This is a genomic window from Biomaibacter sp. TOL (genome assembly GCF_059717795.1).
The window spans coordinates 1,626,019-2,548,764 of record NZ_AP046092.1 but is presented as its reverse complement, the minus strand read 5'-3'; the positions used below and the strand labels follow the sequence as shown (position 1 = coordinate 2,548,764).

Below are 922,746 nucleotides of genomic sequence, written 5' to 3'. Positions count from 1 at the left end.
TCATCCATATTCTCCTCTCTGGCCTGTATTATATGAGTTTTCACATAGTCATACTTTATATCCGCCACCAGCAGGCCGAGAGAACACAATGTGCCTGGTGAAAGGGGGATGAACACCTGACTGATGCCCAGTTCGTTTGCCACTGCGCAGGCATGGAGCGGCCCAGCGCCTCCGAAGGCGACCAGAGTAAACTCCCTGGGGTCATATCCCCTTTCTACGGAAACGATTCTTATGGCTCTGACCATATTAGAGTTCACGACTGCAATGATGCCGGCTGCGGCTTCAATCAAGCTCAGGCCCGTCCTGGAACATATCTTATCCTTTATTACCTCTTCCGAGAGAGAAGGCATTAGTTTCATTTTGCCGTCGAGAATATATTCCGGATTTAATCTGCCCAAAATCACATTCGCATCTGTAACCGTGGGCTCTTTACCTCCCCGGCCGTAACATGCCGGCCCCGGCTCCGCTCCCGCACTTTCCGGGCCCACTTTCAACGCTCCTCCGGCGTCAAGCCAGGCGATACTGCCTCCGCCTGCCCCTACTGTTACAATATCTATCATCGGTATCCTTACAGGGTAGCCGTGAATAACTCTTTCTGAGGTCAGAAGCGGCCTTCCGTTTTCAATAAGGCTCACATCCGCACTGGTGCCCCCCATGTCGAACGTGATTATATTGCCTATTCCACACATGCCTGTAATATATATGGCGCCAACGACACCTGCACTCGGTCCCGATACCGCAGTTCGCACAGGATTTTTTATGGTCTCGGAAATTGAAATGATACTCCCGTTTGACTGCGTTATATATGGGTCTACCTTTATTCCTGCTTCAGCGCATTGGTTGCAACAGTGGTCCCGTGTGCAAGATAATCAACCCGGTCACAGGGTATGTCTTTTTGTTTCAACATCTCCAGTATGCCCGTAACAATTGCCCGGGATGGATCATTTGGATGATTGCGAATCTCATCAATCGTCGGCATTTTGAATTCCTGCATGCTCAAACTTGCTCCTTTCCCTGTGTTGCGTGTTTCGAATCTTTAACTTCTTCATATGCTTCCGGAATGCCATATGAAAGATTATTCACTACAGTAAAATTTTTTATACTGCAGTTTTAACTTGTATTATATTGTAATATTACATTATAATATATTATTCTACGTCATTTTGAAAATTCCTTCTTGATGTTAAAAAAATTTGATTATATAAATATGCATTGACAAGTTTTTGAATTTATGGTATTTTTAAATACATTAATCCAGCAATAACTGTATGCAGGTATCCATTGAATTGTTTTAACAATTTTATAATTAATAAAATAACCATATATTTTTAAAGAAAGGAAGATGCAAATGTTTCAGTGGTCGAAAACCAACGATGTCCTGGGGACAGTAAACAGGGGGAATCCGGCAGAATCCGGCCTGTGCACGCTTTGCAGGGCTGACTGCCAGGGAAAGTGCGAGACCTGGCTTTCCAGTCTTGTGGGAAGAAAAATGCTGTATCCCCGAGACTTCGGCACTGTAACCGCTGGAAGCGGCAACACCATCCATGTGGGAGTATCGTATAACTCGTTGAGGATTTTGGGTTACAATTACGGCGCAGAAGGAATGGTCGAAAATTTATCGAGCTCTCCCGATGACTGCATATTCCCCAATGTGAATATTGAAACCGAATTTGGCGCCTTTGAAAAAACAAAGGCAAGGCTTCCCATCATGACCGGAGCTTTGGGTTCCACTTTCATTGCGGCAAAGTACTGGGATTCACTGGCTATAGGCGCCGCTCTTTCAGGATTTCCGATAGTGATAGGCGAAAATGTGGCGGGCATCGACAAGGATGCCGTCATTGAGAACGGCAAAATTAAAAAGGCGCCGGAACTCGATAGGAGAATAGAAACATATCTGCGCTATTTCGACGGATACGGCGCCATTTTCGTTCAGATGAACGTGGAAGACGCCAGAAACGGCGTGGCGGAATACGTCATTGAAAAATACGGCGATAAAGTCGTGATAGAATTAAAATGGGGCCAGGGTGCAAAATGCATCGGCGGTGAAATCCAGGTAAAGGACATCGATTACGCTGTTTTCCTCAAAAAGCGCGGCTACGTCCTCGACCCGGACCCGGAAAAGCCCGAGATTGTGGAGGGGTATAAAAACGGGGCTATAAAATCCTTTGCAAGGCACAGCAGGCTTGGATATACCAATTTGTCTTCATATGAAGAAGTAAGAGAAGAGTTCATGAAGGCCGTAGAATACCTGAGGAGTATCGGCTACAAGAAAATCACGCTGAAGACCGGCTCCTACGGTATGGAAAACCTGGCCATGGCCATTAAATTTGCAACGGACGCCAACCTTGACCTGCTCACCATAGACGGTTCCGGAGGCGGAACCGGCATGAGCCCGTGGAACATGATGGAGACATGGGGCGTGCCGTCGATACTTTTGCATTCGAAAGCGCATGAGTACGCATCAATCCTTGCAGGAAAGGGCAAAAAAGTCGTAGACATCGCCTTTGCCGGCGGCTTTGCAAGAGAAGACCACATCTTCAAGGCCCTTGCCCTGGGTGCGCCGTTTACAAAGCTGGTTTGCATGGGGCGTGCCCTGATGATACCCGCCTTTGCAGGTTCAAATATCGAAGGGGTGCTGCATCCTGAAAGAAAAGCAAAGGTCAACGGAAACTGGGATTCCCTGCCGATCACCGTTTCCCAACTCGGTCTCAAGGCTGAGGAAATTTTCTCGGGCTATCATGAAGTGAAAAAGAAAGTCGGAGAAGAAGAAATGAAAAACATTCCTTATGGTGCCATTGCCGTATGGACGCTAGCGGACAAGCTCGGAGCTGGACTGCAGCAGCTGATGGCGGGCGCAAGAAAGTTTTCTCTTGCCGCGCTTTCACGGCAGGATATCGCTTCGGCAAACCGGGAGACCGAAAGGGAAACCGGCATACCCTTTATTACTGATATAAAAAATGATATTGCCTTAAATATATTGAATTCCTGAAATAATAGGCCTTCTATAAAGGGAGTCCACAAACTGTCGACAGAACAACTGTCGGCAGTTTTTTTATTCTTGTATTATTTCATTTTGAAAAGATAATTCAATATGAAATATTTTTTTCTTTACAAATTGTAAATAAATCCGCTCAATGCCTGATTTGCCTGATTTATCTCGGTTGGTACAAAAGTTGCTAAATAAACTTTATAAACAAATAAATTATTCAGGAGGAGAGGAAAAATGTTCGACAAAACGAGAGCCTTTATGAAAAAATTAGGTTTGCCGGAGGGAGATCTTTACGATTTGCCAACCTCTACCAAAAAATTCCCCGACGGCGCGGATTACCGTCTGGAAGTTCCAACCATTAACTCTGCAGAAGCCATGAAGGCGCTTCTGGAAGAGGCGGAAAAGCTAGGGATTACCATAAACCGGGTAGACGAGACCTACGGTGCATTTCGCCACACCCTGGCCGAATTGAAAGAATATGTCGCTATAGCCAAGCATTACAAAGTGGAGCTGAACTTGTCCGTAGGGCCCAGAGCCACCTACGACACTAGCGCAACAAGGTTGAGCCAGCAGGGTGTCAGAATCGGATACCGCTTGAGAGGCATGGAGCAGGTAGTCAGGGCCGTCGAAGACGTGAAGAGAATCGCAGAAGTCGGCTGCCGTGGCGTACTCGTTTACGACGAAGGCCTGCTGTGGGTTTTGAATGAGCTTCGCAAGGCCGGAGAGCTACCAAAGAATATGCACTTCAAATGCTCCGCCCATGTCGGCCACGGCAATCCCGCAAGCTTTAAGATGCTGCAGGATTTAGGAGCCAATTCCATAAACCCCGTAAGAGACCTTACATTGCCGATGATAGCAGCATTGAGAGCAACGGTCAATGTACCTATTGACGTGCATACGGACAACCCTCCGGGTTCCGGCGGATTCATCCGCGTGTATGAAGCCCCCGAAATGGTACGCGTGGGCGCCCCCATACACCTTAAGACCGGCAATTCCGTAATCTCAGCTCACGGAGAATTAACTACGGCTCAGAACGGCAGGGATATGGCAAAACAGGCGGCAATCGTAAAGGAAATGGTGGAGAGATATTATCCGCAGGCCGTTCAGAGCAAGGCCGGAACTGAAGACATGGCAATCCCGGAATAACAATATAGCATGCCCCTACTATATCTCATAGTGGGGGCGCTGACTTATATCACGATAATTGATTAAGATTTTTTAAAATCAAAAGTTTTGGTGGTAATTTGATCTGCCATATTATAAAATAATTCTAGCGTAGAAAGTCTCTTTGCTGCTAGAGCTTCCCGACACCTTTGCTCACCTTGCCGCTTGCAGGTGCAGCCCTTGCTTCGTGGAAGTTTGCCGGCAATTGGGCACATGCCTCTGCCAGCCGCAGGGCTCATGCCCTGCTTTTCGCGGCTCAACCTTCGGTGGGTGTTGTTCTCAGCCCTATGTTTTCCCCCGCATTACGGCAATCCTTTATGAAAGGAGAATTGTTGAGAAGTGAGAGAAATCAATGTAAGCGAAATCATTTCTACGGTCGAAAGGCTTTGCATTGAATCCAACATCAAATTACCCGGCGATGTCAGGCATGCTCTGGATGAAGCATTAAAAAAGGAATCGTCCCCCCTCGGTCAGGAAATTTTAAAAGATATCATCAAAAATGCAAAAATCGCTGAAGAAAAGAATATCCCCATATGCCAGGACACCGGATTTGCGGTGGTATTCCTGAAGCTCGGCCAGGATGTCAGAATAACCGGCGGCAATCTAGTGGATGCCATAAATGAAGGAGTAAGGCGCGGATATATAAACGGCTACCTTAGAAAGTCAATAGTCACTGACCCGTTTTTGACCAGAAAAAACACAAAAGACAACACTCCGGCCATAATCCACACCGAAATAGTACCGGGTGACAAAATCAACATAATCCTGGCGCCAAAAGGCGGCGGCAGCGAAAACATGAGCGCTCTCCGCATGCTGAGCCCGGCAGACGGAGTAGAGGGCATAAAAAGATTTGTACTGGAAACAGTGGACAGGGCCGGGTCGAACCCATGCCCTCCGATTGTGGTTGGAATAGGCGTGGGTGGAACCATTGAAGTCGCAACCCTCATAGCAAAGAAGGCGCTGCTTCGTCCCCTGGGCCAGCACCACTCTCAGCCTGAAGTAGCAGACCTTGAAAGGGAATTGTTGAAAGAAATAAACAAACTCGGCATTGGACCTCAGGGATTCGGAGGTACAGTAACCGCCCTTGCGGTGCATATTGAAACATTCCCGGCCCATATTGCCAGCCTTCCTGTTGCCATAAACATTCAATGCCACGTAGCAAGGCATATGGAAGCCGAAATATAAATCAGGTGGTGAGAAAAATGACGAAAATGATTTCAACGCCTTTGACCCTGGAAATGGTGCAGGATTTGAAATGCGGCGACAGGGTCTTGCTAAACGGCATTATATACACCGGCCGCGACGCCGCCCACAAGCGTCTGTTTGAAATGATACAGAAAGGTGAAAAACTACCTTTTGATCTGGATGGTCAGGTCATATATTATGTAGGCCCCTGCCCTGCAAAGCCTGGAGCCGTAATCGGGTCTGCAGGCCCCACCACCAGCGGCCGCATGGACCCGTACACCCCCACATTGCTGCAAAACGGTCTCAAAGGCATGATCGGCAAGGGCTTGCGTTCGCAGGCGGTCGTAGATGCAATAATAAAATACAGGTGCGTGTACTTCGGCGCCATAGGAGGGGCCGGGGCACTGCTCGCCGAGTCGATTAAAGAGGCCGAAGTCCTCGCCTTCCCCGATCTGGGGCCGGAAGCCATATACAGATTAAGGGTGGAGGACTTCCCCGTTACGGTTATAATCGATTCGGAAGGCAACAATCTTTATACAACCGGAAAAGAAAGATACCGGCAACGATGAATATTTTTTATGATTGGTATGTTTTTTAAATATATCGATGAAACTCGTATTCCAGAATAATTTTTATTCCCGATTTTGAACTGAAAAAGGAGGACTTTTAATGGCATTAAGAGATGATGCATTAAAACTTCACAAAGACAACAAAGGCAAACTCGAAGTAATGAGCAAGGTCCCGGTGAAAGACAAGGAAAGCCTGAGCCTGGCATATACTCCCGGCGTGGCGGAACCGTGCAAGGAGATACATGCGGATATAACAAAGGTATATGACTATACCGCAAAGGGCAACATGGTAGCTGTCGTATCAGACGGCACGGCCGTTCTCGGGCTCGGGAACATAGGAGCCAGCGCCGCTATTCCGGTTATGGAAGGCAAATCCATCTTATTCAAGTGTTTTGCAGGCATTGATGCGTTTCCAATATGCATAGATACTACAGATATTGAAAAAATCATCGAAACGGTAACCCTCATAGCGCCGGTATTCGGAGGAATAAACCTCGAGGATATAGCAGCGCCAGCCTGCTTTGAGGTAGAAAATAGGCTTAAAGAAAAACTGTCCATACCCGTTTTCCATGACGACCAGCATGGCACCGCAATAATTGCCCTGGCCGGGCTTTTAAACGCATTGAAGATTGTCAAAAAGAGCCTAGAAGACCTCACAGTGGTGATAAACGGCTCAGGCGCAGCAGGTACTGCGATAGCAAAAATTTTTCTTAAAGCAGGCGTCGGGGATATACTCATGTGCGACCGCAGCGGAATAATTTACAGGGGCAGAACCTCCGGTATGAACTGGGCCAAGGAAGAACTGGCACAAATAACAAACAGAGAAAACCGCCAGGGTACACTTGCAGACGCGTTGAAGGATTCCGACGTGTTTATCGGCGTATCCTCTGCAAAAATAGTGAGCAAAGAAATGGTAAAGAGCATGAAGAAAGACCCCATTATCTTTGCGATGGCCAACCCCGTTCCCGAAATAGACCCGGCAGAAGCCAAAGAAGCTGGAGCCCGCGTGGTAGGGACCGGTAGATCAGACTACCCGAATCAGATAAACAACGTGCTGGCGTTCCCGGGCGTGTTCAGGGGAGCTCTGGATGTCCGGGCCACCCAAATCAATGAAGAAATGAAACTAGCTGCGGCTCATGCATTGGCAGAATTGATTGATGAAAATGAGCTCAGCGAAGATTATATCATTCCAAAACCCTTCGATCCGAGGGTCGCTCCGGCAGTAGCCAAAGCCGTAGCCAAAGCGGCAATGGAAACCGGTGTCGCCAGATTAAAGGTCGACCTCCAGGAAATAGTCAGGAATACTGAGGAACTGGTGAAAAAAGCCAACTCGTATTTCAATTAATAATTAATAATAGAATAAAGAAGACTTGGTTCAGGTGGGGTTCCTGACCACACCTGAACCTTAGTCGCACCCTCGTTATGCTTTTAAAAGCATATCGGTAGTAAGTGTTTTGATCCCATCTGAACCTTAGTTGTACTTATTTCGAGTTTATCGCCGGCAAGCTCCCGCCCGTAGAGGCGCAAGTCTTAGCGGCGACAAGCGAGATCAAAAGGTCTTAACATGGGTAAAAAAGTAATTGTCATCTCTTTAGATGACTTGACATCAAGTTTTCCAAACGCCTAGAAACTACTGAAGGGAAGTGAATTATGATGGTCAGATACAAAGTTTTTATCAACGGTCAGTTTGTGGAGTCAGAATCCGGAAAATATTTTGACGTGGTAAACCCCGCCACGGACGAGGTAATAAGTCAGGCGCCACAATGTTCTGCAAAAGACGTCGAAAATGCTGTATCCGCTTGCAAGGCTGCACAGCAACAATGGAGGAAATTGCCTTCCGCAAAGCGAGCAGAATACTTACAGAAGATAGTGGCAAAAATATTAGACAATGCCGAAAAATTGGGAAAAGTGGTGACCCAAGAACAGGGCAAACCCCTTGTGCAGGCGATTAATGAAGTAAAAAAGGCAGCGGAACGTATGAAGTATAACGCTGAATGGGCTCGCAGAATTGAAGGCGAAATTGTTCCCAGTGATTCGGAAAAAGAAAACATATTCATCTATAAAGAACCTATGGGAGTAGTAGCATGTATTATACCTTGGAATTCCCCCTTCAGCATATTGATCAGAAAAGTGGCGCCAGCCCTTATAACAGGCAATGGTGTAATTATAAAGCCGAGCAGTGAGACACCGAATTGCGCTCTGGAATTTGCAAAAATTGTTGAAGAGGTTGGTCTTCCTAAAGGAATAGTAAATGTGATTACTGGAAAAGGTTCTGAAATCGGTACATCGCTCTGCACGAACCCCGGTGTCAATATGGTAACATTCACCGGGAGCGTGGAAACTGGGTCTCAGATTATGAGATTATGCGCTGAAAACATAACGAAAATTTCTTTGGAACTTGGCGGAAAGGCACCAGCTATAGTAATGGATGATGCAGATCTAGAACTGGCAGCAAGATGCATAGTAGGTTCCAAAATTAGCAATGCCGGCCAGGTGTGCAATTGTGTGGAGCGAGTGTATGTTCACGAGAGCGTGGCAAAAAAATTTACAAGCAAAGTTGTGGATTTGATGAAGAAGGTAACCATCGGTGATGGCCTGATAAACCCCCAGATTAATATGGGCCCTTTAATTAACCACCGAGCTGTCAAATTTGTAGATGAAATGGTGAAAAAAGCGATTGAACAGGGTGCTGTACTTTTAACCGGCGGCAAGGTGCCCGAAAAACTTCAAAAAGGCAGTTTTTACGAACCCACAGTGCTCACAAAATGTAGTCAAGATATGGATATAATGCGCCGTGAGATCTTCGGCCCTGTATTACCTATAATGACATTCAAAACTCTTGATGAAGCTCTAGAACTCGCCAACGATTGCGAATACGGCTTGACGGCCAGTTTATATACCGAAGACATCAAAAAAGCCTTCGAAATAGCAAATAATATCGAATCCGGCGAGCTATACATTAACCGGCAGCAGGGGGAGGCAATCAACGGCTATCATGCTGGCTGGAAGAAGTCGGGCATCGGCGGCGATGATGGAAGGCATGGCATGGAGGAATTTCTGCAGACAAGAGTAGTGTATTTAAAATATCGCTAAAAGGGTGGGAGAATCCCACCCTTTTGACAATAGTCGTTCCTATTTTGTTTTAAAAGCCTAATTTTCAAACGATGTCAGAGCCTATTTCATTAGACTTGGTAAAAAGGTTGCCAATTGGGGGAAGATGATAACTATAATGCAGGCCACTATCAGAGTTATCCAAAATGGAACGACCCCCCGGAACACTTTCATGGGCGGTACTTTCGTGACAGAAGCTGTGACAAGGCTTACAACCCCTACTGGCGGAGTCAGCAGGCCAATATTAAGCATCAGAACGGTCAAAACTCCAAACCAGATTCCATCGTACCCCAATGCTTTTATAATAGGATAAACCACAGGGGTCATGATCGCCAGGATAGCCATGCCATCCATTAAACAACCGAGCACAAAATAAATGAGGAAGATGACAGCCAAAACGAGATAGGGACTAACTTCCATTGTTTTGACAAAATCAGTCATAACCAGAGGTATGCGGCTCAGTGAAAGAAATCGTCCAAACATCAATCCACCAATCAGGATGATGAATGTCATAGCATTAATGCGCGCGGATTGATTCATTGCCTCTATAAAGCCTTTCCAGCTTAGTTTGCGCTGCAGCAGCGGTAAAACCAGGGCTAAAAAAGCGCCCACTGCTCCTGCTTCCGTAGGCGTAAAGGCTCCGATATATATTCCCCCGATACTGATCAGAAAAATTGCAGGTATAACCCATACTTCCCTTATCAATCGCCATGTAAGTTTAGTCTGATTCTCTTCTGAAGCCATTGGAGCCAGTGATGGCTTTCTCAATACCAAAAGGTATACTGTAATCATCAATAAAATGGTAGTAATGATTCCTGGTATAATACCAGCAATCAGACAACCCCCGATGGTCTCTTCCGTGAGTGCACCGTACAGCACCATTGTTGAGCTCGGCGGTATAAGAATGCCAAGCGTCCCGCCAACGGCTGCGCATCCTGCAGCAAGCCCTTCGTCATACTCATACTTGCGCATCTCATCCACCGACACGCTTGCAATGGTCGTAGCTGTAGCAATAGCCGAACCGGAAACAGCGGCGAAAAGGGCGCTTGAGGCAATAGTTGCCATCGCAAGCCCTCCTCGAATGCGGCCCAATAAAGCATCAAACAACTCATACAAAGCGCTGCCCAATCTGGCGTGTGACAGGAACATTCCCATCATGATGAAAAGCGGCATAACGCTGAGCGAATATATTTTCGAATACGCAAAGGCGTCCCCTCCAAGTTTAGCCAGGGCAGCAGCAGGCGAAACAAGCATGCTCGTCCCGATAAAAGAAACAGCAATCATGGCAATAGCTACCGGTACCCGAATTGCTATCATTAAAAGCATTATCAATATACCAATTATGCCGATCATTTCTGGTGTCATGACTTGTTTTCCTTCCTTTCGCTCTTATAAAACTTGATCATATTTGAAAGAATTGCCAGGGAATAACATACAGAACCAAAAGATGCTGCCAGGACCACCGGATAATAAGGTATGCCCAAAACACCGGTTTGATAATCTCCGGCTATCATGCGGCCGGCATATACGTACAACTGCCATGCCATCAAGAGGACAGTAGCAAAGGAAATCAAGCCCGCTGCCATATAGAGAACGAATTGCACAGTCTTTGGCATTAATTTATATGCAGTGTCTATTACGACATGTTCATCGAAGTGTTCTGTATACCCTAATGTCAAATAAACAATCAACACAAGGCTCAATTCAGTGACTTCTATAGTTCCGGGAAGTGGTTTATTAAAAATAAAGCGTCCCGTAATATCAATTATGGTTATAAAAGTTAACAAAAGCATCATAACGGTACTGATGCGGTTGATAATGCAATTGATATAATAGGAAACCTTTTCCACCTGTAAAACCTCCCTGTATGCCAACTATATTAATTTCGGCTGCAAATCAGCAAATAACAAAAAAAGAAAAATCAGCGCTGCAATCGCTATTGGCAACCACAGCGCTCAACACTGCAGTCTCTTATTACAATTAAAAAAACTAGCCGTTTTTTAATCTACCCTATTTAATAGTTATATTTATTGATTGATTTTAAGGTTTATATTCTTTAGCAAGCTTATGAACCAAATCCAGTATCTGCTGACCGGGAAGACCTTTTTCATTTACCCTTTTAAGCCATTCATCAACAATATCTCTGGTTTTGGCTTTCCATTCTTCCCTTTCTTCCGGGGTTATATCATTAATAACAACATTGGATTCTTTGGCCAAGTCTAAGCCTTTTTGATACCCAGCGCTGTAAATATCAGTAGCTTTTCTGTAAATCACCTCTCCAGTAAGACTGGCCAATAACTTCTGGTCTTCAGGAGAAAGGCTGTCCCACTTATCCTTGTTCATGAATATAACCTGAGCGGAATAGAAGGAATTCAAACCGCGGGTGGTATATTTAATAACCTCATTCAACTTATAAGATTGAATAACAGAGGGACCATTGGCCACTCCATCAATAACTCCTCGCTGCAAAGCGTCATATACTTCCGGCATGGCCATACCTACCGGTGTGCCGCCGAATTTTTTGATCATAGATTCCTGAGCCGGTCCGGAAAAACGAATCCGCATTCCTGCCAAATCCTCAGGTTTCTTGACAGGCTTTTTTGTCAATAATTCCCCAGGATCGGTTACCCAAAGACCCAACACTTTGACGTCGCCGTATTCCCTCTGAAAATCCGGGGATTGCTGGAACAACTCCCAAAGCACATAAGATGCCTGAAGAGTAGAATCGAACTGAAATGGCAGTTCTATCACGTCTGTCAGCGGGTACTTACCGGGTGTATATCCCTGCAGCGTCCAGCCCATATCAATAGCTCCATTGGCAACGTCTTCACGGACCGTGGTCGCGCTCGTTACGGCGCCGCCCGCATGAATAGTCAGTGTGATCCGGCCTCCGCTCTTCTCTTTAAGTTCTTCTGCCAAAGGGATCAAAATCTGCTGACTGATTGGATGCTGCGCTGCAAAAGGATGGCCCATTACGATTTCTACCTTTTGTGGCTCTGAGCCAGCCGTAGGTTCCGAGGTTTTCTTGGCGCTACAGCCAGAAATAATCATGGCTAATATTGTTATGACTAAAGCAGCAACTAAAGCAATATTAATTCTTTTTTTGGGCATTAGATTCCCTCCTCTTTTTATATTTGTTTAAAGATTATTTTATTTTAAACATTTATTATAAACATATCATGGTTAGACATGTGCAATATAATAGACTCACATTAAAAGTGATAAGACAAAATTAAGCACATAGTTGTTCATATCTTTCCAATATTCCTCCATTTTAGGGTCTTCAGGAGGATTTTCCATAATCTTTTTCACATCCACCCATGGCGTAAGATACTTTGATAAAGCTTCCTCCATTTTGTTCGACCTCCCTAATAATTGCCATATTTGTAAAGATAATCTATAACCGCATGGTAATTTTCCATATTAACGTCACTCAACCCTATAAGGTTTTTGTCCGCTGAAAACATATAACCGCCCCCCGGAGCCAGAACATCCACCAGTTCTTTAATTTTATCCAGGCATTGTTGTTTTGTCCCGTTTGCCAACAGTGATTGGGGGAAGAAGCCGGTAATGCACATGGTTTTACCCAATTTCTCTTTGGCCAGTTTAGGATCGCCGTATTCCATCTTGGCAATAATTTTCCTGGCGGGAAGTTCCTGCAAATAATCGTAATACCGCGCCCAATCGCCTTCAAAAAAGATATAGAAGCAGTGCCCGGCCTCAGCCAGGGTGGTAATCATTTTTTTAAAGGTTGGCCAGTAAAATCGGGCAAACTGCTGCTCGCGCAGAAATGCCGGCATATGAAGGGGTATGAATATTTGTGATGTTATACCGGGCTTACTCATCATCGCCTTTTTTATCATCAACTGCATGGCTACTTCACAGGCGGCTTCTACTTCCTCGGGATTCCTGCGGATATCGATGGATATCCCGGAAAATCCCCTGATAAAGTCAGCTACAAAATCCATGGGCGCTTCAATCGCTCCTCCTGTGACCATGGGCACACCAAACTTTTCAGCAATAGATGCCTGAATATCTCGGTATTTTGCCATCACTGTGTTATAAACATACATGGCTTTGATCAAGGCCACCATATTATAAGGCTTGGGCTGATCAAGCTCGGTATAGAGTCTGGGAATGACTTTTTCTGTTAAACAACCAAAGGGATTCTCAATAAACTCGCGATATTCATTCGGTTCTAGGCCGTGCACTTCAGGATGCTGCATGTAACCTTTATTGCTCTGGATAAAGGTCTTTGCTCCAAGCACCTTATAAAACTGGGGAGAGCGAAAAGTAAAACTTCTGCAATAATCAAACTCGAAATCTGCAAAGCATTTTTCTATTGCCGACCCTGCCTTATTGATGTCCCATGTGCCTTCAGTTAAAGAGTAACCGGCATATTGAATGCAAAAAGTGGCATCAAAAATAATTTCAATTGGAATTCTATCCGGTTCTTCCAATAGAAAAGCTTTTGTGAACCTTTCCAAACGCGCCTGATATTGATTTTTTTCATCTAATTTCATAACTCACCCACCTGTGCACTTATTTTTTAGTAATCAAAATACAAAGAATCTATTTAAGATATTAACACTTGTAAATAGTTGTATATATATTTATTTCAATAGCAAGAAATATGCCAATTGGCTTGATTTAAGTATTTTGCGGTTTTTCATATTTTTTTGATGCAATTTAAAATTCAATTTGAAATATTGAAATTTCATTTTGAAAACTTGCTGTTTGATTCAATTCTATATTATTTTACTATGTAATAGTAATCTGCTTCCATTTTAAATATAGTAAAATCCCAGCCACCGGTGCGCAAGAAGCTGTCATATACATAGCCGAATATCCGCCATAATTTGCCACAACTCCCAAAAGTATTGAACCAATACCTACTCCCAAGTCAAAGGCAGACATTACTGTGCCATTAACCGCCCCTCTTCTTTCTGGTTCAATTCCCTTAACAGATAAAGCCAAAAGCGTCGGCTGTAAAGAACCATAACCGAACCCAAAAATAATACCCCCTAGAATGAATAAACATATGTTAAAAGCAAATGACAACAACAAATTCGAAACAAACAGCGCCAGCATACTCATCATAATTATAAGCGCTGGACCATTTTTGTCATAATATTTTCCTACTTTAAGTCTAGAAACCATGATAGCAAGAGCATAGGTGAAAAAAAATAAACTAATGTTTTTAATCCCTCTTTCCTCTGCACACAATGCAATAAATGTTATGATTCCACTGTATGGTAAGGCAAGAAAAAACATCATAGTGCTGACTCTTAAAGCCCTTTTATCAAAGAGAGCAGGTTGAGCACTATTGAGTGAATCAATTGAATATTTTTGAAGTTTTAAAGCCTGGCTTACCAGTATAGCAGCTGCTGCCATAACCATAGAAATAGAGAAAACAGCTTTAAAACCATGTGTATCAAGCATTCTTAATCCCAAGGCTGGTGCGACAGCCATCGCAACTGTTGTAAACATCCCGAAATAACTCATGCCCTCTCCTCTGCGCTCAGCAGGGATTAAATCAGTCGCAATTGTATTTGACGATGTCGAACAGGCTGCCCAACCGACCCCGTGGAGCATACGCAAGAGCAATACAAATAAAAAGGAGTGCGCCCAGCAATAACCAAAAGCTGCTATAAATAGGGCTGTAAGGCCCATAAGGTAAATGGTTTTTCTGCCCCGCTGGTCACATTCCCTGCCAACAAAAGGTCGTGCAAAGAGGGCGGCAATTGTAAAACACCCATTAATAGTACCTATAAGTTTCCTATCTATGCCTAAAGATACAACATATAAGGGCAGAACAGGCATAAGTATATGAGAATTGCACCAAAAAAGCAGCGTCGCTATACAGATTATTATGAAGTTTTTAGTCCATAAAGGCATCTTTGATTCAGATCGTATACCCTGTTTTGCCTCCACAATCTGCCCCTCCTAACTCGATAATATTCCTAATTATTATGCAAGCAAGAAACATGCCTTTTAATTTGATATACCTATTTTACGGCTTTTCGTATTGTATTTATAAAATAATAACTTCAATTTGCAATATTTAGATTCCATTTTGAAAAACTCATTCAAGTCTCACTTTAGTCCGATAAATATATGGCTAAAGCAATCGAAAGTATTTTATTATCAATTGTATCCGTCCTTGAGGTCATTACAATCGGCGCCGTTGCTCCCATTATTGCTGCTGCAACCCGCATCTTCGCAAAGTACACCAGGGCTTTTGTTAAAACATTTCCGACCTGCAGGTTTGGAACCAGCAATATATCTGCATTGCCTGCCACTTCGCTATTGATATTTTTATGCCTGGCAGCCTCAATAGAAACAGCGTTATCCAGGGCAAAGGGGCCATCAACAATACAATTCTTTATTTGACCTCTGTCGGCCATTTTGCTCAATATAGCGGCATCCACAGTATCGGGAATATCTGGATTTACTATTTCCAGGCAAGACAATACTGCTACCTTGGGTTTATCTATTCCTAATTTTCTTGCACATTCCACGGCATTCTCTATTATTTGTTTTTTTTGTTCGAGAGTTGGCTGAATGCTTATGACGCAATCGGTAAGCAATTGCAGGCCTTCTCCTTCAATTTTATCATAAACCGAAATCTGACTTATCAGGCTTCCTTTATTAAGACCTGTTTCTTTATTTAATACTGCTTTTAAAAATGTGCTGGTATGCAGCAGACCTTTCATTATCACATTTGCATTTTTTTGCTTAACCAGATTAACTGCCATTTCCGCCGCCAAAGCATGATCATTTATATCAATTATTTCAGCATCAAGCTTAATTCCATTCTGATCGGCAATTTCCATTATCTTTTTCCTGTCGCCTACTAAAATGAAATCTGCAAGATTCATCGCTTTGCATTCTTTTACGATTTTCACCACATCATAATCTTCTGCGGCAGCTATCGCAATGGTTTTTTTATTTTCATTTACAACGTTGGCAATGATCGAATTTATGCTTTTTATCATGCATCATTCCTCCTAATTCGAGCAATTGTGAAATGAGTTCATGAAACCTTGCTTTCTGTATAACAGCATTCTTCATAAATCTTAGCTTGCTCTTGCCCATTTAAAAATCTAAAAACGCCTTCAGCCAGTGCTTCCATTTCGTTCTCGCCCGGGTTCAAGTAAATCGGCGCAATGAAAGATACACGTTCTTTCAGATAATTAACAAAACGCTCCGAATAGGCAAGGCTGCCTGTCAGAGCGATGGCTTCAACATCACCTTTCAAAACGGCGGCAGCGCTTCCGATTTCCTTGGAAACCTGATACGCCATTGCTTCATAGACTTCCCTTGCTTTCTCGTCTCCTTTATCAATTCGCTCTTCCACTTCCTGGCAGTTGTTTGTGCCGAGATAGGCGACCAGGCCGCCTTTTCCTGTCAACATCTGGAGAATCTCCTTCTCAGTATACTTGCCTGAAAAACACAATCTCACCAGATCTGCAGTTGGAAGACTTCCTGCTCTTTCAGGAGAAAAAGGCCCGTCGCCATCCAGAGAATTATTAACGTCAATAACTTTTCCCTTTTCATGAGCTCCTACTGAAATGCCTCCCCCGAGGTGGACCACTATCATATTTATTTCTTCATACTTTTTCCCCAGTTTTTCAGCTATTTTTTTTGCGGTAGCTTTGGAGTTTAATGCATGAAAACTGCTCATTCTTCGTATTATTGGCAATCCCGAATACCTTGCCAAATTGCAGAATTCATCCGTAACCGGCGGATCCACCGTAAGCACCGGAATACCCAGCTCTTTCCCTAAATCCAGGGCAATGGCACAACCTACGTTGGTGGGATGGGTGCCGTATCTTCGGCTTTTCATATCAATGATCATTTTTTCGTCTATAAAATATATTCCACCCGGTATTGGCTTTGTATTGCCTCCCCGGCTGGCAATAGCACAAAGTGAGGTTAGTTCTACATTCCTTTCTTTAAGTTTTTCAAGTATTATATTTTTCCTGTAATCATATTGATCCCATATATCTGAAAATTTTTTTATTTCATCTGCTGAGTGCTTCACCGACTCCTTAAATATCGCTTCGCCATCTTGAAATACCGCTATTTTGGTAGAAGTGGAACCAAGATTTAATACTAAAATTCTTTTTGAAGGCATTGCAATCACCCTTTCTCAATCACTTAATGCAATATCATGTTCTTATCTCGTTTTTCAGAACATAAACATAACTGATTGTGGAATGTAAGTTATTATGAGCAAAGCGACGACCATGGCTATAAAAAACGGTATGAGTTTAGCCGAAATTCTTTGTATGCTTGTATTGCCAACGCTGGAGGTCGTAAACAAGACAACACCAAACGGCGGTGTCATCAGACCTATGGCCAGATTTACGGTCATGATTATGCCAAAATGGACAGGGTTAATTCCTAATTTAGTTATAATGGGCCATAATAAAGGCACTGTAATGACCTGAATAGAGCCACTTTCCAAAAAACTTCCCGCAATTAACAAAATTACGTTGATAATCATCAGAAGCAGGATTGGGCTGTTCGATACGGCCAAAAAGCTTTCCATAATCTGCTGGGGAACTCTTTCAATGGTTAGCACCCATGCGAAAAGAGCCGCATTGGAAATAATGAATAAAATTCTAACTGAAGTTTTAGCGGACATAATAAATACGTTAAGAATATCGTTCCAGGACATTTCTTTGTAAATATATCTGCCGACTACAATGGCATATGCTACTGCCACCACTGCTGATTCTGTTGGCGTAAAAATTCCACCGAATACGCCGCCTATGAGGATTAACGGAGTGCCCAAAGCCCAAATCGCATCTTTGAAGGCGTTCCAGATATTTTTTAAATCAAAGGGAATTTCCTCTCCTTTATAATTCTTTTTCTTGGACATCCAGACGGAAACTATAATCAAAGCTATCCCGGTTATTATACCCGCAGGTATCCCCGCTTTATATAAATCGGATATGGACGTTCCAGAAAGAACACCAATTATTACAAAAGAGATACTGGGCGGGATAATGACGCCAATTGGCGCAGCAGAAGCCACCACTGCAGAGGCAAAATCAGTATCATACCCTCTCTTCACCATAGCCGGTATCATAATACTGCCCAGAGCAGCAGCAGTAGCGACACCACTGCCGGATATTGCTGCAAAAAACATGCAGCCCAAGATCGTAACAACGGCAAGACCGCCTGTGGCATTTCCTATAATAGAGTTGGCCAAACGCACCAGTCTTTTTGCAAGACCGCCTATATTCATGAGATCGCCAGCCAGAACAAAAAAGGGGATAGCTAGGATTGCTGCCATGTCAATACCGGCAAATAATCGCTGTATAATAATTAAAGGTTTGATGCCTGAAGCAAGTATATAGAGGACAGAAGACAAACCCACTGTTACAGCAATTGGAAAGCCGAGAAATAAAAATACAATTGCAGACAATAAAAATATAGTTATCATTTTTCTCCCCCCTTGATGTTCTCGTATATTTTGATTATCAAATGAATTACCATGAATATAGTGCTCAAGGGGATTACAGCATATATAACGCTCATGGGAAGGTTCATAGCAGGAGATTTTTGCGTTTGGGCGAGATTTAAAGTAAGAATTGCGAGGTAAGTTATAATCACATAAAAAATTATTGTAAAAATATATTGAATTAGATGTAGCCATTTTTTTGTATAGGGAAAAATATCTTCTATTAGAGTCATACATATCTGTGAACCTTCTTTAGTTAATACGGCAGCGCCGATATATGTCATACCGATCATTAAATAGCGGACCAATTCTTCCGCCCACGGCAATCCAGTATGAAAAAAATACCTTAATACTACCTGTCCGAAATATAGAACAAACATGGCTATAAAAAATACTGTTACTAAAAACCGGAAGAATTTATCGGATATTTCGCTAATACGGTATAATATACCCATTTAGACATCTCCTTTTCATCCGGATAATTAACTTTGCAAGAATAGGCTGGCAGAATTGATTTTCTGCCAACCTCAACATCTATAAAACCCACTTTTTACTCTAGCTCCTGTATCGCTTTAATATATTTATCGCCATTTTTAGCTATCCAATCATCCACAACCGGTTTCGTCACTTTTGCAAAAGCTTCTCGATCGACGTCATCGTTAATTTCCATGCCTTTTTCCTGCAATTGTTTTATGAAACCAGCCTCACTTTCTCTCTGTAATTTCGTTTGAGTTTCCTGTGCTGCCAAAGCTGCTTCTCTGAATATTTTCTGGTCTTCGGCTGGCATCTTATCCCAGGTAGCCTTGCTTATTGTTACAATTCCCCATGCCGACATGTGCTGGGTTAGAGAGAAATATTTTTGCACTTCATAAAATCTTTCATATACATTAACTGCAGGTGTATTTTCCTGTGCATCGATAGTCTTCTGCTGTAAAGCTGTATAAACCTCTCCCGCTGCCATGGCAATAACTGTTCCTCCAAAAAGTTTAAAGGTGTTTACAAAAACCGGGCTTTCAATAACCCTTATCTTGATGTCTTTCAAATCCTCAGGCACCCTAATGGGGTGTTTAGAATTAGTAATGCTTCTGAAGCCTCGCGGCAAAACTGCCAAATTTATTAAACCAGCTTTCTCTCCCTCCTTCAAAAGTTCTTGCAGCGCATCTGATTTAGCATATCTTTCTATATGGTCCCAGCTTTTAAACACGTACGGCAAGTCTAACACTCCCAAAGCCGGAACAAAGTTTACCATGGGCGAACTGGTTACAACGCCTGCATCAACGTTCCCATACTGCATGGCTTCGATGATTTCCCTGTCACCGCCCAACTGCCTGGCAGGGTATATCTGAATGACGTACCGCCCGTTTGTTCTTTTTTCTACTTCCTGTTTAAATCTTTCAGCCATTAAATTGTATTCGTTTTCCAATGAACCGATATGACCCAGCTTAAGAACTTTTGGTTCCTGTTTACTCTCGGTATTGGCTGCAGAATTACCGGACTGATTATTGGACTCGCCTGGTGATTTAGCTCCAGAACAGGCCGCAGTTAATAAAACCACTAATATCAACAGTACGGACAAATAAACATATTGTTTTTTTCTCATACTTTTCCCTCCCGAAAATTTTGATTGCCGTAAGTCTTTTCTTGAATTTTCACGAGACAGTAAAGAGTTTCCGTGACAGGGACGCTCAACCCAATTTTTTTTGCTTCTCTTGCAACAGCACCATTTAATGAATCAATTTCCGTGGGTCGTTTTGCCAAAATATCCTGAAGCATAGAGCTTTTATGATTAGGATGATTTGCTAATGCATTCTCTACTGCAGCTATTACTCTTTCCTGTTTTGCCCGTATTCCTTTTTTATTGGCAACCATTATCACCTCCTCCACAACTCTTTTTGCCAATTCAACGCCTTCAGGCACAGAGGCAATTCCTCCATTTGTCAAATGCGTAACAGCTCCTATTGAATTTAAAGATACATTAAAGGCTACCTTTTCCCATATGTCACAAAAAATATCAGGCGAAATTTCACAGGGTAAATTAGCTTCATTAAATGTCTCACATACCGTCTCAAGCATAGGGTTAGTTTTGCCGTCGGCTGACATAATTTTTGATTTGCCTTTTCCGATAGAACGAATATGACCCGGCGCTATCATATCGCTGGGATGATTTGTCATGCCGATTATTATTTTTGATAATTGCACGAATTTGTTTATTTTTTCCAGGTTTCCGAGGCCATTCTGAAGCGTTAATATATATGTGTTTTTACCGATTAAATGTCGGATTGATTTCATTGCTTCTTCAGTATGGTAAGTTTTTGTGAAAACCAATATAAGTTCAGCTTTTTCTTCAACTTCGTGGGCATATTTGGCAGGAATTCTTATCCTTTTTGACCCTGTATCCGTTTCTATTACCAGGCCATTGCTGTTGATGGTGTCGATTTGGATTTGTGATACTTCTATCAGTGTCACATCATGGCCATTTAATTTTAGCAAGCCGCCAAATAGGCATCCCATCGCTCCTGCTCCAACCACATATATATTCATTTTTTCACCTGCCAATTGTTATAGACTAATTTAGGCCAGTTTTTGGCCATAAGCTTTCTCCATAAACCCATTATAATGATCCCTTATTTGAATCTGCAGCTGCGCTATATCATGCTCTTTTAGATGATTAAACCTTCCCTGAGCCTTTAGATAAGTTTCAACCGGCTTGAGTTCTTTCAGCGGTTTATTTATCACCCATTTGCCGTTTTCATATTCGCACAGTATCCAGCAGCCTGTTTCAACTGCAGCCCTGGCAATCTCTATGGTCTTTGCCGGGTCATATCGCCACCCTGTGGGACACGGGGTATGAATGTGCAGCAGAGAAGGCCCATCCGTTTCTTTTGCTTTTTTCACTTTCTTTCGCAAATCCGTCAGATATGCTACAGACGCAGTAGCGGCATAAGGAATATCATGTGCAGCAGCAATGCCCACAAGGTCTTTTCTCTTTGTCGGTTTACCGGCAGGCGTCGTAGTGGTGCTCGCCCCAAGAGGAGTAGAGCTGCTGCCCTGAATGCCGGTGTTCATATATGCCTCATTGTCATAGCAAACATATATTACTTTTTCCATTCTTTCCATCATGCCGGAAAGGGACTGTAAGCCGATATCCACCGTTCCTCCGTCCCCTGCAAATCCCAATACTGTCGTATGGGTATTGCCCTGGGCAAGCAATCCCCTTTTAATTCCGGTGCAGCAAGCGGCAGTGGCTTCCAACGTCATCTGGGCTCCGGGAATTTTCACAGCCGTTTCTTTGCCATATCCGGAAAATAAGGCCGAACATCCGGGAGGAATGACGATTATCGTATCTTCTCCCAAAACATCCAGAACATTTCTAAAAACCAGCTCTAATGCGCACCCAGCACAGGCGCTGACTCCATGGGATACCAGTCCCCTCGATTCAGCATTTATCTTATACAACTTTCAGCACCTCCCGAATCTCCATGGCATTGTCTTTAACATCTATCCAGTTTGTATGGAGGATTCTCTTGCCTTTATATATATCCAGCAATTCATTGAATATTTTTTCTATGGTTGTTTCAGGAACATCTCTTCCTCCAAGCCCGCCTACATATCCTCTGATGTCGATATCCAGCCCCCTGAGAGCAGCACATACCTCGGTCCATACGGGCCCGCCCTGGGCGCCCAAACCCGCACTTCTGTCGAATACTCCAACAACTTTCTTCCCTTTTAGGGCTTTTCTTATTTGATTGAAAGGAAACGGCCTATACACAACGATTTTAAGGACCCCAACCCTTAGTCCTTTCTTCCTCATTTCATTTACCGTATATTTGGCTGTGCCCGACATGGAGCCCAGTGTAACCAACACCACATCTGCATCTTCTGTCATATATTCCTCAATAATACTGGCTTTTCTTCCAAAAATCCGATAGAATTCATCCTGGACTTCGGCGATGACATCAATGGCGTTATCCATGGCCACTTTTTGCTGATATTTTAATTCGGTAAAATCTTCAGGCGGCGTCAAATCACATATGAACATGGGATCTTCCGTGTTTAAATAGGTATTTTTGGGTATATATTCACCGATGAATTGGTCTACCAATTTCTGGTCATAAACTTCAACTTTCTGCATGGAATGCGACAGGAAGAACCCATCCAGGCAAACCATGGCCGGCAGCAGTACTTTTTCATGCTCCGCTATTTTATAGGCCATGATCATTAAATCCAAAACATCCTGCACATTTTGGCAGTAAAACTGCAACCAGCCGCTGTCGCGGACAGACATTGCATCGCTGTGGTCGCACCAGAGGCTCCAGGGTGCTACCAATGCCCGGTTTACCACAGGCATGACGATTGGGACCCTGCATCCCGCCGTCAATCCCACAACTTCGCTCATCAAAGCCAACCCTACCGAAGATGTGGCTGTAGCGGCTCTTACACCGGTCAACTGAGCAGCAGTGGCTGCAGACATGGCCGTATGCTCTGACTCAACTCTAATGTATTCGGCATCGAGTTCTCCCTTGGCCACCAATTCAGACAATTTTTCAGCAATCGAACTTTGAGGAGTGATAGGATAAGCTGAAATAACCTTAACTCTGGCTAGTTTCATGGCTTCAACTGCTGCACCGTTTCCGTCAAGCATTTTGTAGGTCATTTTTCCTCGCGCTCCTCTCGTCAACCATTTCAATACAGCCCTTGGGGCATTCATTAGCACAAATGCCGCAGCCCTTGCAGTAATAGTAATCTATGACAACACATTCTTTTTCATCTTTAAATATATCGATGATGTTGGCCGGGCAATATCTGGCACAGGTTCCGCATTTAATACAATCTTCAAATTTTACTACCGGACGTTCTATTCTCCAGCTCCCGGTATTGGCGCTGTCAAAGATGGTCGCCACTGGCCCTAACACTTTACAGCTTTTTAACGTTTTCATAAGCTTTTCTGGCTGCTGCTGCATTCATATCACCCGCCTTTTTGCCAAATGATTCTCTTATGGCCTTTTCAATCGAATCTATTTTAACAACTCCGGTAGCAGCCAGTGCGCCCAGCATGGATCCATTGGGTATGCCTTTGCCTATAGCCTCCAGAGCTATATGGGTAGCGTCTACATAGAAAATTTCGTTGGTGCTGAATACTTTTTTATAACGTTCCAACATAAAAGGTTCTTCTGAATTCAATACCAAAATTGTCCCATCATGTTTTCCGGCACTAACATCCACATGTTTGTCAATGATCGTCTCATCCATGACAACCACTATATCAGGAACATATACAAAAGAATTCATCAGGATGGGTTCGCTGTCCATGACCACATCTGTAAAAACCGGTGCCCCGCGTCTTTCATGACCATAAGCCGGAATGGTTATGGCATGCATGTCTTCATAAAGGGAAACGGCTGTAGAAAAGATTTTTGCAGCGGTAACCACCCCCTGGCCGCCTGTTCCAAAAAACTTTATTTTTTTCAATATCGCACCTCCAAATGAGTTTTGAATCTATCCTTTCATAAATAATTTTAATGCCCCCATGTATATTTTACAAATATATTTTATCGATTGAATTTATTTATAAATATAATAAATCCATATATTACTTTTTTATTTATTGTGCTATAATATTCTTGAACGATTATTAATTTAAAATAATAAATCTATGTCAGGGGAGTTGCTATTATGGAGATCCATCAGATGGAATACGTTCTTGCCGTAGCAACGCACCAAAGTTTTACTCGCGCCGCAGAAAAATTAAATATTTCACAGTCTTCACTTTCCCAGCAGATAAGCAAACTCGAAAAGGAGCTGGGCGTCAATTTATTTCTCAGGACAACCCGAGCCGTACAGCTTACCCCAGCAGGAGCTGAATTTTGTTTACACGCAAGAAAAGTACTTTCAGAAATCAATCTTGCTCGACAAAGCATCAATGAATATGCATCTTATGAGCGCGGCTGCATCGTGCTTGGGGTTATGCCGGTAATCGGATATTATAAGCTTCATCGCCTTATAGCATCTTTTAAGAAAAATTTTCCGGGGATTGATTTAAAGCTCCTCGAAGCAGAATGTGAGGACCTTTTGCAAATGCTTCATGATTCAAAAATAGATGCTGCAATAGTTAGCCAAACCAATTCCGATCCGCATTTTCATTTTTATCCCCTCATAACCGATAAGTTGGTAGTAGTAACAGACAATCTCCATCCCATCTCTCATGAAAAATCAGTCGATATATCCAGCCTTGCCAATGAAAATTTCATAGTCCCCCCGCCAAACTCAGGCAATTATCAGGATTTTTGCAGTGCCTGCCGCGCCGCAGGCTTCGAACCAAAAATACTTCTGCATTGCACACAGGTTGAAACAATCCTGGGGTTTGTGAGCGAGGGTCTGGGAATAACTGTGCTTGCATATCCCGTAGCAGTCAAAAGTGCCAGCAACGGTCTGTCCATACTATCTCTGAAGCCAACAGTGAGTAGAAAAATATTTTTGGCAATACAAAAAAATGAGAATACTAATCCCGCTCTCAGGGTTTTTATTAAGTTCAGTGGTCAATGGATTAATATAAACGACACTCACAACGGTTTGGGCCCCGACTCCAGAGATAGCGCATTAAATGATTTAGCTTTTTAGACATATAATAAACTCAAGAAAAAAGTGCTGGAAACATTCAATTTCCGGCACTTTTTTCTTACAATCCCACAATTTATATATTATTGTCCTAAAAAAGTTTGCAAAAAAAACAAACTTTTTTGTGCAGTACTTACAACCTACTGCATTGAAGGCTATTTTTGATTGAAGCTGGAAGCTTCGGTATGTTATAATATTGTTTACATATATAAAGAAGGAAATCCAATCATAGAAAGCCTTAATGATCTGATTGAAAACAAACCCATACGAAAGCACATTGTGGTCGAAGTGTTTCAATAGGTATATTCAATATCTTTGAAACTTCCCCAATCTTATATTTCACAAAAATATTCCCCTCTGCTTTTGCCATAGCATATCTAAGGTTATTTTAGATTAACTCAAAAAGTCTTTCCCTCACTGCATCAATAATATGCTTTTTCACAGCACCAAACTTACTTATAACAATACTTTGGGATAATGTATAAATCTTATCCACCCTTATGCAGGAATCCACCTTCAAGGTTCCTTCATCAAGGTCGCTTCTGGCCAGCATAACAATATAGTCTTTTGCCGCAAGGTTCGAAGTAATAGCCGCAACCATTATATCTTCTGTTCTATTGTTATAATCATCATTAGATAAAACAAGAACAGGGCGTTTCTTATTGGAAGTCAAATCACTGAAAGGAATAGGAATTAATAATATATCGCCCTGCCTATACATTGTTCCATACCTCATCATCAATATCGGTGTGCCAAAAATCTATGCTGCTCTCACTGGCGGATAATAAATCTTTGAATATCTGACTATCCTGCCTATTTTTTAAAAATAAAATAAAATCAATAACTTCTCCTATTTTATTTTCAGGAATTTCATCAATTAATTTTAATAAAATGCTCTTAGCTGCATTCATTAATCTGTCGAGTAGACGCTCGACTTCCACCTCACTTTTCAATGAATTGTCAATGTGAGAAGGCCGTCCACGCTCCTCACAGAACCCAGCGTGTCCTATTAAGGCATCGGCTGCGCAGCTCTTATCTCTGCCGCCCCCGTCGAAACCAAACGCTCCTTTATTCTGTTCACGCATCATTATTATTATACAACAATATATGCGATATATCAAGAAAATGAAAGCTTCTTTGTTGCTGGAAGCCTGAAGAAAATCTCAATAGGCCAACGCTTGCTGTAATATTCAAGGATGGTCTGGGTATCTAATTCAGTATCGGTGTACAAAAATGCATGCAAGGCACCAGGTTTTTTAAATGCGCTTTCATGCCAGCATAGTAGAACTACAGCATTTATCTATGTCATTTAAGGCTCCTTCGTATCGATATGCCAAATATGTAGAACCGTTCACTGTAACGGCACTGATGATAACTTGTTGCTTGAATCGGAGATTTTGCCTGTGACGAAGGCTTGGTCTTTTCAGCAATAGTATCATCAAAAATTGCAAATATAGGAGCAGATTGATTTTGGGAACAGTGGTAAATAACACGAATAACTTCTCTACTAATGGCTCTCCATGCATATTCCATATTCCAAACATCCTGGCTTAAGAATTTACCAAAAGTAGTTCTATGTGAATTTGCCAGTCTTAAACAGACAATGTCCTTAACGGTACCATTATAGCCCTTTTGTATAGCTGCGCAAACAAATTTATATGGTTTAAAACAGGAACAGTGAAGTAAAGTTTAAAATTTAATTTTGATTTTACTGTAAAAAACCTAACGAAGGTGGTATGTAACGGTCAAAGGCACCATAAAGTGAGGTTTAGCCGCTCTTAAGTCCGGAACAAGCGAAGCAGGGGCGGCATGCACGGATGCAGGACGCCGGCCAGCGGGCATCCATGCCCGCTGCTTCCCTCGGGTACCCACCGAAGGTGGGTGTTGTTCTAAACTCAAGAGCGGCGACGGCCTCGCTAAACGGTGCGCTTAGCCATCTCCGGCCGCCAACTTAGTTTTTACACCGAAATCATATTTAAAATAGAGAATTTCTGCAAGACAAGAGTGATATATTTAAAAAAAAAGAGGGGGAAAATCCCGCCTTCTTCAAGACTTACTAATTGACTCTATGCATTCCTTTAATGCAATTTTCCAGTCTCTTAGTTTTATACCGAAAGTATTATAAAATGCTATTCCATTAAATACAGTGAATTTTGGACGTTTAGCATATTTCATTTCTGAATTGTATGGTATTATGTTTTCGCTGCTGTATCCTTTTATTTCTGCAATTTCTTTCATCAAATCGTAACGCGATCCGATGCCCTCATTGGCAACATGATACACGCCATAATATTCAGTCTTTGCCATTTTAGCGAGGACATATGCAACATCTCTAGTATATGTTGGTGAACATACCTGATCTACTGCAGCATAAATCTTTTCTCCCCTTTCTATTTTATCCCAAATATTGAGAATCAGATTGTCCTCTTTTTTCCCTTTGTTGCCAAATAAAATAGGGACCCTTACAATAAAATATTTGTCTAAAATCGATATAACAGATTCCTCGGCTTTTAACTTGCTATACCCGTATACATTTACCGGTTTTAGACTGTCAAACTCATTATAGGGCTTATCCGTTTCGCCGTCAAAAACAGAATCGGTGCTGATATGAATCATTGGACATCCTATGGATTTTGCCGCAAGGGCGATATTCTTGGTGCCTAAAGCATTTATTAGCAATGCCTGTTCTTTATTCTTTTCACAATCATCCACTGCCCTCCATCCGGCACTGTGGATTATCAAATCAGGATCAATCTCCTTCAGAAAGTAGAAAATTTCATCTGTTTTAGTTATATCAATTTGCTTTCTTCCTTTTAAAGGTATAACGTCATTTTCTTCACTGAAAAAATCCGCTATTTCTTCTCCCAGAAGTCCCGAAGCACCAGTTACCACAACTTTCATTATTTATCACCTCATAAGTAATTATTATTATTCTTCTTCTATTAAAACAGCGCGGCAGGGAGCTCCTTCGGCACCTTTTACTTTTAGGGGAAAACACGCCAGTTTGTAAACGCCGGCATTCACTTCATTTAAAACGATGCCTTCGAGCAAAGCAATGCCTCTGGAAAGCAAAGTTATGTGAGCTTCTTTTGATTTTTTGTACACATCGACACTCACATAGTCAATCCCTACCAGCTTTACCGGGAATCGAGCGATGTAAGCTGCGGCGTCCCCGTCTATATAAACGTAATCTTCCCTGAACTCTTTTAGATCGTACATTTTGGAGTTTTTGGTTTTGAAAAGAATTCTTTCGGTCAGGTCGCCAAGTGTCTTCAGAAAATCCACTGTGATTCTGTCTCTATCTTCCGGAACCTCTATTACTTTAACTTCTCCGTAAAAAATGCTCAAATCCATCTCGCTTAAAATTTTTCCGTTCTCTATGAAATGGTATGGGGAATCTAAATGAGTGCCCACATGAGACGCCATGCTGATTTCAGAAACGCTTGTACTGTCTCCTCTGGAATAATGTCTTGCCCAATTGAATTCGTATTTTTTCAAAGAAGGGTAATAAGCCATCGGCTCTTCCAGTGTCTGGGATATGTCTATTATTTTCATAGCAAAACCATCTCCTAAATATCTTTAAAATAATCCGGTTATGCAACCGGATTATTTAGAAAACCATTTATTATATCATTTTTAATTTTTTAAGTTCTTCCTTTATCGCTTCTTTTTCTTTATCCGAAGCGGGAATGAACGGCGCTCTGGGGTATGCTTTAATTATGCCTCTAATCTCCAGCATGGCATAAATCGCCAGTTGGGTGGATTTGGCCAGATACATGATGTCTCTTAATTTATTAACTTCAAATTGTGTATTCCGGCATGCATCAAAATCATTCATCATTCCTTCTTTATACATTTTGCAGCATATCTCGGGAAAAGCATTTGCAAGGCCGGGTATAAAAGCCTCTGTGCCCAGCGCCCTTGCTGAAAGCCACATGGCCTCGGTTCCCAGCACCACATCGAAATGATCATCCTTTAATACCCTGTGATACGTAGCATGCAGCATAATATCGAAAGTAGCGTCTTTTATGCCGTAAACACCCAATGACTTCAATTTTTTTATAAGCCCAAGGCTCATGGGATATCCCTGGAATTTTGGATTATTATATACATATACGGGCATGCCGTCAGCCGCTTTGACCATATCCTCATAAAAGCAGCAGATGCTGTCTTCGCCGTGTGTGAAATAGTATGGGCCTACGGCGGCAACAGCTTTGGCTCCTATTGATTTTGCATGTTTTGTCAGTTCTACTGTGGATCTGTTATTTGTGGTGCCGACCTGGACTATAACCGGGACTTTGCCATTTGCTCTCTTAACGGTGATTTCAGCCACCTTTTTGCGTTCCTCCACATCCATCAAGGCTCCGCATCCATAAGACCCGGTTATAAACAATCCATGGACATGTTCCTTCAGGAAATCAACAAGGGTTTCCAGGCTTGCATAATCGACATTTCCCTCTTTATCAAAAGGGGTGATCATTGGCGGTACAACGCCCTTCATTTTAAACATTCTTATCATCCTTTCAAGATTTATATGGTTTTTAGCTGGTCTAACAGTTTTTCGTCTGCTTCAATTCCCTGCATCAAACTTTTTTCATAAAGCCTTTCTTCCAATTCTCCGGGGAACAAGATTTCTTTTGTTCCCTGCTGCTTCTTGCCATTTTTTATCATATTCATCAATGTATCCAATCTCTCGTTGAACGTATCGATTTCCATAAAAGGCCTTATCGGGATAATGCCCATGAAAAATCCCACATTCTGTATCCGGTCCACATCCTTATGGAGCGAAAAGGCCATTTTGGAATACCCGGAACCCGTTAATACCCCGCTCAGTATCTCGATAATGAGCGCAATAGAGTATCCTTTATGCCCTCCGAAGGGAAGCAAGACTCCATTTAAGGCATCTTTGGCACAGTCAGTGGGTTTGCCCTCGGAATCCAGCGCCCATCCAAACGGTATGGGCAAGCCCTTCCTCTCATATTCATAAATTTTGCCTTTCGCTACGCTGCTTGTGGCCATATCAAGAATGATATGGGATTTTTTATAGGGAATTGCTATAGAAAATGGATTTGTACCCAGTACCTGTTCCGCTCCTCCGAATGCCGCTATATTGGGATTAGTGTTGCTGCACATGAAGCCAATGCAATCTTCAGAACTTATACGCTTAGTGTAATAGGCAAGCATTCCACAATGATTTGTATTTTTTACTCCAACTACAGCTACTTTATTATTTTTGCCAGTTTCCTTTAATATTTTTACCCCCTGAATGGCCGCAATCTGCCCAAAACAGCCTTTTCCATCGATAACCCACTGGTTTTCAGATACCTGAACTGCTTCAGGTTTGATATTGACATTTATGCCGCCATTTTGTATCCTTTTAATGTATACAGGCAGATTTTGAATTCCGTGGGATGAGACGCCTCTCATATCCGCTTCAACCAGTGTATCTGCTATTAGCTTTGCGTCTTCCTCTGAAACTCCAGTTTTGCACAAAACTGATATGCATATACTTTTTATTTCTTGAGGGGAGAAAAATATCTTTTCATGCAATTACTGTCACCGCCTGAAATCAAGGTTTGTTTATTACGTAGCGTGGCTCTTTGCCCATAAAGAAATCGGCTACTGCCTGAGCTGCCATGCAGCTCATATTGTTTATAGAATCATGAGTATAGGCTCCTATATGAGGTGTAGCTATTAAATTTGTGAGGGATAGCAGGGGACTATTGACCGGAGGCTCCAACTCAAACGTGTCAACAGCCGCCCCTGCTATTTTATTGTTTTTAAGTGCTTCATACAGGGCTTCTTCATCTATAAGGCCGCCTCTTGCAGTGTTAACAATGTATGCCGTGGGTTTCATCAGGGATATATTCTTTTTGTTTATTATTCTTTCTGTTTCTGCCATCAGCGGAACATGCAGCGTTATAAAATCCGAATTTTCGAGAAGCGTGTCCAAATCAACATAGGTTATGCCGTATTTTTCTGCAAATTCATTATCCTTGTAAGTGTCAAAGGCAAGTATTTTCATTCCCAAATGGTAAAGCCTCTTTGCCACTTCTTTTCCTATTCTGCCCGTACCGATTATGCCTGCCGTTTTCCCCTGCAATTCCACGCCGATTATCCTTTTCCATTTTCCTTCCTTTGTTTCCGAATTGCATCTTTGAAGATTTCTTGCAAGGTCGAGCATTAAAGCCAGTGCAAGTTCTGCGACGGCCACCGTATTCGAGCCCTGAGCCACAGAAACCAATATGCCCTTTTCCGCAGCAGCTTTCACATCGATATTGTCCACACCCACTCCATGCTTTGCAATTATTTTTAATTTCGAAGCCTTATCAATGACCCTTTTTGTTACTTTATCCGCTCCAACTATGATACCATCCGCATCACTTATGATTTCCAACAACTCGTCTTCAGCCCAGATTTTTTCCTTCTTTCTGAGCACAGGTGTTATATTTGCCCTTTTGAGAATTTCAAAGGGTTCCGGGCCTTCATTCCCAAAAGAATGCGCAGTTATCAATACTTTATATTCTGTCATTTTTGCCACCTTACATATTAATAGTTTATTAATGAACAAATATGCTTCTAAATAAATACAATATAAAACTGCCTACGCTAACGTCCGTATAATCGCTAATTAGCCCAGAATTAGACAATGGACCTGTTAGAGGATACCCCAATGACCAGCCGAACGGAACCAGCAATCCAATCAAGAACGTTGCTATCATTGTTCCTTTTCTGCCTCCATATGCATCGGCAAAAACACCTGTTACTGCACCCATCCAAAAATTTGTCCATACACTGGGTATCACAACAACCGGAAGTTTAACTGATATCATTATAAGTGTTGCTACAATACCGCCCAGCAAATTGAATATAAATCCGATGAATACTGCCGTTGGTGCAAATTGAAAGACAGTGGGATAGTCAAGACCTGCGACAGCTCCAGGAACCAGGGCGTTTGCGATACCGTTGAAAGCCGGAACCAGTTCTCCAAGCAGCATTCTTACACCATATATTACCACTGCAAGGCCGCCTGCGAATTTAAATCCAGCAAAAATCGAGAATAGTATCCAGTTTTTCCCGCCAGAAACTGCTTCTACCACCTGTCTTCCAGAAGCCACACCAAGTATGGTCCATAATATAGCTGCAAGAACAGCCATACCTACTATACTGTCTCGCAACCATTCCAATTTTTGTGAAACTTTGATATCCTGGCATCTTTCATCCGGATTGCCCACAAGCTTTGCAACCCAAGAAACAGCAGCTACAGCCATAGAATCAGGAATATATAATGCCCACTCGGGAGATAACTTTTCGTTCTTTTTCATAAAGTGATGAGTAATAGCTGTTGCAAGCCAGTAGTGCAATCCGCATATTATGCTCGCTACAACCACTACTGCTGCAGGAGTCAGATTAAGTGCAGTTAAAATAGCCACGACCCATGCAGCCCAATTAGCAAGTAAATGTCCGGTAATGCCCACGGTCTTTAACGGAGTTATCCTTGCAAGGATTATATTAAGAATAAATCCAAGCAAAATTACAAGAGCCACCTGGCTTCCATATTTCGAAGACATCATCAAACCCATTGCCATAAGTCCCTGGGGAAGCACTCCCTTGACTCCCAAAAAATTATTAACCCATTGACTTAAGGGATTACATGCTTCCTGAAGCAATCCGCACCCTGCCACCAGTATCAGATAGCCGATTACCGTCTTTGTCGTGCCAGTGATTATTTCTTCAATCGGTCTTCTTAGAAGCAATAGGCCCACGAGAGCAATTAATCCGAACAGCACGCCGGGATCGCTCATCACCTGGCTGATTATAAAATTGACTATTGACATGATTACCATCTACCTCCTGTTTTTTATTTTATTTTTCCAAAAGTTCCTTGCATGCCGGAACAAGTTTTTCCTCCAATTCTTTTTTGCTGACCATATTGTCAAGGAGGATAATCTTTTTTGCTTTTATTCCCTTTATAGAACCATAGATATCGGGAGTAGTAATTACTATATCGGTTTCATTTGCTTTTGCCGTGGTCATGTCGGAATTTGTTATTTTCGCAGAGATCTTATGCCTGTCCAAGAGCTCCCTTGCATTGGCCTTCAGCATCAGGCTGGAACCTACACCTACTGCACATATTGTCAATATCGATATTTGGCGGTCATTCACTTTTTCACCCCCTTTCCATTCAATTTGAACCATCTTTATTTTTAAACAATTCCATTACCTGATGAACATTTTTGCACTGAAAAAGCTTTTCGATATTGGTTTGGCTATCAAGGAAATCCGAAAGTTCCGCAAGGGCTTTCAAATGCGTGTGATTATCCACTGCACCCAGGGCTATTACGGCTTTAACCGGATCATTTTTAGGATGGCCAAAGTTTACGGGTGTTTTTAGAAGAGCCAGACTCATGCACACTTTGTTTACGCCGTATTCAGGCCTTGCATGAGGCAATGCCACTCCTGGAGTTATAACAATATAAGCTTTCATTCCTTCTGCAGTCTTTATCATTGCTTCTACATAATCGGGCTTTACATAATTTTGTTCTACGAGGAGTTCTCCGGCTTTTCTTATCGCCTCCTTCCAATCACTTGCCTCAACATCTACAGCTATAGTTTTTTCTGTGATTAAATCCAAAAGCATGGGCAAACGGTCTCCTTTCCATTCCTGCTGGATATTGAAAATATTTTCGAGTTCTTTTATCAAGTTTAAACGATTTGTTATCTTGCAGTTTCTCTCAACAGCAGATACAATCCTTTCAATGATTAGATCATGTTTGCCGAGGTTGGACCCGGTCCTGCGCACAACAGCCCTGATTAATTCGATATCCTTTTCCTCAAGCAGCGGGCTTACATAAATTACGGGTTTATAAAAAATGTCTTCAATAGGAATTGTTGTTACGACAAAACTTGCATCGTTTAATACTTCCTCATTTAATTCAGCAAGAGAAACCTCGCGTATTATTTCGATCTCGGGAAATTCTTTTTTTATTCTTGAAGAAAGAAGTTTTGCCGTACCGATGCCACTGCTGCAAACCGCTACGATTTTGATGCGCGTATCGAAAATATTATAATTGTTTCGTTCAAGAGATGCCCCAATGTGCATTGCGATATACCCGATTTCATCATCATTCAGGCTGACTCCGAGTTCATTTTCAAATATCTCAGAAGCTCTTTTTGCAGCGCTGAAAATAATGCCATATTTTGTTTTTATGTCTTGCAGAAGCGGATTAAATATACTCATCCCGTATTTTAGCCTGTTTATAGCCGGTTTCAAATGGATGCAAAGGTTTTTCAACAATTCATCGTCTTTGCTCAAATCTACATTTAATAAAGAACTTGTAATATTTATAAATTTTTGTATAATATCTATTTCTTTATCTGTAGCATTTAACCCATTATAGGGTTCAGCCGAATAGTTCTTCCGTATCTTGGCTCCCATTATGTGAAGGGTTATATATCCTATCTCTGCGTCGGGAATTAATACCTTGAACTGTTCCCCAAGTTTTTCTGCAACAACCCTTGCTACGTTAAATTCATCAGTATTCTTCAAGGCTGTCAGCTGTTCTTCCGGCATTGTTATCTGCTTTTGCTGCTGCAGCCTCTTTATTGCCAGGGCAATATGGATAACCAATCCAATCAGGGCAGCATCAACAAATTTTAAATTCAGGCGCTGTTCTATCATCTCAACGCAGTTTTCGATAAAAATTATATCCACCTTGCTGAAAAGTTCTGTAAGATGTTTGTTTAACAAAAAATCGATTCGGCTGCTTTTTAACCCGGTTAGCCGGTTTTGTTTTAAAAATTTAACAAGATTGGTCTTGTCAATATTTTCGCTTATCAGTTCTATAATCCCTTTTCTCCAGCTAATTTCATCACATTCCAAAAAAATTCCATAGTTAGGCTTCCTTAAGAGGCGGATGTTTCTCTTTTGAAGCCATTTTTCAACATCGTCAAGGTCCTTTATAATGGTCGTCCTGCTTACCTTTATATTTTCTGCAAGTTCCATAACCGAAAGAGGCCGCTGACTTTCAAACAGCATTTGAAGTATAATCTTTTTTCGTTCTTCACTGTTAAAGACATGATAGTTGTCAGCAGCAGGGTCTAAAAATTCTTTAAGTTTTATTAAATTTTGACTGCGATTTTCTATCCATATGCCGATTTTATTCTTTCTTTTTAAATTTACCCCCTTCTCCTTTAGCCAATAATCTATTGTATCAAGGTCATACCTTACTGTCCTTTCGCTCACTCCTATTGCCTTGGCAATTTGTTTGGTAGTAATCTTTTCTTGCTCTAGCAGTAGGTTTATTATTTTATAACACCTATCCGTAAGATAGACCATGGCCATAACCTCACCAGTCTTTTTCTGCACGATAATATATCATGCAATATTTATCTATTTTTTTGTTATTCCTGAATCGCTTTTTTATTATAGTAACGTACAATCATTAATAATTCAATGGTTTCAATCTTGTTTTATTCTTCCCGAATATATGCGGCAATTTTTAACCATTTGAATGCAACCTGTAAATTTTTATGCAAATTATTTGACACAGCAATCCCAAAAATATGTGCTTTGAAGCCAGTGCCTGTTATTAAAATTACGGTTTTAAGTGCCTCGACAATAAAAAATAAGTCCTGCAGAAACGCAGAACTCATTTTATTCGATGTCAAAGTATGTATGTAAATCATCATTTTTTAGTATTTTGATTTGTACTGTGCTAAAGTCGATTTTAAATCAATGAAATTACGGATTTCCACCGGGAAATTCATGTATTACAGCCACCTTTGCAACTTTCGCGCTCGGCTAAAAGCCTTATTTCCTAATAATACTGTCAATCCAGTCAAATAGTTCATCGAGGTCGTAATCTCCACCGTGCCCTTGACCCCAAGGTAGCATGAAATCAACGTCGAAACCCTCGTTCTCCAGCTTTGTGGCTAAGATGACGGGGATGGCGAGGGAGGTATCTCTGTCAACAGCACCGTGGCGGATCCGCCAGTACTTAGCGGTGGTGGTCCCCTTTGTACCGATGTAGTTCATCGGATTCATCATCTTGATAATTTTTGCATCGGCAAGCGAGCCGTCTTTTGTGCTATTTTCCTGGCTGAATTTTGTAAAGTGCTGGTTGTCAACGGTAGCGGTGCCGAACAGGTTGTTTTCAAAACTGCTTAAGTCCAGAGCGTCAAAGGCGGGGGCCGGCTTCATTCTTGTGGCATAAACGGCATATTTTTCAAAGTCTATGTCCGTGACAGTTCCATCTTTTATCATCAACCAGTCAAGTCCCGAAAGATCCGTTCCGTTGTTCAGAGCTTTTTGCGCCGATGCGATCAAGAAAGACTTGACGTAGTCTTTAAAGCTGCCGTTCCCCTTTGAATCAAGTGTAAGCGCAGTCCCGTCAGGCTTTTTAAGCCCCAGGCCATTAAGATATTCGGGGAACATTGGTTTCAGCAGGTTCGAGACCCTTATCTGTTCCTCCGTCAATATGCCCTTCGTACCTCTGAAATCGTAATCGTTTATGCCGTTAAACTGCCACTCATAGGCCGTGTCTGAATTATCCAGATTTGTAATAGGGCAGTAGCATGAGGCGGCAAAGATATTGTCGCGCTCATCGGCCGCGCCGATCGCCTCCAGATATGGCACATAATCCGCGTTGTTGCCGGTTGCGCCGAGCAGCGCCGATAGCGCGCCACCAGCGCTTGTGCCATTTGAAATGATTTTCTCAGCATTTCCGGGCATAATATCGTCATTATAGCGAAGGTATCTGACAGCCGCCTTCAAGTCCACGATGCAGGCGGGTGCCTTGCCGGTATACAGGCCGTTTTCGTCCTGCAAAGTACGCCCGCGCGCGCCGGGCGCTGCCACTACATAGCCCTTTGAAAGGGCCATGAGTATTGAATTTGGATTACCGGCATTGTCTACGCCAGGGGCCCCAGGTTTTGCAGGCATGTAGCCACCCACCATGTTTGGGAAAAAGATAGGGGCCGTTTCTGCATTATAGTTGCCGATGGACTTGCCCTCAAAGTACTCCTCGGGGATGTAAATGTTCATAGCCTCATAATCGGCATCCACGGGATTAGACACATAAACGATATTTTCATAGGCACGGTAGGCAATGGTTTTGCCTTTAAACTCCGAAGTCTTTGCAGTATAATTTGCATCATTGAACACCAGGCTTACCTTTCCGCTGGTAATGACCGCAGCGTTTTTGCTGCTGTCATAGGCCACGGCAAATCCAAAAGCAGTCCCAAGGTCGCGCAGCTTGAAAAAGTGATTGCCTCCAATTATGTATTTGCTTGCATTTATATCAAGCCCGTTGACCTTGAATACCCAATTGCTTGAAATACAAGTGGCAGATTTATCATCTCCTGCGGATAGCTCCCCGCCGACAGACTGATATGCTTCACCTGTTTTGGCAACGATAGTATTTGTGCCTGCGTCGTAGTCAACAGAAAATTGGGATTTTGTCCCGCTCAGCAGCCGTGCAATGTCACGAAGCTTGAAGTAGTTGTACCCATTAATATTATAGGCTTCAACCCTAACTTCTCTGCCGTCTACAATGATTGTCTGCGGGCTGGCTATTGCCTTAGCTGCGCCTGAAGCCGCGGATATCGCAGTAAGCGGGCTGGCCATTATCCCGACCGTATCCGAAGCCGCATATGCCATAGTAAACGGCATAATCATAAATGACAAGACAATAATCACAGCAAGCAATTTCTTTACATTCATTTTTATCCCTCCGTTTCATCCTTTTTGTGCCGGGTCTGCCCGGCGTGAGGGCTAGTATAATACTTTAAATATTAGCATTTTTATATATAGCAAGAATATGTCTAGCAAAAATATGCCATTTAGCATAATTCAAGTATTTTGCGGATTTTCACATTTTGTTATTGTAATTAAAAATTCAATTTGCAATATTAATTTTCACTTTGAAATCTTGCAGTTTGCTGGGTCTGACCTGCATGGAAGTTAATATGAAAATGAAGATCAAATAATCTTCGATATGCTTTCAAGGTCAATAATTAAAGAATTCAATTCCTGAATTGCTCCAGATATGTCATTGGAAGTCAATGCTTGATTTTTTGAAAGATCAAAAGTTTTTTGGATTTCAGCACTTATCCTTAACATTTTCTGCTTTATTCCTTCTGTAATCGCCTCTATTTTTTTTACCGAATCCGCGCTACTTTTTGCCATTTTGCGAATTTCTTCTGCCAAAATGTTAAAACCTTGTCCATTTTTACCCGCTCGAGCGGCTTCAATTGCAGCATTAATTCCCAGAATATTTGATTTCGTGGCAACATTTTTAATGAAATAGAGAATCTCTTCTGTCTCATGTATTTGTTCTTCCATCTCTTTTTTCATTGCATCTACAATTTCCATACATCTCGATAATTCTTGAGCAGAAGAAGCTAATTCTTCTGCAGAAGCAACAACTTCTTCACTTGTAGCAGACAGAGTATTTATAGCCTGTTCTAATCTTTCCTGATTCTTTAAGCTCATTCCGAGAGCTATACACCCAATTGTTTTTCCTTTTTCATCTTTAATAGGAACAGATATTGATTTAAAAGGAACTCCATATACTTCTTTTGGCAATACATATTTCTGAACTTCTCCCGTTGTTATAACCCTTCTGATACCGCTGTTTTCAGGTATTTTTTTCCCTTTTTGCTGATCAAGATTGAATTCTCCTGTAGTGAAATTTGCTAAAAAGTATTCTGTATCAGTTATTGAAATATTGCAATCCAAAGGTATAAGTTGTATAAAAATTGGCATGACCTCTATTAAAGTTTCCAAAATTGACTTTTTCTCTATTTCACCCCGGCTTTGCATTTTTATCCTCCTTTTCACATTAAATAGGAAACCCCGGGGTTCTACTAGGAGGCTCCATGCACCATAAGTCTTAATCCTTCTTCGTTATTTTGCGCTCATGAAGGGGTAGTTTAGCTGGTTTAACAATGTGTTTTAAAGGAAGGCATGCCTATACGGGCTATATCCTAATGCATTTTATACTTGCTTAGGGCAGTTTGTGATACAGCCCGCATGGCGTTAGTATAGGGTAAAAACATCAATCTTTGTAAAAAATATCTATTCTATATCAAATCTATCAACCCAAGTGTTCCGGCAGAGGAGGCCCGTAAGCCCAGACTATTTTAAAGGGTTCATCGCCTGTATTTACTATCTCGTGTTTTACACCCACCGGCGAAAATATGGCTGTACCAGGGGTAAGTTCATATTCCTCGCCGTCTGCAATCAGTTTGCCCTTGCCTGAAATTACATACATGGCTTCTTCCTGGTTTTCATGGCTGTGAAGCGGAATCCTACTTCCCACTTCGGTTATATTTACTCCCATGGATATTCTTGTGGCACCTACAGTCTTGTTGCATATCAGTACCTTGGAAACTCTTGGCGGTATCCTTTTGGTCCCTTCAATTTCGCTTTCTTTTACAATCAGCTTTGCCATTTAATTTTACTCCTTTCATTTTTAATATTTATTCCAATATTATCCCCCGTCCATGTAGGGGAATAATTCCACGGTATCGTTATCTTTTATGACACAATTCTTCTGTTGCCATCTGCCATTAACGATTACCATGCCTACATCATTTTCGGACACTCCTATGGCATTTAAGATTTCCTGCAGATAAGTTTCTTTGCTCAAATCAAGTTCAATCTCTTTTTTTTTAAAATTTTTTATCAGGTGATGCGCCCTTATTTTAATCATCGCTCTCACCGTTAATTTTTTATAAAATAGCTTTATTCATTTCTTCAGATGTCAAATCAAAGACGGAATTTGTTGGGGGCAGCGGTTCCACATAGCAGAATTCAGGAAGCTTATCCTGAGCAGGGCTTATACCGGCTTTTATATTAAATTCTCTTTCTATTTTCAGAGTATTGATGCCTATATCCCATACATCATTCACATTTATATCTAGCCCCAGCAAAGAATTTATCATTGCGGCCATAGTCGACGGATCTTTGAATAATGGCCCACGTGCAAAAATGCAGAAACCAAGACTGTCAAGGGTCGTCATCTTCTTCTGCAAGTTGTTTGACAGTTCTCCCTGTTTTTCACGGCCCAAAGGATCAACTTCGTTTCTTGAGCCGAAGGCATTTCCCGCGGTATGGTCGGCACCCATGGGCGATGTTGCATAAAGGACACCGTTTCCTTTCAACGCCCTCGGGTCATACCCTGGAAAGCCCTGCCCTTTTGCCGCCGGAACTCTGCTGATTCCAAGCACTTTCCCGGTTATTTCCGCACCATTGCCCAGAACTTTTCCAAGCACCGTGTCTTGCCTGATTTCTTCAAGCAGCTTCATGCAGCCTTTCTCATCACCGAATTCAGCCAATCCCGCTTCAATAGCCACGCCGAGAGTTGCTCCCATTTCGATAGTATCGAGGCCTATGTCGTCGCACTGTCTATTCAATTTTGCAACCGAGTCCAGATTGTCAAATCCCAGATTGGACCCCAAAAGGGCTATTGTCTCGTATTGAAGGGTCGAAACAATCTTTTGGCCGTTTTCATCCGGATATATATTGCTGCACTGGATTACGCATCCCGCCATGCACGGAATTCCCGTCTTGCCGCAGCCTCCTCTTTTCGTAATGGTTTCATGCATCACATCGCCGCTCAAGTTTTCGGCATATTCAAAGGACCCGTAACGGAAATTCTTCGTCGGCAGCGCTCCCATTGCATTTACAGCCAGCACAATCCCTGCCGTCCCGTTTTTCTTATATGCAACACCTGTCTTGGGATCCGACAACAATTCTTTGTTTATTTTCCTCGCAACTTCCATAAATTCATTTTTTGAATGATACTCTATTTCCCTGTTGCGGTTATCATGCACTACAACCGCTTTTATGCCCTTGCTGCCCATTACGGCACCTACGCCGCCCCGGGCAGCGAATTTGAGTTCTCCCGTCGGGTCTGTGGCAGCAATGGACGCAGCCCTCATGCCCCTTTCGCCGGCAGGTCCTATGCACAATATGGCTATATCTTTGCCGTAGATTTCATATAATCTGGAAACCGTATCGTATGTTCCGAGAAATCTCAACTCATTATGCGCGGCAAGCTTTATATTTTCACCGTCTATTTCAAGCACATAGCAGTTGTCATCCCCGGGTAGATCTTCTATTATTATTGCCTTTACGCCGTTTTTAGCCAGCGCCGTGCCGATTACCCCGCCGCAGTTGGCTTCCTTTATGCCGTTGGTCAACGGGCTTTTGCATCCCACAGAAAGCCTTCCCGCGCTTGAAACGGCAGTACCTGCCAGAAGGCCGGGAGCCAGGACCAATTTGTTGAACTTACCCAAAGGATCGCATGTCGGTTCAACCTCATCAAAAATTATTCTGGAAGTCAGAGCCCTGCCGCCCAGAATTTTATATTCTTCGTTGCTGGATATGTTGATTTGCTTGTTGCTCATATTCAATCGCACAATTTTATTCAATCCTATCCCCTCCTGTTTTACTGATTGTTTTCCAATTTCCCCATTTTAGACAAAATAAGCGACTGTGTAACGAAAGTGGCTATAATTATTATCAATAAAATCAAACTCAGCGGGCGGGTGACAAAGGATGCGAGCAGGCTGCCAATACTTCCTGTAATAATCAGGGCTTTCCTGAAATTGGTTTCTATCATTGACCCAAGTATCAATGCCAGAACTATGGGACTTACCGGAAAACCGGCTTTTTCAAATAGATACCCGATGAAACCGAAGATAAGCATGAACAGCACATCGTATATGTTGTTCTGCAGAGCATACGAACCTATAACGCACAGAATGGTAATAAACGGTACGAGATACCACTTCGGAAGGTTCAGCATCCGCAGCATGACGTTGCTTCCCAGAATGCCCAGAAAATAGGCGATGAACTCGCTAATAAGCAAAAATACAATTATCATGTAAAAATAGTTTCTCTGGGTCATCATAAATGTCGGCCCCGGCAGAATGCCATGCAGATAAAAGGAACCCAAAATAACCGCTGTTATCGAATCCCCCGGAATTCCCAATGTCAGCATCGTTGTAATTGCGCCTCCTATAGCCGCATCATTTGCCACTTCCGGGGCGGCAACTCCTTCGTAGGCCCCTTCGCCAAAGGGCCTGCTGGGATTTTTTACAAGCTGCTTAGTAAATCCGTACGCCACAAGAGAGCCAATATCCCCTCCGGTCCCCGGCAGTAGGCCTATAATCGCACCGATAGGCGCGGACCATGTCATGCAGGTCAGAGTCTTTTTTATGATATCAAACTTCGGGAACAGATCTCTTATCCTGTAGCGTTCATTTTCAATTTTAAAAGTCTGTTTGCTGCTAAGAGAAACGAAAACTTCCTTCATTCCAAACAGACCTATCATGGCCACAATATAATTGATGCCGCCGCCAAGCAGATTAGATCCGAACGTGAATCTCATCATGCCTGTTATGGGATCCATCCCGATCATGGCTATAATCAGGCCCACGCATGTGGCCGCAATTCCCTTTAGAATATTGCCCTTGCTTAAAACCGCTATCAGGGACAATCCCCACAGAGTAATGAGAAAATATTCCTGGCTCCCGAATTTCAGCGCAACTTCACCGAGCAGCGTCCCAAATACCATGAGAAATACTATGCCGAACAATCCTCCCAGCAAACTCACAAACAATGCCACGCTCAGGGCATTTGCCGCTTCACCCTTTTTCTTCAAAGGATAGCCATCAAATATGGTTGAGACCGCAGCCGCAGTTCCGGGTATGTTCAAAGTTATTGCCGAAATGGAGCCCCCCATGACGCCTCCGCAAAAAGCGCCTATTATGAAAGCCAGTGCGTCAACCATGTTCCAGCCAAAAGTCAGCGAAACCACCAGAACTATTGTCATCGTGACCGTCAGGCCGGGCAGCGCTCCCATGATTAATCCGATTATTGCGCCTACTGTCATATAAATCAGCAATATGATGTTCATTACATATCCTCCTCGCATTCCCTAAGGCAGTATTACGTGGAATATGCCGCTGAAAACAAAATACACAGCTGGAACCGTAATCAGACATGGGATAAGGATTTTTACAACCTTGTCGGCAAACCGGTTTGCCTCATGCAGCAGATACATTATTACAAGCATATATGCAATTGTCCCAGTAAGAAAATGCAGGTTTTTCAAAACAAGGATGTAAGCAGCCGTTCCCGCAAAATACGCTGCTACCGCTATTAAATCCTTTATATTTTCCGGTTCATTTTTATTTGTGTCTTTTTCACGAGAGCTATTTTTAAATTCTCCGGTAATAACCATTATCAAACTGATTAATAGAACCAAATCAACGAGAAAGGGAAAGATTATGGGGGAATCTACCGTCAGAAGCGGAATTCCCTGGGAAAACATGAAATATCCTATATCCGCAAAAGCCAGAATGCACACGGCTGCAATCACTATAATCGATACTTTGTTCAAAAGTTTCGACTCTCCCACCTTTCGTCACTCCTTGCCTGCATTTTCATCAGCCTCAAATATTGCTTCCTGAGGGCATACATTCATGCAGGCGTAACATTCCACGCAAACGTCTGCAGAAATTTCGGCCTTGCCGTCATCCGTCATATGTGCGGCACCGGTGGGGCATACTGTGGTGCATACCTGATCGCCCGTGCATTTTTTCTTGTCTACTTTCAGCATTTATAATCCTCCTTGTAAGATATAGTTAGATATAAAATCCGAAGAATGCTACGATGCATCCGCCCTCTAAGCTTTAGAGGGCGGATGTTTTTTGGGTTTTAAATTATCCTTGGATTTTAATACTATTGTTGAGGCTTGGGTATCCCGAAATCTGCCGGAGAATGTTTGGCACCGCCGGCATCATACAAAATCCATGCAGATTTTGAAGTCCAGTCGTTAAGGAATTTTACCGCTTCATCACCGCTGTAATCTATAGGAACCAGATACAAACTCTTGCAGTAATCGAGCCATTTCTGATCCTTTATTGCCTCATCCATTGCACTCTTCAACACATCCACGACATCCTGCGGCGTTCCTTTTGCCGCAAAAAGACCGAAATACGGACCGTATGGCAGATATTTCGACAGTTCAGGATACAGCTTTCCTATCGGCTCTATCTTTTCCAGACCGGAAATGGGTTCATTGGTAAAGGAGGCCAGTATCTTCAGCTTGTTAGCCTTATACGCTTCAACCATGGACTGCACCATCTCAATCGTAGCGTCAACCTGCCCTCCCATGACCGCCGTTACAGCAGGACGACCTCCATCAAAGGGGACAAAAGTGAATTTGCACCCGAGTTCTTTTTCAAGGAGCAGTCCGGAAATATGGGGTACGGTTCCGGGACCGGCCGTCCCAATCCTCAATTTCCCCGGGTTTTCTTTTGCATATTTCACAAAGTCCTCAGCTTTTTCGAATTTCGAATCCGGAGGAACTGCCAGAACAGGGATGGCCTGGGCTACCAATTTGATAGGAATAAAGTCTCTGGTCGGATTCAAATCGATGACGCCCATAGTCTGCCATATTGACATTATTTCCGACCCGAAGAACAGCGTATAGCCATCCTTAGGCTGCGACAGCACGTTTGAAGCTGCAGTGGCGCTGGAAGCGCCCGGCATGTTTGTTATTCCTATTCCCACACCCAGTTTCTCCTGCAATATGGGCAAAATGCCCCTCCCGATCAGGTCTGTAGGACCTCCCGCTGCAAAGCCTATTACCGCATTTATAGACCTTTCGGGGTATTTCGTCTTTGTTTCTTCGGTTGCTTTATTTGCACTATTTTGCGGCTGCTGCTCCTGCTTCGGCTGACTGCACCCTGCCAAAACAATCGAGAGCATAAACACTGTCAGTAGAACCAGAACAAGAAGGTTGTTTTTTTTCATTACTTTGCTACCTCCTTATTTTTTTGGGGTAAAAACATAAAATATGATTTTTCTATCAATAATTTTTCTATCATGCCCCCCTTCTTTATGTCGTTATTCCCCTAACATCCACTGACAGTTAGATATACATCTTCATGGGGTCAATTTTGTTTCTCAGCAAGTAGATTTCCTCATCGGTGGGTTCTGCCGTTCTTGCCGCATTATCCGGAATATGAACTTTTACTCCGGTGTTTTCCAAGACATCTCGCGCGGAAACACCGGGATGCAGCGACTCTATCTTTAATACCTTTTCATCCTCATCAAATCCGAAAACACAAAGATTCGTGATTATTTTTATATATTCGCACATCGGAACGCCTTCTTGACCGCGGGAATTGGAGCCCCTCAAGTACCCCACGCTTGTGATGAAATCGACATTTTCTACCAATTTTCTCTTATCGTGCTTCATTATCACCAGAATCCGCTTAGCGAAGCATGCTATATCTGCAGCCCCCCCGCTGCCGTTAATATGTCTGCTGCCGGATTCGTTTCTCACCAGCGTGCTGTTTATGTTTCCGTACTTATCCACCTGCAGGCCGCCCAGAAAACCTACGTCAATCTGACCTTTCTGCAAAACATGGCCCAGTGTGCCGACAAAACTTGTAAAATGCTCGGCATTATACCAAAGCCTGGGATCCGCAACCCCTACTCCCATTTCGAAAGCATCTGGATTTATTACGCCAATCTCATATACTATATTGAGCCCCGGAGCATGGGTACTTTTTGCAAGCAAAGAAGCTATTTGAGGCAGGCCTAATCCCACCACTACATTGTCCCCGTCTTTCAATAAACGTGACGCCGTAACGGCCATTAATTCATTTGTCGTGTATTCAACGGTCATAAATTTCACCTCATGCTTAATATCCAAATACTGGATCAGCCGTAATTTTGCTCATCCTATCTAGACCGCCTATTTTATTCAAAAATTCATTGTGATTTTTTGTGCCGAAAACGTATTCATTGAGGTACTTATTAAATTCTTCAGTATTTTTGTTTATTTTCGCATACTTTGTTAAAAACTCGCTGTCATAGTCATACATCCTGTAAACAGAAGTAGGATAAGCGCCAAAAGGAACCTCTATTACGGCATGTGTATACATGCTCGGTATTGCCACTTTCTCAGGATTTTTCTTTATAAATTCCGTGGAGACCAGTTTTTCTACAGTGACATATAGCTTTTTTGCAGATTTTGCCATTTCGACATCCCACTGCGGACCCTCAATTATCACGTTTCCCTTTTCATCCGCATATTGAGCATGAATAACCGCTATATCCGGCTGGAGCATTTTTAAGTAAACGTATTTTTCTCCGTCAAATGGCGATATCTCTACCTTTACCTCATCATCATTTTTCCGAAGCAAATTTCTGAGCATATCAGTGCCCAAGAGTGTTTTGGTGGGAATAAACGGAATACCCATCGAACCAGCAAGAAATCTCAAGGAAATACTTAATCCGCTGTATTCTCTTATATCCAACCTTCCCTTGTCAATGGCATCGTTTATTTGCTCCAATCTGCCAAATCTGTCAAGGGAACCGGCGCTATATTCAAGTTTCTTTACCATTCCCGCGCCCACCAGCAGCTCCGTGTCCATCCCAGCAACGGTTTGGTAAACGTTCAACCCTTTCTTATGCTGCCTTATGATTTCATTCACAAAAGCAATGGGATTTCTGGCAATCGCAAATCCGCCCAGTGCCAAATGTCCGTTTTCCTCCGGTATTTCTCTTACCGCCTGGCTCAATTCCATTACCTTGCTTTTCAAAGAAGCTCACCTCTTTACAACATCGGAAGTAGCCATCTTTGCCAACGTCAGTTTACAATATTCGTTTTCTTTTTCAATCGGCAAAAGTTCCGGGGAAAGACCGCTGTTCATTTCCAGAGAATGCATGAATACATTTGCAATGGGACAGCCTAATGGCTGCATGCCTTCGCGATCAAAATAATTCCTTATATTTTTTAAACAGCAATTTTTCACTGAAATGCCCAGCGATATGTCGTCTTCCTTAAAGCATATTTCTTCACAGAAATTGTTTTCAACAAGATACTTTTTGACATTATCTTTATTGGCCATGTCCTTGCCCAGCTTTTCCTCAAAAAACTGGACTCCTGCCCGCGTGAGCCGATAACGCGCTCCCTTTCCGCGCTCATTCCAGAATTCCTTCTGTACTTCAAAAATCAGTTCATCTTTAAATTTATTGAGTTCATCCATGCACAAAACCTCCCATCCGTATTATTCTGTATAATAGCGGTTTCCAAACTTCTCTTTGAAAACCAGTTCCTGCAAAGGTATTCTGGGGCGAGCATTTGGTATCCTGGCAGGCTGACCCACCGATATTATACTCACAACCTTGTATTCTTCGGGAATTTCAAAATAGGATTTTATCTTCAGTTCATCCCTGATATCGATGCACGGAGCCACCAGCCAGCAGGCACCCAAATCCAGGCTGGTCACGGTCAACAGTATATTTTCAATTGCAGCAGAACAATCAAAAGGCAAGTCCCAGACATCTTTCTTTCCGATGACTATTAATATTAAATCAGACTCGCTGACAAAACCGGAGACATCTCCCGAGGTTAGCTTTTTAAAAGCCGCCAGTTTTTTCTCTTCATCCTGCAAAGTCTTAAATCTTTCCTGCATCTGCTTGCTCAAGAATTCTCCCGTAAACCTTCTTCCACTGGCATTTTTGGATATTTTTGCCAAGTAGTTTTTGCCTTCCTCATCTTTAACAACAATAAACCTCCACGGTTGGGCATTCTCGCCTGAAGGTGCCTGTCTGGCACTTTCCAGAATCAGCCGAAGGTCCTCTTCCGATACCTTGCCTTTAGTATAGTTCCTTATGCTTCTTCTATCTGCCACCACCTGAAAAAAAATATCCTTTTTTTCTCCCATAATCCTTCCTCCCATGAATTTTTTATATTAATTCGAAACCGATTTTAAACCGGATGGTGAATAGAATATATGCTCTTGCCGCCGTTAAAGGGGCCCTTTATTACCGATTCTATTACTTCTTTATCGCGCTCGGTTACAAGGTTAATATCTGGTAATTTCCCCGGTGGAAATTTTTCCCTGATATCATTGTGCAGCTTGATCAAATAATCGAACAATGCTTCCAGTCCTTCTTCCGCCTTGGAGGCATCTGCCAGGGATGGTTTACCTATTACTCCTTCGGGATACAGTATGACCTCCAGACCGCCGCATCCTATCTGCCCATGTCCGGGAATCGGATATTGGTAGATATCCCCACCTTTATCGATATGGCCTTCAGGCATGAAGCCTGTGGGAACTGTGTCTTCCATCTTTTCCTTGTCATTCATTTCGGGAAATAGAGCCAGAGCATATGACGCTTCGACTTCATCAGCATGTCTGAACGCGGTTTCAAAAGGCCCTCCATGGGCTTTGTCTTTGATATAATCATGAATTACGGTAGGCCAGTTTACGAATGCAATAACAGCCGGAACCTGGTATATCTTCCCGAACTGCTGTATGGCATTGGGTATAACGTATTCCTGCCCATGACCGTTGATCAAGATTTGTTTCCTGAATCCAGCATTCCAGTAACCGGCTATTATCGCCCTAAGGTAATTTGTAAAGGTTTCTTCAGGAATAATCACAGTGCCCGGCATACCCATCTGATTCCAGGGATGAGAGCCGAACCAAATGGGTTGGGACACCGTACATCCAACCTCACGCGCTACAGTCTCAGCCATCCTTGTCACCAGAAAAGTATCCTCTCCATAGCACTGGCCCTTGCCGTGATACTCAGTGCTTCCAACAGGTATGATGATAATATCATTCTGTTTCAACCTTTCTGCAACCTGATATCCCGTCATGTTTTGAAAATAGATGCCGTCGGCTTTGTCCATGGACCCTTTTGAAATTTTATACTTCATTATTTGCACCTCCATTTTTTATGAGCATGACATTTTTTAAAAATTTCAATCATCATATTTTTTAATAAAGCAAGAAGTATGCCATTTGACTTGATTCGTGTATTTTACTGCTTTTCACAATTCATCGCTCATATCAGGATTTCGATTTGAAATAACTAAAATTTCATTTTGAAAAGACTGGTTTGTTTAATTCAATTATCTGGTTTAATTATTTATAGTCTGGCAACACCATATCGATCCGCCAGGTTATTAAGGGCCTTAATGACATCTCGTTCTACTGGCAGCCCTTCCGTTTCTCTTTTTTTCGCTAGATTGTATTCAATCTCACCGGGCATGTATATGTCATTATTATCTATTGCCGGAAGAGATTTTATCTTTTTTATTACCGCATCTATGTTGGTTTTGAACCTTTCCACATCTATGAAACTCGATATATTGACAGCACAGAATATATGGCCAGTATTGGAAGGTCCATTTGTATCAGTAATGTTTTTCACCTCTCCCGTTAAGCAACTGTCGGTCAATATCCCGCACAGTATGTCTACAATCAGCGACAATCCCGAGCCTTTGACGCCGCCAATCGGAATAAGGCTGCCTTTCAACGCTTCCTGCGGATCGTTTGTAGGTTTGCCCTCGGCATCCAGCGCCCAGCCAAAAGGTATTTCTTCTCCGGTCAAAGCGGCATAGCGTATCTTACCTCGAGCTACTACAGACATTGACATGTCAAGAACAATGGGGATTTCTTCTCCCGCAGGAACTGCTATGGATATCGGATTTGTCCCGAGTAAAGGTTTTTTTGTCCCGTACGGCGCGATAGCGGGCGAAGCGTGAGTGAGGACAATTCCTATCATATCTTCAGCTAAGGCGAGCATTGAGTAATATGAAGCTATTCCGAAGTGATTGGAGTTTTTAACCCCAACCATTCCAACGCCATACATTCGGGCTTTATCCATGGCGGTTTTCATTGCCCTATATCCAGCCACCTGCCCGAATCCGTTTCTCGCATTCAGCAAAGCTATTGCGGCAAAGTTTTTTTCGAATTCCATATTTGCGCTGGGGTCCAGCACGCCTTTTTCTATTCTTTCTAAATATGCCGGCAATCTCACGATGCCGTGAGACTTTACTCCGCGCAAATCAGCGCAAATCAACGATTCTGTTATAATTTCCGCATTCTGACTACTGGTGCCCGCTTTCGTCAATATGTCGGCGCAAAAATCTTTAATGGTGTCGATATCGTACAGCAGTGAATCATTCATATACCATCATCCTCTCCCGTTTTTATTTCAATCATTTCAATCCATACATGCGCAATTTTCATGCCACTCAAAATAACTAAAAAAAATAGCTCTATTTCAGGGCCACACCGTAATATCCATATTTCTCAAGCTTTTCAAATTTAAATTTGCATTTCATATTGAAAAGAATATTTTTGATTATATTTTTTCATATCTTTTTAATTGTTTAAGCTTTCTCCATAGCGTCGTCACGCTAATCCCCAACCGTTGGGCCGCCAAAGTCCTGTTACCTCCCGTTTCCTGCAGAACCTTCCTAATCATTTCCTCCTCCATATCCCGCAGTATTCCTTCATTGGATTCAATCTCCATATTATCTGTCAATGATGTGGAGGCAATGTCCGGGCCATGCCTGTTCAATGCTTCGTCAATTATATTCACCCCTATTTCCCTTCCTGCACAAAGCACTATGGCCCTTTCAATAATATTTTCCAGATGCCTTACATTCCCCGGCCAGGAAAACAAGGTTAATTTTTCCAGCGCCTTCCTGTCAACGCCCATCGGCTTTATGCCCAATTCCCTGCTCTTCTCTTCAATAAAAAACTTCACAAGATCGGGTATGTCTTCCTTTCTTTCCCTCAAAGGCGGTATTTTTAATTCAAGCACATTTAGCCTGTAATACAGGTCTTCTCTGAAGCTGCCTTCTCTTACCATCCTGTAAAGGTCCCGATTGGTTGCAGCAATTACTCTCACATCTACCGGTATAACCCTGTCATCTCCGATTCTTATAACCTCTTTCTCCTGGAGGACTCTCAAAAATCTTGCTTGTAGTTTTGGGGACATCTCGCTTATTTCATCAAGAAAAATTGTCCCGCTGTGTGCCAGTTCAAAAAGCCCAGGTTTGCCGCCTTTTTTTGCGCCAGTAAAAGCTCCTTCAACGTAGCCGAACAATTCGCTTTCCAACAGGTTCTCCGGCAGGGCCGCACAGTTTATGGCTACAAATGGTTTGTCCGAACGGTGGCTTGCATTATGAATGCTCTGAGCAAACAGCTCTTTACCCGTACCCGTCTCGCCTAAAATCAAAACCGTGCTGTCAACCTTCGCAAATTCTCTGGCGCGCATTTTTACTTCTTTTATTGCTTTGCTTTTGCCTACGATGTTATCAAAATGAGCTTTTGCCACATGACCTTTAAGGAACAGTTTCTTTCTTATTTGCCTTTCTATCTTCTGTATTTTTTCTAATTCCTGGAATGTTGCCACAACTCCCCTTATTTCATTATTAACAATTATCGGTATCCTGTTGGTTATAATCGAAATTTCACCTATCTGCTGCAATTCCCCCAGTTCAGATTCTCCAGTGCGCAGCACTCTGAGCATGCATGTATTCTCTACAACTTCGTCTATCATTTTGCCGATGGCTTCATCGGATTTGCAGCCTGTCAATTTTTCCGCCACAGGGTTGAACACAGTTATTTTTCCCTCGGCATCGATGCCTATGATTCCTTCGTATGCAAAGTCAATTATGGATTTTAAAAATTCCGCCTTTTCTTTTTCTCTCGTTTGCACTTCAAGAATATGCTTGGCCTCGCGTATAGCTTCGGCAATAGCCTCCTTACCGGATTCGAGCAGCATGCCATGGCATCCAAACTTGTTTGCAGACTCAACCACTGCATTTCCACCTATGAGTACCCCTACTCCCATTGAAAACAATTGAAAAACTTTTTGTTCGACTTCTCTTTCGCTTTTTACCATGGCGGTATATATCTGTATGGGAAAAGCCTTTTCCATTTTTTCGTTCATCTTTTCAGCGCTTTTTACCAGGTTTTCAAAGCCGACCACTCCGATACAGTTGGAATACCGCATTGCCTTACTTATGGACTGAACTATATCGAAACCATTTATTTCCACATTAACCACGGGAATCTCCAAATTTCTCTTTATTAAACTGCCGGTACCTCCTCTGCTGATTACTATATTGGTTCCCTCTCTGACAGCCTGCTTTGCGAGTTCCACTCCTTCGCTCAGTGACCCCTGCATTACTTCTATATCTTCTCCAAGTTCCGATATCACCTGTTTTGCTTTAGCCGTCAATTTTTCATCCGGTGAAATAAATATTATCTTGCTTGCCATAGCAATGCTCCTTTCGCTAATATTTATAATTCCATTCTTCTGTAGACCGGTAGCGAAATTCATTTTTCTGCCGATGGTTGTCCTTACCTGCAGCATCGGAATTATTTTTGCTCTGTTTTATTATTTATTTCCTTCTGTATTTATACGAATTTTAATATAATCAGCATTGTCAGCAATAATTTAAAATTGACATTCATATAATTCGACAAAAAATATAAAAATACCTTTTGTAATAAAACAAAAGGTAAATAAGAATTATGCTATGGTCTGAAGGCTTAGCTACTGTATATTATCAAATTAAAACAATATAATCAGGGTTATATTATTAAAATAAATAATCTGACAACGTTTTTAATGCTAAAATTTGGAACATAGCAATTAGCTCCAGTTTTTTTTGCTTAAATACCTGTTATTCATCTCGGTCAATTAATATAGATTGCAAATCATGGTATGACACAAGCTCTGGAAAATATCTTGCGACAAAACCCCTGTCGTGGCTTAATAATCTATCAACCTGGGTTTCGGCATACGCGCTTATGATAAAATCGGTCAAAATATGCTGTCGCGGGGAAATATTTATATTACACGATGGACATTTAACAATGATTTTTTGACCACACTGATTTATCAAAATGTCTACAAACACATTGGTATCAACGGCTGTCTTCATTGTTTCGGCCTCGCAGTTCACCAATTATTTCTTGCGTGCTCTTTTTCGTTTTAAGAATGCCAATGAATTCTTCCAGCGCACTGTCATCGACTACTTTTTTAACAATTATGTTTCCACTATTGTCCAGTTACCATTCTATTAAATCTCCCGGACTGAGCCCCTTTTTTTCACAAATATCTCTGGGGATGGTGGTCTGATTTTTTGTTGTAAGTCTTGTCAATCTTTTTATTTCCGGCAGACTCATTACTATTTACCTCCTTCAAAAAATATCTTACCACTATAGTAATACATGTTCAATATCAAAACTTTCTCTAAATATGCATTGACGAGTATTCAATTTATGGCAGATTCTCCCTGGATAATAATTAAACAATGCCTCCCTTCAAAGGGAGGCATATATTTTGAGCTTGTTTTATTTTTAATTTTTTTACTCGGGTTTTATGGCAGCGGATCAGCCTGCTTTTTCCAAAGCTACGGCAGTATAATCCCTCATTATTTTTTCGATGCGTTCTTTTTCGGCGAGTATCCGCTTTTCTTCGGGGTCATACGCATACAGGGCGCCGTCCACCAGCCTTGTAACCAGTTTGCCGCAGGCAGCCGGGTTTCCTTTAAGGTGCGGTGCATCCAGGATGCCTATCTTGATGGCTTTTGCGATAGTCCCGGCATCGGCCAGAGGATCTTTTGCTGCAGGGTTCAATTCTTTTATTGCACCGAGGGTAAATAATGCTTCCTCTATCAGCTCTCTCTTCCGGTTTTGAACTTCCTTATCTTTGGTGATATCCACTGCACCCAGGAAAAGGTTTCTGATAACGCCCCGCACTATTCTGCAGCTTTCGATGATATCATCCGCAGTGGCCGCATGGTGAGCCTCGCAGTAACCCACCACATGGTAGATGTGCGGTTTTATTGCAAGCGCCAGATATGCCGATGATGCCAGCTGGCCTTTTGCCTGGGAAAGATCCCCCGGGAAGCTGGCGAGGCCGGCCCTGGCCTGTCGGTAAACTCTGAAATTTTCATCCTGCAGGGATTCGATCAATTCAATCTTGGCGAGCATTTTGGCAATATCCATTTTTGGAGAAATCGATGGCGGGACATTGAACATGTACTGGGCTATATAGTCTTTTACTCCCATCTTTTTGGCGTTGTAAGCCGCAAGATATGCCGTCACAACTCCTATAGTATCATGGGCATCCCTCAGGCTCCAGTGGTGGGATTCGTTTACCTCCACAGGAATGCCCCGCTCTCCGTGCCATTTCATTACCTGCTGGTTTTCCCGGATGGCCTGCTCCACCGGCCTGGGGCCGCGCCTGTCAAGTACGTTATACCAGCAAAGCGGCACCGCACACCAGGCATTTTTTATGGTATCCTGGAGAAGTTCCGCAAAGGGAATCAAATCATTGGTGCCGCTGTAGCATCGCAGCAGGGGAAAGTTGCCCCTTTGAGCCGCATCGTAAAGGGCCAGAAAATCTTCCCTTGACCTGACCGGAACTCCCCCGGCGCCGTCCAGGCGACGATCCATTTTATCCTGCTCGAAGAAATGTTCCTGGGCATTCTGGTCCGGCGCGATTGAAATCACATCCAGCACCTTTGATTCGGCTATCTTCTCTACGGAAGCCGCGGTTTCTTCCAGCGTAGGAAGACCCAGGTGGTGCCTCAATATGGGATACGGATATTTAGATTTTATGCGGGATACGAGGTCCCTTGCATAATACTCTGCTTCCGAAAGTTTTCTCCCCTTTAAAAAGCTTATTACATCGTCCACGTCCTCTGTTCCGCCGAACACCCTGTAAAACAGGCCGCTGTCTTCCGCCATCTCTGCGGTGGGCTCCGTGCCGCCGAAAATCCATTTCAAGTCCTGGAGGTTTTCTCTTCTTATCTTCTCCCCCAGTTCTCTCAAAATCTCTTTTAACGGCCCTGGCGTGAGCCTGTAGCTTACACCCACATATTCCGGCCTTTCGTTCTTTACCGCAGAAATAAGTTCATCTATGGATACGGCGGCACCCAAAAACCTCGTTTCATAGCCCTCTTTTTCCGCAAGTGCTAGAAAGTTCATTGTACCTGCCACATGGACGCAGTTTCCTATTGTAGCCGCTATAATCTTTTTCATTACGCCACCACCTCCTGTTCACGAACTGCCGTTTTCATGATCTCACCGGTCTGAGCCAGTTGATGTATTTCCATGACGCTCAGCCCCTTCAGGCCCAGCTTATCCACGGTCCTGCCTTCTTCCCAAAAATTTCGGCCGGTCATCATATTCGCAAGGCGGATTATAGTGTCAATAGCGGGAGTTTCTATACCCAGATGTTCAGCCAGAGATGCTATTGGCACCAGGCTGCAGGGCACATCCTCATAGATGTAGCGCGTGTCAAGCCCTTTTGGAGCGGTAAGCCCTTTGTAAGCTGGGTTATTCTGGATGGCCTCATATATGGTATCGCCTTTTGCGCCATAAGACTCTTCCAGCCACTCCCTGGCGGAAACGGCCCTCACGCCCAGGGCACGCGCCACCTTCATTCTCTCCGCATCCAGTCTCTCCAGCATCTGGCCGATGGAAGGCGTAATTCCTTCCAGATAATACTCGAAGCTCTGGCCCCGCTCGATATGCCCGCTGTTGAGCAGCGTCGGAGCCGGGTGGAATATGGCCCCGAAGTTGTTGAGGCTGGTCTCCATTACGTCTTTTGCCGGAATAAATTGCGGATAAGCTCCCGACAGAAGCCTGATTACCCTTCGGGTGAATTTTGCGGGAATTGCCGACAGAGCCACTTCATGTTTTACGCTGAATATGCGGGCGCTGTCCGGACCCGTCGCCCTGCAGGCGTATATGAAAGTCTGGGCTTCCGCCACCACGATATTTTTCTCGCATCCGGATTTTCTTATGGTTTCATAAACCTCCAGGGCTCCGCCGGTGCGGCCGGGATTGAGTACTATAATCTGGCCGTCTCTCAAATACGAAGCCATAGCTTTTGCCATATGGTAATGGCCTGTAGCCGGCACCGTCACCATTATTATATCGACATCTTGAACGGCTTCCCCAATACGGTCTGTGACCATATTCAGGACGCCTTTTCCCTCCACAGAACCATTAAGGGTGATCACTGGATTGTCAATCAGGGACTCCAGCTTTTCCCTGGTTCTGTTGTACAGATTTACCGAAAATCCCCTCAAAGCCAGATACCCTGCCATGGCCAGTCCGCCGTTGCCGGCTCCGATGACCGCATAACGAACATTCATTGTACTTCTCAATACAATCACCCTCCTTATTCTGGAAATTATTTTTTTGCAAAATTAAAAGCTATGGAGATCCATAGCTTTGAGGCAATGCCGGATAAACAGCACTCAACGCCATCAACCTCCCCTTGCCACGCTTACGAGGTTAGCTGACGGGTTCGGGCCGAAGAGTGTAACCCTACCCCTTTGATCAAGAATATAAATACTCCCGGTCGAAGGGGATTCACCCCATATGATTGGGTCCCCCGCTTCTTTCCCGCAGGAAAGAATTCAGCGCTCAAGATTGAAGAGCATGTATTTTATTGTGAAAATATTATACCAGAGTTTAGAATTATTGTCAATTGATATTTTAAATTGCGACAAAAATAGAACCGTCCCCTTGTCGCATCAATTGAGAATATTAATCACATTTTCCCTTCTGGGTGCAGCCTGCGGAGCATCAGATGCTTTATAACCCACCGCTACGGTGTATAAAGGCTTATACCCCTTTGGTATTCCGATTTTTTCAGCAAATTCCCGGCCTTCTTCTGTGCTGAAAAATACATCTGTCATTGCGATGAAACAGGTGCCGATTCCCAGAGACTGCGCCGCAATAAGTATGTTTTCCGCGGCGGCGGCACAGTCGGCATAAACGAATCTTGACGCCTGATCGCCTGAGATTATTATAACTGTCGGAGCAGAGTATAATGCATGAAACTTCGGATCCGCCACTCTTTCCTTCAACCCAGGAATATTCTGCCTGACGGCAGCTGTTTTGATACCTTCAGAAATGGCATCAATTATGTCTTTTCTCTGAATTACCGTGAAATGCCACGGCTGCTTTCCCATAGCGCTGGGAGCATACATGGCCGCCTGCAAAATGATGTCCCTTTCTTCATCTTTGATCTGCTCGGGCCTGTATGCCCGTATAGAGCGCCTTTCCAAAATGTTTCTTATGGTTTCATTCATAATCCATACCTCCCAACAGTCAAAACTTCCGATTCCCAACTTTCCTTCTTTCCATAAACTGAATCAGGGATGGAAGCATTGCCATCATCTACATTCTATGTTTGTTTTTAAGCAATGTCAATAAGCGGGGCGATTTCTGGAAAAACTAAGACAGGAGGTGAATGCAATGGATATGTTTTTGCCAAAAAGGGCTCTGTTTGAACGCGAGGCACTGGATTACACCGTGGGGCAGCAGGTTTATTATAAGATGCAGGAGCTCGGAGTAGAAACATCGTTTATCGGCTCCCACAACAGAGTTACGGGCATACCGGGCAAAACCCCTCAGGAGGCATTTTTCGAATCCAAAAGGACCCTTGTGGTGGGGGTGCGCAGGAGCCTGGACTTTCAGACATGCAGGCCATCGGCCCATTACCAGCTTCCGCTGGTGACCGGTTGCACGGCAGAATGCGAATACTGTTATCTTCACACAACTTTGGGAAAAAAGCCTTACGTGAGGGTTTATGTTAATATTGATGATATATTGAAGAGAGCCGGGGAATATATGTTTCAACGAAAACCAGAATTCACCGTTTTCGAAGGAGCCGCTACATCGGATCCCCTGCCGGTAGAGCCGTATACCGGAGCTTTAAAAAGTACCGTGGAGTTTTTCGGGACGGCCCAATACGGATTATTCCGTTTTGTCACCAAATTCACGAATGTGGATTCCCTGCTGGACGCTGCCCATCACGGCAGGACCACCATACGATTCAGCATAAACAACCAGTTTATAATAAAAAGCTTCGAACACAAAACTCCCCCTGTCCTCGAGCGCATGGCGGCTGCTGCAAAGGTGGCCGAAGCAGGCTACCCCCTGGGGTTTATAATAGGCCCTATATTTTATTATCCCGGCTGGAGACAGGATTATGAAGAAATGTTTGAGATGATGGCTGCAAAGCTTGGTGCCACATCTGCCGGTGCCATCAGTTTCGAGCTCATTACCCACCGTTTCACCAGGAGAGCAAAATCAAACATTCTGGAAATTTTCCCCCGCACGAAACTGCCCATGGATGAAAAAGACAGGGTTTTTAAATACGGCCAGTTCGGCTACGGCAAATATGTGTACCCTAGGGAAGTCATGGACGAGGTTAAGGAATTCTTCGAGAAAAAAATCGGGGAGATTTTCCCCGAAAGCCGAATTCTTTATTTTGTATGATTTTATGCGTTATCCTGCCGATAGATTTTTTCGGCCACTCTCACGCCTTCCATGGCGTCCTTTGCATAAAAATCCGCGCCGATTTTCTCTGCCAGAGCCGGCGTCAGCACCGCTCCGCCCACCACCACGCTGCAGCCCGGGTCGAGGTTTTTTATTTCCGCTATGGTGTGCTGCATGGCCGGAATGCTGGTGGTCATCAAGGCGCTAAGCCCCACCAGCCTTATATCCGGTGATTTTGCGAGCGCTTCTGTGATTTTTTCTGAAGCTACGTCCTTGCCCAAATCAATAACTTCAAAACCGTAATTTTCCATTATAACCTTCACTATATTCTTACCTATATCGTGGATGTCCCCTTTTACCGTCGCCAGAACGATTTTGCCCCTGGACATGTTCCGGCTTGCCGGGAAGCGCCGTTTCAACAGCTTGAAAACTTCCTGGGCTGCTTCAGCCGATTGAATCAGCTGGGGGAGAAAGTATTCGCCGGTTTCGTATTTTTCTCCCACTTCTTTCAAAGCAGGGATAATTATTTTATTCACTATTTCCAGAGGGTCCTTTCCGATTTCGATAAATGTTTCCAGCAGTCCGGCCACTGACGATTTTTTGCCCTCCAGGACGCAGCTGTACAGCTTCCTGTCTACATCTTGGTCGGATTTTGAAGGGATATGGTCGAGGGCCTGTGCTGTATCGTGCTTTTTTTCTTCGGCCTCTCCGCCGCCCTTGCCCTGATAATAGTTGATGTACCTTTGCGCCTTCCTGTCCCTGCCGGTGAGCACCCCCGCTGCCCTGAGTACCTCCCACACATCTGAATCCAGGGGATTCAATATGGGTAGGTCAAGCCCGTAGGCCAAAGCCATGGATAGAAAGACGCGGTTTAAAAGGGGCCTTTCGGGCAAACCGAAAGATACATTGGATATGCCCAGCGTAGTGAGACATCCCAGTTCTTCCTTCACCATTTGCAGTGTCTTCAAGGCTTCCACCACATATTCCTGCTGGGCGCCGGCAGTGAGGGAAAGGCAGTCTATCACCACATTCTGCCTTTTTATACCGTATTCTTCGGCGCGCCTCACGATCCTTTTTGCTATGTCCACCCTTTCTTCTGCCGTCCGGGGGATGCCTCCTTCGTCCATCGCCAGGGCGATCACGGCGGCCCCATATTTCTTTACGATGGGAAAGAGCCTGTCCATTTTTCTTTCGCTGCCGTTGACGGAATTTACCAGAGCTCGGCCCGCGTAAACCTTCAGTCCTTCTTCCAGCACATCCGCTCTCATGCTGTCCAGGCAGAGGGGCAAATCCACCACTTTCTGGAGCTCCAGAACCGCTCTCCTCATCATCGCCTTTTCATCGATGCCGGGAACTCCCAGGTTGACGTCCAGTATATGAGCGCCGGCTTTTTTCTGCATCAAAGCCTTTTCTACGACGGCGTTTAAAGAATTTCGCTTTAAATCCTCTATCAACACTTTATTTCCCGTCGGGTTTATCCTGTCGCCTACGGCCTTCACTTCCCCTCCCGGCGAAACAAAAACGGTCTTTTTTTCTGAGCTCAGTGCAAGGCAAAACGAAGCCGATGCCGAGGTTTCGTCCGGTTCCTCCGAAGCATAGAGCGCGGCGTCTTCCTTTATTCCTTTTGGCCTCATGCCGGACAGCGCCGGCCTGAGCTGCCTTATATGCTCCGGCGTGGTGCCGCAGCAGCCTCCGACGGCGTTCAGGCCAGCTTCGGCAAGTTTCCTGCAGTGAAAGGCAAAATCCTGCGGTGGCAGGCGGTATACCGTTTTTTCGCCTATCAGTTCGGGAATCCCCGCATTGGGCTGAACGATGAGAGGGATGTTGAACTTCGCCATTTCAGAAACGATTCCCCACATCTTATCGGGCCCCAGGGAACAGTTCAGCCCCACCATATCCGCCCCCAGATGCGAAAGAACCACAATGGCCGTAGCGGGGTCGGTGCCCATGAGGGTCCTGCCGGATTCCTCGTAGGTCATGGTAACCGCCACAGGCAGCGAAGTGAGCTCTCTTGCAGCTATCAGCGCGGCGCGGGCTTCCTGAAGCTGGCTCATGGTCTCTATGACGATCATATCAGGCCCTGCTTCAAGGCCACCTTCGATTTGCTCCCGAAATACCTCCAGGGCCTTCTCGAAAGACAGAGAACCGTGAGGTTCCAGAAGCTCGCCTGTGGGGCCCACCGAAAGGGCTACCAGAGCCCTGCCGCCGGAAGCCTTTTTTGCATTTTCAACAGCCCGGAAGTTTAGCTCCCGGACCAAGTGGGAAAGCCCGAAATTGCCTAGTTTTATTCTGTTGGCCCCGAAGGTGTTGGTTTCTATGACGTCGGCTCCAGCTTCAATATATGCTCTGTGTATGTCCTCTACCGCTTCAGGATGATTTATATTCCATGTTTCCGGACATTCTCCGGGAGCAAGGCCCCTTTTCATAAGTTCGGTACCCATCGCGCCATCAAAGATGATTATCTGTTTTTTTAATCTTTCAAGCAAATTCTGTTCCACCGCAAAACCTCCATCCTTTTGTTTTCTTTAAAATCATCAAAATCAAAGTTGGGGGTAATTTTCATCAGCATTCAAATTGTGTTACAATTATATCATAAATATGTCCTGGTGATATATAATTTTATATGATTGCTCGAAGCCTATGCATGTTATGCTTTTGTCTTTCATGCATCAAGCCAGGATAAACGGAATAAACGGGAGGTGTCATATGTCGAAAAAGAAATGGATTATTTTGTCTATTCTCCTGCCGGTATTTTTTGTTATATTACTGCAGCATTACGGTAAAACGCAAAAAAGCCCCGGCGAGGAAAGCAAAGAGCCGGCACAGGAGTTTAAATCCGAAGTGGAATTAAAGCTTAAAGCGAAGCCGGAATCGCAGTACATAAATCCCGAAGGAAAAACTATAAAGGATAGGATAAAAGTCCCGGAAGGATTTCAGAGAATTGAAGTATCGGAGGGCTCTTTCGGCCACTTTTTGCGGAATCTGCCGCTAAAACCTCATGGATCAAAGGTTCACTATTACAATGGCGGTGTTAAAGGCAGGGATGTCTATGTCGCAGTAATCGACATGGATATCGGCGACAGGGATCTCCAGCAGTGCGCCGATGCAGTAATAAGGTTGAGGGCGGAATATCTGTATTCTCAAAAGGAGTACGACAGAATACACTTCAACTTCACAAACGGTTTCAGGGCCGATTACTCCAGATGGATGCAGGGTTACCGCATATCCGTAAAAGACAATGATGCGGAATGGGTGAAGAAAAAGGGGTATTCAAACGATTATGTGGATTTCAGGCAATATCTCGATATGGTGTTTGCTTATGCCGGCACGCTTTCCCTTTCCAAAGAGTTGACTCCTGTCAGGCTGGAAAATATGAAAATAGGAGACGTTTTTATACAGGGAGACACCCCGGGCCACTGCGCCATAGTGGTGGACATGGCGGAAAATAAGACCACCGGGGAGAAGCTCTTTATGCTGGCACAGAGCTACATGCCCGCCCAGGATATCCACATCCTGAAAAATCCCGGGGATGAGGCACTCAATCCATGGTATCCGCTGGATTTTGGTCTGACACTCATCACCCCTGAATGGTCGTTCAGCAGGGATGATCTGATGAGCTTTTAGCATGCCCGCGACAGGGGGCGACATCGCGCGACAGGGGGACGGTTCTCATTTTGTCGCATTTTATTTATTTTAAGATTATTTTGTGGTATAATGTGGATATTAGAACAACAAAAGGTGATTAACATGCCAAGATATGCCAGAAAAAAGAGTAACAGCAAAGTGTATCATGTGATGTTAAGAGGAATAGACAGGATGCTAATTTTCCTTGACGACAATGACAGAAATAGGTTTTTGGAAACAATGGACAGAATGAAAAAAGAAGGTGAGTATGAAATCTATGCCTACTGCCTGATGGATAACCATATTCATTTATTATTAAAAGAAGGAGAAGACGAGGTCCAAAGATCATTAAAGAGAATCGGCGTAAGCTATGCGTATTACTTTAACAAAAAATATGACCGTGTGGGGCATGTCTTCCAGGACCGTTTCAGGAGCGAACCTATCCAAGATGATAGCTACCTGCTGGCTGCTGCAAGATACATTCATAACAATCCGGTAAAGGCTGGTATAGTAAATAAACCTATAGATTATTTATGGAGCAGCTACCGCGAATATGTAGAGTTTGGAAAAGATTCAGAAAGAGTTAATACCAGAGTCATACTGGGAATATTTTCACACAACGAAAAAAATGCGATCAAGAAATTTATTGAGTTTACAAATGAAACAACAAAAGAAGAATTCATAGATATCGATAATAAGGCTGAAAAGCCGGCAAAGCCGGCAAAAAATGCAGAACAAATAATAGAGGAATTGCTGAAAAGCCAGGGATATAGTCTGAATGAAATAAGAAATTTAAAAGATAGGAAGCAAAGAGACGAAGTTTTAAGGAATATCAAGGAAAAGTCGTCAATGTCAGTCAGAAAACTTGCGAGTGTGCTCGGGATCAGCAAAGATATCATATTTAGAGCCTAAAATGCGACAATTGGAGAACCGTCCCCGTGTCGCGCGTCTTATTCTCGCATTGCTTCTGCTTTTTAGAATGAATTTATCCATATCGTCAATGGATTTGCCCGCATGTTTTGCGTAAGCCTTCAGAAATCTTCGCACCATGCGGTCCTTTTCAGGGGTTAATGGCGGATAATCGGTCAACAAAAAAAAGCAGACTTCCGAAAGATCCTGCCTGAAGTCTCCAAAGCCCATTTCTTCAAAGTCAATGCCGAATATCTCCCCTCCGGAAAAAATGAAATTTCTCAGATTGGCGTCGCCTTTTAACATGCAACTCGAGGCGTTTTCGACGCTGTGCAGCCGTGCAAACCAGTATGCCATCTTCTCAATCCAGGAACCCGCATCAAGGTTTTCGGCAAGCCGGCTTACCGTCATCCCGGGCAGAAATTCCATCAGTAGCGCTTTTTCCTCCCACGCCAGCACTTGCGGCACCCGAAGGTCAAGCCGGTGCAGCCTTTCCAGGTTTTCACGCTCGGTCCGGCACAGTACTGTGGCTTTTTCGCCTTCATATACCTTAAGCACAGCCGGTGTTTTATTTTCCGATTGGATCTCAACTTTATACACGCTATGGCGCCGGCTGAAATATTTTTCAATGATTTTGATATTATCATTGACGTATAACAATGGAAATATCCCCTTTTTCATAACCTTTGAGCTGGGAAAGCATAGCCTTAATCACCGATTCTATCATATTCTGGACAAAGGGCACCATAATCATGGATTTGCCGTTTATCAACACTTCCACAGATCCCCGGGCAGCTTTGCAATCATCTCTATTCGCCCTGCCTTTCAATATGTCCACAGCCATCTCACGGCATGTTTTGCCGCACAAGCCGCAGCACTCATCGCCCAGATTGGGAAGCTTTTCAAAGACCTTTTCCTGAATCACATCAACCAGGCGCCTTATGTCGTCCACGGCGTTTATGACAGGAATACCGTTATATTCGTCAAGGCTCCGTGATATGACCCCGCTTATGGCAAATACCGTATCATCTATACTTTCCTGTATTTCATCAACGCTGTGGGCGCACAGGATTTTCGGTACTTCCGTATCGGTGACCCCCTCCATCACCACATAATCCTGGTGGTAAAATTGAAGTATTTCGTCGACGCTGAGCTTTTTGTGAAACATTACGTCCGTCTCAAAATAGCCCCTGGCCGTAACCGGTTCCGCGCCTGCCCTGCGGTGCCTGTCGGTATTTGTTCCTTCGCTATCGATGGCGAACTGTTCATAATGAATCTCTTTTACAGAGCCCACGCTGTACCCCCGCCGTTTCAGTTCTTTTATGATGTTTTCTATGGTTGTAGTCTTTCCAGACTTAGTAATGCCGTACACGGAAAAAACCTTCATATAATCTGCTCACCTCCGCTTGTTCTAAATTAAAGTGTACAATACCATATCATCACAGATAAGGCGGCTGCCAACGTCATGACAACAGTCATCCAATCTTTCGGTTTCATTATAAGCCTTCGGTAATATGTCCGAAAAGGGTATGCTCCGAAAGCCCGGGACTCCATGGCGATGGAAATCTGCCTTGCCCTCATGAGGGTCGCCGTCACCACTGGCATGAATATATAAGTATAAAGGGATATCCTGCGCTTCAAGGGAATCCGCTTCAAATCCACACCGGCGAGCTGTATTGCAATCACGGAATCAACTATTTCTTCCATCAATATGGGCAGGAATCTTATGGCAAGAAGCACCATGAAGGCCATTTCATATGGCATTTTCCAGGATATCAAGCCGTAAATAATCTCTGTGGAGCTAGAGGTGGAAAGAATCAAGGCAGAAGAAATTATTATAAACATCCGGAAAATCACCGAAAGCCCCGTCAAGATGCCTCCTGTGGTGATTATCCTGACTCCATATACGGTAAGAAGAGAGTTTCCCGCCGGTGAAAATATGCTCTGCACGAGCACAAGGCTTGCAAAAAGCGCAATAAACCGCCGCAGCCTCTTGAAAGTGCCGAGAAGGCTTACCCCAAACATTTTCAGGAGGACAACAGTAAAAATCCAGATGAGTAAAAGCACTTCCGGCCTTTTTATAACAACAGCCAGAGTGGAAAGGGCCATGACAATTATAATTTTAGTGCGCGGGTCTAAATCTTTCAAAGCTCCCTCACCGTTCCATCCCCGGCAAAAAAAATCAGCCTCTCTGTATGCCTTCTGAGAAAATCCATGTCGTGGCTGATAATTATATACCCCCTCCCGCTGTCTTTTACAGCTTCAAGACACCGGTCCAGTTTTTTCAGCCGAAGCACGTCAAGGCCTGTGGTGGGCTCATCCATGAAGAAAAAATCCGCTCCCCGTGCTAATACCTGCGCCAGCACCAGCCGCTGTTTTTGGCCCCGGCTGAGATAATGGGGAAACTGCCAACTCGCGTCCGAAAGCTCAAAAAAATCCAGCCAGTAATTGACCCTTTCATCCAGTTCACACCCCTCCAATGCCCCCTCTTTCCCCATGCTCAGCCCGAATGCCACCTGCTCCCATACTGTTGGGGCAAAGAGCTGCTTTGCGGGATTCTGGAAGACATAACCCACGCGTTCCCCTATGCGGGCAAGCCCCATCTTAGAAACAGGCTTTCCTTCCAGCAGGATTTCACCCCCGGTAGGTTTTAAAATTCCCATCATAAGTTTCGCCATGGTAGTCTTTCCGGAACCGTTGGGTCCAAAAAAGCCTATCCTTTCATTTTTGTCCAGCTTAAAAGAGACTTCATTAAAAATATTATTTGATTTGGGATACGAGAAGCTCATCAAACTTACCTGATAAAAGCTCATTTGCTCTTACTCCCTCGATTCGCTCTACTATTCTTCCTTCAACCATCAACAGTATGCTGTCTGCCAATGTGAGATTGTTGAAATTGTGCTCCACAATAATTACTGTTTTTCCCTCGCTTTTAAGTCTTTCCATGGCACCCAGCACCAGACGTGTGTTTTCATCATCCAGCTCGGCTGTGGGCTCATCCACAACTATAATCTCCGGGTCAAGGCTCAATACGGCTGCCAGAGCCACCAGATGCTTCTCGCCTCCGGAAAGCTCGGCAGGATTTTTATCCTTTAGTTTTTCTATCCCCAGGATTCTGAGAGTCCTCTCCACGATGTCCTCTATCTCCTGCTGCGGCAGGCACAGGTTTTCCGGGCCAAAAGCCACCTCATCCTCCACTGTGGGCAAAAAAAGCTGATTGTCCGGTTCCTGAAACACCAATCCCACCTTGAGAGCAAGTTTCGCCATGGAAACCCGGCGCGTGTCCATGCCATCCACCATCACCCTGCCCTCCATCACGCCCGGTATCCTATGCGGTATAGCCCCGTTCAAAGCAAGGGCCAGGGTGCTCTTGCCGCAACCGCTCAGACCCACAATAGCAGTTACAGCGCCTCTTCTCACGGCAAGGTCTATCCCCTTCAGTATCCAGGGCCCTTTTGGGTTATACTTGAATTTAAGGCCCTCTACCTTTATAATTTCGTTCATTGGAGCGATACCTCTGTCACAAATTTGCACCATCTCTGGCTGAACTGGTCCTTTGTGATTATAATCTGATAGGGGCCGCTGCCTCCTTCCGCCTTGGTCCCCAGAGGCTTCCCATCCTTTTCAAAGGCCAGGTACACGTTGCCCTGCTCCATGACTTCTTCAGGACTTAAAGCTACTGTATAGCCGTCGATGGATTTTACGACAACCTTCGAAGCTTTTTTAAGCTCGTCCTCGGAAAATACTCCGGCGATCACATCCTTCAGCAAAACGCCTTTGAATGCATGTTCTTCCGGTCCGCTTTTGGATGTGTCCTGTACGGCCTTAAACTCCACAGGATTCATTGCCTCTATATCCTGAAAGTCCAGCTTCTTCTCAATTTTGCCGTTGCTTACCAACAGCGTGCCTTTGACTGCTTCCGCCCCTGTTATTTTCATGTTCTGCCTATTCATAAAGGCCAGCACCGCTACGATTATCGCAAGGACAGCAACAGTGACGATAACGTATTTATTTTTCACTGCAACCACCTTCCTGAAACTTTGACATCTGTTTTGTCAACTGGAAAGCTATGATTCCCCCCATTCCTCCCGACAGCGATGCGGCACTGAGGCTTAAAAGAAGGGGCACGAGCGGCAGCCTGAAAAAAACCAGGGAGGATAGGAATGTTCCCGTAAGATTTGCCATTATTCCGGCCAGAAACAGCCCCGCCATTTCATAGCACCTCTTTCCTGACACAAGCAAAGCCAGGTCCACTGCAGCTCCCGGCAGAGAATAGGTAATGATGCTCATGGCCCCATGGGTGCCGTATACTCCCAGAGCCAGCACCAGGATTGCCTGCACCAGGCCTATGAGTACGCCTGCACCCTTTTTGCGCACTATGGCGGCGCCCAGCACGATCCACATCATGTAAAAGCCTCCGGCTATCACACCCCCGGGCACATACAGGGGGCCGGTAATTATATGGGCCAGAGGTACTATGACGGGCTTCGTTGCGATTCCCAATGCCGCCATCAGTGCTATAACCGCCATGTCATACATGTAAAAACGCCTTAAAAACGATTGAAAAAGGCCCATGGAGCACACCTACTCGACGCTGATTTTTACCAGGGCTCTCGCCCACATTTTGCTGGGCTGTCCATCCACCACCATGCGCACAGGGCCGTCGCCTTCAGGCAGGGCCTTGCCGTCCATTTTATATGCCACCAGAGTGTTTTCCGCCAGCGCCACATCTTTGGGCAGCTCCGTTTTATAACCGTCGGAGGATTCCAAAACAACCTTTTCAAATTCCCTTATACCGGCGGATTCCAGCACCTTTGAAAGCGGCACGCCCGTCCACTCATGTTCTTCGGTGGAGCCATCTTTTTTGGTCATGGTTATTTTTGCGCTTACAGGCCCCAGGTTTTCCATGTCGGCATAGGTAAACGTCTTATCGGCGCCCTTTCCGGTTACCTGAATATTCCATTTTGCTTCAGCAGGCGCCTGAGCCGATTTTTGTCCGCATCCTGCAACGGCAGACAGCATAAATATTAATACTATAGTAATCACAAGATATTTTTTATACATATTAAAAACCCCCTATATTTTATTATTCCGACCTCTCACTTCTGACCTCCGGCCTCTAATTTATCAATGATATCTCCATCAGATTTTTGATATTGTATTTTTTGGGCAGCTGTTTAAAATTAACCCTTATGCCGTCATCGTTCAGCAAAAGTTCACCCTGCTTTAAGTCCTTCCCTTTGATATCCGCTGAATAGCCGTCTGCGGCTTTTACCATATAATCCTTATCGTCCTTTATCTCCATGTTTACTTCTTTGAATACCGTTTCCAGCGGTACCGTTTCACTCTTAAAGTAGGCTGCGAGGTTTTGCCCTGGGCCCATAATAACTTCTTTATCCGTGCCGAACCAGACCAGGTTTTTGACATACATTCCGTAAGATATATCCGGAGCTATAAATTCAGGGGCATTTTCCCCGGTTATCTTTATGTACGCCTTTTTAGCGGTTTCCATTTCTTCTGTCTTTTTGAGGCCGTCTCTTGCCTTCATTAAAAACGGCTTCCCCTCATATTCGACGGCAAATTTATCAAAGACTTCTTTTAGTGCCAGGGCTTTGTCACCCTCATCATCAAAGGTGTATTCCACCGGTTCAAGGCCCACTGAGTCCAAAAAGAGCATCCTGTCGGCAGCAAGTTTCGCCGAGTCCTTTTTCAGTTCCAGGCTGCTCACAGCTTTAACCCAGTACATGGCAAATTCACCGGGGATTACGATTCTAACAGGCGTATCGCTTTCAGGCAGCGGCTTTCCGTTGAATTCATAGGCAAGGATTATATCCCGGCTTTTTATTATTTCTTCGGGAATCTGTACAGCATACCCGTCCCTGGCCTTCACCTGAACAGCCGAAAATTCTTCAAGATTTATGCCTTTATTTTTCAAGACACCTTTTAATGTGGGCCCTCTGGCTGTTATATCGGTGATGTTTCCCCCGGAATCCTGCAATTGTGTCTCTACGTCTTTAGCAGGAAGTCCTTTTATTTCCTCCACTGTAATCTCAAAATCTTCGCCCTGGACTCCTTTTATCACAAAATTTGCAGCCCTGTCCAGTTCTTTCGTGGCAGCCGTGCTGGCATCGGTTTTTGTATCGGCTTTGCTTTTTGCATCGTTTGCTTCTCCTGTTTTAGATGCCCATGATTTTCCGCAGGCAGTCAATGCAAAAACCAGCACAAAAACCAACAGGATTGTAAAAATCTTCCTTACAGCCAAAAATATCCCTCCAAATAAAATTTTTAACTCTTGGCATCTTTCGTGGGTGGCAGCTCGCCAAGCAGCTGTTTTTATCCGACTACTTTTTTGAGTTGTATATTATGGGAATAAAAATATCTTCAGGGCAAAAACTCCCGTGATTGCCGCCCTTGCCCTCTTCATGCAGGCCGTGGTCTGCCGTAACTATTATGTCGCCGTCCCAATTTCCCACAAGCTTTTCTGTCCATCCGTCGATTATCTGCAATTGTTTCATGGCTTTCAGAGAGTACGGACCATATTCATGGGCCAGGTCATCATAGGAGTGGAAGTGGACCAGCATTACATCCGGCCTGCCTTCCATTTGCTTCAGGCTTGAATCAAAAATCTCATCATCAATAAAGCCGTCTTTGTTTTCATCGATGTTTAATACCGTGGCACTATCATCCTTTAAGATTTTGATATTGCCTTCCACCACGATACACCTTTTGCCTGAGCGTGAAAGTGTTTCAAAAACCGTATCGCACTTCAGGTCGCTGTCACCCCTTTTTCTTATCCCGGTATAAGCTGGTGTTTTGCCGGTAACCATGGAAGAATAGGTCACATCGGTAATGGGCGGGAATACCGTGAGGGCCTTTTGCGGATTCCCAAGGGAAGAAAGAAACGGTATGCAATCTTTTGCTTTCGCCTTTTCGTATATCTCATATCCCATGCCGTCTATGTATACAACCATTACTTTTCGGCCCTGCTCCGCTTTTTCCAGTATTGCTTCGGCCACATCTGTTATCACGGAGGCCGGAGGATCCGCCACAATGCCAATGGGCTTTTTCATCTGTCCAGCGGCGCCATGCAAGATAAGGCCGTGGGGCGAATTTATTTGCAGCCTGACATCGGCATCGGCATAAAGTATGTCGCCTTCTTCCGAATAAGCTGCAATCTTCCTGGCGGGAGCATTTAATATGCTTAAAATGGAAACCAGGTTTCTTGATTGATATACAACCCCCTTATATTCATTGCCGTCCACTGACCTGGTGCTCTCCCCCACCTTAAAAAGCTCCCGCTGATAGGGAAGCATGAGCAGTTCTCCCGGACTTTTATAAGAAAGCTCGTCCCCCTGGATGACAAAAATCCCCCCGGAGACTCTATCTGCCAGAACCTTTTCATCGCCTTTGACAATGATTTCTTCGATGCCCTTTATCTGGGTATTTACAGGAAAATTCCGGGTCAAAAAACAGAGCCCCTCATCATTTATCGTAAAAAAACTTCCCTCCAGCTTGCCGTATTCCAACTCCGCCGTGATGCCGTCCCTGCCTATCAAGAATACTTTATCCGGCGATACCGGCCCGGCTTTGTCGATAAACTTTTTTGCATCTATGACCTTTATCCTGTTGCCTTTCTGCATTATTTCCCCTAATTCATCCGGATTCAGCCTGACATCAAAAAGGGAGTTTTTTACGTCGCCGGATATTTTTACATCGATATTTAATTCGGAATTTTGCTGGTTTAATGCAGCACTAAAAAAAACAACCCTTCCTGCCACTGCCATACAAACAACAATCAAAGCAGCGGCAACGGCCATTACAAAAATTACATTACCCACTTTCAATTTAATACACAGCCTTTTTAAGAAGATTCATAAAACCGCTATTATGATTTATATTGTATACATTCTATAAAAAATCCATTATTCCTTCTAAAGCATAATGAAAATTAAAAAAAAATTTTTACGGTCACAGCAGATGGAGATAACAGCATGTTGAAATTCCCCGTTCCTATTTATCCCATAAAAGTGTTTCTAAAAAATTTAATGTCCGAAAAATAGAACATTGAAATTGCGACAATCACAGAACCGTCCCCATGTCGCAATCAAATAGTCCTCTTTGCCGGCGGCCATGACACCATCCCCTGTGATTTCCCGCTGGGATCCATTCCGTACTGTGACATTCCGGGCATTCAGGGGCCTGAATATTTTCCTTCTGAACTTCCTCCCAGACATGGCCGCATTTTGCACACTTCACAAATTGTGAAAAATGATATTTCCCGCCTTCTATTCTAATGGCCTTTCCTTTCACCAGCGCATCGGCTACTTTACTGTGAGCCGAGTTTAATATCCTGAAGAAAGTCGGCCGGGAGATACCCATTTTTTCGGCACAATCTTCCTGCTCCAGTCCCTCGATGTCCTTTAAACGCAGCGCCTCCAGTTCTTCCACAGTAAGGACAACCTCATCCAACTGCCTTAAAGGGACTCCTGCAGGCTTAAAATATGTTACAACGGGCAAAAATTCCACTCTGCGCCATTTCGGTGGTCTTGGCATTTTTTCTCTCCTCTTGTTATGGTCATATGTTTATAACTTTAATTTTATTATATTACTATTATGAACTTATGTCAACAATATAAATCCGGCTTTACACCAGTTGTTTCTAGAATTAGTTTGTTTAATTTTTCAGTTCGGATACACCTGCTTGTCCCATGTTTTCATTTTCCATGCATGAACTGCCATCACCCTTATAAACCTGCTGTTGGCACGTCTGCAGCACTATGGATTGTTCGTATATCCAGGTCTTCAGACAAAGAAACACCAGGTAAAGCATGAAGATACAGAAAAGTGCAATTGTTATTTTTTATATTTTTGTTATCACTGCGGTATGCTCCTTACATATTCCCCGGAAACGGAAGGGAACATGGCAGACTGTGAGTTACATATATGGAAAAGTTGCTTGGGAACGGCCGGCTTTTACCGGCGAATCTCAGGCGCGCAACAAATACACTTACTTTGCTTCTGTGGCAAAAAAAGAAGGTTACGAGCAGATCGCCGGGATATTTCTGGAAACGGCTGAAAACGAAAAAGAGCACGCAAAGATGTGGCCCGTTTTCAAGTCTTGAGAACAGGGCTTCTAAAATTCCTCATGTTCAGCTCCTTATCAAAACCTCTTCAAAATGCTTTGCAACAACGGCGCTCGCTTCTTTTAAAAATGTCACGTCGCAGGGTTTTGTGCCGCAGAAATCTTCGTTCAAAACCCCGGGCGAGTACTTATATCCCTGAAGCACATATCTTTTTGCCCCGGAAAGCCACCGGCCTATTTCTTCAATATCATGGAGTTCAAGAATTTTCTCGTGCACGGTGGTCCTGAACTCGTAATCGATTTTCCCGCCGAAAGCTCCATGGAGCATAATGATATCGACGCTTTTTTGAACATTTAATATGTCTTTTTCATCAGGCGCAAACAGGCTGTACCTGTAAACCGGAGCCTTTACGTCCATCGCCACGTAGTCTACAAGCCCCTGTTCAAGAATATCCTTCAGAACTCCGGGCCTTGAACCGTTGGTGTCCAGTTTTACTTTAAAACCCAGAGCTTTTATCGCGGCCGCAAAATTTTTCAAATCCGGCCAGAGCGTCGGTTCTCCGCCGGTTATGCATATGCCGTCTATCAATTTTTTCCTGGCCGCCAGATAACCGATTATTTCCCCTTGCGTAAAGCGTCCGGGGGCGTTCTGCCTTTCAAAAGACGCGTTTAATTCCTCGCCTTCATATGCGGGATTATTTGGAAAACCGTTCCCGCTTCTTATGATCGAGCTGTTATGGCAATAGGGGCAGTGGAAATTGCATCCCAAGACAAAAACTGTGGCGGCCACGCATCCTGGATAGTCGGCTAATGACACGGGCATGAAGTCGCATATCATATAGCATATTCCTTCCTATCGGCGAATTCCTGCTTTTTGCCCTTATTCCAGCACTGCACCGGCCTGTAGTAACCAACTACTCTGCTGTAAACCTCGCACGGTTTTTCGCAGTGCGGGCAGGTAAAATGCTCCCCGTCTATATAGCCGTGGTCTTCGCACACGGAAAAGGTGGGGGTTACGGTGTAGTAGGGCAGGCGGAAATTTTCCGCTATTTTTCTCACCAGCGATTTGCATGCGGCGGCGTCGCTTATCCTCTCCCCGACAAAACCATGGAATACTGTTCCTCCCGTATATCTGCACTGAAGCTCTTCCTGATGTTCCAGAGCCGTGTAAATATCATCCGTGAAATCCACCGGCAGCTGGGTCGAATTCGTATAATAAGGTTCCCCGTTGCCGCATGTTATGATATCTTTGAATATCTCCTTATCTTTTTTGGCCAATCGGTAGGATGCTCCCTCGGCGGGTGTGGCCTCCAGATTGTATAAAATCCCGGTCTCCTGTTGATACTGTTCCATTTTTTTCCTCATGAAGTCAAGCACGGCCAAGGCGAATCTCTTACCTTCAGCTTCCGCTATGCCGCACTTTTTGAAGTTTAATAGCGCTTCATTCATGCCGACGAGGCCGATGGTATTGAAGTGATTCTGCCAGTAGGCGCCGAATCTTTTGTATATGTCCCTCAGATAAAATCTGGCGTAAGGGTACAAGCCTTCCCCGGTCATTTTCTCAAGAATCTTCCTCTTGATTTCAAGGCTTGTCCTGGCAATATCCATAAGTGCTCCGAGCCTTTCGAAAAACTCGTCTTCCGACTTTGATAAATAACCTATCCTGGGCATGTTTATGGTCACAACCCCGATGGAGCCGGTGAGGGGATTGGCACCAAAAAGGCCGCCCCCGCGCTTCCTGAGCTCCCGGTTGTCCAGCCGTAGCCGGCAGCACATTGACCTGACATCCTCGGGCTTCATGTCGCTGTTTACGAAATTTGAAAAATACGGAAGACCGTATTTTGCGGTCATCTCCATTATTCTGTCTACCACCGGGCTGTCCCAGTCGAAATCCCTGGTGATATTGTAGGTGGGAATTGGAAATGTAAATATGCGGCCGTTGGCATCCCCTTCCATCATGACCTCCGCAAAGGCCATATTGAGCATGTCCATCTCCTTCTGAAATTCCCCGTAAGTTTTATCCATGAACCTTCCGCCTATTATCACCGGTTCCTTTGCCATCATCTGGGGGACCATCAGGTCCATTGTTATATTCACGAAAGGCGTCTGAAATCCGACCCTCGTAGGCACGTTCAGATTGAATATGAATTCCTGAATTCCCTGTCTTACCTCTGCGTAACTCAGTCCATCGTAATAAATAAATGGCGCAAGATAGGTGTCAAAGTTGCTGAGGGCCTGAGCGCCGGCCGCCTCGCCCTGCAAAGTATAAAAGAAATTGACGATCTGGCCCAGGGCCGTCCTGAAATGCTTCGGCGGCCTGCTTGCCACCTTGCCCTCCACTCCGGTGAAGCCGGAAAGCAGCAGATCCCTGAGGTCCCATCCGCAGCAGTATACCGACAATAGCCCCAAATCATGAATATGAAAGTCACCTCTTACGTGGGCCTCTCTTACCTCTTCCGGATATATCTTGTTCAGCCAATATTTGGATATAACCGCGGTGGATATATGGTTGTTCAGTCCCTGAAGCGAAAAACCCATATTGCTGTTCTCGTTTATTCTCCAGTCGGATTTGCCTATGTACTGATCAATGGTGTCTTCGATATCGAGGAATACTTTTCTGAATTCCCTCATATCCTGATGCTGTTTCCGATACAAAATATAGGCCTTTGCCGTTCTGGCATGTCCTCTCTCTATCAATACCTTTTCGACTATATCCTGCACATTTTCCACGGTAGGGGTAGCGTCTTTATACTTCTGTTCCAGTATGCCTACAACTTCGTCGGCCAGCTTTGCGGCTATTTCCCTGTCATTGCCGCCCACAGCCCTGGCGGCTTTGAATATGGCGCTGGCTATTTTTTCTTTATCAAATTTCTGCAGATGACCGTCTCTCTTGATTATAAATGAAATCATGCAAATACCCCCATATATTGTGTATGCTTCTTACATATATACTATATATCTGATGGGCTTTTATTTCAACCGCTCATTTGGAGGTTTTCAGGAGATTGTCTTGATATTTTCTATTGTTGTTTATTATTTCGTTAATATTTACAGCCACCAAAAAAATAGTAAGATTGAGTTGGAAAGTATAACACGGTAAGAAGAGGTATCTTCCGTATGGAAAGACAAAAAAGTAAGCAGGAAAACCCCTGCTTTTTTATTTTGCGCAGTCCTGCACCTGTCCTTTTAATACCTCCACTGCATGGGGCAGGGCCGGAAGGATTATCTCCAGGTTTTCCCGGACGGCTCTGGGGCTTCCGGGAAGGTTTATTATAAGGGTTTTGCCGCGGATGCCGGCCCGGGCCCTGGAGAGCATGGCATGGGGAGTCTTTTCCATGCTCTTTTGCCTCATGGCTTCGGGTATGCCGGGGACTTCCCTCTCTATCACCGCCAGGGTGGCTTCCGGGGTGTTGTCTCGGGGCGAAAGGCCGGTGCCGCCGGTAGTGAATATGATATCAGCACCCTTTTCGCACATTTTAAGCATGGACTCTTTCAGCGCCTCAAGGTCGTCCGGCACTATACTGTAGTCCACCACCTGCCCGCCAACGGCATTCACCATTTCTTCTATGACTTTCCCGCTCACATCTTCCCGCTCGCCTCTGGCGCCTCTGTCGCTGGCGGTGAGGATGGCTATTCTTATCATCGAAATCACCTCAATCTAATTTTTTATCCATATTCCTCCATCACACCTATGGTGTCCCCGGCGGATACAACCCCGCCTTTCAGAACCCTTGCAAAAACCCCTTCCCGGGGCATAACGCAGTCTCCGGCCTGCTCGTATATGGCGCATTTTGCATGGCACTTTTTCCCTATCTGGGTAACTTCCAGCAGAGCCTCTCCGGCTTTTAGCTTTGTGCCCACAGGCAGGCTCAGCAGATCAATCCCTTCGGTGGTGATGTTTTCGGCAAAATCGCCCGGACCAACTTTCAAGCCTTTTTTTATCATTTTTTCTATGCTCTCCATGGAAAGAAGGCTCACCTGGCGGTGCCAATCACCGCCATGAGCGTCCCCTTCCACGCCGAAATTTTCCACAAGCCTTGCAGAACCAACATTTTTTTTGCGCTCACCTTTTTGCTCGCTCTTACATACAGCTATAATCTTCCCCATGAATTAACCTCCATTGCAACAGTATATTCGCACTTTACACATCTTGCTTCTCACTTCTAAACATTCCGCTTTTCCCACCGCTTTTTTCCACAAGGTGTATATCCTTTATCACCATGCCGCGGTCCACGGCCTTGCACATGTCGTATACGGCAAGGCATGCAGCCGACACCGCCGTGAGGGCTTCCATCTCCACCCCGGTCTTGCCGACGGTTGTCACCCGGGCTTCAACTCCTATGATGCTTTTTTCTTCATCAATATTAAATTTTATATCTATGCCGGTCAGGAAAATATTATGGCACATGGGTATGATTCGAGACGTTTCTTTTGCAGCCATGATTCCTGCCACCTGTGCCACTGCCAGCACATCGCCTTTTTTTGCTCTTCCCTCCACTATCATTTTAAGTGTCTCGGGTTTCATTTCTATAAACCCCCGGGCAACCGCCACCCTTTCGGTATCCGGTTTTTCCCCGACATTCACCATGCGGGCTCTGCCCTCTTCGTTAAAATGCGTAAATTCCACGGCCTATCCTCCTATCTGCCACATTCTTCGAAGGTATTCAACGCCTGATTCAGGCACCATGTGATGGCATACCGGTTTTTTCAAAAGGGCTTCCTTGAAAATACGCCGGAGTTCTTCGTCTCCCTTTTTATCCCTCAGGGCGGCCTTCACATCTATTTCCATATCCGACTCCAGGCAGGGTTTCAATTTTCCGTCGGCGGTGAGGCGCACCCGGTTGCAGGCATCGCAGAAGTGCCGGCTGATGGGGGTTATGAACCCCACGGCTCCAATCGCTCCGGCAACCCTGTAGTATACTGCGGGCCCCGCTCCGGCAGGAGCAGAAGTGGGTAAGAGTTCCTCCTTTATTAAATCTTTAATTTCTTCGGCGGACAAATAACAGCCCCTTCCCCATCCCGTTTCTCCAAGAGGCATGAGTTCAATAAACCTTATATAAATGGGATAATTTCTGGTAAGATTTATAAAGTCCTCGATCTCGTCGTCATTAAATCCCCGGACCGCGACGCAGTTTATCTTCACCGGTGTAAGGCCGGCGTCTAGGGCCGCCTCGATTCCGCGGAGCACATCCGCAAGCCTGCCTCGCCGGGTGATTCTGTGAAACCTTTCGGGCTTCAGGCTGTCGAGGCTTATATTGACTCTGTCAAGGCCGGCCTTTTTTAAATCCGCCGCCACGGAGGAGAGCATGGAACCGTTGGTGGTCATGGAAATATCCTTTATGCCGTCGACTGCTCGAAGCTGCCGCACAAATTCCACAACGCCCTTTCTTGCCAGAGGCTCCCCGCCTGTGACTCTAACTTTTGAGATGCCCAGAGGCGCCACGGCCTTTACAAACTCGGTTATTTCCTCGAATCTTAGGATATCGGGATGCGATTTCGGCTCGACGCCTTTTTCCGGCATACAATAGAGGCAGCGGAAATTGCATCTGTCCGTAATGGAAATCCTGAGGTAATTAATTTCTCTGCCGACGGCATCTTTCATCGATGACCCCCCTTATTATCTTTGAGTCAGGGGATGAGTCAGGGGACGGTTCCTTGACTCATCAAGATGAGTCAAGGAACCGTCCCCTGACTCATCCCCTGACTCACGATTTGTACATAATCTTGCCGGTATCCCGGGTATCGTAGCCTCCCAGGGCTTCGACCTTTTGCTTGAATTCCTCGGTGTTTATGACCCGCATTATCTTCTGGACCGAGTCCAGATTGAAATATTCTTCCGGAATGGCTAAATCATACTCTTCCGGCGACACGGGAATAAAGTCAAGCCCAAGGGCGCTGGCTGCCGCCAGAATCCCCAGGCCCGCATCGGCGCTGCCTCCGGCCACCGCCGCCGCCACCGCCATATGGGTGTATTCCTCTCTATCATATCCCCGGACCTCATCGGGGGATATTTCAAGCTCTTTTAACTTCAAATCAAGAAGCAGTCTTGTGCCCGCCCCCCTCTGGCGGTTGATGAAGAGCACATCGGGCCTCTTCAAATCCTGGATACCTTTTATGCCTTTTGGATTGCCCTTTTGCACCATGAGGCCCTGCTGGCGGCGGATGAGATTTACCAGGACTATGCTTTTCTGCGGCAGATATCTTTTTATATAAGAAACATTGTATTCTCCCGTATCGGGGTCCAGAAGGTGTATGCCAGCCATATGGCATTCTCCGCGCTTTAGGGCCATGATGCCTCCCATGCTCCCCACATGGGCGGAAGATATATTCAGCTCCTGATAATATTTTTTGACTTCCGTTGCTAAAAGATCAATAGTTATGTCATGACTCCCGATTATGACTACGGTATTTTCTATTTCATGCCGCTTCTTTAAAAGCTCCACTTCCACCCGCTCGCCGGCTTCAAAACCTTCCTCTAAAGCCGGTATCCTGACGATGCCGTCGGCCCGCACCAGCGACATGATCACTCCGGCGCCCCTTGAAAGAGGTGAGGCGCAGACCCGCTCCCCGATGCGCCCCAGCTTAACCCTCAAGAATTCTTCCGTGCCGATGGGCGATACCACCCGCCGGGTCATGACCGCATCCATCTTTTCAGCCTCCGGGGCCGGCACGCCCTGCATCATGTAAAGCAGGGGCTTTGCGAAAAGCTCCATGGTGAGCGCCGCTGATACGGGATAGCCGGGAATGCCCAGAACCGGTTTTTCTCCGATTATCCCCAGTGCCACCGGCTTGCCGGGCCTTATGGCCACGCCGTGGACAAGAAGTTTGCCCAATTCCGATATGCACCGGGAAGTAAAGTCCTCGGATCCGGCTGAAGATCCGGCGTTTATTATGATTACATCGGATTTTTCTAGTGATTCCTTAACTTTCTCTTTTATTTTTTCATAATCGTCCTCGACCTTGTCGGTTACACGCGCCTCTGCCCCCCACTCTTCAACTAAACCTGCCAGCATGGCGGAATTATATTCTATGATATCGCCGGGTTTCAGCTCCATTCCGGGAGCCACTAGTTCGGTGCCCGTAGGTATGATGGCCACCATAGGTTTTCTTCGCACGGACACCTCCACATGCCCTCCCGCCAGAAGGGCCCCCAGGTCCTGGGGCCGAAGCCGGTGGTTTTCCGGTACGATGAGCTCGGTGGCTACGATGTCTTCGCCAATGCCTCTTACATTGTCCCAGGGGGAACAGGCTTTGATTATCTCTACTTCCCCGTTTCCTAAAGGATGGACCTCTTCAATCATTATCACCGTGTCAAATCCTTCAGGCAACGGGTCCCCGGTGTCCACATATTTAAAGTGAATCCCTTCTTTCAATCTCACAGGATTGCTTTCATCGGCTCCAAATGTGTCCTTTGCCGCCACCGCGATACCGTCCATGGCGGCCGCATGATAGTGCGGCGATGAAATCTTTGCAAATACAGGCTCCGCCGTGATTCTGCCCAGGGCTCTGCGGACATCCAGGATCTCCGGGCTGCGGGGTTTTAAAGCCCCTGCGTCCCGAAGGGCTTTAAAAAAGAGTTTCTTCGCTTCATCAAGAGGCATATTGTCCAGATAAACATCTCTTTTTTTCATATAAAAGCTCCTTCTAATATAGTTCTACTTCCACCAGTTCTCCTTCCGCCACTCCCTGCTTCTGCGGCGGAATGTGCGCCAGGCCGCAAGATTCCACCATGCCGGAAATAAGCCCGGACTTTCCCAGAACCGGCACCGCCCAGAGTTCTTCTCCCCTGCGCTCAAGTTTCACCCTGACATAATCCTGCCTTCCGGCGGCAGATGCCATATTTCTTGACATTCTGGCAAAGATTTTCGTCCCTCCGAAATCCTCATCTCTCCCCAGCATCATGGATATCATCGGCCTTGCTATTATTTCGAATATTACCATGGCCGACACAGGATGGCCGGGAAGCCCTATGATGGGCTTGCCATCCACCACCGCCACCACCGTGGGCTTGCCTGGCTTTACCGGAAGGCCGTGGGCCAGAACGCCGGGCTTTCCCAGGCTTTCGATGACTTTTACGGTATGATCGCGGGTTCCCACGGAGCTTCCTCCCGACAGTATAACCGCATCGCTTTTTCCAAGGGCCGATTTTACGGCATCGTATATTTCCTGAAAATCATCCTTCACTATGCCCAGAGGCAGCGGCATGCCTCCCCATTTTTTCACCTGGCCGCAGATAGAATAGGTGTTTATATCCCTCACTTCTCCCGGTCTTATGGATTCTCCAGGAGGTTTCACCTCGTTTCCTGTAGAGATGACAGAAATCAACGGGGGTTTTACCACCTTAACTTCCCTGATGCCGAGGGCCGCCAGGGCACCCAGGTCCTGAGGCCTGAGAGTATGCCCCCTGCTAAGCACCATATCGCCCTTTTTCATGTCTTCGCCCCTTGCCACCACATTCTCCCCCGGAGCCACCGGCCTTTCGGCGCACAGCGTGACTTCATCCAGCAGTTGTGTATATTCCAACATAACGACGGCGTCAGAACCCTCCGGCAGCATCCCTCCGGTCGGTATTTTTGCGGCCTGCCCGGAGGAAAGTCTTATATTTGTCTGCTCCCCCATGCCGATTTCGCCAACAAGGGTCAAAAGCGCGGGCATTGCTTCGCTCGCACCGAAGGTGTCCCCTGCTTTTACCGCAAAGCCGTCTACTGTGGAACGATTAAAACCCGGTATGTCCTCCGGTGAAAAAATGTCCTCGGCAAGCACCCTGTTGTAGGCCGAAAAAAGGTCGACGCTTTCGATTTTATGCTCGAAGCCCTCAAGGTGTTTTTTCAAAAGGCCTTTCACCTGTTCTACTGTAATGGCGCTGAACAAAGGCAATAGACTCATTCCTTTCAAGGAAAAAATCGCTTATATTTGCTTATATTAATATTCTATAATTTTTTTTATTATCCTTCTTTTGACTGACGTGAAGGATTAAAACATATTATGTAGAATCATTTATTAAGGAAAATCAATTTTTCTAAAATCATCGACTCGTGCCACTGGAGGTTTTATCTTGCCGACTGAAAGTGAAAAATCGCTGGATGAGAAAAGGGTGCTTGCGGCCAATTTCAACGCCATAAGCTTTGACGCCATCTTTTTCAACACCGTTTCGGCCTTTCTGGACCCGGGAACGGTCATACCGTCTTTCGTGAGTATGCTGACAGATTCCCCCATACTCATCGGTCTTACCACCACTATAAGAAACTGCGGATGGTTTTTGCCCCAGCTTCTGGTAGCACACCGGGTGCAGGCACTGCCTTATAAAAAGCCTGTGGTGCTCTGGGCGGGAGGCAGCCTGAGGCTTTCGGCCGGCATAATGGCGTTCTCCACTCTGCTCGCTGCCAGAAACTCAAATATGGCCCTTCTTTTGTTTTATCTTTTTTTTGTGATATTGTCTTTCTCCGACGGAATAACGGGGGTGCCGTGGATAGACATTTTCGCCAAGTCCATTCCTCCCGAGCGCCGGGGGCGATATTACGCTCTGACGCAGTTTTTGGGCGGAAGCCTGGCTTTCGGGGCGGGTCTTATCATTAAAAAAATCCTCGACAGCGAACACCTTGTCTTCCCCAACAATTATTTTATCATATTTATGCTGGGTTTTATCCTCGCAGTCATGTCATTTATATCATTTATCAGGGTAAAGGAAAGGATGTCGGAAACACAGCCCGTTCAGGAGTGCTTGGGGGAATTCTTGAGCAGGATACCGCAATTATTCAAGCAGGATGTCACTCTTAGGAAACTCGTACTTATTAACACGCTGGTGAGATTTTTCTTTTTGCCACTGCCCTTTTATGTAATATTCGCAGTAGAAAAACTCGGGCTTTCCGGCGACATGGTGGGATATTTCGTATCATCGCAGATGCTGGGATACGTGCTGGCAGGAATCGTTTTCGGCAGAATCAACGACTACAGCGGCAGCAGAGCGGTTATATTGATTACCGCTTCGGCCACAATGCTCCAGCCAGTGCTTGCCCTGGTCAGTCAATTTTTACATATGAAAGGCTATCCCTTCATATTTCTTTACACCGCCATTTTTGCACTTATCGGCGCGACTTATAGCGGGGTGTGGGTGGGCATATTCAACTACCTTCTGAAAATCGCACCGGAAGAAAACAGGCCTTTATACATAGGGCTTTTGAACACGGTGACCGCTCCTACCACCTTTCTGCCAATAATAGGCGGCCTTGTGATAAACAAATTCAACTATACATTTTTATTCGCAGCCACTTTTGCCGCCGTTTTAACCGGTTGCCTGATGTCTTTTACGATAAAGGAACCGGAAACAGCGCAAAAAAATTGATAAATCCCTGACTTTGTTAGTGACATTTTATAAAAATTAGATTATAATATAAAATAAAATTTGATTTTGGTGCAAAACCAAATCTGCGGTAAAGTTTCAGGTGGGAGTGTACCTAGGGTTCCGGCGATGAGCGGCAGGTCCAAGCGGTACAGCAAATTTTTTGTACACCGTGGGTATAAAAGACCCCAGCGGCAGGTTCCACCCGTGTTTTGTCATGGGCAAACCGCCGCTTTTATTTGCCGGAGGTGATGGATGGTTATAGATTTTTCATTTTTTTTACAGAGGCAACGTATTAACATTTCAAATTATTAAAAGGGGGATCTTTATGTTTAAATTGTCAAAAACTTTGATTCTGCTCATCGTAGTGGCATTAACGCTTCTGATGCTCGCCGGATGCGGTCAGTCTCAATCCGGTAATTCGTCCAGCTCTTCAGGGTCATCGAGCTCTTCGAATTCTTCCGAACAGGCCAAGGCTGACGATGTCATTAAAATAGGAACTCTCGGACCGCTTACAGGGAATACCGCCACTTACGGCATAAGCACGAAAAACGGTGTGGAAGTGGCTGTAGACGAAATAAACAAAGCCGGTGGAATCAACGGAAAGCAGGTTAAGCTGTTCTCCGAAGACACCAGGGGAGATCAGACCGAAGCCGCCAATGCCGCAACGAAGCTTATAGAACAGGATAAGGTAATAGCCATCGTGGGCGGCGTATTGAGCTCCGAAACAATGACCGCTGGCCCCATCGGCAACGACGCCAAAGTTGTCATGATATCATCTTCCTCAACCGCTTCCGGAATCCCGGATATCGGAAAGTATATTTTCAGAAATTGCCTTTCCGATGATGTCCAGGCCACTCAGCTGGCAGAATATGCAGCCAAGGATTTAGGGCTTAAAAAATTCGCCATAATTTACACAAACAACGACTACGGCCTTTCCCTCAAAAACGCCTTTGAAAAGAAGGCCAAAGAAATGGCAGAAGTGGTGGATATAGAAACATACAACGACGGAGAAAGCGACTTTCGGGCACAGCTCACCAAGATAAAGGGATTTGGCCCCGACGCCCTCTATATAGCTGGCTACTATACCGAAGCCGCAAAAATCGCCCAGCAGGCCCAGGAACAGGGTTTGAAAGTGCAGATCCTCGGCGCCGACGGATTTTATTCGCCCAAACTGGTTGAACTCGGAGGCAAATCCGTGGAAGGAGCCATATTCACTGCGGGCTTCTTTGCCGACGATCCCAGCGACAGCGTGCAGAACTTTGTAAAGGCGTACAAGGAAAAATACAACAGCGACCCTGACATGTTTGCCGCTCAGGCCTATGACGCCGCCAAGATACTTCTTACCGCCATCAAGAACGCCAACGGCGAAGGCGGCGAGGCACTGCAGGCAGAAATGGCAAAAACCAAAGATTTCCCTGGCATTACCGGAAATACATCCTTTGCTGAAAACGGTGACGCCGTAAAGGACATCATTATCCTCAAGGTTGAAAACGGCAAATTTACAAAGCTGCGTTAAAACGGTGTTTTTCAAAATACGGGTCAATGGACGCGGAGCGTCCATTGACTTTCCCATTTAGAAAGGAATGGATAACCACATGTTCTTTCAGCAGTTTTTCGCACAGGTCATGAACGGCTTAACGCTGGGAAGCACATACGCTCTCATCGCTCTGGGCTACACCATGGTCTACGGCATACTGGAACTCATAAATTTCGCCCACAGCGAGATATATATGACCGGCGCCTTCGTGGGCCTCATTATGGTCACGGTATACAAACTTCCATTTGCGGCGGCGCTTCTTATGGGAATGGCCGGCTCCTGCATTCTCGGAGTGGTTATTGAAAAAGTGGCCTACAGGCCTTTAAGGAAAGCGACCCGCATAGCACCGCTCATCAGTGCCATAGGGGTGTCCATTTTTCTGCAGAATGCTGCTCTGCTAGCTTTTGGTCCTCAGGCAAGGGCTTTCCCGGCAAATTTTAACGCTACCGGCTTAAATTTTGGTTTTGTGCAGATTTCTTCCCTGCAGCTTTTAATACTGGTGATTTCCGTTTTGCTGATGATAGGGCTTCATTTTTTGATTCATAAAACAAAAATCGGGCAGGCCATGAGGGCTACCGCTCAGGATAAGGAAACGGCCCAGCTCATGGGCATCAGGATAGACAGAGTCATCTCTTTTACCTTTGCAATAGGGTCGGCTCTGGGCGGCGCCGCGGGCGTGCTAGTAGGGGTATACTTCAATTCGGCGGATCCCATGATGGGTTTTTTCCCGGGCCTTAAAGGCTTCGTGGCGGCTGTGCTGGGAGGTATAGGCAACATCCCCGGAGCCATGATTGGAGGGCTCATTCTTGGATTGGCCGAGGTTTTCGGAGCCGTATACATGTCCCAGTATAAGGATGCCATAGCATTTGCCGTGCTGATACTCATTTTGCTGTTTAAACCCACCGGTCTCATGGGCCGAAGGATTCAGGAGAAAGTGTAGGTGAAACGGATGAATTATTATTTGCAGGTATTAACAGTCATAGGAATAAACATTATCCTCGCCGTGAGCCTTAATCTTGTATCGGGTTTCACCGGGCAGCTTTCCCTCGGGCATGCCACCTTCATGGGTATCGGCGCATATACGGCCACCTTGTTGGCCTTAAAACTTCATGTTCCCTTTATCATGGCCTTAATTTTCGGAGCCGTTGTTGCCGCCTTTTTCGGCTTTATCATCGGCGTTCCCACGCTGAGGCTTAAAGGCGACTACCTGGCCATCGCCACGCTGGGTTTCGGAGAAATCATGAAGAATATCCTCTTAAACCTGAAAATAACCGGCGGTCCTATGGGACTCCGCGGCATTCCCAAAGTCACCAATATTTATATAGTGGCGGCAGCTGTTGTTCTGGTCATTTTTTCTCTGAACAGGATTATGATTTCCCGGGTGGGCAAATCCTTCATAGCCATCAGGGAAGATGAACTGGCGGCCGAAGCTATGGGGATTAATACAACAAATTACAAGATTCTGGCATTTACCATCGGCGCCTTTTATGCGGGCATAGCCGGAGGTCTTTATGCCTTTCTGTTTCGTTATATTAATCCCACTAATTTCGGTTTTATGAAATCCATAGAGATCCTTTGCATGGTGGTGCTCGGCGGCATGGGCAATACCGCCGGAGCCATTCTGGGCGCCGCTTTGCTTACGGTGCTGCCGGAGTTTTTAAGATCCGTTTCCCCGGTGATTTCCCAATACCGCATGGTATTCTACGGGCTTTTGCTGGTTGTCATGATGATAGTAAGGCCCCAGGGGCTGTTGAGCAACACTTCTTTTAATCCTCGCCGACTTTCTGTTGAAAAAACCGCAGGGAAAGGAGGGCAATGAGCATGACGCTTCTTGAAGGAAAAAATCTTACCATGGTTTTCGGCGGGCTTGCGGCTCTTGATTCCGTCGATATAAACATAGAGAAAGGAGAGGTATTGAGCCTTATCGGCCCCAACGGGGCAGGAAAGACAACCCTCTTCAACCTTATCACGGGCGTTTATTCGCCCACAAAAGGCTCCATAAGCTTTAAGCAAAAGGAAATTAAAAACCTGAAGCCCTATGACATCACCAGAATGGGCATTGCCCGCACTTTCCAGAACATCAGGCTCTTTGGGGAAATGAGCGTGCTGGACAATGTAATCATAGGGCAGCATTGCCGCACCCGCACCGGAGTGTTCGGGGCCATTCTCAGAACATCCGCCGTTAAAAGGGAAGAGAAAATGGTGCGCAACAGGGCAATGGAAATATTAAATTTCGTGGGTCTTGACAGGGAAGCGGAAGAAAAGGCGAAAAACCTCCCCTACGGCAAGCAGCGCCGCCTGGAACTGGCTCGGGCTCTGGCCACTGACCCGGATCTCATGCTGCTGGATGAACCCGCCGCCGGCATGAACCCTCAGGAGACCAACGAACTCATAGGACTTATCGATAAACTGAACGACATGGGAAAAACCGTGCTTCTCATCGAGCATGATATGAAACTGGTAATGGGCATATCCCAGAGGATAATGGTGCTGGACTACGGCAAAAAAATAGCCGATGGGCCCCCGGAAAAGATCCGCAACGATGAGAAAGTCATAAGGGCTTACCTGGGCGACAGGACCCGCAAGGAGGTCCGGGCATGTTAAAACTGGAAAACGTTGTGACGCACTATGGAAACATACAAGCATTGAAGGGTATTTCCCTGGAAATAAACCGCGGTGAAATAGTAACGGTGATCGGCGCCAACGGAGCCGGAAAGACCACCACTTTGAAGGCCATCTGCGGTCTTGTTGGTATAACCGCGGGGAGGATTTATTTTGAGGGGAAAGACATAACGGGCAAGCCAACTCCGGATATTGTAAGCGCAGGTATAGCCATGGTGCCGGAGGGCCGGCGCATTTTCCCGCGCATGTCGGTGCTGGAAAACCTTCAGCTGGGTGCATACCTCAATAATGATAAAAACGATGTACAAAAAGACCTAGACCGGGTTTTTGAACTTTTCCCCATATTAAAGCAGCGTCTGAAACAGGTGGCCGGCACCCTGTCGGGCGGAGAGCAGCAGATGCTGGCCATAGGAAGGGCGCTTATGGCAAAGCCCAGGCTTTTGCTCCTGGATGAACCTTCCATGGGCCTGGCACCCATGATCGTTTCGAGCATATTCGACATCATCACAGAGATAAATCAGAGCGGCACCACCATCCTCCTGGTAGAGCAAAACGCCCAGATGGCGCTATCCATCGCACATAAGGGCTATGTAATCGAAACCGGCAGGATAGTCATGGAAGATACGGCCGAAAATCTCCTGCACAACGAACAGGTAAAAAAGGCTTATCTGGGGGAGTAGTCTTCGAGGTTCGAAATCCGAGATTGGAGGTTCGAGATTTTTCAAGCGGCGGAGAAACATCTTCGCCCTTTTTTATTTTCTTAATTTCCATAGGTAAAATTTCATCCTTGCGCGTGCCGCTTTCACGGCCATGGATATTCTGGTAAAGGGAGTCATTTCGCTGCTGAAGATGGCCCGGCACCGCAGCTCTTTGCTGATTCTTGCGGCAAGTCCTGTGCTTCATGGGTGTTCACCGGCAATTCGGCGTCCTGCCTAAGATCCCAGTAAGCAGGCATCCGTGATTTCCGGCTCTCTGACGGCAGTAGTTCCGTAATCATCACCCCCAGGAAAATGAGCGAAAAGCCGGCAATAGCCCTTACGGTCAGTGTCTCTCCCCAGAGCAGGAAGGAAAATAGCCCTGCAAACACCGATTCCATTCCCATTATGACTGCAGCGTGGGTGGAAGTTGTATATTTCTGTGCCGTGTTCTGGATGGCAAAAGCTCCTGCAGTGCAAAAAATTACTGCATATAGCAGGGCGGCCCAGATATGAAAGTCCATTCCTGCCGGGACGGGTTCCATCACAAGGCCCACTACCATGGTCAGCACGCCGGTGATTCCCGTCTGAAGGACGGCGATGTTGATGGGGTTCGCCTTTTTCACGTACTGTTCGGTGTAAATTATCTGAAGTGCGAAAAACACTGCGCATGCCAGAGTAAGTGCATCGCCGGAATTTATGGTAAGGTCCCGGTTAATGGAAGTAATCCCGAGCCCTGCAAAGGTAATAACAGCCCCAATTACCTGGGACCATCCCGGAAACTGCCCGGTTAAGAACAGAGCCAGAAACGGCACCAGTACCACATACACGCTTGTGATGAATCCGGATTTGGCCGGCGTTGTATAAAGAAGCCCGACGGTCTGTGTCACAAATCCTCCAAAAAGGCACAGTCCAATGACTATTCCGCCTTTCAATTCATAACGCGTAACGTTTTTTATATGCCGGCGGAAAACCGCAGCAAGAATCAGCGAAGCCAGGATGAACCTAATGCCAAGATACATATAGGGCGTTATTTCATTCAATGCATCCTTCATTATAACGAAATTGAGGCCCCATCCCATCGTAACAAGCAAAAGGGCCCCATCCGCCATAAGGCTCTTTTTCAAAATTATCTCCTCCGGATATTATCATTCATGAAGATACTCTCTTTGCCAATTTATTTTACCGCGGGTATCTAACTCAAAACCTGTTTCTATAATATCACGCATTCACGTGTAATGCAATAATTAAAGGCTATGTTGCCTACTTCTTGACATTCTTTATGAGTTTCTCTTTAAATTCTCCTGCATATTGTTTCTTTGTCATTGATATCAGGCCCTATTGTTATATTTAAAGATTCAAAGAGGGTAAGGAAAGACAACGCACCAGAAAACCTATCAGTGCTACATAAATTTGCATACAACATATTAAAGCTGGATTTTTTCTAACTGGGCATATCCTTATTTTTTATACTACATGCCGCCCGGCATTTTTTAAAAATCCTTTTTTGGATTGTTGGTTTATGTATATTTTCATACGTTTGCCGTGATCCTGACAAATATTTTTATTGACATATTTTAGTTATAATAGTTATAGTAAATTATGGAAGGGATATTATGATATGAGTCGAAAGATTAATCAGAATCATGAATGGTATTCAGCCAGTGGTAATCATTATACAGGCTCATTAAAAATTGATCTCGAAAGCACAAAAAAAACAGCAAAAAAAGCGGCAAAAAACATGCTAAATAGTGCAATTAGTGATACTGTAACAGCGACTGGAACTTACAAAGCAACATATACTGTAACTAAAAATAAAGTTAAAGCGATTAAAACGGCGGCATCAGCCGTTATAGTCAGCCATGTATATACTGCAGCCGATAATATTGTAAAATTAGGCACTAGGATTTTTGGTAATTCAGATTAATCTGCAAAGGAGCAAAATGATATGTATATATATAATTATATAGGAAGGTTTATTTTTTTATTAATCAGCATATCTTTTATTCTTTTTGTATCCTGTAAAGGAAAAAACTATACTTTTAAGAAAGCTTTTAAAAATGCATTCTTTATATCATTGTGTGCTACTGTAGCTCAATTTATATGGGATTTTATTGCAAAATAATGATTTTGGTTCTACTATAAAAGCTATTTTGTTATCCTTTGTATGTTAACTCCTTTAAATATGGTTCATAAAAATCGGCCTGACCCCCTAACTGCGGAGATTATGCATTAAAAGGTTCAATTTTTGCAGCGTTGCTCATGAATGCTTCATAAAACCTGTTTGGTGCCATGAAATTTATACTCCCATGTATTCTATTCCATATACTCTGTTATGATGGAGTAAGCCTCCATTAAACTATTAAACTCATTTCTGCTGTAGCATTCATCTTCTAAAATCGAATGAAAAGATTCTATATGTCGATTGTTGAGCGGTCAAATACATCCATGAGGGATAGCTGAAAAAAGAATGAATCTATGCCTGTTATGTAGCCATATTTTATATTGAGTTTTCAAAGTTGGTTCGGTGCTTCGATTTTATCCGGCTTTGCCAAACGCCTGGGATGCCTTTTTTGTATTTTTCGCTGTGGTTGTAGTATATTTAGTTCCTTACAGAGCCCTGTATACCTTCTTGCGATTTATAAGCAGATTATAATCGTTTTTGAGGTATATTGAGAATCAATCACGAAAGCACCAAAAAAGCTGCAAGATTGGGAAATAGAATTTTTGGTAATTCTGATTAAGCATAGATGGAAGATAGCTTGAAAAATAAATTTTCATTACTATTTGTGTCGCTACCGGCAGCGACGGAATGGAGGTTAAAATGCAATACATAATATATTATATTATCAAGTTTATGTTTTTCTTCATTTTATTAGGGCTTTCGTTTTATTTTCTCTATTATAAAGATAAAAATATAAATAATCCTTTAAAGGCTGCTGTAAAAAGTTCATTTTATTGTTCTGTGATTGTCATTATTGGTCAACTTATCTGGTCCATAATTTCTTCAAAGATATAAACAATCATAAAAGAAGTGTATTTTTATGAATTACTATCTCACATATATTAATTCAACCGCTAAAAGTGTGAATGTAATATTCTTTAATAACATAGACAAATCATTAGAAAAAATACCTATGACATTTAATGATAATGATAAGTCGTGGCATATTACAATCGAAAAAAATGAGGCGTTGTTATACAAATTTGTAGTAAACGGGATATATGCTTTAAATGATCCAAGGGCAGAAAAATATATCCAAAAGGACAAAATAGGGATTTTATCATCTATTAATGAATCGCAATTAAAAGTTATGAAACCGCTGCCAAAAATCGTAAATAGTTATATTTGTACAGATATAGACGATGCATTTAATCCGATAGGAATCATTAACAAAATTACTTCTATCAATAATAGTGTGAATTGCTTTGTTGAGATCGATAATGTCAAAGATGATTTTGTAATAAGTTTTTTTTGGAAAAACCCGAAGGATATTCTTGTTGGTGCCGTGGATATATTGGTTCAAAAAGACAATAGAAGAAAAAGAAAGGCATATTCCGGAATAGATCTTAGAGATTTGAACGATAGTAATTTAATTCTAAATGGGGATTGGATGGTAGAAATTTTTATAAATGGAATCTATGTAACATCAGAGAGTTTCACCCTCAATAAATTTGAATATTATTCATATGTAAATAATGTATTGCAGAAGAAGATATTATAAGAGCATAATGGATAAAGAAATTCAGACAAAAAAACAACTTTCTTTAAGGGGATAAATTGTATAATAATCATATGAGAAAAACATACACAGGAGAATTCAAAACCAAAGTCGTACTGGAAATTCTTAAGGAAGAAAAAACCATTTCCCAAATCGCATCCGACTATGAAGTTCATCCAAACCAGCTAATAGCTTGAAAAATAACTTTTCATTACTATTTGTGCCGCCAGCGTTAGCGGCGGAATGGAGGTTATCATGGTCCTTCGGGGATGTCTTCTCGGGTTGTGCCGTATACATACTCTGCCCTCCCTGGGACCCTTGCGGCTTCACCGCTTCTTTCCCAGGGTAGGCCCCTTGCAGGGTTTTCTGCTGTCTTTGATAGTTTTACGAACTTGCCACCATCAACCTTTTTATAATAAAATGCCTATCTGCCTGAGATGACTAAACGGTGCGTAGTCATCTCAGGCATCCAATCTAGTTTTTACAACTAAATTACAGTTTGGATTTATCCAGCACTGTAACGCCCGTGTCAACCTTCTCAGGTCCGGTATACCCGCCGCTCAGGGCCTGAACAGCGGCCTTCATGCCCTCGTAACCCATGACGTCCGGGTTCTGAGCCATTGTGCAAACTAAATAACCTTCTTTTATAAGGTTAAGAATCGCATCGGACTTATCGAACCCAACACCTATAACTTTCTTGCCTGCTTCCTTGATTGCATTGCCGGTCCCCACTGTGGAACCTTCATTGGTGCCGAAGATGCCAACACATCCCTGAGTAATATAGTTCGCTGCGATATCTTTGGATTTTGCAGCATCGCCTTCGCCATACTGGGTTTCAAGAATCTGGAACTTGGAACCTTCAAATGCTGCACGGAAACCTTCTTCTCGTGCTACTACAGAAGCTGTAGCAGCATTGACGTTAACTATACCTATTTTGCCTTCCTTGATGCCGGCAGCTTCCAGTGCTTTAAGCATCTCCTTCCCTGCTGTGGTGCCAGCAGCTTTGTTGTCAGTAGCAAAGGTTGCAATACCCGGAAAATCGGCAGGAGAGTCCACATATACGATTTTTACACCGGCTTTCTGGGCTTCCTCAAGAGCAGATGTTACAGCTACAGGGCCGTTGGCGGCTAAAAGGATCGCATCTGCACCGCCGGCTACTGCATTGTTGATGCACTCTATCTGTTTTGCATCATCCTTGACGTCTGGAGCCAACCATTTGTAGTCGATGTTGCCAAGCTCATCCACAGCTTTTTTACAGCCTTTATCCATATTTACCCAGTGCTGATCCATCTGATCCATTGTGATTAAGTATACTTTGTAAGTTTTGGCAGCGGACTGCTCTGAAGGCTTGCTCTGAGCAGAATTTTCCGCCGGTGCGGGAGCCTGCTGCTCAGCAGATTTGCTTCCGCAACCTGCCAAGAGACTTGCAGCCACAATTAGACACAACAATAATGCAAAAACCCTCCGTTTCATTTTTAAATCCTCCCTTTAAGTTTTTTATTGTTAAAGCTTTACGCTTTAACTCCGGTATCCCTGATAAGCTTTTCCTTTTCCCTTTTCCTTCTAGGCCTGCCTTTTCTCACGACAACATCCAGCAAAACAGAGATAATGACGATGACACCAATCACTATGTTGCGGATAGCTACGGGTGCGCCTGCAAATTGCAGACCGTTTTGCAGTACTCCCCAGATAGAGGCGCCAATCACTGTTCCAAGCAGTATGCCCTGACCTCCCAGGGTACTGACGCCGCCTATGACAGAGGCGGCCACCGCGTACAGCTCGTATGTATTACCCGCATCCATAGTACCCATACCGCTGGTAGCGCATATGATTAGCCCCACTGTGCAGGAACAAATTGCGCTGACTATATAGGCATATGTTGTGGTGAAAATTATATTTACGCCAGATAGCCTTGATGCTTCAATATTGCTACCGATCGCATAAATATAACGGCCCCAGCGTGTTTTGCTTAATATAAAGTTGAATATAAGCCATAGCACAACCGTAATCCATATGGTATTGTAAACTCCTAAGAATTTGCCATAGTAGAAAAAGTCTCTGAATCCTTTTGCGGCGTTGCCGATTGAGTCTGTATTGTAGTTATTGTTTACGATCTGTGCTATTCCTCTTGCAATGGTCATAGTACCCAGTGTAGCAATAAACGGCGGCAGTTTGCAGTTTGCCACAAGCTGGCCGTTTATTACGCCAACAGCGATACAACATATAAACGTGATCAGGACCGCAACCCAGGGATTGGTTCCTTTTGTCATCAGCGTCGCGGAAATCATACAGCTCATGCCTACAACAGAGCCGATGGATAGATCAATGTTGCCTGTGATCAGTACGTATGATTGGCCGATGCCAATAAGAAGAATTGGAGCAATCTGGCGAAGCAGGTTGCTGATATTCCTGCTTGAAAAGAAGATGGGGTTTAATATACCAAATACAATACATAGGATAATAAGGCCTACTGTTACTGTAATGACTTGACCCATACCCCTGATTGCCAGTATTTTTTTGAAGTAGTTCGGATTTTCTCTTTTTTTCATTTGCTACTACTCTCCTAATAGTTTTATTCACAAATATTTCGTCAGGCAATGGCCGCATTATTGATTTTATTATCAAATTTGGTGGCATATTCGAGAATAAGGGTTTGTGTGGCATCCTTAATATCCAGCTCACCTGTGATTTTACCGTCACACATCACAAGTATTCTGTCGCTCATGCCCAGGATCTCCGGCATTTCCGAAGAAACAAAGAGAACGCCTATGCCCTGCTTCTTTAAATCATTCATCAGGTTGTAAATTTCAACCTTGGCTGCCACATCGATACCTCTTGTGGGCTCATCAAACATTACCACGCGGGAATTTCTCGCAAGCCATTTGCTGACCACCACTTTCTGCTGATTGCCGCCGGAAAGGCTTCCGGCATCAACCTCGGCATCGGGCAGCTTTATCATCAGATCGCTGATGGCCTTGTCCACCATGGTTCTCTCCTTTTTCCGGTCGACAATACTCCATGAATTGCTGAGAATATCCAGATTCGGCAGAGCAATATTGTCGCGAACGCTCAATCTGGTACACAGGCCATCTTTTTTCCTATCTTCGGGAACCAGTACTATGCCGGCCCTGATCGCATCCAGCGGTTCATTTATGTCCACGGGTTTACCGTCGAGGATAATTTCACCGGACTCTTTCGGGTCAACGCCGAAAATCGCCCGTGTGGTTTCCGTGCGGCCGGCACCCATCAGCCCCGCTATTCCGACAATTTCACCTTCGTACAATTCAAAACTGATGTCTCTTACCAGCCTTCCCGCATTTAAATTTTTAACTTCAAGAATCTTTTTACCGCGCTTTACATCTACCCTGGGGAACTTTTCCTTAATCTCGCGGCCCACCATGTGAGTGATTATTTCTTGCATACTGATATCGGCAAAATCCCGGGTTATGATATGTCTTCCATCGCGCATTATCGTGACTCGGTCTGCAATTTGCTGCAGCTCTTCCAGTCGGTGAGAAATGTATATTATGCCACAGCCTTCATCTCTCAGTTTCTTGATAATTTCAAACAGGTCGTCAATCTCCTTCGAGGTCAATGCGGAAGTAGGTTCATCCATTATCAGTATTCTGGCATTTATTGAAAGGGCTTTTGCAATTTCTACCATCTGCTGCTTGGAAACAGCAAGATCACCGACGATGGTTTCCGATGGAATATCTATGTTCAGTCTATCAAGAATTGCTTTTGCCTGTTTATTCATCTCCCTATCGGATAAAATCCCCAGGCGGATGATTTCACGTCCTAAAAAGATGTTCTCCGCAACGGAAAGATGGGGACACAGGTTTAATTCCTGGTGTATTATGGTTACACCCAGTTCCTGTGCCTTTCTGGGCGTCAATTCACCCACTTTTTCTCCAAAAATCGTTATGTCGCCGCTGTCCCTGGTGTAAACACCGCTCAGTATCTTTACCAGAGTTGATTTTCCGGCGCCGTTCTCTCCCACCAGCGCCATAACCTCTCCGGATTTTAAATTAAAGGATACATCGTCCAGCGCTTTCACTCCGGGAAAAGTTTTATTTAAGTGTTCAATTTCCACAATGTAATTCTGCATGAATTTCACCTGTCTTTACCTTCAAACCCTGGTCATATCCTGGTTTTTAATATAATATTCACTCTTTTTATTTAATATAACATCTGCATCTCAGAATGGTAAGGGGAGAAACTTTGGGACTAGTGGGACATTTTTTTGAAGTTTTGTACTGCTACTGCCAGTACAAAAGAAAACCGCTCCCCACCGAGGGCGGTTCAGATCGTAGACAAAGCCCGCATGATATTTTGCTACGGACACGCTTGCACGCCGTTTGCGGCAGCAAAGCTGCCGACGGCTGAGCGAAACTAGTCCCGCTCCATAATACATGCGGGCTAAGCGCTTTTGTCAACGGTCTTAACCGCTCCTATCAAGAGCGGTTTTTTTATCTGTAATGACTTTCACGAAAGAAATGAAATTCCTCGCTCCGGTATTCCTTGCGAAGCCACCCCTGCTCTATCACCATCAGGCGGTCGGCCACAACGAGAGAATCGGCAATATTGACCGCCAGAATGATGACGGTAATCTTTTTTTTTCGCAACTGATTGATTAATTCCACTATATGGTGCCTTAGGTACATATCCGCACCCGAAAAGGGCTGGACACAAAAGACCACAGCAGGGTGATAGAGATGAATTCTATAATAAACCAGATTATATAAAGAAAATGGCGATAAATCCGTAATATCGCCGGCGTAAATGTCCTCTCCAATCAGCGGTTCATATTCCTGTATGACACTTCTCTTGATGTTTTTGTTCAGCCACAGGTGGGGCTGCTTCTTATCCAGCAAAAAGCACAGATTATCAATATAGCTTATTTCTCGAAACAACATGCTTTGAATGGGATTTTCCTGGATAAAACAGACTTCTTTTTTCAAATTGGAATCCTTTCCGGTGTAAGGGTGACCATCCAGCAGGATGACCCCCGATAATGGTTTTATTTCGCCAATCATCAATTTCATCATATCTGACAAAGCAGTGTTGTTCATATCCAAAAAAACAACGCATTCGCCTTTTTCGACAGTAAAGCTCATATCTTTGATGTTTTCCGTAACCACATTTTCAAACTTTAATATTCCATCCCTGCTGGTCTTTCGGGCAGGTATGGATTCTATGCGACTAAAGTCCAGGGTATACGGGGCTATCATTTCATGGCGGAAATCCTTTTTGCTCAGGATCTTCAAGACTTTTCCGTTTTCCATTATAGAAATGCGGTCACATATTTCAAATGCTTCCTCGTGGTGATTGCATATGTATAAAAAAGAAAGACCTCTCTTCGAGTAATGCCGCATCAGAGCGTGGATTTTTTTTAATTCGGCCGCACTGATAAAGTTGCTCATGTCTCGAAAAATGATGAGTTTTACTCCGGCTACAACCGCTTTCAAAAGCTCCACCACGCATTTTTCAAAAAAGGATAGATTGCATACCGGCTCACCGGGATCGATGTCAATTTCTATTTCCTCCGTAAATCGCCGAAACTGTGCATTAAGCGTTCTGGGATTGATAATACATTTTTTAAATCCCCTTCGCAGGACAAATATATTGTCCGCCACGGTCAAATCTTCCACCAGCCAGCTCTGCTTTTCTATGACGGCCACCGGGTTCATGCTCATGGAACTGTGCTCGTAATTATTGACCAGTTTTTCCTGAAAATAGATGTGCCCGTAATGGATGGGGATATTCTGACAGAGAAGCCTAATTAAAGCTTCCTTCCCGTGGGCATTGATGCACACCAGGCCCATAATTTCACCCTGAAAAATGTGCATACTAAAATTATCCAGAAGAGTAACGCCGTCCACAATCTGAGTAACTCTTTCCAGCCTGAAAACTTCCTTTTTCACTTAAGATCCCTTTCCTTCTTTTGCAATCAGCGGCAGTGTAATCTCCACATCGGTACCCACATTCACCGTGCTGTAAATGTTAATTCCGTATTCTTCCCCGTACAAAAGCTTGATTCTGTTATTGACATTTATGAGCGCAATGCCGTTTTCCATTTCGCCATCCCGCTTTACATAATCGAAGGATTGGGTTTTGAGCTTCTCATTCAGCTTCCTCAGCCGGTCTTCCTCTATTCCCAAACCATCATCGGAAACTGTGATGATCAGTCGCTTTGAAGTGGTTTCTATCTTAATGCAAATATTTCCCTTACCCATCTTTCTCTCGATGCCATGAAAAATCGAATTTTCTACGATGGGCTGTAGCGTAAGCCTGGGCAAACGATATTTCAAAATCTCATCCTTGTCTTCACAGTCATATTCAATGCTTAAATTCAGCCGTTCCCCAAAGCGAAACTGCTGGATTATATAATAGTTTTCGATGTGAGCCAGCTCGTCCTCCAAGGTAACCAGGTGTTCCATGTTGGAAATCGTATACCTGAAAAAAGTGGCCAGCGCCTCCGTCATCTCCGCCACATTGTTCAGGCCCGCTGCTATGGCTTCGCCCCGTATTCCTTCCAGGCTGTTATACAAAAAATGAGGATTTATCTGATTCTGCAGTGCGAGATACTGGGCCTGCCTTTTCGTGGTGCTGATAAGCTCTTTTGTGTTGATTAATGCCTTCAGTTTTTTTACAGCATACTCCATTTCCGGACTGAAGGGATACCTCAGTTCGTAGATGCCTTCCATGGTATACCCTCCGGCAAAAAGTTGCAATACTTTGCTGGTTTCCCTGTATGGCAGATAAACCCATCGATAGCCGGAATATAAAACGGCAAAAAATGAGTAAAGGCCTACCAGCAGAATAAAAACATACTTTTTTTCATTGATGGATATAAATGTTAAAGAAAGCAACAGAAAGACATGAAAAATTAATAACGCTGAGAATAAATAAAAAGCTCGATGGGATAAATAGCGATTAGTTCTATGTTTCATAGACACGACCTGCCTATGAGTATATTTTTCTGAACTCATTCGGATTAAGACCGGTATACTTTTTAAAACTTTTCGTAAAATGCTTTAAATCGTTATATCCGACTCTTTCGCATATACTGGCGATGCTAAAATTTGTTTCCTTCAACAGCTCTTTTGCTTTGTTCATTCGAACTTCGGAGAGATATTCCAAAAAGTTTTTTCCGGTCTCCTTTTTGAACAAAGAACTAAAATAAGAGTCATTGAACCCGACTATACTGCTGACTTCTTTCAGGGTGATGGGCTTCATATAGTTCTGCTGAATATACTGTTTTGCCGTGCGAATCGGCTTTATATAAGCCTGCCTTCTCTCTTCGAAGGCGGCATCTAAAGACTCACTTATAAATTTTGAGAGGCAGTCAAACAATTTTGTTGCCGAACTGCAAAGATCAACATGCAAAGAAAATTTTTTGCAGAATTGTTCTGCATTTTCAATATTGAGCTGATGCTTCCTGAGCAGCATCAGATATATATTAAAGGCACTCAGCGCCATCTGAAGGACTTCATGCCCCGAAATATTCTCTTTCAGCAGACGATCCTTGAAAAAATCAATTGCTTCGATGACGCCGTCGGAATCCAGGATTTCCAGAGCGGCCTCTATGTTTTTTGTCAGGTCTGCCAGCATAATATCTCCTGAGGCAGGGGAAGCTTTTGTCGGGACATTTTCGATCAGTTTTTCCGTCCCTTCAATAAGGCGCTGTTGTACTGCCATTTCGGCAGCCTTCAGAGAAGATTTTAATTGATCAATATCACCTGCGGCATTACCCATTCCAATCGTAAATTCTATCCTGTCAAATACGTTCTTTTGTACTATAAGTTCATCCAAGCATGCTTTAAGCTGTTTTCTTACCGTTTTTCTGCTCGCATCTTCATAATTCAATACACAGTACACCCTGCTGCCCTGGAAGCAAATTTCCATATCAAAGCATTCTTTTTTTAAAAAGCTCCTGAGTATTTGTGCGACCTTATCCTCCAATATCCTGATGCTGCTTTCACTCATGTTCTCATATTCATAGTCAAGTTTTACGATTAAAATCTGAAAACAACCGGGGCGAAAATTAAAATGATAATCCTCATTGCATTTTTCAATCTCTAATTTTTCCTGATTCGCAGCGTTTTGCAGCAATTTTTCTATGAAAAATCCTGATCTCAATTTATCGATATCGCTTTGCAGGCGGATTTTCAGCTGTTCCTCAGCTGATAACTGTTCGGACCTCTGCATGTATTTTTTGCGTATTTTATTGAGGGTTTCTAAAAGCTCGTTCTTTTTAATCGGTTTCAAAATGTAATCGCTGACCCCATATTTTATGGCGCTTTGAGCATATTCAAAATGGCTGTATCCGCTGATTATAATAAAATCCATGTCCTCTTTTACCTGTTTTCCAAGATTGATCAATTCCAGCCCATCGTATCCTGGCATGCGGATATCCGTAATCACCAGATCCGGCCGGAGGGTTTTTATCAATTCCAGAGTTTCGATGCCGTTGTGGGCTACTCCAACAATTTCCATATCCACAGATTTCCAGTCAATAAGATGGTAAATCAATTGGCATACCTTTTCTTCATCATCTGCTATGATAACTCTAATCATAAAATTACTCCCTTTACCGCGTTATCTTATTTGCAGGAGTTTCCATTATACCGCAGCTTTTTATATACATATTCTATATTCTGCATATATTTTTATTTTCCTGCTTGAATAAATGTACATTAATCTACAATTCAAATAATTGTTTAAACCCTTCATATATGTATGGAGGCTTTTTTCGATAAATGGCAAAAAGATTCGGGTGTAAAAAGCTTTTCTGCCGGAGATTGCCTGCACCTCCGGCAACGGACCTGGTTTTTACACCCGAATCATCAATTTCAATTAATTTAACGTTTTTTCCTATTTATCCTGCAGAATGTTTAAATACTGCCTGATTACTTCCCGCACGATGGGCCCCGCATTGGCTCCGCCACCGCCGGCATTTTCCACCACCGCCGCCACGGCAATCTTTGGATCTTCTGCCGGGGCAAAACCCACAAACCACGCATGGGTCTTGCCGTGAGGGTTCTCTGCACTGCCGGTTTTGCCCGCCACCGTTATTCCATTTATATTCGCCGGCTTGCCGGTGCCGTTTTGTACTACATCCACCATGAGGGCTTTTACTTTATCGGCTACGGTTTTATCCAGCACCTGCTTCGGCACTTCGGCTTTGTGCAGCGATTTTTCAAATCCCAGAGGGGAAACGATTTTTTGAATAATGTAAGGCGTCACCAGCTTCCCATCGCCGGCTATCACCGAAGCCACCCGAGCCATCTGGAGCGGTGTGGCCAGTATCTTCCCCTGCCCGATGGAGTCTTCCGCCAGTTCCACCTCTCCCCCCAGGGCCGGGGGTTTCGGTATGGTGCTGGTTGCTATGGGGATATCGGTATCCAACTTTGCATTAAACCCAAAGGCCTCGGCCATTGAAAAAAGATTGTCCGACCCCACTTCCTGCCCTATCTGTATGAACACCGTATTGCTGGAATATCTGAAGGCGCTGCTCAGATCGTAGTCGCCGGGCCACAGGTTTTCGTAATCCCTTATTATTCTGCCTTTTATCTTTACATACCCCGGCGTGTAATACGTTTTCTTCTCTATTTCCGGATGGCTGGAAAGCGCCGCCGCCAGTGTAATTATTTTAAATGCGGAACCCGGCGGATAAAGGCCCTGTGTAGCCCGGTTTATCAGGGGTTTATCAGGATTATTCAGCAAGCTGTCCCATTGGCCCTGAAGATTCGTAGCGTCATACCCCGGCGAGCTTACCATTGCCAGGATGGCGCCTGTATTGGGGTCTATGGCTGCCAGGGCCCCCCGCCTTCCCCGGAACAACCCGTAGGCCGTCCTCTGCAATTGTGAATCGATGGTGAGATACACATCATTTCCCCTGTCCGATACACCCAGTATCTTCTGTCTGAGTAAAATCATCGGATCCTTTTCAGTCACTCCCAATAGTTCGCCGTTTAGAGCATCTTCCAGGCCCGCCCTGCCGAACCTTCTGTCGGAATATCCTATCAGAGGGCCGAAGGCTTCGCCTCCGGGATAAATCCTTTTTTTAACATTTCCTTCGATGACGGTATCCGCCATGGGCCTTCCTTTAGCGTCGTAGATGGTACCCCTTAAAACTTTATCTTCCTGTTCCCACAACCTTCTGTTGTATGAACTCTGTATCAGCCTGTCCCTCTCATAAGCCGTAAAATATGAAAGATATATGATAAGAGAAATAAAGAGCCCGCAAAATATCCCAAAAATAATCTTTATGTTTTTTCTGAGCCTATCCATCGGCTTCTTCTCCTCTCTCGCTTTGCCGGATACCGTTCAAAATGCCCAGGGAAATGAAGCTCATGACCATTGAACTTCCTCCATAGCTCATGAAAGGCAGGGTTACACCCGTCATGGGAATAAGCTTTATTACTCCTCCTATAATGGTAAATACCTGAAGGCCGAACATGGTGGTAATGCCCAGTGCTGCCAGAGCTAAGAAACTTTCTTTTGCGGAAAGGGATATTTTGATACCGCGGTACACTAAAAGGAAATACGCCACAGTAAGCGCCGCCGCTCCCAGGAAACCAAACTCCTCGGAAAATCCCGAAAAAATGAAGTCTGTCGTAACCGCCGGAATGTATTCCGGATGGCCCATGCCGAGGCCCGTTCCGAAAAAACCTCCCTGGGCAATGGCAAAAAGGGACTGAACGATTTGATATCCCCTTCCGGGCACATCCTGCCACGGATTGAGCCATGCCTCCACTCTGATTCTAACATGACCGAAAAGATAGTATCCGAAAACCGCAGCGATGCCTGCTGCCCCAAGACCCGCTGCGGTCATGTCGATGCGGGAAGTAGCCGCAAAAACAATAGCAAGAGCGGTCAGGTAAAAAAGCATGGCCCCGCCCAGGTCTCTCGCCAAGATGAGAAGGCCGACCGCCGCCAGAATCTCTCCCGACAGCCGCAGAGCGTTGTCTAGTTTCCCGTCTTTTAATTTTCCGGCAAGAAAGAGCACGAATGTTATCTTGGCCGGCTCCGATGGCTGGAATGAATAATTCGCCAGCTGTATCCAGCTTCTGGACCCACCTCTTTCCACCCCGAACAAAAGAGGCATCGCCAACAGTATCAGAGTCGCTGCTAAAAAAAAGCGAGGATTTATCTTGATTTTAACCCAGTATTTGATAATTGCCGAACTTAAAACAAATGCGAGCACTCCAATGGCAAACCAATTTATCTGCTTTAAAAACGCGGCCGGATTTATTCTGTAAAGCATAATAAGCCCCAATTGGGTTATAAAACAGGAAAGGATAAAAAGAGCCGGGTCCTGTCCGTAAAGCAGGTAGTTGGTCAGAAAATAGCCTGTAAACATGATGGTTGAAAAAGCAATGGCTCCATATAAAGGTGCGGGAGAAAAAGGCTCGGTTTTCAGGGAAAGGAGGAAAAAAGCTATAAAACCTATAAGGGCGGTGGCGCTCAAAGTCTTGTTATAAATTGCTTCCATTTTTAATTCCACGGCTTTCCCTCCTCAAAAACGTAAATTTCCTGTCTCCCAGCACCACTTCATCATTCTCCCGCAGTTTGAAAGGCTTTTTTATCTTTTTGCCGTTCACAAAAGTGCCGTTGGTACTGTTCAGGTCCTGAATCAGCATATTCCGGCCCCTCTTGGTTATAAGAGCGTGTTTGCTGGAGAGAAACGGGTCTTCTATCACAATGTCGGAATCCGATGCCCTTCCTACGGTATTTATGGGAAACAGAGGATATTCCCTTCCGTCTTCGTCCAGCAGGTAATACCCCGTTTCCCCCGGATGCTGTTTATCCATTGTTAAATCAACGACCATAACTTTTAAAAAATTATATAAAAAATAGTAAATAATTCCTATTAAAATAAACTTTCCCACCTGGGCCATAAGCTCATACACAAAAAATCACCTCTATTATATTATATCACAAATAATAAATGGTAATCTTTTGCCAGTCCCGGTCCTTAAACTTACAGTATAAAAAAAGCCGAAAATCCCTATTCTAAAATTATAGAAGGAGGGAAACTAAATGAAAAGATTTTTGTCTTCTCTTTTTATATTGCTCACAGTTTTTTCTCTCACAGTTTTTTCTCTGGTATCGGGCGGCTGCTCGGTCAGCCGCAAGCCTGCACCAAAGCCCGCTTCTCCCAGCAAAGTAACACCGACTCCTGCAACACCGGCTCCAAAACCCGCCACTCCTACTGCCCATACTCTCGCCTCTAAACTGGCCAGTGCGGCCGAAAAAGTTGAAGGGGTAAAATCGGCTACCGTGGTTGTTTCCGGATCCACGGCTTTTGTGGGCCTGGAGATAAAACCCGGCGTCGAAGCCAAAAAAACCGACGAAATAAAAACAAAAGTAGCCGACGCGGTAAAGAGGGCTGATGCCAGAATAAAAGCCGTTAATGTGACCACAGATCCAAATCTTATAACGAGATTGAAAAAGATTGCTGAAGGTATTAAGGCCGGAAAACCAATTTCGAGCTTCGCAAAAGAGCTCACGGAAATAACGCGGCGGATGGTTCCCAGGGGCAAAGTGAAGTAAGAAGAAAACAAATCCTGCGCTAATACGCAGGATTTATTTTTTGCCAATCATCTGTTTGGTATATGAATTGAAGTTAATATCCGATAATTCTGGCCAAACTGGCTATCACTTCCCGCAGCACCATCGGTGTCCTCACCATGGCCGTCCTGTGCACTCCCGCACCGGTCACATCCATCCCCAGCTTCTTCGCCTCCATTACAGCCCGAAAAAGGTGAAAGTCGTGGGTTACAATAACAGCCTTCTTCCAGCCATATCTCTTCATAATTTCAAAGGCTCCCTTCAAATTCTCACCGGTATTTCTGGAACGAATTTCTTCGTAAACGGCATCCCCGGAAATTCCCCTGCGGACAAGCTCGTCTCTTGCCGCCCTACCTTCAGGAATAGGATTGAAACTTCCCACGCCGCCTGTTGTTATAATGGCTGGGGCGAACCCTTGCCTGTAAAGGGTCTCTGCCAGTTCAATTCGCTCCAGCAATGCAGGGCTTGGGCCGTCTTTCCATACCGCTGCGCCCAGGACAATAATGGCATCGGCTTTTTCGGGTTCACAATTTCGACCGTACCACTCAATATATACATACATCCCCCCTGTTAATAGGATCAATAGAATAACCAGAATTAATGCAGTATAGATAAACCGTCTCATAATCCTGCTCCGTAGAGTTATTTTAATTTATCCGCCAGATTCCAAAGGGCATCAGGATGTATGAAGCCGTCAACATTTGCCTCTATGCATATGTGCAGGTACATTATATCATATTATTGCAAATTATTGCAAAACATTATAAAACCAATGCAATCCGAACTTCTTTTTTATTATAAATCAAATGTCTGAAAAGGTTTAAACCTGAACGTTTTGTGAAAATTAATAATGTACTTTTGCAAAAAAGCAACAGCTTCGGGTCAAAACCCTGCTTGCCCAAGCCTGTCACAGAGTTTGCTAAATAAATAATTCGCTAATCAATAATAAAAATGCTCGGTATACAAATACGGCAGACTACAAAATTTATGTCTCGGCCGAGTTTTCCTACCCGCCAGTATCCCCGAGTACTGTTGACTGCTTGTTGGAGGCCGGCACATATAGATAGTCTTCATACCCGCCATCATCCATGCGTACAAACAGCTGCAGACCGCAAAATACAATCTATGAGATACTATCGGTATTAAAATGGCAGGTGTGAAATGAAAATGTAAAAAATAAAATCGTCGACCTATAATAACGTAAAAACACCTTAATATCGACGACATATTTTTATTCTCGCTTAGAAATTTTAAAAACCCTCAAAGTCTTTATTTTTCAATAACAGCATGGTATAATATGCATTGAAAAATGTTTTTTTAATATTAATGTACTTATTTAATACTATAATTATTCCGCATAAATTGCCAAATATAATTGGTTTTTAGCCTCCCTATAAGGGATTGAAACCCTGGACGGTATTCCCTTTATCACGTTCCTTTTTAAGTTTTTAGCCTCCCTATAAGGGATTGAAACAGCAAAATCAAATATTCCATACACTCTTGTTCCCGCGTTTTTAGCCTCCCTATAAGGGATTGAAACTCGGCACTTGAAGTTTTGGTAGCACTGCCACCGCTCGCGTTTTTAGCCTCCCTATAAGGGATTGAAACGTTTGTACGCCAAAACTGGCCGATGGGCACTGCTCCCAAGTTTTTAGCCTCCCTATAAGGGATTGAAACTTTTTCACCTGTTTTTATAAGAAAAGAAAACCGGTTTTGGTTTTTAGCCTCCCTATAAGGGATTGAAACGATGTGAGGTAGAAATAAAGAATAAGAAGCTTAAGTAGTTTTTAGCCTCCCTATAAGGGATTGAAACATTTGGCGGAGCTTCTTTTTTGCGTCTTTCACTTTGGTTTTTAGCCTCCCTATAAGGGATTGAAACCGGCTACCCAGAATTTCCTTGACGTAAGTTTTTGTGTTTTTAGCCTCCCTATAAGGGATTGAAACGACCTTCTCGACACCGATGTGCCTTGCAACCGAATCAAGTTTTTAGCCTCCCTATAAGGGATTGAAACCAAGATCATCCTTCAAAGATGTCATAGAATTTACTACGTTTTTAGCCTCCCTATAAGGGATTGAAACGATAAAACTCATATAGAAGCACTTATACGTTTTTATTCGTTTTTAGCCTCCCTATAAGGGATTGAAACAGATAAAAAAATAAAGAGGATTTAAACCTCTTTAATAGTTTTTAGCCTCCCTATAAGGGATTGAAACTAGGTGCTTGAAGTGGGGGCTTGTGTAGCCCTAGTGTTTTTAGCCTCCCTATAAGGGATTGAAACTGCTACACTAACACTACCTGGAAAAGTTTTGTCAATGTTTTTAGCCTCCCTATAAGGGATTGAAACAAAATTTGAAGAGGTGAAATAGAATGGACAAAAAATCGTTTTTAGCCTCCCTATAAGGGATTGAAACAAAAATTCCTGCACTGTCATTTTCTTCGGGTCAATCGTTTTTAGCCTCCCTATAAGGGATTGAAACATGTTGCATGTATTGGCGAACTCGCATACACAACCAGTTTTTAGCCTCCCTATAAGGGATTGAAACTAAATAATAAAGTCTTTTATAAATGCCCTTTTTGTGCGGTTTTTAGCCTCCCTATAAGGGATTGAAACTATTTGTTGCAAGATCTATAAATATTTGTATGTCGTTTTTAGCCTCCCTATAAGGGATTGAAACACTAATTCTGTGCAGGCGGGCTTTTGCCTGGTCGTAGTTTTTAGCCTCCCTATAAGGGATTGAAACACTTCTTTAAGTGGTCCAGGGAGAAGCCTATTTCCTTGTTTTTAGCCTCCCTATAAGGGATTGAAACTGAAATTAAACCTGTTAAACCTGTTGAATTTAAAACGTTTTTAGCCTCCCTATAAGGGATTGAAACTAAGAGAATTTAATATTTTCCCTCCACCCATACTTTTGTTTTTAGCCTCCCTATAAGGGATTGAAACTTTGCTTCCATGAAATTACTCCTTCCTCCTTCGCATCCGTTTTTAGCCTCCCTATAAGGGATTGAAACGCCACTTTGGGCAATCTTTCCTGCCTCCGATGTCTTGTTTTTAGCCTCCCTATAAGGGATTGAAACATTGTGAGGACTGCTACGACCGCATGTTCACGACATGGTTTTTAGCCTCCCTATAAGGGATTGAAACAAATTTAATGGGACCGGAGAAAGACCTAATTTTAATAGTTTTTAGCCTCCCTATAAGGGATTGAAACGTATCTGTCATTGAACTATATGCCGCTGTCATTCTTCGGTTTTTAGCCTCCCTATAAGGGATTGAAACAGGGCGGCTGCGCCTGGCGAAACATGGAGGAATACGAACAGTTTTTAGCCTCCCTATAAGGGATTGAAACCCGAAACTTCTACCGGAAAAATAAAAACGGATAGAAAGTTTTTAGCCTCCCTATAAGGGATTGAAACGATGGCAAAGGGCAATGTTTGTTCCACAAAATTTCCGTTTTTAGCCTCCCTATAAGGGATTGAAACCGGATTTCAGTGCCCCTGCGATGGATTCTTTCTCCGTTTTTAGCCTCCCTATAAGGGATTGAAACAGGTAGATTTAAAACCTAAAACAGTAGAACAGCCGCAAGTTTTTAGCCTCCCTATAAGGGATTGAAACTTTTATATACCTCCAATTTTTTATTTTTGCACCGGTTTGTTTTTAGCCTCCCTATAAGGGATTGAAACTCTATCTATCATTATATCATCACTAAATCACTTGTCGTTTTTAGCCTCCCTATAAGGGATTGAAACTTGAGAAGAAATAGCAAGCAGGTTCGAATCCTGCCCGCGTTTTTAGCCTCCCTATAAGGGATTGAAACACAGCAACGTCTTTAAGTTTTATGTCTGGATTCGGGTTTTTAGCCTCCCTATAAGGGATTGAAACAACTGGCTACCGGCGGCATCGTGACAAAAGAAATGCTTGGTTTTTAGCCTCCCTATAAGGGATTGAAACCTGTTCGTATGCGTTGTTCAGTATCGATTATATCGAAGTTTTTAGCCTCCCTATAAGGGATTGAAACCTGGAGGGACATTCGACGGTATACGTCCTTCCAATTGTTTTTAGCCTCCCTATAAGGGATTGAAACGTCTCCTCACCGTCATCGGGACATTGGCGGGTAATCCGGTTTTTAGCTTCCTATAAGGGATTGAAACCTGTTCGTATGCGTTGTTCAGTATCGATTATATCGAAGTTTTTAGCCTCCCTATAAGGGATTGAAACTTCGTACCTAGCAGCCGCAAGAGCGGCTCTGTACGAGGGTTTTTAGCCTCCCTATAAGGGATTGAAACCGGCCTCCCTAATTTTTCTTCGATAGTATTCGCATCTCGTTTTTAGCCTCCCTATAAGGGATTGAAACACTGGATGCCGATGACGCCCGGGATGCCCGGGCCAGGGTTTTTAGCCTCCCTATAAGGGATTGAAACACCTGAATTTCGCCGCCGTATGCAAATGGGTCCAAGTTTTTAGCCTCCCTATAAGGGATTGAAACAGGAAAAAGAAGATTTTGACATTGTTACCTATATCTGGTTTTTAGCCTCCCTATAAGGGATTGAAACTAAGCAACATCTTCCTCCTGAGCTGCTGCTTGTCTGGTTTTTAGCCTCCCTATAAGGGATTGAAACTCAGGTCCCGGCAGTCGAGGAAGTCGGGAAAATCTTGTTTTTAGCCTCCCTATAAGGGATTGAAACTCTAAAACCCGCAACGGTTGCGGGTTTTTTTATTATGTTTTTAGCCTCCCTATAAGGGATTGAAACAATGAGACCCGACGCTTTCGTACGAATTCCGCTTGAAGTTTTTAGCCTCCCTATAAGGGATTGAAACTTTCCTTGATCTTGCGCTCGTTTTGTCTGACTGACAAGTTTTTAGCCTCCCTATAAGGGATTGAAACTGCCAAATAATGGCGCAGTAATAATCATGCCATCAAGTTTTTAGCCTCCCTATAAGGGATTGAAACCTTCTCGTAGTGCAATTGTCCGTCCGGGGACGGGTCCGTTTTTAGCCTCCCTATAAGGGATTGAAACGCTTTCATGGAAGCCGAGCATTTATATTCCGTCAGCGTTTTTAGCCTCCCTATAAGGGATTGAAACGGAGGTATTAATCATCCTGCCTTAAATGAAAAAATCAGTTTTTAGCCTCCCTATAAGGGATTGAAACCATATGCTGTCGTGTTGCCAATTTGCAAAACTATCTGTTTTTAGCCTCCCTATAAGGGATTGAAACACATATATTTGGCTATCTTCTTGGCCCAATTCTTGTGTTTTTAGCCTCCCTATAAGGGATTGAAACTTGTTCTGTCTTCTTTTTAGCCCACCATTGCTTCAAGTTTTTAGCCTCCCTATAAGGGATTGAAACCCAGGAGTTTCTGTTTTTGTGCCAAAAGTTCAGTATGTTTTTAGCCTCCCTATAAGGGATTGAAACTCTTTTCCAGGAAGGTCTGAGCGTTCCCGGTCTCGTTGGTTTTTAGCCTCCCTATAAGGGATTGAAACTGATAGGTGAAGCAGGCCCAGAAGCCGTGGTACCATGTTTTTAGCCTCCCTATAAGGGATTGAAACCGAAAATCACCAGGTTGTGTCGTATCAGAACCTGCCCGTTTTTAGCCTCCCTATAAGGGATTGAAACTGTAATTGATTTTGCTGTCTAAGCTGTCGATTGTAGGTTTTTAGCCTCCCTATAAGGGATTGAAACTTTCCGGAGGTTGTTTTTCATGGCTATTGAAAATGAAGTTTTTAGCCTCCCTATAAGGGATTGAAACAATAAAGGTACTTTCATAAAAAAGGAGGAAAAAAAGTTTTTAGCCTCCCTATAAGGGATTGAAACTTTACATTCCCCTGCGCAATAAACCGGCACTCAAATGTTTTTAGCCTCCCTATAAGGGATTGAAACTATGGAGCTTTTATCAACTTCTCCCCAAGCCCTGTTGTTTTTAGCCTCCCTATAAGGGATTGAAACCAGTTTTCCTTGTTGCAGTTTGGATTGTTTAAGGCAGTTTTTAGCCTCCCTATAAGGGATTGAAACGCATGTTGTGGTATCTATATCCAGCGCCTCCGCTATCGTTTTTAGCCTCCCTATAAGGGATTGAAACTACTTGGCACCTACCCAGTGAGTAACCGGCGGCAAAGTTTTTAGCCTCCCTATAAGGGATTGAAACCTCGGTGGCGTCCCGGTCAAGATTGATAGGCGCATCGGTTTTTAGCCTCCCTATAAGGGATTGAAACTTTGCGCTCCATGTCGTTGAATATGAGTAATAACCGGTTTTTAGCCTCCCTATAAGGGATTGAAACTTTTGCTTTTTCCTGTTGCTACTGCACTTCCCAATTCCTGTTTTTAGCCTCCCTATAAGGGATTGAAACTCGGTGTTGCAAGAGGATAGACTGGGGCCTGCATTTCGTTTTTAGCCTCCCTATAAGGGATTGAAACACCGGACAGGTAGATGGGCGGGAAGATTGGTGCAGGGTTTTTAGCCTCCCTATAAGGGATTGAAACCGGAGAGGGCAACACCGCCGAGGACATCAGGGACCTCAGTTTTTAGCCTCCCTATAAGGGATTGAAACTTTTTGGGGCACCCCCCCTATGGGGGCTGGCCTCCGTTTTTAGCCTCCCTATAAGGGATTGAAACACTTTTCTTTTGTTTGCTTCTTTAATTGAAACATCGTTTTTAGCCTCCCTATAAGGGATTGAAACAAAGCTTCAAAACACGTTTTTGATGTTTTTAACACAGTTTTTAGCCTCCCTATAAGGGATTGAAACTATTTTCGGTATACGATTCAAACAGGTGTCTGGAATGTTTTTAGCCTCCCTATAAGGGATTGAAACCAGCAGAGTTTTTGCAAAAGGAATACATTTATATATGTTTTTAGCCTCCCTATAAGGGATTGAAACAACTCTTTTTTCCTCTTCCTCCATATTGTATTTTTAGTTTTTAGCCTCCCTATAAGGGATTGAAACAAAGCACTTCTCTTGTCGTATCCAGGGCAATTGCAAGGTTTTTAGCCTCCCTATAAGGGATTGAAACCGGAATTTAAAAGGCCCTGGATAAACCCCGTAAAGGTTTTTAGCCTCCCTATAAGGGATTGAAACAGGCTATCGGTCGAATTATGTCGAACAATTTTTTTTGTTTTTAGCCTCCCTATAAGGGATTGAAACTTTATGTTTACCTCCTTTTATGTTGCCCGGCATTTGGTTTTTAGCCTCCCTATAAGGGATTGAAACATTTATTGTTTTTGTTTTTGGCGACGCACACGGGAGGTTTTTAGCCTCCCTATAAGGGATTGAAACCTATCTGCCATGCATTGGTTGACAATTGACACTATCCGTTTTTAGCCTCCCTATAAGGGATTGAAACGGAAGACCAACATAGTAGCGACACCGCCCTACCCATGTTTTTAGCCTCCCTATAAGGGATTGAAACAACCTCCACAACTTTTCAAGTGGCTAGAAGCAGTTCGGTTTTTAGCCTCCCTATAAGGGATTGAAACTAGCATACGTGAAGTTCTTTGACCCGTTTTCCCAGTGTTTTTAGCCTCCCTATAAGGGATTGAAACACCTCCGGGGGTTTCGCTATTGGGTAGAGTGCTCAGGAGTTTTTAGCCTCCCTATAAGGGATTGAAACACAACGCCGTCTTTCCGCCCCGGCTCGGCCCCCAGCAGGTTTTTAGCCTCCCTATAAGGGATTGAAACTTGATGGGTATGATGCGTTCAAATCTTGTTCCAGAGTTTTTAGCCTCCCTATAAGGGATTGAAACACTTCAAGGAAGACAATTTCTTTTAGCTTGCCTTCGGGTTTTTAGCCTCCCTATAAGGGATTGAAACAAATTTTTATAAGGATTGCCTTCGCCTACAGCTTTTTGTTTTTAGCCTCCCTATAAGGGATTGAAACCACTTCTCGAAATACGCATCTATCGCAGCTTGAAGCGTTTTTAGCCTCCCTATAAGGGATTGAAACAATTCCGATAGGCCGGTGATTTTGCCGGCAAGATATAGTTTTTAGCCTCCCTATAAGGGATTGAAACTCGTTTCATAATCCAATAAAACTTCCCTCGATGTATCGTTTTTAGCCTCCCTATAAGGGATTGAAACCAACAACTCCGGGTCTGGCCGTGGATATGGCATCTCTGTTTTTAGCCTCCCTATAAGGGATTGAAACAAGTAGGGCAAGGGAGGGAGCCGTGAAACCCGGCGGGTTTTTAGCCTCCCTATAAGGGATTGAAACTATCGGATGCCCAGCTCCTGGAGCAGCTTCTCGATGGCGTTTTTAGCCTCCCTATAAGGGATTGAAACCCTTCTCTATTGCCGCCTTTGCCCAGTGCTTTTCAGTTTTTAGCCTCCCTATAAGGGATTGAAACTTTCTGAAAGGCCTTTGACAGGATATTTGGTAAAAAGTTTTTAGCCTCCCTATAAGGGATTGAAACCCCTGCCGTAAAAGGCATACCTAAATACTTATTCTTGGTTTTTAGCCTCCCTATAAGGGATTGAAACAAGGATATTCCATGCACATTATCAATTCAATTTTTAAGTTTTTAGCCTCCCTATAAGGGATTGAAACGCACTTCCTTTGCTCCATCTTTTTCAAACTGGAATGTTTTTAGCCTCCCTATAAGGGATTGAAACAAGATTATGCAATAAAAAAGAGTGGAAAATTTAAAGAGTTTTTAGCCTCCCTATAAGGGATTGAAACCTGGACAATACACACCAGCTATGTCGGAATCATTGCGTTTTTAGCCTCCCTATAAGGGATTGAAACAAGAAGTAATTGCAGAACTTGAAAAGAAGCAGAACGAGTTTTTAGCCTCCCTATAAGGGATTGAAACATCTAATGCCGTTATATATGGCATCACGTGTCAAGGTTTTTAGCCTCCCTATAAGGGATTGAAACCCTTTATTCTTTCAGGTTGTCTGGGGTGTATTTCGTTTTTAGCCTCCCTATAAGGGATTGAAACTTATTTTGTCGGAAGGCCTCGGCCTGAACGTGGACAGGTTTTTAGCCTCCCTATAAGGGATTGAAACGCTTTCCAAAGAACTGATGGCCCCTGTTTGTATCAGTTTTTAGCCTCCCTATAAGGGATTGAAACACGTTAGGACCGCCCTTGCAGGAGGGTTTATCTCCGGTTTTTAGCCTCCCTATAAGGGATTGAAACCTGCCATATAATCCCGCTCTTTGCACATCTGCTCTAGTTTTTAGCCTCCCTATAAGGGATTGAAACCCAGAGTTTTTCCTGGTGGGCTCCGGCGTCCCCGATGTTTTTAGCCTCCCTATAAGGGATTGAAACCTTTCGATATATTTCATTCTAAGACCTCCTTTTCTTTGTTTTTAGCCTCCCTATAAGGGATTGAAACTTTTGTAGAGTAGCAACTTTCCTGCCGGAACTAAAGGTTTTTAGCCTCCCTATAAGGGATTGAAACTATCCCAGGGGAGCATATCCCCCATTAAACCTGGCCTGTTTTTAGCCTCCCTATAAGGGATTGAAACTGCATATTTACCCTCATGGCTTAATCATCTCCTTTCCGTTTTTAGCCTCCCTATAAGGGATTGAAACACAGAACTCTCATTGCTAAAGCGGCCATAACTTCCGGTTTTTAGCCTCCCTATAAGGGATTGAAACCGGGGCATAAGCCCCGCCGTAGCGGCAAAGCCGCCGTTTTTAGCCTCCCTATAAGGGATTGAAACTGCGCATCTTTCTTCTTTGCACTCAACATCATGTAATGTTTTTAGCCTCCCTATAAGGGATTGAAACCCCCCCTATATGGGAGATCCGACCCCTGGCGCTCTCGTTTTTAGCCTCCCTATAAGGGATTGAAACTTGCGTATACGGATAAACCATTTTTTGTATAAAACAGTTTTTAGCCTCCCTATAAGGGATTGAAACATCGCCCGTGCTACGATGTCCTTCTGTGCCTGGGTCAGTTTTTAGCCTCCCTATAAGGGATTGAAACTTGTATTCGGGACTTTTTCGGACACTCGCGGTCCCGAAGTTTTTAGCCTCCCTATAAGGGATTGAAACGGTCGCTCCCGATGCGGAATTATATGCTCTGCCTAGGTTTTTAGCCTCCCTATAAGGGATTGAAACAATGCTTGCATGAGTTCCTTGACGTAGAACACAACATGTTTTTAGCCTCCCTATAAGGGATTGAAACCCTTCCCAGCCGTCGGTAGTGATATAGGTCAGTGTACGTTTTTAGCCTCCCTATAAGGGATTGAAACATATATTTGGGCGAAGCGTCAAGTGCATTTCAGCGTATGTTTTTAGCCTCCCTATAAGGGATTGAAACACAAAGGTAAACATGAACTGACAATACATTGGTATGAGTTTTTAGCCTCCCTATAAGGGATTGAAACCAGTTTGTCGAGACACTCTCCGGAAATATATAAAACGTTTTTAGCCTCCCTATAAGGGATTGAAACCTGTTTCTTCACTTATGAACAGCTTTTTCCCGATCTGGTTTTTAGCCTCCCTATAAGGGATTGAAACACTGCAAAAAATATGTGTATTGGGAAACAGCGACGCAGTTTTTAGCCTCCCTATATAATGGATAAAGAAATTCAGACAAAAAAACGGATTGCTTTAAGGTGATAGATTGTATAATAGTCATATGAGAAAAACATACACAGGAGAATTCAAAACCAAAGTCGTACTGGAAATTCTTAAGGAAGAAAAAACCATTTCCCAAATCGCATCCGAGTATGAAGTTCATCCAAACCAGCTGATAAAATGGAAAAAGGAGGCATTAGAAGCTCTTCCTCAACTTCTTGAAGATGGCCGCAGAAAGGGGGATAAAGAAAAAGAGGCATTAAAAAACCATATTCAAGAACTTTACACACAAATCGGTGAGCTTTCCACTAAGCTCAACTGGCTCAAAAAAAAATCTGGCATCAAGCTCGACTAGAGCTGAAAGAATTGAACTTGTGGACTTTGAAAACCGGAAATTGCCACTTACGGTCCAGGCAGAACTTCTTTCATTAAACCGTTCAAGCCTTTACTACAAGCCTGTACCACCTTCACCTGAGGAAATCGCTATAAAGCACGAAATTGACCGTATATACACAGATGACCCATATATGGGCTCAAGACCAATTACAGCCATACTGAACCGTAATGGCTTTAAAATCAGCAGGCCAACGGTACAAAAATATATGCGGGAAATGGGGATATCCGCAATCAGACCCGGGCCGAACCTTTCCCGCCGCAACCATGAGCACAAGATATACCCTTACCTGCTCCGTGACATCACGGCAGAATACCCAAACCACATATGGGGCACCGATATAACATATATCCCCATGAAAAATGGCTGGCTGTATCTTGTAGCCTTCATGGACTGGTTTTCAAGGTACGTAGTGGCATGGGAACTGGATTATACCCTTGAAGTAGACTTCGTATTAGAAGCCCTCAACAAGGCATTAAAAATCAACAAACCAGAGATTGCAAACAGCGATCAGGGAAGCCAGTTCACAAGCCTTAAATACACAAATATATTGCTCGAAAACAATATAAAAATAAGCATGGATGGCCGTGGCCGGGCTATGGACAATATATTCACAGAGAGGCTCTGGCGTACCGTTAAATACCAGGAAGTATACATAAACGATTATGCAAGCCCAAGAGAAGCTCGCATAAGCCTCACAAGGTTCTTTGACAAATACAACAACTACAGGCCCCATCAATCATTAAAGTATTTAACGCCAGCAGAAGTATACTACGGGAACTATACATTGAAAGATTTTGAATAAATACCTTCAGCTGAATAACTACCAGCTGTTGATACTGCCGGCCCTGATGGATTTGTGTGCAAGTCGGAAAAACAAGACTTGCACACAAGCTCCACAGTGCCTTGGATAAGTCTCGCAAAAGACATGCTCGACTTATCCACAGTATCACACAGCTCCGACTACTAATTTTTGCCAAAAGCTTAAAAGAAAATTTCCAGTTAATATATTACATTTGTGTATTATATTACCAAACTTTAACAAAGGAGGATGAGAATTTTATCACCTTATATAAGGTCAAAAAAATGTCTTGACAACTTTAGCCACCATACTATAAGGGATTGAAACCAGTGACGAATCTTGCATTGCCCCAAATTTTATTTTTGTTTTTAGCCTCCCTATAAGGGATTGAAACTTGACTTACCTCCTTCCGTTTCGGCCGACTTTCACGGGTTTTTAGCCTCCCTATAAGGGATTGAAACCACTCCTTATACTTTTTTGTTTTTATTCTATCACACGGTTTTTAGCCTCCCTATAAGGGATTGAAACTTTTCTTTTTGTTATTATTTTTTTATATATAAAAAAGTTTTTAGCCTCCCTATAAGGGATTGAAACATATAGCCGTACCACAATTATTTCCCGAACTTAATTTTTGTTTTTAGCCTCCCTATAAGGGATTGAAACAAGGAGAAATATTATGAAAATAAATAAAGTATATAATGGTTTTTAGCCTCCCTATAAGGGATTGAAACATTAAAGCCTTTGGTGGAAGAAAAAGATGCATTGTAAGTTTTTAGCCTCCCTATAAGGGATTGAAACAAGGGTTGGCTGGGAATGTGTAGCGGATTAAGCCATTGTTTTTAGCCTCCCTATAAGGGATTGAAACTCTGATTCATGAGAAATTCCTTCACGTTCATAGATGGTTTTTAGCCTCCCTATAAGGGATTGAAACTGTTGTATTTAAATGGACTTCTAATAGTGCGAGCATGTTTTTAGCCTCCCTATAAGGGATTGAAACTTGATATTGCCCGGCGTAAGATGGACCTTGTGATGCGTTTTTAGCCTCCCTATAAGGGATTGAAACACTAAATTTTTAATTCTTTTTAACACTTTAATTCCCGTTTTTAGCCTCCCTATAAGGGATTGAAACTTGATTTACCAGATAATTATACAGAAGACGACATTTGTTTTTAGCCTCCCTATAAGGGATTGAAACTCTTTACTCCTGGGCTTTCGCCCTAGCTATGTCTACGGGTTTTTAGCCTCCCTATAAGGGATTGAAACTTGGCAAAGCGCTGATAGAAAACAACCGAAATAAGGTTTTTAGCCTCCCTATAAGGGATTGAAACATTGTGGAGATGCCACCAAGGCATGGAAAATCGGAAACGGTTTTTAGCCTCCCTATAAGGGATTGAAACTGCTTTTTTTCATACTCAAATAAATTCCTTATCTGTGTTTTTAGCCTCCCTATAAGGGATTGAAACATATAATGAGCATCAGACGTAACTACCCATTTGATAGTTTTTAGCCTCCCTATAAGGGATTGAAACCGGCCAAACATCCCGGCCCAATATAATCGCCTTTCATGTTTTTAGCCTCCCTATAAGGGATTGAAACTCCCGGTCTGGGAAGGTGCCACAGACAGATACAAAAGTTTTTAGCCTCCCTATAAGGGATTGAAACATTTCCTGTTCGATCTTCTGTATCTCTTCAGCGCTTTTGTTTTTAGCCTCCCTATAAGGGATTGAAACCTAAGACGCAGGCCGCTGTCAGGTCGGTGGTAGCTCCGTTTTTAGCCTCCCTATAAGGGATTGAAACATAATCCGCTATGGCGGTAGCAATGTCTTCAAAGCTTGTTTTTAGCCTCCCTATAAGGGATTGAAACAGATAACAGCAAGTTAACTTTCTTAAATTGAATAATGTTTTTAGCCTCCCTATAAGGGATTGAAACTTTGAGGAATTTGAATTGATTTAATTAAATCTTCACGTTTTTAGCCTCCCTATAAGGGATTGAAACTGTTATCTCGGGAACGAGCAGAATATTGAGCGGCATCGTTTTTAGCCTCCCTATAAGGGATTGAAACTTTTAGAGTTGCAAGGAAGCCATGATAGCGAGAATGTTTTTAGCCTCCCTATAAGGGATTGAAACCTGATGTGCCGCATCATACCAAATCCGAATTCGATAGTTTTTAGCCTCCCTATAAGGGATTGAAACCAATATTAACATAATCACTTTGTCCCTTTACAATAATGTTTTTAGCCTCCCTATAAGGGATTGAAACGAAACGACGGATAATAACCGACTTCTATAGTCGATAGTTTTTAGCCTCCCTATAAGGGATTGAAACTCAAATCGTTACCGGCAGCATTTATATTGACGGTTCCAAGTTTTTAGCCTCCCTATAAGGGATTGAAACTTCGATTGTGAGTATAGACATTCCTTTCGATTTTTTTTGTTTTTAGCCTCCTTATAAGGGATTGAAACATAGTGGTTACGAGCAACCTTGAGCTGGAGGAAATAGAGTTTTTAGCCTCCCTATAAGGGATTGAAACATGGAACAGCTGAAAGACCAAACTTTAATATATCGATGTTTTTAGCCTCCCTATAAGGGATTGAAACTAGAAAGGAGGCGAATTCCTATGCTCAAGCTCCCGAGTTTTTAGCCTCCCTATAAGGGATTGAAACATTATAAAAACTCCACGAAATGAAACTTTTACTATTGTTTTTAGCCTCCCTATAAGGGATTGAAACTAGAGACGGCCGACATCCCATATTTAGGCCCCACGGGTTTTTAGCCTCCCTATAAGGGATTGAAACATGTCTTCCTTGGTCGGCTCCGTCGGGAAGCCAATAGTTTTTAGCCTCCCTATAAGGGATTGAAACATAAGTTGCTTTTGCGAAATTTTTATATGAAATAAGTTTTTAGCCTCCCTATAAGGGATTGAAACTACCTACTGAAGCAGAATTTGAACAAATACATCAGGCGTTTTTAGCCTCCCTATAAGGGATTGAAACCTCTTAATGAGATGAGAGTGGTTTTTTATTTCCCGATGTTTTTAGCCTCCCTATAAGGGATTGAAACATACGCTGTTTTGTCGCTATGTCGGATTTTGGAAGCAGTTTTTAGCCTCCCTATAAGGGATTGAAACGCATATAGCAGTAAAAGGCATTTTATTCATTGATAACGTTTTTAGCCTCCCTATAAGGGATTGAAACCACCAAATCGATTCGTAAGTTAATTCTCTTAAAACCGTTTTTAGCCTCCCTATAAGGGATTGAAACTAAGCCACGAATCCGGCACCAAGACCGAGGCTTAAAGTTTTTAGCCTCCCTATAAGGGATTGAAACATCCAGGCAAAATAAAAAAAATGGAGGTATAATAAAAGTTTTTAGCCTCCCTATAAGGGATTGAAACACACAAGATATGAAAAATGCCTGCCGGTCATCATAAGTTTTTAGCCTCCCTATAAGGGATTGAAACAGGTCAAATTTTTGGAATGCCTGAAGTTTGATGAGCGTTTTTAGCCTCCCTATAAGGGATTGAAACTTTCTTTTTTCTATATTGTTTATTGTAGTTCTAGTAAGTTTTTAGCCTCCCTATAAGGGATTGAAACTAAAGTATACTCAGATGCCGGCGGCCCTGGTGGAAAGTTTTTAGCCTCCCTATAAGGGATTGAAACCTTCCTCCCTTGAGAAACTTGCTAGTCTAGCCATTTGTTTTTAGCCTCCCTATAAGGGATTGAAACTTCGCTCTTTCTCTGGGCACATGTATCTAACTCCATTGTTTTTAGCCTCCCTATAAGGGATTGAAACACCTACAAGGACAACAAATTCATAGACCCCGAATACGGTTTTTAGCCTCCCTATAAGGGATTGAAACTCCTATTAAATTCTCTTAATCCTTTCTTACTTAATATGTTTTTAGCCTCCCTATAAGGGATTGAAACTCGGATGGTTTGATAAAAATAAGTTTATAAACATTGGTTTTTAGCCTCCCTATAAGGGATTGAAACGCAGTATCTGTGATGGCAACGGCATTTGCTACAACTAGTTTTTAGCCTCCCTATAAGGGATTGAAACTCAATGATTCTAACGCATACCTCATTGCGTCCATGGCGGTTTTTAGCCTCCCTATAAGGGATTGAAACCAAGAACTTGTCGAGGATATGTTAATGAATTGGCAGGTTTTTAGCCTCCCTATAAGGGATTGAAACAAGAAAGAGGTGTGCATATTGATTCGGCTTGTTATTCGTTTTTAGCCTCCCTATAAGGGATTGAAACAGTATAAACGTATTCGTGGCACAGCTCCAGACGGCAGGGTTTTTAGCCTCCCTATAAGGGATTGAAACCAAACCCTGGAACTCGCCCGCATCACCGGCCAGGATGTTTTTAGCCTCCCTATAAGGGATTGAAACACCTCGTTGCGACCGACATGGGCGTACAGTCTGGGGTTTTTAGCCTCCCTATAAGGGATTGAAACGAGGTGTTACCCTGGAGATGTCAGGGATGAGCCCAGCGTTTTTAGCCTCCCTATAAGGGATTGAAACACGCGCTTGCAGGTCTTCCGCAGAAGACCCGACGGCAGGTTTTTAGCCTCCCTATAAGGGATTGAAACCGGAGGAAGACATAATAAAGGCTGTCGAAATCCTTGCGTTTTTAGCCTCCCTATAAGGGATTGAAACAAGAAAATAAATAATTTTTTCCCCCTACATAACTTGAGTTTTTAGCCTCCCTATAAGGGATTGAAACTCCCTTGCAAACTGGGAAGCGAAGAAAAACGGTGAGTTTTTAGCCTCCCTATAAGGGATTGAAACTCTGCTGTAGTAGTTACAAGACTGTTGACAGCTCTGGGTTTTTAGCCTCCCTATAAGGGATTGAAACGATTTTAGGCAATCTTGATATATACATTTTGGCTCAGTTTTTAGCCTCCCTATAAGGGATTGAAACAAGATGCCTCTTTCGATTCAGCAACAGCCATAGGCGTTTTTAGCCTCCCTATAAGGGATTGAAACAGTATAAACGTATTCGTGGCACAGCTCCAGACGGCAGGGTTTTTAGCCTCCCTATAAGGGATTGAAACCAAACCCTGGAACTCGCCCGCATCACCGGCCAGGATGTTTTTAGCCTCCCTATAAGGGATTGAAACACCTCGTTGCGACCGACATGGGCGTACAGTCTGGGGTTTTTAGCCTCCCTATAAGGGATTGAAACTTATAAAAATTTTTGAGGAAACGGGATTGAGAAAATCGTTTTTAGCCTCCCTATAAGGGATTGAAACAGCCTTTTTGTTTTGTTCCCACTTCTCGATGTTAAGTTTTTAGCCTCCCTATAAGGGATTGAAACACGATAAAATTGCAGCGCAATGGATAAAAGTCGGGGTTTTTAGCCTCCCTATAAGGGATTGAAACTATGCCACAGCCACATCAGCCACAGCCAGCCACAGCGTTTTTAGCCTCCCTATAAGGGATTGAAACCTGCTCTTGCGTGGCCTCCGTCCTCCAGGGCTGCCGGTTTTTAGCCTCCCTATAAGGGATTGAAACTATAATAGATTTAGGCGAACAAGGTTTTGATCAAGAGTTTTTAGCCTCCCTATAAGGGATTGAAACAAGTATCCAGGGGCTAAATGGAGACTTGCACAGTGGAGTTTTTAGCCTCCCTATAAGGGATTGAAACTATTTTTCAACAGTTGCTCTATAAAATGGTGTTGACTGTTTTTAGCCTCCCTATAAGGGATTGAAACGCTGGTCTTGTTGATGGAAATACGTTGATATATAATCATGGTTTTTAGCCTCCCTATAAGGGATTGAAACGCAACTCAGTGCCGTATGGCCCGCTCGCCCTTTCGGGGTTTTTAGCCTCCCTATAAGGGATTGAAACTATGCCACAGCCACATCAGCCACAGCCAGCCACAGCGTTTTTAGCCTCCCTATAAGGGATTGAAACCTGCTCTTGCGTGGCCTCCGTCCTCCAGGGCTGCCGGTTTTTAGCCTCCCTATAAGGGATTGAAACACCGAGCATGAAGTATATGCAATTTTAGAACATAAAGTTTTTAGCCTCCCTATAAGGGATTGAAACAAACTTAGATATACCGCTGTTACCTGGTCGTCAGGGTTTTTAGCCTCCCTATAAGGGATTGAAACTTACTAAATATTTCACTTTCACTCACCCTATTAAAGTTTTTAGCCTCCCTATAAGGGATTGAAACATTATGCAGGCTAGTCCGGCCTGATCAACCGGATGAAGTTTTTAGCCTCCCTATAAGGGATTGAAACAGGTCTTTGTTGCCCAGCTGCAAACGGCAGGGCTGGGTTTTTAGCCTCCCTATAAGGGATTGAAACTAGCTTTGCAAATATTCATCTCTCGCCCAAGGTGTAAGTTTTTAGCCTCCCTATAAGGGATTGAAACGGCGCAATACGGGATTATTGCCCGGGTCTGGGTAGACGTTTTTAGCCTCCCTATAAGGGATTGAAACTGGTGATTCAGGGCAGAAACTGGCTCAGCTTATTTACAGTTTTTTAGCCTCCCTATAAGGGATTGAAACCCGTCAGGCATTTCTGTACGGCGGTAGCGCAATACGTTTTTAGCCTCCCTATAAGGGATTGAAACACACCTCCTTTTCAAACCACTCATCATATTCTTTAGTGTTTTTAGCCTCCCTATAAGGGATTGAAACATATCTGTCATGTTTACTTGCAGCATCGACACTTGAGAGTTTTTAGCCTCCCTATAAGGGATTGAAACATTGATTCGGGTCTCTCTTTTGAGGAACCCGAAGTCGTTTTTAGCCTCCCTATAAGGGATTGAAACTCTTTCGACATTGACTCAGGTCGTTTGCTTTAAGGAGTTTTTAGCCTCCCTATAAGGGATTGAAACTAAGAAGAATCTGTTTGGATTCGGCGCAAAAGACAGGTTTTTAGCCTCCCTATAAGGGATTGAAACTAATATTAGCAAAGAAAGCATACAAAAGATATTTGATTGTTTTTAGCCTCCCTATAAGGGATTGAAACAGAAAGTGAGGTGGAAGCGGAGCGTCTGCACGACGTTTTATGATTATGCTGACAATAGGCAGGATGGCAAAGCTAAACAACGTTTCCGAGCAGGCCCTGCGCCTGTATGATCGGATCGGTCTTCTCAAACCCGAATATGTTGATGGGCAAACGGGCTACAGGTACTACAATATAAATCAATGCGCAAGGCTTGATATGATTCAATATATGAAGGAACTTGGAATGAGTCTCAAGCAAATAAAGGAACACCTTGATCGCCAAGATATCAACGTAATACAGGATGTTCTTAAACGTCAAAAGCAATTAATAGACAAAAAAATCGAAGTGTTAATATGAAACATAGTAACGAGCAAGCCGAACCCCAAAAAAGCGCAAAAAAGCAACACCTTAATAAGCCTCTAAATACGAACTTTTTAGAGGTTTCCGAAGAAAAATATGCACCTTTAAAATTAAACAGACTTTTTATCGATGACTTCGTAACCTAAGGATTTAAGGCGCATTATCATGCTTTTGGCTACATTATGAAGCCTTAATTTCAAGAGATAATCTCCGCCTAGTTCCTCATAAGGTTCTTTGTATTTGATTATGTGAAATACGGCAATCATGATATGTCTTGCAGTAGCTATGGCTGCTTTCTGTGGCCCTCGTCGGGCTTTAATGCTATGGAACTTTGAGGAAAGGTAAGTATCCTTTGTGCGAGATGCTGCATGGGCACATTGACATGTTATGGTCTTTATGTATTGGTTGCCTGGTCTTGTTCTTGTACTTTTTTTTTACCAGCACTGACATTGTTCCCCGGGCTTAAGCCTGACCATGATGTAAGACGTTCCGGAGTTTCAAAGACTGACATGTCTGTGCCCACTTCTGCGACTGTCGCCTGTGCGGAAGTTTTATCCACACCTGGAATGGTGGTGAGAAGTTGTATTTCTTGCTGATAAGGCTTGCATTTTTCTTCAAGCAGTTTATCCAGTTCCTCGATTTGTTCGCTAATGAACGCAAGATGTTCCAGAACCATTTGCAGCATCATTGCATGGTGTTTGTCCATTTTTCCATTCAAAGCTTCCATAAGCTCCGGAATCTTTCTGCGAAGTTTTCCTTTAGCAAGTTGAGCCAGTTCTTCAGGATCTGCTTCTTCGGGGTTTTCGATAAGAGCTTTCATAATGGCTGTTCCAGATGCACCGAAGATATCTGTTGCAACGCAGGAAAGCTTAATGTTACAGGTTTCAAGTATATTATGAGCCCTGTCCTTTTCCGAAGTGCGCATGGATACCAGTTTTGCCCTGTATCTGGTCATTTCTCTGAGTTCCCGGATATCTTTCGGCGGAATGAAGCTGCCATTAACAAGGCCTAAAGCTAGGAGTTTGGCAATCCATCTTGAGTCACTGGGATCTGTTTTTCTTCCGGGCACGTTCTTGATTTGCCTGGCATTTGAAAGAACGATATCGAATTCTCCTTCCAGTACATTGAAAACGGGTATCCAATATACTCCAGTGCTTTCCATAGCTACTTTTTCGCAGTTTTGTTCCTTTAACCAGTTTTTTAATTTTTCAAGGTCCGAAGTCATCGTTGAGAAAGTTTTGATGCTATCGGTATATTCACCGAATTCGTCTGCTTTTAAAACGCAGGCTACTACATTCCTTTTGTGGACATCAATCCCACAGCAGGATTTGTTTAGGACATTGAGTATTTTTGGCAATTATATACCCCCTGTATAGTATACTCGACACTTGGTATGGCAGCCCGAAAAAAGCAAAGATTAATATGCATGCTCGAAGCAATACTTTTTTGTGCTTAAAGGCTGCTGCAAACATGTTAATGCTCGGGCTAATCCAGGAAAATGGATTGGCACCGGTACTAAAACCGTGGTCTATCCCTTGTGTCTTTATATATTTTACAGGATTTAAAGCTATGTTTCATCCTTTTTTGTGCCGGGCTTGCCCGGCGTGGAGGTTAATGGTAAAATAAATCCATCAAAAATGGGAAGGAAAATCCCTCAGTAAAAACGTTAAATATTGCCCCTTTGGTAAGAATATTGATAAGGATATTTTTACCAAAGGAGGTTAGAAAGGTGCTGAGGGAAAATATGTATACTACAATAAAGACACTTTTTGACAAAGGCTACAATAAATCACAAATAGCAAGAATGCTGGAAATAGATAGAGGAACCGTTAGAGAAATCTTAAAAAGAATAGAAAACGAAGAAGAAAATTAAAAAGAAGAAAGTTCCCACTATCATAGACCCATTTAAAGAAATAATTGATACAAAGGTAAATCAAGAACTTTCTGCCCAGCGGATATATCAGGATCTTTGCAGTGAATATGGTTATACAGGCTCCTACGATACTATCAAAAAATACGTAAGAGAATTCAAGCAATCTAACGTTAAAGTGTATATGGTCAACAATACCCTTCCAGCAGAGGAAGCCCAGGTGGATTTTGGATACGTTGGCAAAATACCTGATCTTACAGAAAAACTTAAGAAAGCATGGGTATTTTGCATGATCCTTTGCTATTCAAGGTTCATGTATTGTGAAATAGTTTTTGATCAGGAAGTAAAAACCTTCATCAAATGCCATGAGCATGCTTTTAAATATTTCGGCGGCGTACCAAAAACAGTAAAGATAGATAACCTAAAAGCAGCCATACTTGAAGCAAACTTTTATGAGCCAGTATACCAGAAACAATATCAGGAGTTTAGCAAATACTACAATTTTTCATCAATACCATGCAGGGTAAAGACCCCTACCGATAAAGCCAAGATAGAATCCGGAGTAAAATACGTAAAAAACAACTTTTTCAAAGGCAGAAATTTTAACACCTTTGAAGAATGCCAGGATGCCTTAAATACATGGCTTAAGGATATTTGCAACATCAGAGTCCACGGAACAACAAAAAAGATCCCTAAAGAAGTATTTGAAAAAGAAGAAAGAAATGTTCTTGGTATCCTCCCGTTTAAGGAATATGATTTTTCCATGTGGGTCACAAGAAAAGTCAACAGCAACTGCCATATAAATTACGACTGCAACTTTTATTCAGTACCGTATCAATTTATCAATAAAGAAGTAACGGTTCAGGTATCTGAAAAAGTGATAAGGATATACGGCAACAATGAATTAATAGCAACACACTTAAAGCTAAAGGGCAGGGGCGAATTTTCTACCAACCCCTCCCATTACCCGGGGTATAAGGTGATAACAAAAACCGAACTTCAATACACCTACAGAAATAAAATGGCAAGTATTGGTCCTAATGCACTTGAGTTCTTTGACAGAATCATAGCTGAGCAGGAAAATTATTGGGGAAAACCTATATATGGCATACTTAAGCTAAAAGAAAAATACGGCAATGAAAAGATCGAAAAAGCTTGTATGAGGGCTATTGCCTTCAATTCTGTAAAATACCAGACAGTAAAGAACATATGCGAAAAAGGGCTCTTTAATATACCCCTGGAAAATACAGAAAGCTTAATCACCACCAATTCTTTAAATGAATGTGCTCGGCCTCTTTCAGAGTATCAGCAATTACTGTATCTGAAGGAGGTGAAATAGAACATGAACAGTACATTGATAAAAAACCTTAGAGATTTAAAATTATCCGGTGCTGCAAAGAGTATTGAAGTCAGAAATGAACAGGCGATAAAAGAAAAATTATCTTATATGGAATTTCTTGAGCTCCTGATTGACGATGAACTTGCTAATCGAAAAGACAACGGTTACAAAAAAAGATTTCAAAAAGCTCATTTTCCATTTACCAAAACCCTTGAGGAATATGAATTCAACTTTCAGCCCACATTAAACCGGCAGGAAATATATAACTTGGCCACATGCGAATATATATGCAAGAAGGAAAATATAGTGTTTATCGGCCCACCCGGGACCGGCAAAACTCATCTTAGCATAAGTCTTGGGATAAAGGCCCTGCATCAAGGGTATAAAGTAATATTTACAACTGTTTCGGATATGATGGCCACCCTATTTGCTTCAAAAGCGGATAATTCTTATAGCCAGAAGCTTAAATATTATTTATCTCCTGACCTTTTAATCCTTGATGAACTGGGATTTAGAAAACTAAATGAGCATATTGTAGACCAGTTTTATGAGATCATCTCTCAAAGATATGAAAAAGGATCTTTGATAATCACTTCAAATAAGACTTTTGACGAATGGGGTAATATATTTTGGGATTCTATACTTGCATCTGCTATACTTGATAGAATCGTTCATCATTGTCACCTGGTTTTGATCAAGGGAGAAAGTTATAGAATGAAGGAGCAGAAGGAACAGCTAAACAAACAATAAATTTATTGCCCTTAGGGTGATGGATTTTCTTTCCCTTTTTTGCGGGTTTTTCATTGACAATAACATCGAAGAATTAAATCAAAAACAAAAGGCAATCATCAGGTCCATCGAGAATTATAATCGTTATGCGACTTCTCCAAGGGAAGATTTAGTAGTCATCGAACAGCTTCCACAAAGAAAAATATACTGTTATACATGTGGAATAAATATTTATGAAAGTGAACTTGATACATATGAATATATATTGCGAGAACTCAAAACCCACATACTGTTGCATGATCTGCCCATGGTCTACTTTTGCAATGTGGGGTCAATAATTCGTAAAAAGATGTTTGAGGAAAGAAAGTTTATGTCCAATGAGATTTTCCTATTTGTAGATGATGATTTTAAAACTAATAGTGGTATAGAAGTAATTCCTTCTGGAATTTTCGCATGTATTTATTTTGATGGTTTCAGTTTTTACAAGGAAAAGAAATATGCTAACATGCTTTTTGAATACATAAAGCAGAACAACTACCGTATCGCTGGCGATTATATATGTGAAGTAGTAGCTGAGTTGCCTGTTTTCCCTCAAAATCAAAGAAATATGTTTATAAAGCTGCAAATCCCTATAAATTTTCGTTGAATTGCACAGCTGAATAGCCATAAAATTGTATAAATAAAAACCAAGTTTATGCATTAGCTATGAATAAGCTGTATCAACTTGTTTTTTAATGACGTTTTTAAAAGTAAAAATTTTTTATAGGATTTCAATAATCCCCTTGACTTTATACCTGGTATAAGGATTATAGTTGAAATAAGAATAATATATTGAAAGGGGATTGATCAGATGCTGGAAAAGGTAAGGGTTATCCAGTATGGCCGAAGTGCACGGTGTCGGACTCAGCCCCGAAGAATTCGAGGAAAAAATCGCAAAAAATGACTCTTTGCCATCTTATATGTGGAATACCAATCAGTGGCTGTGTTCACAGCTTGGCTGGAGTATAAAATCTATGGAACAAAAGCTTGTTCCTATATTCCATGATAAAGACATTTATTCACAAACCCTCGGAAGAACCATTAAAGCCGGCGAAGCTCTAGGAATGTCTGCGATAGTTACCACCATCACTAATCAAGGCCCCATAATTGAAACCCAGTGCATCGGCAAGGTGTATCCCGAAGGTGAGGTAGACACCAATCTATGGACGATTCACGGAGAACCCAATACCACACTCAGGATTGAACAGCCTGCTACTGTGGAGCTCACCTGCGCAACTATAGTCAACCGAATCCCGCAACTTATTATGGCACCCAGCGGCTTTTTTACGACTGAAAAAATGCCGCCGGCAAAATATCTTGCCTATCCCATGAACCTTTATGTGGATGACTGCTGCATATAGCCTCTTTCAATACTTTATGGCTGAATCTCGCTCAAGTCAAAAACCCGGAACCGACGTTCCGGGTGATTTTAATGCAAACATATCCAGACACTTAATTTGCTTTCATTCCTTTAGATTTTTAAAGTTATAAAATGCCAAATCTCTTAATCTGTTTGCTAGACCTTCAGTATGCCCGTCGAAGCCAGAAATACCAGGATGATGATTATAGGATCAATGTATTTTATCAAAAACATATACGCACTTTGGAAACCAAATTTGATCTTGCCATTGTTGGTGGCCTCTTTTACAGCTTCAGGCAAGCCTAGCACCTTGACGATAAATATGCACATCATAAGCGCTCCAAATGGCATAAGGATGTATGAAGCCAGGAAATCCGCCGCGCTTAAGAAATCAAGCCCGCCGATTTTGAACCATGAAAAAATGCCTTGAGCCAGGGATGAGGGAATCCCTACCAGAAATATGAGCAATCCTGCCCCCAATGTGGCCTTTAACCGATCCTTCTTGAAATTATCAACTAAAAATGATACATTGACCTCTAGCATGGATATGGATGAAGTTATGGCTGCAAACAGCATCAGCACAAAAAACAGAAAACCAAACAGTCCGCCCAAGGGCATTTTGGTAAACACGTGCGGCATTGTCAAAAATAGAATCGGAGGCCCGGCAGACGGGTCCAAACCAAAAGCAAAAATTGAAGGGATAATAATCATGCCTGCAAGAAACGCAGCTAAAAAGTCCATAGCGGGAATCATCTGGCTCATCTTGAGGATGTTTTCATCTTCCGAAAGATAGCTCGCATAAGTCATGGTGCAACCCGCACCGATATTCAGGCTGAAGAAGACCTGTCCCATAGCCATCAGAAACGTGATGCCGGTCAATTTTGAAAAATCAGGAACAAGATAGTATTTGATTCCTTCCACAGCTCCCGGCAATGTAACAGCTCTTATAACCAGAACCAGGAAAAGCACAAAGAGTGTGGGCATCATGATTTTACTCGCGCGTTCTATTCCGCCTGAAACACCCCTTGCTACGATAAAGACGGTAAAGCCCATAAAAAGAAGATGCCAAAACAACGGCGACACCGGATTGGTTATAAATCCACCGAAAAATCCTTCGATATCTACCTTTATTCCGCCTACCAGGTACTGAAACATGTACCTTGTAATCCATCCGCCCACAACACTATAATATGAAAGCACGATGAAGTTTACAAATACCGCCACAAATCCGACAAATCTCCAGAAACCGTTGTTGCCTGAAAGTTTGCTGTATGTCCCGATGGGGTTCAGCCTTCCCCTGCGGCCAATGACTATTTCCGTTATCAATACAGGTATGCCGAGAAGTATGAGAATCAAAATATAAGCGAATAAAAACGTTCCCCCGCCAAATTTGGCCGCAAGATACGGAAATTTCCATACATTGCCAAGCCCAATGGCTGCGCCTGCTGCAGCCATCACGAACCCAATGGCCGAAGCCCACTGACCTCTGGAACCAGATTGATTTTGACTCATATTTATCCTCCCATCTGTTTTTATATGGAAAAATTTCGCCGTTTTCCGATATGATTATACAATTTGCTGAATCGCAAGTTAAGCAAAAATTTTAGAAGTTGGAAGCATAAGCCTTGCTTCCAACCTCCGATTTATTTTCAAAACTCTAGGAAACCGGTTTTAACCGGGCTGTGAAGTGCCTTAATACTTTGGGCTCATAAGTAAACTCCAAGCCCTTTAGCGTATGTGCTTTTTCCTTTATGGCAATAAGAGAGTCAGCAACAATGTCCATGTGGTCATTTGTATAAACCCTCCGCGGAATGGTGAGCCTTAAAAGTTCCAGCGGCGACTCCATCTGCTCGCCCGTTTCAGGGTCCCTTCCCAGGAGGAACGAGCCGACTTCAACGGCACGCACCCCGGATTCCAGGTAAAGGGCATTTGCAAGGGCCTGAGCGGGGAACTGGTAAAAGGGGATGTGCGGCAGCATTTTCTTTGCATCCACAAAAACCGCATGGCCTCCGGTGGGATACTGAATAGGAACTCCACCATCTAAAAGCCTTTGACCGAGGTATGCCACCTGTGAAATCCTGTAGCGAAGGTAATCTTCATTTATTCCCTCTTTCAGGCCCCTCGCCAGAGCTTCCATATCTCTTCCTGCAAGCCCGCCGTAGGAAACAAACCCCTCATATGGAATAAGCATTGTCTTTACTTGTGTGAAGAGCTCTTCGTCCTCTTTTATACCTATAAGACCGCCTATGTTTACTATTGCATCCTTTTTGGCGCTCATAGTAAAGCCTTCGGCATATGAGAACATCTCGCGCACTATATCAATGATTTCCTTATTCTCATAGCCCTTTTCCCGCTGCTTGATAAAATAGGCATTTTCTGCAAAGCGAGCTGCATCGATAAAAACCCTTATGCCATATTTTTTGCCTATTTCGCTTACAGCTTTGATGTTCTCCATGGAAACCGGCTGTCCGCCGGCACTGTTGCATGTTACCGTAATCAGTATAAAGGCGATATCATCTGCATCATGTTCCTCGATAAATGCTTCCAGCTTCTCTAAATCAAAATTCCCCTTCCAATCATACGGGGCTGCAGTATCAAAAGCCTTCTCTGTAACGAAGTTGAGGGGCTTGCCTCCGTTTAATTGAATGTGCGCCATAGTGGTGTCGAAGTGCATATTGCCCAGAACATACTGGCCCTTCTTCTTTATAAGGCACGGGAACAGCACCTTTTCCGCGCCTCTGCCCTGATGAGTGGGAACGCAATACGGATATCCGAATATCTCTTTTACGGTATCCGCTAGATGATAGTAATTTTTGCTGCCGGCATACGATTCATCCCCCATCATCATGCCAGCCCATTGATAATCGCTCATGGCTCCTGTCCCGCTGTCTGTCAGCAGATCGATGTATACATCCTCAGCTTTCAGCGCAAAGGGATTGTACCCCGCCTCTTCCAAGGCTTTTTGCCTTTGTTCGCGGGAAATCATTTTTAATGGTTCCACCATCTTGATTCTGAACGGTTCTGCGATTCTTTTATACATCTGAATTCCTCCCTGGTGATGTCTTTGAGTAAAAATTAATGCAATCTGTATGCCAATACCATTGAGCATTATCAAATAAACCCAGGTGTAGACAAACTTAAGTAATTTCACTGTTTCCAGCTTAACAAAAGAAATGATATTACACCTGTGCTTAATTAAATATCGTATTAAATTTATACAACCATTTAATTGTTATGTCTCATTATGATACATATGAGTTTCGTTTGTTTAATATTTTGTATATTCACGTTATATTCTCGCTTTAAATATGGTTATATTAAAAGCTGTCGTATCATTTTGATACAACAGCTTTATTGCAGGATTTTAAAAAACTACGGATATTTCTTTATTTATGACATACCCATACCCATTTCTCTTAATTTTCGGTATAGGGTTGCCCGGGAAATGCCAAGTATTCGGGCGGCTTCAGTCTTATTGGTATATATTGTCAATGTCTTTTCAAGCAAAGATTTTTCAACCTGCTTAAGCTCCGGCCATTTGCCCGAGGTATCCACATAAAAGCCCCGCGGCTGTTTAGCGTTCAAAATATCCGGAAGATCTTCCAAATCTATGATGCCGTCCTCGTCCATAACCAGCGCTTTTTCGAGAATGTTCTCAAGTTCCCGAATATTGCCCGGAAAATCGTAATTCATGATGGCTTTCATGGCAAAAGGCGCAACCTTCGGCATTTCAACATGCATTTTTCCACACAATCTTTCAAGCAAAAACTTCACATATGTCGGTATATCCTCCTGCCTGGCCCTCAGAGGCGGGATATCTATTCGGATTACATTCAAGCGGTAGTACAGGTCTTCCCTGAAACTGTTCTGTTCCACCATCTTTTCCAGCGGCTTATTTGTGGCTGCAATGACCCTTATATCAAGCTGTATTTTTTTAGTCCCGCCGAGATGACGGATTTCCCGTTCCTGCAACACCCTCAGGAGTTTTACCTGCAGCGCAAGCGGCAAATCGCCTATTTCATCCAGAAAAATGGTGCCTCCCTGTGCCTGTTCAAGAAGGCCTTCCTTGCCTCTGGGACCTGCTCCGGTAAATGCTCCAGGTTCATACCCGAACAGTTCGCTCTCAAGCAGTGCTTCGGGTATGGCTCCGCAATTAACGGTAATAAAAGGTTTATCCTTGCGTCCACCGGCTCGCACAATAAACCTCGCCAAAACCTCTTTTCCGGTACCGCTCTCCCCTGTTATCAGCACATTGGAATTTACTCCCGCAGCTTTTTGCGCGATATACATGACCTTTTGCATCAACGGGCTTTTGCCGGCGATAAATTCCCCATCCCCTAAAAATCCGTAAAGTTGTGCGGAAAGATGATTTATCTGTTCTTCGGCCCGCTTTAATCTGCTGTTTAACTCTTCCAATTCCGTTATATCCATAAAAACCGAAATGCTTCCGATCAGTTGAGGACCATTGTATATAGGAACTATGTTGGAAATTACGTATTTGCCCTGAACCCATGTTTTAGTACCCAGTTTTTCCTTTCCGGTTTTAATAACCTCCAGCAAAGACGATTGAGGAACCACATCTTTCACATATTTGCCAAGAATATCGCGGTTAATAAGGCCCGTAATCCTCTGGTTTGCATCATTTACATACACTATTTTGCCGTTAGAATCAGCAATAACGATGCCCTCATGAACCTTATTCAGGATCACCTCGATTGCCGTTATCATTTCTTCCAGTTTTCTCATGCTTTCCACCTGCTTCGCATCTTTTATATGGCAGAGGTATTTTATCATTACCGCTATACATACATGCAGTCGCATTATATCGTATTATTGAAAAACGTTATAAAATCATTGCAATTCTAACTACTTTTTTATTATAAATCAAATGTCTGTAAAGTTCAAACCTGAACGTTTTGCATACCCCTGGGCTGCTTCCCACCCAGTGCACCACAACGCCGTTTTTCTATCAGCCATTATCCCTGCGTGCTCTCAGGAATAATCTGGCTCTTCTGCAACATATGTTGATTTCCTATCCACCATTATCCCGGCGTGTAAAAAGCCTCGGGCTGCAACATAAAATTTATAACTCAACTTTCGCAGATCAAACTATAACTACAAACCTTGATAAATCAATAAAAATAAGCAAACAAAAATGCAAGGAGCCCTCCTTTTTGTGATATAATGGAATTGGACAAAATACACAAGAAAGGAAGATCCTTGCAATGTCCATTATATCACATTATAACGAAAATGAAAACCGCTTTTCCTCAACTGTCGACAATTTTTTAAAAGAAAATCGCATAGGGTTCCTACTAAAACAGAGCAATTTCTACAAGGAAAAGGGAATTTCATGCTATGCTGTAATCCGCAGCAAGTTGGTAGGTTTGACATCGGACAACCGTGTCAATGTCCTAATAATAGACGATTCTATATACAGTAGGAATAGAAGCAAGGTTGTCAACTTTTAGCCAGAGTAAGAAACCATGTGGCACAAAAATACGTTAAGGGGTTCAGACTTCTCACCCTTGGATGGTCTGATGGAAATACCTTCATCCCGCTCGGCTTCAACCTCTTGAGTGCACAAACTTCTGAAAACAGGTTGCAACCGATGAACAGTGAAATCGATAAAAGGAGCATAGGCTACAAGCGCCGAATTTCTTCACTCGCGAAAGAAACCGATGCCATGATAGACCTGCTAAAACAGGCAGTGGAGAATAACATCCCTGCAAAATATGTGCTGTTTGATAGCTGGTTTACTTACCCAAGCATATTGTTGAGGATCCTCGGATTAAACCTCCACGTCATAGCCATGGTTAAGAACATGAAGAAAATTTATTACAGTTTTCAAGGCAAAAGAATGAGCCTTCAGTCTATATATTCTTGCGTAAGAAAAAAACGCGGTAAGGCAAAGACTTCTTATGATTCCATTGTTGCCCATACTACTATTGTTTTTGCAAGGTACATCATGCTGGCTGTTGAAAACCGCAATAACAAGGATTTGCGGACTATAGGAGGCTTGTTCTATTATTTCTGTGATGAGCTTCAGGATATAAAGTTCATGGAAGCTTTGCAGCTATTGATTGATGCTCTTAAGACTGCTTTGCGTGAAAAGCTCGTGCTTTCAAAGGAAGCAATCAGTGAGTTTTTAGATTATTTTATGTCTTGTCTGCCCACTTTCCTTAAGGAAAAGTTGGCACTTTGTTCCTGCGAAAGTTGAGTTAATGTACTTATTTAATGCTATAATTATTCCGCATAAATAGCCAAATATAATTGGTTTTTAGCCTCCCTATAAGGAATTGAAACTATTCGTTTTCAGGTTCTCAATGCCAACTCTTTGCAGTCTTCGAGACAGCATTCCACATTAATATGGATCAGCCTGTTAGCAAGGGAAGAATGCTTGTTGTAAGCGACGCTCCTATCGTTTATTCTGTTACCGGCACAAACAACCTTCCAGCCTTCAGGCAGAACTTAATTTCCTATCCGCCGGTCCAAAGTTAACTGATAAGCGGACGCCTGTACAGTTGGGGCAGCAGAAGTGAGCTCGTCAAGAAATAAGATGCCATATTTGCCGTCCCCTTCCACATCAGGCAAAAAACCTGCGTGGAGCCAATCTGCCCTAAGCTTTTCTCTATTCGGCACTGGAATGCCTCTCAAATCAGCGGGGTTTATGAGCAAAAGGCGGATATCCTTGATACCCCATCCTCTCTCTTTGCCAATTTGCCTGATAATTGAGGACTTGCCGATACCAAGAGGCGACCAAAGCATTACTGAAACAGACTCCGGCATATCGAGAAGTTTTTGAAGATGCTTTTTAGCTTCGTTAATATACATTTTTGATTCTGGTGTAAAAACCCCCGATTTTCCCATCCAAAATTAACCAAATACAACTTTAAAAATAAAAATTAGCGAAAACACAATAAAAACTACCAAATTATCATGATTTATGGTATAATATATAGGGACAAAGCCAAATACGAACAATGGTAACCTAAAATCATGATAAATGAGGTGTAAAAATGTTCAGGGAAAATACCAACCACCTACAAGACTCTTTGTTCGAGAGCACAAACTGGATGAATCCCAGAATTAAAGCTAAGTTGGATAAATCATGGGCTCCCATATTCTATAAATACGTATTCTGCAAAATAGATGAAAAACCCTTCGCAGTGCTATACAGCGATACCGGAAGACCAAACTTCCCCGTGAACATAGCCTTATCCCTGGAATACATAAAACACCTAAAAAACTACTCCGATGATGAACTTATTGACAACTTCTACTTCAATTACCTGGTAAACTATGCAGTGGGAATCCGGGTCCTGGGAGAAATAAATCTGGCAGAAAAAACCCTATATGATTTCAGAGCAAGAGTATATCGCTATCTGGTACAACACCCTGAACAGGAAGATTTAATCTTTGCCTCCTTTCTAAACCTTACAAAAAACTTTATCAAAGCAGCCGGCATATCTACTGAAGAACAGCGCATGGACTCCACCATGTTCATGAAAAACTAAAGAAAGCCGGAAGAATAGCATTAGCCTTTGACGTTTTGGAAAGGGCAGTAAAATCCGTACCTGAAGACCTTCTTACACCAAACCTCAAAGAAGTCTTAAAACCCGAATTCAAAACAGACATAATCTACAGAGCAAAACCATCGGAAAATGAAAGCAAATTGGACATGCTCCTGAACCTTTGCCTTGATGTTAAGAACATCATAGAAAAAGCTCCTGAAATAAAAGATCCCAATACCTTGAGGATACTCACAAGATTCATATCAGAGCAATCCGTATTTGATGAACAAAAAAACAAACTCAAAGCCAAAGACAATAAAGATATTCCTACCAACTCCTTGCAGTCAGCTTATGATGAAGATGCCACATACAGAAAAAAGGGAGATAAAGCCCAAAGCGGATATACACTAACCATTACAGAAACCTGTTCAAAGAACAATCCATTCCAGATGATCACAGACTACAAGACAGATCAAAACATCAAAAGCGATGCAGAAGTAGGTCAGGAAAGAATACCCGTTATCAAAGAAAACACCGACTGCAAACACCTCTATTTTGATGGTGGATACTACTGTCCTGAAGTAATCGAAAAAGGTAAAGAAAACGAAATTGAACTTCACTTCACCAACCTCAACGGCAAAAAACCTCAAAAGACATTATCCATAACACAGTTTGAAATAGATGAATCCACCAACATAATAACAAAATGTCCTGAAGGCATGGCCCCTATCCACACTGGCATCACCAAAGGCCAGACAGTAGCTCATTTTGCCTTGAATATATGCGATGCATGTAAACATAGACAAGACTGTTACTGTGTACTGGCCCCCTATTATTTGGACTTAAACGACCAACACGCCACGGCTCACAGTATCTCTTAAAAATGCTTCATAAAATGCTGAAGGTGTCATAAATTTGCGGATTCATGGGGCCTTTCGCAAAGATAAAATTTTATATAATCATCCAGGCCTTTAAAAAATGACTTATAACTGGCAAAATCATTTATATTAACATATTCTTCTTTCAAGGTTCTATGAAATCTTTCAATATTTGGGTTTTGCTAGGCGATCTTACTGGTATTCTCTCATGCAATATACCCTGTTTAGTGCAAAATTCCTGAAATTCTTTTGACTTAAACTGCGACCCATTATCGGTTCTGATTGTTAAACTATCTGTTATATGCCTTGATGCAATGGCTTTTGTTAGGGTTTTTATCACATCGCTCTTTGTTATCGAAAAACCAGCCTTATAGCCCACTATCTCTAACGTATATGTATCTATTATATCCAGGATAAAGATTATTCTAGGGAAAATGGTCACATACGTAATATCCATCTGCCAGTGGGTATTCGGGGCCTCGACAGATACTTTTTTGAAAACTATTTCAGTATTTGAAGAAGCGTAGTGTTTAATAACTGGCAAAAGCAGATCCATTTCTTTGCATAGCCTGTAACCCTTTTTCTTGTTGATAATAATTCCAAACTTTGACCTTAAGAGAAATGTAAGTTTTTTATACCCAAAGAATGGGAATTCCTCAGCTAAATCAAAAAGCAAGGTCTTTATCATTTCATCGGATATATATTCACCACTAAGTGTTTCTGAATAACCTGGCTTTGAGCATCCCCGCTTTGAATCCGGACTTTCTTGTCGGGGTTCATAGAAAAATGTGCTTTTGGGTATATTTGAAATTTTAAGTAGAAAATCTAGATTATAGCCCTCAGAATATAAATGCTTTATTAGATCGATTTTATCGGCTATAGACGGTTGGTTTTTTTTAGAAGCTCTTTTAGATAAGCAATTTCGAGGTCTTTATCAACGATGATAGAACGAAGCATGATGTTTTCTTTTCTGAGATTTACTTTTTCGTCATCATCGTTACTATCGTTAGGGTTTAAAAGCTTTTTTCTCCAGTAATCGATTGTAGTTTTTGATATGCCGTATTTCCTACAGACAGCTATTTTAGTGGTACATGAACTTTGAGCTTCGGATAAGATAGCGAGCTTTTCTTCCGTAGTAAAATTCTTCCTCGCTGCCATAGAAAAATTCCCCCTTCAAGAGTTATTTTATCATGTTGTGCGTTTTGGTCCAATTCTCTTGAGGGGCCAGCAAGATGCGATGCATGTAAACATAGACAAGACTGTTACTGCAAAAAGCAGAAGAAAGATTATGTAGTCCGTATAAATCTAAAAGCCATAGAAACAGCAAGACAGCGTCAAAAAATCGAAGAATGCCGCAAAGAAAACACCAGCATGAGAGCAGCCATAGAAGGGACCAACTCGGCATTAAAGCGTGGCCACCAGCTTGGCAAACTCAGAGTAAGAGGCTTTGTAAAATGTAACATGGTTGTAGGCTTTAAGGTATTAGCCCACAACTTCAAGAGGTTTGCAAATTACATGATAGAGCAGACTAAAAAACTCATGCCTCAAGATACAGGGATAAGTCTACCTATTTTAAGCCAATAAATGGTAAAAGGTCCCGGAAAGGGTAGTAAAATACCGGATATTAGAGGTGAATATAGCAAAAATTATTCTCGAAGCTAAAATATTTTCCAGTTTATACCTTATGAAGTTTTCAAGGTTCGGATAAAGGGGTATAAAAACAGGGTTTTTACACTGGAATCATTTTTGAATTCCTCCTCGTATAAAATAAAAATAAGATGATAGTTTAAGGCTCAAAGCCTTATTTTTACAAGCTTTATAAGCTCTTAGAAAAAATATTTTTTATGCTTTACAAAGTGGGGTTTTTCCGGCATAATCCTTTAATAGAATTAGGGGAAGTACGCTTCCTCCTTGTTGCACCCCATGGGTGACTTCTTTTTAAGATTGTACCCCCTCCCCTGACAGGTACTTCTAACGCGCAGTTTGTTTCTTTGAATTCTAATTTGGCGAGGATGTTGATCTTGTCAGGGATGCTGGGACCCCTATTTCAAATGCTTTATGGTGGTGATGTTTTTGTCAAAGAAGCTTTTTGTCGGTATTGATGTTAGTTTAAAGAGCAACCAGGTTTGCTTAATGGATCATGACGGTAGTGTTATGGGGAAATCCTTGAGTTTTGATAATAACCTGCCAGGTACTCTTGCTATGGTGGAGCATTTAAACTCTGTTTTAAGTAACGGTGATTTCGAGAAATTGACTATTGGTATGGAGGCTACGGCTCTCTATTGGTTCCCTTTGTTTAATTTCTTGAATAATTCTTCTCGAGTTTTTTTAGAGAAGGAAGCCGAGATTATACCTCTCAATCCAAAAGTTGTTAGTCATTTTCGCGATGCATATACCGATATGGATAAAACTGATATCAAGGACTCCTTTGTGATAGCTGATCGGCTTCGCTTTGGCAGAGTACATAGTAGCCGTATCCCAAGTGTTGATTTTTTAGCCTTACAAAGGCTTACCAGGTTTCGTTATCATTTGGTTCAATATGAATCAAGACTCAAGAATTACGCCAGATCCTTTTTGTTCCTTACTTTTAGTGAGTGGAATAGGGTTAAAGCTTTCTCTGATGTATTTGGCGCAACCGCTAAGAAGTTGTTAAAGAAGTTTTGTTCTGCTCAGGAGCTTTCGGAGTTATCTATTGAAGATCTTAAAGAGCTTTTGAACGAATTTAGCAAAGGGCATTTTAAAAATTTAGATGAGAAAGCTCGTTTGGTTAATCAAACTGTCAAGGATTCTTTCCCCATCCCTCAAGAACTGGCAGAACAGGTGCATTTGTTGATAAAGCAAACTTTGCAGCAGTTGGAGTTATTGGAAAAGCATATAGCTCGTTTGGATAAAAAGATTGAAAAATTAATGAACAAGTTTCATAATCCTTTGATATCTATCAAAGGTATAGGCCCTGTTCTGGCAGCTGGAATTTTTGCTGAAATCGGTGATGTTTCTCGTTTTCCCGGCCAGGCTCAACTGGCAAAGTATGCCGGCCTTACCTGGAGGAAAAATCAATCCGGCAATTTCAACGGGGATATTACTCCTTTGACTAAAACAGGCAATCCTTATCTTCGGTATTATTTGATCCAGGCTGCTCAATGCTTGGTAAATCATAATCCTGAATACAGGGAGTATTTTACCCGTAAGTTTAATGAGACTCCTCGCCATCCTCATAAACGAGCGCTGTCGCTCACAGCTCGCAAGTTGGTGCGCCTTGTTTATGCTTTGTTATTTAAAAATCAGTTGTATTTGTCTAAAGAGGAGCGCCAGCTCGCTAAAGATAGGGAGGTGAATAGCGCCTCGGTTCCTGATGTTCAAGCAGAGGTTTTAGAGGTGTCGGAAAAAACGGCAGCAAAAAAAGTGAAGACACAACGGTTGCCGCACGCCTCAAGAACTCTGCCTTGCGGGCAGGAACATGTGCGAGGTCGCAGAGCAGTCAACACGTAGGTCTTCACTTAATCTCAATTTAACATTCCTGATTAGAATAGTCAAGACCTACGGATTGCTATGATTTATTTACTTTTCTTTAGATAGTTACCATATGTTTCCAAATGCCTTTTTCTTAAAAGGCTTAGTTTCTTATACCCTTTTTTAGGATAAATCATTAATGTTTACCATGGTGTCCTATAAATCTTTTTTGATAAAGTACTTGACTTTTACCGCAGTCTTTACAAAAAATGAAAACCGGCAGGTACTTAACCTACCGGTCTTTTGGCAAGAACAAGTTACTTTTGACAATTTTGCCGCAACCATGTTTATTTGAAATAAATTGCGGCAAAACCTAACACCACAGTTACTATTAAAGCAAAGGTCCATCTTTGTAAGTAGTCAAACTTATCATTAAGTTTATCGAACCTAGCACCAGTTTCTTTTCTCATAGAATCAAATTTTTCATCAACCTTATCAAATTTTGCGTCCATTCGGCCCCTTAAATCATTTATTTGCTGTGATAGGAAAAAATAACCTGGCTCGTATATTTTCGGTTCCTGTGGAGGAATATTATCCCCACCTGCGGCTATCTCGTTTTTTGTTCTGTTTACTATTTCCTTTTCCGCCATGCTCATCACACCCTTCCTCCTATCATATTTTACCATAATTTTGCTCGGACAACAATTAATTTTTGATAGGAGTTTCTTGCAAGAAAAACTTATTTCTGTTCAGCGATGCTATAAGAAGCTTTTTACCGACTTTTTGACAAAGCTTTTTAAGTAATCATTATAGTTTGCAGTTGGTGTGCCAAATCTTGTACAAAAAAGGGCAACTGCAGCATCATAATCTAACGAATTGTTTGTTTAATAGTTCTTGAGGCTTATTTCACCAGATTGAGGATAGCTATCCGTAGACCAATGTTTAGTAACGACTTCAATATTATTGATCCTGCCGATTACCCGTTTGAGGCGGTTAATAGGATTATAAAGCGATTGAAGCGGCTTCTTCCTTAAATTTATATATCGGCAAAAGTTTTTCACCAATTGCTTTTTTGGCTTTCAACTATTTTTCTATTTCCTCCAATACAGAGTCGTCATAATATTCTCGACACAATTCTTGCAAAAATAAATTGGAACATCTTTTATTATTTTATTCTGAACAGGGATAAATTTAAAACCCGGAACTATCATTCCGGGTTTAATTATTGTATAACGAAAACCACCTGCTATGCAGGTGGTTCCAAAAAGCTTATAGCTATAAGTAGAAATAAAAAACCTCCTTTGTTAGAATAGATGCAGGTCTGTCAACCGCATCAAAACAAAGGAGGTTATCCAAAATGGATAATGAAAGTTTATCACATACCAAATGGAATTGTAAATATCACATAGTATTCGCACCGAAGTATCGAAGACAAGTAATATATGGAAAAATAAAGACTGATATAGGGAAAATACTAAGGAAACTATGTGAATACAAGGGTGTAGAAATAATAGAAGCAAATGCCTGCCCAGATCACATCCATATGTTAGTAAGTATTCCACCTAAAATAAGTGTAGCACAGTTTATGGGATATTTGAAGGGAAAAAGTTCACTGATGATATTTGATAGACATGCAAATTTGAAATATAAGTATGGGAATCGACAATTTTGGTGCAGAGGATACTATGTAGATACAGTGGGTCGCAATAAAAAGGCAATAGAAGAATATATCAAGAACCAGTTACAGGAAGATATAGCAAAGTTAGAGCCGAATCTGCTACATAGATGAGGGATGTTAAGTCAATTTTATCAAGATCTTTTGACAGGACATTGATAAATTCATTGTTCCATGTTTTATCATCTTTATTTCCATCTAGAGGCTGCCCTAATACCGATATACCATCTTGATTTACACACAGGCCTATTTTTAGCTGTTTTAGATCCGGGCAAGTTTATCTAATGCTCTTGCAAGGCAGTCATCGTTTAAATCTTGCAAAAGGACTCCTTTACCAAAGAGGTTGGCAAGATCTTGGTATAGGTAAAATCTGCTGACTAAATAAAGGGGTGTTCTTGTTGCAAGGATGTTTATGACCAGAGCTTTTATTCTTATCCCCGGGGATAATTTGCACTGGGAAGCATCCCAGGGTAAGAGTTTATCCAGGTTTTTGCCTATATTTAGTTGCTCCCATATGGCGGAGATAACTGGTGCTGGGCCTGCGTTGAATATTTTCATTTTGTTCATCATAACATCACCAGTTATCATAATACAACAATTCTGAAAAAAGTACAAGTCCAATTTTTACCAATTTGGCTTTTTTTGAAAAATTTTTTGAGATGTTCATTAAAAAATGTTAATTTGTTTTTTGAAGGGGTGCGGAATATGTGTTAAAAGAATACATTGACACGTTTACGGGTGAGCCGGTAAACAAAGGCAAAAAATAAAAATGCCCCTTTAGGGGCAGCCTGAAAAAATACGCGGTTGGCAGACCATTCAACGAGCCTTAAGGCTCAGCCAGTAAATGCCCTTATAGGGCTAGTGCAAACCACCCGCTAAGCGGGTGGTGATGATTCATTCAACATAACTCCTTGTTAGTTTATATTATTCTTTGCTTTGGGTAAGCCCAACCATATCGATACAAGCGCTGCAATTGCCAGCAGATAGGGATAATAAAGTGTAGGCATTATTTCAACAGGCGATAGTTTGGCTATGCTCCCGGCCAGCAGGAGCTGAGCACCATAGGGTATGATTCCTTGCCATACGCAGGAGAATATGTCGAGAAGGCTCGCACTGCGCCTTGGGTCTACTCCATTTTCTTCGGAGATTTTTTTTGCCATAGAGCCTGTGATGACTATGGCGACGGTATTATTTGCGGTGCAGATGTCCGCCACAGACACCAGCGCTCCGATTCCGAGCTCCGCGTCTCTTGTGCTCTTTACTCTGCGGCTTATGACATTCAGGAGATAGTCTATGCCGCCTTCTCTTGCTATCAAAGCTGCAAGACCTCCGATCAGCAGCGAAAGAATGAATATTTCCTGCATTGAACCGAAGCCTTCATAAATCTTTTGCGTAAAACCAATCAGGGTGAAGCTGCCGCCAAGCAAACCTATAAAGCCCGCCAAAAGCGTTCCGATTATAAGCACTACAAAAACGTTCATCCCTATCAGTGCCAGAACTAAAACAGCAAGATAAGGCACTATTTTCAAAACATTGTATTCCAGACCCGCAGGCACCTGGCCCCCTGTCCCGAATATTGCCATGATTATTACGGTCATGATTGCTGCGGGCAGGGCTATCTTAAAGTTCATGGCGAATTTATCCCGCATGGCGCAACCCTGTGTTCTTGTAGCCGCAATGGTCGTGTCCGATATCATGGAAAGGTTGTCGCCGAACATTGCACCGCCCACAACCGCTCCCACCGCCACTGCCAGAGGAAGCTGTGCCTTTGCAGCCATTTCCACGGCTATAGGGGCAACTGCGGCAATGGTACCCATGGACGTTCCCATGGCAGTAGCCACGAAAGACGCAATCACGAACAACCCCGGCAAAATGAGGCTTGCTGGTATTACCGAAAGCCCAAAGTTTACTGTGGAGTCGACTCCACCCATGGCCTTCGCGACTGTTGAGAATGCACCTGCAAGAAGGTAAATCATGCACATGATGATAATATTGCTTTCCCCCACGCCCTTCACAAATGTGTCCATTTTTTCGTCAATGCTGCCCCTGCCTATTATAAACGCTATGATAATTCCAGCAATGGCCGCGACAGGGGATGGAAGCTGGTAAAATGCAAAATCCACGCCTTTAATGTTGAAATAGATACCCGCTCCGAGAAAAAGCGCCAGAAAAACCCCGAGAGGTATGAGAGCCGACGGATTTTCTTTGTTCTTAATGGACATTTCTTTTTTTAAGCCTCCTTTTTTATGGTATAAGCCGGAACAAAATACGCAGCATTAAGGCGGCAAGACGGCCGGTTTATTTTGCTACCGCCGCCGCTTTTTGCTCAACCATTGCCAGCGCCTGATCCAGGTCTGCAATGATATCTTCCACATCCTCAATGCCTACCGAAAGTCTTACAAGCCCGTCGGTAATGCCAACCTTCAGCCTTTCTTCAGGAGGCACCGGCGAATGCGTCATGGATGCCGGGTGCTGAATGAGCGAGTCCACGCATCCCAGGCTCACTGCAAGGCTTATCATTCTCACGCTGTTCATCAATATCTTGCCCGCTTCTATACCACCTCTCAATTCAAAACTTACCATACCTCCGAATCCATCCATCTGTCTTTTTGCAAGTTCGTGCTGCGGATGCGACTTGAGACCGGGATAATATACTTTTTCAACCAAAGGATGATTTTCTAGATACTCGGCCACTTTTTGAGCATTAATGCAATGGCGTTCCATCCTCAGGCCCAGAGTTTTGATTCCGCGAAGAAGCAGCCATGCATCAAAAGGTCCGATAATCCCGCCAAAATCCTTCAAATATGGTATCCTCATGGTATCAAGAAGGTCTGCGGGACCGGCAATGATTCCCGCAACAACGTCGCCATGCCCTCCGATATACTTCGTGGCGCTGTGGACAACCACATCCGCCCCGTATTCTATGGGCCTTTGAAGGTAGGGAGTCATGAAGGTGTTGTCCACCACCAGCCTTGCTCCAGACTCATGTGCTATTTTGGCAGCGGCACGCAGATCAACGATTTTCAACGTGGGATTTGCCGGTGTTTCAACATAAACAACTTTAGTATTTTGCCTCATGGTCTTTCTTATATTTTCCGGATCGGATGTGTCAACCAGTGTAACCTCTATTCCGTAGCCCGGCAGAAGATCTTTTATCAGGCTGTGGGTGCATCCATAAAGGGTATCCCCAGCAACTATGTGATCTTTTTCCTTGAGAAGTGCCAAAAGCACCGTTGATATTGCCGCCATCCCCGAACCGGTAGCAATTGCCCTTTCCGAACCTTCAAGCGCTGCCATCTTCTCCTCAAGTTCGGCCTGCGTCGGATTTCCAAGCCTGGTATAGATGTAGCCCGCCTCTTCACCCGCAAATCGCCTGGCTCCCTGGTCCACGTCCCTGAACACAAAGGTTGATGTCTGATATATGGGTGTTACATGCGCCCCCGTAACCGGGCACGGCTTCTGCCCCGCATGTATCGCCCTGGAGTTGAACTTCATTTTTCTGCTGTCCATATATTTGTACCCTCCCAAAAAATGCGAATTTAAAATTTAATATTATATCTATATTGTCTGCAAATATCATGCCATCTCTAAAACGCTATTTTTGGGGAGGGTATGGTAATGAAATTGACCGGATAGCAGGTTATAAACGGTTAATAAATTTACCTGTGGTCAAAAAAATAGCCATTCTTAATCACACATTCTTAATATTGTATCGGCGCATCTTGTTTATCACCGTTGCATGGGTAATTCCCAGCGCTAGAGCAGCTTTTCTGATGCTCCCGTATTTTTGCAGGGCATCTTTTATTGCCCTTGCCTCTGTTTGGGCTATCAGTTCCTTCAGGCTTTTCTGTTCTCCCATGGCAGTGCCTTTTGCCTGGTCTGCCGCATCCACCGTCGTTTCGAATTCCTCCTGCTTCAATATCAGATGATGAGCCTCTATCTTGTCACCGCACAAATTCATGGCTCTTTCTATGACATTTGACAATTCCCGGATGTTCCCGGGCCATTCATAATTTTGGAGCTTAATGAGGGCCTCCTGACTTATATGTGATACTTTTTTATTCATCTTCTGGGAAAGTTTTTCGATAAAATATTTCGTCAGCAAGTGGATATCCTCTTTACGGTCTCTTAGCGGAGGAATAACCAGCGGAATGACGTTCAGCCTGTAGTAAAGGTCCTCCCTGAACTGGCCGGTCTTTATAAGCTCTTCCAGGTTCCTGTTGGTTGCCGCAATCACTCTGACATCCACCGGTATCTCTTCATTCCCGCCTATTGTCCTTATTTTCCCTTCCTGAAGCACTCTGAGAAGCTTCACCTGAAGATGGGTGGAAAGTTCGCCTATTTCATCCAGAAATATTGTTCCCTTGTCAGCATATTTGAAAAGCCCTTGTTTGCCCCCTTTTTTTGCACCGGTAAAAGCACCCTCTTCATATCCGAACAGTTCGCTTTCGAGGAGGCTGTCGGGCATAGCCGCACAGTTAATTGGCACGAAATGCTTATTCTTTCTCAAGCTGGCCATATGAATAGCGCGAGCAAACAATTCCTTGCCGGTGCCGCTTTCCCCGCGGATTAGCACGGTGGAGTATCTTTCCGGGTATTTACTCCCCGTAAGCTCTGAATCTCACGTGTCTGAAGCATCTTCGGGTTACAACTTCACCGTCCAAATTTTCCTCTGCGACTTTTCTTTCAGTCGTGGAATATACGGGAATGATGCCTCTTTTCTTGCAGTGGCACACAACCATATATGTGGCTCCGAAATCACCTTCCACCAGGGCATAATCCCCGGGTGCGGCATTTTCATCTATCCAGTTGAGCATGTCCCGCATGTATTCATCCAGCGATTCCATTTGCGCCGGTATATCCGACCATTTGTCCTGAAGGGCCGGAGGAAGTGAAATGAATTCCTCAACTTCCATGTCCTCTTTTGCCTCCGCTATTTGTTCGTCTGTCATATTATGCGAAAATATCAGGAGCATTTTCCGCCTCTTTTTATGCGGCATTGCAGCTTCTTTTGGCACCGATTCCGGCGGTGCTTCCGAAACTATTCTTTCCGCCGTGCTTATGAATGAATCGAGCTCGTCTTTAAATGCGGCCTCATTTCGCGGGTTTTTCTGCCATCCCGCATGGTTGATGTCATTCCTTGAATTTTGTATGCTGTACATCAAATTCCAAAAGCTCGAAGGCAATCGGTTTGAATTGATGACGCTCCTGACGGTTTCAGGGTTTTCCCGGGCAGGGCTTTTCCATTTTTCTTCTGCAATGTTTTGTATTTTTATGGCCGCGCATTGGGATGCCAGATCTCTGTCGTTCAAATCTACTTTATTCAGCCCGAAAACATCGCATATGTAGCCGATCAGGCCTTCTTCCATGATTGTCAGGCCCTGCTGGTAAAGCTTATTATCTCTGCACCACTTCACTATCTCGATCAGATCTTCATACTCGCTTCTGCCGAAACCCCTGAACCTCTCATACAGCTTCTGCATCACCGGCGCCAGCGGTTTCAAAAAATCGTGCGCCGACTTTTCCGCAACTTCCTCTATTATCTCTTTCAGGTCGCATGCTGCTTTTGAAAGCTTTTTCCCCCTGCATGTAAAAACTGCATGGCTGTAAGTTTGAAGCTTTGCCGCCAGTTCCTTCAACAAGGCCGCGGTCTTTAAATTTTCCTTATTCTCCCCGCTCTTTAAAATCTCTCGATTTGCAGCTTTCACTCCGCTTAGCGTGAGATTATTTATAAGGCTTGCATCACCTGTATTCAGGTACCTGTCAACCCCGATTGTCCAGTCGAATACCTCAATAAATGGAGTTAGTTCAAAAACGGGAGCATTCCTTTTTTCCAGAGGCATCTGTTTTACCTGGCCTACCGTGCCAAGCGCCTCAAATCCTCCGTAAAACACGGCAGTTACCCTGCAATTTTTTATCATCCGGGCATAATTGAGCACCAGAAAGGCCATCATCGGCAGGAACCTGTAGGAATGCGTTATGTCAAAAACTAATTCATCTCCGTTTTCTATCTCGCTTAAAATGATATTGAAAATCTCCCACAGTTCTTTATAATCGTTTCCATCCGGAATCATGACATTTTTTACATCTGCCCCGTTCATGTCCTTTTTAAGATTCTCCAGCGTATCTTTCAACCCGGGCATCCTGCACTCTTCGTTGGCATTCTTTATCCAGTTAACTTCAAAGGCCCTGGAAGTCGTAAATATGACGACCTTGTCTGGGATCTTATCTTCACCGATGAGCATTTTCAACAGGGCTTCCTGGATGTAGCAGCAATTTTCGGCTTTCTGGTCCTGATATAAATAATTGCATACCTCGTATTTATTCGTTCCCAAAAACGAAAGAAATTTTATCACGCCTTTTTCCCTTCTTTCTTTTTCCAGAAATAAAGCTCCGGGCTTATCATCCCGCAACCTTTTTCATTTAAAACTCCAAGGCCCGATAAATATGAAAGGTGGATTAAATCCGGCGAGCCAGAAATCTCAAATGGGCCCCTGTATCCCAAAAACCCCGACTTTTCCTCTTTTGATGGTTTCCCCTTAAAAAAGAAAACAAATCTGTCATCTTCAGGAAACCGTCCGTATATATTATTGTATTTATCAAGCAGGATTTCCCTTAAAACCCCGCTGAAAAGTTCAGGCCGGTTTTCATATTCCAAACAAGCCCCGTTTGATATTGCTACTATGGGGGAAATTACATATCCCAGAGCGGAGCTCTCTATTCTGAGGAATTCCACACTATCTATTTTTAGCAGGCCGTAATCAAGTTGCACAGGAGTCTTCAGGGCTTTCATGGCGATGTCAACAATGCGTTCCTGCTGCGGTGTACAAAAATCAAGGGCAGCTTTCTTTATTGCCCAGAAACCTCCGGAAACTGCTTTTTTCCTCATGGGAACCACATCGGAAAATACGTAATAAATGTTTCCTGCAAACTGACAGAAATATTCAGATATCTTATTTTTATAATTATCATCAAAGAAAAATACTTCGTTTTGCAGCTCAAATTTCAGCCTCAACCTGAACATAATCAATCTTCCGCTTCATCTGTAAATTTGATCTTTACCCATCCCGGCACCGAATGTGGCCTTCCTTTTTTAAGCATTATCCTCCTGGTTTTTGGGAAAAGGCTGACGTCAGCCACTCTCATGCCCATTTTACTCAATCTGCCCAATTCTTCCGAATTCATAAAACAGCCTACGGTTTTCGAAAGATACCCTGTGCCAAAACCCATTTGCAGCATAATTTCGTTACTCTTAAGGCTGCCCAGCATTTCATTCATCTGGAGGTAAAAGTTCTTAACTTCCGGAGGGCCATATTTTTCAAAAAATCTTATTTCGCCATTTATATACTCTCTGTTATCTTCTTTGATTTTATCTATCAAATTATTAAAAATATCCTTATTTTTTATATTAGCGGCTCCGGTTAGATAATCGTCTTTAATAACTTTGTCCAGCGAACACTCCCCTGTTATTAAAGAACCCGGGGATATCGCCTCCACATAGATTGGCAACGCGCTGCTGATATCTTCATGGTTGAAATTCCTGTTGTACCACTTGGCTTTTCCATTGCATATGTTCTCTATTTTCATCTCATAAATGCCGAGATTATCATACGATAAAATCGCACTGTCCCAGATTTTTAAAAATCTGAAGGGGGAATTGTGAGGCTTGCCGAATGCCGCCTCTTCCACATAATCATCAAAAACTTTCAGTTTCCTGTCGTCTCCCGCTCTCCTGCCCTGTCCCCCCGAAAAACGGTTTTGCGAATCAAAAAACACGTTTTTGTAATGCTGGCCATACCTTGCCCACAAGTTCCGCGTCACAGCAGACCTCAATGCCCCTTTTATGGAAGAACCGGGAATATACGGCCTGCCAGCGGTCTTGGCAAATGAAATTATCTCTCCCCTCAGTGAAGTTACCGTATCAGCCTTTACACTGTAATGGACATATTTCATAAGATCTAATTTTGTATATTTTAGGGCTTCATTCCATCTGAACCTCGGCGAATCCATGCTGCATATGACGTTTTCGTACAGCGCCTTGTTATGGCTATTGTCTCTTATAAGCTTCATTATATCTATATAATTCACTCTCTCGTCTTTATATAAATACTCAAATTCCTTGTATTTTCTTCCATCACCGATATTTAACGGCGAAAGCGTCTGTATCTCATACTTCATGAGGATCATCCACCTTTCTTCCCGAAAAGACAGGGATACTGTATGCCAGCCCGTACCTCAGCACTTTATGATTTCCAAATCCCGCCGGAGTAACATCCGCCACGCTTCCTGCAGGCTCTTCAGCAAATACACTGCCCTCGTTGAACACCCTCACTTTCTTTTTTCTCCCGCTCATTCCACAAGGCGAATAGACATACCCGGCCCTTTCGGTCAACCCGTAGCTTACGGCTTTTTCGGCTACTTTTTCCTCCCTTCCAGGATAAAGGAGTGATAAAAGCAAATATGCATCAGGTTTAAAAGGTTTCAATTCGGGCGCCTTATCTATGTCAGCCTCAAAAAGCCCCATGCCATACGTCCTCTCTCCGCCCAGGCCTTCGTCTCCTAAAAGTTTTATTGAAGCCATAATTTTTTCCTCAAGGCTTGCGTCCAGAATATCCAGAAAAAACCAGAGGCCGGCATCTTCTTTAAAATAGCAGTTGCTGGCATAATATATTTCACTGCAGGAACTGTATCGGTCTAAAGTGACCCTGGGCCTCTCCATATTTTTCAGAAAACTTTCGGCCCTGCCTTTTGAATATAATACTCCCTCCTGCGACACATGGAAATCCTGATTTAAAAGCTGGAAATCCGCGTCGGTAAATTTCATCAAAAAATCCAGCGGCAAAAATTTAATCTTTGCTGCCTTTTTATAATCCATTATTGAAGTAAAATTAAGGCTGTAAGGCCGGGGCACAAAATATTCTCCCCGCCAGTGCAAAAATGCCGAGGAAATTTTAAATGGAGGCTGAGATATAATAAATTCATTTATAACCTGATCAACTTCATCCTTTCCATAAAGAAGCCCCATACAGTTTATAATGCCGCTGAAAATCGTATCGGAATGGGCTATTTGTTCGGTAAAATTGTATGTCTTTTCCTTGTTTCCAAAATGGGCCGGCCCCTTGAACTTCATTTTTACAATATACTTATTCGGATTTGCGCGGTTCATTTCAATCCCGCCTCACTTTATAATCTGCCGGATTTCATTCAAATCTCTGCCGGAGGCAATGAGCTTTTCCCCGTTCTTGCATTCATAGTAAGACACATCTCTAAAAGTAATTCTTATATTCTCGAAGGCAATCTTGCCGTAACCTCTGCTTCCCTGGCCTCCCAGATAGTCGTCTTCCAGCAGCGCCATGGCCTCCAGAAGTTTTTTAAGGTACTTGTCCCCCTCATCATTCAGGACATTTAAAATCATCTCGGATGTAAATGCGGCTCCGGCCGGAACCCTTTCCGTCTGCCTTGGATTTGCAGCCGATGTTATGCGGTCCAGGTTGTTTTCAAACTTCACTTCAGTCCATTCCATATCGAGATTTTCTTGCATGGCATCGTCTATGCTGCTTGCATCAAGATATGCGTCTCTCACTATCAATCTGGTTGGAGTGACAGCTTTTGTTATATTTATTTCTTTGCCGCTTACTGTCCTGTGCTTCCCATGATTCCTGCCAAATATGTTGCAGACAGGGCATTCGGGTTTGTCGCACATATGAATTCTTATGTTCTCTTCTTCCTTTTCTTTCGGAACAGCAATTATCAAGCTATCCGGATTTATCAGTTTTTCGGCATATTCCATCAGGGCGCGCATTTTGCCCTTTAAGGAACTCCCCGGAATATACGGCCTTCCATTTGCATCCTTGACTACCGCATTATCGACGCCGCCTATTTCGTAAGTATTGCCGGAAGTGCCGATGTGAAGACCGGTTTTTGCCTTTATTTCAGAAGAAATTATATACTTTCCCTCAAGTCTCAAGCTTTCCATAAATTATTCCTCCCATTTTTATTCTCTTCCGCCATACGCCCTGTGGTAAGCAATGATGGCTTCTACAAAATCAATAAAGCGCTTGAAAATTTTGTCGCTTTTGCTGTCTTTATTTTTTATGGTTTCATCTATGGCAATCGACATGATATCTTTAAACTCTCTTAAATTATTCATCCTGCCTGCTGTGTAGGCTAATATAGCCTTTAACATTCGCAGGCGGTAAACTGCATCATTAAAATGCTCTGACTTAATCCGACGGGTTTCGCTGTAAATTTTTCTGAGCTGCGAAACGGTTACTTTTTTAAAAGCCAAATATTTTCCTATCTCTTCCACACAGTGGAAAAACACCGTTCCCTCAGAATCTTTTTCCGGACTCATTGCTTGAGGAATTTTGCTTTTTATTTCTTCGAGATTTGCAAAATCCTCTCTTCGCTTTTCATTTTGGTTATTTCTCCTCATATCTTGAGGCATATCATTCCCTCCACTTCACTTTCTTGTCTCGAATTCAGCCCACCGGGCTGCCTCATAACAGTATTTGTACAGGGTGTTGCCCTTTTCAAGAACAAGGTCCTTTATATCGTCAATTATCCGCTTTGCTTCCTTATGCCTTTCCTTAAGCCGGGACAAATGATATACGGTTCTCCATGCCCTGAATACATCGTTTTTTTCTCTGGAAAAATCATTTTCCACAACCGCACTGTAAAGGATATTCAAAATCGAACGCGGCACTTTGTTTTCCAGTGCCTCTACTATCCTGGTTTTGAATAGATTGAACTTTTCAAAATCCTCCCATCCCAGGACACAATCTTCAAATGACAAAGAATCTTTAAGTTTCCGCCTGCCATTCACGAATCTTTCATGGCTCTTGGCTTCTTCCAGTCTTTCTCCCGCTGTGGTAGCAACCCTGTAAAGGGGGAATTTTTTATCAGGCGCCATGCTGAAGGAAATGGATAGAGTCAGTGCGGGATTGAAGCCTGTAAATCTCAAAAATCTCTGCCTTATGGCATAGGCCAGGTACAAAAGCCTGTCCCATGCCCCTACGAAGAAGAAATCATCACCTCCGGCATATATCATTGCACAATCTTTAAAATCTGCTTCTTCGACCATTTTCTCAAGATATGGACCGAAAAATTGAGAAAGCTCCTGCGATAATGTCATAACTCTTGCGATTGATCGATTTTCTCCCAGACCGTCTTTAAAAATCCTCCCGAGGCTATCCACATCGCCTCTTATAACACCCCATACCTTTATACCTTTTGAGCTGTCGGCCATACTATCAAAAGTCACGATATTTCCTTCCCGGGTTATCCTCATGCCGGCGGCTATCCGGAGAGAGCCGCAGCAAAGGCCAAAATCTACATCATCGTTTTTTAAGGCATAGCAAAATCCCGGCTGGGGCTCGTCGGAAAAAGCCAAATTCAGGCCCAATCTCCGGAAAACCCCTCTTATGTCCTTGCCTTCATTTTTCGGGATATCATCCCATCTTTCCACGATATACTTCTTTCTTAATATGTCTTCGCCCGTTTCTGCAAAACTTTTGCAGTATCCGCATTCTTCATTGCCATCAACCGGCCTGCCGCAATGCGGGCATGGCGAATCAAAGTCCTCAAACGGGCCAAAAACTGCTTCCTTGTCTTTTTCAATCAGGCTGAAAAATTTTCTGTATTTTTTGCGTGAAATTATTTTTCCCGCCTCATCAAACCTGGGTGAAAAATTGCTGCTGCTTAAATCTCTGGCACTGACGCTCACACCGTCAATAAGAAGACATAACTTGCCGCTATGAAAATCAAAAAATACTTCGTCAAGTTCCCGCTGGTATTCATCAATACGGTTCAAAAAACTGCCAGGCATTAGAAGGTAAAAATGGCCTCCGCCGCTGTATATTATATTTGTGACGGGTATTCTTTCCTTCTTTAAAATATAGCACGCAACAGCCCTCAGCAGGTATGAAATGTAAAAAGACCTCCCACGCAAAGATTTGGTGGCACCGTCCATAGCCACATCATAAACAAAATCCTGGATGCCGGAAATATCACCTTTTACAAGACAGAAAAGCGGCTTTGAACCTTCCTGAACATTCCCGCCGGCAATCTGCGTGCAGACCTTTAATGCCTGATGCTCGGACAAATCGGATATTTCTCTATACATTGCAAAGGCTATGGCCGCCGTTGACTTCAAATGAGCCCATAGAGAGATGTCAGGTTTTGAATGATAAAAGGCCGAAGGTACGTTGAAGGTATATTCTTCAAGAATGTAATAAAGCTTCATTAATTCTACAGGATCAATGAAATTTTTGATTTTATTAATATCATCCTCAAATTTCGACCATAATTCGCCATATTTTACCGAGGGGTTTTCTTCTGGAATATCAGTTGAAAATGAAATGGTTGAAAATGGCTCGAGCCTTTTGTACCAATCCTTTGCAGCCCTTTCGCCATCCAGCGAAATGGTGCCAAGAACTGAGATGAGCTGTTTTGGAGGCTCTGAAGATTCCTCTCCCACATCGGCTTTTACCCTCTCTCCTGCAGACAGCCGGTCTGCAGCAGCAACTATATATTCCATCAGGCTCTCCGGCCTGTGGTGGTTGCGAACCATTCCTGCAACCTCGGCAGGCTCCCTTATAACTTTCTCGCAGAAATATGCCCCCCACTCCTGATGCCTTGGACCCCGCGCGCCTTCTTCTTCATAAAAAGTCTTATATTTCTTCTTTACATCATGCCATACATCTTTGTCATTGCAGCGTTGATAAAACTTTCCAATATCGTGCAAAATAGAAGACAAAAAAAGTACTACTTCCTGCCTCGTAACTGCTTTATGCAAAAAAGCCATCCATTCCCAGACCTCCTTACAGAAAATGTTTTGCAACTGAATCGGCTAAAAAACAAAAAATGAGGGTTTGTATTATTAAAACCCTCATAGGTAAACTAAATAGTACGTATTTTCTTCTACAAAATTTCTGAATTTCCTTCTTTTGCAATCATTTTTTTACAAATTTTGATTTCAGTGTAGAAAAGTATTCTTATATGGCGTGCGCTTTCATTAAATTGCCAGATTATAACCTTTCTCTAACATTGATAATTTTTTTGGAAAAGGGGGTTTTCATGGAATAATTTTTGAGGCTCGATGTCTTTATATATAGTAGAAGGGTAATTTATGGGAAAATTCACTAGCTGATCTATCAACTGTAACGCCTAATTCCGACTTGACACCATGGACATTTTCCACAAGCTATAAGGGTAGTAGTAAGATAACCAATTATACCCTTTCTGTAGTTGCAGCTATAATCGCCAATATTGCCGCTACTAAACTTGGAGTTCCTGATCCCCTTAAATCAGGAATAAGTGTCATAGCACAAAAAATTGTGGATGATACTATTCCAATTGTATATTATAGCAAAAGTGTTTATTATAAGTATATTCGTGGTACTGACCCTCCGCTTCCAAGAGCAGAAAAAGATTACACATACTTTTATAGTAATTCCAAGAGAACTGATTATCTTGGTTCCACAGTAGACGAATACTATGTCCATATCGCAATTGTGATATAAGATGAAATCAAAAGAACACGAATATGAAAAGGGTGACGTTATGAATAATGGGAAAAAAATATTTTTTGAATGGCTTCGCTCTAGTTTATATTTGCTTTTTTTTTATTTTGTGGGTTTATTAATATTTAAAAAACTGTCTTTAAAAGTATTATTAATTCCATTAATTACATCAACTGTTTTTTCCATATTATCTTTCCTCAACTCATTTTATAGTAATAAAAAGTAATCAATTTTTGCTATGTTTTGATTCCGTCCCTAAGAAGAGGCCACTTCATGGATGACAGGAAATATTTCTATGATGAGGACTGGTTAATGGAGAGAGCGATTAGTAATTATAACAGCAGATATTATGGAGACTGAAGCTAATAAGAAATGGAGGGCTGCTAAAAATGACTTGAGGAAGTTAGGACGAATGGCAGCCCTTCTGGGAATTTGTCTGCTTATTGACACTTGCCCTTTCTATAAAGCTCAATTATCTCAATAATCAATTCCTGTTCAAGGTCTTCCCTGTCATTTTCTGGTGCCAAACTGGAATATTTCAATATCAGCGGCATGTATTTTTTTATTATATTTTCTTCCATAACCCCTCTCTGCTGCAACATATCTTCTTGCATTTTCTCACTTCTTTCTTTTGTATCCGATTTGATTTAAGTAATCTCTCATTTCCTTCAGTGTAGCCGCTCACACTTTCTGACCGCATTTTGCTCAAAGTGAACGTCCGAAAATTTGACTCACTTTATTTGACCATAGAAACCTGAACCTTGAAAACATCCCTCCGAGTAGGCAAGGTTTGACCCTTGCCCACTCATAGAGGGAAAATACATCATACCGCAAACTCATTTTCAATTACAATCCTGACCATATGGTCATCTATCAAACGCTTTTGACTGGCTGAGGCCGAAAGCAGACAGGCAAGGCAGACATTGTTTATCTTTCTTGCAATGCCTCCGGAATATTCATAGATTACATCCAGAGCATCATCGGTAAAAATTGAGGAAGTAGCTCCGGCAATCTTCAGATGGTGGCAAACATATTCTTTGGATTCCTGCCTGTCCATGGGTGGCAGGTGATACCGGAGATTTACCCTTTGAGCTATAGCTTCATAGACTTGAAGTTGCAATACCCTTTTAAGTTCCGGCTGACCTACCAGTATGAGACTCAAAGGGTTATAGGAGTCCATCCGGAAATTGAGTAAAAAGCGCATTTCTTCCAGCATTTCTTTATCTAACAGGTGTGCTTCATCGATTATTATGACTGGTGTTTTTCTTTCATTTTCCGCAAGGTCCAGTATTACCTGATGAAGCTGTCTTTTAGCCTGGCCACGGTTAAACTTTGGTTCACATCCAAGCTGCCTTAAAGATTCCCAGTAAAAATGCCTAGGGGTAAGGGCTGAGTCGCTGATGTAGATAACTTTGTATTTATTTGGATTTAAAAGCTCAAGAAGTTTTCTTAAAGCGGTGGATTTCCCCGAGCCCACTTCGCCTGTTATGATGGCAAAGAGGCGTTTTTCTGCAGTGTATTTCAGCCTTGATACCAGTTCTTCATAGGCCGGGGTGACAAACAGTTTTCCTACAGGCACATCTTTTTGAAAAGGAGTCTTTTCAAATCCAAAGAAAGGTTCAAACATTATGTTCTCCTCCTTCCATACGGCGGAAGGGGATGGCACCTAATTTGTCTTTCATGCGGTTTTGAGCTTGTTTTTCCAGTATGCTCAAAAGTCTTGAACCGGATGACTTTTGAGGAGTTGGGGCATCTTTTTTGCTATAGGACACTTCATTGTATTCTCCTATGATAAGCGGCCTTGCTAAACCCCGTTTTTGACCTTTATGCCATACTTCTATTTCTTCAAGGTCAAAGGGGTCATAGCGTAAATCCACAGTCTTCCTTACCCATTCAAGGCCCACTTCATAGGTTTTGCCGCAAAGTTTTACACAGCCGATTTTATCAACTTTTCGGCTTTCTTCTCGGAGGAAAGCATCCCTTAGCTCGTCAATATTGGCAAAGCGCAATCGCTTGGTATCTTTTTGAAAACGTCCGGCGGGAGTTTCACCTTCCAAGGAGCTGTGGGAATGATGATTGTATCCTTCTTCCACCCAGGCAAAGAAGGCTTTGTTTAATTCTTCCAATGTCCCGGGGTTTTGGAGGCTTACTTCAGCTAAAAAGCCTTCTATGGTGCGGTTAACCCTTTCTATCTTGCCCTTGTAATGTAAAGCTTTACATAACAAGGGTAAAATTGAAACCGCCGCATTTATTCCACGGTCCTCTTGACATGGGGCCCCTACACCCTCTGGACTCCTTTGAATTAGGCGGAAAAACATTCTTTGGATTAACAGGCGGCTTTCCGCCTTCAAAATTATACCAGAGGGTGTTACCCCATATCAAGAGGCTTTCGCGGCATAAACGCTGCTGAATCCTTCTTTAGTTAATTGAAGTGATTTGTAGGATTAAAATCTATCCCCATATTTGTAAGACTAACTTCCACAGTCCAAAAGAATGGGGGTGGAAGTTACTTTTTCAATTAACGTTGAGCTAATTTATGCAAAAAAATATTACGATACTCCTTTACTGTTGAGCCTAAAAATGTTACAATCATAGTGCGTGTTATCTGTGGAGAAGGCCTTCAGTAAGGGTAGGTCGGAAACTAACGCCTTACTTGAAGGCTTTCTCTTTTTTCTCCCTCCCATGGCTTGCTTCTTTCTCTTTTATTTCTTCAATAGGTTTTAAATTCCTTCTTAAAACGGTCAGGAAATTTGAGCAGGAAGGAGACAAAAAGAGTGGGAGGAAACACTTCAGGGCTTTTTTCATTGTTTTGCTTACCTTTGACTGGCTGATTCTCAACATTTTGGCTATTTCTGCTTGACTGCAGCCTCTTGTCTTTGATAAGATGACAATATTTCTTTCAAGGGGCAAAAGAATTTCTAAAGCTTGTCTCAAAACCAATCGATCACAGGCCTGTTCATCAAAAACACTATCTTCTTCAGCCTTCAGGTCGATTTCCTCAACCTCATTATCTTCCATTACCACCGGACAATTTAATATTAATGCCTCTTTTTTATTTCGTTCATGGTTTTTCTTCAAAAACCTGTAAGTTTTATATTTGATCCATTTTTCAACATACGGTTCCATAAAAATCCCTCTTTTGCATTTACCTATATAAAAGACGAAGAAACACAAAAAAAGTTCCATTTTTTAAAAAAATTTTTAGAAAAGCGGATTTTTATGGAATAATTTTTGAGGCTCGATGTCTTTATATATAGTAGAAGGGTAATTTATGGGAAAGAGGGTGGTTCCATTGCATGATTATCTTTAAAAGTCAATATCACCGGTTGATTCTCAAAACAAAAAAAAATACGGAGGTTTTTGTATGTATTTTAAGTTTATTGGAAAATTCACTAGCTTATTGATAATTATGGCATTGCTTTTTTCTAGCGTACCTTATAAAGTGTCAGCATCTGATGACCATGTATCTAATGGTAAAACAAATTTTTGTTTTATTAGTACAGATTTAAATCACACTGAATATACTTATGATGAAAACGGTAAATCTTATAAAGTTATTGAAAGTGCAAATTCTGATTTAAGCGTTATTAAAACTCAGATTTATCAAAGGAAACAATCTAACAATTACGTTTTGTTTTCTGAGTTTACAACAAAAGTCCAGAGGAAAGGTAATGCTATAACAGTAACAACAATTAAAGATGGTATTTCTTATGTTGATACAATAAATTTAGAACCAGTAAACGCAGATGATAATACGAAGAAAATAAAAAGCAGTGATCTATCAACTGTAACGCCTAATTCCGACTTGACACCATGGACATTTTCCACAAGCTTTAAGGGTAGTAATAAGCTAACTAAATATACCCTTTCTGTTATTGTCGCTATACTTAACCGTATTGCCGCCACTAAACTTGGGGGTGTTTCTGATCTCGTTATAGAAGGAATAAATGCTATAGCACAAAGGATTATAGATGATACTATTCCAATTGTATATTACAGCAAAAGCGTTTATTATAAGTATATTCGTGGTACTGACCCTCCGCTTCCAAGAGCAGAAAAAGATTACACATACTTTTATAGTAATTCCAAAAGAACTGATTATCTTGGTTCCACAGTAGACGAATACTATGTCCCGGGTTGGGACTGATTGAATAATAAAGCAATTCGGGGGATGAAAAATAAAGAACCCCCTGACACAAAAGTCAGGGGGACTTTCATTAATTGTTTCAAAGATGCTCTATACAATTGGTAATTAGCTATCGGCTGAAAAGGTTCAACCTTTATGTCAACAATAATCGACAATTTTAAATAGCGTTCTTGACTCATATCGCAATTGTGATATAAGATGAAATCAAAAGAACGCGAATATGAAAAGGGTGACATTATGAATAATGGAAAAAAAATATTTTTTGAATGGCTTCGCTCTAGTTTATATTTGCTTTTTTTTTATTTTGTGGGTTTATTAATATTTAAAAAGATGCCTTTAGATTTATTTTTAATTACATTTATTACATCAACTGTTTTTTATTTATTATCTTTCCTCAACTCATTTTATAGTAAAAAAAAGTAATTAAATTTTGCTATTTGCTATGCTTTGATTCCCCTCCAACAAGAGTCCGCGTCATTGGCAGCGGAGAACTGTATGAAATCTTGATATGTTTAAATTAATTAGTTTCCATTGAAAAACAACCCCCTCTACCCCTCAAAAAACCTGCATCTTCCTCTCCAAAAAAATGGACATTTATATTATTGTCCTTTAAAAGTTTTAAAGAAAAACAAACTTTTATACAAAAAGTCCTTCAGAAGCCACTAACTACGCGGCTTGCATATTAGCCAAGAGAGGATACTCTTTAGCCTTGATTTTCAAAATAGAAGACATAACCCTTAACCCCTTTTTGCTGACTTTATATTTAAAAGAGTGGGGGATTTTACATATTAATTTATGGGCTCTTAGCTTAGCTAATATTCGGGTGGTTTTATTTCTTATTCTTTTATCATTAATATCGAAGTCAGGAAAAAGTTGAGTACGAATATCAAAATTAGTAAAACCGTTAATATTGTTAGCCCCATTCATTACAGCAAGAAACAGCTGACAAGTTTCGGGAGAAAGAACATTAAAGCCGCTGTAATCTCTATTTTTGTATGTTGTTTTGCCGCATAATTTCTCTACCTCCTGTATAACTTCTCCTGTAGGAACTGCCTGCGCTAGAGCATCAAAATAACGAAGATTAGAGGCTTTAGAAACCTGAGCATATCTATACAGATTAGCAATTGACTTACCCATGGGAGTCCAGCGCAAGACTTCACCTTGCTTGCTATTTACACGTTTTAATATCTTGAATTCATGAGGGTCATTTATAGTGGTTTCTACCCTAAGAACGCTATACTTATCATACATTTTAATAATGTTTGATTTCATTCTGTGTTTAATGCGTAATCCTTGGGGCCGTTTTTTAATATCGGAGACTATTTCTCCCTGAAATGCATTATGCATTTTACGGCCAAGGAAAGTCATTACATCATCGCACTTAAAGGAAATCAGAGCGTGTTCAACCAGAGCCGGATATATTTTTTCCAAATCTTCTCGGCTATTAAACATAATATCGGTTGCATACTCGCACTGATCTACACACCAATAATATCCTTGATGAAAAATCTCATAAATTCTGCTTAGGAAAGGGTTAATTTTTGCGGCAATAGCATCCAGCCTCTTGCAAAACTTTAACGATTCTATTTTATCAGCGAGCTCTTGAGCTTTTTCAACATCGGATATATATGTAAAGCTATTGTCATAGCGATTGTATTGAATACCGTGTTTATCTAATTGTTTTGAAAGATATTCTCTGCCATTTATATAAACTTGTATCATAAAAGGAAACCATGTTTGAAGTTTTACGTGCATAAAGCCGAATTCGCTGTCAAGATAGTAGAAATAAAGATAGATGCATTTACGGTCAACGTTTTTTAGTTCAAGTTTTCCTGTTTGAGTGTTTTTTATCACCTGCAAGGTAGAGCAAAACTCAACGGTAGATAATATGCATATTAATCCTTCATCAATCGGGTTTTCTTTGAGACATTTTAATGCAGTTTCTTCTTTTGAGATTCTGGGAGAATTAAGGTATATATAGGGGCGTTTAAGTTCATTGGCCATATTTATAGCATGCTCTTTTATTTTCCCAGTAACTTGTAAGGCATAATTACCAAAATCCGTATATAATAAGCTTTCCTGACTTAAGAAGTGTTTTTTACCTGAAGGGCTAAAAAACTGCCGAATGTGACCTTTTATTATTATTCTGTCAAAAGTGCTCAATATTCCATTGATTTTATCTTTATATTTCTCTATAATTATCATAGTAGCCGTTACCTCCTAAGCGATTGTGTCACTGGCTTGGCCAAACACTTAAGGTTATTTTAAACCATTCGCTTCTGGTGAGCAAGTCACCGATTTTATTATTGAGGGACGGCTACTGTCCTTATTTTTTTGATTGCAGCTTTGCTGCGGTACGGTATAATATAGCAAGAAGGAGAGGGATGAAGAATGTTGATAATAAAGAACGAAGACTTCAAACAATTAAGCGTATTCAACCAATTACTTCCAAAATCCTGACTGGAACTTAAAGGTGAACTGGCAGTTGTTGATAAAATACTGGATGACGAAAGCTTACTTGCGCCGTTTATAGAAAAGTTTAATTCCAAATGTGGAAGACACAGCACTCCTGTTGATACATACATTCGAATGATGTATCTCAAATTCAGATACAACCTTGGATACGAAACCTTATGCAAAGAAGTATCAGACAGCATCTCGTGGAAAGTATTTTGCCATATACCAGTTTGTGCCGAGGTGCCTGACTACACTACCCTGGCGAAACTTACCAAAAGATTTGGCGAAGATACTTTAGAGAAATTAAACACCCTTATCCTTCAAAAAGCCCTGGACAAAAAACTAATAAAAGCCAAGAAAATAAGGATAGATACAACAGTCATAAAATCAAACATTCACCACCCTACCGATGCCAGCCTCCTTTCAGACGGAGTAAAGGTTTTAACAAGGGTAGTAAAAAAGGTAAAAGATGCAGGCATTGCAGCAAAAGCAGAATTTCAAGACAGAACAAGAACAGTTAAAAAAAGGATACTGAACATAGTAAAGTTCACCAAAAACAGAACCAGCGAAGCAAAGGAAAATGTCCGAAAAACAGTAAAAGAACTGGTAGAAATAACTAAGCCCATAATTCGCAGGTTAGACACATCGTATTCTTCCAAGCAGATAGCAAATAAACGAATCTACTCCTGCTGCACCTCGGAAAGCACAGCATAACTTCCTACAGCAAGCCCAAGCTTATATATTAGCCGGATATGCCGCTCTTTTACATTGCCGACAGTATAAAAGCAGGTTCCGTCAAACATCTCCCCTTCCGAAAAGACTATGGACGCAAATTCTTTCATAAGCTGGTGGGTGGTTCCCTTTGGATCAATGTTTTGTTTGATAAGGTGCTCCAGGATGCAGTAAGCCATAAGAGCTATGAACGTGATCAGGGTTAACCCTTTAATCCGTTCTTCTCTATGTAAAAATATCGGCCTTACTTTAATCTTCGATTTAAGGTATCTCATGGGTTGTTCCACACTGTATTTTTTTCGGGTTCTCAGAAACAGTTCCCTTGTAGAATATTTTTCGTAGTCATAGACATTAGTAACGACAGGATAAAGACCATCTTGTTTTTCCATCTCAGCCAGCAGTTGTTTATCTATGCTGTAAACAAGCTGGAGCTGACCGTCTTTTTCTTCTACTGTAGGATTGCCAAAGATGGGGCGAAGATAGGATTTTGGCCCTTGAAAGCAGTTGTCAACCTGCTTTTGGGCATACTCCTTGTTTTTATAGCGCCGCATGTTTAACTTTGTTGCAGATATGTCTTCCAGTCGTTCTTTTATATCAGACATGTATTTTTCTCTTTTTTCTCGATCCAGCTTGGCACGGCTCTTGCTCCAGATTATTAAGCAACGAGCCCAGAATTCGGGGGCGTCTTTGAGTTCTTGTTGTTTCTTTTTGTCCTGGAGGTGAATGTAAACTCCCCGTTCTGTTACTTTAAATTTTGGTGTCCCCTCTTTATCCGGAAAAATACAACCGTCTAATTCTTCCGGAGTAACAGAACGGATAGCTTCTTCAAAAAGGCTTGATGCAGGGCTGGGTGCGATGAATCTGATGTTGTTTTTATTCAGCAGAAGGCAGTTTGGGATAGTGCCTACAGCGTTATCTCCGGTAAAAAGAATGTCTTCTTTATTAAGATGATTGCGTAGTTTTTTCATGTTCTCCACTACAATGGATGGATCGTTCAGATTGCCTTTAATAACGCTGCCCCGCAAGGGTACACCGGAGTCTTTTTCTACATTCAGGGCAAGTTTTATCTGTTTTAAGTCCGGTTTGTCTCCGTAACCGAATTGCACAATCTCGGCTTCATCGTAGTCTCCTTCGAAGTAGATGGAGGTTGTGTCCCATAGAATTTCTTCGGGGTGCAGATTGAATTCCTGAATGATTTTCATGACCAGCTTTGTCTGGATCTCTTCAAAATACTGTGAAAGATCTTCCAGGCATCTTGCGATTCTGTCGTCATTAAGATTGTTCGGCTCAACATCGAATAATTCTTTGATGCCGCATACCTCTGCCCAGGTTTGTATATCTTTCATCGGCAGGGGATGATGCAGGCGATTGGCTACAAGTATTTCTGCTACTTCTCCGGTGGTAAGTATCTGTCCGTTTTCTTTACGTTCGGGGATGATAGAATCGATAGTTGATTTAATGTTCATTCTCTCTAACAAAGGTTTTATCAGGTACAAGGAGCCCAGGATCTTTTCTTGTTTGAATTTGAATATTTTAGATGGCCGGGGATTAAAAGTCCGTAATGGCGGCCGGTCTTGCCGCCTATGGTGAGATTTGTTAGCCATGCTGTTCCCACCTCAATATCAGAAGTTATTGTATATATTCGACATTGAGTGGGCTTGTACCTTCTCAGAATATTCTGCCTTTTAGCTTTTCTTGATAAAATTTTGTATGTATGTTTTTATTTGCCATGATACGAATTCGGTGACCTGCGAATTATGGGCTAAGTAATTCAAAAAGCAAAGGTGCCCAGATTATAGTTAAGATAGACATGCTAAAATAAATACAGGGCTGCTAAAAATGACTTGAGTAAGTTAGGACGAATGGCAGCCCTTCTGGGAATTTGTCTGCTTATTGACACTTGCCCTTTCTATAAAGCTCAATTATCTCAATAATCAATTCCTGTTCAAGGTCTTCCCTGTCATTTTCTGGTGCCAAACTGGAATATTTCAATATCAGCGGCATGTATTTTTTTATTATATTTTCTTCCATAACCCCTCTCTGCTGCAACATATCTTCTTGCATTTTCTCACTTCTTTCTTTTGTATCCGATTTGATTTAAGTAATCTCTCATTTCCTTCATGGCTTTTTTCATTGTTTTGCTTACCTTTGACTGGCTGATTCTCAACATTTTGGCTATTTCTGCTTGACTGCAACCTCTTGTCTTTGATAAGATGACAATATTTCTTTCAAGAGGCGAAAGAATTTCTAAAGCTTGTCTCAAAACCACTTGCTGGCCCCTCAAGAGAATTGGACCAAAACGCACAACATGATAAAATAACTCTTGAAGGGGGAATTTTTCTATGGCAGCGAGGAAGAATTTTACTACGGAAGAAAAGCTCGCTATCTTATCCGAAGCTCAGAGTTCATGTACCACTAAAATAGCTGTCTGTAGGAAATACGGCATATCAAAAACTACAATCGATTACTGGAGAAAAAAGCTTTTAAACCCTAACGATAGTAACGATGATGACGAAAAAGTAAATCTCAGAAAAGAAAACATCATGCTTCGTTCTATCATCGTTGATAAAGACCTCGAAATTGCTTATCTAAAAGAGCTTCTAAAAAAAACCAACCGTCTATAGCCGATAAAATCGATCTAATAAAGCATTTATATTCTGAGGGCTATAATCTAGATTTTCTACTTAAAATTTCTAATATACCCAAAAGCACATTTTTCTATGAACCTCGACAAGAAAGTACGGATTCAAAGCGGGGATGCTCAAAGCCGGGTTATTCAGAAACACTTAGTGGTGAATATATATCCGATGAAATGATAAAGACCCTACTTTTTGATTTAGCTGAGGAATTCCCATTCTTTGGGTATAAAAAACTTACATTTCTCTTAAGGTCAAAGTTTGGAATTATTATCAACAAGAAAAAGGGTTACAGACTATGCAAAGAAATGGATCTGCTTTTGCCAGTTATTAAACACTACGCTTCTTCCAATACTGAAATAGTTTTCAAAAAAGTATCTGTCGAGGCCCCGAATACCCACTGGCAGATGGATATTACATATGTGACCATTTTCCCTAGAATAATCTTTATCCTGGATATAATAGATACATATACGTTAGAGATAGTGGGCTATAAGGCTGGTTTTTCGATAACAAAGAGCGATGTGATAAAAACCGTAACAAAAGCCATTGCATCAAGGCATATAACAGATAGTTTAACAATCAGAACCGATAATGGGCCGCAGTTTAAGTCAAAAGAATTTCAGGAATTTTGTACTAAACAGGGTATACTGCATGAGCGAATACCAGTAAGGTCGCCTGAAAGAAACCCAAATATTGAAAGATTTCATAGAACCTTGAAAGAAGAATATGTTAATTTAAATGATTTTGCCAGTTATAGTTCATTTTTTAAAGGCCTGGATGATTATATAAAATTTTATCTTTGCGAAAGGCCCCATGAATCTTTGAATTATATGACACCTTCAGCATTTTATGAAGCATTTTTAAGAAATACTGTGAATCGTGGCGTGTTGGTCGTTTAAGTCCAAATAATAGGGGGCCAGTACAAACCTATCACATGCCTGGTCTTCAAAAATGCTATCTTCTTCAGCCTTCAGGTCGATTTCCTCAACTTCATTATCTTCCGTTACCACCGGACAATTTAATATTAATGTCTCTTTTTTATTTTGTTCATGGTTTTTCTTCAAAAACCTGTAAGTTTTATATTTGATCCTTTTTTTAATATACGGTTCCATAAAAATCCCCCTATATTTTCCCTGTATATAAGACGAAGAAATGTAAAAAAAAGTTGCATCTTTTTTAAAAAATTTTTTTAGAAAAATGGTTTTTCATGGAATAATTTTTGAGGCTCGATGTCTTTATATATAGTAGAAGGGTAATTTATGGGAAAGAGGGTGGTTCCATTGGGCGTAATTGATTAATCACAAGAGCAATTTTCCAAAAAGCTATTACGGTTATTTTTGAATAAGCAGCTATTTGAGCAAGAATGATGGCAGAAAGTGTGAGTAGTTACATGCTGCCGGATATCAGTTGAAATATGCTTATATTGGGAGAAGGTTGTAGTAATGAACAATAGGAATAAACTTATTGGCTTTTGTATTTTTGCTATAGTAACAATAATGTTATTTTTAACTTGCTGTACTAAGGACAACAAGGATGAAGCCGCATTTTTAAATCACAAAATGTATATAAACGGGTTAAGACAAGATAAGACTTCAATTAATTTAATTTTCATCGATGATAGGAATAATCCCCAGTTGAAACATATCTTAAACAAAGCTCAAAAAATTTCTTTCTATAATGTAAATGGAATTGAGGTAAATGAACATGAAATAATTGATGGTGATAATTATAAAGATATGCGTTTATATTCTCTGATCTTAGGAATTAAGTATTCTACGCCAGGTACATTTAAAACGGATAAAATAGCTTTACATCTTGATGATGGTAGTATTATCTATTACCGGATCGGAGAATGTAATTTCAATGTTTATGAGGACCGGGAGGCAAATTTTGAAATAAATTCACATACTTCAGCAAGCACATCCTTGCACACATATTCCTTTGCACTGACCTCTATTTCCCCGCGAAGAATAATAATCCATGATATAGATGCGGGCAATTTCGAAGAGTATAAAAAAGATGTCATAGCACTGATTAATGATAAAGAAGTCAATAACTTCGACAATGTAACTCTTAATAGAGGCGACAAAATAGAAATAAAGATAGTGTTTAATGACTTAAATGAATATGATCTATACTGTTTCAATCCTGTGCTTAAATATGAAACAGATGGTGAATTACACGTCTACACGCCAATATACACTATGTATGGCTTGCCTTTTAGCGAAGATAAGATAAAAAGTGTATATCAAAAATACAAGGAGGGTGTTCTATGAAAAAGAATGTCATTTTTATAATCACCATGATCGCATTGCTATTGCTAAACATGCAATACGTCTTTGCGGATAGTAAAATTGGCGCCCCGGTAAGTAAAAGTGAGATTAAAGATTATAAAACAGAGAACTCGCATTATATTGAGAGTGATAAAGATGATGCTGAAGTCAAGCCATTAGCAGGTATTGAAGGGTTAAAGCCCATGAATTATATGTAATTATTATTCTGATATATGGATATTGGAATAGATAGGGATAAGAATGGATATTAGCGAATCTAAAAAAGAAAAAAGAGTAAGGACCACCATCATTTTGGTGGTCCTGTTTGATATCACCAAAAACACGGTTGCCGATAAAATGAACGTAAACAGTCTGATTATATTTTTGTTCATACTTCATCATCCTTTCAAATATTTTGGTTATAAACTCTGCTTATTGACACTTGCCCTTTCTATAAAGCTCAATTATCTCAATAATCAATTCCTGCTCAAGATCTTCCCTGTCATTTTCTGGTGCCAAACTGGAATATTTCAATATCAGCGGCATGTATTTTTTTATTATATTTTCTTCCATAACCCCTCTCTGCTGCAACATATCTTCTTGCATTTTCTCACTTCTTTCTTTTGTATCCGATTTGATTTAAGTAATCTCTCATTTCCTTCATGGCTTTTTTCATTGTTTTGCTTACCTTTGACTGGCTGATTCTCAACATTTTGGCTATTTCTGCTTGACTGCAACCTCTTACCTTTGATAAGATGACAATTTTTCTCTCAAGGGGCGAAAGAATTGATAAAGCTTGTCTCAAAACCAACCTATCACATGCCTGGTCTTCAAAAATGCTATCTTCTTCAGCCTTCAGGTCGATTTCCTCAACTTCATTATCTTCCGTTACCACCGGACAATTTAATATTAATGCCTCTTTTTTATTTCGTTCATGGTTTTTCTTCAAAAACCTGTAAGTTTTATATTTGATCCATTTTTCAACATACGGTTCCATAAAAATCCCTCTTTTGCATTTACCTATATAAAAGACGAAGAAACACAAAAAAAGTTCCATTTTTTTAAAAAAATTTTTAGAAAAGCGGATTTTTATGGAATAATTTTTGAGGCTCCATGTCTTTATCCCACATTTCGCACCCTTCCATGTAATGGATCAATAATTTTTACCAAGTGAAATATAAGTATCTATTCAATAAGATAATGCGGATATTCCCTAATGGAAGTATAAATATCCGGCGTTAAACCGATTAGGGAAAGTATCTTTTCCAAAGGCTCCTCATTAGGAATCTCGGGAAGAGCCCGGCATTCCTTGTCACCTTCAACATAGCCTATGGTCTGTATAGGCTTTAATAACTCAAGAATCCTATTGCCGGTTGGTTTTTCAGTCTTTACTTTGCCTGCTACGAAGATATATTCTCCCTGTTCTTCCAGAGCTTTTCTCATACGCCTTTGCAGTATCTGGTAGATGAAAAGAGCAAGAAAGAGTACATAACACAAAGCTTCTATTCGGCTTTCCTTCTTCAAATATATGGCATCAAGAAAGATGGGGCTCTTTAAAAATCTAAAGGATGTCTCTACAGTCGTTTGATTTTTATACTCTTTTAGAATATCATAAGGAGATTTATCCAGCCTGTTTGTAATAAGTACAAAACAGCTGGCCTGCTCTAAAGCTTTTTGCTTGGCATCGTTGTCGAGTTCTCCTAAAGTGCATTTTATCTGGTATACTGTCTTGGTTTGAGGTATATAATCCTTTGGGGGCCTGCCCTTACCTTCTCTTTTTACAGGTTTTGTTCTTTCAATTACTTGAAAGTCCAATGGGTAAAAATCATTATCATGATCTTTTTTGAAAAGCTCTATTTGCTTTTGAGCATCGGCTTTGCAGAAAAACTCTCTTGAGCTTAATTCTCGAGTTTCTTTTTTAAGTGTTTTGCATAGTTCATCCAGTTTTTTATCTATGCTTTTGGTCTTTCTTTTATCAAGTTTGGAGGAATGAACTACTACAAACTTGTATTTAATGTCATCAATTGTCCTGATAAATTCCTGAACTTTATACTCGGCGGCATTTTTTTGATTGGAGATTTTGCCTATAAAGGTCCAATCATTCTTTTTCCATGCAAGGTCAATGAGGTTTTTCTCCAGTTCAAAGGTGGCGGGAAATCTTGAAATAAAATACAGTTTTTTATGCATCTTTTTTAGGTTATCTTTTGTTATTAGAGCCGAATCTGCTACATAGATGAGGGATGTTAAGTCAATTTTATCAAGGTCTTTTGACAGGACATCGATAAATTCATTGTTCCATGTTTTATCATCTTTATTTCCATCTAGAGGCTGCCCTAATACCGGTATACCATCTTGATTTACACACAGGCCTATTTTTAGCTGTTTTAGATCCGGGCGGTGATCTTTGCTATGGCCACATACCAGCTTTATGAATGAATTTAGGTCATCGTCTTCTTGATTTTCATATTCACCGTAAACACTTACAGATGTGGTATCTGAGTGAAGATGTGTAATGGTTATATCCTCGCTGCTTAATGCTTGCAGAATAATGGATGATATTATTTTCTTGGGGTTTGATTCTGCAAGTTTATCTAATGCTCTTGCAAGGCAGTCATCGTTTAAATCTTGCAAAAGGACTCCTTTACCAAAGAGGTTGGCAAGATCCTGGTAAAGGTAAAATCTGCTGACTAAATAAAGGGGTGCTCTTGTTGCAAGGATGTTTATGACCAGAGCTTTTATTCTTATCCCCGGGGATAATTTGCACTGGGAAGCATCCCAGGGTAAGAGTTTATCCAGGTTTTTGCCTATATTTAGTTGCTCCCATATGGCGGAGATAACTGGTGCTGGGCCTGCGTTGAATATTTTCATTTTGTTCATCATAACATCACCAGTTATCATAATACAACAATTCTGAAAAAAGTACAAGTCCAATTTTTACCAATTTGGCTTTTTTTGAAAAATTTTTTGAGATGTTCATTAAAAAATGTTAATTTGTTTTTTGAAGGGGTGCGGAATATGTGCTTTATATATAGTAGAAGGGTAATTTATGGGAAAGAGGGTGGTTAAAATTAAAGTCTGGAAAATAACTCAAACGTATTATCGGGTTACAAAGACTATTTGAAGTTTTAGGAGGCGTAAAGGCTATGAAACTTGAAAGAATTGTAGATATTTACCTAATATTCTACAAGCAGAATAACAATTGATCGAAAAAATATAAATTTCTTCATTACAGGACTCGTCATATCTTTTGTTGCAGTAGCAATGATATTGTTAACGGGCTGTACTAAGGACAACAACGGTGAAGCCGCATTTTTAAATAAAAAAGTTCCACAAAAATTTTATAGAACCTTCCATAAGCTGGATTCTAATCGGTATATTGTAACTTTTCGCTTAATTTTATTATATCTTTTTCTGTTACAAAGCCGGAGACGGTGACCTGATGGCCGTTTTCTACGAACAGCAGGTCATAGGAACCGTCCTTAAATTTTATTAAATGAGCGCTGTTCCCCCGTACCTGCACTTCTTTTGCCTGAGCATCATCACTGTCATACATATAGCCGCTGGCACTTCTCTTGCTCGAATACACTTCAAGGATTGACAGCTCCTGTTTTTCCTGGTTTTGAAAGTTTAGCCTTAACCTGTGAACGGACTTATCCACTTGCTCATATATGCCATCTGAAAATCTATAACCTTCGGGAACCCATACGGGCATAAGAACCGCATCTGGCAAATCCTTTAATTGTTTTAAATCCGTAATGCGCACTTCACTGAGGGCAAACTCCTGAGTTTGCGTTTCGCTTATTTCCCCAGCTTCCACTCCTTCTCCAGATCCCATCAATATATTGTTCAAGGGGCCTTTTATAACAATTCGTATGGCATTCATGATGCGGATGCCGAAAGCGGAAACTTTCCCGGGAAAAAATATGGAAAAGGATAACACAATTAAAAGAAGCATTGCTGCAATGGCCCGCACATTATTAAATGCAAAAAATCTCGTTTTCTTACTCTTACGTTGAATAGCCGGTTTCAGGTCCGCCCAGAATTCTTCCAACGGCGGCATCTCCATGTCTTTCATCATTTCTTTTGTCAATTCCTTTATAAATTCATCCTCCTGATTCTCATTGAAAATGGCCATAGCTTTCACTCCCTTTTGCCATATTCAAATGAATCTTATTGTATTCTCTGTCCATAGCCACTTTTATGGCCTGCCGGAGCCGGGATATTCTGGATTTAATAGTACCTTGAGGCACATCAAGCATTCGGGCTATTTCTGAATCAGATTTTTCTTCAACAAACTTGAGATAATACATCAATTGATTCTGCGGTGATAATTTTCTCACTATCCCCTTTAGCACTTCTATCTGTTCCCTTAAGACCACGATATTTTCTACGGTTTCTACGGGAGTATTGAATTGTTCGATATTATCGGTAAAAACATACGGTTTCCTCTGTTTCAGAAAATCTCTGGCTTGATTCATGGCTATTTTTGCAAGCCAGACTCTTACCTTATCGGCGTCTCTCAGTTCATACAATTTTTCCTGTGCTATAAGAAATGCTTGTTGAGTGGCGTCCTTTGCAATCTCCGAATCCTGACAGGCAAAATAAGCCGCACCATATGTGCTCTTATAGAACAGGTCCGCCAGCAACTTCATTTTCGCCACTATATCCTCTTTGGCCCCATTCCTATTTTCAACCAAAGAAATCTCTCCCCATAAATCCATCTTTTAACATAATTCTCTATTTTGGGCTGATTTTCCTTCTCAAAGAAAAAATAAAGAAGAGCATTTCTGCTCTCTAAAATCTTTTTTAAAATTTATTTTATTGTTATGTCAGAACTGTAAGATTTACCTGTTTCTGTAATGTTGCCTTTTTTAACCGAATGAACAGCTCTTAATCGGTATTTATAACCTTTCGGGATATAAATGGAATTTATCTTGCCCCAAACTTTAGAAGTATTATATTCATCAATGGTCGGCCATGTTTTATAATCGGACCATTTCCCGCTTGTATATCTTTCCAGATAAAATTTTATACCGATGGAGTCAACCAATTTATATGCTGTTGTATAGCCTGAGATACTTATATTTTCTGAGCCTTTCTCCTCTATAGAGCACTGACCGCTTTTCAAATATTGATATGATTTTATTCCTATCTCGGATAAAGGCAGGCTGTTTTGAAAATCTGCCAATACCATACTATGATTTAATAACACCAAAAATATAGCTGCCGATAAAATGACCGTAATCAATCTGATTATATTTTTGTCCATACCACATTCTCCCTTTCAAACATTTTCTCAAATATTTTTGCTACGAACTGGTTATTGACACTTGCCCTTCCTATAAAGCTCAATTATCTCAATAATCAATTCCTGTTCAAGGTCTTCCCTGTCATTTTCTGGTGCCAAACTGGAATGTTTCAATATCAGCGGCATGTATTTTTTTATTATATTTTCTTCCATAACCCCTCTCTGCTGCAACATATCTTCTTGCATTTTCTCACTTCTTTCTTTTGTATCCGATTTGATTTAAGTAACCTCTCATTTCCTTCATGGCTTTTTTCATTGTTTTGCTTACCTTTGACTGGCTAATTCTCAACATTTTGGCTACTTCTGCTTGATTGCAGCTTCTTGTCTTTTTCAGCGTTCAGGTCGATCTCCTCGACCTGGTCATCTCCCATTGCCACCGGACAATTTAATATTAATGCCTCTTTTTTATTTCGTTCATAGTTTTTCTTCAAAAACCTGTAAGTTTTATATTTGATCCATTTTTCAATATACGGTTCCATAAAAATCCATGTCTTTCATCATTTCTTTTGTCAAATCCTTTAAAAATCATCCTCATGTTTCTCATTGAAAATGGCCATAGCTTTCACCTCCTTTTGCCATTTTCATATGAGTATTGCAAACATCTGAACTGTAAATGCAAAGATTATCATGAGGTTTTTTATTAATCACTTTTACCATGCCCCGCTGTTATATTAATCTTTCCTTTAAAAACTGGAATTTGTTTTTACTCATCAGCACCGTTTTGTCATAATTATGAAATGTTATTATATATGAATCGCCCAAATTCTGTATCATGTCGATTAAATTTACATTTACTATGCCATTTTTTTCGATGAAAACAATATCATCCAGATTAAGAAATACAATGCCTTCATCGGTCCGCAGAGGGACTTTCCCGGTAAGTTTGAGCTTGTTTCGTATTGTGTCGCAAAGAAAAACACATACCATAAGTTTTCAAGTGCGCTCCTCCGGCAAAATGGCGTATGAGCACATAAGATGCAAGACTTACCACTGTTTCGGTAAAAGTGTTCAGCACTAAAGATACTGCCAGTATGGTCGTGAATTTTAAAAAAGTGCCTAAAATAATCACGAGCCCGTATTCTATGACATCGGTTTCATATTTATCGGAGGCTGCGCCAAGGACAATCAATTTTGACAATGTTCTGGAGCATTTTTGAAGCATGCCCTTCTCACCTACCCTTTCAAAAATGATATATTGTGCTTCATAGTATAATCTATAATTCTTCAAACGAATTCAAATGATAAATAAGATAAAAAACGAGGAGAGTAATGCCCGCAACGGGAAGGAATAGGGCTATATCCAGCCAGGGATTTTCCTGCAGGATGAAAATCGGCATTTTGAGTTGGTTCAACACAAGCAACACAACTATATACTGTATGGTGCCATATATGACTGTCACTATAAAAATTGGTATGAAACAATGCTGAACCTTTACCCTGCACAATAAGCTGAACAGCATAGTCAATGTCGCAATAAGTATCACCATATGAAAACTCGATAAAAAATACTGGGATATACCTATGGGTATTTTTCTTATTATCAGAGTGATGATCCCCTGAATTGCAGAAATGATGAATATTCTGCTATAATTCGGGTTTTCCTGTTTCATCATTTTGATGGAAATTGCCAGAATCAAAAAGGCTTCAGGTACTGACACGAGAGCTGCCACGTACCAGGGTATGGGAAACATTTTTCACTCCTCCCGGATCATTATAAACTTTCTAAATGCTTTCTACATTTTTTTGTCGTTTCCTGCCGCTCTGGAACAACTGGCGCCTTTTCCGGTACAACTGGCGGTTTTTCGGGTATGAACGGCGGAAAGGGAGTGGTATAATTAAAATACCAGATATATTGCTATAAATTTAACGGGAGTGAAATAAGAATGGATTCAGGCTCAAGCGGCACAGGACATTTGTTCTGCTAATCATCTGGTCAATAATTGTTCTGATTGAATACTGACAGATAAGAAAGGCAATTAAAATAAATTGCCTTCTTGATGCAGGGGTAATTAATTATACAGGCAAGGAGGGGAGAATCAATGATGATATTAAAAGCGGTGAATCGTCAATTGCGTCAAAAGGTCATTTTTATAACAAAACTTGTGCTCATTCTTTCAGTTGTTTTGGCAAACCAGGGTCGCTCCTTGCAGGCAAGAAAAGATCAAGTAAAAACCGAAGTGGTTCCGGAACCCGGCCCATCTGTTAGGACAATTTCAGAAGAAGTTTTCAGGAATGATGATTATATAACCGAGACCCCGATTCTCTGGTCCAAGGATAGCTCAGAGTTATACTACATTGCCTATCAATCCGACAAGAGTGTTCCTCTGGAGATATGGAAGTTTGACGGGCAAAAGAAGGAAAAAGTTGCCCAATTGGATTACCAGGAGGATTACATTAATTACCACCTGGGAGCGTTTATTAAGCGCTCTTCATGGTCGCCTTCAAACGACATGCTTGGATTTATTTTAGAAATCGGATGGGGAACCTTCTATCAAATGGTGGTCTTGGATATTAAAACAGGTAAAGTTGACCTAATAGACAACATCTATGATTTTGACTGGTATCCCCGGGAAAATAGGCTCGTGCTGGTTAAGCAATCGGAGCCCCATTCCCTCAAGACCATGGCCATGGTTTATGACCCGGAAAAGAATCAATCAAGGGAATTGTCGGAAGCGCCAAAGAATATCACGGGTGTTGCCTTTGACAACAGCGGCAACCTATATGTGGCAGAAGAGGAATCCAGGAAGGCTTTTCGGATTGACTCCAAAGGAAACAAGCAATATGTCGGTCTGACGGAAGACCTTCTGCCATCATTGGATAGAACCCTTATAGCATTGATTTCCCAAAGCGATGAAGGCGAAACAATAGTCTTGCATGACATTGAAAAACAAGAAACCAGGGAAATCTTCCGGGGTGATGTTAAAAAGGTATACTGGGGCAATGGCAACACTCTGCAACTGGTTATGCTCGATAAGATCCTCTTTGTAGCAGGGGAAGATTTTAAAACAGTGGAAGCACGATCCCCTTCAGCGCCTTCTCCGGATAATAGAAAGTTTCTGGTAGAGACAGAAGATTATAGCGTAGACCTTGTTGCGATAGATTAAGCACCTGTTAAGAACCATGCTTTTCTGTTAAGTTCAAAGTTGTTAGGTATATGGACTGTACAGAATCATTATCGTTCACCACCTTTGAGCTTGTCTAATTTAACTACAAGCACTGTGGCGGTAACGGCACCGGTCAAAGTCCCAAGATAGGCGTAGATCCTGTGCGGCTAAAAATCCATAAAATTTTTAGTTGCTTTTTCTGTTGGTGAAAATGTTTTTCAGTTCTTCCTTGCCCCAGGTGCTTTTTTCTTTGTATCTTTTTGTGGCATTTATTATCCATTCTACAATCTCCAGGCAAGCATCTTCACCGCCGAAGCGGCGGGCATATTTTTTAATAATATTTTTTAATAATAGGTTCAAACCGCTCAACCACTTGGCTGAGAGCTTCTTTGTCTCCGCTTTGGGCTTTGAGTATGAGTTCTTTTAGTTTAGGTTTTTTAGCCACCATTATCGTCCCCGTTTCATTGAATTTTTTTGTCTATTAAAAGGACAAAAAAGAGACCCGCCTATCGGAAAGACGGCAGGCCTTAATATGTCGAAATAGCGGCAGCCAGACTGTCATAGCGCATCAAACGCCTTAGACCCTGTGGCTTTGCGCCCTTATCTTTCGATAAGTTTGCCTTTGTCTCTATTGTTTAGTTTTCACCTCGTTGAAGCTTTTTTTAGTGCGTCCGGGATATCTGGTTCGTACAGTATCCATATGCTGGCGGGACTCACGCCTGTAAATGCGACTAAGGTTATTACTGAGGCTAGAGATGCAAGAAGGCTTTTGCTGATTTTTTTGAACATGGTTTTCGCCTCCTTTCTGATTTTTCTTATGATTTCTTCTACATTTGTTTGAAATTTCCTGCCATTCTGGAACAACTGGAGCTTTTTCCGGTACAACTGGCGGTTTTTTGGGTATGAACGGCGAAAGGATGGTGGTATAATGAATAAAGGAATAAATAAAAATGTTAACTTTTTGGCGTTATGAGAATATTAAATATATTGTCCTTCGAGAAAGTTATTAAGATAGAGAGAGGATTTTATTAAATTGACACTAAAAATATTTGGAACCGATATTCTAATTACTAATGAAATTATTATTTATTTAATAGTATTTACAATAGCTTTTTATTTTGTTATTTATTTCAGATTTAAAAGTGAATTTAACTATAATCTGCAAATTATTAAATTGGTTTCGGCTTTAATTTCTGGTTTTATAGTATTGCTGGTATTTTTTATGTATAATATTACGTATAATAAATATGGAATTATTTCCCCTGCAACAGTTATAATTATTATATTATTTAATCTTATTCTTTGGTTGATTAAGAAGTTAAAAAATAAGAAATAAAAAGGGGAGATATGCTAAAAACATCTCCCTTACGTCTAAAGAATATAACATCCATATATTAATCAAATGTATCTATATAAAAATAGTTAGTTTCTTTACCCTTGTAAGTACCATCATCATCCCATATATGGAGGTAGTGATAGATGGTAGTGCCTTTTTGAGTCATTTCATGTTGTATGGACCAGCCTACTCTTGGAACAATTTCTAAATCAGTTTCATCATCTGATAATAAAAATCCACTAATCTGTAATGTGGCTGAAACTGCATTCACAATCCAACTTAATTTATTATGTACGCTGAGAATAGTAAGTGCCAAATTGAGAACAAGCCCTTTTGTCTTATACTGGGTTACTTCACTTTGAGTATCGGAATAAGGTTTTAGAGGGAGGGCATTCTTTATGTTGAAAAAATCATTGATATTTTTGAGTGTTTTTTTCCTTGTTACTCTTATCAACCCTGCTTTTGCTGCTCAGCCAATAAAAGTCACTGTAGATGGTTTTAAACTTGATTTTGATGTATCTCCGATTCTTGAGAACGGGAGGGTTTTGGTCCCCCTCCGGGCCATCTTTGAGGAATTGGTGCTCAAGTGAACTGGGATGATAGTTCAAAAAAGATAACCGCGACAAAAGATAATAAAACCGTATCTCTCGTGGTGGGAGAAAAAACAGCGTATGTAGACGAAAAGCCTGTGAAGTTGGATGTTCCTGCAAGAATAGTCAGGGGAAACACCCTTGTCCCTGTAAGATTTATATCCGAAGCGCTTGGCAGTGAAGTGATATGGAGGCAGGATTCAGGATTTGTGGCGATAAGGACAAAACCACAGATGGTATGGATGAAAAGGCCTGAACTTAATCAAGGGCCCGGTATAGATCGCATGCCTTTTTTGGCGATGACGTATATTTGCCCAAGCGGCAATCCAATTAAGAAGGAGCTGGGTGTAGAACCATACGATGCAGGTCAGGATATAATGATAAAAATATCTCTTACTTACAACATTAATACACCTAAGTATAAAGATTATTTTAAGACAGAAACCTTGAATGTCATAGAATATTCCCCTTATATAACCATCTCTTCAGAAGATGAAAAAATTTTAAAAATTGAGCTTCCTGCTTTTAAGGGCTCTATGAAACCCGGGGAAGAATATTATATAATATACTATTGGGATCAGAAAGATAAAGCCGGAAAACAGGTTCCAGCCGGATGGTATTCTTTCGATTTTGATTGGGATCCGCAACAAGCGTATAACCCTAATATCCTGAGATATTCCGACGAAAACGGAAACGAATATGCACAAGATGATATGATACGATTGTTTTTTACACATTACGGAATTAAGATCGAAAACTAGAAATATTATAAAAAGCCCCGGAAGATAAGCTTTATTTCCGGGGTTTTTGATTCATCTAGCATTGTGGGAGATACTTACACCAACCTCCATCCATGAAGGGCCGGGGAGTATCCGTTTGCCGCATGTATAAACTGATACTGGTATGTTCTGCTTGTATTTGCAGGAATACTGTCCTCAAGCCAGTTCCACCATTGGTTATTTTTATCATCGTGTCTTGGATCGCTCATTCTACAGTTCCATTAAAATTGATTACGGGAATGACAAGCGAGCTATCTCCACCAGGACCAATATAGGCCTTAATTGTTTTTGCGGTGCTGGTATCATTTAAAACCGCAACGTTAAATAAATATTGAACGCCCCAGTTGCCAAGATTATGATCGCTTGATGAACACGTCCGCCATTGTTTAGCGGATGGATCATAAATACTTATCATCTCATTTGCATTACCGGATGCACAGTCACATGTCAGATATTTGTATGGCATTTGGCTCACCTTTAGACTCAGGGAAGCCCTGATGAAATATGAATCTCCTTCTCCCCTATATTGTTTTTCTCCTGGAATCCAATCATAACAATCAGCATATCCATTTTCCGGAATCTCTTGTAAAAGTCAAAGGATTCACGCTCGTACCATCTGTAAGTCTTGTTACTTTGTTATTGCGGTCATAAAATATTGCCATTGTAAAACCTCCCAAAATTTAATTTTCCCAAGACATTGTTAAGCATATTAAACGAATCTGCATTTATAATAAAATCAAGGCCCCATGTTTATCACCTCCGTTTTGTTTGATTAATTTCCCTTACACTATATAAAGAGAAAACAGGGGCCTTTTTAATAACCCCCCTATCCAAAAAAATTTTTTTGTTATCCTTTATTCTTTTTCCTTAAGGTCTTTCCCCTTCGCACTTCCCAGGCTGTCACTTATTATCTGCCAGCTTCCCATAGCCGATGTCGTTATCAATAGTCCGTTTAGCAAATATAACGGTATATTTATGACTGTAAATTCACCTCTTGCAACACTGGTGAAAATAACAATTGCTTCGGCCACTATGAATACAAGCCATCTTGTGGGCAGCAGTTTGAAACATTTTATTTCTTTAATAAATTCCACTACAAGCACTGTAGCTGTAACGGCACCAGTCAATGTGCCAAGGGAAATGTAAGTAAACTGATCCTCCATACTTCTTCACCCCCAGGATGGAGGATACATATTTTTAGTTCATATATTCTTTCATATACTTTTCCATGTACTCTTTCATCTTTTTTAACGCTCTGCTCTTAATACTGTGGACAGCCGGTTGGGATATGCAGAGCTTCTCTGCTGTTTCCTTTTCGGTCATTTCTTGCAAAAATATCATTTTTATTACTTGCTGCTGCTTTAATGTCAAATGCGATAAAACTTGCTCAATATCTATGTTTTCCTCCATTTTTGATACCATGTTGCTGCCGTCAGCAATGGTGTCGATCATTTCTATAAAGTCACTTTCTTGATCGCAAATAGGTTTGTTCAGAATCAACATCTCATGCTGTTTTAAATATTGCTGTTTTCTTGCTATTTTCAATGCTTCGCGTTTGATTCCGGTTATATACCATGATGTTATCCTGGCTTCTTCCGGATCATATTTGCATATTTCTGAAAGATTCGAGACCATTTTGTCCCCACCTCCCTCTAAATATATTTTTGCCTGTACTATATAAAGAGAGGACAGGGACATATTTTTATAACCCCTTCTGGGAAAAATCTAAAAATTTTTATGTCTTTTTTGTATTATTAGAAGAGTTATTAGCAGAGAGAAATTTTTTAAGTTCTTCCCTGCCCCATGTGCTTTTTTCTTTATATCTTTTTGTGGCATTTATTATCCATTCTACAATCTCCAGACAAACATCTTCACCGCCGAAGCGGCGGGCATACTTTTTAACAATAGGTTCAAACCGCTCAACCACTTGGTTTAGAGCTTCTTTGTCTCCGTTTTGGGCTTTGAGTATGAGTTCTTTTAGTTTTGGCCTCTTTGCCATAATTATCAACCCCTTCTCATCATGGCTTCTCCTATTCTTAAAATGGTCAAAAAAGAGACCCGCCTATCGGAAAGACGGCGGGCCGTAATATGTCAAAATAGCGGCAGCCAGGCTGTCATAGTGAATGCAGTCACCTTAGACCCTGTAGCTTTGCGCCCTTATCTTTCGATAAGTTTGCCTTTGTCTCTATTGTTTAGTTTTCACCTCGTTGAAGCTTTTTTTAGTGCGTCCGGGATATCTGGTTCGTACAGTATCCATATGCTGGCGGGACTCACGCCTGTAAATGCGACTAAGGTTATTACTGAGGCTAGAGATGCAAGAAGGCTTTTGCTGATTTTTTTGAACATGGTTTTCGCCTCCTTTCTGAAATTGTCAGAGCAGCTTCTCTAAAAATTTTACGACGAGCGGATTCATCAGGCGGGGATGGGATAAAAGCTTATAAAGCCGCATTTTGCAAGCTATCGACAGGATATTATCGACCTGCTCCAGGTTTCTCCTTCTCCACGCCTCCGCCACCATGTCTTCAAATTGCAGCCTCCGGTAAAGCAGTTTCTTGAGTTCTGCCTCATATTTTGCAGGGCCATCCGCCAGCGCCCTGGCTGCCGTAATCCCGCTCAGCACCGCCATGTCTATTCCGCCGCCGTGCAGCGGCGATGTGAGACCTGCTGCATCCCCAACCAGCAGAACGTTGTCGTACACCAGCTTTTCCGGCATCCTGGTGGGGCAGATGCCGCCGAGCACCTTCACAATTTTGTGTTTTTCATCGTCAAGCCCTTCCTTTTTGATTACTTCATCCAGCATATTTCTTAAATTGCGCCGGGATAAAGGGTTAAAATCGCCAATTCCCACGTTGGCGGTTTGTCTCCCCTGCTCGTCCTTGCCCTTGGGAAATATCCAGTAGTAACCCCAGAAATCCGGCAAAAAACCGACCTTCAGGGCGTTACCGATGTGCGAAAAATCTCCCTCCACCAGGTATTGAACCGTCTTTCCGGAGTTTTGTACGTAAAAGTTTGAAAAGCCAAGTGCCCTCGAGGTCACCGAAGGCGCCCCGCTGGCATCGATTATAAAATCATATTCAGTCTTTAATTTTTTCAGGTCATTCAGCAAAACAGGAGAATTTTCCATTATCCTGACGCCTTTTTCGATGGCTCTTCTGGAAAGCTCTTTCTGCCAGGTGCTCCTGTCTATCATCCACAGGTTCAGGGAACTGGCATCAATTCTATATGTAGAACGGGCTTCAAATATAATCGCCTCAACCTTGAACCTGACACCTGCACACGGCTTGCCCAAAAGTTTCAGCACGTCGAAAAATCCTTCGGCGCACCGGATATCTTCACCGATTTTCCCTTTTTCCATGAGGGTGACATCAAGTCCACTTAAAGCGGCTTCGGCGGCTGCAAAAAGCCCGCCCGGTCCCCCGCCAATAACCAGAACCTTCAATCATATCAGCCTCCATTCTGCCGCTATCCATACCGTCAAAATAGCATGATGTTGGTTTTTAACCATGCATTGATAAAATAAATAAGTCCACAAGCCATCCAAAAGTTATGTTCACCAAAAACCGCCTCCCGAAAAAATTTATTTAATCCATCTGTCAATCCGCTGTTTTTGCGTCAGCACTCCTGCAAAAATATCGCCTTTATTTCTCAATCTTTTGGGCATGCTTTTTATATTGAACATGTCCGGCGCCACGCCTTCCTCCAGTTCCTCCCATGTCACCGGACAGGATACCGGCGCGCCTTTTCTTGGTCGGGGACTGTATGGAGCTATGATGGTCTTTCCTTTGATGTTTTGAAGATAGTCAAGATAGACCCTGCCCTCCCTTTTATCCACATTTCTGACGGTGGTAGCCTTTTCTGGAAACGTCTTCTCCAGCACCCGGCAAAAAAAGCCGGTAAAAATTCGCACATCCTCATAGGTGTAAACCGGTTCCAGCGGAACATAAACCTGCAGTCCCGTGGCTCCCGAGGTCTTGGCAAAGCCTTTCAGGCCGGCTAGGTCCAGAAGTTTTTTCAGGGCCAGGGCGAGCTGGCGGGCATCCTCAAAATCCGTATTTTCCATGGGGTCAAAGTCAAAAACCGCGAAATCCGGCATGTCCGGAGCGCTTTTTCTGGAAAGCCAGGGATGAATTTCAATGCTCGCCTGATTTGCAGCCCAGATCAGGCTGTCTTTGTCGTTTATCACAGCGTATCTAATAATTTTATCTTTATCGGAAACGGCCTCAAAGGTATTGAGCCATTCCGGCGCATATGCGGGCATGTTCTTCTGGTAAAAGGCTTTCCCGTATATGCCGTCGGGATATCGTGTAAATACGGTTGGCCGGTCTTTTAGATGGGGCAGCATGTAAGGGGAAACTTTCTCCATATAATCTATGAAATCTGCTTTTGTAAAACCGTCATCCGGCCACAGCACTTTGGAAAGATTCGTCAGCTTTAATTTGCGATTTTCCACATATACCTGGGGCAATATTATTCACCCACCTAATATTATATTTAGCTTTATTTTTACAGTTTCCTCTTTTTGGAGAAAAAAATTGGACATAATAGTACCGGTGATATTATGATTGTGCTTCATTCGCCTTTTTATCCCATGGAACCCGAAATTTTTCCCCGGCCCTTTGATGACCCTGACTTCGGTTTCCAGATAAAATGGGACGGCACCAGAATCCTGGCCCATGTCGGCGGGGAAGTTAAACTCTTCAACAGAAAAAGGAATCCGAGAACCCTGCAGTACCCCGAAATCACGGAATGCCTTGCCGGTGCTTTCAAAGGCCGGAGCGTGGTGCTGGATGGCGAAATAATCACGCTGTCCGGCGGAAAACCCTCCTTTCAGCGGCTCATGCGGCGGGACCGCGCATCCGATCCCGTTACCGTAAAATTTCTGATGGAGAAAATCCCCGTCACATATGTGGTATTCGATATCCTTTTATTGGACGGAAAAGATTTGACCGAGCTTACTTTCGAAGAAAGAGACGGGATTCTCAGGTCATTGATTCCACCCATAAATTCTATAGTAGCTGTCGACACCTTCGCCACGGGCACCACCCTTTTTAACGTGATAAAACAGCATGGGCTGGAAGGCATCGTCGCAAAAAAGCTTGACAGCCACTACGAAATAGGTAAAAAAAGCAATAAATGGCTTAAAATTAAAAACAGGCGGCTTATTGACACCATAATAGGCGGCTATCTTGCCGAAGGCCGTGAAATCCGCTCACTTCTGCTGGGAATTTTACAGGATGAAGATTTCATCTACATAGGAAGGGCCGGAAGTGGCCTTAAAACTTCGGAAAGGCGGGAGCTTTACGATTATCTTTCAAAGCTCCAAGTGGCAGACTGCCCTTTTAAAAACATGTCACCCCCGGCCGCCAGGGAAAAGCCCTGTTGGGTCGAGCCTCAACTGCAAGTTCAAGTGGAATATCTAGACTTCACTGATGAAGGTTACCTCAGGCATCCGGTCATTAAGGGTATGGTGTTTTAAATCGCTTTTTTCTTTCTGCGCCCCCCTTTGCCTCCGGCTTTTTTCGCCTCATGCTTCTCCTTTTCCGCCAGAGCAAGGCTCGCCTTCAGGGCTTCCATCAAATCCACCACTTTTTCTTCTCTGGCCGCCGGAATAACAATTTCTTCACCCTCCACTTTTGCCTTTATGATTTCAAGAAGGGCCTTTCGATATTCGTCGGTATATTTTTCGGGGCTGAACTTTGCCGAAAGCGAACTCACCAGCTGCACGGCCATTTTAACTTCGTTTTCGTGAAGTTTCACATCGGAAGACACGGGTATTTCCGCCGCATTCCTCACTTCTTCCGGATAGAACATGGTCTCCATAACCAGATGATTTTCCCCGTAGGGTCGAAGGCACGCCAAGCTCTGTTTAGCCCTTATCACCACCTTAGCCACCGCTATTTTCCCCGCTTCCTCCATTGCCCTCTTCAAAAGGACGTATGCCTTTTGTCCGGTTTCCTCCGGCCCTAGAAAATATGAATGGTCGAAATATACGGGGTCTATGTCCCTTAAATCCACAAAGTCCACAATGTCGATGGTGCGGGTGGCCTCGTCGGGAATGCTTTCCAAATCTTTATCATCGATAATTACGAATTTGCCCTTTTCATACTCATAACCCCGCACTATTTCATCATCTTCCACTTTCCTGCCGCAGGCGGGACACACCTTTTCATATTTGATGGGCGTTTTGCATTCTTTATGAATCTGCCTGAAGCTGATATTCATTTTTTCGGTGGCGGCATACATTTTTACCGGCACATTCACCAGACCGAAACTTATGGAACCTCGCCACAGGGCTCTCATCAAACCACCTCTTTTATTTTAATATTCCATTCAAAAAGATGTATTATCCCGTGCAAAATCACATAAAAATGGTAAATTTCCCAGCAAATCGATATAATAAACTTCATAATGCGTGAAACAATAATACTACCTGCCGATGATTAGCGAGGTGCCAGAATCCAAGCCGGTATCGATAGTTAATCGTCGGTAGGCTTTTTTATTGACAAAAAAAGTCTGTAAACTGTATTATTAATATAGAGCGCTAAAATTGCTATTTACTGGTTTTTGCAAATAATAAAGTAAGTTTCTACATCGGAATCATAATATGATGTTCATTACTTTTTTTTGCGGGGATGAATAAATGAAAAGCATAACTGATTTGAAGATCGGCATAATCGGCGGAGGCCAGCTCGGAAAGATGATGGCCCTCGAAGCAAAGAAGCTGGGATTTTTCGTGTCGGTACTGGATCCCACTCCCGGCTCTCCAGCATCCCAGGTGGCCTGCGAACAGATTGTGGCGGATTTTTATGACGCCCAAAAAATAAGAGAATTGGTGGTAAAAAACGATATTTCCACCTATGAAATCGAACACATCAATACCGACGTTTTAAAAGATTTGGTAAAAGAAGGCTATACCGTGCATCCTTCGCCGGAAGTGCTGGAGATAATTAAAGACAAGTCTTTGCAAAAGAAGATGTTAATCAGGAATAACATACCTACTGCCAGGTGGAAGATGGTTGAAAAAAGTCTGGCTTCTGAAATCGCCGATTTCGGCCTGCCGGCTGTCCAGAAATCCTGCCGTGGCGGATATGACGGCAGGGGCGTTGTGGTACTGCGCACAGAAGAGGATATAAAAGGCGCTTTAAAATGTGATTCTTTCCTGGAGGAACTGGTGGATATCGACAGGGAACTTGCGGTAATGGTCGCACGAAGCACCAGGGGTGAAATAAAATGTTATCCCGTAGTGGAGATGGCTTTTGATGAAAGGGCCAACATATGCGACACAGTTATAGCTCCTGCAAGAGTTGAACCTAAAATTTGCCAAACCGCGTCAGAAATTGCCGTAAGCTGCGTGGAGGCCCTTGGCGGCGTGGGCATTTTCGGCATAGAAATGTTCCTTACAAAAGCTGGTAAGGTTCTGGTAAACGAAATCGCCCCGAGGCCCCACAACTCCGGCCATTACACCATAGAGGCCTGCGCCACTTCCCAGTTCGAGCAGCATATCAGGGCAATTGCGGGCTTCCCTCTGGGCTCTGCCGAACTTTTTGTTCCGGCGGTGATGGTAAACATCCTGGGGGAAGAAGGCTGCGAAGGAAGGCCCCTCTATGAGGGCATCGAAGATGTGCTTGCTATCCCTGGCGCCAGCGTACATATTTACGGCAAGAAAACCACAAAACCATTCAGAAAAATGGGACACGTTACCATCGTTGACCGGGATATAAACAGGGCGCTGGAAAGGGCTGAAATCGTAAAACGCAAGTTAACGGTGAAATCCGGGTAAGAGGCCAAATGCCGAGAATATTTATGGATTTGAATTCAAGGGAGGATATATTAATGAGCTCAAATACTGTTCTCGTAGGTATCATCATGGGCAGCGATTCAGATCTTCCGGTTTTAAAGGAAGCAGCAATGTTACTAGAGGAATTCGGCATAAAATATGAAATCACCATCGTATCCGCCCACAGGACGCCTGAAAGGATGTTTGAATATGCAAAAAACGCAGAAAAGCGCGGCCTTGAAGTTATTATCGCCGGTGCCGGCGGAGCAGCCCACCTTCCCGGTATGGTTGCGTCAATTTCAAACCTTCCTGTCATAGGTGTACCTGTGAAGACATCGGCGTTGAACGGGCTGGATTCCCTGTTATCCATAGTGCAGATGCCTGGCGGCATTCCGGTTGCAACCGTAGCTATCAACAACGCAAAAAATGCCGGCATTCTGGCAGCCCAAATCCTCGGCATCAAGTATCCCGAAATAAGGAAAAGGGTGGCCGAGTACAAAAACACCATGAAGGAGCAGGTGGAAAGGAAGGCCCAAGAGCTTGAATCATTCGGCTGCGAAGCTTATCTGAACCAGAAAAAATGATTGAGCACAAACAAAAACCGCCGATGTCACATGCGCTTTTTTATTCTCGATTTCATGCTCCTGCTCAAAAGATATATTAAATATTGATTCAGACTGATTCCTTCTTCCTGGGCTTCCTTAATTAACTCCTTGTGCATGCTTTTGGGCACCCTGACAGTAATTCTTCCTTTGTAATTTTTCATATGTGAAAATGGTTCAGGTATTTCTTTTCCTTCTTCAATAGCAGTTTTAATCCAACATTTTCTGGCATCTTCCCCCATTATTATTGCTTCTTCTATAGTATCGCCATCACTCATGCAACCAGGAAGATCCGGATATGTTATGAAATATCCGCCACCATCAGAAGGACTGAGCTTTTCAATAATATATGGATATTCCATGGCCATATATTCTTCAAGTTTTCCCATATTCTCAACTCCCTAATAGCCTAACTTCTCCAATAATTTTACAGCATCCTTTATATATTTGCTTTTAACATAGGGCCGCTTAAAAGGAATCGTAATTATCAAATCATCCAGTACATATGTATAATGGCTTGAACCTTTTCTCGGCTGCCTTTTATCAAAACCTGCAGATAATAATAACTTATCAATTTCATCGAATCTTATTTTTTGTGGATTGCTCTTTAGTTTCTCTAGCAGTTTTTGTTTTCTGGTCAATTATATCACCTTTTTCATTATATAAGACATTATATATAATGTCAATTTAATTTTTGAAAGAGAGGTTTCTTGATGAAAATCGCATTTTTTGTTGATTTCGACGGCACCATCACTAAGGAGGACACATGCGAGGCAATGGTTAAGGCGTTTGCGAAGGGAGATTGGAAAAGCCTCGACAAAAGATGGCAGGAGGGCAAGCTTTCCACAGAGGAATGTGCGCGCCAGACATTTAAAATGTTCGATGCGGATGAAGAATCAGTGAGAAGGTTTTTGCGGGAGAACATGGAAATAGACGATTATTTCGTTCAATTCGCAAACCTTTGCAGGCAAAACGGCCACAGCCTTTATATTTTGAGCGACGGGTATGATTTCAACATAGAAGCAATTCTTAATAAATACAATTTGACAGGCATACCGTATTACGCAAACAACCTCGTCATAAATGGGCGCCTCTTTGATATCCGATGCCCCCACAGTTCCAAATCCTGCCCCCGCTGCGGCGTGTGTAAAACCGATTTAGTGCTGAATCTAAAACCCGAAGACAGCCTGGCGGTGTACATCGGAGACGGATATTCCGACATATGCCCTGCAAAATCTGCGGACGTGGTATTTGCAAAGAAAACCCTGATTAAGCTCTGTCAAGAAAATAAAATCCCTGCGAGGGAATTCAGGGATTTTTCAGACATTATAAGAGAGTATTTTTAATCATCCAACTCCAAACTTTTTTTCAGGAGATAAATTGCTTCCTGTGGGAATTCTTTTGCCAGCACTCCTGCCGAAGCCATGATATAATCATTATCTATGAGTATTTCGGCGTCAAATGTCGGCAGGAGTTTTTTGCCTCTTTTATCCTGCCGCAGCTTTTGGAGAATGACCCTTCCATGGGGCAGCTTTGTTAGCGCACCGCCTGTGCCAATTATCCACTTCACCCGGGTAAGATCCTTGCCCTGGGCTATGGAATATCTTCCGGTCGGACCATATAAATACTTTATTTCCCCTGCATGCCGGTTGGTGGCGATAATGCATGCCGCTTCCGCAAGGTATTCGGCCAGCCTGATTTCGTCCCGAGTTTTCGGAATTGGCGGCAGTTTTTTTATAGCCTCTGCCACATCAAAATCAAGCGCTTTTTCAGCCTCTTCAATGCTCACATTTTCCAGCACATGGTAACGGTTTACAAACACCCCCAGATCTCCCTCGACGGTCCTCTTTGCCTCCGGTTCAGGCGCCACCAGGATTTTCGCAATTTCATCCGAATCTTCGGTTACCGAGTGCACATCGGTGGTGGCTCCTCCCACATCAAGCACCATTAAATCCCCTATTTCCTCTTTTAAAAGTCTTGCGGCGTTCATTACCGCACCCGGCGTGGGAATGATGGGGCCGTCTACCATGGTGCGGATTTTCTCCATACCAGGTGCTATTACAATGTGCTCTTCAAATACATCGTGTATGACCTTTCTTGTCGGCTCTATATTGAGCTCGTCTATGCGGGGATAAACATTATCGACAAAAAATACCCTGTTTTTACCCTGAAAAATCTCCCTGATTTCATCTCTGGCAGCCACATTTCCGGCGTAGATTACGGGGGTTTCAATTCCCAGTTCGGCGATTTTTGCCGCATTGGATATGGCCGTGGCTTTTTCGCCGTAATCTACACCCCCTGCCAGCAGTATTATATTCGGTTTAATCTCCAGTATCTTTTTGAGGTCGAGTGGGCTAAGCGGGCCGGCGGTGACCATATGGAGCACCGCCCCTGCTCCAAGCGCCGCTTCTTTTGCGGCTTTAGCCGTCATGTCGTATACCAGGCCGTGAACTGTCATCCTGAGTCCACCCGCCGCACTGCTGGAAGCCATCATCCTATTCCACTTTACACCGGTTTTGAGGTTTTGCTCGAGGTTTTTTACAGCACATTCCAGCCCAATGGTCACATCCCCCTGCAGCACAGTGGTAGGAGCTATGCCCTGGCCGATAAATTTGGGGCGTGAAGTGCCCAGATCGGAAAAGGCATTGACAACCGTTGTGGTGCTACCGATTTCCGCCACTATAACGTCTATGTTTAACATATAAATACCTCCATTGCAGGTGGGAGACATTTTGCAATTTGTGGAATCCGTTAAAAAGGATTATTTTAAAACTTGTGCGGCATCCATAGACTATGGCAAAAGATGGATGCCACACCTGGTTTTATTTACTCTCTTTTTCCTTCGCTCTCAGTGCCTTCACCAGGAAGCTCGCCACGTCTATACCTTTCGTGCCCCTGCCAAAGCCTGCGTCAAGCCCGGATTCCTTTGCAATTTCATCGGTGACCTGGGTCCCGCCGCCCACCAGGATTACCCTATCCCTTATTCCTTTTTCAATGCACAGCTCATGGAGCTTCTTCATATTGATCCTGTGAATGTCTGCATGAGTTATAATTGTGCTAATTAAGATGGCGTCTGCGTCAATCTCTATAGCAGCGTTGACTACTTTCTCCACAGGCACCGACGTCCCCAGGTAATGGCACTCAATGCCAAATCCCTCCAGGCCTCCGTGCTTTATATCAATGATCTCCCTCATGCCGACGGAATGTTCATCTTCCCCCACCGTTGCAGCCACGATTTTTATGGGATGCTCTTTCACATAATTCCTGATCTCATCGGGTGTAAGGACCTCGGGCCTTTCCGGTATGATCAGATCTTTTGGATTTATTTCAAAGGGCACTTTTCCTTTGACCTCCAGGTATGTCCCTTCGGCGGGCTGCATGACCTCCTTGTGAATGACTTCCACATCGGAAAGGCCGAGTTTTTTTGCTATTTCCACGGCCGCAAATTCCGCAATTCTTTCCTCAGCCGGAAGGAATATATTCAGGCAAATGTAACCGTCCGCAAACCATTCCACCTCGGGCTTTATAAGCCCATTTTCCCTGATATGGCGGGTTTCTTCCAGCCTGCTCAACACATTGTCCCGCTCGTCCAGTTCGTCTATATAGACTATCTTGTCCGGATTACACAGCGTACACCCTTCTATGAGGTCGCAGGGCTTTTCCACCCATTTGGGTATATTGTTGTATCCAAAGTGATGGCATACGGGCGCCATGTAATCCTCATCTCTTTTTACCACAGTCCCGGCTCCGACACCTCCATCTATCTTTCTTGCGATACCATCCCCGTTTCTCTCGGGATACATGCCCGAATCCACAAAGAATCCCTGCTCTACGGCTTTGAAGTAACCCCCTACTTCCAAAATTTCCTCAAGGAAAAGTACAGCTCTTTCTTTAAGCTCCCGGACTTTTTCTCCAAAGGGGCCGTCCCTTTTTATTTCTACCATTTCCTTTAGGCCGTCCATACCCGCCAGAGCCTGCTTTGCGGTGTCCACCGCCTGCACGTTGAAATAATGCCACGGCACGTTCCTGCCTTCGTCGGGGGTGATGGTGCTCTGGATATCCGCACTGGTCAGGCGGGATATCAGTAAATTCAACACATGAGTAACTGTGGCCTCCCGGGTGCTGGACTCAATGTACTTTGTGTTCATCTGTGCTCTCATTTTAAATCCTTTAAACAGTTCTCTTAACGCCACGGCGTAAGGCAGGTCTATCCGGAGGCACGGGGCCGGCGGAGCTGTTGGTGGCACTGTTGAGAGGCAGATGTTCTCCTTTCTCATACCCACTTTTACCGAATACATGGCGTTAATGGCATGTTGCACCATGAGCTCCGGCATGACCTTCCACGCTTCCCGGGCGGTGGCGTTGGCGTTATGGGCACCGTCTATCTGGGCCATATCCGCCCAGGCCATAATTTTCTTGGCCACGGCGGCATCCACAAAGGACCTGATCATATTGACATTCCTGTACAGCACGTTGTACTGTGGGTCCTGGTGTGCACCGTTGACGCCTTCTTCCGCAAAAAGTACCGCCACCTCGGGTCCCGCCACACCGCTGACATATGAATGAAAGTTTATGGGCCTTCCAACTTCGTCTTCAATTAAATCCAGAGCTTTCCTGGTAGCCCGGAGCTGCTTTCGGGTGATGGGCACACCGCCTACACCCTCGGGCGTCCCTTCGATAAGCCCGTCGAAATGGCTCTGGCCGGCGGTCCTTATGACCATGATGTGATCCGCCCCGTGCCAGGCGGCCATGCGCATGCGCCGAATATCGTCTTCAAAGCGACCGGATGCAATTTCAGTCGTAATGACATAATCGGGCTGCGGATCTATGTTTCCGAAATGTTTTGCTGCCGGCAGCGGTACGCTGTTTTTAAGGGCTTTCGATGTTTCATGATACTCAAAAGAACCAAGCTTTTGATTTTCCACCTTTTCCCGCCAGTGCCATCCCCGGCGGCGGGGCCTGTAATGCTCCAGGTCTTTCAGTATTTCTTCAATATCAATCTTTTTATCTTTCTCAAGTTTCATTTCTTCACCTCCCCGGATGTGACTTTCCGGAAAAGATTGGGGTTTGAAACATCGACTTTCATTGCCGATTCCATTTCATCCCATCCCTCTCCCCGGGCAAGTTTCTCTCCTGCGTCTTTGATGGATATATTTTTAAACAGAGCGTATTTCAACACCACATGGCCGGCTCCCTTTCCCAAAAGGCCCTTCTCCACACACCTGTCTACTATAGCCCTTGCAGTCAGGCTGTCAAAACCCATGCGAAGGAGCACCGAGCGTTCAATGGAAGGCGAAGTATGGGTCCTGGCCAGTTCAATCAGAGGATCCACGATTTTTTCCGTAAGTTCCCAGAACCTCTTTTCCAGTTCTTCTTCCGTAAGATGAGCCAGGTGTTTCCTGCGTATTTCAAAATCATCCTTTCGCTGCATGCTTTCCCCTCCTTTGATAATCGCCGCGCTAATATTCTGTTTCGGTGTAAAAGTCACTTTCCTGCCGGAGATGCCCCGGCGGCGGACATAGTTTCTACACCCAAATCATGTTTATAAAATTTCCATGCGGGCATGCCGTAATTCGATGCTGTAAAAACCGTTTTCGGCAATTAAGATTGCCGCGCCTTTATTTCGCTTATTATGCTTTTTATATAATCCTCATCCGTCTTTGTATCTTCCGCTAAGAATTCGATGTCTTCGGGCCTAATCTTTGCCCCTTTATAGTGATTGAGGCAGTTTTTAACATATGATTTTCTAAGCTGATCCAGGTCTACATCTTTTACTCTTATCTGTGCGGGGTGTTCCGGGATTACTATTCTCTCACCGGGCTTATCATCTGCCGGGTCTCCCCTTCTCACTTCAACCCCCATTTCCCTTGCGAAAGTCAATTGGGCTGACGGGAGTTTTCCCGCACCGGTATACTCCGTTTCCTGCACCACCAGAATTTCGTCTTCATCCATCTCCCGGGCTATGGCAAAAGCCGCAGCCAGCGAGGTGTTGCCTGCCGGCCCCCGTTCCATGCCCTCCAGCTGGGCAAGGGCTTCGGTCATATAAAACACCTCCCCCTGGCTCACCGTAACATAGCGTTCCAGGTATCGGAGCGGCCTTGCCGCATTTCGTGGCACATCCGCCCGATCCGGCCAGGTGGCAAAAGGGACGCCAAAACCCGTGTGACCGGTAGTAAAGGACTTCCTGTTAAAATCCCTGTCGCTGGCCATGTGAAGGCCCGTAAGGTCTACACTGGCACCAATGATTTTCGTATTTTTACAACCGGCCTTTAAAAGACCACGGGCGGTGCCGGTGACATTGCCTCCGCCGGCATGGGTTATTACCACGGCGTCCGGCTCCTTACCAGTCCTGGCTCTTACCTGTTCGGCCAGCTCATATCCCAGGGTCTCAATGCCGGCAATCCCGAAGGGCGTGTAAAGGGAAGCGTTGAAATAACCGGTCTCTTCAAGCAGGCAGAGAAACGTATAGAAAAGCTCCGGCCCCACCGTGAGCTGGACCACTTCCGCCCCCAGCGCCTCGCATTTCCGGCCTTTTTCCAGGATCTCCGGCTGTCCCCGCCCGCTGCTGTCAAAGACTTCCTGCACCACTATACACTTTAAACCCCTCATGGCCGCCTGGGAGGCCACCGCCGCGCCGTAGTTGCCGCTGGTGGCCGAAATTATCCCCCTGTATCCCAGCGCTTTTGCTCTGTAGGCTGATACCGAAGCCCTCCGGTCTTTGAAGCTTCCGGATGGGTTTGCGGCTTCGTCCTTTATAAAAATCCTGGCGCCTTTACCGGGCGGTGCCGTCATCCTTGCAAGTTTTGTCAGATTTTTAAGCTCAATTAGAGGGGTGTTTCCCACACTGGTCTCGGCCTGTATTCTCCTGATCTCCTCTATGCTGTATCCCACATCCCTCATCATTCTTTCGTAATCAAAGGCAATACCGCCGGATTCAAATTTATCGTAATCTATGCCGACGGCTTTTTTCATTATTTCGTTTTTTCTCGCCATTACGGCAGAGTAACTCATGTCCCTGCTCATTTGTTCCCACCTTCTAAAAGCTTTCTAAGCTCCATGCCAATGGTGAGTAATTCCGGCACCGGCTTTCCAAAATTGTGCTCGTAGACTGGATTTACCCTTACCAGCTTTCCTTTCACCCTTCTCCCGATGACCGTCTCTATCTCTACCTCATCGCCGATGGAAGCGTCATGGGTTATAAAGCCTTTCTGCCAGACTTCCAGGGGGACTTTTTTTGTATCCTCCGGAAGATGCGGCGACCGTTCTTCCGGTTTGAGCACTATCCTGTGTATCTGAACCCAGTCTCCCTTTCTCGCATCCATCACCTGCAGCACCCGCCTTTTATGAGTTCCCTCACATCACCCATTAAGGCTGCAGGCACCGGCAAGTCCTTCATTGTAACAAGCCCTGGCTTTGCGTTTATCACCTGGGGTATCATATTTACTGCTATGGCAATGGTGCCTATTCCCCCGGGAAGTTCAGGCTTGATGGCAAGATTTATATTTGGAGTCCCTTCGATGTTTATATAATCGCCGGTTTCCACATTCTCCAGTTCGGGGCGTATCTGCTGGGGATGTTCCAGGATAATAACCGGTTCGCCCTTTCGCAGGCCTATACCGATGTGGCGGCATCCGGCCACCATGCCCGGTTCAACTTTGACGTAAGGCGTTTCCCTGTAGGTTCTGGAAACTATGGGTTCCCTGGTTTGCTTTATTTCATCGATCTCAAGCCCCAGTGCTCTGGAAATCATGGTGATGGATTCGTTAAATCCGATGTGGCCAACAATGCTGCCCTCCTCCAGGCCTTTTTTGAACTCTTCCACGGTGGTCCCCACGCCCTGGGTCCTCATAACAGTTGTACCGAAGGGTGAGAGGTCATTTATCCTGCGGGCAGTGATTTTCTTCACATTCATGCATACACCGCTCATTGCGATTATGAGTGTATCCAGCACAAAGCCGGGGTTTATCCCTGTCCCCAGAACCGTCACCCCGTGCTTTTTTGCAAGCCGGTCGATTTCTTCCGAAAGCTCCGGTTCACCATAGGCTGGATAAGCCATTTCCTCCGCAATGGTTATAACATTCTTGCTGCTTTCCACTATTTTCTTTATTTGCGGGAAAACTTCTTTAGTAAAAGATGACGTGGACAGAAGAACTATGTCCGCTTCTTTTTTTAAAACTTCATCCGCATCACCGGAAACAATCACACCCGTCCTGCCGCTAAGATTCAGCACCTCTGCCAGGTCTTTTCCGCTTTTTTCGGGTCTTGAAGCAATAGCGCCGGCTATTTCCATTCCATGTTTCTGCAAAACCATTTTTGCCATGCCTCCTCCCATGGCTCCGAGGCCCCATACTATGACTTTTACGTTTTCCATATACATCTCTCCCATAATTAAAGATTTCTTTGGTGTATAATATGTATAGCAAAGTTCGTGCCATGGCGTTATATATTGACTTTACAGCCCTCTGACAAAAATTTTGCGGTATTTCTTCTGCAAAAAATTTTGCGTCGGTTTCCGGATACAGGCAAGAAGCCCTGCAACAGAATAAATGCAGGGCTTCTTGTGTATAAATTTATTCAGATATAAAATACTCCATTGTTCTTGCTGAATATTAAAAATTATTTATTAACCAGCTCCTTATTGGAGAAAAATTCATTCAGCAATTGCTTTACTTCTCCACTCAATAAAACAACAGAAATCATATTGGGTATAATAACCATTGCCAGCAAAATATCGAGGAATTGCCATAATACTTTCAATCCACCTATAGCACCGATAAAAATGGAAATTAGATAGATATATCTCATCACTTTAGAAAATGTCAAACCGAACAGGTATTCAGCCTGTTTTTCTCCATAATATATTATAACAATTATGGTCGAAATAACGAACAATAAAACACTCAAGGTAACTATGCTGCTGCCCAAGTACCCGAAAACCGATGAAAAAGCCATAGCAGGAAACGAACCGGCTTTAGATGCGTCTAAAGTTTTCCAGACTCCTGAAGTCAGAACCACCAGAGCGGTAGTTGTACAAATGATTAACGTATCTACAACTACTTCAAAAATTCCCCAAAATCCCTGCCTTACAGGATGATCAACAGTTGCAGCAGAATGTGCCATCGGCGCCGTCCCCATACCTGCTTCATTTGAATAGACTCCCCTTGCAATTCCCCATCTCATGGCGCCTGCGATAGTTGCCCCCGCAAACCCTCCTACAGGTGCTGCGGGAGTAAATGCATATCTAAATATAGAAGCAAAGGCGGCGGGAAGTTCTGTTATGTTAAACAATATAACAATAAGAGCTCCAATGATATAAAACAATGCCATAAAAGGTACCATGTATTCTGCCACACTTCCTATGCGCTTAATACCACCTACAACAACAAGGGCTACCAAAAGCGTTATTATTATACCGGTTGCAATTGGTGGAATTCCCAGCGTAGAGGCAGAACCTACCACGGAATTTGCCTGAACCATAGTGCTTGGTATAATTTCCAGCATTAAAAATAAAGCGAATAAGGTAGATAAAAACTTCCACCCAAGACCTTTTTCAATGTAGTACATGGGGCCTCCGACATAATTTCCCTCTTCATTAACCTCTCTATATTTTAAACCAAGAACAACTTCGCTGAATTTTGATGCGGAACCTATCAATGCTGTTATCCACATCCACAGCACTGCACCCGGCCCACCTAAGGCTATTGCTACCGGAACACCCACTATATTGGAAGCCCCGACAGTAGATGCCAGTGCGGATGTTGCCGCCTGGAAAGGAGTTACTGTCCCTTCCCCTTCAACATTTTTTCTAAACATTTTTCCGAAGGTCTGTTTCATAATATAGCCAAAATGCGTAAATTGAAAAAAACCCAGTCTAACCGTTAAGAAAACACCGCCACCGACCAAGATGATTAGCATCGGTATTCCCCAAATCCAGTTGCTGATGTCACCTATAATTTTCAAAAATGATTGCAATTGTAAATTCCTCCCCTAATTTGTTTTTTCCATTGTCTCACAACCGGAATGTGTTATTTTAAAAGGTTGATTATCGTCTTTTCCAGGATGCAAGGCATAGCATCGAAAGAATAAGAACAACTTATTCTTTCCGTCAGCTTATGGGCGTCTTTCCCATAAGGCCCTATATTTACCACAGGCATACTTATCTTTTGTATTGCTTTTATCGGGAGAGAGTATTTTTTCCCCCATGCAGGCATGTTTTTTATTAATCCCGCAATGCTTTTTTCATCTTCAGTGATGCTGCAGTAGCTCAAGTCGGATATATAAGGGAAAAATTTTTTAATTACGATTCTGTAATCAAACTGATCAGCCGCATCTTTGACAGCATGATTTACTGCTTCCAAAAGTCTTTTTTCCTTTTCATTCTCTCCTTTTACAAAAATATGCGGATAGAAAGGCGGCGAAAAATATATTATTATCATGGGGTTTTTATCCGGCAGGCACTTGTGCACTTCCTGCACAATCTTCAATGAAAACTCCCTGTCATCGACGCCTTTTTCGAGAAGTTCCTTTGCCAGATTATCCAGCATTATATCCAGTGATTCCCCCAATTTTTCTTTCACCAAGCTGTAAAGTTCTTCGAAGGTCAGCACTCGGGCCTCCCACGGAAGTCTTTTGAATGGTAAGTTAATCAGTTCGCAATATTTCCTGTATTCTTCGTTCAATTTCTCTATAGTGTTTTCAAAAGCCAGAACGGCTTTCTCCTTTAATTTTTTCAAAACCTCATCCGGCTGGCTTATATGGGTGGCAAAATTGAAATACAGATTTACGGCATTTACGGTCTGAACCGAGTATTCGGTTTTAAGGTCCCTCTGATGAAGGCTGATAGGCGGAAGCGTCACTTCCCCGTCGGCGATATCGCAGAGGTCATAACTCAAATCCACCTGTTTCATTATCTCGGCCGCAAGCAGATTCGCGTCAAGGCCGTTGAAGGCCTCTCCCACATGGGTTTCCTTGCCGTATACATAAAAGCATGGCAATAGTTTTCCGACAGTCCCGATATATACGTACTTATTTTCATCGCCAGGGTATTGGCCTGTCATGTAATCGGTATCAATGGCGGCAATGAATTCCCATCCCTTTTCTTCGGCGATTTCGGCGAGATCTTCTACAGCCGAAAGCATGCCTGCGGAGTTCCCCTCTTCATCGGGGACGCCTATAAACACAAGGTTTGCCTCAAGCTCGTTTGCCTTCTTTGAAAATTCTTCTATCATGACTATAAGAGAAGCCACACCGGCTTTCATGTCGAAAATGCCCCTGCCAAACAGCCAGTTATCAGACCTCAGATCTTCCGTTATTTCCTGATTAAATTTTTTCTCCGCCAGCTTTTCCTTCAGCTTTTCGGGGTCTGCCGCAAATCCCTTCAAATCCCCGTAATCTTCCACTCCGACAGTGTCGATATGCCCCAAAAGCAGGACGGTTTTTGAAGACACAGCTTTTTTGCCTTCAATAATAGCCAGCACATATTTGCGTCTCAAGGGATCTTGCTTTAAGTCATACATCCTCAAATTCACCGGATTATTCCTGAAATAATCCATTTTGCTGAAAACTTCATATATTCTTTCCGCTATGTCAATTTCGCCGGGTGTCCCCACTACGCTTGGGATTTTAGTAAGTTCAATCGCTAAATTTTTTATTTTTTCCTTTAAATTTGACATTCTGTTCCTCCTAAATCTTGTTTTATATCATTTCCAAGCGGCTCTATGGTAAATCCTGTAAAGCCGTAAATAATGGAAACTATTGGGTTTATATAGTTCAGAAAGGCCCATGGCGCATAAGCAGTGGCTGAAATTCCGAGAACTCCCTTCATAAAAGCGCCGCATGAGCCTATCAACATCGGCACATGCGGAGCAGTATGATACTTCGCAAGCCCCACTCCCATAACAAAGATAAGCGCAATAACAGAAAAAAGTGCTTCATAAAGCTGAGGTTTCCTTTGCATTTACCTTCCTCCTATTTTTTTATTTTTATATTTTGATTATTAATTTTGCAAATTATATGCCATAGAAATATTCTTATAAATTTTGCTGTTATACAATAGGATTCAGGCATGCAAGTTTTTTATCCAGCAAATAATAGGATAAAAATTTTGCGCAATTTTTTTTGCGCATTGAATAATTTTTTTCTCAAAAATGCTAACTTTATACAATATTATTTTAATACCATCTTTTCAACATACTCGGACGTCATTAAGCTCAGCATGGCTCCATAATTCATGCCAAACTCCACGATATCCCCCACTTTAATTTCAGGGCGCCCCGTTACATCTATAATCATATGGTCGCTGCTCGCGCCAAGGATTTCAATGGACTCATTCAGAGGCCTGAGCCCTTCTATACGGCAGTCCTGTTTTCCGAGCGCCACAATAGCCCTTTTCATCAGACCTTTATCTTCGAACACCGGCACATTCCCGAAGGCGTCCCTACCTATTTCTCCTATCGGCAGTGACGGTTTTGTCTTAACTTCTATTACCTCCGCTTTCAGTTTCATCGTATCCTGTATGGTCCCCGGCACATCCCTGGAATTGGTCTCATCGGTGCCCAACAGGATGGCCTCTCCTATCCTAAACTGATTTATTCCCGGCGCAAGCTCGCCTCTTTCGAGCAAAGAAAGAGTGGCTGTATTCCCTCCCGACAGGGTTTTAACTTTTATACCGTATCTTTTTTCAATGTCACAGGCCAGATCTACCAGTACTTTCGTGTTTTCATAACTCGGCAGGACTCCTCCAAAACAGCCTGTATTGGTTCCCAGACCCTCAAATTCAATACCCGGAAGGCCGATAATTTGCCCTGCCACATCCGGCACATCTTCCGGCATGACCCCTTCCCGCAAATCCCCCACATCCACCATCAAGATGATTTTGTGGGGCCTGCCGATTGCCAGGGCTTCATGCGACAGCGCCTTTATCACATCAACTTCTGAGTTGAGGCTGCCGTCCGCGATGCGCACAGTATCTTTAACCTCTGAAAGCATTGGGATTCTTATCAAATATATGGGGACTTCGAAGTTCTCTTCCTTCAATCTTCTTATGTTTTGAAGCCGGGAATCCCCAAGCTTTTTCACCCCCCCATCCAGCATGGCCATTACTACCGCAGGGTTTGCGCACACCCCTTTTGTCACAGCCATTACTTCAACGCCGTGTTTCTCGCAGCAATCTACGACGGTTCGGGCGTTATGCCGAATTTTAGCAATATCAATCTCCACTCGGGGATATCTCATAATAACCACCTCCCAAATTCTTATTATAATTTTAGCAAACTTTATGCCAATAGGGAAAAAAGATTTGATTTCTGTGTAACGTGCAAACTAATTTTGCGCCGGAACAACTTTTTTCCGGTCTTTTACCGGCTTTTTGGACTGGTATATGTCTTGCAATAATATAACAGCATCACACCAATAATCATATCATATGGGAGGTATGCTTATGAGAATACGCACCATCATAATGGGAGCCGCGGGGAGGGATTTTCACGTATTCAATACCTATTTCAGGGACAACGAAAACTATGAAGTGGTCGCCTTCACCGCCACCCAGATACCCAACATTGAAGGCAGGAAATACCCGGCGGTGCTTTCGGGAAAACTTTATCCGGATGGTATACCCATCTGTGCTGAAGAGGAGTTGCCGGAGCTCATTAAAAAATACGATGTGCGCCAAGCAATTTTTGCTTACAGCGACATTTCCCATAAGGATATTATGCACAAAGCATCTATTGTGCTGGCAAACGGGGCAGACTTTCGCCTGATGGGGCCCGCCAACACCAGTATAAAATCTGTAAAACCCGTGATTTCCGTATGCGCCGTCCGCACTGGAGTGGGCAAAAGTCAGACCACCAGAAAAGTTTGCAAAATCTTAAAGGAAATGGGCAAAAAAGTGGCGGCTATAAGACATCCCATGCCCTACGGCGATCTTAGCCTGCAGATATGCCAGAGATTCGCCGCGTACGGTGACCTGGACCGGCACAAATGCACCATAGAAGAAAGGGAAGAATATGAACCCCACATCGACAACGGTACCATCGTATACGCCGGAGTCGATTATGAAACAATACTCAGGGAAGCAGAAAAAGAAGCCGATATCATCGTATGGGACGGCGGCAACAACGATTTCCCGTTTTATCACACCGACCTTGCCATCGTGCTTGCAGATCCTTTAAGACCAGACCACGAACTTTCATATCATCCCGGAGAAACAAATTTCAGGATGGCAGATGTTATAGTCATCAATAAGATTGATTCAGCCAATGCCGCAGACGTCCAGAAAATAAGGGAAAACATCGAAAAGGCCAATCCCAAAGCCGTTGTCATAGAAGCTGCATCCCCTATTACCGTAGAGAATCCCGAGATGATCCGGGACAGGCGAGTGCTCGTAATCGAAGACGGCCCAACCCTCACCCATGGAGGCATGGGGTTTGGAGCCGGTTACATCGCCGCCAGAAAGTTCGGAGCGCGCGAAATCATCGACGCCAGAGTATTCGCCGTGGGAAGCATAGAAGAGACTTACAGACGGTACTCCCATCTGGAAAAAATCCTGCCCGCTATGGGTTACGGAGAAAAACAGATGAGGGAACTGGAAGAGACCGTCAATCGCATAGACTGTGATGTTGTAGTTTCCGGCACCCCCATCGATATTACACGCGTCATCAGGCCAAACAAGCCCGTAGTAAGAGTGAAATACGATTTGCAGGAGATTGGGAAACCGGATTTATACGATGTCTTGAAGAAATTCAAATAATGCCTGAAAAAAATGCGGCCCCGAAAGGGGGCGCTTTTATTATTATTCAACTTATTTAACAGATGTTTTTCATCATTATTATATTTGCATAATTTTAGCAGTTGTGCTTTTAGCATTTTTTATGCAAAAAATGCTAAATTTTTCACCTGCAGTGCAAATAATATTTGCAGATATAGCTTAAAATATGTCAAATTTCTTTACTGTTATTCCAACATTAATGAATAATAAAATGATAATCGATATATTCAAGAAAGTTAAGAATAGTATAATCAAGGCATTTCAAGCTTAACAACATCTACTGTAGATTATATAATTACTTTACTTTTGTAATATGGCATATATTTTGCAATGTTATTAATTTAAAGCAACATAAAAGAGTATCGAATCTAAATCTCATCTATCACATAAAATTTGGAGGTGATATTATGTTATGAAGAATCTTTGACTTAAGTATAACAATTAAATAATTATTTTATCACCTGTAATAGGAGGCATTAAAATGGAAGCTAATGTGGCTAATATTTCTAAAAAAAACCAAAAAACTAATTTTTTTAAGAAACTATTTAAGGTACCACATACATATGTATTGCTTGTAATTCTTGTTTTTATTGCAGTAGCACTTACTTATTTTATTCCAGCTGGTGAATTTGACCGCATAAAAGATGCAGCAAGTGGCAAAACGCTAATTGTTCCCAATAGTTATCATGCTGTTGAAGCAAAACCTATTATGCCATGGGAAATTCCTATAATGTTATTCAAAGGAATGCTTGACGCGGCAGATATTATTTTCTTCGTCTTTGTTGTTGGCGGCGCATTTGAGATTATCAACCATACAAATATGATCAATGCTTTTACAGGGCGTTTAGCATTGACTCTACGCGGTCGCGAAACTTGGATTGTTCCTATTTTCATAAGCCTCTTTTCTGTTGGAGGCTTTACAATGGGTATGTCCTCAGAAGTACTAGTATTCGTTCCTATTGGGATCATGATGGCACGTTCCCTAGGATTTGACGTCGTAACGGGTACAGCAATGGTAGTATTAGGTGCCGGAGTGGGTTATACAGCAGGTTTAATGAATCCGTTTGGAGTCGGAATTGCACAGACCATTGCCCAAATTCCACTTTTTTCTGGCATGTGGCTTCGTTTTATCTTATTAATTGTATTGATTGTTATAACCAGCATATATATTTTGCATTATGCAAATAAGGTTAAGATAAATCCATCCAAAAGTGTAGTCGCAGATTTGACTGACTGTAAAACTGAGTTTGATGGAAAAGAAACGCAATTGCCGGATTTGAAGTTATATCACTATTTTATATTGGTAATTGTCACGATAGGTTTTTCTGTTCTAATCTGGGGTGTTAGAGAAAAGAATTGGTGGATTGAAGAAATGGCAGCTACTTTTTTAACAATGGGTATTTTAAGTGGTTTTGCAGCCGGTTATAGTCCAAGCAAAGTAGCGAGTATTTTTGTAGAAGGAGCAAGATCTATTACCTTTGGGGCATTGATTATCGGTTTAGCACGTGCCATTTTTGTGGTGATGCAAGATGCCAAAATTATCGATACTATCGTAAATAATCTATTTGTTTCTCTCAACGTTTTACCACCTTCTTTGCAACTCATGGGTATGTATGTTATCCAGACAATTATTAGTCTAATTATCGGGTCTAGTTCAGGACAGGCAACAGTTACCATGCCGATTATGATTCCTTTGTCAGATCTGTTAGGAATTACACGTCAGACTGCAGTATTGATTTTCCAACTTCCCGATGGATTTACAAACTCTATTCTTCCCACCTCTGCTGCTACAATGGGCGCACTTTCAGTAGCCAAAATCCCTTACGAACGATGGTTTAAATTTTTCTGGCCATTGGAGCTTATTTGGCTCATCGTTGGTGCTATTTTCTCAATTATTGCATATATGATAGGATATCAGTGATTATATTATTCAATAAAAGAAACCAGAACCAAGAGCTTTTAATTTGGTTCTGGTTTCCTCACATTGGCAAATTGAACAAAGGAGGAAGAGAATATGACAGAAAAAGAACTAGAAAAGCGAAAAATGAATTTGATGAAAATTATAGACGATTTAAAAAGTGACCTTATTGTTATGAGTGATTATATTTTTGATCATCCAGAAGTTGGTTATCAAGAAGTTCAAGCATCTAAGTTATTAAGTGAATTCTTATACAAAAATGGTTTCGAAGTGGAGATAGGATATGGAGGATTGTCCACTGCGTTCCGTGCTTTTTACCAAAATGGAAATGGAGGGCCATGCATCGGTCTTTTGTGTGAATATGATGCCCTTCCGAATTTTGGCCATGGATGTGCTCATCACTTACAAGGACCGAGCATTATTGGAGCGGCAATAGCAATCAAAAAGGAAATACAAGATTATCCTTTTACTTTAGAGGTTATAGGGACACCAGCGGAAGAAACAGCAGAAGGCGGAAAAAACATCATGCTGGAAAATGGTGCTTTTAAGCAACTAGATGTTGCTTTAATGATGCACGGTGGGGATTCTACACAAACTGATATCAAGTCTATGGCGCTTTCTGAATATATTGTTACTTTTCACGGAAAAACGTCTCATTCAGCCATCGCACCTGAAAAAGGACGTAGTGCACTTGAAGCCCTGATGTTAGCCTTTAATGGAATTGCCTTCTTACGTGGGCATGTCCGAGACGATGTACGCATTCACGGCATTATAGAAAATGGTGGTCAAATGGTCAACGTCATACCCGAAAAGGCAGTAGCACGTATCGAAGTGCGCTCTTATGACCGTCCTTATTTAGATCAAGTAATAACACGTATTATCAAAATTTTTGAAGGTGCTGCAATAATGACCGAAACTACGTACGAGATAAAAAAAATAGCTGAATTTCATAATAAAATTCCTGTACTTTCTTTAAACCGTTTATTAATGCAAAATGCAGAATTAGCAGGAGCAAAGGAAATTTCTGCTCCCCGAGAAAAAACCGGTTCAACAGATTTTGCTTCTGTTATGTATTATGTTCCAGGGGCTTGCATACGTGTTCCCTTTGTTGAAAAAGGAATACCTTCACATAGCCGAGCTTGGCTAGATCGTGGAAAATCAAAAGAAGCTCATGATGCGCTGATTATAGGTGCGAAAATCTTGGCTATGACTTCAATGGATTTAATTGTAAATGAAAAAGCTATAACAGAAGTCCGGGAAGAGTTTAATCGGGAAAAAGCTATGATATCTCATATGTAATATCAAGTGTTTTAAATATAAATAAGGAGCGATGAGTTTTGATGGATGAAATATATCAAAATCTCATATCAAGTGTAAAAATTGATGATATGCAGGAACTTTTGGTTCAATTTAGTCATTGGCATCGTTTGAGTGGAACGCCGGATTGTGAACTAGCTGCAGATTACATTATAAATAAGCTTAAGTCTTATGGTATCGAATGCGAACGATATGAATTTGATGGTTATTTTAGTAATCCGATTAAAAGTCAAGTAATAATCCTGGGGAATCCAGATATACACATTTCATCTAAACCCCGTTCACATAGTTTAAACTGTCCAAACGGCATAACGGGTGAAGTAATATATGACAATTATAGCCTAGGTAAACAATTAAATGGAAAAGAAGAGCGCGAATGGTATGCGAAGTTTATGGGTAAAATTGTACTAAGTTGGAATTTCACTGAGGATTATGTGAAAAAGATTGAATCCTATGGTGCCTTAGGATTAATCCATATCTGGCCAACAGGAGAAAATGTGATCCATGAAGAAACAGTGGGGCCGGTTTGGGGAACCCCAACTTTAGAAAATGCAGAATGGATTCCAGCCATACCAGTGATAGGAATCCGAAAAGATGATGGACTTAAACTCATTGAAAAGGTCGAACATGAAACCGTAAAGGTTACCATCCGTTCCTGGATAGAAAACCAGGTAGCCAGGGTCACTCTTCCTGTTGCCTTGATACCTGGTAAAACAAAAGAGTATGTTTTAGTTTCTAGTCATTATGATTCTTGGCATGAAGGCATTACCGATAATGCAACAGGGAATGCTGTTTGCTTAGAAATGGCACGTATTTTTTCTGTTTTTGCAGGAAAACTAGAGCGCGGTATTAAAATTGCGTGGTGGCCAGGTCATTCTAATGGACGTTACACGGGCTCAACATGGTTTTGTGACAATTTTTGGCAAGATCTTCATGACTACTGTATGGCTCATCTCAATATTGATTCACCCGGATCATTGGATGGTTTAGTTGTATTACCAAGAACGACACAGTTGGAAGGTACTCATTTTACAGTAGATCTGATTAAAGAATTTACAGGCAAAAAACCTAATTTATTTTTAGATTTGCCACGTGGTGCCGATCAATCATTCTGGGGTGTTGACATACCTATACATATTATGTATAAATATGAACCATTACCTGAAAATAAAAAATATAATTGCCCTGGTTCGGGCGGTGGATGGTGGTGGCATTCTGAATATGATACGTTAGATAAAATAGATCGAAATATTTTGATGCGAGATGCTCGGCTAAACATTGCCACAGTTTTTAAGTTAGCTTATCCTAAATGCATGCCTGTAGATTTCCATGCCTATTTCTTCAGAATAAAAAAGATACTTAAAGACTTGGATAATCATACAGACACTGTCTTTGACCTTCAACCTGCACTAAATGCTATAGCCTCACTAGAAGAAAAAGTTTTAAAACTAATAAATCATACTACTGAAAAAATCAAGATTAATTTTGTTATAAAAACAGTCGGTGGAAAGTTAAATCGCCTCTTGTATAGCTCTTGCAGTCAATATGATTTTGACAATACATTTCCGACCAAACTTTTTCCTGGTTTCCAAAAAGTCGTTGGATTTAACAAAGATAATACATCTATAGAACAGTATTTATTTGCAATTACCGGTTTTATTCGACAGCGTAACCGGTTTATTAATGAAATTATTAATATAGAGAAAGAATTAAATAATATATTTTTATAAATCTTTACAAACTCAACTATTAAGTTTTTATCTATCACTATCTGATTTGTGAACCATGATATACCAATTGCGGAAGCCTTTGCAAATCTGGCCATTATTTGCCTATTTCCGATAGCAATACGAATCAAGGGCTGGGGAATTTTTAACCCAGTCCTTATTTTAACTTTTCAGGATTTCTTCTCTGTTAATGTTATACTTCTTCATGTAATATTGCAAAAGCTGCCGCTTTATTCCCATTTTTTTTGCGGCTTTGGTAATATTGGCTCCGGTACTTCTTAAAACATCAAGGATTACTTTTTTCTGATAATCGTTTATTATCCCTTTAAACTCCGGATTTTCCGATGAATAATGCTGCTCGTTTAAATAATTCTTGAAGGGGCCGAAGCTTAAAAATTGCAGGTGTTCCTTTTTGATTTCCCCATAATCCACATAATTCATCAAGGCTTCGATCACGTTTTCCAGTTCCCGGACATTGCCCGGCCAGGAATAACCTCGGAAAATATCCATAACCTCACAATTAATACCGCTAACTTTCCTGTGGAATTTTTCATTATATTTTTTTATGAAAAACTCCGCCAGCTCGCTTATGTCATCGGGCCTTTCCCGCAGAGGAGGTATTTCCACATAAATAACGCTCAATCTATAAAAAAGGTCCTGCCGCAGTTTTCCGCTCTTGGTAAGTTCTATTGGATTTTCGTTGGTAGTGGCAATAATCCTTACATCAACAGGAATATCCTGCGACCCTCCTACCCTTCTTATCATCCCCTCCTGGAGCACCCTCAGAAGTTTTGATTGAAGGGATACTGGCATGCTATTGATCTCATCTAGCAGCATTGTGCCGCCGTTCGTCTGCTCGAACAATCCAGGTTTGTCCAGAGCGCCGGTAAAGCTTCCCCGGGTGCTGCCAAAAAGCAGGCTTTCCAGGATGCTCTCCGGAATAGCCGCACAATTCTGGGCAATAAAAGGCATATGCCGCCTGGGACTTGCGCTGTGGATGCTCTGAGCGAACAACTCCTTGCCTGTCCCCGTTTCTCCGTAGATTAATACGGACGAGGATGTCATCGATACCTTTTTCAGCATATCTATTATTCTCCGAATTTTTTCATCGTGGCCGAGAATGTCGTCAAAAGAGTACCTTCGTGCATATTTTTTCTGATGTTTTGAAGTTCCGCTTGTTTTTTGCTGCAAATCCGCCACTTTTTCCGTCAGATTTATTATCATGGAGACATCTCGGGATATTTCCGCGGCGCCAATGACCTCTCTTCCGTTTGTGATTGGAATAGTGGTGTTCACTGTTTTTATCTGTTTGCCCCTGCAGTTGAAATACTGCTGGTACCTGCCGACGACGGATTTGCCCGTATTAATTACCTGGAAAAGAGTGCTCTCCTGAGGTGTAATGGAAGGAAATACTTCAAATATGGTTTTTTCAACCACAAAATTTGGGTCCAGCCCCTCAAAATTAGACAGCGTCTTGTTGTAAAATAATATTCTGCAATCCCGGTCGACTATCAAGACTCCCTCTTCCAGAGTATCGAAAATATCCTTCACGGTTTCCAGCTTCAATATGTCTTCTAGTTTTTCCTTCGCAGAGACCATCTTCCACCAACTCCCGGTATTTCTTCATACAATACAAATATTTTCTTTATCGCCCATCACATGGTAAGCCCGTATTTTTTCATTTTATACTGCAGGGTCTGGCGTTTAATTCTCAATTTTTCAGCCGCTTTGGTTATATTCCCGCTGTATGCTTTTAAAGTCTTGAGTATAATCTCCCTCTCTATGCCGTCTATTACCCGGTCCAGTGGAGAATCCGTGACATCCACGGCACCGATGTTTAAGCTATGGTCATTTAGGGAAATATCGTCAAAAAAGACCTTTTCTCTCTTTTCACTTTTTAAGTCTTTATACAAATCACTGTTTTGATTATATTGCTCCGAAATATAAAAAGGAAGGTGTTCTATATCTATATAACTTTCATCACCAATCATATTCATGGAACCTTCAATAGCATTTTCCATTTCTCTGATGTTCCCCGGCCATTCATAATCCATGAACATTTTCATAACCCGGTTTGAAACTCCCGCAACATTTTTGCCCAGTTTGTCGTTCAATTTTTTGATAAAATGCTGTACAAGCACGGGTATGTCCTCTTTTCTTTCGCGAAGAGGCGGTATTTTTATATACACTACCCCCAGCCTGTAAAACAGGTCTTTTCTAATTATACCGTTATTTATGCTCTCTACCGGGTCTTCATTGACGGTGGCTATTATTCTTACATTTACCGGTATGATATGGATATCCCCCACTCTCCTTACAGCGCCTTCCTGGAGAACTCGAAGGAGCTTTGCCTGGAGGTTGACCCCCATGGAATTGATCTCGTCCAAAAGGAGGGTGCCGCCGTCGGCCTGTTCGAAAAGACCCGGACGATCTATCGCGCCGGTAAAACCACCTTTTACCGTTCCGAACAAAATCCCTTCCAAAAGGCTTTCGGGAAGTGCTGCACAGTTCTGGGCGATGAACGCCCTATTCCTTCTCGCGCTAGCGTTATGGATACTCTGGGCGAAAAGCTCCTTGCCGGTACCGGTTTCCCCGTATATCAAAACCTGAGAAGAGGTTTGGGCGGCTTTTTTTGCCATCGAAACGGCTTTTTTCATTTCAGAGCTTTTCCCGATAATATCTTCGAAGGTAAACCGGGTGAAAGGGTGGCATTCTTTTTCCCGTGACAGCTTATTTTTTTCGGTGTTTTGTAAAAAGACCACTTTCTCGGATAATTCCTTCAGCATCGTGATATCTTTTGCTATTTCAATCGCTCCCATGACCTCTTTTCTCTTTTTCAGCGGATATGTGGTGTTAATTGTGGTAATTTCTTGCCCCTTAAAATTAAAGTAGGTTTGTACCCGGTCTATAATGGTCTTGCCCGTCTTCAAAACGTAAAGGAGCGTGCTGGTCTCCTGATTAAGGGAAGGGAAGACCTCAAGAAGGTTCTTTCCTATTACATTTGCAGGGTCCAGCCTTTCCAGCCTGCCCATGGCGGCATTGTAAAACACCGTATTCCCATCTGCATCCACAATGTGAATGCCGACGTCCAGAGCATCAAGGATTTCCTGAAAAAAGCCTTCCAGCAATCCATCAGCCATTAATGTCCCCTCTTTTTAAAGATTTTGTTAATTATTAAATTTTGTCTGAAATTTGATTTGCGATATATTTGTTTATATATACATTATAAAATACTTTTTAATTGCAGTCGAGTTACGCTATCGAAGAAGCCCTGCGTTTTTCCGCATCCGGATACTTCTTTTCATGCAAAAACTTGACTGCCGCTATCGGTGTCGATATAATTCGGGTAAGGAATGTTTTGCTTCTGAATGGCAATTTGTTGCCGCAATACCGCAAAAAGTACAGCAAATTTCAGGGAGGATTTTAAATGAACGCCGAGGAAAGAAGAGCAAAAATAATAGAACTGCTGAAGTCCGGAAAAAGGCCGCTTTCCGGCAGCGAGCTTGCCGGGTTGTTTAAGGTCACCCGCCAGGTGATCGTGCAGGATATCGCCATTCTCCGGGCTGCCGGAAACGATATCACCGCCACATCCCTAGGGTATATAATGACCCAACCGTACGAGTTTTGCTCCAAAAAAATTGCAGTCCGGCACGATGAGCGGCAGACCCGGGAGGAACTCCTCACATTCGTGGAGTGCGGCTGCAGGGTAATAGATGTGATAGTGGAGCATCCTCTGTATGGGGAGCTCCGCGGAATTTTAATGCTCCGGGATTCCGGCGACGTGGAGGAATTCATGAAAAAGGTGGAAAAGAGCAATGCTGCACTGCTTTCCATGTTGACGAAAGGGGTGCACCTCCATACGGTGGAAGCACTAAACGGCGATTCAATAAAAAAAGCTGAACAGGCGCTGCGGGAAAAGGGAATTTTGCTGGAATAAATTTTTATTGACTATACAGCTGTATATGCAGTATAATTGGAATTAAAATAGGTTAGGGTACACCCCTCCTCTTCTGGGGTATGTGTCTGAGGGTAGTCATAGGAGTGTCCCCAATGTAAATCTTCGCGAAAGGAAGATCTTTATGACTGCAAAAAATCTTTCCATCGGCGCTCTGCTTACAGCTTTTTCCATTATCATCCCTATTTCCTTCGGCGCTTACGTCAAAATCTACATACCTCCCTTCTCTGCGACCCTGGCATCCCACGTGCCCACCATGCTGGCGTTCCTGGTAAGCCCGGCGGTGGCGGTAATGGTGGGGCTGTGTTCTGCCCTGGGATTCCTCATCATGTTGGGACCGGTCATAGCAGCCCGCGCCGCGGTTCATGCGGTCTTCGGACTGGTGGGAGCCATGCTCGTCAGAAAGGGGCTTTCCTTTGAAAAAACCTTGATATTGACCGCCCCTGTCCACGCCCTGGGAGAAGCCCTGATAGTCATGCCCTTCGGATTCAATCTGTATACAGCCTTTGTGGTGGTGGGCATCGGCACGCTGATCCATCACTTTCTCGACAGCGTCATCTCGGTTATACTGGCAAAAACTGCGCTCAGGAGTTTCTTCAATCAGGAAAAAATCCAAATGTAAGTAAAGCCATATCTGCAATTTTGACAAGTTCATCTCCATTTTCCGCAACATTTTTCTCTGCAGAGCATATGTTTGATTTAATCTTAAGATTTTCTTGAGATTTTACTAAAATATTCCTGACATTTACTTGTTATAATATAATGCAGAAAAGGGTTATGACTTTAATTAATAAGGAGTGATGACAATGTCTAAGAAAGCGTTTTTAGCAGCGGCAGTTGTGCTTCTGGTGCTGGGTGTGGGTGCGGTTGCGTTTGCATCAACATACGGCGGATTTGGATGCGGTTTCGGCCTTTTCCCGGGTCGGGCGGTATACCAGGCGGTATACGACAGCGACGGCCAGGGTTCAATCTTTGCTCAGTTGGACCTTTCCGACGAGCAGTACGCAAAAATCAGGGATATTCTGAATCAATCATTTGAAAAAATGCAGGCTTTAAGGGATGATATGGCAAAGAAGATGCTGGAACTCCAGAACCTATACCTGCAAAAGACCCCCGATAAAGATGCCGTTGAGGCAAAACAGAAGGAACTTTCCGAACTCAGGGAAAAAATGCTTCAGCTCCGGCAGGACAATATCGATGAAATAAATAAAGTGCTTACACAGGAACAACTCGACAAACTGAACAGTCTGAGAGGAAACGGCCTCGGCAAAGGTGCAGGATTCGGCCGCGGCTTTGGCCGGGGTTTCGGCCGGGGCATGATGAACGGCTACGGCTCCGGAGCGAATCTCTAACCAGGATATCAGGGCGGCTCTGCCGCCTTTTTTATTTTTATATGAATTTTATATAATTTTTATTGTAGTTTTCCTAAACCAGTGTTATACTCTAGGTAATACAGGCAGGTGTAATATTTTGCCTGATGGTGTAAACCTCAAAAAAACCAAAATGAAAGCAGAAAAATGCCTCAAATAATGTTTTGAGCTAGTAAATTTTTTATCTGGAGAGTCATTATGAGCAAATACAAAATTTTAGTGGTGGATGATGAGATTAAAATCTTGAATTTAATAAAAAATTATCTGGAAAACGAGGGTTTTGAAGTAATCACCGCCGATAGCGGCAAAAAAGCGCTGGAGCTTTTTGGTGCCGAAAAGCCCGATCTGGTGGTGCTGGATATCATGATGCCCGAAGTCAGCGGCTATGATATATGCAGGAAGATATGCGCTTTATCGGACACGCCCGTCATAATGCTCACGGCAAAGTCGGAAGAAGTGGACAAAATCCTGGGCCTGGAACTGGGAGCCGACGACTATATAACAAAGCCCTTCAGTTTAAGGGAGCTGGCGGCCAGGATCCGGGTTGTGCTGCGGAGGCTCAAAAGGCAGGGATCGCAGCAGGATTCAGGCCAGGATAAGGAAGACATCCTTGAATACCTGGGGCTTAAGCTGGACCTCAAGAAAAAAACCGCCTATCTGGACGGCAGACCCCTTTCTCTCACTCCAACCGAGTTCAAGATTCTTGCAATGCTTATGGGCAGCCCCGGCGTGGTTTTTTCCCGGCTCCAGATACTGGAAGAGGTCCTCGGGGAATATTACGAAGGATATGAAAGGTCCCTTGATACACACATGAGTAATCTCAGAAAAAAACTTGAAGACGACCCGGCGAACCCGCGTTACATAAAGACCGTTTACGGCATGGGTTATAAAATCGGAGGCAAGCCATGAGGAAAAAAGGCATCGGATACCGCATAACCGCCGCCCTGGTTATAACAGCGCTGCTTACCGCCGTCTTGTCCATTTTTCTGCTTTTAATACTTACCGAAAAGGCATTCAACGATTATATAAAGCAAAACAGGATGGAGCAGGCCGGGGAAATCAGCAGAATACTGGGAGACATATATGATCAGAGCGGTTGGGAAGGGGTAAAATCCTGGGTTGAAGGGGAACAGGCTTTCAGGCAGAACCATAAATGGCAGATGGGAACCGGCAGAATTCCCATGGGCATGGGATTTTTCTGGGGCCGCGGCATGAAGCCATTGACAGATATAATCCAGAGGCAGATTACGGTCACTGATATCGCGGGAAATATCATAGCCTCTTCCGAGGATGTCGATGAAAAGGCACCCATTTCAAAATCGCTATGGGATATGAGGGTTCCCATATTTTCCAAGAAGTATCATATCGGGTATCTTATCGTGTGGACACCGATGAGGCCCGATGAAAGAAACCTTGAAGCCATTTTCTCCCGCACCATATCCAGGTATTCTTTTCTCGCGGTATTTTTTGGGCTTGTCATCGCTCTGGGGGCCGGGTTTCTAATTTCCAGGCAGCTTACGAGCCCCATCAAGAAGCTTTCCGACACGGTAAGGCTTTTTACCATGGGTGAAAGGGACATACGCCTGCCCGTCACGGGCGACGACGAGCTGGGCAGGCTCACGGCGGATTTTAATGAAATGGCCGACAGCATTAAAAAAAGCGAGGAGCTGCGCAAAAACCTCACCGCCGATGTGGCCCACGAGTTGCGGACTCCTCTTTCCATACTCAGGGGAACGCTGGAATCCATACAGGCCGGGGTGCTTTCCCCTTCTCCCGAGGTCATACTGTCCATGCAGGATGAAATAATCCGCATGTCACGCCTGGTTAAAGACCTTTCGGACCTGAGCAGGGCGGAAGCCGGCAGTCTAGAGCTGAACCGGCAGGAAATATCTCCCGTGGAGCTCAAAGAAAAATTTTCATACTTTAAAACAGAAGCCGAATTCAAAGGAATAGACTTTATCGTAGACATCCCTCCTGATCTGCCGAAAATTTCGGTGGATGTAGTGCGCATAACGCAGGTCATATCCAACCTGCTTACCAACGCTCTTCGGCACACCGCGTCGGGGAAGATAGAACTTTCAGCGAAAAGTTCGAAAGACGGAGTGCTTTTTTCGGTAAAGGACACCGGATGCGGCATAAAGCAGGAAGACCTTCCCCACGTTTTCGACAGATTCTACAGGGCGGAAAAGTCCCGCTCCCGCGCCACCGGCGGCATGGGATTGGGGCTTGCCATAGCACGAAGTCTGGTGGAAACCCATGGTGGAAGGATTTGGGTGGAAAGCGAAGAAGGAAAAGGCGCCGAATTTAAATTTATTATTCCAGCAAATTAGAACTGAACCTGCCGGCCTTTTTTATCTTAGCCGGCAGGTTTGGGAAAATTATAAAGCAAGTGTGGAAAAAGTATTGGAATTTAAAGTGAAGCTATTTCATCGCTTCCATACAGCTTTATCCCCGCCGATTCCAGAGCCTTTACGGCCTTCTGGGGGTCTTCCACGCGAAATAATATGAGGGCTTTATCTTCATTGCGCTTTATAAATGAGTACAGATACTCCACACTCACCCCCGCCTGCCGCAGAACCTGAAGGGCACTGTTCAAGCCTCCGGGCCTGTCGGCTACTTCCACCGCCAGCACATCGGTGGTGCTTACCGGAAATCCCGCCTCTTTTATGGCATCAACGGCTTCTTTCGGTTTGTTTACTATCATGCGGAGAATGCCGAACTGGGTAGTATCGGCTATGGATATGGCGCTTATGTCTATGTTTTTTTCCGAAAGAACCCTGGTGATTTCCGAAAGCCTTCCGGGCTTATTTTCAAGAAACACCGATATCTGCTTTACGAACATGTCAAACCCTCCATTCCATAATTTTTCTGTTGTGTTTCCACCGGTGAGCTTATTTTTGCCCAAATCCAGTCCGAATTCTACTACATTTTTCTTTTATCTATGACTCTCTTTGCCTTGCCTTCGCTGCGTTCAATGGTATGGGGCTCCACCAGTTTTACATTTACACTGATGCCCAGGGTGGTATAGATATCCGAAGCAATCTTCTTTCTGACATCTTCCAGCTTTCTCACTTCATCGGCAAAAAGCTTTTCCGATACCTCCACCCATACTTCCAGGGAATCCAGGTTATCCACGCGATCCACAATAAGCAGATAGTGGGGCTCCGTCTCGCCGGCGGCCATCAGCACGCTTTCGATCTGGGACGGGAACACATTTACGCCCCTTATTATAAGCATGTCGTCGGTCCTGCCCAGGAGTTTTTCTATCCTGGCATGGGTCCTGCCGCAGGCGCACGGTTCATAGTTTATTGAAGTGATATCCCTGGTCCTGTACCGGATCACAGGAAGCCCTTCTTTGTCGATGGTGGTTATTACGAGTTCGCCCTTTTCTCCCGGCGGCAGCGGTTCTTCAGTAACCGGATCGATGATTTCGGGTATGAAGTAATCCTCAAAGATATGCAGCCCCTTCTGCTCTCCGCATTCGCAGGCCACCCCCGGACCTATTACTTCGCTCAAACCGTATATATCCAGGGCTTTTATGCCCAGTTTTGCCTGGATTTCATTTCTCATATTCTCCGTCCAGGGCTCTGCTCCGAATATGCCGGTCTTCAAAGAAAGTTCGCTTCGGTCAATTCCCATCTCTTTCATGGTTTCGGCGATATACAGCGCATAGGATGGAGTGCAGGCCAGTATCTCCGTTTTCAGATCCTTCATGAGCATCACCTGACGCCGCGTGTTTCCGCCGGAAGTCGGGATAACCACGGCACCCAGCTTTTCGGCACCGTAGTGGAAACCCAATCCGCCGGTGAATAGTCCGTAACCGTAAGACACCTGTACCACCGAATCCCTCCGGCCGCCACCCATGACCAGGCAACGGGCCACCAGTTCCGCCCAGTTGGATATGTCCCTGCGGGTGTACCCCACCACGGTGGGCTTTCCGGTGGTGCCGGAAGATGCGTGAATCCTTATGATTTCACTCAATGGTGAAGCAAAAAGGCCTGTGGGGTAATTATCCCTCAAATCCTGCTTGGTGGTGAAGGGGAGTATCCTCAGATCCTCGAGGCTTTTTATGTCTTCAGGCAGCAAGCCTCTTTGTTGCATTTTATGCCTGTAGCTTTCCACATTGTGATATACCCTATCGACCGTTTCCTTCAGCTTATGAAGCTGATAAAACCTGAGTTCTTCTCTTGACATGCATTCACGGGTCTTATTCCAGTACAATGTTTCGACCTCCTTTTCGATATGGAGGGCGAGATTCCCTCACCCCTGAAGTAATTCATAACCTCTCCTGAAGGCTTCCATGTTGATTTCAACGGTCTTTTGTGGCACGGTTTCTCTTATTGCTTTCAGCCAGAGCTTTCGATCAAAGTCCAGCCTTCTTGCCAAAACCCCCAAAAGCACCACATTTACCGCTCTCGGGCTTCCGCAATCCGATGCAATCCCTGTGGCGTCCACCATGCAGGTGCTCACCGTGCTTGACAGAATCTCGTCTATATCTTCCGGATATTTTTGAAATCCCAGCGTCACGGGAATTGGAGGTATCTCCTGGGTATTGGAGATAATCATGCCGCCTTTTTTCAAATACCCCGCCCATCTTAAGGCCTCAAGCTTTTCAAAGGCCAGTATGAAATCGGCCTGCCCGGCTCCTACCAGAGGGGAATACACTCTTTCTCCGAATCTGACATGGGTCACCACGCTGCCGCCCCTTTGAGCCATTCCGTGGACCTCTGAAACTTTTACGTCAAAGCCGCCGGAAAGCGCCACTTCCCCCAGAATGCGGCTTGAAAGCAGAGTCCCCTGGCCTCCAACTCCCACTATGAGTATGGCTGTGTCAGTCACGCATATCACCCCTTGCGATGGATTCTGTGGGACACACCGCGGCGCAGAGGCCGCATCCGGCACACATGGTTTCATTGATGGAAACATAATCTCTGTTTGTAATGGCCGGGCACCCGAGCTCCAAACATACTCCGCATCCGATGCAGGTATCGGTATTTACATAGTAGGGCGGATTTTTTGAGCGATTCCTCTTTAAAAGTGCGCATGGCCGGCGCGCGATGATAACCGAGGGTTCACGAGAGGAAATCTCTTCCCGGACGGCCTTTTCAAATTTCTCCAGGTCAAAGGGGTCTTCCACCCTGACGCGCTTTACCCCGACGGCTTCGCACAGTTTTTCCAAATCCAGCTTGTATGCCGGTTCTCCCTTTATATTGAAGCCGGTGGCGGGATGCTCCTGGTGACCTGTCATGCCCGTGGTGGAATTGTCCAGTATTATTACTGTTGTGGTGCCGTTATTATAAACCACATCTATAAGGCCGGTTATGCCCGAATGAATGAATGTGGAATCCCCTATCACTGCCACGGTTTTCCCTGACGCGTCTTTTCCCCGGGCTTTTTCCATGCCGTGGGCACTGCCGATGCTGGCCCCCATGCATATGCAGGTATCCATGGAGGAAAGCGGCGGCAATGCTCCCAGCGTATAGCATCCTATATCGCCGGTAACGGTAAGGTTCAGCTTTTTGAGCACATGGTAAACTCCCCGGTGCGGACATCCGGGACAGAGCGCCGGAGGCCTGGGAGGAATCCGGGAAGCTTTTACCTCCACGCGGTCTTCAAAAGCGAGGTTTAAAATTTCGCTTTTTACTCCGGCCGCCTTCAAACCCTGTGCCACTATTTCATAAGAAAGCTCTCCTATTTTGGGGAAATACTCTTTTCCCAAGACTTCTATGCCCAGAGTTTTAATATAATCTTCGATAAATGTTTCCAGTTCTTCCACCACGAAAAGCCTTTCAACGCTTTCGGCAAAACTTTTTATTAATTCCTGCGGCAGCGGGTATACCATGCCCAGTTTTAAAAAGGATGCGCCGGGAGCTGCTTCTTTTGCGTAATTATATGCTCCTCCCGCAGCAATTATGCCGATGGAGCGGTCGTTGTACTCGACTTTATTTATATCGGCTTTCTCTGCGTATTCTTGAAGTTTTTTTTCCCTTTCTACCAATACTGCCCTCCTGCCCCTAGCCATGGCGGGCATCATCACGTATTTGCCGACGTCCTTCACATAACTCTTAAGCCCACAATCCAGCTTTTCGCCGAGTTCCACCAGGCTTCTGGAGTGGGAGACCCGGGTGGTCATCCTCAGCATGACGGGAGTATCGAATTTCTCGCTGATTTCAAAGGCAAATTTTGTGAAATCTTTTGCTTCCTGGCTGTTCGAGGGCTCCAGCACGGGAATGTGGGCGGCCCGGCCGTAAAACCTGCTGTCCTGCTCATTCTGGGAGCTGTGCATTCCGGGATCGTCGGCCGCCACTATTACAAGCCCGCCGTTTATCCCGGTGTAGGAAGATGTAAAAAGCGGATCTGCCGCCACATTCAGGCCCACATGCTTCATGCAAACCATGGCTCTCACTCCCGCAATTGATGCCCCAAGGGCCACTTCCAGAGCCACCTTCTCGTTGGGAGACCATTCGGCATATATACCGTCATATTTGGATATGCTTTCGGTTATTTCGGTGCTGGGGGTTCCGGGATAGGCTGATGCCACTTTCACTCCGGCCTCATAAGCCCCCAGGGCTACGGCCTCATTGCCCAGCAGCAGTTTCTTCAAGTAAATCACCTCTACTTTTATCTTATTTCCGCAAGTCCTTAACCCGCCTGGCCTTGCCCTCAAATCTCGCAAGGCTTCTCGGCTCTACGAGATTTACCTTCGCGTCAATCTGAAGCACGGTCTTAAGCTTGTGGCGGATTTGAGCATTCAGTTCTTCTAATCTCTGGTACTTGTCCAGCATTTCTCCGTCGACAAGTTCTACATTTACCGTAAGTTCATCCAGATATCCTTTTCTTGTAACCACAATCTCATAATGCGGCCCTACACCCTTTATGTTCATCAATACGCTCTCTATCTGGGAAGGAAACACATTGACCCCCCGGATGATGAGCATGTCGTCGCTCCGGCCTTCCACCCTGGACATCCTCAGCAGGGTTCTGCCGCAGCGGCAGGGCTCCGGGTTCAGACTGGTGATGTCTCTGGTCCTGTAGCGCAAAAGAGGCAGAGCCTCCTTAGTAAGGGTTGTTATGACCAGCTCCCCTTTTTCCCCATAGTCCAGTTTGCGTCCCGTCTCAGGATCTATAATTTCCGCCAGAAAATGGTCTTCGGCAATATGCATGCCGTCTTTTTCCTCGCACTCTCCTGAGACTCCGGGACCTATGATTTCGCTCAAACCGTAATTTTCCGTGGCGGTTATGCCCCATCGTTTCTCTATTTCATTCCGCATCTCTTTTGTGGAGCCTTCCGCTCCAAAAAGTCCCAGCCTGAGGCGGATATCGTCCCGCTTTACCCCCATTTCTTCAGACACCTCCGCCATATACATGGCGTAAGAAGGGGTGCTCACCAGCACCGTGGAACCAAAATCCCGCATAAGGTTTATCTGTCTTTCGGTATTGCCGCTGGAAACGGGGACCACCGCGGCTCCTATCCTTTCAAGGCCGTAATGGAGCCCCAGGGCTCCTGTAAAAAGCCCGTAGCCGAAGGAAATCTGGGCGATATCCTGCTCGCGCGCCCCTGCCATGAAAGCTATACGGGCCACCAGTTCCGACCATGTGTCCAGGTCCTTTCTGGTGTACCCCACCACAGTGGGCCTGCCGGTGGTGCCGGAGGAGGCGTGGATGCGGACCACGTCTTTCATCGGTACGGCAAACATCCCATATGGATAATTGTCTCGCAAATCATCCTTTGTGGTGAAGGGTATTTTTTCGATGTCTTTCAAAGAATTGATATCCCGGGGGGAAAGATTTATGCGGTCAAAAGCCTGCCTGTAAAATGGAACTTTTTCGTAAGCATAATTTACGATGTATTTCAATCTTTCAAGCTGTATACTTTCGATTTCTTTTCTCGGCAATGCCTCATCCTTCGACCACAGCACAGGGTTTCCCCCCTCTCATGGTACAAGCAATGCGAACTGAAGACAGTCCTCCCGGCCGGCAAAAAGCGGCGGCCTTAATTTTTCCGCTTAAAAATAAAAGGCCCGAGGCCCTGCAAACAACCTTTCCTACCATCCTGCCATCTCCCAATAAAAAGTATTTGATAAGATTATACAATATTACGCATAAAAGATAAATACAATTTTGTTAAATCAGAGAGTATAACGGACACAGTTCCTGCCTGCGGATTTTGCTTCATACAACATGCTGTCTGTCCGCATAATAATAGTGTCGACGGTGTCCGATAATCTGAAGCCCGACACGCCGAAGCTGGCCGTAACATGTCCTATCTCCGGCAATTCCATGTCGCTCAAAAGCTGCCGCAACTCATCGGCAAGATTTGCCGCATCTTCAATGGATGTTTCGGGCAAAAGGATAATAAATTCCTCTCCGCCCCAGCGGGCAAGGCAATCCGACTTGCGTATCCTGCTTTTTATAAGTTCCGTCACGCTAATTAAAACCGTATCACCGGCGGCATGCCCAAAGCGGTCGTTTACGCTCTTGAATCTATCAAGATCCAGCATAATGATAGAAAAGGAATGCCCGGACCGCTTTGTGCGCTCTATCTCTCTTTCCAGCATCTGCATGAAGAAGCGCCGATTGTAAACATTTGTCAGGGGATCGGTGATGGACATCCGGTAGAGCTGTTCTTCCGTCTTCTTACGCTCGCTTATATCTCGCATAATTCCTACAGAATGCCATTCATTTTCCACTTTCACTTTTGAAAGGGAAAGTTCCACTTCGATTGTCCTCCCGTCTTTGTGTATTGCTTTTAATTCCAGCATTTTCCCGGCAGAACTTCCATCTTTACCGGATTGATATCTTGCAAACGACTTTTTATATGCTTCGTACATTTCCGCAGGCGCAATAAACTTATGCAGGTCTTTCCCCATGACCTCTTCCCGGGAGTATCCAAAAAGCTGTTCCGCCGCCGGGTTCCAGAAAATTACCTTACCGCGCCCGTCGATCATAACTATGGCGTCCCGGGCGGATTCCATTATCGCTCTTAAAGTGGCCTCTTTTTTCGCAAGTTCCATCTCCATGGTTCTGCGCTCCGTTATATCTATGACAAGTGCCATATAAACTTTTTCTCCCATGTATTCTATAAGCTGCAGGTGGATCTCCGCCGGGTAGGTGGAACCGTCCTTTCGGCGGTGAAATGTATCGAATATTATCTTCTCCTGTACCCCTGCATCCAGAGGTGCGAGAAATTTTCTGAAGCTGTTCATGTCAAAGGAAAACTTTATGTCAAGAGGTGTCATCTCGGTCAGCTCTTCCAGGGTATATCCCAGGTTTTCTCTGGCGCTGCGGTTGACAGTAATGAATTTGAAGGTTTCGGGGTGGAAAACATATATCTCAATCAATGAGTTTTCTACCAGATGCCTGTAAAACCTTATTTCTTCTTCAGTCTGAATCCGCTCGGTAATGTCAAAGACGATTAAATCGAGCAGAGTCCCCTGGTTACAATTGATGACCGCCGAATAGACTTCCACAAACCTCTCCCGTCCGTCTGACAGGCGGTGGACGCAAATGCACGGACTGCAGCTTCTTTCAAGAGCTTCTCTGTATTTTTGCGCAATGTCCATGCCATAAGTGACATTGATCTCGTCCATGCTCATCTTCAAAAGCCTGTCCTTCGGATAGCCGTAAAAGCGGCAGGCGGCTTCATTCGCCTCCACTATGCGGCCCGATTCCGGTTCAACCAAAAGCATGACCACTTCGTGCGCTTCAAACATCCGGCGGAAAAGCTCCTCGCTCCGCTTTACCCGCGCGTTTGCCTCATGGAGTTTCAACGCCATTTCCACCGCCGACAGCAGTGCATATTTGTCGGAATTTTTTATCACGTACCCGTAAGCAGTTACGGAACATATTTTTTCCATTATTTCTCTGCTGGCGTTTGCCGTAAGAAAAACCACGGGAATATCTCCAATACTTTGAATCTTTTGTGCCGCTTCTATCCCGTCCATTCCCTTCCCAAGCTCTATGTCCATTAAGATGAGATCAGGCCGCTGGCTGCCGCGGAGTTTTTCCAGAGCCTCTTCTCCGGAACGGGCCATATCAGTAGTGTAACCGTTTTTACTCAATATGTCCGCCGTTATTTTCGCATTTAGCCTGCTGTCTTCCACGATCAGGATTTTCTTGCCATAGTACAGATTCAAATGACGCTCCTCCTGTCTCAATATTTATTAATATTTATTAAATTGAAAATAATTAATTTTTTAACAGCACTGCAACTGTATCAACATAATTTCGATATTAACGTGTCTATATTATAGCATAAAGCCTTTGATTTAAAAAGCCGGTTTTCAAGGCACAACATATATACATCCGAATCTGTATGCCTTTCCAAATATATAAAATATAATGCACATTGTCCAATAAAAAGGAATTAAATTATCATTTTTTATTGCATCAGCTGATACATAATACTTGATTATCATGTTCATAGTTAGTATAATAATAAACATATTTGGATGATGAAAATGGCTTTTGACGAAAATGATCCGGGCTATCTGCTAAATCAATCAACTCATTTTCTAAAGTGCAGTGTTGATAAAAATGAACAACGAAACCAATTATTCATCGAACATAATGATAAGACAGAAATACCTGGGTAATAAAGGTATGATAATATTTCTGGCGCTGTTAAGTGCTTTTGTGCCTTTGTCTACCGACCTTTATCTCCCTGCTTTGCCAACCATGACAAAGTATTTTCAAACGCAAAATTATCTGACAAATCTTACTCTGATCCTGTTTTTTGTATTTTTCAGTCTCGGAACTCTAATATGGGGGCCGTTGAGCGATAAATACGGACGCAGGCCCGTTTTGCTTATTGGCCTTACCGGCTACGTTATTGCAAGTGTTTTGTGCTCCATTTCTTTAAACGTATACCAACTGATTTTTTTTAGAATTTTGCAGGCTACAGGTGGAAGCGTCGCCAGTGTTTTGGCCACGGCTATTGTAAAGGATATGTACGAGGGCAGGAAACGCGAATCAATACTGGCACTGGTACAGTCAATGGTCGTTATCTGTCCTGCCGTGGCGCCGGTTATAGGCGCTCTTTTACTGAAAATTACATCATGGAGAGGAGTCTTTGTCACTCAAGCGATTTTAGGCGTTGTAACCTTCGTCGGTGCTGTAGCTTTTCAAGAAACGCTGGAGGCAAGGAGCAACGGCAGCGTCATGCATACCATCGGGCGTCTTGGGGTGGTTCTCAAAAATCCCGGATTCACCTCCCTGCTTATCATTTTTTCTATGTTGAGTATAACTTCTATGGCATTCATATCCTCATCTTCTTACATTTATCAGGATACTTTTATGTTGAGCAGCCAGGTTTACAGCTATTACTTTGCCTTTAATGCCGCAGGTATGCTGGCAGGCCCGCTGATCTACCTGAAGCTTTCAGCTCGATTCAAAAGATTTTCTATCATTAACGTCTGTTTTACAGTTATAATATTGAGCGGAATTCTGGTATATGCGCTGGGAAGCTCAGGACCACAAGTATTCGCTATCATGCTGATTCCTGCGACTATTGCGACTAGTTGCACCCGGCCGCCGAGTACATTCCTCATGCTGGAACAACAGAAAAAAGATACTGGATCGGCATCGTCGCTTATGAGTTCATTTGCAACGGTGATGGGAAGCGTAGGAATGGTTATAGTGTCATTTGTTCCGGGTAATCTTGTGCAGATCGTCGGTGCAGTAAACATCATATTCGGAATACTATGCGGATGGCTGTGGCTCGCCGTGACAAAAAGACCGTTTTTAAGCAGGATAAGAGAAATGTGATGCATTGATACTATCAGATATAATTACCTCTTCCGATTTGATTCTGAGGTACAATCAAAAAGCTCCTACCAAAAGATAGGAGCTTTTTATTCATACCAGCTTTTCTACGGGAGTATAATCTTCCTCATAGCCGAAATACTTCGGCCCGAAGGTTTCAATGCCCAGGTCGGTCCGCATCTTTTCATCGGCCGGGACCACAACTATGCTTCCGCGATATCCGTATTTCACTATATCGGTCCTTATAGGCTCACCGGTTTCCGAATCCAGTATCAATATTAAATCCGGCGTCAGGCATTTGACTTTTCCGCTTATTTCAAGCCTCAGCCATTCGTTCTGGAAATCCACGAAAGCCCTTTCACCTTTATATTCCTCAAGTCCTTCCAGGGTGAGCCTCCCCATGGAGAACCCTTTAGTCTTTTCTGCTCCGAATTCGCGATTTATATCTACAATCTTGCCCTTGAAAACCTTATATCCTCCGACTATCTTCACTATGTTTTCAATGGGGTCGTCATGGGTTTTTCTGCATTTGTAGACCGCCTTACCCAGTTCCCAGCTCTTTGAAATGGAATTAAAGATGGCCGCTTCTTTAAGCTGCCTGCCGGTCATCGGGTACCCCGCAATCCAGGATATCCCCCCGTAGGCCATGGCTGCATTTCTTATTATTCTTTCCGCCATAAGAGCACATGCGGTATCCGCCACAGTTACCGCTCCTTTTTCATTGGCTGCCGCCGTGGGAGACGGCATAATGCCATGGGTATAAAAGGAGGTCATCTGAAGCTCTGGAAAAGCCCTGCCCATGCCGTCCGCATCGACCACCGGGATACCCACAGCCCCGGCAACCGCCATCGGAACAGGAGTATTTACCCCTCCGGCCTCAGGAGGTATAATGGCTTGAATTTCTTTTCCCAGATACCTTTTTAAACTTTGTAAGCACCACAGGACTTCCTTACCATTCGGGGGTTTTTCCGTCAAAACAACGGGTGCTCCCAGGCAACCGGCTATGGCAGCCAGGGCGTCATTCGGAAAATCTTTTGGATCTATTAACACAATATCATTTCTCTCTTTGACCACATTGAGAGCCCATAAAAATCCTATCTCCGGATCACCCCCGCCACCGGTAGCAAGGATAGACGCTCCCAGGGTTATTTCTTTCAGACCCTGTTCATCCACAACCCTGTAATTTTCTATACCCCATCTTTTTAAAATATCATATACGCTCATATTCATCACCTACACCAGCTCTCGAGGAGCATTTGTTAGTAGTTCATACCCACCATCCGTCACAAGCACCATGTCTTCTACCCGGGCCGCTCCAAGGCCTTCCACATATATGCCGGGTTCAATGGTAACTATCATTCCAGGTTCCAGCAAAATTTTACTTCCTACATCCACTATCGGCATTTCATGAATGCTAAGGCCCAGGCCATGACCTGTAAGGTGGGGAAAATATTTACCAAACCCTTTTTGCGTAATATAATCTCTGGCGGCTTTATCAATATCCTCTGCAGCCACTCCCGGCTTCACAGCCTCTATGGCTTTCTGCTGAGCTTCATAAGCGACTCTGAACAAATGTTTTTGCTCATCAGAAAGGCCCCCAGGGGAAAACGTCCTTGTGATATCAGAGCAATAACCCCTGTAGACACACCCCATGTCGAAAAGAACAAGTTCACCCTTTTTAAGTTCTTTATCCGAAGAAAATCGCTGTGGGAGCCATGCGTTCTCCCCCGACATGACAAAAGGTTCAAAGGACAATCCTTCCGCCCCTTCTCTCATCATCACGTCCTGGGCAACGGCGGATACTTCATATTCCTTAATTCCCTCTCTTATGCTCTCCACGGCTTTAATCATGGCTTTTTCCGCGATTTTTGCGGCAATCCTTATAATTTCGATTTCTTCCATATCTTTAACCATTCTGAGCCTTAAAAGATCGTTTTCAATGTTTACCAGTTCGGCGTTCGTTACCTCTTTTATTAAATTTTCTCTTTCAACTGTAACGGTTGAAAACTCAACGCCCACGCGCTTTATATTTCTGCCATAAAGTAGTTCTTTTAATGGATTTAGATAATTTGGGTCATCTTCCGGGAACTTTCTAATATCTTTTATCCAGCAATTCCTTTTTACCCTGTTATAGTCGAGAACGGCGGTCAAAAGCACAACATCACCATTTTTAGAGACAAAAAGGATGGAAAAGGATGCGGTATTAAACCGCATGCCTGTAAAATACCTCACATTGGCTCTGTCCCCCAGAATTACCGCATCCAGACACTTTTCCTGTAAAAGCCCGATTAATTTATCCACACGCCTTTTATAATTCATCTTATATCCCTTCTAATTCACTTTCTTTTTCGGGATTTATCATGTATATCTTCTTCGGCACCCTGGATTCCAGGCTTGATTCCATTGGCCCGGTAAGTTCTATCAATACCATGTCATTTGCAAGTTTTTCCAGATATTCTTCCAATCCCGGCATGCTCGAAAGTGCTTCAACAACGGCTTTTCTCTCGCTATAGGGGTTTTCTTTCAAGAACTTTATAATGGCTTTTTCCGTTTCATTAAAGCTGTAAGCCATTATTTCGCCACCTCCTTATTTAGCTCTTCTACAGGAACATAATCCATGTCGTAGCCAAAATACCCGGGCCCGAACAGCTGTATTCCTTTAGGCGTCCTCATCCTTTCGTGAGCGGGAATGAGGATGATAGAACCTCTGTAGCCGTATTTCATGATATCGGTGCGAATTGGTTCTCCCGTTTCAGAATCCACTATGGCAATTAGATCCGGCGGCAGACACCTTATTTTGCCGTCAATCCTTAAAACAAGCCATTCATTTTGAAAGTCGATTTCTGCCACACTTCCCTTATATTCGTCAAGCCCCTCCATTTTTATTCTGCCGAGGCTGAAGCCTTTTGTCGACTCTCCGCCGAATTCCCTGGAAATATCCACTATCTTGCCTTTGAATACCTTCATCCCCGTCACGTTTCTCGTAGCCTTCAAGCTGTCGAGCATTTCCTTCACAGGGTCCAGGTGCTTTTCTCTTGCCCTGTAAACGGCTTTGCCCAATTCCCACGCAATGCTCTGGGAATTTAAAATAGAAGCTTCCTTGACCTGTTTTCCCGTCATGGGGTATGTCGCAATCCAGGAAATGCCGCCGTAGGCCATGGCGACACGCCTTGCGATATTTTCGGCCATCTTGTTGTCATCGCCGGTATCAATTACAGTTACGTTGCCTCTGTCATCACAGGAAACCGTAGGGGAGGCATTTACTCCATTTGTAACCCATGAAGTCATCTGGAGCTCTGGAAACGCCCTGTTCATGCCATCTACGTCGATCACCGGGACCTCAAATTCTCCTGCGGCCGCATAAGCGACGGTGGAATTCACTCCTCCGCATTCAATCGGAATCGTTGCCCCAAGTTTCTTTCCCCAGTACTGCTCGAGTTTTCTTATGGCATTATTTAATACATCATAAGACGGCGGCTTTTCGGTAAGTACCACCGGCGCGCCCAGGCAGGCGGGGCTCGCCACCAGAATATCATCGGGTATGTCCATCGGATCAACCATTACAACGGTCTTTCCTTCATCCAGCACTTTATATGCCCATAGAAGGCCTATCTCGGGGTCTCCTCCGCCGCCCGTTGCAAGGATGGATGCTCCGAGAGTGATTTCTTTTACTGCCTGCTTGTCTATGATTTTATAGTTTTTAATTCCCCATTTTTCCAGCGTCTCGAAAACTTTTTTCGACATTTGTGTTCCGCCTCCCTTATTCAAATATTTTCCCTTTTACCCTGATGCGTATCTTTTCGCGTTTTCCGGGCATGTATGCAAACGGAATCTCTTCAACATCCAGCACTTCTACTGTATCGCGAATTGCTCCCGCTTTTTCCGCTTCGTCTTTTGCCTTTTCAATTACTTTATTTATAGCAGCATCCCTATCCTCAATCTCTAAATCCGCCACACCTTCTGCATAAGCGCCGATTTCTGCAATGGTTGTCCCGATGGCACCACAAACCTCAAAGTGAGGCGGCATTACGACTTCAGATATGCCTTCAAGATTTTCCCTGGGCACCACAAGGGCACCGCCACCCACGAAGATGGCCTTGACATCGCCGGCCACTGTCTTCATTTGATCTACGGCCACTTCCAGTGTATTCTTTATTATATTATATGCCGCTTCTACAAGGTCTTTGTCTAAAGCTTTAACCTTATCAATATGAGGCGCAAAGTCCGTGTCAAAGATATCGAGCTTCTTATCAAGGATTCCCTTGGCCACTGCAATATCATGGGTGGTAATTATCGGACCACCGAAAGACTTGCCCAATTTGACCAGGTTATATCCGACGCTCTCGGGGCCATGGGCTATAACCTCGTTGCCTTTAGTCTTTACTATTGTTCCGCCGCCAAGAGCTATGGACATAAGGTCCGGGCATCTGATATTTGTCTTAACACCGCCAATTGTTACCGTTATTGAAGACTCTCTGGGGAATCCGTTTACTATATATGCGACATCCGTGGAAGTCCCGCCTATGTCTACCACAACACCATTATCAATGCCGGAAAGATAAACCGCACCTCTGACACTGGCCGCAGGTCCCGACGCCACTGTGAAAATCGGGTAATTCACCGCGTAATCCGCAGACATGACCGTCCCGTCATTTTGAACTATGAAAAGAGGCGCCTCAATGCCGCGCTCTTTTGCGGCCTTTTTAAGGGCTTCCACAGCCTTTCTCATTACGGTAATGACTGATGCATTTAAAATGGTAGAGTTTTCTCTCTCCAGGAGAGATATGGAAGCAATATGGTTTGAAAGGGTAATCGGTATGTCTCCCAGTTCTTCTCTTATGATTTCCGCCGTCCTTTCTTCCTGGTCGGGGATCATTGGAGAAAAGACGCCGGTTATGGCTATGGAGTCAACTTTCCCCTTGATTTTCCTGCATGCGCTTCTAATTGCTTCTTCGTCCAGGGGAACAACGTCTCTTCCGTCGTACTCTTTTCCTCCGCGCACAATAAAGATATTATCGACTCCACCGATGGCCGCTTTCAAATCCTCCGGCCAGCCTGTAAGAGGAGGGATAGCAGTCGTCGCCGGTGCACCCAACCTGAAAATACCAACTTTATTCAAATTTTTCCTTTCGATAATTGCATTGGTGGTATGGGTTGTTCCCAGCGATACCAGGCTTATTTCAGAAACTTCGGCTTTTTTGGTTTTCAGTAAAACATCCAGAGCATTTATTATTCCCGTAGTAACATCATCGGTAGTAAGGGCTTTTGCCTTTGCCAGAACCTCTTTGCCCCTGAGCATTACGCCGTCGGTAAAAGTCCCGCCGACATCAAATCCAATTCTTACATCTTTTGCCATATGTTCTTCCTCCTTATTTGTCCCATAATGCTTTAATATCATATTGTTTTTCCAATTCCCACTGTTTTATCTCAAAAAGCGGCGGCGTTTCAAAGCCGTATTTTTTACGGCGGCATCATAACCGTCATTTTCGGCCTGTTTTATTAAATGCAGCGTTTTAAGTTAATCCACAAAATTTTAGACATGATGCAAAATCCCTCCTTCCAAAAAATCTAATAGTTTTATTATAATTTTTTTAACTTATTAAAAGCCATATCTTTAAACAACAAAAAAAAGAAGATTTTTTGTCACATAAAGATAACAAGAATAACAGGCTGTTCATGGCAGAAAAAATATTCATCTGCCAATGACAGCCTGTCTGTTCGACAATTAGAGTTTTATAACGATTTTAGAAAACATCTCATGCTTCAGGTTTATAAAAATTATCATCAAGAAAGCATCTTCAAAGCTTTTATAAGAATATGATAATAAAGCCTTTTTTGTTCATCCTGAAGTATATCTTCACCGGTCAGTTCCTTAACCTTTTTAAGACGGTACTTTATCGTATTGGGATGGGTGTAAAGCTTTTTCGCCGTATCTTTTATGCTGCCGTTGCTGTCCAGAAAAACCTCCAGTGTTTCTATAAGGTCACCGCTTTTATTCCTATCATGCTCATAAAGTTTGGAAAACCACTTATCCCTTAATATATCCTCTTTTTTGTCCGGAATTGATATCAATTTATATATCCCGAGATCATCATAAAAATTAATTTTCCCCCTGCCGAATAATTTATTCCCTATATCTTTTGCAAAGATGGCTTCCTTGTAAGCCCTCTTGAACTCTACAATATTTTCTATGCCCGAACTTACTCCCATTGATAATGTGACATCCGGATTCTTTGAGGAAAATCTATCTACTACTTTAAAAAACAAGTCGTTTAACATTTTTTTATACAGCATTTCTCTCATATATTCAATTTGAGTAAAACCTAAAAGTAATACACCGGCGTCGCTTTTAGGAACAAAAAGCAGAACCCTGTTCTTTATGTCTTTGCATGCTTCTTCAATGGCCCTTTTCAAGTCTCTTTTTATCTTTTGGATATGCTCTTCGCCTTTTTCATAATTATCTCTGCAGTATTTTTCGAAATCGTCAATGTCAAAAATGACGACAAAGTTTTTGTCAAGGAGATTTAAACCAAGGGTTCGGGCTCTTTTTTTCATAAGCTCATCCGATGTATAGGCATCATTTATTATGTCTTCAAAAAAGTCTGATTTAAGTCTTTGTTCTGTTTCCAGGATAGCCAGATTTTTTAATATATCTATCTTTAAGGCAGTAATTGTCCCGGGAAATGCAATTTTGTATAATTTATTGTCAAACTCAGTCATTTCACCCTGCTTTATGACTAACAAATAATAATCCATCTCATCATTGATATTCACTATGGAAATTGCAAGATTAAAGCCATCTTTCCCGGTGACAATGTAAGTTTGGTCGGGTTTATTTTTACTTCTTTTGTGTAAAATATTCGCTTCAATATAACTTTTTGCAAAATCGCATATTTTTGTAAAATCTTCTTCAACTAAACTGTCATTTTTCCCTCTTAAAATCACATCAACTGGTTTAAAATTTTCATCGAGAAAAAGCACGCTTTTATTTGTAATCGCTGATAATTTGTCTATTATTTCATGCGCCCCTCCATTGGTCAATAAGATATTATTCATTATATTGTTAATCTCCTGAGCTTTTTTTAGAGCCAGCTCTTCCCTGTTAAGTAAAGCTTCATATATTTTTTTCATGATTATAGAATAAGGTAGTTTTCTGTCTATTAAAAATAAGGGAAAATTTATTTCATCTGCAAGCTTTACCAAACAATCGGGCACCTGAGGAAACGGATCATTGCCCGGATGTATGCAAATACACGCAGCTTCACCTCTGCTCAAACCTCTTATAAGATTGAGTCTCTCATCAATAGTTTTATATGGATACAGCGTGGTCAATATCATTTCTCCACCCTGAAGCCACTCTAAGCAATCGGGGATTTCTATAACACTCACCGATTTTATAACCCTGGTTTCCCCGTTTCTTCCACCAGCCCAATAAACGCCGTCTTCTTTTAAAATTTCATAAGCCTCTTTTACAGTTATGCCTTCCATCAAAATTCCTCCGTTATTGCTTTGTCTTTCAAAAATAAATAATATGCTTAATTTTGTTTTTAACTGCCAACGTTATTTTTATTTTACGAGCAGGAAAAAAGCTAGTTTTATTTAATATATTATACCAACTTTTTTTATATTTTCATCAAAATGTCAAAAATTATCATAAAAATGCGGAGGTGATATTGAACAAGTTCCTGCTCCAAAAATTTATATAATAAACTACACAAATCTTTTATTTTCTGAAAGGAGTACAGTAGTATGGAAAAAAGTAAAAATCAAGTAAATTTTGAAGAAGAGTATTCTCAAAAGCCGATACCACAGTCGATGCGGAAACATTGGTTTTATGCGGCCAGCGTATATATTGGAATGTGTGCCGTGCTTGCGTGTAGTATGGCAGGCGGAGGCTTGATTTACGGCCTCACATTGTCGCAGGCCATTGTAGCTATGTTTTTAGGCCTTGTCGCCCTTCTTGTATTATTTTACATCCCGCTGGGCAAAATTGGAGCGGAACAGGGATTAAACACTTACCTGATTGGTGAATGCGCCTTTGGAAAAAAAGGAAGCGATATAGCAACATCTTTTATTGTAACTGTCATACCTTGTATTGCCTGGTACGGCATAGAGGTTTCAATAGCGACTCAAGCAATGGCTGCAGTAATTCCCATGAGTAAAACAGTTTTTAATATTGTAACATTAATATTTGGCATCGTATTTGCGGTCCCTGCCATGTACGGTATTATATCCATGGCATGGTTAAATTGGGTAAGTCTTCCTATAATGATTTACATCATTATATTCGGCGTCGGCAAAGCTATAATGGGAGTGGGTATAGGCAGCCTCTGGGCTTATAATCCGCAGCAAAATATGGGGTTGATGTGGGGCATAAACATGCAGATCGGCATGATTGCCGTAGGATGTTCTTTTGTGGCCGATTATACGAGATGGATAAAAAATAAGTGGAGCGATATAACGTATTCTGGCATTGTAGGTCTTTTTCCGGCAACCTCAGTACTTACAATTGCCGGTATGATAATGGCCCTTTCGGCAACGAAACTCGGTGTAAAGGAACCATGGAATATAGTAGAGGTTATGATGAAATTGGGTATGCCGGCTATGGCCTTAGTGTTTGTCTTTTTGCTTCAGTGGACCACATGCATCACATCTGCATACAGTTCGGGTCTTGCATTAAAAAAGGTGTTTGGTGGCAGCAGATTCTATCTTACGCTTTTTTCCGCTCTCGTCGGCACCGCATTTGCCATATCCGGTATTGTAAGTCACTTCCTTGGCTTTGTATCGATTCTCGCTTCCTGGGTAACGCCTGTTGCCGGTGTAATAATTACCGAATACTTCTTCGTTTCCAGAAAAAGTTTTATTCAAAAGGAAGGCATATACTGGCCGGGTCTAATCTCAGTATTAATAGGCGGTTTTGTATCGTGGAAAGTTAAATTCTTCATACCGGCCATAAATGGACTTATCATAGGCGGACTATTATACTATATCTATCATAGAGCGTTGGGTCTGTGTATTTCGACTGAACCCAAGGCTGAAATGGAATAACAAAAAAGCTTACTTGAACAGCTGATGCCTGGTAAGTTTTAATTTGTCTTTCGATGAGTCGATGAATTTCATTATTTGACATAATCCAAAGATTAGTATATTATTTATACAAAAGTAAAATGTTTCTTGAGGTGCCCTTCGGGGAGAATAGGGAAGACCGGTGAAAGTCCGGCGCGGTCCCGCCACTGTAACGGGGAGCGGCCTTTATGGATCCACTGGGAAACCGGGAAGGAAAAGTCCGCCATGAACCCGAGCCAGGAGACCTGCCTTGAGAAGCGTATATTCCCGGGGATGATGGTAAAGTCCACGGTCTAATGCGAGTTAGACTGCGGACTTTTTAATATATCAAAAAGTCAGGAGGAATGTATATGGTGAACCAGAAAAAAAGAGGAAAGGATATGCCCGAAAATAGAGATGTTAGTTTTGTAAAACTGAGCGGCGACATGCTTCTGGCTGTGGCCTGCGATTCGGCGGGGGGAATAGGTGAAAAGGAGAAAGATGTGGTGAGGGTTTCACCATACATTGTAGGGAGGTTTACACTGAGGGTGCCCCTCATGGAGATAATGTCGGTAGGAGCAATTCCGGTTGCCGTAACCGCCTCCGTATGCAGCGAACCGTCACCTACGGGTGAAGGTATATTAGCCGGTATCCGGGATGAACTTAAAACCGTTGACTTAAATCTTCCCATCGCAATAAGCACCGAAAAGAACATCCCCACATGCCAGACGGGGCTCGGAGTGACCGTTATGGGCACCGTGAACAAAAAAAACCTGCGAATAAACAAAACCATTGCAGGCGATAACATATACTGTATAGGCACGCCGAAAGTAGGTAACGAAGTCAGTCTGGAAGATCCGGCTATCGCCGATTCGAAAGTGATGAAAGAACTTTCAAACAGTTCTCTTATACACGACATAATTCCCGTGGGTTCAAGAGGGATAAAGAGTGAGGCGGAATCGCTGGCGTCTTATCTGGGACTGTCGGTAAACTGGAAGAATGATTGTCCCGTTGACATAATGAAATCAGGCGGCCCGGCCACATGTGTTATAGTAACCTGCCCGGAGGAACTTATTCTAAATTGCACACAACCGATGTTTCTGATTGGGACGCTGTCAAAGTTGTCAAGAAGACTCGTTTGAGTCAGGGGACGGTTCCTTGACTCATCAAAATGAGTCAAGGAACCGTCCCCTGACTCACTGATTCACTGCTTTTCTATGGATTTAATAGCGTCCTGCATGTTCTTTTCCGCTATCTGGGCCTTGATTTTTATAAGATTGGGGTCTTTTTCTTTTATTGCCTGCCCCAATTCCTTCAATGAATATTCCACTTTGCTGACGGTGGCAATATCTTTTATCTGGGGTTTTACTGTTTCCCACACCCTCAGAGCATCGTTTATGGCTTTTTCGGCCTCAGCATCCTCTCCGGCAAGAGCCCTGTATGTGGCGTTTCTCAGATTATACAGCACTTTTTTGGTATCCGGAGGGGATTTGGTTTTGAACAGTTTTTCAAACGACACCGTTTTTTCATAAAGGTCATTGGCCGCCAGCAAACCCTGATACAGTTCCTGCCTTGTAAGAGTCATTGTAAGTTCATTGAGTTTTCGGCTAAAACCGTCCGCCATGTCAAGCGTCGCCCCGTTCTTTATGGCTTCAGGCTGGAAATTGTTCCACTGCGTGTGGATCTGTGTTACATCCTTTTCAAACTTTGCCCAGTCGGGTCCCGCAACCTGTCCGCTCTGACCCTGACCGCCCTGCTGCTCTTTTCCCTGCTGGCCGCCCTTAGATTTGCTCTGCTGTCCCCCCTGCTTTTGTTCATTTCCCGAAGGTTTTGCCTGAGTCTGAGGTTTCGGGGGTGGTGCCTGTCGTTTTAAGTATTCCTTCTCGAAATCTTTTACGAGGCTGTCAATACTAGTCTGTAGTTTTTTCAGGTTAAAAGATTCCTGTTTTTCATTTCCGGAAGGCTTCGCAGGGGATTTTGCCGGTTTTTTTGAACAGCCTTCCACAAGTATAGAAGCGGATACTGCAGCAATCAACAGGAAAATAAATAAAAATACTCCCGGTCTCTTACAGGCTGTCATAATATCACCTCTAAACATTCCCTGGGAGTATTTTTCCCCTCCTGTATCATCTTTATCCATGTGATTTCTCGCGTTTACAAACGACGCATTCCTAAGGCTTTACCAGAGCAAACATAAGCTCTCCTTCCGCAACTACCTCGCCGCCTGTTCTGGCAACTGCTTTGCCTTTCCCTACAGCCCCTCTGATTCTGGTAAGCTCCACTTCCAGAGTAAGGCAGTCTCCGGGAACCACCTGTTTTTTGAATCTCATTTTGTCGATACCCGCAAAAAGGGCAAGTTTCCCTCTGTTTGTCTCGGAGCTTAAAATGGCGCATGCTCCCACCTGGGCCAGAGCTTCCACAATTAGCACCCCTGGCATGACCGGTTTTCCGGGAAAGTGCCCCTGGAAATACGGCTCGTTTATCGAAACATTTTTTATCCCGACGGCTCTTTTGCCCTCTTCCAGCTCCAGTATTTTATCCACCAGCAAAAAAGGATGGCGGTGCGGGATAATGTTTTGAATATCCTCTATGTTCAGCATAATTGTTCTCCCTTTCTCAAAAATTCCGGAGGCGAGCAATTACAGCGCCCCCGGAAAATTTCGTCATAACTGTTCAGCCTCAAAATAGTTATGTCTTGTTTTAAATGTATTTTGACAGCTGTTTGTATATTTGATCCGCAAGACCCAGCCCTCCGCCTTTGGAAAGCTCCTCTGCCAGAGCTTCGTCGTGCATCGATTGAATTATATCATATGAAACACCCTGCTCAAAAAAGCCTTCTTTTGGAACCGTGTCGCGCATTTTCTGCAAAAGATAATACAAAAATATGGATTCAAACTGCTGACAGGCCTTTTTCAATTGTTGTCTGGATTCGATGCCGGTCAAATTTTTGCTTCTTTCGGCAGAAACGGTTTTATCTGACTGCTGTGCGGCAGAATATGCCGCGCCGTTTATTACAACCATATTCCACCATCCCTATTGTCTGAGATTGTTGGCCTCTCCCAGCATCTCATCGGAAGTCTGGATAGCCTTTGTGTTAATCTCATAGGCTCTCTGGGCTGTGATGAGGTTTACCATTTCTTCCACCACCTGCACATTGGACATCTCCAGAAAGCCCTGAAGGATGGACCCGTATCCGGGATCTTCAGCATCCTGTTTCAACTGGTATTCCCCGGAAGCGGCAGTCTGTTCATATAAATTATTGCCGCAGGCCAGCAGACCTTCCGGGTTCATAAACTTCACCAGGCCGATCTGTCCCAGTTCATCAATTTCGCCGTCTTCATTTTTGCCTGTTATGAGGCCGTCTGTGGAAATACTTATATCACTATAACCTTCAGGTATTGTTATATAGTCTTCGTCAGAGCTCAACACATAATATCCCTCAGATGTTACCAGGTTTCTGTCCGTGCCGTCCACCGAAACCTTAAAGGCGCCGTCTCGGGTAAATGCCTTTGTTCCGTCTGGCCTTTCCACCATGAAAAATCCATCTCCATCAATGGCCAGATCGAAGGTATTGTCTGTCTCCTCCAGGCTACCTTGACTAAACGATCTGGTGGTGGCCGCCGGCCTGACGCCGTGTCCCACCTGAAGCCCTACAGGATTTCCCAATCCTTGCTGGTATACATCGGGCCTTTTTAAAGTCTCATAAAGGAGATCTTTGAATTCGGCTCTGCTCTTTTTAAAACCTGAGGTATTTACATTTGCAAGATTATTTGAAATTATATCCACATTGAGCTGCTGCGCCTTCATTCCCGAGCTGGCACTCCAAAGTGCCCTCATCATGGTAAAACCCTCCTTGTATAATAAGAATATCTAAAGATTTGGTTTACATAAAATCATATTTACTACGTTATTTTTCTTTTAGTATCTTGCTCTTTGACAATTGAATAAAAAGGTCTTTACAATCCTGGGGTGTCTTTGGGAAAATAGCCATAGGTGTCTACCAAGGGAATGTTCGTATGCCTCCTGTTGACCCTTATATACAAGGGTTCTTCCAAATTGAGAGTGTTCCCCTGGCCCCATGATATAGACCTACACGCTGACTGTTTCCCGGCCGATCACCCCTTCCGCAAGCAGAGGAAGGCTCGTGCACCGGTGATCCCCGGTGTATTCCAATAGTTTCGCAAGGTTGTCGTTCATGGGTTTCCCAGGGACATCCCAGGATTGTAGGCATCTTCATCCTTTAGCAAAAAGGAGGTGATTTTCTATGACTTATCCCTTGTTTGTCGGGATTGATGTAAGCAGCAGTGATAACGTTGTATGTTGTTTGACAAAGGATGAAGAAAAGAAACCTTTATGTCGCTTTACTGTGTCAAATAACCGACCGGGTATTATGGAATTTAGAGAACGCATCGTTTCATTGGTACATAAACACGGATTTGATCAAATTCTGTTCGGTTTGGAGCATACGGGCTGTTATTCGACTCATGCAGCGATGTATCTTGAGCGACATCTTGATTTTGAGTGTGGTGATGTTAAGGTCTATGTGTTTAATCCGAGTCTTATTAAAGAGTTTAAGAAATCTCATTATCTTGATGCCCCCAAGAATGATAGGATTGACGCATGGTTTATTGCATCAAAACTCAGATCCGGCCATCTCCCGCATCCTTTTACCTGGAGTGAGCCTTTGCTTTCGCTTCAGTATTTAACACGGGCTCGTTTTCATCTGATGCAGGATTTGACACGGGAAAGCAATTTCCTCATGACTTACCTTTATTTGAAGTTTAGTGACTATACTGTCGGACCCTTTAGTAAAACCAAGCTTTCTACAACTTCGCTTTCAGTTATGGAGGAGTTTGAGTCCGTTGAAGAATTGGCCGAGATGTCTATTGACCAACTGGTAAGTTTTCTGGTGGATAAGGGTAAGAATCGTTTCGACGACCCTCAGGCTGTTGCATTATCGCTGCAAAAAGCCGCACGTTCTTCTTATCGTTTGCCTAAGTCTATGGCTGATTCGGTAAACCTTGCTATGGCTTCTAGTATTCGCGTCATTCGTGCTATTCAGGATGAGCTTAAATCCCTGAGGAAAGCCATTGAGGACCATTTGAAGACGATTCCTCAAACCCTTGATTCGGTGCCGGGTATTGGCCCTGTTTTTGCTGCCGGTATGCTGGCCGAAATTGGTGATATCCGACAGTTTAGTAGTCATAAACAATTGGCCAAGTTCGCCGGTCTTGCGTGGACCGAGAACCAGTCTGGCAATTTTACAGCTTCTCAGACCAGGCTTATTCATTCGGGCAACCGTTATCTGAAGTATTATTTCATCGAAGCGGCAAACAGTGTCAGGGTGCACGATCCTGTTTTTGCCGAATATTATGCTCGTAAGGTAGCGGAGCCGAAGGTTTATGCCGAAAAACGTGCCCTTGCGCTTACTGCTCGTAAACTCGTGCGGTTAGTCGATTGTCTGCTGCGAACTAACCGACTTTATGAAGCCCGGGGAGGGATTTCATAAATTTCTTTAGAATTATGTTTTAATTTTTTAACTCACCATTTATTTTCCATTTTATGGTATATGGTGGGCTTAGTTTAGTATTGTCTTTTTTTGATTCACTCCCGCATGTAGCAGTAATTTCTTTTGTATTATGTTAACTTAGGGCCTTGACATAATACCGCTGCTCTCAAAAATCATTATTTCACTGCTTCGGTCATTCCGCAGTGGAGGGCCCCTGCAATGCAGTCCGGCCCTGCTTGAAAATTACAGCCGCGCTATGTCGTTTACGGCTTTGCTCAAGGTATCGTCGTTGGCTTTAACGACCTTTTGATTGGCTTCATAGGCTCTGAAAGCCGCAATCATGTCCACCATCTCGCCGATAGGATTGACATTGGAGCCTTCCAGCGCCCCCTGGATTACCTCGCTGTTTGAATCAATGGGCTGCTGGGTCGTAGAATAAAGATTATCTCCCTCTTTCAACAGCAGTCTTAAATCGGCGAAAGACACCACCGATAGCCTGTCCACAAAATTGCCGCCGGAGAACACATCGCCGCGAATATTGATGAAAATGTCGCTGCCGTCGGGAAGTTGAATGGGACCGTTTTGCCCCATCACATAATAACCGTCGCTCGTGACAAGATAGCCCTGCTCATTTCTTGTGAAACTTCCATCCCTGGTGAAACGTACTCCAGCCGGGGTTTGCACTTCAAAAAATCCGTCCCCGGACAATGCGAGGTCCAGCGGATTTGATGTGTTTTCTATAGTGCCGCGGCTGAAATCCGTGCTTATTTCATCCACCATAGCCCCGGTTCCCAAAACGCCTATGAAAGGCCTGGGATCAATTTTATCCCTAGGTGTGATTACTGCGGGATCGTCGATGCGATTAATATTCATCTCAGGGAAAGCGCGAAATATGGCTCTGTCTTTTTTAAAACCGCTGGTGTTTATATTTGCCAGATTGTTTGAAATCACATCGGTTCTGGCCATTTCCGCCATCAATCCGGACGCTGAAGTGTACAGACCTCTGATCACTTAATCACCTCCCCGAAAAAGTTTTTTTATTTTGTATATATCGTGTTGGGCCCAAGTATGTCCAAATTTTCCAGAGCCCTGCCTGCTCCAAGGGCGACACAGGAAATCGCGTCATCCGCCACGGTTACAGGTATGCCGGTATGATGGGAAATCAATTTGCCAAGGCCTTTGAGCAGCGAACCGCCGCCTGTCATGACAATGCCCCGTTCGCTTATATCCGAAGAAAGTTCCGGCGGGGTTTTTTCAAGCACTCCAAAAATGGCATTTATAATCTGATCTACGGGTTCCAGTAAAGCTTCGCGGGTTTGTTCGGCTGTGATGGTTATATTCTGCGGAAGCCCGGTTATAAGGCTTCTGCCCCTTACGTCCATGGTTGTTGAATCGTCACCTTCGGGGAAAACGTTGGCGACTCCTATTTTTACTTCTTCGGCGGTCCTTTCCCCTATCATTAAATTGAACTCTTTTTTTACATATCGTACAATGGCTTCATCAAACTTATCTCCGGCCACACGAATGGATTCGCCACATACGATGCCTCCGAGAGAAAGCACGGCAATATCTGTGGTGCCGCCGCCTATGTCCACCACCATGCTTCCAAAAGGTTTTGATATGTCTATTCCCGCTCCAATGGCTGCCGCTACCGGTTCTTCAATCAGAAAAGTCTGGCGCGAACCTGCGGCTGTGGCAGCTTCAATGACTGCTCTCTTTTCCACCGTGGTGATAACCGCCGGGACACAGATCATAATTCTGGGACGGAAAATCCGGCGGGGAACCACCTTGTTTAAAAAATACTTGAGCATAAGTTCGGTGGTGGTGTAATCGGCGATGACCCCTTCCCGAAGAGGCCTTATGGCCACTATGTTGCCCGGTGTTCTGCCTATCATTTTCCGGGCTTCTTCTCCTACAGCCAGCATCTTGCCGCTGTCTTTGTCGAGAGCCACCACAGAAGGCTCTTTTAAGACTATTCCTTTGCCGCGAACATAAACCAGAACCGACGCTGTTCCAAGATCAATGCCTATATCCATGAAAAATTTGTTACCTCCTGTAAATTTTAACAACAATTTACTATCTAATTCTACATTCTTGATAAAAATCCTTCTATGATTTTAAAAAGTTGTTAAAGATTTAAATACTTTTTTTTGGTGGCTTTTCCTCCCCGGATGTGCCGCTCCGCTTTGTTGTATTCCAGGACTTCCTTCACCATCTTCGCTTTTTCGGGATTTATCTCCAGCAGCCTTTCGGTCATATCTTTATGGACCGTGCTTTTTGAAACTCCGAAAATTTTTGCCGCCTGCCTTACGGTTGCTTTAGTTTCGATAATATATGCGGCGATATCGAGTATGCGTTCCCTCATATAGTCCTTCACGGCGAATCCCCCTCCAAGCAGTTTTAGTAAATATATATGATGCTTGATGCTTTTCTAGAAGAAAAAAAACAAAAGTGCGGCAATTTTTACCGCACTTTTTTAATTCAGTTCATTTTGGGGAGATATTGCTGCGGATCTATGTTCTCCCCACCTTTTAATACCTCAAAGTGCAGGTGGGGCGGGTCTTCTATTTCATAGGGCGCCGTTTTCCCAACAGCACCGATTATCTGGCCCTTTTTAACATGTTTCCCCTTTTGCACAAGTTGACCTGATGAAAGATTGCCGTATATAGTCCTGACATCTCCGCCGTGGTCGATTACCACCACTACCCCAAGCCGCGGATCGCCGATCCTTACCTCAGCCACCATACCTTCCATTGCGGCTTTCACCGGAGAACCTTCGTCAGCGGCAATATCTATACCATAGTGGGAGTTCCACTGCTCCAGCGTCTTAGAAAATATGAGTTTGTCTACAGCATAATCGGCTATAATCCTGCCTGTCACCGGCATGGCCATTGTCATTAGAGACGATTGGCTTGCGGCTGGCGCAGTCTTGATTTCGGTCGTGCCGACGGCAGATGTGTCGGAAAGATTTTGCCGCTCCGGCTCCGCCTTTTCAGCTACATCAACCTGATTGCCGCTGCTTTTTTGCATTTTTTTATTGTCGGTCCGGGTATTTTCATTTATTTGATTTTCTGAAGCGTCAAGTTTGCTTTGAGAGCCGGGAAGGCTGTACTCTTTCTTTAATTTTTCTTCATCCAGCCGGTTTTCATTTAGATTTACCTGCCATTGCCTCAAATCTGGAGTTCGCTCTCCGCCGTGGCTTACATCCTGATGTGTAGCCCTGAAATACCAGAATGCGCCGTTTACGGCAAGCAATATGATCATCAACGCCGTAAAAGCCACAACCCTTTTTGGTATTTTGCCTATCATTTTTATCGGTTTGACATTTCCAGCCGTTTTAAGAAGTTTTCTCAGTTTCACGGTAGGTGAAGAAAATTTCACCGGCCACTTGAATCGGTACATAAAATCACCTCATCTATATTATGGCCGGAAATTTCCTTAATTATACTTATGTGGGACATATTTCTTTTAGCAGGATACAGTTTTTATCCGTGATAAAGTCAAAAAGTATATATTAAAATATAAAATAACTCGGGCACTAAATGACCGACAAACAACAAAAATAGCTTCCGTTTAAATATCCCGGAAGCCTTGATTTCATTGGAGCTGATGGAGGGATTCGAACCCTCGACCTGCGCATTACGAGTGCGCTACAGCATATTTTACGGCAGTTTAAGGAATTTTACAAAAATCCGCAATTCCTTACGCATCAAGGGTTTTAAGGGATTTTACCATTGTCTACCAAGTCAATAAATTATATATATTTCACCTAGTTGGTGACAAAATCGTGATAAAAAATCGACCTGCAAATCCGCATTACATAAGAGTCCGCAAAAATATATGTGACAAACAGGCCCTTTTAACACTCTATTGGTCGGCTTATCTCGAAATCAGTTTGCAAAAAGAAAAAGAATGGACGGCAAGGCCGCCTGTGTAAACTATATGGTGGTGTTCATTACTGGAAAAACCCGGCGATCCAAGCCGGGCTTTTTTTGTTTTTACGAAGGAAAAGCCCTGCAGAGCAGGGCCGGGAGAGGACACAGAAGGCAAAAACACGCTTCAATATCATGTTACATGCAGACGGTATCACGTCAGGTGCAGGGCTTTTCTTACAGCCTCCTTCAATTCATTTTCACTGCGAACGCCTTTATTCCATTGCTTATTAATAATTTCCTTTACAGCTTCGTGCCTCTCACGATTGTGTTTTGCATCAAGCGTCTTATAGAAGTAGCGTATTACCTTCTGCTTTACGGCAGTATCCAGCATTTTCCGCTTGTGATTTTCGTTGTAGTAGTCACCCTTTAAAGCGGGCAGGCCGCAACCGCATTTGCACTTTTTCGGTTCGGATTTGCCGAATACTACTTTCGCAACAGCGAAAGTGAAGGCATCAGACGGAGTTGAACAAATTATAAACATTTTGTTGTGTTTGTTATAGCCAGGCTTCAGCGTCAAATGTCTCTGCAGCAGAAGTGCTGCGTTTTTTATTATCTGCTCATGGACATACTTAATGATGTCCTCACGTGTTTTCAGGGAATTCATGCCTGCCGCCGGAATTGTGAAAAACGGCCAAGGTTTTCTGGGTGCAGGATAAAACTTCACTTCGCCGTCTATAACTATCGGTTTATAGATTTTTGCCGGTTTATTGAACATCCTGTCAAGCATTTCATTAGCTTTCAAGGGCTTAATCAGTATATCCTCGATTAGTTTCCTATTAGGTGACACACCATTTATATAAATGCTCAATACATTCAAAAGCATGATTAGGTAAAACCCGAAAAGCATCTCTTTAAGGCTACCCAGCGTAACTTCATTACCTGAAAAAAGCGGTCCATATTTCAAAAATAAATTCTTCACATCATCCAGCGACCCATCCTCAAATAAAAGCCTATCACTGGTATCGAACAAATCCATAACAAATTTATCGTCAAGAGCAATTCTGGCCTTTGTATCGACTTCCCAGCGCAAAACCGGTTCCGTCTCTGGTTCGCCCAGCCGTCGTGCCATAGCCGCACGACGTGCATCCAGCGGCTTTTCTTCAAGCCAGACCTTTTCGCATTTAAAATTTTTATAACCTAAATCCAGCAGCATTGGAATCCGCATGTATCAACACCTCCAGGGTTCAAAAGTATGCAGTGGTATGCAGCAGAATTTGCATTAACGACTAACCATATTATACAATAAAACAGGAAAAAATCAAGACGCCGAACCTTGATAACTGAATGAGGAGGATTCCACGAGGTCTGAAATGCTGACCGATGGTGTGGAATCGAAAAATAATAAATTTTGGAGGGGGTGTTTTTATGATGAACCCGATTGGCAAAATTATGGAAGATAAAGATGTGGATTTGCGAGGATTGGCAGCTTGGCTTAATGTTAGCTATCATCAGCTCTGGGAGACCTTTCGAGGTTATCCAAAGGACGTCCCACGAGGCCTACTGCAGGCGCTGGCAGCGAAGGGATATGATGTCCGCCAAATAGCCCTTGATTACAGGGTATGGAGAAGCTCATTAATTGGCGGGAAGTGATTTTGCATGACGGCGAAAACAGTTCATGAATATGCCCTAGAGTATCTGAACAAAGGATGGTCTATTATTCCTATTTTGCCCAATTCCAAAAAGCCAGCCCTTAATAGTTGGAAGGAGTTTCAAAGGCGGAAGCCTGATGAGAACGAACTTCAGGAGTGGTTTAAAGAGCATCCAAACTTGAATATCGCTGTGGTAACCGGTACTGTTTCCGGCCTTGTGGTCCTTGACATCGATGCTCACAAGGATGGGCTTGAAACCCTGAAAAAACTTAACCTGCCGCCAACTTACGGTGTAATAACACCACACGGCGGAACACACTTATATTTTCATCACCCTGGTGGGCATATCACAGGTCGGGTCAACTGGAAATCGGGTATAGACATCCGGGCGGATGGCAACTACGTGATGGCACCACCTTCGCAAATTGAAGGGAAGGCGTACGAGGTCATTTCAAATGCGCCCGTCACTGACCTGCCGGCTGGGGTTGTCGAGCAGTTAACCGCAAAAAATAACACAAATTTAACTAAAGGAAATCGGGATTGGTTGACGCTGGTTAAAGATGGTGTGGCCGAAGGTGAGCGGAATACCACAATCGCCGCATTATCGGGCTACCTCATGCGGAAGGGGATCGATCCATTTATAGTTCTGGAGCTTTGCCTGGTGTGGAACGCAGTCAGGTGCTCACCACCGCTACCGGAGCGTGAAGTAATCCGAACTGTGGATTCTGTTGCTGGGTTGGAACTCCAACGGCGAAAGGCGGGTGAAAGGCGGTATGTTGGATAACGTTATTGCACTGTCAAAATACGCTTCGGGTGGCGTTTTCTTCGACGGTAAAACCTTCATTCCCAAATACCTCGGTGATGCCATAATGGCGAGCCATCGATTCATATACTGCAATGGTATCCTTTATGTATACGAGGACGGCGTGTATCGACCGAAAGGATACGAGTTGGTGCGTCGGGAATGTGAACGGTTATTGGGGGATGCTTTCCGCAAGAACCGGGTGGAAGAGACGATTTATTACATCGAGACTAGATCGCTTAAACAACCGGAGGAACTGAATACAAATAGAAATCTCCTGAATTTAAAAAATGGGTTGCTGGACCTGAACACGAAAGAACTGCTGCCACATACACCGGAAGTTCTAAGCACGATACGCATCCCTGTAGAATACAATCCTGAGGCCACGTGCCCGAATATTGATAAGTTTTTCAAAACTACGCTGCCCTGGGATTGTGTGCCACTGGTTGAAGAATTGTTTGGGTATTGTCTCATACCGGATACGCGGTTTGAAAAAGCTTTCATGTTCCACGGCTCCGGCAGCAATGGGAAATCCACGCTTATCATGTTGCTCCAGACCTTCATAGGCAAGGAAAATTCGGCACAGATCCCGCTTCAGGAGCTGGACGAAAATCGGTTCAAGCGCGCGGAGCTTCAGGGAAAGTTGATTAACATTTTCGCTGACCTGGATGGGCGAGCCCTGAAAAGCACCAGTTATTTTAAAACTTTGGTGAGTGGTGACTATATCGACGCGGAGCGAAAGAACAGGGACCCGTTTAGTTTCAAACCATTTGCCCGCTTGATTTTTTCGGCCAATGAAATTCCTAGGAGCTTCGATACATCATATGCATACTACCGCCGGTGGATTATGATACCTTTCCCAAATAGGTTCGTACACGGCCAGGGCGCGGATCCGAATATCTTATCAAAAATCACCACGCCGGATGAGTTATCGGGACTGCTTAATCGAGCCTTGTCAGGGCTTTTCCGTTTGTATGCCCAAGGCTGCTTCAGTCATTCTGAGACTGCTGACATGCTTCTCAAGGATTACAAAATTAAGAATGAAAGTGTGGCCGCTTTCGTGGAAGATTGCGTGGTGGCGGACTCTGAGGGCAAAATTCCCAAGCAGGATCTTTACAAGGAGTACAGAAAATACTGTGACGATAATGGTTTGCAAGCGGTCAGCCAAAAAAGATTTACCAATGCGCTGTACCAGCTAATTTCAGGATTAAAAGAAAGTCGCGACGGAGCAACAGGTCCTCGGGTTTGGATAGGTGTCCGCCTATCAGATACATTCTAGCAAAATGTACACGAATAGCAAGGTTTATACCTGTGTATGCCAGTCACATCAAAGTCTTGCCATGATTTGAGGTTTTTATGCCAGGGTTGTGCCAGGATTGTAGCCATGTTTGGTTGCAGGTATATCAAGGCTTCTGCCAACATAGCCAGGATTTTTATATTTTTTAGGGTTTTTAAAGGAAATAAAATATATAAAGAGTCGAAAAAATCCTGGCAATTGTCTCAAAACCAACAATATCAAGGTTTCCGTAAGCGAAATCATGGCTATAATCCTGGCAATGATGGCTACAATCCTGGCAAACCTAGATGTATCAAGGCTTTGAAGGCGTTTTAGATTGTAAAGCCAAAAGGAGGTATCAAGCCATGGAAACAAAACGGGACTATTTTACGGGTCAAGACGGTCAGGTAAGTCTCTTCGAGTCCGAAAGGAGCACCGCCACCGACACCATAGTCGCCTACGTTCTGGTGGCGCCGGTGAAGGGTCACAGGTACGTCCGGGCCGTGCCGGTACCTGCTTCCGGCAAGCCTGTGGAGCTGGATACTTTTGAAGAGGTGGTTGGTGTGGTTCCGGCTTACGGCGGTGGGAGGCAGCCGGAATGGTAAAGCCTGAGCGCACTCACGAGAGAGACGTGTCGCTCAGCGAGCGGCACCGGCTCTATGGGATCGACTGCCCGGCCGTGGACATCGACTTATTGCTCATCGAATACGACACGGCCACACCTGTGGCCTTAATTGAGTACAAGAATGAACACGGCTATTCGGGACACACGTCATGGACTACTTGGCACGCCCTGGAGACGCTGGCGAACAACGCCATGGTACCGCTTTTTCAGGTGATATACGCCAGTGACTTTTCCCGCTGGCAGGTCAGACCGGTGAACTACATCGCACAGTATAGAATTCCACAACCTGTGGAAATGGATGAACCGGATTTTGTCAGGTTCCTCTATTCCCTTCGTGGCCGTGAGGTGCCGCCGGAGGTGTGGGAGAATATTCGGAAAGCGAAGAAGGAGGTTGTTAGTGGTGCTTAATAAGCGTTTCAGCAGTTATACGGAGGCCGTTGAATTTGCCAGGGAACGGATGAAGGAGTTCATGTCCTGGGACAGCTACGAATACCATGAACGGGAGGTCTACAAATCCGTCGGCTGGTCGCTGGTGCATGACGCCGACCTGCCTGTGGAGGATCGCCTGAAAGGCGCCGAACTTGTCCTGCAGGCATGGTATTACCGCTCAGGCACACCGCTGGACTTCGACAAGTACGTCAGCACATCCCTGAGGCAGGCGCACATCAAGCAGCTGTTTCCAGAAGAGGTGTTCGCCGCTCTTGTGAAAAAATACGGCACAGCAGACGGGAATATCCGCCGACGGCATGTTTTATAAGAACACCCTCACAGGGTATGCGAAAAGGAGGTGGTGAAAACGCTCTCTGCAGTTGACAGTATTCTGCTGGCGGTTATCGGCCTTGTCCTTTCGATTCTGCTTATTGCGGGAAAGCCGCCACCTGTGGTAAAATAAGATGTGAAAATTATACCCTACAAGGGTATCGTGTGTTGCACCAGTACCGTTTCCGCATTACAAGAAACGGGAGGTCCGTCGGCGTTACGGCTACGCCTGACCGGATAGGTCTTCTTTTCGGACCCTGCGAAGGTCAGGTATAGCGTGAGAAACTAACGAATTGCAAATGACGCGGTATGACAGGGAGGGATGTAGCGGTGTTTAACGACTGGACTTACGTAGAAGAACAGGAATGGAGGAAACTGAATAGCAAACCTGCGGAGGCATTGACGCCAGTCGAGCGCAGAGCAAAAACCATTCTCGGCGCACGGCGCGAGCGTGAACAGGCGAAAATGAAGGCTGCTACGGTAGCCATAGCACAGGCTTTCCCACAGGCACCTGCAGAAGACCTGGCACTGCGTGCCGCCTTACTCTACAAACAAATGCAGGAAAAGGGTATTGAGCCGTTACGTCCGTGGGTGGAACAGACCGATCCGCGCGTCCAAGAAGCGGTAAAGACGGTAGCAGCTCCAAAAGAAAAACAACTAGCCTGGCCGTGGCGCGCCCTTCGTTGGATTGGTATGCAGACCGACCGCGTTTGGACGGGCATTAAAGCAGCTAAGCACGGGGAAGGCTTTTGGTTTGGCTTTAAGCGCCCTGAGCTTTACTATGACTTACCGATAATAAGGCCAGAAGAGCTGCCTGCTTCCTGGTCGCCGACGGTGAAGAAAGCTGCTTCGCTACTTGCAGAGATAGGTGGCAGTATTCTGCTTGACCCAACGAATTATATCGGTATCGGCGTTGCAGATGACATTGCTAGAGCAGGGCGTATAATCAAACGAGGAACTGAGGGTCTGGAAGCGGCTTTGGAAGCAGGTAAAGCTGCCTCTAAAGCTGAAGCTGCAGCAAGGGCAGCGCAGCAGGCTTTGAAAGGGCGTGCAGGTTCTCTTGCTGCTCTGGCGAAGGCAGTGTCAAAGGGAGAAATCGGCACTGACCTGGGTAAAGCTGTGAAGACAGCGATAGAAGCCGAGCGTGCAGCCGCGAGAATGCCACGGCACTATTTGATGTTCAATTTGCCGTTTCCCTTACATCGTTACCAGGTGAAGCTCGCTGATGTGGAGCCCTTGCTGGAACAAGCGAGAAGAGTTACCGCTTCTATTCAGTTGTCGCGTGCCATTCGTCCGATTGCTGGAGAAATAGCTCAGCGTTTCCGGGTGACATCTCCAATACCACAGGAGGGTATGAAAGTAGAAGAGTTCACAAGGCTACAAAAGTTTTTGCCGGAGTTGTTCCAGAGATTACGTGAGCTTCCCGGACAGGCTCTAAAAACCGGCAAGGAGATAGTGAAACAGCGCCTTACGGAACTGCCTGAGCTAACTCCGGAAGCCGCTAAAATAGCTTCGCATGTGGCTGAAAATATAACGAACCCTGAGAAAGTCGCAGAACTAAAATCGGTTTTACCGGAGACATTACACGGTGCAGTGGATAAGGCCGTGGAGATTTACCAGAAGAGTCGAGAGGATATAACAAAGGAACTGCTTAAAGAATTTGGAGACGACCCACGCTTCGCGAAAAGACTGATTGAGAACTACGTTCCCCATATCCTTCTGGACCCACCGGAGAAGAAGCGGAAGGCGCTGGAGCGTATCACGTCAGAACTTGATGCGTTGCTCGAAGAGGGAACATTGCCGTCGTGGGTCAAAAAGTCAGAATCGTTCAGCGGCGCAGCTCCCGGTGCGAAACCGTTCTTTACTTATCAGCGGCTTGTGCCTACGATAGAGGACTTGAAGAACTTGGGATTGAATCCTGTAGAGGACATTCGTGTTCTCGACGCAACCTACAGGGCCACTGCGGAAAAGCTGCTGGGCATGAAGCGTATTGCGGACTGGCTGGAACGTGAAGGGTATGTCCTGCCGAAGAGTGCGGCGGCGAAATTGGGCTGGCGTGACGCCGGTGAAGCTTTCCCGTGGCTTCAGAACCGAGGACTGGCGGTGCATCCCGAAGTAACGCGTATGATACGCAACCTCAAGGGCACGATTTCCGGCACCGGCGAAGATTTGAAAGAACTTGCTAGAGCTTTCAACAAAGTCACCAACGTTTTCAAGGGTCTGGTCACAAGTACGCGGCCAGCTTTCCACGCCATAAACATGCTCGGCAATATGCTCCTGATGCGCATGGCCGGTATCCGTTACACTGACCAGGCTGAGGCACTGGGTAAAGCCATTTCTGTTCTGGCAGGCAAACACCCACGTTCCCGGGAGATACTTTCCGAGTTCGCCCGACACGGTCTGGAAGGGCACGGTATGTTTGTGGACACCACGGCCATACCTGCACGGCTGGCGAACGAACTTACGGACTACATGGAAAAGCTGTCCGGCGGGGTTGTAGGAAAAGTCAAGACGATACTTCTGCCGCGGGGCTACAGTTACCCTGAAAAGCTGATGCACGCTCCGTCGTGGCTCGGTGAGCAGACTGACTCTTTAATGCGGTTGGCGGCTTTCATCCACTTCATGGAGAAAGGCATCGCTCCACGGGAAGCAGCCAGGCTGGTGCGCGAGTATATGTTCGACTACAACCAGCTCACGGACACAGAAAGGTGGCTCAGACGCTATTTCATACCGTTCTACGCATGGGCAAGATTCGCACTACCGCGCAGTATTGCGGCTATACTTGCACAGCCGGGAGCCTATACAGGCTATGAGCACATGGTCAGCGCTTTCAGCAACATAGCAGGTGTTGACCGTGCCAAATTACCTTCATGGCTTCAGGGAGCACTCGTCCTCGGTAGTGATGACGACACCGGACGCATACTTTACCTCAATCCGCAACCTCCGTGGCAGCAGCTGTTTTCCCTGCTTGGTCGGGACGAGCTGTCTGGGGAACCGGAATACGGACGTGAACTTGCAGGTATGCTCCATCCAGCAATTCCGGCAGCCGCTATCGCTTTGACTGGTAGAGACATTCAAACAGGCAGGACTGTGCCGGAGGACGTGTTATCTGGGAGTCCCACAAGAGAGCGCCTGACAGAGGCGGCCAAGAAATTCCTTCCGTGGTCGGAAATCGAACGTGCTGTCCCTTCCCTGGCGAAAAAACCCAGAACCACCACAACACCATTTTACGGTTCTCCGGTCGTGTCTTACGACATGCCTTATGCCCAGGCTGTTGAAGTAAAAAAGGCTAAGGACATCCTGGATGAACTGGCGCGAAAACAGGAAGCTACAGGCATTGAAGTACCCACTACCAGCGAAGTGGAGCAGGCTGTCGCCGGAATCGAACGCCGTCAGACTCTGGCGCAGGTGTTGGACGAGGCACGCAGCGACCCCTGGAAACAGCAACTGCTTCGGGCTCTGTTGACCGGTTACGAGTCGCCGCTGGCGGCAATCACAGCTCTACGCAACAACGCCGACCTGCTGAGTGGGTCTCGCACGGAAGTTGTGTCGAAGTTGCGCAGGTTGGTTAATACGGAAAACTACGCAAAACTCCGCATCTATCTAGGGCGTATGCCTACCTTGCGGGACTTCTTTGAACATCGTCAAGCGCTGGAAGAAGGATCACTTCAACCAGTGCCCCCGCAGTTGCGCCGTGCGGAAGCTCTTTTGGAGGAGCTTAATGCAATGCAACAGCTGCAACAAGAACCCGGATTTTAATTATCCGGGTCATGGCGTCCGGCTGAATATCCTGTAAAAGCACCTAATATGAATGCTACAGCAAGCATACAAAGAAGCGCAGTGGGGCTTAATTCCATTACATCGGGTATCATGTAAATATCACCCTCCTTTGTATAACTACTCGGCAATATAATACATCAAGTAGGTGATATTGACAATGCCAAACATTTTGATAGTTTCAGCTTTAGCCGAAACCGTCGGCGTCGCCGTTCGCCTGAAAGCGGAAGGTCACAAATCGAGTAATTTCCAATTATTGGTATATTCTCCATTTTTCTATACAGGTACCCGCTAAGCCTTGGCGCTCGAAGAGTGAAAGGTAGAACACTTTGTATGCCCTCCTATCTCTGTGCACCCTGAGCCTGTGGAGCGCTCCTGATGGGATTTCTGTAACGATGTCACATGCTTTCTGTGGTGTTACAATGTCTACATCGGACAGAGTTGGTGTAAGGGATACCCAGAATGGTGTTTGCCGGAGATATTCTTGGCAGTGCCATCGGTCTGTGGTAAAGTATACCTGAGGGGAGTATAATCCAATGGGACGTGGTCTGTATGCCATATGTTGAGATGTGCACAAAACTGTGCGCAAACGAATTTAAGGAGAACTATGGCAGTGGAAATTTAAAAAGCAATCCGGCAATTGGCTATCGGCTTTATCCAGACAAGATTTTGCTGGTTTTTCCGGTCCATAATGCTCAGGCTGTGAAACGAATCAGGCTGCCGCTCAAAGGAAGGGCACATGGCGGCTGGCTCAGGTGGTGGCTGTGTCCCCTCTGTGGAAGAAAAACACCGGTGCTGTTTCTTCCGAACACGGCTGACAGGTTTGCCTGCCGTTACTGTCACGGGCTTAAATACAGGATGTTTGAAAAGTCGGGCCAGACACGTGTTCCCAAAACAGCGGGAGCATGGTGGAAATGGTTTTACAGGGAAGCTTTCAGGATATTGCCTAGAGAAGGTGACTCCAGTGATTGATGAAGCACTTCAGAAAGCGGCCAGGGCAATTCCAAAGATTATCGACGCTCTGCTAGCAAAAGCTGTGGAGGGAAATGTTGAGGCGGCCAGGCTTCTTTTCGAGTTGTTAGGATTGCTGAAAGGAGGCATAGACTATGGCCTGTTCACCGGCAAAAAGGAACTATGACACAGAATCACCACCTGCTGAACTTTTGGAACAGAAGCGGCAGGTTATCATCGCTGAGGCGGTTGAAGCCGCTCCAGCCGTAATGAAAAAAGTCATCGACATGGCTTTGAGTGGAGACATTGACGCTGCTAAGCTGGTGTTAAAAGTGGCCGGAATTGACCTGAACGGCGGTGGCGGTGCAGGCCGCAATATCCAGAACGCTATTCAGATTAACATAACGCCACAGGAGCAGGCACTCCTGGAACGGGATTTTGCGGAAGGGCGTTTCCTCGATTTCGAGGAAAAATGAGGTGGAGACCGGAGTGAATTCTCCGCCTCCGGCCCATTCCTTTTTCCTTCGCAATCGAGAAGGAGGCGGACGCCTTGAAACTTGATAAAGCCGTTTTCAATTTCATAGAGCACGAATTGCGCAACGTTGAGAAATACAGCAAGCGGTTGCAGGATCTGAACTCAGAAATAGTATCATGCGCCGAAGTAGCCCACATGTGCCGCGTTATAAGAGCTGCTACAAAAGCCCTGAGCGTTTTGAACGAAGGCCACAGGGAGCTGTATGAGCTTCTATACGTGCAGAACAAGCCCTGGCAGCGTGTCTGCGCCGAAATGCACGTCAGCGAAAGGACCTTTTTTCGACTGCGTCGTGAACTTATTGTTGCGGTGGCGGCCAATCTTGGGCTTATAAATTTGTGGAGCGGCAGGGACATGCAGAAACGAATACCACAGGAGGCCGACAGCCATCGGGATACTGACCAAATGCCTGACAGCAAAAGGAGCGGAAGGCATGGCGACAAATGAGGAACTTGCAATGAAAGCCCGAAAAGGTGACCTGGAAGCCCGAAATGAATTGATACTGCGAAACAAAGGATTTATATGGCGCATAGCGAAGAAGGTTTACCGCCAGAGGCCGGATATGGATGTCGAAGACCTCGTCCATGAGGGCATTTTCGGCCTTGTAAGGGCGATAGACGACTACGACCCATCCTGTGGAGCCACGTTTCTCACATACGCAGCCTACTGGATTAGACTAAAAATGCTCCGTGCTATGCGCCGTGAAAATACGGTCTCACTTCAGGAACCAATCTCTGCCAACGACGAAGGAGACAGCCTGACACTGGAGAATGTAATCCCGGACAGCAAGGACCTGTTTACACCTGTGGAAAATAAGTTTGACGGTTACCGGCTGTGGGAACAGGTAAAAGCTGTTTTACCGCCTCTGCAGTATAAAATCATGGTTTACTTCTGTTTCGGGTACAGGATGCGTGTTATCGCTAAAAAATTGGGCATACCCGAAAAAACGGTCTGCAAGATGAAGAACAGGGCCGAGCAGACGCTGCGGAGCTACAAAATACGCCACAGGTTTGAGGCATTCTTAGACGACTGGCTTGATGACAATACCGTATTCATTAGAGCACGGGATTACTCTATACCTGTGGGCAGCAGGTCAAAGCTGAAAAGCCCTGTGGAAAGTGTGGTTTTGCAGCGAGAAGGATTAATTAAAGCTGCAGCAGGTGGGCATATATGAAAAGCCAGGGTATTCCCTAAGCGTTTCCCAAGGCCATGTGATTCTGCATCGTAACGCTTTTGTTGCTTGGCAGTTTCTGGTAAGCGGAATTGAAAATCGGCGTGTATGCGGAATGGGGTATATAGCAATGCCCCGCTCCACGCCCTGAGGTCTCTGGATTGGGATGCCCAAACCCAGAGGGGGTATAACAAACCGATACCCAAACCCAGAATGGGTATATTAAACCGAAGCCAAAAGGTCTCTTGCAAAATGCAAATGGCCTTTCTCCCTTCGTGCTGATGAGAGGGAAGTCAAAGAAAATGCCCTGCATTTCGTGCAGGGCTTATTATGTTTATTCCTCATTAAACTGGTCTTCTTCTGGAAGGTCAGGCCATTCACCATGCTGCAGTAAATGTTCTATAACTTCGATGTCTTCCAATGTGGTTAATAACCATTCCTGTTTTTTCGATAAGCTCTCGTAAATCACTTCAATCTGTTTATCCGTCAATGAATCCCATTTTGCTGCTTTATCATCCAATGCATCCCATAACTCTTCCTGTTCTTCTGTAGCGTACTTGTAAATTCCCATGCTTTGTACATCCGTCAACGAATCCCACAGTTTAGCTTTAAGATTCACCTTCCTTTCCTCCAGTTTTTCCAGGACCTTTTCCATTGATACTGACATTTGTAAAACCTCCCATAATTTTATTTTTAGTAGTCAGGTCTTTTCCTGACTCCGATTATATTGTAGCATATATGCTTCATTTTGTAAATAGTTTTTTGATAAAAATTTAAATCAAATTGAACTGAATTATTGATAAATCGTCATATATATGATACAATATGAACAGACAAATTGTTTGGCTGGTTTGGTCGTAGCAAATCATACGACATGGGAGGTGAATTGATGATTACGTGTAAGCTCGCTACAATCATGGCAGAAAGAGGTGTGCGGCATATCAGTGACCTGTCAGAAAAGACCGGCATAGCAAGGTCCACGTTGACCAAACTGTGGTATAATCAGTCGGATGGAATTCGCTTTGACACACTGGAAAAGCTATGTGAAGCACTAAACTGTACGCCGGCTGATTTGTTGGCTTATACACCCGACAATAAACCACAAACTAATAATGAACAGTCCAAAGAAAACTTTTATGGCAGAAAAGGATAATCGAATATGAAAGTTCGTGAGGTCATAAAGTTAATAGAACAGGATGGCTGGTATATTGTTGCACAGAAAGGAAGCCACAGACAGTTCAAGCATCCTGTAAAGCCAGGACGTGTCACCATAGCCGGTCATCTGAATGATGACCTGGCTCCCGGCACTTTAAACAGCATTTTGAAGCAAGCCAGGTTAAAGGAGGGAAAATAGCCGTGAACAGGTTTCTGGTCGTAATCGAAAAGGCGGATAACAACTATTCCGCATATTCACCGGACCTTCCCGGCTGCGTGGCGACCGGAAAAACTCCACAGGAGGTCAGGGAGAACATGGCCGAAGCCATAAAGATTCACATAAAGGGCCTCAAGGAAGATGGATTGCCCATTCCAGTGCCGACAGCGGAAGCGGATTACATCGGCATTAACCTGCAGGCCCTTTAAATGCCCTTTATAGGCCGGTTTTTTCTTCGCAAATAGTTTTTTATTTAAGCATTAAAAAAGCAGGGCTTAAAAACGATTTTAGGGAGTGTTTTGGTGTGGCTCGTGGAAGCATACGAAAATACGTGGGAAAGGATGGTTCGTATTGGTGGCAGGTTGTTGTAGAAATGAAAGACCCTGTAACGGGTAAGCGGAAACAGAAACGTATAACCGTTCATGGCACTAAAGCAGATGCGGAAAGATTTCTAAACGAAAAGATGCACGAATTAAATCACGGACTTTATTCCGACCCGGGCAAAATGACGCTGGCCGATTATCTGAAATACTGGATCGACAATTATTGCAAGCAAAATCTGGCGGATCGGACCTTGGAAAGGTATGTCGGGATAATAAACCAACACATCATCCCTTCGTTAGGGAATATTCCACTCAGCAAGTTAGTACCGGCACAGATACAAAAATTTTACACTGACGCATTGGAACACGGCCGAAAGGATAATAAGAAAAGTAAGGGCCAATCGTTATCACCTGCCACGGTGACATACTTTCATAGAGTGCTGCATGAAGCTCTGAAACATGCTGTCAATTTAGGGTTTTTGTCATATAATCCAGCAGATAGGGTAAAGCCACCATCACGAAAGGCCGATGGTAAAGAGGACATTAAGGTGTTGACGGATGAACAGATTGCCGGACTGCTTGATGCGGTAAAGGGCACTTACCTTTACATGCCGGTATACTTGGCAATTATGACGGGAGCTCGATTAGGTGAGATACTGGCTCTGAAGTGGTCTGATGTGGACCTGGATAGAAAAGTCATCCAAATCACCGGCTCACTTCAGCAGCGGAAAAAGGATTCGTTCAAGTTTAAGACACCCAAAAGCGGTCGTGGAAGGGCTGTTGAAATTTTTGACTACACAGTGAAGGAATTAAAAAGATATAAAATTGCACAATCCAAACAGCGGTTAGCTTTTGGTGAAGGATACCATGATTATGACCTGGTATGTTGTCAACCAAATGGGTTACCGCTAAATCCAGCCACTGTATCAAGCCGGTTTCTGGATGTAAGCAAAAGGTTAGGGCTTGGTGTATCATTTCACGATTTGCGGCATACACACGCCTCAATAATGCTTCGCCTGGGAATCCCTCCAAAGATTGTTTCTGAGCGGTTGGGACACAGCACTACAAGAATAACAGAAGATATTTACATGCATACGCTTCCAACCCTGCAAAAAGATGCGGCCCGTCTTTTTGAAGAAACGCTCTTCAAAAATTCCGTGACAAATCCGTGACAAAATTCGGCCCAAAATAATAAATGGCAACGGTTTCCAACCTCGAAACCCTTGCCCTGTCTGCATTTTTTGGAGCTGATGGAGGGATTCGAACCCTCGACCTGCGCATTACGAGTGCGCTGCTCTGCCACTGAGCCACATCAGCATACATATATATTTTAACTTGTTTGACGGGATTAGTCAATAACACTCCTTACACTCTTCCCTTGGGGAAAGGATTCTGCCCCCAGTATTTTTTATATAACCACATTAGAAAATAATCCAGGCCGTAGTAACCGGCGTTCATGCCGGCCAGTATGAGCATTATGGCGGCGGTGTACATAAGTCCGTTGGTGGATGCGGTGCCCGCCAGAAGATAATTCAGGTTCATAAAAGCGCCTCTTAGAGAGTGCTGTTTTTGATGTAGTTTTGCAAAAAGCGGGGCAACCCCGCTTTTTTTGTGTCTTATGCTATCATTTTTGTTATAATAACAACCGCTTTCGCCGCCAGTAAAAATATGAACTGGCTGAGCAGGGTGCCGAGAATTTTTCCGCCCACCAGAAATGCCACCATTGTATTGGCTTCCTGCCTCTGCCGCAATCCCTGAAGGGTTTGGTCCGTAATAATCGCCGCCTGAGGGTCCACCACCACAGCCAGAAGTATGGTTGCGGTGCCATTTATAATCCCCGAAAGCTGGCTGGCCGTTATCCGGTACTGCGGCACCAGCGCTCCCGCATATATGGCTGCAAGTACTCCTATGGTGGATATGGATGTTATGATAAGGTTCAACACCAGGAATGTGGGCGGTATTTTCTCCGGCGTCAACCCTTTAAGCAGCGACAATCCCGGTCTTTTGAGGCTTTTTCTTATTTTTCCCATCGGCTTCTGAAATATTATCATACCCAGCAGTTGCGGTATGGAACCCGCAGTCTCAAGTTTTAGTATTCCTTTGGAAAAAATGACCACAAAGCTTGGAATGAGAGCCGCTCCCAGAATGCTTCCCATTGTCGCCGCAGCTATTATCCAGCGGAAATCATGCAGCAGAAATACGGTGCCTCCTTCGTTTATAGCCTTGTCCACTATACTTCCGAGCAGCGGAGCCTGTATCATGTTGGCGGTTCTGGACACAAGCACAATAATATTAAAAAGAGAGATAGCCATGGCAAGCCTTTTAGTCCTGATTCCCGCCAGTCTCACCGAATAAGAGAGAGTGTCAACCATATGAATGGTGGCAGTAAAAAGTATTACAATCAACAATCTTTTCATACTCTACCTCATTTCCAAATGTTCGGCAAAGCGTTTCATTTATTTTTCTCCTCTGCATATTATATAACCGGTTACGCCAATTATCAAGAATAAGCATGAAATCTTCGGAGAGAATCAATACAGGACAAGTCTCTTTTTGCCGGCACCTTACGTCTGCCGTTTGTATAGTATATACCAGAAACTAGTTTTATGCAGGGAGGTTTCCGTTATGGAGCAAATACTTCAAATGCAAAAGGGAAACAACTGGTATTATGTGTCTACAAACCAGGCTCTCATGGATTTGAGGCTTCATGCCCACGAAATAGATAATCTGGTGCCCTTCTGGTTCGGCGTCACGGAGCAGGGAGGGCTCGTAGACCAGTCCCAACCTGACGCTCTTCAGGTGGCAAGAGCAAGGAATCTTCCAATCCTGGCGATTGTCCATAATTATTCCAACCCACAGATGTCGGAACTGATTCACGAACTGCTGACCACACCCGCTCTCAGAGAAAATCTGGTGATTTCCATAGAGGATATACTGGCTTCCAGAGGTTTTGCCGGGGTGAATATAGATTTTGAATTCGTTCCGCCGCCTGACCGAGCAGCACTTAATGCTTTCATGGAGAGGCTTTACAGAAGGCTTTCCCCCCGTTTTAAAGTGACCATTTCAGTTCCTCCGGAAGTGGAAGATAACCCCCAACATCCCTTTTCAGGCGCCTTTGACTACGGCACTCTCGCCATTTTTTCCGACGAACTTTTTATTCTGGCCTACGATGAGCATTTTTCCATTCCCGGTCCCGTTGCATCCATCGGTTTTGTGCGACAGGTTTTAAATTATGCCGTAACAAGAGTGCCACGATACAAAATAAAGCTGGGCATGGCCGCCTATGGCTATGATTGGGTTGCTGCCGGCGGAATGCCCAGGACTCTCTCCTACGACGAGGCGATAACACTGGCAAGGCGGCACGGAGCTGTTATAACCTATGATGAACAGGCTCAGGAATCAACTTTTTCTTATACCACCAACGGAGTGCAGCATATCGTATGGTTTGAAGATGCCCGCAGTTTTTCTGCAAAACTAGATGCTGTCAATGAATACGACTTGGGAGGCATAGCTGTATGGCGCCTGGGTCAGGAAGACCAGAGGGTTTGGAGCATCATAAGGATAAAATTAAAGACAAAAATATTATAATACGTCGAATAATTTGTCATAATATTCCAGCATAACAAAAAAGCTTTTTGTTAGACTATTTGTAGAATATTTAAAAGGAGGTTTATTGCATGGCCAGAATCCACTGCAGTGTATCCAATTGTAACTACTGGAAAAACGGCAATATTTGCGACGCTTCGGAGATAATGGTGACTTCCGACGCAACGGGCGACTTTATGCCAGACAGTTTCGATGCCCTTCAGGCATCAAATGCTCCTCAAACCCCGGTCGAATCGTGTATGGAAACCTGCTGCAAGACTTTTGTACAGTCGGGTTCTCCCGCTAAAAATGCAGATCGTATTTATAAAAAATAGTCGAGAAAAGGCAGTGCTTTACGCGCTGCCTTTTCTCGACTATTTTTTATTTATTTCCACCCACATGAGCTTTTTTATATAATCGGCATACAATTCGGCTCTATCTTTATGATAAAAATTGAGATTCATCTCCTGTCTGAATTTCTCCAGAAAATCGTCTATACCTTCCTCGTCTAAAATAGGAAGCTCCATCATGTTTTCCACCTCATTTTTATTGTTGGCTAAAAAAATCCATATCATTATATAGTATGCAAAAAACGGCTAATGGATACTACCACAGCCGTTTTTTTCGAAAGAAAAGCATATTATGCCCCTCCTTCCCAAAATAGTGTGATAGCGCTCCACCTAAGGCTCGGGAACCTTAAGTGACAGTCCTGCACCTGTTCGATGCAAGCCCAGCCCTTTCGCCTGCCGGCATCAGGGCTTCGGCGGTGGCCCCTTTCGCCTTTTTCATCGGCTGCCGCCTCAAAAGGTTACTCATGGCGCACCGCGCCTCTACCGCACCTCTAACGAGGCAAGGTATGTTATTTTTTAAATTATTTATTTTATTTTATATTGATGAGCGGCATTTGTCAACTGGCTTATTTTACCATATTCCCCGACTTAATTTAATTATTTTTTAATTATTTTTTCCATGCCTCCCATGTATTCCCTTAAAGCCTCGGGAATCGTCACGGAACCATCGGCCTGCTGATAATTCTCCAGTATAGCCGCGGTTGTCCTGCCCACCGCAAGGCCGGAACCGTTCAATGTATGAACGAACTGCGGCTTTGCACCTTTTGCCGGCCGGTATTGTATTCTTGCCCTTCTGGCTTGATAATCCTTGAAGTTGCTGCAGGACGAAATCTCCACATAACGGTTATAGCTGGGCATCCATACTTCTATGTCATAGGTTTTTGCCGATGAAAAGCCTAGGTCCCCGGTGCAGAGGGCCACTACCCGATATGGAAGCCCGAGCAACTGCAGAACTTCCTCGGCATCTTTTGTCAATTTTTCCAGTTCATCCATGGAAGTCTCCGGCTCGGTGAACTTTACCAGTTCAACTTTATTGAACTGGTGCTGCCTTATAAGCCCCCGGGTGTCTCTGCCGGCGGAACCTGCTTCTGCCCTGAAACAACCGCTGTAGGCCACGTAGTATATGGGAAGGGCGTCTTTTTCCAGGATCTCTTCCCGGTGCAGGTTCGTCACCGGCACTTCGGCCGTGGGGATGAGGAAATAGTCAGTATTGTTAAACAGCTTAAAAGCATCTTCCTCAAATTTGGGAAGCTGCCCTGTGCCTGTCATGCTGTCCCGGTTTACTATAAATGGAGGAAATATCTCTGTATAACCGTGTTTTTCTATGTGGAGGTTCAGCATGAAATTAATGAGGGCTCTTTCCAGGCGGGCCCCGGCTCCTTTATACACCGTAAATCTAGACCCAGTGATTTTTCCCGCTCGGTTAAAATCCAGGATGTCAAGAGCTTCGCCTATATCCCAGTGGGGTTTGAAATCAAAGTCAAAGGTTCTGGGGGTCCCCCACCTGCGCACCTCCACATTGTCCGCGTCGCTTTTCCCCACCGGCACGGAGTCGTCGGGAATATTGGGTATTGTAAGAAGAATCTTTTGAAGCTCCATCTCCAGAGCGTTTATTTTATCGTCCATTTCCTTTATGTTCTGGGATACTTCCCGCATTCTGAGGATAAGGTCTTCAACATTTTCACCCTCTTTTTTCCTTCTTGCTATCTCCTCGGACTCCTGGTTTCTCATGCTCTTGAGCTTTTCGACCTCATAGAGCAGGTTTCGTCTCTTTTCATCCATTTTCATAAAATCGTCGATGGCAGCTCCGGTTCCCCTTTTTTTAAGGGCGTCCCTTACTATTTCCGGATTCTGGCGTATAAATTTAATGTCAAGCATGAATTTCATCCTCCCTTATATTTTTTGCTTAAAAAATCCTCCTGCCCCTGCAAGGGGCGGAGGATCCGCGTTGCCACCCTAATTTATATCTTTTCGTCGTAACGGGAAATGCCCGGCGTCTCTTCAAAGACGCTGCTTCGGGGCGGAGTTCGGCAAGGTTTTTTGCCTGCTTGCACCAGCCGCAGGCTCTCTTTTAAAAAAACCGCTACCTACTTTTCCCCTGCATTGCATATTCGCAATATTAGATTATGGTCATATTATATCCAATAATTTTCAGAAAATCAAGGGCTCCTGCTGCAGAATTGGACACAGGAAAATGTAAGGGCTTTCTATTAATTTCTTACTCAAATATTGGCATCAATATGTTGTAGTGATATAATATTAATTACTATCAAGGCTATAATCATTTTAATTTTTTATATAAACGATAATCGGGAGGTCCTTTATGAACGAAAAAATTAAAAAACTGGCTTTTTTGGGCCTTTTTATGGGCCTTCTGGTAATCGCCACATCGGTGCTGCGGTTTCCGGTGCCGACTTTCAATCTATATTTCAACCTGGGTGAATCTGTCATATATCTGGTGGCGCTTATATATGGCGGACCTACCGGAGCTCTTGTGGGAGGTGTTGGCTCCGCTCTTTCCGACCTTATAGCGGGGTATCCGGTATGGGCACCCATCACTTTCGTGATTAAAGGCCTCGAAGGTCTTGTGGTTGGTACCGCTGCCCGAAAGATAAATCCCTACATTGCTGTAACGCTGGGAGCGGTATTAATGATGACCGGATATGCCATTGCGGCGGGAATGCTTTATGGAATAGGCGCCGTACCAGTAGAACTTGCTGGAGATTTTATCCAGGTCTGTTCCGGAGCCGTTATAGCTCTGTTCCTTCACGGCAGATTAAAAAATCTTTCTTTTAACGATGAAGATAAATTTTAGGGGGAATATATTTGAAGATCGGCAAGGTTCCGCCCGAGATACTGAAAAAAGCCGTGTATCCCTTTTTGGGCAAAAGCAGGAAAGAAGTCTTGGTCCACTCGAATTTTGGAGAGGACTGCAGCATTATAGATTTCGGAGATCATGTGGCGGTAGTATCCTCAGACCCCATAACCGGTGCGGACAAAAACAGCGGTTATCTTTCCGTGTTTGTCTGCTGTAACGATATTGCAGCCTGCGGCGCCGAACCCATCGGAATCCTCGTGACTCTACTTTTGCCTCCGGATACGGGCGACGATACTTTAAAAGTACTGATGGAAAGCATCCACAGTGCTGCCGAAAAGATCGGCATCGAAGTGCTGGGAGGCCACAGCGAAGTTACCCCAGCAGTCATAAAACCGGTTATTTCTTCCACAGCAATAGGGATTGCAAGAAAGCATGAATATGTCACATCTTCCGGCGCAAAACCCGGAGATGATGTCATAGTGACAAAGGCTCTGGCTCTTGAAGGGACCGCAATTCTGGCATCGGACTTTGAAGATGTCTTGAAAACCAGGATATCTCCGGAAAAATTGCAAAAAGCGCAGAGCTTTATTGATAAAATCAGCGTCATACAGGACGGCCTTACCGCCGCCAGGGTTGGCATAACGGCCATGCATGACATAACCGAGGGCGGTCTGCTGGAAGCGTGTTACGAAGTGGCTGAAGCTTCCGGCACAGGAGTGGAGATTTATCTTGATAAACTCCCGATTCTTCCGGAAACCGTCGCCATATGTGATTTTTTCGGCATTGATCCTCTCGGTCTCATCTCCAGCGGTTCCATGCTCATATGCACCCCCAACGGTGAAAAGGTAATCAAGGCCCTGGAAGAAAATGGCATCACTGCCACTTTAGTTGGTAAAATTACTGCCGATCAAAGTAAAATCATTTTTTCAGGTGGGACGAGCTTCCCCTTGAAGCCCCCCGAGAGAGACGAACTATACAGGGCTATCGAGATCGGAAGACAAATACGATCAGGATAAATTTAGACAATAAAATTTGTAACTTTTTTTGTATTTTCCCCCTCTTTTTTGTATAATAATATATGTTTTGGTTATCATATGAATGTAACCTTCTCAAGGGGGAAGAGCTATGGGGGATATAAATATCTTTGCAGAGATTTCTGACATGAAAATAGTAGACTATAGGAATACATTGGCACTGGCAAGTCTAATTGAAGTATTAATTGAAAAAGGCGTCATAGGCAAAAACGATGTGGCTTTAAAAGCTCGGGAACTTGATGGTATCTGCAGTAACGAATTTAAAAAAACCGTTAAAGGACATACATTAAAGGCGAAACGTTAAAAATTCAAAAGGCAGCATTAGCTGCCTTTTTTCGTAACAAAAAAAGTCCTGTTTGTGTACACCACTAAACAAAGACTTCGTCTTTTTCCTTGAATTCATTATATTTTTTATAAGAGAGCCTGACCAGTGATTTGTCCTGGCTGTAAGTTACCTTTTGCAGGGCCTCTTCGATTTTATAAAATCCTCCTTCGGTAAAACCGAGTTCAATATTGGGAGTGCATTTATCATCCGATGTCTCCATTAAAAACCAGGTTATCTGATTGCATACAGGCTTTTGTCGGGTGATAGAATAAAATTCATAGCATGTTTCACCCACAGGGGAAATTATTTTTGCATTGACACCCGCTTCGATTTTTACTCTATCTATTGCCACTTCCTGAGCCAGCTTGCCGGGGCGAATGATTCCTTTTGGTAGAACCCATTCTCCTTTTTCATTTCTAAGGATAAGTACTTTATCATCGCAAAAAACCACTCCCCCGGCACATATCCTAGTCAGCATACTTTCTGCCTCCTTTTTTCTATGGATTTTTAAATCCTAATTTTAATATTTCGACACATCTTGCAAAATTCCTCTTTTATATTACATCTTAATCTTACATCTGATCTAGTTAGAATCATTTGTAAAATAAAAATGGCTCCCCGAGTAGGATTCGAACCTACGACCCTCCGGTTAACAGCCGGATGCTCTACCGCTGAGCTATCGAGGAACACATTTGTATAAATAATCTATATTTTTTCCCGGCAGCGACCTACTCTTCCGGGGGATGACCCCAAGTACCATCGGCGCTGGAGGGCTTAACCTGTGTGTTCGGCATGGGAACCGGTGTTTCCCCTCCGCTATGGCCACCGGGAAATTTTTTCGATGTTCGAGGTTCGATATTCGATGTTCGATTTAGTTGGATTTGCCAGAGGCAAATCCTTCTATTCGTACTTCGTATTTCGAACTTCGAGAACTGCACCTTCAAAATTGCACAGTGAAAGGTTTTTCGATGTTCGAGGTTCGATATTCGAGGTTCGGTTTAGTTGGATTTGCCAGAGGCAAATCCTTCTATTCGTACTTCGTATTTCGAACTTCGAGAACTGCACCTTCAAAATTGCACAGTGAAAGGTTTTTCGATGTTCGAGGTTCGATATTCGAGGTTCGGTTTAGTTGGATTTGCCAGAGGCAAATCCTTCTATTCGTACTTCGTATTTCGAACTTCGAGTATTGGTCAAGCCCTCGACCTATTAGTATCAGTCGGCTCAAGGCCTCACAGCCCTTACACCTCTGACCTATCTACCGGATAGTCCTTCCGGTGTCTTACTCCCTTTTTGGGATGGGATACCTTATCTTAGGGGGGGCTTCGCACTTAGATGCTTTCAGCGCTTATCCCTGCCGGACTTGGCTACTCAGCTGTGCCGTTGGCACGACAACTGATACACCATCGGTCCGTCCACCCCGGTCCTCTCGTACTAGGGGCAGCTCCCTTCAAGTATCCTACGCCCACGACGGATAGGGACCGAACTGTCTCACGACGTTCTGAACCCAGCTCGCGTGCCGCTTTAATGGGCGAACAGCCCAACCCTTGGAACCTACTTCAGCTCCAGGATGCGACGAGCCGACATCGAGGTGCCAAACCTCCCCGTCGATGTGGACTCTTGGGGGAGATCAGCCTGTTATCCCCAGGGTAGCTTTTATCCGTTGAGCGACGGCCCTTCCATCCAGTGCCGCCGGATCACTAAGCCCGTCTTTCGACTCTGCTCGACCTGTCCGTCTCGCAGTCAGGCTACCTTATGCCTTTGCACTCAATGCGCGATTCCTAACCGCGCTGAGGTAACCTTTGGACGCCTCCGTTACTCTTTAGGAGGCGACCGCCCCAGTCAAACTGCCCACCTGACTATGTCCCCCTGCCGGCTTACGGCCTTGGGGTTAGAACCTCAGTACCGAAAGAGTGGTATCCCAACGTCGGCTCCCCTGACCCTGACGAGCCAGGTTCTCTGCCTCCCACCTATCCTGTACATTCGATGCCGAAATCCAATGTCAGGTTGCAGTAAAGCTCCATGGGGTCTTTCCGTCCAGTCGCGGGTAATGAGTATCTTCACTCATATTACAATTTCGCCGGGCCCCTCGTCAAGACAGCGCCCAAGTCGTTACGCCATTCGTGCGGGTCGGAACTTACCCGACAAGGAATTTCGCTACCTTAGGACCGTTATAGTTACGGCCGCCGTTCACTGGGGCTTCGGTTCAAAGCTTCGCTTGCGCTAACCTTTCCCCTTAACCTTCCAGCACCGGGCAGGCGTCAGCCCCTATACGTCGGATTCCTCCTTAGCAGAGACCTGTGTTTTTGCTAAACAGTCGCTTGGGCCTCTTTGCTGCGACCCCTAACTCGGAGGCCAGATGTCAGAAGTCAGATTTGTTTCTACTTTACCAGCTATCTTTTTTCCTCTACTCTTTTCTCATTTCTGACCTCTCACATCTGACCTCCGGTCAGGGGCACCCCTTCTCCCGAAGTTACGGGGTCAGTTTGCCGAGTTCCTTAACGAGGGTTCTCCCGTTCGCCTTAGGATTCTCTCCTCACCTACCTGTGTCGGTTTGCAGTACGGGCACCCTTGACCTCGCTAGAGGCTTTTCTTGGCAGTTTGGGTTCGGCTGCTTCGGTACTTTGTTTCCCTCCCCGTCACTCTTCAGCATCACCGGACGGTTTTGCCTGCCCGGCTCGCCTTTGAGTTTGGACGCACTCTACCAACCGTGCGCTCAGCTTACCCTCCTGCGTCACCCCTTCGCTTCATGCGGTCTCGGGTGGCACTGGAATGTCCACCAGTTGTCCATCGCCTACGCATGCCATGCCTCGGCTTAGGCCCCGGCTTACCCTGAGCGGACGAACCTTCCTCAGGAATCCTTAGGCTTTCGGCGGGCAGGATTCTCACCTGCCTCTCGCTACTTATACCGACATTCTCTCTTCCTACCAGTCCACCTTACTTTTCAGTAAGACTTCTGCCCGGTAGGAACGCTCCCCTACCACTTCTCGAGGTTCGATATTCGATGTTCGAAGTTCGATTTATTTCCATGTTTGTATGAGTTTGTTTATTTGTCTGCCTAGATGATCATATTCTTCTTTTAGTTCGTTGTATTCTTTTATGTCGTATCCTAGGTCTTTTACCATTTCTATCAGTACTTGTACTTCGTTGCATGATCCTAAGGCGTTTATTAGGAAGTTTTTAAAGTCTTTTATGTGTGTTTTTCTGCCATATCCTTCTGCTATGTTTAGTGGCACTGATATGGCTGCTCTCCTCATTTGACTTCCTATCTCATACATTTCATGTTTGGGAAATTGTTGTGTCATTTTATGAATTCTCAGCGCTAGTTTGTATGACCTTTTGTATATTTCTAGGTCTTCGTAACTTTTTATCATGCAATTTTCCCTTTCGTACTTCGAATCTCGAATATCGAACCTCGAAAAATCCGCAGCTTCGGTGTAAACCTTGAGCCCCGTTACATTTTCGGCGCAGTACCGCTCGACCAGTGAGCTATTACGCACTCTTTGAATGTATGGCTGCTTCTAAGCCAACATCCTGGTTGTCTTCGTAGTACAACATCCTTTCCCACTTAGGTTTACTTGGGGACCTTAGCTGACGGTCTGGGCTGTTTCCCTCTCGACTATGAAGCTTATCCCCCATAGTCTGACTCAAAGCTATTTCTTACCGGCATTCGGAGTTTGATAGGGTTCGGTAACCTTTTCGGCCCCTAGCCCATTCAGTGCTCTACCTCCGGTAAGGTCCTGCTTCGGCTAGCCCTAAAGCTATTTCGGGGAGAACCAGCTATCTCCGTGTTCGATTGGCATTTCACCCCTACCCACAGCTCATCCCATGACTTTTCAACGTCAACACGGTTCGGGCCTCCACGGAAGGTTAGTCCCGCTTCACCCTGGCCATGGGTAGATCACACGGTTTCGGGTCTACTGCATCAAACTTGTCGCCCTCTTCAGACTCGCTTTCGCTTCGGCTCCGGAGCTTTACTCCTTAACCTCGCTTGATACAGTAACTCGCCGGTCCGTTCTACAAAAAGTACGAGGTCGCTTGCGCTCCCTCCGCTTGTAGACACACGGTTTCAGGTTCTTTTTCACTCCCCTCCCGGGGTGCTTTTCACCTTTCCCTCACGGTACTTGTTCTCTATCGGTCGTAAGTGGGTATTTAGCCTTGGGAGATGGTCCTCCCTGCTTCCCACGGGATTGGCGTGGCCCGTGGTACTCTGGATGTGTCAGGCGGGCTTTCCGGTTTCGCATACAGGGCTTTCACCTCCTGTGGCCCCGCTTTCCAGCGGTGTTCTGCTACCTTCTGCCTCGCCTCGCCTTACCGTCTTCAGGCTCGACACTCCTCAACCCCCTATATGCAACGGTGACGGCCTTGCACATATAGGGTTTGGGCTCTTCCCTTTTCGCTCGCCGCTACTTGGGGAATCGATGTTTCTTTCTTTTCCTCGGGGTACTTAGATGTTTCAGTTCCCCCGGTCTCGCTTCCCATGCCTATGGATTCAGCATGGGATACCTCAGGTTCGCCTGAGGTGGGTTCCCCCATTCGGAGATCCCCGGATCAGTGCTTGCTTGCAGCTCCCCGGGGCGTTTCGCCGCTCGCTGCGTCCTTCGTCGCCCTCTTACGCCTAGGCATCCTCCGTGTGCCCTTTCTCGCTTGACCTTCGCGAAATTGTTTTTTTATTACCCTTTTCACTGTGCAGTTTTCAAGGTGCAATTAATGGTGGGCTTAGGTGGACTCGAACCACCGACCTCACGCTTATCAGGCGTGCGCTCTCACCTGCTGAGCTATAAGCCCATGTTCCATGGTGGAGATGAGGAGATTCGAACTCCTGACCCCCTGCGTGCAAAGCAGGTGCTCTCCCAACTGAGCTACACCCCCATTTAATTTTATAATTTTATAGTGGTCTCTCAAAACTAAACAGTGTTACGCCAGGTCAATTTCTCCTTAGAAAGGAGGTGATCCAGCCGCACCTTCCGATACGGCTACCTTGTTACGACTTCACCCCAATCGCTGACCCCACCTTAGACGGTTCTCCCGGCTTCGGGTGTTGCCAACTTTCGTGGTGTGACGGGCGGTGTGTACAAGGCCCGGGAACGTATTCACCGCGGCATGCTGATCCGCGATTACTAGCGATTCCGCCTTCATGCAGGCGAGTTGCAGCCTGCAATCTGAACTGGGACCTGTTTTCAGGGGTTCGCTCAGGATCGCTCCTTCGCTTCCCGTTGTTCAGGCCATTGTAGCACGTGTGTGGCCCAGGCCATAAAGGGCATGATGATTTGACGTCATCCCCACCTTCCTCCGCATTGTCTGCGGCAGTCTACTTAGAGTGCCCACCTTTCGTGCTGGCAACTAAGTATAGGGGTTGCGCTCGTTGCGGGACTTAACCCAACATCTCACGACACGAGCTGACGACAACCATGCACCACCTGTGCAGGCTCCCTCAGTTTCCCTCGGGTCGATCCCCTTTCGGTTCTCTACTACCTGCATGTCAAGGCCTGGTAAGGTTCTTCGCGTTGCTTCGAATTAAACCACATGCTCCACCGCTTGTGCGGGCCCCCGTCAATTCCTTTGAGTTTCAACCTTGCGGCCGTACTCCCCAGGTGGGTCACTTATTGCGTTAGCTCCGGCACGGAGTGCTTGACCACACCCCACACCTAGTGACCATCGTTTACGGCTGGGACTACCGGGGTATCTAATCCCGTTCGCTCCCCCAGCTTTCGCGCCTCAGCGTCAGTTACAGGCCAGGAAGCCGCCTTCGCCACTGGTGTTCCTCCCGGTATCTACGCATTTCACCGCTACTCCGGGAATTCCACTTCCCTCTCCTGCACTCAAGATATGCAGTTTTATCGGCAAGCCCGGGGTTGAGCCCCGGGTTTTTACCGATAACTTGCATACCCGCCTACACGCCCTTTACACCCAGTAATTCCGGACAACGCTCGCCCCCTACGTATTACCGCGGCTGCTGGCACGTAGTTAGCCGGGGCTTCCTCCTCGGGTACCGTCCTCTTCGTCCCCGATGACTGAGCTTTACAACCCGAAGGCCTTCTTCGCTCACGCGGCGTCGCTGCGTCAGGGTTTCCCCCATTGCGCAATATCCCCCACTGCTGCCTCCCGTAGGAGTCTGGGCCGTGTCGCAGTCCCAGTGTGGCCGGCCACCCTCTCAGGTCGGCTACCCATCGTCGCCTTGGTGGGCTGTTATCCCGCCAACTAGCTAATGGGCCGCAGGCCCATCCATCACCGCTTAGTCGCTTTCTTTGTTCATCATGCGATGAGCAAAGGTATCGGGTATTACCCCGGGTTTCCCCAGGCTATCCCCGTGTGATGGGTAGGTTGCCTACGTGTTACTCACCCGTCCGCCGCTATCCTCGAAGTTCGAGGTTCGATATTCGAGGTTCGTGTCCCGTTGTTTGAGGTTCGATTAAGTTGGAATTGCCTTAAGGCCTATTCTTTCTATTCGAACTTCACTACTTCGAACTTCGTACTTCGAATACCCAACCCCGAACTTCGAGAACCGCTCGACTTGCATGTGTTAGGCACGCCGCCAGCGTTCGTCCTGAGCCAGGATCAAACTCTCATGTTTGAAATTTTTATCTCTGCTCTTTCGAGCTTTGATTTCTCTGGCTTTTTGTTGTCTGTTCGTTGAAGCCTTTTGGGCTTCTGAACTGACAGGGTTTTTTTGTGTTTTCGCTTTAGCCTTTGGTTTTTGTCTTTGTCGTTTCTGACTTCTGACTCCTAACCTCCGGCTTCTGCTTCTTTCTGGCGTAACACTGATTTAGTTTTCTAGGTGCGTTCTTGCGTCACAGTTATTTATGTTACCATGTCTTTTTCGCTTTGTCAACACCTTTTGTTATTTTCGTTGTTTCCCCTTCCTATGCACTCTTCGTTCCGTCGCTCCTGCGGCTTTCTCCCTTCGCCGCCTTCTCCCGTGACGCTTTTGTATATTATCACAGCTTTGCCCTCGTTTTCAAATATGACTATATTCCGCTATCGCTGCCTATCGTCAAATATCATTGTTAATGTCTCCAATTCTCTAGATTTTTTTCATTTTATATAACATATCATAAAAATGTGACGGTGTTCAGTAATTTTGTTTCAGTTTTTTTGTAGATCTTTTTCAAATAGAATGGACATATAATCCCGTGCGCCATTCAAAATTCGATAGATCGAGACAAATTCTCCCTCAACTTTATAAAATATCAGATACATACCGCATACAAGATACCGATAATCCGTTTTAATATTTATCTTGGCACTTAAAGATGCTCCCATTTCAGGAAAATCCGCAAGCTTTTCTATTTTTGAATAAATATCATTTCCCATCTTTCTGGCTGCCTCAGGATTGTCTTCGGCAATGTATGCTTTTATTTCCTGCACATCTGCTATTGCCATGGGGTTGATTCTGATTCTGAATTTCATCTTTAGACCTCCAGAGCTCTCTTGAGGTCATTAAGGGATTTCCATTCCTCTTCTGCTTTAATTGTATTTTCTGCTTCGGAGAGTTTTGTCAAAAGTTTTATTATTGCCTGCTGTCTTTCGTACTCCTGCATATCTAAAATGACATATCTTCCCCTGCCGTTTTTCGTTAAAAATACCGGCTCCCCAACATGGCAGGAACGCAAAACATCGCTATAGTTTCTCAAATCTGAAACCGGTTTGATATTCGGCATCTTTAACACCTCCGTTGCTGATTTATATTATACTCTAATATCTCTTAAAATACAACATTATATATTGCATTAAATACTACAACAAATATTGCAATATGTATCACAACCTGGCTCACATTCCTGCTGCATCTTTTGAAAAGCAAGCCATAAGAGTTGGATTAAACCAGTGGCAGCATCGAAGACATATTATTCTCCAATTTATAATGTTTTCTACTTATTTCGCTGTGATCCAAATAAATGTGTACATAATAAAAGAATCTACTTTGTATTTAAAGTAGATTCTTAAACTTTAATCCCGGCAGCGACCTACTCTTCCGGGGGATGACCCCAAGTACCATCGGCGCTGGAGGGCTTAACCTGTGTGTTCGGCATGGGAACCGGTGTTTCCCCTCCGCTATGGCCACCGGGAAATTTTTTCGATGTTCGAGGTTCGATATTCGATGTTCGATTTAGTTGGATTTGCCAGAGGCAAATCCTTCTATTCGTACTTCGTATTTCGAACTTCGAGAACTGCACCTTCAAAATTGCACAGTGAAAGGTTTTTCGATGTTCGAGGTTCGATATTCGAGGTTCGGTTTAGTTGGATTTGCCAGAGGCAAATCCTTCTATTCGTACTTCGTATTTCGAACTTCGAGAACTGCACCTTCAAAATTGCACAGTGAAAGGTTTTTCGATGTTCGAGGTTCGATATTCGAGGTTCGGTTTAGTTGGATTTGCCAGAGGCAAATCCTTCTATTCGTACTTCGTATTTCGAACTTCGAGTATTGGTCAAGCCCTCGACCTATTAGTATCAGTCGGCTCAAGGCCTCACAGCCCTTACACCTCTGACCTATCTACCGGATAGTCCTTCCGGTGTCTTACTCCCTTTTTGGGATGGGATACCTTATCTTAGGGGGGGCTTCGCACTTAGATGCTTTCAGCGCTTATCCCTGCCGGACTTGGCTACTCAGCTGTGCCGTTGGCACGACAACTGATACACCATCGGTCCGTCCACCCCGGTCCTCTCGTACTAGGGGCAGCTCCCTTCAAGTATCCTACGCCCACGACGGATAGGGACCGAACTGTCTCACGACGTTCTGAACCCAGCTCGCGTGCCGCTTTAATGGGCGAACAGCCCAACCCTTGGAACCTACTTCAGCTCCAGGATGCGACGAGCCGACATCGAGGTGCCAAACCTCCCCGTCGATGTGGACTCTTGGGGGAGATCAGCCTGTTATCCCCAGGGTAGCTTTTATCCGTTGAGCGACGGCCCTTCCATCCAGTGCCGCCGGATCACTAAGCCCGTCTTTCGACTCTGCTCGACCTGTCCGTCTCGCAGTCAGGCTACCTTATGCCTTTGCACTCAATGCGCGATTCCTAACCGCGCTGAGGTAACCTTTGGACGCCTCCGTTACTCTTTAGGAGGCGACCGCCCCAGTCAAACTGCCCACCTGACTATGTCCCCCTGCCGGCTTACGGCCTTGGGGTTAGAACCTCAGTACCGAAAGAGTGGTATCCCAACGTCGGCTCCCCTGACCCTGACGAGCCAGGTTCTCTGCCTCCCACCTATCCTGTACATTCGATGCCGAAATCCAATGTCAGGTTGCAGTAAAGCTCCATGGGGTCTTTCCGTCCAGTCGCGGGTAATGAGTATCTTCACTCATATTACAATTTCGCCGGGCCCCTCGTCAAGACAGCGCCCAAGTCGTTACGCCATTCGTGCGGGTCGGAACTTACCCGACAAGGAATTTCGCTACCTTAGGACCGTTATAGTTACGGCCGCCGTTCACTGGGGCTTCGGTTCAAAGCTTCGCTTGCGCTAACCTTTCCCCTTAACCTTCCAGCACCGGGCAGGCGTCAGCCCCTATACGTCGGATTCCTCCTTAGCAGAGACCTGTGTTTTTGCTAAACAGTCGCTTGGGCCTCTTTGCTGCGACCCCTAACTCGGAGGCCAGATGTCAGAAGTCAGATTTGTTTCTACTTTACCAGCTATCTTTTTTTCCTCTACTCTTTTCTCATTTCTGACCTCTCACATCTGACCTCCGGTCAGGGGCACCCCTTCTCCCGAAGTTACGGGGTCAGTTTGCCGAGTTCCTTAACGAGGGTTCTCCCGTTCGCCTTAGGATTCTCTCCTCACCTACCTGTGTCGGTTTGCAGTACGGGCACCCTTGACCTCGCTAGAGGCTTTTCTTGGCAGTTTGGGTTCGGCTGCTTCGGTACTTTGTTTCCCTCCCCGTCACTCTTCAGCATCACCGGACGGTTTTGCCTGCCCGGCTCGCCTTTGAGTTTGGACGCACTCTACCAACCGTGCGCTCAGCTTACCCTCCTGCGTCACCCCTTCGCTTCATGCGGTCTCGGGTGGCACTGGAATGTCCACCAGTTGTCCATCGCCTACGCATGCCATGCCTCGGCTTAGGCCCCGGCTTACCCTGAGCGGACGAACCTTCCTCAGGAATCCTTAGGCTTTCGGCGGGCAGGATTCTCACCTGCCTCTCGCTACTTATACCGACATTCTCTCTTCCTACCAGTCCACCTTACTTTTCAGTAAGACTTCTGCCCGGTAGGAACGCTCCCCTACCACTTCTCGAGGTTCGATATTCGATGTTCGAAGTTCGATTTATTTCCATGTTTGTATGAGTTTGTTTATTTGTCTGCCTAGATGATCATATTCTTCTTTTAGTTCGTTGTATTCTTTTATGTCGTATCCTAGGTCTTTTACCATTTCTATCAGTACTTGTACTTCGTTGCATGATCCTAAGGCGTTTATTAGGAAGTTTTTAAAGTCTTTTATGTGTGTTTTTCTGCCATATCCTTCTGCTATGTTTAGTGGCACTGATATGGCTGCTCTCCTCATTTGACTTCCTATCTCATACATTTCATGTTTGGGAAATTGTTGTGTCATTTTATGAATTCTCAGCGCTAGTTTGTATGACCTTTTGTATATTTCTAGGTCTTCGTAACTTTTTATCATGCAATTTTCCCTTTCGTACTTCGAATCTCGAATATCGAACCTCGAAAAATCCGCAGCTTCGGTGTAAACCTTGAGCCCCGTTACATTTTCGGCGCAGTACCGCTCGACCAGTGAGCTATTACGCACTCTTTGAATGTATGGCTGCTTCTAAGCCAACATCCTGGTTGTCTTCGTAGTACAACATCCTTTCCCACTTAGGTTTACTTGGGGACCTTAGCTGACGGTCTGGGCTGTTTCCCTCTCGACTGTGAAGCTTATCCCCCACAGTCTGACTCAAAGCTATTTCTTACCGGCATTCGGAGTTTGATAGGGTTCGGTAACCTTTTCGGCCCCTAGCCCATTCAGTGCTCTACCTCCGGTAAGGTCCTGCTTCGGCTAGCCCTAAAGCTATTTCGGGGAGAACCAGCTATCTCCGTGTTCGATTGGCATTTCACCCCTACCCACAGCTCATCCCATGACTTTTCAACGTCAACACGGTTCGGGCCTCCACGGAAGGTTAGTCCCGCTTCACCCTGGCCATGGGTAGATCACACGGTTTCGGGTCTACTGCATCAAACTTTGCGCCCTGTTCAGACTCGCTTTCGCTTCGGCTCCGGAGTTTTGCTCCTTAACCTCGCTTGATACAGTAACTCGCCGGTCCGTTCTACAAAAAGTACGAGGTCGCTTTCGCTCCCTCCGCTTGTAGACACACGGTTTCAGGTTCTGTTTCACTCCCCTCCCGGGGTGCTTTTCACCTTTCCCTCACGGTACTTGTTCTCTATCGGTCGTAAGTGGGTATTTAGCCTTGGGAGATGGTCCTCCCTGCTTCCCACGGGATTGGCGTGGCCCGTGGTACTCTGGATGTGTCAGGCGGACCTTCCGGTTTCGCATACAGGGCTTTCACCTCCTGTGGCCCCGCTTTCCAGCGGTGTTCTGCTACCTTCGGCCTCGCCTCGCCTTACCGTCTTCAGGCTCGACACTCCTCAACCCCCTATATGCAACGGTGACGGCCTTGCACATATAGGGTTTGGGCTCTTCCCTTTTCGCTCGCCGCTACTTGGGGAATCGATGTTTCTTTCTTTTCCTCGGGGTACTGAGATGTTTCAGTTCCCCCGGTGTCGCTTCCCATGCCTATGGATTCAGCATGGGATACCTCAGGTTCGCCTGAGGTGGGTTCCCCCATTCGGAGACCCCCGGATCTTAGCTTGCTTGCAGCTCCCCGGGGCGTTTCGCCGCTCGCTGCGTCCTTCGTCGCCCTCTTACGCCTAGGCATCCTCCGTGTGCCCTTTCTCGCTTGACCTTCGCGAAATTGTTTCTTGTTACCCTTCACTGTGCAGTTTTCAAGGTGCAGTTTCAGATGTCAGATGCCAGATATCGGAGGTCTGAATAGTAGAAATTTGCCTCTGGCAAATTTCTTCTTAATCTCATTTCTGACCTCTGACTTCTGACTTCTGTTTTAACTAATCAGTGTTACGCCAGGTCAATTCTCCTTAGAAAGGAGGTGATCCAGCCGCACCTTCCGATACGGCTACCTTGTTACGACTTCACCCCAATCGCTGACCCCACCTTCGACGGCTTTTCGCCGGCTTCGGGTGTTGCCAACTTTCGTGGTGTGACGGGCGGTGTGTACAAGGCCCGGGAACGTATTCACCGCGGCATGCTGATCCGCGATTACTAGCGATTCCGCCTTCATGCAGGCGAGTTGCAGCCTGCAATCTGAACTGGGACCTGTTTTTAGGGGTTCGCTCAGGATCGCTCCTTCGCTTCCCGTTGTTCAGGCCATTGTAGCACGTGTGTGGCCCAGGCCATAAAGGGCATGATGATTTGACGTCATCCCCACCTTCCTCCGCATTGTCTGCGGCAGTCTACTTAGAGTGCCCACCTTCCGTGCTGGCAACTAAGTATAGGGGTTGCGCTCGTTGCGGGACTTAACCCAACATCTCACGACACGAGCTGACGACAACCATGCACCACCTGTGCAGGCTCCCTCAGTTTCCCTTGGGTCGATCCCCTTTCGGTTCTCTACTACCTGCATGTCAAGGCCTGGTAAGGTTCTTCGCGTTGCTTCGAATTAAACCACATGCTCCACCGCTTGTGCGGGCCCCCGTCAATTCCTTTGAGTTTCAACCTTGCGGCCGTACTCCCCAGGTGGGTCACTTATTGCGTTAGCTCCGGCACGGAGTGCTTGACCACACCCCACACCTAGTGACCATCGTTTACGGCTGGGACTACCGGGGTATCTAATCCCGTTCGCTCCCCCAGCTTTCGCGCCTCAGCGTCAGTTACAGGCCAGGAAGCCGCCTTCGCCACTGGTGTTCCTCCCGGTATCTACGCATTTCACCGCTACTCCGGGAATTCCACTTCCCTCTCCTGCACTCAAGTGAGGCAGTTTTATCGGCAAGCCCTAAGTTGAGCTCAGGGTTTTTACCGATAACTTGCTTCACCGCCTACACGCCCTTTACACCCAGTAATTCCGGACAACGCTCGCCCCCTACGTATTACCGCGGCTGCTGGCACGTAGTTAGCCGGGGCTTCCTCCTCGGGTACCGTCCTCTTCGTCCCCGATGACTGAGCTTTACAACCCGAAGGCCTTCTTCGCTCACGCGGCGTCGCTGCGTCAGGGTTTCCCCCATTGCGCAATATCCCCCACTGCTGCCTCCCGTAGGAGTCTGGGCCGTGTCGCAGTCCCAGTGTGGCCGGCCACCCTCTCAGGTCGGCTACCCATCGTCGCCTTGGTGGGCTGTTATCCCGCCAACTAGCTAATGGGCCGCAGGCCCATCCATCACCGCTTAGTCGCTTTCTTTGTTCATCATGCGATGAGCAAAGGTATCGGGTATTACCCCGGGTTTCCCCAGGCTATCCCCGTGTGATGGGTAGGTTGCCTACGTGTTACTCACCCGTCCGCCGCTATCCTCGAAGTTCGAGGTTCGATATTCGAGGTTCGTGTCCCGTTGTTTGAGGTTCGATTAAGTTGGAATTGCCTTAAGGCCTATTCTTTCTATTCGAACTTCACTACTTCGAACTTCGTACTTCGAATACCCAACCCCGAACTTCGAGAACCGCTCGACTTGCATGTGTTAGGCACGCCGCCAGCGTTCGTCCTGAGCCAGGATCAAACTCTCATGTTTGAAATTTTTATCTCTGCTCTTTCGAGCTTTGATTTCTCTGGCTTTTTGTTGTCTGTTCGTTGAAGCCTTTTGGGCTTCTGAACTGACAGGGTTTTTTTGTGTTTTCGCTTTAGCCTTTGGTTTTTGTCTTTGTCGTTTCTGACTTCTGACTCCTAACCTCCGGCTTCTGCTTCTTTCTGGCGTAACACTGATTTAGTTTTCTAGGTGCGTTCTTGCGTCACAGTTATTTATGTTACCATGTCTTTTTCGCTTTGTCAACACCTTTTGTTATTTTCGTTGTTTCCCCTTCCTATGCACTCTTCGTTCCGTCGCTCCTGCGGCTTTCTCCCTTCGCCGCCTTCTCCCGTGACGCTTTTGTATATTATCATATCCCTAGCTCTGTTTTCAAATGTGGATATGTCTTTTTATAAACCTCTATCTGCAGATTTTACCCACAACATATTTTATGCTCGCAAAAGCTTGATTATGCTTAAAATTACAATAAACGGCCCTTAATTCAAAAAACGCGACAAAATCAACTGATAATGTTGATTGCCGCGCATTTCTTCAGGATATACCATCTATTTATGCTTTCTACTTATGCTTTTGGTCTCATGGTGGGGAATAAGATTACATCTCTGATTGAATAAGAATCAGTGAGCAGCATTACGATGCGATCAAGCCCTATTCCCAGGCCGCCTGTAGGAGGCATGCCGTATTCGAGTGCATTTACAAAATCCTCATCAAATACGTGGGCTTCTTCATCACCGGCTTCCCTTTCTCTCAACTGCTGAAGGAATCTTTCCCTCTGGTCTATGGGATCATTCAGCTCCGAAAAAGCGTTGGCCATCTCGCGCCGTGTGATAAACGCCTCGAATCTGTAAGTCAAATCTGGGTTGTCTTCCCTTCTTTTGGCCAGAGGCGATATTTCAATAGGATAGTCCAGGATGAAAGTGGGCTGCACCAGATTTTGCTCAACTTTTTCTTCAAATATGAGATTAAGTATCTTTCCCTTTGTATCCTGTTCCCCTACTTCCGCTATATGTAAATCTTTTGCGGCTTTTCTCGCCTCCTCATCGGTTTTGATTTCACAAAAATCAATACCGGTATATTTTTTTACTGCATCGCTCATGGTCATTCTGGTCCATGGCGGTGTCAGGTCGATTTCCTCTCCCTGGTATTTCACTTTTGTCGTCCCCAGAACTTCCATAGCGACATGGGAAATAAGGTCTTCAGTAAGTGTCATCATGTCGTTGTAATCGGCATAAGCCTGATAAAGCTCCATCATGGTGAATTCGGGATTGTGCTTTATGGAAATGCCTTCATTCCTGAAGTCCTTGCCTATTTCATATACTTTTTCAAAGCCGCCCACTATGAGCCTCTTCAAATAAAGCTCAGTGGCGATACGGAGATACAAGTCTATATCCAGTGCATTGTGATGGGTTATAAACGGCCGCGCCGCAGCGCCTCCAGCCAGAGGAGTCATCATCGGGGTCTCCATTTCTATGAAGCCGCGGCTGTCCAGGTAATCCCTGATACTTTTTATTATCCTGCTCCTTATGATAAAAGTTTTTTTGACCTCGGGATTGACTATTAAATCAAGATACCTCTGTCTGTATCTTATGTCCACATCCTTTAAACCGTGCCATTTTTCGGGCAGCGGCCTAAGGGATTTCGACAGTAGCGTGAGCTTTTCCGTAGATACGGAAATCTCTCCTTTGTGAGTCCTGAAAACATTCCCTTCTATGCCTACGATGTCGCCTATATCGAGTTTGCCGAACAATTCAAAGGTTTTTTCATCCACGTTATCCTTTTTAATATAGACCTGGATTCTCCCCGTCTGGTCCTGCACATCAAAGAATGCCGCTTTACCGTGGCCGCGTATGGCCATTATTCTTCCGGCTATTACTACATTTTTGCTTTCAAATTCTTCAAATCTATCTTTTATCTGTTGAGAATGATGAGTGATGGGGAATTTTTCTCCATAAGGGTTTATACCCATATCTTTAATTTCTTTCAATTTTTGAAGACGAGATTTCATGATTTCGTTTAAATCTTCCTGAAAATTTTCCATAAAAAACCTCCATCCGGTTTATTCATTGATATAGTATTTATTGATATAATATGATAAATTATCATATCATTTCATTATATCCAGGATTTCATATCGTATAAGGCCGGCGGGAACATTTACTTCCACTATAGAACCTTTTTTGCTCCCAAGAAGAGCGCTGCCTACAGGGGATTCGTTGGAAATCTTGAACTCAATGGGGTTTGCCTCGGCGGAGCCGACTATCGTATATTCAAAAACATCGCCTGTATCCAGGTCTTTGACCTTAATCCTTGAACCGATGCTGACGGTTTCGGTGGAGATATCCACATCATCTATCAATTTGGCATTCCGCAGCTTTTCCTCCAGGGCGGCTATGCGGCCTTCCACAAAAGCCTGTTCATTTTTCGCCTCGTCATATTCGGAGTTCTCGCTGATATCCCCGAAATCTATGGCCTGTTTTATACGCACCGCTATTTCCCGTCTTTTAACGGATTTTAGATATTCCAGCTCCTCTTCAAGTTTTTTCAATCCATCCTGTGTGAGCACTACTTCTTTTTTAGCCATTTATTTTCTCCCCTCTTAATATGTTTAAAAATCGTATGTCCCTAATATATGCGATGGTAAAATCAATTATTCAAGCAACAACCTTTGGAGCCCAAAAATTTAGAACAAGCACCAATGGTATTGCCATCAGTGCTTGACTCCATTATTTTTTGCTACTTCTTGATATTATAATCCAGCAGTGCAGTTCTGTCAAGAATTTTCTTATATTTAAGCTTTGAATTGATATGAAATTTTCTAAGTCTGTAGAAATTTCATTTCTGCTTGTGCAGCTTTTGCATGGATATTCCGGTGTAAATATTCAGGAATAGCACTTAAAATATTTGCAAAAGTAATCGAGTAGGAGGGGGCGATTAGCCCCCGACCTCTCACACCACCGTACGTACCGTTCAGTATACGGCGGTTCACCAAGCTTTGCGAATTTCATGATATCTCTTTGCTAAGCTCATGAGTCCTTGACCCTGCCAATAGGCGTTGTTGAGGGCTGTGTTTAATACCCCCGACATACGCCAGTATCCCTTTCGGGCGTTGGCAAGTTTATGGACCGCCCATTCCGGAAGTTTCAGATTCCTCAGTTCCCGGTATCTTGTCTTAACCTTCTTCCATTGTTTCCACAGGCACATGCGTAGTCTTCTTCTTATCCATCCGTCGAGTTCTTCAAGTTTGCTGGGTGTTTCTGATAGCGCGAAGTACCCCAGCCATCCGCCAAGGTATGTGTTTAGTCTTTCTATTCTCTGTGTTATTCCGTGTCCGTTGCTTCTTGAGGTTATTTCTCGGATTTTATTCTTGACTTTGTCTATGCTCTGTGGTGCGATTCTTATTTTGGTTGTTCCATCTTTGGCGATATACATGCTGAAGCCAAGGAATTTCCTCTTCCATGGTCTGTCCACTGCGCTCTTTTGTTCGTTTACTCTGAGTTTTAGTTTATTCTTCAGGAAAGCTGTTATGCTTTCCATTACCCGTTGCCCGGCTCTTTTGCTTTTGACGTAGATGTTGCAATCGTCTGCGTATCTTACGAATTTGTGTCCTCTTTTCTCTAGTTCTTTGTCTAGGTCGTCAAGGATTATGTTTGCAAGAAGTGGACTTAGGGGCCCGCCTTGAGGTGTTCCTTCATCGGTAATCATGATTACTCCGTTTATCATTACTCCTGCCGCAAGATAGCTGCGTATGAGCTTTAATATGCGTTTGTCTTTTATCTTGCGAGCTACTCTGGCCATGAGTATGTCATGGTTTACTCTGTCGAAGAATTTCTCAAGGTCCATGTCCACTACCCAGTTATATCCTTGGTTTACGTATTGGCGTGCTTTCCTTACTGCGTCGTGGGCTCTTCGGTTGGGCCTGAATCCGTAGCTTGATTCTGAGAATTCCGGGTCAAAGATGGGTGTTAGTACTTGCAACAGAGCCTGCTGGATTAGGCGGTCTGTGACGGTGGGGATTCCTAACAGTCTCACTCCTCCACTGGGTTTCGGGATTTCGACCCTGCGCACTGGTTGAGGCTTGTAGGTCCCCGTAAGAAGTTGTTCTTTTATGTGAGGCCAGTTTTCTCGTAGGTATGTCCGGAGGGATTCTACCGGCATACTGTCTACGCCTGGCGCTCCTTTGTTTTCTTCTACCCGTCGCAGTGCTTTTGTCATATTCTCTCTTGATACTACCTTCTCCATCAGGTGGATATCATGGTCCTTCGGGGATATCTTCTCGGGTTGTGCCGGATACATACTCGGCCCTCCCTGGGACCCTTGCGGCTTCACCGCTTCTTTCCCAGGGTAGGCCCCTTGCGGGGTTTTCTGCTGTCGTTGTATGTTTCTCGAACTTGCCAAGTTTTATCCCTCGCTTCGTGTTCGGCCCTTCGTCGGCATGACGTCTATGCCGACTATTATGGCCTCTGCTGACTTCTGACGGTTCAGCCGGGTCTCTCGGCCCGGGTTGTTAGTTTCCCTAACGTTTCCGCCAGACCTCCCCGGGTAAGAGCAATAGCCTTCGCCCCGTATACCTGCCGCATTTACTACACAGCCCCTTGGCAGTGTTGGATTTCGTTTTGTTTGGCAAACTCATCCGAACTGTATAGCCTTATATGCGGTTCGTGTTCCTCAGGCCGTGGCTTTGCTTACAGCTTCCTTCAGATTCTATCTCACGATAGACACCCTTGCTGTTTGGCTAATGGTCGCCGCTGCCAGCCCCATAGCAGACTTTCACTGCCGAGCTATTACCCATGCCGGGCACACCAAATAAAAAAACCCGCTTTTGGCGGGTTTTATCTTTTTTCTTTCACGTTTCATAGCATCTATTTGAAAAACGGCTTGCGAAGCACTTATGACCATTTTTTTCTAAAGGTTTATCATGCTTTTTTTATCGAAAATTGGAGTTGCTTCAAATTCCTGTGCAAAATTTTTCAGTTCCATGATGGAAAGGTCCTTTAATTTTTTATCCTTTTTTATACAGTAATTCACCATTTTGCCCACGACTTCATGAGCTTTTCTGAAAGGCATTCCTTTTTTTACCAGATATTCGGCATAATACGTTGCGTCGGCGAAGCTTTCTTCCAATGATTTTGCCATGTTTTCTTTCTTGAACTTCATGGAAAGCAAAACCTTCGGCAGTATCTCAAGGCAGGCGCAAATGGTATCCGCCGTGTCAAAGAGGATTTCCTTGTCTTCCTGCATATCCCGGTTGTAGGCAAGCGGCAAACCCTTCATGACGGTGAGCATTGCCATAAGGCTCCCGAAGACTCTGCCGGATTTGCCGCGGATGAGTTCCAGCACATCCGGGTTCTTTTTCTGGGGCATGATGCTGCTGCCGGTGGCGAACGCATCATCAAGTTCCGCAAAGTCGAATTCAGAAGAAGTCCAGAGTATTATCTCCTCCGCCATCCTGGAGAGGTGAACCATGAGGATGCTGGCACAGGATAAAAATTCCAATACAAAATCCCTGTCACTTACGGCATCCATGGTGTTTTCATAAATCCTGGAAAATCCCAGTAGCTCTCTGGTGTATTCCTTATCCGTCGGCAGAGTGGTCCCTGCCAGGGCACACGCTCCCAGGGGCATGATATCGGTGCGCTTCAGGGCATCGCAAAACCTCTCTTTATCCCTCTCCAGCATATAGTAGTATGCTTTAAGATGATAGCCTAGGGTTACCGGCTGAGCTTTCTGGAGGTGTGTATAGCCCGGCATCACGGTATCCACATGCTTTTCCGCCAATTTCCACAGAGCGCTGCAAAATTGCTCCAGGAGCCTTATTACTTGAGTCGTCTTTTCTTTAACATAAAGGTGCATATCAAGGGCTACCTGGTCGTTGCGGCTCCGGGCGGTGTGGAGTCTCCCCGCCACAGGCCCGATTTTTTGAAAGAGGCGGTTCTCGATGTGCATATGGATATCTTCCAGCTTTGAGGTGAATTCAAAGTTGCCCTCTTCTATCTCTATCTTGATTTCCACCAGGCCCTTTATTATGAGGGCCGCATCTTCCTTGGAAATGATGCCGCACTTTGCCAGCATCCTGGCATGGGCGATGCTTCCTATAATATCCTGATTATACAATTTTTTATCAAAATCTATGGATGATGTGAATTTTTCCACAAGGGCGTCAGTTTCCTTTTCGAAGCGACCGCCCCAGAGCTTTTTGCTCATGTTTTCACCTCCAGATCTTAAGACCGTTTATGATCAATAACATTAAAATTTCTACTTTAAAAACGCCTTTTCATGTAACTTAGAGTTTCACAAAGTGGCATACGTGTTTACACTAAAGACTCATTTTTCATTCTTTCGATGGCCTTAAAAAATGTGTCAAAAGAACCGTTCCCACGACACACGTGCTACTTCGAAGCTTTCGCCGAATTCACAATAGCATTTACCTTGGTTGGCAGGCCCCACAGCGTTATAAAGCCTTTGGCGGAATTGTGGTCAAACATGTCTTCTACATCTTCGGCGTACGTAGCAAGGTTAAGGTCGTAAAGGGAATTGGGCGACTTTCTCCCTACCACTTTAGCGTTGCCCTTGAAGAGTTTTACCCTTACGGTACCGTTCACCACTTCCTGGGTCTTGTCTATGAAGGCATCAAGGGCGTCTTTAAGGGGAGAAAACCACAATCCGTCATAAATAAGCTCCGCATATTTCTGTTCTATGCAGTATTTGAAGTGAAGTACGTCTTTGGTCAGGGTCAGGTGTTCCAGATCCTGGTGAGCCTTTATAAGCAGCAGTGAAGCCGGGCATTCATAGTTTTCCCTGGATTTTATGCCTACTAAACGGTTCTCCACATGGTCTATCCGGCCAAAGCCGTTTTGTCCTGCTATTTTATTCAGCGTTTTTACCAGTTCTACTGGGGGCATCTGTTTGCCGTCCAGAGCTATCGGGATGCCTTTTTCAAAAGTAATCTCTATATACGTGGGGGTGTTCGGCGCCTTTTCTGGTGAAACGGTCCACTCAAAAGCCTCCTCCGGCGGCTCCACCCAGGGATCCTCCAGCACCCCGCACTCGATACTGCGGCCCCACAGGTTCTGATCGATGCTGAAGGGGTTATCTTTTCCGATGGGTATTGGAATGTCGTTCTTTGCTGCATAGTCTATCTCCTCTTCCCGGGACATGGGCCATTCCCGTACCGGAGCTATTATCTCCAATTCCGGGGCCAGGGCCGTCACCGAAACATCAAACCTCACCTGATCATTACCCTTGCCGGTGCAGCCATGGGCCACCGCAAAAGCGCCCTCCTTTTTGGCGACATCCACCAGGAGTTTGCATATGAGCGGCCTTGACAGTGCGGAACTCAAAGGGTAAACCCCTTCGTACAGCGCGTTGGCTTTTAACGCAGGGAAAGCATATTTCTTTAAGAATTCCTCCTGGGCATCCACCATGTATGACTTTATGGCACCTATTTTTTCGGCTTTGGATTTGACAAATTCCAGGTCCTTGCCCTCGCCGACGTCCGCACAGAGGGCGATAACATCACTATCGTATTTTTCCTGCAGCCATTTGATGGCCACGGATGTGTCAAGTCCTCCAGAATAAGCCAGCACAATTTTTTTCTTCATTTCATTTCTCCTCCCAGATTTTATTATTTAACCCATTAACAATGTCAAAATAGCCTTCTGCACATGCAGGCGGTTTTCTGCCTCGTCGAACACCACCGAATGCGGGCCTTCTATAACGTCATGAGTTATTTCCTCGCCGCGGTGAGCTGGCAGGCAGTGCATTACAATCACGCTTTTATCCGCCGCTTTAACAACATCTTCATTTATCTGATAGCCTGCAAAGGCTTCTTCCCTTATCTTTTTTTCACTCTCCTGGCCCATGCTGGTCCACACATCGGTGTAGAGCACATCGGCATCCTTTGCCGCCTCGAAGATGTCCTCAGTTACAATTATCTTGGAACCGGTGGTCTCCGCAATAGCTTCTGCCTTTTTCATGACTTCATCCTGCGGCTGGTAACCCTTCGGCGCCCCTATGGCGATATCCATTCCCACTTTGGTGCAGCCAAAAAGCAGAGAATTGGCCATGTTATTGTTGCCATCGCCAATAAATGCCAGCTTCAATCCTGCCAGCATTTTCTTTTTTTCGTATATCGTAAATAAATCCGCCAGCACCTGGCATGGATGAGAATAGTCGGTAAGGCCATTTATGACGGGTATGTCAGCATACTCCGCCAATAGCTCTACATCCTTGTGGCTGTAGGCTCTTATCATGATGCCGTCCAGGAACCTCGACAAAACCCTCGCCGTGTCCGGAATGGTCTCCCCCCTCCCCAACTGCATATCACTGCTTGATAAAAACAGCGCATACCCCCCCAGCTGCCACATGGCAACCTCGAATGATACACGCGTCCTTGTAGACGACTTCTGAAAAATCATCCCCAGGGTTTTGCCCTCAAGAGGCTTGTAATGTGCCCCTAGATTTTGCATGGTCTTCAGTGTTTCCGTGACCTTCAGGATTTCATCTATTTCATCTTTTGTAAGGTCGTATAAACTCAAAAGATCCTTGCCCTTAAGGCTTGAACTTTCAGGCTCTATATATGGCTTTAAATTCATGCATGGCTCGCCTCCGTAATTTTTTATAATTATACACCTTAATGCATATATATGCAATAGCTTTAAAAAAAATTAACATTGATTAATAATCCAATCCTAAATTCACATTTCGGCCCTCTGGCGGAGAAGGAGATTATCAATGTTGGAGGATCTGTGTGACAAGTACCCCGTCCCCTTGTCACTTTGTCAAAATCTCGGGACTTCGGTATATCCTTTTTCCGAGAAATAGAAATAAAGCCTCGTGCTTGCAGCTCCTTTTGGGATTTGAAAAACAACTATATCATTATATTCGGCTGTATGAGAAACTTTGGTTTTGGCAGGTATTTTCGTTTTCCCGTCTGTAATATAATATTTATTCCATTGGCCGTGTTCAGCGTTGTACAGTTTCAACAGGATAAGGTCGTGATCTTCCATGCGCCTGAATTTATAACCGGAAATCGAGGAACTCATGGTACGGCTGTCATATCCTTCAACGGCTCTTGTCTGAAGTCTTCATTCTGTAGCTGTTTATGAATGATGTCATCTGTATGTATTTTTCAGTCATGGAAAGGGATGGCACCTGGCTGCTGTTCTGTCTTACTCCGCCGGATGCCGATTTAAAGAAATTCAGATAATCATTGGAGCAAAGTAATGGTTCTTCCGGAACATGGTTATACTTCTGGGTCATCATCGCATAATAAGATATTAAAAGGTCTCCTTTTTCCGCTTTATCTATCTCCTGATTCAATAGTTTTTTTGCTAGGGAATCAATTTGTTGGTTGTAAGAGCTGATGATGTTAATGTTGTCCAGCAGTTTTACAGAGTAGTACAGGGGAAGTATGGAAGCTGTTGTATTTGACTTCAGGTTTTCGCCGATTATTTTTTCGGAGTTAGTATATATTTTTTGCTTTAAAGTGGCCGGGATTTCTTCGCCCAGCATCACAAGGATTTCGGCGTAGTTTGATATGTCGTATAGCACCTGTTCAAAGTCCTGCCGGTTCAGTTGTTCTTCAAGGCTCTGATAGGTGTTATGGATGAATGCTTCATATAAATTTGAGTCGGGCTCTTTTAGAATGGATTTTATGTTTTTGTCTTCACTCAGTATTTGGAGAGCTTTTAATGTGTTCAGCATCACCAGGGGTTGATAGTCCGGGTTTAGTAATGCCTTTAGAGTGTTTCTCAAGTATTGTTCTACAATATCCGGGTTTTTAACTTCATATCCCAATTTTGTCAGTATGTACAGGCTTTTGTAAGTGGCCTGGGGGGAGGATGGGCTTATAAACGGTTTGTTGAAGCCTCCCAAAGGATTCATGTAAGTAAATATAAAATTATCCAACATGTTTTTTTCTGGACCAGCCATTTTGTAATTTAATCTGCTCAATATATTTATAGCATAATATGTTTCGCGGTCAGAAGATGAATTCTCGTCTATAGCAGAAAACCCACCGTCTAAATTAATATATTTTAAAAGGGTTGTTTTAATAGTGGAATTTATTTTATCATCTTCAAGAAAACTTAATAACCACAGTTTTTCAATAAAAGAAGACTTATTTTGTTCTAATTCATTAATAATCTTTTGACGCATCTTTTCGTCTATTTCTACGTGTTCATCAAAATAACGTTGAAAAAATAGTTTTATCAGGGGATCGATATTGGTTGACTGCAAACATAATTTTTTAAACTCGGCTTCGACGTCTCTGAACTTTTCTTCATTTTTTATGGCTTTAACGCTCTCCAGAACAAAGTAGTTTAAAAAAGGTTCTTTATCAGCACTACGCTCATAATATAGATTGTCTGTTTTTTTTAACTGCATAAAGAGATTAGTTATTTCTTGTTTTAGATTTTCATTAAATTCAAATCCGAGTTTGTTCAGGCTTAAAATTGCAAAATATGTGTTTTGAATCTGTCTGCTATACTGGCTTTTATCGCCAAAATATCCGGCCTCATTTTTTGTTGATAATATCCACTTTATAGTATTTTCTTTAAAATCCTTATCAAGGGGAAAATTGATTAAACTACATATCTCTAAAAAGTAATATGTAGAAGATAAATCCCTGTTTTGGATTAAGAAAGATTCCTTAAATCCCCCGTCGTTGTTTTGAGAGGCATACAATTTTTTCTTTACATTTTCTTCCCATGTATTTCTTTTTAAATTATAGCATGATGTTATACTTATTATCACATATTCCGCACCCCTTCAAAAAACAAATTAACATTTTTTAATGAACATCTCAAAAAATTTTTCAAAAAAAGCCAAATTGGTAAAAATTGGACTTGTACTTTTTTCAGAATTGTTGTATTATGATAACTGGTGATGTTATGATGAACAAAATGAAAATATTCAACGCAGGCCCAGCACCAGTTATCTCCGCCATATGGGAGCAACTAAATATAGGCAAAAACCTGGATAAACTCTTACCCTGGGATGCTTCCCAGTGCAAATTATCCCCGGGGATAAGAATAAAAGCTCTGGTCATAAACATCCTTGCAACAAGAGCACCCCTTTATTTAGTCAGCAGATTTTACCTTTACCAGGATCTTGCCAACCTCTTTGGTAAAGGAGTCCTTTTGCAAGATTTAAACGATGACTGCCTTGCAAGAGCATTAGATAAACTTGCAGAATCAAACCCCAAGAAAATAATATCATCCATTATTCTGCAAGCATTAAGCAGCGAGGATATAACCATTACACATCTTCACTCAGATACCACATCTGTAAGTGTTTACGGTGAATATGAAAATCAAGAAGACGATGACCTAAATTCATTCATAAAGCTGGTATGTGGCCATAGCAAAGATCACCGCCCGGATCTAAAACAGCTAAAAATAGGCCTGTGTGTAAATCAAGATGGTATACCGGTATTAGGGCAGCCTCTAGATGGAAATAAAGATGATAAAACATGGAACAATGAATTTATCGATGTCCTGTCAAAAGACCTTGATAAAATTGACTTAACATCGCTCATCTATGTAGCAGATTCGGCTCTAATAACAAAAGATAACCTAAAAAAGATGCATAAAAAACTGTATTTTATTTCAAGATTTCCCGCCACCTTTGAACTGGAGAAAAACCTCATTGACCTTGCATGGAAAAAGAATGATTGGACCTTTATAGGCAAAATCTCCAATCAAAAAAATGCCGCCGAGTATAAAGTTCAGGAATTTATCAGGACAATTGATGACATTAAATACAAGTTTGTAGTAGTTCATTCCTCCAAACTTGATAAAAGAAAGACCAAAAGCATAGATAAAAAACTGGATGAACTATGCAAAACACTTAAAAAAGAAACTCGAGAATTAAGCTCAAGAGAGTTTTTCTGCAAAGCCGATGCTCAAAAGCAAATAGAGCTTTTCAAAAAAGATCATGATAATGATTTTTACCCATTGGACTTTCAGGTAATTGAAAGAACAAAACCCGTTAAAAGAGAAGGTAAAGGTAGGCCCCCAAAGGATTATATACCTCAAACCAAGACAGTATACCAGATAAAATGCACTTTAGGTGAACTCGACAACGATGCCAAGCAAAAAGCTTTAGAGCAGGCCAGCTGTTTTGTACTTATTACAAACAGGCTGGATAAATCTCCTTATGATATTCTAAAAGAGTATAAAAATCAAACCACCGTAGAGACATCCTTTAGATTTTTAAAGAGCCCCATCTTTCTTGATGCCATATATTTAAAGAAGGAAAGCCGAATAGAAGCTTTGTGTTATGTGCTCTTTCTTGCTCTTTTCATCTACCAGATACTGCAAAGGCGAATGAGAAAAGCTCTGGAAGAACAGGGAGAATATATCTTCGTAGCAGGCAAAGTAAAGACTGAAAAACCAACCGGCAATAGGATTCTTGAGTTATTAAAGCCTATACAGACCATAGGCTATGTTGAAGGTGACAAGGAATGCCGGGCTCTTCCCGAGATTCCTAATGAGGAGCCTTTGGAAAAGATACTTTCCCTAATCGGTTTAACGCCGGATATTTATACTTCCATTAGGGAATATCCGCATTATCTTATTGAATAGATACTTATATTTCACTTGGTAAAAATTATTGATCCATTACTTTGAATTGATACACAGAAGCTTCCCATGCACCGATTTTTATCCTGACCTTTACATGGCATAAGGCTCTTGGATAATGAATACATGCTCTTCTTGTTATTCATACTTATAAGTATGCTCCGAGGCGTTTGACCCTTATTTTTTACCTAATTAAGGATATTCATAAAGTATGTTTCCGTTATCTGATAACGCGATAAAGTTACGTCCAGGAAATTGCGGTTTATCTAAAATCAAATACCATATTGATCCTCTTGCAGTTTCAACAATATTTGCATAGTTATATTCTCTATATAGCCCCCTAACGTACTTGGAGAAAATCCGTATAAATGATAATATAACAATAGGGGGTTGACATCAATGACAAAAAAACAATATGCAGAAGAGTTCAAAGAGCAACTCATAAAGGAATGTCAGGAAGTAGGCAACGTATCCCTGGTAGCCCGAAGCATGAAATCTTACCCAACACCATACATGGATGGATGCGAAGCATCAGAAAAAGGGGCTCAGTAACACCGCTCCCAAGGAACGACGAAAAACGCATCATCGAGATACAAAAAAGACTAGAAGATGTTGCAAAAGAAAACAACACCCTGAAGAAACTCTTGGGAGAAAAAGAACTTGAACTTGCAATCCTGAGAGAACTGAGGGATAGAGTAAACCCTCGGTAACCGACAAAGTCGAAATAGCTTCAAAGTGGATAAATAAGGGTTACAGAGCATCCCTTATCCTGGGCTTTGTCGGCCTTTCCCCATCCACATATTATGAAAACATCTCAAGAAAGAACAACACTCAAGAGGATATGGAAATCAACGCATCTGTTGCCAGCAATAATACCGGTGGCAGGCCAATCCCGGGATATTCCTTAACCAACAAAGGTGAAAAAATATCCGATGACCAAATAAAAGAATGGCTTTGCGAATTAATATGCGGCGATGGCTACCCATATGGCTACATAACAGGCACAGATTCATTCTTTTTCCAGCTATCCCTCATAGACGTATTTGACCGCTCTCATCTAGGATTATCCTGCACAGCAGCGGATGCAACAAGAGTGCTAAAAAATTCCCTGGCGAAAAGAGGCCTTGCAAAAGGCATGGTCCTGCCAAAAATACGAACAGATAATGGACCGCAATTTATTTCAAACCGATTTGAAGAAACAATAGAGGAATTAGGCCTGATACACGAAAGAATACCTGTAAAAACGCCAAACATGAATGCCCATATAGAATCTTTTCATTCGATTTTAGAAGATGAATGCTACAGCAGAAATGAGTTTAACAGCTTTATGGAGGCTTATTCCATCATAACAGAGTATATGGAATACTACAATCAGCGCAGGATACATGGGAGTATAAATTTCATGGCACCAAACAAGTTTTATGAAGCATTCATGAGTAACACTGCAAAAATTAAACCTTTTAGTGCATAATCTCCGGAGTTAGGGGGTCAGGCCGTTTCCGTCTGAAAGGATTCTTGCTTCTTTAAAATTTTTCACATCGATCTTTTTTATAGAAACGGAAAAATGTGCCCCTTTCGTCATTACTGTTTATTATGAGTAAGGAAATAAAAAATAAAATAAGTTATAGAAAAGAGAATTAAAGTGATAATAAATGATTCCAGTAATATTCTTTTGGTTATTAAAAAATAAATTACATGCACGAAAAGGATCGCAAGTATACCAATAATCCAATTTATAACTGCTTTTTTCCAATTAGTCATAATAACCTCCATTCCACCACTATATCTAGCTACATAAATAGTAGTATAAAAGAATTTTCAAATATAACATTTATTATTTTTCCTTAATCGAGTTTATCATAAATCTAGTTAAAGTCAATAAACATCTTATTTTTACCAAAATAATAATTATCAATTATTAATATAATATAATGTACAATTATTTAATTTATTTTTATATAAGATCCCCCGACTTTTATCGGGGGAATTTAGCTAATTCATATTACATTTTCTTTGGTATATTAAGACCAACCTGGTACGTAATACTCATCAACTGTGGAACCAATTAGGTCAGTTCTCTCTGAATCTCTATAAAAGTAAGTGTAACATTTTTCTGCTCTCGGAAGTGGTGGATCAGTTCCAATAATATATTTATAATAAACATACTTTCTGTAATATACAGTTGGAATTGACTCTAATATAATTATTTCTGCTATTGCTTGGATTCCTGCCAAAGTACCTGCAGCAGCAGGTCCTCCAAGATAAGTAGCAGCAGCTTGAGTAAGTATAGCGACAACTACACTAAATGTATATTTAGTTATTTTACTGCTACCATTATAGCTTGTGGAAAATGTCCATGGTGTCAAATCGGAACTAGGCGTTACAATGCTTTCTATTTTCTTCGCACTATCATTTGCGTTTACTGGTTCTAAACTTATTATATCCACAGTAGAAGTACCATCTTTAATTGTTGTTACCGCTATAGCATCACCTTGCCTCTGGACTTTTGTTGTAAACTCAGATAACAAAACATATTCATTAGATTGTTTCTTTTGATAAATCTTAGTTTCAATAACGCTCATATCAGAATTTGTATTTTCGATAACTTTATAAGACTCACCGTTTTCGTCATAAGTATATTCAGTGTGATTTAAATCTATACTAATAAAACGGAAATTCGTTTTACTATCAGATTCATATTCATTAGATGCTGCAACTTTATAAGGTACGCTAGAAAAAAGCAACGCCATAATTATTAATAAACTGGTAACTTTTCCCATAAACTTGAAATACATCTATAAACCTCCTATCTCAATATTTTAAGATTAGCTTTATAGCTCTTTTTTTTATAGATTTTAAATAATAGCAGTAGTCGTAGCTGTGGATATGTGGGCAACGTAAAGCGTTGTCCAAGCAGCTGTGGGCCTTGTGGGTAACCCGAAGGGTTATCCATCAAGTCCACAACTGCGGCATATCCACAGCTATAATATTTTATTTAAAGTTATGTCCTGGTGAGACCCACACCATTTTACCCTCGGCTACCCTATTAGTCTTTCGGGGTCATGGCCCTTAGCAACATTCCTTCGTTCTGCCTTATGAGGGCAGGTGGGGCTGCAACGATACTTGTATACGGGGTCTATGCCCTTATAGAGGATTACAGCATACCCCACCCAGGACTTTTTGACTTTAGATTTTAAACTGCTTGTTTAATCTGGTTTATATACGGTATTCTCCCAATACTTTTTGAGGATCATAGTATTCTTCTGGCAAGGCCAAACATGATTCTTAATAATTTGAGAGAAATCGCTATTAATGCCTGCTTTTTTTTGAGGGGGTTTTGAGGCCTGTGGAGAAAGTGGTGGTATAAGGCTTTAAAGCATTGGTTCTTGGCTACTAATGTCATGCTTGCTTGATAGAGGATGTTTCTTGTAATTTTTATTTTAGAATTCAACCTGGGATATTAACTTTATATATAACCGCTCAACGGAACCACCCTCTTTCCCTAAATTTTTCCCTCTACTATATAAAATTACATCTACACCTCAAAATAACAACCTCTCGTACAAAAAAAATAAAAAAATATTTTAGTTTTTAAATTCGTTTAATATGGCATGGATTTAATCGTCCTTCATCTTCCAATACTCATCCTTTAAATACTCTTTTCTCAATTTCTCCAATGCTCTCTTTTTTCCCTTATGTACTGCTTGGCGGGATATCCCAAACTTCTTGGCTGTTTCGGCTTCGGTGTAGACAAGTAAAATTGTATTTATGATTATTGTCTTTTCTTTTTCTGTTAGCTTTTTTGATAATTTTTTCTCAACTTCCATACTACTGCAGATTTCTTCAGACATATCAGCATTTTCATCTGCTACCTGATCTATCATCTCTTCTTCATTGTCATCATAAACAGGGCAATTAAGAATAGGCAATTGTGTTTTATTATATGTTTCATATTTATCGGCAAGACGTTCAACGGCCATATTTTATGGAGTTTTTTACCCATATTACAAGATTTGCTTCCAATAAATTCCATATTGCTGATAAGGCTTGCATTTTTCTTCAAGCAGTTTATCCAGTTCCTCGATTTGTTCGCTAATGAACGCAAGATGTTCCAGAACCATTTGCAGCATCATTGCATGGTGTTTGTCCATTTTTCCATTCAAAGCTTCCATAAGCTCCGGAATCTTTCTGCGAAGTTTTCCTTTAGCAAGTTGAGCCAGTTCTTCAGGATCTGCTTCTTCGGGGTTTTCGATAAGAGCTTTCATAATGGCTGTTCCGGATGCACCGAAGATATCTGTTGCAACGCAGTGCCGGGCTTGCCCGGCGTGGAGGTTGGTATAGATTTAAGTTTTTCATATAACTTTTTACACTACCGTACCTCTCATATAAAAGACGAAAAAATACAAAAAAAGTTCTATTTTTTTAAAAAAATTTTTTTAGAAAAGTGGATTTTCATGGAATAATTTTTGAGGCTCGATGTCTTTATTTATAGTAGAAAGGTAATTTATGGGAAAGATGGTGGTTCCCTTGAGCTATTTAATGTAAGTTTAATAAGTTCGTTGTTCTTAGATCAAAAAAGTTGCTAATAAAATAAGCTTTAGGAGGATTTTATCATGACTAAATTCAAACTGGTAATATTAATTGGGTTGTTGATTTTATATTCTAGTTTTTCTTTTGCCTTTGCTGAACAATATAATACGATTTATGCAACCGATGAAGAATTTATCGAAGATTTATCTATAAATGCTATTAAAAAAGCTGACCCAAAAGAAGCAGAAAACTCCATAAAAAATGCTGAGAAGGAAAAACATGTTCAAGAATTTATTCTGCAAGAGCAAAAATATGGAAAATTGGGTCAAAAACTTGTTGATGCTTACGGTACAGATTATACCAGATATGCAACTTATGTCCCTGTATACCCTCAGATAACAGCATATTATTGCGGCCCAGCTACTGCCCTTCAAACCATCTATAATTGGCATTACTCCGAGTATGATAGATATGAAGAATTTGATGAAAAGTTGAAATCAGTGCCGGTCAGTTCAAAGAGCCTATGGTGGTATAAAACATGTTGTAAGGACGGAGATTATGATAACACAAGCAAAAGCAATTGGGCTCATCCAGATTCGACTGAACATACATGTTATAAAAAATATACTGACCAACAGGTTACTTTGGCCGATGATATAGGAACAACAATGAAAGGTTCATCTATTTATGACGTACGAGATGCGATAAATAAATATGTTCCCGACGATTATTATGGTGCAGTTGCTATTAAAGAAAATTCAAGTTCAAAAACATCATTAAAAAGAAAGATTAAAAGAGATCTTAATTACGACCATGCTGTAGTATTTTTAGTTCAAACAAAATATTTAGACCGATACAAAAAAAATACAAATCATTTTATATCGGGATGGAAATACCTGGATTATGAAGATTTCGATAAAGATAAAATAGGCCTGGCTGATTGTCACTATGATTCCACCTACGGCGGTAAATATACGGAAGACTTTAATGATGTCTTTGAAGCCTTATATGAATACTATAATTCGGTTGGTGTAGCCAATTTAATATGGTAAAGCCCTTTGGGCATACATTTTAATTGTATGCCCCCTCATCTTTTAAAATATTGTAATCCATCAAGGGGGTATGGCTCATGTCTAAAAAACATATATTATCAATTGCTATCGTTATAGCAGCAATTTTAATAAGCTCTACCATATATTTTAATTTTTACCAGAACAGACCTCATGATTCAATAATAGGCAGTATAAAAAACTATATAAAGACAGCTAAAAAAGAAAGGCTTGTTCAGGAATTCTTAAAAGATGAACAAATAAATTCAAATAAGACGGAGATTTCTACTGATGACAGCGAGGTTAAAAATGTTGTCAAATACAATAAGATGGCAGAAGAAGCCGACCCCGGATCTTTGAATATCACTATACAATATTTTAAAACAAGGACAGATGACGTTTCAATGCCTAGCGTTTATCAAAACCGGGTGGTTTATAATAACGTTCCTACTATAAGAAACCGAAAATATAAAACTGACTTTATAAGTTTACTTGACATAAATACCATGAAAGAAGACATTATTTATACACATGATTATTCCGAAGAAATAGATGACACTTTAAGCGGAAAAAACTGGATATTCTGGGTTGAAGGTGTTATACCCACTCCATGGAAGATCCAAGCTTACAATCTCACTACCAAAAAGATAATTACATTGCGTGATAGTGAAAAATCTCCTTATAGTCAGGATTTGCTGGCCAGGATAAATAATGACGGTGATACGATAATATGGATAGAGAGTTACACAGATAGCGACAATCACCGCCATTTCATCATTTACACATACGATTTCACTAACAACAAAGTGGTGGAAATCGCCAGAATGAACCATCTAAAGGATCCATATACCTTTCTTCAAGTAAAAGATGGTTATGTCGCCTTCCCCGATATCGTTAATGAAAAATGGGTAGTTAAAGTTGCCAGCTTATCGGATGGAACTATAAAAGAAGTTTTTTGCGGCAAAAAGCATCCTAAATATTCATGTTTTGATGGGAATATATTAATTTATAAAGAAGATGACGATGGGGATTTCGAAGAGGAAAATCTTTTTCTCCATAACTTTAAGACAGGCGATAAAATATTAATAGATAATGATGTAAACTATGCCACTATCTGTGACGGCAATGTTATCTACAGCAAGGACTACAGTGAGGATTTTAGAAGCACAAAGCTAATCTATAAATACATAACAGAAAAAAACATAAAGGTATGCCTCACAAAAGATGAACTCGATAAAGGATATGATTATATACAGTGGTTTGGCTGTTACAAAGATACTATAGTAGGAGTAGCCGATAAAAATTTATATAAAAAAGATAAAAATAATGAATATATCAGCAGTGAACGCCAGGGCGTATATATCTCTATTATAAAAGTGGAGTAAGCATAGTGAGCGAATGGAAAAAGCTGTATCCATTTCAGCCGCACTTGTAATCTGTTCATTTAGAGGCTTTGCAAACATCAATTAACCTTATCATAAAATAACCACAAACATTATATTAAAACAGTTGTTGTCCTTACACGAATATGGTAAAATTAATCAGGGGAGAGGATGTGATGAGTATGCCGATGGAGGATTTATCAAAAGCCAAAAGGGAAATTGCCAGTGGAACCGAGTCAAACGAAACTAATATGGCAAAAATAAGCGAAATAGCATATTTTTATCTTTCGCAACAGATAAATGATTTAAGGGATAGAACCGATTCAAAAACGGAGTTGTTAAGGACAGAACTGAAACAAGAAATAAATTCCGTAAAAACAGAACTAAATCAAAAAATAGAGTCCGTTAGAAACGAATTAAAACGAGAGATAGATTCCGTTAAAAACGAATTAGATCAAAAAATAGATTCCGTTAGAAACGAATTAAAACACGAAATAAATTCCGTAAAAACAGAACTAAATCAAAAAATAGACTCCGTTAGAAACGAATTAAAACAAGAGATAGATTCCGTTAGAAACGAATTAGATCAAAAAATAGATTCCGTTAGAAACGAATTAAAACAAGAGATTCTTACTTTAAATAATAAGTTTGAGCAACTACATTCGGAAGTAAATCAAATCAGAGAGTCTGCGCATCAAACAAATGTAATGATAATCGTCACCCTCATCGCCGTTATTCTTTCACCATTAATAATACCCTCTATTCAACGCTGGATAGGTTTGTTAAAATATTTGTTAAAATAATACAATAAATATAGTCGGCAGCTCACCGCTAAAGGTGGGCTGCCGGAATGCCAAGAAGTAGGCAACGTATCCGTCCCCTTGTCACTGTCACTGTCCGCGATATAATGCAAACACTTCCCACGGCTTTACAGTAATCCTGTTTGAAATGCTCAATCGTTCATCATAATTTTTCAATAATATTTCATATCCGTCAAGCTGGCCGTCAAGCTCGATTTCCCTAGTCTTTCCGCTGAAATTGCCCACAACAATAAGGCGTTCATCCTCGAATGTTCTCATGTAAGCAAAAATATCCTCATCATCAGGAAACAGCAGGTTGAAATCTCCTTCGGTGATAATTTCCATTTCCTTCCTGAGCCTGATTAACTTCTGGTACCAATAGTATATGGAATCCGGGCTTTTTCTGTCTTTTTCGGCATTGATTTCTTTATACCGCGGATTTACTTTCAGCCAGGGTCTTGCCGATGAAAATCCTGCGTTTTCCGAATCATCCCACTGAAACGGTGTGCGGGCATTGTCGCGGCCTTTCTTATGTACCGCTTCCATAAATTCATCATGTGTCATTGTCTTTTGTTCCTGCACAATTTCTCTGTATGCATTGTGTATTTCGATATCATTATAGTCTTCAAGGTTGTATCTGCAATTTGTCATGCCTATTTCTTCTCCCTGGTAAATAAAGGGGGTGCCCTGCATGAGATGCAGGATGCAAGCAAGCATCTTTGCGCTCTTTACTCTGTATTGCCCATCATCGCCCCACCTGGAAACAATCCTCGGCTGGTCATGGTTGTTCCAGTACAGGCTGTTCCAACCCTTTTTATACAGCGTTTTTTGCCATTTTTCAAATACCTTTTTGAGCTTGGGCAAATTCAGTTTAGCAATATCCCACTTGCCGTTCATGGAACCTGGCGCGCTGTCGATCTCCATATGTTCAAACGTGAATATCATGTTTAGTTTGTGTTCCTCGGGCGCGGTATAGAGAATCGCTTCTTCTGCCGTGGTAAACGGCGCCTCACCAACCGTTACGCAATCGTAGCGTGAAAAAACTTCACGGTTCATTTCCCTCAAAAACTCGTGTATCCTTGGGCCCCTTGCATACATGGGGCTTATTACATATTTTTCTCCATCCCGGCTCGGAAAATCCAAAAATGAGGTATGCTTGGAGTAAAGATTGCATGTATCGATTCTCCAGCCGTCGACACCCATTTGCATCCACCAGTTCATCATGTCATATATCTTTCTTCGCACAAGATCATTTTCCCAGTTTAAATCCGGCTGATTTTTAGAAAACAGGTGAAGATAAAACTGCTCAGTATTTTCATCCCATTCCCAAGCAGATCCTGAAAAAAATGACCCCCAGTTGTTAGGTGGAATGGGTTTTCTGTTATCATCGTACCCTCTTGCGTCACGCCAAATATAAAAATCTCGATAAGGGTTATCCCTGGATTTTCTGGATTCTTTAAACCATATGTGTTCATCCGACGTATGGTTTACCACCAGGTCCATCATCACTTTAATGCCTCGGCGGTGGGACTCTTGTAAAAGCTGCTTCATATCGTCAAGCGTTCCGAAAGGGGGATAAATCGTAAAATAATCGCTTATGTCGTATCCGTTGTCAGCCTGCGGCGATGCATAAACCGGATTGAGCCATATAATATCAACTCCAAGTTCCTGCAGGTAGTCAAGTTTTTCAATAATTCCGCGCAAATCTCCTATGCCATCGTTGTTGGAATCCTTAAAGCTTTTGGGATATATCTGGTATACAACTGATTTTTTCCAAAAATCTGCCATTGTTTCTACCCCTCTTGTTGAATTTTTTTATTTTAAAAAAAGAAGAACTATTGTTTGACCGCTCCGGCCGTAATGCCCTTTATTATCTCCTTCTGTGCCAGGAAATAGAATATTATCACCGGAATGATTACCATGGTCAGGCCTGCCATCGCAAGGTGCCACTGTTTGGTGTACTGCCCGAAGAAATAAAATATCATGATGGGCAGTGTCTCCATCCCTTTTTTGTTGATTACAAGCGAAGGAAGCAGATAATCGTTCCATATCCAAATTATATTCAATATCGCCACCGTCACCGTGGTGGGCTTGAGGCTGGGAAAAATAATCATCCAGAATGCCTGGAATCTGCTGCATCCGTCAATGATCGCAGCTTCATCCAGCGACCTGGGTATGGATTTTAAAGCGCCGTGATAAAGGAATATGGCAAGGGGCGAGCCAAAGCCCAGATACATAAATACAAGCCCAATTCTGTTGAGCATATGCACCCTTCCAAATTCGGCCACAAGCGGCAGCATTACTGTCTGGAACGGTATCAGCATAGCTGTTGCAAAAACGAGAAACAGCACCGTGCTCGATTTGCTTTTGACACGCTCCAGGGCATAAGCCGCCATGGACGAAAAAATGCATATCACAGCGACACTTGCAACGGTTATAATCAGGGAATTGAAAAATGTCGTGGCAATGTTGAGCTTTTCTGCTGCCGTGATATAGTTGTCAATCACCCATTTTGACGGCAGCCCCATAGTATTAATAAAAATGTCTCTCTGGGTCTTAAATGAATTGATCAGCACAATATAAAACGGGAACATCCATATGATTCCCAAAATCAAACCGATTGCGGCAAGAAATGCCTGCCCTGTTTTTCTGGTCATAACTCCACCTCCCGTTTCTTGTTGATGTACACCTGGGTAAGCGAAAATGTTGCAACTATTACGAGGAATATAACTGCCTTTATCTGTGCATATGCCATCATGCTCTCGCCAAATGCAGTTTGATATATATTGAGCGCAACCATCTGTGTCATGTTCCCGGGGCCGCCGTTGGTCAAAGCAAGGTTCTGGTCGAACAGCTTGAAACCGTTTGACAGGGTGATAAATAGATTTATGGTAAATGCCGGCGCAATAAGTGGGAATATTATATGCCTGAACCTCTGGAAGGGTGTGACGCCATCGATTTCTGCAGCCTCCAGCAATTCCTCGGGTATGCTTTCGATAAACGCAATATAAATTACCATGACATATGCTCCCATCTGCCACACAGCAAGTATTACCATCCCCCAGAACCCTGTATTCGGGTCGGCAAGCCAGCCGCTGAAGGCTTTTATGCCCGTAAATCTGGAAATCGAATCAAAAATGTCCACAAAAATAAACTGCCAGATAAAACCCAAAATGAGCCCGCCTATAAGATTTGGCATGAAGAATATTGTCCTGAGGGCATTTTTGCCCTTGATGTTGCGGGTAACCAGCATTGCAAGGGCTAATCCAACGGTATTTACAGCTATGACTGATACTGCGGAAAATTTTGCGGAAAACAGCAGCGAATGCCAGAACAATTTGTCATCCTTCAGCCTTGCATAGTTTTTCATTCCTATAAAGGTGGGATTGTTTATACCGGTCCAGTCCGTGAAGGAATACCATATCCCAATTGCAAGCGGTATGAAAACGACAATAACAAGCGAGACGAGACATACAGCCAGAAACATCCAGTACCATGCATTTTTGTTTTTTCTCTTTTTCATATGCAGGCATTCCCCTCTTTTTCTGAACGAATGGCCACAATATGAGGACGTGCGGTTTCGGCACGCCCTCTGTTAAATAAGCCTTTGATTATAATTATTTTATAATTATTTTCTTGCCTCTGCCCACGTCTTTTTGGCGTTATCAACCAATTTATCCCATTCGAGCTGGCCGCTTACATAAAGCTGAATATCCTGGCCAAGCTTGTTCATCCCCCAACCGTCCGGGTATCCCATAAACACCCAGTTGATAGCTTTCCCCTGGCTGGCTGCCGCCAGAACCTGTTTTCCCAGAGGGTCGCTTACAGCATCCGAAGGATAGCCATTGTAAGCCGGGATGAATTTGAACTGCTCCATAACTATCTTCTTGCCTTCATCGGACAGATAAAGCCAGTCAATAAAGTCTTTTGCGGCCGCAAGCGTGTTTGGATCCTTGTTTTTGTTAAAAGCCCAGTACATGGGGACTCCAACGGGATAGCAGTCTTCTTTGTATCCGTAAACAGGATACGGAAGCATGCCTATCTTGTTCTGTGCAAAATCGGCATCCATCTTGCTCAGGTCAGGGAAAACCCAGTTGCCCTGCTGGATAATTGCAACCCTGCCGGTGCCGAAGAGCTTTTGAACCTGCGCTGCATAATCAAGGCTCGCGGTGGGCTGTACTGAATATTTGTTCTGGAGGTCAAGCATCTTTTTCATGGCATCCTGGTATTTAAAATCTATGGTCTTGGCGTTGAACGCTTTCATTATGTCCCCGTCAAATTCCGGGGAGAAAAAGGCGTTTGACATATGAAGCCCGGTTACCCATGTTTCCTTTGCAGGAAGGGCAAATACCGCATCTATGCCGAGCTTTGACTTATTTGCATCAAGCGTTTTTACCGCCTCTTCAAGCTTTTCAAAAGTATTGATATCTTCTGCCTTTATACCGGCCTTGGTAAATATATCCTTGTTGTATATCAGCCCATACCCTTCGATGTTGTAAGGAAGCCCGTACGGCTTGCCGTCGATCGTAACCCCGGTCAAAAGGCCCGGAAGAGCCTGGCCGGCTGCCTTTGTGTCCGACACATCTGCAAGCTTATCCTTCCAAATAGCAACATCCTGCGGGCCGCCGACATTGAATACCGCCGGCTCTTCCCCTGAATTGAATTTTGCCTTCAAAGCGGCTCCGTAATCGGTTCCACCGCCTACTGTAGTAACATTAATAGTCACATTTGGATGAGATTCGGTATACTTTTTTGCTGCGGATTCAAAAGCGTCTTTAAACTCCACCTTAAACTGGAAGACGTCCACTGTCACCTTTTCAGCCTGTGCAGCATTTTTCGATTCGGTATTCGCAGTCTTGCCCCCGCCGGAACAGCCGGAAAGCAAATAAACCGCCAGCACCAGTGTAAAAATCAAGCACATTAACCTTTTCATGCTTCTCCTCCTCTTTTTTTATGATTTTTGATCTCATCAGTCATGCTCCATTCCCAGAACCCGAAAGTAAAGCATGCGCGATGAGATCTACGGCAGCCGGTTTAAAATCGTCGAATCCCTGACCAAAAGCCTGAAATCAACCCTTATATTTTTGATATCAACGGAATCACCCGAGAGAATTCGGCATATTGTTTCGGCAGCTTTCCTTCCAAGCTCAATTGAATTCACCGATATCGAAGTAATCGGCGGAATTGAAAGCCTGTTGTAAAGGCTGTCATTAAAACTGGCAACAGCGATATCATCGGGTATGTTCAATTTGTTTTGACGAATGCTATCCATTATCCCGGCACAGACTGTGTCATCGGTGATAATTACTGCATCGGGACGCCTTTTAAGCTGCAGCAGCTCGGACATGGCCTCATAAGCCTTCCTGACTGTATCTATATCGAGCCTGACATACTCCTTGCGAAGCTCTGCGCCGTTTGATTCAATACACTTTTCATACCCTCTGAGTCTCTCCATAGTATATACGAAATTGCTCCCGCCCCCGATAAATGCGATATTCCTGCGATTTTGCCCGAGGATGTGTTTCGTAAGTTCAAAGGCCGCACCAAAGTTGTCATTGTCAACCGAATATACATCGTCATATTCTACAGAGGTCCCTATAAGTACAAAAGGGAATTTGCTCTCGTGCAAAAATCTGATGCTCTGATCTTTTATATGTGACCTCATAAGAATTACCCCATCGACCTTACGGCTTGCCACGAGCTCCTTCAGCGCTGTGACTTCGTTCGGCCTTCCGGATGATATCAATACGTCGTATCCATTATCTGACACAACTGTGGATATGCCTCTCAATGCCTCCTGGAAAAATGTTGTGGAGTAAAACTCGTCATCCGAATCTGGTATCACAATGCCTATAGAATTTGAACGGTTTCGCGCAAGGCTCGTGGCTATGGCATTGGGCCTGTAACCCATTTCATCGACTATTTTCATAACTTTCTGCCTTGTTTTCTCGCTTATCCTTTTGTTTCCCGAAAGAACCCTCGACACGGTCGATTCGGAAACTCCGGCCGCCATTGCAACGTCTCTGATTTTTATCTGCTTATTTGACAATAAAATCAGCCCTCATTTCGTATATAACATGGTCAATTAAATTTTGTGCAACCGCTTGCACAACCTATAATAATTATACAACTTTGATTTCAAAGTTGTCAAGACTGAAATTTTTCTGATATATTAATAAAAAGTGGCTACAAAGCAAAAACTGCCGGACAATTTCATACTGCCGGCAGCATGGCATAACAATTTTACCTTGATTCAATAAACTTACTCAATCTGAACATAACGGTTGCCGTTTCTGCGCGCGTCATTGAGTTTTTGGGCCTGAAGCTGCTGTCAGGGTAACCCGTTATAATGCCGCAACTTGCAACTTTATTTGCGCTGTCTCTTGCCCATTCGGAAATCACGGTTTCATCGCTGAAATCAAATTCCACCTATGCTTTGCCTTGCCCAGTGATTCGATATATCTTTAATTTTAATCCTGTTTTCCATAATGCTTTTGTTCCCGGTTGAATCAACGTGTTGTTCCTCTGCGACTTCTGAATTTGCAACCGTATCTGCTGCAGTACTTTCGCCGGAAGACAATTGGCGCTTTTGCTTTTGTTTTTCTTGCTTCCACTTGAAGTGGAATATGACGCCAATTCCACATCAAAAAGCTCTTCATCGCTGTACCACTGCAGCCTTTTAACCAGTTCCGCCCGCTTTTCCTGAAACACCGTTTTTTCACTGGATGTAGCTGTCCCGTTTTTTACCTTTGTCTTCAGCTCGAAAAATTCTTCCGGATAAACCTCTGGTTTACCGTCATCATTGTTGATATTTATGCGCCCCAAGGTTTCATCAACAACCTCTACAGGGAGGGGGTAATTGCTTTTGCGAATTCTTGTTTTGCTTTTTTCAGCAGCTCTGGTTTTTCGGCAAGTTCCACCGCTGTCATTGCCATTGCTTTTGTCGAAAGGAGGGCGGCTTTTTTCCCCTGTTCGGAACCGGCAGCCCGGCAAAACTCGATGGAGTGCGGAGCCACATTTTTCTCGGCTATGGCAATATGAGGGTGTATAGCTGGAACCACCTGGCTCACATTTCCCATATCCGTAGATCCTATGCCTTCTTCCTCATCGCTGATGTCGGTGTAGCCGAGCTCGTTCAGGTTCTGTTTGAACATATCCGCCATGGTCCTGTTTGTGATAAGGTTATCGAAGGGCAGTTCAAAATTCTCATATGAAAGCTTCGCTCCGGTGGCGAGCTCGGCTGCCCTGGCGCATGCAATAACCTTCTCTTTGACTTCCAGCATGTATGCCTTTTCTTTCGCCCGCACGTAAAACCGTGCCACGGCTCTGTCGGGTATGATGTTGGGAGCCTTACCCCCATCGGTTATTATACCGTGAATTCTGACGTCGGATTTAAGCTGCTGCCTGAGGGCATTTATGGCGTTGAACAGCATTATGACGGAATCCAGCGCGTTTATGCCCATATGGGGGGATGCTGCAGCATGAGCTGCTTTGCCGGTGTATGTGAATTCTATAGCTTCCATGGCAAGGGATGTGGCATAAGCGGTAGTCCTGTTTCCGGGGTGTACCATCATGGCGGCATCAACTCTGGAAAATATCCCCTTTTGAACGAGAAGCACCTTTGCGCCGTTAGTTTCCTCCGCAGGGGACCCTACCAGCATCACTTCTCCCGCAAGATCATCTCCCAGGCTTCCAAGAGCCGCTGCAGCCCCGAAGCTTGCTGCGGCTATGAGGTTGTGACCACAGGCGTGGCCTATCTGGGGAAGGGCGTCGTATTCAGCCAGAAACGCTATGGTAGGTCCCGGCTTGGCTCCTTTCTTTGAAGCGATAAAAGCCGTCGGAAGCCCCTCTACATCTTCGATTATAAATCCATATTTTGCTATCTTTTCTCTCAGGAGTCTGGAAGCCTTGAATTCCTGATTGCCCAGTTCCGGATTTTTATGGATTTCGTCGGCCACTTCAAAGATGTCTTCCTTTAATTCGTCCGCCAGTAATACAGCTTTTTCCTTGATCTTTTCCAATTCGAAGACCCCTTTCTGATTCAAGAGAGTCTAAAGACTCTCCAGATATTTTCCCGCCTCCACTGCGGCTATGGCTCCGTCGGCTACGGCCGTCACAACCTGACGCAGGGACTTTTGCCTGATATCCCCCGCCGCAAACAGGCCGGGCACGCCGGTACCCATGTTTTCATCGGTTATTATATAACCCTGTTCATTCAATTTTACCAGGTCCTTTACAAAAGACGTATTGGGCACGTAACCGACGGCTACAAAGATTCCCTTAACATGCACCGGGGTTCTGTCACCGGTCTTTACGTTTCTTACAATAACTTCCTCCACAGTATCCTTCCCTTTTATTTCCTCAACCGCCGAGTTCCATATAAACTTTATTTTTTCATTTTTGAATGCCCTCTCCTGCAGGATTTTTGTCGCTCTAAGCTGATCCCTGCGGTGCACTACCTGCACGCTGCTGGCAAACCTGGTGAGGTAAAGCGCTTCTTCAATGGCGGTATCTCCTCCCCCCACCATCATGATGGGCTTGCCTGTGTAAAAAGCTCCGTCGCAGGTGGCACAGTAAGATACTCCCCGGCCGGTATATTCCTTCTCGCCCTTCACCCCCAGCTTCCTGGGCTCGGCGCCCGTGGCAAGGATTACGGTCTTTGCCTCTAAGGTTTCACCCTTTAACTGAATGATAAATTTTTCATCCTGTTTACGGATATTTTCTACATCACCATTCAAGAATTCGGCCCCAAATTTTTCCGCCTGAGATTTCATTCTGTCGGTGAGCTCAGCGCCCGCTATACCCTCATTGAAACCCGGGTAGTTTTCAATGCGGTCGGTGATAGCCGCCTGACCTCCGGGATACATTTTCTCAACTATAACCGTGGACAGCTTCGCTCGGGCGGCATATATGCCTGCTGAAAGCCCCGCCGGGCCGGCCCCGATAATAGTAACATCGTACACAAAAATTCCTCCATTTCCTGTACTTATATTTAATTATATAAATATAATAATATATCTCTACTTGTTTTTCAATCCTTAATCCTTATTATATCCTTATCCCAACAGTGTTAAAATCATATATTGATTAAATCTCACAAAATCTTTCCATATATCAGCGAGTCCTTCTTTATCATTCTATCATTTCTTTTTATTTAATCAACCACTTCTTTTTTATTTTGGCCAACCATGCAGGAAGCAGGCGGCAGCACCTAGAAAACTATGTGCCCCTCGAAGTGCAGCCACAAGTCCTGGAACATCAAGTTAAACGGCTGCTTTAAGCTGATGACGCCTGCCGGTTACTAAAACAATTTAGTCGGTTAAAAAAAAAAGAAGGACTCTGTCCTTCTTTTACCTCTTGGAGAACTGCGGAGCGCGGCGGGCTTTCTTGAGGCCGTATTTTTTGCGTTCCTTCATCCGCGGGTCTCTTGTCAAAAATCCTTCTTTTTTGAGCACCGGCCTAAATTCGCTATCTATCTTTAAAAGGGCCCTGGCGATGCCGTGCCTCACGGCGCCGGCCTGGCCGGTGAAACCGCCGCCTTTTACGCTGGCTATGACATCGAACTTGCCTGCTGTATTTGTTACTTCCAGAGGCCTTCTAACATCCACTTTCAACGTCTCAAGCCCGAAATATTCATCCATGGGCTTTTTGTTAATTATTATCTTACCGCTGCCCGGCATCATCCAAACTTTGGCAACGGATGTCTTCCTTCTTCCCGTAGCAAGAACTGCCTGTTTCATTGCTCTCCTCCTTCCTGTTAAATGTCAACGGATAATGATTTCGGCTGCTGAGCCTGGTGAGGATGTTCCGGTCCTTTATAAACCCTCAGTTTTTTAATCATGCGGCGGCCCAGGGAGTTGTGCGGAAGCATACCCCAAATAGCCTTATAGACGGCTTTCTCGGGGCTTCTCTTCATGAAGCTCCTGTAGGTTTCAGACTTGATGCCGCCGGGATACATTGAATGATATATATATAGTTTCTTATCCAGCTTTTTTCCTGTAAGCCGCACTTTATCCGCATTCACTATTATCACATGATCGCCTGTATCCACATGGGGAGTAAAGGTGGGTTTGTGTTTTCCCCTTAAAATCATGGCCACTCTCGCTGCCAACCTCCCCAGAGGTTTGTCCGTGGCGTCTATTACAAACCAGTCTCTTTTTACTTCTTCCTTCTTTGCCATGAATGTGCTCATCATTTTCCCTCCTCGTCTAGACCATAGAATAATTTTATTATACGCTAAATCCTGTGTCAAGCCCGCTAATAAACCACTCTCAAAAGGCATAATCCCTGAGGCGGAAGGGTTCTGCCCGCCCTTGCTCTGTCACCGGATTCGATAATGGATGCCACCTCTTCGGGGCAAATCTTGCACAGCCCCACATCCAGCAGCGTGCCCGATATGATTCTTACCATGTTATACAAAAATCCGTTGGCCTCAACTTCAATCTTAATCAGATCCCCTGTGCGGTCAACTTCAAGGCGAAAAATTTTCCTCACGCAAGTCTTTACAGGGCTTCCCTGCGCTCTGAATGCCGAAAAATCATGAACCCCCAGGAAATATCTGGTCGCCTGTTTCATTGCGTCGATGTCCAGCCGCAGCGGAAAAAAGTATGCATATTTTCTAAGGAGCGGCGACGGAAATGGAGCATTATAGATGGTATAGGTATAAACTTTGGCCTTTGCCGAAAGCCTTGCGTGAAAATCTTCCGGAACCGCCCGGGCTCTTTTTACCGCAATATCGTCCGGAAGCCGGCTGTTTATGGCGTAGGGCAGTTTTTCCAGCGGTATGCGGGTGTTTGTTTTGAAATTGGCCACCTGCCCCAGGGCATGCACCCCTGCATCGGTTCTCCCCGCTCCGATGACCCTGACGTTTTCCCCGGTTATGGCATTTATTGCCTCTTCCAGCACTTGCTGCACCGAGCGGGCGTTTTTTTGCCTCTGCCAGCCGTGATAATCAGTTCCGTCGTATTCCAGGAGTATCTCCACATTCACGAAACTCACCTACCACAAATACCGGCTGGCTATTGCACCCAGGACAATCAGGGTAAATATGATAAATGTTACGAAATCAAGCCCCGTCATTTTAAGTTCTTTCATGCGCGTCCTGTTTTCCCCACCGCGATAGCATCGGGCTTCCATCGCCATGGCCAGCTCATCTGCCCTCCTGAAGGCGCTTATGAAAAGCGGCACCAGCAGCGGCACCATGTTTTTTGCCCGGCTTATGACATTGCCGCTTTCAAAGTCGGCTCCCCGTGCCATCTGGGCCTTCATGATTTTGTCGGTTTCCTCCAGAAGTGTGGGAATAAACCTCAAAGCAATGGTCATCATCATTGCCAGTTCATGGGCGGGAACCCCCACTTTCCTGAAAGGCGAAAGCAGCCTTTCAATGCCGTCGGTAAGCGATATGGGCGAGGTGGTCAGAGTCAGAAGCGAAGTGCCGACGATGAGCAGCACCAGCCTTATGGCCATAAACGCTCCCTGGTACAGTCCTTCATAAGTCAGGTCAAGGGGGCCGATTTCATAGAGTATTCGCCCCTTAATCATAAATATGTTCAAAACGAAAGTAAGAGCAATAATCAGGATTAACGGTCTCAGGCCTTTTACCATGTATTTTATGGATATTCCCGAAAGCACCGATGCCAGAACTAAAAATGCCACTGGGAATAAATATCCCCAAAAATTGTTCAGCAAAAAAAGCAAAATCATATAGGCCAGGGTTATAATAATTTTTGTCCTCGGATCCAGGCGGTGAACAGGAGAATTCCCCGGTATATACTGTCCAATGGTTATCTCACGCACTGCCCTTCCTCCTTACGGCTTTCAAAATCTCCGCCCTGGCTTCTTCCACCGTCAAAATATCGCCGGACACGGCTTTGCCTTTTTCCCGTAGTTTCAGCATCAGTTCAGTTATCTGAGGTATGCCAAGGCCAATGGCCGTCAGGCCCCTGTAGTCCCTGAAAATCTCGCGGGAAGAACCCTGGTTTATCATTTTTCCCCGGTGCATCACCGCAATCTTATCAACCAGCCTTGCTATGTCCTCCATACTGTGGGAAACAAGTATAACGGTTATATTTCGCTTCTTCCTCAGCGTGACAATTTCTTCAAGGATCTCATCCCGGCCCATGGGATCAAGACCCGCAGTGGGTTCATCCAGAATAAGCACTTCCGGATTCATGGCCAGCACTCCTGCTATGGCCACTCTGCGCATTTGACCTCCACTGAGTTCAAACGGTGATCTGTCTTTAACCGCATCGTATTTCATCCCTACCAGTTCGAGAGCCTCTCTTACCCTTCTTTCGACCTCATCTTCCGGAAGCCCCATATTTTTCGGCCCGAAAGCCACATCCTTTTCAACCGTTTCTTCAAAAAGCTGATGTTCCGGATATTGAAATACCAGACCGACCTTCTGCCTGATTTCTTTTATTCGCGTGCTTCTTGCATGAAGGTTTTCACCGTTTACAATGATTTCACCGGAAGTGGGTTTTAACAGGCCGTTGAGATGCTGGATGAGGGTGGATTTTCCTGAGCCGGTGTGGCCTATAAGGCCCCAGAATTCTCCATCCGCAATCTCCCAGTTAACATCTTTTAAAGCAATGGATTCGAATGGGGTTCCCGGCATATATACATGTGTAAGGTTTCTTACAATAATTGACATAAATAATCCACCATCTCTTCCAATGTCAGTAAATCGGGCTTTATTTCGATACCAGCATTCCTGAGCTGATGGGCCAGCTCGGTCACCTGCGGGACATCCAGCCCTATTCTTTTCAGACTTTCCACTCTGGAGAACACCTGTCTGGGAGTGCCTTCCATAACCACCTGCCCCTTTGCCATTACAAGCACTCTATCCGCCTGGACCGCTTCATCCATGAAATGGGTTATGAGCACGATGGTTTTGCCCTCTTCCCTGTTGAGTTTTTTAACGGTGTTTATTACCTCTTTTCTTCCAACAGGGTCCAGCATAGCTGTAGGTTCATCCAGTATTATGCACTGCGGTTTCATGGCCAGAATCCCGGCTATGGCAACCCTTTGTTTCTGCCCGCCGGACAGGAGATGGGGGGCTTTATGGGCAAATTCTGTCAATTCCACGGCCTCCAGGGCCTGCCTGACACGATCGCGAATCTCCGCCGGCGGAATCCCCAGGTTCTCAGGCCCAAAAGCCACATCTTCTTCAACGACGGTAGCGACAATCTGGTTGTCGGGGTTCTGGAAAACCATACCGGCTTTTTGCCTAACTTTCCATATATCTTCCTTATTGGCGGTGTTCAAGCCATCCACATATATTTCCCCTTTTGTGGGTATGAAAATGCCATTAAAAAGCTTGGCCAGGGTGGATTTTCCCGAGCCGTTAGGTCCGATTATGGCCACAAATTCCCCTTTATTGATTTTCAAGTTTATATTTTTCAGAGCCAGGTCACTGCCCTGAGTATATTGATAATATACGCCCTGGGCGATGATTTCGGCGGTCAATGATGCCGCCCCCTTTACAAGTTATGCCTATTTATGGGGACATTCCTCCGCCTCCCCCAGAGGAATACCTTTGAAAAGGAGGTGTGTCCCCTAACCTCTTATGGGGACATTCCTCCGCCTACCCCTATATCGGAAGCCAGATGTCAGAAGTCGGATGTCGGAATTGAGGGATTTGCCTTTTCGGCAAATCCAACTTAATCTGACCTCTGAACCCCGACCTCTGCTAAAAAGAGGTGTGTCCCCTAACTCTTCAATGGGGACATTCCTCCGCCTACCCCAGCCTAGTTGGGGACGTTCCTCCGCCTCCCCCAGCTGACTGCCCTAGAAAAGGAGGTGCGTCCCCACACCTATTATCCCATGAAAAGGAGGTGTGTCCCCTAACCTCTATACCAGCTCCATTACTACCATAGGGGAAGAATCTCCCCTGCGCGGACCTATTTTTACGATGCGGACATACCCGCCGTTTCTTTCCTGATATTTAGGAGCAACTTTATCGAAAAGATTCTTAACAGTGGTTTCATCCAAAACTTCTGCCAGCACCATTCTCCTTGATGCCAGGTCATTCTTTTTCGCCAGCGTAATCATCTTTTCGGCAATCCGGCGGACTTCCTTGGCCCGGGTCTCTGTGGTGATTATTCTCCCATGTTTAAAAAGCGATGTAACCATGTTCTTGAGCATCATTTTACGGTGGCCGGTTGGTCTGCCTAATTTCCTCATCTTCTTGACCTCCTTAACTATCATCCGATTGTTTTAACGCTAAATTAAACGCCGCCAGCTTTTCTTCTACTTCTTCCAGTGATTTCCTACCAAGATTTCTCACTTTCATCATGTCTTCCGAAGACCTCTGTATGAGTTCCTGGATGGTATTTATCCCAGCCCTCTTCAGGCAGTTGTAAGACCTTACCGAAAGATCCAGCTCTTCTATAGGCATTTCCAGGATTTTTTCTCTGTCATCTTTTTCTTTTTCTACCGGAACTTCGGGACTTTTAACCTTGCTTGTCAAGCCTACGAACAGGTTGAAGTGCTCTATGAGGATTTTGGCCGCAGCGCTTACGGCGTCATCGGGTTTTATAGTGCCGTTGGTCCATAATTCCAGAGTCAGTTTATCATAATCCGTCCTCTGCCCTACGCGTGTATGCTCCACTGAAAAGTTGACCTTGTGTACGGGGGTGAATATGGAATCTATGGCAATTACCCCTATGGGTTGATTTGGTTTCTTATTCCTGTCCGCAGTCACATACCCCTTGCCCTTTTCCAGAGTTAATTCCATGAATAGTTTACCGTCTTTATCCAGCGTTGCAATATGGTGATCGGGATTGACGATTTCCACATCGGCATCAGTGATGATATCCCCGGCTTTCACCTCGCATTCGCCACTGGCCTCAATCCTAAGCAGTTTGGGCTCATCGCTGTGCATCAATATGGACAGGCCTTTGATATTCATAATGATTTCCGTGGTGTCTTCCACAACCCCCGGAATCGTTGAAAACTCATGCTGCACCCCTTCGATCTTGATAGAGGTTACTGCAGCTCCAGGTAACGATGACAAAAGTACACGACGCATGGAGTTGCCAAGGGTTGTGCCGTAGCCTCTTTCCAGCGGTTCAACGATTACTTTGCCGTAAGTTTCATCTTCGCTTACCTCTACCAACTCAATCCTCGGCTTTTCAATATCCATCATCTAATGTGTTACCCTCCTTAAATTAAAGATTTCGGATGAGGGTTGATTACTTGGAGTAGAGCTCTACTATAAGGTGTTCTTGAATCGGAACGTCGATATCCTCGCGTTTGGGCAGGCTCACAATTTCTCCCGTCAATGTTTCAAAATTCACAGATAACCATCCGGGCACGACTTTGGCGGCTCCCGCTTCGGATATTTCTTTGAAAAACGGAAGGCTTCTGCTTTTTTCTCTGATCGAAACCACATCTTTTTCTTTAACCTGATATGACGGGATGGTAACTCTCTTGCCGTTCACTTCCACGTGGCCGTATCTCACTATCTGCCTTGCCTGGGGTCTGGATGAGGCGAATCCCATTCTGAAAACCACATTATCCAAACGGGTTTCCAGCAATCTCAAAAGGTTTTCACCGGTTACTCCTTTCTGTCTTACGGCTTTGTCAAAGTAGTTTTTAAATTGTCTTTCCAGAACTCCGTAAATCCTTCTTGCCTTTTGCTTTTCCCTGAGCTGCAAGCCATATTCGGACAGCTTGCGCCTCATCTGACCGTGCTGGCCGGGGGCATAACCCCTCCTGTCAATGGCACACTTGGGCGAATAGCAGCGGTCTCCCTTGAGGTAAAGTTTCATGCCCTCGCGGCGGCACAACCTGCATACGGCATCTTTATATCTCGCCATTTACTTCTGCACCTCCTGTAATTTTATACACGTCTTCTCTTGGGCGGTCTGCATCCGTTGTGAGGGATGGGCGTCACATCTTTTATCATATTGACTTCCAGACCGGCCGCCTGAAGAGACCTTATGGCTGCTTCCCGGCCACCCCCGGGTCCCTTTACGAAAACCTCCACAGACCTTAAACCGTAATCTAGAGCCTGCTTTGCGGCCGATTCCGCCGCCATTTGAGCTGCAAAAGGCGTCCCTTTTCTGGAGCCTTTAAATCCTACGGTCCCCGCGCTGGCCCAGGTCAGGGGCCTGCCAGCCTCATCGGTGATGGTCACTATGGTGTTGTTGAAAGTTGAATGTATATGGGCCGCACCTTTTTCTACACGCCTTTTATCCTTGCGTTTCTTTACTGCTTTTGGCAATTTGCTCACCTCCAGATATTATTTGCTGCGCCTTACGCCAACTGTCTTGGCGGGACCCTTCCTGGTCCTGGCGTTAGTGCGGGTCCTCTGCCCCCGCACAGGCAGTCCTTTGCGGTGGCGTATCCCTCTGTAGGAACCTATTTCCACCAGCCTTTTAATATTCATTGCTACTTCTCTGCGCAAATCACCTTCGACTTTATAGTTCTTTTCGATAATGTCACGCAGTCTTGTGATTTCTCTTTCCGCCAGGTCTTTTACCCTGGTGTCCGGGTTTACATCGGCCTCTTTCAAAATCTGCCTTGATCTGCTGAGGCCGATGCCGTAAATATATGTGAGGGCAACTTCCACACGTTTTTCCCTTGGAAGATCAACTCCGGCTATTCTAGCCATTATTCACACCTCCTTCTACTTAGCCCTGTTTTTGTTTGTGCTTTGGATTTTCGCAGATGACCATAACCCTGCCTTTGCGTTTTATTATTTTGCACTTTTCGCATATTCTCTTCACCGAGGGTCTTACCTTCATGGGGTTTCCTCCTTTTTTCCAAAAATCTATTTGAAGCGGTATTTGATGCGGCCTCGGGTTAGATCATAAGGAGATAATTCCACGGTTACCCTGTCTCCGGGGAGAATTCTGATATAATTCATTCTGATTTTACCGGATACATGGGCCAGAATCTTATGACCGTTTTTCAATTCCACCCGAAACATTGCATTGGGAAGAGGTTCCAATACGGTTCCTTCAACCTCGATAACATCTTCCTTGGACAAGGTCGCATACGCCTCCTTAAACCTGTCTGGATGTTTCATTCAGGTTCAAATCAACCAGTTCTTCCAACGCTCTTTTTATTTCGTCGTTGAATATTTTCCTTTTACTCTGGAGCTTTTCAGCTATATAATCGGATTTTTTGTTTAACACCTTGAGATGTTTAATCTTCTTCTTCTTCGGGTTTTCCACTTTTCTTAAAGTTCCATCTGCCACATAAACGAATTTTTCATCCAGAATTTTAACCACGATCATAAAACGCCCTCTATCGCGGCCGGCACAGGATAAGACCAACTGCCCCAGTGAAATTTCTTGCATAAAAACACCTGCCTAAAGCATTGTTAATATTTCGGGTTCGGAATCCGTAATCGCAACAGTGTTTTCATAATGGGCTGAGAGACTCCCATCCTTTGTTACAACCGTCCAGCGATTTTTCAGAGTGTAAACTTCATATCCTCCGGCATTTACCATGGGTTCAATAGCCAGAGTCATCCCCGCCTTCAGCCTGGGCCCTCTGTGAGGCGGACCGAAGTTTGGTATTTGAGGGTCTTCATGCATTTTCCTGCCTATGCCGTGACCCACATAATCCCTGACTACGGAATATCCTCGCTTTTCTACATAAGTCTGAATGGCATGAGATATATCCGAAAGCCTGCAGCCCTGTTTCGCAAAAGCCAGGCCCTGGAAAAAGCTTTCTTTTGTAGCCTCAATTAAATCAACTGCCTCATTGTCGGCGTTTCCCACTATGAAAGTCCTGGCCGCATCCCCATTATATCCTTCAAAGGAAGCTCCTACATCTATACTAATAATATCACCATCTTTTAGGATTCTTAATCCAGGGATTCCATGTACTACCTCCTCGTTTACTGAAGCGCAGATGGCAGCCGGAAATCCGCGGTAACCTTTAAAAGTGGGATATGCTCCGGAACTTTTTATAAACTCCTCTGCGATACGGTCCAACTCCCCCGTCGTAATACCCGGTCTTATCGCCTTTTCTATCTTTTCAAGGGTCATTGCCACTATTTTCCCGGCTTTTTTCATGATCTCTATCTCCCGGCGGGATTTCAATATTATCATTTTTCTTCCCCTCGTAACCTGTCTACGATGTTTTTATGCACTTCATCTATGGTTTTGTTCCCATCAATGTCGACAAGCAGGCGGCGTCCGCGATAAAACTCAATCAAAGGAGCGGTTTTTTGTTCGTATTCCTCCAGACGCTTCTTTACTGTTTCCAATTCATCATCAGGCCTTATGATAAGCTCATTTCCGCAAACATCACAGAGCCCCGGCTTTTTTGGAGGATTATATTTCACATGGTAAGAGGCTCCGCAGGATTTGCAAACCCTTCGCCCGGTAAATCTCTCAATGATGTCATCCCGCGGCACTTGAATGTTTACAACCGCATCAATGCTCTTGCCGTTTTTTTGCAGTATTTGCTCAAGTCTTTCCGCCTGAAAAACAGTCCTGGGGAAACCGTCAAGTATGAATCCTCCGGCAAGATCCTGTTGATTCAATCTTTCCTCCACAATGCTGATTACTATATCATCCGGCACCAGCATGCCCGTATCCATATATTCTTTCGCCTTTTTCCCCATGGGGGTATTATCCTGAACGGCCCTTCGGAAGATATCTCCGGTAGATATCTGATGAATATTGAATTCCTCAGCAAGCTTTCTGGCCTGGGTTCCTTTTCCCGCTCCCGGAGGCCCGAGCATAATTATCCGCACGCAAATCACCTCTATTTAAGAAACCCCTGATAGTGCCTCATCAACATCTGCGCTTCAATCATCTTCATGGTTTCCAAGGCCACGCCCACCACGATGAGAAGTGCCGTACCTCCAAAGTATATATTCAGAGAGGTCACGCCTGTAACAAAATACGGAAGCACAGCGATGATCGCTAGGAATATGGCTCCCACCAGAGTTATCCTGGTCATGATCCTGTTGAGATATTCCGACGTGGGTCTTCCAGGCCTTATGCCAGGTATGAATCCGCCGTATTTCTTCATATTTTCAGCCACTTCCACAGGGTTGAAAGTCACGGCTGTGTAAAAATAGGTGAAAAACACAATGAGCAGAGCATACAGGCTGGCGTACAGCCATCCCCCCGGCTTGATGAAAGATGCGATGCTCACCGCTATCCTGCTGTTTGGGAAAAATCCTGCCAGAGTGCTCGGGAAAAGCAGGATAGACAGTGCGAAGATTACGGGGATTACTCCCGCCGCATTCACCTTAATGGGTATATGGGTGGATTGACCGCCGTAGACTCTTCTACCTACCACCCTTTTTGCATATTGCACCGGCACCCGGCGCTCAGCTTGCTGCACCGCGATTACGTCCACTATCACTGCCAGTGCAAATACTGCAAAAATAATAACGGTGAAAATGTTGGTAGTCCCCACCTTCAGCAACGTATAAAGCTGATAACCTCCGCTGGGCAGCCTTGAAACGATACCGGCGAAAATTAACAATGAAATGCCATTGCCGATTCCCTTATCCGTTATCTGCTCGCCCAGCCACATCAAAAATGCCGTGCCTGCCGTAAGGCTTATTACCACGATGGCGCTGCCAAGCAATCCGGGATGCTTCAGGGCAGTTCGAAATCCTATGGAAAGGCCTACGGCCTGTATGAGAGCCAGAATAACAGTACCGTAGCGCGTATACTGCGCAAGCACCTTTCTGCCGGCTTCTCCTTCTTTTGCCATCTCCTCCCACTTAGGAATGACTATGGTAAGCAACTGAACTATTATGGAAGAGTTAATATATGGGGTTATACTCATGGCAAAAACCGAGAACTGTTTGAACGCACCGCCGGATATGATATCAAAGAAACCCAGCAACGCGCCTTTTTCAATCATTGCTTTAACCGCATCGGGATTCATGCCCGGCACCGGGACAAAAGCGCCGACTCTGAATATTATCAGCATAAGCACCGTAAACTGAATCCTCTTTCTCAGGTCCGGTATCTTCCATGCATTCCTCAAAGCCTCCAGCATGTCAGATCACCTCTGCCTTTCCACCGGCAGATTCTATCTTTTCTTTTGCCGACTTTGAAAATGCATGGGCTTTTACATCCACTTTCACTTTTAATTCCCCATTGCCCAGGACTTTGACCCCGTCTTTTATTTTTTTCAAAATGCCGCTCTGGACCAAAAGTTCGGGAGTGACACTGGTATTTTGTTCAAATCTATTTAAATCATCGACGTTGACGAGAGCATATTCCTTTTTGAATATATTCGTGAAACCGCGCTTGGGAATGCGTCTGTACAGCGGCATCTGGCCACCTTCAAAGCCCGGCCTCACTCCCCCGCCGCTGCGAGCTTTTTGACCTTTGTGACCACGGGTGGAAGTCTTGCCATGCCCTGAGCCTATTCCCCGGCCTACTCTCTTGGCCTTTTTGGTGGAACCGTCGGCAGGAAAAAGCTCGTGTAATCTCATCAGGTTGCACCTCCTCTTTTTGAGTAGATTATCCTAACAGCTCTTCAACGCTTTTATTCCTGAGTCTTGCAACTTCTTCGGCCCTTTTCATTTGTTTCAGGGCTTCCATGGTGGCATTGATCATGTTTCTGGAATTGGCGGAACCCAGAGATTTGCTCACCACATTTTTAACTCCGGCAAGTTCCATGACGGCTCTGACGGGCCCGCCGGCGATGACGCCGGTTCCTTCCACAGCGGGTTTTATGAGCACCTTTCCGGCTCCGAAAACGCCCAGGCTTTCATGGGGAACCGTTCCGTTGACCAGAGGAACTTCTATGAGGTGCTTCTTTGCATCTTCTATGCCTTTGCGGACCGCTTCGGGTATTTCCTGAGCTTTTCCCGTTCCTACGCCGACCTTGCCGTTTCTGTTTCCCACAACCACGAGTACGGCAAATCTGAAATTTTTTCCGCCTTTCACAACTTTGGCCACTCTGTTTATGGAAACAACTTTTTCTTCAAATTCCTGTTCTTCCATGTTTTTACGCTGCAATAGCTTCGCCTCCCTTCTAAAATTCCAGTCCCGCTTCCCGGGCGGCATCGGCCAGAGCTTTGATTCTGCCGTGGTACAAATATCCGCCCCTGTCAAAGGCCACCCGCTTTATGCCCTTTTCAGCTGCTTTTTTAGCGATGAGTTCGCCGACCTTTTTGGCTGATTCAATGTTGCACCCCGTCACAACGTCCCTTATAGCCGGGTCCTGAGTGGAGGCGGCTGCCAGGGTTGTGCCGGTTTCATCATTTATAATCTGCGCATAGATGTGCTTTAAACTTTTGAACACATTCAACCTGGGCCTTTCCTGGGTTCCAAAAATTTTCTTGCGGACCCGTATGTGCCTTCTTCCCCTGGAAACTTTTCGGGATTCTTTATTTATCATCTCGTATCCCTCCCTTTGCCTTATTTAGCGCCGGTCTTGCCTACCTTGCGTCTCACTACTTCGTCCTCATATCTTATGCCTTTACCCTTATACGGTTCAGGCTCTCTTACTTTTCTTATGTTTGCCGCTATCTGCCCCACCAGTTCCTTGTCCACGCCTTTTACCGAAATCTTGTTGGGTGCCGGAACCTCAAATTCTATGCCCTGGGGCGGTTCTATTTCCACCGGATGTGAATATCCGACGGTCAGGACCAACTTGCTCCCTTGTTTTGCCGCTCTGTAGCCCACTCCCTCGAGAGAGAGCTTTTTTTCGTACCCGGCCGTGACTCCATTCACCATGTTGTATATCAAGCTCCGGGTCAGTCCGTGCAAAGCTCTGTGCATGTTGTTATCCGAGGGCCTTTCAACGATAATCTGAGAATTCTCGTATTTTATCTTCATATCTCTGTGAAATTCACGGCTTATACTGCCTTTGGGACCTTTTACCGTAACGGTGTTCCCCTGGACCTTTACTTCCACTCCCTGGGGAATTTTAACCGGCAGTTTACCGATTCTGGACATTCGCTGCACCTCCCTTATTTTCTACCATACGTAGCAGATTACCTCTCCGCCCACCTGTTCTTTTCTTGCCTGTTTATCGGTCATAATGCCCCTGGATGTGGAGAGAATTACGGTACCCAAGCCTCCCATGACCTTCGGAATATTATCCTTCCTTGCGTATATCCTCAGGCCGGGCTTGGAGATTCTTTTGATACCCGAGATTACCTTTTTCTTGTTGGGACCGTATTTCAGGTAAACCTTTATTATCCCCTGCTTTGAATCATCGATGATTTCAAAATCCTGAATGTAACCCTCATCCTTGAGCGTCTGGACAATAGCCTTTTTTAGTTTAGAGCAGGGAATCTCCACCGTCGGATGACCTGCATCGTTGGCATTCCTTATACGGGTCAGCATATCTGCGATTACATCCGTCATAGCCAATTGAGCTTGCCTCCCTTCATTTACTGTATCTCTTACCAGCTTGCTTTTTTTACTCCCGGTATTTGCCCAAGATGGGCCAGCTCTCTGAAACATATACGGCACACGCCAAATTTTCTGAGGTAAGCATGAGGTCTGCCGCATATTTTGCATCTATTGTATTTCCTTGTGGAAAACTTCGGAGTCCTCTTTTGCTTGGCAATAAGCGACTTTTTAGCCACGCCTTTCCCTCCTTCCAATTAAGACCCAAAGGGCATTCCCATATTTTTCAAAAGTTCTCGGGCTTCTTCATCGGTCTTTGCCGTTGTCACAATGGTGATATCCATTCCCCTTACCCTGTCGATCTTATCATAGTCTATCTCGGGGAAAATCAACTGTTCCTTTATTCCCAGCGTATAGTTGCCCCTTCCGTCAAAAGAGTCCGGCGAAACCCCTTTGAAATCTCTTACTCTGGGAAGATTTATGTTAAAAAGTTTATCCAGAAAATCATACATTTTTTCTGCTCTGAGTGTTACCTTGGCTCCGATAGGCATGCCTTTGCGCAGCTTGAAAGCGGCTATAGACTTTTTCGCCTTTGTAACCACCGGCTTCTGTCCCGTAATGACAGATAAATCGTAAGTAGCCGCTTCTATAGCCTTGGGATTTTCCCTGGCGTCGCTTATGCCCATATTTATGACCACTTTTTCCAGCCTCGGCACCTGCATTATATTTTTGTAATTAAATTTCTTCATTAAAGCCGGAACCACTTCATTTTCATATTTTTGCTTTAATCTGGACACTTGCCTGCCTCCTTTCCCGGTTATTTATCCAGAACTTCCCCGCACTTCCTGCATACCCGCACCTTTGTGCCGTCAGCCAGCACCGAATGACCCACTCGTGTGGCGCTCTGGCATTTGCCGCATACCGGCATCAGTTTGGAAGTATATATGGGCAGTTCCTGATGTATTATTCCGCCCTGCGGCACCTTTGCCGAAGGTCTTCTATGCTTTGTAGCCATATTCACACCTTCCACTATGGCCTTGCCTTCGCCAGGTAAAACTTTTATGATCTTCCCTTTTTTGCCCCTGTCTTTACCGGAAATTACCACAACGACATCTCCCTTTTTCACATGTACCTTCGCCAACAAACCCACCTCCTCTACAAAACTTCAGGCGCCAGGGATATGATCTTCATGAAGTCCTTTTCTCTGAGCTCCCGAGCTACGGGCCCGAATATGCGCGTTCCCTTTGGATTCTTATCGTCATTTATTATAACGGCGGCATTTTCGTCGAATTTTATATATGAACCGTCCGGCCTGCCGACTGCCTTTTTGGTCCTTACAATAACGGCTTTTACCACATCTCCCTTTTTAACAACGCCGTCGGGTGTTGCATTTTTAACCGAGGCCACAATAATGTCCCCTACATGGGCAAATTTGCGCTTGGAACCGCCCATGATCCGTATGCACATCAATTCCTTGGCTCCGGTATTGTCTGCCACATTCAATCTGGTTTGAACCTGTACCATGAAAATAACCTCCCTTCTCTACTGGGCCTTCTTAATAATCTCCACCAGTCTCCAGCGTTTATCGTGGCTCAGGGGTCTTGTTTCAGAGATTTTCACAATATCGCCGATCTTGCATTCATTGTTTTCGTCGTGAGCTTTGAATTTCTTGGTCCTCTTTATGGTTTTACCATACATGGGGTGCCGCATTAAGCTTTCAACTGCCACGACTATGGTTTTATCCATTTTATCGCTGACCACAACTCCGGTGCGGACTTTTCTTGTTTTTCTTTCCTGCACATCCGTCCCTCCTTCCTATCACTTTGCGGAGCTTGCTTTCTTTTCATTCTGCCTTTCGGTAAGAACCGTCTTTATGCGGGCTATTGTTTTCCGGACCTCGCGGATCCTCATCGGATTATCCAACTGGCCGGTAGCCGCTTGAAACCTCAGGTTAAATAGTTCGCCCTTCAGGTCCTTTATTTTCTGCATGAGCTCGTCGTCGGAGAGATCTCTTATCTGTTTAACCTTCATTCTCATCACCGCCCAATTCCACGCGTTTTACTATTTTTGTCTTTATAGGCAGCTTATGTGAAGCCAGAGTCATGGCCTCCTTCGCCACCTCTTCCGATACCCCTCCCAGCTCAAACAGCACGCGCCCGGGTTTTACCACGGCAACCCACAATTCTGGCGAACCCTTACCGCTGCCCATACGGGTTTCGGCGGGTTTCTTGGTCACGGGTTTGTCCGGGAAAATCTTTATCCATACCTTGCCGCCCCTTTTGATGAATCTTGTCATGGCAACCCTGGCGGCCTCTATCTGCTGGCTGGTGAGCCATGCGGCTTCCTGAGCCTGAAGCCCGAATTCGCCGTAAGTCACTTCAGTGCCCTTGTGTGCCTTGCCTCTCATCACGCCCCGCTGTTGCTTTCTATACTTCACCCGCTTTGGCATCAACATTTTCCACTTCTCCTCCTTCCCCGGATTTTTTCTTATTCTTGACAGGAAGGACCTCGCCCTTGTAAACCCATACTTTAACCCCTATGCGCCCATAGGTTGTGTAAGCCTCCGCAAAACCGTAATCTATATCGGCTCTCAAAGTCTGCAGAGGAATGGTGCCTTCGTGGTACATCTCAGATCGCGCAATTTCCGCACCGCCCAGGCGGCCGCTGACCATTGTCTTTATTCCCCTGGCTCCCGCCTTCATGGCTCTTGAGATAGCCTGCTTCATGGCGCGGCGGAAAGAAATTCGCCTTTCCAGCTGTGATGCGATGTTTTCGGCAATAAGCTGGGCTTCGATGTCCGGATTTTTTATTTCCACAACGTTTATTGAAACCTGTTTGCCCGTCATTTTCTCAAGGTCTTTTTTCAGCTCTTCCACACCGGTACCGCCCTTGCCAATGACCATTCCCGGCTTTGCGGTGTTGACCGTAATCTTTACTCTGTTGGCAGCCCTTTCTATCTCTATTCTTGAAACGCCGGAGGAAAACAACTTTTGCTTTATATGTTCTCTTAACTTATAATCCTCCAGCAGCAATTCGGCGAAGTCTTTGCTGGAATACCATCTTGAATCCCAGTCTTTTATTATTCCCACTCTCAGCCCGTGAGGGTGTATCTTTTGACCCAAAATTTATCCCTCCTTTTCCTCTAGTATCACCGTAATATGACTAGTCCTTTTATGAATGCCTGCCGCACGTCCCTGTGCCCTGGGCATAAAGCGTTTCAGGGTCGGGCCCTGGTCAACATAGCACTTTGATATATAGAGCGCATCCCTATCCATGTCATGGTTGTTCTGCGCGTTGGCGGCCGCCGAAAGCAGCACTTTTTCCAGGATTTTTGACGCAGATTTGGGCGTATATTTTAAAATGGAAAGCGCTTCTGAAAGTCTCTTACCCCTGATGAGGTCCATTACGACTCTCACCTTTCTGGGAGCAATCCTTACATATCTTGCCCGCGCCATTGCCTGCAACTTGAATACCTCCTTTTCCAGATATTCTCTACTTGAGTGCTGTGGATTTTTCCGTATGGGCTCCATGGCCTTTAAACGTCCTCGTTGGAGCAAATTCTCCCAGCTTGTGGCCTACCATGTCTTCCGTAATATATATGGGAACATGTTTTTTCCCGTCATGGACCGCTATGGTATGGCCTACCATTTCGGGAAAAATGGTGGAATCCCTGGACCATGTCTTAATTACCCTTTTTTCCCGCTTTTGATTCATCTCAACTATTTTTTTAAAAAGTTTTTGATCAACGAAGGGGCCTTTTTTTGTCGAGCGACTCATTATCCTACCTCCCTTCTGTTATTTGCGGCGCTTGACGATGTATTTATCGGAAGCCTTTTTCTTTTTCCTGGTCTTATATCCAAGAGTTGGCTTGCCCCAGGGTGTAACCGGACTCTTGTGCCCGATCGGAGATTTTCCTTCTCCGCCGCCATGGGGATGGTCGATGGGGTTCATAACAACTCCTCTGACATGAGGCCTCCTGTTCATCCAGCGCGAGCGGCCGGCTTTGCCGATGGAAATATTTTCATGATCAAGGTTGCCCACCTGACCTATGGTGGCCTTGCATTCTTCATGAACCATTCTCATCTCGCCCGAAGGCAGTCTCAAAGTCGCAAAACCGCCTTCCCTAGCCATAAGCTGAGCAGCCGCACCTGCAGCCCTGACCAGCTGGCCGCCTTTGCCCGGAACAAGTTCTATATTATGCACCATGGTGCCTACGGGAGTATGTGACAGGGGGAGGGCATTGCCCGGTTTGATGTCGGCATTTGCTCCGGATTCCACAATGTCGCCTACCGCAAGGCCCAGAGGCGCCAGTATATATCTTTTTTCGCCGTCCCTGTAATGAAGCAGGGCAATATTAGCAGAGCGGTTGGGATCGTATTCGATGGCCACCACTTTCGCCGGAATACCATCCTTGTCCCTTTTAAAATCTATAATCCTGTATTTTCGTTTATGACCGCCTCCGCGATGGCGGGATGTCATCCTTCCCTGCATATTGCGTCCTGCAGAGTTTTTCAATATTTCCACCAGCGACCGCTCGGGCTCTTTTTTTGTGATTTCTTCAAAAGTTGAAACTGTCATTCCTCTTCTGCCCGGCGTCGTGGGTTTAAACTTTTTTATAGCCACGTGATTCCCTCCTTCGCATAAAAACTACAGCGCTTCAAAGAACTCTATTTCTTTGCTGTCTTTTTTCAATGTAACTATCGCTTTTTTCCAATCGGGCCTTTTGCCCACATGGACGCCCATTCTCTTCTTTTTGCCCCTCATGTTTATGGTGTTGACCTTTTCCACTTTTACGCCGAATATGGATTCCACGGCATTTTTTATTTCCGTCTTGTTGGAATACTTATCCACCACAAAAGCATATTTTTTGTCCGGTTTCATATCCATGGTTTTTTCGGTTATCCACGGCCGGAGAATTATGTCATGCGGATCTTTCATCCTGCATACACCTCCTCCACCCTCTCTACCGCTTCCTTCGTGATTATGAGGTTTTCATGATTTAAAATGTCGTATACATTGAGGGTATTTACGGAAGTTGTCTTTATTCCCGGCAGATTACGGGCGGATTTCTCCACGTTCTCATCCTTGTCCGGTAAAACTATCAGCGCTTTTTTATCAGCTTTGATATTCTTAAGTATTTCCGCCATTATCTTAGTTCTGGGAGCCTCTATTTTTAGGCTGTCCAGTATTATTAACTCGTTGTCGACAACTTTTGAGCTCAGAGCCGATTTTAAAGCATACCTCTTCAGTTTTTTAGGCAGTGTGAAATTATATGAACGGGGTTTGGGGCCAAATACGATACCACCTTTGCGCCACAATGGAGATCTGATACTGCCGTGTCTTGCTCTGCCGGTGCCCTTCTGTCTCCAGGGCTTTCTGCCGCCTCCGGACACCTCTCCTCTGGTCAGAGTGGAAGAAGTGCCCTGTCTCTGGTTCGCCAGGAAATTTACCACTGCCCTGTGCATTATGTCGGGCCGGACTTCAACTCCGAAGACATCATCGGAAAGTTCCACTTCACCTACCTGTTCCCCTTTTGTGTTATATAAAGCTGCTTTAGGCATCGAGCTCCTCCTTTCCTGTTTATTTTCTGCTCTTCACGGTGTTTTTAATAAATAGCAGGGCTTTTTTCGGGCCCGGAACGGAACCTTTAATTAAGAGCAGATTCCTGTCAGGATCTACTCTGACAACTTCAAGGTTTTGAACGGTCACCCGTTCGACGCCCATATGCCCCGCCATCTTTTTACCTTTAAACACTCTGGCGGGGTCCGTGGCACCGCCTGCTCCAGGGCGCCTGTGATACATAGAGCCGTGAGACATGGGGCCGCGGTTGAAATTCCAGCGCTTTACGCCGCCTGCATAGCCTTTTCCCTTCGATATGCCCACCACATCGATTCTGTCTCCCGGTTGAAATATGTCAACCTTTATTTCGTCGCCCACTTTGTATTTTTCAGCATCCTGCATTTTAAATTCCTTTAAATATTTTTTTGGTTTCAATTGATTTTTCTTAAATTGACCCAGTTCCGGCTTTGTCATCCGGCTTTCTTTTACCTCGCCAAAACCGACTTTTAATGCGCTGTATCCATCGTTTTCCACGGTTTTTTTCTGAACCACCAGGCACGGTCCCGCTTCCACAACCGTCACCGGCAGGATTTCCCCTTTGTCGTTAAAAATCTGGGTCATGCCGATTTTTCTGGCCAGTATAGCCTTTGAAATCATTGCTGTCACCTCCTGAGCCTTGCTTTTCTACAGCTTAATTTCTATATCAACCCCTGCAGGCAAATCCAATCTCATAAGGGCGTCAACGGTCTTTTGATTGGGCTCTTTTATGTCAATTAATCTTTTGTGGGTCCTGGATTCAAACTGTTCCCTGGAATCCTTGTATTTATGGGGAGCCCTTAGTATCGTTATAATGCTTCTGTCCGTAGGCAAAGGTATAGGCCCCGATACCTTGGCACCGGTCCTCTTTGCCGTTTCGACTATTTTCTGGGCCGACTGGTCAAGCACTCCGTGGTCAAAGGCTTTCAGGCGTATCCTGATCTTCTGCTGGGCCATTTATCTCCCTCCTTGCATCCCAAAATGCATTTTGCGATTTTACTTATCGATAATCTCAGTTACGACTCCGGCTCCTACGGTCCTGCCGCCTTCCCTGATGGCGAACCTCAGACCTTCTTCGATGGCTATGGGCGAAATCAGCTGTATGTCCATGACTATGTTGTCTCCCGGCATTACCATCTCGGTGCCTTCAGGCAGGTTGATGACTCCGGTGACGTCGGTGGTCCTGAAGTAGAATTGGGGCCTGTAGCCGTTGAAGAAGGGTGTGTGCCTGCCGCCTTCTTCTTTCTTCAGGACGTATACCTGGCCTTTGAAGTGGGTGTGGGGATGGATGCTGCCGGGCTTGGCTATGACCATGCCTCTTTCTACTTCGTCTCTGTCTATGCCCCGAAGCAGGGCCCCTATGTTGTCTCCGGCTACTGCTGCATCCAGTAGTTTCCTGAACATTTCTACGCCCGTGACTACGGTCTTTTTCTTCTCGGGGGCAAGGCCTACTATTTCTACTTCGTCTCCTACTTTGAGGGTGCCTCTTTCTACTCTGCCGGTCACTACTGTGCCGCGGCCGGTGATGGTGAATACGTCTTCTATGGGCATGAGGAACGGTTTGTCTGTGTCTCTTTCGGGTGTGGGAATGTAGCTGTCTACTGCGTCCATCAGGTTCCATATCTTGCCGCACCATTCGCATTCTCTCTTGCCGCAGCCGCATTCAAGTGCTTTCAGGGCTGAGCCGGGTACGATGGGTATGTCGTCTCCGGGAAATTCATAGAATGACAGAAGTTCTCTTACTTCCATTTCTACAAGTTCCAAAAGTTCGGGGTCGTCTACCATGTCTATTTTGTTTAAAAATACTACGATGTAGGGCACGCCTACTTGCCTTGCCAGGAGTATGTGTTCTCTGGTCTGGGGCATGGGGCCGTCTGCAGCGGATACTACTAGTATGGCTCCGTCCATCTGCGCGGCTCCGGTTATCATGTTCTTTACGTAGTCGGCGTGGCCCGGGCAGTCTACGTGGGCGTAGTGCCTCTTTTCGGTCTGGTATTCTACGTGGGCTGTGGCTATGGTGATGCCGCGCTCTCTTTCTTCGGGGGCTTTGTCTATCTGGTCAAAGGGTACAAAGTCCGACAGCCCGCTGTTGGACAGCACTTTTGTGATCGCCGCTGTAAGGGTGGTCTTGCCGTGGTCTATGTGGCCTATGGTCCCTACGTTTACATGGGGTTTTGTCCTTTCGTATTTCTGCTTTGCCATTTTTATCCTCCTTGAAATTTTTTATCTATTTATTATAGACTCCGCAATATTCTTTGGCACTTCCGCATAGTGCGAGAACTGCATGGTATAGGTGCCGCGTCCCTGGGTCTTTGACCTCAAATCAGTGGCGTAGCCGAACATCTCGGCCAGCGGCACAAAGCCTCTTATGACCTGAGCTCCTCCGCGGGGCTCCATGCCTTCTATATGGCCCCGGCGGGAGTTTACGTCACCGATTACATCTCCCATATACTCCTCCGGCACCACTATTTCTACCTTCATAATTGGTTCAAGAAGCACCGGCTGAGCTTTCTTCATGCCTTCCTTGAACGCTATGGAAGCCGCGATTTTAAAGGCCATTTCCGAAGAGTCCACCTCGTGGTATGAACCGTCATACAGTATGGCTTTTACATCCACCACAGGATATCCGGCCAGCACGCCGTTCTCCAGCGCTTCTTGAATGCCGGCGTCTACCGCGGGGATGTATTCCCTGGGTATGATGCCCCCCACTATCCTGTTCTCAAACTCATACCCCTTTCCGGGTTCCTGAGGCTGAATCTCGATCCATACATGGCCGTACTGGCCTCTGCCTCCGGATTGACGTATGAATTTGCCTTCGGATTTTACGGCCTTTCGAATGGTTTCCTTATAAGCCACCTGCGGTTTGCCCACATTGGCTTCCACTTTGAATTCCCTGAACATCCTATCTACTATGATCTCCAGGTGAAGTTCTCCCATGCCTCTAATGATGGTCTGCCCTGTTTCCTGGTCGGTATGGGTCTTAAATGTGGGGTCTTCCTCCGCAAGCTTGGCTAGAGCGATTCCCATTTTTTCCTGGTCGGCTTTGGTTTTGGGCTCGATAGCCACCGATATGACCGGTTCCGGAAACTGCATGGACTCCAGGACAATGGGGTGCTCTTCGCTGCACAGTGTGTCTCCGGTGGTGGTATCCTTGAGCCCTACGGCCGCCACTATATCGCCGGTCATCACTTCTTCCACTTCCTGCCGGTGATTTGCATGCATGTAAAGTATGCGGCCTATTCTTTCCTTCTTATTTTTGGTCGAATTGTATATATAGGAACCGGACTTCAACTTTCCCGAATAAACCCTGAAATATGTGAGCTTTCCCACATACGGATCGCTCATGATCTTAAACGCCAGGGCCGAGAACGGTTCGTCGTCGTCGGCATGCCTCTGTATCTCTTCCCCGCTGTCGGGAGATATGCCTTTAACCGGCGGTATATCCAGAGGCGACGGAAGATAATCAACCACTGCGTCCAGCAAAAGCTGCACGCCCTTGTTTCTGTAAGATGATCCGCAAAGCACCGGGGTGATTTTTACTTCAACGCAGGCTTTTCGAATGGCTTTTTTAATTTCCTCTTCGGAAATTTCTTCGCCTTCCAGGTACTTAATCATTATTTCTTCGTCCACATCCGAAATGACTTCCAGCATCTTTTCCCTGTATTCACGGGCTTTTTCTTTCATATCGTCCGGAATTTCGGTTTCCTGTATTTCTGTGCCGATATCATTGGTGTATATATACGCTTTTTGTCCAATCAGGTCTATAATTCCCTTGAAGCTGTCCTCACAGCCAATTGGAAGCTGTATAGGCACAGGATGAGCCCCCAGCCTTTGTTTCATCATCTCAATGACATTATAGAAGTTTGCTCCCATTATATCCATCTTGTTTACATAAGCAATCCTGGGAACCCGGTATTTGTCGGCCTGACGCCATACTGTCTCCGACTGAGGCTCCACGCCTCCTTTAGCACAAAACACAGCCACTGAACCGTCGAGAACTCGCAGCGAACGCTCTACCTCCACTGTAAAATCCACGTGCCCTGGCGTATCGATAATATTTATGCGATGATCCTTCCAGTAACATGTAGTTGCCGCCGATGTGATTGTGATACCTCTTTCCTGCTCCTGTTCCATCCAGTCCATTACCGCTGAACCTTCGTGAACCTCTCCCATTTTGTGCACTTTGCCGGTATAGAACAGAATCCTCTCCGTAGTGGTAGTTTTGCCGGCATCGATATGCGCCATAATACCTATATTTCTTAGTCTGTCTAGTGGTGCTTGCCTAGGCACAATTTACACTCCTTTCCGCTAAGTTTCCCTGATGTTCAGCGCTTCCTACCATCTGTAATGAGCAAAGGCCTTGTTGGCTTCCGCCATCTTGTGAGTCTCCTCTTTTTTCTTTACCGCCCCGCCGGTGCCATTGGCTGCATCCATTATTTCGGCGGCAAGCTTCTCCCTCATGGTCCTTTCTCCTCTGGCCCGGGCATAATCGACCAGCCATCTTATTCCAAGCGCCTGCCTTCTATCCTGCCTGACTTCCATAGGGACCTGATAGGTGGCGCCGCCCACACGCCGGGGCCTTACTTCCAGAACCGGCATAACATTTTTCATGGCTTCCTGGAAAACTTCCAGAGGATCCTTGCCGGTCTTTTTGCTGATGATATCAAAAGCTCCGTAGCATATCTTCTGAGCAATGCCCTTTTTCCCATCATACATGACTTTGTTTATAAGCTTTGTGACCATCTTGTCTTGGTACAATGGGTCCTGGGGCACATCTCTTCGCGCTACATGACCGCGTCTTGGCATCTTATCCCTCCTTTAATTGCTATTTTTTGGGTCTTTTTGCTCCGTAAAGCGATCTTGCCTGCTTACGGTTGGCAACTCCGGCTGTGTCGAGAGTCCCGCGTATTATGTGGTATCTCACGCCGGGGAGGTCCTTCACCCTGCCTCCTCTTATCATAACTACGGAGTGTTCCTGAAGGTTATGGCCAATACCGGGAATATAGGCTGTCACTTCAATACCGTTGGTAAGCCTTACCCTTGCTATTTTTCTCAGAGCGGAGTTTGGCTTTTTGGGAGTCGTTGTCTTTACAACCGTGCAAACCCCTCTCTTTTGAGGGCAACCCTTCAGGGCGGGAGCTGTAGATTTAAACTCCACCTTCTGTCTGCCTTTTCTTACCAGCTGATTTATAGTCGGCACTGTCACACCTCCTTCCAATAAATTAAAAAAGATGCCCCGAATAGGGGCATCTTAAACAGCAAATTATTGTTTTAAAATTGCAGCCGATGCCGCCCCTACCTGGATTCCGCAGGCATCCCCCAGCTCTTTCATAGTGGCCACAGGAACTATCTGAACGCCTTTTTTCAGACACATTTCTTTCAAGCCGGAAACCACATGTTCTTCGGCATCTTGGGCTAAAAAAACTATCGCTGCCCTGTCTTTTTCCAGCGCCTTAAATGTCTGTTTTGTTCCTATGGTTTTAGCGGGGGCTTCTCTCAATTTTTCAAGCATTTTCTCGCCCTCCCCTTTGCTATTTAAAGAGAGCTAACAAAACACACACCAATATATTTTATCATCACAGGATTTAACTGTCAATCATTAAAACAGAAGTCCGAACTGAGATGCCGGAGGTCGGATAGAGGAATTTGCATTCGCAAATCCCACTTTATCCGATATCTGAAATCCGGCTTCTGCTACAATGCAGACGGTTGCTCCTGGCCCTTGAGCTTTTGCAGCTCCTGCGGCTGCTGGTCTTCCGGATATATCTTTACGTTCCTGTAGCGGCTCATGCCGGTGCCTGCAGGAATCAGCTTTCCGATGATTACATTTTCCTTGAGCCCCAGCAGCGGGTCCACCTTTCCTTTGATGGCGGCTTCGGTCAGAACCCTGGTAGTCTCCTGGAAGGAGACGGCCGACAGGAAAGAGTCTGTGGCAAGAGACGCTTTCGTAATGCCCAGGAGCACCCTTTTTGCCTCAGCCGGTCTCTTGCCTTCCTGGATGGCTTTCTGATTCAAGTCCTCAAATTCGAACACATCTATCAGTTCTCCGGGCAGCAGATCTGTGTCTCCGGGGTTTTCAACCTTGACTTTACATAACATCTGGCGGATAATGATTTCAATGTGCTTATCATTTATATCCACGCCCTGGAGCCTGTAGACCCTGAGCACTTCCTGCAGCAGGTACATCTGCACTCCCCGGATGCCTTTTATCTTCAGTATGTCGTGAGGATTCACCGATCCCTCGCAAAGTTCGTCACCGGCCTCTATCACCATGCCGTTTTCAACTTTGAGCCTGGCGCCGTAAGGGACCTGGTATACTCTGGTTTCTCCAGTGTCGGTGGTTATTTCCACTTCGCGCTTTTTCTTGCTCTCCAGGATTTTGACGGTGCCCCCCACTTCGGATATGATCGCCTGGCCTTTAGGCCTCCTGGCTTCAAAAAGTTCCTCCACCCTGGGGAGACCCTGGGTGATATCCTGGCCCGCCACGCCGCCGGTATGGAATGTCCTCATGGTGAGCTGAGTTCCGGGTTCTCCTATGGACTGGGCTGCGATAATTCCCACAGCCTCGCCTATGTTGACCAGTTTGCCTGTGGCCATGTTTTTGCCGTAACACTTGGTACAAACCCCGTGCCGCGTCCTGCAGGTAAGCACTGATCGAATTTTTACTTCTTTAATACCGGCTTTTATGATTTTTTCGGCCATTTCGTCGGTTATCAGCTCATTGGCCTGAGCCAGCACCTCGCCGGTCTCGGGGTGCCTCACATCTTCCAGGGCGCACCGGCCTTCAATGCGCTCTTTCAGTGACTCTATCTCTTCGTTGCCGTCTTTGATGGCTCTTACGGTAATGCCTTCACTGGTTCCGCAGTCGTGTTCCCTCACTATGACATTATGGCTGACATCCACCAGGCGGCGGGTAAGATAACCGGAGTCGGCGGTCCTCAAGGCGGTGTCTGCAAGACCTTTCCTGGCGCCGTGGGTGGAAATGAAGTATTCCAGCACGGTGAGCCCTTCCCGGAAATTAGCTTTGATGGGAAGGTCGATTATCCTTCCGGATGGGTCCGCCATAAGGCCGCGCATTCCGGCCAGCTGCCTTATCTGTTGCTTGTTGCCGCGGGCACCGGAGTTTGCCATCATATACACAGAATTAAATTTGTCCAGTGAATTCATGAGGCTTTCGGTCACCCGGTCGGTGGCATCGTTCCATATCTCAATGGTTTTCTCATATCTTTCCTCATCGGATATTAGGCCGCGGCGGTAGAGGAGTTCCACCTGGTCGACCTTTTCATCGGCTTCGGAAAGTATCTTCTCCTTTTCCGAGGGTACCTCTATGTCGGTGACCCCTATGGTGATGCCCGCTTTTGTGGCATAATCATAACCCATTTTCTTTATTCTGTCGAGAACTTCCGCTGTAACCGTTGTGCCGTGTTTGCGATAGCATCTGTCCACGATTTCTCCCAGTTTCCCTTTGTCCACCAGGGTGTTGAGCTCCAGTTCAAAAATGTTGTCTTCAACAGACCTGTCTACAAATCCCAGGTCCTGGGGAATTCCTTCATTAAATATTATCCTGCCGGGCGTGGTCTTGATTATCTTTGTGCGCCTCTTTCCGTCTATGAACCTTGTCATGCGCACATTTATCATGGCATGAAGGCCCACTTCTCCCATATCATACGCAAGAAGCGCTTCTTCGGGGCTTGCAAAATACTTCCCCTCGCCTTTTTCTCCCTCTCTTTCTATGGTCAGGTAATAAGAACCCAGGACCATATCCTGAGTGGGAGTTACCACGGGTTTGCCGTCCTGTGGTTTCAATATATTGTTTGTGGAAAGCATTAAAAGCCTCGCCTCGGCCTGCGCCTCGGCGGAAAGAGGCAGGTGGACCGCCATCTGGTCTCCGTCGAAGTCGGCGTTGTATGCGGTGCACACCAGCGGGTGAATCTGTATGGCCCTGCCTTCCACCAAAACCGGTTCGAAGGCCTGAATGCCGAGCCTGTGCAGCGTGGGCGCTCTGTTCAGCATAACCGGATGTTCCTTTATGACATCTTCCAGCACATCCCACACTTCCGGTTTTACCCTTTCCACCATTCGCTTTGCGCTCTTTATATTATGGGCATAACCGTCCGCCACCAGCTTTTTCATTACAAAGGGCTTGAAAAGTTCCAGCGCCATTTCTTTCGGAAGGCCGCACTGATAAAGTTTAAGTTCGGGGCCCACCACTATGACGGAACGGCCGGAATAGTCCACACGCTTTCCTAAAAGATTCTGGCGGAAGCGCCCCTGTTTGCCCTTGAGCATATCGCTCAGGGATTTGAGCGGCCGATTGCCAGGGCCTGTCACCGGCCTGCCTCTCCGGCCGTTGTCAATCAGGGCATCCACCGCCTCCTGAAGCATACGCTTTTCATTTCTTACGATAATGTCCGGTGCGCCCAGGTCCAGAAGCCTCTTCAAACGGTTATTCCTGTTGATGACTCTTCTGTAAAGGTCGTTCAAATCCGACGTGGCAAAGCGGCCGCCGTCTAGCTGCACCATGGGGCGAAGATCCGGCGGTATGACAGGGATAACTTCCAGTATCATCCATTCAGGCCTGTTGCCCGATTGCCGGAAGGCCTCCACCACTTCCAGGCGCCTCAATATCCTGACTTTTTTCTGGCCGTTTGCATCTTTAAGTTCATTTCTCAATTCTTTGGCCAGCTTTTCAAGATCTATTTCCTCCAGGAGCTCTTTTACCGCTTCAGCGCCCATGCCGGCTCTGAAGGCATTGCCGTATTTATCCCGGTATTCTCTGTATTCTTTTTCATTTAACAGCTGTTTTTTCACAAGCGGCGTATTTCCCGCATCGATGACGACATACGATGCAAAATATATGATTTTTTCCAAGGATCTGGGCGACATGTCAAGAACGAGACCTATGCGGCTGGGTATACCTTTTAAAAACCATATGTGGGAAACAGGAGCCGCCAGTTCAATATGGCCCATTCTTTCACGCCGGACTTTAGACTTGGTGACTTCCACACCGCAACGGTCGCACACAACACCCTTGTATCTTACTCTTTTGTACTTGCCGCAATGGCACTCCCAGTCCTTTATCGGCCCGAAGATTCTTTCGCAGAACAGTCCCTGCTTTTCGGGCTTCAAGGTCCTGTAATTTATTGTCTCGGGCTTTTTAACTTCCCCTTTGGACCATTCCCGGATCTGTTCCGGGGAGGCCAGGCCTATCTTGATGGAATCAAAGAAATTGAGTTCCAGCAACTGTTTCTCTCCCTTCATTTTTCGATATCGAAGTTCGAGGTAAGAATTAAGGCAAAGCGCCCATTAAAAATCGTCAGTATCGTCCTCATCTTTATCGCCGGGGATAAAGTCTTTTTCTAAATCCTCGTCATTTAAATCCACATCGTCGTCATAATCGGTTTTGTCGTCATCCTCGGTGTAATCATCATAAATGATATCTTCTTCATCCGCCTCTTCGGGCTCCTCATCTTCCTCGCCTTCCTCAGGTTCCTCATAATCCCTATCGGACCGTACTTCGTCTTCCATGCCCTCCATGTTTACATCCAGAGGCTGCTCCTCTTCTTCATCATCGTCGGTCTCTTTGATTTCAATCTCTTTTGCGTCTTCCGACAAAATCTTGACGTCAAGGCAAAGGGATTGAAGCTCTTTGATCAGAACCTTAAAGGCTTCCGGAATGCCTGGTTCTGGAACATTTTCTCCTTTGACAATGGCCTCATAGGTTTTCACCCTGCCCAGTACGTCGTCCGATTTTACCGTCAATAGTTCCTGCAGGGTAAAGCTTGCACCGTAAGCCTCCAGAGCCCAAACTTCCATCTCTCCGAACCTCTGACCTCCGAACTGGGCTTTGCCTCCAAGGGGCTGCTGGGTAACGAGGGAGTATGGACCAGTTGAACGGGCGTGAATCTTATCGTCCACCAGGTGGGCCAATTTAAGCATGTACATGTAACCCACGGTGACCCTGTTGTCAAAATATTCGCCCGAGCGTCCATCCCTGAGGTTGGTCTTTCCATCCTCAGGCAGTCCCGCTTTCTTGAGAGTCTCTATTATTTCTTCCTCCCGGGCGCCGTCAAATACCGGCGTAGCCACGTACCATCCCAGGGCTTTGGCTGCCCATCCCAGGTGTGTTTCCAGCACCTGGCCAATGTTCATACGGGAAGGCACGCCCAGAGGGTTTAAAACTATATCGACGGGAGTGCCGTCGGGCAAAAAGGGCATATCTTCCACGGGAAGTATCCTGGAGATGACACCCTTGTTCCCGTGCCGTCCCGCCATCTTGTCGCCCTCGGATATTTTTCTCTTCTGGGCAATGTATACTCTGACCATCTCATTTACTCCAGGGGGTAGCTCATCTCCATTTTCCCGGGTAAAAACTTTGACGTCCACAATAATGCCGTATTCACCGTGAGGCACCCTGAGCGAAGTGTCCCGCACCTCCCGGGCCTTCTCGCCGAATATGGCTCTGAGCAGTCTTTCCTCGGCGGTAAGTTCGGTCTCTCCTTTGGGCGTCACCTTCCCCACCAGAATATCTCCGGCCCTGACTTCCGCTCCTATGCGTATGATGCCCCTTTCATCCAGGTCCTTCAGGGCCTCCTCGCCCACGTTGGGCACATCCCGGGTGATCTCCTCGGGCCCCAGTTTGGTATCTCGGGCTTCGGCCTCATACTGCTCTATATGAATCGATGTGAATACGTCGTCTTTCACCAGGCGTTCCGACAGCAGGATGGCGTCTTCGTAATTGTAACCTTCCCAGGGCATAAATGCCACCAGCACATTTCTGCCGAGGGCAAGTTCTCCATGGTCCGTGGATGGGCCGTCGGCTATGGGTTGACCTTTGGTCACCCTCTGACCTTTCTTGACAATGGGCCTCTGGTTTATGCATGTTCCCTGGTTGGACCTCATAAATTTATGAACTTTATACACATCCAGGCCGCCATCGATATCTCTTCTTACCGCTATTTCCCGGCCGGTAACCCTTTCCACGACGCCGTCGTTTCTTGCCAGAATCATTACGCCCGAGTCAACTGCCGCCTTGTATTCAATGCCGGTGCCCACGTAAGGTGCCTCGGTAACCAAAAGCGGCACGGCCTGGCGCTGCATGTTGGAACCCATCAAAGCCCTGTTGGCGTCGTCGTGCTCCAGGAAGGGGATCATGGCCGTGGCCACACTAACCAGCTGCTTCGGGGAAACGTCCATATAGTCCACATCCTCCGCGGGCACAACGATGGTTTCCTCCCGGTGGCGGGCAGTAATTCTCTTTTGAATGAACCTGCCTTCCTCATCCAGCGGAGCGTTGGCCTGGGCGATGATAAAGGCTTCCTCTTCATCGGCGGTCAAGTACTCTATTTCATTGGTAACAACCCCTCGCTCCTTGTCGACCTTTCGGTAAGGGGTCTCGATAAAACCGTACTGGTTTACCCTGGCGTAAGTGCTGAGGGAACCGATGAGCCCGATGTTGGGACCTTCGGGTGTTTCTATTGGGCACATGCGGCCATAATGAGAATGGTGCACGTCCCGGACTTCAAAGCCGGCCCTCTCCCGAGACAGACCCCCGGGCCCCAGGGCACTGAGCCTTCTTTTGTGTGTAAGTTCCGCCAGAGGATTCGTCTGGTCCATAAACTGGGAAAGCTGGCTTGAACCAAAAAATTCTTTTATGGCCGCCACTACGGGCCGTATATTGATAAGCCCCTGAGGTGTGATTGTGTCCACATCCTGGATGGTCATCCTTTCCTTGACGACCCTTTCCATGCGCGCAAGCCCTATCCTGAACTGGTTCTGCAGCAGTTCTCCCACCGATCTCAGGCGGCGGTTGCCCAGGTGGTCTATATCGTCAATTTCTCCGATGCCGTAGGAAAGATTCAACAAATAATTTACAGACGCGACAATGTCTTCCACAGTGATATGTTTTTCAGTGGGAAATCCGTCATGGCTGTTATCGGAATAACCGTTGCAAATAACTTTTACGGCTTTCTCCCTGGACTCCGCTTTGTCCTCGATGACCATGACCTTTATTTCTTTTATCTTCAATGATTCCAGCGTTTCTGCCATTTTCCTGGAAATTTTTTCGCCTTTTTTAAGCACAATCTCTCCGGTCCTTGGGTCCTCCACGTTTTCGGCGCTGATTTTGCCCACTATGCGGTTTCTCAGCCTCAACTTTTTATTGAATTTATACCGGCCGACATGGGCCAAGTCATACCTCTTGGGATCAAAAAAAAGTGAATCAAGCAAAGATTTGGCATTTTCCACAGTGGGAGGTTCCCCGGGCCTCAGCCTTTTATATATTTCCAGAAGGGCATCGTTTTGATTTTCGGTATTGTCTTTCTCAAAGGTGCGAAGAATCTTCTCATCCTCGCCCAAAAGCTCCATAATCTGTAAGTTGCTACCGTAGCCAAGAGCCCTGAGGAGCGTGGTAATGGGCACCTTCCTGGTCCTGTCCACCCTCACATAGATGACCTCGTTGGAATCGGTCTCCATCTCCAGCCAGGCGCCCCTGTTCGGAATGACGGTGCCGGAAAAAAGATCCCTGCCGTTCTTATCCCTCTGCCGGTCGAAGTACACTCCTGGCGAGCGGACCAATTGGCTCACAATGACCCTTTCCGCTCCGTTGATAATAAAGGTGCCGTTTTCGGTCATAAGAGGAAAATCGCCCATGAAGACTTCCTGCTCTTTCACCTCGCCGGTTTCCTTGTTTATCAGCCTCACCTTGACTTTTAGAGGCACGGCATAGGTGGCGTCCCTCTCCCGGCATTCATCCACCGAATATTTGGGATTATTCTCCAAAGTGTAATCGATGAACTCCAGCACGAGATTTCCGGTAAAGTCCTCTATGGGTGAAATATCCTTGAAAACTTCCGCCAGCCCTTCCTCCAGAAACCACCTGTAAGAGTCTTTCTGGATCTCGATAAGGTCGGGCATGGACATAACTTCTTCGATTTTGGAATAACTCCATCGGGTGCGTTCCCCTACATTTACAGGATGAACCATTAGTTTTTCTCACCCCTTTTTATATTGAAAACACAGGATCAAGTTCGCGCTTAAAAGCCGTTTTTCTGCATATTTTGGGAATGAAATATCTATTATACTATCTCCTAAAACAGGGAAAATTATACAGAAGGGATAAAAAAAGAGCCTGTGGCATGAAATTTGCATATAATCATGCAATTTATTATAATACCACAATGCCCTGTTTTTGTCAATAATGCCAGAGATTTTTTTCTACATACGTCCGCCGTTTTCCTGCTTTTTGACCTAATAAAATTTTACACTATCGAGATTTTTATAAAAATTTATAGAAGAATTTTTTTTAAGATACACTTTCTATGATATATCCTTCCATCAGATCCGATTCGCTTACTTTAATCATGGAAATCCCCAATTTTTGCATGATCTGGCGCAAAATAAGCACGCCCGCAGTGATGATGTCGGCCCGCCGGGCTGATAGCCCGGGAATTTTTCTCCTTTCTTCTACAGTCAGGCGGCACAGCGTTTCAAAAACGGCTTCCACATCTTCCAGCTTCAGGGAAAAACCGTGCACCTTTGCCGGATCATACACGGCAAGGCTCTGCTTGATGGCCGCTAGGGTAGTGACGGTTCCTCCGACCCCCACCGCCGTAATAGGCCCGTCTTTAATGATGCAAACCCTACCGGGCACAAAATTTGAGAGCAATTCATCCACGGCAGACTTCGCAGCCAGGACCTCGCCGGCGGCAGGCGGATCCGAATGCAGGTATTTTTCAGTCAAGCGCACTGCTCCCACGGGAAGACTGACGCTCTCAAAATCTGCGTCATCTCCCAGGCAAAGCTCCGTTGAGCCTCCACCGATATCTATCACCAACACCGGCCCTTCAAGGCCCAGCCCCGCTCTTGCGCCTTTAAAAGAAAGAACGCCCTCCCTTTCTCCGGATATAATCTCGACATCTATCCCGGTCTTTTCTTTTACAATATGTAGAAAATCCATCCCGTTCACGGCCTCCCTCACTGCGCTGGTGGCAAAAGCCAGTATTTTTTCGCACTTATTGTCCTGCGCCCTTTTTTTAAAAAACTCCAGCGCAGCAAGCGTGTCATGCATCGAGGTTTCATCCAGCATGCCTTTTTCCACCGCTCCCCTGCCCAGTCGGGTGGTAATAAGCCTTCTCTCCAGCGCCACAACTTTTTTTGCAATATATTCTGCCACAAGCAGCCTGATGGAATTGGATCCCATGTCAATAACCGCAATTTTCATGTCGTAAAATCCCTCCGTCGATAGTGAGTCAGGGGACGGTTCTCTGACTCAAAATTGAGTCAGAGAACCGTCCCCTGACTCACTGATTCAAAAACTGAAAAATCCGGGATTTCCCCCGGATAGATTTCATAACTGGTATAATTATAATTTAATTATTAATATTATATAAAAATATAATTGCTAGTAAAGCGCTCTCTTCCTCCCATAGGAACCCCTTTTGGCTTCGTGGCTTTTTCTGATATCCAGAAGTCTTTCCTCGCTATCCTTCATGAACTTGGCCAGCTTATCCTCAAAGCTGAGGCTGTCCTTATCTTTTGATCTTCTGTCACGGGAGCTTTCGTTCAGCTTTCGGATGGATAGGCTTACTTTGCCATCCTGGGAAATCCCGATGACCTTAACCTTTACCTTGTCGTTCTCTTTCAAAAAGTCATTGACATCCTTTACAAAACTGTCAGCAACTTCTGAAATATGAACCAGCCCCGTCACCCCGCCCGGAAGCTCAACGAATGCACCGAACTTTGTGATACCCGTAATCTTCCCTTCCACTATCTGGCCTACCTCAACAGGCATACTTAAAGAACTCCTCCTTTAGATTTTCCTTCAATACGATAATTATACTTCACCTTTACACTTTCGTCAATAACGGCCTACGGTGACGATTTGCCACTTTTATATATGTATTCATCCGGCTTGACAAGCCCGAGTTTATCCCTTGCCATCATTTCTATGTAACTGTCGGTATGAAGAAGCTGTATCTGCTTTTTTAGCTGCTCCCTCTGCTGCATGGCCGCTTCGAACTGCCGTCTGAGCTCGGCCTCCTGGCGGGCCAGGTCCATCATTTTTAGCTGCTGCACCACCAGTGTGTAAACTACGTAAACCAGGAAAAATATTATGATGAGGTGGCGGACTCTTAACCTTTTCTTCGAAGCCACCGGACAAGCCTCCCTGTCTCCTTTTTGATTATATCTATAGGTATAATGATTCGACTTACTCCAGAAAAATCCTGCTATCTTTTATGCTTTATTTTAAAAAATATTCTCCCGGCGTCCATATATATTCTTGCCGGAAGGGTAAAAATCGCAAGCTTTTTTAACCGGCCCAGAGAGCGCAGAAATCTATTTATGTTTCTTCTTGTCAAGATATCAAAAAATAATAAAAGCGCAATAACATGTCTGCTTATAAAGGATAAGTAAAACAGGAGGCCAAGACCCAAACCTAAGAAAAGGTAGCCGCGGACTTCTCCGGAGTTCAACCTGAACAGAGAAAAAAAAGTCACCACCGTCATGATTCCCCAGAAGGCAAGATCTCCCAATGCCGTGAGTATAGGGCCTGGAGCTATGAGGTTCCTGATGCGGCGGTAGACGTCGAAAAGCAAACCCGCAAAAAATCCGAGCATAAGAGCGGCAGCCAGCAGAGCCGCCTGCTCGCTGTTCTCATAAAAATCCAAGCTCTCAACTCCTTCCGGGAAAAATTTGATCGGAAAAATCCGCTTAATTTCTTATTTAAAGATATTCCTCAAAAACCCTTTTCCCTTGTCTTTTGAAGACGTGCCCTCGGAATAAGTCAGAGATTTTATAAGGCCTTCCACAATTATCATGCCTCCGTCCAGATTGAGTTGTTTCATATGCATTTTTTCCCCCTTAATATCCAGCATGCCCTGCTCTGTCTCCAGGACCACATTATCATCGGTGAATTTTTCCACATTTATTATCCCGCTCACATCCAGCATCTGTCTGTCTGTCAGGATGACCTTGTGCTGCTTTGCGGATTTGTCTTCCATAAATAAAGCCCTCCTTTCAATTTGATTTAATATGGTTAGTTTTACAAAAAACATTACAAGATCTCTATTGTACGACCAACAGTATCTTTTTAAAAATATATTCGAAAGGCTGCTTATTTATGAAAAAATAGACTTATAATAAAAAAAGCCGGTTCTGTCAGGGATATATCATCGATCCTTCCCTGCTTCCCGGCAAATTTACAATGAATGTGGTCAAACCTTCATCCGACCGCACTTCAATCCAGCCGCCGCATTTATCCAATATCTTTTTTGCCACATAGAGTCCGTATCCCCGCGTTTCAAGCTCTTTTGTACTGTACCCCGGCTGAAAGATTTTGCCCAGATCATTTTCATCTATTTGAGGGCCATTGTTTGATATTTTAAATATGAAATATCCCTTTTTATAATCCGTTTCAAAATATATCCGCCGGTCATCCGGCTTCTCCAGCACAGCTTCTATGGCATTGTCCAGGATGTTGCCGATAACCGTGCTCAGATCCCAGGAACTAATGCCGGTATAATTTACTTTTGCTAAGACTTCGGCTCTGAAAACTATGTTATTTCTCGCCATAAGTTCTCTTTTTATATTTACCACCGCATTTAGAGCCATGTTCCCCAGCCTCAACATTTCAGTGGCAGCCCTGTATTCTCCGGCTATGCCGTTTATATATTCTTTGAGTTCATCATATTCTTCGGTATAAAGCAGGGCTTGAATAGTCTGTATATGTTTTGAATGCTGGTGCCTCTGGCCGTTTAATGTATTCAGCAATTCTTCTATCTCTTTCAAATGAGCTTTAATAGACTTATATTCAATCTCCTTTCTGGTAAAACTCTCGGTGGTTTTGATGATATAGAAATAAAGCACCAGCGAAGCCAGGAGATAGATGATAAAGAAGGGCAGATTTCTCATATAAAGCTGCCGGTCGGAGGCAACCATCCACTGATTTAATATGAGTATAAAGAACATCTGCACTGTAAATGCAAATATAATTATCGGAGTTTTGTTGAATACTTTCACCATTATCCCGCCTGTCAATTGATTATATCAATGAAAGCTTTTTTATATAAATTTGTCTTTTAAAAACTGGAATCTATTTTTGCTCATTAAAACGGTCTTGTCATAATTATGAAATGTTATAATATAAGATTCGCCCATGTTTTGTATCATGTCTATCATAGTAACATTTACAATATATGACTTATGAACTCTATAAAATCTTTCATTGAGATTAATTTCCAGGTCTTTCAGGCTATAATTGCACTTATGCATTCCATTTGTTGTATGTATGACGGTTTCTTTGCCATTTTTTTCTACAAAAATTACGTCATCCAAGTTTAGAAACATTATGCCGTCCTCTGTCCTAAGGGGAAACTTTCCGGTCAATTTGAGCTTGTTTCTCAATGTATCGCATTCCAGCTTTACAACCATTTTATTTACTGTATCCTGAAATCTCTCCACATCTATGGGTTTTATGATGTAATCGTAAGGGTGCACCGCAAAGGATTCGGCTGCAAAATCGGGGTATCCGGTGACAAAGGCTATGGCAACTTCCGGATTCAGATCGCAGGCAATCTTTGCCACCTGGATACCGTCTATATCGGGCAAATCTATGTCGAGAATTAGGATGTCGGGAGATTTTTCCTTTATTATCCGCACAGCTTCACGGCCGGTACTGGTCCTATATATTTCATCTATAAGAGGATTTGCCTCCAGAAGTTTGCAAAACATTCCCAGGGTACTTTTATCATCCTCGCATATCAGAATGCTCGCCATGATACCCATCCTCTCCAGCATGATTTTCATCCCCGACAAAATGAGCATTCAGCAGGCTGTATCCTGCGGGAGTTACGAAAAAAAGTTCCTCTAGAGCCCCCAGAAAAAGAGCCATGAGATATGTTCTTTGCCCGGCAAAAAAGAGCACATTGGCAACCATGCCCAGAACTCCCAGCAAAATCATGGTGATGCACTGAAGGCGCTGCCTTATCCGGCCATCGCGGATAATCTTTTTCTCCGTCCCGGCGGGAACCCAATTCAATGTAATGAAAAGGCCAATCATGAGAACCATATCCGTTATTAAAATCAGCACATTGAGCGGTATAGCCGCGTGCTTTGCAACAAGGCCGTTTATGGAAAACATAAGGACACCAGTAATAAAACACATGCCGTACGTTTTTAAGTGAGCTCCCCCCGCAAAATGGCGGATGAGTACATAGACCGCAAGGCTTATTATGGTTTCGGCAAATGTGTTCAGGATAAAAGATATGATGACGATAGATGCAAATTTAAGAAGGGTGCCTAAAATAATCACAAGACCGTATTCTATAACTTCCGGATTGTATCCGTCCGAAGCGGCTCCCAGAACAATTAACTTTGACAGTGTTCGAGAACATTTTTGAAGCATAGCGATTCCTCCTGCGTCATTTATATATGAAGTATTTAATGTTATAATCCTTCAAACATATTCAAACGCTTAAATAAATAAAAAATTAATACGGTTAACCCCGCCACCAGAAAGAATAACGCCACATCCAGCCATGGCTTTTCCTCCAGTATAAAAATGGGGATTTTAAGCCAGTTTATGACACTCAAAACTACGATGTACTGGATAAAACCATAAATGACTGTCACCACAAATATGGGTATAAAGCATCGCTGGAGCTTAACCCCGCAAAAAAAACTGCACATCAATACCAGCGTGGTTATGAGTATCACCGTATGGAAACTTGATAAAAAATACTGAGATACCCCCATAGATATCCTTCTTATTACAAGAGTGATGACTCCCTGGATCACCGAAATCAAATAAATTTTTTTATAGTCCGTCTTTTCTATTTCCATCATTCTCATAGCGATAGCCAGAATCAAAAAAGCTTCAGGCACCGATACAAAAGCCGCCACGTACCAGGGTATGGGAAACATGTTTTCACTCCCTTTAATCTTTACAAAACTTTCTATATCCTTTCTACATTTTTTTGTCGTTTCCTGCCGGGTTGGAACAACTGGCGGTTTTTCCGGTACAACTGGCGGATTTTTGGGTATGAACGGCGGAATTAAAAAACAAGCCCCTCTCATAAAGAGGGCTGCTATTTTTGTTTTTCATGGCCGAAAGGTTCAATATCCTCAAATAGTGAAAATATTCTTTTAATCTTGCGTCTTTATTTTGAAGGAAATTTGATCTTTTTGTCGAAAATATTAGTAAAAAAGTAGGAGAAATTATAATTTGAGAATTATTATATATTTTGTTCATAAAACCGGCCGTCCATTTTATATATTGGAGGCGACATTATGATTGCATTTTTTGATGATGTCAATGGAAATTTCAGTTTATTGATGCAGAGGCTCATGGATTATAAAAGAAAACATGGCATAAACTGCCTCGTTATTTTTCTTATAGATAAAAACAAAATGTATTGTATTGAAAAAGTAGATAAACGTGAAGATTGTTGTTATATGTTCAGCATATTAAACGGTAATAATGTGGTGTCTCTGGCATGCGAGAATTCAAGACCCGTTCATCATCGTATAGAAGAAAATGATGCCATTGTTGCAATGAAGGAAAACGTCGTTGAGGAATTATGCATACCCATAAAAATATATATAGATGAGAATATTACCGTCTGTATATATTGCGGTTTTAATCAAAACAATTCGAATATGCAGGACGTATTAACATCATTTTTGCTCGGTTTCAATATTTATGAAATATATTCATACGCACTTGCGAAATACAATCAAATCTCAAAAGTCGAGCGGATTTTGAAACTTCTGATGATTATTGAGGATAATATTAAATTAAATCAGCCGTCTATGAAACTGCATTCTATAAATGTTGCATTCTGGACCATTGAAATAGCCAAAAAGTTGAATTTCCGAACAGATGACTTTGTAAAACTTTACTATGCGGCTTTATTCCACGACATAGGAAAAGTAAGGATAAAAAACAGTATTATAAATAAAGAAGGACCTCTTACGGAAGAAGAATATGAAGAGGTCAAACACCATGTGGAATACAGTTATATCATTGTTAAAGAATTGATTGGAGACATATATCCTGATATTTCATTATGGATTCGGTGCCATCATGAAAAATATGATGGCACCGGTTATCCTTATGGATTGAAGGGCAACGATATTCCATTTGCAAGCAGAATTAGAAAAAGACATCGAGGTCAAGGTTGTGAGATTGTCGGCCGATTATTTACTGTTTGTCTGCGACAGCTCCCACTCTTTCAGCACATCCAGTATGGTAAAAATGAGGTTGCCGTTTGACGACGGCGAGGTTTTGACTTTAAACGGCCGAATTGCTTATAGTTATTCCGCATCCGCCACTTCCTCACATTATAAATATATCTTTATAAATATAGGAGAAAGTACAAGGGATAAATTGTTTAGACAGATTTTCAGAAAACAGATTATGCTGCGAAAAATGTTGAACAAAAATGCCTGAAGGTTTCCCCCGCCATGTGTCATCATGCCTTCATAAACTATTTCCAAAGTTTCACCACGTCAACGTTTTTAAAATAATACTTGATGATGTCTTCCGGAGATTTGCCCTGTTTTGCCATGACATTGGCGCCCCACTGGGAAAGCCCCACGCCGTGGCCGAATCCCTTTCCCGCCATCAAAATCTTATCATCTTCTATGCGCAGGCTTGTGAGCAGAGTGGAACGCATTTTCAAGCTGCCCAGGGCTATCCGAAGGTCCGGAGCATTGACCGTGGCATTGCCTATTTTTATCTGAGTGGCCCTGCCCGAAGGCCCCCTTGCAACTATAGCTACACTGTCAATAGGACCCGTATCCTGGCCCATTTTGCTCTTTATTATCGAAGCGAGTTCGCTCTTTGTATAATCAGCAGACCAGGTCTTCTTACCCTCGGGACCCACATCGGTATCCGGAGATTTTACCACCTTAATATACGGCGGTTCGGCTTCCTTGAAATTCAGTCCTTCTTTTGCTGTGGCTGTCATCCCGCCGCTGTGGGAATGAAACCATGCCTTGATGTATTTACCCTTATATGTCGCCACCTTGCCTCTTGTCATGGAGACAGCCTTTTTGATGTTTTCGTTTATATTGCCCGGATTCCAGGCCTGAGCTTCCTCGAAATCGGTAGATATGTCGGCATTGCCATATTTGGAGCCGCCTTTGTCTGCGATAAATTCCAGAACATAAGTGCGCGCCAGAATGGCCTGAGCCGCCAGGGCTTCCACAGGCCAGTAATTTTCCATTTCTCCTGCCACCACGCCGGCCACATAGTCCTCAAGCCCCATTTTCTTCGTGGTTTTAGTCTGTATGTCATATACCGTAAGGCTGGGTTCCACTCCTGCCCCGCGGCTTACTCGATCCGGAATTTTCGGCAGTGCGGGTTTCCTTGCAGGACCTTTTCGAAGCCCTGCACAACCGGCCATCATAGTCATCAATATCAATAATGACAATATCAAAGTTATATACCGGTAACGATTTTTCACAGTAAAAAATCCTCCCTTTTCTATTTTGATTGTAAAGTCACTCCTGACCTATGTAACGTCCTGGCGACTGCGTTTCAGAAGCTGGAGAACAGAAGAATGTTTCTACCTTTATTATTAGATACTCTTACATAAAAAATTCCGTGTAAAACAAAGTCGAATAAATAAAAAAAAACAGGTCTTTTAGACCTGTCCCAAAAATCTCCAAATTTTTTACTTATTAATACTGTCTTTCAAAGCTTTGCCTGCTTTGAACGCCGGCATACTGGCGGCGGGAATATCGATTTCCTCACCTGTCTGAGGATTGCGGCCTTTTCTCGCGCTTCTTTCTCTTACTTCAAAAGTGCCGAAGCCTACCAACTGAACCTTGTCCCTCTTTGCGAGAGCTTCCTCCACTGCTTCGACAAAAGCATTCAATGCTTTTTCGGAGTCTTTTTTGGTCAAACCGCTTTTTTCCGCCATAATTGATATGAGATCAGCTTTGTTCACTAAATTCCCCTCCTTGTTGAATTTTACTATAAGACTATTCTCCATTAAATCAGAAAATCCTTCTTGTACAGAGGAAATTTAAAACTTTTTTTCATATTTTTTCCCCTGCTCCCATAAATTATCCATTTCTTCCAGAGTCATTTCCTGTAAATTCCTGTCTGATTTTGCCGCAGCCTGTTCGACATAATTAAATCTGCGTATAAATTTCCTTGTGGCATCCCTGAGAGCCAGCTCGGGATTGACATCAAGAAACCTAGCCACATTCACGGCTGCAAACAGCAGGTCTCCCATTTCTTCTTTTATTTTATCACCATTTTTACCTTTATATACCTCTTTCAACTCGTCCATTTCTTCGGCGACCTTTTTCATGGCGTCTTTTACATCATCCCAGTCGAACCCCACCCGGGCCGCCTTTTCCTGTACCTTGAAAGCCAGCATCAGGGCAGGCAGGGTTTTAGGCAGGCTTTCCATACCCTGGGCCTGGGATTTCATATCCTTTTCTTCCCGTTTTATGTCCTCCCAGTTTCTCAAAACCTCGCCGGCGTTTTTCACCTTTACATCCCCGAAAATGTGGGGATGCCGGCGGATCATCTTGTCGCATATGCCGTCTATGACATCTCCCATATCGAATTCCCCCCGCTCCTGAGCGAGGCGGCAGTGAAAAACGATCTGAAGCAGCAGGTCGCCCAGTTCTTCTATGAGATCTTCTTTATTGTTTCTGTCAATGGCATCAATTACCTCATAGGCCTCTTCAATCACAAAGGGTTTTAAGGACTCATGGGTCTGGGCCTTATCCCAGGGGCAGCCTTCTTCTCCCCTTAATCTGGCCATGATATCTATCAGGTCCTGTATTGTATATCTTGACAATTCTATTACCTCCTGAAAGCTCCAAATTTATTAAAAACCGCAATTATGCGTCTGCCGCCGGGAAACATCTCCAGGTCGTCTCTTCTCACTCCGCCTATGATAATCAAAAAAATAACATAAACTACGGCACCGGAAATCACAGCAGCCAGGGTAGCCATGTTCCGGCCAAGTCCCAGGTTTACAAGCTCCCCATGAGTGAAAAGAACGCTGATTCCCATTAATATTGTTGCCATCACCGGTTTTATTATCATGTAATTTATATCTATCACAAGGCCGGTCCATCTTATTACGGCTCTAAAATTCAGAAGCGATGAAATCATGTAGCCCGCGACCGTTCCCAGAGCAGCCCCTTTTATGTTGATAAAAGGAATCCCCGTAAGCACATAATTTATTACTACCTTGGCAAAAGCTCCTATCATTAGGTTTCTGACGGGAATAAGCGTCTTTCCTGCTCCCTGCAGTATGCCGGTAGTGGTCTGGTTCAATGAAAGGAAAATGACACCCCATGAAAGCACCGCCAGCGGGACTCCCGCATCGGGATTTCTGTACAATAAAACCGATATGGGGGTAGCCAGCACAAACATACCCACCGCCGCCGGGAGGCCGAAGATTATGCTTATCCTCACTCCGGTCTCGGCCCGTAAAGCCGCAAGGCGCATGTTTTTCAACGCCATGGCTTCGGAGATTGCTGGCACCAGGCTGGCTGAAAGGGCAATGGTGACAATAGCCGGAAGATTTATGAGCGGCGCCGCCATGCCTGTCAACTGGCCGTATAGTTCCGTGGCCCTTTTTACGGTAAACCCGGCAAACTGCAGACGCCTGTTGACTATGGCTGCATCCGCCAGGTTCATGATTGGTATAATGAGACCTCCCAGGGTTATGGGAACGGCAAAGGCAAAAAGCCTGTAAATTATGTGAAAGGGATTTTCCAGTGCTCTTGTCGGATCTTTATGTATATTGGCCAGAATTTCATTTTTTCTTTTAATATAAACTACCAGCAGTATCCCCAATCCAGCCAGGGCTCCGACCACCGGGCCGAAGGCCGCGCCCGCCGCAGCATATTCCACTCCCCTGGGAAGAAGCCATGTGGCCAGCACAAAAACCGCAACAACTCTGCCAAGCTGTTCCACAACCTGGGACACAGCCGAGGGAGTCATATCCTGCAGCCCCTGGAAAAACCCCCTGAAGCTTGACATAATGGAAACGAAGAAAATTGCCGGAGCTATGCTTATGATGGGATAAAAGGCCTTAGGATTGCCTAGAATCCTTACCGAAAGCATATCGGCTCCGGTTATCAACACCAGGGTTAAAATAAGGCCCACAGAAGAAAGCACCAACACCGATACTCTGAAAACCCTGTAAGCGTTTTTATAGCGTCCGGTAGCCACATCCTCGGCGACCATCTTGGATATGGCAGTGGGAAGTCCTGCTGTGGAAATCGAAAGAAGGGTAACATAAATGGGATAGGCCATCTGATATAGGCCCATACCCTCATCCCTTATCATCAATGCCAGAGGAATCCTGTAAACCGCCCCCAGTAATTTTACAACAAACCCGGCAACGGTTAAAATCAATGCGCCTTTTAAAAAGGAGTTTTTCTTCTCAGTCAACAAAATATCCGCCTTTCTTTGTTATCGCTCTGCCATTTATTATATTCTATTCGCAGGCCGGCATCAATATTTTATTTTCAGGAGTGAGTCAGGGGACGGTTCCTTGACTCATTTTGATGAGTCAAGGAACCGTCCCCTGACTCACTCGCTCACTCGCATCTGATTGCGCTGTCCAGGTCTTCCATGAGGTCTTCCACATTCTCAAGACCTACAGAAATCCTTATCATGCTATCGGTAAATCCGAACTCGGACAGTTTCTCTTTTGGATACCCCAGGTGTGTCATGGCCGCCGGCAGCTCTATAAGGGTCTCGCAGTCCCCAAGGCTTACTGCAAGCTTTATAAGCTTCACATTATTCACTACTTTTTTAGCCTTTTCCAGCCCTCCGTCCACCTCGAAACTAAGCATGGCCCCAAAACCATCCATCTGGGATTTTGCAATGTCATGTCCGGCAAAGCTTTCAAGGCCGGGGTAATAAACATTCTTTACTTTGGGATGTTTTTCTAAAAATCTTGCAAGCTCCAGGGCATTTTTTTCATGCTGGCGCATGCGCACCCCCAGAGTTTTTAATCCCCTGATCAGAAGCCATGCATTGAAGGGGCTCATGACTCCCCCCAGTTCACACATATAGTCGAATTTCAAGCTATGGATGTAGTCTATATCTTTTGAAACCGCTACTCCCCCTACCACATCCCCGTGGCCTGATATATACTTCGTGGCACTGTGGACCACCACATCCGCTCCGAGGGTAAGAGGCCTTTGAAAATACGGTGTGGCAAAGGTGTTGTCCACTACAATTTTTACTCCTTTTGCCTTTGCGATTTCAGCTACTTTTTTGATATCTATTATTTCCAGGCTGGGGTTGGAAGGAGTCTCAAAGTATATTACCCTAGTATTTTTATCTATGGCTTCTTGGAGTCTGTTTGTGTCAGTCATATCAACGATTTTGCAATTTACATGGTACTGGCGCATCAATTTGGTTACCACTGTATAGGTGGACCCATACAGGCAATGATTTACCACCAGGTTATCCCCAGGCTTTAAAAAGGAAAAGAGGACGGAGGAAATAGCGGCCATGCCCGAAGCAAATGCCACCGCAGCGCTTCCATTTTCCAGAGCCGCCATCTTGTTTTCAAACAGTTTCAAAGTGGGGTTGTTGCCCCTTGTGTATACATAGTCGTCACTTTCAAAAGACATGGCCTTTTCTACCTGTTCAATGCTATCAAAGGTGAAAGTAGATGTCTGAAAAATGGGCGGGTTCAAAGCATTTTCGGGATTTTTACCCTCACTTCCCGCGTGGATGGACATGGTGTCAAAGCCATAGCTTTTACTTTTTTGCAAATCCAGGCCCTCCTATATGAATTAATTATTTGCAAGTTTGGGACCAGCGGATATCCCGCAAACTTTCTTTGCATTAATAAGCTTTTTCCAAAAAATTGCATTGATAGATTACATCCTGATGAGGGAATTTGCACAAGAACAGTTATCCTGGCTTAAATCCCCAAGTAACAGCTTAATGAATGCACCGGTAACCTTCTCTTTGTTCTTTTCCAATGCACCTTCAATGTCGTGCAGGACGATTTTGTCACTTTTTATACCTGTGCACCAGTTGGTGATTATCCCCACTGCCGCATAGCACATGCCAAGTTCTTTAGCAAGCGTCACTTCCGGCACATTGGTCATCCCGATGACATCACCTCCCAGCATCTTATACATCTTAACCTCGTGAGCTGTTTCAAACCTTGGCCCTTCAGTGCATACATAAACTGCATCACCTTTTATATCAATTGCCTCCTGCCATGCCATATCGTAAAACTTTTTTCTGAGATTTTTACAATAAGGATCGCTCACATCCAAATGGGCTACCCCTTGCTTGCCTCCTTCATAAAAGGTCCCCTGTCTTGTCCTGGTAAAGTCTATAAAATCTTTTATGACGACTATATCTCCAGGGGCAAATTTTTCATTGCATGAACCTACTGCAGCCGTGGCATAAATGTATTTTACCCCCAGTTCCTTAAGCGCCCACATATTCGCCCGATAATTTATCAGGTGCGGCGGCACAGAATGGCCTTTGCCATGCCTTGCCAGAAATGCTATTTCCTTTTTTCCGGCTGTTACTATATCGATATATACAATCCCGAATGGCGTTTGTATTTCTTCGGATCGGCTTTTTTGGGCCAGACCGTATACACCGGTCCCTCCAATAATGGCACCTTCCACGATATCGCCTCCAAATATTACTCGATTTATTTTAAAAATTATGTCGAAATCAAACTTTGTTTCTTAAATTCAATATGCTATCATTAAAAGGTTCTTTCAATACTCCTTTTTCCGTTATGATGCCGGTTATGTTTTCGTGCGGTGTCACGTCAAAAGCCGGATTATATACGCCTATCCCTTCCGGCGCCACTCTCACATCCCCTATGTGCGTCACTTCATCGGCGTTTCGCTCTTCTATTTTTATCTGGCTTCCGGACTCTATTTCAAAGTCTATGGTGGAGGTCGGTGCCACTATATAGAAGGGCACGCCGTAAACCTTCGCTATGACGGATAGCATGAAAGTCCCTATCTTATTGGCTGTATCGCCATTTGCCGCTATCCTGTCGGCTCCTACCAGGATGAGGTCTATTTTGCCATCCCGGATGAGGGTGGCGGCCACGCTGTCGGCTATGAGTTTTGAAGGAATTTTCTCCTGCACCAGCTCCCAGGCGGTGAGTCTTGCCCCTTGAAGCCGGGGCCTGGTTTCATCGGCATACACGAATATGTCTTTGCCGCTGTAGAAAGCTTCCCTCACCACCCCAAGCGCCGTGCCGTAGCCTGTAGTAGCCAGGGCTCCAGTGTTACAGTGAGTGAGGATGGTAGCTTTTTGCGGCACGATTTCATTTCCTATTCTGGCTATTTTCTTATTGGTATCAAAATCTTCTCTAAAAATGGTATCGGCTTCTTCTTTTAACCTGTCATAGATATATGAAGCATCGTGGGATTTGTTATCTTCCAGTATCCTTCTCATCCTCTTGACGGCCCACATGAGGTTTACGGCTGTTGGTCTTGAGTTATACAGTACATTTAAGGCTTCCTGCATTTTATCCTGAAATGATTTCTCATTTTCCATGAACTGCCTGGCCGCCAGCACCACACCGTAGGCGGCAGCGGCACCTATGGCCGGAGCTCCCCTTACCACCATGTCCTTTATGGCAAAATCCACATCTTCATAGGTCTTACACTCAAAAATCTGTGTTTCAATGGGAAGTTTTCTCTGGTCCAGCAAAAGCAGCAAATCGTCTTTAAATTCTATGGTTTTTATCATTGACATGTCATCACCCTCTTCAGTAAAAATTTGTTCGGACTTTTGGTGCACCAATTTATTACGCTCCAGAAGCGACATCTGATTTAGCATCTGTCCTTATCTTGCCATTAACTCCTCTGCGACCCTTTGAGCCTCGAACATAGCTTTCTCCATATCAATGGTCTTGATCTCGTAATCTTCCATGACAACTTTTCCGTCAACAATCACCGTCTTTACATCCGATCCTTGAGCTGAATATGCGATGGCAGATACCACATTATGCATCGGATAAAAGTGAGGCTTTTGTGTATCTATTATTATTAAGTCAGCCTTCTTGCCAGCTTCTATAGACCCAATATCTTTTTCCAGGCACAAAGCCTTTGCACCATTTATCGTAGCCATCTTGAGGGCTGTGATGGCAGGGATGGATGTGGCATCATGGTTTACACTTTTATTTACTATGGCCGCAAGATGTATCTCTTCAAACATATTCAGGTTGTTATTGCTGGAGGGACCGTCGGTCCCCAGAGCCACATTTACACCCCTATTGATCATTTTCTCTACCGGTGCAAAGCCGTTGGCAAGTTTCAAGTTGCTCGTAGGGTTGTTCACAACACTCACTTTATCTTCAGCCATTATATCTATGTCTTCATCACAAATATGCACGCAGTGGGCCGCCACCGTAGGTATATCGAACAGCCCCAGATCGTGCATTTGCTTTATCGGAGATTTGCCATACTTATTATAGCTTTCCTCCACTTCATCGGCACTTTCCGAAAGGTGGATGTGAATTCCCACATTAAGTTCCCTGGCAAGATCCGCCACTTTTTTCAAATACCCGGGACTGCAGGTATATGGGGCATGGGGGCCTGCCATGATTTTGATGCGCCCACCGGCAGCATTATGCCAGTTTTTATATAGATTTCTCGTCTCCTGGAATCTTGTCCCGTCGTCATCATCGCCGCCCACCAGACCCCTGGCAAGGACCGCCCGGATGCCTGCTTGCTCTGCTGCCTTTGCGGTTTCCTCCATAAAAAAATACATATCCAAAAAGCAGGTTACGCCGGACTTTATTAGTTCTGCTACGCCCAGCATAGAACCCCAGTAAACATCCTCAGGAGTTAATTTTTCTTCCATAGGCCATATCTTATCTTTGAGCCATCTCATCAGAGGAAGATCATCGGCATAGTTTCTAAAAAGAGACATGGCTATGTGGGCGTGGCAGTTTATAAGGCCCGGCAGCACCAGACCGCCTTTAGCATCTATGACCTTATCAGGCTTAAAGTCATCAGAGATTTCTCCTATGAATAATATTCTATCCTTTTCAATGGCTATTTTGGTATCCCGTATGTTTTCGCTTTTATCATCGATGGGCACCAGGGTGGCATTTTTTATCAATATATTCAAGCGTTCATTCCTCCCTTTTGTTGAATTAATCCCGGTTGAATATCTTTTATTTACGGGTAGTTTTCCTGTCGGCTGTCAAATATCACACCGACAACTTTCGAGGGGACCAGCTCCAAAACCAGAGCTTCATTAATGGTGCTTTCAGCCGATATGTCGCAAGGTAAAAACATTATATAGTCCTGTTCACCTTGAATTTGAATACTTCGGGGTTAAAATAATCCATAGAATAAAACACCGCATGTCCATCTTTATCATAATGAATCTGGTGGAGCAACAAAAACAATTGATTTTTTTTCACCTTTAAAAGGTCTATCATTTCTTTTGTAGGAAAGGCAGGCATTATGTCCGATATAGCATATTCGATGATAATATTAAAATTTTCTTTAAAATATTTAAACATAGATTCGTCCGGCATCTTTTCAGGCACCTGTTGACCCAGCATCTTTTTTGGCACCGTGTCTATCAAAAATGCTGCCATCTTGCCGCTCGCGGTCCTTATTCTTTTAAATGTGACCACCTTTTCCCCCAGTGAAAGGGCTAATTTTTCAGCCATATCCTGAGTTGGTTGCCGTTCCTCTATAGACACCCATTTGGTGCCGGGGTTATATCCAAATTTTCTTATAATTTCGGTGATACTTTCCAATTTTTCCAGGCCACTTTCTATCTGTATGGGTGGTTTGTTTACAAAGGTACCTTTCCCCTGAATCTTATATATGACCTTTTCCTGCTCAAGAAGGGCTAGAGCCTCCCTCACCGTATGCCTGCTGACTCCAAGCATTTCCACGAGGGCAGCTTCCGACGGTAGCATATCGTCTGCTGAAAGTTTATTTCCCCGAATATACTCTAAAATGCTTTCCCTGGCTTTGCGGCCCAGGGACATTTTCTTTTCTTTTATCTTCATAAATTCACCATTCCAGTTGTACGATATCTGACAACGTTATCTTATCACTACCATAAATCAGTGTCAACAGATTGTCAGAATTTTAAGTTGAACCAGGAAAAATGAGTCTATGAAAGGGTAAGCATCAATATTTGGTTTGAACAAAACTTCACAAAAAGTTAAAAAAAAATTTAACATGTTTTCTGGAATTACTCCGAAAAATGTATTATAATATAACCCAAATTGCTTTTGTTAAGTTTCTATCATCCAGTATCTTAAGATTGGAGGTTGTGCAATGGAAAAGCTGGCAAAAATCGGCCTGACAAATGTAAAGCAGGTCTACAGGAATCTTTCGGTGCCGCGCCTGGTTGAGGAGGCTCTAAAAAGGCAGGAAGGCTTTTTGACAGATACCGGAGCTTTCAATGTCTATACCGGCAAATACACCGGCAGATCCCCAAACGACAAGTTTATTGTTGACGAGCCTTCGGTGCATGATGACATCTGGTGGGGCAACAACAAACCCATCCTGCCCGAAAAATTCGAAAAAATCCTGCACCGGCTTCAAGCTTACCTTCAAAACCGCGATATCTTCATATTCGACGGATTCGTGGGAGCGGATACCAGGTTGCGGCTTCCCATCAGGGTCATAAACGAATATGCATATCAGAATCTTTTCGCACATCAGCTTTTTTTAAGGCCCACTGACGATGAATTGAAAGACCATGAACCGGAGTTTACCGTAATCGCCGCACCCGGCTTCAAAGCCTCACCGGAACTGGACGGCACCAATTCCGAAGCCTTTATAATCATCAGCTTCGAGAAAAAGCTCATCATCATTGGAGGCAGTTTTTATGCCGGTGAAATCAAAAAATCCGTATTTTCCATAATGAACTATCTCATGCCCAAAAAAGGAGTGCTTTCCATGCACTGCTCCGCCAATATGGGCGAAGATAAATCTACGGCATTGTTCTTCGGTCTTTCGGGCACTGGAAAGACCACGCTTTCTGCAGATCCCGACAGGATGCTGATAGGCGACGACGAGCACGGATGGTCCGACGACGGCATATTCAATTTCGAAGGCGGATGCTACGCCAAGTGCATAAACCTCACTGAAGAAAGGGAACCCCAGATATACAGAGCCATAAAATTTGGTGCAGTTCTGGAAAATGTGGTCATAGATGAGGAAACGAGAAAACCCGACTACGACAGCGACAGGGTGACCGAAAACACCCGGGCAGCATACCCGGTCGACTTTATACCTGGCTCTGTCATCCCGGGTGTGGGAGGCCATCCCAGGACAGTGGTTTTCCTTACCGCCGATGCCTTTGGAGTGCTGCCCCCCATAGCAAAGCTTTCTCGGGAGCAGGCGATGTATTACTTTATTTCCGGCTATACCAGCAAGCTGGCCGGCACCGAAAGGGGCATCACCGAACCTCAGGCCACTTTCTCCTCCTGTTTCGGATCGCCGTTTTTACCGCTCTCACCCATGGTGTACGCCGGGCTTCTCGGAGAAAAAATCGAAAAATATGACGTCAATGTTTTTCTGGTAAATACCGGCTGGACCGGAGGCCCTTACGGGGTGGGCAGCCGCATGAACCTCAAGTTCACCAGGGCCATGATAAAGGCCGCTTTGAACGGAGACCTGGACCATGTGGAGTATGAACAAGACCCCATTTTCAAACTAATGATACCCAAATCCTGCCCGCAGGTCCCCGATAATATATTGAACCCCAGGAATACCTGGGCAGACAAAAACGCCTATGATGAAACCGCCAGAAAGCTTGCGGCAAGCTTCAAAAAGAACATCGGCAAATTCGAGGGCATAGCCCCCGAAGTGCTGGCAGCGGGACCGAATCTCGAAGTTTGAAATTCGAAATTCGAGATTTGAATAGAAGGAATTGCAAAAGCTATTCCAACTCAATCGAACATCTGACACCATCAAAAAATAGCAGCTTCTGCTGCTATTTTTTATTGCTCCATCTGTTTTGCCAGAAATCCCGCCGCCGTCTCCGCCACTTTCACCTCCAGGTCCCCCATGGTTACATTTGCCTCCTTTGAGAGGAGAATAACCGCTCCTATGGGGTCTCCTTCGGCAATGATGGGGGTTATAACCTGGCTTGTGTATTTGGGTTTTCCGTCCTCTTCATCCAGTGTAATCTTTACATATTCCTTTTCGCTGACCCTGCTTATAAGGACGGTCCTGCGTTCATCCATGATCTTCTCCAGAGCCGGGCTTATGGGTTTGTCCATGTATTCCTTTTTCGGGGCTCCAGATACGGCAATGATTGCGTCTCTGTCGGCAATGCAAGTGATATGTTGCACGGAATCATGAAGGGAATCAGCATATTCCTTAGCAAAATCTCCTAGTTCTCCAATAGGAGAATATTTCTTAAGAATCACTTCTCCCTCCCTGTCGGTAAATATTTCAAGAGGGTCTCCTTCTCGAATCCTGAGAGTGCGTCGTATTTCCTTGGGGATCACGACTCTGCCCAGATCATCTATGCGCCGCACAATTCCTGTCGCCTTCACAGCCATCCCTCCTTAAGTCAAGTTTTTCTTTCGAATATAGTATATAACGCATTAACCTGTTCTATTCATGTGAGGGAAAGTGTAGAAAGGTCATAGATATTTTTCTATTTTGGATTGTTTTTGCCACTCATCAAGATATTTGTTGAATTCCTCGTCTTTCTTGCTGCTTTCGAGATTGCTCTTTATATAATCCTTTACGTCGTCGAAACTTAAAGAGGTCCTTTCTCCGGTAACCTTAATGATGTGATACCCGAACTGGGTCTTTACCGGCTGGCTCACCTCTCCCTGCTTCAGAGCAAAGGCGACCTTCTCAAACTCGGGGTCCATTGTGCCTTTTCCGAAATACCCCAGGTCTCCGCCCTTATCTTTTGAAGCTTTGTCTGTGGAATACTGTTTGGCAAGTTCGGCAAAGTCCTTGCCTGCTTTGAGTTCATCCAGTATCTTCCTGGCTTCGTCTTCGGTCGCGACCAGGATATGACTTGCCCTGATCTCGGGCGACGGAAGCTTGAACATGTCCTTGTTACTGTCAAAATATTTTTTCACATCTTCATCGGTGACTTTAACATCGGCGGTAAGTTTTTCCTTTAAATTGTTTATAATCAGCTGGTCCTGCAAAAGTTTTTCAAAACTCTTTCTGTCAAGGCCCTGCTGCTTGAGGTAGTTGTCCAGGGCGTCTTTACCGCCGTGATAAGCTTCCAGCTGGCTTTCGGCCTCCTCAAGCTGGTTGGGTTTCAAAGTAACATTTTCCTTCTTTGCCTGCTGTAGGGACAGCACATCCTTTATCATGCTCTCCAGCACTTTCTTCTTCATTTCCTGGAGGTTCTTTTTGCCTTCACTGGTGGAAAAATCCTGGCCGTTGGCCTCCAGAGCGCTTTTTACCTGGTTTACCTGTTTGTCAAAATCCGACTTTAAAATGTTTTCTCCGTTAACCACAGCAATGACCTCTTTGCCGTCGATGATCTTGCCCTCGGTAGTATCCTTCTGTATAATACCGCAGCCTGAAATGCCTATAAGAATCGCGATCGCAAGGCCCAGGGCCTTTATACTCAATTTCATCAGCATCCTCCCCGTATTTTTCTATGCTTTTCTATATTATACTACACTACAGGATTCCTGCATAGTGTTCATTTCATCCAATATCTTTTCTATGCGCGTCAGCAGTTTATACCCTTCCAGGCCGCGGGTCTTGAAGTTAAAAGCCGGAATCGAACCGCTCATGAAGATTATTTGTTTTTGAAAGACCGCACTGAGCCTGAAGATCGTTTCCGGGGTAAGTGCCTGGGCGTCACGGAACTGAAATCTTATGATTTCCCCCTGCTGTATAATGCTGGCTATCTTCAGCTTCCTAGCCAGCACCTTAATCCTGGAGATTTCAATCAGATTCCTGGCAGGTTCGGGTATGTCCCCAAAACGGTCTTCGATTTCCTCCTCCAGGTCGCAGGCCTCCTCTATAGTCTCCACTGCAGCGATGCGGCGGTAAATCTCCATTTTCTGAGCGGTGTTTTTCACGAACTCATCGGAAATATAGGCGCTGACGGAAAGATCGATCACCGGCTGCACTTCGTCTTCCACTTTTTCGCCCTTGAGCTCTTTGACCGCCGCCGAAAGGAGCTTTGTATATAGGTCATATCCAATGGCCATCATATGACCGTGCTGTTCGGTGCCGAGAATGTTGCCGGCTCCTCGTATTTCAAGGTCCTTCAATGCAATCTTGAATCCGGAACCGAATTCGGTGAATTCCCTTATGGCCGAAAGCCTCTTTTCGGCGGTTTCGCTCAATATCCTGTCCTTTTTATATGTCAGATATGCGAATGCCTGCCGGTTCGACCTCCCCACCCTTCCTCTGAGCTGGTAGAGCTGCGACAATCCCAGTTTATCAGCCGACGTAATTATAAGCGTGTTTACATTCGGGATGTCAAGTCCCGTTTCTATGATGGTGGTGCATACCAGAACATCGAAATTGTGGTCATAAAAGTTGAGCATCACCTCTTCCAGTTCGTCTTCGTTCATCCGTCCGTGAGCCACGGCGATCCTTGCTTCCGGCACCAGCGTCTGAAGGCGCCGGGCTTCTTCGTGAATGGTTTCAATCCTGTTGTGTACATAATAAACCTGGCCTCCCCGGGATAGCTCTCTGAGAATGGCGTCTCTTATGAGGGATTCGTTGTGTTCAACCACATAAGTCTGTATCGGGAAGCGGTCTTCGGGAGGCGTCTCTATGATGCTCATATCCCTCACGCCGCTCATGGCCATGTGCAGCGTCCTGGGAATGGGCGTCGCGGTAAGAGTAAGCACATCCACATTTTTCTTCAGCTGCTTTATTTTTTCCTTGTGTGATACTCCAAACCTCTGCTCCTCGTCAACTACCAGAAGCCCCAGGTCTTTGAACTTCACATCCTTCTGCAACAGGCGGTGAGTGCCGATTATGATGTCCACTTCCCCGCTCCTGAGCTTTCTCAATGTTTCCTTTTGCTCGGCGGGGGATTTAAATCTGCTGATGACGTCAATCTTCACCGGAAAGGGAGCGAATCTTTCGGTAAAAGTATGGTAATGCTGTTCCGCCAGTATGGTAGTGGGCACCAGCACGGCCACCTGTTTGGCATCCATCACCGCTTTGAAAGCCGCTCTCAATGCCACTTCGGTTTTGCCGTATCCCACGTCGCCGCACAGAAGACGGTCCATAGGTTTGTCGCTCTCCATGTCTCTTTTTACCTCTTCGATGGCAGTAAGCTGATCGGGGGTTTCTTCATATGGGAACATGTCCTCGAATTCCTTCTGCCAGGGAGTATCTTTGGAGAATGCAAAACCTTTCACGGCCTGGCGGGCCGCATAAAGCTTTATGAGCTCCTGTGCCATCTCCTGAATGGCCTCTTTGGCCTTGCTTTTTGCCCTGTTCCATTCATTGCCCCCCAGTTTGTTGAGCTTAGGGGGATTTTCATCAGAGCCGACATATTTCTGAATCAAATCCACCTGGTCCGTAGGCACATAAAGCTTATCCCCTCCGGCATAGCTTAAGGCGAAATAATCCTTTTTATGGCCCGCCACTTCCAGGGTTTCCACTCCCAGATACTTCCCAATGCCGTGAGCCGTATGGACCACATAATCTCCCACCGTAAGCTCCTGGAAACTCTCGATCTTCCTGCCCTTTGCCGAAGGTCTGGGGCGCGGCTGCTGCTTTTTCGGTCTGCCGTAAACTTCGATATCCGAAATGACGGCAAATTTAGTCTGGGGTTCCTCGAAACCCCGCTCCAGAGTGCCCGGCATGATAGCCACCTGGCCTGGCTGAAAGTCCTCAAGGTTCGATGCCGAAATCGCCTCAATGTTCCGCTCCCTGAGGCTTTTTTGCATGTGTTCCCCCCGTTCGGCAGTCCCGGACAGCACCAGGATGCGATACTTTCTTTTCTTGAGCCGGGTTATTTCCTCCACCAGTAGATCCAGTTTTCCGTAAAGGGGGGTCATTGAACGAAACTGGAAAGAATAAAGTTCCCCGGGTTCAAATTCCGGATGTATCTTCGGAAGCGTGGACATGTATACAATCCTGAATTTTTTCAGTCTCTCAAGCATCTCAAAGGGGCTGAAATATATGTTTGACTGAGAGGCCAGAATGGCCCCCTTTTCCAGCAGACCCTTGAAAGTTTCCTCAGCCTCAAAAGCCGCATTTTTCTGGGCCTCGCGTATCCTTCCCGGCTCTACAAGCACCGTGAGAGGTTTTCGGGAAAAATAGTCCATTATGGTGGCCAGAGAAGTATAAAGGTGGGATATATAAAGCTCCGCAGCCTCGAAAAAAAGCCCGTTTTGAAGCTTTTCTATATGTTCCTGCACCTTCTCCTCCAGGCAAGCGGCGATTTTATGCTGTCCCAGGGAGTACAGAACATCCATGCGTTCTTTGAGTTCCCGGGCGATATTGATGGCCGCGGTTTTGGCCGTCCGTCCGTCATACACCACTTCCCTGGCCGGACCTACATATACTTCCTCCAGCCTGGTTTTTGAGCGCTGATCTTCCGGTAGAAACTCCCGGATGGAGTCCACCTCATCGTCAAAAAATTCCAGCCGATAGGGATATTGGGCAGTTGGCGGATAAATGTCCAGAATTCCCCCCCTTACTGCAAACTGGCCGCGGCCTTCGATCATGTCCACCCGCTCATAACCCATGGCTGAAAGCTTCATTAATACTTCTTCCATCGAAACGGACAGCCCCACTTTAAAATATAATGTGAATTTTTTCACTATATCCGGCGGCACCAGCTTATTAAACAGGGCCTGCACCGGCGCTACAACCACTACGGGTTTTTCCGAAAGAAGCATATCCATGACTTTGAGCCTCTGGGCTGTGGATTCCAGGCTTCTGGCCGCCGTCTCGTAAGGTATAACGGAGCTTGCCGGAAATAAAGCGATCTCTTCGGGCCTTAAAAAAAACGAGAGGTCGTCGGCAAGTTTTCCGGCTTCCAGCGAATCAGAGGTTACCACAAGGACCTGGGATTTTATCCTCTTTTTCATCGAGGCTATCAAAAAAGCTCTCTGGGAATCGGAGACGCCGTAGGCAAAAAGGTTTGAAAGACCTTTTTCTATGTCGTTAATGAGTCTTTTAAATTCGGGGATTTCTTCACAAATGTCGGTAATGCTAAACATCGTTCGCTCCTTAAATTTTTTTCGATGCTGAATACCTTTCGAAAATTCTGACAAACATCAAAAAGCCCTTTCCAGGTAAAGGGCTTACCATTTCTTTTTTATTATACCCTAAACACGGATTTATTGCAAATTCAGATGCCGGATGCCATATCTATTATTTTTTATCTTTAATATGTATATGTATTATAATATAATTCCAAAACATGTGAATGATAACGGCGGCAGCGATTCCCAGCAGTAGGCTTTTCAAAAGTCGCGATACGCAAGCGGTTATTGCCCCAAAAGCGGCATGGCTTATGAGGCCCGCAACACCTGCGGTATACGAAAGCCTGCCGCGGTTTTTGATTATATCGTATGACGCCTCCGCTACACCGAAGATTATATGGGAAAAAAGAATGTCCCCAGAAAGGAGGATTGCAAGGCCCGTTTTGAATATCTCCTCTATCACCGGGGCACCGTAAGTCACCGCATTCTCTCCGATGAGCATCAGGGCTTTGTTGTTTAGATAATAGGATATGATTGCGGCCAAAAAGCCGGCTAAAATGGACGTTCCTATTTGCGGGCTAATTATACTAAATGATGGGTAATTTATTTAAACCGCCCCCACAAAAAATATGGGTCTTCCCCTGCGCCGATCTAAGAATAATTTCTCTTTTGTTATTATTCCATAACAAGAGAATAAATAATATTCTTATCATCTTCCGACCTTTGAAAAGCCGGTTCCCTCTGCAGGCTGCGGTCCACGAAGGCCATATCGAAACACTGCTTTCCATGCGGCGGCAGGCGGAATGGCTCGGCATCCGGCCGGTCGTAAGACGCATCTATCCATTTCATTATGACCGCTTCAAAAAGTTCGGGCAAAGTAGCTTTACGATATTTAGCCAGATATTCTTTTGCGGCGGAGATAATGATAGATTTTATTTCAAGTCGGGAAGGTTTCTTTCTACACGGGTGGACGGCTGTTTTCACCGGCTTTTTGAAGTTCAGTATCAGGTCTCTTTTCAGCGAATATGCGGACCATGACTGCACGAAAGAATTGCCCAGAGGTTCCTGCGGCACTACGTTCACCTTTTCAAACCCGGCCGCCCTGCAGGCGTTCAAAAGGGCGGACCATACCACCGGATCCCGGTTGTTGAAGGTCACCGATAGCCAACGCCCGGGCTTTAAGACCCTGTGAACTTCACCGAAGGCTTCTTTCAGCATGTTTTCAAAGTCCCGCTCGCTTTTATTCTGGAAACTATTTACTATTATCTCGTCTTTTATAAAACCGTCCTCCATTCCGAGCCAGGACCGCCACAGGAGGGTAAGTTCGCCGTACTGGATACTGCCGCCGTAAGGCGGATCCGTAAAACAATAGTCGACGCTTTCGGCGGGCAAATTCGAGAGATCCTGGGCCGAGCGGTTTAAAAGCATAAAAGTCCCCCCTCCATCCAACCCGGAAAATTCCCGCACAGGTTTAAAATAATCCCCGATAAGGCGGTTGGTTTCCCTTTTGCCCTCGAGCACCCCCCACCGCCACATGATTCTGTTCTCAAACCTCTCCCACACATTTTCCTCTATCCAGTCCCCCATGCAGTAATAGGAATTGGCCGACATGGGGCGCAGGTCTTCGCTTTTCAACTTGCTTGCATGCAGCAGGGTATTTGAAAAAGCCGTCAGCATCAAACCCCTGACGGCTTCATCGGCGATCCGTCTGATTTCATGGTAAACAATAGAAAGGGCCAGCAGGTTCCGCCTTGTGAAAAGCTGATGGATATGCGTTATACCTGAATTTTTCAGCCTCATGATCTCCCGCCCGTCGGGCAGCTCGCCGTCAGGATACCAGAAAGGGATTGCGCCGGCCTCGATTCTCGATATATCGGCCTTTTCCTCATCTGTAAGAAGCCTGCGGATATGGAATCCCCTGCCGTGCCCCTTCTGGCACCTCGCTTCCACAATCCAGGCTCCATTCAACGCCGGTCCCCGCACCACATGCTTTGCGTAAAGGTATTCGCCGCAGATCGGGCATTTCTCCCTCAGACGGTACATGTCCATTATTCTATCCTTAATACGGGCTTCAATCTTTTTGAATTCCATAAGGAACAGGTCCAGGTCCACCGGGGAACGGCAGGTATTTTTTGTAATAAAAACCGCCATGGGGTTCAAATCGTTTAATACCGCCTTTCGCCGGTTTATAAGAGCTTCGCACCCCACCACTCCCCCGCCGCAGAAGGGGTCCAGCACAATCTCTCCTTCCCGGGTAAAGTGTTTTATGTACTCCGCCACTACATACCAGGGCTTGCCCGCCCAGTATTTGTGCATCTTGTAGCGAGCACAATCCCTCTGCGAAGGTATGGTATAATCTATGGGAACATCCACAGCCACAGGGTCACATCCCTTCATGATTCCATATATTTCACCCGCGCTTGATGATACAATCAATCGGGGATCGGCGCAAACACACAGTAAAGGACGATCTCCCTGTCGGTATCGTTTAAAATCCCGTGCTCGCAGCCGGCGGGCACATTTACCAGTTCTCCCTTTTTCACCCTTTTCCTCTCACCGCATGCCAGCACGCTGCCTTCGCCTTCAAGGAAATAAAAAGTCTCCTGATTTTTGTGAGTATGGGGCATTATCTCCCCTCCCGGCATAATCCTGGCAAGCCTCACTATCACGTTTTTATTTTCATTTTCATCCAGAAGAGTGTTGATATAAACCTCCCGGTGCGCAGGATTTTTCACCCATTTGCTTTCATCAACTTTTTTAATTACCATCTGCATGTCCATAGAATCACACCTCCATTTTGTACAGTTTCCCGCAAAATCAATCTACTTTATGATACCAGCATTGAAATATTTTGTAAATACATAAAATAATTCTTTTTTGCGCCGTGGCCTTTTATGATTTCTTTCATGCGTTCGGGCCCCAAATCAAAAAAAGAATATGAAGTATCAAGGTAAATATCCCTCCCCAGTAAAAATTCCTCGACTTGGCTCCAGCACCCATATCCTCCCATGTGAGCGGCAATTATGGGAGCGCCGGGAAAGGCATCTATTACTTTTTTAAGTCTTTCGGGAGGACAATGGCAGGGACCGGGCAGCCCTATGTATGGTGCCAAAAGCTATTATCCGGCTGTCCTTATGGCACTCTCCTTTGCAAGTCACATTCATCGTATCATATTCTGATTTGAGAATCAATTATGCCACAAATTCCCTCTTCTAAAAACAAGTGTTCGGGTATATAATATATAATAGAACACGTGTTTGTATCGACGATTCGAACCTCGAACTTTGAACCTCGAACATCGAAAAGGGGTGGTAATATGACTTTCTGCCATCTGCATGTGCATTCCGAATACAGCCTGCTGGACGGCCTCTGCCGCCTGCCGCAGCTGACGGATACGGCGGCGAAGCTCTCCATGCCCGCCCTGGCCCTTACGGACCACGGGGGTCTGTGGGGGGTAGTGCCCTTTTACAAGCTTTGTGCAGAAAAGGGGATAAAGCCCATAATCGGCTGTGAAGTTTACACGGTAAAGGACCTTCGCAAAAAAGAAGGCAAGGAATTTCCCCACCATCTGGTGCTTCTGGCCGAAAACGAAGAGGGCTATAAAAACCTGATCAAGCTGGTGACGGCCTCCAATCTGGAAGGTTTCTACTACCGCCCCCGGGTGGATAAAAAACTGCTTTCGCAGCACAGCCGGGGGATTATAGCCCTGAGCGCCTGCATACGGGGCGAGGTGTCGGACTTCATACTGAAGGGCGATGTGGCAGGGGCTCGAAGGGCGGCGGCGGAATATGCCGACATCTTCGGAAAGGAGAATTTTTTTCTGGAAATGCAGGACCACGGCCTTGAGCAGGAAAAGAAGGCCAATTTCTGGCTCCGGGCCCTGGCGAAAGAACTGGGTGCGGGGCTTGTGGCCACCAATGACGTGCACTACCTCACCCCTGAGGATGCCGAAATCCACCGGGCGCTCCTTTCGGTGCAGACCCTTTCGGCGCTGGGGGAAACCATCTCCATGGAGGGTAGAGAATACTACTTCAGGACTTCCGAAGAAATGGAAAAGCTTTTTTCCGATATTCCGGAGACTCTTGACAATGCGGGAATCATAGCCGAAAGATGCAATGTCAGGCTCTCTCTGGGGGGCATGAACCTCCCGGAAATCCAGGTGCCGCCGGGATACGACGCCAACAGCTTTCTTGAGAAGCTGACCCTGGATGGTGCCTGGGCCCGCTACGGCACGCCGCTGCCGGAGAATGTCCGCCGACGCCTGGAATATGAACTTTCGGTGATAAGGCAGACAGGATATGCGGGATACTTCCTCATAGTAAAGGACATAGTGGACTTTGCCGAAAAAGGCGGCATACCGCTGGGCCCGGGCCGGGGTTCCGCTGCGGGAAGCCTCGTGAGCTACTGCCTGAGAATCACCGATGTGGACCCCCTGAAATACGGCCTTATCTTTGAGAGGTTTTTGAACCCCGAAAGAATCAACCCTCCGGACATCGACGTGGACCTGTGCCACCGGGGCCGGCGGGACGTGCTGGAATACATCAGGCAGCGGTTCGGCAGGGAAAGGATAGCCCACGCCGGGGCCTTTTCCACCCTTCAGGCCCGGGCGGTCCTCCGGGACACCGGCAGAGCACTGGGCATTTCCTATGAAAAGATAGACGGCATGTGCTCCCTCATCCCCTATTCCCATATAAGCCTGGAAGGAGCTCTTGAGCAGTATCCCCGTCTTGCCGCCCTGGTCCGCCGGGACCCGGAGGTAAAACAGGCCTTCGAAACAGCCCGGCATCTGCAGTGCCTCCCCCGTCATATGACGCAGCACTCGGCGGGGGTGGTGATCGCAGAAAAACCCCTGACGGATTACGTGGCCCTGCAGCGGGCCTCGGGGGAGGAAATCATCACCCAGGCGGACATGGATATGCTGGAGGACCTGGGCCTGGTGAAAATAGATCTACTGGGATTGAGGTTCCTGACGGTGATAGGAGATACGTTAAAGCTCATCAGGGCCCGGCGGGGCATACACATGACCGCACAGGACATCCCGCTGGACGATGAAGCCGCTTTTGAAGCCCTCCGCCGGGGCGATACCACTTCCACTTTCCAACTGGAAAGCACCGGCATGAGGAATATGCTCCGAAAAGTTCAACCCGAAAATATCGAAGACCTCTCGGCAGTGCTGGCTCTGTATCGGCCTGGCCCCCTCCAGAGCGGCATGGCGGATGAATTCATAGCGCGACGCCACGGAATAAAGCCCGTAACTTTCCTCCATCCCTGCCTCAAGCCGATCCTTTCCGAAACGTACGGCGTTTTCCTTTACCAGGAGCAGCTCATGCAGGCTGCCAACGCCGTGGCCGGCTACACCCTGGGGGAAGCGGACCTTCTCAGGCGGGCCATAGCAAAAAAGAAGAAGGAGGAAATCGAAAGGCAAAAACCGGTGTTCATCCGGAGGGCCATGCAGCGGGGCATCGACGCCAAGACCGCCGGACGGATTTTCTCCGTCCTTGAAGCCTTCGGAGATTACGGATTCAACAAATCCCACAGCGTATCGTACGCCATCATGGCAGTAAGGACCGTATATCTCAAGGAGCATTTTCCCCTGGAGTATTTCTCAGCGCTGCTTTCGCTATACATGGACACCCCATCCCGCCTGCAGCTATATCTTTCCGAAGCAAGGCGCAAAGGCATAAAAATATTGTTACCGGATATAAACAAAAGCGGTGTGGCCTTTTCTCCGGAACCGCTGCAGGAAGAAACCTCGAACCTCGAATCTCGAATTTCTAGCATAGGGGCTATAAGGACCGGCTTTGCCCTGGTAAAAAACCTGGGGACCCGGGGCATAGAGGAAATACTGAAAGCCAGGCGGCAGGGCCCCTTCACCGGATTCTTCAACTTCTGCCGGCGCACCGACAGGCGGGCTGTAACCAGCAAAGCCCTGGAGTCCCTGATCCTGGCCGGAGCCTTCGACGCCTTCGGCATCCCCCGTCCCGCCCTGCTTCTTTCATTAAAATCCGCCATCCTGGAAGCAAAGGCGGCCGCATGCGGCGCCGGATATCCCGGCCAGGTCTGTCTTCTGCCCGAAGACTCCCCGGCGGAACGCCTGGCAAACGATGTGTTTCTGCCGGACTTTTCCCAGGAGCAAAAGATAAACCACGAACTTCAGGCGCTGGGACATTATATAACCATTCATCCCATGGAGATGTGGGAAGACGCTGCCGCAAAACTTCGCACCTGCACCGCCGCCGACATAGCCGAAATAAACAAAAAGAAAAAGGTGCGCCTTGCGGGAATACTGTTGGATCCCCGCTGGGGGCGCACCCGAAGCGGCGGTCGCATGATGTTCGCGCAGTTGGAGGATCTCACCGGTGCTGTGGAGCTGGTGATCTTCCCCAGGGAAATGAAGCTTTTTTCCCATTACCTTTCCACCGGCTCCCCCGTCACGGTCGACGGCTGGACGGACCTAAACGACGACGGCCGCCGCACAGTGGTGGTGGAAAAGGTCCGGCCATTAAATCAATCCTTTTTAAATAAAACTATGCGGTTGGTGTTGGTGCCGTGAGTATTATTATTGATCCCCCATATATTGGAAGTCTTTGTGAACTCCTGCAGGTTTACGAGTATACCTTTGCACTCAAAGCCTGCAGAAAGGCCGAGGGGAACCACGTATTCATCAAGATTTACTGATCCGCCCCTCACCTCGCCCACTTCAAAGGCCACCCAGCCGCCATTTTGAGTTATCCTGAAAAGCTCCCGGAATACATCACCCATAACAATGCACCATTCCTTAACGCTTTTTGTCATGGTTATATTATTTGAGATTTCCTCCGCATCGATGGAATTAAACCAGCAGCGAAGCCAGTTGTCCCGGGCATATTGAACCACATTCAGGAAAGGCGGGGAAGTAACGGTAAGCTGCACGGATCCGGCCGGTATCCGGTCCGTATACCTGGCGTCCTCCGTCAAAAACAATGCGCTTTCTCCAGCCTTTCTGAGGTTTTGTTTTTCTTTCTTCGTTAAATCCGCCACAAGACTTTGCGATTTTTTCAGTATTATTTTTCTTGTATCTCTGTACTCGGGCTTCTGGTTTCTCTTCTCATTGATTTTTATCTGCCTCTCGGGGCTTGTCGCTTGATTCGGCGGCAGCGTGTACACCGAAAAAAAACCGGGCGAATGGCCTGTGAGGCGGTTTGTGGCCACCATGCGTATCCAGCCATCGATATGGTCCTCGCGACCGCTCTGTCTTTTGTCCAGAAGATAATTTTTTAATGATACGATTTCCGCTTCGGTGTCAGGATGATAGAACATTGAAAGGTCCATATCGGCCCGCAAGTTCTTATAATACGGAATCTCATAAAGCCTCTTTTCCACATCCTTCAGATCGGGTATAAAGAACCTTGGCTTTGAAAGCACCTCGCTCAGGGGATTTATATCATTGGAGATCACCCTGCGGCCCAGAAGCCCCGCCTCAATAACGGTGGTGCCCCTGCCGCTGAAGGGATCGTAGATTGTGTCGCCCTCCTGCGTCAAAAGCTCAATAAAAAAGCGCGGCAGTTGCGGCTTGAAACATGCCCTGTAAGAAATTTCATGGATGGATGATGCCTGTCTTTGTCCCGAAGTCCAGTATTCGTTTATGTATCTTGCGACCTGGCGTTCACCAATCTTAACATATTCTATCTCAGTCCCGCGTTTTTTATCGCCAAACAGACTTAGATTTTCACCAGCACCGTCCTCCAGTCGAAATTCCATAAGGTACCTTGATATGTCGATTTGCACCGTTTTATACATGATGTCTGCCTCCCGATTTTTGCATATGTATATTTGATTCTATGTAAAAAGTCACTTTCTTGTCGGAGATGACCCGGCAATGGACTGAGTGTTTACACGCGAATTATATTATATTCTATACTCATTTATTATTTTCCTTCTTGTTTTTTTCGGATTTGCAATTTTGAAAATTACCGGTACCGCATGATAAAAAGCTTCTCCGGATAAAATTTAAGCAAATCCATTATTTTAATTGCCGCTTTATTATTTACTCTAAAAATGGTAGACTGATAAAAAGGAGGTTGAATATTTTGAAAGCAAAGATAATAACCGATTCGGCCAACGATTTGCCGGAGGAAATACTGAAGAAATACGACATTAAATTCGCTCCCCTGTCAATCGCCTTCGAGGATGGAACCTTTCTCGATGGTGTGGAGCTGAGCCGAGAACAGTTTTACGAAAGGCTCATCAACGCCCGTCAAATCCCGCGCACGAGCCAGCCGTCCCCCAGGGCTTTTTATGACCTCATGAAAGATGCCCTGCAGCAAGGCCTGGAAGCGGTGGTAATAACCCTGTCCTCGGGGCTCAGCGGCACCTATGAGAGCGCCCTCATGGCAAAGGCTGAATTTGAAAAAAAAGAACAGGAAAGGATACATATCGTAGACTCCCTTGCGGCTTCCACTGGGCAGGGCCTTCTGGTGTACGAAGCCGCCAAAATGGCGGAAAGCGGTCAAAGCGCCTCCGAAATTGCAGAAGCTGTGGAAGATTTGAAACGCAGACTTTGCTCCATCTTTACAGTGGATACCTTCGAATATCTTTTAAAGGGCGGCCGCGTCACCAGGATTCAGGCATTTCTCGGAACGGTGCTGGATATCAAGCCCGTGCTTCATCTTGATTCCTCAGGCAGGATAGTCCCCTTGGAAAAGGTGCGGGGAAAGCGCAAAGCCGCAGCGAGGCTGCTGGAAATCATGGCTGAACAGGGCCGCGACCTGGATAAACAGACGGTAGGGGTCGTCCATGCACACGCGCCGGAAGAGGCTGTAAGACTTGCAGAGCAGATAAAAGCCAGGTTCAATGTCAAAGAAGTAGTAATAGGGGAGCTTTCGGCCAGTATAGGCACCCATACCGGCCCCGGATGCCTGTCGGTATTTTTTTACCGATGATATGAAAATGTAATGTTAAATTTATACACTAGGGAAGGAATATCAATAAAAATGTCGAATACCATAAGAAAGAAAAAATAGTTAAAATTTTATGGAGGTGAAGGTCATGGAGGAAGGGAAAACCACCATCAACGATTCTGTATTTGTGGAGATAGCCCGAGAGGCCATACAAAAGGTGGAGGATGTCTTCCGGCAGGAAAAGAAAGGAGCCCTGCTGGGCCTCACCCGAGTGTTCACCGAAAGATTCGCCCCGCAGATCACCGTGAAAAAGACCGAAAGCGCAGCATCAGAAAACGGTTTCGGCACTGTTTCCCTTGATGTAAAAATAAGCGTGCTTTATGGAGTGAATATCCCCGAAGTGGCGAAAAAGGTTCGGGAAAAGATAGTCAGCGAGATAGAGTCCCTCACAGGTTATACAGTTGAAAAAGTAGACATAAACATCGAGAAAATAGTAAAACCCGAACAGGCGGCAGAGGAAAAGGAAAAAATAGAGGAAAAATAAACCCGGCGCCTTGAAAAATAATACCCCCCTCTACCAAAAGGCGGAGGGGGGTATCATCCAAAAGCATATTTATAGCTTAATTACTCTGCTAGGTTCAGGTAGTACTCTGCGAGATTTAAATTCATTTTCTTTCTTCGCATTTTGAATGTGCCCAATTTCCATATATCTTGTTTTCTCAAGCCAATCCTTTTTGCTTACATTGCCCCAATCCAACATCACTCTTAACTCTCTCATCCTGCCTACATCCCAAAGGGATCTGGCATTTCCTCTTTCATCTTCTTTTATTTTTCCTAAAATATATTCTTCAAAATCTCTTTTATATTCACCCATACTTTTTTCTTCGAGCGCTAAATACCACTTGTTGTTTTCAAAAAGCCTTGTATATCGTTTTTTTCTATCTGTCAAAAATAGAGAGGGTGTTATTTTAACAGATCCTAATCCCAAGGGTTTGCCCATCCCCAACTTATGATAGTGGTTTTTCGGTAGGTCTAATACAAAAAGTAAGGCTCCAAGTTCAACTTTTGATAGGTTTTCAAACCTTATTCTAAAATTAAAAATAGTGCCTGGTTTTACCGCTCTAATAATTGTATGTTGTTTATCATTAATGATTTCTTTTTCATGCCAAGAGCGTCCATCCATCGCCCAGCACTCTGGAACTTGTCCCCCAGAGAATCTGCTCCGCATCGACCACATCTGTTTTAGATCCTTTACCGTCTATCCTAAACCTTACGTGAAACTCACCTTCTGTTCTTCTCCACAGATATACTTCTTTTTCTTCGTTAAATGCCCTAAGTTTTAAAAGATATTTGGGGTCAAATGTTTCACCTCGATAAAAAGCCAAAACCTTATCTTTGACTTTTCCTATAAGGACTTTATAGTGTAAATAAGCAATCACATATCCGGATTGTATATATTCATCAACTATCCTTTGCAAATCCTCCCAACTTTTTACTTGTCTTTCAGTAAGTATAACTTCGGTATCGATATTAGACAGCTTTAGCCCGTTCATCAAATATCACCTTCCTATTCTCACATTCACACAAAAATGAATTTACCTTTTGCTCTAGATATTCTTGAGCGTCTTCATCTATTTTTAAATTTCCATCTTGCTCCGTCATCTCTATAACTTTATCTTTAAACTTGAGTTTTGCCGATACTCCCTGCAACACTCCCCTACCTATACTTTTTTCCCCGCCCAAGGGCAAATCGCCGTTCCATAAATCCTTTAATACCAATAAAATAAGCCCTGCTTCCCAATCTTTATAATCTTTTATCTTCATGTGGATACCTATCCCATTGTCAGTGCCATCCACAGGCCAGATAGGAGCCTCATCGAAGAGAGCCGATTTAATGACGCCGCCTGTGAATCTATCTATTTTTATTCTGTTTTGCACTTCTTTTACCATTTTTCCTTTGTCAATTATAGTCTCTTCTACAAAAAATCTACTCTTTATTTTTACTCCTTCCGAGCCTTTTTGATCATCAGCCCATCCGAATACTTCTTTTATAAACGATTCCCCTTGAAAGCCTAGGGTATTTATAATGCGCTCGGCTCTAGCCCTTATGGCTCCTTTTATGGATGTACCCGGTATGACATCATTGCCATTACTGGTAATATGCACCATGTCGGGATCTTTCGGATTCGAGGAGTATGATTTTATTATAAGAGAATTTTTCACTTTAAAAATAGCATCCATTGTAAAATCATCATCTTTTTCTCGATACGTTTTTAAAGAGGTTATCTCTTGAGTTATATCTTCTCCGTCATTACCTTCCAACCATGCTATAACATCATCTTTTTTCTTAAAATCATATTTCAAGCAACATACTTTATCCAATCTACATCTACCGAAACCCTTTGTAGTCATGGAACCCAGGGAAATCTTTCCTTCACCAAGAGTTTTAATAATAAAAGACAAAACCTTACGGAATATATCTTCATCAAAACATTCCCGCAAAATGACTTCTGCTTTAAAATTAAAAACTGCCCCCGGTTCGACCACTTCATAGTCAAACTTTTTCTTATCCTCGGCGATGCCGCTCATTTCATCTATTTTAATCCCATCTCTTATCACTATAGAAGCATTACCTATGAGTATTGAATCGGATAAAAATAACGAACTTTGATATGTTTCTTCTTTATTCTCGTCTTTTTTATCCGTGCCCCAGAAATATTCTAACTCTTTGATGTTATTATCTATCTGGGCTTGCTCAAAAAAATAGTGCCTTAAAACGCCTGCCATAGATGTGGCGGGAATATAAGGATTGCCTCTTGTATCTTTCAATACCAATATATCCGTATCACTCTTTTCTCCACTACTTATTATTATAGGGGATTCAAGCCGTAACTCGCCTCTTGCTAATATTCTCCCGACAATGCTGGCTTTTTCCCGCTGATGATTCATTGTTTATACCCCCTTGCCGCAGAATTTTTCTTGTTAATCCTTCTCATTTCTCTAAAAAATGTTGACCAATACCTTCTAAAAATTTCATCTTGAAAACTTTTATCGTCATCTACATTAAAAGATACCACTTTTGATAATTCTCTTAGTTTTTCGTCTCTGATTATAACTTTTTTACAATCATAATCCTCTTCGTATAAAATAAAGTCCCATAATGTTTTTTTATTATTATTGCAGTTACACAATTGTTTTTTTGCGGGTTCTTTTAATTGTTGTAATCTATTTATAAACTCATCTTTATTTACACTTCTCAGCATAAGCTCTAACCTACCCAGAAGGCTGTTATTCGGAAGGCTTGAACCTCGATCTTTTCTATTAAATTCCGATGCTGCCAACACTGCTCTTACTTCGATTTCTTTCCCCAATCGGTCCTTAATTACCGAAGTAAAAATATCTTTCGCCATCTGAGGTAATTCATCTTTGGGTTTTTCAATCTTCTCTTTTACTTCGCTCTTCGTATATCTTTCTTTTACCGGCAAATTTATCATGATTTGGCCGAACCCTTCATTAGTCCTCTCCCCAAGGCCATTTTCCATTAGGTTTATCAACTTTTGCCGTATTTCATTATCAATATCTTTATCAAAAACAAGCTTTATGGTTGAACCACCCATCAAAGCATTTTCCAAAGGCTTTTTTAATTTCCAGATGGAGATATAATTTTCTACACTTATCGATTTCAAACTATAATGTTCGATAGAGAATCTATTCTTACCAAAGACACCTTCCAAATAAGCCTTAAGTGTCTTTTTGGATACTTCGGGGAACCCATATTCATTCAACAGAATGCATGGTGAAATAAAAGTCAAGATTGCAGCGTTATCATCAAGCTCATCGGTATCAAAATCAAGATCCTTCTTTGTTATATCAAGAAATTCAAATACAGCGCTGCCATATTCCGTTTGGCGGGAACGCCCTAGTCGAATATTGAATTTGTCCTGAAACATTTGTTTAAGTTCTATTAAATCTTGCTCTCTGCCATAAATTGACCCTGTAAAAGTCTGTTCAGGCAGCAAAAATTCATAATTAAATATCCCACCGTTTTTTTCACTGTGACCTTTTAATCGGCTCTTCCTGTAATGATGAAAATTTATTTTCTTTTTAGGTGAGCCGCATATTATTCTTTCATCTTTTAAAAAGCCGTATGAACTTATATTCCTTGTTTGTTTATCGACTTTTTCAACAGCAAAATTATATATATCTCCACTAAATTTGTCTTCCTGGATAGACAAAGGTACAGGAATAGTATTATATGATCTATCGTTTTCTTTTATTACCATATAAGCATTGGAAAAAGTCAAACCACCATTTAAAAACCACGTGTAAAATTGTTCGTTTTCATGAGCATCCTTAATCCCTTTTGTGTCGATAAATTTTGAAGCCAATACCCCAAGTATGCTACTTCCCGGTATAAAATCCAGAGTCTCGGTCATGTTAATATCTCCCGTATTTCCGCTGATCAATACCGGAGCTTTAAGAGTAATATGGTATTTTAGCGAATACATTATCTCGCAACCTCCTTCCTTAATTCCGCTATAAATTGCTCAGACAGACTTTTTCCATCTTCATATAAGCGGCATTCTACTTCACCATATCCTCTATGTCTCATACTTCCTAAGTGGCGAAGATTACAACAGGATAATGTCAATAACTTTGTAATATCTTGTCTATCGTCACTTAAAAATACATAACCCAAAAAAGCGATGCCCGGTTTTAATACTCTTGACGTCCTAAGGCTATTTTCCTCTGCAACTCCATATTCGTTTATAGATGTTTGCTGGCGAAGTTCCGTGAAAACATCAAGTATAGATTCGGTAGATAGTAATCCCTTTTCTATGGCCCATCTGCACCAAGTCAAAACTCGGGTATATTCGGAAATATGTAGATTCTCAAAAATGAGTGAACCTGCATCAATGCTTCCGGGTTTGCCAAAGGCTTCATCTATTATATCGGATGAAAAAGGATTTATTTTTGCCTTATCCAACATCTCTATAACTTCTTTTGCGCTCTCTCTTAGGGCTCCTTTTAATCTTCTTGCAGGGAAAAAGGGCAAACCTATCTCATCAAATACTATGTCCGTATCAATGACACCGCCCCAACCTTCACCTGATCCGGGCAATGTCGGCGAAATCAATTTAATAGTCAGGTTATATGCTTTCATTATCATTTTCCCCCCCCCTGGAAAAATCCTCAAAATAAAAATCCAAAAGCTCTATCATATCAAAGTACGGAGTTTTTTTATTTTCCCACCCGCTTGCAGCATAGCTTTTTTCAGGTATTTCATACGGCTTGATGCCCTGCTCATCCATCTCTTTTAAAAACTCTTCCGCTGCCGTTCTCCCCATAACCAATCTGGAACGAAATTCCTTAACTTTAGACTTCGGCCACTTTTCTTTAAATGTGTTGATACCCTTTTTAAGGTGATAGATATTTCTTTCGTCTTTGATGTCCTTTGAAATAAGATAAGGCCCATAGTTTAATGTCCCTTCTTTTGTAGTAAACCGCGTACGTCTTATATCTTTTAAATTTCCGGAAAATCCGCCGTAAGATATATGAAAATCCAACCATGAGGTGTCTTGTCTTTTATGAGCTTCGCCTTTAGCCGATGCACACAGTTCCTCAGCCAAGGAATAGCCCCTATAAAAGGGATATTTTGTCTTGATAATGGATACTCCCGCACAGGCCGACAAAATCCTTCCGTCGCTCAAAGGCTTTTCCGTCATAAAATCAATCAATTTCTCCGAAAGATGGATGCCCAATCGACCGTCAGTTATAAAATTTATGTCGTCGCCTGCCAAAAGAATGGGCCGCATGGGGAGCACCTTAACTCTCTTTTTTTCTGCTATGTCAAATCTTCTTTCATCGGTCATAGAAGGCATAACATCATCAATAATATACCGTATCAGTTTTTTAAAGGCATTTTTCACAGTATCATCCACGCTAAAAGAAAGACTCCTTAATGCAGAAAGGCTTTTGCATTTTTTAAACCTTTCTCCCATGGAGTTGCCATCCATATGTATTACCGAAATATGACTTTCACCTTTTGTCTGTCCCAGATCATCTATCTCCTCAGTAAAAGTATAATTTGAGCCTAGTTGTTCCGAAAATCCATCTATTAATTGTTCCTGAGCCTTTTTTTCACTCAGCAATTTTGATTTTGATACAGAAGAAATATAGCCTGTAAAATCCACATCTTTATGAAATACTTCTGCTGAAAGACCTGATAGAGGGCAATCGACAGTTATGCAATATTTCCCAAGAGTAACGTTAGGAAAAAACTTGTTTTTATTTTCGACTAGCTGTTCAAAAAGCTTGTCCAAATCCTCTCTGAAGTTATCCAAGTCAAAGTCGGATATAGCTACCGCCGTTTTTATACCCGGGACTTTTATCAACAACTGCGAAGTCCATATTTCTACAAACTTTCTTGCTTTTTCAACGGTCTTAAAAAATAGTAGCGCATTTCCCCCGCCTATATATCCCATTTCAAATTCGACGTTTTTCTGTCTAATAGGACTTTGTTCGGGTGATACTTTCCAAGCATTTATATCACATTGAGAGCCGATAGCCGATTCAACGGCTTCTGTCAATTCATCCCTATAAATACTTCTCACGTTATAAGATGCACCGATATTCTCTTTTAATTTATTGCTGGCAAAAACATATTTTTGTATTGAAACGGTATCAAGTAAAACAGCCGCAACTTTAAACAAATCAATCGACCTCCCAGATATGTTCTCTTATTTGCTTCCAGAGCTTTTCCGGTTTTAAATCTTCTATACCAAGCGCTATAAAATCTGATCTGCTGGAACCGGAAACCATTAAGATATCATTTACAAAATCGTCCTTTACATCATTTTCCAAACATGTCACAAGTATAGCTTTTGCTTCTTCTCCGCCAATTTGTTTTACTCTATGAAGAACTTCAAAAGCTTTCTCTTTACATATAGATTGCTTATCTGAAGTTGTACAGGATATCCCGCAAACTTGATAGCCGTTTAATACTATCACATCTAGCTCAAAATCCTTATTAATTACACCATGTTTACGTATTCTCCAGTTTGAATCTATCGATATATTTTTCTTATTGTATTTTTCATGAAGTTTATCATCTTTAGTTAATGCATTTTGTATAATCCGGTATATATAAGACTCAAGCCACTTACCATCCAGAAAATCTGTTATTGTACCTCCAATTCTTTTTTTAAAATTATTCTTAGTCTCATTTACATCAGGAATCCAGAGACTACCATCATCATCTAATATAGATTTATCTTGTGGAAAAAGCCCGAGCAATTCTTTTATTTCATCAGGGGTTTTCTCTTTAAACTCATCTTTAAATTTATTGATTTTCAATTCATCGATTTGACCATTTCCATTTAAAAGCTTATTATGTTTTAAAAAATCCATTGGTTTTAAAATGAATTTACCATTTTCATAATAAACCTTCCTTAAAAAACTATTTTCCCAAGACAGAAAAACTTTTTCTAGCTTATCTTCTTTTATCAAGGTTTCAAATAAGTTCATGATTGAATCAAAATTATCGGTCGTAAAAGGACTATCTTCTTTGTATTTTTCGTAACCATGAAGTTTTATCAGGTCATCTAGGGAGATGCTTACATCATCTCTTAAATCATTGCTTGAGGGATCTATTGATTCATCCGACTTTAACATATAAGTCCTTGCATCAAGATAAGAAAAAGAGCAGTGATTTTTTAACTTTTGCTCCATATTCCTATACACATGGACAGCCATAGATTTGGTGCCGCCAGTATAATTTAAATGCATTTTTACATCCCTGGGCAACTTACAAAAAAACTTTTTCTCTAAATCTTCTTTAATAGCTAGTGCGGAACCGACGTTATTTAACGCGATAAATTCAAAATCTAGCTTCCTCGGTTCGAATTCCTGGGAAATAACCTTTCTGATATTTGCGGCAAATTCCAGGGTTCCTTCTTGCTTGTCTACTTTCTCCGAGTGAATCAGCCATATTTTTTTTAGATTCGAATTTGTTTTTAAAAAATACTTTGCAATAACATAATTAGGCAAAGGGTTTGTTCCGACAAGAAGCACTAGATCGGAAAAATTATCAAACACGGCATCTCTTCCTCTTAGAAACTGGTATTTTTATTAAACCTTACTAAAATCTGGGTTTACATTTTATTTTCTTAATATCTCTCCACCTTTTCAAGATCATTCCCTTCAAGCAGTGGTTAGATGGCCCTGCCGATGAAATCAGCCCATATAATAAATATTGGCAGGTGTTTTGTAGCCTACGGCTTGATGGGGCTGGATATTGTTGTACTCTTCGATGTATGTCCTTACTGCCCAGTTAAACCTCATTAGGTTTGTGATAAAAATCGTAATAAATTTTCTCCCACTTGAGATTACGTAAGAACTTTACTGTTATGGTATTATTGATGGCGCGGCCCTTTCCGTCCATGCTGATTTGAATTTCATGTTCTTTCAAAAGATTAATATAATCTCCGCAGATAAAATGTACACCTTAATCGTTGTAGATAATTTCTGTTTTCCTTGATACAATAGCTTTTTTAAGTGCCCTGAGCACAAATCCTCTTTCTCTAGTGTGGATGAAAGTTCCCAGCTAACAATATATCGAGTATACCAGTCGATAATCGTAGGGATGATAAAAACTTCCCTGTCTTCTTTTTGCTACATACCACCATGGCAGTTAGTTTCAATTCCTCGTAGGGAGGCTAAAAACACTGCATATTCTCTGCCGTCTATAGTGATAATAGTGGTTTCAATTCCTCGTAGGGAGGCTAAAAACCTGACGAAGAACTTACATACTGCTACGACACACAGCCGTTTCAATTCCTCGTAGGGAGGCTAAAAACTCCGGATGGCAAAAGCTGGCCGTTCTCGTATGCACTGTTTCAATTCCTCGTAGGGAGGCTAAAAACGCAAGTTCAAATCAAATAGGCTTTATTAAGCACCTGCGTTTCAATTCCTCGTAGGGAGGCTAAAAACAAACATATTTATTAGACTCTGTTTCAATCCCCTAAGTTTCAATTCCTCGTAGGGAGGCTAAAAACTATCTGCCGCAAACGATACTTCCCTTTCATTGCCGGGTTTCAATTCCTCGTAGGGAGGCTAAAAACCTTAGTTTCGCCTCGCATGGCAAGGGCACTGCAAAGTGTTTCAATTCCTCGTAGGGAGGCTAAAAACTGTGTGGTTGAGGATAAAGAAAAAACCGCCTAAGGAGGGTTTCAATTCCTCGTAGGGAGGCTAAAAACGGAGAAAAGGTGAATAACAACGACCTTCTGGAGGCAGGTTTCAATTCCTCGTAGGGAGGCTAAAAACAAATTCTTCTCTACCGAGGTCGCCGAATACGACGGGTTTCAATTCCTCGTAGGGAGGCTAAAAACTGATAGTAAGCACTTGTTTAACAACGTCAAGTACAGGGTTTCAATTCCTCGTAGGGAGGCTAAAAACATTTCGTTTGTAACAGGCCAAGATAGCCCGCTCGCTTGTTTCAATTCCTCGTAGGGAGGCTAAAAACCATATGGTTTTAATTTTGACTTTGCATGTTCAGAAAGTTTCAATTCCTCGTAGGGAGGCTAAAAACGCCCTGGCAGACGCTCAGATGGGTGAGTTCGAGCGCCGTTTCAATTCCTCGTAGGGAGGCTAAAAACAGTAACTGCCGCCCGTTGCCTCGATACAGTTCATCAGTTTCAATTCCTCGTAGGGAGGCTAAAAACGGAGAGCTGCCCGTGATCCAGAACACCCTCCGGACGAGTTTCAATTCCTCGTAGGGAGGCTAAAAACAAGTAGATATTTTTTCTCGCTCCCGGGCTTCATCACGTTTCAATTCCTCGTAGGGAGGCTAAAAACGCTATGACTATTGATGCTTTTGAAGCTTATATTACTTCGTTTCAATTCCTCGTAGGGAGGCTAAAAACCTATCGGCATACACAACCGCCAATGCTGCTTCGGCGAGTTTCAATTCCTCGTAGGGAGGCTAAAAACTTACCGCAACTTCCACAAAATATCAATCCAGTTAAGTTTCAATTCCTCGTAGGGAGGCTAAAAACCACACATCTCGATGCCTAAAGTGCAGTTATTTGGGGTTTCAATTCCTCGTAGGGAGGCTAAAAACATGTTTTTTGCTCAGCTGTTAAGCCGCTGTAAGTTGTTTCAATTCCTCGTAGGGAGGCTAAAAACATATTAAGTAAGAATTGATACATACTATCCCTCCCCTAGTTTCAATTCCTCGTAGGGAGGCTAAAAACCAGGTATCATTGCATCTACTATTGCCAACGTCAACCGGTTTCAATTCCTCGTAGGGAGGCTAAAAACAATACAATGACGACACCAAAGCAGACAAGCAGCAGCGTTTCAATTCCTCGTAGGGAGGCTAAAAACTATGGCTTCCTAGTTTTATTTGGAAAAAGATACCTGAGTTTCAATTCCTCGTAGGGAGGCTAAAAACGGCTTTTCTGATTCTTCCCTGCTTTCTGCCGGAGTATGTTTCAATTCCTCGTAGGGAGGCTAAAAACTCTAAATCTGTATGGGTAAATAATTTTACTTTCACATGTTTCAATTCCTCGTAGGGAGGCTAAAAACGGAGGTTAGCCCCGAGGTTGCCGGTTTACCGGAGCGGGTTTCAATTCCTCGTAGGGAGGCTAAAAACTAGACCGCCGCCCCGGTGCCGCAATTCCCGAACATTAAGGTTTCAATTCCTCGTAGGGAGGCTAAAAACGGAAACATCAGCATCAGCTATGGTATCAGCCACAGCATGTTTCAATTCCTCGTAGGGAGGCTAAAAACCTGACAAGGAGAACATCATCAACGAGCTGGTTAAGAGTTTCAATTCCTCGTAGGGAGGCTAAAAACTGTGTCATATGCGTATACAAGCTCTTCGTCAGACAGTTTCAATTCCTCGTAGGGAGGCTAAAAACCTCCTGATGTCGAACGAAGCGGAGACAGTTCTTGCCGTTTCAATTCCTCGTAGGGAGGCTAAAAACTCTGCTTGACGGCATCTTTGATAAAGGTGCCGTTGTGTTTCAATTCCTCGTAGGGAGGCTAAAAACAGAAGAAGATATGGGATTAGATAGTTTGCTGGAAATTTGTTTCAATTCCTCGTAGGGAGGCTAAAAACCTGACAAGGAGAACATCATCAACGAGCTGGTTAAGAGTTTCAATTCCTCGTAGGGAGGCTAAAAACTGTGTCATATGCGTATACAAGCTCTTCGTCAGACAGTTTCAATTCCTCGTAGGGAGGCTAAAAACAGAAAGCAGGAAGAACATTGTATCAGGATGAAATCAGTTTCAATTCCTCGTAGGGAGGCTAAAAACTTTTTATGATTGTATTTATTTATTACACTAAATACTTGTTTCAATTCCTCGTAGGGAGGCTAAAAACAACAAAACGAGAGGTGGATTTTTTGAGTTAAAAAAGGTTTCAATTCCTCGTAGGGAGGCTAAAAACTTTAATAATATAAATGTGAATGAATATGATTACATTTGTTTCAATTCCTCGTAGGGAGGCTAAAAACGATTCAAAGTCGCTTATATTAATGAATTCAACCGCAGTTTCAATTCCTCGTAGGGAGGCTAAAAACTCCGGATGGCAAAAACCTTGGAATGGAAGCCCTGCAAGTTTCAATTCCTCGTAGGGAGGCTAAAAACTATCTATGAAATCAAAGATAATGCATATGATGGTTAGTTTCAATTCCTCGTAGGGAGGCTAAAAACGCAAAAACTGCGGCCAGCAATCTGTGGGAAGGCTTGTTTCAATTCCTCGTAGGGAGGCTAAAAACTGCCGCAGAAGAAATCATATGGAATGTGGAAAAAAATCGTTTCAATTCCTCGTAGGGAGGCTAAAAACCGATTGCTCGAAGGGAAAAGCGCAGGCAACGGTGCATGTTTCAATTCCTCGTAGGGAGGCTAAAAACAAAACAAACTATATCCAATTCAGGCCCTCTGCTGGAAGTTTCAATTCCTCGTAGGGAGGCTAAAAACTACGTTGATATTCAACTTCAGCTTCTCTCATGACTTTGTTTCAATTCCTCGTAGGGAGGCTAAAAACCCTTTGCAGCTGTTTCTTTCACGATTGCATTTAACAAGTTTCAATTCCTCGTAGGGAGGCTAAAAACGGCATTAGGGCTAGAAAATTTGGAGTAAGGGCGCAGAGTTTCAATTCCTCGTAGGGAGGCTAAAAACAAAGCCGTAGAAGATGCTTTATTGGTTTTGCTGTAGGGGGTTTCAATTCCTCGTAGGGAGGCTAAAAACGCCGTTGTTGTCAGGCCGATATGGCTATTCAGCGATGAGTTTCAATTCCTCGTAGGGAGGCTAAAAACTCTGTTTCACTGATGGCAAAGGCCTTGGGATATCGTGGTTTCAATTCCTCGTAGGGAGGCTAAAAACCTAAAGCAATCCAAACCTTCCCCTGGATACAGAACGGTTTCAATTCCTCGTAGGGAGGCTAAAAACATTGAGTTGCTGTATATATTCCTATATCTAATTTATGTTTCAATTCCTCGTAGGGAGGCTAAAAACTCATTCCATAAGTATCTGGATCTAATGCAAGTGCTTTGTTTCAATTCCTCGTAGGGAGGCTAAAAACTCAGCAAGATGGATGTGCTGCAATTTTTAGAAAGGGTGTTTCAATTCCTCGTAGGGAGGCTAAAAACGACCGCAGAAGTTAGAGCAATACACTTAGAATTACTGTTTCAATTCCTCGTAGGGAGGCTAAAAACAGAATGTTATACAGCACGAACTGATAGATGCTCGTGGTTTCAATTCCTCGTAGGGAGGCTAAAAACAGACAAACACCTTCCACCCTGATAAGAGAAAGGAGTAGTTTCAATTCCTCGTAGGGAGGCTAAAAACACAATAGAAAGGAGGTTAAGAAAGATAAAACGACAATGTTTCAATTCCTCGTAGGGAGGCTAAAAACCCAGGGGCCGAAAGGCCCCGAAAGGAGGGACTTTTTGTTTCAATTCCTCGTAGGGAGGCTAAAAACGTTATGAAAGCATGGGGATTTAGATATGTAACCACTAGTTTCAATTCCTCGTAGGGAGGCTAAAAACCTAACACTCCGTCATCTGTCGTATAAGGCTCGCTTTGTTTCAATTCCTCGTAGGGAGGCTAAAAACTTCCGGCTCCGGCATTAATTTGATTTTGTAGGGTATGTTTCAATTCCTCGTAGGGAGGCTAAAAACTCGGTGGTGGCGCCCAGGTCCACGCCGCCTATGCCGGTTTCAATTCCTCGTAGGGAGGCTAAAAACATAAATTCTTTTCCGGCTTCCTCCAGGAAGGGCGCCGTTTCAATTCCTCGTAGGGAGGCTAAAAACTTCCGGCTCCGGCATTAATTTGATTTTGTAGGGTATGTTTCAATTCCTCGTAGGGAGGCTAAAAACTTCGGTACCGATGCAAACATGGATAATAGCTATTATTGTTTCAATTCCTCGTAGGGAGGCTAAAAACTGGTGGGAATGCCCGTATCTTTTGCAATGCCCAGCGGCGTTTCAATTCCTCGTAGGGAGGCTAAAAACAAGCAAAGCCATTTCCGTCGACGACCAGCGAGCAGAAATAGTTTCAATTCCTCGTAGGGAGGCTAAAAACGGTATATTATGCCATCGTGTTTAAGCCGGTCCTCGCCCGTTTCAATTCCTCGTAGGGAGGCTAAAAACAAGTTCTAAAATTCTGAAAATAAAAGGCATAAAAAAAGTTTCAATTCCTCGTAGGGAGGCTAAAAACGATAAAGTAATATCGGAAGATGGAGAGATTATAGAGTTTCAATTCCTCGTAGGGAGGCTAAAAACTTGTAATACCTTTCAATTTACCCATATAGCCAGAAGTGTTTCAATTCCTCGTAGGGAGGCTAAAAACCATATTCGGCCCTTATTTTCCTCACATCATCCCATGGTTTCAATTCCTCGTAGGGAGGCTAAAAACTCAACTCAATATTTAGCTTGAAAAACTCTATGTAAGTTTCAATTCCTCGTAGGGAGGCTAAAAACTGTAACAGCACAGAAACTCTGTGTTTTGTATCAGGTATGTTTCAATTCCTCGTAGGGAGGCTAAAAACCGAATCAATCAAGTCCGGTTTGAGGACTTAGGACCGTTTCAATTCCTCGTAGGGAGGCTAAAAACCGAATCAATCAAGTCCGGTTTGAGGACTTAGGACCGTTTCAATTCCTCGTAGGGAGGCTAAAAACTGTGTCCCTTCACCACCTAAAGCCACCTCAAACGACCTAAGTTTCAATTCCTCGTAGGGAGGCTAAAAACGCATCCTGATCAAGCATATCATCCAAGAGATCAAAATGTTTCAATTCCTCGTAGGGAGGCTAAAAACTCTTGGGACCCCGCTGGATACAAGCGTGACCCAGGAGTTTCAATTCCTCGTAGGGAGGCTAAAAACTTTACAGACTCTATCCATCCACTTATCTTATTTCTGTTTCAATTCCTCGTAGGGAGGCTAAAAACGAACCGCCTGATAGGCCACGCAACGTCACTCAACTAGTTTCAATTCCTCGTAGGGAGGCTAAAAACATAAAGACGGGACTTATAGGCAAAAAACAAGAAGAGAGTTTCAATTCCTCGTAGGGAGGCTAAAAACTTTCAAAAACCCTTTTATTTTCTCTTTTCCATACATTGTTTCAATTCCTCGTAGGGAGGCTAAAAACTTATCACCGTCGTATTCGAAAATGGCAAAGTAACGAGTTTCAATTCCTCGTAGGGAGGCTAAAAACTTCACGAATAGAGCCATGAGACTTCCGTTTCCCTTGAGTTTCAATTCCTCGTAGGGAGGCTAAAAACATATTTTTTCATTTTTTATTCCTCCTCCTCCTGTAGTTTCAATTCCTCGTAGGGAGGCTAAAAACTGGCATTGAATTTAAGCGTGATGAAGAAAAACTAGTGGTTTCAATTCCTCGTAGGGAGGCTAAAAACTGTATCGGCGACATATTACGGCTGGGGAGCTAAAGGTTTCAATTCCTCGTAGGGAGGCTAAAAACTTATTGATGCCCTGGTATACGAATGCGCCGCATGGAGGTTTCAATTCCTCGTAGGGAGGCTAAAAACATGGATTTTATACCCATCCTGAGAAACGTCTTCACGGGTTTCAATTCCTCGTAGGGAGGCTAAAAACCGAAGTTCCTCTATCTCTTGCTCCATTTTTTTCACTGTTTCAATTCCTCGTAGGGAGGCTAAAAACGTCACAACACCATTTTTTGATTCAACTTTTAAAGCATCGTTTCAATTCCTCGTAGGGAGGCTAAAAACGGACACAACTTTTTTGTTATAATATCTCACAAACAGGATGTTTCAATTCCTCGTAGGGAGGCTAAAAACTTAGGGGAACGGCTATGTTCTTCGTGCCCGATATATATGTTTCAATTCCTCGTAGGGAGGCTAAAAACTTTTCACATCGCTTCTGCATTCACTTTCCCTCCCTTCGTTTCAATTCCTCGTAGGGAGGCTAAAAACGTGATCCGGGGCCAGTTCCTGAAGATGTATGCCCAGGGTTTCAATTCCTCGTAGGGAGGCTAAAAACCCAAATACAGGAATCAAATAAAAAAACCGACATGAGTTTCAATTCCTCGTAGGGAGGCTAAAAACCATAAGCCCCGCAAATATATAATTGTTTTTGGCCTGTTTCAATTCCTCGTAGGGAGGCTAAAAACTTCCCCCTGGAAGGGCTTAAAAGCAAAGCCGAAGAAAGTTTCAATTCCTCGTAGGGAGGCTAAAAACTTGAGCGCTACCGAGGCTTGCCATACCTCGATTTTATGTTTCAATTCCTCGTAGGGAGGCTAAAAACTCTATATCGGCGGGGCTGAACTTCTTGGCCCTGCCGGTTTCAATTCCTCGTAGGGAGGCTAAAAACAAACTTGCCCTGTCGGTTTGGGGCGACCCTGAAGGATGTTTCAATTCCTCGTAGGGAGGCTAAAAACGACAGCGGAAGTAAAGCCTCCGGCAAGGGCGCTCTGTTTCAATTCCTCGTAGGGAGGCTAAAAACCCAGAACGTGCCAAGCGGTATCCATACTTTTTCCACGTTTCAATTCCTCGTAGGGAGGCTAAAAACTATGATGTCGCTCCTACGTGATATGCAATTTCATCATTGTTTCAATTCCTCGTAGGGAGGCTAAAAACTTCTTTCTTAAAGAAAAAATCAATATTATAGAAAAATGTTTCAATTCCTCGTAGGGAGGCTAAAAACTCTGTCAACCCCCTTGCACCACGCTAAAATCGATTTGTTTCAATTCCTCGTAGGGAGGCTAAAAACAAAAAATATTTAATAGAATTTGAAACTGTTAATTCATTGTTTCAATTCCTCGTAGGGAGGCTAAAAACTGAAGAGTTTTATAGAAAGTATTTTGAAGAAAAAATGTTTCAATTCCTCGTAGGGAGGCTAAAAACATCTCTGCCTGGTCTGCTGATATAGTTTCTATTGCTGGTTTCAATTCCTCGTAGGGAGGCTAAAAACTAGCCGAAAGCACGAACTACGATGACGTTCGAGAGGGTTTCAATTCCTCGTAGGGAGGCTAAAAACGCTACACGAGACGAGTATTGGAAGGTGGATATTGTGCGTTTCAATTCCTCGTAGGGAGGCTAAAAACGGAATCCGGATCAATTGAAGCGGATGCGGACAATGTCGTTTCAATTCCTCGTAGGGTGGCTAAAAACCTACCGGCCAAAGGCCGGAAATTACAAGGAGGGTTGTTTCAATTCCTCGTAGGGAGGCTAAAAACGCGGAATTCGGCAAAGACTTTCCGAGTTTTACAAAAGTTTCAATTCCTCGTAGGGAGGCTAAAAACGAAAGCCGCCTGCGAATACGCTATCCCCTGCCCGGAAGGTTTCAATTCCTCGTAGGGAGGCTAAAAACAATTCACCGGCGGCAGGCCGCCCCTGGGCTATGATGGTTTCAATTCCTCGTAGGGAGGCTAAAAACGGCAACAGCTATTATGCATTCAGGGCACGCTACGCCGGTTTCAATTCCTCGTAGGGAGGCTAAAAACCGGAGCCGGGCTCGTCGCCGTCGGAAGCCAATTCGAGTTTCAATTCCTCGTAGGGAGGCTAAAAACTGGACTCTCGGCGGTTCCACCCGCTCCCCAGAGACCCGTTTCAATTCCTCGTAGGGAGGCTAAAAACTATGGCTGCAAGCTGGGCCTCGATGGATTCCTCCCGCGTTTCAATTCCTCGTAGGGAGGCTAAAAACCTAATAGTTATCTCTCCCGATAATACAACCTTATTACGTTTCAATTCCTCGTAGGGAGGCTAAAAACGAATCTTATCGATGCCGCTCGCCAGGATTTAATTCGTTTCAATTCCTCGTAGGGAGGCTAAAAACGTGTGATGCCCAGCCCCGCCGTCTGCAATTGTGCGAGTTTCAATTCCTCGTAGGGAGGCTAAAAACGGTGCTGTGGAATGTGTGCACGCTACTGGGGTATGCTCGTTTCAATTCCTCGTAGGGAGGCTAAAAACCTCCTGTGCCAAACGTCCGCCATATCCAATTGCCGTGTTTCAATTCCTCGTAGGGAGGCTAAAAACTATATGGGCTATTCATGGGAAAACTTAAGCCAGAATACAGTTTCAATTCCTCGTAGGGAGGCTAAAAACGAAGCACCGAGACATCGGATAGCAAAATAGTTACAGGTTTCAATTCCTCGTAGGGAGGCTAAAAACGATTTGCAATTGCTATCATACCGCCTACAAGCGCTAGTTTCAATTCCTCGTAGGGAGGCTAAAAACATATACTGCCATTTAGGATCATTCCGAGGCAAATTCATGTTTCAATTCCTCGTAGGGAGGCTAAAAACGTCAATGCTGTATCCGGTAAGCCCAATGCAAGTTTAGTTTCAATTCCTCGTAGGGAGGCTAAAAACTTTGTCTGACGGTTGAAGGCATTATTAACCATGTCCGTTTCAATTCCTCGTAGGGAGGCTAAAAACCCATCCTGGGTGCTTCCTCATGCCTGCGAAGAGCATAGTTTCAATTCCTCGTAGGGAGGCTAAAAACGGTGCCCGGGGACGACGAAGACAACCCGGACACTGGTTTCAATTCCTCGTAGGGAGGCTAAAAACCATCGCCTATATCAACCGCCTGAACTCCTTCCTGTGTTTCAATTCCTCGTAGGGAGGCTAAAAACCTTCCCCCTGCCGTCCTCGGCGGTGCCGAATGCATGTTTCAATTCCTCGTAGGGAGGCTAAAAACTCAGCATTACTATCTACCTCAAAACTTGGATTGTTTAGTTTCAATTCCTCGTAGGGAGGCTAAAAACGGTATGCAACTGTGCTCATGGACAATCATTTCTCCTGTTTCAATTCCTCGTAGGGAGGCTAAAAACTCGCCCAGGATATTCTGGGCGACGATTCCGACTTTGAGTTTCAATTCCTCGTAGGGAGGCTAAAAACAATCATAGCCGATGAGGTTGTTATCCTCATCGGTTACAGTTTCAATTCCTCGTAGGGAGGCTAAAAACGCCGGATTTGCTTCCGGCAAAGCTTTTGTTATGCGGTGTTTCAATTCCTCGTAGGGAGGCTAAAAACTAAAGAAAATGTGCGCCGGTATTAAGCGAGATAAAAAGTTTCAATTCCTCGTAGGGAGGCTAAAAACGTCTTCATTGCAAAACGCTATTCCACAAATATGAGGAGTTTCAATTCCTCGTAGGGAGGCTAAAAACTTCTTTGTCCGGAACTGGCCCAAACTGTTGAATCTTGTTTCAATTCCTCGTAGGGAGGCTAAAAACAAATAGCTGTAGCGTCATCGGCGGCATTTTACGGCAGTTTCAATTCCTCGTAGGGAGGCTAAAAACATTTTTATTAAATCTGCTGTGAAATAGAAGGGAGGAAAGTTTCAATTCCTCGTAGGGAGGCTAAAAACGCAGTTCGCCGGCGAAATTCTCGTCCGGAATCGGCGTTTCAATTCCTCGTAGGGAGGCTAAAAACCTTCTTGCGTCGCCTGTGGCGTGAGAGGGTTTGTGTGTTTCAATTCCTCGTAGGGAGGCTAAAAACCCGCTCAAGATTAAAAAATTTCAAAGACAGGGGCGAGTTTCAATTCCTCGTAGGGAGGCTAAAAACTACGATAGAATTGGGCAGCAGCCAGCTTGGAAGGATGTTTCAATTCCTCGTAGGGAGGCTAAAAACAAAATCATTCTTACGGCCTTCGCTTCTTCTTCGTTTGTTTCAATTCCTCGTAGGGAGGCTAAAAACGATGTATCAAGGCTTCCAGGAATCGCTTAAAGTTCGTTTCAATTCCTCGTAGGGAGGCTAAAAACCGGATAACTTCATTGTGTTTGCTGTACGTCTGTGCCGTTTCAATTCCTCGTAGGGAGGCTAAAAACATTGATACAGACCATATTATTGGTCATTACAGAATGTTTCAATTCCTCGTAGGGAGGCTAAAAACAAATTGCCACATTGGAGGTATATCAGGCAAGAATGGAGTTTCAATTCCTCGTAGGGAGGCTAAAAACTTCTGGCTCGTCGGAAACGTGGCAATCATAGCCGAGTTTCAATTCCTCGTAGGGAGGCTAAAAACTCCAGGAATCGCTTAAAGTTCTAAAATTCTGAAAAGTTTCAATTCCTCGTAGGGAGGCTAAAAACATATCAGGACCTGCTCAATACCCTACAGGTCAGCAGGTTTCAATTCCTCGTAGGGAGGCTAAAAACGGCAAGAAGAGCTACGAAGTCGTCACGAAGGTCACACGTTTCAATTCCTCGTAGGGAGGCTAAAAACCGCATGGAAGACGAGCTCCGGAAATGGGAGCCGGACAGTTTCAATTCCTCGTAGGGAGGCTAAAAACGGGGGAACCCCTCAAACCCGCAAGGGGCCTTATATAGTTTCAATTCCTCGTAGGGAGGCTAAAAACCCGAGGCCGGTCACAAACCATTTCGCTGCCATCATGTTTCAATTCCTCGTAGGGAGGCTAAAAACAAGAAAATCTTTAGGGCTTTCTGTTCAACAACTATCGTTTCAATTCCTCGTAGGGAGGCTAAAAACTAGAGGTATGGGGTGGGGAGCTAAAGCGGGATAATTTGTTTCAATTCCTCGTAGGGAGGCTAAAAACCGGTAGAAGTTCGGTAGAAATTGAGAAGAAAGCAAGTTTCAATTCCTCGTAGGGAGGCTAAAAACTCGTGGAAGCGAATCCTGGGAAGATTGTGCTTTTCTAGTTTCAATTCCTCGTAGGGAGGCTAAAAACTTATGGCAATCCTGGCAGAGTAATTGCAGATTCTTCGTTTCAATTCCTCGTAGGGAGGCTAAAAACAAAAGTCTTAGAAGCTATGTTGCAAGAGCAAAAAGAGTTTCAATTCCTCGTAGGGAGGCTAAAAACTCCTCAGGACCGCAAAATTCCAAAAAACAGAAGATGGTTTCAATTCCTCGTAGGGAGGCTAAAAACTTATGGCAATCCTGGCAGAGTAATTGCAGATTCTTCGTTTCAATTCCTCGTAGGGAGGCTAAAAACTCCCATCCACCTGGCCGCCTCCTTGGGGCTCCGCAGGGGGTTTCAATTCCTCGTAGGGAGGCTAAAAACAAGGTATATTACTGGAAGTATTACCATACGGTGCTTGTTTCAATTCCTCGTAGGGAGGCTAAAAACCAGCTTGGCAATGGAATATAGCTCAGCCTTTGTCAGTTGTTTCAATTCCTCGTAGGGAGGCTAAAAACCGAACTGCAGCGGATTGCGCTCGATGAGCTGCATTTGTTTCAATTCCTCGTAGGGAGGCTAAAAACTCCCCAAAGCGGATGCTTTTTATATTCAGGGCTTTGTTTCAATTCCTCGTAGGGAGGCTAAAAACTTTGTGGTATATTTTTGTTGGGAGGAGGGGAAAAGAGTTTCAATTCCTCGTAGGGAGGCTAAAAACAAAAACAGGATATTGTTGAAAATGGCGATATTGCCGGTTTCAATTCCTCGTAGGGAGGCTAAAAACTTTTTGTGCTCCATGATTTCCCCACAAAGAGAGCATCGTTTCAATTCCTCGTAGGGAGGCTAAAAACGCAGCGGCGGCTTGCAGAAGCTGCTTATCAAACTGCACGTTTCAATTCCTCGTAGGGAGGCTAAAAACGTTTGCCATATTCTCATTTCCCCTTTCTCATTCCGAGTTTCAATTCCTCGTAGGGAGGCTAAAAACCAACAACAACAAGCGCTTTTAATGCAGTTATTACAGTTTCAATTCCTCGTAGGGAGGCTAAAAACTATGTTGAGCCTGTTGGCGATTTAGTCGCAATACGTTGTTTCAATTCCTCGTAGGGAGGCTAAAAACCATTCCCCGATTTTGTACTCCTTTCTCTTATCAGGGGTTTCAATTCCTCGTAGGGAGGCTAAAAACTTGGTGGCCAGGATCTGAATGATTATCTCAGGGATAAGTTTCAATTCCTCGTAGGGAGGCTAAAAACTTATAGGAATCCTGCCGCCGGAGATAGCGGAGCAGAGTTTCAATTCCTCGTAGGGAGGCTAAAAACAAAGAAAGGGAGAGGAAACTGTGAAAATTGAAAAATGTTTCAATTCCTCGTAGGGAGGCTAAAAACGGAGCTCCTTCACAAAGGCACTGAATCTCTGTGCATGTTTCAATTCCTCGTAGGGAGGCTAAAAACATTCTACCTCCCACTCCCTTCCGCAATTCGGACAAGGTTTCAATTCCTCGTAGGGAGGCTAAAAACCAATGATGAACAATTAAATTGGGTAGTAAATAGACTGTTTCAATTCCTCGTAGGGAGGCTAAAAACTACGGCAACTTTTTAGCCCATCCGTTCCCCAGATGCGTTTCAATTCCTCGTAGGGAGGCTAAAAACGGGTCGGAGGTATCATCGGACCATAAGTCAGTTCCGGAGTTTCAATTCCTCGTAGGGAGGCTAAAAACTGGATGTAGTTTCCACAGTTCGAACACTCATAATAAGTTTCAATTCCTCGTAGGGAGGCTAAAAACCGGTCCTAGCGGTGAGTGGTACTGCTTTTTAAGATGTTTCAATTCCTCGTAGGGAGGCTAAAAACTGTCTTCAGTAATTGTGACCGTTCCTGCCCCGGCATGTTTCAATTCCTCGTAGGGAGGCTAAAAACGTTCGACGACGCCTTCGATAAAATCCGCACAGGCACGTTTCAATTCCTCGTAGGGAGGCTAAAAACCCCGAAATTCCAATAATACCTGGTACCGGCTTATACAAGTTTCAATTCCTCGTAGGGAGGCTAAAAACAGGTAACGCAACTTGGGCGGCAGACGGCCGAGGCGTGTTTCAATTCCTCGTAGGGAGGCTAAAAACTATTTATCAAATGGCTTAGAACTTTTATGGTCAAATAGTTTCAATTCCTCGTAGGGAGGCTAAAAACCTAACTCCTTATGGTTTTGAACTTTTTGATCCAACGGGTTTCAATTCCTCGTAGGGAGGCTAAAAACGAGCTAAGATTACTATGCAAGCGGTTTGCCGAGGGGGTTTCAATTCCTCGTAGGGAGGCTAAAAACCAGATGAAGAGAAAGAATATTTTGCATATGATGACGGTTTCAATTCCTCGTAGGGAGGCTAAAAACTAATCTCTGCCCGGGGCCGCCGTGGATGCTGTGGAGTTTCAATTCCTCGTAGGGAGGCTAAAAACCGCTTCCGCTATTTTTTCCCGCCAGGAAGGATCTTGTTTCAATTCCTCGTAGGGAGGCTAAAAACGACTCCGACGAAACGGACCCAGCAGCACTCTTACAAGTTTCAATTCCTCGTAGGGAGGCTAAAAACAAGATGTGTTGACAAAATAAATACATTTGCTATAATGTTTCAATTCCTCGTAGGGAGGCTAAAAACGATACGATGTGGATAACACCCCGAGTTACTTCTGCTCGTTTCAATTCCTCGTAGGGAGGCTAAAAACTGGTTACATCTTTGCATGGAAAGGTTTGCTTGGTGCGTTTCAATTCCTCGTAGGGAGGCTAAAAACGAGAAACGGCTTTGCTCTTGATGTGTATACTTCGTCGTTTCAATTCCTCGTAGGGAGGCTAAAAACAGGTAATGAAGCCTAACCAGATTAACAAAGACAATGTTTCAATTCCTCGTAGGGAGGCTAAAAACTAATTCAGGTCATATCTTACATAGCTAGTTCCAAAACGTTTCAATTCCTCGTAGGGAGGCTAAAAACTGTTTTGTATATATTTATCAATATCAAGCCACAACGAGTTTCAATTCCTCGTAGGGAGGCTAAAAACTTTTGCGCTTTTTGCCGTTGCTGTCCTCTGTTACCCGTTTCAATTCCTCGTAGGGAGGCTAAAAACAGCTTGATATCATGTTTCCGCTTAACGATATCGAAGGTTTCAATTCCTCGTAGGGAGGCTAAAAACGCTGTGTCCATGCCGGGAATTCTGCCCCTCTCGATTGTTTCAATTCCTCGTAGGGAGGCTAAAAACGGGTTTATCATAGCGGCTTTGTTATCGGCGGGGAGGGAGTTTCAATTCCTCGTAGGGAGGCTAAAAACGAAGTCCGAAAGCTATGTGAGGCCCTCGGTTTGAAAGGTTTCAATTCCTCGTAGGGAGGCTAAAAACTGTTTGCTGCATTGTCGGGGCCTGTCGGCATTGCCGGTTTCAATTCCTCGTAGGGAGGCTAAAAACTTTGACTTCCAGGGGCTTCTCCCTTTCCAGCCGGTCCCGTTTCAATTCCTCGTAGGGAGGCTAAAAACGTCAAGTGATTCCATTAGCTGCCGAGCTTCTTCGTCGTTTCAATTCCTCGTAGGGAGGCTAAAAACGAGTTTAACCAGTAACCTTCCCCCCAGATAGATTTTGGTTTCAATTCCTCGTAGGGAGGCTAAAAACCAGAGGGGAGAATAAAAAGAGATTTAAGGAGGAAAAGTTTCAATTCCTCGTAGGGAGGCTAAAAACCTCTTGAAGAATGCATCTCTGCATTCTTGCCAGGCTTGTTTCAATTCCTCGTAGGGAGGCTAAAAACTCACGAGCCCTTGTAGAAAATCCTTCTTTAACTCTAAGTTTCAATTCCTCGTAGGGAGGCTAAAAACCTGGTCTAATTGCCCGCCCTGCAATGTGCAGAAGAAGGTTTCAATTCCTCGTAGGGAGGCTAAAAACTTCCGTTGTGCTTCACAAGACATATACCGAATTTATAGGTTTCAATTCCTCGTAGGGAGGCTAAAAACTATAGCATAGCTATGCTGGAAATGCAAGGAGGAAGGTTTCAATTCCTCGTAGGGAGGCTAAAAACCACCCTGACAACTGCCGCATACCTCCCGACATACAAGTTTCAATTCCTCGTAGGGAGGCTAAAAACGCAAGGCCCTTCCGCTCAACCTAAAAAAGGAGGAAGAAAGTTTCAATTCCTCGTAGGGAGGCTAAAAACACGGGGGAAAAGTGCCGGAAAAGGAGGAGTAAATGAGTTTCAATTCCTCGTAGGGAGGCTAAAAACGGGCCTCGGCTGCATTACCTTTCCCCCTTTCTTCCTCCGTTTCAATTCCTCGTAGGGAGGCTAAAAACCTTCCGAGCTTAAAAACTATCTTGCAGCACAGGGGAGTTTCAATTCCTCGTAGGGAGGCTAAAAACTATCAGAAAAATAGGGAGGCAAAATAAGATGCGAGATAGTTTCAATTCCTCGTAGGGAGGCTAAAAACTTTCCTGGAGGGTGCGCCATGGCTGGATGATTATGAGTTTCAATTCCTCGTAGGGAGGCTAAAAACAGAGGGCCGCCCAGTCGCCTTTGAGAGCTAAAGCGGGTTTCAATTCCTCGTAGGGAGGCTAAAAACCCGACGAAGAGCTTGTATACTGCTACGACACACAGCCGTTTCAATTCCTCGTAGGGAGGCTAAAAACATGGGATATCAGACACCCGGCTATCTCCGAAACCCGTTTCAATTCCTCGTAGGGAGGCTAAAAACATACACTGACATCCCTCCGCCAGGGCCAGAACAACCAGGTTTCAATTCCTCGTAGGGAGGCTAAAAACGGACCTTTGTGGTGCACTAAGGAGGTGGCATAGATGCCGTTTCAATTCCTCGTAGGGAGGCTAAAAACTCCGGGAAACCGGAGCGGGGATATTTCCCGACCAAGGTTTCAATTCCTCGTAGGGAGGCTAAAAACCTGGAAGACAGCCGAGAAAAAAGCCGACAGGCCGAAGGTTTCAATTCCTCGTAGGGAGGCTAAAAACTTTGTAGGTTGAGCGGAAGGGCCTTGCGGCCCCGCCGGGTTTCAATTCCTCGTAGGGAGGCTAAAAACTCGACAAGGAGAAGGGTTCCCTTCTCTCTTGTCTTGAGTTTCAATTCCTCGTAGGGAGGCTAAAAACATTGGTTGCCCATTAAGCAATGCAAAGCAAAAAGAATAGTTTCAATTCCTCGTAGGGAGGCTAAAAACCAATACAGACATGCGGGACATAAAACGTCCCGCTCGCAGTTTCAATTCCTCGTAGGGAGGCTAAAAACTTCCCACGCCAATTGACCGCCCCACCTGCGGCCTCGAGTTTCAATTCCTCGTAGGGAGGCTAAAAACCGGCAACACCAATCATTTCTTCATTGCTTTCTACACTGTTTCAATTCCTCGTAGGGAGGCTAAAAACCAATCCAAATAGGCAAAAAATACAGGATACATATAGTATTATTAGTATTTGATCAATATACGAAAAGCCAACCTTTGAGTAAATTATATCATTTTTTACCATAAAAATAAAGGCTTGGAAGGATTTATCGCCAGAAAAAATAATGTCGTCGACTTCCGGAAATTTTTACACTACCTGAGGTCGACGACTATATTTTTTTAAACAATCATTTTATCTCCGACTTTTTTGATACCTATAGTCTCTCTTGAAGAGTATTTTGCAGGTAGAAGTATGCAGAAAATAATTGAATCTTGTCTGAGTCCCTGTTAAATATATTTTTTTCACCAGCTTGCTATGTACGGTTTGTATTCTTCTTCGCCCATCAAATGTTTTTCCAACTTATACAGTTCCAGTCTTATCAGGCGGCGGTATGAGACGTTTTTGCCCAGGGTCCTGTGGTTGAATGTGGTTTTCAGTTTGTTTTCCAATTCTTCTACAAAGGTTTTTTTTGCGTTTTCTTTGAGAATCAAACCTGCAGTGCTTTTTTCAAAATCGTCTTTTGTTATCATGTTTCTGCCGATTAAGGTGAAGATTACTCTGTCGATTATAATGGGTTTAAATATCTCTGCTATGTCAAGGTTAAGGGTAAATCGGCGGAAGTTTGTGGCATGGAGGTATCCTATTCTTGGGTCCAGATGGGTTTTATAAATTTCGCTCAATACTATTGTGTATATCATTGAATTGCCAAAGCTTATGAGCGTGTTTAGATTGTTCTGGGGTGGCCGCCTGGTCCTCTGTTCAAAACTGAACTCGGGTTTTTCCAGGATATGGTCAAAGGCCCTGTAATAGTAGTCCCGGGTGTTGCCCTCAATCGCCATAAGTTCTTCGACATCTGAGCAGGAATAGATTTTTTGTTCCAGATTTTTTATTCCATTTTCAACTTCAGCTAAATTCTTGCCTCTGTTGGAATAATATCTGAGTACCTGTTGTATGTTTTTGGATGCTCCCATGACAAACTCTGATGCTAATTTTTGCCTTTTGCCGGCATCCAGGTAATGTTCAGCCTGCTTTAATATCATAAAGCCAGAGTTGAGATGTTCTCTGGGGTAATAGGACCCTACATAGTAGTCATGGTGATTGAAAAAATGGAGAATTATTTCGGCCTGGGTTATGAATTCCAGAAATCTTTTGTTTACATTCACTTCGCCAAAGACGTATATCTCACTGGTGTTTTCTACCGGAATGAATTTCTGGCCTTCCTCATTTTCAAAAAATATGGTATTGTCCTTTCTTTTAAGTTCTCCATTTGAAAATATAAAAATCGGCTTTTTCACGACCAGCAAAACTCCTTGTATCCACAATTTTTACAGTAGCCTATCTTTTTAAAAGGGGGAGGCACGGGTTGAAATATGATCCTTTCTATGTCCTTGAATATTTTTTCCAGTTCGTTTTCAAGCTCGGGTGTGAGTTCTACCATCATCCTTTTTCTTTCTTCGGGAAAAAGCAGAACGCCCCGGGCATTGATTCCGCTTTCTTTTAGTTTGTATAGATAAAACGCAAGCTGCAGCCTGGCACTTTCCCGGGCTTTTGAGCTTTTTTTAACTTCGCCTACTATTATATCTCCTTCATCGGATTTCACGAGATCGAGTACCACATTTTCAAAATTTATTTTTTTCTTATCTCTGTCATAGCTTTCTTCATCAATTAGCCGGCCTAATTCTATATATGGATGCTCCTGGTCTGGTATTATCTGGTGGGCCATGAGCCATGTCTGCCTTTTGCAAATGTTATAGCTCTGTATGAGTGTCCCGGTTATGAGTTTCACCACAGAGCCGTCACTCCTTCACATTTGAAGCCAGTGACTTCGTCATAATAATCCTGCAGGGAATTCCTGTTTACATAGCGAAAGCCTGCCACTTCGGGAGGCAAATTTTGCACATTCATGGGTATTGATACAACATATTTATAAAAATCAGATTTAATTTTGTTGAATTCGAGCTTGCGCTTTATCAAATCTTTCATTTCCTTTATCCTGATGTAATCCAGCCATATTTCTGCCGCTTCATCGTTCAGCTCTATGAATACATCCAGTTTGGGATAATCCTCATCAATTAATTTAAAATCCGAAATGCACGGTGTTTCATCCACGCTGGTATATTTCATGCTGTAAACTGCTGAAAGAAGCTCGCGGGACCTGTCGCTGGATTTTTTATCCTGCATTTGGCTGTAATACGATTCGATTAATTCAAGAAAATCTTTTTCCTCTATAACATCTTTTTTCTGCAATATGCGGCGGGTCATGTCCAGCAGCACGCCGTCATAAATATAAGATGAATACAACCTTTTTTCATCTTTCAGAGAAACCACGATTACTTCTCCCTTTTCCCCCCAATTCCGGTTGCAGCGGCCGGCAGACTGGTTTATGGAGTCAAGGGGCGCAAGATCCCTGTATACCACGTCAAAGTCAATGTCGACTCCTGCCTCCACCAGCTGGGTGGTAACAGCAAGGTTTACTCTGCCGCTGCGCATGTTTTCTATGCGCCTGAGCCGCTCAAAAGGAACCACATGGGTGGAAAGGTATGCCGCTTCTCTTTCTCCTGCCTTTTGTTTGAGCAATTCATAAAACTTTTTTGCAGACTTTATGGTGTTTAGGATAAAAAGATAACTTCTGCCATCCTTTATTTCAAGGCTTTCGGCGAATTCCTCCAGGCTAATGTCCCGCGCTATATCCGGTTTTATCACTACCCTGTCCATAATATTGAAGTATTTCTTTCTATCCGTCAGGGGGGAAACCTCTTCTCTCGAAAAAATCATGGGCTCTGTGGCAGTTACAAAAACCACATAGGAGTCCAGCTTTTCAGTCAATGTTTTCAGGATTTCCCTCACCAAAAGCCAGTATTTAAACGGTATGGACTGGACTTCATCCAGTATGATGATGCTGCCCGAAAGCCGGTGAAACTTTCGAAGGTTTTTGTTACTGTTGGACAGAAGCGCATGAAACAGCTGGACAAATGTGGTCACTATTATTTCCGAATTCCATCCTTCGATGAGGATTTTGGCCTCACCCGGCTCAAATTCTTCATCGCCTTTTTTATAGGTGTATTCGGACAGGTGATGGTGTTTTAAGAGCAGGCTGGTATCCACATCCAGGCCGCCGGCTTTGAGTACCTTCTCAAATTCGCCGGCATTTTGTTCGATGACGCTGAGAAACGGCAGCGAATATATGATGCGGGGGATAAAGCCTTTTTTTGCATGGATATCCTTTCGGAGTTTCAGAGCAAAGGCAAGAGACGTCAGAGTCTTGCCCAGGCCGGTCGGGAGATTTATGGAATACACTCTTTTTTCAAGGTCCACAGGGGCAAGGAGCACCTCATCATATGCTTCCTGCCTCAGTTTATTCAAAAACGTGTCTTTAAATTTCATGGACTTTTTATATTCATCTACAATAGATGAATCAAGATTTGCATCGCATCTTGCCAGAACTTTTCCTGTGGATACCTCGCTCTTGTCGGCATCTATAAGCAGGGAAAAAATATAGTTGGTGGCAAGATACGGATCTATGCTCCTGCTGCGCTCGAGGCCCCTCAGTTTTCTCCGTATGGTTTTCAGTTCTGCCGATATATCCATGGCCCATTTTTTCAAATTTTCTTCGGTTATATCCTGCTTTAAACCGTTTTGTTTGAGTATCGCATTTAATACAGCAAGCCTTTTTTCGTCAATGCTTTCTATTTGGGCCATCAGCACCTGTTCTTTATCGCGAAGGACAGCTTCATCCAATATGTCTTCCAGATTGCCGTGATGCCTTTTTACGGCCAAAAAGGCGACAAAGGACAAAAATGCCCTGTCATCGCCTTTTAATTCTTCATCATGCTCAAATTCAGCCTTTGCCGCATAAAAGCATGCCACTGCCGATAAAAGCCCGTGATGGGTCTCTTCCATTGCTTTCAGATTCTTCTTTTCCTCCTCAGAGGCAAAAAGATACCTCTGGAAATAGCCGGTTGCTTTTCCCAAATCATGCAGCAGCCCGCAAATCCTTATTAATCTCATCAGCCTGCCCCTGGTCATTATACCGGTAAAATCGGCAGGGCTTTGTTCAAAGTTTTGCTGTGCTATTTTTGCCACATTGACAAGATGTTCCTCCAGGGCTTTTTCCGGATGGGAATACAGGTTAGAAGAAGATGATGCGCTCACCTTTTTCATCCTCCCAGTAAATGCTGGTTCGGGCATAAATGGTTCTGCCCTGGACCTCAAAAATAACATCCTCATACCTTTCCACAACGCGGTCCCGGGTCATTTCCACCGCTATTTTTTCTTTGAAATACTTTTTGTCTTTTTCGAAGGTTATGCCGTACTCATTAATAACGCACATCGGGATTACGGTGGTTATATGGCCTTCACCGTTTCTTCTTTCGACAAACTCACAAATCCCCACAAACTTAAAATCAGCCAGTAGTTCGCTGAGCCCCAGGGACAGCGTATATACGGTTTTGTGGGATCGAATATTTTCTGCAAGGTTTTTTAGAAGTTGCTCGTCCTCGTGGTAGATGTAAAGCCTGTAGGCCGGATTTTTCAAGAACTCAGTGCGTATCTGGGTCCTGGCCTCATGGGTCCCTTTTTTGGCTGGAATCCAATAATTTCCTTTCGTATTTATGTGATTTAGCCCCATGCGGACTTTTTTTACCGGCGAAAGAATTCTAACGGCAATTTTGCACTTATCGTGCGACAGCACATCGAGATAATCGTTTTTATCAATTCCTATAATGGCACCCAACATCCCCCTCACGGTGGGAGGCGGGGGAAAAGCAAAGGTGAGAGGGGATGATGTGGTATAGAATTTTTTGAAATGGCCAAAGTCCCCGTATATATCAAATACCAGCGTCTTCATCATTTATTCCCCTCTAAAATGAAAGTTCGAAAGCATCAAAACCGGACAATGCCTCTTTCAGGCAGGTTTCTTTCCCCTCCAAAGTCAAAATAAGCCTTTCATCGACTTTATAGTTTATGCGCTCGATGGTGTCTTTATGGAGTCCTAGGGCTTTTATGAGTTCTGTTACATCCAGTTTTCCGTCTTTTATATCCCTTATCTCTTCGTCGTTTTTATCGCTCACAAATTTTATCCTTTTGTCCAGTTCCCCCATGTGGAAATTCTTTTCTTTGTATACCACTTCGAGCAAAAGCCTGGGCATCTGGCCTGTTTTGGAATTTGACATGAGGTTTTTTGTCCCGTTCCATATGCCTTCAAGAAGAAGGGCTACATCTTCTTCGGAAAGGTCAATGCCCTGTGCCGCTGCGGCATTTTCGTTCACTATGCCGTAAAAGGCTATGAGGGAATAGGGGAGTATGTACCTTTCCGTGAAGGTACCCTGCTTGTTGCCTTCTTTCGAAGGCATAACAGTAGTGCCTTTGACATAAGTTATATCCACCCTGTGCAGCGACCTTCCGTATTTGAACTGCACCGGCCCTGTCAATGTCATGGTTTTATCCTTTACCGCTGTAGTCGCTCCAAACAGCCTCACGTCTATGCATTGTTTAATCAAATCAGCGTTGTCCTTGAACTGTGCCAGCCTGTCTTCCTTTGTCTTCAAGTTGCCTTTATCATCTCTTATTTCCAGTATGAAAATTTCCTGACCCTTATAGTCATGCAGATAGTCTCTAATAGTCCTTTTCAGCCTAACATCAGTCACGATATTTACTCCCGTTTCCTCATCTACCCTAGGCTTGTTTTCATCCACCGGGTCTCCATTAGGATTGGCATCGGTAACATCATACAGGAATAAAATCTCCGAGCGGTTTTTAATGTTTGCCATCTTTTATCTCCTCCTGTTTTTTAAAAGTTGATTTGAAATCTGACAATCCCTGCTGTCAAAGATAAAAGCAATATAAAGCTATGCCGCAAATCGCCGCCTTCACGGCTGCGGGTTTGTCTCTTCCTGCCCCAGCTCCTGCTCGGCTACTTTCTTGTCCGGGTAAATAATGGCGGCCACATCATTTACCAGATTCATGCCGCAGGCAAAATAGAAATTCATTTCGTCCACAGGCATTTTCCAGCCATCCCCCGCCTGCAGTAGATAATTTGCCGCCTCGGCTGCCAGCATCCTCTTGCCTTTGTCAAAAGACTCATATTCTTCCAGTTTGTTCTGCACTTCGGGCAAAAGGCCTTTAAAATCCCTTTCATCCATCTTCAGGCTCTTTAAATTTTTCATAAAAGGCTTTGCACTTCTCTCCTTAAACTGCTTTCTCAAAAGCAGCTCCGTCAAAGACCCCATGAGAAACAACCCGCGCTTGAGAGGCGTCTCAAAGGCAGGGCCGTATTTTTTAAACATCCCGTCAAAAATCCTTTCTTCCATGACATCTTCCTCCATTTTTATAAGTTCAAGTTTTTCCAGAAAGCTTACGGCCATCATGCCGTCTTTTACCGATTGATAGAAATAACCGTCGTTTATGAATTCATCCCTTATTTTTTTCATGATAAACTGCAGGGTGAAATAGAAGCTCACCGGGCGATCTTTAAAGATTCTATCGACAATATCCAGGAAGTATCCGTCCAGATCATAATCCCTCTTTTTGGGATCCGATTTGGCAAAGAAATTCCTGATGGTGCCGAAAGTAAAGTTGCTGCTGTAAATTTTATCAACTTCGTGCTTTGTGTCGAAGATTTTTCTTATCCGGGATGGGAAGACATCTTCTATATTGAGGAGGATTCTTTCCGCCGCATTGGATTTTTGTATGAAAAGGAAGTTCAAAGTGATTACATCCTTCAGGTCCTTTAAGGCGTCAAGGATTTCTTCATCATCGTTTGTAATCCTTTCCATGACCTTTTGCTTTAAGGAAACAATGCGAGAAGTGCTCGTAAAAATGTCTATTATATCATCCGTTATTCCGCATTCCCCGAGAATAAACTTCGGAATGAGATTGTATCTGATGCCGCAGAACCTGAAGGTAAGGTTTGATTCCACAAACTTCTTGCCCTCTTCCAGCGCCAGTTTGCATTCGGGGCAGACCGGGAAGTTGCGCCAGGCTTTTGATTCATTAAAGCCTCCGGTTATGTACCCGGGTTTGTCCAGCGTATAAAAGGCGTAAACATCAAGATTTCCAAAAACAGTGGCCTTTTTTTCGCCGCAAATGGAACATATCTTGTCTTTCGCGGAAATACTGGAATCCTTATCGTTTACCTGAATCTTCAAAAACTCCCTGAAAATCGGAAAGTCTCCCACATATTTTGTAGAATTCTGATTTTTAATCTTTAAAGTCACCACAATTCCTTCTTTTTTCGGTGTTTTTTCCCGGATGGCAAGGATTTCTTCTTTTATATAATCGGCATTTTCTTTGAGGACGTCCCGGATGCCGCTAAGAAAAGCCTTTTCTTCATCCGTAAGCTTTGTCTTCCTGTCGTCCAGGATATTGAACCAGCCCAGGATTTTCCTGTCAAAAGTGCCCTCCGGTTTGCCGCTCAGTTTTGCTGTGGGAGAAAGGTCCGCGCCGTTGGCGGCGCCGCTTCTGTACAAATACTTCATTATCTTGGCGCTGTCATATTCCTCCGTCTCCACTCCGGCCAGCTCAAAGCCTTTATCTTTTTGCTCCAAAACAATGGTGATGACCTTTTTATAACTGCCGTTGGAGTCCGGGTCTTCCACCAGAATGCTTATAAGATCCCTCCCTTCCCTTTCTATAATGAGTTTCCCGATATCTTTCACTGCAGAAAGCATATGCTCGCCTCCCTAGGTTAATCACTCTATATGCATATTCCCTCAAAGCCACCTTTTTTTCGGCATGTTCTTTATTCCGTCAATTATCTCAAAGCATCCGAACCCTTGCGGGTTTTTGCTTCCGAGCCCCGTATCATAGGCAATTTTCATGAGCCTTTTATCGCCCCTAACTTGGTATATGCCCAGCCATCCCTTGATCACAGTATTCTTGTAGTCGAGCACCTTGCAATACTTCTCATCTCTGGGGCCGATAGGAATTATGCGCACATAGTCTCCGGTGTATTTTTTTCCCATGATAAGCTCATACTTTTTCTCCAGGTTTGCAGTAATCAGCTCCGAAAACCATTCGTCCCACGGAGAAAAATAATATGTCCTGGCGCGGTCATCCCTTTCCACTGTGTTGTAAGCCACCACAGGAGACAGCATTTTTATAGTAATTTCTTCTTCAAAATCCTCATCTTCCAGCGGCTGGGATACCTCTACACTTTCCAGCATCAGTTTTTGCCCATATAAATTCAAATTGTCGTTTCTGAGCATGCCTTCCGCCAGTTCCCTTAAAAACCTTTCTACCGCCGAAGCTACCGTTAAACGCACAGGTGGCATAAATTCTATCTTTTTATCCTTTCTCAAGGTAAAACGGCCTTCCAGACGTGAAAAGGTGAAAAGCTTGAACTGCCTACCGTTTAATATGTACCCCTGATCGTGCAAAAAATCTGCGAGGCCAGGAGATATATTCCGGTAAATCATGCTCTGAATGGAATAATTGTACTGCACCGGAATTATGAGATTTCTATCGGTGCTAAACGTTAATTTTATTCTCATAAAATCTACTCCTGCGCCGAATAAATTTTTATCATTATATGATAAAATTTGTCCAATGTTGTAATATTCTACATAATATTAGAAATTCCTGCCAGAGAATCAAATATTCTAAGATGAACCAAGGACTACAGACCAAACAGACACATTAAACATAACATTCACAAACAAGTCTTTGTGCTATTTCTTTTAATATTTTTCAAATTTATATTATCCAATCATCCAGACATCCATATCTATAGAACGTTTAAACCCTGTATATAAATCATAAAATAAATTTAATCCTTCATACGGAAGTTTCCAAAAAGTTTTATCTTTTGATATAGCCATTTTAGGTTCGAGCCCAATTGCCATTTCAAGCGGCACTGAAATAATATAAGAGTTTAATTCGCTTTTGAGTTCAAGTGTCGCTTGTCTTTTTTTATCCGGATCCTTTTCATTAATTACATTTTTTATGTATTTATTCCATACTGCTTTAGCCTCATCACCTACTTCTACAAATATATCTACATATTTCGGCTTTTTTTCTATGAGCGAAAATGAAGAGACTGTTATTATATCGCTATTTTTTTTATAGAATCGAAAATCCTGAAATGCATCCAAAATATATTTTGACTCATCCTGACTTTTTGATAGTTCTAAATCATTAAAATAGTTATTGATTAACTCATAAAAAGATTTTTCTTCTATAACACCATTTTCCAATGCTTGAGTAGCAAGTGAGCAATGAACTGCACCATATATTCTTTTGGCTAAAGGTTCCTCCGGCTTATTATTTTTTTCATTAACTAACTTAACGATATAAACTTTTCCACAATCATATAAACTATTGCGTTTACAACGGCCAGCTACTTGAATTATCGAATCTATTGGCCCAATATCCCGAATTACTATATCCATACTTATGTCTACTCCAGCTTCAACAACTTGTGTAGATATAACAACAATTTTTCTATGCTTTTTATTACATTCTTTAATAAAATTTATCCGTCTTGCTCTATGTAAAGGTACAATATTTGTTGAAAGGTATATACAAGGGATACCTATTTTACCTTTTAGTAGCTTAAATAACTGTATTGATGATTTAATAGTATTCATAACAATTAAACATGAATGCTTGTTATCAATAATATTTTTTATTTTCTCTGCGAGTGTTTCTACAGTAATCGGTGTCATATCTGGAACTAATGTGACTCTATTCAATTTATAAAAATATTCTTCTGGATTAGTTACCAATTCTTTCGCTTGTCCTGTCTTAAAAATGAGAGGTTTAGTAGCAGTCATTAATATTATGTAACAATTTAGTTGTCGAGCTATTAATTCTATTATTGTACTAATTAGAGGCCAATATTTTACATCTACATTCTGAATTTCATCTAAAAGTATTATAGAACCAGCAATATTATGATATTTTTTTAAAAATCGATTTTTATAGCCGATTATGGTATAGAAAAATTGTATGAATGTCGTAATCACTACTTCTGCTTCCCAGCTTTCAATAAGCATTAAAGCTTTATCTAAAGGTTCTTCTTCATTATTTTTAGTATATTTAAGTTCACTAAGATGATGGTGTTTAATTAAATATAGTCCCTCATTTTGTCTAAAATCTTCTATTTGACTTAACACTTCTTTTAAAACACCATAATTTTGATCTATTATACTCGTAAAGGGTAATGAGTAAATAATGCGTGGAAGATAATGCTTTTTCTCATTTATACGTTTTCTTAACTTTAAAGCAGCAGAAAAACCTGTGAGTGTCTTACCTAACCCTGTTGGAGCTGTTAATGTAAAAAGGTGTTGATCTAATGAGATTTTTTCTATATTGTTAACAACTGAATCATATATTTTATCCCTTAATGTATCAATTTGAGAAACATTATCAAACTTGTTAAGTTTAAATATATCGACGAGATCTGGTCTAATTTGTTTTCTACCACCTTTAACTACACATGCAGCATCCATTTTATCACTATCTATTAGAGTAGAATAAAGCATTAACCCTATTATAAGCAATTGCAACCGGAATTCTTCTGTTTCTTTGTTGAATAATTTATAACGAAGTACATCTAAGTTGCATAGGACATCTTTATAATGCAAGAAAAAATCTTCTAATGATAATGAAATTCCCATCTTTACATACATAACTTCAATTTCTTTAATATTCTTTTTAAGATCATTTATTTGGGTTTCTAAAATATCTAACTTCTCTTTTAAACGGTCATCTTCTTCCTCTTGAGATATTTCTCGAAAATACCTTTTTGGTATAATATCATCAGAAATATCTTCAAGATTGCCATGATGGTGTAATACAAAAAAATACAGCAAAAGGGGCATATAAGTTTCAGAGTCGATTTCTGGGGTCCAATTTTTTTGTATAATATATGCAGAAAAAACAGCAGAAATAAAACCGTGAAAATATAATGAGCCTTCTTTTTTATCTTGCAGTAGATATTTTTGAAAATAAGATGTGAACTTACCAAAATCATGGCATACACCCATATAATAACCAATATCTGCTAATCTGCTCGAATTATTTATAGGGGTGTTTTCTATGGTCTTTTTCATAATTGTGGCAACTTCTTGCAAGTGGACTATTAATGGCTTTTTTCGAGTTATATTTCCTTTTTCATCTTTAATAACATGAGAAAAATATTCCACTCTTATGTGCCCCCGTGTATAAATTTACATAAATAATATGTTTTCTTCAGTGCCTTCATATCTCAATCGATAACAAGGCACATTAAGCTTAACTCTTATATAACCGTGTTTCTTTTCAAAAATATAACAACCATGAGATTTTAGTTCTCGATGCGGACTAAATTCTATAGGCATTCGCTCTTTTATATACTGTAGCATTTCCCCTCTGGTATTAATAAATTTTAATCCATAATTTGCAATGTAATCTATATTGCACACACAGTTTAAGTCTATTTCATTTCCAATTGGAATCTCTTCAATCATATTTTTCTCTATTATAGCTACATACTTTGCTACAGCCGTGAATTCGGATAAGCCCATGTATAATGGATATACACTTCGGCTGCGAATAAGCATATCGTTAAGTTTTATCATAAAATGCTCATCATTATGTCTAAAATACACTCGATACCTTAATACAGATTGGTCTATACTCGGTAAAATTATTTCTAATGGTGTTTGAGTATGACCGCAACTCCCGTTAAATTCTTTAGCTTCTTTTGTTCTTATATAATTTATCGTTTGCATTATATGCCTTATCTGAGAACGAATCGCTAAAGCAATACTGCAGTGTTCCTTATCTAATATTTCATAATAGGAATCTCTCTCAAGGCCTAGAATAGCAGCGATTATTCCTATAATTGTAGTTCGAGGAGGAAAATTGTAACTTAAGGATGAAGAGTTAGTATAATATTTTCTAAAATGTGCCATTGGACCTTCAATATCAAAAACGATTATATTATTATTCATATTTTTTGCGTTATGCTGCCTCCTTTCTTTCTACATCAATTTATTTATTATAGAAAAAGGCAACATTAAATAGATATCATCCTATTTTTAAATTCTTTTTCTAATAAGCCGCTAATAAGATTATTAGGACTGTTTAGTATTACTAAGTCTTCATTTTGCCACCAGTATATATTTTTTATATCAGAACTATGTTTAATTAATGTTTCAATTAACATATCGACTTTTAACTTGACTTCATTAATGCTCCTTAACCCTTCTCTTTCTTCTAATGAGATTAAATCTCTAAAATCACCTATAAATGTCTGATTATCTGTATATTCCAATCGAAGATATAATCTTGGATATTGACCTATCTTACTTCTAGTAGCTTGTAACGGAATAGATCTTAATAATGCCTGGTCTAATAATTTTAAATCACTATCATTTAATTTTGTATATTCGGCTCTACGAGCGCTTATTATACCATGAAAAGCCAATAATGAGTAATAAACTCGATAATCCTTTCCCATAGCCCCCTGTTGTTTTTCTGTTTGAGAACTAAAATGTGAAGTTATGCTATTAGAATCTACTAAATTTACTTTATTCAAAGAAAACCCCCAATTAAATTGGACAGGACCTGTTAGTGTAATTGACGAACCACCTCTACCCCCTTCTTCAGCTTTTATAGGCATCGTGGCTCCAAACATTCTAACATCTATAAGCTTTTCTAATATCATAGGCAAATCATTTTCAATAACTTTACTTTTGTTGACTACTGCTTTTAATCGGTTTTCAGCATCTACAACCTTATTGTCTTGTTTTGATACAAATATTTCATATCCCAAATCTTTAAGATAATCTCTAATATAACGTTTCAACCTTACATCACTTACCAGGTTGCGTTGACGTTCATAATCCATCCTTGGACGATTTTCATCATCAGGATCTCCATTGGGGTTGCACATTTTTGCGTCATAAATAAAGAGTAATTCACTATTATTCATTAATTTTCTCCTCCTTTTGTTCTTTTGCTGCCTTTATAGCAGCTAGAGTATTATAAGCATAACCTGATAAAATGTAAAATACATTTTCTTGATCTGAAAGCGACCAACTGCTCATATTACTATCTAAAAGCATTTTATGTTGAGAAAACAGTCCTTCATTATAATTTAAAAGCTTATATTGTTTTAGCTTTTCAAAAATCTCATCACTGAGCCGGCACACTCTGATTTTAGTCATTCCTTGGTAATTTATTTTATCCAGAACAGGTTTGGTTTCCAACCTCGCTTGTTTTTGTTGAGCATCCCCCACCTGACCAATAAGATATCCTAGTAGAAATAATGCTGTTTTTGATTCATCATACCCCATTTCTTTTATATAATTATTCATGTCGTCTCGCAAGAACAGTTTATCATAATCCATAGAAAAACCCCTTTCTAATAAATTCAGTTTTTGTAAAAATAATATCATCAGATTAGATTCAGCTAAAGAATATATCATAGCTAAATCAGCATTTTGAGGAATTTTTATATTTTTGTTTATATATTGCTCTAATCGATATATACGGGCTAATTCTGTAAATTTATCTATTAAAAAGGTCTTGGAGATTGGTTTTGCGCTAAAAATATTATCATACAGATCTAATAGTTTTTTGTATTCTATCGAATTTCTACTAATATTTATTGGTATGAGATAATATATCTTATTAAGATCGATAGTCCATATATATTATACAGCACACTTTTTAACCTCAAAAAGTATAAAAAACAGCAAATTAAACTAACCCGGGACCTTCACGTCAGATTGAATAATCCGAATTAAAAGGTGTAAGATTATTTAATCTGAACTTTTTTGTTTAAAAATGGTATAACTTGGAACAATAAAAATATAGAGGGAAAGACCAGACAATTGCTTTCCCTCTAAATAAAATTGAAATTTGATTGTCATGATTAGTATAACCAAATTTCAAGTAATTATTACAAGATATGCAAAATTAGGGAAAGACAATGATTTTCCGGTAATTTGCGGTTGTAGAAACTGTGGGTATGAGGGAAAGCTACATCGCCACGGTTTTTACCAGAGATATGTCATAACACAATATGAAGTTTACAAGGTTTTCATCCTCCGGGTAAAGTGCCCTTCATGCAATAAAACTTATTCACTAATACCGAGCTTTTTGATACCCCATCGTCAATATTGCTTTTATCATATATTCCTTTGCCTTTATTATTCCTTTGTCAAAAGGTACTCCTATCTTAAGATTTTAGAAGTTTTTAAGGGTCTAAATCCTCATACCTTATTTAGCTCCGCCAATATATATTTTTTTAGAAAGCGCATGATAGATGTGACCCCTCATGTGAATCTGTTCTTTGCAAATATCGATGACATGTATTTTGATATGGCAAAGCCCAGTGTATCCTGTATTGTCAATAAAATCTGGCTGTTTATTGAAAAAAAGCAAGACTTTAACCTTGTATACTTTACAAAAATGCCTGCATACTTTTTTAAAAAAATTTCATAGAGAGAATGCGAAGGGACAGGTATGTACTTTTTTAGGTTTTTCACCTCATTTTGGGGTGTTTTTTTGTTTTCTTTACTTTGTTTTAACCTCAAAGATAGATTTTTAACTGGCCTTTTTTGGTATTTTTTCATCCCACATAATTTTTTAAGGGTAAAAGATAGCCTCCTGGTAAAAATATGGATAAATATCAAAAGGAGGTTACTATCCATGGATGAGAGTTTAAAGCAGAAAATAGCTTTGTTTCGGTATTCTTTGATTGCTCCACTTGTGACGGAGACTTTTGCTCAGCCTACTGCCAGAGAGTATCTTGAAGATGTATGCTCAAAAAAATATGATACTCCCCGGGGCACTAAGGAGGAGTTTGCTCCTGAAACTTTAAAGGAATGGCTGAGGAATTACAGGAAGTATGGCATTGATGGCCTTTACCCCAAAGGGCGCTCTGACAAGGGTAAGTCCAGGAAGCTTCCCGATGAGGCAAAGGAGTTTATCGTAAGTTCTAAGGCCAATTTCCCTAGAAGGTCCGCTAAGGCCATATATCAGGAGCTTATCGCCAAAGGGTATATCGGTTATACCGATATTTCTTTGTCTACGGTTCAAAGGTTTATTTCTAAAGCCGATATTTCTAAGATAAAGCTTGAGCCTGTAGATAGAAGGTGTTTTGAGTTTGAATTTGCCAATGAATGCTGGCAGTCGGATATTTCGGTAGGACCCTATCTTACTATAGATGGCAGAAAGCACAAAACATATATTATTGCCATTATTGATGATGCCACAAGGCTCATTATCCACTCTCAGGCTTTTTTCTCCGATAATCTTTTGGCTTTGCTTTCGGTATTTAAAAATGGTGTTGCTAAAAGGGGTATACCCAAAAAGCTTTTTGTGGATAATGGCAAGGTGTATAAAAGTGATCAGATGCAGTTTGTTTGTGCTTCTTTGGGAACTATTCTTTGCTATGCCCGCCCTTTTTCCCCAGAGTCGAAGGGCAAGATTGAGAGGTGGTTTAAAACCCTTCAGGACCAGTGGATGAATGTTATCGACTGGGCAAGTTTTAAGTCTTTGGATGAACTGAATGTTTCTTTGACTCATTATGTTGAGGAAGATTACAACAATAGAATACATTCTGCCATCGGTGCAAAGCCTATGGATAAGTTTTTAAGCCATATAGAGCGCATAAGGTTTGTAGGTTCAAAGCAGGAGCTTGATTACATTTTTCTTTACAGAATTTCCCGCAAGGTTAAAAATGACGCTACGGTATCTATTGATAATTTGCTTTTTGAGGTTCCCATGAATTACATAGGTGACAGAATCAATATCCGCTATGACCCTTCGAGTCTTGATAAGGCGTTTATCTTCTCGGAGGATGGTAAGCTTATGGATACTATTTACCCTGTGAAGAAAATTGATAATTCCAGGATACGAAGAAATGAAAACGTAAAACCCATGGATTTTTCCTGTTTTACAGTAAACTGATTTGGAGGTGTTTTCTTGTGTTTCAGGCTTTTTATGGTCTTTGTTGTGATCCTTTCCCAAAGGATATGGATGTGAAGCATCATTTTAAATCTCAGGATTTTTCCCAGGCTTTAAATAGGCTTGAGTTTTTGAAAAATACTTTGGGTTTTGGGCTGTTAACCGGTGAGCCGGGTGTTGGTAAATCTTTTTTGCTCCGGTATTTTGTAGGCACGCTTAATCCCAATCTTTACAAGTGCGTGTATATACCTATATCGACGTTGACTGTAATGGAGTTCTACAGGGCTTTGTGCAACGGCCTGGGAGTTATTCCTTTCCATAAGAAGGTGGATATGTTCCGCCAGATCCAGGAGTCTATTTATATGTATCGTCAGAGCAAGAATATCACTCCGGTAATTATTATTGATGAGGCTCAGTTTTTAAAGAATCAGGTGCTGGATGATTTGAGGATTATTTTTAATTTCGAGATGGATTCTAAGGATTATGCTATTTTGATTTTGTCTGGTCAGATTCCTTTCATTTCTCAGCTTTCAAGGCAGCCTCATGAGGCGCTTCGTCAGAGGATTGTGGTTAATTATTGTTTGAAGGGGCTTACGAAGGATGAAACAAAAGAGTATGTTTTATCAAGGTTGAAGATAGCAGGATGTTCTGAGCCTGTTTTTACTGATAATGCTTTTGAGCTTTTGTTTTCCAGCACCAATGGTTGTTTGAGGCCTTTAAATTCTCTTGCCAGAATGTGTCTTATCTCTGGTGCTAATGAGAAGTTAAAGTCTATTGATGCTGAGGTGGTTTTTCAGGCTCAAACGGAGCTTAATATTACTGCTTAAGGTGTGTCTTCTCCTTCAGGGAGGATAGGGCTCTGTAGGGATACAACCTGAGCGTCCTGAGGGAAGGGTTATACGCTTAAATCTTCTCCCCCTCTCTCTGGGGGAGAAGGCACACCTTGCTATATTGGAAGGTTTAAGCGGTTACCCTTTAAAAGCGTAAAATCCTGGGGGTCTAAGGGGGCAAAGCCCCCTGTTTTTTATGCTTAAGGGTGGAGCAATGTGACTTTTTTGTTCTGTTTTCAAGGTGCAGATTGTTTAATCTGATTTTTTATGCAGATTAAAACCTGTTTTTAGTTTAATTTAATTTGATTTTTTGAGGATGGAATAATGTGCTACGGAACACTTATAGGAGACAAACCAAATAGCTTATTTCCTATCTGACCTACTTCAAAAGAAGTTTGTCTTAATAATGTTAATCGGGAAGGTGGTATATCTTTTATAAGTTTTAATATTTTTAATTCTGCTTGATTTCTTTGATAGAACAAAAGGTTTAATATATAATTATTTTTTTCATCTTCATATTCTAGGTAGTCATCTTTTAATTTTCTTTCAAAATCTTGTATCCCTGTTACATTTTTAGCACTATTAAAGGAAAAGTTGATATATTTAGACCAATTATCCAATTGACTAGTTGTAAATGATGAGTCAAATAAAAAACCTGGAATTATGTATAACTGTAAATCACCTAATAAGGTATTAAAATGATTTTTAATATAAGCTTCACCCTCTAATAGTGCTGTATAGCAATTTTTGCACAATAAATAGTTTTTATCAAACTTGCCGGTAACTTCTGAAGAAAAGTTCATTTTATCCGTAATATAATATTTAAATGTAAGTTTTGTAGTATTATAAGTAACTAAAGTCTGCTTATTACATACAGAACATATACCGTTCTTTATATTATCCTCAAATAGTACTTGTAATTTCTCATATTTAACTAAATCTCGATATAATGGGTAATTTGCTATAAGCTCATCATCGACCTGTAATGTCCATAATGTTATTTCCTTATTTGAAATACCGTATGTTTTTTTTATATAATTTAATACTTTATTTGCTATATTATCTGGCACTTTTTTTATATCTCTTTTAGAAGATACTATTTCTTTTATTAATTCGTCCATAGTCATATCATTTAGAAAACCTAATTTAACTAAATCCCATACATATCTATAACGGTTTTTAATACCCTTTTGCGGTCCTAAATCATAATATATGTTTTTCACAATATTATTTAACTTTAAACACAATTTATCTTGCTTTCCAAGTTTCATTATAAGATTTGGTATGGTTTGACTGACCAAATAATTTAGATTTGGAGTTGTTACATACCATTGTGGATTTGCACCATCGGCATTACCTACCCAAGCATAATTTTTGGCAGTTTCTTCTTTTATCTCTATTGGTTGAAAATCCAATGTATAATTAATACTATCTATTTTAATTATTATCAAATGTTGCTGCTTACCATTTTTTATATTAGCTATAGGTTGAGCTAGAGCATCTATAAAATCAATACCACTTTGGTCAGCTTTTGAACCCAATTCCTTTATAGCTTCAAGCATTTTTTCACCTCCCTCCCAATTTCATTTTTTAGATATTATGACTAACATATTATACACCTCTTATGTATTCCTCCTTTCAAAACAGCCTCTTATACCATCGATTATATCGAAAGCATCCGAAGCTTTGGGGTTTTTTGCCCCCAATGCCAGTAACATATGGTGTAGCCACGGAAATACTTTCTAAATAATATATATTATGTTAAAAATCCCTGCCATTATCCTTTGATACATAATAAAAACATATTTACATAGTAATTAAACATGGTAAAGAATTTTTTTAATTAAATTATAGCATTGTTTGTTCCCTTTTCAGGGGTATAATAAAATTGTAATATTTAATTTTGTTAGTGCTTAAATTATTTGACCTTATTTGACTCAAATTAAATGATCGCCCCTTTGATTTATCAAAGGTATAGTATGGAAATTTATTGGAATTTTATATACTGGAAATTATGATTTGAGTAATGGTTTTTCTTGTTAAATTATATTTCATTTCTTGAAGGCATTATTTCAAAGATGAATGGTTTTACTACTTGACGCACCCTTGAAATATCTGCTGAAGGTGAGTAGCCAACATTTTTTAATGAATAAATTAGTATCACTCAATATATAATAGATTAAAGAAAATAATTTAGGTTATTAAAGAATAAAAGTTAAAAATGGAAGTATTTTTGTTTATATCGATATAGCATACAATAATTTTCTCTAGTATAATATAAAATAGAAAGTTTGCAGTATGGCCAGCCGGGGGGAAACTCGGCAGAGGTGCAGGGTAAGTCCAAAGAGTGCCTGTGACACAACGGTCATACTGTTTTATTTTATATTTATTTTTTTTATATCTTTCTCCATTAAGCTTTTAATAATTTTAAAATATGATTCGTTAGAGCGCGGAAAAAGTTCACGTGAGATGGAACCTGCTATGGCGTCTGCTACTTGTATTCCTTTTTCTTTTTGCGAATCACAGTAGTATATTTTTAAGTTAGGCATTTGAAGTATTTTTTTTATTTCCTTAATGTGTCTTTCCATATGATCTATCTTTTTTTCAATTCTGTCTATCACAATAATAGTATCATTCTCTGTAATCTCGCAATATTTAAGAAGTTCTGCTAAGGTATTTGCATACATTTTTTTATGCCTGCCATTATATCCGTAAATAACTAGGGCTGAAAATTTTATATTTTTTTGTTCTCTGGCAATATATGTAAGAATCATCCTCCTTTCCTGGTCAGAAGCATCGCTATCATGATATTCGTTTCTTCCAGAACCTTTCTTGAATATATGTTTCATCCGATGTCTCCAATTCTTTATTATTTTCTCAGGTAATAGAGGATCATTAACAGTTATTGCAACAAAAACATAATTGCCATTATATCCCGATTCATCTACAAATATGTAGTTTGACACTTTCTCCTCTCCTTAAGATTGATTATTATATATATTATACTCTTGATATATAATATTATAGTATGAAAAAAATTTCCCGTCAAGGAAATTTTTTCAATAATATTATAAATCCTTATAGGTAGACTAAAATTAATTTATATTTATTAAACTCTATTTCAATTCCTTTAGGTAAACTAAATTGCCTTTTAATATTTTAAGTTTTAAATAAATCTTGTGTCTTTTCAGCAATCAAAACCATATTACCACTTATTTGGCATTTTTTCAAGCATAAGTTTTATTATTTCACGGCAAACGCATGAAAATATACATAAACCAACAATCCAAAAAAGGATTTTTAAAAAAATGCCGGGCGGCATGTAGTATAAGAAATGCAGTATGTTTGGGGAGCCCTAAACTCTGCTGATATGGCTTTAAGAACGTTTAGAGCATCTATTTATACTGGATTTTCTCAACCAAAAACCAGGCAGTCCTTTTTGAGGATATGCCCAGTTAGAAAAAATCCAGTTTTAAATCTTGATCAGTCAAGCAACAGGGAAGATAATACTTTATCAAGGTATTTTAAGCTGCCTGATGCTTTAAAACGTTTGGCTTTCAAGCTTTTCTTTTGTGTCTTTTCTAGTTTTAGAATGTTGTAAGCAAATTTATGTAGTACGGCAAGATTTTCCGGTGCGTTGTCTTTCCTTACCCTCTTTGAATCTTCTTTGAATGTTACATCCAGTGACCAGTGCATGCTTTCTATGCCCCAGTGTTTTCTTACTGCATTGGCAAATTTTTCGGCATTATCATCAATGCTACACAGGAAGTACCTTTTTTCACATTTCTTTTGCCCATTTTGTTCGCTGCGATATATGACCATGCCTATAGAAGTTAGCTTCTTCCATTCTTTTTTTGCATCCATCCAGCGAATATTGGATGTGATGTAATAGTTTCTTCGTTCTATCCGGCCGTGGCCTTTATCATAGTTTTGATATGTATTTATATTATGTTCTTTTCGGTATTTTTCATCTTCTGCTTCCTTAAAGAATTCTTCAACTTCTTCATATAGTAGAGGATGGTTACCTTTTAGGGCTAATACATAATCACCTTTCTTTTTGATTATTTTTTCGGCTATGTCTTTTTGTGTCCCCATTGCATCAATGGTTACTATGCAGCCTGTAATATCAAGTATGTCTAATAGTTCCGGAATTGCTGTTATTTCATTGCTTTTTTCGGTGGTCTTTACTTGACCTAATACCATGCTTGTTTCGCTAAACCATGCGCTGACTATATGGAGTGCTTTTTTTCCTGTGGCAGAGTCAAATGTTCCGCACATTGTCTTACCGTCAATTGCAACGATTCCTCTTTTTATTATGTCTGCTACTATCTGCGTCCATTCCATGAAGCACTTCATGAATATTTTAGGGTCTATTTGTTTGAATACCCGTTCGATGGTGTCATGTGAAGGAACTCCATTGGTTAATGGGATGTATTTTCTGAACCATTCTATATGGTCTTCGGCAAATATTTGGATGCATACCCAATCGTCAGCACCTGCTATGGATGCTACTATGGCTATGAATACGATATCAACCAGTGAATGTAATACTTTCCCTTCCTGGCGAACGTCGGGTATGCGGCTTAGAATATTGATTAGTTTTGTTGATGTTTTGGATTCCATACTTCTGTCTCTTTTCCTTTGGTATAATCATTTGGCTTGATCTGATGATAATACAATGATATACCAAATTAGGGAAAAGTACAAGGTAATTATTTCCAATTTCTACAGTTTTATGAAGTTTTTTTATTATTTTTTTGGTGATGTTAATCGATATTATATTTCCCATTTTTTGTATTCATGCGTTTACCGTGTTATTATTTAATCAACTCATCCTTGAGAAAGTCAATCTTTAGCTAAGCTGCTTTCACTGATTATAGCTTTTCATTCTTTTTCAGCATTGATTTTGTTTTAATAAATCTTATAAAATCGAAAACTTCTTCTAAAAGATGGTTAGGCATGTGTTTACCCCTCTTCCTCCAGCTCCCCTGTGTCTATATTATAATAGCCGTAGCATGTCTCGCCAGGGATGCCGACAACGTCATTGATGGAAAGGATCACTTTGGTGCCGTCGTCGATATTATTTAAGTATCGGCCGCGGTATGCCGGGCCGCCTATGGAGGGATGGTAGTAGACTGCTTCCACCAGGTATTCCATGTTGGCATTTTTAACGGCAAGTCCTTTAGAGCCTGGGAGTATTACTTTTACCACGTTATCTCCCGGGACTGGTGGCGGTTCTTCTTCGTCATCGGAGAACTTCAAGGGTTCAAGTTTTTGGTGGAGTGAACGCGCTATTTCTCTTATGGCTTTCATGGTCTCATCATTTATGCGGTCTTCGTCCTGAAATCCCGAAAGTTCCACCATTTTGTCGGCGGTATTTACCAGGATATTTTTTTCCAGGATTCTGCCGGTAAGTCTCAGACTACCGTAAGTCTGGTCGTACAGGGCTATGAACCTTGCGTTCTGTTTTATCATGGCTTTGTCCGCCCTGTGCCGGTCCACGGCTATGTTTATGTCCCGCCGCTCATAGGGGAGTATCATTAAAAAGGCATCAAAGAAAAGGCTGGCGATGATATCACACTTCACGTTCAACCAATTTAATGCGGTATGGGTTATAACCACACCGCTTGTGAAAAAGTTTCGAGTAAACTTATCTTTATCAAAGTAAATGCCCGATGTCGCAGACGATAGAGAGTCTAGTGGGTAGTTGAAGGTAGTTTCATTGGGTCCCCGGCGCTCCTTATAACCTGTAATAGTCTCCCTGATCTGCAGACCGCATTCTACCAGTGAACATTCCCCGGCCCTGTAGGAACTGTAGATGCTTTCCGGCGACAGGTTGGGGAATACCATGGTGGGGTAAGCCACAGGCCTTGTAGTGTAGCGTTTTTCATTCCTGACATAGACTATCTTGGAGCGGGGAAGTACTTTGTAAACCCTGTGAGGGATAGTGGTATAGTAATATACTGCCCCGGGATAAGCCTCCCGCATGAGCTGACTGTATGAAACGGTGCCCAGGTCCCTTAGTTCTGGGCCCTGTTTTAGTTCCACCCTGAACTGACTTTCCACATCTCGCAGAGGATACACATGGTTGGGATCGTCCCCTGCTTCGGCTTTCATGCTTTGAAGTTCAACAGGGATCTCCCCGGAGCGCTCCTTTTTACAAAGATCGATAAAGCCTTCGGGCCAATCTATGAAACTTGCACCCAGGATATCCGCATCCATGGAATTTTCCTCAACTCCGGAAAAGACGCATGCCTGATCATGCTCTCCCCCTGGCCTTGCCAGGCACATAGCGTGTATATACTGCATCCTCCGGTTTTCAAGATACAGCGCTCCTTCCGCCGGCGGTCTGGAAAATAGTTCGCTGGGGTTTCTGAAGACAGCTTCATCATATACGCTGCCGGTATTAATGATAATAATCCGTCCCGAAGCATGCCTTCCGATACGGCCTATCCTCTGTACAAAAGCCGTGTGGGAGGGCGGTACCCCCACCAGCACCCCCAGATTCAAATAAGGTATATCCATCCCCAGCTCCAGGGCACTAGTGCTAACTACACCTTTGAGGCTGCCAGTGGCAAGCCTTTCCTGGATGGCCTTTCTATCTTCCATTTCATAGCCTGACCTGAAGGGCAGCACGTCTAGTTTTTTTAGAAGGCCAGTATCTATGTTAAAATCTTTATCCTCGTCCTTATCCTTTGCCCTGGACATGATAGATGTGATGTATTCGGTCTGTTTGCGGCTGTCCACAAAGGCAATAAAGCGCACCCCCTCTTGCCGGGCGAAAGCATTGAAAAGGTTTGTGAGTTCTGTGAGCAGGTCTGTGCTGCCCGGAGGATTGGCAAGATTCACCTCCAGTTCAAACCGTGGGGATGTGTCCATGTCTTCAGATATTAAATGGAAATCCCTGCCGAATAATTTTTTTAAATGATCTTTCGGTTCTGAAATGGTGGCTGATGCACATATGTAGGTATATTTTGCCCCCAGCTTGCCTGTACAATATTCCAGCCTTCGGAACAAAAAGGCGGAGTTGGAGCCAAAGACGCCACTGTAGCTGTGGACTTCATCCACCACTACCAGGGAGAGGTTTCCAAGGAACTGTCGAACATACCTTTGTGATATGGAGGGCAGGAGCCAGGCATGAAGGATATCCGGCGTAGAAACCAGTATGTTGCTTTCCTTCAGTATGGTATCCCGGGCATTTGCAGGAATTTGGCCGTCTATCCTGCCTACCTTGAAGGGCATCCTGGCAAGCTTTAAAGCTTCTTTCCACCGTTCCTCCTGCTCGGAGGCCAGGGCCCGAAGCGGATATATGGCAAGGATCCTGGCGGAAGGGTTTTTCACCAGGGTCTCTATGGCCGAGGTATAAAAGGCCATGCTCTTGCCTGATGCCGTGCCGGTGGTCATGCATACATCTTTACCTTCAAGGAAGGTCTTTACAGCTTCTTTCTGGTGAAAAAAGAGGCCTTTGGGAAACTTCTCCCTAAGATATATTCCGGTAAAATTGGACAATTCCAGGTCCTCTATCGGGAAAAGCCCAGCTTTTCTGCCGGGCAAAACCCTGGTATGGACGATGCCCCAGCCTTTTTCCTTCATACTTTCCAAAATACCCATTTCAAAGCCCCCTGGTTGTAAAATCAGCATGAAACTTTTCAAGTATCCTTCCGGCAGGTTAATATATTTATTTTCTTTATGTTAAATAAAACTGTTCGGGTTTTATTGATCGGCTTTTCTTAGCTTGATAGTTTTGTCATTCATTTGAAGTGCCATATTATTATTTATAGAGTCCACTATAATATTATAAAACAAAACATACCCAAATCCCGGGTATGTTGAAAAAATTTTATGAGTTTTTTTCAGCATTAATTTTGTTTTTTATGAACCCTCAAGTCGATTGGACGCACGCTCGCGCCTTTTATCTCCACCGGCTCTTGACTGAAGAAGCCAGTTTCTCTGAGCATCCGCATTTTTCGGCATGGCCGGGGAATCTCAGGGTCCTTTCCCTCATGTTGGGTATCTTCATGGTATGTATGAGGCTCCTGAGGCCGTCGGTGTTGAAGGCTTCCAGGGTGCCTATGCCGGAAAAAACTATCTTATATTCATAAGGCCAGTATCGGACCTGAGGAAGACCTCCCACCAGTATTTCTGCACTTTCCACTTCATCGAGCTGTGCGGCCAGATAGCCCACAAGGATGTTGCTCATGCCCGGGGCGACTCCGCAGTCCACCAGGGCTGTGACGCCTTTTTCCTGCGCAAGATTGTCCAGAACCATATAATCTTCGGGGGCAAAGGAGATGGGCGCCTGATTTTGCAGCCTTTAAAACCGCCCGCTGTGTGGGCCATACGACAGCAATTTGTATCTTTAACTTATCGCCAAGTTAAGAATTTACATGCTTTTTTATTCAATAGTTAACAATTTCAATTTACTCTATATTATTGTCCTTTAAAAGTTTTAAAGAAAAACAAACTTTTATACAAAAAGTCCTTCAGAAGCCACTAACTACGCGGCTTGCATATTAGCCAAGAGAGGATACTCTTTAGCCTTGATTTTCAAAATAGAAGACATAACCCTTAACCCCTTTTTGCTGACTTTATATTTAAAAGAGTGGGGGATTTTACATATTAATTTATGGGCTCTTAGCTTAGCTAATATTCGGGTGGTTTTATTTCTTATTCTTTTATCATTAATATCGAAGTCAGGAAAAAGTTGAGTACGAATATCAAAATTAGTAAAACCGTTAATATTGTTAGCCCCATTCATTACAGCAAGAAACAGCTGACAAGTTTCGGGAGAAAGAACATTAAAGCCGCTGTAATCTCTATTTTTGTATGTTGTTTTGCCGCATAATTTCTCTACCTCCTGTATAACTTCTCCTGTAGGAACTGCCTGCGCTAGAGCATCAAAATAACGAAGATTAGAGGCTTTAGAAACCTGAGCATATCTATACAGATTAGCAATTGACTTACCCATGGGAGTCCAGCGCAAGACTTCACCTTGCTTGCTATTTACACGTTTTAATATCTTGAATTCATGAGGGTCATTTATAGTGGTTTCTACCCTAAGAACGCTATACTTATCATACATTTTAATAATGTTTGATTTCATTCTGTGTTTAATGCGTAATCCTTGGGGCCGTTTTTTAATATCGGAGACTATTTCTCCCTGAAATGCATTATGCATTTTACGGCCAAGGAAAGTCATTACATCATCGCACTTAAAGGAAATCAGAGCGTGTTCAACCAGAGCCGGATATATTTTTTCCAAATCTTCTCGGCTATTAAACATAATATCGGTTGCATACTCGCACTGATCTACACACCAATAATATCCTTGATGAAAAATCTCATAAATTCTGCTTAGGAAAGGGTTAATTTTTGCGGCAATAGCATCCAGCCTCTTGCAAAACTTTAACGATTCTATTTTATCAGCGAGCTCTTGAGCTTTTTCAACATCGGATATATATGTAAAGCTATTGTCATAGCGATTGTATTGAATACCGTGTTTATCTAATTGTTTTGAAAGATATTCTCTGCCATTTATATAAACTTGTATCATAAAAGGAAACCATGTTTGAAGTTTTACGTGCATAAAGCCGAATTCGCTGTCAAGATAGTAGAAATAAAGATAGATGCATTTACGGTCAACGTTTTTTAGTTCAAGTTTTCCTGTTTGAGTGTTTTTTATCACCTGCAAGGTAGAGCAAAACTCAACGGTAGATAATATGCATATTAATCCTTCATCAATCGGGTTTTCTTTGAGACATTTTAATGCAGTTTCTTCTTTTGAGATTCTGGGAGAATTAAGGTATATATAGGGGCGTTTAAGTTCATTGGCCATATTTATAGCATGCTCTTTTATTTTCCCAGTAACTTGTAAGGCATAATTACCAAAATCCGTATATAATAAGCTTTCCTGACTTAAGAAGTGTTTTTTACCTGAAGGGCTAAAAAACTGCCGAATGTGACCTTTTATTATTATTCTGTCAAAAGTGCTCAATATTCCATTGATTTTATCTTTATATTTCTCTATAATTATCATAGTAGCCGTTACCTCCTAAGCGATTGTGTCACTGGCTTGGCCAAACACTTAAGGTTATTTTAAACCATTCGCTTCTGGTGAGCAAGTCACCGATTTTATTATTGAGGGACGGCTACTGTCCTTATTTTTTTGATTGCAGCTTTGCTGCGGTACGTTATAAATGTTGTATAATCTATATAATTAAATTAATATTTTCCGGTTTACATTACAACATTATTTCAGGGAGGCGCAATGCATGAAAAATACGGCTCAGGCTGTGATCATCGGCGGAGGGGTTCACGGGTGTTCCGTGGCCTACAACCTTGCCAGAAAGGGCATGAGGGATGTAGTGCTTCTGGAGAAAGAATATATTGCAAGCGGAGCCACCGGCAGGTGTGCTGCAGGCATAAGGCATCAGTTCGGCACAAAGATAAACTGCCTGCTCATGAAAGAAGGCATGGAAATACTGGAAAACCTGGACGAGGAGCTGGGGTGGGACAGGAGCCTGGAGATAACCCATGGAGGGTATATATGGCTCGCCTACAGCGAATCCCAGGCGGAGCAACTGAAGCAAAACATAAAGCTGCAGAACAGCCTGGGCATAGTAGACTCGCGCTTTTTAAGCCCCGAGGAAATAAAGGAGATTGTGCCGAAGCTGAACACTGAAGGTGTTGTGGGGGGGTCGTACAATCCCCGGGACGGACATGCCAATCCCTTTCAGGTGACGTACGCCTATGCGGCCGCAGCCAGAAGGCAGGGAGTGGAAATAAATACATATACCGAAGTCATCGGAATCGAGATTCTGTCTCCCGGAAATTTCAGGGTCCGCACTGTTGCGGGCGACATAGATACTCCGATTATTGTGAATTGCGCCGGGGCGTACGGCAAGCGGCTTTCCGCCATGGTGGGACTGGATGTGCCTGTGTATCCCGAGCGGCACCAGATTTTTGTGACGGAGCCTGTGGAATATTTCCTGCCCTGCATGGTGCTATCGTCCCAGCACGGCACCTATTTTAAGCAAAACCCCAACGGCACCATACTCATGGGGGTGGGGGACCCCGAACATGAGCCCAAAGAGTTCAATATTGACGCCAGCTGGCGTTTTCTGGAGGATGCGGTGAAAAAATTCGTTTTTCACCTGCCTGCCATAAAGAATGTGCGCATTGTGAGGCACTGGGCGGGGCTTTATGACATGACCCCCGACTCCCAGGCCATCATAGGCAAGACGCCGGTGGAAGGTTTTTATCTGGACCTGGGCTGGAGCGGGCACGGCTTCCAGATGGGCCCCATAATAGGTTTGCTGCTGGCGGAACTTATAACCGAGGGGAGCTGCCATCTGCCCATTGAAATTTTAAATCTGCAAAGGTATGAGACCGGCGAACTGGTGTATGAACCGGCCTGCGTGTAAGATGCTGAAGGGGTAGTTCTTTTTTCAGAACCACCCCAAGCGGAATTCGCAATATTCTATAAGGACAAGTAAAAACCTGACACCTTATTATAAAATTCTTTCAAGATTTTTTAGGGCTTCTCTCGCAGCTTCTTCGCCTGCCTCTATGCATTCCCTGGCTTTATAGAACTGAAACCATTTTATATAGCTGACCTTTGGCTTTATAGAAACGATTCGGCTCATATCCACTGATGCGCCCGGGTACTGCTCTGAGATTTCGACATTATTCACATTTTTTGTACAAAATTCAAGCGTCCTTGCCACAAAGCATACGCTTTCGGGCAGTATCGGCTCAACGAATCTTATAATTGTGCCTCCGGAAAGAGCGAGATATGAGACCTTTCTGGAGTTTTTCTTATTATTCCACCACCTTTTTATGCGCAAGAGCTTCTCAGTGGCGTCCACGTCGCTCCTGACATCTGAGGCTATTATCACATCCCCGCCCATGTCGCGGGCAGCCTGTATCGGAAGCGATGCCGATATTGAGCCGTCCACCAACCGCCGTCCATTCATGTCTACAGGGTTGAAAATGCCCGGTACTGCCGTACTTGCTCTGAGCGCCCTTGACACTTTGCCGGAGCTGAGCCTTACTTCCTCGCCGGTATCTATGTCTGTGGCCACAAAGGTAGAAGGTATGTCAAGCTCATCGAAGTTCTTGCCGAAGGTGACATCTTCACAGTTTTTCTCCACCCGGTCCCCGGCAACCAATCCCCGCCGGGGCCATATGAAGTCCGCCCAGGAAAGCATCTTTTTTATGCCGGTCTTCAGGGCTATTTGCTCCATCTCCTTGACCGGAAAACCTGCGGCAAAAGCGCCTCCTATAACCGCTCCCATGCTGGCGCCGGTTACAAAATCCACTGGGATACCCGCAGAACAAAGCACCTTCAGCACTCCTATGTGGGCCAGTCCCCTGGCGCCTCCCCCTCCTAAGGTCAGAGCGATGCGGGGTCTGTTGCCTTCAAAATTTTTCTGAGGCATACCCGGATTCACAGGCGTCGTCAAAGAGGATTTCATATTATTATTTTCCCCTAATTCCATCAAAAATCCTCCCATCAAACTTCTTAGTGAAACAGCCTTCTAAACTCTTTTTCCAGCTTCTCATTCATCTTTTGCATGTCTTCCCGGCTTAATTTCTCCTTGCCTGGGAATGCCATTGTATCCCCAATGTTTACCGTAATTCTCCCCCTGCGTGGTATGAAACTTCCCACCGGCAGGACGTTTCGGCTCCCGCAGATTCCAACAGGCAAAACCTTTGCTCCCGATTTTGCCGCAAGATATGCCCAGCCCGGCATCAGCGGCCGCAGGCTTTTATCAGGGCTTACCCCGCCTTCCGGGAAAAGCCCGATAACACCGCCTTTTTCGAGAATCGCAAGCGCCTTTTTGATGCTGCCGAAATCGCCTTGTTCACCGCGGACCGGTACTGCCCCTCCCCAGATCAAGATCTGCTTTAAAACCGGAATTTTAAAAAGATAAGCCGCCGCAAAAAAGGTTATCCTCCTTGGGATGCAGGCAACCAGCACACATGGATCGATTATGCTCTGATGGTTTGAAACAACAATCAGAGGACCCTTTTCCGGCAGTCTTTCAGCACCATGTACCTCGATGCCTCCGGTAATTTTAAAAATTAAAAAAAACAGGGCCTTTGCCAACGAATAAAACATTTTGAGCCCCTCCGTCGAAGTCCCATTTTTTAGGATGCTTCCCGTTACAAAAATTTATTCTCGATAAATTATGATATATATTTGTGCACTTTGACGTATATTCTTCCCTTTTTGCTCTGGCCTCCAACCTCAACTATCTTTGCCCTGCCCAGGCGAGATGCAGATATTACATCGCCTTCCCTTACTTGTGTGGACGGATCTTTTACCACTTTGAAGTTCAGCTTCAAGTTTTCTCCCTTTATGAAGGGAGCCATTTTGGAGCGGGATATGCCGAAGGCCAGGCTGGCAACGGCGTCAATGCGCAGCGATGCAACGGTGCTCTTCATTTCCTTGTAAGATCTCTCGGGCCTGAAAAGTTCTTTGAGGGATATTTCCTCTACCGATACCGGAACGCTTCCCACCTTCACAAGATTCAGGCCGATATATTCAATTATTTCCTGTTTTGCGATAACATCGGCTCCGGTTTTTGTCACCAGAATGTCTCCCAATTTTTCCCGAGCAATGCCCAGTCCCAGTATTGCCCCTAAAAAATCCCGGTGGCCTGGGTGTTCGTCGGGGTCTTTGGGCGTTATTCTGAGAGCGCCCAGGGGTATGTGAAAGGGTTCATCCTTCAAATAATCCGGAAAAGCCACCATAACCTTCCTCTCGGCCTCTTCCCAGCCTCCATCAAAGTAAAAGGCCATGCCAGCAAAGCTGCGGGCCACTTTTTCCGCTATCTTCTGCTGCCCGGGGTCAAGAAAGTTGGAGACCCAGTGTTCTCGGGTCTTCCCTGCTATGGTCAATATGTCGCTTATCCTGGCTTCCAGCATCTTTTCATCCGTGTTTTCCATAAGTCACCTGTCCTTTACTGTAGTTTGCATACGGGATATCCCGTTAATGGCCTGTTTTTATAATGGCCAGTACGATGGGGCGAACCGCCCGAACGATCCTCTTCATTTTCCCTATTATATCATACCGGAACTTATGGCTTCAATGAAGAAATAGCCGTGAAACGCAGCACGCTGTCAGTAGACTTTTCCACAAATTGGTGTTATTATAAATATAAGGTAATCGGCAGGCAGGTGTGGTTGCCGCCTCATTCCCCAACGGAAGGGGGTGGTTGCTATGACTACATACGAAGCATTGTCTCTGATGATAATGTTTTCTATGCTGGTAGTAGCAGTCCTGAAGTTCGGGACAAAAAAATAATCACAACTGCCTTGCCCGCAGTGTGATTATAATTATTTGAAAACTCTGCTGGCAACCGCACCTTGCGGTGTCGATTACCTCTATCCATATTATAACACAATAGTTGGAAAAGTAAACAGCTACTTAAGCACTCATTCGATGGGTGCTTTTTCATGCTAAAATTTTGATTTGAAGGAAAACGCGTGTTGGTATAAAATAGGAGGTGATATTTTTGAAATTTGAGCAGGAGGATTTTATGGACAAAATTGCGAGCAGGCTGTCAAAAGAACTCAATATACGGGAATGCCAGATAGAAGCGGCTGTAAAGCTGCTGGACGAGGGCAACACCGTGCCCTTCATTGCCCGTTACCGAAAGGAGGCCACAGGCGGCCTCACCGACGAACAGCTCAGGAACCTCTCCGAAAGGCTGTCATATCTGCGAAGCCTGGAGGAGCGCAAGGCGGAAGTGTCAAGGCTCCTGGAAGAAATGGGCAAGCTCACTCCCGAGATTCAGGAAAGCCTTTCGCGTGCGGACACCCTGCAGGAAGTGGAGGACATATACAGGCCCTTCAGGCCCAAGCGGCGGACCCGGGCCACCATAGCTAGGGAAAAGGGCCTGGAGCCCCTGGCGCAAAGGGTGCTGGCCCAGGATACTCCCATCGGCCCGGAAGAAGCCGCAGCCTTTGTCGATGCTGAAAAGGGCGTGGAGAGCGCCGAGGAGGCCCTGGCGGGAGCGCTGGATATCATAGCGGAGGAAATATCCGACGATGCGGAGCTTCGCAAGATTATAAGAGATTTAACCTGGCAAAAAGGGGTGGTGCGGTCCTCGGGGTTGAAAGAGGAAGCGTCCACATATTCCATGTATTACGATTTCCGGGAACCCGTAGCAAAAATCGTATCCCACCGCATACTGGCTATAAATCGAGGCGAGAGGGAAGAATTTCTGCAGGTGAAAATCGAACCTCCGGAAGAGGAAATATCCGCCGTTATAAAATCAAGGTACATAAAGAAAGATTCCCGCACCGCCGCGCTCATGGAAAAGGCGGCGGAAGACGCCTACAGGCGGCTGATCGAACCCTCCATAGAAAGGGAAATACGGAACTTGCTCACCGAGAAGGCTGAGGAAAAAGCTCTGAACATATTCGCGAAAAACCTCAAAAATTTGCTGCTTGCACCTCCGGTGAAAAACAGAGTCATCATGGGCTTTGACCCGGCATACCGCACCGGGTGCAAGGTGGTGGTCATAGATTCATCCGGGAAGCTGCTGGCCCACACGGTGTGCTACCCCACTCCGCCGCAAAACAGGATTGAAGAAGCCGCAGAAGAACTGAAAGCCCTGATTGAAAAATTCCAGGTGGACGTGATATCTCTGGGCAATGGCACGGCATCCAGGGAAAGCGAGAAATTTTTGAGCGATCTCATAAAACAAATAAAAAGGCCCGTGTCCTATGTGGTGGTGAGTGAAGCAGGAGCCTCGGTGTATTCTGCATCGGAGCTTGCGACAAAGGAATTCCCGGATCTGGACGTGTCGTACAGGGGCGCCGTATCCATAGCCCGCCGCCTGCTGGACCCTCTGGCGGAACTGGTGAAGATTGATCCCAAGGCCCTGGGCGTGGGGCAGTACCAGCACGATGTGAACCAGAAAAAGCTGTCAGAAAAGCTCTCCGGCGTGGTGGAGGACTGCGTAAACAGCGTCGGCGTGGATGTGAATACCGCATCGCCTCCGCTTTTGAAATATGTGAGCGGCATAAACTCCTCCATCGCGGAAAACATAGTAAAATACCGTGAAGAAAACGGCATCTTCAGGTCCCGCAGAGAGCTCATGAAAGTCCCCAAACTGGGGCCAAAGGCCTTCGAACAGTGCGCGGGCTTTCTCCGGATACCCGAAAGCGACAACATCCTGGACAACACTGCCGTCCACCCGGAAAGCTATGAAATTGCCGAAAAGATAATGGAGAAATATCCGCTCAAGGAACTCCGGAGAAAAACATTCAATGAAGAAGAGATAAAAAAGATGGCCGAAGCCTTCGGAGCAGGGGTGCCCACTTTGAGAGACATTCTTTCGGAGCTCAAAAAGCCCGGGCGCGACCCCAGGGAGGAACTTCCCCCGCCCATATTCCGCACCGATGTGCTGGAACTTAAAGATTTGAAGCCTGGCATGGTGCTCTACGGCACTGTGCGCAACATCACGGATTTCGGGGTGTTCATAGACATAGGAGTCCATCAGGACGGGCTCTGCCACATATCCGAGCTTTCGGAAAGCTTCGTGCGCTCGCCTTTTGACGTGGTGGGCATCGGAGACACGGTGAAAGTAAAGGTGCTCTCCGTGGAGCCGGCAAGAAACAGGATAAGCCTGACGATGAAAGGAGTTTAGATTTTTCCCGGTGCTTTGATAAAAACAGCTTTCATTTTTTCCATTGTTAATCTCCATAGTTTATAAAAAAGTTTGGATGCAATTTATTGTAACCTCCAGAAAGAGGTTATTTTTTATTTTGTACTTATACCGGCAGGAAATAACGAATAAATATAGAATATAAAAAATTGAGAAATACTTGTGAAAAAAGAAAGGAAAAAAGATAAAAAGACCCTCCATTGTCGACCTAAAAATAATTATAATTACAAAAGGAGGTCCTATTATAATGTCCGGTAAAAACATAAAAATCATTATTTCAATTTTAATAATTTTGCACTTCATCTTTTTATCATTTCAGACAGTTAATGCTCAGGAAATGGCCGAACTCGAACAAATAATCGATTCGAAGTCCAATGTCATCGAAACAAATGAAACTAGAATGGATGACAACAATCTTTCATACAGCTCAAATGATAAAGAAATCAATGATGTGGAAAATCGATCATCGTCACCATATTATTCAATAACAACAAAGAATTCAGTATTGCCGAAAGGTATGTATGGAAGTTCAGCCGCCTTTGTCAACGGTAAAATATATATTTTTGGCGGTAATAGCTTCTATGGGTTATTATCCGATGTGTTAGAATACGACCCCGCAGTTGATGAAGTAAAAACTCTTTCGGTTACAATGCCGGCATGTAAAGATCAATCTCAGGCTTTAGAAATAAACGGGAAAATATATCTTTTCGGAGGAAGGCAAGATGAATTTTTTGGTGATGACAACCAAATATTGGAATTTAATCCCGCTACAGAAACCTTTATACAAATCGGTTCCTTACCTGGAAAACGGTGGTATATTTCAGCAGCCGTAAAAGCGTCAAATGGGAAAATATATATTGCAGCACGCATTCTATTTTTAGATGACCTTGTTATAGCTGAATACGATCCCACAACAAGAAGCGTAGCAATTACGCAAACATTGCCGATATACACCATCGGATATATAAAGGGTGGCGCCCAGATTAATGGGAAAATATATTTTCTATCTTGTAGAACAGATTATTATGAATTCAAGCACTATATCTATTTAATAGAATTCGACCCTGACAGAAATACGTTAAATACAGTGGATATAACAGATAAATTTCCAATACCCCGAGATAGTTTCTCTATAATGGCGGGCAATGACAATAATATATATATTTTTGGCGGATTAAACTTAAGTGAAGGGGAATGTGTAAATGATATTTACCAATTAAATCCTACCGACAATACTGTAACAAAACTCAATATAGCACTTCCAAATAATATGTACAACATGGCAATAGCAAAACATCAGGATGGAAGAATATTTTTATTCGGAGGCTACAGCTATGAAAGTTCAACTTATGGTGAAAAAACGATAATTGAGTTTACTATTAATACAGATGATAATAACAATCACGATTATGATCTCTTAAAAACTTTGGGGAAACCAGAAAATTGCTTTTTCGGCAACGACCCCGTAAATCTCGCTACTGGTAATTTTATTTCAGAAGCTACGGATATAAAAATACCTTCTAATGGGTTAAATCTGGATTTCACAAGATTCTACAACTCTATGGACAAAAGCGAAAGCCCGCTAGGGCGAGGCTGGACCCATAATTATAATTCTCATCTAATCTTTACGGATGATGCGATTGATGTAGCTTATCCGGATGGCCATATAAGTCATTATGTCTATGCAAACAATGATTATACGAGATCTGCCGGATGCTATGAAATCCTGACTCCGTGTCAAGACGGGACCTATACGCTCACCTTTAAAGATCAAACAAAATATATGTTTGATTCTTCCGGCAGACTTAACACTATCACTGACAAAAACGGCAATACCGTTAACTTAAACTATAGCGATAGTGTCCTAAATGCTGTATACGATTCTAACGGACGCAGTCTTAATTTCACTTACGACATAGCTGGACATCTAATAAAAATAACCGATTCTGCAGGTCGAACAGTAAACTATAACTACGATACAAACGGTAATTTATCCAGCGTGCAGGATGTAAATGGCAATATAACACAATATGGTTATGATGAAAACGGATTAACGAGCATTACTGACCAAAAAGGGACTGTTATAATAAATGAGTATGATACAAAGGGCCGCGTAACAAAACAAACGGACGGAAACGGCAATATAACAACCTATTCATACGATTCGGTTAACAGGAAAACAACCACAACCGATGCTAAGGGAAATAAGGCGATCGCAGCTTTTGATGAAAATTATCACATCACAAGCATAATATATCCCGGCAATATAGTGGAAAGCTATGGGTACGACAACAATGGCAACCGCATTTCACATACCGATAAAAACGGAAATACAACAAGCTATACCTATGACAGCATGGGCAATATTTTATCTGTGACCGATGCTCTGGGTGAGACGACAGCTTATACCTATGATGCAAAAAACAACCCATTAACTATTATGAACCCCTTAGGTATAATAACACTATACAATTACGACGAAAAAGGCAACCTTATAAGCACAATAACAGATTTCAATGGAATAAATGCTGAAAACAAGATAACGTATAACGCCTATGGACAGCCTGTAACAAGCACGGATGCAGAAGGCAATACGACTTCATATGATTATGATGAATATGGTTATTTAAATAAAGCAACCGATCCGATAGGCAACACAACTTCATACTGTTACGACAAAATTGGAAGATTATTAAACACAACAGACCCAAACGGCGGTATCACAAGCTATAATTATGATAACGCCGGTCACGTGTTGACCATAATGGATGCAGTATATGGAATAACAACATATACCTATGATGTAAGAGGCAACTGTACAAGCGTAACCGACCCGATGGGAAACACAACCTGGTATGAATATGACGCCAACAACAATCTGATTGCAGTTACGGATGCTAATGGAAACAAAACGACCTACACATATGATGCCAATAATAACTGTACATCAGTTACAGATCCGAATGGGAATACAACATACTATACTTATGACAGCATGGACAGGCTTGTATCGAAAAAAGACCCGCTTGGTAATCTCACTGAATATTCCTATGACAATGACGGCAACCGTTTATCTATTACGAAAGCTAACGGGCATACAATAACCTATGCTTACGATGAATTAAATAGGCTGATAATTGAAAACGATACAGGCGATATAATTGAATATGCTTATGATGCCATGGGACGATTAATAAGCACTACTGACCCAAAAGGGCAGGCAACTAGTTATAGGTATGATAACCTCGGAAGACTTGTATTGGTTATTGATCCTGGCGGCAATGAAACCTTCTACGATTATGACAAGACAGGTAAATTAATATCGGTTACTGATGCTAACAATCATAAAACAACTTATGCTTATGACAAGGCAGGCAGGCAAACATCAATAACCGATCCTGTCGGTCATACTACAACGTTTGTTTACGATGCGCTTGGAAATATCATATCAAAGACGGATGCCAATGATAACTGTACTGTATATGATTACGATAAACTAAAAAGAATAGTTAGAATAACTGATGCGTTAGGAAATGTGACCACATACGGTTATGATAAAAATGGTAATCTGCAAAATTATACAGATGCCAATGGACATATATGGAATTACGCTTATGATAAACTAAACCGTGTTGTAGAAACGACCGATCCCATGGGTAATAAAACAAATTATGGTTATGACAATGCAAGCAATAAGATATTCGTTACTGATGCCAACGGAAATATGGTAACTTATAACTACGACAATGCAAATCAATTAATAAAACGCAGCTATCCAGATGGGCGAAACGTAACTTTCTGCTATGATGCAGCAGGCAACAGGATCAAAATGACTGATCCTTACGGCACAACAACATATTCGTACGATGCCAAAGACCGTATAAGCAGCATAGAAAGAAACGGGCAAACAATAAGATATAACTATGATAGCAACAACAACCTGATAAGGCTTACATATCCCGACGGAGAAATCCTGAATTATATCTATGATGCAAACGATAGGATAACAACTGTTGCAGATGCAGTATACAGCATGAGCATAGATTATGATCCTGTAGGCAACAAGATAAAGGAAATAATGCCGAATGGTGTAAAATTAAACTATCTATACGATGAGGCAGACAGATTGACTGTGGCAAATGCAGTATATGGCAATGACACCATTATAGCTTTCCGATATTATTATGATAATGTAGGCAACAGAATAAATGTAAAAGATAAAGACGGCAAAACAACCACGTATAGCTACGACGATATTTATCGTCTAATAAATATCAATTATTCCAATGGTAATAATACGACCTATAAATATGACCCGGTAGGTAACCGAACAAGCATAACAGATAATTTAGGTACTCAAAATTATATTTATGATACAGCTGATAGACTAATCAATATCGATGGTGTACAATATAGTTATGATAACAATGGAAACCTCATAAGGGCCGGTAATAAACACTATACTTATGATTATGAAAACAGGCTTATATCCTATAATGACAACAATCAGACGATAACCTATAAGTACGACGGCGATGGCAACAGAATAGGCATGACGGTATCAGGTGCCGTATATGCCGATTATAGCTATGTAGTAGACCCTGTGGGTCTGTCAAAAGTCCTGCTGGAGGAAGATCGCTTAACAGGAAAAGTCTATACCTACCTTTATTCCGACAGAGTATTTGCGCAAGATTCAACAGATGGCATTTATTACTACACCCCTGACGGATTAGGCAGCATAAGCGTTATAACAGGCGTATACGGGCAGTCTGTTGCAACTTATGACTACGACGTATTTGGCGAACAGACGGTATCGGGCAGCGTCTATCACAACCCTATAGGCTACACAGGAGAATGGCAAGATCCGAATGAGCTAATATACCTCCGGGCAAGATACTACGACCCTGAGACCGGCAGATTCCTGACAAAGGATCCGTTTCCGGGAGATATATTAGACCCAGCAAGCCTTCATCCCTACGTATATGTAGGCAACAATCCGGTAATATATATAGACCCGACGGGCAACATCAAGATATGTGATGTTGTAAATTACGCAGGTGATTCATTCAAGCAACTAATATTAGGTAACTACACAGACAAAGTAACCCTGCTTGGCACAGGGATGCAGGTTGTAACAGGCATATTTAATTTTGATCTACCGGGCGATATAAGGGACATCACATATGACATAACTCATTGGGAATGGTCATGGAGCCATGCAGGGCAGACTGCTAGTGATGTAATAGCTTTAGTTCCAGTTGTAGGAGCGCTGAAATATACAGATGAAGCAGGTACACTTATAAAGGGCACGGGGAAGGGAGCCAAAACAACTCTGGATTACTTGAAAGATGTACAAAAAATTAATGGATACTATTATGCTCCCAAAAACGTAATAGACGAAATTGGGCAGGTTGAAGCAAGGGGAGTAGATTTCTCAAAACTAAGTTCAAATGTAATGTCAAGTAGAGTATCTACCGAGGGTGGATTTTCTAAAGTCATACGATATTCAGATAGTGGTGGTACGAGGTTCATAATTCATGAAGTCACTGATAATGCAGGCAATATATTGCACAGAGATTTTGACGCTGTTAGAATCCAATCAGGTCAATTGATTAATAAGTTATCCAAATGATGGTGGAGGCTAATGATTATGAATATAAATGAAATAATTATTATTTTAAATGAAATAATTGAAAACTATCTAATTGGTAGGTATGATAGGCTGAAAGCTGTTGATAGATTAATTACAACTATCAACCCCGAGGAAATCTATGACCTTGAATCAAATCCATTGATTACAGATTGTTATTTTGCAATTAAACATCTGACAGAGAAAGGCTATGAAACGACTAATGCTGAATTAGTCTATTTAAGAGATTGCATCAAGGGAACAAGAGAATACAATCTGGATGAAAAAAACAGGTTTATATTACAAAAAAACAATGATAAGTTCTAATTGTAGATGACAGGGTCAGCAATGACCCCGCTATGTTCCTTGACAAATACGGATTTTCGCAAATTATAACCCCGATTGTGAGCCCAGAGCCGCAAATCCGACCCCGATTCCGAATGCCTTCCAGCCCACATTGCGGGCTAATGTGGGTCGTGCCGGGGAAGCTCTGCGACCCAGGCGCTTTAACCTGCACCATTTTCGACCCCGTAGTTCAGCCTGTAAACAGGGATGGTTGAAGACAATTTACCGTCGGATAATTTATCTGATGATTTCCGGCACAAAGCCGTCAAATTCGTCCTCACTTTCGAGAGGCGCCAAAACGCAACACAGGGGCACACAGCGGCTATAAAATATAGTAAAATACCGTGAAGAAAACGGCATTTTCAGGTCCCGCAGAGAGCTCATGAAAGTCCCCAAACCGGGGCCAAAGGCCTTCGAACAGTGCGCGGGCTTTCTCCGGATACCCGAAAGCGACAACATACTGGACAACACTGCCGTCCACCCAGAAAGCTATGAAATCGCCGAAAAGATAATGGAGAAATATCCGCTCAAGGACCTCCGGACAAAAACATTCAATGAAGAAGAGATAAAAAAGATGGCTGAAGCCTTCGGAGCAGGGGTGCCCACCTTGCGGGACATCCTTTCGGAGCTCAAAAAGCCCGGGCGCGATCCCAGGGAGGAGCTTCCCCCGCCCATATTCCGCACCGACGTGCTGGAAATCAAAGATTTAAAACCGGGCATGGTGCTCTACGGCACCGTGCGCAACATCACGGATTTCGGGGTGTTCATAGACATAGGAGTCCATCAGGACGGCCTCTGCCACATATCCGAGCTTTCGGAAAGCTTCGTGCGCTCACCTTTTGACGTGGTGGGCATCGGAGACACGGTGAAGGTCAAGGTGCTCTCCGTGGAGCCGGCAAGAAGCAGGATAAGCCTGTCGATGAAGGGAGTTTAGGATGAAGGGATTTTCGATGGAGGGCTTTTACAATAAAAGGGCTGGGATCTCCAGCCCTTTGGCTTTAATCAAAACCCGCCTGCCTATGCACCATCAAGCCATTTGCGGCACCATTGGCTGCCGCTCTGAAAAACCATCGTGCATTGTTCAGAATGCAGTTTTACTCAAATTTTACCAGCACCTTCATTTTGGATTTATTCAAATTTTTAAGGCATTCAAAAGCCTCGGCAGCGTCCTTCAGCTCAAAAACATCGCTCACAAGGCTGTTTATATCCACCCTTGTTATAGAAACCAGATCGATCAGCGGCTCAAAATCCTTCAAACTGTTCCTTGAGCCAAAGACATTGAGTTCCTTTTTTACTAAAACAGTATGATTGAAAGTAGACTCTGTTTTGCCGTTGCCTACAAGTATGACTTTTCCCCCAAAGGCAACGTTCTCTATACAATCAAGAAACGTTTCAGAAATTCCCACTGCTTCGATGCACACGTCCATGCCATGTGAATCGGTAATCTTCATGACTTCCTCTTTTAAATTATGCTTCCCGGAGTCAATAACTCCATCAACGCCCAGTTTTTTTGCATAATTCAATCTTTCCTCATTTATGTCAGCCACATATACTTTTGCCCCTTTTAGCTTCGCCGACAGCATCGCAAAAAGGCCGATCGCTCCGGAGCCGATTATAAGGACGTTGTCCCCCGCCTGTATATTTCCCCTGTTTACCGCATGATATCCGATGGAAAAGGGCTCGATCAGGGCAAGTGTGTCTGCCGGAAGGCCCTTTCCGTAATATATCCTTTCCACCGGCATGGTGATGTATTCGGCGAAAGCCCCATCCCTCTGGACGCCCATAGTCTCATTTTTTTCGCAGCAGTTTACCAGTCCCCTCTGGCATGAATAACACTGTCCACAGTTAAAATAGGGGTTGGCCGTTACCACCATCCCAGGTTTTAATCCCATTCCGTTTTCCCCAACTTCTACGATTTCTGCTGAAAACTCGTGTCCAGGAATCCTTGGATAAGTGGCAAATGGCTGATTACCCGTATATGTTGCAATATCGGAACCGCAGATTCCACAGTATTTTATTTTCAGGAGCGCTTCACCTTTTTTTGGAACCGGTATTTCTTGCTCTATTATTTCAATCTTCCCTGGTTCTTTGATAAATACAGCTTTCATTTTTTCCATATGATTTCGTCCTCTCCGCTTTATAATTTTTTACTTATTCAAAATATACCGTCATAGCATTGTCATAGAATACTTTTTCCAATTCCGCATCTGAAAAGATATCGGCACTTGTAATATATTCGATAAGATTAGTATATTTTTCCCTGGTAAGCACCGATGGCACATCCGTGCCCCAGATCAGTTTTTCCGCGCCTACAATATCCCTTGCCATTTTTATATACTTTCTGCCAGTATGGTACGGATACGTTTCGGGAGCTAAATTCCATGGAACTGCAGCCAAATCAAACCAGACATTATCCAGTTTTAATGTTTCCAGGCCGTTTTTCAGCTCAAGAGTATCATTCAAAGTCGGTGCCAGCAGATGGCATATGACAATCTTCATTTCCGGATACTTCTTTGCAATGTTATAAACGGCTTCTACCTGAAAGCTGGCCATGCCGGGGCTTCCGATATCCAACACCAATGTACCCCTCCTTTTTGCCACCATATAGAATATATCGTCAAATATTTCCCCGTCTATAGCAAAGTCTTCGTGATATCCCATAAAGCCGCCGCCGGAGCTTGCTTCGAACTTGATTATTTTCAGCTTCATAACATTCAGCAGTCTTTCCAATAAACTGTCTTTTTCTTTGCAGAATGGGTCTAAAGTGCCTGCAGCAATAAATCGCTCCGGATATTTTTTAGCCATTTCATAGGTATATTCATTCTGAAAACCGTAGAAACTTCCCTGCAGTAAAACGGCTTTTTCAACGCCGTATCTGTCCATTATGGAAAGCAATGTCTCGCCGGTGAATTCCCGGTCGCCTAATTCCGCCGGAATCAGTTGAATTTCATCCCCGTTGGCCCAGCGCGCCCGACCATTGCCGATGGCACGAAGTTCCCCTTTGCGGCCAAATCCGGCAATTCTCTCTATTACATGAGCATGAGCATCTATCAGCTTCATATTGTAACCTCCTAGGCTTTGCCAATTCTTGCGGCAGATTTTTTGAATTTAACAAGCCCGCTGTTTTTATTTCTTGAATATATATCAAAAGCTACGGCAGCGATAATTATGGCACCCTTTACCACCGTATGGTATATTGAAGGAACTCCCATTAATCTCAAGCCGTTATTCAATAATCCCACAAGAAGTGCGCCAAATACAGAGCCCTGGATGGACCCTTCGCCGCCCATCAGGCTTGTTCCACCCACCACAATTGCAGTCAATACATCGTTCTCATAACCCTGCGCCGCTTTGGCTATGGCCTGCTGGTTCATGGAAGCCAGTATTATTCCCGCCAGGGCTGCAGTAAATCCTGAAAAAATGTAGGAAGCAACGGTAATCTTTTTCGAGGAAATACCGGACAAAACCGACGCTACAGGATTCCCACCCACACAGTATACGCTCCGGCCGAATATTGTTTTGTTCAATATCAGATAACTGATCAATGCCATGGATAAAAATATATATATGGGAAACGGAATTCCTAGCAGCCTGCCCCCGCCGATGAATGTAAAACTTTTGGGCTTCAGACAGCTAATAACCAGGTTGTTGGTGAGCAGTTGGGTAATTCCATAAACTATATTCATGGATGCAAGTGTTATGAGAAAAGGCGGTACACTGAAATTTGTTATGATAATTCCATGGGCAAGCCCTACCATGACACCGGCGCACAACCCGATGGTCAGCCCCTCAATCACCGATGCGTTTGAATAACCGCCGTTTACTATCGTCAATACTGTACATGCTCCGCTCAAAGCAGCCACTGCTCCGACGGAAAGGTCGATGCCTCCCAGGAGAACCGGGTATATCGCGCCGCAAATCATTACACCATATATCGATATGGCAAGAAGTATACTCTTAAAGTTGCTTGCCGTTGGGAATATCCTCGGCTGAAGGATTGTCAGAATCAGCATCAAAATCAGCAGGATTAACGGCCTTTGAAATCTCTTTATAATCTGTCTATTGTTCAAATTGCTCAGCCTCCTCTCTTGTAATTCCCGAAGCAGCCTTCAAAACATCTTCCTGGGAAACAAAACCGTCATTAAATTCTTTAATTATCCTTCCATTCCTTAATACGATAATCCTGTGAGATACCCGGAGTAATTCCTTCAGATCTGATGAAACGACTATAACTGCAACACCTTTTGATGCAAGGTCTTCAATTATGTTGTAGATTTCTTCCTTTACTCCTATATCAATCCCTGCTGTGGGCTCATCGACAAGCAAAAGCTTTAAATTACGCATTAACCATTTACCCACCACTACCTTTTGCTGATTTCCGCCCGATAGGTTCATAACCTGGATTTCCGGGTTGTTCGGGCGGATATCGAGCTGCGATATTGCCTCCTTGCAAAAAGCCAGCTCCTCCTTGGCTTTTACCCATATATTTCTCGCACTCAATCTGTCGTAGTTTGGAGCCGCAATATTCCGAGTAATATCCAGCAGAGGAATTAATCCCTGATTCCTCCTGTCTTCAGGTATCATGGCAATTCCGGCGCGTATATTCTTAATTATTGATGAAGGTAAAGGCTTTCCATTAAATAATATTTCACCCGAATCATATTTTTTTGCTCCATAAATGCTGTGCAAAACTTCTGTCCTGCCCGAGCCCACCAGGCCTCCTATACCCAGGACCTCGCCTTCATGGACTTCAAAACTTATATCGGCGAAAACACCCTTGCATGACAATTTATTAACTTTCAGGACAACATTTTTGTCATTTCTGCGCATCCTGCCCAGTCCACTTGTATCAACAAGTTCTTTTCCAATCATAAAGCGTATTACATCCGTTGGATTTATCTGTCCCTTTTCGAGCACAGCAATATTTTTACCATCTCTTAGGATGGTGATCCTATCCGCTAATCTGTATATCTCTTCTAATCTGTGCGATATATATAAAATACTGACATTTTTTTGTTTTAAATTGTTTATTATATTAAACAAACTTTCGGCCTCTTTTGAGCTGAGGGACGCCGTAGGTTCATCCATAATTATTAAAGAAGACTCAAAGGTCAATGCCTTCAGTATCTCAACTATCTGTCTTTGCGCAATGCTGAGGGTCTCTACAATGGCATCAGGGTCCACGGAAAGCCCGTAGTAATCCATGATTTCAATCACTTTTTTTCTCATAGACTTTTTATTCAAGATGCCCGCCGTATCTTTTTCCCTGCCGAGAAATATGTTTTGAGTGACAGTAAGGGTTGGAATAAGGCTCAATTCCTGGTATATTACTGAAATCCCCAATTTTATTGCATCGTGCCTTGAGTTTAGTTCTACCTCTGTGTCATTATAACGAATGATACCCGCATCCTTCTGATAAGCACCCGTAAGAATTTTCACAAGAGTAGATTTTCCAGCACCGTTTTCCCCTATCAAAGCATGGACCTCGCCGCGCCGTATTTCTAAATTTACTTTTTTTAAAACCTTTACACCCGAGAAACTCTTTTCAATGTCCCGAGCGCTTAAAAGTATATCATTATTCATTATTGTGCCACCCCCGTTTCAGTTCCATTGCCTTGAGCAGACATGTCCTCCAGTTTTTTTGCTTTTGTCGTCCTAGCTTCCATGAATTTCTGGTACACGGAATCGAATATCACCATCACAACAATTACAAGTCCTTTTATAATTATCTGGTATGCTGCGGGGAAATTATATTTATATAAGCCATTGGTCAGGACAGCCATGAACAGAGTGCCTATTACGCTTCCGAAAACATCTCCGCGGCCTCCGCAAAAAGAACAGCCGCCAACAACCACAGCCGCAATAACATCAAATTCCAAGCCAATACCCATTTCCGGGGTTGCGCTCTGCATCTTCGCCGCCAGAAAAAAAGCACCGATTGCACAGCATAAGCCGGATATGGTATATACCATTATTTTCACTCTATCAGAATTAATACCGGAAAGATTAGCAGACTTTAAATTTGCACCGACAGCATATGTGTATATCCCAAATCGGGTTTCTCTGAGTATGAACTGGCCGATTACCGCCATAATAATAAACGCTATAGTTGCAAGATATAGGCCGTTTATGTGTCCGCCCAGAATAATAAAAGCGGGATTTTGTATTACTTTATTGCTTATGACTCCATTTTCCCTTATAGCAAAGACCAGGGTCAAACCCCTAAAAATGCCCTGGGTTGATAGGGTAGCAATAAAATCCGGCAGTTTCAGTTTCGCCACGAGAAAACCGTTCAGGCTGCCCGCCAGAATTCCAATAATTGCTCCTATAAGCAGGATAACCGGCACAGACAATGTTGTATAATATAACAATCTGGCACAGATCATGGCAATCAGTGCTACCAGCGCTCCGGTAGAAAGGTCAATGCCAGCAGTAATTATAACAAATGTAACACCCACTGCTAAAATACCTGTTACAGCGGCTTCACGTAATAAAGTGAATATATTATTCTGCGTCAAGAAATATTTGCTCGTGGTCCCGAATATAACTATTAGCATAAAAAGCAACACCAGTGAAAATAACCGCCGTATAGTCTCCTGTCTCACATCAGACTCCTCCCTATAAAACCTGGTCATTGTGGTTTTCAATAGATATTTTCGAAAAAATGGAGGTAACTTGAGGTTACCTCCGCTACTTTCGTCAGAATTAATAACTATCTTCGCTATTAAATTATTTAATTTACCAGCGCATATCGGCGGATATGGAACCAACGGTGTCTTTAGTTACAACAATTGGAGCCATTTTTATAATCGGTGTCTTTGTAAACCTGGAAGAATCGATTTGCCCGGCAGATCCGATAAAATAAAGCGCAAGGCGGGCTGCTGTGGCACCCTGGTCATAGCAGTTGGTGTATATTGTGCCTGTGAGTTTTCCCTGTTCTATATACTCCAGCGCCTTTTTCTCTCCATCTGCACCCCAAATCACCATATCTTTTAAGCGACCCGCCGCTTCAGCAGCCTGAGAGGCTCCTTCTGCCATCGCATCATTAATCGCAAAAACGGCGTCTATCTTCGGGTATTTTGTGAGGAAATCCCTCATTACTTCATTGCCTTTTTCAGTGAGCCATTCTCCGTTCTGAGCATCAAGAATCTTTAGATTGGGATGTTTGGCTATCCCATCCCTGAAGCCTTTCTCCACATTGATACCCCGTGATGCTCCCGGAGGCGCCTGGATAATAACTATATTGCCGTCTTTGTCACCGATGGATTTTGCAATCTGCTCGGCCACAAGATTGCCAGCTTCATAGTCCACCATTGCTACCAGGGCTGCGTGCGGAGTATCAACATCAAGGTTCAATGTAATCACCGGAATGCCCGCAGCCTCGGCTTCTTTAACCGTACCGGTAAGGGCTGCAGAATCGTTTGCCTGTAGGATAATACAGTCATACTTCTGATTTATTAAATCCTTCATTATCTGAGATTGCGTTTCGGCTGAAGCTTTGCCGTCAAAGGCCTGCAGTGTAATATTCGTATAGTATTTTAGCTCTCTTTTTATCCCTTCACCCCACGCGGCTGCCACAGAATCGCCGATGACATTTGGTACAAAGCCAATTTTAATGGCATCTTGATAAGGATTTTTTGCAGCTACAGTGCTTGCTGAATTGTCAGACGAGGCTGCCGGTGTACTGGACGGATTGGATGTGGACACGCTGCAGCCCGTCAACAACAGCGACACTACCAATGTAAGAATTCCCACAATAGTAATACATTTTTTGGAAAACCGTTTTTTCATCTTTATAAGCCCTCCCTGATAAATATTTTTTTTAATCATGCCATAGCATGACAAACATGATAAAGAAGATATTTAGATGTTTTGCATTTATTAAATAAGCAATTTCCATGCCATATTTTAAATGGTTATTTTTCAGATAAAAAACATGCTCTTTTTCATGTTTGAATTTCATTTGTTTCAATTTTGAAAGCTTTATTCATCTTCCTCCATAAAGTCACCCTGCTGATATTCAATTTCCTACAGACTTCTTCAGGTCCATAACGTTTTAGCATCTGTTTCAAGATTTCAATCTCCATATCTTTCAAGCTGCTGCCTTCTAAAATTTTAATATAGTTTCCGTCTTTCTCATCCTGTGCCTCTTCGCTTAAAAGTGATGATATTAACAAAGGGTCCACAACACTGTTTTCATCGTTTAAGGCTATTAATTTTTCTGCCAGGTTCCTGAGTTCTCTTATATTGCCCGGCCAATTATACTCGAGCAAAATCTTTACTGCACCATCGCTCAATTTAATATTTTTATTGCATTGTTTATTAAACTTATTCAAATAAAAGTCTAAAATCTTAATAATGTCCCATCCTCTTTCCCTTAGAGGCGGAATCACAAGTTTTAATACATTTATACGATAATACAGATCTTCTCTAAAGGATTTTTCGCGCACCATTTTCAAAAGGTCTTTATTGGTAGCGCATATTATCCTCACATCCACAGGTATTATTCTGTCATCGCCTATCCTCATTATTTCTTTTTCCTGGAGGACTCTGAGAAGCCTGCCCTGAATATCCGGCGGCATTTCACCGATCTCATCTAGAAAAAGCGTTCCTCCATGCGCCAGTTCAATTAATCCTATTTTCCCACCTTTTCTGGCGCCTGTAAAAGCGCCTTCTACGTATCCAAAAAGCTCACTTTCAATTAAATTGTGAGGAAGTGAGGCACAATTTATAGATACGAACGGGCCGTTCTTTCTTTTGCTGTAATTGTGTATGCTCTGGGCGAAAATTTCTTTTCCCGTCCCGGTCTCTCCATAAATGAATATATTGGAATCCGTGTGGGCGTATTTTTTTGCTTTTTCTATCACATTCTTGATTTTATCCGATTCTCCTATGATATCATCGAAGCTTTTTTTCGCATAAAATCCTTTTTCATACAAAGACAACCTTATTTTGCGTTCGGAAGCCTGAATATTTTTAACTTCCTGAAAAGCTATGACATAGCCTTTATGAACTTCATTAGAATAAAGCGGGATGATTCGAGCAAAAATTTTATTGTTATTTACATCCAGTATCTTTTCCTCGTTCTTATACTTCAAAAGGGAATAAACCTCATCAAAATTGATAACATTGTTTTTACCAGTAAACACTTTTTTTGCAATATTATTATAAAAACTTATACGACCGTCACCGGTAACCGCCACAATACCTTCTTCAATGTTGTCGATAATAGCATTTAATTGTGCAGCGCGCAATCTTTCCTGCTCTTTTGCCCGGATAATGTTTAATGCTTCTTTTATAGCCATTTCGATGGCTACTTCACCTGAATCCAGCAGTTTTGTTTTCATATTATATTTCCGGGCAAATTCTATGGCCATTTTATCCCCCACAACAGCTTCTATCCCCTGTTTATTCAGTTCCTCTATGGCGTTTTTTATTTCCTCTACATCTTTGCACGGGCGAAAGAATATTTTTGCACCAAAAAACTCATAATCTATTACATTTTCTTCCAAAATACTTTTGCGGCTGATTACCGCTATTTTTTTTATGCCTGTTTTTGCAATCTCGGAGATTGCATTCATAAAATCATTAATCGATAATTTTATTTCTACAACGGAGATATCTTTTAAAGTTTTTAAAAGTTCTGCCGTCCCTCCTCTGCTTATTATCACATCGGTATCAGGATATCTGTTTACAATTTCCAGCGCCGTTTCCATATTCCCGACTTCAATTATTAAGTTAATATTCATTTGTTGTGACACTTTCAGTGCCGTTTCGGCGATATTTTTGAAAGGTGCAATGAATAATATAGAACTCATCCGATCGCTTCCCTATAAAAAAATTTTATATTACTATTTCTTCTCCTAAAAAGCAAATTCCTTCTCATAAATTAAATTAGTGTAGAAACTAGGTCCGCTGCCGGAGATGGTCAAAGGCACCTCCGGAAGGAAAGTGACTTTTACACCAAAATCAATGATTGATTCTATAGAAAAAGCCTGCTGCTTTAAAGCAACAGGCTCGTTTTTATGTCAGGGCTACGCTTTCTTCATCACCTTTCTTGCCGAGAACACCACATTGTAACAGATGTATGTCACGAAGGTGTTGATGGCTGCAGCGGGGAGTACTACTGTCACGAACAGCACCGGGAAAGCCACCGGAAGGCTGCCCACTACCAGCAGAGCAATGGTGAGAAACACCGTGCCGCTTTCCACGGTTCCCAGGAATCCTACTAAAGGCACCGATATATGGGGGGAAAGTTTTGCCGTGAGCTTTATGAGGAATGATACCACGAAGGCTGTGATGATTTCTTCAAAGAAGTTGGCCACCTGCCCGCCGGGAAAGCTGGTGGTGAGGGCAGCGAAGGTGCCGCCGATGACGCCAGCCAGGAAGGCGTTCTTCGGACTGTTGTTGATGTAAAGGGCTACAAAAAGCATCGCCAGCAGAAAATTGGGCTTCATGCCGCCCACGATGGGCGGGGTGATCTGGTGGAGCACCAGACCTATTGATAAAAGCAGTGCGGTTAATACCATATCTTTCAGTTTCATGGAAATTCCTCCTTAAAAATTTTTTTGTTTAAAGTTTATCCAGGGCGACAGATAGAATAATTTCATCTGCCGCCCATTTTTTGTAACTTTATGTGTCAAAGCAACCGTCCCCGTGACACTCGTGACACATTAAGGCAGGGCGTTTATGAGTTCTTGTAATGTCTCCTCGGAAAGGCTTGAATCTGTCAGCTTTCCGGAGAGGTAGGCATCGTAGGCGCTCATGTCAAAGTGACCGTGGCCGCTGAGGCAGAACAGGATGGTTCTTGCTTCTCCGGCTTCCCTGGCCGCCAGGGCTTCGTCTATGGCCGCCCTTATGGCATGGGAGGATTCGGGAGCGGGGATTATGCCTTCGCTCCTGGCAAACAGTTTGGCGGCTTCAAATACAGCCAGCTGGCCGTAAGCCTTTGCTTCGATCAAGCCGTCATGCAGGAGCTGGCTCTGTATCGGGGATGCGCCGTGGTACCTGAGTCCGCCGGCATGGATTCCCGGGGGTACGAACTCGCTGCCCAGAGTATACATCATCATCTTCGGGGTCAGGTGTGCCGTATCGCCGTAATCATAGGTGAATTTTCCTCTTGTGAGGCTGGGACATGCGGTGGGTTCCACTGCTACGATGCGGGTCTTTTTGCAGTCTTTTATCTTGTCGTGTACAAAGGGCATGGCTATGCCGCTGAAATTGCTGCCGCCGCCGGAACAGGCAATGACCACATCGGGGTAATATCCCGCCTTCTCCATCTGTTTCTTGGCCTCCTGACCTATGACCGTCTGATGGAGCACCACATGGTTCAGGACGCTCCCCAGGGCGTAATTGGTATCACCATGCTTTACCGCATCTTCCACGGCTTCGCTGATGGCTATGCCTAGGCTACCTGTAGAGTCAGGGTCCTTTGCCAGCACGGCCCTGCCCGCCTCGGTCCTGTCGCTGGGACTGGGTATGACCTCCGCTCCGAATAACTGCATCATGGACCTCCGGTAAGGCTTCTGCTGGAAGCTGACTTTTACCATATAAACGGTGCACTCCAGGCCGAAAAAGCTGCAGGCCATGGCCAATGCGCTGCCCCACTGCCCGGCGCCGGTCTCGGTGGAAAGCCTCTTGATGCCTGCTTTTTTGTTGTAATAGGCCTGCGGCACGGCGGTGTTCAGCTTGTGGCTGCCGGCAGGGCTCACACCTTCGTGTTTAAAGTAAATCCTGGCAGGAGTATCCAGTGCTTTTTCCAGCCTCCGGGCCCGAAAGAGCGGCGACGGCCTCCACAGCCGGTAAATCTCCCGGACCTCATCGGGGATCTCTATAAATCTTTCGCGAGACATCTCCTGCTCTAATAATGCTTTCGGAAAGATCGCCGCCAGTTCTTCCGGCGCCATAATCTCGCCGGTCCTGGGGCTGATGGGCGGCTGCAGGGGGTTCGGCATGTCAGCCTGAATGTTGTACCAGTGAGTCGGTATTTCCTTTTCGGTCAAAAGGATTTTTATCTCATCCATGAGAATCAACTCCTTTTAAAATTATTTATATCTCAACATTGGGCGTTAATCTCCTTTTATATTCCAGTTCCCTTCAAGTCAAAGGCATCACCCCTGTTTTTCAATAAATCAAAAAGCATCCATCCCATAGATAGGGACGGATGCTTTTCCGCGGTGCCACCCAAATTGGCTGTGCATACGGTGACGGTGATAGGCGGGTCGGCCGTTTTATAATCAAAAAAAGCACTTCATCCTTTAGGATAAAGTGCCCTCCTGCCACCTAAATGCAAAACCCTCTTTCCGGATACGGCAAAATACTGCGATATCCTGTCCCGTGCTAACGGGGGACTTCCCGTATGCGGCTACTTATAGCTTTCACCGCATCTTCTCCGGGGCCCATTCACCTTGACTTCCGGTACCGCACTCCCACCTCAGGCGGCTCTCTGGAACTTTCCATCAGGGTTACTATTCCCCTTCATCAAATTAAGCCTTCAAATTTGTTGTAAATATATTAGCACATTTTTTTAAAAAGTGCAATAGGTTTTTAAAAAAATCTCTGATAATTTTAATGTGCCGTCCTAAAATTGAATCTGCCTTCCCACACCCTGTTCAAGCGCTTTTTTATAAATTTCATAAGCTGTGACCACATCCTGTACTGCAATACCTACGGTTTTAAACAGGGTTATTTCTTTTTCGCTCTGCCTGCCGGGTATCTTGCCCGATATTACTTCCCCCAGTTCCCCGTTTATTCTGTCCGAGTCAATGGCGCCGTTTTTCATAGGTATAATGAAATCGCCCGCTTCCGAAAGAACAGCTTCCTTTGAATCCACATAAACTCTGTCGGCCCTCTTCACCAGGTATTCGTCGAGTTCCTGCATGTCGGGGGTATATGCGCCGACACCGTTCACATGGGCGCCTTCCTTTATAAGCCGCCCATCAAAAACCGGCCTTTTTGATGTGGTTACGGCGGTTATCACGTCGGCCAGAGGCAGAGCTTTTTCAACACCGACATCCGCTATAATCTCCGCACTGAAATCCGCCAGCTCGTTCTGCATCCTTTCGGCAAATTCATTCGCCCTCTGTTTATTTATATCGAAGACGTATACTCTTTCCAGATTTCTCACCGTCAGCATTGCCTCCAGCTGCGCTGCGGCCTGCCCCCCTGTGCCGAAAAGCACACCGATTTTCGAATCTTTTCTTGCCAGAATGTCCGTGGCGGCTCCCTGAGCGGCTCCCGTGCGAAGCTGGGTTAGATAAGTCCCGTCTAAAATCGAACACACTTCCCCGGTTTCTTCATTTACAAGCACCATAGTAGCCTGCACAGAAGCCATCCCCTTTTCTATATTGCCCGGAAAAACAGAAACTATCTTGACTCCGCCGCTGTCCAGGTCATTCACGTACGCCGGCATATAAAGGGTCTGGCCCCCATATTTTGGAATATTGATATTTACTCTGAGCGGCACCACGCTTTTGCCCCGAGAATACATACCGAAAGCCTGCTTTACAGCTTCAATGGCATCTTTCATTGAGAACACTTTTTTAATGTCGTCTTTCGTTAAAATAAGCATCGTCAGACCCCCTTGTAATTAAATATTAGCTTCTGCATCAAAATAAATTGTTGAATTAACCTGTCAATGTCACCTTCCTATACAAACCCATCATGCCGTTCAACATTTCCTGCATTTATCGCAGTACCCGTATATTTCGAAACGGTGCTCCGTCGGGGTGAACCCCTGTTTTTGGAGTTCACGGCCCAGTGTTTCCATGGGGCAAAAATCCAGGGTAAACGAGGCTCCGCAAGATTTGCATATGACATGGTGGTGGTGCCCTTCCTGCCGCCGGATTTCATAAAGGTCGCCGCCGTTTTCTCTGTGGATGCGGCACAAAATCCCCTTCGAAAGAAGCATATCCAGATTTCTGTAAATAGTGGAAAAATTTGTGCCGGGCAAAAGCTCCAGCACCTCTCTGAAGAGCTCCTGGGCGCTCAGGACTGATTCGGACTTTTCCAGCACCGTTAGAATCGCTTTGCGCTGAGGGGTAACTTTTAATTGTTTTTGTTTCAGCATCTCGTCTATGCTCATCAAAATTGCTCCCATTTCATTGTAAATTCGGCTCGGTCACGGGTTTTTCAATTTAAAAATTTTTATACCCGTCTGTCCGCAATTTTTTTGCCGCCAGAACGGCCATCAGGATGACCGCCGATATGAGCACTATGGTTCCGCCGGGTGCCAGGTCGAATACGAAGGAAATGGACAGCCCCGATATTACAGAAAACACGGCAACTCCTACAGCGATGACAAAGGTGGCCCTGAAGCTCCTGGCGGTTTGGAGGCTTACAGCAACTGGAATCACCATGAGGGCCGAAACCAGCAGGGTCCCCACCACCCGCACCGACAGGGCTACCGCTAGGGCGGTAAGCAGCGTGAAATATGTATTCACAGCATCTACCGGTATTCCGGAAAGTCGGGCGGATTCCTCATCAAAGGTAATGGAAAAAAGTTCCCGGAAAAGCATCACCAGTGAAAGTATAATGAAAAGCCCCACGCCGGATATTACCCATACATCGGAAGGGCTTACCGCAACCAGGCTGCCGAAGAGGTACGAGAACAAATCAGCATTGAAGGATCTACCGAGGCTTATCAAAACCACTGCCAGCCCCATGCCGCCCGACATCACTACCGCCAGCGCCACTTCGGCATACTTGCTGAAAGCCTTCCGGATGGCTTCAATAAAAAGCGCCGCCAGGGCTGAAAATGCGAGAGCGCCGTAAAAGGGATAAAACCCGAACAGCATACCGGCGGCCACTCCGGAAAGGGCTGCGTGGGAAAGGCTGTCCCCCACTAAAGACATGCGCCTTAGCACCACGAACACCCCCATGGAGGAGGCCAGCACCGCGGTGATTACGCCTGCTATAAATGCTCTCCGCATGAAATCAAAAGTGAATAAATACATGAATTTTCCTCCTGAAATAAGATGTCGGATGCCAGATGTCAGATTAAATTAGTGATTTTTTACATCAGGATATCCTTTGTTCGGGGGTATCCTGTACCCCAGAACTTCGGCAATATGCTCTTCGGTGACCTCATCGGTATTATTATGAATATAGACTCTCCCGCTGCGCACGCAACCGATCTTTTCTGCCTTGTCAAAAGCCGCCCCTATGTCATGGGTTATAATGACCACTGTAATCCCCTCACGCCTGTTCAACTCCTTGAGAAGCGCATAGAATTCCCGGCTTGATGCCGCATCGATTCCTGTGGTGGGTTCGTCCAGGAACAGAGCTTCGGGTTTTTTCACCAGGGCCTTTGCCAGAAATACTTTCTGCCGTTGACCGCCGGAAAGTTCACCGACCAGTCGGCGAGAAAGCCGGGATATGCCGACAAGCTCAAGGGCATGCTCCACCGCCTTTCGCCTCCGGACAGTGTCAAAAAACTTCCCAAAGCCGCTGTAAAACCCCGACGACACCACTTCCTCCACCGTAGCGGGAAATCCTGTGTTTACCTGGGCAGCGAGTTGGGAAACATAGCCGATCCTGTTCCACTCCCCAAAACGCCTCACATCCCGGCCGAAAAGCCTCACCTCGCCGGTCCTGGGCAAAAGAAGCCCCACCATCAGTTTCATGAGTGTGGATTTGGCGGCACCGTTGGGACCTATGAGTGCGAGAAACTCTCCCTCCATCACCGAGAGGCTTACGTCTTCCAGCACCGGAGTGCCGTTGTAGCCGAAGGTAACATCGGTGAGTCTTACGACTTCAGCTTTGTTTTCACATTTTTTATAAATATCGTACGCGCCCATATGCATAACTCCTAAAAATTATTGCAAAGCTTTTTTTAGATTCTCCAGGTTTTTCTCCATTATGGAAAAATAATCTTTATTCCTTTTTCCCGACAGATTTGAGTAAGCTCCGCTTGGAATTTTACTTATTAAATCTATCTCTACCAATTGCAACTCGTTTGCATTTGCATTCATATTATATATTTTATCCTTCTCTATGTCAATTCATTCCATTAAAATTCGGGACAAAATAATCACCCTGCCTCGCACGCAGTGTGATTAATATTTAGAAAACCACACTGTGGCAACCGCACCCGTCGGTGCAAAAACCCCGCCGGATGGCGGGGCCTTCAATTTGAGGGAAGTTTTTGGTTTTAAATACCGATTTCGGCAATAATATCACGTTTTGGTCTGAAGCCTATCAGTTTGTTTACCACCTGGCCGTTTTCAAAGACCAGCAAAGTGGGGATGCTCATTACGCCGTATCTGGCAGCGGTCTCCGGGTTTTCGTCCACATCCAGCTTGCACACCTTGAGGCTACCCTCGTATTCTTCGGCGATTTCTTCCACTACTGGGGCCAGCATGCGGCAGGGGCCGCACCAGGGCGCCCACATATCAACCAGGACTTTGCCTTCGGCTTGAATAACTTCCTGTTCAAAGTTTTCGTCGGTAACGGTTATTGGTTTCATCTTAAAATCCTCCTTATATTCAATATATTTTTATTTTGTTGACCAAACTATTAATATATACTATAATTTAATTATAGTATATATAATATTTCGAGTTTAAAATAAGCATGTGAATGTATAGTTCGCAAATGCTTTTTGTGCCGACTTCTGCTTTCATTTGATAGAACGGCAGAGAGTTGCGGCACCGAGTCATCTCCAGCAAAAAAATGACTTTCTACTGCTGAAACATAGATATTATTTTGAAAGGGGCATATTCATGATAGACGGCAGATTGATCCGTAGTTTCCGCAAGAAGCGGAACATGTCGCTCCAGGAGCTCGCCCGGCGGGCGGAACTTTCGGTCTCTTACCTGAGCGAGATCGAACGGGGGAAAAAGGAGCCAACTCTCGAAACTATAGAAAAACTGGCAGCAGCTTTGAACGTCTCGAAAGAGGGTTTCTTCCCCGAAGCGGACACCTTAACCGCGGCCCCCACGGTCCTGGGTGAAAAAATCGCCTTACTCCGCCAGAAAAAAGGGATTTCTCAGTCAGAACTGGCCGAAAAAGCCGGCATTTCCGCAGCGTATTTGTGTCACATTGAAAAAGGCAAGGTGCTTCCGGCGGTGTCCACTTTGAGGACTATAGCCCGGGCTCTGGATGTGTGCACCGATGATATTATTTCATCTGCCAACCATGTAGGATATAAGATTAAGAAAATACGCCGGGAGCGGGAGTTAACCCAGGCGGATCTTGCCGCCAAAGCCGGTGTGTCCACCGGTCTCATAGGCCAGATCGAAAGCGGAAGGGTGGAACCTTCCATAAAGACCCTGGAAAAGATCGCCTCGGCTCTTTCGCTTTCGCCGTGCTATTTCGTAGCGGACGACGACGAGATATCGTCGCTGTTCAAACCCATGAACCCCGCCTTAAAAGAGCTTCTGCTGGACCCCAAGGTGCGGTCAGTGTTGGAGATGGTGGCGGACTGCACCGAGGAAGAATTCAGCTTCATTCTCAAGTTCATACAACTTTACAAGGAGCATTGTAAAAGCGCTTACGACAGGGATTAAATTTTTCCGCTGTCTGTTATAACTCCCCGTCTTACATTTGGAGGGCTTTAACTTTCAATAGTTGAGCGGTGCCACCGCCAGACCTTTGAACATGCCAAAACCAGAGAGATATATCCTTAGACCTTTTTCCGCATCCACGAAGGGGCTTATATAGATTTTTATGCCGTCTACATTTTTTAGCGTGTAATCGTTCGGCTCAGCCGGTGCGCCTACATACACGGCAGGCATATACTTGCATCCGGCTCACCCGCCGCCGTAGCGCTCCAATTTTATGGTAATGGCGTCGTTTTTCCTGTCCTGAATATATTTTTTTGCCTTTTCGTCGATTTCGATATTTGCCATATTTTTCACCTCCATCTCTTTATTAAATTATACTATTATTTATTTTCGCTGTCAATAAGTATAAATATTTTTTGTAAAATATTTCTTCACAGCAAATAAAAAATCCCCGTACATATTCTTCGTCGGGGATTCTTTAAAATTCAAGGGATTTTATTCCACAAAAAAGCGGTGCTTCAGCATGTCTTTTACGAGCATATTTAACGGACTTTCCCGGGGTATGCCGCAGATTTTGTCCAGCACTTCGTCTATGCCTTCGTTTTTTATCATGTTCTGCAGCGCTAGGGCTTCGCCGTCTTCTTCATAATCAAACTTGAGTGCAGCTGCAATGCCGAATTCCCTTCCATCCCTCTCGTTTATATCCGATTTCTCTGTTTGATTTCATTTATTTCGGCCTGAAGCCTGGATATCATGTTTTTGAGCTCTTTTATCTCATTGAGGGCTTCAATTTCTTCCTGCTGTATCTGCTCTATAGCGGCGTCGCGATCGGTTTTTGCAGCATTCTGAGCAAATCTTTCTTTTTCCCTGCGGCGGTCCTTGTACTCTTCCACGACCTCTCTGCCTTTTTTAGCAAGACCTATGGCTCCACTCACTCCCTTGACTATTACAGGCCTGGCCATTTTTTTAAACTTAGGCACCATTATAAAAGCCACTACCGCAGCTCCAAGACCCCAAAAAAAAGATTTTATCCTCGGCAAAACCATCCCTCCCCTTTCTTGCGGGAATAGATTTATATTCTCACATGTTTAATCTGCCCCTCTAAAAATTTTATATGCTGAAAAATATTGCAAGTCCGGTTTTGGGATATATCACTGCTCCGGCAAAAGAGGCAATTTTGCAAGGTCTGCCCTATCAGATTTGTATCATATTAACCGTCGGAAGAAATTGCGGCGAACTATATTGTAGCCTCTCAGGCTTTCTGACCGCATCCTGCTCAAATTGAACGTCCGAAAATTTGACTCACTTTATTTGACCATAGAAACCTGAACCTTGAAAACATCCCTCCGAGTAGGTAAGGTTTGACCCTTGCCCACTCATAGAGGGAAAATACATCATACCGCAAACTCATTTTCAATTACAACCCTGACCATATGGTCATCTATCAAACGCTTTTGACTGGCTGAGGCCGAAAGCAGACAGGCAAGGCAGACATTGTTTATCTTTCTTGCAATGCCTCCGGAATATTCATAGATAACATCCAGAGCATCATCAGTGAAGATTGAGGAAGTTGCTCCGGCAATCTTCAGATGGTGGCAAACATATTCTTTGGATTCCTGCCTGTCCATGGGTGGCAGGTGATACCGGAGATTTACCCTTTGAGCTATGGCTTCATAGACTTGAAGCTGCAATACTCTTTTAAGTTCCGGCTGGCCCACCAGTATGAGACTCAAAGGGTTGTAGGAGTCCATCCGGAAATTGAGTAAAAAGCGCATTTCTTCCAGCATTTCTTTATCTAACAGGTGTGCTTCATCGATTATGATAACGGGTGTTTTTCTTTCATTTTCCGCAAGGTCCAGTATTACCTGATGAAGCTGTCTTTTAGCCTGGCCCCGGTTAAACTTTGGTTCACATCCAAGCTGCCTTAAAGATTCCCAGTAAAAATGCCTGGGGGTAAGGGCTGAGTCGCTGATGTAGATAACCCTGTATTTATTGGGATTTAAAAGCTCAAGAAGTTTTCTTAAAGCAGTGGATTTCCCCGAGCCCACTTCGCCTGTTATGATGGCAAAGAGGCGTTTTTCTGCAGTGTATTTCAGCCTTGATACCAATTCTTCATATGCCGGGGTGACAAACAGTTTTCCTACAGGCAGATCCTTTTGAAAGGGTGTTTTCTCAAATCCAAAGAAAGGTTCAAACATTGTGTTCCCCTCCTTCCATACGGCGGAAGGGGATGGCACCTAATTTGTCTTTCATGCGGTTTTGAGCTTGTTTTTCCAATATGCTCAAAAGTCTTGAACCGGATGATTTTTGAGGAGTTGGGGCATCTTTTTTGCTATAGGACACTTCATTGTATTCTCCTATGATAAGCGGCCTTGCTAAACCCCGTTTTTGACCTTTATGCCATACTTCTATTTCTTCAAGGTCAAAGGGGTCATAGCGTAAATCCACAGTCTTTCTTACCCATTCAAGGCCCACTTCATAGGTTTTGCCGCAAAGTTTTACACAGCCGGTTTTATCAACTTTTCGGCTTTCTTCTCGAAGGAAAGCATCCCTTAGCTCGTCAATATTGGCAAAGCGCAAGCGTCGGGTATCCTTTTGGAATCGACCGGCCGGGGTTTCACCTTCTAAGGAGCTGTGGGAATGATGATTGTATCCTTCTTCCACCCAGGCAAAGAAGGCTTTGTTTAATTCTTCCAATGTCCCGGGGTTTTGGAGGCTTACCTCGGCTAAAAAATCCTCTACGGTGCGGTTAATTCTTTCAATTTTGCCCTTAGACTCTGCGGAATATATTGGGGTATTTATATGGCGGATGCCCAGTTTACCGCAGGCTACTTTAAACCAGTGTGAGATGAATATCTTGCCATTGTCTACATATACCGCATCGGGGATGCCTCGTTTAAGTATAGCTTTCCTGAAACAATCTTCCAGTATGGGAAGCTTTTGATTTAGATAAAATTCACCATGGCATATTAATCTTGTGGCATCATCGATGAAGCATATGAGGTATGAGCGTATCTTTTTCTTTGGATTCTCTGGGTCCGGAAGGTAGGGGCCGTATTTGACGTCAGCTTGCCATAATTTGTTTCTGTGCTCTTTTTGAAATCTCCTGAGGGCTTTGGGCTCTTTTTGCTTTAATTCTTTTTGGGTTAAACCTAAGTTTGCAAGATACCGTGTAAGGGTGGATCTTGCTACATCCCCGGGGGATATGAGCTTTTCCCCCTCCAGGATCTGAAGTATCCTTGTAACACTTCTTTGGGGCAGTTCTTGTTTTAGACTTATGGCTTCTTTTAAGATATCTTCCGGTATGGCTCTTGTTTGTCCCTTATCGGAGCGCTCTTTTGGCATTAATCCATTAAGGCCTTTTTGCCTGTAGGCCTGTAAGTAGCGGCGCAGGGTCCTCTCTGAGATTTGGCCTTTTGACAGTATTTCATTTCTTCTTTTCCTTCTTTCCGCTGCTTCAAGGTCTTCTTCCAGAAGGGGTGAGATTAGTACGAAGCGCTCCAGGGCTTTTTCCATACTTTCTTTGTTCATTTTGGTCATCTCCCCTGTTTTTTGTTTATCTAAAGACTACCACCAGGGGGAGACGGCCAAAAGAGCAAACTATGTTGATTTTTTTCCTAAAAGCCACAGGTTTGTGTTTTCCACAAAAAGCCAGGTGTTAATCTTTCCGAACAGGCAGCAAGAAAGAATATCGGGCAATAGTTTTAAAATGGTTCTTAAACGGCTAAAGCAGCTCCCTATTTCCCCGACTATGGATGACGTCTTGCCATACAGTCTGAACGCTATGCTCTCCAGAGTGCCTACAATTTCGCTTGAGAGGAGTTTAAATGTTTTTACCCAGCGTTTTGTGGTGGATATGTCCTGCTCTCCCTCTGTATATTCCGGTGAAATCCGTTTTTCCACCACATCTTCCACCGCTTCTTCAATCACTTTTGCCGGGTAATGCTTATAGGGCAAGATGAAATCCGGTATTATCGCATGGGTTCTCTTGCATTCGGGACAGTAGTATCTTGCTATGGGGAATTCTACTTTCCCGGCCGTTGTCTTTATTTTCCTAAGGTACATCCCATAACCTACAAGGGCGCTACCGCATATGGGACAGTGTAGTTTCTTTTGAGCTAACTTATGCAAAAAAATATTGAGATACTCCTTTACTGAAGAGCCTAAAAATGTTACAATCATAGTGCGTGTTATTTGTGGAGAAGGCCTTCAGTAAGGGTAGGTCGGAAACTAACACCTTACTTGAAGGCTTTCTCCTTTTTTCTCCCTCCCATGGCTTGCTTCTTTCTCTTTTTATTTCTTCAATAGGTGTTAAATTCCTTCTTAAAACGGTCAGGAAATTTGAGCAGGGAGGGGACAAAAAGAGTGAGAGGAAACACTATATTATTGAAGATATGTAAAAAATTATTGAAATTATATAAAAACAATAAATGCTAAATCCTTTTGATGTCCTTGCTGAAAATGCGATTAAGGAGTATAAGAAAGGCAGAACAAGGAAGATAGAGCAATATATTGAGGAGCACAAAATGGAAGTTACTTTTTGTAAATCTTTATTCTAGGAGCAATTTTCCTTTTTAGCGTTCTTATTTTTTCTTTGGTGCCAATATCTGATGATAGTATTGTACCTAGAAAAATTGTTATAAAAAGCATACTTGACGATATAATGAGAATGCTTGATATTTTACCCAAATAGCCATTAGGTAATATATCCCCATAGCCAACTGTGGCAAAAGTCACTACTGTAAAATAAAACAAATCGAAATAATCCGTAACTGGTATTTGATTGATTTTAAAAGAATTATTATCACGATTTTCAATTGATATCTGATTGCTTATAAATGATTTTTCGTCTAAGTTTGATACAAAGATAACCTCGCAAAATAAAATCAATAAAAGAATTATGAGCCAGGAAAATATTGCTTTATATTTATCTATTTTTTTATATCTGTTATTGGATGATACTAGTTTCTTGGGCTCTTTGACACAGATCATCAAACCTTTAAATGTTAGATAGTGACTATAGATAATGCCGCTAGCCATCAAAATTAATGTAAATACATTCTTTATATTTATTGCTTTTAACAATAAGAAAATTAAATTCTGAAATGGAATAAAAAAGCTAAATATTGCTAATTTTCCTATTTCGTTCTTTACATAACCAATATATTCTGATACAACCTCTATAGGTACAATTATTGCATAAAGCAATAAATGTATTATTGTAAATACTATTAGAGCCATTAAAATGGTAAATAAAAAAACCTGGAAACTGATGAGAGATTTGTATTTATCTATAGCTGCAGCATAAATCAAACTTAGAACAGACATTACCATTAATATTCCCATAATGTACATTAATATCTTTGTAAATAGAGGTTGGCTTGCAATTATTAGTTTATAAGGTTTACATATATAGGAAAGGAAATTTCTTGATATTTTTTTAAAATCTTCCTTAGTAATTCCTGATTGTCTTTTATTCTGAATATATCCTTCAGGAATTATTGTTATAATAAAGAACACTATTGTTAAAAATAAGAGCATTAAATTCAATATTAATGTTGCTATGCTTTTTGGCAGTTGTGGTAATAAATTAATAACTTTATCCATTTAAGTTGCTCCTTAACATGTATAATTATCATTTTAATTAATTTTATCATCTATAAATTTCCTTATCAATAAATTATTTCTTACCCCAACCGATTCGCATACAAGCGAGTAATATGACAAAAAGCCCTAAAATCAAACATTTCAGAGCTTTGTTAATGTCTAATTAGACAAGTAAATCTTTACCAATTATTGTCGGTGCGATACATTTCATACTCTCCTGCATGGGTCTATCGCTATTCAATGAAGAAGGCATCCGGCGATGTAAACCGTCAATATGGCTCCCAATGCCACTTTCATGAGGCCCTGTTCGAAATACGCCAGAATCAGTGCGGCGCCCATTCCGGCAGCCGAAGCAAACACATTGCCCGTAGAGTATAAAATAGCGGGAAATGTCATGGCTCCCAGCACCGCATATGGGACGTAATATAGAAAAGAGCGCAGAAACCTTGATTTTAATTTATTCTTAAAAACTGCTATGGGAAGAACCCTGGGTATATATGTAACCAAAGCCATCAAAAAAACCGCAATCAATGTTTTACTCAAGTTCATCCTCCTCTTTCGGATATATCACCGCGCCGGCAAAAGAGGCAATGATGGTTGCAATAATTATGCTCCAGCCGCTGGAGATATGGTTCGCATAGGGACCCCAGCGGAAAAACGAACTGATGCCGATTGCTGCCGCGGCCACGAAAAAGGCGGCTCTTGACCTTTTGGCCGCCGGCACCACGAGCGCAACAAACATGGCATACAGCGCAATCCCCATGGAACTCTGCACCGCCTTCGGCAGCACCGAAGACGTCAGCGCCCCCAGTGCAGTACCCAGCGCCCACCCCCAGTAAGGGCACGTGACAAGCCCTATGAAGTAATTGAATGTAATTTCCCCTTTTTCCATGGAAGCCACTGCAAAGGTTTCATCGGTTATTCCGAAAGCCATGATGCAGCGCTTTAAAAGAGCCATGTGAGAGGAAATTTTTTGTGAAAGCGAAAGCGACATCAGCATATATCGGATATTTATAACAAATGTGGTAAGACCAATCTCAAGAAGCGGGGCGTTTGCTATTATAAGATTGGTGCCTGCAAACTGCCCGGCGGATGTAAGATTGGACATTGATATAAGTATCGCAGTCCATACCGGTATTCCACCGCCCACCGCCATAAGGCCGAATGTAAAGGATACCGGGATGTATCCCAGGGCGATCGGAATCCCCTGCCTGAGGCCGTGGCAGAATTCTGCAAATTCCTGTTTTTTTCCGCCGATGATTTGCATTTGCGTTGCCAAAACAAAACCCTCCCGTTGCAGTATAATAACATTATTATATCATGGGAGGCCGACCGTTACAAACCGGTTGCGGTGATGGCCGGAAAATAAAAAGGTTCAACTAAATGTAAAACATACCATATGCAGTATTTTTAAAATATCAACGGACAGGCATATGGACAAAAAGGCCGTATTGCATTACTTAGGCTCCATCCCTGTACTTGACGCAGTTTTCTACAAAGTTTGCGGCAAGTTTTTGGTTTGACCAGAAATGGATATGCTGGTAGGCTGCCAGAACATTGCTTATTTTAATTCCGTCCCGATAAGTTGTTTGCCTGCCGCTTCCCATTTGTTTTTGTATATCATAGCAATAGTCAAGCTTCCGCCCATCTTCAATTTTTAATATTGAATAGTGAAATTCGTGGGCGCGAGTAGTAATTCCAGCGCCGCCCAGAACATTTTCTTTGCAAAAGTTAATAATCGAATAACCAAACCTCTGCAGCGTCGATGTCATCTCGCTGCAGGCAGGTATAACGCCTGCCATATCATATGATTCTCCATTTTTATCCCTGATAGCCCGGCAAAGGTACATCAATCCCCCGCATTCCGCGTAGGCAGGAAGGCCGTTTAATAGCTTTTGCCGCACATCATTACGCATGGAGGCGTTATTACTGAGCTCCTGTGCAAACACCTCAGGAAAGCCGCCCCCGAAGTAAACTCCATGAATCCCGTCCGGAAGCTTGCTCTCTTTCAGCGGACTGAAATATACAAGCTCAGCTCCCAGCATTTCCAATAGATCCAGATTATCCCTGTAGTAAAAATTGAAGGCTTTATCCCATGCCACAGCAATCTTAATTTTAGCCCCGGGATTTACGCCCGGAATGCCTGCTTCCGACTTTTGGAGCTCCGGCGCTTTGCTCGCTATATCCATCAGCATATCCAAGTCAACAGTTTTTTCAACTGCACAGGCCAGTCTGTCAAGCCTATCCCTCAAATCCGCCACCTCAACACCGGGCACGAGGCCGAGATGCCTTTCAGGCAGTGTATATTCCTTGGAATGCGGCACATATCCCAGGACTCTTACGCCGGTATTCCTCTCAATTATGTCTTTCAGGTAGATATACAGCCTAAGGCTATCTATCCTGTTTAAGATAACCCCCCGGATATCGGTCCCGCCCTTGAAATCCTTAAATCCATGCAACAGAGCTGCCGCACTCATAGCCATTCCATCCGCATTCATAACAATGACAACAGGGGATTTTAATATACGCGATACATGTGCAGTGCTGCCTTCAATGGAGCTGCCGCCGAAGCCGTCGTACAGGCCCATTACGCCTTCAATGAAAGCAAGGTCGCAGCCATAAGCATTCTTTTGGAACAGATGCATCACAGTCGTTTCATCCAGCAGCCAGCTGTCCAGGTTCCTTGAATGCCTTTCCGTTACAAAAGTGTGAAACATTGGGTCTATGTAGTCAGGACCCACCTTGAACGGCTGAATCATAATTCCCCGTTTCACCAATGCAGCCATGATGCCGGCGGAAAGTGTCGTTTTCCCACATCCGCTGTTTGTTCCCGCAAGAATGATCCTCGGTATTTTCAATGTTCTCTCCCTTTCAAAATAATACTTGATTCAAGAATTATACAAGGGCCTTGTTAAAAGCGTATGTAAGTTCCTGGACACTTAATGTTGTCAACAACTCCGTCCCCGTGACACTATGCTTCAAAGGAGTTGAATTTGTTCATGGCTTCTTGGACGCCTCCGGATATTATCAAAAGTGCCGCCTGGGCCGCCGCTTCCATGGCGGCTTTTATTTTTAGCGCCTCCTCGCCGTAAAAACTTCCCAGCACATGACCTGCGGCGTCCTTTTCGCCTTCGGGTCTTCCTATGCCCACTCTTATGCGGCAGAATTTGTCCGATGAAAGCTGGTATATGATTGAGTCCATGCCCCTGTGACCGCCGGAACTGCCTTCTTGGCGGATGCGCAGCCTTCCCACAGGCAGGTCCATGTCGTCGTATATTATAATAATGCGATCCCGCGGGATTTTATAAAAGTTTACCGCATCAGAAACACTTTCGCCTGAAAGGTTCATGTAGGTTTGCGGTTTTAACAGCAGAAGTTTTTCCCCTTCATAAACCGCTTCGCTTGTCAATCCCTTGAATTTTATCCTGTTTATTTTTACGCCAAGCTTTTCCGCAATCCTGTCGAGCACCATAAAGCCCACGTTGTGCCGCGTATGTTCGTATTCCTTCCCGGGGTTGCCTAATCCCGCTATCAGAAACATTATACCACCACCGCCTCTGCCGATTTATACTACATAAAAGGCGCAACAGAGTTGCGCCGCTATCATCAATCTTCTTCTTTCTTTTCCTTGCCCTTGGCCACCACTTCGGGTTCCGCCGCCTGCTCGCCAGCGGGAACCGCAGTATCTTCGGCAAGCTTAGGCGCCAGGATACTGATCACCACTTCTTCGGGGTCATCCAGTACGGTAAGTTTCTCATCCACTTTCAGGTCCCTAACAGTGAGCGTATCTCCGATTTGGAGATTGGAAATGTCGACTTCCAGATGTTCAGGCAAATCTTTCGGCAGGGCCTTTACCGAAATCTCTCTCTTTTGATGCTGCAGGATGCCACCCATTTTTACGCCTTCGGCATCGCCTTTTAGTACGATAGGTAAATCGAATTCTATCTTTTCCGTCATGGATATCCTGTAAAAATCCACATGCACTATGGCATCCTTGAAGGTGTCCCTCTGGATCTCCTTCATGAGGACCGGCTGTGTCCGGCCTTCCAGCTCAAGATTGATAATGGCACTTTCGCCGTGGGTCTTCAGAATTTTTAAAAGCTCTTTCGCATCGACGGCCACCGGGCAGCTGTCAATATTTTTTCCGTATAGCACCCCTGGCAACTTGCCCTTCCTGCGTATTTGATTTATGGTGCTTTTTTTTGAAGTATCTCGCCTTTCCGCTTTTAAAGCAATTTGCTCCATCAAAATTTCCTCCTTAATTTACTTCACCATGCCAATAATAGTTAGTATTAATTATAACCAATATCGCAGACTTAATCAAGCTACTGTATCGGAATTTTACCGCAATGGCTTTATGCAGCATTAATCACTAAATTTGTATACATATTTGTGAATTTTATCCTTAATTTTTGTCTGACCTCCGATTACCGACTTCTGACCACTGTATTATGTCTGCCTTCCCCTCTCTGACCTCTGTTCTAATCAAACAGAGTGCTTACCGACATATTCTCATGTATTCTGGAAATAGCTGCGGCAAAAAGCGGCGCCACCGAAAGCACTGTGATTTTCCCCTTTCTTTTATCGTCTTTCAATCGTATGGTGTTCGTCACCACGACTTCCTTTACGTGAGATTGTTGAAGTCTTTCGACGGCAGAACCCGATAGCACGGGATGGGTGCAGCATGCGTACACTTCTTTTGCTCCCCGCTCAAGAAGCGCTTCTGCTCCCAGGATGATGGTCCCGGCGGTGTCTATCATGTCATCGATCATGATGACGGTCTTCCCCGACACCTTGCCTATTATGTTCATGACTTCGGCCACATTTGGCTCCGGGCGGCGCTTGTCTATGATGGCTATGGACGCGCCTATGCGGTTGGCCAGTTCCCTGGCCCGGGTAACGCCTCCCAGGTCTGGGGATACCACTACCACGTCCTCAAGTCCTTTTTTCTTGAAATAGTCCGCCAGAATCGGCACCGCCAGCAGGTGGTCCACCGGGAAATTGAAATACCCCTGAATCTGGCCCGCATGCAAATCCATGGTGAGTACTCTGTGGGTGCCCGCTGCTGAAATGATATCCGCCACCAGTTTTGCTGTAATGGGGTCCCGGGGTTTTACTTTCCTGTCCTGCCGCGCATAGCCGTAGTAAGGAATTACCGCGGTAATACGCCATGCTGACGCTCTCTTGAACGCGTCAATCATTATCAGAAGCTCCATGATGTGGTCGTTCACGGGGCTCGAAAAGGGCTGGACCACAAAAACATCAGCACCGCGCACGCTTTCATTTATTTTTACCTGAATCTCTCCATCGCTGAAGGTGTTTACCACCGAATCGCCCAGAGTAATCCCCAGGTTGTCTGCGATCTCCTTTGCCAACTCGGGGTTGGCATTGCCGGTGAAAATCTCCAGTCTGTTATCCATTATTTTGATTTCCTCCCTCAATTTTTTTTCTTCTTTTTTCCGCCCAGCCTATTTTATTTTCCTGCCTGGCGCGGGCCACAGCCAGAGAATCCTCCGGCACTTCGCGGGTTATGGTGGAACCGGCTGCCACATATGAACCGGACTTTACGGTAACCGGCGCTATGAGGTTGGAATTGCATCCTATGAAGGCCCCATCTTCCACTACAGTTTGATGTTTTTTGTATCCATCATAATTCACAAATATAGTGCCTGCCCCTATATTGACTTTCCTACCGATGACGGCATCGCCCACATAGGAAAGATGCGGCACTTTCGACCCCGCTCCCACGCTGGCGTTTTTCATCTCCACAAAATCGCCGATCTTCGCTCCTTCGCTGATGCGGCATCCCGGCCGGAGGTTTGAAAAGGGGCCTATCTTGACTCTGTCTTCCACTGTGCTTTCCAGTATCTGGCTCATCATTATTTCCGCATTATTCCCGATACGGCTGTCTTTTATGCGGCTGGGCCCGACAATCAAACACCCCTCGCCGATATGCGTTTCTCCTTCCAGCAACACTCCGGGGTATATTATCGTGTCTTTCCCAATGGTTACATTCACATCCACCATGCATGTATCGGGATTTATGAAAGTCACGCCTTCCTGCATCCAGCACTCGATGATTCTCTTTTGCATGACGCTTTGCGCAAAGGCCAGCTGGCGGCGGTCGTTTATGCCGGAAAGTTCCAGTGAGTCGGATATCTCAAAGGCCAGTACATCCCTGCCATCGCCGTTGAATATTTCCACCACATCGGTGAGATAAAACTCTCCCTGGCGGTTGTCGTTTTTCACTTTCGACAGGGCTTCAAACACAAGGGAAGCATCGAAGCAGTAAAATCCGGAATTTATTTCGGTTATTGCTCTCTCTTCAGGTGAAGCATCCTTTTCTTCCCTTATGGCCAAAACCCGTTGTCCGTCTCTTATTATCCTGCCGTACCCTGTAGGATCCTGCACCCTGGCCGTCATCACAGTGGCCGCGGGCCTGTGCTCGCTGTGGAATTTCACCATAGCTGCGATGCTTTCCGCCGTTACAAGAGGCATGTCCCCGTAAAGTACCATGAGGACGCCCGCCCCTTCGGACGCTGCCCGGGCCTGCATAAGGGCATGGCCTGTGCCTTTCTGTTCCGCCTGAATCACAAAATCAACATCCTGATTTTCAAATGTCTTTTTCACTTCGTCGGCGCTTCTGCCCACCACTACTACCACTTTACCGGCGCCGGCCTTTTTTGCGGCGTTTATCACATGACCCAGCATCGGAATCCCGCAAACCCTGTGAAGCACCTTGGGAATATCGGATTTCATGCGGGTTCCCTCGCCGGCGGCCAGTATCACCGCCGTAAATCCAGTCATCCATATCCCTCCTAAAATTAAAACCCTGCGTAACAGAAATACCCTTCTGATATTTCGACATATATTTTTAAATCCCTTTATATTTTACAAAAAAAACACTATAATTTACAGCAAATATGAAAAATTTAGGACATCTTTTTAGATGTCCTCATGCCGTTTCCTGATTGTAATGCTGCAGGATGGTTTCCTGTATCCTGGCTCTTGTTTGAGAGTTGATGGGGTGGGCGATATCCTTGAACTGCCCGTCGGGCGTCCGGCGGCTCGGCATGGCCACAAAAAGTCCGTTTTGCCCCTCTATGATGCGAATGTCATGAACCACAAACTCGTCATCAAAAGTTACGGATACCACTGCCTTCATCTTGCCTTCCTCTGCTACTCTGCGGATACGGACATCTGTAATCTCCAACGATTGCACCTCCCTGCCGAGAAATTTCGCATGTACAATTTCTATATAAATCTTAAAATTCCTGCATGGGAAGTAAAATTTTTCACGAAATTGTGATTTTATCCGGCCTCATATTTATTATGCCTTTTTCGACATCTATTTCATCCAGCACCAGGAGGGAAAAGTAATCTTTTACCAGCTTCTGCTGCGGAACCCCGGTAGCCACCAGCACCGCCACGCCCACCACCGCCGCGTTAAATTCCGCCGAAAGCTCCATCATGCCCCGCGCTGTGCCGCCTCCCTTCATAAAGTCGTCCACTATGAGCACCCGGGCGTTTTCCGAGAGAGCCCTTTTCGGCAGGGACATGTTCTGTATCTTCTGGCCGGACCCTGAAACATAGCTTATATTCACGGACGGCCCTTCGGTCACGCGGCTGTCGCGCCGGGCCACGACCAGAGGCACATCCAGAGCTCGGGCGGTCATGAGCGCAATCGGTATGCCCTTGGTCTCCACCGTAAGCACGCAGGTAGGGTCCTTTTCCATGAAAATCTGTGCAAAGATCTGCCCTATTTTTTCGCTGTATTCCGGTGAAAATATCACATCGGTCATGTATATGTATCCGCCGGGTATTATGCGTTTATGGTCCTTAAGGTTTTCGCACAACGTTTCCACGAAGGATTTGATTTCGGCGTCGGTTTTTTTGACGCGGTATCGGACGCCTCCTCCTGCCCCGGCAATGGTGGAAAGTTCCCCTTCGCCGGAAATCGCAAAGGCGTTTTTAATTATGTTCAGGTCCTCGCTGATGGACGATTTGGCCGCATCCAGCCGTTCGCTGAAATAATTTAGCGAAATTATCCTGTTGGGGTTCTCGCACAACATTTTTGAAAGCAGGGCGAGCCTTTCACCTCGCCTCATTTAAATCCCTCCTGACAGAACTTTTTGCGCAAGTTCAAGGTCGCTTTTCTTGTCCACATCGGTGCCGATCTCGGGATAAGCGCTTATGACGGCTCTGGCTTTTATGCCGAAAAGATCCGATACCCTGTTCTCCAGCTCCTTAATGGTCAGCATGCCCAGCAATAATTTTACCACAAAAGAGACACCAAGAATCTTCGCCAGCATCCATGGCTTCTTGCGGTAAGTAAGGAAATCTTTTGCTCTGTCCATGGCTTTTTTTACGGTGCCCGCCTTGATTAACACTATATTTCCACCCGTAAAGGTGCCGTCCCTTATTCTTACATATGTGCGGTGGACTCCCGGGTATCTGGCGTCATTATCTTCCTTTCGCACTATGGGATAACTGAAGTCGGCTCTGCTCGCCCGGGCTTTTTCCACAAAATCCTTTATGGCCTCGGGCGTGATCATGGGTATATCGCACGTGAGCACCAGCAGTTCCTCGTCTTCGGGAAAGACTTCCGCTCCCCTGACGATATTTTCGGCCATGGAATCTCCCTGTTCCACGATAATGTCCACTTTGTTTTTGAGAAATGCCAGGGCCTGCGCATCTCCAACCACAGCTATCTTCCCCACGAAATCGAGAGCTTTCAGAGCCTCTATCACATACGATATCATCTCTTTGCCGTTGATTTTAATCACGGCTTTGCTGGCACCGACTTCTTTTAAAGGGCCGTCCGCCTGTTTTCCCGCCAGTATTAGGGCGTTCATGAAGGTTCCTCCCCCGCATCCATTTGTTTCCTGAGGATGTCCATGACGTTGTTTTCCACTTTTTCAATGTGGTCTTTGGCCAGCTTTTCCGCCATATCCGTATCCCGTTCTTTAATGGCGTTCACTATCCTGCGGTGTTCCTGAAGGATGCTCTTTATCCTGGCAGGGTTTGTAAAAGATTGCACTCTGAAGCGGTCTATCTGTTCTTTCAGGTTGTTTATAATCTGCGCCAGGCGGTCGTTTCTGGTGGCGGCGAACAATACCTGATGAAACTCCGCATCTTTTTTTATGATTGTTTCTACGTCTCCCTCTTCCACCGCTTTCTGAATATTTGACAGAATCTTCTCCATGGTTTCCAATTCCTCATCGGTGATGCGCTCCGCCGCCAAGGCCGCCGCTAATCCTTCCAGGCTCTCCCGGATCTCGAAAACATCGGCGGCGTCTTTCAGCGACAGGCCCGCCACATAAGCCCCTTTTCGGGGTATCATAACCACCAGGCCTTCGAGTTCAAGCTTGCGGATGGCTTCCCGCACCGGCGTCCGGGAAACTCCCATTTCCTCCGCCAGTTGGACCTCCATGAGCCTTTCTCCGGGTTTCAGCTCTCCGGTGATGATGGCTTCCCGGATTGCTCCGAACACCACGTCTCTCAACGGTTTGTAATTGTCCAGCTTTACAGACGATAATTTGTGAACCAATTTTCTCCTCCCTCCCCTTTGTGAAGTGTGAGGTGTGAGGTGGGAAGTGTGATTAAGTCCAACTTCCTACTTTACACCTCTATAATGCCGGCTTCTTCACATTACTAACTTCATTGTGTTTCAGAAATGATAATAGCTTTATTACCTGTATCCATCCTTGCGGCGGCCCTTTGCGCCGCGCTCCGGGTTTCGAAGATACCGTAAACCGTAGGGCCGCTACCGGACATGAGGCTGCCCAGGGCACCGTTTTTCCTGAGTTCTTCCTTGATAAAGGAAAGTTCGGGATAAAGACCAAAGGTTACCTCTTCCAGCACATTGCATAGCCCTTTTGCCATGGCGGCCACATCTTCATTGAGGATGGTTCGTATCATGGCAGCGGTATCGGGCCTTGATTTTATGTTTTTTACATTCAGTCTACTGTATACTTGTTTTGTCGACACCGAATAGTGGGGCTTTACCAGCAGCAGCGCTATTTTAGGCACCGGTTTCAAGGGTGTGAGTTTTTCTCCTATACCGCGAGCCACGGCAGTGCCTCCGTGAATGCAAAAAGGCACATCTGCTCCAATGGTTTTCCCCAGCATCATAAGCTCTTCTGTTGCTATCTTCAAATTAAAAAGCTCGTTCATCCCCACGATCACAGCCGCCGCATCGGCGCTGCCTCCGGCCAGACCCGCAGCCAGAGGGATGTTCTTTTCCAGCGTTATCCGTACGCCCGCATCCAGATTGTACTCTTCTATCATAAGTTTTGCCGCTTTATAGGCCAGATTACTTTCATCGCACAAAAGTTCCGGAGTGTTGCAGCACACTTCTATAGAACCCGGAGGCGTCAATTCGATTGTGAGGCGGTCTTTCAGGGCTATGGACTGCATGATCATTTCCACTTCATGGTAACCGTCGGGCCTCCTGTACAGCACGTCCAGCGTGAAGTTGATCTTGGCCTGCGCATCCATATCCAGTTTAAACAATGCTTCTCCCCTCCCATTAATATATAATATTTCACACAAAACTTCAAAATCCTGCTTGCCCAAAAAATATTGGTCAGATTATACCGGCTGCACCGGGAATCTTCGCTATTTTGTCACAGGATTTTCTTATGGCTTCCAGAGCGTTTTCGTAATGCTCGTAAAAGATTATAATCAGATCCCCTTCCAGAGCATTTTCAAAACTTGCCGCGATGGCCTCTTCTTCGTTTAAAATCACATCTATCCTGTCCCTTTTTAAACCCGCGGAAAGAGCTCCTTCGCAAAGCAACGATGCCGTCTCTCCGGGCTTTCTGCCCCTCAAGTCTCTGTCTTCCTTTATTATGAGACGATTGAACCCCCTGCCGGCCACGCGCCCCAGTGCAATAATATCTTCGTTTCTGCGGTCCCCGGGGCTGGCTATCACCCCCACCAATCGGGCGGGTTTTAACGATTTTGCTGTGTTGATGACGGCTTCAAATCCTGCGGGATTATGCCCATAATCCAGCATTACGGTGAATCCGGGCATCTCAAAAATATTCATGCGACCGGGATTTGTGGTTTGGCTGCAGTCGAAATCCTTCAATGCGCGGGATATGACCCTGTAGGGCACGTTTAATGCCCAGGCTGCCGCGGCGGCCGCCAGAGCGTTTTGCACATTGTGCCTGGCCCTGCCTTTCAGGGTGGCGGGAATGTCTTTCACCTTCATAAGAAAAGTCTCTTCATCCTGATTTTTAAAATAAATACCCCCATGCCGGACATATACCCCTCTGCCGCCCATGTCGATGTGTTTTCTGAGTACCAGATTGTCTTCCTCTGCGCTGAAAAAAATGATCTTGCCTCCCGCCCGGTCCTTTATTTCCACAGTCATTCTGTCATCGGCATTTAACACTGCAAAACCTCCCGGTTTTATCTGCTCTATCACCAGCGATTTAACAAAGGCCAGGTCTTCAAGAGTCTCGACACCGTCGATGCCCAGATGATCGCCGGTAATGTTTGTTATCACGCCCACATCGGCCTTCTCATAAGCTAGGCCTCCTCTTATGAGTCCGCCTCGGGCCACCTCCAGGACCGCCGCTTCCACCCTTGTATCGTACAGCACCATCCTGGCGCTTTCCGGACCGCTGCAGTCCCCTTCTTTTATGCGCTGCTGCCCGATATATACGCCGTCGGTACAGGTCATGCCGCAGGTCAACCCCCAGGCGGACACTATTTGATTTATCATTCTGACAGTGGTGGTCTTGCCGTTGGTGCCGGTGACCGCCACCAGAGGAAAAGGGGGAACTCCCTCGGGGTACAACAAATCCGCTATGGCTTCAGCTACGGGCCTGGGCTTTCCTTCGGACGGGAACAGGTGCATCCTTATGCCCGGTGCCGCATTTACCTCGATCACCGCACCGCCGCTTTTTTCTGCGGGAACGGCTATATCTTCCGTGGTGATGTCGATCCCGGCAATGTCAAGTCCCACCATGGAAGCGGCCCTTTCGGCCAACTCCCGGTTTTCCGGGCAGACAATGTCGGTAACATCCACGGCGATGCCGCCGGTGCTCAGATTCCCATTTTCCCTCAAGAAAATCCTTTCACCTTTTTGAGGGATAGTTTCCAGGTCCAGCCCTCGGCGGGCCAGTACCATATTGACCACCGGATCTATTTTAATTTTGGTGAGGGGTTTTTCATGTTTTTCGCCCCGGAGGGGATCGCTGTTGGTGATATCCACCAGTTCCCTTATGGTATGGATTCCGTCGCCGATAACGTGGGCGGGTATCCGTTCGGACGCGCAAATGAAGCGGCCGCCCACCACCAGAACCCGGTAATGCCGCCCCATAATCTGCCTTTCCACAATGATTTTCGAAGAATATTCCGAAGCGAGGCGGAAGGCTTCCCGCACCATTCTGGAGTTTTGCAGGTTCATGCTCACCCCCTTGCCCTGGTTGCCATCGCAGGGTTTCACCACTACGGGGAAACCCAGTTTTTCCGCCGCTTTCACGGCTTCATCTTCATTGTAAACCACCATGCCCTGGGGAACGGAGATGCCCGCCATGGAAAGCAATTCTTTGGTCATGGTTTTGTCACAGGCCACATCCACCGCAAGGCACCCTGTATTATGGGTGATAGTGGCCTCTATGCGTTTCTGCCGGGCTCCGTAGCCCAGTATCAGCATGCTGCCTTCTCCAATTCGGGTAGCGGGTATGCCTCTTTTTTTAATTTCGGAAACTATGGCAGCGGTGCTGGGCCCCAACCCTTTTTCCAAAGTTTCCCGGGCAAGCTCCCTGATCACCGCATCGGGTTCAATTTTTTGAGAACAAAGTATGGCCTCTACTAATCGCACGGAAAACTCCGCAGCTTTTATAGCCGGAGATTTCACCCTGTAGCCGAAAACGATGTCGTAAAGGCTCCCTTTGATCTTCCTTGCCTTGCCGAATTTCACATCCTGGCCCGAAAGGTTCAAGAGTTCTATGGCCACATGTTCTATCACATGAGGAAAATATGTGCCTTCTTTCAGGCGCAGCAAAAAACCTCCGGGAGTTTCAAGGCAGCAGTGGTGATGTGCCAGGCCCGGCAGCAAATCAAGCAGGGTGTCGTTAAATCCAGAAATATTCCGGGTAGGGGTTTCATCCATATCGCCCGCATCCAGAATCATTCTCACGACAGGTTTGGGGCTGTAGATATTAGGGCCTTCGATGGCCCTTATGTCTACAATATCCATCATACTCCTCCTTGTACAATTGCCTTCTTTCAATCTTTCCTTAATATGCTATCCATTTCCACTTCGGCTATACATGAAGTTGGGACAACACCCTAAACATTCCGTTCGACTTGTTGTTATCTCACTCTACAGTTTTCTTTAGTGTTGCCCACACCTTCGAGAAGCCGCTGGCTTCATGCCCCCGGTCAAGCTCAATCGCCATTTTGAACTTCGAACCTCAAACCTCGAACTTCGAAAAAGGTTGTCGCGTCTTCAGGTTAAAGCCGGCGCCGGAGGAAAGCACATGAATCCTGGCGCCAAACAGGTTTAACGGTTCGCCGGGGGAAAGTTCGGACACATTGGTGTATTCTACCTCTTTGCTGTCCACCACAGTCACGGTCTGGGAACCCACCACAGTAAACGTGGCATCGGGGTTGACTAGCACGGCGGTGTCTTCGTCGATGCCGATCCCGAGTATATAGGGATTCTGGGCCACCGCCAGGAGCAGCCTTCCTATGCGGCCCCGCTGAGCGAAGTGCTGGTCTATGACCACTTCCTCCAGCAGACCCATCCCCGGCGCCATGCTTATGGCATTGCCTTTAGGGGCCTGGTCCCCGTCGCCGCCGATGAGCATTATATCGCTCATGGCCGATGCCCCGGCACTGGTGCCCGCAATGAGCACCCCGTTGTTATAGGCCGCATGCAGCGCATGGTATACCGGGCTTCCCCCCAGAAGGCTGGTTATCCGAAGCTGATCCCCTCCCGTAAAAAAAATGCCGGTAGAGCTGGCAATCCTGTCAACTATTTCTTCCCGGAATGCTTCCCGCCGGGTTTCTATATTTAGGGCTACAGCATCCCGGACCCTGAGCTTTTCAAAAATATTTATATAACTTTGCCCCACCTCCCGAGGATTCTGGGCAGCTGCGGTAATTATGGTTATGCTGGCCTTTTCCCCGCCCGAAAGCTCCACCACCTTTTTAAGTATGGCACATTCCCTTTCTTTATCTTCGGCTCCTCCTATGATCATGAGATGCCCTCTTACTTTTTCACCCAAAAAAGATCACCTCGATATGTATTATTACCACTTTTTTTCAAAACAAAAAATCCCGCGGTAAGCGGGATTAGTTTTATTTTTCAATTTTAAACCGGCAATGGTGCCTGCGTAACGGCCAGCCTTACAGTTGTCGTTACTTTAGCCAGGACCTGCAGCACTACTTTCTCCAGCATCTGAGTCTCCGACAGAAGTTCCGAAATCACGCTTTCAATGGTGGGGATAAGAACCACGCTCATTCCAGGAGCCGCTCCCGTCACATCTACAAAGAAGCTGAAATCTACATCCTCGCTCTGTTCATATTCGATGTTATCGGTGCCGATATAGAATATCTGTTTATGAATTGTGCCCTGGATAATTACCTTATTGGCAATAACATTGCCTGTAATGGATGTTACGCTGGCGTCAATGTTCCTTATCTTCTGTGTGGGCCTTTCCATGGTCACAATATCCTGCAGAAGGGTTTGACCGGTGGCCTCTCCAGCCACTTCCGGCACAACGATTACAGGCCCGAGTCCTATCAGAAGGTTTATTTGAACATTCTGGGTTACCACCACTTCAAACATTATAACCACTTTTTGAAGCAAAGTAGTTTCATTTTCCAGAGTATAATTGATGGCTTCGATGGTCGGATGGACCTGAACGTTCATCCCAGGCCCGGCCCCGGTCACATCGACAAAAAGGCTGAAGGGCACGTCTTCCGCCTGGTGGTACTCCACATTATCTACGCCCACATAAAAGATCTGCTTGTGCAGTATTCCTTGGATTATGACCTTGTCGGTTATTACATCCGTAGTAATATCCCTGACCACTGCGGTGATTTCATCAACTTTCTGAGCGGCATTGGCAAGGGTCACTGTAGTTTCTACTATGAGCTGCTGGGAGCCGGTCCCCATGACCTGAGGCACATAATAAAGCGGAGTGCCGATTCCGGCCACCACATTGAGAATCTGGGTCTGGGTTACCACGGCGCTGAATGCCAGAATAACTTTTTGATGCAGTGTTGTAGGGTTTAAAAGACTATAGGTGACATGCTCAACCGCAGATGTCACGTTAACATCCATGCCCGGTGCTGCTCCCGTGATGTCCAGAAAATAGCTTATGGGGATTAGTTCAGTCTGGTGATGTATAACCGTGTCTTCCCCCACGTAAAAGATCTGCTTGTGAAGCGTTCCCTGAATGATAACTTTACCGGGTATCACGTCAGTTCTTAAATTTTCCACCATTGCCCTGATTTCCCGGATTTTTTCAGCGGGACTCGTCAGAGTCACAGTAGATTCCACCATCTTCTGGATGGTGCCTTCCCCTATGAGTACGGGGACTTTAATTTCTGGGTCCATTTTTGTACCTCCTTTTTGGTTTTGATATAAATAATCCTGAGATTTTTGTTCTCCCTCCTTTTGTGGAAAAATATTTTCTTTTATTAAATCCTCAGGGTTATCTTCCAACCCCGTTTCTCCATCAGTGGGGTTAAATGTTGTATGAATCTCTTCCGCTTCTTCCTCAGGATTTGTTGTTTTATCCATTTCCTGTATTTTTAATTCTTGTCCTTCCCCAATTGTTGCTGGTAGCGCAGTGCTTGAAAAAAACCTCTTTAATAAGAAATAGCAAATCACCACAACCAGCACCAATGTTGCGGCATAAACCCATACCGGCATGAAATCCCCCCTTTGCTTTCCCGAAGACGTTTCCAATTGTAAAAAGGACGATTGTTTATGGCGAAATCTCTGTTTGCTTAATTCTATAATATGTGAGCAACATAAAGGTGGTTACAAAAAAAAAGAGGCTATTTAGCCTCAGTAAAATTTTTCTCCCTCTCTTTTTATAATGCCTTCGCTTAAGAGTTTCTTTAGAATGGGTGACAGTATTTTAAATTTCAGGTTCATTTCCCGGCTTATGTCAAAACTTGTAATGCCGGGCTGTTTTTTTATCATGATGGCCACGGCTTTTTCACTGTTTGAAAGCAGGGGTTTCTTTATTGCTCTGATCATGGCGGCATCCTGCCCGTCGGCAGCTTCACAAATGCCAGCAGGATTCTGTTGAAATTGTGTGATACTCGCAGCTTGCGGTATTGAAGACAATTTGTCAACTCCGCCAGGGCGGTTATCTTTATATAGCTTTTTACGGTAATAAGCCTTTACGGAAAACTCATTGTCCAGGATGACCTGATATTCTCCATCGGTCATCCGGCACAGAGCTCTGTAGCCATCGGGTTCCTGCTTAATATCAAGCACCTCCACATCTATATGGGAAAACTCCCTGAAAAAATCCACTATCTTTACGGATATATCCTTCATCATACTCACCTTCTTCCCTTTTATTTTTTACCTGCTGCAAAGGCGAACATCTATTCAGAATGCTGCCTTCGCCTCGATATAGCAGGCTTTTATACGCACCTCATATTCCCCCTCTATCATCTCCCCACCGGCGTTCAGCAGAATTTTCCTGGGTTTTGCCGTAAATTCCATGCGGCTCCCATCAAAGTTTTTGCCGGCGCCTATATAAAACTTGAAGGCGGATTCGTCAAAGGCCTGGTACACAAGGTTGTCCCTGCCGGTATAAATGGCGTTTATTCGAATTCTGCCCGCCGCCCACAGGCCGGAGGAATCCTCTTCCATCCATGATTTTTCTACGTTTATGTTCACTTCCTTTATAAAAATGGCAGGGGTTGAAAGAGGCATGATATGAGTTATCTTCATAACTTTTTCATCGATGGATACCCTTTGGTAAATGCCTACAGAACGATCAGAAGTTCCAGTTACAAGATACAGGTCCTCCTGGCGGGTAGCTTCTGCATTAAAGTTCAAGTTGAACATAATCTCCACCAGGGAGGGACCGGATATTTTTTCCGAAACCCTTTCAGCCCTGGAAAGGACCCTGACCTGCATGTCTTTTGTCCCGCCGGATATTTCTCCCAGAACCCCGAAAGGCGAAACGGTTTTTACACAACGGACAATTCCCCCGGGGTCCGCATAGTACATATGTATATCAAGCTCGCCGCAAATCAAAAACCTGTGGTCCAGCACCGTCACATCGAGATTTTGTATTTCCCCTTTAATGTCTTCTATATATACTGCAGGATATTCGAGAGGTATTTCAATATTTTCCACCAGATCAAAAGTCCTGGTTTCCAGAATTTTATCCACCTGAAAGAGCTGCCTTTCTATTCCCTCCCGCGGTGTTATATCGGTAACGGCCAGGGTATGTTGTCTAACGAAACCGGTATATTTTACTTCCACCAGAACCTCTATCAGAACTCCTTCGCCGGAACATTCGGCTGTTATTAAATGAAGTATTTTTGCCTGTACATCAAACTCCGTTCCGGATTCCACTTTGCCCAAATTATGGTTTTCGGAAAATTCCATTTCAAGAAAGTTGTAAATCTCACGGAAGCTTTTATCAAGATAAAAAAGCTCAAATCCAATGGTACCATTAACTACCAGAGATTCTCCATCAACCTCCCAGCAAAGTTTTTGAACCCTGCCGTATAAATCTATTTTTTTTCCGGCCGGGGGCGAAATTTTAAAATTCTGCTGTCTTAAAAAAGAAAACTGGCCTTCATAGATGACCTGCTTGAGCAAAAGGTCTTCCTTTACAACCTTAAATCCCTCCCGGTCAAAGTCCGTCACTACCCGGCTTTCGACCCTTTCCACCACCTTCACCTTGAGCTCAAAACCTATAATCACATCATAGCACCCGGATTTTTGCGAAGGCCGGCAATATACATCATGAAAAAAGACAGAAAGACGGGCCTGCTGTTCGGGCAGAGCTTCGGGACAGGCGACCACATCTTCAAGGGGAAGTTCAATCTGGCTGTGTCTTTCCACTCCAGAACTCCCCTGGTAAAATATATCCACCGTAATTTGACCTTCCACCACCACCATCCCCTTTAAAATCCGGGCCTGAACCCCGGCGATATATGGTTTTACAGCAATAATGGCGGTGCAGCCGGCACACTCAAAAAAACCTCTGGCAATTCCGGGTTTTACCTGTTCTTCTACGGTGCGGAAAGTCACTATCTTTTCCGTCATTACATTTAGCTTCTCCGGGGCTACATCGGACCTTTCCACCACCGCTTTAATATTAAATTGCAGTAAAAAAGCTATGGAGAGCGTCTCGCCCGAAAGATAAGATTCCTTTGGCTTCGCCGAACACGCAACACATATTTCCATGTTTTCAATGATCTTTTCCGGGAAAAAGACATATCTTAAAGGCTTCTCTTCGCTGAAACAATGGAGGGCACCCTTTTTGTCCAGAAAATATATATCAATTTGAAGAGTTACCCATATTACCAGGGCATTTTCATTTATATTTTTGCGGATACTCACGACTTTTGTGACTATGTCGTCTATTCCGGCGGGCAATGGTTTCAACTTTATATCAAAATGCACATCCCTGGAATAAACCTTTCCCCACACGATTTCCTCCACCCTGAGATTCTCCATTTCATGCCCCTCCCCATATAACATTATGAGATGAAAAATTTTTTTATGAAGGAAGGGCCAGTCTCAAAGGTGCTTAAAAAAACTTATTTGATAGGTCAAAAGTAACAAAATTAATTCGCCATGAATATTATTTAACCGGAGGTGATAGAGATATGGCTTTAACCTATACGGCCAGTTCCACCGGAAGCACCCTGCAAACCGCTAATGTGGCTATTGCAGTTTCTCCCGCCAGCGGCGTGCTCTCCGTCACGGCAATGATGCCCGGCGACAGTGCCACGGCGGTGATAAATGTCTCCAATACGGGCGATGTGGATGAATACTATTTTGTCAGCGCTGATTGGAAGGCATCCCCCGGAACTACAACAAGCCATGCGGCTCTGCTGGCAGACAATCTAAATGTAAGCGTTTCCGCAAGCCCCGGCGGCAGCATATATACCGGCAAGCTCAGCGGACTTATCGACAGGCCCGACAGCCCCGGACAGGCCCTGGCATTGACCACCGGCAATGAGGATGTGACCTTTACTTTCTACTTGCCCAGTACCGTCGGCAATGTAGTTGGAAATATAGATATGACCCTGGACTTCGTGTTTGTAGCAACATCCTAAAGAAAAGAAAGGCAATAGCGGGAAAACCCGGCGGCCTGGCTCTCCGGTTTTCCCGGCTATTGCTCTCTGTTATAAAAAATCCTTAATTCTAAATCCTCGGGCCCAAGGCCCGGAGTATTAAAAAGGAGATATACCATGATAGAAGAGAGCAACAATACCATAGTAGCCATGATGCCCGTAAGAAACGAGTCCATGCGGTATCTTAAGAGAGTGCTGGAACACCTGTCACAGTGGGTGGATAAAATAGTGGTCCTGGATGACTGCTCGGAAGATGATACCGTAAAGCTTGCTCGAAGTTTTGAAAAGGCTGTTGTTTATAAAAATGAGCGACCCCTTTTTGCCGAAGATGAATCGGCTCTCCGGTCAAGGCTGTGGGACCTGACGATTAGGGAAAATCCCGGATGGATTGCGGCCATCGATGCCGATGAGATTATGGAAGACAGGATCATCGATGAAGTGAGATTTTTGATAGATCAGGATTACTATGATGCCATATATTTCAGGGTGTTTGATTTCTGGGCGTCACAAACCCATTATAGGAAGGATGGAGGTTGGGACCCCTGGACCAAGTTCTGTCCTTTCATGGTTCGCTATAAACCCGGTATAAATTATTTCTGGCCCAGGAGAGAAATCCACGGCGGCCGGTTTCCAAGCCCCTGCGAAGGGTTTGCGCCGTATTATTCGGATATAAGATTGAAGCATTACGGCTGGGCCAATGAAAAGGAGCATTACAGCAAGTTTCTGTTTTACCGCCAGAAGGATTTGAAACTCTTCGGCAACATACGCCCTCACACCCAGAGTATCATGATATCCCCAAAGTCCGCTGACCTGGAGGAATGGAAGGAATCCCGAAGGCTTTACTTCTTAAAAGAATAATGATGCCTTTGCTTTTAAAATAGGATAATACGTTATCGGGAGAGAGTAAAAAATGGGAAAAAAAGTTGGAATTTTAACCACTAACTTTTTCAGCCCTGACGACACGAGGATGATATACGGGGGTACCGAGCGGTACGGCCTGGAACTTACAAGACTTTTGCTGGAAATGGGGTATGAAGTAAGCTGGTGGCAGATAGGAAGCGGCTGGAAAAAGGAAATCTTGCCTGGAGTTGTAATAAATACCATACCTGAAACCAGGAGTGAGTTTATGACCTTCCCCAATTTTAACCAGCATTTTTATGAACAAGCTATGGATGTGGATTATGCCATATATTTTGTTACCTTCCTGGCATATCCCCAGGTGCTGGAAAAGAGCATATCCATTTCCCATGGTGTGTTCTGGGATTATCCCGGATTTGACCATCAACTGCCTACTGAAGCTGAACGGAAGGAATGGCTCCGCAGGCTCCACATAGCCTTGGCTGGTCCCCAAAAGGTGGTTTCGGTGGATACCAATACCATAAATTGGATAAACGCCGCCTGGCCTGGGCTTTCGCACAAATTAGAATATATCCCCAACTTTGTGGATATCGATAGTTTTTCGCATAGAGTCGACCATCCCGGCAAGGTTAGAATAATATTCCCCCGGCGGCTTACGGCGGTAAGGGGTGTAAATGAAGCAGCCAGGGCGGCCAATGTGCTCACCAAAAAATACCCCGGAATGGTGGAATTTCATTTTGTAGGGAGAGGGCATTCGGACCAGCTGGAAGGTGAGGCTTTGAAGTGGGCCTCGGAAAAAGACGGCATATTTTACTACTGGCAGCCACCCCACATGATGCCCGAAATCTTCCGGCACATGGACATCGCTTTGATCCCCACAAAGGGCACCGAAGGCACTTCCCTTTCATGCCTGGAGGCCATGGCCGCCGGATGTGCTGTTATAACCACTCCTGTAGGAGGACTTACCGACCTCATAATAGACGGATTTAACGGCCTTCTCATAAAACCCACTCCTAATAACCTTATAGATGCTATTGAATACCTGATAAATGACGAAAAAGAAAGAAACAGGCTTTCACAAAATGCAAAACTCACCGCTGAAGCCTTCAGTGTCGACCGCTGGAAGCAAAAATGGAAGAAGGTCATATCAGAAGTTTTTGATTAGGTTGTGATGAAAGTGTTTACCTGTGTGGCAAAATGTACAAACAACTTCATAAGGGTTCCTGCCGTCTCCCCTGGCCCCCTGGAGGTAATTTTGCCCGTAGTTATTGCAAAAAAGGATCAATCCTTTCTCTTTTCAACGGTAAAGCCGCTGCCGGCTTTTCCTATAAGAATAAGAGATATAAAGCTCAATGTGAGACAGGTTAATTTTAATGTCATAGAAAACTTTGTGATATTTGATTTAGAAATTTCCCAGGATGTGGTTTATGTTGTAGATGGCAGGGTAACGGTGCAGGGATTTTCCGATGTCTTTTCCGGCGCCATGCCCGTCCCCGGAGCCCAGAAAGGTATGGAAGTTAGAGCTGATGTGGAAGTTGAAATTTTTTATAACAGCTCGGGCAGCAGCATTTTTGAGCAGGTGCTGGTAAATATGAGCCTTCAACTTATAGAATATCGGAATATTATATTATAATTCCCAGCGCCATTTTCGGTACATCTGAATAATATAAATTAACAGGGGTAAAAGGGGGGAATAAAATGTACGAATCAAAAACGATTCTCATAAGACAAATTCCTATTCTTGCTCGAAAAATTAAAAAGGTCACCGGAAAAATAATAAATCTTGACCATATTGTATTAAATGACAAGGTTATTGTTCAGGGTATGGTCCACAAACAGCTGTATTTTGTCGCCACCGATGACAAAACCTGCCACATGTCGGATAATATACCTTTTGCAGATTTGGTGGAAATACCCGGTGCAAGACCCGGCATGCAGGCTAGTGTCACTGCAGACATAGAGGAAACGACTGCCGGGCTTTCCCCTAAAGGCGACAGCGTCATTGTAAAGTTCGTGGTAAAAATAGGTGTCAATGTTGAAGACATTGTTAATATCGATGTCGTTTCAGGACCCTATGGGCCCATTCTGGCAGAAGCTGTGGTAGGCTCGGTGGCCCAGCAGGTGCTGGTAGAGGGAACCGCCACCCTGGAAAATGCCGCCGTAAAGGTGGCCGAAGTGCGGACTGAACCTGTGATACAGGGCACCGAGGTGATGGAAAACAAGGTGATAATTCAGGCAGTTCTGCATAATCAGGTGTTTTATGTAGGCGAGGATGACATCTCCCACTACCAGACAGTGGATATTCCCTTCAGCAGCTTTGTGGAAGTTCCTGGGGCCCTCCCGGGAGCAAAGGCTTATGTGGAGCCCCTGGTGATGGCAAGTGAAGCTACATTGACTGCACTTCAAGAACTTCAACTCAAATCGGTGATATTGATGAGTGTCACCGTAGTTTCCGAAACGATCACCGGCATAGCCGTGGCTGCTGCGGGCCCTTTATACAGAGTAAATGTGGTGATAGGGCAGCCAAAAGATTTTCAGCACCTGGTAGAATCCAGCATATCCCTGCAAAACTCCGCTTTAAAGGTAAGAGAAATACAAGCCGGCATTACCGGCCTCCATACGCTGATTATACGAGATAAGGTCATCATACAGGGAATATTGCACAGGCAAATATACTATGTGGGCACCGATAACATCAGTCATCATCAGGCTGAAGATGTTGCTTTCACCGCCTTTACAGATTATCCCGGAGCTCTACCGGGGCATATAATCAATATAGAGCCATATATCGAATACACCCACTTTGAATTTTTACCCACAGGAGAACTATATGTAAAAAATATAATCCGCTTCCGGTTGACAGTGCTGGAAATTCAAAATCTACATGCAGTCACTGGCACGGGCATTATGTTGCATCTGCCTCAAATAATAGGATCAAATACCGAACAGATCATGGTCACCGATAAGGAGCCCATTGTAATTCCCGGTAAACTCGTAGTCACAAAAACCCCTATTGTAATATCTGAAGAATTGTCAGGGACCCGGCAAACTCAGGTAAATCATACAGTAGATGTGTCCCCTCCGGCTGTAGCCTTAAGCGAGACCCACTGTGTCATCGAAAATGTAAGCGGCACACCCCTTGACGATGCTGTGATTGTTGACGGTGATATTAGATGTTTTATATCCTATGTGGGGAATGACGATGTGGTCTATCATGTGGAATTTAACGATAGATTTTCAGTCCTGGTCCCCCTGCCGGGTGTCAATCCCTCAGACACAGTAGAGGCCTCGGCAATGGTGGAACACATTGATACTGACATACTTCCGGGAGGCAACCAAATAAGGCAATTGATTACTATCAGGGCATTTGCTATGGTTTTAAGGGAAGAAACGGTATATGTGGTGACCGATGTAGAGGGCCCCGGCATCACCACCGAAAAACTGCTGGTACGTGTCAAGATACCCTCTGGCGAAATAGTGGAAATGTATGTGGTGATAGAAGTCTACGACTCAGGCCTTATTGTCACGAAGAGGACTCTCATGCTGGATGTAGTGGGTGAAGGCATAAGACCCGTGGATGTAGTGGTCGATATTATAAAAATATAAATTGGATTGACCAAAATAAAAATCCCGCCTTAAGCGGGATTTAATTGTTTTCAGCCGGTTTACATCATGCGGCGGGGTATTACCAACTGCTGGCCGGGCATGATGCTGTCAGGGTTTGCTATGTTGTTTGCCTTCACGATAGAGTCTACAGTAACATTGTATCTCTTGGCTATGTTCCAAAGGGTGTCGCCCCTTTGAACGATATAGATGGTCATGGAGGGCTTTTCTTCCTCTTTCTTTTCCTTTTCCTTTTTCTCCTCTTCTTTCTCCTCTTCTTCCTCTTCCTCAGGCTCTATGACGTTTTCCACCACTTCAAGCTGTATCATCTTGGTAACCTTGGCAGTCAAACCAATTACAATTCTGACTTCAAATTTTCTGTTGTCATTCGGGTCTGCTTTGGAAGTAACATGCTCCACATCAATATCGAAGTCCACAGTCATGTCTTCTCTGGCTCCGGGTATCTCCACGAAAGTGGTGAAGGGGATTTCATGTTCCATGAAGTGCAGCGGCTGCAGCGGAGCTCCGGGAGTACCCGTCACATCTGCCACGTAAAGGGTCTCCAGGGTAAGGCTGCCTTCCACAATTATCTTGTCATCTATAATATCATACTCTGTAACTTCATCTTTAGCCCTGGTCTTGAATATCTGTTCGATGGGGGGTTTCTCAGGGGGTACGCTCAATGTTTCCTTGACTACGATTTCATTTTCAGCTTCTCCGATGACCTGGTCAACCTTTATCAAAGTTTTTTCAATTTCCAGTTTTTCAGAAGGGCTGAATACATCTACCACTACATTGAGTATTTTTGTCTCGAAAACCTTCGCCCTCATCCTTAAAATGGCTTCTACCGTAACGGTCCTTGCATCCTTCCGGCGGCCTTTGATGTGCTCCACTCTTACCTTTACATATTTAGACATGTCTTCCCTGGCACCGGGAACTTCCACAAACTGGGTAAAGGGTACTGAGGCCTCCATGAAATGTACAGGCTGCTGCGGTTCGCCTTCCGGAACGGAAGCCACATACAGCACGCTTACATCCAATGTACCTTCGATAATGACCTTGTCATGAATAACTTTTGTATCAGTGTCCTGGACTTTTCCTTCTACTCTGACGATATCAAGGATATCAGGCTTTCCCTCGGGCACCGACACATCGCTTTTTACAATGGCCTGTTCTCTGCCTTCTCCCACTACATCGTCGATGCTCAGTGATTTCTTCAATACCTGCAGGTCCTCGGGGCCGGTGGCGTCAACCACTATTTCAAGTTTCTCCCTTTTGGTGACCTTCACGAAAAATTCCACTATAATCCTTACTTTCAGCTCTCTCGGCCTGTTGGGATCAAAACTGACCATGACAAAACGATCGTGATGATCATGATGATCGTGTTGGTCATGATGGTCATGTTCAATTTTGGCCTTCACTCTCACGTCCATGTCTTTCCTGGCTCCGGGGATCTTTACAAAAAAGCTGAAGTCCACGCTGCTTTCAACAAAGTGGACTGGTTGTGTGCCTTCCGGCACTGCCCCCACGTACATAACATTTACATCTAATTTTCCTTCTACTATAACCTTGTTTTCTATGATGTCGGTTTCAAGGCTCTCGGTGTCCAGAGTCGCATGCGCAGAAATGACCTGCTGTATATCCGGTTTTCCATTCGGCAATGTAATAGTCCCTTCCACTATGGTCTGAGTCTTGTCTTCCCCAATCACCTGATCGACCCTTACCATTTCTTTTGTGAGTTGTACGCCCATTTACATCCTCCTTTCTCCAAAAAAATGCATCCTTACTCTTATATAATATATGTGAAGCTTGCCAAATATGTTACATTTTTATTTCTTCGGCATGCGCGGGCGGCTGTTCCGTTTTTTCTTGGGCGTCTTTCGAAGCGTCATAAGGCTCACCGGTTTTTTCTCCGGATTCCGCATATTTTTCAGCAGGTTCAGGCTGCTTTTCCTCGGGAACCTGTGGCGGTTCTTCCGAAGGTATTTTATCATCCGTGTCTTGATGTTTTTTTCCAGGGTGCGGCTTTTCATCCGGGAATATTAACCGGTCTTCATTAAAAAGTTTCCTTAAAAAAAGATAGAAGATTACCAGGGCTATTCCTATAACAACAATAAAACCCAGGATATTCACGATACCCCTCCTTTTCATCATGTGTGAATCTTAATATTATAATATGAGGGGTTTGCCCGGGAAGTTCAGTAGACAATAAAAAAAGAGGCTTGTCGCCTCCTGACTTATCCACATTATTAACAGGTTATCAACAGGAAATTCACAAACTATGTTATTAAAGAAGACTATTTTGTTCCTATGAATGTCTGGGTGAACATTTTGCCGTAAGGTCCTCCATCGACGATACCGATACCCACATAATTATAATTCGGATTTAATATGTTTGCTCTGTGCCCCGGGCTTGCCATCAAAGCTTTGTGGGCTTCTTCCACGGTGGATGCGCCCGCCAGGTTCTCCCCCGCATATCTGTAGCTTATGCCGTTGGATTTTAAGGCATCAAAAGGAGTGCCGTATGTAGGCGATGTGTGGCCGAAATAATTTTTATCTATCATATCCTGGCTCTTTTTTCGTGAAATTTCTACCAATCTCATGTCGATTTTCAATGGTTCAACGCCGGCTTTTTTCCTTTCCTCATTTAACAGATCCAGCATCTTCTGTTCATCAGCCGTAAGCCCCTTGATGGAAGTCTGTTGTGCAGTTCCGACAGATTTTTCATCGGAAGAAAGAGCCGACTTTGAAGGCTGAGCGGCGGAAGTCGGCTTCTGGGCGGTTATCAGGCCTTCCCGGGAAGTTAGAACCCACTTGCCGTCTTTATAAACGAAAACATATCTGTAGGTTTTTGTTGAACCGAGATTTCCTCCGCTGTCAATGGGAACCTGAATTGTCTGGGTCTTGCCGTCGATGGTGAACGTGATATTGTAACTGGTGGCGGCGCCGGCGATGCCGGGTACGGTCAGGGCAAACGCCAGCAAAATTGCGACAAACTCTTTACGGAAAAAACGCATGGTCATTACCTCCCTGTTTTTAAACTGGTGGTTGCAGCCTGGAATGTTAGTATAATTATAACAATATCGACAAAATTCGACAAAGGGGTATTCGGAGGAAATGCCTTGATATAAAAGGCAGGTCCTTTTTTAAGGATAATCCCTGCCTTATTGCACAAATTTCTGCCATATAATTTAAAATAACACTTTCATGGTTAATTTATCCTTATAAACAACTTATATCTTTCAATACCTTGATAACAGTTTATATTTCTAGTTTATTAAAAATTGATTTTGGTGTAGAATCAAAATCAAAATTATCCTTTCAATTAAAAAGTGATTTTTAACAATTTCATCACATTTGCTATGGGGTTGATGATGGTGGCCTGATCGGAGCCTGCAAACAGGAGCCCTACGGCGTTCATGTTTTCATCCACCACAATGGACCCGCTGTCTCCGGGTTGAGCCATGGGGCCTGTGAGTATCTGTTCGTAAAAGGCTGCTTCCTCCGAAGGGCCCAGCATGACTTTGAGCATCACATCCAGGGCTTTTACGCTGCTTTCGGTTATGCCGCTGGTGCGCCCGCTCTTTTTTACCGTCATACCTATACGGGGTTCGACTGTACCCTTTATCCTACCCAGGTCGAATATATCCTGCGAAATGTATTCGGTCTTTACGGGTTTTGCGACCGCAGCGTCAATGAGATTACGGGAATGGCCGGTTTTCACCAGGTGGAGACGGTAATTGGGTTTCACCACTTTTAACACCATATTGGCGGCTCTCTCAATGCCTCTTGCTATAGGGCAGCGGTCTTCGCTACCGCTTTTTGAAATGGGCACAAACCGCTCCAGATTTGCTATTACATCGGACATGCTTCCCCCGTCGTATGTTCCCGGCTGCAAAATGGGGTCTCCTACGGCGGATTTACCGTCCCTGCCGTCGGTGGCGTTGGCCAGCACATGATTGTTGGAAAGAATCAGAGGTTCCCCGGTTTTCTCATCCTTTACCACAGCCCCGAAAGTGCCCGCCGTAACTTTGAAATGGCCGATGCTCATACCGGGCCGGGCGGGCCTCGCCTTTTCGGTCCGGGATGAAAGCAGGCGGATTTCGCCGACTTCAATCACATCGGTGGGCACTTCATTCAAAGCCTTCGGCACAACATGCTTTGACTTCAACTGTTCCTCGGGATATTTCTTTTTTACGAGCACCATTACGGCCGGCTTGTTTGTAGTCTTCCCCCGCACAATCTTGTATCCCATCCCGACACCCACCACATTGTCAAGGCTCAGAAGTTTTTTTTCATGCTGCCTCAGCAGTCTTGCGATTCTTTCCACTTAGTTTCCCCCTCTCCATATTAGCCATTACTATATATATATTTGAGAAGGGGAAAAATTGTGTAACAACAGGCAAAAAAAATAGCCCTTTCAGGACTATACGGAGCCGAATTTAATTTTTTGTTCTCCTTTGGAACATACGGTGAGCTCCACTGTTTCGGTCAATATATCCGAATAACTGTATGAAATGCGCCTCACAAAATCCGGTGACTCTGTCACCTTGACCACAAAAATATTCGGATACACCTTTTCCAGTATGCCTTCCTTTTCGAAGGTCTTTTTACGGCCACGGTTCGCTTTGAGTTTTACCTTCTTGCCCACATAGGATTCCACGCTCTTTCTGATCCTGCCCAGTGCATCTGCCGAAGCCATAACCTCACCTCACAAAAATACAAAATACGAAGTATATTATAACACTAACGAGGCTTTTTGTCAAATATTATATAATTTTAGCAAACCAAATGTTTTTTGTCAATCATCTGTATCGATTAAATAGGGGCCTCCCGACCGTAAGGCTCTGTTTTTTAACCATCATTCCTGGTAATATGACACTACGCCTTCGATTATTGCTGCGGCAGCCTTCTGCCTGAACTCGGGTTCCGAAAGCAGCCTTTCTTCTTCGGGATTGCTTAAAAACGCCACATTTACCAGAACCGAAGGATTGTTGGTTTCTCTCAGGACATACAGGTCCGCTTCTTTGGCTCCTAAATCACGGAGCATCAGCGCGGAAACCAGATTCCTTTGTATGTGTTCCGCAAGTCTTCTACCTTCCGCATCTCCCGGATAGTAGAAAGTTTCGGTTCCCCCAATCTTTTCATCGTTAAAAATATTCTGATGGATGCTGATAGTGAGATCGGGTTTGATATTATTGGAAAACTTAACTCTTTCCGCTAGGCTTTTGAACTCGTTCTTATCTCTAGTAAGATATACGGCGGCCCCCTCGTTTTCCAGGTTGTCTGCAAGAGTCCTGGCTATCTCAAGATTTACATATCCTTCGGAAAGTCCCATGGGGCCGGCGCTGCCGCTGTCGCCGCCGCGGCCCGGATCCAGGACTATGATTTTGCCTTTTAAAGGCTTCGACGATGTGGGTTTCTCTAGGGCTCTGATTTCAACGCCGGTAAAGTAAAATTTGAGTATTTCGTCCACCGGAAACCCCAGAAGCGCCATGCCCCTGGCACCATACTGGCACAGGCCCAGGCCGTGTCCCATGCCCATGACCTGGAAAGAGACGCTTGAGACTTTCCATGCAAAACGAGTGGACGGCAGGTTCAACAGGTTTATGACTTCATCGCCGTCGAAGAGCATATCGCCGATCTTCATGCTTTTTATCCGGCCTGCCGCAGTGCTGCTTATCCTGTGGATCAGCCCGGGAATTTCCTTTTTATCCACCTGATTGTCGTCGAAGTTGATGCCCAGCTTCCTTTTGAGTTCCCTTACCGAGAAAGTCCTGGTGGTCTTCCAGTATGGGGAATCCTTGCAGTATATGCACTCCACCCGGCGGAGGTAGCTTACCCTGTTTCCCCAAACATTTTCGGAATCTTCCGTATATCCGCCACAGACAGGGTGATATACGGCTTCTATTGGATTATCATTATACAGAAGCACCATTTCCCGGGTCTCATCCACTGCCTGCCGTATTTTCTGGGTATACTCTTCATAGCGGCTCTGCCAGAGCTTCTGCCGTTCTTCCTCGTCCAAAAAGCCCTGGCAGTGATTGGGATCGCCGCACACGTCAAAATCCTGCTGCCTCCTGCATCCGCTGCCCCCGAATATGCGCATGCGCTTTGCCGCCAATGTGCGGCAACAGATGGCCTGGGCCTTGAGAGCTTCCCTGGGGAATTCCGGGGGCATGCTAGCCGCCACGGCGCCCACCACATATTCTTCCAAGTCCAGTATGCGGGCTTCCTGTTTTTCGGAATTATAAAGTTTTATGCTTATTAACTCGGATTCCTGTGTCATGAAGACCACCACCCGATTTTTTATTCATATGGGGAACGGGGCAGACCCTCCCGGAACTTTCCGCGGGTCTCAACCCCTCCTATACCCTTGATTCCCGTTATTGTAGCGTCAATGACATCTTTGGCGGAAATGATTTTATTGATTGGAGTGTAAGCCACTTTCTCTATGATAAATACCGGATCAAGAGCATGTATGAACACGCGGTGAGGGGAACTCGCAAAGTTGGCCCCCGCGCGCAGGATACCTTCATAATGGGATTGGCACGCACCTGCGAATATCACAAGGTCATCCAGGGACGGTTCAAATCTTCTTGCAACTTTTACAGATTCTATGAAATATTTGGAATTCCTGTAACTCTCTATATCGTTGAAATTCCTGTTGTTCCTGACCAGGCCGTCGTGTCCGGTGATAACCAGAATGTCGGGGTTGTATTCCATCAAAAGCTGATGCAGCCTTTTATACTGTTCCTTTTCCGGAATGCACACACCATGGGCTACAATCCCGAGTTGTTTGTAAGTGGTCATACAAAGCTCCAGGTATTCCTCGTCACCGTCTAAATGAAGGACCGTCCCCGGAACATCAAAAAAACCGTTACCGTCGCTGACCTCGGCCCGGGAAAAACGTTTCTGCTTTTCCAGTTCTCTTCTATAAAAAATGCGCTCCATGGACTCGTTGCTCTTTTTTATATATTCCCTCTTGTAATCCCTGATCTCGGCAGAAGACGGCAGGACCAGGTCTTCTATGGGAGCATCCGCCAGGACCCTTACGTTCAGGCCTTTCAATGCCGCATATTTCCCATCCGGATGAATCTCCACCACCTTGAAGAAGATATCTCTGTCGTAAGACAGCCGGGTCACCACGTCGCCTATCTTGATCTCCGCCAAGTTTATCCCCCCTTTTCAAATTTTTCACAGCATCCGGCTTTATTACATAATATGAAAGTATCGGGGGGGATGTGAGCAACAGAATGAGGTGGAGAAAATGAATATGGCCGTGGTTCCCGCAAAGAACGAACAAGGAAGAATCGGAAAAGTGCTTACAATGCTGGGTGAAACAAGAATCGACAGAATAATCGCGGTAGTCAACGGCTCTAGAGACAATACAATGAGAGAAATAAAATCATTAAAGATGCCCAATGTGGAAATAATCTACTTTAAACCAGAACTCGGCATAGATATCCCCCGGGCCATAGGTGCTTACAGGGCTTTTAAAGAAGGGGCCCGTTCCGTGGTTTTCGTGGACGGAGACATGATAGGAAATATTCTGAACCATATCAACGAACTCATATCGGCAGTAACGGACGGCGGGGTAGATTTAGCCATGTCCGACTGTTACCCGGAGAGTTTTTACGGTAATGAACTTGCTCACCAGCTTCTGATATTTCGCAAACTGCTGAATGTGAACCTTGGAATATATCATAAAGTGGGGTTGGCGACTCCATCCCACGGTCCGCATGCGGTATCCCGCAGGCTGTTGCAGAAAGCCGATTTCAAGGACTTCGCAGTTCCGCCCGTAATTCTGGCTTTTGCAGTAAAGAACGCCTTCAATGTTGAGACGGCCACAAGTCTACCTCAGAACAAGATGGGGTCGAAATCGAGAGGCTTTTACCATGCCGTCAAGATCGCCGACACCATCATCGGCGATTCCCTGGAGGCCTTGAATTACTTCAATGATAAGCCCAGGACCCGGATTTACCTCTACAGGGAATTCCAAGGATACAACCCAGACAGACGCTTCGACATTCTCGAAAAATTTCTTGAGAAAAATTAAAGCCGGAGATAATCCGGCTTTTTTATTTATATCATAATGGATTTGCCTTTGGGGCAAATCCTACTTAATCTGATCTCAGACCTCTTCGGTGTTCAAGATTCCATATGGAATTTGCGAATCGCAAATTCCTGCTTAATCCGATTTCCGACATCTGACATCCTACTTGGTGTATTTGTCCGCCACTTTGGTGGCGCCGCATGCATAGGGCTTTATTTTAATCTTATAACCGCTGCCCATGACCCATCCCACCACTTCCCGGATAAGCTCTTTTGTCTCTCCGTTCTGGCCGATGTCCACATGGACCTCCACATCCATATCCTTATACCGGGTCTTATCGAGTTCCTCCTTGAGCAGGGTCACAGCTTCCAGGGACATGGAAGTTTCTGTGAAAATCTTGTGGCGAAGGTTCCTGACAGCGGACATGAACTTGCGTCTGTAATAGTAGCGCGCTCCCTTGCCCACCCTGTGCACTATAATTGCGGTGACAAAGCATACATGGTCCCGTGCCTGGGAGTCGGTACCTATTATTAACTTATATGAGGCAGAAGGCTCCTCTTCCATAAAAGCTATCATATCCCTGACTACTTCGGAAAGGGGGAGTCTCCCTTTTGTGGGGCTTACGAAATGCATGGCAATCCCATCCTTAATAAATGAAAAAATTGTTATGTATAGTTTCCCCTTCTACCTCCAAGGCTTACGCTAGACGGCAAAGTGCTTCTGTGAGCCTCGCGAATTCTTCAATAGACAGTGTTTCGCCGCGGCGGGCGGGATCGATTCCGGCCTGTCCCAGCGCGCCGTCTATTTTTTCAGGCGATATGCCGCAAAGTGTAAGTCTGCCTTTAAGAGAATTTCTTATGGTCTTTCGTCGCTGGCCGAAAGCTGCCTCCACCACTTTGAAAAACACAGCCTCGTCTTCAACTTTCACCCGGGGCTCATGTTTCAAAAGGATCTTCACGACTGCCGAATCCACTTTGGGCGGCGGCAAAAATGCTTCCCTGCTCACTTCGTATACAATGTCCACATCGGCATGAAGCTGCACCGCAATGGATAAAATGCCGTAGTCCTTTCCCCCGGGAAGGGCTTGCAGCCGCCGGGCTACTTCTTTTTGCACCATGACCACCGCCAGCCTTACAAGACGGCGGTTGTTCACTATCTTCATTATGATCGGGCTTGTTATATAATACGGAAGGTTTGCCACCACCTTGAAATCCGACTTAAAATATTGATTCTTTAGTAGCTCCAAGTCTAATTTTAGCACATCTTCTTCAATTATACAAATATTTTCGAAAACGCCGGTCATGCTTTTCAAAATAGGGATCAGGTCCCTGTCCTTTTCTACAGCGGCCACTTTTTTTGCCCTCCGGCACAGCTTCTCCGTGAGCACCCCGAGGCCCGGCCCTATCTCCAGCACGCAATCCTCAGGGGATAGTTCCGCGGCCTCCAGCATGGCGGCGATCGGCCTTTCATCTGTCAAAAAATGCTGTCCCAGGCGTTTGTCAGCTTTTATGCCGTATTTTTTCATTATTGATTTAATATCCATCATTACCCCTTGATATAATGCCTTACTCTGAACTCCACGCCAAGTTCTTCGGCCAGCCTGCGGCATTTTTCCACATCGATGGAGGGAAGGTCCACCACCGATAAAACCACCCGCGGAACATGGCTTTTGCATTTTCGGGCAAATTCCAGTATGGAATAATACGCCTCCTCACCGTAGTCCGAGTGGCACAACTCCTGGTACTTTTCGGCATTCTCAGCGTTCAGGCTTATGGAGATCGTATCTATTAGCCCCCTGAAATGGGGAGTCACATCTTCACCGTATATGAGGTTTGCCTGGCCGTTGGTGTTAATGCGAATGTGCACATCGGGATAATTCTTCTTCAGGTGAGCCGCCACATCCAGCACCGTCTGAAGCCGCATGAGGGGCTCGCCATAGCCGCAAAAAACCACCTCTTTATAGCCGGTAGGATCTCCGATGGCCTCAATGATTTCTCTGGAAGCAGGTTCTTTTTCCAGCCAGAGGTTATATCCCCCCACTCCCGGTCCGTTTTGCCTTATGCAGAAACTGCACCTGTTCGTGCACCTGTTCGTAATGTTGAGGTATAGGGAATCTCCCAATCTGTATGCTATCATCTTTTTGCACCATCCATATGATTTTGAGATAACATTGTTATTTTAGCATAAAGAGCGGAAAATAACAACTTTAGATGTAAAGAACAGGGATATCATCTGCCTTTTTTCTAAAAATTAAAGGCGGAGGTGTTTTTCATGTTTTTATTCCAAATAGTTCCCGGGCGTTGGCTTCCGCGGCTTTCTCTACTTCTTCTGCAGGAAGCCCCCTCAGCTTCGCCAGAGCACAAGCTATTATCTCTATCTTTGTGGGGTCGTTTCTTTTTCCCCGGTGGGGTTCCGGGGTGAGATAGGGGCAGTCGGTCTCCAGCAGGATTTTATCAAGAGGCAGCTTTGAGGCCACTTCTTTAGGCCTTCTGGCATTTTTAAAGGTAAGTGTGCCGCCAAAAGAAAAGTAAAATCCCAGCTTCATAAATTCTTCCGCCATCTCCAGGCTTGCGGAATAACAATGCATGAGGCCTTTTTTTATGCCGGATTTTTTTAATATCTCCAGGGTATCCTGGTGGGCTTCCCTGTCGTGGACCACGACCGGCAGGCCCAGTTCCTTCGCCAGTTCCAGTTGTTCCAAAAACACTTTTTTTTGAGCGTTTCTGTCGCAAAAATCGTAATAGTAATCCAGCCCTATTTCACCTATGGCTACAACCTTTTCACACTCTGCCATTTGTCTTAATGTTTCAATGTAATTTCCGCCCGCCTTTGCGGCTTCATGCGGGTGTATCCCTATGCAGGCGTATATAAAGTCATGTTTCTGCGAGAGTTCCACCGAAAAATCGCTCGTTTTGATGTCGGAGCCCGCATTGATTACCATAATGCCTGCTTCCATGATTTTTTGTATCACATGGTCTCTGTCGGCGTCAAAGGCTTCATCATCCAGATGAGCATGGGCATCGATGAGCATGATATTTCCTCCTTTCACATCCGCATAAATTTCATAAAGCCGGCTTTGCGGATTCAGCCGGCTTTCCGAATATATACAGCTCTTGTCATTTTATCCTTGCACCGGATTCTATGTCTTTATCGACCGTCAGCAACGTAAGTTTTTCTTCATTTGAGGCTGCGAGCAGCATACCCTGGGATTCGATGCCGCGTAGCTTTGCGGGCTTGAGGTTGGCCACCACCACTATCTTCTTGCCCACCAGCTGTTCCGGAGTATAGTGTTTGGCAATTCCCGCCACTATCTGGCGCACTTCTTCGCCGATTCTTATCCGCAGCTTCAGGAGTTTGTCCGTATTCGGCACTTTTTCGGCTTCCAGCACTTCTGCCACCCGAAGCTGAACTTTTGCAAATTCATCAATGGAAATCAGGTTTGCGCCATCTTCTCGCTTTGTCTCGCCCGCCGCTTTATCGGCTTTCACCTGAGCCTCTCCAGCGGCTTTCCCGGTTTTCTCACCGGACATACGAGGTTCGGCATCGGTTTTGATTTCCTTATTCGTGTTTTCCTCATCGCCCTCAGCTGCAGGGCCTTCTATTCTTGGGAATATGATTTCCTTTCTGGATACCACAAGCCCCGCCGGAAGTTTACCCCAGGTTTTTACGCTTTCCCAGGTGGCAAGTCCTTCGTCCGCAATTCCCAGCTGCTCCCGAATCTTTACCGGAGTATGGGGCATGAACGGAGAAATATACACCGATATAATGCGCAGGGCTTCAGCCAGATTGTACAGCACCGTGGCTAGGCGCTCCTTTTTCGCCGGGTCTTTGGCCAGGCTCCAGGGGGATGTCTCATCGATATATTTGTTGGCGCGGCTTATAAATTTCCAGATTTCCTGTAGAGCTCCTGAAAATTCCAGGCCATCCATGAGTTTTTCCACTTTTTCGGGCAGGGCTTCCGCCATGGTTTTCAACTCATTGTCCAGGAGGTCGTCGATGCCTGGGGCGGGAATCTTTCCGCCAAAGTATTTTTCTATCATGGTGACGGTTCGGGAGAGCAAATTGCCCAGGTCATTGGCCAGATCAAAGTTTATCCTGTCCACCAGAGCCTTATTCGAAAACACGCCGTCGGCCCCGAAGGGAATCTCGCGAAGCAGGAAATACCTGACGGCATCCACTCCGTATAAATCGACCAGCACCCTGGGATCCACCACGTTGCCCTTGGATTTTGACATTTTTCCGCCTTCCAGGATGAGCCAGCCGTGGCCGAAGACCTTTTTCGGAATGGGCAGCCCCAGAGCCATGAGCATGATGGGCCATATGATGGTGTGGAACCTCACTATCTCTTTTCCCACCAGGTGCACATCCGCCGGCCAGTACTTCTTATAAAGGCCGTCGTTTTCCAGAGAATATCCCAGAGCGGTGATGTAGTTGGAAAGGGCATCTATCCACACATACACCACATGTTTTTCGTCAAAGGGCACCGGGATGCCCCAGTCGAAACTGGTCCTGGAAACGCACAGGTCCTCCAGGCCGGGTTTTAAGAAGTTGTTTATCATCTCATTGCGCCGGGATGGAGGCTGTATGAAGTCCGGATGGCTTTCGAGATATTCTATCATCTTGTTTTGATACTTCGAAAGCCTGAAGAAATATGCTTCTTCCTCGATGAGTTCCACCGACCGCCCGCAGTCGGGACATTTGCCGTCCGCCAACTGATGCTCAGTAAAAAAGGTTTCGCAGGGTGTGCAGTACCAGCCTTTATACACACCCTTATAAATATCTCCCTGGTCGTAGAGCTTCTTGAATATGTTCTGCACAGCTTTTACATGGTAGTCGTCAGTGGTGCGGATAAATTTATCATAGGATACGTCCAGCGTTTTCCAGAGTTCCTTTATCCATGCCACAATCTCGTCCACATACTCCTTCGGGGTCTTGCCGTGTTCTTCTGCCTTGCGCTGGATCTTCTGGCCGTGCTCATCGGTCCCCGTCAGAAAGAAGACATCGTAACCCGTAAGCCGCTTAAACCGGGCCATGGCATCGGCCGCTACGGTGGTGTAGGAATGGCCGATGTGAAGCTTGTCGCTGGGGTAATAAATGGGAGTGGTGATATAAAAGGTTTTTTTGTCCATAACGGATTCCTCCTTTAACTTTCTTCTGTTTTACCGCACCTAAATTGGTTCTGATGTAAAAAACGACTTTGATTGTTGTGACGGCCTGGCACCTGAGCGTTCAGCCCGGCGTTGAATTCCGAACCTGAATCCTCGCTTCGGAGAGTTTGGCGGGCAATTTTACGCGCCTCCTGCGGCAGCCGGCGCGCATCCGTGCAGGAATCCAAAAACCCCCGCCCCGTTAAAGGGGCGAGGGTTTCTCGCGGTACCACCCAATTTCGCCTTTGAAAAAAGGCCTCTGTCAGATGCAGGAGCCGTCTTTCATGCGTCCATAGCGGCAATATTCGTCTTCTCCCGCAAGGTGAGGGGACCTGCCGCCGTCGTTATAAAAAACGTCTCCGATATCTGAAGGCTTCTAACGGGTCTTGACCGTCGCCGCCTACTTTGCTTCAGCGGCTCGACTCCGGGGCCATGTTCGGCAGAGTCTTCGGCGCCGGCTTTCACCTCTCCCGGCTCTCTTTTGCCTATCCCTTTGCTTACTCTTCCCTTCACAGTCTTTTTCTACTAAATGATTTAGCTTTTTTATATCATATTGAAGACAAAAAGTCAAGAACGGCCATAAATCGGCTGTTATCCCTCTAAAAAAATGAGTCAAGGAACCATCCCCTGACTCAAAGACTCACAGGTTCCATGCTGTGATTTCGGAAGCCGGTGGAGCCTCAAAGGCATTTTTCTTGCTGTGCAGCCAGCCAAATCTGTCTTTTAGTTCAACCAGAAACTCCGCATACTTAAACGGCGCCAAAACCGCATCGATTACCGGAACACCGACATATTCCTGAAGCTCTTTAAAAAATCCGAACTGTATGGTGCAGCCCAAAACAACCACTTCTGCACCGTCTTTTTCCACAGCCTCTTTCGCCTTTTCCTTTAATCTTTGAATTACCATATTTTCGTCCTTATGATAATCGTGGACTCCTAGCCCCAATGGTTTGAAAGATGCAAGCTTGTCCTTCATGCCGCTTAAAACAACATTGTCCATCATTTGCGGGATATTTTTTTCCCTTCCCGTTATAATCGAAAACCTATGACCCATTGTCGCTGCTATATGCATACAAGCTTCTGCCGGTGCTGTTATTATCATTTTTTCAACTATTTCCCTGGCTTCTTTTAAGCCTAAGTCATAAAAACAGCCTATTATAGCGGCATCGTAGCCTTGTTTTTCAGCGCTTTTTATAATATTTAATATATCAGGGACAACTAAAGCCTCATAATACCTGTAGTCCAAATGCAATGGCCCTTTTTTTAACGAGACTACTTCTACCTGGGTACAAGGCTGTTTAACATCATTTAACATATTGAGTATCGGTTTATCAAATATATCTGTGCCAACCGGATTAATCCACATAATTTTCGCCATACAAGTTATTCTCCTTTTTACCGATTTTTTACGAAGTAAAAATCGCAGGACGTTGTTAAACATATTCTGCTGACAGTGTTGTGAAGGTCAGCTTTTGTATAAATGGCAGCGCACAAAATGGTCTTCTGAAACCTGATGTATGACGGGGTCTTCGGTGCGGCAGATGTCCATGCATTGTATGCACCGAGTATGAAAACTGCAACCTTTTGGTACATTTACAGGCGACGGTATCTCTCCTGTTGAAACGACTTTTTTCGGTTTTAATGCTTCCTCTTCTTCCGAAATTACCGGGATGGAAGACAATAGCATTTGTGTATAGGGATGCATGGGTGTTTTATAAAAGATTTCAGTAGGTGCAATCTCACATATTTTGCCGAGATACATAATGGCTACTTTTGTTGAAATATTCCTCATCAAGCTCAGGTCATGCGTTATAAACAAATACGTGAGCTTTTGCTCTCTGTGGATTTTCAATAGCATGTTAATAATTTTCGCCTGAATAGAAACATCCAATGAAGAAGTCGGCTCGTCCAATATTATAAATTTTGGGTTGCTGCACAAAGCCCTGGCGATTGACACCAGCTGTTTTTCTCCGCCTCCGATGGAGGTGGGGGTCTTATACATAAAACTTGCAGGAAGCTCAACCATTTCAAGGATTTCGGCTATTTTTTCTTCAATTTTATCTTTAGGCACTATTTTGTGCACCCTCAAGGGAAGGCTCAGGATTTGTCTGACATCATGGTATGGGTTTAAAGAAGAACCCGGGTCCTGGAAAACTATCTGGACATTTTTTTTGAATTCAAGGGACCGTTTGTTGCTTTTTGCAACGATGTTTTTACCGTTAAAGTTAAATATTATTTCGCCCTCAGTGGGCCTATACATACCCATAATTGTATAAGCAATGGTGCTCTTTCCTGAGCCGGATTCCCCTACAAGCCCCATGATTTCTCCCTCTTTGATACCAAAGTTGACGCCATCGACTGCCCGCACATACTGCTTTTTACCGCTTGATTTGTTTATGGCAAAATAAGTTTTGAGATTTTTTACTTTTAATATTTCAGTGTTCATAATTCAAATTCATCGGAACAATTTTTCCGGTTCCGATAAGAACCTCCCTTCTTCTTTAAGAAAACCGGTTTAGTGATATTTGAAGCATGCTACTTTGTGATCTTCGCTTACGCTGACCGTCGGCGGTTTTTCTTTTTCACATATTTCCATAGCGCTGGGGCAGCGAGGATAAAATCTACAACCGGCAGGTGGATTTATATAGTCCGGAATATAGCCGTATATGCCTTCTGATATGCCTCCACCATACAACCTGGGGACACACTCCATTAATCCCAGGGTATAAGGGTGAAGCGGATTCTTAAACAGCTCCTTCGTCTGTGCAACTTCGACTATATTCCCCGCGTACATCACATAAATCCGATCTGAAAGCTCGCGTGCAACACCCAATGAATGCGTTATCATTATGAGCGACATTTTCTTTTCTTCCACCAACGCCTTCAATAGTTTGTGTATTTGATCCTGAACGGTTACGTCCAATGCGGTTCCAGGTTCATCGGCTATTAACAGTTCCCTCGGGGTAACCAACGCCATAGCTATACATATGCGCTGTTTCATTCCTCCGCTCAACTGGTGCGGATATGAATTCAAAATCCTTTCCGGATCAGGGATTAAAACATCTTTAATCGTTTTTACCGCCAGGGAAAGCATTTCACTCTTGCTGTAATCCTTGTACTGTTCCGAATATCTTATTATATCCATAATCTGAGACCCTACGGTAAAGACTGGGTTCAATGCAGCAGTCGGTTCCTGGGATATCATAGAAATGCTTTGCTTTCTCACCTGCTGCAGCTCATTGTATTTCATCTTCAAAATGTCTCTGTTTTTAAATAAAATTTCCCCCTCAGGCACAGTGGCTACTTTGCTATCAAGCACCCTTAATACGGTCTTCATTGTAGTTGTTTTTCCACATCCCGATTCTCCTACCAGCCCAACTTTTTCGCCCTTGTTCACATGAAGGTTTATGCCGTCTACAACTTTTGCATATCCTTTGTAAGTTCGGTACCATACTTTCAAGTTTTTTATATCCAGCAATGTGTTCTCCATCAATATTACCTCCCTCTGTCGAGCATATCCCTGATACCATCTCCAAAGAAATTAAATCCGAGTATTATAAATGCTATGGCAAGGGCAGGGAAAATGGTCATCCACCATAGGTCCGGCATGTAGCGTGCTCCATCGGAAATCATTTGACCAAAAGCAGGTGTGGGAGGTTGTTCGCCAAGCCCTACGAAACTCAAAGCTGCTCCTATCAGAATAACCCAACCCACGTCTAAAGCCATCTTAGTAAATATGGGGGAAAGGCAGTTTGGCAAAATTTCATGGAACAAAATATACGGTTTTGAAGCTCCAATTAATTCTGCATTTTTAACAAAATATTCTTTGCTGAGCGAAGTTGCCATACCGTAAACCAACCTTGTATACCAAGGCCACCACATAACGGTTACTGCTATCATAGAGCTCGTAAGATTCGGTTTTAATACGGCAGCAATGGCCAATGCAAGTATCATTGGTGGGAGCGCCAGAAAAACGTCAGTTATTCTCATTATGATAACATCTATCCAGGTGCCGCTGTAATATCCTGCAATTAATCCTAAAAGCACTCCCACAGGAACAGCAATAGCCAGAACAATCACCGACATTAAAAGAGCACCGCGAAATGAAAAAATTACTCTAGTAAAAATGTCGCGACCAAAAACATCAGTGCCGAAAATGTAAGAAGCGCACGGAGGCAGCCCGGCTTTATCATAATCGACAAACTCTTTTACATGCTGGGGGTAAGGTGCTATCACGGGTGCGAACACTGCCAAAAAAATCGATATTAAAACTATACAAAGGCCTAAAATTGAAAATTTATTGCGAGAAAATTTATACCAGTATATGCGCAACTTTTCTCTCGTATTAGCCGATAAAAAAGTCTTCTTATTGATATCAGCGGTGTTTTCATTAGCAGAAATATTATTCTTCATATTACTCCCCTCCTAAGCGAATGCGCGGATCCAGCCAAGCTATAATCAAGTCTACTATAATGTTTACGATTAAAAATATTACCCCGTATATTATGATTACAGCGGATATGGCGTTTAAATCCTTGTTTAACATGGCATTTATGCCGTATCTGGACAGCCCGGGCCAGTTGAAAATCCTTTCCACCAAAAAAGCGTTGCCCATTAAAGATGCAAAATCCAGGCCCATCACTGAAACCACAGGAATAAACGAAGGCTTCAACAGATGTTTTCTCATAATCACGCCCTTAGGCAGCCCATATCCCGTTACAACAGAAATGTATTCTTTGTTGATGTTGTCTATCAAAGCAGACCTCAAAATTCTTGATTCCTGGAAAAGAGGCCCGATTGCCAAGGCAGTTGCCGGCAAAATCAAATGCTTTAACGCGTCAAAGAAAGCTGCAAAATTCCCCGTTATTATACTGTCAACGGTAATCAAACCCGTGATGGTGGGAGGAGGGGTTATGTTTGAGCTTAACCTTCCGAGAGTAGGTATTACCGGCCATAGATATCCAAATATCAACAGCAGCAATACGGCTACCACAAATGCAGGGATAGCGATTCCCACATAGGATAAAATTCGCGTAAGGCCGTCTACCCATGTATCTCGGTATTGGGCAGATAGAAGCCCTATTATTGTCGCAAAAATTATGAATAAAAAGCCAGACAATAAAGCAAGTTCCAAAGTCGCAGGTAAAAACTCTTTTACGTCAGTAATCACTGGCCTTTTCGTATTGAGAGACTTTCCAAAGTCGCCTCTTATAACTCCTTTAAACCAGTAATAATATTGGACAGGCAACGGTTTGTCGAGGTTCATTTCTTTCCTTAATTCATCGACTGCAAACTGAGGCGCTCTGGGCCCAAGGGCCATCCTGGCTGGATCGCCAGGGACTACGCGTGATATTATGAATATCAGTATCGAAATGCCTATCACGACAAAAATGCCCTGAAACAACCTTTTAATTATATATTTTAGCATTAACGCACACCCTCCGACTACAAAATTCATCGACCTTTATCCATTTCTTAGAGCACAGCTTCAATAAAAGCTTCATCTAATATGAAATAAATATAATTAATTATGGATATTTATCTTTTGCTAAAAGCAAAGATAAATATCCATAACAGCTCGCTTATCCCATATTCACGATGTATTGAACGGTTATTTCTTCATTTTTTCAGGGTAAATTTTGAAATCATGGAAATAGAAGTTATATCCCATAACCGATGTGACCGGTTTGCCTTGTTTTGCAAGTTCTGCGCCGGGCCAATACATGTAATCGCTCTGGTACGCCCTTCTTTCAGCCTGGTCTAAAACCCATATCGTCGGGCAGAGGTCCACCAGCACTTCTTGAATCTTTTTATATTTTTCAAACCTTTCATTCCTGTCAACTGTCGACAGCGCATCCTCTATCATATTGTCTATCTCTTTGCTTTGCAACCATTCTCCCTGTTCCCATGTGCCCGTAGACTTTGAATGGTAACGCGATTCAAGTATTGAACCTGCTTCGTTATAATGCGGTGCCACGAAAATAATACATGCGTTTGGAGTCGAGTCTACTTTAGACATCATATCTACAATGGAAATCCAGGGTGCCTTAACAATATTTACTTTTATGCCTATTTTTTCCGCATTTGCCTGCATAGAAAGGGCGATTTTTTCCAGATCGGGGACATCGCTGTTTGTCAAAACCTCTACAGGATATTGATCCAGTTTATCAGCGTATTTTGATTTTTGCAGGTATTCCTTTGCCTTTTCAATGTTATAGGTGTACTGCATTAAATCCGCGGCGTTCCCAGGCACATCATGGGGCACCGGCCCTTTTGCCTTGACAGACCCAGGGAACAATTTCACAATGGAATCATAGTCAAATGCATAAGCCAAAGCTTTGCGGAAATTGACATCATCCGTCGGAGCTTTTTTGGTATTCAGCATAACATTCAAAATCGTTCCAGAGAAAATCGTTGCTATAGATACACCCGGTATTTTCGACATAGCATTTATATTTTCAGTTGTCTGCCACTGATCCGTAATCTCCAGTTCCCTGTTATTAATGAGGGTTCGAACTGTGGCCCCCTCGGTGCTATCGATCAGCTTAAAAGCATCCGGAGCGTCCTGCTCCCAGCCGCCCCAGTAATCGTCAAAGCGCACAGCGTATAAATAAGCCTGTTGCTGCAGTTCCTTAACAGTGTATGGCCCGCTGCCGGCATCGTGGGTAATCAGCCATTCCCTTCCGTAATCCCCCATGTCTCCGTATTGGCCGTTTTGCTTTATATTTTGCGTAACCTGATCTTTATTCAGTATATACAGTCTGACAAGGGTTTCTACAAACGGGGCAAACGGCTTGTTCAATGTGAATTTCACAGTATAGGTGTCGGCGGCAGTCACGTCCTTTACCACGTCTGTAAAAAGGTATGCAAACCCTTCGCCTATGGTCAGAAGCCTTTTCATTGAAAATACCACATCATCTGCCGTCAATTCGTCACCGTTGTGGAACTTTACCCCTTTCCTGAGGTAAAAGGTATAGGTTAAATTGTCGCTCGACACATCCCATTTTTCTGCAAGCATGGGTTTGAGCGTTCCGTCGTTTTGAGGGAAAACCAATGTGTCATAGATGTTTGCCAGCGCGGTACAGCTGCCGTAATCCTGACCTACCGCCGGGTCAATGTTCGGGGTGCCCGAAACCGTAACCCTTATTATTTTTTCATTCTGGGCAGCATTCTGCTGGCCCTGGTTTGAAGAATTCTGGCTGCTATTTTGCCCGCATCCTGACAACGCTAAGGATACGACCAAAATAGACACCAGCAGTAATACAGTTGCCCTTTTAAAAGGTCTTTTTTTCATTTTTTAAGCATCTCCCTTCTTTTAATGAATTTATGTTTAATTCTGATGTAGAAAGTCACTTTCTTGCCGGAGATGGCTCAACATCTCCGGCAACGGACTTGGTTTTTACACTCAAATCATTTTTTATATCATTAAGGTTTTTAATTCACCTGTTTCCTATTTTGCCTGAGTTTATTCGTTTCGTCGATATTAATTGCAAGTTCTCCATCTCTGTCTTCGATGACCACGCCGTATACTTCCCGGGCTTTTTCGAGGGTAATGTATTCGTTTAACACATCTTCAAGCACCATTTGCGCATCCCTTTCATATGGGTCGCCGTATCCCCCCCCTCCGCCGGAAATAAATCTGACGAGGTCATTTTGCTTCATCATATAATTGGAAAATGTTGCCTTTTCTACCATTTCTCCGCCAGAAAACACCTGGACTTTGTTGTTTGACCCCTCTGTGCCGCCGTTAATCCCCCAGGGGCGATATCTGTACCTGCTGGCGATGGTGGTGAGTTCTGCGCTGGAATTGATTATGCGATAATCCCTGATGAGGCCGAATCCTCCCCTGTACTTGCCGTCTCCGCTGGCAAGATTTAAAGAATACTGTTCCACAATGATGGGGTAACGGGTCTCAGCTACTTCTACGGGCATTACATATGTTTCTCCATCTCCTATGGCCACAAGCCCGCTTTCACCGTCTTTATCGCGGCCTGCCCCCCAGCCGCCAGCCTGAGGTTCGCACAGCACAAAGGGCTCTTTTGTCTTATCATCAATTCCTCCAACGATTGTCCCTATTATACTCAGGAAATGTCCGGCTGTCATCCTGTCTGGGATATGCGGCGCCAGAGCTTTGGCCACAAGGTCCGTTATGCGGGCCGTTGCCTCCCAGTTGCAGGACACCGGCGCAGGCCTGACAGCTGAAAAAATTGTCCCCTCAGGTACTATCAGTTTTAACGGCTTGTAAAAGCCTTCGTTAGCTTCGGCGTGCGGACAGACAATAGCCCTGTATATCACGCGTGCTGCGGAATAGGCTCCGAATATGGAGCAATTTATGGGCGCTGGAACCTGCTGCCCAGAGCCGGTCAAATCTATTATAAAGTTTTCATCATCGATAGTAACTTTAACTCTCACATTAACGTCCTCGATGCCATTGGCTTCAGTATCTATGAAGTCCTCTGCTTCAAACACTCCATGGGGCAGCTTGCTGAGCTCAAGCTTTGCGAGCTTTTCGCCGTTCTCCATCATCATCTGTATGCTCTCGAGCACCGAGTCTTTGCCGTACCTATCCACCAGTTCGAGAATCCTTTTTTCTGCTACCCTCAAGGAAGCTGTCTGGGCATACAGATCTCCCAAGGTCATCTCAGGCGTCCTAACATTGGCTTCAATCATGTCTCTAACAGCCTCATTTAATTTACCCTGTTCATACACCTTGATTATCGGAAACTGCAGTCCCTCCTGGTAGATTTCCGTGGCATTGGTGGACCAGCTTCCCAGGGATTTTCCTCCGATTTCATTCCAGTGGCCTTTATTGGCGGCAAAGGCTATAATTTCATCTTTATAAAATATGGGCATTACCGCGGACACATCGCACAGATGGGTGCCGCTGCCGTTGTAAGGGTCGTTGGTTAAAATAATATCGCCAGGCTTTAACCCATCATAGCCAAATTTGTCAATAACCGATTTTACGGAATACGTAATAGTCCCCAAAAATGCCGTAACCCCGTTGGCCTGTCCAATCAGATTTCCTTTGGCATCCGTTAGCCCTGCCGCATAGTCCAGCACTTCGTATATAATTGTACTCTGACTGGTCCTGCCCCAGCTTAGAAACATTTCTTCCGCAGCAGCCACCAGCCCGTCAGCGATATTTTCCAGAGTAAATTTATCGACGTTGCCCATTTATTAAGCCTCCTCGATTATCAGATTTCCAAAATCATCCACATACAGTTTTTGATCGGGGTAAAGCACTGTCACCGACGTCTCTTCCTCTATAATAGCAGGACCCTTGATTTTGCTGTCGGTCCCAAGCTTCTCTCTGATGTAGACGGGAACCTCCAGTTTGCCGTGTTCATCGTAATCCACTACATTTCTGCCCCGCACGGCATCTTCTGGCCTGCCAGAAACCCTGAAGGGCTTTATTTCAGACTTTTTAACCCTTCCAAAAGCCGTAATGTTAAAATTCACAAACTCTATAGGCGCTTCGGGCAGTTTAAAGGCATAGTACTGCTCATGCAGGGTCTCAAAATTATGCCGTATGACTTCTAAATCCTTCTCGGTCAGCTCATTGGAAGGCACTGCAGCCCTGACGGTATGCTCCTGGCCTATGTATCTAATATCCGCCGATTTGACCACAAAAACATCCTGCCTGTTGAATCCAAAATCCGTATACAATTTTACGGCCTTTTCAATCATTTCATTGTAAATTTCATTTACAGCAGCCATGTTTTCCTTACACGCTTTAGTTATCCTGGTCTGGATAAAGTCCTGCCTAGAATCGGTCATAAGCATTCCCCATGCCGAAAATACGGCGGGATATCTGGGAATCACAATCTTTTTCACCTTTAGCTCCCTGCCTAGGGCTGGGCTGTGTATGGCACCGTTACCTCCCATGGCCACCATGATGAACTCCCTGGGGTCGTAGCCCTTCCTGACCGACACGAGTTTTAACGCATGCATCATATTGTTGTTGGCAATCCTTATGATGCCTCTCGCCGCTTCTTCGACAGTTATCTTATAATAATCAGAGATTTTTTTAATGGCTTCATAAGATTTTTTAATATCGACTTTAAATTTTCCTCCCAAAAATCTTGAAGGGTCTATCCTGCCGGCTATCATATTGGCATCCGTAAGAGTCGGCTGCGTGCCGCCTTTGCCATAACAAGCAGGCCCCGGATCCGCACCAGCGCTCTCAGGCCCGACTTTTAAATTGCCCACGGAATCTATCCAAGCTATACTGCCGCCCCCGGCGCCAATCTCAATAATATCCACAATGGGGGCTTTAATAGGGTAACCAGCATAAACCGGAGTATTCTCGAGTTTGTAATCAGTGGTTATCCTGATTTCGTTGTTATGTATCAGTGAGGTTTTTGCTGTGGTGCCCCCTATGTCAAATGTTATTACATTTTTTTCCTTCAATATTTTCCCTATTTCGTTTGCCCCGATAACGCCTCCAACCGGTCCGGATTCTATCATGTTAATCGGATTTATTTTTATCATTTCAAACGTCGCCGTCCCGCCGTTGGACTGCATGGCGTAGGGTTCTATTTTTAAACCCTGTTCTTTCATCCTCGCTTTCAGCGTATCTAGATATTTGCTGGCCGCAGGTTTTACGTAAGCATTAAAGACAGTGGTATTCGTCCTCTCGTATTCGCGCCACTCTTTGATGACTTCGGAAGAAATGCTAACCTCCACACCCGGCAGTTCCTCCTGAAGTATTGTTTTTATCCTTTCCTCATGGGCGGGATTGGCATACGAATGGATAAGACATACCGCAATGGCCTCTATCTGCTCTTTTTTGCATTTTAACGCTATTTCCCTAACCTGGCCTTCATTTAAAGGTACAATTACCTCCCCGTCTTTATTCAATCTCTCCTCTACTTCAAATCTGTACTTCCTTGGCACAAAAGCTTTAGGTTTGGTATAATAGTAATTGTATAGGTCTGTCCTGTTGGCCCTGCCGATTTCAAGCACATCCCTGAACCCTTTTGTTGTAATCAGGGCTGTCCTGGCGCCTTTTCTTTCGGTTAAGGCATTTATTACTATCGTGCTGCCGTGGACGATGTAGGCTGCCTCTTCCAGCGGCACTCCGCCTTTTTTGACAGCCTCCAGGACACCGTCGGCGAAATTTTTGGGCGTACTGGATGCTTTTGTCACAATGAGCTCTCCCGTTTCTTCATTCATTGCAACATAATCGGTAAAAGTTCCTCCAATATCTATCGCTATCCTGTAGCTCAATTTTAAAACCTCCCCATTGTTTTTTAACTCTAAAGCGCTATAATTTGATAATATATGTTGATAATATATAAAAAAATAAACCCACGACTTAACCGTTAATTACATTTTAATTTTTATACATCTCAGTTCAACATTTTTTAAAAACAAATCTTTTTTATTTTTTTGTATTTTAGATACTAATATAGACAAATCATGTTAATGTGTTTACAATTAAGATAATAACAGCAGTGTGGTGTCAAGATATGTTATATATCAAGTTTGCAAATTTATTCAGGGGATGTGTTTAGAGTTGAATATAATAGACCTGTTAAAAATGCCTTCCATGGAATTCAGCTATATAGTTGCCGGTCTAAACGGGGTCTTTAATGACGTGAAGAGGATAGATATCCTCGAAACCTCCTACCCCGAAGTGGAAAAATATCTAGAGCCCTTTGAATTCATCTTTACATCTTTCTGGAATCTGAAAGATGACAAGCAAAACAGGGTAAATCTCGTAAAATCAATGATAGAGCACAAGTGCGCGGGCATAGGTATAATGCCCGATACAAACCTGAAGGGCCATATAGATGAAGAAATAATTGAACTGGGCAACAAGCACTCGTTTCCAATCGTGTACATTCCACCGCACGTGCGCTGGAGCGATATTATTTCGGAGTTCTCTCTTCTGACAAACTCGATTAATCAGTCCGCACTGGATTCCTATCTGGTCGACATTTTAATGGCTTTCAGCGAACTGCACGCAGAAAGAAACGTCAAGAAGCTGAGCGCCCAGCTTAGCCAGTTTTTGTCCCTTCCCATTATCATAAGTGCGGACAATACGTATTTTGAGGGTTTGGAAAACAAAGCAGCCTCCACGGTAATATCCAAAATCCATTCAATTAAGATGCAAAACTTCCACAGGCTGAATATCCCCATTTCATTGCAGATAAATGACCATTACTTGGCTATCGTGTACTACGGGGAAAGTTCAATATTCGCTACCTATATCTCGAGTCAAAATATCAGCAGCCCAAAACTGCAGACCTTCCATAAAATAGCACCCTTCATCATCAGAGAGCTGGACAGCTTTTTCGGCAATAGCACAAAAACAGCGTTGAACAGAATCGATTTAAATTACGACATGCCCTATTATCTGGTGCTGTTGAGAAAGGAAAATATAAATTCGGTTTTAAAGCATATTAATTCAAAATATTTTATCTATGAGGAGAATAAATTTTACAATTATGTGATTTTATTAATACCAAAAGAAGGTATTACCGAAGATAAAATTTACGAAGAATACTATAAAATTATTGACAGGGTCAAGCCATTGCTGTTTATTTTTTCCAGAGAATGCTCGTCCGTCAAAGAGGTGTTCAACCAGATAAAAATGCTTAAAATCTCTGTAAATTCTCTGCTGTTCCTGGAGGGCATTTTTTCCATCGACGAGCTCCCTCTTTTGTACATGATACTTTATTCGCCATATGAGTATAAACAGACGATATTTAAGGTAAACAATGCAAATATAAACCTTGATATCGACCCTTCTTTTTTTGACACACTGCGGCTGTACCTTGTGTTGAGAAACATAAACGATGTCTCAAGTTTGCTTGGCATGCACCCCAACTCGGTAAAATACAGAATTAGCAAATGCCTTAAAGCGAATGGCATCGAAAGGGTTAAAGCCCTGGGGGAACTGCCTCATATAAAACTTCTTTTGCTGTGTGAAATCCTGAAAGTGGAAAATACTTTTATTTGAAGCAAATTCTCTGGCAAGCCCTCCCACTTGGGTTGACGCCAGTTTTACACCCTGCCCCAGAAATTGTCCGAAGCCTTTGTTATCGGCTATTAACTTTATTACTTCTAATATGGCCTCCTTGTTCCCCCAGGTCAATACTATCCCATCAGTGTCTTTTTTTGTCAAAAGGCCCGCCTCAAAGCATTCCATCGCCCAGGCGATAACTCCAGAGGTAGATATGGTGTCAAGGCCGTATCTGTTGCACAAGTCATTAGCGGCAATTATTACATTAATGTCATCATTTAATAAATTTGACCCGAAGCCGGCGCAGGTTTCATACTCCGGTCCATGAGCAACCGTTCCCTTGTAAGGGCCTGTAAAAATTTTAACATTTTTCCCGCATCTGATAGGGCATGCATGGCAGCCGGAGTGACTTACAAAAGTTGCATCACTGATTTGTGCTTTTTCATTTTCAATAAGTATATATACCGGCCGCTGAGCTTTGCCGTTTATTATAATACCGTCATAGGGAGTCTTTTTCTTGCCGCCAAGCCCGAACCACCCAAATGCTCTTTATAGAGCGCGGGCGGCACCTCAACAGTTCCTATTTCACCGGTGTCAAGGTCTACTTTTAAAATTTTGCCTGTAAAGCCGAAGGGCATTATAGAAAACCTCTCTTTCGATTAATTAATCAATTCATCTATATCATCCAATACTCCATCCAGAATTTTAATGGCTTCTCTTATTTCGTTTTCTTTTATAATCAAAGGCGGTGCGATCAATATATTGTTTTCATGAGCGTAAGTATAAAAGCCGTTATTTATTAATTTTCTAATAATCTTCGGCATAATTTTTTCCGGATCGCCGCCGTAGGGAACTATGGGCTCTGAATGCCAGTTTCTTTGCCTGGTTTATTATGGCTTCTATTACCCTTGCATTCCCGTGGCCTATGTTGGAATTGACAAGCTGGGAAGACATATCATAATACCTTTTGCCGTCGGAATCCCAGAAATATATGCCTTCTGCTTTCGTAACCACTATGGGGTCCAGAACCCTCTGAACGCTCCAAGAATGAAGGTTGTACTTTAAATCCTCTTCTTTTATCCTTTTGGCCAGTTCCTCAACGCTGCCTGACATTTTGATTCCTCCTCAAATAGATTTAATAATTTTTAATAATCATGAAATCAATTGAATTAAAATTCATAATTGGATTATAGCTTTTGGCGCTTAGTATAAAGTAATATTCTATAGGTGTCAAGTATTATGTCAAGTTTGTTAATATTTTTGTGCTTATATATTTATTATTTGTAATTTTTGTGTTTATTTTGATAAATACCATAAACCATCATTACTATAATTAGTACATATATTAATTGCTTTTTATTTAATTGTCAGGTTTTAATAGGATGCTAAAATATAATAAATAAAAAATTGACAATTAGTTGACTAAGCATTTTAAAATATTTAATATATATATCAAAATACCGGTAAAAAATTATTATTTCAAATCTTTAAAATATGTAGTATAGATGTAATTTTAGCTTGATCTCGGGTTAGAAACCGAATTTGTTGCGGGGATGTGGGGGCATCCCGTGCAAAAAAGCGGCTTTCTGCACCTGAATCGATATTAATACAAATTAGGTGAAGGAGGAATTCTTGTGGGAAAAATAAAAGTCTTTCTGATTTTGAGTTTGCTTATTCTGGTTTTTGTTGTGGGTTGCGGATCCGGTTCAAACAATTCAATCGATGAATTGAAAATAGGTGTTTCCGCACCATTGACTGGAGATTTGGCCGCCCTTGGAGCTTCAACTAAAAACGCCGTTTTACTGGCAGAGGAAGAAATTAATTCTTCCGGAGGTATAAAAGTAAACGGCAAAATGATGAAAGTCAAATTTATTATCGAAGACGATGAAAATAAACCGGAAACTACGGCTACGGTTTTCCAAAAATTAATCAGTCAAGACCGCGTTCTGGCCATTATCGGTTCCCAAGCCAGTAAATGTTCCAATGCCGGGGCTCCTATTGCAGAATCGAATAAAATTCCTCAAATCACTCCCTGGTCTACTAATCCGAATGTTACCAAAGACCGCAAATATGTCTTTCGGGCTTGTTTCATAGATCCTTTTCAAGGCAAAGCAGTGGCTTTATTTGCCTACAACAAACTGGGCGCGAAAAAAGCCGCAGTATTATACGATATAGCCAGCGATTATAACAAAGGAATCGCCGAGGTTTTCCGGGATGAATTCAGCAATCTCGGAGGACAGATAGTGGCTTTTGAAACGTATAACACAAAAGACACTGATTTTTCAGCGCAACTGACAAAAATCAAGGCCACCACCGCTGACGTCTTATTTTTGCCGAATTATTACAATGAAGTGCCCCTTCAGATTCAGCAGGCTCGAAAGTTAGGCATTGACGCCCAGATTATTGGTGCAGATGGATGGGATAACCCGGAGCTGTTGAAGCTTGGCGGAGAATTATTAGAAGGAACATATTTTTCCAATCATTACGCTGTGGATATCGCCGGTGATAAGTCAAAGGCTTTCATAGAAAAATACAAGAACAAATACGGCGAAGTCCCCGACGCTGCAGCTGCGCTGACTTACGATGCTGCATACATCTTGTTTGGCGCTATTGAGCGGGCGCAGAAGGCCGATCCTCAGGCCATCCGCGATGCCATAGCCTCTACCAAAGATTTTGAGGGGGTAACCGGAACTATCAGCTATAATGAAGGCTCCGGTGACCCCGTAAAGGGAGCCGTAATAATTAAAATTCACGACGGCAAGTTCATATACGATAGTTCCGTAAAACCATGAAATAAAAGGCTTTGTTCCGGATGCGGGCGATAATAGATTTTATTGCCTGCATCCTGCCGTCGGTTTTCGCCGCAAATGTCTATTTAAAACGCATGGAGTGGTTTTATCATGGAAATCATCATTCAGCAGCTCATAAACGCTGTTCAACTTGGTGCCGTCTACGCCCTGATTGCTCTCGGGTACAGCATGGTATACGGGATAATCAGGCTTATAAATTTCGCTCACGGAGATATATTCATGGTTGGTGCGTTTATCGGCTTTCTGCTGGCAGTGAAGTTCAAGCTGCCTTTCGTATTTATTTTGCTATTGACCATGTTTTTAACAGCTCTGTTAGGAATTGCCATTGAAAGAATAGCCTATCATAAGCTGCGTAACGCGCATCGAATGTCTCTTGTAATCACAGCATTAGGGGTGGGAACCTTTTTGGAAAATTTAGTAAGGCTGGCGGTGGGGCCTCAAACCCGGCAAATCCCGGCACAGCTGTCAAACAATATACTGCACCTTACGAACGGAATTGTAGTCACCGAAGACAAGCTATTGATTATAGGCATATCTATAATGTTAATGATAGTTCTATGGTTATTTGTCAATAAAACTTTAATCGGAAAGGCTATGAGGGCTGTAGCCGACAATATAGACGTAGTGCCCCTCATGGGGATTAATGTGGACATGATAGTATCCGTCACTTTTGCTATCGGTTCGGCACTTGCAGCCGCCGGGGGTATTTTTTTCGGCCAGTCGTATTCAATTGAGCCCTACATGGGGATTGATCTTGGATGGAAGGCTTTTATCGCCGCAGTGGTCGGCGGCATAGGTTCCATAGAGGGAGCAGTAGTCGGTTCATTTATCCTCGCCGGCATAGAAGTGTTCACCGTGGCATATCTTTCATCAAATTTAAAAAACGGCATAGCTTTTGCTCTGCTTATTATTCTTCTGGTTATCTGGCCTTACGGCATTATGGGGAAACCATCGCTAAAGAAGGTGTAAATTTATGCTGGAAAAAGCCATAATCGGCAAAAAATCAATAAGTGCAGACTCTTTAAACTGGATAAGGTTGAATGCATTTTTTTTAATTTCTGCAGCATTTGTTCAGATGTTGGGAAATATTGGTTTTATCAACCAGTATTATATTCATATTTTAACTGTAATGGGTATGAATATCATACTTGTTGCCAGCTTGAATCTTCTCAACGGCTATCTTGGAGAATTTGCGCTGGGCCATGCCGGGTTTATGGGAATAGGGGCTTATAGCGGAGCTTTAATCGCCATATATCTGGGACTGCCTTTTTTCCCCCGTTTATTTTTTTCTCTGGCCGGTGCAGCAATTGTTTCCGGTGTGGTAGCATACATTATCGGCCTGATAACCTTTAAAACCGTCGGCGATTACCTGGCTGTTATTACTTTGGGCTTTAATATGATTATAGTCAATATTATTCAAAACATCGATTTTATAGGGGGCCCCCGCGGTCTGGTAGGAATACCTAAATCAACTAACTTTTTTATCGTGGCTGTATGTTTATCTTTCACTTATACGGTGTTGCGTAATCTTGTCTATTCCAACTACGGCCGTTTATGGATTTCAATCCGCGAAAATCTTATAGCTTCAGAATTAATGGGTGTAAATATAATACGAATGAAAAATTTAGCTTTCACCATTGCAGCCTCTTTCGCAGGTTTAGCCGGAAGCCTCTGGGCCCAATACCAGCAATTTATCAATCCTAAAAGCTTTGACTATACCAAGACCACAGAGATTCTGGTCATGTTATACCTGGGCGGAACGGGAAGCCTTTCCGGTTCAATTCTGGGGGTAATAGTATATACAATTACGATGGAAATATTGAGGAATTTGCTTGAATTCAATCCTCGATTGGTTGAACTGCGGATGGTGATCAGCCCGATGATATTAATCGTAATTATGTTGACCCGTCAATTCGGATTAATGGGAAAAAGAGAATGGAAGTGGATACAGCCCGAAAAGGAGGGGAATTGAATGGAAAAATTGCTTAAAATAAAAGAAGTGACTAAAGCATTTGGCGGTCTAAAAGCGGTTTCCAAATATAACCTTGAGCTCGGCAAGGGAGAGATTCGAGGAATTATAGGGCCAAATGGAGCCGGAAAGACTACGGTCTTCAATTTAATTACGGGAGTTTACCAGCCGGATTCTGGACAGATTCATCTGGATGGAGAAAATATCACGGGTCATCAACCGGATACAATTGCCCGAAAAGGTATCGCCCGCACGTTTCAAAACATCAGGTTGTTCGGGGAAATGACAGTATGGGATAATGTTAAAATGGCGTTTCATGCCCGAACAGGTTATAATTTCTGGGGTGCACTGTTGCATTCGGCATCTTTTAAAAAAGAAGAAAAAAGAATAGGCGAAGAAAGTCTGGAATTTCTTGATTATCTCGGATTGGCTGAACGCAGAAATGAGCTGGCTAAAAACCTGCCATACGGCGAGCAGCGTCGACTGGAAATCGCCCGGGCTCTTGCCACAAGACCTAAAATATTGTTGCTGGATGAACCGGCAGCCGGTATGAATCCGAAAGAAGTCGAGGATTTAATAGGGTTAATTCAAAAAATTCATAATGATTTTCCCTTATCCATTTTGTTGATTGACCATCAGATGCCGGTAGTCACTGAGCTCTGTCATATCATTCAGGTCATAAATTTTGGTCAATTGATTGCAGAAGGCATTCCTTCTCAAGTAATTAATAATCCACTGGTGCTGCGGGCGTATCTGGGCGAAGAGGAGGCAATTGCATGAGTCTGCTTGAATTAAATAATTTAACTGTATCCTATGGTCCCATAAAAGCCCTGCATGGAATCACCATACGAGTTGAAGAAGGCGAATTTGTCTCCCTTCTGGGAGCCAATGGAGCCGGCAAATCCACAACTTTGCGCTCCATATCCAGATTAATTCCTATTTTGGAAGGCGATATACTTTTTAATGGAAAGAGCATACTCAACTTAACAGCTTATCAGATAGTTTCACTGGGAATTTCCCATGTACCCGAAGGTCGAGGGATTTTCCCCAGTTTAACTGTAATGGAAAACTTAGAATTATCCAGTTGGACTGTAAAAGATAAAAATAAAATAAAGCATAATTTGAGCCGGATTTTCAGCATTTTCCCTCGCCTGGAAGAAAGGAAAAATCAACTGGCGGGCACTTTGAGCGGCGGCGAACAGCAAATGCTGGCCGTCGGCAGAGCCATGATGACAGATTGCCGCCTGATGTTGTTAGATGAACCTTCCATGGGACTTTCTCCTCTGCTTGTAAAAGAAGTTTTTAAAGTATTGAAAGAAATCAATAATTCCGGAACAACGATTTTGCTTGTAGAACAAAATGCAAATATGGCATTGAAAATTGCTGACCGCGGTTATGTTATAGAAAACGGCCGAATAGCCCTGGAAGGACCTGCAGAGCATTTGATGCAGGATAAAAGAGTAAAAGAAGCATATTTTGGGAAAGAAAAGAAGTGATATAAGCTCAGAGGCCTTATTCTCTCATCTTTCACATGGTATTTCCATCCGAAGAATTTTCATATATACACCTACATATATATATCCCCCAGGGGGCTTTTCTGTTTTTTAAGCCTGCCTTTCTCCACCAGGGCGTCCAGAGCTTCCTTCAGTGTCCGCACCTCGTATTTTTCATCTGAGTCCTTATTTATATCCTCAACAGCCCGGACGAAGTTGGCCGCATAAATGGGCAGGTGCGGGCTTATGAGGGAAAGCAGTTTTTCTTCGGAATCCATCCTGTGGTTTTTTATCTCATCTATGGGGTTTATCGTATGGGGGCTGCTCGTATAGGGGAATCTCACCCGAATGGCCACTGTCCTCCCGAACAGCGGTGATGATACGAAGGCGTCCCCCGAAGGCAGGTAAGGCAGCCGCCGGGCTTCCTCCGACTTTATATCCGTCTCCTCGGCGATGGTAGCTATGTCCGAACCCCTGACGGTCCTGAAGATTATTTTTGTGTTCAACTGGGCGGTGACAGTTTCGTCCAGCAGTGTGGGCCGCTGGGTAGCCAGAACCAGAAACACTCCGTATTTTCTCCCTTCTTGAGCTATCTCCGTGATTATCCCTTTTGGGGCTGCGTCTCTGCCCTTGGGGGCGAAATTATGGGCTTCATCGGTGGCTATCACAAAAGGCGGAAAATAATCTCCCTGGGCCTGGCCCCTGAGTTCGCCGTCCTTGTAATCTCTCCTCTGGCGGTAGATGTTGGACAAAAGATACGTGGAAAACACCTGGAGAAGCCATATGGGGCCCTGAATAACCGCCAGCTTGCCCTGCAGCATGGCCTCCTTAACAGGCTTTATGTCATGGCTAAAAAGCCCGGATATCTGAAGCCTCCTGAGTCTCCAGCTTATGCCCTGCACCGAGGGCAGAGGTATGTTCTGGTAATCTTCCAGAAGTTCCTTCATTCTCTTAAACCGTTCTATATCCTGAGGCTCCAGACCCTGCCGCAGGGCGTTGTCTATCTTCGACCTGCCCATCTCCAGGGCTTGAGCCAGATCTTCCAGCCTGGAGGAAAAGGAGAGGTATGTATCCCCGCGGCGGTGAAGCACCTCCACCGCGCTGCTCATGGCTTCCGAAAGGGGGCTGACCGCCGAAAGCAGCGCAAGAAGGTCTCTCTTAGAAAGGTTTAAGAATTCAACGCCGATGTGCTCGCCTATCTGGAATTTGCTAAAGTGTCTTTTAAAATTTTCCGCTTCCGGAATTCCTTCTTGGCTTGCGGAAAAATCCATTTCATAATGTGGGTCCAGTACTACGGTGGGTATCCGGTGCCTCATAAGCTCTTCCAGGATAACCCTCATGCCGAAGGACTTTCCGGAGCCGGAGCCGCCGAAAATTCCGATGTGGGGATACTGGTGAAAAGACCTCAAATCCAGGATAAAAGGCACGTTCTCTGTCATTCTCGGCTTTCCGGCGGAAAACATGTAAAAAAGCCCTTTCAGGTCCTGGTCCATGGTCTTCGCAGTCTCTTCGGTATTTTTTATTTCTCCCAGCAATAGCCCGTCTTCCCGGGACCCCTTCATTAGAAATGATTTTACTTCGTCAAAACCCGGCAGACGCACAGCAGAACCAGTGGTCACCGGAAAGCTCGTTTCGCTCATGAGCTTTACCTTTGCTATGTTTATTTCGTCCTCATCTATGGAATAGCCCAGATGTTTGAGGGATTCCACCACATGGGCATCGCTGAAAGCGTGTTCGACGGACAGCGGTATGAAGCGGTTGTAAGAACTTGCATCCACCACTTCGCCCACTAGAGGACCCTGGTTTGGGTCGTCGATTATCAAAAGCTCATTTATGCGAAACTTTCTTTCTCTCGAAGCCACATACACCTCCAGAGGGGTAGTTATTCCGGCCACCTGCATTCTTCCATTCCTCCTTTATATCGCTCTTTTGCTCCTCTTGGCCAAGATATACTCGGCATAATCTTCGCCAAGGTACGTATTTAACAGTCCTTCCATCATCGTGTCCGTAATCCTGACTTTTTTATCTATTATGTCTAGCCACAAAGGTATCCCCCTCCCATTTACCGGCGTCAGGGTAAAAAGAAGGTCCTTTACCTGGTCTAGAAAAGCGTACTGTTCCTCCGGCATGTCGATGCCTATGGGCTTCGGGTCATATGAAAACCTGGCAAAGCATGTGCGCAGGCCTTCTTTGAAAAGGCCCGGCGCCATTTCCAGCACTTCGCCCACCTCGAGAAGCCCGAAAAGCATCTCCCAGTCCATCGCCCGGTAAGGGATCTGCGGCATCACGTTCTCTAGAGCGGAACTGATTATGCCGGTAGAAATCCCCTCCACTACTCCCGCCAGAAGGGTGCCATGCTCCAGCGCTTTTTGCTTCAATTTCTCCCACAGCTGGGGCGATTCTATCTTGAACCTAACCAGCGAACCGTCTATTAAAAGCACCGCCGGCTTGAATTCTTCTATCGCCAGGATTGCTGCATTCGCTTCCAGGGCTGCCAGATTTTTTTTGATATATGCTCTGTAATCGTCCTCGCTTAAATCCTCCTCAAAAAGCAGGGGGGAAAACGCATCCGAAAGCAGTATCTCCTCCCTGCGGCTGCAGGACCCGGCCAGAGCCTGCTGGAGCGTGACCATGTAAGGAAATATCCCTCCTCCGCTGTTTGTCGAACCGTCCACACCCGCTACTCCCCCTTTTTCGACAATGCTCGATAACATGTCGGAATCCATCTTCTTACATTTTAAAAAACTGCCTGTCCCTTTTTCAACTATGATTTTTCGAAGAAAACCTCTGTCAGGTTTTTTTTCAAGTCTCGTCTTTAAAGCGTCCGCCGCCTCTTCAAACTTTTTCTTAAAGGTTAAATCTATTTCGAGCAAGTTTTTAACACCTCCGGAATAAATTTGATAAAAAGGAAAAAATTTTAAATTTCATATTGACTAATATGGGCATTTTTGGTATTCTCTACTTAAGGGGTAAATGTCGAAAGTTGAAAATAGGGGGCGAAACAAATGAAATCTACAGGACTTGTCCGTAAAGTTGACGAACTGGGGCGAGTGGTCATCCCCATAGAGCTCAGGCGCACCCTTGACATTGCAGAAAGGGACGCTCTGGAGATCTATGTGGACGCCGACAAAATCGTACTCAAGAAGTACATGCCGGCCTGTATTTTCTGCGGCAGCGCCGAAGATATGGTAAACTTCAAGGGTAAAAACATCTGTTCCAGCTGCCTTAAAGAAATCGAGAAAATGCGGTAAAAGCCGGCAAATAGTTTTTAAATAGTATTAACGGCAAAAAAGAAGAGACGGAGGTCTCTTCTTTTATTATATCTTCATTTTACTTCCAACTCAACCGGTTTTTTCATTTGCAGTTTTCCATCAGCATCTGCCTTGACCTTTCCGCCGCGTTTCTGACGGCTTCCACAATGGAGGCGGTAAATCCCATCTGCTGGAGCGTTTTAATTCCGGCCATGGTGGTGCCGCCGGGAGAAGTGACCTTTCTTCGGAGGTGAACCGGCGCCTCACCGCTCTCCAGAGCCATCTTGGCTGCACCGAACACCGTCTGGATGGCCAGCTGTTCTGAGATTTCCCTGCCGAGTCCCGCACTTATACCGGCTTCGGTCATGGCCTCCAGCATCAGATAAACATAGGCGGGGCCGCTGCCGGAAAGGCCTGTTACCGCATCCAGCGCCTCCTCGAGAACCTCGACAACCTTTCCCACCGAAGAAAATATTTCCCGGGCTATCTTGATAGAATTTTCATCTGCATATGCGCCCTTCGCAATGGCCGTGGCGGAGGCTTTCACCTGACACGACGTGTTCGGCATGGCTCTGACAACCCGCACTTTTTTTCCCAGCCGGTCTTCGATAAAGGATGTGCTGATACCTGCGGCCACCGATATGATAATATGATTTTCAGTTACATATTCCCGGATATCGGTGAGCAGTTCCGACATGTCTTTAGGTTTCACGGCTATAATAATTTTATCGCAGCGGGAGAACACGGTCGCGTGATCCCTGGTGATATTTACGCCATAGCTTTCTTTCAGGAAATTCAGCCTGTCATTATTTTTCCTATTTATTACATAAACATTCTTCGGATCAAGCAAACTGCAACTCAGTATTCCCGAAAGCAGCGCCTCCGCCATGGCCCCTGCTCCTATAATTCCAAGTCTTGCTTCCATGATGGATTCCCTCCTGAAAGATTTATGATAAATAAAAAACCTTTCATCCAATAAAGGACGAAAGGCTTGCTTCCGCGGTGCCACCTTTTTTGGGTCTTTTGACCCCGGCTCTTGGGGTACGCTCCGGTTTTACGGAGTTATACCCTCCCCTTTTTAACGGCGGGGAAACCCGTTCAGGCTCATCGCCAGAAGCTCCGGGGCGGGTTCGGAATGCCGTTTGCGCGGGAAACCTCTCAGCCGGTGAGTCTCCCTCTCTTTTCGCCGTGGCAGTTCTTACTCTTCCCCATCAAAGCTTTTCACATAAAATATTTTATATTGTTTAATATTATATCACCATATTTTAAAATGTCAACAAAACATTGCCTTTTTCAGAGCTGAAGCACGAAAATTATTTTTCATGAATTCTACCCTAAATAGTTCATTTTTTTAGACTATGAAGGTTGAAATTCCACCATAAGTCCGCATCCATTATCAAATGAAGTATAAATTGCCTCCCGAATCCAGTAGCACAATAGAAATACAGGCATGCCAAAAAAGCCGGAACTACCGACCTGGATTGAACTTTTGTATTTTCAGCGGTTATATGTTTTTTTATGCTACAAGCTCCAATTTCCACATAAATTTCTTTTCTCTTGCTTCTTTAATCCGATTCTTATCCAGCACAGAACCTTCACATGCAAGCGTCAGATATTTGATAAAACCCCGTATCCCAAGTTCTTTAACTTTGTCTGCAAGTAATTCGCTGTTTAGTGCCAGTACATTTAAAAAGTGGCCTATCTTCATCAGATAATGGAAGCCTTTCATTGCATTCCATGAGTATGAAAAACAGTGCTCATATTCATACCCCTGATGTTTTTCAACTAATATGTTGTTTTCAATCTTCCACCTGTACCGGCCTATTTTGGTACATCTGAAAAACACGTTCTTATGATTGATTTGATGCGATGATAACCAGGCATACCGTGTGTGTTTTTCTTCTTTTTCTCCTGAAGTTCTTGAGTGGTCTTCTTCCCAGGTTTCATAGCAGATGACTACATTGAGGATTTCCTTCTTTTTCACTTTTTCCGCCATATATTCATATTCAATCCCATTGGCCCATGAATAGACCTGCTTACGGTTTCCCCAATGACATCTTATGCGGTCTTCAGGGTTTATTTTCATCAATGCCAGGGCTTCTTTCCAGACTGTAGGCATGCTGTCTTCTTTTAATACTATCATATAGTCCCAGCCGTACTTCCTGCATGTTGTGATAACGGGGCCACAGGCATAAAGACCATCAGCAATTATTGACAGTTTTGTTTTACGGAATATTTTTTTCAATTTCTCCGCCATGCGGTAAAAGCCTTTGCGTTCACAGTCCTGTTTGCTTTCTTCTTTATTGTTCTCGTTATTTTCTATGAATTCGCTCATCACTGGCAGTGTAATTCCATCGCAGTCGCGGAAAAATTTTTGCGTGCCGTCGATAGCAATCAAGAAGCGTTTTTTATGCATGAAGTTCCTAAACTTTTTGTTTCGTATCAGGTCTTTTAGTAATCCAATCATACACTCTAGAATTTGTGATGCTTCAAGTTTTTCTAAAAGCCTGGCCAGAGTGTCTGCATGGGGTATGGTCTCAAGTTCGGGAAACATTGCTTTGAGATTGTCAAAGGACACCGGTCGGCTTATCGTCTGGTTGGCTTTGCGTCTGGAGCCAATTTGATACATGGATATTAATATGCCGTAGATTATTAATACTTTCATTTTATGTTTAATCTTGCCGGGTTTTCTCGGGTCTTGTATACGGGAAAGCTTGGGCAGTAAATCCGACAGCATCCGGTAGTAGACCGTCACTGTCTTTTCAACCGTTTCCTGCCTGTCTTTTAATTCTTCTTCCGATGTTGTAAAAGGGCTTAATCGGTTGGGTATGGCCGGTTTTTTCTTTTTTTCTTCATATGTTACTCGTGTTATGGTGCCATTTTTGATTTGCTCTTCAATCTTGGCCTCTCTTGTTTTTCTTTCTTGGATTTTCTTTTCTCTATGACTCATTGGGGCGCCACCACCTTATACGGCTTTTCCCCTTTGAGGCATTCTTTAAAGTCGGCCTGCAAGGGATATACGAATATTGCTTTTTTTGATAGTGTGCCTTCTTTCCCGGTGCGGCCAGATCCTTTTGTCTTGCCAAGATATATCCAGTTTGATGCCTTATACGATATCCCTTGATATTTCTCGGTGTCTACAAATGTCTCCAGTAATACCGGCGCATAGCAATATTCCCTAAGAAAGTCTTCTTGGATTTGCTTTGCCGCCAAAGATAAAGCCTTGCTCGCCAGATTCTTGATGTGTACCCAGGGAAAGATTAGAAACCGGCTGTTGTTTATGATTAGGTGAAGTCTGACCTTTTTGTCTTCTTTTGTCCACCCGATCCATTTGTCACGTTCTTTCAAAGCCCAGGCAGCGGCTGAAAACTGCATGCATCCAAGTTCTGTATCACCTGACTTTACAAAGTATTGGAGCCTGGAGCCAAATACTTGTTTGTCTTTCAGGATATGATACTGGTTTATGTATGCACGCCAGCGTTTTAAGTCCTCGCCGGGTTTTGCAATCACAAGCCTGACTGGCTCATAATCACCAATATTTCCTTTTAGCTCTCTTGTGTCAAACTCAAATTCTTTCCTTCGTACTCGGCATTTATTTTGTTTTTTGGTGTCTACCGGCGGTAATTGTATAATTCCTTCCGCCTCAAGTTTTTCTAAAAAAGCTGCACATTGGATCATTTTTGCATTTCCGGCTGGAGTGGTCCAGCCCAGCAGTTCGCAAACGGTGGCTGCAAATTCATATCTGGGCAGGTTTGGATATGTTTTTCTTGCCCATTTTATTATTTCGATATCTTCAGGTGCAAATGCCCTGCCGGAAAATACCCTGATTGTATTGTCCATGACTTGGATACCTACCTTTCCAAGTCTACTATACAATATCAGGTTTGTGTTTGTCCAGCCCCGTTTTGCGAAACTATTTTTTTATTACGCCCTGTAGCTTTTTATTTCTCTGGCTCTCAAATTCATGCTTCATCTCTGTGCCTTTTTGCGCTGTCATTTTTGTTTTTACCTTCTCAATGCTTTCCCAGGGCGTTCGCCGGTATGATCGCCATTTCTGATGACCGTGATACCATTCACGATGACATATTTTATACCGTCGGGGTAAGAATGGGGATTTTCATAAGTGGCGGTGTCTCTTATATTTTCAAAATCGAATATGGCAATGTCCGCTGCCATGCCCTTTTTTAAAAGTCCGCGATCGGAAAGGCCCATGCGGCAGGCCGGAAGGTACGTCATCTTTTTTACCGCATCTTCCAGGGAAATTGCTTTAAATTCCCGGCAGTACCGGGATATCACTCTTGGGAAGGTGCCGTAATTCCTGGGATGGGGATGTCCCTTCCCTAGCACTCCGTAGGGCGCCAGGGCGCTTCCGTCGGAGCCTATCATGGATAGGCGGTGGGACAAGACCATCTTTACGTCTTCCTCATCCATGGCAAAACGTATCATGCCCACCTCCCCCTTTTCCTCCAGAATGAGGTCAAGGGCTGCATCAAGGGGGTCTTTTTCCAGTTCCCGGCCTATGTCGGCAAGGCTTGAACCCTGGTATTTCCTGTTCTCTTCGCTGCCCACATAGGATATATGTATATTTTCATAGCCGCTCAATGCCATCTGCACCGGATGAGTCTCTTCCTTGATTTTTTCGCGAAGGGTTTTATCCCGAATCCTTCCTAGAAGCTTTTGCATGCCGCCTTCATGGGCCCAGTCGGGGATGATGGAGGAAAGGCCTGTGGAAGTTGCCGTATAGGGATATACGTCGCAGGTCACATCGATGCCCTCCGCCCGGGCTTCCTCCATCATCTTCAGGGTCTTTTCCACCCTGCCGAAATAGCTCCTACCGCAGGCCTTGTGGTGGGAAATCTCCACCGGGACACCCGCCTTTCTGCCTATTTCTATGGCTTCAGCTACGGCTTCCTCCAGTTTTTCTCCCTCGTCCCTCATATGGGTGGTATATATGCCGCCCTCTTCGGCCATCACTTTGGAAATCTCTATAAGCTCCCCGGTGTCGGCAAAACAGCCCGGGGGATATATGAGCCCTGTGCTCATGCCGAAGGCTCCCTGCCGCAGAGCTTCCCGCAGGAGGTCTTTCATCCGGCATAGCTCCGCCTTTGTCGCAGGCCTGCGCTCGTATCCCATCACCGTTTTTCGCAGCGTGCCGTGGCCTACCAGCGTGGCATAATTTATGCTGGGCTTTGCCCTGTCCATCTTTGAAAGGTATTCGTCCACGGTATGCCAGTTGGGTGTGATGTCATAATGTCCATCTATATATTCCTTCTGCTGGTCGTAGGCCATGCCGAAAACTGGTGCCGCCGAGTCTCCGCAGTTTCCCACCAGTTCAGTGGTAACCCCCTGGCGCACCTTGCTCTCGCACCGGAAATTCACCATGGGCTCCAGATCCGAATGGGAATGAATGTCTATAAACCCTGGCGAAACCACCAGCCACTTTGCATCAATAACTTCCCGGGCTTCGGCTCCTTCCAGTTTCCCTACGGCGGCTATTTTCCCGTCCTTTACAGCAATATCCGCATAAAACCAGGGACTCCCGGTGCCATCTACGATTTTACCGTTTTTGATAATGATATCGAACATTTTATCCTCCCCCCCATAATATTAACCAGATGCTGTATCTTTACGAACTAGCGGCCGAGGGAAAAGTGGATTTGAATACCACCCTGACTTATACTCAGAAGTATTACACTCAGGTCACGGGCATCCTCCAGGGTAAACCCTTTGGAGGCAGTTACACCCTCAGGGAACTTTCGTGCCTTTGCATTGAATACAGCGACAATGTAGCCTGGAACTTGAGCGACAAGTTCCACGATGTAGGCATTGTTTTCGGGAAACGGCCGTATATCATTGCCGTATTCACTATGAATGGATGGGAAGCGGCATCGCTGGAGACTCTTGCTGACATCTCCCAAATGGTTTATGATTTCCAGCAAAACATTGATAATGATTAGCGAAACAGTATATCGTAAGCCTCGTTTCTGGAAATGCCTGCCTCGTCAGCGGCATTTCTCAGGGATTCGTTCCTGGAATATCCCATGGAAGCATAATACTCGAATCTCTCTTTCAAGGACCTTCTAACATCATCCATATCATGCTCGGCTCCAGCCGGGCTTTGTTTTTGCTTTTCCTCAGGGTGCGGAGCCTCGCCCGCCAAAACTGCGGATTTCGCTTTTTCACAGGGCTTTTTGCCTTCCATAACCAGCACCAGCTCTCCCCGGGGCGGGATTTGCGCAAACTGCTCTAGAGCCTGCTTGACAGTGCCTCGAAAGAATTCCTCATGGATTTTCGTCATCTCCCGGGCTACAACAATATTGCGGTCCCCCAGGGCCTGCTGCAGGTCTTCCAGAGTCTTTATCAGCCGATGGGGAGCTTCATAAAGCACCATGGTGCGGGATTCTGCCGCAAGCTCCCTGAGCCTTTCAGCCCTCTCCTTCTTTTTCCTAGGCAAAAATCCTTCAAAAACAAACCTGTCGGTGGAAAGGCCCGAGGCCACCAGGGCGCAAATCGCGGCTACTGCACCGGGAAGGGGTACCACAGAAATCCCGGCATCCACCGCCATCCTCACCAGGTCCTCTCCCGGGTCCGATATGCCCGGCGTGCCCGCATCGGTGACCAGGGCGATGCTTTTTCCTTGCTGAAGCATAGAAATTATCTCCGGTCCCTTTTTTTGCTTGTTATGCTCATGGTAGCTTACGAGAGGTGTCTTGATATTATAATGGTTCAGCAGCTTACGAGTAATTCTGGTGTCCTCGGCAGCAATAAAATCCACTTCTTTTAAAATCCGGAGCGCCCTCAATGTAATATCCTCAAGATTGCCTATGGGCGTGGGGCAGAGGTATAATATGCCTTTTTCCATCAAAACAATTCCCCTAGCTATCAAATTTTGTTGCTGTTCAGCATCATTTGCCGGTGCGTGGTTTTTAACTTGCTCTAATTTATTGATGAATTTAATAAATAGAGAAATTCTGGAGATTTGTATAGCTCAAGGCTGGCTTGGAGATAGGTTTTCTTATGGCCTTAATTAATTCTAATTTATTCAGCGAAGATGTGTCAAGGGCGCGAGCAGTTGAACGACTGTCCCTCTTGTCATATTAATGCCTTTTGAACATTGACTTGATTGATCGGCTGCTCAAAGAACTATGTTTTATGCATAAAAATATGTCAATAAAAAACCTATAATGCCCGGTATGCTGAATGTAAAAATATTGCCCGACCAATCAAGTCTGGTCCTTCTCTCCTCAGCATTCTCCACTGCTGTCCTTCGATAAATATTTTCACTCATAAAGCCTGAAATAATACCGCTAATGATTAAACTTCCGAAGCCAATCGCACCAGAAGCTTTCATAAAAAAGCCTCTATCTTTCATAATAAGAGAAATAATTCCAATAATACATTCTACAACCATCCCGTAAAAGAAACTTTTCATTTTTATCCACCTCCGCTCTTTTTCTATAACTACAAAGCTAATTTGGCTTTTCACAATGTTTTTATATTATTTCAAGTTTGCCCTTATCGCCGGTATTTATTTTTCGATGGTTTACATAGATATTGTTTGAAAGGGTATTTTGATCGTTAAAAGTCGATTTTCATGATTGAAATATTATGCTTCATGTTTGCCACCAATCCCCAGTCTCTGTCTTTGTATGGCTTCTAGTTTTTTATATTCTCCGTTTGCTTTTTATTTCCTGCCGGCATTTTGCCAACTGGCGTATTTTGCACGCTAACTGGCGTATTTAGGGGGTTGAATGGCGGACTTGCATATGTAAACAACAAAATATTTATTGTATTTTTAGGGGCTAAATTATCGCGCCGTCCCGCAGCCTGATGCGCCTTTTGGCGTGAGCCATGACTTCCTGGTCGTGAGTGGCCACGACCACCGCCAAACCTTGCCGGTTTAGTTCGTCCAAAAGCTCCATTATGCTATCCCGTGTAGCAGTGTCCAGGTTCCCGGTGAGTTCGTCGGCCAAGAGCACCTTTGGGTTGCGTATCAAAGCCCGGGCGATGGCAACTCTCTGCTCTGTTCACCGCCGGACAATTCTCCTGGCTGATGTGTTGCCCTATTTGAAAGACCCACCCACTCAAGCCTGACCCCTCTTTCTCAAATTAGACCGGCAAGTGGCCCGTTTTTTGATTGACATTAACACCAATACATATATGAAGTGACGTTTTATACGATAGTTAACTCTTTTTTTAGTCCGTCTTAGGTGACATTTTCGTAAAGTATTGGCAGCGGGAGTGCAATAAAGTGTAAAACACCACCAATTCTTTATTCCTCTAAAATCTGTATTTAGTAACCCACATTTCGCACCCTTCCATATAATGGACCAACAATTTTTACCAGGTTGAAATAGAGCTACTTATTCAAGGAGATAATGCGGATATTCCCTAATGGAAGTATAAATATCCGGCGTTAAACCGATTAGGGAAAGTATCTTTTCCAAAGGCTCCTCATTAGGAATCTCGGGAAGAGCCCGGCATTCCTTGTCACCTTCAACATAGCCTATGGTCTGTATAGGCTTTAATAACTCAAGAATCCTATTGCCGGTTGGTTTTTCAGTCTTTACTTTGCCTGCTACGAAGATATATTCTCCCTGTTCTTCCAGAGCTTTTCTCATACGCCTTTGCAGTATCTGGTAGATGAAAAGAGCAAGAAAGAGCACATAACACAAAGCTTCTATTCGGCTTTCCTTCTTTAAATATATGGCATCAAGAAAGATGGGGCTCTTTAAAAATCTAAAGGATGTCTCTACGGTGGTTTGATTTTTATACTCTTTTAGAATATCATAAGGAGATTTATCCAGCCTGTTTGTAATAAGTACAAAACAGCTGGCCTGCTCTAAAGCTTTTTGCTTGGCATCGTTGTCGAGTTCTCCTAAAGTGCATTTTATCTGGTATACTGTCTTGGTTTGAGGTATATAATCCTTTGGGGGCCTGCCCTTACCTTCTCTTTTTACAGGTTTTGTTCTTTCAATTACTTGAAAGTCCAATGGGTAAAATTCATTATCATGATCTTTTTTGAAAAGCTCTATTTGCTTTTGAGCATCGGCTTTGCAGAAAAACTCTCTTGAGCTTAATTCTCGAGTTTCTTTTTTAAGTGTTTTGCATAGTTCATCCAGTTTTTTATCTATGCTTTTGGTCTTTCTTTTATCAAGTTTGGAGGAATGAACTACTACAAACTTGTATTTAATGTCATCAATTGTCCTGATAAATTCCTGAACTTTATACTCGGCGGCATTTTTTTGATTGGAGATTTTGCCTATAAAGGTCCAATCATTCTTTTTCCATGCAAGGTCAATGAGGTTTTTCTCCAGTTCAAAGGTGGCGGGAAATCTTGAAATAAAATACAGTTTTTTATGCATCTTTTTTAGGTTATCTTTTGTTATTAGAGCCGAATCTGCTACATAGATGAGGGATGTTAAGTCAATTTTATCAAGGTCTTTTGACAGGACATCGATAAATTCATTGTTCCATGTTTTATCATCTTTATTTCCATCTAGAGGCTGCCCTAATACCGGTATACCATCTTGATTTACACACAGGCCTATTTTTAGCTGTTTTAGATCCGGGCGGTGATCTTTGCTATGGCCACATACCAGCTTTATGAATGAATTTAGGTCATCGTCTTCTTGATTTTCATATTCACCGTAAACACTTACAGATGTGGTATCTGAGTGAAGATGTGTAATGGTTATATCCTCGCTGCTTAATGCTTGCAGAATAATGGATGATATTATTTTCTTGGGGTTTGATTCTGCAAGTTTATCTAATGCTCTTGCAAGGCAGTCATCGTTTAAATCTTGCAAAAGGACTCCTTTACCAAAGAGGTTGGCAAGATCCTGGTATAGGTAAAATCTGCTGACTAAATAAAGGGGTGTTCTTGTTGCAAGGATGTTTATGACCAGAGCTTTTATTCTTATCCCCGGGGATAATTTGCACTGGGAAGCATCCCAGGGTAAGAGTTTATCCAGGTTTTTGCCTATATTTAGTTGCTCCCATATGGCGGAGATAACTGGTGCTGGGCCTGCGTTGAATATTTTCATTTTGTTCATCATAACATCACCAGTTATCATAATACAACAATTCTGAAAAAAGTACAAGTCCAATTTTTACCAATTTGGCTTTTTTTGAAAAATTTTTTGAGATGTTCATTAAAAAATGTTAATTTGTTTTTTGAAGGGGTGCGGAATATGTGATGTAAATTTACTTTTTTCAATTATATAATAATTTCGGAGGTGTTGGACATATGAAATATAAAAATCTCTTTTCAAAAGGAAAAATAGGCAAGCTCGAGATTAAAAACAGAATCGTTATGTCCGCTATGGGAACATTTCTTGCTGCATCAACCGGAGAAGCATCTGATGAAATAATTAGGTACTATGAAGAAAGAGCAAAAGGTGGGTGCGGCCTTATCATCACCGAAATAACAAGAATCGATAACGAAACAGGTATCGGTATCCCCAATCAATTATGTGCAACAGACCTGAAGTATATACCAAGACTTGAGAAGCTCGCAAGAGCAGTACATAGATATGATACAAAGATATTTCTTCAACTACATCATCCGGGAAGACAAACTCATGCAAACATGATTGAAGGGAGGCAGATTGTTGCGCCAAGCCCTGTCATGTCATCCGCTGTAGAAGAAGTCCCAAGGGAACTTTCAACTGCCGAAGTGGAAAGGCTTGTACAAAAATTTGTTTTTGGAGCTTATATCGCTAAAAAAGCCGGTATTGACGGTGTGGAAATTCATGGTGCACACGGATATCTTGTCGGCCAGTTTATGAGTCCGCTCACAAACCTCAGAACCGATAAATACGGCGGAAATTTTACAAACAGAATGAGATTCGTCACAGAAATAGTTACCGGGATAAGACAGACATGCGGTCCTGATTTTCCAATATCCGTTAGAATAGATGGAGACGAATTTGTTCCCGGAGGATTTAATCTTGACGAAGCCGTTAAGGCAGCAAAATATCTTGAAAGCATAGGTGTCGATGCAATAAATGTAAGCGCAGGCACTTATGAATCCGTTAATACCATTATAGAGCCCATATCATATCCTCAGGGGTGGAAAAAGCATCTTGCTCAGGCTATCAAGGATGCGGTAAAAATTCCCGTAATTGCTTGTGATGTCATACGAAAACCGGACTTTGCCGAAAGCCTTATTAAGGAAAAAAATGTAGATTTTGTTGCATTGGGCAGAGCGCTTCTTGCAGACCCCGAATGGGCCAAAAAAGCGGCAGAAGGAAGGGAAATGGAAATCAGACCATGCATTTCCTGCCTGTACTGCATACAGGAACTCATGGAATTAAAAACAACAAAATGCGCGGTAAATGCAAGAATGGGCAGAGAACTTGAATTTTGCGGCTTAAAGAAAAATGGCAATGGTAGAATCGTTGCCGTAATAGGAGCAGGACCTGCCGGAATGGAGGCCGCAAGAGTTTTGGCGCAGAGAGGATTCAGGCCTGTTTTGTTTGAAAAAAAGGGGGTGTTGGGGGGTAGTTTATACCTTGGAAGCAAGCCCCCCTTGAAAGATAAATTAAATTGGTTGATTGACAACCTTACTTATCAGTTAAAGCAGCTTGAAGTAGATATAAGACTTAATACAGAACCCTCGATGCAGGATTTGTTAAATCTAAAACCATATGCCGTATTTGTTGCTATCGGGGCCTCCCCCATAATCCCAAAAATTCCGGGCATTGACAATAAAAATGTATGCACAGTATTTGACATACTGAATGAAACTATAGTTTTAAAAAATAAAAATGTTATTGTTGTAGGGTCCGGAATGACGGGTCTTGAAACGGCTGAATATCTTGCCGCCCGTAAAAATAAAGTTACAGTTGTGGAAATGCAGCATAAAATAGGTCCTGATGCTTATCTTCCAAATCTTATTGATATAACGTCCAGACTTAAAAAATATAATGTTGAAATGCTTCCTTCAATGAAGCTCATTGAAATACGAAACAATGAAATAGTTCTTGAAAATATGCTTGATAGTTCGACTTTAACCAAAAAAACAGATGCCGTAGTCTTATCCCTCGGAGTCAAACAAAACCTTGCTTTAATCGAAGAAATTGAAAAAATTTTCCCCATAGTAAAAGTGCTTGGAGATGCTAATAAACCGGGAAGAATAGCACAAGCAATCCATACAGGGTTTGAAACTGCTTATTTTCTAGAATAAGAAAAGAAATCATTTAGGCTTTTTCGCAAATATTTGGTCAATTATAAATAAAAAATCAAGGGAGGTAACATCAATGGGAAGTTTTGTGAAAAATTTAAACGTCATCATGAAGTACGGCAGTAAACCCACGACGTTTTACAATGCCGAGATGCTGACAGTTTACTGGGAAACAGAGCATGAAATCATCGCACGTATATTACCCAGTCCTTTAAAACCGGCCAAAAAACCTTTGGTCAGCGCTTTCGTCGCCAATTACCCCAGAACTAATTTCTGCCCTCCTTACAGTGAAGCCGGCCTATTCATACTGGCGGAATATAATGGGGAACTAGGAAACTACTGTCTGTCCATGCCTATAACTGATGACATGGGCATGGCGCTGGGCAGGGAAATTTGCGGGTTTCCAAAAAAGATGGCAAAGATTAGACTCAGAAACAACGGGGATACAGTCGAGGGAATTGTGAGTCGCCACGGTATAGACTTTTTTAATGTAAAAGCGAGGCTTACAGGAAAATTCAACGAAGAAGAATTGAAAAATATACTGGCAGAATATTATGGCAAGAGCATTCCAATATTCAATATTAAATATTCTAAGGCAATAGACGGCAGTGGATTTGACTTAAAACCCATTCTTGTAAAACAAACCATGACCAATGACACCCATTCCGTTAAAATTGGAGAAGCCGAAATCTGTATGCAGGATTCCCCGCACGATCCATGGGCTGAATTGGAAGTGGCGAGAACGTTAGGCGCTGTTTATACAGTGAGCACCAACGTGTTATTAAGAGGCACGGTTTTATCGGAAGTGGACCCGATGTCATTTTTGCCATATTCATATTTAAGATGGGACTGGTGGGAAGATATGAATCAGGAGGAGATATTCGTATGAATAATTTATTTGATTTAACCGGTAAAGTTGCTGTTGTCACCGGGGCTTCGAGCGGAATAGGCGTTCAAATCGCCAAAGCTTTTGCAGAATACGGTGCGGATTTGGCTATACTGGCACGGAGATATGAAAGACTGGAATCTTTAGCAAGTGAAGTTGCCGCAATGGGGAGAAAAGTATTTCCCGTAAAATGCGATGTAACAAAAGAAGAGGATGTAAAGGCAGCTGTACAAGCCATTATCGATAAATTTGGCAAGATAGATATATTAATGAACAACGCCGGAGTCGCCTCGCAATGTTCTTTGGACGAATTGGAAGAAGCTGAAGATGTAATTGCCCACTGATTCACCTTTTCGCCAAGCTCCCGCAGGTCTTCCAGAGTATCCGTCAGCCGATAGTACCGAAGTAAATCCTATTTATTTCATCCGTATAGCTTCCATCATCATTATATACCACCAGCGGAGGCAGAATGCGTAGGCCGGGGCCGCCACCCTTTTGCGCCATCAGCAAAAAAAGGTTAGGGCCTTCGTATGCTTTCGGCTGGATATATCTCATCAACTTAGGCTCCAGGGAATTCTTCCTGAGTTCGAATATGGCATCCGCCATGCGCCAGGTCCTGTATACCATATAAAATCTCCCCTTAAAACTGAGAAGCGCCGCAGCGCTGCCTATCACATCCGACAATGTGGCTGCCACTTCGTGGCGGGCAAGGGCTATATCCTTTTTGGGGCTTATTTTTCCATCGTACGTCTTCATATACGGCGGGTTCGTCACCACCACGGTAAAGCTTTCCCGCCCAAAAATCTGCGGCGCTTCTTTAAGGTCGCCGCAAATTATCTTCACCCTATCCACAAGATTGTTCATTCCCACGCTGCGCATTGCCCTTTCGGCCGCTTCTTCCACTATCTCGATGCCCACGATCTCGCGGGCCTCCGTTTTTGCCGAAAGCAGTATGGGTATTACCCCGCTGCCTGTACCCAGGTCGATTATACGGTCTTTTTTGCCCGCCCTCACGAAATTGGAAAGCAGCACCGCATCTATGGCAAAGCAGTAGGAATTCTTATCCTGTATTATTTTCAAACCTTTGCACAAAAGGTCGTCCACACGCTCGGTGGGAGATTTAAGATAACCTTCAATGTTTGTCATATTTAGCCACCATAAACCTGATATTAAATCTTATTCTGAATAAGTTTTTATAGGGAATAGGAAATTTTTGTATCAGACTTTATGATTCATTTTTCAAACAGTATTCTGCTGGTTTATTTTAAAACCGGTAATAAACCAATCTTTTCCGGATCTTTCAACCGCAAGGGTTATTCCGGTCCTCCATTCCTCATTGGGGACGCTGGTTATTTCCACAATGTCACCATCCACAATGTATTTATTACTGTTAATTTTTTCTATATCTTTTATTTCGATTCTATCCGGCCAGGGGCTGGAAGTATACCTGCCAGGGGCCTGCGACGGGTCTTTTATCCATTCGGCAAGCAGGGACGGTGCCACATATGCGCTGAAGTTTTCTTTTATTTGCTCTCGACATGATTCTTCAGGATCAAGTATATATACATTCTTCAGATTCCTTCCGAAATATTCTACTGTTTTAATGACTCCCGAATTATCACTAAGTCTGAAACTTTTAGCAATTTTTATAATTTGGTTTTCGTCTAAGTATTTAGAGTCGGCGTAAATATCGTAAGCAATTTTATCTTCCTCAAAAATCAGATACAAATGGTTTTCATTTTTGACGGATGTATCATTTGATGCCGCCGGCTGGCTCATATCGAGATTTACGAGAACTGCTTTTGTAATTAATCCCTTGATTTCTTCCTGTCTTTTTACTTCCGAGTGGTTTGGCAAAAAAAGCGGTTGACCCGGTTCATAGCCTACTATTTGTATTCCACCTACAGTGACATTATTTTTTTCAAATTCAAGTTCACTGAATGATATTATTTTACTCCCGGTTGTAAAATTAAAAATTGTATTTTTTTGAGTAATTAAACCTGGAGTATCGGTTTTTACTTTAAGACTAGCGGGGAGCTGCACGGTATAACTTCCTATCTGTATGGAAGTATTGGTCATGGGGTTTGTTAATAATACAAAACTAAGTATTGCAACAGATATAAGTCCGGTTATTATGAATAACCGTCGGTTGGTTTTAAACAAATCAGTCATTTTTATCATTTTTAGCCTCCTTTCAATATTTTCTGCATCATCCATCATACCCATTAGCTTTAAAGATAATTTTGGGGAACTGAAGCTTTCCAGAACGGAAATAAGCGTTTTCCCATATTTTTTTCGTTCTGAGCTTTCTAGCAAAATCAAAACCATCTCATCTGCTGCCATTTCCATATCCTGCCGGATTATTTAACTTTTTAGCTATTTCAAAAACCTCAGCATTTATGTTTGCAGTTTTATTCACCGCAGTATTATTAAAAATCTTTCCTTCCATTATCATGACTCATCCTCCAAAATTTTTTTAAGGTTTTCGATTTCCTGTTTAGACAATTTTTGTTCCTTGATAAAACTGGCTATCATCAGGCTTAAAGAGCCGTCAAAGACTTTTTGCAGAAAAGATTCGCTGGCGTGAGTCCTGAACTCGCTTTCATTAATAATGGGTGAATATAAAAAGGCTTTGTTTGTTTTTCTTGCCGCTTTTACAGCACCTTTGTCTACCAATCGGCTGATAAGAGTATGCACGGTTTTAGGGTTCCATTTTTTAATTTTTGACAATCTGTCAACAATCTGTGAACTTGTGGCGCAATTAAGTTCCCATAGCACTTTCATTACCTCAAATTCAGCCTCGGATATTTGCGGAAATGTTTTCATATGATCAACACCTCCATGGATTACAATTGTAAGTTTATTTTTATATTACAATTGTAATCTATTTTTGTCAATACCAGCCATCCATCAATCCCTGTTTCTTTAAGCGCGGATACTTCAAAAATAAATTAAATAAGCCGGAGGAAATCTCTCCTCCGGCTTGCTTTTTTGCGCCAAATTTTTTGATGCAATACTGCATCCCTCTTCGTGGTATTCTTATTTTAAGTGCTAAGCTGCTTTATTACTTGGGGATACCGGCTCCGACACATCGGGAGTTATCAACGAAACCACGATGGTCACTACAGCTGAAATAACCACGCCCCACAGTATGCCATATTTTGACAGTGATACGACAGAACCCACTATTATGCCCAGGCGCGCGCCCCAGGGAGTTATGCGGCTATTCTTGGTGCCCATTGTAAAGGGTTCGCCGGTTTTCTTCCACAGAAGACCCACCAGAAGCACCGGCACGATGCCGCCGCCGGCCATGGTGTACGCCTTAGAGAAAAGGCCGATGATGCTCGAAGCGTAAATGGCTGCCAGGGTGGAGAAAATACCCACAATTATAGTCAATACCTTGGCATAATTCACCAGTTCCTTATCGGTCTCGTTGGGGGCAAAAGGCCTGATGAGGTCATTTACAAGGATTATGGAAGCCGAGTTCAGGTTGGAGTCTGCGCTGGACATGGCAGCGGCCAGAATCAGTGTAAAAACTACGGCCAGCACCCACGTGGGAGTATAGTTCATCATGAGCCAGGGCATGGCCTGATTGGGATTTGCCAGATTGGGATTCAACACTTTTGTCACAAGGCCCACCATGGCTGTCATGCTCACAAAAATAACAGCTGCAATGCCGCTGACCAGCATGCCATTTCGAGCGGTGCCCGAATCCTTGGCTGCAAAGCACCTCTGCCAGTAAATCTGGGCTGCCAGGATGCCGAAACATCCTGTTACAAAATTCTTGAGTATAACCGCAAAGGGCACGTTGCTGAGGGTTCCCAGGTTTGCAGCACCCACCTCTGCCAGTTTCTGCTGCAGAACACTTATAGAGAAATTCACCGGCGCAAAGGCGAATCCGTAGAAAATAAAGGCAAATACCACCACGATGATGCCCTGCAACAGGTCCGTCCAGACCACCGAATATATGCCGCCCAGGAAGGTGTATATGATAAACACCGCATTGAAGAGCATTATAATGGGAATCGGATTGGCACCGGTGAAGGTGGCAAAAATGTCGCCCAACCCCTTGCCCTGGCCTCCTACCCAGGCTATCATAATACTGGCGGTAAGGACGCCCACAATAGCTCTTGTGGCTTTATCCCTCACCAGCAGATCATCCATCATCTCGGAGAGGGTATTGTAGGTGAATCTGCCAGCAAGGCCTGCAAATATGAGGGCGAAAATAATCTTGGAGCCCTGTTCCCCGAAAACGAAAGGTATGTCGACGAGACCTATCTTGTAGCCCTGGGCAGCATGGCCTATGAAGTTTCCTGCCCCCATGATGGTGGCGATGTCCGTGAAAAGAATGAGGTATAAAGGCAGCGTTCCACCGGCTATGGCGTAGTTGGAAAAACTCTGGCTAGCAGAGTCCTGAACTTTGAAGGAAATCCATAGAAAAATGCCGCAGAAGACAATAGTGATAATCCAGACAATTGCCGTAAGACTCATGAATTTACCTCCTTTTTGTAATATTCATGAAAATTAACTGAACTTACATTTATAAACTTTTGTACGTCCCTCCTTTCATGGCATGATTATTGTTAAAAGCACCCGGGATAACCCCCTGTACTCTACATGTATTGCCACACTACTAATCCCTACGATAACCACCGGCGAAATTTTCGCCTGGTTATAGTAAAAATGATTATCCCGGGCCGCTTTAATTTTAGTTTACAGGCTAAAACCTGCAGTAATATATGAATTCTATTGTATTAGCCCTCGGGCTTTCAAAATACCTTCCAGCACCTTTTTGGTCTTTTCATCTGCCGGGGTGAGCGGCGGACGGAAACCTCCCACTTTTATTCCCATCATGTTGAGGGCTTCCTTGACGGGGATGGGATTTGTTATGACAAAGAGTGCCTTGAAAAGATCGAACAGCTTCAAATGGATGTCTTCGGCCTTTTTATGGTTCCCCCTTTCAAAGGCCTCAATCATTTCCTTTATATCACTGCCCACTATATGGGACGCCACACTGATGACGCCCTTCGCCCCCAGAGCGAGCATAGGGAGGGTAAGACTGTCGTCGCCGCTGTAGACGGTAAGGTCCGGAGCCAGAACCCTGGTTTTGCTGGTCTTGTCTAGATTGCCTCCCGCATCCTTTACCGCCGCTATGTTTTTCACTTCCGAAAGCCTGGCCAGGGTTTCCGGTTCTATGGTCACGGCGGTCCTGCCGGGCACGTTGTATAAAATCACCGGTATATCCACCGATTCGGCTATCATCCTGAAATGCTGGTAAAGACCTTCCTGGGTGGGTTTGTTGTAATAGGGCGACACCAGCAGCAGACCGTCCACGCCGATTTTTTCCGCCTTTTGCGAAAGTTCTATGCTGTGCCGGGTAGAATTGGAACCGGTGCCGGCAATGACCTTTGCCCTGGTACCTGCAATATTTTTTGCTGCTTTGAAGAGTTCTAGTTTTTCCTCATCGGAAAGAGTAGGTGATTCTCCGGTAGTGCCGGTGACGAGCAGCGTATCGGTGCCGGTTTTAATAAGGTGCTCTATGAGATTTTCAAAAGCCGCAAAATCCAACGCCTGATTTTCATCAAACGGCGTTACCATAGCAGTTATGACTTTCCCGAAATCCATACATCTTCCTCCTTAAATCTCGAAAGAGATAGTCTATTCATGTCGATATTTACAGACGTACGGCCATCGGCTATGATTTCCGAGATTATTCTGCCGGTTATGGCCGAAAGGGCTATGCCGTCTCCCTCATGGCCCGCAGCCATTATAAAACCCTTGAGGTTTTCAACCTCTCCCAGTATGGGGAGACCGTCGGGCGTATAGGGCCGAAGTCCGGCAAAGCTGCGTATTATGCTGATATCCTTCAAGGCCGGCACCAGGCTGACAGCATGTTTTAATATGGCCCGGAGGGCCCTGTGGGTGGTTCTCCTGTCATAACCCACGAACTCCCTGGTGCCCCCAATGAGCAGGTTGCCGTTTTCGGTCTGTCCCAGTGAAAGCCCGATGCCCAGCCTGGCATTTTCATCATTGCCCAGGAGCTCAGGTTTGAACTTGGCGGTTATATACCTGGCACAGTTCACATCTCCATGGATGAGAGGGGGTACCGGTTCAGTCACTATTATCTGTCCCCTCCTCGGGATAATAGGGATATCGATCCCTACCATCCTGCCTATGACCGGTGCATAAACACCGCAGGCATTTACCACAAATCTGGTGAGTATTTCCTCCCCGGTGGTCAAAACCGAGCTGACCCTGCCTTTTTCCACCTTTATACCCCTGACTTCCGTAGAAAGCAATGGTTTTGCCCCGTATTTTTTGGCCCCGCGGAAAAACCCAAGAGTCAGGTTAATGGGGTTCACTTCACCGTCCATGGGGCTGTATGTGGAACCCACGATATCCTGTGCAAAGGCCGGCTGCCGCTGGAGGGCCTGTTCCCGGCCAAGAAGTTCCACCTTAAGACCCACTTTTTTCTGTCTTTCCACAAACTCCTGCATGACCTGCCACTGTTCTTGAGTTTTTATGACTATCATGCCGCCGTTATTCTTAAACTCTATATCAGTATCAAGGTCTCTCTGAAGTTGGGGGAACAGCTTGACGCTTTCAAGGGCCATCTCCAGGTGCAGCCCCGGGTTTTTGGACTGCAGAAGAACGGCCTTATCACATGCTCCGGAGGTTCCCGAAGCTATATCGTCCCTTTCGACGATGGTCACGTCAATTCCCCTTTTTGCGAGATGGTAAGCTATGGAACAGCCTATGACCCCTCCTCCGATCACCACTACATCGCTCGATTTCATCGAAATTGCTCCTCTCTTTGGCTCAAAAAAGCTGCCTTTGATACAGAAATTAATTACAAAATCCTCATATCATGTTGTAAGTATTCTTTGCAAATACGATGCCAAAAAGACGGACAGTATTTTCAATCCGGGATAAAGACCCTGAAATCCGAAATTTCTAGTTTTTATAATTATTGCTGAGCCATACCAGCGGAATATTTAGAAAAATAAAGGCAGAAGGATTTCAAAAAATTAAAATTATGTTTCTAAAAATTATATATTTCTTCTGCAGGCTCATATTCGAATCTCATATTTTTTTAATTTATTATAAAGGGTTGCCAGGGATATTTTCAGGACTTCCGCTGCCTTCCGCTTGCCTTCCACGCTGGTGCCGTATTCCTCTAGAGCTCTTTTTATCATGCGTTTTTCCATTTCTTCCAGGGGCACGATGCCTCCTCTGGACTTTTCCCGGCCCTTGAACTGTTCGAAGTAGGGCATTAAAAGCTCTTCTGTGATCCATTCCCCGTCGGCCATCAAGATGGTCCTCTCCAGAATGTTTGCAAGCTCTCTCACGTTGCCCGGCCAGTTGTAGGACATCAGCATTTCTTTGGCTTTGTTGGTTATGCCTCTGACATTTTTGTAAAACTTGCGGTTGAAATAATTAATATATACTTCCGTAAGTGCCGGTATATCCTCCTTTCTTTCCCGCAGAGGGGGTATGTGAATGTTTATCACATTCAGCCGGAAGTAAAGGTCTTCCCGAAAGCGGCCGCGGCGGATGAGGTCCACCAGGTCCCGGTTGGTGGCGGAAATAATCCTTACGTCGATTTTTATGGGGTGTGTGCCGCCGATGCGCTCGATTTCCTTCCCCTGGATGACCCGCAGGAGCTTCGCCTGCAGCACCGGGCTCATGTCCCCGATTTCATCGAGAAATATACTGCCACCGGAAGCCAGTTCAAACTTCCCCAGTTTAAGCTTTCCGGCTCCGGTGAAGGCTCCGGCCTCATAACCGAAAAGCTCGCTTTCCAGAAGATTTTCGGGTATGGCGGCGCAATTCACTTTGATGAAAGGTTTGCCCTTTCTGGGACTTGCGGCGTGTATCGCATTGGCGAAGATTTCTTTGCCGGTTCCGCTTTCTCCCGTAATCAATATGGTGGTGTCCTCCCGGGCGGCTTTCTGTGCCAGATTTATAATATTCTTCATCTTCTGGCTCTGACACACAATATCTTCAAATCTGCCCTGACCCTCGCTCAATTTTTTGATCTCGTCTTTTAGGCCGTTTATGACAGAGTTGGAACGCTTGAGTTCCTCGGTCAACCGGATGATCTCGGTAATGTCCTGAAACACCACCATGGCTCCCACCATTTCTCCATTTACAATAATGGGAGACGCATTGGAAATCACCTCGGCATTGGACCCCACCGCCCTGTTTCTCTTGCCCAGACAGGGCTTGCCGGTTCTCAGCACCTCCACCAGGGCGCCGTCGGGGGATACGTCGAAAACGTTGGCGCCTATGCGCTGTTCCGGGGAAATTCCGGTTATCCTTGTATATCCGCGGTTTACATATTTTATGACGCCGTTGCGATCCACCATCTGAATGCCTTCCTGGGCGGAATTCAGAATTACCGAAAGCTGTTCTTTTATCTCCTTTATTTCCAGCAGCTCTTTCCTTTCCCTGATAATGCTAAGCATGATATTTACAGCCCTGGACTCCACCAGTGTGGTACTTTCCGGGATCATGCTCCGGAGCTCTTTTACCAGGCCGCGGTCTCCGGTCACTTCGAAAACCACATCCATCGGGCATTCCCTCAAAAGGTCTTCGGCGCTGTCAAAACACCGTATCCCCCTTTGCGCGGCAATTTTTATCCCCGCAGCACTCTTATCAATATCCGCCACCCCCACCACCTGAATATTGTCAAAATCCCTGAGGGTATCCAGCAGTTCGCTGCCGCCCCTGCCCGCACCGATAATGCCGACTTTTAATTTTTGCATACGCCCCTCCGAAAAAAGAATATTAAATATAAGATATTCTATATGATTTTAATTATTCCTTCTTTACATAAAAAAAGATAACTGTTTGATATATCTTTTCCATTAGCACGGTGGTTTTAAATTAACAAATAAGCATATTTAAAAGAGGAGGTTTTATGCCTCCTCTTAAATCTATCTGACATCCAGCCGCACCACTCTGTGGTTGCCCGAGTCCGCCACCCAGAGGAACCCGTCCCTGTCCAGAGCCATATCTCTGGGATAATATAATCCGTTTTCTCCAGTGCCGAAACCGCCTATGGATTTTATGAAATTCCCTCTGCTGTCAAAAACTTCTATGCGATGAGCGGCCGTGTCGGATACGTATATCCTGCCGCTTTGCCCGTCCACCGCGATGCCATCGGGGCCCTGCATTTCCCCCTCGCCGCTTTCCAGGAAAAATTCACCGTCGCCCGTTCCCGGTTTTCCGAATTCAAGGAGTTTTTTCCCTCCGGCTGAAAACTTGACAACTTTAGCCTGTTCCGGAAGCAAAACATAAATATTGCCGTCGCCGTCAGAAGCTACCGAGCCCGGAGAGCTTGCCTCGAAGCCGCCTTCATATTTGCCGTTGACGGATATCTTCTGAATGCGATCGTTGTAAGTGTCGCTTATCAATATCCCGCCACCGGCATCGGCAGTGATGCCTGCGGGCCCCTGTTCCTGGCCGTAATTATCGTAAACCCCGAAATCTCCGGGATTGTCTCCCCTGCCTCCAAAGCTTGTAATGAAATTGCCCTTCCTGTCAAACACCGATATAATGTCAAGGTCAAGCAAGTAAAGATTATCTCTTACAAACACCGCATCCTTCGGGCCGAAATATTTTCCGCCGCTGTATCCCGGAACAATCTCGTTGAAAAACGTTCCTCTCGCATTAAACATCATTACCCTGTTGTTTAAATCATCGGAGGAATACGGGTCTCCCCCGATTATTACCACACGGTCATCATTGATAGCAATGTTATGAGGATAGATAAACCCTTCCGATATGTCCCCTTTAATGGAATATATTTCTTTTTCCCCCGACATCACCTTTACCTGATGCTGCCCCGGCACCGCTATGAGAATAGTATTTTCCCTTCCTCCTGCAATGCCTGTGAACCCCCATCCGTTCTGGGAAGATCCGGCAAGTTCCATAATCTTCAAGACCCCGCCATCGGAACCCATAAAAATAAGATTGCCGGATGAAGTGACGGTGAATATGCCTCCATCCGTTCCCACCGCCACATCCTGGGGGCTTTCCATATCCTGCAGCGGAAACGCCTTTAAAAATTTTCCGTCGGGGCTGAACTTTTGAATGCGGTTGTTAAGCGTATCGGCCACATAAATGTTGTCGTCTTTGTCCACACAAATACCGCTGGGGCCGTTGTAAAATTCCGATCCCGCAGCGCCGAACTGCCCTTCCTTCTCACCGCTTTCTCCGAACGAAAAAACCCGGCCTGACTGCGAAAATTTATATACCCTGTCAAAGCTTAAGACCAGCAGATTCCCTCCGGAATCCACATCCACGCTTCTCGGGTAAAAATCCTCCTGGGGCTGTATTTTCTCCATTTGCTTTTCACTGCTGTATTTAAATACCGCCCTAAGCCCCAGGTCCGCCACATACACATTGCCTTCGCCATCCACCGCCACATCCACAGGCTGGGATTCGGCCGCCTGCAGAGGAGCCATTTTCAGCCGGTATTTCCCCTGGTAGTCAAACACCTTCACAAGGCCGTCGGTGGAATATAAGTCCAGCACATATGTATTTCCGCCTTTATCCTGGCACACCGAAACAGGAAGCCCCAGGCTGTCATCCTTGATTCCCTGTATCACCATATTTGCGAAAGGCTCATGCGGCGTCAATCCAGGAGTTTCGGGATTTTCCTGTTGTGCCTGTGAATCCTCGGCCGGCTGCTCCTGAGGGGTATCGACCCCGTGTTGTATGGAATCAGCAGATTTTTTGTGAAAACATCCCGTTGCCAGCAGTATTATTATCAGAACAATAAGTGCAGCTTTTAAAAATACTTTCAACGATCTGTCCCGATAAGACCTCTTTTGAAGCTGTACAAAATCTTACCGGGCACTTCCCTCCTCTCTTTTCACGTTCCTTTTTTATCTCACGGTGTATTATACCACATCTGCATTAAAAATAGTTTTTAAAAATGAAAATATATTTTTTGTTCCTAATTATATAGACGAAGAAAAGGAGAAAAAGTTCCATATTTTTTTAAAAAATGGGGACATCCTGACCAGAAGTCCCCTTTGAAACAACATTGTCAATATATGAAGCTTAAGTTGAAATTAAATCCGCTTAAAAAGACTGCGAAGCACCATATTATCTGTCATCCCGGTAGATGCCTGCCAGGGCCAGCAGCCTCAAAAGTTGCATCACTGCCATGAGGGTGGCGGCCACATAGGTCAGAGCCGCTGCTCCCAGCACCCTGCGCACAGGGACGGCCTCATCCCTTCCTATAAAGCCCTGGCTTTCCAGCACTGCCACCGCCCTATTGCTGGCGTTGTATTCCACCGGCAGGGTTATGAATTGAAACAGTACGGCTGCGCTGAAAAGAAGTATCCCCAGGGTCATAAGGAACTCCCCCCTTAGAAACAGCCCCAGGAAAAACAGCGGAAACGCCAGCTGCGAGCCGAAGTTGGCCACCGGCACAATGGAGTTCCTCAGCGCCAGAGGGGCATATCCCACATCATGCTGGATGGCATGACCGCACTCGTGTGCCGCCACACCCTGGGCAGCAAGAGATCTCCCGTTGTACACGTCGGAGGACAACTTCAATACTTTCCTTCTGGGGTCATAATAATCCGAGAGCCTTCCTCCCTGCATTTCCACCGAAACGTCGTGGATGCCGCTGAGTCTCAGTATTTCCCTTGCCACCTCCGCGCCGGTAAGGCCGTTTCTGGCCGGCACCCGGAGGTATCTTTCAAAAGTCGAGCTTACTTTCGCCTGAGCATAAAACGCCACCACCAGAGCCGGCAGGAGCAGAATCATAGTCGGATCCCAGAAAAACGGGAACATTGCAATCCCTCCTTTTTAAGTTCAGTCAAGACTCTTTGACCGCCACTTCCTCCACAGGATATTCCTCCACTTCTTTGCTCTCATCCAGTTGGACTTTTACCGTGCCTTTGGGTTTGAACACAGCGACCACCACGCCTTCGCCTCCCGGAGCGATCACCCTTGCGCCTATATCCGGAAATTTCATTTCGACTTCATCATAAGAATCGCACTCGAATTTTAGGCAGCACATTAATCTTCCGCAGAGCCCGGATATCTTGACGGGGTTCAATGAGAGGTTCTGCTGTTTTGCCATTTTTATGGATACTGGGTCAAAGTCCCCGAGGAAAGTGTTGCAGCACGCAATCCTGCCGCACGGGCCTATGCCGCCCAGCATTTTGGCCTCATCTCTCACGCCTATCTGACGAAGTTCGATTCTGGTCCGGAATACCGAAGCCAGATCTTTCACCAGTTCCCTGAAATCCACCCGGCCGTCGGCGGTAAAGTAAAATATGAGTTTACTGTTATCAAAGGTGTATTCCACATCAATCAGCTTCATTTCAAGGCCGTGTTTTTCTATTTTTTTTAGCGCTATTTCTTCGGCCTCTCTGGCCTTTTTCCTGTTTTCCTCCACGCGGGCGTCATCTTCCGGCGTCGCTTTGCGGATAACGTCTTTTAATGGAGATATCAAATCTTCTTCCTTTACATCCTTAGGTTTTGTGACGACCTCACCGTATTCAATTCCCCGGCTGGTCTCCACGATGACCTTATCCGAGGGGGCCAGCTCCAGGCCGCCAGGATTGAAATAGTACACCTTGCCGGCTTTTTTGAATCTTACTCCGACTACTGTCACCATCTATACCACCTCCCGGAGTTCCAGGAAAATATTATACCATATCAAATTTTGATTGCCCCTTGATCTTGCGGCGCCGGTCTGATAAAAAATGCTTTCCAACGCCTTTACCGCCGATTTTGCGGTGATTTTTTCCGCACACTGCCCGATGATGTCGGCCAGGTCGCGGTTTATTAAATTGGCTCCGCTTTTAGTTTTTACCGCCAGAATATCCCTATACAGGCTTGCGAGAAAATCCAGCAATTTTTCGGAGTCCTCTCCGGACCCACTGATTTGACCGGCGCTCACACCCGGCTCCAATACGGGGTTTTTTATGGCATGAAGCACCATGTCGGCCATCATTTTCCGGGTATCGGGAGAAATGGATGTACCGGCCTGCCCGGAGCCGAAATCCAGGACCTGGCATCTTGATATAATGGTGGGAAGAAGCAGCTTGAGATTGTCGGTCAGCAGCACCACCGTGCTCTGCGTAGCAGGCTCTTCCAGAGTCTTCAGCAGGGCATTCTGAGCTTCGGGGGTCATCCTATGGGCTTCACGGACGACGCATATCCTTCTGGAAGCTTCCATGGGCATGCCGGCAAGAATTTGTATCAGGCTCCGCACCTGATCGATCTTAATAGAAGCCCCTTCAGCAGATATCTCCATGAAATCCGGGTGTGTGCCGCTCGATATCCTGCGACAATTTTTGCAGAAGCCGCAGGGAGCAAGCCCGGCGTTTTCACAGTCGACCGTTTGAGCGAGAAGTTTCGCCTTCCCGTATGCCGCTTCATCGGGACCTAGAAAGATATAGGCATGGGAAACTAATCCCGCCTTTATCGCATCAAGAAATTTTTCCAAAATACCACCTCATGCGTACAGATCCAACAAAAGTCCGCGGATTTCATCTGTCAGTGCCAGAATTTTTATGGAATCTTTATTTTCGGAAAGGAGGGTTTCAGCAAGAGCCAGCAGCTTCTGGTTGACGGTTTTTATGATAGTGAGCACTTTTGTCCTGCCGAAGCGGGAGGAAAGCCTCTCTTCTTTGCAGCTCAGCCCTTGTGCTATGCAGAGTTTCAGGAAATCGGCCACCTTGTCGCGGTATTTTTTCAAATCAGAAAGGCTCTTGCTTTTTGAGAGCCTCCGGCCCTGTTCCTGTATGGCCGCCAGCTCTCCATCCAGCCGCTCTCTCAAATGAATTTCGGTCATTGCCTGCAGGTGTTCTTCAAAAGACCGCGAAGAACCTCTTGTACCGGGCAAAACATCCCTGGGCAGGGTAAATTCTGAAGAAAGGCTTACCTTCATATTTTCTCAAACCTTTCAATGTTCAGCACAAATACGGCTGCCCCTCCCACTCTAACTTCAATGGGATTGGGTACATAGGTATCTACAGGCCCTCCGGGAAACGGCGTCACCACCTGCTTCCTGGGGCGGCATACTTTTTTAATGAGTTTTATAAGCGTTTCAACACGTTCCTCCTCCACCCCTATCATCAGAGTGGTATTCCCGCTCTTCAAAAATCCCCCGGTGCTGGCCAGCTTTGTAACTCCGAATTTGCTGTCGTTGAGCTCTTCTATCAGCCTGGCCGCATCGCTGTCCTGGACCACCGCCATAACCATTTTCATGCAAATCTTCTCCTTCCCAATTGCGGGTTGACGTTACTCAAAAACCTGCCTCCCGAATTGTTGTTCTGGATTTCAAAAGGTCTCAAATGGATATGCGCCGTTTAACCGGTTCGCTTATAAAATTTTTCGAATACCGGCGATTATTCTATTGAAAACTTCTTCAGGGCTTTCAGAAGCGTCCACCGTTATAATCCTTTCCGGGAACATGTCCCGAACTTTAAGGAAGCCTTCCCGCACTTTTTTGTGAAATTCCTTTGTCTCCTTTTCAAGACGGTCCTTTGCCCTTTCAAGCCTTGTAAGGGACAGTTCCGGGTCCACATCAAGAAGTATGGTAAGATCCGGCCAAAAATCCTCCATAAACCATCGGTTTATATCCAGTATCGCCTGGATACCCAGGCCCCTTGCCCATCCCTGATAGGCCAGGCTGGAATCCACAAAACGGTCGCACAGGACATGAGTCCCTTCCGACAGAGCCGGGGCTATGACCTTTTTTATGAGCTGAGCCCTGGATGCGGCATATATGAGGGCCTCAGCCTCGGGCACCGGGCTTTCGCCGTTTGAAGAAAGCAGCGCCTCTCTGAGTTTTTCCCCAAAAACGGTGCCGCCGGGTTCCCTGGTAACCAGCACGTTTTTGCCTGCTGATTTCAGGTATTGGGCGATTTTTTTAACTTGGGTGGTTTTTCCGGCGCCGTCGGGGCCTTCGATTGTTATGAATTTGCCTTTCATAAAATACCTCTTTTGATTTTAATAAACCGAAACATAAACACTATTTTTTTTGTCAACGCCCTGTACAGTGCATCCCGCTTTAAGAAGCATTTCTATCAGTTCAATATGCTCATTTTCCACGATTTCCCCAGGCATCAACAGCGGCACTCCCGGTGGGTAAGGCACCAGGGCTTTTTTCACAATTCGCCCCGACGCCCGCTTCAGGGGCACCCATTCGCTTTTTGAAAAAAAAGCTTCTCGAGGTTCCATAGCCTTTTGCGGAATTTTTTTCATGACGACGGAAAGTTTTAAGAGCAAATCATGAATGTTTGTGCGCTGTTGTCTTTCTTTGCCTGAATACCTGCGATTTTTATATTTTACATGCATTGAAATATCCGACAAAGCAACCATAAGATTTTTAATGTCTATGCTGCCGTTCGCCGATGTCACCAGAAAATAAACATTGCACAGATCAGCATATTCCGCATATATGTTGTATTTCCGCCTCAGCAGATATTCCGCCGCAAAGCCGGTAAAACCGGCTTCCGATACGTTCACCAGCAGGCGTGAAAGGTCTATATCGAATATTCCCGCCCCGCCCTTTAATTCATCTCCGGCACAATAAAAACAGGTATGTCTGTTTATGAAATCTCTGGCTTTTTCAGCCATGTTCAGCGCCTTTTCAACAATATACCTGCCCCGGCTTTCCATCAGCGCGGCGGTCCAGTCCAATGAAGCCATGAGAATGTAGGAAGGGCTGGTGCTCGTCACCATACCGAGATATGAAGAAAGCTTCTCATTATCCATCCTGTCGCCTGTAACATGAAGCCATGCGCTCTGAGTAAGGGAAAAAAGCATCTTATGGGGGCTCTGGACCCAGGCGTCCGCGTCGAAATCCCCCGCCGAAGGCGGCAGATGCGGACTGAAAGCCAGGTGCGGCCCGTGGGCTTCGTCAACAAGAACCAGCATGTTATTTTGCCGGGCTATTTCACATATCTCCTTTAAATCCGGGCAGAACCCCTGATATGTGGGATTGGTAATAACAATAGCCCTGGCTCCCGGATTTTTCTTTATGACCCTTCGCAGCGCTGCGGGCGTAATTTGTGTGTACACCCCGAGGCCTTCATGCCATTCCGGCATCACATAAACCGGCTTTGCTCCGGTCAAAATCAGCCCCGACAGCACCGAACGGTGGCTGGCCCTGGACACTATCACGCTGTCGCCCGGATTCAGAGCCGCCCCCATCATGGCCAACACCCCTGAGGTGGAGCCGTTCACCAGGAAAAAGGATCTGTCAGCGCCGTAAAGTTTTGCCAGCCTTTCTTCCGCCTTTTTAATGGCTCCGTCGGGCTCGTGGAGATTGTCCAGGCCGGGAAGCTCCGTCACATCCCACCTGAACAGGTTTTTCTTAAAAAGTTCCCCCAAATCTTCAAAAAATCTCCCGCTGCCTTTGTGCCCCGGCATGTGAAACCTGGCCGGGCCCTTTCGCGCATAGCGTCTGAGCGCCCTCACAAGAGGCATATCCAGCTTTCGTTTCAATACCATCCATCCATCATTTAATTTTTTTTTCCATTATATCATAAACCTCATCAATATGCTAATTTATATTTTAATCATTCCTCCTGCCTTTCCAGAAATTAAAGTCGACATGCCGCTTTTTCATAAAATAAGCTGCAGTGCCCAGAATCAATATATATGGCGATAGCCACGCCAGAGTTTCAACTGTTTTTACGAGAATGTTGAAGAATAAGCTCCATCCGTTGACGAAGCCGAAAGCCACGTTCTCAAAAAAGCCATCGCCGGCTGTTCGGACGCCCTTTTGTTCCCGAATGTCAATATTAACCGTAGAATAATCTGTGGCATTGTTGAGATAATTTATCCTGCCCTGTATCTGTTCTATTTCAGTCCTTATCCTTCCCAATTGCTCTTCCACTTTTAACAGGTCCTCTACATTCTGGGCTTTGCTCATTATCTCCAGCAATCTTTGCTCCTGAACCTTTAAGACCTTTTGCCGGGCGTCGAGGTCAATATATTCCTCCGTCACATCCTGAGTATCGATGTTATCGGATTCCACCGTTTCTATTTGCTTCAGCCTTGAAAAAAATTCTTCAAACCTGGCGGAAGGTATTTTCACCTCTATGCGACTGAAGATAAACCGATCGTCGTTTCTTGTTGAGGAGCTCAATATGTAGCCTTTATATTCTTCCACCATGCCGTAAATCTGCTCTTCCACCTTTTTTAAATCCTTCACTGCCAGAGTTATACTGCCATTTTTAACGATTTTCCTGTCTATTACCGAAAGATTACCGGCTACGGCAGCATTTGATGTAAACGAGCTTGCCTCCTGTCTTGCCTTCGGCGTTTTGCTTTGAACTTCAGTAGAGCTAGCGCTTCCCGTACTTTGCCCGCTTTTTCCTGTCCCTCTTGCGCCGCATCCCGAAAGTGCGACCGCCAAAATTATAAAAACCACTATAAAAATATGCCGATACTTTTTTATTCGACCTCATCTCCCTTCAAATTTTACCTCTAATTATTTAGACGGAAAAAAATTTTTTTGGTTCCCGGATAAAGCCCGGGTCTAATAAATGGGCTCACGCCGGTCATAAAGAGCCTTGCGAAGTTGTCCATTGTGGCATCTTTTATGGCTTTGTAGAAGGCTTTATGCTTTTTTGCCGTCTATATTAAATTTGTATTAAATCCTTCAAATCAGGCATGCTAATAATGAGGTGGTTTTATGGGATTTGAATGCCCGCTGTGCAATGCCCTGATAAATGTAAGAGAAACATGCCCCAAATGCGGCGGCGATATGGAGGATTGGGGAAGGGTCGAGGATTATTTCGACCCTTATAATCCGTATCTTGATAAAGACAATGTCTCCATGGGAGAATCTTCACATGAATGCGTTCATTTGTTTGCATGTCCCCGATGCGGTTATGATATGCGCATAGTGGTTAATCAGATTCCCACTTAATACTTCCTTATTTTTCTTCTTCGCATATTACCGCCACTGAGGCCAGCTGGTCGTCTTTTTCCAGTTTAATCAAAGTCACCCCGCGGGTGTTGCGGCTCATCCTGGATATTCCGGAAACTTCCATGCGTATCACCACGCCAGATGCAGTGCAGAGCATCACGTCGTCTTTTTCTCCTACCATCCTCACCGCTTCCAATTCCCCGGTCTTTTCGGTGACCTTCTGAATGATGATGCCCTTCCCACCCCGGGCCTGCAAACGAAATTCTTCCTCGCCTGTTCGTTTTCCGAAACCTTTCCTGGTCACCACCAGCACATCGCAGCCAGGTTTAACTATATCCACCGAGGCCACTCCGTCATCCTCTCTTAAAGATATGCCCTTCACCCCATGGGCGGTGCGTCCCATGGCTCCGACATCATCCACCGAAAATCTTATGCCCATTCCTTTCATTGTCCCAAGCAATACCTGATCCTTTTTGTCCACCATCCTTACCGCGATGAGCTCATCCTGCTCTTTCAGCCCTATTGCTATGAGACCGGTCTTTCGTGAACTTTCATACTCCGAAAGCAGAGTCTTTTTTACAAGGCCCTTTCTGGTAGTAAAAAGCAGATATTTTGCTTCGCTGAAATCCTTTATGGGTATTACTGCGTTGACCTTTTCCCCGGGTTTCAGGGGCAAAAGGTTTACTATGGCGGTGCCTCTTGCCGTCCTGCCTGCTTCCGGGATCTCGTGGGCTTTCAGTTTGTATACATTTCCCCTATTCGTGAAGAACAGCACCACATGGTGGGTGGTTGCCACAAATATGCGCTCAACAAAATCTTCTTCCCTGGTTGTAATTCCGGTGATGCCTTTGCCGCCGCGCTTTTGATTTTTATATGTGGAAAGGGGCAGACGTTTGACGTAGCCAAGATGCGTCAATGTTATAACCACATCTTCTTCGGCAATTAAATCCTCGGCGTCAAGATCATCCACCGCCGATGTTATTTTTGTGCGACGCTCATCCCCGAATTTTTCTTTTATGGTAAGAATTTCCTGTTTTATTATTCCCAGCACCATTTTTTCGTCTGCGAGCACTTTTTTGTAGTATTCGATTTTTTCCAGAATTTCCTTGTACTCATCCTCTATCTTCTGGCGTTCCAGGGCCGTCAGCCTTTGCAGCCTCATGTCCAGGATAACCTGCGCCTGTTTTTCGGATAGGTTAAATGTAGTCATGAGGCCCTCCCGGGCTGTGGGCACATCTTTGGATTTCCTGATAAGGCTTATCACCTCGTCCAGGCGGGAAAGCGCTATCCTGAGGCCTTCCAGAATGTGAAGCCTCTCCTCGGCCCTTGCCAGGTCGAATTTTGTCCTCCGGATGATTATATCTTTTTGATGTTCCAGGTAGTAATATATAAGGTCCCTCAGGTTCAATACCCTAGGCTTGTTGTCCACCAGCGCCAGCATTATGGCTCCGAAAGTGTCCTGCAGCTGCGTATGTTTGAAAAGCTGGTTCAATATGACATGGGGATTGGCGTCTCTCCTTAATTCTATGACGATGCGTATTCCGGATCTATCGCTTTCGTCCCTTAAATCCGATATGCCTTCTATGTTCTTATCCCGCACCAGTTCAGCAATCTTTTCCACCAGCCGCGCTTTGTTGACCATGTATGGAATCTCGGTCACCAGTATCCTCTGGCGGCCGCCCTCCATGGGTTCTATGGCGGTTTTCGCCCTGACGGTCACAGAACCCCTGCCGGTCCTGTACATGTCCTTGATGCCATCCCTGCCCAGAATAATGGCTCCCGTGGGAAAATCCGGTCCCTTAATTGCCTGCATCAGTTCGTCGACGGTTACATCCGGGTTATCTATCATCATCACCACGCCGTCGATGACTTCCGAAAGGTTGTGGGGTGGAATGTTGGTGGCCATACCCACCGCTATACCCGAAGAACCGTTGACAAGCAAATTCGGAAAACGGGACGGCAGCACGCTGGGCTCCTTCAACCTCTCGTCGAAATTGGGGACGAAATCCACAGTGTCCTTGTTTATATCCGACAGCATTTCCAGAGCTATCTTTGAAAGCCTAGCTTCGGTATACCTCATGGCAGCCGGAGGGTCACCGTCTATGGAACCGAAGTTGCCGTGGCTGTCCACCAGCATATAGCGCATGGAAAAATCCTGTGCCATGCGCACCATGGCATCATATATGGCCGCATCCCCGTGGGGATGGTATTTGCCCATGACTTCCCCCACTATCGTGGCGGATTTTCTGAACGGTTTGTCCGGGGTAAGACCGATGTCGTTCATTGCAAAAAGTATCCTGCGGTGAATTGGCTTGAGGCCGTCCCGAACATCCGGGAGGGCTCTGCCTACGATGACGCTCATGGAATAGTCTATATAGGATTTTTTCATTTCCTCTTCTATGTTTACAGGCACTATCTTTTCCGCTGATTCAGCCATTCAAAAACCTCCGTAAATTTAAAATAAGCTCAACATCATATATCCAGATTGACGACTTCGTGCGCATGTTCAAAAATAAACTGCTTTCTGGGTTCCACCTTGTCGCCCATGAGTATGGTGAATATTTCATCGGCCGCCACAGCATCCTCCAGGCTCACCTTCAATATGGTCCGCTTTGCTGGATTCATGGTGGTCTCCCACAACTGCTCCGAATCCATCTCTCCAAGGCCTTTAAACCTGTTGACGTCGGCTTTATCCCGGTCTTTGCCCAGTCTGTCGAGGACCTCTTTCAGTTCACGGTCATTGTAAGCGTAAAATTCCTGTTTCCCAAGCACTACCTGAAAAAGAGGGGGCTGAGCAATATATATCTTTTCCGCCTCTATAAGCGGCTGCATGTATCTGTAGAAAAACGTGAGCAGGAGCGTCCTGATATGGGCGCCGTCCACATCGGCATCGGCCATGAGTATTATTTTATGGTACCTGAGTTTTTCAATGTCGAACTCGTCACCTATGCCCGTGCCTATGGCGGTGATCATCGCCCTTATCTCTTCGTTGTTCAATATTTTGTCGAGCCGGGCTTTTTCCACATTCAATATCTTGCCTCGAAGAGGGAGTATGGCCTGAATTCTGCGGTCCCTGCCCTGTTTGGCGGAACCTCCCGCCGAATCGCCTTCCACCAGATATAGTTCGCACAGCCTGGGGTCCTTTTCGCTGCAGTCCGCCAGCTTGCCCGGAAGGGCAGTGCGTTCCAGGGCGTTTTTCCTGCGGGTAAGTTCTCTTGCCTTGCGGGCCGCCTCCCGGGCCCGGGCGGCCCCTACGGCTTTCTCAACGATTATTCGGGCTATTGAAGGATTTTCCTCCATAAAGCGGGACATTCCTTCCCCCACCACAGAATCCACCATGCCCCTTACATCGCTGTTTCCAAGTTTTGTCTTGGTCTGGCCCTCAAACTGGGGATTTTGAAGTTTTACACTGATGACCGCCGTCAAACCTTCCCGGACATCTTCCCCCGAAAGGTTGGCGTCCTGTTCCTTTAAAAGATTGTATTTCCTGGCATAGTCGTTGATGCTGCGGGTGAGGGCTGTTCTAAAACCGCTCAGATGGGTCCCGCCCTCATGGGTGTTTATGTTGTTTGCAAAGGACAGAACATTTTCCACATAAGTATCGTTGTACTGAACCGCCACTTCAAGTTCCATGTCTTCCCGGGCGGCTTTCATATAAATCGGTTCTTCATGAAGCACATCCTTGTTTCGGTTCAGGAATTTTACAAAAGAGACTATGCCTCCCTCGTAATAAAATTCACTTTTCTTATCGGTTCTGCAATCCCAAAGCTCTATCCTGATGCCCTTATTGAGGAACGCCTGTTCCCTCAGCCGCTGGGTGAGAATATCAGTCGAAAAACTGATATCTTCAAAAATTTTTCTGTCGGGTTTAAAGGTAATCTTTGTTCCTGTGCCTTCCGCATCGCCTTTTCTTATGACGCCGGTTACCGGATTGCCCCTCTCGTATCTTTGCGAAAACAATCCACCGTCCCTTTTAACCTCCACCTCAAGCCATTCCGAAAGGGCATTCACCACGGAAACACCCACTCCATGAAGCCCTCCGGATATTTTATAGCCACCGTGGCCGAACTTGCCTCCGGCATGCAGCATGGTCAGGGCCACTTCCAGAGCGGGTTTTCCAACTTTGGGATGTATTCCTACCGGGATTCCCCTACCGTCATCCTCTACAGTTATAGAACCGTCTTTATTTATGGTTACACGGATATTTTTGCAGTAACCAGCCAGCGCTTCATCTATGCTGTTGTCCACCACTTCGTATACCAGGTGATGAAGCCCGCGGCTGTCGGTTGAACCGATGTACATTCCTGGCCTAAGCCTCACATGTTCGAGGCCCTCCAGCACCTCGATCTTATTTTCATCGTATACGCCTTTTTTCTCCAATCCTAAAACCTCCAGACTATCTTAAAACCTGTAAAAAGAACATTAAAGTTTTTTTAAAAAATTGGATCTTTTAAAAAGAGTGACGGAGGATATGGGAGAGAAAAATATCTTTTTGTCGCAGATGATAATGGATTTTTTGTCCATGTCGTCCTCACCCTGGAAGAACCCTTCCTCTTTGGCCACCTGTAAAAATTCAGAAGTATCCTTGGAAACTAAGGCATATTTGTCCAGAATCATTATTACATCTTTTTTCAGCACCACTTCATCGCTGCCTATATGGATGAACACCTGTCCTCCTCCTTCTTTATCCTGTATTTAAAGTCTTTAATCATGAGTTCTACAAATTTTTTGCGAAGTTCCGGGTCCTTTATTTCCGAACTTATATTATATATCATTTTGATTGTTTTGTCAGGAAGTTCGATGATTTTATCATTTTTGATTCCAGAGGAAAGATCCGGTTTTTGTCCTTCAAAGCCGCATATTTGAAATTTTATATCACGAACGAGAGGCTCATTGAACAGAGAATTCAGTTTTTCAATAATTTCTTTTTTTAAAAAATGGAGCTGGTGCGACCATATAGGGTTTTCCACGCCTATAAATAGGGTATCGTTTCTAAAAAAAACGGGCCTGGATACTCTTGCTATATTGTCTCCCACCAGATTTTCATAGTTTAAAAAAATCTGGAATTGCATCAACTTTTTTTCCAAACCGCTTTTTTTCAATGTCTCTTTTAATATTATACCTATTTTTTCCATAATTACCACTCCAGCGAGCCGGCTCTAACCCTGTACAGTTTGCTTTTCGACAGCAACTCATCAGGTATGAAATTTAAATCAGTCGTAGTGATAAAAACCTGGGAATCATTGCTTTCAATTATGAGTTTCCTCCTCGCAAAGTCAAGCTCCGACATCACATCATCCAGCAACATGATAGGAGATTCGCCTTTTTCCCGGGCAAGTATACCTGCCTGGGCAATTTTAAGGCAAAGCGCAAGAAGCCTCTGTTGTCCCTGGGAGCCGAAAATTCTGGCATCATGGCCATCCAGCAAAAAAAGTATGTCATCCCTATGAGGGCCGTTCACGGTGAAAGCCCTGGAAATATCTTTTTCTCTGGCGTCTTTCAGCGCTTTTAAAAAATCCCGCCTTATGGTGTCCCTGTCCTCTATATTAACGCTGCTGATATATTTTATATTCAAAACGGGACCTTCGCCGTAAAATCTATTGAAAATTTCACGTATGTATTTATCCGTAATCTCGATAATCTTCAATCTTTCCGCCAGTATCCTGGACCCCGCATCGCAAAGCTGCAAGTCCCACGGATCAATGCTGTCAGAAAGAGAAGGGTTTTTTCTGACGGACTTTAGCAACACGTTTCTTTGAGAAATTACCCTGTAGTAAACCTGAAGATATTTTACGTACCCCGGCTTCAGCTGATAAATAAGATAATCAAGAAATTTTCTCCTGAGAGACGGACCGCCTTTTATAAGATTTAGGTCGTCGGGAGAAAAAAATACGGCGCTGATATCTTCACACAACTGAGACCAGCGTTTTTTTTGATCCCCACCTTCTTTTACTATTTTTTTTCTGTCGGAATACAGGATAATTTCCCTTTCCACCGGACCTGAGCCGGTGTCAAATATGCCCTTAATATACGCCATCGGTTTATTATGCATTATGAGTTGATGATCTCTGGTGGACCTTTCAGACCTCAGGTTCGACAAAAATAATATGGATTCCAGAAGGTTTGTCTTGCCCTGGGCGTTGTCTCCGTAAAGTATGTTAATCCCTCTGGAAAAAGAAACTTCCAGTTCTCTAAAGTTTCGAAAATCCACAAGCCTGAGATTGCTTAGAAACATCAATTTTCACGCCCTCCGGCCACTTCAAAACCGTGGCCTTCAAGCTCTATCACATCGCCGTAAGAAAGTTTTCTTGATCTACGGGTCTCCACCCGGCCATTCACCTTTACCTTCCCCTCATTTATCAATAATTTTGCTTCTCCGCCGGTGGAAACCGCTCCGGCCCATTTTAAAAACTGATCAAGATTTATACTTGACGTCTTTATGGCAACTTTTTTCAATAATCTTCACCTCTCATTCTTACGGGCAAAACTAAATTTAATTGATTTTCCATCCCTATAGGCTCGATAATGCATGGGCCCGATTCTCCGGAAAATGAAAGTTGCACTTCCGAAGTTTCGATCGAACGCAGGGCATCCATCATAAACCTGGCGTTGAACGCTATCTGAAGGTCATCTCCTTTCATTTTGCAGGGCAATCTGTCACTCATGCTTCCCATCTCCGTATCAGCACTGACTTCAAAAACATCTGACGAAATTCTAAACTTGACAAGATTGTTTTTGCTTCCTTCCCTCGCCATAATTAAACCTCTATCTATAGCCGAGAAGATGCTTTCCACATCTATATGTACTACTGTTCTGGGTTCAACCCGTGTAACCTGTTCATAGTCTATGAAACCGCCTTCCAGCAATCTTGATGATATAACCGTATTTTTGTTTCTGAATTCAACTCGGTTTTTCCCTACATACAAATCGAATTTTTCTTCACTGTCTCCAAAAATTCTAAAAATTTCAAGAAGTGTTTTTCCCGGAACTATCAAGCTGAAATCTCCATTTTCAGCAATAGAGTTTTCAGCAAGATTTTCCTTTCGCCATGCGATTCGGAATCCGTCGAGAGCCACCATATGAAGCATATTGCGGCGGCATTCGACCAGGATACCGGTGAGCTGGGGTCTTGAAGTGGATTCCTCGGCACGTGCGAAAGCGGTCTGCTTTATCATATTTTTAAACAATTTTTGAGAAAAATTCATAGTAGGAGAAAGTTCCTGCCGAGTTATTTCTGGAAAATCCTGGGCATCGAAGCATGGAAGAGTCATCATAAAACTTTTAACGGTAATTTCAACACGGTTATCAGAAAATGAAAATAAAACTTCACCTGCCGGCATCTTTCTGACAATTTCGGAAAAAATCTTTACAGGGATTACAGAAGACCCGGTTTCAATAATTTTTAACGGCGCTTCAACAGTGTCTTTTAATGAAATTTTATGCTCAATACCCATGTCCAGGTCGGTAGCGGATAAAGATAAAAAATCATTAGAAGCGATAAACCTTATTCCTGAAAGGAGCGCTATAGGCGATTTTAAAGGTACGAATTTTTCAACAAGATTAAGTGAAGAAAGAAGAGTATCCCTATCTATTAAAAATTTCAATTAAAACACCTCCAAAAAAATTTTTAAAAACAGTCATAAAAACAATCTAAGACGAATAAGATTTTAAAATAGTAAGAGTAGTAGTAAGAGCTGTGGATATGTGAATAAATTATGTGAATAAGTGTATTGCAGGTCTTGTCCCTGTGCATAACCTGTGGAAAATGTATATAACTTTATCAACATTTTCCACAAAAAAATTTTTAGTCGAAATTTGTCCACTTTTTATAAACAGGATATAAAGCGTTTTTTAACAACTTATCAACCCTGAACAAGTTTTTTCTTAAGGCTGTCTATCAACATTGCAAGCTGAGGGTCGCGAGTGATGTCTTCCGCGATTTTATCTCTTGCGTGTATTACAGTGGTGTGGTCGCGCCCCCCAAATTCCTCTCCGATTTTTGGAAGAGATAAATCGGTAAGTTCACTGCACAGATACATGGCTATCTGACGTGCAAAAGCGACATCTTTAGTGCGTTTTTTAGCCTTGAATTCTTCCGGTTTCAAAGAAAAATGACGGCCAACTTCTTTAAGTATGTCGGAAACTGATATAGTCTTTGTTTTTTGATCGGGCAAAATATCTTTTAAAACATGTTCGGCAAGATTTATGTCGATAGGGCAATTGGTCAGCGAGGAATAGGCCACAATCCTTATGAGGGCGCCCTCCAGTTCCCTAATATTAGTCTCAATTTTGGTGGCGATAAAGTTTATGACATCGATGGGAACGGTGAGATTTTCCATGGAAGCTTTCTTTAAAAGTATGGCTATGCGGGTTTCAAAATCAGGAGGTTGAATATCAGTGATAAGGCCCCACTCAAACCTTGACCTGAGGCGTTCCTCTAGAGTGGGAATTTCTTTTGGAGGTCGGTCACTGGAAATAACCAGTTGTTTGTTTGCTTCGTGGAGAGCGTTGAAAGTATGGAAAAATTCCTCCTGAGTCCTCTCTTTGCCCGCAATAAACTGAATGTCGTCGATTAAAAGAACGTCGATAGTCCTGTACTTGTTGCGAAATTCAACATTCTTGTCATCTTTTATAGAATTAATAAGTTCATTGGTGAACCTTTCCGAAGATATATAAACAACCTTGCAGTTTGGTTTCTGAGATAATATGTAGTGGCCTATGGCATGCATCAAATGAGTTTTACCAAGACCAACACCACCGTATATGAAAAAAGGATTATAAGCCTTGGCGGGAGATTGGGCTACGGCAAGGGAAGCCGCGTGAGCGAAGCGATTGCTGTTTCCCACTACAAACGTGTCAAATGTATACTTTTGGTTTAAAGATGATACGGGTTCCTCGGAAAAAGATTTTGATTCATGATTATCCTGGAGAATGTAAGAATTGTATTCCGGCATAGAGGCCGAAGAGTCGCTTTCATTGTTCACTTCGATAAAAACATTTAAGTCCTGTTTTAAAATAGAATTTAAAATATCCTTTAAAAGATTGATGTATCTTTTTTCTATGACCTGTTTTAAAAATACGTTGGGAACTTCCACCACAGCGTTATTTTGGTAAATCCTAGACAGCCTTGCGGGTTTTAACATAGTATTGAATGAAACGTCATTATTGAGTTCATTGCCGAGAATCTTCAAAACTTGATGCCATAATGAAGAAAGATCAACAGTAGACATAATAAAAAAACCTCCTGAAAAAACTAAATAACGATCATGATGAAGACAATACAATAATAACAAAATAAAAAATCATATTCAATATGAACTTAAAACTAACGATAAGGTATAAAAAGATTAGTTTTGTAAACTCAAAGGATCTTATATTTTCTTGACAATTATTAATATTATAAGCTATAATCTATATAGTTTTAAACGCCGGAGGTGCAAAGATGAAACAGACATACCAGCCGAGCAGAAGATACAGAAAAAAAGTGCACGGCTTCAGAAAAAGAATGATGAATAAGAACGGTCGTAACGTAATCAGAAGAAGAAGACAAAAAGGGAGAAAAAGACTAACCGCATAAAAGACGAAGGCCGTTGAACTCATGTTAAACGGCCTTTGCACTCCCGCACTGGAGGAAAAACGTATTGAAAAGATGTTTAAGATTAACAAAAAATTTCGAATTTAAGAATGTATACAGGGCGGGAAGACGCTTGTCATGCCCTTATTTTAATATGTATGTAAAAAAAAACAATCTGGAAAAAACAAGGCTTGGCGTTTCGATTTCCAGAAAAATTGGGAAAAGCGTCGTAAGAAACCGGATTAAGAGAAGGATAAAAGAAGCATTCAGACGCAATATTAAAAATATTAAAACGGGATTTGATGTAGTAATATCGGTAAAGCCGGAAATGGTTAATATGGACTATAAAAGCATAAAAAAAGAAATAAAAAAAATGTTGGAAAGAGGTCGTATATGGAATGATAAAGACGGCGATCGTATCGATGATAATATTTTATAGAAAATTCATATCGCCGCTAAAACCCGGGGCATGCAGATTTTATCCAACATGTTCGGAGTATGCGATAGAATCCATTCAAAAATACGGAGTTTTAAAAGGGGGCATAAAAGCTGCAAAAAGAATTCTAAAATGCCATCCCTTCAATCCCGGTGGTTATGATCCGGTATAAAATATGGAAATAATGTAAAAATAAAGAACAAGGGGGAGCAAAATTAATGGCATATCTTGAAAGTATAATGAAGCAGATTCTGGATTTCATATTCGCCTATACAAAAAGCTACGGACTGGCTATAATAGGAATTACAGTAATAATAAAATTGATACTGCTTCCTTTCAGTTTTCAACAGTTTCATTCAATAAAAAAAATGCAGGAGATCGCACCTCTTCAGAAAAAACTCCAGGAAAAGTATAAAAACGACAAAGAAAAGCTGAACAGAGAAATAATGAAGCTGTATCAGGAAAATAAAGTGAATCCTATGGGCGGATGTCTTCCTTTGCTTATTCAGTTTCCCTTTATAATAGGTCTTTTCAGACTGCTTCAATCTTACAATTTTGGTAAAGCCGGATTTTTATGGTTGAAAGATTTAGGAGCTCCTGACACAACTTACATTCTTCCAATACTTGCGGCAATCACAACATATTTGTCATCAAAAATAGCAACACCGCCAAACACCGAAAACCAGAATAACTCCATGAACATTGTTATGTCGCTCTTCATTGGATGGATGGCGGTAAAATTTGCTTCAGGCCTGGCACTATACTGGGTAGTCAGCAACATATTGCAGATACTTCAACAGATGATAATTATGCGCTCCCCTGCTCCAGTCAAGGAGGATGTAAAGTGAAATGAAATGGGTGGAAAAGCAGGCAAAAACTGTGGAAGAAGCAATTAAAATGGCATTGAAGGAATTGAACATCAACAAAGAACAGGCGGAAATAGAAGTGCTGGAAGAAGGAAACCGGGGAATACTGGGGTTTCTTTCAAAAGCCGCAAAGGTAAAAGTCACTGTAAAAGAAGATCCTGGCAAGAGGGCGTTGGAATTCGTTAGAGGCCTTACGAAACATTTTCAATTAGATCCAAAAATAGAGATACAAGAAGAAAAGGATACAATAAAAATAAATTTTGAGGGTAAAAACGTCGGTGTACTGATAGGAAAGCATGGAAGCACCCTGGATGCCATTCAGTATCTAACTTCTCTAGTGGCAAACAGGGGAATAGAAAACTACAAGAGAATAATCCTGGATGCCGAAAATTACAGACGAAAGCGTGAAGAAACACTGGAAAGACTTGCAAAGAGTATGGCAAAAAAAGTAAAGGAAACAAAAAAAAGCGTCATTCTGGAACCAATGCTCCCAAATGAAAGAAGAATAATACATACAGCGCTGCAGGGAGATTCCATGGTGCATACAAGGAGCATAGGAGAAGAACCCCACAGAAGAGTGATTATTTCATTAAAATAAAAAATACGTAGTGAGCCCCGGAGCCAGAGCTTTGGGGCTTGATTTACGTGAGAGGTAAGTAAAATGAAAGATGAAGACACAATCGCCGCAATATCAACCCCGATGGGCGAAGGCGGCATAGGTATAGTCAGGATAAGCGGAGAAAAATCATTTGAAATAATACAAAAAATTTTCAAGCCGGTATCAAAAATGAAAGATATAAAAAGCCGTCACCTTTACCTAGGTTATATAATAGATCCGGAAAAAGGATATAAAATAGATGAGGTATTGACGGCTTTTTTCAAATCGCCTCACACATATACACGCGAAGATATGGTGGAAATAAACTGCCATGGTGGGATGACAGCGCAGAAAAAAATTCTGGAGCTTGCTATAAAACATGGGGCAAGAGTTGCAGAACCGGGAGAATTCACAAAAAGGGCATTTTTAAACGGAAGGATAGACTTGTCCCAGGCAGAAGCGGTAATTGACGTTATAAGGTCAAAAACCGAAAGAGCGCTGATGATTGCAAGCCGTCAGCTTGCCGGCGGGTTTTCCGAAAGGATTAATTCAATACGTTCAGAACTTCTTGAAATTATGGCGCATATTGAGGCAAACATTGATTTTCCAGAAGATGACATACCAGAAGCGGATCCTGTACAAATAAAAAGAGAAATTCAAAAAAGCAAATTCAAAATAGAAAAAACGATAAAAAATTTAGAATCTGGAAAAATGCTCAGAGATGGCCTTTCCACACTTATTCTAGGAAGGACGAATGTGGGAAAATCATCTTTACTGAATGCGCTATTAAGAGAGGAGAGGGCGATTGTAACAGATGTGCCCGGCACCACAAGAGATATAATAGAAGAATATATCAACATAAACGGTATCCCGATAAGAATTATAGACACCGCAGGCATCAGAGAAACCAGCGACATGGTAGAAAGAATTGGCGTGGAAAGGGCAAAAAAATACCTGCAGGAAGCGGAAATGGTACTGCTGGTATTGGATGCTTCGATGGAAATAACAGAAGAAGACAGAAAAATATTTGATATGGTAAAAAATAAATTTACAGTCATAGTTGTAAACAAATCCGATCTTCCGTCAAAGATAAAAGAAGAAGAAATAAAAAAAATGCTGCCGGAAAAGAAAATAATCAGGATATCGGCATTAAAAGAACAGGGTATTGAAGAATTAAAGGATGAAATATATAATTCAGTGGTGAAAAATATAGGTCCAGTAGATGAAAATACGATAATAGCCGGACAGAGACAGAGACAGGCACTGGAAGACGCCGTAAGATGCCTTGAAAGAGCACTGAAAGCCATGGAAAAGAGAATGCCAGTGGAACTCATCGAAATAGACATAAGAGAAGCGTGGGAAAAACTGGGTGAAATTACAGGAGACACAGTGAGCGAAGATATTATAAACGCTATTTTTGAAAACTTCTGCATCGGGAAATGAAGGTGAAGTTATGGAATATACCGCAGGATATTATGATGTAGCAGTGGTGGGCGCAGGGCACGCCGGTTGCGAAGCAGCACTGGCTGCCGCAAGAATGGGCATGAAAACAGTGGTATTTACCATAAATCTTGACAGCATAGCGCTTATGCCGTGCAATCCTTCAATAGGAGGCCCGGCAAAAGGGCATCTTGTAAGAGAGATAGACGCTCTGGGCGGAGAGATGGGCATAAATACAGATAAAACATTTATCCAGATGAGAATGTTAAATACTGGAAAAGGCCCTGCTGTAAGGGCTTTGAGAGCTCAGGCTGACAAAAAGGCGTATCAATTTTCAATGAAATACACGTTAGAAAAACAGCAAAACCTGGATATAGTACAGGAAGAAGTGGTAAAAATACTGGAAAAAGGAGGAAAAGTAAGAGGTGTAGTTACAAGAACGGGAGGCGTTTTTTACTCAAAAGCAGTAATACTAACAACTGGAGTATATCTTAGAGGAAGAATAATTATAGGTGACGTAAACTATAGCGGAGGCCCAAACGGGCTCTTTCCGGCAAGCCGGCTATCCGACAGCCTGTCGGATTTAGGATTTGAGCTGGGAAGATTTAAAACGGGAACTCCTCCTAGAGTGCACAAAAATTCCATAGACTTTTCGAAAATGATTGAACAGCCGGGCGATGAGATAATAATCCCTTTTTCTTACACATCGGGAAATATAAAGCGCGACCAGGTATCATGCTGGCTCACATACTCAAATAAAAAGACCCATGAAATAATCATGGAAAATTTACACAGGGCTCCGTTGTACACCGGCGAAATTCATGGAGTGGGGCCCCGTTACTGCCCAAGCATAGAAGTAAAGGTAGTGAATTTCAAAGAAAAGACAAGCCACCAGATATTTGTAGAACCTGAAGGAATTAATACAAATGAAATGTACATCCAGGGTATGTCAACCAGCCTCCCAGCCGATGTACAGTTAAAAATGCTAAGAACAATAGAAGGTCTGGAGAACGCAAAAATTATGAGATATGGATATGCGATAGAATACGACTACGTTATACCGACACAACTGAGTTTAACTCTTGAAACAAGGAAAATAAAAGGACTTTTTTTGGCAGGTCAGATAAACGGAACATCTGGATATGAAGAAGCCGCTGCTCAGGGGCTAATAGCGGGAATAAATGCCGCGCTTTTAATAAAAGATATGGAACCATTAATTTTAAAAAGGTCAGACGCATACATTGGAGTACTAATAGACGATCTTATAACAAAAGGAATTACAGAACCTTACAGGATGCTGACATCAAGAGCGGAATACAGATTGCTGCTAAGACACGACAATGCGGATCTAAGGCTTACGGAAATCGGGCACAGAGTGGGATTGATCGACGATGAGAGATATGAAAAAACAGTTAGAAAAAATAAAATGATTCAGCAAGAAATAGAAAGATTGAGGTCGATAAAAATAACCCCTACGGAAGAAAACAACAGGATACTTGAAGAAATGGAAACGGCACCGATAAATACACCTTTCACACTGGAAGACCTTATGAAAAGGCCGGAAATGAATTACGAAAAGGTAAAGATTTTTGATCCGATGAGGCCGAAACTTCCGGAAGAAGTAATAGATCAGGTTGAAATCATGGTTTCTTACAGCGGTTATATAAAAAGACAAATAAGCCAGGTGGAAAGCTTTAAAAAAATGGAGAACAAAAAAATTCCGAAAGACATTGATTATGATAAAATTTACGGCTTGAGGACAGAAGCCAGGGAAAGATTAAAAAAAGTGCTGCCGAGCTCCGTAGGACAGGCCTCAAGAATCTCAGGGGTGAATCCAGCAGACATTTCAATATTATTGATATACCTTGAACAGCAAAAAAGGATTAGAGCAAATGAATAATGATTTTATTGAAATTTTACAAAAAAAGGCATTGGAAAATAAAATTTATTTAAATGAAGAACAGTTAGAGAATATATTAAAATATAAAGACATGATTTTTTCATGGAACGAGAAAGTGAATCTAACGAGAATAACGGGAAAAAAAGATTTTGTTGAAAAGCATGTCATTGATTCGATGATGATATCAAAACTTATTAAAATCAACCGTAGCTCAAAAATTATAGATATAGGTACAGGGCCAGGGATACCGGGAATTTTCATTAAAATAGCAAGACCCGACATAAAACTGATTCTGCTTGAAGCAGTAAGAAAAAAAGCGGAATTTTTATGTGAAGTGGTGAAAGGACTTAATTTTAAAGATGTGGAAATAGTGAACGAAAGAGCCGAAACAGCGGCAAGAAAAGAAAAATACAGAGAAAGACAGGATATGGCAGTTGCGAGAGCCGTATCGTCACTTAAAGTACTATTGGAAATATGTCTTCCGTTTATAAAAAAAGACGGAATCTTTATAGCCATGAAAGGCGAAAAGGCCGAAGAGGAAATAGAAGATGCAAAAAACTCTCTGAATATTATGGGAGGGGAAGTTAAAGATATCGTAGAATATAAGATAGGGGATATGAAACACAAATTGATTGTTATAAAGAAAATAAAAAACACACCGGAAAAATATCCCAGGAGACCAGGAATGCCCGAAAAAAATCCTTTATAAAAAATAAAATTTAACAAAAATAGGAAGGAGAAACTGCTTTTTTATAGAATTATAATAAAAAAACGAAAGGCGGTGGGGGCAAATGTGGGGGGACCGCAAAACAGATTTAAACATTGTTAAAATCCCGCTTGAAGAAATAAAACCTAATCCATATCAACCTAGAAAAGAATTTGACGAAGAATCATTAAATGATTTGACTAGCTCAATAAAATCGTACGGTGTTCTGCAGCCGATAGTAGTAAGGAAAAGCGGAAAGAACAGTTATGAAATAATTGCGGGAGAGAGAAGATGGAGGGCCTGCAAAAGAGCCGGATTAAAGGAAATACCGGCCATAATTAAAGATGCGGGAGATTCAGAAACGGCCGTTATGGCTTTAATTGAAAATTTACAAAGAGAAAACCTGAATTTCCTGGAAGAAGCAGAAGGATACAGGCAGTTGATGCAGGATTACGGATTGACACAGGAACAGCTTGCTATGAAACTGGGAAAAAGTCAGTCGACCATAGCAAACAAGATGAGAATATTGAAGATGTCTCCGGAAATTATAAAAATTATTTCCCGGGAAAAGTTGAGCGAAAGGCACGCAAGAGCTCTTCTTAAACTGCCGGATGAAAATCTTCAAATGCAAGCGTTAAAACAAATTATAGATAAAGGAATGAATGTTAGACAAACCGAAGATCTAGTTGACAGGCTTATCGAAGAAATTGAAAATGAAAAAGAAAAAGAAAAAAAGAAGTCGTTTAAAATTGCGATTAAAGACGTGAGAATTTTTGTCAATTCCGTAAAAAAGTTGGTAAAAAGCATAAAAGATACAGGAATTAAAGCAGGATATAAAGAGATCGACAAAGGAGATTTTATAGAAGTGGTGGTTCAAATACCAAAGAGGTAATGAACCATTTTTTTTATAAAGAATGCGGCAGAAACTAGCGCATTATGAGAGACGGCCGCAACACAAAGTTTCAAAAAATCTACAGCCTTATTAAGTCGGAATTTATGCTCAAGAATTTAGAACAGAACATTATTTTTTAAAAACAAAAAAAACAGGAAGGAAAAAAAGAAATAAAGAAGAAATTTTATATATAAAGTTGATTTAATAAAAACGACATCTTTCGCAGCAGGGTATTTGAAAGGAGGAAGAGAAACAGGGCAAAAGGCCTTTGTTTCGAATTTATGTCGAGAATAATGGCCATTGCAAATCAAAAAGGCGGGGTGGGCAAGACGACAACTGCGGTGAACCTTGCAGCATGCCTTGCAGTGCTGGGTAAAAAAGTTTTGCTGGTTGACATAGACCCTCAGGGAAATACGACCAGCGGTATCGGAGTAGACAAAAAAGAAATTGATAAATCAATTTACAATGTTATTATCAATGAAGAATCTATTAAGGAAAACATAATAAAAACAAAATATGAAAATCTTTTTCTTTTGCCGTCAAACATACAACTGGCGGGAGCCGAAATTGAGCTGGTGCCGGCAATTTCAAGAGAATACAAACTTAAAAATGCCATAGACGAAATAAAAGATGAATATGATTTTATAATAATAGACTGCCCTCCTTCACTGGGACTATTAACATTGAATGCCCTCACAGCCGCTGGAACGGTGCTGGTACCAATACAATGCGAATATTACGCTTTAGAAGGATTGGGACAGTTGATGAATACAATCAATCTGGTTCAGAAGCATCTGAACAGGAATCTCCAGGTGGAAGGAGTTCTACTAACCATGTTCGATGCCAGGACAAATTTATCGATTCAGGTAGTAGAAGAAGTAAAAAAATTTTTTAAAAATAAAGTTTACAGGACAATTATTCCGAGGAATGTAAGATTAAGTGAAGCTCCAAGCCATGGAAAACCGATAATAACCTACGATGCAAAATCTAAGGGATCACAGGTATATATGGAACTGGCGGAGGAGGTGCTCGGAATTGAATAAGAGAGGTCTGGGGAAAGGATTAGGCGCTTTAATACCGGAAATAGTTAAAGAAGAAGAAAATGTTCTGGAAGTACCAGTAAACGAGATAAGAATGAATAAAAATCAACCGAGAAAACATTTCGACGAAAAGAAACTGGAAGAACTGGCCGATTCAATAAAGCAGCACGGGATTCTGCAGCCGGTAATTTTAAGGAAAAAACAGACAGGATATGAGCTAGTGGCGGGAGAAAGAAGATGGAGAGCAGCGCAAAAAGCTGGAGTAGAAAAAGTCCCGGCAATAATAAAAGAACTTTCGGATATGGATGTAATGGAAATTGCACTTATAGAAAATCTACAGAGGGAAGACCTGAACCCTCTGGAAGAAGCGGAGGCCTATAAAAAACTAATTGAAGAATTTGGCATGACACAGGAGGAACTGTCTAAAAGGGTGGGGAAAAGCAGGTCACAGATTGCAAACACGGTAAGACTTTTAAACCTGGACGAAGAAATTAAAAAACTGATAACAGAAGAAAAATTAACGGCGGGTCACGCGAGAGCGCTGCTTGCCATAGAGGATAAAAAAGAAAGGTTAAAACTGGCAAAAAAGATAAGCGAAGAAAACATGTCGGTAAGGCAAATAGAAGAGGCGGTAAAGAAAGATGAAAACAGGAACAGAAAAAATAGAAAGACCGAAGATATTAACCCCGCTTTTATCGATATATCGGAAAAGCTGCAAACAGCCCTTGGTACAAGAGTAAGAATAAAAGGCACGGAAAGAAGAGGAAAAATTGAAATTGAATTTTATTCAGAAGACGAACTGGAAAGAATTTTAGAGACAATAGTGAAGTAAACGTGTTTCACGTGAAACATTTTGAACGAGGTGCGAAAAGTGACTTATGAAATAAACCTGGGAATATTTTCGTGGTTCGGTTTCGTGATGCCTCTATCGGAGAGATTAAAGATGATAAAAGATGCCGGGTTCGATGCGACTTCTATCTGGTGGGAAGATGAGAAGGAGCCTTTCGCTATATGCAAACAGGATATGCCCAGAATGGTGAAAGATGCAGGATTGGTACTGGAAAATATTCATGTGCCTTATAATAATTCGAATGATTTATGGAGTGAAAACACTGATGCACGCGAAAGTATTGTCCGTAAGCATGTTGAATGGCTGAACGATTGCTCAAGATTGAATATTCCACTGATGGTTATGCATATAATGGAAGGAGAAGAGCCGCCGGCACCAAATAAATATGGAATTGAAAGCATGTCGCATCTTGTAAAAGCTGCGGAAGATCTAGGGGTGAAAATAGCCATTGAAAATACCCTGCGTGATGATAGCGTGTTATTTTTGCTGTCTGAGATAAAATCAAGCCATATGGGTTTTTGCTATGACAGTTCCCATGCCATGCTAAGGAAACACAGAAACGATCTCTTACTAAAAGATTATGGCGGCAGGCTTTTTGCTACCCATTTATCGGACAATGACGGCCTTTTTGACCGGCATTGGCTCCCTGGAAACGGAGAAATCTGCTGGGATGAAATGGCGGCATCCTTCCCTAAAGATTACAAAGGATTTTTTACACTGGAGACAGTTCCGACAGAAGAGGAAAAAAAGTTGGGACCTGAAAAGTTTCTGGCTAAAGCCTTTAAAAAAATCTCATGGGTCGAAGGACTATTTAGAGCTTCCAGACCAACCGACAACTAAAAGAAAATTTTCCTTTAATGGAGATGTTGACTTTATACCCACACTGGAGTATAAAAGAGAAGATGGTGAAAGAGCACTGCTAGATTTAGAAATGGTAATTAGAGCTGCAGAGAAAATCATATTAACTTGATGCATCAGGAGGACAATCAATGACGGAACACATAGTAGGTGTTATTTCTGATACTCATGGTCTTCTAAGACCAGAGATATTGAATATTTTTAAAGATTGTCAACACATAGTCCATGCAGGAGATATAGGAGATCCGTATATCATAGATGCTCTCAATAAAATAGCTCCCGTTACGGCGGTAAGGGGCAACTGCGACAGGGACGGATGGGCATATAAATTCCCATTTACAGAAACCATGAATATCGGGGAGATATGCCTTTATCTTCTTCACGACTTGAATCGGTTGGATCTTGACCCGAAAACGGCAGGTTTTGATGCGGTAATCAGCGGTCATACCCACAGGCCTTTATTAGAACGACGCGATGGAGTGATGTTTTTAAATCCCGGCAGTGCCGGTCCGAAGAGGTTCACTCTTCCTATCAGTGCGGTAAAGCTGCGAGTAAAGGGTAAATCGATTGATGTGGAGTTTATAAAACTGGATGATTAAGGGGAATGTTTATGAATATGGCAATCCGTGACGCGGTTCATGGAGATGAACAGTACATAGTCGAATTGATCCGGGAACTGGCCGATACATTGAATTGTTCCAGTGATGTTACGGAGGAAGCTGCCGGAAAGTTACTATCTTTTCCCGGATGCGGGGTTCTGCTGGCTTTTTATAAAGAAAAGCCTGTGAGGAACTAGTGGTAAGCCTCGAAACTCGGGGGCGTGGCTAAAAAGTTGTTAAAACTCAACATGCTACTTTAACAGAAACATTATAAAATCGGCTCCGGAAGGCCACAAGCTCGATAATATCAAATATAACAGCAGAGTTTGCTTTAGTTTGGTTGGTACGTTCAGGATCATACCTGAAAAGTTCGATACAAATTATGATTTTGAAAGCTGGTATATTATACTTCAATCTGAATGTCGGTAATATCGCCTTTACGGCAGTAGTTACCTATTTTTTTCAGCTCCTTTTTCGGGATTCCCTGCTCAACAAGATAGTTAGCAAGGAATTCCCCCTGTGATATACTTTGAAGATGGGAGCCGGTAATACCGCCGGTCACTGCAATAATCTTTGCAAGTCCCTACCAGTAAAATTCGGCAGCTCCATCTGTCCGGGTATGCTGGTATCCTCCTCGATGATGGCGGATGCAATTATTCTGCAGAAAAAGAGGAAAAACGCAAAACATGTCAAAGATATTAATAAATGATGCAAAGATTAGTTCAAAAGTGGTGAGTAAATATGATTAAATTAATTGCCCTTGATGTAGATGGGACGCTGGTCGATTCAGAAAATGTCGTATCATCCGACAATGAAAAGGCGGTGAAAAAGGTTCTTTCATCCGGTATAAGGGTAGTCCTTGCTACAGGCAGGCATCGCGATGGGGTGAAAAAAGTCTTGGAGGTTCTGGGTCTTTGTTCCGAACCTCTTATTATTGCAAACAACGGTGCCTTGATATACTCGGGGAATCATCTGCTGCGGAAAGAATTTTTTGCTACGGATGACGCCGACAGTGTCATAAGGTTCAGCACTCAAATTTCCGGAGCAGTGGTCGCTGTATTTCAGCCGGATATTATTTATTATTATCTTAATTCTTCTGTAGATAGGGAATATGTGATGAAAAAATTCGATGTTTTCGATATGAATCGAATAAAGGAAGTCAAAAATCCTGTCGATATTCCCCGAGAGCATGTCACTAAAGTAATGCTGATAACCGGTTCAGAAGATTACGCCAGAGAAGTTCTCGATATGTGGCCTGCAAACCTATCGCACCTCAATTGCAGCCGTTCATATCCGTATATTTGCGAGATAAACAGCGGTCGGTGCGACAAGGGAGAGAGCCTTAAATTTCTTTGCAATAAACTGGGGATATGGCCGGAAGAAGTGCTGGCGGTGGGGGATGGCGAGACCGATATTCCCATGCTGGCCTTTGCGGGCCATTCGGTATTTGTCAGGCATTCGGAATACTTGCCAAAGCTTGCGCCTCATGTGGAAGTTACTCCTGAAGGATTTCAGAATAAAGGTGTTGCATGGGCTATAGACAGATACCTTTAGCTTCAAACGTTTAAAAACAAAGTTTTTGAAAATCGGTGAATGTCGATGGAAACACTATTTGTTCAATATTTCTCCTGCTTCTGAGCTTTGTATGGGGGAGAACCTGTATGAAGCTCAGTTGCGTTTTATGCGGCAAATGCTAAACTATTGTGAAAATAATACTGATTATAAAAAGGGGTCTGTATAAGAGTGAGATTTGTCAAAGGTTATGTGTTGTGCATTTTTATTTTAATTTTTATGTTACATATTAACGCAAATGCATTGGCGGCTGGTGATGTGGTAAACTCTCCGGGAATTACTTTTGAGAACGGTTTGACATATTCCATTGATCTGGTGGACAGCAAAAGACAGGAAGGGAAAATCATAATCTATACCAGAAATTATGGGGAGAGCACTCCGCCGTTTGTGAAAAATACTCTTGAGTTTGTGGTGGTAAACAACATAATTGTTTATATAAACACCAATGGGAAAAATGGAACATACATTCCGCCAGATGGTTATGTTGTTTCATACACGAAAGATAATGCGGATTTTATAAAAAATCTTTATATCGGCGAAGAAATAACACTGTCAAATCTGGAAATACCCGTATTTCCCGAAATGTATTTCAAACTGGGCGATATGATAATACCGATAGATAACGTTAATTCGGTCAGGGGCGCCAATCAGGTGATATTATACAATCCGTCTTATGGCTATTCAACCGGGACAAACGGCTGGGGAATGGAATTGACGGTGAAAAATAATGTTATCAGCGATATAGTCGATATGAGAAATGACAGCGGGGCATGGCTCAACAATAATTCGCTGATACCATCCGGTGGAGCGGTTATATCCGTGCATCGGGGAAGCCCATATTACAACCTGTTGCGTGAAAAGGCCAGAATCGGCGATAAGGTTATGATTTCTGCAGACAATATAAAACTGTACGGTGCAGGAAAGATAGCATATGATGCATACAATCCGGTATCGCTGGAAGATAATCCCGCTGCGTGGGACGAAGAAAATCAAAAGCCGTTTGATGGCTATAGAGGCCCCAACCAGATGATAGTTTATGACAAGAATTATGGAAACCGCACGGGAACAAATCCTTACGGATATGAAGTCGTGGTGGAAAGCGACAGTAAAATAATAAAAAATGGAGGAAACGACTCGGAAATTCCTGCGGATGGATATGTCCTTTCGGGGCACGGCGATAAATTAAAATTGCTCCAAAAATATGCCCTTTTGGGTTCAACAGTTGTATTGAATAAAGACAAGAAAGAAGCAAGAATAATTTTTACGCCAAACTCATACTTGGATATGGCCGCGGCCAGTATTAAATCGGCAGAGGAAAGTCTGGAAGATGCAAAAAACAAATTTTTGGATATTGATTATGATAAAGTACAGAAAATGATCGACACCGCCAGAAATAAATTGAAAAATGCGCAGACTCAGTTGAATCAAGGCAGGTATAGAGAATTAATAAATACGGTAAATGAAATACAAAATGACGCAGACAATGCATATTTTATGACGTTTGAATCCATAAAAGTGGAAAACAGGGCGGTATGGCTGAGACCTAAAGAAATCAGTGTTGATGAAATAAAAAAGCATCTTGACATGTTGAAAGATATCAATATAAATACTGTATACCTTGAAACATTCTGGAACGGATATGCAATATATCCGACGGAAAATGAGATTATTACGCACAACCCCATGTACCGCGGTTTTGATGTGCTCGACACATATATAAAAGAAGCACACGCGAGAGGTATTAAATTGTACGCATGGGTTGAAGATTTCCTGGCAGGCCCGTCCGTTGCATCAAAAAAGCCCGAATGGATGGCTGTCAGCAGAAAAGGCGATATATATTTTCAGGACAGCGATAAAAATAAGTATTACCACATGAATCCTGCACTGCCCGAAGTGCGAGACTTTCTATCCGGGCTTTATATAAATCTCATAAAAAAATACGACCTGGACGGGATTCAGTTCGACTACATGAGATATCCTGCTTCCGGCGATTACTCAAATGATTTCGGCTACGATTCATATACAAGAAGGCTGTTTGAAAGCTACACCGGCTGCGATCCATTAACCTTAAAGCCCGGCGATGAATTATGGGATAAGTGGTGCGGGTTCAGAAGAAATATAATCAGTTCATTCGTTTACAGAATAATATCGGAAGTAAAATCCATCAGACCGGATATAAAGATATCGGCAGATGTGCGGCCGGACTATGATAAGGCGATTATAGACACGTATCAGGATGCCAGGGATTGGACGATAAAGGATTATATCAACAATCTGATACCGATGTCTTATTATCTTTATGAGCAGCCGGTGGCCGATGATATCAATAACACCTGGGCCTTTGCCAGAGGGCATTCCCAGGTGACCGTCGGCATCGCTGCATTTACAAAGATTGATAAAAAAACTTTTTTAAGACAGATCGGCGCCGTAAGAGATGCAAATACGAACGGCATCGGAATCTTCGAATTTGAATCGCTTTTTACCGGCGGCTACGACAGCGCATTAAAGCTTGGCGCCTTCAGCAAGCCCGCCATTACGACCGATGCTGACCCGCAACAATCCATAAAATCGGTGCTTAAAGATATTTTGAGAAAAATAGAAGGCATTTACATAAGATACGGCGGTATGAACGGTGAACAAGCTGAAAGATACAGAAAATTGATAGAAACACTGATGATGGATTTCGAAGATTATAAAGACAGCATAGAAAAAGCATATTCTTATAAAGACAAAATTGAAGATTTTTTGGATATATTAGACAGTGATGAGAGTCTGAATAAAGAGGTCGCAAAAAGAATCGGCTTTGATTTGAATACCGTGCTGAATATCATCGACGAATATATTTCGGGAATCAGGTTTATGGCAAACCATAGAGTGAAAAGTTTCCAGGCGGAGATGCCGCTGGAGGTTCTCAAAACTGAAAAAGCGGCGCCTGTAAGAATAAAAGCAGTATTTGACGATGACAGCTCAGCACTCATGTATCTTGACAGCGCCCAGTATGCCATAAAATCCAGTGATGCTGATGTGGCCGCCGTAGAAGAAGGTGTATTGAGGGTAAAAGGCAATAAGGGGAGAGCGACAATCACTATAGACATTCTGGATACATTCAATTTTAACACTATAAAAGGTGTCGATAAAAAGATAGAATTTGACGTAAATCCTCGCGATGAAGACATAGTGAATCCGGCATATGCTAGTTTAACTGCGCAGGAGGTGACCGATACCGAAGTGAAATTGGACTGGTCGGGGCCGGTGATTGATTCTGATATCGCTGGATACATTGTTTATCGTAATGGCAGTAAAATAGTGAGGATTTCTGGGACTACGTTTTGTGACAGTGATTTGCGATCAGATGCGGTATATTTTTATAAAGTATATGGATTTGATGCGTCAGGCAGCATTATATTCAAGAGTAATGAGCTAATAGTAAAAACAAAAGAATCAAAGGATGACAGATAAGACCCTTTATTCAAGGGTCTCTTATTTTACTTTTTCATAGGTTTTATAAAACTTTGTGCAGTGTGCATCTACCACAAGCAAAGATTTTGCAGCAGTTGTTATAAAACTGTGACGTCATATTTCCTCATCCAGAAATCTGTCTGGATGAGATATGCGAAGAGCTGGGGGACAGTCATGAGCTGCCCGAACCACGGGATATCGAAGCAGGAGGTATCTGCCCTGGCTAGGTCAATTACTGCTTCTTTATTTATAAATGGCAGCAGCGGTGAGGCAGGGTCGTTCAAAATTTCAAGAATTTTATCCTTGACGATGGCCATATATTCGGGGTTATGTGTTTTGGGGTACGGGCTTTTTTTGCGGTACAAAATATCCTGCGGCAGGACCCCTTCCATGGCTTTGCGGAGAAGGCCTTTTCCCATGTTTCCGTAGCTTCTCATGTGCCAGGGGATGTTCCATACGTACTGCACCAGTCGATGATCGCAATAGGGCACCCTTACTTCCAGGCCTGTGTACATGCTCATGCGGTCTTTCCTATCCAGTAAAGTTGGCATGAAGCGGGTGACACTGAGGTATGTGATTTCCCGTATGCGCCGGTCGAAGGGGCTCTCTCCGGCAAGGCGGGGGACTTCATCCAGGGCCTCGCGATACCTGTTTTTCACGTACTCCTCGGGTTTTATTCTATCAATTAATTCGGGTGAAAGTATTCTAGTCCTCACCTTCATCATGCGTGTCCAGGGGAATATGTCGGAGTTGAAGTCCTCGGATCGTCTGAACCAGGGATACCCTCCGAAAATCTCATCGGCGCCTTCGCCGGACAGGGCCACGGTGGCGTCTCTTTTTACTTCCCGGCAAAAAAGATATAATGACGAGTCCACATCGGCCATGCCCGGCAGGTCTCTGGCCAGCACCGCGTCCTCAAGGGCTTCGGCGAGATCCCGGGTACTGATTACCACGCATTGATGATCGGTGTGGAGATAGGATGATACTTTTTGCACGAAATATGAATCGCTGTTGGGCTGGAATTCGCTGGTTTTAAAATAGATGTCGTTTCCGGCGTAATCCACCGAGTATGTGCTTACCGTCTTTCGGCCGTTGCCGCTGAAGGCATCCGAAACCAGGGCAGTTATGGCGCTTGAGTCCAAGCCGCCCGACAGCAGAGTGCAGACGGGGACATCGGACACAAGCTGCCTGTGTACCGTGTCTTTTATAAGTAAAAACACGTTTCGCACGGTAGTATCCATATCATCTTCATGGGGGCGGCTTTCCAGGGCCCAATACTGTCTTATGCGGGTGCCGGACCTATCGTGCGACAATGCATATCCCGGTTTCAACTCCTCGATTCCCCTGAAAACCCCGCATCCGGGGGTCCTGGCGGGTCCCAGAGCGAATATTTCCGCAAGGCCCGTGGCATCCAGTTCCGGCTTTACCAGAGGGTGAGCAAGGAGCGCTTTGATTTCCGAAGCAAATATGAAACAAGTGCCCCTTTTTGTAAAAAACAGGGGTTTCACGCCCAATCGGTCCCGGGCCATAAAGAGCTTCTGTTCAGCTTCATCCCATATGCCGAAGGCGAATATGCCGTTTAAACGGCTCATGCAATTTTCTCCCCAGGCTATATATGACATCAGCAGCACTTCCGTATCGGAGCGGGAGGTGAAGTTATAACCCATGCCTGAAAGCTCTTTTCGCACTTCATCGGTATTGTAAAGCTCTCCATTGTAAGTTATGCAGTAGGTGCGGCCGCAGATTTCCCGCACCATCGGCTGGCCGCCGCCGGCAGGGTCCACCACTATGAGCCTTCGGTGACCGAAGGCGGCGTGGGGGAACAACTTGTATCCCATATCGTCAGGCCCCCTTCTTGAAAGAGTCATGGTCATCTTTTCAAGGACGGGTTTTTTTTGTGTCAGATCGTCATCAAAATCTATCCAGCCTGTGATTCCACACATAATTATCCTTCCCTTCAAATAAAAGATTTGCATAGAATATTAATTTTTTGTCATTTATAAAACAATACCACTTTAAAATATTCTTCAAATCAGAATATGGTTACAGAATGTAAGATTTGAGTGAATCAAGATTTGAATAATAAAAAAAAGGATTTTTGGTATAAAGTGACGATTTTGCAGGGCTAAGCAGAGCGAATATCAACAACACATAAAAAAATTATTGCGGTTAAGAATTATATGGAATATAATAAAAAATAAATATATATTCCTGACGTGAGGGGAATCCTGAGCGAAGGGGGGAGCAAAAGATGGAAAGATATTGGGCATCAAAGGCTTTGCCTCCCGGAGGATAAAGCCTTTTTTCGTTGATTGATTGAGGGAAAAACAAGAGAATGTAAAACTCACAAGAGTGCTTCCGGATTGCGATGGGCATTATGCTGCCCAGGAGTGATTTTGCCACAAAAAAATTTAAGGGAGAGATAGTTATGTTTAATTCAAAAAGTTATTTGGAAAACATGAGGGCAGATTTTATAGATGATAAGGCCATAGGGGAAGCCCTGGAAAAGGGAAAAAATGTATCTTCCGAGGCCATAAGGGATATTTTTGAAAAAGCAAAGCAGGCTGAAGGCCTTGACCTGTACGATGTGGCAGCGCTGCTTTATTGCGAGGACAGGGAACTACTGGATGAAATGTATTCGATAGCTCATGAGATAAAAAAGAAAATCTACGGCAACAGGATCGTTCTTTTTGCTCCGCTCTATTTCAGCGACTTTTGCGTAAACAACTGCCGTTATTGCGGTTACAGGCGGGACAACAGGACCCCGAGGCGGAGGCTGTCGATGGATGAAGTGCGGGAGGAAGTGCGGATACTGGAGGATATGGGGCATAAACGTCTGGCCCTGGAAGCCGGGGAAGACCCGGTGAACTGCCCGATTGAGTACACTCTGGAGGTGATAAAAACCGTATACGACACGAAACTCAAAAACGGCAGCATCCGTCGGGTGAATGTAAACATTGCGGCAACGACTGTGGAAAACTACCGCAAATTGAAAGATGTGGGTATCGGCACCTACGTACTTTTCCAGGAAACCTACCACAGACCCACATATAAGTATATGCACCCTTCAGGGCCTAAGAGCGATTACGATTACCACACTACGGCCATGGACCGGGCGATGGCAGGAGGAATCGACGATGTGGGGTTAGGCGTCCTCTTCGGTTTGTACGATTATAGGTACGAAGTTTTAGCCCTGTTGCAGCATGCCCGGCATTTGGATGAGACATACGGGGTGGGCCCCCACACCATATCCTTTCCCAGGATAAGGCCCGCCTATGGAATAAACATCGAGGATTTTCCGCATCTTGTGCCTGATAAAGAATTCAAGAAGATTGTAGCCATTCTGCGCCTCGCTGTTCCTTATACCGGCATGATTCTGTCTACCAGGGAAAGGCCGGATTTCAGAGACGAGGTCATCGATGTGGGAATATCTCAGATTAGTGCGGGTTCGTGCACCGGCGTGGGCGGATATCATGACGAAATATCCAGAAAATCGAGCGGTGGCGAACACGCTCCGCAGTTTTTGGTGGAAGACCGCAGGACTCCCAATGAAGTACTGTTGTCTCTGTGCAGGAGGGGCTACCTTCCGAGCTACTGCACCGCCTGCTACAGGCAGGGCCGCACCGGAGACCGCTTCATGCAGCTTGCGAAAACGGGCAATATCCAGAACTGCTGCCTGCCCAACGCAATCCTGACTTTCAAAGAATTCCTCATCGACTATGCCGAGCCTGAGACACGCCGGGCGGGAGAGGAGGTTATAAGAAAAAGCCTTGAAGACATTGACAATCCTGTCATAAAGCAAAAGACCATCGAAAGGCTGGCTAGAATAGAGCAGGGAGAGCGGGACCTTTATTTTTAGCAGAAGCTAGATATCGGAGGTCAGAGGCCGGACATAAGACATGGGCCGAGTCCCAGGCCATCTCCGACAGAAAAGTAACTTTTAACATCAGAATTAAGGTTTGCTACTGGAATCAAAATATAATTTGTGGTAAAGTTATGTTTGAGGTGCTTTCAATGATATATTTTGACAATGCCGCCACCACTTGGCCGAAGCCTGAAGAAGTATATAAGGCGATGGAAGAAGCCATGAAAAACCACGGAGCAAATCCCGGCAGGAGCGGTCACAGTATGGCTCTTGATGCTGCAAGGCTTATATATGAGTCAAGACAGCATCTGGCGGATTTTTTTAATGCCGAAAGCCCGAAGAACATAGTATTTTCGCCGAACGCCACTGATGCCCTGAATACGGCCATAAAAGGGGTGCTCAAGCCCGGGGATCATGTCATAACATCGTCTATGGAGCACAATTCGGTGGCCCGGCCCATTTTTGCCCTGGCCAGGATTGGAGTCCAATGGAGTATTGTAAGATGTGATTTGAGGGGATTTATTGATCCGGATGATATACGGAAAGCAATAAAACCCACCACCCGCCTTATTGCGGTGACTCACGCCTCCAACGTCACCGGCACCATCATGCCGATTCGAGAGATTGGCGAGATAGCCCGGGAAAACGGGATCCCGTTTCTGGTGGATGCCGCCCAGACCGCAGGGATTATCCCTATAGATGTGCAAAAAATGAATATAGACCTCCTGGCTTTTCCGGGCCACAAGGGACTTTACGGTCCACAGGGCACGGGAGGCCTTTACGTGCGGGAAGGGATCGATATTGTTCCTATAAAAGAGGGCGGCACCGGCAGCCTTTCGGAACAACTGGAACAACCCGGCATGCTTCCCGACAGGCTGGAAAGCGGCACTCTCAATACCCCGGGCATCGCAGGCCTCCTGGCGGGGGTGCGATTTATAAAACAAAAGGGCATGGAAAATATCAGAACCCATGAGAAAAATTTGATTACCAGATTTCTTGAAGGCCTGGAAAATATCAAATCCGTTACAGTATACGGCCCGAAGGAACCGGGAAGTGTCTGTTCCGTGATTTCTCTGAACATTGCCGGGCTAAACTCTTCGGAGGCGGCCCATATACTTGACAGCAGATTCCATATAGAAGTGAGGCCCGGCCTGCACTGCAGCCCCCTTGCCCATGAAACCGTTGGCACTAAAGATACTGGTACGGTACGCTTCAGCTTTTCGGTTTTTAATACCGAAGACGACATCGAAGAAGCCCTGAGAGCTCTGGAGATGATTGGTTCGTGGAAATAAGCCTTTTCTACAAAAGAAACTGGTGATATAATAAACAGGTTGGAAGTGAAATGCAGGATACGGGGGAGGAAACATGCTGGGAACTGTGGTAAATGCGGCAGCGATAATTGTTGGAGCCATCCTGGGCAACTTCTTGAAAGGTGGTTTTCCCGAAAACATAAAGAGCACCATCATGCAGGGGTTGAGCATTACGGTCATGCTCATCGGTCTTTCCATGGCTTTAAAGAGTCAGAATCTGCTGGTGGTCACCCTCAGCATAGTAATAGGGGCCGTGCTGGGAGAGGTTTTACGGATAGAATACCGTCTCAAACAGTTCGGGCAGAGCTTGGAAAGGCGGTTTGGAAACGGTGAAGGGGATTTCACCAGGGCTTTTGTTTCCGCCAGCCTCCTGTACTGTGTTGGAGCCATGGCTATTATGGGTTCAATAGAAAGCGGCCTTACCGGCAATCACACCACTCTCTTTATAAAATCCATTCTTGACGGTGTTTCTGCCGTGGTGTTCTCATCGAGCCTGGGGCCAGGAGTGGCATTTTCGGCTCTACCGGTATTTTTGTACCAGGGAAGCATTACTCTGGCTGCCGCTTATGTAAAAGCTTTTCTCACCGATGTCATAATAAGGGAGATGACCGCCACCGGAGGGCTTTTAATTTTTGCCATTGGCATCAACATGCTGGGAATAAATGTCGAAATAAAAGTGGGCAACCTTCTTCCAGCCATTTTTGTGGCAATTTTTTTGGCCCTGGCGTTTTCCCATTTGCCGGGCTGAGCGCGGCAATTCAGATGCCGGAGGCGATATGAAGCTGGTCTGCGATTCGCAAATTCCTTCTAGATCAAGTTTGTTGGAGGAGAAATCATGGTATCATCTGATTTTTACTTGCTTGTAAAAAATTTTCTAGAGGCCCATGTGGATAAGGTGCTGCTGGCGCTCACATTTGTTTCTCTTTTAACCTTGATTGTTTTTATATCGGTAAATGTTAAGCTGGCGTCGGTTTCTCGAAGATACAATCAACTCATGCGCGGCATGGATGGCAAAAATCTGGAACAATTGCTGGAAAGTTATATCGCTGATGTCAGGGAAGTAAAAGCCGCCATGGACCTGTTGAAAGACAAAGTGCAGGAGCTGGAAAGAGAAGGAAAACTTTCAGTAAAGAAAATAAAATTAAAAAGATATAACGCTTTTCCGGATATGGGCGGCGACCTCAGCTTTTCGGTGGTCTTTCTGAACGATTACAACTCCGGCGTACTGATAACAAGCATTTATGCCCGGGACGAGAACAGGGTCTATCTTAAACCCATAATAAAAGGGACCTGCAGCTACACCCTTTCTCCGGAAGAAAAAGAAATCATTTCTGAAGCAATCGGTGGATAAATTTAACTCGTGAGGAAGGATTTTTATTATTTGGCGTCGAAATATTATTATATTTTTTCAAGAGGTGGTGGTGAACAGGAGTGAAAAAAAAGAAGAAAGAAGCGTTCACTATAATGATCGTACCTCATTCCGGCAGATCCACTCTTTCTATTTCATTTCCAGCCATCATTCTCAAAATTATCGGCGGGCTATTGGTGGGGATAGTGGCAGCTGTTTCGGTTTATGCTGTGAATTTTTCCATTTCTTATAGACAGATACAGGCAAGCAACCGGGATCTCGCGGCGAAAACCAGGGATTATAACAAATTGCAGCAACAGCTTGATTATTTTGTGAAAAAGACGCAGACACTGGAAGAGAAAATGCAAGGCCTTGAAAAATTGGACAAGGATTTGCGTGATCTCCTTAAAAATGATCCTGCTTTAAAAAAAAACATTGACCTGAAACAGGCGGCCGACAGCGAAAGAGTGTACATACTTGCGTCTAGAAGCGGTATAGACCGGGAAAAAGCCATAAGGGACCTGCAGCTTATTGAGTCCAAGCTTCCCGAACAGGAGCAAAGCCTGAAAGAATTAAAAAATGCGATGATACAGAGAAATCAGCGCATGGCTTCAACTCCGTCCATATGGCCTGTTGCCGGCAGGATAACTTCAGATTTTGGCTACAGGAGGTCGCCCTTCGGTTACCGCAAAGAATTCCATGACGGCCTTGATATAGCGGCCCCTTACGGCACCTCAATACGTGCGGCGGCGGATGGCATGGTGGTGTTTGTGGGCTATAAAAGCGGATACGGAAATATGGTGACCATAAGCCACGGCTATGGTTTTGAGACTTCCTACGGTCATACCTCCAAAGTGCTGGTAAAAAAAGGTCAGAAGGTTAAAAAAGGCCAGATTATCGCTCAAGTGGGGAATACCGGACGGAGCACGGGACCTCATGTGCACTATATGGTCAGTGTAAACGGAGAGCTCAAGAACCCCGCCAACTATTTACAGTAAAGGAGGAAGGCGATGTTCGGCAAGAAAACTGACGGGATATCCGTCGGAACGGACAAAGTTGACACTATTTTTGGCTCCAGCACAGAGTTCATCGGCAAAATAAAAGCGGCCGGTATTCTCAGGATAGAAGGAAAGGTCGAAGGGGAGATAGAAAGCACCGGCGATGTCATTATCACGGAAAGCGGCATGGTTAAGGCGGACATCAAGGCCCGTCATGCGGTGATAGCCGGTTCATTCAACGGGAATGCCTCGCTGGAAGGAAAAATGGAGATAAGGGCTACAGGGAAGGTCATAGGAGATATAAAAGTGGCCGGCATTGTGATAGAAGACGGAGGATTGCTGGAAGGCAAATGTGAGATGCAGAATATTTCTCATGAAAGAAATCTTAAACTTGTAAAAAATGAACAGGCCGCAAAATGAACCCAACGAAAGTTGGGTTTTCTTTTGGTGGACAAGGGAGGCAACATGAATACATTATTTATAGTAAATCCCGCGGCGGGCAGGGGCAAAAGTTTAAAAATCTGGAACAAAATCAAAGATAAAATTAATTTTCCTTATGAATTTGTATTGACAAAAGCTCCTGGCGAAGCTGTGGATATAGCCGCCGGCGCCCGCGATCGCGGCTTTACGAGGGTTGTGGCTGTAGGAGGCGACGGCACGATATGCGAAGTGGTCAACGGGCTTGTGTTGAAAGACTTAGAAATGGGAATTATTCCTGCGGGAACCGGTAATGACTTTATCAGGACCGTCGGGATACCCCGGGAACCCAGCGCCGCTCTTGCTGTGCTTGAAAAGGGACGTCCGGAGTATATTGATTTGGGAAAGCATGAAAAAGGATTTTTTATAAATGTGGCGGGAGTGGGTCTGGATGCGGAAGTGGCCAGAGCTACAAACGATGATGTAAAATTCCTCACGGGAACTCCGGCTTATGTGTTTGCGCTGATAATGACGCTGTTGCGCTTTTTTCCCAGAAAAGCCACCATTGAAATAGACGGAAAAACCATACGGAGGAAACTCTGGCTGGTAGCCGTAGGAAATGCAAAATATTACGGTGGAGGAATGATGATATGTCCCGATGCCGTTTTAGACGACGGGTTCCTTGAAGTATGTCTGGTGAACGATATGAGCCGTTTTGAAATATTGAGGTTTTTACCCCGGGTCTTCAGCGGGGGGCACAGAAGCCATCCTTCCTTTGAAGTTTTCAGGGGAAAAAGAATCAAAATAGACTTTGAGATCCCCACTGCGGCTCAGGCCGACGGTGACTATATAGGCGTGACACCAACGAGCTTTTCGATAATGCCCCGGGCTCTGAAGGTTGTGAGGAATAATTTAATTCGCTTCCGTCGATAATAAAAATGGCGGAGGTGGTAAAAATGACCCGGGTCATTGCCCTGGAAGACGGCCTGGAGGATGTCGGAGAGTATCTGAGAGAGAGGGGATATATGACGGTTTCCTGGGGAGAACCCAACGTGGTGGTGGACGCAGTCGTATATACCGGCAGGAAGCTTGACGATATTTACACTGCAAGTTTCAACAGGGTGATGGATCCGCTGTCAGGCGACACAGGAGAGGAATATCCTTACGGGGTTTTGCTGGTAAATGCCCAGGACCGGACTCCGGAGGAAGTGTATGAAATAATAAAAAACAGGGTATATGAGCATTTTATTTAAAAATGTCAAAGTCGATGCGGTCATTGTAAACGGCATCGATAAAAATTTCATGGGAATCGAAGATGTTGCCCAGAACATACCCGTCATAAACGCCCAGGGGAAGACTGCGGATCAGATTTTGGAAGAATTGAAGACAAAACTATAAATTTCGAGGTTCGAAGTTCGATTAAGAAGGAATAGCCATTAGACTATTCCTTCTTTTTTTTATGTGAGCCGTTTTCAACTGAAAAATCTCGAAAGTCCCTTGTTTATGCCTTCAGAAATGATTTCCGCCATCTTCATGACCACATAAAGGCGGGTGTTTTGCAGCACGAAGTATTCCATAAATCCTCCGACGTTTACGATGCCGGTAATGTGAAAGTCGCCCACCGGGGGCAGGTCTTTGTTTACACCGGCTCCGGGCTTTATGGAGCCTCTGGCAAGTTTTATGGTCCCCACATTTTCGGAGCAGCCAAGGGAGGCGTCTACGGCTATGATGAAAGGTTTCGTATATTTTTCGCGTATTTCATCCATAACTTTTGTAAGATTCCCTGCATGAACCGGCTCGGAGAGGGTGCCAAAAACCCTGGCGTGAACGCAGGATTTTTTCAACATTTCCCCCACGAGGGGCCCCAGGGAATCGCCGGTGGATCGGTCGGTTCCAATGCAGAGAATTATGACGGGCAAATGGATAAATGACTCGCTGAGCATTCTGAAAAAATATTCCGAGAAGATTTCGGCGGCATATGGGGCGTCTATATGAACCCTGAGGTCTCTGGGCTTTGTCAGCGGATTTTCGAAAAGCATAATTTTCCTCCCGCACGGCTTTTTTTTATATGATTATATGTGATTCCATAATTTAGTATTCCTTAGAATTATGTGTCATACATTCGCATTTTAATCATAGGATATTGCGAATGTAATTGATGATCTGCGGGAGGCGGTTTCATGGATATAAGAGATGAGATAAACCTGGGATTCATCTATGCCGGCACAATCATTGGGGCGGGGTTTGCCTCGGGGCAGGAAATAATGCGGTTTTTTACGGCTTACGGCAGAAAGGGGCTGGCGGGTATTGCGCTAAGCTGCGCACTGTTCTTTCTCCTGGGCAAATGCATACTGAGCCTGGCCATAAAAAACCAGTCGGTCTCCATTAGGGATATACTGCTGCCGTATGCCGGAAAAAAATTGATGATGATTTTCGAAGTTATATCGGATTTGTTTTTGCTTGGAGGCTACCACGTAATGCTTTCCGGGTGCGGGGCCGTGCTTTGGGAAAGCGTGAGGGTCCCCTATTTTGCGGCGGTTATCGTTTTGTGCACAGGCTGCGTGTTGTGGCTTAATAACGGGGCCGATGGCCTTGCGGAGTTTAGCAAAGTGATTGTTCCGATAATGGTGGTTCTCACTTTTTTAATTTCTTTCAACAGTCTGAAAGGTTTTCGCGACATTTCATATTTCATGGATATGGCCCTGCCCTCAAGGAGCGGATGGCTGTTTTCCGCACTTATCTATGTCAGTTTCAATATGACCTCGGGATGTGTTGTGCTTTCTTCTCTCGGCACTTTCACCAAAAGGCGGAAGGCCGCCTGCGGAGCAAGCTTCATAGCTTCCGGCACATTGTTCGTCATGGCGCTTTTGTTGTATCTTTCTACATCGGTCCATTTTTCAGAACTGTCCGGGGTAGAGATACCTCTTATGCATATCGCCTCTGCACTGAATAAAGAATTATACTGGCTTTCCATTGTTATCCTGCTGTGCGCCATGCTTACCACGGCTCTTTCTTTCGGTTTTGCCTTTGCTCAGAGCGTTTCCCGGAAATTGCGTATAGCTTTCCATCGCGCTCTTTTCAGCCTGTTTTTGGGAATGCCTTTTACCGCCCGGGGGTTTTCCGGAATGATCGGCTTGATTTACCCCTTGTTTGGAATTATCGGGATTTTTTTTGTTTTTTTGCTTATATGCAGGAGGTTTTTTAGTTTAAAAATAGAATGATATAATATATAACGGAGGCCGGAGGTCTGAAGTCGGAATTCAGAATAGAAAGATTTGCCGAAGGGGAATCAACTTAATCCGGCATATGGCATCCGATAAGCCGATAGGTAATTTAAGAGATGAGGTGAAAAGGCCAGATGAGAATTTTCCGGGTGAAAGATTCGTCATCTGGCATCCGGTATGACAGAGGACTTGATGTCGCAAGGCAAGAAGTTGATGAATCTCGGCGAATATGACAGGGCAGAAGAGCTTTTTAACATGTTGATAAAACGCGAGCCCACCAACGCGGAAGCTTACAACAAGCTGGGTGTAATAAGCGCCCGGCGCGGGGAATTTGAAGAGGCGAAAAAGATGTTTTTTAAAGCTCTGGAACTCAAACCTGATTATTCATCCGCAGCCAGCAACCTGGGCAATATATATTTTGAAGCCGGGGACATGGATAAAGCCGAAGAATATTACAAAAAAGCTGCTGCGATGGATCCTGACAATCCCGTGCCCTACAACAATATGGCTGTGATATATAAGAAGAAGAAAAAAATAGACAAATATGTAAGTTATTATAAAAAATCCATCAGTCTGGAGAGCCGTCGCCAGCGCGAATATTATGAAGATACGGAGATGACGGGGTCAAACAGGCAAAAGTTTGGTAAATACTGGTGGATATTCGGCATAATGATTGGAGCGGCGCTTTACTTCCTGATGTCGGGGAGGTGAAAATGGTGGACCGCAAAATTCCCGCAAATTACATGATGTCCGGCGGAATTTTACTTGTTCTCGTGATTGTGTTGATGATTATCACGGATTCAAACCCCATCGGCTTTTCAAAAAATACCCTCTTCAGAACTCAAAAAACCCGAGAAATATTTTCGCTTTCAGGGAGATTGGTCCGTACCGACGACGGAGGCTTTTTCAACTATGACAGGGGTGTCATAAAGAGGGTGGACGGCAGCGGCAGAGCGACATGGCAAAAAAACCTCGAGCAAAAAGAGCTGCTGTGGATGGGCCCGAAAGGCTTTGTAACGGCGGAAGACGGCATCATAAGGATGTGGAGTGCGGCGGGGGAGCTTGTATTTCAAAAAGAGAACTTTATAGGAAATCCTGAAGTTTTGTGTTTTGATGGAGATTATATACTTTTTTCCGGAGAATTTCAGAAAAAAGAATATGCCGCTCTCATGAATACAAAGGGAGCGGTCCTCTGGCAGATTCCTCTGGAAGGTCGAACCATTTCTGGCCGAACCTCCAGATCCGGCTCTTACACGGTGCTGAATTTGATGGATGAAAACCTATCGGGCAAAATGGTTTTTATAAATTCTGAAGGAAACGTGCTGTGGGAGATAAAACGGCCGGTGATTATGCTCTGCCTGGAATTTGTTCCCGACGGAGTGGAAGCGGTGGCTGAGGACAGGGTTTTTAAGCTGGATTTTCAAGGCCGTGTGATACGTGAATACATTTTTAAAGAGGCCGTTTTGCGGGCCGACATAGGTCATGACGGCTATGTTGCGGTGGCGGTAAATCAGAGGGAGGCAAAGTTGACTTCAGAGCTTGCGCCTAAAATTATCATGCTGGACCCGGACTGTCAAATCAAATGGTCTTATGCAATGGAAAAACCGCCGCTTAATATAAAAAAATCCGGAGAATTTGTGTATATAGTTTATGACGATAAAATACTGGCGCTGTCCCGGGAAGGCATGCTCGTTTACTGCATAAATTTTGGAAGCGTAAGGAATGTTGACATAGTCGACAATTCTCGCATAATATTAAACCGTGACGACGGCTCCAGCCTTATTGACATCTCTGGAGGTAATGCGTTATGAACTGGGTAGACATATTTTTGCTGACAATTTTTTTGTCGAGTGCTATTGAAGGTTTTTCAAAGGGCCTCATACTCTCCGCATTTAAAATGGCCGGGGTAATTGTAGCCCTTTATGCGGGTATATTCTACCGGGATGTGGCGATCAACTTTTTAAAAGCTCACCTTGAGCTTGAACCGGTCTTGAGAGCAATGCTCAACATGCCCCGGGTTTCAGAAACGGGCGTGGAAGCGGTGGGAGCCGTGGGACTTGGCCACATCGTCGATATGGCTCTGAGCGCCATAGGATTTTTCATGATATTTGCGGGCATACAGGTGCTGTTTTTGATTCCCGCATTCTTTTTGAACAGCCTTGTCAGACTCACAAATCTCACTCCTATCAACCGGCTTCTGGGGCTTGTATTCGGGCTGGTCCGGTCAGCCGTAGGGGTCGCTCTTATGTACGCAGTGCTCTCGCCGTTTTTGATGGCGTGGCCTGCCAGCTGGCTTTCCAGAGGGCTCAACGGGTCGTATATATTGATGCGTCTGAAGTTTTTGGACTTCATAACGCCAGTTGTGGTAAAATTAATTTGAGGAGGTCTTATATTATGGAAGTTTTTGTGGATGCCCGAGGGAAGGCGTGCCCGGAACCTGTAATCCTGACAAAAAAGGCTCTGGATTCCATGGAAAGCGGTATAGTGGTCACCGCTGTGGACAATGAAATATCCAGGGACAATGTGGTGAAGCTGGCAAAAAGCCAGAATTTACAGTTTCTTGTTGAGCAAAGGGCAGGGGGATTTGAGATCACCATAGAAAAAGGCGAGATCGATAAAGTTCCGAAGCGGCACGAGGATGAGGCGAGAGCTAAAAAACCGTTACTTTCTACAAATGATGATTATATAATCTTCATCTCCAAAAATACTCTGGGCAGTGGAGCCGAAGAACTGGGGAAAATTCTATTAAAAAACTACATACATACACTCAGGGAGGCCTCCCATCTGCCCTCAGCCATACTTTTCGTGAACAGCGGAGTATTCCTCACTACCGAAGGGTCGGACTTGCTGGATACTCTGGCAGAACTGGAAAAAAGGGGCATAGAAATCCTATCCTGCGGCACATGTCTCGATTATTACAGTCTTAAGGAAAAGCTCAGAGTGGGCAAGGTCACCAACATGTTTGAAATCGTGGAAAAAACTACCGGCAAGAGGACCTTATGTTTATAATTTTTGTCTGACCTTTCACCTCTGACCTCCGGCTTCTGATAATTAAGAAAGGTCGTGGTTTTATGTCCGATATCATGCAGACTTACAATGATCTAATAAGCGGACTTCCGCCCTTTGCGGTGCCGGTAGCGAGAGCCGCGGTTATCATTGTTCTTGCTTTTTTGGCTATAAAATTCAGCGAAGGCTTTATAGATAGACTCTTTTTAATGAAACGTTCCGACAAACTGCCAATGAGCGAAAATAAGAGGAAGACTTTGACCGGTCTTTTAAAGAGCATAGTTCGGTATGTGACTTATTTTGTCGTCTTAATAAATCTCCTGGAACTCCTGGGTATCCGAACTGAATCGCTGCTGACGGCCGCCGGCATCGGAGGTCTTGCGGTGGGCTTCGGAGCCCAGAATCTTGTAAAAGACGTAATTTCGGGCTTTTTTATAATCTTCGAAGACCACTACAGAGTGGGAGACTATGTGGAAACCGCAGGCGTCGCCGGCATAGTGGAAGATATAGGCATCAAGAGCACCAGGCTTCGTGACTTCGGAGGCCAGCTCCATATAATCCCCAACGGAGAGATAACCCGTGTGACTAACCATTCCAGAGGTTCCATGCGGGCGATGGTGGAAATCGGAGTTGCGTATGAAGAAGACATAGACAGGGTTCTGGAGGTTCTGGAAGAAGTATGCAGGGAAGTGAGAAACAAAAGGGACGATATAGTGGAAGGACCCATTGTGCTGGGAGTCACAAAATTGGGTTCTTCCGAAGTGGTAGTGACAATACTGGCCAGGACCGTTCCCATGCAGCAATGGAGCGTTGAAAGAGATATCCGGAAGGCCGTAATGGACAGGTTTGCTAAAGAAAATATAGAAATTCCCTACCCAAGGGTAGTATATATAAAAAAGGGCACCGAAAGAGAGGATGAAGGCTCTTGAACTATTTTGTAGGCGATGTTGTAAAAATGAAAAAAAAGCATCCCTGTGGCAGCGACGAGTGGGAGATCTGGCGCGTGGGCATGGATTTTGGCATAAAGTGCCTGGGCTGCGGCAGAAAGGTTATGATTCCCCGGTCCAAATTCGAAAAGTCCGCCAGAAAAATAGTGAGCCGCAGGCAGACCGAAGACCTTGAAAAACCCCCCGATAAATGATATAATACGTCCGAACATCTCTGCTCCGGCACACCGGGGCCTAAAGTCCATGGAGGTGAAAAAAATGAGAGATTACGAAACCCTTTACATCATCGATCCCGAACTGGACACAGATACCATAAAACAGCTGGTGGACAAGTTCAAAGGGGTCATTGAAGAAAAAGGGGGCAGCGTGCAGGAGATTGACGAATGGGGCAAGAAAAGGCTTGCCTATCCAATCAATCACCGCCGGGAGGGCTACTATGTTCTGATGAACTTCAGCTCAAATCCCGATGCAGCCCGGGACCTGGAAAGGGTCTTCAAGATAACTGGCGGGCTCATGAGATACCTCATCGTAAAAAAAGAGAAATAAGAGGTGAAAGCCTTGAACAGAGTCATTTTGATAGGCAGGCTCACAAGAGACCCAGAACTCCGGTATACACCCGCAAACAGCGTGCCCGTGGTCACTTTCACGCTGGCGGTTGACAGGCCCTTTGTGAATCAAAAAGGGGAAAGGGAAGCAGACTTTATCAGGATCGTGGCCTGGAGAAAGCTGGCTGAAACCTGCGCCAACAACCTCAGGAAGGGGCGCCAGGTGGCGGTTTCCGGAAGGCTGCAGGTAAGGTCTTATGACACCCCGGAGGGCCAGCGCAGGTCCATTACGGAAGTGGTTGCCGACGAAGTGAAGTTTTTGGACAGACCTAAGACTGCCGGTTCCGAACCGGATTTTGACAGCATAGATGCGGATCTGGATTTTGATAGCGGCGAACATGAAGATATTGGAGGAAATGAGGTGCCATTTTGATGAAAACAGAAGGTGGGTTTAAACAGAAAAAGGTCAAAAAGAAAAAGGTATGCAGTTTTTGCATGGACAAAGTGGAATCTATCGACTATAAAGAGTACAATCGCCTGAGAAAATTCATAACGGAACGAGGCAAGATCCTGCCCCGTAGAATCACCGGCAATTGTGCAAAGCATCAAAGACAGCTTACTATAGCCATTAAAAGGGCGAGAAACATTGCCCTGTTGCCATTTACCGCAGAATAGAGAGGGTCTTCCCTCTCTTTTTTTAAGCAAAAGGAGGAGGCTAAATGGGGCCTGCAAACACCAGATCAATGGTAGAGGGAGCCATGCTTTCCGCCATAACCATTATAATCAGCCTTATCGCTCTTTATGTGCCGGTTCTGGGCGTATTTGCCAGCCTGATATGGCCTGTTCCTATAGTCATTCTTGGGATCAGGCACGGAATGAGGACCAGCATACTTGCCACAGCAGTGGCGGGGATAGCCGTAGCCATGCTGCAGGGGCCTGTGCAATCTTTTAATGTGGTCCTCGGTTTTGGACTGCTGGGTGTTGTTATGGGGTGGGCGATAAGGAAAAAATTCAGCCCCTACAGGGTGCTGTTAATAAGCGGCGCCGCTTCTCTCGTGTCCGAAGTGGCACTTATTGTGACGACGATTTACCTCATGGGCTTCAACCCGATGAAAGCGGAGCTTTCTGCAATGAGGGATTCCATAGCGATGGTTGGGAACATGTATAAAAACATGGGCGTGAGCCCTGAGACTGTAAAACAGATTGTGGAAAGTTATGGAAAGATTCTTGATTTCCTTACTCTGGCCATTCCGGCGCTGCTTGTAATGTCATCAATCGTGTCGGCATTTCTGAACTATCAGGTGACCAAACTTATACTTTCCCGTCTGGGCCAGAAACTGGAGGATTTCACACCTTTCTGGCTGTGGAGGCTTCCCGAATACACGGTGTTTTTTTTCCTTCTGGGAGTGCTTTTGAATCTGCTGGAATACTACTGGCCGCTGGGGATTTTAAAATCCGTCGGCACAAATCTCCAGCTGATTTTCGGGTTTGCGTTTATCATCGAAGGATTTTCACTTGTGGCTTACTACATGGGCCGCTTTAATGTGACGAAGATCCTGCGGGTTTTGTTCGTACTGTTGATTTTCTTCAATCCTCTGGTGTCCCAGCTGGTGATGTGGGCGGGAATGTTCGATATTTTGTTCAATTTCCGCCATATATAAATTAATCAGTATTTTTTTGAGGGGGACTGGATTTGACGAGCCGTCGAAAGTTGAATATACTCTGGCTGTGTGCGCTGATCCTGTTTGCGGAAATGGTCGCATTTTTCTTCGTAAACTTCCGGGTGTCCATCGCACTGCTGCCCGTGTTTGTTTTGCTTTTAATTTTTACCGTCGACATGACGAAAAACCCTGTGCGGGAGAGGCCGACTCTTACAGGTTCCGGAGCGCCTTCGGTGAATGCGGAGGAAATGACTCAATCACATGAACTGGCCCGGAGGCTTGGCGAAGAGAGATTGGCGCTGGCATACATACAGGTGGACAATTTTGACGATATAATGGCAGTTTGTCCAGATGAAAACCGACCCGAGCTTCTGGCCAGGATCGACAAGATCATTACCCAGTGGGTCCAGGGGTACAACGGTTTTATCAGGAAATATGAAAGCGATAAATTCGTGGCCGTATTTAGCAAAAAGGAGCTAGATCGGGCGGAAGAAGGTAGGTTTTCCATCCTCGAGGAGATAAAAGAATTGAAGGTGGGCCCCGCCATAGCGGTGACCCTCAGCATCGGCATAGCCTACGGGCAGAATACGGTTCTGGAAACGAGCAGGTCGGCTCTGAACGCTCTGGAACTTTGCCTGGGCCGGGGCGGGGACCAGGTTGTGATAAAGGCCGGAGGGAAAACGCACTTTTTCGGCGGAAAGACCAAAGAATTGGAAAAATACAGCAGGGTGAGGGCCAGAGTCATCTCCCACGCTCTCAGGGATTTAATCGAAGAGTCGGACATGGTTATGGCATTGGGTCATGTATTTCTGGACATGGACGCCCTTGGAGCAAGCGTGGGGATAGTGACGGCGGCAAAAGGGCTGGGGAAACCGGGATATATCCTGCTTTCACCAGAGCAGAGCCCTTCTGTGGAGTCCCTGATGGACCTTTTGCTGGGTGATGAAGAGATGGGCAAAGTTTTTATAAAAGAGTATGACGCTCTCGAGAAAATGACAAAAAAAACCCTGGTGGTAGTTACAGACACTCACAGACCTTCTTTTTGCCTTTCGCAGAAAATGCTGCAAAGAGCCGAGAAGGTAGTGGTGATAGACCACCACCGGCGGGGTGAGGAATTTATTGACAAAGCGTTCCTGGTGTATCTGGAACCTTATGCATCTTCCACAAGCGAGATGGTAACAGAAATGCTGGAATATATGGGAGATGAAATAAAGCTTTCCCCGCTTTCGGCCACGGCCCTGCTCTCGGGTATTGCAGTAGACACCGGAAACTTTTCCTTCAAGACAGGGGTCAGGACCTTTGAAGCCGCATCTTATCTCAGGCGTATGGGCGCGGACCCCACGGTAGTTTATAAACTGTTCCAGGAGGATATAGAGACTGTCAACGCCAGGGCGGAAGTGGTGAAAAGGGCCCGGATATATTTTGACCATATAGCGATTTCCTATTATCTTGAAAAACCTAAAAACCCGTCTTTGTCAGCTGCCCAGGCCGCAAACAGTCTTCTGGAGATAAAAGGCATATACGCGTCTTTCGTGCTGGTCCCCACCGATGACGGCATTTCTATAAGCGCCAGATCGCTGGGAAATATGAATGTACAGAGGGTTCTGGAAAAACTCGGCGGCGGCGGGCACATGACAGTAGCCGGCGCCCAATTAAAAGTTGCGGGTATTGAAGAGGCGCTGGAAAAATTGAGAACCGCTATTTTTGAGTATTTGAAAGAGGGTGAAACTGCATGAAGGTCATAATGCTAAGCGATGTTAAAGATGTGGGCAAAAAAGGCGAAATTATTAATGTTGCCGAAGGGTACGCCAGAAATTATCTGCTCCCCAGGAAACTGGCGATGGAAGCCACCGAATCGAGTTTGAAACAACTGGAGCAGGAAAAGAGGGCACAGGAGAAAAAGAAACAAAAAGAAAAACAGAATGCGATAAAGCAGGCTGAAATGCTTTCAAAAACCCACTTGACGCTGAAGGTTAAAGCCGGAGAACAGGGCAAACTCTTTGGCTCCATCACCTCCAAAGATATTTCTGACGCGCTGAAAAGCCAGTACAATATTGATATAGATAAAAGGAAAATCGAACTTTTAAATCCGATAAAATCCGTGGGAGACTATGAAGCGACCGTTAAACTTGCTCCTGAAGTGGAAACAAAGATACATTTTAAAATAATAGAAGGGTGATTCCCGTGGATAATTTGAAAGTTCCTCCATACAGTCTGGAAGCGGAACAGTCGGTACTGGGCTCCATGCTGCTTTCAAAAGAAGCCATTTTTGTGGCGGTAGAGCGCCTGAAAAGCGAGGATTTTTACAAGGAGTCCCATCGTAAGATATTTGAAGTGCTTGTGGAACTCAATGAAAACCGGGAACCCGTGGACCTGATTACCGTTACCGAAGCCCTCCGCTCAAGGAAGCTGCTGGAGCAGATCGGGGGCGTTTCATATCTTACTACCCTAACCGAAACTGTGCCCACGGCGGCCAACATAGCCTACTACTGCAGCATAGTCGAAGAAAAGGCGCTGCTGCGGCGACTGATTACCACATCGTCCCAGATTATGTCCATGGCTTATGATTCCAGGGAAGACGCCGAACAGGTGCTGGATGAAGCCGAGCGGATGATTTTTGAGATTGTACAGAAAAGAAGAGTTGAAAATTTTTATCATATAAAAGACATTTTACTCTCCACCTTTGAACGCATAGAGGAACTTTACAATTCCGAAGGGGGCATCACCGGCGTGCCCACGGGATTCCCCGACCTGGATGAAATGACCTCGGGCCTGCAGCCGTCCGATTTGATATTGATTGCGGCAAGGCCCAGCATGGGCAAGACTTCCTTTGCACTCAACATTGCCGCCAATGCGGCCATAAGATACAAAGTCCCTGTGGCTATTTTCAGCCTTGAAATGTCAAAGGAACAGCTTGTACAAAGGCTTCTCTGCGCTGAATCCAATGTGGACAGCCATAAGCTTCGCACCGGAAGGCTGGAGGAAGATGATTGGCCGCGCCTGGCCAGGGCGATGGGGCCGCTATCCCAGGCCCCCATATTCATAGACGACACGCCGGGAATCACATCGCTGGAGCTGCGGGCAAAAGCCCGCAGGCTCAAGGCTGAAAAGGGCCTGGGCCTCATAATGATAGACTATCTTCAGCTAATGTCTGGAAAGGGCAATTCCGAGAACCGCCAGCAGGAGATATCCGATATTTCCAGATCCCTGAAAGCGCTGGCCAGGGAACTTTCTGTGCCGGTTGTTGCGCTTTCCCAGCTTTCCAGGGCGCCGGAAATAAGGTCCGACCATCGCCCCATCCTGAGTGATTTGCGGGAATCCGGCAGCCAGGAGCAGGACTCGGATGTAGTGGCATTTTTATACAGAGACGATTACTATAACCCCGACACCGAGAAAAAGAACATTGCCGAAGTCATCATAGCCAAGCAGCGAAACGGTCCCACGGGTATAGTGGAACTGGTGTGGCTGTCCAGGTTCACCAAGTTCGCCAGCATAGAAAAATTCCGCCAGACTCAGGCCGGCTGATTCGAAGTTCGAATTTGGAAGTTCGATATATTTGCTTCCATTACACTGCCGCCTTAAAACTTTCAAAGGGGGCTTCTAAAGCCATATGTTGGATACTGATATACTAAAGAAAATCCCCATTTTTTCGGGGCTTTCTGATGAGGAACTGGGGGAAATCAAGGAATTGGTGCAGGCAGTAAGATACAGAAAAGGTGTGGTGATTTTCCAGGAGGGCGATCCGGGAGAGGCGGTCTACTTCATTAAATCCGGCAGGATAAAAATATACAAATCCGATGAGGAGGGACGGGAATACATACTCCACATCTTCCAGAAGGGTGATGTTTTTGCGGAAGCCGTGCTCCTGGGCGGTGGATCCTATCCGGCCAGCGCCGAGACTGTGGAAGACTCGGTGGTAGGATTTATAAAAAACCGGGACCTGGAAAACCTGATATGGCAGAACTCGCACATAGCCCTGAAGATCATTAAAATAATGGCAAACCGCCTCAGGGAAACACAGGAACAGATAAAAAACCTGGCCTTCAGGGATACCTACGACAGGACTGCCTGCATGCTCCACAAGATCTGCCTTGACTACGGGCAAAAGACCGAAAGCGGCATCGAGGTGGAACTGCCCTTTACCCGCCAGGAGATGGCTGCGCTGGTGGGCACTTCCCGGGAGACCTTCACCCGAGTTTTGAGTGAAATGAAAAAGAATGGGATAATAGATATGGACAGGCAAAAGATAATAGTGCTTGATGAAAAGCGACTGATGAGGTGTGTAAGGGAATAAGATAATTTCAGCCTCCGTAAAAAAGCGGAGGCTCTTTTTATTCTTTTATATTGTGAAAAAAATATTTTGTCAGGTTTGCAGGAATTTAAAATTATACGTAGAATTATATAGAATATTATAAAATGTATCCCGGATGCGGGATGCATCACGAAATATTTCCGATAAAAGTCTGATGACTCTAACTGTAGAAGCTCTCCCGGAGGCAATAGGCATATAATAAAAGATTATCGAGGTGAAATAATGAGCGGCGCTCTTGAATCATTCAATGTCTCAAATATAAAACCCATAAGGGAAATGATTTATGAGTCCATACGACAGGCAATTTTCGACGGGGAGTTGAAACCCGGCGACAGGCTGGTTGAAAAGGATCTTGCAGAGAAAATGAGGGTCAGCAGGACTCCTATCCGGGAGGCTCTCCGAAAACTTGAAACTGAAGGCTTAATCAAGCACGTGCCCCGCAAAGGAGTGGTAGTTAAGGGATTCAGCCCCGAAGATATAATAGAAATATATTCTATCAGGCAGGCCCTGGAAGCTCTCGCAATAACGTACACCGTTAAAAACATTACCGAAAAAGAGATAAAAAAGCTCAAAGTTTTAATTGAAGAAATGGCGGCCTTAACCGAAGAGGACGAAACCGAAGACCTTTTCAATACTTCCCAGGAGTTTAACGACATTTTAATGAAGTCGTGCAAGATGCCCCGCCTTATTAATCTTATAAACACTTATAAAGAATATCTTAAACGCTTCAGAATGATCACCATGAGCAGGAAAGAAAGAAAAATATCGGTATTAAAAGACCACCGGGAGATTCTTCAGGCGGTCATCGACAGGGATGCGGCGAGGGCGAAAAGGCTGGTTGAAGAGCATCTTCAAAAGGCCCTGGAGTCTTATCTGAAGACATTCAAAATAAATGAAAATGAGCGGGAATGAATTATTTAATATATATTATATTACTCAACTTTCGCAGGAACAAAGTGCCAACTTTTCCTTAAGGAAAGTGGGCAGACAAGACATAAAATAATCTAAAAACTCACTGATTGCTTCCTTTGAAAGCACGAGCTTTTCACGCAAAGCAGTCTTAAGAGCATCAATCAATAGCTGCAAAGCTTCCATGAACTTTATATCCTGAAGCTCATCACAGAAGTAATAGAACAAGCCTCCTATAGTCCGCAAATCCTTGTTATTGCGGTTTTCAACAGCCAGCATGATGTACCTTGCAAAAACAATAGTAGTATGGGCAACAATGGAATCATAAGAACGCCCCTGAAACTCTTTTGCAAGACTAAGGTAAGACTTGCATATCTTGAAAAATATCTCAATATCCCAGCGCTTGCCATATATCCTTATGATTTCTTCGTCAGAAAGCGTTGTATCTGTAGAAATAATGGCAAGCCAGTTGCGAGATCTGTTGCGATCCCTTACAAATACAATCTTTGCAAGAACTTCATTACCATCATTGTCAGTGCCGATACCAACTACAACTGATGAAAGTATCTTTGCCTTACCGCGTTTTTTTCTTACGCAAGAATATATAGACTGAAGGCTCATTCTTTTGCCTTGAAAACTGTAATAAATTTTCTTCATGTTCTTAACCATGGCTATGACGTGGAGGTTTAATCCGAGGATCTTCAACAATATGCTTGGGTAAGTAAACCAGCTATCAAACAGCACATATTTTGCAGGGATGTTATTCTCCACTGCCTGTTTTAGCAGGTCTATCATGGCATCGGTTTCTTTCGCGAGTGAAGAAATTCGGCGCTTGTAGCCTATGCTCCTTTTATCGATTTCACTGTTCATAGGTTGCAACCTGTTTTCAGAAGTTTGTGCACTCAAGAGGTTGAAGCCGAGCGGGATGAAGGTATTTCCATCAGACCATCCAAGGGTGAGAAGTCTGAACCCCTTAACGTATTTTTGTGCCACATGGTCTCTTACTCTGGCTAAAAGTTCGACAACCTTGCTTCTATTCCTACTGTATACAGAATCGTCTATTATTAGGACATTGACACGGTTGTCCGATGTCAAACCTACCAACTTGCTGCGGATTATGGATGATGCCAGCAACATAAGAAACTTCTGCCAGTTATAATATATAGAGTTCAGGAATCTATATATGACATCCTTGGCAAAGGGCAAATTGGAATTTTGCGACTCCAGAATCCTGTAAAGATTCTTACCGGAGAATACAAGAGTGAACAGGAACTTGAAAACAGCATAGCATGAAATTCCCTTTTCCTTATAGAAATTGCTCTGTTTTAGTAGGAACCCTATGCGATTTTCTTTTAAAAAATTGTCGACAGTTGAGGAAAAGCGGTTTTCATTTTCGTTATAATGTGATATAATGGACATTGCAAGGATCTTCCTTTCTTGTATATTTTGTCCAATTCCATTATATCACAAAAGGAAGCTCCTTGCATTTTTGTTTGCTTATTTTTATTGATTTATCAAGGTTTGTAGTTATAGTTTGATCTGCGAAAGTTGAGTTATATTATATATATTATATTAAAGTATCCCGTATACATTTTATAATATTCAATATATACTACAAAATTAAATAATAAAAAATTGAAAGAGGGATGCAATTTGGCGATGAATCTTACACAGAAAATCATCAAATCTCATCTGGTCGAAGGTAGTATGATTCCCGGTGAAGAAATCGCTATAAGGATAGACCAGACCCTCACCCAGGACGCTACCGGGACCATGGCATACCTTGAGTTTGAGGCCATAGGAATTCCCAGGGTAAAGACCGAGCTTTCGGTAAGCTATGTGGACCATAACACCCTCCAGACCGGCTTTGAAAACGCCGATGACCATAGGTTCCTTCAGACCGCTGCCGCAAAGTTCGGGGTGCATTTTTCCAGAGCGGGCAACGGCATATGCCATCAGGTTCACCTGGAAAGATTCGGCGTGCCCGGCAAGACTCTGCTAGGCTCCGACAGCCACACTCCTACCGGCGGTGGCCTGGGAATGCTGGCCATAGGAGCAGGAGGCCTGGATGTGGCCATGGCTATGGCAGGGCATCCATTTTACCTCAACATGCCCAAAGTTGTAAACATAAGGCTTCACGGTAAACTTGCACCGTGGGTGACAGCAAAAGACATTATACTGGAAGTACTAAGACGGCTTTCTGTCAAAGGTGGGGTAGGCAAAATCATGGAGTATAGCGGTGACGGCGTAAAGTCCCTGAGCGTCCCCGAAAGAGCCACCATCACCAACATGGGTGCCGAACTGGGAGCCACATCATCCATATTCCCCAGCGACGAAGTCACCAGAAGATTTCTCGAGGCCCAGGGGAGAGGAGATGCTTTTATCCCTCTTGATGCTGACCCTGATGCCGAATATGATGAAGTAATAGACATTAATCTAGATGAATTGGAGCCTCTTATTGCCCTACCCCACAGCCCCGATAATGTTAAAAAGGTTTCGGAAGTGGCAGGACAAAAGGTGGATCAGGTTTTTATAGGAAGCTGCACCAATTCTTCATATGTAGATTTGATGAAAGTGTCAAAGATTTTAAAGGGAAAAACCATTGCTCCCAATGTGAGTCTGGTGGTGGCTCCGGGTTCAAAGCAGGTATTATTTATGCTGTCCAAAAACGGAGCTCTCGCCGACATCGTGGCGGCGGGCGCCAGGATACTGGAGTGCGCCTGTGGGCCCTGCGTGGGTGTGGGTCAGGCTCCTGCTACAGGGGCAGTATCCCTCAGGACTTCCAACCGGAACTTCGAGGGAAGGAGCGGCACCAGGGATGCAAAAGTGTATCTGGTAAGCGTAGAGACCGCAGCGGCATCTGCCATCACCGGTATCATAACAGACCCCCGGACCCTGGAAGAACCTATTGTAGTAGAAATGCCTGAAAAATTTGCAACAGATGATCGCATGATTATCCCACCACCTGTAGATGGAAGTAATGTGGAGATTTTGAGAGGGCCGAACATTAAGCCTTTGCCTAAAGCGGAACCGTTGCCTGATGAAATAAGAGGCAGGGTGTTGCTTAAGGTTGGAGACAACATAACTACCGACCACATCATGCCCGCCGGGGCAAAGATACTACCCCTGCGCTCCAATATTCCTGCAATTTCAAAGCACTGTTTCGAGGCGTTGGACCCTACCTTCCCGGATAGGGCCGAGAAGGCTGGCGGCGGATTCATAGTGGGTGGAGCAAACTACGGCCAGGGCTCCAGCCGGGAGCATGCGGCACTGGCACCATTATATCTTGGAATAAAAGCCGTTATCGCCAAATCCTTTGCCAGGATACACAGGCAAAATCTCATAAACTTCGGCATCCTGCCCCTCACTTTTGAGGATGAGAGGGATTATGATGAGATAAATCAAGCAGTTGGCAGAAATGGAGATGAGCTTGTTATTGAAAATGCCCGGGAGAAACTTTTTTCCGATACCATTGAGGTGAAAAACGTAACCCGCGGCAGGACCTTTAAAGTCAAGCTCAACCTCTCCGACCGCCAGAAGGAGATAATCCTGGCGGGAGGACTGCTGAATTTTGCAGGAAAAAGCAAATGAACAGGTTAACATTTAGGAAAGTGGTGATGACATGAGTCAGTGAGTCAGGGGACGGTTCCTTGACTCATTTGGTGAGTCAAGGAACCGTCCCCTGACTCACTGACTCACAAAAGGACATGGAGAAAAGGATGTGATTTTATGTCTGATAAAGTATATGTAAGAGACGGAAAACTTATAATTCCTGACAATCCAATCATTCCCTTCATCGAAGGTGATGGCACGGGGCCTGACATCTGGCGGGCCACCAGGAAAGTGGTGGATGCAGCGGTAAAAAAAGCTTATGGGGGCCGACGCAGTATCGAATGGAAGGAGATACTGGCAGGGGAGAAGGCTTTTCATCTCACAGGCCAATGGCTGCCCGAAGAAACCGTTGATGCTATTCGTGAATATATCATTGCCATCAAGGGTCCTCTCACCACTCCGGTAGGAGGGGGGTTCAGGAGCATAAATGTCACTCTTCGCCAGGAACTGGACCTCTATGCCTGTGTGAGGCCCGTTAAATGGATTCCCGGTGTCCCAAGCCCGGTGCTCCATCCGGAACAAGTGGATGTGGTGGTGTTCAGGGAAAACACCGAGGACATATATGCCGGCATAGAATGGCAGGCCGGAAGCAAAGAGGCAGAAAAGACCAGGGAATTTTTAAACGCCCATATGGGCTGCGATGTCCCGGAAGATGCGGGGATTGGCATAAAATATATATCGAAAGCCGCATCGGAGCGAATAATGCGCAAAGCATTGAACTTTGCAGTGGAGAACGAGCGTAAATCGGTCACCATAGTCCATAAAGGAAATATAATGAAGTATACCGAGGGAAGTTTTAAAAACTGGTGTTATGACATTGCGAAAAAAGAATTTAAAGACAAAATCTTGACTGAAGAAGAACTTTTATCGTATGGAGGCAATGCGCCTGAAGGCAAAATAGTTGTAAAGGACCGCATTGCGGACAACATGTTCCAGCAGATGCTGCTTCGCCCATCGGAATATGACGTCATCGTTACTCCCAACTTAAACGGCGATTATCTTTCCGATGCGGCGGCAGCCCAGGTGGGCGGCCTCGGCATGGCTCCCGGGGCGAATATAGGAGATTTTGTCGCACTTTTTGAGGCAACTCACGGTTCGGCTCCCGACATTGCCGGTACCGGCAAGGCAAATCCCGGTTCGCTTATCCTGACCGCCGTAATGATGCTTGAGTACATGGGGTGGAGGGAAGCAGCCGGAATGATTTTGCGGGGGCTTGAAACGGCCATTTCCAAAAAAATCGTGACCCACGACTTGGCCAGGCAGATGGAAGGGGCAAAAGAGGTTAAGACTTCAGAATTTGCGGATGTTATTATAACAAGTATGTAATTCTGATATGTAATTCTGATGCAGAAACAAAGTCCGCTGCCGGTCCGTCTCCGGCAGGGAAGCGACTTTTTAAATCAGAATCGTATGTAGCGTTATATCAAAGAGCCGATGGAATTCGGCTCTTATTTGTGCTATTATTTTATTGTGCCGAATAGTGACTGAAAAGGAGCTGTTTTCATTGACATTCAGCATATAATAGTTAAATAGACTGGAAAAACGGTGACTATTCTCCTGGATATAACATGAGGTTCGGCCTGCTGGTGCCAGAAAATTCTCCTGACGTCTTTATGATTTTACCCCTGGCGATGCCGGTTTTCGGAATCATCTCTTCCGCCGCCTCGGCGTCGAATCCTAAATCCAGAGGCTTTACGGAATATTGGTTCACGTCAGTTACGGTAATTGTCCTGATCATGATTCACTGCCTCCTCGAATCATACTTTCTCTTATAGTATCTCAAAATGGAAAAATCAATATGCATAGCTTGCTGCAGGCGCGGAAGGTTTTTTCCACCGGAGATTAGCCCGGAGCCGAAGCCGGAACCAGCACCGAAAATAATAATATTTTAGATTATGTTTTAAATTAATTTATAACGCCCCTAATGTTCGCCGCTTTACGAATTATTATTATATATATAAATATATTATTCGGATTTTGTGTTGACTTTAGACTGACACTTTGATATTATTATTATTGCTGCAAAATCAAGCGGGAAAAGAGGGATCTTATGCCCGAAGAATATGACGTTATTATTGTCGGAGCCGGGCCCGCAGGGATTTTTACCGCCCTGGAGCTTGTTGATAAAGCACCGGGGATATCGGTGCTGATTCTTGAAAAAGGAAAGGACATAGAGGGGAGATTCTGCCCTTCGAAGGAAAAAAATGTGCCGTGCCGCCACTGCGTTCCATGTTCTATAGTAAATGGATGGGGCGGAGCCGGGGCTTTCAGTGACGGCAAACTCACCCTTACCACCGAATTTGGCGGTTGGCTTGACGAATACATGCCAAAAAGCGAAGTGGCGGAACTTATAGCATATGTTGATAAAATATTTTTGAGTTTCGGCGCCACCGATATTGTCCATGGCACCGACAGCCCTGTGATCAGGGAGATACAGCAAAAAGCCGCTACGGCGGATCTCAGGCTGATTCCCGCCAGAGTGAAGCACCTGGGAACGGAAAAGTGCTGGAACATACTCAAGGAAATGCGAAGCTACCTTGATACAAAGGTGGAGATAAAAACTTCCACTGAGGCGAAAACCATCTTGGTGGAAGACGGAAAAGCCGCAGGCATTGTCGCAGAAAACGGGGAAGTATTCCACGCAAAATATATTGTTTCGGTTCCGGGCCGGGAAGGTGCCGAATGGTTTGCGAAAGAAGCGGCGCGCCTTAAACTTGACATGAGCATAAATCCTGTGGACATAGGTGTCCGGGTGGAAGTGCCTGCCGTCGTGATGGAACATATTACGGATGCGGTTTATGAGTCCAAACTCATATATTATTCCAAATCCTTTGACGACAGGGTAAGGACATTTTGCATGAATCCATACGGCGAGGTGGTCATGGAAAACAACAGCGGCCTCATCACCGTCAACGGCCACAGTTATTCGGACAGAAAGACTTCCAATACCAATTTCGCCCTTTTGGTGAGCAAGACTTTCACCGAACCTTTCCGGGAACCCATTTCCTACGGCAAATACATAGCCGCTCTTGCAAACATGCTGGGCGGGGGCGTGCTGGTGCAGCGCCTGGGAGACCTTTTATCCGGCAGGAGGTCTACACCGGAGAGAATCAAAAGGGGCCTTGTGGAACCGACCTTGAAGGAGGCCACGCCGGGGGATCTGAGCCTGGTATTTCCCTACCGGCATCTTGTAAGCATACTTGAAATGCTGCAGGCCATGGATAAACTGGCCCCTGGCGTGTATTCCAACCATACTCTGCTTTACGGGGCGGAAGTCAAATTTTATTCTTCAAGGCCTGCTTTGAGTTCATCTCTGGAAACCCAGATTAAAAACCTTTTTGCCGCAGGCGACGGTGCGGGGGTAACCAGGGGGCTGGCTCAGGCGTCCGCTTCTGGAGTGGTGGTGGCCAGGGAGATACTGAATAGAATAAATAAATGATTTAACAAAAGGGGTTTCCTGCATCTTTTGTGCGGAAAATCCAACATATACTATTTTTAAGTTAGGAGTGACTTCAATGGCGGGTGTAGTAGTGGTTGGCGCCCAGTGGGGCGACGAAGGCAAGGGGCGTATTACCGATTATCTTGCCCGAAAGGCGGACGTGGTGGTGCGCTATCAGGGAGGGAACAATGCGGGGCACACGGTGGAAGTGGAATCAAAGCGGTACAAACTGCACCTTGTCCCCTCCGGTATATTGCACCCGGGCACCACGTGCATCATAGGCAACGGCGTGGTGATCGACCCTTTGGGCCTTATAGAAGAGCTGGATTATCTTGAACAAAACGGCGTTGAAGTAGACGCCCTTCGAATCAGCGACAGAGCCCATATCATCATGCCCTATCACGTGCTTCTTGACGATCTTGCCGAAAAAAGGAAAGGGGCCTATGAACTGGGCACCACCCGCAAGGGCATAGGCCCCGCCTATATAGACAAAGCGGAAAGAATGGGTATCCGCATGTGCGATCTTATGGATCCTCGGCTTTTTGAGGAAAAGCTGGAGCAGAACCTTGAAGCGAAGAATTACCTTCTGGAAAGGGTTTACGGGGTAAAAGGGTTTGAAAAGGGCCCGCTGCTGGAAAGTTACCTGAAGGCTGCCGAAAAGATAAAACCCATGGTCTGCGATACTACGGTAATCATATATGAGGCTGCAAAAGCGGGCAGGAACATACTCTATGAGGGCGCTCAGGGGACTTTGCTTGATGTGGACCTGGGCACATATCCCTATGTCACTTCATCCCACCCCATAGCCGGAGGCGTGTGCATAGGGGCCGGTGTGGGCCCCACATTGATAGACAGCGTGGTGGGCGTTGTGAAGGCCTACACCACAAGAGTGGGCAAGGGGCCTTTCCCCACCGAGCTTTTTGATTCCGTTGGAGATTACATCAGAGAAAAAGGTTATGAATACGGCACCACCACCGGTAGGCCCCGCCGCTGCGGATGGCTTGATGCGGTGATACTCAGGTTTGCGGTGAGGGTGAACGGCCTTTCGCACATAGCCATAACCAAGCTCGACACCCTCGGCGGCCTTGAAAAAGTTAAAATCTGTACGGGATACGAATACAGGGGGCAGATTCTAAAAGAATTTCCCGCAAGCCTCAATGTACTGGCGGAATGCACGCCCGTGTACGAAGAATTCCCCGGCTGGCCCGAAGACATATCCGGCGCTTCTGGATATGATGAACTGCCTCAAAGCCTTAAGGATTATGTGGAAAGGATAAAAGAACTGACCGGTACAGAAATATCTTTTGTGTCGGTAGGACCGGCCAGAGAACAGGGTTATGAACTGGTGAAGTTATTTTAGGGGGAATATATCATGATGTCGTGTCAGGTGTCTCTATACCCTTTGGGAACAAAGGATTATGAAAAAATAGTGCTTGAAGCTGTCAAAAGTTTGCCGGAAAAAGGCATTGAAGTGGACTTAAACCCGATGAGCACCCTGCTGCGCGGAGAAGATGAAAAAGTCTGGGAAGCCGTAAAATCACTTTACAAAACCGGCAAGAACTTCGGAGATATGGTGATGGTAATAACCTTATCGAATAGATGCGGTGCTGAATGTAAAAAAGCTGACATTTATAATTAATTTAACAGTGGTAGTTTTTTGAAATGCATTGCGGAAAGCCCTATATTAAGGTATATCTTTTGCTTTTCTATGCATTTTAAAAAAGATGCAGAAAGTATGGGTTGACAGTTTGATTGTTTTATAGTAGTATTATATTTGCGTTTTGTGTGAGCCATTAGCTCAGTCGGCAGAGCACCTGACTTTTAATCAGGGTGTCCCGCGTTCGAGTCGCGGATGGCTCACCATTTGTGGCCCCGTGGTCAAGTGGTTAAGACATCGCCCTTTCACGGCGGTAACGTGGGTTCGAATCCCGCCGGGGTCACCAAAATCAATGAAAATAAAATTTTCGGTATAGATATATAACTATGCCTATATTATTTTTAATATTTCAAAAAAATCCGCCTTCGGCGGTTAAGTAGAAGCAGCAGATATGAAATCTGAGGTCACGCGAAAGCCGCATGCCGAAGTGGAGGGTGTTTGTTTTGAACCTTGACTAATTCATTTATTTTGTTATAATTAAAATAGTTAAACTAATTTGCGGAAGTAGCTCAGTGGTAGAGCATCGGCTTCCCAAGCCGAGGGTCGCGGGTTCGAATCCCGTTTTCCGCTCCAGAAAAATCAAGGGTTCCGAGATTTTAGCTAAAAATCGGAGCCCTTTTTTGTTGCCATTTCTCAATATCTCATAAAGTTTTTATCACCTTAACCCTCCATTCCCCTGCTACCGCTGGCGACACGAATAGTAAATGAAAAGTTATTTTTCAAGATTATAGCAAAGATTTTGCAGATGTTCAGGCCATTAATGATATGTTAAAACTCTGGGAGAATGCAGATATGCATGGACTGTGATATAATATTCTTGAAATAATTTCATGGAGGTTTTAAATATGAGCATACCACAGGAAAGGATTTTTGAGCTACTGAAAAAATTACCTGATGAGGATAAAAAAGAAGCGTTGAATTTCGTGGAGTATTTATTATATGAAAAGAGAAAAAAAGCCTTGAAAGAATTTCTTGAAAGTGTCCCGGAAGAAGATGAGGAATTATCACCGGATGAAATTGAAGCTTTAAGGCATGCTGAAAACGATACATCGGAGCCAATGGAGAAAGTCGCGAGGGAGTTAGAAAGGAGAAATAAACAATGCGCAGCCGAATGATCCAGGGGTTTGCATTGGCCGGACTTATTGCTGCACTGATTATATTTGTAAAGCTCGGGGCAATCAAAACCACAGGCCTTTCTTTACAAAATCCTGAAGTCAATCTTACCGTTCTTGCAACCGCTGATTTACATGGAGGAATTCCGGCCAAACTTGCCCAATATATACAGGAGGAGAGAATTAAGGACAGAAACCTGATTCTGGTAGATGCCGGGGATTTTTACGACGCGGACAACGGAGACATCAGCAGTATACCGATGCGCCAATGGTTCAATATATGCGGCCCTAACAGAAACCATCAGCGGAGGATGCCGCCAATTGTACGGGAAATGGCTAAACAGGGATATGATGCTGTAGTGCTGGGAAATCATGAATTTGTGTCGAACAATAAGGATTATTTGGACGAATTGATTTTGGATTTTACGGATTATAATATACCGGTTCTGTCAGCCAACTTATATACTATATTAAACAATTACAAAGTCAATTATGTCAATCCCTATATTATAAAAGAAGTAGAAACGGACCGGGGAGTTGTAAAGGTTGGTATCCTGGGCCTTACTATCAAGCAAGTTGGAGAATCTAACGGTGCTAGAGAATTAAAAGATTTGCCACAATATAAGGGGACTTTGGAATTGACGGATATGGTTCAGGAAGTCAACAACAAAAAGTGGCCTGAATGCATGAGATATAGTGGGGCAGATATCGTCATAGCCGTGGTTCACGCCGGCGAAGAATCATCAAAATTTAAAAATCCCGGCAACAGGATTAAAGAACTGGCACAAAGTACCACCGGCATCGATGTTATTGTTGCGGCACATACCCATGTTAATATTCCGGAGCATAGGTACAAAAATAAATCCGGAGAAACCGTTATTGTTACGCAGCCCGGTAGATATGGGCAATATTGCTCCAAAATAAGTTTTACCTTATTAAAAAGAGATGGTAAATGGGATGTGATAAAAAAGAATAGCCTTACTCATAAAACCAGTTGAATTTATTCAAGGCAAAGCTAATGCCAGAAATATGTTGCGATACTAAATACTGCAACATGTAATTTAATGATCCCGGTGTAGAAACTAAGTCGCGGGTTCGAATCCCGTTTTCCGCTCAAAGGGCAGGGAAATTATATCCATCCTCGATATGATGTGTGAATGGGCCGATAAAAATGATTATTTTGGATATAAGATGAAATATAATTTATGCATGGAGGAAATCCAATAAGAAAAGATAAGAAGATATATCAAAAGTCGCAGGAATAAAGTAAAGAGCATTTTAATAATAATTAAAAAGGACGTACATTAAATTTGTCTTTAAAACAGATAAAAAAGCCTCTCGAAGAAAGGTGGATTTAAGTGGAGAAAAAAAGGCTTGGAATCATCGCTGCAGTATTTATACTGATGGCATTGGCTTTTTATAGTTTTTTTAGAGAGCCGTCCGATTTTGAGAATAGCGCTGCATGGCTAATATCAAAAGATTGCCCAAGATATACCATAGAAGCAAGTTTTTATCCCGATGACAAAAGGATAGATGGCAGCCAGATAGTAACCGTAAAAAATACGGAGAAGGTGGAACTTTCGGAGCTGTATTTCCATCTGTACCCCAATGCTTTTAAAACCCCGGATACAGCCCCGTTTCCGCGGCACGAAATGCAGTCGGCTTATCCCGAAGGGTTTTCTCCTGGATACATAAACATCAAGAAAGTGTCGGCGTCTTCGGGACCGCTGGAGTATGAAGTAGAAGACACCCTGCTGAAAGTTGTGCTGGATAAGCCTTTGAAACCGGGCGGAAGCATAAGTCTCACCATGGAATTTACGGAGATTATTCCGCCTTCTTACGGCCGCTTCGGTTACGGGAAAAACACATTAAATATAGCCAACTGGTATCCCATCCTGGCAGTCTATGATGAGAACGGCTGGAATAAGGACCCTTACTATGCGATAGGGGACCCTTTTTACAGCGACGCCGGACTTTATGAGGTAAAAATAAAGGCTCCATCGGAATACACCATTGCGGCCAGCGGTTATGTCGAAGATAAAAGGCAGGAGGGAAGCTCCTCGATATGGACTTTCAAAACCGGGCTTGTACGGGACTTTGCTTGGGTGGCAAGCACCAGGTTCAAGACCTTTTCGAAAGAGGTCGGTGGGGTAAAAATAACATCCTTTTATATAAAGGAAGATGCACCATATGGAGAAAAAGCCCTGGGATACGCGGAAAAAGCCATGAAATTTTTCAGCGAATTTTTCGGGCCGTACCCCTATAAAGAATATGCCGTGGCGGCTTCGGACTTTTATATAGGCGGCATGGAATATCCCAATCTGGTCATGATAGGGCGCCAGTTCTACAACGAGGGTGATATGCTGGAATATGTGGTGATACACGAGACCGCCCACCAGTGGTGGTACGGCCTCGTGGGCAACAATGAAGTGAGGGAGCCGTGGCTCGATGAGGCGCTCGCAGAGTATTCCACGGTTTTGTATTATGAAAACGTCTACGGCAGAAAGACCGGCCAGAGGATTTATGATGACTTTATATTAAACCCGTATAAATTTTATGAGCAGACCAACCAGAGCCAGAAAATTGGCCCCGTTTTAAGGCCTCTGGCGGACTTTAACAGCTGGGGGGAATACGACGCCGTAGTGTATTCCCGGGGCGCTATTATGTTAAAGCAGTTGGAAAGCAGTATCGGTGAAGAAAAATTCCGCGACGCGATGCGCTTTTATTTCAAACAAAATATTTATAAAAACGCCACCACCGCAGATTTTATAAAAGCCGTAAACAAAGCCACCGGCGCCGACTGGACGGACTACATATACAATAAAATGTTAAAAAACGAAGAGCCTCTACAAAAAGCCGCATGATGAGATGCGTGAAGTGAGAGATTGGATGTGAGAATCGTGGTCTTCCGGCATCCGAAATGGCATCGAAACCAGTGACAGAATGTGAAGTGCGAAATGAGATGTTGCAAATAGCTGCAGTGATGTCGGGAAAGCTTGGGCAAGAGAAAAACCACTGCACCAGCGCTGTATGCTGAATAATTGTAATTGAGTTTAAAAATTTGGAAAATGTCAGAAGGGAGCTGAGGTTGTGAACCATTATAGAAAGGGCATTTTACTCACCGCCCTGGGTACTGTTTTTTTCGGGACAAGCCCTGTTTTCACGAGGCTTGCGGCGGGTCTTTCGGTTGGAGAAATAGCTTTTTTCAGGATGTTTTTGGGTGCGATTTTTATTCTGGTTATTTCCTGGGCTGCAGGCGTGGACATTTCTCTTGAGAGGCGGGATGTGCCCAAATTTATTGTATACGGCCTGATTACTTCCTTTCATTTTCTTTTTTATATAGGATCGGTAATGTACACCACCATCGCCCATTCCCTGAGCCTGGTTTATACTGCCCCCATCATGATCACGGTGCTCACCGCGGCTATATTGAAAGAAAAAATACCGGCCTATAAATACATAGGTATAATTATAGTAATATTGGGAATTATTATCTTAGCCGGATTTGAACCCCAGCTCACCGGCAAGATGATTCTTGGCGACATTATGGCGCTCGCGTCAGCTCTGTGCCTAGCCCTCTATTCGGTGGCGGGCCGCAGGGAAAGGAACAACTATCCGCTTTTAAAATATGTATTCTGGGTCTATTTGCTGGCAGCGCTTTTTTTGCTTCCTTGGGCCTTTATGCAGTTTACATGGCCGAATACTTTGAAACAATGGGGAGCTCTGGTAATGCTTGGGCTTTTGCCCACGACACTGGGCCACACTCTGTATAACGCCGGGCTCAGGTACATTCACCCGACATATGCAAATCTGATTTCCACTCAGGAAGTTACCGGCGGTGTGGTGCTCGGGTTTTTGTTTCTGGATGAAATCCCCAGCAAAAACTCAATTGTGGGCATTTTCGTAATGTTTACCGGACTTTTCCTGGTTTTAATCCAGAAAAAACAGCAAAATAAATTATATTTGAGGAAGGAAAATCTGAGTTGATATCGAATATAATATATTACAAATATGTTACAATTACATTACATTAATATTACCAAATATATAGGCCCGGTCTGATAATCCGGGGGGAAATAAAAAACTTTACGAAAGGAGTGGGGGGATGAAGTTACCCAGACTGGGGGGTTTTTACTTCTGGGGCAGAGCAGACAATAAGAGGAAGATACTCATCATTGCTTTGTGCTGTGCGCTGACCGTGTTATCGATTATAACATTTATCATAAATCGGAGCGTCTATGCGGTGAGCGTGGATGGTAAAACCCTCGGGAATGTAAGCGACAGGAAAATCATAGAAAGGATAAAAGACGATTTAAAATCAAAATACCGGGATAGATTGGGAGCGGACATCGAGTTTACCCAGGATATTCAGGTTACACCCATCAAAGCTCTGGGGCAAAGAGTCGATACGGAACAGGAACTTTTGGAAAAACTCGATAAAGTTCTTTCCGTTCAGGTTAAAGCCGTAGCCATTGAGATAGACGGGCAACAGATAGCTCTGGTAAAAGACAAAAAGGCCGCCGATGCGGCGCTTCAGGGTGTCAAAGATTACTATGTAAATATGACGCCGGGAGAGCTGGTAAAAATCGAAGTGTCAAACGGCGTAAAACTTATTGAAAAGTTTGCAAATCCGGACAAGATAATGACCGCCGAGGCTGCAAAGGCCCTTATTTTAAAGGGCGCTGTGGAACTTGCGACATATAAGGTCAAGCAGGGAGACACCCTCTGGGATATAGCAAAAGAACAGAATATACCCTTGGACGAGCTTATAAAAGCAAACCCACAGTTAAAGTCAGAGGACAGGCTGGCTCTGGGTGAAGTTATCAACCTCAAAGCGGTAAAGCCGCTCCTGAACATCACCGTGACGAAGAAAGTTACATACCAGGAACCCATAGCTTATAAAACTGAGATAGTAAAGGACGATACCCTGTGGAAATGGGACCAGAAGGTGAAGCAACCTGGCGAAAACGGCACCAGGGAAGTGGCAGCGCAGGTCGTATATAAAAACGGTATAAAAGTGGGCCAGCAGATTCTCGGTGAAAAAGTTCTGAAAGAACCCGTGACCCGAATAGTCGCCCGGGGTACCAGAGCCCAAGTGGCATTCAGAGGCAGCGGAAGATTCCTCTGGCCGCTGGTTGGAACGATAACCTCTCCCTTCGGACGCAGGGGCAGGGAATTTCATACGGGTATAGATGTAGCCGCAGATAGAGGCACTCCCATAAGGGCGTCCAACGCCGGGACAGTGACATTTGCCGGACGCAAAGGGACGTATGGGAATCTTGTCATCGTCGACCACGGCGGAGGATATGAAACTTGGTACGCCCATGCTAGTTCAATACTGGTGTCGGTGGGCGACAGGGTTGAAAAGGGGCAGGAGATTGCTACCGTAGGAACCAGTGGAAGGACCACGGGCCCTCACGTGCACTTTGAGGTGCGCCTCAATGGAGAGCCGCAAAATCCGTTGAGCTACCTGAATAAATAAAAAACCGTTATATTTGGCTGCTTAAAATATGATAGAAATTTTTGCTGGGAAAAGGATCGGCGTAGCCGCTTATGCGGCCAGCCGGTCTTTATATTTTTTTTACCAGATTGATAATAAAAGCTGCAAGGCCTGCCGCCACAAGAGGTCCTGTCGGAATGCCCCTGAAAAAGGCTGTGCCCACGATGGAACCCATGAGAAGCCCTATCATGACCCCCGGGAAACCCTTCATAAGCTCAATACCGTCCCGCGCCATGACCGCTGATGCGATTCCAACCATAAAGGATATCACACCCTCCAGAGTAAATATATTTTCATAGACATCTCCGGCAAGAATTTTTCCTGTCGCAAGAGGCATGAGCGCTCCTGTCACAAGAAGTATTACGCCAACATCGAGGATAATGTTTTGAGATGACGGGGCCACTGGGAGCAGCTCCACATATGAGAAAATTATAAGTATTGCGGAGGATACGCATATGAGCCTGTTTCTGCTCAAGAGCCCCAGCGCTAAAATCAAAAACAGCAGCGAATACGGTTTCAAATTCAACGCCTCCCGCAAGAAGTGTAGCGTCAGGTAGAGGATGGACGCATGAAATATCACGGAACCGTTTTTTAATCCCCACATAGATATATGAGTTTTCCGCCATACTTATGCCTCCAACAATTCTTAACCAAACATATTTTGATTCTAGTTTAGAAATACGTCGCTGGCGGTTTATGACGGCCAAAGGCAACACCGATTTTATACAAAAAATCATATTTAAAAATTCACCGCTACCTGTCCCAAAAAATATTATGTTATAGATTAATTTTTTGGAGGGGATAGGATGTTTTTAGCAAAAAGAACTTTTGTTGCGTTGATGCTGCTTTTATGTTTTTTGGGAGTGGCGTTCCTGTCGGGCTGTTCGGGGAAAATCGACGGCGCAAAGGCTGCCCCGCCGGAAAAGACCCGACAGGTGATCCGTGTGGCAAGGCAGTTCGGCCTGGTCTATGCTCCGTTAATGGTGGCCGAAAAGAAAGATTTCTTTTCAAAATACGGCCTCAAAGTGGAATGGATCACCCTGGGTTCCGGAGGAACGGTGCGGGAAGCCATGGCAGCCAATGAACTGGATGCCGCCTTCATGGGCATTCCTCCGTACCTTATAGGCTGGGACAAAGGATTGCCTGCGAAAATTGCCGCCGGGTATACGGTATCACCGGTTTCACTGGTGACTTACGATCCGGATATAAAGACGATAAAAGATTTTAAACCGGAGCACAAGATTGCTTTGCCTTCCCCCGGCAGCATCCAGCATATCCTGCTGGCTATGGCGCTAGAAAAAGATACCGACAATCCAAACGCTCTGGATGACAACCTTGTAGCCCTTCCCCATCCCGATGCCTGTCAGGCTATGCTTGCCAGAAAGGATGTGGTAGCCCACTTTGCCACGCCTCCTTATCTTTTTGAGGAGCTTTCCCAGCCCGGATACCATGTGGTGCTGAATGGATTTGAAGCGTTCGGAGGGGACTTTAATTTCAATGTGGCACTGGTTACGGAAAATTATCATGACAAAAATCCGGAAGGTTACGCAGCCTTTGTCATGGGGTTGAATGACGCCATGAACTGGGTAAATGAAAATAAGGAGGAAACCGCTGAGCTTCTTGCGCCGGATTTCAAGCTGAATAAGGGAAAACTGCTGGAATATTTGAAGGCCGACGGTACAAACTTTACTACGGCCCCGTACGGCCTTATGGGGTTTGCCGGGTTTATGAAAAAAGCGGGCTATATATCGAAAGTTCCGGAAAAATTATCGGACATAGCGTGGGAAAACATTTTGGCCCAGATTGGAAAAAGAGAAGGAAAGCCTTCAATACTTGAGGATTTGCAGCAGTCAAAATAGGGGGGATCGCAATTGAAGGAACTTTTTTCCAGGGCGGCCTTTATAATTGTGCTCGCTTTTGTCTGGGAACTTATGAGGATGGCAGGCCATTATTCCGAACTTCTGCTGCCAGGCGTTGCCGGCATTGGAGAAGCCCTATGGCAGGAAAAATGGGAGATCCTGGGTAAGACTATATTTTCATTAAAAATAATTGCGGTGGGCCTATCGCTGGCTGTTATCCTGGCAGCGGCGGGTACCGTTTTATCCATGAGCGGCAGAATATTTTCGGAAATCATAAGCGATTTTATGGCCATTATGCACCCTCTGCCCGGAATTGCCGTCCTGCCGGTAGCCATTCTGTGGTACGGCATCGGTATAAAGGCCATCCTTTTCGTTGTGGTTTTTTCTGCCATATGGCCTCTGCTAAATCATTTTTACACCGGGTTTCGTTCAATACCGGCAAATCAACTGGAAGCGGGAAGGAATCTGGGGCTGTCGGGCGTGAGACTCGCCCTTTCGGTAATGCTCCCGGCATCCTTCCCTCATATTCTCGGAGGGCTGCGCACAGGCTGGGCACGGGCCTGGCAGGCTTCGGTGGCGGCAGAACTGGTATTCGGCGCTGCCGGGGGAGACGGGGGTCTAGGATGGTTTTTGTACAAAAAAAGATTTATGATGGATACCCCGAGCGTATTCGCTGGTATGACGGTCATAATATTCATCGGTATAGCTGTGGAACACCTCATATTTGCCGGCATCGAGAAAAACACCGTAAAAAAGTGGAAAACTATAGTGGACTGGGGAGGCTTTTGAAGTGAGCGCAATCCTGAATGTTTTGGGGATCACCAGGATATATGAGCCGGGCAAAAGAATAGTATCCGGCATCGAAAACATCAGCTTCAGCGTTGAACAAGGCGAATTTGTCAGCGTCATAGGGCCATCGGGCTGTGGCAAAACCACACTTTTAAGATGCATAGCGGGATTTGAAAAGCCCGACAGCGGTCGGGTAACGCTTGGTGGAAAGACTGTGGCAAAGCCGGGGCCGGACCGCTTCATGATTTTTCAGGGCCTTGACCAGCTTTTTCCATGGCTTACCGTGGAGGAAAACATCAGCTTTGCCATGAAGGCTGTGGGCAGGGGAACAAAAGGTGTGAAAATTGCCGAAAATAGCAGACATTACCTTGAAATGGTGGGACTTTCTGGATACGGCGGCCGCTATCCATACCAGCTCTCCGGCGGCATGAAACAACGGGCTTCTATTGCCCGAGCGCTCTCGGTAAAACCGCAGCTTCTATTGATGGATGAACCCTTCGGCAGCCTGGACGCCTTCAGCCGTCGGGCCATGCACCATGTGCTGCTGAAAGTATGGGAAAGAACCGGGGTGACAATAATTTTTGTCACCCATGACGTAGAGGAAGCCGTGGATTTATCCGATCGCATCCTGGTCTTTTCGTGTGCCAGGCTCAAAGCCGAAGTAAAAAATCCCCTGCCCAGGCCCCGGGAACGCGGCCAGTCGGCCTACCGCAGCTTTCTTTTGAAAGTAAGCGGCCTTCTCGAAGAAGAATCCAGGCCGGAGGCCGGTTTTGAGAAAGCTTCCGAGCCGGAAGCCACCGTGGCTTTTTGATTTTCCTCTGGGGTCAGAATTTTTTTCTGGTCGATGAAAGCCGCACAGAAAGCAAGCGCAAGAATTGAGGCCATTGCCGCCGCAATGACTACCGGCCTCGTGCCAAAATTTTCTGAAAGGCCATAAACGGGAGGGCCCATAGCCACTCCGAAAAAGCGCAGACTGCCGTAAAGGCATGTGATGATGCCTCTCCTTTTGGTGCTGCAGGATCCGGCCACCAGCGCGTTTACCGGCGTCATCACCAGCCCTACGCCCGATCCCAGCAAGCAGAGCGACAGAAACATCGTCCACGTGTTCCGGGCAAAGACAAATAAACCCTGAGAGGCAGTTATAAGAACGAGCCCTCCCGAAATAAAGATTTTTAAACCCCTGTGTTTTATTCGCATAAGGATTACGCCGAGTATAAATGACAATATTGCCATAATGAACACGGGTCCCGCCATTATTAATCCTTTTTTCAATCCGAATATGCCGAACCTTTTTTCCAGGATGTCCGAGTAAAGCGACAGGATGCCGAAAAGGGAAAAAAGAGCCGTCATTCCCGCATAAAAACTGGACAACAGCCCCGGAGCCTTTTGCCGAAAGATTTGTTTTACGGCATCCAGGTAATTTGAAAAAGGCTGTTTTTTAAACTCCGCTTTTTCTTTCACGAAAAGAAAAATGGCGACAGCTGTGGGTATGGCCAGGAAACCGTAGGCAAAAAAGGGGAAGTACCATGAGACAAGGGCAAAGGCGGCTCCAAGCACGGGGCTTGCCACCTTGCCCAGGCCGTTGGAAGCTTCAAGAAGGCCGAGGGCATAAACCCTTTCCCGGGATTTGAAGGTGTCCCCGACGATGGCCATAGCCAGTTGATATGTGCCGCCGGCGCCGACGCCTTGTATGATCCGTCCGGCTAGAATCCCCCAGAAAGGCGGTTTCAGGGCAGCGGCCGAGATGCCCGCCACTATGCCCCCCAGCCCGTAGAAGAGCAGCGCCGGAGCCATCACCATTCTGCGGCCCATCTGGTCTGAAAGGATGCCGGCAAAAGGTATAACAAGGCCTGCGGGTACCGAAAAGGCGGTTATCATGAGGCCAGCCTGAAACTGGTTTATGCCTACAGCCTTTTTTATTTGCGTGAGTACCGGAATGAGCATTGAATTGCCCAGCACCATGATGAAAGGCACAAGGCACAGGAGCGCCACCTGTAATTTTGAATCTTTTTTCAAACATCACATCTCCCTTTTGCGCATATATTTAAAATGTCCGGTAGACTAAATTCGTATTCACCGATAAAAAGGAGGAGGACCATGAATCCGTATATCATATCCATGGCAGCGATAAGATTTGTTTCTTCCATAATAGAATTTTTCGCCGCTCTTTTGTTTTTGCGTTCAAAAGAGGTGGAGCAGGTCCTGCGCATAAACGCTCTGCTGGGGTTCATAGGCCCCGCGATATTTGCCGGGGTCAGCTTCCTGGGCATTTGCGCCGTGGCGGGCAGGGCATCAATGACAAAACTAATCATCATTTTCGCCGGAGTTATACTCGTGCTGATTGGTACTTCTTCTAAATAATGTCGATTATCCCAGAAATTTGTAATATTTTTGTAATATAACCGTTACAATTTCTTAATAATAATCAATTATAATAATAGATGAAAACAGTCAGCAACAACAAAACGATCCCCCCTTTGAAAAGGCGGCAAATTGCCGCTTTTTTTTTAATATTTTTCCAGTGAAATTCCTTTTTAAATCTTATATAATTATTATAAGGGGGAGGGAGCAACATGAGAAGGAAGACAATTCTCCTGGCGACGGTGGCGCTTTTATTCCTGCTGTTGGCCGCAGGAGTTTATTTTTATAAGGAAATAAATATATACGGTTTTAAATTGAAAGGGTTTGACTCGCTGGTTACTCCGCATTTCGACATACTGTTTCTGCCGGAGGACAGGAATGAAGTCGAGGCAGTGGCGAAGGCGGCGGAAAAGGCTTATGCGGAAGTGGGCAGGGACTTTAACTTTTTCCCGAAAGACAGGATCCCGATAGTAATTTTCCCCGACAGCCGGAGTCTACAGCAAGTCTTCAACTGGCCGGCCGACGAGAGCACACAGGGCGTTTACTACAGGGGCATTATATATATACAGGCTCCGGGGGCGTGGATTGACGATACCCGGAACATTGAAGAAATATTCTATAATAAGGGGCCCATGGTGCATGAGTATACGCATCTGGCGGTCGACAGGCTGACCGGCGGAAACTACTCCCGCTGGTTTACCGAAGGCGTGGCCCAGTATGAGGAGGAAAGAATCACCGGATACAACCTGGCCCAGGACTTTGATATCGACAGAAGCGAATTGTATTCTCTGGCCGAGATAGTTTCCAGTTTCGATGAACTGCCCGATGTGCCCAAAGCCTACATTCAAGCCCTGGATATGACCAGAGCTCTTGCGGGGAAGGACGGCATTCGGGAAATAAGGAACATTCTTGATGAATTGAGCAGAGGGGCTTCAGTAGATGAGCTTTTCTTTCAGAGGGTGGGAAAGCAGCCTTTTGAAGGAAAAACTCATCTTGTGACGAATATTATTAATGGGGGTGATCACATTGAATGAAACCGTGCTCGTGGTGGATGATGAAAAGCCGATCGTGGATATTTTGAGATATAACCTGATAAAAGAAGGTTACAATGTTCTTATGGCTTACGATGGCGAGGAGGCCCTAAAAGCCGCAGAAACCGGCAATCCGGATCTGGTGCTGCTTGACATCATGCTTCCGAAAATTGACGGGTTTTCGGTGTGCAAAAAACTCAGAGAAAAGATGACATGTCCCATAATAATGCTTACGGCCAAAGGAGAAGAAGTGGACAAGGTGCTCGGGCTTGAGCTGGGAGCCGACGACTATGTCACTAAACCCTTCAGCATGAGGGAACTCATGGCCAGGGTTAAGGCCAACCTCCGCAGGAATATGCTGGCGGAACCCGCCGGTCAGCAACAGGTTATAAAGGTGAAAGATCTGGAACTGGACCTTCGGAGCTATCAGCTCAAGAAAAAAGGGGTGCCTCTGGACCTCACCTTCAGAGAGTTTGAACTTATAAAATTTCTGGCAACTCAGGCGGGCCAGGTGTTTTCAAGGGAAAAACTGCTGGAAGAGGTGTGGGGTTACGAATATTACGGCGATATCCGAACCGTGGACGTTACGGTTAGAAGGCTTCGGGAAAAGGTGGAAGACGATCCGGCGAACCCGATTTACATATTGACCAAACGGGGTATCGGATACTATTTCCTGAAGCAATAGGAGGCTGTCAGGTGTTTAGAAGCATCCAGTGGAAATTGGTCTCCATATATATACTCCTGATACTTCTGGCCATGGAAGTGGTGGGGGTATATCTGGTCCAGTCTATTGAAAAATATCATGTGAACAAACTTTCAGACGACCTTGACATAAAAGCCCAACTTATGTCCGACATGGTGGAAAGGTATCTGTATCCTATTCCCCGGGAGCAGGATATAGACGACCAGGTAAAATGGTGGCAGCAGTCGGGGACCGAAACAAACTATATCGCGATTCTTGACGAGACCGCTGGCGTAATTACGTCGAGCGATGAGACGAGGTTTCGGAAGGGCGAAAAATTGCTGACTCCCGAAATAACCCAGGCCACCTTCGGGAATAAAGCGCGCGATATCCGGGAAGACACCAGGAGCAAGATAAGATATATGTTCCTGGCCTACCCGGTGAAAAACGGGTCCCGGGTGGTGGGCATTATTTACCTCGTTTCTTCAATGGAGAATATATATAAAACCATAGGCGACATCAAGGCGATATTGCTGGTCGCAACTCTTCTGGCCCTTCTAGTTACCGGCATACTGGGATATTTCCTTTCAAAAACAATCACCGGTCCGATTCAGGAAGTGACCAGGAATGCCGCCCTTCTAGCGCAAGGCAATTTTGACCACAAGATTCAGGTAAGGTCCGATGATGAAATAGGCAAACTTACCGGCATGTTTAACTTTCTTACGACGCGACTTAAGGATACAATGGAAGAAATCTCCGACGAAAAAGAAAAAATGGAGGCAATCCTCATCAATATGGCGGATGGTGTGATAGCCTTAAACAGCAAGGGTGAAGTGATTCATATAAACCCAGCCGCCCGTCGGTTGCTTTCCATCAATCAAGACCCTATGGGAGAAGACTTTCAGCCGGTTTTAAAAGACCTGTTCAAAATCAATCTGGAAGAATTTCTCTGTGAGGATGTAATATCCCGGGAAATATCTGTCAAAAATAAGGATACGGTAATGAAAACTATTATAGCTCCGCTCAAGAGGGAAAGCCGAATAATCGGCATCATCCTTGTTCTACAGGACATAACCAAGCAGGTCAACCTGGAAAATATGCGCAAGGAATTCGTAGCAAACGTATCCCACGAACTCAGGACTCCTCTTACTACAATAAAAAGCTACGCAGAAACCCTTCTGGACGGAGCCATGGATGAACCTTCCATAGCGCGCCAGTTTATCGGCGTCATCAATAACGAGGCCGAACGCATGACCAGGCTCGTGAACGACCTGCTAGAACTTTCGCGCCTAGACAATAAGGAGATACGGTGGAAAAAGAGGCTTATTTCGCCTTCAGGAGTATTGAAGGATGTAATCTCGAAAATGATGGTAAACATAAATAAAAAGAACCTCACCCTGGAAACGAACATATCAGACAACTCGACGGACATTTTTGCCGACAGGGACAAAATTGAACAGGTATTTCAAAACATCCTGAGCAATGCCATAAAATATACTCCCGAGGGAGGCAGGATTTTTATCGGACAGGATAAAACCTCCGACATGGTGAGGATAGTTTTTGCCGATACAGGAATCGGCATTCCGAAAGAGGATCAGCCCCGCCTTTTTGAGAGATTCTACCGGGTGGACAAAACCCGTTCCCGGGAGCTGGGAGGTACCGGATTGGGGCTTTCCATAGCAAAAGAAATAGTGGAAGCGCATGAAGGCAGCATCACCATAGAAAGCGAACCCGGCCGGGGCACACAGGTAATAATACTCCTTCCTGCAGCTGAAAAAAATACCACGCCAAATGTGTAATTCATTTTTAATCGGTCTGTAATATGTTTGTAATATTTATCATTTAAACTAAATAATAGAAACAGGAGCATTTTTTCAACTACCGATTTGAAAAGGGAGACTTAAAATGAAAAGGGTATTACTGATCATATTAACTGTAGTGCTTTTAATAATATTTTCTCCCTACGCCATGGCCGAATCTGTCACATTGAATGAGCCAAAGGACAATCTCATGACTACCTATGACTCCATTGTGGTATCTGGCGAGGCGCTGCCGGACGCCAGCATTTACGTTCTTGTCAACGGACGTTCCCGGGCCAGGCTTTCCGTAGGCGCAGCAGGCATTTTCCTGACCCAGGTGCCTATTTCTGGGAAAGAAAGCATTATTACCGTAAGGGCGGTTCTGCCGTCCGGGAAAAGCGAAACTGTATCTCGAAGAGTATATAAAATAGACGGATCCGAATTGCCAGAACTGGAATCTCTTATTCAGACAATAAAGACCTTCCTTATCTTAAAATAAAAGGCGGTGCCTCCATGACAAGAGACTCTATCCTGGGATGGATTCTTATCTTAGTGGTTGGCCTAAGCCTTTTTCTTTCTTTTGCAATATGGTCCAGGATTCCCGGAGAACAATCTGTTCAAAAAGACGTTCAGGAAGAAAAAAAAGTAGATTTAATGACAATAGCAAGTCCCGGCAAGATTCTGGTTCACATGGGCAATACGTCTCATACGCTTATTTTACCTTCGTCAGCCTTTTATGATAAAGTCTGGAACTATTCAGCTAAAGCCCTGTCCGCCGTGTGGGGCGGAGGAAAAGCCGTGCCCGTCGACATAGGGGCAGATCTTTTCGAGCAAAGGACTGGTCTGGAGGTGGTATTTACCACTCCAATGCCGGTTTCTTTTGTTAAACGGCTCTTTAATATAGAATCGGGCGATGACGCGACATATGATAATACAACGCTCGCTTCATGCGGTTTAATAGAAGACGGCGGCCTGTGGGCATATCTGAAAGGCGGCGATGGGCGGTATTACAGGATAAATAAAAACGCTGATTCCGGGGAACTTCTGGCGCTTATAAAAGAGATATCCTCATCCAACCCGCCGCTGTTTGCCACCATTCCTCCGGGCAACACCCGTCTCAAAATTGCAAGGGGTATCTATGTGCCGCTGCAGCCATATATCCTCTCTCAATATGGATTAAAACATGAGAAAGTTATAAACGACCGACTGGCGGCAAAATTCTTTGATGATTTTTCGGTTGTTCGCAAGATTGAGGAAACGGATGGAGCGTTCATATATACCGATGGGCAAAAAGCGCTTCGCATTTACCATGACGGCACTCTGGAATACAGTTATCCCGGCGTGAAGGAGCAAAAAAGAAACGTTTCTTTCTATGACGCCCTTAAAACGGCACTGGACTTTATAAGTGCCCATGGAGGCTGGCCGCAGGGAGGCTTTCTGTCGTCGTATGATGTTTCAAATCAGGGCGCGAGCGGCAATTTGTACAATTTTAAATTCGGTATAAGAATAAACGGATATCCCATAGTCAGTGATAAGGAATATCTATCCGTGACTGTAGACGGCAGTCAGATAAAAAACTATTATAGAAATATGACGGGCGCCGATAAACCCGGCAAAATGACAGAAATGATTTCGCCCATAAAAGCCATAGACATAGCCGTTTCTACGAGAAGCATAAAAAGCATGGAAGATATTTACGCGGGATATATGTTGAATAACGATGAATATATACCTGTCTGGGTTATAAAATCTCAGGGTCACGAAGTAATAATACGGAATTTACCGGAGTGATTTGTTTGGACTGGCGCAGAGCCACAATAATACTCATCGCTTCCTTCATTGTGCTGAACATAATACTGGCTGTAAACCTGTGGTTTAAAGAAAGGCCTGCAGACGAGTTTGTACTTACCCAAAATCAGCAGCGGGAAATTGAGGCCCAACTGTCCAGAAAGGGAATCAGACTGGAAGTGAAGATTCCTGAAAAGGGAATACCGCAGGCTTTTCTGGAGCTGGGATATAAAAAGGTCGATACCCAGAAAGTTCTGGAAAACTTTCTGGGTAAAGGGGTGAAACCCCGGGTAGAGCAGATCCAGGGGGGCAGGAGTTACACCCTGGACAATCGACAGCTGATAATAATGGATAATGGAATTATAACCTATTTTAATAAAGGGAACGGTAACGCTTCTAAAGGACTGACCCGGCAGGAGGCGGAAGCCGAGGCCCTGGAATTTATTAAAAGTCACGGCGGCCTTCCACAGGAAGCCGTTCTTAACAGCGTCACTTATGATGATAAGACCGCAAGCTTCCTTATAGAATATGTGAGAAAATATGACGGTTTTTTTGTCGCAAACAGTTATATAGATATTCTGGTGTCTCCTTCTGGAATAAAAAATTACTATCAGAGCTGGCTCAACATTTACGGTTACAGAGGGAAGAAAAGAGCGGTGATTTCTCCACTTGCCGCGATTTTAAGAATGGCAAGCGAGAAAAATAATACGGATTCGATTGTTATCACCGGGGTAGAGCAGGGTTTTTACTCCAAATTTTACGATGCGGAAAGGTGGCAGGCCGCTCCGGTATGGAAAATAGGCTTGCAGAACGGGGATGTATACTATGTGAATGCGTACACCGGAGAGCTTGAACAATAAGAGTCCAAAGGAGTTGAGTTGAATAATAACATGCTGTCAATGAATCTAAAGTACGGAAAAGGCGAGATGAAGCTTGAAATCAATGAAAAGAATGTCCTTGCGGTGCTGGAGGGAAAAAATGTCCCGGCTGTTGACGACGAGATGCAGGCGGTAATAGACGCCATGGCAAATCCCATCAAGTCGCCGACAATAGACAGGATTGTAAAGCCCGGGGATAAGGTGACCATCATCGCCAGCGATATCACCCGCAGCGTAAAAAGCCGGACAGTGATGCCCATCATTGTTTCTGAACTGAACAGGTGCGGTATAAACGATGAGGATATAACAATAGTCGTGGCCACAGGAACCCACAGGGGGCATACCGGGGAGGAGCATGAATATTTATTTGGAAGGGATATAGTATCCAGAATCAGGCTGGTAGACCACAATTCCCGGGATGAAAAATCCCTAACATTTATCGGCAATACTTCCAGGGGAACACCGGTATATATAAACAGGATTGTGGCTGAAGCGGATAAGGTGATTCTCACTGGAGGCATAATGTACCATTCAATGGCGGGATTTGGTGGCGGCAGAAAAAGCATATGCCCGGGAGTGTGCGGCTTTAACACCATACAGAAAAATCACAAACTCATGTTGAATCCCATTGAAAAGGGCGGAGGAATAGATCCCAGGGTGGGCCTCGGAAAGATACTTGAAAACCCCATGGCAGCCGACATGGCAGAGATTGCGGACATGGTAAAACCTGATTTTCTTGTGAATGTAATTTTAAATGATGACGGTAAGATGGTGAAAGTTGTGGCGGGGGACTATAAACTGGCCTTTGAGGAAGGCTGCCGTTTTGCACAAGATGCCTTCAGCGTACCAGTAAACGAAACCGCGGACGCGCTTATCCTTTCCTGCGGAGGATTTCCCAAAGACATCGATCTGTATCAGGCTACCAAAGCGATTGAAAACGCCATGTATGTTGTGAAAGATGGTGGCATGGTGATGCTGCTGGCGGAATGTCCCGACGGCATAGGCCATGAGGGATTTTACCATATAATAACCGGCTTTGACACCAGGCGGAGGCGGGAAGAATCACTGTGGGATGAATTCACCATAGCCAAAGCCGTAGGGTATATCCTTACCCTGGGCCTGGAGCGTTTTGATGTGATTCTGGTGTCGAAGATGAACGAAAAAATAGTGCGGGATATGGGCATGATTCCGGCTTCAAGCATGAATGAAGCTATCGAAATCATAAAAAACAAGCTGGGAAACGATTTTAAAGCCTATATCATTCCACATGCTTCGACCACCGTGCCGGTTTTAGAAAAATGAAATCGAAACATTTCCCGGGAAATATAAAAATATAAGCAAAAAAAGGTCGCAATTTGCGGCCATTAAAGCATAATTCAATATAAAATTGTGATATAATACTATTAGCCCAAAAGGCAAGAGAGAAAGTAATCTAAAATGTTTGCATTTATAGAAAAGATGTAAAAACATTAAACCAGTGATTTGATTGCGATATAAGGAGGATACCTTTGTGAAGAGTAAGGTTTATTTTGCTGATGCCAGGGTAAGAAGCTATGACTACAAGTACAGCTTTGTGGCCAAATTCGAACAGATACTGCAGATGATAGACTTTAATTCCTTTATCAAGAAAGACGATTATGTGGCCATAAAGACCCATCTGGGTTCGTATGGTGCCCACCGCATTGTGAGGCCCATATTTTTGAAAAAAGTCGTGGATAGCGTCAAAGAAGCCGGAGGCAGGCCTTTTGTGACCGATACTGTACGGATTCCCGGCTTGGAGTACCTGGACGTGGCCAACATGGAAGGGATAAACCACCTTTCGGTGGGAGCTCCGGTTATAATGGCGGACGGCATATTCGGTCGGGATCAGATAAAAGTGAAGAGCGGCCCGATTTTAAAGGAAATAGGGGTAGCTTCGGCCATATATTATGCCCCGGCGATGATAGTGGTTTCTCACTGCAAAGGCCATATCGGTGCAGGTTACGGCGGAGCCATCAAAAACCTGGGCATGGGCGGCATCAGCTGCAAAGACCACCGCGGTGAAGCCGAGCGCGGAAGGATACATATGGAGGAGAAAAAACACCTGGAATGGGTGGAGGAAAAGTGCATACGCTGCGGACAATGCGTAAATGTGTGCCCCCACGGAGCCATCAAACTCGAAGACGGCCGCATAGTAATAGATGTTTCAATATGCGTAAAATGTGCCCGGTGTGCAAGAGTATGTGAACAGAAGGCGCTGGAGGTGCCCATCACTGAAGAGGGATTCCAGAAGGGCCTGGCAGAAGCCGCTTATGCAGTCGTTTCCACCTTTGAAAAGGGAAGGATACTTTATATAAACTTCATCACCGAAGTGCAGCCCGAGTGCGACTGCATGCCCATGGCCGACACTCCTCTGGTGCAGGATCAGGGTGTCATGGTTTCCCACGATATCGTGGCCATAGACCAGGCTTCTATTGACATGATAAACAGTGCTGAACCCCTGCCACAGTCCAAAGCCGCAGAAAAGAATGTGAAAAAGGGAGACAACATATTGAAAACCGTCACGGGAAAGGATGCCCAGCTTCACATAGATGCAGCTTTCGAACTGGGCATGGGCAGCAAAGAGTATGAACTCATAACAGTGTCGGAAAAAGACATGCCCGAAGGCGAAGGGTATTAGGGGAATATCATATCCAATTAATAGCCGCCGCGATTTTTTGCGACGGCTTATTTTTGTAATGAATTTATCCCGTCTAAGACTTTATCCCAAATACCATCATCATAGATTAAGATACCCTGTTCGACGGCTTCTACAGCTATCGGGTTTTTCTTTTTATATATGGAAATAAATTCTTCAATTTTATATCCTTTTGGTTCTATTGCATCAAAGACATAATCATAGAGAAGTTCAATTCTCTTTTTATACACATCAGGCATTTTGTCCGATATTAATACTACATCAACATCACTTGCATCATTAAAGTCCCCTCTTGCCACCGATCCAATCACCACCGCACACATAGGCTTTAAAACTTTACTGATATTACCTGCAAAACATGTAGCCTCATATATTAAATTATTCCTCTTTTCCTTTCTTATCTCCATTGCAGTGTTCATTTACATATCCCTCCACGAAAGCCAGTATTTTTTGAGCATATTCAATGGAAAGCTTTGAATCTTCTTCATCATAATACTCATAAGGACTGCCCTGGGGATATGCATCGGGGTAACGAGGTTGAATATAGTCTCTATCGAGCTTTCGCGCCCATTTCATATAATCTTCTGGCTTTTCTATACCTGCCTTATCAAGTTCATAAGATAATTTGACAAGGGAATGTCCTACTACAGAAATACCAAAAGCCTTCAACAGTGCCTTTATTCCTAATTCAGCAGCTTGTTGTGCCTTAAAACAAGCCCAGGAATAATCCCCATCTTTGATATCTCTATATGATGATCTCAATGTGTGTTCTGCCTGATTATACCACCTACTATACTCCTCCATGTCCATAAAATCACCTTCTAGCTTTATTTTATCAATAGTATTAATATTCCAAACTTACCCATACCATATTTATTAATTTCATTATATAATTTTGATTTCCGTTATACAACATCTATTTCTTTAAATGCGTAGGAAAGCAAAGATAATCCTTAAGATATGGCTTTCCGTAACGCATTTCAAAAAAACTACCGCTATTTAATTGCTTTATAATAAAGGCTTTTTTTTGATATTATCCCCCCGGATAAAAAGAATAAAAAAGGTGACAATTATAATGTATTACAATAAATATCTTTAGATTTGACTAACAATCCAAAAATAACGGCAGGTGTAAAAAATGCAAAATGAAAAGTATTCCAGGAAATCATCATCGGAGTTCAGAAAAATCCTCATGATAGCAGTCCTTTGTTCGTTCATTGGGGCACTGGCAGCTGCAATTATTACCACATCCATTCTGTACGGCAGGCAGCCTTCCTCAAACAAAACTGCCCCTCAAACCCCAAAAGTGATTCAAAATCAAGAACAGCCTATTCCGGCAATCGCCAGGGAAGTGACGCCCGCGGTGGTGGGCATAGTCACGGTGAGCATTGACTATGACTTCTTTTACCGCCCCATCAGGACAGAAGCGGTGGGGTCCGGGGTTGTCGTGAATCCCGAGGGATATATCATAACCAACGACCACGTGGTGGGCAATGCGAACGAGATAACGGTTTTCCTGAATGACGGGAGAAAATATAAAGCTAAACGGCTTTATACTGACCCTGAACTGGACCTTGCCGTTATAAGAATAGACGCCAAAAACCTGACTTGCGCAAGGCTGGGGGATTCGGACAGGGTGGTGGTGGGAGACCTGGCGGTGGCCGTAGGCAATCCTCTGGGCCTCACATTGCAGCGGACCGTCACCGCAGGAATAATCAGTGCAAAAGGCCGCACAGTGATGGTAAGGGACCGGCGGGGCGAGGTGCTCATGCAGGACCTGATCCAGACAGACGCGTCCATAAACCCGGGCAACAGCGGCGGCCCCCTTGTAAACGGCAGCGGTGAAATCATAGGCATCAATACCATAAAAGCTTCTCAAGCAGAAGCCATAGGATTTTCAATTCCTGTAAATATCGTAAAACCCATTTTGAAAAGCGTTCTTGAAAAGGGAAGGTTCGACAAGCCCTATCTCGGTATAGAAGGAATTGACAAAGACATGGCAAAACTCATGAATGTGAATATAAATGTTGACAGCGGAATATACGTGGTGAATGTGGAAAAGGACAGCCCTGCAGATGGGGCAGGCATAAAAAAAGGCGACATCATAATAAAACTTGCGGGCACCAGGATCGATTCTATGGCAAAATTGCGCAAGGTAATGTATAATCTTGATATAAATAAAAAATATGACATTGAGCTTTACCGAAATGGATTTCACATCAGAACAAAAATTGTGCTGGCTCCACGGTAAATTTTACATTCCAGCGGTGAGCCGGTTCTTTGGTATAAAAATCCAGAGACAACGCCGAGCTATTGGACACTGCAGCAAACTTTGATAGATCCTTTGCCTTTATTTTCGCTTGGAGGGGAGACTTATGGAGGTTTACAGGACCGCATGTCCCAGGGATTGCCTTGACAGCTGCGCTATCCTGGCATATGTAGAATCCGGGAAAATAGTCGGAGTAAAAGGCGATTCCCAGCATCCGCCCACGGGTGGGTTTTTATGCCCAAAGGGCAACTCCTATATAGAATATGTTTATAATCCGGAGCGCCTTAAATATCCCATGATAAAGAAAAATGGAAGGTTGCAGAGAGCTTCCTGGGATGAAGCCCTGGATTATATTGTTTTGAAAATTCGCGAAGCCATCAACACATATGGCCCTCTGTCCATATTCCACAATTATGACAGCGGATCGGAGGCGGTGCTGAAGAATCTGGACCGGAGATTTTTCAACGCTCTTGGGGGATGCACCGGAGTTTCTGGATCACTTTGCTGGAGCGGCGGCATAGCGGCCCAGTCTTACGACTTTGGAGGGCTGATGCAAAATGATGTCGAGGACCTGGCGAATGCCGGCGGTATAGTGCTTTGGGGCAGGAATGTGACAGATACCAATTCCCATGCAGTCCCTTTCATTAAAAAAGCTCTTTTGCGAGGAGGGAAATTAGCCGTCATCAACCCCCTCAAAACCGGACTTGACGGAGAAGCTGATCTTGTGGTCAGGCCCAGGCCCGGTACCGACGCAGCCCTGGCTCTGGGCGCAGCCCGTTATATCATAAAACGGGGGCTTGTGGATGAGGAATTCATAAAAAAATATACACTGGGGTTTGAGGAATTTTGCCGGGCCGCAGAAGATTTTACTGAAAAGAAGGCAAGGGAGATCACGGGCGTAGATGAAGGGATCATAGAAAAACTAGCGCTGTTTTACGTACAGAATTCTCCCGTTACCACCCTTCTGGGCTACGGCCTTCAGAGGTACAGAGGGGGAGGCAATACGATTCGGGCTATTGATGCGCTTTCCGCTATTACCGGAAACATCGGGAAACCCGGTGCCGGCGTATCGTACGGCCACCAGATGCACTGGCCGGTGGGAGCCCGTGTGGCGGGGGCCGAGCTTGCAAAGGTGCAGCGTTTCTTCGACAGGACAAACCTTGCCCGGGAGATTTTGAACGCTCAGAATCCTCCTATCAAGGTTGCCTTTATCACCCGTTCAAACCCCATGAACATGAATCCCGATACCGCCGCCATGAAAAAAGCGCTGAATTCTATAGAAACGGTGGTGGCAGTGGATTTGTTCATGACCGACACAGTCCGGGAAGCGGACATAGTGCTGCCGTGCACCAGCTTTTTCGAAGAAGAAAACATCAGGGTAAATTCCTGGAGCTCATGGATATTTTACTGTCCTAAAATCATCGAGCCGATAGGAGAATCCCGCCCCGACCAGGAGATATTTATGGGTTTGGCGCACAGAATGGGACTTTCTGGTTTTGAAGGTTTGAACACCGAAAAACTGCTCGAGTGGGCTTTCAAACCGCTGGAAGCCTGCGGTATAAATCTTGAACAATTGAAAAAAGTAGGATGCATGAGAAATCCGAAGATCCCCAGAGTTGCCTGGGAGGACAAAAAATTTTCAACCCCTTCCGGGAAGTTCGAGTTTTATTCTCAAAAGGCGGCATCAGAAGGGCAATCCCCGGTTGCAAGATATATCCCCCCGGCAGAGGAAGATTTGGCAAAAGAGCCCGGAGCTTATCGCTACTTTTTCATAACTCCCCATTCGCGCTTCCGCATTCATTCTCAGTTTCAAAACATATCTAAGCTTAAAGCTTTGCACCGAAAGCCCACAGTCCTCATGCATCCGGAAGAAGCGGTATCCCTGGGCTTAAAACAGGGGGATACGGTGGAAATATACAATGACCGCGGACAAATTTATGCCAGCCTTTTGCTGGAGCCAGATATGAGGAGGGATATGGTGGCCATGGAATCAGGCTGGAATATCGAAAGCGGCGCCTGTGCCAACTTCCTCACGCCCTGCACCACTACCGAGATGGGTGAGAGCGCCGCCTTTTACGACTGCAGGGTTGCAGTGAGAAAGATTGACTGATGAAATAAGGGGATTTTCGTGAATATCACTGTTATAGCGGTAGGAAAATTAAAAGAAAAATATTTAAAGGACGGCATAGCAGAATATACAAAGCGGCTAAAGCCTTACTGCAATTTAAACATTGTCGAGGTAGCCGAGGAAATGATTCCTGAAAGCCTGAGCTTTGCGGAAAAAAATCAGGCATTGAGGAAAGAAGCTTCATATATTCTAAAAAAAATAAACCCTGCCAGTTTCGTAATTTCCCTCTGCATCGAAGGTGAGCGTTTTACATCTGAAAAGATGGCAAAAAAGATTGAGGGCCTTATGACATTAGGCACATCCCACATTACCTTCATCATCGGCAGTTCCCTGGGCCTTTCGGATGAAGTAAAAGAAAAAGCCCATTTGAAACTTTCTTTTTCAGACTTTACCTTTCCCCATCAGCTCATGCGCCTTATATTGTTGGAACAAATCTACCGCTGGTTCAAGATAATCCGCGGCGAAGTGTATCATAAGTAAGAAGGGGCGGGACACAAGATGTTTGTCAAAGAAATAGGCGAAAGAGGCGTATTGTTCACATTTAGTGGCAGAGATTTTCCTTATCTCGGAGACACATCGGTGTATCTGATAAATGCAGGTCATTACTTTTTCGTGTGCGACACTCACCTGGGACCTCAATCCATGGAACCCGTCAAAAAGTATATGGCTGTTGAAGGAGAGAAAAAGCAAACAATCGTTTTTAACTCCCATTCGGACTGGGATCATGTCTGGGGCAACTGTGCTTTTGAAAAAGCGGCAATAGTTGGCCATGAGACGTGCCGCAGGAGGCTGAAGGAGGTAGGGGATTTTGAGCTTCAAATATATTCGCAATATCAAAATGGTAATGTAAAAATCCTGCTGCCAAATCTTACTTTTACAAGCAGCTTAAGATACGAAGATGAAGAAGTGGAGTTTTTATACGCCCCTGGGCATACGGTCGACTCGGTCATCTGCTTTGATGAAAAGGATTCTGTACTGTATGTCGGAGACCTCGTGGAATATCCAATTCCCTACCTGGACTTTCTTGACCTGGAGGCTTACATAAAATCTCTGGAGCTTATAAAAAATCTTCACGCAAAAATCATCATATCCGCCCATTCGGGCCTAGTGGATGAATCGTTGATAGACGACAATATATCATACATCAAAAGCGTCCTATGCAGCAATCCGGTAGATTTTAAAAATGGCGATGCCAAAAGCAGACACGATTATAATATTAAGAATATAATGGTTTTAACATACGAAAAAATTTCAAGAGCAAAGCTGAAGGAAAAGTTTGATTATAACTCTTTCAGAAGAAGATTTTTAAATATCGATAATATGAGTTACAGGGAGTTGAAAAAAGGCCTGGAAAATTATAATGCATAGGTTCTTTTAATACTGGGCGAAATCCCCGGTAAGGGAGCCATCGCCGGGGGGCCGATTGTCTGAACCCTGGCCCGGAGTCGTCAGGTAGTTCCCTGTAAGCATCCCGTTCAATCCGGCGACAAAGCCCAGTGGTTGAAGGCTCCTCAGGTTTGCCTCCCTGCCGCCTGTGTATCTTATGTTCGTATGCGGCAATATGAACCTTATAATGGCAAAAGTTTTAATTTTTACATGGCGGTGAGGGGCTTGACCTTGATGACGAGTAATTTTGACATTACACCAAAGGACATTAACTGCACTACTGAATAAAGTCTCTTGACAATAAAAAAAGGCAGGTGTATGATAATATTTGTAAACTTTTTAATAAGGAGAGGTTAACAAATGAAGACAAAAGAAATCGTATTTGTCGGGTTGTTTGCAGCAATAACTGCAGTAATGGCCCAGATATCTATTCCGCTTCCTTTTACGCCGGTTCCAATAACATTTCAACTGCTCGCAGTGTGTATGGCAGGAGCTATACTGGGCAGCAGGGTTGGCGGCCTGGCCATTCTGGTATACGATCTCCTGGGAGCAGTAGGAATTCCCGTTTTTTCAGGATTTAATGGAGGATTTGGAGTAATTACCGGCCCTAGTGGCGGATACATAATAGCATTTCCAATAGCAGCTTTTTTAATAGGTTATATTATAGAACATACACAATCGCATAAAAAAGTAATGAGTTTTGTTGCCATGTTTACAGGACTTGTAATTATATACTTTTTAGGTATGATTCAGCTATCTGTAATCACCAAAATGGACATGCTGAAGGCATTTTATGCCGGTGTTCTGCCGTTTATACCGCTGGATATTGTTAAAATAGTTATTGCCGCATTTGTAAGTGTGCCGATAAGAGAGATAGTCATGAGATTTTCGTTTTCCAATTGAGGTGTTTTTTATAAAGGTACGTGCAGGGTCAATCTAGAATAACTGTAAAAATACAAAATGGCTATTGACATATTAAAGTTTAGGGTGTATTATAAAAAACATCAAGTAAAGAAAGAAAATTCGATGAACGGGAAGAGTAGGCGGCGATTCAGGCCGAAGCGAGCCGGTGGCGGTGGAAGACCGGTGCCGCGGTTGCCGTTGAATGGGCCCGGGAGAAGCCATGCGAACTAAAAGTAGCAGGAGACGGAAAGTCCGCCGTTAAAAGGACAGGGTATCGAATGCGTTTGCATTCCGTACCTGGAACGAGAAGGCTTTGCTTTAGGTGGCTGAGCTTATAAAAGGCACTTTTTCCTAAGGGAGAAGTGCCTTTTTTGATACCATCTTTTGTGCAGGGTCAAAATTGGGTGGCACCGCGACACACTTCGCCCCAAAAGGGCGGGGTGTTTTTTTTATCGCAAAAAAAAGGGGTGATTATGTATGGTGTTTCCCGATAAACGGGGGTTTGAGTCAATGAAGAAGGACCGTGTGGTTCCGGTCGTGTTAAAGGTAAATGCCGACGAATTTACTCCCATTGAGCTTTTCTACAATCTGGACGGCCGGCATAAGTTCCTGCTGGAGAGCGCCGAATGCGGGAAAAACTGGGGAAGATACTCCTTTCTCGGAGCAAGCCCGCATATGGCCGTTAAAAGTTACGGAGACAGGGTTGTGACAGTTTCAAAGGGGGGGTGAAGACCGAAAACGGCAGGGTGCTGGATATCGTGGGAGATTATTTTAAAAGATACGGCTACGACAGCGCACCGGCCGGGCTTCCCGCAGATTTGCCCGCCTTCACGGGAGGCGCTGTGGGGTATGTGGGTTATGATGTGATAAGGCTCTATGAAAAACTTCCCGATAACAATCCCGACGAGCTACACCTTCCAGAATGTTTCCTCATGTTTTACAGGGAAGTTATAATATACGACCATTTTTATCACAACCTTTATGTGGTGTACAATGCCACACCCGATGAAGACACCGAATACGAACACATTGTCGAAAGGCTTCACGAATTAAAAAACACCGTCTTGAGGAAAAAGGATTTGCACCCCCTGACGGCGGCAAAAAATAAAGCGCCCGAGTTTCGGGCAACCTGCAGCCAAGACGCCTTCTGCGACAAGGTTAGGCGTGCCGTTGAATACATCAAAGCCGGCGACATATTTCAGGTGGTGCTGTCCGAGAGAATGGCGGCTGCCGCAAAAGTAGAACCGTTTGAAGCTTACAGGAGGCTCAGGGCCCTCAACCCCTCGCCGTATCTTTTTTATATGGACTTCGGGGATTTCCAGCTGGTGGGCTCTTCTCCCGAAAGCCTGGTGGCCGTGAAAGACGGGATCGTCACCACAAATCCCATCGCGGGCACCAGGCCCAGAGGAAAGACGACGGAGGAAGACGAAAAGTTAAAAAAGGAACTCCTGGCCGACGAAAAAGAGAGGGCCGAACACGTCATGCTCGTAGATCTGGGCAGAAATGATCTGGGGAAGGTGAGCGAGTTCGGCAGCGTGAAAGTGGAACGCTTCATGGAAGTCGATATGTACTCTCACGTCATGCATATCGTGTCGACGGTGAGCGGCAGGTTAAAACAGGGCAAAACTTGTATCGACGCCCTTCTGGCCTGCTTGCCGGCCGGGACGGTATCCGGAGCTCCCAAGATACGGGCCATGGAAATAATCGAGGAGCTGGAGGAAAAAAGGCGCGGGATATATGCCGGGGCGGTGGGTTATTTGGGCTTCAGGGGAAACATGGATTTCTGTATCGCCATAAGAACCGTCATTTTCAAGGACGGTATGGCTTACATCCAGTCTGGAGCGGGCATAGTTTACGACTCGGTGCCCGAAAAAGAATACCGTGAGATTTTAAATAAAGCCATGGCTTTAAAGGAGGTGCTGGGGTGATTCTGATAATAGACAACTATGATTCCTTTACATACAACCTGTATCAGTATGCTGGGGAGCTTTACCCCGAAGTAGAGGTGGTCAGAAACGATGAGATTGATGTGGAGGGTGTGATGAATTCGGGGGCCCGCAGGATAATCCTTTCTCCGGGACCGGGTAGGCCGGAAGATGCCGGCATATGCGTGGATCTTATCAGAAAAGCCGACGGCAGGATTCCGATCCTCGGCATATGCCTGGGGCACCAGGCCATAGGCGTGGCCTATGGGGCAGAGGTCGCAGGCGCCGAAAAGATATTTCACGGCAAGACATCGAGGGTGTCGCACAACGGCCGGGGGATTTTTAGAGGTGTAAAAAATCCCATCACGGCCATGAGGTATCACTCGCTGGTCATAAAGGGCGGTACCCTTCCCGATGAACTGGAGGTGACGGCAGTGACCGCCGGAGGAGTTATAATGGGCATTCGCCATAAAAAATTTCCGGTCTTCGGGGTTCAATTTCACCCCGAGTCAATACTCACGGAAGAGGGAAAATTCATTTTAAAAAATTTTCTGGAGGGTGATGAATATGTTTCATGAGATTATAAAAAAAGTCATCATGAGAGAGGATTTGAGCGAGGACGAAGCCCGGGAGGCCATGGACCATATCATGGACGGCAAGGCCGGGCCGGCTCAGATAGGCGGTTTTTTGGTGGGAATGAGGATGAAAGGGGAAAAAGTGGATGAAATTACGGGATTTGCCAGGTCCATGAGGTCCATGGCCAGAAAGTTTGATGTCAGAGGCTATGCCATTGATACATGCGGCACGGGCGGAGACGGCGGCAAAACCTTCAATATATCCACCGCCGTGGCGTTTGTGGCCGCCGCCGGGGGAGTAAAGGTGGCAAAACACGGCAATAAAGCCGTATCCAGCAAGAGCGGCAGCGCCGATGTCCTTGAAGCTTTGGGAGCAAAGATAGATTTAGAGCCGGAAGATGCCGGAAGGTGTATTGAAAAGGTGGGAATGACATTTCTGTTCGCCCCCTTTTATCACTCCGCTATGAAAAACGTGGCCGGCCCTCGAAAAGAGCTGGGTACCAGGACAGTCTTTAATATCCTGGGGCCGCTGACCAACCCGGCCTCCGTCCGGGGCCAGGTCCTTGGCGTATACGACGGAATCCTCACAAGGACCATGGCCCGGGTGCTGCTGAAACTCGGAGTTAAAAGGGCCATGGTGGTACACGGACGCGACGGCCTCGATGAAATAACCACCACCAGGGAGACCATAGTGAGTGAAGTAAAAGACGGCATAATTAAAAATTATACCATAAACCCCCGGGACTTCGGCATTCCCCTGGCAAAGCCGTTGGAAATATCCGGAGGGGACAGCAATTACAATGCAAGGGTAATTTTGGATGTGCTGCAGGGCAAAAAGGGCCCGCAGAGGGATGTGGTGGTACTGAACAGCGCCGCGGCCCTCTATGTGGGCGAAGTTGCGGAGGACCTCAAAGAAGGCGTACAGATGGCTCAGAATCTGATAGACTCGGGAGCCGCCTATGAAAAATTAAATGAGTTTATAAGAGAAAGCAGGGCGGCCGTATGATTCTGGATGAAATCATTGCCTGCAAAGAACGACAGCTAAAAGATGAAATGGAAAAAAAGCCTTTATCAGCCCTGGAGGACGAAATCAAAGACATGGGCCTCCCCAGGAGCCTGGAGAAAGTTTTGACGGCAAAAAAAGGAATAAAAATCATCGCCGAGATAAAAAAGGCCTCCCCTTCAAGAGGGGTCATAAAACCGGACCTTGATCCGGCCTTCACGGCGGTTCAGTACGAAAAAGGCGGTGCGGATGCCATATCGGTGTTGACGGAAAAAAAGTTTTTTCTGGGTGACGACAGCTTCCTGAAAATCGTCAGAGATGCAGCATCCTGCCCCGTACTGAGAAAGGATTTTATAATCCACGAATATCAGATTTACCAGGCGAAAGCCCTGGGAGCCGACGCCCTTTTGCTCATCGTGGCGGTCCTCGGCGAGAAGATCGGGTATTTTTATAAAAAAGCACAGTCTCTGGCGCTTGACTGCCTTGTGGAGGTCCATGACGAAAAGGAGCTGGATGCGGCCCTGGACGCCGGGGCCCGCATCATCGGCATAAACAACAGGAACCTGAAAGATTTCAGTGTAGATCTCAAGACCTGCGAGAGGCTCATCGGCAGGATTCCTGAAGGCATAATAAAAATTTCCGAAAGCGGCATAAAAACGGCCAATGATGTGCGTTATCTCAAATCCATAGGCGTTGACGGCATTCTGGTGGGGGAAGCCCTCATGAAATCAAAGGATGTAGGCCGGGATCTGGCGGCCTTTAAAGAAGCATAATAGGTACGGCCGGTGATGGGGATGGTGGACATGGTGAAAGTTAAGATTTGCGGGCTAATGCGGCCGCAGGACATCGAATATGTGAACAGGTTGAAGGTGGACTACGCTGGGTTTGTCTTCGCACCAAGCAGGAGGCGCATAAGCTTTGAAGAAGCTGGAAGGCTGATCGCGGCCCTTGATAAGGGCATAAAAAAGGTGGGAGTGTTCGTTAATGAGAGGGCAGATGCGATAATGAAAGCCTGTGAGGAGTTGGGCCTGGATGTGATACAGCTTCACGGCGACGAACCGCCGGAAAGTGTCAGAGGTTACGGGAGGGTTTCAGTCTGGAAGGCCATCAGGGTCGAAGATGCGGATAGTTTAAGAGCCGCGGAAGATTACGAAGTGGATGGGATTTTACTGGATTCTTGGGTAAAAGGGCTTTACGGCGGAAACGGATTGAGGTTTGACCTGGCCTTGCTGGAAGGCGTCCGGCTCAGGCTGCCGGTAATCCTGGCCGGCGGCCTTGACTCCGGCAATGTGGGGGAGGCCATCCTGAAAGTAAAGCCATATGCCGTGGATGTAAGCACCGGCGTTGAGACCGATGGATATAAAGACTTTGAAAAGATGAAAAAATTTGTGGAAAGGGTGAGGAGTTTATGAAATATGTGCCGGGCAGATTCGGCATTTTCGGCGGGCAATATGTACCGGAAACCGTGATGAACGCCCTTGTGGAACTGGAGAAAGAGTTTAATATGGCCGTAGCCGACGAAAAATTCATGGAAGAGTACAGGTATTATTTGAGAGAATACGCCGGCAGGCCCACACCTCTTTACTTTGCCGAAAACCTCACAAGAAAACTTTGCGGCGCCAGGATTTACTTGAAGCGTGAGGACCTCAACCACACCGGGGCGCATAAAATAAACAACGTCCTGGGGCAGGTACTTTTGGCAAAGCGCATGGGCAAGCGCAGGGTGATAGCTGAAACCGGGGCCGGACAGCACGGTGTGGCCACGGCTACAGCGGCGGCCATGTTCGGGATGGAGTGCGAGATATTCATGGGGAAGGAGGATGTCAGGCGGCAGGCTTTGAATGTCTTCAGGATGAAGCTCTTAGGAGCCAGGGTGACCAGTGTAGACCAGGGAACCGGCACCCTAAAGGACGCGGTAAACGAAGCCATGAGGCACTGGGTGGCCCATGTGGACGACACCTTTTACGTGATGGGGTCGGTGGTGGGGCCTCACCCCTACCCCACCATGGTCAGGGACTTCCAGAGGGTTATAGGCGATGAGACCAGAGCCCAGATCATGGAAAAGACCGGCAGGCTTCCGGACTACATCATAGCCTGCGTCGGCGGCGGGAGCAATTCCATGGGTATTTTTTACCCCTTTTATGAAGATAAAAGCGTAAAGCTGGTGGGAGTCGAGGCGGGGGGCATGGGACTTGACAGCGGCCAGCATGCGGCAAAGCTCACAAGAGGAAGCATAGGAGTACTTCACGGCATGAAGACATACGTGCTGCAGGACGACGATGGTCAGATAATGCCGGTCTACTCCATATCCGCAGGCCTGGACTATCCCGGTGCGGGGCCGGAGCACGCGTTTTTCAAAGAAACCGGAAGGGCCGAATACGTTTACGCCACCGATGAGGAAGCGGTGAATGCCTTTATAACCCTTACGAAGACGGAGGGCATCATACCCGCCCTTGAAAGCGCCCATGCCGTGGCTTATGCCATGAAACTGGCACCGAAGCTTTCCGAGGAAGATATTATAGTGGTAAACCTTTCCGGCAGGGGAGACAAGGATGTCGAAACAATAGCCGGTTTAATGGGGGTGAGGCTGTGAACAGGATAGATGAAAGATTGTACAGTCTGCAAAAGACCGGGCAAAAAGCGCTTATAACCTTTATAACCGCCGGTGACCCCGACCCGGAAACCACCGGCGAACTGGTAGTTGCAATGGAAAGGGCCGGGGCCGACATAGTGGAGCTGGGAATCCCCTATTCAGACCCCCTTGCCGACGGGCCGGTCATCCAGAGGGCTTCGGCCAGGGCCCTGAAGGCGGGTATAAAAATCGCCCGCATAATGGATATAGTAAGATCCGTGAGGAAAACCAGTGACATTCCTCTGGTGTACCTCGTATATTATAACTCTGTGTTTAGATATGGCCCCGAAAGATTTACAGGCGAGGCCCGGGATGCGGGAGTGGACGGGCTGATAATACCCGACCTGCCCGTGGAGGAGCGTCGCGAGATGGCGGATATTGTCTCATCCCGCGGCATGCATTTGATCCCCCTGGTGGCTCCCACCTCCCATGAGCGCATCAAAAATATTGTGGAAGGCGCCGGGGGGTTTGTTTACTGCATCTCCACAAAAGGGGTGACCGGTGTGCGGGAAGAAATAGAGACGGACATCAAAGCCTACATGGAAGAGGTATCAAGCTATACGGCCCTTCCCAGGGCTCTCGGTTTCGGGATCTCCGGCCCCGACATGGCGAAAAGATTCAGGGATTACTGCGAAGGGGTGATTGTGGGCAGCGCCATAGTGAGGCTTATCGAGCAGGGCAAAGACAGGCGCCGGATGTTGAGCGATGTATGTGAATTTGTAAGCCGCATTAAAGAAGTATTATAAATAGGGTGCCAGGGGGATGACACCTTAAGCTTACTAAAACTCAAATTATTCGATTCTATCGATGATGGTGTTATCTCCCGCAGGGTTGGGTATCATGATGTAAAATGTTGCCGAGTTGTAAAAACCTATTTTTTTTATTATAGTTATGATATGATAAAAACAGATATAGACTTAGTCAAAGAAAGTTAAAAGAAATAAGGAAAACAAATGAAGCCGAGTAGAACTCCAAACCAACACATGCTGGTGGCTGAAGTGGAGGAAAACGGGCAAAAGAAAGTCATTGGAGCGATCAGCTTAAACATAAGCCCAATACCATGCATGAGGCATTCGGGAAGCATCGGCATAATGGTGCATAAGGACTATCAGGGGGAAGGCATAGGCAGGGCACTTTTTAGTAAGATAATAGACCTTGCCGACAACTGGTTGAAACTTATGCGGCTGGAGCTTACCGTGTTTGTGGACAACGAAAGGGCTATAAACCTCTACAAATCCTTCGGCTTTGAGATAGAAGGCAGGAAAAAATACGCAGTAATCAGAAACGGTAAATATGCCGATGAATACATCATGGCGAGATATAATATATGAGCCGCCCCCCATATTTGAAGAGATTTTATTTCGGTGCCAACTCATAATTTTGACATGATAACAATAAAAAGGAGCAAAACCTTATGCAAACAAATCATCATAGCTCGTCGAGGATGAGGGCAATCATATACCTCATATGCGCCGCCCTTTTATGGAGCACCGGCGGATTTTTCATAAAATGGGTAGAGTGGAATCCCATGGCTATAGCGGGAGCAAGAAGTGCCGTCGGTGCCGTCCTTATTGGAATAGTGCTGCGCAAAAAGGACCTTTCCTGGTCGAGGGAACAGATATTATGCGCTTTGGCTTATGCGGCTACGGTCATACTTTTTGTTGTAGCCAACAAGTTGACCACTGCTGCAAACACCATCCTTCTCCAGTATACGGCGCCAATTTATGTAGCCCTTTTCAGCTTTGCTTTTTTAAAGGAAAGGGTGACGGCCCTGGACTGGATAACGACAGTTGTGGTATTTGGCGGTATGGTGCTTTTCTTTATGGATGATTTCGATACCCGGGGCCTCCTGGGCAACATCCTCGCCATCCTCAGCGGAATGACTTATGCAGCCATGGCCATGTTGATGCGCCGGCAAAAGGACGGATCTCCCCTTTCATCGGTGTTTTTAGGCAATATCATCACCGCTCTCATAGGTTTTCCCTTCATGTTCCGGTCGATGCCTTCCGCTGCAGGATTTCTTGGAATTACACTTTTGGGCACGGTGCAGTTGGGCCTGCCTTATATCCTTTATACCACCGCCATAAAGTCCGTATCGGCTCTGGAAGCGGTATTGATTCCCGTTATTGAGCCCATCGCCAATCCCATATGGGTCTTTTTAATACTGGGCGAAATCCCCGGTAAGGGAGCCATCGCCGGGGGGCTGATTGTTATAGCTGCCATAACTTTGAGGTGTGTGATTGCTGGAAGGAAAGATGCTTCCGAGAGACAATGCACAATTTAAAAAACATTATCATCGTAAGCAGCGTAATATTTTTGCCTTCCTTTAAGTTGCTTGCTTTCCTTGAAGCGCAAATTTTATCCAGCATGTGCCGGTGGATTCGGGCATAGAGGTACGGTTCAGTTACCCGGCTGTGGAATCCCCTGAAAAATACTTTGAGATAACGCCGATTACACACGGATACTTATTGAACTTGAAACCGGTGACAGCTTTTATCATATCGGTCAAGTTTAATCACCTTCCAAGAAGGGATATTTCCCACAGATAAAAAGAAGCTATAGTGCCGTAAGGGGAGTATCTTAACCTGTATGTCTCAAACAACTCTTTATCCAATTTGGTGTGATTATACAACAGCATTATTCCCCTGCGGATGCCTAAATCATTCCAGCTCAAGATATTTTTTCTTTCCATTGAAAAAATCATCAGCATTTCTGCCGTCCACTGCCCTACGCCTGGCAAAGAGGTCAGCCTTTTGCGAACCTCTTCATCTTCCAAATGCCATAATTCTTCTATAGAAAAGCTGCCGTCCAAAATTGCATCCGCAATTTTTTTAATATATTCGGCTTTGCGCATGCTGACACCTGTGCTTTGCAGCTCTTCTACAGTAACAGTTCGAATTATCTCAGGCGTAACAGCCCCGAAACGTTTTTCAATCCTGTTCCAGATAGTATCGGCCGCTTTCATGGATATTTGCTGCCCCACAATGTTATATACAAGCCCTGCAAATAAATCGGGTATCACTTTCCGTTTCACAAACCCAATGCGGTCTATAGCCTGCCCTAATGATTTGTCTTTGCTTTTCAAATAATTTATTTCCTTTTCGCCATATTCAAAGTAACGCATATCGCTTCTCCAAATCAAGCAGTTTTTGCTTCAAATAAACACCACCAGAATATCCCTTATATCTCGCCGGAAATACTTTGATATTGCCATGTAGGAGTAGATTGTGCGTATACTATACCGTATCAATAATTTCCCATCGCTCGTCTTCCGACCATGTCAAATAATCAGCATACGTATATTTTTTATTTTCTTTTGGTATCGGCATATAAACATCAGGCCCCTCTCTTAGCATTTTAAGATTGGTTTTAAATAATATTAGTCATATAATCATAACATCATCAGAATTTAGGATAACATTAACTAAATTTTAATGCAAGTGCTGCCTCCTCTCACGGCAAACGCATATTCTGCGACACAGGGACGGTTCTTGCTTTGTCGCATCACATGTCGCAAAAATTGAAATTATAGAGGCAGTCTGTTTATAACAGCATTGATAAATTACAGCTATTTTTTAGAAAAACCGTTGACATATTTAATTACACAGTGTAGAATATAATTGACTCACATAATGTAGAAAAAAACAGGGGTGATTTTCATGAAAAAACTGCAACGCATGTCTGATGCGGAGAAACAGAAAATGTAGTTAATTTTGTGTTAAAACAGCTATAAGTTGCATTGGAAAAAAATTGCTGAACTGAAACTAATTAATGAAAGGGGATTATAAAAGATGGATAGTAATAAAGAAACTATTGCTTGAAACATTTCAAGATGCTGCGGTAAATGCCATTACTTATTATTGGGCCATGGATGTTTCATCCTATCCAGGAGATGAAGTAATGCAGGATTGGTGGTCAAATTCTCCGCTTTACTTCACAGGCTTTTACCTTGCTCCTGCTCCTTATCATAAAGATACTGGTTGGATGAAAAAAAGAGAGACTCTTTCTAAACAAGGGTGGGGGTTTTTGCCAATATATGTTGGGAGGCAGAAAGATAGTAGCAGACTCACCGAGGAACAAGGCAAAGAAGATGCCCAAAATGCAGCACAGCTCGCTGGTGATGCAGGATTTCCTGTTCTTAGCTATATCTACCTTGATATAGAAGAGGGAGGAAAACTTTAAGATAAGTTTCTTACTTATATCAAGGCATGGGTTAAAGAGATTCAAAGCAATTCGTCATATTGGGCAGGAATTTATTGTTCTTATTCTAGTACGGCTGATCAGATTAAAGAAACTCTAAATGATAATAGAGTAAGGTTTTGGGTGTTCCATTTATCCTGGAAATGCGCAGATGCAGGTTCTGGAACCGCTCCTAATCCTGCTGATAGTGGCGTTTCATATGCTACAGCTTGGCAGCTCGTACAGAACTGTTCAAAAAAATACGGATCAAATACAATAAACCCAGTAGACATCGATAGTTCTACACTGAGGGATCCATCTAAATAGTGCTTTTATGCAAATATTAACTTAATTTATAAGCCCTTGTTCATATTTTTTTTAAGGGCAAGGGTTTTATTTGTTATATAAAGCCTGATTTTGACATATGAAAATAAATCATAAAGAAGGAGGGAGGGCTATAATGATTAAGAAAAATGCGTTTAAGAGGCCAGTAGTAGCAATTGCTGTTATTACAATAATAGGATGTATCTTTTTTGCCAATGATAAGGGAATATTCAATATTTCTAAGAATTACATTCCAAGAATAAATGCCTCTGATGAGAAACCCGTAATTTTTGAAAATGTGAATAGCCAATTGGATAAGGATATTAAATTCACGAATGGGTGGAAAAGTGAATTAATTGAGGGCGAAAGGTTTATTATTGTGCAAGTCGGCTCATTGAAAGCTGATCCAGCACAGGGGGTTGCATTTGTAGGACAACAGAGCAAAGATGGTAATAAATTCGTAACTGGGGGAAAAATATTAACTCCAAGCAAACATGGTACAATTAAAATCAAAAATTTCAATTCTTTTAATCTAGGAGTAGTTGCTGAAGATGGTTATGAATGGATATTTAATGTATTTGATGGCTTCCATGAAATTCCTCAATAAGTCCTAATAAAAAAATAAGTTAATAACACATTCTCATCCACCATATGAAGACTGGTTTTTTATTAAAAAACCTAAAAATACTTTGAGTGATCGATCAAAATTTAAAAACCGTTGACATATTTAATTACACAGTGTAGAATAAAAATGACTTACATAATGTAGAATTAGGAGTGATTTTTATGAAAAAACTGCAACGCATGTCTGATGCAGAGAAACAAATTATGGAATATATTTGGGCTGCCGGGCGACCGGTGACGACTTCGGAAATCATCCGGCATTTGCCGGAAGGAAAAGCATGGAAGCAAAATACGGTGGTCACATTTTTGTCCCGCTTGATGGGAAAGGGCATACTCAAGGCAACCAGGATAGGAAAAGCCAATCATTATGAACCCTGTGTGACGGAACAGGAATACCGGAATTTTGAAACAAAGCTATTCATAAAAGATGTCCATAAAGGTTCCGTATTGGGCTTTATAACCGCATTGTGTGATAATGGCGACCTGACGAAGCAAGACATCGAAAGCATTATGAAACGTTTGAAAGAGTAGGTGGCTTATGATGATCAATATTTACCGTCAGCTCTTTACCATGTCATTTGTGGCCGGAGGGCTATACCTTATTCTAAAACTTTTGAGCGGGGTAACCCTTAAATATTTCACTGCGGCCTGGCATTATTACACCAATATAGCTGTATATATGTTTTTCCTGCTGCCGTATCATAAGTGGATGTCAAGATTTGATCTTAGCTTTATAAACCTGTCGGGTAAAGCCTTTGGACTGCCCTCTATCGCGGGATTAAACCTACCCAGTAATCTCAGCCTCGCTGCCGGCGGCATCGTGATGCCGAAGCAAGAAAGCAATGCGGGAGTCCCCGCTTGCCTTGAACTTTTGCCCTATCTCCTGATGGCCGTAACACTGATATTCATGGCTATAGTTCTTATTCAGAACTATAACCTGAACCGCCGCATTTTCGGAATGTGCAGACTGACTGACGACATACAGATTCTGGAAGTGCTTTCCGCCTGCAAACAGCAGATGGGCATAACAAAAAAAATCCCCGTATACATCTCACCCTGCATAACCACACCCTTTCTGCACGGCATCCTCAAGCCCCGCATCATATTGCCGGATATTAAACTTTCTGCGGACGAATTGCAAAGCGTTTTCCTTCACGAACTGACCCACTGGAAGCGCCGCGATGCGTGGTGGAAGAGCCTGATGCTTCTTATCAACGCGATACACTGGTTCAACCCTCTCGCCTATATGGCAAGACAAGACATTGACCACTTCTGCGAACTTTCCTGTGACGAAAGCGTTGTGAAATCCATGACCAATCGGGAAAGGAGGCGGTATTGCGAATTGATGCTTAGTGTGCTCTGGAACGTTTATGACCAGAACGCCAGATTATGTTCCGCATTCAGCGGCAGGCGCAAACAACTTGAAAGGAGGGTCGAGATGATACTGAAAGATGGAGGCTCAAAGAGCAAAAGATGGGTGCGCGTGGTTGCCATCGCAATGACACTGGCAATCGTATCAATAGGTGCTATTTCGGCAGGTGCAGTGGAAACGTCCACCCTCGAAAGCAGAGGCAGCAGTAAATCTGTTTTGCCAAAGCCCAAAGAAATTCCAAATTATCGCTATCAGGTAAATGAATATGGCGAAACATATGGTCCGGAAATTTATTCGGAGATATTAGGAGAGGAACCGGATTTAATTGCAGCTACCGGTATAGATGGAACAGACGGTTATGTGCGGTCTTCGGACTTGGACCTTTTCCCTCCTCCTCGCACGCCGGAGGAGGCCGTGGCTCAAAACAATCCTGGCATAAGAATGATCCCCCTTTATGATAAAGACGGTAGAACAGTCATTGGCAAATTTCAAGTTGGTCCATGAATATATTATTGATTTTAAAAAATTAAGGTAAAAGCAAGCGGGTATGTTTAAGAATTTAATTTTGACCAAAACAAATGATATTATGGAAAGAAATCAAAACAATAATAAAATGAGGAGTGATAAGGGTGAACTGGAAATTCCATAAAACTTTAGTTTTGATTTCCATCGTTTGTATTTTGACATTAATTTCGAGCGTTGCTTTTGCAGCTTATGCAAGCTCTGATTATAAAAAAGCGACGGTTTATGGATATGCTTATAAATACAGAGCAACCGTTTATGCTGACAGCAAAGTCGTAAGGGCTGAAACCTATGCGAGTTGTATTAATGACAATGTTCCAGCAGGATATATAGGGGTAAGAGCTAGGCTATATGATTCAGATGATAAATTGAAAGTATCGAGCAGTTGGGCATACAATGATAGTAAAATTGCAGGTTTAAATCAGTATACACCCAATTATTCTACCAGGGGTGATTATTATAGTTGGGGACAAGTCAAATTATACAACGGTGACGGATATAATACGTACACTACATATAAAAGTCCCATTGTTACTTTGGGCAGCAGTAAATCTTCTTTGAAAAAACCGAGAGAACTTCCAAATTATCGCTATCAGGTAAATGAATATGGTGAAACATATGGTTCAGACGCTTACGCCGACATCATAGGAGAGGAACCTGATTTAGTTGCAGCTACCGGCATAGACGGAACAGACGGTTATGTGCGGTCCACTGATCTGGACCCATTCCCATCTCCTCGCACGCCGGAGGAAGCTGTGGCTCAAAACAACCTAGGCGAAAGACTTATACCACTATATGATAAAGACGGTAGAACAATCATTGGTCAATTCAGGATTGCCTCGGGCAAAGTAGAGTATTTCACTAATGAGTAGTTGATAGGAAAAGTTCTCGTCGTTAATAAAATTTTATAAAAATATATCTTTATATCTGTGCATTGCGAAAAAAATCAATTTGAGGGAAAGGAGGCTTGCGCATGAAAAACGGCAAGAGGCTTGCTTCCTGGGTTTTGATACTGGCGCTTATCGTGTCAGTTTTAGGCTTAAGCGCAGTTGCCTATGGAAGCGCGTCCCCCACAAAGCAGGATTCCCCTGCACCTGGGCGTTCAAGCTGGGGTGAGATAATAACAACAAATATGTCCACACTGAAAGACGATGGCATAGACGGATCGAACATGAAGCCTGGTTCTCCCGCCTTCGGGAACTATACGGTACATTCAATTTGGGATGAGAAAGTATATGCAGATTTGCCCACATTAAAAGACGATGGCATAGACGGATCGAAGATGAAGCCTGGTTCTCCCGCCTTCGGCCCAAGCTACGAAGAGCCCGAGGAATATGAAGATCCTCTCGTTCCCAAAAACAAGACAGGGACCGAACAGGCACGTATTGCAACATTCAAACTGGAGAAAGATGAAGATAAAGTCGAGGTAACATTTTATGGGTCAGATGAGGATGCCATGGATCAGATAAATGTTTCACTGGTAAACCTTTCATCCGGAAAGATCATATCTTGGTGCCCCGGCTTAAAAGAGAGCGATGTGGCTACATTCGACATTGAGGATCCGTCATACACGGATTATTATGCCGTCTATGCGAGTACGGACCAGACTCCAAGCAAGGCACGCATAGGCATTGAGACACTAAAAAGTTCAACGCTGGTTGAGGTAATGACAACAGATTTGTCCACACTAAAAGACGACGGCATAGATGGTTCCAAGATGAAGCCGGGCTGCCCCGCCTTCGGGAACTATACGATAGGTTCAATGTGGGATGAAGTTGAAACAGATTTGCCCACACTAAAAGATGATGGCATAGACGGATCGAACATGAAGCCGGGTTCCCCAGCCTTTGGCACAAGCGGTGTGAAGGTGGAGGAGGAGTCCGATAACCATGAAGACGATCCTCTCGTTCCCAAAAACAAGACAGGGGTCGAACAAGCACGTATTGCAACGTTCAAGCTGCAGGAAAGTCAAGATAGAGTTAAGGTTACATTTTACTCGTCAGAAAATGAGGACGATATGAACCAGATAAATGTTTCACTGGTAAACTATTCATTCGGAAAGGTCATATCCTGGTGCCCGGGTTTAAAAGTGGGTGGTGCGATTACATTCAATATTGATAATCCGTCATACACGGATAATTATGCTGTTTACGTGAGTACGGACCAGACTCCGGCCAGGGCAGGCATAAGCATTAAGACACAATTAGGCATTAAGACAAAATAACGCAAACAATTTCCACATGCTATAACGCGAAGAATAGATTCCAGGCGTCGCAATGCTGTAAAGCGCACTTCGCACCCTGCTAAATGGAAAAAGATGCTCATAAAAAGATACCAAAACTGTTGACTTCTGAAAATCCATTATTAAAATGAGGGCGGAAAAATAAGAAAATCATGGAAGAATGGAAAGGAGGTGAAAAGTGGGATGGTTTTACCGGCCCGAGGTCCCGTAAATCCTGAAAGGGCCGAATAAAAAGAAGAAAGGCTATGCATAACCTTTCTTCAAAAAAAGTAAGTGTGATAAAATTGTAAGAAAAAACAGTTACTTTGTCAAGTGATCCCAAAGCAAAATTATAAAGCAGGAGGAGTAACTATGACAAAAAGAATTTTAACCATGTTTCTAGCTGTGACATTAGTGATTGGTATGCCGGTGTTTGCATTTGCAGGTTCGGATAGAGAAACATTGGATACGCCATATGGAACATTGACAGGAATACTCCAGGGAGTAGGCGGGACAATAAGGAACCATGGATTTAAAGGGACGACAACGTTATCTGAAACCGCTGCAAAACTCTACGTAAAAGTTGAAGTTCGTGATTATTTAACAGGGGATTATGAAGATTCTGACTCAAAAGTTGGAACTGGTACTAAAAAAGTTTCAGTAACAGTATATGGCAAAGACAGAGAGCGTAAAAAGACAGGCTATGTACACATGAAGTGAGAGATGCAAAGTCTTATGTGATATATACTACTGCTACTCAAGGATAAAAAAAGATTTTAAACTCAAAACTAAGGGGTTCTGCCCCCTTGGTTTTGAGTCATTGAGTAAAAGGAGAATTTGCCATGCATAAAGAAACTATTTGGAGAATTTTTTGTGTCCTATTATGTCTTTCCATTCTATTAACCGGTTGCTCCAAGAAGCATAATGTGAAAGAAAGCATAGACGAAGACATTTTCAACAGGGAGAATAGTAATGGCGGACAACAGCAACAAGTGGATTATGCATTTCCATATGGCCCTAAAAATGAAGAGAATCCGGTGGAAATTTACGAAGACAGGCTTGAGTATGATATGTACATTGATAATCAAGGAAAGGCTGCGGAATTTGGTGTTATGATTGTAATTGACGGTATACCGCAGAAAACTGTTTTGCCGGGCAATGACAATACTCCGGCGATTATGCATAAAGTATCGTTAAAAACCAAAGAGGCCAAAGATTATAAGTTTATTATGAATAAAGAACTTTTAAACATTGATAAGGGGGATGACCATATAATCTATCCTGTGCTGATACTGGAGCCTGATTTTATTCCGGAGAGGAGAAATTATTTTGGCCATGAAGGCAGGCTTAGTGCAGCTCGTGGGATACCGTTTACTTATGCGAACGATAGGAAACAAGATATGAAAATCGGATATGTTGAACCCGTCAAGATTGATGATAAATTCCGGTCCGAATACAATATCGATAAGGGGGAGGAGCTTTATGGCGAGATTTTTTGGAGTCTGGAAGATATAAACAATGTGTTTATCAGTGCAGAAGATTTGAAAAAGGGATTTGATATTAACCTGGCGGGGGATGTGCCGGCGGCGGAAATGAGGGTGTTTTTGTTCGTGAACAATAAGCCGGTCGAAATGAACGGATACAGTTTTTATGAAGCTAAAGTCCAAAAAGGTATGGTCGCCAAGATTCATGTTGATCCTACTGATGAATTTATTGCCGGATTGAAAAACAACGATTTGATTTATGCTCTTGCTATGCCTAAAAACCTCGATAGTTTTGAATTCTGGCCGGTAAAAACCAAAACTGCGGTGATAAAGGGGACAAATAATGAGTAGGGAATTAGTAATATCCGATATAACAAAAAAATATGGCGAGTTAATCGCAGTGAATGATGTATCATTACGGTTAACTCATGGTATATACGGGGTTTTGGGAGCCAACGGCGCCGGGAAAAGCACCCTGATCAAAATCATTGCAGGATTGGAGAAGGAAGATTCTGGAACCATTGAGTATTTTGAGGATGGGAAAAAGTCGGATCTTATCTCAAATAGGATATTTGCCCCAATATCCTATTTTTTATCCCAAGTATACAGCCAAGGAATTTTTAGACTATATGATCAGCTTAAAATCCCCGGATAAAAAATATGCGTCTGGATATGCGGAAGAGTTATTAAAGTTAACGAATTTGTATGAGTTCAGAGACAGTAGAATTGAAACCTTTTCAGGGGGAATGAAGGAGAGATTGGGCATTGCTCAAGCATTAATCAATGATCCTAAAATACTCATATTGGATGAACCCACTTCGGGATTGGACTTAAAGGAAAGAATCCATTTCAGAAACTTGATATCTTCCATGTCAACGGATCGAATTATTGTTTTAGCTACTCATATTGTTTCGGATGTTGAATTTATTGCGAAAGAAATTGTGATAATTGAAAAGGGCTGTATTTTAAAGAAGGATGTTGCTGAAAATCTCTTAGATGAGATTAAAGAAATGACATGGGAGATTAAAACCAGCGGGAGGGATATGGAAAAGTATCTTAATTCATATTCAGTGAGTAATATCTCTGAAACTCAATCCGGCTATATCATAAGAATTATCAGCAAAGAAAAGCCTCTTGAGGATGCTTATTTGGTAAAGCCCAATCTGGAGGATTATTGTATTTACTGTTTTGAGGTGAAATAATGGGTATGCTTTTAGAATTTAAAAAGAGCTTTTTAAGACCGTCTATCATCACTGTTACTATTATTTTAATGTTATTTAATGTGTTTTTTTTCACTCGAGAATACGCTTTTTCCACTCGAAAATCAACGCAAACAAAGAACGAATACATGTATTTTTATCCCGTGGTGGAAGGTAAAATAGACAAGGAGAAAGTGAATAAAATCTTTGCCTTGGAAGATGAGAACGCGGAAAAATACAACCAGGGGATTGTATCATACAAGGATGCAGAGGGAAACGTTCTCTACACACATGCCAACAAAATTACATTGCAAACATTGATTGAGGATTTGGAATACACTTATTTTTACCCGCTGGAAATGGAGAAAGTGGTGAATAAAGCCGAAAGCAATCTGAGAAGCTTAAATACAGAAAGCAACGCTTATGAAATAAACAAGAATAAAAAACTCATAAATGCTTACTCCGACCGATATATACCCGTATTCGGACTGACCCGCGGGTATGAATTATTATTTAACTATAAGATTTCATCCCTGTTTTTGTTATTGATTCTGGTATTGCCACTATCCACCTTATTCGTTGAAGAAAAAGAGAATAATCATTATCAAATGCTGATAGGGAAAAAGGTTAAAAACCGGTGCATCAAATTCAAAATCATGGATGCATATATTTTTATATTTATGCTAAGCTTGCTTTTTTATATTGTGGACATCCTTTGCTTTCATCGTATATGGCCCATGAATGTCTTGTCAAACCCAATCTACTCTTTAAAATTGTATCAAAACACCTTTTTGAACGTGAGCATTCTTTCCTTTTGGATAATAAACTTTCTATTTATGCTTGTTGCGTATGTCTTCATGGGAACGGTGTTTATGATCGTCTCTTTAAATACGAAAAAGACATCTGTAAGTTTGGGCATTAATTATATGATTTTGATATTTACCATAATATTGACTGATTTTATAGAAGTGCCGTTTAATCCGTTTAACCTGCTTAACGACAAGGATATGTTCAAAGGGTTTTCCGTGAAAAACTTTTTATCCTATCCTGTTTATGAACCCTGGTATTATCTTATCTTGTCTTTGATATTTATATCCTTCTTGATAGGTATCCTCAGAAGGAGTTCGGCAAAATGGTAGAATTGAACAAATTTATTAAGAAGATAAAGGCAAATAGGATCATGGCGTGTTGTATCTTAATACTTGCTGGCCCCTCAAGAGAATTGGACCAAAACGCACAACATGATAAAATAACTCTTGAAGGGGGAATTTTTCTATGGCAGCGAGGAAGAATTTTACTACGGAAGAAAAGCTCGCTATCTTATCCGAAGCTCAGAGTTCATGTACCACTAAAATAGCTGTCTGTAGGAAATACGGCATATCAAAAACTACAATCGATTACTGGAGAAAAAAGCTTTTAAACCCTAACGATAGTAACGATGATGACGAAAAAGTAAATCTCAGAAAAGAAAACATCATGCTTCGTTCTATCATCGTTGATAAAGACCTCGAAATTGCTTATCTAAAAGAGCTACTAAAAAAAACCAACCGTCTATAGCAGATAAAATCGATCTAATAAAGCATTTATATTCTGAGGGCTATAATCTAGATTTTCTACTTAAAATTTCTAATATACCCAAAAGCACATTTTTCTATGAACCTCGACAAGAAAGTACGGATTCAAAGCGGGGATGCTCAAAGCCGGGTTATTCAGAAACACTTAGTGGTGAATATATATCCGATGAAATGATAAAGACCCTACTTTTTGATTTAGCTGAGGAATTCCCATTCTTTGGGTATAAAAAACTTACATTTCTCTTAAGGTCAAAGTTTGGAATTATTATCAACAAGAAAAAGGGTTACAGACTATGCAAAGAAATGGATCTGCTTTTGCCAGTTATTAAACACTACGCTTCTTCCAATACTGAAATAGTTTTCAAAAAAGTATCTGTCGAGGCCCCGAATACCCACTGGCAGATGGATATTACATATGTGACCATTTTCCCTAGAATAATCTTTATCCTGGATATAATAGATACATATACCTTAGAGATAGTAGGCTATAAGGCTGGTTTTTCGATTACAAAGAACGATGTGGTAAAAACCGTGACAAAAGCCATTGCATCAAGACATATAACAGATAGTTTAACAATCAGAACAGATAATGGGCCGCAGTTTAAGTCAAAAGAATTTCAGGAATTTTGCACTAAACAGGGTATATTGCATGAGAGAATACCAGTAAGATCACCTGAAAGAAACCCAAATATTGAAAGATTTCATAGAACCTTGAAAGAAGAATATGTTAATATAAATGATTTTGCCAGTTATAAGTCATTTTTTAAAGGCCTGGATGATTATATAAAATTTTATCTTTGCGAAAGGCCCCATGAATCTTTGAATTATATGACACCTTCAGCATTTTATGAAGCATTTTTAAGAAATACTGTGAGCCGTGGCGTGTTGGTCGTTTAAGTCCAAGTAATAGGGGGCCAGTACACTATGATAAAAAAGATTTTGTGCATGTTCCTCTTATTGACACTGACAATTTGTGCAGGATGCCGGCCAAACGCATCAAACAATAGAATTGTCAAAGAAATTGACGGGGTATCAATGGTATCAGCCAAAGATATGAGTGACCTGCTGGGATTAAACTGCATGATTGAAGATGATTGTATAATTTTTAAACAGGATAATATAAAGTTAAAGATAAATTTTGTCTCACCATATGTATATAAAGATGAATACATCATGTACATCCTGGAAAGGCCGATTGCATATATAGACGGTAGAGCTTATGTGCCTTTGAGCTTTTTCACCGATTATTTGAAAGCCGAAGTGAGAATAGATGACAATAATGAATTCCACATAACCAATAATGGCTTTTCACTTTATAATGTAGTAAAATTTTTGCCTTCAGAGGTTATAAATGCAATGAATGATGAAAACTATCCTTACAGAGATAAGATACTTAAAGCAGTTGAGCTGCCAAGGGCCATGGATGTTGAGATCCCGAGGATAGATACGGAAAAGATTATTGATACAAGACCTCTGGAACATTATGCCAAACAGGATCTGAAAGAGCATGGATACACAATGTATGAAATTGTTAACTTTGCCTATGAAGATTACAACACAATAAAAGAAACATGGAAAATCACCGAGGAACAAATTAATTATGCTAAAAAATTGTATCCCGATTTGAAAGGCAAGGATATAAGTGGCTGGACTAATGAAGATTACAAGGCCTATTATACCGCTCTTGATAGTAAACTTTTTACACAAGAAGAAAAGGAGCAATTGGAACAAAGAGGGATATTATCACAAGACATGGGTTTGATTTATGAATTTACAAACGGAGAAATTTCCCCGTATCTGGATGAATCGGAAGAGCCTTTGAAAGAGATAATATCAAGCCAGTATAATCATATCATTGCTCAGATCGCTTTTTTGGCCGAAAACTATCCGGAGAAGAAATATGAAAAGGTGCAACCGGAGAACAGGCTTGCTACCGAAGAAATTGACGGCGTACTGATGGTATCGGCACAAGACATCGGCAGACTGCTTAAGATAGATTATCATATGGATGAAAAAGATAATATCATCTTCCAGGAAGACAACATAATAATTAAACTCAGTTTTAATTCCTTTTACGTACACAGAGACGAATATATCCTTTACGTAATGGAAGCAAGACCGGTTAAAAAAGATAATATTGCTTATATACCTTTAGAATTCCTCACGGATTATTTAAAAGTCCCTTTAAAATCGGACAGGAACAATCAGTTATATATGATAAATAATAGCCATTTTTCTTTATATGACATAGCCAAATTTTTGCCCGAAGAAGTTCTGGGCGCAATTGACGATAAAAACTATCCTTACAGAGATAAGATACTTAAAGCGGTTGAGCTGCCCAGATCTATGGGTATTGATATCCCCAAAATAAATATGGCGAAAGTCATTCAAACAACACCTCTTGATTCTTTCAAATATAATTTCAAAGGAGATCTAATAAAACATGGCTATACGGACAAAGAAATTGCCCATTTTACCATTGAAGATTTTGAAACAATAGAAAGCACATGGAAGCTTCCCGAAGAAATGATTGGCTCTATAAAGCATTCTCCGGAGTTAAAGCACGAGGATTTGAGCAACTGGACCTACGGTGACGTGCAAAAATATTCCAATTACAGAGAGAAGATAAATCTGGGGAGTCAATTTACAGAGGAGCAAAGGCAACAATTCAGACAAAGAGGCATATTGCTGGAAGATGTATTCTATCTGCGCAAAGAGTTTCATACGGTTGACACAATTTTGGCTCAATCCGATGAGATATTAAAGGAAACAATCGAAAGCTATTATCAGCTTTCCATTGATATGTTGAATTAGCATGGTGCAAAAACGGTGACAGGCACAAAACCGAATGCATGAAAATGCATTATCACGGTCCCGTACCAACACCGTCAATCCTCCAGCCACTTTTTTCAGATTCTTTCTTCAATATAACAAATCTCGTCCCAATTCCATCATCTGCTGTTATTATTTTTTTGAAATCAAAATCAACTTTTACCTGATACTCCAACACCCCTGGTTCATTGTTAAATCCCTTTAACTCTTTTATTTCCAACAATTTTGCGCTATTAATGTTGTAGTCAATTTTATCCTCATCCTTATTGAAGAGGTAATCAGTAAAATCAAGCCCAATTTGCTTGGATAGTTCATTATTATAAGCCCAATATATCTTTAGTGGATATTCTCCTGCCTTATGTTTAAGATTGTCAGGTAATTTCTCTTTTAAAGTGTTTATTCTATAGTCAACAGTCCAGTTATACTTGCCAAATAGTTGCAATATCTGCTGCTCTATATTAGTATCAGGATTTGTATACTCGTTTAAATCCGCAACATATCTAAAAAAACTATAATCTGGCTCAACCTTTTCCCCATCTTTCTCTATGTACCCTATCTCATAGAGAGTATCGTATGCAAATGTAATCTCTTTTTTGCTGCCCTCTGCTTCTGTAATAACCAACTTATTATTTTTACGGGCCATTCCACTCATTTTGCTTTTGGATTCGTCCGTCAATGGTTTGCTTTCTTCTATCGATTTTTCTCTATTCATTCCCCCTAAAGATGATTCAAACGTCAAAATTATACCCTATTTTCGAAGTAAGTTCCAGTTTATACGCTAAAACATCACTAATGTGCTATAATGAATAAAAAAATTATACAAAAAAAGACTTCTTCCCAAATCGAATCTGAGTATGGAGTTAACGTGAAAGGAGAAAATATTATGATGAAAACTGTATGTTTACAAGACTTGATACTTAAAATAGATGTTGAAAAAACAAAAGAATACTACGACAGCATAACAGTTGAAGAAGGCTGTGACTGTGATTACTGTAGAAATTATATAGAGAATTGTAAAACTTTTTCGCAAGAAGTGCTGGCCTTTTATACAATGTTAGGGATTGACCCTCAAAAAGAAAGGGAATTTATGGAGTTTGCAACTGATACTGATGAACATTAGAGACGGTTTAAAAAGAGGCCAAGTCGTGTTGTAGAGCAACTTGGCCCGCAATAAATATGGCTTTAAATGCAGGGACAGCGAGTCCCTGCCGCCTAAAATGCGAATTCTTTAATTTTGTCGATGGGACCGCTGCCATCTTGGGATGACGGCATCTTGATGTATAATTTGCTGGAATCGTCGCTCCAGTGGGCCATAAGTGAAATAACCGCGGGTATATTGGCGTTCTCCATGATGCGTATGGCCTGAGAAAGCCCGCCGTCGGTGATATCCGCCACATAGATGTCGCTTTTGACAGAGTTTTTATCCCTCAAAATATTCTCAAACACGATTTTTGTGCCGTCGGGGGAGAGGCTGTAAAACGGGGTCCATTGTCCTTCTTTATCTGAGCCGCCGGATATCACTTTCGTGAGGGACTTTTTATCTACATCATAGAAGAATATCCCTGATTCATCATCATATGTTCCGTTGAAGATGACGGTTTTGCCGCCGCAGATGAGGTCGAATCCGGCTAAAGTATCACTGTCCTGTTTTTCAGGCGGATACTTAACGATGGCCTTTTTGTGACCATCGAAGCTCAATTCATAGATCCCGTATCCGTCCTTTTTGGTGTGGGCGGCCACATATACTCTGTCCTGGTAGACCTTGACATCCTCCAGCATGAAGTTTTCGAGGGTGAATAATTTTTTAAAGTCCAGGGCATGGGTCTCACTGGTACGGGTATCTATAATATTTAGATTTGAATGCTTAAAATCAAAATAGGATACATATTCCCCTTTTTCATCGGCAAAGCACGGTTCTCCGTCCTGTTCTTGTTTTTTGATCAATGGTGTCTTTGATTTGCTTTTTAAATCATATACGAAATACTGGTCTTTCTCGAGACACATCACCTTTTTGCCATCCCTCGATGCCTCGCTTGCATCAAGGTTTGCCAGCAGTTGGGGATTTGTGCCGTTCATGTCCATGGTGTAAAGGGCATGGTCCTTGCGGTACAGGATGTGTTGGCCGTCGATGGCCATGATATCTCGATACTCTGTGGGCTGCTGGAGCGAAATCTCGCGGCTCTGGGGCATTTTGACGGTCCTGTCTTCAAGTGCGCTTTGCCGGAGCACGTCCTGGCTCAAGATTACCGTTGAATCCGCCCTGGCTGACCATCCCTTAAAGGCGCACCCGGCAATGCCGGCGGCCAGCGTGATGCACAGGCACAAACAGGCGGTTAATGATTTGACTTTGCGGTTCATAAAACATTCCTCCTTGATCTTGGCATGTATTTTACTGTTACTATGCCGCACGCCTGTTTCCATTTTTTCATCAATTGTTTCCGGAATGTTGCCGGAGGGGAATTTTTATTGTGATTTTTAACAGGTTTTCCTGCCCGGTCATCTCTATGGTTCCTCCATGCTCTTCCACGATAGTTTTACAAATATAAAGCCCGAGCCCGCTGCTCCCCTTTTCCTTGGCGGAAGTATTTCCCCTGTAGAAAGGTTCAAAGGCTTTTTTAAATACCGAATCATCAATGCATTCCACCTCGTTTTCTATCTCGATTTTTGCAAAACCTGCCTCCTCTTTACAAAGCACATTTATGGCGGAACGGCTGCTGCCGTATTTTACAGCATTGTCGAGGACGTTGATGAACAACTGCCTCAATTTATTCTCGCTGCCTTTTATGTGCAGGCTTGCAAGGTCAGCGCGTATTTTTATATGGAATCTGCTTGCTTTAAGCTGCATGTCTTCGCATATTCCCTCAAGCAGGTGTTTTATGTCGATGGTTTTGAAGGGTTCCTGCTCAATCAGCGTATTTTTCTTCGATATTTCGATAAGCGACACCACCATTCGGTGCAGTCGCTCGCTTTCGGATTGTATTTTTCTGGCTGCTTTCATGAGAAATTCTCGGTCGCAAAAATCTTTTGCCCCGATGATCTGGGCGTATCCCGATATGGTTGCAAGAGGAGTTTTAAGCTCGTGAGTCACATTGTTGAAAAACTCGCTCCTGGCCTTTTCCAATTTCATCACTTTTTCTTTTTCCCGGCAGATGGCATCGAGCTGTTGCTTTATTTTGTCCTTCATATAATGGAAACTCCGGCCCAATTCCTGGATTTCATCGCCGGTTCTGATGTCGATATTTATGTCATAATTGCCCAGGGCGACCTGCTTCAATGCCGCGGCAAGTTCGATGATGGGCCTTATTATCCCGTTTGACAGCGCGATTGAAAGCATGAATGCGAAAAAGAAAAGCAGTGCCGTAAAGATCAGGAAGCAGCTCTTTATTCTGAGGCTGGATGCGTAAAGACTGGAATAATCCCTTGTAAATCTAAGTATGCCGTAATATTCTCCGTTTATATAAAGGGGATAGGATAAGTTTACGATAAATTTTCCATCAAAGGCATTTGCTTTAAATGCGGATTTGTTCTCCAACGCCATCGCAAGGTCCTGTCGGCTGCTTTTTCTTAATGTCTCGCTTTCCCGGCTGTTCAATATTATATAGGGCTGGCCGGTCCGTACGCCTTCGTATAAAAAATTGCCGCGGGCATCGTAAAGGGCAACATTTACACCGAAATTCCGGGCAAGGTCCTGCGCGATGTATTTTGCCTCGCGCTGAAAAGAGTCTATAGTTAGATTGTTTATAAAGAAGTATTGTTTGAGATACTCGCGGGACGATTTTTGAAGGCCAACCATATCGGCAGTAATTGTCTCCAGGTTGTTTTTGTTGAGGGCATCGCTCACGTAAAAATTGAGCAAATATGCCGATACGGCGAAGATGATACAAAATCCCGCGATGAATTTATATCTTATGGAAAGTTTCATGAGATATCACGCACTTTCATTTTTTGAAGCGATATAAGGGTGAATTTCGTTTAATCCCGGCTGCACATCTTATATCCGATTCCGAAGACCGTGTCGATAATGGATAAAGTACCTTCAACATCCAACTTCTTTCGTATCCGCTGCACATGCACATCCACGGTCCGTAGGCCTCCCTCGTAGTCCAGGCCCCATACCCGGTCGAGGATTTGTTCGCGGGTCAGGACCCGGTCCCTGTTCTCGCAAAACAGCAGCAAAAGCTCGTATTCTTTGGGCTTGAGCTTGACCTTCACGCCGTCTTTATATACCTCCATGGCCTTTTTGTCGATGCTTACGTGATCGTTGATGTAAACAATCTGGCGGTTTGACAGGGATTGTCTTAAATTCTCCATTCGCCTGAAAGCCGTCTTCACCCTGGCTGTCACTTCCCGGATATCGAAGGGCTTCGTAATATAGTCGTCAGCGCCAAGCTCAAGCCCCAGAACTTTATCGGTGATATCGTTTCTGCAAGTGAGCATGATGATTGGAATTTTGTATTTTGATGTTATCTTCCTGCATAAATCAAAGCCGTCCGTGTCGGGAAGCATCAGGTCAAGTATGATGACGTCGGGTCCAAAGCCTTCAACCTCCCTTAATCCGTTTTTCCCGTTAAAGGCGCATTTTACCGCATAGCCTTCCCGGCGCAGCGCATAGGATAGAATGTCGCAAATGGAATCTTCATCTTCGATGATGAGTATACGCTTTTTATCTTCCAAGAAAATCCCTTCTTTTTCAAAAGCGTTGTCGCTGCGGCGGGGCGTTGCAACCTTCAGGCCGCAGGTCCTGATTTAATTTCATTTCTATTGTTTACATATGCAAAAAAAATGTTATAATATATAAAGAGGCAATCGGAACCGCAAAAGTGCGGTTGCCACGTGAGGATTATATTAGAATAATCACCCGCCGGGCAAAAGCAGGGTGATTATTTTTTCCTTTTGGAAGTAGGTGGCAACCACACCCTGCTTATCCGATTGCCTTATAAAAATTATACCATAATAAAATAATAAAGAAAGAGGGAGCGCATTCCTACATTAATATATAGATTCTACTGTAAAAACCAATTGAAGGTGGTACGTGACGGCCAAAGGCACCATAAAGTGAGGTTTAGCCGCTCTTAAGTCCGGAACAACACCCACCTCCGGTGGGTACCCGGCAGGAGCGGCATGCACGGATGCATGTCGGCCGGCACCTGAGGCAGGACGCCGAATTGCCGGCTTACCCTGCGAAGCGCAGGGCCGGACTTTAGAGCGGTTTACCGAACGATCCGGTGCCGGGGCCGTCACTACCACCAAGATTGACTTTCTACAGTGAAATCAATTTTTAATAAAAACAAAGAGCAAAAGGAATAGCGATGTCCCTTTCGCTCTTTTTAAAATTGATTTGTTTTCATAGAAGAATGGATATTTCTGTTCCGACATGAATGGCGGGGTACTTCTTGTTTTCCACATAAAGGGTGCCTGGCAATTTTGCCTGCGTGGAACCGTCAAATTTTACAGTAATATGGCCCAATTCATCCAAATTTTTTTTAACTTTTTCTCCTACTGCTGTTATTTTATAATCCTGATCATCAAACCTCAATATCATGCCGGGCTTTATTTCATTTTTGCTTTTATTAACTTTTATGTTAAAGCAATAATCTGTCAGGCTGTCCGGCACATTTTCGCCAAAAAGTATCAATAAGTTTTCGGATTTAAACAGTTCTGCATTTGAGCCGATTTTTTTGACTACTGTTTCATAAATTTTTACCAATATTCATGTTCCTTTCTGACTTTGATTATTTTTGCTAACTATACAATCTAACTATACAACCCAAAACTGGCAAGCCAGGCAACAATTACACGGGGAACCCCATTTAGAAATCTTGAATACAGAACGGAGGGAACGCCGACTTCCACGGTTTCCGCTTCGGCTTCTTCCAAACCTAAACCGACGGGAATAAAATCACAAGCATTTTGCGTATTAATGGCAAATAAAGCCGGCAGAGCAAGTTGAGGGGGAATATTTCCCTTTCCTATTTCCACGCCTATTAACGTCCCGATGATCTGAGCGATGACTGCTCCTGGCCCCAGCAATGGAGACAAAACCGGCAGAGAACAAACAAAGCCTATTATGATTAATCCAACAATATTGCCTGCCAAAGGAGTCATAATATTCGCAAACCAATTTCCGATTCCGGAGCCTTCTATTATGCCGATAATCAGAGACACGAAAGCCATGAAGGGAATAACTGTAGTTAAAATCGTCTGGACCGCGTTCCGCGCTGCCTCATTGAATGTTGCAACGATTTTGCCTGCTCCCATCCCTATGCGGGCAATGAAGCTTTTTTCGGCTCTTTGTTCGGTAATCTTTTTGGAAGTATCATATTTATATTGCTTTTTAATCTGCGCAGCGTTTTTTTCAGTTGTCTCGGAAACAATTTCAGATTCGTCAGCCAGCTCTATCTGGTCCATGCCGACGGCGGACACATATATATCTTCGGTAATATATTTTGCCAAGGGTCCGCTTTTCCCCGTGGGGTTGATGTTTACTGTCGGTATTCCTTTTTGGGGATAAATTCCACATCTCAATGTCCCACCGCAATCAATGACGGCCAGTGCGATTTCTTCGTCGGGAATTGATGTTTTAAAACCGTTAACTGCTTCCATCCCGGACAGTTCTACTATTTTGTCAATTATTTCGGGCTTTTCTCCTGCCGTTACATATAAAACTTTATGTTTTTTTTCGGTCGGAGTAATTATGAGAGGCCCTCCAAAACCACCGCTTCCTCTTTTTATTTTTATGCTTCTATACTTTGCCATTTGAAATTCCTCCTTTTATTCAGCCGTTACTTTGGGCTGCTTGCTGAGCGTTATATCCTGCTGCCTGCAAACATAAGCTGTTGTAAAATCCGTAACCCATCCACCGACAAAATTCATCAACATGCCGACCAACATATATCTAATAGCTAAATCCATGGTATTCAATCCCAGTTTTTCTACCCCCTGGGCAATCCCCAGCCAAACAAACAGTTCTCCGGGATTAATATGAGGGAATATGCCGTTGCTTGTGTGGCAAAATTGCGCTAAAGATGCGTAATAGCTTGGCTTGTAATATTCTGGCAAAAACCTGCCCAATGTGAAGGACATGGGATTGCCCAGCATAAATGCGGCCAAAAACGGCAATACCAGATACCGGGTTACCGGGTTTTTTGAAGAAACTTTTGCAATCTTTGTGACTTTTTCTTCTCCCAGAAGGCTGATTACGGTATTCATTAATACCATCAGCATCAAGACAACCGGCACAATACCCTTCATCCATCCGATGAAAGTATTTGCACCCGTTTGAAATAAATTCATAAATCCCTGAGCGATTTTGGCTACTACTGCCATTTTTAACACCATCCTTTTAAATTTTTGTTGTCAACAACTTTATTTTTGAGTGCAATGCCGCAAAAAATCCTTTAGTTTCCGGCATTTTCTTTCCCTGCTGCACATATAAGTATACATCCCTTGCGTCCAGTATCGTTTTCCTGGTCAAATTATTTTCCTTGCAATTGCTCAAAGAGTGTTCATTTATTTGCTGGATGTATTCCCCCTCAAGTGAAAAAATAGGCTTAAACTTGGCCAGCACGGTAAACCCCTGCATTTTTACGGCTTCCAAAATTTTTCCCTTATCATCTACTGCCATCATAACAATAGTACCCGCGCAAAGTTTCCCCGGTTTTTTCCCTATCACCACTTTCCCCCTGCTTCTCAATCTCCTGTATACTTCATTGAAATGCCGAATCTGCTTTGCTCCCAGGAACACTTGCAGCAAATAAGCGGTGAGTGCAAATAATCCGAATATATATATGTTCACGCGATATCACCTCCTTCTATCTGTTAAATTCATTTTTACTTCACTTTACTGGACAATTGCCATAAAGTGTCTTTTTTAAAAATGAAATAAACTCTTTTTCATTGGTCAGTTCCCCGATTTTTGAATGGATTTCTTTCATTCTTGCTATTCGAAATATCAAATCATACATATTCAGCAGCGAATTTTCAACATCGACGTCTATATTTTCTGGTATACCTGCCAGAAATACAATTTGGACACTTTTGCCGTCAACCAATAATGGATTTTTAAAGACCCCTACATTTAACACTATCCTGTTGAAGCCTCTGTTCAATGTGTGGGGGAATGCAATCCCCTCCTCAAAGATAGTGGATTGTTTCTTTTCTCTTTCCCGCCATAGATTTATAAAATCGGGATTTAATTTTTTATCTTCAATCAATTTGCGAATCATGAATTCAACATTATCAAAATAACTTTTTTCTTCGTCCAGAACCGTAAAGGAAAAATCAAGCTCGGCAATGACAAAACTTCGTTCCTTTTCTATCTTATTCCATTCGTTAATAACATAATTGTAATCAAACAAATTATTTACCTGAATCACAGGTATTTTCTTGTCTATTTCCACAGGGAAGGTGGAAAAAACCGCAAAAAAATCTCCCAGATTATGTTTTTTGTAATTCTGTTCTGAAAACTGCAATATTGCCACGTCGGGCCCCAAAATTTCCTGGATCTGCTTTTTGATAAACATTGTTGTGCCTTTCCCCAGATTGCTTATTATTGCGATCTTTTTTTGCTTGCTTTTTTGGCCCTTGTAATATAACATCAATTCGAAATATACAGCAAGATAACTGATTTCGGATGGTGCAACGCTTATCATTAAGCGCGATTCTATTACATTTGCGGCCATCTTCGCCAATTCATAAGAAAAAGGATATTTCTTTTCAATTTCATCATAAAACAGATTGAACGGTTCTATATGAAATACGAGCCTGTTCACCATGAACATCAAATGGTATTTCATTTCTTCAAATAATTGGTTGTCATCCAATTCAAGTATGAAATTTGCTCTGATTTCTTTAATCATATCGTCAAAAAGCTCTCTTATATTTTTGTCATATTTTTCCATGCTCTCTTTTTTTACACAGGCGGAATTTCTGATATTAATGGGGAAAATTATGAAATCCTTATCGTACGGCCTCAAGATTATGTTGTATTCCTTTTCCAAATGATGGATAAACATTTTTACGGAACCTGAATTTTTCTCGTAGTTGTTATAATAAGGTATTTCTTTCTCCAGATAAAAGCCTTTTTCAACTCTGTCCAAAGTAATACCTACAACCTTTTTAAGGATACCGGCGTTGTAATTGTTTAACTGATACTCTTCTGCAATTTTGCTTATATATTCGGCTGTGTTGTCTTTCAGCTTATAATCTGTAAAATAGTAATCATAAACATAATACAGCAGCACCAGCCGTTTGTTTAATTCGTCCCCGACAATTTTTATGCCTTTGTTCGGTATGCCGTATAAGCTCATGCCGAAATCGGAAACAATTTTTTTTATATTCTTCAAATCTTTATTTATCGTTCCTCTGCTTACTTCAATTCTCTCCGCCAGGCTATCCACTGTAACGAAATCTCTGGTATTTAACAGAGTTTTTAGAATAAAAGCCATGCGCTTGCTTGAAGAATTAAAGTCCATATCTTTTTTCAGTTTTCCATTCATTATTTCTTTAAACTCTGAATGATTTTCAATGCGCAGATAGCACCTGTCTTTTTCCCACAATATGGAGGCTATACCCTTCAGTTGATCGTTTAATAATTCTATATTCTTTTTTAAAGTCTGAGAGGTTGTCTGGATAATGTCACTTAGCTTTTCATCGGTAATGTATTCCTTTACCAAAAGTACATTTAGGATTTGATACCACTTCTTTACAAGAGACATTAACACTTTCCTCCGTTTTCAACCTCTGGTTTTTCCTCCTGCGGCATCTGTAGCAATTCCTTAAACCCGGCACAGCCGCAGCCGCAAGCTTAGTGCTTGAGCGGCCCAGAAAAATTTATGTATTTCGGGGGAGCGGCGACGTCGCGGCTTTCCGGTGCACTGAGGAAATTTTGCCGCTGATTTATTTTTACACTTGAAATTATATATCAAAACCCGTCTTGAATTAATACACTTTTTTTCAAAGTAGTCAGAATATAAGTTATACTAATTAAATGATTCTGGTGTAAAACCTAAGTTGGCTGCTAGAGATTGCTAAGCGCACCGTTTAGCGAGGCCGTCGCCGCTCTTGAGTTTAGTACAAGTCGGAGGGGAAGCAGCGGGCATGGATGCCCGCTGGCCGGCATCTGAGGCAGGACGCTGAATTGCCGGCGAACTTCCCCGAAGCGCAGGACTAAACTCTAGAGCGGCAGGACAAGCGGAGGTGCGGAGCAATCTCTGGCAGCAAAAATGACTTTCTACAGTGAAATCATTGTTTACTTTTCTTTTTATTAAACGTCTTTATAATTGGAAGAGGAAAACAAGCGAAGGAGGGGGATATGTGTGGCAGGAACTGTACCGTATCGCATTTTACTATCTTTTGAGCCTTGGCATGTCACATGACGACGCGGAAGATGCGGCTCAGGAAACGCTTTTATTTGTGTACCTGCATCTGGACGGCATTCGGGAAGGAAAGCTGAAATCCTATGTTTATGCGGCGGCAAAAAATAAATACATCGACTTCTTGCGGAAACGCAAAAAACAGGTCGCCGTGGCAGATATTGATGATTTTTTCACGAACACGTTTCCGGAAATCCATCGAATCGAAAACAAAGACTTAATAACAAAAGTTATCAGCAGGCTGAGCGCTTCTGAAAAGAGACTCTTTCACATGAAGTATGATCTTGGAATGACGAACGCCGAAATTTCATCGGCGCTCAATATAACTCCCGACTCGACCAAAACGATGATTTGCAGGCTTAAAAGCAAGCTGAAAAAATATCTGAAAGAGGAGGAAGAAATCTGATGATATGGAATTTGAATGCGGAAAACGGCAAAGATGACATCAATTTCGATGAGAAGTCTTTTCTGCGCAGGGCCCGCATGAAAAGCATCCTGCGCACGGCATTGATTTCTTTCGGCGTGGCTGCTGGCATATTTATATTGGCTTTTATACTCGCTTTTGTAGCCCCGGAGATAATGCTGCAGGATCAGGAAAACCGCATAGACAGTTTTTACCCCGACCTTATCAAATTCTCCGAGCCCAACACCTTTGCGCTTTCAGGGGAAAGCTACAACGTCAGGCTGTTCGGGCGCCAGAAAAAATACTATTTATTCAGGATGCTCGGAAGCAAACCTTATCCCGCCGGAACTGTCACTGTGGATTTTGACGCCTGGGGTGGCGAGCAAACAAAAGGGAACAATACCTTCGCCGTTTATGACACTGAAACAGGGGAGCCTTTGGGCGCATATTCGAAAATATCCGCCGCTGCTCCGGAAGGGGCTAAAGAATATCTGGTCCCGTATGCTGTTCCAAAATTAAAATTTTATCATCCCGCAGTAAATTACGAAAAAATTATTAGAGACTTTGATGTGCTGGAAAACATGCCGCCAAATTATCTTGTTGAAATGGCACTGTCTTTCAGAAAGCCCCTGGCGCTTGATGAAATAAAAGCCGTAATGCCGAAAGATTTAAAAATAATGTGGGGTGCCGTAAGCGTTTTTAAAGATGAGGATTACCGGGAAAAAACATATCTTGCGGAGCGCCTTGTGGGAAATCCATACATGGCAGGCAGCGGCGGTGAAAAAGAATGTTTGGAAGAACTCGAGCGCCTCGGCAGCGTTCCAAGCTACCACGCAAAAAACCTTAAAAGGACTGCACAATACCTGAAAGAAAACGGCTTTAAATATTACGGCATTGTGGTGGTAGGAAGGGCGGATACTCTTATTAAATTATCTTCGGATCAGATGATAACGGGAGCGGTGCTGGGCATAACCGCAGGAAAGTAATAAACCTTAATTTTTTTAAAAAAATATGGAACTTTTTTGGTTTATTTTCGTCTTTAATTTATAGAGAGAAAAAATGGGGGGATGAAACGGCATGAAAAAAATTAAAATCGGTGCGCTGGTTTTGGCGGCAGTGATATTGTTTACGGGTCTGGGATTTTACCTGATAAAAAGTAAAAGCAACAAGACTGCTGCCGGTCTCGCAGACTTTTTCGAGAATTTCAGCATGACCCCGGTATCGGCGGATATGACGGGGATGGAGCTGGACTCGCCCATAAAAATCATGTCAAAGGAGGCTATAACGCTGGGTGAGCTTCAGAAATTACTGAAAATTACACCTGAAGAGCCATACAGCATCAAAAAAAAGAGTGACAGGGAGTTTCTCGTCCAGTTTGGCCGGCAGCTTTTGCCCAACACCGTTTACAGAGTGAGCCTGAAGGACGGCGAAAGCCGGGGGCGTTCGTGGGCCTTTCAGACAAAAAGGGAATTCAGAGTGGTGGGAACTCTCCCGCGCGACAGAGGTCAGCATGTGCCGGTGGATTCAGGCATAGAGATACGGTTCAGTTACCCGGGTGTGGAATCCCTTGAAAAATACTTTGAGATAACGCCGAAGGTCGAAGGAAGGTTTGAATACTATAAAAATACCGCGGTATATGTTCACAAGGGCCTGGAGAAAAATACCCTTTACACCGTAAAGGTAAAGGCGGGCCTCGGGCTCAAAGACAGTAGCGAGAAATTGAAGGAGGATTATATTTTTAAGTTCAAAACCGAAGGGGAACCGGATGATGAAAACGGTTACCTAAAGTTTTCGGACGAACTTTTCGATTTGACGACAGCATCGCCGCAGGTGCTGGAGACTGAGGCGGACTCGAGGTACAGGGGCAAAGAATTTCATGTGGAAGTTTACAGGTATAAAAATAAAAAGGATTTCATTGACGATGTTATAAAGATTGATGACAGCAAGATGGCGTGGTACGATACTCCGGCCCAAAAGGTGGAGATCGATGCGGGCAAACTCGAAAAGACAATGGAATTTAAAACCGAGCTTGCGACCGCAGACCCGGAGATGTGGTATCGGGCGTTTCTGGTTTTCCCGGAAAAACTCGAAGCAGGAGACTATCTCGTGAACATGTCGCTGGATGACATGACCTGGCAGACCCATGTCCAGGTGAGTGATTTTGCTGTATACGCCATGGTGGGGGAAAAGCAAAACCTGGTGTGGGTGAACGACATTCATACGAAAGGTCCGGTCAAAGGAGCCGTTGTCAGAGATTTGCAGACGTCTGAATCCGCTGTCACTGGTTCTGACGGCGCAGCAATCATAGGACAAATGGCCCGGTTTGACGAGAATTTTCCGCGGGCATACTTTGTGGTGGAAGTTCCCGGCAAATCTTTGTTCTTTGTGAGAGTAAAACCCCAGTATGATATGTATGAAGACTATTATTATTACTCCGGCGGAAAGAGTACCTACGACCGCAACTACTGGTCGTACATGTATTTGGACCGCAGCATATATCTGCCCACCGACAGGATAAACGTTTGGGGTCTGGCAAAGCCCTCGGCCGGTTCGCAAAAACTTTCCGGGGGAGTATTACAGCTGAATAAAGCGGGTTATGACGGCAATTTTTTGGAAGTGGACCGCCGGGAGGTGACGCTTTCAAGATTCAACACTTATGAAGCAAGTTTTGAAGTTACAAATCTTATGCCGGGAAGCTACTGCGTCGACTTCAAAAACGGGGACCGGGTGATATCCAGGGCATATTTCGATGTCCGGGAATACGTCAAACCCGCCTACAGGATAGACACCGAGCTTGACAGGGAGGAAATCTATGGCTGGGAGTCGGCGCGGCTTTCCGTGAATGCGAGTTTTTACGAAGGCACTCCGGTATCCGGGTTGAAGTTGAAATACAACACCTACGCATATAACGGGACGGGCAGAGACACAGAAGGGTTTTTAAATTGTGACGGCAACGGTCATGCAGAGCTTGTTTACAAACCCGACATAAGTACTGAAGAATGGCGCCCGGCGACTGTTAGTTTCAACCTTCACAACGCCGAGGCCGAGGATGAAGAAATATACGCTTCAAAAATCCTTACCGTTTTTCCCAGGGATGTCATGATAAAAATCAAAACGCGCGCTTCAAAGGATAATACCCGTGGATATGCCACTTTCTATACAAATAAGATCGATATAAGCAAAGCGGGCAGCGAAAGCTATTATATGGATGAAACCTTCAAAGGTGACCCCATCGATATACCTCTGGAGGTCAGGATATATGAGGTGAGTTACGATAAACAGGAAATTGGCGAGTATTATGATTTTATCAACAAAAAGGTGATAAAAAGATATGTGTATAAAGAGCGAAAAGAGCTGCTGAACACAGTGAACGGCCAAACCAAAGGCGGGGTATTCAGCATTGATTTTGCCATAAAACCGGATAAAAATTATGTAATCGAGGCAAGGGGAAAGGACACCAGGGGAAACAGCGTACGCGAGGAAAGCTGGTTTATGATGTATGATTTATACGAAACTTACCGTCAGGGCAGATACGAATTGACCACGGGGGAGGATGAAGACAAAAAATACAGGCCCGGCGAAACGGTGGATGTGAAGCTTTCCTACAACCGGCAGGACGTTCCGGTGACGCAAAACGGTAGGGTGCTTTACATGGTCCTTAAGGATGGCTTGAAAGATTATAAAGTCAGTGGGACCCAGGAGAAATTTGCCTTCGGGGAGGATTATGTGCCCAATACTTACATCTGCGGGGTGTATTTCGACGGTGGAAAAATCTACAGGGCCGGAGTTAAAAATCTGCTCTACGACTATAAGGAAAAGCAGCTTGACATACAGATAAAGCCGGACAAGGAAAATTACGCTCCCGGCGACACCGTAAACCTGGACATCACGGTCAAAAAGCCGGACGGCACTTCCGCTGGAGCGCAAGTGAATCTTAGCGTGGTAGACGAGAGCTTTTTTGCGCTGGCCGAACAGCACGTGAATACCGCTGAATCCATTTATGACTACCGCTTCGGCACGGGAATCCTTCTGGATTACGTTTCCTACAAGAAAATAGATATCCTCGACTTTAGCGGCGCCGAAGGCGGCGGAGAAGGCGGGGATGAGGCGGTAAGGCAGGATTTTAAAGACACGGCCTTCTTTAAATCCGTAACCACCGACAGCCGTGGGAAAGGCAGGATAAGTTTCAGGCTTCCTGACAACCTCACTTCATGGAGGATAACCTATCAGGCCGTGACCGGCGATTTATTCGCGGGAAGCGGAAAAATTAACATAAATGCAAAACTGCCGTTCTTTTTAACCTTAATCATGTCGGATAAATACATGGCCGGCGACTCGCCGTGCATTGCGGCAAGAAGCTTCGGCACGGCAGTGAGCGGGAAGGATATGGTGGATTATACTGTAAGGTTAAAGGACGCCGGGGGAAAAGTGAAAGAGATTAAAAAATCGGAGAGGGCGGGAAATTACGCGTGCATAAACCTCGGGACCTTAAGCGAAGGCAGCTACAGTATTACGATAAAGGCGCAGAGCGGCAAGCATTTCGACGGCATCGAAAGAACCTTCACGGTAGCGGAATCCACCCTTGATGTGATAAAGACCGAGCACCTCAAGCTCGGGGAAAACCTGAAAATCCCCGGCTCCAGCGGGTTTGTTGTATTGAATTTTTACAACAGGGCAAGTTCGGTTTATTACAAGACCCTGACGGATTTGAAATATTCGTGGGGCGAAAGGGTGGATCAGATTCTTTCAAAAGTGATCTCCGATAAGCTTCTGGAGCGCCATTTCGGAGAAAAAAGCCGCGGCGAAGATTTCAATCTCACGGGATACCAGACCGAAAACGGCGGCATATCCCTGCTGCCTTATTCAGATGCTGATCCACACATCTCCGCCCGGGTAGCGGCTCTGGCGGGAGATCTGTTTGACAAAAACGCCCTGAAGACATATTTTTACGGCATACTCGACGACAGGAAGTCCATAAAGGATGATGTCGTGGATGCATACCTGGGTCTTGCCGCCCTTCAGGAGCCTGTGCTGGTGGACATCCAGAGATTTATCAAAGATGAGGCCCTTGATGCAAAAGAAAGGCTCATCCTGGGGATTGCCCTTGCGCAGTTGGGGGACGAGGCGCAGGCGGCGGATATATATGCCGGGATAATGAAAAGCTATGCAAAAAAGAGCGGAGACACATATTATATAGCGGCAGGCGATAGGAACGACATCCTCGAGTTTACTTCGCTGGCCGCGGCGCTGGCGGCGAAGCTCGGCGCGGCTGAAAGATACGGGCTGCTGGCCTATGCGGCAGGAAATGAAGGAGATAAGGTATTGACCAATCTTGAGCAGATGATGTGCATTGTCGATGACATTCCCGACGCTGAGGAAACAGCTTCTTTCACTTATCTGCTGAACGGTCGGGAGCAAAAGGTAGAACTCAAGGGGCATGAAAATTTGGAGCTGCTTCTCAAGCCCGGAGAGGCGGATAAAATCGCATTCAAAGATATCCGCGGGGATATTGCGGTGGCGGTCAGTTTCTCGGGCAAGGTGAAAGATATAGGCGAATTGGCCGATAACATAAGCCTCACCCGAAGCTACCTGTCTTCAGGCAGATTGACGGATAAATTTGAACAGTCACAGCTGGTACAGGTGGTGTTGACTCCGAAATTTTCAGAATCGGCTCCGGAAGGATTTTATGAAATCATAGACGTGCTGCCTGCCGGAATGAGATATGTAAGATACGGGCAGGCCGGCGTAAAGACGTGCTATCCCATGGAGCAAAGTGGCCAGAAAGTGGTCTTCGGATATTACTACAGCAAAAAGGAGCCGAGGCAGAGCATAGTCTATTTTGCCAGGGCGGCGGTCCCGGGGACATATACAGCTGACCATGCGGTGATGAAACACACCGAAAGCAGCGCCACTGCTCTCGCCGGGAAGATCACCGTGCACATAACGGAATGAAAAGGGCGGTATCCTGATGAAAAAAGGTATACTCGTTACACTATTCCTGCTCATCGGATGTTTGATTGCAATTGCGCCTCAAAAAGACGGCGGCGAAGATACAGGAAAAGAATTCAAAAATGCTGAGCAAAGGCTTTCCTGCAGATATTATGATGAGGCCGGATTCAAAATTTCCATAGAAGGCGACGCAGACGAAAACCTGCCGGAGGGGAAAATAATGGGGGGCATTGTCCCCCATCACCTCCTGGCGGGAAGGATGATCGGCGATTTTTTCAAGAAAGTGTCCCAAAGTGACCCGGAAGTGGTGGTGGTCATCGGCCCCAATCACAAGGGCGAAGGGGCAAAATCCGTCCAAACCGCCGGGCGGGATTGGAACACCCCATTCGGAGTGCTGCAGGCGGACGGAGAAATTGTGGGCAGTTTGCTGGAAAACAGAATGGCCGCGGAAAACTCCCTCCTTATGGAAAGAGAACATTCCATATCCTCCCTGGTGCCCTATATAAAATACTTCATGCCCCATTCCAAAATAGTCCCCATCCTGATGACCGGGACGGACAGAATAAGCGAGGCCGAAAGGCTCGGAGAATTTCTGGCCCGGATGGCCCGGGGCAGGAAAATATTATTTATAGCATCCGTGGATTTTTCCCACTACCTTCCCGTGGAAAAAGCCGACGCAATGGATGAAATAACCGAAAAAGCGCTGCTTGAAAGAGACATCGATCGCATCAGGGCCATGGACAACGACTATATGGACTCGCCGGTTTCCATCATCACCCTGCTCACTGTGATGGACCAGCTCAGCGCCGGGGGGCAGCTCATACTGGACCACAACAACTCCGCCCGCATAAGCGCCACAGGCCCGAATTCCACCACAAGCTATTTTACCGCCATATACTATACTCCTACAAGATAAAAAGACTTTCCATTTACACACGGATACTTATTGCTGCCCCACAGTGTTATATACAAGCCCTGCAAATAAATCGGGTATCACTTTCCGTTTCACAAACCAAATGCGGTCTATAGCCTGCCCTAATGATTTGTCTTTGCTTTTCAAATAATTTATTTCCTTTTCGCCATACTCAAAGTAACGCATATCGCTTCTCCAAATCAAGCAGTTTTTGCTTCAAATAAACACCACCAGAATATCCCCTTAAGCTGCCGTTTGCTCCTATTACTCGATGACACGGAATCAAAATCAGCAGCGGATTTTTTCGGATTGCCATGCCGACTGCACGCACAGCGCTTACATTTCCTATTGCACAGGCAATCTGCTGATAGCTTCTGGTTTGTCCATAAGGAATTTTCTGCAACTCATCCCATACTCTTTTTTGGAAAATAGTTCCTTCCGGATTCAACGAGAGTTTAAAGCTTTTTCTTTTCCCGCTCAGATATTCCGACAGCTGAGAAAATGCTTCCTGAAGCATGGGCGTTTCTTCTATGACTGCATCTTCAGGAATATCTTTGAAAGCAACATTTGTAATGTAATTTTCTTTTGCGGTAATCGCAATATTTCCAAAAGGTGTTTTGTAAAAATAACAATATTTCATCTTTTAATCTACCTCCAGAAATAAAATAACATATTTTAAAACATTTTTCTTGTGTTTTTTTACTTTCTAATTTAGGTGTCGCGTGGGGTGTATAAATTACATCACCGAGCACAACACCTTTGCTCTTTCAGGGGAAAGCTACAACGTTAGACTGTTCGGGCGCCAGAAAAAATATTATTTATTTAGGATGAGGGGTGCCGTATGTGTTTTTAAAGATGATGATTATAAGGAAAAAAGTTCCTCCTTAGCAAATCAGCAGGAATTCTGAAAAATATGTAGAATATATAAACACAAAACCAAAATGAATGCTGGGGGAGCTTCATGTGAAGCTGAGAGGGGATTCGTTCCCGACCCCTGAACCTGGTCAGGATAATGCCTGCGTAGGAAAGCATGAAAGTGCCTTACACAGGGCACTTTTAATTTTTACAAAACAATCCGCCTGAACAGGTGGATTTAATTTTTTTGGGGGTGTTTATATGGACCTGAGGCTTTATGCAGTGACAGACCGTTCTTATCTAACGGGCGTAGACCTTATTCATGCCGTGGAGCTGGCGATAAGGGGAGGCGCCACTATTATTCAGTTGCGTGAAAAAAAGATAACAAGTAGGGAGTTTTATGAACTGGCACTTAAAATAAAACAGGTTACAAAACGCAGCAATATCCCGCTGATAATCAACGACAGGGCAGATATCGCCCTGGCTGTGGACGCCGACGGATTGCATGTGGGGCAGGAAGACCTGCCTGCCGATGTAGCGAGGAGGATAATAGGGCCCAGCAGGATTCTCGGCGTGTCGGCAAAGACTGTTGATGAGGCGTTAAAAGCTGAAAAGGACGGGGCAGACTACCTTGGTGTAGGGGCTGTCTTTCCAACGCCTACAAAGCCCGAGTCGGATGCCATAGGTATTGAGGGGGTAAAGAGAATTAAAGAGGCTGTAAAGATTCCCGTGGTCGCTATCGGCGGGATTACAAAGGAAAATGCTTACGAGATCATCCATGATGCAGGGGTGGACGGCATATCGTCGGTATCCGCCGTCTTTGCGGGTGACATTCAAAAAAACACCCGCATGCTTCTGGAGAATATAAACCGGGCAATAAGCGACAGGAGGTGTTCATAATGATAGAAGGGCTATTGACCAGATTGAGGGAGAAAAAACCGCTGGTGCACCACATAACAAACATGGTCACTGTAAACGATTGTGCCAATGTGACCCTGGCTATAGGAGCGCTGCCTGTTATGGCTCATGCGCTGGAGGAAGTGGAGGAGATGGCAGGAGCGGCCCAGGCGGTGGTTTTGAATATCGGCACGCTGAGCAGACAACAGGTGGATGCCATGATTTTGGCGGGAAAGGCCGCCAATTCGCTCGGTATTCCCGTGATACTGGACCCGGTGGGAGCCGGTGCAACAGCGCTGAGAAACCGCAGCGCCGAGAGAATACTGTATGAGGTCAAGGTGGCGGTGATAAAAGGCAATAGTGCCGAAATCGGCATTCTTGCGGGCAAGGGAGGAAGAATAAGGGGCGTTGAATCGGAAGAAGCAGCCGGGGATATGGTGGAAGCTGCCGCGGAACTTGCGCACAGGTACGGCGCTGTGGTGGCTGTATCGGGCGCGAAAGATATAATAACCGACGGGGAAAGAATTGCTTTTGTGGATAACGGCCATCCCATGATGGGGACCATCACGGGCACCGGCTGCATGCTTTCGTCCGTGGTTGGAAGTTTCTGCGGGGTGGAGCAGGACAGCTTCAAAGCGACGGTGGCAGCCTTCGTCTGTTTTGGTCTGGCGGGAGAACTGGCAGCGGCGCGCCCGGAAACAAAAGGCCCGGCCAGCTTTAAAACGGCCTTTTTTGACGAGATATACAACCTTACGGAAGAAAAGATAAACTCCGGAAAAAAGATAACGCGACAATAGGGACGGTTCTCCGATTGTCGCAGAAATGTGCGACAGCAGGGACGGTTCGTGAAATGTCGCAAAAAAGAAATACTCTCATGAAGTACTCTTATGGATAGACCGATTCTAAATCCGCACCGTTAAAAGCGAGGGTTGAATGGAGGAAGAGTCAATATGCGTGGGACAAAGAGGTTGGTAACCATGGCACTTGTGGTGGCAATAGGCACGTTTACAGCACAATATGCATGGTTTTCGGTAGGTGTTGCCAGGGCAACGCCCGTGCAGCACGCCATAAACGTAATTTCGGCCATACTTTTCGGGCCGCTGGGCTCGGTTGAGGTTGCCTTTGCCATAGGACTTTTGCGGAACTTGCTGGGAGTGGGTTCGCTGCTGGCCTTTCCGGGCGGCATGATTGGCGCTTTTTTGGCGGGCTATCTTTATAAAGCAACGGGCAAAAAATGGGCGGCGCCGCTAGAAGAGATTTTCGGCACCGGCATCTTGGGAGCGCTGCTTTCTTATCCTATAGCAAAGTATGCTCTCGGGAGCTCCGGCGCGGCCTTCATGTTTGTGGCTCCATTTTCGATTTCCAGCAGCATCGGCGCCATGATAGGGTATTTTATCGTCATGATTCTGCCGCAGGCGTTGATCAATGTTGAAAAGTGCGAATGACTTAATCGGGCTGGAAAGGTGCGAATGATATAAATTACACAAGCCGAAGCAAAATCCCTCGGCCAAAGCCGAGGGATTTATGTCAACAAATTATATATCTCATCCAGACGGTTGCTCTTTATCACCGTCACAAGAAGTTTATCAAGCTTTTTTTCGTCGTTTATGCAGGCTATCCTTTCCTTCAGGTCATCGGGGATTTCTTCAAACTTGGCCTTTACTGCATCTATTATTGCTTCCTGCGCCTTTCTTATCCTTCCTTCTATTCTTCCCTCTATCCTTCCTTCCATTCTTCCTTCTTCAATCAGTGCAGCGCCTATTCTGGTCATCCTGACCACCTCCTTCAGTTTGTCTATGTATTCTTTTCTTACGTATTTGTCTGCAAGCCCAAGCACTGATGCTATTATCATGTTCTGCTTTTCTTCGTCTTTTATTTCTTCTGCAAGTTCCAGGACTTTTTTTGCTGCTTCGTCTTCGCCCCATTTGTTCTTCATCAATGGTATGAACACGAGGTCCATTATGTCTTTGTTGTCAAGCGGTATGTTTTTTTCTATTTTGTCTTTTATCGCTTCGTATTTTTTGTCTCCATCGTATTCTGTCATGAATACTTGCTCTATCTTGTAGTATATGGAGCCGATGTCTATGGATTTTTCCGCTTTATGAATGCTTGCCGAATATATTACCGCTGTATGTATTTTCTTTTTTTCTTTTATGTATAGTGCCGAGTCGTATATGAGAAATCTCGGAAGGTCCGCTGTTTTGCTGGTTGTTTGAAATTCTATGTGCAGAAGTGAATCATCTTCGAGTTCAAATACGTAATCCATTTTTCTTTCGGCAAGCTGTATTATGGGAAGTTCTGTTGGTTTAACGTTCGTTATTTTCGGCAGTTTCAGGCCGTAGTATTCCAGTGTCTCGTTTCTGAAAAATTGTGTCATGTACTTGTATATTATATCCTGCTTCTGGTGCGGGATTTTTGCGCCGGTCAATTGATTATCCCCCTTTTGACATCATTATATCACAATCGGGTTTCCCTTTTCAATAAAATATGCCCGTATCATAAAAAACCACAAGCAACGTTTATTCGCCTTGAATGTTTTCCCAAAGTATGATAAAATATTAACAAATACAAAAGGAGGGATATCGCTATGGTTAAAGCAATTATTGGGCCGGGGAAATATGTTCAGGGCAACGGTGTTTTGAAGGATATAAAGGACCATGCAAAGAACCTGGGCCGCTCCTTTTTCATAATCGCAAGCGAAAACGGGATAAAAAGGACGCGTCCGGTCATTGAGGCAAGTTTTGCCGGGGAACAGGTTAAGCTAGTTTTTGAGGCTTTCCGGGGAGAATGCTCGGAAAATGAAATAAACAGGCTGAAGGCGCTGGCGGAAAAGAACGAAGCCGATGTGGTCATTGGCATAGGAGGCGGGAAGATTTTTGACACTGCCAAAGCCCTTGCTTATTATCTCGGGCTTCCGGTTGTGATAGTTCCCACTATCGCATCCACCGATGCGCCGTGCAGTGCGCTGTCGGTTATATACACGGATGAAGGCGTGTTCAGCAAATATCTGCTGCTTCCCAAAAACCCCGATGTTGTGCTGGTGGATACGGGGATCATTGCAAAAGCCCCTGCCAGGCTGCTGGTAGCTGGAATGGGCGACGCTCTTGCAACATACTTTGAGGCCAGGGCATCCGTCGAATCAAACGCCTCCGCCATGGCAGGCGGAAAAAGCACCAAAGCCGCAATAGCCCTTGCCGAACTCTGCTACAGGACTCTGCTGGAGGACGGCCTCAAGGCAAAGCTTGCTGTGGAAAACAAAGCATGCACTCCAGCGCTGGAAAATATTGTTGAGGCAAACACCTATTTGAGCGGCATAGGTTTCGAAAGTGGAGGGCTTGCGGCTGCCCATGCCATTCACAACGGCTTTACGGTGCTAGAAGAATGCCATCACATGTATCACGGAGAAAAGGTGGCTTTCGGAACCATAGCCCAGCTGGTGCTTGAAAACAGCCCTATGGAAGAGCTGGAGGAAGTAATCGGGTTCTGCCTGGATGTGGGACTTCCCGTTACTCTTGAGGATTTGGGTATCAAAGAAGTTAAAGAATCTGACATAAGAAAGGTTGCCGAAGCTTCCTGCGCAGAAGGCGAGACCATTCACAACATGCCGTTCGAGGTTACGCCCGAGGATGTCTACAGTGCCATAATGGGCGCGGACGCTCTTGGCAGAAAAATGCGACAGAGGGACGGTTCTGTGACTGTCGCAAGATAATTTCTCCAATATATCCTTGCCGCAAAAGCGGCACAAGGAAAAATGAAATTTTGAAGTCAGCCTGTTGAAGAATTAAAATTTCATGCATAAAATTCATAATTCATGCCAACTATTTCTTGTTTAAATTAAAAATTGATGATATAAGAAATACCTGCCTGTCATCTTTCGATAGGCAGGTATTTCTTATTTGATAGCCACTTGAGATCAATCCGAAAAACCTGCCAGGTTTCCGCTTTTTTTATCTCCTCGAATGAGTTATAATGAAAACAGTGTGCTTAACAATTCGGCTTGTTTGCATAGCTGTTTTTCGGAGGGGAATCCAATGGTATATCTTCATCCTCGACAGAAAACAATATTGAGGTATCTTGTGGCAAAGAAAGATTGGGTAAAAGGCCAGGAGATAGCCATGGTTCTAGGAGTAAGCGACAGGACGGTGCGGAATGATATTGCAAATATAAACTCTCTTGCAAATGGCGATGATGAAGTTGTTGTTTCCCTCAGAAAGGGTTATCGTATAAACAATCCTGAGAAAGCCAAAGAAATATTGAGTGAGGACAATTTTAACATACCTGATAGTCCCGATGCAAGAATAAACTTTTTGCTAAAAAAATTGATATTTGAAAAAAAGGAATTGGACATCTATCAGCTTGCGGATGAAATCATGGTAAGCGAATCCACGGTGGCGAGTGACTTAAAGCGCTTGAACAGGACCTTGAAAGCGTACGAAAGGGATTTGATTGCCGTCAGAAAATCGGACAAAATATTTCTCAAAGGAAGTGAAAAAGAGAAGAGAAGTTTGCTGAGCGAGTTGCTCTTCAACGAGACTAATCATAGCTATTTCAATTTATCTAAATATAACAAATACTTCGGAGATATTGATTTAAATGTAATTCAGAGACATCTGATGGAAACGGTAAAAAAATACGATTTTTTATTAAACGAAATGGCACTGGTAAATCTTTTAATTCACATTGCGATAACTGTGGAAAGGATAAGGGACAAAAATTTTCTCGACATTCCCCTTGATTTCGAGAAGATGGCAGATACAACAGAATATGAAATAGCCGGAGAATTGTGTGCAAAACTGGAAGATGAGTTTCGGGTCAGATTTCCCCGTGAAGAAGTGTTATATATTTCGTATCTTATTCTGGGAAGAAAAAAAATAAAAAACATCTTTATAGACCGCAATGAGCTTAAAGGAGTGGTTGAACCGTACTATATCTCCTTAACCGGAGCGCTGCTGGATTCATTGGTTACCGAATACGGCATAGATTTTACGCGCGACGATATGCTTTTTACAGGACTGTGCCTCCATATAAAAATAATGCACGACAGAATCAAAAACAAAATGTTCTTGAGAAACCCTTTGCTTGATGATTTGAAAAGGCGTTATCCTTTCATTTTTGAGATAGCGGTTTTCCTTTCAAGCGAATTTTCACGGTTGACCGGTGAAAAAGTGAAAGAAGATGAAATCGGTTTTATTGCCCTGCATCTTGGAGCGGCTTTTGAGAGGCACAGGGAGAAACAGAATTCTCCAAAAAGCGTAGCCATTGTATGTCCCACTGGTTATACCACATCTCATTTGCTGCTTTCGAAAATTGATTCCGAATATAAGGGCAGGATAAAAATCATCGGGGTTTTTTCGTTTATGGAACTTGGTTTAATCGAAGGAAAGCGTCCCGACTTTATATTCACCACTGTTCCTCTTGAGCATGATCTTTCCATCCCCACTATCACAATATCGCCGTTTCTTGATGAAAAAGACAGAGATCTTATAAATAAAGCTCTGAACATCCATGGCATCGATGATAAAGCTGCGGGGCTGCGCTGGGAAGCCGAAAAATTTTTTAAAGAAGAGCTTTTTTACAAAAACCTGGCATTTCAAAATGAATTTCAGGTTATTGACTTTATGGCAAATGAACTTTATGACAGAGGTTACGTTCCTCAAAACTATCCGGAGCTTGTTTTTGAAAGGGAAAAAATATCCCCGACATCTTTCGGCAATCTTGTAGCAATACCCCATCCGATTATTATGAATGCCTATGAGACAGTGATTTCGACTGCTGTCCTCAACAAGCCCATTTTGTGGGGAAACCATAAGGTTCAGCTCGTGCTGATGTTTGCAATAAAAGCCGGGGACAGAAAAAAACTGGATTATCTTTACAATCATATCGTTGAGGTGATTGACGATCCGAAAAAAGTAAAAAGCCTGATAGAATCCCGGGATTTTTCTGATTTCAAGTCAAGATTGATTGATATGAAGTGAAACAATAAATGAAAAAACTTCGCGGCCCTGCGAAGTTTTTTTACTTACATTTTTTCCGCTTGACCAGGAAAAAACTTATTTGATGCATATTTAACGATGGATTTATAATGTAATCAAGCATATGTCAAAGCAATGATCTTCAAGAGAGACTGGAAGGTGGAATTGATGGAGTCTATAGAACAGAAAGCTTTTCGGATAATATCGGCGGCAGGAGATTCGCTGTCAATGATGCTTGAAGCATTGAAATTTTCAAGGAACGGAGATTTTGAAGAGGCGGAACGGCTGATGCAAAAAGCGGACGAATTTTTACTGCAGGCGCATAAAGCACAGACGGAATTAATCGTTGAAGAATCCCGGGGCAACAGAACCGAATATTCAGTTTTAATGGTACACGCCCAGGACCACATCATGAACGCCATGCTGGCAAAGCCGTTGATAAAAGAGATTATAAATTTATATAAAAGGCTTGGCTGAGCGTTTTAATGACTGGAAAATCGAAAGTGAAAGGAAGATAAGCATGAAATGGGCGATAATAGGAACATGGCGCATGTGCCTCGAGGGAATAATCGCGGCGGCGGAAATATTAAAACGTGGAGGAGACTCGGGAGACGCCGTGGAAGAGGCCGTTAGAACTGTCGAAGATTATCCTCTGTACAAATCAGTGGGGTATGGAGGGCTTCCCAACGAAAACTGCGAAGTTGAGATGGATGCGGCTTTTATGGACGGGGATACGCTTTCAATCGGTGCGGTTGGAGGCATAAGGGATTTTAAAAATCCTGTGTCCATTGCGAGGAGACTAAGCCGTGAAAGGTTCAACATATTCCTGGTGGGAAGCGGAGCGGAGGAATACGCGCACAAAAACGGTTTTGAAAGGAAAAATATGTTAACAGACAGGGCTAAGAAAATCTGGGAAAAAAGGATTCGCGCAATTAACGAAAAAAATCTCAACCCCTACGACGGGCATGATACTGTAGGTGTGGTATGCCTTGATGGAAAGGGGCATATGACTGCCGCCACGTCCACCAGCGGGCTTTTCATGAAAAAGAGGGGTAGGGTTGGAGACTCGCCGATTTGCGGCTCTGGCCTGTATGTGGACAGTAAAATCGGCGGCGCGGCGGCAACAGGACTTGGAGAGGATATAATGAAGGGGTGCTTATCATACGAGGCGGTTCGATTGATGGAAAACGGCATGAATCCTCAGGAAGCTGCTAAAAAAGCGGTTTACGACTTCAGCGAAAAGCTGAAACAAAAAAGAGGCAAAGCTGGGGCCATGTCCCTCGTATGTTTAAACAATAAAGGAGAATGGGGGGTGGGGACAAATGTAGAATTTTCTTTCGTCGCTGCGGGACAGGACAGCGTTCCAAAAGTATTTGTGGCTCATCCCGACCGCGACGCAGTGGTCTATGAGGAAGCATCGAAAGAATGGCTTGAAGCTTATCAGAAGAAAATCGTAGGTCCTGTTTAACAGCTTTTAAAGCATGAAGGCGCCGGATGTGCCCGGAAGTTTTTGGGAAGCACTCTAACTAAAGTTTGAAGTTTATACTGTAAAATCGGGAAAGGAGCAATATTATGAAAAATATTCAGGCTTTTCTGGAAAACAGGTTTGCCCCGTTTGCCACGAGGCTGGCGGGGCAGAGACACCTTGCGGCAATACGAGATGGTTTTATTTCATTTATGCCGTTTTTGATCATAGGTTCACTATTCATTATTATACAGGATTTTCCTGCTCCCGGATGGCAGGAGCTTCAGACAAAATTGTTTGGAGAGGGATTCAATCAGTTTATCATTTTGCCCAAAAGGGTAACATATGATATAATGTCGCTTTACATTGTGGCATCCATATCATATAAACTGGCGCAATCATACAGAATAGACGCATTTTCGGCGGCCATGCTCGGGATAGGTTCATTTGTGCTGCTGTCGCCTATTACTACGACGATAGACATAGCAGGGCAAGCACATGAAGTCTCGAGAGTTATTACTGTAGGCGGATGGTATGGCACAAACGGCATACTAGTCGCCATCATAACAGCGTTGGCAGTAACCGAGATATTCAATTATTTCATAAAAAAAGGAATTACAATTAAAATGCCCGAAGGCGTTCCGCCAGCCGTATCCAGAGCATTTTCCGCCCTTCTGCCGGGTTTCGCTATAATCGTCGGAATGCTGCTGGTAAGGTTGCTGTTTCTCCAAACGCCGTATCAGTACATTCATGAGTTCATTTATAAGCTAGTATCTCTTCCCATGCAGAAAATGGTTGCCAACAATCTGATGGGGGCTATCGGCACCGTGTTTTCCATAAGCCTGCTGTGGTCTATCGGACTGAACGGAGGAACAATAGTCAACGGCATCATGAGGCCCTTCTGGGTGCCGCTGCAGGATGCAAACCTCGCGGCGATTGAAGCGGGGAAGCTTCCTCCGAATATAATAACGGAACAGTTTTTCGACATGGTATGGATCGGCGGTGCGGGAGCGACCCTTGCTGTAGTGTTCTTGCTCATGCTGAGAGCCAGATCCAGGCAGTATAAAGAACTTGGCAAAATGTCACTGGCACCTGGACTTTTCAATATAAACGAACCCATAATGTTCGGCCTACCGGTAGTTTTGAACCCCATCGGGATAATCCCGCTTATACTGGGCCCCGTAGCAATAACCATAGTAAATTATGAAGCCATGGCGCTCAACCTTGTGGCAAGGCCGACCGGCGTCATCATACCGTGGACGACGCCGCCTATTATTCAGGGATTTTTAATTACAGGCCACATATCGGGAGCGATTCTTCAAATCGTCGATATATTGCTCGTCATGCTCATCTGGTGGCCCTTTATATCTATAATGGACAAGAAAAGAGTGGAAGAAGAAAGCAAAATGGTATATACTGATAAAAGCAAAAATATGAATATGCAAGGGTAAATTATAGCTTGAAAAACAGCTTTTCATCGCTGTATGCGCCGCCAGCGCAAGCGGCGGAATGGAGGTTAGAATGATTGAGATTATAGCCGCCACACCTGAAGATGCAAGACGCATCGAAGCCTGTGGAGCCGACAGGATAGAGCTTGTTAGCGCTCTGTCGGAGGGCGGACTTACACCCAGTTATGCAATCATTGATAAAACGGTAAAAGCGGTGAAAATTCCCGTAAATGTCATGATAAGACCGCATTCAAAGTCATTTGTATATACGCGAGAAGAAATCGAAATAATGAAGGAAGACATTCATTTGGCGAAAGAACTTGGAGCAAACGGAGTTGTAATTGGGGTCCTTGATGAGAAGAGGAAAATACACGAGGCTTTTATAGAAGACCTGCTTGATGCATGTCGGGGTATTGATGTAACATTCCACAGAGCTATTGATGAATTGACGGATCCGATTGAGGGAATCAGAATCCTGTCGAGATATCCGGGCATTAAGACCGTCTTGACTTCGGGAGGAAAAGGAAGTATCGTGGATAATATTTCCAAAATAAGGGAAATGGTGAAAAACTCCGGCCATATAAGTATTATGGCCGGAGGAGGTTTAAACTTTGAAAACGCCGCGCGGGTAATCAGAGGCACGGGAGCAAAAGCTTTTCACTTTGGAACTATAGTCCGCGACAATCGTTTACCCTCTGGCGAGATTAATGTGGAGAGCCTCAAACGTATTATTAAAATTGTCAGACAAGGTGGCGATAATTTTATGAAGATAGTGCTGATCTGCTTTGCGGGAATGTCGACAAGCATGCTTGTAAACAGGATGCAAAAGGTTGCGGCAAAAAGAAACCTGGATGCTGAAATTGTCGCATTATCAACTTCCGATATGTACGAAGAACTGGATAGCGCGGATGTGATACTTTTGGGGCCGCAGGCGAGGTACGTTCTGGACGAAGTCAGAGAAGCCGCGAGTCCAAAAGGGATTCCCGTAGATGTGATAGATTCTCAAACTTACGGGGCAATGAACGGTGAAGCCATACTGGATATGGCGCTGAAATTGATTAAAAAGTAATATATGTTTTATTAAAGAATTTTTCATTATTGTTCATTTTGTAGCTTATGGTTATGCTGGCTTCTGTATGGGCCCATTGATCATGGTGCCGATAATAGTAATAAGCTTTTGCTGGAAAAATATATTTTCATCGATATGACGGCCTGTGTTGTGAAGGGTCGGCATTTATTGACGGAGGCCCGGCGTGCATGTTGATAAAGCTGTAATGCAAATATCTGGAGGTGGTGGATAAAGATGGCTAAAAATTTAGGCATAATTGGCCTCGGATGGTTTGCAAGCCTCATTGCCCGCTCCATATCGGAAAGGGGAGATGGCAGGGCGGCCATTGCGGCAGCTTGTGATATAAATCCGGAGAAGACAGGGGAGTTTAGAAGCAGGTTTAGTGTAAAAAGGGTATATGATAATCCCGATGACTTGATAAATGACAAAGAGGTGGACATAGTCATTATAGCTACACCGCCGTATCTTCACGCTAGTCTGGGCAAAAAGGCGCTTGTTGCCGGGAAACACTTGTTTTTAGAAAAGCCCGGGGCGCTGAGACCCGAGGAGCTCGAGGAACTGATTGAGACAGCTCGGCAAAAAAATTTGAAAACTACCATCGACTATGTTATGAGGAGAAACCCACTCTATCTTGTAATGAAAAAGATATGTGATGCAAAGCCTTTCGGCTTGCTGGAAAGGGCGGACCTGGAAAATTATGCCCACGATGACCATATGCCGCCTCAGCACTGGTTCTGGGACTACTCGAAAAGCGGCGGCATATGGGTGGAGCATGGCGTCCACTTTTTTGACATGGTCAACTGGCTCATTGGCCCTCCAGGAGAGATGAGAGCTGTAAATATAAAAAGGTCCGGAGAAAGCCTGATAGACAGGGTCATGGGCTTTGCACTGCATGAGGGCGATGCGGTGGTTACGTATTATCATGGTTTTACAAAGCCTGAGCCTTTTGAGAAGACATCGTTTTATTTTACTTTTGAAAGGGCTTACGCTAAAGTATCCGGATGGATTCCAGTTAAACTTGTGATTGACTCTCTGGCTACCCCTGAAGTGGAAGAATTTATGAAGGGGCAGGTGCTGGAAGCTGCAAGAAAGTTTCTCCCCGGCATCGATGTGGAGCTTGCCATGAAAAAAATCGCCGAATACGGCTGCGGCCAGGATGAATTCACCGGAAGGGGAAAGAGGTTCAGGGCCGCATCCCGCACCCGGTTTGAATATGTAATAAAGCAGGACAGGTGGGATGTCTACAGGGCATGTGTGATGAGGGCTATAGAGGATCTGATGGATGCGGTGGAGGGCGTAAAAGCATCGCCCGATGTTACTTTGCTTGATGCCTTAAAATCCCTGGAGGTCGCCTGCAGGATGGAAGAACAATCATTAAAATACTGAGCCGGACCGCCTCTTAAAGTGGGTGACGGCAGCAAATTTTCATATCTAACATTTGACAAAATGACTTCAATGTGATATATTCTTAACAAATGAATAGGTTGAAATTGAGTTAAGAAACTCAAAGCTGAAAAACCATGAAGGTTTTCCATACGTGTGATCCTTCATGGTTTTTTTGTCTTATTGGCAAAAAGTTATAATAATTTTATGAAAGGAGAAGAATTTATGGAAAAGGGTACAAAACAAATTGTGTCTTCGGGTCTATTCATAGCTATGGGCGTTGCATTGCCCATAATGTTCCATGCTTTCGGTCTGGGCTCGACTTTTTTGCCCATGCATATCCCGGTTCTTCTCGGAGGATTTTTTGTAGACGTGCCTTATGCTTTTGTAATCGGCGCCTTGACTCCGATACTAAGTTCGATGTTTACCGGCATGCCGCCCGTATTTCCCGTTCTGCCCTACATGATATTCGAGCTTGCCGCATACGGGGTGGTAGCAAGTTTTGCTTATAAAAGGCTGCACTGGAACGTCTATCTTTCTCTTGTCTGTTCCATGATTTCAGGCAGGGTAGTGGCGGGATTCATTGTATGGATTCTTGCAGCGTTTTTTTCGGTCAAACTTCCGGGGTCGATACCTTTCATCGCAGGGGCAATAGCAAAGGGGATTCCGGGGATTATCATCCAGCTTGTCTTCATACCGCCCACGGTTCTGCTGGCAAGCCGGTATAAACCTGTAAAAAGAGAGGGGGATGAAATTGGGATGTAGGGAATTTTTTAATTCGCTGGCTGAAAAATGGGACGACATGTGTACTCATGATGCTGAAAAAATAAGCAGGATTCTGGATATGGCCGAACTGAAAGAAGGTGATAGGGTCCTTGACGTTGGAACGGGCACGGGAGTCATGATACCCTTCCTGCAAGAAAGGGTGGGTGCGCGGGGCCTTATAACGGCGGTCGATGTAGCGGAAAACATGCTGAAAATCGCGCAGAGAAAAAACGACGCTCCGAATGTGGCGTTTATTCATGCGGATATAACAACTGCCGATCTGGAGGGAAGTTTTGATTTAATCATTTGTTATTCGGTATTTCCCCATTTCAAAGACCGGCAGAAAGCAATAAAGAACATGTACAGGTTTTTAAAACCCGGTGGCAGGATGTTGATCTGCCATTCTCAGAGCAGGAAAGAAATAAACGAGCTTCACATGAATTCCTCATCAAAAGAAATCAACCAGGACCATCTGCCGCCTGCGGCCGTTGTTGGAGAATACTTGAAAGAACATGGCATGAAGGTCCTGGCCGAAGTTGATAACGAAGAAATGTTCGTTGTGATGGCACAAAGATAATATCCGCTTGGATAAAATGCATATGACAGCGGCCAGTGCGCAGGATTTAAGGAGGGTTTCCGTTATTGTCCGTTTTTATGATAAATGGGCAAAATACTCAGAAGTCAAGGATATACTCCCGACATCGGGATTTCGGCATATGAGCCGCGGACCGCAGCAGTCCGTGGCTTTCGTTTTTAAAAGGATTTAGAATAATGTGGACCCAGGATTGAAATTGTAACTCTAAATCCTCTCATCCTAAAGATTTCAGTTAATAAAGTCATGGAATGCTGGACTGTAAGGTCGTGCATAATAGGGGGAGTTTATAAATTGCGATACATAAGAAAATTACTCAGTCCATATATGTCTCCATAAAGCTTGTGCACCTTATTATGCTGGCGGGTGCTTGCATGGTGACGGCGGGACCGGCCCATGATTCGTTAATTGCGGACATTACGACACCGAAAAACAGAAGCGGGGCATACTCCCTGTGGCCATCACCGTGACGCCTTTTATAGCAAATCATACTCCGGCCTCGCACCGGCGAAGGATGAGCGCCGTTCTCCCCGCGCGGCGCATATTAAGGCTTATTCATAGAATGTTCATTCCTATTCTTTCTGGGATTGCACCACAGCCGTCAGGAGGAATATTAGCATCCCTATGCTTGTGAGCTGGTCTACAACCCAGCGGTTGTCCGGCGCTACCATATTCATCAGAAGGTCTTCGACCGGTCCCACGACGATGATGCTGAAACTAATTAAATATGGAATCACAGACTTGTTTTTAAATAAATAAAAGATGGAGAAAATAAAAATCAAAGCGCCAAAAAAATAATTGGTGTACGTCAGCAGGGATTTCAGTTCGTCTTTTTTCACAGGTCAACACCTCGCTTTTTTCTATAATATTATTATATTTAAATTCGAGCGGCCGATTGACTGTAATCTTCCTTTTTTGCATATTTTTTGTTATACTTCAAATGGGTGCAAGACAAGCCTTGCGATATCTTTATAAATAAAATAATCGGGAGGAGTATACAAATGAATGAAAAAAAGCAGGTGAGCATCGAAAGGGTAGCGGACAGCATACTGGAGCAGCTTCCCAGAGGCGCTTTTCTTACAGTAAAAGCCGGCGACAGGATAAATACAATGACCATAGGCTGGGGCACTTTCGGCCGCATGTGGAATAAGCCAGTGTTCATGGTTATGGTGAGATATTCCAGGTACACATATGAGCTCATTGAAAGGGCGGGCGCCTTTACCGTAAGTGTACCGTTAAACGGTAAATTCAAGGAAGCCCTGGCAGTGTGCGGTTCCAGATCCGGACGGGACATCGACAAATTCAAAGAGTGCGGCCTTAAGGCGATACCCGGGCAAAAAGTGGACGCGCCGGTAATAGATGGATGCGATATTCATGTGGAGTGCAGGATAATATATAAAACGCCTCTGGCCCCGGAAAAGCTGCCGCAGGATGTAATAGATGCATGTTATAAAAGCGGAGACTTTCACGTGCTCTATTACGGCGAGATCCTCGGGGTTTATGTGGAGTAACATACACCGGTCGATAACTCCGAATACTGATAAGATATGCCGCCGTGATACAGAACAATTACATCTATATAACAACAAATCCCTTTCAAAAATCTTAAAATTATAGTAAAATAATAGTAAAGAAATGATCGAATCGTGAAAGATCGGTGTATAAATAGGGAGGTTTTAACATATGTTATCCGACTTGCAGGATGCCGGATACTCGCTGCGAACAAGGATATATAACCAGTTGAAAAACGCCATTTTGAACGGAGTTTACAAACCCGGCGAGAGCTTGATAGAATTGAAGGTGGCCAAGGAACTGGGAGTCAGCCGCACCCCGGTGAGGGAAGCAATCCGGCAGTTGGAGCTGGAGGGCCTTGTTTCAAGCATTCCAAACAAAGGGGTTGTGGTGGAGGGCGTCACGGAACAGGATGTGGAGGACATATACACCATAAGGAAAATGATTGAAGGCCTGGCGGCACGGTGGGCGGCAGAGAAGATAACCGATGAGCAGTTGAAGGAAATGAAAGATGTTCTGGACCTCATGGAGTTTTACACCGAGAAAGGCGAGATAGACAAAGTTTCCGATCTCGACACCCAGTTCCACGACATCATATTTAGGGCGTGCGACAGCAGGCCATTGGAATCGGTGCTTACAAATTTCCATCATTTCATCCAGAGGGCCAGACTGGTATCAATAAAATCCACCGGCAGAGCGCCGGTTTCTCTGGAAGAGCACCGCAACATCTATAACGCCCTGGCAGCCCATGACCCCGACGCCGCCGAGAAAGCTATGGTAAGCCATGTGGACAGAGCCAGAACCAACCTGTGCCCGTTCCTTGAAAGCCATAAAGTTTTCTAAAAAAAATCCTTGCCTTGCGCAAGGATTAATTTTTTTCAAGCAATTTCATCAGCACCGCACGGTTTGAAACAGGATAAAGCGAGGTCAATCTACCCTGGGTGGCACCGGAATTTATCATCAGATCCAGGTCTTTGGTGCTCTTTTCAAGAAGTTCAATTTTTTCTCTGATGGATTTCAGGTCGAAGCCATTGTCTTTTAAATATTTGATTCTTGAAAGTCTGATGACGTCCTTTTCAGTATATCTTCTCTGTTTTCCCTGAGTTCTGATGGGGGAAATCAAGCCCATATTTTCATAATACCGGATCTGACGGCTGGTAAGCCCGGTCTTTTCTTCGACCATCCCAATGGGATAGATGCCTTTTAAAGAAGGATAAACGGCCATTGCAACCACCTCCTAGAATGTTAACAATATACTAACATATTAGAAAGCCATTGTCAACAATATGTAAGGAATAATTTTTTTATATAAAAAAACCTGACATTTAGTTGACGTTTGATAAATTTATTGTTATTATTCATATATAAAATTAACGAAATACGGAGGGGAGAAAAATGGGTTACACAAAAGATGACATCATTAGTCTTACCAAAGAGCTCAAGGTAAAATTTATCAGGCTTCAGTTCGTGGATATTTTTGGAGTGGTGAAGAATGTGGCCATTCCCATAAGCCAGTTGGAGGATGTGCTGGACGGGAAGCTCATGTTCGACGGTTCTTCTATTGAGGGTTTTACCAGGATTCAGGAATCGGATATGTATCTAAAACCTGACCTGGATTCCTTTGCGATATTCCCGTGGAAGCCCAGGGACGGTGCGGAAGCAAGGTTGATTTGCGATATATACAATCCCGACGGCACCCCCTTTCAGGGAAGCCCCCGCCAGATTTTAAAAAATGTCATCGAAGAGGCAAAGAGCATGGGCTACACCATGTATGCCGGGCCGGAACCAGAATTCTTCATGTTCCTGACCGATGAAAAGGGCAAGCCTACCATCGAGACTCAAGACACGGGCGGCTACTTTGATTTATCACCCATAGATTTGGGGGAAAACGCCCGCAGAGATATTGTGCTGACCCTGGAGGAAATGGGCTTTGAAGTGGAGGCGGCCCATCATGAGGTGGCCCCAGGCCAGCATGAAATTGACTTCAAGTATTCCGATGCATTAAAGACTGCGGACAACATAGCCACATTCCGCTTTGTCACCAAAATAATAGCGAAACAGCATGGTCTGCACGCGACATTCATGCCGAAGCCGGTTTTCGGTATCAACGGTTCGGGGATGCACATACACCAATCCCTGTTTGTCGATGGCAAAAACGCATTTGCGGACGAAAACGGAGAAGCCGGTTTGAGTGATATTGCAAGATATTATGTGGGCGGCATTTTAAAACACGCGCCCGGCTTTACGGCCATTACGAACCCACTTGTGAACTCCTATAAGAGACTGGTACCGGGCTATGAGGCACCGGTGTATATATGCTGGTCCGCCAAGAACAGGAGCGCTCTTGTGAGGGTCCCGGCTGCGGGAGGCGTAAAGACTAGAATAGAACTGCGCAGCCCCGATCCCTCGGCAAACCCCTACCTTGCGCTGGCGGTCATCCTGGCGTCAGGCCTTGATGGCATAAAGAACAAGATTGATCCCGGCCACCAGGTGTACAACAACATTTATCACATGACTGACGAGGAAAGAGAAAAGGCCGGTATCAAGAGTCTCCCAGGCAGCCTCAAGGAAGCACTGGAACTTCTGGAGCAGGATGAGGTTATTAAGAAAGCTCTTGGAGAGCATGTTTATGAGCATTTTGTAGAAGCAAAGAAAATGGAATGGGATATTTACAGGACAAAAGTCCATGCATGGGAGATTGATCAATACGCTGAAATCTATTAATTTATCGGATGCAGTAAATGTGCCGGAGTCGGCGAGCCGGCCCGGCACCCTTTAACTCCCTCTATATATATTTTTTCCCGCAAGGAGCGGCAACCCGCTCCTTATATTTTTTATCTTACATAAACTAGACTATATTATATAAAAATGATATATTAATATACGTGATTTGACTTAATATGAGGGAAATCTTAATATTATGCGTACATTGGGAGGGATAAAATGCCAAAGTTCACCAAAAGTGATATTCTTCAAAAGGCGCAGGAGCTGGACGTAAAGTTCATCAGACTGCAGTTTACCGATATTCTGGGCATAATCAAAAATGTCACCATAACGGTGGAACAGCTTGAAGATGCCCTGGACGGAAAGATAATGTTCGATGGCTCTTCCATTGAAGGTTTTACCCGAATACAGGAATCTGACATGTACCTGCGGCCGGATTACGACACCTTTGCCATCCTGCCGTGGAAGCCCAGGAAGGGTGCTGAAGCCAGGCTCATGTGCGATATTTATGATTCCAACAATGAACCCTTTGAGGGGTGCCCCCGGGGAATACTTAAAAAAGTGGTGGAGGAAGCGCGGCAGATGGGGTATGAGATGTACGCCGGTCCCGAGCCGGAGTTCTTCCTTTTTGAGACAGACGAGGAAGGCAATCCCACGGTGAAGACCCATGACAAAGGCAGCTATTTCGACCTTTCTCCGGTGGATCTGGGGGAAAATGCCAGAAGAGATATAGTGCTAGCCCTGCAGGAGATGGGGTTTGATGTGGAGACATCCCACCATGAAGTGGCTCCCGGGCAGCATGAAATAGACTTCAAGTATACAAAGGCTGTGAGGACCGCCGACAATATCGTAACATTCAAATTTGTGACGAAAGCAATAGCGGCGGATCACGGGCTTTACGCCACTTTCATGCCGAAACCGATTTTTGGAGAGAACGGTTCGGGCATGCATGTGCACCTTTCTCTCTTCAAAGATGGAGTCAACGCATTCTATGATGAAAACGAAAAGGAAACGGGACTTTCGCAGGTGGCGAAATATTTTATAGGCGGCATCCTGCACCATGCAAAAGGATTTACCGCCGTGACCAATCCCACCGTAAATTCGTACAAACGCCTGGTTCCTGGATATGAGGCGCCGGTTTACATATCCTGGTCTGGCAAGAACCGCAGCGCTCTGGTGAGGGTTCCCGCAGCCCGGGGCAATGCCAGCCGCATAGAACTTCGCAGCCCGGACCCTTCGGCGAACCCCTATCTTGCTCTGGCGGTTATTCTCAAGGCCGGTCTGGACGGCATCAAGAACAAAATGGACCCAGGCCCTCAAACCTTCAACAACATATACGACATGACGCCGATGGAAAGACTTGAAGCGGGGATTGAGATGCTTCCGGGAAGCCTGAAGGAAGCTCTGGATTATTTATCTCAGGATGAAGTTATAAAGGAAGCTCTGGGCTCGCACGTCTACGAGCATTTTGTAAAGGCAAAGCTCATCGAATGGGACATTTACAGAATTCAGGTGCATAAATGGGAACTTGACCAGTACCTTGGTATATTTTAGGATTTCAGAAGCCGGAATTCAGAAGTGAGAGGTTGTAGTTGGAGGATTTGCCATTTCGGCAAATCCTTCTTAATCTGACTTCCGACCTCAGACCTCTGCTTTATTATAGTAGCGGCCTGTAACTTGAGCCGCGTATGGGGCTCAGGCGGTACTCTTCGAAGATGTTGCGGATTACGCTGGCTAGCAGTTTGATGCCGTACCGGATGTCTTCGGGGGCAATTTGGGCCAGGCTTAATCTGAAACCGGGGGAGGGCCGCCTGTCATGATAGAAGAAATCTCCGGGCATTATCATGAGGCTTTGTTTTAGCGCAGCGCTGTACAGATTCATGGAATAATAACCCTGGGGGAGTGTTAGCCAGAAGAAAAGCCCTCCCTGCGGGGTTATACTTTTTATGCCCTGCGGCATATACTCATCAATGGCGCGCTTTGCGGCGTCCCGCTTTTCACGAAAAATTTTCCTCATGCGCTGTGCGTGTTCGGACCACATGGATTTTCTGAAGAACAGATCCATGGCGCGCTGGGTGAGCCCCGATGACGATATGTCTGAAAAATATTTGGCATCGGCTATACTTTCTGCAAAACTTTTATTAGATGCGATGAAAGCCAGGCGAAGCCCCGGCATAAAGAGTTTGGAGAAACTTTTGACGTACAGCACGTTTCCCCCGTCATCTATCGCTTTAAGAGGTACGGGTTTTTCCGCAAAATACAAATCATTTATATGGTCGTCTTCAACAATTAAAAAATTGTATTCATGAGAAAGGGCTATCAGCTCTTTCTTTTTTTGCATGGAATAGGAATATCCGGTCGGGTTCTGAAAATTGGGCATGGTGTAAAATATCCGGGGGGGTTTTGTTTTGAGCTTTTCTTTAAGCTCATCCATATCCGCACCGTCGGGTTCAAGAGAAATCTCCACAATCCTGGCCCCCCGGGATTTAAAGGCGTCAATGGCGCCCGTATAGGTTGGGCCTTCCACATAGACGGTATCCTGATAATTCAAAAAGGCTTTTGCAATGACGTCTATGCCCTGCTGGGCGCCGGACACCACTTGGATTTCCTCAGCGGGAATACTTATTCCGTATTCGGCAGCCATAAACCTGGATATGGATTGTCTGAGGGGGGGATATCCCATGCTGTCCTGGTAACCGAAAGCATACCCCCGGTCCCGATCAAGCACCTCATTTATCACTTCTTTGAACGCCTCTACAGGAAAAAATTCCGGCGGTATGGCTGCGCCCGCGAAATCGTACCGGATATGGGAAAAAGCAGTTTCCGGGTCTGGTTCACGGGGCATTTCCGGGCCTCCGGCGGCTAAAGAATCGATAGATTTCCCCTGTAAAATTCCTGGCCGAGTCGCATCCGCCCCCCTTTTGACATATGTGCCGCTGCCCGCCTTTGATATGGCGTACCCATGTTCCTCCAGGAGCCTGTAAGCATTTACTACAGTGACGGTATTTACATTCAAAAGAGATGCCAGCTTTCGAATGGGCGGAAGCTTTTCGCCGGGCAAAAGGATATTTTTTTCGATGAGGCAGGATATGGCTTCATATATCTGGGCATACAAAGGTTTATCAGAGGCCCTGTCCAATTGTATCGATACGAATTTATCCACAGAACATTCCTCCGCATAAAAAATTAAATTGTATTGACAAACAATAGAGATGGTGACATAATATTTACATACAAAATAAAACAAATTCAACAATTGTTTCGGTACAATTATACCGTACTCTATAGCAGGTGTCAAAGATGGTGCGAGTGAAAACTCACTGCACCAGTGTATGATGTTAATATTTACAATTTTTAGGTTTAAGGAGGAATTTTAATGTCAAACATTCAGGACACCAATGCGTCCCCCGAACGTTATAGCCTCAACAAAAACCTGGCGGAGATGCTGAAGGGCGGGGTAATCATGGATGTAACCACTCCAGAACAGGCAAAAATCGCCGAAGCTGCGGGTGCTGTGGCGGTCATGGCCCTGGAAAGAGTGCCGGCGGATATAAGGAAACAGGGCGGTGTGGCCCGCATGACCGATCCCAAAATCATAAAGGCCATCAAAGCGGCTGTAACCATCCCAGTGATGGCGAAATGTAGAATAGGCCATTTTGTGGAAGCCCAGATTCTTGAAGCCCTCAAGATAGACTACATAGATGAGAGTGAGGTGCTGACGCCAGCCGACGAATGTTTCCACATCGACAAGAAAAAATTCAAGGTGCCCTTTGTGTGTGGGGCTAGAAACCTGGGGGAGGCTCTGCGCCGCATCGGCGAAGGTGCGTCCATGATCAGGACCAAGGGCGAAGCCGGTACCGGAAACATAGTGGAAGCCGTAAGGCATATACGAACCGTCATGGGGGAAATCCGCAAACTTCAGAACATGCCCCGTGAAGAACTGATGACAGCCGCAAAGGAGATGGGGGCGCCCTACGACCTGGTGCTCTATGTGGCCGAAAACGGCAGGCTCCCGGTTGTGAACTTTGCCGCGGGAGGCGTGGCCACCCCAGCCGATGCGGCGCTTTTGATGCAGCTCGGGTGTGACGGGGTATTCGTAGGCTCGGGTATATTCAAATCCTCCGATCCGGAAAAAAGAGCCCGAGCGATAGTTAAGGCCGTCACCTATTTCAACGATCCCGATGTGCTGGCTGAAATCTCCGAAGACCTGGGAGAGGCCATGCCCGGCCAGGAAATAGATAGGCTTGAAGACCACTATGCCGAGCGCGGCTGGTAAGTTGAAGGTGATATTATGATAATAGGCGTATTAGCCCTGCAGGGGGCCGTGCGGGAACACATGAACATGATTGCAAGGGTCGGGGCCGCTCCCATGGCAGTTAAAACCGTGGATGACCTGGAAAAAATAGACGCCCTCATTCTGCCCGGAGGCGAAAGCACCGCCATTGGAAAGCTGATGATGGAATTTAATCTGAAAGATGTCATAATCCGGCGGGCAAAGCAAGGTATGCCTGTGTGGGGCACATGCGCCGGCATGATACTTCTCGCAAAGCACATCGTAAATCAGCAAAACTCCCACCTCGCACTGATGGACATATGGGTCCGCCGCAACGCATACGGTAGCCAGCTCGAGAGTTTCATTACATGCCAGAAAGTGGAGGAAGTGTCCGGAAAACCAATTCCCCTGGTATTTATAAGGGCTCCTTTTGTTGAGAAAGCCGACCCGAAAGTCAGGATACTGTGCGAAGTCGATGGGAAAATAGTGGCGGTCCGCCAGGAAAACCTCCTGGCCACCGCCTTCCACCCCGAACTGACCGATGATTTGAGCTTTCACAGGTACTTTATCAAAATGGCGAGTAAATATTCAGCGGCTACTTAAAGACGGTGCTTTTAATCTCCGAAGCTGATTCCTATGCTTCGTGCGGCTTTTATAAGCTGATGGTCCGGCGGCACTGTCCTGCACCCCTGGGGAATATCCTCAAAAGCCGTCCATGTTATGACGCCGTTTTTTAAAGAGACCATCTTGCCGTATTCACCGGCAAGCGCCAATTTTGCGGCGGCTTCGCCGTATCTGGTTGCCAGAATCCTGTCAAAGGGCGATGGAGACCCTCCTCTTTGTACATGGCCCAATATCGTGGCCCGGCTCTCAAACCCTGTAACTTGTTCCACCATTTCCGCTATCCTGTAGCTTATGCCTCCCAGCCTTACCGGGTCTCCACTGCCCTTGATTGTTTCGCGGACCACTTTCTCTCCATCCGGCATCTTCGCCCCTTCCGCTGCCACTATTATGCTGAAAGGCTTTCCTTCATTCTGGCGGGACAATATTTTTTCCGCCACTTTTTCCATCTTCCAGGGGATTTCGGGGATCAGAATAACATCAGCGCCGCCGGCCACTCCGCTGTACAGCGCAATCCAACCCGCATACCTTCCCATGAGTTCCAGCACCATTACTCTGTGGTGGGATTCGGCTGTGGTATGCAGTTTGTCAAGGGCCTCTGTAGCTGTGGTCACTGCAGTGTCGAAACCGAATGTCTGGTCGGTGCCCTGCATATCGTTGTCTATGGTCTTCGGTACACCGATGATTCTGGCCCCCTTTTCGGTAAGTTCACGGGCTATCGCAAGACTTCCGTCGCCGCCGATTACAATCAGACAGTCTATGTGCAGCCTGCCCAGGTTTTCCAGTGCCGCATCTGACATGTCTTTGAAGACCAACTCATTACCCTCCATGACGGGGAAATTAAACGGATTGTCCCGATTGTTGGTTCCAAGCACCGTGCCTCCCCTGTGAAGCAATCCTGATATGTCATGCCTTTCCATCTTTCGGAAGTTTCCCCGTATCAGTCCGCTGTAACCGTCCAGAAAACCATACAATTCCACGCCTGCTGATTCGGCTACCTTGGCCACTGCTCTGATAACAGCATTCAGCCCCGGTGCATCCCCTCCTCCTGTCAGTATGCCCAATCTTTTGACCGCCATTGATTTTCCTCCTTTTGATAGAATTTGATTTGAAAATATATTTTCCACTTCAACCGTATGTGTTATAATAAAATTCAAATATTAAATTTGTTCATTGTAAGCAATTTCTGTTCTAATTATACCAGATAAATTAAAATACACAACCAAACCATGCGTTGCAGGGCATTGACATAAGGGAAAATCTCGGATTTTCCCCTGAAGATTAATTTAAACAATTTTGAAAAAGAAGGGCGGTGTTTTTTTGCGCAAGGCTATTTTTTCGGTACTGGTTCACAATGAATACGGCGTGGTCACCAGGATATCCGGCCTGTTTACACGTAGGGGCTTCAACATCACCAGCTTCACCGGCGAGGAAACTGAAGACCCCAGGATTTCGCGCATTACCATCGTGGCCGAAGGGGACGAGAGGGAACTTTCACAGATAAAAAGCCAGGTGGAGAAACTGGTGGATATCATCAAAGTGGTGGAACTGGACATAAAGGCCTCGGTGCAGAGGGAACTGGCTCTTGTTAAAGTGAAGACCCAGGACAACAACCGCACGGAGATATTCCAGATAGTGGAATCTTTCAGGGCTAAAGTGGTGGACATAGAGCCCGAAGCCGTTATCATAGAAATCACCGGGGACCTTGACAAAGTAAAGGCTTTCCTGAACATGATGAAACACTACGGCATTATCGAAAGCGTGAGGACCGGCATCATCGCCCTGCAGAGGGGCAGGGAAAGCATTCACAACGAACCGGATCCGGTAAGGGACACGGCGGATGACGGATGTCAGATGTCGGATTAAGCTGGGATTTGCGAATCGCAAATTCCCTCCAGTCTGAACTTCGACTTCTGAAATCCGAATGAGTCAGATGTTGAGCTTGCTTGTCGAAAGAACTCTTTACACTTGAATCTATATTTTATAGAGAGGAGAACCATATAATGAGAAGCGACAGCATCAAAAAAGGCCCCATGAGGGCTCCCACCAGAGCGCTTTTTTACGGCATGGGATTTACAGATGAGGAGATTCACCGCCCCATTATCGGGATAGTGAATTCCCAGAATGAAATCGTAGCGGGGCATGTACACCTTGACCGAATAGCCCAGGCGGCAAAAATGGGCGTTGCCATGGCCGGCGGAACACCCATCGAATTTCCTGTCATTGGCATCTGCGACGGCATAGCCATGGGACACATTGGTATGAAGTATCCGCTGGCAAGCCGCGAGCTCATCGCCGACTCCATTGAGGCTATGGCGATAGCTCATGGCTTTGACGGCCTGGTGCTCATCCCGAACTGCGACAAAATAGTGCCCGGCATGCTTATGGTTGCGGCAAGGCTGAATATTCCTTCAGTGGTGGTAAGCGGAGGCCCCATGTTTGCCGGGCGTTATAAAGGCCAGGATATCGATTTTTCCACCTGCATTGAAAAGATAGCGGCCCTGGAAGCCGGTGAAATCACGGAGGAGGAACTTTCGGCCATCGAACACGAGGCATGCCCCGGATGCGGTTCATGCTCAGGCCTTTTTACCGCCAATTCCATGAACTGCCTCACCGAGGCACTGGGCATGGGGCTTCCGGGCAACGGCACCATACCAGCCTATCACGGTGCAAGAATTGCTCTGGCCAAAAGAGCCGGTATGCAGGTCATGGAAATGGTTCGAAAAGATATAAAGCCGAGAGACATCCTCACAAGAGAGGCTTTTGAAAACGCCATCACCGTGGATATGGGCATGGCGGGTTCCTCGAACACCGTGCTGCACCTTCCGGCCATAGCCCATGAAGCAGGTATCGAACTGGAACTGGACCTTTTCGACAAAATCAGTCGGAGGACACCATATCTTTGCAAATTGAGTCCCAGCGGCCATCACCATATGCAGGACCTGCACGAAGCGGGCGGCATTCCCGCCCTGATGAAGGAGCTGTCTAAAAAAGGTCTGCTGCACCTGGATTTAATTACCGTTACAGGTGAGACAGTGGGAGAAAACATAAAGAGCGCATGCGTCCAAAATCCTGAGGTAATAAGGCCGGTGGAAAATCCTTACAGAGATACCGGCGGCCTTGCCATACTAAGGGGAAACCTGGCACCAGACGGTGCGGTGGTGAAAGAAGCCGCAGTGGCGCCGGAAATGATGTTCCATGAAGGCCCTGCCAGGATATTCAACTCCGAAGAGGAAGCTGTGGATGCCATATTTTCCAGAAAGATAAACAAAGGCGATGTGGTGGTGATACGCTACGAAGGTCCCAAAGGCGGCCCAGGCATGAGGGAAATGCTGTCTCCCACTTCCGCCATAGCGGGCATGGGTCTGGACAAGGATGTAGCGCTCATCACGGACGGAAGATTTTCCGGAGCAACCCGCGGCGCTTCCATCGGCCATGTATCGCCCGAAGCCATGGAAGGCGGGCCGATTGCTCTGCTGGAAGAAGGGGATATTATAAGAATAGACATAAAGAACAAGCGCCTGGATGTGGTGCTGTCCGAGGAAGAGCTGGAACGCCGCAGGGCAAAATGGCAGATGCCGGAGCCCAAGATTAAGACCGGATACCTCGCCCGGTACGCCAGGATGGTGACATCCGCCAACACCGGCGCAGTGTTGAAATAAATAAAACAGATGATTTTGGTGTAAAAAGTCACTTCCCTGCCGGAGATGGCCCGGGACCGCAGCTTTCTGCCGCTCTCATATGATTATGATGCCAGAAGTCGGATGCCAGAAAAATAAAAGGAATTTGCGAGCCGCAAATTCCACTTAATCTGATATCTGACATCTGGCATCTGATTTGTGCTATATTATTTCTGCTTCGTCTTTTATACGCTTCCATAATCCTTCCACACCTAATTTCTGTGCCCAGCGATCTATATATCCCATATCCAATCTTTCATATTGCACTTCATATACCCTTAAAGCGTCTATAAAATGTTTTTCACTGCCTCCGGCCATTTTTGCCCACCTTAATTTTGCAAGGATTGTATCTTCGGGACTTGAAACCATAATTTTTATTCCCATAAAATCTTCCGAGTATCTTCTAGAAAAACGTGATATGTCAAAAGGTTCATCGGTCAGTATCCAGAAATCAACCTTGTCTCCTTCTTTAATGTCGATAAGATTAAACATAGTTTGATTTGTGATAGCATCTGCAATACTATTTTCATTAATATAAAAATCTAGGGGTGGAAAGGCTTTCACAAGTTTATTTACATCGGATTTTTTTATGGATATGATAATATCTATATCATGAGTAGAATGAGGTTCACCCTGAAGACTTGAAACAATAGAACCCGTTACCATGTAACCTATCTTTAATTCTTCAAGCACATTTATTACGCGAGTTAATAATTCCGGTTGTGACATTTTTCAATGCGCTCCAGATATATTTTTTTAATTTGCTCATCATTTAAATTTGGAAACCTTTGGTGCAAGCCATGAATAAAAAGCTGTTTTGTGAATTTGGATAGTTCAAATGCTTTTAATAATCTAGTTTCAGGAGACATCTGCTTAAGAATTTTTAAATATATTCTTCTATCGGGACTCGGTTCCCTGCCCATTTTATTTTCACCTTTTTCAAATTTGATGTTTAATCTTAAAACAATTATAACATACTTTTATCCTATACAAAAGAGCCGGGTTTCATATGTGGATTCGGACTGGGCTTCAATAATTTGTGGATAACTGTGGATAACTTATCCCCAATGGGGACAACTTCGTTAAAAAAAGGACATACCTTGAGGACAAGACTTTTACTTATTAACACCTGTGGATAACTTTGTGGATAAATATTGTGGACAAATAAAGTGTTCGTACTTAGTCCAAAATCGATGTAAAAATTAGAGGATTTTGGGTTTTCATGTCGAATTATTAATTTAACACCAGATATGGAAATTACAGGATAATAATTCGGATTCGGGGGTAATGCCATGAATCTTAAAAAAACAGCAGCGCTGATATTGATGCCGGTACTGGTGTTTTCTTTATCCTTCTTGAAAATAGATTTTGCAAGAGCGGATACCGGCATTCTGATTTCCACATATCCCGCCCAGAATCAACAGGGTGTGGAAATAGAACCTGTCATTAAATTCAACTTCAGTTCCCCTGTTGAAATACTGGATAAAAGCAAAATCAGCATAAACTTTGGAGAAGAAACCTATCCCCTCGACTTTGATAAAGACATCTACCTCTCCAACGACGGCAAGACTCTGAATATCGAAGTAAACGATGAGCCATACCCTTTAAGGCGAAACACGCCTTACACCGTTGTCCTGGAAGCGGGATGCGTCATCGATAGCAATGGAATTACCAATGAAAAAACCGAATTGAATTTTGTTACCACTGGAGACGGGCAGCGGCCTGCTGTGTCCGGATATTCCTCGAGCCCTTCCGGCGGCGACGACATAACTTCGCTTTCCGGCATGCGGCTTTCAGGCGGAGGAACCATTTATATACGTTTTGATAGGAATATAAAGTGGGACAAGGATAAAGACGATATGAACCTGCAGGATGCGGTAAAGCTTTATAAGATCCCGAAAGCCCTGGAAACGGCCCTGGATCCATCCGGCAGTTCATACGACAGCGTGGTGGAATACGTTTACGGGCAGGGCGTTCCGGGCGCGGATCCCGATGAATCCCAGAGGGTGCCGGTGGGCAGCATAAGCATAGTGAACAATAATACTCTGGCGGTAAAGCCCGAATCTTCTCTGCTCAGCCTGAACCGTTACAAACTGTTCATAGACAGGGATATCGTAGAAGACACGTACGGTTACAATCCTGAAAAGGACATAGAGTTTTATTTCTGGACCGCTTCGTCTGGCACTTTGTCGGCAAGCTGGGTGGGGGTGAGTTCTTCCAGGGCGTACGGCGCTCCGGCCTACGACAGTTCGAATCCCATTGTTCTTTATGCCGACGGCGAGGTGATCGTAAAAGCGGGGGACGACTCGGCACTGGACAGGATAGTTCTTTCGGAAGGATACAACAGCAGTGCCGGTGTGGGCATAGAGAAAATCCGGCTGGGATATTATTTTGAAAACGGCGCAAAAAAGACGAAAATCATGATTTACCCGAAGGAGCAGCTTGGATGGGGGAAATTCTACAAATTGAGCATAAGCGGCGATGTTTTTGAGACAAGGTCGGGCCGGTTTCTTTCAGCCCTGAGCATGGAATTTGTGGTGAGGGACAAATCCGGAGAATCCCGCGGCATTTACGGCGTATCCCCCTCTTCATTGAGCGTACTGGATATCATGGGCGGCAGTGCTGCATTTACCGTGACCGGATACAATTTCAACGAAAGCGTTGAGAAAGTGGAACTTCTGCCTGTGGCGGGGAATGCGGCCGGCGGCGGAGCTGTTACTATTGAAAAAACCGACATTGATTTTGTGAATGTAACCGAGCTTCTGGTAAAACTTCGAAGCGACGCTGTCGTAAAAAAACTCGGCGCAGACAGCGGCAGTGGGACGTACAGGATAAAGATCTATTTTTCCGACCAGGCGGAACCGGTAGAAAACAGCAGCGTCTCTCTTACGATTACCCCCAGGGGCAAGCCTGAAGTGAAAGAAAAATATCCTTCGGAAGACGGATGGGTAAACGAGAAAAATTTGAACCCTAAGGTAATCGACGGCACCACAAGATATTTTTTGAAAATTACTTTTGACGATTCCGACGGCAGCCTGGCCTTTGACGAATCCGGGGGCCTGGACCTTATTAAATCTTCCAGCGTGCATGCCGGGGGCGAAAACGCCACATCCATGATAGACACCGAATTCCTGGGATATATCCAGAATATACAGGATACAAGCCAGAAAAAGTTATATATAGATAAATATATATTTGTAAAAGACAGCGGGCAAAAAGAAGCTTACCTTTTCATACCCGTAAAACAGTTAAGGACCCAGACGACTTACACGGTTACAATAAATGCAGGTGTCGTGTATTATACCGACAGCTCCGGCAACCTTCTTTCGGGAAACGATATCATCGAATGGAGTTTCACGACTACGGCAAATCCGGTGGTGACCAGTGTTGTAACCGGCAGCGTGCCGGAAAACTACGATGAAGATGTGCCCATAATTTTGCAGGGAGATTTTTTTGACGAGGATGATATTGAAGTATATTTCAACGATATTAAGGCCGATAGGGTAAAGGTTGACACTGACGAGAGCGGAAATCCGGTGCTGAGGGTATACCTGCCTTCCGGCAGTCGACGGCTGGACCCAGGCATTTACACAATCCGGGTGGTAAATGATGACGACCATGAATATGAAATATACGGCGCTTTGAGCGTCGTAAAAGAGGGAGATTTTATTCCCACTAGCGAATATGTTCTAAAGTATGACGGTAAAATGGGTGAAGTGCGGGGGGATATAAACTCTAGCGAAGACACCCTCATGCTGGACAGCGATTACACCGATAAAAGCCGTGTATCGATAGATTTGGACGACCTTATGGGTGAAAATGTGCTGGTGAGGAAGATAAGCTTTAAAGGCAGCGCAAAAAACGAGATAGGCATGCTGGAGACTTTCTCCAAATGGGCGGATATAACACTGTATCGCCTCACGCTGGATTCATCGGCTGAAAGCCGAAACATAGAAATAATCCTGGGCCGCGCGGAGCCGGTACAGGCGGCGAAATTAAAATCCAGCCTGACCGCGGGCAAAATAAAGTCCGATTTTATCCGCGTGGCGGGCGAAAACTTCAAGGTCAGCGGTATAAAAGTGGTAGTTCCTTTTACAGAAAGCAGCGGTGACAACCTGAAAGCCCTGAGGTATGACGAGGAGCTTCGGGTATGGAAAGAGGAATATTCCGTCGTGGATAAAGCCGATAAAACAGTTACCGTAACAAGCACAAACCCCGGCATTTTTGTGGTGGTGGAGGAAGGAGTGGAATAATTTGATAGGGAAAGATAAGGTATACATACGATTATTTAATTGGAATAGAATAAAATGCGTAGCTTTGAGGTTTATTTCTCTTGCCCTCGTCATAGCCATGCTGTTTTCTTTGTTGCCGTGGGGAGAAAAACCAGCGGCGGCTTTCGACGCCGACAATTTTTACGTGACTGACGTGACTATCGGAAAGACATTTGATTCGAGCCAGCTGCAGACATCCATGTATATAACCGTGGAGGGCAGAAACATAAAGGACGCAAATGTTCAGGTGTTTGTCTCGGGGCAGCCCAGGCTGCTGACAAACCCCAAAATAAACACCGATGATACGCTGTATTTTGAATTCACCAATCCAACCGATTGGGCGGCGCTCAAAGGTATAACCAAGATAACGGTGGGCGGCGCGTCGATAGACATTGGAGAAAAAGGGAGCATGCCCGCCATAAGCGGGGTAAACCCGGTGACCGTTGTAAAAGGAGGGGGCAGCGTCACCATATATGGCTCGGACTTTAGTTTAATAAATTCGGCTTCAAACGAATTCACAGTATCGTACGGCAGGGGCATTGCATTCACTAAAATAGACAACAGCCTCTTTACATCCGACAGCAGCGTAACGCTGAATAACCCCACCGGCGAGCTGGGCCTTCAGGACATAGTCATAGAGCGCAAGTGGCTGACGGATGATATAACCTTCAACAGTACATACACGAAAAAGGTGAACGTGAACCTGTACTATCGTTACTCAGACCAGTTCAGGCTTATTTCGCTTCTCAACATATCCAGTGATTTGGAGATGTTCCCCAACAGGGGGCCTGTGGGCAGCACGATATATTTTAAAGCAGACACTTTAAGCCTTTATGATGTGTTTATCCTGAAGAAAGTGGATGGCACTGATCCTTATACCACTTCGAATAAAGGCGTAAACCCCACATATAAAATGGATGCCGAAGGCGGAAAGGATATTCTTACCGTCCAGGTCCCCAACCTGGAGAAAGGAGAATACTATGTTGTCCTCACCAATAAGGTTCCAGACGGTGCGGACCCCATGGATTATGTAACGGGCGAAAAGGTGCTTGACCAGAAGTTTACGGTGATAGACGGATACAGGAGCGCCAGAATTGATGCCATACAGCCTAACACTGGGCCTGACACCGGTTCTCCCGCCGTCATATCCGGCAGATATCTTGGGAGCCTGAATATAGACGACCTGATTATGGAATCGGGCGTCACCGTCACCGATTACTGCTACAACGAACAGCAGGACCATCCCGTGCTGGTGAGGACATGGCAAAAAAACGGTGAGAAGGTGGCCTCCTACGGGGGGAAGGATATAACCGAGGTTACAAAAAAAATTACCGTGATAATAGGGAATATGGCTACTTTCAGGGAAGATTCCAGCTTTTCCGCGGAGCTGGACAAGCTCAGCATTATGGTTTCCCCGATAACCATCGATGATGGGGATTATGTAAGGGATGTAGTGGTGGAGACGGAAACCACGTTAAAATATGATACCGGCCAGTTCGTGTTTACTGAGAGGGCGGAACTGTCAAAGGCGTATACGTTTATTCCGAGCACCGTAAAACCCGAAGTGCAGAGCGTAACACCGGATGAAATATTTGTTAAAAAGGATGCCAGCGGCAAATACGTTGTCGGGCAGGACCTTCTGATTGCCGTAACCGGCAAGAATTTTTTGATACACAGGTACAATGATGAGTCGGAAGGATTCGTCACCCGTTACCCCATAATTCAGTTCAGCAACGCCGCAAACAAGGTGGTACTGGATAAAAATACCAATCCAGATCTTCGCGTTTATGTGGAAGACAGCAGCGGGAACGTGTTGGACGGCAGCACCGGCAATGAGATAGGGACCAGGATTGTGGCCGTGATCCCCGCCGGAACAGAGGTGCCCGAGGCTTTTGTGGGAACAGCCATACCCGTTATAATAACCAACCCCATAAGAAATTCTTCTCAACCAGGGCTTTCTTCAGATGCCTCGGTGAGCGTAAAATTCCTGCTGCCCAGCGAAAACAAAATCCCGGTCATAGAAAGCGTCAGCCCCGATGTGGTGACAGTAGACGGCGGTGAAACGGTGACCGTTCAAGGAAGCAATTTCCAGGATGGGGTCAAGGTATACATTGCCGGCAATGTGGTTGGCGGCATCACAAGGTCTGGAGACGGCAGAACCATTACTTTCAAGGCGCCCTCAGGAAAAGAAGGGCAGACACAGCTGCAGATATTAAATCCCGGGGGCGGTATGGCCGTATGGGACTTTTACTATGTAAAAACTTATACCGACCCGAAGATTACGGATTTTGCGCCAAAAGCCGGCAATACGGGGACTTTAGTGCAGGTAAAGGGAGATAATTTCCTTTTGCCGGACCCCACGGCCACAGCGGATGAGATATACAAGCTTATAGGCACCAGAATTCTGCTGGAGGGGCAGGACATAAATCAGTACAATATTGACCCTTCGACAAAAAAAATTGTGCTTCAGGATTATCTGGCACCGCCTGGCGATGAAATCATCAGCATTGGGGAAAATTCCGACGGCAGCAAATTCGTTAAAGTGGCGGATTACTGGCACAGCGTGCTGCTCAAAGATACCAGCGCAAACAAATTTTATACTATAAGTTTTGACACCCAGGGCACCCCTGTGATATCGGACGGGGCGAGCAACACCTACAAAGTGAGCATATCAGGCGAAAGCTTAGTGGCGAGCCAGGTGGGCGGAAGCGATTACATATTGACGGTGGAGCAAAGCAGCAGTGCCACGCAGATCGTCATCGGCTCTCTGCGCCTGGTGCTGCAGACGCCCTTTAAAGTAGAAAACGGCGTGATAGTGGGTGACATGGTAAAAGTGGTGGATAAAAACACCATAATATTCAGAGTGCCCATACTTACGCTGGGAGACGGCTGGTATGATCTGACGGTGTTAAATCCCGACACCAAAAAAGACAGCCGCATAAACGAACAGGGGTTTTATTACTACACGCAGCCCCAGTCGAGGCCTTCGATAGACGAAATCGTCCCGGACTCCGGCTCTGTGGACGGCGGATATACAGTGGATATAGTGGGAAAGGAGTTCTATGATGACGGGACCAATAAATCCAGGGTCTTCATCGACGGCGTGGAGGTGGCAGCAAGCGATACTTCCGTGAGCGTCGACGGAAAGACAATTACTGTAAAAGTGCCTCCCTTTTCCGGCGAATTGTCGGGAACGGATCGCAAAACCGTGCCGGTGGTGGTGCTCAACCCCGACGGGTCCAGCGCCGGCAAAGAGGACGGGTTCACCTATGTGGTGCCCACCAGCCATCCAAAAATAACGAAAATTGTACCCCAGAAAGGAAGCGCCGCAGGGGGGGAGATAGTAGAAATTACAGGCCAGGATTTTAGATTCTTCGAGCCCTTCAGCGATGACGACAGGGACCAGATAAAAGACGACAGCGAGGTGTACAGGGATAAAAACGCGAACAATCAATGGGACGACTTCAGGGGCAAAACCGTTGAGGAACTGAGGCAGCTTTATCCCGACGACAGCGATTATGAAAAATATGTGGTTCCCGTGCTGCCCAAGGTATATTTCGGAAGCAAAACGGCAAAAGTGCTGGAGTTTTCCGACGGCTACCTGAAGGTGGTTACACCTTCGGGCACAGCGGGGGATGTGGAAGTTTATGTGGCAAACAACGACTCCGGGATTTCAAACAGCGTGAAGTTCACATATCAATCTTCAAGCCCGTCCATAACCAGCATAGTGCCTTCGGAAGGCAAAAAACAGGGCGGCGATTTGGTGGAAATCTTCGGCAGCGGTTTTGTAAAAAGTGATATAAGCGTTTACGGCAGCATCACGCCTCCGGAGGTTCTGGTGCGTTTTGGAGACATAACCAACAGGGATATTCCCAGGGAACAGGAAAATTCCGGCCGCATCGACAACGGCAGGACCACCGTCACCCTCGACGGAGGGCTCAAGGTGCAGTATGCCAGCGGCCAGATTCTGCTGGAGATAAGCGAGAAGGGATTGACCTATACCAGCGGCGCCATAAATTATGACGGGAGCGTGTTATTTTTCCCGGTAAGCCTGCTGACAGCCAATAACGGCACCGACGAAGTGCGCTATTCCGGCAGCGAGCTTATCCGACTTGAAATATCGGACAGGAGGCTCTATGTGGAAAGGGGCTATGCCCCCGAGACTGAATTCATATCAAGCGGCCACCTGGTGGTTACAACCCCAATCTATTACACCATAGGCATCGTAAATGTATATGTCATAAACCCCGACGGAGGTATGGCAAAAGGTAAGTTCGAATACAAAAACCCTGCCAGCAATCCGGTCATAGTTAATCTTCTCAAAGAGGGCAACGGTCCCCAGGATGTGAATATCAACGGCCAGGACGTCAGGGTGATTTACCTTACCTACAAGGGCGGCAACACCGTAAGCGTCATAGGCAGCGACTTCAGGGAAAATGCGAAGATTCAGGTTTCGGACCTTGTGACGATTGCGCCGAAAGACATAACTTATATGCTCCCCTCAAAAATGACCTTTACCATGCCCGCGGTGCCCGAAAGCGCGGTGGGAAAACTGCACCGGCTGGTGGTGGTCAATGAGGACGGGGGCACGGCATCCTCGGACGAAGCCAGCCCGAAGCCCATATATATAATATTCATAAAGGGAGAAACATCGCCTTCAATAGAAAAAATCACTCCAGACCACGGCCCGGCTGCTGGAGGGACCACGGTCAAGATAGAAGGCAAGGATTTCCGGGAAGGGCTTAAAGTTTATTTTGGCGGCATCACCGTTCAGGAGTCGAATGTAAAAGTTGTAGACTACAAGACGATTACCGTCGTCACGCCGTCCCATGATGCGGGCAAGGTGGAAGTCAGAGTTGAAAATCCCGACGGTGAGCTTTCCAACTCCGTATATTTTACATACATCAGCGGCCCGAAAATCACTGCAGTGGTAGACCCCGATGATTCCACAGAGACCAGCCGTATCACGAGCATCTCCATAGAGGGCGGGCAGGAAATAAAACTGAAGGGTTCCGGCTTTGTGTCCGGAGCAAGAGTGGTGTTTTATCCCGAAATCGAAGAAGTGGAAGACGAATCCTCAGCCGGAGGCACTGTAGTATATATTGACGGAACCCCATACATCCTGAAAGGCGGTGCGGACGGCAGCAATGTCAGGTTTATAGATTCAGAGACATTGACAGTTGTAACGCCTGCTGGAAAAGTCGGGGCAAAGGGGGTAATGGTGATAAACCCTGACGGCGGGGCAACAGATATATATGAGAACCTTGTTTACGGCCTCCCCAAACTGGAGGCTCCGATGAATGTAAGGGCAGAGCTGGTGTATGACCGATACATCAGAATAAACTGGTCCGAAGTGGAAAATGCTGTCGAGTATGAGATATACGTGGTAATAGACGAAAGCGAGACGGACTTTGTGGGTTCCACCCAGCTTACAAGCTTTTTGTATACGGACCTTGCGCCCAGAACGAAATACAAGTTTATCGTAAAAGCCATCGGCCCGTTCGGGTCATCGCTGCCCTCGGAGGAGAGTAATACGGTCAAAACCGGCTCCTCCGTGGGGCCGGAGGATGAAGACGGCAGTCCTGTGGAAAACACCCGCATGCAAAAATCAGGCGACACAGTAAATGTGACCGTAGGATACGGAGACTACAGGGAAAAGACTGTCATAGATATTACCGCCGGAGAAATGGCAGGCGCGAAGAAAGTGGTGGTGAGCATACCCGCAAGAGTGGTGGTGAAAAAGGATTCGGGAGACATCACCATAATCGGGGCCGACTTTGCCGTAAAATTAAATCCCGGCGCGTTCAATACATCAAAAGTCGCTGAAAAGAGTGACAGGGATGACGCGGGCGTCAGATTCGAGATTTCTCCGTGCGCAGCAACCGGTGATATGGCTGGGAAGGTGGGGCTTTCGACCCAGTATGAATTAAAGGCCGGGTTTTTTGTGGGGAATGCAGAGACTTCTCTAGAATATCTCATTTCCGGAATGGAACTGACCCTGGATTATGATGCAAAAAAGGCTGTTTTAAGGAAAGTCGACTCAGTTGCCCTGAGCAGGTACGACGACTATAAAAACGCATGGGAGCAGGTGGCGAAAAAGGCCGAAAATGAAGGCGCATCGCTCACGGCCCATGTGGAAAGATTGGGACGTTATATGGTAATAGGAAGCAGGAGGTAGGGCCATGAAAAAAATCATTATGATTGTTGCCGCAGCAGCAGTTTTAGCAGGAGCGCTTCCCGTCTCTTTCGGCGCGCCGCCGGAGTTCCATTCCGCCGCCACTCCCCTTCGGACGGGATACATAGAAGGATTTTTAAAAAGCAAAGGGCAGAGCATAGAAATAGAAGAATACAGCGGAAGAATGCAGACCATGCCGCTGGCGCCTGGAGCTGTGCTGGAGATAGACGGCATACCCGTATCGCTAAACGATTTTCAGCCCGGCATGGAAGTTTATGCGAAATACTCCGGCGGCAGCATTGTTTATTTGGAAGGATATTCCACAGAAAACCCCGGTTACATTCCTTCCGGCGGGAAGGTAAGGAGTGGAGTCGTGAAGAAAATAGACAGGGATCAGATTATATTAAAACTTGCGACGGGGAAGGAAGAGGCATATTTCACTTCTCCTGCGACCATCGCGTTGAAAAAAGGCGAGAATGTCCCTTTGAGCACCCTATGCGAGGGAGACAGAGCGAGGCTGTTTTTTGATGAAGCAAATTCCACTGTAATCAGCAGGATAAAGATTCAGGGGGAATCGGTAAAAATAAAAGGGGTGTACCGGGGGGTGCTGCAGACTGCGGATGCGCTGGGCGGCACCATTTCCCTGAACAATGCGGCATATTTGAATAACGGCGAATGGGAGGAACTGGCGGGAGTGCTGAAGCTTGACGTTTCCCGGGATTTTAAAGCCTTTGCAGGGGGATATGAAGTTTCCTCCGAAAATCTGAAGTATTATAAGGGCAAGACTGTTTATCTGGCGGTCAAGGACTTTTTCAGCACGGATAAAATTGAGAAAATGGTCATAAAGAATCAATACGAGACCGCATATACCGGCAAAATAGAGGAAATAAACTGGTATGCAGGAGCATTTGAGCTTTCCAACAAAAAAAATATAGATTTTAACGACGGGACCATAATTATTAAGAATGGAAGGATTGTGGACAAATACTCAATCAACCCCGATTCCGATGCTCTGGTGGTGGCCGAAGGCAGAGACAGTAAGAATACGGCTGACCTTGTATATGTGTACAACGAAGATATTAACAATTCGAATATCGGGCAGAATTACCTTTATGTCGGGAGGCTTGATGAAATCATTGAAGATAAAGTGGTGCTCCAGGACTTCTATATACTTGACAAAAACGAGTGGGAATCCTTTGATGACGATAAAGAGCTGTACTATGACGACGATACCTATATTTATGATGCGAAGAATCATGCTCAGATATCGCACAAAGAGTTTTATTCGGAAGAATATGCCGTGGATGAGGATAGCTCCTACGCCCGCCGCAACGGGCTGAAAGATTGGTACGGTTACATATATGCCGATGGGGACCGGATAGTGGCCGTATCGGCGCAGAAAACCATGGATTCGGTATTGAGCCAGAGGGTGACGACTGGAATCGTAGAAACAGTAAAAGACGATGACACTCTCGGTCCCATGCTCACCGTTAAAAATGCTGCGGACTGGAGTGCACGCAAAGACAGCTGGGTGCCGAAAACAGTATCAGTGAAAATACTGGTGGAGGATGCCATCATAATTAAAGACGGAAAAGCTGCATCCTGGGAAGATATCAGACCTCAGGATACGGTTTACGCCGTAAGGGATGACATATACGGGAAATTCGTTTTAGTGAAATGATTCGGGGAGTGAATATGGTGAAAAGATTTCTGGCTCTGTTTATCACAATTGCCCTGGTAATTTGCCCTTCTTTCGCCCGGGCCGTTCCGGCGGATTTTAATGGTGGCGTAAACAACGAATACAGGTATGAAGAGGTGGTATTCGTCACCGGCGAGCCCATAACCTTTTCAGGCACTGTCACCGTATCCGAGCGGGAAAAGGACAATACGAAGACCGTCTCGTATAGCTTCGACCTCAAGGCCGAAGACCTGGACGAAAAAACGCAGCTGAAAAGGACGGTGACGTACATCACCGAATATGAGCAAAAAACAGATAAAGGGCAGAGCATAGCCACCACCCGAGTGAATAGGTGCAAAGAAACGATAGAGATAGGCAAAGACAAATACGATCTGGAGGATTACCAGTTCTCGAAATCCGATGTAATTGATAAAAGGCCAGCCTCGGATTTTTATTCAGGGAATTTCAAAGCAAGAAAATATTACACCATAAACAGAGATGAAGGAGAAGTAACAATAGATATTTCCGGCGGGGATGTGGGATACGAGAACTTCTGGGGCAGCACCGAAACGCAGTTAATAGAGTATTCAATATCGTCAAAGAGAAATATCCCGAATGAAGACGATTCCACCAAAACAACTGAGTATACGTGGGAGGGAACCGTAAATGTCCAGGTATCCGACAGTCAGGTGAAAACCCTCAATTATGAAAAAAGCGACGTAGATTTATCCAGTTTTATCGGAGGCTACATACGCACCACCAACCGCGAGATGGTGTCGAAATATGAGTACAACCTGCCGGTGATGAAAGGAAACATACCGAACAATAAGAAAAGAAATAAAGACGATATAAGCCTGTCATTAAAGATGGTGCCGAAAGTGGAGCGCCTGATGGTGCCCAAGTTCAGAGACGTCCAGGGCCATTGGGCGCAGGCGTATATAGAAAAGCTGTATTCCCTGGATGTTTTCGATTCCGGAGAAAACTTTTTCGTTCCGGAAGCCCCCATGACCCGGGAAAACTTCATAAGGGGAATAATAAGGGCATGCAACATAAGAACCTCTGAACAAAATCAGAAAAAAACTTCAAGTTCGCGCAAAAAGACCCCTGAAGTGTCGCCGTTTAAGGACGTGGCCACCGATGACCCCAATTACGAGTACATAAAAGAGGGTTTGAGCAAAGGCATTATAACCGGTGCCACAAAGGATTTATTCAAGCCCAAAGATCCCCTCACGAGAGCCCAGGCGGTTACCATACTGATCAGGGCCCTGGGATTTGCCGGCAAAGCCCCAAACCCCGGGTATTACACCGATTTTTCCGACGACGACAAAATCCCCTCCTGGGCTAAAGACAGCATATATGTGGCAAGGGAGATAAACCTCATCGAAGGCGACAGCTACAACCGTGTAAATCCGGATAAAACGATGACCCGGGCCGAAGCTTCTGCCATGTTGGTGCGTTTTCTTGAGTTTTTGCAAAAGGATTTGCAGCAAGACTACCGCGAAAACATCATCTTTTAATAGAGATAAAATCAAAAACAGCGCACTTTCGCGACTTTCGCCCCGAACATTTCAATGCGGTTTAACGCTTCATTTATGTTTTCCATGGAAGTGGCGTAGGAGCAACGCACATGCCCGCGGCCGCTCGAGCCGAAGGCGCTGCCCGGCACTACCGCCACTTTTGCCTTTTCAAGGAGATTCTCGGCAAATTCCTCATCCGAAAGGCCGGTGTGGCTCACCCGGGGAAAAACGTAAAACGCCCCCCGGGGTTCCGGCACGTCAAAGCCCAAATCCCTCAGGCCCCGGCAAATGGCTTTTCTTCTCCTGTCATATTCATCCACCATACGCTTTACCTCCAGTTCGCCGCTGCATAAAGCTTCCAGAGCCGCAGCCTGGCTTATGGTAGGCGGGCACATCACCCTGTACTGGTGGACCTTGCGGGCCTGTTGCACGCCGTCCACCGGGCCGCACAGGTATCCGATGCGCCATCCGGTCATGGCAAAGGCTTTTGAAAAACCGCCGATGAGAAAGGTGCGCTCTTTCATTCCTGGCAGAGAAGCTATGCTGATATGCCTTATGCCGTATGTGAGTTCCGCATATACCTCATCCGATACGACCGCTAAATCATATTTTTTAACGAAATCCGCGATGGGCTCGAGCTCTCTGCGGGTCATTACAGCGCCGGTGGGATTATTGGGATACGACAACAAAAGCGCCCTGGTCATCGGGGTGACGAATTTTTCAAGCTCTTCCGCCATCACTTTAAAGCCATGCTGCGGCAGCGTCGGTACCATCTTCGGCACGCCGCCGCAAAGCGAGGTGCACGGAGCGTATGATACAAAACACGGTTCGGGGATTAGGACTTCGTCTCCGGGGGAGATTAATGTGGTAAGGGCAATGTCCACTGCTTCACTCGCCCCGACCGTAATTATTATTTCTCCGTCGAAATTATACTCCAGCCCGAATCGGCTCTGTATATATTCCGATAGTTTCCGCCTCAGCGCTAAACTTCCGTCATTGGACGTATAATGGGTGTCGCCGCAGGCTATGCTTTTTTCCGCTGCTTGAAGTATAGTGCCGGGGGTTACAAAGTCTGGTTCTCCCACCCCCAGGGAAATCACTTCAGGGTCATTTTCCGCTAAATCAAAAAATCTCCTGATGCCCGAAGGCTTTAAATTCTGAACCACGCTTGAAATGCGCATTTTGGATTCCTCCTGAAAATTTGGCGATTGCACCAATGGGTCATTTGCTGGTGAACGCTTTTTGTTTGCTCCAAGCCTGAGATACCACAGCACCGGAGCTTTTACCGAAAAAAATCCGCCCCAGAAAGGGACGGATTCCGCGGTACCACCCTAGTTGAACTCTGACTCAGACCGGCTGGGTTGCCGCAGCGAATAAAATGAACTCAATTTTAGATGCAAAAAACCTCGCCCCTGAAGGGACGAGGTTTACTCGCGGTACCACCCTGGTTGAGCCAAAGCTCCACCTCGTTTTGATAACGGTATAATATCCGGCCGGGCTTACTGGAAACCGCCGTTCAGCCCGCGGCTCGGGAGCGGCCCGAAGTTTTCCGCCTGCCGGCTTTCACCTTCCCCGGCTCTCTTTGAGGCTTTACAACTCCTTCTTCTCCGTCATCGCTTTTTAAAAAACTATTCATTTGTAAGAGTAATTTTTTATAAAAATATCATTTTATATTTAAAATGTCAAGTATGAATTTTAATTTGGCGCGATTAATTTGTGAGACTCTGGATGGGCGGCGGTATCTGGCCTCCCCGCCTTATAAAAGCCGAGGCGTCGAAGGTGTTTACAGGCATAACCGGAGCCCGTCCCAGCAAGCCGCCGAATTCCACGAAGTCTCCGGCCTTTCTGCCGGGAGCCGGGATTATCCTTACCGCCGTGGTCTTCCTGTTGATGACGCCGATTGCCATCTCGTCGGCGATTATGGCGGATATGGTTTCCGCCGGCGTGTCTCCCGGGATGGCTATCATGTCCAGGCCCACCGAACACACGCAGGTCATGGCTTCCAGCTTTTCGAGAGTGAGGGCGCCGTCGGAGGCCGCTCTTATCATTCCGGCATCTTCGCTTACCGGTATGAAGGCTCCAGAAAGGCCGCCCACATAGGACGTAGCCATGGCGCCGCCCTTTTTCACGGCATCGTTTAATAAAGCCAGGGCTGCGGTGGTACCCGGAGCGCCACAGCGCTCAAGGCCCATGGCTTCCAGTATGTTGGCGATGCTGTCGCCCACGGCCGGTGTAGGTGCGAGGGACAAATCAATGATGCCGAAAGAAACGCCCAGCCTGCGGGCGGCTTCCCTGCCGATGAGCTCCCCCGCCCTGGTAATCTTGAAAGCCATGCGCTTTATGGCTTCCGAAAGCTCCCCAAAATCCGCATCTTTTGGCAGCCTTCTCACCACCGTGTTTACTACTCCGGGGCCACTGATGCCTACATTTACTACTGTTTCCGGCTCTCCCGGCCCGTGGAAGGCCCCGGCCATGAAGGGATTGTCTTCCACGGCATTGGCAAACACCACCAGTTTGGCGCAGCCTATACCGTCTTCATCGGCGGTGAGGGCTGCGGTTTGTTTTATTATGCGTCCCATGGCCCTGACCGCATCCATATTGATACCGGCCTTGCTGGAGGCCGCATTCACCGAGGAGCATACCTTTTGGGTAGATGAAAGGGCTTCAGGGATGGAATTGAGCAGGTTTATATCCCCCTTTGTAAAACCCTTTTGCACCAGGGCCGAAAAACCTCCTATAAAATCTATGCCTAGCTGCGCCGCTGCCTTATCCATGGCCCGGGCGATGGGAGTGTAATCCTTCTCGCAGCAGCTTTCGGCCACCATGGCTATAGGGGTGACAGAGATCCTCTTGTTGATGATGGGGATGCCGAACTCCGCTGCAAGCTTTTCGGCCGTCGGCACCAGCTCTCGGCCTACCACCGTCAGCTTGTCATAGACCTTCCGGGCCATAGCCTCGACACTTTCCCCGGCGCAGTCCCGGAGGCTAACCCCCAGCGTAATAGTTCTTATATCCAGATTTTCCGCCTGCACCATGCGGATGGTTTCAATTATCTCATCTCGAGTAAAATTCATAATAGTCCTCCCACAAAAAAATTGTAACTTAGGCCAGCAGTTTCCTTAAAGCGACTTGTGCAGCATCGGTAACGGCACTAAACCGCCTCTTGAGGTGGGGCAACACCAAAGAAAACTGTAGAGTGAGACCATGTTGTTCTTGAGCTTGGGGCAAGCGGAGAGGGGATGGCGGACAAGGATGTCCGCCAAGCAGGCACCTGAGGCACGGATGCCGAATTGCCTGCGTGCCCCTCGAAGTGCTAGCCGCAAGCTTTAGAACAACAAGTCGAACGGTTTGTTTTCGGGTGTTGCCCCTACCTCATATTCTATGCATAAAATGAAACACTTCTTCCCTCTGGGCGTCCACCCTAACCGAAATCTCTCCTCCGCGCCTTGAAAGCTTCTCTTTCAATTCCTCAAAGCTGACCGTGGCCTTTGCGATATCCACCACCATAATCATGGTAAAAAGGCCTTCTATGGCGGTCTGTGTGATGTCAAGAATATTTACATTATTTTTTGCCAGCACATCGGAGATCCCTGCGATGATGCCCACCTTATCCTCGCCTACCACGGATATCACCGCCCTCTGGCTGGAAACGCCGTTTAAAAGCGAGGGCTCCGAAAGCCTTTCTTCTCCTACATAAATCTCGATGCCCTTTTTCGCCGCATATACCCGGGCTTCCCTGGTCACCAGGGTATCCGGCGGGAAGCGGAGAACCTTTTCATCTTCCCGGTTTTTTAATGAATCCAGTGTGACTAGTATTTCCATAAACTTATTACCTGCCTCTCTATGAATGAATATGATTTATTCCTCGAAAATCGAACTTTTTAATAGTATAAAATAAAATATAGGGATAAGCAAGGCTATTTAATATCCAATCGAAGAAGTTGATTCATAAAAAATTGCATAATGACAAAAAATAAACCAGAAAATATAGTGGTGAAGGCAGGAAAACAAATGTTGAAAATCATGCAGACGGTTTTGGGGTATATAAAAAGCGCTGCCACTCTGGCGACTATGGCGGTTTTCATCGCTAGCGGCCTTTATCTGCTAGTCATCGATGGTGCGGACCTCAAAACCAAAGGTTTAAAAAAAGAACTGGCCGCCGCCAGGATAATCGGCCTGCTTTATATTTTTGGTTCGATGATAGTTTATATAATTTTTAAATACATACTGTAATATTCAAGTGGGGACGGTTCTCCCTTGGCTGACCTTAATGGTATAATATGGTATTCAAATCGGAACCGTCCCTGACTTGAATGAAAAGGTGATAGAATGACCAATGTGTTTTCAAAGCTCTACTCCGGAAAGAAGCAGGACCTGTATTACGAAAGGGATATGTCGCCGGACAGGAGTAAAAAACTCAAAAAAGACATAAAAGAAAATGAAAAAGAAGTACACGAATATCTTTATGACTGCGATGATGTCATTACCAGGGATTTTTACATGGGCCAGGCACAGAAGCACGAGATGGCCCTCATGTATATAGACGGTATGGTGGATAAAAACCTGGTGCAAGAAGAAATATTGAAATCTCTCATGCTCCTGACGCGCCAGGCACCGCTGGAATACAGTCTTGGCCAGAACTTTTTCAACATGGTGAAGGAAGGACTGCTGACCGCTGCCGATATCAAGGAAGTGGACAATTTCGGTGAGGTCGTATTGGGCATCCTTTCCGGCGATACCATACTGTTTATGGATAAGTTCGAAAAAGCACTGATAATAAGCACCCGGGGATGGGAGAAACGGAGTGTCCAGGAACCCGCCACTGAGGCGGTAATAAGGGGCCCCCGGGAGGGCTTCACGGAAACTTATCGGGTGAACATTGCCCTCATCCGCCGCCGTCTGAAAGACCCCAATCTTAAGGTCAAGACCATAAAGCTCGGCCGCCACACCCGCACAGATGTAGGGATTCTGTATATCCAGGGAGTGGCCAACCCCAACATAGTGGATGAGGTTTTAAAGAGGCTCAACACCATCGACATGGGAGGTGTGATTGAGAGCGGTTATATAGAGCAGATGATAGAGGGCGACTGGCTCTCACCATTCCCCCAGCTCCGGCGCACCGAGAGGCCCGATGTGGTGGCGGCGGGACTCATCGAAGGCAATGTGGCCATAGTCACCGACAACACCCCATTTGTACTTTTGGCTCCGGGGACCTTTTTGAGCCTTTTCCAGTCGCCGGAGGACTACTACGAGCGCTGGTATATTGCTTCGATGATAAGGCTTTTGCGCTTTACCGCGGCATTTTTCGCCATGGCCTTTCCAGCACTGTATATAGCCATGACAGCCTATCACCCTGGGATGCTGCCCACCGACCTGGCCCTGTCCATTGCCGCCACCCGAGAGGGGGTGCCCTTTTCGGCAGTGGTGGAAGCTCTTATCATGGTATTTTCCCTGGAGGTATTGAGGGAGGCGGGGGTAAGACTTCCAGGCCCCATTGGCCAGACCATAGGAATAGTGGGCGGCCTGGTGGTGGGTGAAGCCGCGGTACGGGCCGGTATTGTGAGCCCCATCATGGTCATAGTGGTGGCTGTGAATGCCATTTCATCCTTCGCCATCCCCAATTACAGCGTGGCTATAGGATTTCGGCTTCTTACCTTCCTCTTTATATTTCTCGGCACTGTAGCCGGCCTTTACGGTATCATGCTGGGACTTCTGGCATTAACCATACACCTGGTGACCCTCAAGAGTTTCGGAGCCCATTATCTTTCTCCCTTTGTATCCTTCAGGTTTTCCGAGGGCAAGGACTTTATTGTGCGGGGCCCCATGCCTTCTATGGAAATAAGGCCCGGATACACCAGACCGGAGGACCTCAATAGAATAAACGACCGGCGCCACGATAATAGTGAAAAGGCAGGTGATGAAAGTGCTGACAAATAATGATAGGATAACGGTTCCTCAAACTGTAGCCCTGCTCATCACCACCATCCTGGGGACCGGTATACTGAGTCTTCCCCGGAATGTAGCCAATGTAGCCGGTTCTGACGGGTGGCTCCTGGTGCTCTTAGGCGGAGTTTTTGCCTTTGTTTCAAGCCTAATAGTAGGGGCCCTCGTTAAAAAATTTCCCCAGGATACTTTTATAGAGTACTCTCAGAAGGTCCTTGGCAAAATACTGGGATACCCGCTGGGGATAATTCTGATCCTTTATTTTACGATTCTCACAGCCTTGACGGTCAGAGTTTTCTCCGAGGTTATGAATGCCTTCATGCTCATAAGCACCCCCAGGGGATTTATTATTTTTACCATGCTGCTGCTGTCGGTATATTTACTGCGTCACGGTATAGAGCCCATAGCCAGGATAGGGGAAATACTTCTGCCCATACTTATAGTCCCGGTCGTTGCCATGTATCTTACCGCTATCCCCCGGGCGGATTTTAGCGAACTTTTGCCCTTTTTGAACACCCCGGTAAAAACCCTTGCCCTGGGCACATTTCAGACCGTATACAGCTTCTTCGGGTTTGAGGTGCTGCTCATGGTAGGACCGTATATAAGAAGCCCCGGGAGGGTTTTATGGATTCTGCTGGTGGCTGTAGGGTCCATAACACTAATATATCTCTTTGTGGTGATAATCGTTTTTGCCTCCATCGGAGTAGAGGATACACGCATATTGCTGTGGCCTTCCATGTCCATAATAAGGACTATCATGGCTCCCGGCGGTATTTTCGAGAGGCTGGACGCCCTTGCCATGGCCCTCTGGACCATTGCGGCCTTTACTACAATAAATGGCATATATTATGCCGGGACCCTGGCAGTAACACATCTGACAAAAGCAAAAGAATTCAAGTTTTTTATTACCATTATGCTGCCCTGGGTATATCTTATTTCCATTATACCCGAGAATCCCCTGGATACCATAAGATGGATGCAGGTGGCAGGGGTGGTGGGAATCATGATGGCAGTTATAATCCCGGCTGTAATCCTTATGGTAAGCATTGTCAGGAATAAAGGGGGCAAAACAGCATGAGTCCTTTTTGTAAGAAGATTGCTCGAAAGGGTCTCTTCATTTTTACAGCCGTATTTCTGGCCTTTGTCATATTATCGGGGTGCTGGGATTACAGGGATATTGACAAAAGGCTCTTTGTCGGCGGTGTTGGTATAGACAAAAGTGAACAGCCAGGCAGGTATAATATATCATTCATGATACCAATAGTTCGGGCCATAGCCGGCGGCGAAGGAGGGGGAGGAGGAGGCGGCGGAGGAGGCAATCAGAAACCGGTGGAGGTGGAAAGCACCGTAGCTGATTCTATTACCGACGGAGCAAGAAACCTGGCCCTTCGCCTCAACCGGGACCTGTCCTTTGAACATATGAGGGTAGTTGTTATAGAAGAAGATGTGGCTAAAAGCGGCGTGGAGCCGGTGATAAATCCCTTCATGCGACAGATGGAATTCAACCGCCGGAGCCGTATAGCCATTGTTGAAGGTGAAGCCAGAAAGGTCATGGAGATCCAACCATGGGTGGAAAGATTTCCGGCTTTATATTTGGAATCTCTTTTTGGAAATGAAAGTCTTTCTGGCAAATTTATTGACGGTGACCTAGGGGACTTTCTCCACCAGATACATGACTTTAACGGCAATGCCCTGGTGAGCAAAATAAGCCCCGATTCCCAGGAAGTGAATATAGGCGGTGGGGCGGTACTCAAACACTTTAAACTGGCGGGATGGCTTACGGAAGAGGAAGCCCGGGGGATAAACTTTTTCCAGGGAAAAATAACAGGCGGGAACATAACGATAGATGATCCTGAGGGCAAGGGCAAGGTCACTTTTATTATTTTGAGAGCCCACAGGCAGCTGCAGCTTACTGCTGACGGCCCCATACCCGAGTTCCGTTTAAAGGTATGTGTGGAAGGAAACATAAGCGATACCACTGAGGGTGTAAGCCTGGACATTCATAATGAAGAGGTTATAGAAGACCTGGTTTCAAAAGAAGTAAAATCTGAAATTTTAAAGGGAATATCAAGACTGCAGGAGGATTACCGGGTGGATGTGCTCAAGCTGGGCGAATACCTCCACAAATATCATCCTAAACTTTGGAAGGATTATAAAGATAGATGGGAAGACATCTTCCCCGATGTCATGATTTCGGTGGCTGTAACCACGAAGGTTAAAAATATCGGGGTCACAAAGTAATAAAAAATTTTTTCAAGCGATTATTAACAGCCTGTTTTGGGAATAATGCTAAAGGAATGATCTGATAAATCAAAGGGGAGAGATTAGCATGGGAAGGAAACTTGCCTTACTTAAAAAAATAGCACTGGTCACCACAGGCATACTGGCCCTGACGCTTTTGGCTGCCATATTCAGCAGTGCGAGAATTGCCGGAGGTCCTGTTTTAGAAGAAGCGACTCCGGGAAGCGCTGGCAAGGTTACGGCAGAGGAACTTTCGTCAAAGCTCATTCGCCTGCACATCATAGCCAACAGCGATTCCCCGGAGGACCAGGCTTTAAAGCTCAGGGTCCGGGATGATATCATAAACGCCCTGGATAAACAGTTCGAAGGCATAGATGATATCGACATATCCAGGGAATTTATCAAAAGCCACCTCAAAGACATTGAAGAAATTGCTCTCAGGCAGATAAAACATAGCGGCAAAGATTATACCGTAAAAGCTTTCTTTGGCAGGTTTCCCTTTCCGGCGAAAAACTACGGTTATGTGACCCTCCCGGCGGGTGAATATGAGGCTTTGCGGGTTGTCATAGGTAAAGGCGAAGGTGCCAACTGGTGGTGCGTGCTGTTCCCACCCCTGTGCTTTGTGGATATCACCCACGGCCTCACAAGAGAAGAGGCCCGGGAGCGCCTGGGGGAAGTCCTTACACCCCGGGAGATGACTGCGATTGAGACGGCTTCTTCACCGGAAGAAGTGCCTGTGGAAGTGCGCTTTAAGATACTGGAATGGTGGAAAGCCGCCAAAGGAAGGATAAACAGTACAATAAAATTTGCCTTCAGGTAAAATTTAATGAGAGTACTTTCAATTCCGGGCGAGTCGGGGGCGGGTCCCCGTGTCTTTGTGGCCAACTTAATTTCACATCCGACATCGGACATTCAATTCGAACTATCTATCACTATCCGGGATTTATACGTCCTATCAGCATTTATTCTCAATAATTCCGGCATTTTAAATTTGTTCTCAACCTTTACTCAATCTTTCTTTATATCTTCACAAAAAATTAACAAAAATCGCCGTCAGCATTATTGAATTTTCATGTCAATTATGCTTTAATTGATTTGTTTAAAAAGAAGGGAGTGTGACTATCAAGATGAAAATTGAAGAGCAGCAGGAAACCCCGCTTTTTGCCGCCTTGAAAAAGTACGTGGAAGACAAAACCATATCCTTCCATGTGCCCGGTCACAAAGGCGGCAGAGGCATACCCGAATTTTGCGATTTTGTCGGAAAAAATATCCTGGCCATTGATGTCACCGCGGGAATCCTGGACCTGGACACCATATGCAATCCGCTGGGGGTCATCCGTCAGGCGGAAGAACTGGCAGCCCGGGCCTTTGGCGCGGACCATGCCCATTTCCTGGTCAACGGCACCACCTCGGGCATCCAGGCCATGATACTGGCCGTGGCAGGTCCCGGCGATGAGATCATCCTTCCCAGGAATGCCCACCGTTCGGCCGTAGGTGGGCTCATCTTGAGCGGTGTTAGGCCGGTTTATATAAAGCCCGTCATAGACGATTATATGGGCATAGCAATGGGTATAACGCCCGAAAGTGTCAGAAAAGCCCTTGTAGAACACCCCAACGCCAGGGCGGTGTTTGTGATAAACCCCACCTACTATGGCGTTGCGTCGAACCTTAAAGAGATTGTGGAAATAGCGCACTCCTTTGGAAAGCCGGTTATAGTGGACGAAGCCCACGGAGCCCACTTCGGATTCCACCCCGATCTGCCTCTTTCGGCCATGGAAGCGGGTGCGGACATGAGCGCCGCCAGCGTCCACAAACTCATCGGCTCTATGACTCAAAGTTCCATACTGCTGGTAAAAAGCGAACTGGTGGATGACAGGAAAGTCAAGGCCGCCATGAACCTTACCCAGACCACCAGCCCTTCCTACCCCCTGATGGCTTCGCTGGATGTGGCCCGCAAGCAAATGGCGCTGCACGGCAGGGAAATGCTGGACAGGACCCTGGCGCTTTGCGAAAGGGCCAGAAGAGAACTGAACGCCATAGACGGCGTCTATGTGATGGGGCAGGATGTTGAGGGCACCGACGGCTGTTTCAGATACGACCTTACCAAACTTGCCATAAACGTGCGGGAACTGGGGCTTTCCGGATTTGAAATGGAGAAGATTTTAAAATACGGATATCATATCCAGGTGGAGCTCTCGGACCTTTACAATGTGCTGGCCGTGGGCGCCATAGGCGACAATGAAGACAGTATAAACGCACTGGTGGCAGCGGTAAAGGACATTGCGGCAAATTACAACCGCAAAAATGTAATCAAAATAACTTCCGATTTGCCTGAATCCCAGCAGCTGGTTGTCTCCCCCCGTTTTGCCTTTTATAGCGAGAAGCGGGATGTAAGGCTGGAGGATGCGGAAGGCGAAATCAGCGCCGAAATGCTTATGGCGTATCCTCCGGGCATTCCCATCATATGTCCGGGAGAACGCATCACAAGAGATGTGATAGAATACGCCAGAGCCTTAAAGTCCGAAGGGTGTCACCTCCAGGGCACCGAAGACCCGGAAGCCGAAGTAATAAAGGTACTGGCCGATAAAGACGTTGGGGAATATTACCAGAAAGCGTCGGGCATGACACCCGGCACCCGTCTATTCACCCGTTGAAATTTAAGAATCCGGTCCAACCGGATTCTTTTTTATGATTTGTCGATTCTGGGAAGTTCCAGTTGTTTCAGTTCTTTCATGAGTTCTTCAACATTCAATTTGTGGAAGGCGGCGCATTCTTCCAGAGTGTTATTGAGCATTCCGTTGCAGGCCAGGCATTTTACCCCGAACCTTGCTAGTATTTCGTAGGCTTCAGGATAAAACTCCACAATGTCCTTCATCAGGGTATTTTTTGAAATGATCATCAACTGCCGCTCCTTTCGCACTTTTTCAAAAAACCAGAAGTCAGAAGTCGGAATAGAAGGAATTTGCGAACCGCAAATTCCAACTTAAAATATTAATCTTACATCCGGCATCCGATTGGGGGAGGTCCGCCGGCAATTCGTCGTCACTCCTCAAAAATTGAAGATATTTACATTATAAAAAAAATATTGATTGGCACAATAATATTGTGCGTAAAAAATAAAGGAGGTATGCATATGGCCCGCCGTAACCGGGGTGTCATGTCCGAGGACCTCAAGTACGAACTTGCAAGGGAATTGGGAGTGGCAGACACGGTGGCGAAAGAGGGTTGGGGCAGTGTATCTTCCAGAAACTGCGGTAATCTGGTAAGACTTGCCATTGAAAGGGCTGAAAAAGCCATGGCAGAAGACTACGCCAGAACCAGTGGAGGCCCCCTCAAATAGTATAGCATCTCCTTAAAAGCGCACAAAACCAGGGTGAAATTCTGGCCCTGGTTTTAATTTTGCCGGTTGGAATCTTTATCCAGCGCAACCCGTTATGGCTTTTCTGTCCAGTTCCTCCGGTTTGCCTCATATCTGACTCTAAGTTCTCACCATTTTTTTCCCGGATGAATAAAATATATATATCCGAATTTTTATTGCTGATTGAGAAAAACCCCACCCGGGACGGGTGAATAAAACCGGTTCTATTCTCATGCGGCGGTGGTTTGATGAAACTATCGATAAAAGCTTTAGGCGAGCGCCAATTGAAAAAGCAAAAGCCCCTTATGATGGGCACCGATGTCAGGAAACTGCAGCAAACGCTGAAATGGCTGGGCTTTTTCAATTCGAGGATCGACGGGGTTTTTGGATACGAAACCGAATTTGCCGTAAGGATGTTTCAAAAAGCCCTCGGCATAAAACAGAACGGCATTGTGGATAAAACGCTATTTGATATTTTACAGAAAATGGAAAGAGGCGGGGCCTTGCGCTGGCTCACAATTCAGAAGGATTATTGTCATACCGCTTATTCTCCGGTGCCGGTGCCTTTCGATCTGAAAATCGCCGAAAGAAAAAGGATATCAGGAATAATGGGGTTTAGCACCTATGGCGGCATCCTAATAGCTGTGACCCGGGACGGAGTCCGGGCCATGGACCTCAAAAGTCTGGACACCCGCTGGCATAGCAGAGGCTTTTCCCCGGCCGCTGGGGCTTCTGTGACGAATGCTGGAATTGTCGTGCCCGCGGGAGATCTTGTCATTCTTGATATGTATTCCGGAAAAGTTCTGGAAACAGTGAATACGGATACATTCATAAGCCCCGCGGCGGCCGCGGAAGGCATGATACTTGCCTCGGCGGGAGGCTACATATACGCCTTTGACGAAAAGGGAAGCAAATTATGGCGGTACAAAACGGAGGGAGCGCTGTGCTCCCCTCCGGCCGTGGCTTACGACTTAATATATTTTGCATCTTCGGACCAGAATGTTTACTGCCTCGATAAAAATGGTGCATTGTACTGGAAGGCTAAAGTGAACGACTTCATATCCGAACCTCTTTCAGTATGGGACGGCAGGGTTTTCGCCGTATCCCGCGGTGCCTGGTTCTATGCTTTCAATCCCCTTACAGGAGAAATAATGTGGAAAAAGAAATTTTCCGATGAGGAATTCATGGCTCCGGCATTTCATCAGGATTTTATGCTGGCGGTAGATATCAAAGGTACCGTTTTTGCACTGAGCCCCCGTCGGGCGGAAATAAAGTGGCTGAAGGAATTAAAAGCTCAACCGGCGACTTTGCCGATAATTTGCTCCGATACTGCGTTTTTGGGCACGGAAAACGGTATCGCAGCAATAAAAATAAAAACCGGGGAAACCCGGATATTTTTAGAAGGTAAAAAAATAACGGCGCTGATACAGGCCCGCTTTGGCGTGATTGTGGCCGCCGGAGACGAATTGATGGCGCTCTCTCCCGGTATTGAACTTTGAGCCGGGGGATTTTTATTCAGAGATGTTTATTTAACTGGCATATCTGTTTCTTTTGCCTCAATAGTGCTATAATTAAAAAGTCGCGGCATGAAATTTACGGAAATCAATCTTCCGAGGTGAAACTGATGGATATGAATAATAAACCTATAGGGGTTTTTGATTCCGGCATCGGCGGCCTTACTGTGGTCAGGGAAATCATGCGGCAACTGCCACAGGAAAGCATAGTATATTTCGGGGATACCGCCCGGGTCCCTTACGGTTCCAAGTCCAGGGAAACCGTGACCCGATTTGCTTTTGAAGGATTGAATTTCCTGCTGGATCAGGATGTGAAGATGGTGGTGGTGGCCTGCAATACGGTGAGCGCCACCTGCCTAGAAGATCTCCAGAAATCATCACCCGTGCCGGTGCTGGGCGTCATCGAGCCGGGGGCAAAGGCTGCAGTTGGGGTTACCCGCAATAAAATGGTCGGAGTAATAGGCACCGAACGCACAGTTAAAAGCGAAGCTTACATGAAAGCAATTCGGGAAATTAATCCGGATATTAAGATTTTTTCAAGGGCCTGTCCACTTTTCGTGCCTCTCGTGGAAGAAGGGTGGCTGGATAACGAGGCGACCTTTTATACCGCCCGGACATATCTTTTGCCGTTAAAGAATAAAGGTATCGATACCCTTGTGCTGGCATGCACTCATTACCCGCTCCTCAAGACGACGTTACAGGCCGTCATGGGCGAAAATGTCCGGCTGGTAGACTCGGCTTTCGAGACGGCAAGGGAGGTGGGCAGGATGCTGGAAGGCATGAGCCTGGAGCATACTGCAGCGACCCATCCGACATACCGCTATTTTGTCAGTGACAACCCCGCCAAGTTTATTGAGGTGGGGGAGAGGTTCCTCCAGCGTCCCATAGACCCCATAAACGTCATCGACCCTGAAGTGCCGTGTCGGGATTTAAAATATAATGGCCGGAACCATAAATAAATTCCGGCCTTCGATGCTCAACTGGCTCCGCCTGCGTCAATGACCTTTTTTTCCTGTTTCTGGTCACCGCCGCTTCCGCCAGAGTTTTTTTGCCCGCAGCCTACTATCAGCATAACTCCTATTAGGATCACTGCAATGACGGCAAACAGCCTCTTAAACCTTCTCATTGAATATTTCCTCCTCTAAAATTTGGTTTTATCTGTGCAACGAGGTACTTTTATTATATTTTTCTACATTTATATGAAAAACCCTTTTATCTGAAAATTGTGCGGTGAATTGGGAAAAAGTAGGCGAATTGAACAAAAAATAATATTTGAAATAGATAAATATGCATTATATAATTGAACATAGATTAATATTTCTTACATGAACAAAAATAAAGGTAATAATCGAAATCTAATGAGAAAGGAGGTAAATATTCGTCAGTTCCGCGGGACGGGCTTATTTGCCCGAATATTATGTTTTATCGGGACAATACTTTAATGTCCTGAAACAAAAATAAAAAAGGGGGATTCATCATGGGTTTTAAGCAGTGGTACGGCAAGGTCAGTTTGGCAAACAAGATACTCATTGCCATGGTCCTTGGTGCAATCATAGGCTATATCGTAGGCCCGAGTATTACGGTGCTGGACCCCATAGGTACCATTTTTTTAAGGCTCCTGAAAATGGTGATCCTGCCTCTGGTTTTCTTCTCTATTGCCGCAGGCACCTCCAGTGTGGTGGACCTATCCAGGCTTAAAAGGATCGGTGGTCTGTTCCTGGTGTACTGGCTGTTCTCATCCCTGGCGGCGGCTTCGGTGGGCGTTATCTGGGCCCTCATCATAAAGCCCGGCGTGGGTGTCAAGCTGGCGGAAAAAGCCGCAGAGCAGACAGGCAATATCAACATGCTTCAGACTTTTATCAACTGGATTCCCGATAATGTGGCGGCGGCCTTTACCAACTTCAACATGATCCAGGTCATAGTGTTCGCCATTGCCTGTGGCCTTACAGCGGCAGTAATGGGCGAAAGCGATTCCGGCAAGTTCCTCAGGAACCTGTTCAAATCCGGCGACGAGATGATGATGAAGATGGTGGGCTACATCATGGAATTTGCCCCCTACGGAGTGTTTGCCCTCATGGCGAATATCACGGGGACAGTGGGCACCATGGTATTGGGAGCTCTCGCCAAGATGCTCGTCACCCAGTATGTTGCCTATGCCACGATATTGGTCGTAGTGTATCCCATCATATTGACGGTGTTTGCAAAGGTAAATCCCATACAGCACTTTAGAAATATCTTTCCGGCCATGCTGGTAGCCTTTTCCACCTGTTCTTCCAGCGCCACACTGCCCGTCACCATGGAATCCACCAAGAAGCGGGCCGGTGTGCCTGAAGATACGGTAAACCTGATCGCACCTCCGGCGGCCACCATCAACATGCATGCATGCGCTGCGGAAATGCCCATATATGCCCTTTTTGCCGCACAACTCTTCGGAGTCCATTTCTCACCGCCGACTTTCATTTATATTATAATACTAGGCGTCATAATGGCGGCAGGCGTAGCCGGTGTACCCGGCGGTGCCATCATGATGGCTGCGGTGCTCATGAACATCATGGGCATGCCTCTTACCATAGTGCCCTGGATCGCCGGCATATACAGGCTTATCGACATGCCCAACACCATGCTCAATGTCACCGGCGACACCGTGGGTATGGTGACGGTGGCAAGTTTAATGGGTGAGCTGGATAAGGAGACTTTTGAGAAAGCTAAGTAAAAAGTAAAACACTGAGAAAGCCCCAGTGTTTGACAGGAGGCGAACAAGGGCGGGCAACGATGCCCGCCCTTTTAAATCAGGGACCTCAGAAAACAAAAGCAGGAGGTAAATCCGGTTATGACACAAAAAAAGAAAATAGCATTCATCGCCACCGGCGGCACCATAGCTTCAACCCGGGGGCCCGAAGGCCTTCGACCGGCCTTCACCGAAAAAGAAATGATAGAGCTGGTGCCGGAACTTTCGGATATAGCTGATATCCAGGGAAAACTCATAATGAACATCGACAGTTCCAACATGCAGCCAGAAGACTGGAAGGTTATTGCCACTGAGATTGTTGAGGCTCTCAAAAAATGTGACGGTGTAGTCCTTTCCCACGGCACCGACACCATGGCCTATACTTCTTCGGCTCTTACCTACATGCTCATGGACCTCAAAAAGCCCGTGGCCGTAACCGGCGCTCAAAAGTCCATAGAGGAAGAGCAAAGCGATGCAGCAAAAAACCTCATGGACAGCTTCAAAGTGGCGGCATCTGGAGTGCCCGGCGTCTTCCTGGTGTTTAACGGCGATATCATTATCGGCGACAGGGCCACCAAAATGAAGACCGCAAGTTTTGACGCCTTTTCCAGCGTAAATGTGCCCCCGGCGGGAAAAGTCCGTGAGTCAGGGAGAGGTTGCGCTGACTCAAAAAAGTTAATCATAGAGTGGAATAATGAGGTACTCTGGCAGGAAACCAGAAGGATAAAGCAAGTCTGGGCCAAACTCAAAAATGAGTCAGGGAGAGGTTGCGTTGACTCAAGCATCGACCCACAATCCCGCCCCATCAAAGGCCTGGAAGAAGAGCCCGTAATACTCTATGATAACCTCGATCCCCGGGTTTTGCTAGTCAAGCTCTATCCCGGCATAGAGCCCGAAGTCCTGCTGCTGGCCAGGGAAAAAGGTTATCATTCCGTACTCATAGAAAGTTTCGGTTCGGGAGGGGTGCCTTTCAGAAAGCCCCGCAACCTGATCCCTGCCATACGGGAGCTGATATCCTCGGGGATCACCGTGGCTGTCACCACCCAGGTGCCATTCGAAGGCGTGGACCTTAACCTGTATGAAGTGGGGGTAAAAGTCCTGGAAGCCGGTGCAATCTCCATGGGCGATGCCACCAGAGAAGCCGCTCTAGTCAGGCTCATGATGAAACTGATCTAGTATGGCGCTACATTCAGGCCCATAATAGTGAAGTGCCTGTCAAAAGTAAACACCACATCTACGGCAAAATTTTTGCATATACAAAAAGATACGGCGTCAACGGTGGACATCCTGTGCTCACCGTACTTCTTAAAGACTTCAATAGCCTGGGCCTCCAGCTTTTCATCGGCCCAGGTTATTTTTAAAAAATTTTTTTCCCGGGCATCTTTGATCAGGTCTAAAAACCTGACAGCCTTGTCATGGTCGAGGTCGTATAGAATTCTGTTGGCGCTTTCATTTATTACATGGTTTGAGGTGATAAGGAGAGCATTTTGCGCAAGAAGTGTTTTAAAATATTGGGAGGCTTTCTTATGGTTTATATCATTTTTTTTAGCCATGGCAATCCAGGCGGCGGAGTCTATAAAAACCTTCATCTATTACCCTCGCTTTTGTAATGATATTCTTTAAATTTTTCGCTGGTGTCGTCAGGGCCGCCTTCACCGAGGCCCTCAGCCAGTGTTTCAAGAGGATTTTTGCCTGAACTTTGCCGTTCAATTTTTATTATATATTCGCCCAGCGCTTCCCTGATAATGCCGGCCTGGGATTTTCCCGCTTTGATTGAAAGTTCCTCCAGCTTTTTATCCATTTCTTCTTCAATGTATATCTGCTTTCTTTTTAGGGGCATAGATACACCTCCAATCGATGTATAATATTATTATACATTACAATATTAATGCCATCGTAAATAATATAACATCATTAAAAAAGAAAGTAAATAGTATTCGGCAAAAAATAAATTGACAACCGCATTTCTCCATGCTATACTTATAAAAACAAAAGAAAACCGAATATGCGCCACCTTTAAACTGGTCCCGCGAGGCCGGTAAGGGAAGCAAGCAGTCAGCTTTGGGCATGCAATATAGTTTTATGCGACAGCGAGCCTTTCTCCGCCTCGGAGAAAGGCTTTTTTGATGTGAAAAATCAAGCGGTATCGATGCCGAATTTAAAAATAAACCCGAACTGCCGATAAGCTGAAGACAGAATAATCCCCTCCTGCCGCCTCGACGGCAGGTTTTTTACATGCTTGATATCGGATGCAGAAAACAGATTCAGGTATAAAAACCAAATCCGGTGCCGGACTGCATCCGGCAGAAAAGTGATTTTTACACCTGTATCAATAGAATATTTTGAAGGGAGGAATATAATGCTCAGCCGGAAAAATCTTCTGGGATTGGAGAATGCGACGCGGCAGGACATCGAATTAATCCTCGACACCGCAGAGTCTTTTAAAGAGATAATCGATAGAGATGTAAAAAAAGTGCCCACCCTCCGGGGCAAATGCGTGGTGAATCTGTTCTACGAACCTAGTACCAGGACCCGCACATCCTTCGAGCTGGCGGGCAAATACCTGAGCGCCGATACTATAAACTTTTCTTCCTCGACAAGCAGCGTGCAGAAGGGAGAGAGCTTGAAAGACACCGCAAAGACGCTCGAGATGATGGGGATAGATGCGGTGGTCATCCGCCACAGTTCCTCGGGAGCAGCAGAATATTTAAGCAGACATGTGAGCGCAGCGGTCATCAACGCCGGCGACGGCACCCATGAGCACCCCACCCAGGCGCTCCTGGACATGCTCACCGTGCGGGAGAAAAAGGGGACCCTAGAAGGCCTGAAAGTGGCGGTACTGGGGGATATCCTTCACAGCCGCGTGGCCAGGTCCAATATCTTCGGCTTCACAAAGATGGGCTCCGACGTGTATGTGGCCGGCCCCAGGACTCTTATGCCACGGGAGATAGAAAAGATGGGGGCAAAAGCAGCAAAAAACATGGACGAGGCCGTTGAAGGAGCAGATGTGGTGATGGCGCTGAGGATTCAGCTGGAAAGGCAGAAAAAAGGTCTGTTCCCTTCCCAGCGGGAATATTCCAGGCTCTTCGGCATAGACAAAAAGAGGTTGTCGCTGGCAAAGCCCGATGCCCTGCTGCTCCATCCCGGGCCTGTAAACCGGGGAGTGGAAATAACGTCGGAAATAATGGACAGCGCTCAATCGGTGATAAATGAACAGGTGAAAAGTGGTGTGGCTGTGCGAATGGCAGTATTATATCTCTTGATGGGAGGAGCAGGCCGATGAAGAAGATATTGAAAAAAGCCCGGGTAGTAGACCCGGCCTCCAATGTGGATGAAATAAGAGACATTCTTGTGGTGGACGGCTGCATAGCCGCCGTAGAAAAAAGCATAGATATAAGCGGAGCGGAAATCCTGGACCTTTCCGGTCTGATTTTGACTCCCGGGCTCATTGACATGCACGTGCACTTCAGAGAGCCGGGGTATGAATACAAAGAAGATATCGAAACCGGAAGCCGCAGCGCCGCTGCCGGAGGATTCACCGCTGTGGCCTGCATGCCCAATACAAGGCCGCCGGTGGACAATGCAGCACTGGTGGAATATGTAAAATCCAGGGCGTCAAAAGCCAATCTTGTGAGAGTGCTCCCCGTAGGATGCGTATCCAAGGGGCGGGAGGGCAGGGAGATAGCCGAGATGGGCGACATGGCCGAAGCCGGAGCCGTAGCTTTTTCCGATGACGGCAGTCCCGTGTCCGACAGTTCCCTCATGAGGAAGGCCCTTCTGTACGCATCCATGTTCGACAGGGTCATCATAGACCACTGCGAGGACCCCGGGCTTTTTGAAGGAGGGCAGGTGAACGAGGGCTATATTTCCACACTCCTGGGGCTGGCGGGCATTCCGGCGGCATGCGAGGAGATCATGGTGGCAAGGAATATAATTCTCGCCCGGGATACCGGCGCCAGGGTCCACCTGGCCCATATAAGCACAAGAGGCTCTGTTGAGCTCATCCGCAGGGCTAAAGCCGAGGGCGTAAAAGTGACGTGCGAAGTCACCCCCCATCACCTGATTCTGACAGAGGAGGCTGTGCTGGGCTATAATACCAATGCCAAAATGAATCCCCCTCTCAGGACAGAGGAGGATATCGAAGCTCTGGTGGAAGGTTTAAAGGACGGCACCATAGATGCCATAGCCACCGACCATGCGCCGCATTCCCGGGATGAAAAGGATGTGGAATTCGACAAAGCCGCCTTCGGCATAGTCGGCCTGGAAACTTCTCTGGGACTCATACTGACCCATATCGTGGGCAAAGGAAAGCTTTCTTTGCCCGAGGCCATCCGGAAAATGACCGCAGGTCCCGCAAAAGCCCTGGGCATAGACGCAGGGAGGCTGGCCATCGGGAAACCCGCGGATATTACGGTGATAGATCCGGATATTGAGTGGACAGTGGATGGGGACAAATTCTTATCAAAAGGCCGGAATACACCGTTCGACGGATGGAAATTGAAAGGCAGGGCGGTCATGACCATGGTGGAAGGAAAAATTGTTTACAAGGTGCCAGGTACTCACTTATTCACTTATGTAAAATTCTGAAATATACCAAGAGACACGCAGCGACCTAAAACAGATACATTCCGATAAGTCGGAAAGGAGCTGTTAATATGAAGGCAATCATTGCATTGATAGATGGTACCGTATACGAAGGAAGGGCCTTTGGCGCTTACGGCACCGCCTGGGGAGAAGTGGTGTTCAACACCGGTATGACGGGATACCAGGAAATCCTCACAGACCCTTCATATGCAGGGCAGATTGTCACTCTCACCTATCCGCTGGTGGGAAATTACGGCACTGCAGAAGAATTTACGGAGTCGGATTCTCCGAAAGTGCGGGGGTTTATAGTGCGGGAAGCGTATATTCGAGGTTCGAAAAGATTCAGGCATGATTCGGCGGGCGAATCAAAGTTTAATATTGAAATTTCGAAGAGACCGAAGGCAGAATCAAAGGATGATGCCGGGGGCCCAAATAAATGGCCGCAGGAGCGCGGAGCCCTGGATGAATATCTTAAACAGAACAACGTCATAGCCGTCGAAGGCATAGATACCCGGAGCCTCACCAGAAAAATAAGGCAATATGGTGTAATGAAAGGAGCGATTTCCACCGAGTTTTCCGGAAAAGAGCTCCTGACCATCCTGAAAGAATGGCCAGAAGTGGAAAGCCTGGACCTTGTGAAAGGGGTGAGCACCAGAAAGGCTTATGCGCGGGTAAAAGGGCCTGGACCCGGAGTAGCCCTCCTGGATCTGGGGGTGAAAAAAGACATAGTGGAATCCCTAGTAGACCGCGGCGTACGGGTTACCGTATTTCCGGCGGATACTCCGGCGGAAAAGATTCTTTCCGGGAATTTCCAGGGGGTGCTCTTATCCAACGGCCCCGGGGATCCCCAAAAAGCGGTATATGCCATAGATACCGCCCGCAAATTGCTGGGCAGAATTCCCCTGTTCGGCATTTGTCTGGGGCACCAGGTGTTGGCCCTGGCTCTCGGGGGCAAAACCTATAAGCTGAAGTTCGGGCATAGGGGAGCCAACCACCCCGTAAAAGATATTAAAAACAACAGGGTTTTTTTGACATCTCAGAATCACGGCTACGCCGTGGACGCGGCCTCCATCGAAGGCAGGGCGGTTGTGACATTTGTAAACGCCAACGACGGCACGGTGGAAGGGCTTGAAGTTCCAGGAGCGTCGGCGTTTTCCGTGCAGTTCCATCCGGAAGCATCGCCCGGTCCCTATGATGCTGCATATTTATTCGATAGGTTTCTTGAGATAATCAAAAACAACAATATGACGGAAAAACAGCAGACTGGAAGCTTATAAAAATTTATAATGCAAGAATTAACAATCTAATGTATAATTATTCATAGATATTAAAATCAAACTCGTTAAAGTACGGAGTCTGCAGTCAGATGTCATAAATTGGACGTCAGATTCCTTCAAATCTGACTTCTCACCTCTGATTTCTGACCTCTGATAAAACACAAAGGAGGAACACCATGCCGAAGGACAAAGCACTGAAAAAAGTCATGGTTATCGGCTCCGGCCCCATAATAATCGGGCAGGCGGCGGAGTTCGATTATGCGGGGACTCAGGCGTGCCTTTCCCTGAAGGAAGAGGGCCTGGAAGTGGTGCTGATAAACAGCAACCCCGCTACCATCATGACTGATTCCCATATAGCGGACCGGGTTTATATCGAGCCCCTCACTCTGGAATTTGCCGCAGGCGTCATAAGGCGGGAAAAACCGGACGGTCTTCTGCCCACCCTGGGCGGGCAGGTGGGGTTGAATCTGGCGGTGGAACTGGCGGAGAAGGGCATCCTTGATCGGGAAGGCGTAAGGCTCCTGGGGACGCCCCTTTCTTCCATAAAGAAAGCTGAAGACCGGGAACTTTTCAAGAAACTGATGCAGGAAATAGGCGAGCCGGTGCCCGACAGCCGCATCGTCCACAGCCTCAAAGAGGCGAAAGCTTTCGCCCGGGAGGCGGGATACCCGCTGATAGTGCGTCCGGCCTATACTCTTGGGGGCACCGGCGGCGGCGTGGCTCACAATGAAGATGAGCTTATGGAAATAACAGCCCACGGACTGAAGTTGAGCAGGATTCACCAGGTACTTCTGGAAAAGAGCCTGCTCGGCATGAAGGAAATCGAATATGAGGTGATGAGAGACAGGAAAGACCAGTGCATCACCATATGCAACATGGAAAACATCGATCCGGTCGGCATCCATACCGGCGACAGCATAGTGGTGGCGCCCAGTCAGACCCTTTCCGACAGGGAATACCAGATGCTGCGGTCCGCTTCCCTCAGGATAATACGGGCACTGGGCATAGAAGGCGGCTGCAATGTTCAGTATGCCCTCGACCCGGACACTGGAAAATATTATGTCATAGAGGTGAACCCCAGAGTTAGCCGTTCCAGTGCCCTGGCTTCCAAAGCCACTGGATATCCCATAGCAAAGATTGCAGCCAAGATAGCCATAGGGCTTACCCTGGACGAGATGAAAAACCCGGTTACCGGCAAGACCAGTGCCTGCTTCGAGCCAGCCTTGGACTACGTGGTGGTCAAAATGCCCCGCTGGCCCTTCGACAAATTCACCGATGCCGACAGGACCCTGGGTACCCAGATGAAAGCCACGGGCGAGGTCATGGCCATTGACAGGACACTGGAAGGGGCTATGATGAAAGCGGTCAGGTCTCTGGAGCAGGGAGTCATAGACTTTTCGCTGAAGGGAATGAAGAATCAGGCTATTGAAGAAATCAAAAAGCAAATCGAAAAAGCCACCGACGAACGCTTTTTCGCCATAGCCGAAGCCATTCGCCGCGGAGTGAGCGTTGATGAAATATGTGAGATGAGCAAAATAGACCGCTTTTTTCTGGAAAAAATTGAAAACATAATAAGGATGGAAAAGAGGATTAAGGAAGAAGAACTTTCTCCCGAACTGCTGAAGCGGGCAAAACAGATGCAGTTCCCGGACAGACTGATTGCGTGTCTGAAAGATGTGGCCGAAGAAGATGTTAGGGCACTGAGGCAAAGATACGGCATAACGCCCACCTATAAGATAGTGGACACCTGTGCCGCGGAGTTTGAAGCAGAGACACCCTACTTTTACTCCACCTTCGAGGAGGAAAATGAGGCGGAAACAGGTCCTGAGCCGTCGGTGGTCATAATCGGATCCGGACCCATAAGGATAGGCCAGGGCATAGAATTCGACTACTGCTGCGTGCATTCGGTATGGGCCGCAAAGGATGCAGGCTACAGGACCGTCATCATAAACAACAACCCGGAGACCGTGAGCACCGATTTCAACACGGCAGATCGCCTGTATTTCGAGCCCCTTTACATCGAGGACGTCATGGCGGTCATTGAACAGGAAAAGCCTGAGGGTGCCATAGTGCAGTTCGGCGGCCAGACCGCCATAAACCTGGCCGGGGCTCTGCAGGAAAGAGGCGTTAAAATACTGGGGACATCTGTGGAATCCATTGACGCCGCAGAAGACAGGGAAAAATTCGACGCCCTTTTAAGCGAGCTCCGCATACCCCGCCCAAAAGCCGGTGCGGCCAGAAGCCCCGAAGAAGCCCTGCAAAAGGCCAGAGGCATAGGCTTCCCGCTGCTGGTGAGGCCCTCCTATGTGCTGGGCGGCAGGGCCATGGAAATAGTATACAATATGAAAGAATTGAAAACCTATATGGAGGAGGCAGTAGAGGCTTCCCCGGAAAGGCCGGTGCTCATCGACAGGTACATCGGCGGCACCGAGGTAGAGGTGGACGCCGTATGCGACGGCAGAGAAGTGCTGATACCTGGCATAATGGAACACATTGAAAGGGCGGGCATCCACTCCGGCGACAGCATAGCGGTGTACCCGCACCAAACCCTGAGCGATGCCGCTGTGGAAAAAATTGTGGAATACACCGAGAAAATCGCCCTGAAACTCGATGTCAGAGGCCTTATAAACATCCAGTTTGTGGTAAATGGCGACGAAGTCTACATCATCGAGGTGAATCCCCGCTCCAGTCGCACTGTGCCGTACCTCAGTAAAATAACGGGGGTGCCCATGGTGGATGTGGCCACAAAAATAGCTCTGGGCAGGAGCCTCAGGGAACTGGGATACAAAGAGGGCCTCATGCCAAAGCCCGATTTTGTGGCCATAAAGGCTCCGGTGTTCTCCTTCTCAAAGCTGCGCCAGGTGGAGCCTTCCCTAGGGCCTGAAATGAAGTCCACCGGTGAAGTGCTGGGCATGGAAAAAACCTTCGAAAAGGCACTTTACAAGGCATTTACTGCCTCCGGGATAAAAGTCCCCACCGACGGTGCCATCCTGGCCACCATAGCGGACAGAGATAAACCCGAAGCCGTAAGCCTTTTGAAAAAATTTTACAAACTCGGATTTTCCATATATGCGACCTGTGGGACCGCTAAAGCGCTGCAGGAAGCCGGAGTGCCGGCTATGGTAATCAAAAAGGTGGAGGAAGGTTCCCCCAACATACTGGACCTTTTGCGGGAAGGCAGGGTGGACATGATAATAAACACCCTCACCCGGGGAAGGGCTCCCGAGAGGGACGGCTTCAAGATAAGGCGGGCCGCCGCCGAGGACGGCATCCCCTGCCTTACGTCCCTGGACACCGCCAGAGCTCTTTACGAAGTGATCGAGTCTATTGCCATAAAACTGATGCCGATAAAATAAGCCTGTTACTGCACTTCGCCGGGCCATCTCCGGCAATTAAAGTATAGGAAAGAAGGAGTCCGGATGTCGCTTTTTTGTGGACATGTGGAAATAAAAGACAATGCTGAGATTGCGCCAGGCGTTTACCGCATGGTGCTGGAGTGCCCGGAAGTGGCGGAATGTGCCGCTCCGGGGCAGTTCATACACATACGCTGCTCGGATGCTCTCTCTCCTCTGCTTCGCCGCCCGATCAGCATCGCCATGGCGGACAAGGGCGCAGGGCTTATAGAGATAATATACCGCGTCGTGGGGGAAGGGACCGGGCTTCTTGCCCGGAAAAATAAAAAAGACATGCTGGACATAATGGGCCCCCTGGGCAGAGGCTTTCCTTTGCATCCCGGCATGAAGCATCCTCTTATCGTGGGCGGAGGCATCGGCATGGCGCCCCTGCTATTTCTGGCGAAAGCCTTGAAAGAAAATGCCGCATCCCGCGATTCCTCCTGCTGTGAAAACAACTTTGCCGGCATTGCATTCGCGGGCTTTGCCACTGAGAGGGAAGCCTTTGGGCTGTCATTTTTGGAAGGTTGCGGATTCAAAGTGGAAATATGCACCGACGACGGAAGCATGGGCTATAAAGGTTTTCCCACAGACCTGCTGGAAGAGTATTTGAGCCGCAGCCTGCCTTTGCTGCCGGTTTCAAACGGTGAAAGCGCCGAACCGTCGGGCACATCAGGATACCCTGCGGCCGATCCTGCAATGCCGCCTGGCGCCATTTACGCCTGCGGCCCGGAACCCCTGCTGAAAAAAGTAAAGGAAATAGCGTCTCGGGCAAAAGTCCCGGCATACATATCCCTGGAGCAGCGCATGGCCTGCGGAGTGGGAGCCTGCCTCGGCTGTGCCGTGAAATCTGCCGGAGGCGGGTATCTAAAAGTGTGCAGGGACGGCCCTGTATTTGAAATAAACCAATTGTGAGTGAGTCAGGGGACGGTTCCTTGACTCATTTTCGAGAAAATGAGTCAAGGAACCGTCCCCTGACTCATATAATAAAGGGAGTAACTTATGGATAACAGGTTTGTAGATGAAAGCTTGAATCAATACGAAAGTATAAATTCGGTTAAATACAAAAATATAAATACCACTGCTTCCCCTGACATATCCATAAATATTTGTGGTATCGCCATGAAAAACCCGGTCATGGCGGCGTCAGGCACCTTCGGTTTCGGGGAGGAATATGCGGGGCTCTATGATATAAGCCGACTGGGCGCCATAGTGACCAAAGGCCTGACGCTGGAACCCATGTGCGGCAATCCTCCGCCGAGGATATACGAGACCCCGGCAGGCATGCTGAACTCCATTGGCCTTGAAAACCCCGGCGTAGAAGGATTCATCTGTGGAGAATGGCCCCGCCTTTGCCGGTTGGGCGTCCCGGTTATCGCGAACATAGACGGGGATACCGTCGAAGATTACTACCGAATGGCACGGCGCCTTTCGGAGCTGGACGGCCTTGCGGCTATCGAGGCGAATATTTCCTGTCCCAATGTGGAAAAAGGCGGCATGGCTTTCGGTCAGAACCCGGAAAGCGCCTATGAAGCCGTAAAAGCTGTGCGGGAGGGGACAAACCTTCCGGTCATAGCCAAACTTTCGCCCAACGTCTCCGACATCCGGAAGATTGCAGAGGCGGCGGTCAATGCCGGAGCCGATGCCGTTTCTCTGATAAACACCCTGCAGGGCATGGCAATAGACATACGTAAAAAAAAGCCCGTCTTTCACCGAACTTTCGCCGGTCTTTCTGGGCCTGCCGTAAAACCGGTGGCCCTTAGGATGGTGTGGGAGGTATACGAAACGGTAAAGGTGCCCATCATAGGCATGGGAGGGATAGTATCCTGGCAGGATGCGGTGGAATTCTTACTGGCAGGGGCTTCTGCCGTTGCCGTCGGCACCGGGAATTTCATAGACCCTTTTGCTCCGCTCAATATCATCTCCGGGCTGAAGCAATATTTAATTGATCAAGGCATAAAAACTCTGGATGAAATAATAGGTTCTGCTCATTGATGTGCAAGCAACGCTTATATAAAATTCAGGTAACTATTCAGCAGCTACAAAAATGGTGCAGGGCAGCAATTTATGTGAGATAGGAGTGTTTTAATAGTGGAGAGAAAAGAAATTTTATCTATTTTCAGCGATGTCGGAGCCATGCTTTCCGGCCATTTTATTCTCACTTCAGGCCGCCACAGCGACAGATACATGCAGTGCGCCCAGCTTCTCCAGTATCCTGATGCGGCGGAAAAAGTCTGCCGGGAACTGGCTGAAAAATTTAAAGATATGGGTATTGAAACCGTCATAGGCCCCGCTCTGGGAGGGATACTGGTGTCCTACGAAGTGGCCCGGGCCCTGAAAGCGCGCTCCATCTTTGCGGAAAGGGAAAACGGAGTCATGACCCTTCGCCGCGGTTTTTCTTTAAAACCCGGGGAAAAGGTGCTGGTGGTGGAAGACGTGGTCACCACGGGCGGCTCCGTAAAAGAGGTCATCGACCTTGCCAAATCCTATGGCGCCGAAGTGCTGGCGGTGGGAGCCCTGGTGGACCGCAGCGGAGGAAAGGTTGACTTTAAAGTCCCGGCACGATACCTATTAGAGCTCGAGATAAAATCATACCTCCCCGAAGAATGTCCCCTCTGCATACAGGGTATCCCTGCCGTCAAGCCCGGTAGCAGGAAAATATAAAAGATTCATACACTTATACGGTTGTGTTATAATGTTAAAAAGGGTTGTTTCACAAACCCACAAAGAAAAATCTAAGGCAGGAGAGATTTTAATGTTACACGACTTTGACCGCATAATTATAGCCCTCGATACCCCCGACGAGCAAAGAGCCCTTGAAATAGTAAGGCTTTTAAAAAATAAAATATCCATCTTTAAAGTGGGCCTGGAACTCTTCTGCTCCGCCGGCCCGGGTATTGTGAAAAAAATAAATATGGAAGGCTGCAGGGTATTCCTCGACTTAAAATTCCACGACATCCCAAACACAGTGGCCGGCGCCGTAAGGGCTGCCGCAAACACCGGCGCTTTCATGCTCAACATTCACGCTTCCGGCGGCAGGGAAATGATGAAAAAAGCAAAAGAAGCCGTTAATGCAGTCTATGGTGAAATGCAGAAAGCTGACAGTTTTAAGCCTCTGCTCATAGCGGTCACGGTCCTCACAAGTCTTTCAGACCGGGACCTGGTGGATATAAACATTACGAAATCGGCACTGGACCAGGCGGTGGACCTGGCAAAACTGGCGAAAGAGTGCGGCCTTGACGGCGTGGTGGCGTCGCCGAAAGAGATATGGGCCATAAGGCGGGCGCTGGGCCCGGACTTTGTCATAGTGACGCCGGGAGTGCGCCCCTCATGGGCCGACTCCGGCGACCAGAAGCGCGTCGCCACCCCGCGGGAGGCCCTGGACGTCGGAGCCGATTACATTGTCATAGGCCGGCCCGTCACCGCAGCCCCCGACCCCGAAAAAGCGATAGAGGCTATTTATCAGTAGCCCGTAATGAAGAAGCATCATTTTATGAACAGAAGGCATTCCACATTTTGCTTCACACTCATCCCCCTCGCTTCATAATATAAAATGAAGAGGAGGGGTTTTTCATGGATTGGGCATGGCTGAAGTTTATCGTGGGTGTACTCACAAACGAAGCTGTAATGGAGCCTATTATTGCTGTGGTATTGGGATATGGTGTGAACGCCTATGCCAGAAACCGGCGCTACCACATAATCATGGACCTTACCGCGGATATCGTTGATTATATAGAAGAGCACTACAAGGAATGGGGAATAAAGGGCAGCGCCAAAATGGACAAATTCATGGACATTTTTGTGCAGGAATATAAAAAACACATGGGGCGTAAGCCGAAACAAATCGAACTGGAGACTGCCAGGATACGGGCGGAGGCCCTGGTACAGCGCGCCCGCCGCTCGGCACCAGCAAAACCGTTTAAATAAGGCGGAAAATACTGTTTGTCCTTGCACATATTGACATGAAATTATATAATAGTAGTGAAATTGAGATTAATTAACTATATAGCATATTCAACCACAGGAGGAGCTTATGAAAGACATTAAGTCAAGGACGCAGCAGGCGCTGAAAGAAAAAATCGTGGAAGCCATAGAAAAGGCCGTTAAAGAAAAGACTATAGCGGTGGATAAAGTGCCGGACTTTTACCTGGAAGTGCCCCAGGACCCCGGCCACGGCGATTTTGCCGCCAACGTAGCCATGCTGATGGCGCGGGAGGCCCGCATGGCGCCAGGGAAAATAGGCGAAATCATTGCGGCAAATCTGGATATCTCCAGTACTCCGGTAGAAAAAGTTGAAGTCGCGGGGCCGGGATTTATCAACTTTTACCTGAAACCCACGTGGGCCAATGACGTAATCCTGGATATATTGAGAAAGAGGCGGGATTTCGGCCGCCAGGAATTCGGGAAAGGCACCAGGGTGCAGGTGGAGTTCGTCAGCGCCAACCCCACAGGTCCCATGCACATGGGCAACGCCCGGGGAGCGGCACTGGGAGACGCCCTGGCATCTATATTGAAAATTTCGGGTTACGATGTGACAAAAGAATTTTATATAAACGATGCGGGCAATCAGATAGAGAATTTCGGGCTCTCCCTGGAAGCGCGCTATCTTGAGCTGCTGGGCAGGGAAGGCCATATCCCCGAAGGTGGCTACCACGGAGAAGACATAAAGGAGCACATGAAGGCCCTCATTGAGGAAGAGGGAGATCGCTTTCTGCACATGGAATCCCGGAGCCGCAGGGCTTATTTCATCGAATACGCACTAAAGAAAAACATACAACGGATGAAGCAGGACCTGGCAAATTTCGGCGTCGAGTTTGACGTATGGTTTTCAGAACAGAGCCTGCACGACGCCGGGAAGGTAAACGAGGTGATAAACCTGCTGAAAGCGAAAGGTTGCACCTATGAGAAGGATGGAGCCCTGTGGTTCAAAGCCTCGGATTACGGGGCAGGGAAAGATGAGGTGCTCATCCGCGCAAACGGCCTTCCCACTTACTTTGCTTCCGACATAGCATACCATAAAGACAAGTTCGACCGCGGATTCGACCGCGTGATTGATATCTGGGGCGCCGACCACCACGGCCATGTGGCCAGGGTCAAGGGGGCTCTCAAAGCCCTGGGTTATGATCCCGAAAAATTAACGGTCATCCTCATGCAGTTGGTAAGGCTTTACAGGAACGGAGAGATCGCCCGCATGTCCAAACGCACCGGCAGAGCCGTGACTCTGGCGGACATAGTGGAGGAAGTGGGGAGGGATGCGGCAAGATTCTTCTTCAACATGCGGGGCGCCGACACCCACCTGGACTTCGACCTGGACCTTGCCATAAAGAAGTCCGATGAAAACCCGGTGTACTACGTACAGTACGCCCACGCCCGCATATGCAGCATTTTGAGACAGGCGTCGGAGCAGGGGGTAACTCTGCCGGATATCGATGCCGGTTCGTGTGATTCAATGGAAAAATATACAAATATGCTCACTGAAAAAAATGAGATCGACTTAATAAAGAAACTGGCGGATTTCCCCGGGGAAATAAGGCTTTCTGCGGAAAACCTTTCCCCGTACCGCATTACCAATTATTGCATGGAGCTTTCATCCATATTTCACTCCTTTTACAACAATTGCCGTGTGCTGACCGGGGACAGGGATTTAACCGCTGCAAGGCTCATGCTGGTCGAGGCTGTACGGCAGGTGCTGAAAAACGCCTTTGACATCCTGGGCATAAGTGCGCCCGAGCGCATGTAAATGACATCTGACCTCCGGCATCTGTTAGAGGGGAGCGGGAAAATGAAGCAGCTTACCGTCATAAGGGCACAGCTTGAACTTCTCCTGTCCCATGTGGGGGAAGGCATCCACATGGTGGATGAGAAGGGTGTTTCCATCTATTACAATAATGCCGCGTCAAATATAGAGGGTCTGTCACCGGAAGAAGTCATAGGCAAACATATACTGGAGGTTTTTCCTTCGCTCTCCGAGCAGGACAGCACCCTGCTCACGGTCCTCAGGACGGGAGAGGCTATATACGATAGGGAACAGACCTTTACCAACTACAAAGGCAAAAAGATAACCACCATCAACACCACCATACCCGTAAGGGTGGGCGGAAAAATAATTGGGGCCATGGAAATATCCCGTGATGTGACCACAGTAAGGGACATGACCGAGAGGATTTCAGACCTTCAGGCTATCCTGTACGGTCACACCCCAAAGCCCGGGGGGAGAAAAAGCGGCACCGCCCGGTTCACTTTTGACGACATCATAGGGGAAAGCCGCTGCATCAGGGATTTGAAGAACCTGGCCCGCCGGGCGGCGTCAAGTTCCTCGCCCGTACTGGTGTGGGGCGACACCGGCACCGGAAAAGAGCTCTTCGTCCAGGCCATACACAACGAAAGCCCCCGCAAACTCTCCCCTTTTATAGCCCAGAACTGTGCCGCCCTTCCCGCCACTCTGCTGGAAGGCATACTTTTCGGCACCATACGTGGAGGCTTTACCGGAGCGGAAGACAGGCCCGGCCTCTTTGAGCTGGCCGATGGCGGCACGATTTTTCTCGATGAGATAAACTCGATGCCCATCGAGCTTCAGGCAAAACTTCTGAGAGTGCTCCAGGAAGGGGCCGTGCGCCGCATAGGAGACACCCGCATGAGAAATGTAAACGCCCGGGTGATTACCGCCTGCAGTGAAAATCCCATCGACGCCGTGGAAAAGCGGCAGCTCAGGGAAGACCTTTTTTACAGGATAAACGTTGTGAGCCTTGAGATACCGCCGCTCCGGGAACGCAGGGAAGATATCCCCTGCCTTGTGGAACATTTTATATTTAAATATTCGGGCGAAAGATACCGCAGAGTGAAAGTCTCGGAAGAAGTTATGGATATTTTTATGAGATACCCGTGGCCCGGCAATGTGCGCGAACTGGAACACGCCATAGAGGGGGCCATGATAATGATGGAGGGCGACGTCATAAAACCCTCCCATCTTCCCATACAGATCAGGACCTATTTTTCTCATCATAAAGGCCATATTTTGAATCTGGAAAATTTAAACCTCAACGATGCCTTGGAGAAACTGGAAACGGACTTTATCCAAAAAGCTCTGGAAAAAGCCCGGGGCAATATATCAATGGCCGCCAGAATCCTGGGCATACCGAGGCAGACACTCCAGTACAAACTGAGGAATAAGGGCATTGATACCATTTATACCAGGGATTAACTTAAAAACAAATGGTTAAAATATAAAAGTCAAGCAGGAATTTCACTATTTTCCAAGAATATATATAAGGTTAGGAATAAATTTTTCTGGCGTTAACAGAGTGGCACTATCGAGGAATGAAGAGAAATTAAAGACAGGGTGGTAAAACAGAATCCTTTGAAAGAAAGGGAGGTCATCGTTGTGAAAATCCGGTGGCTGGGTCATGCCAGCTTTCTTCTGGAATCGCAGAGTGGAACCAAGATAGTCACCGACCCCTTCGACGGCAGCGTTGGCTACAAAATACCCAAGATCGAAGCGGATATAGTGACGGTAAGCCATGACCATTACGACCATAATTATGTTGAAGGGGTGCAGGGAGACCCGGAAATAGTGAAAACTGCAGGAGAGTTCACCATAAGCGGAGTCGGCATCAAAAGCGTTCCCGCCTTTCATGACGAAGTGAAGGGCGCAAAAAGAGGGCCCATACTGATCTTCGTTTTTGAAATCGACGGACTCAGGATTTGCCATGTGGGAGATTTAGGGCACCTGCTGTCAAAGGCTCAGGAGGAACAGATAGGCAGGCCAGATGTACTCCTCATTCCCGTAGGCGGTACCTTCACCCTGGATGCCGAGGGAGCGGCGGAAGTGGTGAACCAGCTTTCGCCCAGAATGGTCATCCCCATGCACTTCAAGACCCCGGCCGTGAGTATGCCCATCGATTCAGTGGATAAATTCCTGGAAAAGGTGGGCGGAGGCGAACACCTGGAATCCACCACCATAGAAGTAACCCCCGAAACTCTGGGCGAAAAACTCCGGGTTGTGGTATTGAACTACGAGTAGGAATATTTTAAGAATACAGCTGTTCATAAAAATTTGCGACAACTAAAGACACAAATAAATACGGATAAAGAAAGAATAATAACATACAGAATAAGAACAGACAGAACATATAAAAAGCAGCGGATAAAACCGCTGCTTTTTAATACTCGGATATTTTTTTATACTCGTTCTTGTCCTTTATAAAACTACTGCTTGTCCCATTTTGCCCCAAAACAGAATCATAAGTGGCATCTATAATAACCCAACCGTATTCTTTCAAATAGACTTCATTCCAGGCATGGTAACTTCTAATGTCATTTTTATAGCCTTTGACAAGTTTAGTGGGTATGTTCTGGCTCCTGAGCATGACAGCCAATAGAACTGCATAATCATAACAAATACCTTTTTTATCGGTTAACACCTCATCGGCATTGGGAATATAGTCAGAATTGAGGTTGTTTACTTTATCAACATCATATTTTATATTTTTGACCACATATTCATAGATGACCTCCACCTTTTTTTCGTCACTATCAATATTTTTTGTGAGCTCTTGAGCCAAATTTACCGCTTTCATATTGTTGTCCCATTTTACTGGAACAGCAGATTGCAAAAACGGCACTTTATCATCTAAGAGGTTTATATTAATAGACTCGCTGGACTTTACCGCATATTTGTTTCCCGAGACATTTTCCAGCAGAGCTACGGTATAATCTCCGGAACCCATTTGCAGAGGGATGACTTCGCTGTTTTGCTTCAAATCATAGTAGTAATTGGTGTTGCCTTTTTGTACCATAATCTTTATTTTTTTATTTTCAGGAGAGAAATTTACGCTGATTATTCCTTTTTCTGAATTTGTAAAATCGAAAACATCACGGGCTTCTGCTCGTGCCGTAATAGCAAAAAAAGATAAAAAAGAAATAATTAATAAATATATCAGAAATTTCCCCTTCATAAAAAACTCTCCTTTCGGTAGCTGGCTGCCATCTTTTGAAGGCCCTGTAGCTTTGCGTCCCCGTGTTTCCACGGGTTTGCCTTTATCGCTTGAAAGTCTGCGGGGATGATATATTAAGTTTTGTTATGGGATAAATAAAAAAACTATTTTTCGGTAGCTGGCTGCCATCTTTTGAAGGCCCTGTAGCTTTGCGTCCCCGCGTTTCCACGGGTTTGCCTTTGTCGTAAATAGTCTTCTGAGTATTTTATTCAATTTTATATTATCACTATTTGTCTAAATAAACAATTTTTGTTTTTAAGCGGGACAGTCGGTTATATTTAACAGGCATGTCTTATTATTCCTTTTTCTTTTCTGCTTTTTTCTTTTCAGCCTTTTTTATTTTATACTCTGTTCCACCAGCTTCCCTCTGACAATCAGCCTGAGAGGAGGCTTTTCGCTGTAGTCGCATGTAATCAGGGTTATTAGCTTTTCTTTGCCCTGCGGCAGCAGCACCCAAATGTCTTCAGGTTTTACAATGATACTTTCCTGTACTTCATAGATGTAATGTCCTTTATCTGTTATAACTTCTATGATGTCACCTTTCTCAAGTTCATTCAGCCTATTGAAATGCCTGCCCCGGGATCGGCTGCGGTGGCCGGCAATGCAATAGTTCCCCGTCTGTCCTGGGCCTGCAGTACCCTCCAGGCTTGACACTGAAATGTTAAGGTTCTGTTTGGTGGCCCCTTTTAATATGGGCAGGCGCAGGTTTATTTTTTTTATTACCAGGATACCTTCCATATGTGCGGCAATGTATTTTTCTATACTTATTGCTTTATCACCTGCCGTTGTTGAAGGTTCCTGGCCGCCGAATTCAGGCGGGTTTAGTGTTCCGTTTTGTCCCATATCTTCTGCACTATCCAGTTCGCTGAGACTTTCCTGCCAGGCCTGCAGGATTTTGCGCTGTTTGTAATCGTAATAACTTTCCCTGAGCTTCGGATAGGATATTAAAGATATACCGATGATTATGAAAAGGATTGCGGCGGTCTTTTTCATACATTGAGCCTCCACTAAAAAAGGAAGCCGAGGATATTTTCCCCGGCTATTGTTTTTTGCCTCTTAGAAGCCTAATCCCTGCCAGGATGGCGAAACCGCCTATTACATAGTACGGATACGGCAAAGACTCACCGGTCTTGGGCATTTCGGGCGCTCCGGCGGGCACTGGCTCCGGTTCGATCACCTTTTCGGAAGATGAAGGCTGCTGTGTCGGGGTTTCCGGCACTGAAGGCTGGCCCTGCGGTATGGGTTCTTCTTCAACTATCTCCACAGGGGTTTCAGCAGCCGTCGTCTGATCTTTGCGGTTCCTCATGTTTCCGCTGGTGCTGCCGTCTCCGCTGCCTCCACCGCTGCTACCTGCTGTCTGAGCGGTGAAAATCCATTTTACCTGGGCGCTCTTTCCCTGAAATTCATTGCCGGTTTCGGGTCCCGGAAGCTCCACGGCTGCCACAAGTTCGCCGCTTGCACCGGGTGCAAAACTGCCCAGACTTATGTTTTCTCCAAGGCCCGATTCTCCGCTGGCGGGGCCGCTGTAAATTACATTGCCATTATATTTGATTGTGAGCTGTAGCTGTTTTAAAAGATCGGGATCTTCTTCTTCGCCCACCCGTTCAGCCCGCAAGTATAAGTTATAGGAATCGGTATAGTTGTTCTGAATCTTCATGGTGCTTTCCACCGTGTCGCCGGGGTTTAAATTGTCGAGGTCAAAAAGCTTTGCCCCTTCGGGTATCAGCACCAGCCCTTGGGCGTTTCCGACCAGTTCTATATCTTCAGCCTGAGCCATGGCTGATTTTTGAGCAGAGGGTATGAAAATTCCTGCAGCCAGGAGAAAAAAGGCGAGTATCGAAGGCAACAGTGTTATTATAATTTTTTTCATCTACACTACCCTCCTTTTTTGGGGGGTGAATATTTTTGACGGCGGTTTTATCAGTTGAGGGCATGCGGTTTGCCGCATGCCCTGCCAGGATTAAATTTATATCATCTTTAATTATATCATATTTATGCTTTTTAGGAGTTATTATTCTCCGGTAAATTCCTCAACGCCGGTGGGCAGGCTGGAAAGACCCCATGCATCTTTATAGGCTTCATGAGAGGCTTGCACGCCTTCGGCCTTGACGTTGACACGCAGGGTCTTGCCCTGATATTCGTTGCCTGTTTGAGAGCCGATGAGTTCCACTGCATCCAGCAGTAATGATGTTTCATCGTTTTGGTTGAGAATGTGCTTGTAGTAATACCAGCCGTTATCATACACCCAGTCATTGTTGCTGGCAAGGATAAGGTTTACGTTGCTGACGGGAAGATTTGTCGGATTGCCGCTGGCATCAAGCCATTCCGGCGTAAGGCTTACCCTGACGTATGTGGCTTTTGAACCTGTGGAAATTACACTGACATCCTTGTTTGTTGTGTCGCCGGGGTTCCAGTTGGATATGTCTTGAAAACCATGCTCATTGACTTCGATTTCTACTGTGCCGGCGGTAAATGTATTTGCCACCGATTTTTCGCTGGTAAACCATGCCATGGTGCCTCCCACCACCAGGAGCGCCACCAGTGAGAATACTAGCGAACCGATTAATAGAGTTTTCTTCATTTTTCAAATTCCCCCTTAAATTTTTTGATTTTAATTTATTGTTCCTTTTGAACAGACCTGGATATCTTTCCGCAGCTTTTGCTGCCGTTTAATCATCAGAAGAGATTTTTTTATTCTTGCGCTCAATGGCGAAGGTCCTGGACAGTTCCACTAATATAAATATCACAAGTGCCCCCAGCAGGGTCATGATGCCGTTTTTTGTCCTGGTGTAGGAAAAGGCGTAACCTATATAGGGTATTGAAAACATCACTTTTCCGATTAACCGGTTTGCGCTAACGAGCATCGGATCTTCCACTTCATTGGCGTCCCCTTTGGTCCTGAAGAACAGGGCCCCACTTTTTTCCACCTCAATTACCCGGTGGGTGGTTATGTTTCCTCCGTGATCATCACCCCGGAAGGTTATTATATCACCGGGTGCGACGTTACCGGGATCGATCGGGTCCACTATGACCAGGCTTCCGGTTTTCAGAGTCGGGCTCATGCTGCCGCTCATGACTATATACATCTTATAGCCGAAAACTGAGGGCTCCCGGTCGGTCATCCTGCTCTGGACAAGTAAGAACGTCAGAGTCAGCGCAGCGATGGTCAGGATAGTCAGTACGGCTTTTATTATTATGTCTGCAGCCACGGCTGCCGCATGCTTTTTCATCATGCCTCATCTCTCTTATTCATCCGTTATTTCATCAGGCTCTTTATGATTCTCGGGCAGCACCCCTTCGAGGACCGCCTGCTGGAGCAAAATTCGGGAGCCGTTTTCTTTGTTTCCAGCCGAACTATTCAATGTGCTCACATTAGCTGCTTCTACGGTGAGGAAGTTATCTTTTTCATCCTCATCTCTGAACCATCCGTAGTTGCTCCTCTTGTTTGTAACTGTTACGGTGACCGTAAGATTGTCCCTGGTTATATTTACAGTGGGCGAAGTTATACTGATCAGTTCATAGTCCATCGGCACCACTTCGCTGATGTGGTAAGCCCCCAATCTGAGATTACCTATCTGACGGTACTCTCCTTCGGCGGCAAATACATTCCATTTCTTGCCATCCGGTCCATCTATTTTTATGATAAATTCCTTGCCTGTATCTTCGTCTATCACGATTTTTTTTATAATGATTTTGCCTTTGATTACTTTTATGAAAACTGAATCAGTGGCGGTGCATCCATATTTATCGGTGACGGTGACAGTATAAGTGGCGTTGTCTTCAGGTGACACCTGAGGATTCATTTCGTTTGATACCCATGTTGGGGCCAAGTCGCATGACCATGCATAGCTGTACGGCGGGTATCCCCAGCTCACCTGGAGGTTGTCGCCTATCCCTATCACATCTCCTATGACGATTTCTCTATCCGGGCCTGCGTTGATTGAAAGCGGTGGCTGCACGTTCACAGTTGGTACCGGGAAGGTTTTAATCTTTCCAGAGACGCCGTTGACATCGGTGTAGGTCAAGGTGGCGCTTACATTGGTTGGCACATTGTCGCCGCCCTGGAAGGTCCGTTTGGCTTTGATTTTGTAAGTCAGGGTGGCGCTGGTGCCGATGACTCCAGGCGTCCATGTGATAGTATGGGTGCTTTCGTCATAGGAAACCTGGGTATTGGGGTTTGTTACGATGCTGCCTGGTACCAGGTCGAATACATCCGTTATCACGTCGGTCACCACCGCATCAGTGGCGGATGTCCCTAGCTGTTCGGCTATCTGGTTGTATATGCCGGAAAGGTCAGCAGCCGAGAAGGTTTCGTAATACCCGGCATTCTGCGCCCATTGCAGTGTTTCCCGAGCCACGGTAAGGCACTGGTTGGGCACCTGCCCGAGAAGGCCCACGGTGAAAACCTTGGCTACGTTCCAGCAGCTCTGTCCAGCCTCGTAAGCAGCAATGGTGTGAGCGTTGTGGGCGGTGGGCTCGCTGGGGCCATAAGGTCTGCCTATGCTGACGGTGGGCAACCCGTCAGTCAGCAGGATTATCGCTTTGGTTGCGTTGGCCCTTCCGCTAGATTCCATTAACTTCCTGGCCCTTATGAAACCCGCTTCGGTATTTGTTCCCCCGTCGGCGATGAGACCGTTGATAGCATTTTTTACTTGATTAAAATCATAAGAAAAATCCCTATCAATCGATGTATCTGTATTTAAATTTCCTACCAGCTGCCAGTAACGCCATGACCATACTCCCTCATATGCAAAACTCACCACTGCCACGCGGTTGTTCGGGTTTTGCAAGACCTGCTGAGCGAAATTTATGGCAGCCTGTTTTGCATAATACATGGATGACGGGTTGCCGTATGCCATGCTGCCAGACCTGTCGATTACAAGTATGACATCCAGTGGTTTTTGGGGCGGCGTGCCGGTGATGCTCAAGCTTACCTGGTATGTCCTGCAGCCTTCCGCAACGCTTGCCTGTTTGTTTACTTCGATTGTGTCGGTATACGTTGTTGCGGATGATACAGCTGCCACCTTCGTCGAAGAAGTAGACCGAAGCAGCGCAGCGCCGGTGGATTTCAGGGATTTTGCCGACTCTGCAGGTGTTGATTCGATAGACGTCTTTTCATAATCCGGCGGAACGGGTATCACCGAATCAGCTTGCACTTCTATGAAAGCCGGGTTGAAGATTATTCTGTTTACCGGCAGGGTCACAGAATTCCCGGCGCTCACCCTGTCGCCGCCGCATCTGCCTTCCGCGGTAGCATCGACGGTAAAGCTGTCTCTGGAATAACCATAGGGTATATAGCACTTTCCTTTTATGATTTCTTCTTCTCCCGCAGGCAGAGACGGTATTTCGGTTTCTATGCCGATGTTTTCGCTGTATACCCAAAGGCCTACGATATCTGCATCGCCGGTATTTGTCACGGTTACGGCAAACTCCGCTACGTCTCCTGGTTCGTATTCCGCCTTATCGGCATCAAGACGGATGCTGACGGAAGCATCGGCTGCCGTCGTGGGTATCTCTTCCACCGGCAGTTCTTCGGGCATCTCGGGTGGCACGGGCTCCAGGGGCTCCTGTTCCCCGTCTTGGGCAGGATTCTCGATATCCCCGGCTCCGGGATCCGGTTCTCCACCTTCGGTAGGATTTTCTATATCTCCGGAGTTCTGCCCCTCACCTTCGGCAGACTCCTCGATATCTCCTGGATCCTGTTCTCCGCCTCCAGCAGGATTATCAATCTCCCCGGAGTTCTGTTCCTCGCCTTCAGCGGGTTCCTCTATATCCCCTGAGTTTTGTTCCCCGTCTGCAGCAGGATTCTCTACATCTGCCGTGCTTTGCTCCCCGCCTTCGGCGGGACTCTCGATATTTCCAGAGGTCTGTTCCCCGCCTTCAGCAGGGTTTTCGATATCTCCAGCTCCGGGCTCCAGTTCTCCGCTTCCGGTAGGATTTTCTATATCTCCGGAGGTCTGCCCTCCGCTTTCGGCGGGAGTCTCTTTACCTACATCGCCGGGATCCGGTTCTCCACCTTCTGCAGGCCCCGCGATATCAACAGGTTCCTGCATGCCACTGTTTTCATCGCCGACGATTACGCTATCGCCGGAATCTTCAATGTTTTCCGCGTTCTCTATTGTTTCTCCAAGTTCTTCGCCGGTTACCCTGGTTTGTACCAACAGGGGGCTCAAGATGAGGAACAATGCCAGTAATATTGCGGTAATTTTTTTGGGGGTGAATGTCACTATAAGTTTCACCTCCTTTCACCAATATTAAGTTTTTAATGATTATTTTTAATTGTCCCAGGACCTGAAGTTTATCAACTCCTTCCCGCTTTTTCTTATCGCTTCTTCTATTAAATGTAACAGCTCCAGAGCACTTCTGAATGCCACAGCCTGATCGGCTTCCAACCACTGGATATAGCCCTGCATGGTAGCATTTTCTGTGTACATTACCTTTATCACAAAAGTGCTAGATGTTGCCATTTCCCTGCTTTTTTGTTCCATCACAGCAGCTTCGTGCATTTGAACCCCCCTGCGATGATTCTACTTTCAGGCGTCGTTTTTTTTATTTTATCAACAAAGAATTTTTTATAGATTTCAACCTGATTTTATAAGCCTGATTTTTGTATTTCATTTGTATTTCATATCAAATACATTTAAATGACAAAAAAATAAATCCGGCAAAAACCGGATTTTACATTCGATGGGTATAAAATGGCGACTCAACCTTTATTGAGTTTTTATGTATCATATTTATGTTATAAATGGATCTACTGCAGTTACAGGCTGAAAGTCTATTTTTAAATTAAATTTTTTGGGATCCACCACATTGCTGAACCTTTTCTGAATTCTTTTTTTGATAAGCTGCAGGTTGGCTTCTATCACATCGGTAAGCAACACTACCATTTGGAATGCATTCCACTGGGAAAACACGTCGCCTTTTCTCAGGGAATCGTTCAGGACCAGCTTTAGATTTTCCACTGCATTTTTCAAATCTTCTTTTGAGGAATTCTCTCCATTGTTTACCACTGATATCAAGCCCAGAAACTCCGTACGGCATGACCTTAGACTCCGTCTTCTCTCAAGGTTGTAAATCATCCTGAAATTATCCACTTCGCAAAAAAGGGCGCCATCCATCTTATCGTCGTCCGACAGCTTCTTGCCTAAAAACAAAAGGTCTGTGACCCTGTTTTCGTCCGCCTCGCTGGTGATCCTCCTGTAAATCTTCTTCAAAGCCGGCGAGGGTTCCACGGAAAACTCCCGGTATAATCTGCCGGTGATGTAATTATAATGGCTGAGAGCGTTTTTTATCTCCTTTAGTTCCAACAGCGACTCAAGAAAAAATATATGGAGCCCTTCTTCATACGGTTCGTTAATCACCGCCTGCTCATAGATTTCTATTATTTCGGCATGACGTTTCTCTGCTTTCAGCAGTTCCATCAGCCTTAAAACAGCCTGGACATAAAGCCGGTGGTAACGGTTTCTTATGGGATATATCCATTCGCTGTAAGGATTTTCCGACAGGTATTCTCCTTTGTAAAGCTCCAGTGCTTCCTGGTATATCATTATGGCTTTGTCTGGGTCTTTGTCTTTCAATACATCCGCCTGTTTAATTTTTTCTTCGAAAAGGTCCGCATCTATAATGCAATTGTTATTGATATTGAATATATAAAAACCATTTTCAAAATGAATGTGAAAGAAACTATCGTCACTATTTTTAGAAAGTTTCATGTCAGCGAGACTTTTCCTCAATCGGGAAATCTGAGTCCTGAGGGTATTCTTCGGATCGACATATTCGTCTTTTTCCCACAGGCTTTCCACTATATTTTCCGGCACCAGCTTTTTGTTTTTGAATGTAATAAAATATTTTAACAATTCCAGATTTTTAAACGTCCTTTTGCTCTTTTTTAGAACCGAAACGCCGTCGGCTTTTATATCAAAATCACCGAAAGTGATAACCTCAACAGCCATATTTTTCCTCCATTTTGGTTTTTTGAGCAAAACGATTTTTATTTAAATTTTTATTTAATTATAGCAAACTTTGAGAATATTTGTCTAGCGCCATAATTAATACATGTGCACTTTTTCCGAAAGTGACGGGCATCATGGAGTTCATTATAATTTTTTTCTTTGAATGATTTAGATAGTTGTTTTAAAGAATAAATTTAAATGTATCCGGTTATATCTTATTTTGAAATAGTATTTACATTAATATAAATAATTGGTAATATAAAGCTATAAAGTATGTTTTTAAAGTATATTTTTATAGTAAATTAAAAGGAGAAACAAAGCATGGATCTGCGCGAAGTTTTGCAGCGATGCAAAAAAGGAGAAAATCTGAGAACAGAATTTAAGCAATGGCCTATCCATTCTGATGACCTGGCAGCAGAAATAGCAGCATTTGCCAATACTGATGGAGGGCAGATTTTTATAGGAATAGATGATACAGGTAATCTTATAGGCATTGGCGGGGAAAATATAGACAATTTGAGTAAATTTGTTGATAATGTAGCGTTTAATAATTGTGAACCGCCGGTTACAGTTATTCAAGAAACAGTTCAGGATGAAAAGGGCAATATAATCCTTATTATAAATATTCCTAAAGGAAGCCAGCGACCATATAGAACAAACCGAGGAATATATTATGTACGCACTTCTTCCGGAAGACGGCAGGTTTCAAGGGAAGAACTGCTTCGGCTTTTTCAAGCTGCTGAAAGCTTATATTATGATGAAACTCCCATATTTAGATCTACTATGGAAGATCTTGATGAAAAGGCACTGGAATCGCTGTTGGAACTGGTAAAAGAACAGGGGATCGATATAGCAGGCATTTCAAGAGATAGATTGCTGCAAAACTGGCATCTTGTTGATGATATAAAAGGCGAAAAACATCCAACTTTTACAGGAGTTTTGTTTCTTGCGGCAAATCCTCAGGCTTTCATTCCATATAGCTATGTATCTGCCCTCAGGATTCCCGGAAATGATATTTCGATAGAACCGATCGATCAAAAACATTTTGAAGGACGACTTATTGATATATACCATGATACTATGAGATTTTTCGGGATTCACTTGATGAGGTCTCACCAGATCAAGGGCACAGAGCCCGAAGTTAAAGTCGAAATCCCTGTTGAGGTTTTGCGGGAAGCTCTTATTAATGCCTTTGCCCATCGGGATTACACCATATCGTCGCCGATTAGAGTCATAATATATAATGACCGGATTGAAATACGGACTCCGGGAAGCCTGCCAAATACTGTCGATATTGATGCCCTGAAATTCGGCGTACATGTCTTGCGCAATCCCAGCATATATAACATTTTCCTGAAGGTTGGACTTGTAACCGATGCCGGCAGCGGTATTCCCAGGATGGTCCGTCTGCTAAAGCAAGCAAACAATACCGAACCTGATTTTAAGATGGAGGGAAATGAATTTATCACTATCATTCCGAGGTAAAGGTGCCAGGCACTCACTTATTCACTTATTGAATTGTGTGAAAACAACCCCAAGCTGCGGAAACCCCGCAGCTTTTTACATAGGCTGGCTGGAATGAAAATTCTTCACCTTCTATTGACAATTTCCTTTTAAATTGAATAAAATAAAAAATATGGGGTTTTTTTATGTACGGAAAAATTCTAAGGGGGACTTATAATGCATACCAAGTTTATATTCATCACAGGCGGCGTGGTTTCATCCCTGGGCAAAGGTATCACGGCGGCGTCGCTGGGGCGCCTCTTAAAAAGCAGGGGTCTTGCTGTCTTCATGCAGAAATTCGACCCCTATATTAATATAGACCCGGGGACCATGAGCCCATACCAGCACGGGGAGGTTTTTGTCACCGAGGACGGAGCTGAGACGGACCTGGACCTGGGCCATTATGAGCGCTTCATCGACGTGAATCTCACAAAAGACAGCAATGTCACCACCGGCAAGGTTTACTGGTCGGTGATCACCAAGGAACGGCGGGGCGATTATCTGGGAGGAACGGTGCAGGTGATTCCCCACATCACAAATGAAATCAAAGAACGGGTGGTCAAGGCGGCCAGGGAGACAAACCCGGATGTGGTTATCACAGAGATAGGAGGCACCGTGGGCGACATCGAGAGCCTGCCCTTCCTGGAGGCCATCCGGCAGTTGAAGGTGGACCTGGGTCGGGACAATGTCCTATATATACATGTGACGCTGGTGCCTTACCTTTCCAGGGCCGGCGAGCTGAAGACCAAGCCGACCCAGCACAGCGTCAAAGAACTCAGAAGTATCGGCATCCAGCCGGATATCATAGTCTGCCGTTCCGAGCGGGCCCTTTCGGAAGAGCTGAAGGAAAAAATAGCCCTCTTCTGCAATGTGGAGCCCGAAGCCGTTGTGCAGAATTATGACGCCGATACCATCTATGAAGTGCCCCTTATTTTAAAAAATGAAGGGCTTGACGAGATCGTGGCTAAGAAACTGGGCGTCGACGGCATGGAGGCGGACCTTTCCGAATGGGAAGAACTGGTGAAAAGGGTGAAGAACCCTTCTGAAAATGTGAAAATTGCACTGGTGGGCAAGTACGTGGAGCTCCACGATGCATACCTCAGCGTGGCAGAGTCCCTTTGCCACGCGGGTATTGCCAACGATGCAAAAGTAGAAATAAAATGGGTACATTCAGAAGACCTGGAGGCCCCCGGCTTCGATATGGAAGCTACATTTTCTGATGTGGACGGCATCCTGGTGCCTGGCGGCTTCGGCGACAGGGGAATCGAGGGCAAGATCAAATCCATAAAATACGCCAGGGAAAACAGGGTTCCGCTTTTTGGCATATGCCTGGGCATGCAGTGCTCGGTCATAGAATTCGCCCGTAACGTCTGCGGCCTGGAAGGCGCCCACAGCACGGAGTTCGACCCCCGTTCGCCCCACCCAGTCATAGATTTAATGCCCGAGCAAAAGGGCATAGAAGACAAAGGCGGCACCATGCGCCTGGGACGATACCCATGCAGCATCAAGCCCGGGACAAAGACCATGGCCGCCTACGGCGAGGAATATATCCAGGAGCGCCATCGCCACCGCTATGAGTTCAACAACGATTACAGGGAAATACTGACCCGGGCGGGCATGGTGCTTTCGGGCCTTTCCCCGGACAACCGCCTGGTGGAAATCATTGAACTTGCAGAACACCCCTGGTTCGTGGGGACCCAGTTCCATCCGGAGTTCAAATCCCGCCCCAACCGGCCACACCCCCTTTTCCGCGACTTCATAAAAGCGGCCCTGGAACATAAAACACGGCGCTCTTAATTAAATACTTAAAATGAATTCCACCTAAGACACATGAAAAAACCCTGAAAAATTCAGGGTTTTTTCAAATAAAACTTTTATACTTTAGGCCGCTCTCGGGGGGATTAAATATAATTTCGACACATTTTTGATTTTCCGGCAGGAATAAGTCAAAAAATGTCTAATATATATTATATAATTTTCCAGCGTTACCTTATATTGTTTATTTTAATAAAATGAGGAGGAGGCAGAAAGCTTGAAAAGTATTCAATTCCGAATGGTTCTTACAACTATTCTCTTGGTCGTGCTTTCACTGGGCGTATTTATTTTCTATTTTCATCCTCAGGATTTGACAAAACAGGATGTAATTGTCATGGCGGCGGCAGCTGTGATTATTTCCGGCATTATTTCCTTTGCGGTGGCAAAGACCGTTTCCGCACCGGTGGACGCCGTAGCGCACGGTCTGGAAGCCATAGCGACAGGGGATTTTACAGTAAAGGCCAGAAAGATAACCAATGACGAGGTGGGCAGGCTGGCGGACATTTTCAACGACTCCGTATCGAGGCTGAAACTGACGCTGGCAGAAGTAAAAAAATCCATAGATGAAATGGTGGCGTCTGCTGATTCCATCAAGGAAATAGCAAAGCAAAGCGAAGAGGCGTCAAATGTATTTGCCGGTTCCATTGAAGAAAATATCCAGAAAAATTCAGAAAAAATGGAAGAGATTAAAAATCTCGTGAACTCCATATCGGACATGCTGTCACAGATGAGCGCCGGCGTCGAACAAATAGCCTCAAGCGCGTCGGACGCCTCTGCAACCGCAGTCAATGCCGCCCAGCTGGCCGATGCGGGAGAAGGCGCCATGCGACAGGTGATAGATCAGATGAAGAAGATTGAAAGCTCAAGCATGACCACGGGCGAGGTCATTAAAAAGCTCGGAGAAAGCTCGGAAACCATCGGCCAGATAGTGGAAACAATTACGGGCATTGCGGACCAGACAAACCTTCTTGCGCTCAATGCGGCTATAGAAGCGGCCAGAGCAGGAGAGCAGGGCAGGGGCTTTGCGGTGGTAGCGGACGAGATCAGAAAACTGGCGGAACAATCGGGCAATGCTGCAAAACAGATAGCCGACCTCATATCTTCAGTACAGCAGGAAACAGCCAATGCCGTATCCGCCATGCAGGAAGGCGGGGATAACGTCAAGAAAGGAATAGAAGCTGTAAAAACGGCGGGCGAGACATTTGATAAAATCCTTTCAGCAGTGCAGAAGGTATCCGAACAGATGCAGGAGATTTCCGCGGCCACCCAGCAGATGGCAGCCAGTACAGAAGACACTCACGAATCATTCAAGAAAATGACGGAGATTACAGTGGATACATCCAACCAGGCTCATGACATTGCGGAGTCGGTGGAAAAACAGCACATGCTGCTTGGAGAAATAGCTTCCTCTGCAGATACATTGAGCCATATTGCGGACAAACTAAAAAAATCATTTCAGACCATGAAAATTTAAATGTCAAGGGGACAGGGTACTTGACAACTTTGACGGACAACTTACGTGTGAAATCGGTTTTATCTCATGCTTTTCGAAAACAGCAGGCCAAAAATAATCCGGCCTGCTGTTTCATTCTTGCCAAATTCTCTTTTCACTTCCCCATAAAATAAGATATAATAAAGTATAAGAAAAACATTTTTTCGGAGGCTTCTATATAAATGGAATTGAAAATCATAAAAGAAAATGAAAAAGATATTTTCAATAAATTCATGGCATACGGCCCCAAGGGCCACGTGCTCCAGTCGTACGAATGGGGTGAAGTCAAGCGCCGCACCGGATGGCAGCCCATAAGGATGCTTGTTGTGGAAAATGATAAACCGGTGGCGGGCATTTCAATTTTAAAGAGACGGCTGCCCATCCCCGGGTTTAAAAAATGCATATTTTACGCTCCCCGGGGGCCGGTGGCGGAATTTTCCGACAGAGAAACTTTGAAATTTCTTTTATCAAAAATAAAGGAGCTTGCTACAAGACATGGCGCCATTATGCTCAAGATAGACCCCGATATAAAAGCGCCGGACGAAAATGCGGTGAACACGCTGAAATCATTGGGCTTTATTCCGCGCGAAGGCGGCAAAAATTTCGAGGGGGTCCAGCCCAGATTCGTGTTTCGCCTGCCCCTGGATAAACCTCTGGACGACATCTTCGCTTCCTTCCACGAAAAAACGCGCTACAACATACGCCTTGCGGCGAGAAAGGGCGTCGTCGTAAAAGAAGGCTCCCGGAAGGACCTGAAGCCCTTTTACGAAATCCTTCAGGAGACATGCATAAGGGACAAATTCCTGGTGAGAGGTTTCGATTACTTTGAAGCCCTCTGGGATGAACTGGTGGAAAAGGGCCTGGCGAAGCTGTTCATGGCGGAATTCCAGGGCAGATACATCGCCGGAACAATAGCTTTCATATTCGGCGACAAAGCCTGGTATATCTACGGCGCCTCCTCCAACGAGCACCGCAACGTCATGCCCAACTACGCCCTCCAGTGGGAGATGATCAAATGGGCCAAACAAAACGGCTGCACCATGTATGATTTCAGGGGCGTTTCCGGAGACCTTTCCCCCGACAACCCCCTCTACGGCCTCTACCGCTTCAAGAAGGGTTTTAACGGCCAGTTTACCGAATTTATCGGGGAATTCGACCTGCCCCTTTCTCCGCTTTTCTACCATCTTTGGGAACATGTGATCCCGGGATACAGGACCTTGAGAAGGAATATAGTGAACTTTATGAGGGGGATGAGGAAAGAAATATAACAAGAGAGGGTATTCAGGCATGTCTGCAATATTCTACTACAAAATAATTTTGATGGAGGGGTTATAAAAGGAAGAAAAAATTATAGTAGAAAGAATCATTGTTGATCCAGAAATAATGTGCGGGAAACCGGTAATAAAACGTTTCTAAATTTACTCATAAAGGAGGTTACACCATGCTGCATAAACTTACCCCCGCCGAGCTGCGGGAGACCTGCAACCCGGCCATGTTTTCCTTCCGCTCCACCGAAGACCTGGAGCCCCTCTCCGACATCATAGGCCAGGAGCGGGCGGTGAAGGCCATGGAGTTCGGTTTGAAGATCGACCACAAGGGCTACAACATATTTATGACCGGCCTCACCGGTACCGGCAAGACCAGCTATGCCCGGGCCGTGGTGAAAAAAGCGGCTGAAGGCAAACCCATCCCCGACGATATACTTTATGTTTACAATTTCACAAAGCCCGAAAAGCCCATTGCCATAAACCTCCCTGCGGGCAAAGGCTCCGAATTTTCGAAAGATATGGAAAAACTCATATCGGAAGTTCGACGGGAGATAATCCGGATCTTTGACGACGAAAATTTTGAGAACCAGAAGCAGGCCCTCATAGACAGATACCAGCGGGCTTCCCTGGAGCTTTTTGAGAAGCTGGATGAGATTGCAAAAGCCGAGGGCTTCACTCTCCAGAGGACACCCCAGGGCATCATAACCATACCTTTAACAGACGGCAAACCCATGAGCCAGGAGGAATTTGAAGCCCTGTCGGACGAAGAGAGAAAAGCCCTGGAAGAAAAGGGGCGTAGCCTGCAGAACAGGATAGATGAAACCATGCGCAAAGTGAGAGCACTGGACAAACAGGCGCGGGAAGAACTGGGGCGCCTGGAGAGGAATACCGCCCTTGCCGCTATAAACCCCCTCTTTGAAGAAGCGGCTGTAAAATATGCCGAATTTGCCGAAGTCATATCCTATCTGAAATCCGTGAAAGAAGACGTCATAAAAAACCTTCTGCTGTTCCGCACCGACCGCCGGGAAAAACCGGAGGGGGACGACCGGCAGATATTGAACATCGCCCAGAACGCGCCCCAAGAAGACTTTTTCCTGCGCTACAGGGTCAACATATTCGTTGACAACCGAGCCACAAAAGGCGCGCCCGTTATCTTTGAGACAAACCCCACATATTACAACCTGTTCGGCAAAATCGAGGGCAAAGCCCAGTTCGGCGCCGTAACCACCGACTTTACCATGATAAAAGGCGGCGCAATACACAGAGCAAACGGAGGCTACCTGGTGCTGCAGGCGTCGGACCTTTTCAAAGACCCCTTCGCATGGGATACCCTGAAGCGCACCCTGAAAAACGGCGAAGCCTGGGTGGAAAACATAGGGGAGCAGTACCGCACCGTGCCAACAGTGACGCTCAGGCCCGAACCCATACCCGTGAAGGTGAAGGTCATCCTCATCGGCACCCCGTATATCTATTCTCTGCTGAACGCCTATGATGAAGATTTCCGCAAACTTTTTAAGATAAAGGTAGACTTCGATGTGGAGATGGACCGCACCACCGAAAACCTCAAACGTTACGCAGCCTTTATTTGCCACATATGTCAGAACGAGGGGCTCATCCACTTCGATCCCACCGGAGTGGCAAGGGTGGTGGACTACAGCTCACGCCTGGCGGAAGATAAGAAGAAGCTTTCTACCCGTTTCAACGAAATAGTGGAAGTGCTTTATGAAGCCGCTGCCTGGGCCACTATAGACGGAAGATCCTCCGTCACCAGCGAATACGTGGATAAGGCAATCGAAGAAAAAATCTACCGTTCCAACCGGGTGGAGGAAAAACTGTTTTCCATGATAGAGCGCGGCGAAATACTGGTGGAGACCAGCGGAACCGCCGTGGGCCAGATAAACGGGCTATCGGTGCTGGACGTTGGGGATTACATATTTGGTCAGCCTTCCCGCATCACTGCCAGGACCTACCTGGGGGACGAGGGGGTCATAAACATAGAGCGGGAGGCCAAGATGAGCGGCCACATCCACGACAAGGCCGTCATGATACTTACGGGATTCCTGGGTGAGCGCTACGCCAGAGAAATGCCCCTCACCATATCCGCCAGCATAGCCTTCGAGCAAAACTACGGCGGCATAGAAGGCGACAGTGCTACCTGCGCCGAGCTAATAGCGCTGTTGTCCAGCATATCCGGCATCCCTGTGCGCCAGGACCTTGCCATCACTGGCTCTCTGGACCAGCAGGGCCATGTCCAGCCCGTGGGCGGCACCACTTACAAGATAGAGGGCTTCTACCACGCCTGCAAGATTAAAGGCTTCACCGGAACCCAGGGTGTGGTCATACCATGCCAGAACATCGACAACCTGATGCTCAAGCCCGAAGTGGTAGAGGCTGTGGAACAGGGCAGATTCCACATATATTCCGTCCAGACCATCGACGACGCCATAGAGATAATGACCGGCATGAGCGCAGAAAAATTCCATGCAAAAGTCATGGAATCCCTTGCGAAAATGGCCGAGACCGCCCGAGAATTCATGGATAGAGAAAGCTAAATTTATACAAAGCTTGATTTGAGGGAAAAATAAAAAAAGGCCCAGTTTACACCGAGCCTCAAATATTTTAGTCATGATTTGATTTAGGAAGACTATTGATTGACTAAGATTTTTAATTTACAATATAATTTATAAGTCAGATTTCAGAAGAAAGTTGGTATGAAGGAGGGAACATTTAATGGAAGATAGAATTATCGTTGATCCAGAAATTATGTGCGGAAAACCGGTTATTAAAGGTACGCGGATCCCTGTTTATTTAATATTAGATTTGTTAGCAGCGGGATATACAATAAATAAAATTATTGATTCTTATCCGCAATTAGAGAAAGAAGATGTAATAGCAGCATTAAATTATGCCTCAAAATTCATGAGATATGAGGAAGATGTAATTCAATTTAAGGCGGTGCAATAACTTGCCTAGTTATAAGAGCCTTTCCGTCAACAGTAGAAAACATAAATTCTATATTAAAAACTTTTCTAAAAGAAGTGCAAGATTTAAATGTGATTTATCGTAAATTAACTATTGTTGAAAATGGGAAATTTAGAACTTACAAATGACGCCGACCCGCGATGGTCGGCATTTTTAGTGTGCCCGGCATGGGCGGAAGCTTAAGCAGTGAAAGTCTGCTATGGGGCTGGCAGCAGCGACCATTAGCTAAACAGCAAGGGTGTCTATCGTGAGGTCTGGTACCCACCGAAGGTGGGTGCTGAAGGAAACGTTAGGGAAACTAACAACCCGGGCCGAGAGACCCGGCTGAACCGTCAGAAGTCAGCAGAGGCCATAGTAGTCGGCATAGACGTCATGCCGACGAAGGGCCGAACACAAAGCGAGGGCCGGGTACCCACCGAAGGCGGGTAGTGGCAAGTTCGCAAAACTATCAAAGACAGCAGAAAACCCCGTAAGGGGCCTACTCTGGGAAAAAAGCGGTGAAGCCGCAAGGGTCCCAGGGAGGGCCGAGTATGTATCCGGTACAACCCGAGAAGATATCCCCGAAGGACCATGATATCCACCTGATGGAGAAGGTAGTATCAAGAGAGAATATGACAAAAGCACTGGGACGGGTAGAAGAGAACAAAGGAGCGCCAGGCGTAGACAGTATGCCCACTCGATCTCAAATATTTTTGCAAAAGTATTGATTATTAGCTGTAACTATTTTACAATGTAGATGGTGGTGGTATAAATGATACCTGAAGAAAAGATTCATCAAGCTGTAGAAATTCTAAAAGCCGAAGCCAACCCATTAAAAATAATACTCTTTGGTTCTTATGCGAGAGGGAATATGCATGATGATAGTGATCTGGATTTTCTTATAGTGAAAAAAGATGTGAAAGATAGAAGGCAGGATATGGTCAAATTAAGAAGAGCTTTAAGCCGTTTAAGGATACCGGTGGACATCCTTGTTGTTTCTTCCGAATATGTAGAGGAATGGAAAAATGTAAAAGGCAATGTGATTTACCATGTTATAAAAGAAGGTTTAGTGTTGTACGGATAGTTTTATATAATGATAACAATAAATTAAGATTGAGGGCTAATGGAGAATGACAGAAATTGATATAAAAATTATAAAAAAACTTATTTTGAAAGGAAAATGGCTATTAAGCGACCATGCACTTGACAGGATGATAAAACGGAATTTAAGAACTGTCGATGTTTTAACATCAATTATGAATGGTGAAATTTTAGAAGATTATCCAGATGATCCAAGAGGACATAGTGTACTTGTACTAGGGAAAAAAGATAATACTTTTATTCATTCGGTATGTGGATTAAAAGATGGGTTTTTAACCATAATAACTGTATATGTGCCATCACCTCCAAAATGGATTGATGAAAGGACAAGAGGAGGAAAAGATAATGAATAAATGTCAGTATTGTAATGGTAAACTTATAAAAAATAAGGGAAGAATAGAAAAATGGGTGAATAATAGACTTATAATAATTGAAAATGTTCCTTTTCTTGTATGCGAAGATTGCGGCGAAAAATATTATGATGCGGAGACTTCCCTAAAATTAGACGAATATCTTTATGAAGCCAAACCTGAAAAAATAATAGAAGTGCCTGTTTTTGTATATAAAGAAGGATAGATTAATGGCTTAAAAACAATCCGGCCCGATGCGGTCGGTATTTTTATTCATATAATGCATACCTTATGACAGAAGGACAAAAAGACAAATAAAAATCTTATCGAAAGGAGCGATACCATTGAAGCGAATCATAACCATCATCCTTATCATTATTGTCGCCGTCTCCCTCATCGCTGCCCTGGCAATATCACCTGCAAGCCCCGGCCGAAAGGCTGCGCTCTCACAAAAAAAGATTGGCGTCATCACCCTGGAGGGCATCATCATGTCCAGTTCATCGGGCCTTCTTTCCGCCGCCGGCACCGGCGATATATTAAGACAGCTCCATGACGCTGCCGAAGACCCCGAAATATCCGCCCTGGTCATCAGGATAAACAGTCCCGGCGGCACCGTGGCCGCATCCCAGGAGCTTTATGAAGAAGCCCTCAGGGTAAAGGAATCGGGCAAAAAATTGGTGGTATCCATGGGCGATGTGGCGGCATCCGGCGGGTACATGGTATCCTGCGCCGCCGACAAAATCGTGGCAAACCCCGGTACCACCACCGGCAGCATCGGCGTCATCATGGAATTTCAAAACGTAGAAGGACTGTACGACAAACTGGGCCTCAAGGAAAATGTCGTCAAAAGCGCCCCCCACAAAGACATCGGTTCCCCCACACGCCCCATGACCGAAGACGAAAGGGCCATATTTCAAGACATGGTTGACGAAATGTATAACCAGTTCGTGGACATAGTGGCAAAAGGCCGCCACATGAGCGTCGATGAGGTAAAAAAACTTGCCGACGGCAGGGTCTACACCGGCACCCGGGCAAAAGAGCTGGGCCTCGTGGATGAAATAGGCAACTACTACGACGCCGTGATGATCGCCGCCGACATGGCAGGCATAAAAGGGAAGCCTGTCATAAAGGAATACGGTAAAAAATCCGCCCTGGAAGCCCTGCTCTCCGGAGTAAGATCAATGGTGAACACCCTTATGGATCCGGTATTCGGCGCACGCCTGCCTGAAAATCCGGGTACCGGCATGACTGCGCCCGCCGGACAGAATTTTTCCCGCCCTTCTTATTTTCCTGATTACCTTCCGGATAAAGTTGCATTAAGTATCCTTTATCCCTAAAATCAGCCGCATGCCGTCATTTGCGCAATCAAATCAACCCGAGGAGATGAATAAAAGATGAGAGAGCAATTCAAAAGCTTTCTGGACGACATAACAGGAGTGCTTTTTTCACCTATGGCCGCCCTGAAAAAGATATCCGAAGAAAAGAAAGTGGCGCAGTCCCTCATCGTCCTGATCCTCTCCAGCATCCTGCCGGAAATCGCGGGCATAAGGCATTCCCTGAACGAAAGCATACTCGGTACTTTTGCGGGACGGGATGCATTGCCGGGCATAGATGAGGCGTATGGCGCTTTGACCCGTGCTGTGCCGTACATCGCCGCCCTTATGATAATAGGCGCCATCCTCATCATCCCCCTTGTGCACTTCATATTCACCGCCGTGGTGGAGCTGGCATGCCAGTTCCTAGCCCCGAACAAAGCTGCACAAATGCTCGCGGATACCTCCGACAGCGTCCCGGCTCGAAATGCCGCCGATCCCGGCGGGACTTTGCCGGAAGGCAATGCAGCTCCCATGACTCGGATGCCCGGCCTCCCCAGGTCCTCGGTACCAGCCGCCGGTGTGGGACTTTTCGCTGCCATGGCCTTTTCAACCCTGCCCATGCTCTTTATGGCACCCGTGAACCTGATAACCATGATCGCCGGAATAAACCTGAGCCTCCTTTTCGGCATACTGCTCCGCATCTGGGTAATCGTGCTGCAGATAATTTCAGTGAGGCAAACACACGGATTCACGGCCGGACGGGCGGCGCTGGCCTACTTTGCCCTGCCCGCAGCCGGCATAGCAGCCGCCCTACTTCTGGTATTGCTACTGGCGGTTTTTCTGATGCCATATATTACCATACTCCTCTGAAAAAAATTTTTAAAAAAGGAGGACTTTCCCCGGTCTTCCTAGAATATATAAATTGCTTTTTATTGCTTTTTTTCCGCAAGTTTAGCCGGGTTTCCATATTGCGTCATATATAAAAAATCCCGGCATATAATGAAAAATGTAGCCGTAAGATTTGTCCCAACCAATATTACATTTATATTACAATTCAACCAATTATATTGACGTGATTGTGCCCCTGAGCTATAATAGCTATAGAATACGAACTTTGACAACTAAATAATGAGTTCAAAAGACTCATACTCAAATCCGGGAGTAAGGCAAAAAGAACTCATTATTAGATAAAATTTTCTATAAAATTACTAAAATCAAGCAGGAAATTTCATCCTGCCATAGAAATAATAAATAAAAAATATAGGATATAAAAAGTAAAAAAATATAGGATAATGTAAATTTCCGTAGCCTGCAATCTTTCAACCTCCCTCATGTCCATAGCCGCTTCCGGGTTAAACTTTCAGAAGGCGGCATTTGCGGCAGTGAAGGGGATTGAAAGAAAAGGATAAAATTAAATTCCCATAAAATCCTTTGAAAGGGGTGATGAACACCAGGAGGATAGGAAAAGCCTTTTGTAGTTAAATTTGTTTTGTTTCAAAATCAAAAAGGAGGATTTGAGTATGAAGAAAGCCAAAAAACTACTCGTAACCCTGCTTATACTCACATTCGTGCTCAGCACAGTGAGCGTAGGGTTCGCAGCAAGCAGCACAAGTTCTTCCGACACGGCAGTTGATGTCAAAAAATTGACATCCGACATTGAAGACAAGGATGTAAAGGCTGCAGTGTTGAGACTTGCTGCATTTAGCATCGTCAATGGTATGGAAGACGGGAAATATCATCCCTCGGATAGCGTAACAAGAGAGCAATTTGCAAAAATCCTTGTTACATCCTTGAAAATGGATGCCGCAGCAAAGGCAGCCACTGGCCGCAGCAGCTTCAAAGATGTGGAAGCCAGCAGATGGTCTGCAGGTTACATAAATGTAGCTGTGGGGCAGGGATTGATCAAGGGTTATCCGGATGGTACTTTCAAACCGGCAAATCAGGTGAGCTATGCTGAAGCCATCACCATGCTGGTAAGGGCGCTGGGTTATAAGGATTCGTTCCTGTCTGGTAGCTGGCCTGGCAATTACCTTGCAAAAGCGGCAGAAAAGGAAATCACAAAGTATGTCAAATTCAGCGATGCCACAGGATTTGCAAACAGGGGCGATGTGGCTATTCTTGTAAATAATACTCTTGATGCAAAGGTAGTCAAGATCAACACCCTTAAAGAAAGCGGAATAGAGTATTATGAATCTGACAAGACATTGCTTGAAGACAAGTTGAACATTACAAAGTATGAAGATGTAAGGATTGTAGCTAACAACAGGCTTGATGACAGCCTGGAGAACAATGAAGTGACAGTTTTCTTCACAAAAGATACAGACGACAACAAGTATGATAAAAATAATGATGCTGACTTTGAATGTATTGATGGTTTCAATGTAGAACCAATACTTGGCGAAGAAGTTACCATCTATTTGAATGACGATGATGAGATAGTTTACGCAGAAAGCGAATCCGATGACAAAGCAGCGTTCGATTATGTTGAAGGCGATGTTGCAAGCAGCGGCAAGGTTAGCAAAGTGAGCCTTGTAAAGCTTGATGACGACTATGCGTTTGACAGCAATGCAACGGTTTATGTAACACAAAGTGGCGAAACTAAGAAGATTGATCCAGATGACCAGACATCCGGCTTCTTCAACGGCATGGTTGGGAAGATCGTAATAAAGAATGATAAAATCGTGTTTGCAGATTTTATGGATGTAACAGAAGAAATCGATAACTGGATGCTAGTAGAGACGAATAAAGACGGGTTAATAACAGGAATATCTATGGACGATGAAAGTTTCGAACTTGATCTTACAAAAGATAGCAACTACGATGGTGTGATGGTATTTGACATTGATGGCAATGCCCTTTCTGTTGATGATATAGAAAAGGGTAACATCCTTTACGTCGCAAAGACGGACATCGATGGTGATGATTATGCTATCGTTAGGGTTGTAACTGATAACAAGATAGAAGGAACCTTCGACAAAGTCAAGAGTGACAGAATCACCGTCGGCGGCAAGGAAATTAAATTCACAAAGGTTGGCTCAGATATAAGGGCGAGCTACAGTATTGATAATGGCGATTCAATAAGCAGATTTGATTTTTCCAAGCCAGATGTCATGGCAGATATGGAAGACGCGGATGACGAAGACATTGTTGCATATACAGATGCCGTTGGCAGAATAGCATATTTTGTGACAACCGCAAAGGCTGTATCGGGCTATAAATACGGTGTAATTACAAGGGTATTCACCGACAGCGACAAGCTGAAAATTTATACCATAACGGATGAAGGCAAAGGCGATGAAGTAACATACGCGGTGGAAAAATCGAGCGATATGGACAGTGTAAAAGTGATTGATCCGTCGACAGGGCTTGAAAAGAGCGGCACATACACAAAACCAAGTGTTGCGGCAGGCCAGATAATAAAGTTCAAACTTAACAAAGACGGAGAAATTGCAGATGGAGAGATTTATGTAATACCGAAGCCCCAAGATACCGATGCTGCATGGAAACTAACCAAAGATTTTGGCAAGGACACTGTTACAGCAGCATATAATAATGGAGGTTCAGCCAAGTCATTCTCGGTGGACAGCGATACTGTCATTATTGATGCCAAAAACTTACAAACTAACACCAACTCCACAAAATTGACCATTTCAGTAGACGATAACTTCTCTGTGGTGGCGTGGAAAGATTTGGCAGAAGACACCAAGGTAACCGAACCCTTCTATGTAATACTGGATAAGGACGGCGTGGATGCAAAAGCCCTTGTATTCTTTGGAAACGGCGTAGGATCTGCGGCAGAAGACTATGAAGCACTTTATGTCATCGATACATGGTATAAAGGCGGAGACATGTATGCAAAAGTCCAGAGATATGGAAACAGCGTAGAAGAATTCAAGCTTGATCATACAATAAGTAAAGATGAAAGGCCATACGTCGGAAAGGTCCAGGCAGATGGAGACCTGTCTATCGGTTCTGACAGCGACTTCACAGAATACTACGGTATAATAACTGGCAAAGACAGCTCCACAATTACTGCAGATGTTTATGCAGCAGGCTCGTCAACGAAGCAAACAATGACCTTCAAGATCAGCAGCAGCACACTTGTATATGAAGAAGACACCAAGAAGTCAACTTCCAACCTGCATGAGAAAGATGCTATCTATCTTGTAGTTGAAAATGGTGTTTCTGCGAGGGTAATTGAAAGACTGGTTGACACAGAAAAGAGCAAAGTTGAAAACAACCAGAGCCCGTATTGATCAAATGATTAAAAAGAGAGGAGAAATCCTCTCTTTTTTTGATGCGACAAATATATTTGCATCATTAATGGAGGATGGTTAAAGTTTGATAGCACGGCTAAAACGAAGAACCGAATTATTAGACCGTGTATATAAAGATTATGAAAATTGCGATACTCATTAAAAATAACATACCTTCTGTTATTTTAAAGAAGAAATGACGGAAGGTATTTTTTTCGGCATTCACAAAAACCTCACAAAATTGTTATATATCTGTGATAGAGGTAGTATATCATAATAATTAACAAAAGAGGAATAAATAACTAATGGAGGCTAGGAAATTAAAGAATAAAGCGCTATGCATCAAAAAAAAAACAAACTTGGAGGGGTTGACATGAAGAAATTTGTTTCTGGATTGTTGACAGGTATAATAATCGCCACAGCCTTTTCGGCTTTTGCAGCAACGCTTACCGTCAAACCCAATACCTTTCCGGTCATAATAAACGGTGTAAAGGCGATTGTGGACGGATACAACATCAACGGTTCAACATATTTGAAATTGACAGATCTGGAAAAAGCGGGCCTGAAAGTGGTTTTCAATTCTGCCGCGAAACAGATTGAGATAACAAGCTCGTTCGGGAAAACGGGTCCGGAAGGAATGGGTTCTTCAGAAGACATAACAAAAGAATTGCCTTCCGGGGCGAAATTGGTCGATAAGCAATACAACAACAGTACATACAAAGCCATAAGTTATAATGGATATACATACATTTCTATAAACGACTTAAATAATGTATTTGGTATAAATATGGTCAGAGAAGAGCAAACAAACGACGCTCAGTCGGGCAATATGCAGCCGCAACCTAACCCACCCAAATCTATTAAATTTACCAAAGGTGACCAAACTATTACTGTAGATTTATCCGATGCAAACAATGTGCTTTCTGTCGGCAGGCGAATATATTTAAATTATGCGCTTTTTGCGGATATAATAAAGTAATTCTTGCTGGCCCAAAGAAAATTTTGTGAAAATTAATTTTAAAGAAAGATTTTATTTTATAAGGTTAAAGGTGCCGGGCACTCACTTATTCACTCAATGAAAATTAAGACACCTTCTGTTATTTTATTATAGAATTAACAGAAGGTGTCTTTTATGAGAAGAAAACTGGTTTCGGGATAAGTGATAAATCAGGACGGCGATAAAATGGCGACAGATTTTTTTATCAGAGTGGGATACTGAGAAATCGCAAACAAATCTTCCTGATCAACACTGCATAAATATTGAAGTTAAAAGCAAGATAATGTATAATCAAGGCAGAAAGAGGTGATAAATTGGGGCAATACGATATAACCATAAAACATATATTCTCCAGCCTAGCAGATGACATAATAGAATATTTCTTAAGATTGAAACTAAAGAAAATAGAAGAACTCAACCTGGAATTCACCACAGTAGAAAAAAGACAAAGCGACATGATATTCAAATGCCAGACCGAAACCGGAGACATGCCAGTACATATAGAATTTCAATCGGACAATGACAGCAAACTGCCGTACAGGATGCTCAGATACTCCATAGAAATCATGGAAAAATACGAACTTCCCCCTTACCAGATAGTAATATATATGGGGAAAAAAGAACCCAGGATGCAGCAAAAACTAACATACGAATATGAAGATACAAACAGGCTGGATTACAGATATAAACTAATCGACCTTGGAGAAATAAAATTTGAGGAAATAATCAAAACAGGACATTATGATTTATATTCACTATTACCGCTGGTAGATAGAAATAGAAGACAAAAGCAAGGGGAAAAATATATAAAAGAATGTGCTGATGCAATACTAAAAATGCCGATGAACATAAACAGGAAAAAAGATATAGCATTTTATGCGGGCATTTTCTCGGGTTTGATGTTTAACGAACAAGAAGTAAAAAGAGCATTTGAGGAGGTGGTAAGGATGCTAAACCTGGAAGAATCGTCCTTCTATAGACTAATACTTGAAGAAGGCAAGAAAAAGGGCTTGACAGAAGGAATTAAAGAAGGAATAAAAGAAGGAATTAAAGAAGGAATTAAAGAAGGAATTAAAGAAGGTCTAAAGGAGGGCAAGGCGGATACAGCAATAAGACTTTTGAAAAAGAAATTTGGGACATTATCAAAAGAGGCGGAGGAAAAGATACTTAAAGCAAATAAGGAAACACTGGACAACATTCTTGATGATATATTTACAATAGAAAAAATTGAAGATTTGGATAAATACTATTAAGGGTGCCAGGCATTCACGCGACATAGGGGACGGTTCGTTAATTGTCGCAAATGTAATTGTCGCAAACGAAAATGAAGAAAAAAATCAATCTTCATAAAATTTAACTATTTTTTGGCACACCTGTTCGCGGCTGTTTACAGATAACATTCGGAAAACCTGGGCAAAAAGGCGAGAATTGGCAATTGCCCAAGAGAAAACAATGAAAGAAGAAGCCATGGAAAGGGCCGGTAAAATAGCGAAATTTCTAAAAGATAAATATGCGATAAAGAAAGTATACTTGTATGGTTCTCTTTCCAGGGAAGGTCCCTTTGATAAATACTCTGACATAGACTTATTTATAGACGGCTGGAACGAAGATCTGAATTACTGGACAATGTATATAGAGGTTGAGAAAATTGCGATGCCGTTTGCCGTAAGTGTAATTACCGAAAAAGAAATAACATCGGAGCTTAAGGAAAAGATATTAAAAGAAGGGAAGATAATTTAATGAAAGATTCAACCTTATCGGTTGTTATTTCTCGGCTGGAAGCAGAATTAAAAAATATTGACAGATTGCGCGAAACGCTGGAAAAAAGGAACTTATTAGATGATGATAAAAATTTGAATATAAAATTATCGGATGATTTTACTTTAAGAGCTGTTGGTTCTATTTTTCATGATTTCTATACTTCAGTGGAAAATATGTTTAAAATAGTAGGCCGTTATGTTGATAAATCTATGCCTGAAGGTCCAGATTGGCATCTTGAACTTTTACAACAGATGGCAACACCGATAATAAATATTCGTGGCACAGTGATATCCTTAGAAACAAAGGAATTATTAAATCAGCGATGCAAGAATCCCGCACCAAAGTTGTAACATTTCGATAATTTTGTTCATGGAGATAAAATATGAGTTTAATATGAGTTTATTGAGGTTTGATATTATGATAGACCATGAGGAGATAGAAAAGATAAGGAAAGAGATAATAAATAAGTTTCAACCCCATAAAATAATCCTATTTGGATCTCAAGCAAAAGGGATAGCTAAGTTGAGTAGTGATATAGATTTATGCGTCATAATTAACACAGATAATAAAAGAAGTTTGTTGGCCGAAATTTATTCGGAGATTGATAGTCGTAAACCCTTTGACGTTATAATTTATACACCGGGGGAATGGGAGAAATTTAAAAATCGTGAGGGAACTTTTGCACATTTAATAAATGAGAAAGGGGTGACCCTATATGGTTGACAGCAGTCGGTATCAAGATTGGATTCAAAAGGCCAAAAAAGATATTAATGCTGCTCTAATACTAAAAGAACATGACTGTGGCAATGATTTAGTGTCTTTTCATTGCCAGCAAGCCATTGAAAAGTTGCTAAAAGGTTATATCATCTATAAGATAAATAAAATAGTTGAAGGTCATAGCTTGGTCTATCTATGTAAAATTTGCATGAACTTTAACCCGGAGTTAAAAAAACATATTAAAGACTGTGCTTTTGTAAATCAATATTATATAGAAACAAGATATCCATCGGAAGATACCATAGAAGTGTCTGATGAAGAAGCGCAGGAATGTATAAAAATATCAAAAGAAATATTTCAATTAATAGAAAATGATATTAAATAGGTTCTCGACGCTTTTGCCATATTTCCTTGACCACATTCTACACCGTAAAACGGCTGTCGTTTTCCATAAATGAGAGCGTACGGTCCGGCTGGCAGCCCGCGTGTTCACCAGTGGTGGATACGCAGGCCATGCCGATTACCGCCCGCCTTAGGAATATTACCTGCCCCCGAACTATCCGATTTTGAGCGGGTTTGATGTTTAACGAACAAGAAGTAAAAAGAGCATTTGAGGAGGTGGTAAGGATGCTAAACCTGGAAGAATCGTCCTTCTATAGACTAATACTTGAAGAAGGCAAGAAAAAGGGCTTGACAGAAGGAATAAAAGAAGGAATTAAAGAGGGAATTAAAGAAGGTCTGAAGGAGGGCAAGGCAGATACAGCAATAACACTTTTGAAAAAGAAATTTGGGACATTATCAAAAGAGGCGGAGGAAAAGATACTTAAAGCAAATAAGGAAACACTGGACAACATTCTTGATGATATATTTACAATAGAAAAAATTGAAGATTTGGATAAATATTATTAAAGGTGCCAGCACTCGTATATTCACTTATTGAAAATTAAGGCACCTTTTGTTATCATAGATACATCAGGAATTACTTGTTAATATCAGATATTTACCAAATATTTTATAAATGATATTATAAAAATGTTTGAAATCACGATTTTTTCTCCTTTGAATTATAAAGAAGCTTTTATTGTAAGCAATTAAATAGCGGTAGCTTTTTGAACTCTCAGAGATAAGCAAAATCATTGAAAGAAACCTGGAAATGATGAGAGGCAATGGAATGAGTATTTTAGATAATGATTTAATTAAAGCAAATGCTATGGAACTATGGTTCGATGATGATAAATTTTATGTTTTACTTAGTGATGGCAGAGAGATAGGGGTTCCGCTGGATTGGTTTCCAAAGCTCAAAAAAGCAGATGATAATCAGAGGTCAAAATGGCGGCTGATAGGAAATGGAATCGGTATTCACTGGGAAGATTTAGATGAAGACATATCAGTTGAAGGGTTGCTTATGGGTAGAAAAGCTAAACGTTAGGTGCCAGGCACCCACATATTCACTTAATGAAAATTGAGACACCTTCTGCTATTATGGAAATAACTGAAGGTGTATTTTTATTAGGTAGAAAACCGAGGATGAGTGGGAGGTTTACCATGTCATACAGCTGGGAAAATGAGGAATGAAAATCATTTCAGCCCATTGATACCAGGTACACATATATTTATTTTGATAATATACATTGACATATGAAGATACATAGTATTTACTATAAATATGAGGTGATTATATGTATATTCAGGCTGTAAGACTTTCAAGGGCTATTCTCCAAATGGCTAAATTAAATGAAAATGACAAAGTGGAAATACAAATTAAAGATGGCAATGTGATTATTATTCCTCTTTAAAAAACATTGAAAAAAATAATAGCAGAATATAATGAAAACTATAAATGTAGGATACTGGAAAACCACGAGGCACAGAACGGAATAAAGCTATCTTCAAAAGAACAAGAAATTCCTACATACTGAGGTGAACTTGAAATGGCTCATATTCTTATTTGTGATGACCAATTTATTGTTCATGAAACAATAGGTGCATATTTAAAGGCAGATGGATTTACTTATGATTCTGCGTACGATGGAGAAGAGGCGCTAAATAAGGCTCGTGAAAATATGCCGGATTTGATCATTCTGGATCTTATGATGCCAAAAATAAATGGCATAGAGGTCTGCCGCACGCTGCGCAAAACCACGGATGTACCAATAATCATGCTGACTGCCAGGGGCGAAGAAATCGATAGAATTCTGGGATTGGAATTAGGCGCCGATGACTATATTGTAAAACCTTTTAGTCCACGGGAAGTGGTAGCGCGTATAAAAACGGTTTTGCGCCGCAGAGCCCCGCAAAACAAGGAGCAAAAACCTTTACTGCGTTATGATGGATTGGAAATAAACATATCAAACTATGAGATATATATTAATGGAAATAAAATTCACTGTACGCCTAAAGAGGTCGAAGTGATTTACTTACTGGCTTCTCATCCCGGACAAGTTATGAGCAGAGAGCAGATACTATCAAATGTATGGGGTTCTGATTATTTTGGAGATGCTCGATGCGTTGATTCTCAAATAAAACGCATTCGTAAAAAGCTTTTCTATGAAGGCATGAAATGGAGTATCAAAAGTATTTACGGGATAGGTCACAAGTTCGAAGTGTCAAATTGAAATTGCAAGTTGTGTGTTACTCTGATAGTAGTGGAATGGGTGGTATAATGAAAAAAAGCATACTTTTTCGACAGATCATGGCTTTATTGATAGGTACAATTGTACTGTATGTTGTGCTCAATATGGCTTATTTTGTATATATAGCAAATAATATGTTCAAAAAATTACAAGTACAAGAGCTCGAACCCCGGGCTGAAGCAATTGCAAACTTAGTATTGATATATCAGAAAGAGATCATAACCAAGAGTCAGCTTGATGAATGGCTTTTAACCAGCGGATACAACGATGTTGTGTATATATTATATATATATATGATGCAAACGGCAATCTTATCATAAAAAACGAAGGCGTCATGCTGCCGGAACTGAAGGAGAAGAGAAAGCAACAGTTTGATTCTGCCCTGAGTGAGACTTTTGAACGATATCTTAATTCGGTTTTGTCAGGGGAAAAAGTTATTTCTTCCGCTGGGCCAATTCTTGTAGTGGGACAGCCTGTTATGAATAATGGTAATGTATCCGGTGCGGTTTTTCTGACTAGGCCGCCGGAAGAACTGAGAACAGCCATATATGGGCTTGGACGTTCTATGATGATAAGCATTATATGCGTTTTTTTATTAATGATATATCCCGTATACCGTGTTACAAGGCGTATTGTTAATCCGTTGAAGGACATGCGGGATGTGGCGATCAATATGGCGCACGGAAATCTTAGGGTACGGGCTAGTGAAACATATAAAGGGGAAATCGGGGAACTGGGGAAATCATTAAATTACTTATCGGCCCGGTTATCCGAGACAATCTCCGCTTTGACGGTGGAGCGAAACCGTTTGAAACAAATTATTGACGGTTTGTCGGAGGGAATTATAGCGGTAGATAGCTCAGGCAATGTTACACATGTTAATCCCGCGATCCGGGACATTTTCGGCATAAGTAAGGATGAAGGACGAACCGGTATAATACCGGCCAAAGATTTATGGGATGATTTTGACACTGTAATTTCTCGCGGATATGCGATTGTCCGCAACATGAACTGGAAACAGAGGGTTTTCAGGATTGCTATCTGCCCATTGAAGGATGAATCGAATAATATTGTAGGCGCAGTGGGTTTGATTCGCGATGTTACCGAATCGGAACGTTTGGAGCAGACTCGCCGTGAATATGTTGCCAATGTTTCTCACGAGCTTCGGACTCCTGTATCATCACTCAGGGCTATGCTGGAAACTCTGGTTGATGACATGGTCCCTGATGAGAATACGAATCTGTGAAACTGGAACAATTTCAAATCGATGAGGTCATTATGGAAGTGGTTGATCGTTATGCCGTACTTGCCGAAGAAAAAGGCATAAAGTTTTCTTTTTCACCCATGGATGAGGAATTGATTATAACCAGTAACGCGGATATGGTAGAACAGGTGCTTGTAATACTCCTCGATAATGCCATTAAGTATACTTTGCCGGGAGGCAGTATTTCTTTATACGCCTGCTTTGATGATACTAATGTTTGGATATCCGTATCAGATACGGGAATCGGCATATCTCCCGATGATCTCCCCCATATATTCGAGAGATTTTATAAGTCCGACAAGGCCCATGCCACTCAAGGAGCGGGGTTGGGTCTTGCAATAGCTTATGAAATTACTCAGCGACTGGGAGGAAAAATCGAGGTGGATAGCAAACAGGGCGAAGGCAGCGTTTTCACCTTTACATTGCCCCGCAATCCGGGAAACAGGGTAATGGAAAGCAACACGACATGAAATGAGAGAAAAAGGTATTGAAGCTAAAAAAGTTTCAATACCTTTTTTCATTTTTGCCACAATGTTCCTTTTTTTTGCCATTTTTTTGCCTAATTTTTATGTTAGTATAAACATCATTAAAATAATTTAATAGATGAGTCGGAAGGGGATAAGAAAATGAACGCTGTTAGAAATTACAAATATGTTTTTCTGGTTGTTATAGCAATCATGATTGTTACAGCTTTATCAGTTTACGGAAATAAAAAAGATGCAAAAAAAGGCAACATGGAAGATGAAAAGATAGCAATCAGCGTCGAAGTCAAGAAGATAGTTCCTGAGACTATAGAACAGTACATAAATGTTTCTTCAAAGGTCATGGCAAATAACGAGGTATCTGTCGTGCCAAAGATTAGCGGAACTGTAAAAAAAGTATATGTCAGCCTTGGCGACACTGTAAAAGCCGGTGATATTCTGTTTGAAATAGATGATACTGAGTGGCGACTTAAGGTAGAACAGGCGGAAGCATCGCTTGCTTCTGCTGAGGCAAATTATGAAAAGAGTATAGGAGGAAGCCTTGAAAATGAGATTTCGCAATTGCAATCTACAGTGAATACATATGAAATTCAGTATAAGGATTTGCTCAAGGAACTTGAAAATACCAAAACTTTGTATGAACGAGGAGCAGTATCAAAACAGGAGCTTGATGATCTGCAGTCCAGTGTAAATAAAGCGAAGTTGCAGCTTGATACCGCGAGAGAAAATTTGAAACTGACTCAAGAAAAGATTGCAAAAGAAACGGAAAAATCAGGGAGGGCATCCGTGTTGCAGGCCCAGGCGGAATTGGAAACCGCCAGAACCCAATTGGGATATACGAAGGTAAAAGCAGAAATAGACGGGATAATCAGCGCTTGTGATATAACTGAGGGTTCCACAGTTACTACTCAAAGCGCAGCCATGAAGATAGCAAATATGGATAAGGTCAAACTTTCCTTTAATATATCTGATGATGCCATCAATAAAGTTTCTGTTGGCTCCAAGGCATATATCACAATATCGGCGGCATCCGATACCCCCTATGAAGGGACTGTTACCAATATTTCTCCGGCAGCCAATAGCCAGACAATGCTTTATCCGGTTGAGATATATATCGACAATGTTGATTATCGCATAAAGCCGGGTATGTTTGCTTCAGTTAATCTTGTCTTAAACAAGAAAGAAAACACAATTTCGGTTCCGCTTAATGCTGTAATTGAAAAAAATAATAAAAAATATGTGTATATTGTGGATGATAATAATATTGCACATAAAAAAATAGTAGAAACCGGAATAAGAAATGATACGAGTATAGAAATATTAAGCGGTGTTAAAACTGGAGACCTAGTGGTAATAAAAGGCCAGGATTTTATTTCTGATGGAAGCACTGTAAATATTACAGCACGGCATTGAAATAAAAACAGAAAGGACTGGTGAAAATGGACATTACGAAAATTTCCATTACAAGGCCTGTAACAGTAATAATGGCAATGCTTGTAGTAATCATTCTAGGTGCTGTGTCTATTACAAAAATGCAAATGGCCTTAATTCCTGATGTTGAGATGCCTGCTGCAGTTGTTATAACAGAATATGAAGATGCAGGGCCTGAGGAGGTAGAAAGTCTTGTTACGGAAAAAATTGAAGGTGCAATTGCTGGTGTAGAAAATATAGATTCCATTTCTTCCACATCTTCAGAAGGCATATCTATGGTCATGGTGGAGTTTAATTATGGTACTGATATGGATGATGCCATAAATTCCATACGTGACAAAATAAGCATGGTAGAAGAAACGCTTCCGGATGATGCTGAATCGCCAACTATCATAAAAATGGATATGAATTCTATGCCTGTTGCGAATATAATTTTTTCATCAGAAAGCATGGATGAAAATGAATTAAAAACATTTGTAGAAGATAACATAAAATCTCGAATTGAAAGACAACCGGGAGTTGCTTCCGTTGATATAACTGGTGGTTCTGAAAAAGAGATTAGAATCGAAATTGATCCGGAAAGGCTGGAAGGCCTCGGTCTTGACATGTCAAACATTGCACAGGTGATCGCGGCTGAGAATACTAATGTATCTGCGGGTGACATAGAATACGGGGATAAATCCCTCATCATAAGCAGCAAGTTAAAGATGCAAAGCATTGATGATGTGAGAAAGACGCCGATTAAACTCCCCAGCGGCGATGTCGTTCGATTGCAGGATATTGCCAGAATAACGGAATCCGAAAAAGAGATAGAATCTATAAGTCGCTATAATGGCGAACGGTGTATTAGCCTTTCGGTAACAAAGGCTAGCGATGCAAATACCGTTACAACAGTAAATGCTGTCAAAAAAGAAGTTGAAAGAATCTCAGAAGAATACAGAAATATAACAGCGAAGGTAGTAAATGAATCTGGAAGCACCATTGAAAATTCTATTAGGAACGTAGTATCCAATATTTTTACTGGTGCATCACTTGCTACCCTGATGCTCTTTATTTTCTTGAAAAATATAGGTATAACAGGGATAGTGGCTGTTTCTATGCCGTTATCAATCATCGGCACCTTTGTTTTGCTCTATTTTTCCGGAACAACACTGAATTTAATGTCCTTAGGCGGTCTTTCAATTGGTGTCGGTATGCTGGTTGACAACTCGGTCGTTGTGCTGGAAAATATTTACCGATACAGGACTGCGGAAGGTTATGGGAAAATCAAAGGCACATATAGAGCCACGAAAGAGATTTCCCTTTCCATAAGCGCATCAACTCTTACAACCATAGTGATATTCCTGCCGTTTATATTCATAAGCGGTATGGCACTGCAGATGATGAAAGACCTGGCTCTTGCAGTAGTATTTTCGTTGGTGATGTCGCTCGCAGTTGCCGTTACGGTAGTCCCGATGCTCAGTGCAAATTATGTAAATAATTTACACAGAAACAGAGCCCCCAAGCCTTTTGGGTTTATTAACACTATTTTGGATCTGTTTGATAAATTTATAAAAGGGCTGGACAGGATTTACCAAAAAGCACTTAATTGGGCCTTGAAACATAAAAAGAGAACCCTTCTGGCTGTAATTTGTATTTTTATATTTTCGCTTACTTTGCTGCCATCTATAGGTATGGAGCTCATGCCTTCATCGGATGAAGGAACCTTTACGGTTACGGTGAAAGCTCCAAAGGGAAGCAAGCTTGAGGTAGTAGATGAGCTTTCTTTGAAGGTTGAAAAAATACTGGAAAAGATACCGGAATTAAAATCCATGACGGTTTCCATGTCTGGTTCTTCAAACAGTATGAATCCAAATAGTGGAGAAAGTGAAGAAAGTTCAATTTCAGTTGAATTAGTTGATAAAACAGAAAGAAGCAAAAGCACAGATGAAATTGTAGAGGAGGTAAGACATCTTACAAAAGGAATTGCGGGGGCAAATATTACTGTTTCTGCATCCTCAAACATGTCCAGAATGATGGGTGGCGGGGGAGTTACGGTAGAGATTTACGGTGAAGATCTGAACATCCTGAAAGAAATCAGCGAGGAAATCAAACGTCAGATGGCTCATGTAAAGGGGACAAGACAAATAACTAGTTCGCTGGAGGAACAGGATAAGCAGATAGCCCTTAAAATTGACAAAGATAAAATAAGGGAGTATGGTCTTACAGGCTCAGAGGTGGCTTCACAAGTTAAAAACATCATTTCAGGCGATACCGCAACAACCTTAAAAATAAACGGAACAGAAATGGATATTAGAATTGTTTATCCTGAAGAATCGGTTGAGACACTAACAGATCTTAGAAGCATCAGCATAAGAACAGGCTCTGGAACATATGTGCCGCTTTCATCCATCGCTGAAATAACAATGGATGATGTGCCGTCCTCAATTTATAGAAAAAACCAGACCCGCTATGTAACGGTCAGTTGCGATGTTTTTGGGCGCGCTTCAGGAAGCGTTGGAAATGAAATACAAAATATCATCAATCAAATGTCTTTTCCTGACGGATATAGGGCATCTCTTGGTGGAACCAATGAAATGATGAATGAAACCTTTTCTTCATTGTCTCTTGTGATAGAATTGGCCATTGTGCTCGTATATATGGTTATGGCTGCACAGTTTGAGTCGCTGATTAATCCGTTTATCATCATGTTTACCATACCATTGGCGTTTACCGGTGCCATACTGCTTCTTTTCGTCAGTGGCGAGTCGATAAGTATGATGGCATTGATTGGCTGTTTGGTGCTGGTTGGAATTGCTGTGAATAACGGCATCGTACTTGTGGACTACATCACAATATTGCGGGAAAGAGACGGTTATGGATTGGAAGAAGCCGTTTTGAAGGCATGCCCTACGAGACTTCGCCCAATCCTTATGACAGCTTTGACAACTATCTTCGGTCAGTTTCCGTTGATATTTTCCAATGGTACAAATAGTGAAATACTGCGGGGCATGGGCCTTGTTATCGCAGGAGGGCTTGCAACCTCCACGTTTCTAACCCTGTTTGTTGTACCGCTGCTTTATATTTACTTTGACAAGCTTTCAGATAAATTCAGAAAGTTATTCAAGATGAAACCAAAAATGAAACGGTTGGAAGTTGAACAGGAATGCAATTGAATTTGATGACTTCACTTTTATGGAAAAGAGGGAATGAATGTGAGAAAGAAGCTAACAGCAATGCTGATAGCGTTGATGATAGTAACTTCAAGTGCTGCCACGCAATGGGTCAATGCCGATAATGCGGCTGAGGAAAAGACTTTTTCATTACAACAGGCGATAGATTATGCACTGAAAAACAGCCCGTTGATAGCCATTAGTGACACGGGAATTCAAAAAGCGAAGGTAAGCTTGAGCGAAGCAAAAAGCGCATATAAAAAGGCGGAGGATGCTGATAATGCATCATTTGAAAATAGTCTGACTGAACAGGGCTATTATAAAAGGTTGGCAGAGATGGCTCTGAAAATAGCAGAGCAAGAAAAGGCACAAACTGTGGAGTCAATAAAATTTACCGTAGAGAATAATTATTTCACCCTTCTCAATGCACAGGAAAATTTAAATATACAAAATGGCATACTGGAACTGGCAAAAGAGAACATGGATATGGCAAATATAAAATATAATTTGGGTACAATATCGGAAATTGATTTGTTATCATTTAAGACTTCATTGGCCCAGGCAGAAGTTAATCTGAAATCGGCGCAAAGGGCGTTGGAATATGCACAGATGAATTTTAACAATGCTCTGGGCCTACCGCTTAAAACAAAAGTAAATCTCACCGATGAAATTGAGATACAAGCTCCTCAAAACGTTGATATAGATAAAAAAGTGGCTGAAGCCCTTCAAAATAGGATGGAGATAATTTCGGCCAAGGAACAGTATGAAGTCGATAAACTATATTTCGAGATTACTGCAAAATGGTATCCGCCCAATACATATAAATATCAATCAGCAAAACAAACAGCAGAATCCAGTGAATACACCCTGACCAAAACCATTCAAACAGTAGAAATTTCAGTAAGAAAAGCCTATTTGGACATGCTGGATGCTTATGAATCACTGGATGTAATGCAGCAAAAAAAAGAACAACTGCAAAAAGCTTATGATGTAACGAAAATAAAATACGAAAATGGCATGGGAACCAATATCGACTTGCTTGATGCGCTAAATGAATTAAGAGAGATAAAATTGAGCAAAGCTAAAGCAGAGTTAGAGTATAATTTGGCTAAGAAAAAATTTGAAGCATCCTATGGAGTAGGACTTGGCTCTTCTGAAAATAGTACGTCGATGTAAAATAAATATAGATGCAAAGATATTCCTTCACAAATCTTTCACAAATCCTCAATCAAATTGTGACATGACTGTAAAAAAAACTACAAAATCAAATGGTATTATATAGTCAACATGAAAAATTTTGCTAAATCATTTTAAATAAGGAGTGATTTTATGAGGTTAAAAAAATTATTCAAAAAGCTTGTATCGCTATTGTTTGCCGGAGGCATTGTTGCGTCGTGTTCCGTGGGCTTTGCAGCGGGAATGCCGCAGGGCGTAGGGGTTTTTTACATGAACCGGCAGAACGGCGTGTTTGGAAATATGTACCAGATGCAGGCGTTTAAGCCGTCAAATCCGGGCACGGTTCAGAACAGGCATTCTTTTAAGGACATGAAGGAAGATGCAATTTTCAAGCTTGCAGCGTACCTTGGAATCGACACAAGAAATCTAACGCTTGATCAGGTCGTCAGCCTGATAGTTGCGAAATGGAACGAGATGAAAGGCCGGGAAAATGTATTTTCCCCGAACGTGAACTTTTTCGGGAACCTTAATGTGCAGTCTATGGCGCAGCTTGCTGAAGAGATGGGTATAAGCTCCGGCGGCGTGCAGGCCGCAGACATACTGAGCAGGATCAAGCAAAACATGAATTACATGTGTTCAAATGCACTGCTTGAAAAAGCAGCGGTGCTTCTCGGCATTGATACAGACGACCTTGATAATGATGAAATCGTGGCAAAAATAGAAGATGCGCTTGATGAACTGAGCGCGGCAAAGCTTTTGCAACTGGCAAACATTCTCGGAATCGATCCAGGCGACCTTACAGAAGATGAAATGGTAGAAGAAATAAAGGACGCACTCGAAGGCCTGCTTGATGAAGACGATACCGATGTTTTGCTTGAAAAAGCGGCGGCCTTTTTGGGAATAGACACGGATGAACTTGACGATGATGAAATCGTAAGCGAGATAAAGGATGTGCTCGATGACCTGAGCGTTTCAAATCTGATTAAACTTGCAAACATATTTGGCATAGATACAGATGATCTGACGAGCGATGAAATAATTGATGCGATAGAAGATATTCTTGATGATATGTAGCAGGAGGACTGGCATAAAATGAAAAAAGCATTATGCATCATGTTGGTGCTTGGAATGCTGATGACCGCAGCGGGCTGCGGAGGCGGGGGAAAAAACGAAGGCGGCGCTCCCGCTGCGGCGCAGGGGCAGGCACAACAACAGCAGCAGGAGCAAGCGCCAACACAACAGCAGGCAACAGACCAGGCAGGATCGGCTGAAAACGTCATCGCGGGAGAGGTTTCATCGATTTCAGGAAGCACGGTGGAATTAAAACTTATAGAAATGCCGCAGCCCGGCCCAAGAGGCGAGCAAAACCAGCAAAGTAATCAGCAAATGCAAGCTCAGGACGCAAATCAAGGGCCGGATGCCGGGCAGGGGCAAAAAGCTCCAAACAATGACTCCGGGCAAAATCCCGGCGCTCCTCCAGAAGCAGGCGGCAATCCTCCCGAAAAAAGCGAGAATTCCGGTTCGGACCGGATTCAAAGACAGGTCGAGCTGAAGTATACGGGCGAGACCAAGACCATTGATATTCCGGATGGGGTTGAAATCACGGTTATGCAAAGAGGAGACAAAGGGATGGAGCAAAAGACAATAAGCATAGGAGACATAAAGGTCGGAGACATTTTGAGAATATGGTATTCTGACAATAGCATGACCAGCATATCAAGGATCAGCGTCATGCAGAAGGCAGGCAACCAGTAAAATTGACATCAGCCTGTGCCGTTTTACGGCACGGGCATACTGTTTATATATAAAATCAAAATTGAGGTGGTTTGATGAAAAGGAAGATATGCATAGTAACAGTCGTTGCTGCAGTTTTTGTTTTGTTTGCAGCATCTACGGTTTTTGCATCGGGCGCGGGCATGAAAAGCATAAAGGCGTATTTCGGCGATATCTAGCTATTGAATGGGCGCGACACCGCGACACCGCGCGACACCGGGGACGGTTCTCTGATTGTCGCAAATAAAAATGGAAGAGGTAAATTCCACCCCTGAGCGTATTTTCCGCACAGCACTGGCAACAATTGTTTCTGCAGAAAGAGCGGCTAATATAAAAGGGGTGGAGCTTACTTTTTCAATTGACCTCTTTATAATATTTCCTTTTTCACATTTTCCACGGCAAAGCGGCCGTCGTTTTCCAATTGGAAATTAATAAAAAAAAGCGTTATGCATCACAAAAAACAACAGCACATACAAAGTCATAAGTTATAATGGATATACATACGTTTCTATAAACGACTTAAACAATGTATTTGGTTATAAATATGGTCAGAGAAGAGAAAACGAACGGCGCTCAGTCGGGCAATATGCAGCAGCCTAATCCGCCAAAATCTATGAAATTTACCAAAGGAGACAAAACAATAACTGTAGATTTATACGATGCAAACAATGTGCTTTCTGTGGGCAGACGAATATATTTAAATTATACGCTTTTTGCGGATATAATAAAGTAATTCTTGCTGGCCCAAAGAAAATTTTGTAAAAATTAATTTAAAGAAAGATTTTATTTTATAAGGTTAAAGGTGCCGGGCACTCACTTATTCACTCAATGAAAATTAAGACACCTTCTGTTATTTTATTATAGAAATAACAGAAGGTGTTTTTTATAAGAAGAAAACCGGTTTCGGGATAATTGATAAATCAGGACGGCGATAAAATGGCGACAGATTTTTTTATCAGAGTGGGATACTGAGAAATCGCAAACAAATCTTCCTGATCAACACTGCATAAATATTGAAGTTAAAAGCAAGATAATGTATAATCAAGGAAAAGAATGTGCTGATGCAATACTAAAAATGCCGATGAACATAAACAGGAAAAAAGATATAGCATTTTATGCGGGCATTTTCTCTGGTTTGATGTTTAACGAACAAGAAGTAAAAAGAGCCTTTGAGGCGGTGGTAAGGATGCTGAACCTGGAAGAATCGTCCTTCTATAGACTAATACTTGAAGAAGGCAAGAAAAAGGGCTTGACAGAAGGAATTAAAGAAGGTCTAAAGGAGGGCAAGGCGGATACAGCAATAAGACTTTTGAAAAAGAAATTTGGGACATTATCAAAAGAGGCGGAGGAAAAGATACTTAAAGCAAATAAGGAAACACTGGACAACATTCTTGATGATATATTTACAATAGAAAAAATTGAAGATTTGGATAAATACTATTAATGGTGCCAGACATTCACGCGACATAGGGGACGGTTCGTTAATTGTCGCAAATGTAATTGTCGCAAACGAAAATGAAGAAAAAAATCAGTCTTCATAAAATTTAACTACTTTTTAGCACACCTGTTTTTATTCATTGTTTGTTTTTTGCCTTATGGCGGCTGATAGGAAATGGAAGAGGATAGTGATATTGATATTGCCGTTGTCGGAGATGATTTTCGGGGGAAAACTCAGGAGGGGGTTGCTAAATGAGCGATGCAAGAATCCCGCACCTAAGTTGTAACCTTTCGATAATTTTGTTCCTGGAAATAAAATATGAGTTTATTGAGGTTTGATATTATGATAGACGATGAGGAGATAGAAAAGATAAGGAAAGAGATATAGTTTCAACCCGATAAAATAATCCTATTTGGATCTCAAGCAAAAGGGATAGCTAAGTTGAGTAGTGATATAGATTTATGCGTCATAATTAACACAGATAATAAAAGAAGTCTGTTGGCCGAAGTTTATTCGGAGATTGATAGTCGTAAACCCTTTGACGTTATAGTTTATACACCGGGGGGAATGGGAGAAATTTAAAAATCGTGAGGGAACTTTTGCACATTTAATAAATGAGAAGGGGGTGACCCTATATGGTTGACAACAGTCGGTATCAAGATTGGATTCAAAGGGCCAAAAAAGATATTAATGCTGCTCTAATACTAAAAGAACATGACTGTTTTACCATATTTCCTTGACCACATTCTCCACTGTAAAGCGGCCGTCGTTTTCCATAAATGAGAGGACATTGTCCAGCTGACGGCTTGCGTGTTCGCCGGTAGTGGAGACACAGGCCATGCCGATTACCGCCCGCCTCAAATCATCCTGCCTGTCCACTTCCGCAATGGATATGTTGTAGCGGTTTTTCAACCTCTCGATTATGCTCTTCACTATGTGCCTTTTATCTTTCAGCGAAAACGTATCGCCCATAGAAATCTCCACAATCATTGTGCCGATGATCATGTTCATTCCGCTCCCTGTGGTATTTGATTTTCCCGGCTATCAACGGCTGCAGCCCCGACTGCAGACCCGATTCCATAACGCTTGCTGCAGAAATTTGCCTCCTTTGGGAGACCTTTCGCTTTCGAAGAAGATGGGAAGTGGCGCTGGAAAACCTTGTGCCGTTGCTGCCCTTGACAAAAGCATGGGAAAAAAGCCTCTACTTTTCCGCTTCCGGGATCAGTGCAAAGTTTTTGCTGCCCTGCCGCTCCAGGTGTCTGATTTCCGAAAGGATCCAGATGCCTGTCAGGATAGATGAACCGGCGTCGGAAACTGGTCCTGCCATGAAAATTCCATCAAGACCGAAGAACCGGGGCAGTATCAATAAAGATGGTATGAGAAGGATTACTTGCCGTGAAAGGCTCAGGAACATAGCGTGCTTCGGCTTGCCCACCGCCTGGAAATAGTTCGCGCTGACTATCTGAAAACCGATGACCGGCAGAAGCATGAGGAAGATGCGAAGCCCGCGGGCCCCCAGAGAAATAAGGTGCATATCATTGTTGTTGAACATTCGGATAAGGCTGTCCGGAAAAAGCTGCGTAACAATAAACCCTATGATGACGACACACGTGGCCGCGGTGATGGCCAGCGCCAGCGTTTTTTTCACCCGGTCGAATTTCCTGGCGCCGTAGTTGTATCCTATTATGGGCTGGGCCCCCTGGTTGATGCCGAAAATGGGCATAAGGATCAGCATGGCTATGCTGTTTATGATTCCCATGGCGGAAATGGCAATATCGCCCCCGTATGTTCGCAGGCTGTTGTTTAATATGATATTGAGGAGGCTTGCTGCCAACTGCATGGCAAAAGGAGCCGAACCAATGGCAAATATCTTATTTACAACGGGGGTTCGCAGCTTTAGATTCTTTAAGTGAAATTTCAACAGGCTAGCTCCCCCCAGAAAGTAATAAAGCACCCACGCGGCGGATACCATCTGGGAAAGTATTGTCGCCAGGGCGGCTCCGCCGATTCCCATTTTAAAAACGAATATGAAAACCGGGTCCAGGATCGTGTTTAATATGGCGCCTATAAGCATGGTGAACATGGCGATCCTGGGATTTCCTTCGGCCCGGATAAAGTTGTTCATGCCGAAACCTATCCCTTGGAACACCGCACCCCACAAGATGATGCTGAGATATTGCCTTGCATAGGGCAATATAGCCTTACTTGCTCCGAAAAGTTCCAACAAAGGATTTAGGAAAATGAGGCCGCATACGGATATGACAAGAGATATCACCACCAGAAGCGTCAGTGCGTTCCCTATGATGAGTTCGGCTTCTTCTTTTTTTTGCTCGCCCAGGCGAATGGATATCAATGCGGTGGCGCCTAGCCCTATTAACATTCCAAAAGCCATTATTATTATCATTAGCGGGAACCCAACGGTGATACCCGCGATTCCCTGAGAACCGACTCCCCTCCCCACAAAAATCCTATCAACCACATTGTACAGCGCATTCACTATCATGCCGGTAATCGCCGGGATGGAAAAACTCAAAAGCAGAGCAGGAATACTGCCTTCTCCCAGTTGCTTTGACCTGTCCATAATATCCTCCTTTTCTTTCACTATTATAGTGTAAAATTTATTGAGGCTATAGTCAAGAAAAGAGTAAAAAAGACGATGTAGTGGGGATAGAGATTTTAGCAGATGCAAGGCAATCTTAAACTGGAAGTTGAATTTGAATAATATAAGGAAAACATAGCAAAATAAAGCAAACATATGAAAGCGGGGCGCAAATTAAAATAATAGCGCGGCCGCAATTTTTTTATATTAATAATTAACATATAAATAATTAACATAATGAACATTAATATATATAATATAAACACATACATTAATGTAATATTTATGGCGGAGGCGAAAGTATTGGAAAGGCTTAAAAGGATGGCTGAGAGCTATAAGTGGGTGGAAGGTATTGCGAGCAGGGCTATTATTGAATTCAAAAAAACCCATGAAATGCTTGAGGAAGTCTTCGAAAATTACTTTCAAGAATACGACATATCCGATTCCAAATTCAATTTGCTGGTCATACTATACAATTCCTCGGAAAAAGGGTTGATGTTGTCGGAGATAGGAGACAGGATGCTGGTGACCAGGGCGAACATAACGGGCCTCATCGATAGGCTGGAAAGGCAGGGCTTGGTGAAGAGAATAAGGGATGACACGGACAGGAGGAAGATACAGGCGGTGATCACGAAAAAGGGGATTTCTTTCACCGAAGAGGTAATGAGAAAATATAAGGAATGGTCAAGTTCCATCATGAATATCTTAAATGATGATGAGAAGAGCCGTCTTATAAACATAATGTCCAAATTGCAGAAAGGACTGGTTCAAATGGAAACGGAAAGGAGAATCCCGCATGTTACGGCTTAAATTGCCCGCCTGCTTAATAATCATGACCGTTTTTCTCTCCTTCGGATTTCCTGCTCATGCAGAAGAATCCGGTGTGCTGAAGCTCACCATAGAAGATGCAGTGAAAAAGGGCATCGAAAACAGCATCTCATTAAAACAGGTCCAAAATCAGATGGACATCAGCGATTTGACGCTCGACAGGGCAAAATACCAGAGCAAGAAACTCAAGGATGCGGACAAAAGCATAAGTGAAGGCAGATCTCAGCTGAGCGAAGCTCAAAAAGCGCTGGACAACGGCTATGTTCCCGAAGATATCACCCTGCCAAACGGCATGGTGATAAAAAAGGGAACAAAAATATCCGACCTTCCGCTGGATGACAGTACAAAGCAGAGCATAATAAGCGGCATCCAGCAAGAAATCAAAGAAGGTTATTCCTCCCTTTCCTCCGGCGAGTCCAAACTGGACTCCGCACTCATCGAAGCCGGGACCGAGTTTTCGGACAAACTGAACTTTGAGAGCCTGAAATCCCTGGACATAAAATCTACGGAAGACCTGATGACCACCATGGCCGAAGTCTCCAACGAGGTTACCAACGCATCGTATAACATATACAAAAACCAGATAGCCCTTCTTATCAAGAAAAGCTACTACGACGTACTAAAAGCCCAGAAAATGCTGGAAGTAAAACAAAGAGCCGTCGATAGGGCGAAAAAACAATTCGATTTGGCGGCGGAAAGCTTCAGGACCGGCATGAAGGCAAAAGACGACATGCTGCTTGCCGAACTTTATTACAAAAAAACCCAGATAGAATACCAGCAGGCTGTAGCGGATTTAAACAATGCCATGATTGAATTCAAGAAAAACATAAACGTTCCCCAGAATACAGAAATTGAGCTTACGGACGTGCTGGCCGAAGAGGTGGAAGATGAGGATCTGGAGCAGGGAATAAAAAGCGGCCTCATAAACAGGCTCGAAATAAAAAAAGCTTTCGGGCAACTGGTGGTGAATGATTTGAGCTTTGAATCCACAAAAAGGACCTACCCGGAAAACACGTTCCAGTACAGGGAAGCGGCGCTTTTAAAAGAAAAGGCAAGGCTCGAGTATGAAAACACAAAAGTGACCGTGGAAAGCTCTATCCGGCAGTCATACGAGACCATGAAAAGAGCCGGGGAGATGCTGAAACTCACTCAGCAGATGGTCGACAAGGCAAAAGAAGTGGTGGATATAGCCAGTTACAAATACAACGAAGGTTTTGGCGAAGACAACAGCCTGCTCAAGAAGCTGGACCTGGAATCCGCATCGGGCACCATAGTGGAGGTGCTGGCGGCTCAGGAGAACCTGGCGGATGTGGAAGAGAAGGTGGTGGAAATAATGTACGGATATAACCTGGCGAGAATGAAATATTTCAATGATATAGGGAAATTCATGTATTAAGACATGCCGCAGATCATTTATGCACAAAATTTTACCGGCAGGAGGAGAAATCATGTTGGGAAACAGGAAATTTGCATTTGTAACACTTTTTATGGCGTTTTCGGCTCTTGTGCTGACGGGGTGCGGAACCGGGAGCACTACGCAAGTTTCGGTGTTTGACGAGAAGGACGGCGTTGTGTGCCAGGGCGTGATAGAAGCTCAGGAGGTCAGCATAAACAGCAAGATACCCGGTAAAATCGCCAAACTCTATGTGGAAGAAGGCGATGAGGTGAAGGCGGGCGATCTTCTGGTAGAGATATCCAGCGATGAAATAAAGGCCAAGGAGGATCAGGCCAAAGCTCTGGTGAATGCTGCTCAGGCGGCATATGACGCCGCAAAGGGGCAGTTGGAGGCGGCCCAGGCGGTGCTGGAAAAAGCCAAAAACGGCGCCCGAAAGCAGGAGATAGCCCAGGCCCAGGCGGCGTATGATTTGTGGCTCAAGACGTACGAAAGGGTGCAGAAACTTTATGAAAAAGGGGCCGTTTCAGCCCAGAAACGTGACGAGGTAAAGACCCAGCTTGATGTGGCGGCTCAGACTCTCAGCATGGCGAAAGAAGGTGCAAGAGGTGAAGATATCAGTGCCGCACAGGCGATGGTGGTTTCCGCACAGGGCATGGAGCAGGCTGCAAGGGCCAAGCTTCAGGAGGCCCAGGGCGGGCTGGAGGAAGTCAGGGCGTATCTGAAGGACACGAAGATAACGTCTCCCATCAGCGGCACGGTAACCGAACTTTCTGCCGACGAGGGCGAACTGGTCTCCACGGGGATGTCCATAGCCACCGTGACCGATATGAACGATATGTGGGTGGAAGTGCAGGTGAAAGAAACCGACATATCAAAAATTTTTCTCGGCCAGGAGGTAAAAGTGAAAATCCCTGCCTACTCGGACGAGATTTTTTCCGGCAAGGTCGCAAGGATAAATCAGAAACCGGATTTTGCCGTAAAACGCGCCACCAACGACAACGGTTCGTTCGACATACAGGCCTTCGGAGTGAAGATTAAACTGGACAACAAAAAGAAAGTCTTAAGGCCGGGGATGAGTGCGTTTGTGCAGTTCCCGAAATAGGTGGTGGCGCAGGTGTCAAAAGAATTTCTAAAAAGCTTTAAAAATGAATGGCTGACGGCGAAAAATGAAAAAATGATATTCATCGTGCTGTTCGTCATACCTATTCTGGTGAACATCCTTTTGGGGTACGAGATGTCTCAAAATCAGATGAAACACATACCCATGGCGGTGTGCGACATGGACAACTCTTATCTCAGCAGGATGATTGTGCAGCAGTTTGCGGACAATGAGACTTTCAACGTGAAGTATTATCTTCAGGACGGTTCACAGATGGAAGAGCTTTTCGACAGGAACATGGCGAGAGTGGGACTGATGATTCCGAAGGGCTTCGAAAAGGATGTGACGAATCTGAAATCCCCAGCCTTACTCATGATTTACGACGGCAGCAGCATGCCCCTGGCGAGCGCGGCAAAGACCAGGGCTTCTGAAATCCTGCTCACTTTAAAAACCGGCATACTGATAAAACAGATACAGGCAAGGCTGAATCTCCCCGAAGATGTGGCGAAAAAAACGGCCCTGGCCATTAATTTCAGCAACAGGACTCTGTACAACCCCACGAGGGGATATAAAAACTTCTTAAATCTGGGGCTGTGCGCGGCGGTCATACAATCGGGCATCGGGATACTGGCTGCATCGAGCATAAGGGATGGGGAGCTTGCGCGCAAAAAAATAATGCGCATCGGGCTTGTAGCGGGCAAAATCGTGTTTTACGGCGGTATGGGCGGAATATCCCTTGTGATGACGCTTATCATGCAGAATTATTTTTTTGACATCCCCTTCAGAGGCAAATTGCGGGATGCGGTGATTTTGTGCGGGGCGTTTTCCGTTGCCGCTGCTGCCCTGGGGGTCACGATTTCCGCCTTCATAAGAAACCAACTGCTCGCCACGGTGGCGGCTGCGGTCATATATGTGCCGGATACGATCCTGGCGGGGTATACGTGGCCGATTTTAGCCATGCCGGAGTTCTATCAAAAGCTGGCGTATTTTCTGCCGTTTTACCACTTTGCGGACAATCTGAGGGACCTCATGCTCAAGGGATTGCCGATAGAATATATGGCTGACGATATTAGATGGTTCGCCGCCTTTTCCGTGATTGCTGCATTCGTCGGCATTCTCGGCAGCATGAGACTGTGCGGCGATAAAGGCGGGATGCGGCATGCGGAAAGCGAGGATGGCCAAAGTGCAGCTATATAACATGATAATGACGGAACTAAAATCCCTCATAAGGCAGCCTTTTACAATATTTATCCTCTTTGCGGGTCCAATTTTACTGACTTTGCTGTTTGGCGGTGTATACGTCCACAATTACCTCGAGGATATACCCGTGGCCGTATTGGACGAGGACAATTCCGCGCTGAGCAGGACCATAATACAGTATTTTGATGAAAATGAGCGTTTTTACATAAAATATTACTGTGCTTCAAAAGAGGAACTGAAAAATAGAATCGATTCGAGAAAAGTCTACATGGGGCTTTATATCCCCCATGACTTTTCGAAAGATATAAATGAGCTCAGGTCGTCTTCCGTCCTGATTCTTGTGGACGGTACCAACATGGTGATAGGCAACAACGCCTATGCCGCTGCGGCAAGCATCATTCAGACCCTTGCCGCCGGAGCCCAGATAAAGCTTCTTGAAGCAAAAGGCATGCTCCCAGGCCAGGCGGAAAACATGACCATGGTCTTCAGGTTCAATGACAGAATTTTATACGACCCGAGGCTCACATACATGAATTATTTGATACTGGGCTTTGTGGCGGTATTCTTGCAGCAGGTAATGGTTTCAAGCCTCGGTGTTTCTGTGATCGATAACGGCGAATACCTGGCGGAAGGATTCACCCTGCCGAAGCTTATTGTAAAGATTCTGATTTTTGCCCTGTGTTGCGTGCCCTCCATTTTTGTCTCCATTGGTATAGCGCATATGTTTTTTAAAGTGCCCGTAAGAGGAAGCCTTTTGACGGTGTTGCTGATGTGCATCGTTTTCGTTTTTGCCGTAAGCTGTCCTTCATTGGTGCTGGCTTCCATAGTTCGGGATAAGCTAAAGCTGTACCAGCTGTCCTTCATGCTGTCGGTGCCGACCTTTGTGAGCAGCGGCTATGTGTGGCCCATGGATCAAATGCCTCCGGCACTGCCGATGGTGATAAAGGTGCTCTGGCCCCTGGCATTTTTCCATAAACCCTTTACAGATGTGATATTCAAGGGAGTCCCCTTTGACGTGGTGTCTGAAAATATTGCCGGAATGCTCATATATACATTGTGCTGGATGCCGGTGGCGGTATTGCTGCTGAAAAAAAGATTCAAGACTGATGCCGGTTGCCGGAGTTTATCTCAATCGTAATTTTCCTGCGATTCGGAGTCTTTGACGAACATAGAAAGGGCATATGCTGCAAATAGCAGCAGTGCTCCGCCGAAGAAGGAATACGGAAGCCCTAGATGATCCCCGAGATACCCTCCTATTATGGGGCCGGTGACGGAACCTATGGACATGATGCTGTTCAGCATGCCGAAGGAGCTGCCCTGGCTGCCCTTATCGCTGCTTTTTGCGATAAGTACATTGCCCGCTACGGTTACGGCGGAGTTGAAAAATCCGAATACGAATCTCACGGCACCAAGAATGAAAATTGAAGCGGAAAGGCCCTGGAGCGCCGTGAATGCGCTGCAGGCCAGCAGAGAAAATCTGAGTATGGAGGCGGTGGAATATTTGCGAATTCTGCCTACCAGGGGCGCTCCGAGCGCCGTGGATACGCCGACTATGGAGAAAATAACGCCGGTGTAAAGTTCCGCGTTCTCCGGGGAGATGCTGCTTATCAATAGGGGCAGAGTGGGATAGACGGCCATAAGGGCCGCCTGTACCAGGAGCCATACTGTAAAGAGTATCACGAGCTGGCGGTTTTGCAGTGTAGACTTTATGTCTTTTAAAATGGAAGTTTTCGGCCCCGGAGAAACCTCCTCCTTTACCTTGGCGGCAAAAGGCAGAATGGCCGCAATCAAGAGCAGCACGCCGGTGAACATCATGCTTCCCCGGATGCCTAGGAGTTTTGCGGATATGCCGCCAAAGAGCGGCCCCGTAATATTGCCCACAGCCGATGCGGCCTGCACTATGCCCAAACTGTACACCAGATTTTCTGGCCTGCTGCTGGAGGCAACAAGTGTGATGGCTGCGGGGATGTAACCCGAAAGGATTCCGTTGATGCCTCTGAGTATGAAAAGCTGCATGTGGTTGTGGACCATGGACATGAGAAAGTAAGTGATGCCCATGCCGATTCCGGCCCTTGCCATCATGGGCTTTTTTCCGTACTTGTCGGATATGGAGCCCCATATGGGGGCCATTATGCCGAATGTGAGCGAGTTTATGGAGAAAATCAATCCGGACCACAACGACGTATTGTTTTTAAGACCGAGCTCTTTAAGGAAAATGGGCAGAAACGGAGTGATGGTGCTGAATGCTATGGAAGCCACAAAAACGCCCAGCGATATGAGGTATAGATTCCTCTGCCACTGGGGAATATACGGGAGTTTCAATTTTAATTTCTCCTCTCGACTTTCCCGATACGATAAAGTATAATATATATATAGATTTTTTTATGTCCATAACAATATTAACAAATTATATTTCTAAAATCAACAACGTAATAGCCCGGCAATAATAGCCCGACGGCAGAAACAGGCATTTACGGTCGGTTGACAAAAGAGCAAATTGTATGCTATACTTTGAATAGTCATCGGACGGAGGGGTGTCCGAGCGGTTTAAGGAGCTGGTCTTGAAAATCAGTGTCTCGAAAGAGCCGTGGGTTCGAATCCCACCCCCTCCGCCATGGAGCAGAAATCAGAAGCCGGAAGTCAGAGGTCAGAATAGAAGGATTTGCCTTCGGCAAAACCAACGAATCCGATATCCGACATCTGATATCTGATATCCGAAACGCGGAGAGATGGCCGAGTAGGTCGAAGGCGGTCGCCTGCTAAGCGATTATACGGACCTAAAATCCGTATCTCGGGTTCGAATCCCGATCTCTCCGCCATTACATGCGCCTGTAGCTCAACTGGATAGAGCGTCTGACTACGGATCAGAAGGCTGTGGGTTCGATTCCTGCCAGGCGCGCCATATTTGAAGTATGATGTACACCTTTCACATCTCGTTGGGCGCCCGTAGCTCAGGAGGAAAGAGCAGCGGTTTCCTAAACCGCGTGCCGGGGGTTCGAGTCCTCCCGGGCGCACCATTTTGATGTGCGAAGCGGGATGCGGGAAGTGAAATTTAAAGTTTCGCTCCGGGTATATGTCTTTTACATGCGAATAAAATAATATATGGATTATTATGATACAGGAAATTAGTGAACTCGATGTTTTTTTTATGCGCGAGGCTTTGAAGGAAGCCCGAAAGGCTCTGGAACTGGAAGAGGTGCCCGTGGGAGCCGTGATAGCGGCGGACGGCAGAATCGTAGCAGCAGCGCACAACCTGCGGGAGACCTTGCAGGACGCCACGGCTCACGCCGAAATCCTGGCTATACGGAAGGCTTGCGAAGTCCTGGGCAGCTGGCGCCTTACGGAGTGCACCCTGTATGTGACTCTGGAACCGTGCCCCATGTGCGCCGGAGCCATAGTGCTTTCCAGGCTCGACAGGGTCGTTTTCGGAGCTCGCGATCTGAAGGCCGGAGCCTGCGGCAGCCTCATAAACATTCCCGAAGACGAAAGGTTCAACCACCGGCCGGATATGGTGCCAGGGGTCCTGGCCGAAGAATGCGCCGGGTTGTTGAAAGATTTTTTTAAGCAAAAAAGACAAAAAAATATTTTAACATAATAGAGACCTTATTCCATATGTCAGAAATCAGAAGCCGGAAGTCAGAGGTCAGAATAGAAGTATTTGCCTTCAGCAATCCATCAAGTCCGACATCAGATATCTGGCATCCGACCTCCGAATAGGGAGAGATGGCCGAGAGGTTGAAGGCGCTCGCCTCGAAAGCGAGTGGGCGTAAATCCGCCTCGTGAGTTCGAATCTCACTCTCTCCGCCACAAGTAAATTTCATCGAGTCTGACATCCGACTTCTGACATCTGATTACCGAATACGGAGAGATGGCTGAGCTGGTCGAAGGCGCGCGACTGGAAATCGCGTATACGGACAAAAATCCGTATCGAGGGTTCGAATCCCTCTCTCTCCGCCATTTTTATATCCAAAGTGAAAAAGATTTTGCCGTGCTAGATGGGGAGGCAGCGGTGCCCTGTACCCACAATCCGCTACAGTGGGGTCGAACTCCCTCCCGAGGTCTTATTCCTGTGGGGACCGGCTTTGACAAGTGGTGACGAGGGCCGGGTCCTGCGCAATGGAAACTTTCGAACCCCGTCAGGTCCGGGAGGAAGCAGCGGTAAGGAAGCACTTCCATGTGCCGCGGGGGAGCCTGACCGGAGCCAACTATCATTGCATCGCCCGGAGGGATAGATCGACGGAGGGTGCACGGCTCAAATTTAGCCGCCGAATTTATCGGCGGCTATTTTAAAGTATTAAGCGATTTTCGAAACGGAGAATCGGTCATGCCATACATAGCGCTTTACAGAAAATACAGGCCCCGGGATTTTGATGGAATCGTGGGGCAGGACGCTATAGTCACTACACTGAAAAATCAAATAGAGACCGGCAGGATAGGCCATGCATACCTTTTCTGCGGCATGAGAGGCACCGGCAAGACCAGCACGGCTCGTGTCTTTGCCAAAGCCCTCAACTGCGAAAAAGGGCCTACGGTGAATCCCTGCAATGAGTGTGCGCCGTGCCGGGCGATAAACGGCGGCAGCATGGTGGACGTCATAGAGATGGACGCCGCCTCCAACCGGGGCATCGACGACATAAGGGACCTCAGGGAAAAGGTGAATTTCCCGCCGTCGGAAGGGAGATTCAAGGTATATATTATCGACGAGGTGCACATGCTCACCACAGAGGCCTTCAACGCTCTCTTGAAGACGCTGGAGGAACCGCCACGGCACGTGGTTTTTATACTGGCCACCACCGAACCGAACAAACTGCCGCCCACCATCCTTTCGCGCTGCATGAGGTTCGATTTCCGCAGGGTCTCCACCCGGGAACTGATGAGGCGAATGAAGGAAATAACGGAAGAAATGGGAATAGAAGCCGAGGAACAGGCTCTTGCGCAGCTTGCCAGAAGTTCTCAGGGCTCCGTCAGGGATGCGCTCAGCCTTCTAGACAAAGCCCTGGCCTTTGGGGGAAAGAAGCTTTTGTACGACGATGTGTTGAATCTCCTGGGAGCAGTAAATCGGGAAGTATTCTTCGAAGTGTCCCGGGCAGCGCTGAATAAGGACGGGGGCGCAATGCTCGCTATCATAGATGATGCAGCGGCCCGGGGAAAGGACCTGTTCCGCTTTGCGGATGATTTGATGGAGCACTTTAGGAACATCCTTCTGGCCGCCATCGGTGCGGACCGCCGGCTCATAGACGCAGCGGACGAGGAATACCAGGAGATTCAAAAGCTTGCAGAAAGCTACTCAAGAGAAAAACTGCTGAGCATAATAGAAATATTGAAGGATGCCGCCAATGACATGAAGTGGTCTTCCCAGCCGAGAATCGTGCTGGAGGCCGCAGCCGTCAAGCTCACATTGCCGGAATTGTGGGAAGAGGCCCAGGGTTACATCAGCCGCATCCAGAACCTTGAGCAGCAGGTGGCGGCGCTGCAGGAGCGGATGGCGAAAGCGGGAACATTTCCTGTGAAAGAAGATCCTGCCGCTTCTGGGGCCGCCGATGCCGGTTTGTTGCCGGGACAGCCGCAGCCGCCGGAAATGGATACAGCCGCAGGTTATCCGAAGGGAGAAACTTCGGATGCTGGCAGAGGACTTTCGACAGACTCAAAACAGGTGGCCGAAAACAGGCGGTGTGGCGCTGAAGCGCCGCCGGAGCGGGAAAAGGAAAATCAGGACGAAGAAACACTCCGACAGCTCATTCAAATCTGGCCCGAAATCATTGAAGAACTGGGCAAAAAACGCAAAAAGAGACTCCAGACCTTCATGCAGACCGCCGATGTGAGGCCGGGCCGGGTGGAAAAAGGATGGCTGTATCTATCCGGCGATGATGTGTATAAAGAAATAATCCTGTCCGATAAACATATAATAGAAGAAATGGTGAAAAACGCCACGGGCTTGGATATTTCTATAAAGGGATTTGAACAAAACAAAAAAGACGAAAGCGAAAAAAAAAACTTCTAGCGGATGATGAAGCCGGCAACGGTACCGGGCGGAAAAACCGCGGCCCTGAAGATGAACATGAAAGCGAAAACCGCGATATCTCCGATGAACAATTTTTATCCAATATAATAAAAATTTTTGGTGGCGACATTGTAAAAATTATTTAGGAGGCGATCCTTTTGAACGGCATGGGAAACATGAACAAACTCATGAAACAGGTCCAGAAAATGCAGCAGGATATGATGAAACTGCAGGAAGAACTCAAAGAGAAGACCGTGGAAGCCACATCCGGCGGTGGGGTAGTGAAGGTGACGGCCAGCGGCAGAAAGCAGCTCGTGAGTATAGAAATCAAACCTGAAGCTGTGGACCCCGACGATGTGGAAATGCTGCAGGATCTCATCCTGGCTGCGGCCAATGAAGCCCTGCAAAAAGCCGAAGACATGGTGAGCCAGGAAATGGGCAAACTCACCGGAGGGCTCAACATCCCCGGCCTTTTCTAAAAAGGATTGAGTCAGTGAGTCATGAGTCAGGGGACGGTTCCTTGACTCATCTTGATGAGTCAAGGAACCGTCCCCTGACTCAAATCCCCTGACTCAAAACATTAAAGTGAGGAATGATAGATATGTCATATTATGCCGAACCTCTGGCGCACCTAATAGACGAGCTTTCCCGGCTGCCCGGCATCGGCCCCAAGACGGCACAGCGCCTGGCTTTTCACATATTAAAAATGCCGAAAGAGAGGGTGGCGAATCTGTCCGAATCCATCACAAAAGCCCGGGACTCAATCATATACTGTTCGGTTTGCGGCAATTTCACCGACATTGACCCCTGCGAAATCTGCCGTGCATCATACAGGGACAGGACTACCATCATGGTGGTGGAAGACCCCAGGGATGTGGTGGCTCTGGAGAGGACGCGGGATTACAAAGGGCTTTACCATGTGCTTCATGGGGCCATATCTCCACTGGAGGGCATTGGCCCGGACGACATAAAGATAAAGGAACTGCTTTCCCGCGTATCGGGCGGCGTGAAGGAAATAATACTTGCCACCAACCCCGATGTGGAAGGGGAAGCGACAGCCATGTATATAGCAAGGCTCCTAAAGCCCCTGGGCGTGAAGGTGACTAGGATAGCCCACGGTGTGCCGGTGGGCGGGGATCTGGAGTATGCCGACGAGGTCACCCTCACCCGTGCGCTGGAGGGCCGCAGGGAAATTTGATTTCCCTTTTTATTTGTACATTTCCTGCTTCATGTAAGGAAGAATAGTCTTTATGAGCTTCTTGAACAACTCCAGTTCTTTCGGCGAGCATTTGTTGAGCAAAAGGTTTATTTCCTTCCTGCTGTCGCTTGCCTCGTAAGCGCATTGAGTCTCATTGACGTGTTCGGTGCCGGCAGATTTGCCGAAAATAAGGTAATCCAACGATACGTGCAGACAGTTTGTGACTCTGACAAGCACCGGAAGACTCATCTGTCTTTCTCCCCGCTCCAATTGGCCGACATAATAGTCCGAAAGGCCGATGATTTCAGCGAATTCCTCCCTGGACAGTCCCATCTCCTCTCTTTCTTCCCGAATTCTCTGACCGATGGCTCTGTTGTCTATCTCTCCTTTTATTTCCATTTCATTCACTCCTTCGTCTTAAGATACTTTATCGAACTTTAAGCATCATCTGAATTTGCAAAGAGCATATAAATATTATTTGCAATATGACAACGTTTAATGTAAAATAATGTATAGTTAATTTTCGGGAGTGTGCGGGATGGATGTGAAAATCAGATTGGAAATTGCAAGAAACATCCTGAACAATGCGACAAAAATGAATATGAGCGGAGGCTTGCTGTTGAAAATCAGCAGAAAAATTGACAGATACATCATAGAGTATTACAGTGAAAATAGAGAGAAAAAGGGTGATGTGCGTGAAGAGACATATGTATAGATATGCTCCTGAAATTTTGACATCGCTGGGGTTTCTGTTGTGGCTCGTCTCGTTTTTGATGGACAGACACTTCAAAGATGAAAGCGTGCTGGCATGGCTGCCGTTTGTGACGGTACAGACGGTTATTGCCGCGATTTGCGGCACAATTATCAGAGAGTTGTATCAGCAGGTGCAGACGGATATGCTGACAGGCTTGCACAGCAGGAGATATTTTTACATGAAACTAACTGAATTGAAATCAAGAATCCCAGTTTCACTGGTATTCATAGACATAGACAATTTCAAAAGCATAAACGATACTTACGGGCATGTGGCCGGCGATGAAATATTGCGCCAGTTTGCATGTATATTGCAGGAAAATATGAGGAAAAACGACATAATCGCCCGGTGGGGCGGGGAGGAATTTGCGGTAATTTTGCCCCGGACCGATGCAAAGGAGGCTTTCAAGATAGCGAATCGAATAAGAAAGCTGGTTGAAGAAAAAGAATTTTATTTCGATGAAGTCGCATGCAGGGTAACGATAAGCATCGGTATAGCCTGGGCGGAAAAGGAACAAGATGTGAATGCGGACCGGTTCTTCAAAGTAGCCGACGAAGCCCTTTATAAGGCTAAAGAAAGAAAGAATTTCATTGTTGTGCAGCAAGGAAGTTAATGTTAATATTTAAATAGAAAACTCATCTCCTGTATATAGCAGCTAAAACTGGGCAGAATTTTTAAAAGAGGAGATGAGTATATGAATAAAGATGATATTATCCGTTTTCTGTCGCAGATGTCGTCGAAGCTTTTCGTCGAGGATGATGAGGAAACGGTAATGCCAGCGGAAATACGCCTAGCCGACGAGATCAAAAAAGCCCATCAGGAGTGGATCAAAGCGCAGAAATATTTCGAATGCGTTACAGACCCGGACCTGGTGGATCACGCCATTTTTACCGAGGAAGCCGCCAGAAAAAAGTATATATATCTATTAAAAAAGGCAAAACAGGGCATATCTTTTTAAAAAAATAATAGTATATAATAAAAAAATAAGGGGGCGATGGTATGCATATAGACTATACTGCTGTGATAGCTTATGCTTTCGGCCTCATTCTTCTTTATATGGTGGGCCGGGTGCTCCTGGCTCCACTCAGGATGGTGCTCAAACTCATTTACAATGCCCTCATCGGCGGGATTGTGCTGGTCGTTCTCAACTTCTTCGGCAGCCATTTCGGCCTTTACATAGCCGTAAATCCCATAACCGCATTACTGGTGGGGTTTCTGGGAGTGCCGGGAATAATTCTTCTGCTCATCGTAAAATACATACTTTCTTCCGTCGGATAGGTTCATTATTATATCAATTTAATCCTTTGCAGTATGTGCGAAGGATTTTAGTTTTTTCTTGACTGCTTTTTCTTAATCTGTTATACTTTACATAAGATTTCTGTTACACCTTATATTAATAATATTTTCCGAGCATATCCCCTCTGTATCATTAAAACCCTGTCAGTGTAGCATAACAGTTTCCTAATTTGCTCATTTGTTTTATAACAGATTTTGAATATTTTGCCGGGCATATCTGAAAAGGCTGGAAATGGTCGGAGTATTATTAATTTTTTTTAGGAACAATATAAATATGCCATGTAAATGTGAATTGAAGGGAGGATTCACTAGATGGAAAAAGTGCTTGAAGTTCGCTGGCACGCCCGGGGAGGCCAGGGAGCCAAAACCGCAGCGCTCATGCTGGCGGAATCAATTGCCGAGATGGGAAAATATGTGCAGGGTTTCCCGGAATACGGCCCCGAAAGGATGGGCGCTCCTATCCTGGCGTTCAACAGGATAAGCGATAAACCCATTCACATCCATTCAAATGTTATCAACCCCCAGATCGTCATCGTGCTTGACGCCACGCTGCTGGGTCCCAGGGTCACCCAAGGGGTGCCCGACGACGGCATCTATATCGTCAATACCACGAAGACCCCGCAGCAGGTCAGGGAAATACTCAAAATCTCCGGCGGAAAGATCTACACCGTGGACGCAAACCAGATATCTCTTGACACAATCGGCAGGGTCATACCCAACACTCCGCTCATGGGCGCTTTTGTCAGGGCGACGCAGCTCATCCCGTATGAGGAGTTCATCGACAACATGAAAGCGGAGCTGGCCAAAAAGTTCAAGAAAAAACCGGAAGTTATCGAAGGCAATTTGAAAGCCATTGAGAGGGCATATCAGGAGGTGAAGAGTGAATGACGCCTTTTAATGGGAATTTCGGTCAGGGAAGAAGGACGAAGGCGGTGCGCCCGGACATGAACTGGAAGGAGCTCACCAAAGCCGGAAACATATACGAACCCGGCAATGCCGCAACTTATGAGACGGGGGACTGGCGGACCATCAGGCCGGTATGGAACAAAGACAGGTGCATTCACTGCCTGATATGCTGGCGCTACTGCCCCGACGCTTCCATCATATCCACCGATGGCAAATTCGATTCTTTCGACTACAAACACTGCAAGGGCTGCGGCATATGTGCCAAAGTGTGCCCCGTCCATGCTATTGACATGTTCTCCGAGGACGAGATAGACAGACAGAAGGAGGCGAGGAGAAATGAAGAATAAAGTCGCCATTACCGGAAACGAGGCCGTCGCCCAGGCGATGAAACAGATTAACCCCGACGTTGTGGCGGCGTATCCCATAACACCCCAGACGGAAGTGGTCCAGATATTTTCTTCCTTTGTTTCTAACGGCCAGGTTGATACGGAGTTTGTCACCGTGGAAAGCGAACACAGCGCTATGAGCGCAGCCATAGGCGCTTCCGCCGCCGGAGCCCGCGCCATGACGGCAACGTCGAGCCAGGGCCTGGCGTTGATGTTTGAGATGGTTTACATCGCTTCGTCGCTCAGACTTCCCATCGTGTTTCCGGTGGTAAACCGCGCATTAAGCGGCCCCATCAATATCCACTGCGACCACAGCGATGCCATGGGTATCAAGGACTCCGGGGTCATTCAGCTCTTTTCCGAGAACGCCCAGGAAGCCTACGACAACATGATTCAGGCCGTCAGGATCGCCGAACATCCGGATGTGCTTCTTCCTGTGTCGGTAAATTTCGACGGATTTATCACAAGCCATGCGCTGGATGTATTGGAAGTCCTTGATGATGAGACGGTAAAGAACTTTGTAGGCCGGTATCAGCCCGAAGAATATCTCCTGGATGCCCAAAACCCCGTTTCTATGGGGAATTTCGACATGTACGACTTTTATTTTGAACACAAGCGCCAGCAGGTGGCGGCCATGGAAGCTGCCAAGAAAGTCATCGAGGAGGTCGGTAGAGAATATGAAGCCATTTCCGGCAGGAAATACGGTCTCATAGACACCTACAAGCTGGACGATGCCGAAATGGCCGTAGTTGTGCTCAACTCCGCTGCGGGCAGCGCCAAAGGCGTGGTGGATGAGCTCAGGGAAAAAGGCCTCAGAGTGGGCGTCTTGAAACCCAGGGCTTTCAGGCCGTTCCCCTTTGAAGCCGTGCAGGACGCCCTGAAGAAAGTCAGGGCCGTGGCGGTGCTAGACAGGGCCGAGACCTTCTCGACACTGGGGGGCCCGATGTTTGCCGATGTGAGGACGGCCCTCTATGATTTGAAGAACGACATCAAGGTTGTCAACTATGTGTACGGCCTTGGCGGCAGGGATCTGAGGCTTGAGGATGTTGAGAAGGTTTTTGATGATTTGGCAAATATCATCAAGACCGGCAGAGCGGATAAATTCGTGAATTACCTGGGTTTAAGGGAATAGGAGGTGCGAATATGGCTACGTTGAAAGAACTCGCCAGGGTTGAGGAAAGATTTGTCGGAGGACACAGGCTCTGCGCCGGATGCGGCCACGGTATTTCCGTCAGGATGATTTTGAATGCCGCCGAGGACTCCAATGTAGTGGTGGGGTGCGCCACCGGCTGCCTGGAAGTGGCCTCTACCATATATCCCTACACCGCGTGGAACTGTTCGTTTATTCACAGTGCTTTTGAAAATGCCGGAGCTACCATCGGCGGTGTGGAGGCGGCATACAAATCCCTGAAAAAGCAGGGCAAGATAGATAAAGACTTCAAATTTGTTGCCTTCGGAGGCGATGGCGGTACCTATGATATAGGGTTCCAGTCCCTTTCCGGCGCCATGGAGCGCGGCCACAACATCGTATATGTCTGCCTTGACAACGAGGCTTATATGAATACCGGCATACAGCGCTCCAGCGCCACACCGATGGGAGCCGACACCACGACAAGCCCCGCCGGAAAGGTGATGCCCGGCAAGCAGCAGCCCCGAAAGGATTTGACCGCCATCATGGCTGCCCACAACATACCCTATGCGGCACAGACTGCCATCAGCAACTGGCAGGATGTGCACAGGAAGGCTAAAAAGGCCTTTGATGTGGAAGGCCCGGCATTTATCAACATTCTGTCGCCCTGCCCCAGAGGCTGGAGGTACAACACTCCCGATATAGTGGAACTTGTTAAAATAGCCGTTGAAACCCGTTTCTGGCCCATGTACGAAGTGGAAAACGGCAAATGGAAGCTGAACTATAAGCCCAAGAAATATGTGCCCATAGAAGAATTCCTGAAGCCCCAGGGCCGCTTCCGCCACTTGTTTGCCCCGGGCAACGAGCATATGATAAAAGCCATACAGGAAGAAATCGATAACCGGTGGCTGGCGCTTCTCGAGCGCTGCGGCGAAACCCCCGAACTCCCATCAAAATAAAATTCCATAATATAATCCTGAATGAATACAAAGCCTCCTGCGATAATATCGCGGGAGGTTTTTGCTTTGTTCGAAAATTATGCGGCTTCCGGCAAACACCCGGTAACTTTTCTCTTTAGCGACATAATATATGTAATAAAGAAAAAATTACAGTTTTAAACTGCAATCAATTTTGAGATGAAGGGGGAAAATACCATGCGCTACAATATCGGCATTGCTCTGAGCGGAGGCGGAGTGCGGGGGGCGGTGCACCTTGGGGTCCTGAAAGTGCTGACCAAAAACGGCATTTATCCGGATATCCTTTCCGGTACCAGCGCGGGAAGCATCGCAGGCGCCGTATATGCCGCGGGTATTGACATAGATAATTTCATGGAAAATTTGAAGGACATCCAGGCGTGGAAGCTGCTGGACCCGAGCTTTACTCCCGCTTATATACTGATGCTTATTTTCTATTACTGGACTAATAAGCCGATGGTGATGTGGAATTTCCCGGACGGTCTTTTCAAAGGAGAGAAGATAGAGCGTTATCTTGATGAGGTGTTGCAGAAGAAAAAATTTGATGAGCTATACATCCCCCTTTCTGTGGTAAGCGCCGACATAAACACCGGAGAGACGGTGGTTTTTTGCAGCAAAAAAAACGTGCCCCGGGAAAAAATCCCCAATACGGTTTTTATCACGGATGCAAAAGTTTCCGAAGCGGTGCGGGCCAGCATTTCCCTGCCGGGGATTTTCCTGCCGAAATATATAAAAGGCCATAAACTGGTGGATGGAGGCATCAAGGACAATACACCGGTAGATATATTGTATCATCAGAGGACAAGAAAGGTGCTGGCCGTAGACTTGGGGATTACGACTGGTCGGGCCAGAGCCGATTCTATGCTGGAGATATTGATGGCGTCGGTGGATATCATGGGTGATGAACTTTCCTACTATATCAAAAAAAATTATCCGGGATACTATCTTTACCCGGATTTAAAGGGAGTAGGATATAGAGATTTCAGGAGAATTCCGGAGTTTGTGAAATACGGGGAGGAAGTAACATATAAGGCATTACCCGAGATTAAAAAATTTCTGGCATCTTAGGCAGCCGCACAGCTCATTTTGGCTATTTCCTCAGGATCCTGTGAATAAACTCAACAGACACCGACAATAACCGGGCAATCAACCTCGCAACTTTCGCATGGGTTGTCAACTTTTTTAACTTCATAGAGCATCCTGTTTCCTCCTTTAGCTTTATCCTGCATTTTTAGTATGGCGCTACTTCATATAAATATGCAAAAAAAAAGCCTTAAGGCTAAAAGAGGGTGAATATTTTAGTGCTCCATATAACCGGAATCATACAGCAAATCGAGTATATAATCTTCAATGCTTTTTGCAGCTCTATCGTCATTCATAATTATATCTGCGTCTTCAAAACGGATTTTCATGAAGGCCGCCTCCTTTTGAATAATTGTATACATGTATGATGGTTTTATTATACACCGAAAATCAATTTGAGTCAAGAAAATAAAAAAAAATTTTTTTAAAGGAAATGAATTGTTTTTGTCGAATTAATATCAATAAATAATTCTTACTAGGGGAAACCGGGGGAAAATGCTGGTATGATCTGTCGAGTAAACGCAGCAGTATATTCTGTATTAATTGTATTGATTTTTGCAATACTATTTACGACCGGATGCGAGCGGACCCCGAAAAAAATACCCACAGTGGCGGAAAATATTTATGAAAGCCCGAAGGAACAGGACTTTTTCACCCAGCCTTACCGGGCGCCGCAGGTGTACAATCCTCCGGTAAAAGTGAAAGGGATATATCTCACCGGATGGAAAGCGGGGCTCCCCGGTGAATTTCAGAAGCTGGTAAAGCTGGTGGATGACACCGAATTAAACGCCATGGTCATAGATGTGAAGGATAATACCGGCAGGCTTACTTACAGGTCGTCGGTCCCCATGGTGGAACAGGTCGGGGCGAATTCAAACCGCATCGGCGATATAGACAGATTGCTCAGGACTTTAAAGGAGCACGACATTTATGCCATTGCGAGAATAGTGGTTTTCGAAGACCCGGTGCTTTCGAAAGCCCGTCCCGACCTTGCCGTAAAGAATAAAAGCGGAGAAAACTGGGTTACCCGCAAAGGCATGGGCTGGGTGGATCCTTACAACACCGAAGTATGGGATTACGTGGTATCCATAGCCGAAGAGGCGGCTAGGAAAGGTTTCAATGAAATACAGTTCGATTACGTGAGGTTTCCATCCGACGGCAACTTGAACAATATCGTATATCCCGCCAATAATGGGAGCTCGCGGGTAGCTACCGTCTCTGCTTTTTTGTCATATGCAAGAAAACGGTTGGAGCCGTACGGCGTATATGTGTCGGCGGACATTTTCGGGCTGGTGACTACTGCTGAGGACGATATGAAGATAGGACAGCATCTTGAAGAGGTGGCCAAAACCGTAGACTACATCTCTCCGATGGTATATCCTTCCCACTATGCCCCCGGCTCTTACGGCCTCACAAACCCGAACGCCGCTCCCTACGAGACCGTATTTCGAAGCCTTTCACACGCAGTGGAGAGGCTGAAAAAAGTGGACGGTTTTAAAGCTGGGATACGGCCGTGGCTGCAGGATTTCACCCTTGGCCCTCCGCCGTACGGCGAAAGGGAAGTCAGGGCTCAGATAAAAGCCACCTATGATGCGGGGCTTTCGGAGTGGATATTATGGGATCCGGCCAATACTTACACCGTGGCGGCTTTGAATCATGCTTCGAACTTTTAAGATTTATCATTGACTGGAATCATAAAATATTTTATACTCATAATATAGAAACGGATAATGATTATTATTTTTAAATTACGGAGGTGTAAAAAATGGCAGTATTCAAATGCAGCGCCTGCGGGTATGAAAAGGAGAGCCGTTGCAAACCCAAAAAATGTCCCGAATGCGAGGCAAAAGATACTTTCGTGAAGGTTGAAGACCCCAAGGAGGAAAAGTAAGATTTCATGAAGGATTTGATACAGGAAGAAAAAAAAGGGTTTGTGCGCAAAACGCGGCAGCGGGAGCTGATTTTAAAGACACTGCGCAGCACCAATTCCCATCCCACCGCCGACTGGATTTATGAAAGGGTTAAAAAAGAAATGCCAAACATCAGTCTGGGTACCGTTTACAGAAACCTGGGGACCCTCAGGGAAATGGGCGAAATTATGGAGCTCAACTACGGCAGCAAGTTCAGCCGCTTTGACGGAAACCCTGAGAATCACTACCATTTTGTTTGCACAAAATGCGGAAAAGTGATGGATGTGGAAGGATGTTCCGTGGACAGAGAAGTGGATGAAATGGTTGCCCGGGAAAACAATGTGGAAGTTTTCTTTCACAGGATGGAGTTTTACGGCCTGTGCAGCGATTGCAAAGAAAAATGAGTCAGGGGACGGTTCCCTGACTCATTATTTCATTTGAGTCAGGGGACGGTTCCGTGACTCATTATTTGAGTGCGACCGGCACTTACTTATTCAATAATTGAACCTTCGGACCATTATGCTGTGACGTCTTATGCGATGATGAGTCTTATGACTATTCAAGTTCTTTTAATATGTATATTAATCGGTTAAAAAATGACAGAATTAGATAAGAATGGAGCATAAAAATAACAGGGCACGTACCCTGATGGAGTTGTGCGATTTGATATCCAATATATAGTGAGGTATAATAAGAATACTACCATATATGGTACCGGCGTTGGCTAGTTCGCTTATTGAAAAATCGGGTGTATTTGACGCTTGCAGTCAACAGGTTTGCTTTTGCTTTACATGCTCATATATAGCCTGTATTTTAGATGAAGGGGTGAGAAAGTGGGAAAAAAGAAACTGAACCTCACGGAAAATGCAAGGATTGTCCTTAAAAAGCGTTACCTGGCGAAAGACGCCGAAGGCAGAATCATGGAAACCCCCGAAGATATGCTGGAGCGAGTGTCTAAAACTATAGCCGAGGCTGAGAAAAAATACGGCGGGGATGCGGAAAAATGGGCTGAAGAATTCTATAATCTAATGGCGGACTTAAAATTCATGCCCAATTCTCCCACCCTCATGAATGCGGGCCGGGACCTGGGCCAACTTTCGGCCTGCTTTGTCCTGCCGGTGGAAGATTCCATGGAGGGCATATTTGACTCCATAAAATCGGCTGCGTTGATACATAAGTCAGGTGGCGGTTGTGTGTCGGGTGATGCCCATGTTTATACCACCTTTTGCGGGGTGGAGGAGATAAGCACCCTTTACAATAGGGCCCATGCTTTGGGTATACCTGAAATGGAGGAGGATGACCATAAAATCTTAGATGTTTCCCACCTGGGCATCAAAACTTTTGCCGTAAACCCGGCTACCGGGCGCTTTGAGGCGAAAAAAATAACCCACCTCTGGCAGTGGGATGTACCGGAAGAAAATCAGTATACTGTGCGCTGCAGCGATGGGACCGAAGTTACTACCAGCAGTTGGCATCCTTTCATGGTATTTACTGAAGATGGTATAAAAGAGCGCCGGGCCGATGAATTGAAATCCGGAGATATATTGATAGCACCCAACAGCACTATAAGGGAATCGTGGCCTTTCAAGGAATATAAGGAATTGGAAGGAATAAAGCTTGATGAGCGCATGGGGTGGCTTACGGGATTTTTCCTGGGAGACGGAAGCTTGGCGTGGACTCATAATCGTAAAAGTAACTATAAAGCCTTAAGACTCAGATTTTTTGATGGAAGGTCGGAAAATATAAGATTTGCGGCAGATGTCCTTTCCGATTATGGAATTTATCTAAAACCTCAGCAAGATGGACGGGGATTATGGAGTCTTACCACTACCAATCAAAATTTCGTAACGAAATTTGCCAGGATTACAGATGTAGAGCCAGGTCCAAAGGAGGACCTTACGATGCCCGAGTGGGTGGCAAAGTCGCCTCTTACGGTTATAGGTGCTTTTCTGGGCGGCCTTATAGATTCTGACGGATATGTTAGCCTTGAGCGCAGGCGGGTGGAGTTTTCCACCGTATGTCCGAGACTTGCCCGGCGCCTGGTATCGCTTTTGAGTGCCCTGGGATTTAATCCTTCCGTCAGGAAAAAGCAACCCGGGAAAAGGGCGAAAAAGATTGAATATAGTATACACATGGCCGATGCCAAAAAGACGCCGTTTTTGGTGGATATGGTAAAAGATTGGGTGCATGATCCTTTCAGGGCTGAAAGATTAAAAGAGCTCAAAGAGCGCCTGGAGCATAATACCCATCACCGCATACCGCTCCCTTTTGAGGCGTTGGAGCCGCTGATTTCTGCCGCCGGAGTTGAGACCCGTACCACGGGTATCCATAGGGAAGCGGTGCATATTGGCCATGAAAGCTTTTGGCTACACCAGTTGAAGTGGGGAATAGGCATAGGTGAAGATAAACTTCGCCGCCTCATCAAAGCTCTGCGACCTCTTCTACCGCAAGAATATAAAGACAGGCTCGAACAACTGGAAAGGCTGGCAGAAGGCTGGACGGTAGTAGAGCATGTAGAGAAGGCAAAAAGCCCAAAGAAATTTTATGACTTTACCGTGGAAGATTTTAATAATTACATTGCAGGCGGAGGATTTGGGAAATTTACGGTGATCCATAACACTGGCTTTTCCTTTTCCCGCCTGCGTCCCAGGGGAGCTATGGTGAAATCCACCGGCGGTGAAGCGTCAGGCCCTATTTCTTTCATGAAAGTTTTTAATTCAGCTACAGAAGCTGTACGTCAAGGGGGTCGAAGGCGCGGCGCCAATATGGGCATCCTGCGGGTGGACCATCCGGACATACTGGAGTTTATCCAGTGCAAGAAAAACGATAAGGATATCACCAATTTCAATATAAGTGTGGCCATCACCGACAAGTTCATGGAGGCATTGAAGAAGGATGAGAGCTATGAGCTCATAGACCCCCACACCGGGAAGGTCACAGGGACGCTGAAGGCCCGGGAGGTATTTGACCTCATAGTGGACATGGCCTGGAACAACGGTGAACCCGGCATCATCTTCATCGACCGCATGAACGAAAAAAACCCCACCCCGGCGGTAGGGGAGATAGAAAGCACAAATCCCTGTGTTACCGGAGATACGTGGGTGGCTACCGAGCATGGGCTTGTTCCGGCAGCAAGCCTAAAAGTAGGAGATAAAATCGTCACACCTTTAGGACTAAAGCCTATCACGGCGGTGTATAACAATGGAGTTCAGGATATCTTTGAGGTTAAGATGAAAAATGGTTTTAGCCTCAAGGCTACGAAAGACCATAAGCTGCAAACTGTGGACGGACAATGGGTGCCTGTAGAGCAGCTTAAACCGGGAGATAGGCTAAGAATATTTGGCACTTTTGCTTTTCCGGAGAATCAGGTGCTTCCTAAGGACTTTGAAGTGATAAATTTAAGGCAGAGGACAGGCTGGCTCCTGCCTCTTGAGTTTTCCGATGAATATGGATTTATCCTCGGTATTTTGGTTGGTAACGGTTATTATAGCACTGCAAGTGCCATGTATTTCGGTCAAGATGAAGCAGATTTGCTTGAACAAACTAAAGGCATCCTTGACTCTTGGCGAATTCAATACCATATCAGAATGCGAGATAAGACCACTGTTCTGGAACTTCCTAAAGGTATAAGGCGAGTATGGAAGGCCTTTGGAGCTGTTCCTGGCCGTTCTCGGAACCGGAGAGTGCCGAAGGCAATTTTCCAGGCCCCAAGGTCTGTTGTTACAGCTTTTTTGTCAGCTTTCTTTGCGTGTTCTGGTTCTGTTGACAATGAGGGAGGCATTAGGGCTACTTCAGCCTCCGGGGAACTTGTCCAGGAGATTCAACTCTTGTTGCAAGGCCTTGGCATTAAGTCAAGGATTCGGCAGCAATCAATGAAAAAAGCTTCAAGTTTTGGCTCTTATCGTGATATCTCCGGTCAAGAACATACCTATACTTTTGGAGATTACTACGAAATACTCATTCCGCCTTCGTTCAGTATAAAGTTTATGAGTGAAGTAGGGATGGCATCTACTAGAAAGGTGCTGACTTTGTTTGAAAGACGTGCAGGTAAACATAATAATATAGAAAATAGTGAGATCCAAGGTGTATCTTGGGATGAGGTAGAATCCATAAAATTCATTGGGCAAGAAGAGGTTTTCGATGTTACGGAACCTGAGACTTTTACCTGGATTACTAATGGTTTTGTATCTTATGATTGTGGCGAGCAGCCACTTCTACCATATGAATCATGTTTTGCCTCTGATACCCGTATCATGACCGATAAAGGCTGGGAAACGGTGGAAGAAGCCTATGAAAGGCAAAGCCGTGGAGAACTAGTGTCGGTTTATACGGACGGCCTTATGACAAATGAAAAAGATTTAGCGCTTCGACCTGCCACCGTGGTACCTATAGGAGAAAGAGATATTGTAACTGTAGAACTTCAAAATGGCCAGCGTTTGCGAGTTACCCCAGACCATAAAATACTTACCCAGCGGGGATGGGTTCCAGCAAGCACACTCACTGAAAAAGACTTTGTATATTTGCCGGATGGAGCAGTTCCTATAAGAGAGTCTGATACTGAAACTGACAAATTTTATCGGATGCTAGGTTGGATGGTCGGTGATGGCTGGCATACTGAAAAGTCCAGCGGCCTGATCTTTGGGCCTGATGATAAAAAAGCGGAAGACCAACTTCTACCGGTTTTTCAGGAGCTCTGTGCCGGCTTAATTAATCCGGCATCAAATGGAAGGGTTCCCCATGGAAGCCGTGCCGGCAATGGCGTTTTAACGGTGGCGTGTACTAACGCCGGAGTCCGGCAATTCCTAAATGAAAGTGGTTTGGAGTTCGCATTAGCAGGAGATAAAAGGGTTCCAATTTCCATTATGCAAGCTGGAAGAGAAGCTCAGTGTGAATTTCTTAAAGGGCTTTTCGGAGCCGAAGGATACGTTGACAGTAGGCGAGCCAAGGTCTCTCTTACAACGGCATCGAGAGAACTTGCTGCAGATGTTCAATTGCTGCTCCTGGGCTTAGGCATCAAATCTCGTATTTGGATTTACCATCATAAAGACGGCCGTGAATGGAGCCAGGTCTTTATCACCAATGAGAGCCTGGATCGCTTTGCCGGACTTATAGGATTCCCAATGAATCCTGCCAAGCAGGGCCGCCTTCTTAAGTGGATAAAAAGCAGGCAAAGAATTCATCACGATTCCCGGCGAAGCAAAGTCAAATCCGTGACTCCTGCTGGTCGGGCTTACGTATATGATGTTTCCGAGCCTGTGACTCATTCCCTGATTGCCGAAGGGATGATTGTGCATAACTGTAACCTGGGTTCTATAAACCTTGCAAAATTTGTAAAGACCGGCGATGAAGGCCAAAAGGAAATTGACTTTGAAGGCTTAAAATATGCGGTGCACACCGCCGTTCGTTTCCTGGACGATGTCATCGACGTAAACCGGTATCCGCTGCCGGAGATTGAAAAAATGACTCTGGCCAATCGCAAGATAGGTCTGGGAGTAATGGGATTTGCGGACATGCTCATAAAACTGGGGATCCCGTATAATTCCGATGAGGCGGTGGAAACGGCGGAAAAAATAATGGGCTTTATCCAGGAGGAATCCAAAAAGACTTCAGAGGAACTGGCGAAAGAGCGCGGGACCTTTCCCAACTGGGAAAAGAGCATATACGGCCCCGGCGGCATATATCCCGGGGGCAGGAAGCTCAGAAACGCCACAACCACCACCATCGCTCCTACCGGTACCATCAGCATCATAGCCGGAGCCTCCAGCGGCATAGAGCCCCTTTTTGCCCTGGCCTTCGAGCGCCATGTGCTGGACAACCAGCGCCTGGTGGAAGTGCACCCGATTTTTGAAGAAGAAATGAAAAAACGCGGTCTTTACAGCAAGGAGCTCATGGAAAAGGTAGCCGCCGCGGGTTCTCTAAAGGAAATAGAAAAACTGCCGGAAGATGTAAAGAAAATATATGTAACAGCCCATGACATTTCGCCGGAGTGGCACATAAAAATTCAGGCTGCTTTCCAGAAATACACGGACAATGCCGTGTCCAAGACTGTGAACTTCCCCCACAGTGCTACCAGGGAGGACGTGAAAAATGTGTACCTCATGGCCTATGAGCTGGGCTGCAAGGGCGTTACCATCTACCGGGACGGCAGCCGCGAGGAACAGGTTTTGAACAAGGGAGCAGTCAAGACCGACAACCATGGTCATGCCCAAAATCCCGAGATGAATCCTGCCGGGGGCGGGATTTCCGAAGGAGACGGCAATCAGGTAATGACTGGGGAAACCGGCAGTGCTACTTCCGGCACTCTGCCTGAAGAAAAATACGCCGCCCCAAGCGAAAAATCCAGCGAAGAAACGGGATTTTACGGTCCATACTGTGAAGCCTGTGAGTACCGCCGGGAAATAAAGCCTAGGCCAAGGCCCACCATTACGTACGGTAACACCGAAAAAGTGAAGATAGGCTGCGGCAACCTGTATATCACCGTGAACTCCGATGAAAACGGCATATGCGAAGTATTCACCAACCTGGGCAGAGCCGGAGGCTGCCCGTCCCAATCGGAGGCCACCAGCCGCCTGATCTCTCTGGCGCTGCGCTCGGGAATCGATGTAAAATCCATAGTGGAGCAGCTCAAGGGCATCAGGTGCCATTCCACACTGCGGCAGATGGCGAACAACAAAGAAATAAAGGTGCTGTCATGCCCTGACGCCATCGGGAAAGCCATAGAAAGAAGCATAGGAAAGAAACTGGTGCCCAACGGGAATTCCCCGGAAATAACGGGGAGGGCTTACGCCGAATGCGATAGTGCCGATGGCGGCAATGCTGCCAAAGATACCGATGTCAATAATGAAATAAATAATCGCAAATCGACTTATTATAATAATGAAGATAACGATGAAGACATATGTGTAAGCGAGGATTCCCAATGCTGCAAAAAAGTTCAATACGAAAAAACCGGGGCCTTATGCCCGGAATGCGGAAGCATTCTTGAACACGAGAGCGGCTGTGTCGTCTGCCGAAGCTGCGGCTATTCCAAATGCGGGTAAAGAAAAGTATCAAATAAAGTTTGAAAATATGCGGCTGTGAGTCAGTGAGTCAGGGGACGGTTCCTTGACTCATTTTAATGAGTCAAGGAACCGTCCCCTGACTCACCCTCTGATATAATAATCCACCAGGTGATCGACCGATGTATAATTGACCTGAATAAATTAATATTTTATAATGTAAAGTGATAAACTATTGAAAAGGAGATAGTGGGAGTGAGAAGGAAGAAGAGGACGAAAAGTGAGGACTTAATTGACAGGCGAAAAACGCAGATACTGGAAGCAGCCATTAAAGTATTTTCAGAAAAAGGATTCGAAGGCTCGACTACAAAAGAAATTGCAAAGAAAGCCCGGGTCTCGGAAGGCACGATATTTAGATATTTTAAAACAAAAAAAGAAATATTGATAAGCCTTATAAATATCCTGACAGAAAAATCCATGTTCAAGTTTATTCAGGAAGTGGAAGACGGCCTCGACACCGGTCAGGCGCTGAAAAATCTGCTGAAACTGCACTACAATATGATTACCCAGAATTATCAACTATTAAAAACCATATTTTACGAGATGCAGTTTCACAAAGAACTCAGAGAAGCTTTCTATAAGGAAGTAGTCTCGGGTACGCTGGCAGTTATAAAAAAGTGCCTGGTAAAAAGCGGCAACATAAGAGATGACGTGCCTCCCGAGCTGGCCGCTGAGACGCTGCTCGGAATATTTTTGGGAGTTATCATGGTACAAACCATGATTGAAGAAAACGAGAATCCGCCTGATGAAGATAAAAATATATCATTGGTGCTGGATATAATCTTTAACGGGATAAAGAAACGAAATTAGTTGGTGAAATCCTTCAAATAGAAATCTACCATATCGTCTATCTCTTTTTCGCCCGCTTTAAAATTTCCGGTATCTCCTTTCATTAAAGCCTTAAGCAAAATGCTGGAATAAGATAGCGTCATCAGTCCGGAGAGAACCTCCGGCTTAATGTTTAGTTTGGCGCTTGCGTCATTTCGCTTAAGGCATATCCTGATGCTTCTTTCAACCTGCCTCAATTGATCTTTTATAAAACTGCCTTTCATTATTAAGACCCCCAATTTTAAAGTGATTAATCACTAAACTATTTAAAATTATATCACACAACCGGTATAAATAACACCCTTTAAAGTAATAAAAATTAAGTAATTGCTCGCTTACAAATAAAGCTTTTAATATGGTTATAATCAGGCATATATATTATTACAAATTCATTACAAAAAAGAAAAACGTATTGACAATGAAATGCTCTGTAGCTATACTAAAAATGTAAGTAATCACTCATTATAAAATATTCCACATGGCCTCTCTCAAAGAGGGGTATTCAAATCCTTCTTTTTGATTTTCCCTCCCTTCATTTTTTTGCCGAAGGGAGGGGTTTTAGAAAAAATGCTTATTATAGTATAGCCGGGAGGTGAGGCGAAAGATTTTTCAAATTTTATAAATAGCGATACAACAAAATATCAAAAGGAGGTTTACAAATGTACAATCTCAAACGCATGAAAAAACTGTTTGCTATTCTTACAATCTTCGTATTCATTGCCGGAATAGTGGGCACCGGGGCTCCGAAAGTCGCGATGGCGGCAAGCAGCGACAAAAGCAATAGCGACTCAAGCTCCATCGATGTGGTCAAACTCACATCCGACATCACTGACAAGGACACAAAAGACGCAGTGTTGAGGCTTGTGGCATTCGGAATTGTAAACGGTATGGATGACGGCAAATACCATCCCGGCGACAATGTGACCAGGGAACAGTTTGCCAAGATACTGGTCACTTCGCTGAAGATGGATAGCGCCGCAAAAGCAGCCACAGGCCGCAGCAGCTTCAAAGACGTGGAGGCCAGCAGGTGGTCGGCGGGATACATAAACGTGGCTGTCGGACAGGGGCTTATCAAAGGGTATCCCGATGGGACTTTCCAGCCTGCGAAAGAAGTCACTTATGCTGAAGCCATTACCATGCTGGTAAGAGCACTGGGATATAAGGATTCGTTCCTTACCGGTACATGGCCAGGCAATTATCTTGCAAAGGCTGCTGAAAAGGAAATCACAAAGAAGGTTAAATTCAGCGATGCCACAGGAGTAGCCAACAGAGGCGATGTGGCCATCCTGGTGAACAACACGCTGGATGCAAAGGTAGTCAAAGTCGACACTTACGAATCCAGCGGCACGAAATATCTGGAATCCGACAAGACATTGCTCGAAGACAAACTGAACATAACCAAATATAAAGATGTGCGCATAATTGCCAACAGGAGAATAGACGACGGCCTGAATGAAGATGAGGTCAGGGTCAAGTTCCTGAAAGACACTGAAGACAATAAATATGATGAAGGCGAAGAAAAAGATTTTGATATAGTATACGACGTAAACCTTGAAAATGTCCTTGGAGAAGAATCAACCATATATTTGAACGACGACGATGAAATCGTATATGCGGAAAAAGAATACGATGACAACTCTTACTTCGACTACATCGAAGGCGTGGTAATGAACAGCGACGGCAAGACCGTCGACAAGCTCAGCCTGGTAAAGGCGGATGATGATTACGCCTTTGACAAGGATGCCGTAATATACATGATGGACGGCAACGATTACAAGACTGTGGAATACAACAAAGTAACCGACACCAGCAAGTTGCTTGGCAAAGTCGGCAAGTTCGTCATCAAGAACCGCAAGATAGTATGGGCTGAAATCATGTCCTCCGGAGAAACCCAGCCATGGATGATAGTGACGAAGAATGATGGCGGAATGCTGTATGGTATAGTCGCCGACGACGACGAATATGATATAGATCTCCGGGAAGGCGAAGATTACGACGGCGTCATAGTGCTTGACACCGACGGAAATAAGATGAAGGTGGACGACATTGAAAAAGGAAACCTCCTCTATATCCAGAAACAGGACATCGGTGGGGATGATTATGCCGTAGTCAGAGTGGTTAAGAACAATACGGTAGAAGGCAAACTCAACAGCGTGAAGAATGATAGGATAAATATCAGCGGAAAAGAAATCAAGGTTACGAAGTACAGTGATACCGATGGGAAAAAATCATACGAAGCATATTACAGCGTAAATGACGGAGAAGATATCCATCAATATCTCCTTGATACAGACAGTGACGTGGCAAGCGATATGGAAGATGCTGATGAAGAAGATGTCATAGCTTACACTGATGCAGTGGGAAGAATAGCGTATTTCGTCACGAAGAATGAGACTTCTTCCGGATATAAATACGGTATTGTGACAAAGATATATGCAGACAAAGACAAATTAAAGATTTTCACCATAGCCAATGACGGCACGGGCGACGAAATAACATATACCATGGAAGAAGATGACAATCTGAATGCATTAGGCGCTTATGCCCTCAACCAATACGGTCAGAAGACAAAGGACAAAGCGACAGTATTTGAAGGCTCCATTGTCAAATTCAAACTGAACAAGGACGGAGAAATCGCAGAAGATGAAATCTATGTAATGGACCCGAAGAATGTATGGAGGATTTCTGCCAGCGATGACTTTGGAAAGGATTATCTCCCGAAAGCCACAAGATACACTGCATATAAATACGATACCACCGATCCTGCAGGAGCAAATATTGCACCGAACGGTAGCGCTGAGGAAACCACTACATTCTCAGTGGATGACAATATTGTTTTAATCGATGCTGAAGGATATAAGTTTACCAATAATAATACAAACAAAACAAAAATCACAGACGGTATATATGCAGATTGGAATGATACAGATGACTTCTCTGAAGCCAGCTGGAGCGAATTAAAGAGCGCCAACGGCATTGACGGATACTTCTATGTATTTTGCGATGATAACAAGAAAGTCAATGCGAAAGCCGCCATATTCATCGGCAAGGGTTCCGGCGCTGCATCTAATGACGAAATGGGTGTCTATGTCATAGATACATGGCTAAAGAGCGGCGACAGATATGTAAAATACGAACCTTATGACGGCAAAGTTGAAGAAAGGAAGCTGGAAGATAAAGGGGCACTATACAACAGCGATGAGCATCCGTATATCGCCAAAGTGAAATCCAACGGAGATTTGTCTATAATTACACCGACTGCAAGCGGTTCGAAAGACGGTTTCAAAGTCCTATACGGCAAAGTGAAAGACAGAGATGCCACCAGCCTGACGATGGAAAGTGGAAAAGTGCGCAATATTGCTGACGGTAGCCCGGTATCCCAGACACAATACAATATTTCCAGCAAGACCGTAGTTTACGAAGAAGACAATAAGAAGTCAACATCTAACATCAGGAGCGGCGATGTAATAATCTTCGTAGTAGAAAAGGATTCCAACGTAAGGGTAATCGAAAGGCTAATTGATAACGAAAAAGAAACATATGAAAATAAGATAGCCAATGGCTCCGGCGGAACGGGTGGAAGCACTGGCGACATCACATTCAATATCGCTAGCTCCAGCACCGCCACTATAAGCGACGAACCCAGCCGCAGCGTTGCAGTAACGGTTTATGCTGATATAAAGTGGGATGATTCTGCAACAGGCTCTGGAATAGAATATGAAATTGCTGTAAACAAAGATTTAGTAAAAGCTTCAGGTATTGCTGCCAGAAGCATTGGTCTTGCGGATTATGATAAAGACAAGAATGAAATTACATTTACCGCAGTATTCGATGATTATGTCTGGGTAGGCGACACGTTGCAGATTTCTGACAACGCTATAACAATCACCGCAAAAGAAGGCACAACAACTAAACAGACCGCTACAGTAAAGAGCGGCTCCATTGGAATAAGTAAGCAACAATAACAAATATACAGTTTCACAGTTTCAGTTTAAAGAAGATAAAATCCGGCAGTATGTGCGCTGCCGGATTTTTTTATTGTATAACGAAAACCACCTGCTATGCAGGTGGTTCCAAAAAGCTTATAGCTATAAGTAGAAATAAAAAACCTCCTTTGTTAGAATAGATGCAGGTCTGTCAACCGCATCAAAACAAAGGAGGTTATCCAAAATGGATAATGAAAGTTTATCACATACCAAATGGAATTGTAAATATCACATAGTATTCGCACCGAAGTATCGAAGACAAGTAATATATGGAAAAATAAAGACTGATATAGGGAAAATACTAAGGAAACTATGTGAATACAAGGGTGTGGAAATAATAGAAGCAAATGCCTGTAAAGATCACATACACATGTTGGTAAGTATTCCACCTAAAATAAGTGTAGCACAGTTTATGGGATATTTGAAGGGAAAAAGTTCACTGATGATATTTGATAGACATGCAAATTTGAAATATAAGTATGGGAATCGACAATTTTGGTGCAGAGGATACTATGTAGATACAGTGGGTCGCAATAAAAAGGCAATAGAAGAATATATCAAGAACCAGTTACAGGAAGATATAGCAAATGACCAAATAAGTTTAAAAGAATACATTGACCCGTTTACGGGTGAGCCGGTAAACAAAGGCAAAAAATAAAAATGCCCCTTTAGGGGCAGCCTGAAAAAATACGCGGTTGGCAGACCATTCAACGAGCCTTAAGGCTCAGCCAGTAAATGCCCTTATAGGGCTAGTGCAAACCACCCGCTAAGCGGGTGATGATGATTTATTAATTTGCGACACAGTGCGACATAGGGACGGTTCTAAAATTGTCGCATTTCCAACGGATTGTTTAACAACTTTTCATCTAAAACACTTGAGTCAAGGGATTACCAAATTGACTCAAGTGTTTATTTTTTAGAGGTAAATACAAAGAAAACCTATATAGCCCCCTAACATACTTGGAGAAAATCCGTATAAATGCTAATATAACAACAGGGGGTTGATTCAAATGATAAAGAAACAGTATACCGAAGAATTTAAAGAGCAACTGCTAAAGGAATGTCAGGAAGTAGGCAACGTATCCCTGGTAGCTCGCAGACATAATATCTCATCTAACACCATTCATGGATGGATACGAAGCATCAGAAAAAGGGGATCAATAAAGCAGTTGCCCAGGAACGAAGAAAAACGCATCCTGGAGATAGAAAAAAGATTAGAAGACGTAAGCAGAGAAAATAACACCCTAAAGAAACTTTTAGGAGAAAAGGAACTTGAACTTGCAGTACTAAGAGAACTGAGAGATAGGGTAAACCCTCGGTAACCGACAAAGTCGAGAAAGCTTTAAAGTGGATAAATAAGGGTTACAGAGCATCCCTTATCCTTGGCTTTGTCGGATTGTCTTCATCCACGTGCGACATAGGGACGGTTCTAAAATTGTCGCATTTTAAAACCAAAATAACTTGAGAACTTGTCGCACAATATTTTAGCATTAACAACATTGCAAGAATTATATAATTTGATAATCTACAATTCGGCCTTAGACAATAAAAGTAAAGCCATATCAATATTGAAGAAAAAAGGGATATAATATATAATCAATGCAGAAAGAGGTGATAAATTGGGCCAATACGACATAACAATAAAACACATATTCTCAAGCCTAGCAGACGACATAATAGAATACATACTGAAAATGAAACTGAAAAAAATAGAAGAACTCAGCAATTGTCGCATTTTCAACAGATTATTTGACAACTTTTCATATAAACCTCCATTCCGCCACTACCGCTGGCGGCACAAATAGTAATGAAAAAAATGGTGCGCGGCTTTCACCACTTTGTTATTATTAGCTTGAGGAGAAGATACACTACAAAGCACGGTGAGGTGAGTCGTAGACTGCTCTTTGCGGCTTAAATCAGTATTTTTACCAGTGTAAGAACCATCTTTCAAGCACAAATAAGTGGTTCTATAAGACCGCAAGCTAATCATTGTTTTAGCTCTTTGTTAATTGTGTGATGGTTCAGTCAATGTCTTCCTCCTCAACTACTAAATTAGCAAAGGAGGCTGTGCAATGAAAGTTGTTTATCCCATTTGTTGTGGTGTCGATGTGCATAAGACTTTTCTCGTCGCCACACTCATTACTTCAGAGGGGATAATTCCCCATTACTCTAAAAAGAGGTTTTCAACTTTCAACAATTCCATCCTCAAGTTCAAGCAGTGGCTGATTGATAACAACTGCTATGATGTGTGCATGGAATCCACGGGAAAGTATTGGGTGCCCATCTACAACCTTTTGGAAGATACTATCCATATTACCGTCGCCAATCCCAAATGGGTGAAGGCTGTAAAGGGAAATAAGGATGATAAAAAGGATTCCAAGTGGATTGGCGATCTTTTCCGCCTTGGTTTAGTTCCAGGTAGTTATATCCCAGATAAGCCAATTCGTATTCTTCGTGAATATACTCGCTATCGATCTAAACTTGTTTCTTGCAGAACCAGTGAGAAGAACCGTTTCCAGAATGCCTTCACCGTCTGTAATGTAGCCCTTGATGCTGTCGTTTCCGACATGTTTGGCAAATCTGCCTCTTCCATCACGGACTACTTGATTTCTTCTGATACCTTCGACCCGGATTACTGTACTTCTCTTCTTCAAAAATCACTGAAGAAAAAAGCGGATGCTGTGGTTGAATCTATCGAAGGATATCAGATGACCAGGGAACAAAAAGAGCGTATGGTAATGGTTCGTTCTCATCTTGAATACGTAACTAAATCCATTGCTGAATTGGATGAAAAGCTTGATAAAATGGTTAAACCTTATGAAAGTGCTATCAAACTCCTTTGTACCATTCCCGGAGTTGATAGGACATCTGCCATCACTATCATCTCCGAGATTGGCACCGATATGTCTCAGTTTTCCAACTCCAAGGGTTTGTGCTGCTGGGGGGGACTTACACCTGGCAATAATGAATCTGCTGGTAAGAAGAAATCTGTCCGTATTACACGTGCCGGTGTCTACCTCAAACCTGCATTGGTGCAAGTTGCCCATGCAGCCGTGAAGTCGGATAAATCTTCTTACTACAGAATCAAGTATGAACGCATTTGCAAAAGGAGAGGCAAGAAAAGAGCCATTATCGCTATCGCAAGGATGATTCTCACCGCTATATATCATATGCTTGTTACTGGTGAAGTATGGAATCCAAGCGATTTGTATAAGATTGATATGCCACAGGAAATGCTGGAAAAGCAGAAGGAGAAGGCTATTAAACAAGCAGTGAAACTTCTGATCTCCAATGGTGTCATAAAAGCTTCTGATATTTCTGTGGCGTAAATTATAGCTTAAAACTGAGATTTAATTTTTTGGGCTTTCAAAGGCCTTGGTTTAGTCGGCCTGACCCCCTAACTCCGGAGATTATGCACTAAATGGTTCAATTTTTGCAGTGTTGCTCATGAATGCTTCATAAAACTTGTTTGGTGCCATGAAATTTATACTCCCATGTATCCTGCGCTGGTTGTAGTATTCCATATACTCTGTTATGATGGAGTAAGCCTCCATAAAGCTGTTAAACTCATTTCTGCTGTAGCATTCATCTTCTAAAATCGAATGAAAAGATTCTATATGGGCATTCATGTTTGGCGTTTTTACAGGTATTCTTTCGTGTATCAGGCCTAATTCCTCTATTGTTTCTTCAAACCGGTTTGAAATAAATTGCGGTCCATTATCTGTTCGTATTTTTGGCAAGGTCATGCCTTTTGCAAGGCCTCTTTTCGCAAGGGAATTCTTTAGTACTCTTGCCGCATCCGCTGCTGTGCAGGATAATCCCAGATGATAGTCGATTATTGAGCGGTCAAATACGTCTATGAGGGATAGCTGGAAAAAGAATGAATCTGTGCCTGTTATGTAGCCATATTTTATGTCGAGTTCCCAAAGTTGGTTCGGTGCTTCGATTTTATCCGGCTTTGCTAAACGTCTGGGATGCCTTTTTTGTATTTTTCGCTGTGGTTGTAGTATATTTAGTTCCTTACAGAGTCTGTATACCTTCTTGCGGTTTATAAACAGATTATAATCGTTTTTGAGGCATATGGTAAGTTTGTTGTAGCCATATGGGTAGCCATCGCCGCATATTAATTCGCAAAGCCATTCTTTTATTTGTTCATCGGATATTTTCTCACCTTTATCGGTTAAGGAATATCCCGGGATTGGCCTGCCACCGGTATTATTGCTGGCAAAAGATGCGTTGATTTCCATATCCTCTCGGGTATTGTTCTTTCTTGAGATGTTTTCATAATATGTGGATGGGGAAAGGCCGACAAAGCCCAGGATAAGGGATGCTCTGTAACCCTTATTTATCCACTTTGAAGCTATTTCGACTTTGTCGGTTACCGAGGGTTTACTCTATCCCTCAGTTCTCTCAGGATTGCAAGTTCAAGTTCTTTTTCTCCCAAGAGTTTTTTCAGGGTGTTGTTTTCTTTTGCAACATCTTCTAGTCTTTTTTGTATCTCGATGATGCGTTTTTCGTCGTTCCTTGGGAGCGGTGTTACTGAGCCTCTTTTTCTGATGCTTCGCATCCATCCGTGTATGGTGTTGGATGAGATATTATGCCTTCGGGCTACCAGGGATACGTTGCCTACTTCCTGACATTCCTTTATGAGTTGCTCTTTGAATTCTTCTGCATATTGTTTTTTTGTCATTTATGTCAACCCCCTATTGTTATATTATCATTTATACGGATTTTCTCCAAGTACGTTAGGGGGCTATATAGTAGTGCGCCCTTTTTTACCTTATGTTGTGTTATTTTTCAAGCTAACACTTGAGTCAATTTGGCAATCCATTGACTCAAGTGTATGTTTTTTAGAGGTAAATACAAAAAAGCAATATAACAAGAATAGATTTTAGCAGATAAAAACAAAACTCACAATTCAGTTGAAAAATATGATATAATAATCCCGTAAGCGGGGTTGCTATATAGATACCGCTAGCAATAAGGATATAATGGACCTCACATGATAATGGCATCAGTGGTGGGGCTTGCAGACAAATATGTAATACCCTATGATTTGAAAGGTAAAATAACAGGCATAAATGATGAAAAGAGTCTTGATAGCCTGCTTATAGCCGTAATCAGAACCAATTCGATAGATGAAGTATATAAAAAGATCAAGGAATACAATAAAGCAATTAATTGACGAGTCAGGGGTAATACCTTGACTTTTTTATGCTAAAAATATGTAAGATGGGGGAGCGCTATGACAATAAAGATAAAAGAGCCGTTTAACGGCTTGTCGCATTTGCTTGGGGCCTTAATGTCAATGTGGGGAACTTGGATGCTTATTCAACGAGCTCTTGCAATAAGAAGCACTCGTTACGTGGTTTCTTTTGCTATCTATGGCTCAAGCCTTGTTTTACTCTATACAGCCAGTGCCATATATCATCTTTTGAGTGTTTCAGAAAAAGCAACAAAAATATTAAGGTATATAGACCATATAATGATTTATATATTGATTGCCGGTACTTACACCCCTTTATGCCTCATTTCTCTATGGATATATCCCGGCTGGATTCTGTTTGTCAGCATTTGGAGCCTTGCCATGGCGGGTATCATCTCTACAGGATTTTGGTTAAACAAACCACGGTGGTTATCCTCATTAATTTACACGTTGATGGGGTGGCTGATAATAATTACTACTCCTTCTCTGATACCTTCCATTACTTTTTCAGGTTTTAAATGGTTACTGGGCGGGGGAATCTTTTATAGCATAGGGGGATTAATCTACGGGGTGAAAAAACCCGACTTTTTACCTAGAACTGTTGGCTTTCACGGAATCTTTCATCTCTTTATATTGGCAGGGAGCTTCTGCCATTTCTGGCTGATTTACAGATATATCCCATGACATTTTGCATTTTTTTTGCAACGCAGTAATATTGATTAAGTATTTGTGATAAATCCGGTTAATCCGGATTCTAGTTTTTTGTGCTATTTGCTTGACAATGTTATGACAATCAGTATGATTTATCGTGTGACGATAATATCGTTACACGATAAATTATATGCACGAGGAGGTTTTTTATGAATAAAGAAGAAAAAATACAAATGATAATCAATTATAAGAATGAAGTGGATGCGCTTATACACAAAAAGTATCATGAGCTGGCCCAAAAATATGGTTTGAGTTTGGAACAATATCATCTGCTTATAGAATTGGATGAGCTTATGCTGGATATTAATGATGAATATAAAGCACCTACTGTCGGAGAAATAGCAAAGAATATCAATAATGCGCAGAATACGGTTTCCGAAAAGATAACAAGGCTTGAGAACAAAGGGCTTGTGAAGAGAGTAAAGGATAATAAGGATAGGAGAATAAGCAGAGTTGTTTTAACAAAACAAGGGAGATGCTTGATTAATTTAATAGATAATCAGGCAAGCAGTAAATTTCTATTTAATTCAATATCAAATATGGAAGACAAAGACATAAATAATTTTCTTGAATGCTTGGAAAAACTTATAGAACAAATGAGAGTGTCAGAGGGTCGGAGTTCTTGACGTATCTCAATTTCTCAAAATGTGAAGGAGCGTGTCTATAATGACAAAAAGATCCGGAATGACGCTATTCAGTTTGCCGGATTATATCAGGGCGCACAGCCGGAACCCGGAATCAGAAGGGTGTTTAAAACCGCATTTGCCAGCAGTTCCGATCACTTCATGACCATAATAATTTTATTGTTTGCCGCTTGCATTTTCTATGAGTTTTCCATGTCTCCCATAAGTGAATACTGGACCGTGTTTTTTACTGAAGACCTGCATGCGCCGGAATCGGTTTTGGGATGGGTGATTGCCGTCTCAAGCATTCTATCGATTGTCATCATTAAAACGGCAAGCAAATTTCTTCAGACTCGCGTTTCCAATGCGAAAGCTCTGGTCGCCGTAAACATCATGCTTATGGCCAGCATCTTCTTATTTGGTGTGTCTTTTAACCCGATTATGGCAATAATCGTTTATATTATTTATAAGATCCTGACCGGCGTATATGAGCCCATCCGGGATACTTTTGTCAATGCCCACATTCAAGATAGATACAGGGCGACCATGCTGTCGGTTTATAATATGGGGGATCTGCCGGAGAGGTTGTAAGCGGCGTGGGCATCGGCTGGGTGGCGGAAAAATTCGGGATCAGGGCATCCTTTTATCCCACATTTCGCACCCTTCCATATAATGGACCAACAATTTTTACCAGGTTGAAATAGAGCTACTTATTCAAGGAGATAATGCGGATATTCCCTAATGGAAGTATAAATATCCGGCGTTAAACCGATTAGGGAAAGTATCTTTTCCAAAGGCTCCTCATTAGGAATCTCGGGAAGAGCCCGGCATTCCTTGTCACCTTCAACATAGCCTATGGTCTGTATAGGCTTTAATAACTCAAGAATCCTATTGCCGGTTGGTTTTTCAGTCTTTACTTTGCCTGCTACGAAGATATATTCTCCCTGTTCTTCCAGAGCTTTTCTCATACGCCTTTGCAGTATCTGGTAGATGAAAAGAGCAAGAAAGAGCACATAACACAAAGCTTCTATTCGGCTTTCCTTCTTTAAATATATGGCATCAAGAAAGATGGGGCTCTTTAAAAATCTAAAGGATGTCTCTACGGTGGTTTGATTTTTATACTCTTTTAGAATATCATAAGGAGATTTATCCAGCCTGTTTGTAATAAGTACAAAACAGCTGGCCTGCTCTAAAGCTTTTTGCTTGGCATCGTTGTCGAGTTCTCCTAAAGTGCATTTTATCTGGTATACTGTCTTGGTTTGAGGTATATAATCCTTTGGGGGCCTGCCCTTACCTTCTCTTTTTACAGGTTTTGTTCTTTCAATTACTTGAAAGTCCAATGGGTAAAATTCATTATCATGATCTTTTTTGAAAAGCTCTATTTGCTTTTGAGCATCGGCTTTGCAGAAAAACTCTCTTGAGCTTAATTCTCGAGTTTCTTTTTTAAGTGTTTTGCATAGTTCATCCAGTTTTTTATCTATGCTTTTGGTCTTTCTTTTATCAAGTTTGGAGGAATGAACTACTACAAACTTGTATTTAATGTCATCAATTGTCCTGATAAATTCCTGAACTTTATACTCGGCGGCATTTTTTTGATTGGAGATTTTGCCTATAAAGGTCCAATCATTCTTTTTCCATGCAAGGTCAATGAGGTTTTTCTCCAGTTCAAAGGTGGCGGGAAATCTTGAAATAAAATACAGTTTTTTATGCATCTTTTTTAGGTTATCTTTTGTTATTAGAGCCGAATCTGCTACATAGATGAGGGATGTTAAGTCAATTTTATCAAGGTCTTTTGACAGGACATCGATAAATTCATTGTTCCATGTTTTATCATCTTTATTTCCATCTAGAGGCTGCCCTAATACCGGTATACCATCTTGATTTACACACAGGCCTATTTTTAGCTGTTTTAGATCCGGGCGGTGATCTTTGCTATGGCCACATACCAGCTTTATGAATGAATTTAGGTCATCGTCTTCTTGATTTTCATATTCACCGTAAACACTTACAGATGTGGTATCTGAGTGAAGATGTGTAATGGTTATATCCTCGCTGCTTAATGCTTGCAGAATAATGGATGATATTATTTTCTTGGGGTTTGATTCTGCAAGTTTATCTAATGCTCTTGCAAGGCAGTCATCGTTTAAATCTTGCAAAAGGACTCCTTTACCAAAGAGGTTGGCAAGATCCTGGTAAAGGTAAAATCTGCTGACTAAATAAAGGGGTGCTCTTGTTGCAAGGATGTTTATGACCAGAGCTTTTATTCTTATCCCCGGGGATAATTTGCACTGGGAAGCATCCCAGGGTAAGAGTTTATCCAGGTTTTTGCCTATATTTAGTTGCTCCCATATGGCGGAGATAACTGGTGCTGGGCCTGCGTTGAATATTTTCATTTTGTTCATCATAACATCACCAGTTATCATAATACAACAATTCTGAAAAAAGTACAAGTCCAATTTTTACCAATTTGGCTTTTTTTGAAAAATTTTTTGAGATGTTCATTAAAAAATGTTAATTTGTTTTTTGAAGGGGTGCGGAATATGTGTTTTATGCAAGCGGTCTGAGCATTTTTTTAGTAATCATTGCTTTCGGCTATATTATATCTATTTATAGAAAAGCGGATCTGTCAAGCCTTTAAGGATGAGGATGCCAACCGCTCGCTTATCCACTTTTATGCGACAATTAGAGAACCGTCCCCGTGTCGCGCGTGTCGCGTGTCGCGTGTCGCGTCGCACCTGTGTCGCAAAACACCTCCTGCCGTGAAAAAGCAGCAGGAGGTGTTTTCTTCTTTGGAGTTAAGCATTGACTTTATAGATAAATCATATTATTATATAAAAAGTGATTACTTACTCATTGAAACAATAGCAATATAATGTTCATATAAAAGGGGTGATTTTTCGATAAAAATGACCGAACGGTCGGTTCTTTGCGATAAAAAAGCCTAATAGGGATCAGCCGGCCATCATTAAAACAAGCGCTTTGCACATAATGAGACGATTGATCAATAAAAGCATGGGGACATGAAAAATAAAATTTTGAGACGGGAGTGAAGTTTATGAAAAAAATGAAGAAAGCAATACTGCTGATGATGATTCTTGTTTGCGCTGCATCAATGATTCTTGCTTCGGGCTGTTCAAACAAGCAGAAAGAAATAAAGGAGCAAAATGCAGTATCTGTGAAGGTTATGAAAACAGCGAGAAACACCATAGAAGATATAGCAAATTTTACAGGCCAGATTGAGGCGAAAGATGAGGTAAAGATAGTGGGAAAGATATCAGGAAGGGTAAAAGAAGTAAACTTCGAAATAGGCGATTATGTGAATCAGGGAGATGTTCTTGTGGTCCTTGAAACCGATGAGCTGAATGACCAGCTTTCCCAGGCAGAGGCGGCTCTGGCGTCGGCAAAAGCAAACCTTTCCGCCAGCGAATCGAGCCTCGCGCAGCAGCTGGAGCAGGCAAAAGCAGCCCTGGAGCAGGCAGAAGCGAATTATGCAAACGTTAAGGCGGATTATGAGCGCATGAAGGCACTTTATGAGGCCGAAGCGGTTTCAAAGCAGGCTTTCGATGGCGCGGAATTGAAATATACCGTGGCGAAAAGCCAGTATGAAAACGCAAAAGAACAGCTAGCTCTGATAAAGCAGAGCCTGCCAAAAAATGTTGAAGCTCTGAGAGCTCAGGTAGAACAGGCTCAGGCTGCGGTTGACCTGATAAAGACAAACATAGCAAATTCGGTGATAAAGGCGCCTGTATCGGGCATGATTTCTTCAAAGCAGATACAGCCGGGAGAAATGTGCCAGGCAGGGTCAACTCTCGGTGCGGTGGTGAATATTGATAAAGTCAAGGTTGTCATTAATGTGCCGGAAGAGGATATAAACAGGCTTAAAGACGGCCAGGAGGCCACGGTGAGCGTGGATGCCCTGGGCGACTACGGGAATTTTAAAAGCAAAATAAGCATAGTTTCACCTGCATCCGGCTCCAGCAGGCTATTTCAGGTGAAGATTGAGATTGAAAACAAGGACCACAGGTTGAAACCGGGGATGTTTGCTAGTGTCAATGTCGTGAGGGGAATAAAAGAAAATGCCATAACCATTCCAAAGGATGCGGTTGTAATAAAGAAGCAGGGCAATGTGGTGTATATTGTGAAGGATGGCAAAGCTGAAGAACGCCTTGTAAAACTGGGAGTGACAAGCAAAGACATGGTGGAAGTTGTGGAAGGGCTTGACGAAGGCGAAGAAGTGGTGATCAGCGGGCAAAACATGCTTGCAGAAGGTGCCTCGGTTAAAATAATGCAGTGATGGGGTGAAATCATGAGAATTACTGAAACGGTTATTAAAAGGCCTGTGGCAGCATTCATGGCTGTGCTTGTCATCATTATCCTCGGCTTTGTTTCGCTAGGCAAGATGCAGGTAGATTTGCTGCCGGACATTCAGCTTCCTGCTGCTGTTATCGTGACAACATACCCAGGGGCCAATTCCGAAGAAATAGAGGATATGGTTACAAAGCCGATTGAAAAAGGAATAGCCGGAGTGGAAAACATAAAAGACATTTCTTCCACCAGTGAAGCCAATGTTTCAATGATAACGGCGACTTTCAACTGGGGCACGGATATTGACACGGCAGTGAATGACATAAGAGAAAAAGTTGACCTGGTAAAAAGCAGTCTGCCGGATGATGCAAATGATCCGATGGTGATTAAATTTGACCCATCCATGGTGCCTGTGCTTATTTACGGCATGACCGGCGACAGAGACCCACTTTTTATGAAGCAGGTCGCAGAGGATTCGATAGAAAAAAGGCTCGAGCGAGTAGAAGGAGTTGCAAGCGTCCAGATAGTGGGCGGGGATGAGCGTCAGATAAGGGTGCTGCTTTCGCCTCAGAAGATGAGCGGCTACGGAATAGGAATCACTCAGGTGATTCAGGCGCTTGAGGCAAACAACCTCAACCTGCCCGGCGGCACCGTTGATTATGGCGGTCGGGAACTCATGGTGAAAACAGTCGGGCAGTTCGAAAGTGTGGATGAAATAAGAAAACTGGCAGTAGCCAATAGACAGGGGGCGGTCATAAGGCTTGAGGATCTGGCGGATGTGGAGGATGCTACGGAAGATAAAAAAACTTATTCCAGAATAAATGACCATGAGGGCCTGAGGATACTCATCCAAAAATCCAGCGATGCGAATACTGTAGCGGTGGCCGACGGTGTGAAAAAAGAGCTGGAAGAGATAAAAAAAGAACTCCCGAAGGGCATTGAGATTTACCAAATACTGGATCAGTCTGATTTTATAAAAAAAGCCATTAATAGCGTGAAATCAAACGCCATTACCGGTGGTTTGCTGGCAGTGGTCATCCTATATCTGTTCTTGCACAATTTTCGGTCCACCATGGTTATAGCCATATCCATACCGATTTCAATTGTTGCCACGTTTGTGGCCATGTATTTTTCGGGCATCACTTTAAACCTCATCTCTCTCGGTGGCCTTGCCCTGGGGGTTGGTATGCTGGTGGACAATTCCATAGTGGTGCTCGAAAACATTTATTATCACCGAAGTCTGGGAGAAAATAGCCTGGAGGCAGCCGCTGCAGGGACCGGGGAAGTTTCCATGGCCATTGCGGCTTCCACGCTGACGACGGTGGCCGTGTTTTTGCCCATAGTTTTTGTAAAAGGCATAGCCGGGATATTATTCAAGGAAATGAGCCTCGTCATTACATTTTCCCTGCTGGCGTCTCTTGTTGTGGCAATTACGATAGTGCCCTTGCTGGGTTCACGACTGATAAAAGTTACCTCTCCGGAAGAGGAGAAAAAGACTTTCCTCGCCAGAATATTCAAAGGCATGGATGGGATTTACAGCAGTGTGGAAGAAAAATATGGAAAGCTCCTTTCGTGGGCTTTGAGGCACAGGAAAGCTGTAATACTTGCCATTGTGGGCCTGATGGTCGTAAGCGTGATGGCAATTCCCCTGGTGGGTTCGGAGTTTTTCCCCGAAACGGATGAAGGCAGGATATCGATAAGCGTGGAATACCCCATTGGCACCAAGGTGGAAAAGACCGATGAACTGGCAAAATCCATAGAAAAAATCGTGGCTTCAATACCTGAAGTGGAAATGTATTCATCGCAGGTCGGGACCGATACTAAGAGCACATTCCTCGGCACATCTGGCACCGGAGAAAAAGCCAGTGTGGATGTCCGGCTGGTGCCGCTTGGTGAGAGAAAAAGGTCCACGAAGGACGTGGCGGAAGAAATTCGGCAAAAGATAGGAGAAGTGCCGGGGGTGAAAATCGAGGTTAGCAGCAGCACCATGATGAGCCAGGCAAGCTCTACTGTATCGGGAAGCAGCAAGCCTGTGCAGATAGCCGTAAAGGGCGATGACCTGACTGTACTGGAGGGCCTTGCTGAAAAAATCAAGACCGCTGTAAAAAAAGTGCCGGGCACCAGGGATGTGGAGACATCCATCGATGAGGGAAGGCCTGAAGTCAGGATAAAGGTGGATAAGGACAGGGCTTCGTATTACGGCCTGGGGGCAAGCCAGGTGGCGCAGGTGGTGAGGAGCGCCATAAATGGCGTGGAAGCCACCAAATATCGGGTTGCAGGCTCGGAAGTGGAAGTGAACGTGCAGCTGAATGAACTTTCGAGGAAAACCCTGGAAGACCTGGAGGCGATGACTCTGCAGTCTTCTTCAGGTGTCGATGTGCCGCTCAGAAACATAGCCACATTTACGGTAACCGAAGGGCTGAACAGCATATATCGGGAAGACCAGCAGCGCACGGTATATGTGACATCGGACATTTACAAAAGAAGCCTTGGGGATGTAATAAATGACATAAGTTCAGCAATATCGTATATCAATTTTCCAGAGGGCTACAGCACGAGTTTCGAGGGCCAGAACAAACAGATGGCAGAATCATTTGGCGACTTGTTCCAGGCGATGCTGCTGGCGGTGTTCCTCGTATATGCGGTGATGGCGGCGCAGTTTGAATCGCTTTTGCATCCATTCACCATAATGTTTGCAATTCCGTTCTGCACCACAGGTGTTGTATTCGGGCTTATGATTGCCGGCAGAGCCTTCAGCGTGCCCGCATACATCGGAGTAATTATGCTGGCGGGCATTGCGGTCAACAATGCAATTGTGCTTGTGGACTATATTAACCAATTGCGGGCAAGGGGAAAGACGATAACCGATGCTATAATTGAAGCCGGCCCAAGAAGGCTCAGGCCCATTATGATGACTACCCTTACCACAATCCTTGGTTTGCTGCCGCTTGCCCTGGGTATAGGAGAAGGGTCTGAAATCGAGGCGCCCCTGGCCGTGACCGTGCTGGGAGGATTGACTTTCTCCACGCTTTTGACACTTGTTGTTGTGCCCGTGCTTTATTCCATATTTGAAGATTTTTCAAAAGGAGCGAAAAAAAGCATAAAGGCGTTTAAGCAAAAACTCGGCAAGATTGCAGTTAAAGCGTAGCGAAAAGATGTATGCTGCGCGATGAGAGATTTGTTTGGCAAAATGTCGATTAGGGATAAGGATAAAGGATAATAAATCGGGAGGCTTCGGAAAATGAAAAGCAGGAAAATAATATCTTTGCTGACGGCTGCTTTATGTTTTTTAATGCTGGCTGGTTTTGCAAAAGCCGCAGATTCAACTGCTGATGCTGGCGAAGTTGCAAACAGCACATCCGGCAATGCTGACGTCGAGGCAAAAGCGAGCTTTTCGCTGGAAGATAGCATAAACACTGCCCTTTTGAACAATGTAAGCTTGAAGATTTCGCGGCAGGATTATGAAAATGCAAAGGTAGAAATGGAGGAGGCACAATTTGAATCAAAACGGATGGCGGAAATTCGCGAAGGGGAAATCCTTAAACCCTATTATGAATCCACATCTTTTAGTTTCGAGGGGGCTCAGGTCAAAGACCTGGCTCCCAGGCTGAAACAAGCCAATGAACTCATAGCAAAAAAGGAGCTGGCTTTAGATGAGCAGAACCTTAGAATAGAGGTGGAAGAAGCGTATTTTTCTGTACTGAAGGCTCAGGACAACCTGAAAAATGCCGAGGTCCAGCTGCAGAGGGCAAACGAACAGTTAAAAAACGCGCAGGTAAGCTACAGTCAAGGTATGATCACAAAAGATTCTTTGCTTTCTGCTGAATCTGCGGTATCAAGCGCTGAAGCCGGAAAGGTTTCTGCCCAAAAAAACCTGGAGCTTGCCAAAATGAATCTCAACAAATTGATGGGCCGCAGCCTGACGGCACCCCTGGAACTCACCACTACTTTCACTTACACGCCTGCCGAGGTTCCCGATGTGGAGGAAATGGTAAAAAGCGCCCTGGAGCTCAGGCCGGAAGTCATCAGCGTGAGAGAGACGAAGGAAGTGGCAGAGCTGAACTGCAAACTCGCCCTGAAGTACTATGCGGAAAACACCTTTACTTACCGGAAGGCGAAAATAGAACTAGAAAAAGCCGTTTTAGGGGTGAAAGAGGCAGAAGACCAGATTTCCCTTGCTGTAAGGTCGGCGCATTATGCTGTAATAGAAGCGGCGGAAAAATTGAAAGCCGCCCAAAAAGCAAAAGAGACGGCGGAGGAAGCATACAGGATAACAGAACTCAAGTATAAATCACAGATAGCTACCATGGCGGATGTGCTTTCCGCCATGGAAAATTTAGGCCAGGCCGAACTTTTATACACATCCTCGGTGTTCGACTACAATGTGGCAAGGGCGCAGCTCGACAACTGGGCCGGCAAAGGCCTGGAATAGACATGGATTTTATTAGAGGTGAGACTTTTTGAATAAAGAAAAACAATTGGATAAGCGTTTGTCAATAATTGAGGCTGCGGTTTCCGTATTTTCGCGAGAAGGATATCCCAATGCCAGGATGCAGGCGATTGCGACAAAAGCGGGTATAGGAAAAGGAACGATTTACCAGTATTTCAAGGGGAAAAAGCAACTTTTTCAGCAGACTGTGAAGGAAGGCATCGACCGATATACTATTGGCATTAAGAATAAAATTAAAGGCTGCAACGGGATTGAAGAAATCTTGAAAAAAATAGCAATATTCAGTTTCGATTTCGTGGAAAATCACAGAAACCTGATGAATATAATAGAAAGCCATCACAGCCTGATAGACGAAAGCATGATGAAATGGCTGCTCGACAGGAAAAACAAAATAATGAACCTGATTGTAAAAACAATCGTTGAAAATACCGAAAAAAAAGACGTGCGAAGCTATGAAGACGCAGAACTTGCTGCATATTGTTTTTTTGGAATGATGATTTCTGTGGTTCAAGAAAAAGTGTTTCATAAAAAAGAATTCGATATAGAAGAAGTCTCAGATAGGATAGTAAAAATATTCCTCCATGGATATGAGCAGTTATGAAAATTGCTTTAGACTGTCGACAAAAATAGCTCGGCAGTCTTTTTTTTAAAACTACATTTCTGCACTTGCAATTAATGTCCCGGAATCCTTGCTGCTTTAAAATAGTTCTTCAACGGTTTTTAAAATAAATTCTGCATCTTTAATGGCCATTTCTGCATCTTCGGGGCCGTATTCTTCGGTAGGTATAAAATCTTCGGCACCATAAAAGCTCAGTTCTCTTTCCTTGCGCAGACGCTTTGAAATCATTTTAATTTTATCAAGGCGCTCTTGCAAGATGAGAGGGAGAGATTCTTTATGCTTTTCCAGCACACGACCCACGTCGTGTATTTTAGGCACTTCTACACCTATAGCTCTTAGCACGGCCTTTAATAATAATTCTACCATTTCTTGAGCTTCCCTGACTACATCCGAATAAGAACAGTGTTCGTTATAAAAACCTAGTGCTTTGAATCGAATTTTTGCTTTTTCCAGATAAGCTAAAGTTAAGGCATCAATTTTCACAGTTGAACACCTCCTAAAAATTTCCTTTTTTCCGTCTCCCACTCCCAGAAGTTGCCGTATTCAATCTTTTTTGCGCCATACCGGTCCATTAAATTTTTTGTGGATTCAATAATATGAGATATTATACCTTCCGGATCATATACGACTTTGTTGTGCTCAACCAAATCAAAATAGATGGGGTGAAATTTTAGTGATTCTTCCTTTGAGAGAATATATGGGGAAAGCTCACACAGGATGTCCTCTTCTTCGTATAATTGTTGGGCTAAAGATTCAAGTTCGAATTCTACATTATCGACAAATTCCCGAATGCGCTGGCTGAAACCCGGGGCTTTTTTCAAAATAATCAAAAGGTCCAGGTCTGAATTTTTCCGGTTTTCTGTCCGAGCATAGGAACCAAAAATTAAAAGGCCCAGGAGCGAATCTCCATAATACTCATGTATACGCTTTAAAACACCATTTAAATACTGCCGATGGAGTGACGAGAAGGTATTAAGCTGGGAAATGCATTCTTCAATATTTTCATTGTATACCATGTAATCACCATCATTTATAAAATCCTGTTTTTATTATACCAATCAAAAAAACACGGAGCAACTTTTAATGGGCTTATACTGCCCAGCCACCTATTGTGCGAATTTTCCCAAGTTAGAAATGCAGCTTATCCTAGATGCTTTGGGAATCCGAGCTGATCTAAGGCTTCCAACCATCAGTGAACTCAGGATGTAGCCTCTCAGGCTTTCTGACCGCATCCTGCTCAAATTGAACGTCCGAAAATTTGACTCACTTTATTTGACCATAGAAACCTGAACCTTGAAAACATCCCTCCGAGTAGGTAAGGTTTGACCCTTGCCCACTCATAGAGGGAAAATACATCATACCGCAAACTCATTTTCAATTACAACCCTGACCATATGGTCATCTATCAAACGCTTTTGACTGGCTGAGGCCGAAAGCAGACAGGCAAGGCAGACATTGTTTATCTTTCTTGCAATGCCTCCGGAATATTCATAGATAACATCCAGAGCATCATCAGTGAAGATTGAGGAAGTTGCTCCGGCAATCTTCAGATGGTGGCAAACATATTCTTTGGATTCCTGCCTGTCCATGGGTGGCAGGTGATACCGGAGATTTACCCTTTGAGCTATGGCTTCATAGACTTGAAGCTGCAATACTCTTTTAAGTTCCGGCTGGCCCACCAGTATGAGACTCAAAGGGTTGTAGGAGTCCATCCGGAAATTGAGTAAAAAGCGCATTTCTTCCAGCATTTCTTTATCTAACAGGTGTGCTTCATCGATTATGATAACGGGTGTTTTTCTTTCATTTTCCGCAAGGTCCAGTATTACCTGATGAAGCTGTCTTTTAGCCTGGCCCCGGTTAAACTTTGGTTCACATCCAAGCTGCCTTAAAGATTCCCAGTAAAAATGCCTGGGGGTAAGGGCTGAGTCGCTGATGTAGATAACCCTGTATTTATTGGGATTTAAAAGCTCAAGAAGTTTTCTTAAAGCAGTGGATTTCCCCGAGCCCACTTCGCCTGTTATGATGGCAAAGAGGCGTTTTTCTGCAGTGTATTTCAGCCTTGATACCAATTCTTCATATGCCGGGGTGACAAACAGTTTTCCTACAGGCAGATCCTTTTGAAAGGGTGTTTTCTCAAATCCAAAGAAAGGTTCAAACATTGTGTTCCCCTCCTTCCATACGGCGGAAGGGGATGGCACCTAATTTGTCTTTCATGCGGTTTTGAGCTTGTTTTTCCAATATGCTCAAAAGTCTTGAACCGGATGATTTTTGAGGAGTTGGGGCATCTTTTTTGCTATAGGACACTTCATTGTATTCTCCTATGATAAGCGGCCTTGCTAAACCCCGTTTTTGACCTTTATGCCATACTTCTATTTCTTCAAGGTCAAAGGGGTCATAGCGTAAATCCACAGTCTTTCTTACCCATTCAAGGCCCACTTCATAGGTTTTGCCGCAAAGTTTTACACAGCCGGTTTTATCAACTTTTCGGCTTTCTTCTCGAAGGAAAGCATCCCTTAGCTCGTCAATATTGGCAAAGCGCAAGCGTCGGGTATCCTTTTGGAATCGACCGGCCGGGGTTTCACCTTCTAAGGAGCTGTGGGAATGATGATTGTATCCTTCTTCCACCCAGGCAAAGAAGGCTTTGTTTAATTCTTCCAATGTCCCGGGGTTTTGGAGGCTTACCTCGGCTAAAAAATCCTCTACGGTGCGGTTAATTCTTTCAATTTTGCCCTTAGACTCTGCGGAATATATTGGGGTATTTATATGGCGGATGCCCAGTTTACCGCAGGCTACTTTAAACCAGTGTGAGATGAATATCTTGCCATTGTCTACATATACCGCATCGGGGATGCCTCGTTTAAGTATAGCTTTCCTGAAACAATCTTCCAGTATGGGAAGCTTTTGATTTAGATAAAATTCACCATGGCATATTAATCTTGTGGCATCATCGATGAAGCATATGAGGTATGAGCGTATCTTTTTCTTTGGATTCTCTGGGTCCGGAAGGTAGGGGCCGTATTTGACGTCAGCTTGCCATAATTTGTTTCTGTGCTCTTTTTGAAATCTCCTGAGGGCTTTGGGCTCTTTTTGCTTTAATTCTTTTTGGGTTAAACCTAAGTTTGCAAGATACCGTGTAAGGGTGGATCTTGCTACATCCCCGGGGGATATGAGCTTTTCCCCCTCCAGGATCTGAAGTATCCTTGTAACACTTCTTTGGGGCAGTTCTTGTTTTAGACTTATGGCTTCTTTTAAGATATCTTCCGGTATGGCTCTTGTTTGTCCCTTATCGGAGCGCTCTTTTGGCATTAATCCATTAAGGCCTTTTTGCCTGTAGGCCTGTAAGTAGCGGCGCAGGGTCCTCTCTGAGATTTGGCCTTTTGACAGTATTTCATTTCTTCTTTTCCTTCTTTCCGCTGCTTCAAGGTCTTCTTCCAGAAGGGGTGAGATTAGTACGAAGCGCTCCAGGGCTTTTTCCATACTTTCTTTGTTCATTTTGGTCATCTCCCCTGTTTTTTGTTTATCTAAAGACTACCACCAGGGGGAGACGGCCAAAAGAGCAAACTATGTTGATTTTTTTCCTAAAAGCCACAGGTTTGTGTTTTCCACAAAAAGCCAGGTGTTAATCTTTCCGAACAGGCAGCAAGAAAGAATATCGGGCAATAGTTTTAAAATGGTTCTTAAACGGCTAAAGCAGCTCCCTATTTCCCCGACTATGGATGACGTCTTGCCATACAGTCTGAACGCTATGCTCTCCAGAGTGCCTACAATTTCGCTTGAGAGGAGTTTAAATGTTTTTACCCAGCGTTTTGTGGTGGATATGTCCTGCTCTCCCTCTGTATATTCCGGTGAAATCCGTTTTTCCACCACATCTTCCACCGCTTCTTCAATCACTTTTGCCGGGTAATGCTTATAGGGCAAGATGAAATCCGGTATTATCGCATGGGTTCTCTTGCATTCGGGACAGTAGTATCTTGCTATGGGGAATTCTACTTTCCCGGCCGTTGTCTTTATTTTCCTAAGGTACATCCCATAACCTACAAGGGCGCTACCGCATATGGGACAGTGTAGTTTCTTTTGAGCTAACTTATGCAAAAAAATATTGAGATACTCCTTTACTGAAGAGCCTAAAAATGTTACAATCATAGTGCGTGTTATTTGTGGAGAAGGCCTTCAGTAAGGGTAGGTCGGAAACTAACACCTTACTTGAAGGCTTTCTCCTTTTTTCTCCCTCCCATGGCTTGCTTCTTTCTCTTTTTATTTCTTCAATAGGTGTTAAATTCCTTCTTAAAACGGTCAGGAAATTTGAGCAGGGAGGGGACAAAAAGAGTGAGAGGAAACACTCAGGAAATTAAAATACAGTTTTGATAAGGCATCTGTTATATAACCATAATTTTATACTTCTTTGCAAATACAAGATTCCCTGTAATTTCAATGATTTACAGGATGTTTTGTTTTCATTTAATTGTTAAACTTGGGAAACAGCTCGACAGTCTTTTTTAACCCTCATTTCGACCATTTCATATAATAGACCAACAATTTTTTATGCATTCCGCAACTTTTAATTCTTTTATAAAAAAAGATTACTTTATTTTTTGTTGTGGTATAATAATTATTAGAGGGAAATAGCGATTTATTTTTTTTTGGGAGATAAATATGATTAATATTGAGAAAATAAAAAGTTTAATAAAAGACGGCAAAATAAAGTGGAGTGGTCACATACTAACTAGGATTCAACAGAGAGGTATAAAAATTAAAGACATTATACATTGCATTACTAATGGGGAGATTATAGAATATTATCCTGATGATTATCCTTTCCCGAGTTGTCTTATATTAGGTTACTCAGATACTGATGAAGGAATTCATGTGGTTTGTGCATTAGGGCAAGATTACGTTTGGATGATAACAGCTTACTATCCAGATAAGAATGAATGGTTAGAGGATTTAAAAACCAGAAGGAGGTAGTACTATGAATTGTGCACTTTGTAAATCCAATTTATCGAATGGGAAAGTAAATCACATTGTAGATTTAGGAGAACGGATTATTATTGTAAAAAACGTGCCTGCAAATGTATGCAAACAATGTGGAGAATACTATGTTGACACTGAAACAGCGTTAAAACTTGAGTCTATAGTAGAAGAAGCAAAGAAGAACAAAGCTGAAATATTCATAGTAAAATACAATGAAATGGTGGCATAGACATAAGTACAAGAGGTTGTGTTTTTAACACGTGCCCCGGTAAATCGAAAAGTTTACCGGGGCGTACATTTATACTTCGTAAATTATTGATTTAAACTCTGGGGGTTGGGGGTCTTCACCACCAGAACGGCAGCCCTGTCGCCGGAACTGTTAATGATGGCGTGGGGGATATTTGCCGGGCTCAAGACGATGTTACCGGCGGCAACTTCTCTTGTCTCTTCACCTATAGTGATCTCGACTGCGCCTTTTACCACCTGGAAGAACACGTCCACCGGGGTTTTATGCACAGGCACTCCCTGTCCCGGCTCGAAGGCCAGCAATACCACCTGCACTTCCTTTTTTTCGATGAGCCTGCTGGGCGAGAATTTTTCGGCCGAGAAATTTGCGCTTTTTTCCAGATTGATAATATCCATTTACTTTCACCCTCCGAATTTTTTGTTAATTTGATTATATAAGATGAAATGGAAACAGTCTGTGATTATAGTCACTTTTCACTGGCACATTTCACTTGACAATGCGTAGGGATCAGTATAAAATTATTCATAAATGAATGAGCATTCACTCACAGAGGGGGTTAGAAAATGAAATTTCTTATGCCAAGACCGAAAAAAATTAAAAATCTCATCGTGCCGATTATTATCATTATTTTATTGTTTTCGCTTCTCTATGTAAACCTCTTCGGCAAAGAAGAGACTTCCATAAAGCGTACGGCGGAGGGAACGTTTCTCGAGGCTTCAGGTATTGTGGAGAACAACACAGTGGTGGTGAGCAGCGAGGTTCCCGGCATTTTGGCTAAGCTTTATGTGAAAGAAGGAGACCGAGTGGCAAAAGGGCAGATCGTAGCAAAAATCGACGATGCGGTGCTTCAAAAACAGTACCTACAGGCGCAGGACAACGTGAAGCTTGCTGAAACGAAATTAAATGCCGTAAAAGTGGCCATTGAAAATTTGAAAGTGCAGAATCAAAACCAGATAAGTCAGGCGTATAACGCCTATATGGCGGCAAAAGCGCAGTATGATAAAATAGAATCCGGCCCGAGGCCCCAGGAAATCCGGCAGGCCGAAGAAGCGGTGGCTCAGGCGGAAACGGTTTTTGAAAACGCCCGGGAAAATCTCACCAGAATGGAGAATTTGCTGAACGAAGGGGCGGTGGCAAGACAGAAGTATGATGAGGTCAAGACGGCCTATGATGTGGCAAAAGCCCAGCTGGAAGCGACTAAGGAAAAATTGAGCCTGCTTAAAGAAGGAGCTTCCATTGAAGAAAGGGATGTGGCCCGTGCCCAGGCGTCATCCGCCGAGGCGGCTTACCACCTGACGGTATCCTCCGCCGAGGCCCAGATGGACGCAAAGGAGAAAGAGTTGGTGATGGCAAAAACACAGCTGGAGCAAGCGGTGACTGCTATGCAGCAGGCCAGGGACCAGCTGGAAAAGACAATCATTAAATCCCCGGTGGACGGAGTGGTCTATGTAAAATCTCTAAACGAGGGAGAGATGGCGCCTGTCGGCGCACCCATAGTGGAAATCCTCGATATAAGCGACACCCGCCTTGACGTATATGTGGCTGAATCGGATATAGGGCTTGTCAAACTTCATCAGAAAGCTAGGATTTACGTAGACTCTTTTCCGGGCAAAGTTTTTGAGGGTGAAGTAATCGAAATAAGTTCCAGGGCCGAATTTACACCAAAAAACATCCAGACCAAAAAAGAAAGGGTAAATACTGTGTTTAAAGTCACAATCAAAATAGCGGACACATCGGGTGCCGTGAAGCCGGGGATGCCTGCGGATGCGCAGATAAAGATAAGCAGATAAAGATAAAATGAGGTGATAGCATGGATGAGGCCATAAGGACTTCTATGCTGACGAAGCGTTTCGGCGACATCACAGCGGTTAACGGCATGGACCTTTCGGTAAAAAAAGGGACTATTTTCGGGCTGGTAGGCCCGGACGGGGCGGGCAAGACCACCACTATCAGGATACTGTGCGGCATCCTTTTACCGGATGAAGGGGAGGCCTTTGTAGGAGGATACAATACTGTTGCACAGGCAGAACAGCTTAAAGAATACATAGGTTACATGCCCCAGCGTTTCAGCCTGTACGGGGATCTTACAGTCATGGAAAATCTGGAGTTCTACGCCGAAATATACCAGGTGCCGCGGCGGGTCAGGAGGGAAAGGATAAAAGAACTCCTGGCCTTCAGTAATTTGGCGGCTCATGTCGGAAAACTCGCAGACCAGCTTTCAGGCGGTATGAAGCAGAAACTGGCGCTTTCCTGCAATCTAATTCATACCCCGGAATACCTTTTCCTGGACGAACCCACGACGGGGGTGGACCCGGTGGCCCGGCGGGAGTTCTGGAAAATCCTGTTTGGCCTGAAAAACCAGGGCACCACCATATTTGTGAGTACACCTTACATGGACGAGGCGGAAAGGTGCGACGAGGTGGGGCTCATGTATAACGGAGACATAATCCGGCTGGATAAGCCTGAAAACATGATAAAGGGTTTTGAAAGAGAATTGCTTTCGGTATCCGTTGACAACATTTTTAAAGCCAGGGATTATGCAGGTGAGCTGCCGTACGTCGAAGATGTTTACATATACGGCGAGGAACTTCACATAATCGTAAGCGATTTTAATTACGCCAGAGACAGACTGGCACTGGATTTTGGAGATAAAAATATAAAAACGTTTGACATAAAAAAGATTAGCCCCAGCCTCGAAGACGTTTTTATAACAAGTGTCAGGGAAATGAAAAAAGATATGGAGGTGAGGCGGGGTGCCTAATGCAGTAGAGATAAGGAATCTCACAAAAAAGTTCGGGGATTTTACGGCGGTCAACAATGTGAGTTTTGACATAAGGGAAGGCGAGATTTTCGGATTTCTGGGCCCTAACGGGTCGGGCAAGACGACGGTTATCCGGATGCTCATCGGTTTAATTGCGCCCACTTCGGGTTCGGGTAAGGTGCTGGGCTACGACATTGTGAAAGAATCGGAAAAAATAAGGTTGAACGTAGGCTACATGTCCCAAAAATTCAGCCTCTATGAGGAACTGACAGTGGAAGAAAACCTGGATTTTTACGCCGGGGTATATCTTGTGCCGAAGGATGTCTTGAGGCAAAGAAAAAAGGAAATTCTTGAAATGGCGGACCTAGTAGGCAGGGAGGATTACATAACCTCCACATTGTCCGGAGGCTGGAAACAGAGGCTGGCCCTCGGGTGCGCCATTATCCACAACCCCCGATTTTTATTCCTGGACGAACCCACCGGAGGAGTAGATCCCGTGGCCCGGCGACAGTTCTGGGACCTGATATACAGACTGTCGGAAAAGGGCGTGACAATTATGGTGACAACGCACTACATGGACGAGGCGGAGCACTGCAATACCATAGGGTTCATACATTACGGCAATCTCCTGGCGCTGGATACGCCCGGCAATCTGAAAAGAAAGAAAATGAAGGGCCATATTGTAGAGATAAAATGCGACAGGCTCATGGATTCCCTTGAGTTGTTAAAATCGGCCCCTTTTGTAATTGATGCGGCCGTACACGGTGCCGGACTTCATGCGGTGGTGGAAGACGCGAGGCGTTATCTGGGGGACATAAGACGGCTGCTGGAAGGCGCCGGTATAAATGTGCACAGCGCCGAACACGTGACACCTTCACTGGAGGATGTGTTTGTCTTCCTGGTGGAGGAAAAGAGCCGGGATAAGGTCTTAACAGAGATAAAATAATAGCTCATGAAAGGAAGTATTAGAATGAAACTCAATATCAGAAGAATATTGGCCATTATTAATAAAGAATTTATCCAGATACGCCGCGACCCGAGGACGGTGGCCTTAATACTTCTAATGCCGATAATGCAGCTTTTGCTTTTTGGCTATGGGGTTTCCAGCAATGTAGACCATGTGTCCACAGCGGTGTTGAACCTGGACATCGGCAGGCAAAGCCGTGATTTATTGGAAAGATTCACCAACTCTCAGTATTTCGATCTGAACTATTTTGCAAAGAGTATAGACGAAGTTAGAATGCTTGTCGATAAGGGAAGCGCAAAGGCGGGTATTATCATCCCGCCAGACTACTCCGAGAACATCAGCAAGGGCAAGACTGCTCAAATACAGCTGGTGGTGGACGGCACGGACCCTACCACGGCCCAGGTGATATTGTCAAGCGCCGGTTCCGTGGCCCAGATGTTTTCAACGGAAATTGCCTCGGAGCGTATCATGAAGATGACGCAGGGCAGAAATATGCCGGGCGTGCTTGACTTGAGACCCAGAGTATGGTATAACCCGGATATGGACAGCGTTTGGTTCAACATACCGGGGCTGATAGGAATAATACTCCAGAACATCACGCTTATGCTCACATCGTTTGCTCTGGTGAGAGAAAGGGAAAGAGGTACCCTTGAACAGCTGATTGTCACACCCATCACCAGAATGGAGCTGATGGTGGGCAAGATTATTCCCTATGTTATCATCGGCTTTGTAGACCTCATACTGGCGGTGGGCATGGGGACCCTCTGGTTTAAAGTCCCGATAAAAGGCAATATCCTGCTGCTTTTTGGTATTTCCGTCATGTTTCTTTTGGGAGCGCTTGGAATAGGGCTTTTCATATCCACCATCTCCCATACACAGCTGCAAGCCATGCAGCTTTCGATGTTCCTTATAATGCCGAATATACTTTTGTCCGGCTTTATGTTTCCACGGGATGCCATGCCGAAATTTGTATATCTTATCAGCAATTTTATTCCTCTCACGTACTTTTTGAAAGTACTCAGAGGCATAATACTTAAAGGCATAGGCCTGCGCTATTTGCTGACGGAGTCCATGATTCTGGCACTCTTCGGAATGAGTTTACTGGTGCTGGCTGCAAATAAATTCCAGAAGCGCATCGGGTAAAAAGAAAGATTAGAGTGAGAAAGAAGCGCCATCCGGAAACGCTCCGGGAAAGGAGAAAATGGAGCGTATTGATGAAGAATTTCTTTGAACGTAGCGGAAATCTGCAAACGGTTCAGTGGATTGTTAAAATTTGTCGGGGAGAGGTGATTAAAATTAAGAAAGAATTGATCAGGAAAGCCGCCATAGACGTGATAGCGGAAAACGGTTTTTTCAACGCTACGGTGGACAGGATCGCCGCCAGGGCCGGGGTGGCGGTAGGTACCGTATACAACTATTTTGAAAGAAAAGAAGACATTCTTGACTACATTTTCCAGGTAGAGTATGAAAAAAGGGTGAGTTTTCTCGAAGATTTGAAAAAAAGAGATACAGGTCCGGTGGAAAAGATTCGGGAAATCATGAATATGCATTTTTCCGAGATGAAGAAAAATCCGAATCTGGCAAAAGTCCTTTTGAACGAGCGGGGTTTTGCGGAGCATGACAGGATGGTCCATGTGAAAAAATTTGAAGAACTTCCGGCACGCATTAAAGATATCATACAGGAAGGCGTTGATAAAGGATTTATAAGAAAGTGCAACCCGGAAATTCTTTCGGTGATTATATTCGGTGCTGTGGAAGCTTTGATGACAAAGTTTATTCTTGAAAATAAAAACGGTGAGATATCTGACATCTTTGATGCAGCCCTGGAAGAAATGTCAAACCTATTGGAAAAGGGTTTGGCTCAAAGCCCCGGTGAATCCTGCTAAGCAAGGAGGGTGATAGTATGGCCAAACACTATGAAGACAAGATAATGATTCTTGATGAAAAGAAACTTGATAAATAATATAATCGATAACATTTTTACAATACAGGATATAAAAGATATTGATAAGTATTTATGATAATTAAAAGTCCGGCTAATCCGGACTTTTGGTTTTTTCTATCACAGGCTAAAGACTATAAAGAATATTTGTAATATGGTGTCAAGCAATCACTTATTGAATATTATGATACTTTCTGCGATAATAGCAACAGAGCCTCCTGTAAAAGGATTTGGTTCAAAAAAACAAATCTTAAGAAATTCTTAAGATTTTTCTCACCGATTTATCACCAATAAATGGTATACTAAAAAAGAATTTAATATAAAATTTAATAACTTTACGAATGGAGGTTTAGGCATTGCCGAAAAAATTAATTAAAACACTGGTTATTTTCGTACTGATTGCTGCGGCGGTTTTTGCGGGTTATAAGTGGTGGAACGGCAATAATTCTTCAAAGAAAACCCTTGCGCAGACTTCATCCATAGCCAGAGTGACCAGGGGTGACCTGGAAAAAGTAATTTCGGCATCGGGCACTCTTGAGCCGATGGACCAGGACACCATTTATTTGAAGGTTGATGGGACGGTAAAGAAGGTCTACCACAAGGAAGGAGACGTTGTAAAGAAAGGAGACCTGCTTTACGAGCTGGAGGACCCTTTACTTGAAATCAGCCTCAAAAAGGCTCAGGTATCCATTTCTCAGGCAAAACTGAATCTGAATGAGGCTTTGAAAAAGAGGAACAAACTAGTGGTATATGCCCCGGAGGACGGAGTTGTAAAATCGCTAGACGTTAAAGTTGGGGATTCCGTCAGTGAAAGCACTGTGCTTGCCACAACTCTGAACGAAAAGAAGAATAAGGTCAATGCCCCCTTTAATTCTGCACAGATAAAGAATATAAAAGTGGGGCAGAAGGCTGAAGTATTTTTTGTGGATTACCTCTATTCTGTCGAGGGAACGGTGACAAAGGTGGATAGCGTTGCCACTCCCGCATCTTCGGGAGCGCGGTATTATTATGTAACGGTTGAAATCGACGGAAATTACTATGTTGACGGGCAGGATCTGGCCACACAGGTCTACATATCAACGCCGAACGGCAAAGAACAGGCACTGGAGCAGGTAAATATCGAACAGATGGATACCGTGGAAATAAAGCCCAAAATATCTTCGAAGATTAAAGAGATATATGTTGAAGAGGGAGATACCGTAAAGAAGGGCCAGAAGCTGTTCCTGCTCGATGATGAGGACATAGAAACGAACATTGAGCAGTTGCAGATGAGTTTGCATCAAGCGGAGCTCGACTACCAGTCCAAGCTGGAAGACAAGAAGAATCTGCTGGTATATGCGCCCATCGACGGCACCATAATTGAGCAGAACGTTAGGGAAGGCGACCTCATCAAGGTATCAAACAGCAGCAGCTCCTCCAATGAGGCAGCGGCAGTCATTGTCGATTATTCAAAGATGCAGGTAGTGCTCGCTATTGATGAACTCGACATTACAAGCATACAACTCGGGATGCCCGTCAAAATAACAGCGGATGCGGTATCTGGTGAAGAATTCCAGGGAGTTGTAGAAAAGATTGCAGATGAAGGGACGAGCCAGAATAATGTATCCACGTTCGATGTTACGGTCACCCTCGATAAGACTCCAAAACTTAAGGCGGGCATGACTGTGGATGCGGAAATCACTGTGGCCAAGAAGGAAAACGTGCTCATGCTGCCCGTCGCCGCAGTGCAGCAAAAGGACGGCAAGAGCTATGTAATTCTTGCAAATGGCGAGACATCGAGCGAAGGCGAGGCTAAAAACGGCCAAAAAAGCGCCGAACAGGCAAACGCCAGCGGCAAGTCCGGCGCGGGAAATGCCGCAAGGCGCGCCAATATGAACATGGTGGAGGTTAAGACCGGCATAAGCAATGACGATTATATTGAGATTGTGAGCGGCTTGAACGAAGGGGATATGGTGCTCGTGCCGACCAGCTCCTCATCGAGCAGCTCCAGCAGACAGGGCGGTCCGCCTATGGGCCCAATACCTATGGGAGGAGGACCCAGGGGGTGATGACGTGGTAATAAATCTCGAAAACGTATATAAAATTTATGAAATGGGAGACACGGCTGTACATGCCCTGGATGATGTCAGTTTAAAAATAGACGAAGGCGAATTTGTGGCCATCGTCGGGCCTTCTGGCTCCGGCAAGTCCACCTTAATGAACATCTTGGGCTGTCTCGACACTCCCACTTCGGGCAAATATGAATTCGAAGGCAGGGATGTCTCAAGGCTGAACGACAATGAGCTGGCAGCCATCCGCAACCGCAGGATCGGCTTCGTGTTTCAAAATTTCAACCTGCTTCCAAAGCTTACGGCTTTGGAGAACGTGGAACTTCCGCTGATGTATGCGGGAAAAAGCGCCTCTTTCAGAAGGAACCGGGCAAAGGAAATGCTGGAAGCCGTAGGCCTTGGAGGAAGGCTGCACCATAAGCCTAAGGAGCTTTCCGGAGGGCAGCAGCAGAGGGTGGCCATTGCCAGGGCCCTTTCTGCCGACCCTCCCATAATCTTGGGGGATGAACCCACAGGAAACCTTGATACCAAATCGGGCAAAGAGATCATGGAGATTCTGAAGGCATTGAACAAGAACGGTAAAACCATTATTCTGATAACTCACGACTTAAATGTCGCAAGACAAGCACAGAGGAACGTGCACATTCAGGACGGAAAAATAGTAAGAGATGAAAAGGTGGTAGGCTGAATGGATATAATTCAGACGATCAAACTTGCCTTCAGAGGCATTATAGACAATAAGATGCGGTCCTTTCTAACGATGCTCGGGATAATAATAGGCGTCACCTCAGTCATAGCCCTGGTTTCCATAGGCCAGGGTACCACTGCAAAGGTGACCGAGCAGATACAGAGTATGGGGTCCAACCTTCTTACCGTGAACATAATGGGAAGGGGCGCCACCACGACGCTGAGCTACGACCAGGCCATGGAGTTCATGAATAGTTCTTATATAAGCGGCGTTGCACCGGTAATTTCTGATTCCGTCACGGTTGAACACGGCAATGTAAACGAAGAAGACATCACGCTGCAGGGCGTAAACGAATACCTTCTGTCGGTCCGAAACTACAGCGTGGATAATGGAAGATTCTTTACAGCTCAGGAGATTCAATCGCGGAAAAGGGTTGCCGTGCTGGGTTCCGAGATTGCAAGCAACCTGTTTGGATTTGTCGACCCGGTTGGGCAGACGGTAAAGATTAAAGGCTATAATTTTGAAGTAATTGGTGTCATGAAATCTTCCAGTTCAATGATGGGCTCGACGGACGAGCAGGTCTTCATCCCCATAACGCTTGCGGAAAGAATCCTGCAGTCGAGGGGAGTCAGGATGATATATATCCAGGCTTCCGACAAGGATGCCGTATCATCCGCAAAGACGGAGATATCAACCAAACTCGACAAGATATTCAGGGTAAAGTCTGAAGACGATAATTTTTCTTACAGGATTTTTGACCAGAGCGAGATGCTGGAGACCATCAATGAAACGTCTCAGACAATGACGCTCATGCTTGGCGGAATTGCGGCCATATCGCTCCTCGTCGGAGGAATCGGAATCATGAATATTATGTTGGTTTCGGTTACTGAACGCACACGCGAAATAGGAATCAGAAAGGCGCTTGGCGCACGAAAGATAGATATATTGAACCAGTTTCTCATAGAATCCCTGGTTTTAAGCGGTATCGGCGGGATCATAGGCGTGATCTTTGGGTACATCACAAGCTGGGGGCTGGGCAGGGTCATGAGCATGAGCACCAAGACCACATTGCCCGTAGTAATAATAGCATTTAGCTTTTCTATCTTTGTCGGAGTGTTCTTCGGCATTTATCCCGCGAACAAGGCCAGCAATTTAAAACCCATCGACGCGCTGCGCTACGAATAGACAAAAGCCCGAACGAAATTAACGTTCGGGCTTTTAATGTGCCCGGCCCAGTTGCCGCAAGACGTCCGGTACTGCCTCCATGAGCACGAAAATTCCTATGCCCACAAACAATATGCCGGCGATGAGTTTGAGATATACCGTGGGGACATACCGGGCCACCAGATTGCCGAAAAGGGCCCCTATGAGGGTCACCACTATGAGTGCCAGGGAAGCCCCCAGAAAAACCGGGAGAGGCTTATTATACTGGGTTACCAGGGTAAAGACGGCAAGCTGGGTCTTGTCCCCCATTTCTGCAAGAAAGAGCATGCCGAAGGCCATGAAGAACAACTTTAAAAAGCTCATTTATTTAATCCCTCCAATTTTGATATTATGATATGTAAAAAAAGGACCTTTATTTCGGCAAAAACTGCCGAAATAAAGGTCTCATTCCCGAAATTTACGGTGAAAGCCCAGGCGGAATACGCCCCGAAGTACATATCCACCAGCGTGTTGAGCTTCCATAAGCCCGAAGGCCGAACTACTCCCCTTTATTTTTAATCAAATATGATGTCACTTTGGAGTTTAGAACAACACCTTTTGTTTTTATAATATCATTTAATACGCATTTTGTAAATATATGTCTTTTGCCGCACTCCCTTGACATGCCCGTTAAACTTTGATAAGATTTGGCATAATAAATTTAAATGAGTTACGTGAAATTTCTTTTATAATGGGGGCGATGTCTTGGATAAATTTCAAAAGGAGGGTTTAAGCTTCGACGATGTGCTGGTCCTTCCGGCAAAATCCGAGGTACTTCCAAAAGATGTGGATGTGAGCACAAGACTTACAAATAAGATACGCCTGAATATCCCCATCATCAGCGCCGGCATGGATACGGTCACCGAAGCAAGACTTGCAATAGCTCTAGCCCGGGAGGGCGGCATAGGCATTATTCATAAAAACATGTCCATTGAAAGACAGGCCATGGAAGTGGACAAGGTTAAAAGGTCCGAACACGGCGTAATTGTGGATCCGTTTTATCTTTCTCCGGAGAACATTATAAGAGATGCGCTGGAGCTTATGGAACGTTACAGGATATCCGGAGTGCCCATCACTGAAAACGGCAGGTTGGTGGGAATTATAACCAACCGGGACCTGCGGTTCGAGGACGACATGAACAGGAAGATAAAGGACGTCATGACAAAGGAAAATCTGGTGACTGCTCCGGAAGGCACCACACTGGATGAAGCCAAAGAAATTTTGAAAAGGCACAAGATAGAAAAGCTGCCCATAGTTGATACAAATTTTCATCTTAAAGGGTTAATCACCATAAAGGACATAGAGAAGGCCATAAAGTATCCCAACTCCGCCAAGGATAAGAGCGGCAGGCTGCTGGTAGGGGCGGCGGTGGGCGTGAGCAGGGACATGAATGAACGCCTCAAAGCTCTGGTGGACGCCAGGGTGGATGTGGTGGTAGTGGATACGGCCCACGGCCACTCCAGAGGAGTAATAGAAGCGGTCTGCCGCATAAAGGATAAATATCCGGAACTCCAGGTCATAGCGGGAAATGTGGCCTCTGCCGAAGCTACGAGAGATTTGATAAAGGCCGGTGCGGATGCTGTGAAGGTGGGCATGGGGCCGGGGTCCATATGCACCACCAGGGTCGTGGCAGGCATCGGAGTGCCTCAGGTCACGGCCATATATGACTGTGCCGAAGAAGCCAGGATTTACAATATTCCTATCATCGCTGATGGCGGCATAAAGTATTCTGGAGACATTGTCAAGGCCATCGCCGCAGGAGCCGATTCCGTGATGATAGGCAGCCTTTTTGCAGGCACCGAAGAAAGCCCGGGAGATATAGAGATATACAAGGGGCGCAGCTTTAAGGTATACCGCGGCATGGGTTCCGTGGGCGCCATGGAGGAAGGCAGCAGGGACCGTTATTTCCAGGAAGATGTTAAAAAGCTTGTGCCCGAAGGTGTGGAAGGCAGGGTTCCCTATAAGGGGCCGCTTTCGGAGACCGTGTACCAGCTGGTGGGCGGCCTCCGAGCAGGCATGGGTTACTGCGGGGCGAAAAACATAGAAGAATTGAAGAAGGCAAAATTTGTAAGAATTACATCCGAAGGTCTACGGGAAAGCCACCCCCATGACATCTATATTACCAGGGAAGCGCCCAACTATACTCAGATGTAGCGGCCCAAAATACCCCATCCGGGATACCGGCGGGGTATTTTTTTCATAATATGCTTCGATATGCCTTGTGCCAGCTTATAAAAATGAAATATTCAGGGAAACTAAAATCATAAAAAACACGGTATGCCAATAAATATAATATTTGTAAAAAAAATTTAGCAGGAAAAAGCAAAATCAAAGTAGAATAGATATAATAAAATTAATTCAAAAAATATTATCGTAGTAACTACAAGGAGGAGATCAGGTTTGAAAAGCTACAAAAGTGACATGATAAGAAACGTAGGCTTGATTGCCCACAGTGGATCCGGGAAGACATCCCTGGCCGAAGCCATGCTTTACACATCCGGCGCTATAGACCGCCTTGGGAAAATCGATGAGGGGAATACCACCTGCGACTTCGACCCCGAGGAAATCAAAAGAAGGATATCCATTTCGACCGCATTTGCGCCCTGTGAGTGGAAAAATAATAAAATAAACATACTGGACACTCCGGGTTATTTTGACTTTGTGGGAGAAGTAAAGAGCGCAATCCGCGTGGTGGAAAGCGGCATCATAGTGACGTGTGCGGTGTCGGGTGTCGAGGTCGGCACGGAGCAGGTAAAAAAATATGCCGACGAAGCAGGTTTGCCCCACATTTTTTTCATAAATAAAATGGATCGGGAAAATGCCAATTTTTACAAAGTGCTAGATCAGATTCGTCAGTTCTTCGGGCAGAAGGCCGTGCCGTTCCAGCTACCCATAGGCGCCGAGGCCAATTTCAAGGGCGTTGTGGATATAGTGCATAAGAAAGCTTACTCCTTTGAGGCGAAAGGCGTAAAGGAGTGCCCTGTCCCTGAGGAACTGAAATCCGAAATGGAAAATTACCGTTCCATGCTGGTGGAAGCCGTGGCCGAGACCGACGACGACCTCCTCACCAAATACCTGGAAGGAGAAGAATTGAGTGAAGAAGAAATACAGAAAGGCCTGCGAAGTGGTGTGCAAAAAGGCGCCATATATCCGATACTCTGCGGTTCGGCCCTTACAAATAAAGGCATAAGCCTTCTCATGGACACCATCTGTGATTACATGCCTTCTCCTCAGGACAGGGCTGCCGAAAAGGGCGTAAACCCGGTGACGAATGCGGAAGAAACAAGGGAATGCAGAGTGGACGCGCCGCTTTCGGCACTGGTCTTTAAAACCATGGCAGACCCTTATGTTGGTAAATTGACCATCTTTAAAGTATTTTCCGGAAAACTTCAATCCGATTCAACGGTATATAACGCAACAAAAGGCGAGAGCGAGAAAATCGGTCAGCTCTATGTTATGAAAGGCAAGAAGCAGGAAAATGTGGCTGAAGTGGTGGCTGGCGACATCGCTGCGGTGGCCAAACTACAGTATACCTCCACCAATGATACCCTGACGGACAGGGAGCATCCTGTGGTGCTCTCGGGCATTGAATTCCCGAAACCGGTGCTGGCGATGGCCGTCCAGCCCAAGTCCCAGGGCGATGAGGAAAAGATATCCGCGGGTCTCACAAGGCTCATGGAAGAAGACAGGACCTTTGAACTCATAAAAAATACAGAAACAGGCCAGCTTCTCGTTTCCGGAATGGGCGAAATTCACCTGGAGGTGCTGGCCGGCAAGCTGGCCAACAAATTCGGCACGGAAGTCGTTTTGGAAGTACCGAAAGTTCCCTATCGGGAGACCATAAGGACCTCGGTCAAAGTGGAAGGTAAACACAAGAAGCAGAGCGGCGGCCGCGGCCAGTACGGACATGTGTGGCTGGAGCTTCAGCCTCTTGAATCGGAGGACGGTTTCGAGTTTGAAGATAAGATTTTTGGAGGCGCCGTTCCGAAGCAGTATATTCCCGCCGTGGAAAAAGGAATAAGAGAATCCCTCAAATCCGGCGAACTGGCAGGCTATCCTGTGGTGGGAGTGAAAGCTATCCTTTATGACGGTTCCTTCCATCCGGTGGATTCCTCGGAAATGGCGTTTAAAATAGCGGCTTCCATGGCCTTCAAGAAAGGCACATCCCAGGCAAAGCCCGTGCTGCTGGAGCCCATCATGGATATAGAAGTTGTGGTGCCTGAGAGCTACATGGGAGATATTATCGGCGATCTCAACAAGCGCAGGGGCAGGATAATGGGCATGGAGCCCAGAGACGGCATGCAGCATATAAAAGCTCAGGCGCCCATGGCGGAGATGTTCCGCTATGCCACTGACCTTCGTTCTATGACCCAGGGCCGCGGCTCCTTCACTTCCAAATTCAGCCATTATGAGGAAGTCCCGGCACAGCTTGCAGAAAAAATAATAGCGGAAGCAAATCAGGCTGCGGGTTGATTTGTCAGAATGTTCCTATCCCCTTTGGTATGTATGCCCTGCCTTTAGGAGAAACTTAAAATATGTAATTATAAAAAGGGAGGGCACATAATGATAAAGACTCCAAAGACTCCTAAGATTCGGGCAGGCCATACGCCGGACCGGGGAGAAGATATTAACAAGAAGAAGGTAGATAGCCTGTTAGAAGATGAATTGATGGATGACACCATGTACGGCGAGATTATCCCCAGCCTTATGGGATGGACTTCTTCCGAGGAACAGGAGGAAAGAACAAACCACCTCATCGAGATTTCTGAAGAGTTGAAAGGCGGCAAAAAGAGGCGGGGCAAAAAAAGATAGTCAATTACTAGAGGGAGAAGCAAAGCCTCCCTCTAAATTTTATAAAACTATTCAGCAATGAGTCAGTTGTGAGTCAGGGGACGGTTCCTTTGAGTCAGGGGACGGTTCCTTGACTCATCTTGATGAGTCAAGGAACCGTCCCCTGACTCAAAAGAAATTTTTGAAAGGGCTTGCAAAATTTTCATAAGTAAAATATAATATAGTTAAAGGTCAGAGAAAGTCAAATTATCGTCGAGAGGGGGAATTTGATGGCGAATCTTGCAGACCTCATCGAAGATTTCATAAAAGACATGTTTAGCAGGCTTCCAGGCGGCATACTGGACATTCAGAGAAACGAGATGGCAAACCGATTCGGTTGTGCGCCCTCTCAGATAAATTACGTTCTCACGACTCGTTTCACCTTGGAAAGGGGATATTTTGTAGAGAGCCGCCGGGGAGGAGGCGGATACATTCGCATCAGGAAGTTAAAAATAAGAGAAGATGAATTTTTAAAGGAAATAATAGAATATATAGGAGACTCCATATCGGGTTCTGAAGCCCGGGCCATAGTGGCAAGGCTAAGGGAAGAAAAAATAATAAGCGACAGGGAGAGAGAGCTCCTCAATGCGGTCATAAACCCGTATACTCTGGCCATCCCTCTTCCAGAGAGGGATAGGCTGAGGGCTAGGATATTAAAGGCCGTGATTACGGCCATTATGGACTTTGAAGCAAGGAAAGGGGGAGAATTATCATGATGTGTCAGGAGTGCAATATGCGCCCCGCAACCGTCCATATCACAAAGATAGTCAACGGTGAAAAAACCCAGATGCATTTATGTGAAGAGTGTGCAAGGCAGAAACACCTGGGAATTTCAATCGGCATGAATCCCTTTGATTTTGACAACGTTCCGGGTTTTTCTCTGGGAAAACTTCTGTCCAGCTTTTTTGAGGAACCGCAGCAGGTCAGACAAAAATCCGATGAGCTCAGGTGTAACCGCTGCGGGTTGACTTTCCCAAGGTTCACCGAAACCGGCCGTTTCGGATGCAGCAACTGCTACAACTCTTTCAAGGGGCAGTTGGATCCCATGCTCAGGAGGATCCACGGTAAGACCTACCATGTGGGCAAAGTGCCCCGCCGCAGCGGCAGTGACATTAGGCTGAAAAACGAAATAAACAGATTGAAAAGAGAACTGCAGGAGGCCATAAATGCCGAGGAATATGAAAGGGCGGCTGTTATCAGGGACAGAATAAAAGAGATTGAACAAAAGAAAAATAAGGAATAGGAGGTGGAGGGATGGGAGTAAGCGAACTTGTAGATCCTTCCCGGATCGGCTGGATAAACGCCCCCGGCCCTGACGGCGACATTGTAATCAGCAGCAGGGTCAGGCTTGCCCGCAATCTGAAGGATGTCCCGTTTCCCCATCTCCTTTCGGAAGCCGGGGCAAGGGATATCATAAACCAGGTGTATGAAGCCTTCAGGTCCAACCCAGTGCTTTCAAGGAATGCCGAACTTTATATCATGGATGAGCTTTCTTCTGAACAGAAAAATATGATGGTGGAAATGCATCTCATAAGCCTGGATCTTTCGGCTTCGAAAAAAGGGGCCGTGATTATCAACGAGGACAGGACGGTAAGCATAATGATAAATGAAGAGGATCATCTGCGGATACAGACGGTGTTCCCCGGCTTGAATCCCGAGAAGGCTTATGACCTTGCGGGCAAAGTGGACGATGTGCTGGAAGAAAAACTGGATTTCGCTTTTGACGAAAGGATAGGTTACCTTACGGCATGCCCAACCAACGTGGGCACGGGCATCAGGGCATCGGTCATGATGCATCTTCCAGTGCTCACCATGATGAATCAGATCGGCCAGATTTTTTCAACCATAACCCAGCTGGGCCTGGTGGTTCGCGGGCTCTACGGAGAAGGGACTCAGGCAAACGGAAATCTTTATCAGATATCAAACCAGATAACTCTTGGGAAATCCGAGGAGGATATCATTCGGAATCTTATTGGAGTCGCCCGCCAGATAATAACCAGTGAGCGAAAGGCCCGTCAGAACCTTTCGGGCGAAGCTAGGCTGCGCGTGGAAGATAAAATTTTGAGGTCTTACGGCCTGCTCACCAATGCAAGGCTCATGACTTCTCAGGAAGCCCTGGCCTGTATCTCTGATGTAAGATTGGGCATAGACATGGGGATTATAAAAAATATCAAACCACAGGACATGAATCAGTTATTTATTATTACAGGCCCCGCCTATATTCAGGAAATATCCGGCAGAACCCTTTCACCCACTGAAAGGGATTTGAGCAGGGCGGATTTTATCAGGCAAAAAATGATGAAATGAGGTGAATCAAATGAACGGAAAGTTTACCGAAAGAGCGCAAAAAGTGGTGGCTTACGCCCAGGAGGAGGCAAGGCGCCTCAACCACAATGTAATTGGGACGGAACATCTGCTGCTGGGGCTTATCCGCGAGGGTGAAGGAGTAGCCGCCAGAGCTTTGAAAAGCATGGGCGTCGACATACAGAAGGTCCGGCAGCAGGTGGAAATGATGATTGGCGTAGGACCTTTTGCCATCCAGGGACCCATAGGCTATACGCCCAGGGCAAAACGGGTGATGGAACTGGCGCTGGATGAATCCCGCAAGCTGGGGCACAATTATGTGGGCACCGAGCATATTTTGCTGGGTCTCATCCGGGAAGGCGAAGGGGTCGCCGCCCAGGTCCTTACGAATCTTGGGATTAACATGGAAAAAGCCCAGGCGGAGGTTTTAAACCTTCTGGGAACCGATCCCAAAGCCGCCGCCACGTATAAAAAGCCTGCCAACACTCCCACCCTCAACCAGTTTGGCAGGGATCTCACTGAACTTGCTTCCGAAGGCAAGCTGGACCCCGTGATAGGCCGCCAGAAGGAGATTGAAAGGGTGCTGCAGGTGCTCACCCGCCGCACCAAGAATAACCCCTGCCTCATAGGGGAACCGGGGGTAGGCAAGACCGCGGTGGTGGAAGGCCTCGCCCAGAGGATCATTGAACAGGATGTGCCCGAGATTTTAAAGGATAAAAGAGTGGTGAGCCTGGATATGGCTTCCATGGTAGCGGGCACTAAATTCCGCGGAGAATTCGAAGAAAGATTGAAAAAGGTGATAAATGAAATAAAACAGGCCGGCAATGTGATACTTTTCATTGATGAAATGCATACCATCATAGGAGCCGGAGCAGCCGAAGGAGCCATAGACGCTTCCAATATATTGAAACCGGCGCTGGCCCGGGGCGAACTCCAGACCATCGGAGCCACGACCCTTGACGAATACAGGAAACATGTGGAAAAGGACCCGGCGCTGGAAAGGCGTTTCCAGCCTATAATGGTGGAAGAACCCACCGTGGAAGACACAATAAGCATACTCCAGGGCTTGAGAGACCGCTACGAAGCCCATCACCGGGTGAAGATATCCGACGAAGCCCTCGTGGCCGCGGCAAAGCTGTCACACAGGTACATCACCGACCGCTTCCTGCCCGACAAGGCCATTGATTTAATCGACGAAGCCGCTTCCAGAGTACGGCTGAAAACCCTTACGACCCCCCCGGAGTTGAAGGAACTGGAGGATGAACTTGATGCGGTGCGCAAGGAAAAGGATGCGGCGATAAAAGCCCAGGAGTTCGAAAAAGCCGCCAGGCTCAGAGACAAAGAGCAGGAAATAAAGGCCAAGGTAGACAGCTTAAAGGATAAATGGCATAAGGAACACAAGCTGGATAAAATCACCGTGACTGAAGAAGATATTTCACAGATAGTTTCAAGTTGGACCGGAATTCCAGTAAAGCGCCTGGCTGAAGAAGAATCCGAGCGGCTGCTCAAAATGGAAGAGATACTTCACAGGAGGGTGATAGGGCAGGACGAGGCCGTGAAAGCCATTGCCAGAGCCCTGAGAAGGGCCAGGGCGGGGCTCAAAGATCCTTCAAGGCCTATAGGATCTTTCATATTCCTCGGTCCCACCGGCGTGGGCAAGACGGAGCTTGCCAGAGCCCTGGCCGACGCCATGTTTGGCGACGAGGACGCCATGATCAGGCTGGATATGTCCGAATACATGGAGAAATTTGCCGTATCCAGGATGGTTGGAGCGCCTCCGGGATATGTGGGATATGAAGAAGGCGGGGAGCTTACCGAAAAGGTGCGCAGAAAGCCTTACTCCGTAGTGCTTTTTGATGAAATAGAAAAAGCACATCCCGATGTTTTCAACATACTCCTGCAGATATTGGAAGACGGCAGACTTACCGATTCCAAGGGCAGAACTGTCGACTTCAGGAATACCATAGTGATTATGACCTCCAATGTCGGGGCAAACCTGATACAGAAATCCCGGGTGCTGGGTTTTACTCCCGAGCAGGAAGAAGAAAGAAATTACACCGCAATGAAGGACAGAGTGCTGGAAGAACTTCGCCGCACCTTCAGGCCCGAATTTTTGAACAGGGTTGACGAAATCATAGTGTTCCACGCCCTGACAGAAGAAAATATCAGGGCTATAGTGACCCTTATGGTAAACGAAGTAAATGACAGATTGAAAGAAAACGACATATCCATCGAAGTCACCGATGCGGCAAAGGATTTACTGGCGAAAGAGGGCTTTGATCCGATGTACGGCGCAAGGCCTTTAAGAAGGGTAATTCAAAAGCGAATTGAAGACCGCCTGTCCGAAGAACTGCTCAAAGGCAACATTTCTGCAGGAGACACGGTGCTCATTGACGTGCACGATGGTGAACTCACATTTAAAAGAAAAGAATTATCAGTGACAAACAGGTGACAGAGGCGGTAAGTCAGAATATAACTTAATTATAGGCGCTGCAAAAGGAGAGGGGTTAAAACCCCATCTCTTTTTTTATTCCGTTAACCTCACCGGCAGATTATGTTATAATTAATAGAGCAGAAGCCGAAGCCGGAGGAACGTCTTCCGACATTGATAGGAAATCGAAGGCCGGAGGTGAGAAGACGGAATAAAAGGATTTGCCGAAAAGGTAAATCCGACTTAATCCGACTTCTGATTTCTGACCTCCGACTTCCGATATAACGGGGAGGGGAAACATTGAAGGAAAAAAAGAGATATGTGTGCCAGCAATGCGGCTCGGTAGCCGTAAAGTGGATGGGCCGGTGTCCCGAGTGCGGAAGCTGGAACAGCATCGTGGAGGAGACGGTTCATCCTGCAAATAAAAGCGTTTCCTCAAGTAAAAAGCCCGAACTCATTGATAAAGTGGAATATTCGGAAGAGGAGCGCATAACCACGTCAATTGCGGAACTGGATCGAGTGCTCGGCGGCGGGATAGTCCCGGGCAGTCTGGTGCTCCTGGGAGGCGATCCCGGCATAGGCAAATCCACCCTCATGCTTCAGACATGCGGTTTTTTGAGCGGGGAGAAAAAAGTGCTTTACGTGTCCGGAGAGGAATCGGCAAAGCAGATAAAGCTCAGAGCGGGCAGGCTTGGAATAACCGGAGGGCAGCTTTACATACTGGCCGAAAACGACATAAACGGCATCGAAGCAGCTGTCAGGGAACTTTCGCCGCCTGTGGTGGTGGTAGACTCCATTCAGACCGTGTATTCTCCCGAGGTGGAGTCGGGGCCGGGCAGTGTAAGCCAGATAAGGGAATCCACGGTGAGGTTGATGAAGCTGTCCAAAAATGCCGGGCCTGCCATATTTATAGTGGGGCATGTTACAAAGGAAGGAAACCTGGCGGGCCCAAAACTGTTGGAGCATATGGTGGATTGCGTGCTGTATTTCGAAGGAGAAAGGTATCATTCTTACAGAATTTTAAGGGCTGTTAAAAACAGGTTTGGATCCACGAATGAAATAGGCATTTTTGAGATGAGGGATAAGGGGCTTGTGGAGGTGGAAAGCCCGTCAAAGTATCTTCTGTCCGGGAAGCTCCGGGGAGTTTCGGGTTCAGCCGTAGCATGCATTTTGGAAGGTACGAGGCCTCTGCTTGTGGAGGTGCAGGCGCTGGTGTCGGATTCCGGCTTCAACATACCGCGGCGTCAAACTTCCGGCTTGGATTACAACAGGGCAATGCTCCTTGTGGCGGTGCTGGAAAAAAAGCTTGGATATGCCATGGGACACGAGGATGTGTACATAAATGTGGCGGGAGGCATAAAAATAGAAGAACCCGCAGCCGATCTTGCAGTGGAAGTGGCGGTTGCGTCGAGTTTTAAAAATCGCCCGGTCCGGGAAAATATGGTGATCATAGGAGAAGTAGGACTTGCGGGAGAAGTAAGGTCGGCGAGTTTCATGGAAAAACGGGTGCAAGAAGCAGCAAAACTGGGTTTCACCGAAGCCGTAGTCCCCTATGAAAATGCAGCGGAGCTGGGAGGATTGAGGATTAAAATTGCAGGAGTAAGGACCGTGAAAGAGGCGGTAGACGCAGCTCTTTTGTGATAATAGAATCTATTTGCCTAGCCGCTCACCTCCAGCTTCCGATCTCTAATTTCTGACCTCGGACATCCAGCCTCAGACATCAGCTTTATGACATATTATATATCCCAAGGGTTGACAGCTTCTCGTTTTCGGTCAACAAAATATCGTAAATATTCAGGTCCAGAAGGTTACAAAGGGCAGCCAGATAAAAGAGATGGTTTCCCAATTCCTGCTCCAGTACTTCTCTGCATGACGGGCAAAGCTCTCCTTTTAAATGGGTGTCCATGTAAGAGCCAAGTTCCTGCAGTTTTATATGTCCGGGGATTTGCTGTTTTTTTGCGTTTATTTCCAGGCATCCGCAGCCGGTCACGGATTTTGCCACCGCTCTGTTGACCCTGGCGGATGTTTCCTGAATTTTCGTAAGCACGTCCAGGATGCTCCGGTGCCTCACAAGACAATTGGAAACCATATCCTGAAACTCATCGCAGATCAAATCTTTCACGCTAACTCCCCCTTGTTTTTTCTATCCTTAATTATAGTCGTCATATGGAGTATTTGTCAAACGGTTCGGATTTAAATCGGAGGGAAGATTTTAAAAACATCAAAGAAAAAACATAAAAAATTCGTTGACACATTATAGACATTGTAGTATAATAAAAATTTAACTTGACAAACAATTGGAAATATGTTATTTTTTTCATAGGATGCTTTCAGGGGGGAAACTTTGATGTTCAATATAGGGGATAAAATTGTATATCCCATGCATGGAGCGGGCATAATCGAGGCCATAGAAGAACGGGAAATCCTTGGAGAAAGGCAGAAGTATTATGTCATGAGGATGCCCATGGGAGATATGAAGGTCATGATCCCCATTAACAACATAAAAGAAATAGGAGTCCGCCAGGTGGCGGGCGAGGATGAGATACAGGAGATGTTGAACGTCCTGCGGGGCGAAAAGAGCAAGATGTCTTCCAACTGGAACCGCCGCTACAGGGCAAACATGGAGAAGATAAAGAGCGGAAACATATTCCAGGTGGCGGAAGTTGTGAGGAATCTAGCCCTTCGGGAAAAAGAAAAGGGTCTTTCCACAGGAGAGCGCAAGATGTTGGAAAATGCAAAGCACATATTGATTAGCGAAATAGTCTTGAGCAAATGTATAGGAGAACAGGAGGCTCTTCAGTTAATCGAAAGTGCATTTAACTGAAGGCTTTTTTTAATTGAGGCCGTGCCATAACCTACTATTTTCAGGGTGGATTTAATTATCATTTTATTATATAATGTAGAATGTATAGAAAATAACGAAGAAAAATGGCAATAATTTAAAACAGGAGGTGAAGCTGTGATCAATAAAATTATTCGTATAGCCATAGCCCTGATAGGCTTTCTTGCTGGCTACCAGATGCTGGCTCTGGCGCTGTATATCAACAGGATTTTAAAATTGATAGAACCCGGCTCTATTCCGGTACTTATGACCGAACTCGCCGGGGGTTTGATTTTCGCAATCATATTTTTTATTTTAAGTTCGGGGCTGATAAGGGGCGGCGCTCTGGCCAAGGAATGGATCGAAAACAGGCTTCAAAAGACTCCCATGAGGGATATTCTTTACGGTTTTCTGGGGCTGATAATGGGTCTTCTGGTTGCCAATCTTTTCGTGAGGGCTTTTGTAAGCATCCCATGGATAGGAGGCTATCTTCCCATAATAGCAAACATAGTGCTGGGCTATCTTGGAGCCAGCGTGGCTCTCAAGAAAAAGGAAGAGCTGTCGGGCATTATTAATTTGCCGAACCTGCTGAACCAGAAAAAGAATACTGCCCCCACCATCGTAAACTGGGTAAAGCCGAAGATTCTGGACACCAGCGTAATAATCGACGGCCGTATAGCTGATATCTGTAAGACCGGCTTTATTGAAGGCACTCTTGTGATACCGGGTTTCGTCCTGGAGGAGCTCAGGCATATAGCCGACTCTTCTGACGCCCTGAAGAGAAACCGAGGCCGAAGGGGGCTTGATATACTAAATAAAATTCAAAAAGAGCTCAATATAGATGTGGAGATATATGAAGGAAATTTTGAAGATATCGCCGAGGTCGACAGCAAGCTGGTGAAGCTGGCGCAGATACTTGACGGAAAGATAATCACCAACGACTTCAACCTGAACAAGGTGGCCGAGTTTCAAAATGTCCAAGTCTTAAACATCAACGAACTGGCCAATGCGGTAAAGCCGGTGGTGCTACCCGGAGAAGAGATGATGGTGCAGGTGATAAAGGACGGCAAGGAAACCGGCCAGGGAGTGGCTTACCTTGACGACGGCACCATGATAGTCGTGGATGGAGGCAAAAAGCATATAGGCGAGACCATTGGCGTGATGGTTACGAGTGTGCTTCAGACCGCTGCCGGCAGGATGATTTTTGCAAAACCCAAATCCCTTACCTGAGGTGAATCTTATGCAGGTTGGCGCCATCATAGCCGCCGGCGGCAGGGGGAAGCGCATGAATGCCGGTGTGCCTAAACAGTTTCTGGCGATAAAAGGTCATCCGATACTCTACTATACTCTGAGTACTTTTGAGTTTATCGGGCAGATTCAGGAAATCATACTGGTGGTGGGAAAAGAAGACCTGCACTATGCCCGGGAAGAAATCGTAGACAGGTACAGGTTTAAGAAAGTCAGGTTAGCGGAAGGCGGAGCCGAACGTCAGGATTCGGTATATAACGGTTTGAGGGAGCTTTCACCTCAAACCGATATTGTTGTTATACATGACGCTGTGAGGCCTTTTATTGCAAAGTCTATCATTGAAAAAAGTATACAGGCAGCCCGGGAGTACAGGGCCGTAGGGGTGGCTGTGCCGGTAAAGGATACCATTAAAGTGGTCGGCAGCGGAAATATAATAAAAAATACTCCCGACAGGAAAACCCTCTGGGCGATGCAGACGCCCCAGACCTTCGATTACGGGTTGATACTGCAGGCTCATGAGAGAGCTCGCAAAGAAGGGTTTTACGGGACTGACGACACTGTGCTGGTTGAGCGCATGGGGCTGCCGGTGCGGGTCATTGAGGGAGCCTATGAAAACATCAAAATAACCACTCCGGAAGATATCGTGATAGCCGAAACCCTGGTAACCCTAGGGTACGGCGATTTCAGGAGGTAATTACATGAGAGTCGGAATAGGTTTTGATGCCCACAGGCTTGTGGAGGGCAGAAAACTGGTGCTGGGCGGCGTGACGGTGCCTTTCGAAAAAGGGCTTCTGGGACATTCGGATGCGGATGTGCTGGTGCATGCCATAAACGACGCACTGCTGGGAGCTGCGGCACTGGGGGATATTGGAATGCACTTTCCGGACACCGACATGAAGTATAAGGATATCAGCAGCATATTGCTTATGAAAAAGGTGGGCAAGCTTCTGCGCGAGGCCGGGTTCGGCATAGTGAACATCGACTCGGTGATATGTGCTGAAAAGCCGAAGCTTTCGCCATTCATACGAAAGATGCGTCAGAACATAGCCGAAGCTCTGCACATTGCGGAGGAAAAAGTAAGCGTCAAGGCCACAACCACCGAAGGCATGGGCTATGAAGGCCGGGGCGAAGGCATATCCGCCCAGGCCGTGTGCATTATTAAAAAAATATGAGAAAGAAGATGGTGCGCATGAGAAACCAGGCATGGAAAACTAATCGAAAGTTTAATTATCAAGATTATCTGAACTGGCCTGATGATGAGAGGTGGGAATTGATTGACGGTACACCCTATGCTATGGCCCCGGCACCATCCCGCAAACATCAGGAAGCAGCGGTAGAGCTTCTTAGACAATTCTCGAATTATTTATTAGATAAATCATGCAAGGTGTATGGGGCTCCTTTCGATGTCAGATTGTCTGAACAGGAAACTAGAGATGAAGATGTCGAAACCGTAATACAACCTGACGTACTGGTGGTATGCGATGAAAGCAAGCTGGATGATAGGGGCTGCAGGGGAGCGCCTGATCTCATTATAGAGATAGTATCCCCCTCTTCGGCTTCTCTTGACTATATAAAAAAATTGGAATTATATGAAAGATATAAAGTAAAGGAATACTGGATAGTACAACCAGTAGATAAAATCGTAATGGTATATAAAATAGACCCGAGTGGAAAATACGGAAGGCCCGAAATTTATTCGCAGGAAGATAAAATAAAAGTAGGCATTTTTGATAATTTGACCATAGATCTTGGAATGGTTTTTAAAGAATAATTCAAGTTGCAGAAGAATCAGCAAGCGGCGAATTCCTTTTCGCGGAGGCGCCGCATTTTTATTTATAAACAAACTTAGGCCAATGTCCTGCATATACGGACATTTGTTTACATAAAATTAACATAAAACCTTACATGAAATCTTGACATACGTATTCGCTTGATTGTATAATTATAAAAAACTTATTGAACTTATGTATACAATAATACAAATCTATTGTCGGAAGGGTGCCTAGGGTTCCGGCTTTATGTGACTGGACCGAGCGGCACCGGCCGGCGTTGCCGGTTACACCGTGAGGATAAAAGCCTTTCGGAGGGTTCCAGACGAGAATCTTTCGAAAGGTTTTTTGATTTAACGAAAAGACGGGGAGGAGAAAAATTGTTCAAAAGAGCTGAGACAAAGGACATTTCAGGTTGTGCCGTCGTCGGCATTATGAATGAAAAGGGCAAAACCATCCGCGGCGATGTCATTACAAATGCCATCGCCGTAATGCACGAAAGGTCCAACGGCCTGGGAGGTGGATTTGCCGCATACGGGATTTATCCTGAATTCAAGGATTACTACGCCTTTCATATTATGTTTGAGGATGAGGGAGTAAAGGATGCGGTAGAGGCTTTTTTGCAGGACAGTATGGTACTGGTCAAAAGCGAGGCCATACCCATTCGCAAGAAGATGAGCCTGATGAATACCCCGATACTTTGGCGGTATTTTCTGGAAGTTCCCAAAAGCAAGATACCGGCGGGGCTTTCTGAAGAGGATTTTGTAGTGTCTGTGGTAATGAAGATAAATATTCGCTTCAACGGAGCGTTCGTTTTTTCTTCCGGAAAGAATATGGGCATTTTCAAAGGGCTGGGATACCCGGAGGATGTCAGCCGGTTTTTCCGACTGGAGGAATATGAAGCATACCTATGGACCGCCCACGGCAGATTCCCCACCAACACTCCCGGCTGGTGGGGCGGCGCCCATCCTTTCGGGCTTCTGGATTGGGCGGTGGTGCACAACGGTGAGATCTCGTCATACGGTATCAACAAGCGCTATCTGGAGATGTTCGGCTATGAGTGCACGCTCATGACGGATACGGAGGTAATAGTATACATGCTGGATCTGCTTTTAAGGAAACACAATCTTCCGCAGGATATAGCCCTTACCGCTCTGGCTCCTCCTTTCTGGAAGGAGATAGACGAAATGGATAAAAACAAAAAGGAAGCCATGACCGCTCTCAGAATGGTCTACGGCAGCGCCCTTTTAAACGGGCCTTTCAGCATCATCATCTCCAGTACCAATTCCATGATAGGCATGACCGACAGGATAATGCTTCGGCCGCTGGTGGTGGCAAGAAAGCAGGATACGGTCTACATGTCTTCGGAGGAATCCGCCATTCGCGAGGTATGCCAGGACCCAGACGAGGTCTGGAGCCCGCAGGGCGGGGAACCGGTATATGCCAGATTGGAGGAGAGAGCATGAGGATGATACCGCCGGAATTTATGGTAAGGATAAACGATTCATGTATCAGATGCAAAAGATGTGTTAATGAATGCAGCTTCGGCGCCCTAAAGTTTGAAAACGACAGGGTAGTGGCAGACCATGAGAAATGTGTGGCGTGCCACCGCTGTACCACTTTCTGCCCTACCTATGCCATTTCAGTGGAAAAATTTCCAGTTATCTTCAAGGATAATTATCTGTGGAGCCATGATATATTGAAAAATTTGTGGAAGCAGTCCGAATCCGGTGCAAAAATACTTACGGGAGCGGGCAACGATAAACCGTATCCGGTTTTCTGGGATAAAATGGTTCTGGATGCGTGCCAAGTGACGAATCCTTCCATAGACCCCCTCAGGGAGCCCATGGAACTTCGGACATATCTCGGGAAAAAGCCAGACAGGCTGGAATTCTGGCGGGATAAAAAAGGGGACATCAAGCTCACCACGGTGATGGAACCCCAGATAAAGCTGGAAACCCCCATAATTTTCGCCGGCATGTCCTATGGCGCCGTGAGCCTAAATGTGCAGCTAATCCTGGCAAGAGCAGCCCGCGAACTGGGCACCGTCATGAATACCGGCGAGGGAGGACTTCCTCAGGAAATTTCCGAATACAGGGACAATATTATAGTTCAGTGCGCTTCCGGCAGGTTCGGCATAAACCTTTCGTACCTGAACTCCTGTGCCGCCATAGAAATCAAGATAGGCCAGGGAGCGAAGCCCGGCATAGGCGGACATCTGCCTGGCGAAAAGGTCACTGAAGAAATTTCCAGGACCCGCAGGATTCCGTCCGGCACCGACGCCATTTCCCCGGCTCCTCATCACGACATATATTCCATAGAGGATCTGCGTCAGCTGATATATGCATTGAAAGAAGCCACCAGATACAGGAAGCCCGTCGGCGTAAAGATTGCTGCGGTTCACAATGTGGCGGCCATCGCCAGTGGTGTGGTGAGAGCGGGTGCGGATATAATCACCATCGACGGTTTCAGGGGCGGCACCGGAGCTTCTCCGCAGGTCATACGGGATCATGTGGGCATCCCCATAGAACTTGCCCTGGCAAGGGTGGATGAACAGCTCCGCCGGGAGGGCATCAGGCACATGGCCTCCATTATCGCCAGCGGCGGCATCAGGCAGAGCGCGGACGTATTGAAGGCCATAGCCCTGGGGGCCGATGCAGTGGCAATAGGAACAGCCGCGCTGGTATCCATGGGATGCCACCTGTGCCAGAAGTGCCATACCGGCCTTTGCGCATGGGGCATAGCCACACAGAAGCCGGAACTGATAAAGCGCCTGAAGGTGGAAGAGGGCGTAAAAAGGCTTGTGAATATGATAAAGGCATGGAACCTGGAGATAAAAGAAATCCTGGGCGCTCTGGGAGTAAACTCGATCGAAAGCCTTCGGGGGAGCAGGGAAAGGCTCAGGGGATTGGATCTGGACGAGGTGTATCTGGATGTGCTGGGCATAAAACCCGCCGGAAGGTAGAAATATGAGACGGCCTTCAGCGCCGGCCGTTCGACCTAAAATATGAAATGTGGGGAGGAAAGATAAAAATGAAAATTGATGCCAAGGGTTTAAATTACCGCGAGCTAAATGAAAGAATTCATGATGCAGTATCCAAGGGCGTTGAAGAAATTGATCTGGTAAACGTATTGGGCCAGAGATACATCGGCACGGGGCTCGACAGGGAAGTTACTCTCAATATTTACGGCACGCCGGGCAGCGACCTGGGGGCTTTCATGGACGGGCCCAGAATCAATGTGTTCGGCAGCGGGCAGGATGACATCGGAAATACCATGAACAGCGGCAGCATAGTCATTCACGGCGATGCAGGCAATGTGGCGGGGCTTTCCATGAGGACCGGGAAGATTTTTGTCAAAGGCAGCGTGGGATACCGTGCGGGTATTCATATGAAGGCGTATCAGGACCAGTGCCCCGTCATGGTGGTGGGCGGCAGGGCCGGAGATTTCCTCGGAGAATACATGGCCGGAGGCAAACTCATACTGCTGGGAATCTTCAAAAAGGAAAAGGATCCGGTGGCGGGCCGCTATATAGCGACGGGCATGCACGGTGGTGTCATATATATTCGCGGAGGAGTGAACAAAAACCAGGTGGGCAAAGATGTGGCAGTGGAAGAAGTCACCGATGAAGAAAAGGCCGAAATAAAAGGAGAAGTGGAGGAATTCTGCAGGCATTTCGGCATCACCAGAATCGATGACATAATGGCATCACCCTTCGTGAAACTTTCGCCAAAAAGCAGCAGACCATACGGAAAATTGTATGCATATTAACTTTAACCGAGTCAGTGAGTCAGGGGACGGTTCTCTGACTCACTAAAAGTGAGTCAGAGAACCGTCCCCTGACTCACTGACTCATCTTATAATGACTTGACTTTATCGATAAAATTTATTAGAATTAAATCAATAATTTTGTGTATAAAGCTTTGATGGGGATTGTAGGCTCGACACCCCTTTAAGAGAGAAACCGTCACCGGCTGAAAGCGGTTTTAAGGAAGACGAGATCGAAATTGCGCCCCGGAGCTCAAGCCCCGAATATGTATTATGTAGTAGGGGTTTTGCGGCAACGCCGTTATCGATAAAGCGATAAACCAGAGTGGGACCGCGGCCTTTCGCCTCTGAACGGGGCGAAAGGCTTTTTTGATGATTGAGGAGGGGATGAAATGTTTAATACTATTAAAGAAGATATCAGAGTAGTATTTGAACGGGATCCTGCTGCAAAGAGCGTGATTGAGGTTATACTTTGTTATCCGGGCTTTCATGCCATCGTGATGCACCGAATTGCTCACTTTTTATATAATAAAAAACTGCTGCTTCTTGCCAGGATAATATCCCAGATAAACAGGTTTATAACCGGGATAGAGATCCATCCTGGCGCCAGGATCGGCAAGGGATTTTTTATAGACCATGGCATGGGAGTGGTCATCGGCGAGACCACCGAAATCGGAGATAATGTCACATTATACCAGGGAGTGACTCTGGGAGGCACCGGAAAGGATAAAGGCAAGCGTCATCCTACTCTCGGCAACAATATTGTTGTGGGGTCGGGAGCCAAAGTCCTGGGGCCCCTTAAAATAGGTGACAATTCAAAGATTGGAGCCGGGGCGGTAGTTTTGAAGGATGTGCCGCCGAATTCCACGGTGGTTGGAGTTCCGGGCAAGGCGGTAATCAGAGAAAAAATTGATTACTCCGATGTGGACTTTACCAGAGTGGACTTGAACCACCATCTTTTGCCGGATCCGGTGGCGGACATGATGAGGTGTTTGCAGAAAAAGCTGGAAGACCTGGAGTCGCGCATTTCAAAATTAGAAGGAGGGAAACAGGATTGATAAAAATTTTTAATACGCTCACCCGCAGAAAGGAAGAATTTGTTCCGCTCAAAAAAAACAGAGTGAATATGTATACCTGCGGCCCCACGGTATACGATTTTTTCCATGTGGGCAATGCAAGGGTATTCATAACCTTCGACACGGTTCGAAATTACCTGCAATTCCGTGGATATGATGTGACGTTTGTGCAGAATTTCACCGACATTGACGACAAGATGATAAAAAGGGCGAGCGAGGAGGGCGTTACCGTAAAGGAACTGGGCGACCGGTTTATAGAAGAGTATTTTAAGGATGCCGACGCTCTGGGCATAAAGAGAGCCGACGTTCACCCCAGGGCAACCGAACACATCGGAGATATTATCGAAACAATCAAGATACTGGTGGATAAGGGTTATGCCTATGAGGTGGATGGGGACGTGTATTATGAGGCAAGAAAGTTCAAGGATTATGGCAAGCTTTCCCATCAAAACCTGGATGAGCTGGAAGCCGGGGCTAGAGTGGAGCCCGGCGAGAAGAAAAGGGATCCCATGGATTTCGCCCTGTGGAAAGCCCAGAAGCTGGGCGAACCGGCGTGGGAAAGCCCTTGGGGCAAAGGCAGGCCCGGGTGGCATATCGAGTGCTCGGTAATGTCCATGAAGTACCTGGGAGAAACCTTCGACATCCATGGGGGAGGACCGGACCTCATATTCCCCCATCATGAAAATGAGATAGCCCAGAGCGAAGCGGCTACAGGGAAACCCTTTGCCCGATATTTCATGCACGTTGGGTATCTCAACATAAACAACCAGAAGATGTCAAAGTCTTTGGGCAATTTCTTCACCGTGAGGGATATCCTGAAAAAATATGATCCGGAAGTGCTCAGGTTTTTTATGTTGTCATCCCACTACCGAAGCCCCATAAATTTCAGTGAAGACCTTATGCGGCAGGCACGAAGTGCTCTAGAGCGCCTGTACAACACCCTTTACACTATGGAGCACCTGGAGAAGACGGCGAAAGAAGCGGGGGGTGCCGATGAAGAAGAATATTTAAAGGCGCTGCGGGAGCATAAAGAAAGATTCGTTCAGTCCATGGACGACGACTTCAATACCGCCGACGCTATTGCGGTCCTTTTTGACATGGTCAGGGAATTCAATGTAAACATGAATAAACTCTCGCGAAAGGCTGTCGCAAAGACTTCAGAGTCTCTGCTGGAGCTGGGAAGGGTCCTGGGTTTCTTCTATAAGTTTGGAAATGGCGAACTGCTGGATGATGAGATTCAAAAGAAAATAGAGGAAAGGCAGCGGGCACGAAAGGACAGGAATTTTGCACTGGCAGACAGAATAAGGGATGAGCTCAAAGAAAAAGGCATCATTCTGGAGGACACCCCGACGGGAGTGCGCTGGAAGCGGCTGAATTAGAGGTGAGAAGTGGAAAGTCAGAAGTGGGATTAAGTAGAAATTTGGCAGAGCCAAAATTTCTAAAGATGAGTTGGGCGACGGTTCTGTGACTCATTTCACAGGAGTTGATTTGATTGGAGTGAACTAAAGATGAATAATGATGGGGAAATACCCGGAAGAAAGGCTGTCGATGCGGATTCGCTCTCCTCGCTGGCGCTGGCTTTTGTGGGAGATGCGGTTTTCAACCTTTTTATCAGGACCATGCTGGTGGGCAGCGGCAAGAAAGTGCGGGACCTCCACCGGGATGCCGTGCGTTTTGTGAAAGCCTCGGCCCAGGCCGGGATACTCAAAAAGATAGAGGGGTTTCTCACCGAAAAGGAAAAAGATGTCGTTAGAATCGCCCGCAATACAAAAGTGAATACTGTGCCCAAAAATGCGGATATTATGGATTATCATTACAGCACGGGATTTGAGGCCCTGCTGGGTTACCTGTATCTAACGGGTCAGAATGAAAGGCTGAACAAGATTCTGATAGCATCGTTCAGCCTGATAGCCTTTCCGGAAAAAAGCGACAAAAAAACCGACTATATCTGATCTCCGATTTCCGACTTCTGGCCTCTGTCTTATATCTGACCTCTCACCTCCGATTTCCAGTTTCTGATTCTGGGCCTATGGCCTCCGAACGGGGTATCTTCCGCAACTGAAACTCCCCTCCGGGCAGAAGCCCGTGGCTTCACAGGGCGCTCCCGCCTTCTCAAACAGGCCCGGGGCTATTTTTTTTACTTCAGCCAGCATCATCTCCGCCAGGCGCCTTATCTCGCTCTGGGCTCGCCGGCAGCAGCGCAGGTTGAAAAAGTTGTAGAGGCTCCGTACGTTCATTGTCATCACAAGCCTGGTCTGAGTGCCCATGGGAAGGATATACCTGGCATCTTCCTGTTCCACGCCCATTTTGACAAGCTCAATGTAGCTTTTCTTGCAGCATTCCAGGCCGTTTATGTAAGTCAAAATCGCTTCCGGATTCCTGGCGATGCTTTCCGGAAGGGTGGAATAGTAGCGGCTGTCAATGTAATTTTCCGCAGCTTTAACAAAAGCTTCGAGAAATTCCGGGGACTTTTTGCACAGCGCCGCCAACGTTTCTCTGGAATAGTCTTGGGAGGCAAAATCCAGGTTGTCATAAATAAAAAGGCAAAAATTCAGAGCGTCTACATTTTTTATTAATATTTTATCTCCTTCAAGAGTAATATTAAAAGGGGACTTGTTTAATACGATGCCAAAATTTCCGGGAAAAGCGATGACAAGCCCCGGGCCCTCTTCCAGAATCCCCCCGCCGTCAAATATTCCTCTGAAGTATGACGAAAGAAGGTCTTCCCGGATTTTTTCCAGGGAAAGCCCCGTTATGCCGCCTTTTTCAATGAACCCATTTTGGGCTGGATTCCGCCTGCCGCAGAGGTTGCAGGCGAAGTTGAATCCCTCTGTGTATGCGAGCCTGCGAGCCTTTTTTGCTTCATTGTCCGGTTGGCAGGCCATTTCTTCCCTGAAGGGGTTGTTATATCTCAGGCTCTGCACCGAATAGGAAGCTATGCGATGCCGCGTCAGCTGGGCCAGTAGAGCGCGGCTCACTCCGTCGATGGCAAAAGTAAAACTCACATGCTCCACCGGAGACATATGTCCCATATCCATCAGCTTTTTGATGAACGAAGCGGCTTTTTCCCCGGTGAAATTTTCCATGATCTCGGCTGCGCTGATATTTGAATAACATAGACGGGCTGCGGCGGCCACGGTTTTCTCCGGTTCCGGCGTATGAGAAAGCACTATTACTTTCATAGGCAACCTCCTTGACTTTTTTGGAAAATTGAAATATTATTGGTACAAACCTTTTTAATGATTATATCACAGTTTGACGGCAAACGGTGAAAAATTTGAGGAGTGATGGGTATTCAAAAAGAACGGATCGGGGGCCGCAACGCCGTGATGGAAGCCATCCTTGCGGGACGCCCCATATATAAAATCTACCTGAAAAAGGGGGAACGCCATGGCGCAATTTTCAGGATAATGGACCTTGCCCGAGAAAAAGGTATTCCACTGCAGGAAGTAGACGCCGATGCATTTTACGACATGGCCGGGACCTCTGGCCATCAGGGAGTATGCGCCGTAGTTTCGCCAACAGAATATGTGGAAGTGGAAGATATCTTAAATTACGCTGCCGATCTGAAAGAAGACCCTTTTGTAATGGTTGTAAACGAGCTTACCGATCCCCAGAATCTGGGCAGCATAATTCGCACGGCGGATTGTCTCGGAATCCATGGGATTGTGATTCCCAAAAACAGGGCGTGCGGAATAACGCCCGCAGTGGTCAAAGTATCGGCTGGAGCGGCGGAATACATAAAAGTTGCGCGGGTTACAAATCTGGCTTCCACGCTGGAAGATTTAAAAAAAAGTGGCCTGTGGGTGATGGGTGCGGATAGCAGCGGTAAAGACTGTTTTGCGGTCGATCTGACCGGCCCCATAGCTCTTGTGATCGGCGGTGAGGACAGGGGCCTGGGCAGGCTCGTGCGCGAAAAATGCGATGCGCTTATCCGCATTCCCATGAAAGGCCATATCGGTTCTTTCAATGCCGCTGTGGCGGCTTCCATACTGGGATATGAAATAACGAGACAGAGGTTATTGAAAAATGCCGGCAGATCATGAGGAATACCTTCTGGTGGACGGCTACAACATTATCAATGCATGGCCGGAACTTGAAGAAGCAAAAAATGTAAGCCTTGAAGCCGCCCGGGAAAAACTGCTGGACATAATGGCCGATTATGCCGGCCATACCGGTATTCGCGTAATGGTAGTCTTTGACGCACACCAGGTCGAGAAAAGCCGAGGCATGCAGTACGACAGGAACGGAGTGCGGGTGGTTTTTACAAAAGAGGGAGAAACGGCGGACCATTTTATAGAGAAAATGGCGGACCTTTTCGCACGGCAGGAAAAGGTCAGAGTAGCCACCTCCGATTGGATCGAGCAGCAGATAATCATGGGACGCGGCGCCACGCGAATTTCCGCCAGGGAATTGCTACAGGAAGTAAAAGACATTGTTGGAAAGCGACGGGCAAGAGAGAAAAAGCATATAAACGAAAAACAAACCCTGGGCGATCGGGTGGACCCCGTTATTTGGAAAATCATCGAGAAAAATATCAAAAAAGATGGATAATGTCGGTAGAATAGCAAGCTTGACTACATTTTACATTATGAGATATAATTAAAAAAGGGCTCTTTCTTGTTTCAATATTATATGGGGGCGATTGTATTGAATGTCGGGCTTCCGAAAGAAGATTTGTCATGTTTCGAAGACATGCATGACGAACAGGTGGTATGTGAGGCTATAAACGGCAGTCATGAAGCGCTGGAATATCTGATAAACAAATATAAGAATTTTGTAAAATCCAAAGCCAGATCTTATTTTTTGATTGGTGCGGACAGAGAAGACATAATTCAGGAAGGCATGATAGGACTTTACAAAGCGATAAGGGATTTCAACCCTGAAAAACTTTCTTCGTTCAGAGCCTTTGCAGAGCTGTGCATTACCAGGCAGATTATAACGGCCATAAAGACCGCAACCCGTCAAAAGCATATTCCATTAAATTCGTACGTATCTTTGAATAAACCCATTTATGACGAAGATTCCGACAGGACGCTGCTGGATATTCTTTCTGGAGTCAAGATTTCGGACCCTGAAGAACTCATAATAAGCAGGGAAGAGTTTGAGGATATTGAAGGCAAGATGGGGCAGATTCTGAGCAAGCTTGAATGGCAGGTTTTGATGTCTTACCTGGGCGGCAAATCGTATCAGGAGATAGCAAAAGACCTGAAGCGGCATGTAAAATCCATTGACAATGCACTGCAGAGGGTTAAAAGGAAGCTTGAAAAATATCTGGAAGTGAGAGAATTAAATTGAAATAAAATCATATTTTGCTATTGACCGCTGGTGTTTTTCCTTTTATAATATATAAGGTGTGGAGAGATTCCCGAGCTGGCCAAAGGGGGCAGACTGTAAATCTGCTGGCGATGCCTTCGGTGGTTCGAATCCACCTCTCTCCACCAGAACAGAAGTCAGAGGTCAGAAATCAGAGGTCAGAATCGAAGGATTTTGCCTTCGGCAAAATCCAACTTAATCCGACGTCCGACATCTGATTTCTGGTATCTGATATGTGCGGGAATAGCTCAGCTGGCTAGAGCGTCAGCCTTCCAAGCTGAATGTCGCGGGTTCGAATCCCGTTTCCCGCTCCAAAACAAAAGGCAGAGGCCAGAAGTCAGAAATTGGAGGTCAGACGAAGTTAACAAATTTATACTTAATTTAGCATCTGACATCTGATTTCTTCCATCTGCTTGATGGCAAAATCAACTTAATCTGACATCCGACATCTGGCATCAGATATCTGTATTTATCGCGGGGTGGAGCAGTCTGGTAGCTCGTCGGGCTCATAACCCGGAGGCCGCTGGTTCAAATCCAGCCCCCGCCACCAGTGCCCACGTAGCTCAGTCGGCAGAGCGTCGCCTTGGTAAGGCGGAGGTCACCGGTTCAATCCCGGTCGTGGGCTCCATTTTTGAAGTAGAGATATTTGAAAATTTTATTATATTTGGTTATAATATTATGGACGAGTTGTTGCGATTTTATTTTTTATTTTTACATATTAAGGAGGATAAAAATGGCAAAGCAGAAATACGAAAGGACAAAACCCCATGTAAACGTAGGGACCATAGGCCACATAGACCACGGCAAGACCACCCTTACAGCGGCGATCACAAAAGTGCTGTCCAACAGCGGGCTGTCGGACTTTGTACCCTTTGACCAGATAGACAAAGCCCCCGAAGAAAGAGAGCGCGGCATCACCATAGCCACAGCCCACGTAGAATACCAGACCGAAAAGAGGCACTACGCCCACGTAGACTGCCCGGGCCACGCCGACTACGTAAAGAACATGATAACCGGAGCCGCGCAGATGGACGGAGCCATACTGGTAGTATCCGCTGCAGACGGCCCCATGCCCCAGACCAGAGAACACATACTCCTGGCAAGGCAAGTAGGCGTGCCCTACATCGTAGTATTTTTAAACAAAATAGACATGGTAGACGACCCCGAACTTTTGGAACTTGTAGAAATGGAAGTAAGAGAACTTCTGTCATTCTATGAATTTCCCGGAGACGACATACCCATCGTACCCGGCTCAGCCCTGAAAGCACTTGAATGCGGCTGCGGCAAGAGAGAATGCGAATGGTGCGGCAAGATATGGAACCTGATGGACGCAGTAGACAGCTACATTCCCACACCCGAAAGAGACACAGACAAACCGTTCCTCATGCCCATAGAAGACGTATTCACCATCACGGGCCGCGGCACAGTAGTGACCGGCAGAGTAGAAAGAGGCACCCTCAAAGTAGGAGACGAAGTAGAAATAGTAGGACTTGCCCCCGAAAAGAAAAAGACCGTAGTCACCGGCGTAGAAATGTTCAGGAAACTACTGGATGCAGCAGTAGCCGGAGACAACATAGGGGCCCTGCTTCGGGGCATAGACAGAGACGAAGTAGAAAGAGGCATGGTCATAGCCAAGCCCGGCAGCATCCATCCCCACACCCACTTCAAAGGCCAGGTATACGTCCTGAAGAAAGAAGAAGGCGGCAGGCACACACCCTTCTTCAACGGCTACAGGCCCCAATTCTACTTCAGGACCACCGACGTCACCGGAGTCATCAACCTGCCTGAAGGCACCGAGATGGTAATGCCGGGAGACAACATAGTCATGGACATACAGCTGATTTCGCCCATAGCCATCGAAGAAGGCCTGAGGTTCGCCATCAGGGAAGGCGGCAGGACCGTAGGAGCCGGAGTCGTAACTGAGATTATCGATAAATAGCGAAAAAAGGGGGAATCGAAAGATTCCCCCTTAAATTTGTGCTCTTTATTGACAATAAAGCGGAATTATGATAAATTGATTAAAGCGACTATAAAGGGAAAATCCTTGCACTTATAGAAGACAGAGTAATGGAGGTGTGCACATGAGGGTCAATATAGTGTTGGCATGTACGGAATGCAAACAGAGAAACTATTTCACCCAAAAGAACAAGAAAAATGACCCTGACCGTCTGGAGATGAACAAATACTGCAAACACTGCGGGAAACATACGCTGCACAAGGAAACAAAATAAGCGTAGGGGGATGTGGAATTCGCATGGCAGCTGCTGGAGAGAGCTTTATCAAAAAGACCGGGAGGTTTTTTAAAGAAGTAAGGTCCGAAATCAAAAAGGTCACATGGCCCACTAAAAATGACCTTACCACATATACCATAGTGGTTCTGTTTTCGGTTGTAATTGTCAGCGGTATCATATGGATTGCCGATACCATACTTTATAAGTTGCTATCATTAATTCTCCGATAAAGGAGGTTGTTTCGAAGTTCGAGGTTCGAGGTTCGATATTCGATTAAGCGGAAATTTTGCTAAGCAAAATTTCTTCTAATCAAGCCTCTAACTTCTAACGTCGAACATCGAAGAGAAGTATGTCTTCCAAAAACTGGTACGTAGTTCATACTTACTCCGGCTATGAAAATAAGGTTAAGGCCAACCTTGAAAAAAGGGTGGAATCCATGGGGATGCAGGACAAGATATTCAGGGTGCTTGTCCCCATGGAAGAGGAAATTGAAATAAAAAACGGCAAGAAAAAAGTTACTCAACGCAAAGTATTTCCGGGTTATGTCCTTGTGGAAATGATTGTAACCGACGATTCCTGGTATGTTGTGAGAAACACTCCGGGAGTGACGGGCTTTGTCGGGGCAGGGACAAAACCAATCCCCCTTCAGGAGGCAGAGGCAAAGAACATACTGAAACAGATGGGAATAGAAGAACCGAAGCCCAGAATAGATATTACGGTAAATCAGAATGTAAAGGTCACATCCGGGCCTTTTGAGAATTTCGCCGGCAGAGTTGTGGAAATAAATCCCGACAGGCAAAAAGTTAAGGTGCTAATATCGATGTTCGGGAGAGAAACTCCCATTGAACTTGAATTCAGCCAGATAGAAAAATTATAGCGAATTTGATACAGTTTTAGAGGTTACAGGAGGTGTAAAAATGGCTAAAAAGGTTATATCCATGGTCAAGCTGCAGATACCGGCAGGCAAGGCGACACCGGCTCCTCCGGTCGGCCCCGCTCTGGGCCCCACGGGGATAAATATAATGAATTTCTGCAAAGAATTCAATGAAAAGACCGCTCATCAGGCAGGACTGATCATTCCGGTGGAACTCACCGTTTACCAGGACAGGTCTTTTACCTTTGTGCTGAAGACGCCGCCGGCGGCGGTGTTGTTGAAGAAAGCTGCAGGAATTGAGAAAGGCTCAGGGGAACCGAACAAAAACAAGGTGGCAAAGGTAACAAAAAAGGATATAAGGGAGATAGCCGAGCTGAAAATGGCCGATTTGAATGCCAACGATCTGGAAGCCGCTATGAGAATGATTGAAGGCACAGCCCGCAGCATGGGCATTACGGTAGAATAGAATTAAAAAAGTGGGAGGATTTTTCCGCTAAAACCACAGGGAGGTATAAAATTATGCCGAAGCATGGAAAAAGTTATCTGGAAGCTTTGAAACTGATAGACAGGACTAAACTTTACGAACCTAGAGAGGCGCTGGAATTGGTGGAAAAGACAGCCACAAAGAAATTCGACGAAACCATAGAAGTTTCGGTGCGCCTGGGCGTAGATCCGAGACATGCCGACCAGCAGGTCAGGGGTGTCGTAACTCTTCCTCATGGCACCGGGAAAACGGTCAGAGTGCTTGTGTTCGCAAAAGCGGATAAGGCGAAAGAAGCCGAAGAAGCCGGGGCTGATTATGTGGGCGCCGAAGATATGATCGCCAAAATAGAAGGCGGATTCCTGGATTTCGACGTTGCCGTAGCGACGCCCGACATGATGGGTGCCGTCGGCAAACTGGGAAGAGTGCTGGGACCCAAAGGTCTTATGCCAAACCCGAAGGCCGGAACGGTCACTTTTGATGTGGGCAAAGCGGTCAGAGAGATAAAAGCCGGTAAGATCGAATACAGGGTCGATAAAACAAGTATAGTTCATGCTCCCATAGGGAAAAAATCTTTTGGAACCGAAAAACTGCTGGACAACTTCAAAACCCTTATGGAGGCAATTATAAAGGCAAAGCCTGCCGCGGCCAAAGGCCAGTATATAAAGAGCGTGGTTATATCCAGCACGATGGGGCCGGGGATAAAGATTAACCCGGCAAAACTGGTGGAAACAAAATGAATTTGCTTGTGATATGAAAACACACCATATATATTATATATTCGCTGCAGACAGCAGGTGCCTTACGGCTTAATAACCTGCCGAGGCGGAAAGGTGGACGGTGGTTTCTTTCATGGAAAACCATGATCGAAACGAGCGTTATTGTTGTGCAAAAAATGCCTTTCTGTAAAATCTGCAGAAGGGCATTTTTATATGCTTTTATGAGAAGATTAAAGGGAGGTGAAAAAGTGGCAGTAAAACCGGAAAAAGTAAAGGCCGTTGAAGAACTGAGGGATAAGTTCGGCCGTTCAAAAACCGTAGTTTTGACAGATTACAGGGGATTGAATGTGGCCGATATCACAGAGCTGCGAAAAAAACTCAGAGAACAGGGGATAGAGTTCAAGGTCGTCAAAAACACCCTTACGCGCATAGCGATTAAGGATTTTGACTATAACCTGGATGAATTCCTGGAAGGCCCTACGGCAGTGGCTTTCAGCTATGCAGATCCGGTAGCGCCGGCCAAGGTTATCGTAGACTTTGCCAAAACCCACAAGGAACTTGAAATAAAGGCCGGTGTGGTGGAGGGCAAAGTCGGCGGCAAAGACATGATAGAGAACCTGGCCAAAATGCCGCCGAGGGAGGAACTGCTGGCAAAGGCGGTGGGCTCCATCCAGGCGCCTCTTTACGGCATTGTGAGCGTGCTGCAGGGGCCGCTGCGCAATCTGGTATATACCCTGCAGGCTATACAGGACAAAAAAGCGTCATGACATATCTGTTGCGGGCGGTATAGCTGCCCGACCAAAAATGAAAAAAAATGAGAAAATATGAGGAGGAATTTTTAAATGACAAAAGAAGAAATCATTTCCGCTATTGAGAATATGACGGTGCTTGAACTGGCCGATCTGGTAAAGGAACTTCAGGATAAATTCGGGGTTACCGCCGCAGCTCCTGTGGCCGTAGCCGCGGGACCGGCTGCCGGTGCTGCTCCTGCCGAAGCTGCGCCCGAACAGACCGAATTTGACGTGATTTTGGCCGCTGCCGGCGCAGAAAAAATCAAGGTTATCAAAGTCGTAAGAGAAATCACAGGCCTTGGCCTAAAGGAAGCCAAAGACCTGGTAGACGGTGCGCCGAAGCCTGTAAAGGAAAAGGTGTCAAAGGAAGAGGCAGAGCAGATAAAGGCGAAGCTCACCGAAGTCGGCGCTACTGTAGAAATAAAATAACAGAGTCCATTAATAAAAAGCTCCGGGCAAATCGCCCGGAGCTTTTGCCTGCGGGGCATAATATTCGATTGAGGGGGCTTTTTGCTTTATTTTCATCCAAAATACTTCTTTATCCGGCGCTGAAGCGCAAAACGGCTGATCCCCAGCAGCTCCGCAGCCTTTGTTATATTCCAGCGAGTCATGTCCAGGACCTGCCTAATATGCTGTTTTTCCAGCTCTTCGAGAGAAAAAGATGCATCTGAGCTTGTTGCAGAAGGTTCGGGTGTATTTTGATCGATTAATTCAATCGGGAGCTCATTTTCGGTAATATAATCCCCCTTTACAAGAATAAAAGCGCGTTCAAGGATATTTTTAAGTTCTCGTACATTGCCAGGCCAGTGGTATTTTGTTAAAATTCTAATTGCTCTGTCTGAATATCCCATTATATTTTTCTTGAACTGTCTGTTAAATACTTCGGTGTAGTAATCCAGTAGCAAAGGTATGTCATGAGACCTTTCTCTTAAAGGAGGTATCTGTACGAGAACCACATTGAGGCGGTAATAAAGGTCACTCCTAAACCTATTTTTTTCTATTTCATCCTTCAGGTTTTTATTTGTAGCAGCTATGATCCGGACATTCAAAGGTATCCCCGTAAGGCCTCCGATCCGGCGGATGGTGCGGTCTTCAAGAAACCTCAGCAATTTTGATTGAAGCTCAAGCGGCAGTTCACCTACTTCATCAAAGAAAAAACTTCCTTCATCAGCTAGCTCAAGAAGACCGCGTTTTCTCCCGGCAGCGCCGGTAAATGCATTTTTTTCATGACCAAAAAGTTCGCTTTCAAAAAGATTTGCAGGTATGGCGCTGCAGTTAAGGGTGACAAATGGTTTTTCGGCACGGTTGCTTTTTTCATGAATTAACCGGGCTATAAGCTCTTTTCCGGTGCCTGTCTCGCCTTCGATGAGGATATTGGAATCTGCTTTTGCTATAGAGTCCAGTTGGTTTAAGGTTTGAAGCATTTGTGGGTCCTTAGTGATAAAAGCACTCTTTTGGTCTCGGGACCTGAGAATGGTATTTTCATTTTTCAAAGTCCTTTCCTGAAGGGCTCTCCGTATGGATAATTTTAATTCGTTAATGTCAAAAGGTTTGGTTATGAAATCATAAGCGCCGTTTTTTACCGCTTCGACAGCTACTCGTGTATCGCCAAAAGCAGTAATAATAATAACAATAATGTCATCATCGATTTCTTTAATTTCTTTGAGCATTTTAATACCATCGATATCCGGAAGTCTGAGGTCCACCACAGCCACATCAGGGGTCAAGTTTCTACAGCTCATCAATCCATCTTTCCCTGAAAAGGCAATTTCCACTGAATAGCCTTCGGCTTCCAGAGACATCTTTATACCGCTGCATATGGAAGTTTCATCATCTACTATGAGAATTTTTTGGTCCATTCTTGACCACCTTTAAAACAATATTTTTTTACCTAATCCTTTGAATAATATATTAAATCAGTTTAATATTCTACAAAAAACCATTATTTCCTCTAAAGAAAAAGTGCAGTTATTACCTGCACTTAATAAATAACATTGTATGTTCAAATATTAAATAATCTTTAAAGCGACCAGAATCATTCTCAAGCCCAGCACAACAGTGATTAACACGACAACCGTTCCCAATATGTTAGAAATAGTTTTATTGGCAAAATCGAACATTATTTTTTTCTGATTCATAACAATCAAAAGCAGTATGGCCGATATGGGCAGCAAAATTCCGTTGACCGCCTGGGCGAAGACAATAACCTGAACAGGATTTGCACCTAAAAATGCAACTGTTGCTCCCGCCAACAATACGATTAGCCATATTGTTCGGAAGTAGGAGTTTTTTAAATCGCTTTTAAATCCAAGCACGCCTGTAATAGCATAAGCGGCTGCCATTGGAGCTGTAATAGCGGAAGAAATACCTGCACCAAAAAGGCCTATGGCGAAAAACCATTTTGCCCATGGACCAAGCAGGGGTTCCAGCTGTCGAGCCATATCCGCTGCTGATTTGACAGTAGTTCCTGTTCCGAACATGGAAGCTGCGGTGATTATTATAGCCAGAGATATGATTCCGCCAAGGCTGATGGATAATATTGAATCTAAACGGGATTCAGATATAGCTTCCAGTTTATTTTCCATTTTTCCCCATCTCTCGGCGGAAGCCGAGGAATGCAGGTAAAGATTATAAGGAACCACGGTAGTCCCTATAAGGCCCAGTGTGACCAGAAGAGCTTTTGTAGGAACCACAGGAACAAATAAACCTTTAAAGACCTCGCCCCAATTAGGTGATATGATTATGGCCGTAGCCACGAAGACAATGCTCATCATAATAACGATACCTAGCAACACTTTTTCTATAAGCTTATAACTTCCGGACCATAACAAAATGCCTGCTGTTACTGCTATTAAAATTACCCAAAATTGTTTGGCGCCTCCGAAAATTACCTGAAGTCCCATTGACGCGCCACTGATGTTGCCGCTCTGAAAGGCGGAGTTTCCGATACCTAGAGCGGCTATCACCAGAGCCACCGCCAGCAGCTTCAGAGATGGAGTGGATTCAAAAGATTCCCGGATGGCACTTCCCAGCCCCTTATTGGTTACAATTCCAATTCTTGCAGCCATTTCCTGCAGAATTATGGTGGCGATAGTCGAAAACAGCATAGCCCAAAGAAGTGCATATTTGAAATTAACGCCTGCAAGAGTACAGGTAGTAACTGTTCCAGGGCCAATAAAAGCCGCAACCACAATGGCGCCGGGGCCGACACTGGACAATTTTTGCCAAAAAGATTTGGTTTTTTCCATAGATAAGCCTCCTTTTAAATTTTTATTTGCATTATGTAAAAGTTTAAAATCACGGCATCTGCTCACCCCCCATCGTATGTCAGATACTATTATTATTTGACAGTTTTTACAGCATGATTTGTGCCAACAAAATAAAATAAGGGTTTGTTTGAAAAACCCTTATTTTCATCGTTTTTTATTGTTGGTTTTTGAAACCATCGGAGTGGTATTGCAAGCACCGCTCACTTAGTGCGGTAATGAACGTGGAAATGCAACATAGACTGTAGTGCCCTTATTTTCTAAACTTTCCAGCCATATTCGCCCATGGTTTTTCAATATCAGGCTGTGAACCACGCTTAGGCCTAAACCGGTGCCCTCCTCAAAGGTTGTGAAAAACGGATTGAAGATTTTGTTCAAATTTGTTACGGGTATACCAACACCCGAATCTTTTATAGAAATGATAATTTCCTCATCGGTAAAAGCTGATGAAATTTCTAAAGTATCACCGTGTTTGCTAGCCCTGGCAGCATTGGTGATGAGATTGATCAAAATTTGTTTCAAATGGCACCTATCAATAAAAAGATATTCCTGGGCACTTAAAAAATTGCAATTTAGAGTTAAACTTTTATTTTTCAGCACCGGTTCTATGAATGGCATGACCTCTTCCATAGATTTTTCTATAAAAATCATTTCCGGTTGAGGTTCCCCGGGCCTGGCGAAATTCAGGAGATTGGAGATAATATTGTTTATTCGCTCTATTTCACGGTATATGGAAGAAAATATGGATTCCAGTTCGTCATCATCGGCTGGCATTCTGGATTCCATAGCCTGAAAACAAGATTGAATGCCTTGAAGGGGGTTTCTTATTTCATGGGCCAGCACCGCCGACATTTCACCCAGAAAAGTCAGGCGGTTCACATGCTCCATTTTTTTGATATATTCACTCAGCTTTACAGACATTGTATTGAAGGCGTCTTTTAAAACTGCTATTTCGTCGTTACGATTGTATTCTATTTTTATATCAAAATTTCCCCTGGCAATTTCCTCGCAGGCCAGAGAAAATTTTTTTATAGGCTTTGTGAGATTATAGGAGAAAAATATTGTTAACTGAGCGGCGATAATTATGGTGATTATGGCTACCAATATTGTGTATTTTTGAAGTTCCAGAAGCTGGCCGGATATATATTCCGTATCTATCTGAATGATGTTTTCCGGCAGTCTGCCAGCTATATCCTGAACAATTCTGTACGAGCCGTAATAGGAAGTGATTCCCACGATACCGAGGGATACTATTATTAAAATTAAAAAGGGTATAAGAATCCTGGATTCAATGCTTCGCATGTTTTACCTTCCTTTCTCCGAACATAAAGGCGGCAAGAGATATGATAAAAGACGGGAGGCCCGGATGAATAAGCTTGTAAAGAGGATTTGATATCATGGGTTGAGTAGATAGTAAAACTATATATGCAATAAGTCCTGCAAAAAAAGACAGCTCTGCTGAAAATTTGGATGCCTTCTTGCAAAAGATTCCCGCATAAAGCGGTATAAAAGTTGAAGAAGCGAAAAAACCCCACATATTGCCGCCGAATTCGATAAGATTCTTTGGAGGGTTATACGATAACAAAAGAGAAAGGGTGCCTGCCACAGCTATGGTGATGCGGTTTAATGATAGCATCTCATCTTCCCCGATCTCCTTTTTGATTCGGTTTTTCAATATGTCATAAGTAAAACTGTTGGCTATGAGCAGAAGTTCGGAATTGGCCGTGGAAACCGATGAAGCTATGATGGCAATAAGGATAAAACCGGTCAGATATGGTGGAGCGATACGGTTAAATAGAAACGGTATTATTTCATCCATATTTTGTAGAGTAGGGGCAGAAGGAATAACGGTTCTAAGACCTATAGATCCAATGACTATAAAAAAGTAAATCAGGGAAAGAAGTATTAATGAATATAAAATCATTTTTTTGCCAGTAAGCCGGTCCTTTGCCGAAACTATCCGAATAACGTACTGAGGATTTGCGGCAAGACCTAACCCCCATCCGAAGAATGATGTATAAACATAAGCCGGAGGCTGAAGACCTTTACAAAAAGGATGCAACAGACCACCGATTGGTGTTTTTATATCCCACCCTTTAACCGGATAGGTATCAATACTTGCAGCTGCGTTTATAATATTTAATAAGCCGCCGGTCTTTAATATTAAATATATGCCGAATATTATAAATGCAACAAATATGATTGCGGCATTAACTGCATCGGTTTTTACAACAGAAAACAAACCTCCGAAGGTCGTATAAAGAATGTATAAATAAACAAGTAAAATAGCGAAGGCATAAGGAATATTGAGAAGCATGCTCATAACAAGGCCAAATCCCTTTATCTGCATGGTGATATATAAAATATATGAAAATATTATTAATAGGGCGATGCAGGTTTGCATCAACCTCGAATTATATTTTACATAAAAAAATTCAGCATAAGTATAAATTTGATATTTTTTAAAAGGTGAAGCCAGTAGAAATAAAAAAAAGGCACCGAGGAACCACGGCAAGATACTGTAAAGAATAGAGGATATTCCATAAATATAAAGCGACCCGCCCAGCCCCAAAATAGATGCTGCGCTGAACCAGGTGGCTACAAAAGTGGCGGTGCTGAAAAAGGAGTTTAAAGAACGCCCTGCTACAAAGAAATCATCAATGCTGTAAGTATCATAAAAACCGCTTCTGGCGGAGAATATAATGAGAAATGTATAAATTAGAAAAAATACCATAAAAAGAAGTGACCAGTTCATAGTAATCCCTCCCTGCCTTTTATCAAAATAATACATCAAAATATGCTTAAAAAAAAGAGGTGTGCGCTAATGCACTAAAAAGTGTTCTGTGAGCGGTTTTATGTTCTTCATTTTAAATTGAATTTAAAAATATTTGCCTGTATGATTTTAACCAAGGTCTTTCAATCTTTTTTTGAAATCTGTTTCTAATTTATGGCATAATAATTGCAATATATTTAAAGTGAAAAGCAAAATCGATAATAGGGTTTATAGGAGGTTATAGCCTTGAAATTAAAAGTTGATCTGAACAGCGATATAGGGGAAAGCTTTGGAGCATACCGGATAGGCATGGATGATGAAATTGTAAAATACGTTTCATCAGCAAACATAGCCTGCGGGTTTCATGCGGGAGACCCGGTGGTGATGGAAAGGACTGTGGGATTATGCGAAAAAAACGGTGTGGCTGTTGGAGCACATCCCGGTTTTCCAGACCTCATGGGTTTCGGCAGGAGGAACATGGACATTTCCCCATCGGACATAAGAAGCTACATAATATATCAAATAGGCGCATTGAAAGCCTTTGCGGAGAGTCTCGGAATGAAACTGCAGCATGTGAAAGCCCACGGCGCTCTGTACAACATGGCCGCCGCAGACGAGAAGCTGGCCGATGCCATTGCTCAAGCTATAGCTTCGGTGGATAAGAATCTCATATGTGTGGCTATGGCAAATACCGCCATGCAAAAAGCGGCCGAGAAAGCGGGGTTAAAGTTTGCCTGCGAGGTGTTTGCCGACAGGAATGTCAACCCCGACGGGACACTGGTTTTGCGGAAGCTGCCCAATGCCATGATACATGATGCGGATATAGCAGCAAAAAGAGTATTGAGAATGGTAAAAGAGGGCATGGTGGAGGCGGTGGACGGCAGCCAAATAAAAGTCAGGGCCGACACCATATGCGTCCATGGAGACAACCCCCAGGCTGTAGAATTTGCACTAAGATTAAGAAAAGTCCTGGAGGAAAATGGCGTAAGAATTGCGCCAATGGCCAGTTTTCTATAATCGGTAATCGGTGCGAACTTGGAGCGAGCGAAAAACCAATTCACTGCCAGCAAATGATGCTGAATAGTTGCTGTTTGAGGAGTGTGAGTGGATGTATAAAATACCGAGAATTCTGCCGGCCGGAGACAAAGCCGTAGTGGTGGAATACGGGAACGAGATATCCGAGGAATGCAATAAGAGGGTGCTGAACCTTTATAGCGCCCTGAAAAGACAGGATGTTACAGGTATTACATCAATTATTCCTACGTATCGGTCTCTTCTCATAAAATACGAGCCACTCAAACTTACGGTTGATGAACTGACAGCATTGATAGCCAAAAGTGACATGTACACTAGCGTGGAGGAATTCAAACCAAAGGTCATCGAGATTCCGGTAGCCTATGGCGGCGATTTTGGGCCGGACCTTGAATTTGTGGCGGAATATCACAATATGACCACGGAAGAGGTAATAAAAATCCATACCGGGAACGCCTACAGGATCTATATGCTCGGCTTTACCATGGGTTTTGCATATCTTGGAGGCATGTCGGAAAAAATAGCCACACCCCGCCTCGAAAAACCCAGGACTGAGATTCCGGCAGGTTCGGTGGGGATTGCGGGCAGTCAGACCGGTATATATCCTGTCACGAGCCCCGGTGGGTGGAGACTAATAGGCAAAACGCCGGTCAAACTTTATGACCCTCCCAGGGAAAAGCCTATTTTGCTGGAAGCCGGCAATTATATAAAGTTTGTGAGGATAACTCCGGACGAATTTCATGAGATAGAAGAGCGAGTTAACACAAACGGCTATGAAGTGAAAATGTATGATTATAATGGGTAAATGGATTGCGGAAATATTAAAAGAGACGATGGTTGTTTGAGGGAGGATTAAGTTTTACTGAAAGCAGGGGGTAAAGATGGAATGTTTTAAAGTCATAAATCCCGGACTTTTTACGAGCGTACAGGACATGGGCAGGTTCGGATATGAAAGCCAGGGAGTGCCGGTTTCCGGTGCCATGGATGAGTTTGCCTTTCGCGTGGCCAACATGCTGGTGGGAAATGTCGAAAATGCTCCGGTTCTGGAGATGACCCTCATGGGCCCTACACTGGAAGTCACGCAGAACACGGTGGTGGCGGTGACAGGCGCATGGATGAATCCCCTGGTAAATGGCGTGGAAAGGCCCTGCTGGTCGTCGTTTCCTGTGAGGAAGGGTGAAACCCTCTCTTTTGCTCCAGTGAAAACGGGTTGCAGGGCGTACATGGCTGTTCCGGGCGGATTTGATGGTGACGTGGTTATGGGGAGCGTCTCCACATATACCAGGGGCAGCATCGGGGGCATGAAGGGAAGACGGCTGGAAAAGGGAGATGTGCTATCGCTCAAGCGGCATACATCTTTCGCATATTTTTTCAAAGTAAAAGAAGAATACATTCCCCATTATTCTGCTGAAGAAGAAATACGGATTATTCCAGGGCCTCAACACGATTACTTTTCAAGGGAGGCCGTGGAACTTTTCTTAAACTCCACCTATACTATCACAAAAGACTCCGATAGGATGGGCTACAGACTTGATGGTCCTGCAATAAAGGCGAAAGAAAAGCATGACATAATTACTGACGGTATCATGCCAGGAGCAGTACAGATACCGGGCAATGGGAAGCCCATAATAATGCTAAAAGACGCACAGACCACCGGCGGCTATGCAAAAATCGCCACAGTGATTTCGATTGATTTATCTAAGCTTGCTCAGTTAAAACCGCAGGATAGGATAAAGTTCAGGGCTATCAGTGTTGAAGAAGCCCATCAATTGTTGAAAGAAAAGGAAGAAGTTTTAAATAAAATAAAAGAAACACTTGTACCGTCGAGGTATTTTGATGTGACTGTAAATGGCAAGGTGTTCAGTGTGAACATAGATATTTTGAAATAAGTAGAGCGGTTTAAGTCTATTGCGACATTTCAATTTAAACAACAATCTAAATTTTTAAGGGGGCACCAGCAGTGGAGGTTAAAGCCGATTTATCAGCAATAGGAGCGAGTGATGCGCGCAAGCTTATTCGTGAAAGAAAATGGTCAGGGCCTACCTGTGGCTTAGCCCTGGGATATACCCAGGCAAATCTGGTTATACTCCCAAAAGAGTTAGCCTATGATTTTCTGCTTTTCGCCTATCGCAATCCAAAGCCCTGTCCCATACTGGATGTGTGCCCATGTATATAACCGACATTCAGACCCGACCCGCCGGAGTCTTCCGCGGAAATATGGTGGTGAGCATGAGACCTATTCCACAGGAACTGGTTATAAGAGCAGTCCAGGTGACATCCAGATTCCCGGCGGTCCATGGCGCTCCTGTCCACATAGGGGAGCCGGCAAAGATTGGTATAAAATCGTTGGATAGACCGGATTTTGGAGATGCCGTTGAGATAAGGGATGGGGAGGTTCCTGTGTTCTGGGCTTGCGGTGTTACACCCCAGGCGGTGGCTATGAAATCCAAGCCCGAAATAATGATTACCCATTCGCCGGGTCACATGTTTATAACCGATGTAAAAGATGAACAGTTGAGTGTTTTTTGAATAGCGGCAAATGCCGCTTTTTTGTTTATATCCTTCTACGGTGATATATTTTTTTCGGGAGTTTTTATACAACCATGTTGTATGCAGAAAGAGTATTTACTTTTTATAAACAGCAATGTATAATAATAATGTATAAGAGGTGAGATAATGGAAAGAACTCAAATTTACCTTACAAAGGTTCAAAAAGAAAAACTAAAGAATTTGGCCAAATTGAATAATATGACCATGGCTGAATGTATAAGGGAAGCCATAAACGAATATGTAGAAAAAGATAGAATGGATAAGGATATTATCATTGAAAAAACCTTTGGCTTATGGAAAGATAAGGATGATATAGGAACAGATTATATAGAAAAGATACGCAGTTCATGGAACAAGAGACTGGAGATAAGCGAATGAAGAAATATCTGATTGATACAAATATATTTATTGACCATTTAAAAGGAAAAGAACCTGCAAAAAAAACATTAAAAAGCTTATCAGAAGCCGGAGAAGTTTATTACTCAGTAGTAACGAGAATCGAATTATTGGCAGGTATTAGAGAAAAAGAAATCGAAGATGTTGAATATTTACTGGAGATTTATAAAGAAAAGGATGTTAATCGCGAAATCGGGGAAAGAGCAGGAAGATACATGCATGAATTTTTTAAATCCCATGCCCTGAATATCGGCGATGCAATAATTGCCGCAACAGCCGAATACCTTGATGCCGAATTGATAACGCTCAATATAAAACATTTTCCGATGAAGGATATCAAAATAAAAAAGCCTTACTAACTATTCTATAAATTAATCCCAAAAATACTAAAGCAGTGTTCGTAGAAGATATGAAAACAGATTAAACAGTTTTCTCACCCTTGACGAAACGGCAATTTTATTATACAATATAAAAGTGCCGGTAATACGGTAATAAAAGCGGAACATCGACAACGACGCGGGGTGGAGCAGTCCGGTAGCTCGTCGGGCTCATAACCCGGAGGTCGCTGGTTCAAATCCAGCCCCCGCCACCATAACAGAAGCCGGAGGTCAGAGGTGAGAAGTCAGAATATAAGATTTGCCAAAAGGCAAATCCGACACGTCCCTTACATCAGATGTCCTGTATTTAATTGCAATAGATGAAATTTGTTTTAAGCAAATTTCATCGAGTTCTGACATCCGACATCCGATTTCCGGTATCTAAAAAATCGGGGCGGCGTAGCTCAGGTGGCTAGAGCATGCGGTTCATACCCGCAGTGTCCGGGGTTCAAATCCCTGCGCCGCTACCATACCTCACATCACATATGGCCCCGTGGTCAAGTGGTTAAGACATCGCCCTTTCACGGCGGTAACGTGGGTTCGAATCCCGCCGGGGTCACCATTATAATGACAACAAAGTCGCAAAAGGCGGCTTTTTTTGTTTATACAACTCAATATAAAAAACCCGGACACCATTTAACATTTTTTTTAAAAAGTGTGGGATTAAAAAGGATTTTGTCATAAAATTTTATAGATATGCCTTCCATAAATGACAATTTTTACAAGCAGCTTGTCTTATAATAAAACCTACCATGTAAAACAGGGTAGGTGGAAACATTGATAAACAGAGCTCATCTTCAATGGAACGTCTATGGAAAGAGAGAGGCGAAAGAGAAAATCCGGAGCCTCAACTTTTCAGGGTCAGGGCTTTTGCTTTCGGAACATTTATGGTTTCATCTGACAGCCTTTTTTTTCGGCATGGCCTCAATAAATGGGCTTTATCCTTTTGGCCTTTCTTATCTGGCAGCCGCAATGCTCTACAGAAAGAAGTCGATTGCCGCGGGCTTGTTTTCTTTTATGGGTATTCTGGTCGCAATGAAAAATCCGGCGGCTCTTCGCTATCTCGGGGCTATGGTTTTATTTGCTACGGCTTTTAATATGTTGAAAAGCAAAGCAATGCACAGGGAGCTTACGGTCGGTCTGATTGTTTTTATATCAAACTCTCTGGCCGGGCTTTTATATTTGTCTATAGCGGGAATGTCCCCTTATGACCTGCTGTTGCTAGGCATGGAATCGGCCCTTGCAAGCATAGCGACATTTATTATTCCCGGAGGTCTATCATGGTTTTTTAAAATACCGGTTCGGGAGGCGGAAAAAAGTATCTGTCTTGCAATCCTGGCCGGAGTGGGGCTTTCTATAGCGAGAAATTTTGAAATTTATAACATTAACGTCAAAACTGTTGCAAGTGTAATCGCTGTGCTGGTCATGGCGCTTATCGGAGGCCCGGGAGCAGGTACAACAACCGGCATAATAATTGGCGTCACGGGCTCTTCCTTTGCCATGTCGCCGTGGTTTGTCACTATTCTCGCTTTTTCTGGGCTTGTGGCGGGAACTTTCAATAAAATGGGAAAGTCAGGAACTGTTGCAGGATTCATACTGGGCTATGTACTGTACAATCTTTATGTAAATTCCATGGGAGAAAGTTTAATCCCTTGGCCTGTGCTGGCGGTTTCATGCAGCATCCTGCTGATGATGCCCGTCGGGTTATTGAAAAAGCTGGAAATGTATTTGAATGAAATGGCGGCGCAGAATCAAAAGGACAAAACTGACATCATCAGGATGGCGGGAGACAGGCTTTTAGAAACGGCAACACTGCTGGAAGAATTGGGCAAGGCTTTTGCGGAGCCCGTTGTCGAGAGTGGCGGTACATGCCGGAGCGGCTACCTGGACAATATATGCCGGGAGGTTCAGCAGAAGGTATGTCTTTCATGCGGCCTTTACAAGACATGCTGGGAGAGGGAGCTCAATCGAACAGTAAAATCGTTTTATGAGCTTATCAAATCCTGTGAGGCGGATCGTCCAGCGGCCCTCCCGCATCTTTTCAGGATCCGGTGCGGCAGGATCGATGACATTAAGAGGATCATAAATGAATTAAGCCTAGTATACAATCTCGAAAGGCATATGCACAACATCGCAGAGCGCGGCAGAGAAAAAATAAGGGCCAGTTTTCAGGGAGCATCCGGGTTGGTAAAGCAACTGGTTAAAGCGATCCAGGAAGATTATTTGGATATGCCTGATGAATCCAGGATAGCGGGTCTCGGTGTTGCGGTGGGAGTGGTCGGGGCCGCAAAGGAAGGATTTGACGTGTCGGGCGACGATTTCTGCTTTTCGGAATTGAAGAACGGCAGATACCTGCTGGCATTGAGTGACGGCATGGGAGTCGGAGAAAAGGCCGCAAAATGCAGCAAAAGGACCCTGGATTTGCTGGAGCGGTTTCTGGATGCCGGTTTTGATTACGATGCGGCCCTGGGAATTGTGAATTCTGCAATGGCCGCATCGTCAAGTGACGATAGATTCTCGACCGTGGATATGGCCGTAATAGATACCTGCACCGGCATGACAGACTTCATAAAGGCCGGTTCTGCAGCGAGCTTTGTAAAGCGAGGCTCGCGTGTCGAGACTATCATGGGCGGAAGCCTGCCGGTGGGTATCATGGACGAAGTTAATCCGAAAGTAATCCGCAGGGATTTAAAATCCGGCGACATACTGATTCTGGTCACGGACGGCGTGATTGACGCCCTTTCCGGATGCCAGGATGGTGAGGAACAGCTTAAAAAGCTGTTATGCGACGTGCGCACCACCAATCCTCAGGAAATTGCAGAGGATATTTTAAAAAAAGCAAGACTGGGCGGCAATGCCAAAGATGATATGACTGTCCTGGTTGCCAGACTATGGGATTAATTAACATAAATCCGGAATATTAATGGCAAATACTGGAGATAAATTAATATCCAGTATTTTTTTCATTTTTACGGTCCTGCTGATAGCGGGATAATTTTTTGCCCACCCGAAAAAAAGGTCGAATTTTTGTTGAAATTTTATTGATAAAGTTTTATGATAAATTTATGATCATGCCAATATTGAGAGCGGTAAAAGTTTATGGATGTAATTCAAAAGTTTCTTGATACCATCGCAAAATACGATATGATACAAAAGGGCGACGCTATAATAGCGGGGGTTTCCGGCGGCCCTGATTCCGTGTGCCTTTTGCACCTTTTATGGAAGTTTGGCGAGACACTCGGCATAAGGCTTACGGCGGCCCACCTCGACCACATGTTCCGGGGCATGGAATCCCGGGAGGATGCGCTTTTTGTCGAGGAATTATGCCGAAAATTGAACGTTCCCCTCTATAGAGAAGCAATAGATGTCCCCGAATACGTTCGTAGGACCGGGCTTTCCCCTGAAGATGCCGCCCGGCGGGTAAGGTATGCCTTTTTTGAAAGGGCGAGAAAAAAGGCCGGGGCAAACAAGGTGGCTCTTGGGCATAACAGGAACGACCATGAGGAAACGGTTTTAATGAATATAATGAGAGGGACCGGCATAGAAGGACTGCTGGGCATTGAACCGGTCAGGGATATTTATGTCAGACCCCTTCTGGAAATTTCGAGGCCTGAAATTGAAGAGTATTTGAAATGTGAAGGTCTGGACTATAGAATTGACAGTACCAACCTCAGGGCCGACTATTTCAGAAACAGCCTCAGGCTGGAACTTATACCTCTGATAAAGCAAAAATATGCCCCCCATTTCGGTGCGTCCCTCAGGAGGTTGTCGGAAATTGCCAGATGTGATGTGTCATTTCTGGAAGAGCAAACCTCCGCGGCATGGCGGCAGGCGGTCACCTGCTGCCCGGGAAGGATTAAAGTTGATTTAAAAAATTTCCTGCCGCTGCATGATGCGATAAAGCGGCGTTTGGTAAGAAAAGCGGTGGAGGAGCTGGCCGGAGATATCAAAGATTTTGAATTCAGGCACACCGTGTTGCTGGTGGATTTTATAAAAAACTCCGCGGCAGGCAGCGTTTTAGATCTACCAAAAAGCCTCCGGGCGGAGAAACGATATGATTGCGTCTTAATTTTTCAGAAAAATCATCAGCAGGTCGGGGATTATTCTTATGAACTTCCCGTTCCCGGCAGGGTGGAAATCGGGGAAGCCGGGGTTGTCATCCGGGCCTATGCTTTTCCCCGCGAAGAAGTGGCGATAATAAGAACTAATCCCTTGATAGCCCAACTGGATTATGATAAAATAGAAGGAAATTTGACTGTGAGAAACCGCCGTCCCGGCGACAGGTTTATCCCGCTGGGCGGGCATCCAAAAAAGCTGCAGGATTTTTTCACAGATGAAAAGATACCCAGAAGCGAGAGGGATAGAGTGCCTCTAGTGACAGCCGGCGGAAAGTTAATCTGGGTTGCGGGCATGAGAATCGACGACAGGTTTAAAATAACCCGGGGCACCCGCACGATTTTAATTTTAAACATGGAGAGGATGAGGGATTAATTGCAAAACGATATAGAAAAAATCTTGATATCGGAAGACCAGATAAAAAAACGTTTAAAAGAAATGGGGGAGAAGATTACCGCCGATTATAAAGACAAAGACAACTTTCTGCTGGTGGGAGTGCTCAAAGGCGCCGTCATATTCATGTCAGACCTCATACGGCAGATAGAACTGCCCCTGCAGGTGGACTTTATGGCAGTATCCAGCTACGGGGCGTCTACGGAATCTTCCGGTGTCGTCAGGATACTGAAGGATTTAGAGGAGAATGTGGAAGGCAAAAACCTTCTTATAGTGGAGGACATTATCGATTCGGGTCTGACTTTAAGCTACATGCACAGCATTCTGAAATCCCGCAAGCCCGCCGACATTAAGATATGCACGCTGCTGGACAAACCCAGCCGCCGCAAGGTGGATATAAAGGTGGATTACTTGGGCTTTGAAATCCCGGATTATTTCGTTGTGGGATACGGTCTGGATTACAATGAAAAGTACAGGAACCTGCCTTACATTTGTGTTTTGAAGCCAGAAATCTATCAATGAAAATAGAGCATTTAACCCATCAGCCATTTTAAAATTGTAAAATAAATATTTATATGTTAAAATATCGTGGGGAAATATAGTCCCGGAAGGGAGGAAAATTTTTGAACAATTTTTTCAGAAGCATAAGTTTTTATCTGTTGGTATTCATACTGATACTTTCCCTGGTTCAATGGTATTCCAACCAGGATACCACGCAGGTGCGCATAAACTATACGGAACTTATCCAGCTGATAGATAAAGACCAGGTCAAGAGTATAAAAATGGTCGACAATAATATAAACGGTACTTTGAAAGACGGCCGCAACTTTATAAGTTACGTTCCGGATACTACCATTTTCATTGAGAGCATTCAGAGCAAAGTGAATAAGGGGGAACTAACCCTTGATGCGGAACCGAGGCCTCAGGCGCCATGGTGGTCTTCCATCCTGCCGTCGGTGTTCCTGGTGCTGCTTTTTATAGGCGCATGGTATTTTTTTATGCAGCAGAGCCAGGGCGGGGGCAGCCGGGTCATGTCTTTCGGCCGCAGCAGGGCTAAACTTCATACCGACGACAAGAGGCGCGTGACCTTCAAAGATGTGGCCGGGGTGGATGAGGCAAAAGAAGAACTGGAAGAGGTTGTGGAATTTCTAAAACACCCCAAAAAATTCATAGAGATTGGCGCCAGAATTCCCAAAGGTGTTCTGCTGATAGGCCCCCCCGGCACCGGGAAAACCCTGCTGGCCAGGGCTGTGGCCGGAGAAGCCGGCGTTCCCTTCTTCAGCATAAGCGGCTCGGACTTTGTGGAGATGTTTGTTGGCGTCGGCGCAGCCAGGGTAAGGGACCTTTTTGAGCAGGCGAAAAAGAACGCCCCCTGCATAGTGTTTATCGATGAGATTGACGCCGTGGGAAGGCAGAGAGGAGCAGGGCTCGGCGGAGGTCACGACGAAAGGGAGCAGACGCTGAATCAACTGCTGGTTGAAATGGACGGTTTTGGTATCAATGAGGGTATTATTATTCTAGCGGCTACCAACAGGCCGGATATACTTGACCCGGCGCTTTTGCGTCCAGGCAGGTTTGACCGGGAAGTGGTGGTGGACCGGCCCGATGTCAAGGGCAGGGAAGAGATTCTCAAGGTTCATGCCCGGAACAAGCCCCTGAGCGAAAATGTTGATTTGTCGGTGCTGGCCAGAAGGACTCCTGGTTTTACCGGGGCGGATCTTGAAAACCTTATGAATGAAGCGGCACTGCTTTCAGCCCGTCGCAACAAGAAAAAAATAGATATGCCCGAACTGGAAGAAGCCATCACCCGTGTCATAGCCGGCCCCGAAAAAAAGAGCCGCATAATGACGGATCGGGAGCGCAGGCTTGTAGCTTACCATGAAGCGGGGCATGCGGTTGTGGCGCAGCTTCTGCCCCATGTGGACCCGGTGCATGAGGTTTCCATCGTGCCCAGGGGTAGGGCTGGAGGATACACCATGATTCTTCCCAAAGAAGACCGCTTCTTTATGGGCAAAAACGAACTTATGGACCAGGTCACCCATCTGCTGGGAGGAAGGGCTTCCGAAGAACTGGTGCTGAGCGAGGTGAGCACTGGCGCTCAGAATGACCTGGAGAGGGCTACGGAAATCGCCCGAAGGATGGTTATGGAATACGGCATGAGCGAAAATATCGGCCCCATGACTCTTGGCCACAAGCAGGAAGAGGTCTTCCTGGGCAGGGACCTTACGCGGGGCAGGAATTACAGTGAAGAAGTGGCGGCATCCATCGACAAGGAAGTAAGAAAAATCATAGATGTGTGCTATAACAAGGCAAAAAGCCTGCTTTCTGAAAACGTGAATAAACTTCATAAAGTCGCCCAGGCTCTGCTGGAGCGTGAAAAACTGGACGAGGAAGAATTCCTCGAGGTTTTCGCCAGCGCATAATGGGAAGTGTGAGGCGGGAGGTTTGAAGTGTGATTTAGTTTCTGACCTCTGACATCCGGTATATTACCGGTGCTGCATAAGTTGTTCGCCGGGAAAACCACTTTGTCATCAAAAAAGCTGCTGAAATCATCGGCAGCTTTTTTGGTGTGCCCGGCATGGGTAATAGCTCGGCAGTGAAAGTCTGCTATGGGGCTGGCAGCGGCGACCATTAGCCAAACAGCAAGGGTGTCTATCGTGAGATAGAATCTGAAGGAAGCTGTAAGCAAAGCCACGGCCTGAGGAACACGAACCGCATATAAGGCTATACAGTTCGGATGAGTTTGCCAAACAAAACGAAATCCAACACTGCCAAGGGGCTGTGTAGTAAATGCGGCAGGTATACGGGGCGAAGGCTATTGCTCTTACCCGGGGAGGTCTGGCGGAAACGTTAGGGAAACTAACAACCCGGGCCGAGAGACCCGGCTGAACCGTCAGAAGTCAGCAGAGGCCATAATAGTCGGCATAGACGTCATGCCGACGAAGGGCCGAACACGAAGCGAGGGATAAAACTTGGCAAGTTCGAGAAACATACAACGACAGCAGAAAACCCCGCAAGGGGCCTACCCTGGGAAAGAAGCGGTGAAGCCGCAAGGGTCCCAGGGAGGGCCGAGTATGTATCCGGCACAACCCGAGAAGATATCCCCGAAGGACCATGATATCCACCTGATGGAGAAGGTAGTATCAAGAGAGAATATGACAAAAGCACTGCGACGGGTAGAAGAAAACAAAGGAGCGCCAGGCGTAGACAGTATGCCGGTAGAATCCCTCCGGACATACCTACGAGAAAACTGGCCTCACATAAAAGAACAACTTCTTACGGGGACCTACAAGCCTCAACCAGTGCGCAGGGTCGAAATCCCGAAACCCAGTGGAGGAGTGAGACTGTTAGGAATCCCCACCGTCACAGACCGCCTAATCCAGCAGGCTCTGTTGCAAGTACTAACACCCATCTTTGACCCGGAATTCTCAGAATCAAGCTACGGATTCAGGCCCAACCGAAGAGCCCACGACGCAGTAAGGAAAGCACGCCAATACGTAAACCAAGGATATAACTGGGTAGTGGACATGGACCTTGAGAAATTCTTCGACAGAGTAAACCATGACATACTCATGGCCAGAGTAGCTCGCAAGATAAAAGACAAACGCATATTAAAGCTCATACGCAGCTATCTTGCGGCAGGAGTAATGATAAACGGAGTAATCATGATTACCGATGAAGGAACACCTCAAGGCGGGCCCCTAAGTCCACTTCTTGCAAACATAATCCTTGACGACCTAGACAAAGAACTAGAGAAAAGAGGACACAAATTCGTAAGATACGCAGACGATTGCAACATCTACGTCAAAAGCAAAAGAGCCGGGCAACGGGTAATGGAAAGCATAACAGCTTTCCTGAAGAATAAACTAAAACTCAGAGTAAACGAACAAAAGAGCGCAGTGGACAGACCATGGAAGAGGAAATTCCTTGGCTTCAGCATGTATATCGCCAAAGATGGAACAACCAAAATAAGAATCGCACCACAGAGCATAGACAAAGTCAAGAATAAAATCCGAGAAATAACCTCAAGAAGCAACGGACACGGAATAACACAGAGAATAGAAAGACTAAACACATACCTTGGCGGATGGCTGGGATACTTCGCGCTATCAGAAACACCCAGCAAACTTGAAGAACTCGACGGATGGATAAGAAGAAGACTACGCATGTGCCTGTGGAAACAATGGAAGAAGGTTAAGACAAGATACCGGGAACTGAGGAATCTGAAACTTCCGGAATGGGCGGTCCATAAACTTGCCAACGCCCGAAAGGGATACTGGCGTATGTCGGGGGTATTAAACACAGCCCTCAACAACGCCTATTGGCAGGGTCAAGGACTCATGAGCTTAGCAAAGAGATATCATGAAATTCGCAAAGCTTGGTGAACCGCCGTATACTGAACGGTACGTACGGTGGTGTGAGAGGTCGGGGGCTAATCGCCCCCTCCTACTCGATTGCGCCGAAAAACACTGAAGTATATGAAATGACATTGTGAGACAACATAATACGGGGTGATATTTTTGTCTATAACAAAGGACATTTTTTTTATTTTGATAGCATTTGCGGCAGGAGTGGCCATGGCTGTCCAGGGTTCGATGAATTCTGCGGTGAGCAAAACCATAGGCCTTTCCGAATCCACTTTTACAGTGCATTTCTCCGCTACCGTCATCATGATTATTATTTTGATTCTCGGTATAAGCCGCGGGGACTGGAGCAACTATTCCCGGATTCCCTGGTATTACTACCTTGGCGGCCTGATCGGGGTAGTTATTACCTACACAGTGGTGATCAGCATTCCCAAACTGGGAGCTGCGGTGGCCACCACCGCCATCATTGTGGGTCAGGTGCTTACGGCGTGCATGGTGGATCATTTTGGATTTTTCGGGCTCGAAAAGATGCCTTTTACATGGTTGAAATTTCTGGGACTTATATTTCTCTCCATCGGTGCAAAGCTGTTGCTGAATTAAATTTATAATTGTTCGGCAGCCACTTTACCAATCATTTGACAAAAATTGTACAGGTGATATAATAAAAATATACATATCGTCATATAACGAAACGATTAATTAAAGGAGGTTTAATTATGGACCTTGCTCATACATATCTTGGCGAGAAGGTCATTGAACAGGGATTGAAATTCATTGCAAGCCGATCCATGGACAGCATGGACAGGATAATAGAGTGGGCGGAAAAGATCCCGATGGCGCCGCATCAAAGAGCCGACCTGCAGAATGTGAAAAACTTCTTGAAGAATAAGGATACCAACTGGTACCGGCTTGCGGAAAGATTGCTTTCCGAAACGGATCCACACGTTAAGCAAAAACTTATGGTAAACTTCTTTTTGAATGCCAATTTTCTCGGAGTGCCGAAACAGCATGAAAAGGCCCAAAAGCTGGGTTGCTGCGTACCTTTCGCCATTTTGATAGACCCGACCGAAAGGTGCAATTTGAACTGTATCGGATGCTGGGCGGGAGATTACCAGCGGCAGGAAGAACTGGATTTTGACACTCTTGACAGGATATTGACAGAAGCTGAGGAATTGGGTATATATTTTATAGTGGTGTCCGGGGGAGAACCTCTGGTGAGAAAGAACGATATAATAAAATTGGCGAATAAACACAATTCCCAGGTTTTTCATCTGTTCACAAACGGCACGCTGGTGGATGACGAATTTATCGAAGCGATGAGACGGGCGGGCAACATAACGCTGGCATTCAGCATTGAGGGATTTGAACAGACTACCGATGCCCGCCGCGGCAGAGGTGTTTTTAAAAAGGTCATGGACGCTATGGACAGGATGAAAAAGGCGGGCCTGGTCTACGGCGTTTCAACCACATATACCAGGAATAATACGGAAGAACTGGCCAGCGAAGAATTCGTGGATATGCTGGTGGAAAAAGGCGTGACATTTGCATGGTACTTCACTTATATACCCATCGGCAAGGATGTGGATATTTCCATGATGGCAACGCCGGAGCAGAGGGCATACATGTACGACAGGATTCTGGAATACCGCAGGACCAAGCCGGTGTTCATAATGGATTTCTGGAATGACGGGGAAGCTTCTGATGGATGCATAGCTGGAGGCAGAAGGTATCTGCATATAAACGCCAGGGGGGAAGTCGAGCCGTGCGCTTTTGTCCACTACGCCACATGCAATATAAAGGACGTGTCTTTGAAAGAGGCTCTTGGTTCTCCTCTGATGAGGGCCTATCAAAAGAGGCAGCCCTTCAACCGGAATTTAAGGCGGCCCTGCCCGATTATCGATAACCCGGAGATGCTCAAAGAAATTGTTGAAGAAAGCGGTGCCTACCCCACTCAGCTTCATGCGGACGAGACCGCGGGTGAATTTGCAAAAAAGCTTGAACCCTATGCGGAAGGCTGGGCTCGTATTGCAGACAGGATATGGGAAGAAAAATATCCGGAGCAAAAACACACAATGGCCGGATGAAATAAGGAGGGGAGTTTTTGACTTTAAAAAATTTAACGGAATTTCAAGTGAGGTTCCTGCAGGGAATGGCTGACGGCACAAGGCTGCGTATTATAAAGGCTCTGAGAGAGCGTGAAAAGACCGTGACGCAGCTTGTGACGGAACTCGGCGGTTCACAGGCCAATATTTCCGGGCACCTCAGGACTTTGAAGGAAAGCGGAATACTGAAAAGCCGACAGGAAGGCAAGTATGTTTTTTACAGCCTTAGAGACGAAACCATCAATGAATTTTTGAATTATATGGAAGAGATGCTCTTCAATTTAAGGCAAAAAGCGATACTGGAGGGCATATGACAAAAAACCCGGATGCTTTTCCGGGTTTTTTGTCGGAATTAATGCGGATATTGCTTTTTAAACTTTATGCTGGTAAAATGGTATTGGTAAAACCAAAATCGTCCGGCATCGCTTCGCGAGCTGGAACGGAGGTGATAAAATGAAGACTGAGTCGGCTGTCAATGCAGGATGGCGGACCAGAACCCTGACGGTAGCAGGTTTGCTGGGAGCGATTTCCATAGTGCTGGGGGTTACACCTCTTGGATTTATACCCGTTCCCACGGCTGCAGGCCATGCTACCATCATGCATGTCCCGGCCATTCTCGGCGGCGTGCTGGAAGGACCGGCGGTGGGAGCCTTAACAGGCCTCATATTCGGCCTTTACAGCTTTATGCAGGCGGGGAGTGCGCTTTTTGCCGATCCCGTGATTGCGATTTTGCCGAGAATATTGATAGGTGTTGTGGTATACGGCGTTTATCGCTTGACCCGGAGCGACGCCCTGGCGGCGGCTTTCGGGACCATTACCAACACCGCGGGCGTTCTTGGGCTTGCCGTATTGAAGGGATACCTGGCCGGACCGGTAGCCTGGAGCATTGCGCTTGTGCATGGTATTCCCGAAATCGTTGTGGCCGTGGCGATTACGGCCGTCGTATCCAAGACGCTCAGAAAGTTTAGAAGGTGAGTTCATGCTGCTGGCGATAGATGTGGGAAATACCAACATAGTTTTTGGAACATATGAAGGCAGGGATTTGATAACCTCCTGGAGGATGGCCACACACCGCGAACAGACCGAAGACGAATACGGCATAATGCTGAAATCTCTGTTGAGGGATGCGGATATCGAGCTTGGGAAAATAAACGGTGCCATTATTTCTTCGGTGGTCCCCACCTTAACTCCTGTCCTGGAGAGAATGTGCGCCAGGTACTTTTCAACAAAAGCGCTGGTTGTGGGCCCGGGCATAAAAACCGGCATCAACATAAAATACGAAAATCCCAGGGAGGTAGGGGCGGACCGAATAGTTAACGCTGTGGCGGCATATCATAAATACGGCGGTCCGGTCATCATTGTGGATTTCGGCACTGCCACCACCTTTGACGCCGTGACGGCAGGGCTGGATTACCTGGGTGGCGCCATCGCCCCTGGAATAGGCATATCCACCGAAGCCCTTTTCAGGAGTGCCGCCAGGCTTTACCGTGTTGAGATAGCAAAACCTGACAGAATCATCGGCAGAAACACCTCTGCCAGCATGCAGGCAGGAATTTTCTTCGGCTATGTGGGCCTGGTCGACAACATAGTCGACAGGATGAAGCAGGAAATGGGCGGTGGGAGGATTTTCACGGTAGCCACCGGAGGCCTCGCTCCGCTGATATGCAGCGAGACCAGGACCATTGACGTAGTCGATATGCTGCTCACCCTGGATGGCCTTCGACTTCTATTCGAAAAAAATGACGAAGCATAGGAGGGAAAACTTCGGGTTTTCCCTCTAAAATTAATATAGTCGTTTCTGGAGGCTGTATCAAATTTGAATAAATTTATGCCTGAAATCCCGCTGTTTCTCGCTCCCATGGCCGGCATCACCGACAGGCCTTTTAGAATGATTTGTAAAAAGATGGGGGCGGATGTTCTCATTACCGAGATGATAAGCACCAGGGGCATATTCTATAATGACCGAAAAACCCATAAGCTGCTGGAGATAGAAGATGCTGAACACCCAATTGGCGTTCAGCTTTTCGGGAACGACCCAGAAGTATTTTCTCATGCGGTTAAAAAAATTCAGGACTTGCCCTTTGATTTCATAAATATCAACATGGGATGCCCCACGCCAAAAATAGTCAAAAACGGCGACGGCTGCGCACTGATGAAAGTTCCCGCCCTTGCCGCCAAAATCATAGGATATACCGTAGAATCTTCCGGCAAGCCAGTAAACGTCAAGATCCGCAAAGGATGGGACGAAAGCAGCGTCAATGCCGTGGAATTTGCGAAAATGGCCGAAAAAAGCGGGGCCTCTCAGATTATCGTTCACGGCAGGACCCGGGAGCAATTCTACAGCGGTCGGGCCGATTGGGATATCATAAAAAAAGTAAAGCAGGCTGTCGCCGTTCCGGTGATTGGAAACGGAGACGTGTTTTCGCCGCAGGATGCCCTGACAATGCTTGAACGCACCGGCTGTGACGGCATTATGATAGGCAGGGGGGCTTTAGGAAATCCATGGATTTTCAGAGAGGTAAGACATTTCCTTAAAACAGGTGAGCAACTGCCGCCTCCGGAAATCAAGGAAAAACTCGATATAATACTGCTCCATCTGGATAGGGCTGTGGAATTTCACGGAAAGCGCCTGGGCGTGCTGGAGATGAGAAAACATATAGGATGGTATCTTAAAGGGCTTCCCCATTCGGCTCCGGTAAAACGGGCCGTCCAAGAAGAAAAGGACCCCGGACAAATAAAACATATGCTGACGGAATTTTTTGCAGGTATTGGTCACCTGCAATAACTATTCAGAGCTGCAAGGGACTATTGCGGCAGTTTTTGCTCCAATTCAATAAATCGTTTCTGCAATTTACTTCTCACTTCGCACATCTCAAATCCCACATCTAAAAGAGGAGGTAGAATTTTGGACGTATTTGCCCTTCCAATAGTGAACGCTGTACTTCCGCGCCCGGATGGAGGCGTTTTGCAGGGGGTGTTTCTGGACCCGTATTTTTCTCGAATGCTTTTGAATACCGGGAGCGGAGGAGAAATATTCATATTTCCCATTTCGTTGGAAGATGGAGGACTTTATCCCGTCGGTGTGCTGGCCAGGATTGAGGATATATGGAAGGATGCCCTGCCCGGAGGAAACGGCATCGGGCTTTTCGCCAGGGTGATGGGCAGAGAAAGATGCAGGGCAAAAAACTTTGATTTTACCGATAAGGGTCTAGTGGCTTATGGAGTCGAAAAACTTGATTTCCAGAAAATGAGGAACGAGGGGTACCCGGTCATCTGCGGTGCTGGTTGGCAACCTCGTGGAGGATATACCACCTTCGGATCTGACAGAAAAAATATAGAGATAACAATCTACGGATTTGAATATGAAACCGGCAGGGAAGTGGCCATCGTGGGCCGCTTGAGCGGTGAAATAGAACCCGAAAAAGCCCATACGGTGGAGCATGCCATAATTCGCTCGCTGAAAAACTACGCCATATGTACGCCGAAAACCCTGAGGGAAAGCATGCGCAGGGAGACCGAAGAATTGAAATGGTCTGTGGAGGTGGGTATCGCAAGAAAGCTTCCAGAAGCCTTTGGAGTTACCAGAAGCGGCATATGCGGCAACCCTCTTACCCAGATGGCGTCATACTACCTGACCGAGGAGTTTAAAAACCAGATAAAAAGAGGAGCCAGCCTCATAGATTCCATAACTGAAGCCAGAAATAAAACCGTTTCCAGAATAACAAAGGATATGGATATAACCACTCGCCCGGGTTTAAGGCAGTATCAGGGTTTGAAAAAGGGCATGTTTCATGATGATACTCCAGAAGAAATCGGCATATTGAAAAGGGTAATAATGAAATTCCCGCAGGACCCATGGCACTGATTATACAATCAGTGCTTTTTTTACATCTATTCAAGCCCTGTATTTGTCTCGGAGTGATTAACATCGTTGCTTGATAGGCGCCGAAAAAAGTTATTCATGTTGTTTTTCATGCGCTCCAGCAGGGAAATTGCTTCCTCAATTTCCGAGTTTTCAAATCCCTGATAAAGAATTTCATGCAGTTCTCTAATTATCTGAAATACTTTTCCTTTTATTTCTAATCCTTTCGGTGTGGGAAAAATATGATTTACCCTTCTATCTTTTTCATCCGTTTGTCGAACGACCAGACCGGCATCCTCCAGTTGCTTTACGGTGTGTGCGACGGTTCCCTTATCCATGCCGGCATTTGAAGAAATCCCATCCTGTGTTATGCCGGGGTACAGGTAAACCTGCATTAAAGAAGGAATCTGCCCCACTTCAAGAGGTAGAGAATAATCTTCCAGCTTTTGAGCAAAGAACCGCTGATTGTTTCGATATAAAACGGAAATTGTGCGATTGATAAATTTCCCCGTCATAAAGCTACTCCTTTCACACCCTCACTTTTATTTAACCGCATCTTTTCATCATGCTGTTGCGACTTCAGTTCTCTCAGGGTGCTGATTGCCATCGGGACTGCGAGAAAAAAAGAGAAAACATCCGATACGGGCTGGCTAATCTGCACGCCGAGCAGTCCGAAAAGGCGCGGAAGGATTATAATAGCAGGGAGGAAAAACAGACCTTGACGGGAGACTGCTACAATAGAAGCCTGAGTTCCTTTTCCTATGGTCTGCAGCAACATATTGGTCATGATAATCCATGCTGAAAGTGGAAATGTTAAGCATTGAAACTGGAGTGCCCGGGTGCCGATTGCAATTACATCCAAATCTTCTTTCCGGAAAATGGATATGATATGAGAAGAAAACACAAATCCTGCTGCACCAATTGTCACCAGTGCAATAGCTGCTGTCTTTACGCAAAACCAGAATGCACTCTGCACACGGTCATACCGTTTGGCACCATAGTTAAATCCGCATACCGGCTGGAAGCCCTGCCCAAAGCCAAGCATCGCAGAGATTGCAAACTGAAAAACGCGCGTCACGATGGCCATGGATGCAATCGCTGCATCTCCGAACGGACCGGCACTGAAATTGAGGCAAATCATTGAAATGCTGCCGAGGCATTGGCGGTAAAAGGATGGCAGCCCGCCTCTCAGAATTTCTTTATAAATTTCCCATTTTGGCGTAAAGTCTTTGAATCGAATTTTAATGTTTCCGCTTATACCGGAATTATAAAAAAGAATGCAGAAGCTGATAAATTGACTGATAATAGTAGCGAGCGCAGCACCGCCGGTACCCATGTGAAGCCCGAAAATAAATACAGGATCCAGTATAATGTTGAGAATACCGCCAGTTCCTATGCCCAGCATTGCGAAAAAGGCGCTGCCCTGAAAGCGGAGAATATTATTAAGTACAAACGAAGCTGTCATGTAAGGCATACCTATCAGAATATATTGAATATAACTTTTTGCGTAGGGCGCAATCGTTCTGGTGGCTCCAAGGGCATAAACAAGGGGATCCAGAAAAAATAAACCAAGTATGGCAAGTATGACACCCAGACACAGAGCAGTAAAGAAGCCGGTTGCCGCTACTTTTGAAGCATACTGCCTATTTTTCTGGCCTAGCAATCGGGATATGAAATTTCCGGAGCCCATGCCAAGCGTAAAACCGATGGCCTGTATGATTGCCATTAATGAAAAGGCAATGCCCACCGCACCCGACGCACTGGTACTGATCTTGCTGACAAAAAAAGTATCTGCCATATTGTACACCGAAGTAATGAGCATGCTGATTATGGTAGGGATGGCTAATGAACAAATAAGCCTATTCACAGGTGCCTGCGTCATTATCTGAAATTTTTCATCTGCTGTTGTTTCTTGTTTCATAAAATCATTCCTTTCATCTAAAATTAATATTAAATCTTTTAAAATTAGTTGTCAACACAACTATTATAAAAAACACCTTTAAACAGCCCCGATATTTTTATTGCAGCATCACAACGGTTCCCTATATGGACAAGCTCCTATTTATAACACTTGATTTTTTTTCCTCGGTAGGATAAAATATCATTTGAGCACAAAAATGTGCACATAAGGGGGCGGATATATGGACCTCATAAGGATAGGCGACAAGCTGATAAGCATGGAAAAAATCATCGAGAGCATCGAGGAAATGCTGAAATTGAGGCAACAGGGGCTTTCACAGGCGGAAGTGGCGAAGAAATTTGATACAGACAGGACCTTTGTGTCAAGGCTGGAGAACCTGGGAGAGGTCCGCAAAGGCAAAACCATCGCCCTTGTCGGATTTCCCATTAAAAATATTGATGAAATAAAAGAGGTCGCCCTTCAGGAGGGGCTGGATTTTGTGCTTCTCATGACGGATAAAGAGCGCTGGAATTTTGTTTACGAAAAGACCGGCATAGAGCTCTTGAACGAGGTCATGAGTCTTATATACAAGGTGAGGCAATATGATGTGGTGATAATCATCGGTTCCGAACAGAGGCTGCGCCTTTTCAAAGCCCTGCTGGACAAGGAAGTAGTTTCCATAAGTATAGGCAAATCTCCCATAACCCAGGATAAATATATTGATCCGGACAATTTGAGGGATGTCATAAGAAAATTAAAAAAGGGTGATGATTGATGAAACACGTGCTTAGCGTCAGCATCGGGTCTTCAAAAAGAGACCATAAAGTGGAAATAGAACTGCTGGGGGAAAAGTTTATAATCGAGCGCCGGGGCACCGATGGAGATATAAAGAAAGCCATAGAAATCGTAAGGGAAATGGACGGCAAAGTCAGCGCATTCGGAATGGGCGGGATAGACCTGTACCTTTGTGCCGGGAACAGGAGGTATGTCATAAGAGATGCAGTGCCCATCGCCCGGGCGGCAAAAATTTCTCCCATTGTGGATGGCTCTGGCCTGAAAAATACTTTGGAAAGAAAAGTAATAAATTATCTTATCAGTGAAAACAAATTGGATTTCAAAAATAAAAAAGTGCTGCTGGTGTCGGGCATGGACCGGTTCGGGATGGCGGAGTCGCTGGAAAAAGCCGGATGTGACATGGTGCTGGGCGACCTCATATTTGCCCTTGGCATCCCGATACCGCTGCATTCGCTGAAAACTCTCGACCTGCTTGCAAAATTGGCGGCGCCCCTGGCGTGCAAGCTGCCCTTTAAAATGCTTTACCCCACCGGTGAAAAACAGGAAAAGGTGGACACCAGATATCAAAGATTCTACGACGAAGCCGACATCATAGCCGGAGATTTTCATTTTATCAGGAGATACATGCCTGAAAAGATGTCGGAGAAAATTATTATAACAAATACCGTGACAAAGGATGACGTCAGGCTTCTTGCCGAAAGGGGAATAAAAATGCTCATCACCACTACTCCGGAACTTGACGGCAGGTCTTTCGGCACAAACGTAATGGAAGCTGTGCTGGTATCTCTTTCCGATAAACCCTATAAATCCCTTACGCCGAAAGATTATGAAGAGCTACTGGAGAAAATAGGGTTTGTTCCAAGGATCGAAACATTAAATTGATTGCCGGGGGATAAAATATGTCAGTAAAACATTAACGGGAAATTTTCAGAAAATTTTTCGCTAAAAGAGGTGCAAAGAAATGGACAATTTTGCATTCATAATCCACCCCATCGACATATCGGATGTATCAAGGAAATTCAAGTTTATGAAGCATTTTCCAGAGGGCGTTGTGGAGAAAATAATGAAAAATATTCCTCCTGTAAAGGTTTCACATATTACAGGAGTTAAAAGCCCATATAACGAGATAGAAGGCTGGTTTGTAGGATGCCCCCTTACCACCAGACAGATGATGAATCTTCCGGAAGATTTCGTCCTTAGAAAGATAATTCACGCGGGCAAGCTGGCGGAAAAATTGGGGGCACGGATCGTGGGCCTGGGAGCATTTACGTCGGTGGTGGGAGATGCGGGGGTTACCATTGCGCAAAATCTGAATATCCCTGTTACTACGGGAAACAGCTATACAGTTGCCACCGCTCTGGAAGGTGCAAAAAAAGCCGCTCAAATAATGGGCCATGACATCAAAAATTCGGAAGTGGTCATCGTCGGTGCCGCGGGGTCTATAGGAAAGGTATGTGCTCAAATGCTGGCGAAAGAATGCAAATATATGACACTGGTGGGCCGCCATGTAAAAAAATTAGAAGAAATTGCTGAAAAAATTTTAAGGGAAACAGGGCTTTCGGTCCGGATAACATCCAATATTCATACGGCGCTGAAAAGAGCCGACGTGGTAATCACCGTCACAAGCAGCGTGGATTCAGTAATCGACGCCGATGACCTGAAGCCCGGCGCCGTGGTGTGTGATGTGGCAAGGCCCAGGGATGTCTCCAGAGAAGTTGCGGAGAAAAGAAACGACGTGCTTATTATCGAAGGCGGCGTCGTAGAAGTGCCCGGAGATGTGGACTTTCATTTTAACTTTGGATTTCCGCCAAAAACATCTTATGCGTGTATGGCAGAGACCATGATGCTGGCCCTGGAGGGGCGTTACGAAAACTTTACATTAGGAAGAGAACTTACCGTCAAGCAGGTGGAGGAAATATCTGCCATTGCAAAAAAGCACGGCTTTAAGCTGGCGGGATTCAGGAGCTTTGAGAAAGCCGTGACCCAGAGCGAGATTGAAGCCGTGAAGAAAAACGCTGGGATAAAGCTATCCTCATCAATGGCAAAAGACAGTGAATATAAGGCAAAACCGTATATCGTGACGACATAATATACAACAACAATATAACTATTTTGATGAAAAAAGTCTCCCTATAAAAGGGGGATTTTTTAGTTTCATAATGAGTTTTAAAATTGTGATTGCCAGATAACTAATAAAATATTATAATAAAAGATAATATCCCCTCCGGGGGGAAGGGAAGGAACGATAGAATTGAACGAACACATTCATCAAAAAACACAAGAAGTCATCGACAGGCTTTCTAGAATTGAAGGTCACATCCGGGGCGTCAAAAAAATGCTGGAAGAGCAAAAGGAGTGTGAAGATGTCCTTATTCAAATCAGCGCTGTGCAAGCCGCATTAAAAAAAGCCGCACAGATTATACTGGAGGACCACATGGAACATTGCATCACAGGTGCTATTAAAGAAGGTAATGGGGAACAAGCCATAACGAAGCTGAAAAAAGCCCTTTCAAGGGTAATTTAAATAATGAGAGAGGAGAAGTATAAAATGCATGATGGTTACCATGGAATCATTGAAGCACCTCACAACTATGAGAATGTTTCAGAACCTTCCGAACAGGGGACAAAGAAAGTAATGACGGTTTCTTTTAAAAAGTATTCATTTCCGGCATTCCTGTTTTTTCTTTTATTGATTTCGGCAGTTCCATTCTTTAAGAGCGTCCTGGAGTTTAACATTGCCGTAATACCCATGCTGGTGGGGGGAGGGTACATAACCTGGTCCACTTTTGTAACCATGATGAAAACAAGGAAGATAACTGCTGACTTTATGGTAGTGCTGGCATTGATAGGTACCGCTTATGTGAAGGAATATCTGGCGGGGGCTATAGTCGCCTTTATGATGATAGGCGGAGAGTTTTTAGAAGATTTGACCCTTGAAAAGACCAGGAATTCCCTCAGAGAATTGGTAAAACTTGTTCCGGAAATAGCCCATTTAAAAACCTCCGGTATCACCAAAGACGTTCCCCTAAGTGAGTTAAAGATTGATGACGTAGTACTGGTAAAACCTGGTGAGCGCATCCCCGTAGACGGCCTTATCTTATCAGGACAGGCTGCTGTCAATGAGTCTTCACTTACTGGTGAATCTATGCCTGTAGATAAAACTAAAGGGGATAGGGTGTATCAGGGGACTTTAAACATCAACGGAGCACTGGAAATCAAGGCGGAAAAGACAGGGCAAAATACCATGCTGGGCAAAATCATCGAAATAATACATCAGGCTCAGGAGAATAAGGGTAGCGTTCAAAGGACCGCTGATAAATTTGCCTCCTACTTTACACCGGCGATTCTGGCCATATGTGTGCTGGTATGGTTTTTAACTAAAGATATTTTCAGAGTAATGTCAGTGTTGGTGATTGCGTGCCCCTGTGCGCTGGTGCTGGCTACTCCTACGGCTGTGATCGCTGCTGTAGGCAATGCCGCCCGCCGGGGAGTCATCATTAAAGGAGGGGTGACATTGGAAACTGCCGGAAGAATAACAGCGTTGTGCCTGGACAAGACCGGCACCATTACCGAAGGCAAACCCAGGGTGGTTGAGATAAAGGTTTTTGAGGCCAGTACTGAAGAAGAGATGTTAAAGTTTGCATGCATAGCTGAGAAAAACTCTGAGCATCCTGTAGCCGATGCCATTTTGCAGTATTCAAAGGAAAGGAGTATTGAACATGTGCCTGATGGAGAGGATTTTACCACGGTTTTTGGACAGGGGGTATGTGTAAAATACGGTAACTCCATGATACATGTGGGCAACCGCCGGATTATTGAATCAGAAAAGCTCCATATTACATCCGATATTATGGATTTTCTGGATAGACAAGAAGAATTAGGATTCACGGTGCTTTTAGTGATAGAGAATTGTAAAGTGTTGGGCGGCATAGCCATAGCCGATACCATTCGCCCTGAAGCCCGTGAAATGATTGAAAAAATAAAAAAATCAGGAGTAAAGCATATTATAATGCTCACCGGGGACAATCAAAAGACCGCCAGGACTATTTCATCCATGGCAGGTATAGAAGATTTCCGGGCAAATCTTTTACCTGAAGATAAACTGGATGTTATACGCTGGCTCCAGAGAAAAGGTGAAACAGTGGCAATGTTGGGTGATGGCGTAAATGATGCTCCCGCTTTGACTTTATCCGATGTGGGAATCGCCATGGGAGCAATGGGCACCGACATAGCCGTGGAATCGTCAGATATCGCCCTGATGTCAGATAATCTTTCCATGATTCCGGAAGTGTTCGCCTTGAGCCGAAAGGCGCTGGGCACCATTAAAGAGAATATATGGGTTTTTGCCGTAGGGGTGAATATCGCGGGTATTGCGCTGGCTTCAATAGGTATACTGTCACCTATAGCTGCGGCCATTGTCCATAATGCGGCATCTGCCATGGTTGTACTGAATTCATCCAGATTGCTGTTATTTAAGAGTAATATATAAGTTCATGAATGTGGAATTAATAGTATCCAGTTCAAAGAGTCGATATCAGCGGCAGGAGACAGCTTACATGTCTTTGCCGTTTTTTTATTGTTATCGACTCTGATAATCATTAATATGTGATAACGACTAATATATGATAATTGTTATCAAAAATAAAATAAAATTCTGACAAAAAGAGGATTTTTATTTTTCGCGTCGAATATGTATCAAATATAATAATTGAATGAAATGAAAAAATAAATCTATATAAGTTGAACTAAACAATTGTGCAATTTTTTCCGATAATACTTGTGATACTTTTTGTAAAGGATGAAAATGATTATGAAAGCATCACAAGAAGAATTAAATTCAATAAAAGCAGCAATGGATTCGGAAAAAAAGGTTAGAGTTTTTAAAAGATATCAGGCTCTCTACCTCTTTCTTTCCGGCAAAACGCGTGAAGAGGTAGCTAAAATCGTGGGGATATCCCCAAATACGATTAGCAACATACATACAGCTTACAAAAACGAAGGTTTAACAGGCATTCCCGATAAGCCAATACCAGGTAGACCTACAAGACTTACGAAGGAACAGCAAGTTGAATTAAAATCGGTTATTCTTAACAAAGTACCCTCAGAGGTAGGGTTTCCAGCAGAACTCAACTGGACAGCCGGGCTTATTGGAAAGTACATTAAGCGCGAGTATGGTTATGACTATTCTATCCGTGGAATAACCGGAATGTTAAAACGGATGGGGCTTTCATATACTCGCCCTACCTATGTACTTGCTAAAGCAGATAAACAAAAGCAAGAACAGTTTGTAAAGGACTTTGAAAAGGTAAAAAAAAATTGTTGGACGGTGAAATACAGCAAATCCTCTTTGTTGATGAATCTATGATTCGTGACTACCAGGCCATTCATCAAACTTGGTTTGAGCGTGGCAAGCAGAGGATTATTAAAACCTTCGGTAAACATAGAGGCGTCAAACTTGTTGGCTACCTGAATTATGAAACAGGAGAAGTATATTGTGAAGAACATGATACATACGATGCAAAGGTATTCCTCAGGTTTCTGGGGAATCTATTGACAAAGAACATAAATGGAAAAACCGTTGTGGTACTGGATAATGCGCGTATTCACCATGCGAAGCTGCTTCAGCCGTTTTTGAAGGAAAATGAACATCGTTTGCAACTTATGTTTTTACCACCTTATAGCCCAAATCTGAATCTTATAGAAGGGCTGTGGAAATGGTTAAAAGAAAAGGTCATTTACAATGTGTTTTATAAAACAATTCCTGAAATCAGGAAAAATGTAAATGCTTTTTTGCAAACCATAAGTGCCGACCCAGAAGCTGTAATACAAAGGTTATGCTGCAGACTATAAAAACCTAAAAATTTAATTCAACTTATATACCTTAAGGAATTATATTAAAAATAAGTAATGAGAAAAAGTTAAAACGAAGGATTTGCACTTCTGCATAACTTTTTGCTCCTCATCATTGATGAGGGAATAATTGGAAAAGATGCATACTTACTGGAACAACTGATTATTTTTAACAACGGAGGTATTAATATGTATAAACCTGCAGGGTCGTGGGTAGCTATTCCTACGCCATTTAATGAAACGGGAACTATTGATTATGAAGGATTCAGGACTCTTTTGGAATTCCATGCAAAACACGGGACTTCGACACTGCTGGTCATGGGATCTGCGGGAGAGGTCACTCTGCTTTCTTCAGAGGAGAGGCATGAGATCGTTCGAAAAGTATCGAAAATGGCAAAAGGCCTGATACCGGTATTTTTTGGCGCTACATTTCCCACTACGGCGGAGACCGTGGATTTTTAATTTTGTGAGGCCGAAGGAGCCGACGGGCTTATTTTAACGTTTCCCCTATCTTTTGCCGCCACAGGAGGCTGTCGTGAGACACATGCTCACATGCATGAAATCCGTAAGCATACCCGTAGGTGTTTACAACAATCCCAGCAGGGTGGGAGTAAATATTGAGCCAGACACTATAGAGATTCTGGCCGATGAGTGCCCCAATTTTGTAGCCGACAAAGAGGCTATGCCCCATGTAAGCCAGCTGGTGGAGGTAAGACGGCGGGTGGGCGAAAGAGTCCATATTCTGTGCTGCGATTATCCCAAATATTCCATAGTGTTGCCTACATTAGCCCTTGGCGGACATGGAACGGCCAATATAGGGGGGAATATCATACCCGAAGAAATGGCAGAGCTCTCAAAGCCCTGGGATAGCATCGAACAAATTGAAAAATGCAGGAATTTATATTTAAAATATTATCCTCTTTTACAGGCACTTTACTGGCTGTCAAATCCCATCGTGGTAAAAGCGGCCATGAATTTACTGGGACTGCCGGCGGGAAAACCCAGGCGTCCATATCCTGAACTGGGGGGCGAAAAGCTGGAACAATTAAAATTCATTTTGTCAGAGCTTGGAGTCATTGAAAAATACCGGCTGGATTAGGAGGGATGCATTTGAGCCCATCTCAAGTTGAAGCGGTACAGGAAAGAGATACCGTACTTTCTGTTAAAAATTTGGTAACGCACTTTTTTATCAGAGAAGGGGAAGTCCATGCCGTAGATGGGGTGAACCTTCATGTGGAAAAGGGAGAGACCCTCGCCATAGTAGGGGAAAGCGGCTGCGGCAAGTCGGTGACGGCGCTGTCCATGTTGCGCCTGATAGCTTCCCCGCCGGGGAAGGTTCTATCCGGAAACGTGATTTTCCAGGGCCAGGATCTCCTGCACATGAAGCAAAGCCATCTTCGAAAAATCCGGGGCAAAGGGATAGCCCTCATTCTCCAGGAACCCATGTCTTCGCTAAATCCATCCTGGACCATAGGCCGTCAGATTATGGAGGCCATAGAGCTCAATCAGGGCATTAAGGGAAAAGAGGCAAAGGACAAAGCCATTGAAATGCTGAAGCTGGTGAGGATACCTGCGGCTGAAAGCAGATTTAACAACTATCCTCACGAGCTGTCGGGCGGGATGAAACAGCGTGTCATGATAGCTATGGCTCTGGCTTGCAGGCCCCAGATTCTTATAGCCGACGAGCCCACAGCTTCTCTGGATGTGACCATACAGGCCCAGATTCTGGAGCTTATGAAACAATTGAAAAAGGAGATAGGAACCACGGTCATTCTTATAACCCACGACCTTGGCGTGGTGGCAGAAATGGCCGATAGAGTTACCATCATGTATGCCGGGCAGGTGGTGGAAACAGCAGATGTTTTCAGCATATTCCACAACCCGGCACATCCATATACCAGAGGAATTGTCAGGACCATAATGGACTTGAAAGATAAAAACCACAGGCTGGAGGTGATACCCGGAGATCCGCCCAATCTATTAAATCCGCCGCCCGGGTGCAGATTTAACCCGAGGTGTGCCCTTGCAAAAGAAATATGCCGTGAAAAGGACCCCGATTATCAGCGGGTAAAGGGATCAGACAGACGCTGGGTAAGATGCCATTTTCCGCTGGTACAGTAGATTAAAAATTAAAAGGAGGAAAAATTATGAGAAAAACCTTATTAACAATATTGATTCTGGTGCTGGCAGTTGCATTGATGGCGGGGTGCGGAGGACCTGCGCAGCAATCCCAACAGGGAAGTTCTTCTAACAGCACCTCTTCTGGCACATCTACTCCTGCAAAAGATTCTATAGTTATTGCCTTACAGGGCGAGCCCTCTACCCTTGATCCTCAGTATGCCGATGACGGCAACATGAGGGCGGTAACCGACAACGTTTTTGAGAGGCTGATGGAACTCGACGGCAAGACCCTGGAACCAAAGCCCGGGCTTGCCACCGACATTAAAGCAGTGGACTCCACCACCTGGCAGCTTACATTGAGAGAAGGAGTCAAGTTCCATAACGGCGACCCGTTTACAGCAGAAGACGCAGTATTTTCCATAAAGAGGATCATTGACCCTGCTTACAAATCTCAGATAGCTGGCAACTTCTCCACCATAAAGGATGCAAAAGCCATTGATGACAAGACCATACAGATTATCACGGACGGGCCGGACCCCATTCTCCCCAAGAGATTGACCAAGTTGGATATTGTAGATAAAAAGTATGTTGAGGCAAACCCGGACAAAGTTGCCACTGCCCCGGTGGGCACCGGCCCTTACCAGGTTGAGTCCTGGAACCGCGGTGTGGATATAAAGATAAAGGCTTTTGACGGTTACTGGGGCAATAAACCCGCCATAAAAGCCGCCACTTATAGATTCATACAGGAGGGTTCCACGAGGCTCTCGGCTCTGAAAGCCGGTGAGATTGATCTGGCGGTCAATATGCTCCCCGAGTATGTTGATCAACTGCCTGCTTACAAGACATCTGACGGCATTGAATTCACATTCCTGAGATTCAATACTCTGAGGGGCCCAATGAAGAATAAACTCATAAGACAGGCGGCCTGCTATGCCATCGACAGGGATACGCTGGCCAAGAGCCTGTTCATGGGATACGCCAATGTGGCACAAGGGCAGATGGCAAAGCCCGGTTACTTTGGATTTAACGACAGTCTGAAGCCGTACCCATACGACCCTGAAAAAGCGAAACAACTCCTTAAAGAAGCCGGCTATAATGGAGAAGTTATCCAATTGGTTTCCGAACGAGGAAGATGGCTCAAAGACGGCGAGCTTTCGGAAGCCGTGGCATCCATGCTCACAGACGCGGGATTTAATGTGAAGCTAACATTCTTGAGCTGGCAGGAATGGCTGGATACCCTATTCAATGTAGAAAAAGCCCCGGATATCATGTTCAGCTCCAACGGCAACGAACTGTTTGATATGGACAGGTTTTACCAGGCCATCATAAAGACGGGAGGACCGCAATCCACATATTCCAATCCCGAGATAGATAAGAAGATAGATGCAGCCAGAAACGAAATGGATACTCAGAAACGGCTTCAGCTTTACAAGGAATTGTCCCAGGCGGTGTATGACGATCCCTTTGGCATTCCTCTTCTCAATCTGAAAGATATATATGGAATGTCAAAGAATCTGGATTGGGAACCCAGGCAGGATTCCAGGATAACGGTCTATGAGATGAAATTGCAATAGAATCCTTACGGGGAAGGTTTAAAACCTTCCCCCCTATCTAATGGGGGGTTACTATATGAAAAGATATATAATTATGCGTTTGTTGTATACGGTTGTAGTAATACTTGGCGTATCTATCCTGGTATTTATTATAACACACGTCATAGGTAATCCGGTAAACACCATGCTTCCCCTGCAGGCGACCGATGCCGAGAGGGCGGCTCTGAAACATCAGCTGGGTCTTGACAAGCCTCTGATGGTGCAGTTGTCGGAATTCCTGGGCGGAATGTTTCGCCTGGATTTCGGGAAATCCTGGTGGCAGCAGGTGCCGGCTCTGGGTATTGTTCTGCATAAGATTCCGGCAACACTGCAGCTTGTGGCCACGGCTTTGATCATAGCGGTCATGGTGGCAATCCCGCTGGGAATTATAGCGGCATACAAACCCGGCACGCTACTTGACAGGATTCTTACAACCACATCTTTGATAGGCATATGCCTTCCACCTTTCTGGGTTGGTCTAATGTTCGTTTTGTTTTTCGCAGTCAAGCTGGGATGGTTCTATACTTCGGGTTACGGGACCATAAGGCACC

General features: G+C 44.6%; 839 protein-coding genes, 20 tRNA genes, 6 rRNA genes, 1 other RNA gene, 21 pseudogenes, 3 CRISPR repeat arrays, 8 riboswitches and 6 other annotated features (2 of these 904 cut by a window edge). Of the genes and pseudogenes, 420 read left to right on the top strand and 467 right to left on the bottom strand.

Annotated features, from left to right (window positions below; translation table 11 throughout):
- Both AC6I1H_RS12595 and AC6I1H_RS12590 read right to left on the bottom strand, forming a co-directional pair.
- Positions 1-830: pseudogene (locus tag AC6I1H_RS12595) on the bottom strand (hydantoinase B/oxoprolinase family protein) (its annotated part extends 1,570 nt beyond the left edge of the window); the annotation flags it as partial.
- Positions 818-979 (bottom strand): hydantoinase/oxoprolinase N-terminal domain-containing protein, encoded by a 162-nt coding sequence (locus AC6I1H_RS12590; protein WP_497740788.1) that lies wholly within the window; start codon positions 977-979, stop codon positions 818-820. The gene AC6I1H_RS12590 and the pseudogene AC6I1H_RS12595, both read right to left, overlap by 13 nt.
- Before the next feature lie 369 nt (positions 980-1,348).
- Here AC6I1H_RS12590 and AC6I1H_RS12585 point away from each other — a divergent pair, with 369 nt between their 5' ends.
- From AC6I1H_RS12585 to aldA, 6 genes are all read left to right on the top strand, one after another.
- Positions 1,349-2,989 (top strand): glutamate synthase-related protein, encoded by a 1,641-nt coding sequence (locus AC6I1H_RS12585; protein ID WP_497737909.1) that lies wholly within the window; start codon positions 1,349-1,351, stop codon positions 2,987-2,989.
- 234 nt (positions 2,990-3,223) lie between these two features.
- On the top strand, positions 3,224-4,135 hold the full coding sequence (locus AC6I1H_RS12580; RefSeq protein ID WP_497737908.1) for a peptidase: 912 nt from the start codon (positions 3,224-3,226) through the stop codon (positions 4,133-4,135).
- Positions 4,136-4,492: 357 nt separating this feature from the next.
- Complete coding sequence (locus AC6I1H_RS12575; protein WP_497737907.1) at positions 4,493-5,338, top strand: fumarate hydratase; 846 nt, start codon at positions 4,493-4,495, stop codon at positions 5,336-5,338.
- Positions 5,339-5,355: 17 nt separating this feature from the next.
- A complete protein-coding gene (locus AC6I1H_RS12570; protein ID WP_497737906.1) occupies positions 5,356-5,907 on the top strand; it encodes a Fe-S-containing hydro-lyase in 552 nt (183 codons plus the stop codon).
- A gap of 100 nt (positions 5,908-6,007) precedes the next feature.
- Complete coding sequence (locus AC6I1H_RS12565) at positions 6,008-7,252, top strand: NAD(P)-dependent malic enzyme (RefSeq protein ID WP_497737905.1); 1,245 nt, start codon at positions 6,008-6,010, stop codon at positions 7,250-7,252.
- 305 nt (positions 7,253-7,557) lie between these two features.
- Positions 7,558-9,000, top strand: coding sequence for an aldehyde dehydrogenase (gene aldA, locus AC6I1H_RS12560; RefSeq protein WP_497737904.1), 1,443 nt, complete (start codon positions 7,558-7,560; stop codon positions 8,998-9,000).
- 81 nt (positions 9,001-9,081) lie between these two features.
- On the opposite strand, the gene AC6I1H_RS12555 is transcribed toward aldA, so the two are convergent.
- The 16 genes from AC6I1H_RS12555 to AC6I1H_RS12480 all read right to left on the bottom strand — a co-directional run bounded on the left by AC6I1H_RS12555 (position 9,082) and on the right by AC6I1H_RS12480 (position 23,962).
- Positions 9,082-10,383 (bottom strand): TRAP transporter large permease, encoded by a 1,302-nt coding sequence (locus AC6I1H_RS12555; RefSeq protein WP_497737903.1) that lies wholly within the window; start codon positions 10,381-10,383, stop codon positions 9,082-9,084.
- Complete coding sequence (locus AC6I1H_RS12550; protein WP_497737902.1) at positions 10,380-10,868, bottom strand: TRAP transporter small permease; 489 nt, start codon at positions 10,866-10,868, stop codon at positions 10,380-10,382. Before AC6I1H_RS12550 ends, AC6I1H_RS12555 begins: the two co-directional genes overlap by 4 nt.
- A gap of 190 nt (positions 10,869-11,058) precedes the next feature.
- Positions 11,059-12,129: a TRAP transporter substrate-binding protein gene (locus tag AC6I1H_RS12545; protein WP_497737901.1), complete on the bottom strand. Its 1,071-nt coding sequence runs from the start codon at positions 12,127-12,129 to the stop codon at positions 11,059-11,061.
- A gap of 96 nt (positions 12,130-12,225) precedes the next feature.
- The gene (locus AC6I1H_RS12540) at positions 12,226-12,372 is read right to left on the bottom strand and encodes a hypothetical protein (RefSeq protein ID WP_497737900.1); all 147 of its coding nucleotides are present in this window, start codon (positions 12,370-12,372) and stop codon (positions 12,226-12,228) included.
- Between the two features lie 14 nt (positions 12,373-12,386).
- A complete protein-coding gene (locus tag AC6I1H_RS12535; RefSeq protein ID WP_497737899.1) occupies positions 12,387-13,541 on the bottom strand; it encodes a uroporphyrinogen decarboxylase family protein in 1,155 nt (384 codons plus the stop codon).
- Between the two features lie 238 nt (positions 13,542-13,779).
- Positions 13,780-14,952: an MFS transporter gene (locus tag AC6I1H_RS12530; RefSeq protein ID WP_497737898.1), complete on the bottom strand. Its 1,173-nt coding sequence runs from the start codon at positions 14,950-14,952 to the stop codon at positions 13,780-13,782.
- 167 nt (positions 14,953-15,119) lie between these two features.
- On the bottom strand, positions 15,120-16,016 hold the full coding sequence (locus AC6I1H_RS12525) for a bifunctional enoyl-CoA hydratase/phosphate acetyltransferase (protein ID WP_497737896.1): 897 nt from the start codon (positions 16,014-16,016) through the stop codon (positions 15,120-15,122).
- Positions 16,017-16,054: 38 nt separating this feature from the next.
- Complete coding sequence (buk, locus tag AC6I1H_RS12520; protein ID WP_497737895.1) at positions 16,055-17,158, bottom strand: butyrate kinase; 1,104 nt, start codon at positions 17,156-17,158, stop codon at positions 16,055-16,057.
- Positions 17,159-17,212: 54 nt separating this feature from the next.
- Positions 17,213-18,475: a TRAP transporter large permease gene (locus tag AC6I1H_RS12515; RefSeq protein ID WP_497737894.1), complete on the bottom strand. Its 1,263-nt coding sequence runs from the start codon at positions 18,473-18,475 to the stop codon at positions 17,213-17,215.
- Positions 18,472-18,948 (bottom strand): TRAP transporter small permease, encoded by a 477-nt coding sequence (locus tag AC6I1H_RS12510; RefSeq protein ID WP_497737893.1) that lies wholly within the window; start codon positions 18,946-18,948, stop codon positions 18,472-18,474. Before AC6I1H_RS12510 ends, AC6I1H_RS12515 begins: the two co-directional genes overlap by 4 nt.
- A gap of 95 nt (positions 18,949-19,043) precedes the next feature.
- Positions 19,044-20,093 (bottom strand): TRAP transporter substrate-binding protein, encoded by a 1,050-nt coding sequence (locus tag AC6I1H_RS12505; protein ID WP_497737892.1) that lies wholly within the window; start codon positions 20,091-20,093, stop codon positions 19,044-19,046.
- Positions 20,090-21,034, bottom strand: coding sequence for a ketopantoate reductase family protein (locus AC6I1H_RS12500; protein ID WP_497737891.1), 945 nt, complete (start codon positions 21,032-21,034; stop codon positions 20,090-20,092). The genes AC6I1H_RS12505 and AC6I1H_RS12500 overlap by 4 nt, the downstream gene beginning before the upstream one ends.
- 30 nt (positions 21,035-21,064) lie before the next feature.
- Positions 21,065-21,949, bottom strand: a complete 885-nt coding sequence (locus AC6I1H_RS12495) for a thiamine pyrophosphate-dependent enzyme (protein WP_497737890.1) — start codon at positions 21,947-21,949, stop codon at positions 21,065-21,067.
- A complete protein-coding gene (porA, locus tag AC6I1H_RS12490) occupies positions 21,942-23,147 on the bottom strand; it encodes a pyruvate ferredoxin oxidoreductase (protein WP_497737889.1) in 1,206 nt (401 codons plus the stop codon). The genes AC6I1H_RS12495 and porA (AC6I1H_RS12490) overlap by 8 nt, the downstream gene beginning before the upstream one ends.
- Positions 23,128-23,454: a 4Fe-4S binding protein gene (locus tag AC6I1H_RS12485; RefSeq protein WP_497737888.1), complete on the bottom strand. Its 327-nt coding sequence runs from the start codon at positions 23,452-23,454 to the stop codon at positions 23,128-23,130. Before AC6I1H_RS12485 ends, porA (AC6I1H_RS12490) begins: the two co-directional genes overlap by 20 nt.
- Positions 23,408-23,962 (bottom strand): 2-oxoacid:acceptor oxidoreductase family protein, encoded by a 555-nt coding sequence (locus tag AC6I1H_RS12480; protein ID WP_497737887.1) that lies wholly within the window; start codon positions 23,960-23,962, stop codon positions 23,408-23,410. The genes AC6I1H_RS12485 and AC6I1H_RS12480 overlap by 47 nt, the downstream gene beginning before the upstream one ends.
- Positions 23,963-24,166: 204 nt before the next feature.
- Between AC6I1H_RS12480 and AC6I1H_RS12475 the strand changes: the two genes are divergently transcribed.
- Positions 24,167-25,111, top strand: coding sequence for a LysR family transcriptional regulator (locus tag AC6I1H_RS12475; RefSeq protein WP_497737886.1), 945 nt, complete (start codon positions 24,167-24,169; stop codon positions 25,109-25,111).
- 162 nt (positions 25,112-25,273) lie between these two features.
- Positions 25,274-25,408 carry a hypothetical protein gene (locus AC6I1H_RS12470; protein WP_497737885.1) on the top strand — a complete coding sequence of 45 codons (135 nt, stop codon included), beginning with the start codon at positions 25,274-25,276 and terminating at the stop codon, positions 25,406-25,408.
- Positions 25,409-25,496: 88 nt separating this feature from the next.
- On the opposite strand, the gene AC6I1H_RS12465 is transcribed toward AC6I1H_RS12470, so the two are convergent.
- The 31 genes and pseudogenes from AC6I1H_RS12465 to AC6I1H_RS12315 all read right to left on the bottom strand — a co-directional run bounded on the left by AC6I1H_RS12465 (position 25,497) and on the right by AC6I1H_RS12315 (position 57,075).
- Positions 25,497-25,829 carry a type II toxin-antitoxin system PemK/MazF family toxin gene (locus AC6I1H_RS12465; protein WP_497737884.1) on the bottom strand — a complete coding sequence of 111 codons (333 nt, stop codon included), beginning with the start codon at positions 25,827-25,829 and terminating at the stop codon, positions 25,497-25,499.
- Positions 25,822-26,019 carry a DUF2281 domain-containing protein gene (locus tag AC6I1H_RS12460; RefSeq protein ID WP_497740787.1) on the bottom strand — a complete coding sequence of 66 codons (198 nt, stop codon included), beginning with the start codon at positions 26,017-26,019 and terminating at the stop codon, positions 25,822-25,824. The genes AC6I1H_RS12465 and AC6I1H_RS12460 overlap by 8 nt, the downstream gene beginning before the upstream one ends.
- Positions 26,020-26,258: 239 nt before the next feature.
- A pseudogene (locus AC6I1H_RS12455) lies at positions 26,259-26,686 on the bottom strand (IS701 family transposase); the annotation flags it as partial.
- 468 nt (positions 26,687-27,154) lie between these two features.
- Entirely contained in the window at positions 27,155-28,009 is an 855-nt protein-coding gene (rfbD, locus tag AC6I1H_RS12450; protein WP_497737883.1) for a dTDP-4-dehydrorhamnose reductase, read from the bottom strand.
- Positions 28,010-28,036: 27 nt separating this feature from the next.
- Positions 28,037-28,663: a cyclase family protein gene (locus AC6I1H_RS12445; protein ID WP_497737882.1), complete on the bottom strand. Its 627-nt coding sequence runs from the start codon at positions 28,661-28,663 to the stop codon at positions 28,037-28,039.
- A gap of 70 nt (positions 28,664-28,733) precedes the next feature.
- The gene (locus AC6I1H_RS12440) at positions 28,734-29,618 is read right to left on the bottom strand and encodes a dihydrodipicolinate synthase family protein (RefSeq protein ID WP_497737881.1); all 885 of its coding nucleotides are present in this window, start codon (positions 29,616-29,618) and stop codon (positions 28,734-28,736) included.
- 20 nt (positions 29,619-29,638) lie between these two features.
- The gene (locus AC6I1H_RS12435; protein ID WP_497737880.1) at positions 29,639-30,658 is read right to left on the bottom strand and encodes an Ldh family oxidoreductase; all 1,020 of its coding nucleotides are present in this window, start codon (positions 30,656-30,658) and stop codon (positions 29,639-29,641) included.
- Positions 30,659-30,677: 19 nt separating this feature from the next.
- Positions 30,678-31,640: a phosphoglycerate dehydrogenase gene (locus tag AC6I1H_RS12430; RefSeq protein ID WP_497737879.1), complete on the bottom strand. Its 963-nt coding sequence runs from the start codon at positions 31,638-31,640 to the stop codon at positions 30,678-30,680.
- A gap of 28 nt (positions 31,641-31,668) precedes the next feature.
- Positions 31,669-32,955, bottom strand: a complete 1,287-nt coding sequence (locus AC6I1H_RS12425; protein ID WP_497737878.1) for a PTS ascorbate transporter subunit IIC — start codon at positions 32,953-32,955, stop codon at positions 31,669-31,671.
- Between the two features lie 19 nt (positions 32,956-32,974).
- Positions 32,975-33,274, bottom strand: a complete 300-nt coding sequence (locus AC6I1H_RS12420) for a PTS sugar transporter subunit IIB (RefSeq protein ID WP_497737877.1) — start codon at positions 33,272-33,274, stop codon at positions 32,975-32,977.
- A 19-nt stretch (positions 33,275-33,293) separates the two neighbouring features.
- A complete protein-coding gene (locus AC6I1H_RS12415; protein WP_497737876.1) occupies positions 33,294-35,477 on the bottom strand; it encodes a BglG family transcription antiterminator in 2,184 nt (727 codons plus the stop codon).
- 444 nt (positions 35,478-35,921) lie between these two features.
- The gene (locus AC6I1H_RS12410) at positions 35,922-37,364 is read right to left on the bottom strand and encodes a subtype B tannase (protein ID WP_497740786.1); all 1,443 of its coding nucleotides are present in this window, start codon (positions 37,362-37,364) and stop codon (positions 35,922-35,924) included.
- Between the two features lie 726 nt (positions 37,365-38,090).
- Positions 38,091-38,933, bottom strand: coding sequence for a methyl-accepting chemotaxis protein (locus AC6I1H_RS12405; RefSeq protein ID WP_497737875.1), 843 nt, complete (start codon positions 38,931-38,933; stop codon positions 38,091-38,093).
- Between the two features lie 274 nt (positions 38,934-39,207).
- Entirely contained in the window at positions 39,208-39,564 is a 357-nt protein-coding gene (locus AC6I1H_RS12400) for a cupin domain-containing protein (RefSeq protein WP_497737874.1), read from the bottom strand.
- A gap of 39 nt (positions 39,565-39,603) precedes the next feature.
- The gene (locus AC6I1H_RS12395) at positions 39,604-39,825 is read right to left on the bottom strand and encodes a MoaD/ThiS family protein (RefSeq protein WP_497737873.1); all 222 of its coding nucleotides are present in this window, start codon (positions 39,823-39,825) and stop codon (positions 39,604-39,606) included.
- A gap of 19 nt (positions 39,826-39,844) precedes the next feature.
- Positions 39,845-41,548, bottom strand: a complete 1,704-nt coding sequence (locus AC6I1H_RS12390) for an aldehyde ferredoxin oxidoreductase C-terminal domain-containing protein (RefSeq protein ID WP_497737872.1) — start codon at positions 41,546-41,548, stop codon at positions 39,845-39,847.
- A 17-nt stretch (positions 41,549-41,565) separates the two neighbouring features.
- Positions 41,566-43,038 (bottom strand): tripartite tricarboxylate transporter permease, encoded by a 1,473-nt coding sequence (locus AC6I1H_RS12385; protein ID WP_497737871.1) that lies wholly within the window; start codon positions 43,036-43,038, stop codon positions 41,566-41,568.
- A 21-nt stretch (positions 43,039-43,059) separates the two neighbouring features.
- Positions 43,060-43,542: a tripartite tricarboxylate transporter TctB family protein gene (locus AC6I1H_RS12380; RefSeq protein WP_497737870.1), complete on the bottom strand. Its 483-nt coding sequence runs from the start codon at positions 43,540-43,542 to the stop codon at positions 43,060-43,062.
- Between the two features lie 6 nt (positions 43,543-43,548).
- Complete coding sequence (locus AC6I1H_RS12375) at positions 43,549-43,743, bottom strand: 4Fe-4S binding protein (protein ID WP_497737869.1); 195 nt, start codon at positions 43,741-43,743, stop codon at positions 43,549-43,551.
- 122 nt (positions 43,744-43,865) lie between these two features.
- Positions 43,866-44,942: a Bug family tripartite tricarboxylate transporter substrate binding protein gene (locus AC6I1H_RS12370; protein ID WP_497737868.1), complete on the bottom strand. Its 1,077-nt coding sequence runs from the start codon at positions 44,940-44,942 to the stop codon at positions 43,866-43,868.
- Positions 44,943-45,060: 118 nt separating this feature from the next.
- On the bottom strand, positions 45,061-45,822 hold the full coding sequence (locus AC6I1H_RS12365) for a CoA-transferase subunit beta (protein ID WP_497737867.1): 762 nt from the start codon (positions 45,820-45,822) through the stop codon (positions 45,061-45,063).
- 16 nt (positions 45,823-45,838) lie between these two features.
- Positions 45,839-46,741 carry a CoA transferase subunit A gene (locus tag AC6I1H_RS12360; RefSeq protein ID WP_497737866.1) on the bottom strand — a complete coding sequence of 301 codons (903 nt, stop codon included), beginning with the start codon at positions 46,739-46,741 and terminating at the stop codon, positions 45,839-45,841.
- Positions 46,742-46,747: 6 nt separating this feature from the next.
- Complete coding sequence (locus AC6I1H_RS12355; RefSeq protein ID WP_497737865.1) at positions 46,748-47,188, bottom strand: hypothetical protein; 441 nt, start codon at positions 47,186-47,188, stop codon at positions 46,748-46,750.
- 21 nt (positions 47,189-47,209) lie between these two features.
- Complete coding sequence (locus tag AC6I1H_RS12350; RefSeq protein WP_497737864.1) at positions 47,210-47,869, bottom strand: nitroreductase family protein; 660 nt, start codon at positions 47,867-47,869, stop codon at positions 47,210-47,212.
- Positions 47,870-47,913: 44 nt separating this feature from the next.
- Complete coding sequence (gene iolN / locus AC6I1H_RS12345; RefSeq protein WP_497737863.1) at positions 47,914-48,870, bottom strand: 3-dehydro-scyllo-inosose hydrolase; 957 nt, start codon at positions 48,868-48,870, stop codon at positions 47,914-47,916.
- 212 nt (positions 48,871-49,082) lie between these two features.
- On the bottom strand, positions 49,083-50,126 hold the full coding sequence (locus AC6I1H_RS12340; RefSeq protein ID WP_497737862.1) for an Ldh family oxidoreductase: 1,044 nt from the start codon (positions 50,124-50,126) through the stop codon (positions 49,083-49,085).
- A 177-nt stretch (positions 50,127-50,303) separates the two neighbouring features.
- On the bottom strand, positions 50,304-52,232 hold the full coding sequence (locus AC6I1H_RS12335) for a sigma 54-interacting transcriptional regulator (protein ID WP_497737861.1): 1,929 nt from the start codon (positions 52,230-52,232) through the stop codon (positions 50,304-50,306).
- 409 nt (positions 52,233-52,641) lie between these two features.
- Positions 52,642-52,902: a hypothetical protein gene (locus AC6I1H_RS12330; protein ID WP_497737860.1), complete on the bottom strand. Its 261-nt coding sequence runs from the start codon at positions 52,900-52,902 to the stop codon at positions 52,642-52,644.
- A 451-nt stretch (positions 52,903-53,353) separates the two neighbouring features.
- Positions 53,354-55,009, bottom strand: coding sequence for a cobalamin B12-binding domain-containing protein (locus tag AC6I1H_RS12325; RefSeq protein ID WP_497737859.1), 1,656 nt, complete (start codon positions 55,007-55,009; stop codon positions 53,354-53,356).
- On the bottom strand, positions 55,009-56,130 hold the full coding sequence (locus AC6I1H_RS12320; protein ID WP_497740785.1) for an NAD/NADP octopine/nopaline dehydrogenase family protein: 1,122 nt from the start codon (positions 56,128-56,130) through the stop codon (positions 55,009-55,011). The genes AC6I1H_RS12325 and AC6I1H_RS12320 overlap by 1 nt, the downstream gene beginning before the upstream one ends.
- A gap of 116 nt (positions 56,131-56,246) precedes the next feature.
- Positions 56,247-56,413: riboswitch (cyclic di-AMP (ydaO/yuaA leader) on the bottom strand.
- Between the two features lie 101 nt (positions 56,414-56,514).
- The gene (locus AC6I1H_RS12315; RefSeq protein WP_497737858.1) at positions 56,515-57,075 is read right to left on the bottom strand and encodes a nitroreductase family protein; all 561 of its coding nucleotides are present in this window, start codon (positions 57,073-57,075) and stop codon (positions 56,515-56,517) included.
- 166 nt (positions 57,076-57,241) lie between these two features.
- On the opposite strand from AC6I1H_RS12315, the gene splB reads away from it, so the two are divergent.
- Positions 57,242-58,267 carry a spore photoproduct lyase gene (gene splB, locus AC6I1H_RS12310; protein WP_497737857.1) on the top strand — a complete coding sequence of 342 codons (1,026 nt, stop codon included), beginning with the start codon at positions 57,242-57,244 and terminating at the stop codon, positions 58,265-58,267.
- A gap of 2 nt (positions 58,268-58,269) precedes the next feature.
- Here splB and AC6I1H_RS12305 read toward each other — a convergent pair whose 3' ends face one another.
- Positions 58,270-60,765: a homocysteine S-methyltransferase family protein gene (locus AC6I1H_RS12305; RefSeq protein WP_497737856.1), complete on the bottom strand. Its 2,496-nt coding sequence runs from the start codon at positions 60,763-60,765 to the stop codon at positions 58,270-58,272.
- Positions 60,766-60,973: 208 nt separating this feature from the next.
- Here AC6I1H_RS12305 and AC6I1H_RS12300 point away from each other — a divergent pair, with 208 nt between their 5' ends.
- Together AC6I1H_RS12300 and AC6I1H_RS12295 are read left to right on the top strand one after the other, a co-directional pair.
- Positions 60,974-61,891, top strand: coding sequence for a DUF4846 domain-containing protein (locus AC6I1H_RS12300; protein WP_497737855.1), 918 nt, complete (start codon positions 60,974-60,976; stop codon positions 61,889-61,891).
- Positions 61,892-62,014: 123 nt separating this feature from the next.
- Complete coding sequence (locus tag AC6I1H_RS12295; protein WP_497737854.1) at positions 62,015-62,803, top strand: REP-associated tyrosine transposase; 789 nt, start codon at positions 62,015-62,017, stop codon at positions 62,801-62,803.
- Here AC6I1H_RS12295 and AC6I1H_RS12290 read toward each other — a convergent pair.
- The 11 genes from AC6I1H_RS12290 to AC6I1H_RS12240 all read right to left on the bottom strand — a co-directional run bounded on the left by AC6I1H_RS12290 (position 62,744) and on the right by AC6I1H_RS12240 (position 71,353).
- Complete coding sequence (locus tag AC6I1H_RS12290) at positions 62,744-63,460, bottom strand: phosphotransferase (protein WP_497737853.1); 717 nt, start codon at positions 63,458-63,460, stop codon at positions 62,744-62,746. The two genes, AC6I1H_RS12295 and AC6I1H_RS12290, sit on opposite strands and share 60 nt — an antisense overlap.
- Positions 63,444-64,187 carry a molybdopterin-guanine dinucleotide biosynthesis protein B gene (mobB, locus tag AC6I1H_RS12285; RefSeq protein WP_497737852.1) on the bottom strand — a complete coding sequence of 248 codons (744 nt, stop codon included), beginning with the start codon at positions 64,185-64,187 and terminating at the stop codon, positions 63,444-63,446. Before mobB ends, AC6I1H_RS12290 begins: the two co-directional genes overlap by 17 nt.
- Positions 64,188-64,216: 29 nt before the next feature.
- Positions 64,217-64,948, bottom strand: a complete 732-nt coding sequence (locus AC6I1H_RS12280) for an energy-coupling factor transporter transmembrane component T family protein (protein WP_497737851.1) — start codon at positions 64,946-64,948, stop codon at positions 64,217-64,219.
- Complete coding sequence (locus AC6I1H_RS12275; protein WP_497737850.1) at positions 64,945-65,613, bottom strand: energy-coupling factor ABC transporter ATP-binding protein; 669 nt, start codon at positions 65,611-65,613, stop codon at positions 64,945-64,947. The genes AC6I1H_RS12280 and AC6I1H_RS12275 overlap by 4 nt, the downstream gene beginning before the upstream one ends.
- Entirely contained in the window at positions 65,561-66,304 is a 744-nt protein-coding gene (locus AC6I1H_RS12270; RefSeq protein ID WP_497737849.1) for an energy-coupling factor ABC transporter ATP-binding protein, read from the bottom strand. Before AC6I1H_RS12270 ends, AC6I1H_RS12275 begins: the two co-directional genes overlap by 53 nt.
- Positions 66,301-66,819, bottom strand: coding sequence for a molybdopterin-dependent oxidoreductase (locus AC6I1H_RS12265; protein ID WP_497737848.1), 519 nt, complete (start codon positions 66,817-66,819; stop codon positions 66,301-66,303). Before AC6I1H_RS12265 ends, AC6I1H_RS12270 begins: the two co-directional genes overlap by 4 nt.
- A complete protein-coding gene (locus AC6I1H_RS12260; RefSeq protein ID WP_497737847.1) occupies positions 66,809-67,375 on the bottom strand; it encodes an ECF transporter S component in 567 nt (188 codons plus the stop codon). Before AC6I1H_RS12260 ends, AC6I1H_RS12265 begins: the two co-directional genes overlap by 11 nt.
- Positions 67,376-67,384: 9 nt before the next feature.
- On the bottom strand, positions 67,385-67,864 hold the full coding sequence (locus AC6I1H_RS12255) for a molybdopterin-dependent oxidoreductase (RefSeq protein ID WP_497737846.1): 480 nt from the start codon (positions 67,862-67,864) through the stop codon (positions 67,385-67,387).
- Between the two features lie 55 nt (positions 67,865-67,919).
- Positions 67,920-69,062, bottom strand: a complete 1,143-nt coding sequence (locus AC6I1H_RS12250) for a molybdopterin-dependent oxidoreductase (RefSeq protein WP_497737845.1) — start codon at positions 69,060-69,062, stop codon at positions 67,920-67,922.
- Positions 69,063-69,141: 79 nt separating this feature from the next.
- Entirely contained in the window at positions 69,142-70,638 is a 1,497-nt protein-coding gene (locus AC6I1H_RS12245) for an alkaline phosphatase family protein (RefSeq protein ID WP_497740784.1), read from the bottom strand.
- Between the two features lie 241 nt (positions 70,639-70,879).
- Entirely contained in the window at positions 70,880-71,353 is a 474-nt protein-coding gene (locus AC6I1H_RS12240; protein ID WP_497737844.1) for a DUF134 domain-containing protein, read from the bottom strand.
- A 377-nt stretch (positions 71,354-71,730) separates the two neighbouring features.
- On the opposite strand from AC6I1H_RS12240, the pseudogene AC6I1H_RS12235 reads away from it, so the two are divergent.
- Positions 71,731-71,904: pseudogene (locus tag AC6I1H_RS12235) on the top strand (ferritin family protein); the annotation flags it as partial.
- A 45-nt stretch (positions 71,905-71,949) separates the two neighbouring features.
- Here AC6I1H_RS12235 and AC6I1H_RS12230 read toward each other — a convergent pair.
- The 8 genes from AC6I1H_RS12230 to AC6I1H_RS12195 all read right to left on the bottom strand — a co-directional run bounded on the left by AC6I1H_RS12230 (position 71,950) and on the right by AC6I1H_RS12195 (position 80,768).
- A complete protein-coding gene (locus AC6I1H_RS12230; RefSeq protein WP_497737843.1) occupies positions 71,950-72,720 on the bottom strand; it encodes an anaerobic ribonucleoside-triphosphate reductase activating protein in 771 nt (256 codons plus the stop codon).
- Positions 72,717-74,792, bottom strand: coding sequence for a ribonucleoside triphosphate reductase (locus AC6I1H_RS12225; RefSeq protein WP_497737842.1), 2,076 nt, complete (start codon positions 74,790-74,792; stop codon positions 72,717-72,719). Before AC6I1H_RS12225 ends, AC6I1H_RS12230 begins: the two co-directional genes overlap by 4 nt.
- Before the next feature lie 247 nt (positions 74,793-75,039).
- On the bottom strand, positions 75,040-75,525 hold the full coding sequence (locus AC6I1H_RS12220) for a MogA/MoaB family molybdenum cofactor biosynthesis protein (protein ID WP_497737841.1): 486 nt from the start codon (positions 75,523-75,525) through the stop codon (positions 75,040-75,042).
- A 23-nt stretch (positions 75,526-75,548) separates the two neighbouring features.
- Positions 75,549-75,989 carry an MOSC domain-containing protein gene (locus tag AC6I1H_RS12215; RefSeq protein WP_497737840.1) on the bottom strand — a complete coding sequence of 147 codons (441 nt, stop codon included), beginning with the start codon at positions 75,987-75,989 and terminating at the stop codon, positions 75,549-75,551.
- A gap of 34 nt (positions 75,990-76,023) precedes the next feature.
- Entirely contained in the window at positions 76,024-76,509 is a 486-nt protein-coding gene (moaC, locus tag AC6I1H_RS12210; RefSeq protein ID WP_497737839.1) for a cyclic pyranopterin monophosphate synthase MoaC, read from the bottom strand.
- 3 nt (positions 76,510-76,512) lie between these two features.
- Positions 76,513-77,484, bottom strand: coding sequence for a GTP 3',8-cyclase MoaA (moaA, locus tag AC6I1H_RS12205; RefSeq protein WP_497737838.1), 972 nt, complete (start codon positions 77,482-77,484; stop codon positions 76,513-76,515).
- 103 nt (positions 77,485-77,587) lie between these two features.
- Entirely contained in the window at positions 77,588-79,513 is a 1,926-nt protein-coding gene (locus AC6I1H_RS12200; protein WP_497737837.1) for a molybdopterin biosynthesis protein, read from the bottom strand.
- A gap of 13 nt (positions 79,514-79,526) precedes the next feature.
- Entirely contained in the window at positions 79,527-80,768 is a 1,242-nt protein-coding gene (locus AC6I1H_RS12195) for a molybdopterin molybdotransferase MoeA (RefSeq protein ID WP_497740783.1), read from the bottom strand.
- 169 nt (positions 80,769-80,937) lie between these two features.
- Here AC6I1H_RS12195 and AC6I1H_RS12190 point away from each other — a divergent pair, with 169 nt between their 5' ends.
- The 6 genes from AC6I1H_RS12190 to AC6I1H_RS12165 all read left to right on the top strand — a co-directional run bounded on the left by AC6I1H_RS12190 (position 80,938) and on the right by AC6I1H_RS12165 (position 87,063).
- Positions 80,938-82,224: an MFS transporter gene (locus AC6I1H_RS12190; RefSeq protein ID WP_497737836.1), complete on the top strand. Its 1,287-nt coding sequence runs from the start codon at positions 80,938-80,940 to the stop codon at positions 82,222-82,224.
- Positions 82,225-82,549: 325 nt separating this feature from the next.
- On the top strand, positions 82,550-83,740 hold the full coding sequence (locus AC6I1H_RS12185; RefSeq protein WP_497737835.1) for an ABC transporter substrate-binding protein: 1,191 nt from the start codon (positions 82,550-82,552) through the stop codon (positions 83,738-83,740).
- Positions 83,741-83,807: 67 nt separating this feature from the next.
- Entirely contained in the window at positions 83,808-84,701 is an 894-nt protein-coding gene (locus AC6I1H_RS12180) for a branched-chain amino acid ABC transporter permease (protein WP_497737834.1), read from the top strand.
- A gap of 9 nt (positions 84,702-84,710) precedes the next feature.
- Positions 84,711-85,580, top strand: a complete 870-nt coding sequence (locus AC6I1H_RS12175; RefSeq protein ID WP_497740782.1) for a branched-chain amino acid ABC transporter permease — start codon at positions 84,711-84,713, stop codon at positions 85,578-85,580.
- On the top strand, positions 85,577-86,365 hold the full coding sequence (locus AC6I1H_RS12170) for an ABC transporter ATP-binding protein (RefSeq protein WP_497737833.1): 789 nt from the start codon (positions 85,577-85,579) through the stop codon (positions 86,363-86,365). Before AC6I1H_RS12175 ends, AC6I1H_RS12170 begins: the two co-directional genes overlap by 4 nt.
- Entirely contained in the window at positions 86,359-87,063 is a 705-nt protein-coding gene (locus AC6I1H_RS12165) for an ABC transporter ATP-binding protein (RefSeq protein WP_497737832.1), read from the top strand. Before AC6I1H_RS12170 ends, AC6I1H_RS12165 begins: the two co-directional genes overlap by 7 nt.
- 152 nt (positions 87,064-87,215) lie before the next feature.
- Here AC6I1H_RS12165 and AC6I1H_RS12160 read toward each other — a convergent pair whose 3' ends face one another.
- Positions 87,216-88,205: a DMT family transporter gene (locus AC6I1H_RS12160; RefSeq protein ID WP_497737831.1), complete on the bottom strand. Its 990-nt coding sequence runs from the start codon at positions 88,203-88,205 to the stop codon at positions 87,216-87,218.
- Positions 88,206-88,699: 494 nt separating this feature from the next.
- Between AC6I1H_RS12160 and AC6I1H_RS12155 the strand changes: the two genes are divergently transcribed.
- The 3 genes and pseudogenes from AC6I1H_RS12155 to AC6I1H_RS12145 all read left to right on the top strand — a co-directional run.
- Positions 88,700-89,005: a hypothetical protein gene (locus AC6I1H_RS12155; RefSeq protein WP_497737830.1), complete on the top strand. Its 306-nt coding sequence runs from the start codon at positions 88,700-88,702 to the stop codon at positions 89,003-89,005.
- A 1,117-nt stretch (positions 89,006-90,122) separates the two neighbouring features.
- Positions 90,123-90,803, top strand: coding sequence for a hypothetical protein (locus AC6I1H_RS12150; RefSeq protein ID WP_497737829.1), 681 nt, complete (start codon positions 90,123-90,125; stop codon positions 90,801-90,803).
- Between the two features lie 71 nt (positions 90,804-90,874).
- Positions 90,875-90,988: pseudogene (locus tag AC6I1H_RS12145) on the top strand (transposase); the annotation flags it as partial.
- A 304-nt stretch (positions 90,989-91,292) separates the two neighbouring features.
- Here AC6I1H_RS12145 and AC6I1H_RS12140 read toward each other — a convergent pair.
- From AC6I1H_RS12140 to AC6I1H_RS12100, 9 genes are all read right to left on the bottom strand, one after another.
- Entirely contained in the window at positions 91,293-92,273 is a 981-nt protein-coding gene (locus AC6I1H_RS12140) for a substrate-binding domain-containing protein (RefSeq protein ID WP_497737828.1), read from the bottom strand.
- A 38-nt stretch (positions 92,274-92,311) separates the two neighbouring features.
- Positions 92,312-93,349: an ABC transporter permease gene (locus AC6I1H_RS12135; protein WP_497737827.1), complete on the bottom strand. Its 1,038-nt coding sequence runs from the start codon at positions 93,347-93,349 to the stop codon at positions 92,312-92,314.
- Positions 93,350-93,390: 41 nt separating this feature from the next.
- Positions 93,391-94,908, bottom strand: coding sequence for a sugar ABC transporter ATP-binding protein (locus tag AC6I1H_RS12130; protein WP_497737826.1), 1,518 nt, complete (start codon positions 94,906-94,908; stop codon positions 93,391-93,393).
- A gap of 361 nt (positions 94,909-95,269) precedes the next feature.
- Entirely contained in the window at positions 95,270-96,724 is a 1,455-nt protein-coding gene (locus tag AC6I1H_RS12125) for an ATP-binding cassette domain-containing protein (protein ID WP_497737825.1), read from the bottom strand.
- Positions 96,725-97,507: a sensor histidine kinase gene (locus tag AC6I1H_RS12120; protein WP_497737824.1), complete on the bottom strand. Its 783-nt coding sequence runs from the start codon at positions 97,505-97,507 to the stop codon at positions 96,725-96,727.
- A gap of 259 nt (positions 97,508-97,766) precedes the next feature.
- Complete coding sequence (locus AC6I1H_RS12115; RefSeq protein ID WP_497737823.1) at positions 97,767-99,380, bottom strand: response regulator; 1,614 nt, start codon at positions 99,378-99,380, stop codon at positions 97,767-97,769.
- Between the two features lie 297 nt (positions 99,381-99,677).
- Positions 99,678-101,096 (bottom strand): peptidoglycan D,D-transpeptidase FtsI family protein, encoded by a 1,419-nt coding sequence (locus AC6I1H_RS12110; RefSeq protein WP_497737822.1) that lies wholly within the window; start codon positions 101,094-101,096, stop codon positions 99,678-99,680.
- Positions 101,089-102,300: an FtsW/RodA/SpoVE family cell cycle protein gene (locus AC6I1H_RS12105; RefSeq protein WP_497740780.1), complete on the bottom strand. Its 1,212-nt coding sequence runs from the start codon at positions 102,298-102,300 to the stop codon at positions 101,089-101,091. The genes AC6I1H_RS12110 and AC6I1H_RS12105 overlap by 8 nt, the downstream gene beginning before the upstream one ends.
- Positions 102,284-102,718: an FHA domain-containing protein gene (locus AC6I1H_RS12100; protein WP_497737821.1), complete on the bottom strand. Its 435-nt coding sequence runs from the start codon at positions 102,716-102,718 to the stop codon at positions 102,284-102,286. Before AC6I1H_RS12100 ends, AC6I1H_RS12105 begins: the two co-directional genes overlap by 17 nt.
- Positions 102,719-102,848: 130 nt before the next feature.
- On the opposite strand from AC6I1H_RS12100, the gene AC6I1H_RS12095 reads away from it, so the two are divergent.
- Positions 102,849-103,361 carry a YhcN/YlaJ family sporulation lipoprotein gene (locus AC6I1H_RS12095; protein WP_497737820.1) on the top strand — a complete coding sequence of 171 codons (513 nt, stop codon included), beginning with the start codon at positions 102,849-102,851 and terminating at the stop codon, positions 103,359-103,361.
- A gap of 73 nt (positions 103,362-103,434) precedes the next feature.
- Here AC6I1H_RS12095 and AC6I1H_RS12090 read toward each other — a convergent pair whose 3' ends face one another.
- A complete protein-coding gene (locus tag AC6I1H_RS12090; RefSeq protein ID WP_497737819.1) occupies positions 103,435-103,941 on the bottom strand; it encodes a YdcF family protein in 507 nt (168 codons plus the stop codon).
- Between the two features lie 816 nt (positions 103,942-104,757).
- Positions 104,758-113,841: direct repeats of the CRISPR family, unit length 30 nt; unit sequence GTTTTTAGCCTCCCTATAAGGGATTGAAAC.
- 121 nt (positions 113,842-113,962) lie between these two features.
- Between AC6I1H_RS12090 and AC6I1H_RS12085 the strand changes: the two genes are divergently transcribed.
- Positions 113,963-115,100 (top strand): IS3 family transposase gene (locus AC6I1H_RS12085; protein ID WP_497740779.1). Its coding sequence is split into 2 segments (ribosomal slippage): positions 113,963-114,235 and positions 114,237-115,100, totalling 1,137 coding nucleotides; the frame shifts between segments, so codons are not numbered across the junction.
- Between the two features lie 361 nt (positions 115,101-115,461).
- Positions 115,462-122,084: a CRISPR direct-repeat array (repeat unit 30 nt; unit sequence GTTTTTAGCCTCCCTATAAGGGATTGAAAC).
- A gap of 39 nt (positions 122,085-122,123) precedes the next feature.
- Positions 122,124-122,420: a MerR family transcriptional regulator gene (locus tag AC6I1H_RS12080; protein ID WP_497737818.1), complete on the top strand. Its 297-nt coding sequence runs from the start codon at positions 122,124-122,126 to the stop codon at positions 122,418-122,420.
- A 397-nt stretch (positions 122,421-122,817) separates the two neighbouring features.
- Here the strand turns inward: AC6I1H_RS12080 and AC6I1H_RS12075 are convergent, their stop codons facing one another.
- The gene (locus AC6I1H_RS12075; RefSeq protein ID WP_497737817.1) at positions 122,818-123,780 is read right to left on the bottom strand and encodes an IS110 family RNA-guided transposase; all 963 of its coding nucleotides are present in this window, start codon (positions 123,778-123,780) and stop codon (positions 122,818-122,820) included.
- 372 nt (positions 123,781-124,152) lie between these two features.
- On the opposite strand from AC6I1H_RS12075, the gene AC6I1H_RS12070 reads away from it, so the two are divergent.
- The 5 genes from AC6I1H_RS12070 to AC6I1H_RS12050 all read left to right on the top strand — a co-directional run bounded on the left by AC6I1H_RS12070 (position 124,153) and on the right by AC6I1H_RS12050 (position 127,761).
- Positions 124,153-124,296, top strand: a complete 144-nt coding sequence (locus tag AC6I1H_RS12070) for a terminase gpP N-terminus-related DNA-binding protein (protein ID WP_497737816.1) — start codon at positions 124,153-124,155, stop codon at positions 124,294-124,296.
- Entirely contained in the window at positions 124,292-125,632 is a 1,341-nt protein-coding gene (istA, locus tag AC6I1H_RS12065; protein WP_497740778.1) for an IS21 family transposase, read from the top strand. The genes AC6I1H_RS12070 and istA overlap by 5 nt, the downstream gene beginning before the upstream one ends.
- 3 nt (positions 125,633-125,635) lie before the next feature.
- Entirely contained in the window at positions 125,636-126,382 is a 747-nt protein-coding gene (gene istB / locus AC6I1H_RS12060; protein WP_497737815.1) for an IS21-like element helper ATPase IstB, read from the top strand.
- 19 nt (positions 126,383-126,401) lie between these two features.
- Positions 126,402-127,007, top strand: coding sequence for a GyrI-like domain-containing protein (locus AC6I1H_RS12055; RefSeq protein ID WP_497737814.1), 606 nt, complete (start codon positions 126,402-126,404; stop codon positions 127,005-127,007).
- A gap of 232 nt (positions 127,008-127,239) precedes the next feature.
- The gene (locus AC6I1H_RS12050; protein WP_497737813.1) at positions 127,240-127,761 is read left to right on the top strand and encodes a hypothetical protein; all 522 of its coding nucleotides are present in this window, start codon (positions 127,240-127,242) and stop codon (positions 127,759-127,761) included.
- Positions 127,762-127,916: 155 nt separating this feature from the next.
- On the opposite strand, the gene AC6I1H_RS12045 is transcribed toward AC6I1H_RS12050, so the two are convergent.
- From AC6I1H_RS12045 to AC6I1H_RS12035, 3 genes are all read right to left on the bottom strand, one after another.
- On the bottom strand, positions 127,917-129,272 hold the full coding sequence (locus AC6I1H_RS12045; protein ID WP_497737812.1) for a sodium-dependent transporter: 1,356 nt from the start codon (positions 129,270-129,272) through the stop codon (positions 127,917-127,919).
- A gap of 145 nt (positions 129,273-129,417) precedes the next feature.
- The gene (locus tag AC6I1H_RS12040) at positions 129,418-130,800 is read right to left on the bottom strand and encodes a tryptophanase (protein WP_497737811.1); all 1,383 of its coding nucleotides are present in this window, start codon (positions 130,798-130,800) and stop codon (positions 129,418-129,420) included.
- A gap of 350 nt (positions 130,801-131,150) precedes the next feature.
- Positions 131,151-132,506: a sigma-54 interaction domain-containing protein gene (locus tag AC6I1H_RS12035; protein WP_497737810.1), complete on the bottom strand. Its 1,356-nt coding sequence runs from the start codon at positions 132,504-132,506 to the stop codon at positions 131,151-131,153.
- Between the two features lie 479 nt (positions 132,507-132,985).
- Between AC6I1H_RS12035 and AC6I1H_RS12030 the strand changes: the two are divergent.
- Positions 132,986-133,980 (top strand): annotated as a pseudogene (locus AC6I1H_RS12030) (transposase).
- A gap of 251 nt (positions 133,981-134,231) precedes the next feature.
- On the opposite strand, the gene AC6I1H_RS12025 reads toward AC6I1H_RS12030, so the two are convergent.
- Positions 134,232-134,594: a P-loop NTPase family protein gene (locus AC6I1H_RS12025; protein ID WP_497737809.1), complete on the bottom strand. Its 363-nt coding sequence runs from the start codon at positions 134,592-134,594 to the stop codon at positions 134,232-134,234.
- Positions 134,595-134,779: 185 nt separating this feature from the next.
- Here AC6I1H_RS12025 and AC6I1H_RS12020 point away from each other — a divergent pair, with 185 nt between their 5' ends.
- Both AC6I1H_RS12020 and AC6I1H_RS12015 read left to right on the top strand, forming a co-directional pair.
- On the top strand, positions 134,780-135,277 hold the full coding sequence (locus AC6I1H_RS12020) for a transposase (protein WP_497737808.1): 498 nt from the start codon (positions 134,780-134,782) through the stop codon (positions 135,275-135,277).
- A 35-nt stretch (positions 135,278-135,312) separates the two neighbouring features.
- Positions 135,313-136,155 carry a hypothetical protein gene (locus AC6I1H_RS12015; RefSeq protein ID WP_497737807.1) on the top strand — a complete coding sequence of 281 codons (843 nt, stop codon included), beginning with the start codon at positions 135,313-135,315 and terminating at the stop codon, positions 136,153-136,155.
- Between the two features lie 26 nt (positions 136,156-136,181).
- Here AC6I1H_RS12015 and AC6I1H_RS12010 read toward each other — a convergent pair whose 3' ends face one another.
- From AC6I1H_RS12010 to AC6I1H_RS12000, 3 genes are all read right to left on the bottom strand, one after another.
- Positions 136,182-136,301, bottom strand: coding sequence for a hypothetical protein (locus AC6I1H_RS12010; RefSeq protein ID WP_497737806.1), 120 nt, complete (start codon positions 136,299-136,301; stop codon positions 136,182-136,184).
- Positions 136,298-136,840: a transposase gene (locus tag AC6I1H_RS12005; protein ID WP_497737805.1), complete on the bottom strand. Its 543-nt coding sequence runs from the start codon at positions 136,838-136,840 to the stop codon at positions 136,298-136,300. The genes AC6I1H_RS12010 and AC6I1H_RS12005 overlap by 4 nt, the downstream gene beginning before the upstream one ends.
- Positions 136,841-137,028: 188 nt before the next feature.
- On the bottom strand, positions 137,029-137,310 hold the full coding sequence (locus AC6I1H_RS12000; RefSeq protein WP_497737358.1) for a transposase: 282 nt from the start codon (positions 137,308-137,310) through the stop codon (positions 137,029-137,031).
- Between AC6I1H_RS12000 and AC6I1H_RS11995 the strand changes: the two genes are divergently transcribed.
- Together AC6I1H_RS11995 and AC6I1H_RS11990 are read left to right on the top strand one after the other, a co-directional pair.
- The gene (locus AC6I1H_RS11995; protein WP_497740776.1) at positions 137,293-137,736 is read left to right on the top strand and encodes a transposase; all 444 of its coding nucleotides are present in this window, start codon (positions 137,293-137,295) and stop codon (positions 137,734-137,736) included. The genes AC6I1H_RS12000 and AC6I1H_RS11995 overlap by 18 nt on opposite strands.
- 489 nt (positions 137,737-138,225) lie before the next feature.
- Positions 138,226-139,641 carry an IS110 family RNA-guided transposase gene (locus AC6I1H_RS11990; protein WP_497737804.1) on the top strand — a complete coding sequence of 472 codons (1,416 nt, stop codon included), beginning with the start codon at positions 138,226-138,228 and terminating at the stop codon, positions 139,639-139,641.
- A 308-nt stretch (positions 139,642-139,949) separates the two neighbouring features.
- On the opposite strand, the gene AC6I1H_RS11985 is transcribed toward AC6I1H_RS11990, so the two are convergent.
- The gene (locus AC6I1H_RS11985) at positions 139,950-140,258 is read right to left on the bottom strand and encodes a hypothetical protein (protein WP_497737803.1); all 309 of its coding nucleotides are present in this window, start codon (positions 140,256-140,258) and stop codon (positions 139,950-139,952) included.
- Positions 140,259-140,959: 701 nt separating this feature from the next.
- Here AC6I1H_RS11985 and tnpA (AC6I1H_RS11980) point away from each other — a divergent pair.
- Positions 140,960-141,391, top strand: a complete 432-nt coding sequence (gene tnpA, locus AC6I1H_RS11980) for an IS200/IS605 family transposase (RefSeq protein WP_497737802.1) — start codon at positions 140,960-140,962, stop codon at positions 141,389-141,391.
- Between the two features lie 147 nt (positions 141,392-141,538).
- On the opposite strand, the gene AC6I1H_RS11975 is transcribed toward tnpA (AC6I1H_RS11980), so the two are convergent.
- The 11 genes and pseudogenes from AC6I1H_RS11975 to cas10 all read right to left on the bottom strand — a co-directional run bounded on the left by AC6I1H_RS11975 (position 141,539) and on the right by cas10 (position 154,118).
- Positions 141,539-141,844, bottom strand: coding sequence for a DUF4277 domain-containing protein (locus tag AC6I1H_RS11975; protein WP_497737801.1), 306 nt, complete (start codon positions 141,842-141,844; stop codon positions 141,539-141,541).
- A 347-nt stretch (positions 141,845-142,191) separates the two neighbouring features.
- Complete coding sequence (locus tag AC6I1H_RS11970; protein WP_497737800.1) at positions 142,192-143,499, bottom strand: Na+/H+ antiporter NhaC family protein; 1,308 nt, start codon at positions 143,497-143,499, stop codon at positions 142,192-142,194.
- A gap of 76 nt (positions 143,500-143,575) precedes the next feature.
- Positions 143,576-144,787, bottom strand: a complete 1,212-nt coding sequence (gene megL, locus AC6I1H_RS11965) for a methionine gamma-lyase (protein WP_497737799.1) — start codon at positions 144,785-144,787, stop codon at positions 143,576-143,578.
- A 181-nt stretch (positions 144,788-144,968) separates the two neighbouring features.
- Positions 144,969-145,889 (bottom strand): annotated as a pseudogene (locus AC6I1H_RS11960) (sigma-54 interaction domain-containing protein); the annotation flags it as partial.
- Positions 145,876-147,633 carry a CRISPR-associated protein Csx20 gene (csx20, locus tag AC6I1H_RS11955; RefSeq protein ID WP_497737798.1) on the bottom strand — a complete coding sequence of 586 codons (1,758 nt, stop codon included), beginning with the start codon at positions 147,631-147,633 and terminating at the stop codon, positions 145,876-145,878. The gene csx20 and the pseudogene AC6I1H_RS11960, both read right to left, overlap by 14 nt.
- Positions 147,630-148,301, bottom strand: coding sequence for a CRISPR-associated endoribonuclease Cas6 (locus AC6I1H_RS11950; RefSeq protein WP_497737797.1), 672 nt, complete (start codon positions 148,299-148,301; stop codon positions 147,630-147,632). The genes csx20 and AC6I1H_RS11950 overlap by 4 nt, the downstream gene beginning before the upstream one ends.
- Positions 148,302-148,303: 2 nt before the next feature.
- Positions 148,304-149,455 carry a type III-A CRISPR-associated RAMP protein Csm5 gene (csm5, locus tag AC6I1H_RS11945; RefSeq protein WP_497737796.1) on the bottom strand — a complete coding sequence of 384 codons (1,152 nt, stop codon included), beginning with the start codon at positions 149,453-149,455 and terminating at the stop codon, positions 148,304-148,306.
- The gene (csm4, locus tag AC6I1H_RS11940) at positions 149,445-150,443 is read right to left on the bottom strand and encodes a type III-A CRISPR-associated RAMP protein Csm4 (RefSeq protein WP_497737795.1); all 999 of its coding nucleotides are present in this window, start codon (positions 150,441-150,443) and stop codon (positions 149,445-149,447) included. Before csm4 ends, csm5 begins: the two co-directional genes overlap by 11 nt.
- A 12-nt stretch (positions 150,444-150,455) precedes the next feature.
- Positions 150,456-151,253 (bottom strand): type III-A CRISPR-associated RAMP protein Csm3, encoded by a 798-nt coding sequence (gene csm3, locus AC6I1H_RS11935; RefSeq protein WP_497737794.1) that lies wholly within the window; start codon positions 151,251-151,253, stop codon positions 150,456-150,458.
- Positions 151,254-151,271: 18 nt separating this feature from the next.
- On the bottom strand, positions 151,272-151,724 hold the full coding sequence (gene csm2, locus AC6I1H_RS11930; protein ID WP_497737793.1) for a type III-A CRISPR-associated protein Csm2: 453 nt from the start codon (positions 151,722-151,724) through the stop codon (positions 151,272-151,274).
- A 15-nt stretch (positions 151,725-151,739) separates the two neighbouring features.
- Positions 151,740-154,118, bottom strand: coding sequence for a type III-A CRISPR-associated protein Cas10/Csm1 (gene cas10, locus AC6I1H_RS11925; protein ID WP_497737792.1), 2,379 nt, complete (start codon positions 154,116-154,118; stop codon positions 151,740-151,742).
- Between the two features lie 337 nt (positions 154,119-154,455).
- Between cas10 and AC6I1H_RS11920 the strand changes: the two genes are divergently transcribed.
- Entirely contained in the window at positions 154,456-154,800 is a 345-nt protein-coding gene (locus AC6I1H_RS11920) for a hypothetical protein (RefSeq protein WP_497737791.1), read from the top strand.
- Between the two features lie 440 nt (positions 154,801-155,240).
- Here AC6I1H_RS11920 and AC6I1H_RS11915 read toward each other — a convergent pair whose 3' ends face one another.
- The 4 genes and pseudogenes from AC6I1H_RS11915 to AC6I1H_RS11900 all read right to left on the bottom strand — a co-directional run bounded on the left by AC6I1H_RS11915 (position 155,241) and on the right by AC6I1H_RS11900 (position 157,926).
- Positions 155,241-155,414, bottom strand: a complete 174-nt coding sequence (locus AC6I1H_RS11915; protein WP_497737782.1) for a hypothetical protein — start codon at positions 155,412-155,414, stop codon at positions 155,241-155,243.
- 209 nt (positions 155,415-155,623) lie between these two features.
- Positions 155,624-156,427 (bottom strand): ExeA family protein, encoded by an 804-nt coding sequence (locus AC6I1H_RS11910; RefSeq protein WP_497737790.1) that lies wholly within the window; start codon positions 156,425-156,427, stop codon positions 155,624-155,626.
- Positions 156,420-157,001 (bottom strand): annotated as a pseudogene (locus tag AC6I1H_RS11905) (Mu transposase C-terminal domain-containing protein); the annotation flags it as partial. The pseudogene AC6I1H_RS11905 and the gene AC6I1H_RS11910, both read right to left, overlap by 8 nt.
- 448 nt (positions 157,002-157,449) lie before the next feature.
- Entirely contained in the window at positions 157,450-157,926 is a 477-nt protein-coding gene (locus AC6I1H_RS11900; protein ID WP_497737789.1) for a sigma-70 family RNA polymerase sigma factor, read from the bottom strand.
- Between the two features lie 238 nt (positions 157,927-158,164).
- Here AC6I1H_RS11900 and AC6I1H_RS11895 point away from each other — a divergent pair, with 238 nt between their 5' ends.
- Positions 158,165-158,947, top strand: coding sequence for a hypothetical protein (locus tag AC6I1H_RS11895; protein ID WP_497737788.1), 783 nt, complete (start codon positions 158,165-158,167; stop codon positions 158,945-158,947).
- Between the two features lie 666 nt (positions 158,948-159,613).
- Here the strand turns inward: AC6I1H_RS11895 and AC6I1H_RS11890 are convergent.
- Positions 159,614-161,152, bottom strand: coding sequence for a hypothetical protein (locus tag AC6I1H_RS11890; protein ID WP_497737566.1), 1,539 nt, complete (start codon positions 161,150-161,152; stop codon positions 159,614-159,616).
- A 255-nt stretch (positions 161,153-161,407) separates the two neighbouring features.
- Between AC6I1H_RS11890 and AC6I1H_RS11885 the strand changes: the two genes are divergently transcribed.
- Positions 161,408-162,118, top strand: coding sequence for a transposase (locus AC6I1H_RS11885; protein WP_497740775.1), 711 nt, complete (start codon positions 161,408-161,410; stop codon positions 162,116-162,118).
- On the opposite strand, the gene AC6I1H_RS11880 is transcribed toward AC6I1H_RS11885, so the two are convergent.
- The 3 genes from AC6I1H_RS11880 to AC6I1H_RS11870 form a co-directional block, all read right to left on the bottom strand.
- Entirely contained in the window at positions 162,085-163,740 is a 1,656-nt protein-coding gene (locus AC6I1H_RS11880; RefSeq protein ID WP_497737787.1) for an IS1634 family transposase, read from the bottom strand. The genes AC6I1H_RS11885 and AC6I1H_RS11880 overlap by 34 nt on opposite strands.
- A 286-nt stretch (positions 163,741-164,026) precedes the next feature.
- On the bottom strand, positions 164,027-164,200 hold the full coding sequence (locus AC6I1H_RS11875) for a hypothetical protein (protein WP_497737782.1): 174 nt from the start codon (positions 164,198-164,200) through the stop codon (positions 164,027-164,029).
- 4 nt (positions 164,201-164,204) lie between these two features.
- Entirely contained in the window at positions 164,205-164,405 is a 201-nt protein-coding gene (locus AC6I1H_RS11870; RefSeq protein ID WP_497737786.1) for a sigma-70 family RNA polymerase sigma factor, read from the bottom strand.
- A 73-nt stretch (positions 164,406-164,478) separates the two neighbouring features.
- On the opposite strand from AC6I1H_RS11870, the gene AC6I1H_RS11865 reads away from it, so the two are divergent.
- Positions 164,479-164,760, top strand: coding sequence for a transposase (locus tag AC6I1H_RS11865; protein ID WP_497737358.1), 282 nt, complete (start codon positions 164,479-164,481; stop codon positions 164,758-164,760).
- Positions 164,757-165,674, top strand: coding sequence for an IS3 family transposase (locus AC6I1H_RS11860; protein WP_497740700.1), 918 nt, complete (start codon positions 164,757-164,759; stop codon positions 165,672-165,674). The genes AC6I1H_RS11865 and AC6I1H_RS11860 overlap by 4 nt, the downstream gene beginning before the upstream one ends.
- Here AC6I1H_RS11860 and AC6I1H_RS11855 read toward each other — a convergent pair.
- Complete coding sequence (locus tag AC6I1H_RS11855; protein WP_497737785.1) at positions 165,636-165,887, bottom strand: hypothetical protein; 252 nt, start codon at positions 165,885-165,887, stop codon at positions 165,636-165,638. The two genes, AC6I1H_RS11860 and AC6I1H_RS11855, sit on opposite strands and share 39 nt — an antisense overlap.
- Positions 165,888-166,217: 330 nt before the next feature.
- Here AC6I1H_RS11855 and AC6I1H_RS11850 point away from each other — a divergent pair, with 330 nt between their 5' ends.
- Positions 166,218-167,051 (top strand): hypothetical protein, encoded by an 834-nt coding sequence (locus AC6I1H_RS11850; RefSeq protein WP_497737784.1) that lies wholly within the window; start codon positions 166,218-166,220, stop codon positions 167,049-167,051.
- A complete protein-coding gene (locus AC6I1H_RS11845; protein WP_497737783.1) occupies positions 167,048-167,266 on the top strand; it encodes a hypothetical protein in 219 nt (72 codons plus the stop codon). Before AC6I1H_RS11850 ends, AC6I1H_RS11845 begins: the two co-directional genes overlap by 4 nt.
- Positions 167,267-167,480: 214 nt before the next feature.
- Here the strand turns inward: AC6I1H_RS11845 and AC6I1H_RS11840 are convergent, their stop codons facing one another.
- The 11 genes from AC6I1H_RS11840 to AC6I1H_RS11790 form a co-directional block, all read right to left on the bottom strand.
- A complete protein-coding gene (locus AC6I1H_RS11840) occupies positions 167,481-167,654 on the bottom strand; it encodes a hypothetical protein (protein ID WP_497737782.1) in 174 nt (57 codons plus the stop codon).
- 4 nt (positions 167,655-167,658) lie between these two features.
- Entirely contained in the window at positions 167,659-168,045 is a 387-nt protein-coding gene (locus AC6I1H_RS11835; protein WP_497737781.1) for a sigma-70 family RNA polymerase sigma factor, read from the bottom strand.
- Between the two features lie 188 nt (positions 168,046-168,233).
- Positions 168,234-169,925 carry an IS1634 family transposase gene (locus AC6I1H_RS11830; RefSeq protein ID WP_497737676.1) on the bottom strand — a complete coding sequence of 564 codons (1,692 nt, stop codon included), beginning with the start codon at positions 169,923-169,925 and terminating at the stop codon, positions 168,234-168,236.
- 487 nt (positions 169,926-170,412) lie between these two features.
- Complete coding sequence (locus tag AC6I1H_RS11825) at positions 170,413-171,183, bottom strand: DUF4367 domain-containing protein (RefSeq protein ID WP_497737780.1); 771 nt, start codon at positions 171,181-171,183, stop codon at positions 170,413-170,415.
- Positions 171,167-171,745, bottom strand: coding sequence for an RNA polymerase sigma factor (locus tag AC6I1H_RS11820; protein WP_497737779.1), 579 nt, complete (start codon positions 171,743-171,745; stop codon positions 171,167-171,169). The genes AC6I1H_RS11825 and AC6I1H_RS11820 overlap by 17 nt, the downstream gene beginning before the upstream one ends.
- Before the next feature lie 116 nt (positions 171,746-171,861).
- Positions 171,862-172,317, bottom strand: coding sequence for a DUF6147 family protein (locus tag AC6I1H_RS11815; protein ID WP_497737778.1), 456 nt, complete (start codon positions 172,315-172,317; stop codon positions 171,862-171,864).
- A gap of 51 nt (positions 172,318-172,368) precedes the next feature.
- On the bottom strand, positions 172,369-172,542 hold the full coding sequence (locus AC6I1H_RS11810; protein WP_497737777.1) for a hypothetical protein: 174 nt from the start codon (positions 172,540-172,542) through the stop codon (positions 172,369-172,371).
- 92 nt (positions 172,543-172,634) lie between these two features.
- A complete protein-coding gene (locus AC6I1H_RS11805) occupies positions 172,635-172,835 on the bottom strand; it encodes a hypothetical protein (protein WP_497737776.1) in 201 nt (66 codons plus the stop codon).
- Between the two features lie 187 nt (positions 172,836-173,022).
- The gene (locus AC6I1H_RS11800) at positions 173,023-173,283 is read right to left on the bottom strand and encodes a hypothetical protein (protein ID WP_497740898.1); all 261 of its coding nucleotides are present in this window, start codon (positions 173,281-173,283) and stop codon (positions 173,023-173,025) included.
- Positions 173,207-173,518 carry an accessory gene regulator B family protein gene (locus AC6I1H_RS11795; protein WP_497737775.1) on the bottom strand — a complete coding sequence of 104 codons (312 nt, stop codon included), beginning with the start codon at positions 173,516-173,518 and terminating at the stop codon, positions 173,207-173,209. Before AC6I1H_RS11795 ends, AC6I1H_RS11800 begins: the two co-directional genes overlap by 77 nt.
- A 52-nt stretch (positions 173,519-173,570) precedes the next feature.
- The gene (locus tag AC6I1H_RS11790; RefSeq protein ID WP_497737774.1) at positions 173,571-174,047 is read right to left on the bottom strand and encodes a hypothetical protein; all 477 of its coding nucleotides are present in this window, start codon (positions 174,045-174,047) and stop codon (positions 173,571-173,573) included.
- Positions 174,048-174,395: 348 nt separating this feature from the next.
- Here AC6I1H_RS11790 and AC6I1H_RS11785 point away from each other — a divergent pair, with 348 nt between their 5' ends.
- On the top strand, positions 174,396-175,460 hold the full coding sequence (locus tag AC6I1H_RS11785; protein ID WP_497737773.1) for a hypothetical protein: 1,065 nt from the start codon (positions 174,396-174,398) through the stop codon (positions 175,458-175,460).
- 186 nt (positions 175,461-175,646) lie between these two features.
- On the opposite strand, the gene AC6I1H_RS11780 is transcribed toward AC6I1H_RS11785, so the two are convergent.
- From AC6I1H_RS11780 to AC6I1H_RS11765, 4 genes are all read right to left on the bottom strand, one after another.
- Positions 175,647-175,820 carry a hypothetical protein gene (locus tag AC6I1H_RS11780; RefSeq protein WP_497737772.1) on the bottom strand — a complete coding sequence of 58 codons (174 nt, stop codon included), beginning with the start codon at positions 175,818-175,820 and terminating at the stop codon, positions 175,647-175,649.
- Positions 175,792-175,908, bottom strand: a complete 117-nt coding sequence (locus tag AC6I1H_RS11775) for a helix-turn-helix domain-containing protein (protein WP_497737771.1) — start codon at positions 175,906-175,908, stop codon at positions 175,792-175,794. Before AC6I1H_RS11775 ends, AC6I1H_RS11780 begins: the two co-directional genes overlap by 29 nt.
- Before the next feature lie 94 nt (positions 175,909-176,002).
- Positions 176,003-176,091: riboswitch (cyclic di-GMP riboswitch) on the bottom strand.
- Positions 176,092-176,102: 11 nt separating this feature from the next.
- Complete coding sequence (locus AC6I1H_RS11770) at positions 176,103-176,249, bottom strand: cyclic lactone autoinducer peptide (RefSeq protein WP_497737765.1); 147 nt, start codon at positions 176,247-176,249, stop codon at positions 176,103-176,105.
- A 605-nt stretch (positions 176,250-176,854) separates the two neighbouring features.
- Positions 176,855-177,250 carry a hypothetical protein gene (locus AC6I1H_RS11765; RefSeq protein ID WP_497740896.1) on the bottom strand — a complete coding sequence of 132 codons (396 nt, stop codon included), beginning with the start codon at positions 177,248-177,250 and terminating at the stop codon, positions 176,855-176,857.
- On the opposite strand from AC6I1H_RS11765, the pseudogene AC6I1H_RS11760 reads away from it, so the two are divergent.
- Positions 177,195-178,147, top strand: a pseudogene (locus AC6I1H_RS11760) (copper amine oxidase N-terminal domain-containing protein). The gene AC6I1H_RS11765 and the pseudogene AC6I1H_RS11760 overlap by 56 nt on opposite strands.
- 74 nt (positions 178,148-178,221) lie before the next feature.
- Here the strand turns inward: AC6I1H_RS11760 and AC6I1H_RS11755 are convergent.
- The 8 genes from AC6I1H_RS11755 to ligD form a co-directional block, all read right to left on the bottom strand.
- The gene (locus AC6I1H_RS11755) at positions 178,222-178,374 is read right to left on the bottom strand and encodes a hypothetical protein (protein WP_497737770.1); all 153 of its coding nucleotides are present in this window, start codon (positions 178,372-178,374) and stop codon (positions 178,222-178,224) included.
- Positions 178,371-178,631, bottom strand: a complete 261-nt coding sequence (locus tag AC6I1H_RS11750; RefSeq protein WP_497737769.1) for a hypothetical protein — start codon at positions 178,629-178,631, stop codon at positions 178,371-178,373. The genes AC6I1H_RS11755 and AC6I1H_RS11750 overlap by 4 nt, the downstream gene beginning before the upstream one ends.
- Before the next feature lie 388 nt (positions 178,632-179,019).
- Positions 179,020-179,328, bottom strand: coding sequence for a hypothetical protein (locus tag AC6I1H_RS11745; protein WP_497737768.1), 309 nt, complete (start codon positions 179,326-179,328; stop codon positions 179,020-179,022).
- A 34-nt stretch (positions 179,329-179,362) separates the two neighbouring features.
- Positions 179,363-179,800, bottom strand: coding sequence for a sigma-70 family RNA polymerase sigma factor (locus AC6I1H_RS11740; protein WP_497737767.1), 438 nt, complete (start codon positions 179,798-179,800; stop codon positions 179,363-179,365).
- A 100-nt stretch (positions 179,801-179,900) separates the two neighbouring features.
- Positions 179,901-180,164: a helix-turn-helix domain-containing protein gene (locus AC6I1H_RS11735; RefSeq protein WP_497737766.1), complete on the bottom strand. Its 264-nt coding sequence runs from the start codon at positions 180,162-180,164 to the stop codon at positions 179,901-179,903.
- A 99-nt stretch (positions 180,165-180,263) separates the two neighbouring features.
- Positions 180,264-180,353: riboswitch (cyclic di-GMP riboswitch) on the bottom strand.
- A gap of 11 nt (positions 180,354-180,364) precedes the next feature.
- Positions 180,365-180,511 (bottom strand): cyclic lactone autoinducer peptide, encoded by a 147-nt coding sequence (locus AC6I1H_RS11730; RefSeq protein WP_497737765.1) that lies wholly within the window; start codon positions 180,509-180,511, stop codon positions 180,365-180,367.
- Between the two features lie 25 nt (positions 180,512-180,536).
- Entirely contained in the window at positions 180,537-181,604 is a 1,068-nt protein-coding gene (locus AC6I1H_RS11725; RefSeq protein ID WP_497737764.1) for an NAD(P)/FAD-dependent oxidoreductase, read from the bottom strand.
- Positions 181,605-181,742: 138 nt separating this feature from the next.
- A complete protein-coding gene (gene ligD / locus AC6I1H_RS11720; RefSeq protein ID WP_497737763.1) occupies positions 181,743-182,630 on the bottom strand; it encodes a non-homologous end-joining DNA ligase in 888 nt (295 codons plus the stop codon).
- 93 nt (positions 182,631-182,723) lie between these two features.
- Here ligD and AC6I1H_RS11715 point away from each other — a divergent pair, with 93 nt between their 5' ends.
- Complete coding sequence (locus AC6I1H_RS11715; RefSeq protein ID WP_497737762.1) at positions 182,724-183,641, top strand: ATP-dependent DNA ligase; 918 nt, start codon at positions 182,724-182,726, stop codon at positions 183,639-183,641.
- Here the strand turns inward: AC6I1H_RS11715 and ku are convergent.
- A complete protein-coding gene (gene ku / locus AC6I1H_RS11710; RefSeq protein ID WP_497737761.1) occupies positions 183,638-184,465 on the bottom strand; it encodes a non-homologous end joining protein Ku in 828 nt (275 codons plus the stop codon). The two genes, AC6I1H_RS11715 and ku, sit on opposite strands and share 4 nt — an antisense overlap.
- 340 nt (positions 184,466-184,805) lie before the next feature.
- Here ku and AC6I1H_RS11705 point away from each other — a divergent pair, with 340 nt between their 5' ends.
- Together AC6I1H_RS11705 and purE are read left to right on the top strand one after the other, a co-directional pair.
- On the top strand, positions 184,806-185,945 hold the full coding sequence (locus tag AC6I1H_RS11705) for a 5-(carboxyamino)imidazole ribonucleotide synthase (protein ID WP_497737760.1): 1,140 nt from the start codon (positions 184,806-184,808) through the stop codon (positions 185,943-185,945).
- Positions 185,946-185,998: 53 nt separating this feature from the next.
- Positions 185,999-186,526: a 5-(carboxyamino)imidazole ribonucleotide mutase gene (gene purE, locus AC6I1H_RS11700; RefSeq protein WP_497737759.1), complete on the top strand. Its 528-nt coding sequence runs from the start codon at positions 185,999-186,001 to the stop codon at positions 186,524-186,526.
- Positions 186,527-186,552: 26 nt separating this feature from the next.
- Here the strand turns inward: purE and AC6I1H_RS11695 are convergent, their stop codons facing one another.
- Together AC6I1H_RS11695 and AC6I1H_RS11690 are read right to left on the bottom strand one after the other, a co-directional pair.
- Positions 186,553-186,933, bottom strand: a complete 381-nt coding sequence (locus AC6I1H_RS11695) for a type II toxin-antitoxin system HicB family antitoxin (protein ID WP_497737758.1) — start codon at positions 186,931-186,933, stop codon at positions 186,553-186,555.
- 12 nt (positions 186,934-186,945) lie between these two features.
- Positions 186,946-187,185 carry a toxin HicA gene (locus tag AC6I1H_RS11690; protein ID WP_497737757.1) on the bottom strand — a complete coding sequence of 80 codons (240 nt, stop codon included), beginning with the start codon at positions 187,183-187,185 and terminating at the stop codon, positions 186,946-186,948.
- A 72-nt stretch (positions 187,186-187,257) separates the two neighbouring features.
- Between AC6I1H_RS11690 and AC6I1H_RS11685 the strand changes: the two genes are divergently transcribed.
- Positions 187,258-187,890: an MtnX-like HAD-IB family phosphatase gene (locus AC6I1H_RS11685; protein WP_497737756.1), complete on the top strand. Its 633-nt coding sequence runs from the start codon at positions 187,258-187,260 to the stop codon at positions 187,888-187,890.
- On the opposite strand, the gene AC6I1H_RS11680 is transcribed toward AC6I1H_RS11685, so the two are convergent.
- The 10 genes from AC6I1H_RS11680 to AC6I1H_RS11635 form a co-directional block, all read right to left on the bottom strand.
- Positions 187,887-189,245 (bottom strand): GlmL-related ornithine degradation protein, encoded by a 1,359-nt coding sequence (locus tag AC6I1H_RS11680; protein WP_497737755.1) that lies wholly within the window; start codon positions 189,243-189,245, stop codon positions 187,887-187,889. The genes AC6I1H_RS11685 and AC6I1H_RS11680 overlap by 4 nt on opposite strands.
- Before the next feature lie 121 nt (positions 189,246-189,366).
- Positions 189,367-191,568, bottom strand: coding sequence for a D-ornithine 4,5-aminomutase subunit OraE (gene oraE / locus AC6I1H_RS11675; protein WP_497737754.1), 2,202 nt, complete (start codon positions 191,566-191,568; stop codon positions 189,367-189,369).
- Positions 191,565-191,975, bottom strand: coding sequence for an ornithine aminomutase subunit alpha (locus AC6I1H_RS11670; protein ID WP_497737753.1), 411 nt, complete (start codon positions 191,973-191,975; stop codon positions 191,565-191,567). Before AC6I1H_RS11670 ends, oraE begins: the two co-directional genes overlap by 4 nt.
- Before the next feature lie 170 nt (positions 191,976-192,145).
- Positions 192,146-193,567 (bottom strand): 2-amino-4-oxopentanoate thiolase subunit OrtB, encoded by a 1,422-nt coding sequence (gene ortB / locus AC6I1H_RS11665; RefSeq protein ID WP_497737752.1) that lies wholly within the window; start codon positions 193,565-193,567, stop codon positions 192,146-192,148.
- On the bottom strand, positions 193,564-193,866 hold the full coding sequence (gene ortA / locus AC6I1H_RS11660; RefSeq protein WP_422444667.1) for a 2-amino-4-oxopentanoate thiolase subunit OrtA: 303 nt from the start codon (positions 193,864-193,866) through the stop codon (positions 193,564-193,566). Before ortA ends, ortB begins: the two co-directional genes overlap by 4 nt.
- Positions 193,866-194,915: a 2,4-diaminopentanoate dehydrogenase gene (gene ord / locus AC6I1H_RS11655; protein WP_497737751.1), complete on the bottom strand. Its 1,050-nt coding sequence runs from the start codon at positions 194,913-194,915 to the stop codon at positions 193,866-193,868. Before ord ends, ortA begins: the two co-directional genes overlap by 1 nt.
- 245 nt (positions 194,916-195,160) lie before the next feature.
- Entirely contained in the window at positions 195,161-196,516 is a 1,356-nt protein-coding gene (locus AC6I1H_RS11650) for an alanine/glycine:cation symporter family protein (RefSeq protein WP_497737750.1), read from the bottom strand.
- Between the two features lie 53 nt (positions 196,517-196,569).
- Positions 196,570-198,216 (bottom strand): M20/M25/M40 family metallo-hydrolase, encoded by a 1,647-nt coding sequence (locus AC6I1H_RS11645; RefSeq protein ID WP_497737749.1) that lies wholly within the window; start codon positions 198,214-198,216, stop codon positions 196,570-196,572.
- Positions 198,204-198,500 (bottom strand): hypothetical protein, encoded by a 297-nt coding sequence (locus AC6I1H_RS11640; RefSeq protein WP_497737748.1) that lies wholly within the window; start codon positions 198,498-198,500, stop codon positions 198,204-198,206. Before AC6I1H_RS11640 ends, AC6I1H_RS11645 begins: the two co-directional genes overlap by 13 nt.
- 209 nt (positions 198,501-198,709) lie before the next feature.
- Positions 198,710-199,777 (bottom strand): alanine/ornithine racemase family PLP-dependent enzyme, encoded by a 1,068-nt coding sequence (locus AC6I1H_RS11635; protein WP_497737747.1) that lies wholly within the window; start codon positions 199,775-199,777, stop codon positions 198,710-198,712.
- 205 nt (positions 199,778-199,982) lie between these two features.
- Here AC6I1H_RS11635 and AC6I1H_RS11630 point away from each other — a divergent pair, with 205 nt between their 5' ends.
- The 4 genes from AC6I1H_RS11630 (at position 199,983) to AC6I1H_RS11615 (ending at position 206,276) form a co-directional block, all read left to right on the top strand.
- Positions 199,983-201,293, top strand: a complete 1,311-nt coding sequence (locus tag AC6I1H_RS11630) for a cyclic 2,3-diphosphoglycerate synthase (RefSeq protein WP_497737746.1) — start codon at positions 199,983-199,985, stop codon at positions 201,291-201,293.
- A gap of 499 nt (positions 201,294-201,792) precedes the next feature.
- Complete coding sequence (locus AC6I1H_RS11625) at positions 201,793-203,232, top strand: YfcC family protein (RefSeq protein ID WP_497737745.1); 1,440 nt, start codon at positions 201,793-201,795, stop codon at positions 203,230-203,232.
- Positions 203,233-203,325: 93 nt separating this feature from the next.
- The gene (locus AC6I1H_RS11620) at positions 203,326-204,528 is read left to right on the top strand and encodes a M20 family metallopeptidase (RefSeq protein WP_497737744.1); all 1,203 of its coding nucleotides are present in this window, start codon (positions 203,326-203,328) and stop codon (positions 204,526-204,528) included.
- Between the two features lie 41 nt (positions 204,529-204,569).
- Complete coding sequence (locus AC6I1H_RS11615) at positions 204,570-206,276, top strand: M28 family peptidase (RefSeq protein WP_497740774.1); 1,707 nt, start codon at positions 204,570-204,572, stop codon at positions 206,274-206,276.
- Positions 206,277-206,435: 159 nt separating this feature from the next.
- Here the strand turns inward: AC6I1H_RS11615 and AC6I1H_RS11610 are convergent, their stop codons facing one another.
- Together AC6I1H_RS11610 and AC6I1H_RS11605 are read right to left on the bottom strand one after the other, a co-directional pair.
- Positions 206,436-207,872 carry a sigma-54 interaction domain-containing protein gene (locus tag AC6I1H_RS11610; protein ID WP_497737743.1) on the bottom strand — a complete coding sequence of 479 codons (1,437 nt, stop codon included), beginning with the start codon at positions 207,870-207,872 and terminating at the stop codon, positions 206,436-206,438.
- A gap of 56 nt (positions 207,873-207,928) precedes the next feature.
- The gene (locus AC6I1H_RS11605) at positions 207,929-209,413 is read right to left on the bottom strand and encodes a sigma-54 interaction domain-containing protein (RefSeq protein WP_497737742.1); all 1,485 of its coding nucleotides are present in this window, start codon (positions 209,411-209,413) and stop codon (positions 207,929-207,931) included.
- A 287-nt stretch (positions 209,414-209,700) separates the two neighbouring features.
- On the opposite strand from AC6I1H_RS11605, the gene AC6I1H_RS11600 reads away from it, so the two are divergent.
- The 5 genes from AC6I1H_RS11600 (at position 209,701) to AC6I1H_RS11580 (ending at position 213,928) form a co-directional block, all read left to right on the top strand.
- Entirely contained in the window at positions 209,701-210,210 is a 510-nt protein-coding gene (locus AC6I1H_RS11600; RefSeq protein WP_497737741.1) for a transcription repressor NadR, read from the top strand.
- 142 nt (positions 210,211-210,352) lie between these two features.
- Positions 210,353-210,850, top strand: a complete 498-nt coding sequence (locus tag AC6I1H_RS11595; protein WP_497737740.1) for an ECF transporter S component — start codon at positions 210,353-210,355, stop codon at positions 210,848-210,850.
- A gap of 184 nt (positions 210,851-211,034) precedes the next feature.
- Positions 211,035-211,580 (top strand): Spy/CpxP family protein refolding chaperone, encoded by a 546-nt coding sequence (locus AC6I1H_RS11590; RefSeq protein WP_497737739.1) that lies wholly within the window; start codon positions 211,035-211,037, stop codon positions 211,578-211,580.
- Positions 211,581-211,796: 216 nt separating this feature from the next.
- On the top strand, positions 211,797-212,507 hold the full coding sequence (locus AC6I1H_RS11585; protein ID WP_497737738.1) for a response regulator transcription factor: 711 nt from the start codon (positions 211,797-211,799) through the stop codon (positions 212,505-212,507).
- Entirely contained in the window at positions 212,504-213,928 is a 1,425-nt protein-coding gene (locus AC6I1H_RS11580) for a sensor histidine kinase (protein WP_497737737.1), read from the top strand. The genes AC6I1H_RS11585 and AC6I1H_RS11580 overlap by 4 nt, the downstream gene beginning before the upstream one ends.
- Positions 213,929-214,008: 80 nt before the next feature.
- Here the strand turns inward: AC6I1H_RS11580 and AC6I1H_RS11575 are convergent, their stop codons facing one another.
- The 6 genes from AC6I1H_RS11575 to AC6I1H_RS11550 form a co-directional block, all read right to left on the bottom strand.
- On the bottom strand, positions 214,009-214,440 hold the full coding sequence (locus AC6I1H_RS11575) for an ACT domain-containing protein (RefSeq protein WP_497737736.1): 432 nt from the start codon (positions 214,438-214,440) through the stop codon (positions 214,009-214,011).
- Positions 214,441-214,520: 80 nt separating this feature from the next.
- Positions 214,521-215,819: a phenylacetate--CoA ligase family protein gene (locus AC6I1H_RS11570; RefSeq protein WP_497737735.1), complete on the bottom strand. Its 1,299-nt coding sequence runs from the start codon at positions 215,817-215,819 to the stop codon at positions 214,521-214,523.
- Positions 215,820-215,858: 39 nt separating this feature from the next.
- Positions 215,859-216,437, bottom strand: a complete 579-nt coding sequence (locus AC6I1H_RS11565; RefSeq protein WP_497737734.1) for an indolepyruvate oxidoreductase subunit beta — start codon at positions 216,435-216,437, stop codon at positions 215,859-215,861.
- Positions 216,430-218,202, bottom strand: coding sequence for an indolepyruvate ferredoxin oxidoreductase subunit alpha (gene iorA / locus AC6I1H_RS11560; protein ID WP_497737733.1), 1,773 nt, complete (start codon positions 218,200-218,202; stop codon positions 216,430-216,432). Before iorA ends, AC6I1H_RS11565 begins: the two co-directional genes overlap by 8 nt.
- A 22-nt stretch (positions 218,203-218,224) precedes the next feature.
- Positions 218,225-219,517: a phenylacetate--CoA ligase family protein gene (locus AC6I1H_RS11555; RefSeq protein WP_497737732.1), complete on the bottom strand. Its 1,293-nt coding sequence runs from the start codon at positions 219,515-219,517 to the stop codon at positions 218,225-218,227.
- Between the two features lie 210 nt (positions 219,518-219,727).
- The gene (locus AC6I1H_RS11550) at positions 219,728-221,734 is read right to left on the bottom strand and encodes a PAS domain S-box protein (protein ID WP_497737731.1); all 2,007 of its coding nucleotides are present in this window, start codon (positions 221,732-221,734) and stop codon (positions 219,728-219,730) included.
- A 400-nt stretch (positions 221,735-222,134) separates the two neighbouring features.
- Between AC6I1H_RS11550 and AC6I1H_RS11545 the strand changes: the two genes are divergently transcribed.
- Entirely contained in the window at positions 222,135-223,364 is a 1,230-nt protein-coding gene (locus tag AC6I1H_RS11545) for a multidrug effflux MFS transporter (RefSeq protein WP_497737730.1), read from the top strand.
- 90 nt (positions 223,365-223,454) lie between these two features.
- On the opposite strand, the gene AC6I1H_RS11540 is transcribed toward AC6I1H_RS11545, so the two are convergent.
- The 6 genes from AC6I1H_RS11540 to AC6I1H_RS11515 all read right to left on the bottom strand — a co-directional run bounded on the left by AC6I1H_RS11540 (position 223,455) and on the right by AC6I1H_RS11515 (position 230,849).
- Entirely contained in the window at positions 223,455-224,591 is a 1,137-nt protein-coding gene (locus AC6I1H_RS11540; protein WP_497737729.1) for an S-methyl thiohydantoin desulfurase family protein, read from the bottom strand.
- A gap of 3 nt (positions 224,592-224,594) precedes the next feature.
- Complete coding sequence (locus AC6I1H_RS11535; protein ID WP_497737728.1) at positions 224,595-225,680, bottom strand: M24 family metallopeptidase; 1,086 nt, start codon at positions 225,678-225,680, stop codon at positions 224,595-224,597.
- Position 225,681: 1 nt separating this feature from the next.
- Entirely contained in the window at positions 225,682-225,933 is a 252-nt protein-coding gene (locus tag AC6I1H_RS11530; protein WP_497737727.1) for a hypothetical protein, read from the bottom strand.
- Complete coding sequence (locus tag AC6I1H_RS11525) at positions 225,933-227,105, bottom strand: S-methyl thiohydantoin desulfurase family protein (RefSeq protein ID WP_497737726.1); 1,173 nt, start codon at positions 227,103-227,105, stop codon at positions 225,933-225,935. Before AC6I1H_RS11525 ends, AC6I1H_RS11530 begins: the two co-directional genes overlap by 1 nt.
- 16 nt (positions 227,106-227,121) lie before the next feature.
- Positions 227,122-228,717, bottom strand: a complete 1,596-nt coding sequence (locus AC6I1H_RS11520; protein ID WP_497737725.1) for a hydantoinase/oxoprolinase N-terminal domain-containing protein — start codon at positions 228,715-228,717, stop codon at positions 227,122-227,124.
- A gap of 428 nt (positions 228,718-229,145) precedes the next feature.
- A complete protein-coding gene (locus AC6I1H_RS11515) occupies positions 229,146-230,849 on the bottom strand; it encodes a PucR family transcriptional regulator (RefSeq protein WP_497737724.1) in 1,704 nt (567 codons plus the stop codon).
- A 261-nt stretch (positions 230,850-231,110) separates the two neighbouring features.
- Between AC6I1H_RS11515 and AC6I1H_RS11510 the strand changes: the two genes are divergently transcribed.
- Together AC6I1H_RS11510 and AC6I1H_RS11505 are read left to right on the top strand one after the other, a co-directional pair.
- On the top strand, positions 231,111-232,409 hold the full coding sequence (locus AC6I1H_RS11510) for a purine-cytosine permease family protein (protein WP_497737723.1): 1,299 nt from the start codon (positions 231,111-231,113) through the stop codon (positions 232,407-232,409).
- Positions 232,410-232,521: 112 nt separating this feature from the next.
- Positions 232,522-232,694, top strand: a riboswitch (cobalamin riboswitch).
- A gap of 83 nt (positions 232,695-232,777) precedes the next feature.
- Entirely contained in the window at positions 232,778-233,548 is a 771-nt protein-coding gene (locus tag AC6I1H_RS11505; RefSeq protein WP_497737722.1) for an AIR synthase related protein, read from the top strand.
- Positions 233,549-233,610: 62 nt separating this feature from the next.
- Here AC6I1H_RS11505 and AC6I1H_RS11500 read toward each other — a convergent pair whose 3' ends face one another.
- The 4 genes from AC6I1H_RS11500 to flgG all read right to left on the bottom strand — a co-directional run bounded on the left by AC6I1H_RS11500 (position 233,611) and on the right by flgG (position 236,246).
- On the bottom strand, positions 233,611-234,546 hold the full coding sequence (locus tag AC6I1H_RS11500; RefSeq protein ID WP_497737721.1) for a hypothetical protein: 936 nt from the start codon (positions 234,544-234,546) through the stop codon (positions 233,611-233,613).
- A 31-nt stretch (positions 234,547-234,577) separates the two neighbouring features.
- Positions 234,578-235,006, bottom strand: a complete 429-nt coding sequence (gene fabZ, locus AC6I1H_RS11495; RefSeq protein WP_497737720.1) for a 3-hydroxyacyl-ACP dehydratase FabZ — start codon at positions 235,004-235,006, stop codon at positions 234,578-234,580.
- A 100-nt stretch (positions 235,007-235,106) separates the two neighbouring features.
- Positions 235,107-235,427: a rod-binding protein gene (locus tag AC6I1H_RS11490; RefSeq protein WP_497737719.1), complete on the bottom strand. Its 321-nt coding sequence runs from the start codon at positions 235,425-235,427 to the stop codon at positions 235,107-235,109.
- A gap of 12 nt (positions 235,428-235,439) precedes the next feature.
- Positions 235,440-236,246 carry a flagellar basal-body rod protein FlgG gene (gene flgG / locus AC6I1H_RS11485; protein WP_497737718.1) on the bottom strand — a complete coding sequence of 269 codons (807 nt, stop codon included), beginning with the start codon at positions 236,244-236,246 and terminating at the stop codon, positions 235,440-235,442.
- A gap of 424 nt (positions 236,247-236,670) precedes the next feature.
- On the opposite strand from flgG, the gene AC6I1H_RS11480 reads away from it, so the two are divergent.
- Entirely contained in the window at positions 236,671-237,915 is a 1,245-nt protein-coding gene (locus AC6I1H_RS11480; RefSeq protein WP_497737717.1) for an IS110 family RNA-guided transposase, read from the top strand.
- 243 nt (positions 237,916-238,158) lie between these two features.
- Here AC6I1H_RS11480 and flgF read toward each other — a convergent pair whose 3' ends face one another.
- From flgF to AC6I1H_RS11455, 5 genes are all read right to left on the bottom strand, one after another.
- On the bottom strand, positions 238,159-238,926 hold the full coding sequence (gene flgF, locus AC6I1H_RS11475; protein ID WP_497737716.1) for a flagellar basal-body rod protein FlgF: 768 nt from the start codon (positions 238,924-238,926) through the stop codon (positions 238,159-238,161).
- 26 nt (positions 238,927-238,952) lie between these two features.
- The gene (gene mreB / locus AC6I1H_RS11470) at positions 238,953-239,951 is read right to left on the bottom strand and encodes a rod shape-determining protein MreB (protein WP_497737715.1); all 999 of its coding nucleotides are present in this window, start codon (positions 239,949-239,951) and stop codon (positions 238,953-238,955) included.
- A 92-nt stretch (positions 239,952-240,043) separates the two neighbouring features.
- Positions 240,044-240,292: a sporulation transcriptional regulator SpoIIID gene (gene spoIIID / locus AC6I1H_RS11465; protein ID WP_497737714.1), complete on the bottom strand. Its 249-nt coding sequence runs from the start codon at positions 240,290-240,292 to the stop codon at positions 240,044-240,046.
- A gap of 104 nt (positions 240,293-240,396) precedes the next feature.
- Positions 240,397-241,317: a peptidoglycan DD-metalloendopeptidase family protein gene (locus tag AC6I1H_RS11460; RefSeq protein WP_497737713.1), complete on the bottom strand. Its 921-nt coding sequence runs from the start codon at positions 241,315-241,317 to the stop codon at positions 240,397-240,399.
- A 684-nt stretch (positions 241,318-242,001) separates the two neighbouring features.
- Positions 242,002-243,015: a hypothetical protein gene (locus AC6I1H_RS11455; protein ID WP_497737712.1), complete on the bottom strand. Its 1,014-nt coding sequence runs from the start codon at positions 243,013-243,015 to the stop codon at positions 242,002-242,004.
- Positions 243,016-243,215: 200 nt separating this feature from the next.
- Here AC6I1H_RS11455 and AC6I1H_RS11450 point away from each other — a divergent pair, with 200 nt between their 5' ends.
- From AC6I1H_RS11450 to AC6I1H_RS11395, 12 genes are all read left to right on the top strand, one after another.
- The gene (locus tag AC6I1H_RS11450; RefSeq protein WP_497737711.1) at positions 243,216-243,440 is read left to right on the top strand and encodes a hypothetical protein; all 225 of its coding nucleotides are present in this window, start codon (positions 243,216-243,218) and stop codon (positions 243,438-243,440) included.
- Positions 243,441-243,446: 6 nt separating this feature from the next.
- On the top strand, positions 243,447-244,223 hold the full coding sequence (locus AC6I1H_RS11445; RefSeq protein WP_497737710.1) for a bifunctional DNA primase/polymerase: 777 nt from the start codon (positions 243,447-243,449) through the stop codon (positions 244,221-244,223).
- Positions 244,213-245,520 (top strand): DNA primase family protein, encoded by a 1,308-nt coding sequence (locus AC6I1H_RS11440; protein WP_497737709.1) that lies wholly within the window; start codon positions 244,213-244,215, stop codon positions 245,518-245,520. Before AC6I1H_RS11445 ends, AC6I1H_RS11440 begins: the two co-directional genes overlap by 11 nt.
- Positions 245,521-245,882: 362 nt before the next feature.
- Complete coding sequence (locus AC6I1H_RS11435) at positions 245,883-246,122, top strand: hypothetical protein (protein WP_497737708.1); 240 nt, start codon at positions 245,883-245,885, stop codon at positions 246,120-246,122.
- Positions 246,116-246,550: a hypothetical protein gene (locus AC6I1H_RS11430; RefSeq protein ID WP_497737707.1), complete on the top strand. Its 435-nt coding sequence runs from the start codon at positions 246,116-246,118 to the stop codon at positions 246,548-246,550. The genes AC6I1H_RS11435 and AC6I1H_RS11430 overlap by 7 nt, the downstream gene beginning before the upstream one ends.
- Positions 246,543-246,899, top strand: coding sequence for a hypothetical protein (locus AC6I1H_RS11425; protein ID WP_497737706.1), 357 nt, complete (start codon positions 246,543-246,545; stop codon positions 246,897-246,899). Before AC6I1H_RS11430 ends, AC6I1H_RS11425 begins: the two co-directional genes overlap by 8 nt.
- A 332-nt stretch (positions 246,900-247,231) precedes the next feature.
- Positions 247,232-250,660: a hypothetical protein gene (locus AC6I1H_RS11420; protein WP_497737705.1), complete on the top strand. Its 3,429-nt coding sequence runs from the start codon at positions 247,232-247,234 to the stop codon at positions 250,658-250,660.
- A gap of 570 nt (positions 250,661-251,230) precedes the next feature.
- Entirely contained in the window at positions 251,231-251,650 is a 420-nt protein-coding gene (locus AC6I1H_RS11415) for a hypothetical protein (RefSeq protein WP_497737704.1), read from the top strand.
- Positions 251,643-251,816, top strand: a complete 174-nt coding sequence (locus tag AC6I1H_RS11410; RefSeq protein ID WP_497737703.1) for a hypothetical protein — start codon at positions 251,643-251,645, stop codon at positions 251,814-251,816. The genes AC6I1H_RS11415 and AC6I1H_RS11410 overlap by 8 nt, the downstream gene beginning before the upstream one ends.
- Positions 251,785-252,105 carry a hypothetical protein gene (locus AC6I1H_RS11405; protein ID WP_497737702.1) on the top strand — a complete coding sequence of 107 codons (321 nt, stop codon included), beginning with the start codon at positions 251,785-251,787 and terminating at the stop codon, positions 252,103-252,105. The genes AC6I1H_RS11410 and AC6I1H_RS11405 overlap by 32 nt, the downstream gene beginning before the upstream one ends.
- A gap of 74 nt (positions 252,106-252,179) precedes the next feature.
- Complete coding sequence (locus AC6I1H_RS11400; RefSeq protein ID WP_497737701.1) at positions 252,180-252,608, top strand: hypothetical protein; 429 nt, start codon at positions 252,180-252,182, stop codon at positions 252,606-252,608.
- Positions 252,595-253,335: a sigma-70 family RNA polymerase sigma factor gene (locus AC6I1H_RS11395; RefSeq protein ID WP_497737700.1), complete on the top strand. Its 741-nt coding sequence runs from the start codon at positions 252,595-252,597 to the stop codon at positions 253,333-253,335. Before AC6I1H_RS11400 ends, AC6I1H_RS11395 begins: the two co-directional genes overlap by 14 nt.
- A gap of 331 nt (positions 253,336-253,666) precedes the next feature.
- Here AC6I1H_RS11395 and AC6I1H_RS11390 read toward each other — a convergent pair whose 3' ends face one another.
- Complete coding sequence (locus AC6I1H_RS11390) at positions 253,667-253,999, bottom strand: hypothetical protein (RefSeq protein ID WP_497737699.1); 333 nt, start codon at positions 253,997-253,999, stop codon at positions 253,667-253,669.
- Between the two features lie 222 nt (positions 254,000-254,221).
- Between AC6I1H_RS11390 and AC6I1H_RS11385 the strand changes: the two genes are divergently transcribed.
- The 4 genes from AC6I1H_RS11385 (at position 254,222) to AC6I1H_RS11370 (ending at position 256,199) form a co-directional block, all read left to right on the top strand.
- Positions 254,222-254,485 carry a helix-turn-helix domain-containing protein gene (locus tag AC6I1H_RS11385; protein ID WP_497737698.1) on the top strand — a complete coding sequence of 88 codons (264 nt, stop codon included), beginning with the start codon at positions 254,222-254,224 and terminating at the stop codon, positions 254,483-254,485.
- Between the two features lie 6 nt (positions 254,486-254,491).
- Entirely contained in the window at positions 254,492-254,686 is a 195-nt protein-coding gene (locus tag AC6I1H_RS11380) for a type II toxin-antitoxin system HicA family toxin (protein WP_497737697.1), read from the top strand.
- A gap of 2 nt (positions 254,687-254,688) precedes the next feature.
- Complete coding sequence (locus AC6I1H_RS11375) at positions 254,689-254,913, top strand: type II toxin-antitoxin system HicB family antitoxin (RefSeq protein WP_497737696.1); 225 nt, start codon at positions 254,689-254,691, stop codon at positions 254,911-254,913.
- A gap of 95 nt (positions 254,914-255,008) precedes the next feature.
- The gene (locus AC6I1H_RS11370) at positions 255,009-256,199 is read left to right on the top strand and encodes a site-specific integrase (RefSeq protein ID WP_497737695.1); all 1,191 of its coding nucleotides are present in this window, start codon (positions 255,009-255,011) and stop codon (positions 256,197-256,199) included.
- A gap of 70 nt (positions 256,200-256,269) precedes the next feature.
- On the opposite strand, the gene AC6I1H_RS11365 is transcribed toward AC6I1H_RS11370, so the two are convergent.
- The 3 genes from AC6I1H_RS11365 to AC6I1H_RS11355 form a co-directional block, all read right to left on the bottom strand.
- A tRNA-Thr gene (locus tag AC6I1H_RS11365) sits at positions 256,270-256,344 on the bottom strand.
- 48 nt (positions 256,345-256,392) lie between these two features.
- Entirely contained in the window at positions 256,393-256,569 is a 177-nt protein-coding gene (locus tag AC6I1H_RS11360; RefSeq protein ID WP_497737694.1) for a hypothetical protein, read from the bottom strand.
- 74 nt (positions 256,570-256,643) lie between these two features.
- Positions 256,644-257,444, bottom strand: a complete 801-nt coding sequence (locus tag AC6I1H_RS11355; protein WP_497737693.1) for a lipid II flippase Amj family protein — start codon at positions 257,442-257,444, stop codon at positions 256,644-256,646.
- Positions 257,445-257,652: 208 nt separating this feature from the next.
- Between AC6I1H_RS11355 and AC6I1H_RS11350 the strand changes: the two genes are divergently transcribed.
- Both AC6I1H_RS11350 and AC6I1H_RS11345 read left to right on the top strand, forming a co-directional pair.
- Positions 257,653-258,615 (top strand): glycosyl hydrolase family 18 protein, encoded by a 963-nt coding sequence (locus AC6I1H_RS11350; protein WP_497737692.1) that lies wholly within the window; start codon positions 257,653-257,655, stop codon positions 258,613-258,615.
- A gap of 89 nt (positions 258,616-258,704) precedes the next feature.
- Entirely contained in the window at positions 258,705-258,947 is a 243-nt protein-coding gene (locus tag AC6I1H_RS11345) for a DUF1540 domain-containing protein (protein WP_497737691.1), read from the top strand.
- 39 nt (positions 258,948-258,986) lie between these two features.
- Here AC6I1H_RS11345 and AC6I1H_RS11340 read toward each other — a convergent pair whose 3' ends face one another.
- On the bottom strand, positions 258,987-259,142 hold the full coding sequence (locus tag AC6I1H_RS11340; protein WP_497737690.1) for a hypothetical protein: 156 nt from the start codon (positions 259,140-259,142) through the stop codon (positions 258,987-258,989).
- A gap of 131 nt (positions 259,143-259,273) precedes the next feature.
- A riboswitch (Lysine riboswitch) is annotated at positions 259,274-259,453 on the bottom strand.
- Positions 259,454-259,559: 106 nt separating this feature from the next.
- The gene (gene serS, locus AC6I1H_RS11335; protein WP_497737689.1) at positions 259,560-260,840 is read right to left on the bottom strand and encodes a serine--tRNA ligase; all 1,281 of its coding nucleotides are present in this window, start codon (positions 260,838-260,840) and stop codon (positions 259,560-259,562) included.
- A gap of 49 nt (positions 260,841-260,889) precedes the next feature.
- Positions 260,890-261,075, bottom strand: a binding site (T-box leader).
- A gap of 210 nt (positions 261,076-261,285) precedes the next feature.
- Between serS and AC6I1H_RS11330 the strand changes: the two genes are divergently transcribed.
- The 3 genes from AC6I1H_RS11330 to AC6I1H_RS11320 all read left to right on the top strand — a co-directional run bounded on the left by AC6I1H_RS11330 (position 261,286) and on the right by AC6I1H_RS11320 (position 263,118).
- On the top strand, positions 261,286-261,777 hold the full coding sequence (locus AC6I1H_RS11330) for an ECF transporter S component (RefSeq protein ID WP_497737688.1): 492 nt from the start codon (positions 261,286-261,288) through the stop codon (positions 261,775-261,777).
- Positions 261,778-261,788: 11 nt separating this feature from the next.
- A complete protein-coding gene (locus tag AC6I1H_RS11325) occupies positions 261,789-262,796 on the top strand; it encodes an AIR synthase family protein (RefSeq protein WP_497737687.1) in 1,008 nt (335 codons plus the stop codon).
- Positions 262,797-262,905: 109 nt separating this feature from the next.
- Entirely contained in the window at positions 262,906-263,118 is a 213-nt protein-coding gene (locus AC6I1H_RS11320; protein WP_497737686.1) for a hypothetical protein, read from the top strand.
- 64 nt (positions 263,119-263,182) lie between these two features.
- Here AC6I1H_RS11320 and AC6I1H_RS11315 read toward each other — a convergent pair whose 3' ends face one another.
- The 19 genes from AC6I1H_RS11315 to AC6I1H_RS11225 all read right to left on the bottom strand — a co-directional run bounded on the left by AC6I1H_RS11315 (position 263,183) and on the right by AC6I1H_RS11225 (position 287,621).
- The gene (locus AC6I1H_RS11315; protein WP_497737685.1) at positions 263,183-263,617 is read right to left on the bottom strand and encodes an NUDIX hydrolase; all 435 of its coding nucleotides are present in this window, start codon (positions 263,615-263,617) and stop codon (positions 263,183-263,185) included.
- Between the two features lie 133 nt (positions 263,618-263,750).
- Positions 263,751-263,825: transfer RNA gene (locus AC6I1H_RS11310), tRNA-Asn, on the bottom strand.
- A 29-nt stretch (positions 263,826-263,854) separates the two neighbouring features.
- Positions 263,855-263,969, bottom strand: a 5S ribosomal RNA gene (gene rrf, locus AC6I1H_RS11305).
- Between the two features lie 356 nt (positions 263,970-264,325).
- Positions 264,326-267,789: ribosomal RNA gene (locus AC6I1H_RS11300) — 23S ribosomal RNA — on the bottom strand.
- Positions 267,790-267,847: 58 nt separating this feature from the next.
- A tRNA-Ile gene (locus tag AC6I1H_RS11295) sits at positions 267,848-267,924 on the bottom strand.
- Positions 267,925-267,932: 8 nt separating this feature from the next.
- Positions 267,933-268,008: transfer RNA gene (locus AC6I1H_RS11290), tRNA-Ala, on the bottom strand.
- Positions 268,009-268,078: 70 nt separating this feature from the next.
- Positions 268,079-269,710 (bottom strand): 16S ribosomal RNA (locus tag AC6I1H_RS11285).
- Positions 269,711-270,222: 512 nt separating this feature from the next.
- Entirely contained in the window at positions 270,223-270,546 is a 324-nt protein-coding gene (locus AC6I1H_RS11280; RefSeq protein WP_497737684.1) for a type II toxin-antitoxin system RelE/ParE family toxin, read from the bottom strand.
- A gap of 2 nt (positions 270,547-270,548) precedes the next feature.
- Positions 270,549-270,797, bottom strand: coding sequence for a type II toxin-antitoxin system prevent-host-death family antitoxin (locus AC6I1H_RS11275; protein WP_497737683.1), 249 nt, complete (start codon positions 270,795-270,797; stop codon positions 270,549-270,551).
- A 293-nt stretch (positions 270,798-271,090) separates the two neighbouring features.
- Positions 271,091-271,205 (bottom strand): 5S ribosomal RNA (gene rrf / locus AC6I1H_RS11270).
- A gap of 356 nt (positions 271,206-271,561) precedes the next feature.
- A 23S ribosomal RNA gene (locus AC6I1H_RS11265) occupies positions 271,562-275,026 on the bottom strand.
- Positions 275,027-275,220: 194 nt separating this feature from the next.
- A 16S ribosomal RNA gene (locus tag AC6I1H_RS11260) occupies positions 275,221-276,854 on the bottom strand.
- The 16S, 23S and 5S rRNA genes sit together here with 3 tRNA genes alongside, the layout of an rRNA operon.
- 577 nt (positions 276,855-277,431) lie before the next feature.
- Positions 277,432-278,907, bottom strand: a complete 1,476-nt coding sequence (gene lysS, locus AC6I1H_RS11255) for a lysine--tRNA ligase (RefSeq protein ID WP_497737682.1) — start codon at positions 278,905-278,907, stop codon at positions 277,432-277,434.
- A 66-nt stretch (positions 278,908-278,973) separates the two neighbouring features.
- A complete protein-coding gene (gene greA, locus AC6I1H_RS11250) occupies positions 278,974-279,450 on the bottom strand; it encodes a transcription elongation factor GreA (protein ID WP_497737681.1) in 477 nt (158 codons plus the stop codon).
- A gap of 401 nt (positions 279,451-279,851) precedes the next feature.
- Positions 279,852-281,108 carry a group II intron reverse transcriptase/maturase gene (ltrA, locus tag AC6I1H_RS11245; protein WP_497740708.1) on the bottom strand — a complete coding sequence of 419 codons (1,257 nt, stop codon included), beginning with the start codon at positions 281,106-281,108 and terminating at the stop codon, positions 279,852-279,854.
- A 663-nt stretch (positions 281,109-281,771) separates the two neighbouring features.
- A complete protein-coding gene (gene argH, locus AC6I1H_RS11240; RefSeq protein ID WP_497737680.1) occupies positions 281,772-283,070 on the bottom strand; it encodes an argininosuccinate lyase in 1,299 nt (432 codons plus the stop codon).
- A gap of 185 nt (positions 283,071-283,255) precedes the next feature.
- Positions 283,256-284,467, bottom strand: a complete 1,212-nt coding sequence (locus tag AC6I1H_RS11235) for an argininosuccinate synthase (protein ID WP_497737679.1) — start codon at positions 284,465-284,467, stop codon at positions 283,256-283,258.
- A gap of 27 nt (positions 284,468-284,494) precedes the next feature.
- The gene (gene argF, locus AC6I1H_RS11230; RefSeq protein WP_497737678.1) at positions 284,495-285,460 is read right to left on the bottom strand and encodes an ornithine carbamoyltransferase; all 966 of its coding nucleotides are present in this window, start codon (positions 285,458-285,460) and stop codon (positions 284,495-284,497) included.
- Between the two features lie 469 nt (positions 285,461-285,929).
- A complete protein-coding gene (locus AC6I1H_RS11225; protein WP_497737677.1) occupies positions 285,930-287,621 on the bottom strand; it encodes a prenyltransferase/squalene oxidase repeat-containing protein in 1,692 nt (563 codons plus the stop codon).
- A 140-nt stretch (positions 287,622-287,761) separates the two neighbouring features.
- Between AC6I1H_RS11225 and AC6I1H_RS11220 the strand changes: the two genes are divergently transcribed.
- Positions 287,762-289,453 (top strand): IS1634 family transposase, encoded by a 1,692-nt coding sequence (locus AC6I1H_RS11220; protein WP_497737676.1) that lies wholly within the window; start codon positions 287,762-287,764, stop codon positions 289,451-289,453.
- Positions 289,454-289,849: 396 nt separating this feature from the next.
- Positions 289,850-290,921 (top strand): annotated as a pseudogene (locus AC6I1H_RS11215) (integrase core domain-containing protein).
- Between the two features lie 550 nt (positions 290,922-291,471).
- Here AC6I1H_RS11215 and AC6I1H_RS11210 read toward each other — a convergent pair.
- The 4 genes and pseudogenes from AC6I1H_RS11210 to AC6I1H_RS11195 all read right to left on the bottom strand — a co-directional run bounded on the left by AC6I1H_RS11210 (position 291,472) and on the right by AC6I1H_RS11195 (position 293,715).
- Positions 291,472-292,245: a hypothetical protein gene (locus tag AC6I1H_RS11210; RefSeq protein ID WP_497737675.1), complete on the bottom strand. Its 774-nt coding sequence runs from the start codon at positions 292,243-292,245 to the stop codon at positions 291,472-291,474.
- A gap of 421 nt (positions 292,246-292,666) precedes the next feature.
- Positions 292,667-292,877 (bottom strand): annotated as a pseudogene (locus AC6I1H_RS11205) (IS110 family transposase); the annotation flags it as partial.
- A 190-nt stretch (positions 292,878-293,067) separates the two neighbouring features.
- Entirely contained in the window at positions 293,068-293,430 is a 363-nt protein-coding gene (locus tag AC6I1H_RS11200; RefSeq protein WP_497737674.1) for a sigma factor-like helix-turn-helix DNA-binding protein, read from the bottom strand.
- Positions 293,431-293,454: 24 nt separating this feature from the next.
- Positions 293,455-293,715 carry a hypothetical protein gene (locus AC6I1H_RS11195; protein WP_497737673.1) on the bottom strand — a complete coding sequence of 87 codons (261 nt, stop codon included), beginning with the start codon at positions 293,713-293,715 and terminating at the stop codon, positions 293,455-293,457.
- 348 nt (positions 293,716-294,063) lie between these two features.
- Here AC6I1H_RS11195 and AC6I1H_RS11190 point away from each other — a divergent pair, with 348 nt between their 5' ends.
- From AC6I1H_RS11190 to AC6I1H_RS11180, 3 genes are all read left to right on the top strand, one after another.
- Positions 294,064-295,032, top strand: coding sequence for a hypothetical protein (locus AC6I1H_RS11190; protein ID WP_497737672.1), 969 nt, complete (start codon positions 294,064-294,066; stop codon positions 295,030-295,032).
- A 77-nt stretch (positions 295,033-295,109) separates the two neighbouring features.
- Complete coding sequence (locus AC6I1H_RS11185; protein ID WP_497737671.1) at positions 295,110-296,414, top strand: hypothetical protein; 1,305 nt, start codon at positions 295,110-295,112, stop codon at positions 296,412-296,414.
- A 173-nt stretch (positions 296,415-296,587) separates the two neighbouring features.
- The gene (locus tag AC6I1H_RS11180; protein WP_497737670.1) at positions 296,588-297,214 is read left to right on the top strand and encodes a hypothetical protein; all 627 of its coding nucleotides are present in this window, start codon (positions 296,588-296,590) and stop codon (positions 297,212-297,214) included.
- Positions 297,215-297,301: 87 nt separating this feature from the next.
- Here AC6I1H_RS11180 and AC6I1H_RS11175 read toward each other — a convergent pair whose 3' ends face one another.
- The 62 genes from AC6I1H_RS11175 to AC6I1H_RS10870 all read right to left on the bottom strand — a co-directional run bounded on the left by AC6I1H_RS11175 (position 297,302) and on the right by AC6I1H_RS10870 (position 344,178).
- Positions 297,302-298,999: a glycoside hydrolase family 13 protein gene (locus tag AC6I1H_RS11175; protein ID WP_497737669.1), complete on the bottom strand. Its 1,698-nt coding sequence runs from the start codon at positions 298,997-298,999 to the stop codon at positions 297,302-297,304.
- A gap of 47 nt (positions 299,000-299,046) precedes the next feature.
- Positions 299,047-299,868, bottom strand: a complete 822-nt coding sequence (locus tag AC6I1H_RS11170; RefSeq protein ID WP_497737668.1) for a carbohydrate ABC transporter permease — start codon at positions 299,866-299,868, stop codon at positions 299,047-299,049.
- Positions 299,865-300,734 (bottom strand): carbohydrate ABC transporter permease, encoded by an 870-nt coding sequence (locus AC6I1H_RS11165; RefSeq protein ID WP_497737667.1) that lies wholly within the window; start codon positions 300,732-300,734, stop codon positions 299,865-299,867. Before AC6I1H_RS11165 ends, AC6I1H_RS11170 begins: the two co-directional genes overlap by 4 nt.
- Before the next feature lie 105 nt (positions 300,735-300,839).
- Positions 300,840-302,144 (bottom strand): ABC transporter substrate-binding protein, encoded by a 1,305-nt coding sequence (locus AC6I1H_RS11160; protein ID WP_497737666.1) that lies wholly within the window; start codon positions 302,142-302,144, stop codon positions 300,840-300,842.
- Between the two features lie 87 nt (positions 302,145-302,231).
- Positions 302,232-303,260 (bottom strand): LacI family DNA-binding transcriptional regulator, encoded by a 1,029-nt coding sequence (locus AC6I1H_RS11155; RefSeq protein ID WP_497737665.1) that lies wholly within the window; start codon positions 303,258-303,260, stop codon positions 302,232-302,234.
- Between the two features lie 194 nt (positions 303,261-303,454).
- Entirely contained in the window at positions 303,455-303,640 is a 186-nt protein-coding gene (locus AC6I1H_RS11150; RefSeq protein ID WP_497737664.1) for an S-layer homology domain-containing protein, read from the bottom strand.
- Entirely contained in the window at positions 303,641-304,036 is a 396-nt protein-coding gene (locus AC6I1H_RS11145) for a hypothetical protein (protein ID WP_497737663.1), read from the bottom strand.
- Positions 304,037-304,053: 17 nt separating this feature from the next.
- The gene (locus tag AC6I1H_RS11140) at positions 304,054-305,232 is read right to left on the bottom strand and encodes a M20 family metallopeptidase (RefSeq protein ID WP_497737662.1); all 1,179 of its coding nucleotides are present in this window, start codon (positions 305,230-305,232) and stop codon (positions 304,054-304,056) included.
- A 30-nt stretch (positions 305,233-305,262) separates the two neighbouring features.
- Positions 305,263-306,174, bottom strand: coding sequence for a thioredoxin-disulfide reductase (gene trxB / locus AC6I1H_RS11135; protein ID WP_497737661.1), 912 nt, complete (start codon positions 306,172-306,174; stop codon positions 305,263-305,265).
- A 387-nt stretch (positions 306,175-306,561) separates the two neighbouring features.
- Complete coding sequence (gene rpsI / locus AC6I1H_RS11130; protein ID WP_497737660.1) at positions 306,562-306,951, bottom strand: 30S ribosomal protein S9; 390 nt, start codon at positions 306,949-306,951, stop codon at positions 306,562-306,564.
- A gap of 17 nt (positions 306,952-306,968) precedes the next feature.
- Complete coding sequence (gene rplM / locus AC6I1H_RS11125; RefSeq protein ID WP_497737659.1) at positions 306,969-307,403, bottom strand: 50S ribosomal protein L13; 435 nt, start codon at positions 307,401-307,403, stop codon at positions 306,969-306,971.
- A 65-nt stretch (positions 307,404-307,468) separates the two neighbouring features.
- Positions 307,469-308,200, bottom strand: coding sequence for a tRNA pseudouridine(38-40) synthase TruA (truA, locus tag AC6I1H_RS11120; protein ID WP_497737658.1), 732 nt, complete (start codon positions 308,198-308,200; stop codon positions 307,469-307,471).
- Positions 308,201-308,209: 9 nt separating this feature from the next.
- The gene (locus AC6I1H_RS11115) at positions 308,210-309,007 is read right to left on the bottom strand and encodes an energy-coupling factor transporter transmembrane component T family protein (protein ID WP_497737657.1); all 798 of its coding nucleotides are present in this window, start codon (positions 309,005-309,007) and stop codon (positions 308,210-308,212) included.
- The gene (locus AC6I1H_RS11110; protein WP_497737656.1) at positions 309,000-309,863 is read right to left on the bottom strand and encodes an energy-coupling factor transporter ATPase; all 864 of its coding nucleotides are present in this window, start codon (positions 309,861-309,863) and stop codon (positions 309,000-309,002) included. Before AC6I1H_RS11110 ends, AC6I1H_RS11115 begins: the two co-directional genes overlap by 8 nt.
- A complete protein-coding gene (locus AC6I1H_RS11105) occupies positions 309,848-310,678 on the bottom strand; it encodes an energy-coupling factor transporter ATPase (protein ID WP_497737655.1) in 831 nt (276 codons plus the stop codon). The genes AC6I1H_RS11110 and AC6I1H_RS11105 overlap by 16 nt, the downstream gene beginning before the upstream one ends.
- Before the next feature lie 384 nt (positions 310,679-311,062).
- A complete protein-coding gene (rplQ, locus tag AC6I1H_RS11100) occupies positions 311,063-311,395 on the bottom strand; it encodes a 50S ribosomal protein L17 (RefSeq protein ID WP_497737654.1) in 333 nt (110 codons plus the stop codon).
- Positions 311,396-311,408: 13 nt separating this feature from the next.
- Positions 311,409-312,359, bottom strand: coding sequence for a DNA-directed RNA polymerase subunit alpha (locus AC6I1H_RS11095; RefSeq protein WP_497737653.1), 951 nt, complete (start codon positions 312,357-312,359; stop codon positions 311,409-311,411).
- A 46-nt stretch (positions 312,360-312,405) separates the two neighbouring features.
- Positions 312,406-313,032: a 30S ribosomal protein S4 gene (rpsD, locus tag AC6I1H_RS11090; protein WP_497737652.1), complete on the bottom strand. Its 627-nt coding sequence runs from the start codon at positions 313,030-313,032 to the stop codon at positions 312,406-312,408.
- 23 nt (positions 313,033-313,055) lie between these two features.
- Complete coding sequence (gene rpsK, locus AC6I1H_RS11085) at positions 313,056-313,439, bottom strand: 30S ribosomal protein S11 (RefSeq protein WP_497737651.1); 384 nt, start codon at positions 313,437-313,439, stop codon at positions 313,056-313,058.
- Between the two features lie 18 nt (positions 313,440-313,457).
- The gene (gene rpsM / locus AC6I1H_RS11080) at positions 313,458-313,829 is read right to left on the bottom strand and encodes a 30S ribosomal protein S13 (RefSeq protein WP_497737650.1); all 372 of its coding nucleotides are present in this window, start codon (positions 313,827-313,829) and stop codon (positions 313,458-313,460) included.
- 19 nt (positions 313,830-313,848) lie between these two features.
- Positions 313,849-313,962 carry a 50S ribosomal protein L36 gene (rpmJ, locus tag AC6I1H_RS11075; protein ID WP_132548289.1) on the bottom strand — a complete coding sequence of 38 codons (114 nt, stop codon included), beginning with the start codon at positions 313,960-313,962 and terminating at the stop codon, positions 313,849-313,851.
- 26 nt (positions 313,963-313,988) lie between these two features.
- On the bottom strand, positions 313,989-314,207 hold the full coding sequence (infA, locus tag AC6I1H_RS11070) for a translation initiation factor IF-1 (protein WP_497737649.1): 219 nt from the start codon (positions 314,205-314,207) through the stop codon (positions 313,989-313,991).
- 16 nt (positions 314,208-314,223) lie between these two features.
- Complete coding sequence (locus AC6I1H_RS11065; protein ID WP_497737648.1) at positions 314,224-314,520, bottom strand: RNA-binding protein; 297 nt, start codon at positions 314,518-314,520, stop codon at positions 314,224-314,226.
- 12 nt (positions 314,521-314,532) lie between these two features.
- Positions 314,533-315,279, bottom strand: coding sequence for a type I methionyl aminopeptidase (map, locus tag AC6I1H_RS11060; protein ID WP_497737647.1), 747 nt, complete (start codon positions 315,277-315,279; stop codon positions 314,533-314,535).
- Positions 315,276-315,929, bottom strand: coding sequence for an adenylate kinase (locus AC6I1H_RS11055; protein WP_497737645.1), 654 nt, complete (start codon positions 315,927-315,929; stop codon positions 315,276-315,278). Before AC6I1H_RS11055 ends, map begins: the two co-directional genes overlap by 4 nt.
- Positions 315,930-315,940: 11 nt before the next feature.
- Complete coding sequence (gene secY / locus AC6I1H_RS11050; protein WP_497737644.1) at positions 315,941-317,197, bottom strand: preprotein translocase subunit SecY; 1,257 nt, start codon at positions 317,195-317,197, stop codon at positions 315,941-315,943.
- A 1-nt stretch (position 317,198) separates the two neighbouring features.
- Positions 317,199-317,639 (bottom strand): 50S ribosomal protein L15, encoded by a 441-nt coding sequence (gene rplO, locus AC6I1H_RS11045; RefSeq protein ID WP_497737643.1) that lies wholly within the window; start codon positions 317,637-317,639, stop codon positions 317,199-317,201.
- 28 nt (positions 317,640-317,667) lie between these two features.
- Positions 317,668-318,153, bottom strand: a complete 486-nt coding sequence (gene rpsE, locus AC6I1H_RS11040) for a 30S ribosomal protein S5 (protein ID WP_497740772.1) — start codon at positions 318,151-318,153, stop codon at positions 317,668-317,670.
- A gap of 31 nt (positions 318,154-318,184) precedes the next feature.
- Positions 318,185-318,550 (bottom strand): 50S ribosomal protein L18, encoded by a 366-nt coding sequence (gene rplR, locus AC6I1H_RS11035; protein WP_497737642.1) that lies wholly within the window; start codon positions 318,548-318,550, stop codon positions 318,185-318,187.
- 20 nt (positions 318,551-318,570) lie between these two features.
- Entirely contained in the window at positions 318,571-319,110 is a 540-nt protein-coding gene (gene rplF, locus AC6I1H_RS11030; RefSeq protein ID WP_497737641.1) for a 50S ribosomal protein L6, read from the bottom strand.
- Between the two features lie 21 nt (positions 319,111-319,131).
- Entirely contained in the window at positions 319,132-319,530 is a 399-nt protein-coding gene (gene rpsH, locus AC6I1H_RS11025) for a 30S ribosomal protein S8 (protein WP_497737640.1), read from the bottom strand.
- Between the two features lie 32 nt (positions 319,531-319,562).
- The gene (locus AC6I1H_RS11020) at positions 319,563-319,748 is read right to left on the bottom strand and encodes a type Z 30S ribosomal protein S14 (protein WP_497737639.1); all 186 of its coding nucleotides are present in this window, start codon (positions 319,746-319,748) and stop codon (positions 319,563-319,565) included.
- 18 nt (positions 319,749-319,766) lie between these two features.
- Complete coding sequence (gene rplE, locus AC6I1H_RS11015) at positions 319,767-320,306, bottom strand: 50S ribosomal protein L5 (protein WP_497737638.1); 540 nt, start codon at positions 320,304-320,306, stop codon at positions 319,767-319,769.
- A gap of 20 nt (positions 320,307-320,326) precedes the next feature.
- Positions 320,327-320,650 carry a 50S ribosomal protein L24 gene (rplX, locus tag AC6I1H_RS11010; protein ID WP_497737637.1) on the bottom strand — a complete coding sequence of 108 codons (324 nt, stop codon included), beginning with the start codon at positions 320,648-320,650 and terminating at the stop codon, positions 320,327-320,329.
- Positions 320,651-320,664: 14 nt separating this feature from the next.
- Positions 320,665-321,033, bottom strand: a complete 369-nt coding sequence (gene rplN, locus AC6I1H_RS11005; protein ID WP_497737636.1) for a 50S ribosomal protein L14 — start codon at positions 321,031-321,033, stop codon at positions 320,665-320,667.
- An 18-nt stretch (positions 321,034-321,051) separates the two neighbouring features.
- Complete coding sequence (gene rpsQ, locus AC6I1H_RS11000) at positions 321,052-321,309, bottom strand: 30S ribosomal protein S17 (protein WP_497737635.1); 258 nt, start codon at positions 321,307-321,309, stop codon at positions 321,052-321,054.
- An 18-nt stretch (positions 321,310-321,327) separates the two neighbouring features.
- Positions 321,328-321,540, bottom strand: a complete 213-nt coding sequence (gene rpmC / locus AC6I1H_RS10995; RefSeq protein ID WP_497737634.1) for a 50S ribosomal protein L29 — start codon at positions 321,538-321,540, stop codon at positions 321,328-321,330.
- Complete coding sequence (gene rplP, locus AC6I1H_RS10990) at positions 321,530-321,964, bottom strand: 50S ribosomal protein L16 (protein ID WP_497737633.1); 435 nt, start codon at positions 321,962-321,964, stop codon at positions 321,530-321,532. Before rplP ends, rpmC begins: the two co-directional genes overlap by 11 nt.
- Positions 321,936-322,631, bottom strand: a complete 696-nt coding sequence (rpsC, locus tag AC6I1H_RS10985; RefSeq protein ID WP_497737632.1) for a 30S ribosomal protein S3 — start codon at positions 322,629-322,631, stop codon at positions 321,936-321,938. The genes rplP and rpsC overlap by 29 nt, the downstream gene beginning before the upstream one ends.
- Before the next feature lie 3 nt (positions 322,632-322,634).
- Entirely contained in the window at positions 322,635-322,973 is a 339-nt protein-coding gene (rplV, locus tag AC6I1H_RS10980) for a 50S ribosomal protein L22 (RefSeq protein ID WP_497737631.1), read from the bottom strand.
- A 28-nt stretch (positions 322,974-323,001) separates the two neighbouring features.
- Entirely contained in the window at positions 323,002-323,286 is a 285-nt protein-coding gene (gene rpsS / locus AC6I1H_RS10975; protein ID WP_497737630.1) for a 30S ribosomal protein S19, read from the bottom strand.
- An 18-nt stretch (positions 323,287-323,304) separates the two neighbouring features.
- The gene (rplB, locus tag AC6I1H_RS10970) at positions 323,305-324,132 is read right to left on the bottom strand and encodes a 50S ribosomal protein L2 (protein WP_497737629.1); all 828 of its coding nucleotides are present in this window, start codon (positions 324,130-324,132) and stop codon (positions 323,305-323,307) included.
- Between the two features lie 24 nt (positions 324,133-324,156).
- Positions 324,157-324,447, bottom strand: a complete 291-nt coding sequence (gene rplW / locus AC6I1H_RS10965) for a 50S ribosomal protein L23 (RefSeq protein ID WP_497737628.1) — start codon at positions 324,445-324,447, stop codon at positions 324,157-324,159.
- Positions 324,444-325,070: a 50S ribosomal protein L4 gene (gene rplD, locus AC6I1H_RS10960; protein WP_497737627.1), complete on the bottom strand. Its 627-nt coding sequence runs from the start codon at positions 325,068-325,070 to the stop codon at positions 324,444-324,446. Before rplD ends, rplW begins: the two co-directional genes overlap by 4 nt.
- A 19-nt stretch (positions 325,071-325,089) precedes the next feature.
- Positions 325,090-325,722, bottom strand: coding sequence for a 50S ribosomal protein L3 (rplC, locus tag AC6I1H_RS10955; protein WP_497740771.1), 633 nt, complete (start codon positions 325,720-325,722; stop codon positions 325,090-325,092).
- Positions 325,723-325,752: 30 nt separating this feature from the next.
- Complete coding sequence (rpsJ, locus tag AC6I1H_RS10950; protein WP_497737626.1) at positions 325,753-326,061, bottom strand: 30S ribosomal protein S10; 309 nt, start codon at positions 326,059-326,061, stop codon at positions 325,753-325,755.
- A gap of 39 nt (positions 326,062-326,100) precedes the next feature.
- Positions 326,101-327,306, bottom strand: coding sequence for an elongation factor Tu (gene tuf / locus AC6I1H_RS10945; protein WP_497737625.1), 1,206 nt, complete (start codon positions 327,304-327,306; stop codon positions 326,101-326,103).
- Positions 327,307-327,327: 21 nt separating this feature from the next.
- Positions 327,328-329,394 (bottom strand): elongation factor G, encoded by a 2,067-nt coding sequence (gene fusA, locus AC6I1H_RS10940; RefSeq protein WP_497737624.1) that lies wholly within the window; start codon positions 329,392-329,394, stop codon positions 327,328-327,330.
- Positions 329,395-329,439: 45 nt separating this feature from the next.
- Complete coding sequence (rpsG, locus tag AC6I1H_RS10935) at positions 329,440-329,910, bottom strand: 30S ribosomal protein S7 (RefSeq protein WP_497737623.1); 471 nt, start codon at positions 329,908-329,910, stop codon at positions 329,440-329,442.
- 19 nt (positions 329,911-329,929) lie between these two features.
- Complete coding sequence (rpsL, locus tag AC6I1H_RS10930) at positions 329,930-330,304, bottom strand: 30S ribosomal protein S12 (protein ID WP_497737622.1); 375 nt, start codon at positions 330,302-330,304, stop codon at positions 329,930-329,932.
- Between the two features lie 63 nt (positions 330,305-330,367).
- Complete coding sequence (locus AC6I1H_RS10925) at positions 330,368-330,616, bottom strand: ribosomal L7Ae/L30e/S12e/Gadd45 family protein (RefSeq protein WP_497737621.1); 249 nt, start codon at positions 330,614-330,616, stop codon at positions 330,368-330,370.
- A gap of 182 nt (positions 330,617-330,798) precedes the next feature.
- The gene (gene rpoC / locus AC6I1H_RS10920; protein ID WP_497737620.1) at positions 330,799-334,347 is read right to left on the bottom strand and encodes a DNA-directed RNA polymerase subunit beta'; all 3,549 of its coding nucleotides are present in this window, start codon (positions 334,345-334,347) and stop codon (positions 330,799-330,801) included.
- Between the two features lie 63 nt (positions 334,348-334,410).
- Complete coding sequence (gene rpoB, locus AC6I1H_RS10915; protein ID WP_497737619.1) at positions 334,411-338,088, bottom strand: DNA-directed RNA polymerase subunit beta; 3,678 nt, start codon at positions 338,086-338,088, stop codon at positions 334,411-334,413.
- A 319-nt stretch (positions 338,089-338,407) separates the two neighbouring features.
- A complete protein-coding gene (locus AC6I1H_RS10910) occupies positions 338,408-339,325 on the bottom strand; it encodes a Ppx/GppA phosphatase family protein (protein ID WP_497737618.1) in 918 nt (305 codons plus the stop codon).
- Between the two features lie 180 nt (positions 339,326-339,505).
- Positions 339,506-339,895 (bottom strand): S1 RNA-binding domain-containing protein, encoded by a 390-nt coding sequence (locus AC6I1H_RS10905; RefSeq protein ID WP_497737617.1) that lies wholly within the window; start codon positions 339,893-339,895, stop codon positions 339,506-339,508.
- Positions 339,896-339,972: 77 nt separating this feature from the next.
- Entirely contained in the window at positions 339,973-340,257 is a 285-nt protein-coding gene (locus tag AC6I1H_RS10900) for an FtsB family cell division protein (RefSeq protein ID WP_497737616.1), read from the bottom strand.
- Positions 340,258-340,331: 74 nt separating this feature from the next.
- Positions 340,332-340,772, bottom strand: a complete 441-nt coding sequence (gene yabQ, locus AC6I1H_RS10895) for a spore cortex biosynthesis protein YabQ (protein WP_497737615.1) — start codon at positions 340,770-340,772, stop codon at positions 340,332-340,334.
- 51 nt (positions 340,773-340,823) lie between these two features.
- On the bottom strand, positions 340,824-341,105 hold the full coding sequence (yabP, locus tag AC6I1H_RS10890; RefSeq protein WP_497737614.1) for a sporulation protein YabP: 282 nt from the start codon (positions 341,103-341,105) through the stop codon (positions 340,824-340,826).
- 157 nt (positions 341,106-341,262) lie between these two features.
- Positions 341,263-342,123 (bottom strand): sensor histidine kinase, encoded by an 861-nt coding sequence (locus AC6I1H_RS10885; protein WP_497737613.1) that lies wholly within the window; start codon positions 342,121-342,123, stop codon positions 341,263-341,265.
- Between the two features lie 42 nt (positions 342,124-342,165).
- Complete coding sequence (locus tag AC6I1H_RS10880; protein WP_497737612.1) at positions 342,166-342,900, bottom strand: LytR/AlgR family response regulator transcription factor; 735 nt, start codon at positions 342,898-342,900, stop codon at positions 342,166-342,168.
- Positions 342,851-343,507: an accessory gene regulator ArgB-like protein gene (locus tag AC6I1H_RS10875; protein ID WP_497737611.1), complete on the bottom strand. Its 657-nt coding sequence runs from the start codon at positions 343,505-343,507 to the stop codon at positions 342,851-342,853. The genes AC6I1H_RS10880 and AC6I1H_RS10875 overlap by 50 nt, the downstream gene beginning before the upstream one ends.
- A gap of 41 nt (positions 343,508-343,548) precedes the next feature.
- Entirely contained in the window at positions 343,549-344,178 is a 630-nt protein-coding gene (locus AC6I1H_RS10870; protein WP_497737610.1) for a hypothetical protein, read from the bottom strand.
- A gap of 213 nt (positions 344,179-344,391) precedes the next feature.
- On the opposite strand from AC6I1H_RS10870, the gene AC6I1H_RS10865 reads away from it, so the two are divergent.
- Complete coding sequence (locus AC6I1H_RS10865; protein WP_497737609.1) at positions 344,392-345,375, top strand: HD-GYP domain-containing protein; 984 nt, start codon at positions 344,392-344,394, stop codon at positions 345,373-345,375.
- Between the two features lie 215 nt (positions 345,376-345,590).
- On the opposite strand, the gene AC6I1H_RS10860 is transcribed toward AC6I1H_RS10865, so the two are convergent.
- From AC6I1H_RS10860 to AC6I1H_RS10820, 9 genes are all read right to left on the bottom strand, one after another.
- Positions 345,591-346,520: a SpoIID/LytB domain-containing protein gene (locus AC6I1H_RS10860; protein ID WP_497740770.1), complete on the bottom strand. Its 930-nt coding sequence runs from the start codon at positions 346,518-346,520 to the stop codon at positions 345,591-345,593.
- 261 nt (positions 346,521-346,781) lie between these two features.
- A complete protein-coding gene (locus AC6I1H_RS10855; protein ID WP_120767187.1) occupies positions 346,782-347,057 on the bottom strand; it encodes an HU family DNA-binding protein in 276 nt (91 codons plus the stop codon).
- Positions 347,058-347,135: 78 nt separating this feature from the next.
- Positions 347,136-347,924 carry a nucleoside triphosphate pyrophosphohydrolase gene (gene mazG, locus AC6I1H_RS10850; RefSeq protein ID WP_497737608.1) on the bottom strand — a complete coding sequence of 263 codons (789 nt, stop codon included), beginning with the start codon at positions 347,922-347,924 and terminating at the stop codon, positions 347,136-347,138.
- Between the two features lie 5 nt (positions 347,925-347,929).
- Positions 347,930-349,534 carry a putative polysaccharide biosynthesis protein gene (locus AC6I1H_RS10845; RefSeq protein WP_497737607.1) on the bottom strand — a complete coding sequence of 535 codons (1,605 nt, stop codon included), beginning with the start codon at positions 349,532-349,534 and terminating at the stop codon, positions 347,930-347,932.
- A 149-nt stretch (positions 349,535-349,683) separates the two neighbouring features.
- Positions 349,684-350,841, bottom strand: a complete 1,158-nt coding sequence (locus AC6I1H_RS10840) for a trans-sulfuration enzyme family protein (protein WP_497740769.1) — start codon at positions 350,839-350,841, stop codon at positions 349,684-349,686.
- Positions 350,842-350,982: 141 nt separating this feature from the next.
- Entirely contained in the window at positions 350,983-351,753 is a 771-nt protein-coding gene (locus tag AC6I1H_RS10835) for an S-methyl-5'-thioinosine phosphorylase (RefSeq protein ID WP_497737606.1), read from the bottom strand.
- A 49-nt stretch (positions 351,754-351,802) separates the two neighbouring features.
- Positions 351,803-352,846, bottom strand: a complete 1,044-nt coding sequence (gene mtnA, locus AC6I1H_RS10830) for an S-methyl-5-thioribose-1-phosphate isomerase (protein WP_497737605.1) — start codon at positions 352,844-352,846, stop codon at positions 351,803-351,805.
- Positions 352,847-352,936: 90 nt separating this feature from the next.
- Positions 352,937-354,226 carry an amidohydrolase gene (locus AC6I1H_RS10825; protein ID WP_497737604.1) on the bottom strand — a complete coding sequence of 430 codons (1,290 nt, stop codon included), beginning with the start codon at positions 354,224-354,226 and terminating at the stop codon, positions 352,937-352,939.
- A 169-nt stretch (positions 354,227-354,395) separates the two neighbouring features.
- On the bottom strand, positions 354,396-355,127 hold the full coding sequence (locus AC6I1H_RS10820; protein WP_497737603.1) for a GntR family transcriptional regulator: 732 nt from the start codon (positions 355,125-355,127) through the stop codon (positions 354,396-354,398).
- Between the two features lie 274 nt (positions 355,128-355,401).
- On the opposite strand from AC6I1H_RS10820, the gene pckA reads away from it, so the two are divergent.
- Positions 355,402-356,973 (top strand): phosphoenolpyruvate carboxykinase (ATP), encoded by a 1,572-nt coding sequence (gene pckA, locus AC6I1H_RS10815; protein ID WP_497737602.1) that lies wholly within the window; start codon positions 355,402-355,404, stop codon positions 356,971-356,973.
- Between the two features lie 101 nt (positions 356,974-357,074).
- On the opposite strand, the gene spoVT is transcribed toward pckA, so the two are convergent.
- The 7 genes from spoVT to AC6I1H_RS10780 form a co-directional block, all read right to left on the bottom strand.
- Entirely contained in the window at positions 357,075-357,635 is a 561-nt protein-coding gene (gene spoVT / locus AC6I1H_RS10810) for a stage V sporulation protein T (RefSeq protein ID WP_497737601.1), read from the bottom strand.
- Between the two features lie 90 nt (positions 357,636-357,725).
- Complete coding sequence (locus AC6I1H_RS10805) at positions 357,726-358,691, bottom strand: peptidylprolyl isomerase (RefSeq protein ID WP_497737600.1); 966 nt, start codon at positions 358,689-358,691, stop codon at positions 357,726-357,728.
- Positions 358,692-358,727: 36 nt separating this feature from the next.
- Complete coding sequence (gene mfd, locus AC6I1H_RS10800; RefSeq protein WP_497737599.1) at positions 358,728-362,261, bottom strand: transcription-repair coupling factor; 3,534 nt, start codon at positions 362,259-362,261, stop codon at positions 358,728-358,730.
- 154 nt (positions 362,262-362,415) lie between these two features.
- On the bottom strand, positions 362,416-362,790 hold the full coding sequence (locus AC6I1H_RS10795) for a hypothetical protein (RefSeq protein WP_497737598.1): 375 nt from the start codon (positions 362,788-362,790) through the stop codon (positions 362,416-362,418).
- 131 nt (positions 362,791-362,921) lie between these two features.
- Complete coding sequence (locus AC6I1H_RS10790; protein ID WP_497737597.1) at positions 362,922-364,625, bottom strand: DNA methyltransferase; 1,704 nt, start codon at positions 364,623-364,625, stop codon at positions 362,922-362,924.
- A 53-nt stretch (positions 364,626-364,678) separates the two neighbouring features.
- Positions 364,679-365,026, bottom strand: coding sequence for a cupin domain-containing protein (locus tag AC6I1H_RS10785; RefSeq protein WP_497737596.1), 348 nt, complete (start codon positions 365,024-365,026; stop codon positions 364,679-364,681).
- A gap of 47 nt (positions 365,027-365,073) precedes the next feature.
- Positions 365,074-365,358 carry a hypothetical protein gene (locus AC6I1H_RS10780; RefSeq protein WP_497737595.1) on the bottom strand — a complete coding sequence of 95 codons (285 nt, stop codon included), beginning with the start codon at positions 365,356-365,358 and terminating at the stop codon, positions 365,074-365,076.
- 204 nt (positions 365,359-365,562) lie between these two features.
- On the opposite strand from AC6I1H_RS10780, the gene dnaE reads away from it, so the two are divergent.
- Positions 365,563-368,799 (top strand): DNA polymerase III subunit alpha, encoded by a 3,237-nt coding sequence (gene dnaE, locus AC6I1H_RS10775; RefSeq protein ID WP_497737594.1) that lies wholly within the window; start codon positions 365,563-365,565, stop codon positions 368,797-368,799.
- On the opposite strand, the gene AC6I1H_RS10770 is transcribed toward dnaE, so the two are convergent.
- Positions 368,754-370,025: a TRM11 family SAM-dependent methyltransferase gene (locus AC6I1H_RS10770; RefSeq protein WP_497737593.1), complete on the bottom strand. Its 1,272-nt coding sequence runs from the start codon at positions 370,023-370,025 to the stop codon at positions 368,754-368,756. The two genes, dnaE and AC6I1H_RS10770, sit on opposite strands and share 46 nt — an antisense overlap.
- Positions 370,026-370,315: 290 nt before the next feature.
- Between AC6I1H_RS10770 and AC6I1H_RS10765 the strand changes: the two genes are divergently transcribed.
- On the top strand, positions 370,316-371,167 hold the full coding sequence (locus AC6I1H_RS10765; protein ID WP_497737592.1) for a DegV family protein: 852 nt from the start codon (positions 370,316-370,318) through the stop codon (positions 371,165-371,167).
- 106 nt (positions 371,168-371,273) lie between these two features.
- Positions 371,274-371,669 carry an Asp23/Gls24 family envelope stress response protein gene (locus AC6I1H_RS10760; RefSeq protein WP_497737591.1) on the top strand — a complete coding sequence of 132 codons (396 nt, stop codon included), beginning with the start codon at positions 371,274-371,276 and terminating at the stop codon, positions 371,667-371,669.
- A gap of 69 nt (positions 371,670-371,738) precedes the next feature.
- Here the strand turns inward: AC6I1H_RS10760 and AC6I1H_RS10755 are convergent, their stop codons facing one another.
- From AC6I1H_RS10755 to cas8b, 18 genes are all read right to left on the bottom strand, one after another.
- The gene (locus tag AC6I1H_RS10755) at positions 371,739-372,308 is read right to left on the bottom strand and encodes a hypothetical protein (RefSeq protein ID WP_497737590.1); all 570 of its coding nucleotides are present in this window, start codon (positions 372,306-372,308) and stop codon (positions 371,739-371,741) included.
- A complete protein-coding gene (gene csx19 / locus AC6I1H_RS10750) occupies positions 372,286-372,678 on the bottom strand; it encodes a type III-D CRISPR-associated protein Csx19 (RefSeq protein ID WP_497737589.1) in 393 nt (130 codons plus the stop codon). The genes AC6I1H_RS10755 and csx19 overlap by 23 nt, the downstream gene beginning before the upstream one ends.
- The gene (locus tag AC6I1H_RS10745; RefSeq protein WP_497737588.1) at positions 372,656-374,074 is read right to left on the bottom strand and encodes an RAMP superfamily CRISPR-associated protein; all 1,419 of its coding nucleotides are present in this window, start codon (positions 374,072-374,074) and stop codon (positions 372,656-372,658) included. The genes csx19 and AC6I1H_RS10745 overlap by 23 nt, the downstream gene beginning before the upstream one ends.
- Positions 374,071-375,633: an RAMP superfamily CRISPR-associated protein gene (locus tag AC6I1H_RS10740; protein WP_497737587.1), complete on the bottom strand. Its 1,563-nt coding sequence runs from the start codon at positions 375,631-375,633 to the stop codon at positions 374,071-374,073. The genes AC6I1H_RS10745 and AC6I1H_RS10740 overlap by 4 nt, the downstream gene beginning before the upstream one ends.
- Positions 375,633-376,295 (bottom strand): RAMP superfamily CRISPR-associated protein, encoded by a 663-nt coding sequence (locus AC6I1H_RS10735; protein WP_497737586.1) that lies wholly within the window; start codon positions 376,293-376,295, stop codon positions 375,633-375,635. The genes AC6I1H_RS10740 and AC6I1H_RS10735 overlap by 1 nt, the downstream gene beginning before the upstream one ends.
- On the bottom strand, positions 376,276-377,838 hold the full coding sequence (locus tag AC6I1H_RS10730; RefSeq protein ID WP_497737585.1) for a Cas10/Cmr2 second palm domain-containing protein: 1,563 nt from the start codon (positions 377,836-377,838) through the stop codon (positions 376,276-376,278). Before AC6I1H_RS10730 ends, AC6I1H_RS10735 begins: the two co-directional genes overlap by 20 nt.
- Before the next feature lies 1 nt (position 377,839).
- A complete protein-coding gene (locus tag AC6I1H_RS10725) occupies positions 377,840-379,222 on the bottom strand; it encodes a PDDEXK family nuclease (protein ID WP_497737584.1) in 1,383 nt (460 codons plus the stop codon).
- Between the two features lie 598 nt (positions 379,223-379,820).
- Positions 379,821-396,616: a CRISPR direct-repeat array (repeat unit 30 nt; unit sequence GTTTCAATTCCTCGTAGGGAGGCTAAAAAC).
- Between the two features lie 320 nt (positions 396,617-396,936).
- Positions 396,937-397,929, bottom strand: a complete 993-nt coding sequence (gene cas1b, locus AC6I1H_RS10720; protein WP_497737583.1) for a type I-B CRISPR-associated endonuclease Cas1b — start codon at positions 397,927-397,929, stop codon at positions 396,937-396,939.
- Positions 397,926-398,357, bottom strand: a complete 432-nt coding sequence (cas4, locus tag AC6I1H_RS10715; RefSeq protein WP_497740768.1) for a CRISPR-associated protein Cas4 — start codon at positions 398,355-398,357, stop codon at positions 397,926-397,928. The genes cas1b and cas4 overlap by 4 nt, the downstream gene beginning before the upstream one ends.
- 59 nt (positions 398,358-398,416) lie before the next feature.
- Entirely contained in the window at positions 398,417-400,795 is a 2,379-nt protein-coding gene (gene cas3 / locus AC6I1H_RS10710) for a CRISPR-associated helicase Cas3' (protein WP_497737582.1), read from the bottom strand.
- Entirely contained in the window at positions 400,764-401,483 is a 720-nt protein-coding gene (cas5b, locus tag AC6I1H_RS10705; protein WP_497737581.1) for a type I-B CRISPR-associated protein Cas5b, read from the bottom strand. Before cas5b ends, cas3 (AC6I1H_RS10710) begins: the two co-directional genes overlap by 32 nt.
- 10 nt (positions 401,484-401,493) lie before the next feature.
- Positions 401,494-402,402, bottom strand: coding sequence for a type I-B CRISPR-associated protein Cas7/Csh2 (cas7b, locus tag AC6I1H_RS10700; protein WP_497737580.1), 909 nt, complete (start codon positions 402,400-402,402; stop codon positions 401,494-401,496).
- Positions 402,403-402,501: 99 nt separating this feature from the next.
- The gene (locus AC6I1H_RS10695; protein WP_497737579.1) at positions 402,502-404,301 is read right to left on the bottom strand and encodes a TIGR02556 family CRISPR-associated protein; all 1,800 of its coding nucleotides are present in this window, start codon (positions 404,299-404,301) and stop codon (positions 402,502-402,504) included.
- A gap of 42 nt (positions 404,302-404,343) precedes the next feature.
- On the bottom strand, positions 404,344-405,123 hold the full coding sequence (cas6, locus tag AC6I1H_RS10690) for a CRISPR-associated endoribonuclease Cas6 (RefSeq protein WP_497737578.1): 780 nt from the start codon (positions 405,121-405,123) through the stop codon (positions 404,344-404,346).
- Positions 405,124-405,330: 207 nt separating this feature from the next.
- A complete protein-coding gene (gene cas3 / locus AC6I1H_RS10685; protein WP_497737577.1) occupies positions 405,331-407,778 on the bottom strand; it encodes a CRISPR-associated helicase Cas3' in 2,448 nt (815 codons plus the stop codon).
- Between the two features lie 24 nt (positions 407,779-407,802).
- On the bottom strand, positions 407,803-408,567 hold the full coding sequence (gene cas5, locus AC6I1H_RS10680) for a CRISPR-associated protein Cas5 (RefSeq protein WP_497737576.1): 765 nt from the start codon (positions 408,565-408,567) through the stop codon (positions 407,803-407,805).
- 65 nt (positions 408,568-408,632) lie between these two features.
- A complete protein-coding gene (gene cas7b, locus AC6I1H_RS10675; RefSeq protein ID WP_497737575.1) occupies positions 408,633-409,550 on the bottom strand; it encodes a type I-B CRISPR-associated protein Cas7/Csh2 in 918 nt (305 codons plus the stop codon).
- On the bottom strand, positions 409,543-410,262 hold the full coding sequence (gene cas8b / locus AC6I1H_RS10670) for a type I-B CRISPR-associated protein Cas8b/Csh1 (RefSeq protein WP_497740766.1): 720 nt from the start codon (positions 410,260-410,262) through the stop codon (positions 409,543-409,545). The genes cas7b (AC6I1H_RS10675) and cas8b overlap by 8 nt, the downstream gene beginning before the upstream one ends.
- Before the next feature lie 229 nt (positions 410,263-410,491).
- Between cas8b and AC6I1H_RS10665 the strand changes: the two genes are divergently transcribed.
- From AC6I1H_RS10665 to AC6I1H_RS10655, 3 genes are all read left to right on the top strand, one after another.
- Positions 410,492-411,067, top strand: a complete 576-nt coding sequence (locus AC6I1H_RS10665; RefSeq protein WP_497737574.1) for a DUF6431 domain-containing protein — start codon at positions 410,492-410,494, stop codon at positions 411,065-411,067.
- A gap of 207 nt (positions 411,068-411,274) precedes the next feature.
- A complete protein-coding gene (locus AC6I1H_RS10660) occupies positions 411,275-412,537 on the top strand; it encodes a transposase (RefSeq protein WP_497737573.1) in 1,263 nt (420 codons plus the stop codon).
- 17 nt (positions 412,538-412,554) lie between these two features.
- On the top strand, positions 412,555-413,361 hold the full coding sequence (locus tag AC6I1H_RS10655) for an ExeA family protein (protein ID WP_497737572.1): 807 nt from the start codon (positions 412,555-412,557) through the stop codon (positions 413,359-413,361).
- 332 nt (positions 413,362-413,693) lie between these two features.
- Here the strand turns inward: AC6I1H_RS10655 and AC6I1H_RS10650 are convergent, their stop codons facing one another.
- From AC6I1H_RS10650 to AC6I1H_RS10625, 6 genes are all read right to left on the bottom strand, one after another.
- The gene (locus AC6I1H_RS10650) at positions 413,694-414,926 is read right to left on the bottom strand and encodes a TM1802 family CRISPR-associated protein (RefSeq protein ID WP_497737571.1); all 1,233 of its coding nucleotides are present in this window, start codon (positions 414,924-414,926) and stop codon (positions 413,694-413,696) included.
- An 813-nt stretch (positions 414,927-415,739) separates the two neighbouring features.
- On the bottom strand, positions 415,740-416,330 hold the full coding sequence (locus AC6I1H_RS10645) for a DUF3800 domain-containing protein (protein ID WP_497737570.1): 591 nt from the start codon (positions 416,328-416,330) through the stop codon (positions 415,740-415,742).
- A gap of 517 nt (positions 416,331-416,847) precedes the next feature.
- Positions 416,848-417,987, bottom strand: a complete 1,140-nt coding sequence (locus tag AC6I1H_RS10640) for an ISAs1 family transposase (RefSeq protein ID WP_497737569.1) — start codon at positions 417,985-417,987, stop codon at positions 416,848-416,850.
- A 342-nt stretch (positions 417,988-418,329) separates the two neighbouring features.
- On the bottom strand, positions 418,330-420,975 hold the full coding sequence (locus AC6I1H_RS10635; RefSeq protein WP_497737568.1) for a DEAD/DEAH box helicase: 2,646 nt from the start codon (positions 420,973-420,975) through the stop codon (positions 418,330-418,332).
- Positions 420,976-421,276: 301 nt separating this feature from the next.
- Entirely contained in the window at positions 421,277-421,633 is a 357-nt protein-coding gene (locus tag AC6I1H_RS10630) for a saccharopine dehydrogenase family protein (RefSeq protein ID WP_497737567.1), read from the bottom strand.
- A 228-nt stretch (positions 421,634-421,861) separates the two neighbouring features.
- Positions 421,862-423,400, bottom strand: a complete 1,539-nt coding sequence (locus AC6I1H_RS10625) for a hypothetical protein (protein WP_497737566.1) — start codon at positions 423,398-423,400, stop codon at positions 421,862-421,864.
- Positions 423,401-423,635: 235 nt separating this feature from the next.
- Here AC6I1H_RS10625 and AC6I1H_RS10620 point away from each other — a divergent pair, with 235 nt between their 5' ends.
- The gene (locus AC6I1H_RS10620; RefSeq protein WP_497737565.1) at positions 423,636-424,787 is read left to right on the top strand and encodes an NAD(P)/FAD-dependent oxidoreductase; all 1,152 of its coding nucleotides are present in this window, start codon (positions 423,636-423,638) and stop codon (positions 424,785-424,787) included.
- 87 nt (positions 424,788-424,874) lie between these two features.
- Here AC6I1H_RS10620 and AC6I1H_RS10615 read toward each other — a convergent pair whose 3' ends face one another.
- The 3 genes from AC6I1H_RS10615 to AC6I1H_RS10605 form a co-directional block, all read right to left on the bottom strand.
- Complete coding sequence (locus AC6I1H_RS10615) at positions 424,875-425,864, bottom strand: patatin-like phospholipase family protein (protein WP_497737564.1); 990 nt, start codon at positions 425,862-425,864, stop codon at positions 424,875-424,877.
- A gap of 23 nt (positions 425,865-425,887) precedes the next feature.
- The gene (locus AC6I1H_RS10610; protein WP_497737563.1) at positions 425,888-426,487 is read right to left on the bottom strand and encodes a lysophospholipid acyltransferase family protein; all 600 of its coding nucleotides are present in this window, start codon (positions 426,485-426,487) and stop codon (positions 425,888-425,890) included.
- Between the two features lie 68 nt (positions 426,488-426,555).
- Complete coding sequence (locus AC6I1H_RS10605; protein WP_497737562.1) at positions 426,556-427,317, bottom strand: YlmH family RNA-binding protein; 762 nt, start codon at positions 427,315-427,317, stop codon at positions 426,556-426,558.
- Positions 427,318-427,591: 274 nt separating this feature from the next.
- Between AC6I1H_RS10605 and AC6I1H_RS10600 the strand changes: the two genes are divergently transcribed.
- The 5 genes and pseudogenes from AC6I1H_RS10600 to AC6I1H_RS10580 form a co-directional block, all read left to right on the top strand.
- Positions 427,592-427,675 carry a putative holin-like toxin gene (locus AC6I1H_RS10600; protein ID WP_497740765.1) on the top strand — a complete coding sequence of 28 codons (84 nt, stop codon included), beginning with the start codon at positions 427,592-427,594 and terminating at the stop codon, positions 427,673-427,675.
- A gap of 235 nt (positions 427,676-427,910) precedes the next feature.
- Positions 427,911-430,028: a Tex family protein gene (locus AC6I1H_RS10595; protein ID WP_497740764.1), complete on the top strand. Its 2,118-nt coding sequence runs from the start codon at positions 427,911-427,913 to the stop codon at positions 430,026-430,028.
- A gap of 265 nt (positions 430,029-430,293) precedes the next feature.
- The gene (locus AC6I1H_RS10590) at positions 430,294-435,678 is read left to right on the top strand and encodes a DUF6531 domain-containing protein (protein WP_497737561.1); all 5,385 of its coding nucleotides are present in this window, start codon (positions 430,294-430,296) and stop codon (positions 435,676-435,678) included.
- A gap of 18 nt (positions 435,679-435,696) precedes the next feature.
- Positions 435,697-436,002: a hypothetical protein gene (locus AC6I1H_RS10585; protein WP_497737560.1), complete on the top strand. Its 306-nt coding sequence runs from the start codon at positions 435,697-435,699 to the stop codon at positions 436,000-436,002.
- A 346-nt stretch (positions 436,003-436,348) separates the two neighbouring features.
- Positions 436,349-436,954 (top strand): annotated as a pseudogene (locus AC6I1H_RS10580) (S1 RNA-binding domain-containing protein); the annotation flags it as partial.
- 160 nt (positions 436,955-437,114) lie between these two features.
- Here the strand turns inward: AC6I1H_RS10580 and AC6I1H_RS10575 are convergent.
- From AC6I1H_RS10575 to trxA, 14 genes are all read right to left on the bottom strand, one after another.
- A complete protein-coding gene (locus AC6I1H_RS10575; protein WP_497740762.1) occupies positions 437,115-438,128 on the bottom strand; it encodes a zinc-binding alcohol dehydrogenase family protein in 1,014 nt (337 codons plus the stop codon).
- Between the two features lie 43 nt (positions 438,129-438,171).
- Positions 438,172-439,080: an amidohydrolase family protein gene (locus AC6I1H_RS10570; protein WP_497737559.1), complete on the bottom strand. Its 909-nt coding sequence runs from the start codon at positions 439,078-439,080 to the stop codon at positions 438,172-438,174.
- 11 nt (positions 439,081-439,091) lie between these two features.
- Positions 439,092-440,090, bottom strand: a complete 999-nt coding sequence (locus AC6I1H_RS10565; protein ID WP_497737558.1) for an ABC transporter permease — start codon at positions 440,088-440,090, stop codon at positions 439,092-439,094.
- Positions 440,080-441,603, bottom strand: a complete 1,524-nt coding sequence (locus tag AC6I1H_RS10560; protein ID WP_497737557.1) for a sugar ABC transporter ATP-binding protein — start codon at positions 441,601-441,603, stop codon at positions 440,080-440,082. Before AC6I1H_RS10560 ends, AC6I1H_RS10565 begins: the two co-directional genes overlap by 11 nt.
- Positions 441,603-442,625: an ABC transporter permease gene (locus AC6I1H_RS10555; RefSeq protein ID WP_497737556.1), complete on the bottom strand. Its 1,023-nt coding sequence runs from the start codon at positions 442,623-442,625 to the stop codon at positions 441,603-441,605. The genes AC6I1H_RS10560 and AC6I1H_RS10555 overlap by 1 nt, the downstream gene beginning before the upstream one ends.
- A 133-nt stretch (positions 442,626-442,758) precedes the next feature.
- Positions 442,759-443,811, bottom strand: coding sequence for a sugar ABC transporter substrate-binding protein (locus AC6I1H_RS10550; protein ID WP_497737555.1), 1,053 nt, complete (start codon positions 443,809-443,811; stop codon positions 442,759-442,761).
- A 155-nt stretch (positions 443,812-443,966) separates the two neighbouring features.
- On the bottom strand, positions 443,967-445,838 hold the full coding sequence (locus AC6I1H_RS10545; protein WP_497737554.1) for a sigma 54-interacting transcriptional regulator: 1,872 nt from the start codon (positions 445,836-445,838) through the stop codon (positions 443,967-443,969).
- A gap of 216 nt (positions 445,839-446,054) precedes the next feature.
- On the bottom strand, positions 446,055-446,564 hold the full coding sequence (locus tag AC6I1H_RS10540) for a tryptophan transporter (protein ID WP_497737553.1): 510 nt from the start codon (positions 446,562-446,564) through the stop codon (positions 446,055-446,057).
- Between the two features lie 129 nt (positions 446,565-446,693).
- Positions 446,694-448,043, bottom strand: coding sequence for a TrpB-like pyridoxal phosphate-dependent enzyme (locus AC6I1H_RS10535; protein ID WP_497737552.1), 1,350 nt, complete (start codon positions 448,041-448,043; stop codon positions 446,694-446,696).
- 129 nt (positions 448,044-448,172) lie between these two features.
- Positions 448,173-448,510, bottom strand: a binding site (T-box leader).
- Positions 448,511-448,600: 90 nt separating this feature from the next.
- Positions 448,601-449,590, bottom strand: a complete 990-nt coding sequence (locus tag AC6I1H_RS10530; protein ID WP_497737551.1) for an ornithine cyclodeaminase family protein — start codon at positions 449,588-449,590, stop codon at positions 448,601-448,603.
- Positions 449,591-449,689: 99 nt separating this feature from the next.
- On the bottom strand, positions 449,690-450,103 hold the full coding sequence (locus AC6I1H_RS10525; RefSeq protein WP_497737550.1) for a Fur family transcriptional regulator: 414 nt from the start codon (positions 450,101-450,103) through the stop codon (positions 449,690-449,692).
- 52 nt (positions 450,104-450,155) lie between these two features.
- On the bottom strand, positions 450,156-450,974 hold the full coding sequence (locus tag AC6I1H_RS10520; protein ID WP_497737549.1) for a metal ABC transporter permease: 819 nt from the start codon (positions 450,972-450,974) through the stop codon (positions 450,156-450,158).
- Positions 450,975-451,022: 48 nt separating this feature from the next.
- A complete protein-coding gene (locus AC6I1H_RS10515; protein ID WP_497737548.1) occupies positions 451,023-451,817 on the bottom strand; it encodes a metal ABC transporter ATP-binding protein in 795 nt (264 codons plus the stop codon).
- A 353-nt stretch (positions 451,818-452,170) separates the two neighbouring features.
- Positions 452,171-452,485, bottom strand: coding sequence for a thioredoxin (gene trxA / locus AC6I1H_RS10510; protein ID WP_497737547.1), 315 nt, complete (start codon positions 452,483-452,485; stop codon positions 452,171-452,173).
- Between the two features lie 256 nt (positions 452,486-452,741).
- Here trxA and AC6I1H_RS10505 point away from each other — a divergent pair, with 256 nt between their 5' ends.
- Positions 452,742-453,527: a helix-turn-helix domain-containing protein gene (locus tag AC6I1H_RS10505; RefSeq protein WP_497737546.1), complete on the top strand. Its 786-nt coding sequence runs from the start codon at positions 452,742-452,744 to the stop codon at positions 453,525-453,527.
- A 54-nt stretch (positions 453,528-453,581) separates the two neighbouring features.
- On the opposite strand, the gene AC6I1H_RS10500 is transcribed toward AC6I1H_RS10505, so the two are convergent.
- The 23 genes from AC6I1H_RS10500 to AC6I1H_RS10390 form a co-directional block, all read right to left on the bottom strand.
- Entirely contained in the window at positions 453,582-453,869 is a 288-nt protein-coding gene (locus tag AC6I1H_RS10500; protein WP_497737545.1) for a CC/Se motif family (seleno)protein, read from the bottom strand.
- Between the two features lie 353 nt (positions 453,870-454,222).
- Entirely contained in the window at positions 454,223-454,564 is a 342-nt protein-coding gene (locus AC6I1H_RS10495) for a hypothetical protein (RefSeq protein WP_497737544.1), read from the bottom strand.
- 354 nt (positions 454,565-454,918) lie between these two features.
- Entirely contained in the window at positions 454,919-455,722 is an 804-nt protein-coding gene (locus tag AC6I1H_RS10490) for an ExeA family protein (protein ID WP_497737543.1), read from the bottom strand.
- A complete protein-coding gene (locus tag AC6I1H_RS10485) occupies positions 455,715-457,064 on the bottom strand; it encodes a transposase (protein WP_497737542.1) in 1,350 nt (449 codons plus the stop codon). Before AC6I1H_RS10485 ends, AC6I1H_RS10490 begins: the two co-directional genes overlap by 8 nt.
- A 60-nt stretch (positions 457,065-457,124) precedes the next feature.
- Positions 457,125-457,706, bottom strand: a complete 582-nt coding sequence (locus AC6I1H_RS10480; RefSeq protein WP_497737541.1) for a DUF6431 domain-containing protein — start codon at positions 457,704-457,706, stop codon at positions 457,125-457,127.
- A 351-nt stretch (positions 457,707-458,057) separates the two neighbouring features.
- A complete protein-coding gene (locus tag AC6I1H_RS10475; protein WP_497737540.1) occupies positions 458,058-459,131 on the bottom strand; it encodes a potassium channel family protein in 1,074 nt (357 codons plus the stop codon).
- A gap of 237 nt (positions 459,132-459,368) precedes the next feature.
- Positions 459,369-459,674, bottom strand: a complete 306-nt coding sequence (locus AC6I1H_RS10470) for an AzlD domain-containing protein (protein ID WP_497737539.1) — start codon at positions 459,672-459,674, stop codon at positions 459,369-459,371.
- Positions 459,667-460,398, bottom strand: coding sequence for an AzlC family ABC transporter permease (locus AC6I1H_RS10465; RefSeq protein WP_497740761.1), 732 nt, complete (start codon positions 460,396-460,398; stop codon positions 459,667-459,669). Before AC6I1H_RS10465 ends, AC6I1H_RS10470 begins: the two co-directional genes overlap by 8 nt.
- A gap of 193 nt (positions 460,399-460,591) precedes the next feature.
- Positions 460,592-461,989, bottom strand: coding sequence for a cobyrinic acid a,c-diamide synthase CobB (locus tag AC6I1H_RS10460; RefSeq protein ID WP_497737538.1), 1,398 nt, complete (start codon positions 461,987-461,989; stop codon positions 460,592-460,594).
- A 113-nt stretch (positions 461,990-462,102) separates the two neighbouring features.
- Positions 462,103-462,672 carry an aminoacyl-tRNA hydrolase gene (pth, locus tag AC6I1H_RS10455; protein WP_497737537.1) on the bottom strand — a complete coding sequence of 190 codons (570 nt, stop codon included), beginning with the start codon at positions 462,670-462,672 and terminating at the stop codon, positions 462,103-462,105.
- Between the two features lie 65 nt (positions 462,673-462,737).
- Positions 462,738-463,376 carry a 50S ribosomal protein L25/general stress protein Ctc gene (locus AC6I1H_RS10450; protein ID WP_497737536.1) on the bottom strand — a complete coding sequence of 213 codons (639 nt, stop codon included), beginning with the start codon at positions 463,374-463,376 and terminating at the stop codon, positions 462,738-462,740.
- A gap of 236 nt (positions 463,377-463,612) precedes the next feature.
- Complete coding sequence (locus AC6I1H_RS10445) at positions 463,613-464,551, bottom strand: ribose-phosphate diphosphokinase (protein ID WP_497737535.1); 939 nt, start codon at positions 464,549-464,551, stop codon at positions 463,613-463,615.
- A complete protein-coding gene (gene glmU / locus AC6I1H_RS10440; RefSeq protein ID WP_497737534.1) occupies positions 464,544-465,938 on the bottom strand; it encodes a bifunctional UDP-N-acetylglucosamine diphosphorylase/glucosamine-1-phosphate N-acetyltransferase GlmU in 1,395 nt (464 codons plus the stop codon). Before glmU ends, AC6I1H_RS10445 begins: the two co-directional genes overlap by 8 nt.
- 148 nt (positions 465,939-466,086) lie before the next feature.
- Positions 466,087-466,344 (bottom strand): septation regulator SpoVG, encoded by a 258-nt coding sequence (spoVG, locus tag AC6I1H_RS10435; protein WP_120765234.1) that lies wholly within the window; start codon positions 466,342-466,344, stop codon positions 466,087-466,089.
- Between the two features lie 82 nt (positions 466,345-466,426).
- The gene (gene purR / locus AC6I1H_RS10430; protein ID WP_497737533.1) at positions 466,427-467,239 is read right to left on the bottom strand and encodes a pur operon repressor; all 813 of its coding nucleotides are present in this window, start codon (positions 467,237-467,239) and stop codon (positions 466,427-466,429) included.
- The gene (locus AC6I1H_RS10425) at positions 467,240-467,986 is read right to left on the bottom strand and encodes an NTP transferase domain-containing protein (protein WP_497737532.1); all 747 of its coding nucleotides are present in this window, start codon (positions 467,984-467,986) and stop codon (positions 467,240-467,242) included.
- Positions 467,983-468,681 carry a GntR family transcriptional regulator gene (locus AC6I1H_RS10420; protein WP_497737531.1) on the bottom strand — a complete coding sequence of 233 codons (699 nt, stop codon included), beginning with the start codon at positions 468,679-468,681 and terminating at the stop codon, positions 467,983-467,985. Before AC6I1H_RS10420 ends, AC6I1H_RS10425 begins: the two co-directional genes overlap by 4 nt.
- 110 nt (positions 468,682-468,791) lie before the next feature.
- The gene (gene ispE / locus AC6I1H_RS10415; protein WP_497737530.1) at positions 468,792-469,646 is read right to left on the bottom strand and encodes a 4-(cytidine 5'-diphospho)-2-C-methyl-D-erythritol kinase; all 855 of its coding nucleotides are present in this window, start codon (positions 469,644-469,646) and stop codon (positions 468,792-468,794) included.
- A gap of 73 nt (positions 469,647-469,719) precedes the next feature.
- A complete protein-coding gene (gene cphA / locus AC6I1H_RS10410; RefSeq protein ID WP_497737529.1) occupies positions 469,720-472,347 on the bottom strand; it encodes a cyanophycin synthetase in 2,628 nt (875 codons plus the stop codon).
- A gap of 217 nt (positions 472,348-472,564) precedes the next feature.
- A complete protein-coding gene (locus tag AC6I1H_RS10405) occupies positions 472,565-473,380 on the bottom strand; it encodes a cyanophycinase (protein WP_497737528.1) in 816 nt (271 codons plus the stop codon).
- Positions 473,381-473,466: 86 nt separating this feature from the next.
- Positions 473,467-475,035 carry a DUF3794 domain-containing protein gene (locus AC6I1H_RS10400; RefSeq protein ID WP_497737527.1) on the bottom strand — a complete coding sequence of 523 codons (1,569 nt, stop codon included), beginning with the start codon at positions 475,033-475,035 and terminating at the stop codon, positions 473,467-473,469.
- Between the two features lie 138 nt (positions 475,036-475,173).
- Positions 475,174-475,677 (bottom strand): hypothetical protein, encoded by a 504-nt coding sequence (locus AC6I1H_RS10395; protein WP_497737526.1) that lies wholly within the window; start codon positions 475,675-475,677, stop codon positions 475,174-475,176.
- A gap of 51 nt (positions 475,678-475,728) precedes the next feature.
- The gene (locus AC6I1H_RS10390) at positions 475,729-477,822 is read right to left on the bottom strand and encodes a DUF3794 domain-containing protein (protein ID WP_497737525.1); all 2,094 of its coding nucleotides are present in this window, start codon (positions 477,820-477,822) and stop codon (positions 475,729-475,731) included.
- Positions 477,823-477,974: 152 nt separating this feature from the next.
- On the opposite strand from AC6I1H_RS10390, the gene AC6I1H_RS10385 reads away from it, so the two are divergent.
- From AC6I1H_RS10385 to AC6I1H_RS10365, 5 genes are all read left to right on the top strand, one after another.
- A complete protein-coding gene (locus AC6I1H_RS10385) occupies positions 477,975-478,427 on the top strand; it encodes a hypothetical protein (protein ID WP_497737524.1) in 453 nt (150 codons plus the stop codon).
- Positions 478,428-478,562: 135 nt separating this feature from the next.
- Positions 478,563-479,303 carry a glycosyltransferase gene (locus tag AC6I1H_RS10380; RefSeq protein ID WP_497737523.1) on the top strand — a complete coding sequence of 247 codons (741 nt, stop codon included), beginning with the start codon at positions 478,563-478,565 and terminating at the stop codon, positions 479,301-479,303.
- Between the two features lie 52 nt (positions 479,304-479,355).
- A complete protein-coding gene (locus AC6I1H_RS10375; protein ID WP_497737522.1) occupies positions 479,356-480,468 on the top strand; it encodes a glycosyltransferase family 4 protein in 1,113 nt (370 codons plus the stop codon).
- 90 nt (positions 480,469-480,558) lie between these two features.
- Positions 480,559-480,936 carry a DUF3794 domain-containing protein gene (locus AC6I1H_RS10370; RefSeq protein WP_497737521.1) on the top strand — a complete coding sequence of 126 codons (378 nt, stop codon included), beginning with the start codon at positions 480,559-480,561 and terminating at the stop codon, positions 480,934-480,936.
- Positions 480,937-481,001: 65 nt separating this feature from the next.
- Entirely contained in the window at positions 481,002-482,909 is a 1,908-nt protein-coding gene (locus AC6I1H_RS10365) for a DUF3794 domain-containing protein (RefSeq protein WP_497737520.1), read from the top strand.
- Between the two features lie 59 nt (positions 482,910-482,968).
- Here AC6I1H_RS10365 and AC6I1H_RS10360 read toward each other — a convergent pair whose 3' ends face one another.
- The 7 genes from AC6I1H_RS10360 to yabG form a co-directional block, all read right to left on the bottom strand.
- Positions 482,969-484,657, bottom strand: a complete 1,689-nt coding sequence (locus AC6I1H_RS10360; protein ID WP_497737519.1) for a DUF3794 and LysM peptidoglycan-binding domain-containing protein — start codon at positions 484,655-484,657, stop codon at positions 482,969-482,971.
- A 70-nt stretch (positions 484,658-484,727) separates the two neighbouring features.
- On the bottom strand, positions 484,728-485,039 hold the full coding sequence (locus AC6I1H_RS10355) for a hypothetical protein (protein WP_497737518.1): 312 nt from the start codon (positions 485,037-485,039) through the stop codon (positions 484,728-484,730).
- Positions 485,040-485,203: 164 nt separating this feature from the next.
- Positions 485,204-485,923, bottom strand: coding sequence for a CAP domain-containing protein (locus AC6I1H_RS10350; protein ID WP_497737517.1), 720 nt, complete (start codon positions 485,921-485,923; stop codon positions 485,204-485,206).
- Positions 485,924-486,231: 308 nt separating this feature from the next.
- Positions 486,232-487,236, bottom strand: a complete 1,005-nt coding sequence (locus AC6I1H_RS10345; protein ID WP_497737516.1) for a chymotrypsin family serine protease — start codon at positions 487,234-487,236, stop codon at positions 486,232-486,234.
- 96 nt (positions 487,237-487,332) lie between these two features.
- Positions 487,333-487,608, bottom strand: a complete 276-nt coding sequence (locus AC6I1H_RS10340; RefSeq protein ID WP_497737515.1) for a Veg family protein — start codon at positions 487,606-487,608, stop codon at positions 487,333-487,335.
- A gap of 159 nt (positions 487,609-487,767) precedes the next feature.
- Positions 487,768-489,195 (bottom strand): stage II sporulation protein D, encoded by a 1,428-nt coding sequence (gene spoIID, locus AC6I1H_RS10335; protein ID WP_497737514.1) that lies wholly within the window; start codon positions 489,193-489,195, stop codon positions 487,768-487,770.
- Positions 489,196-489,215: 20 nt separating this feature from the next.
- Positions 489,216-490,079: a sporulation peptidase YabG gene (gene yabG / locus AC6I1H_RS10330; RefSeq protein ID WP_497737513.1), complete on the bottom strand. Its 864-nt coding sequence runs from the start codon at positions 490,077-490,079 to the stop codon at positions 489,216-489,218.
- A 97-nt stretch (positions 490,080-490,176) separates the two neighbouring features.
- Here yabG and AC6I1H_RS10325 point away from each other — a divergent pair, with 97 nt between their 5' ends.
- A complete protein-coding gene (locus AC6I1H_RS10325) occupies positions 490,177-490,965 on the top strand; it encodes a glycosyltransferase family 2 protein (RefSeq protein ID WP_497737512.1) in 789 nt (262 codons plus the stop codon).
- 159 nt (positions 490,966-491,124) lie between these two features.
- On the opposite strand, the gene AC6I1H_RS10320 is transcribed toward AC6I1H_RS10325, so the two are convergent.
- The 13 genes from AC6I1H_RS10320 to AC6I1H_RS10260 all read right to left on the bottom strand — a co-directional run bounded on the left by AC6I1H_RS10320 (position 491,125) and on the right by AC6I1H_RS10260 (position 507,341).
- On the bottom strand, positions 491,125-491,595 hold the full coding sequence (locus tag AC6I1H_RS10320; RefSeq protein WP_497737511.1) for a ribonuclease H-like YkuK family protein: 471 nt from the start codon (positions 491,593-491,595) through the stop codon (positions 491,125-491,127).
- 64 nt (positions 491,596-491,659) lie between these two features.
- Complete coding sequence (gene rsmA / locus AC6I1H_RS10315) at positions 491,660-492,508, bottom strand: 16S rRNA (adenine(1518)-N(6)/adenine(1519)-N(6))-dimethyltransferase RsmA (RefSeq protein ID WP_497737510.1); 849 nt, start codon at positions 492,506-492,508, stop codon at positions 491,660-491,662.
- A complete protein-coding gene (locus AC6I1H_RS10310; protein ID WP_497737509.1) occupies positions 492,508-493,098 on the bottom strand; it encodes a TatD family nuclease-associated radical SAM protein in 591 nt (196 codons plus the stop codon). Before AC6I1H_RS10310 ends, rsmA begins: the two co-directional genes overlap by 1 nt.
- Positions 493,099-493,231: 133 nt before the next feature.
- Entirely contained in the window at positions 493,232-493,993 is a 762-nt protein-coding gene (locus AC6I1H_RS10305; RefSeq protein ID WP_497737508.1) for a TatD family hydrolase, read from the bottom strand.
- An 85-nt stretch (positions 493,994-494,078) separates the two neighbouring features.
- Positions 494,079-496,091 carry a methionine--tRNA ligase gene (gene metG, locus AC6I1H_RS10300; RefSeq protein ID WP_497737507.1) on the bottom strand — a complete coding sequence of 671 codons (2,013 nt, stop codon included), beginning with the start codon at positions 496,089-496,091 and terminating at the stop codon, positions 494,079-494,081.
- Positions 496,092-496,312: 221 nt separating this feature from the next.
- Positions 496,313-496,631: a binding site (T-box leader), on the bottom strand.
- Positions 496,632-496,749: 118 nt separating this feature from the next.
- Entirely contained in the window at positions 496,750-497,487 is a 738-nt protein-coding gene (locus tag AC6I1H_RS10295) for an aspartate/glutamate racemase family protein (protein ID WP_497737506.1), read from the bottom strand.
- A gap of 87 nt (positions 497,488-497,574) precedes the next feature.
- Positions 497,575-498,555 (bottom strand): ABC transporter ATP-binding protein, encoded by a 981-nt coding sequence (locus AC6I1H_RS10290; RefSeq protein WP_497737505.1) that lies wholly within the window; start codon positions 498,553-498,555, stop codon positions 497,575-497,577.
- A 69-nt stretch (positions 498,556-498,624) separates the two neighbouring features.
- Complete coding sequence (locus AC6I1H_RS10285; protein WP_497737504.1) at positions 498,625-499,599, bottom strand: ABC transporter ATP-binding protein; 975 nt, start codon at positions 499,597-499,599, stop codon at positions 498,625-498,627.
- Positions 499,600-499,604: 5 nt separating this feature from the next.
- The gene (locus AC6I1H_RS10280) at positions 499,605-500,522 is read right to left on the bottom strand and encodes an ABC transporter permease (protein WP_497737503.1); all 918 of its coding nucleotides are present in this window, start codon (positions 500,520-500,522) and stop codon (positions 499,605-499,607) included.
- Position 500,523: 1 nt separating this feature from the next.
- Positions 500,524-501,537 (bottom strand): ABC transporter permease, encoded by a 1,014-nt coding sequence (locus tag AC6I1H_RS10275; protein WP_497737502.1) that lies wholly within the window; start codon positions 501,535-501,537, stop codon positions 500,524-500,526.
- 183 nt (positions 501,538-501,720) lie between these two features.
- Positions 501,721-503,403, bottom strand: a complete 1,683-nt coding sequence (locus AC6I1H_RS10270; protein ID WP_497737501.1) for an ABC transporter substrate-binding protein — start codon at positions 503,401-503,403, stop codon at positions 501,721-501,723.
- A 140-nt stretch (positions 503,404-503,543) separates the two neighbouring features.
- Positions 503,544-505,286 carry a hydantoinase B/oxoprolinase family protein gene (locus tag AC6I1H_RS10265; RefSeq protein WP_497737500.1) on the bottom strand — a complete coding sequence of 581 codons (1,743 nt, stop codon included), beginning with the start codon at positions 505,284-505,286 and terminating at the stop codon, positions 503,544-503,546.
- A gap of 3 nt (positions 505,287-505,289) precedes the next feature.
- Complete coding sequence (locus AC6I1H_RS10260; protein WP_497737499.1) at positions 505,290-507,341, bottom strand: hydantoinase/oxoprolinase family protein; 2,052 nt, start codon at positions 507,339-507,341, stop codon at positions 505,290-505,292.
- Positions 507,342-507,630: 289 nt separating this feature from the next.
- Between AC6I1H_RS10260 and AC6I1H_RS10255 the strand changes: the two genes are divergently transcribed.
- On the top strand, positions 507,631-509,079 hold the full coding sequence (locus AC6I1H_RS10255; RefSeq protein WP_497737498.1) for a PucR family transcriptional regulator ligand-binding domain-containing protein: 1,449 nt from the start codon (positions 507,631-507,633) through the stop codon (positions 509,077-509,079).
- Between the two features lie 12 nt (positions 509,080-509,091).
- Here AC6I1H_RS10255 and AC6I1H_RS10250 read toward each other — a convergent pair.
- From AC6I1H_RS10250 to AC6I1H_RS10235, 4 genes and pseudogenes are all read right to left on the bottom strand, one after another.
- Positions 509,092-509,514, bottom strand: a pseudogene (locus tag AC6I1H_RS10250) (aldehyde ferredoxin oxidoreductase C-terminal domain-containing protein); the annotation flags it as partial.
- A gap of 56 nt (positions 509,515-509,570) precedes the next feature.
- Entirely contained in the window at positions 509,571-509,720 is a 150-nt protein-coding gene (locus tag AC6I1H_RS10245; protein WP_497737497.1) for a hypothetical protein, read from the bottom strand.
- A 21-nt stretch (positions 509,721-509,741) separates the two neighbouring features.
- A complete protein-coding gene (locus AC6I1H_RS10240; protein WP_497737496.1) occupies positions 509,742-509,906 on the bottom strand; it encodes a hypothetical protein in 165 nt (54 codons plus the stop codon).
- Between the two features lie 40 nt (positions 509,907-509,946).
- Positions 509,947-510,195 (bottom strand): annotated as a pseudogene (locus AC6I1H_RS10235) (aminotransferase class III-fold pyridoxal phosphate-dependent enzyme); the annotation flags it as partial.
- A 521-nt stretch (positions 510,196-510,716) separates the two neighbouring features.
- On the opposite strand from AC6I1H_RS10235, the gene AC6I1H_RS10230 reads away from it, so the two are divergent.
- From AC6I1H_RS10230 to AC6I1H_RS10210, 5 genes are all read left to right on the top strand, one after another.
- Positions 510,717-511,874, top strand: coding sequence for an ABC transporter substrate-binding protein (locus tag AC6I1H_RS10230; RefSeq protein WP_497737495.1), 1,158 nt, complete (start codon positions 510,717-510,719; stop codon positions 511,872-511,874).
- A 108-nt stretch (positions 511,875-511,982) separates the two neighbouring features.
- Complete coding sequence (locus AC6I1H_RS10225) at positions 511,983-512,861, top strand: branched-chain amino acid ABC transporter permease (RefSeq protein WP_497737494.1); 879 nt, start codon at positions 511,983-511,985, stop codon at positions 512,859-512,861.
- 4 nt (positions 512,862-512,865) lie between these two features.
- Positions 512,866-513,864, top strand: a complete 999-nt coding sequence (locus AC6I1H_RS10220) for a branched-chain amino acid ABC transporter permease (RefSeq protein WP_497737493.1) — start codon at positions 512,866-512,868, stop codon at positions 513,862-513,864.
- Entirely contained in the window at positions 513,865-514,641 is a 777-nt protein-coding gene (locus AC6I1H_RS10215; RefSeq protein WP_497737492.1) for an ABC transporter ATP-binding protein, read from the top strand.
- Complete coding sequence (locus AC6I1H_RS10210; protein WP_497737491.1) at positions 514,638-515,357, top strand: ABC transporter ATP-binding protein; 720 nt, start codon at positions 514,638-514,640, stop codon at positions 515,355-515,357. The genes AC6I1H_RS10215 and AC6I1H_RS10210 overlap by 4 nt, the downstream gene beginning before the upstream one ends.
- Positions 515,358-515,428: 71 nt before the next feature.
- Here AC6I1H_RS10210 and AC6I1H_RS10205 read toward each other — a convergent pair whose 3' ends face one another.
- Entirely contained in the window at positions 515,429-517,255 is a 1,827-nt protein-coding gene (locus AC6I1H_RS10205) for an ATP-binding protein (RefSeq protein ID WP_497737490.1), read from the bottom strand.
- A 15-nt stretch (positions 517,256-517,270) separates the two neighbouring features.
- Complete coding sequence (locus AC6I1H_RS10200) at positions 517,271-518,227, bottom strand: DNA double-strand break repair nuclease NurA (protein WP_497737489.1); 957 nt, start codon at positions 518,225-518,227, stop codon at positions 517,271-517,273.
- Positions 518,228-518,359: 132 nt separating this feature from the next.
- On the opposite strand from AC6I1H_RS10200, the gene AC6I1H_RS10195 reads away from it, so the two are divergent.
- A complete protein-coding gene (locus tag AC6I1H_RS10195) occupies positions 518,360-518,605 on the top strand; it encodes an AbrB/MazE/SpoVT family DNA-binding domain-containing protein (protein ID WP_497737488.1) in 246 nt (81 codons plus the stop codon).
- A 103-nt stretch (positions 518,606-518,708) separates the two neighbouring features.
- On the opposite strand, the gene proC is transcribed toward AC6I1H_RS10195, so the two are convergent.
- From proC to AC6I1H_RS10175, 4 genes are all read right to left on the bottom strand, one after another.
- Positions 518,709-519,530 carry a pyrroline-5-carboxylate reductase gene (gene proC / locus AC6I1H_RS10190; RefSeq protein ID WP_497737487.1) on the bottom strand — a complete coding sequence of 274 codons (822 nt, stop codon included), beginning with the start codon at positions 519,528-519,530 and terminating at the stop codon, positions 518,709-518,711.
- Positions 519,531-520,121: 591 nt separating this feature from the next.
- Positions 520,122-521,555 (bottom strand): transposase family protein, encoded by a 1,434-nt coding sequence (locus AC6I1H_RS10185; RefSeq protein ID WP_497737486.1) that lies wholly within the window; start codon positions 521,553-521,555, stop codon positions 520,122-520,124.
- The gene (locus AC6I1H_RS10180) at positions 521,552-522,445 is read right to left on the bottom strand and encodes a Druantia anti-phage system protein DruA (RefSeq protein ID WP_497737485.1); all 894 of its coding nucleotides are present in this window, start codon (positions 522,443-522,445) and stop codon (positions 521,552-521,554) included. Before AC6I1H_RS10180 ends, AC6I1H_RS10185 begins: the two co-directional genes overlap by 4 nt.
- Positions 522,446-522,610: 165 nt before the next feature.
- Positions 522,611-524,191, bottom strand: coding sequence for an N-acyl-D-amino-acid deacylase family protein (locus AC6I1H_RS10175; protein ID WP_497737484.1), 1,581 nt, complete (start codon positions 524,189-524,191; stop codon positions 522,611-522,613).
- A gap of 29 nt (positions 524,192-524,220) precedes the next feature.
- Here AC6I1H_RS10175 and AC6I1H_RS10170 point away from each other — a divergent pair, with 29 nt between their 5' ends.
- Positions 524,221-524,562 carry a serine hydrolase gene (locus AC6I1H_RS10170; protein ID WP_497737483.1) on the top strand — a complete coding sequence of 114 codons (342 nt, stop codon included), beginning with the start codon at positions 524,221-524,223 and terminating at the stop codon, positions 524,560-524,562.
- Here AC6I1H_RS10170 and rsmI read toward each other — a convergent pair.
- From rsmI to AC6I1H_RS10150, 4 genes are all read right to left on the bottom strand, one after another.
- Complete coding sequence (rsmI, locus tag AC6I1H_RS10165; RefSeq protein ID WP_497737482.1) at positions 524,559-525,467, bottom strand: 16S rRNA (cytidine(1402)-2'-O)-methyltransferase; 909 nt, start codon at positions 525,465-525,467, stop codon at positions 524,559-524,561. The two genes, AC6I1H_RS10170 and rsmI, sit on opposite strands and share 4 nt — an antisense overlap.
- Positions 525,468-525,755: 288 nt before the next feature.
- A complete protein-coding gene (locus tag AC6I1H_RS10160; protein WP_497737481.1) occupies positions 525,756-526,037 on the bottom strand; it encodes a DUF5316 family protein in 282 nt (93 codons plus the stop codon).
- A gap of 370 nt (positions 526,038-526,407) precedes the next feature.
- Complete coding sequence (locus tag AC6I1H_RS10155) at positions 526,408-526,578, bottom strand: hypothetical protein (protein ID WP_497737480.1); 171 nt, start codon at positions 526,576-526,578, stop codon at positions 526,408-526,410.
- Between the two features lie 390 nt (positions 526,579-526,968).
- Entirely contained in the window at positions 526,969-528,660 is a 1,692-nt protein-coding gene (locus AC6I1H_RS10150) for an IS1634 family transposase (RefSeq protein WP_497737479.1), read from the bottom strand.
- Between the two features lie 194 nt (positions 528,661-528,854).
- Between AC6I1H_RS10150 and AC6I1H_RS10145 the strand changes: the two genes are divergently transcribed.
- From AC6I1H_RS10145 to AC6I1H_RS10135, 3 genes are all read left to right on the top strand, one after another.
- Positions 528,855-530,795, top strand: a complete 1,941-nt coding sequence (locus AC6I1H_RS10145; protein WP_497737478.1) for an oxidoreductase — start codon at positions 528,855-528,857, stop codon at positions 530,793-530,795.
- Between the two features lie 73 nt (positions 530,796-530,868).
- On the top strand, positions 530,869-531,681 hold the full coding sequence (locus AC6I1H_RS10140; protein ID WP_497737477.1) for an acetoacetate decarboxylase family protein: 813 nt from the start codon (positions 530,869-530,871) through the stop codon (positions 531,679-531,681).
- Complete coding sequence (locus AC6I1H_RS10135; protein WP_497737476.1) at positions 531,678-532,022, top strand: SDR family NAD(P)-dependent oxidoreductase; 345 nt, start codon at positions 531,678-531,680, stop codon at positions 532,020-532,022. Before AC6I1H_RS10140 ends, AC6I1H_RS10135 begins: the two co-directional genes overlap by 4 nt.
- Positions 532,023-532,065: 43 nt before the next feature.
- Here AC6I1H_RS10135 and AC6I1H_RS10130 read toward each other — a convergent pair whose 3' ends face one another.
- From AC6I1H_RS10130 to AC6I1H_RS10050, 17 genes are all read right to left on the bottom strand, one after another.
- Positions 532,066-532,824, bottom strand: coding sequence for a tRNA1(Val) (adenine(37)-N6)-methyltransferase (locus AC6I1H_RS10130; RefSeq protein WP_497737475.1), 759 nt, complete (start codon positions 532,822-532,824; stop codon positions 532,066-532,068).
- 93 nt (positions 532,825-532,917) lie between these two features.
- Positions 532,918-534,021: a M56 family metallopeptidase gene (locus AC6I1H_RS10125; protein WP_497737474.1), complete on the bottom strand. Its 1,104-nt coding sequence runs from the start codon at positions 534,019-534,021 to the stop codon at positions 532,918-532,920.
- Complete coding sequence (locus tag AC6I1H_RS10120) at positions 534,008-534,133, bottom strand: hypothetical protein (protein ID WP_497737473.1); 126 nt, start codon at positions 534,131-534,133, stop codon at positions 534,008-534,010. Before AC6I1H_RS10120 ends, AC6I1H_RS10125 begins: the two co-directional genes overlap by 14 nt.
- Positions 534,130-534,504, bottom strand: coding sequence for a BlaI/MecI/CopY family transcriptional regulator (locus AC6I1H_RS10115; RefSeq protein WP_497737472.1), 375 nt, complete (start codon positions 534,502-534,504; stop codon positions 534,130-534,132). The genes AC6I1H_RS10120 and AC6I1H_RS10115 overlap by 4 nt, the downstream gene beginning before the upstream one ends.
- A gap of 225 nt (positions 534,505-534,729) precedes the next feature.
- Positions 534,730-536,169, bottom strand: a complete 1,440-nt coding sequence (locus AC6I1H_RS10110) for a sodium:solute symporter family protein (RefSeq protein ID WP_497737471.1) — start codon at positions 536,167-536,169, stop codon at positions 534,730-534,732.
- A gap of 255 nt (positions 536,170-536,424) precedes the next feature.
- Entirely contained in the window at positions 536,425-537,303 is an 879-nt protein-coding gene (gene dapA, locus AC6I1H_RS10105; protein WP_497737470.1) for a 4-hydroxy-tetrahydrodipicolinate synthase, read from the bottom strand.
- Positions 537,282-538,475 (bottom strand): NAD(P)/FAD-dependent oxidoreductase, encoded by a 1,194-nt coding sequence (locus AC6I1H_RS10100; protein WP_497737469.1) that lies wholly within the window; start codon positions 538,473-538,475, stop codon positions 537,282-537,284. Before AC6I1H_RS10100 ends, dapA begins: the two co-directional genes overlap by 22 nt.
- A gap of 273 nt (positions 538,476-538,748) precedes the next feature.
- Positions 538,749-540,446: a sigma-54 interaction domain-containing protein gene (locus AC6I1H_RS10095; RefSeq protein WP_497737468.1), complete on the bottom strand. Its 1,698-nt coding sequence runs from the start codon at positions 540,444-540,446 to the stop codon at positions 538,749-538,751.
- A 171-nt stretch (positions 540,447-540,617) separates the two neighbouring features.
- Positions 540,618-542,492 (bottom strand): NHL repeat-containing protein, encoded by a 1,875-nt coding sequence (locus tag AC6I1H_RS10090; protein ID WP_497737467.1) that lies wholly within the window; start codon positions 542,490-542,492, stop codon positions 540,618-540,620.
- 304 nt (positions 542,493-542,796) lie between these two features.
- Positions 542,797-543,492: a zinc metallopeptidase gene (locus tag AC6I1H_RS10085; protein WP_497737466.1), complete on the bottom strand. Its 696-nt coding sequence runs from the start codon at positions 543,490-543,492 to the stop codon at positions 542,797-542,799.
- A 25-nt stretch (positions 543,493-543,517) separates the two neighbouring features.
- Entirely contained in the window at positions 543,518-544,324 is an 807-nt protein-coding gene (locus AC6I1H_RS10080) for a PSP1 domain-containing protein (protein WP_497737465.1), read from the bottom strand.
- Positions 544,325-545,158, bottom strand: a complete 834-nt coding sequence (locus tag AC6I1H_RS10075; protein WP_497737464.1) for a DNA polymerase III subunit — start codon at positions 545,156-545,158, stop codon at positions 544,325-544,327.
- Positions 545,159-545,167: 9 nt separating this feature from the next.
- Complete coding sequence (locus AC6I1H_RS10070) at positions 545,168-545,602, bottom strand: YaaR family protein (RefSeq protein ID WP_497737463.1); 435 nt, start codon at positions 545,600-545,602, stop codon at positions 545,168-545,170.
- Positions 545,599-545,922 (bottom strand): cyclic di-AMP receptor DarA, encoded by a 324-nt coding sequence (darA, locus tag AC6I1H_RS10065; protein WP_497737462.1) that lies wholly within the window; start codon positions 545,920-545,922, stop codon positions 545,599-545,601. Before darA ends, AC6I1H_RS10070 begins: the two co-directional genes overlap by 4 nt.
- Positions 545,923-546,036: 114 nt before the next feature.
- Complete coding sequence (gene tmk / locus AC6I1H_RS10060; RefSeq protein WP_497737461.1) at positions 546,037-546,648, bottom strand: dTMP kinase; 612 nt, start codon at positions 546,646-546,648, stop codon at positions 546,037-546,039.
- An 18-nt stretch (positions 546,649-546,666) separates the two neighbouring features.
- Positions 546,667-548,172 carry an aminotransferase class I/II-fold pyridoxal phosphate-dependent enzyme gene (locus AC6I1H_RS10055; RefSeq protein WP_497737460.1) on the bottom strand — a complete coding sequence of 502 codons (1,506 nt, stop codon included), beginning with the start codon at positions 548,170-548,172 and terminating at the stop codon, positions 546,667-546,669.
- A 64-nt stretch (positions 548,173-548,236) separates the two neighbouring features.
- Positions 548,237-549,082: a DUF4349 domain-containing protein gene (locus AC6I1H_RS10050; RefSeq protein ID WP_497737459.1), complete on the bottom strand. Its 846-nt coding sequence runs from the start codon at positions 549,080-549,082 to the stop codon at positions 548,237-548,239.
- 279 nt (positions 549,083-549,361) lie between these two features.
- Between AC6I1H_RS10050 and AC6I1H_RS10045 the strand changes: the two genes are divergently transcribed.
- On the top strand, positions 549,362-549,598 hold the full coding sequence (locus AC6I1H_RS10045; RefSeq protein WP_497737458.1) for a hypothetical protein: 237 nt from the start codon (positions 549,362-549,364) through the stop codon (positions 549,596-549,598).
- Positions 549,599-549,605: 7 nt separating this feature from the next.
- On the opposite strand, the gene gyrA is transcribed toward AC6I1H_RS10045, so the two are convergent.
- From gyrA to dnaA, 8 genes are all read right to left on the bottom strand, one after another.
- Positions 549,606-552,035 (bottom strand): DNA gyrase subunit A, encoded by a 2,430-nt coding sequence (gene gyrA / locus AC6I1H_RS10040; RefSeq protein ID WP_497737457.1) that lies wholly within the window; start codon positions 552,033-552,035, stop codon positions 549,606-549,608.
- Positions 552,036-552,070: 35 nt separating this feature from the next.
- A complete protein-coding gene (gyrB, locus tag AC6I1H_RS10035) occupies positions 552,071-553,978 on the bottom strand; it encodes a DNA topoisomerase (ATP-hydrolyzing) subunit B (protein WP_497737456.1) in 1,908 nt (635 codons plus the stop codon).
- Between the two features lie 42 nt (positions 553,979-554,020).
- Complete coding sequence (remB, locus tag AC6I1H_RS10030; protein WP_497737455.1) at positions 554,021-554,266, bottom strand: extracellular matrix regulator RemB; 246 nt, start codon at positions 554,264-554,266, stop codon at positions 554,021-554,023.
- Entirely contained in the window at positions 554,251-554,733 is a 483-nt protein-coding gene (locus AC6I1H_RS10025; protein ID WP_497737454.1) for a DciA family protein, read from the bottom strand. Before AC6I1H_RS10025 ends, remB begins: the two co-directional genes overlap by 16 nt.
- A gap of 2 nt (positions 554,734-554,735) precedes the next feature.
- Positions 554,736-555,833 carry a DNA replication/repair protein RecF gene (gene recF / locus AC6I1H_RS10020; RefSeq protein ID WP_497740760.1) on the bottom strand — a complete coding sequence of 366 codons (1,098 nt, stop codon included), beginning with the start codon at positions 555,831-555,833 and terminating at the stop codon, positions 554,736-554,738.
- Positions 555,833-556,054 carry an RNA-binding S4 domain-containing protein gene (locus AC6I1H_RS10015; RefSeq protein ID WP_497737453.1) on the bottom strand — a complete coding sequence of 74 codons (222 nt, stop codon included), beginning with the start codon at positions 556,052-556,054 and terminating at the stop codon, positions 555,833-555,835. The genes recF and AC6I1H_RS10015 overlap by 1 nt, the downstream gene beginning before the upstream one ends.
- Positions 556,051-557,202, bottom strand: coding sequence for a DNA polymerase III subunit beta (gene dnaN, locus AC6I1H_RS10010; RefSeq protein ID WP_497737452.1), 1,152 nt, complete (start codon positions 557,200-557,202; stop codon positions 556,051-556,053). Before dnaN ends, AC6I1H_RS10015 begins: the two co-directional genes overlap by 4 nt.
- A gap of 258 nt (positions 557,203-557,460) precedes the next feature.
- Positions 557,461-558,828 (bottom strand): chromosomal replication initiator protein DnaA, encoded by a 1,368-nt coding sequence (gene dnaA, locus AC6I1H_RS10005; protein ID WP_497737451.1) that lies wholly within the window; start codon positions 558,826-558,828, stop codon positions 557,461-557,463.
- A 212-nt stretch (positions 558,829-559,040) separates the two neighbouring features.
- Between dnaA and rpmH the strand changes: the two genes are divergently transcribed.
- The 16 genes from rpmH to AC6I1H_RS09925 all read left to right on the top strand — a co-directional run bounded on the left by rpmH (position 559,041) and on the right by AC6I1H_RS09925 (position 574,388).
- Complete coding sequence (gene rpmH, locus AC6I1H_RS10000) at positions 559,041-559,175, top strand: 50S ribosomal protein L34 (protein ID WP_497737450.1); 135 nt, start codon at positions 559,041-559,043, stop codon at positions 559,173-559,175.
- A gap of 64 nt (positions 559,176-559,239) precedes the next feature.
- On the top strand, positions 559,240-559,611 hold the full coding sequence (gene rnpA / locus AC6I1H_RS09995; protein ID WP_497737449.1) for a ribonuclease P protein component: 372 nt from the start codon (positions 559,240-559,242) through the stop codon (positions 559,609-559,611).
- Positions 559,571-559,780 (top strand): membrane protein insertion efficiency factor YidD, encoded by a 210-nt coding sequence (gene yidD, locus AC6I1H_RS09990; protein WP_497737448.1) that lies wholly within the window; start codon positions 559,571-559,573, stop codon positions 559,778-559,780. Before rnpA ends, yidD begins: the two co-directional genes overlap by 41 nt.
- A 46-nt stretch (positions 559,781-559,826) precedes the next feature.
- On the top strand, positions 559,827-560,456 hold the full coding sequence (locus tag AC6I1H_RS09985; protein ID WP_497737447.1) for a YidC/Oxa1 family membrane protein insertase: 630 nt from the start codon (positions 559,827-559,829) through the stop codon (positions 560,454-560,456).
- A 1-nt stretch (position 560,457) separates the two neighbouring features.
- Positions 560,458-561,072 carry an RNA-binding cell elongation regulator Jag/EloR gene (gene jag / locus AC6I1H_RS09980; RefSeq protein WP_497737446.1) on the top strand — a complete coding sequence of 205 codons (615 nt, stop codon included), beginning with the start codon at positions 560,458-560,460 and terminating at the stop codon, positions 561,070-561,072.
- Positions 561,073-561,135: 63 nt separating this feature from the next.
- Positions 561,136-562,515, top strand: a complete 1,380-nt coding sequence (gene mnmE / locus AC6I1H_RS09975; protein WP_497737445.1) for a tRNA uridine-5-carboxymethylaminomethyl(34) synthesis GTPase MnmE — start codon at positions 561,136-561,138, stop codon at positions 562,513-562,515.
- Between the two features lie 10 nt (positions 562,516-562,525).
- Positions 562,526-564,412 (top strand): tRNA uridine-5-carboxymethylaminomethyl(34) synthesis enzyme MnmG, encoded by a 1,887-nt coding sequence (mnmG, locus tag AC6I1H_RS09970; RefSeq protein ID WP_497737444.1) that lies wholly within the window; start codon positions 562,526-562,528, stop codon positions 564,410-564,412.
- A complete protein-coding gene (gene rsmG / locus AC6I1H_RS09965; RefSeq protein WP_497737443.1) occupies positions 564,405-565,121 on the top strand; it encodes a 16S rRNA (guanine(527)-N(7))-methyltransferase RsmG in 717 nt (238 codons plus the stop codon). Before mnmG ends, rsmG begins: the two co-directional genes overlap by 8 nt.
- A gap of 82 nt (positions 565,122-565,203) precedes the next feature.
- Entirely contained in the window at positions 565,204-566,010 is an 807-nt protein-coding gene (noc, locus tag AC6I1H_RS09960; protein WP_497737442.1) for a nucleoid occlusion protein, read from the top strand.
- 281 nt (positions 566,011-566,291) lie between these two features.
- On the top strand, positions 566,292-567,053 hold the full coding sequence (locus AC6I1H_RS09955) for a ParA family protein (protein ID WP_497737441.1): 762 nt from the start codon (positions 566,292-566,294) through the stop codon (positions 567,051-567,053).
- Positions 567,046-567,882 (top strand): ParB/RepB/Spo0J family partition protein, encoded by an 837-nt coding sequence (locus AC6I1H_RS09950; RefSeq protein ID WP_497737440.1) that lies wholly within the window; start codon positions 567,046-567,048, stop codon positions 567,880-567,882. Before AC6I1H_RS09955 ends, AC6I1H_RS09950 begins: the two co-directional genes overlap by 8 nt.
- A 39-nt stretch (positions 567,883-567,921) precedes the next feature.
- A complete protein-coding gene (locus AC6I1H_RS09945) occupies positions 567,922-568,740 on the top strand; it encodes a sugar phosphate isomerase/epimerase family protein (RefSeq protein WP_497737439.1) in 819 nt (272 codons plus the stop codon).
- Between the two features lie 149 nt (positions 568,741-568,889).
- Complete coding sequence (locus tag AC6I1H_RS09940; RefSeq protein WP_497737438.1) at positions 568,890-569,357, top strand: metallophosphoesterase family protein; 468 nt, start codon at positions 568,890-568,892, stop codon at positions 569,355-569,357.
- A gap of 11 nt (positions 569,358-569,368) precedes the next feature.
- Positions 569,369-569,554 (top strand): hypothetical protein, encoded by a 186-nt coding sequence (locus tag AC6I1H_RS09935; RefSeq protein ID WP_497737437.1) that lies wholly within the window; start codon positions 569,369-569,371, stop codon positions 569,552-569,554.
- 544 nt (positions 569,555-570,098) lie between these two features.
- A complete protein-coding gene (locus AC6I1H_RS09930; RefSeq protein WP_497737436.1) occupies positions 570,099-570,911 on the top strand; it encodes a Cof-type HAD-IIB family hydrolase in 813 nt (270 codons plus the stop codon).
- A gap of 276 nt (positions 570,912-571,187) precedes the next feature.
- A complete protein-coding gene (locus AC6I1H_RS09925; RefSeq protein WP_497737435.1) occupies positions 571,188-574,388 on the top strand; it encodes a glycoside hydrolase family 10-like protein in 3,201 nt (1,066 codons plus the stop codon).
- 98 nt (positions 574,389-574,486) lie between these two features.
- On the opposite strand, the gene asnB is transcribed toward AC6I1H_RS09925, so the two are convergent.
- Positions 574,487-576,331, bottom strand: coding sequence for an asparagine synthase (glutamine-hydrolyzing) (asnB, locus tag AC6I1H_RS09920; RefSeq protein WP_497737434.1), 1,845 nt, complete (start codon positions 576,329-576,331; stop codon positions 574,487-574,489).
- 485 nt (positions 576,332-576,816) lie between these two features.
- Here asnB and hydG point away from each other — a divergent pair, with 485 nt between their 5' ends.
- The 9 genes from hydG to AC6I1H_RS09875 all read left to right on the top strand — a co-directional run bounded on the left by hydG (position 576,817) and on the right by AC6I1H_RS09875 (position 583,724).
- On the top strand, positions 576,817-578,247 hold the full coding sequence (hydG, locus tag AC6I1H_RS09915) for a [FeFe] hydrogenase H-cluster radical SAM maturase HydG (RefSeq protein WP_497737433.1): 1,431 nt from the start codon (positions 576,817-576,819) through the stop codon (positions 578,245-578,247).
- A 155-nt stretch (positions 578,248-578,402) separates the two neighbouring features.
- On the top strand, positions 578,403-579,545 hold the full coding sequence (locus AC6I1H_RS09910; protein ID WP_497737432.1) for an aminotransferase class V-fold PLP-dependent enzyme: 1,143 nt from the start codon (positions 578,403-578,405) through the stop codon (positions 579,543-579,545).
- A gap of 73 nt (positions 579,546-579,618) precedes the next feature.
- The gene (locus AC6I1H_RS09905) at positions 579,619-580,311 is read left to right on the top strand and encodes a DUF554 domain-containing protein (protein ID WP_497737431.1); all 693 of its coding nucleotides are present in this window, start codon (positions 579,619-579,621) and stop codon (positions 580,309-580,311) included.
- Positions 580,312-580,398: 87 nt separating this feature from the next.
- A complete protein-coding gene (locus AC6I1H_RS09900; RefSeq protein WP_497737430.1) occupies positions 580,399-580,914 on the top strand; it encodes a DUF4446 family protein in 516 nt (171 codons plus the stop codon).
- Positions 580,915-580,994: 80 nt separating this feature from the next.
- A complete protein-coding gene (locus AC6I1H_RS09895; RefSeq protein ID WP_497737429.1) occupies positions 580,995-581,909 on the top strand; it encodes a peptidoglycan DD-metalloendopeptidase family protein in 915 nt (304 codons plus the stop codon).
- Positions 581,910-581,921: 12 nt separating this feature from the next.
- Complete coding sequence (locus tag AC6I1H_RS09890; protein ID WP_497737428.1) at positions 581,922-582,329, top strand: bactofilin family protein; 408 nt, start codon at positions 581,922-581,924, stop codon at positions 582,327-582,329.
- Positions 582,330-582,374: 45 nt separating this feature from the next.
- Entirely contained in the window at positions 582,375-583,259 is an 885-nt protein-coding gene (locus AC6I1H_RS09885; protein WP_497737427.1) for a diacylglycerol/lipid kinase family protein, read from the top strand.
- 23 nt (positions 583,260-583,282) lie between these two features.
- Positions 583,283-583,579 carry a YkuS family protein gene (locus tag AC6I1H_RS09880; RefSeq protein ID WP_497737426.1) on the top strand — a complete coding sequence of 99 codons (297 nt, stop codon included), beginning with the start codon at positions 583,283-583,285 and terminating at the stop codon, positions 583,577-583,579.
- Entirely contained in the window at positions 583,563-583,724 is a 162-nt protein-coding gene (locus tag AC6I1H_RS09875; RefSeq protein WP_497737425.1) for a YkuS family protein, read from the top strand. The genes AC6I1H_RS09880 and AC6I1H_RS09875 overlap by 17 nt, the downstream gene beginning before the upstream one ends.
- Before the next feature lie 74 nt (positions 583,725-583,798).
- On the opposite strand, the gene yyaC is transcribed toward AC6I1H_RS09875, so the two are convergent.
- Positions 583,799-584,365 (bottom strand): spore protease YyaC, encoded by a 567-nt coding sequence (gene yyaC, locus AC6I1H_RS09870; protein WP_497737424.1) that lies wholly within the window; start codon positions 584,363-584,365, stop codon positions 583,799-583,801.
- A gap of 141 nt (positions 584,366-584,506) precedes the next feature.
- Between yyaC and AC6I1H_RS09865 the strand changes: the two genes are divergently transcribed.
- The 16 genes from AC6I1H_RS09865 (at position 584,507) to AC6I1H_RS09790 (ending at position 596,933) form a co-directional block, all read left to right on the top strand.
- A complete protein-coding gene (locus tag AC6I1H_RS09865) occupies positions 584,507-585,547 on the top strand; it encodes a YkvI family membrane protein (protein WP_497737423.1) in 1,041 nt (346 codons plus the stop codon).
- A 195-nt stretch (positions 585,548-585,742) separates the two neighbouring features.
- Positions 585,743-586,261, top strand: a complete 519-nt coding sequence (locus AC6I1H_RS09860) for a tetratricopeptide repeat protein (RefSeq protein ID WP_497737422.1) — start codon at positions 585,743-585,745, stop codon at positions 586,259-586,261.
- 2 nt (positions 586,262-586,263) lie between these two features.
- On the top strand, positions 586,264-587,361 hold the full coding sequence (locus AC6I1H_RS09855; RefSeq protein ID WP_497737421.1) for a PQQ-binding-like beta-propeller repeat protein: 1,098 nt from the start codon (positions 586,264-586,266) through the stop codon (positions 587,359-587,361).
- Positions 587,358-587,930, top strand: coding sequence for a CvpA family protein (locus tag AC6I1H_RS09850; RefSeq protein ID WP_497737420.1), 573 nt, complete (start codon positions 587,358-587,360; stop codon positions 587,928-587,930). Before AC6I1H_RS09855 ends, AC6I1H_RS09850 begins: the two co-directional genes overlap by 4 nt.
- Before the next feature lie 14 nt (positions 587,931-587,944).
- Positions 587,945-588,559: a sulfurtransferase-like selenium metabolism protein YedF gene (yedF, locus tag AC6I1H_RS09845; protein WP_497737419.1), complete on the top strand. Its 615-nt coding sequence runs from the start codon at positions 587,945-587,947 to the stop codon at positions 588,557-588,559.
- Positions 588,560-588,621: 62 nt separating this feature from the next.
- Complete coding sequence (locus tag AC6I1H_RS09840) at positions 588,622-589,485, top strand: mechanosensitive ion channel family protein (protein ID WP_497737418.1); 864 nt, start codon at positions 588,622-588,624, stop codon at positions 589,483-589,485.
- Between the two features lie 26 nt (positions 589,486-589,511).
- The gene (locus tag AC6I1H_RS09835) at positions 589,512-589,697 is read left to right on the top strand and encodes a DUF951 domain-containing protein (RefSeq protein ID WP_497740759.1); all 186 of its coding nucleotides are present in this window, start codon (positions 589,512-589,514) and stop codon (positions 589,695-589,697) included.
- Between the two features lie 64 nt (positions 589,698-589,761).
- A complete protein-coding gene (gene rpsF / locus AC6I1H_RS09830) occupies positions 589,762-590,049 on the top strand; it encodes a 30S ribosomal protein S6 (protein WP_497737417.1) in 288 nt (95 codons plus the stop codon).
- 12 nt (positions 590,050-590,061) lie between these two features.
- On the top strand, positions 590,062-590,481 hold the full coding sequence (locus AC6I1H_RS09825) for a single-stranded DNA-binding protein (protein ID WP_497737416.1): 420 nt from the start codon (positions 590,062-590,064) through the stop codon (positions 590,479-590,481).
- Positions 590,481-590,723, top strand: a complete 243-nt coding sequence (rpsR, locus tag AC6I1H_RS09820; RefSeq protein WP_497740758.1) for a 30S ribosomal protein S18 — start codon at positions 590,481-590,483, stop codon at positions 590,721-590,723. Before AC6I1H_RS09825 ends, rpsR begins: the two co-directional genes overlap by 1 nt.
- Positions 590,724-590,767: 44 nt before the next feature.
- Positions 590,768-591,709 (top strand): YybS family protein, encoded by a 942-nt coding sequence (locus AC6I1H_RS09815; RefSeq protein ID WP_497737415.1) that lies wholly within the window; start codon positions 590,768-590,770, stop codon positions 591,707-591,709.
- A gap of 32 nt (positions 591,710-591,741) precedes the next feature.
- The gene (locus tag AC6I1H_RS09810) at positions 591,742-593,445 is read left to right on the top strand and encodes a DHH family phosphoesterase (protein WP_497737414.1); all 1,704 of its coding nucleotides are present in this window, start codon (positions 591,742-591,744) and stop codon (positions 593,443-593,445) included.
- Positions 593,442-593,888 carry a 50S ribosomal protein L9 gene (gene rplI / locus AC6I1H_RS09805; protein ID WP_497737413.1) on the top strand — a complete coding sequence of 149 codons (447 nt, stop codon included), beginning with the start codon at positions 593,442-593,444 and terminating at the stop codon, positions 593,886-593,888. Before AC6I1H_RS09810 ends, rplI begins: the two co-directional genes overlap by 4 nt.
- A gap of 5 nt (positions 593,889-593,893) precedes the next feature.
- Positions 593,894-595,234, top strand: coding sequence for a replicative DNA helicase (dnaB, locus tag AC6I1H_RS09800; protein ID WP_497737412.1), 1,341 nt, complete (start codon positions 593,894-593,896; stop codon positions 595,232-595,234).
- Between the two features lie 85 nt (positions 595,235-595,319).
- The gene (locus AC6I1H_RS09795) at positions 595,320-596,003 is read left to right on the top strand and encodes a Crp/Fnr family transcriptional regulator (protein WP_497737411.1); all 684 of its coding nucleotides are present in this window, start codon (positions 595,320-595,322) and stop codon (positions 596,001-596,003) included.
- Between the two features lie 240 nt (positions 596,004-596,243).
- A complete protein-coding gene (locus AC6I1H_RS09790; RefSeq protein WP_497737410.1) occupies positions 596,244-596,933 on the top strand; it encodes a GntR family transcriptional regulator in 690 nt (229 codons plus the stop codon).
- A 24-nt stretch (positions 596,934-596,957) separates the two neighbouring features.
- On the opposite strand, the gene AC6I1H_RS09785 is transcribed toward AC6I1H_RS09790, so the two are convergent.
- Positions 596,958-598,349, bottom strand: coding sequence for an IS4 family transposase (locus tag AC6I1H_RS09785; protein WP_497737409.1), 1,392 nt, complete (start codon positions 598,347-598,349; stop codon positions 596,958-596,960).
- A 240-nt stretch (positions 598,350-598,589) separates the two neighbouring features.
- Here AC6I1H_RS09785 and AC6I1H_RS09780 point away from each other — a divergent pair, with 240 nt between their 5' ends.
- Both AC6I1H_RS09780 and icd read left to right on the top strand, forming a co-directional pair.
- The gene (locus AC6I1H_RS09780; protein WP_497737408.1) at positions 598,590-600,521 is read left to right on the top strand and encodes an aconitate hydratase; all 1,932 of its coding nucleotides are present in this window, start codon (positions 598,590-598,592) and stop codon (positions 600,519-600,521) included.
- A gap of 138 nt (positions 600,522-600,659) precedes the next feature.
- Positions 600,660-601,868 (top strand): isocitrate dehydrogenase (NADP(+)), encoded by a 1,209-nt coding sequence (gene icd, locus AC6I1H_RS09775; protein WP_497737407.1) that lies wholly within the window; start codon positions 600,660-600,662, stop codon positions 601,866-601,868.
- A 223-nt stretch (positions 601,869-602,091) separates the two neighbouring features.
- On the opposite strand, the gene AC6I1H_RS09770 is transcribed toward icd, so the two are convergent.
- Entirely contained in the window at positions 602,092-602,280 is a 189-nt protein-coding gene (locus AC6I1H_RS09770; RefSeq protein WP_497737406.1) for a hypothetical protein, read from the bottom strand.
- Positions 602,281-602,592: 312 nt separating this feature from the next.
- Here AC6I1H_RS09770 and AC6I1H_RS09765 point away from each other — a divergent pair, with 312 nt between their 5' ends.
- From AC6I1H_RS09765 to AC6I1H_RS09715, 11 genes are all read left to right on the top strand, one after another.
- Positions 602,593-603,981, top strand: a complete 1,389-nt coding sequence (locus AC6I1H_RS09765; protein ID WP_497737405.1) for an NAD(P)/FAD-dependent oxidoreductase — start codon at positions 602,593-602,595, stop codon at positions 603,979-603,981.
- A 76-nt stretch (positions 603,982-604,057) separates the two neighbouring features.
- Positions 604,058-605,341 carry an adenylosuccinate synthase gene (locus AC6I1H_RS09760; protein ID WP_497737404.1) on the top strand — a complete coding sequence of 428 codons (1,284 nt, stop codon included), beginning with the start codon at positions 604,058-604,060 and terminating at the stop codon, positions 605,339-605,341.
- Positions 605,342-605,353: 12 nt separating this feature from the next.
- Positions 605,354-605,620, top strand: coding sequence for a YkoF family thiamine/hydroxymethylpyrimidine-binding protein (locus AC6I1H_RS09755; protein ID WP_497737403.1), 267 nt, complete (start codon positions 605,354-605,356; stop codon positions 605,618-605,620).
- 148 nt (positions 605,621-605,768) lie between these two features.
- Positions 605,769-605,844: transfer RNA gene (locus AC6I1H_RS09750), tRNA-Lys, on the top strand.
- A 5-nt stretch (positions 605,845-605,849) separates the two neighbouring features.
- Positions 605,850-605,924: transfer RNA gene (locus AC6I1H_RS09745), tRNA-Glu, on the top strand.
- Positions 605,925-606,136: 212 nt separating this feature from the next.
- Positions 606,137-606,211 (top strand) — tRNA-Gly (locus tag AC6I1H_RS09740).
- A 272-nt stretch (positions 606,212-606,483) separates the two neighbouring features.
- Positions 606,484-606,753, top strand: coding sequence for a hypothetical protein (locus tag AC6I1H_RS09735; protein ID WP_497737402.1), 270 nt, complete (start codon positions 606,484-606,486; stop codon positions 606,751-606,753).
- Positions 606,738-607,748, top strand: coding sequence for a metallophosphoesterase (locus AC6I1H_RS09730; RefSeq protein ID WP_497737401.1), 1,011 nt, complete (start codon positions 606,738-606,740; stop codon positions 607,746-607,748). Before AC6I1H_RS09735 ends, AC6I1H_RS09730 begins: the two co-directional genes overlap by 16 nt.
- 360 nt (positions 607,749-608,108) lie before the next feature.
- Complete coding sequence (locus tag AC6I1H_RS09725; protein ID WP_497737400.1) at positions 608,109-609,614, top strand: M1 family metallopeptidase; 1,506 nt, start codon at positions 608,109-608,111, stop codon at positions 609,612-609,614.
- A gap of 226 nt (positions 609,615-609,840) precedes the next feature.
- A complete protein-coding gene (locus AC6I1H_RS09720; protein WP_497737399.1) occupies positions 609,841-610,737 on the top strand; it encodes a DMT family transporter in 897 nt (298 codons plus the stop codon).
- A gap of 118 nt (positions 610,738-610,855) precedes the next feature.
- The gene (locus AC6I1H_RS09715) at positions 610,856-612,232 is read left to right on the top strand and encodes a peptidoglycan DD-metalloendopeptidase family protein (protein WP_497737398.1); all 1,377 of its coding nucleotides are present in this window, start codon (positions 610,856-610,858) and stop codon (positions 612,230-612,232) included.
- A gap of 88 nt (positions 612,233-612,320) precedes the next feature.
- Here AC6I1H_RS09715 and AC6I1H_RS09710 read toward each other — a convergent pair whose 3' ends face one another.
- The gene (locus AC6I1H_RS09710; protein WP_497737397.1) at positions 612,321-612,770 is read right to left on the bottom strand and encodes a DUF441 domain-containing protein; all 450 of its coding nucleotides are present in this window, start codon (positions 612,768-612,770) and stop codon (positions 612,321-612,323) included.
- A gap of 286 nt (positions 612,771-613,056) precedes the next feature.
- Here AC6I1H_RS09710 and AC6I1H_RS09705 point away from each other — a divergent pair, with 286 nt between their 5' ends.
- Genes AC6I1H_RS09705 through AC6I1H_RS09695 form a run of 3 tightly spaced genes read left to right on the top strand, consistent with a single transcriptional unit; the run spans position 613,057 to position 615,709 of the window.
- On the top strand, positions 613,057-614,109 hold the full coding sequence (locus tag AC6I1H_RS09705) for an ABC transporter substrate-binding protein (protein WP_497737396.1): 1,053 nt from the start codon (positions 613,057-613,059) through the stop codon (positions 614,107-614,109).
- 12 nt (positions 614,110-614,121) lie between these two features.
- Positions 614,122-614,898, top strand: a complete 777-nt coding sequence (locus tag AC6I1H_RS09700; RefSeq protein WP_497737395.1) for an ABC transporter permease — start codon at positions 614,122-614,124, stop codon at positions 614,896-614,898.
- A gap of 1 nt (position 614,899) precedes the next feature.
- A complete protein-coding gene (locus tag AC6I1H_RS09695) occupies positions 614,900-615,709 on the top strand; it encodes an ABC transporter ATP-binding protein (RefSeq protein WP_497737394.1) in 810 nt (269 codons plus the stop codon).
- Here the strand turns inward: AC6I1H_RS09695 and AC6I1H_RS09690 are convergent.
- Complete coding sequence (locus AC6I1H_RS09690; protein WP_497737393.1) at positions 615,604-616,914, bottom strand: MFS transporter; 1,311 nt, start codon at positions 616,912-616,914, stop codon at positions 615,604-615,606. The two genes, AC6I1H_RS09695 and AC6I1H_RS09690, sit on opposite strands and share 106 nt — an antisense overlap.
- An 81-nt stretch (positions 616,915-616,995) precedes the next feature.
- On the opposite strand from AC6I1H_RS09690, the gene AC6I1H_RS09685 reads away from it, so the two are divergent.
- From AC6I1H_RS09685 to AC6I1H_RS09645, 9 genes are all read left to right on the top strand, one after another.
- Positions 616,996-617,259 (top strand): DUF2619 domain-containing protein, encoded by a 264-nt coding sequence (locus tag AC6I1H_RS09685; protein WP_497737392.1) that lies wholly within the window; start codon positions 616,996-616,998, stop codon positions 617,257-617,259.
- A 212-nt stretch (positions 617,260-617,471) separates the two neighbouring features.
- The gene (locus tag AC6I1H_RS09680; RefSeq protein ID WP_497737391.1) at positions 617,472-618,293 is read left to right on the top strand and encodes a peptidase MA family metallohydrolase; all 822 of its coding nucleotides are present in this window, start codon (positions 617,472-617,474) and stop codon (positions 618,291-618,293) included.
- A complete protein-coding gene (gene yycF, locus AC6I1H_RS09675) occupies positions 618,271-618,975 on the top strand; it encodes a response regulator YycF (RefSeq protein ID WP_497737390.1) in 705 nt (234 codons plus the stop codon). The genes AC6I1H_RS09680 and yycF overlap by 23 nt, the downstream gene beginning before the upstream one ends.
- An 11-nt stretch (positions 618,976-618,986) precedes the next feature.
- Positions 618,987-620,771 (top strand): ATP-binding protein, encoded by a 1,785-nt coding sequence (locus tag AC6I1H_RS09670; RefSeq protein ID WP_497737389.1) that lies wholly within the window; start codon positions 618,987-618,989, stop codon positions 620,769-620,771.
- A gap of 106 nt (positions 620,772-620,877) precedes the next feature.
- Positions 620,878-621,270 (top strand): hypothetical protein, encoded by a 393-nt coding sequence (locus AC6I1H_RS09665; protein WP_497737388.1) that lies wholly within the window; start codon positions 620,878-620,880, stop codon positions 621,268-621,270.
- Between the two features lie 14 nt (positions 621,271-621,284).
- Entirely contained in the window at positions 621,285-622,562 is a 1,278-nt protein-coding gene (locus AC6I1H_RS09660; RefSeq protein ID WP_497737387.1) for a YycH family regulatory protein, read from the top strand.
- A gap of 5 nt (positions 622,563-622,567) precedes the next feature.
- The gene (yycI, locus tag AC6I1H_RS09655) at positions 622,568-623,419 is read left to right on the top strand and encodes a two-component system regulatory protein YycI (protein ID WP_497737386.1); all 852 of its coding nucleotides are present in this window, start codon (positions 622,568-622,570) and stop codon (positions 623,417-623,419) included.
- Between the two features lie 18 nt (positions 623,420-623,437).
- Positions 623,438-624,739 (top strand): nickel-dependent lactate racemase family protein, encoded by a 1,302-nt coding sequence (locus AC6I1H_RS09650; protein WP_497737385.1) that lies wholly within the window; start codon positions 623,438-623,440, stop codon positions 624,737-624,739.
- Positions 624,740-624,947: 208 nt separating this feature from the next.
- Positions 624,948-626,096 carry a DUF362 domain-containing protein gene (locus AC6I1H_RS09645; protein WP_497737384.1) on the top strand — a complete coding sequence of 383 codons (1,149 nt, stop codon included), beginning with the start codon at positions 624,948-624,950 and terminating at the stop codon, positions 626,094-626,096.
- Between the two features lie 47 nt (positions 626,097-626,143).
- Here AC6I1H_RS09645 and AC6I1H_RS09640 read toward each other — a convergent pair whose 3' ends face one another.
- Both AC6I1H_RS09640 and AC6I1H_RS09635 read right to left on the bottom strand, forming a co-directional pair.
- Positions 626,144-626,533, bottom strand: a complete 390-nt coding sequence (locus tag AC6I1H_RS09640) for a nucleotidyltransferase domain-containing protein (RefSeq protein ID WP_497737383.1) — start codon at positions 626,531-626,533, stop codon at positions 626,144-626,146.
- A complete protein-coding gene (locus AC6I1H_RS09635) occupies positions 626,493-626,924 on the bottom strand; it encodes a HEPN domain-containing protein (RefSeq protein WP_497737382.1) in 432 nt (143 codons plus the stop codon). The genes AC6I1H_RS09640 and AC6I1H_RS09635 overlap by 41 nt, the downstream gene beginning before the upstream one ends.
- Positions 626,925-627,252: 328 nt before the next feature.
- Here AC6I1H_RS09635 and AC6I1H_RS09630 point away from each other — a divergent pair, with 328 nt between their 5' ends.
- The 4 genes from AC6I1H_RS09630 (at position 627,253) to AC6I1H_RS09615 (ending at position 631,879) form a co-directional block, all read left to right on the top strand.
- Complete coding sequence (locus AC6I1H_RS09630; protein ID WP_497737381.1) at positions 627,253-628,365, top strand: S1C family serine protease; 1,113 nt, start codon at positions 627,253-627,255, stop codon at positions 628,363-628,365.
- A 124-nt stretch (positions 628,366-628,489) separates the two neighbouring features.
- On the top strand, positions 628,490-630,493 hold the full coding sequence (locus AC6I1H_RS09625; protein ID WP_497737380.1) for a molybdopterin-containing oxidoreductase family protein: 2,004 nt from the start codon (positions 628,490-628,492) through the stop codon (positions 630,491-630,493).
- A gap of 18 nt (positions 630,494-630,511) precedes the next feature.
- On the top strand, positions 630,512-630,991 hold the full coding sequence (gene rlmH, locus AC6I1H_RS09620; RefSeq protein ID WP_497737379.1) for a 23S rRNA (pseudouridine(1915)-N(3))-methyltransferase RlmH: 480 nt from the start codon (positions 630,512-630,514) through the stop codon (positions 630,989-630,991).
- Positions 630,992-631,009: 18 nt separating this feature from the next.
- A complete protein-coding gene (locus tag AC6I1H_RS09615) occupies positions 631,010-631,879 on the top strand; it encodes an MBL fold metallo-hydrolase (protein ID WP_497737378.1) in 870 nt (289 codons plus the stop codon).
- 6 nt (positions 631,880-631,885) lie between these two features.
- Here the strand turns inward: AC6I1H_RS09615 and AC6I1H_RS09610 are convergent.
- A pseudogene (locus AC6I1H_RS09610) lies at positions 631,886-632,101 on the bottom strand (hypothetical protein); the annotation flags it as partial.
- A gap of 156 nt (positions 632,102-632,257) precedes the next feature.
- Here AC6I1H_RS09610 and AC6I1H_RS09605 point away from each other — a divergent pair.
- From AC6I1H_RS09605 to AC6I1H_RS09560, 10 genes and pseudogenes are all read left to right on the top strand, one after another.
- Positions 632,258-632,800 carry a biotin transporter BioY gene (locus AC6I1H_RS09605; RefSeq protein ID WP_497737377.1) on the top strand — a complete coding sequence of 181 codons (543 nt, stop codon included), beginning with the start codon at positions 632,258-632,260 and terminating at the stop codon, positions 632,798-632,800.
- A gap of 114 nt (positions 632,801-632,914) precedes the next feature.
- Positions 632,915-633,233: a binding site (T-box leader), on the top strand.
- Positions 633,234-633,277: 44 nt separating this feature from the next.
- Positions 633,278-634,728, top strand: a pseudogene (gene trpE, locus AC6I1H_RS09600) (anthranilate synthase component I).
- Positions 634,725-635,303 (top strand): anthranilate synthase component II, encoded by a 579-nt coding sequence (locus AC6I1H_RS09595; RefSeq protein WP_497737376.1) that lies wholly within the window; start codon positions 634,725-634,727, stop codon positions 635,301-635,303. Before trpE ends, AC6I1H_RS09595 begins: the two are co-directional and overlap by 4 nt.
- Positions 635,293-636,306 (top strand): anthranilate phosphoribosyltransferase, encoded by a 1,014-nt coding sequence (gene trpD / locus AC6I1H_RS09590; protein ID WP_497737375.1) that lies wholly within the window; start codon positions 635,293-635,295, stop codon positions 636,304-636,306. Before AC6I1H_RS09595 ends, trpD begins: the two co-directional genes overlap by 11 nt.
- The gene (gene trpC / locus AC6I1H_RS09585; RefSeq protein ID WP_497737374.1) at positions 636,303-637,076 is read left to right on the top strand and encodes an indole-3-glycerol phosphate synthase TrpC; all 774 of its coding nucleotides are present in this window, start codon (positions 636,303-636,305) and stop codon (positions 637,074-637,076) included. The genes trpD and trpC overlap by 4 nt, the downstream gene beginning before the upstream one ends.
- A gap of 30 nt (positions 637,077-637,106) precedes the next feature.
- Positions 637,107-637,715, top strand: a complete 609-nt coding sequence (locus tag AC6I1H_RS09580; RefSeq protein WP_497737373.1) for a phosphoribosylanthranilate isomerase — start codon at positions 637,107-637,109, stop codon at positions 637,713-637,715.
- A gap of 5 nt (positions 637,716-637,720) precedes the next feature.
- On the top strand, positions 637,721-638,896 hold the full coding sequence (gene trpB, locus AC6I1H_RS09575; protein WP_497740757.1) for a tryptophan synthase subunit beta: 1,176 nt from the start codon (positions 637,721-637,723) through the stop codon (positions 638,894-638,896).
- Positions 638,893-639,681, top strand: a complete 789-nt coding sequence (gene trpA / locus AC6I1H_RS09570) for a tryptophan synthase subunit alpha (RefSeq protein WP_497737372.1) — start codon at positions 638,893-638,895, stop codon at positions 639,679-639,681. The genes trpB and trpA overlap by 4 nt, the downstream gene beginning before the upstream one ends.
- 201 nt (positions 639,682-639,882) lie before the next feature.
- A pseudogene (locus AC6I1H_RS09565) lies at positions 639,883-640,266 on the top strand (GNAT family N-acetyltransferase); the annotation flags it as partial.
- Positions 640,267-640,349: 83 nt separating this feature from the next.
- Positions 640,350-641,219 (top strand): DMT family transporter, encoded by an 870-nt coding sequence (locus AC6I1H_RS09560; protein WP_497737371.1) that lies wholly within the window; start codon positions 640,350-640,352, stop codon positions 641,217-641,219.
- Positions 641,220-641,450: 231 nt separating this feature from the next.
- Here AC6I1H_RS09560 and AC6I1H_RS09555 read toward each other — a convergent pair whose 3' ends face one another.
- Positions 641,451-642,059, bottom strand: coding sequence for a DNA-3-methyladenine glycosylase family protein (locus AC6I1H_RS09555; RefSeq protein ID WP_497737370.1), 609 nt, complete (start codon positions 642,057-642,059; stop codon positions 641,451-641,453).
- A 71-nt stretch (positions 642,060-642,130) separates the two neighbouring features.
- Positions 642,131-642,264: pseudogene (locus AC6I1H_RS09550) on the bottom strand (Uma2 family endonuclease); the annotation flags it as partial.
- 442 nt (positions 642,265-642,706) lie between these two features.
- Here AC6I1H_RS09550 and AC6I1H_RS09545 point away from each other — a divergent pair.
- The 14 genes from AC6I1H_RS09545 (at position 642,707) to AC6I1H_RS09480 (ending at position 655,248) form a co-directional block, all read left to right on the top strand.
- Positions 642,707-643,117, top strand: coding sequence for a glycoside hydrolase domain-containing protein (locus AC6I1H_RS09545; RefSeq protein ID WP_497737369.1), 411 nt, complete (start codon positions 642,707-642,709; stop codon positions 643,115-643,117).
- Positions 643,118-643,574: 457 nt separating this feature from the next.
- Positions 643,575-644,045 (top strand): hypothetical protein, encoded by a 471-nt coding sequence (locus AC6I1H_RS09540; protein WP_497737368.1) that lies wholly within the window; start codon positions 643,575-643,577, stop codon positions 644,043-644,045.
- Positions 644,046-644,224: 179 nt separating this feature from the next.
- On the top strand, positions 644,225-644,593 hold the full coding sequence (locus AC6I1H_RS09535) for a BlaI/MecI/CopY family transcriptional regulator (protein ID WP_497737367.1): 369 nt from the start codon (positions 644,225-644,227) through the stop codon (positions 644,591-644,593).
- 7 nt (positions 644,594-644,600) lie between these two features.
- Entirely contained in the window at positions 644,601-645,938 is a 1,338-nt protein-coding gene (locus AC6I1H_RS09530; RefSeq protein ID WP_497737366.1) for a M56 family metallopeptidase, read from the top strand.
- Positions 645,939-646,063: 125 nt separating this feature from the next.
- A complete protein-coding gene (locus AC6I1H_RS09525; protein ID WP_497737365.1) occupies positions 646,064-646,828 on the top strand; it encodes a peptidase in 765 nt (254 codons plus the stop codon).
- 101 nt (positions 646,829-646,929) lie between these two features.
- Positions 646,930-648,180, top strand: a complete 1,251-nt coding sequence (locus AC6I1H_RS09520) for a hypothetical protein (RefSeq protein ID WP_497737364.1) — start codon at positions 646,930-646,932, stop codon at positions 648,178-648,180.
- Positions 648,181-648,549: 369 nt separating this feature from the next.
- The gene (locus AC6I1H_RS09515) at positions 648,550-648,897 is read left to right on the top strand and encodes a hypothetical protein (protein ID WP_497737363.1); all 348 of its coding nucleotides are present in this window, start codon (positions 648,550-648,552) and stop codon (positions 648,895-648,897) included.
- 206 nt (positions 648,898-649,103) lie between these two features.
- Positions 649,104-650,012 (top strand): hypothetical protein, encoded by a 909-nt coding sequence (locus AC6I1H_RS09510; RefSeq protein WP_497737362.1) that lies wholly within the window; start codon positions 649,104-649,106, stop codon positions 650,010-650,012.
- Positions 650,005-650,316, top strand: coding sequence for an ATP-binding cassette domain-containing protein (locus AC6I1H_RS09505; protein WP_497737361.1), 312 nt, complete (start codon positions 650,005-650,007; stop codon positions 650,314-650,316). Before AC6I1H_RS09510 ends, AC6I1H_RS09505 begins: the two co-directional genes overlap by 8 nt.
- On the top strand, positions 650,198-650,863 hold the full coding sequence (locus AC6I1H_RS09500) for an ATP-binding cassette domain-containing protein (protein ID WP_497737360.1): 666 nt from the start codon (positions 650,198-650,200) through the stop codon (positions 650,861-650,863). The genes AC6I1H_RS09505 and AC6I1H_RS09500 overlap by 119 nt, the downstream gene beginning before the upstream one ends.
- Positions 650,863-651,999 carry a hypothetical protein gene (locus AC6I1H_RS09495; protein WP_497737359.1) on the top strand — a complete coding sequence of 379 codons (1,137 nt, stop codon included), beginning with the start codon at positions 650,863-650,865 and terminating at the stop codon, positions 651,997-651,999. The genes AC6I1H_RS09500 and AC6I1H_RS09495 overlap by 1 nt, the downstream gene beginning before the upstream one ends.
- 136 nt (positions 652,000-652,135) lie before the next feature.
- Entirely contained in the window at positions 652,136-652,417 is a 282-nt protein-coding gene (locus tag AC6I1H_RS09490; protein ID WP_497737358.1) for a transposase, read from the top strand.
- Complete coding sequence (locus AC6I1H_RS09485; RefSeq protein ID WP_497740756.1) at positions 652,414-653,331, top strand: IS3 family transposase; 918 nt, start codon at positions 652,414-652,416, stop codon at positions 653,329-653,331. Before AC6I1H_RS09490 ends, AC6I1H_RS09485 begins: the two co-directional genes overlap by 4 nt.
- A 27-nt stretch (positions 653,332-653,358) precedes the next feature.
- The gene (locus AC6I1H_RS09480) at positions 653,359-655,248 is read left to right on the top strand and encodes a stalk domain-containing protein (protein ID WP_497737357.1); all 1,890 of its coding nucleotides are present in this window, start codon (positions 653,359-653,361) and stop codon (positions 655,246-655,248) included.
- 52 nt (positions 655,249-655,300) lie between these two features.
- On the opposite strand, the gene AC6I1H_RS09475 is transcribed toward AC6I1H_RS09480, so the two are convergent.
- Complete coding sequence (locus AC6I1H_RS09475) at positions 655,301-655,978, bottom strand: DUF4830 domain-containing protein (protein ID WP_497737356.1); 678 nt, start codon at positions 655,976-655,978, stop codon at positions 655,301-655,303.
- A 171-nt stretch (positions 655,979-656,149) separates the two neighbouring features.
- Between AC6I1H_RS09475 and AC6I1H_RS09470 the strand changes: the two genes are divergently transcribed.
- Positions 656,150-656,386, top strand: a complete 237-nt coding sequence (locus tag AC6I1H_RS09470; protein ID WP_497737355.1) for a hypothetical protein — start codon at positions 656,150-656,152, stop codon at positions 656,384-656,386.
- A gap of 92 nt (positions 656,387-656,478) precedes the next feature.
- On the opposite strand, the gene AC6I1H_RS09465 is transcribed toward AC6I1H_RS09470, so the two are convergent.
- From AC6I1H_RS09465 to AC6I1H_RS09430, 8 genes are all read right to left on the bottom strand, one after another.
- Positions 656,479-657,624 carry a hypothetical protein gene (locus AC6I1H_RS09465; RefSeq protein ID WP_497737354.1) on the bottom strand — a complete coding sequence of 382 codons (1,146 nt, stop codon included), beginning with the start codon at positions 657,622-657,624 and terminating at the stop codon, positions 656,479-656,481.
- Positions 657,625-657,694: 70 nt separating this feature from the next.
- On the bottom strand, positions 657,695-659,188 hold the full coding sequence (locus AC6I1H_RS09460; RefSeq protein WP_497737353.1) for a sensor histidine kinase: 1,494 nt from the start codon (positions 659,186-659,188) through the stop codon (positions 657,695-657,697).
- Positions 659,189-659,238: 50 nt separating this feature from the next.
- Positions 659,239-659,940, bottom strand: a complete 702-nt coding sequence (locus AC6I1H_RS09455) for a response regulator transcription factor (protein ID WP_497737352.1) — start codon at positions 659,938-659,940, stop codon at positions 659,239-659,241.
- A 670-nt stretch (positions 659,941-660,610) separates the two neighbouring features.
- Positions 660,611-660,964, bottom strand: a complete 354-nt coding sequence (locus AC6I1H_RS09450) for a PTS glucitol/sorbitol transporter subunit IIA (RefSeq protein WP_497740755.1) — start codon at positions 660,962-660,964, stop codon at positions 660,611-660,613.
- Between the two features lie 56 nt (positions 660,965-661,020).
- Positions 661,021-662,022 carry a PTS glucitol/sorbitol transporter subunit IIB gene (gene srlE / locus AC6I1H_RS09445; protein ID WP_497737351.1) on the bottom strand — a complete coding sequence of 334 codons (1,002 nt, stop codon included), beginning with the start codon at positions 662,020-662,022 and terminating at the stop codon, positions 661,021-661,023.
- A 15-nt stretch (positions 662,023-662,037) separates the two neighbouring features.
- Positions 662,038-662,592 (bottom strand): PTS glucitol/sorbitol transporter subunit IIC, encoded by a 555-nt coding sequence (gene srlA / locus AC6I1H_RS09440; protein WP_497737350.1) that lies wholly within the window; start codon positions 662,590-662,592, stop codon positions 662,038-662,040.
- Between the two features lie 16 nt (positions 662,593-662,608).
- Complete coding sequence (locus AC6I1H_RS09435; RefSeq protein ID WP_497737349.1) at positions 662,609-663,061, bottom strand: transcriptional regulator GutM; 453 nt, start codon at positions 663,059-663,061, stop codon at positions 662,609-662,611.
- Between the two features lie 40 nt (positions 663,062-663,101).
- Positions 663,102-664,982 (bottom strand): BglG family transcription antiterminator, encoded by a 1,881-nt coding sequence (locus AC6I1H_RS09430; protein ID WP_497737348.1) that lies wholly within the window; start codon positions 664,980-664,982, stop codon positions 663,102-663,104.
- A 598-nt stretch (positions 664,983-665,580) separates the two neighbouring features.
- Here AC6I1H_RS09430 and AC6I1H_RS09425 point away from each other — a divergent pair.
- The 4 genes from AC6I1H_RS09425 (at position 665,581) to amrB (ending at position 672,907) form a co-directional block, all read left to right on the top strand.
- On the top strand, positions 665,581-666,045 hold the full coding sequence (locus tag AC6I1H_RS09425; protein WP_497737347.1) for an RNA polymerase sigma factor: 465 nt from the start codon (positions 665,581-665,583) through the stop codon (positions 666,043-666,045).
- The gene (locus AC6I1H_RS09420; RefSeq protein WP_497737346.1) at positions 666,045-667,028 is read left to right on the top strand and encodes a sigma factor regulator N-terminal domain-containing protein; all 984 of its coding nucleotides are present in this window, start codon (positions 666,045-666,047) and stop codon (positions 667,026-667,028) included. Before AC6I1H_RS09425 ends, AC6I1H_RS09420 begins: the two co-directional genes overlap by 1 nt.
- Positions 667,029-667,119: 91 nt before the next feature.
- Entirely contained in the window at positions 667,120-671,994 is a 4,875-nt protein-coding gene (locus tag AC6I1H_RS09415; RefSeq protein ID WP_497737345.1) for an Ig-like domain-containing alpha-2-macroglobulin family protein, read from the top strand.
- A 16-nt stretch (positions 671,995-672,010) separates the two neighbouring features.
- Positions 672,011-672,907, top strand: a complete 897-nt coding sequence (amrB, locus tag AC6I1H_RS09410) for an AmmeMemoRadiSam system protein B (protein ID WP_497737344.1) — start codon at positions 672,011-672,013, stop codon at positions 672,905-672,907.
- A 27-nt stretch (positions 672,908-672,934) separates the two neighbouring features.
- Here amrB and AC6I1H_RS09405 read toward each other — a convergent pair whose 3' ends face one another.
- Both AC6I1H_RS09405 and AC6I1H_RS09400 read right to left on the bottom strand, forming a co-directional pair.
- Positions 672,935-673,090, bottom strand: coding sequence for a hypothetical protein (locus tag AC6I1H_RS09405; RefSeq protein WP_497737343.1), 156 nt, complete (start codon positions 673,088-673,090; stop codon positions 672,935-672,937).
- On the bottom strand, positions 673,077-673,544 hold the full coding sequence (locus AC6I1H_RS09400) for a methylated-DNA--[protein]-cysteine S-methyltransferase (protein ID WP_497737342.1): 468 nt from the start codon (positions 673,542-673,544) through the stop codon (positions 673,077-673,079). The genes AC6I1H_RS09405 and AC6I1H_RS09400 overlap by 14 nt, the downstream gene beginning before the upstream one ends.
- 103 nt (positions 673,545-673,647) lie before the next feature.
- On the opposite strand from AC6I1H_RS09400, the pseudogene AC6I1H_RS09395 reads away from it, so the two are divergent.
- From AC6I1H_RS09395 to thiW, 4 genes and pseudogenes are all read left to right on the top strand, one after another.
- Positions 673,648-673,740 (top strand): annotated as a pseudogene (locus AC6I1H_RS09395) (sigma factor regulator N-terminal domain-containing protein); the annotation flags it as partial.
- 104 nt (positions 673,741-673,844) lie between these two features.
- Positions 673,845-673,948, top strand: a riboswitch (TPP riboswitch).
- Between the two features lie 72 nt (positions 673,949-674,020).
- Positions 674,021-674,659: a thiamine phosphate synthase gene (thiE, locus tag AC6I1H_RS09390; RefSeq protein WP_497737341.1), complete on the top strand. Its 639-nt coding sequence runs from the start codon at positions 674,021-674,023 to the stop codon at positions 674,657-674,659.
- Positions 674,659-675,453: a hydroxyethylthiazole kinase gene (thiM, locus tag AC6I1H_RS09385; protein WP_497740678.1), complete on the top strand. Its 795-nt coding sequence runs from the start codon at positions 674,659-674,661 to the stop codon at positions 675,451-675,453. The genes thiE and thiM overlap by 1 nt, the downstream gene beginning before the upstream one ends.
- 153 nt (positions 675,454-675,606) lie before the next feature.
- The gene (gene thiW, locus AC6I1H_RS09380; protein WP_497740677.1) at positions 675,607-676,101 is read left to right on the top strand and encodes an energy coupling factor transporter S component ThiW; all 495 of its coding nucleotides are present in this window, start codon (positions 675,607-675,609) and stop codon (positions 676,099-676,101) included.
- Positions 676,102-676,178: 77 nt separating this feature from the next.
- Here the strand turns inward: thiW and AC6I1H_RS09375 are convergent, their stop codons facing one another.
- Positions 676,179-677,084, bottom strand: a complete 906-nt coding sequence (locus tag AC6I1H_RS09375; protein WP_497740676.1) for an RpnC/YadD family protein — start codon at positions 677,082-677,084, stop codon at positions 676,179-676,181.
- A gap of 159 nt (positions 677,085-677,243) precedes the next feature.
- Here AC6I1H_RS09375 and AC6I1H_RS09370 point away from each other — a divergent pair, with 159 nt between their 5' ends.
- From AC6I1H_RS09370 to AC6I1H_RS09325, 10 genes and pseudogenes are all read left to right on the top strand, one after another.
- Entirely contained in the window at positions 677,244-678,365 is a 1,122-nt protein-coding gene (locus AC6I1H_RS09370) for a glycerol dehydrogenase (RefSeq protein ID WP_497740675.1), read from the top strand.
- Positions 678,366-678,687: 322 nt separating this feature from the next.
- Positions 678,688-680,631, top strand: coding sequence for a BglG family transcription antiterminator (locus tag AC6I1H_RS09365; RefSeq protein WP_497740674.1), 1,944 nt, complete (start codon positions 678,688-678,690; stop codon positions 680,629-680,631).
- A gap of 165 nt (positions 680,632-680,796) precedes the next feature.
- On the top strand, positions 680,797-681,105 hold the full coding sequence (locus tag AC6I1H_RS09360) for a PTS lactose/cellobiose transporter subunit IIA (RefSeq protein WP_497740673.1): 309 nt from the start codon (positions 680,797-680,799) through the stop codon (positions 681,103-681,105).
- Positions 681,106-681,148: 43 nt separating this feature from the next.
- Positions 681,149-682,096, top strand: coding sequence for a glycosylasparaginase (locus tag AC6I1H_RS09355; protein ID WP_497740672.1), 948 nt, complete (start codon positions 681,149-681,151; stop codon positions 682,094-682,096).
- 104 nt (positions 682,097-682,200) lie between these two features.
- On the top strand, positions 682,201-683,544 hold the full coding sequence (locus AC6I1H_RS09350) for a PTS sugar transporter subunit IIC (RefSeq protein WP_497740671.1): 1,344 nt from the start codon (positions 682,201-682,203) through the stop codon (positions 683,542-683,544).
- 70 nt (positions 683,545-683,614) lie between these two features.
- Positions 683,615-684,289, top strand: a pseudogene (locus AC6I1H_RS09345) (copper homeostasis protein CutC); the annotation flags it as partial.
- A gap of 15 nt (positions 684,290-684,304) precedes the next feature.
- Positions 684,305-684,610 (top strand): PTS sugar transporter subunit IIB, encoded by a 306-nt coding sequence (locus AC6I1H_RS09340; RefSeq protein WP_497740754.1) that lies wholly within the window; start codon positions 684,305-684,307, stop codon positions 684,608-684,610.
- 234 nt (positions 684,611-684,844) lie between these two features.
- Entirely contained in the window at positions 684,845-685,996 is a 1,152-nt protein-coding gene (locus AC6I1H_RS09335; RefSeq protein WP_497740670.1) for a Gfo/Idh/MocA family protein, read from the top strand.
- 222 nt (positions 685,997-686,218) lie between these two features.
- The gene (locus AC6I1H_RS09330) at positions 686,219-686,758 is read left to right on the top strand and encodes an ECF transporter S component (RefSeq protein ID WP_497740669.1); all 540 of its coding nucleotides are present in this window, start codon (positions 686,219-686,221) and stop codon (positions 686,756-686,758) included.
- On the top strand, positions 686,742-687,335 hold the full coding sequence (locus AC6I1H_RS09325) for a class I SAM-dependent methyltransferase (RefSeq protein ID WP_497740668.1): 594 nt from the start codon (positions 686,742-686,744) through the stop codon (positions 687,333-687,335). The genes AC6I1H_RS09330 and AC6I1H_RS09325 overlap by 17 nt, the downstream gene beginning before the upstream one ends.
- Positions 687,336-687,666: 331 nt before the next feature.
- Here AC6I1H_RS09325 and AC6I1H_RS09320 read toward each other — a convergent pair whose 3' ends face one another.
- Both AC6I1H_RS09320 and AC6I1H_RS09315 read right to left on the bottom strand, forming a co-directional pair.
- A complete protein-coding gene (locus tag AC6I1H_RS09320; protein WP_497740667.1) occupies positions 687,667-687,840 on the bottom strand; it encodes a hypothetical protein in 174 nt (57 codons plus the stop codon).
- An 82-nt stretch (positions 687,841-687,922) separates the two neighbouring features.
- Positions 687,923-688,189, bottom strand: a complete 267-nt coding sequence (locus AC6I1H_RS09315; protein ID WP_497740666.1) for a hypothetical protein — start codon at positions 688,187-688,189, stop codon at positions 687,923-687,925.
- A 162-nt stretch (positions 688,190-688,351) separates the two neighbouring features.
- Here AC6I1H_RS09315 and AC6I1H_RS09310 point away from each other — a divergent pair, with 162 nt between their 5' ends.
- Both AC6I1H_RS09310 and AC6I1H_RS09305 read left to right on the top strand, forming a co-directional pair.
- Positions 688,352-688,861, top strand: coding sequence for a flavin reductase family protein (locus AC6I1H_RS09310; protein ID WP_497740665.1), 510 nt, complete (start codon positions 688,352-688,354; stop codon positions 688,859-688,861).
- Between the two features lie 172 nt (positions 688,862-689,033).
- Entirely contained in the window at positions 689,034-689,705 is a 672-nt protein-coding gene (locus tag AC6I1H_RS09305) for a GntR family transcriptional regulator (protein ID WP_497740664.1), read from the top strand.
- Positions 689,706-689,730: 25 nt separating this feature from the next.
- On the opposite strand, the gene AC6I1H_RS09300 is transcribed toward AC6I1H_RS09305, so the two are convergent.
- Entirely contained in the window at positions 689,731-690,087 is a 357-nt protein-coding gene (locus AC6I1H_RS09300) for a helix-turn-helix domain-containing protein (protein ID WP_497740663.1), read from the bottom strand.
- Between the two features lie 170 nt (positions 690,088-690,257).
- Between AC6I1H_RS09300 and glnA (AC6I1H_RS09295) the strand changes: the two genes are divergently transcribed.
- Together glnA (AC6I1H_RS09295) and glnA (AC6I1H_RS09290) are read left to right on the top strand one after the other, a co-directional pair.
- Positions 690,258-691,586: a type I glutamate--ammonia ligase gene (gene glnA, locus AC6I1H_RS09295; protein WP_497740662.1), complete on the top strand. Its 1,329-nt coding sequence runs from the start codon at positions 690,258-690,260 to the stop codon at positions 691,584-691,586.
- A 219-nt stretch (positions 691,587-691,805) separates the two neighbouring features.
- Positions 691,806-693,140: a type I glutamate--ammonia ligase gene (glnA, locus tag AC6I1H_RS09290; RefSeq protein WP_497740661.1), complete on the top strand. Its 1,335-nt coding sequence runs from the start codon at positions 691,806-691,808 to the stop codon at positions 693,138-693,140.
- A gap of 103 nt (positions 693,141-693,243) precedes the next feature.
- On the opposite strand, the gene pdxR is transcribed toward glnA (AC6I1H_RS09290), so the two are convergent.
- Positions 693,244-694,749: a MocR-like pyridoxine biosynthesis transcription factor PdxR gene (pdxR, locus tag AC6I1H_RS09285; protein ID WP_497740660.1), complete on the bottom strand. Its 1,506-nt coding sequence runs from the start codon at positions 694,747-694,749 to the stop codon at positions 693,244-693,246.
- Between the two features lie 213 nt (positions 694,750-694,962).
- On the opposite strand from pdxR, the gene pdxS reads away from it, so the two are divergent.
- Both pdxS and pdxT read left to right on the top strand, forming a co-directional pair.
- A complete protein-coding gene (gene pdxS, locus AC6I1H_RS09280; RefSeq protein WP_497740659.1) occupies positions 694,963-695,862 on the top strand; it encodes a pyridoxal 5'-phosphate synthase lyase subunit PdxS in 900 nt (299 codons plus the stop codon).
- Positions 695,863-695,877: 15 nt separating this feature from the next.
- Entirely contained in the window at positions 695,878-696,462 is a 585-nt protein-coding gene (gene pdxT / locus AC6I1H_RS09275) for a pyridoxal 5'-phosphate synthase glutaminase subunit PdxT (RefSeq protein ID WP_497740658.1), read from the top strand.
- Between the two features lie 11 nt (positions 696,463-696,473).
- On the opposite strand, the gene AC6I1H_RS09270 is transcribed toward pdxT, so the two are convergent.
- Positions 696,474-697,559, bottom strand: coding sequence for a 6-phosphofructokinase (locus tag AC6I1H_RS09270; RefSeq protein WP_497740657.1), 1,086 nt, complete (start codon positions 697,557-697,559; stop codon positions 696,474-696,476).
- Positions 697,560-697,800: 241 nt separating this feature from the next.
- On the opposite strand from AC6I1H_RS09270, the gene ilvN reads away from it, so the two are divergent.
- Positions 697,801-698,346, top strand: a complete 546-nt coding sequence (ilvN, locus tag AC6I1H_RS09265; protein WP_497740656.1) for an acetolactate synthase small subunit — start codon at positions 697,801-697,803, stop codon at positions 698,344-698,346.
- A 137-nt stretch (positions 698,347-698,483) separates the two neighbouring features.
- Positions 698,484-700,142, top strand: coding sequence for a dihydroxy-acid dehydratase (gene ilvD, locus AC6I1H_RS09260; RefSeq protein ID WP_497740655.1), 1,659 nt, complete (start codon positions 698,484-698,486; stop codon positions 700,140-700,142).
- Between the two features lie 180 nt (positions 700,143-700,322).
- Here the strand turns inward: ilvD and AC6I1H_RS09255 are convergent, their stop codons facing one another.
- Together AC6I1H_RS09255 and AC6I1H_RS09250 are read right to left on the bottom strand one after the other, a co-directional pair.
- Positions 700,323-700,889: a hypothetical protein gene (locus tag AC6I1H_RS09255; RefSeq protein WP_497740654.1), complete on the bottom strand. Its 567-nt coding sequence runs from the start codon at positions 700,887-700,889 to the stop codon at positions 700,323-700,325.
- Complete coding sequence (locus AC6I1H_RS09250; protein WP_497740753.1) at positions 700,868-701,029, bottom strand: hypothetical protein; 162 nt, start codon at positions 701,027-701,029, stop codon at positions 700,868-700,870. The genes AC6I1H_RS09255 and AC6I1H_RS09250 overlap by 22 nt, the downstream gene beginning before the upstream one ends.
- A gap of 423 nt (positions 701,030-701,452) precedes the next feature.
- Between AC6I1H_RS09250 and AC6I1H_RS09245 the strand changes: the two genes are divergently transcribed.
- Genes AC6I1H_RS09245 through AC6I1H_RS09230 form a run of 4 tightly spaced genes read left to right on the top strand, consistent with a single transcriptional unit; the run spans position 701,453 to position 713,801 of the window.
- Positions 701,453-704,413: an Ig-like domain-containing domain gene (locus tag AC6I1H_RS09245; protein WP_497740653.1), complete on the top strand. Its 2,961-nt coding sequence runs from the start codon at positions 701,453-701,455 to the stop codon at positions 704,411-704,413.
- Between the two features lies 1 nt (position 704,414).
- Complete coding sequence (locus AC6I1H_RS09240) at positions 704,415-710,609, top strand: IPT/TIG domain-containing protein (RefSeq protein WP_497740652.1); 6,195 nt, start codon at positions 704,415-704,417, stop codon at positions 710,607-710,609.
- 4 nt (positions 710,610-710,613) lie between these two features.
- A complete protein-coding gene (locus AC6I1H_RS09235; protein WP_497740651.1) occupies positions 710,614-712,287 on the top strand; it encodes a hypothetical protein in 1,674 nt (557 codons plus the stop codon).
- 14 nt (positions 712,288-712,301) lie between these two features.
- The gene (locus AC6I1H_RS09230; RefSeq protein ID WP_497740650.1) at positions 712,302-713,801 is read left to right on the top strand and encodes an S-layer homology domain-containing protein; all 1,500 of its coding nucleotides are present in this window, start codon (positions 712,302-712,304) and stop codon (positions 713,799-713,801) included.
- A gap of 11 nt (positions 713,802-713,812) precedes the next feature.
- Here AC6I1H_RS09230 and AC6I1H_RS09225 read toward each other — a convergent pair whose 3' ends face one another.
- The 3 genes from AC6I1H_RS09225 to AC6I1H_RS09215 form a co-directional block, all read right to left on the bottom strand.
- Positions 713,813-714,982 carry a pyridoxal phosphate-dependent aminotransferase gene (locus tag AC6I1H_RS09225; protein ID WP_497740649.1) on the bottom strand — a complete coding sequence of 390 codons (1,170 nt, stop codon included), beginning with the start codon at positions 714,980-714,982 and terminating at the stop codon, positions 713,813-713,815.
- A 232-nt stretch (positions 714,983-715,214) separates the two neighbouring features.
- Positions 715,215-715,424: a binding site (T-box leader), on the bottom strand.
- Between the two features lie 86 nt (positions 715,425-715,510).
- The gene (locus AC6I1H_RS09220; protein WP_497740648.1) at positions 715,511-716,875 is read right to left on the bottom strand and encodes a PFL family protein; all 1,365 of its coding nucleotides are present in this window, start codon (positions 716,873-716,875) and stop codon (positions 715,511-715,513) included.
- 298 nt (positions 716,876-717,173) lie between these two features.
- Positions 717,174-717,500 carry an ACT domain-containing protein gene (locus AC6I1H_RS09215; protein ID WP_342774552.1) on the bottom strand — a complete coding sequence of 109 codons (327 nt, stop codon included), beginning with the start codon at positions 717,498-717,500 and terminating at the stop codon, positions 717,174-717,176.
- Positions 717,501-717,812: 312 nt separating this feature from the next.
- Between AC6I1H_RS09215 and AC6I1H_RS09210 the strand changes: the two genes are divergently transcribed.
- The 6 genes from AC6I1H_RS09210 to AC6I1H_RS09185 all read left to right on the top strand — a co-directional run bounded on the left by AC6I1H_RS09210 (position 717,813) and on the right by AC6I1H_RS09185 (position 724,639).
- Complete coding sequence (locus AC6I1H_RS09210) at positions 717,813-718,034, top strand: CLC_0170 family protein (RefSeq protein ID WP_122015628.1); 222 nt, start codon at positions 717,813-717,815, stop codon at positions 718,032-718,034.
- A 96-nt stretch (positions 718,035-718,130) separates the two neighbouring features.
- Complete coding sequence (locus AC6I1H_RS09205) at positions 718,131-719,738, top strand: spore germination protein (protein ID WP_497740647.1); 1,608 nt, start codon at positions 718,131-718,133, stop codon at positions 719,736-719,738.
- Positions 719,725-720,822: a GerAB/ArcD/ProY family transporter gene (locus AC6I1H_RS09200; RefSeq protein WP_497740645.1), complete on the top strand. Its 1,098-nt coding sequence runs from the start codon at positions 719,725-719,727 to the stop codon at positions 720,820-720,822. Before AC6I1H_RS09205 ends, AC6I1H_RS09200 begins: the two co-directional genes overlap by 14 nt.
- Complete coding sequence (locus AC6I1H_RS09195) at positions 720,819-721,985, top strand: Ger(x)C family spore germination protein (protein ID WP_497740644.1); 1,167 nt, start codon at positions 720,819-720,821, stop codon at positions 721,983-721,985. Before AC6I1H_RS09200 ends, AC6I1H_RS09195 begins: the two co-directional genes overlap by 4 nt.
- Before the next feature lie 88 nt (positions 721,986-722,073).
- A complete protein-coding gene (spoIIR, locus tag AC6I1H_RS09190) occupies positions 722,074-722,805 on the top strand; it encodes a stage II sporulation protein R (protein WP_497740643.1) in 732 nt (243 codons plus the stop codon).
- A 307-nt stretch (positions 722,806-723,112) separates the two neighbouring features.
- Positions 723,113-724,639, top strand: a complete 1,527-nt coding sequence (locus AC6I1H_RS09185; protein ID WP_497740642.1) for an aminotransferase class I/II-fold pyridoxal phosphate-dependent enzyme — start codon at positions 723,113-723,115, stop codon at positions 724,637-724,639.
- A 32-nt stretch (positions 724,640-724,671) separates the two neighbouring features.
- Here AC6I1H_RS09185 and AC6I1H_RS09180 read toward each other — a convergent pair whose 3' ends face one another.
- Positions 724,672-724,884, bottom strand: a complete 213-nt coding sequence (locus AC6I1H_RS09180) for a DUF1858 domain-containing protein (protein ID WP_497740641.1) — start codon at positions 724,882-724,884, stop codon at positions 724,672-724,674.
- Between the two features lie 234 nt (positions 724,885-725,118).
- On the opposite strand from AC6I1H_RS09180, the gene AC6I1H_RS09175 reads away from it, so the two are divergent.
- The 3 genes from AC6I1H_RS09175 (at position 725,119) to murI (ending at position 727,816) form a co-directional block, all read left to right on the top strand.
- Entirely contained in the window at positions 725,119-725,325 is a 207-nt protein-coding gene (locus AC6I1H_RS09175) for a small, acid-soluble spore protein, alpha/beta type (protein WP_497740640.1), read from the top strand.
- Positions 725,326-725,591: 266 nt separating this feature from the next.
- Positions 725,592-726,842: an outer membrane protein assembly factor BamB family protein gene (locus AC6I1H_RS09170; protein ID WP_497740639.1), complete on the top strand. Its 1,251-nt coding sequence runs from the start codon at positions 725,592-725,594 to the stop codon at positions 726,840-726,842.
- Between the two features lie 131 nt (positions 726,843-726,973).
- Positions 726,974-727,816 (top strand): glutamate racemase, encoded by an 843-nt coding sequence (gene murI / locus AC6I1H_RS09165; protein WP_497740752.1) that lies wholly within the window; start codon positions 726,974-726,976, stop codon positions 727,814-727,816.
- A 17-nt stretch (positions 727,817-727,833) separates the two neighbouring features.
- On the opposite strand, the gene AC6I1H_RS09160 is transcribed toward murI, so the two are convergent.
- Positions 727,834-727,983, bottom strand: a complete 150-nt coding sequence (locus AC6I1H_RS09160) for a hypothetical protein (protein WP_497740638.1) — start codon at positions 727,981-727,983, stop codon at positions 727,834-727,836.
- Positions 727,984-728,334: 351 nt separating this feature from the next.
- Here AC6I1H_RS09160 and AC6I1H_RS09155 point away from each other — a divergent pair, with 351 nt between their 5' ends.
- Both AC6I1H_RS09155 and AC6I1H_RS09150 read left to right on the top strand, forming a co-directional pair.
- Positions 728,335-729,570, top strand: coding sequence for a dicarboxylate/amino acid:cation symporter (locus AC6I1H_RS09155; protein WP_497740636.1), 1,236 nt, complete (start codon positions 728,335-728,337; stop codon positions 729,568-729,570).
- 117 nt (positions 729,571-729,687) lie between these two features.
- Complete coding sequence (locus AC6I1H_RS09150) at positions 729,688-730,761, top strand: asparaginase (protein WP_497740635.1); 1,074 nt, start codon at positions 729,688-729,690, stop codon at positions 730,759-730,761.
- Here the strand turns inward: AC6I1H_RS09150 and AC6I1H_RS09145 are convergent.
- Together AC6I1H_RS09145 and AC6I1H_RS09140 are read right to left on the bottom strand one after the other, a co-directional pair.
- On the bottom strand, positions 730,758-731,174 hold the full coding sequence (locus AC6I1H_RS09145; RefSeq protein WP_497740634.1) for a type II toxin-antitoxin system VapC family toxin: 417 nt from the start codon (positions 731,172-731,174) through the stop codon (positions 730,758-730,760). The two genes, AC6I1H_RS09150 and AC6I1H_RS09145, sit on opposite strands and share 4 nt — an antisense overlap.
- Complete coding sequence (locus AC6I1H_RS09140) at positions 731,171-731,425, bottom strand: ribbon-helix-helix domain-containing protein (protein WP_497740633.1); 255 nt, start codon at positions 731,423-731,425, stop codon at positions 731,171-731,173. The genes AC6I1H_RS09145 and AC6I1H_RS09140 overlap by 4 nt, the downstream gene beginning before the upstream one ends.
- Positions 731,426-731,944: 519 nt before the next feature.
- Here AC6I1H_RS09140 and AC6I1H_RS09135 point away from each other — a divergent pair.
- The 12 genes from AC6I1H_RS09135 to AC6I1H_RS09080 all read left to right on the top strand — a co-directional run bounded on the left by AC6I1H_RS09135 (position 731,945) and on the right by AC6I1H_RS09080 (position 746,858).
- Positions 731,945-732,868: an aspartate carbamoyltransferase catalytic subunit gene (locus AC6I1H_RS09135; protein WP_497740632.1), complete on the top strand. Its 924-nt coding sequence runs from the start codon at positions 731,945-731,947 to the stop codon at positions 732,866-732,868.
- Positions 732,865-734,172 (top strand): dihydroorotase, encoded by a 1,308-nt coding sequence (locus AC6I1H_RS09130; protein WP_497740631.1) that lies wholly within the window; start codon positions 732,865-732,867, stop codon positions 734,170-734,172. The genes AC6I1H_RS09135 and AC6I1H_RS09130 overlap by 4 nt, the downstream gene beginning before the upstream one ends.
- A 68-nt stretch (positions 734,173-734,240) precedes the next feature.
- Positions 734,241-735,446 carry a glutamine-hydrolyzing carbamoyl-phosphate synthase small subunit gene (carA, locus tag AC6I1H_RS09125; protein WP_497740630.1) on the top strand — a complete coding sequence of 402 codons (1,206 nt, stop codon included), beginning with the start codon at positions 734,241-734,243 and terminating at the stop codon, positions 735,444-735,446.
- Between the two features lie 176 nt (positions 735,447-735,622).
- Entirely contained in the window at positions 735,623-738,802 is a 3,180-nt protein-coding gene (gene carB, locus AC6I1H_RS09120) for a carbamoyl-phosphate synthase large subunit (protein ID WP_497740629.1), read from the top strand.
- Positions 738,803-738,865: 63 nt separating this feature from the next.
- Positions 738,866-739,753, top strand: coding sequence for a dihydroorotate dehydrogenase electron transfer subunit (locus tag AC6I1H_RS09115; RefSeq protein ID WP_497740628.1), 888 nt, complete (start codon positions 738,866-738,868; stop codon positions 739,751-739,753).
- A gap of 87 nt (positions 739,754-739,840) precedes the next feature.
- Entirely contained in the window at positions 739,841-740,833 is a 993-nt protein-coding gene (locus tag AC6I1H_RS09110; protein WP_497740627.1) for a dihydroorotate dehydrogenase, read from the top strand.
- 96 nt (positions 740,834-740,929) lie between these two features.
- On the top strand, positions 740,930-741,502 hold the full coding sequence (gene pyrE / locus AC6I1H_RS09105) for an orotate phosphoribosyltransferase (protein ID WP_497740625.1): 573 nt from the start codon (positions 740,930-740,932) through the stop codon (positions 741,500-741,502).
- A 91-nt stretch (positions 741,503-741,593) separates the two neighbouring features.
- Positions 741,594-742,307, top strand: coding sequence for an orotidine-5'-phosphate decarboxylase (gene pyrF, locus AC6I1H_RS09100; RefSeq protein ID WP_497740624.1), 714 nt, complete (start codon positions 741,594-741,596; stop codon positions 742,305-742,307).
- 104 nt (positions 742,308-742,411) lie between these two features.
- Complete coding sequence (locus tag AC6I1H_RS09095; RefSeq protein ID WP_497740623.1) at positions 742,412-742,765, top strand: hypothetical protein; 354 nt, start codon at positions 742,412-742,414, stop codon at positions 742,763-742,765.
- Positions 742,766-742,871: 106 nt separating this feature from the next.
- Complete coding sequence (argS, locus tag AC6I1H_RS09090) at positions 742,872-744,578, top strand: arginine--tRNA ligase (RefSeq protein WP_497740622.1); 1,707 nt, start codon at positions 742,872-742,874, stop codon at positions 744,576-744,578.
- A gap of 42 nt (positions 744,579-744,620) precedes the next feature.
- Positions 744,621-746,039 (top strand): sigma-54 interaction domain-containing protein, encoded by a 1,419-nt coding sequence (locus AC6I1H_RS09085; protein ID WP_497740621.1) that lies wholly within the window; start codon positions 744,621-744,623, stop codon positions 746,037-746,039.
- A gap of 180 nt (positions 746,040-746,219) precedes the next feature.
- Positions 746,220-746,858, top strand: a complete 639-nt coding sequence (locus AC6I1H_RS09080; protein ID WP_497740620.1) for an MBL fold metallo-hydrolase — start codon at positions 746,220-746,222, stop codon at positions 746,856-746,858.
- A gap of 139 nt (positions 746,859-746,997) precedes the next feature.
- On the opposite strand, the gene AC6I1H_RS09075 is transcribed toward AC6I1H_RS09080, so the two are convergent.
- From AC6I1H_RS09075 to AC6I1H_RS09040, 8 genes are all read right to left on the bottom strand, one after another.
- On the bottom strand, positions 746,998-747,792 hold the full coding sequence (locus AC6I1H_RS09075; RefSeq protein WP_497740619.1) for a transglutaminase-like domain-containing protein: 795 nt from the start codon (positions 747,790-747,792) through the stop codon (positions 746,998-747,000).
- A gap of 13 nt (positions 747,793-747,805) precedes the next feature.
- Positions 747,806-747,883, bottom strand: a riboswitch (cyclic di-GMP riboswitch).
- A gap of 58 nt (positions 747,884-747,941) precedes the next feature.
- Positions 747,942-748,019, bottom strand: a riboswitch (cyclic di-GMP riboswitch).
- 148 nt (positions 748,020-748,167) lie between these two features.
- On the bottom strand, positions 748,168-748,824 hold the full coding sequence (locus AC6I1H_RS09070; RefSeq protein ID WP_497740618.1) for a class D sortase: 657 nt from the start codon (positions 748,822-748,824) through the stop codon (positions 748,168-748,170).
- A gap of 46 nt (positions 748,825-748,870) precedes the next feature.
- Positions 748,871-749,701 carry a hypothetical protein gene (locus tag AC6I1H_RS09065; protein WP_497740617.1) on the bottom strand — a complete coding sequence of 277 codons (831 nt, stop codon included), beginning with the start codon at positions 749,699-749,701 and terminating at the stop codon, positions 748,871-748,873.
- Positions 749,702-749,842: 141 nt separating this feature from the next.
- Positions 749,843-750,412, bottom strand: a complete 570-nt coding sequence (locus AC6I1H_RS09060; RefSeq protein ID WP_497740616.1) for a BsaA family SipW-dependent biofilm matrix protein — start codon at positions 750,410-750,412, stop codon at positions 749,843-749,845.
- A gap of 88 nt (positions 750,413-750,500) precedes the next feature.
- A complete protein-coding gene (locus AC6I1H_RS09055; protein WP_497740615.1) occupies positions 750,501-751,064 on the bottom strand; it encodes a signal peptidase I in 564 nt (187 codons plus the stop codon).
- A gap of 12 nt (positions 751,065-751,076) precedes the next feature.
- Positions 751,077-754,058 carry a vWA domain-containing protein gene (locus AC6I1H_RS09050; protein WP_497740614.1) on the bottom strand — a complete coding sequence of 994 codons (2,982 nt, stop codon included), beginning with the start codon at positions 754,056-754,058 and terminating at the stop codon, positions 751,077-751,079.
- Positions 754,059-754,106: 48 nt separating this feature from the next.
- Positions 754,107-754,337, bottom strand: coding sequence for a hypothetical protein (locus tag AC6I1H_RS09045; protein WP_497740613.1), 231 nt, complete (start codon positions 754,335-754,337; stop codon positions 754,107-754,109).
- Between the two features lie 231 nt (positions 754,338-754,568).
- A complete protein-coding gene (locus AC6I1H_RS09040) occupies positions 754,569-755,786 on the bottom strand; it encodes a BTAD domain-containing putative transcriptional regulator (RefSeq protein ID WP_497740612.1) in 1,218 nt (405 codons plus the stop codon).
- Between the two features lie 321 nt (positions 755,787-756,107).
- On the opposite strand from AC6I1H_RS09040, the gene AC6I1H_RS09035 reads away from it, so the two are divergent.
- The 34 genes from AC6I1H_RS09035 to AC6I1H_RS08870 all read left to right on the top strand — a co-directional run bounded on the left by AC6I1H_RS09035 (position 756,108) and on the right by AC6I1H_RS08870 (position 789,254).
- Positions 756,108-757,271 (top strand): RNA-binding domain-containing protein, encoded by a 1,164-nt coding sequence (locus tag AC6I1H_RS09035; protein WP_497740611.1) that lies wholly within the window; start codon positions 756,108-756,110, stop codon positions 757,269-757,271.
- Between the two features lie 195 nt (positions 757,272-757,466).
- Positions 757,467-759,086 carry a CTP synthase gene (gene pyrG / locus AC6I1H_RS09030; RefSeq protein WP_497740610.1) on the top strand — a complete coding sequence of 540 codons (1,620 nt, stop codon included), beginning with the start codon at positions 757,467-757,469 and terminating at the stop codon, positions 759,084-759,086.
- A 235-nt stretch (positions 759,087-759,321) separates the two neighbouring features.
- Positions 759,322-760,578, top strand: coding sequence for a methyl-accepting chemotaxis protein (locus AC6I1H_RS09025; protein WP_497740609.1), 1,257 nt, complete (start codon positions 759,322-759,324; stop codon positions 760,576-760,578).
- A 200-nt stretch (positions 760,579-760,778) separates the two neighbouring features.
- Complete coding sequence (locus AC6I1H_RS09020) at positions 760,779-761,864, top strand: lipid II:glycine glycyltransferase FemX (protein ID WP_497740608.1); 1,086 nt, start codon at positions 760,779-760,781, stop codon at positions 761,862-761,864.
- 173 nt (positions 761,865-762,037) lie between these two features.
- On the top strand, positions 762,038-764,416 hold the full coding sequence (locus AC6I1H_RS09015) for a Lon protease family protein (protein WP_497740607.1): 2,379 nt from the start codon (positions 762,038-762,040) through the stop codon (positions 764,414-764,416).
- A 178-nt stretch (positions 764,417-764,594) separates the two neighbouring features.
- A complete protein-coding gene (locus AC6I1H_RS09010; RefSeq protein ID WP_497740606.1) occupies positions 764,595-764,828 on the top strand; it encodes a DUF433 domain-containing protein in 234 nt (77 codons plus the stop codon).
- 548 nt (positions 764,829-765,376) lie between these two features.
- Positions 765,377-765,553, top strand: coding sequence for a hypothetical protein (locus tag AC6I1H_RS09005; protein WP_497740605.1), 177 nt, complete (start codon positions 765,377-765,379; stop codon positions 765,551-765,553).
- A 44-nt stretch (positions 765,554-765,597) separates the two neighbouring features.
- Positions 765,598-765,909, top strand: coding sequence for a nucleotidyltransferase domain-containing protein (locus AC6I1H_RS09000; protein ID WP_497740604.1), 312 nt, complete (start codon positions 765,598-765,600; stop codon positions 765,907-765,909).
- A 46-nt stretch (positions 765,910-765,955) separates the two neighbouring features.
- Positions 765,956-766,279 (top strand): DUF4258 domain-containing protein, encoded by a 324-nt coding sequence (locus tag AC6I1H_RS08995; protein ID WP_497740603.1) that lies wholly within the window; start codon positions 765,956-765,958, stop codon positions 766,277-766,279.
- On the top strand, positions 766,272-766,502 hold the full coding sequence (locus tag AC6I1H_RS08990; RefSeq protein WP_497740602.1) for a type II toxin-antitoxin system MqsA family antitoxin: 231 nt from the start codon (positions 766,272-766,274) through the stop codon (positions 766,500-766,502). Before AC6I1H_RS08995 ends, AC6I1H_RS08990 begins: the two co-directional genes overlap by 8 nt.
- A gap of 118 nt (positions 766,503-766,620) precedes the next feature.
- On the top strand, positions 766,621-767,613 hold the full coding sequence (gene sppA, locus AC6I1H_RS08985) for a signal peptide peptidase SppA (protein ID WP_497740601.1): 993 nt from the start codon (positions 766,621-766,623) through the stop codon (positions 767,611-767,613).
- Between the two features lie 57 nt (positions 767,614-767,670).
- Positions 767,671-768,462 (top strand): hypothetical protein, encoded by a 792-nt coding sequence (locus AC6I1H_RS08980; RefSeq protein WP_497740600.1) that lies wholly within the window; start codon positions 767,671-767,673, stop codon positions 768,460-768,462.
- 650 nt (positions 768,463-769,112) lie between these two features.
- Positions 769,113-771,848 (top strand): S-layer homology domain-containing protein, encoded by a 2,736-nt coding sequence (locus AC6I1H_RS08975; protein ID WP_497740751.1) that lies wholly within the window; start codon positions 769,113-769,115, stop codon positions 771,846-771,848.
- A 373-nt stretch (positions 771,849-772,221) separates the two neighbouring features.
- A complete protein-coding gene (locus AC6I1H_RS08970) occupies positions 772,222-772,827 on the top strand; it encodes a hypothetical protein (protein WP_497740599.1) in 606 nt (201 codons plus the stop codon).
- Between the two features lie 332 nt (positions 772,828-773,159).
- Positions 773,160-774,098, top strand: a complete 939-nt coding sequence (locus tag AC6I1H_RS08965) for an Rpn family recombination-promoting nuclease/putative transposase (protein WP_497740598.1) — start codon at positions 773,160-773,162, stop codon at positions 774,096-774,098.
- A 199-nt stretch (positions 774,099-774,297) separates the two neighbouring features.
- Complete coding sequence (locus AC6I1H_RS08960; RefSeq protein ID WP_497740597.1) at positions 774,298-774,585, top strand: nucleotidyltransferase family protein; 288 nt, start codon at positions 774,298-774,300, stop codon at positions 774,583-774,585.
- A complete protein-coding gene (locus tag AC6I1H_RS08955) occupies positions 774,585-774,956 on the top strand; it encodes a ribonuclease toxin HepT-like protein (RefSeq protein WP_497740596.1) in 372 nt (123 codons plus the stop codon). Before AC6I1H_RS08960 ends, AC6I1H_RS08955 begins: the two co-directional genes overlap by 1 nt.
- A 67-nt stretch (positions 774,957-775,023) precedes the next feature.
- Positions 775,024-775,329 (top strand): nucleotidyltransferase domain-containing protein, encoded by a 306-nt coding sequence (locus tag AC6I1H_RS08950; protein WP_497740595.1) that lies wholly within the window; start codon positions 775,024-775,026, stop codon positions 775,327-775,329.
- A complete protein-coding gene (locus tag AC6I1H_RS08945) occupies positions 775,322-775,708 on the top strand; it encodes a HEPN domain-containing protein (RefSeq protein ID WP_497740594.1) in 387 nt (128 codons plus the stop codon). Before AC6I1H_RS08950 ends, AC6I1H_RS08945 begins: the two co-directional genes overlap by 8 nt.
- A gap of 242 nt (positions 775,709-775,950) precedes the next feature.
- Positions 775,951-776,232 (top strand): DUF4351 domain-containing protein, encoded by a 282-nt coding sequence (locus AC6I1H_RS08940; protein ID WP_497740593.1) that lies wholly within the window; start codon positions 775,951-775,953, stop codon positions 776,230-776,232.
- A 262-nt stretch (positions 776,233-776,494) separates the two neighbouring features.
- Entirely contained in the window at positions 776,495-776,752 is a 258-nt protein-coding gene (locus AC6I1H_RS08935) for a DUF2442 domain-containing protein (protein ID WP_497740592.1), read from the top strand.
- A 502-nt stretch (positions 776,753-777,254) separates the two neighbouring features.
- A complete protein-coding gene (locus tag AC6I1H_RS08930) occupies positions 777,255-777,938 on the top strand; it encodes a response regulator transcription factor (protein ID WP_497740591.1) in 684 nt (227 codons plus the stop codon).
- Positions 777,939-778,197: 259 nt separating this feature from the next.
- Positions 778,198-779,202: a HAMP domain-containing protein gene (locus AC6I1H_RS08925; protein WP_497740590.1), complete on the top strand. Its 1,005-nt coding sequence runs from the start codon at positions 778,198-778,200 to the stop codon at positions 779,200-779,202.
- The gene (locus tag AC6I1H_RS08920; RefSeq protein WP_497740589.1) at positions 779,199-779,690 is read left to right on the top strand and encodes a sensor histidine kinase; all 492 of its coding nucleotides are present in this window, start codon (positions 779,199-779,201) and stop codon (positions 779,688-779,690) included. The genes AC6I1H_RS08925 and AC6I1H_RS08920 overlap by 4 nt, the downstream gene beginning before the upstream one ends.
- Before the next feature lie 156 nt (positions 779,691-779,846).
- A complete protein-coding gene (locus AC6I1H_RS08915; protein WP_497740588.1) occupies positions 779,847-781,115 on the top strand; it encodes an efflux RND transporter periplasmic adaptor subunit in 1,269 nt (422 codons plus the stop codon).
- A gap of 26 nt (positions 781,116-781,141) precedes the next feature.
- Positions 781,142-784,288 carry an efflux RND transporter permease subunit gene (locus AC6I1H_RS08910; protein ID WP_497740587.1) on the top strand — a complete coding sequence of 1,049 codons (3,147 nt, stop codon included), beginning with the start codon at positions 781,142-781,144 and terminating at the stop codon, positions 784,286-784,288.
- 39 nt (positions 784,289-784,327) lie between these two features.
- Positions 784,328-785,461, top strand: coding sequence for a TolC family protein (locus AC6I1H_RS08905; RefSeq protein ID WP_497740586.1), 1,134 nt, complete (start codon positions 784,328-784,330; stop codon positions 785,459-785,461).
- Between the two features lie 153 nt (positions 785,462-785,614).
- Positions 785,615-786,535, top strand: coding sequence for a hypothetical protein (locus AC6I1H_RS08900; RefSeq protein ID WP_497740585.1), 921 nt, complete (start codon positions 785,615-785,617; stop codon positions 786,533-786,535).
- An 18-nt stretch (positions 786,536-786,553) separates the two neighbouring features.
- Positions 786,554-787,216 (top strand): hypothetical protein, encoded by a 663-nt coding sequence (locus AC6I1H_RS08895; RefSeq protein ID WP_497740584.1) that lies wholly within the window; start codon positions 786,554-786,556, stop codon positions 787,214-787,216.
- 74 nt (positions 787,217-787,290) lie between these two features.
- Positions 787,291-787,413 carry a hypothetical protein gene (locus AC6I1H_RS08890; protein ID WP_497740583.1) on the top strand — a complete coding sequence of 41 codons (123 nt, stop codon included), beginning with the start codon at positions 787,291-787,293 and terminating at the stop codon, positions 787,411-787,413.
- A 55-nt stretch (positions 787,414-787,468) separates the two neighbouring features.
- Positions 787,469-787,666 carry a hypothetical protein gene (locus AC6I1H_RS08885; RefSeq protein ID WP_497740582.1) on the top strand — a complete coding sequence of 66 codons (198 nt, stop codon included), beginning with the start codon at positions 787,469-787,471 and terminating at the stop codon, positions 787,664-787,666.
- 94 nt (positions 787,667-787,760) lie between these two features.
- Positions 787,761-787,967 carry a hypothetical protein gene (locus AC6I1H_RS08880; protein ID WP_497740581.1) on the top strand — a complete coding sequence of 69 codons (207 nt, stop codon included), beginning with the start codon at positions 787,761-787,763 and terminating at the stop codon, positions 787,965-787,967.
- Between the two features lie 300 nt (positions 787,968-788,267).
- Positions 788,268-788,678, top strand: a complete 411-nt coding sequence (locus AC6I1H_RS08875; RefSeq protein WP_497740579.1) for a DUF4351 domain-containing protein — start codon at positions 788,268-788,270, stop codon at positions 788,676-788,678.
- 435 nt (positions 788,679-789,113) lie between these two features.
- Positions 789,114-789,254, top strand: coding sequence for a nucleotidyltransferase family protein (locus AC6I1H_RS08870; protein ID WP_497740578.1), 141 nt, complete (start codon positions 789,114-789,116; stop codon positions 789,252-789,254).
- A gap of 141 nt (positions 789,255-789,395) precedes the next feature.
- Here AC6I1H_RS08870 and AC6I1H_RS08865 read toward each other — a convergent pair whose 3' ends face one another.
- Positions 789,396-789,677, bottom strand: coding sequence for a DUF503 domain-containing protein (locus AC6I1H_RS08865; protein WP_497740577.1), 282 nt, complete (start codon positions 789,675-789,677; stop codon positions 789,396-789,398).
- Positions 789,678-789,873: 196 nt separating this feature from the next.
- A complete protein-coding gene (locus tag AC6I1H_RS08860) occupies positions 789,874-791,253 on the bottom strand; it encodes an MATE family efflux transporter (RefSeq protein ID WP_497740576.1) in 1,380 nt (459 codons plus the stop codon).
- 321 nt (positions 791,254-791,574) lie between these two features.
- Here AC6I1H_RS08860 and AC6I1H_RS08855 point away from each other — a divergent pair, with 321 nt between their 5' ends.
- Genes AC6I1H_RS08855 through AC6I1H_RS08835 form a run of 5 tightly spaced genes read left to right on the top strand, consistent with a single transcriptional unit; the run spans position 791,575 to position 796,932 of the window.
- Entirely contained in the window at positions 791,575-792,081 is a 507-nt protein-coding gene (locus tag AC6I1H_RS08855; RefSeq protein WP_497740575.1) for a MarR family winged helix-turn-helix transcriptional regulator, read from the top strand.
- Positions 792,068-793,495: a TolC family protein gene (locus tag AC6I1H_RS08850; protein ID WP_497740573.1), complete on the top strand. Its 1,428-nt coding sequence runs from the start codon at positions 792,068-792,070 to the stop codon at positions 793,493-793,495. The genes AC6I1H_RS08855 and AC6I1H_RS08850 overlap by 14 nt, the downstream gene beginning before the upstream one ends.
- Positions 793,496-793,547: 52 nt before the next feature.
- On the top strand, positions 793,548-794,597 hold the full coding sequence (locus AC6I1H_RS08845; RefSeq protein WP_497740572.1) for an HlyD family secretion protein: 1,050 nt from the start codon (positions 793,548-793,550) through the stop codon (positions 794,595-794,597).
- Between the two features lie 12 nt (positions 794,598-794,609).
- Positions 794,610-795,791 carry an ABC transporter permease gene (locus tag AC6I1H_RS08840; protein ID WP_497740571.1) on the top strand — a complete coding sequence of 394 codons (1,182 nt, stop codon included), beginning with the start codon at positions 794,610-794,612 and terminating at the stop codon, positions 795,789-795,791.
- Positions 795,754-796,932 carry an ABC transporter permease gene (locus tag AC6I1H_RS08835; RefSeq protein ID WP_497740570.1) on the top strand — a complete coding sequence of 393 codons (1,179 nt, stop codon included), beginning with the start codon at positions 795,754-795,756 and terminating at the stop codon, positions 796,930-796,932. Before AC6I1H_RS08840 ends, AC6I1H_RS08835 begins: the two co-directional genes overlap by 38 nt.
- Here the strand turns inward: AC6I1H_RS08835 and AC6I1H_RS08830 are convergent.
- Entirely contained in the window at positions 796,923-798,116 is a 1,194-nt protein-coding gene (locus AC6I1H_RS08830) for an MFS transporter (protein ID WP_497740568.1), read from the bottom strand. The two genes, AC6I1H_RS08835 and AC6I1H_RS08830, sit on opposite strands and share 10 nt — an antisense overlap.
- Before the next feature lie 206 nt (positions 798,117-798,322).
- On the opposite strand from AC6I1H_RS08830, the gene AC6I1H_RS08825 reads away from it, so the two are divergent.
- From AC6I1H_RS08825 to recR, 11 genes are all read left to right on the top strand, one after another.
- Positions 798,323-798,409, top strand: a tRNA-Ser gene (locus AC6I1H_RS08825).
- Positions 798,410-798,517: 108 nt separating this feature from the next.
- Positions 798,518-798,613: transfer RNA gene (locus AC6I1H_RS08820), tRNA-Ser, on the top strand.
- A gap of 6 nt (positions 798,614-798,619) precedes the next feature.
- Positions 798,620-798,696: transfer RNA gene (locus tag AC6I1H_RS08815), tRNA-Arg, on the top strand.
- Between the two features lie 38 nt (positions 798,697-798,734).
- A tRNA-Arg gene (locus tag AC6I1H_RS08810) sits at positions 798,735-798,811 on the top strand.
- Between the two features lie 95 nt (positions 798,812-798,906).
- A complete protein-coding gene (gene tadA / locus AC6I1H_RS08805; protein ID WP_497740567.1) occupies positions 798,907-799,389 on the top strand; it encodes a tRNA adenosine(34) deaminase TadA in 483 nt (160 codons plus the stop codon).
- A gap of 122 nt (positions 799,390-799,511) precedes the next feature.
- Positions 799,512-799,601 (top strand) — tRNA-Ser (locus AC6I1H_RS08800).
- A gap of 55 nt (positions 799,602-799,656) precedes the next feature.
- Positions 799,657-799,751: transfer RNA gene (locus AC6I1H_RS08795), tRNA-Ser, on the top strand.
- A 29-nt stretch (positions 799,752-799,780) separates the two neighbouring features.
- Positions 799,781-800,045, top strand: an RNA gene (ffs, locus tag AC6I1H_RS08790) — signal recognition particle sRNA large type.
- 73 nt (positions 800,046-800,118) lie between these two features.
- A complete protein-coding gene (gene dnaX, locus AC6I1H_RS08785; RefSeq protein ID WP_497740566.1) occupies positions 800,119-801,795 on the top strand; it encodes a DNA polymerase III subunit gamma/tau in 1,677 nt (558 codons plus the stop codon).
- Between the two features lie 167 nt (positions 801,796-801,962).
- On the top strand, positions 801,963-802,274 hold the full coding sequence (locus AC6I1H_RS08780) for a YbaB/EbfC family nucleoid-associated protein (RefSeq protein ID WP_497740750.1): 312 nt from the start codon (positions 801,963-801,965) through the stop codon (positions 802,272-802,274).
- Positions 802,275-802,396: 122 nt separating this feature from the next.
- The gene (recR, locus tag AC6I1H_RS08775) at positions 802,397-802,993 is read left to right on the top strand and encodes a recombination mediator RecR (protein ID WP_497740565.1); all 597 of its coding nucleotides are present in this window, start codon (positions 802,397-802,399) and stop codon (positions 802,991-802,993) included.
- A gap of 9 nt (positions 802,994-803,002) precedes the next feature.
- Here the strand turns inward: recR and AC6I1H_RS08770 are convergent, their stop codons facing one another.
- The gene (locus AC6I1H_RS08770; RefSeq protein WP_497740563.1) at positions 803,003-803,392 is read right to left on the bottom strand and encodes a helix-turn-helix domain-containing protein; all 390 of its coding nucleotides are present in this window, start codon (positions 803,390-803,392) and stop codon (positions 803,003-803,005) included.
- Positions 803,393-803,531: 139 nt separating this feature from the next.
- On the opposite strand from AC6I1H_RS08770, the gene AC6I1H_RS08765 reads away from it, so the two are divergent.
- The 14 genes from AC6I1H_RS08765 (at position 803,532) to AC6I1H_RS08700 (ending at position 819,299) form a co-directional block, all read left to right on the top strand.
- Complete coding sequence (locus AC6I1H_RS08765; protein ID WP_497740562.1) at positions 803,532-803,708, top strand: Spo0E family sporulation regulatory protein-aspartic acid phosphatase; 177 nt, start codon at positions 803,532-803,534, stop codon at positions 803,706-803,708.
- Positions 803,689-804,360 (top strand): GGDEF domain-containing protein, encoded by a 672-nt coding sequence (locus AC6I1H_RS08760; RefSeq protein ID WP_497740561.1) that lies wholly within the window; start codon positions 803,689-803,691, stop codon positions 804,358-804,360. The genes AC6I1H_RS08765 and AC6I1H_RS08760 overlap by 20 nt, the downstream gene beginning before the upstream one ends.
- An 81-nt stretch (positions 804,361-804,441) precedes the next feature.
- Positions 804,442-804,705 (top strand): DUF2508 family protein, encoded by a 264-nt coding sequence (locus AC6I1H_RS08755; RefSeq protein ID WP_497740559.1) that lies wholly within the window; start codon positions 804,442-804,444, stop codon positions 804,703-804,705.
- A gap of 41 nt (positions 804,706-804,746) precedes the next feature.
- Positions 804,747-805,025, top strand: coding sequence for a pro-sigmaK processing inhibitor BofA family protein (locus AC6I1H_RS08750; RefSeq protein WP_497740557.1), 279 nt, complete (start codon positions 804,747-804,749; stop codon positions 805,023-805,025).
- Positions 805,026-805,355: 330 nt separating this feature from the next.
- Positions 805,356-805,931: a 2-oxoacid:acceptor oxidoreductase family protein gene (locus AC6I1H_RS08745; protein WP_497740555.1), complete on the top strand. Its 576-nt coding sequence runs from the start codon at positions 805,356-805,358 to the stop codon at positions 805,929-805,931.
- Positions 805,928-806,296: a 4Fe-4S binding protein gene (locus AC6I1H_RS08740; RefSeq protein ID WP_497740554.1), complete on the top strand. Its 369-nt coding sequence runs from the start codon at positions 805,928-805,930 to the stop codon at positions 806,294-806,296. The genes AC6I1H_RS08745 and AC6I1H_RS08740 overlap by 4 nt, the downstream gene beginning before the upstream one ends.
- Complete coding sequence (gene porA / locus AC6I1H_RS08735) at positions 806,286-807,467, top strand: pyruvate ferredoxin oxidoreductase (protein ID WP_497740553.1); 1,182 nt, start codon at positions 806,286-806,288, stop codon at positions 807,465-807,467. The genes AC6I1H_RS08740 and porA (AC6I1H_RS08735) overlap by 11 nt, the downstream gene beginning before the upstream one ends.
- Positions 807,468-807,478: 11 nt before the next feature.
- A complete protein-coding gene (locus AC6I1H_RS08730; protein WP_497740552.1) occupies positions 807,479-808,423 on the top strand; it encodes a thiamine pyrophosphate-dependent enzyme in 945 nt (314 codons plus the stop codon).
- 195 nt (positions 808,424-808,618) lie between these two features.
- Positions 808,619-809,506 (top strand): patatin-like phospholipase family protein, encoded by an 888-nt coding sequence (locus tag AC6I1H_RS08725; RefSeq protein ID WP_497740551.1) that lies wholly within the window; start codon positions 808,619-808,621, stop codon positions 809,504-809,506.
- Positions 809,507-810,024: 518 nt separating this feature from the next.
- On the top strand, positions 810,025-811,194 hold the full coding sequence (locus AC6I1H_RS08720) for a putative glycoside hydrolase (RefSeq protein ID WP_497740550.1): 1,170 nt from the start codon (positions 810,025-810,027) through the stop codon (positions 811,192-811,194).
- A gap of 92 nt (positions 811,195-811,286) precedes the next feature.
- Positions 811,287-811,412, top strand: coding sequence for an RCKP-type rubredoxin-like domain-containing protein (locus tag AC6I1H_RS08715; protein ID WP_497740549.1), 126 nt, complete (start codon positions 811,287-811,289; stop codon positions 811,410-811,412).
- A 6-nt stretch (positions 811,413-811,418) separates the two neighbouring features.
- A complete protein-coding gene (locus AC6I1H_RS08710; RefSeq protein WP_497740548.1) occupies positions 811,419-811,835 on the top strand; it encodes a Fur family transcriptional regulator in 417 nt (138 codons plus the stop codon).
- 429 nt (positions 811,836-812,264) lie between these two features.
- Entirely contained in the window at positions 812,265-818,471 is a 6,207-nt protein-coding gene (locus AC6I1H_RS08705; RefSeq protein WP_497740547.1) for a ribonucleotide reductase barrel domain-containing protein, read from the top strand.
- A gap of 213 nt (positions 818,472-818,684) precedes the next feature.
- Positions 818,685-819,299 (top strand): TetR/AcrR family transcriptional regulator, encoded by a 615-nt coding sequence (locus AC6I1H_RS08700; RefSeq protein WP_497740546.1) that lies wholly within the window; start codon positions 818,685-818,687, stop codon positions 819,297-819,299.
- On the opposite strand, the gene AC6I1H_RS08695 is transcribed toward AC6I1H_RS08700, so the two are convergent.
- Positions 819,296-819,541 (bottom strand): hypothetical protein, encoded by a 246-nt coding sequence (locus tag AC6I1H_RS08695; protein WP_497740545.1) that lies wholly within the window; start codon positions 819,539-819,541, stop codon positions 819,296-819,298. The genes AC6I1H_RS08700 and AC6I1H_RS08695 overlap by 4 nt on opposite strands.
- A 435-nt stretch (positions 819,542-819,976) precedes the next feature.
- Between AC6I1H_RS08695 and AC6I1H_RS08690 the strand changes: the two genes are divergently transcribed.
- The 4 genes from AC6I1H_RS08690 (at position 819,977) to AC6I1H_RS08675 (ending at position 826,632) form a co-directional block, all read left to right on the top strand.
- The gene (locus AC6I1H_RS08690) at positions 819,977-823,282 is read left to right on the top strand and encodes an S-layer homology domain-containing protein (RefSeq protein WP_497740544.1); all 3,306 of its coding nucleotides are present in this window, start codon (positions 819,977-819,979) and stop codon (positions 823,280-823,282) included.
- 205 nt (positions 823,283-823,487) lie between these two features.
- Positions 823,488-823,961, top strand: coding sequence for an IS200/IS605 family transposase (tnpA, locus tag AC6I1H_RS08685; RefSeq protein ID WP_497739172.1), 474 nt, complete (start codon positions 823,488-823,490; stop codon positions 823,959-823,961).
- Between the two features lie 352 nt (positions 823,962-824,313).
- Positions 824,314-824,625: a transposase gene (locus AC6I1H_RS08680; protein ID WP_497740543.1), complete on the top strand. Its 312-nt coding sequence runs from the start codon at positions 824,314-824,316 to the stop codon at positions 824,623-824,625.
- 750 nt (positions 824,626-825,375) lie between these two features.
- Positions 825,376-826,632: an IS110 family RNA-guided transposase gene (locus tag AC6I1H_RS08675; RefSeq protein WP_497740542.1), complete on the top strand. Its 1,257-nt coding sequence runs from the start codon at positions 825,376-825,378 to the stop codon at positions 826,630-826,632.
- Positions 826,633-826,713: 81 nt separating this feature from the next.
- Here AC6I1H_RS08675 and AC6I1H_RS08670 read toward each other — a convergent pair.
- Positions 826,714-827,993 (bottom strand): IS3 family transposase gene (locus tag AC6I1H_RS08670; RefSeq protein ID WP_497740541.1). Its coding sequence is split into 2 segments (ribosomal slippage): positions 826,714-827,687 and positions 827,687-827,993, totalling 1,281 coding nucleotides; the frame shifts between segments, so codons are not numbered across the junction.
- A 312-nt stretch (positions 827,994-828,305) separates the two neighbouring features.
- Here AC6I1H_RS08670 and AC6I1H_RS08665 point away from each other — a divergent pair.
- The 4 genes from AC6I1H_RS08665 (at position 828,306) to AC6I1H_RS08650 (ending at position 830,434) form a co-directional block, all read left to right on the top strand.
- A complete protein-coding gene (locus AC6I1H_RS08665; protein ID WP_497740540.1) occupies positions 828,306-828,488 on the top strand; it encodes a hypothetical protein in 183 nt (60 codons plus the stop codon).
- Positions 828,489-828,548: 60 nt separating this feature from the next.
- Positions 828,549-829,193: a PAQR family membrane homeostasis protein TrhA gene (gene trhA, locus AC6I1H_RS08660; RefSeq protein ID WP_497740539.1), complete on the top strand. Its 645-nt coding sequence runs from the start codon at positions 828,549-828,551 to the stop codon at positions 829,191-829,193.
- A gap of 176 nt (positions 829,194-829,369) precedes the next feature.
- A complete protein-coding gene (locus tag AC6I1H_RS08655) occupies positions 829,370-829,846 on the top strand; it encodes a MarR family winged helix-turn-helix transcriptional regulator (RefSeq protein WP_497740538.1) in 477 nt (158 codons plus the stop codon).
- A 120-nt stretch (positions 829,847-829,966) separates the two neighbouring features.
- Positions 829,967-830,434: an MFS transporter gene (locus AC6I1H_RS08650; protein WP_497740537.1), complete on the top strand. Its 468-nt coding sequence runs from the start codon at positions 829,967-829,969 to the stop codon at positions 830,432-830,434.
- Between the two features lie 119 nt (positions 830,435-830,553).
- Here AC6I1H_RS08650 and AC6I1H_RS08645 read toward each other — a convergent pair whose 3' ends face one another.
- Complete coding sequence (locus AC6I1H_RS08645; RefSeq protein ID WP_497740536.1) at positions 830,554-832,245, bottom strand: IS1634 family transposase; 1,692 nt, start codon at positions 832,243-832,245, stop codon at positions 830,554-830,556.
- Between the two features lie 653 nt (positions 832,246-832,898).
- On the opposite strand from AC6I1H_RS08645, the gene AC6I1H_RS08640 reads away from it, so the two are divergent.
- The 4 genes from AC6I1H_RS08640 to AC6I1H_RS08625 all read left to right on the top strand — a co-directional run bounded on the left by AC6I1H_RS08640 (position 832,899) and on the right by AC6I1H_RS08625 (position 839,199).
- A complete protein-coding gene (locus AC6I1H_RS08640; RefSeq protein WP_497740535.1) occupies positions 832,899-834,137 on the top strand; it encodes an efflux RND transporter periplasmic adaptor subunit in 1,239 nt (412 codons plus the stop codon).
- 12 nt (positions 834,138-834,149) lie between these two features.
- Positions 834,150-837,296 carry an efflux RND transporter permease subunit gene (locus tag AC6I1H_RS08635; protein ID WP_497740534.1) on the top strand — a complete coding sequence of 1,049 codons (3,147 nt, stop codon included), beginning with the start codon at positions 834,150-834,152 and terminating at the stop codon, positions 837,294-837,296.
- A gap of 93 nt (positions 837,297-837,389) precedes the next feature.
- A complete protein-coding gene (locus tag AC6I1H_RS08630; protein WP_497740533.1) occupies positions 837,390-838,580 on the top strand; it encodes a TolC family protein in 1,191 nt (396 codons plus the stop codon).
- Between the two features lie 28 nt (positions 838,581-838,608).
- Entirely contained in the window at positions 838,609-839,199 is a 591-nt protein-coding gene (locus tag AC6I1H_RS08625) for a TetR/AcrR family transcriptional regulator (RefSeq protein WP_497740532.1), read from the top strand.
- A gap of 96 nt (positions 839,200-839,295) precedes the next feature.
- Here the strand turns inward: AC6I1H_RS08625 and AC6I1H_RS08620 are convergent, their stop codons facing one another.
- The 5 genes from AC6I1H_RS08620 to AC6I1H_RS08600 all read right to left on the bottom strand — a co-directional run bounded on the left by AC6I1H_RS08620 (position 839,296) and on the right by AC6I1H_RS08600 (position 843,360).
- Positions 839,296-839,700, bottom strand: a complete 405-nt coding sequence (locus AC6I1H_RS08620) for a HEPN domain-containing protein (RefSeq protein ID WP_497740531.1) — start codon at positions 839,698-839,700, stop codon at positions 839,296-839,298.
- Complete coding sequence (locus tag AC6I1H_RS08615; RefSeq protein ID WP_497740530.1) at positions 839,697-840,233, bottom strand: nucleotidyltransferase family protein; 537 nt, start codon at positions 840,231-840,233, stop codon at positions 839,697-839,699. The genes AC6I1H_RS08620 and AC6I1H_RS08615 overlap by 4 nt, the downstream gene beginning before the upstream one ends.
- A gap of 339 nt (positions 840,234-840,572) precedes the next feature.
- Positions 840,573-841,376 carry an ExeA family protein gene (locus AC6I1H_RS08610; protein WP_497737543.1) on the bottom strand — a complete coding sequence of 268 codons (804 nt, stop codon included), beginning with the start codon at positions 841,374-841,376 and terminating at the stop codon, positions 840,573-840,575.
- Positions 841,369-842,718, bottom strand: coding sequence for a transposase (locus AC6I1H_RS08605; RefSeq protein ID WP_497737542.1), 1,350 nt, complete (start codon positions 842,716-842,718; stop codon positions 841,369-841,371). Before AC6I1H_RS08605 ends, AC6I1H_RS08610 begins: the two co-directional genes overlap by 8 nt.
- Positions 842,719-842,778: 60 nt before the next feature.
- Complete coding sequence (locus AC6I1H_RS08600) at positions 842,779-843,360, bottom strand: DUF6431 domain-containing protein (protein ID WP_497737541.1); 582 nt, start codon at positions 843,358-843,360, stop codon at positions 842,779-842,781.
- Positions 843,361-843,870: 510 nt separating this feature from the next.
- Here AC6I1H_RS08600 and AC6I1H_RS08595 point away from each other — a divergent pair.
- Entirely contained in the window at positions 843,871-844,182 is a 312-nt protein-coding gene (locus AC6I1H_RS08595; RefSeq protein WP_497740529.1) for a DUF4258 domain-containing protein, read from the top strand.
- A gap of 4 nt (positions 844,183-844,186) precedes the next feature.
- A complete protein-coding gene (locus tag AC6I1H_RS08590) occupies positions 844,187-844,417 on the top strand; it encodes a type II toxin-antitoxin system MqsA family antitoxin (RefSeq protein ID WP_497740528.1) in 231 nt (76 codons plus the stop codon).
- 83 nt (positions 844,418-844,500) lie between these two features.
- Here AC6I1H_RS08590 and AC6I1H_RS08585 read toward each other — a convergent pair whose 3' ends face one another.
- The gene (locus tag AC6I1H_RS08585) at positions 844,501-844,830 is read right to left on the bottom strand and encodes a cupin domain-containing protein (protein ID WP_497740527.1); all 330 of its coding nucleotides are present in this window, start codon (positions 844,828-844,830) and stop codon (positions 844,501-844,503) included.
- A gap of 168 nt (positions 844,831-844,998) precedes the next feature.
- On the opposite strand from AC6I1H_RS08585, the gene AC6I1H_RS08580 reads away from it, so the two are divergent.
- The 8 genes from AC6I1H_RS08580 to AC6I1H_RS08545 all read left to right on the top strand — a co-directional run bounded on the left by AC6I1H_RS08580 (position 844,999) and on the right by AC6I1H_RS08545 (position 854,026).
- The gene (locus AC6I1H_RS08580; RefSeq protein ID WP_497740526.1) at positions 844,999-846,225 is read left to right on the top strand and encodes an HlyD family secretion protein; all 1,227 of its coding nucleotides are present in this window, start codon (positions 844,999-845,001) and stop codon (positions 846,223-846,225) included.
- 20 nt (positions 846,226-846,245) lie between these two features.
- Complete coding sequence (locus tag AC6I1H_RS08575) at positions 846,246-847,196, top strand: ABC transporter ATP-binding protein (protein ID WP_497740525.1); 951 nt, start codon at positions 846,246-846,248, stop codon at positions 847,194-847,196.
- Entirely contained in the window at positions 847,189-848,142 is a 954-nt protein-coding gene (locus tag AC6I1H_RS08570; protein ID WP_497740524.1) for an ABC transporter ATP-binding protein, read from the top strand. Before AC6I1H_RS08575 ends, AC6I1H_RS08570 begins: the two co-directional genes overlap by 8 nt.
- A gap of 24 nt (positions 848,143-848,166) precedes the next feature.
- Positions 848,167-849,306 (top strand): ABC transporter permease, encoded by a 1,140-nt coding sequence (locus AC6I1H_RS08565; RefSeq protein WP_497740523.1) that lies wholly within the window; start codon positions 848,167-848,169, stop codon positions 849,304-849,306.
- Positions 849,307-849,320: 14 nt separating this feature from the next.
- Positions 849,321-850,049, top strand: a complete 729-nt coding sequence (locus AC6I1H_RS08560) for a TetR/AcrR family transcriptional regulator (RefSeq protein WP_497740522.1) — start codon at positions 849,321-849,323, stop codon at positions 850,047-850,049.
- Between the two features lie 412 nt (positions 850,050-850,461).
- The gene (locus AC6I1H_RS08555) at positions 850,462-852,153 is read left to right on the top strand and encodes an efflux RND transporter periplasmic adaptor subunit (RefSeq protein WP_497740521.1); all 1,692 of its coding nucleotides are present in this window, start codon (positions 850,462-850,464) and stop codon (positions 852,151-852,153) included.
- Between the two features lie 43 nt (positions 852,154-852,196).
- Positions 852,197-852,841 carry an ABC transporter ATP-binding protein gene (locus AC6I1H_RS08550; RefSeq protein WP_497740749.1) on the top strand — a complete coding sequence of 215 codons (645 nt, stop codon included), beginning with the start codon at positions 852,197-852,199 and terminating at the stop codon, positions 852,839-852,841.
- Complete coding sequence (locus tag AC6I1H_RS08545) at positions 852,842-854,026, top strand: ABC transporter permease (protein WP_497740520.1); 1,185 nt, start codon at positions 852,842-852,844, stop codon at positions 854,024-854,026. It abuts the gene before it with no gap.
- Positions 854,027-854,059: 33 nt separating this feature from the next.
- Here AC6I1H_RS08545 and AC6I1H_RS08540 read toward each other — a convergent pair whose 3' ends face one another.
- A complete protein-coding gene (locus AC6I1H_RS08540) occupies positions 854,060-854,368 on the bottom strand; it encodes a TMEM165/GDT1 family protein (protein WP_497740519.1) in 309 nt (102 codons plus the stop codon).
- 381 nt (positions 854,369-854,749) lie between these two features.
- Between AC6I1H_RS08540 and guaB the strand changes: the two genes are divergently transcribed.
- The 8 genes from guaB (at position 854,750) to radA (ending at position 865,250) form a co-directional block, all read left to right on the top strand.
- Positions 854,750-856,198 (top strand): IMP dehydrogenase, encoded by a 1,449-nt coding sequence (guaB, locus tag AC6I1H_RS08535; protein ID WP_497740517.1) that lies wholly within the window; start codon positions 854,750-854,752, stop codon positions 856,196-856,198.
- A 246-nt stretch (positions 856,199-856,444) separates the two neighbouring features.
- Complete coding sequence (fusA, locus tag AC6I1H_RS08530) at positions 856,445-858,517, top strand: elongation factor G (RefSeq protein WP_497740516.1); 2,073 nt, start codon at positions 856,445-856,447, stop codon at positions 858,515-858,517.
- A gap of 90 nt (positions 858,518-858,607) precedes the next feature.
- Complete coding sequence (locus tag AC6I1H_RS08525) at positions 858,608-858,856, top strand: hypothetical protein (protein WP_497740515.1); 249 nt, start codon at positions 858,608-858,610, stop codon at positions 858,854-858,856.
- A 248-nt stretch (positions 858,857-859,104) separates the two neighbouring features.
- On the top strand, positions 859,105-859,590 hold the full coding sequence (locus tag AC6I1H_RS08520; RefSeq protein ID WP_497740514.1) for a CtsR family transcriptional regulator: 486 nt from the start codon (positions 859,105-859,107) through the stop codon (positions 859,588-859,590).
- Positions 859,587-860,117, top strand: a complete 531-nt coding sequence (locus AC6I1H_RS08515) for a UvrB/UvrC motif-containing protein (protein WP_497740513.1) — start codon at positions 859,587-859,589, stop codon at positions 860,115-860,117. The genes AC6I1H_RS08520 and AC6I1H_RS08515 overlap by 4 nt, the downstream gene beginning before the upstream one ends.
- Positions 860,118-860,128: 11 nt before the next feature.
- Positions 860,129-861,181, top strand: coding sequence for a protein arginine kinase (locus AC6I1H_RS08510; protein WP_497740512.1), 1,053 nt, complete (start codon positions 860,129-860,131; stop codon positions 861,179-861,181).
- 10 nt (positions 861,182-861,191) lie between these two features.
- Entirely contained in the window at positions 861,192-863,630 is a 2,439-nt protein-coding gene (locus AC6I1H_RS08505) for an ATP-dependent Clp protease ATP-binding subunit (protein WP_497740511.1), read from the top strand.
- Positions 863,631-863,909: 279 nt separating this feature from the next.
- Complete coding sequence (gene radA, locus AC6I1H_RS08500) at positions 863,910-865,250, top strand: DNA repair protein RadA (RefSeq protein ID WP_497740509.1); 1,341 nt, start codon at positions 863,910-863,912, stop codon at positions 865,248-865,250.
- Between the two features lie 85 nt (positions 865,251-865,335).
- Here radA and AC6I1H_RS08495 read toward each other — a convergent pair whose 3' ends face one another.
- On the bottom strand, positions 865,336-865,731 hold the full coding sequence (locus tag AC6I1H_RS08495; protein WP_497740507.1) for a nucleoside triphosphate pyrophosphohydrolase family protein: 396 nt from the start codon (positions 865,729-865,731) through the stop codon (positions 865,336-865,338).
- A gap of 225 nt (positions 865,732-865,956) precedes the next feature.
- Here AC6I1H_RS08495 and AC6I1H_RS08490 point away from each other — a divergent pair, with 225 nt between their 5' ends.
- From AC6I1H_RS08490 to AC6I1H_RS08440, 11 genes are all read left to right on the top strand, one after another.
- Entirely contained in the window at positions 865,957-866,433 is a 477-nt protein-coding gene (locus tag AC6I1H_RS08490) for a CarD family transcriptional regulator (RefSeq protein ID WP_497740506.1), read from the top strand.
- A gap of 135 nt (positions 866,434-866,568) precedes the next feature.
- Positions 866,569-867,660: a PIN/TRAM domain-containing protein gene (locus AC6I1H_RS08485; protein WP_497740504.1), complete on the top strand. Its 1,092-nt coding sequence runs from the start codon at positions 866,569-866,571 to the stop codon at positions 867,658-867,660.
- 10 nt (positions 867,661-867,670) lie between these two features.
- On the top strand, positions 867,671-868,372 hold the full coding sequence (gene ispD, locus AC6I1H_RS08480; protein WP_497740503.1) for a 2-C-methyl-D-erythritol 4-phosphate cytidylyltransferase: 702 nt from the start codon (positions 867,671-867,673) through the stop codon (positions 868,370-868,372).
- Positions 868,373-868,376: 4 nt separating this feature from the next.
- Positions 868,377-868,850 carry a 2-C-methyl-D-erythritol 2,4-cyclodiphosphate synthase gene (ispF, locus tag AC6I1H_RS08475; protein ID WP_497740502.1) on the top strand — a complete coding sequence of 158 codons (474 nt, stop codon included), beginning with the start codon at positions 868,377-868,379 and terminating at the stop codon, positions 868,848-868,850.
- Between the two features lie 17 nt (positions 868,851-868,867).
- A complete protein-coding gene (locus tag AC6I1H_RS08470; RefSeq protein WP_497740501.1) occupies positions 868,868-869,449 on the top strand; it encodes a Uma2 family endonuclease in 582 nt (193 codons plus the stop codon).
- A 378-nt stretch (positions 869,450-869,827) separates the two neighbouring features.
- Positions 869,828-870,913: a class II glutamine amidotransferase gene (locus AC6I1H_RS08465; protein ID WP_497740500.1), complete on the top strand. Its 1,086-nt coding sequence runs from the start codon at positions 869,828-869,830 to the stop codon at positions 870,911-870,913.
- Positions 870,910-872,412, top strand: coding sequence for a glutamate synthase-related protein (locus AC6I1H_RS08460; protein WP_497740498.1), 1,503 nt, complete (start codon positions 870,910-870,912; stop codon positions 872,410-872,412). Before AC6I1H_RS08465 ends, AC6I1H_RS08460 begins: the two co-directional genes overlap by 4 nt.
- A gap of 68 nt (positions 872,413-872,480) precedes the next feature.
- Positions 872,481-873,218, top strand: coding sequence for a GltB/FmdC/FwdC-like GXGXG domain-containing protein (locus AC6I1H_RS08455; protein WP_497740497.1), 738 nt, complete (start codon positions 872,481-872,483; stop codon positions 873,216-873,218).
- A 389-nt stretch (positions 873,219-873,607) separates the two neighbouring features.
- Complete coding sequence (gene epsC, locus AC6I1H_RS08450; RefSeq protein ID WP_497740495.1) at positions 873,608-874,273, top strand: serine O-acetyltransferase EpsC; 666 nt, start codon at positions 873,608-873,610, stop codon at positions 874,271-874,273.
- Entirely contained in the window at positions 874,273-875,670 is a 1,398-nt protein-coding gene (cysS, locus tag AC6I1H_RS08445) for a cysteine--tRNA ligase (protein WP_497740748.1), read from the top strand. The genes epsC and cysS overlap by 1 nt, the downstream gene beginning before the upstream one ends.
- A 129-nt stretch (positions 875,671-875,799) precedes the next feature.
- Positions 875,800-876,243, top strand: coding sequence for a Mini-ribonuclease 3 (locus AC6I1H_RS08440; protein ID WP_497740494.1), 444 nt, complete (start codon positions 875,800-875,802; stop codon positions 876,241-876,243).
- A gap of 75 nt (positions 876,244-876,318) precedes the next feature.
- On the opposite strand, the gene AC6I1H_RS08435 is transcribed toward AC6I1H_RS08440, so the two are convergent.
- Both AC6I1H_RS08435 and thyX read right to left on the bottom strand, forming a co-directional pair.
- Positions 876,319-877,176, bottom strand: a complete 858-nt coding sequence (locus AC6I1H_RS08435; protein WP_497740747.1) for an FAD-dependent thymidylate synthase — start codon at positions 877,174-877,176, stop codon at positions 876,319-876,321.
- A 21-nt stretch (positions 877,177-877,197) separates the two neighbouring features.
- Positions 877,198-877,473, bottom strand: a pseudogene (gene thyX, locus AC6I1H_RS08430) (FAD-dependent thymidylate synthase); the annotation flags it as partial.
- A 105-nt stretch (positions 877,474-877,578) separates the two neighbouring features.
- On the opposite strand from thyX, the gene rlmB reads away from it, so the two are divergent.
- From rlmB to rplL, 15 genes are all read left to right on the top strand, one after another.
- Entirely contained in the window at positions 877,579-878,337 is a 759-nt protein-coding gene (gene rlmB / locus AC6I1H_RS08425) for a 23S rRNA (guanosine(2251)-2'-O)-methyltransferase RlmB (protein WP_497740493.1), read from the top strand.
- Positions 878,321-878,845, top strand: coding sequence for an NYN domain-containing protein (locus tag AC6I1H_RS08420; RefSeq protein WP_497740492.1), 525 nt, complete (start codon positions 878,321-878,323; stop codon positions 878,843-878,845). Before rlmB ends, AC6I1H_RS08420 begins: the two co-directional genes overlap by 17 nt.
- 81 nt (positions 878,846-878,926) lie before the next feature.
- Positions 878,927-879,589, top strand: coding sequence for an RNA polymerase sporulation sigma factor SigH (sigH, locus tag AC6I1H_RS08415; protein WP_497740746.1), 663 nt, complete (start codon positions 878,927-878,929; stop codon positions 879,587-879,589).
- 60 nt (positions 879,590-879,649) lie between these two features.
- Positions 879,650-879,735 (top strand) — tRNA-Tyr (locus AC6I1H_RS08410).
- Between the two features lie 109 nt (positions 879,736-879,844).
- A tRNA-Gly gene (locus AC6I1H_RS08405) sits at positions 879,845-879,921 on the top strand.
- Between the two features lie 159 nt (positions 879,922-880,080).
- Positions 880,081-880,157, top strand: a tRNA-Met gene (locus tag AC6I1H_RS08400).
- Between the two features lie 2 nt (positions 880,158-880,159).
- Positions 880,160-880,235, top strand: a tRNA-Thr gene (locus AC6I1H_RS08395).
- A gap of 105 nt (positions 880,236-880,340) precedes the next feature.
- Positions 880,341-881,546 carry an elongation factor Tu gene (gene tuf / locus AC6I1H_RS08390; RefSeq protein ID WP_497737625.1) on the top strand — a complete coding sequence of 402 codons (1,206 nt, stop codon included), beginning with the start codon at positions 880,341-880,343 and terminating at the stop codon, positions 881,544-881,546.
- 142 nt (positions 881,547-881,688) lie between these two features.
- The gene (gene rpmG / locus AC6I1H_RS08385) at positions 881,689-881,838 is read left to right on the top strand and encodes a 50S ribosomal protein L33 (RefSeq protein WP_120767355.1); all 150 of its coding nucleotides are present in this window, start codon (positions 881,689-881,691) and stop codon (positions 881,836-881,838) included.
- Between the two features lie 23 nt (positions 881,839-881,861).
- Positions 881,862-882,068 (top strand): preprotein translocase subunit SecE, encoded by a 207-nt coding sequence (gene secE, locus AC6I1H_RS08380; RefSeq protein ID WP_497740490.1) that lies wholly within the window; start codon positions 881,862-881,864, stop codon positions 882,066-882,068.
- Positions 882,069-882,187: 119 nt separating this feature from the next.
- Positions 882,188-882,715 carry a transcription termination/antitermination protein NusG gene (gene nusG / locus AC6I1H_RS08375; protein ID WP_497740488.1) on the top strand — a complete coding sequence of 176 codons (528 nt, stop codon included), beginning with the start codon at positions 882,188-882,190 and terminating at the stop codon, positions 882,713-882,715.
- 40 nt (positions 882,716-882,755) lie between these two features.
- Positions 882,756-883,178, top strand: coding sequence for a 50S ribosomal protein L11 (rplK, locus tag AC6I1H_RS08370; RefSeq protein WP_497740487.1), 423 nt, complete (start codon positions 882,756-882,758; stop codon positions 883,176-883,178).
- Between the two features lie 53 nt (positions 883,179-883,231).
- Entirely contained in the window at positions 883,232-883,933 is a 702-nt protein-coding gene (rplA, locus tag AC6I1H_RS08365) for a 50S ribosomal protein L1 (protein ID WP_497740486.1), read from the top strand.
- A 26-nt stretch (positions 883,934-883,959) separates the two neighbouring features.
- Positions 883,960-884,133, top strand: a sequence feature (ribosomal protein L10 leader region).
- Positions 884,134-884,160: 27 nt separating this feature from the next.
- Positions 884,161-884,679, top strand: a complete 519-nt coding sequence (gene rplJ / locus AC6I1H_RS08360) for a 50S ribosomal protein L10 (protein ID WP_497740485.1) — start codon at positions 884,161-884,163, stop codon at positions 884,677-884,679.
- A gap of 75 nt (positions 884,680-884,754) precedes the next feature.
- Positions 884,755-885,132 carry a 50S ribosomal protein L7/L12 gene (gene rplL, locus AC6I1H_RS08355; protein ID WP_497740484.1) on the top strand — a complete coding sequence of 126 codons (378 nt, stop codon included), beginning with the start codon at positions 884,755-884,757 and terminating at the stop codon, positions 885,130-885,132.
- 92 nt (positions 885,133-885,224) lie between these two features.
- Here the strand turns inward: rplL and AC6I1H_RS08350 are convergent, their stop codons facing one another.
- The 4 genes from AC6I1H_RS08350 to AC6I1H_RS08335 all read right to left on the bottom strand — a co-directional run bounded on the left by AC6I1H_RS08350 (position 885,225) and on the right by AC6I1H_RS08335 (position 890,724).
- Positions 885,225-886,562, bottom strand: a complete 1,338-nt coding sequence (locus AC6I1H_RS08350) for a sigma-54-dependent transcriptional regulator (RefSeq protein WP_497740483.1) — start codon at positions 886,560-886,562, stop codon at positions 885,225-885,227.
- Between the two features lie 150 nt (positions 886,563-886,712).
- A complete protein-coding gene (locus AC6I1H_RS08345; RefSeq protein ID WP_497740482.1) occupies positions 886,713-887,951 on the bottom strand; it encodes an Nramp family divalent metal transporter in 1,239 nt (412 codons plus the stop codon).
- A 225-nt stretch (positions 887,952-888,176) separates the two neighbouring features.
- Positions 888,177-889,271, bottom strand: coding sequence for a sensor histidine kinase (locus AC6I1H_RS08340; protein WP_497740481.1), 1,095 nt, complete (start codon positions 889,269-889,271; stop codon positions 888,177-888,179).
- Positions 889,258-890,724 carry a sodium:solute symporter family protein gene (locus AC6I1H_RS08335; RefSeq protein ID WP_497740480.1) on the bottom strand — a complete coding sequence of 489 codons (1,467 nt, stop codon included), beginning with the start codon at positions 890,722-890,724 and terminating at the stop codon, positions 889,258-889,260. Before AC6I1H_RS08335 ends, AC6I1H_RS08340 begins: the two co-directional genes overlap by 14 nt.
- Before the next feature lie 264 nt (positions 890,725-890,988).
- Between AC6I1H_RS08335 and AC6I1H_RS08330 the strand changes: the two genes are divergently transcribed.
- The 21 genes and pseudogenes from AC6I1H_RS08330 to AC6I1H_RS08230 all read left to right on the top strand — a co-directional run bounded on the left by AC6I1H_RS08330 (position 890,989) and on the right by AC6I1H_RS08230 (position 909,940).
- Positions 890,989-891,759 carry a LamB/YcsF family protein gene (locus tag AC6I1H_RS08330; protein ID WP_497740479.1) on the top strand — a complete coding sequence of 257 codons (771 nt, stop codon included), beginning with the start codon at positions 890,989-890,991 and terminating at the stop codon, positions 891,757-891,759.
- Positions 891,760-891,850: 91 nt separating this feature from the next.
- The gene (gene pxpB / locus AC6I1H_RS08325) at positions 891,851-892,579 is read left to right on the top strand and encodes a 5-oxoprolinase subunit PxpB (protein ID WP_497740478.1); all 729 of its coding nucleotides are present in this window, start codon (positions 891,851-891,853) and stop codon (positions 892,577-892,579) included.
- Positions 892,580-892,655: 76 nt separating this feature from the next.
- Positions 892,656-893,663, top strand: a complete 1,008-nt coding sequence (locus AC6I1H_RS08320; protein WP_497740477.1) for a 5-oxoprolinase subunit C family protein — start codon at positions 892,656-892,658, stop codon at positions 893,661-893,663.
- A 71-nt stretch (positions 893,664-893,734) separates the two neighbouring features.
- A pseudogene (locus AC6I1H_RS08315) lies at positions 893,735-894,303 on the top strand (D-glutamate cyclase family protein).
- 147 nt (positions 894,304-894,450) lie between these two features.
- Positions 894,451-894,702, top strand: coding sequence for a ribbon-helix-helix domain-containing protein (locus AC6I1H_RS08310; protein ID WP_497740476.1), 252 nt, complete (start codon positions 894,451-894,453; stop codon positions 894,700-894,702).
- Positions 894,699-895,079: a type II toxin-antitoxin system VapC family toxin gene (locus AC6I1H_RS08305; RefSeq protein ID WP_497740475.1), complete on the top strand. Its 381-nt coding sequence runs from the start codon at positions 894,699-894,701 to the stop codon at positions 895,077-895,079. The genes AC6I1H_RS08310 and AC6I1H_RS08305 overlap by 4 nt, the downstream gene beginning before the upstream one ends.
- A 156-nt stretch (positions 895,080-895,235) precedes the next feature.
- A tRNA-Met gene (locus AC6I1H_RS08300) sits at positions 895,236-895,312 on the top strand.
- A 178-nt stretch (positions 895,313-895,490) separates the two neighbouring features.
- A tRNA-Met gene (locus AC6I1H_RS08295) sits at positions 895,491-895,567 on the top strand.
- 17 nt (positions 895,568-895,584) lie between these two features.
- A tRNA-Glu gene (locus AC6I1H_RS08290) sits at positions 895,585-895,659 on the top strand.
- 215 nt (positions 895,660-895,874) lie between these two features.
- On the top strand, positions 895,875-897,998 hold the full coding sequence (locus AC6I1H_RS08285) for a SpoIIE family protein phosphatase (protein WP_497740474.1): 2,124 nt from the start codon (positions 895,875-895,877) through the stop codon (positions 897,996-897,998).
- A gap of 198 nt (positions 897,999-898,196) precedes the next feature.
- Positions 898,197-899,588 (top strand): tRNA lysidine(34) synthetase TilS, encoded by a 1,392-nt coding sequence (gene tilS, locus AC6I1H_RS08280; RefSeq protein WP_497740473.1) that lies wholly within the window; start codon positions 898,197-898,199, stop codon positions 899,586-899,588.
- Entirely contained in the window at positions 899,589-900,128 is a 540-nt protein-coding gene (gene hpt, locus AC6I1H_RS08275) for a hypoxanthine phosphoribosyltransferase (RefSeq protein ID WP_497740472.1), read from the top strand.
- Positions 900,129-900,229: 101 nt separating this feature from the next.
- On the top strand, positions 900,230-902,029 hold the full coding sequence (ftsH, locus tag AC6I1H_RS08270) for an ATP-dependent zinc metalloprotease FtsH (RefSeq protein ID WP_497740471.1): 1,800 nt from the start codon (positions 900,230-900,232) through the stop codon (positions 902,027-902,029).
- A gap of 705 nt (positions 902,030-902,734) precedes the next feature.
- A complete protein-coding gene (gene ltrA / locus AC6I1H_RS08265) occupies positions 902,735-903,991 on the top strand; it encodes a group II intron reverse transcriptase/maturase (protein ID WP_497740708.1) in 1,257 nt (418 codons plus the stop codon).
- 135 nt (positions 903,992-904,126) lie between these two features.
- A complete protein-coding gene (locus AC6I1H_RS08260; RefSeq protein ID WP_497740470.1) occupies positions 904,127-904,573 on the top strand; it encodes a DMT family transporter in 447 nt (148 codons plus the stop codon).
- A 116-nt stretch (positions 904,574-904,689) separates the two neighbouring features.
- The gene (locus AC6I1H_RS08255; protein WP_497740469.1) at positions 904,690-906,057 is read left to right on the top strand and encodes a radical SAM/SPASM domain-containing protein; all 1,368 of its coding nucleotides are present in this window, start codon (positions 904,690-904,692) and stop codon (positions 906,055-906,057) included.
- Between the two features lie 17 nt (positions 906,058-906,074).
- Positions 906,075-906,389 carry an ArsR/SmtB family transcription factor gene (locus tag AC6I1H_RS08250; protein WP_497740468.1) on the top strand — a complete coding sequence of 105 codons (315 nt, stop codon included), beginning with the start codon at positions 906,075-906,077 and terminating at the stop codon, positions 906,387-906,389.
- A 139-nt stretch (positions 906,390-906,528) separates the two neighbouring features.
- A complete protein-coding gene (locus AC6I1H_RS08245; protein ID WP_497740467.1) occupies positions 906,529-907,050 on the top strand; it encodes an ECF transporter S component in 522 nt (173 codons plus the stop codon).
- Between the two features lie 4 nt (positions 907,051-907,054).
- Positions 907,055-907,828, top strand: coding sequence for a type III pantothenate kinase (locus AC6I1H_RS08240; RefSeq protein ID WP_497740466.1), 774 nt, complete (start codon positions 907,055-907,057; stop codon positions 907,826-907,828).
- A gap of 75 nt (positions 907,829-907,903) precedes the next feature.
- On the top strand, positions 907,904-908,860 hold the full coding sequence (gene dusB / locus AC6I1H_RS08235) for a tRNA dihydrouridine synthase DusB (RefSeq protein ID WP_497740745.1): 957 nt from the start codon (positions 907,904-907,906) through the stop codon (positions 908,858-908,860).
- Between the two features lie 120 nt (positions 908,861-908,980).
- Positions 908,981-909,940, top strand: a complete 960-nt coding sequence (locus AC6I1H_RS08230; RefSeq protein ID WP_497740465.1) for a hypothetical protein — start codon at positions 908,981-908,983, stop codon at positions 909,938-909,940.
- 26 nt (positions 909,941-909,966) lie between these two features.
- Here the strand turns inward: AC6I1H_RS08230 and AC6I1H_RS08225 are convergent, their stop codons facing one another.
- On the bottom strand, positions 909,967-910,452 hold the full coding sequence (locus tag AC6I1H_RS08225) for a MarR family winged helix-turn-helix transcriptional regulator (RefSeq protein ID WP_497740464.1): 486 nt from the start codon (positions 910,450-910,452) through the stop codon (positions 909,967-909,969).
- Positions 910,449-911,858: an MATE family efflux transporter gene (locus AC6I1H_RS08220; protein ID WP_497740463.1), complete on the bottom strand. Its 1,410-nt coding sequence runs from the start codon at positions 911,856-911,858 to the stop codon at positions 910,449-910,451. Before AC6I1H_RS08220 ends, AC6I1H_RS08225 begins: the two co-directional genes overlap by 4 nt.
- 220 nt (positions 911,859-912,078) lie before the next feature.
- Between AC6I1H_RS08220 and AC6I1H_RS08215 the strand changes: the two genes are divergently transcribed.
- The 11 genes from AC6I1H_RS08215 to AC6I1H_RS08165 all read left to right on the top strand — a co-directional run.
- On the top strand, positions 912,079-912,612 hold the full coding sequence (locus tag AC6I1H_RS08215; protein WP_497740462.1) for a transcriptional regulator: 534 nt from the start codon (positions 912,079-912,081) through the stop codon (positions 912,610-912,612).
- Positions 912,612-913,514: a DUF8754 domain-containing protein gene (locus AC6I1H_RS08210; protein WP_497740461.1), complete on the top strand. Its 903-nt coding sequence runs from the start codon at positions 912,612-912,614 to the stop codon at positions 913,512-913,514. Before AC6I1H_RS08215 ends, AC6I1H_RS08210 begins: the two co-directional genes overlap by 1 nt.
- A gap of 79 nt (positions 913,515-913,593) precedes the next feature.
- The gene (locus AC6I1H_RS08205; protein ID WP_497740460.1) at positions 913,594-914,721 is read left to right on the top strand and encodes a saccharopine dehydrogenase NADP-binding domain-containing protein; all 1,128 of its coding nucleotides are present in this window, start codon (positions 913,594-913,596) and stop codon (positions 914,719-914,721) included.
- Between the two features lie 162 nt (positions 914,722-914,883).
- Positions 914,884-915,156: a metal-sensitive transcriptional regulator gene (locus tag AC6I1H_RS08200; RefSeq protein ID WP_497740459.1), complete on the top strand. Its 273-nt coding sequence runs from the start codon at positions 914,884-914,886 to the stop codon at positions 915,154-915,156.
- A gap of 24 nt (positions 915,157-915,180) precedes the next feature.
- The gene (locus AC6I1H_RS08195) at positions 915,181-917,121 is read left to right on the top strand and encodes a heavy metal translocating P-type ATPase (protein ID WP_497740458.1); all 1,941 of its coding nucleotides are present in this window, start codon (positions 915,181-915,183) and stop codon (positions 917,119-917,121) included.
- A 318-nt stretch (positions 917,122-917,439) separates the two neighbouring features.
- Positions 917,440-918,482 (top strand): IS630 family transposase gene (locus tag AC6I1H_RS08190; protein ID WP_497740743.1). Its coding sequence is split into 2 segments (ribosomal slippage): positions 917,440-917,940 and positions 917,943-918,482, totalling 1,041 coding nucleotides; the frame shifts between segments, so codons are not numbered across the junction.
- Positions 918,483-918,671: 189 nt separating this feature from the next.
- Positions 918,672-918,944, top strand: coding sequence for a dihydrodipicolinate synthase family protein (locus AC6I1H_RS08185; RefSeq protein WP_497740457.1), 273 nt, complete (start codon positions 918,672-918,674; stop codon positions 918,942-918,944).
- An 82-nt stretch (positions 918,945-919,026) separates the two neighbouring features.
- Positions 919,027-919,581 (top strand): dihydrodipicolinate synthase family protein, encoded by a 555-nt coding sequence (locus AC6I1H_RS08180; RefSeq protein ID WP_497740741.1) that lies wholly within the window; start codon positions 919,027-919,029, stop codon positions 919,579-919,581.
- 11 nt (positions 919,582-919,592) lie between these two features.
- Positions 919,593-920,603, top strand: a complete 1,011-nt coding sequence (locus tag AC6I1H_RS08175) for an ABC transporter ATP-binding protein (RefSeq protein WP_497740456.1) — start codon at positions 919,593-919,595, stop codon at positions 920,601-920,603.
- A gap of 26 nt (positions 920,604-920,629) precedes the next feature.
- A complete protein-coding gene (locus tag AC6I1H_RS08170; RefSeq protein WP_497740455.1) occupies positions 920,630-922,177 on the top strand; it encodes an ABC transporter substrate-binding protein in 1,548 nt (515 codons plus the stop codon).
- Positions 922,178-922,232: 55 nt separating this feature from the next.
- Positions 922,233-922,746, top strand: the 5' portion of a protein-coding gene (locus AC6I1H_RS08165) for an ABC transporter permease (protein ID WP_497740454.1). It continues 404 nt past the right edge of the window; 514 of the gene's 918 nt are visible here — the first part of the coding sequence; the start codon lies at positions 922,233-922,235; the stop codon falls past the right edge of the window.

Excerpts from the sequence above, each read along its gene's own strand:
- AC6I1H_RS12590 (WP_497740788.1), bottom strand. The coding sequence starts at position 979 with ATGCCGACGATTGATGAGATTCGCAATCATCCAAATGATCCATCCCGG.
- AC6I1H_RS12585 (WP_497737909.1), top strand. The coding sequence starts at position 1,349 with ATGTTTCAGTGGTCGAAAACCAACGATGTCCTGGGGACAGTAAACAGG.
- AC6I1H_RS12580 (WP_497737908.1), top strand. The coding sequence starts at position 3,224 with ATGTTCGACAAAACGAGAGCCTTTATGAAAAAATTAGGTTTGCCGGAG.
- AC6I1H_RS12570 (WP_497737906.1), top strand. The coding sequence starts at position 5,356 with ATGACGAAAATGATTTCAACGCCTTTGACCCTGGAAATGGTGCAGGAT.
- AC6I1H_RS12565 (WP_497737905.1), top strand. The coding sequence starts at position 6,008 with ATGGCATTAAGAGATGATGCATTAAAACTTCACAAAGACAACAAAGGC.
- aldA (WP_497737904.1), top strand. The coding sequence starts at position 7,558 with ATGATGGTCAGATACAAAGTTTTTATCAACGGTCAGTTTGTGGAGTCA.
- AC6I1H_RS12555 (WP_497737903.1), bottom strand. The coding sequence starts at position 10,383 with ATGACACCAGAAATGATCGGCATAATTGGTATATTGATAATGCTTTTA.
- AC6I1H_RS12545 (WP_497737901.1), bottom strand. The coding sequence starts at position 12,129 with ATGCCCAAAAAAAGAATTAATATTGCTTTAGTTGCTGCTTTAGTCATA.
- AC6I1H_RS12540 (WP_497737900.1), bottom strand. The coding sequence starts at position 12,372 with ATGGAGGAAGCTTTATCAAAGTATCTTACGCCATGGGTGGATGTGAAA.
- AC6I1H_RS12535 (WP_497737899.1), bottom strand. The coding sequence starts at position 13,541 with ATGAAATTAGATGAAAAAAATCAATATCAGGCGCGTTTGGAAAGGTTC.
- AC6I1H_RS12525 (WP_497737896.1), bottom strand. The coding sequence starts at position 16,016 with ATGATAAAAAGCATAAATTCGATCATTGCCAACGTTGTAAATGAAAAT.
- buk (WP_497737895.1), bottom strand. The coding sequence starts at position 17,158 with ATGCCTTCAAAAAGAATTTTAGTATTAAATCTTGGTTCCACTTCTACC.
- AC6I1H_RS12515 (WP_497737894.1), bottom strand. The coding sequence starts at position 18,475 with ATGATAACTATATTTTTATTGTCTGCAATTGTATTTTTATTTCTCGGC.
- AC6I1H_RS12510 (WP_497737893.1), bottom strand. The coding sequence starts at position 18,948 with ATGGGTATATTATACCGTATTAGCGAAATATCCGATAAATTCTTCCGG.
- AC6I1H_RS12505 (WP_497737892.1), bottom strand. The coding sequence starts at position 20,093 with ATGAGAAAAAAACAATATGTTTATTTGTCCGTACTGTTGATATTAGTG.
- AC6I1H_RS12500 (WP_497737891.1), bottom strand. The coding sequence starts at position 21,034 with ATGAATATATATGTGGTTGGAGCAGGAGCGATGGGATGCCTATTTGGC.
- porA (WP_497737889.1), bottom strand. The coding sequence starts at position 23,147 with ATGACCTACAAAATGCTTGACGGAAACGGTGCAGCAGTTGAAGCCATG.
- AC6I1H_RS12485 (WP_497737888.1), bottom strand. The coding sequence starts at position 23,454 with ATGCAGCAGCAGCCAGAAAAGCTTATGAAAACGTTAAAAAGCTGTAAA.
- AC6I1H_RS12475 (WP_497737886.1), top strand. The coding sequence starts at position 24,167 with ATGGAGATCCATCAGATGGAATACGTTCTTGCCGTAGCAACGCACCAA.
- AC6I1H_RS12465 (WP_497737884.1), bottom strand. The coding sequence starts at position 25,829 with ATGTATAGGCAGGGCGATATATTATTAATTCCTATTCCTTTCAGTGAT.
- AC6I1H_RS12460 (WP_497740787.1), bottom strand. The coding sequence starts at position 26,019 with ATGAATGCAGCTAAGAGCATTTTATTAAAATTAATTGATGAAATTCCT.
- rfbD (WP_497737883.1), bottom strand. The coding sequence starts at position 28,009 with ATGAAAGTTGTGGTAACTGGTGCTTCGGGACTTCTGGGAGAAGAAATA.
- AC6I1H_RS12445 (WP_497737882.1), bottom strand. The coding sequence starts at position 28,663 with ATGAAAATAATAGACATATCCCAGACACTGGAAGAGCCGATGGCTTAT.
- AC6I1H_RS12440 (WP_497737881.1), bottom strand. The coding sequence starts at position 29,618 with ATGTTTAAAATGAAGGGCGTTGTACCGCCAATGATCACCCCTTTTGAT.
- AC6I1H_RS12430 (WP_497737879.1), bottom strand. The coding sequence starts at position 31,640 with ATGACAGAATATAAAGTATTGATAACTGCGCATTCTTTTGGGAATGAA.
- AC6I1H_RS12425 (WP_497737878.1), bottom strand. The coding sequence starts at position 32,955 with ATGGTAATCATGTCAATAGTCAATTTTATAATCAGCCAGGTGATGAGC.
- AC6I1H_RS12405 (WP_497737875.1), bottom strand. The coding sequence starts at position 38,933 with ATGCAAAGCCGGGGTGAAATAGAGAAAAAGTCAATTTTGGAAACTTTA.
- AC6I1H_RS12400 (WP_497737874.1), bottom strand. The coding sequence starts at position 39,564 with ATGGCAAAGCTGATTGTAAAAGAAAGCGAAATTGAAGGGACCAAAAGG.
- AC6I1H_RS12395 (WP_497737873.1), bottom strand. The coding sequence starts at position 39,825 with ATGATTAAAATAAGGGCGCATCACCTGATAAAAAATTTTAAAAAAAAA.
- AC6I1H_RS12385 (WP_497737871.1), bottom strand. The coding sequence starts at position 43,038 with ATGAACATCATATTGCTGATTTATATGACAGTAGGCGCAATAATCGGA.
- AC6I1H_RS12375 (WP_497737869.1), bottom strand. The coding sequence starts at position 43,743 with ATGCTGAAAGTAGACAAGAAAAAATGCACGGGCGATCAGGTATGCACC.
- AC6I1H_RS12370 (WP_497737868.1), bottom strand. The coding sequence starts at position 44,942 with ATGAAAAAAAACAACCTTCTTGTTCTGGTTCTACTGACAGTGTTTATG.
- AC6I1H_RS12365 (WP_497737867.1), bottom strand. The coding sequence starts at position 45,822 with ATGACCGTTGAATACACGACAAATGAATTAATGGCCGTTACGGCGTCA.
- AC6I1H_RS12355 (WP_497737865.1), bottom strand. The coding sequence starts at position 47,188 with ATGGATGAACTCAATAAATTTAAAGATGAACTGATTTTTGAAGTACAG.
- AC6I1H_RS12350 (WP_497737864.1), bottom strand. The coding sequence starts at position 47,869 with ATGGGAGAAAAAAAGGATATTTTTTTTCAGGTGGTGGCAGATAGAAGA.
- iolN (WP_497737863.1), bottom strand. The coding sequence starts at position 48,870 with ATGAAGTATAAAATTTCAAAAGGGTCCATGGACAAAGCCGACGGCATC.
- AC6I1H_RS12340 (WP_497737862.1), bottom strand. The coding sequence starts at position 50,126 with ATGAATGATTCACTGCTGTACGATATCGACACCATTAAAGATTTTTGC.
- AC6I1H_RS12335 (WP_497737861.1), bottom strand. The coding sequence starts at position 52,232 with ATGGCAAGCAAGATAATATTTATTTCACCGGATGAAAAATTGACGGCT.
- AC6I1H_RS12330 (WP_497737860.1), bottom strand. The coding sequence starts at position 52,902 with ATGAAGACAGCCGTTGATACCAATGTGTTTGTAGACATTTTGATAAAT.
- AC6I1H_RS12325 (WP_497737859.1), bottom strand. The coding sequence starts at position 55,009 with ATGAAAAAGATTATAGCGGCTACAATAGGAAACTGCGTCCATGTGGCA.
- AC6I1H_RS12320 (WP_497740785.1), bottom strand. The coding sequence starts at position 56,130 with ATGAATGTTCGTTATGCGGTCATCGGAGCCGGCAACGGCGGACTGGCC.
- AC6I1H_RS12315 (WP_497737858.1), bottom strand. The coding sequence starts at position 57,075 with ATGAATGAAACCATAAGAAACATTTTGGAAAGGCGCTCTATACGGGCA.
- splB (WP_497737857.1), top strand. The coding sequence starts at position 57,242 with ATGGATATGTTTTTGCCAAAAAGGGCTCTGTTTGAACGCGAGGCACTG.
- AC6I1H_RS12300 (WP_497737855.1), top strand. The coding sequence starts at position 60,974 with ATGTCGAAAAAGAAATGGATTATTTTGTCTATTCTCCTGCCGGTATTT.
- AC6I1H_RS12295 (WP_497737854.1), top strand. The coding sequence starts at position 62,015 with ATGCCAAGATATGCCAGAAAAAAGAGTAACAGCAAAGTGTATCATGTG.
- mobB (WP_497737852.1), bottom strand. The coding sequence starts at position 64,187 with ATGAAGGTTTTTTCCGTGTACGGCATTACTAAGTCTGGAAAGACTACA.
- AC6I1H_RS12275 (WP_497737850.1), bottom strand. The coding sequence starts at position 65,613 with ATGAGCTTTTATCAGGTAAGTTTGATGAGCTTCTCGTATCCCAAATCA.
- AC6I1H_RS12270 (WP_497737849.1), bottom strand. The coding sequence starts at position 66,304 with ATGAACGAAATTATAAAGGTAGAGGGCCTTAAATTCAAGTATAACCCA.
- AC6I1H_RS12260 (WP_497737847.1), bottom strand. The coding sequence starts at position 67,375 with ATGGGCCTTTTTCAATCGTTTTTAAGGCGTTTTTACATGTATGACATG.
- AC6I1H_RS12255 (WP_497737846.1), bottom strand. The coding sequence starts at position 67,864 with ATGTATAAAAAATATCTTGTGATTACTATAGTATTAATATTTATGCTG.
- AC6I1H_RS12240 (WP_497737844.1), bottom strand. The coding sequence starts at position 71,353 with ATGCCAAGACCACCGAAATGGCGCAGAGTGGAATTTTTGCCCGTTGTA.
- AC6I1H_RS12230 (WP_497737843.1), bottom strand. The coding sequence starts at position 72,720 with ATGATATGCGACTTCATGCCCGTGTCATTAGCCGACTATCCAGGATGC.
- AC6I1H_RS12225 (WP_497737842.1), bottom strand. The coding sequence starts at position 74,792 with ATGATTTCATTTATAATCAAGAGAGACGGTCATCTGCAGAAATTTGAT.
- AC6I1H_RS12220 (WP_497737841.1), bottom strand. The coding sequence starts at position 75,525 with ATGATAAGAATAGCCATCCTCACCGCCAGCGACAGAGGCGCCAGAGGC.
- AC6I1H_RS12215 (WP_497737840.1), bottom strand. The coding sequence starts at position 75,989 with ATGGGGAAGATTATAGCTGTATGTAAGAGCGAGCAAAAAGGTGAGCGC.
- moaA (WP_497737838.1), bottom strand. The coding sequence starts at position 77,484 with ATGAAAGATGCCGTCGGCAGAGAAATTAATTACCTCAGGATTTCCATT.
- AC6I1H_RS12200 (WP_497737837.1), bottom strand. The coding sequence starts at position 79,513 with ATGAAAAAAAGAGATGTTTATCTGGACAATATGCCTCTTGATGAAGCG.
- AC6I1H_RS12195 (WP_497740783.1), bottom strand. The coding sequence starts at position 80,768 with ATGAGTCTATTGCCTTTGTTCAGCGCCATTACAGTAGAACAGGTGAAA.
- AC6I1H_RS12185 (WP_497737835.1), top strand. The coding sequence starts at position 82,550 with ATGTTTAAATTGTCAAAAACTTTGATTCTGCTCATCGTAGTGGCATTA.
- AC6I1H_RS12180 (WP_497737834.1), top strand. The coding sequence starts at position 83,808 with ATGGATAACCACATGTTCTTTCAGCAGTTTTTCGCACAGGTCATGAAC.
- AC6I1H_RS12175 (WP_497740782.1), top strand. The coding sequence starts at position 84,711 with ATGAATTATTATTTGCAGGTATTAACAGTCATAGGAATAAACATTATC.
- AC6I1H_RS12170 (WP_497737833.1), top strand. The coding sequence starts at position 85,577 with ATGAGCATGACGCTTCTTGAAGGAAAAAATCTTACCATGGTTTTCGGC.
- AC6I1H_RS12165 (WP_497737832.1), top strand. The coding sequence starts at position 86,359 with ATGTTAAAACTGGAAAACGTTGTGACGCACTATGGAAACATACAAGCA.
- AC6I1H_RS12155 (WP_497737830.1), top strand. The coding sequence starts at position 88,700 with ATGAGTCGAAAGATTAATCAGAATCATGAATGGTATTCAGCCAGTGGT.
- AC6I1H_RS12150 (WP_497737829.1), top strand. The coding sequence starts at position 90,123 with ATGAATTACTATCTCACATATATTAATTCAACCGCTAAAAGTGTGAAT.
- AC6I1H_RS12140 (WP_497737828.1), bottom strand. The coding sequence starts at position 92,273 with ATGAAACGGAGGGTTTTTGCATTATTGTTGTGTCTAATTGTGGCTGCA.
- AC6I1H_RS12135 (WP_497737827.1), bottom strand. The coding sequence starts at position 93,349 with ATGAAAAAAAGAGAAAATCCGAACTACTTCAAAAAAATACTGGCAATC.
- AC6I1H_RS12130 (WP_497737826.1), bottom strand. The coding sequence starts at position 94,908 with ATGCAGAATTACATTGTGGAAATTGAACACTTAAATAAAACTTTTCCC.
- AC6I1H_RS12120 (WP_497737824.1), bottom strand. The coding sequence starts at position 97,507 with ATGGAAGGCATCTACGAACTGAGGTATCCCTTCAGTCCGGAAATGGAG.
- AC6I1H_RS12115 (WP_497737823.1), bottom strand. The coding sequence starts at position 99,380 with ATGATTAGAGTTATCATAGCAGATGATGAAGAAAAGGTATGCCAATTG.
- AC6I1H_RS12110 (WP_497737822.1), bottom strand. The coding sequence starts at position 101,096 with ATGGATAGGCTCAGAAAAAACATAAAGATTATTTTTGGGATATTTTGC.
- AC6I1H_RS12105 (WP_497740780.1), bottom strand. The coding sequence starts at position 102,300 with ATGGAAGCAATTTATAACAAGACTTTGAGCGCCACCGCCCTTATAGGT.
- AC6I1H_RS12095 (WP_497737820.1), top strand. The coding sequence starts at position 102,849 with ATGAAAAGATTTTTGTCTTCTCTTTTTATATTGCTCACAGTTTTTTCT.
- AC6I1H_RS12090 (WP_497737819.1), bottom strand. The coding sequence starts at position 103,941 with ATGTATGTATATATTGAGTGGTACGGTCGAAATTGTGAACCCGAAAAA.
- AC6I1H_RS12080 (WP_497737818.1), top strand. The coding sequence starts at position 122,124 with ATGATTATGCTGACAATAGGCAGGATGGCAAAGCTAAACAACGTTTCC.
- istB (WP_497737815.1), top strand. The coding sequence starts at position 125,636 with ATGAACAGTACATTGATAAAAAACCTTAGAGATTTAAAATTATCCGGT.
- AC6I1H_RS12055 (WP_497737814.1), top strand. The coding sequence starts at position 126,402 with ATGGATTTTCTTTCCCTTTTTTGCGGGTTTTTCATTGACAATAACATC.
- AC6I1H_RS12050 (WP_497737813.1), top strand. The coding sequence starts at position 127,240 with ATGGCCGAAGTGCACGGTGTCGGACTCAGCCCCGAAGAATTCGAGGAA.
- AC6I1H_RS12045 (WP_497737812.1), bottom strand. The coding sequence starts at position 129,272 with ATGAGTCAAAATCAATCTGGTTCCAGAGGTCAGTGGGCTTCGGCCATT.
- AC6I1H_RS12040 (WP_497737811.1), bottom strand. The coding sequence starts at position 130,800 with ATGTATAAAAGAATCGCAGAACCGTTCAGAATCAAGATGGTGGAACCA.
- AC6I1H_RS12035 (WP_497737810.1), bottom strand. The coding sequence starts at position 132,506 with ATGAGAAAACTGGAAGAAATGATAACGGCAATCGAGGTGATCCTGAAT.
- AC6I1H_RS12025 (WP_497737809.1), bottom strand. The coding sequence starts at position 134,594 with ATGTATATTAACGAAGCTAAAAAGCATCTTCAAAAACTTCTCGATATG.
- AC6I1H_RS12020 (WP_497737808.1), top strand. The coding sequence starts at position 134,780 with ATGTTCAGGGAAAATACCAACCACCTACAAGACTCTTTGTTCGAGAGC.
- AC6I1H_RS12005 (WP_497737805.1), bottom strand. The coding sequence starts at position 136,840 with ATGATAAAGACCTTGCTTTTTGATTTAGCTGAGGAATTCCCATTCTTT.
- AC6I1H_RS12000 (WP_497737358.1), bottom strand. The coding sequence starts at position 137,310 with ATGGCAGCGAGGAAGAATTTTACTACGGAAGAAAAGCTCGCTATCTTA.
- AC6I1H_RS11985 (WP_497737803.1), bottom strand. The coding sequence starts at position 140,258 with ATGAGCATGGCGGAAAAGGAAATAGTAAACAGAACAAAAAACGAGATA.
- tnpA (WP_497737802.1), top strand. The coding sequence starts at position 140,960 with ATGGATAATGAAAGTTTATCACATACCAAATGGAATTGTAAATATCAC.
- AC6I1H_RS11975 (WP_497737801.1), bottom strand. The coding sequence starts at position 141,844 with ATGAACAAAATGAAAATATTCAACGCAGGCCCAGCACCAGTTATCTCC.
- AC6I1H_RS11970 (WP_497737800.1), bottom strand. The coding sequence starts at position 143,499 with ATGTCCATTAAGAACAAAGAAAATCCGTCGGCTCTCATACCTCTCGGG.
- megL (WP_497737799.1), bottom strand. The coding sequence starts at position 144,787 with ATGGACAGCAGAAAAATGAAGTTCAACTCCAGGGCGATACATGCGGGG.
- AC6I1H_RS11950 (WP_497737797.1), bottom strand. The coding sequence starts at position 148,301 with ATGTTCAGGTTGAGGCTGAAATTTGAGCTGCAAAACGAAGTATTTTTC.
- csm5 (WP_497737796.1), bottom strand. The coding sequence starts at position 149,455 with ATGAAGTATGAGATACAGACGCTTTCGCCGTTAAATATCGGTGATGGA.
- csm4 (WP_497737795.1), bottom strand. The coding sequence starts at position 150,443 with ATGAACCGCGCAAATCCGAATAAGTATATTGTAAAAATGAAGTTCAAG.
- csm3 (WP_497737794.1), bottom strand. The coding sequence starts at position 151,253 with ATGGAAAGCTTGAGACTTGAGGGAAAGTATATAATTTCTTCTGAAATA.
- csm2 (WP_497737793.1), bottom strand. The coding sequence starts at position 151,724 with ATGCCTCAAGATATGAGGAGAAATAACCAAAATGAAAAGCGAAGAGAG.
- AC6I1H_RS11915 (WP_497737782.1), bottom strand. The coding sequence starts at position 155,414 with ATGCAAGAAGATATGTTGCAGCAGAGAGGGGTTATGGAAGAAAATATA.
- AC6I1H_RS11910 (WP_497737790.1), bottom strand. The coding sequence starts at position 156,427 with ATGTTTGAACCTTTCTTTGGATTTGAAAAGACTCCTTTTCAAAAAGAT.
- AC6I1H_RS11900 (WP_497737789.1), bottom strand. The coding sequence starts at position 157,926 with ATGGAACCGTATGTTGAAAAATGGATCAAATATAAAACTTACAGGTTT.
- AC6I1H_RS11895 (WP_497737788.1), top strand. The coding sequence starts at position 158,165 with ATGTATTTTAAGTTTATTGGAAAATTCACTAGCTTATTGATAATTATG.
- AC6I1H_RS11890 (WP_497737566.1), bottom strand. The coding sequence starts at position 161,152 with ATGATAATTATAGAGAAATATAAAGATAAAATCAATGGAATATTGAGC.
- AC6I1H_RS11880 (WP_497737787.1), bottom strand. The coding sequence starts at position 163,740 with ATGGCTAACAAATCTCACCATAGGCGGCAAGACCGGCCGCCATTACGG.
- AC6I1H_RS11875 (WP_497737782.1), bottom strand. The coding sequence starts at position 164,200 with ATGCAAGAAGATATGTTGCAGCAGAGAGGGGTTATGGAAGAAAATATA.
- AC6I1H_RS11865 (WP_497737358.1), top strand. The coding sequence starts at position 164,479 with ATGGCAGCGAGGAAGAATTTTACTACGGAAGAAAAGCTCGCTATCTTA.
- AC6I1H_RS11855 (WP_497737785.1), bottom strand. The coding sequence starts at position 165,887 with ATGGAACCGTATATTAAAAAAAGGATCAAATATAAAACTTACAGGTTT.
- AC6I1H_RS11850 (WP_497737784.1), top strand. The coding sequence starts at position 166,218 with ATGAACAATAGGAATAAACTTATTGGCTTTTGTATTTTTGCTATAGTA.
- AC6I1H_RS11845 (WP_497737783.1), top strand. The coding sequence starts at position 167,048 with ATGAAAAAGAATGTCATTTTTATAATCACCATGATCGCATTGCTATTG.
- AC6I1H_RS11840 (WP_497737782.1), bottom strand. The coding sequence starts at position 167,654 with ATGCAAGAAGATATGTTGCAGCAGAGAGGGGTTATGGAAGAAAATATA.
- AC6I1H_RS11835 (WP_497737781.1), bottom strand. The coding sequence starts at position 168,045 with ATGGAACCGTATGTTGAAAAATGGATCAAATATAAAACTTACAGGTTT.
- AC6I1H_RS11830 (WP_497737676.1), bottom strand. The coding sequence starts at position 169,925 with ATGAACAAAATGAAAATATTCAACGCAGGCCCAGCACCAGTTATCTCC.
- AC6I1H_RS11825 (WP_497737780.1), bottom strand. The coding sequence starts at position 171,183 with ATGGCCATTTTCAATGAGAATCAGGAGGATGAATTTATAAAGGAATTG.
- AC6I1H_RS11815 (WP_497737778.1), bottom strand. The coding sequence starts at position 172,317 with ATGGACAAAAATATAATCAGATTGATTACGGTCATTTTATCGGCAGCT.
- AC6I1H_RS11810 (WP_497737777.1), bottom strand. The coding sequence starts at position 172,542 with ATGCAAGAAGATATGTTGCAGCAGAGAGGGGTTATGGAAGAAAATATA.
- AC6I1H_RS11805 (WP_497737776.1), bottom strand. The coding sequence starts at position 172,835 with ATGGAACCGTATATTGAAAAATGGATCAAATATAAAACTTACAGGTTT.
- AC6I1H_RS11800 (WP_497740898.1), bottom strand. The coding sequence starts at position 173,283 with ATGGTATGTGTTTTTCTTTGCGACACAATACGAAACAAGCTCAAACTT.
- AC6I1H_RS11795 (WP_497737775.1), bottom strand. The coding sequence starts at position 173,518 with ATGCTTCAAAAATGCTCCAGAACATTGTCAAAATTGATTGTCCTTGGC.
- AC6I1H_RS11790 (WP_497737774.1), bottom strand. The coding sequence starts at position 174,047 with ATGTTTCCCATACCCTGGTACGTGGCAGCTCTCGTGTCAGTACCTGAA.
- AC6I1H_RS11785 (WP_497737773.1), top strand. The coding sequence starts at position 174,396 with ATGATGATATTAAAAGCGGTGAATCGTCAATTGCGTCAAAAGGTCATT.
- AC6I1H_RS11775 (WP_497737771.1), bottom strand. The coding sequence starts at position 175,908 with ATGGTGGCTAAAAAACCTAAACTAAAAGAACTCATACTCAAAGCCCAA.
- AC6I1H_RS11770 (WP_497737765.1), bottom strand. The coding sequence starts at position 176,249 with ATGTTCAAAAAAATCAGCAAAAGCCTTCTTGCATCTCTAGCCTCAGTA.
- AC6I1H_RS11755 (WP_497737770.1), bottom strand. The coding sequence starts at position 178,374 with ATGAGCGATCCAAGACACGATGATAAAAATAACCAATGGTGGAACTGG.
- AC6I1H_RS11750 (WP_497737769.1), bottom strand. The coding sequence starts at position 178,631 with ATGCCATACAAATATCTGACATGTGACTGTGCATCCGGTAATGCAAAT.
- AC6I1H_RS11745 (WP_497737768.1), bottom strand. The coding sequence starts at position 179,328 with ATGGAGGATCAGTTTACTTACATTTCCCTTGGCACATTGACTGGTGCC.
- AC6I1H_RS11740 (WP_497737767.1), bottom strand. The coding sequence starts at position 179,800 with ATGGTCTCGAATCTTTCAGAAATATGCAAATATGATCCGGAAGAAGCC.
- AC6I1H_RS11735 (WP_497737766.1), bottom strand. The coding sequence starts at position 180,164 with ATGGCAAAGAGGCCAAAACTAAAAGAACTCATACTCAAAGCCCAAAAC.
- AC6I1H_RS11730 (WP_497737765.1), bottom strand. The coding sequence starts at position 180,511 with ATGTTCAAAAAAATCAGCAAAAGCCTTCTTGCATCTCTAGCCTCAGTA.
- AC6I1H_RS11715 (WP_497737762.1), top strand. The coding sequence starts at position 182,724 with ATGATTGTGCTTCATTCGCCTTTTTATCCCATGGAACCCGAAATTTTT.
- ku (WP_497737761.1), bottom strand. The coding sequence starts at position 184,465 with ATGAGAGCCCTGTGGCGAGGTTCCATAAGTTTCGGTCTGGTGAATGTG.
- AC6I1H_RS11705 (WP_497737760.1), top strand. The coding sequence starts at position 184,806 with ATGAAAAGCATAACTGATTTGAAGATCGGCATAATCGGCGGAGGCCAG.
- purE (WP_497737759.1), top strand. The coding sequence starts at position 185,999 with ATGAGCTCAAATACTGTTCTCGTAGGTATCATCATGGGCAGCGATTCA.
- AC6I1H_RS11695 (WP_497737758.1), bottom strand. The coding sequence starts at position 186,933 with ATGGGAAAACTTGAAGAATATATGGCCATGGAATATCCATATATTATT.
- AC6I1H_RS11685 (WP_497737756.1), top strand. The coding sequence starts at position 187,258 with ATGAAAATCGCATTTTTTGTTGATTTCGACGGCACCATCACTAAGGAG.
- AC6I1H_RS11680 (WP_497737755.1), bottom strand. The coding sequence starts at position 189,245 with ATGTTAAACATAGACGTTATAGTGGCGGAAATCGGTAGCACCACAACG.
- oraE (WP_497737754.1), bottom strand. The coding sequence starts at position 191,568 with ATGAAACTTGAGAAAGATAAAAAGATTGATATTGAAGAAATACTGAAA.
- AC6I1H_RS11670 (WP_497737753.1), bottom strand. The coding sequence starts at position 191,975 with ATGCAGCGAAAGGATGATTTTGAAATACGCAGGAAACACCTGGCTCAT.
- ortB (WP_497737752.1), bottom strand. The coding sequence starts at position 193,567 with ATGAGCAGGGACATGAGTTACTCTGCCGTAATGGCGAGAAAAAACGAA.
- ortA (WP_422444667.1), bottom strand. The coding sequence starts at position 193,866 with ATGGATGCGAGAAAGGGAGACTGGGTTCAGATACACAGGATAGTGCTC.
- ord (WP_497737751.1), bottom strand. The coding sequence starts at position 194,915 with ATGGAAAACGTAAAAGTCATAGTATGGGGCCTCGGAGCCATGGGAGGA.
- AC6I1H_RS11645 (WP_497737749.1), bottom strand. The coding sequence starts at position 198,216 with ATGTCAAATTTAAAGGAAAAAATAAAAAATTTAGCGATTGAACTTACT.
- AC6I1H_RS11640 (WP_497737748.1), bottom strand. The coding sequence starts at position 198,500 with ATGCAAAGGAAACCTCAGCTTTATGAAGCACTTTTTTCTGTTATTGCG.
- AC6I1H_RS11635 (WP_497737747.1), bottom strand. The coding sequence starts at position 199,777 with ATGAGATATCCCCGAGTGGAGATTGATATTGCTAAAATTCGGCATAAC.
- AC6I1H_RS11630 (WP_497737746.1), top strand. The coding sequence starts at position 199,983 with ATGAGAATACGCACCATCATAATGGGAGCCGCGGGGAGGGATTTTCAC.
- AC6I1H_RS11625 (WP_497737745.1), top strand. The coding sequence starts at position 201,793 with ATGGAAGCTAATGTGGCTAATATTTCTAAAAAAAACCAAAAAACTAAT.
- AC6I1H_RS11620 (WP_497737744.1), top strand. The coding sequence starts at position 203,326 with ATGACAGAAAAAGAACTAGAAAAGCGAAAAATGAATTTGATGAAAATT.
- AC6I1H_RS11615 (WP_497740774.1), top strand. The coding sequence starts at position 204,570 with ATGGATGAAATATATCAAAATCTCATATCAAGTGTAAAAATTGATGAT.
- AC6I1H_RS11610 (WP_497737743.1), bottom strand. The coding sequence starts at position 207,872 with ATGGTCTCTGCGAAGGAAAAACTAGAAGACATATTGAAGCTGGAAACC.
- AC6I1H_RS11605 (WP_497737742.1), bottom strand. The coding sequence starts at position 209,413 with ATGGCTGATGGATTGCTGGAAGGCTTTTTTCAGGAAATCCTTGATGCT.
- AC6I1H_RS11600 (WP_497737741.1), top strand. The coding sequence starts at position 209,701 with ATGAACGCCGAGGAAAGAAGAGCAAAAATAATAGAACTGCTGAAGTCC.
- AC6I1H_RS11595 (WP_497737740.1), top strand. The coding sequence starts at position 210,353 with ATGACTGCAAAAAATCTTTCCATCGGCGCTCTGCTTACAGCTTTTTCC.
- AC6I1H_RS11590 (WP_497737739.1), top strand. The coding sequence starts at position 211,035 with ATGTCTAAGAAAGCGTTTTTAGCAGCGGCAGTTGTGCTTCTGGTGCTG.
- AC6I1H_RS11585 (WP_497737738.1), top strand. The coding sequence starts at position 211,797 with ATGAGCAAATACAAAATTTTAGTGGTGGATGATGAGATTAAAATCTTG.
- AC6I1H_RS11580 (WP_497737737.1), top strand. The coding sequence starts at position 212,504 with ATGAGGAAAAAAGGCATCGGATACCGCATAACCGCCGCCCTGGTTATA.
- AC6I1H_RS11575 (WP_497737736.1), bottom strand. The coding sequence starts at position 214,440 with ATGTTCGTAAAGCAGATATCGGTGTTTCTTGAAAATAAGCCCGGAAGG.
- AC6I1H_RS11545 (WP_497737730.1), top strand. The coding sequence starts at position 222,135 with ATGAACAACGAAACCAATTATTCATCGAACATAATGATAAGACAGAAA.
- AC6I1H_RS11540 (WP_497737729.1), bottom strand. The coding sequence starts at position 224,591 with ATGAATATGAGCGTATATGATATTTTAAAAAGATGGGGTATAGAAAAT.
- AC6I1H_RS11535 (WP_497737728.1), bottom strand. The coding sequence starts at position 225,680 with ATGAATTATAAAAGGCGTGTGGATAAATTAATCGGGCTTTTACAGGAA.
- AC6I1H_RS11530 (WP_497737727.1), bottom strand. The coding sequence starts at position 225,933 with ATGGCTTACAGCTTTAATGAAACGGAAAAAGCCATTATAAAGTTCTTG.
- AC6I1H_RS11525 (WP_497737726.1), bottom strand. The coding sequence starts at position 227,105 with ATGTCGAAAAAAGTTTTCGAGACGCTGGAAAAATGGGGAATTAAAAAC.
- AC6I1H_RS11520 (WP_497737725.1), bottom strand. The coding sequence starts at position 228,717 with ATGGCAAAAGATGTAAGAATTGGATTTGATGTCGGCGGGACTTTTACC.
- AC6I1H_RS11515 (WP_497737724.1), bottom strand. The coding sequence starts at position 230,849 with ATGGAAGGCATAACTGTAAAAGAGGCTTATGAAATTTTAAAAGAAGAC.
- AC6I1H_RS11510 (WP_497737723.1), top strand. The coding sequence starts at position 231,111 with ATGGAAAAAAGTAAAAATCAAGTAAATTTTGAAGAAGAGTATTCTCAA.
- AC6I1H_RS11505 (WP_497737722.1), top strand. The coding sequence starts at position 232,778 with ATGGTGAACCAGAAAAAAAGAGGAAAGGATATGCCCGAAAATAGAGAT.
- AC6I1H_RS11500 (WP_497737721.1), bottom strand. The coding sequence starts at position 234,546 with ATGGATAAAGATGATACAGGAGGGGAAAAATACTCCCAGGGAATGTTT.
- fabZ (WP_497737720.1), bottom strand. The coding sequence starts at position 235,006 with ATGCTGAACATAGAGGATATTCAAAACATTATCCCGCACCGCCATCCT.
- AC6I1H_RS11490 (WP_497737719.1), bottom strand. The coding sequence starts at position 235,427 with ATGGTTGTAATAAACGGCGCGGCATATTCTGCCGCACAGCAGTCAGAT.
- flgG (WP_497737718.1), bottom strand. The coding sequence starts at position 236,246 with ATGATGAGGGCACTTTGGAGTGCCAGCTCGGGAATGAAGGCGCAGCAG.
- AC6I1H_RS11480 (WP_497737717.1), top strand. The coding sequence starts at position 236,671 with ATGACTTATCCCTTGTTTGTCGGGATTGATGTAAGCAGCAGTGATAAC.
- mreB (WP_497737715.1), bottom strand. The coding sequence starts at position 239,951 with ATGGATATAGGCATTGATCTTGGAACAGCGTCGGTTCTGGTTTATGTT.
- AC6I1H_RS11460 (WP_497737713.1), bottom strand. The coding sequence starts at position 241,317 with ATGTACCGATTCAAGTGGCCGGTGAAATTTTCTTCACCTACCGTGAAA.
- AC6I1H_RS11455 (WP_497737712.1), bottom strand. The coding sequence starts at position 243,015 with ATGCGGATTCCAATGCTGCTGGATTTAGGTTATAAAAATTTTAAATGC.
- AC6I1H_RS11450 (WP_497737711.1), top strand. The coding sequence starts at position 243,216 with ATGATGAACCCGATTGGCAAAATTATGGAAGATAAAGATGTGGATTTG.
- AC6I1H_RS11445 (WP_497737710.1), top strand. The coding sequence starts at position 243,447 with ATGACGGCGAAAACAGTTCATGAATATGCCCTAGAGTATCTGAACAAA.
- AC6I1H_RS11440 (WP_497737709.1), top strand. The coding sequence starts at position 244,213 with ATGTTGGATAACGTTATTGCACTGTCAAAATACGCTTCGGGTGGCGTT.
- AC6I1H_RS11435 (WP_497737708.1), top strand. The coding sequence starts at position 245,883 with ATGGAAACAAAACGGGACTATTTTACGGGTCAAGACGGTCAGGTAAGT.
- AC6I1H_RS11430 (WP_497737707.1), top strand. The coding sequence starts at position 246,116 with ATGGTAAAGCCTGAGCGCACTCACGAGAGAGACGTGTCGCTCAGCGAG.
- AC6I1H_RS11415 (WP_497737704.1), top strand. The coding sequence starts at position 251,231 with ATGCCATATGTTGAGATGTGCACAAAACTGTGCGCAAACGAATTTAAG.
- AC6I1H_RS11405 (WP_497737702.1), top strand. The coding sequence starts at position 251,785 with ATGGCCTGTTCACCGGCAAAAAGGAACTATGACACAGAATCACCACCT.
- AC6I1H_RS11395 (WP_497737700.1), top strand. The coding sequence starts at position 252,595 with ATGGCGACAAATGAGGAACTTGCAATGAAAGCCCGAAAAGGTGACCTG.
- AC6I1H_RS11390 (WP_497737699.1), bottom strand. The coding sequence starts at position 253,999 with ATGTCAGTATCAATGGAAAAGGTCCTGGAAAAACTGGAGGAAAGGAAG.
- AC6I1H_RS11385 (WP_497737698.1), top strand. The coding sequence starts at position 254,222 with ATGATTACGTGTAAGCTCGCTACAATCATGGCAGAAAGAGGTGTGCGG.
- AC6I1H_RS11380 (WP_497737697.1), top strand. The coding sequence starts at position 254,492 with ATGAAAGTTCGTGAGGTCATAAAGTTAATAGAACAGGATGGCTGGTAT.
- AC6I1H_RS11360 (WP_497737694.1), bottom strand. The coding sequence starts at position 256,569 with ATGAACCTGAATTATCTTCTGGCGGGCACCGCATCCACCAACGGACTT.
- AC6I1H_RS11355 (WP_497737693.1), bottom strand. The coding sequence starts at position 257,444 with ATGAAAAGATTGTTGATTGTAATACTTTTTACTGCCACCATTCATATG.
- AC6I1H_RS11350 (WP_497737692.1), top strand. The coding sequence starts at position 257,653 with ATGGAGCAAATACTTCAAATGCAAAAGGGAAACAACTGGTATTATGTG.
- AC6I1H_RS11345 (WP_497737691.1), top strand. The coding sequence starts at position 258,705 with ATGGCCAGAATCCACTGCAGTGTATCCAATTGTAACTACTGGAAAAAC.
- AC6I1H_RS11340 (WP_497737690.1), bottom strand. The coding sequence starts at position 259,142 with ATGATGGAGCTTCCTATTTTAGACGAGGAAGGTATAGACGATTTTCTG.
- serS (WP_497737689.1), bottom strand. The coding sequence starts at position 260,840 with ATGCTTGACATTAAATTTATACGCCAGAATCCGGAAATAGTAAGGGAC.
- AC6I1H_RS11330 (WP_497737688.1), top strand. The coding sequence starts at position 261,286 with ATGAACGAAAAAATTAAAAAACTGGCTTTTTTGGGCCTTTTTATGGGC.
- AC6I1H_RS11320 (WP_497737686.1), top strand. The coding sequence starts at position 262,906 with ATGGGGGATATAAATATCTTTGCAGAGATTTCTGACATGAAAATAGTA.
- AC6I1H_RS11315 (WP_497737685.1), bottom strand. The coding sequence starts at position 263,617 with ATGCTGACTAGGATATGTGCCGGGGGAGTGGTTTTTTGCGATGATAAA.
- AC6I1H_RS11280 (WP_497737684.1), bottom strand. The coding sequence starts at position 270,546 with ATGAAATTCAGAATCAGAATCAACCCCATGGCAATAGCAGATGTGCAG.
- AC6I1H_RS11275 (WP_497737683.1), bottom strand. The coding sequence starts at position 270,797 with ATGCCGAATATCAAACCGGTTTCAGATTTGAGAAACTATAGCGATGTT.
- lysS (WP_497737682.1), bottom strand. The coding sequence starts at position 278,907 with ATGGAAAATTTTCAGGAAGATTTAAACGAAATCATGAAATCTCGTCTT.
- greA (WP_497737681.1), bottom strand. The coding sequence starts at position 279,450 with ATGGCTAAAAAAGAAGTAGTGCTCACACAGGATGGATTGAAAAAACTT.
- ltrA (WP_497740708.1), bottom strand. The coding sequence starts at position 281,108 with ATGGAGAAGGTAGTATCAAGAGAGAATATGACAAAAGCACTGCGACGG.
- argH (WP_497737680.1), bottom strand. The coding sequence starts at position 283,070 with ATGAGCAAAAAGCTCTGGGGCGGTCGCTTCGAAAAGGAAACTGACGCC.
- AC6I1H_RS11235 (WP_497737679.1), bottom strand. The coding sequence starts at position 284,467 with ATGAAGAAAAAAATTGTGCTGGCTTATTCTGGAGGACTTGACACATCC.
- argF (WP_497737678.1), bottom strand. The coding sequence starts at position 285,460 with ATGAATTTAAAGCCATATATAGAGCCTGAAAGTTCAAGCCTTAAGGGC.
- AC6I1H_RS11220 (WP_497737676.1), top strand. The coding sequence starts at position 287,762 with ATGAACAAAATGAAAATATTCAACGCAGGCCCAGCACCAGTTATCTCC.
- AC6I1H_RS11210 (WP_497737675.1), bottom strand. The coding sequence starts at position 292,245 with ATGTATTTCAAGTTTATGGGAAAAGTTACCAGTTTATTAATAATTATG.
- AC6I1H_RS11200 (WP_497737674.1), bottom strand. The coding sequence starts at position 293,430 with ATGGCCGTTGAACGTCTTGCCGATAAATATGAAACATATAATAAAACA.
- AC6I1H_RS11195 (WP_497737673.1), bottom strand. The coding sequence starts at position 293,715 with ATGAAAGCTCTTATCGAAAACCCCGAAGAAGCAGATCCTGAAGAACTG.
- AC6I1H_RS11190 (WP_497737672.1), top strand. The coding sequence starts at position 294,064 with ATGACTAAATTCAAACTGGTAATATTAATTGGGTTGTTGATTTTATAT.
- AC6I1H_RS11185 (WP_497737671.1), top strand. The coding sequence starts at position 295,110 with ATGTCTAAAAAACATATATTATCAATTGCTATCGTTATAGCAGCAATT.
- AC6I1H_RS11180 (WP_497737670.1), top strand. The coding sequence starts at position 296,588 with ATGAGTATGCCGATGGAGGATTTATCAAAAGCCAAAAGGGAAATTGCC.
- AC6I1H_RS11175 (WP_497737669.1), bottom strand. The coding sequence starts at position 298,999 with ATGGCAGATTTTTGGAAAAAATCAGTTGTATACCAGATATATCCCAAA.
- AC6I1H_RS11170 (WP_497737668.1), bottom strand. The coding sequence starts at position 299,868 with ATGACCAGAAAAACAGGGCAGGCATTTCTTGCCGCAATCGGTTTGATT.
- AC6I1H_RS11165 (WP_497737667.1), bottom strand. The coding sequence starts at position 300,734 with ATGAAAAAGAGAAAAAACAAAAATGCATGGTACTGGATGTTTCTGGCT.
- AC6I1H_RS11160 (WP_497737666.1), bottom strand. The coding sequence starts at position 302,144 with ATGAAAAGGTTAATGTGCTTGATTTTTACACTGGTGCTGGCGGTTTAT.
- rpsI (WP_497737660.1), bottom strand. The coding sequence starts at position 306,951 with ATGAAACAGGCAGTTCTTGCTACGGGAAGAAGGAAGACATCCGTTGCC.
- rplM (WP_497737659.1), bottom strand. The coding sequence starts at position 307,403 with ATGAGCACATTCATGGCAAAGAAGGAAGAAGTAAAAAGAGACTGGTTT.
- AC6I1H_RS11110 (WP_497737656.1), bottom strand. The coding sequence starts at position 309,863 with ATGTCAATTATTGTAAGAAACCTTACACATGTATATATGCCGGGAACC.
- rplQ (WP_497737654.1), bottom strand. The coding sequence starts at position 311,395 with ATGAGGAAATTAGGCAGACCAACCGGCCACCGTAAAATGATGCTCAAG.
- AC6I1H_RS11095 (WP_497737653.1), bottom strand. The coding sequence starts at position 312,359 with ATGATGGATATTGAAAAGCCGAGGATTGAGTTGGTAGAGGTAAGCGAA.
- rpsD (WP_497737652.1), bottom strand. The coding sequence starts at position 313,032 with ATGGCGAGATATAAAGATGCCGTATGCAGGTTGTGCCGCCGCGAGGGC.
- rpsM (WP_497737650.1), bottom strand. The coding sequence starts at position 313,829 with ATGGCTAGAATAGCCGGAGTTGATCTTCCAAGGGAAAAACGTGTGGAA.
- rpmJ (WP_132548289.1), bottom strand. The coding sequence starts at position 313,962 with ATGAAGGTAAGACCCTCGGTGAAGAGAATATGCGAAAAGTGCAAAATA.
- AC6I1H_RS11065 (WP_497737648.1), bottom strand. The coding sequence starts at position 314,520 with ATGCAAGAAATTTCACTGGGGCAGTTGGTCTTATCCTGTGCCGGCCGC.
- map (WP_497737647.1), bottom strand. The coding sequence starts at position 315,279 with ATGATAATATTGAAATCCCGCCGGGAGATAGAGATCATGAAAAAAGCC.
- secY (WP_497737644.1), bottom strand. The coding sequence starts at position 317,197 with ATGCTGGAGGCTTTGAGGAATGCATGGAAGATACCGGACCTGAGAAAG.
- rplO (WP_497737643.1), bottom strand. The coding sequence starts at position 317,639 with ATGAGATTACACGAGCTTTTTCCTGCCGACGGTTCCACCAAAAAGGCC.
- rpsE (WP_497740772.1), bottom strand. The coding sequence starts at position 318,153 with ATGGAAGAACAGGAATTTGAAGAAAAAGTTGTTTCCATAAACAGAGTG.
- rplR (WP_497737642.1), bottom strand. The coding sequence starts at position 318,550 with ATGATAAATAAAGAATCCCGAAAAGTTTCCAGGGGAAGAAGGCACATA.
- rplF (WP_497737641.1), bottom strand. The coding sequence starts at position 319,110 with ATGTCCAGAATCGGTAAACTGCCGGTTAAAATTCCCCAGGGAGTGGAA.
- rplN (WP_497737636.1), bottom strand. The coding sequence starts at position 321,033 with ATGGTACAGGTTCAAACCAGATTGAATGTGGCAGACAATACCGGAGCC.
- rpmC (WP_497737634.1), bottom strand. The coding sequence starts at position 321,540 with ATGAAGGTTAAACAGATAAGAGATCTCTCCGACGACGAGCTCATGCAG.
- rplP (WP_497737633.1), bottom strand. The coding sequence starts at position 321,964 with ATGTTGATGCCAAAGCGGGTGAAGTATAGAAAGCAACAGCGGGGCGTG.
- rpsS (WP_497737630.1), bottom strand. The coding sequence starts at position 323,286 with ATGAGTCGCTCGACAAAAAAAGGCCCCTTCGTTGATCAAAAACTTTTT.
- rplW (WP_497737628.1), bottom strand. The coding sequence starts at position 324,447 with ATGAAAGATCCGCATGACATAATTCTCCGGCCGTGGATAACCGAAAAA.
- rplD (WP_497737627.1), bottom strand. The coding sequence starts at position 325,070 with ATGCCTAAAGCAGCTTTATATAACACAAAAGGGGAACAGGTAGGTGAA.
- rpsJ (WP_497737626.1), bottom strand. The coding sequence starts at position 326,061 with ATGGCCCAGCAGAAGATCAGGATACGCCTGAAAGCCTTTGACCACGGA.
- tuf (WP_497737625.1), bottom strand. The coding sequence starts at position 327,306 with ATGGCAAAGCAGAAATACGAAAGGACAAAACCCCATGTAAACGTAGGG.
- rpsG (WP_497737623.1), bottom strand. The coding sequence starts at position 329,910 with ATGCCAAGACGCGGTCATGTAGCGCGAAGAGATGTGCCCCAGGACCCA.
- AC6I1H_RS10925 (WP_497737621.1), bottom strand. The coding sequence starts at position 330,616 with ATGCTTGAAAAATTGAGAGAAGCCCCCGCTAAAACCATAGGAACAAAA.
- rpoB (WP_497737619.1), bottom strand. The coding sequence starts at position 338,088 with ATGGTTCATCCTGTAAATGTAGGGGAACGCACCCGATGGAGTTATTCC.
- AC6I1H_RS10910 (WP_497737618.1), bottom strand. The coding sequence starts at position 339,325 with ATGAAAATTGCGGTTATTGACATGGGATCCAATTCCATCAGGCTGCTT.
- AC6I1H_RS10905 (WP_497737617.1), bottom strand. The coding sequence starts at position 339,895 with ATGCCTGTTGAGGTAGGCCAGATAGTGGAAGGGAAGATTACGGGTATC.
- yabP (WP_497737614.1), bottom strand. The coding sequence starts at position 341,105 with ATGGAAGACAAATCCGCAAAGCAGCACAAGGTCATCCTGACAGACAGA.
- AC6I1H_RS10880 (WP_497737612.1), bottom strand. The coding sequence starts at position 342,900 with ATGCTGGAGAGGATGGGTATCATGGCGAGCATTCTGATATGCGAGGAT.
- AC6I1H_RS10875 (WP_497737611.1), bottom strand. The coding sequence starts at position 343,507 with ATGCTTCAAAAATGTTCTCGAACACTGTCAAAGTTAATTGTTCTGGGA.
- AC6I1H_RS10870 (WP_497737610.1), bottom strand. The coding sequence starts at position 344,178 with ATGAGAGGGGCTTGTTTTTTAATTCCGCCGTTCATACCCAAAAATCCG.
- AC6I1H_RS10865 (WP_497737609.1), top strand. The coding sequence starts at position 344,392 with ATGATTGCATTTTTTGATGATGTCAATGGAAATTTCAGTTTATTGATG.
- AC6I1H_RS10860 (WP_497740770.1), bottom strand. The coding sequence starts at position 346,520 with ATGACTATGATGGCCGGTTGTGCAGGGCTTCGAAAAGGTCCTGCAAGG.
- AC6I1H_RS10840 (WP_497740769.1), bottom strand. The coding sequence starts at position 350,841 with ATGTCCATCCACGCGGGAAGTGAGGGTAAAAATCCCGAAAATGCTTTG.
- mtnA (WP_497737605.1), bottom strand. The coding sequence starts at position 352,846 with ATGTCAATGATAAAAACCATAGAATTTAAAGACGATTTGCTGCTTTTG.
- AC6I1H_RS10820 (WP_497737603.1), bottom strand. The coding sequence starts at position 355,127 with ATGAAGATAAAAGAAAAGAAAATGTCCCTGGGCCGCAAAGCCAGGGAA.
- pckA (WP_497737602.1), top strand. The coding sequence starts at position 355,402 with ATGGAAAAGCTGGCAAAAATCGGCCTGACAAATGTAAAGCAGGTCTAC.
- AC6I1H_RS10805 (WP_497737600.1), bottom strand. The coding sequence starts at position 358,691 with ATGAAATTGAGTATAAAGGCCCTGGGCCTTGCGATCGCGATTCTTATA.
- mfd (WP_497737599.1), bottom strand. The coding sequence starts at position 362,261 with ATGTTTAGCATTACCGACATTTGTGAAGAAATCCCCGAATTTAAAAGA.
- AC6I1H_RS10785 (WP_497737596.1), bottom strand. The coding sequence starts at position 365,026 with ATGGACATGCAGATGGTAATTAAAAAAGTTGATGAAAGCAAATGGGTG.
- dnaE (WP_497737594.1), top strand. The coding sequence starts at position 365,563 with ATGACTTTCTGCCATCTGCATGTGCATTCCGAATACAGCCTGCTGGAC.
- AC6I1H_RS10770 (WP_497737593.1), bottom strand. The coding sequence starts at position 370,025 with ATGTATAAAACGGTGCAAATCGACATATCAAGGTACCTTATGGAATTT.
- AC6I1H_RS10760 (WP_497737591.1), top strand. The coding sequence starts at position 371,274 with ATGGAGGAAGGGAAAACCACCATCAACGATTCTGTATTTGTGGAGATA.
- AC6I1H_RS10755 (WP_497737590.1), bottom strand. The coding sequence starts at position 372,308 with ATGGATGGACGCTCTTGGCATGAAAAAGAAATCATTAATGATAAACAA.
- csx19 (WP_497737589.1), bottom strand. The coding sequence starts at position 372,678 with ATGAACGGGCTAAAGCTGTCTAATATCGATACCGAAGTTATACTTACT.
- AC6I1H_RS10745 (WP_497737588.1), bottom strand. The coding sequence starts at position 374,074 with ATGAATCATCAGCGGGAAAAAGCCAGCATTGTCGGGAGAATATTAGCA.
- AC6I1H_RS10740 (WP_497737587.1), bottom strand. The coding sequence starts at position 375,633 with ATGTATTCGCTAAAATACCATATTACTCTTAAAGCTCCGGTATTGATC.
- AC6I1H_RS10735 (WP_497737586.1), bottom strand. The coding sequence starts at position 376,295 with ATGATAATGAAAGCATATAACCTGACTATTAAATTGATTTCGCCGACA.
- cas4 (WP_497740768.1), bottom strand. The coding sequence starts at position 398,357 with ATGGCCCACCAGATAATACCAGACCAGGAGCATCCATATATAGAATTA.
- cas3 (WP_497737582.1), bottom strand. The coding sequence starts at position 400,795 with ATGAAAAAGGTGAGCGCATCATCTTCTTCTAACCTGTATTCCCATCCG.
- cas5b (WP_497737581.1), bottom strand. The coding sequence starts at position 401,483 with ATGATGAAGACGCTGGTATTTGATATATACGGGGACTTTGGCCATTTC.
- cas7b (WP_497737580.1), bottom strand. The coding sequence starts at position 402,402 with ATGGCAAACATTAAAAACCGCTCGGAGATTTTATTCCTGTATGATGTT.
- AC6I1H_RS10695 (WP_497737579.1), bottom strand. The coding sequence starts at position 404,301 with ATGCTTTCTGCAGTGAAAGATATCGGGAAACTCATTATAGAAAGGGAA.
- cas6 (WP_497737578.1), bottom strand. The coding sequence starts at position 405,123 with ATGAGAATAAAATTAACGTTTAGCACCGATAGAAATCTCATAATTCCG.
- cas5 (WP_497737576.1), bottom strand. The coding sequence starts at position 408,567 with ATGAATAATAATATAATCGTTTTTGATATTGAAGGTCCAATGGCACAT.
- cas7b (WP_497737575.1), bottom strand. The coding sequence starts at position 409,550 with ATGAATAATAGTGAATTACTCTTTATTTATGACGCAAAAATGTGCAAC.
- AC6I1H_RS10665 (WP_497737574.1), top strand. The coding sequence starts at position 410,492 with ATGATTAGTATAACCAAATTTCAAGTAATTATTACAAGATATGCAAAA.
- AC6I1H_RS10660 (WP_497737573.1), top strand. The coding sequence starts at position 411,275 with ATGGATGAGAGTTTAAAGCAGAAAATAGCTTTGTTTCGGTATTCTTTG.
- AC6I1H_RS10650 (WP_497737571.1), bottom strand. The coding sequence starts at position 414,926 with ATGCTTGAAGCTATAAAGGAATTGGGTTCAAAAGCTGACCAAAGTGGT.
- AC6I1H_RS10640 (WP_497737569.1), bottom strand. The coding sequence starts at position 417,987 with ATGGAATCCAAAACATCAACAAAACTAATCAATATTCTAAGCCGCATA.
- AC6I1H_RS10635 (WP_497737568.1), bottom strand. The coding sequence starts at position 420,975 with ATGGGTATTTTGGAAAGTATGAAGGAAAAAGGCTGGGGCATCGTCCAT.
- AC6I1H_RS10630 (WP_497737567.1), bottom strand. The coding sequence starts at position 421,633 with ATGGTTCTGGACAATCTTGCGCAGGAAAAAGGCGTCACAGCCCTGGTG.
- AC6I1H_RS10625 (WP_497737566.1), bottom strand. The coding sequence starts at position 423,400 with ATGATAATTATAGAGAAATATAAAGATAAAATCAATGGAATATTGAGC.
- AC6I1H_RS10620 (WP_497737565.1), top strand. The coding sequence starts at position 423,636 with ATGAAAAATACGGCTCAGGCTGTGATCATCGGCGGAGGGGTTCACGGG.
- AC6I1H_RS10615 (WP_497737564.1), bottom strand. The coding sequence starts at position 425,864 with ATGGAATTAGGGGAAAATAATAATATGAAATCCTCTTTGACGACGCCT.
- AC6I1H_RS10610 (WP_497737563.1), bottom strand. The coding sequence starts at position 426,487 with ATGTTTTATTCGTTGGCAAAGGCCCTGTTTTTTTTAATTTTTAAAATT.
- AC6I1H_RS10605 (WP_497737562.1), bottom strand. The coding sequence starts at position 427,317 with ATGGAAAACACGGATGAAAAGATGCTGGAAGCCAGGATAAGCGACATA.
- AC6I1H_RS10600 (WP_497740765.1), top strand. The coding sequence starts at position 427,592 with ATGACTACATACGAAGCATTGTCTCTGATGATAATGTTTTCTATGCTG.
- AC6I1H_RS10595 (WP_497740764.1), top strand. The coding sequence starts at position 427,911 with ATGGACAAAATTGCGAGCAGGCTGTCAAAAGAACTCAATATACGGGAA.
- AC6I1H_RS10590 (WP_497737561.1), top strand. The coding sequence starts at position 430,294 with ATGTCCGGTAAAAACATAAAAATCATTATTTCAATTTTAATAATTTTG.
- AC6I1H_RS10585 (WP_497737560.1), top strand. The coding sequence starts at position 435,697 with ATGAATATAAATGAAATAATTATTATTTTAAATGAAATAATTGAAAAC.
- AC6I1H_RS10575 (WP_497740762.1), bottom strand. The coding sequence starts at position 438,128 with ATGAAAGCTGTATTTATCAAAGAACCAGGGAAGATTGAAATAATAGAG.
- AC6I1H_RS10570 (WP_497737559.1), bottom strand. The coding sequence starts at position 439,080 with ATGAAGCTGATAGATGCTCATGCTCATGTAATAGAGAGAATTGCCGGA.
- AC6I1H_RS10560 (WP_497737557.1), bottom strand. The coding sequence starts at position 441,603 with ATGAATAATGATATACTTTTAAGCGCTCGGGACATTGAAAAGAGTTTC.
- AC6I1H_RS10550 (WP_497737555.1), bottom strand. The coding sequence starts at position 443,811 with ATGAAAAAACGGTTTTCCAAAAAATGTATTACTATTGTGGGAATTCTT.
- AC6I1H_RS10545 (WP_497737554.1), bottom strand. The coding sequence starts at position 445,838 with ATGAGTTCTATATTATTCATTGCACCTTTCAAAAATATCGCCGAAACG.
- AC6I1H_RS10540 (WP_497737553.1), bottom strand. The coding sequence starts at position 446,564 with ATGAAACTGAAAGATATGGTATTAACCGCACTGCTTTTATCAATAGGT.
- AC6I1H_RS10535 (WP_497737552.1), bottom strand. The coding sequence starts at position 448,043 with ATGGATGAGATAAAAATCCTTTTGACCGAAAAGGAAATACCGACTCAC.
- AC6I1H_RS10530 (WP_497737551.1), bottom strand. The coding sequence starts at position 449,590 with ATGCTTATTTTAACGAAAGACGACATTAAAAAAGTGTTCTCAATGAAA.
- AC6I1H_RS10525 (WP_497737550.1), bottom strand. The coding sequence starts at position 450,103 with ATGAGCATAGACGAGATGCTGAAACAAAAACAATTAAAAGTTACCCCT.
- AC6I1H_RS10520 (WP_497737549.1), bottom strand. The coding sequence starts at position 450,974 with ATGTATTTATTCACTTTTGATTTCATGCGGAGAGCATTTATAGCAGGC.
- AC6I1H_RS10515 (WP_497737548.1), bottom strand. The coding sequence starts at position 451,817 with ATGGGCGCGTACGATATTTATAAAAAATGTGAAAACAAAGCTGAAGTC.
- trxA (WP_497737547.1), bottom strand. The coding sequence starts at position 452,485 with ATGAAACCAATAACCGTTACCGACGAAAACTTTGAACAGGAAGTTATT.
- AC6I1H_RS10505 (WP_497737546.1), top strand. The coding sequence starts at position 452,742 with ATGATAGACGGCAGATTGATCCGTAGTTTCCGCAAGAAGCGGAACATG.
- AC6I1H_RS10490 (WP_497737543.1), bottom strand. The coding sequence starts at position 455,722 with ATGTTTGAACCTTTCTTTGGATTTGAGAAAACACCCTTTCAAAAGGAT.
- AC6I1H_RS10485 (WP_497737542.1), bottom strand. The coding sequence starts at position 457,064 with ATGACCAAAATGAACAAAGAAAGTATGGAAAAAGCCCTGGAGCGCTTC.
- AC6I1H_RS10480 (WP_497737541.1), bottom strand. The coding sequence starts at position 457,706 with ATGATTGTAACATTTTTAGGCTCTTCAGTAAAGGAGTATCTCAATATT.
- AC6I1H_RS10475 (WP_497737540.1), bottom strand. The coding sequence starts at position 459,131 with ATGGATAAAGTTATTAATTTATTACCACAACTGCCAAAAAGCATAGCA.
- AC6I1H_RS10465 (WP_497740761.1), bottom strand. The coding sequence starts at position 460,398 with ATGCAAATCATCGGCGGAAAAAAACAGGAATTTGCAGAATTCTGCCAC.
- pth (WP_497737537.1), bottom strand. The coding sequence starts at position 462,672 with ATGTTTCTGATAGCGGGATTAGGCAACCCCGGGAAGGAATACGAACAT.
- AC6I1H_RS10450 (WP_497737536.1), bottom strand. The coding sequence starts at position 463,376 with ATGGAGCAAATTGCTTTAAAAGCGGAAAGGCGAGATACTTCAAAAAAA.
- AC6I1H_RS10445 (WP_497737535.1), bottom strand. The coding sequence starts at position 464,551 with ATGGATAACAGACTGGAGATTTTCACCGGCAATGCCAACCCCGAGTTG.
- glmU (WP_497737534.1), bottom strand. The coding sequence starts at position 465,938 with ATGACTGGATTTACGGCGGTGATACTGGCCGCCGGCGAGGGAACCCGC.
- purR (WP_497737533.1), bottom strand. The coding sequence starts at position 467,239 with ATGAGGCGAGGTGAAAGGCTCGCCCTGCTTTCAAAAATGTTGTGCGAG.
- AC6I1H_RS10425 (WP_497737532.1), bottom strand. The coding sequence starts at position 467,986 with ATGAACGCCCTAATACTGGCGGGAAAACAGGCGGACGGCCCTTTAAAA.
- cphA (WP_497737529.1), bottom strand. The coding sequence starts at position 472,347 with ATGGATATTGTAGACATAAGGGCCATCGAAGGCCCTAATATCTACAGC.
- AC6I1H_RS10400 (WP_497737527.1), bottom strand. The coding sequence starts at position 475,035 with ATGCCGGTATGGGTTTATGCCGCAACATTGGTGCTGGTTGTGGTGATT.
- AC6I1H_RS10395 (WP_497737526.1), bottom strand. The coding sequence starts at position 475,677 with ATGATGAAGGATATATCCGTAAAGATAGTGGATTTTTTCAGGGAGTTT.
- AC6I1H_RS10390 (WP_497737525.1), bottom strand. The coding sequence starts at position 477,822 with ATGGAGAATCTCAGGGTGGAGGAAATCGTGTGGGGAAAGGTTTATTCC.
- AC6I1H_RS10385 (WP_497737524.1), top strand. The coding sequence starts at position 477,975 with ATGGCTTTAACCTATACGGCCAGTTCCACCGGAAGCACCCTGCAAACC.
- AC6I1H_RS10380 (WP_497737523.1), top strand. The coding sequence starts at position 478,563 with ATGATAGAAGAGAGCAACAATACCATAGTAGCCATGATGCCCGTAAGA.
- AC6I1H_RS10375 (WP_497737522.1), top strand. The coding sequence starts at position 479,356 with ATGGGAAAAAAAGTTGGAATTTTAACCACTAACTTTTTCAGCCCTGAC.
- AC6I1H_RS10365 (WP_497737520.1), top strand. The coding sequence starts at position 481,002 with ATGTACGAATCAAAAACGATTCTCATAAGACAAATTCCTATTCTTGCT.
- AC6I1H_RS10360 (WP_497737519.1), bottom strand. The coding sequence starts at position 484,657 with ATGGGCGTACAACTCACAAAAGAAATGGTAAGGGTCGATCAGGTGATT.
- AC6I1H_RS10350 (WP_497737517.1), bottom strand. The coding sequence starts at position 485,923 with ATGCGTTTTTTCCGTAAAGAGTTTGTCGCAATTTTGCTGGCGTTTGCC.
- AC6I1H_RS10340 (WP_497737515.1), bottom strand. The coding sequence starts at position 487,608 with ATGGCTTCGGCAGATGCACTGGGCAGGATCAGAAAGAGCGTGGAATCC.
- spoIID (WP_497737514.1), bottom strand. The coding sequence starts at position 489,195 with ATGACACAGGAATCCGAGTTAATAAGCATAAAACTTTATAATTCCGAA.
- AC6I1H_RS10325 (WP_497737512.1), top strand. The coding sequence starts at position 490,177 with ATGAATATGGCCGTGGTTCCCGCAAAGAACGAACAAGGAAGAATCGGA.
- AC6I1H_RS10320 (WP_497737511.1), bottom strand. The coding sequence starts at position 491,595 with ATGCATTTCGTAAGCCCCACAAAAGGGAGACTCCCCCTTTCCGAAGTA.
- rsmA (WP_497737510.1), bottom strand. The coding sequence starts at position 492,508 with ATGATGGATATTAAATCAATAATGAAAAAATACGGCATAAAAGCTGAC.
- AC6I1H_RS10310 (WP_497737509.1), bottom strand. The coding sequence starts at position 493,098 with ATGATAGCATACAGATTGGGAGATTCCCTATACCTCAACATTACGAAC.
- AC6I1H_RS10305 (WP_497737508.1), bottom strand. The coding sequence starts at position 493,993 with ATGCTCATCGATGCCCATGCTCATCTGGATGATGAAGCCTTTGACGCC.
- metG (WP_497737507.1), bottom strand. The coding sequence starts at position 496,091 with ATGGACAAAAAAACCTTTTATATCACCACTCCCATTTATTACCCCAGC.
- AC6I1H_RS10295 (WP_497737506.1), bottom strand. The coding sequence starts at position 497,487 with ATGGCGAAAATTATGTGGATTAATCCGGTTGGCACAGATATATTTGAT.
- AC6I1H_RS10290 (WP_497737505.1), bottom strand. The coding sequence starts at position 498,555 with ATGAACACTGAAATATTAAAAGTAAAAAATCTCAAAACTTATTTTGCC.
- AC6I1H_RS10285 (WP_497737504.1), bottom strand. The coding sequence starts at position 499,599 with ATGGAGAACACATTGCTGGATATAAAAAACTTGAAAGTATGGTACCGA.
- AC6I1H_RS10280 (WP_497737503.1), bottom strand. The coding sequence starts at position 500,522 with ATGAAGAATAATATTTCTGCTAATGAAAACACCGCTGATATCAATAAG.
- AC6I1H_RS10275 (WP_497737502.1), bottom strand. The coding sequence starts at position 501,537 with ATGCTAAAATATATAATTAAAAGGTTGTTTCAGGGCATTTTTGTCGTG.
- AC6I1H_RS10270 (WP_497737501.1), bottom strand. The coding sequence starts at position 503,403 with ATGAAAAAAAGACCTTTTAAAAGGGCAACTGTATTACTGCTGGTGTCT.
- AC6I1H_RS10265 (WP_497737500.1), bottom strand. The coding sequence starts at position 505,286 with ATGGGCAACGTCGATAAATTTACTCTGGAAAATATCGCTGACGGGCTG.
- AC6I1H_RS10245 (WP_497737497.1), bottom strand. The coding sequence starts at position 509,720 with ATGCCCTTCGGCTTTACAGGCAAAATTTTAAAAGTAGACCTTGACACC.
- AC6I1H_RS10240 (WP_497737496.1), bottom strand. The coding sequence starts at position 509,906 with ATGCCGAAGATTATTAGAAAATTAATAAATAACGGCTTTTATACTTAC.
- AC6I1H_RS10225 (WP_497737494.1), top strand. The coding sequence starts at position 511,983 with ATGGAAATCATCATTCAGCAGCTCATAAACGCTGTTCAACTTGGTGCC.
- AC6I1H_RS10220 (WP_497737493.1), top strand. The coding sequence starts at position 512,866 with ATGCTGGAAAAAGCCATAATCGGCAAAAAATCAATAAGTGCAGACTCT.
- AC6I1H_RS10215 (WP_497737492.1), top strand. The coding sequence starts at position 513,865 with ATGGAAAAATTGCTTAAAATAAAAGAAGTGACTAAAGCATTTGGCGGT.
- AC6I1H_RS10210 (WP_497737491.1), top strand. The coding sequence starts at position 514,638 with ATGAGTCTGCTTGAATTAAATAATTTAACTGTATCCTATGGTCCCATA.
- AC6I1H_RS10205 (WP_497737490.1), bottom strand. The coding sequence starts at position 517,255 with ATGCAGGTGGCCGGAATAACTACCCCTCTGGAGGTGTATGTGGCTTCG.
- AC6I1H_RS10195 (WP_497737488.1), top strand. The coding sequence starts at position 518,360 with ATGAAATCTACAGGACTTGTCCGTAAAGTTGACGAACTGGGGCGAGTG.
- proC (WP_497737487.1), bottom strand. The coding sequence starts at position 519,530 with ATGGAAGCAAGACTTGGAATTATAGGAGCAGGGGCCATGGCGGAGGCG.
- AC6I1H_RS10185 (WP_497737486.1), bottom strand. The coding sequence starts at position 521,555 with ATGAGTCATAGAGAAAAGAAAATCCAAGAAAGAAAAACAAGAGAGGCC.
- AC6I1H_RS10180 (WP_497737485.1), bottom strand. The coding sequence starts at position 522,445 with ATGGACAATACAATCAGGGTATTTTCCGGCAGGGCATTTGCACCTGAA.
- AC6I1H_RS10175 (WP_497737484.1), bottom strand. The coding sequence starts at position 524,191 with ATGTTCGATATCATTATCAAAAACGGTAAAATCGTAGATGGCACCGGG.
- AC6I1H_RS10170 (WP_497737483.1), top strand. The coding sequence starts at position 524,221 with ATGCTGTATCTTTACGAACTAGCGGCCGAGGGAAAAGTGGATTTGAAT.
- rsmI (WP_497737482.1), bottom strand. The coding sequence starts at position 525,467 with ATGGAAAAAGGCATATTATACCTCTGCCCCACGCCCATAGGCAATCTT.
- AC6I1H_RS10160 (WP_497737481.1), bottom strand. The coding sequence starts at position 526,037 with ATGAAAAGTTTCTTTTACGGGATGGTTGTAGAATGTATTATTGGAATT.
- AC6I1H_RS10150 (WP_497737479.1), bottom strand. The coding sequence starts at position 528,660 with ATGAACAAAATGAAAATATTCAACGCAGGCCCAGCACCAGTTATCTCC.
- AC6I1H_RS10145 (WP_497737478.1), top strand. The coding sequence starts at position 528,855 with ATGAAATATAAAAATCTCTTTTCAAAAGGAAAAATAGGCAAGCTCGAG.
- AC6I1H_RS10140 (WP_497737477.1), top strand. The coding sequence starts at position 530,869 with ATGGGAAGTTTTGTGAAAAATTTAAACGTCATCATGAAGTACGGCAGT.
- AC6I1H_RS10135 (WP_497737476.1), top strand. The coding sequence starts at position 531,678 with ATGAATAATTTATTTGATTTAACCGGTAAAGTTGCTGTTGTCACCGGG.
- AC6I1H_RS10130 (WP_497737475.1), bottom strand. The coding sequence starts at position 532,824 with ATGACAAACATTGAAGGTTATCTTAAATCTCCCACCGAGCGTGTGGAC.
- AC6I1H_RS10125 (WP_497737474.1), bottom strand. The coding sequence starts at position 534,021 with ATGGCAGCAGATGAGATGGTTTTGATTTTGCTAGAAAGCTCAGAACGA.
- AC6I1H_RS10120 (WP_497737473.1), bottom strand. The coding sequence starts at position 534,133 with ATGATAATGGAAGGAAAGATTTTTAATAATACTGCGGTGAATAAAACT.
- AC6I1H_RS10115 (WP_497737472.1), bottom strand. The coding sequence starts at position 534,504 with ATGAAAACATTTCCGCAAATATCCGAGGCTGAATTTGAGGTAATGAAA.
- AC6I1H_RS10110 (WP_497737471.1), bottom strand. The coding sequence starts at position 536,169 with ATGAGTCTTACGGCAATTGTCTGGATTATCACTATTGTCTTCTGCGGC.
- dapA (WP_497737470.1), bottom strand. The coding sequence starts at position 537,303 with ATGGATTTCGGGAAAGTCATAACTGCTATGGTAACGCCGTTTGATGAA.
- AC6I1H_RS10100 (WP_497737469.1), bottom strand. The coding sequence starts at position 538,475 with ATGAAATCGAGCGATGTAGTGGTGATCGGAGGAGGGGTCATAGGCTGT.
- AC6I1H_RS10095 (WP_497737468.1), bottom strand. The coding sequence starts at position 540,446 with ATGCAAAAATTAAAAGTCGGCATTATCGGTGCGGGCAGGGGCGGCAGC.
- AC6I1H_RS10085 (WP_497737466.1), bottom strand. The coding sequence starts at position 543,492 with ATGTTCCCGTTTTTCTGGGATCCGACTATGATTCTGCTCCTGCCGGCT.
- AC6I1H_RS10080 (WP_497737465.1), bottom strand. The coding sequence starts at position 544,324 with ATGGTGACAGTAGTCGGAGTAAGATTCAAAAAAGCCGGCAAGGTGTAC.
- AC6I1H_RS10070 (WP_497737463.1), bottom strand. The coding sequence starts at position 545,602 with ATGAAGGTAAGCCTTTCTTCAGAATTTACCCTGCCCAGGGATGTTTTG.
- darA (WP_497737462.1), bottom strand. The coding sequence starts at position 545,922 with ATGAAAATGGTTATGGCGGTGGTCCAGGACAGCGATGCGGCCAGGCTG.
- tmk (WP_497737461.1), bottom strand. The coding sequence starts at position 546,648 with ATGAAAGGCAAATTCATAACAATCGAAGGCCCCGACGGCGCCGGAAAA.
- AC6I1H_RS10055 (WP_497737460.1), bottom strand. The coding sequence starts at position 548,172 with ATGGTATTGAAACGAAAGCTGGATATGCCTCTTGTGAGGGCGCTCAGA.
- AC6I1H_RS10045 (WP_497737458.1), top strand. The coding sequence starts at position 549,362 with ATGGGATTTGAATGCCCGCTGTGCAATGCCCTGATAAATGTAAGAGAA.
- gyrA (WP_497737457.1), bottom strand. The coding sequence starts at position 552,035 with ATGGCTGAATCAGCGGAAAAGATAGTGCCTGTAAACATAGAAGAGGAA.
- AC6I1H_RS10025 (WP_497737454.1), bottom strand. The coding sequence starts at position 554,733 with ATGGAAAAAATAGGTATAATATTAAAAGAGACATTGAAAAAAAGCGGT.
- recF (WP_497740760.1), bottom strand. The coding sequence starts at position 555,833 with ATGTTTCTAAGCAATCTCAGGCTTGTGGATTTTCGAAACTTTAGAGAA.
- dnaA (WP_497737451.1), bottom strand. The coding sequence starts at position 558,828 with ATGTCTACTGTTGATCTTTCTTCATTATGGCATCAAGTTTTGAAGATT.
- rpmH (WP_497737450.1), top strand. The coding sequence starts at position 559,041 with ATGAAACAGACATACCAGCCGAGCAGAAGATACAGAAAAAAAGTGCAC.
- yidD (WP_497737448.1), top strand. The coding sequence starts at position 559,571 with ATGATAAAGACGGCGATCGTATCGATGATAATATTTTATAGAAAATTC.
- AC6I1H_RS09985 (WP_497737447.1), top strand. The coding sequence starts at position 559,827 with ATGGCATATCTTGAAAGTATAATGAAGCAGATTCTGGATTTCATATTC.
- jag (WP_497737446.1), top strand. The coding sequence starts at position 560,458 with ATGAAATGGGTGGAAAAGCAGGCAAAAACTGTGGAAGAAGCAATTAAA.
- mnmE (WP_497737445.1), top strand. The coding sequence starts at position 561,136 with ATGAAAGATGAAGACACAATCGCCGCAATATCAACCCCGATGGGCGAA.
- mnmG (WP_497737444.1), top strand. The coding sequence starts at position 562,526 with ATGGAATATACCGCAGGATATTATGATGTAGCAGTGGTGGGCGCAGGG.
- rsmG (WP_497737443.1), top strand. The coding sequence starts at position 564,405 with ATGAATAATGATTTTATTGAAATTTTACAAAAAAAGGCATTGGAAAAT.
- noc (WP_497737442.1), top strand. The coding sequence starts at position 565,204 with ATGTGGGGGGACCGCAAAACAGATTTAAACATTGTTAAAATCCCGCTT.
- AC6I1H_RS09955 (WP_497737441.1), top strand. The coding sequence starts at position 566,292 with ATGTCGAGAATAATGGCCATTGCAAATCAAAAAGGCGGGGTGGGCAAG.
- AC6I1H_RS09940 (WP_497737438.1), top strand. The coding sequence starts at position 568,890 with ATGACGGAACACATAGTAGGTGTTATTTCTGATACTCATGGTCTTCTA.
- AC6I1H_RS09935 (WP_497737437.1), top strand. The coding sequence starts at position 569,369 with ATGAATATGGCAATCCGTGACGCGGTTCATGGAGATGAACAGTACATA.
- AC6I1H_RS09930 (WP_497737436.1), top strand. The coding sequence starts at position 570,099 with ATGATTAAATTAATTGCCCTTGATGTAGATGGGACGCTGGTCGATTCA.
- asnB (WP_497737434.1), bottom strand. The coding sequence starts at position 576,331 with ATGTGTGGAATCACAGGCTGGATAGATTTTGATGACGATCTGACACAA.
- hydG (WP_497737433.1), top strand. The coding sequence starts at position 576,817 with ATGTTTAATTCAAAAAGTTATTTGGAAAACATGAGGGCAGATTTTATA.
- AC6I1H_RS09910 (WP_497737432.1), top strand. The coding sequence starts at position 578,403 with ATGATATATTTTGACAATGCCGCCACCACTTGGCCGAAGCCTGAAGAA.
- AC6I1H_RS09905 (WP_497737431.1), top strand. The coding sequence starts at position 579,619 with ATGCTGGGAACTGTGGTAAATGCGGCAGCGATAATTGTTGGAGCCATC.
- AC6I1H_RS09900 (WP_497737430.1), top strand. The coding sequence starts at position 580,399 with ATGGTATCATCTGATTTTTACTTGCTTGTAAAAAATTTTCTAGAGGCC.
- AC6I1H_RS09890 (WP_497737428.1), top strand. The coding sequence starts at position 581,922 with ATGTTCGGCAAGAAAACTGACGGGATATCCGTCGGAACGGACAAAGTT.
- AC6I1H_RS09885 (WP_497737427.1), top strand. The coding sequence starts at position 582,375 with ATGAATACATTATTTATAGTAAATCCCGCGGCGGGCAGGGGCAAAAGT.
- AC6I1H_RS09880 (WP_497737426.1), top strand. The coding sequence starts at position 583,283 with ATGACCCGGGTCATTGCCCTGGAAGACGGCCTGGAGGATGTCGGAGAG.
- AC6I1H_RS09875 (WP_497737425.1), top strand. The coding sequence starts at position 583,563 with ATGAGCATTTTATTTAAAAATGTCAAAGTCGATGCGGTCATTGTAAAC.
- yyaC (WP_497737424.1), bottom strand. The coding sequence starts at position 584,365 with ATGCTTTTCGAAAATCCGCTGACAAAGCCCAGAGACCTCAGGGTTCAT.
- AC6I1H_RS09865 (WP_497737423.1), top strand. The coding sequence starts at position 584,507 with ATGGATATAAGAGATGAGATAAACCTGGGATTCATCTATGCCGGCACA.
- AC6I1H_RS09860 (WP_497737422.1), top strand. The coding sequence starts at position 585,743 with ATGTCGCAAGGCAAGAAGTTGATGAATCTCGGCGAATATGACAGGGCA.
- AC6I1H_RS09855 (WP_497737421.1), top strand. The coding sequence starts at position 586,264 with ATGGTGGACCGCAAAATTCCCGCAAATTACATGATGTCCGGCGGAATT.
- AC6I1H_RS09850 (WP_497737420.1), top strand. The coding sequence starts at position 587,358 with ATGAACTGGGTAGACATATTTTTGCTGACAATTTTTTTGTCGAGTGCT.
- yedF (WP_497737419.1), top strand. The coding sequence starts at position 587,945 with ATGGAAGTTTTTGTGGATGCCCGAGGGAAGGCGTGCCCGGAACCTGTA.
- AC6I1H_RS09840 (WP_497737418.1), top strand. The coding sequence starts at position 588,622 with ATGTCCGATATCATGCAGACTTACAATGATCTAATAAGCGGACTTCCG.
- AC6I1H_RS09835 (WP_497740759.1), top strand. The coding sequence starts at position 589,512 with ATGAAAAAAAAGCATCCCTGTGGCAGCGACGAGTGGGAGATCTGGCGC.
- rpsF (WP_497737417.1), top strand. The coding sequence starts at position 589,762 with ATGAGAGATTACGAAACCCTTTACATCATCGATCCCGAACTGGACACA.
- rpsR (WP_497740758.1), top strand. The coding sequence starts at position 590,481 with ATGAAAACAGAAGGTGGGTTTAAACAGAAAAAGGTCAAAAAGAAAAAG.
- AC6I1H_RS09815 (WP_497737415.1), top strand. The coding sequence starts at position 590,768 with ATGGGGCCTGCAAACACCAGATCAATGGTAGAGGGAGCCATGCTTTCC.
- rplI (WP_497737413.1), top strand. The coding sequence starts at position 593,442 with ATGAAGGTCATAATGCTAAGCGATGTTAAAGATGTGGGCAAAAAAGGC.
- AC6I1H_RS09795 (WP_497737411.1), top strand. The coding sequence starts at position 595,320 with ATGTTGGATACTGATATACTAAAGAAAATCCCCATTTTTTCGGGGCTT.
- AC6I1H_RS09790 (WP_497737410.1), top strand. The coding sequence starts at position 596,244 with ATGAGCGGCGCTCTTGAATCATTCAATGTCTCAAATATAAAACCCATA.
- AC6I1H_RS09785 (WP_497737409.1), bottom strand. The coding sequence starts at position 598,349 with ATGTCCATTATATCACATTATAACGAAAATGAAAACCGCTTTTCCTCA.
- AC6I1H_RS09780 (WP_497737408.1), top strand. The coding sequence starts at position 598,590 with ATGAATCTTACACAGAAAATCATCAAATCTCATCTGGTCGAAGGTAGT.
- icd (WP_497737407.1), top strand. The coding sequence starts at position 600,660 with ATGTCTGATAAAGTATATGTAAGAGACGGAAAACTTATAATTCCTGAC.
- AC6I1H_RS09770 (WP_497737406.1), bottom strand. The coding sequence starts at position 602,280 with ATGATCAGGACAATTACCGTAACTGACGTGAACCAATATTCCGTAAAG.
- AC6I1H_RS09765 (WP_497737405.1), top strand. The coding sequence starts at position 602,593 with ATGCCCGAAGAATATGACGTTATTATTGTCGGAGCCGGGCCCGCAGGG.
- AC6I1H_RS09760 (WP_497737404.1), top strand. The coding sequence starts at position 604,058 with ATGGCGGGTGTAGTAGTGGTTGGCGCCCAGTGGGGCGACGAAGGCAAG.
- AC6I1H_RS09755 (WP_497737403.1), top strand. The coding sequence starts at position 605,354 with ATGATGTCGTGTCAGGTGTCTCTATACCCTTTGGGAACAAAGGATTAT.
- AC6I1H_RS09735 (WP_497737402.1), top strand. The coding sequence starts at position 606,484 with ATGAGCATACCACAGGAAAGGATTTTTGAGCTACTGAAAAAATTACCT.
- AC6I1H_RS09730 (WP_497737401.1), top strand. The coding sequence starts at position 606,738 with ATGCGCAGCCGAATGATCCAGGGGTTTGCATTGGCCGGACTTATTGCT.
- AC6I1H_RS09715 (WP_497737398.1), top strand. The coding sequence starts at position 610,856 with ATGAAGTTACCCAGACTGGGGGGTTTTTACTTCTGGGGCAGAGCAGAC.
- AC6I1H_RS09705 (WP_497737396.1), top strand. The coding sequence starts at position 613,057 with ATGTTTTTAGCAAAAAGAACTTTTGTTGCGTTGATGCTGCTTTTATGT.
- AC6I1H_RS09685 (WP_497737392.1), top strand. The coding sequence starts at position 616,996 with ATGAATCCGTATATCATATCCATGGCAGCGATAAGATTTGTTTCTTCC.
- AC6I1H_RS09680 (WP_497737391.1), top strand. The coding sequence starts at position 617,472 with ATGAGAAGGAAGACAATTCTCCTGGCGACGGTGGCGCTTTTATTCCTG.
- yycF (WP_497737390.1), top strand. The coding sequence starts at position 618,271 with ATGGGGGTGATCACATTGAATGAAACCGTGCTCGTGGTGGATGATGAA.
- AC6I1H_RS09665 (WP_497737388.1), top strand. The coding sequence starts at position 620,878 with ATGAAAAGGGTATTACTGATCATATTAACTGTAGTGCTTTTAATAATA.
- AC6I1H_RS09660 (WP_497737387.1), top strand. The coding sequence starts at position 621,285 with ATGACAAGAGACTCTATCCTGGGATGGATTCTTATCTTAGTGGTTGGC.
- AC6I1H_RS09640 (WP_497737383.1), bottom strand. The coding sequence starts at position 626,533 with ATGAACACTGCAATGGAGATAAGAAAGGAAAAGAGGAATAATTTAATA.
- AC6I1H_RS09635 (WP_497737382.1), bottom strand. The coding sequence starts at position 626,924 with ATGGACATGGAGGAGTATAGTAGGTGGTATAATCAGGCAGAACACACA.
- AC6I1H_RS09630 (WP_497737381.1), top strand. The coding sequence starts at position 627,253 with ATGCAAAATGAAAAGTATTCCAGGAAATCATCATCGGAGTTCAGAAAA.
- AC6I1H_RS09625 (WP_497737380.1), top strand. The coding sequence starts at position 628,490 with ATGGAGGTTTACAGGACCGCATGTCCCAGGGATTGCCTTGACAGCTGC.
- AC6I1H_RS09615 (WP_497737378.1), top strand. The coding sequence starts at position 631,010 with ATGTTTGTCAAAGAAATAGGCGAAAGAGGCGTATTGTTCACATTTAGT.
- AC6I1H_RS09605 (WP_497737377.1), top strand. The coding sequence starts at position 632,258 with ATGAAGACAAAAGAAATCGTATTTGTCGGGTTGTTTGCAGCAATAACT.
- trpD (WP_497737375.1), top strand. The coding sequence starts at position 635,293 with ATGTTTCATGAGATTATAAAAAAAGTCATCATGAGAGAGGATTTGAGC.
- trpC (WP_497737374.1), top strand. The coding sequence starts at position 636,303 with ATGATTCTGGATGAAATCATTGCCTGCAAAGAACGACAGCTAAAAGAT.
- AC6I1H_RS09580 (WP_497737373.1), top strand. The coding sequence starts at position 637,107 with ATGGTGAAAGTTAAGATTTGCGGGCTAATGCGGCCGCAGGACATCGAA.
- AC6I1H_RS09560 (WP_497737371.1), top strand. The coding sequence starts at position 640,350 with ATGCAAACAAATCATCATAGCTCGTCGAGGATGAGGGCAATCATATAC.
- AC6I1H_RS09555 (WP_497737370.1), bottom strand. The coding sequence starts at position 642,059 with ATGCGTTACTTTGAATATGGCGAAAAGGAAATAAATTATTTGAAAAGC.
- AC6I1H_RS09545 (WP_497737369.1), top strand. The coding sequence starts at position 642,707 with ATGAAAGGGGATTATAAAAGATGGATAGTAATAAAGAAACTATTGCTT.
- AC6I1H_RS09540 (WP_497737368.1), top strand. The coding sequence starts at position 643,575 with ATGATTAAGAAAAATGCGTTTAAGAGGCCAGTAGTAGCAATTGCTGTT.
- AC6I1H_RS09535 (WP_497737367.1), top strand. The coding sequence starts at position 644,225 with ATGAAAAAACTGCAACGCATGTCTGATGCAGAGAAACAAATTATGGAA.
- AC6I1H_RS09530 (WP_497737366.1), top strand. The coding sequence starts at position 644,601 with ATGATGATCAATATTTACCGTCAGCTCTTTACCATGTCATTTGTGGCC.
- AC6I1H_RS09520 (WP_497737364.1), top strand. The coding sequence starts at position 646,930 with ATGAAAAACGGCAAGAGGCTTGCTTCCTGGGTTTTGATACTGGCGCTT.
- AC6I1H_RS09515 (WP_497737363.1), top strand. The coding sequence starts at position 648,550 with ATGACAAAAAGAATTTTAACCATGTTTCTAGCTGTGACATTAGTGATT.
- AC6I1H_RS09505 (WP_497737361.1), top strand. The coding sequence starts at position 650,005 with ATGAGTAGGGAATTAGTAATATCCGATATAACAAAAAAATATGGCGAG.
- AC6I1H_RS09500 (WP_497737360.1), top strand. The coding sequence starts at position 650,198 with ATGGGAAAAAGTCGGATCTTATCTCAAATAGGATATTTGCCCCAATAT.
- AC6I1H_RS09495 (WP_497737359.1), top strand. The coding sequence starts at position 650,863 with ATGGGTATGCTTTTAGAATTTAAAAAGAGCTTTTTAAGACCGTCTATC.
- AC6I1H_RS09490 (WP_497737358.1), top strand. The coding sequence starts at position 652,136 with ATGGCAGCGAGGAAGAATTTTACTACGGAAGAAAAGCTCGCTATCTTA.
- AC6I1H_RS09480 (WP_497737357.1), top strand. The coding sequence starts at position 653,359 with ATGATAAAAAAGATTTTGTGCATGTTCCTCTTATTGACACTGACAATT.
- AC6I1H_RS09475 (WP_497737356.1), bottom strand. The coding sequence starts at position 655,978 with ATGAATAGAGAAAAATCGATAGAAGAAAGCAAACCATTGACGGACGAA.
- AC6I1H_RS09470 (WP_497737355.1), top strand. The coding sequence starts at position 656,150 with ATGATGAAAACTGTATGTTTACAAGACTTGATACTTAAAATAGATGTT.
- AC6I1H_RS09465 (WP_497737354.1), bottom strand. The coding sequence starts at position 657,624 with ATGAACCGCAAAGTCAAATCATTAACCGCCTGTTTGTGCCTGTGCATC.
- AC6I1H_RS09460 (WP_497737353.1), bottom strand. The coding sequence starts at position 659,188 with ATGAAACTTTCCATAAGATATAAATTCATCGCGGGATTTTGTATCATC.
- srlE (WP_497737351.1), bottom strand. The coding sequence starts at position 662,022 with ATGGCAAAGTATAGAAGCATAAAAATAAAAAGAGGAAGCGGTGGTTTT.
- srlA (WP_497737350.1), bottom strand. The coding sequence starts at position 662,592 with ATGGCAGTAGTAGCCAAAATCGCTCAGGGATTTATGAATTTATTTCAA.
- AC6I1H_RS09430 (WP_497737348.1), bottom strand. The coding sequence starts at position 664,982 with ATGTCTCTTGTAAAGAAGTGGTATCAAATCCTAAATGTACTTTTGGTA.
- AC6I1H_RS09420 (WP_497737346.1), top strand. The coding sequence starts at position 666,045 with ATGATATGGAATTTGAATGCGGAAAACGGCAAAGATGACATCAATTTC.
- AC6I1H_RS09415 (WP_497737345.1), top strand. The coding sequence starts at position 667,120 with ATGAAAAAAATTAAAATCGGTGCGCTGGTTTTGGCGGCAGTGATATTG.
- amrB (WP_497737344.1), top strand. The coding sequence starts at position 672,011 with ATGAAAAAAGGTATACTCGTTACACTATTCCTGCTCATCGGATGTTTG.
- AC6I1H_RS09405 (WP_497737343.1), bottom strand. The coding sequence starts at position 673,090 with ATGCGTTACTTTGAGTATGGCGAAAAGGAAATAAATTATTTGAAAAGC.
- AC6I1H_RS09400 (WP_497737342.1), bottom strand. The coding sequence starts at position 673,544 with ATGAAATATTGTTATTTTTACAAAACACCTTTTGGAAATATTGCGATT.
- thiE (WP_497737341.1), top strand. The coding sequence starts at position 674,021 with ATGGACCTGAGGCTTTATGCAGTGACAGACCGTTCTTATCTAACGGGC.
- thiM (WP_497740678.1), top strand. The coding sequence starts at position 674,659 with ATGATAGAAGGGCTATTGACCAGATTGAGGGAGAAAAAACCGCTGGTG.
- thiW (WP_497740677.1), top strand. The coding sequence starts at position 675,607 with ATGCGTGGGACAAAGAGGTTGGTAACCATGGCACTTGTGGTGGCAATA.
- AC6I1H_RS09370 (WP_497740675.1), top strand. The coding sequence starts at position 677,244 with ATGGTTAAAGCAATTATTGGGCCGGGGAAATATGTTCAGGGCAACGGT.
- AC6I1H_RS09365 (WP_497740674.1), top strand. The coding sequence starts at position 678,688 with ATGGTATATCTTCATCCTCGACAGAAAACAATATTGAGGTATCTTGTG.
- AC6I1H_RS09360 (WP_497740673.1), top strand. The coding sequence starts at position 680,797 with ATGGAGTCTATAGAACAGAAAGCTTTTCGGATAATATCGGCGGCAGGA.
- AC6I1H_RS09355 (WP_497740672.1), top strand. The coding sequence starts at position 681,149 with ATGAAATGGGCGATAATAGGAACATGGCGCATGTGCCTCGAGGGAATA.
- AC6I1H_RS09350 (WP_497740671.1), top strand. The coding sequence starts at position 682,201 with ATGAAAAATATTCAGGCTTTTCTGGAAAACAGGTTTGCCCCGTTTGCC.
- AC6I1H_RS09340 (WP_497740754.1), top strand. The coding sequence starts at position 684,305 with ATGAAGATAGTGCTGATCTGCTTTGCGGGAATGTCGACAAGCATGCTT.
- AC6I1H_RS09335 (WP_497740670.1), top strand. The coding sequence starts at position 684,845 with ATGGCTAAAAATTTAGGCATAATTGGCCTCGGATGGTTTGCAAGCCTC.
- AC6I1H_RS09330 (WP_497740669.1), top strand. The coding sequence starts at position 686,219 with ATGGAAAAGGGTACAAAACAAATTGTGTCTTCGGGTCTATTCATAGCT.
- AC6I1H_RS09325 (WP_497740668.1), top strand. The coding sequence starts at position 686,742 with ATGAAATTGGGATGTAGGGAATTTTTTAATTCGCTGGCTGAAAAATGG.
- AC6I1H_RS09320 (WP_497740667.1), bottom strand. The coding sequence starts at position 687,840 with ATGATTTGCTATAAAAGGCGTCACGGTGATGGCCACAGGGAGTATGCC.
- AC6I1H_RS09310 (WP_497740665.1), top strand. The coding sequence starts at position 688,352 with ATGAATGAAAAAAAGCAGGTGAGCATCGAAAGGGTAGCGGACAGCATA.
- AC6I1H_RS09305 (WP_497740664.1), top strand. The coding sequence starts at position 689,034 with ATGTTATCCGACTTGCAGGATGCCGGATACTCGCTGCGAACAAGGATA.
- AC6I1H_RS09300 (WP_497740663.1), bottom strand. The coding sequence starts at position 690,087 with ATGGCCGTTTATCCTTCTTTAAAAGGCATCTATCCCATTGGGATGGTC.
- glnA (WP_497740662.1), top strand. The coding sequence starts at position 690,258 with ATGGGTTACACAAAAGATGACATCATTAGTCTTACCAAAGAGCTCAAG.
- glnA (WP_497740661.1), top strand. The coding sequence starts at position 691,806 with ATGCCAAAGTTCACCAAAAGTGATATTCTTCAAAAGGCGCAGGAGCTG.
- pdxS (WP_497740659.1), top strand. The coding sequence starts at position 694,963 with ATGTCAAACATTCAGGACACCAATGCGTCCCCCGAACGTTATAGCCTC.
- pdxT (WP_497740658.1), top strand. The coding sequence starts at position 695,878 with ATGATAATAGGCGTATTAGCCCTGCAGGGGGCCGTGCGGGAACACATG.
- AC6I1H_RS09270 (WP_497740657.1), bottom strand. The coding sequence starts at position 697,559 with ATGGCGGTCAAAAGATTGGGCATACTGACAGGAGGAGGGGATGCACCG.
- ilvD (WP_497740655.1), top strand. The coding sequence starts at position 698,484 with ATGAGAAGCGACAGCATCAAAAAAGGCCCCATGAGGGCTCCCACCAGA.
- AC6I1H_RS09255 (WP_497740654.1), bottom strand. The coding sequence starts at position 700,889 with ATGTCACAACCGGAATTATTAACTCGCGTAATAAATGTGCTTGAAGAA.
- AC6I1H_RS09250 (WP_497740753.1), bottom strand. The coding sequence starts at position 701,029 with ATGTCTCCTGAAACTAGATTATTAAAAGCATTTGAACTATCCAAATTC.
- AC6I1H_RS09245 (WP_497740653.1), top strand. The coding sequence starts at position 701,453 with ATGAATCTTAAAAAAACAGCAGCGCTGATATTGATGCCGGTACTGGTG.
- AC6I1H_RS09235 (WP_497740651.1), top strand. The coding sequence starts at position 710,614 with ATGAAAAAAATCATTATGATTGTTGCCGCAGCAGCAGTTTTAGCAGGA.
- AC6I1H_RS09230 (WP_497740650.1), top strand. The coding sequence starts at position 712,302 with ATGGTGAAAAGATTTCTGGCTCTGTTTATCACAATTGCCCTGGTAATT.
- AC6I1H_RS09225 (WP_497740649.1), bottom strand. The coding sequence starts at position 714,982 with ATGCGCATTTCAAGCGTGGTTCAGAATTTAAAGCCTTCGGGCATCAGG.
- AC6I1H_RS09220 (WP_497740648.1), bottom strand. The coding sequence starts at position 716,875 with ATGAATTTTACTCGAGATGAGATAATTGAAACCATCCGCATGGTGCAG.
- AC6I1H_RS09210 (WP_122015628.1), top strand. The coding sequence starts at position 717,813 with ATGTTGAAAATCATGCAGACGGTTTTGGGGTATATAAAAAGCGCTGCC.
- AC6I1H_RS09205 (WP_497740647.1), top strand. The coding sequence starts at position 718,131 with ATGACCAATGTGTTTTCAAAGCTCTACTCCGGAAAGAAGCAGGACCTG.
- AC6I1H_RS09195 (WP_497740644.1), top strand. The coding sequence starts at position 720,819 with ATGAGTCCTTTTTGTAAGAAGATTGCTCGAAAGGGTCTCTTCATTTTT.
- spoIIR (WP_497740643.1), top strand. The coding sequence starts at position 722,074 with ATGGGAAGGAAACTTGCCTTACTTAAAAAAATAGCACTGGTCACCACA.
- AC6I1H_RS09185 (WP_497740642.1), top strand. The coding sequence starts at position 723,113 with ATGAAAATTGAAGAGCAGCAGGAAACCCCGCTTTTTGCCGCCTTGAAA.
- AC6I1H_RS09180 (WP_497740641.1), bottom strand. The coding sequence starts at position 724,884 with ATGATCATTTCAAAAAATACCCTGATGAAGGACATTGTGGAGTTTTAT.
- AC6I1H_RS09175 (WP_497740640.1), top strand. The coding sequence starts at position 725,119 with ATGGCCCGCCGTAACCGGGGTGTCATGTCCGAGGACCTCAAGTACGAA.
- AC6I1H_RS09170 (WP_497740639.1), top strand. The coding sequence starts at position 725,592 with ATGAAACTATCGATAAAAGCTTTAGGCGAGCGCCAATTGAAAAAGCAA.
- murI (WP_497740752.1), top strand. The coding sequence starts at position 726,974 with ATGAATAATAAACCTATAGGGGTTTTTGATTCCGGCATCGGCGGCCTT.
- AC6I1H_RS09160 (WP_497740638.1), bottom strand. The coding sequence starts at position 727,983 with ATGAGAAGGTTTAAGAGGCTGTTTGCCGTCATTGCAGTGATCCTAATA.
- AC6I1H_RS09155 (WP_497740636.1), top strand. The coding sequence starts at position 728,335 with ATGGGTTTTAAGCAGTGGTACGGCAAGGTCAGTTTGGCAAACAAGATA.
- AC6I1H_RS09150 (WP_497740635.1), top strand. The coding sequence starts at position 729,688 with ATGACACAAAAAAAGAAAATAGCATTCATCGCCACCGGCGGCACCATA.
- AC6I1H_RS09145 (WP_497740634.1), bottom strand. The coding sequence starts at position 731,174 with ATGAAGGTTTTTATAGACTCCGCCGCCTGGATTGCCATGGCTAAAAAA.
- AC6I1H_RS09140 (WP_497740633.1), bottom strand. The coding sequence starts at position 731,425 with ATGCCCCTAAAAAGAAAGCAGATATACATTGAAGAAGAAATGGATAAA.
- AC6I1H_RS09135 (WP_497740632.1), top strand. The coding sequence starts at position 731,945 with ATGCTCAGCCGGAAAAATCTTCTGGGATTGGAGAATGCGACGCGGCAG.
- AC6I1H_RS09130 (WP_497740631.1), top strand. The coding sequence starts at position 732,865 with ATGAAGAAGATATTGAAAAAAGCCCGGGTAGTAGACCCGGCCTCCAAT.
- carA (WP_497740630.1), top strand. The coding sequence starts at position 734,241 with ATGAAGGCAATCATTGCATTGATAGATGGTACCGTATACGAAGGAAGG.
- carB (WP_497740629.1), top strand. The coding sequence starts at position 735,623 with ATGCCGAAGGACAAAGCACTGAAAAAAGTCATGGTTATCGGCTCCGGC.
- AC6I1H_RS09115 (WP_497740628.1), top strand. The coding sequence starts at position 738,866 with ATGTCGCTTTTTTGTGGACATGTGGAAATAAAAGACAATGCTGAGATT.
- AC6I1H_RS09110 (WP_497740627.1), top strand. The coding sequence starts at position 739,841 with ATGGATAACAGGTTTGTAGATGAAAGCTTGAATCAATACGAAAGTATA.
- pyrF (WP_497740624.1), top strand. The coding sequence starts at position 741,594 with ATGTTACACGACTTTGACCGCATAATTATAGCCCTCGATACCCCCGAC.
- AC6I1H_RS09095 (WP_497740623.1), top strand. The coding sequence starts at position 742,412 with ATGGATTGGGCATGGCTGAAGTTTATCGTGGGTGTACTCACAAACGAA.
- argS (WP_497740622.1), top strand. The coding sequence starts at position 742,872 with ATGAAAGACATTAAGTCAAGGACGCAGCAGGCGCTGAAAGAAAAAATC.
- AC6I1H_RS09085 (WP_497740621.1), top strand. The coding sequence starts at position 744,621 with ATGAAGCAGCTTACCGTCATAAGGGCACAGCTTGAACTTCTCCTGTCC.
- AC6I1H_RS09075 (WP_497740619.1), bottom strand. The coding sequence starts at position 747,792 with ATGAAGGGGAAATTTCTGATATATTTATTAATTATTTCTTTTTTATCT.
- AC6I1H_RS09070 (WP_497740618.1), bottom strand. The coding sequence starts at position 748,824 with ATGAAAAAGACCGCCGCAATCCTTTTCATAATCATCGGTATATCTTTA.
- AC6I1H_RS09065 (WP_497740617.1), bottom strand. The coding sequence starts at position 749,701 with ATGAAAAAAATTATAATAACACTGTTGCCTTCGATACTCGCCTTTTTT.
- AC6I1H_RS09060 (WP_497740616.1), bottom strand. The coding sequence starts at position 750,412 with ATGAAGAAAACTCTATTAATCGGTTCGCTAGTATTCTCACTGGTGGCG.
- AC6I1H_RS09055 (WP_497740615.1), bottom strand. The coding sequence starts at position 751,064 with ATGATGAAAAAGCATGCGGCAGCCGTGGCTGCAGACATAATAATAAAA.
- AC6I1H_RS09045 (WP_497740613.1), bottom strand. The coding sequence starts at position 754,337 with ATGCACGAAGCTGCTGTGATGGAACAAAAAAGCAGGGAAATGGCAACA.
- AC6I1H_RS09040 (WP_497740612.1), bottom strand. The coding sequence starts at position 755,786 with ATGGCTGTTGAGGTTATCACTTTCGGTGATTTTGATATAAAAGCCGAC.
- AC6I1H_RS09035 (WP_497740611.1), top strand. The coding sequence starts at position 756,108 with ATGGATCTGCGCGAAGTTTTGCAGCGATGCAAAAAAGGAGAAAATCTG.
- pyrG (WP_497740610.1), top strand. The coding sequence starts at position 757,467 with ATGCATACCAAGTTTATATTCATCACAGGCGGCGTGGTTTCATCCCTG.
- AC6I1H_RS09020 (WP_497740608.1), top strand. The coding sequence starts at position 760,779 with ATGGAATTGAAAATCATAAAAGAAAATGAAAAAGATATTTTCAATAAA.
- AC6I1H_RS09015 (WP_497740607.1), top strand. The coding sequence starts at position 762,038 with ATGCTGCATAAACTTACCCCCGCCGAGCTGCGGGAGACCTGCAACCCG.
- AC6I1H_RS09010 (WP_497740606.1), top strand. The coding sequence starts at position 764,595 with ATGGAAGATAGAATTATCGTTGATCCAGAAATTATGTGCGGAAAACCG.
- AC6I1H_RS09005 (WP_497740605.1), top strand. The coding sequence starts at position 765,377 with ATGTATCCGGTACAACCCGAGAAGATATCCCCGAAGGACCATGATATC.
- AC6I1H_RS09000 (WP_497740604.1), top strand. The coding sequence starts at position 765,598 with ATGATACCTGAAGAAAAGATTCATCAAGCTGTAGAAATTCTAAAAGCC.
- AC6I1H_RS08995 (WP_497740603.1), top strand. The coding sequence starts at position 765,956 with ATGACAGAAATTGATATAAAAATTATAAAAAAACTTATTTTGAAAGGA.
- AC6I1H_RS08990 (WP_497740602.1), top strand. The coding sequence starts at position 766,272 with ATGAATAAATGTCAGTATTGTAATGGTAAACTTATAAAAAATAAGGGA.
- AC6I1H_RS08980 (WP_497740600.1), top strand. The coding sequence starts at position 767,671 with ATGAGAGAGCAATTCAAAAGCTTTCTGGACGACATAACAGGAGTGCTT.
- AC6I1H_RS08975 (WP_497740751.1), top strand. The coding sequence starts at position 769,113 with ATGAAGAAAGCCAAAAAACTACTCGTAACCCTGCTTATACTCACATTC.
- AC6I1H_RS08970 (WP_497740599.1), top strand. The coding sequence starts at position 772,222 with ATGAAGAAATTTGTTTCTGGATTGTTGACAGGTATAATAATCGCCACA.
- AC6I1H_RS08960 (WP_497740597.1), top strand. The coding sequence starts at position 774,298 with ATGAAAGAAGAAGCCATGGAAAGGGCCGGTAAAATAGCGAAATTTCTA.
- AC6I1H_RS08955 (WP_497740596.1), top strand. The coding sequence starts at position 774,585 with ATGAAAGATTCAACCTTATCGGTTGTTATTTCTCGGCTGGAAGCAGAA.
- AC6I1H_RS08950 (WP_497740595.1), top strand. The coding sequence starts at position 775,024 with ATGATAGACCATGAGGAGATAGAAAAGATAAGGAAAGAGATAATAAAT.
- AC6I1H_RS08945 (WP_497740594.1), top strand. The coding sequence starts at position 775,322 with ATGGTTGACAGCAGTCGGTATCAAGATTGGATTCAAAAGGCCAAAAAA.
- AC6I1H_RS08940 (WP_497740593.1), top strand. The coding sequence starts at position 775,951 with ATGCTAAACCTGGAAGAATCGTCCTTCTATAGACTAATACTTGAAGAA.
- AC6I1H_RS08935 (WP_497740592.1), top strand. The coding sequence starts at position 776,495 with ATGAGTATTTTAGATAATGATTTAATTAAAGCAAATGCTATGGAACTA.
- AC6I1H_RS08930 (WP_497740591.1), top strand. The coding sequence starts at position 777,255 with ATGGCTCATATTCTTATTTGTGATGACCAATTTATTGTTCATGAAACA.
- AC6I1H_RS08925 (WP_497740590.1), top strand. The coding sequence starts at position 778,198 with ATGGCTTTTAACCAGCGGATACAACGATGTTGTGTATATATTATATAT.
- AC6I1H_RS08915 (WP_497740588.1), top strand. The coding sequence starts at position 779,847 with ATGAACGCTGTTAGAAATTACAAATATGTTTTTCTGGTTGTTATAGCA.
- AC6I1H_RS08910 (WP_497740587.1), top strand. The coding sequence starts at position 781,142 with ATGGACATTACGAAAATTTCCATTACAAGGCCTGTAACAGTAATAATG.
- AC6I1H_RS08900 (WP_497740585.1), top strand. The coding sequence starts at position 785,615 with ATGAGGTTAAAAAAATTATTCAAAAAGCTTGTATCGCTATTGTTTGCC.
- AC6I1H_RS08895 (WP_497740584.1), top strand. The coding sequence starts at position 786,554 with ATGAAAAAAGCATTATGCATCATGTTGGTGCTTGGAATGCTGATGACC.
- AC6I1H_RS08890 (WP_497740583.1), top strand. The coding sequence starts at position 787,291 with ATGAAAAGGAAGATATGCATAGTAACAGTCGTTGCTGCAGTTTTTGTT.
- AC6I1H_RS08880 (WP_497740581.1), top strand. The coding sequence starts at position 787,761 with ATGTATTTGGTTATAAATATGGTCAGAGAAGAGAAAACGAACGGCGCT.
- AC6I1H_RS08875 (WP_497740579.1), top strand. The coding sequence starts at position 788,268 with ATGTATAATCAAGGAAAAGAATGTGCTGATGCAATACTAAAAATGCCG.
- AC6I1H_RS08865 (WP_497740577.1), bottom strand. The coding sequence starts at position 789,677 with ATGATCATCGGCACAATGATTGTGGAGATTTCTATGGGCGATACGTTT.
- AC6I1H_RS08860 (WP_497740576.1), bottom strand. The coding sequence starts at position 791,253 with ATGGACAGGTCAAAGCAACTGGGAGAAGGCAGTATTCCTGCTCTGCTT.
- AC6I1H_RS08850 (WP_497740573.1), top strand. The coding sequence starts at position 792,068 with ATGTTACGGCTTAAATTGCCCGCCTGCTTAATAATCATGACCGTTTTT.
- AC6I1H_RS08845 (WP_497740572.1), top strand. The coding sequence starts at position 793,548 with ATGTTGGGAAACAGGAAATTTGCATTTGTAACACTTTTTATGGCGTTT.
- AC6I1H_RS08835 (WP_497740570.1), top strand. The coding sequence starts at position 795,754 with ATGCGGAAAGCGAGGATGGCCAAAGTGCAGCTATATAACATGATAATG.
- tadA (WP_497740567.1), top strand. The coding sequence starts at position 798,907 with ATGATACAGGAAATTAGTGAACTCGATGTTTTTTTTATGCGCGAGGCT.
- dnaX (WP_497740566.1), top strand. The coding sequence starts at position 800,119 with ATGCCATACATAGCGCTTTACAGAAAATACAGGCCCCGGGATTTTGAT.
- AC6I1H_RS08780 (WP_497740750.1), top strand. The coding sequence starts at position 801,963 with ATGGGAAACATGAACAAACTCATGAAACAGGTCCAGAAAATGCAGCAG.
- recR (WP_497740565.1), top strand. The coding sequence starts at position 802,397 with ATGTCATATTATGCCGAACCTCTGGCGCACCTAATAGACGAGCTTTCC.
- AC6I1H_RS08770 (WP_497740563.1), bottom strand. The coding sequence starts at position 803,392 with ATGGAAATAAAAGGAGAGATAGACAACAGAGCCATCGGTCAGAGAATT.
- AC6I1H_RS08765 (WP_497740562.1), top strand. The coding sequence starts at position 803,532 with ATGGATGTGAAAATCAGATTGGAAATTGCAAGAAACATCCTGAACAAT.
- AC6I1H_RS08755 (WP_497740559.1), top strand. The coding sequence starts at position 804,442 with ATGAATAAAGATGATATTATCCGTTTTCTGTCGCAGATGTCGTCGAAG.
- AC6I1H_RS08750 (WP_497740557.1), top strand. The coding sequence starts at position 804,747 with ATGCATATAGACTATACTGCTGTGATAGCTTATGCTTTCGGCCTCATT.
- AC6I1H_RS08745 (WP_497740555.1), top strand. The coding sequence starts at position 805,356 with ATGGAAAAAGTGCTTGAAGTTCGCTGGCACGCCCGGGGAGGCCAGGGA.
- AC6I1H_RS08740 (WP_497740554.1), top strand. The coding sequence starts at position 805,928 with ATGACGCCTTTTAATGGGAATTTCGGTCAGGGAAGAAGGACGAAGGCG.
- porA (WP_497740553.1), top strand. The coding sequence starts at position 806,286 with ATGAAGAATAAAGTCGCCATTACCGGAAACGAGGCCGTCGCCCAGGCG.
- AC6I1H_RS08730 (WP_497740552.1), top strand. The coding sequence starts at position 807,479 with ATGGCTACGTTGAAAGAACTCGCCAGGGTTGAGGAAAGATTTGTCGGA.
- AC6I1H_RS08725 (WP_497740551.1), top strand. The coding sequence starts at position 808,619 with ATGCGCTACAATATCGGCATTGCTCTGAGCGGAGGCGGAGTGCGGGGG.
- AC6I1H_RS08720 (WP_497740550.1), top strand. The coding sequence starts at position 810,025 with ATGATCTGTCGAGTAAACGCAGCAGTATATTCTGTATTAATTGTATTG.
- AC6I1H_RS08715 (WP_497740549.1), top strand. The coding sequence starts at position 811,287 with ATGGCAGTATTCAAATGCAGCGCCTGCGGGTATGAAAAGGAGAGCCGT.
- AC6I1H_RS08710 (WP_497740548.1), top strand. The coding sequence starts at position 811,419 with ATGAAGGATTTGATACAGGAAGAAAAAAAAGGGTTTGTGCGCAAAACG.
- AC6I1H_RS08695 (WP_497740545.1), bottom strand. The coding sequence starts at position 819,541 with ATGAAAGGCAGTTTTATAAAAGATCAATTGAGGCAGGTTGAAAGAAGC.
- AC6I1H_RS08690 (WP_497740544.1), top strand. The coding sequence starts at position 819,977 with ATGTACAATCTCAAACGCATGAAAAAACTGTTTGCTATTCTTACAATC.
- tnpA (WP_497739172.1), top strand. The coding sequence starts at position 823,488 with ATGGATAATGAAAGTTTATCACATACCAAATGGAATTGTAAATATCAC.
- AC6I1H_RS08680 (WP_497740543.1), top strand. The coding sequence starts at position 824,314 with ATGATAAAGAAACAGTATACCGAAGAATTTAAAGAGCAACTGCTAAAG.
- AC6I1H_RS08675 (WP_497740542.1), top strand. The coding sequence starts at position 825,376 with ATGAAAGTTGTTTATCCCATTTGTTGTGGTGTCGATGTGCATAAGACT.
- AC6I1H_RS08665 (WP_497740540.1), top strand. The coding sequence starts at position 828,306 with ATGATAATGGCATCAGTGGTGGGGCTTGCAGACAAATATGTAATACCC.
- trhA (WP_497740539.1), top strand. The coding sequence starts at position 828,549 with ATGACAATAAAGATAAAAGAGCCGTTTAACGGCTTGTCGCATTTGCTT.
- AC6I1H_RS08655 (WP_497740538.1), top strand. The coding sequence starts at position 829,370 with ATGAATAAAGAAGAAAAAATACAAATGATAATCAATTATAAGAATGAA.
- AC6I1H_RS08645 (WP_497740536.1), bottom strand. The coding sequence starts at position 832,245 with ATGAACAAAATGAAAATATTCAACGCAGGCCCAGCACCAGTTATCTCC.
- AC6I1H_RS08640 (WP_497740535.1), top strand. The coding sequence starts at position 832,899 with ATGAAAAAAATGAAGAAAGCAATACTGCTGATGATGATTCTTGTTTGC.
- AC6I1H_RS08635 (WP_497740534.1), top strand. The coding sequence starts at position 834,150 with ATGAGAATTACTGAAACGGTTATTAAAAGGCCTGTGGCAGCATTCATG.
- AC6I1H_RS08630 (WP_497740533.1), top strand. The coding sequence starts at position 837,390 with ATGAAAAGCAGGAAAATAATATCTTTGCTGACGGCTGCTTTATGTTTT.
- AC6I1H_RS08615 (WP_497740530.1), bottom strand. The coding sequence starts at position 840,233 with ATGGTATACAATGAAAATATTGAAGAATGCATTTCCCAGCTTAATACC.
- AC6I1H_RS08610 (WP_497737543.1), bottom strand. The coding sequence starts at position 841,376 with ATGTTTGAACCTTTCTTTGGATTTGAGAAAACACCCTTTCAAAAGGAT.
- AC6I1H_RS08605 (WP_497737542.1), bottom strand. The coding sequence starts at position 842,718 with ATGACCAAAATGAACAAAGAAAGTATGGAAAAAGCCCTGGAGCGCTTC.
- AC6I1H_RS08600 (WP_497737541.1), bottom strand. The coding sequence starts at position 843,360 with ATGATTGTAACATTTTTAGGCTCTTCAGTAAAGGAGTATCTCAATATT.
- AC6I1H_RS08595 (WP_497740529.1), top strand. The coding sequence starts at position 843,871 with ATGATTAATATTGAGAAAATAAAAAGTTTAATAAAAGACGGCAAAATA.
- AC6I1H_RS08590 (WP_497740528.1), top strand. The coding sequence starts at position 844,187 with ATGAATTGTGCACTTTGTAAATCCAATTTATCGAATGGGAAAGTAAAT.
- AC6I1H_RS08585 (WP_497740527.1), bottom strand. The coding sequence starts at position 844,830 with ATGGATATTATCAATCTGGAAAAAAGCGCAAATTTCTCGGCCGAAAAA.
- AC6I1H_RS08580 (WP_497740526.1), top strand. The coding sequence starts at position 844,999 with ATGAAATTTCTTATGCCAAGACCGAAAAAAATTAAAAATCTCATCGTG.
- AC6I1H_RS08575 (WP_497740525.1), top strand. The coding sequence starts at position 846,246 with ATGGATGAGGCCATAAGGACTTCTATGCTGACGAAGCGTTTCGGCGAC.
- AC6I1H_RS08565 (WP_497740523.1), top strand. The coding sequence starts at position 848,167 with ATGAAACTCAATATCAGAAGAATATTGGCCATTATTAATAAAGAATTT.
- AC6I1H_RS08550 (WP_497740749.1), top strand. The coding sequence starts at position 852,197 with ATGGGAGACACGGCTGTACATGCCCTGGATGATGTCAGTTTAAAAATA.
- AC6I1H_RS08545 (WP_497740520.1), top strand. The coding sequence starts at position 852,842 with ATGGATATAATTCAGACGATCAAACTTGCCTTCAGAGGCATTATAGAC.
- AC6I1H_RS08540 (WP_497740519.1), bottom strand. The coding sequence starts at position 854,368 with ATGAGCTTTTTAAAGTTGTTCTTCATGGCCTTCGGCATGCTCTTTCTT.
- AC6I1H_RS08525 (WP_497740515.1), top strand. The coding sequence starts at position 858,608 with ATGATAAAGACTCCAAAGACTCCTAAGATTCGGGCAGGCCATACGCCG.
- AC6I1H_RS08520 (WP_497740514.1), top strand. The coding sequence starts at position 859,105 with ATGGCGAATCTTGCAGACCTCATCGAAGATTTCATAAAAGACATGTTT.
- AC6I1H_RS08515 (WP_497740513.1), top strand. The coding sequence starts at position 859,587 with ATGATGTGTCAGGAGTGCAATATGCGCCCCGCAACCGTCCATATCACA.
- AC6I1H_RS08510 (WP_497740512.1), top strand. The coding sequence starts at position 860,129 with ATGGGAGTAAGCGAACTTGTAGATCCTTCCCGGATCGGCTGGATAAAC.
- AC6I1H_RS08505 (WP_497740511.1), top strand. The coding sequence starts at position 861,192 with ATGAACGGAAAGTTTACCGAAAGAGCGCAAAAAGTGGTGGCTTACGCC.
- AC6I1H_RS08490 (WP_497740506.1), top strand. The coding sequence starts at position 865,957 with ATGTTCAATATAGGGGATAAAATTGTATATCCCATGCATGGAGCGGGC.
- ispD (WP_497740503.1), top strand. The coding sequence starts at position 867,671 with ATGCAGGTTGGCGCCATCATAGCCGCCGGCGGCAGGGGGAAGCGCATG.
- ispF (WP_497740502.1), top strand. The coding sequence starts at position 868,377 with ATGAGAGTCGGAATAGGTTTTGATGCCCACAGGCTTGTGGAGGGCAGA.
- AC6I1H_RS08470 (WP_497740501.1), top strand. The coding sequence starts at position 868,868 with ATGAGAAACCAGGCATGGAAAACTAATCGAAAGTTTAATTATCAAGAT.
- AC6I1H_RS08460 (WP_497740498.1), top strand. The coding sequence starts at position 870,910 with ATGAGGATGATACCGCCGGAATTTATGGTAAGGATAAACGATTCATGT.
- AC6I1H_RS08455 (WP_497740497.1), top strand. The coding sequence starts at position 872,481 with ATGAAAATTGATGCCAAGGGTTTAAATTACCGCGAGCTAAATGAAAGA.
- epsC (WP_497740495.1), top strand. The coding sequence starts at position 873,608 with ATGTTTAATACTATTAAAGAAGATATCAGAGTAGTATTTGAACGGGAT.
- AC6I1H_RS08440 (WP_497740494.1), top strand. The coding sequence starts at position 875,800 with ATGAATAATGATGGGGAAATACCCGGAAGAAAGGCTGTCGATGCGGAT.
- AC6I1H_RS08435 (WP_497740747.1), bottom strand. The coding sequence starts at position 877,176 with ATGGCCTGCCAACCGGACAATGAAGCAAAAAAGGCTCGCAGGCTCGCA.
- rlmB (WP_497740493.1), top strand. The coding sequence starts at position 877,579 with ATGGGTATTCAAAAAGAACGGATCGGGGGCCGCAACGCCGTGATGGAA.
- AC6I1H_RS08420 (WP_497740492.1), top strand. The coding sequence starts at position 878,321 with ATGCCGGCAGATCATGAGGAATACCTTCTGGTGGACGGCTACAACATT.
- sigH (WP_497740746.1), top strand. The coding sequence starts at position 878,927 with ATGGGGGCGATTGTATTGAATGTCGGGCTTCCGAAAGAAGATTTGTCA.
- tuf (WP_497737625.1), top strand. The coding sequence starts at position 880,341 with ATGGCAAAGCAGAAATACGAAAGGACAAAACCCCATGTAAACGTAGGG.
- rpmG (WP_120767355.1), top strand. The coding sequence starts at position 881,689 with ATGAGGGTCAATATAGTGTTGGCATGTACGGAATGCAAACAGAGAAAC.
- secE (WP_497740490.1), top strand. The coding sequence starts at position 881,862 with ATGGCAGCTGCTGGAGAGAGCTTTATCAAAAAGACCGGGAGGTTTTTT.
- nusG (WP_497740488.1), top strand. The coding sequence starts at position 882,188 with ATGTCTTCCAAAAACTGGTACGTAGTTCATACTTACTCCGGCTATGAA.
- rplK (WP_497740487.1), top strand. The coding sequence starts at position 882,756 with ATGGCTAAAAAGGTTATATCCATGGTCAAGCTGCAGATACCGGCAGGC.
- rplA (WP_497740486.1), top strand. The coding sequence starts at position 883,232 with ATGCCGAAGCATGGAAAAAGTTATCTGGAAGCTTTGAAACTGATAGAC.
- rplL (WP_497740484.1), top strand. The coding sequence starts at position 884,755 with ATGACAAAAGAAGAAATCATTTCCGCTATTGAGAATATGACGGTGCTT.
- AC6I1H_RS08350 (WP_497740483.1), bottom strand. The coding sequence starts at position 886,562 with ATGGACCAAAAAATTCTCATAGTAGATGATGAAACTTCCATATGCAGC.
- AC6I1H_RS08345 (WP_497740482.1), bottom strand. The coding sequence starts at position 887,951 with ATGGAAAAAACCAAATCTTTTTGGCAAAAATTGTCCAGTGTCGGCCCC.
- AC6I1H_RS08340 (WP_497740481.1), bottom strand. The coding sequence starts at position 889,271 with ATGCGAAGCATTGAATCCAGGATTCTTATACCCTTTTTAATTTTAATA.
- AC6I1H_RS08335 (WP_497740480.1), bottom strand. The coding sequence starts at position 890,724 with ATGAACTGGTCACTTCTTTTTATGGTATTTTTTCTAATTTATACATTT.
- pxpB (WP_497740478.1), top strand. The coding sequence starts at position 891,851 with ATGTATAAAATACCGAGAATTCTGCCGGCCGGAGACAAAGCCGTAGTG.
- AC6I1H_RS08320 (WP_497740477.1), top strand. The coding sequence starts at position 892,656 with ATGGAATGTTTTAAAGTCATAAATCCCGGACTTTTTACGAGCGTACAG.
- AC6I1H_RS08310 (WP_497740476.1), top strand. The coding sequence starts at position 894,451 with ATGGAAAGAACTCAAATTTACCTTACAAAGGTTCAAAAAGAAAAACTA.
- AC6I1H_RS08305 (WP_497740475.1), top strand. The coding sequence starts at position 894,699 with ATGAAGAAATATCTGATTGATACAAATATATTTATTGACCATTTAAAA.
- tilS (WP_497740473.1), top strand. The coding sequence starts at position 898,197 with ATGGATGTAATTCAAAAGTTTCTTGATACCATCGCAAAATACGATATG.
- ltrA (WP_497740708.1), top strand. The coding sequence starts at position 902,735 with ATGGAGAAGGTAGTATCAAGAGAGAATATGACAAAAGCACTGCGACGG.
- AC6I1H_RS08255 (WP_497740469.1), top strand. The coding sequence starts at position 904,690 with ATGGACCTTGCTCATACATATCTTGGCGAGAAGGTCATTGAACAGGGA.
- AC6I1H_RS08245 (WP_497740467.1), top strand. The coding sequence starts at position 906,529 with ATGAAGACTGAGTCGGCTGTCAATGCAGGATGGCGGACCAGAACCCTG.
- AC6I1H_RS08240 (WP_497740466.1), top strand. The coding sequence starts at position 907,055 with ATGCTGCTGGCGATAGATGTGGGAAATACCAACATAGTTTTTGGAACA.
- dusB (WP_497740745.1), top strand. The coding sequence starts at position 907,904 with ATGCCTGAAATCCCGCTGTTTCTCGCTCCCATGGCCGGCATCACCGAC.
- AC6I1H_RS08225 (WP_497740464.1), bottom strand. The coding sequence starts at position 910,452 with ATGACGGGGAAATTTATCAATCGCACAATTTCCGTTTTATATCGAAAC.
- AC6I1H_RS08220 (WP_497740463.1), bottom strand. The coding sequence starts at position 911,858 with ATGAAACAAGAAACAACAGCAGATGAAAAATTTCAGATAATGACGCAG.
- AC6I1H_RS08215 (WP_497740462.1), top strand. The coding sequence starts at position 912,079 with ATGGACCTCATAAGGATAGGCGACAAGCTGATAAGCATGGAAAAAATC.
- AC6I1H_RS08210 (WP_497740461.1), top strand. The coding sequence starts at position 912,612 with ATGAAACACGTGCTTAGCGTCAGCATCGGGTCTTCAAAAAGAGACCAT.
- AC6I1H_RS08205 (WP_497740460.1), top strand. The coding sequence starts at position 913,594 with ATGGACAATTTTGCATTCATAATCCACCCCATCGACATATCGGATGTA.
- AC6I1H_RS08195 (WP_497740458.1), top strand. The coding sequence starts at position 915,181 with ATGCATGATGGTTACCATGGAATCATTGAAGCACCTCACAACTATGAG.
- AC6I1H_RS08185 (WP_497740457.1), top strand. The coding sequence starts at position 918,672 with ATGTATAAACCTGCAGGGTCGTGGGTAGCTATTCCTACGCCATTTAAT.
- AC6I1H_RS08180 (WP_497740741.1), top strand. The coding sequence starts at position 919,027 with ATGCTCACATGCATGAAATCCGTAAGCATACCCGTAGGTGTTTACAAC.
- AC6I1H_RS08170 (WP_497740455.1), top strand. The coding sequence starts at position 920,630 with ATGAGAAAAACCTTATTAACAATATTGATTCTGGTGCTGGCAGTTGCA.